Source organism: Dyella terrae (assembly GCF_022394535.1).
GTDB lineage: Bacteria > Pseudomonadota > Gammaproteobacteria > Xanthomonadales > Rhodanobacteraceae > Dyella.
The window spans coordinates 2,703,998-3,626,743 of sequence record NZ_CP089414.1; the positions used below are offsets into that span (position 1 = coordinate 2,703,998).

The window sequence follows — 922,746 nt, forward strand, 5'->3', positions numbered from 1 at the left end:
GCACCGAGCATCAGACCACGCCCGCGCACCTCGTCGAACAAGTGCAGCGAGGCATTGATGCGCTGCAAGCCATCGCGCAATGCCTGCGACTGGCGCGCGACATTGGCCAACAGTTCCGGTGAGGACAGCTTACGCAGCGCCACGCGCGCCACCGCAGCCCCCAGCGGGTTGCCACCGAACGTGGTGCCGTGCGCACCGAACTGCATCACCTCAGCCACCTTTGGGCCGGCCAACATGGCGCCGATGGGGAAGCCGCAGCCCAACGCCTTGGCCAGGGTGACGATGTCCGGCTTCACACCGTCTTGTACATAGGCGAACAACGTACCCGAACGCCCCATGCCGCACTGGATTTCATCCAGCACCAACAGTGCGTTGTACTGATCGCACAGTTCGCGCACGCGCTGGACGAACCCGGGCGCTGCCGGTAGCACGCCACCTTCGCCCTGCACCGGCTCGAGCATCACGGCGGCCACGTCGCCGTGTGCGAAGGCAGCCTCCAACGCCGGCACGTCATTGAAGTCGAGATAGCGGAAGCCGCCGGGCAGCGGCTCGTAGCCCTCTTGATACTTGGGCTGCGCTGTCGCCGTTACCGCCGCCAGCGTGCGGCCATGGAAGGAGCCGCGGAAAGTGATGATGACGCGTTTGCCCGCCTCGCGCCCTTGCGACGTAGCCCACTTGCGCACCAGCTTGATGGCCGCCTCGTTGGCTTCCGCGCCGGAGTTGCAAAAAAACACGCGCTCGGCGAAGCCGGAGGACGCCACCAACTCTTCTGCCAGGCGCAGCGGCGGTTCGCTGTAGAACACGTTGCTGGTGTGCCAGAGCTTGTGCGCCTGCGTGGTCAGGGCCTCGAGCAAGTCGGGGTCCTGATGACCCAGCGCGTTCACAGCGATGCCCGCGCCGAAATCGACGTAGTCGCGACCCTCCGTATCCCACACGCGCGCGCCTTTGCCGTGGTCCAGCACCACATCGCGCGGTCGATACACCGGCAGCCAGTAGCGCTTGCCGAGATCGATCAGGGATTGGGCGGACGGGTCTTGCGCGTGCATGTCGTACTCCGGGCACCGTCGCAACCGACGACACCATGCTTGAGATGGGATGGGGTGGGGATACGTCACCATGGGCGGCGTCCACGCATCGTAAGCCCTGAGGGGCGGCTTTGCACGATTGTCACGCCTCGCGCAACGCTGCTGCGTGGGCCGCACGCGTATGGGCTGCGCATGTCATCCGACGGCGCCCAGGCCTGCCCTTGCTCGACAGCACGCGAATGGCAGGTGTGACATTTCGCCTGTCCGCTGTAACCCGATTGATACAGCTCCCCGGAAACGGCGCTGCAACAGGTGTTAAGCACCGTTCGCGGCATCCATAAAGGGGGATCGCTGTAACGCCTTTAGCACGGTTCAAAATTGGCGGGGTGGTTCACGCACCCCTAAAACCCAAGGTTTTCAGCCCTTGTCCCGTGTTGGCACGGTGATTGCTCGCTTTACACCGTACAGGCGGGAAGGGGGAAGGGCCAGCTGCGACAACGCGCCGAACACCGCGATACGGACTGTCTCGGCGACAGGATGGCAATGCCCTTGGATGGCCCAGGGCTACGTCGGCACGAAGCTCGCAGCTGGCAACCGGATCACTCATTCCCGCCCCAGGCTTGGCGGGAAGAACGTCGAAAAGCATTCCGCCGTAAGGCGGTCATGAGGGCGGTAACCCGGCAACCCCTGTGGCCGGGGCACCAATGGAAGCCCCCGACCCGACCCCTGCGGGTCGGGGGCCTTCCTTTCTTTTTCCAGCAGACAGCATTCCCCACGGTCGGCTAACCCCGTCCGGGGCGAGCGGCGGGTGCTTGCAATCGAGTGACTGGGCTGGCGCCCAACCAGTCATGCAGAAGCGAGCATCCGCCAATCGCCCCGGACGGGGCAGTCAGCAACGAGATCCGGGATGGCCCTTGCGGCCTATGGATATCCGATCAGCGAAGCTCGTCGAGTGCGAGCTGGTGCTTCTTGCACAGGCGGTAGATAGTCACGCGCGACACCTTCAGCCGGCGTGCGCATTCGCTCACGTTGAAACGGCTTTCGCGCAGGCAGGCGATGACGGCGTCGCGCTCGGCCGCCACTCGTGTGCTGCCCAAGCTTGAGCGCGCAGCCTGCTTGGTCAGCACGTCAGCCAGGTCGAGGTCGTTGACGCCGATGAGCGCGTCTTCCGCCACCACCGCCGCGCGCTGCACGCGATTGAGCAATTCGCGCACGTTGCCCGGCCAGGTAAAGTCCAGCATGGCGCGGCGCGCGCTTGCGCTGAAGGCGCGTGCGTGGCTGGTGTGCTGCTCGCGGAACGCATCGAGGAACTTCTGCGCCAGCACCACCACGTCATCCTCACGCTCGCGCAGCGGGGGCATACGCAGGCGCAGCACATTGAGGCGATAGTAGAGATCCTCGCGAAAGCGGCCCTGCTCCACTGCCTTTTCCAGGTCCACGTGGGTCGCAGCCAGCACGCGCACATCCAGCTTGATGAGTAGGCTGCTGCCGACGCGCTCCAGCGTGCCTTCCTGTAGGAAGCGCAGCAAACTGGTCTGGGCATCGAGCGGAAGATCGCCCACTTCATCGAGAAATACAGTGCCACCGGCTGCCGTTTCGAAATGGCCGATACGGCGTGCATTCGCACCGGTGAACGCGCCACGCTCGTGGCCAAACAGTTCGGACTGCACCAGGTTCGGCGGCAGCGCACCGCAATTGATCGCGGCAAACGGGCGCTCGGCACGTGCGGAAAGACTGTGCAGGGCGCGCGCAGCTACTTCCTTGCCGGTGCCGGTTTCGCCAGTAATCAGCACCGGCAGCTCCACCGGCGCGTACTTGCGCACGCTCGCCACCACTGCACCGATGGCTGCACTACGACCCGTCACGCCGACATCACCGGGATCGGCGACGCGCGGCTGATCGCCACCGATACGGCCCAGCGCCTCTACCAGGCGTTCGACATCCACCGGCGTGGAAAAGTATTCGATGCTCGCTTCGAGAATGCGGTCGATCAACGGCTCGTGCGTCGGCACGTCGGGCGAAATAAGCGCCACCCACGGCAACCAGGGATGATCAGCCATGAGTTGCGCCATGGCAGGAGCAGACGCAGGGTCGCCATGCCGAAGGTCAGCCAGCGCGACCACGGTGTCGTTGTTACGCATACCGACACCACCCTGGGTTCCGGCATCGGCCACGCGGATGATCCATCCCGCCGCGGCCAGCACTGCCCGCTCCTCACCGGCAGGCTGCCCGAACCAGACGACGCATCGCCTGGCTTCCTCCCTCAATACAGCCATGGTCCCTCCCCCCAACCCCTCTAAGGGTTACAGGTATCGGCCGGTCGCTGCCACGTCCTATGGCACCCCCCCGGCTACCACGCCCGTCGCACCAAGCTAGCCCGCGACCGCTACAAAAGTGTGATATGGGTCACACAATATACAACTCCGCTGGTCACGGTCACCCCACAAATGGCGCAAATAGCGTCGAACATGAAGCCGGAGGCTATCAGGCGAGCTAGCACCTATGGCCTAGGGGCCTCCTCGCCGGGCTGCGACCGGATTGGGGGTCCCAAACGCAGCGCTGTGATGCTGACGCGCTTACCAGAAACCCGTATTAGGCATGGATGCCCACGGCTCCTGAGGCGGGAGGTGCCCGTCCTGCAGCAACTCCACCGAAACCAGGTCGGGAGAGCGTACGAAAGCCATGTGTCCATCGCGTGGCGGCCGGTTGATGGTGTAGCCCATCGACTGCAGATGAGCACAGGTGGCGTAGATGTCGTCCACGCGGAAGGCTAGATGGCCGAAGTTGCGGGCACTTCCATAATCCTCGGTCGAGCCCCAGTTGTAGGTCAGCTCGACTTCCGCCTCCGGTGAACCCGGCGCGGCGAGGAACACCAGCGTGAACTTGCCCGCGGCGTTTTCCATGCGGCGCATTTCCTTCAGGCCCAAGCCATCGCAAAAGAAGCGCAGGCTTTCGTCGATGTCGCTTACGCGAATCATGGTGTGCAGGTATTTCATGGGGACCTCGGGGGCATGGACACGCCATCGTCGTACGTGATGAAGCGCCGGATACGCAGCGCCATGTCGTCCAGCTCGATACGGCGAGAAGAAGCCGGCACGCCGTCGGCATACACCCGCAGCAAACCGTCGGCCACACGTCGCGGCTGCACGTGCAAATGAAAGTGTGGCACTTCCTGGCCGCCGGCCTTGCCGTTGGACTGCCACAGATTGAGTCCGGGTGGGTGAAACGCTTCGCGCAAAGCGTACGCCACACGCACACCCAACTGCATGACCTCGCCGGCCAATCCGGCGTCGATCGCATAGATGTCCTCGACATGCGCCTTCGGTATCACTAGCACGTGGCCGGACACGGCCTGGCGGAGATCGAGGAACGCCAGCGCATGCTCCGTCTGCGCGACCACGCTAGCGTCGAGACGACCGGCGACGATCTCGCAGAACGGACAAGCCATTGACCTTACCCCAGGAAGAGATCGGGCAGCGGCTCCTGCGAGGCATCCATGGCGTACCAGGTGAAATCGGTGACGCCCGCCTCGTGCAGCACCTCGTCATCGATGAGGAAGTGCCCGGCAAAACCCTTGGCCTCGCGCGTGAGCACCGCATGCGCGGCGTCGGCGACGATGGTTGGCTTGCGACAACGCTCCAGCGGCACGCCCGGAATCATATTGAGCGCATCCGTGGCAATGATCGTGCGCGGCCACAGCGCATTGACGGCTATGCCCTTGCTGCCGAGTTCACCCGCCAGTCCGAGCGTCACCAGGCTCATGCCCATCTTGGCCAGCGTGTAGCCCGTATGCGGCGCCCACCATTTCGGGTCCAGCGACGGCGGCGGCGCCAGCGTGAGGATGTGCGGGTTGTCGGACTTGAGCAGGTGCGGCAGACAGGCTTGCGCGCAGAGAAAGCTGCCGCGGGCATTGACTTGCTGCATCAGGTCGAAGCGCTTCATCGGCGTCTCCGCCAACCCGGCCAGCCAGATCGCGCTCGCGTTGTTCACCAGGATGTCGATGCCACCGAAGCGTTCCACGGTCGCGGCGACGGCGGCCTTCACCTCGTCTTCTTCGCGAATGTCGCACTTGATCGGCAAGGCCTTGCCACCAGCAGCTTCCACTTCCTGCGCGGCGCTGAAGATGGTGCCCGGCAGCTTGGGATCGGGCACGCTGCTCTTGGCAACGATCGCCACATTGGCGCCGTCGCGCGCTGCGCGCAATGCAATCGCCAGACCGATGCCGCGCGAGGCGCCGGTGATGAAGAGGGTCTTGCCGGCCAGGCTGCTCATGAAAGTGTCACCTCGATCGTGGGTGAATCAGTGTAGAAGCGCGCAGTACGAGCGCAAGGTGCAGAACAGGCCAACCGGCGCACGCGCCAAGTTTCACGCGCGTTGGAAGCGCGGCAGGATATCCCGCAGATCGGCCAGCCGTTGTATGGGATCGGTGATCTCCAGCAAACGCTGCTGCTCGTCCACCTGCAAAGGCAACAGCTCCGACAGCCGGAAACCCAGCCAACTGGCGTCATCGTAGAGATCACGCGGCGCGTGTCGCCACTGCGGCGCCATGTTTTCGATCAGGCGCTCCAGGATCACCTGCAGCAACGCGAACTCCACCGGCACGTTGTGGGTCGGCTCCGACGGCCAGGGCTCCACATCGCCGCGCACGAGACCGTCGGAGCGCACCCGCGTGCGCACCACCCGGAAACGCTCATCGCCCTCGGCAAGAATGCCTAGCAGCCCATCTTCCCGGTTGTGGAAATCGACGATACGCGCCAGCGTGCCGATGGCGGCGGGCAATGCCGGCGCACCAGCCTCCTGTCCATCCAGGATCAGGCAAACGCCGAACGAGCTCCCGGTGCGCGCGCATTCCCGGATCATGTCGAGGTAGCGCCGTTCGAAAATGCGCAGCGGCAGCTGGCCACCGGGATAAAGCACGGTGCCGAGGGGAAACAGCGGTAGGTCGAGGTAGGGGGGACTTGGCGGCCATGCGAGGAGTCTAATCGCGCCAGCTCCCCTCCTAAAACAATAAGAAGGCGGTCAGGATTTGATCGCTTCGGCGAAACGGCGCGGCGCGCCTTCGAAACCGCCGTTGGACATGAAGACCACGTGATCGCCTGCGCGCACTTCACTACGCAGCGCGGCAATCAACGCGTCCACCGTCGGCACGGCGCTGCCTCGGCCGTTCAATGCGCCGGTCACGCGCCCCGCATCCCACGGAAGCTCGGGGCGATGCAGGAACACCACGGCATCGGCATCCGCCAGCGACGGCGCCAGCGCTTCGGAATGCGCGCCCAGCCTCATCGAATTCGAGCGTGGCTCCAGCGCTACCACGATACGTGCCTTGCCGACCTTGGCGCGCAGACCCGCCAGGGTCGTAGCAATAGCGGTTGGATGGTGTGCGAAGTCGTCATACACACGCACGCCGTTCGCTTCGCCCACCACCTCCATGCGGCGCTTGACGCTCTGGAAGCTGGCGAACGCAGGCAACAGGGCGCGCGGATCCGCTCCGGCAGCGGTCGCTGCCGCCAGCGCGGCGAGTGCGTTCATCACGCTATGGTTGCCAAGCAGGGACCAACGGATCTCGCCGATCACCTCGCCACCGCGTCGTACCGTGAAAGCAGAGCCATCGGCCTCGATCAGCTCAGCCTGCCAGTCACCCTGCCCGATGCCGAAGGTTTCCACCGGCGTCCAGCAGCCCATGGCCAGCACTTCCGCCAAGTGATGGTCGTGCGCGTTGACAATCAGACGCCCATTGCCCGGTACCGTACGCACCAAGTGATGGAACTGGCGCTGGATGGCTGCCACGTCGGGGAAGATATCCGCGTGATCGTATTCGAGGTTGTTGAGGATCGCGATGCGGGGACGGTAGTGCACGAACTTCGAGCGCTTGTCGAAGAAGGCGCTGTCGTATTCGTCCGCCTCGATCACAAACGGCTTGCCACTGCCCACGCGCGCTGACACGTCGAAATTGCCGGGTACGCCACCGATCAGGAAGCCGGGCGACAGGCCCGCGCTTTCCAGCAGGTGCGCCAGCAGGCTGGTGGTCGTGGTCTTGCCGTGCGTGCCGGCCACCGCCAGCACCTCGCGCCCCGGTAACAGCGTTTCGCCCAGCCATTGCGGGCCGGAGATGTAGCGCAACTGTTCGTCGAGCATGTATTCCACAGCGGGATTGCCGCGCACCATCGCGTTGCCCACCACGACCAGGTCGGGCGCAGGCTTGAGGTAATCGGCCTTGTAGCCGTCCATCAGGCGAATGCCCAGCGCTTCCAGCTGAGTGCTCATAGGCGGGTAGACGTTGGCGTCGGAACCTTCGACGGTAAGGCCGAGCTCGCGCGCCAGCGCGGCGACGCCGCCCATGAAGGTGCCGCAGATGCCGAGGATGTGCAGACGCATGGGTAATCCGTTCGATGGAACATGGACGACGCCTTGCGCCGCCCCAAAAGCATCGGGCCGCCTTGCGGCGGCCCGGGACATTAGCCGTTCGCGGCGGCCGATTCGCTGGCGAGCGCACGCTTGACGCGCGCGGTTACCTCGTCGAGCTCACCCACGCCGTCGACCACCTGCAGCTTGCCGCGGCGAGCGAAGAAATCGGCGACCGGCGCCGTCTGCTCGGCGTAGACCTTCAGGCGATCACGCACCACGACCGGATCATCATCCTTGCGGTGCTCGGCGGCGAAGCGAATTTCGCAGCGGCCGATAATCACTTCGTTGGGCACGTCGAGCTTCACCACGGCATCCAGCGGCTGGCCGATCTTGGCCAGCAGATGATCCAGTGCGTCGGCCTGGGCCAGGTTGCGCGGATAGCCGTCGAGGATGAAGCCACCCTTCACGTCATCCTGCGAGAGGCGCTCTTCGAGCATGGCCAGCAGAATGTCGTCCGACACCAGCTTGCCTGCATCCATCACGGCCTTCGCCTTCAGGCCTGTCGGCGTGCCGGCAGCCACCGCCGCGCGAAGCATGTCGCCGGTCGAGATGTGCGGAATGCCAAGTTCCACCTTCAGACGCGCAGCCTGGGTGCCTTTGCCCGAACCGGGCGGACCGAGTAGGACGAGTCGCATAGTGCTCCAAGGTATCCACGAACCGCGCACGCTGCGGGCCCGTCGGATGCAAGAAAAGTGGCGTTCAAATTAGCTTCTGCGAGCTTTGGCGTCAAACCGAGAAAGCAGGTGAAAAACGGCAAGTACTTGTTGCCAAAAGGGTTAACCATGACACGCGAATGTCACAGGGACGCCGCCGTCGGGCCGGATTAAGCTCTGCCGATCCCTTTCGAGGAAAGCTCCGTGTCCACACCGCAGATCCATATCGTCACACTGGGTGTCAGCGACCTGGCCCGTTCACGCCAGTTCTACGAAGCATGGGGTTGGAAGGTCTCTTCGGCTAGCAACGACAACATCGTGTTCCTCAAAGGCAGCGCGGGCGTGCTTGCCCTGTACGGGCGCGAAGCCCTGGCCGAGGACGCGCTGGCGGAAGACCTACCAACGGGCTTTGCCGCCGTCACGCTGGCCCGAAACGCCGGGTCAAAGGAAGAGGTCGACGAATAGTTTACGGTCGCCCTCGCCGCTGGTGCGCGCGAACTGAAGACGCCGCAGGAGGCCTTCTGGGGTGGCTACTCCGGCTACCTCGCCGATCCCGACGGGCACCTGTGGGAGTTCGCATTCAACCCGTACTTCGTGTTTGATGGAAATGGCAACCTCGCCCTACCGGATTGAGAAACCCATGGCAGTGAAATCCAAGTCCAAGCCTGCAGGCCGTCTGCTCTACGCCCAATCTGGCGGCGTCACCGCCGTGATCAATGCCACCGCAGCTGGCGTGATCGACGCGGCGCGCGCCAAGGGCGTGCCCGTCTACGCCGCGCATAACGGCATTCTCGGCGCCCTGCGCGAAGAGCTGATCGATACGGGCAAGGAGTCGAAAGCCGCCATCGCCGCGTTGCGCCATACGCCAGGCGGCGCATTCGGTTCGTGCCGCTATAAGCTGAAGTCGCTGGAGGCCAATCGCGCCGAGTACGAACGGTTGATCGAGGTCTTTCGCGCGCACGACATCCGTTGGTTCCTCTACAACGGCGGCAACGACTCGGCCGACACGGCGCTGAAGCTCTCGCAGATCGGCAAAGCGATGAACTACGACATCCGCTGTATCGGCGTGCCGAAAACGGTGGACAACGACCTGGCGGTCACCGACTGCTGCCCCGGCTTCGGCTCGGTCGCGAAGTACACGGCGGTCTCGACGCTAGAAGCAAGCCTGGACGTGGCCTCCATGGCGGATACCTCGACCAAGGTCTTCATCCTCGAAGTGATGGGTCGCCACGCAGGATGGATCGCCGCGGCCGCCGGTCTCGCGGGCGAAGGCGCGGATGCACCGCCGCACATCATCTTGTTCCCCGAGCGCACGTTCGACGAAGCGGCCTTCCTCGCCAAGGTGAAGGCGACGGTGGAGCGCGTCGGCTGGTGCACCGTGGTCGCCTCTGAGGGCCTGCTCAACGCGGAGGGACAATTCCTCGCAGAAGCCGGCACGCGCGACGCGTTTGGCCACAGCCAGCTCGGCGGCGTGGCGCCGGTGCTCGCGGCGTTGGTCAAGGAGAAGCTGGGCTACAAGTACCACTGGGCCCTGCCCGATTACCTGCAGCGCTCCGCGCGCCACCTTGCTTCCAAGACGGACGCCGACCAGGCCTATGCCGTCGGCAAGGCTGCTGTCGACTACGCGCTGGCTGGCATGAACGCGGTGATGCCGGTGATCGTACGCACCAACGATGCGCCGTACCGCTGGAAGATCGAGCCTGCGTCGCTATCGAAAATCGCCAATCGCGAGAAGAAGATGCCCGCAGGCTTCCTCACCCGCGACGGTTTCGGTATCACGGCGGCGGCCCGCCGCTACCTCTCACCGTTGATCCAGGGCGAAGCGCCGCTGCCCTATGGCAAGAACGGCCTGCCTCAGTACGTGACGCTGAAAAACGCCAAGGTCACGCAAAAGCTGGAGCCGTTCGGCCGGTAGGCATCATCGTAGGAAACGCTCCAGGCTCACTCGATAGTCGGCGTGATCCTGGATGCTGTTGTGCCCGGCGTCAGCCACCACCTGCAACGCGGGCGTCTGCCGGAAAGCGTGGACCAGTACCAGGGTGCGTGCGGCAGGAACTACTTGATCATCCTCTGCTTGGACCACCAATACAGGGCAGTGGATATCGTTGACGTAGCGCCATGATTCGAAGCGATCGCGCATCAGCGCGTTCACGGGCAACCATGGAAAGTACCCCTCAGCCACACGTACCAGGCTGTCGAACGGTGTGACCAGCACGAGGCGCTCCACCGGTCGCTTCGCCGCCAATTGCACCGCGACACCACTGCCCAGGCTGCGCCCGATCACCGCGACCTGCTCATGGGTCTGCGCCACGCGATCGAACAGGGCTGACGCATCAGCCATCAGCGCCGCCTCGCTCGGCTTGCCTCCGCTCGCGGCATAGCCACGATAGGGCAGCAAATAGATCGTGCGATCCGGAAACCAGCGCGCCAGCTCTTCGCGTGAATCCTCGATGCGTTCTCCATTCCCACCGAAATAAAGCAGCGCCTTCCGCTGCCCGGGGTTCATGACCCAACCACGCAGGCGGACGCCCTCATCCACCAGTTCGAAATCGGGCGCCTGCTGCACGCGCCAAGTCGTTTCGGGGTGATAGATCTCCTGCCGCTGTCCCAGATAGAGGGACACGCAGATGCCCGCATAGAGCACTACGGCCAGCGCCACCAACCCCAGCATCGCCCGCAAGAACATGAACGCCTCCCCAAGGATCCCTGTACATCGGTTCAGATGGATAAGCCAAGGCTGAAAGCTTGCACGACGCCTACGAAAAAACACATTCGACGTTCAGACGCAGATTTTTACGATGTGCTTGCCCGATACATCTGACGCATGGCGACGGCGGGCACTCCGAGGATGATGCGATGAAGACCCTTTCCAGCGTGTTCGTGGCCCTGGCCTTGCTCGCCAGCAGTGGCGTGGTGTCGGCCGATCCCTGGCACGATCATGACCGAGGCCGAGGCCATTACGACGATCACGGCCGCGGGCATGACCGTGACCGTCACGGCCCATGGGAGCATCGCTACTACAGCGACCGTGGCTACTACGGCCGTCCACACCGCTGGGAGCGCGGTTACCGCTATGACGGCCCGATGTATATCGTGAACGACTATCGGGGCTATCGCCTTGCACCACCACCCTATGGCTACCGCTGGGTGCGCAATGACAGCAATTACCTGCTCGTCTCGATCGGCGACAACATGATTCTGGACATGGTCATCCGCTGATCGACAGACGCCACCTACCGCCCTCTATCGTGCGAATCGTTCATGCTCACCCGCGGCGCTCATCGCCATGCGAAGACACTGACGATTGCGGCTTACCTCCTCGGACGCTCCTTCGCTCGCCTCCCAAGTGCCATAACCCTGCTTCCAAAGGGCTACCAAGGCCATAGGCAGGTGACCACCAGCTCGCCACGCCTGCTCCGCGAACAGGCAACCGCTGCTGTGTTCGCGATGGCGTAACGCGCTTTCGGCCAACAGCAGCAGCGCCCCCGCGTCGTTCGGCCCGGTCATCATTTCCAAGCATTTGGCGTAGACCGGACGATCATTTACTTCGTCAAGGGCCAGTAGCGCCTCGACCATGCATTGCAGCGCGCCGCGCATGAAGGTCGGCGTCCCCGTCAGTGGGCGGCTCAGTTCCACCGCGCGCTGGTATAGCGGCAAGGCTTCTTGCCGCCCCTTGTGCCGCGCCCAGGCCAGCACGGCGCGGCACGCGTGCAAGCGAAGATCCGGGTGTTGTTCGATGAAAGGAGCCAGAATCGATTCGACCTCCTCCAAGCGGGAGGTTTGCGAGGTGCCGTGGCCCAGTTCTGCGCGACCCAGCGCGACCAGAGCGAAAGCGCGCGCGTAGGTCACCTCCTCGTTCTCGCAGGATCGCAGACGTGCCAGCAAGGCATCGGCGTCGGCGTAGCGTTCCAGCGCCGCCTTCCCCACCGCCATGCCGGCCATCTCACAGAGCAACTCGATACACGCCCCAAGCACGGCGGCAGAGTGCTCGACCTTCATCGTTTCGGACCACGCTATGTGCAACCCTCGCAACCTCAGGCGACGCTCACTGGCGTTAAAGGCGGACATCTGGACGATCTGCAGTTCGGTCTGCAGGAGTGCCGCCCTCCAGTTCGGCGCCAAAGACGACGACACCCCACCCCGGACCAACAAAGCTCGAGCTTCCTCCAGGCGCTCCAAACTCCATGCGTCGGATCGTTCACGCAAGACCACGCGAAGGACGCTTTGGAGTTGCCAGGCCGCTTCGGACTGCGGTTGATCGTCGTCCGCGAGAGCGGCACGCAAGATCCCTTCGGCCTCGAGCAAGAGCGCTTCATCCACCTCGGGGCCGATAAGCGCCCTCACACGACACGCCTCGCCTAGTTGCAGGCGGGCCGCTGTGCCACGCTCAGCCGGCGGAATGCCCAACAGCTCATGGATGCCGGCGTCCATCATGCCTGCACGAATGGCTTCGTCCGGCTCCTCGTTGGCTTCCGCAAAAAGCTGAAGGCCAAACACGCGCTTTGCTTCCACATCATCAGGGTGGCGCTGCAAATGCGCTTCCAGTGCTTCCAATGACGCAACGGCGCCATCATTACTCGCACCCGGCAGACTCATCTGAGTATCTGGAGATTTGCCAGTTGGCTCGCGCGCAGCCAGTTCGTCAGCACCCAGCACCTTGAAGGCAAATACAACGGCCGACGTTTGCGCACCGGGACAGGGAAGGCGCGCCCACAGAGGCCACTCGAGATTGCCTGGCAACTTGAAGGAAACGCCGTTTCCTTCGCCCGTATCGACGGCAGCTCGGATGACTGATCTCTGGTGTCGCAAAGCGTCACCAGCCGGCCAAGTAGCACAGGCGCCACCAGGCGAGTTAAGTGCGTTGAACACCCGCACGGGAAAGTCCCCATCTTGGTCAATGGGAGGAGGGGGAAAGGCTACTGCCGGTACGGCATCGTGATCACGTAGGGAAGCTTCCATCTCCGCTTCGCCTCCATGCGAAGGTAGCACTGGCGTCGATGCGTCAGGCGTCGACACACCGTCCCAGCCAAGCGCCAGCACGGCAATTTCCTTATCCCTGAGACTGCGGTTTCCGCGCCATTCTGTTGCCCCGCGCACCTTTGCGTCTCCCACGCGACTGCAGCCAGATACCCAGCAAAAGCGCCACAAGTACCGCGATCCACAGACCGCGCTCTTCAACCAACCAAGACATCGAGAACGGTCCTTCCGAATGAATGCTCCTTTGCCCCGCGCGACCGTTTGCGACACCACCACTGCGTGCGATCTCAGTGGCAACGACCATCGTCAACGCAGGCGCCGTTGTCGTTGGCAAGACGTCAGGAGTGTTTGTCGATACCGAAGGCTCTTCCGCCGATATCGGCCCATCGCTCATATGCGGGTGTTCCGAGTCTGCGGGCCATGGGGGAAAACGCAAACGCGACGCGCGCAGCGAGTGCTCCGGGGCGGCGCGCTTTCTCCTTGCTGGCACCGGCGGGGCATCGGCTATAGCCACTCCCGCCGTAGCACGGGCGGGAGCTGGCCGCACGGCAACCGGAGCTGCCTCGACGAAAGGCACATCGAGAGGCAATACGGTGGCTCTCACATCGGCACGTTTGACTCCGGAACATGCCACCAGCAGTGCGCAAGTCGACACGATCATGCCTCCGACCAGCGACTCTCGCCGCGCGACGGCCTCGCTGAGGCGATCGTAGACCGGCGACGCGCGCTTCACCTTGCTCAGAGCTCGTGCAAGTGGACGAACTCTGCGGCGGCATCGCGATGCGTCGCGATGACATTCTGGCTGACCCAACCGGGGAAGATATTGGATCGGCTATTGGCGAAATTGCCGGCGCTGTACAGATACGGCAGGTGAGACCAGCAGCGATATCCCCTGGACTTCAACGCGTCGATCTCCCGCGTGGCCAAGTCAGCATTGGATAGACGGAAATAGATCGTGGGGTTGTGCGTGCGCAACGCGCCTTCGGCACCCGCAAGCATGGGCAGCAGGCCGCCGCCACGATTGACCTTGATGAGATGCAGCTTATCCAGTCGCAGGTTGTCCACGGATACCTCACGGCTGACTTCCTCGGACTGTTCATCCGAAGCCGCGAAAGTAACCGTCGCCCCTCCGCTCTCGCCAAGTGCCGCATGAACCGGATAGACATTGCGAAGACCGTTGAGCGCCAGCGTGGAGCAAAGCGCAATGTGTTCATAGCGGCGCGGCTCGACCACATGCACCTGGCCAGTGTCGCCGACTAGCTTGGAGAGCCACAGAGTATGTGCTCCATATTCCGCGCCGTACTCGAGGACGACCTGACCCTCGTCGATCAGTGCGCCTAGGGTATCGAGCTCCTGCTCGACCCATTCACCATAAGTGGACAACGAGCGCGCCACCGTGTCCTTGGCGCCATTGTCGAGCACAAGGCCGTACCGCGTATGCCAGAACGTCGGCTGCGTTGCCACGATGGAGCGGCTGGATACAGCGGGTACATGTGCAGGTGTTGCGGGAGCCGGGACTGCGGCGGCAAGGCCGGAATTGACCTGTTCTTCGTTCATGACGTTCTCTTCAGAATACAAGGGTAAATTTGACCTGAGAGATTGAGCGAAGAACCGCTCGAATTGATCTAAGGGATTTCTGAAAAGTGATGTAACGCCACGCATCCGTGTGGCGCGTCCGCCCACCTCATGTTCTATCGGAACGCTGTAGGCCAGCGAGGCGATGAAGGGTCCGCAGAAGGGCTCATCCAGATCAAAGGCTATTCAGGGGCAATAGCAGGACTTCTCGGATGGCAGCATTTCCACGAGAAATGCCCCAGCGCTGCGCCGCACAACATAGAAATTCACATCCGTTGCCTATACTCACCCGAGACCGCCCCACAGGGGCGGCCGCCGTGTCGGGGTGCCGGTGGCGGCCCCGACCTATGTATTACCACTCATGGGGAGGCTCCGATGCTGCAGCAGTATGGCGTGTGGATCGTGCTGGCATGTGCGGTTCTGGCGGTTCTCTACGGCGCACTGTCCGTGCGCTGGATCTTGGCAAAATCGCCGGGCAACGCACGGATGCAGGAGATCGCATCGGCGATCCAGGAAGGTGCGAAGGCGTATCTCAATCGCCAGTACGCCACCATCAGCGGCGTAGGCGTAGTGTTGTTCTTCGTCATCGGCTTTGCCCTGGATTGGGGTACCGCGATCGGCTTCGCGATCGGCGCGGTGCTGTCCGGTGCGACCGGCTATATCGGCATGAACGTCTCCGTCCGCGCCAACGTGCGCACGGCGGAAGCCGCACGCCATGGCCTGGCATCCGCGTTGAACGTGGCCTTCCGCGGCGGTGCCATCACCGGCATGCTGGTGGTGGGCCTGGCCCTGCTGGGCGTCACGGGCTACTACGTGGTGCTGGGGCACATGGGCTACGAGACCATGCGCGCGCTGCATGCACTTGTGGGCCTGGCCTTCGGCTCGTCGCTGATCTCGATTTTCGCGCGTCTGGGCGGCGGCATCTTCACCAAGGGTGCGGACGTGGGCGCTGACTTGGTCGGCAAGGTGGAAGCCGGCATTCCCGAGGATGACCCGCGCAATCCTGCCGTGATCGCCGACAACGTAGGCGACAACGTGGGCGACTGCGCCGGCATGGCCGCCGACCTCTTCGAAACGTATGCGGTGACGCTGATCGCCACCATGCTGCTCGGCGGCGTGATGGCCGAGCAGACCGGTAGCAATGGGGTGTTGTATCCGCTGGTGCTGGGCGGCGCCTCCATCGTGGCGTCGGTAATTGGCACCTTCTTCGTGAAGGCGCGCGGCCCCAAGATCATGAACGCGCTGTATGCCGGCGTGGCGGTCTCCGCGATATTGGCCGCGATCGCATTCTGGCCCATCACGAGCCAGTTGATGGGTGAATCCGCTTACGGAGTGAGCCACCTGTACGGCTGCGCGATCATCGGCCTGGTGCTGACGGGCGCGATGGTGGTGATCACCGAGTACTACACCGCCACCGAGTACAAGCCGGTGCAGCACGTGGCGCAGGCGTCCACCACGGGTCACGCGACCAACATCATTGCGGGCATCGGCGTATCGATGAAGTCCACCGCACTGCCGGTGCTGGCAGTCTGTGCGTCCATCTGGGGCGCGTATCAGCTGGCTGAGCTGTATGGCATCGCCATTGCTGCCACGGCCATGCTGAGCATGACGGGCATGATCGTGGCACTCGATGCCTATGGCCCCATCACCGACAACGCCGGCGGCATCGCCGAGATGGCCGAGCTTCCGCCGGAAGTGCGGGCGGTCACCGATCCGCTCGACGCAGTGGGCAACACCACGAAGGCGGTGACCAAGGGCTACGCCATCGGCTCTGCCGGCCTGGCGGCGTTGGTGTTGTTTGCCGACTACACGAATAACCTCAAGCAGCACCTCAACGTCACCGACTTCCGCTTCGACCTGTCCAACCCGTACGTGATCATCGGCCTGCTGATCGGCGGCCTGATCCCCTACCTGTTCGGCGCCATGGCAATGGAAGCCGTGGGCCGTTCGGCAGGCGCGGTGGTCGAGGAAGTGCGACGCCAGTTCCGCGAGATCGAGGGCATCATGGAGGGCACCACCAAGCCAGATTACTCGCGCGCCGTGGATATGCTCACGAAGTCAGCGATCAAGGAGATGCTGATTCCCTCACTGCTGCCCGTGCTGGTACCCGTGGTCGTGGTGTTTGGCTTCAAGTGGCTGGGCGGCCCCGAGGCAGGGGCACAGGCGCTGGGCGGCGTACTCATCGGCACCATCGTTACCGGCCTGTTCGTGGCCATCTCCATGACCACCGGCGGCGGCGCTTGGGACAACGCCAAGAAGTACATCGAAGACAATCACTTCGGCGGCAAGGGATCCGACGCCCACAAGGCAGCCGTGACCGGCGATACCGTGGGTGATCCGTACAAGGACACAGCGGGCCCGGCAGTAAACCCGTTGATCAAGATCATCAACATTGTCGCGCTACTGCTGATTCCGCTGCTGTAACTGCAGGCGTTCCACAAACCGGCCCCTTTCCGCCCGAGGAAAGGGGCCGGTGCGTTTTAGCCGCACCACGGCCCTGACTTTAGTCACGCGCGCCATGCCGCAGTGCCGGCCACACTCGGGCTTTCGGCCACTCACACCCAAGGACAACGCATGACATCCAAGACTCCGCTCTGGCTGGCACTCGCGCTGGGCATCACACTAGGCGGCATGACGCACGCAGCCGACACCATCAGCCCCGCCGCCAAAGATCCCAACCTCTGGCTGGAAAACATCGACGGCACCAAGCAACTCGACTGGGTTAAGCAACAAAACGCCACCACGGTGAAGAAATACGCCGACAGCGCTGAGTTCAAGCAACTCGATGCGCGTCTGCTCGAGGTGCTCGATTCGCATGACCGCATCCCCATGGTCAGCAAGATGGGCGACTACTTCTACAACTTCTGGCGCGACAAGGAACACCCCAAGGGGCTGTGGCGCCGCACGACGCTGGACGAATACCGCAAGAACAGCCCAGCGTGGGAAACGGTAATCGATCTGGATGCGCTCTCAGCCGCCGAAAAGGAAAACTGGGTGTGGCACGGCGCCGAGTGCCTGAAGCCGGAATATCGTCGTTGCACGGTGTTTCTCTCGCGCGGTGGCGCGGACGCCAGCGTGATGCGCGAGTTCGACCTCAAGGACAAGCAGTTCGTGAAGGGCGGCTTCGAACTTCCCGAAGCCAAGCTGCGTGTGGACTGGATGGATCTCGACCACCTCTACGTAGCTACCGACTTCGGTCCGGGCTCCATGACCAAGTCGAGCTATCCGCGCATCGTGAAGGAGTGGAAGCGCGGCACGCCGCTATCCAGCGCGAGCACGGTGTACGAGGCCAAAGAGGACGACATGTCGGTCTCCGCTGTGCGCGACCAGACGCCTGGTTTTGAGCGGGACCTGGTGACCCGTCAGATCGCCTTCTACGATAGCGAGACCTTCCTCCGCAGCAAGGACGGTAAGCTCACCAAGATCGACGTACCCAACGACGCCAATGTCGACACGTATCGCGAATGGCTGCTCGTCGAGCCCCGCAGCGACTGGACGGTGGGCGGCAAGACGTACACGTCGGGCTCGCTGCTCGCCGCGAAGTTCGACGACTACATGGCCGGCAAGCGCGACATCACCGTGCTGTTCCAACCGACCGACACCACCGCGCTCGACGGATACTCGTGGACGCGCCATCACCTGATCCTCAACGTGATGGACAACGTGGTGAACAAGCTCGAGGTGCTCACGCCCGGTGACGGCGCGTGGAAGCGCTCGCCACTGGGCGGCGCGCCGGCGCTCTCCACTATTACTGCGGGCGGCGTGGACGAAGACACCAGCGACGACTACTTCCTTACCGTGTCCGGTTTCCTGCAACCCACCACGCTCTACTACGGCACGCTTGAGCAGGGCGACGCGCAGGCCATCAAGCACAGCCCCAGCTTCTTCGATACATCGAAGTACGCAGTGAGCCAGCATTTCGCCACCTCGAAGGACGGCACCCGTGTGCCGTACTTTGAAATCGCCCCCCAAGAACCTCAAAGCAGATGGCAAGAACCCCACCTTGCAGTATGGCTACGGCGGCTTCGAGGTGTCCTTGCAGCCCGCCTATAGCGGCAGTGTCGGACGTGCCTGGCTCGAGCAGGGCGGCGTGTACGTCATCGCCAACATCCGTGGCGGCGGCGAGTATGGCCCGCGCTGGCACAAGGCGGCCTTGAAGGCCGACCGTTTGCGTGCCTACGAAGACTTTGCCGCGGTGTCGCAGGATCTGTTCCAACGCAACATCACCTCCCCGCAGCACTTGGGCGCCATGGGTGGCAGCAACGGTGGCTTGCTGATGGGCAACATGCTCACGCTGTACCCGCAGCTCTATGGCGCCGTCGTGAGCCAAGTGGCCCTGCTGGATATGCAGCGCTACACGCACCTGTCGGCAGGCGCCTCCTGGATCGCCGAGTACGGTGACCCGGACAAGCCGGCGGAATGGGCGTGGATCCAGAAGTTCTCGCCGTACTTCAACGCCAAGGCCGGGCAGAAATACCCGCCCGTGCTTTTCACCACCTCCACGCGCGACGATCGTGTGGGCCCGGTGCACGCGCGCAAGATGGCCGCGAAGCTCCAGACGCTCGGCTACGACGCCAGCTTCTACGAGAACATCGAGGGCGGTCACGGCGCGGCGGCGGACAACAAGCAGGCGGCCTTCATGAGTGCGCTCGGCTACACCTATCTGTGGGATCACGTGAAGTAAGCGACGCTCCTGCGTACCATGGTGCGCTGGCATAAGCCGGCGCACCTTCATTTCTCCGCATGAGCAACCTCACGATCCGCCCCGAACTACGCGAATGGATTCTTTCCACCAGTCGCTCCGGCTGCAGCCTCAGCGACCTGCTGAAGATGCTCAAGGATGCCGGCTACGGTGGTGAGCAGAGCCGCCAGATCGTCGCCCGCGTGCTGAACTTGCCCTTGGCCACGGTCATCGCCGCAGCGAAGAACAAGGTGGTCGGCGCACGAACCCGCCACCCGCAAGCGCCTTTGCAAACGGTCGGCGACCATCCGGTGAAGATCACCGTCAGCACCGATGCGCCCATAGTGCGTGTGCTGGAGAATCTGCTTACGTCCGAGGAATGCGACGGGCTGATGGCCGAAGCGACGCCCCGCCTAGCCCGCTCGCTTACCGTGGACGTTGACGGTCGTCACCAGACCGACCAGCGACGCACCAGCCAAGGCATGTTCTTCGGCATCGGCGAGACGCCCCTCGTGCAGCGGATCGAGCAGCGCATCGCCGACCTGCTCGCCATTCCCGTCAACCACGGCGAAGGCCTGCAGATCCTGCATTACCAGGCGGGCCAGGAATACGAGCCACATTTCGACTGGTTCAACCCCGAGCAGCCAGGCTTCTCCGCCATCACGGCGCGCGGTGGTCAGCGCATCGCCAGCGTAGTGATGTACCTCAACACGCCGGAGGAAGGCGGCGGCACGGCCTTTCCGCGCATCGGCCTTACCGTTACGGCCATGCGCGGTTCAGCCGTCTATTTCGCCTACGACACCGGGGACGAAGCGTCGCTGCATGCGGGGCTGCCTGTGATCAAGGGCGAAAAATGGATCGCCACCAAATGGTTACGGGAACGCCCGTACCAAGCCTAAGCACCGCCGAGGGCCCGTCTCACGCTGAACTGCAACCGGGCCACGAGGCGGCCAAACTGCTGCGATGCACCACCTTTTGCCGTAGAATTTCAAGTCTTTGCACTCACTACGCCTAAGGACACGCACATGGGTCTGCACCTCGTACCCGCCGGCCGCAAGGTTCCGGACGAAATCAACGTCATCATCGAAATCCCCAAGGATGCGGAGCCCGTCAAGTACGAGGTGGAGAAGGAAAGTGGCGCGATCTTTGTCGACCGCATCCTGTCCACGCCGATGCGCTACCCGTGCAACTACGGCTACGTCCCGGGCACGCTCGGTGGCGACGGTGACCCGCTCGACGCGCTGGTGATTCTGCCGTTGCCGCTGGTGCCGGGCTCGGTGATCCGTTGCCATCCGGTCGGCATGCTGAAGATGACCGACGAAGCCGGCAGCGATGAGAAGCTGGTGGTGGTGCCGGTCGAGAAGATCTTCGCGGGCTACGCGCATATCAAGGACATCAAGTCCGTCTCGGGCCACTGGCTTGAGCGCATTGGTCACTTCTTCGAGCATTACAAGGATCTCGAGAAGGGCAAGTGGGTAAAGATCGAAGGTTGGGTCGGCGCCGACGAAGCCAAAGCTGAGATCCTCAGCGGCATCGAGCGCTACAAGGCCGACAATAAGGCCTGAGTCTCACGCGCAGCATTAAAATGAAACGCCGCCCTCGGGCGGCGTTTTTTTGTGCCCTATGTCAGGTCGTTGAGGCATCCGCGGTTGCGGTGGCTGCCTGCCCCGGGAAGGAGCCGCCATCATCCATGCCAGTCACCCACCACATCACGGCGCTGGCCAGCAGGACGCCTAGCGCCAGGGTGGCGAGCACGGTGCTGAGAATCACATGTCCCTGGCGGGCGTTGTCTGGTGTCGACATGACGCGTCTCCTGGTGCCGATGTGATTATTCCAACGCGCGTGTCGTCCTTCCGATGACCGAGGCGTGCATGCCCAGTGTCTTTCAGGCAACGGTAAACGGCCGGGGTTCAAGCCGGCCGTCGGTCGCGTCGCAAAATACTTCGGCCAGGCACATCCCTGCGAAACCCATCGCGCGTTGTTCCGGCAGCTCTGTCGCTACCGGAACAACGCCAGCTCGTCGTCAAGCCTTGTGATAGACCTCGGAGCCCTGCTGACGGAACTCGGCAGACTTCTCCGCCATGCCTTCTTCCAGTGCGCTCTCTTCACCCGTGCCGTGCTCGGCCGCGTAGTCGCGCACGTCCTGCGTGATCTTCATCGAGCAGAACTTCGGACCGCACATGGAGCAGAAATGCGCGCTCTTGTGCGCATCTTTCGGCATCGTCTCGTCATGGAATTCCTTCGCCTTTTCTGGATCGAGGCCAAGGTTGAACTGGTCATCCCAACGGAACTCAAAGCGAGCCTTGGACAGTGCGTTGTCGCGCACTTGCGCACCCGGATGGCCCTTGGCTGAGATCCGCCGCGTGCGCGGCGATCTTGTACGCAATGATGCCGTCGCGCACGTCCTGCTTGTTCGGCAGGCCCAGGTGCTCCTTCGGCGTCACGTAGCAGAGCATGGCCGTGCCGAACCAGCCGATCATCGCTGCGCCAATGGCGGAGGTGATGTGGTCGTAGCCCGGTGCGATATCGGTGGTCAGTGGCCCCAGCGTATAGAACGGCGCTTCGTGGCACTTCTCCAGCTGACGCTCCATGTTCTCCTTGATGAGCTGCATGGGCACATGGCCGGGGCCTTCGATCATCACCTGCACATCGTGCTTCCACGCGATCTGCGTGAGTTCGCCCAGCGTGTCCAGCTCACCGAACTGCGCGGCGTCGTTGGCGTCGGCAATGCAGCCCGGACGCAGGCCGTCGCCGAGGCTGAAGGACACGTCGTACGCCTTCATGATCTCGCAGATGTCTTCGAAGTGCGTGTAAAGGAAGTTTTCCTTGTGGTGCGCGAGGCACCACTTCGCCATGATCGAACCGCCGCGCGAGACGATGCCCGTCACACGCTTAGCCGTGAGCGGCACAAAGCGCAGCAGCACGCCCGCATGGATGGTGAAGTAGTCGACGCCCTGCTCCGCCTGCTCGATCAGCGTGTCGCGGAAGATCTCCCAGGTGAGGTCTTCGGCCACGCCGCCAACCTTCTCCAGCGCCTGGTAGATCGGCACCGTTCCGATCGGCACCGGCGAGTTGCGGATGATCCACTCGCGCGTCTCGTGGATGTGCTTGCCGGTCGACAGATCCATCACGGTGTCGCCACCCCAGCGGATCGACCACACCAGCTTCTCCACTTCCTCGGCAATACCGGAGGACACGGCGGAGTTGCCGATGTTCGCGTTGATCTTGGTGAGGAAGTTACGGCCGATGATCATCGGCTCTGCTTCCGGGTGGTTGATGTTGGCCGGGATGATGGCGCGGCCGCGGGCCACTTCATCACGCACGAATTCCGGCGTGATCAGCTTGGGCAGCGCGGCGCCGAACGACTCGCCCGGATGCTGGTTGCGCAGCGCGCTTTCATGCAGCGCCTCGATGCGCTGGTTCTCGCGGATAGCGATGTATTCCATTTCTGGCGTGACGATGCCCTGTCGCGCGTAGTGCATCTGCGTAACGTTGGCTCCGGCCTTGGCGCGATGCGGGGCGCGCGTCGCGGTGAAGCGGAAGGCGTCGAGCTTCGGATCGGCGGCGCGCTGGCGTCCAAAGGCCGAGCTCAGGCCAGTCAGTTGCTCGGTGTCGCCGCGCTCAGCGATCCAGGCGGCGCGCAGGGCCGGCAGGCCGGTAATCAGGTCCACTTTGTAGTCAGGGTCCGTGTACGGGCCCGAGGTGTCGTACACGGTGATCGGCGGGTTCTCTTCGCCACCGAACAGGGTCGGCGTCTGCGCCTGGCAGATCTCGCGCAATGGCACCTTCAGGTCGGGGCGGCTGCCCTGCACGTAGATCTTGCGCGAGCCCGGGATCGGACGCGTCACGGCTTCGGAGAGTTCCTGCGCGGCGCGCGCGAGGTCATTGGGCAGGGCATTCATCGGCAAGATCCGTCGGGGCTAAAAGCCATGTCCCCGAAGGGACGTGCTTTTGTTGAGGAGTCCGCACAGGGGTGTGCGGGGTGTTGCGAATGGATTCGCATACCAACAACAGAAGCGACGGCGCCCAGATATGCCCTAGGGCATACGGGCGAAGCTCCCTACAGCGGTACTAGCCGCATCAGGTTCGAAGGGACTCTCTCAGCCGGTTATTCCGGCACCCCCGCTTCACGCCTCTATTTGAGCACGAAGCGGAGGAGGCCGCGAGTGTGGCGGCCTCGGCGGACCCGGAAAGGGCTCCGATCAGCGGGGCAGATAGGCCCGCAGGAACATGTCCACACCGTCGCGGGCGGTCTGTTCCAGCTCCGCGGTGTAGGACTGCACGCACTCTTCGCAGCCGAACATGCGGCGCATGAGCATTTCACCCTTGATCAGGGAGATGAACTGGCCCGCGGCGCGGGTGATGTTGACGATGTCCAGCTTGCTGTCGTCAACCGCCTGTTGCAGGAGCCGTTTCATGAGGCCCTGGGTGCGATCGGGACCTTCCTCCCACAGCAGCTTGCCGTAGCGGGGGTTGCCCTGACGGCAGTCGCTGAGGATGGCGCGGAAGGTGCCGACGTTCTGGACGTCACAGTCGAGGCGCACGTGGTGGAGGGCGATGCGCTGCAGCGTTTCGCGGATGTCCTCGGCCGGATCGTAGTGGTAGGTGTCCTCGGGAATGAGGTCCTGGATACGGGCGCGGATGACCTCGCGGAACAGATTGTCCTTGTCGCCAAAGTGGCTATAGACGGTGAGCTTGGATACACCCGCTTCCGCCGCCACGGCGTCCATGCTGGTGCCGGCGAAGGCGTTGCGGATGAACAGGGCCTTGGCGGCCTCAAGGATCGCCGCGCGCTTTTCCATGTCCTTGGGACGGCCGGGCCCCTGAGGCTTGGTCTGCGGGATCGTGCTCATGGCTATACCTTCACAAATGGCTTCACAAATGGGTAACGCCCGTTTAGTATACGCGGCGGTTTAGTTATTTTCCATGGCCAAGATACACGGCTTCGTTCATGTCGACCACTATCGCCGAACTTTCCCTTAGCCCAGCCTACCGCCTTGCTCAACGTGCGCTCGCCCTATGGCTTGAGCATGCGGCTGGAGGCGCGCGGCAGGCGGCCTTTTTGGCGCGAACGGCCCTATTCGGGCTGGACGCCGTCGAACGGGCCCGTATCGCCCGCTGGCTGGCCTGGCTGGAGGTGGCGGCGCAGAGCCGCGCCCTCGCCTCGCCGGCAGCTCGTATCCAGCGCCTTGACGCATCCTTGCATCAGGCTATGCAAGATGCATTAGCGCGCCTGCCCGGTCAGACGGCTGTCGCACACAAGGGGAACCATAGGCGCAGTGCCCGAGTGTTTTATGGCTAAGTGTCCGCGGACACCGCGCCACACATGACTTCCGTCAACCGAGTGCGGTGACTTCCGGCACTTCGTAGCGTATGGACGAGACTGCAGGCTTTGCACATTGTCGGAAGATGGCTAAGCGCTTATGATTTTTAGCCTTTTTCCGATTCAAATTGGGACGTAGCAACATGGCGATGAACTTCGAACAGGCGCGAGTGAACATGGTGGAGAACCAGGTGCGCCCCTGGGAGGTGCTGGATGCCCGCGTACTCGACGTGCTGGGCACCGTGCGCCGCGAGGATTTCGTTGCCCCGGAGCACCGCAAGCTGGCTTTCGCCGACCTCTGCCTGCCGCTGGGGCATGGCGAGGTGATGATGAAGCCGGTGCTTGAGGGCCGCGTGCTGCAGGCGCTCGAGTTGACGCCGAACGACCAAGTGCTGGAAATCGGCACGGGTTCGGGCTTCCTTACCGCATGCATGGCCAAGCTCGCCGGCCACGTCACCAGCCTGGACATCCATGCCGACTTCGTCACCGCTGCCGGCGCGCGCCTGGCAAACGCAGGCATCAGCAATGTGAAGCTTGAAGTGGGCGAGGCCGTGAATGCATGGCAGCCGACCGGCTTGTTTGACGCGCTGGTGGTAACCGGCGCGGTGTCCCAGATTCCGCAGCGCTTCCTGGGCTGGCTGAAGCCGGGTGGCCGTATGCTGGTGGTGCGCGGTGAATCGCCGGTGCAGCACGTGCTACTGCTGACCCACGAAGGCAACGGCCGCTATCGCGAAGAGTCGCTGTTCGAAACCGACCTGCCGTACCTGAAGCACGCCGAGCCGCCGCGTCGCTTCGTTTTCTGACCTTATTTCCCTATACATGAGGCAACCCATGCGCTTGAAGCTTCTGACCCTTGCCCTGGCCCTGTCGGCGTTCCCGCTGGCCGGCCACAGCGAGGATTTGCTGGATGCATACCGAGAAGCCCGCGCCAATGACCCGGTGCTGTCGCAGGCGGAAGCCACGCGCCTTGCCATCGGTGAAGGCGTCACTCAGGCGCGTGCGTTGATGCTGCCGCAGCTCAACGGCAGCTTCGGCCTGACGCAGCAGTCGACCGGCAGCCAGTCCAGCAACGGCCTCATCGTCAGCGATACCGGCCATTCGCGCACACGCTCGGTGTCGGCCACGCTGACGCAGTCGATCGTGGACCTGAGCCAGTGGGCCAACCTGTCGGCTGCTAAGTCGCAGGCCTCTTCACAGGACTCCGCCTACGACGCCTCGCTGCAGAACCTGTACGTGCGCGTCACCACGGCCTACTTCGGCGTGCTGACCAGCCAGGATGCGCTGGTGTTCGCCAAGGCCAATGAAGACGCTTACAAGGAGGCCTACGACCAGGCCGACCAGCGCTTCAAGGTGGGCCTGTCCGCTATCACGGACGTCTACCAGGCCAAGTCGTATTACGAACTGGCCAAGGCCCAAACGATCTCTGCGCAGAACACGCTCAACGACGCCAGGGAAGCGCTGACGCAGATCACGGGCAAGCCGGTAGGCGATCTGAAGAAGCTGCGTGAAGACCTGCCGCTGACGCCGCCGAACCCGGCCGACCCGAACACCTGGGTGCAGGCTGCGCTGCAGTCCAACGCCACGATTCAGTCCAACCAGTACACCGTGCAGGCTGCCGAACACAGCATTGATGCGGCACGCGCTGGCCATCTGCCGACGCTCGACGCGTCCGTGCAGCGTGGCAAGAGCACGAGCTGGTTCGAACAGGCCAGCGCAGCTGGCCTACGTGGCAACGGCCAGTACGGCACGACAGTCGGTCTTTCGGTGAACATCCCGATCTTCTCTGGCGGCGCCACCCAGTCCAAAGTACGTCAGTCAATCTACCAGCGTGACGAAGCGCAGGATTCCCTCGAATCCACCCGCCGCCAGGTAGTCCGCGACACGCTCAACTATTACCGCTCCGTGATTGCCGGCATCAGCCAGGTGGAAGCCAACAAGGCCTCTGTCGATTCCGGCCAGAAGGCATTGGAAGCCACGCGCGCCGGCTTCGACGTGGGCACGCAGACCATGCTGAACGTGCTCAATGCGATTCAGACGCTGACCCAGGCCGAGAGCAGCTACTCGCAGTCCCGTCACCAGTTGGTGCTGGATCAGTTGGAGCTGAAGCAGTCGGCTGGCTCCATCGACGTGAAGGACATGGAACTGGTCAATACGATGCTGCAGTAAGACAGCACCCCGCTACACGCAAGAATGACGAGGCCGGGCTAGTCCCGGCCTCGTTGCATTCGGCATTTGGATCGGCAGCCGCCTGGACGTCTATTCCTGTAGCAGGCCGTCGATCATCCCCATCACGCGCTTGACCGCGCCACGCTCGCTGTCGAACACGATACGAGCCGCCTCACCCATGCGTTTGCGCTGGGGCGGATCACGCAGGAGCTGGAGCAGGGCTGCGCCGAGATCCTGCGGGGTATTCACGCGCGATGCCCCGCCCTCGCCGATCAGGGTCAGCGTGATCTCTTCGAAATTGAAGGTATGCGGCCCCACCAGTACAGGGGTCGACAACGCGGCAGGCTCCAGTACGTTGTGCCCACCGATGGGCACAAGGCTGCCGCCGACGAACGCGAGATCGGAGCCCGCATAGAACGGCATCAACTCGCCCATCGCATCGATCACGAACACCTGGTGGGCGGCGGAGGGCACGCGATCGGCGCTGCGCGTCCCCACCGTAAAGCCCAGGCTGCGCGCCGAGCTTTCGACCAACTTGAAGCGCTCGGGGTGGCGCGGCGCAATCAGCAGCAACGCGTCGGGCAAGCGCGTGAGCACCTCCAGATGCGCCTCGAGCACGGGCAGCTCTTCACCTTCGTGCGTGCTGCCGGCGATCCACACAGGACGCAGGCACCCCCATTGCTGGCGCAGTTCCTCACCCTTGCGCTCGGCGTCGTAGGGGACGGGCATGTCGAACTTCAGGTTGCCGGTGACCGTGATCTTCTCGCGGTCTGCGCCAAGTTCGCGGTAGCGCGCCGCATCGGTGCGCGACTGTGCAGCGATCTGATGCACGCATCGGAGCGCCTGCGCCACCAGGCCACCCATCGGCTTGTAGCCGCGCAGTGAGCGCTCGGAGAGCCGCGCGTTGACGATCATCAGGGGAATACTGCGACGCCGGCACGCAAAGTACAGATTCGGCCAGATCTCGGTTTCCACGATGATGGCCAGGCGCGGCCTTACCCGCTTAAAGAATCGCGAGACCGCAAACGGCAGATCGTAAGGCAGGTAGACATGGAACACGCTGTTGCCGAACAACTGCCGCACACGCTCCGAGCCGGTGGGCGTGACCGTGGTCACCACCAGCGGGGCATTCGGATAGTCCGCCTGCAAGGCTTTGATCAGCGGCTCGGCGGCATTGACCTCGCCCACCGACACCGCATGCACCCACAGGCTGCCTGTGAATCCAGGTGCTTCGAAGAAGCCGAAACGCTCGCGCCAACGCTTGTGGTAGTCGCCATAGCGCACGCCACGCGCCAATAGCCGCAGCATGATCAGCGGCGTCACCAGATACATGGCGAGGGTGTAGAGATAGCGCAACGGCAAGCCCATCGGATGCGGTGGGCCAGTATATCGGCTCGCGCCCCGCGTCCCCGTCATAGCCGTGCGGCAAGGGAATCACCGCGTGGCGGCTCGCCTCGCTTTCCCCTCTTCCCTACAATGCTGGCGATGCCTGGCATGCCCCGTCCCACGTTTACCCGCTCCCTGCTCGCTCCGATGCACTGGCCCGCCTGGCTGGGAGTTGGCGTGATCTGGCTCATCGCCCACCTGCCGCGCTCGTGGCTGATGGGGCTTGGACGCGGCCTGGGCTGGCTGGTGCAACGCGTGCCCTCCCCGCGACGCCATATCGCAGAGGTGAACATCGGCCTGTGCTTTCCGGAATTGTCCGCAAAGGATCAAGCCGAGCTGGTGGATGCGCACCTGCGTGACATTGGCCTGATGATGATGGAGTTCGCCCTGGGCTGGATGGGGAGCGAACGCTCCATCGCCAAAGTGCCGGTGACCATTGAAGGCCTGGAGCATCTTGAAACCGCACTGGCGCAGGGCAAGGGCGTGCTACTCGTGGGTGGCCATTTCTCGCACCTGGAGTTGTGCGCGCGACTGGTCTCCCAGCGCATCCGCATTTCGGGCATGTACCGCCGCATGGATTCGCCTGTGTTCGAGTGGGCCGTGCTGCGCGCCAGGCTCGACTACGCAGAAGCCATGTTCGAGAAGGACGACATCCGCGGCACCGTGAAGCACCTGCGCAACGGCGGCACGCTCTGGTATGCACCCGACCAGGACATGCGCAGCAAGGACAACGTGTTCGTGCCGTTCTTCGGAGTTCCAGCGGCCACCATTACCGCCACTCATCACCTGGCCCGGCTGTCGGGCGCGCGGGTGATCCCGTTCTACCATCGCCGACTGCCCGGAAACGCAGGCTACGCGTTGAAGTTGGGCGCACCGCTCGAACAGTTCCCAAGCAAGGACACGCTGGAGGACACCGCGCGCGTCAATGTCTGCATCGAAGACATGGTGCGCGCCGCTCCCGAGCAATACCTGTGGGTACACAAGCGTTTCAAGACCCGGCCCGACGGCGCGACATCGGTCTACTGAAGGCCCTACGTCGAACGACAGGGCGCGACGACAGATTGATGACAGTCTGTCCGTGTAAAAACATACGAATCTTTTTCCCACGATTCACCCCACATGACTTTCCGGCTGTTTCTGCGCTCGCTGCGCCAACGCCGCGATTGGCGTGGCTCGCCCTCAAAGCGCCTCGCCGCCGGCCTGAAATACATCGCCCGTAGTGCCCGCATGGCGCGTCGGCAAGCCTCATGGCTGGCCGAGCTGTATGGCTCGCCGCGACTGACCTCCATCCTCGCGCACGACCCTCGTCTGCACGAACGCTGGCACCATCACTACATCAATCGCCGCATGGGGCGAGGTGAGCGCTTGGCTATCATTAGCCAGCACTACCGCTTCGCCTTCCAGCAGCTACCGCAGGCGATGATCGATGACGTGTATTTGCAAGGTCGCCATACGCTCGGCGCACTCACACTGAAGGACGGCAGCGAGCTGCTGCTGGAGCTGCGCCGGCCGACCGGCCGCAGTCGCGAGGGCGAGCTGGCGCTATGCCTCGCCAACACGCAGGGCCAGATCCTTTCGTCCGCCATCTTCAGCATCGCTGACGAAGGCAAGGCCCTGCTGATCGGCTGCCTGCAGGGCGCAGCCGCCGAGCTGGGCCGCGAAGCGGTGCGCGAACTCACCAAGCAATGCTACGGCCTGCGGCCGAAGAACCTGTTGTTCTCGCTGCTGCTGGCCTTCGGCTCGTTCACGGGCGCCACGCGGATCTACGGCGTGAGCAACCTCACGCATCCGTTTGCCGGCGAGGCCGACAAGATCAAGGCCGACTACGACAGCTTCTGGGAAGAATGCCAGGGGGTGCTGCAGCCGGACGGCTTCTTCGCATTGCCTATCTCGGAACCGGAGCGCGACGAGTCGCAGGTGGAAAGCAAGCATCGCTCCGCCTTCCGTCGCCGCGAAATGCTTCGCCGCGAAGCCTGCGCGCGCCTGCTGGCGGCGCTGCGCGATCAGCCGCTGCCGTTGTCACAGGCCGCCTGACGCCGTTCGCCGCGACATCCCCGGCACGCACGCCGGGGATGTCTTGGTGACGCTTACTGCACGTTGACGAAGGCCTTCCAGGCCTTGAGCAAGTTATTGGCGTCGACCGAGCCGAGGCCCGACGCAAAACTCCAGCCCTGACGCGCCGCGAACGCTTCCGTGGTCGCGTTGTACTTGCTGGTGCTGGTCGAAGTCAGACCCAACTGGATCGGCCCCAGGTACGAGTTCGGCAACGCACCGTAGTAGTAGCAGTCCGGCGTGACCACGTTGGGCAATTGCTGCACGCACTGCGTCGCGATGCTGCCCCGCGTGACATTATGGAACACGCACTTGCTCGTGCCCTTGGTGCCATTGTCCGCATTGCACGCAGCCAGCGAGGCCGGCGGTGCGCCCTTCGCGCCGCCGTACTCATCCGAGGCGAGCACATACAGCGTCGGCGCAGCATTACCCTGGTTCGGCGACAGTCCCTTCGCCGCCAGCCCCTGGTCGATCAATGCCTGGATACCCGCAAACATCGGTGACGACAACGACGTACCACCGATCAACGCGGTGCTGCCGGTAAAGCCCGGCGTGCACGGGTACGCCTGTGCGCACACGATCACCCAGGTTGAACCGCCATAGGAACCGCCAAACAGCGCCACGTCCGGCACATCGCGCGACTGGTCTTTCGCCGCGTTATAGACCAGCCGCTGCCATACCGGTTTCGCATCCACCGACGATGGACCACCGCTGCCCGCTTCCGACGTGATGTAGTAACCGTTCGGATCGAAGCTCAGGTACGCCTTGCAGAATGCCAACGACGTCGCGTAACCGAGCGACTTCGCCGCCACTTCGTTGCCGCACGACTGGTTCCACGGGATCTCCGGCACATACGACAGCGCCGAACCGTAGACCGCGTTGTACGTCGAGCTGAAGTACTTCTTCGTAGTGCCGTCGAGAATATCAGCCGTATCGGTACCGCCGACTACGGTGTCGTTCGGCGACGTGCCGAAGGCATTGGCATCGATGCCTACGCCATTGATGAAGCCGCCGTTGAAGCTCGGGTTGGAACCCGAATCACCACTCGACACGAACACGGAAATGCCTTCCGCATCCGCCTGTGCCCACATCAGGTCGATGGCATGTTTGCTGGCCGCATCGGTAAAGCCTTCGCCGTAGCCATAGCTTGCGCTGATGACGTTGGGACGAGTGGTTCCATTGATCAAGTTGGTCGCGGCGGTGAATACGCCACCAAAGAAGTTGCTGGAATTGGAATCGTCGCAACTGGCCAACCAGATGTTGGCACCGGGAGCCAACGCAGTGGACCACTCGGCATCGAGCAAGGCCTCGAAGTCGTCCTCGCCAGGAACAGCGATGGTCGGATCAATGCAATTGGTAAAGCCCGTGGCTTGCGGCTGGAACTGCTTGAACGTGCCGCCGTAGCTGGTCAGCGCAAACTGACTTACGAAGTTGCTCCAGTCACTCGGCACCATGGAGCTGTCTTCGACCAGGGCGATGGTAATGCCCGAACCGGTCAGACCAGCTGCATAGAGCTTGTCGGTACCGTAGATCTTGGCCATGTCATACGGCACCAGGCCACGCGCACCGTTGGTGAAGTTCACCGCCTGCGGCGTCACGCCGATGGCATTCGTCTTCGGCTTTTGCACATCGAAGCGCTGCGTGCTGGCATTGAACTGCCCGTACGTCGGCTTGGTGTGCTGTGCCTGTGGGTGAACATCGTTGAGGCCGGCGACACCTACCACCACGCTCTGTAGTGCCTGCGGAATGCTGATATCACTGGCATTGGCGATGTGCGAGGCATTGTTGATCGTGTAGCGGTTCATCTGCGTGTGGAACGCCCGCTTGACTTGACCCGCGTTACCGCTGAAGTCGATCTGCGTCTTGTTGGCGTACACGCCGTTGACAGTGAAGCCCTGCGACTTCAGCCATCCGCTGACGGCCGCGATGTCCGCATCGGAAATGCCGAAGGTCTGGCCGAACTGCTCGGGCGTTACCCATTGGCGGAACTTGGACGACGACGGATCGTGTTGCGCAGCGATCAGCGTCTCGAGGGCGGCCTGCCGCTTCTCACTACGCTGCAGGATCAGGTTCATATGGTTCATGGGGGTCGCGTCATCCACGGCTTTCGTGGCGACCGACTTGTCGACGATGCTCAGGTGGCTCTGCTGCAGTGTCGATGTCACGCGGCTATCGACGGTTTGCGTCACCCTGGACGCTTCCGCTGTGTTGAGGCCGGCGAGCGCTGCGTTCTGTGCAGTGCCCGATTGTGCCGACGCGATAATCGGCGTACCCGCAAGGACCAGGCTAATGGCCGCAAGCAGACTCAGGTGCTCGTGTTTCATGCAATGTCTCCGTGATGTGATCCATTGAGAACAAACAAGCTCCCCCTGTTCTGGTAAAGACCACCGATGCTTCCTTCCTACCCTCCTTTCCGATTCGCGCTATGCATCAGCCACACTTGCCCGTCGCGCCACCGTGCTGGCGACACGCTTCATTGCTGTACAGAAAAATCACCCTAATCCCGCACGGGAAAGGCATCCGTTGCCCATCCGCCGTGATACCCAACCAAGGACGGCGAGTGTAGAACGCGCATGCAATGCCACAACAAGAACAAACGCCAAAACGTGCTGTTCGGCGTGAACGATTCATCGAAACGATTCAAATCATGGCGTTGCCGCGTACTTCCGCGTTGTATCAACAACACACGGACCATGACCGTACAAACGCAACTTCATTCGTCCAAAGTTGAAATTGACGGTCGCTTCACGACGCAATGGCTTCATTGCTCAAGCGTTCTTCGATGCAAGTAATTCCGGCCATGCAAGAGCTTGCGTCTCGCTGTACCGCGATCTAAACGCGCACTGAATCACGCAGCACCGCGGATGACGCAAATTGCGCTACCAAACGCTTAGCGCGGTGCTTTCTTGGACTGTCGCTCAGCCTGTTCACGAGCCTCGTGCAACTTTGCGTATTTCAGGAATGCGTAGAACGCACCGGTAACGCTGGCGATAAACCCGGCCCAGCCATTGAGGAAGTAGCGCTTACCGATGTATTGGCGCAGAAAGAACACCGGCGGATAGAACACCATACGCAGGCCGGTGAAGCGTTGCTGCTTGCGCAGTTTGTACGCCACCATACCGGTGGTGTAGCGGTTGATCTTCTCCACGCGGGTAGCGATGTCACCGTCGCCGTCATTGACGAAATCGGCGCGCCGAAGCGTTTTCACCGGGCCGTGCACTTCAACGGCGGCGTGCACCTCGACGTCGTTCATACCGCCGCGACGGCGGTCGAACAATCGCAGGTGTCCGTTGCGCCAGCTCCAGCGGTGCTGCACGGTCCAGAACATGCGCTCGCGACGCGGCAGGCGATAACCTGCATAGCGTGGCTCGCTCAGTGCGCGCTCGATCTCCTCGCGGGTGCCCGGCGAGAGAATCTCGTCCGCATCCAGGTTGAGGATCCAATGGTAGCTTGCCATGTCGTAGGCGCGCTGCTTCTGCGGCCCGTAGTCATCGAACGGATGTACGGCCACGCGCGCACCATGCTTCCGAGCAATGGCGACGGTATCGTCCGTCGAGCCCGAATCGAGCACGACGATTTCCTCGGCCCAGTCCACCTCATTGAGGCATGCGTCGAGCGTGTCGGCATTGTTAAAGGTGATAACCACCACCGACAGCGGTTCGCGCGTCATGCGGCCTCCCCCTGCTGCGCCGGAAACACGTAGAGCGCCGCGCACCAAAGGCCCAGCAACCAGGCAAACAGCAAGCCCCACCAGGCCGAATAGAACGCCAGGTGCGTGTTGAGTGGAAACAGCATCACGGCCAAGGCCAGCGTGACAGGGAAAGCCCGCTCGCGAGCGCCCTTCCCCACGCGACGCCATGCACGAAGTGCGAGGCCAATAGCGGCGAGCCAGCACAGCATGCCAAGCACGCCGGTTTCGGTGAGCACTTCCAGCAACCACTGATGCGCGTGACACGCACCCTCGCCGGGCCCACACGCCTCGAGCGAAACCACGAAATGATCGTCAGAGGGTGCGTAGTGTGGATAGGCATAACGGTAGGCGCGAACACCAACACCGTTGATGGGATGCGCTTCGAACATCGCGATGCTGGTACGCCAGATGTCTAGCCGCCCGCTCAACGCCATGTCGACCGACTGCCCCGAACCGCCCAGCGCCTGCAGCGAGCGATCCATACGCAACTGGAACCGCTCGGAGGTTTTCCAGGCGATACCACCGGCAAGCAGCACCACCACCACGAGGCCACTCGCGAGCGCCATGAAGCGCAGCGGTGAACGCGCGATGCGCCACGCGAAGCCCAGTGCCACCAGTGCGTAACACAGCCAGGATGCACGCGACCCCGACATCAGCACCGGCCCTAGCAGCAGGAAAAAAGCGGCGAGCACGCCTTTCGTTCCCCAGCGACGCTGCGCCACCCACAACACAAAGGGCGCGAGCACCGACAGGCTGGGCCCGAGCTTCAGGTTGCCTGCGCCGAAGATCCCCGAGATGCGCTCAGGCTCCGCATGTCCCCCGAGGCTCCAGCCGGTCAGGATCTGCACCCATGCATCCAGCGCCCATAGCGCCAGCACCACGGCCACGGCCTGATACAGAGCATCAAGCTTGTCCTCGCGACGAATGGCGAAGCAGGCATAGAGGCCCAGCGGTGCATAGCGCAGCAACGAGGCCACCGTGCTCCAACTCTTGCCCGGAGCGACCGAATCCACGGCGGAGATGAGCGCCGCGCCCACGTAACCGGCCAGCAGCCACAGCAACAGACGGGCGCCTTCGTGCTCGCGCAACGCAGCGGGATGCCGTACGAACAACATCACGGTGCCCAGCAGGCACAGCAACGTGCCTAGCTCGGCGCTGCGCCCGAAGGGCAGCAAGGCGATCACCAGCCAGAACGGCAACAGCGGAGAGCGCAGCCAGGCCTTCAGGGATGCAGCGATAGGACTCATGCGTGGGTCAACAAGGGCGATCCGCGCATTGTAGGTGAGCGCGTCGACCGGAGCGCTGCGTCAGGCGGCGGTGAGCTCGTCGTACAGGGCCAGCGTGGCCTGCTGCATATCGCTGAGGCGATAGCTCTGCAGCATCGGGATAGGCGGAGCCACGCGCAGCAGCTCGGCTGCGCGCTCAACCAGTCGCTCGCGGTCCGCCGGGGGCACGCGGCCGGCCGGGTACAGTTCGGCCAGCAGCTCGCCCACGCCACCGTGCGCGTAACCCAGCACGGGGCGGCACAGCGACAGCGCCTCGATCACGGTGCGCCCGAACGACTCGGGTTTGTTCGACAGCTGCAGCACCAGCGAGGAAATGGCGTAGATGTCGCGCACGTCGCTGCGGGGTGGCGTCATCACCACCTGCGCGTCCAGGCCACGGGCCCGGACAAGGTTGCGCAGCTCGTCCACGTAGGCTTCGCGGCCTGGCTCGATCACGCCCAGCAAGAGCAAGCGCACGTCAATGCCGCGACGCTTCAACTCGGCCACCAGCTCAATGGCGTCGTGGTGGCCCTTCAGGCGCGTTCCGCGTCCCGGCAGGGTCAGCAAGGGCGCGCCGGCCAGGGCCGGAAATTCGGCGAAGAACGCCTTGCGCCAGCCGTCGTCGGGCCGGTGGCCGTACGGAAAAGCATCCGGATCGATACCGCGCGGAATCACCCGCACGCGGCCCGGTTCCAGCCACGAGTAATGGCTGAGCATGAAATCGCGCAGGGTCTGCGAAACGGCAATGACGCGCTCGCCCCGCAGCAGGATCGCGCTGTAGCGCCCCGGCGAATTGAGCCCATGCACCGTGGTCACGAAATGTGGCGCCGGCTTCATACCCTTGAGGGCCCACCAACCCAGCCAGGCCGGCAGGCGGGACCGCGCATGCACGATGTCCGGCCGGAGTTCGCGCAGCAGCTTGCGCAACTGACCCACCTTCATGAAGGTACCGAGCGACTTGCGGCCGATGTCCAGGGTGATGTGACGGCTACCCTCGGCTTCCAGCTGGGACACCATGCGGCCACCGGCAGAAATGACGATGGATTGATGCCCCGCCTGAACCAAAGCACGCGCAATCTCCAGCGCAGACCGTTCCGCCCCGCCCGAGTTCAGGGCGGGGATCAGCTGAACGATGGTCAGTGACCTCGCTGGTGTGGCGATTGCTGACATGATTTGTTCAAAAGGAGCCTTCATTCCTGAGAGGCAAGCAGCAATCGTGCCTAAACCGGCGCGCTAGATTGTTTCAGTTGTAACGGATGGTGTTTGAATCAGTCCCGCAGCACGTAATGCGCGCCGCAATAAGGACATGTGGATTCACCGCCGTCCTCGACGATCGGCAAATAGACCTTCGGGTGGGAGTTCCACAGCGTCATGCCGGGCATCGGGCAGGACAGCGGAAGGTCCGAGCGCGTCACTTCGTAACGATTTTCGGCATTCGCCGGGATCAACGGGGCAGCCGCAGGGGAACGCGACATGGGGTCAAACTCCATCAGGACACCAGACCGCCCATGTTAGCAGGCCGGCACTGGAATCCGCCGACATAGGACATAGTGCTAGCGACCAATGTCGGGGGCCTTCGTAGCGGCCGAGAATGCCCATCGGCCCGAATCAGGTGGGGGGAATCGAAGGGCTCGCAATCCGACAGTCCGTGGATGGCGGGCGCGTGCCCATTCTCGTACAGAGATCGTCATGGACTTCGCCAAAATCGTCGGCCGCATCAAGGCCATCCTCGGCTCGCCACGGACCGAATGGCCCGTCATCGCCGCAGAACCCGCCACCATCGGCGGCCTCTTTCGCAACTACATCTGCATCGTCGCTGCGCTGCCTGTCGTCACCCAGTTCATCAGGGGCACCCTGATTGGTCACGGCGGCTTCGGCGTGCACGTGCACACGCCACTGGGCATGGGCCTGCTCGGCATGATCCTGCACTACGCACTGACCTTGATGGTGACGTACGTGGCGGCTCTCATTGTCGACGCACTTGCCCCCACCTTCGGCGGCACCAAGGACCCGGTGCAGGCGCTAAAGACGGTGGCCTATGGCTGGACCGCGGGCTGGGTGGCCGGCATCGCCATGATCATTCCCTGGCTAGGCTGGCTGGTCGCCATCGCCGGCCTCATCTATGGCATCTATCTGCTCTACCTTGGCCTGCCGCACACCATGCGCTGCCCCACCGACAAGGCGGCTGGATACACCGCAGTCACCGTGATCGCCGGCATCGTGCTGAGCTGGATCGTTGCCCTCGTCGTGGGCGGCATTTTCGGCACGGCGGTGCTCACCGGTGCGTCGGCCACCGGCATGCACGTCACTCGCAGCGATGGCGCAACGGTAACGGTCGACCCGGACAGTGCACTCGGCAAGCTTTCCGCCATCGGCGCCAACACGGCGCGTGCCGCAAAGGATTTGGATAACGCGCAAAAGACCGGCGACGTAGCCGCGCAGCAGACGGCCATGGGTAAGCTGATGAGCGGCGACGGCAAGAGGGTAGCGACATCGCTTTCACCCCAGACGCTGCAAGGTTTCCTGCCCGATGAGTTGGACGGTATGAAGCGCAGCGACTTCAACGCCCAGCGTTCCGGTGCCATGGGTATGCAGATCTCCACGGCGCGTGCTACCTACAGCGACGGCCGCGTCCGCACCCTGCAAATGGAAGTGGCAGACGCGGGCAACGTGCGCGACGTGGCCGCCGTGGCCAGTCCGGCAACACCCACCACGGAAGACCAGACTGACCGCAGCTACGATAAAACCTATACCGACCACGACCGCCTGGTGCACGAATCGTGGGATGTGCAGACCAAGAGTGGCGAGTTCAGCGTCGTGGTAGCCGATCGCTTCACGGTCAAGGCAAGCGGTAATGCCGAGGACATCGACGAACTCAAGCAGGCGGTGAACGACCTGGACCTGGGCAGGCTCGCCCTGCTGAAGAATGCGGGCATCGGCGACCACTGATCCCATAAAGAAAAAGCCCGCGCTTATGGCGCGGGCTTTTTCACTTACGACGTTCGTGCTTACTTAGCGGCGTCGGCCTTCGGCACCGATGCTTCGGTGGTGATGCGCACCTTGATCTCGTCGCTCACGTTCGGCACGTAGGCACCCATGCCGAAGTCAGAACGCTTCAGCGTGGTGGAGGCGTCGAAGCCCACCGTCTGCACCTTCATCATCGGGTGCTCACCGCTCTTGTTGAGCGTAGCGTCCAGCGTCACCGGCTTGGTCACGCCGTGCACGGTGAGATCACCCGTGACCTTGTACTTGTTGCCACCAGCGGCCTGCACCTTGGTGCTCTTGAAGGTGATGGTCGGGTACTTGTCGGCATCGAAGAAGTCCGGCTTCTTCAGGTGCTCGTCGAGCTTCGACACGTGTGTATCGAGGTCGGTCAGCGGCAGGGTCACGTCGACGGAGGACTTGGACACGTCCTTGTCGTCGAACACGATGGTGCCGTCGCCGATGCCGAGGTTGGCGGTCGGGTTGGAGAAACCGAAGTGGTTCCAGCTGAACAGGACCATGGTGTGGCCCGGATCCATCTTGTAGGTCACCGGGGCGGCCTGGACGGACACGGCGGCGCTGACGAGGCCGGCGAGAACGAGGTAACGAAGTGCACGCATGGGTTGAATCTCCACAGGGTTGGGGGTTGGCGAACCGATGACGAACAAAGCGTCAGGCGATCCGGCAAGCTTCGTCGAACGAGAGGCGCGGGCTGCGCGGGAACAGGTCGCGGCTGGCATCGCCGTAGCCGAGGTTGACCAGGAAGTTGGACTTGACCGTGGTGCCGGCAAAGAAGGCGCCGTCCACGCCGGCACCGTCGAAGCCGGACATCGGGCCGCAATCCAGGCCCACCGCACGGGCGGCCATCATCAGGTAGGCACCCTGCAACGAGCCATTGCGGAACGCGGTGACATCGATCAGCGCCTGGTTACCCACGAACCAGCTGCGCGCGTCGGCATGCGGGAACAGCTGCGGCAGCTTTTCGTAGAACGCGTGGTCGGTGCCGACAATGGCAGTGACCGGCGCGGCCAGGGTCTTGGCACGGTTGCCGTCGGACAGGAACGGCGCAAGCTTTTCCTTGGCCTCCTTCGACTTCACGAACACCACGCGCATCGGCGAGGAGTTGGCGCTGGTCGGCCCGAACTTGGCGAGCTCGTAGACCTGGTGCAGCTGCTCGTCCGTCACCTCTTTCGGCAGCCAGGCGTTGTACGTACGGGCCGTACGAAACAGTTGATCGAAGGCGGCCTCGGAAAGCTTCTCGCTCATGGGTATCCTTTGGGCATAGGGACGCAGCGCGCCGGGATCGGCGCAATGGCGTGCAGTGTAAGCGCGGTCGCGGGAAAACAGGACACAGGCCAATGAAACGAACTGTGCTGTCCAGGGAAACAATGCGGTGGACAGACGCATGCTGAAACTGCATGGCGATTGCTGGGTCATCACCGACGGCGCCGCCGGCAACCAGCGCCAGGCACTGGCGCTGGCCGAGATGCTGGGCATGCCGGTCCGCCACCTTCAGCTCGAACCCGCCGCACCCTGGTCCTGGCTGGCGCCCCGCCTGGCCCTGGGCGCGCGACTCGCACTCGACGCCACCCAGCGCCGCCAGTTCGCCGCGCCCTGGCCCACCGTGGCCATCGGCTGTGGCCGTTCTGCCGCGCTGTATACACGGTTGCTGCGCCCGCTAAGCGGGGGCACCTGCTACACGGTGCAGATCCTCGACCCACGTGTGGATCCCAGGCATTGGGACACGGTGATCGCCCCGCAGCATGATCAGCTCACTGGCCGTAACGTCATCCGTCCGCTGGGCTCGCTCAATCCGGTGGATGAGGTATGGCTGCAGGACGGCCGCGACGCGGACCCCGCATTCGCCAGCCTGCCCCAGCCCCGCGTCGGCGTGCTGCTGGGCGGGCCACGCAAAGGGGTGACCTTCAACGAGAGCTACATCGACCAGTTGATCCACGGCCTGCACGCACGACGTCGCCTGGAGGGTGGCAGCCTGCTGGTGATGGCGTCACGGCGAACACCTCCGGCGCTGGTAGAACGCATGCGCCAGGGGCTAGGCGATGTCCCCGGCCTCGTGTGGTCGGGACATGACGACGGCAGCAATCCCTATCCGGGTGTGCTGGGTTGGGCGGACCGCCTGGTAGTGACGCCCGACTCGGTCAACATGCTGTCTGAAGCCTGCGCCGCAGGTTGCCCCGTACATACGCTCGTGGTGGGCAGCCTGCCGGACAAACTCGAACGGTTCCACAAGGCACTGCGCGGAGCGGGCCTGTTGCATTCGCTCGATGCGACGGACACACCTCCGGTCCCGCCGCTACGCGTGACAGCGGCCATCGCCGCCACCCTGCACGACCTCATCGCGCTGCGGCAGGGCGAAACGGACCGAGACTAGTCAGAACAAGAAACCCAACTCCGCTGTCACTTCACGCACATGGGCACTTAGCCGTTCCAATTCACCATCGCGCGGCGCAAGGCGCGAACGCAGGTCGAGCGTGCAGGCGAGTGCGCGATGCAACAGTTCCGCATGCGCTTCGGCGAACAGACCCGCCTGCCGGCCGTCGAGCAGACCGGCATTTCGGCACGCTTCGATCAATCCGGCGTTGGCGGTGATGCTCAACAATGCAGGGCGTTCCGAAGCATGGGCGAGCACCAGCCCCTGCAAGGCAAACTCAATATCCAGCAGGCCGCCGTGCCCCTGCTTGAGATCGAACCACAGCGCATCCGAGCGATCGCGCTCTGCACGCCAGCGCTGACGCATGCTGCTGACTTCGTGCAGAACCGAGGAACGCTCGCGCGGCACCGCCAGCACCTCGCGACGCACAACGGAGAGATCCGCATGCAACGAGGCATCGCCGGCGATCGGCCGCGCGCGCAACAGCGCCTGATGCTCCCAGGTCCACGCACGGCTCTTCTGGTACGCCTCGAATGCATCGAGGCTACTGACCAGCAAGCCCTTGGAACCATCAGGACGCAAACGCGTATCCACTTCGTACAAGCGGCCCGCGCGCGTCAGCACGGTCAGCCAGTTCATCACGCGCTGCGCAAGACGCTGATACCAGCGCGAGCCTTCCAACGGGCGAGGCCCATCGCTCATCGCGTGTGCGCGCTTGCCGTCATAGACAAACACCAGGTCGAGATCGGAGGCAAATCCCAGTTCCTCGCCACCGAGGCTGCCATAGCCCAGCACCGCAAAGCCGATCCCGTCGCCGGGCAAGCGCCCATGTTGTGCAGCCAGTTCACGCTCGGCCAGCGCGGTGACGGCCAGCACGATCGATTCGGCCAGCACGGCCAAGCGCCGTGCGGTCGCCACCGCATCGGCCCTTCCGTCACTGAAGGCCAGGCCCAGGCGGAACGCCACGCTGGCCTTGAATTCGTTGAGGCGCTCCAGTTCCGCTTCCGCCTCGCGGTCGTCCAGCGTCGCCAGTACACGCGTGATCTCGGCACTGATGTCGGCCCGCTTGAGCGGCAGCTGATCGATACGCGGGTCGAGCACGTCGTCGAGCAACAACGGTTGCACGATCACCCGCTCTGCAAGGAAAGCACTTTCGGCGAAGAGCTTTGCCAAACGCAGCCGCGCCGCTGGCTGCTCTTCAAGCAGAGCAAGGTATGACGAACGCCGCGCCACCGCTTGCACCAGTCGACACAGACGCAACAGACAGGCCACGGGTGCCATGCTGTTGCGCGCCACGGCGATCAATTGCGGCATCAGGCGATCGAGCTGCTCGCGCGAGCGCTGCGACATGGCCCGCACCGACGCGGCCTGCGAAAGCTTCACCAGCGTCTCGGCCACGTCCACGCCCGGCGCGAAACCCGAGGATTCCATTACGCCTGCGTCGAGCGTCTCCGTGCAGGCACGCTGCCACAACGCAACGTCGACCACGGGCGCCGTCGCGGTGCGGCCGCCCTGCGGCATCAACACTTCGGCGAATTCTTCGCTGACCTTCGCGCGATGTTGCGCGAGTTGCTCTTCCAGTTCTTCCCACGAAGCATGGCCCAGCCCCAGCGCAATGCGCTCGCGGCTAAGCGAGTCTTCCGGTATATCGTGCGTCTGCGCGTCGCGTAGCATCTGCACGCGATTCTCCACGCGGCGCAGGAATACATAGGCTTCGCGTAGTTCGCGTGCGCGTGCTGCGCTGATATGTCCACGCGCCTCGCAAGCCGTGAGCGCGGGAAGCAGGCCGCGCACACGCAGGCTGGGCTCGCGGCCACCGCGAATCAGTTGCACCAACTGCACCACGAATTCGATCTCGCGAATGCCGCCAGGCCCGAGCTTGAGGTTGTCGGCCAGGTCCTTGCGGGCGACCTCCGCATCGATCAGCGACTTCATCTCGCGCAATCCCGCGAAGGCGGTGTAGTCGAGATATTTGCGGTAGACGAACGGGCGCAGCAGATCCTGCAGCTGTTTGCCGGCGTTGCGATCACCCGCCACGGGGCGAGCCTTGATCCATGCATAGCGCTCCCAGTCGCGTCCTTCGCTCTGGTAGTACTGCTCCATCGCAGAGAACGGCAGGGCCAGACGGCCCGCATTGCCAAACGGCCGCAGACGCAGATCCACCCGTGCGCAAATACCGTCGACGGTAGGCTCGTTGAGCAGGCGCACCAGTTGTCGGGTCAGGCGTACGAAGTACTCGCTATTGTCGAGCGATCGCGCACCGTCGCTTTGCCCACCGTGCGGATAGGCGAGCACGAGGTCAATGTCGGACGAGAAATTGAGCTCACTGCCGCCCAACTTACCGAAGCCCACCACCACCATGCGTTGCAGTTCACCTTCATGGCCCCGGCTATGTCCGTAGCGCGCGACCAGCGCTTGCTCGGACCAGCGCAACGCCGATTCCAGCAGCACCTCGTACAGCACACTGGTCGCCGACAAGGTCTCGGGCAGTTCATCGAGACCATTTACGTCGCGGAAGACCAGACGCAGCGCTTCGGCATGGCGAAAGCGCCGCAGCTCCGTAAGGCAGACGGTCTCGTCGGCCGAAAGTCGAAGCGCTTCGATACGTGCACTGGCATCGCTGCCGGAACGAAGGCGCTCGAGACCTTGCGGCGCAAGCAACTGCGGCTGCCTGAACCAGGTATCGAAAGCGAAGTCACTGGCGAGCAGCGTACGTCGGATGCGTTCGGCGACACCGGCGTCGTCGTGCAGCGGTACGCCCATCTGGCGACAACGCGCGATCAGCTCGCTGTAGCGATCGTCGATCAGCGCACGCAGTGCCGGGGATTCCGTGGGCTTGGTCATGACAGTCATCCGTCCATTCTGCCGCAGTGCCACATGTATTGCTGCGCCCGCACACGTTCAGCCTGCGGCGCAACATGACCGCTACGTGACCAGGGGCCGGACTGGCGTGCACGGCAGCGACGCGCGACGCGTTGCTCAAGACAAGCCATTCCGCCGCGCGCCAAGGCGGCTCTCAACAAATGGTTCAGATCCGGGCCGTTACATTCCTGTGTCCGAGCCATGACAGCCATCCACAGGGTGCCATGACCCCGTCAACGACTCCGCCAGCGCCTCGCGCGCGCTCCATGTCCGCCCGCCTCGCGCTGATCGTCGCGTTGGGGGCGCTGTTCACGCTGCTGACCGGTGTGGTCGACGGCGGTATTGGCGTGAGTCCGGCTCAAGCCCTGAGCCAACCGATCTACCTCATCGCCAATGCACTGCCGGGCCTGCTGTTTGCCTCGCTGCTGCTGGTGCTGAGCCGACGAGTGTTTCTTTCCTTCGGGCTCGCTTTCCTCACGCAGACGGTGGTCTATGCCGTCAATGCGCTCAAGGTGAGCAATCTCAATACGCCGCTGATGCCTGCGGATTTCCGCATGCTGGGGCAGTTGCGCCGCGGTGGGTTGAAACTGCTGGGAAGCTATCTCCCAGCGAGCCCGTGGCCCTACCTCGCATTGGCAACCGCCGTCGCCGTCATCGTGATCGCGTGGCGCATCGAACCACCGATGTTCGCGCGGCGCACGCGCGGCAAACGGCTCGTCTCCGGCGTGGCCCTGCTCGCCCTGATCGGCACCCTGCTTGCGGGCATGCCGGGATGGATGAAGATCTACGGCGGACACCACCTGTGGCTGGAGCCGTGGTCGGCTACCGCCACCGCCGAACATTCGGGCCTGGTCAGCTCCCTCATGATGTTCCACCTGAATCAGGGCCATGCGCGCAAGAAGCCCGACACGGCGGCGGCGCAACAGTTGATCGATCGCTCCGATGTCGCGCTGCGCGAACGGTTGCAGGCGCCTGTGCGCAACACCGGCGAAGCGCCCGACATTGTGGTGATTCAGAGCGAGTCGTTCTTCGACCCGTCGATCATGAAGGGTTACGAGAACACCGACCTCACGCCGAACCTGCACCGGCTTGCTGCGCAGGGCGAAAGCGGCCCGCTGCACGTGCCCACCTATGGCGGCGGCACCATCCGCACTGAGTTCGAAGTGCTTACCGGTTTATCGCTGCGCTACTTCGATGATCTGCAGTTCCCGTACTTGCAGATGAATCACAAAGTGGTCCCCAGCATGGTGCGCGTGCTGCGCTCCCACGGCTACGAGACCATCGCACTGCACGGCAATGATCCCGGCTTCTGGAACCGCACCACGGCCTTCCAGGCCATCGGCTTCGATCGGTTCGTGTCGCGCTCGTCCTTCCCGGCCAACGCCGCTTCGGACGGTCAGTACATGGCCGACAGCGCCATGACGGACGAGATCATGGCCCAGCTGAAGAACGCCGGCCCGCCGCAGTTCCTGTTTGCCATCAGCATCGAGGCGCATGGCCCCTACGACGTGCCGCCTGCCAAAGCCGCCGAGCGCGACGCCATTCCCGTGCCCGAAGGCATCACTGGCAAGAACAAGCTGGAACTGCAGAACTACCTCTACCACATGCGGCACGCCGATCAGGAACTCGGCCGGCTGGCGGAACTGATCTCGCATCGCGAGCGCCCCACCCTGCTGTTGTTCTACGGCGACCACCTGCCGGCACTAACGGATACCTACCGCACCACCGGCTTTGTCGACGGCAAGGACATGCTCAGTCAGGCCGGCACCTGGTTGCTGGTCGACCCGCGCAATCCGATGCAGGCAAAGCGCGAGTCGCTGGCCTCGTGGATGCTGCCTGGACACCTGCTGGAACAAGCCGGCGTACACGACGACGCGTACTTCGCGCTGACCCAGGTGATTGCGCCGCAGCTCGCTGCACTCACCCATGCTCCGGGTGCACCACTGGAAGCGGAAGACCATTCCGAGCAACAGGAAGACGACGACATGGCCAACGTCGCCCTGCTCCGCATGAAGGGCAAGCTCGGCCCGATGCTGCCCAGGGCCACGCTGCAGACCGCTGGCCTGCTGGAAGATGCCCGGCTTTTCCCCACGGGCGAGAACGAGCCGACCGGGGCCAACCAATAACGACATCCTAACGGACCTATTGGAATGGACGTCCAAACGAAATGAGCACGGCAGCGGTTTCGCGGGTTTTTCAAGCGGTCGAAACCCGTTTTTCCACGCATGAAATAACGTGGATTCATCGATCTGTCTGCTCGCTTAAGGGAGCCAGTTTCGTTCAGGTTCGGTAGAGCGATGTGCGTCTAGCTTGGATCCCAGCCACGAAGCAACGCCTTCGCTGGCATCCCCACATTGGAGGTTCACCTCATGCGTAAGACCATGCTTGCCGCTCTCCTCGTCACCGCCGCTTCCGTCCTGACTGTCCCGGCGTTCGCGCAGGACGCCGCTCCGGTAGCGAAGACCGAAGCCAGCGCGACCACCGCGGGTGCGGCAGCGAAGGACACGGCCAAGTCGACCACCGACGCCGCCGCCACCAAGGCCACGGAAGCCGGCCACAAGGCTAAGCACAGCAGCCATAAGGCCAAGGCCGCCGCCACCGACGCCACCAAGACGGACGCCACCAAGGCAGACGGCGGCGCACCGGCCACGCCGAAGCAGTAAATCGTTCCGCACGAGTGAACCCGAACCCCGGGAGGCGACTCCCGGGGTTTTTCGTGTTCGTGTATCAGAAGTCGTAGGAGCCCGAAAGAACTACGCTGCATCGCGTGCGCAGCGGCAAAAAGGTTTCGTTGAAATCCGGGGCGTACAAGGTACGCGAAAAAAGATTCTTCACGCCTAGCGACATGCGCCAGTGATCGGTGCGATACGACACGTTGGCATCCACCTCGGCCTGCCCCGGCGAGGGGAAGTAGGTGGAGTAGTCCAGGCTTTGCCCGAACGAACGGCTGCGCGCCTGCACGCCGCCAGCGATACCCCAGCCTTTGAGTGCCTCGCTCTGGAACCAGTAGCTTGCCCACAGGTTGAAGCGCTGGCGCGGCGCGCCAGTGGGCGCAGTGCCGTCGTGGTTGCTGATCTCCGCATTGGTATAGCTGCCGGTGATATCGAGGCCCGGCATGACCCGTCCGGCGAACTCGACCTCCAAGCCCCTGTTGGTCTGCCCTGGTCCGAAGCTCGCGACGTTGGGGAGCGTTTCGAGGAACAGGTAACTGTGATCGAGCATGATGCGGTAGAGCGACACCGACAGCCACGCCTGCTGATGGAACAGGTTGAGCTTGGTACCCACTTCCAACTGGCGCGACAGTGCGGGCACCAGCGGCCGCCCGTTCTCGCCGAGGTAGGACAAAGGCTGGAAGCCATTGCTCGTGCCGGCGTAGAAGGCAACGTCAGGGGTGAGCTTGTAGACAATGCCTGCGTTCGGCACCCACTTCGTGCGCCGCGGCGTCCACGGATTCCCCTGCATATCAGTAGTCGATACCTCGTAGTACGAACGACGCACCGCCAACAACATGTCCCAGTGCTCGCCGAGCGACAGCTGATCCTGCAGAAACAGGCCGCTGTTTACCGACCAGGGCGTGCCGGCGATGGGCACATTGTCTTCCGGCTGCATGACAGCGGATACGCGCGGCAGAGCCGGACCTGTAAACAGGTTGTAGGTATCCTCGTCATCGTGCACGAAATCATCGGCGTGTCCGACGCGCGAACGTGAGTAATCCATGCCCAGGGTGACCGTGTGCGTCACCGGCCCGGTACCGAAAACGCGGATCAAATCGTTCTGCAGCGAGTAATAGGCGTCGCTGTACTTATAGGCTTCGGCTTGGGGGAATGCATCGCCGGAAGGCGTGGGGTTGTATAGCGTCCAGCTTTGCGCATCGTTGCGCTGCTGGACAAATTGCCCGCGGCTACGCCAGGTCCATGCATGCCCCAGCTGCTGGTCGAGCAAGTAATACAGACGGTTGGTCTGGTACTCAGCATAGTCGTAGGCATTGCCAGTCAGCAGACTGAACGGCGTGGCCGTGCCGACCGTATTACCCAATATCACGGCATGGTCGGGCATAGGCAGGCGATCGACAATGCGCTACACGCCCACGACCAACTGCGTGCTTGACCCGGTCCATCCGATGGACGCTGCCAGATAGCCGCTGCGACGGTTGCGATAGCCCTGCGGCGAACGGTCAGCGTAATCGCCTGAGACCACCAGCCGATAGGTGAGTCCCGAGCCTTGCTTCAGCGGACCCGCCAGGTCCAGCGCTGCCTGCACTCGCCCGTTCTCGCCCAGTGTGTAACTGAGCTCACGCACCGGCTCGCTCTGCGGCTGCTTGGTGGTGACGTTGATCAGGCCACCGAAGCTGTTGCCATTGGAGTCCCCAAGGATGGTCTGCGGCCCCTTGATGACCTCCACGCGCTCCAACCCCACCAGCGGAGGAAAGTCGCCGGAGCCGACGTTGCTGTTGGGCATACCGTCGATGAGGCCTTCACCGGTATTGAAGCCGCGGATCTGGAACAGCGGCAGGCCGCTCGAGTCTTCGGCGTATGACACACCGGCCACATTGCGTATCACGTCCTGGACGGTAAGCGCCTGCTGCGAAGCCATCAGGTCGCGCGTCACCACGCTTACCGATTGGGGTACGTCGATCAGCTCAGCATCGTTGCGCGAGCCGACGCTGGTCAGCGAGGCCTTGAAACCAACATCGCGCCCGACCAGGGCATCGGCCTCGACCGCCGTCAGCTCCTTGATCTCGTCCTGTGGGTCTGACGACGACGCTTTCTTTCCTGGCGCAGCGGGCGCGGTCACCACGACCGTGCCCTGGCCGGTGAACTCATAGGAAAGGCCGGTGCCGTCCAGTAGACGGGCAAGCGCGGCATCCGCCGTCAAACTGCCGGTGGCACCCTGCGAACGGAAGCGTGCGACGGTGCTACCCGCGGTCAACACCTGCACGTTGGCCTGCTTGCCGAAAGCGATCAACGCCGTGGCGAGCGGCTGCACGGGAATCGCGAAATCGATGGAGTGCGCCGGCGGCGAAGGCTCCTGGGCGGCGCGCGGGCCAGCGAGGCAGCTGCCCGGCACGGCCAGACAGACCCACGTCAACAGGCTGCCGGACAGCAGCAGCGCCGCACCTTTCCTCATAGCCCCCGTTTCTCGCCGAGCGAAAGTCGCGAGTGTGACACGCGTCGGGGACGTTGTGTGTCTATGGCAACCGAATGAACGCTATCTTTCGAGGAGCTGTCAGTTCAGTCCCCTGGGATCAGTGTGGCGCCGCCTTATTGCGCGTATCGGAAAGCACGGTTTCACCGCTGACGTTGCCCACCTGCAGCGGCAACACCTGCGGCAAGGCATGCAGCCAGTCGTCGATAGCATCGGCCCTGACGGTACCCGTAAACGTCAGCGAGTTCAGGTCGGTATCAGCAACACGCAGTGGCTGCGCGCGGTAACGATTGATGTTGGCCACCACCACCGACAGCGGTTCGTTGTCGAACTCCAACCGCTGATTGCGCCAAGCCGCGGCATTGGCCGGATCGCTTGCGGTGACGTTCATAGCCGCACGCGACGGATCATAGGTCACCGACTGGCCTGCCACGGCCTCCAGGCTATTGTGCGAGCCGCCGGTGGCATCAGCCACGCGCACGCGGCCTTCCGCCATGGCGAGGGTGACATAGTCGCCGGTGCGACGGACGTTGAAGGCCGTACCGATGTCCTCGATGGTCACGCCGCCCGCATGCACCACGAACGGACGCCCCGCATCGTGCACAACTTCGAAATAGGCCTCGCCGGAGGAGAGATCCACTTCGCGCTGGCCATGGCTGAAACGCGTGGTGAGACGCGTGGCGCCGCCGAGCGTAAGGCGCGTGCCGTCATCCAGCACCACGCTGCGTTGCGTGGCAATGGCACTGGCATACGCCTGCGTGGTGACGCTGCCGGAGGTTGCATGCCAACCCACGTAGCCGCCCACGGCCAGTATCACGGCGGCCGCAGCCGCGGCCGGGATCCACCAGCGTTGCGGCGCCACCCGCGGCGAAGCGAACTCCGCCATCAACCGCTCGCGCGACACCTCACCCAGCATCTGCAGGCGCATGGCCAACTCGGTCACGCGCTCGAACGCCGTGAGGTGTGCGGGATCTTCATCGGTCCAGGCCAGCCATTGCGCGGTTGTCCGTTCCGTCGCAGCGGGATCGCGCAGTCGCACCCACCAATCGGCGGCGACGCGCAGGTTTTGTTCGTTCAATGTGTTAGCCATCATGGCATCTCCAGTTCGTCTACCCGCGCCCGGCAATGAGCCAGGGCGTTGGCGACGTGATAGCGCACCATGCGCTCACTAATTTTCATGGCCCGCGCGATAACGCTGATCTCGCAGCCGTCGATGACATGCATGACAAAAGCACGTCCGGTCTTGGCAGGTAATTCACGCAGCGCTTTGTAGAGCTCCTGCAATTGCCCCGTGGCATGCACATGGCGCTCGGGAATAGGCGCAAGGTGCAGGTCCTCGTCCGGAATCTCCACCGGATGCTCGGCGCGCACCTGGCGCGCGCGCATCCGATCCACCGCCAGGTTTGAGGCAACGCGAAACAGATAGGCACGCAACGACTCCACCTGCTCGGGGCGATCCATGGTCACCAGGCGCACATAGGCTTCCTGCGCAACCTCCTGAGCATCGGATAACGAATTCAGGCGGCACTGCAGGAACGCCACGAGCGCACGGTTGTGCTCGCGGAACAGATCAGCGATGCGCAAGGCAAACGCCGGATCGAGATTCACGCCCGGATGGGTGGGCGCGGCTACAGGTCTATCCACTTAGGCTGCCCTGGTCACGTCGGCAAGCGGCGGCAAGGCTTCCATGGCTGCCGACGCCTCTGTCGCATCGCGCCACCACGTTACAGGGCGCAATGCGTCGTTCAACAGTTTCACTGCGTCCCAGCGTAATTCCGCGCGGCGCCTGAACAAGGCGCGGCGCTTACTTTCCATTTCTGCTTCCGTCCGGTGGTGCAACGTGGCCGGCATCAGGAACCAACCATCGTCGATGGCGACACCGCCTTGCTCCAGCCAGTAGGCATCGTAATCGGAGAAGAGACGTGCGCGCCCCAGCAACGGGTGCGCCACGTTCCCCACGGCAAGGATACGCCGCAAGCCGCACTGACCTGCAAACGCATAGGCCAGCACCAGCATCAGCTGCTTCGGGCGCATGCCGTGCATGTTTTTGGTCAGTTCGCGCACTACCTCGCGCGCATCCTCGCCCGACGGCCCCTGGATGCAGCCGATGGCCAGCGTATCGTCGTCGATGAGCGTCATCACGAGGCGGTACAGCGTGCGATCAAAGGCGTCGGTCAGCTCAAGGGTGAGCTCGCCCTCGCAATTCATATGCGCGGGAGCGCGCAGATGAAGCCCGACCTCGCTGCCGTCCTTCAGCGTGATGAAACCCAGGGTGGCCCGACCCTGCACGTAGACACCCTCAAAGAGATCCGCCGACCAGCGTTCCAGCAACAGGCGATAGTGCGTCTGCACTGCACGCAAGCGGTCCGGGCGGTGCCAACGCCGATTCACGAAGCGGTGGTGGTAGCGCTCCAGCAGGCGCGGATCCGCCTCTACGCACGCACGCAGCGAAGGGTGCGAAGCCAGGAACGACAGATACTGATGATGTCGCACCGGCATACCCAGCGCGCGCACTAGATACTTGCCGGCCATCAAGGCCAACCTGCCCGGATCGTCGGACCAGTCGGTGCGTCCACACAGCGAGCGCCACCACAGCGACAAGCCGGGTTGGCCGTCCTTGGCCGGGAGTTCCCTGCGTCCAGTCACCTGCGGGCTGGTTATCCCCACCCACTGCAATTCGCGCTCCAGGGAGCGTTGCGCCGCGTAGGCGCAGCCGCTTGCGGCGAACACCAGATCGGCGTCCAGGGGTTCATCCCCTGGTTGAAGATTCCGTTCGTTCAAGGCTCGCCAACCCGCTGATGACTGTGACAGTTACTAAGACGTGCGTGCCGGGAAAAACGGAAATGGCCGGGCGAAAAAAATTACGCTGAGGGTTGGCAGCGCCCGCTACAGCATCCGGGCATGGCCCCTGGGATAGGGCGGACTGACCGCTTCCATCCTGAGCGCCGGGCGGGGAAACACGGCCCCTCACCCAAGACCTCACAGGTGATGACCATCGCGCCCCGGTGCGGCCGTTGGACGCGCCGATCACAATCCGGCACCTTTGCCAGGTCGTAGATCCCAGCCATACCCATGAACCAAGGGTGGTTACAGATGGACAGCATCGCGGGCTATCGCATCGGGAACTGGCAGGTCGAACCCGCCCTGGGCCGAATCTCGCGCGATGGCGAGCTCGTACGGGTGGATGCGCGCACCATGCGGCTATTGATGTGCCTCGCCGAGCGCGCCGGTCAGGTGGTGAGCATCGACGAACTGCTGGATGAGGCCTGGACCGGGGTCATCGTCACGCCCGATTCTGTGTATCAGGCCATCGCCACGTTGCGCCGACAGCTGGGCGACGATCCCAAGCAACCTGCGTACATCGCGAACGTGCCGCGTCTCGGCTATCGACTGATCGCACCGGTGGAAGTGCTGTCCCACCCTCCGGCGACGGTATCCGCCGGGCCGGTGGTGGCGGAGCGCTTGCCGCAAACGCCCCGCCGTTCGACGCATCGCCCACTGATCATCGCGGTAGTTCTGCTGATCATCGCGGGGGTCATCAGCGGGTTAGCCCTACGACAAGAACGCCCCCACTCGTCAACGGCAACGGCGCAGCCTCCTGCCCGCTCCGTTGCCGTACTACCTCTGCTGGATCTCACCGATGAGATGAACGAAGAGCCCTTCGCAGACGGGATGACCGAGGAATTAATCGACAGGCTGAGCCAGGTGCCTGGCTTGCGCGTGCCGGCGCCAACCGCATCGTTCTACTACAAGGGCAAGCAGTTCACGGTCACCGACGTTGCGCGTGCGCTCGACGTTGCCTACGTGTTCGACGGCAGCGTGCGCAAATCAGGCACTACCTTGCGGGTCGCGGCGCGCCTGGTGCGCGCCGATGACGGCTTCGTCGTCTGGTCGGAAACCTATGACCGCAGCTGGGACGACAAGCTGATGATCCAGGACGACATCGCCAGTGAAGTCGTCAAAACCCTGAAGGCTTCTATCGATGGGCCGCCTGCGGTGCTCCCGGATCAGGCCCAACCGCGGCCTCGAGCTGGATCTGTACCTTGATGTCGTCACCCACCAGGTCGCTGTAGCCGTCGATACCGAACTGCGAACGTTTGATCGTCGTCGCTGCCGAGAATCCGACGGAGGGCTGCTCCGATACCGCGTTGATGCCCACCTTGTTGAGCTGCAGCGGTAGTTCCATCGGACGCGTGACACCGCCCAGGGTCAACTCACCGTACAGAGTGCCGTGGGTGTCGTCCTTCTTCTCCAGCCGGGTACTGCGAAACGTGATGGTTGGATGGCTGAACAGGGGCATCCACTCCTTGTCGCCACGGATCTGCTGGTTCCAGTGGGCATCGCCCATGTCCAGCGTGCTGGTCGGCAGAGTGACGTTCACCTGCGACTTTGACCAATCCGCTTCGTCGAACGTGAACGTGCCTGGCGCCATCCTCAGCGTGCCGAACAATTGAATGAAGCCCTGATGCTCGATGGTGAACGATACCCGCGAGATCTTGGTGGCCACCGTATACGTCACTGGCATCGCATGGGCGGCACCTGCCATCAGCAACCACGCCGCCAGGGCGATAAATCGCAAACGTTTCATACGCACTCCTTGGAAGGGGAAATCGATTCGCTGCCGACTGGCCACGCCGTCGCCAGCGAGTCACCTTGTAGGCGCTGCCCCGCTCCAAAGTCCTGATTCCAGTACTGAATCGCTCTGAATTGTTCTGAATAGACGTGCGGGCATGGCCTGTTGTTTGCCGCGTTGCCCGCGCCCAAAAGAAAACCCCGCACAAGGCGGGGTTTTCTGGTGTTGCGATGCCTGGAAGGCGTGGACTTAGAAGTCCATACCACCCATGCCGCCCATGCCGCCCGGCGCACCGTGCGAATGGCCTTCGTCCTTCTTCGGCACTTCGGTCACGGCCGCTTCGGTCGTGATGATCGAGCCAGCCACCGAGGCAGCGAACTGCAGGGCCGAACGGGTCACCTTGGTCGGGTCCAGGATGCCGAAGGCAATCATGTCGCCGAACTCACCGGTGGCAGCGTTGTAGCCGAAGTTGCCGTTGCCTTCCTTCACCTTGTTCAGGACCACGGACGGCTCGTCACCGGCGTTGGCGACGATGGCGCGCAGCGGGGCTTCCAAGGCGCGACGGGTGATGGCGATGCCCAGATCCTGGTCAGCGTTGGCACCCTTCAGGCCTTCGACGGCCTTGAGCGAACGGATCAGAGCGACACCGCCGCCCGGGACCACGCCTTCTTCCACCGCAGCGCGCGTGGCGTGCAGGGCGTCTTCGACGCGGGCCTTCTTTTCCTTCATCTCGACTTCGGTGGCAGCGCCAACCTTGATGACGGCGACGCCGCCAGCCAGCTTGGCCACACGCTCCTGCAGCTTCTCGCGGTCGTAGTCCGAAGAGGTCTCTTCGATCTGCGCCTTGATCTGGCTGATGCGCGACTGGATGCGCTCAGCTTCACCAGCACCGTCGATGATGGTGGTGTTTTCCTTGGTGATCACCACGCGCTTGGCGCGGCCCAGGTCGGTGATGGTGGCCTTATCAAGGGCCAGACCCACTTCCTCGGAGATCACGACGCCATTGGTGAGGATGGCGATGTCTTCCAGGATGGCCTTGCGACGGTCACCGAAGCCCGGCGCCTTCACAGCGGCAACCTTGACGATGCCACGGATGGTGTTGACCACGAGGGTGGCCAGCGCTTCGCCTTCCACTTCCTCGGCGACGATCAGCAGCGGCTTGCCGGCCTTGGCAACGGCTTCGAGCACCGGCAGCAGTTCGCGGACGTTGGAGATCTTCTTGTCGTGGATCAGGATGAACGGGTCGTCCAGTTCAACCTGCTGCGACTGCTGGTTGTTGATGAAGTACGGCGACAGGTAGCCGCGATCGAACTGCATGCCTTCGACCACGTCGAGTTCGTTCTCGAGGCCCGAGCCTTCCTCGACCGTGATCACGCCTTCCTTGCCGACCTTCTTCATCGCCGTGGCGATGATTTCGCCGATGGCGGAGTCGGAGTTGGCGGAGATGGTGCCGACCTGGGCGATAGCCTTGTCGTCAGCGGTCGGGTTGGAGAGCTTCTTCAGCTCAGCCACGGCGGCGGTGACGGCCTGGTCGATACCGCGCTTGAGGTCCATCGGGTTCATGCCGGCAGCAACGGCCTTGAGGCCTTCCTGGATGAACGCCTGGGCCAGCACGGTGGCGGTGGTGGTGCCGTCGCCAGCAACGTCGGAGGTCTTGGAAGCGGCTTCCTTGACGATCTGCGCGCCGATGTTCTCGTACTTGTCGGCCAGTTCGATTTCCTTGGCGACCGAGACGCCGTCCTTGGTGACGGTCGGAACGCCGAAGCTCTTCTCGATCACCACGTTGCGGCCCTTCGGACCCAGGGTGACCTTCACGGCGTTGGCCAGGGTGTTCACACCCTTGAGCATACGAGCGCGAACGTCTTCGCCGAAGCGAACTTCTTTAGCTGCCATAAAATTTTTGCCTCAAAAATTTTGATTAAAAATGGGAAAGCTCGCGACGGGGTTTCTACAGAGCGCGTCTGTCGCGCTTAAACCCCAGCGGACTCAAATTAGGCTTCGATGACAGCCACGATGTCGTCTTCCTTCAGGAAGACCAGCTCTTCGCCGTCAATCTTGATTTCCTGGCCGGCGTACTTGCCGAACAGCACGGTGTCGCCTTCGTTGACGGACATCGGGCGGACCTTGCCGTCTTCCAGGATGCGGCCGGTACCGGCAGCGATAACCTTGCCGCGGGTCGGCTTTTCGGTGGCGCTGTCGGGAATGACGATGCCGCCAGCGGAGACACGCTCTTCTTCGAGGCGCTTGACGATGACGCGATCGTGCAGCGGACGCAGTTTGCTCATGGGTGGGCTCCAGCTTCGGTTGAATGGTTGAACAGGATTCGGGACCCCGGAGCGGCGCCTTTGTCGGCGCTGTTAGCACTCCCCGGAGGTGAGTGCCAATAATAACGACGCAAAAGCCCCCTGCAAGAGGCGTCCGTCCGATGGCTGAAACTTGGAATGGGGGAGCGGCCAGAGGCTTTCAAGAGCCGGGAGCGCCGAAATTCGCCTTTCTGCCGCTATCGACACCCGGACCGGGACCGACCACCATGCCCGCCTGCACCCCATCGGGACCCACCCGTGAGCGATGAGCTGACGCTACGCCAGGACCTTGTCCTCCAAGGCGCCAAACTGGCCGCCTCCGGCCTCAGCCAGGGCACCTCTGGTAACCTAAGTGCCCGCTGTGGCGAAGGTTTTCTGATCACGCCCAGCGGCACACCGTATGAGGACATCACCCCCGAGGGCATCGTTCTCGTCGACCGCAACGGCCATTGGCCGGCAAGCCAGCGCCCTTCCAGCGAGTGGCGCTTCCACCGGGACATCTACCTCGCCCGCCCCGACGCCGGGGCGGTGGTCCATGTGCATCCGCCCTACGCCACGGCGCTGGCCATGTGCCGAAAGCCGATTCCGCCGGCCCACTACATGATCGCCGTGGGCGGCGGCGACTCCATCCGCTGCGCGGACTACTACACCTACGGCACCCAGGCGCTGTCCGACGCGGTGCTGGCCGCGCTAGAGGGCCGGCTGGCCTGCCTGATGGCCAACCACGGCATGATCGCGCTGGGAACCACCCTCGCCCAGGCCATGTGGCGGGCCGTGGAGGTGGAGAATCTGGCCCGGCAGTACGTGCTGTCCCTGCAGATCGGTACGCCGGCGATGCTGACGGACCAAGAGGTTGCCGATGTGCTCGCCAAGTTCGCCAACTACGGGCTGATGTCGAGGTCGTGATGTCCGATACCGTCCTGCTCTGCTATTGCACCTGCCCCGACGTCGCCAGCGCGCAGAAGCTGGCCGAAGCCCTGGTGGGCGAACACCTGGCTGCCTGTGTGAACCGTATCCCCGCGGTGGCGTCCACTTATCGCTGGAAAGGCGAGGTGGTCACGGATAGCGAGGAGCTATTGCTTATCAAGACCACCGCCGCACGCTTCCCCGCGCTGAAGGAACGGCTGGTCGCATTGCATCCCTACGAACTGCCCGAGCTGATCGCCGTTCCCGTGGCCGAGGGTCACCGCCCCTACCTGGATTGGGTGCGCGACCCGGGCTGATCCGCGGCCTGTTCACAATCTCAACGCGGTCTCGCCATGACCTCACCGTCATCCCCGCGAAGGCGGGGATCCAGCGGCTTTTGTCTCTGTGGCGCTTAAAGGCACTGGATCCCCGCCTTCGCGGGGATGACAGTGAGGGACGAATGTCGTTCCACTGCAAAGTCAAACGGAGGCCGCGAACAGGCTCCAACCAGCGCCATCGGCAGCGCCCAAAGCGCGCGAGACATCTCATCCGCCGCGATTGACTAGACAGTCCACCGCGACTGTCCGTATCCGCGTCACGGGCGCGCCATCGCCGCTCGTCAGCATGCCTCCCCATCACGGGAGGCGATATGACGTTCGAACTGGCAGTTTTCGATATGGCGGGCACCACGGTGCACGATCCGGATCTGGTCGTGCAGGCGCTGGGCGAGGCGCTGGCCCAGGCCGGCTGCAACGCGGCCGTGCCCGAACTGCGCGCCTTGATGGGCTACACCAAGCCCGCCGCTATCCGCAGCATGCTCGCCGCGCATGATCTGCCGGCAGACGATGCGCAGGTCGCTGTCGTGCACGACGACTTCGTGCAACGCATGCTCACTTGCTACCGCACGCACGACGCGGTGCGCCCCATGGCGGGCGCCGAGGACACGTTCGCCTGGTTGCATGAGCGTGGCATCAAGGTGGCGCTCAACACTGCGTTCTCGCAGGACATCGCCGAATGCCTGATCGAGCGCTTCGACTGGCGCGAACGCGGCCTGATCGACGCGGCGATCTCGGCAGACCGGGTGCCCCAGGGCCGCCCCGCGCCCGACATGATCCGCGCATTGATGGCCGAGTGCGGCGTCACCGATGCCGCGCGCGTGTTTAAGGTCGGCGATACCGAGGTGGACATTCGCGAAGGCCGCGCCGCAGCCTGCGGCCTGGTTGTGGCGGTGACCACCGGTGCGTACACCCGCGCCGAGTTGCTCACGCATCGTCCTGACGTCGTGCTCGATGGCCTGCAGGAGCTGCCCGCGCTACTTGATCGTTTCGCCCCATCCCGCGTGGCCTGACGCCGGCCATGAATCCTCTCTCCTCTTCCTCCGGGCCCACTTCCCGCTGGTCATCCAAGCTGTTGCCGCTGGTCGCCGGCATCGCCGCGTTCTGCGTGTATTCGTGCATGTACGCCTTCCGCAAGCCGTTCAGCGCGGCCAGCTATGAAGGCATGAGCTGGCTGGGCATCGACTACAAGATCTGGCTGGTGATCGCCCAGGTGCTGGGCTATGCACTGAGCAAGCTTTGGGGCATCCGCATGGTGCCGGAGCTACAGCCTTCGCGGCGTGCGAGCGCCATCCTGTGGCTGATCGGGCTGTCATGGCTGGCCCTGCTGGGTTTCGCGCTGGCACCGCCTGTGCCGGGCATCGTGTTCCTGTTCCTCAATGGCCTGCCGCTGGGCATGGTGTGGGGTTTGGTGTTCGGTTACATCGAAGGCCGGCAGGCGACCGAGCTGATGGGCGCCATCCTCGCCTCCAGCTTTATCTTCGCCTCAGGCGTAGTCAAAGGGGTGGGCAAGGCCATGTTGCTGGCTGGCGTCAGCGATCACTGGATGCCGTTCCTCACCGGGCTCGTGTTCGTACCGCCCCTACTGTTGTCGTTGCGTGTACTTACGCGTATACCGCCACCCAGCGCTGAGGACATTGCTGCACGCGCACCGCGCGGCCGCATGAATCGTGAAGCGCGTCGGCAGTTCATGCATCGCTTTCTGCCCGGTCTGTTGTTGATCGTGCCGCTGTACGTATTGCTGACTGTGCTGCGCGACTTCCGCGAGAATTTCGATACGGAGATTTTCCGCGACCTCGGCTTCGGCCGCAGCGCCCTGGTATTTGGCGAAGTGGACACGCCCATCGGCATCGGCGTACTGATGCTCACCGCATCGCTGTCGCTGGTGCGCGACAACATGCGTGCATTCATGCTCAACCATGCGTTGATCGCAGGCGGCCTGTGTTGCGCGGCGCTTAGCACCCTGTTGTTCGCGCACCACCAGTTGCCGCCACTGACCTGGATGACGCTGGTGGGTTTTGGCCTCTATCTCGGCTACATCCCGCTCAATGGCATGTTCTTCGAACGCATGATGGCGACGTACCGCGTCGCCGGCACCGTCTCGTTCGTGATGTACCTCGCCGATGCCTCCGGCTACCTAGGCAGCGTTGCAGTGCTGCTGGTCAGACAGTTTCTCGCCCTGCAGCTCAACTGGACGCAGTTCTTCGAACGCGCCGTGCTGATCAGCAGCCTGCTCGGCCTCGTGCTTATCGCACTCGCCGCGCGCTGGTTCTGGTGGCATGGCCGCCAGAACGGACATGCGCCGGCACCGTTGTCACCTCTGAAGATGGAAAGCAGCCGTTTATGAGTAAGTCGCAAACACGCACCGCGATCGTGGTCGGTGCAGGCATTGTCGGGCTGGCCATGGCCCGCGCGCTCGCCGAAGCCGGTTACAAGGTCACGGTGTTCGATCGCCACGAGCGTTCGGTAGGCGCATCGGTACGTAACTTCGGCACCATCTGGCCGATCGGCGTGCCCAATGGTCCGTTGTATGCGCGCGCACTGCGCTCGCGCGAAGTGTGGCGCGAGTTCTGCAACGCCACCGGCACCTGGTCCGCGCCCAGCGGCAGCTTGATCGCCGCGTATCACGACGACGAGTGGGCGGTGATGAACGAATACGCGGCGATGAACGAGGGTATTCGCCCGTCGCGCACGCTCGACCCCGCGCAGGTGCGCCAACATGCACCCGGCGTCGTGGCGAACGGTCTGCGCGGCGCGCTACTGAGCACCGACGAGCTCGTGGTGGATCCGCGCGAAGCCATCCGCAACCTGCCCGCATGGTTGGCCGAGCGCTACGGCGTGGAGTTCCACTGGCGACAGGCCGTTACGCGCATCGAACATCCGTGGGTGTGGAGCGGTCGGCGTCGCTACGGCGCCGACCTTATCTACGTGGCCGGCGGTACGGATTTCGAAACGCTTTATCCCGAACTGTTCGAGCGTCTTGCGATCACCAAGTGCAAGCTGCAAATGCTGCGACTGGAAGCACAGCCCACGCCGTTCCAGCTCGGCCCGGTGGTGTGCGGCGGCCTCACCATGGCCCATTACAGCGGCTTCCATGCCACCCCGAGCATCGGGCGCATGCGTGAGCGACTGTCCGAGCAGTACGCCGATCTGATCGCGCTAGGCATCCACGTGATGGCCGCGCAGAATGGGCTGGGCGAAATCACCATCGGCGACTCGCACGAATACGGCCACACGCACGAACCTTTCAACGAGAGCTCGATCAATCGCAAGATTGTCGACTATCTGCGCAGCGTGCTGGATCTGCCGAGCTGGAACGTCAAACAGAGTTGGCACGGCATCTACGCCAAGCTCACCGACGGAAAGCGTAGCGAGCTGGTGATCGAGGCCGAACCGGGTGTCACCATCGTCAACGGCATCGGTGGCGGCGGGCTGGGCATGACGCTTTCGTTCGGCCTTGCCGAGGAAGTGGTCAGTGGTCAGCTAAAGGCCGAGACCGCGACGCCGATGGTCGCCACCGCGCACTGAACATCAGCGCTCGGTAGTCGAAAGCACCAACTGCACACGCTCCGCCGCGAAACAGGTCAGCCCGTACTGCACGGGCTGATTCTGTCCGTCCACATTGAGCGATTCGACTTCCAGCACGGGCAGGTCTGGCGATTGGTCCAGCACCATGCCCGTGGCGGTGCCAGCAAGACGCGCCGTTACGCGGGTGTAGCTGCGGAAGTAATCAGAGATGCCGAACTCCGCCAGCGTGCGGCTCACCGAGCCCGTGCGCTGGAACACCTCGCCAAGGCGCGGAAAACGCGCCGCCGAAAACCATGCCTGGCCATGGTCGAGCACACGTCCTTCTGCGTAGGCAGATGACTCGATCCACCACGCCCGCTCCCCACGCGCCAGCGCCAGCGATTCGGCCACGCGCTGCGGCGGCATCACCAGCGCAGTACCCAACACCTTGTTGCCCGACGTCACGTTGAGGTTGTTCATGTTGCGGCTGAAGCTGGTGCGCCGGCCGATGGCGTAGTCGTAGCACTCCTCCCGCACGCGCAACCCGCGCGCCGGATCGCCATGGATCGCACCGCGCTCCTCCAGCGCATCGAGCGCGCGCCGAACGGTATGCCGGTTCACGCGCAACTGCCGTGCCAGCTCCAGTGCGGATGGCAACTTGGCGCCACCGCGAAGCTGGCCGCTGCGGATCTGCTGCAACACTTGCTGTTCGATCTGTCGCCATACCGGCACATCGCATGAACGATCCGGCGGCTGGAAGAGGATTGCCATCATTCCTGCATTTTCCTGGCCCACACTGGCTGGCGGTGGTTGAGATCGGATAATGAGTATGGGTAAGCCAGTTTTCGGGGGGATGACATTGGCGCACGGTGATACATGGCGCATTGCGCGAGCGCGTCTGATCCTGCCCGACCGGGTGATCGTGGGCGGCGCCGACATCCGCGGAGACCGCATCGAACGGCTCTGGGCCGGCGATGAGCTGCCGGATGGCGCCATCGATTTCGAGGGTGATTTCCTGCTGCCCGGCCTGATCGAGCTACACACCGACAATCTCGAGAAACACCTACTCCCACGCGCTGGCGCGGCATGGCCCGCCCTGCCGGCCATGCTGGCGCACGACGCCCAACTGGTGGCCGCCGGCATCACCACCGTGCTGGATGCGCTATCGCTGGGTGACTTGGAACAAGACGGCGGTCGTATCGACACGCTACGCAACGCCCTGATCGCGCTCGACGAGGCGCGGGATCACGACCTGCTGCGCTGTGAGCACTACCTGCATCTGCGCTGCGAACTGAGCTGGCCAGGGCTACTGGAGCTGGCCGAACCACTGATGATTCGCAAGGACCTGCGCTTGCTGTCCGTGATGGATCACACACCAGGCCAGCGCCAGTACCACGACGTGCGCCAGTACCGCACGTACTACGGCCGCAGCGGGATCAGCTGGAGCGATGAAGAGTTCGCTGCGGTACTGGCGGAACGCCGCGAACAGCAGAGCCAGCATCGCGACCTGCAGTTGGCCGGCGTGATGCGTCTGGCGCACCGCCATGGCCTGTTGGTCGCCAGCCACGACGATACCGACGTTGCCCATGTGGACGAAGCCGTCGACGTGGGCGCGCGCATCAGCGAGTTCCCCACCACACTGGAAGCCGCACAGGCAGCCCGGGAACATGGCCTGCACATCGTCGCTGGCGCCAGCAACCTGGTGCGCGGTGGCTCGCATGCCGGCAACGTTGCGGCGATCACGCTGGCGCGCGCGGGTTGCCTGGATATTCTTTCTTCCGACTACATGCCGACCAGCCTGTTGCAGGGCGCCTTCATCCTGCATGAGCAAGCCGGCTGGACACTGCCCGAAGCGGTGGCGACGGTCACCAGCACGCCCGCTGACGTGCTGGGTTTCGGCGACCGCGGACGCCTTGGCGAAGGACTACGTGCTGACTTGCTTCGCGTACGCATGCATCGCACACAATCCGTGGTCCGTTCCGTATGGGTCGCGGGCGCGCAACGGCTCTAGGCGCTACGGACGGCCAAACGTCTGCCATACGCCGTAGCTGACGCCGCGCTGTCAATGTTGCGGCCAGCATAAACATCGTAAGTTCTATCGCCACTGACGCGCATAGACAACGGGCAATAGTTGCCTAGTCCCAGTCATTCGCATTTCACCCGCCCTCCCTAGCCTGCGCCCATCGCAGCAATCGACCGGCCGACGCCGTTTGGCCATTTCACGTTTCGGGGAGACAGTCTTGAAGATCAATCCAATCACTTGCGCGGTGCTTGCCGCGCTTGCGGTCGCTCGTGTGTCTTATGCCGACGATGCCACGCCACCGGCAGCGCCGCCCCCGGCGCCGACTGCGGATGCATCCGTATCCACGCTCGGCGCGATCACGGTGACAGCGCAGCATGCCAACGAAGACATGCAGGATGTGCCGATCACCATGCAGGCGTTCACCGGAACGATGCTGCAACAGCTCCACGTCGACACCTTCGATGACATCATCCGGTATCTGCCCAACGTCACGTTCGCGGAGAACGGTCCGGGTCAGGGCAATATCTACATGCGCGGCCTCAGCACGGGTTTCCTGGGCAACCAGTCGAGCGCATCCATCGCGCCGTTCCCCAACGTCGCTGTCTACCTCGACGACCAGTCGATGCAGTTCCCGGCACGCAACCTCGACGTCTACATGGTGGACATGGAGCGCGTGGAAGTACTCGAAGGCCCGCAGGGCACGCTGTTCGGCGGCGGCGCTGAAGCTGGCGCGGTTCGCTACATCACCAACAAGCCCAACCTGGACAAGGTCAGCGGCAACGTGGAGGCGAGCACCGGCGTGACCGCCGGCGGCGATCCGAACAACTCGGCCAACGCGGTACTTAACCTGCCCATCATCCCGGGCACCTTTGCGCTACGCGGCGTGATCTACAACGACCATCGCGGCGGCTACATCGACAACGTGCCGAGCACGTTCACCCGCAACAACAACGATGGCGGCAACTTCTACGCCAACATCAAGCCGACCGGCGGCCTGTGCCCGAATGGCCAGGGCACCAGCACCGGTTACTGCGCTGTGCCCGGCAGCCCGACAGCCAACAACAACTCCGTCGCGCAGAAGGACTGGAATCCGGTCGATTATCAGGGCGCCCGCGTGTCCGCGCTCTATAAGTTCAATGACGACTGGAATGTGTTGATCGCACAGAGCTATCAGGAGATGGATGCGCAAGGCCAGTCGTCGACCTATCCGATCGGTTCGGACGGCCAGACCCTGCAGCCGCTGCAGACCACCGCATTCGCGCCCGCCTGGGACAAGGACCGCAACTCCAACACCGCGTGGACCTTGAACGGCAAGATCGGCGACGTCTCGATGGTGTACACCGGCGGCTACACCGACCGTCACATCAGCGAACAGCAGGACTACACCAACTACGCCCGCGCCGCAGGCGGCTGGTACTACACCTGCTCCGGCGGCTCCGGCCTGGGCGCTGGCACCAAGCCGACTTGCTACTCCCCGATCGGCTATTGGAACGATCAGGTCAAGAGCACGCACCTGAGTCATGAGCTGCGCTTCAGCACGCCGGAAGAAAATCGCCTGCGCGCCATCGGCGGCCTGTACTACGAGGATTTCCAGATCCTCGACGACATGAACTTCAACTACAAGACCATCCCGTCCTGCACGCCGCCCAATCTTTCCTCGGCGCTTGCTGGCGGTGCACCATGCGTCGCCAACGTGGTGCCTTATCCGGGCACGGCGAAGATGGACGCCAGCCAGCGAAGCGACAGCACGGCGTTCGGCGAAGATGAGCAGCGTGGCTACCGGCAGATCGCTGCGTTCGGCTCGGTGTCCTACGACATCATCCCCGAGGTGCTCACCGCGACCGCTGGCACGCGTTACTACCACTACTCCGAGTACCAGCGCGGTTCGCAGTACTCCACGGGTTCCAACTGCGTGAACGTGCCCAACGGCCAGTGCGTGGGCGGCGACGCCACCAGCATGACTGCAGAGAACCTCAACGCCGCGTACCACGGCTTCCGTAGCCGCGCGAACCTGGTCTGGCACGTCACGTCCGACGCGATGGTCTACTACACCTTCTCGCAGGGCTTCCGCCCGGGTGCGTTCAACCGCACCACCAAGGATGTGGCCAAGGGACCGGACGGCCCGCAGTACAGCAAGCCGCTCAGCTACGCGCCGGACTCCCTCACCAATAACGAGATCGGCTTCAAGACCACGTTCTTCGACGATCGCCTGCTGCTCAACGGCTCGCTGTACCACATGAAGTGGGACAACGTGCAAATGCAGTTCTTCAACCCGCTGGTGCTCGGCAACACCACGTTCGGCGTCAACGGCCCGAACTACAAGGTGGACGGCGTGGAACTGCAGTTCGAGGGACGTGTCACCGACGGCCTGACGTTGATGGGCTCGGGCTCGTTCAACAAGTCCAAGCAGACCAATTCGCCGTGCCTTGTGGGCAACATCCCGAACACACCGTCCTACGGCGCGTGTATCACCCAGGTGCTTATCGCCGGCCAAGGCGTGCAGCCGTTCGCGAACCCGTTCGGCGCTTCCGGCAGCGAGCCGGCCTTCTCGCCCCGCTCGCAGTTCAACCTGCGCGCCCGCTATGACTGGACCTTCAACGGCAACTACAAGGCCTTCGCCATGGTCGGCGCCAGCCATACCGGCTCCATGTACAACCAGCCGGCCACCTACCCCAGCGGCGAAGGCGTGCTGTACCCGACCACGGTGGACTTGCGCTACCTGCAGGCGGGCTACACGACCTACGACGCCTCCTTGGGTATCGCGAAGGATGCCTGGGACCTGTCGCTCTACGGCACCAACTTGAGCAACAGCCACGCCAGCGTGTTCACCTCGTCGGCCCAGTTCATCCAGTCACAGGTGCCCCTGCGCCCACGCGTGGTCGGCGTGAAGTTCGGATTCAAGTTCTGACATCTTGCCGTCGCAGATCGGCACATAGCATGGGGTGGGCCTAGGCCCACCCCTCTTCCGTTCTACCGTGGGCTTAGGCCCACCCCTTTTCCGTTCAACCCATCGATAACGCATGAACGCCGTCGTAGCCGAGCCACCTCAGATGTCCGTCGAACAGCAAGTCCAGCGCGTACGCCAACTGCAGGGTATGGGGGAGCACGCGCAAGCGCTGACGCTGGCGCAATCTCTGTTGCCTGACGTGCCGGAGAACCGCGATGCGCTGCACCTCATCGCCAAGAGCCAGCGATACCTTGGACAAGTCGATGAAGCACTGAACACGCTCATCGATCTCGAACGGTGGCATCCCCATTTCAGTCGACTCCACGAGGAGCGCGGCCACTGCTACGTCGTCCAGCGCGATGCACCGCAGGCGATCGACGCACTGCTGCGCGCGGTCAACCTCAACCCCGCGCTACCTTCGAGCTGGAACCTGCTCGAAGGCCTTTACCGCATGACCGGCGATCACGCCAACGCGGCCACCGCGGCCTCACACGTCGCAACACTCAAGCGCCTCGCGCCCGAGGTGGTGCAGGCCACCAGCCTGGTCTCCGACGGTGAACTGACCCAAGCCGAGCAGCTCATCCGACCTTACCTGCAGCGCACGGGCCACGATGTCGAAGGCATGCGCCTGCTGGCGCGCATTGCCGTCGCGCGCGACGTGCTGGACGACGCCGACACCCTGCTCACTGCCGTGCTTGAAATCGCACCCGACTTTCATGCCGCCCGCTTCGACTACGCCAAGGTGCTGTTCGAGCGCCACCAGTACCAGCGCGCATGCGAGGAGATGGAGAAGCTGTTGGCTATGGATCCGCAGCACCTGGACTACCGCACGCTGCATGCCAGCGCCTGCGTCGGGCTGGGCGAGCACGAGCGCGCCATCGGGCTGTATCGCGCGCTGCTGCGCGAAATACCTGGCGCGGCAGACCTGCATCTCTCCCTCGCCCATTCGTTGAAGACGCAAGGCCAGCGCAGCGACGCCATCGACGCCTATCACGCCGCCATCGCGGCAAGGCCGCACTTTGGCGATGCGTACTGGAGCCTGGCGAATCTCAAGACGTATCGCTTCAGCGACGACGAGATCGCCCGCATGGCCGCAGGGGAAGCGGCAGCGGACACGCCAACCGTGGATCGCTATCACCTGTGTTTCGCACTCGGCAAAGCGTTCGAGGATCGGGGCGACCATGACGCTTCCTGGCAACACTATGCGCGTGGCAACGCGCTCAAACGCGCGGAGAGCCGTTACCGTCCGGAGATCATCGAAACCAATACGCGCAGGCAGATCACCGTATGCACGCGCGAGTTCTTCGCCGCTCGCGCAGGCCTTGGCGACCCCAGCCCCGACCCCATCTTCATCGTCGGCCTGCCGCGCGCAGGCTCCACGCTGCTGGAGCAGATCCTCGCCTCGCATTCGCAGGTCGACGGCACGCAAGAGCTCGCCGACATCCCCCGTATCGTGCTTGAACTGCAAGGGCGCGAGCCTGATTTCGACGATCCGCGTTACCCAGGCGTGCTCGCCGATGTGCCGCCGGAGACTTTCCGCGAGCTAGGCGGACGATACCTTCGCGACACTCGCATCTATCGCGGCGAGGCGCCTCGTTTCATCGACAAGATGCCGAACAACTTCCGGCACATCGGCCTGATCCACCTGATGTTTCCCAACGCGAAGATCATCGACGCGCGTCGCGAACCCATGGCCTGCTGTTTCAGCAACCTCAAGCAGCTATTTGCCAGCGGTCAGGAGTTCACCTACAGCATGGAAGATATCGCGCGCTACTACCGCACCTACCTGGATCTGATGGAGCACTGGGACACGGTGCTGCCGGGACGTGTGCTGCGCGTGCATCACGAGGACGTGGTGGATGACCTGGAAGGCAACGTTCGGCGCATCCTCGATTTCTGCGGGCTGCCTTTCGAGGCTTCGTGCCTCGACTTCCACAAGACGGAGCGCAGCGTCCGCACCGCCAGCTCGGAACAGGTGCGTCGCCCGATCTTCCGCGACGGCCTGGACCAGTGGACGAAGTACGCACCCTACCTCGGCCCGCTCAAGGAAATGCTCGGCGACGCACTGGAGCGTTATCGCCCGGTTTGAGTTCGCTGCGCACCCACGAACACCACCAGGAACGTGGCCGGCTCGCTATCGCTGGCGTTGGCGCTGACCAGGTGGCGTGCGCCGGCCGGCTCGAACCAGTTCTCGCCGGCCGCGAACACGCGCAGCGGCTGGCCTTCAACTTGGCTGCGCACGTGACCTTGCAGCACATAGACGTAAGCATCGCGATCATGCGAATGCGGCTTGGATGATTCACCTGGCGCATAAGTGACACGCAAGGCTTCGATGAATTGACCTGGCGCGCGCGTCAACGCCGCCGTCAGCAGCGACTCGTCGTGCGTCGCCATGGCTGGCATCGTCAAGGCAAGCGCCGTTATCCAAACGAGAATGTGAGCGGCGCGCATGATCAGCGCACCGTGACAGCAGACTGCTGCGAGGGCAGCGCGGCATCCACATCTTCGCTACGGCGAAGCACCTTGCCCTGCTCATCCAGCACGATCACCGTGGGTACGTGCATCACCCGAAAGCGACGGAACAACGTACCTGAGTCGTCCAGTGCCAGCGGCATGACGATGTGGTGTTCGCGCTGGTAGTCGGCCAGTTCTTCGCGACTGGCCCACAACCCTGAGGCGATGCCCAGCCACTGCGCATGGTTGTCGCGTGCCAGCACGTCAGCGCGTTCACGCGCCGCGCGGCAACTCTGCGCCAACGCGGGACGACTCGTGGCGAGGTATGACTCGCACCACGGCGAAAGGAATAGCAGCACGGTGGGCTTCCCGGCTTTCGCGCCGAAGGCCGGTAGCGACGGGCCACTCAGCGTTTGCACGTTGAATGCGGGCACGCGATCACCGACGTCGTAGTGCGGCTCGTCCTTCGGCGCGGCAGCCGAGGCCATCTGCGCCGATGAGCGGCTGCGTGCTTGCGCAAGCGCGGCATCCAGCTTGTCGTTCGCCTCGTGCCCTACGTACAAGATGCGGCCGTCACGACCGATCACCACATGCTGAGGTGTAACCCGCAGATGAAAGGCCTCGCCCAGCGACCCATCATCAAACACGATCGGCATGCCAAGCCCTAACTGTTTCTGCGCCTTGCGTACTTCCTCGACGCTGTCATCGAAGCCCACGTCGATGGCGATCACGACCATGTCGGGGCCGGCCTGTTCATAGGTACGTTCGAAGTGCGGCATCTGTTCGCGACACGGCACGCACCAGGTGGCCCAGAACTTCAGGTAGACGGCTTTCTTGCCGTAGAGCGCACCGAGGTCGATGGTCTGGCCGTCGATGGTCTTGAGCACTATGTGCGGTGCAGGTTGGCCAATCAGGCTGCGCCCGGCTATCTCAGCGCGTGACTGACCAGACTCGGAGGCATACGCCACCATGCAACACACGAGCAGACAAAGCGAGGCGAAGTAACGCACGGCGAGCATCCTTGGCTGGGAGAGCTCGCATGCTCCTCCGCTGCCCAACGGCCGGACAGGTCCAGTGGGCGCGAAAACGAGGGAACCAGCGTCAGCGCGGGCGGTACTCGTGGAGCAATCGCGCCAGCAAGCGTGTCGCTTCGTCCATGCGTGTGGCCGGTATACCGCCGAGACCGAACACCAAGCCGTTGGGCTTGTGCTCGCCGATGGCGTAATCGCCCAGCGCTTCGATACGCATATCTTTCATGGCGGCGTCCCTGACCAGCCGGCTCGCGTCTACCGGCCACCTCAGTTCGGCGGCGATGTGCAGACCGGCGTCCGATGCGAGTGGTCGCAAGGCCTCGTCGGCGTGCCGAGAGAGGCCTTCCAGCAGGGCTTCACGGCGTTCCGCGTAGATGCGCCGCATCTTGCGCACGTGCCGCGCGAGATGGCCTTCGGTGATGAACCAGGCCAGCGTGTCCTGGGCGAGCAGATCACTGTGCCGATCCACCAGTTGGCGCACTGCGCCCAGTGCCGCCATGGCCCAGCTCGGTGCCACGACGTAACCCTGGCGCAGGGTCGGAAACAGGCTCTTGGAGAACGTGCCGACGTAGAACACCGAGCCGTCGCGATCCAGCGTCTGCAGTGCGTCGAGTGGACGCCCGCCGTAGCGAAATTCACCGTCGTAATCGTCTTCGATGATCACTGCGCCCTGTTGCCGCGCAAAGTCGAGCAAGGCCACGCGCCGCGCCGGTGACATCGCCATGCCGGAGGGGAACTGATGGGATGGGGTGACATAGATAACGCGGGCGTCAGGTGGAATGCGCTCCACGATGAGGCCCTCCTCGTCGATCGGCACGGGCGTCACGCGGGCGCCGGCGGCTTCGAAGGTCGCGCGCAACGGCGGATAGCCGGGATCTTCCACCGCGACCACCGTGTGGCCGGGCGTCACCAGAATGCGCGCCAGCAGGTCGAAGGCTTGTTGCGCACCGCCCGTCACCATCACGTTGGCCGCACTGCAGGTCACCGCGCGCGCAAACGACACATGCCCCGCAATCGCCTCGCGCAATGCCTCCCGCCCCTCGACGGCGTCGTAAACGGACATGGCGCGCGTGAGCGGACGCAAGGCCCGGGCGGACAGCTTGCGCCACGCCTCGAAGGGAAAGCGCGAGACATCGGGCATCCCCACGCGCAGGTCATAACGTGATGGTGGCAAGGCGGTCATGGGCGCCGGAGCGATCGCATCGCGCCAGCGTGGCTGCAACCGCATCTCGCCTCCAGCACTCGGCGGCGGAGCGCCCGCCTGCGTAGGGCCGGCATGCGCCACCACGTAACCCGCGCCTTGTCGCGAGACCACGTAGCCTTCACTGAGCAAGAGGTCGTACGCGGCCACCACGGTGTTCCGCGACACGTTCAGCGAGGTAGCCAGCGCCCGGGTCGAAGGCAGGGTCTGCCCGGTGCGCAGCCGTCCGTCCAGAATGGCCGCTCGCAACTGCCCATGCAGCGCCTGCAACCGGCCGCGCACGGGGATGTCCAACGGGAAAGCCAGGGGGTGGTCCATGCCGGCATCCGGGCGAGTTGACTGGTCCTAAAGAATTCCCTTGACCTGGATCTTTTTCAAGACCAGTGAAACCGGGACACTGCTCCACGTCATCTCACGGAGATCCGCCATGATCGAGCTGTACTTCGCCGCCACGCCCAACGGCCTGAAGATCAAGCTGTTCCTTGAAGAAGCAGGCCTGCCCTACTTCATCACGCCGGTGAGTCTGAGCAAGGGCGAGCAGTTCAAGCCGGAGTTCCTGGCCATTTCGCCGAACAACAAGATTCCCGCCATCATCGACCATGCACCCGCCGGCGGCGGCGAGCCGCTGGCCGTGTTCGAATCCGGCGCGATCCTGCTTTATCTGGCCGAGAAGATTGGTCGGTTTATCCCCAAAGACACGGCCGACCGCATGGAAGTGCTGGAGTGGCTGTTCTGGCAAGTCTCCGGACTGGGCCCGATGGCGGGCCAGGTCGGACACTTCAATGTGTATGCGCCGGAGAAAGTGCCGTACGCCATCGACCGCTATACGCGCGAGGTGGCCCGCCTCTATGGCGTGCTCGATCGCCAGCTGGCAGGGCGCGAGTTCATTTGCGGCGAGTTTTCCATCGCTGACGTTGCCTGCTACCCGTGGATCGTGCCGCACGAGGCGCACGGCCAGAACCTGGCGGACTTTCCACAGTTGGAGCGCTGGTTCATCGCCATGTCGCAGCGCCCCGCCACGCTACGCACGTACGAGGGTGTGGAGAACGCCTACCGGCCCAAGCAGGCGCTGACCGACGAGGAGCGCCTGGTGCTGTTCGGGCAAGGATCGAAGCCTGAAGCGTGAAGTCTGCTGACAGGTTCTGACACTATGGGCGGCTAGCCTTCTATCTCTGGCAGGAATGGCGAGACTTCCATCGCCGTCATTCCGGCGCACCCCACAAAAGGGGGCAAGGGCCGGAATCCAGTTTCCGTAGTGGCGGGTTGTCGCGAGACCGGTGATTGTCTTTCGCGAAAACCCAACGAGACCGCTACTGGATTCCGGCCTTCGCCGGAATGACGAGCAAGAGCAATGCCCCCTAGTCGTCGCTCGACGGGTCAACAACAAAGACAGACACCACCATGAAAACCTCCGACATCGCCGCACTACTGTTGCTGGGAGCCATCTGGGGCGCCTCGTTCCTGTTCATGCGCATGGGCGCCGACGAGTTCGGCGGCATGGCACTGGCGGGCATGCGCGCCATTGGCGCGGCGATCTGCTCGATCCCGCTGCTGACACGTGTGCGGCTGGTCGAGATGCGCACGCATTGGCGCGATATCGCCATCGTCGGCATCGCCAATTCGGCGCTGCCGTTCGTGCTGTTCTCCTTTGCGGCGAAAAGTCTGCCGGCCGGTGTCTCCGCCATTTCCGACGCCATCGCGCCGTTGCTGGTGGCGCTGTCGGGCTGGATGCTGCTGGGCGAGAAGCTGAGCCCCATACAAGCCAGCGGCCTGGTGGTCGGCTTCAGCGGTGTGGTGTGGCTGGTGGCTGGCACCGTGGGTTTCAGCGGTGGCGCGCATGCGATGGGCTGGGCCATGGCCGCCTGCCTGGGTGCCAACGTCTGTTACACCTTCGGCGCGCACTACAGCCACCGCCGCTTGCGCAGTGGTGTCACGCCGCTCAGCGTCGCCACCGGAAGCCAACTGGCCGCCGCGCTGTTATTGCTGCCTTTCACCGTCTGGATGTGGCCCACCCAGACCCCGGGATGGACGTCGTGGCTGGCCGTGCTGGGCCTGGCGGCCATCTGTACCTCGCTCGCCTATGTACTGTTCTACGGGTTGATGGCCCGCGTGGGCGCATCGCGCAGCATGGTGGTGATGTTTCTGATCCCGGTATTCGGTGTGATGTGGGGGCTGCTCTTCCTGCATGAGCCGGTGACGCTGGCGATGGGCGGCGGCTGCGTGGTGATCCTGCTGGGTGTGGCGCTGACCACCGGTCTGGTGGGGCTGCGTAACCGCGGCGGCACCCCGAGCGAAGTAATGACGGAACGCGCCTGAGCAGCGGAGGTCTCTCCCCGGTGAGCCTGAAGGTGCGGGCTGCGCCATAATCCCCTTTCGCCCTGCGCCTTGGCGCGGGCTTCTCCCATGCCGGAGCCGCAATGCGCCTGATTCACCCCGGCCGGTTGGCCGCACGCTTCCTTACTCTGCTCTGCCTGCTGCTCGGCGCGCTGCCCGCGCTGGCGCAGGACGACCTTGACGGCCTGCTGCCGGTCACCGAGGCCTACAAGCTCACCGCCGATGCCTCCACGCCTGGCCTGGTAAAGCTGCACTGGACCATCGCGCCCGATTACTACCTCTACCGCGGCCGCATGAAGTTCAAGCCCGGCGACGGCGTGACGCTGGGCGACGCGCAACTGCCCGATGGCGAGAAGCACCACGACGAATACCTGGGCGACGTGGAGACCTACCACCATAGCGTCGACGCCACCCTGCCCTACACGGTCGCAGCCGGCACCGCCGAGCTGAAGCTCAGCGTGCAGTACCAGGGTTGCCACGAGGTGGATCCGAAGATCTGCTACCCGCCGCATACCGAACAGCTCACGCTTGCCGTGCCCGCCGCAGCGACTGCTGGCGAGGATTCGCTAGGTGCAGCGCTCAACAAGCTTGGCTCGACCAAGGTCGGCGTCAGCAACGGCGCGGCATTGCCCGCTGAGCAGGCGTTCCAACTGCAAGCCATCGTCAGGGGCCGTCAGCAACTGCTGCTGCGCTGGACTATGCCCAAGGGCTATTACCTGTATCGCGACCAGACGGCATTGAAGCTAAAGGATGCTGGCAGCCTTACGCTCGCCAAGCCCGAATGGCCAGCCGGCACCGAACACCAGGATGCCCATTTCGGCAAGACCACCGTCTACTTCGACCAGGTTGAGCTGCCGGTGGCGATCCAGGGCGATACGTCAGGCCGGGATACCGTGTATTTGGAAGCAAGTTTTCAAGGCTGCCAAGACAACGGCATCTGCTACCCGGTGATGACTCGCGGACTGCCGATCGCGCTGGGAGAGGCAGCGCCAACCAGCGGCGCCGTCGCCGAGCCCGCGCCGGAGATGCCGCCTGCACGGACCAGCGAAGTAGGCCTGGGCATTGCGCTGCTGTATGCGCTGCTCGGCGGACTCATCCTCAACCTGATGCCGTGCGTGCTGCCGGTGCTTTCGATTAAGGTGGTATCGGTGATCGAAAGCGGCGAAAGCCCCGCGCGTCGCCGCAGCCATGCACTGACCTACAGCGCCGGCGTGCTGACCAGTTTCGTTGTACTCGGCGTCGCTGTGGTGGCGCTCGCCAAGGCCTGGGGCGCACAACTGCAATACCCGCTGTTGGTCGCCGCACTGTCGCTGGTCATGCTGACCGCCGGCCTGTGGATGTCCGGTGTGGTGCAGTTCGGCGGATCGCTCGGCAACGTCGGCAGCTCGCTGGCAAACCAGAAGGGCTGGCGCGGCGATTTCTTCGTCGGCGTGCTCGCCGTCGTGGTGGCCAGCCCGTGCACCGGCCCATTCATGGGGCCGGCGCTGGGCTATGCGTTCGCGGCACCGGCTGCACAAGCGATGCTGGTGTTCTTCACGCTGGGATTGGGCCTGTGCCTGCCTTTCCTTGCGATTGGCTTTGTGCCCGCGCTGGCGCGCCTGTTGCCGAAGCCGGGCGCATGGATGGAGACGCTCAAGCAGGTGCTGGCCTTCCCTATGTATCTGGCGGCCGTCTGGCTGGCCTGGGTGCTCGCCAACCAGCGCGGTGCGGACGCCGTGGGCTTGTTGCTGGTGGCCGCGGTGCTGCTCGCGATGACGCTGTGGTGGTTTGAAAAGAGCCGCTGGAGCGGTAGCGCCAGTCGTTCGTGGGTGATCGTGCTCGCCCTGCTCACGGCTGTACCGCTGTATGCACTCGTCCGTCTGCCAGCGGCGGCGCCCGCCAGCGCAGGTGCCGTGAGCGCGAACGGCACCGTCGCCTTCACCCCCGCGAAGCTGGCGGAGCTGCGCAAGGCCGGCACACCCGTATTCGTGGACATGACCGCCGACTGGTGCGTGACCTGCAAGGCCAACGAGCATGCCGTGCTCGACACCGACGCCTTCCGCGACCTGCTCAAGAAGACCGGCGCGGTCTACATGAAGGGCGACTGGACCAATGAAGATCCCGCCATCACCGCCTTCCTGCAGGAATACCACTCGCCCGGCGTACCGCTCTATGTGGTGTTTCCCAAAGACGGTGGCCACGGCAACCGCCTCCCGACGGTGCTGACCTCTTCGCTGGTGGAAGAAGCCCTGACCAAGGCTGCGGGCACACCGGTCGCCACCAACCCATGATGAGTCGCAGCAACTGGATCATCCTCGGCGCCGCCGTTCTGGCCGCTGCTGCCGGCGGCTGGCTGCAACACGCCAGCCAGCGTGCCCGTGTGCCCGCTGGCGTACATGTGGCCGAAAAGGGCGAGATCGCCCCCGATCTGGCGCTGGCAGGGCTGGACGGTAAAGAACATCGTCTGTCCGAGTACCGCGGTCGCCGCGTGCTGCTCAACTTCTGGGCAAGTTGGTGCGGCCCCTGCCTGCAAGAAATGCCCGCATTGGTAAAGGCGCAGGCCAACGTCGGCGAACACGCCGACAAAAGTGGCCCGATCATCATTGGCATTGCGATGGACGACCCGGCCCAGGTGCGCGCATTCCTAAGCACCCACCCAGTGAACTACCCCATTCTGCTGGGCAGCCTGGACAGCCCCAGCACATCGCTTCGATTGGGGAACGTCGGCGAAGTGCTGCCGTACAGCGTGCTTCTGGACGAGAACGGCCGCGTGCTGTTCAGTCGGCGCGGCACGCTGGACGCGGATGACCTCAAGGCTTGGGCCGCGCCAGCCGCGCCCTGACGCGGTTTTCACGGCCATACGTCGCCGCACGGTTTAACCTTGACTTCTCCTTCAAACATCGCCGAACTGCGCCGAACTGGACAACATCCGCCTGGACGCGCACACTCCGCGCCGGACGCCGGCCTCGCCGGTGCAATCTGGATGCTGGCGTGGCGAAGGTTCTGGTCCTGCACGGGCCCAATCTCAATCTGCTGGGCGTACGTGAGCCAGAAGTTTATGGCCGCGACACCCTGGCCGATATCGACGCCGAGCTGACCCAGCGCGCGCAAGCGGCGGGACACAGCCTGGAAACGCTCCAGTCGAATGCCGAGCACGCGTTGATCGACCGCATCCACCAGGCCCGCCTGGATGGCACGGCGATCATCCTGATCAACCCGGGCGCCCTCACCCACACCAGCATCGCCCTGCGCGACGCGCTGGCCGGCGTGGCGATCCCGTTCATCGAACTGCATCTGTCCAACGTGCACGCCCGCGAGGCCTTCCGCCGCCACTCCTATCTCTCGGACATTGCCGTTGGTGTGATCTGCGGCTTCGGCGCAGATAGCTACCGGCTGGCGCTGGATGCCGCCCTGAACCGGTTGGACCGCGCTGGCGCGTCCGCCTCCTGATACCGGGCTTTCTGCCCACGATTTTCCATTTCGGCCCCACTGGCGGCCTCAACGAAAAGGTTTGAAACATGGACCTGCGCAAGATCAAGAAGCTCATCGACCTGCTCGAGGAATCCAACCTCGCGGAACTTGAGATCAAGGAAGGCGAAGAAGTGGTCCGCCTGTCGCGCGTGCCCAAGGGCACCGTGACGATGGCTCCCGCGCCGGTGGCCATGCAGCCTGCGCCAGTGGCCGCCGCGCCCGTCGCAGCACCTGTCGAAGCCGCCCCGGCTGAGGCTGCACTGCCCGCCGGTCACGTAGTAAAGGCGCCGATGGTCGGCACCTACTACGCTTCGTCCAGCCCGGGTGCCGCCGCGTTCGTTAAGGTCGGCCAGCAGGTCAAGGCCGGCGAGACGCTGGGCATCATTGAAGCGATGAAGATGTTCAATCAGATCGAGGCCGACGTGGCCGGCACCGTGAAGGCCATCCTGCTTGAGAATGGCCAGCCGGTGGAATTCGACCAGCCGATGTTCGTGATCGGCTAAGCCCGGCCACCCTCTATGCCCATGCTCGAAAAAGTCGTCATTGCCAACCGTGGTGAGATCGCGCTGCGCGTGCTGCGCGCCTGCCACAGCCTTGGCATCAAAACCGTGGCGGTGCACTCCACCGCCGACCGCAACCTTAAGCACGTCGGCCTGGCCGACGAGTCGATCTGTATTGGCCCCGCGCCGTCCGTCGACAGCTATCTCAATATCCCGCGCATCATCGCTGCGGCGGAAATCACCGACGCCCAGGCTATTCACCCGGGTTACGGCTTCCTCTCCGAGCGCGCCGACTTCGCCGAACAGGTGGAGCAGTCCGGCTTCATCTTCATTGGCCCGACCGCCAATGTGATCCGCCTGATGGGCGACAAGGTGGAAGCCATCCGCGCCATGAAGGCCGCCGGTGTACCGTGCGTGCCGGGCTCGGGTGGTCCGCTCGGCGACAATGTGGAAGAGAACATCCGCATTGCGCGCGACATCGGCTACCCGGTGATCATCAAGGCCGCCGGTGGCGGCGGTGGTCGCGGCATGCGCGTGGTTCGCACCGAAGCGCACCTGGGCAACGCCATCACCATGACCAAGCAGGAAGCGAAAGCCGCTTTCGGCAACGATCAGGTGTACATGGAGAAGTTCCTGGAGAATCCGCGCCACGTGGAGATCCAGGTGCTTGCCGACGGCCAGGGCAACGCCATCCACCTCGGTGAACGCGACTGCTCCATGCAGCGCCGCCACCAGAAAGTGGTGGAAGAAGCACCCGCGCCGGGCATCACGCCGGAGCTGCGCGAGCAAATCGGTAAGGTGTGCGTAGACGCGTGCATCCGTATCGGCTATCGCGGCGCGGGCACCTTCGAGTTCCTGTTCGAAGACGGCCGCTTCTACTTCATCGAGATGAACACCCGCATCCAGGTGGAACATCCGGTGACGGAGCTGATCACGGGTATCGACCTGGTGCGCGAGCAGTTGCTGATCGCCGGAGGCGAGAAGCTCTCGATCCGCCAGGAAGACATCAAGATCAACGGCCACGCGATCGAATGCCGCATCAACGCGGAAGATCCGGACAACTTCCTGCCCTCGCCGGGTACGGTGAAGCGCTTCGAGGCGCCGGGCGGTCCGGGTGTGCGCGTGGATACGCATCTGTACGACGGCTATCGCATTCCGCCGAACTACGACTCGATGATCGGCAAGCTGATCGTGCACGGCCCGGATCGCGAAACCGCTATTGCGCGTATGCGTCTGGCGCTTGCCGAAACGGTGATCGAGGGCGTGAAGTGCAACATCCCGTTGCAGCAGCGCATCATGGCTGACGTCGGTTTCCAGCAGGGTGGACAGAACATCCACTACCTGGAAAAGCGCATGGCCGAGCAGAAGGAAAAGGCCGCCACTGGCGGCTGATGCTTGACCGGCGAGCTGCATCTGCGGCTCGCCGGCGTTGCCTTCGACGATGTCCGCACTAATCACTCTCCGCGAAGCCATCGACGCCATCACCGACGCGTTCGATGAAGGCGACGGCTGGGACCGCTACGCCTGGGTCTATATCCACGGCCACGTGACCGACCCCACCTGCCGGCTGTATCTCTCGCACGTCGCCGACGAAGACGACGCGCTGATCGCCGACCACGGCGAAGCCCTGCCGCCTTTCGCCGCGCAACACCATCTGCGCCATTTCCTCGAAGCAGCCGATTTCGCCGAGGTGCTGTTCGTGCAGCGCCGGCATCATCCATCGTCCACGCTGGACGACTTGGCTCGCGCGCTGGATCACTACCGCAAGCACGATAGCTTCCTCGGCGTTCCGCCGGAATCGCTGTAACCACGCGGGCTGGCGCCGTGCACTACGCCGGCCACATCGGCGACAATGCGCGCCTGAACCGCAGGATTATCCCCATGCCCTGGCTCGAACTCTCGCTCACCATCCGCGCCGATCAACAGCCTCGCGTCGAAGAAGCGCTGGATGACCTCAGCGCGCTGTCCGTCACGCTGCAGGACGCCGATGCGGAGACGCCAGACGAGCAAGCCATCTTCGAACCAGGCGTAGGCGAGCTGCCACTGTGGCCGACCATCACGCTCAACGCGCTGTTCGAGGCCGATACGGATCGCCGCGGCCTGGGCGAAGCGCTGGGCGACTTGCTGCCCTGGCTGGAGCCCGACCACATCCAGTTCCGCGACATCGCCGACCAGGACTGGGAACGCGCCTGGATGGACCAGTTCAAGCCGATGCAATTCGGCCAGCGCCTGTGGATCTATCCGTGGAATATCGAGCCACCGGCCGGTAAGGACATCGTCGTGGTACGCCTGGACCCGGGCCTCGCTTTCGGCAGCGGCACGCACCCCACCACCGCGCTGTGCCTCGCATGGCTCGACAGCCTGGATCTGAAGGGCAAGAGCATCACCGATTTCGGCTGCGGCTCCGGCATCCTCGCCATCGCCGCACTCAAGCTTGGCGCCGCCAGCGCCGTAGGCGTGGACAACGACCCGCAAGCTCTCACGGCCTCTGCGGACAATGCCGAACGCAACGAAGTGGCGGACCGCCTCGCGCTTTATCTGCCTGAAGATTTCGCGGCCTCGGCCGCTCCTGCGCATCCTGCGCCCGCGGCACTAGCGCATCCCTGCGCGTCGCCTGCCGACGTCTTCATCGCCAACATCCTCGCCGGCCCGCTCGGCGAACTGGCGCCCACCTTTGCTACTGCTGCCAAACCCGGTGCACCATTCGCCATCTCCGGCATCCTGCAAGGCCAGGAGGACGAACTGCTGACTCGCTACGCCGAGTGGTTCGAAGAGCTCCGCGTGGAGACACAGGAAGATTGGGTCCGCATCAGCGGGCGACGCAAGAGTGGCTGATAGAGCGGCTCTTGTTTCATCACGCTCCGCATCACCGTAACTGAGTGACCATTCACGATCTGGGCTCATGCGCGGGTGATTTGTCGCGCGCGGTGCACTAGGCTTGCCGTCGAGCCCGATCATTACGGTCCGCATGTACGCCCAATGCCCCGGCTGCCTCACCGTGTTCTCCGTGAATACGGAAACGCTTGCGCAGGCGCGCGGCGAAGTCGTGTGCGGACATTGCGATGCGATCTTCGACGCACTGGCAAGCCTCTGTGACCAGTTGCCGCCGGAACCCTTCCAACAGCTACCGCCACGCACGCTGGACTTGCCGCCACGGCTCGACCTCGCGGTCTATCGTCCACCTGCCGAGCTCCCCGCCGTCGCGGAGACACCAGCTCCGCACGATGTGCTCGACGAATTTGCCGACCTCGTGGTGGCACCGCGTTTCGCGCGCCGGCCGGAGAAAAAACGCCGCTGGCCATGGATCACCGCCTGTACGCTGCTGCTGCTCGGGCTGGCCGCACAGGTCGCCTGGGCCAAGCGCGACGTATTGATCGCCGACGATACTGCCGGCCCGCTGCTGCGCAGCGCCTGCGCCACGCTAGGCTGTCAACTACCGCTGGTGCAGGACACTTCGCGCCTGATCATGGTGGCGCGCGACGTACAGGCGCACCCCTCCGTGCCTGGCGCACTGCTCATCACGACGAACCTGCGCAACGACGCACCGTTCGCGCAACCGTATCCCACCGTATCGATCACGCTGTCCGATGCCAATGGCAACCGGCTCGCCATGCGGCGCCTTCGTCCCACGGAATATCTCAGCGACAACGCCGTGCTGCAGGCAGGCATACCGCCCGGCGGCAGCGCGGCGCTGATGCTTGAAGTGGAAGATCCGGGCGGCAAGGCTGTCGCCTTTGAATTCGGTTTCGAATAGCCATCCATTCGATCTATTGCCGAAAAAGTGCAAGCGAGCGCACGGTTCTTATCGTCAGTTTCCGCACAGGCACAGGTCGTGCCATCAATGCAAGTGCATGTCCATAGGACATTTTGTTTTTGAAGGCCAGATGCCCTCTTACGAACCGGGTACTTAAAATTCTCGGCACGCGAGGGTAAACTCGCTCCTTCGTCTTGTGCTGCACCCGGCGTTCCATGCGAGCCGCCGCCCGCGGTATTGCCATAAACATTGCGGTGGCCTACGTAGCCGCCGTGTCAGAACGTGAGGGGAAATGCCCGTGAACGCCGTAAGACTGCCTGCCAGCGAGTCTCCCAAAGAGACGTCGTCGCAGAGCGCCTTGAGCGAATGCGTCAGCCGCACCGTCCGCCGCTATCTCGCCGACATCGGCGATACGGAATGCGACGAGGGCCTGCACGCGCTCGTCATTCGCGAAGTCGAAGGCCCCCTCCTGCGCGAAGTATTGGCCTGGCACGACGGCAACCAGAGCCGCGCCGCCGCGGTGCTCGGCATCAATCGCGCCACCTTGCGCAAGAAATTGGCCGCACACGGCCTGCTCTGAAGGGACGCCGCTCGCTCGCGCACGGAATCGCGCGACTGGATCGAAAGCCATGACCCTGCCCATTTCGATTCGTGCCGCATCGGCGGCCGACGAACCCCGCATCACGGAAGTGTGGGAAGCGGCAGTTCGCGCCACACATGATTTTCTTGCGGAAGAGGACATCATCTTCTTCCGCTCCTTCCTGCCGCATATCTTTGGACGGCTAAACGTGCGCGTGATCGAACGCGACGGCCACGTGGAAGGCTTTATCGCCACTAACGGCCACCACGTCGAAGCCTTGTTCGTAAACCCCACACTGCACGGCCAAGGCCTGGGGCGTCGCCTGCTCGATCAGGTGATCACCGAGGCGCCCTCGCACCCGGCCTGGACCACGGACGTAAACGAGCAGAACCCCCAAGCCGTGCGCTTCTATCGGCGCTACGGCTTCGTGGAAATGGGACGCTCCGAACTGGACGGCAGCGGACGCCCATTTCCGCTGTTGCACCTGGTACTGCGCGCCTAAAGAAGGCCAAACCGCGCGCCCGAGAGCGCTGGGTCTATAATTGAGGTCTTTCCCTCTCAGGAACATGCCTCATGTCCGCCGCGTCCCCGGCACCGATTCGCCGTGCCTTGCTTAGCGTCTCCGATAAACAGGGCCTGCTCGATCTCGCCCGCCGCCTGTCCGCCAAGGGCGTGGAGCTGCTTTCCACCGGCGGCAGCGCCAAAGCGATACGCGATGCGGGCATCCCGGTAAAAGATGTGAGCGAACTCACCGGCTTTCCCGAGATCATGGACGGTCGCGTCAAGACGCTACACCCCAAGGTGCATGGCGGCCTGCTGGGTCGTCGCGGCGTCGACGCCGGCGTGATGGCGGAACTGGACATCGCACCGATCGACCTGCTGGTGCTCAACCTCTATCCGTTCGAGCAGACCGTGGCCCGCGCTGACTGCACGCTGGAAGACGCCATCGAGAACATCGACATCGGCGGCCCGGCCATGCTGCGCTCCGCCGCGAAGAACTGGAACGACGTGGGCGTGCTTACCTCACCCGACCAGTACGACGAAGCGCTGGCGGAGATCGAAGCGCACGGCGGCCTCTCGCGCGCCACGCGTTTCAAGCTCGCAGTCGCCGCGTTCAACCGCGTGTCCAACTACGACGGTGCGATCAGCGACTATCTCTCCGCACTCAAGCTCAACGACGACTTCGACGCCATCGCCGGCCATGACGCGTTCCCCGCGCAGACCAATGGCCGCTTCGTCAAGCTGATGGACCTGCGCTACGGAGAGAACCCGCACCAGCAGGCTGCGTTCTACCGCGACCTGTATCCCGCGCCGGGCACGCTGGCCACGTTCCGCCAACTGCAGGGCAAAGAGCTCTCCTTCAACAACATCGCCGACTCGGACGCTGCGTGGGAATGCGTGCGCAGCTTTACCAAGCCGGCCTGCGTGATCGTGAAACACGCCAACCCGTGCGGCGTGGCAGTGAGCCTTGACGGTATCGGCCACGCCTACGACCTGGCTTACCAGACCGACCCCACCTCCGCCTTCGGCGGCATCATTGCCTTCAACCGCATCGTGGATGCGGCGACCGCAAAGGCCATTGTCGATCGCCAGTTCGTTGAAGTGGTGCTGGCGCCGGGTTATGAAGACGACGCACTCAAAGTCTTCGCCAAGAAAGCCAACGTGCGCGTGCTGGAAATTCCGCCACCGGCCGATGGCGACCTCACCAAGGCACATCCGGGCAACGACTCCCGTCGCGTAGGCTCGGGCTTGCTTATCCAGACCGCCGACCGCGCGACAGTAAAGCCCGAAGACCTGAAGATCGTCACCAAGCGCGCGCCGACGCCCGCCGAGATCGACGACCTGATCTTCGCCTGGAAGGTAGCCAAGTACGTCAAGAGCAACGCCATCGTGTACGCGAAGAACCGCCAGACCATCGGCGTGGGCGCAGGCCAGATGAGCCGCGTGTATAGCGCGAAGATCGCTGGCATCAAGGCCGCCGACGAGAAGCTGGAAGTGCGCGGCTCGGTGATGGCATCGGATGCGTTTTTCCCGTTCCGCGATGGCATTGATGCTGCGGCTGCGGCGGGTATCAGCGCGGTGATCCAGCCGGGTGGCTCGATGCGTGATGCAGAGGTGATTGCTGCTGCGGATGAGCATGGTATGGCGATGGTGTTTACTGGGATTCGCCACTTCCGCCATTGATCGCGCTTGTGCCGTCTCTCCTTTTGGGGTGAAGGGTCAATCTGGCCTCGCCGTTTCGGCGGATTCGAGAATTCTGCTTGGATCGAGCTAGTGCGACGCTGAAAGAACTCCTCAGTTCTCTCCTCTCCCCTTCGGGGAGAGGGTTGGGGTGAGGGGCGGGTGCTCGCCTCGGCGTTTCATCTTTGCCGTCGTCCCGGCGTAGGCCGGGACCCAGTAGCCGTGAGTGTGGATATCGCCTCGTGCGTTACAGCGACCTGGCCGCTTACGCAGCGGGCGTTTCGATCGTCTGCCGACGACGCGAAGCTAGTCCCGTGGGACGCTCGAGTCACTTTTCTTTGTTGGCCCAAAGAAAAGTAACCCGAAGAAATGGCCTGACAGGCCAACGCCCGCAGCATGTCGATGGGATAAGCCCGAGCGGGTGAGAAACGTTGCTGCTTGGCAACCTTTGCCACTACACAGTGGGTACTTCGAAGCGCTTCGCAACGCGCCATAGCGGAGAGGACTTAAAGCAGTCTTCGCTATGCCTCTCGACCGCTGTGGAGAACTCGCCACGTTAGGGCATCGCCCCCCCCCCCTTCCTCGACTTTGAGCATCTGAGCAGGAGCAACGCGACCTGCCGCAATGCGATGTGCAGCTCCGCTGCACGAGCCGTCGGCTCGGCGCTTTTGACCTTCGGGCCCCCTGTGCGGCGGTGAGGGGTGGACGAAAAGGCCCGCAGGGGGGATCGGCAAGGATGCCGATCCCTTTTCGCCAGGGCAGGAAGCCCTGTCGAAAAGCCCGGCCGCCCCTCACGAACTGGCCGGCTTCGCCGGCCAGCGCCAAGTGGGGGTGCCCTTTCTTTGGGTTACTTTTCTTGGGCAAGCAAAGAAAAGTGACTCGGCCTCCGGTAGGAGGGCGAAAGCCCGCCGCAGGCGAGCCAGGTCGCTGTATCGCGACAACCGGGCGAAAAGTCACTGGACCCCTGCCTGCGCAGGGGTGACGACACAAACGGTGAGGCTAGATTGACCCCTCACCCCAACCCTCTCCCCGGAGGGAGAGGGAGCAAAAGCGACATCGCTCACACCAACATAGCTCAAGCCAGAACAGCAAAGAAAACCCTCAGCGCACCACCTGCGCCTCCTCCGACCCACCACCACACTCAAGCTCCACCGGCCTCGCCGCATACTTCCGCGCCAACACCGCACACGTCATCAACTGAATCTGATGAAACAACATGATCGGCAACACGATCGTGCCCAGCGGATGCCCCGCGAACAACACCTTCGCCATCGGCACACCACTCGCCAAACTCTTCTTCGAGCCGCAGAACACAATAGTGATTTCATCCTCGCGACTGAATCCCAGTGCGCGCGAACCATATCGCGTGATAAGCAACGCAATCGCAAGCAGAACCACGTTGACCACCAGCAGGCCTCCAAGCACAGGCAGCGGGATCTGCTTCCACAAGCCCTGCAGTACCGCTGCGCTGAAAGCCGTGTAGACCACCAGCAAGATCGAACCCTGGTCGACGTACGACAGCAGCGCTCGATTGCGCTCGACCCACCGACCGATCCAACGCTGCGCCACCTGACCGGCTACAAACGGCACCAGCAGTTGCAGCACGATGGCGCCAATCGAATCCCAGTTCATCCCATTCTGCCCGTGCGATTCCAACATCACGCCCACCAGCAGCGGGGTGATAAAGATGCCGAGCAAGCTCGATGCGGAGGCCGAACAGATCGCCGCGGGTACATTGCCGCGCGCCATCGAAGTAAACGCGATGGACGACTGCACCGTCGACGGCAGCGTGCACAGGAACAGCACGCCCAGATAAAGCGACGGATTCACCAGCGGCTGCAGCACAGGGCGCAGCAACAAGCCCAGTACAGGGAACAGCACGAAGGTGCTGGCCAGCACAGTGAGGTGCAAGCGCCAATGCGTCATGCCGGCCACCACCGCTTCGCGGGACAGCTTGGCGCCATGCAAAAAGAACAACAGCGCGATCGCCAGATCGGTAAGCACGTTGAACACGCTCGCCGTGGTGCCGCGACAAGGCAGCAGGCTGGCCAGCAGCACGGTGACGATCAGGGCGCAGGTGAAGCGATCGGGCAGGAAGCGACGCAGGAACATGGCCGTAGGGAACGCATCGGGGAATTGCCGCTATTGGACCGCCAGGTCATTGATAAATCAAATCGTTTTATCTGATTCACTGATACCATATAGGCATGAATATCAGCCTGCGCCAGCTGCGTGCCTTTCTCGCGGTGGCTCGTCAGCAGCATTTTCGCCGGGCTGCGGAGAGCCTGCACCTGAGCCAGCCCGCCGTGAGTCGCTATATCGCCGACCTGGAAGCCGAGCTGGGTATCCGTCTGTTCGATCGCACCACCCGCGAAGTGGTGCCCACCGACGCCGGCCGCTACCTGGAAAGCGCGATCGGTCGCGTGCTGGACGAACTGGAGGGCGTGCTTTCGCATGTGCACTCAGAAAGTGAGCGCAAGCGTGGCAAGGTGCACGTCGCGTCGGTCCCCACCCTCTCCGCCGGGCTGATGCCCACCTGCATCGCAGAGTGCGCCGCGCTCTATCCGGAGCTCACCATCCAGTTGCACGACCAGGCGCAGACCCTGGTGCTGGACAGCGTACGCGGCGGCGAAGTGGATTTCGGCGTCGCCATCGATCCGCCCCTGACCGGCGAATTCGATATCGAGCTGCTGCTGCGCGATCCGTTCGTGCTGGTGTGCCGTCCCGAGCATCCACTGGCCCAACTGGACCGCGTACCCTGGCGCAAGCTGCAGGGGCAACCGCTGATCCTGCTCGATTACTCCTCGGGCAGCCGCCGCCTGATTGACCACGCGTTCGCCAGCCGCGGCATTGAGGCGAACGTTGTGCAACAGACCGGCCACACGCTCACAGCCTTCCGCATGGTGGAGGCCGGCTTGGGCATCAGTGTCAGTCCGGCGCTCGCTCCACCGCCTCCCACGCTGGTAACGCGCCCGCTGACGCCACAGGAAAGCCGCGAGGTGGTGCTGATCAAGCGCAAGCAACGCTCGCTCTCGCCATTGGCGGCACTGGTGTGGGAGCAACTGAGCACGCTGAGCAAAGGCGTACCGTCTCTGTAGCAACACATCCGCCGCTCACGCTTCCTTGAATGCTCGCCGCCTAGCCTCGGCGTTTTCCACGAAGACTTTCGCCATGCGCTACGAGCTCTACTACTGGACTGGCATCCAAGGCCGCGGCGAATTCGTCCGCCTTGCCTTGGAAGACGCAGGCGCGGCCTACACCGACGTCGCGCGCGTGAAAGGAGATCACGCCATCATGCCGTTTCTGCGCGGCGAGCGCCCTGGTGCCCTGCCCTTCGCACCACCGTTCCTTCGTGCCGGACGCCAGGTCATTGCGCAGACGGCGAACATCCTCGCTTTTCTCGCACCGAGGCACGGCCTGGTACCCGCGTCCGCAACTGGTCAGGTCTACGCGATGCAATTGCAGCAGACCGTTTCCGACATCGTCGCGGAAGTGCACGACACGCACCATCCGATCTCAGTCGAGGAATACTACGAAGAGCAACGCGCCGAGGCACGCAAACGCGCGGCAGCCTTCTGCACGCAACGCATGCCGAAATACCTGGGTTACTTCGAGCAAGTGCTGGAGCGCGGCGATGGGCAACACGCCATCGGGCGCAAGCACTCGTACGTGGACCTGTCGCTGTTCCAGCTGATGTCCGGGTTGGACTATGCGTTCCCCAACACCATGAAGGGTCTACGCCGCCGCACCGCCCGACTGCGTGCACTACACGACCGCGTGGCAGCGCGACCGAACATCTCCGCCTATCTGGCGTCGGATCGACGCATTCCGTTCAATGAAGATGGCATCTTTCGCCACTATCCCGAGCTGGATGAATGCTGAGGCTCAGAACACCGCGATGATGATGGCGCCGGTCACGATGAGCCCGCCGCCAATGGCCAGCGGCCAGCTCAGCTGCTCGCCCAGCAGCACGATGCCAAGCACGATGGCGATGGCAACGCTCAGCTTGTCGATGGGCGCCACCTTGCTGATCGGCCCCAGCTGCAGCGCGCGGTAATAGCAAAGCCACGAGAGACCCGTGGCGATACCCGAAAGCACCAGGAATACCCAGCTGCTCACGGGCAGGCCGGTCGGGCGTGCCCATTCATTCCTCAAACTGAGAATGCCGGCCGTCACCAGCAGGATCACGATGGTGCGAATGAAGGTGGCGAGGTTGGAGTTGATCCCCGCCACGCCCATCTTGCCGAACAGCGCCGTAAGCGCCGCGAAAAACGCCGAACCCAGCGCGAAGAGCAACCAGCTCTCGCGCAGGTTCATACCAACTCGCTCGGCAGCGTGGTCATGCGCGGCTAACTAACCGCCGCTGTCTTGGTCACTCGCCGGGCGGCTCTTGCCCCACTCGATGACCTTGTACATGACCGGCTTTACGTGCTCACCGGCCTGGTTCGTCCACGCGCCCTTCTGATCGACCATATAGGTCTGCGGAATGCCGCCCTTGGGCGTCACCACGACCATATAGACCTGACCGCTGCGACTGTATTCCTGGATCGTCTGGTCACCTTCGGTGCGCACCTTTACCTGCGGCGGCGCGTTGCCGTTCGGATCGCGCGGCTGGGCGTCGGAGGTGGCCGGCGTGGTCGTGGCCGGCTGGCTCAACGTCGCTTCCGTGTCGGCAGATACCTGGCCGGATTTGGAGGCGGACGAGGCGGAGGACTTGGACGGCACCTTGGGTGCCGGCGGTGGCGGCGTGGCCTGCACACCCGGATCGTTCATGCCCGGCGGCGGCGGTGCCGGCGGGAACTGACTGGGAGACGACTGGGCAAGCGCATTCGACGCGACGGCCACACCAAGAACAGCGAGCAGAACAACGGGTTTCATGATGACGGCCTCCTGTGGGAAATGGAGCATAACAGCGCAAAACCGCATGGCTTGTGAAGCGGCCGTATGCCTCACCCAACGTCGTCGATGGACGACACTCGGCCACGCCAGCCCGGCCTGAACGGAGGGCGCCCTCAGCCCGGCACGCATGCGAGAATGCGGCATGGCCAAGCTCATTCTTATCGACGGTTCGTCGTACCTGTACCGCGCTTTCCACGCGCTCCCGCCGCTCACCAACTCGCAAGGCGAGCCCACCGGTGCCCTGTTCGGCGTAGTGAACATGCTGCGCTCTACGCTGAAGGCGAAACCCGATTACGTCGCCTTCGTCAGCGACGCCCCCGGCCCCACCTTCCGCAACCAGCTCTACGACCAATACAAGGCCAACCGCCCGCCGATGCCAGACGATCTGCGCGCGCAGGTGGAGCCCATGCTGGCCATCGTCGGCGCGCTGGGTTTTCCTATCCTGCGCGTGGGTGGCGTGGAAGCGGACGACGTGATCGGCACGCTAACCGAACAGGCGCATGCGCAGGGCATCGAGGTGGAAATTTCCACCGGAGACAAGGATCTTGCGCAGCTCGTGCGGCCGGGCGTCACCCTGATCAACACCATGACCAACACGACCACCGACAGCGCGGGCGTGATGGAAAAGTTCGGTGTCGAGCCCACGCAGATCATCGACTTCCTTTCGCTCACCGGTGACACCGTCGACAACGTGCCGGGCGTACCCAAGTGCGGCCCGAAGACCGCAGCCAAATGGCTATCCGAGTACCGCACACTCGACAACCTGATGGCGAACGCAGACAAGGTCAGCGGCAAGATTGGCGAGAGCCTGCGCGCCGCACTGCCGCAGCTACCGCTGTCGCGCGATCTGGTGACGATCAAGATCGATGTGCCGTTGGACCAGTCCGTTGCCGAATTGAAGTTCCATGAACGCCACGTCGAGCAATTGCGCGAATTGTATGCGCGCTATGAATTCAAGGCGGCGCTGAAGGATCTCGAGGCTGAAACCAACGGCACGGCAGGAGCACAACCCGCGCGCGACACGGGCTCGCCGAGTGCCTCCTCCGAAACCGGTCGCGCACAAGGCGCGCTCCTGCTGGAAGGTAGCGCACAAGACCTTTCGATGGCCGGTCAGTACGAACTGGTGACCACGCAGGCACAGTTCGACGGCTGGCTGGCGAAGATCGCCACAGCGCCGCTGGTGTCGTTTGATACGGAAACCACCTCCATCGATTCGATGCAGGCGGACATCGTCGGCCTAAGCCTGTCGGTGGAGCCGGGCCATGCGTGCTACGTGCCGCTTGCTCACGACTACCCGGGCGCGCCGGCGCAACTATCGCGTGAGCACGTGCTCGCTACACTCAAGCCCTTCTTCGAGGACGCCAGCCGCCCGAAGATGGGTCAGCACGCGAAGTACGACATCAACATCTTGTCGAACTACGACATCCATCTGCAGGGCCTCAAGCACGATTCCATGCTGGAGTCATACGTATGGAACGCCACGGCGACGCGCCACGACATGGATTCGCTAGCCAAGAAATACCTCGACGTCGACACCATCAAGTACGAACAGGTGGCCGGCAAGGGCGCCAAGCAGATTCCGTTCTCGCAGGTGGACCTGGATACCGCCTGCCGCTACGCCGCCGAAGACGCTGACATCACGCTGCGCCTGCACCACGCCCTGTGGCCCAAGCTGGAAAGCGAACCGACGCTGCGCTCGATCTACGAGAACATCGAGATCCCGCTTATCCCCGTGCTCGCTTCGATGGAGCAGCGCGGCGTGCTGATCGACGTGAGCGAGCTGCGCATGCAAAGCCAGCAACTCGGCAAGCGCATGCTGGAACTACAGCAGGAAGCCTGGAAAAGCGCCGGCCACGAGTTCAACCTGGATTCGCCCAAGCAGTTGCAGGCGGTGCTGTTTGATGAACTGGGACTACCGGTCAAGGTGAAAACACCCACCGGCCAGCCGTCCACCAATGAGGAAGCGCTCGAAGCCATCGCGGACGATCACGCGCTGCCGCGCCTGATCCTCGACTACCGCGGCCTCGCCAAGCTGCGCTCCACCTATACCGACAAGCTGGCGCAGATGGTCAATCCGCGCACGGGCCGCGTGCACACCAGCTACCACCAGGGCTCGGTGGCGACGGGCCGCGTGTCCTCGTCCGATCCCAACCTGCAGAACATTCCCATCCGCACCGAGGAAGGCCGCCGCATCCGCCAGGCTTTCGTCGCTCCGGAGGGTTGGGTGGTACTGGCGGCCGACTATTCGCAGATCGAACTGCGCATCATGGCTCACCTGTCCGGCGATGAAGGCCTGCTCAAAGCTTTCCACGAAGGCGGCGACGTGCACCGCGCCACCGCCGCCGAAGTGTTCGGGCTCAAGCCGGAAGAGGTCAGCGCCAACCAGCGCCGCGCCGCCAAGGCAATCAACTTCGGCCTGATGTACGGCATGAGCGCCTTCGGCCTGGCGCGCCAACTGGGTGTGGATCGTGGCGAAGCCAGCGACTACATGGCGCGCTATTTCGCCCGCTATCCCGGTGTGCATGCCTTCATGGAAGCCACCCGCCAGCAAGCTCACCGCGACGGTTACGTGGAAACGCTGTTTGGTCGCCGTCTCTATCTGGAAAACCTCACCGCACGCAATCAGGCGCTGCGCGCGGGCGCCGAACGCGCCGCGGTGAACGCGCCGATGCAAGGCACAGCGGCCGACATCATCAAGCGCGCCATGATCACTGTGCACGATTGGCTGCAAACGCGCGCCGACGACGCCCACATGCTCATGCAGGTGCACGACGAACTGGTATTCGAAGTGCGCAAGGATGTGGTGGACGAGGTGCGCGCAGGTGTCATCGAGCGCATGTCCGGTGCGGCGACGCTATCCGTGCCGCTGCTGGTGGAAGCGGGCGTGGGAGCCAACTGGGGTGAGGCGCATTGATCAAACCCCGCCGCCAAGTCGCCATGTAAAGCGACATCCATGATCGCTAGCCGTCAGATCGCGCCAGGGACGTCGGCACGTATCGCATGCCTTGCGAGTATCGGCGCGTGGTTGTGTCTGCTCACTGGCTCGTGGATGGCTTGGCGCAAAATGCTTGGAGATTCCGCCTGGGATCTCCTGCTGAGTGCGTGGAATTTCTTCGGAAACCTACTTGACCTGAGGTCGACGGTCGCTGGAGCGGTAACGCTTCCGCCTCCGGAGGAGTCCTTGAAATACTTTGCCTGGGATTGGCGACGGCAGGTCTGTGGCTAGCGCGGCGAAACCGGCGTATTCCGATGGCAAACATCGCCATCGGCCTGAGCGTCGCATTGCTTGGACTGGCCCTGGTTTCGATAGCGCTCCAGGTCGTGCTCTACGTTTGGCTAAAGGACGCGCACTGGCGTTGAAGGCCAGCCGTTAACATTTCATCAAATGAACCATCCCTAACCAAAATCGGCCTGACGTGTGCAACTTTTGCTCCGTCCTGCGTTCTTAGTTATCGGATGCACGCAACGGCGTCCTCGGGTTCGCCACCTCCCTGGACGAACCCAACCGGTCAGCAAACCTCTCCCCTGGGTTTTGCTGCCACCCCGGCCCCGAGGATTCCCCCCTAATCCTCGGGGCTTTTTTTATGCCTGCTGCCCGGAACACCGAAGCGAAAGGACAGCGAGCACTCAAGCGGATAGGATTTGCGCCAACCAACCGTCGGGCCACACGGACCGCGGTCGGCACTGCTCAAGGGTCATCTCGGCGTGCAGATCAAGGGAAAAGTCACTTCATTCGATATCGCTCACTTGGCCGGGGTTTCCCAGTCCACGGTGTCGCGCGCGCTGCGCGGCAGTCCGCTGGTCAACGAGGAGACTCGCCGGCGCATCCAGGCGGCGGTCGATGAGCTGAACTACAAGGTCGACAAGAACGCCTCCGGGCTGCGCGCCAAGCACACCGGCACGCTCGCCCTGTTGCTGTTCGAGGACCCGACCGCCGACGAGTCGCACATCAATCCGTTCTTCCTGTCGATGCTGGGCTCGATCACGCGGGCCAGCGCACAGCGCGGCTACGACCTGCTGATCTCGTTTCAGCAGTTTTCGCGCGACTGGCACGCCGACTACGCGGACAGCAAAAAGGCCGACGGCATCATCCTGCTGGGCTACGGCGACTACCTCGCCACCCGCGACAAGCTGCAGAAGTTGGTGGATCAGGGCACGTGCTGCGTGCGCTGGGGCGCCGTGCTGCCCGACCAGCCGGATGTCTCCGTGGGCTGCGACAATGTCAGCGGCGGCCGGGACGTCACCCTGCATCTGCTGGACCAGGGCTGTCAGCGCATCGCCTTCCTCGGCGATGCCTCCAGCCACTATCCCGAGTTCTTCGATCGCTACCGCGGCTATGCGCGCGCGCTCAACGACGCCGGCCTCGATGCCGAACCGTTGCTGCAGGTGAACGCCGAAAGCACCGAACAATCCGGCTACAACGCTGCGGAAACACTGATGGCGCGTGGCGTGGCGTTCGACGCCGTGTTCGCCGCCAGCGACCTGATCGCCATCGGCGCCATGCGGGCACTGGCCGACCACGGTCTGCGGGTGCCCGACGACGTGGCGCTAGCCGGCTTCGATGACATTCCGGTCGCCAGCTTCGTCAATCCACCGCTGACCACCGTGCTGCAGGACACCCATCTGGCGGGTGAGATCCTGGTCGACAATCTGCTGGCCCTGATCCGCGGCCAGCCGGCGGAAAGCGCGATGCTTCCGGCAAAACTGACCGTACGGAAATCCAGCCTCAAACCCCGCTGATGCCCCAACTTAGTCGGCGTCGCTGTTTTAGGACGCCTCGGCTGCCGATAACTGCGCCGAAGGCTCCGCCACGCGCAGCGTGCACAAGCCAGCAACGACCAGGCTCGCGCCGCCCATCGCCAACGCCCAGATCGGCTGTCCGTGGAAGAACAGGCGCAGCAGCAGCCCCAACACGCTCGCCGCCAGCAGTTGCGGGATCACGATGAAGAAATTGAAGATGCCCATATAGACGCCCATCTTCGTCGCCGGCAGGTTGTCAGATAGCAACGCATACGGCAGCGACAGAATGGACGCCCACGCAAAGCCCACGCCCACCATCGACAGCAGCAGCCAGTGCGGATCGCGGATCAGCAGGAACGAGAGCAGGCCCACGCCGCCCAGCCAGCAATTGACGAGATGGCTTGCGCGCAAGCCCCACCGACGCACCATCCAAGGAATAACCGCCGCCGCGACAGCGGCAAAGCCGTTATAGGCACCGAACAGCACACCCACCCAATTCGCGCCCTCGCTGTAGAGCGCCGAATGCGTGTCAGTGGTGCCGTAATGCACCGATGTCACCGCGGCCGTGGTGTAGATCCACAGCGCGAACAGCGCGAACCATGAGAAGAACTGCACCACCGCCAGCCGCCGCATGGTTTCCGGCATACCGTAGAGATCGCCCATGACCTGTCGGAGCATGCCGCGGGTGCGCGCCACCGACAGCCACGAGAACAGCGCGCCGAACAGAGCCAATCCGCCCGCGAGCAGATAGAGCTCCTTCTCCAGCCCGTAGTAGCGAATGGCCACCAACAACACGATGCCCGCCACGATCAGCGCAGCGCCGAGGCGCCATGCGCCCGAGGCTTCCGTCTCGCCGGCATCCACCGGATTGTCGGTAAAGGCCTCCAACTCACCGGGCGGGTACTCGCGCGTGGTCAGCACCGTCCACAACACCGATCCCAGCAGCACCACGCCGCCCAGGTAGAACGCGTATTTCACCGTGTCGGGAATGGCGCCCTCGCCCGCGACGTTGCTCACGCCGAGCTTGGCGAGCAGCCAAGGCAACAACGAGGCCACCACCGAGCCCACGCCGATGAAAAAGCTCTGCATGGCGTAACCCACCGGGCGCTGGCGCGGCGGCAACTGATCACCCACGAAGGCGCGGAACGGCTCCATCGAAACGTTGATCGAGGCGTCCATGATCCACAGCAAACCTGCCGCCACCCACAGCACCGGCGAATTGGGCATGCACAGCAGGGCCAGCGTGGTGAGCACCGCGCCGATCAGGAAATACGGACGCCGACGCCCCAGTCGCGTCCACGTGCGATCCGACAGGTAGCCGATGATCGGCTGCACCAACAGACCGGAGAACGGCGCCGCGATCCATAGCGCGGGAATGTCGCCAACATCCGCGCCCAAGGTCTGGAAGATGCGGCTGACGTTCGCGTTCTGCAGCGCAAAGCCGAACTGGATGCCAAGGAAACCGAAGCACATGTTCCAGATCTGCCAGAACGAAAGTTCGGGCTTGCGCGTCATGGTGCGGAAGATCCCTGTGGCGCAGGCGACACCAGCATCGCTTCGACAGACGCATCGTTCACCGGGCCGCCCGCCCCACCTTGCTCGCCGGTGTAATGCGCGTTATGGCGCAGATCACTCATGTTGAACCCCTGGTCCAGACGGAAGCGGCAGGCCGTTCCTCCCTGGGCCATAAAGGTGGCGGTGGTGGAGCGCTGCATCCCCACACTATGCGGCATCACGACCGGCACGCGCTGTGGCGCTGCACCATCGCACGAGACGTCGAGCATCCTCACCGCCGCCGTCACGCCCGTATTGATGGGGCCATGGTCGTTCGCGTAGTCGAACGAGACCGCGAAACGGCCGCTGCTCGCCGGCGTCCATGTCCAAGGCCCGTGTCCCGCCACACGCACTTCCTCACCCTTGCAGGTTGGGAGGCTGGGCAGTGATTCCAGACCACCATCACCCACACGTGTGAGTTGGAAGCACTGCCGCGTCATGCCCTTGGGCACCGTAAGGCTGCCGTCGATGGCACCCACCCGGCGACCATCCAGATACAGCACGCCCTTGCCGGAGAAGCTGACCTGCCAGCCGCTCGGCGTATCGGCCGCAGTTGGTGCATCTGGCATGTCGGGACCAAACAGCGGTGCGTCGGTGCGCAGGGGTTTCGCGCCGGAGTGAATCGCCTTCAACTGGACGACGGTTTCGCTGCCCTCGCGATGTTGCGACTGCGCCACTAACAGGTCGCCATCGACCTTGGCTGGCCGTAGCAACGTGATGCGCTGGTCGCCAAGATCCAGCGTGATCCTGGCTTGCTGCCCAAACAGTGGAGCGAGCCATGAGGCCGGCAATTTCGGATCGATGCTGCCATCGTCGCCCACGCCAAAGACGCCGTTGACGACCATGTCGAGATAGCCAGCCACCGACCACAACTGCCGCGGCGAATTCACCACCGGGCCGCTGAGCTTGCCCTCGTCGACGTGCACCGCCTGCGAGACCAGCTCGTAGTTCTCCATATTGGACGAGGCAAGCGCGGCGCCGCGCAGCAGCGACTCCATCTCGTGCGCGATGCGCGGCGCGTCGTTCACCGTGCGCGCGGCGCGCAGTGAATACGCGCTCACGAACGGCCAGATGGCGCGGTTGTGATAGACGGGCTGGTCCTTACGCTCAGGCCAGATCACCGGACTGCCGGCCGACCAGGCGGGATAGTTCGCCAGCGTCTGCTTCGCCCTTGTTGTATCGGCCACGCCGCTGGTCACGGCCAACGCGATAGCGAGTAGGTCGTAGCTATCGACCGGCATCGCCCCGGCTCCGATGTAGCTCATGTACATGCCGCGATCGGCGCGCCAGAACCGCGTATTGATCGCCTGCTTCAGCGCTTGTGCCTGCGCGCGATAATCGGCGGCGCCTGCGTCGTGTCGCTGCTCCGCCATCTGCGCAGCAAGCTGCAGCGCCTGGTAGTGCAACACATTGGTGGACAGCGCGAAGGACTCGCCAATGAAGCGTACGTCCTTCTCCGTCCACGCTGGATAGGTTTGCTCGCGCCAATCAAGGAACGAGGTTTCACCGCGATACAGACCCAGCGCAGAGTCAAAGATGTAAAGGCGATCCTGCGCCAGCGTGTCCTTCAACGCCGTCCAGGTATCGTCAGCAAAGGCCTTGTCGTCGAGCAAGTGGCGCGCGCCGAGGAACCACACCACGCGATCGGTGCTGATCGGCCAGCTGCCACCGGAACCGGTGTCCTGCATCACGTACAGGCCCTGCGGCACGGAGGGCTCGCGCACGTCGGACAGCTTGAAGCGTAGCGAGTTGCGCGCGCGGTCCGCATCGATGCGCCACAGCGCGAGGTCGATGGAATACGACAGGTCGCGCGTCCACACGTACGGCCACTTCTCGCCCGTGGCGTAGCACACGCATGGAATCTCCTGCCCGTGGTCGTAGGCGCCATCCTTGATGGCGGACACGGCGTCGTGACTCAGGTCGTCCTGCGCCATGGCAAACAAGCCATCGAACAACGGGCTCGCGGTGTGGACTGTCAGCTTCTGCGCTGGAATGGCGCGATCACCCGCGGGAGCGTGCAACATGAAACCGCCATCGGCCTGCGCACTCATGCTGGCGACCTTGCCCTGCCAACTCACGTTGCCCTGCGGGGTGATCGCCTCTGCCTGCACAGCGCCGACAATCAGCCATGCCGCGCAGGCCAGCGCGATGCGAGTGCGATGCATGGAACGGCCGCTCACGGCTGCACCGCCTGCGTCGACAACTGGATGTTCTTCGCCTTGCCTGCTTCGATCTTCACGTAGGTCACCTCGCCAAACCGATCATGTCCACGTGTCCAGCCTTCGCCGCTCGACGCGCGCAACGCGTCGAGACTCGTGGCCTGCGGCAGCGCTGAACCATCGCCGCTCACCATGGTGGAAGGATGGCCGTGGATGGCCAGCACATAGTCGTGCACCACGGGCTTGAAACTACCGACCGGTGCTGCGACACGGAAGCTCACCACCTCGCCCTGACGACGCACGGACAACGACTGCAGGAAATACCTGCCCTTCTCGTAACCGTAGGTCTCGCCATCATCGTCATAGACGTCGAAATGCGTTTCGCTATCGGACGGGAATACCTGCACATCCAGCGCCGTCACCGGCTGCTGGCCGACGTAGTCCATCACAGGCTGCTGCGGGATGATGGCGCCCTCGCGTACGAACAGCGGGATGTCACTCCAGCTAGCCGCGTCAACGGCAAGCGTGATTTCCTGATTACCCTCGTACGCCTTGCCGTCGAACCAGTTGATCCAGTGTCCCTGTGGCAGGCGCAGGCGCTTGGTCGTCTGCCCTTGCTCCACCACCGGCGAGACCAGCAGGTAGTCGCCGAACATCCAGGCATCCACGCGATCCCGCTGCGCCGGGTCCTGCGGATAGGCGAACTGCAGCGGGCGTACCAGTCCCACGCCGTTCGCATGCGCCTGGTATTCATAACTGTAGATGTAAGGAATCAGCGAGTAGCGCAGGCGAATCGCGTCCGTCGCGGCTTTCTCCGCGATCGGGCCATAGACCCAAGGCTGACGCTTCTGGCCGAAGTCACCGTGCACACGGAACACGGGCGTGAAAGCGCCAAACTGGATCCAGCGCGCATAGTTCTCGTCAGTGGGGCGAGGCGCCTTAAAACCGCCACCGTCCATCCCCCAATGCATCGCGCCTACATCGAACGCGGCGAGCATGCGCTGGCGCTGCGCGGCCATGCTGGCGAAGCCGCTCTGGATATCGCCCGACCACACGCCATAGGCGTAGCGCTGCGAGCCCAGGTAGAAGTTGCGGTTGATCGACCACACGCGCTTATCGCTGATAGCGCGCTGGCCGTCATACATAGCGCGCTGCATATTGAGGAACTGGGTATCGACACCGCTATCGTCGGCTTCATCATTCCACCAGCCCACGATGCCGGTGTCGAACGAGTGCTTCAGCGCATCGTTGAAAAACCATGCACGCACTTCCGGCTTGTCGAAGTCCACGTCACGCACTGGCTTGTGCGAGAAGTAGTCAGGTGCTTCCTTCGACTGCGCCAGCCAATAGCCTCGCGCCGTCGCCTCGCGCCCTTCCACCGTGTTCACGTGCACGCGCGGCTTCATGATGCCGGTCATGTGCATGCCGCGCTGGTCCATCTGTTGTTTGAGCTTGCCGTCGGGACCGTCCGGGAATTTGTCGGTGTTCCAGCGAAACTCGCCCATGTCCTCACCCCACGCCTTCCAGTCGAAGTCGAAGGTGAAGTTGTCGATGGGGATGTGCTTGGCGCGATAGGTATCCACCAGCGTCAGCACTTCCTTCTGGTCGATGCCCCACTGGCTGTTGGTAAAGCCCATGGCCCACTTAGGAAACATCGGCGAAGCGCCGCTGATCTGGCGCAGCTGAGCAAACAGTGCGTCGGGCCCACCGACGAGCAAGTAAATCGTGCGCACCGGCCGCTCCTGCGCATCCTGCGCTCGCGGTACTGGCACATCCGTGTGCGTCGCTTGCTGCTTTGACTGGATCCCGATATCCGTCGCACTGAGATTGAACTGTGCCGGTTCCGCATCAGCGAGCACACCGTAACCGGCCGTGCTCCACACGAAAGGCGCTCCGGTGTGCCCTTGCTTGCCAGCAGTGGCGATCTGTTTGCCCTGGCGAATCAGATCGCCCGTTTCGGCATCAAACGCGTTAAGGCCGCCAATGCCGTACTGCGGATCGTCCTTGGCATGGCGCAGCGACCATCGACCATCCGTCGCGCGCGAAAGATCGGCACTGAGCAGAAGGTGGCCGGCTGCGTCTTCTATCTTCAGCTCCGCACGATGAGGATTCCAGCGCACGACAAGCCGATCCGAACGCAGGATCTGTTCGTCACCCTGCGTCTCGCGCTTCACGTCCACCGGTTCGAAGCTGGCCTGCTCATCGACCACCGGCGTGGCTGGCTCGCGTGTGCCGTCGACGCGCAACTGCACGATGCCCGGCGCCAGCAGGCGCAGCTCAACCTTGCCCTTGGGCAGGGTCAGTTCCATGCGGTCGGCGCTGGCATCGTTGCGCGCCGCCATGATCGCCGGCGTGGCAGTCATGGCGGACAACAGCGCCAGCGCGAGCAGCCTTGTACGCATCAGCGGATCACCACGGTGCTATAGGCGGGAAGTGTGAGGTTGCCGTTGTCCAGCGCGGCTTGTGGCTTGGTGGTCATCAACACGGCGGCGTCCTTGGGCAGGAGATCCGCCTTAGGTTTCCACACCGCGGCCTTGCCGGAAAGGTTATGCACCACTAGCAGCTTCTGCTTGCCGTCGTTGCGCCAGTAGGCGAGCAGGCCCGGCTTGCCGGTAGCCAGCACGGTAAGGTCGCCGTCACGCAGTGCGCTGTTCTGCGCACGCCAGCTGATCAGCGTGCGATAGGTGGCGTACAGCGAATTCGGATCGTCCTGCTCCGCCTGCACGGACACGACGCCGCCCTGATTCACGCTTGACGGCTTCCAGCGCGATTCGCCCGGACCTGCCTCACGCGTCCAGCGCATCGGTTCGCGCAGGTTCTCGTCCGGCTTCTTGCCTTCCATGCCCAGCTCTTCGCCGTAATAGATATACGGCCGGCCCGGCAGTGTCAGCAGCATCGCTGCCGCCACGCGCATGTGATCGAGGTTGCCCTTGAGGCGGCTCATCACACGTTCCTGGTCGTGGTTGGACAGGAACGTGGAGTCAATGTGCGGCGTATCGCCCGCCACCTTGTATGCATCGACCGTGGCCTTGAGCAACGTCGCCAACGGCGCGGCGTTTTCGCTCTTGGCGCTGAGGATCATCTGCTCGGCCAGCGGGAAATCGAAGATGGAACCTAGCGGCTTGAGATACGGCGCAAGCTCCTTGGGTGACTTGGCGCTCACCTCGCCCACCAGCGTGACGTTGGGATGCGTCTTGGCGAGTGCGTCGTGGTACTCGCCCCACCACTGCACGTTCTTCGCCAACGCATTGGGGTTGCCGACATCGGTCTTGAAGTCGACGTAGATGTGCTTGGCCGCATCCAGTCGGAAGCCGTCCACACCCTTATCGAGCCAGTACTGCCCCACCTTGATCATCTCGGCGCGAACCGCCGGATTGTCGTAGTTGAGATCGGGCATGTGACCGCCGAAATCGCCGATGTACCAGCCCTCGTTGCCGGCGTGCCAGATCGGCGTGTCCGTGGCACTGAGCGTTTTCAGGTTCGGCTGTTTGGACGTCCAGGTGTACCAGTCGCGATGCGTGTCGCTGGGGTTCTGCGCTGCCACAAACCACGGGTGCTCTTTCGCCGTGTGGTTGATCACCATGTCCATGGTCACGGCGATGCCGCGCTTGTGCGCTTCGGCCACGAGCTTTTCGAGGTCAGCCGTGCTGCCGTACTGCGGGTTGATGCCGTAGTAGTCGGTGATGTCGTAGCCGTGGTAGCTCGGCGAGCTGTTGATCGGCATCAGCCAGATGCCACTGATGCCCAGCTGCTTGAGGTAATCGAGCTTGGCGGTGACGCCGTTGAGGTCACCGATGCCATCGCCATTGGTGTCGTACCAGGCGCGCACGAAGATTTCGTAGTAAACGCCAGAAGGCTGCGCGTTGGCCACCGGGGCCGGTGCGGCAGCTTGCGCGCGTGCGTCAGCGAGCGTGCCGGTGCCCAGTACAAGGGCTACGAGAAGAGCGAGAGGTTTAAACAGACGATTCCGCGACATGCCGTTCTCCATGCTGGGACGCTAAACCCAGTGGGGAACGGTACACGAATGCGGACTTCGCTTCGGACCGGTGACCGCCACGCCGGGCCTCGCGGTGTGTAAATGCTGCGCTGGCAGCACCCAAAAGCATCGCGCCGGCCCCTTGAGGGAGCCGGCGCGATCGTGGCTTACAACTTGAACTGCACGCCGAGGTAGCTGGTTCGTCCGAAGTACTGGATCGTACCGGTCTGCTGCGGGTTGCCGCCGAAGTACGTCCGGGTCGGCTGGTTGGTCAGGTTGAGCATCTGATACACCACCTTGAACTGGTTGGTGATGTCGTACGACGCCTGGAAGTCGTACACCGTCTCGGCCGCGAAGGTCACGAGCTGGTTGGTAACGGCAACCTGCGTGTCGGACAGGAACGACGAGCGGTAGTTGCCCGACAGACGAGCCGAGAACGGACCGTAGTCGTAGAACAGCGCCGCGCTCGCCACGCGCTTGGACAAGCCCGGCAGGCCAACGTAAGTGGTCGGGCCACCCAGATTGGTCGGGTTGCGCACGGTGCTGTCGGTCAGCGCGAAGTTCGCCTGCACGCCCAGGCCGGCCCAGATGCCGGGCAGGAACTTGGTCTTCGAACCAGACAGTTCCAGACCCTTCACCAGACCGCCGTTGGCGTTGTATGCCGTCTGGTATTGGCCGTTGAGATACGGCTTGCCAGGGGTGGCCGGATTCTCCGGGACGGGAATGCCGGCCGCGGCGAAATCGAAGTTATTTAAGGTGACATCCTGCACGAACGACTTCACGTCCTTGAAGAACACGCCCGCCGTGACCAAGCCCGACGAATCGTCGAAGTAGTGTTCGTAGTCGAGGTCGTACTGCGAGGCACGCAGCGGATCGAGCAGCGGACTGGTGCCGCCCCACACGTTGTACTGTGCGCCGACGCCTGGGCCGTTGGACACCCACGAACCCGAACCTGCCAGCATCTTGTCGATCGGCGGACGCGACAGCACCCTGGCGGCCGAGAAGCGCACCATGTCGTCGTCGGTGAGGTGGTAGATCAGGTTGAGCGACGGCAGGTAGTCGGTGTACGTCTTGCCCACCGTCAGCGGCGCGTAGTCGTAGCTGGTGTAGCCGTTGCCGTCGGTAATCGGAATACCGCCACCGTCAGGCAGCTGCTGAAGGCCGGTGCTGTACTGCGACTGGTGCGACACGCGGATGCCGAAGTTACCGGTCAGCTCGTGGCCGAACACGTCCTGCGCATCGATATCGCCCATCAGGAAGATGTCGCGCGTCTTCTCGTCCACCTGGCCGCTTTGGATGTAGGTCCAGTTGTTGGCGTTGATGTCCTTCACCGGGTTGGCGGTGATGCCATGCGAGGCAAGGATGGCCGGACCATTGAGCGTCAGGAAACACGGGAAGCCGGAGAACTTGCCCTTCCAGCAGGTGACCTTGGCATCGCTGGCCGGGATGCTCAGCGGCAGCTCGCCCGCCACCGGCGAGGTGTTCCACTCCGAACCGTACACGTACGCCTCGCGATCGGCGTTGTACGTGTGGTTGTTCATGTACACGCCAGCTTCGATCGCCGACAGCCAAGAGCTGTTGGGCAGGTCGTACTTCACGCTGGTACGGAAGGCCTTCATCTTGTCGTGGTAGATGTACGGATACACGCCGTAACGCGACAAGCCCATGTCGTTGACGTTGGTGTACAGGCCGGGGTTACCGAACTGCGCCGAACCGATCTGGCCGCCGCGCAGCTGGTAGTTCATGGACTGCGCCATCAACTGCGGGTTCGCCGTGCCCAGGCCGGAGTACGGATCGGCCGTGGTGTCAACGTTGATCTCATTGCTCGAAGCGCGCGACAGCGACAGGTCGGCGTCGACGTGCCAGTTGCCGTGGTTCCACTTCAGGTTCAGGCCACCAGAGAAAATGCTGGTGTTGGTGGTGTAGTTGTCGGCGGTGGTCTCGTTGGAGAACTGATTGCCGTACGAGCCTTTCGTGCGCGGATCGGTACCGGTGGTCGGGTTGCTGGACACCGTGCCGCCGACCAGCGTGCCCAGCGAACTCCACACGGGGTTGGTGATCTGCGTGTTGTTGCCATAGAAGTTCTGCGAGCGGAAGCCGTAGCCGAACGACTCGTTCTTGAACTTCGAGTAGAACGCGTCGCCGGTGAGCTGCAGTTCGTCAGTGGGCTTCCACACGATGGTGGCGATCTCGCCGGTGCGGCGCTCTTCACCGCCGTTCTGCTGCAACTGAATACCTTGTGGCAGGTAGCCCGTCGCCGCACCCGGCTGCGAGTTGATCGAGTACTTCGAACCGTCCGAGGCTTCGCCCACGAACTGCTCCGCCACGTGCGGCTGGTACATCTGCGCCACGCCCAGGCCTACGCCCAGCGTGTTGTCGAGAAACTTGCCCTGGTAGGCCGCACTCAGGCGGTAGCCCAGCGCGTTGGCGCCGGCTACATCGTGCGCCTGACCGTCGTAGCTGCCGCGCGCATCGATGGCAAGGTTCTGCTCCTTCGGTGCTTCCAGCGGGTTCGCCGTTTCCATCGCGATGGTGCCGCCCACGCCGCCGGTAACCAGCGAAGCCTGCGAGGACTTGTACACCGTCGCCATGTTGATCAGCTCGGACGGGTACTGGTCGAACTGAATGTAGTTGCTGCCGCTGGTGGACGGCTGCTCACGACCATCGAGCGTGGTCTGGATGAAGTTACCCGAGAGGCCGCGGATGTTGATCTGCGATGCCTGACCGGCAATGCGTTCAGCGGAAATGCCCGGCAAACGGGTCAGCGCGTCAGCGATGGACTGGTCCGGCAGGCCGCCGATGTCGGCCGAGGTGATGACGTTGGTGATGGTGTTCGAGTAGCGCTGGTAGTCGATCGACTTTTCCATGCTCTGGTTGTAGCCCGTCACCGTGATGGCGCCCAGGCTCTTGGCCAGCTGCTGGTCCTGCGTCTCTTTGGACTTGTCGTCCTTCTTGGCGTTCGGATCGCTCTGCTGCGCAGAGGTGTCCTGCGTAGCAGGGGCGGTGGCAGGAGCGGCGGCGGTACCGGTCGCGTTCGCGCCCGTATCCGTCGGCGCCGCATGAATACTTGCCGTCAAACAAAGGCCGGACGCCAGCGCCAGGGCCAGCACATTACGTTTCATTTCCACCGTCTTCCCCTCCCACGGGTTTGCACTTCATCTTTGGTTTTGTAGTTGCCGCGGCAGTCCCCACAGACCGCCGCGGGCTACGCGCCAGTGCATGCCGAATGGTCGGAGGGCCCCGTCGCGTGGCGGCCATGGTAGGGCTGCAAGAAAAGGCAAAGAGGCCTATGCATACGTATTCATGGCCCGGTTTTTTTGTGCACCTTTGACAAAATTCTAATGGCAGCGCGTCGCACGCCATCCCGCGACCGATATCCGCTTACGGGCACTGCCGTGCACTGAAAGTGCGATAGCGCAGCGGTTTTCCCCGCACGCACACGCATCGCCTGCCACAAGATTTCCTTGCAGGAAACGAGCCTGCTGCATCGCAATATCCCGGTTTTTTGAATACGTATGCAAACGAAGCCTCCGCTTCGCACTCTGCCTTTAAGCTGCCCCCGCGCTCTATTCGGACCTGTCGTCCTGCATGCGGCGCTCGCTATTGGGTGGGAACGGGAAACGCGAATGAGTCAGGCACCTTGGTGGCGCGGAGCCGTCACCTATCAGATCTATCCACGCAGCTTCATGGACACCAACGGCGATGGCGTCGGTGACCTGCCCGGCATCGTCGACAAGCTCGACTATGTCGCGAGCCTTGGCGTGGACGCGATCTGGATCTCGCCCTTCTTCCGCTCGCCCATGGCCGACTTCGGCTACGACATCGCCGACTACCGCGAAGTCGACCCGCTGTTCGGCACCAACGACGACTTCGACCGCCTGCTGGCCAAAGCGCATGCGCTGGGCCTGAAGGTGATGATCGACCAGGTGCTCAGCCACACCTCGGCGGAGCACGCCTGGTTCAAGCAGAGCCGCGAAAGCCGCGACAACCCCAAGGCCGACTGGTACGTGTGGGCCGATGCGAAAGACGACGGCACGCCGCCCAATAACTGGCTTTCGCTGTTCGGCGGCTGCGCCTGGCAGTGGGAACCGCGCCGCGGCCAGTACTACCTGCACAACTTTCTGACCTCGCAGCCGGACCTCAACTATCACAACCCCGAGGTGCGCAATGCAGTGCTCGGTGAGGTGAAGTACTGGCTCGACAAGGGCGTCAACGGCCTGCGGTTGGACGCGATCAATTTCTGCTTCCACGACCGCGAGCTGCGCGACAACCCGCCTAAACCCGAGGAAAAGCGCGTCGGCCGCGGCTTCAGTCCAGACAACCCGTACGCCTTCCAGTACCACTACTACAACAACACGCAGCCGGAAAACATCGCGTTCCTGAGAGGAACTGCGCGCGCTGATGGACCAATACGAGGATGTCGCCGCGATCGGCGAGATCTCCTCGGAAGGCTCTCTCGCCACCACCGCCGAGTACACGCGCAACGGCCGCCTGCACATGGGCTACAGCTTCGAGTTGCTCACCGACGATTTCAGCGCGGACTACATCCGCGGCACAGTGAGAAATCTCGAAGCGCAGATGCTGGAAGGCTGGCCGTGCTGGGCCATCTCCAACCATGACGTATCACGCGTGCTCACGCGCTGGGGCAATGGCGACGCCTCGCCCAAGCTAGCGAACCTGCTGAGCGCCATGGTGTGCTCGCTGCGCGGCTCGGTTTGCGTGTATCAGGGCGAGGAACTGGGCCTCACTGAAGCTCACGTGCCGTTTGAGTCGCTGCAGGATCCGTATGGCATCACCTTCTGGCCGACCTTCAAGGGCCGCGATGGCTGCCGCACGCCCATACCCTGGGACGGCGGCGTCAACGCCGGCTTCAGCGTCGGCGAGCCGTGGCTGCCGGTGCCCGCCGAGCATCGCGCGCTTGCCGTGACCCTGCAGGACGCCGCGCCGCAATCGGCCTTGAATGGCTTCCGCCAGTTCATGGCCTGGCGCAAGACCAAGCCCGCGTTGCGCTGGGGCGACATCCAGTTCATCGACACGCCCGAGCCGGTGCTCGCCTTCACCCGCAAGCACGGCGACGACACGCTGCTCGCAGCGTTCAACCTGTCGAAGCAGCCGGTGGAATTGCCGCTAGCCGTGGGCAAGCTCAGCGCGGTCAATGGCCACGGGCTCAGCCAGGGCGCGGCCACCGCCGACGGCATCAGCCTGCCGGGCCACGGTGCGCTGTTCGCCAAGGTCGACTGAATATTCGCTTACCTCCCTCGACGGCGGCGGATATCCCGCGTGATGCCGCCGTCGACTTTTCCCTCTGCCTCGTGCTCCTATGATCGGCATCCCGATTCGTAGGAGCTTTCCATGCGTGCAGTGCTGATCCTTCTGGGCCTCGCCCTTCTGGCCGGCGGTATCTGGGTATTGGCCGGCCACGGCAGCTACCAGACCACGGACACGCTCGTGCAGATCGGTTCGGCCAAGGTCACCGCCACGCACGACAAGGCCTTTCCGCAATGGGCGGGCATCGCCGGTGTCGCGGTAGGTGCGCTGCTGGCGCTGGCGGGTTTCCTCAAGAAGGGCTGATGTTCTCGACCGTCATTCCGGCCCCTGCCCCTTTTCGGGGTGCGCCGGAATGACGAGCGTGTAGGCTTGCGGCATTCTTCCCCGCCCCGGGACACCGAACCATGGAACGACGCCATTTCCTGCGCCAGGCCGGTACGACGCTTGCCGTCGCATCCACGGCAGGGCTCGCCGCCTGTGCGGGACCTCGAGTGGAATCCCGGCCCACGACGACAGGTGGCACTTTTTCGCTACCGCTGATCCGCGCCAGCACGGACCGCATCACCGGCATCTACGTGTGCACACGGCCCTATCGTGCGGAAGGTCCGCGCATCGAGACACAGAAGCTGGGCAAGAAAACCGTGGTGCACAACTACGGTCACGGTGGCAGCGGCTGGTCGCTGTCGTGGGGCTCGGGCACGCTGGCCTTGCAGATGGTGCAGGCCACCGGCGCGAAGGAACTCGGCGTGATCGGTTGTGGAGCCATCGGCCTGACCACCGCCCTGCTGGCGCAGCGCGCGGGCCTATCGGTGCGCATCTACGCCAAGGCCTTGCCGCCGGATGTGTTTTCCATGCGCGCCTCCGGTTTGTGGACGCCCGATTCGCGCATCTGCGATGCCACGCATGCGCCAGCATTGGCGGATCGTTGGGAAATGATGACGCGCATTTCCTATGCGCGATACCAGAGCCTGCTCGGCCTACCGGGCAAGCCGGTCGAATGGATCGATGGCTACTCGTTGTCCGATGCGCCGTTCGGCAAGTTCCATGGCGACGTACCGGACGAGCCCGAATACGGCGAGTTCGGGGACCGCGTGCGCGATCTCACGCCGCGCCCCGTGGAGCTGTCGCCAGGTAACCATCCGTTCCCGGAACCCTATGTGCGCCGTTACACCACGCTGATGTTCAACATCAGCAGCTATGCCAGCTACCTGATGAACGAATACCGGGCGGCCGGCGGCAAAATCGAGATCCGCGAGTTCGAACACCCCGAACAGTTGCAGCAACTACCCGAGCACACGCTGGTCAATGCCACAGGCTATGGCGCACGTGCCCTGTTCAACGATGAATCGGTGATTCCCGTGCGCGGCCAGACGGCACGGCTGATTCCACAGCCGGAAATCACCTACGGCCTGCGGGCACAAGACATCAGCGTGGTGCCACGCAGCGACGGCATCATGGTGCAAGTGATCGGTGATACCGGCAATTTCAACAATGCGGATATCACGCCACACCGCGAAGCGTCAGAAGCCGCCGTGCGGGAACTGGCCGACGTCATGGCCAAGATGAAACGCGCCTGAAACGGCATGCCAGGCTGAAAGCCGGCTGACGCACGTTGACGCGACGCAGACGCCGAGCCACGGGCGGCGCGGCATACTTGCCGCTCGCCCCCGCACCACACCCAGGAGTCCCCCATGCTCGCCATCGCATCTGCCTTGATGAGCAGGCTCTCATGGCGCAGATGTGCCATGGCGCTGTTGCTGGCACTGCTTCCGGCCATGCTGTGGGCGCAGGCGACCATCCAGATCACCCCGCTGCCCGAGGCCAAGCACGCCGCCGTCACCCCACTGGGCGCGACGGATCTCAGCGCCAGCGACGTGCAGCCCTGGCTTGATGCCGAGATGAGCGGCGTGATGCAGAAGGGCTCGGTGACTGGTGCAGTAGTCGTCGTGGTGCGGGATGGCCAGATCCTCTTCTCGAAGGGTTACGGCTACGCTGACCCAGACGAGAAGAAAGCGATCGACCCTGCCACCACGATGTTTCGCGTCGGCGCGATGTCCAGCGTAGTGACGTCGACGGCTGTCATGCAGCTGGTCGAGCAGCACAAGCTTGAGCTCGATGCCGACATCAATCGCTATCTCGACTTCACTATTCCGCCGCTGGATGGAAAGCCGGTCACGCTGCGTGATCTGTTGACGTACACGTCCGGCTTCGAGGATGTGATCAAGCGTGCGTATCTCACGGACCCAAAGCAGCTGGAACAGAACGGGGACTGGCTCAAGCACTGGGTACGAGTGCCCGCGCGCATCTACCCGGCAGGTGACGTGCCCGCCTATTCCACCTACGGCATGGCATTAGCCGGCTACCTCGTGCAGCGTGCATCAGGTCAACACTTCGACGACTACGCCGCACGGCACGTCTTCGAACCGCTGGGCCTTCAGCACGCGACGTTCGATCAATCGACGCCACTCTGGGGAAACTTCGCGTCCAACGCGGGACCAGCGGGCACGCCTGAGTCACCGCGGAAGCTCGTCCTTCCAACGCCAGCCACCGGCCTTGCGATCAGTGGCGGTGACATGGCGCAACTCATGATCGCCCACATGCAGTTCGGCCGTGCCGACAACGCGCAGCTGCTGGAGCAGGCGACCGTCAAGCAGATGCAGGAATATCAGCGCGCCGTCATCCCAGGCCTGCCCGGCATGGCGCTGGGTTTCGCCCACATGGATCGCGACGGTCAGACCGTGCTTGGCCAGGAGGGCGATTTCAATGGATACCACAGCCTGCTTGCGCTGATCCCCGAACACCACTCCGGCATCTTCATTGCGACGGCCGGTGGCGACGCGAAGCCGATGCTGCGTCCCTTGATCGAACGTTTCTCCGATCGCTACTTCCCGCCATTGCCACAGCTGAAACAACCAACGCTCGGCACGGACAAGCAGCACGCTGCACAACTCACGGGCCGCTACACCTCCAGCATCACGTCGCAGAGCAATGTGCTTGCGCTACGCGACCTGTTTCACCAAGGCGAGATCAGCGTGGCTGCAGATGGCTCGCTCCTCGCGCCCATGTTCGGCGCAGCCCACTGGCGCGAGGTGAAGCCCTACCAGTGGGTTGACGACGGCTCGGGCCGCAGGCTTGCCGCCATCGTTGGCGACGGCAAGGTACGCATGGTTTCCACGGATGTGCTGTCGCCCACGGAAGTCTATCTGCCAGCCACCGGCGCCTCTCCCCACCGCGTTGCGAGCATGGTGTCACTGCTTGTCACGGTGTTTGCCCTGATCGGGTTGTCTTGGCCGGTCATGGCGTGGCTGGGACGCCGCCACGCCTCGTTAGCGCTACCTGACCAGGATGTGCGCTGGTATCGCCTCAGTCGCCTCACCGCCCTGCTCTACCTGCTGTTCGCAGGCGGTTGGTGTCTCATCCTGCCACGACTGGGCATGCCGCATCTCGAGATGCGCCTGGCTTTGCTTTTCCTGGTCGGCTCACTGGCCGTGCTCGGTACCGTGCCCGCAGCCATGGAGACATGGCACGCGTGGCAGGGCAAGGTCTGGTGGCGCAGGATCAGCAGCACGATGCTGTTGCTCGCCTGCCTCGGTGCCATTGCATTCATCGCCTCGTGGCACCTGCTGAGTTTCGATCCCAGCTACTGACGCGGCCCGCGCCTCCCGGCGGATAGGTGCCATTCGGGACCGATCCATTCCCGCCCGCTACAATAGGCAGGATGGATGTCTCCCACCTGATCGACAAGCTCAACGACGCGCAGCGCGAAGCCGTCTGCGCCCCGCCCGGCCATTACCTTGTGCTCGCGGGCGCCGGCTCTGGCAAGACGCGCGTGCTCACCCACCGCATCGGCTGGCTCACGCAGGTGGAAGGCATATCGCCGTGGGCGATTCTCTCCGTCACCTTTACCAACAAGGCCGCCGGTGAAATGCGCGCGCGCCTGGATCAGTTGATTCCCGGCGGCACGCAAGGGCTCACTGTAGGCACCTTCCACGGCATCGCGCACCGCCTGTTGCGCCGCCACTGGCGCGAGGCAGGCCTGCCGGAAGGCTTCCAGATCCTCGATGCGGATGACCAGCAACGCATCATCAAGCGCGTGATCGCCGGCCTGGGACTGGATGAAGCGCGCTTCCCACCGCGTCAGGCTACCTGGCAGATCAACCAGTGGAAGGACGAAGGCAAGCGCGCGGACACCATCGAGCATCGCGATCATCCGATGACGCGCACGATGGTGCAGATCTACCAGGCGTATGAAGAAGCCTGCCGCCGCGCCGGACTGGTCGACTTCGCGGAGCTGCTGCTGCGCGCGCACGAGTTGTGGCTGAACAACCCGGCCGTTCTCGAACACTACCGCGACCGTTGGCGTTACCTGTTGATCGATGAATTCCAGGACACCAACACGCTGCAGTACGCGTGGATCCGTGTGCTCGCTGGCCAGACCGGCCAGGTATTCGTGGTGGGCGACGACGACCAGGCCATCTATGGCTGGCGCGGTGCGAAGGTGGAGAACGTGCAGCAGTTCCTGCGCGACTTCCCCGGCGCCAAGACCATCAAGCTCGAACAGAACTACCGCTCCACCTCCACCATCCTCAAGGCCGCCAACAGCGTGATCGCCCGCAATGGCGGCCGCCTCGGCAAGCAATTGTGGACAGACGGCGGCGAAGGCGAGCGCATCGCGCTTTACTCCGCTTACAACGAGCAGGACGAAGCGCGCTTCGTGGTGGAGCGCATCCGCGAATACGTGGCCGAGCACGGCCAAGCGCGCGACTGCGCCATCCTGTACCGCTCCAACGCGCAGTCGCGTAACTTCGAAGAACAGCTGATGCAGCGGGACATCCGCTTCCGCGTGTACGGCGGCCAGCGCTTCTTCGATCGCGCGGAAATCAAGGATTCGCTTGCCTATCTGCGCCTGTCCTCCAACCGTCACGACGATGCCGCCTTCGAGCGCGCGGTAAACACGCCGCCGCGTGGCATCGGCGATCGCACGCTGGACGTGCTACGCCGTCGCGCGCGCACCGAAAACAGTTCGATGTGGGACGCTGCCCTGAGCGAATTGAGCGGCGGCAAGGAACTGGCCGGCCGCGCAAAGAATGCAGTGAAGGCCTTCCTCACCATGATCGAGGAGATGGCCCGCGCCTTTGCCGGCACTGGAACAGGCGACGCGCTGGCGCTCGCCGAACAGATCGACCACGCCATCACGCACACTGGCCTGCGCGACTTCTACGAAAAGGACAGTCGCGGCAATGCCGAATCACGCGTGGAAAACCTGGACGAACTCGTCAACGTGGCCAGCCGTTTCGAGCTGACGCCAGATGACGAGGAAGCAGGCCTGAGCGAACTCGCAGCGTTTCTCTCGCATGCGGCGCTGGAAGCCGGCGAAGGCCAGGGCGAAGCCTGGGACGACTGCGTGCAGCTGATGACACTGCATTCGGCCAAGGGCCTGGAATTTCCCGTCGTGTTCCTCGTCGGCATGGAGGAAGGCCTGTTCCCCAGCCAGCGCTCCGTCGAAGACGAGGGGCGCCTTGAAGAAGAGCGCCGCCTCGCCTATGTCGGCATCACCCGTGCACGCGAACGCCTGTTCATCACCTGCGCCGAATCGCGCCGCATGCACGGTGTGGAAATGCTGGCGCGGCCCTCGCGGTTCCTTGCCGAGATTCCGCCCGAGCTGATCGATGAAGTGCGCCCGCGCGTGCAGGTGAGCCGGCCGCTGTATGGCGGCCGCCCGAGCGGCGGCTCCATCTCGCTGGAGGAGAGCATGCCCTTGAAGCTCGGCCAGCGTGTCAGCCATCCGAGCTTCGGCGAAGGCACCGTGGTGAGCGCGGAGGGCAGTGGTGCGCATATGCGCATCCAGGTGAACTTCTCCAGCAACGGTAGCAAGTGGTTGGTCTACGCGTATGCCAACCTGACGCCGCTATAGGTAGAGCGGCAAACGACCATGAGCGATCAGCCCTCCCTGCGTGACAACCTTCGGCGCCTGTTCGACGTTCAGCAGGGCATGGCGTTCGTCTACCGTCACCTGCCGTGGACACATCGTCTCGTGCAAGGTGCGTGGTTCGCCTTGCTCGCGTTACTGGCCGCCAGCACCGCCTACGGCCTGGGCCTGCTGCTACACACCCAACAGGCATTCTGGGCCGCGTTGACGGCCATCGCAGTGACACAGCAAACCTACCTGGACACACGCTCATCCTCGCGCGACCAGATCATCGGCGCCCTGGTGGGAGGCGTGACGGGCTTTGGCACCACCCTCCTGCTCGGTGAGGATTACACCGCCTATGCCATTGGCATCGTCGTGGCCATTTCGTCCTGTTGGCTGCTTGGCGTTGGCAGCGCTGGACGCCTGAGCGGCACCACCACCACCATCATCATGCTGGTGCCTCACACCGGTTCGTTCTGGTTGATTGCGCTCACCCGCGTGGGCGAAGTGGCGCTGGGCATTGGCTGCTCGCTAGCCGTGGTCGCCGTGGCCGAGCGCGTGCAGCGCTGGTGGGTACGGCCCGCTGACTAAGCCGATTATGATCCGGCAGTTAAACGCACGAAGCTTCGACCGGAACTGGCACCCCACGCCGGGGCTCCCTGTTTCCAGGCATCCGACACAGGCCAGGCCACGATGAACGTACCCTCCGGAGACACGACCGACACCGCCCGCGCACGCCTGGACCACGACATCTGCGTGCACATCTTCACCGCCTCGGCCGCCATGGTCGGCGTGTGCCTAACGGTGATCGGCATCCTTCGCGTGGTGATTTCGCTACGCAAGGAAGACTTGCTGGGCGACGACCTGCTGGCCGTCAATTCCATGCTCTACCTGGCATCCTGCCTGTTGTCGTACTGGGCACTGCGCACACGCAGCATGGGGCGCAACCATCGACTGGAACGCATCGCCGATGCGATCTTCCTCGTCTCGCTGGTATTCACGGCAATCAACGCAGCCTTTATCACCTGGGCGATCTCTGCGAGCTGACGGCGTAACTCGCGCGCCAGCACGCTAGCCATATCGACGTATGGCCAATCCCCAGCTCGCACGATGGGGATTCAAACCTGAGGTCTTATTCCGGCAAGCGCGGCACGCCGTGCTCGCTACGCTCTTCCATCGCGATGGGACGGGTATCCAGTCGTGTAGAACGCGCACCCTGCGGCAGCGGATCGACCGCCTCACCACGGGCAAGCGCCAGCGCATTGCGATAGCAACGCTGCGCCAGCGCAGCATCGCCTTGCCCGGCATGCACATCGCCGAGGGCCTCCCACGCGCCACTGCTCGGCGACAGCGCAAGCGAGCGCTCGAGGTACTGCGTGGCTTTGCCCCATAGTTGCTGACGCGCGCACATGCGGCCGAGTGTGAGCAGCAGTGCGGCATCGTTAGGGTGGGCATCAAGCCATGATTCGGCACGGCGCAACCGCGCCTCGATGTCATCACCGCCCAGCGCCCCATAGGTTTCGATCAACAGCGGCGACCACTCACGGCGCAAGGCGGATTCCACCTCGTCCATGGCGGGCAGCATCATGCCGAACGCGGCGGCCTGGCGCGCATAGGCATCGATCGCCGACGGCACGCGGCGCTGCGCCTTGGGCAACTGCGACCACAGCGTGTTGAGTGCAGCGGCATCCGGAGCGCCGCGCAGCGACGCCGTGAGCACCTGTGCTTCGAGCGCTGCAAAGGTTTTTGTGCTGAGCGCACCGCTCTTCTGCAATGGCTCGAGCGCTTGACGCGCACGACGTGTGTCGCCACTGGCAAGCGCCGCCAGCGCCAGCTCGCGCCAGCCACCAGGAGTGAGGCTGCCGGCATCCGCATCGGCAGCCAGCAAGTTCACGGACTCCGACGGGCGGCCTTCGCGACGCAGTACGCGGGCACGCAGCACGCGCGCCGCGCGCGGTGCGACCTGTGCCGCCTCATCGAGCGTGGCCAGCGCGCGGCTGTTCTCGCCGCGTCGCGAGGTCGCTTCGGCCGCCGCCAGCAACGCGGGGCCGCGCAACACGTCCAGGCGCGAGGCGCGATGCAGATCGCGCTCCGCGTCACCATGGCGACCTTCCATCAGCGCGAGCAGGCCTTCGCTCATCTTCTTGCGGCTCAGGCGGCGATGGCGACGCGTGAACGCGCCGAACGGCCAACGCACCGCAAACCACACGGCACTGAGCACAGCCCAGGCAAGCAGCAGGATGACGATGGCGGCAAGCACGGTGGTCTCGGCCTGCCAGCCACGCAACTGCACCATCACGTAGCCTGGATCCTCGGCCACCCAGTGCCAACCGAAGGCGGCCAGTGCGGCCACGATCACCAGCAACAGAATCCAGCGCCACAACTTCATGGCTTGGCTCCGACCGAGCTGCTGCTCGCGGGCTTCAGCGCATGCACGGCACGGAGGTTACGCAGTTCGCTAAGTGCCGCACCGAGCTGCACGGGTGCACCCGGGGACTCGGCCATCAACGCCGCCAGTTGCGTGCGCGCCTGCTGCACGGGTGCGGCACTGGTGTCGAACTGCGCAGCGATACCCGCGTCGGCACGCTTGAGCGCGGCAACGTAGGCATCGCGATCGGAGGCGAGCAAGGCGGCCTGCGCCTGTGCGAGATCAATCGAGGTCAACTCGCGCGCGAAGCGTGCATCGGCGACGGAAAGCGGGGCACCGTTCGTGCGTTGCACTTTCACCACGCCATTGAGCGCGCCCACGATGCGCGACCAACTGCTTGGCGTGGTACCGGACGATGCCGTGTCCAGCGGTTTGAGCGGCAACTGCATCATCGACGCACGCAGATCACTCAGCGTGGTCAGCGACGCATCGAGATTGACCGTGCGGCTCTTGGCCAGCGCCTCGCGCTCTGCGCCCATGCTCTGGCGAAGGCCGGAGAAGGCGCCATCGTTGACGGCAGCGAGCGCCTGGTCGGCCAACGCATAGGCGGCGAGGGCGCCCTGCGCGTCATGGAACAGGTCGTAACGTTCCTTGGCCATGCGCAGCAGCGATTCGGTTTCATCGAGCAGCATGGCGTCGTGGCCGGACAGCGTCTTCTCGGACAGCTTGGCAACGGCATCTTCCAGATTGCGCGTGCGCTCGGCCTGGCTGAGCACTTCCTCGCGCAGCGAGCGGTTCACCTGGTCGGCGTCACCCAAGCGCTGGCGCAGCAGGTTGCGCTCGCTGTCGCCTGCGCTGGCGGCGCTTTGCAGCGCATCAACCTGTTGCCTGAGTCCGTCGAGCGCGGCGTTGCCCGCCACACTGCCCTGCTCCTGCTGCCACTGGCGCCAGCCCACATAGCCAGCGCCGCCGACGGCAACCAACGACAGTAGTAGCGCGACCGCCAGCGTGCCGCTGCCGCGACGCGCGGGCGGCGTGGCCCGGGCCGCGCGGGAAGAGGTGTCGGAACGCGCGCCCGCAGGCGCACCACTTTCGGGGAGGGAGTCGTCTTGGCTCATGCGAGACATGCTAACAGCCCGCGCCGGCCGCCTCGCATCAAACGGGCGTGAAAATCGCCGATTTCGCGGCAAATGGACTAAGGACGCGCTGCCGCGGCCAGCAGGTGCTCGGACAGCGCCGAATCCGCGATCACCACTCGCCGGAAGCCGGCCTCACGCGCCGCCACCGCGATGCGCTCGCTACTAGCGACGGCCACGCTGCGGCGTAGATGCGCAAACACATCCGCGGGCAGACCCTGCCTCAGATTGTCGAGCGCCTCCGCACTGGACAACAGCACGCGCGCCTCGGCCGGCAGCCGCATCACCGCATCAAGCTGTCGACGCTGCCAGCGCGGCGCGCCACGACGATAGACGTGGACCTCACGCAAGTGCGCGCCACGTTCCGCCAGTTCGCCGCGCAGAACGCCACGTCCGCCCGGCGCGCCGATCAAGGCCACGCGGCGCCCTTGCAGGCCGGCAAGCGTGGGATGCTCGAGCAGGCCCTCGCTATCCTGGCTCCCCGCCGGAGCCAGCGCCGGGATGCCAAGACGCCCCAGCGCCCTGGCCGTGCCCTTACCCACGGCCAGCACCGTGGCCCGGGTATCCAGCGGAGCCAGCCGCGCGGCGAAACGCACGGCCGCCGGGCTGGTGAACACCAGCAATTCGTCGTCCAGCGCCGCTCGTAGCGCGGCGGCGACCTCCGATCCGTCCACACCACGCAGCGACAGGCCTGGTAACAACAGGGGCAGTCCACCCATGCGGCGTACCCTGCGCGCCATCGGCGAGCCGGTGCCCGCAGGGCGCGTGATGACCACGGCAAGCCCGTCCAGCGTGTGCTCGGCAGGGATCGGGGGTCGCGCAATCATGGGCCGCTCCGGGGAATGCCATGGAGTGTAACGGCCATGCGCCTGCGGATGGTCTGCCCTCGTGCGTACACTACCCATTCCCCCTTGGTTAGCACTCCCCATGAGCACCACCGAACGGCATACCCTGGCGCGCAAGCTGGTCAATTTCATGCGCGATGAAATCCCACTCGCGCAGACCATGGACCTGAATCTGCACGAATGCGACGAAGAACACCTGGCGCTGGTCGCGCCGCTCAGCCCGAACATCAACGACAAGGGCTGCGCGTTCGGCGGCAGCCTGGTCAGCGTGATGACTCTCAACGGCTGGAGCCTAGTCGAGCTGGAGCTCCGCATGCGCGGGCTGGAGTGCGACGTGTTCGTGGGCGAATCCACGGTGCGCTACCTGGAACCGGTATGGAGCGACTTCGTGAGCGAGGCGCGACTGGCCGACGGTGCGGACTGGCGCACATTTTTCAGCACGCTGGCCACGCGCGGCCGGGCGCGCATCGAGGTGTCATGCCGCGTGCCGGGTACCAGTGAGAAACCAGCGGCAACGCTGGAAGGGCGTTTCGTGGCCAAGCGGCGATCCCCCGACGCCGTATGAAATCGCTGGCTTCGGCGGGTATCTACCCCGGAGTCGCGCGGAGGCTTTGCAAAGGCTCTTGGGCACAATGCGGGCTTCGCCCAAGGGGAAGCCTCATGCGTCGCATCCTGATCCCGCTCGTCACGGTGTCCTTGCTTGCGCTCGCTGGTTGCGCCACCGACAAGCGCAACGATGCGCTCACTACCACGCTCAATGCCTATGCCAGCACGGTGCGCTGGGGCGATTTCAACAGTGCATCGAAGTTCGTCGACCCCAAGGTGCTCGAGGCACACCCGATCTCGCCGCTGGAGATGTCCCGCTACCAGCAATACAAGGTGAGCGGCTATGACGAAGGCAACGGCCCGGTGCCCAAAGGCCAGTTCGAGGTGCGCCAGACGGTGCAGATCAACCTGGTCAACGTGAACACCCAGTCCGAGCGCACGGTGACCGACCACCAGGTCTGGCAATACGACGAAGCCAGTAAGCACTGGTACTTGGAAAGCGGGCTGCCGGACATCAGCAGCCAGCCGTAAACCGATTCGGGGCCTCGGGCGGCGCGGCCCCGCGGCAAACCGTATAATCGCCCGTTCTGTTCACTTCACGCGGCCCATGGCCGCGTCTGCGGAAGCCCAACGAATGAGCGATGTCCTGCACAAGCTGCCCGAGTTCATCGGCCACAATCTGGCGCTCGCCGCGCTGTTCCTAGTTCTGCTGCTCGGCCTGATCGTCACGCAGCTGATGGTGATGCTGCGCAAGTACAAGGAACTCACGCCAGCCAGCCTGACCCTGCTGATCAACCGGGAAGGCCCGCTGCTGATCGATCTTTCCGCCTACGCGGATTACGAGAAGGCGCACGTACCGGGCTCGCGCCACGTCGCGCTCAGCCAGTTCGATCCCGAGCACAAGGACATCGCCAAGGCCAAGGACGTCCCTGTGGTGCTGATCGATAAGGACGGCCGCGGCGCCAGCGACAAGGCCGCACAGCGTCTGGTCAAGGCCGGCTTCGCCAAAGTCTTCACCCTCGGCGGCGGCGTGCTGGGCTGGCAACAAGCTCAGTTGCCGGTGGCCAAGGGCAAGAACCCGGGTTAATGAGTCGCCTGGGTGAGGACGCAAGGTCCTCGCCCGTCGTGATGCGTCGGCCTCAAAGGCCGACGATGCCCGCCCGGTTGCCCAGGATCTGCGCCAGCACGTCCGGCGCGTAATCGAATGAATCGTAGTAGAGCCGCTCTTCCGGCAATCCTGCGCCGATAAAGAGCTTGCGCCCCGCGTCGATCATCGCCGGCGGACCGCTCATGTAGACGTCGTAGCGAGAGAGATCCGGGTGATCCTCCAGCACGGCCTCGTGCACCAGACCCATGCGGATGCCACTGGCCAGCGCCTGTTCTGCATCGGAGATCACCGCGTGGAAATGCAGGTCGTGCGCGACCGTGCTCCAGCGCTGCGCCTGCTCGCGCATGTACAGATCCGCGGCATGTCGTGCGCCCCAGTACACATGCATCGGCCGGCGCGTACCCAGCGCAATGAAGTGATCGACGATGGCTTTTACCGGGGCAAACCCGGTGCCACCCGCCATGAAGATCATTGGCCGCTCGGCATCTTCGCGCGGCACGAAGGTGCCCAGAGGGCCTTCGATGCGCAGCACGTCACCGACTTTCAGCGTGTCGCTCACCCACGAAGTAAAGCCACCGCCAGCCACGTGACGCACGTGCAGCTCGATGGTGCCATCGGCCTGCGGATGATTGGCGATGGAGAACGGCCGGCGGCGACCATCCTCCAGCAATACATCGAGATACTGGCCCGGCAGCCAGTTGAGTCGCGCATCGTCAGAAGCGGGCTTCAGGTGCAGGCCGATCACGTCGGGTGCGAGCATCCACTTGTGCGACACGACCACGTCCAGTTGCCGTCGGGCGATGTCCTCCACCGAGGTGACTTCGCGGGCCTCAATGGTGAGGTCGCTACGCGGGACCGCCTGACAGAGCAGGATCGCGTGCTGCGCCGGTGAGGTACCGCTCAGCGCCACGGGCGGGTTGCGCGGGTAATCGCAATGTCCGGCGATCAGCGTGGCCTTGCAGCTGCCGCACACGCCCGCACGGCACGAGTACGGCAAGGCGATGCCGGCCCGTTGGGCGGCTTCCAGCACGGTTTCGCCGGGCGCTGCCGGGAAATGGCGGCCGGTGGATTGAATAGTGACGGTAAACACCAGGGGTGCTCTGTTCTATGCAATGCGGGTGTCACCGGCTCTGTCTGCCCGCCGCTGCGTGTTGCGGCGGTGAAGGCAGGCTGGCCGCCTGTCGAAGCGACGCGGCGCGCAGCGGCGGGCAGACAGAGCCGGCCCTCCGGGTGATGTCCAGAAAGGCCGCAGCCCGCGGGCCGCGGCTTGCGCAGGCAACCAGCCTGCGCTGCTCCGCACCCCACATCCTGCGGCCTTTCTGGACATCATGCCACCCACATTGCATAGAACAGAGCACCCCAAACATTGTCGCGGGGTGAGCGTCAGCCGACAATGAGGGCCTTACTGCGGAGATTCAACCTATGGCCATCTGGAAACAGGACACCTCGCTCGAGCGCATCAACGGCTGGAGCGCCAACACCATGATGGAAACACTGGGCATCCGCATCACCGAGATCGGCGATGACTGGCTGCGCGGCACCATGCCGGTGGACCACCGCACCCATCAGCCGTACGGCCTGCTGCACGGCGGCGCCTCGGTGGTGCTGGCTGAAACGCTGGGCAGCACGGCCGCCATGCTCACGCTGGATGCCACGCAGGAAGTAGCCGTGGGCCTGGACATCAACGCCAACCACATACGCGGCGTGCGCAGCGGTACCGTCACGGGTACCGCACGCGTGGTGCATATCGGCCGCACCACGCAAGTCTGGGAGATCCGCATCGAGACGGACACCGGTGAACTGGTGTGCATCTCACGCATCACCATGGCGGTGATCCCCGCGCGCGTGGTCGCGCCGCGTTGAGTATCGAAGCCCCGTACACATCGCTCGACCCCGATCGCGTCCTCGACGCCGTCACCGCCTGCGGCCTGTGGCCGGACGGCAGGCTGCTTGCACTCAACAGTTACGAAAACCGCGTGTGGCAGGTGGGTATCGAGGACGACTCGCCCGTCATCGCCAAGTTCTATCGCCCGCATCGCTGGAGTGATGCGGCGATCCTGGAAGAACACGCTTTCGCCCGCGAGCTCGCCGACGCAGATATCCCCGTCGTCGCGCCATTGGTGTTCGGTGGCCGCACCCTGCTGCATCACGACGGCTTCCGTTACGCGCTCACGCCGCGTCGTGGCGGGCGCGCACCGTCGCTGGAGTCGTCGGAACAACTGGAATGGTTGGGGCGCCTGATCGCCCGCATCCATAGCGTCGGCGCACGGCAGCCGTTCGAACATCGCGGGCGAATCGATCGCGCCACGCTGATCGAACAGCCGATGCGCGCGGTACTGTCCTCGTCCCTGCTTCCGCCTTCACTGCACGCGAATTACCGCACGGCGGCGGAGCGCGTGGACCAAGCGGTCGCCCATCGTTTCGAGGCCGTGGGCCCCGTGCGCCAGCTACGCCTGCACGGCGACTGCCACCCGGGCAACGTCCTGTGGACCGACGGCGGCCCGCATTTCGTCGATCTCGACGACGCACGCATGGGCCCAGCGGTGCAGGATCTGTGGATGCTGGCCAACGACGACAAGGCGATGAGCGCCCTGCTCGACGGCTACCAGCAGATGCGCGATTTCGACTTCAGCGAACTTGCCTTGGTGCCCGCGCTGCGCGCCATGCGCCAACTGCACTACGCCGGCTGGATCGCTGCCCGCTGGCACGATCCCGCGTTTCCCGCCGCGTTCCCCTTCGCCGCCGAACCGCGCTGGTGGGAGCAGCACATCGCCGATCTGCATGAACTGGCCGACGAACTCTCGTAATGGCTCGCAGGTACAGCGAGCTGTACCTGCCCCAACGAACTGCCAAACCGTCCAGGCAACACCCACGCCACAATCCGCTAAGCTCCCGGCTTTCGACCCGGGGCCTCGCACGTGCGCATTTTCCTCTTCCGACTGATTGGCATCCTCGAAGTGGCGGGCGGCTTCTTCGGTTTAGTGAACATGCTGCGCCGGCTGCTGCCGTTCGGTACACACGACTCCATCGTCGCGCTGATCGGACTGGCCTTCTATGCGTTCGTGATGGTGGCCGGCGCGCTGCTGCTGGAAAACAGCGAGCGCGGCATCACCTTCTCCAGCTGGGCGCAATTGATGCAGCTACCGCTGCTCGCCACGCCCCTCATCAGCTATGGCTTCCACTGCGGCGCGTTCGTGAACATCTACGCCAGCCTGCACCTGCCGGTGCAACTGGGGCTGGACTGGCACGTCGGCAGCGAGGGCTTTCTGCTGGCCGTGGCCGGGCCATCGACGTCGCGCGTGGGCCTCAACCTGTTGGCCCTGTTGTCCTGGCTGGCGCTGCGTTTCCGCTGAGCGAAACCCCATCCGCAGCGCAGTATCGATGCCGCGCTGCGGTCGCGCACAGGGTGCGTTCCCACGAAAACGGCAGAGTGAAGCCTCTCACCGGGTATCATGGGCGGATGAACAGCCCCGCTCCCCTCCCCGTCATCCGCCTCAAAACCGACCGCACGTCCGGCCACCCCTGGGTGTGGTCTGCCCAGGTGCACAAGCCTGAAACCCGCGTGCCGCCCGGCAGCGTGGTCGATGTGGAGGACGCCAAGGGCCGCTTCGTAGGCCGGGGTTTCTGGAACGGCCACGCGCGCATTGCGCTGCGCCTGCTGACCAGCGACCCGACCGAAGCCGTCGACGCCGAGTGGATCGATGCGCGCATCGACCGCGCGGTCAACCTGCGCAAGGAGCTGTTGGAACTCGACCGCGTCAGCGATGCATGGCGCGTGGTGCACAGCGAGGGCGACGGCCTTTCCGGCCTGGTGGTCGACCGCTATGCCGACATCCTGGTGATCGAATACTTCGCCGCCGGCATGTGGCGCTTCCGCGAAGCCATCCACGCCGCGCTGCTGCGCCACTTTCCGGGTGCGCGCCTGTACTGGTTCGCCGAGAGCCACGTGCAGAAGCAAGAGTCCTTCGACTGCCGCTCGCCCGAAGCGCCTGCACCGGCGGAGGTACACGAGCACGGCCTGCGCTTCCACGCGGCGCCGGGCTACGGCCACAAGACCGGCTTCTTCGCCGACCAGCGCGAGAACCGCCATCACTTCGCGCGTCTCGCCAAGGGTCGCCGCGTGCTCGACCTGTGCTGCAACGCCGGTGGTTTCGCCGTGCATGCGCTGGCGGCGGGCGCACAGTCGGCCACGGGCATAGACATGGATCCGGGCATCCTGGAGATCGCGCGCGCCAATGCCGAGGCCAATGATGTGCCCGCCGTGTTCGAGGCCGCCGACATCTTCGACTGGCTGCGCGCTGCCATCGCGCGCGGCGAGCAGTACGACGCGGTGATCCTCGATCCCGCCAAGCTCACCCGCGACCGCAGCAAAGTGATCGACGCGCTGAAGAAATACTTCGCCATGAACCGCCTCGCGCTGGACGTAATCCCGCCCGGCGGCCTGCTGCTGACCTGCTCGTGCACGGGTTTGGTGAGCGAAGCAGACTTCCTGGAGATGCTGCGTCGCGTGGCACTCAATGCGGGTCGCGAGATTCAGGTACTGCACACGGCCGGCGCGGGCGCAGACCATCCGTTCCGCAGCGACGTGCCGGAAGGCCGCTATCTGAAGGCGGTGTTCTGCCGGGTCATGTAAGGGAGAAGTGACGTGCTCGATGTTGTTGATGTCATCCGCGATTACAACACCGGGCGCGATCCCGAACGGCTGCAGCGCAAGTACACCGCGATGCGGCACGATCCCTTCACCTTCCTGCGCGGCACCTGCCACCTGTTCTATGCGCAGTTGCCACCGGCCAAGGCCTTCGACAAGGCACCGGCTACCTGGGTGTGCGGCGACCTGCACCTGGAGAATATGGGCAGCTACAAGGGCGACAACCGGCTCGTCTATTTCGACCTCAACGATTTCGACGAAGCCGCGCTGGCCCCGTGCACGTGGGAGCTCATTCGCCTGCTCACCAGCGTGCACGTCGCCGCCGCCAGCCTGGACCTGAGCCGCGACCAGGCCAACCAGCTCTGCCATCGCTTTCTCGACTCGTATACCAGTGCACTGCGACTGGGCAAGGCACGCTGGATCGAGCGCGATACCGCCGCCGGCATGGTTGGCGACCTGCTCGGTAGCCTGCGCGGCCGGCTGCGTCCACACTTTCTGGACGGCCGCACGGAGCGCAGGGGCAAACACCGCAAATTGCGTCTGGATGGCCGCCGCGCCCTGCCGGTGACCGACAAGCAGCGCGAGAAAGTCACTGCGCTCATCCAGAAAATCGGCGCCAAGGAATCCGATCCGGGCTTCTATACCGTGCTCGACGTGGCGCGCCGCATTGCCGGCACAGGCAGCCTTGGCGTGGACCGCTTCGCCATTCTTGTCGAGGGCAAGGGCTCGCCGGACGGCAACTACCTGCTGGACCTCAAGCAGGCGCTGCCCTCTTCCCTCGCGCCGCATCTGGACATCGCCCAACCCGACTGGGGCACGGAAGCTGAGCGCGTGGTTGCCGTGCAGCGGCGCATGCAGGCCATCTCGCCGGCTTTCCTGCGCGCCGTGAACATGGGACGCAAGTCGTACGTGTTGCGTGGTCTGCAGCCCACCGAGGATCGCGTCGCGCTCACCGACTGGCGCGGCAAGCTGGAACGCCTGGAGGGCGTGCTGGACGCCATGGGCAAGCTCTCGGCGTGGGCGCAACTGCGCAGCAGCGGTCGGCAGGGTTCCGCCACCGCCGACGAACTGATCGCCTTCGCCGAGAAGCGCCGCTGGGGCACGCAACTGCACGAACTGGCGCAGGACTGCACACGCCAGGTTCGCCGCGACTGGAAGGCTTACTGCAAGGCCTATGACAAAGGCGCGTTCCCGACCTGAGGCACGCTCAGTCCAGGCTTCTGAGACGCCAACGCGTACACTGGCGACCTTGTGTCATCTGGAATCGTTATGTCCTTTACCGAAATCCTCCTGATCGTGCTTGTCGTCGCCGTGCTGGCCATGGTGGTGCTGCAGGTCATGAGCCTGCTGCGCGGACGTGAGGACGCCGGCCTCACCGCGCGCCTCGATGCGCTCAAGGACGACAACCGCCACCTGCGCGAAGCGCTGACACAGGAGCAACGGGCCGGTCGCGGCGAGATCACGCAATCGATCGGTCAGTCGCTCGGCCAGTTCCGCACGCTAGTGCAGGAACAACTGGGCGGCATGAGTACGCAGCAGCACGAACGCATCGGCCATTTCGGCCAGCGCCTGGACGTGCTTACCGAACGCACCGACACCGGCCTGCAATCGCTGGCACAACGCCTTACCGAAGATGCACGCCGCAGCCGCGAAGAACTCATGCTGACGCTCAACCGCTTCGGCGAACAGCAGCAGCAAGGTCTTGCCGCGCTTACCGCCGACAACGAAAAGCGCCTCAACGAAGTGCGCGCCACGCTGGAAACCAAGCTCAAGGCGATCCAGGACGACAACGCCGCGAAGCTTGAACAGATGCGCGCCACCGTCGACGAAAAACTTCAGACCACACTGGAAACGCGCCTGGGCCAGTCGTTCGCGCTGGTGTCCGAGCGCCTCGAACAGGTGCAGCGCGGCCTCGGCGAAATGCAGAACCTCGCCGCCGGCGTAGGCGACCTCAAGCGCGTGCTGACCAACGTGAAGACGCGTGGCATCCTCGGCGAGGTGCAGTTGGCCGCATTGCTGGAACAACTACTCACCACCGATCAGTACGACGCGAACGTAGTGACCATTCCCGGCAGCAATGATCGCGTGGAATTCGCCGTGCGCATGCCCGGCGCCGGCGAAAACGCGCAGCTTTACTTGCCCATCGATGCGAAATTCCCGATAGAGGACTACCAGCGCCTGCTCGACGCGCAGGAAGCCGCCGATGCCGACGCCGCCGCACTCGCCGGTCGCGCACTGGAAGTGCGCGTGCGCGAAGAAGCCAAGCGCATCCGCGGCAAATACGTGGCGCCGCCGCATACCACTGACTTCGCTGTGCTATTCCTGCCCACCGAAGGCCTGTACGCCGAAGTGATCCGTCGCCCCGGTTTGTTCGAAAGCCTGCAGCGTGACCACCACGTCACCATCGCCGGCCCCACCACCCTCACCGCCTTGCTCAACAGCTTGCAGATGGGTTTCCGCACGCTCGCCATCGCCAAGCGCAGCAGCGAGGTGTGGACTCTGCTCGGCGCAGTGAAGACTGAATTCGGCAAGTTCGGCACCGTGCTGGAAAAGACCCGCAAGAAACTCAACGAAGCCAGCAACGTGATCGAACAGGCCAGCGTGCGCACGCGCGCCATCGAACGCAAACTGCGCGGCGTGGAAACCTTGCCGGGCGAAGAAGTCCAGCAGTTACTCGGCGACACGCCAGCTATTGAAGACAGCGCGGACGACGACGTCGAGGTCTAAGCGTCAGGCCGAGGCGCTGACCAATGAACCGCCGCTGCTGCCGCCTTCGGCCAGCAGGGCGGTGGCGAGCGCGGTGACGGCAGATGCGAGCTGGCCGTTGGTGGTGGTGACGGCGGACTGCAAGGCGGATATCTCGGCCATGCTCCCCGCATCCGTCGCTCCCTTGTTCCGCTGATTGGCGGCGCGCAGTGCCTGCTCTTCCTGCGCAAGCATCTTCTGCAACTGCGCAATCTCGCGCTGCAGTGCCTGCACCGTCGGGCTTGCGGCGCTGCTGCTGCCCGAATCCGCAGACGCGCCGGCGGCGGCACCCGCGCCCTTCACGGCCACGGTCGTCTTGCCCGATGCCGATGCATCCGTTGCCGTCGATGCAGCGGCCGAGGAACCGCTGATGGTCACCGGGAGGGTGGAGGTGTCCAGATGGATGCCGATGCTCACGTGCGAATCCTTTTGTACGTTTACCGTGCCATCGACCGGCATCGAAAAAACTTGAGCCCGACAAGCGCTGGGGGGGCTAACCCCTTTTGGCTGCCTCCGTCGTTCCACTGTATGCATCGGCCATCGATGCCTGCCGGAGTTGTTGCCATGAACACCCTTGGGAAAGCGGTTCTCGCTCTCGCCACGCTCGCGGCCAGCGCGCAGGCGAGCGCCGTCGGGCGACTGGTGGACCTGACCGTCTACGACCGCACCACGCAGCAGGAGCTGCCGGTCTATCGCCATGACGGCCGCTACTACGTCGCCGGGCAACCCGGGCATCGCTATCAGATCCAGCTCCGCAGCCAGGAAGACTCCCGTGCGCTCGGCGTGCTGTCGGTCGACGGCGTGAACGTGGTGTCGGGCGACACCGCGGACTGGTCGCAAAGCGGCTACGTATTGCAGCCTTATGACGCCACCGATATCCAGGGCTGGCGCAAGAGCCTGTCCGAAGTGGCTGACTTCGTGTTCGCCGACGCCTCGCGGAGTTACGCCGCGCGCACCGGGCGTCCGGAGAACGTGGGTGTGATCGGCATGGCCGTATTCCTGCCGCGGCGGATGATCCGGCCCATGCCCATGCCCATGCCTGCGCCGATGAGCGCGCCGCAGGAGTCGATGACCAGCCGCCGGATGGCGGCGCCACCACCAGCACCAACGGCACCGATCGCTGAAAGTGCGATAGCCCCATCTCCCGCCAAAGCACTTCCCGGTGGTCCGCTGGGCACGGGACACGGTGCGCGGGAAACCTCGGAGGTGACCTATACGGATTTCGAACGCGCTTCATCCACGCCCAACGAGGTGATCACGGTGTACTACGACACGCGCGAACGGCTGATCGCCCAGGGGGTGATACCTGGCGACACCCCACCGGAACGGACACGCCCCGACCCGTTCCCCGGGCATTTTGTTCCCGACCCGCGTTGACATCGAAGCAACCTGCGTTCAACTCGCGGCCAGCCAAAACGTGACACCATCCGGCTCGTCACCGCGGATCTGTCACGCCATGCTGGAAGAACTGCACACCATCGTCTGCGAAGCCGAACAGGACCGCTCACTGGAGCGGCCTGAGCAATTGCGCGAACGCATCCACGTCATGGACCGGCTGGAAGACGTGCTGCTGTACGAGCCCGTCAGTGTTTCGCCAACGTGCAAGGCGACGATGGATGCGCTTCGCCACCGCGCACAGGCGCGGCATGCCGCGCTCGCCGATATCCAGCGACACCTGTGTGACGCCGTCCGGCACGCCATCGTGCATGGTGCCGGCGTGCATGCACTAAGCGGATGGCTGCATCGCGACGACCTGCGCGAACCATGGGGCTACGATCATCTCGACGCGTTGATTGGCGATGTGCTGTCGCTCGAAGAGCCGAGCTCCCCCATCGCATCGCTCGAGAACGACATGGTGTTCTACCAGCCGACGCCGGTGCGCCATGTGCTCGACATGATCCACCGTACGCGGCTGGGCGGCGACGACGTGGTGGTCGATCTGGGCTCCGGCATGGGCCATGTGCCGCTGCTGGTGTCGATCTGCACCGAAGCGTATGCCTGCGGCGTCGAGCGCGAGAACGCCTATGTGGAAAGCGCGCGCCGTGCAGCGGAAACCCTGCGGGTCGATCGCGCCACGTTCATCGCGCAGGACGCGCGCGATGCGGATGTATCGCGCGGCACGGTGTTTTACCTCTATACGCCGTTCACCGGCGGCATGCTGCGGCACATGCTCGACCGCCTCCACGACGAAGCCCGGCAGCGCAGTTTCCGCGTGGTCACGCTCGGCCCCTGCACACCTGCCGTCGCAGGCGAACCGTGGCTGCAGGCCGCCAGCGAACCCAACGCGGACCGCATCACCGTGTTCCGCTCCGTCGCTTGATCGGCAGGTAGCTCAGGCGCCGCCGAGCGGTGTAACCAGTTGCAGCCGTGCGTCGCCCGCGCCCACATCGCCTTCGGACATGGCATCCGGCGACTCGCTGGCCAACGCCTTGCCGATCCACGGTGGCGTCTGGCGCGGCCCTGGAATATAGGCCTCCCATTCGCCATAAGGATGCTTCTGCTGCGGCGCGCCCCATGCCCGCAAATTGAAATTCACCGGTACGCGCACGACCCAGTAGGGGTTGTCCTTGTCGGCACCACTTGACGGGGTGTTGAAGGTCCAGCCTCGTGCGGCTTGCAGGGAGGCATCGGTCAGCCACTTGCGGTAGCGCGCCATGGACGCGTCCCGGTCGTACTGGTCGAGGTTCACCTGCTCGGCAATGGCCTCTTGCACGGCACCATCGCGCCCGACCCGCAGCACCAGGTACACCGTACCGCTGACACGCGCATTGATGGCGGCCTGCGGATAGAGCGGGCGGGAACGGTGGAGGAAACCTGATCGCTGCGCGCGCCCGGTTCACCGAACGAAGAACCTTCCACGGCCACCTTGAACTGGCCGTCCCCCAAGGGCTTAGCCACCACGCGCAGACTCATCTTGGTCTTCAGCACGTCCGTGATCGGTCCGGAGAGCTTGAACTCCCAGGACGAGACCGTCTTGCCGATTACCTCGACCACCACCGGGGGCAGCTTCTCGGGCTCGTCCAGGGCATAACCATGGAGTGATCCGTTGGGATTCACCTCGACGGTGCCCGTGACCAGCATGCCGACCTCGGCCGTCTTACGGACCTGACTGGCCGTCGCTGCATCAGTGACGCCCACCGCACCAGCAAGCAGCCAGCCACACAGCCAGACAACATATATGCGCTTCATAACCCCTCCTTGGTTTGGCGTGGAAGCAGTCTAGCCCGCCCACGACCCGGACATAAGGGAGCCCGGGATATTCCCTGAGCATCACAACCCACTGATCCCATTGGTTGCACGCCCCCATGCGGGGCCAAATCTTGACGAGGGCGTTACACTGACAGGTCTGTAAGGCGTATCCGAAGGAACCCGCATGAGCGAGCGTCACGAACCGACCGAAGTCACCCGCGAACAGGCCGAGGAGGCCGTGCGCGTCCTGCTGCGCTGGTCGGGCGAAGACCCCAGCCGGGAAGGCCTGCTCGACACGCCCAAGCGCGTGGTGAAGGCCTATAAGGACTGGTTCTCCGGTTACACCACCGACCCGGGTGAGTATCTGCGCCGTACCTTCGAGGAAGTGGCCGGTTACGACGAAATGGTCGTGCTGCGCGACATCGAGTTCGAAAGCCACTGCGAGCACCACATGGCGCCGATCATCGGCCGCGCGCACGTCGGCTACCTGCCGACCAACCGTGTGGTGGGCATCAGCAAGCTGGCCCGCGTGGTGGACGCTTATGCGCGCCGCTTCCAGGTACAGGAAAAGCTGACCGCGCAGATCGCGCAGTGCATTCAGGACAACCTGCACCCGGCCGGCGTGGCGGTGGTGATCGATGCCAGCCACGAATGCATGACCACGCGTGGCGTGCACAAGCGCGGCGTGTCGATGATCACCAGCCAGATGCTGGGCGCGTTCCGCGATGACGCGCGCACGCGCTCGGAGTTTCTGCAGTTCATCGGCATCCACGGCGCGGGCCGTTGATGCAGGGACTGGAAGGTACCGACGCCGACGAGCGTCTGCAGGACGTACTACGTGAAGGCATCACCGCCGAGGATCTCCCGGCGGTGTTTCCGTTGTTGCGCGGCCGCTCGCTGCTGCGCGCCTTCAGTGCGCTATTCCATGGCAGCGAAACCCAGGTCGTGCTGCGCCTGCTGGTGTTGCGCACGCTGGGCGCACGCGCGCATGCGCCGGAATGGACACCTGCGGAAATCCGCGACCAACTCGCCTTTGTCGAGCCGGTGAAGCTGGAAACCGTGGTGCAGCGCCTGAAGGAACACGAGCTGCTCACCTGGGACAACGAGACGCTGCGCTATCGCGTGAGCCCGTTGGGCCGCAAGGCGCTGGCCGCCGTGTCCACGCTGCTGGAATTCGAGCGCGACGACGAGGATGGCCTGGGCTATATCACCGCGCAGCTTGCCGCGGGCCAGGCGGTGGGACGCATTTCCGCCGATGAGCTCGGGCACTTGCTGTCGCGCCTGTCGGAGCTGAAGGAAGATTTCGACCGCGCCGTGCTATCCGGCTCCGAGCACCGCATCCGACGCGCCGCCCAACGGCTCGATGCGGTGTGGACGTGGGTGGAGAAAGGCACGGAAGTGGTCAGCGCCATCGCCGACAGCGAGGACATCGATCCGGCCACGCATCGGCTCGCGCAGGCCGTGGGTCGCGCGCAGAGCTCGCTGCTGCGACAGGCTGGCGTGTTCCAGCGCGAGCTCAACAAGATCGACCAGCATCGCGTGCATCTGGGGCGTACGGGCCTGTCGTCGTCCGACCTCGTCGCGTGGCTGCGCTCGCTCACACCGGACGCGCTGGCCCAACATGCGGACGAAGCGGCGCAGTTGCCTGTGCAGCCGCCCTTTCTGCTGGATCAGATTGCACTGGATGTGGCCGAGTACGAATTGCTGGAGCGCGAGCGTGCTGCTGCTGAAAACACCGCACTGCCGGATGCCGAAAGCAACCCGACCACCCATGACCTACCCATCGATGAAGAAGATCTCTCGCCGCTGCTGACATGGCACAGCGAGCTGGCCGCATTGGTCCAACCGATGGAACTCAGCGATGCGTTGCGCGGCGACGATTACGCGTTGAGCGCGTACCGACTCTCGCTGCTCGGGCTCGTCGGTGATCCGGAATCCTCGGCGCTGCAAGGCCCTACCGCCGATCTCGCGCGCCTACCGTTGAAGCTGGAAATCGAACCACGCCTGATCGATCCAGGCCTGGCGTCGATCGCGCTGGTAAGCGCGGGACGCCTGCACCCAAGGAGCCTGCCCGATGCTTCCACGTAACCCGCGTTGTCCACCAGTGGCCGCCAGAGTGGGAGGTGCGGCACCGCGCCTGACTGGTGGTCAGGTCAAGCCGCGCGTCACGCTCTGGCGGCCACTGGTGGACAACCCTTCGGGCCGGGGCTGCTTGCACGCAGGCCTGCGTCATCACTCAGTCGTGTATCGACATACACTCCTTCGCTCTTCCTTGACCCGCGCGCAAGCAGCTCCCGGCGCGGGTCACGTGGAAGCGTCGGGCAGGCTCTAAGGAAAAAACCACTGATGCATGACGAAACCGCCGCGCTCGTCGCGCGCCTGCTCTCACAACGCTGGCTGCCGCGCCACGACACACAGGCGCGCAAAGCGCTGCTCGACGAAGCGTTCCGCGAAGAACTTGATCGCCGCCTCGCGGCCGTGGGGCTGGAACTGCGCGAGCACCCCTATTCGGCTTATATCGGCGTGGCCGTGGCGCGCGCCAACGAAAAACACGTGTTCGGCGGCAGCGACAGCTGGATCTCCAATACGCTGCAGTTGGACCGTGATGCTGTCGCGTTGCTGGTGGTGCTATGGGCGCTGATCGTGCTGCCCAAGCGCCAGCGCCAGCTCGAACGCCAGCAGGCCGAGGCCGATGCATCGCAGACGCTGATGTTCGCCGAGGGCAAGCCGATCTCGCGCGATGCCTCGCTATCACCCATCGTGGCCGAGCGCACCTTGCTCGCCGACTTCGGCGACAGGCTGGGTGGCAAGACCCGCGTCAACTTCAACCTGGGCCTGCTTTCCCGCCATGGCTTTATCGCGCGCCGCAAGGGCGAACTGGCCGAAGGCCCCTTGCTCGATCTCGTCTTCGATTACGAGCGCACGGCGCGACGCATCCTCGATGGCGCGCTGAGCGACCTGCTCGCCGGGCTTACACCACGCGACGATATCGGCTCCGATGACGAACCGCTTTATGACGACACCGACGACGACGTGAATGAAATCAGCGAAGACAGCGAAGTGATCCACGATGTTTGATTTCCGTAGCCTCGAAGTCATCCACTGGGACTACTGGCAGCGCTTCAGCCTGCCGCTGGATACCAACATCGTCACCGTGGTCGGCCCCAACGGCTCGGGCAAAACCACCCTGCTCGATGCGCTGCGCACCTTGCTCACCATCGACTGTGCAGGCAACCGCGACTACAAGAGCTATCTGCGCCACAACGGCAAGCCATTCGCCTGGTTGCGCGCCCGCGTGGGCAACATACCGGGGCCGCGCGGCGAGCGTCCGTTCTTCCCGATCATGGACAGCGAAGTGACGCTGGCTGTGCGTATTCAGAAGAAAGGCGGCGAATGGCAGCGCCAATACGTCGTGATGGGCGGCGACGTCAGCGTGGACGAGATCGAAGCGCGCAACGACTTCATGGGCCTGCGCGAATACCGCGTGCGACTGGAAGGCGCGGGCCTCTCGCAGGCGATCCGCCGTGTGCTGACCCTGGAACAAGGCGCCACCGACAAACTTTGCCAGTTGCCGCCCAAGTCGCTGCTGGATCTTGTTTTCGACGTCTTCGGCGACAAGGTCGTGCTGGAAGACTATCAGCGCGCACGCAATGAACAAGCCGAAGCGGACCGCGAACTGCACGGGCTCGAACACCAGCTATCGCTGATTGGCGTGAGCCTGCAGGAAGCCGAAGGTCGCGTGCGCTCCTGGCAGGAGTGGGATGCGCTCAAGCACGAGCACACCGATCTCGTCGCTGAAACATTGCCACGCACCGAGCTGGCGGAACTGCACAACGCCATCCGTGGCGCGCGGCCGCAGTTGCTCGGCCTCAAGCGCAAGTGTCGCGATCTTTCCGCGCGCGACGTGGAACTGCAGCTGGGGCTGCAAACGCTCGATGCAGGCGAGGAATCACTGCGCGGCGAACAGCACATCGCGGACCAGTCCCGCCAGCAGGCCAAGCAGCAGCTGGACGAAGCACGCCGCGCCGAAACCGAGAACGCCACCCTGCTCAAGCAGGAAGCGCATCTGCGCAAGCTGGTCGCCGAACAGGACGGTGCCGACCACGAAAAGCAGGGTAAGCAATTGGTCGAGGCACGCAGCCAGCTTGGCCGCCTGCAGAACGAGGAGGGCCGCCTGCGCGAGCAGCTATCCACGCTCACGGCGCAGTTGGGCGCGTGGCGCCGGGGTCAGCGCTACACACCGGAGTTCGAGCAATCGTTCCGCCGCGCGCTGGACGATGCAAGCATCGGCCATAGCATGCTGAGCGAGATCGTGGAGATCACGGAGCCGCGTTGGCAGGCCGCCGTGGAAGCGGTGCTGGCGGGTTATCGACACGTGGTGCTGCTGGATCACCCGCGCGATCGTGAAGCGGCATGGCGGCTGGGCGAACAACATCGCTACAAGCACTTCGTCGTCGCCGAGCGCGCGCCGACTGCATCGCCCACGCGTGGCTCCCTGCTGGAAGTGGTCGACTTCACCGCGCCAGCGCCGGAATGGCTGCTACGCCAGCTCGATCGCATCCGCCGCGTCGAGGACGTGGCCGATGGCGCGAAGCTGGGCAAAGAGCAGGACTGGATCACGCCGCAGGGCTATTTCCGCGAGCGTCGCGGCGGCCGCCACCTGGGTGTGGACGACGTCTACTTCGGCAGCGCCGCCCGCGAGCGTCAGCTGCGCGAGGGCGAAGACCGCCTGCAGCAGATCGAGAAACAGCTGCGCGCCATCGGCGACAAGCGCAAGACTTATCAGGAACAGGCCAGCGACGCGGAAAGCCTGCTGCGCGGTGCCAACGCCAGCGGCCAGTTGGCCGACCGCGCCGATGAATTCGCCGTCGCGCACGAAGCACAGGCTGCCCTGCAGGATGACGTGCAACGCTGTGCTGACAGCTACGCCGCCGCCGAAGCGCACTACGAATCGATGCGCGAGAAGCGTCAGCTGAATTCTCGCCAGCGCGATAACGAAGCGCGCGAACACCGGCAGGCACAGCAGCAACTCGCCGATACCGCACGTCAGTTCACGCAGGCACGCAACGAACAGATCGACCGTCTCAAGGCTTTCCGCCACAAGCGCAGCCACGTGCGTCCTGCCCACCGCACACGCCACGCCATGACGGAGCTGCGCGAGCGCTATGAATCGCCCGCCGCTGCCCGTCGCGAGATCGATCGCATCGAGCGCCGCCTCAACGAGGGCCACTGGGAAACCGATGACGGCGTGCTGCCTTTGCGCGACAAGTACGCCAACGACCACGGCGGCCTCAAGGAAGATCTGCAGCGTCGCCGCGTACACCTGGAGCGTGCAGGGCGCATCACCAGCGAAGCGCGTGGGGCCTACCTCAACGTGCTGCGCAATACGGTGAAACGCTACGCGCGCAACCTGAAGGTGCTGGCGGACCTTGCCGGCATCGGCGTGGAAGTGGAGCTGCCGGAACTGTCGAACGAAGACCTCGCGCTGGCACAGGCCGGCCTCAACGTGCGCTTCGAGTTCGACAAGAAGGGCTGGATCGGCATGGACGACGGCGAGGCGTCGGGTGGTCAGCAGGTGATGAAGTCGCTGCTGTTGTTGGTGGCGTTGATGCGCGACGAGGACCGCCCCGGCGGCTTCGTGTTCATTGATGAACCGTTCGCGCACCTGGATATCTTCAACATCGACAAGGTGGGTGCCTTCCTCAAGTCCACCCGCGCCCAGTACATTCTGACCACCCCGGCCACGCACAACATCAACGTGTTCCAGCCCAGCGATCTGACCCTTGTTACCAGCAAGCGCCGCCCTGGCGCGACCTGGGCGCAACCCCTGGCCGTTCTGCGTCGCCGGACCGAAGCCGCATGATCGTGCGCCGGCCCATCCCTGCCTCCCTACGGGCGGGTGTGACGCTGGCCGGCCTGCTGCTTGCGCCCCTGCTTGCATGGGCGCAAGCCACCCCCGCCGAGTACCTGCGCGAGTTCGATACCGATGGTGACGGCCGGGTCAGTGAGGCGGAGTACGTGGCCCACCTGAGCGAAGGTTTCCATCATCTCGACCGCAATGGCGATGGTGTACTGGAAGCTGACGAGTTGCCCGGCGGGCATGGCAAACCGATCACCCTCAAGCAGTTTCAGGACAACCTGCGCCGGCAATTCCACAAGCTGGACCGCAATCACGACGGTTACCTGGACGCGCGCGAACTGACGCAGCCACCGCAGAGCTGACGGCTCGTCCCAGCGCGCTCCAAGGGGCGCCCGCCCGTCTTCCGCACTGCACACACAACGTCACCTGCGATCGGCTATCGTGCGCCTCTTGCCGTCGGTCACGTCCATGGATCAGACAACCCAACCCGAGCTCCATCCCCGTCGCCGAGCCGCCTTGGCGTTCATCTTCGTTACCGTCGTGCTGGACATGCTGGCATTCGGGATTGTCATCCCGGTGTTGCCGCACCTGATCGAGCAACTCGCCGGTGGCGGCATCTCCAACGCGGCATGGTGGGTGGGGGTGTTCAGCACGGTGTTCGCCATCGTGCAGTTCGCTTTCTCGCCGATACAAGGGGCACTGTCCGACCGCTTCGGCCGCCGGCCGGTGATCCTGATTTCCAACGCGGGGCTTGCGATCGATTTCTTCGTGCTGGCTCTGGCACCGACGCTGTGGTTGCTGTTTGTCGCCCGCGTGGTGCTGGGTATGACGGCGGCGAGCTTCACCACCGCGAATGCGTACATCGCGGACATCACGCCCAAGGAAAAGCGCGCAGCGGCCTACGGCATCCTCGGCAGCGCCTTCGGCCTGGGTTTCATCATCGGCCCCGGTCTTGGCGGTCTCCTTGGTGACATCCATCTGCGCCTGCCGTTCTGGGTGGCGGGTGGACTGGCGGCGTGCAATTTCCTGTATGGCCTGTTCGTGCTGCCGGAGTCCCTGCCCAAGGAACGCCGTACGCCGAAGTTCGAGATCCACAGCGCGCATCCGCTGGGTTCGCTCAAACTGCTCATGCGCTATCCACTCGTGCTGCGGCTGGCGGTGGTGATGTTCCTGGTGTTTCTGTCGCACTACGTGTTGCAGACCACTTTTGTGCTGTACGCGGACTACCGCTACCAGTGGGGTCCACGCGCCGTGGGCTACGTGCTGATGCTGGTGGGTGCCTGCGATGGCCTGGTGCAGGCGGTGCTCACACGCAAGCTCGCACCCATTTTCGGCGAACGTCGCTTGATGCTGGGCGGCATGGTGTTTGGCATCGGCTCGTTCCTGGTGATGGGTCTGGCCAACACCGGAGGGGTGTTCCTGCTGGGCATCCCGCTGATGGCGCTATGGGGGCTGTCGCAGCCACCCATCCAATCGCTGATGACGCACGAGGTGGATCCACACGAACAAGGCCGCCTGCAGGGCGCGATTGCCAGCTTGCAGAGCTTCGCGGGCATCTTTGGCCCGTTCCTGTTCGCGCAGGTGTTCTCGTTCTCGATCTCGCCGGCCTCGCCGTTCCATCTGCCGGGACTGGCTTTCGTACTGTCCGCCGTGCTGCTTGCCATCGGCGCGTACATCGCCATGCGCGCGACACGACAGGTGCAAGACCTCGCCAGGGCCGACGCGCCCGTGCCGAACACCATTCCGGGTGAACCGTCCTCGGTCGTCCCATTGCAAGCTGCCATCACCCCCACCGAACCACCGGAGCAATCCCCATGACTTTGTCGATGTACCAGGCGTCCGTTCCCGTTTTCCTGCGTGCCTTGCAGAACTTGCAGCACGTGCTGCGCAAGGGTGAGGCGCACGCGGAGGCGCGCAAGTACGATCCCGTCCTGTTGCTGCAGGGTCGCCTGACGGTGGACATGCTGCCGCTGACGCGCCAAGTGCAGATCGCCACCGACATGGCCAAGAACGGTTGTGCTCGCCTCGCCGGCGTGGATCCGCTGAAGTTCGAGGACAACGAAACCAGCTTTGCTGAACTGCACGCTCGCGTTGAGCGCGCCATCGATTACATCAAGAGTTTCAAGGTCGACCAGATCGATGGCAGTGAGACGCGCGCGGTGACGATCAAGACCCGCAGCGGCGAGCAGCATTTCGAGGGCGAGGGCTATCTGCTGCACTTCGTGATCCCCAATCTGTTCTTCCACTGCACCACCGCCTACGCGATCCTGCGTGAGGCCGGCGCGGACCTGGGCAAGCCCGACTTTATCGGCAAGCCGTAAGCGTCACTGGCGCGAAGCCCGTCATTCCGCTGAACGCAGGAATGACGGGGCTTCTCAAGCGCGGCGCGGTACTTGATACCGGGGTCTTCCGCTCCCACTAGTGGGAGTTCAATTGCCCGGAGCCAACGTCATGACCGCCCCCACGCCCATCAAGATCGACTTCGTCTCGGACGTGGTGTGCCCCTGGTGCGCCATCGGCCTCAAATCGCTGGAACAGGCGCTGGAGAAGCTGGGCGATGACGTCACAGTGGAACTGCACTTTCAGCCGTTCGAGCTGAACCCGCAGATGGCGCCCGAGGGCGAAGACATCGGCGAGCATCTGGCGCGCAAGTACGGCAGCACGCCGGAGCAGATGCGCCAGAACCAGGAGGCCATCCGCGATCGCGGCGCCGCCCTGGGCTTCACCTTTGACATGAATAAGCGCAGTCGCATCGTGAACACGTTCGATGCGCACCGCCTGCTGCATTGGGCCGCCCTGAAAGGCAGCCAGGTCGAACTCAAGCAGGCCTTGCTGGCGGCCTACTTCACGCAGGGCCGCGATGTCAGCTCGCGCGATGTATTGGTGGACGTGGCCGCCTCTGTGGGGCTGGACGCCATCGAGGCGCGGCACGTACTGGACGAGAACCGTTATGCGCAGGACGTGCGCGCGCAGGAGCAGTTCTACCAGGCACAGGGCATCCGTGCGGTGCCCTCGGTGATCGTCAACGACCGCTACCTGATCCAGGGCGGCCAGCCGGCGGACGTGTTCGAGCAGACGCTGCGGCAGATCGCGGCCGAAGCCTGAGGGCTCACCCGATGAGCCCCAGCGGGTAAGGCGCCTGGGGCGGCCCTGGCATGCGAAAATACCCGGCCGCCGCCCTTGACCGCCCTGCCGCATGATCAGACTGACCGATATCAAGCTCCCGCTGGACCACGCCGACGGCGCCCTTGAGGCTGCCGTCCGCGCGAAGCTGGGGCTGGGCAAGGACAGCCTGCGCGGCTTTAGCGTGTTCCGCCGCGGCTATGACGCACGCAAGCGCGGCGGCATCCTGCTCATCTACACGCTGGACGTGGAGGTGGCCGACGAGGCCGATGTCCTCCATCGCCACGCCGATGACAAGCATGTGCAGCCCACGCCGGACACCAGCTACCACTTCGTGGCGCAAGCACCGCAGGATCTGAAGCAACGCCCCATTGTGATCGGCTTCGGCCCCTGCGGCCTGTTCGCAGGCCTGCTACTGGCGCAGATGGGCTACCGGCCGATCATCCTCGACCGTGGCAAGGCGGTACGCGAGCGAACCGTGGACACCTGGGGTCTGTGGCGCAAGCGCCAGCTGGAACCCGAATCCAATGTGCAGTTCGGTGAGGGCGGTGCAGGCACATTCTCCGACGGCAAGCTGCACAGCCAGATCTCCGACCCGCACCATCACGGCCGCAAGGTACTCACCGAGTTCGTGAAGGCTGGCGCGCCGGAGGAAATCCTCTACGTCAGCAAGCCGCACATCGGTACGTTCCGCCTTGTGTCGATGGTGGAAACCATGCGCGAAACTATCCAGTCCCTGGGCGGCGAGATCCGCTTCAGCGAGCGCGTGGACGATCTGCTGGTCGACACCGACGCCGACGGTACGCGCCAGTTGCGCGGCGTGGTGCTGTCCAACGGCGAACAGTTGTTGAGCGATCACGTGGTGCTCGCCGTGGGTCACAGCGCCCGTGACACGTTTTTCATGCTGCACGACCGCGGCGTCTACATGGAGGCCAAGCCGTTCTCCATCGGCTTCCGCGTGGAGCACCCGCAGTCGATCGTCGATCAAGCGCGCTTCGGCCCGCAGGCCGGGCATCCCATGCTTGGTGCCGCCGACTACAAGTTGGTGCACCACTGCAAGAATGGCCGCTCGGTGTACAGCTTCTGCATGTGCCCTGGCGGCACCGTGGTCGCGGCTGCATCGGAGCCCGAACGCGTCGTCACCAACGGCATGAGCCAGTACTCGCGCAACGAACGCAACGCGAACGCGGCCATCGTGGTCGGCATCGAGCCCAAGGACTTCGCTGCCTTCGACGACAGCGGAAGCCCCTTGGCTGGCATCGCGTTGCAGCGTGCGCTCGAATCGCGCGCGTACGAACTGGGTGGCCGCGACTACAGCGCACCGGGGCAATTGGTGGGCGATTTCATCAAGGGCAAAGCATCCACCGGGTTCGGCAACGTGCAGCCCTCGTACAAACCGGGCGTGCATCTCACCGACCTCGCCCCCGCCCTGCCCGACTACGCCATCGAGGCGATCCGCGAGGCGCTTCCCGCCTTCGAGCGCCAGATCAAGGGTTTCGCCATGCACGACGCCGTGCTGACCGGCGTAGAAACCCGTACGTCTTCGCCGGTGCGCATCCGCCGGGGCGAGGATTACCAGAGCCTCAACACACGCGGCCTCTTCCCCGCCGGTGAAGGCGCAGGCTATGCGGGCGGCATCCTCTCCGCAGCCGTCGACGGTATTCGTGTCGCGGAAGCAGTCGCCAAGGACATCAACACGTCCTGTTGACATGCCTTGGTGATCTGACCCCAGGCCCTCCGCGCCCTCCTCCCGGCACGGACATAATCCTTTGATATCGGCCGCTTAGGCGAAAAATCGCCGCGTTCGTGCGGTGCCGCGCGCGTGGATCACGTCCGCCGCGGCCCATGACCTTCGACCTATATTCGTAAGAAAAAGCTGATTTCGTCAGCTTTGCGTAAGTTCCTTGTGATCTTATCGCAACAACTTGCTAACAAAGACGCAGCAAGTTGCGAACCTCAAGCTGATGCTTGTTTACCCGGCAACCGGGGACGTTGCAGGGCGTCAGCGCCAAAAAAGACCCAACCGTAGGGAGGCGGTCTATGAAACTCACTCTGTCGTACACCCGTAATTTGCTCGCACTGGCATGCTTGGCAGCACTCGCTGGCCCGGCCATGGCGCAAGATAATGCCGATACCGGCGCAGCCGACGCCAAGAAGGCGGCCAATCTCGAAACCGTGACCGTCACCGGTTCACGCATCTCCAACCCGAACGTGATCTCGCCCACGCCCGTCAGCGTGCTGACGGCGGCCGAGATCAAGGCCACGGGCGCCGTCAATATCGGCGATATCCTGACGACGCTGCCGCAGTTGGCAACCACGTTCACCATGGGCAACTCCACCCGCTTCATCGGTACGGCCGGCGTATCGTTTCAGGATCTGCGCAACCTCGGCACCAGCCGCACGCTGGTGCTGGTGAACGGCCGCCGCTTCGTCGGCGCCAGCGCGGGCGACACCGCGGTGGACACCAATCTGATCCCCGCCGACTGGGTCGAGCGTGTGGAAATCATCACCGGTGGCGCATCGGCCGTGTACGGTGCGGATGCAGTGACCGGCGTGGTCAACTTCATCCTGAAGAAGAACTACCAGGGCGCCAACCTGCACGCCCAGTTCGGCAGCTCCGAGCACGGTAATTTCAACAAAGGCATCGTCTCGCTTACCGGCGGCATGAACTTCGCCAACAATCGCGGCAACATCGCTGCGTCGGTGGAGCACTCCGATCAGGACGAGCTCATGTTCCCGGACCGCTTCGGCAACAAGTCCTGATGCGTCCATCCTGACCCCGGACGGTCCGTACGATTCGGCGCTGTACAACAACGCTGGTGGCTACACCAACGTAGCCGCCGGCACGTTCTCCACCGGCAGCTCGACCGATATCAACAAGCGCTACGTGTTCAATCCGGATGGCTCGGTACGCCACCAGTACTTTGGCGGCCCGTATGACAACACCGGCCGCTGCAACGACTGTGACCGTCTCGATGCGAACCAGGTGCTGCAGCTGCAGCCGAAGTACAAGCGCACCACGATCAGCAGCGTCGCGTCGTTCGACATCACGCCCGAACAGCACCTGTATGCCGAAGGCACCTACAGCCACGTCGACGTGACCAAGTCCGGCCAGCCGGCCTTTGGTAGCGGCGCCAGCGCGTACACCATTACCCGCGACAACGCCTACATGACCCCGTCGTTGGCGGCCGTCATGGATGCGAACAACCTCAAGTCGATCAAGGTTGCACGCTTCGACCTCGATGCTGGCTTGCGCGGTGAAGACACCAAGCGCAACACCACGCGCGGCGTCATCGGTGCCAATGGCGTGATCACGGGTGACTGGGAATACGACACCTCGCTGGTCTACGGTTGGACGGACGAAACCCGTCACAACCTCAACAACCGCATCAGAGATCGTTTCAACGCCTCGATCGATGCGGTCAAGGACACCAACGGCAATATCGTCTGCCGTTCGACCCTCAATCCCAATTCGGTGAACCCCAACGCCGGCGGCGTACTCGATCCGATTGCCCTGGGCGGCGGCTGCGTGCCGACCAGCATCTTCGGTGCGGGCGCAATCAACCCGAAGGCGGCGCAGTGGTTCAACACCACCACCACCACCACATCTCGCCTGACCCAGTTCGTGGGTGGCGGTACGGTGACCAACAACAACCTGTTCCAGATGCCGTTCGAGGCAGGCGCCGCCAGCCTTGCGACGGGCGTGGAATTCCGTCGTGAAAGCAGCCGTCAGATCACCGACCCGCTGGACGTGGCCGGCCTGACCTTCCTCAACGCGATTCCGCCGTCCAGCGGCGCGTACAACGTCAAGGAAGGCTATATCGAGACGGCCATGCCGTTGCTGTCCGGTCGTCCGTTCGCGCAGAACCTGACATTTGACGCCGCTGCTCGCTTCTCCGACTACAGCACCATCGGCCACACCAAGGCTTGGCGCTGGGGCCTGGACTGGGCCATCGACGGCAACATCCGCCTGCGCGGTACCGTGTCCAGCGCCGTGCGCGCACCGAACATCGGCGAGTTGTTCGGCGGGCAGTCGCAGAACTACTTCACCATCACGGACCCGTGCTCGGTGAAGCAGTTGAAGAATGCGCCGAACCAGGCCGTGCGTACCGCCAATTGCCAGCTCCTGGGGATTCCGGCCGGCTGGACGTCCACCAACACGGCTACGATCGGCGGCATTTCGGGTAGCAACCCGAATCTGAAGCCAGAGCAGGGCCGCACGTGGACCGGTGGTCTCGTCTTCACGCCGGAGTTCCTGCCAGGGTTTGGTCTGACCCTCGACTATTGGAACATCAAGCTGACCGACGCCATCAGCGCACCCAGCGGTAGCGATATCGCCAACCACTGCGTTGATTCCACCACCGGCATCAACAACGTGTACTGCACCAATGCTCTGCGTGGTCCGGATCACGAGTTGAACTTCATCAACTCGATCAACCAGAACATTTCCGCGCTCAGCACCTCGGGCATTGACCTTGGCACGTACTACTCGCACGAAGTCGGTGCGGGCAAGTTGGGCCTCAACCTGGACGTGACCAAGGTCATCGCCTACACCGAGCATCCGTTCCAGGACGATCCGAGCAACACCGTCCAGTACAACGGCACCACCACCCTCAGTGGTGCGTTCCCGAAGTGGAAGGGCTCGCTGCGTGCGACCTACTCCCTGAACAGCTGGCTGTTCAATTGGAACATGCGCTACTTCTCCTCGATGCTGCGCGTGAGCAACGAGAGCTATGAGTCCAATCCGTACCAGACCACGCCAATCAGGGCGGGTGCCGGCTTCTTCAACGACGCGAAGGCAAGCTACACCTTCGGCAAGAGCGGCTGGCAGGCGTATGCGGGCATCACGAACGTGTTCGACCGCGATCCGCCGGTTAACCTGTTCGGTTCGGGTGCATCCAGTGGTATCTACGACGCCATCGGCCGCGCTTACTACGCAGGGTTCAACTACAACTTCTGATCCTGGGTGGCAGCCCGGAGACTTGGGGTGGAAGGGCCGGCATTGCCGGCCCTTCTTTTTTGCATAAAAGGCCGGCTTTCGCTGGCCTTTTCTTTGCCTGCATGCAGGCGCCCCGCATGAACATGCGCGGCTGTGCCCACCGACTCCTACACGTCACCCGACACCATCAGCCGCTGCACGCCATGGTGTAGCCTCAGTCGGGAGCTCGTCAGAGCCCACACAATCGCACTACCAGTACACGCTATGTACAACCGTCTAGGAGCGTTTCCATGTGGTCCATTCGAGAACCCGTGCTCAAGCCCGTCGCGATCAAGAAGCTACGGCCTACCCAGATCACGGTCGGCATGCATGAGGTGAAGGAAAAACGCGCGCACTGGCGCCAGCTTCCAGACAAAGAGAAGGTAGGTTACCTCGGCCACCACATGATCCCCGTTATTCATGGCCCCAAGCAGCGCGACTACATCATCGATCACCACCATCTGGCGCGCGCACTGCTGGAGGAAGGCTGCGAACACGTCTTCGTGGTGACGGTGGCCGATCTCAGCACACTCAGCCAGGATGCGTTCTGGACCTTCCTGGATCACCACGCCTGGGTTTATCCCTACGATGCCAAGGGCAAGCGACGCGGTTACGACGAAATCCCGCGCTCCGTTGAGCAGTTGGTGGACGATCCCTACCGCAGCGCCGCCGGCGAACTGCGGCGCATCGGCGGCTACGCGAAGGATGCCACGCCCTTTAGCGAGTTCCTCTGGGCGGATTTCCTTCGTGGACAAGTGAAGCGGTCGCGACTCGAGAAGGATTTCAACGCTGCCATGAAAGAAGCCTACAAGCTGGCGCGGAGCCAGCAAGCCAAATACCTACCTGGCTGGTGCGGCCCCATCGGCAATTAGACGGCCAAAACCGAACGTTGGCGCGAGTCCGTCAATAGAAGAAACGCCCCCTTTCGGGGGCGTTTCAAGGGAAAGGGCCAAGTTCAAGGGGAGGATCTTGGCCCCGTGCCACCCACGACGCATGGGGATGAAGTCTGGAGGCAAAACCAGATTACCTATTGTCACGGCGCGATTCTGTCGTCTTCTTCCGATCAGGTTGTCGCCCAAACGCTCGACCAAAGAAGTTCACTGCTATCCCTACCGCGGCCACGCAACTCAGAGCGATCCGATATCCGCAGTCGTGCGTTCCGGCAACAATATCTCTCGCCCCACATGCGCATGGAATGTTGTATGGGCCCGCGGTGACGCGCGCGACGAATTCGGGGATAGGCGTTGAGTATTCAGCTGCCGGGGTTCGTCGGGGTTTTCAGCAAGCTTGGAGTAGGGATTTCGGCGGATGGCCTTGCCATCCGCTTTTTTTGTCCCCTGCTCAAGGGCTTGGCGTCGATCGTCCAGAACGGACGCCCCTGGGCCGGCAGGCATGCGAGAATGGTCTACTGACGCGACGACTCGCGCCCCATCCGCTCCATGCTGACCGATACCACCAAAGACGCGATCCGTGCCGCCTATACGCGCCTCAAGGAAGGCCTGCCGGGCTTTCGTGCGCGCGCATCGCAGGGAAAGATGATCGCAGAGGTGGCCAAGGCGCTCGCGCAGGAAGGTGGCTCGGCGGTGATCGAAGCCCCCACGGGTACCGGCAAATCGATGGCGTACCTCATCGCGGGCGTCGAGGTAGCACGCGCGCAGAAGAAGAAGCTGCTGATCGCGACGGCCACCGTGGCTCTGCAAGAGCAATTGGTCCAGCGCGATATCCCGCTCTATCTCAAGCTCAACGGCACCGAGGCCAAGGTGGCGCTGGCGAAAGGACGCGGCCGATATCTATGCCCGCGCAATCTCGCCATGGCGAGCAACAGCCTCGATGAGACATCGCAGATGGGCCTGGGCTTCGACGCCGATCTGGCGTTGTGGACCAAGCCACCGCAGGAGCGCGACAAAAAGGCGCTATCCAAGCTGATGGACCTGTTCGACCGTCGCGAGTGGGACGGCGACATCGATACCGCGCCTGAGCCAGTCAGCGACGTGCTGCGCCCCATGATCACCACCAGCGCCGGTGGCTGCACCAGCCGCAAGTGCGCGCATTTCATGCAATGCCCGTTCTTCGCGGCGCGCCGCGCCGTGGGCGACGCCGACATTATCGTGGCGAACCAGGACCTGGTGCTGGCCGACCTCACCATGCCGCGCGAGGAAGAAGGCTTCGGCGGCGTGATCCTGCCCAAGCCGGACGAAACGCTGTACATCTTCGACGAAGGCCACCACGTGCCGTCGAAGGCGATCGACCGCGGCGCGGCCGAGGTGTACATGAACGTCGCGGTGCGTCAGTTGAGCCGGCTCGGCCGTCAGATCCACGCGGCCTATTCACTCACCGACAAAGAAGTGATCGGCAAGCTTTCGCTCGACGCGGGCGACCAGAAGCTGCAGGAACTCAGCAACTCGCTCGAAGAACTCGAAAGAGAAATTCGCCTCAGCTGGCTGCCTGCACCTAACGACCAAGAGCCGATGTATCGCGGCTCGCTGGGCCAGTTGCCGGAGGCCTGGGTGGAGCACGCGCGCGCGCTTTATGTGTTCACCGGCGAGGTCGAACGCTGGGTCGGCGCGGTGCGTCGCGCCGTGCTGGAAATGACGGAAGCCGGCCCCACCCACGAAGCACTTTCGCGCGAACTGGGTATGGCGCTGGAACGCATCGATCGACAGGTGCGCACGTGGCGGGCGTGGTCCGCCACCGATGGCGACAACGCACCGCCGCTCGCACGCTGGGTCACGCTGAGCGGTGACCAGCAATTGATCTGCCACGCCTCGTCGGTATCCGCGGGCGGGCTACTGCGCAGCATTCTGTGGGGCAACGCCAGCGCCGTGGTGATGACCTCGGCCACGTTGAGCGCGGGCGGCAATTTCCGTGGTTTTGCCGATGCCGTGGGCCTGCCCGACGACTCGGTAACGCTGAGCCTGCCTTCACCGTTCGACCTCGCCGCACAGGCACGGCTGGAAGTGCCCGCCATGCGTGCCCTGCCGGATGCACGCGAGGAACATGTGCAGGAGGTCTGCGACTGGCTGGCCGAGCATCTCGACTGGAATGCCGGCAACCTCGTGCTGTTCACCTCTCGCGTCAAGCTCGACAGGGTGCTGCAGAAGCTCCCCATCGAATATGTGCGCAAAGTGCGCGCGCAGGGTTCGTTGGGCAAGGCGCAACTGGTCGCCGAACATATTGCCGACGTTGAAGCAGGCAAAGGCAGCACGCTGTTCGGCCTCGCTTCGTTTGGCGAAGGCCTAGACCTGCCGGGCAAGCTGTGCGAAACGGTGGTGATCACTCAATTGCCGTTCGCCGTGCCCACCGATCCCGTCGGCGCGACGTACGCGGAGTGGCTGGAATCGCGCGGCCGCAACCCTTTCATCGAAGTCACCGTGCCGGAGGCGACGCGACAGCTCACGCAGTACTGCGGCCGCCTGATCCGAACCGAGACCGACCAGGGTCGCATCGTGCTGCTGGACCGCCGTGTGGTACTCAAGCGCTACGGCGAGCGCATGCTCAAGGCCCTGCCCCCGTTTACCCGCGTCATCGAGAAAGTGGCATGAGCTTCCACGTTATTCGCGCCGCCGACATGCAGCCCCAGCCCTGGAAAAACGGCATGGGCGTAACGCGCGAGGTGGCACGTTTCCCCGCCGATGCGGGCAGTGATGATTTCGTTTGGCGCATCAGCGTGGCCGACGTGAACAGCGCCGCGCCGTTCTCGACCTTTCCCGGCATCGATCGCCACATCGTGCTGCTCGACGGCGAAGGCTTCGTCATGACGCTGGATGGCGAGCAGCAACATGCCCTGACCACGCCACTGGAACCGTTCGCCTTTCCCGGCGAAGCGCAGGTGGACGTAACGATGGCGGGCGGCGCCACGCGCGACTTCAATCTGATGGTGCGGCGCGACGGTGGACTCGGCGACGTGCGCGTCTGCCGGGACGCAGGTAGCCACGTGCCAGATCCGGATTGCGTGCTGATCTACGTTGCGCAAGGGTCTGTAACGACCATTGATGGCGATCTGCAGGTTGGCGATGCGTGGCTGCCCGATCGCTGCCCGTTCCAGCTTGGCGAGAACAGTGCCGTGCTGATGGCCATGCTGCGGCGGCGCTGACCGATCCCACGCGCGCTGGTGGCTCCTCCGGAGCTTCACCACCGCGACGGCTATAGCGCTTATCATCACGTGGTTCCACCGCCTCCAAGGTGAGCCCATGGCTTTGCTGATCCTCGGTCTGGTGTTGTTCCTCGGGGTCCACTCCATCCGCATCTTTGCGAACGGCTGGCGCACGCGCCAACGAGAGCGCATCGGTGAAATGCGCTGGAAGGGGCTCTATTCGCTGGTGTCCATCGTCGGCTTCGTGCTGATCGTCGTGGGCTTCGGCCTCGCCCGCCAGCACCCGGTGCTGCTCTACGTGCCGCCGCTGGCATTACGGCACCTCAACGCGCTTTTCACGCTACTGGCGTTCATCCTCGTCGTCTCCGCCTATGTCCCGCCGAATCATTTCAAGGCGAGACTGGGGCACCCGATGCTCGCCGGCGTGAAGGTGTGGGCATTCGGCCATCTATTGGCTACCGGCATGCTGCACGACGTGGTGCTGTTCGGTGCCTTCCTGGTCTGGGCCGTAGTGGACTTCGTAAGCGCACGGCGTCGTGACCGGGCAGATGGCGTCACTTATCCCGCCGGCACGGTAAAAGGCGACATCATTGCCCTCGTGGCCGGCATCGTCTTCTGGGCGGTATTCGCGTTCTGGCTGCACGGCTGGCTGATCGGCGTGAAACCGATGGGGTGAAATCAGTCATCTGGGCCGGCTTGGGCCGCTGCAGTAGAGTGGCCCCGTTTCCAACATGAGGATCGGGCCATGGCTGCCTTTCTGCTTTGGGTGTTGCTGCTGGTGTTCTGCTGGCCGCTCGCGTTGCTAGCGTTGGTGCTCTACCCCATTGTGTGGCTGCTGATGCTGCCCTTCCGACTCGTGGGTATCACCGTCAACGCCGTCTTCTCTTTCCTCGGCGCCATGCTGATGCTGCCTGCGCGTGTGTTGCGCGGGCGCCCGGCCTGAGTGGACAAGCCGAGCGCACCCTCCTGCGAGCGCAACCGCGATCCCATCCTGGGAGCGTTGCGCGAGCATTTTGCCGATAGGCACAAGGTGCTGGAAATCGGCAGCGGTACTGGGCAGCACGCGGTGTATTTCGCGGCGGCCATGCCCCAATGGCAGTGGCAATGCACGGATCGCGCGGAAAACCTGCCCGGCATCCGACAATGGCTGGATGAAGCCGCGCTGCCCAACACACCGCCCCCGCTCGCGCTGGACGTAAATGGCGCGTGGCCCGCAGGCAGCTATGACGCCGTGTTCAGCGCCAACACGCTGCACATCATGAGCTGGGACGAAGTGGAGATGCTGTTCGCCCATCTCGCCAAGATCACCGCAGCAGGCGCGAAACTCGCGATCTACGGCCCCTTCAACTACGGCGGTCGCTACACCAGCGAAAGCAACGCCGCCTTCGACGAATGGCTGCAGGCACGCGGTGTGCATATGCGCATCCGTGATGCCGAAGCGGTGGATACGCTGGCAGAGATCGTTGGTTTCGACCTGATCGATGACATCGCCATGCCCGCCAATAATCGTTTGCGGATCTGGCAACGCACCCGCTGAGCGGCTGAACCATTGGTATTTTCGCCCCATTGGCGTCAGGATGCGTGTCAGAGGGCGCTCTTGGCCGCGCCTATGCCAGATCATGCGACCTTACGTACAAGCCATCGACACGCTGACGCCCTGCCCCTGCGGAAACAACGAGGGTTACGCACGTTGTTGCGGTCTGCTGCATGACGGCGCCGCGGCCACCACGGCGGAGCAACTGATGCGTTCGCGTTACAGTGCCTATGTACTGAAACGCGAGGACTACCTGCTCGACACCTGGCACCACAGCACCCGCCCGGCGCATCTCAAGCTGGCGACACAGCACCCGGCGCCCACGTGGTTGGGCCTGACGGTGAAGCGACACGAAAGTGAAGGTGACAGCGCCATGGTCGAGTTTGTGGCGCGCCTGCGCTATGGCGGCGGCAAGGCACAGCGCATGCACGAGATCAGCCGATTCGTGCGCGAAGATGGCCGCTGGTTCTACGTGGAAGGCGAGTTCCCCGAGAAATCCGGGGACTGAACGCCTAACGATTCGCTTGCAGCGTCAGGATGAAAACGGAACAGCCGTTTCACCTTCTTCGTGACCGTTCGGCCCGAACCGTCGCTCTACCACTACGCCGCGACCGTCGTAGCCGATGGCAACGACCGTGCTCGCTCGCGTGCCATAGCGATCACCACGAATGAAGGCCGAAGACAGCCAGCGCTCGCGCTCCAGGCCCACGCCCGTATCAGGCAACTGATCGTCCGGGTAGCCTCGCGGATCAGCAAGCGCGGCGAACAACGGCGCGAACTCGTCATCGTGCCCCGCATCAATCCATTCACGCAGATGCTGCTTCAGCGCGCGCGTCTTAGGCCATGGCGTGTTGAAGTCTGCGTTGGAAAGACCATGCACGCCAGGCTCCACCGACTGCGCGCGCGAATCCGGGCGATTGCCGATGTAGAACGCATGCGTCGCATCGAAGGTAAGCAGGTTGAACGGGCGATAGTCTACCGCCGCGCCCAGCAGCGCTTTGGCGTGGGTCACGGCATCGTCATTGCCGGCGAGGTAGTCGAGCGATAGAAGGCCACGTGAGCGCCCGAGCTGCGGATCAAGCGGATCGCGCACATTGGTCACCACGCTGCAACGGCCATCGTCGGTCACGCCCAGCCAGGTACCGCCAGCCTCCAAATCCTTGCCAGCGACAATCGCTGGTTGCTCCCAGCGCGCCAGCGGCAGGCTGGGGCGCGCATGGAACTCGTCGCGGTTGCCGATCAACAGCAGACGCCAACGCGGATGTGCCTGCCAGGCGAAAGCGATCACACACATGGGGTCACTCTCCTCACGATAGCGGCACCAACCGATCCGATCGGCCAGTACCCAGTATGCACCCGGCCAAAGGGTCAGGCCTTTCCGCGCAACGCCACGGCCGCGGCCCAGCGTGCCGCGACCTTGGGTGAGGTCATGCACACGGCGTCATCGGTGCGCGTGGTCACCGCGCGTTCCAGCAGTTGGATGTCTGCCTCGTGCTGGCGAGCCACGTGCGGATCCTCGAAGAAGATCGCGCGCTGACAGCGACGTTCGAGCACCAGGTCGGCGATCTGTGCATCGCCACCCATCGGGCCGCTCTGATAGCGCTCGACCCAGGGTTTGTCTGCCGGCCAACCGCGACTCCACGCCAGCTCGTTGAGGCGCTGACCGGTGGTGCCGGTGCCCACGCGATGAGTGAAGCGCGATAGCACATCGAAGTGCTCGGCAGCAAAGGCGAGCATCTGCGGTTTCATGGCATCGTGTGCGATGAGCGCGAGCGTCTGCGCTTCCAGTTCATGAAAGATGTCGGCACCGGCATCCGGCGCGAAGCCTGCGTGGATACGCTCCACCTCGATCCAATCGCGCGCGGTCGCCACGGTGGAGATAAAGGGCTTCCCATGGATCACGCACTGACGCTTGAGCGCGATGGCCTCGGGGAAGATCGACGACGGATCGACCGGATCGATCAGGTAGATAGCGCCATCGAGCACACGATCGCCATCCAGCCCCACGACCTCGGCCACCAGTTTCATCAGGCCACCCTCGCGGCCATACGGATAGCGGCGCAGCGGCAGATAACGATCCAGGTAGCCCGCCCGATGGATCGCATCGTACGTACGCCCCACCGCATGCAGCCCCAGATCCAGTTCGCGGATACCCACCTCACATGCATGCAGCCAGCGGAAAAGCGCGGCGTTGGCATGAGCGTGATGAAGCTGGTTGGCGGCAAGGCCGAGACGCATAGGGTGTCACTCCATCAAGAGTTTGGCGCGCCGCCTTCGGGCAGCAGCAGGACCAGTTTGAAATCGATATGGCCGGCCGGCATCAGCGTCACCTGCGTGTACGCCACCTGGCCAAGCTGTGGATGATTGAACGTCCGGCGTCCACCTTCGCGCGCCAGTACGCCCTGCGCATTCCAGTAACGCTCGAACGAAGGACTCTCACGACGGAGCATATCCACCTGTTCCGCCCGCATGGCATCGTCCGGATACAGCGCCGTGTCAGCGCGGAATTCGGCGACGACGCGTTGCGCGCGATCCTCCCAGTCGATGATCAGCTCGCGCGCCGCGGGATCAAGAAAGACGAAGCGCAACAGATTGTCCTCGCCACTCTCCCGCCACGCGGCGAAGAGTTCGGCCGCTGGGGCATTCCAAGTACGGCGCCGCCAGTGACGATCCAGCAGATAGGCTGGCATGGGCTGAGCGGCCACCGCGCGTAGCAGTTCGTCCGCCGTGCCTGTGTCTTCCATCATGTGCGGCGAGGGATCGCGGCGACGCGCCAGCTCAAACAGGTAGGTGCGCTCAGCGGCCGACAGACCCAGCCCTTCGGCTAGTCGTGCCAGCGCGTCTGCTGAGAGCGCCACGTCGCGCCCCTGTTCCAGCCAGGTGTACCAGGTGGTGCTGATGCCAGCGCGCTGCGCCACTTCCTCCCGACGTAGGCCTGGCGTGCGCCGTCGCCCGCGTCCTTCGCCGAGCAGCGCATCAGCCGCCACCGCTTCGCGGCGTGCGCGAAGAAACTGGCCGAGCAGGCGGTGAGGATCGTTGGGCGTGTCCAGGGTGGTACCAGTCATACCGGGATAAGTGCACAACTTACACCGGACGATGGGCATCCGGAAAATGCGCGCAGCACACCACAGGAAAGGAATGCATGAGCACGCCGCAACAGCGCTTTGTCGCCGAACAGTACGGACCTCGCGCGCAGGATTACGTGAGCAGCGAGGTCCATCGCCAGGGTCCGGACCTTGACCAGATCGAGGCCGAGCTGCGCGCCATGGCACCGGGCCGCGTGCTCGACCTGGGCTGCGGTGGTGGTCATGTCACTTACCGCGCAGCACCACTGGTCCGCGAAGTGGTGGCCTGCGATGTAACGCCGGACATGCTCGATGCAGTTCGGCGCACCGCTGTCGAGCGTGGATTGGACAATGTCACCGTGCACACGGCACTCGCCGAACGGCTGCCGTTCGAAGACGGCGTATTCGATGTGGTGGTGGCGCGCTACACCACGCATCACTGGCATGATCGGGACGCCGGCCTGCGCGAAGCGCGGCGCGTGCTGAAAGTGGGCGGACGCGCGATCTTCATTGATGTGACCTCGCCAACATCCGCACTGCTCGACAGTTGGCTCCAGGCACTCGAGCTGCTGCGGGATATCTCGCACGTGCGCAACTATCAGGTAAGCGAATGGATCGGGGCGTTGGAAACCGCAGGGTTCAGTGTGGACGGCATCATCCGTCGCCGCTTGCCGCTGCGCTTTGCCGATTGGGTCGCTCGCACCCAAACACCGGGCGTGCACATCGATGCCATTCGCGCATTGCAAGCCGTGGCGCCGGAAGAGGTACGGCAGCACTTCGCCATCGAAGCAGACGGTAGTTTCGTGCTGGATACCGTCACTCTCACCGCTTTCTGATCATCTCTTGCAGGAGCGCACTGGTGCGCTCCTGCAAGAGATCGCGTCAGGCGTGCGCAAGCGATACCGCATCAGCCGTCTGCAACAAGCGCACGATCGAACCCGCAGCTTCGCGACCGTCATACACGGCGCGAACCACTAGATCGGCGCCGCGTACATTGTCACCACCCGCGAAGATCTGCGGATGGCTGGTCTGGTGCGGTAGCGCGCCGCCAGCTCCAGTAATGACGCGACCGGACTTGTCCAGCGCCACACCATGCGAGCGCAGCCAATCCGGCGGGCTCGGCAGGAAGCCAAACGACTGGATGACCACGTCCGCATCGATCACGTATTCGGAGCCGGGCACGTTCTGCGGGCGGAGCCGCCCCGTGCCATCGTCCACGAGTGCCGTCTCCACCACGCGCACGCCGCGCACGTTGCTGCGCGAGCCGCCGAGGATCTCAAGCGGCTGGCGCTGGAACAGGAAGTTCACGCCTTCCTCGCGGCTGTAGTTCACCTCGCGTGCCGAGCCCGGCATGTTCGCCTCGTCACGACGATAGACGCAGGTGACGCTAGCGGCGCCAAGGCGGATCGCCGTGCGGTTGCAGTCCATGCCTGTGTCACCGCCACCGAGTACCACCACGTGCTTGCCGCGGAAGTCGAAGGCCGGCGACGGCGACTCGTCGCGCAACAGGCGTTCGGTATTGCCAATAAGGAAAGGCAGCGCGTCATGCACGCCGTGCAGTTCACGTCCCGGCAACTGCGCGTCGACATAGGTATAGGCACCCGTGCCCACGAACACCGCATCGTACTCGTCCAGCAACTGGCCGAATTCGATGTCACGCCCCACATGGCGGTTAAGTAGGAACCGTACGCCCATGCCTTCCAGCAACTGGCGCCGCGTGCGCACCACGCCCTTGTCCAGCTTGAACGGCGGAATGCCGAAGGTCAGTAGGCCGCCAATCTCACTCTGACTGTCATACACATCCGCTGCGATGCCGGCGCGGCGCAGACGATCAGCACAAGACAGACCGGCTGGTCCCGCACCGATAATGGCGACGCGCTTGCCGGTCTCGTGCACGGCGGAAAGATCGGGCTGCCAGCCCTGGCGCAACGCTTCGTCCGTCACCCAGCGCTCGATGCTACCGATGGTCACCGCACCGAACGCGGTCTGCTCCAGCGTACAGGAGCCTTCGCACAGACGATCCTGCGGGCACACGCGGCCACAGATCTCCGGCAGCGGATTGGTTTCGTGCATCAGTGTGGCCGCTTCCATCAGGCGGCCTTCCTGCACCAGCTTCAGCCAGTTCGGGATGTAGTTGTGCACCGGGCAGGCATGCTCGCAGTACGGGTTACCGCAATCGATGCAACGCTCCGCCTGCGTACCTGCCTGCTCCGAGCCGAAGTCGCCGGAAATCTCGCCGTAGCCAAGCACGCGAATGGACACGGGCACGGTACGCGGTGTCTGTCTCTGGACGTTGAGGAATTGAAACGTCTTGTCGCTCATGCCGCACTCCTCAGTTCATCAGCGAGCGCAGCCAAGCTTGCCGCCTTCGGTTTCACCAGCCAGAACTTGTATTGCAGACCGCGGAAGTCCGCGAGGATGCGGCGACCCCAGTCGCTGCCCGTCAGCTCGACATGCCGTGCCACCAATCCGCGCAGGTGCTGCATGTAGTGCTCCATGCCCTCGGGCGAGATGCGCAGGATGTCCACCAACTCGTGGTTGTAGCAGTCCACGAAGGTGCGTTCGATATCCAGCACGTAGGCGAAGCCGCCCGTCATGCCCGCGCCGAAGTTGAGGCCTACCTTGCCGAGCACGGCGACAACGCCGCCGGTCATGTATTCGCAGCAGTGATCGCCAGCGCCCTCCACCACCGCCAGCGCGCCGGAATTGCGCACGGCGAAGCGTTCACCCGCGCGCCCTGCGGCGAACAGCTCGCCGTCGGTGGCGCCATACAAGCAGGTGTTGCCGATGATGGACGCGTCCTGGCTGGCGAACGGCGAATCCGCCGGCGGACGCACCACGATGCGACCGCCCGCCATACCCTTGCCGACGCCGTCGTTTGCTTCACCGATAAGGTCGATGTGCACGCCGCCTGCGTTCCACGCGCCCAGGCTTTGGCCGGCCGCTCCGCTCAGTTTGAGCTGGATGGGCTTCAGATCCATGCCGTGGTCGCCATAACGGCGTGCCACTTCACCTGACAGACGCGCACCGATGGCGCGATCCGTGTTGAGGATATCGAACGCGAACTCACCACCGGTACGATCGATGATCGCGCCGCGCGTGGCCTCATCGATACGCGTCGCCAACGCCGCTTCGTCGCGCATCGGATTGCGTGGCAACGTACAGGCAAAGTCAACGCTCGATCCCAGGGTGCCATGGCCGAGCAGTGGCGCGAGATCCAGTTTGTGCTGGACGGGCGTGGTGCCATCCACCTGTTCCAGCAGGTCGGCGCGGCCGATGATCTCGCTCAGGCTACGCACCCCCAGCTTGGCCAGATGCGCGCGCACGTCTTCGGCGACAAAGCCGAAGTAGTTCATCACCATCTCGGGCAGGCCGGTGAAGTGCTCCTTGCGCAGCACGGGGTGCTGCGTGGCAACGCCGGTGGCGCAATTGTTGAGGTGGCAGATGCGCAGGTACTTGCAGCCCAGCGCCACCATCGGCCCCGTGCCGAATCCAAAACTCTCCGCGCCGAGCATCGCCGCCTTGATCACATCGAGCCCGGTCTTCAAACCACCATCGGTCTGCAGGCGCACACGACCACGCAAATCGTTGCGGCGCAGCGTCTGCTGCGTTTCGGCCAGACCCAATTCCCACGGCGTACCCGCGTATTTGATGGAGGTGAGCGGGCTCGCGCCGGTGCCGCCATCGTGGCCGCTGACGGTGATCAGATCAGCACCCGCCTTCACCACGCCTGCCGCCACGGTGCCCACGCCTGCGTGGCTGACCAGCTTCACTGAAATCAACGCCTCAGGATTCACTTCCTTGAGGTCGTGAATCAACTCAGCGAGATCTTCGATCGAGTAAATGTCGTGATGCGGCGGCGGTGAGATCAGGCCGATACCGGGCTTGGCGTAGCGCAGCCGCGCAATGGTGCTGTCTACCTTGTGGCCTGGTAGCTGACCACCCTCACCCGGCTTGGCGCCTTGCGCAATTTTGATCTGCAGCACTTCGGCGTTGACCAGGTATTGCGGCGTGACACCGAAGCGGCCCGAAGCGACCTGCTTGATCTTGGACATCTTTTCGGTGCCGTAGCGCGCGGGGTCTTCACCGCCTTCGCCAGAGTTACTGCGCGCACCGAGGCGATTCATGGCAATGGCGAGCGCTTCGTGCGCCTCGGGCGACAGCGCACCCAGCGACATGCCGGCCGAGTCGAAGCGACGCAGGATGCTTTCGGCTGATTCGACTTCTTCGATGGGCAGTGCCTCGCCCAATGGGCGCGGCGACAGCAGGTCGCGCAGCGCCGACGGCGGGCGATGGTCGACAAAATTTGCGTAGGCGCGATAGTCGGCTGGGCTGCCCGTGCGTACAGCCTTCTGCAACGTGCCAATCACGTCCGGGTTGTACATGTGGTATTCGCCACCGTACACAAACTTATAGAGGCCACCGGCGCGCAATGGCGAGGCGTCGCTCCATGCCTCCGCGGCGAGCACCTGCTGGTCATGCTCGAGTTCAGCGAAGCCCGCGCCGCCAACGCGCGAGGGCGTACCGGGGAAGCAGAGCTCCACTACCTCTGGCGCAAGGCCCACGATCTCGAACAACTGCGCACCGCGATAACCCGCCACCGTTGAGATGCCCATCTTCGACAGGATCTTCATCAGACCCTTGCGGATGCCGCGGCGGTAACTGCGACCGATCTCGAAACGGTCGCTGTCGATATGGCCTTCGCGCCCCAGCTCGAACAGGCTCTGGTAGGCCAGCCATGGATAGATCGCGGTGGCACCGAAGCCTAGCAAGCAGGCGAACTGGTGCGGATCGCGTGGCGTCGCCGTTTCCACCAGGATGTTGCATTGACATCGCAACGCCTGGTCGATCAGGTGTGCGTGCACCGCCCCAACCGCCAACAGCGAATGGATGGGTAGCAGACCCTTCTGCGGATAACGATCGCTGAGGAACACCAACTGGCAACCCTCGCGCACCGCCTTCTCCACCTCACGGCAGAGACGGTGAAGCGCAGCCTCCAGTCCCTCTTCCGGCGCGTACATCAGATCGAAGCGTGGCGTGCCCGCATACTGCGGAAGCGCCAGCAACTGGCGCAGCTTGCGTTGCGAGAGCACAGGTGAGTTGATCAGGATCTGCTTCGCGTTCTCCGGCGTGAGGTCGAACACGTTCGACTCCGGACCGATCTGCGTCACCAACGACATCACCAGCTTTTCGCGCAGCGGATCGATCGGCGGATTGGTGACCTGGGCGAAGCCCTGGCGGAATCGGTCGAAGAGCGGGCGCACCTGACGCGACATGGCGGCAATGGGCGTGTCGTCACCCATGGAGCCCGTGGCTTCCTGTTCCAGCTCCACCATCGCCTTGAGCACGGTTTCGCGCTCTTCGCGTGAGAGGCCATAGAGCTTCTGGTAGCGACGCAGTTCTTCTGTCGGCAGCGGCTCGGCGGCAAGCGACGGATCGATTAGATCCGATTCCAGATAGCTCACGCCGGCACGCAGCCAATCGCGGAACGGCGCGCGCTGGCGATTGATGTCGTCGATGTCGGCATCGCGCAGCAGGCGATGTTGCTTCAGGTCCACCGCGATCATCTCGCCCGGCGCGAGGCGTCCCTTGGCGACGACCTGCGACGATGGCACGTCCCATAGACCGGCTTCGGAGGCGACGATGAGGTGGTTGTCCGCCGACAATGCCCAGCGCGCGGGGCGCAGGCCGTTGCGATCCAGCGTGCAGGCGGCGTAATGGCCGTCGCACATCACCAGACCCGCCGGGCCGTCCCACGGCTCGCAATGCAGCGCGTAGTACTCGTAGAACGCGGCAAGGTCTTCGTCGATCCCCTCGCGCGCGGCGAAGGCGGGCGGCACGAGTACGCGCATGGCGGTCAAAAGATCCAGACCGCCGGCGATCAACACTTCCAGCGCGTTGTCGAGGCTTTCCGAATCCGAGCCCGTCTGGCGAACCAGTGGCCCAATGTCGGTCAGATCCAACAACGGCGAATGCAGGATCGATTCGCGCGACTGCATCCAGCGGCGATTGGCGCGGATAGTGTTGATCTCGCCGTTGTGCGCCAGCAAGCGGAACGGTTGCGCCAGACGCCACTGCGGCGTGGTGTTGGTGGAGAAGCGTTGATGGAACACCACCGCATCGGCGCTCAACGCCGGATGCGCGAGATCAGAAAATGCCTCTCGCAGCCGTCCGGGGGCAGCCATCGCCTTGTAACCGATGACCTGCGCGGACAGCGTGACCACATAGAAATGTTCGTCATTTACCAGCGCGGTTTCGGCGCGCCGACGCGCGCGGAACAAGGCGCGTTCGAATACGCCATCGTCCATCGACGACGCAGGCTCCACAAAGATCTGGCGCACATGGGGTTTCGCTGCGGCTGCAAGCGGACCGCACGCCTCGGCATTCACGGCCACCTCGCGCCAGCCAGCCACGTGCAGGCCTTCCTCGCGCAGATGATGTTCCAGTGCCGACACGGCTGCATCGCCACCATGGGGATCAAGGAACACCACGCCAGCGGCAAAGCGCTCGCCCACCGCAATGCCTGCGTCGTCGGCCAGTGCTTTCAACCAACCCAGTGGGCGATGAAAGAGCACGCCGCAGCCGTCGCCGCTCACGCCATCTGCGTTCACACCACCGCGGTGGGAAAGTTTGGCTAGCGCATCGAACGCGGTATCCACTACCCATGCGCTCGCTCGGCCGTCGATCTGTGCCACCAGACCAAAACCGCAGCTGTCGTGCTCGAACGCAACGTCGTAAAGCGTCGCCGGACCTGCTTGCGCCATCTCGCCTCCCCAGGCCGATGGTGGGAGACACGTCGTCCCAACGGAGCCGAAGGCGCCGCTGTCACGCATCCATAGTGTGGGTTTGACTAAAGCACAGTTTGGTGCGTCGCGTCAAAGACATCTTTACGTCTAAATGAAAGTTTCAAATGGAAGTGTTTTCTTGTCTCGCGAGACAAATATCGCGATGCGGTGCGCGACGCGTCGATCCGTGGTGATGGCAGGCATGCGCGCCATCGATCGACACAGCGCGTATGACTTGCATCGCACAGGGCATACCAGTGATCGCATCAGCGTTGCGATGAAGAGCACATGACCGGGACTCGTGGGCGGCGTTGCCCGGCTCGCGCGCCATCACGGCGCTCTGTGATAATCAGCCGATGCCCATACCAGTCCTCCGTGCCCGCCCCCTCGTCTGCGCCATCACCGGCGTCCTCGTCCTTGCCCTCGGCACGGCGACCCCATCTGCCTGGGCGCTGCAGGACAACAAGGCCAAGTCCGACAAGGCTGAGCAAGTCGATGCCCAGAAGAAGCTCTCGGACGTACGTAGCAAGATGGAGGCACTGGCCAAGGAACAGGCCGAGACCGCCTCCAAGCGCGACAGCGCCACCGCCGAGCTAGCCAAGCAGGCCAATGCCGTGGCCGGCGCCGCCAGGGCCGTGCGCGACACCGACACCCAGCTGGCCACCAAGCAGAAAGAGCTGAGCGATCTGGAGGCCCAGCGCGCCGAGTTGCAGAAGAATCTGGAAGGTCAGCGTGCTGCCATCGCCGACCTGCTGCGCGCCACCTACGCGCTGGGGCGGGGCTCCGACCTGCGACTGCTGATGGGTGACGACGACGTGGCCCGCATCGCCCAGGCGCTCGCCTACTCCAAGTATTTCCAGGAAGACCGCGTGGCCCGCGTGCAGAAGCTGATGGGCGACCTCGCCCACCTGCAGGATCTGGAAACGCAGATCACCGCCCAGCAGCAGGCCCTGCAGACGGCGCGCGCCGAACGCGCGACGCAGGCCAAGGCGCTGGAACAGCAGCGCTCTAGCCAAGCCAAGCTGGTGGCCGACACCGACGCCCAGTACAAGGACCAGGCCAGCAAACTGGCCGCACTGAAGCAGAACGAGGCCTCGCTGAACTCGCTGGTGGCCACACTGCAGAAGGCCATCGACGAGGCCGCCCGTGAGGCCGAGCGCGCCGCCAAGGCGAATGAAGGCAAGGCCGCACCGCCGGCAGGCAAGGGCTTGGCGAATATCCGCGGTAACTTGCCCTGGCCCGCGCCTGGCCCGGTCAACACCTATGGCGCCGGCGTGCTTATCAAGGCGCCAGGCGGTAGCGAGGTGAAGGCGGTAGCCTCCGGGCGGGTGGTCTATGCCGCCTTCCTGCGCGGCTACGGCATGCTGGTCATCGTCAGCCATGGCAGCGGCTGGATGAGCATGTACGGCAACAACGAGACGATCCTGCACGGCGTGGGCGATCAGGTCAGCGCTGGCGAGGCCGTCGGCACCGCCTCTGCCCCCACCGGGGTCAATACCGGCGTGTATTTCGAGCTGCGGCAGAACAACTCGCCTGTGGACCCGCGCACATGGCTGGGTAAAAAGGGTTAATCCGACATTGACGCCAGCTACGCAGCGTCGCACGCTAATCTCTGTAGCGTATTGAATTTTGGCGACATCCGGCGGTCGAACGGCCATGTGGTCCCGCCGCCGGGCCGCCCCCACAAGCTTCACCGGAGTCCCCCATCCATGCGGTTTTCCACCTTGAGCCTGGCCGTTCTGCTGCTGGCGGCGCCGCTGGCGCAGGCGCAGACCGCGCCGACCACCAGCCAAGGCGCCAAGCCGACCACTGGTGCCTCGCCGGCCTCGGCCTCGTCCGTGCCTGACCAGGTGGACCTGGACGACGTGCGCAACTTCAGCCGCGTCTACGAGATCGTCCGCCAGGCTTACGTGGAACCGGTGGACAACAAGACCCTGATGAAGGCCGCCATCAGCGGCATGCTCAGCGGCCTGGACCCCCATAGCGAATATCTCGACAAGGACGGTCTGGCGGAACTCAGCGAAGACACCACCGGCCAGTACGGCGGCCTCGGCATTGAAGTGCTGCAGGTGGATGGCACGCTACGCATCATCGCCCCTATCGACGACACCCCCGCCTCGCGCGCCGGCATCAAGCCGGGCGACACCATCGTGAAGATCGATGGCAAGACGGTGGAGCCGGAAAACATCGACGACATGTTCAAGGCATTGCGCGGCGACCCGGGCAGCAAGGTCACGCTTACCATCCTGCACGAGAAGAGCGACAAGCCCATCGACATGCCGCTGGTGCGCGAGAAGATCTCCGTCACCAGTGTAAAGACGCGCGAGATCGAACCCGGCTACGCCTATATCCGCATCAGCCAGTTCCAGGACGACACCGCACCTGACCTGGAGAAGAAGCTCGGCGAACTGATCCGCAAGAACGGCCCGCAAAAGGGCGCCATCCTCGACCTGCGCTCCAACCCTGGCGGCCTGCTCACCGCCGCCGTCGGCGTGAGTGATGACTTCCTCAACTCCGGCACCATCGTCACCACGCGCGGCCGCCTGCAGGATTCCAACCTCAGCTTCGAAGCGCACGCAGGCGATCTGCTCAATGGCGCGCCGATGGTGGTACTGGTCGACAACGGCACCGCGTCGGCAGCCGAGATCGTTTCCGGTGCGCTGAAAGACAACCATCGCGCACTGATCGTCGGTCGCCGCACCTTCGGCAAAGGCGTGGTGCAGACCGTGCTGCCACTGGACAACGACCACGCGGTGAAGATCACCACCGCGCGCTACTACACACCCAACGGCACCTCCATCCAGGCCGAAGGCATCAAGCCCGACATCGCCCTCGCCGATCTCGCGGTGAACAAGGCGGACAGCGCCCCCTCCCTGGTCAGCTCCGAAGCCGACCTGCCGAACCACCTTGCCAACGAGGATGGGACGTCGAAGGGCAAAGACATCGACAACGATGGCAGCGCGGAGAATGCCAAGCTGGCGACGCAGGATTACGCGTTGTCGCAGGCGTTGAATGTGTTGAAGGGGTTGGCGTTGAATCGGTCGACGTATGCTGTTCCGGCGGCGGCGCCGACTAAGCATTGATTGGCTAGTACCTGGTAACTCCGGAGTACACGGAACACCCACGCTTTTCTCCCTCTCCCCTACGGGGAGAGGGTTGGGGTGAGGGGTGGGTGCTCGCCTCAGCATTTCATCTTTGTCGTCATCCCTGCGAAGGCAGGGATCCAGTGACTTTTCGTGGGATTGTCGCGCTACGGCAATCTGGCTCGCCTGCGGCGGGCTTTCGACCTCCTACCGGAGGCCGAGTCACTTTTCTTTGCTTGCCCGAAGAAAAGTAACCCAAAGAAAGGGCACCCCCACTTGGCGCTGGCCGATAAAGCCGGCCAGTTCGTGAGGGGCGGCCGGGCTTTTCGACAGGGCTCCTGCCCTGGCGAAAAGGAATCGGCATCCATGCCGATCCCCCCTGCGGGCCTTTTCGTCCACCCCTCACCGCCGCACAGGGGGCCCGAAGGTCAAAAGCGCCGAGCCCACGGCTCGTGCTGCTTCGCTGCACATCGCGCTGACGCGGAGAGGAATTGAAGCGGGCTTTGCTACGTTTTCCCAGACTGGGGCTAGATAGAGCTCGCGCTAGGCTTCCCCACCGCTGTGGAGAACTCGTTACCTAGCGGCATCGTCTCTCTCTTCCGCCCTGACTTTGCGCGCTAGAGCAGGAACAACGCCACCTGCGGCGATGCGATGTGCAGCAAAGCTGCACGAGCCGTGGGCTTGTTGCTTTTGATCTTCCAGGGCCCCGTATGAGGCGGCGGGCGGGTGGAGAAAAGGCCCGCAGGGGAATCGGCACGGATGCCGATTCCTTTTCGCCGGGGCAGGAGCCCCGTCGAAAAGCCCGGAACCCGCACGCGTACCTGGAGGGCAAAGCCCGGAAGGCGACTCATCCGGGGGGCCCTTTCTTCGGGTTACTTTTCTTGGGCAAGCAAAGAAAAGTGACCCGGACTGCGGCAGCAGTTCGGAAGCCCGCCGCAGGCGAGCCAGGTCGCTATATCGCTAAAACCAAACACAGAGGCTCTGGAGCCCGGCCCTTGCCCCCTTTTGTGGGGTACGCCGGGATGACGACTAAAGATGAAACAGTGAGGCGAGCATCCAACCCTCTCCCCAAAGGGGCGAAGGGGCGAAGGAGCAAAAGCGCCAGCGGTAACCAAAACTAAAACCCGATCTCCGGCACCAACCCCGCCAAATGCCCCGCCAGCGGATCCTCCCGCCCCAACAACTCAAACCCCTCGTACTCAAACCCCGGCGCCACCAAACAGGTGGCCAACGCATAAGCCCCCAACGGCCGCGCCGCCTGCCACGCCCCCGCAGGCACCACCGTCACCGATTGCATGCAGTCGTGCAGAGGCCCAAGCGTGCAACGCTCCAACCGGTTCGTTGCGGAGTGATAGATCAGCAACTCCAGCGGCGCGCCTTCGACGAAATGCCAGGCTTCTTCAGCATCCACACGATGCCAGCTGCTGGACTGCCCTGCTTCGAGTAAATAGTGGATAGCGCTCATCGCATGGCGCTCGCCGCCGTCCGCGCCCTTGGGCGGATGGAAGCGATGGTAGTGGCCACCTTCGACGTGCGGCTGCAACCGCAGCGAGGTTTTCAGTTCCTCGATGCGGGCGGCCGTGTCGCTCATACGGTCTTATCAGTCTTGGACGGGTTGATCAGCCAGCGCACCGCCAACAGACCGAGCTCGTAGAGCAGGCACATGGGAATGGCCAGCATGATCATCGAGGTGATGTCGGGTGGCGTGATGAAGGCCGCGATGGCGAAGGCACCCACGATGGCGTAGCGGCGGGAATTGCGAAGTTGCTCCAGGTTCACCACGCCAATCGCAGCGAGGATCACTACTGCCACCGGCACCTCGAAGCACAGGCCGAAGGCGAAGAACATCAGCATCACGAAGTCGAGGTAATGCGTGATGTCGGTCATCATCTCCACGCCCTCCGGCGTTACCGCCGTGAGGAAACGGAAAGCCGCCGGCATCACCAGAAAGTACGCGAACGCGCAGCCGAGGTAGAACAGGAACAGCGCCGCCACCAGCAGCGGGCGGGCGAGGCGTTTTTCATTCCGGTACAGGCCGGGGCTCACGAAGGCCCACAGCTGATAGACGATCATCGGCATGCTGATTAACAGCGCCACGTAGAACGCCAGCTTCAGCGGCGTGACGAACGGACTGGCTACCTCGGTCGCGATGAGATGTGCCCCTTGCGGCAGGCGTGCCACCAACGGCGCGGCCAACTCTGCATAAAGGCGGTTGGCGAAGGGCATGAGCACGGCGAGCACGATAAGCACAGTGACGATGGCTCGCATCAAGCGCGAGCGCAGCTCGATCAGGTGCGAAAACAGACCCTGTTCCAGATCGGACTCGGGACCGTCGAGTTCAGGCGCCGCCATGCGGGACTTCCTTGATCGGGGTGGCGTCGGCGGTGGCAGCGACAGCCGTCTCCGGAGCGATCTCCGCAACTAATGCCGGCTCTGCGGTCGGCGGCGCCGGGCTCGACGGCACGCCAGAGGGGCGCATCTTGCGCAGCGTCTCGTCCAGCTCGGCCTGCGCGGCTTCGGCGCGCGATGCGGCTTCCTTGGCCTGACGGCGGATTTCTTCCACCTGCAGCTCGCGCTCCACTTCAGCGCGTACGCTGTCCCAGCCGGTGCGGATGCGACGCATGAATACGCCCGCCGTACGCGCTGCGTGCGGGAGCTTTTCCGGGCCGAGCACAATCAGCGCAATAAGCGCGAGCAATACCAGCTTGCCGAAGCTGATCTCGATCATGCCGATACGACCCGATTACTTCTGTTCGGTTTCGTGCTGGCTCTGGTTCTGCGTGCTGGCCGGCGGCGGATCGGCATGCAGGCGCTCGCCCGGATCAGCGGACTTTGACGCCTCGTCGCCATCCAGGCCCTTCTTGAAGTCGCGCACGGCGCCGCCCAGGTCGGAACCGATGTTGCGCAGCTTCTTGGTGCCAAAGATCAGCACGACCACGACCAGCAGAATAAGTAGATGGGTGATGCTCATGAAAAGGGACCTCAGGAAGGAAAGCGACGGAACGAAACTGTCACGCTGCCGCGCCGCCGCTCCACATCATCGCTGAGTGTACTCCTCAAGGCGATCCCTGAAATCGACCACCGGTCCCGGAACATTGCTCACGCCGCCCTCGAAGATGCGGCGCGGGGTGATGCCCTTGCCGTAGATGGCCTCGTTGGCGTCGTAGTCGATGCGCAAGGCGGAGCCGTCCAGGGCCACGCCTGCGAACAGGCCGCGCGAGCGGGAATAGGAGTAGATCTCGGCCTTGAAGTCGCTGTCGGTGGACGCCTGGGCGGTACGGCCCACCGGGCCGGCCGCGGCGGCGGCGTCTGCGCCTAGCGTGAATTTGCCGTTGACGATGCTATCCACACCGCGCTGGGTGCGGAACACCAGGATTACGTCGGTGGACGAGGCGCCGGCCTGGAAGCCCACGCTGCCGCCGGTCATGGTGATAAAGCTGGGGTTGGACCAGGTGCCGTCTGCACCCTTGACCGAAATCAAGCCCTCACCACGGCGCCCACCGAACACGAAGCCCACCTTGAGCAGGTCGGGGATCACGGCGATGGCCTTGGCTTCCTTCAGCAGGTCGGTCGGGATCGACTTGTCCGGCGCATCCATGATGTCGTGCAACACGCGCACGGCGTTCTGGGCGCGTACCAGCGGCGGATCCTCTGCGTGGGCAGCCATGGCCGGTACCAGCAGGACCAGGGCAGCGAGCAGCAGGCGATGCAGCGACGTTTTGATCATGACGACTCCTGTGCAGATATTCGGTGTGACGGCCTGCGGCGATACTCGCCACGGCGAGGCCGGAGGCTTGTGGCAGACTCTGCAGCGGTTCTCACCGTCAGTGCCACGATGCCACGCAGCCATGACTATACCGGCGTCGCCGGCCCATCCCGTGACCAGCCCGTTCAGGCTGCAGTGCTCTTGGTGAACCTCGGCACACCGGAAGCGCCCACCGCCAGCGCCGTTCGACCCTATCTCGCCGAGTTCCTGGGCGATCCGCGCGTGATCGACTATCCGCGATGGCTGTGGTGGCTGATCCTGCACGGCGTGATTCTGCGCGTGCGCCCTGCCCGCTCCGCGCATGCGTACCAACGCATATGGACACCGCAAGGCTCGCCGCTGCGCGTAGGCAGCGAGGCACTCGCGGCACGCCTGCAGGAGAAACTGTCCGAGGCCTGCAACGAGCCTGTGCGCGTGGCGTTGGCGATGCGTTACGGTCAACCGTCCGTCCCCGCGCAGATTGAACGACTGCAGCGCGAGGGTGTGCGCCGTTTGCTGGTGTTGCCGCTGTATCCGCAATATTCGGCCACGTCGACCGGCTCGGTGATCGATGCCGTCGCCGAGGCCATGCAATCGCTGCGCTGGCCGCCGGAGCTGCGCCTGATCAACGACTACCACGGCGATGCGGGGCACATCGAAGCGCTCGCGCGCAGCATCGAACAATGGTGGGCATCGCACGGACGTGGCGACAAGCTGCTGCTCTCTTTCCACGGCATTCCCGAACGTTACGTGCGCGAAGGTGACCCGTATCTCGAACAATGCCAGGCCACCACGCGTGCGCTGCGCGAACGGCTGGGTCTCGACGAGTCGCAATTGCTGCTGAGCTTCCAGTCCCGCGTAGGACGCGAGCCGTGGCTGCAGCCTTATACCGACGCCACCGTGCGCGAGCTGGCTGCGAACGGCGTGCGGACACTGGACGTGGCCTGCCCCGGCTTCGCAGTCGACTGCCTGGAGACGCTGGAAGAGATCGCCATGCAGAACCACGACTTCTTCCGCGAGGCCGGCGGCGATGAGTTGCGCTATATCCCCGCGTTGAACGACTCGCCCGTGCAGGTCGACAGCCTCGCGGCGCTGGTCATGCGTCATGCGGGCGGCTGGAAGGAATTCACACCACGCGCCGGTGCCGCGCAATGAGCGGTCCGGTCGAACGCGAGGTGCGTCTGTCGCACTTGCGCCTGAGCGCGCAGGTATGGGGCGACGAGAGTGCACCGCCGCTGCTGGCGCTGCACGGATGGCTCGACAATGCGTGGAGCTACGCGCGCCTCGCGCCGCTGCTGGCCGAGCGCTGGCAGGTGATCGCACTGGAGCTGCCGGGCCACGGCCACTCCGACCACCTGCCACCCGGGATGTCCTATCACTTCGTGGACTACGTGCGCTCGGTGCTCGGCGCTATCGATGCACTGGGACTGGAACGTTTCCACTTGATGGGTCATTCGCTGGGCGCTGGCATCGCATCGCTGGTGGCTGCCGCCCAGCCGAAACGCATCGACCGCCTATTGCTCATCGAAGGCCTCGGCCCCATCGCGGATGACGGCCACCACACGCTGCGTCATTTCCGCGATGCCATGGCGAGCTCGGCTACTGGGCGCTCGTTGCGCGCGTTCCCGACCATCGACATGGCCATCAGCGCCCGCACCATGGCCAGTGGCCTACCGGCCGACCAGGCACGCCCCATCGTGGAGCGCGGCCTACGCAAGACCGAACACGGCTGGCACTGGCGCAGCGACGCGCGGGTCAACCGCCCCTCCTCCGTCCGGCTCGCAGAAACGCAAGTACACGCCTTGTTGCGTGGCATCGAAGCGCCAACGGCGCTGCTGCTCGCACAACCGGATACACCTTATCTGCCCGGACTGCGCATGCGCGAGCGTGCCGATTGCGTGGGTGACCTCGCCATGACGCACATGGAAGGTGGCCATCATCTGCACCTCGAGCACCCGGATGCCGTCGCCGCGTGGGCGAATGCGCATCTGGATAGCCGCACAGGCTGAATCACCTTTAGAGTCGCTAACAAAACGTAGCGAGCGGCCGTCAGGTGGGCGTGGGCGGCGCGCAGGAAACCGGAGTGTACTTGTACGTACATGAGGATTCCGAGCACCGACCGCGCCCACCTGACGGTCGCGCAGTAGTTTTGTTGGCGGCTCTTAGCCTGACCGACGGCACATGCTCCTACGCCCAGGCGGCCTAGACTGTCGCCATGCGACATCTACAGCGCGCCAACTACGGCCAGCCCGAGCAACTACGGCAACTGGGCAGCTTGCAGGTCTCTGCGACGCCTTACGCAGGCGACAGCGCGTTGCCTTGGCATGAGCATGACGAGGCGTATCTATGCCTGGTTGCTGCAGGCGGCTACACACAACAGTCGGGCAACGACGAACTGGAGTGTCAGCCAGGCCTGCTGCTGACACATCCGCAAGGGCACCGGCATGCGAACCGCTTCGGTCCGTCGGGTGCACGTTGTATCAGCATTTTTCTCGGCGAACCGGCGAGCAATGGCGTGACACGCCTGTTGGGCGATCACCGTCCGCTACGCCTGCCGGATGCAGACCGCCTGCTCGCACGCATCGAGCGCGAATTGCGCGCGACAGATGACGCCGCCGCACTGGCGCTCCATTCCGCCGTACTGGAGCTCGTCGCCCTCGCCTGCCGCGCTGGCGACGAACGTCGTCCTGCGTGGTTGCAACGTGTGCTCGAGCGCTTGCACGACGATCCACTTGCCGCGCCGTCCCTGCATGAACTGGCCGCGCTGGCGGGCGTGCATCCCGCGCATCTGGCGCGCAGTTTCCAGCGAGCCAAAGGTGTCTCGGTCGGCGAGTACCAGCGTGGATTGCGCATCGCGCTTGCGCGGGAAGCGTTGACTGACAGCCACTACTCCATCGCCGAGATCGCCGCCAGCACCGGCTTCAGCGATCAGAGCCACTTCGCACGCGTGTTCCGCCGCGCGACCGGCTTGACGCCGCGCGAATTTCGACAGAACTGCAAATCGCGTCCCGTTCCGTCAATGGCATCCTAGATCGGGCCCAGGCGCCCCGGCACCATGGCACCCAACCCCACGGAGCCATCACATGCCACTCTCCACTTCCCGCATCCATGGCCTGGCGTTGGCTTGCCTTGGCCTGTTCCCGGCACTGGCCATGGCGGCCTCCACCGGCGGCGATGCAACCGCATCACTGCAGGAACTTCGCCAGGCCTACGGTGGCGACCATTGGAACGCCGTCGGCTCGCTGCTGTTAGATGGCAAGCAAACCAGCGATGGCCTGACCGGCGAACTGCATACGGCGGTCGACTTGCGCACGGGCTATTACGCAAGCCGTCAGCGCAACGCCGTGTTTGCCAGCGCGGACGGTTACGACGACGCTGGCCGCTGGCATCAAGACATCTCCGGTCTGGTGCATCCCTACGATTCGGATGAAGCGAAGGCTGTCGCGATCAGCGAGAGTTGGCTACGCCGCTTCGGTTTCCTGCGCACCGACGACACTCACTTCAATCCCCTCCCCGATGCCTACGAGAACGACCGCCGCTATATCCGCCTCGAAGCGACACCCCATGGCGGCCGGAGCATCACCTTATGGATCGACTCGGCCACGCATCGGCTTGATCGCGCAATGTGGAACAGCTCCTTCCTGACGGTGACCCAGCGCTATAGCGACTATCGCGACGTGACCGGACTGCAGCTTCCCTTTGATGTCCGTACGTCGGCGACCACCAACAGCGGCACCCAGGATGGAGACGAGCAGGAAACGGTGGAACGCTACCAAGCGCTACCCGCCGTCCCGGCGCAAGCACTGCAACGGCCTGACGGCACGGTGCACGATGTGAGCATGCTGCACGGTGCAAGTCGCGCAGTCAGTCCCATGCAGTTGGAGGGCGGCGCCCTGCTGATCCACGTCAGTATCAACGGGAAAGGCCCGATGCCTTTCATACTGGACACGGGTGGCCACGCGATTCTCACCGATGATGCGGCGAAGAAACTTGGCCTCACCAGTACGGGTAAAGGTGTCAGCACCGGCTCGGGCCCGGGCTCGATGACAACCGCGTACACCCAGGTGCAACACCTCACCATCGGCGACGCCGACGTCAAGGATTTGACCTTTCTGGTGATGCCTTACCCGTACTCATTCTATGAGCGGGGCACGCGCGAACCCATCGCCGGCATTCTTGGACTGGAGATCTTCGAGCGCTTCGCCGTGACCTTCGACTACGACAAACAGCAATTGATACTGCAGCCCTTTGATCACGGCCAGGCACCCGCAGAGGGCGAAGGTTCGCCAGTAACGCTACGCTTTACAGACGATATGCCCTTGGTATCTGCATCCCTGGATGGCAAGCAGGGCATGTTCGGCGTCGACACCGGCAACTCGGGTTACACACTGATGTTCCCGCAATGGGCAGAACGCGAAGGCCTAGCGACGCGCTACCTCAAAGGTGTCCCCGTATCCGGCGGGGGCGTGGGTGGAAGTTTCGTGTCGCGCTTCTCGCATGCGCGCTCATTGCAACTTGGCGACCAGCACGTGAGCCCCGCACTGGCCCAGTTGACGCCGCCCGACGCGGGCGCGACAGGCAACCCCACCGAAGCGGGAAATATCGGCCAGGATGTACTGGCGCGCTTTACCGTGCATTTCGACTACCGCCGCCAACGCATGTATCTGCAGCCGCGTGGGGTTGCCTCACATTGGCAGTACGCGACGGCAGGCCTGCGTGCCAACCGGAGCGCCGAGCAGCGCGATCGGCTGAAAGTAAGCTGGGTGGTACCTGACAGCCCCGCGGCAGCGGCTGGCTTGAAGCAAGGCGACGAGATCGTGGCCGTCAATGGCAAACCCGCCGCGGAGATCAGCAGCTACGATCTTCGCGATGAGGTGAATCACCGCGAAGAAGGTGCGCCCTTGTCACTCACACTCGCTGACGGCCGTATCCTGACCATGCGACTGCGGGACATCGCACCGCGCTGAAGCGCATTTGAATCACGACGGTCGATGGCGAACCGTGACTCCGGTTCGCCATCGGTCAACGCATACCTTAGGGCTTCGTGAGGCCCAATACATCGGTCCCCTGCTCGAACGTGATGTCCACCGGGATCTTCGCCTGATCCAGTCGCTTGAGATCGCCGGCGAGCGTCGCATCGACGTTGCCCATGCTATCGGTGAGCTTCTTGGCTGCGTCGTAGTCGCCGTCACCCTGGATGGTGAGCAGCTTGGCGGAGAGTGCGTTCATTGCCGCCGTCATCTTGTCGAAGTCGACGCGGTAACGCCCGGTCGCGGGGTCGCGAGTGAATGCGCCCTGCTGCTGGAAGAAGTTGAAGCGCACCATGTTCGCCTTGGCGTGCGCATCGCTGGCGCCGAAGCGCACCGAACGCAAAATGCCGGCGAGGAAGGTGACGTAGTTGTCCATCAACTTGGACTTATCCAGCTCGCCCTTGTCGGCCAGCTTAGTGACCATGTAGAGGCCCAGGATGTCGGCCTTGCCCTCCTCGAAACTCGAGGCCTGATCCTTCAATGCCGTGCGCACCATGCCCTTGCCGTCGAGCGTGTTCTTGATGCCCAGGCCATGCGCGACTTCGTGGAACATGGTGTTCTCGAAGAACGCATCAAAGGTGAGGTGCGATTGCTGGTCGTTCGCGATCAGCTCCTTCGCGATGGGCAACATGATCTTGTCGAACTTAGCCTGCATCACGTTCTCCAGCTGCAAGCGGCGCGTGCCCTTCTTGAGCTGCACTTCCTCGTCATTGGGAAGATTGATGGCGATGGTCTTGGCGCCAACGTTGGCGTCGCCGGCGTAATACACAGCAAAGTAAGCGTTGAGGTCAGCGTCGGAACCGGGCTTCTCGGCCTTGTACTTGTCATCCACCGGCAGCTCGCGCTGCAGATCCGGCAGGTACTTGGCGAAGCGGGCAAGCTTGGCACTCCACGCCTGATCCTTCACCAGCACGTAGCTTTCGTAACTAGCCTTGTAGCCGAACAACTGGTCTTCGTAGGTCTCGATGGGGCCGATCACGATGTCGACGGGGTTGTTCTTCATCGACATCCACGCGAAATCGCTGGGACGGTAATCGTCACTCAGCAGCGCGTCGGCACGCTTCTTCAGATAACCCGCGAACTCCTTGTCCGCTGACAAATCCGCCGCCTGACGCAGCAAGCCAGCAGCGCGTTCCAGATCAGCCTTATAGGCCTCGTGATAGGGCACGGTCACCAGTTGGTTCTGCGCGTCACGACGCAGCAGCGTATAGAGGCCTGCTTTGTCCTTGAGATCGGCCTTGTCGAACTCTTCCTTGGTCATGTCGGCCGGGTAGAACTGCGCCCCCGCCGGGCGCGGACCAACACCGGCAACAAACGGCTGGTCATTGTCCAGGCGATCCCACGGGCCGTAGTTGATCTCGGCAAAACGACGCGTGACCTCGTCGGGGATACGCGCCATCAACGCGGCCTTATCGCCCCACGACTGCTGCCAATAGATGTCGTTAGTAACGTCCGCCGCTTCGATCAGCAACGCAATCATCTGCTTCTGCTTGTCATCGAAACTGGACAGGTCAGCAGTGAGTTTTATCGACGCATAGTTCGCCATGCGCTGCGCGGCGATGTCCTCATCGGTAGACGGCGGCGGCACGGCGGGTGCCGTGCTGGCAGGCGCCGGGGCAGAAGCCTGCGCGGCCGGCGCATTGCTGTCGTGGGAACTGCAGCCAGCCAGAACGGCGATGAGGCTCAGGGCGAGGAGATGGCGGCGCATGGGCATTTCTCGGCGAAGGAAAACCCCATGGTAGCGCGAGGGGTACGGAGCGCGGTGGGGGTACATTGGTACGCTGGCGCGGCCTTTTGCTTCGCTGTCTTCCTGGTGAGAACCAGGGGTCCCGTTTCCGTATCGCCTGTTTGTCACGCTACCGCGACCCGCAGCGATGCGATGTGCAGCGAAGCTGCACGAGCCGTCCGCTTTCGCTTTTGACCTTCCGGGCCCCCTGTGCGGCGGTGAGGGGTGGACGATCATGCCCGCAGGGGGGATCGGCATGGATGCCGATCCCTTTTCGCCAGGGCAGGATGCCCTGTCGAAAAGCCCGGCCGCCCCTCACGTACTGGCCGGCTTTACCGGCCAGCGCCAAGTGGGGGTGCCTTTCTTTTGGTTACTTTTCTTGGGCAAGCAAAGAAAAGTGACTCGGCCTCCGGCAGGAGGTCGAAAGCCCGCCGCAGGCGAGCCAGTTCGCGACTACGCGACAACCAAACACCGAGGCTCTGGATCCCGGCCTTCGCCGGGATGACGATAACAACGGTGAGGCTAGATTGACCCCTCACCCCAACCCTCTCCCCGAAGGGTAGAGGGAGCAGACCTAAGGCGTTCAGCGTGCCTCGCGCTTACCCAGCACCCGCTCTCTTCCCGGGATATACAAAAATACCCCCTTCAACATCAAAAGAAACACAACAAAACATCACCCCGAAATCGCCAACCTCTCCGACTGATACAACCGCGCCGTCGCCAACACCCCAATCAACGCCGCCACCAAACTACCCGCCAGACACAACCCAAGCTGCTCCGTAGTCACACCATCACCGCGCAACAACTGCATGATGCCCAAGTGCTGGCCCAGCAACGGCACCGCATACATCCAGCCCTGCGCCTTGATAGGCATGGTGGAAAGCAGAATGCTCGGCAGCACCGGCACGAACATCAGCAACGACAGATAGGTCTGCGCCTCGCGATAGCTCTTGGCGAAAGCCGCAACCATCGATTGCAACGCTGCCAGCAATGCAATCAGCGGCACCATCAGCAACAACACCTGACCACTAAAGCGCGGACCGAGATCCAGCTCCATACCGAGCCTCTCCGTCGGGATAAACGGCCCCACCACGCCAAACGCCAACAAGCTGATCAGCAGACTCGCCGCAGAGAACGTGCAGATCGCCGCCAGCTTGCCCGCGAGAATCTTCCAGCGCGGCACCGGATTGGCAAACAAGGGCTCGAGCGACTGACGTTCGCGTTCGCCCGCGGTGAGATCGATCGCCAGATACATGCCACCCATGAACACCGTGAGCACGAAGAAGTACGGCAGGATCGAGAACATCAGCGCCGCGCGCGCCTGCGCCGTGGCCTGATCGCGCCTGGCGGCTTGTACCGGCCACGCGGTGCTAGGTGAGAGCCCGCGCGACACCAGCCGCATGGCACCCTGCTGGCGTGCGTAGCCCTCCACCACTTGCGATACGCGCTCCACTGCGGCGTTGGCATCACGCTGCGAGGAGTCGTAGATCAACTCGACCTGCACGGCCTCGCCTTTGCGCCACGCGGTGACGTAATCAGGTGAAATGCGCAGCGCGACATCGGCATCCTGCTTGCGCACGGCGAGCTCGGGATTGTCGATGGGTGGTCTTGGCACGATGCCCTCGGCCTTCAGCGCATTGATCAGGTTCGGTGCGTTCTCGGCACCGATGATCGGCACAGGCAGCGGTTTCTCCGCCTTGTCGAACTGACGATTGAGTGTGATGTTGAGCAACATCACCAGGATTAATGGCCCCAACAACGGACCCGTGAGGAAGGCACTGATGATGGTGCGGCGATCGCGCAGGTTTTCCTTCACTTCCTTGAGGAAGACAGTAAGGAAGGCGCGCGTACGGGTGGCCGGCATAGTCGGCGTACTCATGCGGCGAGTCCTTCTTCGCTGCCGATGATCTTGACGAAGGCATCCTCGAGGTTCGATTCACCGGTCTGCTCGCGTAACGCCTGGGGCGATTCATCGGCCACCACACGCCCGTTGGCGATGACTACGATGCGGTCGCACAGCGCCGCAACCTCTTGCATGATGTGGCTGGAAAACAGCACGCAACGCCCTTCGCTCTTCAGGTGCTGCATGAACTGGCGAAGTGCGCGCGTCGCCATGACATCGAGGCCATTGGTGGGCTCATCGAGGATGACGTTGCGCGGATCGTGGATGAGTGCTCGGGCAATCGCCGTCTTCACGCGCTGGCCCTGGGAGAAACCTTCGGTACGGCGATCGCCGATATCCTCCATCTCCAGCGCTTTCACTAGTGCTTCGCGGCGGTTGGCGATGACGCCTTCCGGCAGGCCATGCAAGCGTGCGAAGTAGTCGATGTTTTCGCGCGCGGTGAGGCGCTTATATAAGCCTCGTGCATCCGGCAGCACGCCAAGCTGGCGTCGCACGGCGAGCGCATCTTCGGCGGCGTCGATGCCATCCACCAGCACCTGGCCGCGATCGGGGTTCATCAGCGTATAGAGCATGCGCAGCGTGGTGGTTTTGCCTGCGCCATTGGGGCCAAGCAAGCCGGTGATCTCACCATCGCGCGCGGTGAAACTGACGCCATCCACGGCTTTGACGGTACCGAACGCCTTGTGCAGATCCTTCACCTCGATCATGGCGTCGCTCCGTTGAAGTCGATGAACATAGGTGTGGCCTGCAAGCGCTGCAGGCAGGAGGCATCTAGCGTCTTGGGATGGAGGTCTTCGATGAAGTGCTTCACTACTTGTGGCGCACAACCGGCATTGATCACGTTGTGACCCTGCCCGGTGAGCACCAGGTGACGCGCGTTGCTCAGGTTCTTCGCTACTTGGTCGCCATAGCGCGGCGGTGTGACGGGATCGAACTGACCGGAGAACAGCAGCGTAGGGATGTCGGTCTTCAGCGGCTCGTGGAAGTCAGCGGGACGGGCGCCCTTGGGCCACACGGAGCAGGTGTTGCGCAAGGTGTCGACCATGCGCGTGCCGAGAATGGTGTGTGCGTCCGCATCGTTCGAAGCGAGCAGGTCTGCGTCCTCACTGCAGATCACCGACAACTGCATGCCACCATTCATGGTGTCCGACAGATCACCCGACAACAGCTTGGCCTGCCCCAATAGCGGCCCCACGTCACCGTGCGCTGCTGCATCAATGGAAAGCGGCAACAACGAAGCCGTCAGCGGCGAGTACGCAAACATGCGCACCACACTGGACAATGAGTATTCGCTCAAGGTGCGCTGCACGCTCTGGTAGGTCTGTGGGTCACGGAAGCTCACCTTGTGCGGATTGGCCCGCAGCGCATCGCGCAATTGATAGAGCGTCTGGTACGGGTCGTTGAAGCGCTTGCGGCATGCATCGTTGGCGGTGCACTGCGCGAACTGCGCTTTCAGCGCATCGTCGAGATTGCGCGCGAAGTCCTGCCCCAGTACCAGCTCGTTGGGCACCACACCATCTAGCACGAGGCTGCGCACGGCTTTTGGATAACGCATGGCGTACTGCTGAGCCATACGCGTGCCGTAGGACACACCCACCAGGTCGAAGCTCGGCGAGCCCAGCGCCTTGCGCACATCTTCCAGATCCTGCGCTGCGATGGTGGTGGTGTAGTAGCGTGGATCGGCCGTGTCTTGAAGCTGCTTCAGGCAACGCTCGGTTTCCCGCTTCTGGCGATCGGCGCCGGCGACGATGTCGTCGGAGCCACCCTCGGTGCCTTCGCCTTCGTCCTTGCAGGTGAGCGGATTGGAGCCCCCGGTGCCGCGCTGGTCGAGCAACACCACGTGGCGATGTGCAGTGAGCGGCTGCAGCGCGGCCGACACGCCCGGCCATGATTCCGTCGCGGCCTGGCCCGGACCACCGGCGAGCATCGCCAACATGTCTTTGCTGGCGACCTGCGCACTGCTGCGGATCACCGCGAGCTTGAGGTGGATCTTCCGGCTGGTCGGGTCGTCGCGGTTCTCCGGCACCTCGAACGGTGCGCACCACGCAGCGGTCGACAAGCCGCTGTTGGGCTGGCTCAGTTCACACGGGGTCAGCGTCAGCGAGCCCAATTTCCACGTCGGCGGCTTGGCCGGTGTGGCCGGTTTGCCGGTGGATGTGGTCGCAGGCGGGGTATCCGCAAGAGGTTCGGCTGACGGGGGATGGAAGTGTCGCCACCCCAGTGCCGCCAGCGCGATGACCACAACGCCTATGCGAAAGGCGGTTCGGCCCTTGATTGCCATGAGTGCTCTCCCTCACTCCATTGGGTGTCTCGATACCGGCGCCACCGCAGGCGGTTCCGGCTCGAAGATCGATTCGATAGAAAGACCAAACAACCGCGCAATCTTGAAAGCCAGCGGCAGGCTCGGATCGTACTTGCCTGTCTCGATCGCGTTCACCGTCTGGCGCGAGACATCCAGGCGTTCAGCCAGATCGGCCTGCGACCAACCGTGGTCGCCGCGCAGTTCACGAATACGATTGTTCATTCGCGGCGGACGCGCCAGATCAGATAGCAGCGAACGGCGCCATAAACCAGACAGAGCGCCGGGTATACGAAGAGCAAAACAAAGGTACCGTCCAGTACGAGGACCTTCGCCGCACCCAGGAACCCCAGCGCCATGCTCGCCACGCCGACCACCGATGCGCTGATGCCGATGGATTCCAGGTGCTGGCGACGCTCCAACTCATCACTGGCAAGAATGTGGCGGATACAGGCAATGATGATCCAGGCGATCGGCAACATGGGCGACAGCACCAGCGCCGTCTTGAGCACGCCGGACGACATGCCCTTCTGCAGCGGCCACGCATAAAGCATCACCGCCATATAGATGAGGATGGCCGGCATGAACTCACGCACGTAACGGCGATCCGCGGCGCGGCAGCGCTCGCGCGTTAGCGCGCGTCCCGTATAGACCATGAGCGGCAGCCCGGTGGCGAAGACCACCAACCCCAACAGCTTCACCAGCGAACTGTTCTGAATCATCAGAAAGAAGCTGGCTGCCAGCAGCGCATAGGTGAAAACGACTGCACCCCAGCGCGCCCAGGTGGGCCACGCGTCCATCGGTGCCAGCCGGCCACCCGGTGTTAACCCGGTGAATGTGCTCATGGCACGCCACCCATCGCACTGCTCCGTTCCATGCTGCCCCCGGACACATGTCAAGTTGACTTGACACAAGCTAGCTCTGGCACCGAGATGTGTCAAGCAACCTTTACATGCGAGGGCACGTATCGGCGGCCCCGTCTGAAACTTGAGCATCTGGACAATAGGAACATTCCTAAAATGTGACGCAATGTGCACATTCCCATCCTGATGGGGTGACCCGAAGTGACCTTTCAGGACTCACCGAATCATTACAAAATCTTAACGACTACCTCTCATTTCTGCCCCGCGTCGCCGTTTCTCCATCTTCATACGCCTTGGCATGGCGATTGCTTATGGGTCGGTAAGCGACTTGGTGACCGACCTGTACAGGTACGGACCACCAGGAGCCGAAGGCGCCATGGGGGGCAGAAGCCACTGTCCGGACAGCGCACAACGAACAGGTTTCATCCACACACGCTCAAAGGACATGGATATGAAGAAGCTTCTCCTCGCCGCCCTGGTTACCACCACCCTGGGCTTTGCCGGTCTCGCCACTGCCGCCACCACGGTCAGCAGCGGCACGATCACCGTCAACGGCAAGATCGTCTCCTCGACCTGCGCGGTCACCGCGAACAACGCACAGAACCCGACCATCACGCTGCCGACCCTGGACACCAACGCCCTGTCGACGGTTGGCAGCGCAGCCGGCTGGACCGCCCTCACCTTTTCGGTGACGGGTTGCTCGGCTGTCACTGGCGCCACCGCCGTGTCGACCTACTTCTCCAGCGCGAACGTCGACACCACGTCGGGCTACCTGAAGAACACCACCGCCGGCGGCAGCAACGTCGAGATCGTGCTGTCCAACTCGCAGAGTGCGGTCGCGGGCACCACCGGCGCCCTGGCCCTGAACGGCGTTGCGGGTGCGCAGAACGCCCAGACGGCCACCCTGCCGACCTCGGGCAGCGCCGGCGCCGCCACGTTCAACTACTACGTGGGCTACGTCGCGAACGGCGCAGCTGCCACGGCCGGTGCGGTCAACACCACCGTCCAGTACGCGCTGAGCTACCAGTAAGCGTTGCAACACCCGTGCTGCGGCCGCCTTGGCCGCAGCACTTCTCTTCAGCACCTTTCCGGGGTTTCCCATGAAGCGTCCTCTCCGCGCCCTTTCCGCGGCGCTGCTGGCGGTTGGCTGTCTGGTTTCCATGACAGCAGCACACGCCAACGTGATCATTGCCGGTACCCGGATCATCTTTCCCGCCGCCGATGGCGAGGTGACGGTTCGCCTGACGAACCAGAACACCACACCTGCGCTCGTCGAGTCGTGGGTGGACAACGGCGACCCGATGTCCACGCCGGACAAGGTGAAGACGCCGTTCCTGATCACCCCGCCGCTGTTCCGTATGGAGCCGAACCGGGATCAGAGCCTGCGCATCCTGTTCACCCACAGCGATCAGCCGCTGCCCACGGACCGTGAGTCAGTGTTCTGGCTCAACGTGCTCGAAGTGCCGCCCAAGCCGACCAGCCTGGAAGTGCAGAAGGCGAACACGCTGCAGATGGCGATCCGCTCGCGCCTCAAGTTGTTTTACCGTCCGGCCGGTCTCGCTGGCGATCCGATCAAGGCACCGGGCGAACTGACTTTCAAGGCCACCAGTGCTGCCGGTACGGCAGCGGTAGTGGTGCACAACCCCACGCCGTACTACGTCACGATCACCGATCTGCGCGTGACGACCGGCGGCAGCGCGCACAAGGCCGAGCCTGGCATGGTCGCGCCGATGTCCGACCTCAACCTGTCGGTATCGGACCTCAAGCAGGCGCCGGCCACCGGCAGCGCCATCGAATACCACTGCATCAATGATTACGGCTCCGACGTTGTCCTCAAGGGCACGGTCTCGCCGTGATGACACTGCACGCCAGCACCCAGCGACGCACGTCCTGGCCCGTGGCGTGCCGTCGTGCCTTTCTGAGTTCGGCCATCGCCGCCACGCTGGCCGGCGCGGCCTTTTCCGCCCACGCCCTGCCGGCAGCGGCCAATGGCGCCGATCCGGCTGCCGGCGGCGGCTACGCCGACTTTGACCGCAGCATGCTGTCGGGCGCTGGCCAGAACACTACCGACCTGTCTCGCTTCGAGCACGGCAATCCGGTGTTGCCGGGCGAGTACGTCAGCGACATCTACTTGAACAACGTGTGGGTGAACCGCCAGACGGTGCGCTTTGCAGCGCCCTCGGCGAAAGCGGACGCCGTGGCCTGCCTCAGCCACAAGATGCTCGACCAGTTCGGCCTGCATCCGAAGATGAGCGAGGACGTAGCCAAGCGCCTGGACGATCCGAACGGTTGCGTTGCGCTGGGCGAGCTGATCCCCGACGCAACGATGACCTTCGACATGACCCAGCTGCGCCTGGACGTGAGCGTACCGCAGGCCTACCTGGGCACCATGCCGCGCGGCTATGTGAGCCCGGAATACTGGGACGCGGGCGCGACGGCCGGCTTCCTCAACTACAACGTCAACAGTTTCCACAGCAGCAGCCAGGGTTCCACCCAGACCTCAACCTACCTGGGCGTGAACACGGGCGTGAACGTGGGCCTGTGGCACCTGCGCGAGCAGGGCACCATGACCTGGACGTCTGGCTCGGGCAACACGCCCTCCCAGTCGCACTGGCAGAACATTCAGACCTACCTGCAGCGCGACCTGCCGTCGCTGCGTGCAGTGCTCTCCGTGGGCGACAGCTACACCGACGGTGCAGTGTTCGACAGCTACGGCATCCGCGGCGTGCAGCTTTCCACTGACGACCGCATGCTGCCGCAGTCGATGCAGGGTTACGCGCCGATGATCCGTGGCGTGGCTACCACCAACGCACTCGTGAGCGTGCGCCAGAACGGCGTGCAGATCTACCAGACCACGGTGGCGCCCGGCCCGTTCGTCATCAACGACCTGTACCCGACCGGCTTCGGCGGCAATCTCGACGTCACCGTAACCGAGGCCGACGGCCACACCACCACTTTCGTAGTGCCTTATGCCTCAGTGGCGCAGTTGCTGCGCCCGGGTATCACGCGTTTCGATGTCGCTGCCGGCCAGCTGCGCACGGCCTCCATCAAGGATCAGCCGGGCGTGGTGCAGGCGACCGTGCAGCACGGTTTCAGCAATCTGCTCACTGGATATGCGGGTATCGTTGGCTCGCAGGGTTACGGTGCGGCGTTGATCGGCGCAGCCATCGACACGCACTACGGCGCCCTCGCCGTCGACGTGACGCAGGCTCAGGCGCATATCCCTGGCTATTCGACGCAGTCGGGCCAAAGCGTGCGCATCACCTACAGCAAGATCATCCCCTCCACGCAGACCAACTTCTCCGTGGCCGCCTACCGCTATTCCACCGGCGGCTACCTCAGCCTGACCGATGCCGAGCAGGCGCGTGACTTCGTAAACCAGGGCCGCGATGCCTTTGCCACGAGCGTGACGCCAGTGGTGCCCACCATCGATGGCGTAAACGCATCGAGCGTGCTGACACCCGCACAACAGGCGGCGCTCAACGGTACGACGCTCAATGCCGGCTCGTTGTTCACGGTGACGGGTGTGCAGCGCCAGCGCAGCAGCTTCACACTGTCGATGAGCCAGCCGCTCGGCCCGATGGGCGGTTCGCTCTATGCAAACGTCTCCGTGCGCAGCTACTGGAACCGCAACGGCAACGACACGCAATACCAGGTGGGCTACAACAACCACTTCCGTCGGCTTGGCTATGGTGTCTCGGCGACGCGCTCGGTCGACGCGACTGGCCGTTATGACAACCAGTTCTTTGTGAACTTCACCCTGCCGCTGGGAAGCACTCCGCATTCGCCCACGATGACGCTCAACCTGTCGCATGACGATCAGAGCGGCTCGCAACAGCAGGCCATGGTGAGCGGCACGCTGGGCTCGGACAATCAGTTCAACTACGGTGCGACTGCATCGCACAGCTCTGGTGGATCGAGCAGCTCGAACGATGCCGGCTCGCTGAGTGCGGGTTATCGCAGCCCGTATGCGATCTTCTCGGCGACCTACGGCAAGGGCACGGGCTACTCGCAGGCCTCGGTAAGCATGAGTGGCTCGATCGTCGCGCACCCGGGCGGCGTCACCTTCGGCCAGCCCATCAGCGACACCGTGGGCGTGGTCTACGCCCCTGGCGCGGCTGGCGCTCGCGTGAACAGCAGCGGCGGCATCACCATCGATCGCTTCGGCTACGCCATCGTGCCTTACCTGACGCCTTACAGCCTCAATACGGTGCAGATCGACCCGAAGGGCCTGCCGCTGGACGTGCAGCTCACCACTACCAGCGCGCAGGTCGCTCCGTACGCCGGCGCGGTGGTGATGCTGAAGTTCAAGACCGAGAACGGCCGTAGCCTGCTGATCCGCTCGCAGTTGGAAAACGGCAATGCACCGCCGTTCGGCGCCGAAGTGTTCAACGAGAAAAACGCCTCGCTGGGCGTGGTGGGCCAAGCCGGCCAGATCCTGGTGCGCGGCGTCGAGCAATCCGGCCAGTTGACCGTGCGGTGGAATGATGACGACGGCCAGGCTCAGTCCTGCTCGTTCTCGTACCAGCTGCCGGCCAAAGACAAAGACAAAGACAAGCAGTCCAAGGCGCTACAGCAGATCCAGGCAACGTGCGTCAGGCCGACGATGGTCGCGCAGGCAACAGGAAACGGCTCATGACACGCAGCAATAACCAACGTATGCGCTGGACGCGACTGGCAGGGCTGATGCTACTGATGCTGCTGGCTTTCGTCGGCTGGGCGCCTTCGGCGCTGGCGGCTGGGCCCGCATGCTCCGCGGCGTCCGCCACGCTCACCATGCCGTCCAGCGTCACCGTCCAGCCGTTCGCCAGTGCCGGCCCGATTTCGGGCGCAACGGGTACGGCGACCATCACGTTCAATTGCTCGGGCCTTCCCGCGTCAAAGTCCACCCCCGACTACACCGCGACTATCCAGGCCGGCCAGTACCTAGCCACACTGGACGCCACCAACAACACGAACGGTCCGGGCATCACCTTCGCCACCAACATCACGGGGCTGGCTGTGCTGGTTACCGCGTCCACGGTGCAGGCCACCAGTAACAGCTGCCTTGCCTGCGGCCCGACCAGCACGGCAGGTTATGTGCCTGGCTCGATCGTTGCGCCGTCCAACTCGAAGGTAAACGGGTATTCAGGCTCATTCTCCGCTGTCTATACCGCGCAGCTGATCAAGACCACCTCCGGCGCGGTGTCTCCCGGCACCATCACCACGAACCAGCTCATTCCGTTCTGGTGGTACATCCCGGGCGGCAGTGTCAACTCGACCAGCCAGGCCCTCAACGCCTACCTGATCCTGCCCAACATCACCATCACCGTGCCGACATGCACCATTTCGGCGGGAGCCAACCAGACGGTGACGCTGCCCACGATAGATAGCAGACTGCTTGCTACCACTGGTGCCACCGCCGGCCTCACGCCCTTCAGCATCAGCATCACCAATTGCCCGTCAGGCGCATCGATCGCGTCCAACGTATTCAGTGGTGGCTCCACCGACACCACCACCGGTGCACTGACGAACACCACTTCGTCGACCAAGGGCGGATCAGGCGCAGCCAACCTTGAGGTGCAGTTCCTCAATGGTCCCGGTGGCAGCAACAAAGCGGGCTCGGTCATCAATCTCAGTCAGACCACGGCAACCGCGCAGGGCACCAGCACGTATACGCTCGTCAACAACGGGGCAACGCTCAACTACTACGCGCAGTACCTTGCGACCGGCACGGTCACACCGGGGCTCTTCACGGCCACTGTGCAGTACGGCATCAACTATCAGTGAAACGTCACTCGTAGGTTCGCGTGACGATGCGCGCGTTGTCGTCAGTGGCGTAGCCGGAGAAGTAGGCCAGCAGACGATCATTGCCTGCAGCGGGCTCAAGCAATCCCACTTCCTGACGATAACTAGAAGCAGGCAGCGATGCTTCCGCAGAACCCACCGCGCAGCGGTGAAGTTGGCGATCTGGCGACGCTTCGCCCGTATCGGACACGCTGCACGTCGGAACCACGACAGCCCCGACGAAAGTGATCGTTCCACCCCCGCCCGCATGCGCCAACGGCGCGCCTAGCGCCAAGGCGACGACGCATCCGATCCAGGTCTTGCGAGTCCAGCCCTTCATAAATGCCCCTTCCCGTACCCCCTGCGGAAAGCGGGGGTACCTGATGGGATCTATCGGCGTGGGTCACCGGGGCTTGATATCGGAATCCCGGGCGCACTCTCAGAGCGTGAACCAAGTCACACTTTTGGCGCATCCCACGAAGGGCGTACGTAGAACTACGTTGGAAGGCGGCGAAGGGCATCGCCGGGGCTGATCCGGTTAGCGGCCGGGCTCAGCCGAACTTGAGGGCCTTGTTAGGCAACGGTTTAGGAAACTATCCCAGACTCAACGTGAGGAGATGTATTTCTCGCGGCGGATATGCATCACCGGCAAACCGAAGTCCTTCAGGGCGGTAAAGGCCGCGTCGACCATGTTGGGGTTGCCGCACAGGTAGGCGATATCCCGCTCGGCGCTGGGCGCCAGCTCGGCCAGCACGTTCTGCACGTGACCGGGGCGGTCGTTGGGACGAGGCTCCGCACGGGGCTGACGGCTCAGGCAGCCGTAGAAGGAAAAGCCCGGGTTGGCCTGTGCAAAGGCTTCGAATTCATCGCCGTAGAGCAGTTCAGTTTCGTTGCGTGCGCCATACAGCAGCACCACTTCGCGGCCCTGCTTCACCAGTTCGGCGATCTGCGGAAGCATGGCGCGGTACGGCGTGACGCCTGTGCCGGTGGCCAACAGCAGGTAGCGTGCATTGGTGTCGCCTGCCTGCAGGACGAAACGGCCGTACGGGCCGCTGGCGTTGATCTCGCCGCCGATCGGCAGCTCGCCCAGCAACTTGGTGGCCGCGCCGCCCTCCACATAGCTCACCGCGATTTCGATGCGCTGCACCGGCGAGGAGCCGTCGCCCACCGTGCCCACCGAATAGCTGCGCTTGGTGGCCGCACCGTCCTCGTAGTGGAAGTGGATCTGCAGGAACTGTCCCGGCGTGAAGGCCAGCGGTTGGCCGTCGACGCGCTCGAACGCCATGTGCCGCACGGTGGGCGCCAGCATGGTGGAGTCGACGAGACGGAGCTGGAAATGATCGGCCATGGGTTTTCCGGGGAAACAGTGAGAACGCCGTTTGTGAACGGAGCGGTATGGGAAGCCACGTATAATAGAAGGCTGGCCCCTTCGGTGCAGCCCATGTCCCCCAGTTCCACACCCGCGCTGGTCGTCGAGAACCTGCGCAAGACCTACAGCAACGGCGTCGAAGCCCTCAAAGGCATCAGTCTCACGGTCCAGCCTGGCGATTTCTTTGCCCTGCTCGGCCCCAACGGCGCCGGCAAATCCACTCTCATCGGCATCCTGTCCTCCCTGGTGAACGCCACCAGTGGCGACGCGCAGGTGTTCGGCGTGTCAGTCAACAAGCAGCGTGGCAAGGCCATGCAGCTCATTGGCCTGGTGCCTCAGGAGATCAACTTCAACCAGTTCGAAAAGCCGTTCGACATCTGCGTCAATGAGGCCGGTTTCTACGGCATTCCGCGCAAGATCGCCGCCGAACGCGCCGAGAAGTACCTCAAGGAACTGCGCCTGTGGGATAAGGCCCAGCACCAGGCGCGCATGCTTTCCGGCGGCATGAAGCGCCGTCTGATGATCGCCCGCGCGATGATGAACGAGCCCAAGTTGCTCATCCTCGACGAACCCACCGCCGGCGTGGACATCGAGATCCGACGCTCCATGTGGCAGTTCGTCAGCGGTATCAACGCCGCCGGCACCACGGTGATCCTGACCACGCATTACCTTGAGGAAGCGGAAACGCTTTGCCGCAACATCGCCATCATCGACCACGGCACCATCGTGGAAAACACCTCGATGAAGCGCCTGCTGGCTTCGCTGGACGTGGAAACCTTCGTGCTGGACGTGAACCACCTGCCCGCCGAGCTACCCGCCATCCACGGCATCAGCCTGCGTCGCGTGGACGATCACACGATGGAGGCGGAGATGTCCCGCTCGCACGACCTCAACTCGCTGTTCGCCGGCCTGAGCGAGCGCGGCGTCACCGTGACGTCGATGCGCAACAAGACCAACCGCCTGGAAGAACTGTTCGTGCGACTCGTCGAGAACGGCCGTAAGGACACCACGGAGAAGGCCGCATGAACGCCGCTGGCAACCTCGTCGCACTCCACACCATCGTCCGCCGCGAGATCGTGCGCATCATGCGCATCTGGACGCAGACGCTGATCCCGCCCGCCATCACGATGACGCTGTACTTCGTCATCTTCGGCAAGCTGATCGGCAGCCGCATCGGCGAAATGCATGGCTTTACCTACATGCAGTACATCGTGCCTGGCCTGGTGATGATGAGCATCATCACCAACAGCTACGGCAACATCTCCAGCTCGTTCTTCGGCGCCAAGTTCAGCCGCGCCGTGGAGGAAATGCTGGTGTCACCTATGCCCAACTGGGTGATGTTGCTGGGCTACGTCACCGGCGCAGTGGCGCGCGGTTTGGTGGTCGGCGCACTGGTGCTGCTGATCGCGCTGTTCTTTACCGACCTGCATGTGGCGCATCCGATCATTACCTTCCTGTCGGTATTGCTCGGTGCCACGGTGTTTTCACTGGCTGGCTTCGTCAACGCGGTGTTCGCCAAGAAGTTCGACGACATCGCGCTGGTGCCCACCTTCGTGCTCACCCCGCTCACCTACCTGGGTGGCGTGTTCTATTCGGTGGATCTGCTGGGCCAACCCTGGCGCAGCATCTCCATGATCAACCCCATCCTGTACATGGTGAACGCGTTCCGCTACGGCGTGCTCGGCGTGAGCGACGTGCAGATCGGCGTGGCTTTCGCGGTGATGTTGGTGTTCGTGATCGGCCTGACCGCCGTGGCGCTGCACCTGCTCAAGCGCGGCGTGGGCATGCGTTCCTAACCGCAACATGCAGGAGCGCACAGCGTGCGCTCCTGCAAACGAACCAAAGATTGATCCATGCGCGTCAACAAATACATCAGCGAAGCCGGCATCTGCTCCCGTCGTGAGGCGGACGAACTACTACTCGCCGGCCGCGTCACCATCAATGGCGAAGTCGTCACCACCGGCGCGAAAGCACTGGAAGGCGACGAAGTACGCGTGGACGGCGAGATCGTCAAGGCACGCATCCTCGCCGCCACACCGTCCGCCAAGCGCGCGGTATACATCGCGCTGAACAAGCCGGTCGGCGTTACCTGCACCACCGACCAGACGGTGAAAGACAACATCGTCAATTTCGTCGACCACCAGGAACGCGTCTTCCCCATCGGCCGCCTGGACAAGGATTCCGAAGGCCTGATTCTGCTCACCAGCAACGGCGATATCGTCAACGAAATCCTGCGCTCGGAAAACAACCACGAGAAGGAATACCTCGTGGCCGTGAACAAGGCGGTGACCGACGAATTCCTGCAAGGCATGGCACGTGGCGTACGTATCCACGGCCAGATGACCAAGCCATGCAAGGTGCGCAAGATCGCCAAGTTCGGCTTCGCGATCGTCCTAACGCAGGGTTTGAATCGACAGATTCGTTTGATGGCCGCGGAGTTTGGTTATCGCGTGACGCAGTTGCGGCGGGTGCGCATCGTCAACGTGAAGCTGGGGCATTTGAAGGTGGGGCAGTGGCGGAATCTCACCGATGCGGAGTTGAAGGGGTTGTTGCCTCAGCGGACGCAGTGGTAGTTGGCGACGCCTCGCTGTTTCGTCTTTAGCCGTTATCCCTGCGAAGGCAGAGATCGAGTTTCGCCAGTGGTCGGCTGTCGCCTCGTGCTTTATCGCGACCTGGCCGCTTACGCAGAGGGCGTTTCGATCGTCTGCCGACGACGCGAAGCTAGTCCCGTGGAACACAGCGGGTAGTTCGGAGCGCTTCGCAACGCGCCCTCGCGAAGAGGACTTAAAGCAGGCCTCGCTACGCTTCCCGACCGGTGTGGAGAACTCGCCACGGAACGGCATCGTCTTTCTCTTCTGCCTTGGCTTTGTGCACTAAAGCAGGAGCCACGCGACCCGCCGCGATGCGATGTGCGGCGCAGCTGCACGAGCCGTCCGCTTTCGCTTTTGACCTTCCGGCCCCCTGTGCGGCGGTGAGGGGTGGACGACAAGGCCCGCAGGGGGGATCGGCATGGATGCCGATCCCTTTTCGCCAGGGCAGGATGCCCTGTCGAAAAGCCCGGCCACTCCTCACGGACTGGCCGGCTTCACCGGCCAGCGCCAAGTGGGGGTGCCCTTTCTTTGGGTTACTTTTCTTGGGCAAGCAAAGAAAAGTGACTCGGCCTCCGGCAGGAGGTCGAAACGCCCGCCGCGTAGGCGGCCAGGTCGCGATCACGCGCCAACCGAGAGCAAAGTCACTGGATCCCTGCCTTCGCAGGGATGACGGCTTAGAAGAAACGATGAGGCTAGATTGACCCCTCACCCCAACCCTCTCCCCCAAAAGGGCGAGGGAGCAGAAATGCAGCGCCTCGCCTCTACCCACCATCTCGCTGTCCGCACCCAAGAACACCCCGAGTCGAAAACCCGCTGCACCGCAACATCAACACACACAAAAAACTCCCCAAACCCAACCAACCAAAGAACCACCCAACAAAAACCCCAAACGCACCTGCACAAACCGTTACAACCGAGCCCATCCCTCGACATCCCCGCCACTCTGGTGCATACGTATTCACTTCGATGAACCGGCGCAGCCATCGCAGAATCGCCGGACTCTGAATTGGGGAGAGGCAATGAATTTGAATTCGACACCGGCGTCGAAGAACGCCGTTGATGATCTTGGGCAGCACGCCACTGCGCGTGTAGTGCTCATCGCCGCCGCCGCTGCGCTGGGCGGTTTCCTGTTCGGCTTCGATACTGCGGTGGTCAACGGCGCGGTCGATGCCGTGCGCGGCAATTTCGGGCTGGATGCGGCGCGTATCGGTTTCGCCGTGTCATGTGCACTGCTCGGCTCGGCGGCCGGCGCCTGGTACGCAGGCCCGCTGGCTGATCGCGTGGGCCGTGTTCGCGCGATGCAGGTGGCCGCAGTGTTCCTCGCGTTGAGTGCGCTTGGTTCGGGCTTGGTCACCGGCGTAGGCAGCCTTGTTTTCTGGCGTCTTGTCGGTGGCATCGGCGTGGGCGTGGCATCGGTGATCGCACCGACCTACATCGCGGAGATCTCGCCGGCCGCCGTGCGCGGTCGACTGGGTTCGTTGCAGCAACTCGCGATTGTGCTGGGCATTTTCGCTGCGTTGCTCAGCGATGCGTGGCTCGCTGGCACGGCCGGCGGCGCCGTGGAGAAGTTGTGGTTTGGCCTCGCCGCGTGGCGCTGGATGTTCCTCGTTGCGGTGGTGCCAGCGTTGATCTACGGCTCGCTGGTGCTTGGCGTACCGGAATCGCCGCGCCATCTGGTTGCAAAGGGTCGCCTCGCCGAAGCGAAGGACGTGCTGCGCCAAGTGCTGAACATGCACAGCGATGCGGCACTGGATGCCAAGGTGAAGGACATCCAGGACAGCTTGCATTCGGAATACCGTCCCACGCTCAAGGATCTGCGCGGCCCGCGTCTGGGTCTGTTGCCGGTGGTGTGGATCGGCATCCTGCTGTCGGTGTTCCAGCAGTTCGTCGGTATCAACGTCATCTTCTATTACTCGTCCACGCTGTGGCACTCGGTGGGTTTCAGCGAGAGCGATTCGTTCTCCATCACGGTCGCTACGTCGGTGGTGAACGTACTGGTGACGTTGGTCGCCATCGCACTGGTGGACCGCATTGGCCGCAAGCCGCTGCTGGTGATCGGTTCCGCCGGCATGACCATCACGCTGGGCGCGATGGCGTGGTGCTTCTCGCAGGCCACGGGTACTGGCGCCAGCCTGAGCCTGCCAGCGCCGTGGAATATGGTGGCGCTGGTCGCGGCCAATGCCTACGTGGTGTTCTTTGGTCTGAGCTGGGGCCCGATGGTGTGGGTGCTACTGGGTGAGATGTTCCCCAACCGCATCCGCGCCATTGCGCTCGCCGTGGCTGCCGCCGCGCAGTGGCTGGCTAATTTCGTCATCACCAGCACCTTCCCGGCGTTGTCCGAGGTCGGCCTGTCCTTCGCGTACGGCCTGTACGCGGCGTTCGCGCTGATTTCGCTGTTCTTCGTACTGAAGGCAGTGCGTGAAACCAAGGGCGTGGAATTGGAAGATATGCAGGGCTGAAGCCAAGGGCGCGTTTGACACGCGCCCTTTTTTCGGTGTACATATTTAACTAATACTTTAATTGCTTAAAAGCTGATGGCCATCGATCAAGTCTTCGAAGCACTCGCCTCTCGCCCCCGTCGCGAGATCCTGGCGTACCTGTCAGCACAGGAGTTGACGGCCGGCGACATCGCCGGCCGCTTCGAGATGACGGCGCCAGCCATCTCCCGGCATCTGTCCATCTTGGAAGCCGCTGGGCTGGTGAGCAGCGAGCGCCGCGGCCAATACGTGTTCTACCGGCTCAACAAGGACAGCCTGGTCAACACGCTGACCGGCTTCGCTTTCGAAATCTGCCCCACTGCAGGTCCGCTGAAGCGCGAATCGCGCAAGCTGGCTCGTAAGGGCAGCGCGTAGTGCCGTAACCACCCGGCGATTGGCGCCGGGTTCGCAAAGGAGCTGCCCGATGTCGTCTCACGCCCGTGCCGTCCCCACTTCCCCAGCGCTCGCCTCCCATCGCGAAGCGGCGGGCTGCCCATCGAGGTGACGTTGATCGCGCAGTTGGGCCACGGTTCTGGCGACCAGCTCGTCGCCGGTGCAACGGCGCGCCAGCGGGCGCACGCCGGCTTCATCGACGCGATGGACGAACCGTCAGCCAAGCTGGCCGGTGCAGACTTCGAAAAAGGCGACCCCACCTCGCTCTACAGCTTCACGGTGGAGGCGAAGGGACATCCCTTCCATCGCCATGCCGGGCACCGCGTGTTCACGGCGATATCCGGTAGCGGCGGCGTGCAGCTTCGTTTTTCGGACGCTACGCCGGCGCAGGTTACCGACGATCCGATGAGCTTTCTGCGCGGATTGCGCTATATCGACATCCCGCCGGATTGCCTGTTCACAGTGCGCTTCGGCGGCAACACCTGGCACCAGTTTGCGTCGCTACACCCTCGCGCCGGGCATCCCGCGCTGTTCGCGCTGTCCTGCCATACCAACGAGCTGGGTGGTGATCTCCCTGCGGATATCCAGCAACAGATCCGCGCGAACGAGGCGACCATCCCCTCGCTGACGGAACTGCTCCCGCTCACCGTCCAGCGCCTGCTCGACGATGGCGCGCTACGACACGTGGACGTGCCCACCATGGCCTTGTCGCTCGATGCACCGGCCGGCTCGCTGCAGAGCCTGCTCTGTCGCGCTGCCAGAGGCGTCGCGGGCAGGCTGCGTGGCGCATGGGCACACGTGCGCCGGGCGGGAGGCTTCGCCGCACAGCGCGGTGGCCGGCATACGGTGATGCTGTTGCCCGAACCGCCAGCCGACTCATTGCTGCACGAACAGTTGCAGGGACGCCACCATCATCAGGATACCTCCGTGCTCGGCCTGGATCAGGCTGGCATCGACGGACTGGGTGCCACTGCACTGCTCAGTTCCCTGCTCGACGCCTTCATCGCCAACCCGCCGCCCGGTGTCTCCCATCTGATGGCGTTCCGCAACCTGCTCGTCAAACCGCTCGGCCTGCGCACCTCGTCGCTGGGCTGCCCGGTGTCATCGCTGCTTGGCACGGCGGATGGCCCCAGGTTCATGAACCGCTATCCGGTGATCGATCAACGCGTCGATGCGGGCGACACCTTCGCGCAGGTGATTCTGGGTGCAGACGACAAGCACCTTCGTTTTCGCTCCTGCGTCGCCGTACGCATTCGTGGCGCGGGCCGGGTCGAGCTAAGCCTGGGCACCCGCGTGCAGTGCACGAACCTGTTTGGGCACGCCTACATGGCGGTGGTCGACCATTTCCACCGCAGCTATGCCAGCCCAACCATGCTGCGCGCGGCCACCGAGCATGCATTTGCCGCGCATGAGTCGCCGGTAGATGCGATCATGGCGCATGACTGATTTCCGCACGCTCCCGCTCAAGCCCGCGCTCCTCGCCAGCGTGGAAACCCTCGGCTATACCGAGATGACCCCGGTACAGGCCCTGAGCCTGCCGCCCATCCTCGAAGGGCGGGATGTCATCGCGCAGGCCCGCACCGGTAGCGGCAAGACGGCCGCCTTCGGGCTGGGCCTGCTGCAGCAGATCGACGTGGACACCATCCGCCTGCAGGCGTTGGTGCTCTGCCCCACGCGTGAGCTGGCCGACCAGGTGAGCAAAGCGATCCGCAAGCTGGCGGCCAATACACCTAACGTAAAGCTGCTGACGCTGTGCGGCGGCATGCCACTGGGCCCGCAGCTCGCCTCGCTCACGCATGATCCGCACATCGTGGTCGGTACGCCCGGCCGCGTGCAGGAGCACCTCAAGCGCGCCAGCCTGCACGGTGGTGGCATCAAGGTGCTGGTGCTGGACGAGGCCGACCGTATGCTCGACATGGGCTTCAGCGAGGCCATCGACGACATCGTCGGGCGCATCGCGAAACACCACCAGACGCTGCTGTTCTCGGCCACGTATGCGGAAGAAATCCGTCAGGTGAGCAAGCGCCTGCAGCGCGAGCCGGTGGAAGTGACGGTGGAAGCCCCGCACGAAGAATCCACCATCGAGCAGCACTTCCACGAAGTGGAACCGGCACAGAAGATCGACGCGCTCGCGCAGTTGCTGGACAAGGGCACGCTCAGCACCGAGCAGACACAGCACGCACTGGTGTTCTGCAATATGCGCAAAGACGTGGATGCCGTGGCGCAAGAACTCGACCGACGCGGCTTCTCCGCGCTGGCCTTGCACGGTGACATGGAGCAGCGCGACCGCGACGAGGTGTTGGTGCAGTTCGCTAACCGCAGCTGCTGCGTTCTAGTAGCGACGGACGTCGCCGCGCGCGGCCTGGACATCGCCTCGCTGCCGCTGGTAGTGAGCTACGACATCGCGCACGATCCAGACACACACACGCATCGCGTGGGCCGCACCGGGCGAGCGGGCGAGAATGGCCTCGCCATCACGCTGGTCACTCCGCGCGAACGCCCCAAGGCGATGAACATCGAGGAGCAGCTCGGCCAGCCGCTTTCGTGGCGCCCGCTGCGCGTATCGCCGCCGCGCGGCAAGCAGCTCAACCTGGCACCGATGAAGACGTTAGTCATCGACGCCGGTCGACAGGACAAGCTGCGACCCGGCGATATCCTTGGTGCGCTTACCGGCGACGCGGGGCTGGACGCCAAGGACATCGGCAAGATCGACGTGTTCGCCACGCGCGCCTATGTCGCCCTGCGGCGGGATCTTGCGAACAAGGCGTTGGAGCGACTGCGTTCCGGCAAGGTCAAGGGACGCAACTTCCGCGTGCGCCCCCTGCACTAAGCTCACACCGTTCAAAGGCAAGGGAACCCCACATGATCCGCTGGCGCTTTTTGGCCGCCGCATTCTGCGCACTCGCGGCCACCGCCGCTGCTCACGCTGCCGCGCCCGTCTATGGCTACCGCGTGGTGAAGGTCTATCCGCACGATACCTCGGCCTATACCGAGGGCCTGTTTTACAAGGACGGCTATCTCTACGAGAGCACGGGCGAAGCTGGCGACTCCACCGTGCGCAAGGTGGAGCTGGAGAGCGGCAAGGTCGTGCAGCGCCATGATCTGCCGTCGCAGTATTTCGGCGAAGGCATCGTAGATTGGGGTTCGCAGATCGTGCAGCTGACCTGGAAGGATCAGCTCGGCTTTGTCTATGACATGGCCTCGTTCAAACAGCAGCGTACTTTTTATTACGCTGGTGAAGGCTGGGCGCTGACTCGCAACAACAAGCAGATCTACATGAGCAACGGCACGTCGCAGTTGCAGGTCCTCGATCCAAACACGCTAGCCGTTGTAAACACCATCAATGTCACCGACGACGGCCGACCGGTGGTCAATCTCAACGAGCTGGAATGGGTGAAGGGTGAGATCTACGCCAACGTGTGGCTCACCAACCGCATCGCCCGCATCGACCCCACCACGGGCCACGTCACGGGCTGGATCGACCTGACCGGCCTGTTCGACGTCAGCACACTGCCCGACCCCGGCAACGACGTGCTCAACGGCATCGCCTATGACGCCAAGCGCGACCGCCTGTTTGTCACTGGCAAGCGCTGGCCGAAGCTGTTCGAGATCACCCTGGTGCCACGCAGCCCTTAACCCTGCCATTCGGCATGGGTTGAGCCCGCCCGGGCGGGGGTAAAGTGGGGCGTTACCTTGCCCGGAGCTTTCGATGCGCTACGTTCCCCTGTTGCTGCCGCTGGCACTCAGCCTCGCCGTCTCCACCGCGTACGCCGACGAGTCACCGGTACAGCCGCGCGCGCAACCGTCGCTGCTGGCGCTGTCCACGGCGCCGAGCGAAACGGAGCTGCACGCGACCATCGCCAAGCTGGTGAGCTTCGGCACACGCCATACGCTCTCCGATACCACCTCTGACAAGCGCGGCATCGGCGCCGCGCGCCGCTGGGTGAAATCGCAGTTCGAGGCCATCGCCAAGGAATGCGGCGGCTGTATCGAAGTGGTCACGCCCTCGCAGGTGTTCACCGGCAAGCGCGTCCCGCAGCCGACGGAAGTGATGGACGTGGTGGCGATCAAGCGCGGCAAGACCGATCCCAAGCGCGTGATTGTGATGACCGGCCACCTGGATTCGCGCGTCACCGATGTGATGAACGCCAAGTCCGACGCACCGGGCGCGAACGACGATGCCTCTGGCGTGGCCGCGCTGATGGAAGCGGCGCGACTGCTGTCCAAGCAGGACAACGATGCCACCCTGGTATTCGCCGCGCTGTCTGGCGAGGAGCAGGGTCTGTATGGTGGCAAGGTACTAGCCGACTACGCCGTGCAGCAGGGCTGGCAGGTGCAGGCCGACCTCAACAACGACATCGTGGGCAACAGCCACGGCCAGAACGGCGTGCTGGACAACACCACGGTGCGTATCTTCTCCGAAGGCACAAAGAGCAACGAGACGCCGGAGCAAGCGAAGTACCGCGCCTATCACGGCGGCGAAGTGGATTCGCCCTCACGCAACGTGGCGCGCTACATGGAGCAGATCGGCTCGACCTATCTGCCGGACCTGCGCGTGCACATGGTCTACCGCACCGATCGCTACAGCCGTGGCGGTGATCAAGTGCCGTTCCTTGAAGCAGGCTACCCCGGCGTGCGCGTCACCGAGGGCCACGAGGATTACACCCGCCAGCACCAGGATCTGCGCACTGAGAAGGGCATCAAATACGGTGACACCATCGACGGCGTCGACTTCCGTTACCTCGCCCGTGTCACCGCGCTCAACACTGTGACCATGGCCGCGCTCAGTCGCGCCCCTGCGCCGCCCAGCGGCGTCAGCACCGAGGGTGCACTCGCCACCGACACCACCGTGCACTGGAAGAAGGTGCCGGGTGCCGCTGGCTACGTGGTGCACTGGCGTGACACCACCGCACCGCAGTGGCAGTACAGCCGCTCCGTGGGCGATGTGGACCAGGCGGTGATCAAGGATGTGGTGATCGACGACTGGTTCTTCGGCGTCTCGGCCGTCTCCGCCGAGGGCTACGAAAGCCCGGTGGTATTCCCCGGTGATGCGGGCAGTTTCGAGCGCTCGCCGGCCCCAAAATCGCCGTGACCCCCACCGTCATTCCCGCGAAGGCGGGGATCCAGTGCCTTTTGAAACGCATGACAAGAACGAAAGACGCTGGATCCCCGCCTTCGCGGGGATGACGGTGAGGCATGTACAACGTGTGCCGGGGAACGTAAAAGCACGAAAACCAAAACCCCACTAAAATCCCCGCGCCGCTGCATCCTAGGAAACAGCGGCCGCATCGATACGGATGCGTATCAACGGACGATACCAAGGGGATTTCCATGTTTCGCAAAACGCTACCGCTGGCGCTGGCCCTGCTTGCCGGCTTTGTCCTGGCCGCCCCCGTCGCGGCCATGCCCGACGCCAAGGGCGAACACCAGATGACGGCGGAGGAGTTCGTCGCCTCACTGCACCCGAAGACGGGCGACGTAACCATTCCGGAGGCCAAGGCCACGTTGAAGCTGGCCAACGGCTACAGCTTCCTATCCGCCAGCGATGCACAGCGCGTGCTGACGCAGGCCTGGGACAACCCGCCCGACGACAGCGTGCTGGGCCTGATCCTGCCGAGCACCGACGCGCATTCGGTGCTGGACGACAGCGCCTGGGCCGTGGTCGTCACCTTCGTCGACGAAGGCTATGTGTCCGACAAGGACGCCGCCAAGATCGACTACGACGACATGCTCAAGGACCTGAAGAAGGCCACGCAGGACAACAATGCGGATCGCCTCAAGGAAGGCTATCCCGCCATCGAACTGGTCGGTTGGGCCGAACCGCCGCGCTATGATCCCTCCACGCACAAGCTGTACTGGGCACGCGACCTGAAGTTCAAGAAGGCCGACGGCAGCGATGACGGCCAAACGCTCAACTACGCCATCCGCGTACTGGGTCGCCGGGGTTATCTGTCGCTCAACGCCATCGCACCGATCAAACAGCTCGACAAGGTGCGCGCAGACATGCCCGACGTGGTGGCCATGGCCGAGTTCGATCAGGGCGAGCGTTACGCCGACTACAACGCTGGCACTGATAAGGCCGCTGCCTATGGCATCGCCGCGCTGGTGGCGGGCGGCATCGCGGCCAAGGCAGGCTTGTTCGCCAAGCTCGGCATATTGCTGCTCGCATTCAAGAAATTCATCGTGATCGGCATTGCCGCCGTCGGCGGCTTCTTCGCCAAGCTCTTCAAGCGCAAGAAGGCTTGATGTCATTCAGGTGTCGCGCCACCTGAGGGTGGCGCGACACGCTGTTCAACGGTCGCTCTCCCACGGTACGCCCAGTGCGATCAGGCGCCGCAAGCCATCGTCACTAGGTTGCAGCGCACGACTGCTCGCCCGACGCCTGAGCCAACCCGCATCGAGCAACGCGTCAGTCAGCGATACACCGAGTGGACCGCCCAGATGCAGGCGCCGCTCCGTCCAATCCAGACATCCCCGCCCCGTCAACGGCAGCAGGGCTTCGACGCGCGACGCATCGAGTCCGGCGTCGGCGAGCGCCTGGACGCCACTCTCCAGAAGACGCATGCCTTCGCTCGCCGTCTGCAGGTAACCACGCTGCAGGAGCGCATCACACAAGCCCACACCCAGCCGCCCGGCGAGATGCCGATAACAGGTCCGCGCTGTGCACAAGGCACGATTGCCACCGGTGGGATCGGGCAGCACCGGCCGCGTGCGCGGCAAGGCGAGCCTTTCGATCAAGGCCGCGACATCGTCGTTGGCCAAGTGGTAGTAGCGATGGCGGCCCTGCTCGTGTACCGCCAACAAACCGCCTTCCAGCAAGCGCTTGAGATGCGCGCTGCCCGTCGCCGCCCCCACGCCCGCAGCTCGCGCCAGTTCGCCTGCGGGACGCGACGTGCCATCGATCAACGCCAGCAACATAGCGGCGCGAGCCGGCTCGGCGAGCAGTGCGCCGATCTCGGCCAGCTGGTATCGGCTCGGGGAGACTGCATCGTTCATGCGCGCAGTCTAACGCCGTGCTTCGCGGCGATAGTTCGACCACGAGCGAAACATTCACGGACCACGCCGGGGACACTGTCTGCATGGACATGCATCGCTACCCCGACATGCGGATCATCCGCCCTTCCATCCTCTACTTCGGTACGCCGGTGGTGCTGATCACCACGCGCAACCCGGATGGCTCCACCAACATCACGCCGATGTCATCCGCCTGGGCTCTGGCTAACCGCATCGTCATCGGCCTGACTGGCGGCGGACAGGGCCTGGCGAACCTGCGGCGCGAAGGCGAGTGCGTGCTCAACCTTGCCGGCGAGGACATGCATCGCGGCGTGGAACGCATTGCGCCAACCACTGGCCGCCAGCCCGTGCCGCCCTGGAAACAGGCCACGGGCTATCGCCATGAAGCGGACAAGTTCGCGCTCGGCGGCTGGCATGCCGCGCCGTCCCTTGCGGTGAAACCGCCGCGCATCATGGAATGCCCGCTGCAACTGGAAGCCCGCTTGTTGTTGGATGTCGATCGCCCGCTGGACGCGTGGAGCGACGGCCCGGGCGGTTACGCCATCCTCGAACTGGAAGTGCTCCACGTGCACGCGCATGAGGACGTCACCGTGCCCGACACGCAGCATGTCGACCCGCAGCGCTACCGGCCGCTGTTCTACCTGTTCCGCCATTACGTGGGGCCCGGCAAGCCCATGGGCAGGACGTTTAAAGCGGAAGTTTGAACGGGCCGGTGATGTTGTTGCAGCGAAAGCCGGTGCTAGGATCGAACCTATTACGGCTTCGGTACGATTGCGGTCGAGCATGCGCATTCTGGTCACGGGCAGTTCGGGTCATCTGGGCAAGGCGCTGGTGCGCACACTGCTCGATGACGGTCACGAGGTCATCGGGCTGGACGTAGCCGAGGGGCCCTACACACACCGCGTGGGCTCCATCGCCGACCGCGCCTTTGTAAAGCGTTGCATCGCTGGCGCTGCCACCGTGTTCCACCCGGCCACGCTGCACAAGCCACATGTCGCCACGCACGCCCGACAGGATTTTCTCGACGTCAATCTCACCGGCACGCTGAACCTGCTGGAGGAAGCCGTCGCCACCGGCGTGGAGTCCTTCGTCTACACCAGCACCACCAGCGTATTCGGCGACGCGCTCACCCCGCACACCAACGAGCCGGCCGCGTGGGTCACCGAAGACCTGGCATCCGTACCCAAGAACATCTACGGCGTCACCAAGTCAGCCGCCGAGGACCTGTGCCAGCTGTTCCAGCGCAACCAGGGCCTGTCCACCATGGTGCTGCGCACCTCGCGTTTCTTCCCCGAGGAAGACGACGATCGCACCGTGCGTGCGCGCTACACCGACGACAACCTCAAGGCGAACGAGTACCTCCACCGTCGCGTCGACATCGAAGATGTAGTGAGCGCTCATCTGCTCGCCGCACGCCGCGCCCCCATGCTCGGCTTTCGCCGCTACATCATCAGCGCCACCACACCGTTCCTGCCGGAAGATCTGGCTGAGCTGCGTGTACACGCACCCTTGGTGGTGCGTCGACGCGTCCCTGGTTACGAAGCGGTCTATGCGCAGCACGGGTGGAAGATCGCGCAGGGCATTGATCGTGTGTACGTGAATCAGCGTGCGCGTGATGAGTTGGGTTGGACGCCACGCCATGACTTTGCCGCGCTGTTGGCGCGGTTGCAGGCGGGTGGGGACATTCGCAGTCCACTCGCTCGGGAGATTGGGTCAAAGGGGTATCACGCGGACGCGTTTAGTGATGGGCCTTATCCCGTCGAATCATGACTGAGGGTTGGGCGCGGAGCGCTTTAGTTCTGCTCCCTCGCCCCTTCGGGGAGAGGGGTGGGGTGAGGGGGCAACCTAGCCTCACCATTTCGATGGAATCGTCATCTCGGCGCACCCCGAGAAGGGGCAAGGGCCGGAGGCGCTTTTCAACAGCCGAATGGCTGGTCATCCAGTAGAGATATTGCTTGGTTGTCGCTTTGCAGCGACCTGGCTCGCCTGCGGCGGGCTTCCGAACTGCTACCGCAGTCCGGGTCACTTTCTCTTGCTTGCCCAAGAGAAAGCAACCGAAGAGAAAGGCCCCCCGGAATCGGCGCCTTCCGGGCTTCGCCCTCCAGGTACGCGTGCGGGTTCCGGGCTTTTCGACGGGGCTCCTGCCCCGGCGAAAAGGAATCGGCATCCATGCCGATTCCCCTGCGGGCCTTTTCTCCACCCGCCCGCCGCCTCATACGGGGCCCTAGTAGATCAAAAGCAGCGAGCACGCGGCTCGTGCAGCTTTGCTGCACATCGCATCGCGGCGGAACGCTTTGCTCCTGCACTAAGGCGCAAAGTCAAAGCAGAAGAGAAAGGTCATGCCGTTAGGTGGCGAGCGCTCCACATCGGTCAGGAAGCGTAGCGCGTGCTTTATGTAGCGCGCTTTATCTAGCCCCAGCGATCGGAAAGCGAAACTCGCTTCAAGTCCTCTCCGCATCGGCGATGTGCAGCTTTGCTGCCGAGCCGCGTGCTTGCCGCCTTTGATCTCCGGGCCCCCTGTGCGGCGGTGAGGGTGGACGATCAGGCCCGCAGGGGAATCGGCATGGATGCCGATTCCTTTTCGCCAGGGCAGGATGCCCTGTCGAAAAGCCCGGCCGCCCCTCACGAACTGGCCAGCTTCACCGGCCAGCGCCAAGTGGGGGTGCCCTTCTCTTTGGTTACTTTCTCTTGGGCATGCAAGAGAAAGTGACCCGGCCTCCGGCAGGAGGACGGAAGCCCGCCGCAGGCGAGCCAGGTCGTGACAGCGCGACAACCAAGCGCAAGGTCACTGGATCCCTGCCTCCGCAGGGATGACGGTTTCATCGAAACGGCAAGGCAAGCACCCAACCCTCTCCCCAAAAGGGGCGAGGGAGAAGAACTGAGACACCCCTAACCAATAATCGCCAACACCGCCGCAAACCAAATCACCACCACCCCACCCGCAAACGCCCGCCGCGCCGCCCCGATGCGCTCCCCGCTCTCCTCACTCACCGGCGTAGTCACAATCCACGGCACCGAGGCCAGCAACCCAAACCCAACAAAGGCCAACACGATCACCGCCACATCCAGCCCCCGCCACGGCACCGGCTCGTGTACGCCCCAGTAGCCCAGAAAAGCCATCCCCATCGCGCACAAGGTGGCCGATGCGGAACACAACCCGACGACTGAACCTGCTGGTGCACGCATGGCAGCTGTCTCCGGCAAGGAATGCGCAGAGCCTACCGCAGCCGGGAAAAAGGAATGTCGAAATCCGGCGACCCCGTTCGTCATGAGGATAAGCGCGCCAAAAAAGGCGCCCGTTTCCCCGCCCAAGGAGTTGACGATGTCCCTGCCCTACCGCACGCACGCCGCCCTCACCAGCGCTCTGCTGCTCCTGCTCGCCGCTGGTACGGCAAATGCCGCTGCCGCCACCTATGTCATCGACCCCGCACATACCTATCCCAGTTTCGAGGCTGACCACTTCGGCGGGCTATCCACCTGGCGCGGCAAGTTCGACCGTACTTCCGGCAAGGTCACGCTGGACAAGGCCGCCGGCACCGGCAGCGTAGATATCACCGTCGACGCCACCAGCGTGAATTTCGGCCTGGACAAGATGAACGAGACGGCGCGCGGCAAAGAATTGTTCGACGTGGCGCAGTACCCCACCGCCACCTACCGCGGCCAGCTCGCCGGGTTCGTCAACGGTGCGCCGACGCGGGTGGATGGCTCACTCACCCTGCATGGCGTGACGCGCCCGCTGGAACTGACCATCAAAAGCTTCAAGTGCGTGCCGCATCCGCTCTACAAGCGCGAGCTGTGCGGAGCGGATGCCTATGCCACGTTCAAGCGTGATGCCTTCGGCATGGACAGCGGCAAGGACTACGGCTTCAACATGGACGTGACACTGCGCATTCAGGTGGAAGCTCTGATCGACGACGGCAGCGCCGGCAAAGTCGCGCTCGCTGCGCCCACCCACTGAGCACGGAATACGACCATGTCACTCACACTCTACATGCATCCGCTGGCAGCCTATTGCCACAAGGCGCTGATCGCGCTGTACGAGAACGACACACCCTTCCATTCCCATCTGGTGGATCTGGCAGATGACACGCAACGCGCCGCGTTCTACGCGCTGTGGCCGATCGGCAAATTTCCCGTGCTCAACGACCACACGCGGGGCTGCCTGGTGCCAGAGTCCAGCATCATCATCGAATATCTTGCGCGGCATTATCCCGGCAAGGTCGCGCTAGTTCCCGAGGATCCCGACGAGGCGCGTGAAGTGCGCTTCCGCGACCGCTTCTACGACCAGTATGTCGCCGAGCCGATGCAGAAGGTGATCACCGACCGGCTACGTCCCGATGGTCAGCACGATCACTACGGCGTAGCGCAGGCACGAGAGAAGCTGCGCTCTGCGCTGGACTTGATCGAACGCGAGTTCGAGCGCGATAACGGCAAGCGCCAGTGGGGCGCCGGCGAGCACTACAGCATGGCCGATTGCGCGGCGTCGCCCGCGCTGTTCTATGCCAACTTCGTGATACCGCTGGAAGACGAGCACCCGCTCACGGCGGCCTACCTGCTTCGCTTAATGCAACGCCCATCGTATGCACGTGTGCTACGTGAGGCGGCGCCCTACCTGCACATGGTCCCTTCCGAACCCGTCGAAGCCTGACATTCCAACCACCGCCATCGCATCAAGGAAACAGACGATGTTCATCGCACTCATCATTATCGTGGCCGTCATCGCCGTTGTGCTGATCGTGGCCGCCATGCGCCCGGATCAATTCCGCATCGAGCGCTCGGCCACCATCCAGGCAACGCCCGAACGCATCTTTCCGCTCATCAACGATCTGCATCGCTGGCAGTCATGGTCGCCGTACGAGAAGAAAGACCCCGATATGCAACGCAGCTTTGAGGGACCATCGTCAGGCCCCGGCGCCGCCTATGGCTGGAACGGCAACAAGAACATCGGCAGTGGGCGCATGGAGATCAGCGAATCCATGCCGTCCTCGCACGTGCGCCTACAACTGGAATTCTTTACCCCGTTCAAGGCGAGCAACACCGCCGATTTCGTGCTCGACCCACAGGGCGCCGCAACGCGTATCACCTGGTCCATGCAAGGCCGCGCCAACTTCATGAGCAAACTGATGGGCGTGGTGTTCAACATCGACAAGATGGTCGGCAAAGACTTTGAGGACGGCCTGGTCAACTTGCGTAGGCTGACCGAAGAACCGGCCTGATTCCGCAGTGCAACAACACGCATGCGGGTGCGTATTTTTCAAATGCGTAACAGCAGGCTTACGCCAAGCCTAAGCAAGCTCGCTTGCGGCTGAATGGATTCGACAACGCGCACCGCATGCGTCAACCGCCTTGCGGGCGCCTCGTTCTCCGGCATGAGTCATCCATCCACCGGATGACCTACAGGGGTCACACACACCACATGCAGTGGGCGCAAGCCCAGGGGTTGTGACACCTATTAAAAACCTGTCGGAACAATGAGGACCGAAGCCCATGAAGAACCTTATGACGTCACGTTTCAGCCTGATCGCTTTCGGCATGGTCGCCGCCCTCGCCAGCGCCGGAGCCATGGCGCAGGCCACCAACCCCAACGACATTCCGGGTCATCCCCGCGTCAGCGAAGTGAACCAGCGCCTGGACAACCAGCAGAACCGCGTCCAGGCCGGCGTGGCCGATGGCCAGCTCAACGCCAAGCAAGCCGCCCGTGACGAAAAGCAGGATTCCAACATCGCCGCCCGTGAAAGCCGTGACGAAGCCGAACACGGCGGCCACCTGACCAAGCAGGAAGATAAGAACCTCAACAAATCGCTGAATCAGGACAGCAAGCGCATCCACAAGCAGCGCACCAAGTAATCGCCCACGCGATAACGCCCTGAACGGCCCGGCCCTGCCGGGCCGTTCGCGTTTGTGCGGGCACAACTTCCAGCACTGTCCCCTCCCCGCGAGCGTGCCAGTATCCGGGGACCATCATTCGGGCGGGAGGGTCGTATGGTCAGCAGGATTCTGGCAGCGGCATGCGCGTGTGCACTGGCGTTCGGCACGGCCCATGCGGCCGACGCATCGACGGGCAAGCCGCACTATGGCGCGTGGGGCTTCGACCAGGCGGGCGGCGATAGCTCGGTCAAACCCGGCAACGACTTCTTCCGCTACGCCAACGGCACCTGGCTGGACCACACGCCGATTCCCGCCGACAAACCAGCCGTCAGCCTGCGACTGGCGATGACCGACCTCACCGAGCAACGGCTGCATGACCTGATGGAAGCAGCAGCACAGGGCAAGGCCGGCGACGCGACGCTCCAAAGCAAAGTCGGGATGTTCTACCGCTCTTTCATGGACCAGACCCACCTCGACGCGCTGGGCGCAAAACCGATCACTCCGCAACTCGATGCGGTGAAACAAGCTGCCACGCGCGATGCGCAAGCCGCGCTGATGGGCCGTACCAACACCGATTTCGACGGTTCTCTGTTCAACATCAGCATCGATGTCGACCTGAAGGACATCAACCAATACGCCGTTTATGTGTCGCAGGCCGGTCTGGGTATGCCGGACCGTGACTACTATCTCAAGCCGGATTTCGCGAAACAGAAGGCCGCCTACCAGACCTACGTCACGCGCCTTCTCACGCTGGCCGGCTGGCCGCAACCCGACGCCGCGGCGAAGGACGTGGTGGCGTTCGAGACGGCCATCGCGCAGGCCAGCATCAGCAAAGTCGAGCAGCGCGATCCGGTGGCCATGTACAACCCGATGAGCGTCAGTGATCTGCAAAAGCTCGCGCCCGGGTTCGCCTGGAGCGATTTCTTCAAGGCGGCGCAACTCGGAAAGCAGGCGCACGTGGTCGTGATGGAGAAGACCGCCTTCCCGAAGCTGACCGCGCTATATGCAAAGACGCCTGTCACGACCATCCAGGCATGGCAGGCCGCGCGCATCGCAGACAACGCCGCCTATTACCTCTCGGATCCGTTCCAGCAAGCGTACTTCGAGATGCACAACAAGACGTTGGCCGGCCAACAGCAGATCGAAGCGCGCTGGAAGCGCGGTGTGCATGCCGTGTCGGGAGGCGATTGCGAGGTAGGCGAACGCCTTTATTGCTTCGGCAACCTCGGCTGGGCGGTGGGCCAGCTCTACACGGATACGTATTTCCCCGCCGCGTCCAAAGTGAAGATCGAGCAACTCGTCGGCAACCTGAAGGCGGCCTACCACGTACGCATCGAGAAACTCGACTGGATGGGCCCGGAAACACGCAAGGAAGCGCTGAAGAAGCTCGACACCTACACCATCAAGGTCGGCTACCCCGACCATCCGCGTGATTACACCGACGTCGCCATCCAAGGCGACGACCTAGCCGGCAACGTGCTGCGCGCGGCGCAAGCCGACTGGTCGTTCTACGTGAATCGTCTGGACAAGCCGGTCGACCGCAGCGACTGGAGCATGACGCCACAGACCAACGATGCCTATAACGGTACGCTGCGCGACATCGTCTTTCCTGCCGCCATCCTGCAGCCGCCGATCTTCGATCCCAACGCCGACCCCGCCATCAACTATGGCGCCATCGGCGGCTTCATTGGTCACGAGCTCACGCACGGCTTCGACGACGAAGGCCGCAAGATCGACGCCAGCGGTGCGCTGCGCGACTGGTGGACGCCCGCCGATGCAAAGGCCTTCGAGGAACGCGCGAAGAAACTCGGTGCGCAGTACGACGCTTTCGAGCCGCTGCCCGGCGTGCACATCAACGGCAACCTGTCCATGGGCGAGAACATCGCCGACCTCGGTGGACTCACCCTCGCGCTCGACGCCTACCATGCCTCGCTGCATGGCAAGCCCGCACCGGTGATCGACGGCCTTACCGGCGACCAGCGCGTGTTCCTGGGCTGGGCGCAGGCGTGGCGCGGCAAACTCACCGACGACGCCATCCGCCGCCAGGTGACCAGCGACCCGCACTCGCCGCGAGCATTCCGCGTCAACGGACCGGTGCGCAACATCGATGCGTGGTATCAGGCGTTCGACGTGCAGTCGGGCGACAAGCTGTACCTCGATCCGAAGGATCGGGTGCGGATTTGGTAACTACTACCTAGCGACGGCGCTCGACAGCCACTAACGGTGAGCTGACGGCCAGGCGATGCGGTTGCTCAGCGATTTGACGCAACCGCCGTTCCGTGTCGCGCCCGCCCGTACGACGCCATCACCATCGGCGTCGTCATCATCGTGGTGACAATGGCCATCACTAGCAGGATGGTGAACATCGCGGTGTTGATGACGCCTGCATCAAGGCCAACCTTGATGACGATCAACTCCATCATCCCGCGCGCATTCATCAGCGAGCCGATGGTGAAGCTGTCGCGCCAGCTCTGCCCGGCGATGCGCGCTCCCGCCGTGCCACCCAGTAGCTTGCCCAGCACGGCAACAGCCAGCACCAGCAGCAACGCCACACCTGCGCCACCCGTGAGCACTTGTGCACTGGTGCTCAGGCCCGCCAGCACGAAGAACACCGGCACCAGCGTCGCCACTGTCACGTGCTCCACGCGCTCGATCAGCTTGTGCAGCAGGCGGTCGTCGCGCGGCAGGCACACGCCGAACAGGAAGGCACCGAACACGGCGTGCAAGTTGAGCCATTCGGTGATGGCTGCGCAACCAAAGGCCCCCGCCAGAAGGAAGGCGAGCACAGCGGCGTTCGCATTGCCTTCCGGGGCGTGACGCGCCAGCAACCGCGCGCATAGCGGGCGCAGCACGAACCACGTCAGCGCAAGTAGCAGCACCAGACCCATCACGGTGCGCCAGAACGGTGCCCAGTCACCATGCGCGCTGATCAATGCCACCACACAGGCCAGCATGATCCACGCAAGCACATCGACCACGGCGGCCGCGGCAATACCCAATCGCCCCGGCAGACTGTCGGTGAGGCCGCGCTCCTTCACGATGCGCGCCATGACCGGCAACGCGGTGATGGCGCAGGCAGTAGCGAAGAACAGCGCGAAGGCCGTCTTGGTAATGCCTGGCGGCGCGTAGTTCGCATACAGCAGCGGCGCGATACCCAGGGCGAGCGCCATCGGCAGCACGACCGAGATGCCGCCGATCCATGCGGCCGGCCGCAGCAAACCGCCGCGCGCACTGGCCGGCACGCGCAACTCCGCGCCCACCACCACCATGAAAAGGACCAGGCCCAGCGTACTCAGGCTCTGCAGGTTGCCCAGGCTGTCCGCCGGAAACAGTCGCTGCTGCCACGTGGGCGCGATGGCGCCGAACACGATAGGGCCAAGCGCCAGCCCCGCCAGCATCTCGCCCACCACAGCCGGCTGACCGAAGCGACGGGCAATCGTCGCGACCAGACGCGCGGCCACGATGATCACTACGAGCTGGATGAGCAGAAGCGGATGACCCATGAACATCTTCCGGAGGGAGTGCGGTGTCGTCAAACAAGCGCCACAGAGTGCACTGAGAGCCTGAGTCCCGCAACGCAGAATATTGCGACGCAAGTCGCCTGCACGACATCCCGCCAAGTTCCCATAGACTCGGGCCGTGCAAAGGGGAATACGTATGACTTCTAAAGCAGGAATGTGGCTGCTGGCTCTGTTTGCGACCACGGTGTCTATGACCACGGTACGCGCCGAGGACGGCTATTTCGTCAATCAGCGGAAGGAGGCCAGCATGCTGGTGACCGGCGTGGTCAATCTCAATCCCGATGGCTCTGTGCGGGACTACACGCTGGACCGCCCGGAGAGGCTGCCCGCCGAGGCTGGCGACGTAATCAAGCAGAACGTTGCGCGCTGGAAATTCCAGTTCGCCTCTCCGGTATCAACCGTCATCTCTGAAAAGATGACGCTGCGCCTGGTCGCACGCATGATTGACGACCAGCACGCGTCGGTACGCCTCGTCGGCACCAGTTTCGATGACGTGCAGGTTCCGGAAGACGAACGCATCGCGCACAAGGATCAGCCACGGATCGAGTACCCCAGGCAGGCCATCCAGGAGCGCTTCTGGGGAACGGTATATGTCCTGGTCCGCGTCGGCAGGGACGGATCAGTGCAGGAAGCGACCGCCGAGCAGGTCAACCTGGGTGCCTTTGCCCCGGCCGCCGACATGGCCCGCTATCGCAATTACCTTGCCGATGCTGCCGTGAAGGGCGTGAGGCAATCGACCTATGTCGTGCCCACGCAGGGCAAATCGGCGGGACGGCCCTTCTGGTTGGTGCGCATCCCGGTCAACTTCGTGCCCGTGGGAGAGCGGCCGACCGACGACTACGGCGTGTGGCGGGTCTATGTCCCGGGTCCCCGTATGAGCATCCCCTGGCTCGAGCACACTCAACTCGCTTCGGACGCGCCAGACACGGTTCCCACTGGCGGGCTACACACGCTGGGCGATCAACCGCAACTGGCGCCCGAATCCAGCGGCAGCTAAGAACCCGGTCAGGACCTCTGTGTCACCCACCCGCGTGCTGTGCGGGTGCCTGCGGGACGGCTGGAGGTCGGCAGCCCCTGCCTGCCCAGCCGGGGTCAAGTCGTCTGCGGGTGAGCTCACGCGAGCTTCGGGCCAGTCCCCTCCGACGCGAAAATTTCCTCGCATTTCCTAACTCCGCCCCCCCTCCTGAAGTTTTCCGGCTTATCCACGCTCAATCCACAATCTATTGGGTTGACCGGCCCGAGGTAGCCCGATATGTTGTGCCTCGTCGGTGCCAATCTCAGACCTATGGTCGGACTGGTTTAAAAGGGAATCCGGTGGAAATCCGGGACTGCCCCGCAGCGGTAAGTGGAAACGAAAGCCAACAACGCACTGGCCCTCAGCGGCTGGGAAGCGGGAGCGAGTAGGCGGGTCGAAAGACCCATGTCCACGAGTCCGAAGACCTGCCGACAGCCGTGGCCACGCACCACGGTGAAGGGTGACGGCTTCCGCGGGGAAGTGCGTCGATGCGCGGGGCGCCTGCCCTGCCGCTCGACCGTCCGCGAGACTTCACCTTCATTTACTCAGCCCTGCGCGCGCGAGCAGGCAGTTGATGACCAAGCTTGGAGCGAAGTCGCCATGCAACCTATTGATACCACTGGCCGCGAGCGTGAAGACGAGCGCGCCGACGCCCCCGTTTTCTCTGCCGACACCGTTGTGGCCGAAGCGCCGCGCACGGATACCCCCTTTGCCCTGACCCCACCCCACAACCCCGGCCAGATGCGCGTGACCAAGCGCAACGGCCGCCAGGAAGTGGTGGACGTGAACAAGATCGTCCGCGCCGTTACCCGTAGCGCGGAAGGTCTGCATGCGGTCGACCCGATGCGCGTGGCGCTCAAGACCATCGGCGGCTTGTACGACGGCGCCACCACGCTGGAACTGGATCAGCTGTCCATCCGCACCTCGGCCGCCCTCACCGCCGAGGAACCCGAGTACGGCCAGCTCGCCGCGCGCCTGCTGGGCGCGTTTGTCGACAAGGAAGTGAGCGGCCAGGAAATCCAGAGCTTCTCGCAGTCCATCGCGCGCGGCTCGGAACTGGGCATCCTCAACGAACGCCTGCGCGACTTCGTTTCCGCCAATTCGCGCAAGCTCAACGACGCGATCGATCCGCTCGCCACGCGCCGCTTCGAATACTTCGGCCTGCGCACCGTCTATGACCGCTACCTGCTGCGCCATCCGCAGCTGCGCAAGGTCATCGAGACGCCGCAGCACTTCTTCATGCGCATTGCCTGTGCGCTGGGCGGCAACGAGATCGGCGAGACGCTGGAGCTGTATCGCCTGCTGTCCTCGCTGGAATACATCGCCAGCTCGCCGACGCTGTTCAACGCAGGCACCGCACACGAACAGCTCAGCTCGTGCTTCCTGCTCGACTCGCCGGCCGACTCTCTGGAATCGATCTACGAGAAGTACGGCGACGTGGCCAAGCTCAGCAAGTTCGCTGGCGGTATCGGCCTGGCCTACTCGCGCGTGCGTTCGCGCGGCTCGCTGATCAAGGGCACCAACGGCCACTCCAACGGCCTGGTGCCGTGGCTGAAGACGCTGGACGCCTCTGTGGCGGCGGTGAACCAGGGCGGCAAGCGCAAGGGCGCTGCCTGCGTGTACCTGGAGCCGTGGCACGGCGATATCGAAGAGTTCCTCGAGCTGCGCGACAACACGGGCGACGATGCCCGCCGCACGCACAACCTCAACCTGGCCAACTGGATCCCGGACGAGTTCATGCGCCGCGTGGAAACCGACGGCGAGTGGTCGCTGTTCGATCCCAAGGTCGTGCCGCACTTTGTCGACAGCTGGGGCGAGACGTTCGAAAAGGCCTACCGTGAAGCGGAGGCCGCCGGCCTCGCCACCAAGAAGGTCAAGGCGCGCGAACTGTACGCCCGCATGCTGCGCACACTGGCGCAGACCGGCAACGGTTGGATGACCTTCAAAGACCGCAGCAACGCCACCAGCAACCAGACGGCGAAGCCGGAAAACGTCATCCACCTGTCGAACCTGTGCACTGAAATCCTGGAAGTCACTAATGCTGATGAAACGGCAGTGTGCAACCTGGGTTCGGTGAACCTGTCGCGCCACGTGGTGGATGGCCAGTTCGATTTCGACAAGCTCGCCGCCACGGTGCGTACCGCCGTTCGCCAGCTGGATCGCGTGATCGATCTGAACTTCTACCCGATCGACACCGCCAAGGTCGCCAACAACAAGTGGCGCCCGGTCGGCCTGGGCGTGATGGGCATGCAGGACGTGTTCTTCAAGCTGCGTCTGCCGTTCGATTCGGCTGAAGCGTTGATGCTTTCCACGCGCATCGCCGAAGAGATCTATTACAACGCGCTGTGGCAGTCGAACGAGCTGGCCGCGGAGAACGGTGCGCACCCAGGCTTTGCCGAAAGCCGCGCGGCCAACGGTGAGCTGCAGTTCGACTATTGGTCGAATGCCACGCCGACCGACAAGGCGCGCTGGGACGAACTTCGTGAGTCGATCAAGGACAAGGGCCTGCGCAACTCGCTGCTGATCGCCATCGCACCGACGGCGACCATCGCGTCGATTGCCGGTTGCTACGAGTGCATCGAGCCGCAGGTGAGCAACCTGTTCAAGCGCGAAACGCTGTCGGGCGACTTCCTCGTAGTGAACCGCTACCTGGTGGAAGAGCTGAAGACGCTGGGCCTGTGGACCGCCGACGTGCGCGACGCCATCAAGCTGGCCGAAGGTTCCATCCAGGGCATCAGTGCGATTCCGGAGCGCCTGCGCACCATCTACCGCACCGTGTGGGAACTGCCGCAGAAGGCGTTGATCGATCTGGGCGCCGCGCGCGGTGCGTACATCGACCAGAGCCAGTCGCTGAACCTGTTCATGGAAAACCCGAACATCGGGCAGCTCAGCTCCATGTACATGTACGCGTGGAAGTCCGGCATCAAGACCACGTACTACTTGCGTTCGCGCCCGGCCACCAAGATCGCCAAGACCACGGTCTCGGCTGCACCGGTCGCGAAGCCGGCGCCTGTCGCAGATCAGGAAGAGGCCACGGCAGCCGTGTTCTGCTCGCTGGAGAACCCGGAGTATTGCGAGGCTTGTCAGTAACCCTCATCGTCATTCCCGCGAAGGCGGGAATCCAGTGACTTTTCGGCCATGCCAAAGACGCTGGATTCCTGCCCTTCCTGGAGTGGCGGTCAAGCGCAGATGTCGTCGTAGAGGTCGCGCCAGCAAGAATTGGATTGTTCGATGAGTTTTATCTTCCAGCTGCGCATCCATTTCTTGAGGGTTTTTTCGCGAACAATGGCTGCTTCCATGGTGTCGTGCGCTTCGTACCAGACCAGTTGATGGACCTGATGACGTTGAGTAAAGCCTTCAACGACATCGTTGCGGTGTTGCCAAATGCGGCCAGCAAGATTGGAAGTCACACCCGTGTACAACGTACCGTTTCGTTGGCTGGCAAGGATGTAAACGCAAGGCTGTCGTTCGCTCATGGTGGCCGTTCCTTTGGATCACGGACCGAGCTTGCAGCAAAGAACACCCCATTTCGACCGTCATCCCCGCGAAGGCGGGGGTCCAGCGGCTTCCTCTGACACGTTTCGGCGGAATAAAGAGAAGTCACTGGATTCCCGCCTTCGCGGGAATGACGAGCAAAAAGAACTAAAGACGCGCCGCTCTATCCGCGCGACAACAACGAGGCACATCATGTCCACCCAGAACATTCTCGATCCCGGCTTTGAACTCACCCTGCGCCCCATGCGCTATCCCGAGTTCTACGAGATGTACCGCAACGCGATCAAGAACACCTGGACGGTCGAGGAAGTGGATTTCTCGCTGGACACGACGGACCTCAAGTCCAAGATGTCCGACGCGGACCGCCACCTGATCCATCGCCTCGTGGCCTTCTTCGCCACCGGTGACACCATCGTGGCGAACAACCTGGTGCTGAACCTGTATCAGCACATCAATGCGCCCGAAGCGCGCATGTATCTGTCGCGCCAGCTGTACGAAGAAGCGCTGCACGTGCAGTTCTACCTCACCCTGCTGGACACCTATATTCCCGATCCGACCGAGCGCAACAAGGCGTTCGACGCGATCCAGAACATCCCGTCGATCCGTCAGAAGGGCGAGTTCTGCTTCAAGTGGATCGATTCCATCCAGGGCCTGCAGAAGCTGGAAACGCGCGAGCACCGCCGCCAGTTCCTGCTGAACCTGATCTGCTTCGCCGCGTGCATCGAGGGCCTGTTCTTCTTCGCTGCGTTCGCCTACGTGTACTTCCTGCGCTCGCGCGGCCTGCTGCACGGTTTGGCCTCGGGCACCAACTGGGTGTTCCGCGACGAGAGCTGCCACATGGCGTTCGCGTTCGACGTGGTGCGCACGGTGCGCGCCGAAGAGCCGGACCTGTTCGACGACCAGATGCGCACGCAGATCGAAGAGATGCTGGAAGACGCCATCGCCTGCGAAACCCAGTTCGCCGAGGATGTGCTTTCTGGTGGCGTGGCTGGCCTCTCGGTGAAGGATATGCGGCAGTATCTGGAGTACTGCGCGGACCAGCGCTTGGTGCAGCTTGATCTGCCGAAGAAGTATGGTGCGAAGAACCCATTCGACTTTATGGATCTGCAGGATGTGCAGGAAGTGACGAACTTCTTCGAGCGTCGGGTTTCGGCTTATCAGGTGGGTGTGCAGGGTGATGTGGCGTTTGATATGTCGTTCTGATGTGAGGGGCGTTGTCGCTTAGTTATCGCGTTGCGGCAATCTGGCCGCCTACGCCGCGGGCGTTTCGCCCTCCTACCGGAGGCCGAGTCACTTTTCTTTGCTTGCCCGAAGAAAAGTAACCCGAAGAAAGGGCACCCCCACTTGGCGCTGGCCGGCTATGCCGGCCAGTTCGTGAGGGGTGGCCGGGCTTTTCGACAGGGCTCCTGCCCTGGCGAAAAGGGATCGGCATCCGTGCCGATCCCCTGCGGGCCTTCTCGTCCACCCCTCACCGCCGCACAGGGGGCCCGAAAGGTCACAAGCTCAAAGCTGACGGCTCGTGCAGCTTTGCTGCACATCGCAGGGATGACGGCATGGGCGAAACGGCGGGGCTAGATTGAGCCCTCTCCCCAAAGGGGAGAGGGAGAAAGAGCAACATCACTTACTCGCCGACACACTCCCAAGATTCACAAAAGGCACCGCACTACTCCCCGTATACGTCGGCAAATGCCCATCCCATTTCTCAATCGCCGACATCTGCACAATGTTCGGGTTGGACCGCAACGCCTCACCCTTCAGTTCGATGGCTTTCGCCTCCGCCTCCGCAATGGTGATCTGAGCCTGCGCACGGCCCTGCGCTTCAGCCTCCACCTTTTCCGCTTCAGCCCTCGCCTGCGCCACTTCGTTCTGGCGTTGCTCCGCCATCTGCGTCGCCTGGATCTTGGCGTTGATCGACTGCACCACGTTTTCCGGCAGGCGTAGCTCGCCAACCCAGTAGATCTTTTCCACGTCGATGCCAACGGCAGCGACTTCGTCACTCACGTCCTTCTGCACGGCTTCGATCAGGTTGGCTTTGCCCTTGCCATACACCGACTCGATGTCCAGGCTTGATGCTTCCTTTACCAACGCGTCGCGGATCATGTTGCGCAGATAGACGTCCGTGATCTCGTCGATACCCTTGCGGTACTTCTGGAAGATCAGCGTTACCTTCGACGGATCGATGTGATACGTGATGCCCACGTCCGCATTCACCGTCAGGCCTTGCGAGGTCTGGAAGCTGATCGACTCGTCGGTGGGTCGGCCTTCGGTCGGCGAACGGGTGAAGGTGTACGTCTGGGTGAAAGTGGGGAAGGTGTACATCTCATAACCCCAGCCGACCCAGTAACGGCCAGGCGGCAGCTCCTGCAGCGAATCCTTGCCATCGCCGTACATCTGAAACTTCACACCGACATTGCCCGCCGGCACCTTGGAGCAGGAGGCCAGCAACAGGGCGGAGAGCGACAACATCAACAGGCGTTTCATGGTGATCATTCCTTGTGAGTGAAACCGCGGCGCAGCAGCAGGTAGCCCCACGCCAACAGCAAGGCCAGCACGACCAGGCCTACGACCACGGCCAACGTGCTGGCGGCCGAGATCAGTTCCGGTCCGATGAGACCGACGTACAGCAGCAGGCAGAACACGAACGGCCAAAGCCGTCGCGCCGGCCAATCGACAAGCGTCTTCATGGTTTTCCCCGTGTGTGATGAATCGTTCGGCGAGCGCCGTCCGGATGCGTGTTCGCGACCGATCGCCAACGGCGCGTTGAACGTGCCGCCATCGAGCGATGCGCGAAGGAAAAGGAGAGGTTGCTAACCCGTCAAAAGAAGTCGTCGACGAATGTGGCGGAACAGGTCAGCGGTATGTGGCGAGGTGACCGTCATATCAGCGCACTCCAGGCGCGCTATCGGATGAGGACGGCGCGCACTCTACGCCGATTATTGTGCATTGCAACAAGTCAGCACTGACGCAAATCCCTCCCGATCGGCCTATTGACTACAGCTGTAGTCAAGGCGTAGCGTGACTACAGCTGTAGTCATCAGGATCATGATCATGGGCAAGCCTTCCATCGGTGATCAGGAGCTCTCGATCCTGCAGTACATCGCCGAACACAACGACGCATCGGTCGGCGAGGTGGCGGCCGGTTTCGGCGAGCCACGCGGCCTCGCGCGCTCCACCGTGCTGACCATGATGGAACGCTTGCGTAGCAAGTCGTACCTGCGTCGCAAGCAGGTGCAGGGTATGTACCGCTACAGCCCGGCTACCGGTCCCGGTGAAGTCATGCGCAGTGCTGTCGGCCAATTCGTGGAGAAGACGCTCAGCGGTTCGGTGTCGCCATTCGTTGCGTGGATGTCCGAACGCGCCGAGGTGAGCGACCGCGAACTCGCCGAACTGGAAGCACTGGTGCACCAGCTGCAAACACGACGCAAGGACACCTGACATGATCGCCTTCGCTCCCCTCGCCCAGGAAGTGGTTGCACGACTTGCGTGGACATCCCTGCAGGCTAGCTTGCTGGTCGGCATCGTATGGCTGATCAATCGCCAGCTTCCGCGTCTTTCATCCTCCACGCGTTCGCTGCTGTGGTGGCTGCTCAGCGTGCAGTTGCTGCTCGGCCTGCTGCTGCCGACGCCGGTGGCGCTGCCGTTGCTCTCGCCCCAGCACATCGCAACTACAACAACGACGACGACCACCACCACGCGAACGGATGGCCATACGACTCTGGTCATGACGACAACCACGGCACCAACCGAGCACCGCATCGCCAGCCTTGGTCAAAGCGGCACGCTTCCGACGGGAGCACTCGCCTACGCCGCCGAGTCCACCGACGAATCTGCGGCTGCGCCGACGCATACGGTGTGGTCTCGAGCGCTGCCGATCGTGCTCGCGCTGTGGTTGGCTGGTGTGATCGTGCAATTGATCGCCACCTTTCGCCACTGGCGAGAAGCACGCGCAGTCGTGCGCGCATCGCGCCCGCTTGAGGATCCCGCGCTGCAGGCACTATGCGCAGAACAAGCACGCACCATGGGATTGAGGCGCTGCCCATCGCTGCGCGTATCCCATGCCATCCGCTCGCCCCAGGTCAGCGGACTGTGGCGGCCGGTGGTGCTACTGCCCGCGAACCAGAACCTGTCGACGGATGAATCCGCCCTGGCGCTAGCTCACGAACTGACCCACCTGCGTCGCGGCGACCTGTGGATGGGCTGGGCCCCCGGCATCGCGCAACGGCTGTTCTTCTTTCATCCCATGGTGTCCTGGGCGATGCGCGAGTACGCGCTCAACCGAGAGGCAGCATGCGACGCACAAGTCGTGCACCAGCACGATGCCGCCCCACACGACTACGGTCGCCTGCTGCTGCGTCTTGGCGTAGCGCACCCCTGCACGCTGGCCTGGCCGGTGCCTCGCCGACGTTCCATAACCTGAAAAGGCGCCTGACCCTGCTGCAGCTCAGCGACCAGGACACCACCTCTCGCCTGCGCAGTGGCCTGATCGTGGTGCTGGTGGCCGCCATGGGTGTGCTGCCCTACCGCGTGACAGAAGCGAAGGCCGATGCCCCTTCGCCCGCCGCAACCTCTAACGCCTGGACCGCGCCGGCGACACCCGCTACGCCCGCAACACCGGTGACACCCGTCACGCCGCCAACACCCGCCACTCCGTTGACGCCCGCGACACCGCCCACGCCGGCTACGCCCCTGACACCACCGACGCCCGCCACACCGCCGACACCAGCCACGCCCCCTACTCCGCCGACGCCGGTGACCGAGACTTGGCGACAGCCCCCTCCGACGCCCGCGGTGCCGCCCGTACCCAAGGCACCGCCCGCGCCACCGGCACCACCCGTTTACGGATTCACCGCACACCACATTGATATCGAAACGCACGACGACGCTGCTTACGGGTTCGCACTGCTCGACAAGGACACGGTGGTCGTCAACGGCACCGACGCCGATCTGTCGACGGCCAAGAGCCTGCGCGGCAATAGCTCGCCGTTGGTGATGTTCCGCCGCGGTGGCAATACGTACCTCATCCGCGACAAAGCCTATGTCGACCGCGCGAAAAGTGCCTATGAAACCGTCACCGAACTGGCCCGTGAACAAGGGCGGCTGAGCGGCGAACAAGGCCGGCTCAGCGGCCAGATGGCCGGCATCGGCGCACGCGACAGCTCGCTGGCCGTACGCCTGAGCAGCATCGCGCAGCGCGAGAGTGACATGCTCGCACGCCAGGCGCTCCATCCATCCAGCGATCGAGGTGATTCGGAACGCGCCGATTTTGCTAAAGAACGTGCCGAGCTCGAGCACGAGCAGGCTGGACTGGAAAAGGAGCAGCAACAGCTTGAGCAACAGCAACAGGCGCTGAGCGAACGTCAGCGTGAATTGAGCCGTCGCCAGCAAGACGTGTCGACCAAGGCCACGGAAAAGATGATCGACGTGCTGGACGACGCACTGGCCAAGGGTGCCGCACAGCCCATAGGCAACCGCTAAACAAACCGCGACGGCGCGCGCAGCGGCGCCGTCGGACAGACATCCCTTCGCGACACGACATGCCCCGGCTCACGCCGGGGTGACGGAGGCGGCTTGCCTGCATCCGTCCGACACCACGGAAAAGGAGACGACATGCTCGGCTACTACGCAGCCACCGCCATCGGCAGTCTTCGCCGCAGCAAGGCGCTGGCGATACTGATGGTCCTGGTGATCGGGCTCGGCATCGGCGCCAGCATGACCATGATCACCATCTTCCACGTGCTTTCCGGCGATCCGCTGCCGGGCCGCAGCGGACAGCTCTATGCACCGGTGATCGACCCTCGCCCGCTGGCGCGCGACCGCACCGAATCGCCTGAGCCCGATGGCAATTTCACCTGGCCCGATGCGATGAACCTGCTGCGTGCGAACCGCGCCGACCGACAGGCCGCCATGGCCGGCGGCGCCGTACCCGTGCGGCCGATGCAAAGCGGCGAGCTACCGTTCTATGAAACCGGCCGCTATGTCACCACTGATTTCTTCGCGATGTTCCAGGTGCCGTTCACGGCTGGCAGCGGTTGGAGCAAAGAGGACGATGAAGCACGGGCACGCGTCGTCGTACTCAGCAGCGAGCTCAACCACAAACTGTTCGGCAATACCTCCGGTATCGGCCGCACGGTACGCCTGAAGAACACCGACTTCCGCGTGATCGGCGTGGTGGATCATTGGAACCCACAGCCGCAGTTCTACGCGCAGATCAACGGCCGCGTCTTCGGCAAGGCGGACCAGTTCTTCCTACCGCTACAAACGGCGCAGGCGCTGGAGCTGGATTTCAACGGCCGCTTCTCCTGCTGGGACAGCGGCGGCGATGCGCGCACGAGCGATCACTGTGTGTGGCTACAGTTCTGGGCGCAGTTGGACAGTGCCAGCAAGGCTCAGGCGTACCGAGACTTCCTGCACAGTTACTGGCGCGATCAGCAGGCACACGGGCGCATGCCGCGCCCTGCGAACGCGCAGCTCTATGGCCTGATGGATTGGCTGGCGCACGAGCACGCCATTCCTGACGACCTGCGGTTGCAGTTGTCGCTGTCGCTGGGCTTTCTCGCCGTGTGCATGCTCAATGTCGTGGGCCTGCTGCTAGCAACCTTCCTGCGACGTAGCGGCGAGATCAGCGTGCGGCGCGCGCTGGGCGCACGTCGATGGGACATCTTCCTGCAACTGGGTGTGGAGTCATGCGTCATTGGCATGGCAGGCGGGTTGCTGGGCCTAGGCATCGCCTGCCTCGGCCTGTGGAGCGTGCGCCAGCGTCCTGACGGTTACGCGCAACTCGCTCAAATGGATGTGCGCATGTTGCTCGCAACGTTCCTGCTGGCGTTGGTGGCCAGCGTGATCGCCGGCCTGTTACCCGCGTGGCGCGCCTGCCGCATCCCACCCGCTCTCCAACTGAAGACGCAATGAGGCCCGCCATGTCGCACTCCCCGCTGATCGCCAGCCTGACGCGTCACAAACTCACCGTGGGCCTGCTCGTGATGCAAGTCGCACTGACCTGCGCCATCGTCTGCAACGTGGCATCCATCATCGGCCATCGCCTGACCCAGATGCGCGCGCCCAGCGGCATCGCGGAAAACGAACTCACGCTGATCGAAAGCACCAGCGTCGACGAATCAGCCAATCAGTTAGCCAGACACGACACCGATCTGGCAGCACTACGTGGGATTCCGGGCGTCCAGTCCGCCTCTGCAGTGGACTCCCTGCCGCTGAGCGGCAACAACTGGAGCAACGGCATCTCCTTCGAGCCGAACGGCCCCTCCATGACCTCGGCCACCGCCTATAGCGGCACGCCGGAAGAACTGCGCACCTTAGGTTTGCGCCTCGTCGCCGGCCGCCAGTTCCTGCCGGAGGAATACATATCACTCGACGCCGCCCACGACTGGTCGGGCATCAACCACGTGCCTTCCACCATCGTCTCTCGCGCGCTCGCCGAGAAACTATTTCCAGGCAAAGATCCGCTTGGCAAGGTGATCTACCCGGGTGACGGCCCCATCCGCATCGTCGGCGTGGTGGAGCAGATGCTGCGGCCCACCCTCGACGAATCGGAGAGCAGCGGATACGTCACGCTCTTTCCCATGTTGCCCGACACGGCCAGCATCACTTATGTGATGCGCAGTGCGCCGCAGGATCGCGAACGCGTACTTCAGCAAGCCATGCGCGTACTCACGTCGCTCGACAGCAATCGCGTACTGCGCAATCCAAAGACCTTCACCAGCCTTCGCGACGACTACTTCCGCCGTGATCGCACCATGATCACCCTCTTGTTGTCCGCCTCGTTCGCCTTGCTGCTAGTCACCGCCGCAGGCATCGCCGGCCTCGCCAGCTTCTGGGTACAACAGCGACGCCGATCCATCGGCATCCGTCGCGCCGTAGGGGCGACGCGACAGGACATCCTGCGTTACTTCCAGACCGAGAATTTCGTGATCGTAGGCACCGGTGTGCTGCTTGGCGTGGTGCTGGCATACGGGCTCAACATGTTGTTGATGGAGCGGTATGCGCTGGAACGACTGCCTTGGTTCTATGTACCGGCGGGGGCGTTAGTGCTGTGTTTGATAGGGCAGGCCGCGGTGTTGGGGCCGGCGTTGCGGGCGAGTACGGTGCCGCCGGTGGTGGCGACGAGGGGATAGTTGGGGGTTTGTTTTCTTGCGTGCATCGGAGGCGCGGTGCTTTGTTGCTTGGCAACCTTCGCCTATACGACGCGAAGCTAGTCCCGTGGGACACAGCGGGTACGTCGGCGCGCTTCGCAACGCGCCGATGCGGAGAGGACTTAAGGCAGGCTAGGCTTTCCTACCGCCGAGGCAAGGTAAAGGGAACGCTACGCTTCCCCACCCCTGGGGCGAGGTGAAAGGGACACTACGCTTCCCGATCCGTGAGGAGAACGCGCCACGTAACGGCATCGCTTTTCTCTTCTGCCTTGGCTTTGTGCCCTAGAGCAAGAGCAGCGCGACCTGCCACGACGCGATGTGCAGCAAAGCTGCACGAGCCGTCGGCTCGGCGCTTTTGACCTTCGGGCCCCCTGTGCGGCGGTGAGGGGTGGACGAGAAGGCCCGCAGGGGGGATCGGCAAGGAGGCCGATCCCTTTTCGCCAGGGCAGGAGCCCTGTCGAAAAGCCCGGCCGCCCCTCACGAACTGGCCGGCTTCACCGGCCAGCGCCAAGTGGGGGTGCCCTTTCTTTGGGTTACTTTTCTTCGGGCAAGCAAAGAAAAGTGACTCGGCCTCCGGCAGGAGGTCGAAAGCCCGCTGCAGGCGAGCCAGATCGCCGGAGCGCTAAAACCAAAGGCCAAGGTCACTGGATCCCTGCCTTCGCAGGGATGACGGTTTCATCCAAACGGTAAGGCGAGCACCCGCCCCCTCACCCCAACCCTCTCCCCAAAAGGGAGAGGGAGCAAAGCGAAAACCCACCGCACACCTAACGTCTCTACAAAAGCACAAAAGACAAACCCAACCCCATTTAATCCTTCGGCGGCTTCATCTCATACTCCCTCGGCGGCACATCCCCCGCCAAGTTACGCACAAAGTAATCCCACCGCTTCCGCATCATGTAATTGCTCGCCGCGCCATACCCATGATGCGCATTCGGGATCAGCAGAAGATCAAAATCCTTGTTCGCCTTGATCAACGCATCCACCACCAGCAGCGTTTCGTACGGCGGCACGTTGTCGTCCATGGTGCCGTGGGCGAGCAGCAGATGGCCCTTGAGGCCGGCGACGTGGTTCTGGTTGGCTTGGTCGTCGTAGTTGCTCTTGCCATCCTTGCCTTCCACTAACAGGCCCTGCCACTTCTCCGCCCAGTCGTCTTCGTAATTGCGGTTGTCGTGGTTGCCGCTTTCGGCAATGCCCACCTTGAACAGATCCGCATAACGGAACATCGCCGTCACCGTGGCATTGCCGCCGCCGGAGTGGCCCCACATGCCCACGCGGTCCATGTCGATCCACGCGTAACGCTTGCCTAGTTCCTTCAGGCCAGCGACTTGGTCGGGCATGGTGTTATCGCCAATGTTGCCGAAGTACGCGTCGTGGAAAGCCTTGGAGCGCCACGGCGTACCCATCCCGTCGATGGCGACCACGATAAAGCCCAGCTCCGCCAGCGCCTGATGATCAGTGCGTGCGGGGTTGAAGCTGCGCGAGCCTACGGAGCCGGTTTGCGGGCCCGGATACACATAGTCAACGATCGGGTACTTCTTCGACGGATCGAAATGCGTGGGCTTGAACATCAGGCCGTACAACTCGGTCTTGCCGTCGCGCGCCTTCACCGTGAACGGCTCGGGAGCTTTCCAGCCAGTCGCCAGCAAGCGTGAAGTATCTGCCTTCGCGATAGTGTTCACCACATGGCCATCCTGTGCACTGCGCAACACGGTGACGGAAGGTGTGGTCGGCGTGGAATAGGCGTCCGCAAACAGACGTCCATCCGGTGACAGTGTGATGCTGTGGTCAGCCGGCTCCGGGGCGAGCAGCGTAGGCGTGCCGCCATCCAGGCTCACCTTGTAGAACTGCTGGTAGTACGGATCAACGCCTTTCTCGCGGCCGACGCCGCGGAACCATAGCGTGCGCGTGGTCGCGTCAACCTTCAGCACCTCGGTGACGTTGCCTTCGCCGGAAGTAATGGCGTGCTTGAGCTTGCCGCTGTCCAGGTCGTACAGGTAGAGGTTGCCCCAGTTATTGCGCTCGCTGAACCACACCACTTCGTGGCTGGCCGGCAGGTATTGCCAGTTGACCTTGCCGTTGCCGCTCTCGTAGTAGGTGGGCACGCTTTCGTCGAATGCCGTGCGTACATCACCGGTATGAATGTCCGCCACGCGGAACCACGCTTGTTTGTGGTCGCGTGATGACGACACAAAGGCGAGCGAACTGCCATCCGGCGCCCACTGCACATCGTCCCAGCCGCCATCGCGCCCGCAGCTGACGTCGTCACACAGGGTGGAGCGATGCTGATCGGGCTCCATCTTCAGGCGCAGCACCTTGCGTGCATCGACGTCGACGATCACGCGTTCGATCATCGTCACGTCCTTGTCGCCTACCAGCGGGTACTTCCACTTCTCCACCTTGGGGTGGCCAACATTGGTGCCGACCAGCACCATGTCACCGGTCTTGCGCTGATCTTGTTGGAAGGTGGCGATGCGCTTGGAATCGGGCGACCACACCAGGATGGCATTGTTAGTGTGCTTCCAACCCGCGTTGTCGGTGGCGTAGCCGTAGTTCTCCACGCCATCGAGGGTGATCTGCGTTTCCTTGCCCGTGGCCGCATCACGCACCCACAGGTTCCAATCGCGCACAAAGGCTTCGGATCGCTTATCTGGCGAGAGCACGCCCGGCTCATGACCGACGCCGTCGACGCTTTCATCGCGGCTGGCAATGCAGATGGCATTGCCCTTCATATCGCACAGGTAATGCTTGCCGCGCAGGTTCACATCCAGACGGCCATCCAGCGTGGCCGTGAATCCCGTGATACCCAGCTTCGTCGCACTGACCGGCTTGTCGAGCACCTTGCCCAGCGCCGCAGCAAGTCGCGCATGGTCGAACGCGGGCTCCGCCTTGCCGGTTGCAGCGTCGAAGCGCACAAAGTGGTCGCCGCTGGCATCGTGGTCGCGATACCAGAAATGCGTGTCGTCCAGCCAGGTCACGGTCTGTACCGCGTGATCGACCAGCGGCGTCACGTTGTAACCCACGTAGCGCTCGGCGTGCGCGTAATCCTCGTTGGTCAGGGTGCGGCCCTGTGCAGCCACGCCCATCGAAAGCGCGCCCAATGCCAGCGCACCAGCAAGGCGCGCGCTACGTGTGTTCAATGTCATGCTTACTCCCCAGTCGATCATGGCGTGCCGGCAGGGTTGTTGTGTGCCGGACCTTTGATCGTAGTGTTACTGATGGGTGGGGACGTATGCCATTGGTTTGGATTGCCGCCGCTTTGCTCCCTCTACCCTTTGGGGAGAGGGTTGGCGTGAGGGGTCAATCTAGCCTCACCGTTTGTGTCGTCACCCCTGCGCAGGCAGGGGTCCAGTGACTTTGGCTCTCGCTTGATTGTCGCGTTGTCGCGATCTGGCTCGCCTGCGGCGGGCTTTCGACCTCCTGCCGGAGGCCGAGTCACTTTTCTTTGCTTGCCCAAAGAAAAGTAACCCAAAGAAAGGGCACCCCCACTTGGCGCTGGCCGGCGAAGCCGGCCAGTTCGTGAGGGGCGGCCGGGCTTTTCGACAGGGCTTCCTGCCCTGGCGAAAAGTGATCGGCGTCCTGCCGATCCCCCTGCGGGCCTTCTCGTCCACCCCTCACCGCCGCACAGGGGGCCCGAAGGTCAAAGGCCAAAGCGGACGGCTCGTGCGACGGTGCTGCACATCGCAACGCGACGGCCCGATGAAAACCACCATCCCCCTCACGCAAACTTCAACAAACAAACCCCAGACGTAATCAACACCAACCCCACCCACCCCGACCGCCGAAGCTTCTCGCCGAACAACGTCATCCCCAACACCGTCGTCGCGATAAGCCCCACACCACCCCACACGCCATACGCTACGGAAAGCTGAATACCTCGGATCGCGTAACTCAACGCGGTAAACGCCGCCAACGCACAAGCAATAGCCGCCACCGCCGGGCGTTTGTAAGTGAACCCGTGCGATTGCTTCATCAGCACATTGGCGGCGATCTCCAGCACGATGGCAATGGCCAGATACAGCAGGTGAATCGGCTGGAAATCAGGAAGCATGGCCACCCTCCTTCGGCGCTTCGTCCGTGCCACGCTCCAGCAGCACGATGCCTGCGATGATCAGCGCGATGGCGATCAACTTGGCCGGCTTGAGGTCTTCCGCGAACAGCCATGCGCTGCACAGTGTGATCAGCACCAGGCCAAGGCTTTCCCATGCGCCGTAGGCCACGGCCAGGGGAATGCGCTTCACCGCCAGGGCCAGGCTGGTGTACGACAGCACCAGCATCACGTACATCACGCTGAGCCCCAGCGTCTGCGAACCGTGATGTGTGCCGTATTTCATCGCCAATGTGCCGGCAACTTCGGTGACAATAGCGACGGCCATGAAGAGCCAATAGCGCATGTGGTTCTCCTCGTTCCTTGCACCACTGCCCCATCCTACCCTCGCATTCCCCGATTCCGCCATGAACCAAGCCATGTCCCCCACCACCACCCTGCCAGAAGCACGCCTGCTGGAGATGGTATTTCCCGACCACACCAATCACCTCGGCACGTTGTTCGGCGGACAGGCGCTGGCCTGGATGGATAAGGCCGCCTTCATCGTTGCTTCGCGCCATGCCCGCCGTACCGTCGTTACTGCACGCTCGGAAGAAGTGAATTTCCGCGTGCCGGTGCGCAAGGGCCAGCTGGCCGAACTGGTTGCACGTATCGTTCGCGTGGGTCACAGCTCAATGACGGTGGAAGTGGAACTGACCGCCGAAGATCCGCTGACGGGTGATCGCCGCGTATGCACCACGGGCCGCTTTGTGATGGTGGCGCTCGATTCCAATGGTGCGCCGGCCACGGTGCCGCCGCTGCCTGACACTGCCGAGTAAGTCTCTCATCCACACGGAGCCTTCGCCCATGCCGTCACACTTCACCATCATCGGCAACTACATCTCGCCTTATGTGCGCAAAGTACTGGTGTGCATGGAGCTCAAGGGGCAGGCGTACGAGATCGACCCGATCACGCCATTCGTGGGTGACGACCGCTTCAGCGCGCTGAGCCCACTGCGGCGCATCCCGGTGTTGATCGAGGGCGACATGGTGCTCAACGATTCGTCGGTGATCTGCCAGTACCTGGAAGACCGCTTCCCGACGCCGTCGTTGTATCCCGCAGATATCGCACAACGCGCCAAGGCGCGTTGGCTGGAGGAGTACTGCGACACGCACTTGGCCAACGTGCTCGTGTGGAAGCTGTTCTATCAGAAGGCCGTGCTGCGCCACATCTTCCATGAGGACGCCGACGACGCCATGGTGGAGCACGCACGCAGTGTCGAGATTCCCGCAGCGCTCGATTACCTGGAGAGCCAGTTGCCGGAAGAGGGTTTCGTGTTCGGCGATCTGTCCATCGCGGACATCAGCATCGCTTCGTACTTCCGCACGGCGTCGTTCGTGCGTTATGTCATCGATGCCGCGCGCTGGCCGCGCATGGCGGCGTTGGTCGCGCGTACGCAAGCGTTGCCGGTGTTCCAGCGTCTGGCCCATTGGGAAGACACCATGTTGCGCCTGCCGGTGACCGAACAACGCGCCGCGTTGCAGGTGGCCGGTGCGCCGCTCACCTCATGGACGATGGGCACGCACGCGCCGCGCAAGGGCTTGGCTCGCATGGAGTGACGCTACGCGACGGCGGCCGCGTCGGGTGCGCGTTATCAGCGGAGATGAAGCCAGTGCAGGTGCACGCCATTGGCGCGGTCTTCGGCGCGGAAGCCTTCGCGACCTTCCACCACGAGGCCCCACACGCTGCGGAGTTTTTCCCCCAGCGGTTCGTCCACGCGTACCTGTTCGCCAAGGGGAATAGCGAAGCGCGTTTCCAGCATCATGACTTGGTCGCGTTCCCATACCAGGATGGCCGGCCGCCCTGAAGAAGCGCCCCAGCCAAGATGGATTTGCACGTCCTTGGGCGTGTACGTACCGCGGTTGTCCAATTTCCAGTTCTCCGATCGGCGCAGCAGAGCCTGCAGACGCGGGTCGCCCCAATCCACGCGATTCCCTTTCTCGTGCGGCTTGTTTGCGGTCATGCGAAACACTTCCCATCTGGAGGTACGACAGCGTCGCGGCAGGTGCCGCCGCAACAAGGCCATACGCCGCCCAGGGACGGCGTATGGCACGGTTATCGGCCCTGGCGTCGCAAACTTTAACGACACGGATGACGGTACAAGCCCGCTTCGATAGCCCATTTGGCACGCTGCCGGGCGCCACGCGCTGAGGCCATACTGTGCGTCGAACCCTTCGGAGGCTTTCCTATGCGCGCCCCGTTCGTCGTGTTCGCTCTTTCCCTGGCCCTGCCTTGTCTGGCCGATACCCCCGCAGCTACTGAATCGCTGGCCACGCCGCCAGCCAACGCGCAGCACTTCACCATTCTTTCCACCGCCGGCAAGCACGGCACGTCCGCACGCTGGACTACCGCCGACGGCACGCACATGGGTCGCGACAGCCTGCTGTTGCGCGGCATGGCCACGGAAGTGGATAGCAGCTCTACCACCGGCCACGACGGCATGCTCGCATCGGTGGTGATCCGCGGTCATACGCCCAACGGCGACGCAGGCGAAACCTTCGCGGTGAAGGACGGCAAGGCCAGTTGGAAGAGTCCCGTGGACGCGGGTTCCGCACCCTACGCCTCACCGGCGGAGTACATGGCCTTCGGCGGCCCGATCGATGTGACCGCCGACATGGTCGAGGCCCTGCTCGCTGCGCCCGACAAAACCCTGGCCCTGCTGCCCGGCGGCAAGGCCCACGCCGAGAAACTCGTCGCCGTCACCGTGGGCGACGGCGCCGCCAAGAAACAGGTGACCGCGTATGCGGTCAGCGGGCTGAGCAATACACCGGTGCCAGTGTGGGCAGACGCGAACAACCACTTCTTCGGCTTCGTCGATGGATTGGCGTGGTTGCCCACAGGCTATGAATCGGCCTTGCCCGCGTTGGAAAAGGCCCAGACCGAGGCGCTCGCGCAGCACGCCAAGGCCATCGTGCCCCGACTGGAGAAAACGCCTGCAGGCCCCGTGGCCTTTACCAACGTGCGCGCCTTCCTCGATGGCTCGCGTTTTGCGGATGGCCAAACGGTGATCGTCGACAAGGGCGTGATCACGGCCGTAGGCGACGCCGCGTCGGTGAAGGTGCCGAAGAACGCGCAAGTCATCGACGGCAGCGGCAAGACACTCGTGCCCGGCCTGTGGGATTCGCACCAGCACGTACCCGATGACGCCGCCGGCCCGCTGCTGCTCTCGCTCGGCATCACGTCCGTGCGCGATCCAGGCAACAACAACGAGCTGACGCTTTCGCGTGCACAGCGTCGCGCGAAAGGCGAGCTGCTGGGGCCGCACGTGTATCCCTCGGTGCTGATCGACGGCAAGGGACCAAACACCGCGCAGGTCGGCACGGTGGCCACCTCGCAGGAAGAAGCCATCAAACTGGTGGACAAGGCCAAGGCCGACGGTTTCGACGCCATCAAGATCTACGGCACGTTCAATCCGGATTGGGTAAAAGCCACCGCAGCTGAAGCGCACAAAGATGGTCTGCACGTGCACGGCCACCTGCCTGCCGGCATGCGCCCGAAAGACGCCATCGACGACGGCTACGACGAGATCACCCACATCTACTTCGTGATGATGCAGGCCATGCCGGACGACGTGGTGAAGACATCCAACGGCATGGGTCGCTTCGAAGGCCCCGGCCGTTATGCGCGCAACGTGGACTTGGACAAGGAGCCGATGAAATCGCTGATCGCCACCATGGCCCAGCGGCACATCACCTCCGACCCCACCTTGGTCATTGCCGAAAGCCTGTACGTGCCGGAGAACGGTGATCTGTCACCGTCCTATGCGCCCTTCGTCGGCACCCTGCCGCCGGCCGTGGAACGCGGCTTCCGCCAGGGCGGTTTCACCGTGCCAAAGGACCTCACCCGCGCCGATTACCGCGCCAGCTTCGCCAAGCTGCAGCAACTGGTGGGCGCCATGCACAAGGCGGGTGTGCCTATCGTGGCCGGCACCGATGGCACCGGCATGGAACTGGTGCGCGAACTGGAGCTTTACGTGCAAGCGGGCTTCACCAACGAGGAAGCGCTCGCCAGCGCCACCATCGCCACCGCACATCTGGTCGGCGCCGATCAGCGCACTGGCAGCATCAAGGTCGGCAAGGTGGCGGATCTGGTGCTGGTCGACGGCAACCCGGCCGCGAACATCGGCGACCTGCGCCATACCGACGTGGTGATGATGGACGGCAAGCTGATGGAGGCTAACGCGCTACGCAGCGAAGGCGGCATCAGCAAGCGGCCTGCGTGGGAAGAATGAGCTGACGCTCAGCGGAGCGTGCCCATGATCTCCGCCACCCAGTCGATGAACACGCGCAGTCGCAGCGGCAATTGCCGTTGCGACTGGTACACCACGCTGACCGGGAATGCCGGCGGTGGCATCGACGGCAGAATTTCCACCAGCTTGCCGCGCTTGAGTTCGTCCCCCACGCGGTAACGCGGAAACTGCGCGATGCCGAGCCCCGCCTCGCAACTGGCGAGGTAAGCATCGGTGCCGCTCACCGTGATCAACGACGGCAGGCTCACCTCGCGCATGCGCCGGCCCACCATGAACTCCAGTGCCGACGTACGCCGCGTGGTCGGTGATGCCCAGTTCACGGCCCGATGGCCGTCCTGCAGATCCGCCAGGGTCTGCGGCGCGCCGTGGCGCTTCACGTAGTCGGCGCTTGCCACCGTGGCCTGCGACAGGTTGGCCACGCGCCGCCCGACCATGGTCGAGTCCGGCAGGTCGCCGGCGCGCAGTACGCAATCCACACCCTCCTGCACCAAGTCGATGAAACGATCACTGGTGCCGAGATCCAGCTCGATCTGCGGATAGCGCTGGAAGAACCCCGGCAGCGCGGGAATCAGCACATTGCGAGCCAGCGAAGACGCCAGATCGATGCGCAGCCGCCCCTTCGGCACCACGGCGGCCTCGCGGAAGTCCGCCTCCACCGCATCCAGGTCCGCCAGCAGGCGCACGCAATGGTTGTAATAAACCTCGCCATCGCGGGTAGGCCGCACGCGGCGGGTGGTGCGCTGGAGCAAGTGCGCACCCACGTGCTCCTCCAGCCGTTTGATGGTGTGGGTGAGCGTGGCGCGCGGTAGGCTCAGGTCATCGGCGGCGCGGGTAAAGCTGCCCAGTTCGACGATGCGGGTGAACACCCGCATGGCTTGCAGACGGTCCATGGCCAGCTCCAGCGATTGTTGATCAATTCGACAACAGATATGTCGATTATTGAGCATTTATCCGCATGGCGTCTTGGCGAAGAATGCGTCATCGGTTTCTTCCCCGCACTAAGGACTCTCCCCATGCATATGCGACAGCTCGGCAAGAATGGTCCCTCCGTCTCCGTCCTCGGCCTGGGTTGCATGGGCATGAGCGAGTTCTACGGCAGCGACCGGGACGACGCCGAATCCATTGCCACCATTCACCACGCACTGGAGCGTGGCTTCAACTTCCTCGACACCGCCGATGTGTATGGCCCGCATACCAACGAAGTGCTGGTAGGCAAGGCCATCCGCGATCGCCGCGACCAGGCGTTTCTTGCCACCAAGTTCGGCATCGTGCGCGATCCTAACGACCCCTCCGTGCGCGGCGTGAGCGGCAGCCCGGAGTATGTGCGGGCCTCCTGCGACGCCAGTCTCAAGCGCCTCGGTCTGGACCATATCGACCTCTACTACCAGCACCGTGTGGACACCACCGTGCCCATCGAAGAAACCGTGGGCGCGATGGCGGAGTTGGTGAAGGCCGGCAAGGTGCGCTACCTCGGCCTATCCGAGGCATCGGGCGCCACGCTTGAGCGCGCAGCCAAGGTGCATCCCATCGCTGCGCTGCAGGTGGAGTTCTCGCTGTGGACGCGCGACCCGCAGGAGAACGGCATGGTCGAGTCTTCCGCAAAAACGGGCACCAGCATCGTGGCCTACTCACCGCTGGGCCGCGGTTTCCTCACTGGCGCATTCCAGAGCCCTGAAGATTTCGAGGCCGATGACTACCGCCGCCAGAGCCCGCGCTTCCAGGGCGACAACTTCTACCGCAACCTAGAGCTGGTGGAAAAAGTGAAGGCCATCGCCGCCGACAAGGGCTGCACACCGGCGCAACTCGCGCTGGCCTGGGTACTGGCGCAGGGCAGCAACATATTTGCGATCCCAGGCACCCGCCGCATCGGGCGGCTGGACGAAAATCTCGCCGCAGTGGATCTCACGCTGAGCCCGGAAGAGCTGAAGACGATCGACGCCGTGTTCCCGCCCGACGCCGCTGCCGGTGCGCGCTACGCGGGCCCGATGATGCAAGCAGTGAACCGATAATGCGGTCGCCGTGGACTGCCTGACACAAGACAATCTGCTCGCCTACTAGTCATGTAGGAATTCGCTTACATTTTTGCGCCAATCACTCAGGCAATCTATGTCTACCGGCGTTCCCACGGACTCCGGTACCCCAGGGTCGGTCGCCCCCCTAGAACCGACCCACGAGGCCCCCGAAAGGGGGCCTTTTTTTATGCCTGATGTTTTTCATGCCGGATGGATAGATGTCCATTCCGCGCGTCTTCACGCCGTCGTGACATCGTGGGTCATCAGCGATGAGCGGCAGATGCCCAGGCATCGCGTTCCGCCGCGCTCAGCGCCAGCTCAACTGCATGCCCTTCGGCAGCGGACGCTATGGCAGCCTCGATCACCGCCATCACGGTGATCGCCTGTTGCGGCGTCACCGGGTTGTCGCCCTGCCCGAGTACGGCGTCGCGGAAGGTGGCGTAGTAGCGGCTCTGGTCGCCCCTTGGCGAAGGCACGCGCTCGACGTTGCCGCTACCGTCGTAGAGCAGCAGATCGTCGGGATCGACACCCCAATCCGCGTCGCCCGGCCGCATGCCAGCAAGCAGCTGGGTTTCCTGCGGATCGATCATCGACTTCACCGCACTGCCCAGCGTGCCGTGCACGACAAAGCGCGGGCTGCCGCCGGCCACCAGCATGCTGGCATGCAGAATCACGCGCCGCTGACCGTACTCGAGCACCACGTGCGCCCAGTCGGTGACCGTACCGCCCTCACGCTGCACCGCCAGGCTGGCCCATACGCGATCCGGCAAGCCGAACAGGCACAACGCCTGATCCACCAAATGCGGCCCAAGGTCGTACCACAGGCCACTGCCGGCACCCGGCTGCTCGCGCCAGCGCACGCGCACTTGCGGGCGGAAGCGGTCGATATGCGATTCGAGATGAGTCACCTCGCCCAGGCGCCCTTCCGCGATCAGTTGCCGTATGCCCAGGAAATCGGCATCCCAGCGCCGGTTTTGAAACACCGACAGCACCCGCCCCTCCCGCTCCGCGATGGCCGCCAACTCACGCGCCTCCACCAGATCGAGCGCAAACGGCTTGTCGACCACCACGTGCTTGCCCGCTTCCAGCGCCGCACGCGCCAGCGGTGCGTGTGTGTCATTCGGGCGACGCGATCACCACTACGTCCAATTGAGGATCGGCCAGCGCCACATCCGCACTCGCGACCACGTCGACATCAGGCAGATCCGCATGCACCTTGGCGGCGTCACGCGAGACGACCGTGCTTAGCGCAAGGCCGGGCACGCTGCGGATCAGCGGCGCGTGGAAGGTCTTGCCGGCAAAGCCGTAACCGATCAATGCGACACGCAGCGGGGCGGTGGAAGTGCTCATGGAGAAAGCCAGAGTGGACCTGAAACCACGCATGATAGGCCAAGCGCCCAGATACCCCGCCCGAAAGCGGCTTCGCACGACCGTGACGCCCGTGCGTGCAGCATCCGCATCCAGTCCGTCTGCATCGAGGAAGCCGCCATGTCGATCCGCTCACTGGTGATCGCTGCACTGCTTGCTGGCACGGGAATCAGCGCCACCGCGCTGGCACAGGACGCGCCAGCTGCCGCCACACCCCAGCCTAAGCGGACCATCCTCGACCAGCATGAGCAAAGCGGCGTGCCGGGCACGGAGATCGTCCTCGGCACCGCGGAGATTCCCGCGGGCGGCATGGTGGGCTGGCACGTCCACGATGGCGACGAATCGGGTTACGTGCTCAAGGGCAATCTAGTGCTCAAGACGCGCGGTAAGCCGGATCAGGTGCTCAAGGCGGGCGATCATTTCTTCAACCCGCGTGGCGCCGTGCACAGTCTGGCCGCCGCGCCCGGCAGCGAGGGCGGCGTGGCGCTTTCCACGTGGATCATCGACAAGGGCAAGCCGCTTGCCGAGCCGGTGAAGTAGTCGGCAGTAACGTTCTCCGGGCGGCTTGGGGGCTGCCTTGTACAACTTGTTTCACGGTTGGGTCACCGAAGCGATGGTAGTCAACGACGCCGTTGAGCGTCGCTTTTCGGGACTTGATCATGAATCGACATGCGCAACAACAACGGGAAATGCGAGCGAACTCCCTCACGCAGGGCACTTCGCGATCTGCATCGAGCTTTCCACGACCACGATGGCTGGTTGCCTGCCTGTTGGCCACGCTCGCCCCCTCTGCGTTCGCCAACTGCGTGCTGCAACCCAGTGGCACCACCGTCATCTGCGATACCAACGCGCCCAACCCGTTCACCAGCAGCATCAATGCGACCGTGGTTGGAACAGGCTCGCTCACCATTCCCTTGAATGGCGCCACGGTAACCGTGAACGCTGGCTCGGGCCTGTCCACCACCGGCGCGGCTATCCAGGTCGCCAACAACAGCACCGTAACCGTAGGCAAGGGCGGATCGATCACCACCACCTTCATCAACGCCTACGGCATGTGGGCAGGCGACCCCAGCAACGCATCGAGCACCACCGTCGGCTACGGCAACACGCTGGAGAACGACGGCACCATCCGCACCAATGGCAGCAATTCCGTAGGCATGTTCGCCCGCACAGGCAACCGCACCGCCGGCAATACACTGATCAATCGCGGACAGATCGACACGTACGGCTCGATCTCCGGCACCAGCACGCGCGCATCGTCGGCGGGCATCCGCTCGGAAAGCGTGGTGGCTAGCACCATTCTCAACTACGGCAACGTCGCTGCGCACGGCGCCTACGCCACCATCGGCACGGGTACCACCATGGCCATCGCCGGCAACGGCGTGGAGATGGCCGGCCCCGGCACCTTCACTAACGAAGCCGGCGCCAGCGTCACCAGTGACAACGCCTACGGCTTCTACGGAAACGGCCCCAACGCCAACGGCATCACCGTGACCAACGCGGGCACACTCAGCGGCCATCTCGGTGCCGTGTTGTTTGGGCCGGGACAATCCAACAACACCGTGATGCTCGAAGCCGGCTCCACTACCACCGGCTCCATCGACGCGGGCTCGGGCGGCAGCAACAACACGCTAGTGTTCGACGGCTTCACGTCCACGGCGTTCGCCAATGCGATTCCCAACTGGCAGTTGGTCGCCTTGCGCAACAGCGCCAACGTCACGCTGTCGGCACCTAGCTACACACTCACCAACCTCTCGCTCGATGCGGGCACCACCGCCACCTTCAACGGCCCCGCGCTGACCATCGGTGGACAGATCACCGACAACGGCTCGCTGGTGTTCACCAGTGCGAGCAACCTGAGCATTGCCGCACCCATCCAGGGCAGTGGCTCGGTGACACAGTCCGGCAGCGGCACACTGGTGCTGGCGGGTGCGGGCTCCTATACGGGCCCGACCACCGTCGCCAGCGGCACGCTACAAGCGGGTGCGGCGAACGTGCTCTCGCCATCCAGCGCGTTCACCGTGAACAGCGGCGCCACGCTGGATCTGGGCAACGCCAACCAGACCATCGGCAGCCTGGCCGGCGCAGGTGCCGTGACGTTTGAAGCGGGAACACTCACCACCGGCGGGCTCGGCACATCCACGTCATTCAGTGGTGTGGCATCCGGCAGCGGCGCGCTGGTGAAGACAGGTGCCGGCACCATGACATTGACCGGCGCCAACACGTACACCGGTGGAACGGTGATCGCCAATGGCGCCCTGCAACCAGGCGACGGCGGCACCACGGGCAGCATCACGGGCAACGTGCAGAACGGCGGCACGCTGATCTTCGATCGCTCCGACACCGTGACCTTCAACAACCTCATCAGCGATTGGACGAACACGACGCCAGACCCGTCGGGTTCCGTGCAACAGAACGGCACGGGCACCACCATCCTCACCGCCACCAACACCTACAGCGGCACGACGCAAGTCAACGCCGGCACGCTGATCGTGGGCAACGCGCCCAACAGCACGGCCGCCCTCGCCGGCGGTGGCGCAGTGACGGTGGCGAGCGGCGCGACGTTCGGCGGCTATGGCAGCACCGCCGGTGACGTGAACAACAGCGGCACCATCGCCGTGGCCGATGCGCTGTCGCTGTTCCAGGGCGGCAGCAAGGGCAGCTTCACCATCGGTGGCACACTGACCAACAACAACCTGATCCAGCTTGCCGGCACAGGCGTGGGCAATACGCTATCTGTCCACAGCCTGGTGGGCCAAGGCAGTTCGCAGGTAGCCATGAACACGGTGCTAGGTGGTGACGGCCCCCCTACGGACTTGCTGGTAATCAACGGCGGCAGCGCCAGCGGACAAACCGTGCTCAACGTCACCAACGTGGGTGGCCTGGGTGCGGCGACCACCGGCAACGGCATACAAGTGGTAGCGGCCAACACGCCCGCGACGTCCACGTCCGGCGCTTTCGTGCTGGGCACGTCGCTGAAAGCGGGGCCGTATCAATACGCCTTGTTCGAAGGTGCGCGCGACAACACCTCGGCCTATTCCTGGTACTTACGCTCGGAGAATCCCAACCCGCCACTACCGCCGTCGGAGATCACCGGAACCGTGGCGCCTCCGCCACCGGTGGTGACGCCGGGTGAGCCAACTCCGCCGCCAGTCGAACCGTATGTGCCGTACTACCGCAGCGAAGTGTCGCTATACGCCGCGTTGCCTTCCATGGCACTCAACTACGGCAAGGCGCTGATCGGCACGCTGCACGATCGCGTTGGCGAAGAAGAACAACTGCGCGACCTGTCCGACGATGGCTTCGGCGCCAGCGGCGTGTGGGCCCGTGTGGTCGGGCAGGACGGCGAATGGGATGCGAAACCCGGTGGCATCTATCGCGACGGCCCCTCGTTTGACGACAACATGATCGCCGTACAAGCCGGGTTAGACCTCTATCGCACAAAACAAACCGATGGCGGACGCGACTTCGCCGGTGTGTTGGCATCGGTAGGCCACGGCCACGGCGGCGTTAGCAACTACGACAACACCTCGGCGGGTAACAACCGCTTTGATTCATATTCGGTCGGCGGCTACTGGACGCACTTCGGCGCCAACGGCTGGTATGTCGATGGCGTGTTGCAAGGCACGTGGTACAACGCGACATCCACGTCCAACCAACAAGAGAACCTCACTACCCACGGCTTCGGTACAGCCGTGTCGGCGGAAGGCGGGTATCCATTCGCGTTCGGCAACGGCTGGTCACTGGAACCGCAAAGCCAGCTGATCTATCAATCGCTGCATCTGGCCAACGCCTACGATTCCGCCGCCAGCGTGCAGTTTCGTGACAGCGACTCGCTGGCCGGACGCATCGGTGGCCGTGCATCACGCACCTGGCAATGGAACCAGAAGTACACGCCGGATCTGCTCGCCGGGTGGTTCTTCGCTAACCTCTGGCATGAGTTCAAATCGGATGCGGTCACCGCGTTCTCATCGCAGGATGGCAATGTGCCGTTCCATTCCGATCTCGGCGGAAGCTGGTGGGAGCTCGGTGTCGGCGGAAGCGCCGTTCTGCACAAAGGTGCAACGCTCTACGCCACCGTCAGCTATGACAAGGGCTTCGGCGACGGTGTCAAGGCGCTCAATGGCAGCATGGGCATGCGCTGGAACTGGTAGCCGCCCCTACTCGTTCCGAGACCATGGAAAAGGCACGTCTAAGACGGCGCTAAGTGATTCGTCGCCCCACATCACCCGGCTGAAACATAACTGTCAAATCGTAAATTCACGCTAGTGCGCTGAATCCAGCCACTGCCGATACCACCATGCCCAACGTCCTCAGCCGGCGCCATCAGGCGTCGCACACCCTCTTGCGCCCGATTTCCAGCGCGATCGCCCTGGCCCTGGTTGCCGGCCTGTCGCTGGCCATGCCCGTGCATGCCGCCGATACCGATCCGGCCACCACGGATGCCAGCACAGACGCATCGACGGCCAAAGCCAATGCCAACGCGCTGAAGGCGCCGAAGGAGCTGGAAGAGGTCGAAGTGCGCGGCACTGCTGCGCAGTCCGCCATCACCCAGGCACCGACGCAGGCCGATCTGAACATCACGCAGCCCCAGTCGATCATTGGCCTGGACTGGATCAGCAACCACGTTGCGCCGACCGCCGATTACGCCACCATTGCCGCGATTTCGCCGGGCGTCACCAATGTGAGCACTGCGGGCCCCGGCTTGGGCGAGTCCAAGCAGATGACGCTGCGCGGCTTCAACGACAACCAGTACAACGTGACGTACGACGGCATTCCGTTCGGCGACACCAACGACTTCAGTCACCACACCAGCAGCTATTTCCCGGCCAAGATGCTCGGCCAGATCGTGGTGGACCGCGGCCCCGGCAGCGCCAGCACCATCGGCGAAGCGACGTTTGGCGGCACGGTGGGGCTGAGCTCGAAGGACCCGACCGACTCGTTCTCGTTCATCCCCACGCAAAGCTTTGGCAGCTACGACACCTCGCTCACGCACCTGGAAGTGAACTCCGGCAAGCTCGATGATCTCGGCGGCGGCAAGTTCATCGCCAGCGCGCAATACATCAGCACAGACACCGCCAAGACGGACGGCGACATGTCGCGCAAGACGGGCTACATCAAGTACGTGCAGCCGATCGGCGACAGCACCGAGATCACCTTCCTCAGCAACTACAACTACATCCGCTTCAACAATCCCAACCTCAGCTCGTTGACGCTGCAGCAGATCACGCAACTGGGCAGCAATTTTGGCCTGAACAACGACCGCACCAGCGTCAACTGCGCCTGCTACAACTACCAGACCAAGCAGACGGACCTGGAATACATCGGCGTCCACAGCCTGCTGTCGGAAACCTGGTCGCTGGACAACAAGGTCTACACCTACGCCTACGACAACACCAGCCACGAAAGCCCGTACGTTGGTACCAAGGCATCGCCCACCAACATGGGCGGCTACATCAAGATCAATAATTACCGCGCCTGGGGCGACGTGCTGCAGTTGGTGCATGCGGACGACCACGGCCAGTTCCGCACGGGCGGCTGGTACGAGTACACCGACAACAACCGCAGCAGCATCGCCATCGACTACGGCCGCGACGGCGCCGTGGATGTGAAGCCGGGCGCGTCGACCTTCGGCACGTTCAACAGCAAGGGCGTGTACAGCGGTCCGTACAAGTACATCATGACGGACCAGCTCCATACCGGTCAGCTCTATGCCGAGTACGAGTGGTACGCCTATGACGGCCTGAGCATCACCCCGGGCGTGAAGTACTTCGACGTGAGCCGCGACATCGAAGCGCCGATCAACCAGACCACCAAGACGCCGCTGTTCTACAAGCAGAGCTGGGACAAGACGCTGGGTTACCTCACGGCTAACTACACGTTCAACCAGGAATGGAGCGTCTACGCACAGGCGGCGCAGGGCTTCCTGACGCCCAACCTCAACCAGTTCTACGTGCCGAACCCGACGGCGAACAACACGCATCCCACGCAGACGATGAACTACCAGTTCGGCACGGTCTACAAGACCGAGCGTTTCAACGCTGACGCCGACGTGTATTTCATCAACTACAAGAACTACCAGTTCTCCACCACGGTGCCGGGCACCACCGATCCGGTCTACTACCTGGCGAAGGGCGCATACATCAAGGGCATTGAAGGCGAGGCCACGTACTACGTGGGCGCGGGTGCCAGCGTGTTCGCCAACGGCTCGCTGCAGGATGCCTATTTCAAGGGCTCCAGCCTGGACATGCCCAACGTGCCGAACCGCACCGCCGCGCTCGGCGTGATGTACGAGAACCAGGGTTTCTTCGCGTCGCTGTACGACAAGTACACCGGCAGCCAGAAGGCCTACAACTCCAGCTTCAGTCCGGACGTTGCGTCCTCGGTGAGCTCCACCATCAGCACCGGCGGTTACTGGCAGGCGGCGATGAGCATTGGTTACGGCCAGAACCTGAGCGGTTCGGTGATCAAGAGCTACAAGGTGCGCCTGCAGGTGGACAACCTGTTCGACGCGCACAACCTGGTGATCAACTCGGTGAGCAGCAACGTGGGTTCGTACTACGTGCTGCCGGGCCGCAGCTGGTTCGCTTCGGTTTCGCTGGCACTCTGACGGACGGGGCGACGATTTGATGTTCAAGCACACGTTCCTCACCCTGCTCCTGCTCGCACCGTCGCTGGCCGCCGCCAGCGACGGCCACGCCAAGACCTACCTCAGCGACGCGCAAGTCAGCGCCGTGATGGCTGCCCTGCCCGCGCCAAGCGCGCCGGGCAGCGCGGAAGACAAGGCGGACTACGCCGCCACTGACCGCGCTTTTGCGGAGCGTTCGGCAGCGGACTTCGCCCAGGCCAAGCAGGAAGAAAAGTTCAATGCGTTCGACTTCGCACCGCTGATCGGGCCCGGCTTCCAGGCAGACAAGCTCCCTCGCGTGGCTGCGCTGTTCAAGGAAGCGGAAGAAGAAACCAAGGAAGCGGTGGATCTTTCCAAGAACCACTGGAAGCGCCCGCGCCCCTGCCCGCCCGCCTCGGACTGCGCAAGCAACCCGGAGAAGGCGGCGAAGAAGAGTTTCGGCTATCCCAGCGGCCATTCCAGTAAGGCCACGGTGGACGCGATCCTGCTGGCCCAGTTGTTCCCGCAGGATGCCGACGCCCTGATGCAGCACGCCCGCGACATCGGCTGGCGTCGCGTAGTGAAGGGTGTGCACACGCTGCAGGATATTTATGCGGGACGCGGGTTTGGCACGGCACTCGCCACCGACATGCTCGCCTCGCCCACCTTGCAACACGATCTGGCGGCAGCTCGCGAAGAATTGCGGGCAGCCGGTTTGGCTCCGAAGACGCCGTAGGCCCTTGAGGATCCCTGATCCTCGCCCCTTCCCTTAGCTTCGATGGAGCACGTGCCCACGGATGGGCCCTTTTTTTCCCGGGACGGTAACAAAACTGCAAGACAATCGAAGGCAGGCCCCGGGAATGTCCCGTGGCCTGCTGTTTTCGTTGGAAGGGGCGCGCGGTGCATATCATCCTGGTGGAAGACGATCTGGAACTTGGTGCGGCTATCCAGCGCGCGATGGAGCGCCTGTCGTACACGGTCACGTGGCTCACCGACGGCACCGAAGCCATCGCCACCATGCAAGAGAAGACGGCCGACCTCGTATTGCTCGACCTGGGCCTGCCAGGCAAGGACGGGCTCGACATCCTCACGGAGGCACGCAACAGCGGCGTTACCACGCCCGTGCTTATCCTCACCGCACGGGATGCGGTGCAAGCGCGCGTGCACGGCCTGGACGCCGGTGCCGACGACTACCTCACTAAGCCGTTCCATCTCGATGAACTGGGCGCGCGCATCCGCTCGCTCACGCGCCGCATGCAGGGGCTGTCCGCCAACCGCATCGAAGCCGGCGCACTGTGCCTGGACCTGGGTACGCTGGAAGTCACCTTCCACGGCAACAAAGTGGATGTCACACGGCGCGAACTGTCGCTGCTGCAAGCCTTGATGGAACGTGCGGGTCGCGTCGTGCGTCGCGACATGTTGGAAAGCTCACTCTACGGCGGCGAGAAAGTCGTCACCGACGGTGCCATCGACGTGCTGGTGCATTCGTTGCGCCGCAAGCTGAGTTTCGATGCCATCCAGAACGTACGCGCGTTCGGCTACATGATTCCGCGGGACGCCCGGTGAAGCCCAACAGTCTGCGCGGGCGCCTGCGCTGGATGATCATCGCGCTACTGGTGCTGTTCCTGTTGCCGCTGGCGTTCTACAGCTTTTACCGCACCAGCGACGAGATGGCCGTGTTGTCCGACGCGCGCCTTGCCGAGGCAGCGCATACCGTCGCCGCGCTGATCCGCCAGTCCGGCCTGCAGACGTTTGCCAACCGCGACGGCATCATCGTTCCCGTGCAGAAGAAAAGCGTGCTGGCCGCGCAGGGTGAAGTCGCCACGCATGAATCGGAAGTGGGCTTCCAGGTGTTCGATCGCCAGGGCAAGCTTGTGCTTGGCACACTCAACCTGATGACGCTGCCCGCCACACCGGATGATCGCTCGGCGTACCACGATCTGAAGAAACAGCATCACGTGTGGCGCGTGTTCAACTACGTTGATCCCAATAGCCAGTACGTGATCCGCACAGGCGATCGTTACGACAGCCGCGAGAACATCGTGCATACGCTGTGGATCGACCACGGGTTGCCGTTCCTGCTCGGCCTGCCTGTGCTCGCTCTGCTGGTCGGCTGGGCGGTGGGTCGCGGCTTGCGCCCGCTCGCCAGCCTCACCACCGCCCTGTCCGAACGCGAACCGGGCAGCCGCGAGCGCATCGCGTTGCCCGATGCGCCACGCGAACTGCGCCCGGTGCTGAACGCGCTCAACGAGCAGCTTGCACGGCAGGAAGATGCACTCGAACGCGAGCGGCGCTTCAGCGCCGACGTGGCGCACGAGCTGCGCACCCCGCTGGCCTCCATCCAGCTGAACCTGGAAAGCGCGATGGAAACCGTCGACCCCGACGAGGTCCACGATAGTCTGGCGGGCGCGCACAACAGCGTCGCCATACTCAGTCGTCGCGTGGAGCAGTTACTGGCGCTGGCCAAGCTCGAAGCGGGTGCAGCTTCCGCGCAATTCGAGCCGGTGAATCTCGTCGAGGTCGCGGACGACGTGGTGAAAGAACTCGCGCCCGTCATCCAGCGCCGTGGCGTGGAACTGGGGTTTGCGCAACAGGACGGCCTCGTGCTGGTGCAGGGCTATGCGCCTGCGCTCGTCGCCCTGCTGCGCAACCTGCTGGAGAACTCATTGCGCTACGTGCCCGCGGGTGGCCACATCCAACTGGCTGTCGCGCAAAGCCGGCAGGAGGCCACGCTGGAAGTGATCGACAACGGACCGGGTATCCCCGCCGAACGCCGTCGCGATGTGTTTGCCCGTTTTCATCGCGAGAACGGCAGCCGTGGCGAAGGCTATGGCCTGGGCCTTTCCATCGTCGCCCGCGCCGCCAGCCTGCACCGCGCCTCCATCGAACTGCTGGACTCGCCGCAGGGCCGTGGGCTGCGTGTGCGGGTATCGATTCCCCTGCTGTCGCCCTGAAGCGGCACACGCAGCTTCACGACAACGTGATCACCGCCTGTAGTCCACCACCGTCGCGGTTGGCCAGTTGCAAATGGCCGCCGATGGAAGCGATCAACTGCGCACCGATGGCCAGCCCCAGGCCAGAGCCGCCGGTATCGCGATTTCGCGAGGATTCGAGACGGTAGAAAGGTTGCAACACCTGTTCGAGCTCGTCCTCCGGAATGCCAGGGCCGCGATCGGACACGGTGATAGTGAACGCATCCGGCGCGGCACGATGCAGGGCGACTTCCGCCGAACCGCCGTATTTGATCGCGTTGTCGATCAGGTTGACCAGTACGCGGCGCAATGCCTGCGGCCGGACGGTGGCGGTGATGGCAATGGTGTCCGCCATGTTCACGGGCTGGCCAACGTCCTGATAATCGAATACCAGACTTTCCAGGAAGGCGCCGACATCCATCTTCATCGGCTTCTCGGCATCACCATGTGCGCTGCGCGCGTACGCCACACCCTCTTTCACCAGGTGCTGCAATTCGTGCAGATCGTCGATGATGCGCTGCTGCTCCGGCGACTCATCCAGCGCCTCGACGCGCAAGCGCATACGTGTGATCGGCGTCTGCAGATCATGGGAAATGGCGGCGAGGATATGCAGGCGTTCCTTCACGTGCAGGGCGATGCGGTCCTGCATGGTGTTGAAAGCCTTAGCTGCGCGTGCCACTTCGGCAGGTCCGTCCTGCGGGATACGCGGCCCGTTGGCGGTCGGCGTCATGGCATCGGCAGCCTCGGCCAGTGTCGCGAGTGGACGTGTCGCCAGCCGCACCGCCAGCCAGGCGCACACCAGCAGCAGGATCACCTGCAGGGTGAACACAAAGGGCAGCCACGCCGCCAGCGGCTTCATATGCGGCGTGATCTGTAGCGTGAGCGGTGTGCCGTCGTGCAGGGTGAAGTGAACCTGGTAGCGCTCCGGCGACATCGAGATGGTGTTGCCGTAGACGCGGTAGTCCGGCCCGACCTCCTTGGCGATCAGGGCAAGCACATCGCGCGAACGTTGTGTGGTGAGGCGATCACCCGGCTCACCGGAGCCGAGGATGTAGAAATAGTTGTCGCGCTCCAACCGGTTGAGCCAACGCGACCGTTCGGCCGCGGGCAGGCGATCAAGCACGGCGACCGAGGTACCCACGTCGTGCTCCAGCGTATTGAACATCACCGCCGTCGCGCTCTGCATACGCTCGAAGTACAGCAGACCGAACGACAAGCCCTGCGCCAGCATCAACCCGGCAAAAAGAATCAGGTACAGCCGCGATGCCATGCTGCGCGGCCACCAGCGCCGGCTGATCACTGGCGAATCCGTGCTCACGGTGCATCACCGTTGAGTATCACCGGCATCGAGAACACATAGCCTTCGCTGCGTACGGTCTTGATATAGGTCTGCTCGCGGGCGCCGTCCTGCAGGCGCTGGCGCAGGCGGCTCACCATCAAGTCGATGGAGCGGTCGAACAGCTCCGCATTCCGGCCCTGCGTAAGGTTGAGCAATTGATCGCGCGACAGCACGCGCTGCGGATGGTCAAGGAATACGCGCAACAGGCGGAACTCTGCACCACTCAACGAGACCACGGTGCCATCGTCATCCAGCAGATGGCGTGCGGTGGTATCCAACCTCCACCGACCGAACGCAATAACATCGCTGCTCTCGGTGACGCGCAGGTTCGGCGGCAGCATGCGCGTGCGGCGGATCACCGCCTTGATGCGCGCCAGCAGCTCACGCGGTGAAAACGGTTTGGTGACGTTGTCGTCCGCTCCCATCTCCAGGCCAATGATGCGGTCCGTCTCGTCGTCGCGTGCGGTGAGCAGCACCACCGGCACGTGCTTGTGCTTACCGCTACGCAGCGTGCGGCACAGCACCAGCCCATCGTCGCCGGGCATCATGATGTCCAGCACCACCAGGTCGAACGCCGACGTATCCAACTGCGCAAACATCTCGCGGCCATCGGCGGCCGTGGTGGCGCGTAGGCCGTTCTTGCGCAGATAGTCCGCGATGCCCGTGCGGATGCCGTGATCGTCATCGACGACGAGGATATGGTCGATGTGTTCCATGCAATCTCCGTTAGCCCGGTGGGGCGACATGCCGTTTGCGCTTACGCTTTGCCCAATAGCTGGCGGACACGCGCCTCCATCTGATCGTAGTCGCCTTCGCCGACATGGCGATAGACCACGTGGCCATCGCGGTCGATCAAGTAGATAGCCGGCCAGTAGCGGTTGCCGTAGGCGTTCCAGATCCGGTTGTCATTATCCATCGCCACCGGGTAGCGGATACCCAGCGTTCGGATCGCTTGCCGCAGGCTGGTCACATCGCGCTCTTCGTCATACTCCGGCGTGTGCACACCGACCACCACCAGCCCGTCGCCGGCATAGCTGTCGTACAGCGCCTTGGTGTGCGGCAGCACGTGCAGGCAGTTGATGCATTCGCGCGTCCAAAATTCCACCAGCACCACTTTGCCGCGCAAAGCCGACATAGATAGCGGTGGCGAATTGAGCCATTGGGTCGCCCCTGCAAAGTCGGGTGCTGTTGCATCGGGCGTTGGGGTTTCGGCGCTGGCGATGTTCCAGGTACCAGGTAACGCGATGAACAGGGCTGCACTGAAGACCGCTACGGCGAGGGCAAGACGAAGGAATTTCATTGTGGGTATCTCCATGGCGGGTGGCCAGGTGGGGCCGCCGACGTATGCATTGGAACAACCCTGTTTGTATCGGGCGTGTCCCCGCACCCGGCTTTTTGTATCACTTTGTATCCGCGCCCCGTAGCCATTCAGAGCCGCGTGTGCCCGATATGTATCTGAATGTATCGGCTCGCCATCCCGACATGTTTCGATGCCTTTTGGCGCCGAACGGGACACATCTGCGATACGCCGCCAGGGTCTCCTCAGCCACACCGGCTGATCCACAGCCATGTCACCCCCATCTCAGGAGATCCACCCCATGAACGCACGCTCCATTCTCTATACCGGCAAGACCGTGACCACCGGCGGCCGCGAGGGCCAGTCGCACAGCAGCGACGGACAGCTCGACATCAAACTTTCGCTTCCCGGCTCCAACCTGCCCGGCACCAATCCCGAACAGTTGTTCGGCGCCGGCTGGTCCGCCTGCTTCACGGGCGCCATGCGTCATGCGGCCCGTACGCGAAAGATCGATATGCCCGCCGACACCGCTGTCTCCGCCGAAGTGGACCTGGGCCAAGGCCCGGACGGCTATTTCCTGCAGGCCCGCCTCGCCGTCTCGCTGCCCGGCCTCGACCGTGACACAGCCCGTTGGCTGATCGATGCCGCGCACCAGACCTGCCCCTACTCCAAGGCGACGCGCGGAAACATCGACGTCGTGATCTCACTGGTCTGACCCAGCCGCCTGCCTGAGGAATTCACCATGAAACGCACACCTGCAAACCTCGTCACCGCCTTGGCGCTGGCCCTGTCGTTGTTCACCGTTGGCAGCCATGCCGAAGAGGCGATCAAGCCAGTGGATGCCTATCGCGATGCCGCAGCCACCGCACAGCTCCCGGCGCCACCGCGCGAAGACGAACAGCGCACGGCACCCGGCAGCCAGATCAATGGCCGATCGGACTGGGACGTCGATTACCCGTCGCAACTCGCGCCGCAAGCGCTGCACGTGCCGGACAGCGCAGCCTCAAGAAAATAGTAATGACCCGGCGCTGATGCGCAGCAGGCGTCGTAAATCACCGGTCCGCAAGCAACTCAAGATTCTTGCGGACTCGACCCAAGGTTGTGCCCGTTAGCGATTCGTCGCGAGCTCGTCGAGCAAGCGCGCCTGCAAAACGGAATCCAACTGGAAGAATCCACGCGGGGAAAGCACCTGGTGGTTCGGGTTCGCCTGGTAGGAATCCGCAACGACCTCGCCCTGCCTGACTTCGAACCCTCCCACGATGTCTTCCGGGGGCACGGGACCCTCGGGCGTGGGGGTTCGCCCGTCGATGACGTACACCCAGCCATCCGCCTGACTTCTCGCTGCCGCGATGAGGTTCGGCACGGATGGACCGTGCTTGCGGATCACATCGTGCATGAACTCGACGAAGGCACGGTTGCGTGCAAAGTTGTCAGGCGCAAACAGATCGTCGGTACGCTGGGCATCCAGCAGCTGACCGACGATCTCCTGACTGACAAGCCCTTGCCTGCCTGCGTCTTCTAGCGCCGCCAAGGTCACGTAGGACACCTTGCCATCCGGCGTGGCGACCTTGCAGATGCTGATGGGAAGCGTAGATGGCGTGTTGTTGGTCATGGTGTCCAGGCGTCGCGGTGGGTGCGCTCTCTCATGGCGCGTCGTTCAGGCGGGACGATGTGCCAGCGCATAGTCGATGGCCGAACACACCGCAGCTACCTGGGCGTCGTTGCACTGTTGCGGCGTGGCGCGCGGGCTGTCGGGATACACCTCGGTGGTCGTCGCGTAGTGCGCATTGGTAATGCCGGCGCACAGCCCCCACTCCTTCACTGGATACTTGATCACGCCCGGCAGCAGCAACGGCGCGCCGATGATCTCGCCGCGTGCGTCGGCGTCCGCGATGTGTGTCACTTTGGCCACCGCCACGATCACAGCCTGCTGAAAATCGGGCTGAGGGTTCTCGGCCTCGTCCACCAGATAGAACCCATCGGGAATTTCACCCGGCTCGAACGGCTTGCCGTCGCGCGCGGCCAGCGCCGGACGATACTCCGACTCGTCCGAGTCAGTGGTTTCGTGCAGGTCGATATGCATCAACACGCGATCGCGCAGCGGCTCCAACAAATCGACCAGCGCCGCCGATTCACCTGCCGGGCTGTTCTTTCGGAAATTGCGATTGGGATCGAGTGCACCAGGGTTCCAGCGATTGATGCGCTCATACGCCCATGGGCTAACGCAGGGCACCACCAGCAAGTTAGCGCGGCCGGCATAGTCGCGGCCGTGCTGCTGCAGAAACTGCAGGGCGCCATGCACACCACTGGTTTCGTAACCGTGCACGCCGCCCGTCACCAACAGCACCGGCAGGTCGTCGCGCCAGTCGCGGCTGCGGACGGCCATCAGCGGATAGTGCTCGGGGCCATAGTTCAGCGTGCCGTACTCCGTCACGTCGAACAGCTCGCGCAGGTTCTCGACAACGCTGAGCACATCGGCCGCGTAGCTGCGGTGCTTGGTCTGTTTCGCAAGCCACTCCGCTCGTTCCGCCGCACCCCACGGCTGTCCGGGAGTACCGATGGGATAGAAAGCCGGGTTGCTCATGGTGAACTCGCGATGGTCGGTAAAGGCCTACTCTAGCACCGTGTCCGGCGACCGCTCAGCCCGTCGCGATGATCAGGGTGTAGTCCTCATCGGGCTCAATCTGATTCGCTACGGGTCCCGATACGACCCGTGCCTTACGGTAGGGACGCGCACTCATCCATGATTTCGCGACCGAGCGCGCGGGCATCCGCTTCAGACCAACCTCGAGAGAAATGCCGTTTCTCGATGATCTTCGCGCCTCGTCCGGCATCATTGTGGGCGCGGAAATAGTCGGCGGCCTTGGTGCCGTGAACCACCAAGATGGATGGCTTCACCGCGTCAAGCAGGAATTCAAAAGGCTGAGTGCATTGTTGTTCCTTCGCCAGTTCCTTCGCCTTCTCCGTGGCGGGCGCATAGATATTCGTTTCCAGAACACCGACCGACCCCGCCTCTTCGATGATCCACTCAATAACGCGACGCGAAGGACTTACTGCAGACCGCCGAGTCTTGCCCGGTGCAAGAGGACGACGCTGTCGCTCATCCTTGTAGCACTCGAGCCATTTCTCTTTGTCGAAGCCGTAGCCGCTACGCCAGAAGTCCCAGAATCCCGCGTTCATCGATGTGGCGGGGTTGAAGCCGACAATGAAAGCCCTGCAGGCGAGGGGCGATCCGTTGCACACAAAGGGGCGCAGAGCCGTCGGCCGATGGATGATGTGCTCGAGTTCGCGCTCAAACTCCTCGATCGTAGTCACGGTAGGCAAGGTACGCCATACGTTCACGTGAGACTCCTCGAATCTGACTGACTTCAAGAACTACCACTCGCTTCGGCGACAGGATATCCCTCACCTGCCGGGAAGAACTACGGCTGAAGTTCGATACGCTGCTTCGTCGCCGCATCTTCGAACACGGCGTGTTCCACGCGCCACTGCCCCATGGCTTCCACGGCCTCGATATAGACCTCGCCTTTGCCTTTGGGACCTTCGGCGCTGAAGGAAAGATTGGCTTTTCCGTCGCCCCCCGATACCTGGATGCCCCCCGTGGGGAAGCCCGTGGTTATCGGCGTGCCGAGCACTTCGGTCACCTGCTCGCTGCGTTGCAGTTCGCTGACGGCAAGCTTGTAGGCATCGGAGCCCTTCATGGCCGACAAGATGCTCCAGAAGATTCCGCCGAACAGCAGCACGAAGAGCACGGGAATGATGATGCCCCACCTGGCCCACATGCGTTGCGTCCGTCGAAAATCCTCCACGCTGTTCCAGCGTTTGTTCTGCCACGCCCACGCGCCTCCCTTGGCGCCCAACACAAAAAACATCGGGATATTGACCAAGGGAACGAATACGAGGAACGCGATGAAGGTGCCGTTGCCCATGCCCCAAATCCACGTGAGCAGAAACGCGCCCCAGTTCCAGCGATTGACCTCGGGCGGAACAACGGCTCCGGCTCCGCCACCCGATGTGTTTTCCATGCGATCTCCCCAAGCAAGAAGTTACCGCCCCGCCTGAGGTGGACATGCTCATTGGCCCGACATCGCGGGCAACGCACACCATCCCTGGCATGAAGCGGCTCTACGGCGCTACGAGGTCACATCTTCCCCGCAGTCAACGTATTCTGCAAAGCGAAGATCAGCGAGCTTACTTGCCGTCGCTCAACAGATGCTGCACATCAACGATATCGACGCCTTGCATCTGACCCATCAGGCTATCGAGCCACGGCTTATGCGAAGCACCCACCACCACCAGGATGCGCGCCCCCGGCTGGTCGCCAAACGTCGTGCGGATATTGGCGGCCATCCGTAGATTGCGCCCTTCCCAGCCGGCCACATAGCGTTGACCGTAGTGCTGCGGTGAGCGGTCGCGCAAGGCCGCGCCGAAATCGGTGTCCACCGTTATCTGCTGAAAGGCCGGCGAGTTGATAAAGCGGTAAAGCTCGAGTACGTCTCCTTTATGCTCCAGCTCGCCCTCACGGTCGCGCATGGCTTTGGCACGAGGCGCAGCGGCGTCCCAGGCGGCCTGTACGGCCTTGCCATAGGCGACCGGATCCCCTACGTCGATGTTGTCTCCCGTATGGTCGTCAATGGGATAGACGCGTGGCAGGCCAAGCCGCGCCGCCAGTCGGGCCGCGATTTGTGTACTCTCGTTCGGGCGGTCGCGAGCCTTCTGTAGCGACGCCACCAACTCGTCGTTGAGACCATCACCGGCTCGTCGCTCCGCCTCCGGCAACTGCAGCCACTGGACCATCGCGGATGTGGGATCACCCGCCGCAAGGAACACCGCGGCCAGATGGCGTCGCTGTGCCGGAGTCGGCGCAGCTGGCCACGCTTTGAGCAGACGCTGCGCCTCCCCAATGGCGGCAGGGATATCGAGCCCGGTCACGGCTTTTGCCTTGGATGTGTCCGGGCAGTAGTTGGCCACGTCGTCAGCGGCGTACACCGTTGGATGACGCTTCATGAGGTCGCAGGTTTCGCCGGAAAGACCTTCAATCGTGATGATGCCGGGCGCATAGGTCGCCAGCCGATCCAACAAGGGAGCCAGTTGGTCCTGAGTGATCGTTGCCCCCTTGGGTAACTGGCTCAGATGCACGCTACCCAGCACCAGCACCTGGCTACGCGGGCCGGCCATACCCGAATCCACCGAGGTCAGATCGACCTTCGCGTGAACCAGCCCGGGCGCGGCCAAGGCCACGCACAACAGTCGAATCGCCATAGAGGGCTGCATATCTTTCCTTTGAATGCCAACACCAAGGTTCGGCAGGCGACCGTAGATCGTTTGCCATTCAGGCCGTGCGCAGATCTCCCATGCACACCCCACCGCGTTGCCCAGTGATATCACTACCACCAGCGCGAAACGATGTGCGTAAGGTCATGGGTTCGCGGATCGTCCCGGACAAAATCTGTCAGCTACGCCGGATGCGGCGTAGCGTAAAATGCGGGACGTGGCTCGTAGGGAGAAGAAAGGTGTCAGCCGATTCACACGTACTGCTGTTCTCGTATGGGACGCTTCAACTTGAAAGTGTCCAGCTCGAATCCTTCGGACGTCTATTGGATGGAGACGAAGACGCCATGCCTGGCTATCGCCGCCAGATGGTCGAGATCACCGATCCCGAGGTGCTTCGCAAGAGCGGCCAGAGGTTTCATCCCATCGTTGTTTCGAGTGACAACCCGGCCGACGAAGTGTCTGGCAAAGTGTTCCGGGTGACCGACGCCGAACTGGCTGCCGCTGATCGCTATGAAGTCTCAGATTACAAGCGTGTTGCTGTCCGGCTCAAATCAGGCAGACAGGCGTGGGTTTATATCCAGGCGTGACGCTGCTCGATCCGCCATGACACAGCCATCGTTCAAGCCTTGCCGCCGCTTTTGAGAAAATCAATGAAGGTGCGCACCGCACGTGACACGTGGCGGGTATTTGGATAGACGGCATACACGCCTTGTTCGGCAAAGCGATAGCGGCGAAGCACGCGAACAAGGCTTCCATCGGTAAGCGAGGACTGCACCAGCCAATCGGGCAGGATCGCGGTGCCGTGCCCGGCGCGCGCAAACGCAAGCAAGGCGGCGGCGTGATCCGCGCTCACCGTCGATTCTGGCGGATCGCTCGCAAATGTCACCTCTCCGCCATCCTCGCCGCGCGCCACCTGATCCGGCAGACGCGGATAACCCACGCGCGGCAACGCGAGCACTGCATCGGGATCATCAAGTCGCTCCAGGCCATGACGCTCCAGTAGACGCGGCGCCGCGACCACGACAAGTTCGTGGCGCGACAGCAGCACGGCCCGGTGATCCGAATCGGGAAGCCGTCCCAGCCGTATCGCGAGATCGAACCGTTCCGGGATCAATGCCGCAGGCGCGGCCGTCGTGGACAGATGGACGTGCAGCGACGGATGGCGCGCCATGAACGCGCTGACCCAGGCAATAACGGCGTGCGCCGCATACTCGGGCGTCGTGGTAATGCGAAGCTCCCCGCGAAGTACCGCCTGATTTCCGCGCGCCTCGTCCACGGCGCGGCGCGCGGCGTCCAGGGTTTCCTCGCACCGCACGTAGAAGCGTTTTCCGGCATCCGTCAGCGTCAGGCCGCGCGTGTTGCGGGCAAGCAGAGTGACACCCAGACCTTCCTCAAGGCGCTTCAGATTGAAGCTGACCACCGCGCGGCTGGTGCCCAGCGCTTTCGCTGCAGCGGACAAAGAGCCGGTGTCAACGATGGCCTTGAAGATGTCGAATCGTTCCAGGCTGATCATGGCGCAACCGTCAAACGGGGTTTGACACTGTAGCGAGCCGTTTAAGGCTGTGTCCACCGCGCGTATCCGACTACGCTGCCCGCCTGCTTACAGGAAGCATCCCGTGTTCCGGCGCCATCGAATCACCCTCGTCTATCTGTTTGGCTTCTCGCTCGATCTGGTCAACATGTTCGCGTCGAACGTGGCCATGCCTTCGATCGGTACCGACTTGCACACCTCGACCGGCACGCTTGCCTGGATCAGTGCGGCTTATACGCTGGGCCTGACGCTCGCCATTCCCTGCGCCACACGATGGGCCAGTGCATGGGGCGAGCGCGCCACCCTGCTCGCCTCGCTTGGCGGGTTCGCCGTTGCGGCGCTGCTCGCGGGCATCGCGCCCAATGCATCGCTACTGGTGGTGTGTCGCCTGGCCCAGGGCCTGGCCGGAGGTCTGCTGATTCCGGTGGGACAAGCCTGGGCGTATCGATTGACACCCGTCAGCGAACGCGCGGCGCTCACCACACGCATCATGGCCATCGCCCTGTTCGTTCCTGCGCTTTCACCCTGGGCCGGCGGACTGCTCACGCAATGGGTCTCGTGGCGCGCGTTGCTCGCGGCGAGCGCACCAGCGGCACTCGTTGTGTTCGCCCTTGCTGCATCCTGGCTTCCATCGGATCAGACTCGCTTGCCGCACGTACCGTTTCTGTCCAGTGTGCCGCGCCTGCTGCGCATCCCGACATTACGTCTTCCCATGCTGATCTACCTGTTGGTGCCAGGCGTATTCGTGGGCGTCAATCTTGTCGCCGCTATCGATCTGGCACGCCGTGGATTCGCCCCGACGGATGTCGGTGTGCTGATGCTTCCCTGGGCTATGGCGTCAGCGGTGGGTATTGGTTTGTCGCGCCGATGGTTCGCTCGGCAAGGGCCTCGCCGGTTGTTTTTCATCGGCATGGTCGCCCAGTCGTTGGGCATTGCCTGGCTGGCGACGGTGCGCGAAGGAGGCCATGCGTCGGCTGCGGTGGCCTATCTATGCATGGGCTTCGGCGGCAGCCTCTGCTCCAGCACGGCCCAGACGCTTGCCTTTCTGGACATTGCCGCTGATGACATGCTGCCGGCCAGCGCCGCGTGGAACTTGAATCGACAATGGGCCTTCTTCATCGGGCCGGTTGCGCTCGGTGGGCTCCTGGCTGTCACAGGGCATGCCACCATCACCTATGTCGTGGCCGCATGCCTGTCACTGGCGCCCATGATCTTCCTGCGACGCCCTATTCTCCACACCTCGTCACCACATCTGGAAACCGACCATGACCACGCTTGAACAAGCGTCTGCCGAAATCATTCTCCTGCACGAACAGATCGAAACCTGGTTTCGGGGAGATGCCCCGCCAGACGCGTTGAACGCGCTTGTCGGATGCTTCGCCAACGTCTTTCAGATGGTGACCATCCGCGGCGAACGATTGGAGCGCGACGATGTACGGAGCCTCTTCGCGCGCCTGGGCGGAGCCCGACCGGGCATGGTCATCTCAATCGATCAGGTTGCAGTCATCGTCGAAGCACCGACCGGCTGGCTGGTGACGTATCGCGAAACCCAAGCAGCGGCCGATGGCACCTCGAACCAACGTCATTCGGCGGCGTGGTTGCAACCGACGAACCACGGCCGGCCGACCTGGCTTTTTCTGCAGGAGACGGCGATTCCGTAGAACATCTGGATTGCCGAATCCCAAAGGGCGTCAAGCAACACGGCGGCAGTCCGGCGCGTTGAACGCGCTAGGCCGAAAACGGAAACCGCTGCTTTCAACCCTGCGCGGCGCCAATAGCACCCGTGGCAACGACGGGCCCGGTGGGCTGACCGGTGGGTGATCCACCAACGGGCTCTACCGACACGGCAAGGGCGGCCGTGGGGCCCAATTGCGCCAGCAGGGCGCGATCGAGCTTCAGCGCGGTGGGTGCATCTGTAGCAATCATGCCGATGGAAATCGGCTTTCGCCCAGAAGGCACCAGCCACAACTGAGGCGCCTTCCCTTGGGCGAACGAAGTGGGTGCCACTGGCACGACGATCATGCGGGCTTGTTGGATATCCATCGTTGCCGTCCAGCCCACATGACCACCCGTCTGTGTGATGGAGGACGCCATGAACGGAATGGCGGACGACGACGGTGCGATGCGCGGCCCCGTTGTGACGACTAGCAGCAACAGACACGCCGCGGCCATAGCGCTGGCTCCCAGGCCAAGCCAGTGCCAGAAGCGCAGGTTCTCCCAGAGACCAGCACGTGCAGGCGGTATGCGTGCGCGCTCGCGCGCTTCAAATCGAAGCGCCTGCTGGATCCGGGCCCACACGTGGTCGGGCGGTTCGATGGGCGGAATCTCTTCGCTCATGGGTTGCAATCTGCGATGCCAAAGATTCACGGCGGTAGCGGCCTCGTCGCTGGTTTGCACCTCGGATGCCACCTCGGCGCGCGCATCGGCATCCAGCACGCCGAGTACATACTCGGCATATCGAAGTTGTGATTGGTCGCGGTCAAGTGGCGTATTCATGCGTCAAGGCACGTGCGAAGTTGCAGCAAACCACGGCGAATCCAACTCTTCATCGTGCCGAGCGGTACATGACATCGTGCCGCTAGTTCGCTGTACGTTGATCCCGAGAAAAATGCTTCGCGCACCGATTGGCGCTGCTTGGGTTCCAGTGCATCAAGGCACTCCCTGAGGCGTCTATGTTCTTCGGTTGCTTCAGCCTGAGTTGCCGGCCCCGGTTGTTCGTCGACAAGATCATCCAGATCAACGGAATGGGATGGCAGATGCTCATGGCGTTGCCGCAGGCGATCGATCACTTTGTTGCGGGCGAGCGCCATCAACCATGTCATAGCGCTCGCGCGCTTGGCGTCGAAGCTCTCCGCTCGGCGCCACACTGTCGTATAGATTTCCTGAAGCACTTCTTCTGCCTCGCCATGGTCGGCGAGCATGCGAAGGCACACTCCAAAAAGCTTGGCAGCGGTGCGGCGATACAGTTCAGCAAAGGCGCCCTGGTTGCCGGCGGCAACCTGCGTAAGCACCTGAGACAGCTCGTCTCGTTCGTCAGCGAAATGGCTCATGGATGTGCCTTGGTGCGCTGGCTTGGGTTGACCTGGTGAAAGTAGTACCTGCTTCAGCATGGAACCTCGCAAGCCGGCTTGGCAAGTTGATGCCGGCACGAAGGACCGTGACGGGATTCATAGCGCCTGATGACCGCACGTCGCCGCACCGTGTCGGATGGCAGCGACATGGGTAGTTCCGCAATGGCACGCAGCAATCAGGGCATCAGCACCTTATCGACGACATGAATCACCCCATTGGATTGAATGACGTCGCCGATAGTGACGTGCGCGGTGTTGCCCTTGGTATCCGTCACGGCCCAGCTGTCGCCATCCTTGCTCACGGTCAGCGTTTCGCCCTGCACGGTCTTTAGCTCAGCCTTACCGCCGCCAGCGGCGACCTTCATCGACAGATCCTTCGCGGTCAGCCGCCCCGGCACGACGTGATAAGTAAGGATTTTGACAAGGCTCGCTTTGTTCTCGGGTTTGAGCAACGTGTCTACCGTGCCTGCGGGCAACGCGGCAAAGGCCTCGTTGGTTGGTGCAAAAACGGTGAACGGGCCCGGCCCAGACAACGTATCAACCAGCCCCGCCGCCTTCACCGCCGCCACCAGCGTGGTGTGATCCTTGGAGTTCACGGCGTTCTGGATGATGTTCTTGGTGGGATACATGGCGGCGCCGCCGACCATCACGGATGCGGACGCATCCATGGCATCGGCCATGGCCAAAGGTGAAAACGAAGTGACGCCCAACACCAGGGCCATGCCAAACAGCACCGAACGCGCGCGTTGATAGCTTTTCATGATCATCTCCGTAACTAGCGACTTCCGGCTGGAAGCACAGTTAGATACGAACGTAAGCAGCCAACGGATGCAGGCCGACGCAAAAAAATATTGCCGGGGTCCTGAGCAAGCGTGGCGCTCGCAGGGACGGAATCCCCGTTGACCGTAAGCACTCATGCCTCTCATCCTGGAAGGCATATGCTATGGAGCAGTACCTCGGACGAAGTTCGCACCCCAGGGAGAAGCCCGTGTCGATCAAGGTACGCATCGCGGATTTAAATGACTTGGACCAGGTGGCGGTACTGTTCGACGAGTATCGACAGTTCTACGCGCAGAAGGCGGATGCGGCGCTCGCGCGTAGCTTCATGAAGGCTCGACTGGCAGAGGGCTCGTCACTGGTACTCGTTACCGAGAACCCTGAAGGTGAGATCGTCGCCTTCACCCAGTTGTATCCGCTCTTTGACTCGGTGGGTGCCGTACCTAGCTTCATCCTCTATGACCTTTTTGTAGCAAAACAGGCTCGCCGACAAGGGATCGCCAGGGCATTGATGATAGAAGCAGTCAACGAAGCGCGCCGCCGGGGTGCCGGGCGGCTGGAGCTGCAGACGGCCCGCGACAATGTCGCCGCCCAGGCGCTCTACGAGGGGCTTGGTTGGCTACGAGACAATGATTTCTTCGTCTACGCGATTCATCCTTAGGAATTCGCGTCGGCTCTTAGCGATAACTTCGAAGAGCATCGCATTGAACTCACCCAACTCCTTTCAGACCGAAAGCTGACGCTTGCTTAAGCGTTACAAAGAGCGGTCTCTAAAGGGCGCGTGCTCGTTGCCTTATCGCCGCGTTCTCCAAAATCGTCGTGCCGTCTTTTCCGTGCAGAAATTCACCGACAAAGGCACGACCGATATCGTCCTGATCAATCGTTCCGAACGATCCCGGCACCAGGCGACCGAGTACAGCAAGATAACCAGGGGTGTGCGCATTGCCGGCGATGATGCCGGGTCGAAAGATGGCCAATTGCTTGAATCCGACGCCGCGCACGGCGTCCTCCTTTTCACCCATGATGCGGGCGTAGCGAATCCGGCTCTTGGTGCTGCTACCGGCTGCCGAAAGTAGCCCGAATCGCTCGACGCCTGCAGCCAGGCAGCCGCGCGCAAACGCGCCGACCACACCGATCTCCAGTTTCCTCATGTCGTCTACGCTCCATTGCTGGCTCCCTTTGCCAATGCCGATGCACGATGCGGCATACACAGGGTCACCCTGCGCACGACATGTCCCGGCCAGTTCGGCGACATCACTGGCGAAGCTTGGCGCACCCGTATCCATGATCACCTGGCGCAGACGCGCGTCGGCCGCGATAGGTGCCTCCCGGCGATTGACCAGCACGACCTCCGCGCAGGAGCTCGTGGCGAGCAATGCCCGTATCACTGCCGACCCCACTTGTCCGGTACCACCGGCGACCAGAACGCGAAAGCTCATGGTATGTCTCGTCTTCGTATGAGGTTATGCGCGCCTTGGCGACGCGCCCGCTTTATAAAAGGTACCCGTAAAGTATGCGTGATTTCCGCATGAGGAACGGAAGGGAACATGCGGCTCTATCCACGTCAGCGCACGCCCTTCTGAGCAAGTCACCACGTCTCGCTCGCCATCCGTTTTCGCAAAGCCAAGGCCTTCTCGCTCGGCGCATCCTCCACGAACGTGCCCAGCTGGATATCACCGTCCGGCACATACGTACTCATCACGACACCACTCGCCGATACCTTGGACGCGATCAGCCGAAGCGATGATGGCTTGGCCATCCCGCCGAAGAGGCGTTTGCCACGCCCAAGTACAACGGGGAAGGTCCACACGATGTATTCGTCGATCAGCGAAGCGGCCTGGAGCGATTGAATCAGGTTGCCGCTGCCAATGATCTGTAGGTCGAGACCCGGCTGAGCCTTGAGGGCGGTGATGGCCGAAACGACGTCGTTTCCGAGCAGGGTCGAGTTGTTCCAATCGAGTGTCGTCAACGTGCGCGACGCAACATGTTTCTTCGCCGCGTTGAATATCTTCGCGATGGGGTTCTCGTCCGGCTGGTATGGCCAGTATGCGTCGAATATCTCGTAGGTCCGCCGCCCGAGCACCAGCTCGCGGCCCTTGCCGTCAAAACCGGCTGCCGAGATGTCCAGACTCTCGTCTGCTGCATGGGCAAACATCCAACCGCCCTGCGTGAATCCACCCGTGGCGTCTTCTTCCGGTCCGCCGGGTGCCTGCATGATGCCGTCGAGCGACACAAACGTGGATGCGATGAGCTTTCTCATGGAACACCTCTGCCGTGGAGATGCGCTTGATCTTGCGTCTATGGATCAGAAAACGTCAGATGCCGAAATATCCGTTCGCGTTGGTCAAATTCATTGCCAAGGCCTTCAGTCTAGTCATGGCGGGGCAGGCTTTCGCCAACGGCAATCGCCACGAGTAGCGCGCCAAGCAAAGCCAGCAGCACCGTGCCGATGGTGCAACCGCCCAAGGTAGCCCAGGCCAGTCCATGTCGGCTCGTGCGCCACAAATGGATGACACGGAACAGGCCGGGGAGATAGAGGAGCGCGATGCAGCCGGCTAGCCGTAGCATGACAGGGCTGTCCGCGAGCCAGGTCTCAGGCAATGTCCACAGCGCGACCACGACCAGCACTGCGCCAAGCAAGCTCAACGCAAACCCCGGCAACCAACCTTTCAGAAATGACAATCGACTAACCATGTACGTCCCGTGGTGGACCGGCTCCGTTTCAGCTCGAAACCAACGCTCCGAGCCTGCCGAAGCTCTCGCCAGGCGGCAAGTGTCGTGCAGGACGCGGGTTGGCGTGAGCCTTGCGATATGTTCGCGCCAGAATGGCGGCGCCTATAATGTCCCACCTTCACCAAGGCAACACCGATGACAGAACCCCTACGCCTCGCCAAACGTGTCGCCGCCCTGGCCCAGTGCTCGCGACGCGAAGCGGAGATGTATATCGAAGGCGGCTGGGTGCGCGTGGACGGCGTGATCGTCGAAGAGCCGCAGTTCAAGGTGCTGGAACAGCACATCGAGATCGATCCGAATGCCCGGCTGGAGCCTACTGAACCTGCCACGCTGGTGCTGCATAAGCCAGCAGGCATCACTATCGACGAAGCTCGGGCATTGATTCGCGTGGAGAGCCACGCCGCTGACGATACCTCCGGCGTGCGCGTGCTGAAGCGTCACTTTGCCCGCCTGGAGTCGCCGCTGCCCCTGCCCGACAAAGCCGAGGGCTTGGTGGTCTTCACCCAGGACTGGCGCGTAAAGCGCCGCCTGGAAGAGGATTTCGACCGCATCGAACAGGAGCTGGTGGTCGAGGTCGCGGGCAAGTTGGCGCCGAATGGCCTCGCGCTGCTCAACCACGGGCTCAGCTTCGACAACTATGCGCTGCCGCCGATCAAGGTGAGCTGGCAGAACGAAACCCACCTGCGCTTTGCCCTGAAGCGGATCGCCCCCGAGAAGGTCGAGCGCATGTGCAGCGCAGTGGGGCTGAAGGTGCTCGGGATCAAGCGCATCCGTGTTGGCCGCGTTCCCATGTCCCGATTGCCACCGGGTCAATGGCGTTATCTGCTCAGTACAGATCGATTTTGATGCCGTGATAAGGCGGGCGAGCCACGCATCGCGGATCGGTGTCACCGACCGGCTTGGCTAAAAGAGTGTCGTGCGACGAGGTAGTTAGGGTTTCCCGCGCCCGCCTCCACCTTCCCCGAGAAGGGAAAGGTGGAGGCAGAGCACTGACACTCAGGCCTGCGTGCTGACCATCGACCCCGAGGCAGACGGATTGCCCAGCCCGCTTGAAAGCGTCTGCAGGAAGTTCGGCAGCGATGCGCTGCTGCCAGAGCCACCCAGCGAGCTGACCAGATTCTGGAAGCTCTGTTGCAACGAATCCAGCGTGCCGTTGGACGTGCCGGTGGTGGATGTACTCGAGCTGGAACTGGTGGACGAGAGCTGACTGATCAGGCTTTGCAGATCGCTCTGCATGTGTCCGCCATGATGGTGGCCACCGCCATGATGAAGACCGGCCGACTCGGCGCCATTGGCTGCGCTAGTGGTTGGTGTGGCAGCGGTCGTCGCCGACGTGGCGGCTACGGCGCTACTGGCTGTGGTGCCAGACGTACCATCCGCTGCGGTGGCACTGGCGCCTTGTGCATTCTGCGCCTGCAGCGCGGCCATCAGGCTCTGCATGAATGCAGACATCGCCTGTGACGGATCCTGCGTCGAGGAGGTGCCGCTCGAGGATGTACCGGTACTCGTCCCGCCGGACGTCGTCGCTGCGCTGGACGCACTCGGCGCGCTGATTCCGCCTAGCTGCGACAGCGCCTGAAAGACTGCACCGAACAGACCGTTGCCTGACGAAGCGCTACCGCTCGTTTGACTGGTGCTGCCGGTAGCACCGGCCTGGCTGGTGCTGTTGGACTGGTTCAATGGATTGAGCCAGTAGTTGTTGTTGGAAATGCCGCCGATTGTCATAGGTACTCCACCGGAAGTTGGATAGTCGTCGTATCACCGGGCTTAGCGAGCTCGCATCGCCTGAAACGCTTGGTCAGGTAAGCGACGCATAAGGACCCGGGTCGGGATCAAGCAAATCCATCACCAGCAAGATGTCGGCCAAGGCCGAAGAAACGCTTGGCGTTCCTGAGTAAAGAAACGTAATGCCCGCTAGAACGGCGCCCTGCGGGCATATCGCCGTCTTGTTGATATCGAGCGACTCCATTTGAGGTGTCTAATCGACACCCCAATGAGTCCAAGCGTCAACAAAAGCGTCAATGGCACGACATGGACGTCTATTTATCGACGCAAAAACATGCAGTTAGCGTAAGTGATTTCGCTTGCCGCACATCACTGCACCAGGGAATCAAGGCTGCGTCCTCTGCTGAACGCGCCTTGGCAACGTTGTCGCGCGCAGCGATCCGCTGCGGGCCGCATGGCTTCAATGTGATGAAACGAACTCCGATGCTGCTTGCGCGGGAGGTATCGCGAAGTCGGTCCTCATGCGCCTTACTTCGGCATGGGGCGGTAGGCCGAAGAGACGTTTGAATTCTCGATTGAATTGCGAGGCGCTTGCATACCCCACGGCGTAGCTCGCCGCTTCCGCTGTCATCCCCTGGCGAACCATCAACAGTCGCGCCTGGTGCAGGCGCGTGGACTTGAGGTACTGCATTGGCGAGGTTTGCGTTACCGCTCTGAAATGGCTATGGAACGTAGGTACGCTCATGTCGGCCTCTTTGGCCAACTGCGCCAGATTGATCGGTTGGGCATAGGCACCATGGATATGACGAAGCGCCTTCCCTATCTTCCCGAATTGTCCGTGCATGCTTAGCGCCGAACGCAGCGCCGTTCCCTGGGCTCCCGCAAGTACGCGAAAGTAGATTTCGCGCAGAAGACCAAGCCCGAGCACCGCGGCCTCCAAGGGTTGGCTCATGGCTTCCAGAAAGCGCAGAACTGAGGTTCGCAGCGCCGCGTCCATGGGACTGGACATCATGCTGAGCGGTGCTTCGTGGGTGACCGACGAATGATCGCGGTCGATCTGGATCATCAGATCGGCAGCCATCTGAAAGTCGAGATGCATATAGATGGCTAACAGCGGATGTGCGGGAGTGCCATCAGATTCCATGGTGAACGGAACTGGCACGGCAACCGCCAGGTAATGCTGCTCGTCGTAAACGTAAACCTGATCGCCAAAATAGCCGCGCTTTCGCCCTTGGCAGACGATCACGATGCCGGGGTCATACAAGACCGGCGTCATGGATAGCGTGCGATCCGAACGCAGGATGCGCACGCCGGGCAATGCCGTGAGGTTGTATCCCTCCTGCGGCGCAAGCCCCCGAGCCAAGGCCGCCATGCGCTGGCTATCGTCCATCCGAACCGGCTCAACCGGGCTCACGGGAAGATGGCGACTCATAGAAATAGGCAAGAAAAGGAGAACATCGGGCGTTAATGGCGAGTCTAACAGAGCCTATCGTGCAAGCGTCGTTCACCATCAAGGAAGCGCTGCCATGTCAGCAAGCAAGACGTTGCTCATCACCGGAGTCAGCAGCGGGTTTGGTAGAGCCCTGGCTCAGGAGGCACTCGCCAAAGGTCACCGGGTGGTTGGCACGGTGCGGACGAAACAAGCCCTGCTTGAGTTCGAGGCGCTTGCCTCAGGCGAGGCTGCTGGTCGCTTGCTCGATGTCACGCACTTTGATGCGATCGACGGCGTCGTTGCCGATATCGAAGAGACCGTGGGTCCGATCGACGTGCTGATCAACAGCGCCGGCTACGGCCACGAAGGCATTCTGGAAGAATCGCCATTGGCAGAGATGCGGCGACAGTTTGATGTGAACGTCTTTGGTGCCGTAGCCATGATGAAAGCCGTGCTGCCTTACATGCGTCGCCGACGCAGGGGACATATCCTCAACATCACCTCGATGGGTGGCTATATCACGATGCCCGGCATTGCCTACTATTGCGGCAGCAAGTTTGCACTGGAAGGCATTTCGGAAACGGTCGCCAAGGAAGTGCAGCCTTTCGGCATCGCCGTCACAGCGGTGGCTCCTGGCTCATTCCGCACAGACTAGGCAGGACGTTCGATGATCAGGACGCCTCGCTCCATCCCTGATTATGACGAACTGTTCGACCCCATTCGTGAGGCTCGCCAGCAGAAGAGCGGAAAGCAGCTTGGGGATCCTGCAAAAGCGGCGCGAGTCATGCTGGACCTGATCACCCAAGACTCGCCACCACACCATCTGTTGCTTGGTAGCGATGCTCTCGAACTGGTGCGGCAGAAGCTATCCATAGTGAACGCGGAGCTCAATCAGTGGGAGCCCATCTCGCGCTCGACCGATGGCTGATGAAGGGATCAATCACTTTCTGTGCATGTGCAAATTTCGTGAATGAATTTGACATACAGAAGAACTGAAAAGCGCGGCCACTCCACTCTTCCTGAAGAAGACCCACCGGGACTGGGTGCAAGTGGAGCCACTGCCCTCAGTCACACCATCAAGCTTGTGCTTGATGAAACAGGACCAGTCTGATTGATTTCTATCGGTGATCCATGCGTTATGAAAAGCATTCGGAACTATGGATGTCATCGCATGAGTTCGTGGATGGACCAGTCTCGTCGTTGGTCGGATGGGCGATGGGTCGAGAGACAGGATATTTGGTACGAAGACCTCGTGAAGATTGAGAGTCCAGATATCGCAGGCACCCCGCCGAAGCGGGATATGTATTTGCTTAGAGACAAACCCTTTAGCCCTGTAGCGCGCTGGACAGAGGTTGAAGGGGAGGCAGGTGAGCCACCGGTTCGAAAGGCGGTGTATTGCGGCATTTGCCTTAGCTTTAGCCATCAGTTCGAAATCGAGTGGCTGATTCGTTCAGCTAAAAGGCGGCGAGCCATATCCGGTGGCTTTTTCTGGGATGCGCCTCGTGCAGAAAGCGAGCCCTCCTTCCCTCGCTATGACGTGCCGGCGGACGTGGCGATCAAGCGAGCCCTGGCTCTGGCCAAATCAAGCTATGCCGGAGTGCTATCGACCCCGGTCTCCCGGTCGGGTACTACGACAGGCCTTGGGGATGCTGTGGACGCAATCGTCGCAAAATCGCCCACGATGCAACGCCAGATAGAGGATCTAAAGGCGAGGAAATGGGCTATTGAATACCAGCAACCCGGGCTCGCCAGCGCAGCAAATAGTGTTCGACAGACAATCTACATAGGTGATGCGTATCGAACGCGGCCGGAGTGGGCGGTAAGCCAGCTTAGTCATGAGCTTGGCCACTTTGACTACCCGCCCAACTATGACTACAGCTCTAAGGCGGCTTTCCTGCAGTCAGAACAGCTGAGTGAAGGCTATGCAACGATTAGCAACATAACGGCACAGCGAGAAATAGTGGCGAATGGTGGTCCCAGAATCCCAGTGTCAGTCAATCCAGACAATGTGGCCCAATACAACCAAATCTACGATCAGGGGGCTGCATCAGGGGACTGGAGTTCGGCAGCAGCATCCATCGGCCATGTTTATGGCGACGGAGAGAAAAGTATCGACCCCCATACAGGGCAACTCGATACCTACAACAACATCTTTGGAAACGCATACGATGCCAGGCCTAACCGTGGTCACTAAGGCATTTGCAACACGCCTGCCGTTTCTTTTCTTACTTATACCGGGTCTTGGAGTGGCGCAAATGGCGATCGAGAAGAGAGTCGATAGAACGTTGGTCGAACTGGTCGATGCGATGCCAAAGCCGTTGCCGCAATCCGCCGTAACAGTGGAGGACTCACTGGGCGTCCCGTTGCGAGTAACTTCGGAAGACGCATATGGGGCTATCTACGTTTCGCAACCGTTTATTACCTCCGATGGCTACAAAGTCAGGAAAGTCGAGCTGCGCACGATGCCGGTTATCCCCTCTCCTAAGCAGAAGGGTGTCGGCGCCATACTGATCATCGATCTCGACCTTGAGACCTGTGTACCCGAGGATACGCTGAAGGAAAAGTTTGGCATGACACGGCTCGGCGATCCCGTGGCCGATGACCCTGGCTTGTCCTCATGGGAAGCAGTCGTGCCGTGGGGAACCTTCGGGCTCAGCGTTCGTACCTTGCTCGGTGGAAAGCGATGCGTGGATGCGGTGGTGATAAAAAACAGCACAAAAGCTGTTAGATAGATCCGGCAAGACAACGGCCATCTACGACGCAGCCAACACTGCCAACCTTGATCCCTGATTGCATCATCACAATACTTATCTCTAGTCGTATACGCATCAATCACACCGCAAACGCACCACACAATGGATATCCTTCGGCAACAAGCCCGTATGTTGCTCAGCGAGATAGAGGACGATCGCGCCGGTTTCGAACAAGACCAGATCGTCCTCTTCATACGTTGGAATTTGCCCAAAGGGATGAAGGCGTAGATGGGCGGGTTCCTTCATCACCTGAAACAACACATACCGAACGTCGAAGGGCTGGCCCACTTCTTCCAGCGCCCATTGAACGCGCGTATCGCGGGCCAGTCCTTTGCCGCCGTCGGTCGACCGTTCAAAGGCGGCTTCGCATTTCGCGGTACTTAGTTTCCCGAAGCGGCCTCGCAAATCCGCTCGATGACAACAGCACCGTGATGGGCCTCGTCCTCATTCGCCGGAGCAAATTCCGTAATGGTCAAACCGACGAGATCCGCCTGCGTCGCAATACGGCGGACCAACGCGAGCGCCTCTGCGACCGAGACACCATCAGGTTCGCGATAGGAGAGGTAGGGAAACTCGATGGGGTCGAGTACGTCGAGGTCGAAGTGAATGTGCACCGGGCCGCTGAACACATGGTCCGCCTCCAGGGTACGCAAGCCGAGAGCCGAGCCAAACGCCTTGTCTCCGGCATCCGCGACACGGATGCCGTAGTACCTGAATCGCTCGGGCGCGATCGGCTTGCCTTGTAGACGACGCATGGCCGCGGGCGCAAAGCCCATGATGGCGCTGACCGGCATGCCATGAAAATAGCCGCTTGGCGTTGTCTCAGGCGTATTGGCATCCATGTGCGCGTCGATCCAGATGACTTGCAGATCCGGATAGACGCCATGGAGATAATCGATGGCAGCAATGTCTACGGCGCAATCGCCTCCGGCCGTCAGCAGCCGACGAGGACGGTGCTCAGCAAGCAGGCGCTGAGCTTGGCAAAACTGATCATGGATGGCATCCCAATAATGGATGCCGTAATCGTCGCCAGACTTGTCGCTTTCACACAGAGATACGAGTGGTGCGAATCGCGAGCAGACCTCCGCAACCGCTTTCGCACCACGCAAGATATTCGTGCTCCGGCTTGAGCCCTGCCATTGCAGGTAGCCGAGCGCCAGATCGAAGGGCTCTGTCATGAATCCACCTACCGGTTTGCCGGCGCGAAGGAAGGAATTCGGCAAGCACCGTGATATCACTTGCAACTTCCCACATCAACACATGTCGACAGCGCTCCACTCCCCGCGCCGAGGTAGTTGACGGGGACCTGTCCTCAACTCGCTAATGGATTCTGCCCAGTCCGCGAAGCTGACGAAGTGCGGCGCCGAAATAACCGGCGTCGGTGTCCGCGACGGTACCGTTGCTGCGGGCAAGCGCCGGAAGCGCCGTCCACGGCAGCGTCGGATGCTGGTGATGCAGACGATGAAGATGATGGTTCATCAACACAGGGCGCCAGATGGCGGACACTCGAAAGTTGCGAGCACGCGCCTGTTCGTCAAGCGTGACATCGTAGTGGGGAAGATTGTCTGCCAGTGACAGCCACAGTCCACGCAGGAACATCGTGATAGCAAGCACGGGCCACCATGCCCCGTAGAAATAGAACGCGCAGGCATAGAGTGTGAGTGCCAGAATCCAGTCGCGCCGCATACGCATGCGCCGGTCCTTGTTTCCGGCAAAGGCAACAAACAGGCGCTGGACATCCCGGCCGACAGGTTCGTCGCTGCGAAGCTTGTAGGCGACGAGTCGGCACACCCAGGTGGATGGCAGAAAGGTGAGCAGCGGCACGGCGAGTTCCGCCAGATAGAGACCGCCTAGCAGATGCGCGTAGTAGCCCAAGCGCGCAAGCATGGGATGCGTTGCGCCGTCATGCACATCCGGCCGGTCAAAGGATTCGCGGGTGTAGCGGTGATGCATCAGGTGGCCGAAGCGAACGGCGTCGAACGGCAATACGAAAGCGATGGACAGTGCTCGCCCAAACCATTCATTGAGCTGGCGCTGGGGCAGTAGATGTCCATGGATGGATTCATGGATCAGCCCCCAATGCATAGGTGTCAACACCACGAGCGGCACGGCAAGCCACAGCGCAGACGTGCCCCAGTGCCGCAACAGGAAGGGCCACGCGATGAGCTGCAACAGGACAGCCGTGGTGACGAGTCCCAGCAGCGCCCCATTGACGCGATGGTCGATGGGAACACGTCGAGATGTTTGCCGCTCTGCCGCTGCCTGGGCTCCATCCATCGTTACCGCTGCCTGTAGGTCCATCTGTTCCCCGTAAGCACGACATGGTCGCTGCATAAGCTAGCAGCGCCTTTTGACAGACTGAAGAGACCGCCAGCGGCCAGGACCGACATACCGCCGCCAACCGGCCTCTGCGCGGCAACTTTTTACGCCGAATAAGACGTCTAAACCGACTGCCCGGCCCGGCCCGGCGATCGGCTCGCACCCCGACGCCCACAAGATGACGCCCTAAACGTGCTGCGCCAGATACGCAGTGGGCGCTACGCCCAGTTCACGTTTGAACATGGCAGTGAACGCACTCGGGCTGTCGTAACCGAACTCCAACGCGACCTGCCCCAGCGACGCGCCTGCGGCCATGCGGGGCAGGCTAAGCACAATGCACATGCGCCGGCGCCACGCGCTGACCGACATGCCCAGCTCCCGCTCGAACAATCGCGCCAACGTGCGGCCACTGACATGGATGCGAACGGCCAGTTCGTCCAACGAGGGCGCGGTTGCTGGTTCGGCCAGCAGGTGCTGGCATATCTGCATCAGGCGCGGCTCGCTCGGGAAGGGCACGTGCATGGCCAGGCGCGGCGCCTGTTCCAGTTCGTCCAGGATAAGTTCCATCACGCGGTGGTGGCGGCCGCTTTCCTGGTAATCCAGCGGAATCGCCATGGCAGCGATGATGGCCTCACGCAGCAGCGGCGATACGTCGATGACCTCGCAGCGCTGTGGCAGGCCGTCGCGCGCGTCGGGCCGAACGAACACGGTGCGCATGCCCACATCACCGGCCATGCGTATCTGGTGCGCCATGCCGGCAGGCATCCATAACGCCTTGCCAGCAGGCACCACCCAGCGGCCCTCCGCGCTGGCCACGGTCATGGCGCCGGTAACGCTGTGGATCAGTTGGGCGCGGCGATGGCTGTGCGGAGGCACTTCCGCCCCGTGCACGTAGTCGGTGGCGAGCGCCGCCACGGGGCGCTCGCAGGCTTCGCAATCGTCGAGGGTACGCAGCGTGTCCATTACGCGACGATTGTCGTCTCGATCTAGTATGGAAGACAACCGGCAGCCATGGCCAAATGAGAGTCGATCTCATTGAGTGCCTTCCGATGCTGCGTCGATTTCCCTTCCTGGCCGCTGTATTGCTCCCCTTGAGCGCCTGCGTGCCGCCTACTGCGGTGGCGCCTGCGCGCGTGCCCATCGCGCCAGACCAGGGCCTGTTACGTCATGACCAACCTGGCATGTCCTCGGCGCCGGCCGGGACATCGTGGTGGACGCTTTACGACGATCCCCTGCTGGGCCAACTGGTACAGCAGGCGCTACGTGACAACCTGGATCTGGAGGCCGCCAGCGCGCGGGTAGCTCAGGCCCACAGCGTGCTTGATGTGCGTCGACGCCAGCGCCTGCCTTCGACCCAGCTGACGGCGGGCGCGGGTTATGGCAGCACAGCCACTGACCAGCTTGCCGCCGCACTCGATGACACACCCGTGCGCACAGGCCTGCGATACGACGCCGGCTTGGATTTCTCATGGGACACCGACCTCAACGGTCGCCTGGGAGCTTCTGTGCGTCAGGCTCGCGCGCATGCCGGCGAGGTGCAGGCACGTGCCGATGGTGTTCGCATCGACGTGGCCGTGGAAACGGCGCGCGCCTACGTGGACATCTGTGGCTACGCGGCACGCGTGATCGATGCGCGTCGTTCGATCGATCTGCTCAACCAGAGTCTCGCGGTGCAACGCAAACGGTTGACGGCCGGCGCCGGCAACCGCCTGGATGTGGTGCGCACGCAAGGCTTGGTCGACGAAGCCACGGCGGCTTTGCCGGACCTGCAGGCCGCGCATGACAACGCGATCGAAGAACTGGCCGTATTGCTGGGCAAACCAGTGGATGGCATGCCCGCGGGTGCCACCGATTGCCATGCCGTGCCGCAATTGTCGGCGGCGTTGCCGGTGGGCGACGTCGGCGATCTGCTGAAGCGGCGCCCCGATGTACGTGCGGCGGATCAACATCTGCGCGCCAGCACAGCGGGCATCGACATCGCCACGGCGGAGCTGTATCCCTCGGTATCCATCGGTGCTGGCGTGCTGAGTTCCGCCAGCCACGTCAGCGAACTGGATGCCCGCGCCTCGACGGTTTGGCGCATCGGGCCGCTGCTGTCATGGCGCTTCCCCAACGTTGCGGTGGCGCGTGCGCAGATAGCGGCGGCTCGGGCCGATCAACGCGCGGCGCTGGCCGACTTCGACCAAAGCATCCTGCGCGCACTCGCCAGCGTACGCACCGCGCTCAACAGCTATGCCGCCGCGCAACGCCGCCGCGAAGCACTGCAACACGCCAGTACACAGACCGGCGAGGCACTGGCCCTCGCTCAGCGCGGACAGTCGTTGGGCGCGGTCGATGCGCTGGACGTACTCGACGCCGAGCGCAGCGACGTCGCCGCGCGACTGGCTGCCACCGCTTCTGACGCGAACGTCGCGGTGGCGCAGCTCGGTCTGTTTCGCGCGCTGGGTGGTGGCTGGCAGGCAACCGATGCCGCCGCGCCCGCTCCATCTCCACGTTCCGGCGCTGCCGGATCCGCTCCCTGATACGCGAGAACCCTCATGTTGAATCGACCTAACCGTTTCACCGCCATCCGCGATGCCAGGGCATGGGCCCAGCGCAGCCCGCGCGCACTCGCGGGCGCACTGGCCGGCATCGCGCTGCTGTTTGGCGGCATCACTTACTGGTGCCTGGTGGCGCGCTATCGCGAAAGCACGGACGACGCCTATGTGCGTGCCGATATCGTCACGGTCAGCCCGCGCGTGAGCGGTTATCTGGCCCAAGTACTCGTGCAGGACAATCAGGACGTCAAGGCCGGCGACGTGCTGGCCCGCATCGACGATAGTGATTACCTCGCCCGCGTGGCGCTTGCGCAAGGCGCGGTGGATGCCGCCGATGCCGAGCTGCGCGGACGCCGTGCGGCCATCACTAATCTGGATGCGCTCTCCGACGAACAGACCAGCCACATCGCCGCGGCAGAAGCCGATGTCGCCGCGCAACAGGCCGCCGCACACAAGGCTGCACTGGCCTACCAACGCCAGCAATGGTTAAAGCAGGAACAGATCGCCAGCCAGGAGCAGTTGGAAAGCGCGCAGGCGGAAGCAGCCATGAGCGCCTCCGCACAAACGCAGGCTCAGGCCGCGCTGGCCGGTAGTCGCAAACGCCTTGTATCCCTGCAAACGGAGCGCGCGAAAGCAGAAGCGGCACGCGATGCGGGCGAAGCGGATCTCGCCAAGGCGCAAGCCACGCTGACGCTGGCGCAGTTGGATCTGGACCACACACGCATCCAGGCACCCAGCAGCGGTCGGGTGGGACAGCGCAGTCTGCGTGTGGGCCAGTACGTCGCGGTGGGTACGCCCCTGCTCGCCATCGTGCCGCGTGACACTTATGTAGTGGCCAACTTCAAGGAGACACAGCTGGCCCGCGTGCACCTGGGCCAGCCGGTGCAAGTGGAGGTGGATGCACTGGGCGGGCGCCATTTGCATGGCCGCGTGGAAAGCTTGTCCCCCGCGTCGGGCGCGGAATTCGCCTTGCTGCCGCCGGATAACGCCACCGGCAATTTCACCAAGATCGTGCAGCGCATGCCGCTGCGCATCGCACTGGACGCTGCCGAGGCGGACGCGTTGCGTCCCGGCATGTCGGTCGTTGCCACCATCGACACGCAACGCACGCCATGAGTGCAGAGGCCGAGGAGAAGGTTTCTCTACGCACCTGGGTCGCGGTGATCGGCGGTGCAGTGGGCTGTTTCCTGGCGGGTATGAACGTACACGTCACCAATGCATCGTTGCCAGATATTCGCGGATCGCTGGGCGCCACCTTCGAAGAAGGTTCGTGGATCAGCACGGCCTATCTGGTGGCCGAGATCATCGTGATACCGCTGGCCGCGTGGCTGACCCAGGTGTTCTCGATGCGACGCGTGCTGATGACTGGCACGGCTGGCTTCGTGGTGTTCTCCATCCTTTGCTCGTTAGCGCCCAACATCGGCACCATGATCTTGGCGCGCACGCTGCAGGGTGCGTTTGGCGGTGTGCTGATTCCCCTGAGCTTCCAGTTGATCGTGACCGAGCTGCCGCGCTCGAAGCATGCGCTGGGCATGGCGTTGTTCGCCGTATCCAACAATGTGGCGCAGGCAGCGGGGCCATCACTGGGTGGCTGGCTCACCGAGATGTATTCGTGGCGCTACATCTTCTATCTGCAGATTCCGCCGGGGCTGGCGTTGCTGGCTGCGATCGGCTGGTCCATCCGCCCGACCGCGCCCGACTTGGCCAAACTACGTAATGGCGACTGGGGCGGCATTACCGCCATGGCGCTGGGCCTTTCTACCTTGCAGATCATGCTTGAAGAGGGTGAGCGTAAGGATTGGTTCTCCTCCTCCTTCATCGTGTTATCCAGTCTGGTCGCTGTCGTCGGGTTAGTGGCTTTTGTCTGGACTGAGCTGCGCCGCGCGCAGCCCTTCATCAACCTGCGCCTGCTCGGTGCCTACAACTTCGGGCTGGCGAGCCTTATGCAGTTTCTGTTTGGCGCGGTGGTGTTTGGCGTGGTGTTTCTCGTGCCCAACTACTTTGCCGATGTACAGGGCTACAACGCACGCGAGATCGGCCTGACCATGATCCCTTACGGCATCGTGCAGTTCGTGATGTCGTTTGCCACGCCACCGTTGATGCGGGCCACCAGTCCGCGTCTGGCGATTGGTGCGGGCTTTGTGATCATGGCGATCGGTTGCCTGATGAACATCCACCTCGACATGGATGCCGCGAAGAACACCACCGTGCCTTCCTTGATTGTGCGTGGCGTGGGGCAGTCGCTGATCGTGGTGGCGTTGGGCGTGATGGCGGTGGATGGTCTGGACAAGGCCGAACTTGGCTCCGCCTCCGGCGTGTTCTCGATGGTGCGCAACGTGGGCGGTGCCATCGGCATCGCCATTGCCAGCCAGTTGGTGGTGGTGCGGCAGAAGTTCCACGCCGAACGCATCGGTGAGCACGTGACGCCCTACCTCGCTGCGTACCGCGACCGTATCGCACAGGGCGTAGCTCGCCTGGCGGGCCACGCGGTAGCTCCATCGGATGCACTGCAAGGGGCGGCCTACGCTGGCCTGCGACAGCGCTCGCTGGCGCAACTAGCCTCGGTGGTGCACAAGCAGGCGTTGCTGGAGGCGTATAGCGATGTGTTCCTGCTCGCTGGTGTGACCATGCTGCTCTGCGCAGGCGGGGCATTCCTGTTTCGCAGTGCACGGCACGCGGAGCCCAAGGCCATCAGTGATGCCGCCGAGGCGATGGAATCTACGGTTGAAGTGGCTTGATGGACGTAGCGGCAGAAACCTGGTTCGAGCCTGCCCGCGCCAGCTCAGCCTGCTCGCAATGTTGAAATCGACATGCCCATATAGCAACGAAAAGCGGGCATCCTCGCCTCAATGCTGCGGCGGCGTGGCGGGACGTCTCTTGATTACATCAGACGCGGCCCTGTCCAACCAAGACACGGCACGGCGCACCCATGCACCGGTCTTGTCATGGTTCCACTCGAACGTGGCCACGCTTCGCGGCGGCATGGTGTAGTCGAACCGGACCTGGCCCTCGACCACCGATACAGGACGCGCATCGGTTTTGCTGTTCACCATCACCAGCACGATCGATCCGTCCGATACGTTCTGGAATGCCACATTGGCGATACCCTGATCGGCATCGGTGTCGGTGGACGCCACGCGCACGGCGCCGGGCAGCACGAATTTGCTGAAATGCGCCAGCGCGTAGTACTCGTCATTGCGACTGACTTCGCCTGTCTTCGAGTCGACCATGATCACGCCCTTGCAGGCGGCACAGCCACCGAAGTGCGGGCCGTGGTTTTCGTCAAGGGCTAGATTCCAGTACACCACACCGCTGGCCCACTGCCTGATACCCGTGACCAGCAGATTGCGCGCGAACCAGATCAGCTCGCCGTTGATGCTTGATGCCCAGTCACCGCCCGAACACTCGGTGATGTAGACGCTCTTCTGCGGATACGCGCGATGCACGCGCCCCTGTGCCGACTGACTGCCTTCGTAGCAATGCCACGCAACGCCGTCGATATAGCGGGCGGCATCGGCGTCGCCGAGCACACTCAGCGGTTGCTCGGGATGGCTCCAGTTGTGATCCCATTCCAGGATGGCGGTTTTAGGCGTGCGGCTTGCCAGCTTGGGGCCGAGGTACTGCGAGACGATACGCGCCCGCGTATCCGCAGGCATTTCCATGCCTGGGTAGGTGACCGGCACAAAGCCCGGCTCGTTCTGCAAGGTCAGCGCGAAGATGGGGATGCCGTAACCGCGATAGGCATCGAGATACTTGATGAGATAGTCCGCGTACGTACTTTCATACTGCTCAAGCAAGTCCCCGCCAATCAGATTTTGGCTGGACTTCATCCAGGCTGGCGCACTCCATGACGAGGCGATGATGCGCAATCCGGCGTTGACGGAAAGCGCCTCGCGCACCACGGGTATCACGTCGAGCAGATTGGGCGTGACGTTGAAATGCTGCAGCTCTGGATCCGTCTGGCCGAAGGGCACATCGTCCAGGGTATAGGGCTTCAACGAGAAATCCGAGGCGCCAATGGTCAGGCGCATCATGTTCAGATTGAGATTGGGCGGCGGCCCATACAGCTCGTGCAACAAATCGCTGCGCTGCGCATCGGACAGCTTGTTCTGCAGCAGCCATGCGGATGAGTCGGTCATCGCCGCGCCGAAACCGACCATGGTTTGGTATTTCTTGTCGACTTCAATGACGACATCCGCGGGCGCCGAGCCGCGGGCGCTCATGGCGATGTCGGGCTGCGGCATCAGTTTCAGCCGTCGATCGGCTGTGCTCAGCCACAGCTCGACTGTGGGCCCCATGGGCCGTGACGCAGGCGCAACGCTGGCGACGACGGAGCGATGCTCGAAACGCGGCGCGTAAAGGGCCGCGAGGGTGAGCAAGGTAAGCAACGCAATGAAGGCGAAGGCAGTTCGACCGGATTCCGACCCGTGCTCATCCATAGCGTACGCAAAGCCCATCAATCATGTAGCAGTCCACTCGTATCACGAAGTTCCTAGGCTTGCGCATCCAAACAGGCAGATTCGAGTTTCCAGGCAACGTCGTTTCCTGCGGCCTGGATGCGCCTTCCAAAACGTCTGTTTTGGGGCGTGAGGAGACACCTGCGCTCCCCGGCTCGCCCTGAGCAGACAGTTGCAGATTAGCGCATGCCTCGTTGGTCGGCTCTAGGCGTTGCCGCGGTTGACTAAAAACAACGGGAGAACAGGACTTTGCGGGCGTAGACTGCATCTACACCACGATCGGGATAGTCTCGAACGCTGGCCCATCGAATGGACCTGCCGCTATCGGTCAAGGGCACCGCTCATGCTCAAGCTACGACGATTGTCCATGCTCAACGTGCTGATCGCGATGATGAGCGTCACGGTGATCGCCGCTGTGACCTTGCTCCTCTGGCACGGCTTTGGGCCCAGGCAGCACATCGCCGCCGCCATGAAGGACGCCGATGCGCTGAAGGATGTGGTGCTGGAGGCCGCCACGGTGCATGGCGGGCTGGCGGGGATTCACTCCACTGACCTGCACTACGACTCTGCCGCCTCGATTGGCACCTATATCGCGTATGCGGAGATTGCCGACGGTGGGCTCATCACACTGCACACGCGCAATACGGGGGCGAGCCCTGACCCTATCCTGATGCTTATCCCCACGGAGCGAAACGGCAAGAAAGGCGCCGAGATCACCTGGACATGCAAGCTGGTGCTCAACAGTTACTCCCTGTCCCCACCCGATTGCCTCAATCAAGAGACCATACTGGTGAGGTCAGCGCCAACACCTGCTGCGCAGACGCCCCGCGCCAACTCGGCCTCCAGCAGCGCACTCGCACACAACGCAACGCGGCCGTGACACCGGGCGAGTGAGTTTGCCGGTGGTCGCATCAGGCAGGGCGCCGTCCGGCATTCGGCGTTTCATACCAAGCCCTGGAGCGATTCACGATACGCACCACGGACAGCATCACCGGCACTTCGACCAGCACACCAACCACCGTGGCCAATGCGGCGCCCGAGTTCAGGCCAAACAAGCTGACTGCGGCGGCCACCGCAAGCTCAAAGAAGTTGCTGGCCCCGATCAGGGCGGATGGGCCCGCTACGCAGTGCTCCACGCCCAGCCAGCGGTTCAGCAGATAAGCCAGGCCCGAGGTGAAGTAGACCTGCACCAAAATCGGCACCGCGAGCATGGCGATGATCAGCGGCTGCGCTAGGATCTGTTTTCCCTGGAATCCGAACAGCAAGGTCAGCGTGACTAACAGCGCGACCAGCGACACCGGACTCAAGCGACGCAGGCATTCAGCCAATGCTCGCTCACCTCCGCGCGCGAGGATCACACGACGCAGCAGCGTGGCCCCGATCACCGGCACCACGATGTAAAGCCCCACGGACAACATCAACGTCATCCACGGCACCGTAATCGCTGACACACCCAATAGCAGGGCCACCAGCGGTGCAAAAGCCACCACCATGATGCCGTCGTTGATGGCCACCTGACTGAGCGTGAACGTTGGCTCGCCACCGCACAGGTTGCTCCACACAAACACCATGGCCGTGCACGGCGCCGCCGCCAGCAGGATCAGGCCCGCCACGTAGCTGTCCACGTGGTCCGCCGGGAGATAAGCAGCAAAGACGTGCCGAAGGAACAACCAGGCCAGCAGCGCCATGGAGAACGGTTTCACCGCCCAGTTGATGAAAAGGGTGACGCCCATGCCTTTCCAGTGTCGGCCTATCTGACGCATAGCGCCGAGGTCGATCTTCAGCAGCATGGGCACGATCATCAGCCAGATAAGCACCGCGATCGGCAGATTGACCTTGGCGACCTCCATCGCACCCAGCACCGCAAACGGCACAGGCAACCAGTGGCCAAGCGCCGTGCCCAGCACGATGCACACCGCCACCCAAAGCATCAGCGTCCGCTCGAAAAATCCGATGGCGAGCCGCGCGACAGCGGTTTCACCCATGGACGGGGTCCTCGGACTGGATGAAGCCAATGCGATCCAACGCGGCCTTCAATGCGCCCCGATCCGCCCAGGTTTCGGCGGGCAGGGTGATAAACGCCATGAGGCGCGCCTTGATGATGGCGTGCGCGTGGGTGAATGCGGCGCGCTTGTTGGCGTCGCTACCCTCCACTGCCGCTGGGTCGGGCAAGCCCCAATGGGCACGCACAAAGTCACCGAAGAACACTGGGCAAGGTTCGGAAGCCGCGCTGTCGCACACCGTAATCACCAGATCCACCGGCGCAGCGTTCTCGCCCGAAAACTCATCCCACGACTTGCTGCGCAATCCCGCCGTGGGCATGCCCGCGGCAACCAGCGTGTCCAACGCATAAGGGTTGATGCGGCCGGTGGGCTGGCTACCGGCGCTGAATGCCTCGAACCGTGCGCCACCCCAGGCGCGCAAGGTGGCCTCGGCCAACACACTGCGGGCGGAGTTGCCCGTACAGACGAACAAGACGCGGTGAGTCACGACAACATGCTCCGTGTAGATGTCAGCAGCCATTGCCGGGCTCGCAAACGCCGCTTCCCGGTGTACACACCACGCCCGCACTGCCGGCACAGCAGTTGTCGGTGAGGTAAGCGATCAGCCCGTTCATGGCGTCGAAGGCGGCGCGATAGCAGACAAACCGTCCCTGCGGCTCAGCCGTGATCAGCCCCGCGTTCACCAGCTCTTTCAGGTGGAAAGACAGCGTGGCCCCCGGCATGTCCAGCTCATCCCCGATCTCCCCGGCCATGCGGCCCACAGGGCCGGCGACCACCAGCAAGCGGAAGATGGCCAGGCGCTTGGCGTGACCCAGGGCGGTCAAGGCAGCGATTGCGTCATTCGTTTCCATAAAACTAGAATAGTCGAAATATTGAACGACAGACAAGCCCATGACGCCGGATCTACCCCATCTCGAACTCGACCTGCTCCCGCGCCCAGACAGCCCCGGGCTCAGCGCCGGTAACGATGCCAGTCACCCGCCGCGCATCCTGATCCTTTACGGTTCGCTGCGACCCCAATCCTTCTCCCGAAAGCTGGCCCTGGAAGCCGAGCGCATCCTGCAGCACCTCGGGGCCGAGACGCGGGTGTTCGATCCCCACACGCTACCGATGCTCGACAGCGTGCCAGCCACCCATCCTGATGTGCAGCGGCTGCGCGAGTGGTCGATCTGGTCCGAAGGACAGGTGTGGGTGAGCCCCGAGCGCCACGGCACCATCACCGGCGTCTTCAAGAACCAGATCGATTGGCTACCTCTCGAAGACGGCAGCGTGCGGCCCACGCAAGGACGAACGCTGGCGGTCATGCAGGTGTGCGGCGGCTCCCAGTCGTTCAATGTCGTGAACACGTTGAGGGTGCTGGGGCGATGGATGCGCATGGTGGCCATCCCCAACCAATCCTCGGTGGCCAAGGCCTGGCAGGAGTTCGACGAACACGGGCGCATGAAACCTTCCCCGTACTACGACCGCGTGGTCGACGTCATGGAAGAACTCATGAAGTTCACCCTGATGGTGCGCGGACGCAGCGACTATCTGGTCAGTCGCTACAGCGAACGCAAAGGCGACGCCGTGCAACGCGCACTCGCTCAGGCGGCGGGTGCTGTCGAGAAGGCATGACAGCCTGATCCGAACGACGCCAACCCGAAAGCCATCGCGGTCAGCCGCCCTCCTCCGCTAGCGACGACTCGTAGCGCACCACCCGAAAACCCTCTTCGGTGACGGGCGCCACGAAGTGCCGTGTGATCTCGTCAAACTCGGCGTCGGTGGGCGCGAAAGCATGCGAGCCCTCGGCATTGCGGGCTCGCAATCGTTGCTTGCAGAGCTCGTCGGGAACATCGAGAAAGTGCAACTGATGATCAGCACCCGACCGGTCGATGATGTCCTTCATCCATCGGCGATTTCCGACCGTATTCGCGGGAAAATCGAGCACCACCGACAAGCCCGTCCGAAGCAGCGACTCGACATGCGGCCCAAGCACGCTGCGCAACTGGCCCGAGCGCCGGACGTAATCGCTCACCGTGCGGATCTCGTCGGTGTAAAGCACGGATAGCCAAGCATCCTCGCTGATCAGCACCGTGTGTGTGCGGCTGGCCAAGTGCCGGGTCAACGTGGATTTGCCCGAGGCAATCTTCCCGCACACTAGGTGCAGTGCCGAAGGATGATGGGGATCGGTTTGCATGAGGAACTCCTGTACTGCTTCGGATGCCCAGGAGTCGGATAAAAAGAACCCGCCTCGAGGGCGGGTTTCATTGGCGACTGAAGAACGCGCGCTAACCCACCGGATAAGGTGTGGCGCGAATAATCAGCGAGCATCGGGCGCATGTAGCGTTCATGTGATCGAAACTACGTGACCGGAACCGACAGGTCAACAGGTCGCCGTAGAGCGAACTACGGCGCTCCGATGAAAGACGCCAAGTCTCCCTTGATCATGCTCCGTGCCTCTTCGACGGTGAGGTTGTTGCCGACGACCGTGTCGAGATGTTCCGTGGCTTCCAGCAGCAGCGCCCGCACATCATCGGCAGAGAGCACGCCCTTCTGCAGCAGCTTTCGCACCACCGCCCTGAGGATCAGCGCATCAAGGGCCGTGTTTCCCAAACCGGGTGTGGAATCGATGGACATGACGACCTCCTGAAACTGCGTTCCCGCCGACATGAAGCTGCCGCATCACCTAAGGTGCGCTTTGAACAAGGCAAACCCTTTATCTTCCACCTGCTTCACCACCGCTGCCGTATCCAGGCCAATGAACTCATTACTGGAAGCCAGGTCAGCGCCTTGTAGAAACAGCTGCGGATCCACTAGAACCGGATCGCTCGGGACGCGCGCAAAAGCCACCGGATTCCCAGTCGCAACGGCGACGAACCACGCGGCATCGGTGCTGCTTTGATAAACATCCACAAGCATGAAACCACTCCTGTCGGTGATAACGCTTCGTCGCGCGAAGGTAGCCTTCCGGCTGATGCAAGCGCCACGACCGAGCAAACATAACCGAGCCCACGTAGTCGCCAGCGTGACGATAACCACTGCTTCTCAACGCGGATGGAGACGCCCCGAACGCATAAAGAGCGTGCGCCAGATGCCGAATCTGCGCATCCCTTGGCCGAATCCGGGCATCCGCTCGCCCAGCCGGTTTCTACACTGCCTCCCAAGCACGGTGCGAACCGCCCCGTGCCTGCTCGACACGAGCATGACAGGGGACATCGCTATGCACGCCACTTACCGGTCACGTCCGGCGCTTGGTACCACCACGGCGCCAACCGCTGGCACCCACACCAGGAAACTCGACCGCCTGGATCTGCTCGCGCGAACCATCCGCCTGAGCGACCGCAGTGTCACCATGGCGCTGTCCGGGCAGAACGGTAGCGATCGCAGCCGCTCGACCTGGAATGAGCTCTTCGATCAAGCGGAGAACCTGGGCCGGCAATGGGCGGACACCGATCCGATCGATGCGCAGCGCCTGCAACTATCGCTGCTGGCGAGTCTGCCTGTCATCGCCGAGCGCTTCGAGCGCGGATACGCCGAAATGGCCTGCGCGCATAGCCAAAGCGTGGATGGATACCCGGCGCGGCGCGATAAAGTGCACACGTCCATCCCCTCCTCCGGCATGTGCGACGCCTGCGACACCAATGTTTCGATCCTTTGGGACGATCTCGCGGCCGACCAATCCATCGTTGCTTGCCCTTGCTGCGGTCAGCACTGGGATCCGTAGCGCCCCGTCGAAGCCGACACGTCCAATGTCTGCGTTGAGTCGGGTGCCACCAAGGATCGACCGCGAACATCCACTGCCTACTGCAGATCATCGCCCAGGGAGCGCTTACCCGCTCCAGAGAAAGCGCGCGGACTTGATGATTCCGCCTTCATTCCGAAGAGCAGACGCAACAGCGCAAACCTTCTTACACATCCCTCGTAGAGGGCAAAGCATGCGCTCATGCTGAGAACCAGGATGACGGCATACTTTGTCCACGGCGTCCACGGGCGCTGGATGATGTAGTACCCGATCACAACGATGACCGTCTGATGCAGGATGTAAAAGGGATAGCTGGCCTCTCGCGCCCAGATGAGCAACGGGTTGACGAAGGACAGGTAACGATAGCCGTAACCCAGAAATACCATCACCCAAAGCCACGTGAAGATATTCGCACCCAGCCCATCGGCCACCGATCCGTGATCGATGACACCGGCCTTGAACAGCGATATCAGCAGAATGAACGACGCCACCCCGCCCACCAGTGACCATCGACGAACGTCGGACAGCCACTTCCATATCCCTGGCATGGATGCCATGAGGTATCCATAAACCGTCAGCAGCAAGTAGTGATTGAAGATGTACCAATCGCTGACGAGATTGTGTGATTCTGGAAACAGCGATTTCAGAAGAACTTCGTTGATGCCCAGGGGAATGCCCAGCAGATACAGCCATGCACCCGGCGCTACGCGCTGCGCGCCTTGCTTCCACCAAAGCATCAGGGGGAGAAGCAATAGAACGTACACGTAGAGATACAGAATGAACCACAAGTGATGCCAGCTGAAATCACCCTTTGGGTAGGGAACGAACTGCAGCACTCGCGTGGCGTAGAACGCCAGATAGCCTCCGGTCCATTGCCCGTCGAGCAGCCGTTCGCAGTAGATCTGCGGCGGAACGATCAGGAATATGCCGGCCAAGAGAGGCAGCAGAAGTTTGATCGTCCGTTCCTTCACGAACATCCCTGTACTGCGACGCTGCAACGCAAACCACATGCCTGCGCCAGCAATGACGAATAGCAGCGGCATGCGCAGGCGGTGCGCAATGTCCATGGGCCACTGAAGGGATGGGATGGTCTGGTCGTTGACGATATGCCAACCCCAGCCGACAAAGATCATCCCCGTATGGAAGAAGAAGAGCACAAAGATGGCAATGACTCGCAACCAATCCAGAAAGTCATAGCGCTCTTTCAGTTCATCGGTAGCACGCATGTTTCAGGTTCCCTGTTTCGGCGACAAGCAGGAGCCTGATCCATCAGCTATGGAGTAGCAGCAGATTTGGGGTAAGCGGGGACGCCAGCGTGGTGTGCTGGATACTAACGACCCATGCGGGCGAAGAGTGCGTCGCGATACCGACGACTTAGCCGTAGAACACGGCCGCTGTGCAGATGGACTTCGTAGTCCCCCTTGAAGAGTGGGGTGAGCGATCCGATGCAAGCGAGGTTGACCGCTGTAGAGCGGTGTATACGAATGAAGCGCTGCTCGCCGAGCTGGGACAACAGATCCTGCAGTGTCCTGCGTAACAGGTAGCTGCGCCCGGCGGCGTGCACATGGACATAGTTGTCATCGGCCTCGAGCCATTCGACGGCCGCCGCATCGATCAACTGCAGTCGTTCGCGATCCGGCACGAGAAGCCGCTCGCAGGAAGCTACCCGTGCGCGCCCCATCGCTACCGCTGCGGCTCCGGGCTCACGGGAGTTCAGCCGTAGTCGAACACGCTGCACGGCACGGGCGAAGCGGTCACCATCGTAAGGCTTGAGTAGGTAGTCGATCGCATTGAGGTCGAATGCCTTCACGGCGTGTTCGTCATAAGCGGTGACGAAGACGATTACCGGTGCGACCGATGGCTCAAGCTGCGCCGCCACTTGCAGGCCAGAAAGTGCCGGCATCTGTATATCGAGAAAGGCCACGTCCGGCCGGCACTCTTCGATGCATTGCGCTGCAGACAAGCCGTCCTCGACCGATCCAACCACGGTCATATCTGGCTGCTCCGCCAGCCAGTGTTCGAGCTTCTCGCGGGCGGGTGCCTCATCGTCGGCGATCACGACGCGAATCATGAAGCGGTACCGACCAGCGGAATCAGAACGCGCGCAGCGACGCCATCGCCCTCGTTACCTACTCGCAGCGATGCAGCGTTGCCGTAGATAATGTTCAACCGTTCCCGGCAACTGCGAAACCCCAAACCTTCGCGATGCTCTGCCTCCAGCATGGAACCGGAGTTGCTTACGACGATTTCCAACGAGTCGCTATCGCGTCGTACGCTGATGTGGATACGTACGCGCGCCACGGTCCGCTCGACACCATGCTTGAAGACATTTTCAAGCAGGGGTTGCAGCAATAGCGCAGGAACAGGGGTATCGAGGAGCGCTTGATCGGTCTGCCAATTCAGGGTGACACGATCCCGGAAGCGCTCGTTCATGATATCCCCGTACAACGCCAGGGTACGGATTTCTTCGGCGAGCGGTGTCATCTCGCTCTCGGTGGACCGAAGGCTGATGCGCAGCAGATCACCGAGCGCTGCAACCAGACGATCAGCCCGTGCGACGTCGGTATGCATCAAGGCAGAGACGGTGTTGAGTGCATTGAACAAAAAATGCGGCCGTAGCTGGGCCTGCAGGTGTGCCAGTTGCGCCTCCGCCAACGCTTTCTGCATCTGCAACAAGCGCCGACGCTGGAGTTGCCACTGCCCATAGGAATCGATGCCAAACAGGATGCCGAGCCACAACCCCGTGAAAATCGTCAGCTTGACGCTCTCGTACATAACGACGAAGCCCCAGCCCGGATGCACATAGGCACGGCCGACGGCGGCGTAGACGCCATGACGTATCGGGTAAACCATCGCAAGCCACGTCAAGATGACCAGCGGCTGCCAACGCAGGTAGCGACCAAACCAGATCAAGGGCCTGTCCAGGTACGGCGCATATTGCTCACGAAACCGAACGGCAAGCCACATCCACCCTGTTGCGATCAGCGCCGAACTGCCCTCCCACAGCACAGGCTCCCACCAACGGATGAGCGGGCTATGGAGCGTATCCTGGAGCGACACGCTGATCATGAGCAGCCAGAATGCCACCCATAACGTAGCCAACGTTTTCGGAGAAAACGGTGTGCCCTGCTCGCCGAGGGTGGCTGTCGGAGGTAGGCGAAATAGCTCGTTCATAAAATCGAGTGTAGCCGCCTCCATGGCGACCAACGTCGTCTATGTGGCGAGCGGGACCGGTGAGGGGTGAAGCGGACAACGGTGGAACATGGACAGAGGAAATAAATGGCTTCAACAGCTCATTGACAGGGTCACCGGCACTCGATCAAAGGCGGGCATATTCCTCTCAAGGTTGCTCCTTAGCGACAGACATCTCCTCGGCCTTGGCTGCCGCGGCATTCGCCATCAGCCCGCTCCGGCAAGCCAGAAACCATAGGGCACCCAACGGCAACGACAGTCCAATGATGATCGGACCATATGGGCTGCTAAAGCTCGAGGACCCAAACAGCTGGACCGACAGCAACTGAAAATCGAAGGCCCCGCTAGTCCAGTTGAAACGCAAGGTCGTAACGCCGAACAAGGTACTAAGCGCCCACAGCCATTTGCGGTGTGTAATCGGCGTTCGAAGACAAAGCACGAAAGCGTAGACACTCAGCAATGGAATGGCGATGCAGGCCAGCAACGTGATCCAGTGCGCTACGCCCTTGCCACTGAGGGTGAAGGCGTTCTGTGCCTCCAAGGACTTCTCCATTCGCTGCACATGCACGCCCTCAACGCGTACGGCATCACCTTCTCCGGCTAGAACCACGTTGCCCAGCACCCATCCATCGGCAAACTCATACTCATAGGTGAGGTTGTAGCGACTGATCCCGTTGCCCGTCACCGTGTTGGTGCCGACCAACTTCGCTGAACGAGGGGCTCCAGCAGGGAAATAGCCGGCGACTTCCTTCAACTTCGCGTCGATGTCCGGATTCTGCAGGAGCTTATCGTCGAGCTTGCTCTTGACCGCCTCCAGATCACCCTGCCGCACTTGTTCGAGCACGGATTTCGCGACCTCCGCGGCAGGGTGAGGCGTGAACTTGTCAACGAGCGCCTGCTGACTGCAGGCAGCCATCAGCATGCACGTACACACCACGATGTAGCGGAAGAGCGAAGTCATGTTTTCCCCTGTGAAGAGCCTGCGTAACAGGCTGCTCAGTATCAGTCACCCAATACTGATACACCATTGGCCGACTTCTGAACTATCCCGATACGGACGGAGCGCACTATAAGACGCGTTGAGGGAAGCAGGAAGCGATGGCGGCCGGTCTGTGCAGGCGCGACACCGTCAGCGGCCCCGCCTCACCGCCCGATATTTGCCTGCACTCGAACCGATCAGATCGGGTCGTCGATCGACTTGGCAAGTCCAGTGAAAAGTTTTGGACCGGCCTCGGTCATGTGCCAGCAGTCTTCCAGACGGATGCCGAATTCGCCGGGAATGTAGAGCCCCGGCTCGTCGGAAAAACACATGCCGGCGGCCAGCGGCGTGGCGTCGCCATGGACGAGATAGGGCGGCTCGTGGCCGTCCAGGCCGATGCCATGGCCGGTACGGTGGGGAAGACCGGGCAGGTGGTAACCGGGGCCCCAGCCTTCCTTTTCGTAGTAGGCGCGCACGGCATCGTCGATGGCACCCACCGGAGTGCCCAGCTTGGCGGTGCTCAACGCGATCTCCTGGCCTCGCTTGACGGTGTCCCAGACCTTTCGCTGTTTCGCGGTTGGCTGACCCATCACCCAGCTGCGCGAGATGTCCGATTGATAGCCATGCACGGTGCAGCCTACGTCCATCAGGATGACCGAACCATCGTGCAGGGTCTGCGGTTGGTGTGAGCCGTGCGGATAAGCGCTGGCCTCGTTGATCAACACGAGGGCGAACTCCGGCGAGCCGCCCAATGCCTCGGTGGCGGCGTTCATCATGACGGCAATCTCGTCGGGACGCATACCGGGGCGGACGTTGCCATGGACGTAGCGCAGCGCCGCCAGGGTGACGTTGTTGGCGGTTTGCATGAGCGCGAGTTCGGCCGGGGATTTGATCAGCCGGACGGCTTTTACCAGAGCGTCGCCCGAAACCACTTGGTAGGCGCCGGCGCTTGCATCGCGCACTCCATCGACGATGAACAGGCGCGTGGTTGCTTCGAAAGCGATCGAACCAGAGGTCACGCCGCGATCGCGCAGCGCGCCAACGATGCGGGCGAACGGGCTTTCATGCTCATTCCAAGGCCGCACATCGCCGGCCACCGCCAGGGTCTCGCGGATCGAGGGCTCTTCAAAGGCTGGAGTCACGATGACGATGTCACCCCGGGCCGGGATAACGGCGGCCGTCGTACGCTCCGAGCGATGCCACTGAACGCCCGTGAAGTAGTCCAGGCTTGAGCCCGACTCCAAGATCAAGGCACCGATCTTCTGATCCACCATCAGCCGTTGAAGTTTGGCGATCCGTGCGAGGCGCTCCTCCACCGAAATCGGCTTGGCGCCGGTGGTCATGGAAGCCAGTCCGGCCAACCCATTGGGCGCAGCAGGCGTAGCAGGCGCGGCCTGCGCCGACCGACCGGTCAGCATAAGGGCAGTGGACGCTGCGGCAGTGGCGGCTACAGCCCCCGTGAGAAAGTCGCGACGACGCATGGAGACTCCTGACCGATGCTGAGGGTGCGTCGCAGTATGAGGTGGGAGTCGGCGGCGCGGCTACTGCCTGGCTTGATGTCCAATCGCACTTGCGCCATCACCACGACCCAGCAGCGTCCGGGTAAGCGGTTCCGCCGTCACCGTTCGACGGCTTGGACACGACGTTCGCGCAGATAAGCGCCAACAAGCCCTTTGAGTTCCCGCCGCACCTCGGACACTCCGAGCTCGCCGCGCGATGCGGCTGCATGGACGGCGCCTTCGATGGCCGAAGCGAGGACCTTGGCGGCCATGACATCGCCGGGCCCAGGGGAGCATTGGGTGTCTGGCAGAACCAACGTTTGATAGCGACGAAGATATTCCACTTCGAACACGCTATCGCTTTCGCGTATGGCGAGCGGAACTTCGTCGAGCAGGACACGATGCAGCCGTTGATTGACCGAATGAACTTCGATGACGCCGTCAATCACCTGGTCGACTCGCGCAGCGAGCGGAGTGGCGAGGTCGAGCGTGTCGGGATCTGGCAGTGCGGCAAGTACTGCGTCGAGATGACGTGTGCGGACGGAGTCGACCAGCGCCAGCTTGTCAGGAAAGTACTGATACAACGATCCGATGCTTGCTCCGGCGGCCAGCGCCACTTCGTTTGTGGTGAATTTCGCCCAGCCGCGCGTGGCCAGAACGTGAGCCGCCGCCTCGACGATGGCATCGACGGTGGCGCGCGAACGTTGCTGCCGCGGGATTCGGCGGGCGGACTGGGTGGTAGCGGAAAAGCGAGTAGCCATAACGGTGTATCCGCGGAAAAATTTCGACTTCACTTCGCAGGTTAGGACATGGCGCAACCGCCATCACCCAACCACAGGAATCAAGCATGCACCCACGCCCTTGTGTTTCACGCCAAGTTGCACTCGCCGCCCATCCGGGGAACAAGCTTCAATCGACGGATTTCACGATCACCGAGGTGCCGTTGCCACCCTTGGCACCTGGCCAAGTACTGCTACGCAACCGGTGGTTTCGAGTCTCGGTATCGACTCGCCTGATGGCGAGCCGCGACGCGAAGGACATCAAGGGTATTCCATTTCCGCCGCTCAAGCCGGGAGATGCCCTTTCCGACGGAGCTATCGGCGAGGTCATCGCCACAACGCCGGAATCACAGCTACAGGTTGGTGACATCGTCTTACATCCGCTGGGTTGGCGCGATTATGCAATCGCCGACGCCCATCAATGCAAAGTACTGCAGCGCGAATCCATCGAACCTGCCGCGTATCTCGGTCATGGCTGGACAGCCTACGCTGCGTTGACACGCGGGATACGCATCAAGCGTGGAGACATCGTTTTCGTATCCAGTGGTGCCGGCGCCATCGGTTCCATGGCGGCACAGATAGCGCGCAATCTTGGTGCGTTCCGCGTGATCGGTAGCACGGGAAGCACCGACAAGGCCGATTGGATGAGGCGCGATCTCGGCTATGACGCGGTCATTGTCCGGAACGACGGTCCCTTTATCGAGCAACTGGCCAAAGCGGCACCTCATGGCATCGACGTGTGCGTCGATATGGTGGGCGGTGAGCAATTGAGTGCTGCGGTCTCGTGCGCACGAGAAGACGCGCGCTTCGTGATCCTGGGTGCCCTTGTCGCCGAGTTGAATGCAGAACGCTCCACATCGGTCGCGCCAGCCGACATCGATACATTCCGGTTACCCATCATGGGAATCACACTGCGTGGCTATAGCGCAGGAGAACCCAGTTCCGATGCATTCGACGAATGGATACGCCGCCTGGACGAATGGCAGCAGGAAGGCACGATTTGCCTGCCAAGCACGACGTTCAACGGTCTCGACAAAGCACCCGAAGCCCTGCAGCAGGCCTGTGAGGGCCGGCTCAAAGGCGTGGTGCTGGTCGAGCTGTAGCACCCATCGATGATCCATGAGTCGCAACATGCCTAGTGATGTTTCCGGAGAAGTCATGACAAGTACGAACGTGGCGATTGTCTTTCACAGCCGATCACGACAGTTTGTGCGGGGTCGCGCTGCGTCGGCTGCCATGACGCTTTGAGCGCATGGCGTTAGGTACGCTCGCCGGCCTAAGTCGCAGCCGAAAGCAGAAGTACCCTGGCCGTCCAAACAAAGCACTATGGCCTCCATCGCCAGAACCATAGTCCCTGCTCGCGGTCTTCCGGACCTATTCGGAAATCCTCCTCGCCGGAGGACAGTGCAATGGTCGCCTCGCAGAGTTTGATGCGCCGGGGCTCCCCTATTGTCAGGGATGCCACATCCGGCAAAGCCGCGAATCGCCACTCAGTCGAAGAGGCGACATGAGCCAAGCGAAGCTTTGCGAGCACTTCAGTACCCGAGAACATCCTTCCGGGAGCGGTCAGCAGCGCCGAGGAAGGAGCCGCCAGGGAAACCGTTCGATAAGGTGCCAAAGACTTCCCTGCCAGCGCATCAAGTAGCGCAAGCAGTGATAGGCAACCAGCGGCGTCAGCGCTTGTATGCCAGCCCTGGTAGGAGCGATTCGCTCCAATGTATCGCCACATGGATAGACGTCCATGCTGGCGCCAATGCGACGATCCGTGAGTTGCCACTCCCCCTCCTTGGACTTACTGAAGTCCATATGCGCCGAAGCGGACGCGCTCGCAGTAAACGAAAGTTCTTGCCGTCAGCGTCACGCAAGACAGCGAAATCAACCGCCTATCTAACGTAATAAATTTCTCTAAAAGTAATTTTTTACGGTCTATGCCGAAAGCGATAGATTTCACGATTTGCTCGCATTTTCCTCCCTATAAATCGACTCGCAGCAGGGGGTTGGAAGGTGCCGCGGCCGCGGTATTCGAGCTTTTTCCCTATGACTCGTCCATGCGTCACTGGCACCTGGAAGGTGCCGGCGCAGGGGAGATGCGTGTCCGCATGGTCGGTCATTCGCTGCATCGCACGTCGGATTCATAACCACATTACTGGGGAGTTATTGCTTATGAGTAAGGCAGTAAAGGGCACGTCGCGTGCCCTCGCACAGGGGTATCTGGCCACCATGTTGGCTGTTGCGCTGGGCTTGCCGGGCGCGCTGATGGCCGCACCCGCCTCCGATGCCAGCACCACGGCATGGGCCATGACGCGTACCCATGCACCGTATACCGGTGACGCTACCTTCAGCGGCTATGCCGCCGATCAGGAGGCGGTATCGATCACCGTCAGCCTGAAGCTGCGCAACGAAGATGTGCTGGACAGCTACCTCAAGGAGCTATTCCATCCTGGCAGCCCGTCCTTTCACCAGTTCCTCAATAGTCAGAACAGCACCGAGCTGTTCGCGCCGACCCAGCAGCAAGCCCAGCAGGTCGCCGATTACCTGACCAAGCAAGGCTTCACCAACGTCCAGATTGCACCGAACCGTCTGCTGGTCACCGCAGACGGCAGCGTGGGAACGGCCCGCAATGCCTTCCGCACCTCCATCGGCCACTTCAGCCGTCACGGCCGCGACGGCATCGCCAATACCAGCGGCGTGGAAGTGCCGGCGGCATTGAGCTCGGTGGTTGATCAGGTGCTGGGTTTCAACACGCTGCATCAGGCTCGCGTGTTCTCACTGCCCGCCTCGCAGATCAAGCCCGCGTACACGGTGGTGTCGGTCACCGGCAATTCGCAGGCTCATGCTTACTACCCGCAGGAGTTCGCCACGGTCTATGACGCCGGCAGCGCAAGCACGGCGAGCCATACCACGGTGGCCGTCCTCGGTTGGGGCAGCATGACCAACGCACAGACCGACCTGAGCAAGTTCGAGAGCGGCCAAGGCATCACCGCCGTTCCCACCGCCATCGTCTCCACCACGACCAAGAGCAGCACGGACGATAGCGGACAGGGCGAATGGGGCATGGACGCACAGGCCATCGTCGGCGTGGCCGGCAGTGTGCAGAAGCTGGTGTTCTACACCGATGGCGGAACCTACAGTTCGCGCACCGGCTCCAGCGGCGCCAGCAACAGCGGTCTGCTGCAGGTGATCAACAAGGTGGTCAGCGACAACACCGCCAAGGTGGCCAACATGTCCTGGGGCCTGCCGGAATGCGATGGCTCGCCGGGCTTTGCGGACTCCGCCTTCAAGCTTGGTGTAACGCAGGGACAGACGTTCTCGGCAGCCACCGGTGACAATGGTTCCTACCCGTGCCCGTTGAACGGTACGGCGCCGCAGAACGGTGCCTACGGCAGCACCACCACGCTGTCAGTCAACTATCCGGCCAGCTCGCCGTATGTCGTGGCCGTGGGCGGCACCACGCTCAACACCACCAGTGCGGACAGCTACGTCTCCGAAGCATCCTGGCCTTACAGCGGCGGCGGCGTGAGCAGTTCCGAACCTACGCCCAGCTGGCAGTCGAGCAGCTATGCCTATCGCAGCGTGCCTGACGTGGCCTTCAATGCGGACTGGACCAACTCGCCAATCATTGTGTACTTCACGGCGAGCTCCACCTCGGGCATTTCGCAATCGGGCTACTACACCAACGGCGGCACCAGCCTGGCTTCACCGTTGTTCGTGGGTGTATGGGCACGCCTGGAATCCGCGAACAACAACGGCATGGGCTTCGCCGCACCGGCACTGTACGCCTACGCCAGCCAATTCCCTTTCCATGACGTGAGCACGGGCAACAACGGCTACTACTCAGCCGTCGCGGGCCGTGACAACGCCACGGGTTGGGCAGCATCGACATCCAAGCGGCCAGCACCTTCATCGGTGCCACACCTGGCTTCATCAGCACGACCAATCAGTAAGCAGCACCGAAGCAACGAGTGGCGGCCACTGGCCGCCACTCGTTGAACAGCTTCGCAAACGACTGACCATCAGCCCCCGGTTTGGCCGGACCGGCCGACTGCCTGAGGTGGTGGCATCGACGTGGCGCCTGCAGGGGGTGTTGCAGCTCCCGATTTGCCTGCCCCGGCCGGAGATTCCTTCGGCGTATGGCTGGAGTCGCCACTACCCGCCGTGGATTGTCCGCGCGAGTACACGATGGCTTTATTCCCTTCGCACTGCCCCACTACTTTGCCTTCGCCCTTATCTGCCTGATCAGCAGCCACTACATCCAAACTGTAGTTGCTCACACCGTTCGCTTTGATCTTCGCGTCGATGTCGGATTTCACCGTTTCGCATGAGGCATGGGCGAACAACGGCAACGCCATCAACGTCAACGCAGCGATAAACGTACGAGACTTCATAACTCCTCCTTGTGGGCCAGTTTCAAAAGCGAATGCCCGCTCCTGGTCGGAAGCGGGCCTTCTTTCTGCGACGTCTCTAGAAGAGAGCCGATCTGTGCGAAGCGCTCTTTCGCCAAAGCCCTGTCAACGCCCCTATGACGGCGCAAGAACAACCCAAAAAGCAGCCCGTGTAACCCCAGAAGGAGCCCAACTCAACTGCACTGTAAGGTTCGGAGGAGAGACCTTTCCACGCAAAGTAAACTCCTAAAAAGATACCCAGCGCGGCAAAGGTCAAACCGAAGATGTAGCCGAGTACGTATTTCATAATTCCTCCGTGAACTACGACAAGCCAACACTACTTGAACGGAACGTCCGCTCCGGGTCGAAAGCGGACATGGCGTCACCCCGCTCACGCGGTTCATCGTGAGCCACCACATCAATTGACGGGCTGCGGCTCCAAGGCCGTTGGAACATTGCGAATCAGACGCGTGGCGATCTTGTAAGGTTGAGTCACGAAGTAGACGCCAATTCCAATCTGCAGCGCATCCAGGCCAGCGGATACTTTGCCTTGAACACCGAGCCACGCAAATGCCGACTGGCCGGTTTCCGGCGAGAGGGCGACAGCTTTGAGCCATAGAGCCAAGAGGGGGATGGTCGCTTCCTTCAGCCACCACAAGCCCATGAGTACACACCCAACCGCGACCAGATCGGAGGCGGAGATCCCTGCCTCCTCAATCTTGGGCATGCCGAAGGTAAGTACGCGTGACAAAGGTCCGCTTAGTCCCCAGACGATGACCGCGATGCCAATGAGAGCACCGACGATCCACATGCCAAGCCACGGTGAATCCCCCTAAGTTGGAAACCATCTTCCGTACGGCAACTAACAGACCAAATGCCTGAAACGCGCCAACGCACAACCAAATCGCGAACAACCGGAAACCAACTGCGACCAACTGCCTTGCGATCATGTTTCCCCTGGGGAGCATCTAATGAAGCTGTTTTTAACCCGCAGCCTGCATGTCCGCCTCGGGTCGGAAGCGGACATTCCCAAAAGCCGTTACTGCCAGTAGCTCTTGTCTCGCCTGAGTGTCTCGTTAGCTCCGGCCGCCGACTTGATGACGAGCGAGGTAGCTTTCAGCTCACCATCAAATTTCATTCCGCCATACGCGCCCCCGAGCGGTAAAGTGAACGAGATTTGCGAATTTTCTACAGCCAACGGGACTATCGCTGTATAGGGCGCGCTGCCCTCGGCGATTTGGACAAAAGCCGTGTACCCAGCCTCGCTTGGAATCACTAGCAGCTCCATTCCAAGCAGGTCGCCGCCTTCTTGGTTGTAGCGAAGATTGCTATAGACCCCGGTGACCTTAGGCTTGGACGTTTGCCCGAAAGTGGGACCAACGGTCAGCGAAAGCACCAAGAGAGCCCAGAACCAGTAACGCATGGAATCTCCTTAACTGGTGATCGAACTGTCTGCTGTGGGTCGGTAGCGGACCTTACGATTCGGTCTTCGATCCGAACGCGGCCGTGTCCCTTCTTGGGCTTCGTTAGTGCAGGGCCGGCCCGCCATCGCTTCCTTGCATCTCCGCCTGAAAGCGCCGGTAGCTCAGCACCGCAGCCACGTCCAGCATGCCAAGTCAGCGTGGAGCCGTCGGCCACATAGGCTCGGTGTCCAAGCCCAGGGCCAGCAGAATGTCGCGGTGCATACAGCGCACATCTTGCCAGTCGAACGTATCACTGCTGAGCGACAGTTGGCGCCACCGACTTTTCCGAACGAGCAGTGACACCGTGCCCTTGTATTGGACGAGGCCAAGCTGGGCGATGTCCTCCAACACGATGACACGTTGGCCCACAAGCCAACTACGTACAAATGTTCGGTGATCAATAACAACGCGGACCGTGGCCACATACGCCAGACCGGTGATGGCGACCACGGCACCTGAAGCGAAGAGGCCAGCCAGCAGCGGATGATGGTTGCCCAGACCCCGCCATGCCCCCCCACAGTGCAACACCACCGCAGACCAGGAGCGCCAAAGTGTTCAGCAGGCGCGATTGGGGGCGCGGGCTGTAGTGTTTGCTCCCCGTGCCAAGGGTGGCTTGGGAACCGTTGATGCCTCCAGAAGAAAGTGCTCCCCTTCCGTTCATCGCTTCCGCAAATTCGTCCGGTGTTTTCAAGCTCATCTCCTCCTCGGGATGATCTGCACTGCTTGCTGCGAACATGGATTAACGCCGCGGCACGCACAATTGGACCGTCGCGCACAGTTCACTGGAGAGCTTCAGGTCCGCTCCGGGTCGGGAGCGGACGTAGCGGCATGATCGTTTCACTGCGGGAAAGTATTCTCAACGCTTCCCAGAAGACAGCCTAAGAATCGACCGTCCTCGGCACCCTCCACCACTATGAATCTCACGCCGCCAGCCGAATGGATGTACCAAACGGCGACTGCAACATTCTCGCAGTCCCTGAGGTTATCCACCAATAAGGCCAGGTCGTCTTTTGCCGGCTGGCCCTGCGCCTGAGCCAATCTCAGCCTGATTTCGTAAGTACCAATTAATCGACCCACCATGAGCTGCCGCTCATCCTTTCGGACTGATGCTCCGGCATCGATTGCAGCCATCAACTCGGCCTTGTGCGGAAAGGGTTGGTCAGAAGTTAGGCACTGCGGTATATCCGACATCCACCCTCCGATTGCCAAATGGAACTGTCCGCACCGGGTCGAAAGCGGACATCACCACCCTTCCCCGCAGGCTGTAATTATTGCGTAGATCTACCGGCTCCGACGCCGTAGTTCCACCGAAGCATCTTCTTCAACGGCTGTGATGTGATACCAGAGTGTGAGGCGCCTGGCCCGGCCTTGCGGAATGCACCGGCATTGGAGACGTCCATGAAACCGACCATGTTGGCCACTGCTCTGGCAGTGACGCTTGTGTGTGGCATGCCAGCTTCCTATGCCCGCACTGCTTCGGCCAGTCCGGCCACATCGCCATCGCAGGAAGATCTACAACAGCGAAGCGTCGAACGAAGCGCTGTCGAGGCTGTTGTGTGGGGAATGCCTGCCGTCAATTTCCAATTGATGCTGGACGCATTCATCGCCATGGGTGGTGCGCCTAATCAGGTCATCTACTGGTCACGACCGGTGAACTGGAGAAACCAGACACTGACACCGAACCCCGAGACCATCTATTTCACCCCGTTCTACGACACCACGAATGGGCCGGTCGTTCTCGACGTTCCCGCTGCCGGCAACGATGACTCCATCACCGGCAGCATCGACGACGGCTGGCAAAACGCCATCGCGGATGTCGGGCCAGCCGGCACAGACAAAGGTAAGGGCGGTAGTTATCTGATACTCCCGCCGAATTACAAGCACACGGTTCCCGAGGGATATATCGCGCTACGCTCGAGCACTTTCCGTGGATTTGCTCTTCTAAGGTCGAACGTGAAGAGCGGCGGCGACAAAGACATTGCCGATGCGGTGGCTTACGGTCGACGCATCAAGCTGTACCCCCTTTCCACGGGTGCGAGTGGCGCGCCCGAGACACGCTTCGTCGATGCATACGACAAGCCATATGACGCCACCATTCCCTACGACGGCCATTACTTCGACGCATTGAATCGTTTTGTGCAGGCCGAGCCTTGGCTGGAACGCGACCGCGTCATGATCGACACGCTTGGCAGCCTTGGCATCGTGAAAGGACAGCCCGTGCATCTGGAAGAGGCCAACAAGGCGACAGTGGAAAGAGGCGCCAAGGAAGCTCATGCATTGATCCGTCTGTGGACTGACGAAGCGCTAGCCAAGTCGCCCTTTTATGACGGTGCCCACTGGGCGTTACCTGTCACAGCGGAAACCATCAAGGGCATGTCCGACAACTTTCCCGACACGAATAGCTACCCGGTGGACAATCGCGCGGTGATGTACTCGCTTGGCTATTTCTCCGCCAAGCAGCTCGGCGCGGGGCAGTTCTATCTGATGGTGACGCGCGACAGCCAAGGCAACGCGCTCGACGGCAACAGGACGTATCGACTTCACGTGCCCGCCAATCCGCCGGTGAAGCTCTATTGGTCGGTCACCGCCTACGACGCCGAGACGCACGCACTGATACGCGACACCTCATGGTCGAGTCGTGGATCGAACACACCGGGGCTGAAGAAGAACCCTGATGGCAGCGTAGACATTGTCTTTGGCCCCAAGGCGCCTGCCGGGCAGGAAGTGAACTGGATGCCAACCAGCCCCCACGGTCGTTTCGAACTGCTATTCAGGCTCTATGGCCCTGAAAAAGCGTTTTTCGACAAGGCGTGGAAGCTGCCGGATCTGGAGCTGCAGAGGTAGGCGGTCCCCGTGGCTGGTAGTCGGCTCACCACTGCTCCCTTATGGAAGTGAGGGAAACTGCATGGCGAACGCACAAATGGCACACGATGAAGCTGCGAGGCAATGGTCCTAAGCGAATGACCCCTTGCCACTGATCGCGAGATCTCTTCGCGCTCGACCAGTGTCAACGCGCGGACGAAACGGCAGCGTGGCACACGCCGAATGCCGCCGATCCGGTAACCGGACGAACTTTGGCGAAACCTCAGTTCGACTTTACGTAGAACACATAGGTTGCCGTATAGGGAACACCCACTTTGGTGCCTGCCCGGGTCGGTGGCTTCGCGGGCGCGATACCGCCACTCGTTGAGATACGTTGAACGTAAACGACCTTGCTCAAGATGCCCGGAGCGGGATCAGCTGCGACCTTGATGAGTAGCCACGGTATATCGGCACCGGCTTGTTTCGCAGGCACGGTCACCACCGGCGCGGACGTATCGCGCGTGACCTTGCTGCCATCAGCGGCCTCCCATGAAGGGCCGGCATAGTGATGGATCACTTCATCGCGCGCGCTCAGCTCAGCCAGCGGCGCCTCGAAGGTCCATGTCGGTGCCGAACCAGCCGCGGCTGTGCTCGTATAGATCTGAACTCCGGTGGCCTTTGCCGAGAAGGCAGCGGTGTAGCCGTTGGGCGGCTGCAGTGCGGCCGGCACCGCTTCTTCCGCCCGAGAGGCTTGTGCGCCTGCCGCCAGCAACACGACGGCGGCGGCTATTCCACGTATGGCTTTTACGGTCATGAACCTGTCCTCGCTAAAACCACGCATTGCCCAGTGGAGTCATCGCATCCGCTGTGGATCGAAAGCGGAGGCCCCCTTGTGGCGCTCGGTTAATGATGCACCGCCCACGCCTTGGCAAGCACCCCCTACGGCACCCTTGCTGAAATTATTGTTTTACGATAATTTATTTCTGCGCCATAGTGGTGCCAGCCGAGCAAGAACCATGACTCAAAGTCCGGTGCGATCCCGTGGCGCAGAACCCGTGGATGCCACTACAGGCATTCGACCCGATGCTCGGCTTATCCAGCGCGGCAAGTTCATTGCCGGCGCGGCGGCTGTTTGCCTGGTACTCGTTCTGCTGATCGATATCGCAGCCATAGCAGTGGTCACGCTCCGCATGGGTGATCTGGCGGGCCTGACCAAGGGCGGGTTTTCCTTTGTGCTCAACCCTTGGATGAAAGAAGCATTGCCGACCACGTTCGTGCCAATCACTCATTTCGCGGTCTGGCAATCCTGCCTGGCGGCGGTGCTGTTGGCGATCCGGCTTGCCCCAGGGCTGGTAGCGCTCTGGCATTTTTTCAGCTTGTTTCGCATGTATGGCAAAGGGCTTGTCTTCACCGAACGCAACGCCGGGCATGTCCGAGGCATGGCTTGGGCGTTGCTCGCCTACGCTGTTGCTCCATTGCTCACTCACGCCACTTTGTACGTGGCCGGCATGAGCGCGGTGGCTTTCAAGTTTGAGATCCGGCAGATCGACGCACTGGTGACCGGCATCGTCCTTTTCGCACTGAGCTACGTCGTTTCCTTTGGTTGCGACATCGATCGCGAGCGCGAAGGTTTCATTTGATGGCCATCGTCGTGCGTCTCGATGTGATGCTAGCCAAGCGGAAAATTCGCTCGAACGAATTGGCGAGCGCCGTGGGTATCACCGAAGCCAATCTGTCCTTGCTGAAATCGGGAAAGGTCAAAGGCATCCGCTTCGCGACGCTAGAGGCCATCTGCCGTTATCTCTCCTGCCAGCCGGGAGATCTGCTCGAGTTTCAACCTGACGAAGACGAGTCCGCGTAGCGGAATCCACGCGCCCTCCCTAGCTCATCTGCCCCTGTGGAGAATGATATGCACCGTATCTTGGTGACGGCAGCGTGTTGCTCGCTGCTTTCCTTGACTGCTCTTGCCGCCGTGCCGCTGACACCGGGCGGCAATGGGCACTTGCTCGTGCCCGCTTTTATCGATGGAAAGGGACCTTACCCCGTTATTCTGGATACGGGCGCCGATATCTCCGGTGTGTACGCCTGGTTTGCCAAACAACAACATCTGACGCCAGGCCCGTCGGAGGTCATCGACGGGATGACCGGCTCGGCAAGCATCCCGACCTATGCCCTGAAACGCATTGAGGTCGACGGGCGCGCGCTGGTGAATGTCACGGTGGACAGCTACCCCGATCGCCACGATGTCGAACGCCAAGTAGGCGTTGTTGGCAATGATTTGATGGATGGGAGCGTCGCCGTTTTCGATTTCCCATGCAGCCAGGTGCATATCTGGCCCAAGCCCGTGGACATGGCGACCTTGCTTTCACCCAAGGCCCGCATGCTGCAAGCTGGTGTGGTCAAGAACGGTACGCAGCTGACTTTTGATGTCACGGTTCATGGCGTACACGGCGTTGCCGTACTTGATACGGGTTCTCGCGACACGCGAATCAACAGCCTTTTCGTTCGCGCTGCAGGTCTAGACCCCGCCTCGTCGACGTTCCACGATAGCGAAACAATCTACGGCGCAAATTCCAAAGGGATGCCATCCCGCAAGGGGCCGATTGGAACCGTGGGTTTCGCCGGCCTCGAAGCATCCAACGTACAGGCGCGCGTGATGGATCTGCCTGTGTTCAACACATTTGGCATAGGTAACGGGCCGGCCATGATCTTCGGCCTGGACATCATGCAAGGCTACCGATTGGTCTACGACCACGACGCCAAGCAATTCTGGTTTGATGAGTCGACGTGCACACCGGAGCACGTGACCAGCCGCTAGCGTGCCAGGTCCCTATCCACTGGCAAGGCCGGCGATAAGCCAGCCTTGCCACGACGCAACACATAGTCATGCAAGCACGATACGTCCTTACGGCTTGTCGACCTTGACGGTCGCGGCCGCCTCGGGGACGGCGGGCAGCGCTTCGCTGGTGTACTTGTAGACGTCTGAGCCAATGGCATAGGCGGTGAAGTGCTGGCCATCAGGAAGAATGCGGAACTTGTTGATCACGCGCCCCATGTCCACGTGCGCCCAGTGCGCGCCACCGTCCGTCGTCTCGAAGCCGCCCTTGGTGGTACCTACCCAGCCAAGATCAGCATTCGCGAAGCCCACGCCGAACTCGGTGACTTCCTTGTCGTCCACCAAGGGCAGTTCTTTCCATGTCTTGCCGCCGTCGGTGGTTTTTGCAAGCCAGCGTTGGGTCGCTTTTACATCCGTGTCGTAGTTCTGGATGGTGGCGTAGCCCACGCGCCGCGTCGCGAAGGACCCTTTCCAGATCAGTTCGGACTGCCGCTTCGATTCGTAGACGCGCGTCCAATGAACTCCACCATCGTGCGTGGTGATGATCACGGCGTGTGACTTGGCCAGGTCTGCGTCCGAGCCGCCGTAGATCACGCCGTTCTTGCTGTCGAAAAATTTGACGTCCACGATCATGGCGATCCACGGCGTCATGTCCGTGTTGGTCCAGGTCTTTCCGCCATCCAGCGAGCTCAGCAACCGGGCCGGGCCCATCACGCGTCCCGCCGCATGGATGACCGTGGACGAGTCGCTTTGCGCTGCGCCATCGGGATGGAGAATGTCGATGCCGCAGACACCCTGCATGGCGGGCCCGGGGATGTTGGTCACGGCGTGCCAGTGCTCGCCGCCATCGGTGGTCTCGTAAAGCGGCGTGCTATCCGTGACGCCCGGGTAGTAGCCCGTACCGATGTTCCCGGCGAATCCGTGCTGCGCATCGACCATGCCGATGGCGCGGAAGTAGGTGCCCGGCTGCTTGAGGACGTTCTGCCAGCTACGGCCGCCGTCGGTGCTTCGCCAAATGTTGCCTTTGCCGTTGACGTAAAAGCCGACGTCCTTATTCACGAAGTAAATGTCGTCCTGCTTTCCCTTGTATGGCTCGGTCGGCAGCTTCTGCCAATGGCTTCCCGCCTGTGGAGTCAATGGGGCATCGCTAGCGATGGCGCTACCGTGAAGGCATGCAAGCGCCAGCACCGCCCATGACAGTGTCTTGCGGGCTGGCATGGCGATACGGGAGAACGGGACGTCGTTGGGCATGTAGGTGTGCCTGGCAGGAGGTTCAACGCGTATCCGGTGCGAGCGCGCCTGGAGGTCTCTGGGCACGTGACTCGTTCCGGTATGTGGATTCACGTCTTCCGGGAACCGGCGTTCCGCAACCGATGACGGCCATCCCTTGCGTGCGCCTTGCGAAACAACAAGCACACGCTTGATTGACCCGATGCGGCTCGACCGTGCGGCAGCTTATAGAACGCGTCGCCCTGGAACCTGTGTCGATGGACACATGACTGACGGCATACGAATCACTGCGAACATCTCGCGCCGACTTCCGCAGGGAAACCCGATCGCTATGAAACGACGCTGACGCGAGGGCCAATCCATCATGGTTATTTCTCATAAGCTTAGGCGATTCTTGGCATAAGCCCACCCTTCATCGCCCCGCGGATACGGCCATCGTTTTCTGCGAAATCGCCGTCAACGTCGGCAAAAAACAGCGCAAGCGCATCTTTTAACGATCAGCAAGGTTGATGTCGACGCATCCCCGCGAGACCGTCCCGCCGTCGGTCGGCGGCTATTCACATCGCCAATATTGGTTGACATGGCATGTAACTCACGAAGAATAGACGTATGGACGTCCACTCGCCCAACGGCGACCACTCCCGGATGAGTCATCAAGTTATGCACGTCAACGAATTCCAAGACCACCTCTGTTACTGCGGCATCGCTGCCGCCCGGTCTTGTTGAAGGCACGCACAGCCGTACCAGTCCACTGACCCTCCCCAGCAGCGGTCACACCTCACTAAGAACACTTCATCTGGCGCCAGGAGGGTGCCGGACTGACGTGTCACACCAGGGATCAGCCACACCATGCCACGACCAGCCCCAACACCTGCGCCGACGGTGAAGCGACTCCATCGACGTGCGATAGCCATCGCCGTTGGTATCACGCTTTCTGCCTCTGCATGGGCGCAGACGAGCTCGCCATCCACGGGTGATATCCCCGCTGGCGCGCAAGACCAGTCGGTAGCGCCGACGGATACGAACAACGATAAGAAGTCGGTCAAACAGCTCGATCAAGTGGTCGTTACCGGCTCACGTATTCCGCGCTCGGACTTGGAAGGACCATCGCCGGTCACTGTGATTACGGCCGCCGACATTGACGCCAAGGGCTATCGGAATGCGTTCGACGCCATTTCGCAGGCTACGCAGAACACGGGCATCACCACCGGACAGGACTTCGGCAGTACGTTCACACCGGCTGGCAGCTTCGTCAGCCTTCGCGGCCTGGGTCCAAACCACACATTGGTGCTGGTCAATGGTCATCGCCTCGCGGAGTATCCCGTCGCGTACAACGGCGAAGTGAACGCAGTCAATCTCGCCAATATCCCCTCAGAGTTCATCGAGCGGATTGAGATCACGGATGCGGGTGCCTCTGCCATTTACGGTTCCGATGCCATCGCTGGCGTCGTCAACATCATCCTCAAGCAGCACTATGACGGCACCGATATCAACGTGCGCACGGGCGGAACCCAAGGTGGCGGCGGCGCAAACCAACGTCTTCAGCTGACCCAGGGCATCAATGCCGGTAAGTTGAGCGGCCTCGTCGGCCTGGAGCTCAATCATGTGCAGCCGCTAACGTTTGGCGACCGGAACCTGAGTGCTTCGTATACGCGTGGCGCACTTGATCCCACCACATCGGTTCCTTCGGTGGCTTCGATTCGCGACCCCATCTCCGGGGGCTATATCACTCCACCAAACGGCGCATGTTCGGGGCTATCCGGCCTGATGGGCGGAAGTGTGGGTCTCGCCACCAGCAACGACCCCAATCGGCCCGGCACCTATTGCGGAAGCGATCGCTATTACAACGACGGCACGATCGGCGCCGGAAAGCGGCAGGCATCGGCCTTTGCTTCGCTTCACTACGCGCTCAACGATCACACCTCACTCTATGGCGACTTTCTTGCCGATGACACGAAAGTCACCAGCACGCTGATCGGTCCGCCCTCGTGGGGAACCTCGACGGTTGTTGGTCCGTTCTGGGATGCGAACACGGGCCAACTGGAGAACTTGCAGCGCACGATTGCCCCGGATGAGGGCATTGGCCTCAGTGCCTACAATCACGTCTACCTGGAGCGGTCGTGGACGGCCTCGCTCGGCGCCAAGGGAAGCTTTGGTGATAGCCGCTGGCAGTACGACGCCAACTTCACGACGTCCCATTACAGCAGCGACCAGACCAGGTATCGCCTGCTGAGCAATGTGGATTCGTTCTTCCTTGGCTCGCAGATCGGTACGCAGAATGTCAGCGGTACGCCATTCCCGGTCTATGCGCCGAACCTGTCGAAGCTCTACAGCCCGCTATCCGCGCAGGATTACTCCTCCATCGCCGCGTCCAGCACGAGCAAGAATACGTCGTGGACGCAATCCGCCAGCCTGGTCGTGAATGGCCCGTTGTTTGAGTTGCCCAATGGCGATTTCAATGTCGCCGCGTTGGCTGAGCTAGGGGATCAGGGCTATCGAAACAATCCCGATCCTCGCATCGACGAGGGGTATTTCTGGGGGACGTCGAGTGCCGATGGCTCGCAGGGAACGCGTCGCAACCAAGCCGTTGGCGTCGAGTTCAATGCGCCCGTGCTGAAGTCGTTGACCGTGTCTGGCGCGGCTCGCTATGACCGCTTCCATTTTGCAGGCAATGCGATTGGCAAACCGACCTATAACCTGGGCCTGGAGTACCGTCCGATCGATGGCCTGCTGGTACGCGGAAGCTACGCGACCAGCTTCCGCGCCCCGGACATGAACTACATCTTCTCCAACCAGACGCTCGGCTATCAACCGGGTATGACCGACTACTATCTGTGCCGCCAGGGTGGCCAGCCGTACGGTAGTTGCGATCAGGTCTTCGACATCAACTATACCCAGAGCGGTAACCGGAACCTGAAACCGGAGGAGGCGCGCTCCTTCACTTATGGGCTTGTCTGGTCGCCCACGCAGAACCTCGATCTTTCGGTCGACTACTACCACATCGCCATCACCAACGAAGTCACTGATCTCAGCGTCGACCAGCTTCTACGGACGGACGCCGACTGCCTGGAAGGAAAGACACTGGCTGGCACGACTGTCGATCCGCAATCCGCGCTATGCCGAGATGCCACCACACGCGTGCATAGAAATGCGCCCAACGCGCTGGTGAACCCCAACTATGTAACGTCGGTCGACATCAATCCCATCAATGCCGCCAACGAACACACCAGTGGCCTTGATGCGACCGCAGATATCCGATGGGGCGAGCGCTTTGGTCGCTTCGATTTCAAACTGAACTACACCACGGTCTTTGATCACAAGTACGAGCAGTTCACTGGGGACGCTGTGCAGGACGACCTGAGCATCGCCTACCAGAACGAATGGCGAAGCAAGATCGATGGAACACTGAGTTGGCGACTCAATGCTTGGTCGGCAACGATCAACGGCATCCGCTATGGCCGTATTCCGCAGCTCGACCAAACGGCGTACCGGACGCCTTACACGCTGTTCAATACGAGCGTCGGCTATCAGGTGAACAAGCAGACCTCGGTGTCCCTGATCGTCAACAACATCGCCAATCGATTCCCTGTCGACAGGACAGGCGGCTGGCCCAACTATCCGTCCAGCACGTACGACATCTACGGGCGGCAGTGGTGGATTGAGCTCGACTATCACTTCGGACAGAAGTCGTAACACAGGACGTTGCGACGTTTGTTTCCCTAGGTGAGCAACCGGTGGAGTGCGTGGGCAACCCGCACTCCACCATTTAGCACGTTCGTTGATCCGTGCCCTGCGTGCTGATCTGCCGATCAACCATGGGTATCAGGCATAGGGTGTCCCGGCGAAAGCCGCGTTGACGCCGACAAAACCACGCTCCATCACGCCCCCGAACGCCGCTTCGGGCTTTTGCTTTCCGCGAAAGGCGCGAAGTGCTTCGCCGTACGCAATCACCATGGTGTCCATCAACATGGCTGCGGCGAGGCGTGCGTCAGGGTCCACGTGCGGCTTGCCCACGGCGTCGCACAGCATGACGGCGAGATCATCGGCGAGCGTTACCTGAAGCTCGCGGGCGCGCGTGGTCAGTGCCGCGCTTTCGGCGACGGTACGCCAGAACTGGTCTGTGCGTTTCGAGATCCGCAACAGTGGATGCCGCCCTTCCAGCAGTCCGCGCATCAACGCCTGGAATGCGTGAACGGGTAACTGCTTGCCGCGACCAACAACCGCCGCGCGTACCAAGGCACGCGTTTCTTCCTCGCGGTCAAAGATCAGGTCCTCCTTGCGCGCGAAGTAGTTGAACACGGTCTTCCGCGCGACGTCCGCTTCGCGCGCTATGTCATCGACCGACACGTTGTCGAAACCGTGTTCGACAAACAGGCGCGTGGCGACGTCGGAAATCGCCTGGCGCGTTGCTGCCTTCTTGCGGTCACGGAGCCCCGGCTGATCTGGCTTGCTGGTGTTCATATCCAAAATATTATACTGAGTGTAAGATTTATGCCGTGGCCGCCGATCATCCCCGATGGCCCGATGCTGTCTTAAGGAGACTGCCTTGATTTACGACGTCGCTATTGCCGGCGCGGGTCCTGTCGGCTTGTTTCTCGCTTGTGAACTGCGCCTTGCGGGTCTCTCCGTGTTGGTGTTGGAGCAAGCCCACGAACCGCGCTCACCTTTGAAGCGCCTGCCTTTCGGCATGCGCGGCCTTACGGTGCCCACGATCGAAACCCTCTATCGTCGTGGCCTGCTGGACGACATCGCTGCGCTGCAGTCGTCGAACGCAGGCTCCGGTGCAAACAACGCAGCGGCAGCGCATTGGATGAACCAGCCCCGCCGTCCAGGCGGACACTTTGCCGGCATCCAGTTCTACCACGACAAGATCGACACCTCGACGTGGCCGTATCACCGACCGGGTCCGGCCGGTTCCAACATGGCCGTCGATCTGGAGTCCCTCGAATCTGTCCTGGCCGCTCGCGCAGCCGCAACAGGTGTCGATATCAGGCGCGGCACGGGCGTTGAAGGTATCGATCCATCGGACGATGTCGTGATCATTCGTACGGCTGGAGAGATCTTTCGCGCGCGCTGGCTCGTCGGGTGCGATGGTGGGCGCAGCACCGTACGCAAGGCGGGTGGCTTCGAATTCGCCGGCACCGAGCCCGAGTTCACCGGTTACTCCGTCGACGTCGAACTGGCCGACCCGGACAAGCTCCAGCCGGGTCGCCATTACACAGCAACGGGCATGTACACCTACGCGCTACCTGGAACGATTGGCATGGTCGACTTCGACGGGGGCGCTTTTCATCGCACCCAGCCGATCACACTCGATCATGTGCAAACCGTACTGCGTCGTGTCTCTGGCGCAGACGTCACCGTGACTGTTCTTCGACTTGCGGCTACCTGGACCGATCGCGCCTACCAGGCGACATCGTATCGCCGCGGCCGGGTGCTGCTCGCTGGCGACGCCGCACACGTCCACTCGCCCCTGGGCGGCCAGGGACTCAACCTCGGGCTTGGCGACGCCATGAACCTGGGATGGAAACTCGCTGCCACGCTCCGTGGCGATGCGCTGGATGGCCTGCTCGACACCTATGCAAGTGAACGCATGCCGATCGGCGCGCAAGTTCTGGATTGGTCACGCGCACAAGTCGCGCTTATGCGGCCGAGCCGAAGTACGCGTGCGCTGGAGGCCATCATCCGTGACCTCATCGACACGCCCGACGGCGCGACGTACTTCGCCAGACGCTTATGGGGTATTGGTCTCCGCCACGATCTCGGCGATGGCCATCCACTGGTGGGATGCAGTGCCCCCGATCTCGAACTGGTTGACGGAACAAAACTCAGCGAGCGGCTCCGATCGGGAAAAGCCCTGCTTCTGGACTTCAACGCCGATGCGCCGCTTCAGGAGCTGGCGAACCGCTGGGAAGATCGCGTCATCTATGTCGCCAGTGACGCCGTGGACACCATGGGCCTGAACGCCCTGCTCGTACGGCCTGACGGTTTGGTGGCCTGGGCCACCGAGGCCACGCCTGATCCGGATGAAGCGGCGAGCGCCGCGTCGCGATGGTTCGGCAAGGCGGCGCCGGAGCAGGTTCCGTCAGGCAGCTGATCCCGTCCCGGGCGGCCTATTGACGCGGCATTATTGTGAATCCACAATAGTTGTATGAATACAACTATCAGCCCCAATGGGCGGGCAACAACCCATCCGAACCTCATCCTGGGCATCTGCTGCCTGAGCCTGCTGATGGTGGCGATGGACGCCACCATCGTGAATGTCGCCCTGCCCGCGATCCGGCGGGATCTGGGGGCGTCGATATCGGGGCTGCAGTGGGTGATCGATGCCTACACCATGGTGGTGGCAAGCCTGCTGATGCTGGCGGGTTCGATGGCCGACCGCTTTGGGCGACGCCGCGTGTTTCAGTCAGGCATGGCGTTATTCATGCTGGGCTCGCTGCTATGCAGCCTTGCACCGAATATTTATGGGCTGGCCGCATTCCGCGTGGTGCAGGCGTTGGGCGCGACCATGCTCAATCCGGTCGCCATGTCGATCATCGCCAATACGTTCCATGAGCCAAAGGCGCGTGCCCGCGCCATCGGCATCTGGGGCGCGGTCGCCGGCGTGTCGATGGCGTTGGGCCCGGTCATCGGCGGTGCACTGACCGAAAGCGTTGGCTGGCGCTCCATCTTCTGGGTCAACCTGCCCGTGGGTGCAGCGGCGATGCTGCTGGCCGCACGCTACATTCCTGAATCCAGAGCGCCGAAGCCGCGACGCGTGGATCCCATCGGACAGCTGCTGGTATTCGCCATCCTGGCTACGGTGACCTATGCGGTTATCGAAGGCCCCCACGCGGGATGGGGCTCGACCACGATCATCGGCCTGTTCGCTATCGCCGTGTTTGCGCTGATCACGCTGCTTGTCTATGAGCCCCGGCGTCACGATCCGTTGATCGATGTTCGGTTCTTTCGCAGTGCGCCTTTCAGCAGCGCCACGGTGATCGCCGTTTGTAGCTTCTCGGCCTTCTCCGGCTTTCTGTTCCTCAACACCTTGTACCTGCAGGGCGTACGCGGCCTGTCGGCCTTCCAAACCGGGCTGTGCACGTTGCCGCTCGCGGCGGCGACGATTCTTTGCTCGCCACTCTCCGGGCGGCTGGTCGGTACCTATGGCACGCGGCCATCGCTGCTGGCCGCCGGTGTGGCGACCATCATCAGCGCGGTGATGATGACGCAGCTCACCGCGACGACGTCGCTGCTCTGGTTGTTGTTGACCTATGTCATCTTCGGGATTGGCTTCGGCATGGTGAACGCGCCGATCACCAACACAGCCGTGTCCGGCATGCCCAAGGCGCAGGCAGGCCTTGCTGCGGCGGTGGCCTCGACCAGCAGACAGGTCGGCGCCTCGCTGGGTGTCGCTCTCGCGGGCACCATCCTTGGCTCGCATATGCATGACGGGTTCGCGGAGGCATCGCATCCGTTCTGGTGGCTGATGACCGGCGGCGGCGCCACCATCGTGCTGTTGGCATGGTTGTCCAACACGGGGTGGGCGCGCGACACGACCCGTCATGCGGCGCATCTGATGGAAGAAGCACCCGCGGGAGCGCCGGCATGAGCCGACACCCCACCAGCGGGAGTGAAGCCGACCACCTCTGGCAGATGCTCGTAAGCCTAGTGTGGGAAACGCGTGGCGAGTGGCGCCGTCAGGTGAGCGAAGTCACCGGGCTGCCCTTCAGCCGGGTGCGCGTACTGCGGCGGCTGATCGACGCGCCGGTGACCTTGAAGCAGTTGGCTGACATGACCAGCAGCGACGCACCGGCCACCACGGTCGCGGTGAATGATCTGGAGGATCGCGGCTTGGTCCAGCGCCAACCGCATCCGGACAACCGACGAGCGAAGCTGGTGTCGCTCACTCCCGCGGGCCGGAAACTCATCGAACTCATGCACCGCACGGTGCGCGACGATGCGCCCGCCGCCGTCCAGCAGCTATCCGACACCGACCTCGCGCATCTCCGCCGCATACTAGAAAAGATACAGCGCCACGAGCCCTAGAACCGGCGCGCGGATCAGCGCCCGTGCATGTGCTCTTTCATCACCTCAAGACTCAGGCTGAGCGAGATATGCGATAGCTCGGTGGCGGCGGCTTCGGCAGAGGCCTTGGCTGCCTCAACGACGCGAGAGAACATCTCGCTCTCATAGTCCTTGACGGCGGACTTCCAATCGCGATGTTCGATCAAGTGCCGACCCAGTTCGGCGGCATCGAGCAATGCGGCGTTTACGCCTTCGCCGCCGAAAGGCGACATCACATGCGCGGCATCGCCCAAGAGCGTCACTCCTGCGCGATGCGCCCAGTGGTGGCCCACGGGCAACGCGTAGATCTGCCGCGGGACCATCATGTCGTTACTCGCACGAATCAGGTCGAGTAGTGGATTGGCCCAGCCATCGAACTCGGCAACAAGGCGCGCCCGCGCCGTTGCTGGTGAAGAGAAGTCGAAGTGCTTCGCAGCCCAGTCCGAAGGCACCCGAAAGATGGCGTAGCCCCGAAGATGGGCATGACCGTTGCGTTGAATGATGAGCGCACGCCCATCATTACCCTCGGCGCCGAGCTTGCCGCGACCCACGAGCAACGAAAGCTCGGGATGCCGGGTATCCACGTCATCAAGGCCGAACTCGATAAAGGTCAGGCCCGAGTACTGAGGCTCATAGCGCGACACCAGTGGACGCACCATCGACCAAGTGCCGTCCGCACCCACCACCAGATCGAACGTCTCGCTGCTGCCGTGCGCAAAAATGATGTCATAGGTTCCGTCGGCGTTCGGCTGTACCTGCGTGACCGCGTGATCCCACCGCACGGTGTTCGACGGGAGAGAGGCGAGCAGCATGTCTCTCAGCGCCGTGCGATCCACCTCTGGACGATCACCCGCGCTCGCATCGTCATCGGCCAACAGGATGTGGCCAGCCTTGTCGCATAGGCGGCTGCCCTGATCCTCGTAGCGAGCAATGGCTAGAAACTCGCGCTCAAGACCGGCGCGACGCAGGGCCAACTGGCCGGAATCGGCATGCAGGTCGAGCGTGCCGCCCTGCGGTCGAACCTTGGCATGAGTTTCACGTTCGAACACGGTGGACGCCATACCGCCCAAGGCGAGTATGCGAGCAAGGGCAAGACCACCCGGGCCCCCGCCGACAATGGCAATACGCAGCTGATCAGTCATCGACAACACCTGCCTCAGGATATACATTGGAACCTATATAACAATATAGGTAGCTATTCATATGTCAAGCGCTATGGATTGGAGCCTGTTCGGCAATCCCGCTCCACTCATCAACATGGCGTCGCGCAGCTTTGCCCGGCTTGGCGATCGTCAGATCAAGCCACTCGGCTTCGCCATCGGCCAGATGCCGGTGCTTTATATGCTGCGCGATGGTGGGGCGATGTCCCAGAAGCAGCTCGCAACGTTGGCGAAGATTGAGCAGCCCTCCATGGCACAGATGCTTTCGCGCATGGAGCGTGATGGATTGATTCAGCGCCAGCCTGATCCGCAGGATGGCCGAAGCAGCTTGGTCTCTTTGACCCGGCGCGCCTTATCCAAGGTCCCGAAGGTCCGAGAGGCGCTGGATAGCGGCAACAAGGACGCCTTCAGCGGATTCAGCAAGCACGAGATCGAACAGCTTGTCGATTTGCTGAAGCGCCTCAACACCAATCTCGATCGACTTGTCGCCGAGGAAAACGCCGCTGACTAGTGGCCTTGGATGGCGTCTTGCGTCACCCGATTTGACGATCGCATACGGATCGGCCTGGATACCTTCTGAATCCAACGGTCTGACTATGCCGCCAACATGCGTCGTGTCGGCCCTACGGACTTGCGGCAGTCAAACCATACTTGGCTGCGCGTGCCTCAATCTCCGCATCGAGCGTATGCGCGGCAGCGAGATCGGCGCGGCCTGCTTCCATCTGGCCACTGCGAATCTTTGCCAGGCCAAGGCCATAGCGCGACCAAGCGGAATCAGGGTGTTGGGCGACCGCCTTCTCGTATGCCTTGATCGACTCGGGATACTGACCCAGTCGCAACTCGACCAAGCCGAGACTGTCGAGATAGGCCGGATTTTCGCCGTCACGCTTTATGGCCTTGCGGCAATCCTTCAGCGCATCATCGAGCACCTGATTGCTCAGGCTTCGCGCCCAGCAGCGCTCATTGAGGGCGGTGCCGAGCATGGCATCGTCCTTGTGCAGGCGAATCCAATCGTCAAGCAATGGCAATGCGGCGGCAGGCTGGTCGAGCTCGATGTAGAGACCGGCAACCCCGCGCGCCAGCGTAGAGCCTGCAGGCGCCAACTCGCTGGCCGCCATCGCATCGGCTGTGGCGCCTGCGCGATCCTTCCGCGTGATCCGAAGCCGCGCACGCTGCACCAATGTATCGGCGTTCTTTGGATCCAGACTCAACGCCTTGTCAAGATCGGAAAGCGCGGCGTCTGGCTGCTTGCTCGCCTGATGTGCCCTCGCACGGGCGACATAGTAGGCCGCCTGATCCGGCGCCAAGCGGATAGCCTCGTCCAGGTCGGCTATCGCGGCATTGAACTCACCGCGCGACAGATGCGCTTGGCCCGATAACGCGTAATCGCTCGCGTTCTTGGTGGCCGCACCTGTTGAGCCTGCAGTCGTGTCTGCATTGGAAGTGTCGCCATCTTCGGCGGCTGCGGCGAATGTAAATACACGCCCACCGTTGTAGGTGAAATAGACCTTCTTCTTGCTGTTGGCAATGAACATATGGTGGGCAAGCAGAAAGTCCACACCAAGCAGCATGTCGGTGTCGCCACCCATCCTTCCGTCAATCACCTGCATCTGGCTGTGCTGGATGGTTTCCGAGCCGACGGTGAACGAGTCCACCTTCACGGTCCATGTCTTCACCGGCTTGGAACCAACACCGATACTCCTGCTGCCCGCTTTCGCATCCGGCCCATTCAAATCAATGCCGGCCCGCTCGGCCGCGTCACGGCTCAGCACGGTGGCCATAGCGCCCGAATCGAGTACGGCCCTCACTTTCTTGCCATTGATGGTCACACTGACAAAGGTTCGTCTGTCGTACTGGTTATCTGACGGAACGAGATCGGCGACGTTGTACTTGCCATCCTTCACCCAATACGCGAGCAAGGCGTTCCCGCAACCCTCCACCTTGAACAACGTAATCTTGCCGTGCGCAAGATCGATCTCCATATCCGCAATATCGAGCAGATTGGCGCCAAGCAACCCGTCACCGGCATCGGTACCACCGACGATGAAATCGACGTTCTTGAGCGTCGTATCAAGTATGCCGAATTCCTTGACGTGCGCTTGCTGGATATCCGCGGACCCACCGATGCCGCTGACGCGATAGCCAAAAGGCGCGGGTTGCAGAGGAAGCCCAAGCGATTCCGCGTTGGCTTTCGACATGATGTTGAAGAAGGCGCCGGTATCGATAATGAAGCGCGTGTCTTTCCCGTTGATCTTCACGGTGGTCGTGGCCCGGTTCCCCACCATTTGCACGGGCAACGTGCCGTAATCCTTCAATTGGCAACCGTCAGCCCAGGCCTGACTCGCCAGCAAAAGACCTACTCCAATGCAACATAGACGCAGCATGTCCACTCCCGTTGGCCACGACGGCAGAATATATTTGTTAAAAGATGCGATGCAATGTGCTTCGCAACGAATCCACCAATGCCAACGCCCCCGCTGGCGTTATCATGCGCCAGCGATCAAGGGGCTGGGCCTTCCGGGCTTCGGCCAGGCCACGATGTAGTACCCGAAACATGGGGAATGCCATGAAGGTCGAGTCCGTCGCCGTAGCGCTTTTCGCCGTATGGTTCTTTTCGGAAGGCCTGATCCTCCGCACTGCTCGTGATCGAAGCGGCGCGAATGTGGATCGCCGGTCACTGATCATTCTGGCCACCAGCAACATGGTTCTTCCGTGGCTGTCCATTGCGCTCTACTTTCTCAACGTGGGCAACGCGCCCTTTGCGCCACTGACCAAGATCGTAGGCGTGGTGGTGATGGTCAGTGGGTTCTGCATCCGGTGGGCGGGTATGTGGACGCTGCGGAAGTTTTTCTCGGCGAACGTAGCGGTGCAGAGCGATCATCGGTTGGTGATCGCGGGCCCTTATCGCTTCGTGCGCCATCCCGGTTATTTCGGGGGCTGGTTGGCGTTCGTCGGCCTGGGGCTGGCGCTTGGCAATGTGATCGCAATTGTCTTGTTGTCCGTCGTCACGTTGCCCGCGTTCTTCTTCCGCATCCGGGTCGAGGAGCAGGCGCTTGCCGGGGCGTTCCCCGACTATCGGCAGTACGCGTCGAAGGTGAAACGGTTTCTTCCCTTCGTCTGGTGATGCCAGGCACAGTGCGCTGCGCCTGGCAAAGCAATGACGGTCTTAGTGCACCGGCGCGGCAAGCACGCCCAGGTTGCTCATCCAGGCCTCTGCCAACGTTGGCCACTGCGTGATCGGGTTGGACGTACTGCGGACGCCGAAGGCGTGGCCGCCGTGCGCGTACAAGTGCATTTCTACGGGCACGCCCGCCTGCTGTAGCGCGACGTAGTACGTCACTGATTCGCGTACGTCATCCACTGGGTCGTCGCCGGCTTGGATGATGAGCGTCGGCGGTGCATGCGGGTCGATCTTCACATCCTGCCTGAGCGTGATGCCGGGGCCTTTCCACAAGTGTCCGGGATAAAGCGCCATCGCGAAATCGGGCCGCACGCTTTGCTTGTCCGCGTCATCGATAGGCTTGTAGCTGAGCTTGGTGTGGTTGCTGACGTCGGCCACCATGCGTCCACCGGCGGAGAAGCCGACCACGCCGATCTTGTGCGGATCAACACCGAGGCTTGCCGCACGCTCGCGCAGCAGCGCGATGGTTCGCTGCGCGTCCTGCAGCGCCATAGGCACGATGGGTTGCTTCGCGCAGTTGCACTCTTCGTTGTAATACGGACCGGAGCCAGGCACGCGGTATTTCAACAGCACGCAGGTGATGCCGCGCGAGGTGAGCCAGTCGCAGATCTCGGTGCCTTCCAGATCAATAGCGAGAACGCGATAGCCACCGCCGGGGAACACCACCACGGCCGCACCGGTGTTTTTCCCTTTGGGTGGATAGATGGTCATGGTCGGGCGCGACACGTGCTCGATCACGGTAACGGGCAAACCGGCGAGCGGTTGCGTGCTGGTGCCGAAGTCTTCTTCACCCGGCATGGAAGGCGGCGCTATCTTCAGGCCTTCCGGCCAGAGCGGTATCTGTTCGGCCGGCGACGCCGGTTGCCAGGGACGCATCTGCCGATTCTGCAGATTTGCGGTACCGGTGGTCGCCAACGCCGTGCCGGCGCAAAGCGATAACGCGACCATCAAGCCTATCCACGCGTGCTTGCGCATATCGCCTCCACCTTTCGGTCCATGGGTCGTGGATGGGACGGCAGGCGTACCGCGCCGCGCCGGAGGACACAGCGTGCGCGGACGGTGGGGCGCATCGCTTGCGCAGTTCTAGCGATTCGCTGATCGGTGCGGTGATGAACGCTTAGCTGGCCTCATCGCCCTTATGGCGTTATGCTTCTCATGCTGCAACGCACCACTGCGCCTCTCCCCAAGGCCCGAGCATTCCCTATGTCCGCTTCCGCACCCGCTCTTGATCCGGGCACCCCGCCCATTCGCGTTCCCCACGTTGGGCTCGTCATCCTTGCGCTCGCCGTGGGTGGCTTCGCCATCGGCACGACCGAGTTCGCCACAATGAGCATGCTGCCGCTGTTTGCGCAGGGGCTTGGCATTGATGCACCAACCGCCGGCCATGCCATCAGTGCGTATGCACTGGGTGTGGTGGTGGGTGCTCCCGTGATCACCGTGCTCGGCGCACGCCTGCCACGTCGCGGGCTGCTGTTGATGCTGATGGCGATGTTCACGGTGTTCAACGGGCTCACTGGCCTGTCGCCCAGCTATCACTGGATGCTGGTGTTTCGTTTTCTCAGCGGCCTGCCGCACGGTGCGTACTTCGGTGTGGCTGCGCTGGTGGCCAGTTCGCTAGTGCCCGCCAACCGCCGTACACGCGCGGTCGGCCAGATGTTCCTGGGCCTTACCTGCGCCACCATCGTCGGCGTGCCACTGGCGAGTTGGCTGGGCCAAGCGGTGGGCTGGCGCTGGAGCTTTGCGCTGGTGGCCCTGCTGGGCGTCGCCACCATGATCGCGGTCTACACCTTTGCGCCAAACACGCCGGCCGATGCCAAGGCGAGCCCACTGCGTGAACTCGGCGCACTGAAGCGCCCGCAGGTATGGATGACGCTAGGTATTGGCGCCATCGGTTTCGGCGGTCTGTTTGCGGTGTACACCTATCTCGCCGACATCTTGCTCAAGGTGACGCATATGTCGCTGGACGCGGTGCCCTGGGTGATGGGTGTGTTCGGCATCGGCATGACGCTGGGCAACCTGATCGTGCCGATGCTTGCCGATCGCGCGTTGATGCGCACGGCGGGTGGTCTGCTGGTGTGGAGCATGCTGACGCTGGCCGTGTTCCCGTTCACCGCTGGCAACGTGTGGGCCCTGGGTGCCATTGTGTTCCTGATCGGTATGGGCGGCGCGCTGGGCACGGTGCTGCAGACGCGCTTGATGGATGTAGCCGGCGATGCGCAAGGCCTGGCCGCGTCGCTCAATCATTCCGCGTTCAACGCGGCAAACGCACTCGGCCCGTTCCTTGGCGGTCTGGCGATTGCGCACGGCTACGGCTGGACCTCACCCGGCTGGGTAGGCAGCGGTCTCGCCTTGGGTGGCTTGTTGCTGTGGTTCGTGTCGATGGCAATGGATCGCCGCGATGACGAGATGACGGCGTGCGAATCCTGCTGAATCGTCAACTCAGCAGGTCTTCCCAGTTCGCTGGCACCTTGCCCTTCGGCCCCGGTGTGGGTTGATCCAGCGGATGGAACAAGGGCGGGCGCAGCTCCGGGCCGTAGAACGCATCGCCCGTGCGGTAGTCGTAGAGCCAACGGTCGTCCGGCTCGAAGTTGGCGATCACGGGGTGACCGGTGGCATGAAAGTGCTTGCTGGCGTGCTGATGGGGTGAGCTGTCGCAACAGCCGACGTGGCCGCATTCGGCACAGCGGCGTAGGTGGAACCACCAGCCGCCGCTCTTCAGACATTCCACGCAGCCGTCGCCGCTGGGTATGGCATCGAGGTTGATACCCGATTCCTGCTTACTCATGTCCCCGCTCCTCATGGTGATGATGGCCGATCTCGTCAGTGGCGCTGCGGTCAGAAACCCAGCTCGCTCAGTCCCGGATGGTCGTCCGGACGGCGCCCGAGTGGCCAGTGGTATTTGCGTTCTGCGTCGGTGATACGCAGATCGTTGATGGATGCATGGCGATGCGTCATCAGCCCGTGTTCGTCGAACTGCCAGTTCTCGTTGCCATAGCTGCGGTACCACTGGCCGGAGTCATCGCGCCATTCATAGGCGAAACGGACCGCGATGCGGTTGCCGGCGAACGTCCACAGTTCCTTGATCAGGCGGTAGTCCAGCTCACGGTTCCACTTACGCGTAAGGAAGGCCTGCGCTTCGTCACGCCCGTGGACGAACTCGGCTCGATTGCGCCAGTAGGTATCCGGCGAGTACGCCAGCACCACTCGGGCGGGATCGCGGCTGTTCCAGCCGTCCTCGGCCAGCCGTACTTTCTGTGCCGCGGTTTCGGCGGTGAAGGGTGGAACCGGCGCACGGACTTCCATGGAACACCTCGATGACTGACCAAGCAAAGAGCAAGCGTAGCGCGGATTTCATCCACGCATTGAGAAGACTGCGGACTCTACAAAGGCAATGCGTACGTGCGTTTGACCACTTGGCTGGGCATATCGGTCTTGACGTTCTGGATGCCGTTGGCGCGTGTGAGATGGGTGGACTGGAAGTGCCGGTAATCGTCGAGGTCCGCCACGGCTACGCGTAACAGCGCATCGCTTTCGCCCAGCATGATGTAGCACTCCATCACCTGCGGCAGTCGCTGCATGGCACGGATGAACTGGTCGATGGTATCGGCGTCCTGCGCGACCAGCCACACGCGGGTAAACAGCGTGAGTCCAGCGCCCACCTTGAACGGATCGAGCACAGTGACATAGCGTTCGATAACGCCCGCTTCTTCCAGCAACTTCACCCGGCGCAGGCAGGGCGATGGCGACAGACCCACTTCGTTCGCGAGGTCGGTATTCGGCAACCGCGCATTCTCCTGCAGGGCGCGCAGAATCCGCTTGTCGGTCTCGTCCAGCCGGATTGGCATGGTGCGTCACCCTTGACGAAGAGATTGGCATGATATGCCAAACATCGTGGTATTGGCGCGATAGTTGGCACCCTATGCCGGGCGTTGCCGCGTAGCCTGATGGCATGGACATCCACACGTTGCTGCTGTTCGTCGCCACGGTATTCCCGCTGATCTGCGTGCCTGGACCTGACATGCTCTACATCGCGTCGCAGGCCATATCCGGCGATGCTCGCGCCGGACTGCGCGCGACGGCAGGCGTGTGCACGGGTTATGTGTTGCACTCACTGCTGGTGGCGTTCGGCCTTGCGGCGGTGATTACCGCCTCGCCCGTATTGTTTCATGCACTGCGCTGGGCAGGTGTGGCCTATCTGATTTACCTTGCCGTGCGCTTGCTACGTTCAGCGATGCGGCCCGGCCTTATTGCACTGCCAACCGCGCAGGTGACGTCGCAACTACGCCGCGGCTTTTTTACGGCAGCGCTCAATCCCAAGGGGATGATGATCTATTTCGCGATGTTGCCGCAGTTCGTGCATCCGGGGCATGCGGTCGCATTGCAGGCGATGTTGTTGTCGGCCATCTTCATCGCGCTGTGCGCACTGGTGTACAGCGTACTGAGTGTGGTGCTCGCCCGTACCGGCAAGGCTGGCGGGCTGAGCGATCGCCGGCGGCGCTGCGTGGAAGGCGTATCCGGCGGCATGCTTTTCGCTGCAGCCGCCAAACTGGCAAGCACGTAGCAAGCACGTAGCCCGGATGAAGCGAAGCGCAATCCGGGGTGGCGCATCGGCGGCGTGATCCCGGATTGCGCTTCGCTTCATCCGGGCTACGGTGTCACGGTGTCACGGTGTTACGGCGTCAGCGTTTGAGGTCGTTCTTGTCGACGTCGCCGCCCTTCATGACGAACGCTACGTGCTCAAGCTGGGATACATCTTTGATCGGGTCGCCGTTTACCGCGACGAGGTCAGCGTAGTACCCCGGCGCCACCGCACCCACCTTGCCCGTCATGCCGAGCAGATCCGCGGCCGTCACCGTGGCCGCCTGGATGGCCTGCATGGGCGTCATGCCCCACTTGGTCATCACGGCAAACTGCTTGGCGTTCCAGCCATGCGGATACACGCCGGCGTCGGTGCCGAAGGTCATCTTCTCGCCGGCCTTCACCGCACGCTGGAAGTTCTCGCGCTGCAGACGACCCACCATCCTCTCTTTTTCGATGGTGCTCGCAGGGAAGCCCTTCTTGGCGTATTCGCTGAGGATGTAGTCGTCGTTGTAGACGTCGAAATCCAGATACGTGCCGTGCTGCTTCGCTAGCTTCAGGCCTTCATCGTCGATCAGGCTGCTGTGCTCCACCGAATCGACGCCCGCCCGGATGGCCATCTTGATGGCTTCGGCACCATGCGCGTGCGCGGCGACCTTCTTGCCCCAGCGATGCGCTTCGTCGACCACGGCGTTCATTTCTTCCTGCGAGTACTGCGGTGCCCCCACCGAGGTTTCCGCACTCAGCACGCCGGCGCTCGCCATGAACTTGATCACGTCGGCGCCGTGTTTGACGTTCTCTCGCACGCGATGGCGGATGGCGTCGACACCATCGGCCACGCCGTTGACGTCGTGAAACTCGATCCACGGCGAGAAACCCGTGGTGCCGTCGGCATGACCGCCTGTCGCGCCCAGCGGCGGGCCAGACACCAGCATGCGCGGGCCTGGGATGTCACCGCGATTGATCGCATCGCGCAGCGAGATATCAACGTAGTCGTCAGCGCCGACATTACGCACAGTGGTAAAGCCTGCATCCAGCGTGCGCTTAGCGTAGGTGGGCGAGAGGATCGCCGAATCGATGGCGGTGCGCTTGAGTATGGCCTCGTAGTAGTCGCCCTTCACCTCGCCCGGATCGCCGGTAAGGTGTACGTGGCAGTCGATCAGGCCGGGCAGCAGCGTGGCGCTACCGAGATCGATGATCTTGACGCCTGCGGGCACTTGCCCGTCGTAACGCACTTCGACGATGTGATCGCCTTCGATGATCACCAGCGGGTTGTCGCGCACGGTGCCGGCTTTGGTGTCGACAAGGTGGGCGGCGCGTACAGCGACGCGCGTCGGCACGGGCGCATCGTCAGCCGCGGCTACAGCGGACGCACCAAGGCCAAGGGTGATGGCAGCAAAGAGGGGCAACAAGCGCATGGAATGACTCCGCAAGCGATGACGAGAAGTGACGGGCGAATAGCCCGACACAGCGCATCGCGCCGAGTCCATGCCGCTCCCCCTTTCGGCACCTTACCGCAGGGATGACCACGCCTGTCCATGACCGGTGGCCTACACGGACTGCCACTCCCGTTGTCTGATCGAACACACCAGAACGGGACCGGCGCTTATGCGCCGGTCCCGCGGGTGTTACGGCTGGTTTCCTGCCGCCTGCACCGCGGCATACGCGTTGACGATACCCGCGCCAATCGGCTTGCTGCCACTCGGCGTCACGTGCGGCGTGGTGGCCGTGGACTTGAGCAACGAGGTCACCTGCGCCGGCGTCAGCAACGCCTTGCCGAGCGACAGACGATAGCTCTGCATCAGCGCCACGATACCCGCTACGTGCGGCGTGGCCTGCGAGGTGCCTGCCATGCCACCGTAAGTCGCCGTGGTCGGGGTGGTGGTGCCGGCATTGATGGTCGACCAGATGAAGCCGGTGGTCGCCTGCGTGCCGCTGGACGCATCACCCTTGTAGACGCCGCCGCCCGGGGCGGCGATGGTGACGATGGTGCCGTAGTTGGAGTAATAGGCGCGTGTGCTCGTCACGCCCGTTGCTGCCACCACCACTGCACCTGCACAACTGGCCGGCGAGTAATTCGCAGCGTTGGCGTTGCTGTTACCGGCAGCCACCACCACGGTAGCGCCGCGGCCGACCGCGCCAGTGATCGCCTGCCCCAGCACGCTGCTGGACGGGCACGTACCCGAGCCGCCGAGGCTGAGGCTGAGCACCTTCGCGGGATTGGCATTGGCCGGCACGCCCGACACGCTGCCGCCCGATGACCAGGTGATGGCATCGGCGATATCGGCATTGGACCCACCGCAATGGCCAAGCACGCGCACCGGCACCACTCGCGAGTTGTATGAGGTACCCGCCATGCCGGTGCTGTTGTTGGTGATCTCACCGCCTGCCGTGCCGAACACGTGCGTGCCGTGCCAGCTGCTGTCCTCGGCAGCCTGATTCGAGCCGCATTGATTCGCGGTGGTCCAGTCACCGGTATCCCAACCGCCGGCCACGCGGCCATTGGTCGAACGTCCCGACACCGATGCGGTGCTGATGAAGTCGTAGCCGGCATTGGCCAGCGAGAGGTCGAGATCCGGGTGGTTGGTGACGCCGGTGTCCAGGCTCGCAATGGTGACGCCGGTACCGTCGGCGAGGCTCCATGCCTGCTGGATATTGGCGGCACCCCAGTTGGCGACGTTCGCGTTGAGCGAGCTGTCGAAGAAGTTCGCGCCACTGGGCGTGAGGTAGTCCCACTGGTACGTGGCGTAGTACGGGTCATTCGGCGTGGTGAACGTCGCGGCGGCGGCAGGACGGATATCGTCCACGCGCTTGAGCATGTATTCGGGTTCCACATAGGCCACCGACGGATCGGCAGCAATTTGCTTGATCAGTGTCGCCGCCTCGGTGGACGACAGCGCGCGATCGGTATGCACCAGATCGGCGCCGGTCGCCAGCTTGCGTGCATAGCGCACATTGAGCACGCGCGGTGCAGCGGCCGTTCCCGCGGTCAGCTTGGCGCGCGATGCGGCGACACCAATGTTCTGCACCGCCACATTCGCATTGCTCCGTTCGGAGCTACCGCTCTTGTAGGTGATGATGAAACCGCTATAGGTCTGATCGTTCTGCAGCGGACTCACGTCGAAGTTGGCGGAAGGCGGCGGCGACGTGCCGAACTCCGCAGCGGACGCAGATGCAGACAAGGCCAACAACATCGAAACGGCCAGCAAACGCTTATACGTATGACGTTCCATTCGAGCTCCCCATACCAAGGTTGGGTCGAAGCGGTCCTCCGGCGTCCAGCCGGACCGGGCCTTGGCTCATAGGCCGGCCGCCCCGATGCATCGGGTCTTCGACAGTTGATTTCTCTGGATCGCGGGAGTCGTCCCTGACCCGCCGCGAACACGCACCAGCCCACGCCGCGCAAGGCGCAGCGACCCGAATCGACGTGGACGGAAACCCCAAAAGCAGACGCGAACACTTACCCACTCGACGGACCCAAGGGCCTGCCGATCGATGTGTCATTCATGGTGTGTCGCGCGATTCCTCACCCCTGGCGCGGCACGTCGCATGAATTCGCGACGAGGGCCATTGATTCACGGCGGAGGTGAAGGAACCGCAAAAAATTACCGAACACGGCACAAACATGCGCCGATTATGTGATTTCAATCACACAAATGGTGCTCTTGGTCCGGACAAATCGAACGTTGTTACGTTCCCGGGTGGTAGGTACGCTCGACGTGGCCCTGCAAATCCTCGGGCCAGAAGTACACGGCGCGCAGGTTGCCGGTGGTGTAGCGCTCGGCTTCGTCGTTGAAATGCGGCGACTCCGGATGGCCGCTTTCGCCGCCCGCCGTGATGGCGCGGGCCCGAACCTTGTCGCCGAACTCCACCACCGCCACGAAGCTGTTGCCGCCGGTGCCGTAGTAGCGTCGCGTGCCCGGCCAGCGATGCGCGCCGAACGAGGCGAGCGAGCCCCAGCGCGATGAGGTGAACGGCACGGGGATGCTCGGCTTACTGTCGTCGAACGGTTGCTGGATATCGCCGTTGATGCGCTGGTAGCGGTTCACCTCACCCCACGGCACACCCCAGCTGCCGAAGTCCTTCTGCAGCCGGTCGGAGGCATCTACCAAGGCATCAAGACGCGCCTTGGGGCCGGCGCGCTCGGCCATGATGTCGTAGACCGAAAGCCCTTCGGATACATCGGACTTGTCGACCTTGTCCCACAGCGTGTCACCCCAGAACACCGCCAGCGACGTCGGCATGGATGCGATGCCCCAGCGGTAATCCCAGCCCCGCAGCAGGGCGATGGGGCCGGCCAGTTTCTTCTTCAGCGGATCGTTGGCAGGCAGCGCGTCGTAATCCTTCACCAGGACGGGAATCTGTCGCGCGAACGCGGGCAGATACGAATCGAATGCAGCCGTGATCAACGACGGCAAGGTGAAGTCATGCTTGCCGCTAAGCACCATGGTGGCGTGGATGCCGCGCGGGTTCTCGCCCACGCTATCCATGTAGCGCGGGTAGTCCTCGCGCTTGGGGCTGTCTGGGCCGGCCGCCGAATACGGCCAGTCGTTGGTATTCATGATCCAGCCGTTAGCAGGATTGAGCAGATGCGGTGCCGCGTCCAGTGGCAGCAAGCCCTGCCAATCGGTGGTTGGATCGCTGCCGTCTACCGGTTTGGTGTAATCGAAGCGGTTGTCGCGCTTGGGGATGAATTGCGGATGCAGGTACGCGATCTCGCCCTTGTCGTCCGCGAAGATGGTGTTGTTCGACGAGTTCGCCTTTAGCTCTGCGATCTTCATAAAGCTGGCGAAGTCGGTGGCCTTGGTGCGCAACCAACTCTGCTCCAACGCCTCCATCGGCTTGTTCATCAGCGCGGTGGCGACCCACTTGCCGCCTTCCTCGCGCACGATGGGGCCGTGGTGCGTGGCATAGGTGGTGAACGTGCGCTGCCCCATCGAGCCATCCGCCTTGCGATAGGCGATGCTGATCGGCCGGGTGGTGACGTCCCTCGTTTCCTTGCCGTAGCGATAACCGAGCTTGCCGCCGTCTTGCACGATGGTTTCGGCAAACTCGTCCACCACATCGGCAGTGGTCGAGGTATGCATGAAACCAATGTGCTTGTTGAAACCCTGGTAGATGAAGAACTGCCCCCAGGTCACCGCGCCGTACACATCCAGTCCTGCATCGCTGGACATCTGCAGCTCGGAACGGAAGAAGAACGACGTGTGCGGATTGATCAGCAACAGCGCGTGGCCATCCGCCGTCAACTTCGGTGCAATGGCGATGCCGTTGGAACCGGTGGGCTCCACCCAACTGGATGGCGTATCGATGAAGGCCACGGCGTCGGTGGATTTTCCGTAGAACGCTTGCAGTTCCTTCAACGACACGCGCTCGATATCGCCACCGATGCTGCCTTCGCTGAAGCTCAAGGCCATCCACGGCTCGAAATGCGTGATCACACGCGGATGCACGTCTGGATGCGTGGCGAGGTAATAGTTGAGCCCATCGGCCCACGCGTCCATCAGCTCGCGCAACCAAGAAGGGCTCTTGGCGTAAAGTCGCTTCAGTTCGGCTGGGTCGATCCACAACTGCTGCCGCAGGTCCGACCAGATCGCCTTATCACCCTCGGCCTTTGCCAACCAACCGAGCGAGTTGAGGTAGTTCGTCTCGACGCGGTTGAAGTCATCCTCGGCCTGCGTATACGCCATACCGAATACCGCATCGGCATCCGTCTTGCCGTGTACGTGAGCGATACCCCAGTCGTCGCGCGTGATGGTGACGGCGGCGGCTTCGGTTTTCCAGCGGCTCTCGTCGTTGCTGGCTGCATGGACCAACGATGCGCTCGATAGAGCAAACAGCAGAGATACCGACAGCAGGCGCTTCGAGGTGGGGATTTTCACAGTTGCTCATCTCTCATCAAGGATGCACGGCGCCAACTCTGTCGACAATTTTCCTATTGCGTCATCCCGGCGCAGGCCGGGATCCAGAGACTCACCGCGTCGTAGATACGCAACGCACTGGATTCCGGCCCTTGTCCCTTTTTTCGGGATGCGCCGGAATGACGGATAGGAGTTGGTATGGAAACCCTTTATGGCATCGCCAATACATTGTTCCCACGATCCGCATCCGGCAACTTATGATCCGGATCCAGTTCGAGCTTGCTGATCTTCTTGCCCGTATGCAGCGCCAGCTTCGGCGCCGCACTCTGTCGCCATGCCTCGACCGGCACGCGCACATCTTCATGGCTGCCGTCGGCATAGTCGACGCGAAGCGTGGCAGGCATCACCAGTTTCTGCTTGCTGGCGAGCGTGATCTGCACGCCCTTGGACGGATCGTTGTCCACGTAGCTGGCGCCCGTGATGCCCATGTCGAGCTGCCAGTTGTTGAGATACCAGCCGCGCCACCACCACGAGAGATCCTCGCCGGCTTCGCTGCTCATGAAGCGGAAGAAGTCCGACGGCGTGGGATGGTGATAGGCCCACGTGGCGATGTACTTGCGGAAAGCTGGGTCGAAGCGCTCGGGGCCCAGGATCTGCTCACGCAGCAACACCAGACCCAACGCGCCCTTGAAGTAGCTTACCGAGTGTCGGTACTTCTCCGAGATCGAATCGGAGTGCGCGAGCAGCGTAGGCGCATTTGCGTCGGCCAGTACCGAAAGGATCTCGTCCACCGGGTTGCCACCCTTGGGCGCGTACTCGCTGTCGCGCTTGGGCGCAAACTCGCCCTTGTTGAACGCATCGGAGGCATACACGTCGATGAAGGTATTGAAACCTTCATCCATGAACGCGTTACGGCGCTCGTTGGAGCCGACGATCATCGGGAACCAGCCGTGGCCGAGTTCGTGCGCGGTGATCCAGAACAGCATCGGCCCCTTGTCGTCGTAACCGTCGAACACGATGCCGGGGTATTCCATGCCTGCGCCATGGCCACCGAGGTTCACCGCAGCAGGCCAGGGATATGCATACCACTTGGAGGAGAAGTGCTCGATGGAGCCCTTCACGTACTCGGTGGAGCGATTCCACGCATCCTTGCCCACACCTTCCACCGGATACACCGACATGGCGAGCGCATGCTTGCCTTCGGGCAGGTTGATGCGCGCCGCATCCCATACGAAGGCCGGCGAAGCGGCAAACGCCACATCGCGCGTGTGCTCCATGTGGAAGCGCCAGGTCTGCGTGCCGCTTTGCTTCGGGTGGCTGGTGGGATCGTTCACTTCCTGCGGCGAACGGATCATCACCGTGGCATCGCTCTGCGCAGCTTCCGCGAGGCGCTTCTGCTGCGTGGCGGTAAGTACTTCGTTGCCATTGGTGAGCGCGCCGGAGCCGGCAACGATGTAGTTCCATGGCACGGTCACGGCGTAATCGATGTCGCCGTACTCAAGGTAGAACTCCGAACCGAGATAAGGCTGGGTGTCCCAACCGCGCAAGTCGTCGTAAACGGCCATGCGGGGGAACCACTGGGCGATCTCGTAGATGTCGCCGTTCTTCGTGGGCGTCACCGCGGTACGTCCACCCCAAGTGCCCGGCACGGTGTAGTGGTAGCGGATGCGCAGCTTCGCCTGCTTGCCACTGGCAGCCAGCGCCTGCGACAGGTCGACGCGCATGCGCGTGTCGTCGACCAGGAAATGCACGGGTTTGCCGTCTACTTCCACCGCGTCGATCTGGTAGCCGTCGGTAAAGTCGCTGCGCGGACGCGGCGAGCCGAGCGAGGCCCGCGAGTCGCGACGGTAGATGTTCTGGTCCAGTTGCACCCACAACACGTCCAGCGCATCCGGGCCGTGATTGGTATAGGTGATGGTTTCGTCGCCGCGTAGCGTATGCGTGGCGGGGTCGATGTTCGCCTGGATGGCGTAATCCACCCGGTTTTGCCAGAACTGCGGCCCGGGCTTGCCGGCGCCGTCGCGAAAGGCGTTGGCCGCATCGGGCAGCGATAGCGGCGCAAACAGCACCTGGGGATCGAAAGCGGCGTCCGTGCCGTCGGCGAAGGCCGGCGCACTCATAGCGCCAGCCGCAAGCAGACCCGCGCCAATTGCGCAGGCCAGGACGAGTTTCTTCATCAGGCGTATTCCTCAAGGCTCCCCGTATAGAACCCGACACTATAGGTAGCGGGTCGCCAGGTGAACCGGGCCAGTGGTCATGGGCCGCCCCGCAGCTTTGTGCGAACGCCGCCGAAAGAGGCCGCGCGCCCAAGGCGGTACAATGGCTAGATGAGCACTCCCGAACATTCCCCGCTCGGCAAGACCACCGTCTACGCCGACCGCTACGACCCGTCCCTGTTGTTCCCCATCCCGCGCCAGGCCAAGCGTGACGAGATCCGCGTGACCGCGCCGCTGCCGTTCCATGGCGAGGACGTCTGGAACGCCTATGAGCTGTCCTGGCTCGACGCGCGCGGCAAGCCGGTGGTGGCGCTGGCCGAGTTCCGCGTGCCGGCGACCTCGCCGAACATCATCGAGTCGAAGTCGTTCAAGCTGTACCTCAATGGCTTTTCGCAAGAACGCATCGCGAATCGCGAGCAGCTAGCCAGCACGCTGGGCAAAGATCTTTCCGCTGCCGCCGGTGCGCCGGTGGGCGTACTGCTGAGCGACGCGCGCGCGCGCGGCCATACGGTCATCGACCTGATGGGTACGCTGATCGACGCGCTGCCCATCGACATCGATGACTATGGCCCGCCGCGTGCCGATTACCTCGCCGCCGACGGCACGAAACCGATCATGGAGGAAGCACTGGTATCCAACCTGCTGCGTTCCAACTGTCCGGTGACCGGCCAGCCGGACTGGGGCAGCGTGCAGGTCCACTACCGAGGCGCACCCATCGACCGTGCCGGGCTGCTGCGTTACCTGGTCTCATTCCGCAACCACAACGAGTTTCACGAGCAGTGCGTGGAGCGCATTTTCGTCGACGTCATGGAGCGCTGCCGGCCGGAGCAACTCATCGTCTATGCACGCTATACGCGGCGTGGCGGGCTGGACATCAACCCCTACCGCAGCACGGGCACCGAGCGCCCAGGCAACCCGCGCGGCGCACGCCAGTAAAACGCGACATACTCGTGAAGAGCGTGTCGACGAAAGAGCGTAGTAATCGCAGCTTCAGATCGCCGGGACTAGCCTGAGCGGAATCAGGCGCCCGGCAGTGCTTCAATGCCGGCCGGGTGTGAGTCCGCCACCAGCCATGGGGTCAGACATGAATATCCAGCCACGCAAAACGGCTTTGTACTGCACGACCCTTGCCGGCCTGCTTGTGCTGAGCGCGTGCGGCAAGAACCACGAAGCGTCCAACACCACACCTGCCGCGCCGACCTCCAGTGCGCCAGCACCGACAGCACCCGCGCCTCCGGCTACCGCCCCCACACCGGCACCGCCGAGCAGCGCGCCAGCCCCCACCAGCACTGCGCCGGCTCCAGCCCAGACCACGGCAAAGTCGGCCAGCGTGAACAGCGCCGGTGCCATCCGGGTTGCTGCGGTGACCATCGGCAGCCAGGTCGATGCGGCTCTTGCCATCAGCAAAGAGCAGCGCCAGTTCGCACCGGAAGACAAAGCCATCTATGCCAGCGTCGCCACCATCGGCGCCGCCGACAACGCGACGCTGAACGCCAAGTGGAGCTATGTCGATGGAAAGGACGAGCTGTTCAGCAGCACCACCGAATCGATTGCCACCGATGGCCCTGCCGTCACCACCTTCAAGGTACAGAACCCCAACGCATGGCCGAAGGGTAAGTACAAAGTGGTGATCTCGCTCAACGGTAAGCAAGTGGCGAGTGAAGACTTCGAAGTCAGGGCATCCAGCTAAGCCACTGGTTCAGCCAATGGGAAAGAAAAGAAGCGCCCGAGGGCGCTTCTTTGTCTTGGACTTGCTGTGCTTTCTTCAGATCTTGGCCAGCTCGTTCAAGCGGAAACCACCGATGATCTGGGTAACTCCGTAAACCAGCGCGAGCGCGCCGATCCAGATGGTGACCGTGAATACGCCGGCGCCCGGGTACATGAAGAGCAACACACCCAGCACGATTGCAAGCACGCCGCTGAGACCAATCACCCAATCTCCCTTGATCTCGCCGCGGGCACAGAGCGCGAAAATAACGCGCACGATGCCTGCAATGATCAGCCATGCCGTCAGCATGATGAACAGGATGCCAGCCATCTGCGCGGGTTGCGAAACGGCAGCCACACCGAACAACAGCGAGACCACGGCGTACAACAATAGCCAGCCCTTGGAGATAGTCACGTGCTTGCGGAACAGAGCGATCACGCTTACCAGACCCTCCGCAATCGAAACGATACCAATAGCCCATGCCAACCCTACCGCACTGCTAATGGGGTACATCATCAAACTGACGCCGAAGAGGACTGAGATGATTCCGTAGAACATGAGAATCCATCCACTTCCTTTCATTGATTGTTGTGCACTCGTTTGCATGAAATCTCTCCGCGTGTGGGTTCAATGGTTTTGTACGACCGCTCGTCGATACTTCCACGATCGTAAATACCGTTGAACGCTATTCCTATCGTCGTGGCGCGGATAAAGCTGTAGGAAAACTGCGCATCAATTCACTCGGGCGCTCATACTCAACAAGACGCCCCTGAATACCCACGACCCGCCATGACACAAACGGCACGCGCACTTAACCTGGCGACTGTTCGAATCCATCCCTGCAATGCGCATTGCATTTGTCCGACAACCGATGAGGATTAGTCATGAATCAAGACACCATCCAGGGGCATTGGAAACAGCTCAGCGGCCAGATCAAGGAACACTGGGGAAAACTTACCGATGACGACCTCAAGGTCGCCGAAGGCAACGCCGAATACCTGTCAGGCAAACTGCAGGAGCGCTATGGCCTGGCGCAAGACGAGGCCATGAAGCAGGTCAAGGCCTTCGAGAAAGGTATCAAGCACCACTGATTCAACCCATGGCAGGCGCGCCCGCTCCGCTGGAGTGGGCGCGCTTCGGTGGAACCGTGTGGCATCACTGATCGACGCAGTAGAGCTCGAACAGGCGCGCCATGAGGGCGTGGACGCGTTCATCGCGAATCGCGTAATAGATCGATTGCCCTTCGCGTCGTCCGGCCACCAATCCATCGCGTCGCAACAGCGACAGGTGCTGGGAAACGACGCTTTGCGCCAAACCCAATGCATCAGCAAGATCGCCCACCGAACGCTCACCATCCAACAATTGGCAAACCAGCATCAAGCGATTGGTGCTGCCGAGCGCCTTGAGCACGCTCACGGCTTCCTCGGCATGGCGCTGCATGGCCTCTGGCGTGACAGCCGTCGAACGACGCGCGGTGACACCCATCCTGCTACGACTCATGAGTGACCCAGTTCCGTTGGCACGTGGTATCTCCAGCCATCACAGCGCGTCGAGCGGGATCTTGAGGTAACGCGTGCCGTTGTCTTCGGCAGGTGGCAACTGTCCGGCACGCATGTTCACCTGCACAGCAGGCAGCAACAGACGCGGCATAGCGAGCGTGGCGTCGCGTGTGCTGCGCATGTGCACGAACTCGTCTTCGGCGGTGCCCTCGCGTACATGAATGTTGTCGCGCCGTTCAGCGCCCACGCTAGTTTCGTGCACGAAGCCGTCGCGACCCGGCGTCTTGTAATCGTGGCAAAGAAAAATGCGAGTTTCGTCCGGCAAGGCAAAGATGCGCTGGATGGAGCGGTACAGCGTGCGCGCATCGCCACCTGGGAAATCGCAGCGCGCGGTGCCGAAGTCCGGCATGAATAAGGTATCACCCACGAATGCGGCATCACCGATCACATGCGTCATGCAGGCCGGCGTATGCCCCGGCGTGTGCAGCGCCACGGCGTCGATGCTGCCAAGCTGGTAACGCTCGCCGTCCTTGAACAGATGATCGAACTGGCTGCCGTCGCGCTGGAACTCGCTGCCTGCGTTGAAGATCCGGCCAAAGGTTTCCTGCACGTCACGGATGTGCTCGCCAATACCGAGCTTGCCCCCGAGCAGCGACTGCACATAGGGCGCTGCGGAAAGATGATCCGCATGCACATGCGTATCGATGACCCATTCCACGTCCAGCCCCTGCTCTCGCACGAAATCGACCAGCGCATCGGCCGAATGGTGGCGCGTACGGCCGGAGACGGGGTCGTAATCGAGCACGCTGTCGATTACGGCCGCTTTGCTCGTCGCGGGATCCCACGCCACGTAGCTGAAGGTGTTGGTGGCCTCGTCGAAGAAGGCTTTCACGTCGGGTCGTTGCACGGCGCACCTCATGTCGATGAATGGGGATTGGAGCGCAACGGCCAGCGCGACGCCAGCCACCAGCCCAACATCATCGACGCCACCAGCAACCACACCGAGCCGATGCCGCTACCAAGTGATGCCAGCGCGGGCCCCGGGCAATAACCGGCGATACCCCAGCCGATGCCGAACAACGCCGAGCCAACCAACAGGCGACCATCGATGCGTCGTGCGGACGGCATCTCGAACGATGCCTCGAGTCGCGGTTTGCGCGCGCGCCAGACCAAGCGATAGCCGATGGCGGTGGTAAGCACGGCACCCGCCATCACGAACAGCAAGCGTGGATTCCATGCACCGCCCACATCGAGAAACCCGAGCACGATGACAGGTTGTGTCATACCAGCGATGCCGAGTCCCGCGCCGAACAGCAGGCCCGCGAGCAAAGCCATGAGCGATTTCATGTGGGCAACCCTCCCAGCCAATGGCGAACCACGGCTACCGTTGCCATGCCGAATGCGACAAACACGACAGTGGCGGCGAAAGAACGCGGCGACAATCTCGCGATACCGCACACGCCATGTCCGCTAGTGCAACCACTGCCCAGTCGTGTACCAAACCCCACCAGAACGCCGGCGAACGCCATCCATGGCCATGACACCTGCGGCGTGCCGATGCCGCTTTCTCCGCGGACAAGCCACAGCAGCAGCGGTGAGATCACCAGCCCGGCGACAAACGCGGCACGCCACGGCCAGTCACGCGCGCCGCTCAGCAAACTGCTGGCAATGCCGCTGATGCCTGCGATGCGACCCAGCGTCGCCATCAGCAGCACGGCGGCAAGGCCAATCAAGATCCCGCCCGCCAGGGAAAGCAACCAGGGATGCATGGTTACTCCTAAATATTCATATATTAGATATTTCTAATATATAGAACATGCGGAACACGAACAAGCCGACGTCGCTGACGCGATGTCGTACGAAGAAGGTTATCGAACGGAATGGCGATGCGTCGTCAACGCCAGAAAGGCGGGAAAAATGGCGCGCCCGGAGGGATTCGAACCCCCGACCAATGGCTTCGGAAGCCACTACTCTATCCGGCTGAGCTACGGGCGCTTGAGCATCGACGCGTGAGCAAGACCGGTAGGTCCGGCGCACGGTGGACGCGCAGTATAGCGAAGTTGGGAGCCAGCGCCCATGTGGCGGGTCAGGCGCCCTGGCGGGGTCGCAAGATTGCCCCCCTTCACCCCAGCCCTCTCCCCAGAGGGGAGAGGGCGAAGTGCTGTACAGATCAGCGCGCCTTGAGCAGCTCGGACAGGCGATCGGGCTTGCCCGCGATCCGCTCCAGGTGCGGATACTTCAGGCCGTCGTGATAGTCGATGCGCAGCGTCTTGTACTCATCGAAGTTCTTCACCAGCAGCTCGACCGGCTGATTCTTGTCCTTCGCCGCGGCGGTCACTGCGTCCTTGATAGCGTCGCTGGAGTACTCCTTGCCGTTGACGGCAATCACCTTCATGCCCGGCGACAGGCCGGCCTTGAAAGCTGGGCCATCCCACAGCACGTCGACGATATCGCCGCCCTTGCCCATCGAGACACCCAGCGAATAGGTGAGGTTGGGGCCGCCGTAGCGCGTCTCCACGGCCTTGGCCACTTCCGATGCCTTGTCGTCGTAGACCAGCTTCCAGCCGTTCGCCTCGAAGCCGCCGATCAGCGGGCCGTGGCCATCCAGGCGCTCGCGCAGGTAGGTCGCCCAGTCGTACGGCGTGATGTCGTTGAGCGTCTTCACCACATCGTCGAAGGTGTAGGTGTTGACGTCCCACTCGCCGTTCTTCACGCCGAAGAAGGCCTTGGCGAAATCGTCGATGGAACGCTTGTCGCTCGTGAGATCACGCAGCTTGCCGTCCACGTCGAGCCAGATCATCTGACCGCCGGAGTAGTAGTCCTCGCTCATCTGGAAGTTGCGATACGGCAGCGGGCGGCGCATCGCGATGATCGGGTCGTTGGTGGTGTCCTGGATGTTGCGCCACTGCTGCAGGCCCGGACGGCCGCGATCATAGGTCGCTGCCACGTTGGCGAGCATGTCCAGCGCCTGATCCTGCTTCCACAGGCCCGAGCGCGCGGCCATCACGTAGCCCCAGAACTGCGTCTGGCCTTCGTACACCCACAGCAGGCTGTCCTGCATGGGCACGTTGAAGTTCGGCGTGGAGAGATCCGCACCGCGACGGTACTTGCCGTCCCAGGAGTGGTTGAACTCATGCGGGAGCAGGTCGCGCATGACCATGCTCTTGTCCCACTCGGTGAAGTAGCCCGGGCTCACGCCGTTCTCGCTGGAACGGTGGTGCTCAAGGCCATTGCCCGACATCTTGTCGCTGAGCGAGAACAGGAAGTCGTAGTGGTCGTAGTGGTGTGCGCCGTACAGCTTGTACATCTGCTGCACTAGGTTCTGATGCACCTTCAGCTGCTCGGGCTTGATCTCCAGGTACTTCGGATCATCCGCCACGACATTGAGGAACACCGGCGTCTTCGCGCCCGGGTCAAGATCCACGCGCTTGAAGTACTTGCCCGCGTAAATCGGCGAGTCGACCAGGTTTTCATAGTCGATCGGCTTGAACGTAACCGTGTCGCCATTGCGCGAGGCCATCTCCAGCGCGCTGCCGTACTGCCAGCCGGCCGGGAAAGTCACGCTGGTTTCGGCCTTGACCTGTCGCGCGAAATAACCCGCCGGGTACACCGATACGGAATTCCACTGCAGGTTGAGCATCTCCGGCGTCATCACCACGCGGCCTTGGCGGATGTCCTGCGCGGAAAGGAATTGGAACTCCACCTCCACTTCGCTCGCGCCCTGCGGCACGTCCACATGGAAGGCATACACGTTGAGCGGATCGCGCTTCCACGGAATGACCTTGCCATTCGCCTTCACCACCAAGCCAGCGAGCTTGTCGATCGGACCCGTCGGCGAATGGTTGCCCGGCAACCACTGCGGATACAGCAAGGTCAGCGGACCCGCTTGCGCCGGCACCGTTTCGTGCACGCGGAACACGCGATGCGCGATATCGGTCGCATCGACGTTGATCTTCAGCGTGCCATGGAACGGAATGTCCTGCGGTGCAGGAACGTCGGCGAGGGCCGCAAAGCTGCTCAAGCCAAGGGCTGTAGCGAGCATGGCGGAAGCGAGGCGCGAAACTTTCAAGAGGTTCTCCTAATCAATCGGATTCGTGCGCAAGACGTAGCTGCACGAAACATGAACCTCTGATCGTAGTGTGCGTTGACAGGTCAAACCCCCTGCCATTGGTCATGGAAGTGTCTGAACCTCTCCCGTCCGCGAAACCCTTCAGGGGTTTTACACACGTTAAAAACCCGTATCCTTTTTTCACCGCGATCCCCGCGCGGCCCGTAGCGACATTCCCCCTTGTTGTCGCTGCGGATCACAAAAATAGATAGATGGAGCATTCCATGCACAAGACTCTTCTTGCGGCCGCTTTGGCCGTCGTCGCTATCGCGCCTTTCGCTGCCAAGGCCGACGAAAACACCAACCAGCTCGACAACTTCTTCGTGGCCGGCAACCTGGGCCAGAGCAACTACCGCATCGGCGGCGTCTCTGACAAGTCCGACGTGTTCCAGAACGTGCGCTTCGGCTGGCGCTGGAACAACATCGTGGGCGCCGAAGTTGGCTACGCCTACCTTGGCAAGGTCAAGAACGACTACACATTCGGTGACACCTGGGCCAAGCCTCGCGTGGCACAGATCGGCGTGAACGCCAAGTACAACTTCTACAACAACTGGTACGTCACCGGCCACGGCGGCTACCTGCGCTCGCGCACCACCAGCGGCTCCACGGTGGGCGACTACACCGTTTCTCAGCGCAGCTGGAACAACGGCTGGTACGCCGGTGCCGGCGTGGGTTACGACATCACCAAGAACGTCGCCCTGGGTCTGAACTACGACAACTACCACATCAAGAACGGCCGCGGCGGTTCCGATGAGTCGCAGATCAACATGAATGTGGCGACCTACTCCGCTTCGGTGGAAGTGCGCTTCTAAGCGTCGCTCCTCAAAGTGGATACGGAAAACGGCCGCGCAAGCGGCCGTTTTCTTTTGCCTGCTGCACAAAAAAAGGCCGCTTTCGCGGCCTTTTCTACGTGAAAACCTCGGCTTAGCCCTGCTTCTCCAGCTTGCTGTTATGCATGCCGTAGGTGAGATAGATCACCATGCCGATGCTCACCCAGATCAGGAACACCTTCCACGTGATCAGCGGCAGCTCCGCCAGCAGCCAGATGGAGAACGCGATGCCGACGAGCGGCACCAGCGGCACCCATGGCGTGCGGAAGGAGCGATGCAGGTCCGGCTTGCGCTTGCGCAGGATCATCACCGACATACAGATCACGATGAAGGCCGAGAGCACGCCGATGTTCACCAGCTTCGCCACTTCCTCGATCGGCAACAGACCCGCGACCAGTGCGGTGAACACACCAAGCACCACTGTGGGGCGATGCGGCGTGCCATAACGCGGATGCACATGGGCGAACCAGCCCGGCAGCAGGCCATCGCGCGACAACGCGTACCAGATGCGCGTCGCGCCCAACATAAAGGCAAACAGCACGCTGAGCAGGCCGAACACCGCCGACACCGACACGGTGAGCGCCACCCAATGCAGGCCCAGGCCCTTGAAGGCATCGGACACCGGCGCGTCGGTATTGAGCGTGCTGTAGTGCGCGATGCCCGTAAGCACCATCGACACGGCGAGATACATCACCATGGAAATGCCCAGCGACAACAGCACCGCGCGCGGCAGATCACGCTGCGGATTCTTCGATTCTTCCGCCGCCGTGGTCAGCGTGTCGTAGCCGAACACCGCAAAGAACACGACCGCAGCGGCCGAGGCGACACCCTGGAAACCATAATGGCCGACGCCATCCGGGCCGATCACGTGCGCGGGAATGAAAGGCACCCAGTTCGAGGGCTTGACGTAGAACGCGCCGACACCGATCACCAGTGCGACGGCCGCCACCTTGATCGCCACCACCACCGTGTTGAAGCGCGCGCCCCATTCGGTGCGGAAGATCAGCAGCGCAGACACGCCGAGCGTCACCAGCGCGGCGACCACGTTGAATACGTGTCCCTCACCGGTGCCGATGGCACCTTGCGCCCAAACAGGAATGTGTATCCCCAAACTGGTCAGCGCCGACTGCACATAGCCGGACCAGCCGATGGCTACAACGGCGACGATCAGCGCGTACTCCAGCAGCAGATCCCAACCGATCAGCCACGCGGCCAGTTCGCCGAGCACAGCGTAACCGTAGGTGTAGGCGCTGCCGGTGACAGGAATCATGCCGGCGAACTCGGCGTAACACAGCGCCGCCGCGGCGCTGGCGATGCCCGCGATCAGGAACGAGATGGCGACTGCGGGGCCAGCGTTGATCGCCGCCTGCTTGCCTGCCAGCACGAACACGCCGACGCCGATAATGCCGCCGATGCCAATGGCGGTGAGCTGCCACAGACCCAGAACGCGACGGAAATCGCCGCGCTTGCCGGCCTCCGCCTGCAACAGCTCCACAGGCTTGTGGCGCACCAACTTACTAAGGAAACCCATCGACTCATCCCCGAGAAACGAGCCGCGATCATAACGAATGCACCCGCCCCTGCCATGCTGCAGCTGCGCGGTAGTGCCATTCGTCCTGGGCATTCCTATCCGGGAATGGCCTTTCCGGGATCTTGGCGACCGGCGGTCGAGACGGCCAGCCAGCCAAGCGCCAGAGCGCTCAGCACGGGAATGGCGACCAATACGGCCACTACCCTGCCATCCAGATGCGGCACACCGAACCACCCGCCGGTGAGCAGTGGAATGGCCGCGGTGGCCAGCAATCGCGCCAGTTCCAAAGCAACACCGAGGCGGCGCCCTTCGGTGAGCGCGCCAAGGGCTGAAAGGCTCAGCACCAGGAACACCGCATAGCCCACCAGCTCGGTAGCGGCCAGATGTTTGGCGAGATCGAGAAACTGCACTGCCATGCCTAGTAGCAAGGCGAACTGCACCAGGCTGTAGAAGGTAAGACCGCGCGACAACAAAGGCAGATAGCGCGCACGCCCGATGTCGAACGCCGGCTTGGGAAAACGCTCCGCCACGTCTGCCGGGCGCCAGCCCGGCGGCTTGATCCACACCAGCAACTTATCGCGCCAGCGACGCGCGTGCCACGCATCTTTCGCCGTGGCCCAATAAACCTCGGCATTGGCCCACAGCGGGTTCCAGCTACGCAGCGGCGAGCGCGTGCCGTAGATCGGCGGATCGGTGTCGTCTTCTTCGATGAAGGTGCCGAACAAGCGATCCCACAGGATCAGGATGCCGCCGTAGTTCTTGTCGAGGTATTTGTCGTTCACCGCATGATGTGCGCGATGGTTGGATGGCGAGCAGAACACACGATCGAACCAGCCCAGCCGCCCCACCAGCTCGGTATGCACCCAGAACTGGTACAGCAGGTCGATCAGCGCCACCACCACGAACACTTCCAGCGGATAACCGATGATGGCCATCGGCAGGTAGAACAGCCACCCCAGCAACATGCCGCTGCCGGTCTGGCGTAAGGCGGTGGAGAGGTTGTAGTCCTCGCTCTGGTGGTGCACCACGTGCGCGGCCCAAAGGATGTTCACCTCGTGCCCCGCGCGATGCAGCCAGTAGTAACAGAAGTCATAGATCAGCAGCGCGCTGATCCACACCCATAGACTATTTGCCGGCAGGGCGAAGATCGCGAAGCGCTGCACGCACCACGCATAGATGCCAAACGTGAGCAGCTTGCTGAAGACCGCGACAATCTGCGAGATCACGCCCAGCCCAAGGCTGTTGATGGCATCACTGCTGTGATACACGCTGCGGCCGCGCAGTTTCGCCACCAGCAACTCCAGCGCGATCAGCGCGAAGAACACCGGCGTAGCCCAAGTGATGATGATTTCCTGCGTATTCATCGCTTTTCAACGACTCCCGCGAACCGAACGCGCCAAGCACCACAGCGCTGCATAGTACGTGGCCAGCACCCACAGCCCCGACAACGGAATGACGAAGCGGAAGCGGTTCCACGCCAGCAGTGTATCGCTGAGCATGAAGAGCAGCGCGCCAGCCACGGACCAATGCGCGGAGTTGGTCAGCGCGTCCATCGCGTGTCGCTGCACCCGCACCACGGCCTGCCCGCCCATGCTGGCCAGCACCAGCACGTAGACCATCACCGGCAGGTGCAGTGCAACCGGCAAAGACGGCCATAGCGCCCACAGGTTGAACGCACCGTAGGCGACGCAGGCCAGCATGCCCCAGGGACGTTCGGCGAAGCGGCTATCGGTCAGCAGCGCCACGATGAAGCACAGATGCGCCAGCAAGAACGACACCAGTCCAGGCACAAAAGCATCTTGCGGCAGCATCAGGAAGACGTCGCCCGCCAGCGAACACACCATGCCGGCGGCCATCCAGCGCCGATAACGTGTGGACACGGCGGGATTGGTCCGCACCACCATCCACAAGATGAGCAACGTCGTCAGCGGTTTGCAGATCCAGTGCAACCAACGCCAGCCGTCGATCTCACCGGTTGCTGCGAACGTGATACCTGCGATGGCACCCACGGCCAACGCTGCAATCGCAACATCCATCCCGCGCGACGAGGCGGACCCCGTCGTTGCGTTTGAAACAATCATGCGTGGATTCCCCGATCCATCCATCTCAGCCGATGGTAGAGCCAACAGCTTCCAGAGCCCTGTCGCAGCGCAATAAATCGCCCTGGGTGATTTTTGACGTCGCGTCAGCAGCTGCCAAGAACGATGGCGAAAAAAAACCCTCTCCCGGATCACCGGGAGAGGGTTTGCAGAAGCGGGTACGCCGGCGGGACGGCGTTTCCCCCTCCACCTTCCCCAAGCGGGGGAAGGCCCTCCACATGCGTTTAGAACTTCGCGTTGATGTTGAAGAACACCTGGCGTGGAGCGCCGGCCATCAACGTCTGGTTCCAGCCCTGCGGGTCCGAGGCCACGTAACCGTTGGTTCCCGTCGTCGCAAAGTAGCGCTTATTGAACAGGTTGGTCACGTTCAGGCCCAGACTCAGGTCCTTTACGAAGGACAGCGCACCCAGGTCATAGTTCACGCCGGCGTTGAACAACCAGTACGAGGGTACCTGGGAGTCGTTGATGTAGGTGATGTAGCGGCGGCCGGTGTATTTGCCATCCAGCGTAGCGGTGAAGCCGGCGAACGTGTAGCTCACGTTGCTGGTGAACATCCAGGTGGGAATGCCGACCACGTACTTGCCTTGGGTCGCCACCACACCGTTGTTGAGGTAGTCGTCCTGGTACTTGGAGTTGTCGTACGACAGCGAGTTGAGCCAGCGCAGGTGTTCCACCGGGCGCCAGATCACTGCCAGATCAACGCCAGTGCTCTTTACCGAGCCCACGTTATTGAGGATGGCCGAACAGGTCTGCACGGCGCTGCACGGCGACACGGCCAACAGGCGGTTGGTGAAGCGCGTGTAGTACGCATCCGCCGAGGCTTCGATGGTATCGCCGTGCACGCGATAGCCCAGCTCGAAGGTCTGCGACTGCTCAGGGCTGAGCGAACTCTTGCTGGCGTTGAACGCCGTCTGCGACTGGCTGAAGGGCAGGAAGCCGTAGGCCGAGAGGTTCTTGCTGTAGGAGGCGTATACCTCCTGGTTGGCGTCGATCTTGTAGTTCACGCCCGCCTGCGGCAGGAATGCATCGCTGGCACGGATGCTACCGGCGGCCAGCGCGCTGCTCGCCACCAGCGAGTCGGCTACGTTGGTCACGCCCAGTGCCTTCGCGCCGAAGTTCACGGTGAGACGGTCATCCATCAAATGGATGGTGTCCGACGCATAAGCCATGCGCGTCTGCGTGGTGTAGTGCTGGAAGAACCCACGCGCGAACGGCTCGTTGTTCTCGTAGAAATTGCTCAGGTAGTCGTATGCGCCGGTGAGATAGAAGTAGTTGCGCTCCTGATTGGTCTTGGCGTTCTCCGCCCAGAAACCCACTTCGATATCGTTGTTGCCCAGCGAGAACACTAGCGAACCGGTGCCGCCGTAGCGGTCCAGGCCGTAATCGGTGGTGCGCATGGCAATCGGCACGGTGGCCGAGGAAGCCACGTACGGCGTGGCCCACTGACCTTCGCCACGGTTATCGTGGTAATAGGTGCCGAGGTTCAGCGTGGTGCGATCGCTGAGATTGAAGGTGCCACTGAGGCCGGCGAGGTTGTCGCGACGAATACCACCACCTGCGTAGTAGGTGGAGTCCACCAAGTCATAACCGGCCGGCAGCGAGGACAGCATCCCCGGGTACGCGCCCTTGCCGTTATATGCGTTGGCGATCTGCACCGCTGCGCCCCAGTTCGGCTGCAGGTAATCCCAGTTCCAGCCCAGCGCCTTCTGGCTGGCAAGGGACAGATCCATGTAGTCGTATTCTTTGCGACGCGAGTTGTCGAAAAACAGGCTCACGCTGCCGCTATCCCACTGGTAGACAGACTTCAGGTTCACCTGGTCGGAACGCTGGTCGCCATAGCCCTTCCACTTGTCCGTCGACGCATGGTCGTAGGACACGTACATCGAGAAACCGTGGTAGTCACCCGTATCCAGGCGCACGAAGGTGCGCGCGGTGGAATCGGAACCAATCACCTGATTGATGCGTGCGCCGGCGACCTGGTCCGGATCGGCGGAGTAGAACTGGATGGTGCCGCCGAGGTTGGTATTCGACGCCGTACCCAGCGCACCCGCGCCTTGTGCGAGTTCCACCGTGCTGATGTTGTCGCTACTGATCGCGCGCGTCACCTGCAGGCCGGTGGTGGTGCCGTAGCTCATGTTGCCGAGCGGAATACCGTCCAGCGTGAAGCCGAGGCGGCTCTGGTCGAAGCCGTGCAGCGTGATCTGCGTGGACCACTCGTAATCACCCCACGGGTCGGCAGCCTGGAAGTTCACGCCCGGCAGCTTATCGATGGCCTTCAGCGGGCTCGTGCCCGGCGCAAGCTGCTGCAGATCCTCACTGGTGACCTTCTGCACCTGACGCGTTTCGCCGGAGGCGACCACCGACACGGCCTCCATGGTCTTGGCCTTGTCGCGATTGGTGTTGGCCGATGCATCAGCCGCATCGGCAACGGGCGCCGCGGGCGCGGCGGCCGGGTTCAGGTCGTCGGCGAACACGATGCCGCCGTGAAGCGATGCCAGTGTTGCCAGCGCGATCGCGGTCCTGCGAAGGGAAAGCTTGGGCATGACGATTCCTTGCGCGCGGATTCTCCGTGAATCCGCACGTTCTCTAGTGGAAGATCAAAAGGGAAATAGCCGTCCAAACCTTTCGAACGGATTAGGAAATCGTGAAGGCGTCGTGTGTAATAGCGGTTACAGGCGTATTTAAAACACTTACGAAAACGCAGTGAAATGCGACAACGCGTGCGAACACGCGTTGTCGCCAACGATCACGGAAGCAGCGACTTGCCCTGCGCTTGCGGCAGACTTACACCAAGCATGCGCGCAACCGTCGGTGCGATGTCACGCATGTCGATATCGCCCAGGTTCTTGTTCGACGGCACGCCCTTGCCCTGCATCAGGAAGGTGGAACGCATCTGCGCGAGCGCCGGATCGTAGCCGTGCATGCCGAGATAGTGGCCGGGCGAAGGCATCGGCGCATCGGGCTTGATGCCCATCTCAAAACCGGGCTTGAACATGACGAACCACTGGGCCAGCGGCGTACCGCCACCCTTCTCCACCTGCGCCTTGCTCAGCACGCTGGCAATGCCGTACGCCGGATCCTTCTGCAAACGCGCCAGCAGTGCCTCGACCTTGGCATGTACGGCGGCGTCATTCGGATCACGCAGGACGATGGCGCCACTGCCGCCGTCATTCCATGGCATGGCCTGCCAGTCCGTGACGGCGCCATCCTTGATCGTGACGAGTCCTTCCGCGATGAACGGCGCATAGAGGTTCACGTCACTCTGTACAGGCAAGAAGCCATGATCCGAGACCACCACCACCACGCCATCGGGATGCACGCGGTGCGCGGCCTGCACCAGCTCGCCGACCAGTTCGTCGATCTGACCCAGCACCGCCTTGGCCTGCGGCGTGTCCGGACCGCTGACGTGCTGCTCATGATCCAGCGCAGTGAGGTAAGCCGTCATGAAATCGGGCTTGCGCGTCTCCAGCAGCTTCACTGCGAAGTGCGCGCGCGTGCGGTCGCCGGCCATGCTCTCGTCGATGCCGTCCGCATAGGGGCCAAGCTCTTGCTCCAGCGATGGCAACAATCCGGGCGTGGCGAGCGCCGCGAGCAGTTTGCGATCGTCCGCGGTGCCGGTGCGCCAGATCTGCGGCAGGTTCCAGTCCACCTGGGCGCCCACACTCACCGGCCAATGCACGTTTGCCGTATGCAGGCCCGCGGCATGCGCGGCATCCCACAACGTGGGCACCTTGATATCGCTGGCGTACCAATCCCAGCCCTGCTGGTTCTTGTTGTACGGATCAAACGTGAGGTTGCCACCGATGCCGTGTAGGGCCGGCGACACGCCAGTGATCAGCGTGGTGTGGCTGGGGTAGGTCAACGTGGGCAATACGCCACGCACTGATTCGGCATAGGCGCCTTGCTTCAGGAATGCCTGCAGATTGGGAAGATGCAGGCCGCGTTGCTCGGCCTGCAGTACATCGGCGGGGCGCAGGCCATCGATGGAGATCATCAACACCGGCGCCGCTGCAGCGGGCAGGCTGATGGCCAGAGACAGAAAACCGGCGGCACAAAGGAAATGGGACAGGCGCATCGTCAGGTCACCGCAATGTGTGAAGTCGTGGAAGCACGGGCACTCACGCTTGTCACCCCTGCGCAGGCGAGATGACAAGCGGAGGCTGTTGTGGAATCAGTCGGCTCAGCGGCCGTCGAGGGCCTTGCGTCCGATGGCGGGATCGTCGGTAAAGAACGCATCCACGCCGGCATCAAGGTAAGCGCGAATCTCGGCGATGGAGCCTGCTTCGTTGAACGTCTTCGGGTCGCTGCCCTGCCAGAAGTTCTTCGCCTGGAAATAGTTCTCCGGGCGGAAGGTGTACGGGTGCAGCTCCAGCTTCACCGCATGCGCGTCATGCGCCAGCGACGTCGGCTTACCCAGCGTGCCGTCGGCGGCCAGCGGGATGATCGAGCGGATGTTCGGGCCAATCGCATCGGCATAGCCGGCGATATCACGCAGGCCGGCCGGCGTCATCATCTGCGCGAAGCTCAGCTTCTTGCCGGCCGCCACGACGTCATACGGTTCTTCCTTGGCGTCGCCCAGCAGCTGCAGCAGGCGGATGTTCGGATGATCCTTGCCCAGCTTGCCGCGCAGATAGCGCAGGTTGGCGATCTCGAACGACTGGATCTCCACCGGCGCAGTGCGTGTATACGTGTGCGCGGCGAGGATCTCCAACACGCGGTCTTCCATCGGCAGGCTCGCCTTCTGGAAGTAGGTGCCGTGTTTGATCTCGGGGATGATGCCGATCACACGGCCCTGGGTGGCCGATTCGGTCGCCACGAAATCGATGATCTCGTCCAGCGTGGGGATCTGGAACTCACCGTCGTACGCCGTGCTGCGAAACTGCGGCAGGCGCTCGCGAGCGCGCAGCGTCTTCAGTTCCGTCAGAGTGAAGTCTTCGGTGAACCAGCCGGTGACCTTTTCGCCATCGATGGTCTTGGTGGTCTTGCGCGAGGCGAATTCCGCATGCTGCGCCACGTCGGTGGTGCCGCTGATCTCGTTCTCGTGGCGAGCGACGGGCACGCCGTCTTTGGTCATCACCAGATCCGGCTCGATGAAATCCGCACCATCGGCGATGGCCTTGCCGTAGGACGCCAGCGTGTGTTCTGGCCGCAGTGCGCTCGCGCCACGATGGCCGATCACCAGCACCTTCTTCGCCAGCGGTGCTTCGTTCGCCTGACTATTGGCAGTCATCACCAGTGCACCCGCCATCATGATGGCCCAGCATATACGACCCACGGCTACTCCTTTGTCGTTGTCCCGATGCGCCCGTGCGGCGCAGTGATCCAGACATCGTGACGGCCGTGCATGTCGATTCATTGACAAGATGCTCACAGCGCGTTTGATTGCAAGCCCACCGAAAGCCTGCCATGACTGATGGCACCGCCGTGACTTGCGGCCAATGCCCCGCTGGCTGGACCTTGCTAGCGTGCAATGACTCCATCGCTGATCGGAACGGCCATGCTTGCCACCTTGCTCACTGCGCTGCTGGCCAGTGCCGCACCCGCCACCGATTGCCATATCGGCGCCTATCGCCTCAGCGACGGCAGCACACTGGATATCGCACCCACTGACAGCGATGCGCTGCGCTGGCGACGCATCGACGGTGCCAGCGGCAAGCTGACGCGCGGCGCCAACGATACGTGGAGCAGCACGCTGGGCTGGACGGATCGCCCCGACGGTAAGGATGTCCGCTTCGCCGACTGTGCCAAGGGCAAGATCAGCTTCGGCGGCATGGCGGGTGAACGCATCCCGCTACAGGTGCAGCAAACCACCTTCACCGGCGACGGCGGCACCCGGTTGGTAGGTCGGCTGATCCTGCCGCCTGGTGATGCCAAGGTGCCGGTGGTCGTGCTGGTGCATGGGGCCGAGCATGATTCGGCGCAGCAGTTCGATGCCATGCAACGCGAGTTTCCGGCCCAGGGCGTCGGCGCCTTTGTCTATGACAAGCGCGGCACGGGCGATTCGGCCGGCACTTACACGCAGGACTACAGCGTGCTCGCCAACGATGCCGTGGCTGCGGTTGCCGAAGCACGCCGGCTGGCCGGTGCCCGCGCGGGTCGCGTGGGCTTCCGAGGCGGCAGCCAGGGTGGTTGGGTCGCGCCGCTGGCGGCCACGCGCACCAAGGTCGATTTTCTCATCATCGGCTACGGCCTTGCGGTGTCGCCGCTGGAGGAGGATCGCGAAGCGGTCGCGTTCTATCTCAGGCAAAAGGGCTACGACCAGTCAGTTATCGACAGGGCCTGGCAGCTCTCCGATGCCATCGGCCTGATCCTGTCCAGCAACCTCACGCAAGGCTTCAACCAGCTTGAGGTGGCCAAGGCGAAGTACAGCAAGGAACCCTGGTACAAGGATGTGCGCGGCGATTTCAGCTACATGGTGCTGCCGATGAGCAGCGACGAGATCCGCGAGAAAGGCAAGCCTTACGCGTCATGGAACACGCCATGGCATTACGACTCGATGGCGGTCCTGCGCAAACTCAAGACGCCGCAGCTATGGCGGCTCGGCGAAGACGACATCGACGCGCCCAGCGGCGAAACCTGGCGTCGACTAACGTCCTTGCAGTTGAAGGGCTTGCCGATCACCGTCGCCCTGTTCCCGCATGCCGAACACGGCATGACGGAGTACGAGTTGAAGCCCGATGGCGAACGCGTCAGCACGCGCTATGCAGCGGGTTACATGCAGATGGCCATCGATTATGCGAAGGGCATCTTCCATACGCCCTACGGCGCGAGCGTGGTGGTGGTTCCGCGGGAACCGGCGCCGTAGCGGCATCGCGGCCGAAGCCGCGAGGCCGCTACGTTCAAGCCTCGATCAGAATTTCACATCCAGCGTCAAGAAGCTCTGGCGCGGCGCACTCGCGTGGAACGCCAATGCGCGACCGTTGGGGTCGGTATTGGCGAACGCCGTGAGGTTGGACGCATAACGCTTGTCGGTGAGGTTGGTGACGTTGAGCGACAGCTTGACGTCGGTCAGGCCATACATCGCGCCGAAGTCGTAACCGGCACCCAAATCGAAGGACGTATAGCCGCCAAAGCCCTGGTCATTGGTGTACGTGTAGTAGCGCGTACCGGTGTACTTGCCGCGCAGACCAACGTTCCAGGGGCCATACACCCAGCTGATTTCGCTAGCGAAGAGTTTGTTGGGCGTATCCACCGTGATCTTGCCCTGGGTGGGAATGGTGACGCCGTTCTGCTGGTAGTTGTTGTCGTAGGTGGAGCGGTTGAACGAGGCCGAGTTGTACCACTCGAAGTGGTCGAACGGCTTCCAGATAAAGGTGAGTTCCGTACCGTGGCTGCTCACCGAGCCCACGTTGTAGAAGCGCGTGGTGCACGCCGGCGTGGTGCCCTGCTGGATGCTCGGGCACGGATTGAGCGAGAGCAGACGGTTGTTGAAGTTGACGTCGTACACGGCGACGGATGCTTCAAACTCCTTCTGCACTACGCGGTAGCCGCCTTCGATAGTGCGCGACTGCTCCGGCTTCAGGTTGCCCTGCGTGGCATTGAACGACGACTGCGTAACCAGCAGCGGGCCGCTGGCACCACCACCCTGGAATGCGGCGATGTTCTTGGCGTACGACAGGAACACTTCCTGTCCGTGGCCCAATTGATAGCCAATACCCGCCTCCGGCAGCAGCGCCTTGCTGGCGTTGAGGCGGCCGTTGGCCACGGGCGCTTCCACCGCCACGCCCGGCACTTCCTGCGCGCGCATGCTCACGTGCGGGCTCTTCACGCCCACGTCGATGCTCAGGCGGTCATCCAACAGTTTGAAGCTGTCCTGCAGGTAAGCCTGGCGCGTGATGATGGTGTACTTCTGATAGAACAAGCGGCGGTTCGGATCGCTCAGGTAGTTGTCGTCGCTGACCGGGCCGGTGATCCAATAGAAGTTGCGCTGCACCGAGTGATGGTTGTTCTCGTACCACAGGCCACCTTCTACGTGATGGCCGCCCACGTCCCACGTCGCCGACGCGATGGCGCCGTTGCGGTTGATGGTGTAGTTGGTACTGCGGATGGAGATGGGCACTTCCTGCGCGGTGCCCGGGTACGACGGCTGGCCCGGTGCCCACCAGTGGCCCTGGCCGCCGTTTTCATGGTGGTAGACCTGGGTGTGCAGGGTCACTGTGTCGCTGGGGAAGAAATCGCCAGCGAGGTAGTACAGATCATCACGACGCAGCGCGCGGCTCTGGTAATAGGCATCGTCGATGTTGTCCACGCCGCCGGAGAAACCGCAGCGCGAATCGGCCTTGCCGCCCTTGGTGTAGATCGGTGAGCAGTACGCAGCGGCTACCGCACGCTTCCAGTCCGGCGCATACAGGTTCCAGTCCCAACCGAGGCCGCGCGCCATGCCGCTCTTGGAGAGGTAGGCGTAGTCGGCCTGCGAAGTGCGCGAGTTATCGGCGAAGGCAGTGATCTTGCCGCCGTCGAACTGGTAGACCGCCTTGGTGTTGTACTGCTTGGTAGTCGTCGGCGATTCCGGCGGCGCCCACATGTCAGCCGTGGCGCGCACGCCGGACACGTACATGGAGAAACCGTGATAGTCGCCCGTGTCGAGACGCAGATAAGTGCGGCGGTTCTGGTCGCTACCGAAGGTCTGGCTGACGCGGCCACCGAACGTGGTCGACGGATCATCGGTGTAGTACTGGACGGTGCCGCCAAGGTTGCTGGTCGACGCCGTACCCAGGCTGCCGATACCCGAGCTGAGCTCCACGCCGCCGAAGTTCTCGGAAAGCATGGCGCGGCTGATGTTCAGGCCGTTGTAGTTGCCGTAGGCGTTGTCACCCAGCGGCAGACCATCCAGCGTATAGCCCAGGCGCACGGTGTTGAAGCCGCGCAGGCTGATGGTCTGTGATTCCTCGTTGGCGCCGAATGCATCGTTGGACTGCACGTTCACGCCGGGGATGCGGTTGAGCACCTTCTGGATGCTGGTGCCGGCGGGCAGCACCTTGGTGTCCTGCACGGTGACGCGCTGCACCTGACGAGTTTCGCCCTGGCCGATCACCGAGATGCTTTCGAGGTTCTTGGCGCCATCGGCCGTGGCCGGTGCGGCGGCAGCGCTGTCGGCAGGCTGCGGGTTCTCGGCGGCGAAAGCCGTAGGCAACAAAACGACCAAGGCCGCCGCGACAGCGGCAGCGAGCACGTGCTTCTTCATTGAGCGTGAACTCCGGGGGACGGGGAATCCGCGTACAGCGGATACCCCAATCCTGCGGCCATCGTGTGAAGTTACGTTTACACAGAAATTTCACACGTCAGTTTCGTGAAGACTTACGCACTTGCGACATCCTCCTCCGCGTACATCACCCCTCACCGTCATCCCCGCGAAGGCGGGGATCCAGTGCCTTTTAGCGCCTGTGGCTAGAACGAAAGACGCTGGATCCCCGCCTTCGCGGGGATGACGGTGAGGGCAAGTGAGCGTTGAGGGTAAATGCGAGTGCTCTACAAGAATTTGCCTAACGTCGAGCCCTCTTGCCGCATCAGCGCACCGCCGGCCCACCCGCCTGCCGCAACCACGCCTGATACGTCGGACGATCCACCGGCACGCCGTCGCTGTTGCAGCTGCCCAGTTTGCAGAGTTCCTCGCGGATGCGCGGCGTGTGCTGCACGATCACATGGAAGATGGCGTTCTGTTCCAGCTCGCCGTGAAACGCCGCCGCGCCCGGTCCGCTGGCGAAGATCGCCACGTCTTCGCCGCCGTGCGTTTCCGCCTTCATGGGCAGGATGGATTCCTGCATGTAGTCGGGCTCGTTGGTCCTCGCCTTGGTCAGGTCCGGACGCCCCTTGGTGGCATACGAGTAGTCATGCGCGCTGTGCGGAAAGGTTTTGCTGCCTTCCGGCTGCGTATCGCTGGCGCCGATGTAGCCGGGGCCATTGGCAAAGCCTAGCGTGGTATACGGCTTGCCCGCGGCATCGCGCGCAAGACCTGCACCGCCTTCTTCGTCGTAGCTGTCGTTGTGGCCCTGCACAAGGCCGAGGATGTCGTTGCCGCGCTTCGGATAACCCGCGAAGGTCATGGTGTGGCTGTGGTCAGCCGTCACCACGATCAGCGTGTCGCGCGGGTCGGTGTGCTGCAGGGCGGCTTCCACGGCGTCGGCCATGGCGATGGTTTCGTCCAGCGCGCGGTAGGCATTACCCGCGTGCAGCGCGTGATCGATGCGGCCGCCTTCCACCATCAGGAAGAAACCGTTCGGGTTCTGCTTGAGCACATCGATGGCACTGGTGGTCATCTCGGCGAGGCTGGGTTCGTCGAGTTTGTCGTTCACACGCTCGTGCTCAAAGTTGAGGTGCGAGCTGTTGAACAAGCCGAGCATCTGCTTCGTATGCGTCAAGTCCAGCGATTTCAGCTGCTGCCCGTTCCATACGTAGGCACCATCCGGGTGCTTGCGCTTCCATTCCGCAATCAGGTCGCGTCCATCCAGACGCTGACCCACCTTGCCCTGCTCCACCGGATCGTCCTCGCCGGCGATCATGAACTCGGTTCGCCCGCCGCCCATCGCCACGGTGAGGCCATTGCCCGGAAAGTCGATCAGTTGCGCGGCGAAATCCTTGCAACCCTGCGCCTTGGCATCAGCGGTGAGGTCGGCATCGACTTCCCAGTTGCGCTCCGGCAGATGGCCATACGTCGCTGCCGGTGTGGCGTGGGTGATGCGTGTGGTCGTGATGGCGCCCGTACTCATGCCAGCCACCGAGGCCAGTTCCAGCGTACTCACCAGTTCCTGTCCGCGCGACGCGGCGCAATCCTGCCGGCGCGGCACCTGCGACACGCCGATAAAGCCACCGCGCGTTTTCACGCCGCTCATGATGGCGGTCATGGTGCCGGCGGAGTCGGGTGTCTGTTGGTCGGTCTCGTAGGTACGGCTCAACGCACTAAACGGAAAGCGCTCGAAGCTCAGGCGATAGCTTTCGCCATCCACGCCCTTGAGCTGCCCGGCGCGCACGTGCGCTGCGGCGATGGTCGGCAGGCTCATGCCGTCGCCGAGAAACACGATGACGTTCTTCGCGCGCTGGCCGCCGCTGTTCGATTGCGCCGAGAGCTGCGCTGCCGACGCCGCACCCTGACGGAACCACCACTGCGCCGTCTCGCCGTCCGGTCGCTGGATGGCCGGCACGTCGATGGATGCCGTGGCAGCAGGTGGCGCCACCGCCTGGCTCGAACAGGCGGTCAGCACGGAGAACGAAACAAGCAACGCGGCACGGCGTGCCAGCGGCGACGGATGGAACATCGGGAACCCCTTCAATGATTTCGCGCAATGAGCCAGCCATGATAGGTGCGCCGCAAGAACTTGCTGTGACAGTTCACCCGAGGGCTGGTGCTAGCCTGCCGCCATGAACCGTCGCGCCTGCTGGTTGGCATGCCTCGCGTGGCTGGCCGCTGCCGCCTGGGCCGGCGATGCGCCCACAGGCGTCATCAACGATGTCGTGTTCTCGCAGTACGCCGAGTACGCCAACAGTACGGAACTCGCGCGGCGGCTGGTGTCGCCACTGAATGCGCAGCGCTTGCAGCAACGCGCCGCCGCCAGCGGAATAGCCATCGCCGAGCAGCCGGTAGATCTCGCGCATGAGCGCTTCGCGCTCTACGTACCTGCGCAAGCGCCGCCCGAAGGCTACGCACTGCTGGTGTTCGTACCACCGTGGAACGAGGCGAAGATTCCCCCTTCGTGGACGTCCGTGCTCGACCGTCACGGCATGATCCTTGTCACCGCCGCTGGCATCGGCAACGACGCCAACGTGCTGGACCGGCGTGATCCGGTGGCACTGCTCGCCACCACCAATGCCATGTCGCGTTATCGGGTCAATCCGCAACGCGTCTACGTCGGCGGATTTTCCGGCGGCTCCCGCGTCGCTCTGCGGCTGGCACTCGGCTATCCCGATCTTTTCCGTGGCGTACTGCTCGATGCGGGTAGCGATGCCATCGGGCAGACCGTTCCGCTGCCTCCCTCATCACTGCTGGAGAAGTTCCAGACGGGCTCGCGCATCGTCTACCTCACCGGACAGCAGGACGCAACTCGCCAGGATATGGAACGGCAAAGCCGCCAGTCATTACACGACTGGTGCATCACCAACATCGACACGCTGTCGATGGCGGGCGTTGGCCACGACCTTGCCGAGCCCGCCGCTCTGGATCGCGCGCTGACCTCACTGGAAACGCTGCATGCGCCGGATGCAGCCAAACTCGACGCCTGTCGCGCGCGCATAACGAGCGAACTGAACGCCGATATAGACAAGGTGCACGCGACACTCGAAGCAGGCCGCATCGACGACGCAAAGAAGCAGCTCGACGTGGTGGACCACCGCTACGGCGGGCTGGCCGCACCGCGCAGCGTGGAACTGGCGGCGCGGCTCCAGCTAGCAGCGCACTAGCTGAGCGATACCGCTTCCACCTTCCCCGCCCGCACCGCTTTCACCAGGGCTGCGTGGTCACGCTCGTTCTGCTCAGCATAGGCCACCGAGAACGAGGCGATGGCATCGGCGAACGCATCGCTCTTGCCCAGGTAAGCAGACAGCAGCACCGCGTCGCCCGAACGCGCATGGGCACGCGCCAGCGTATGCGCGCACAGACGGCCGTAGCGGCGCAGGTTGGGCACGCGCATCACTTCTATCTGTGGCGAGATCTTGGCATCACGCAGCTGGCGCACGTAGAACTGGCGCGTCGGCCCCTGTGTCCAGCCGAGGAACATGTCGCTGGCCGCCTGCATCAGGCGCTGGCCGGCGACCACGCGCTGTCCGTGATGCTTGTACGGCACGATGCCGACGAAGGGCTCGACGACCGACTGTCGCGCCTCCTTGAACTGCAGAAAAAGCGGGTCGCCGCTGCCAGACACCAGCAGCATGATCCCGCAATAAGTGCCCACGCTGCCCACGCCCACCACCTTCACCGCGGAATCCACGGCCTCGAAGCGATCGAGCAGTACGCGCCGTTCGGGCGACAACGAGTTGCGGTAGTCGTCATAGGCCAGTTGGCGCTCTTCAAGCGTGATGTGGTTGGCCAGTTCGTCGTCGTGATAGATCAGCGGTGGCTCGTCCTGGATGCGCGGCGGCGAACCGCCGGCCACCGTGAGCTTGATGAACTCCTTGGTATGCGCAGTGAACTCTACGGCCTTGCTCACACTCTTGATGGCGAGCTTCTTCATCTCCGCATCTTGCATGCGGTCGATCACGTCCTGCAGGTCGATGTGGTCGTACCACGCTTCGAGCAACGGCATCTCGGCGTACTCGGCCAGATGCACCTTGTAGGCCGCGGCGGCTTCCCAGGCGATATCCTTCGCGTCGCTTTCACTGAAGCCGTTGGCGCGCGATGCTACGAACAGGCTCGCGCATAGACGCTTGACGTCCCACTCCCACGGACCAATGGCGGTCTCGTCGAAATCGTTGATGTCGAATACCAGCTTGCGCTCGGGCGTGGCGAAGCCACCAAAGTTGACCAGATGGCAGTCACCGCAGATCTGCAGGTTGACGCCAGTACGCTCGGTGGTGGCGAGGTCGCCCGCCATGATGGCCGCTGCGCCGCGATAGAAAGCGAACGGTGAGGCCATCATGCGCCCATAGCGGATCGGCACCAGCGACGGCACGCGACCCTTCGACGTTTCGATCAGCAGGTCCACCGGATCAAACCGGTTCTTGGGTGCCTTCCAGCCGCCTAGCGCCTTGCGCGGCACCTTCTCGCGAATGGCCCGCGCCATGGCCTGCCGCTCTGCCGCCCTCTCGAGCAGGGTGGCCTGCGAGAGCGGTACGGTCTCTCGATGAGCGCGTCGGGCAGCGGAGATCTTCTCCTCCGCGGTTGCCTTGACCGATTTGCGGGTCAGCTTGGGGGCGCGTTCGTCCGTCGTCCTCGACATCGTTTCCACCTCGCGAAAAGGGCACCGGGATGCCCAGGAGAGTCGCATCAGCGGCTCATTTGACGCCGCCGGCTCGCAAAGTGGAATAGCAAAACTACGTACGCCGTCAAGCGGCGTCCGCCCCGGAAACGGTTAATCCGAGAGCGTCTCGTGCGACGCCACTTCGCCCTGTTTCCAGTAGCTGGATGCCTTGATGCGCTGCCGGTCCAACCCATGAACCTCAATCAGCCGCTGCCGCACCTGGCGAATGCTGGCGTACTCGCCGGCAGCCCAGGCGAAGCCGTGGCCTTCGGGCAGGATGAGATCGCTCACGGCGCCGGGCAGACCACCCTTGTCGGCGTCGCGACGCAGCCAGGTCACGCTGGCTTGTGCCGCGGTGGGGATATCCAGCACTGCTTCGCCGTCTTCGACCTCGATGATGGCGATGATGCACTCACCGGGCGTGGCCTCTTCCAGGCGACGGGCGATGGCCGGCAGCGCGGTTTCGTCGCCCAACAGCAGGTTCCAGTCCAGCCCGTCGGGAAGGATGGAGGAGCCACGCGGGCCGCCGACGCCCAACAAATCGCCGACCCGCGCGTTACGCGCCCACGAGGCGGCCGGGCCTTCGCCGTGCAGCACAAATTCGATGTCCAGCTCGTTGGCAGCGCGATCGTACCGTCGCGGGGTGTAGTCGCGGCTGGCCGGGCGCGGGCGGGACGGATCGAACTCGATGCCTTGTTCGGTCACCGTGGGCAGCGATGGCCGCGACTCACCTTCGGCAGGCAGGAACAGCTTCACGTGATCGTCGAACGAGGCGGAGACGAAATCGGCCAGATCACCCGTGAGCGTGACGCACAGCAGGCGGGGCGAGACGTGCGCCAGCCGCTTCACGATCAGCTCGCGCATCTTCAGGGGGTGCCGGACGCGCCGGATTTCAGGGGAAACAGGGGACATGGGAACCTCGCTGGTCACGGCATGGCCGCACCGATATAATGGATCGAACTCATAGTGAGCTTGCTCAATACTTTTCCATGACCACCACCCGCAAGTCAACCACCGTCGAACTGGCCGACGCCTTCCTGGCCCTGCATCACTTGGTGCGTAAGCGCGTCGACGCCGCCATGACGGCGGCCGGGCTGTCGCTTTCACAATCGAAACTGCTGGCGCTGGTCGCGCGGCTGGCGCCCTGCCGCCCCAGCGATATCGCCACTCAGATGGGTTACGCCCCACGCACGGTAACCACGGCGCTGGATGCGCTGGAAGAAAACGGCTGGATCGAGCGCGCGCCGCACCCTACCGACCGCCGCGCGCAGTTGGTCGTCATCACCGACGCCGGCCAGGCCAAGCTGGACGAAGTGCAAGGCCCCAAGCGTCAGGCGGTGGAGCAACTGTTCGGCGTGCTGAGTGCTGACGAACAGAAACAACTGCGCGAACTCATGGATCGCGTGCGCGAGCGCGCCGACGACTGAGCTCCGCTGCCCACAAAGAAAAGAGGGCGGCGAGTCGCCGCCCTCTCGGGTAAAACACGCGATGAATCGTGGAAAAGGTGATTACGCCGCCTGACTTTGGACCGGCGCCGCATTCGCCGCGACGGATTCACCGATCTCGACGCGACGCAGCTTGTATGCCTCGGGGATCTCGCGCTTGAGGTCGACCACCAGCAAGCCGTTCTCCATGCGCGCGCCCGTCACCAGCATATGGTCAGCCAGCTCGAAACGGCGATTGAACGGGCGGTTGGCAATGCCACGATGCAGCACTTCGCCTTCCTGCTCACCCTTGCGCTCGCCGGTAACGGTGAGCATGTTGCCCTGCACGGTGATGTTGATGTCTTCGCGGCTAAAGCCAGCCACCGCCATGGTGATCCGGTACTTGTCCTCGCTCAGCTTCACAGAATCAAACGGGGGCCAGTTGTCGTTCGTCTGCGTGCGGGTAGCCGCCTCAAGCAGATCAAACACGCGGTCATAGCCGATGCTGGAACGGTGCAGCGGCGAGAAATCCAGAACAGTACGCATAACCATATTCTCCAATGAGCAACAGGTAGACGCCGCGCAACATGCAGCGGCGCACCGGCCCCGAAGCGACCGGTGACAGGGAGATGTGGCTGCGACACTTCGATTCAAGCGGCCTGTTTCAGCCGTCGTTTAGCCATCCAAGTAAAAGACAACCAACCCTTGAAATACTCTGGCCGGTCCTCATGGTGGCCACTCGTGCGAGATCAAGGGCAGGCTGACCTCCCTTCTCGCAACCTATCCGCTACGACGGATCGGTGTCGTAACGCGTGATGCCCACGGGCAACTTCACCCAGGCGTGCCGGCGATGTTCATAGACCGAGTCTTCCGGCGGCGGAAAGGTGGGATCGGCAAATGCGCCCACCGCGACGGACACGCGTCCTTCCACGCCTTCTTCCGTGTGAAAAACGGTGCTGCCACAGACAGGACAGAAGCGGAAACGGAACTGCGATCCATGATCGCCCGTGCGCACGAACTCCGTCGCCTTGCCGGTGACCGTGTACGGCGCGGCATAACCGGCCAGCGCGGCGAACACGCTGCCCGTGCGTTGTTGGCATGCGAGGCAATGGCAAACGCCAACGCCAAGGAGTTCACCTTGCACTTCGATCCGCAACTGACCGCAATAACAGGATGCTGTTCTGCTGGACATGCCAACCTCCGTGGAGATGCTGATCGTCAGGACACGCCGGACCCCGCGGGCCCATCCACCAAGCGACGGACGCGTACAGCATCCTCCGGCGTCGCCGGACTGTAGACCACCATGCTGAGCCCCGGTTGGTCGCTCACTGCGAACACCGAGTAGTCCAATGCAACAGGGCCTACCACCGGGTGGCGCATGTGCTTGGTGCCTTCGCCGTAAGCGCGCACGTCGTGGTCGCCCCACATGTCCGCAAACTCGTGGCTTTGTTCGCACATCTCCGCGACGAAGGCTTCCACGTCTCTCGATGCGCCGATGCGAGCGATCTCGGCGCGAAAGGCCGCGACGATGGCGCGTGCATCACTCTCCCACTCTGTCATGCGCTCGCGCACCTGGGCGTTGCCAAAGATCAGCCGCAGCGAATTACGCTGCTCCGGCGGAAATGCGGCGTAATCGCCAAGCACCTTGGTGGCGGCATGGTTCCACGCCACGATGTCCCAACGCACCGTGCGCACGAACGCCGGGCTGTACGTCATGGCATCGAGCACGCGTTGCAGGCGCGGCGTCACGCCTTGGGGAGCCTCGTACCGCACCTGTGGCGGGCGATGTTGGGCCAGCAGGAAGAGGTGCTCGCGTTCGACCGGATTCAACGCCAGTGCGCGCGCCAGACGATCAAGCACGTCGGCGGACGGCGAACCGCCACGCCCTTGTTCAAGCCACGTGTACCAGGTCGCGCTGACGTTGGCGCGTTGCGCCACTTCCTCGCGCCGCAATCCCGGCGTGCGCCGGCGCGACGAGGAAAACCCGTAGGTCACCGGATCAAGCCGCGCGCGACGATCCCTGAGGAAGATCCCCAGCGGATTCTCGTCGGTGCCTGCCATGCTCAGCCTGTCAGTCGCCATACCGGTATAACGTCACGGCTTCATCGCCGATGCGCCCTGCGCCGATCATCCAAGTCGGTTGATTCACTCAGGGACTTTATCATGCGTGTATTCGTTACTGGCGCCACGGGCTTTGTGGGTTCCGCCGTCGTTCGTGAACTGCTGGATGCCGGGCACCAGGTGGTGGGGCTGGTCCGTTCTGATGCCTCCGCCAGCGCGCTTGCCGCCACCGGTGCCGAGGTGCACCGCGGATCATTGGAAGACCTGGAAAGCCTGCACCGTGGCGTCGCCATGGCGGATGGCGTAATCCACACCGCCTTCATTCACGATTTCACCCAGTTCGAGAAAAGCTGTGAGATCGAACGCGTGGCGCTTGGCGCCATCGGCGACGCCTTGGCCGGCTCGAACCGTCCATTGGTGGTCACATCCGGCACGGGTCTGCTCGCGTCGGGACGCCTCGCGACGGAGGAGGACGCCAACACCTCCATCTTCCCGCGCGTTGTCTCGGAAAAGACCACCGAAGCGCTGGCCGCGCGCGGCATCAACGCGTCCGTGCTGCGCTTGCCACCTACGGTGCACGGCAACGGTGATCACGGCTTCGTGCCTATCCTGATCAACCTCGCCCGGGAGAAGGGCGAATCGGCCTATGTGGGCAACGGTGACAACCGCTGGCCTGCCGTGCATCGGCTGGATGCGGCACGCCTGTATCGCCTTGCGCTGGAGAAGAGCACGGGCGGAGTGCGTTATCACGCCGTGGCTGAGGAAGGCGTGCCATTCCGTGACATCGCCACCCTCATCGGCCGCCACCTCGACCTTCCCGTGGTCAGCAAGACACCGGAAGAAGCCTCGGCGCATTTCGGTTGGTTCGCGCACTTCACGCAGATCGACAATCACGTGTCGAGCGCGAGGACTCGCGCGCAACTAGGTTGGAAGCCGCAACAGGTGGAGCTGATCGACGACCTCGGCCAGGGTCACTACTTCAACCAGTGAACCGTTCGCGCCATCCGTTCCGAATGATCGGATGGCGCGAAAACCTCAGCGCCTAACCGCCAGTACGCCATCCAGTGCCAACTGCGCCTTGAAGCCAGCCTTCTCCAGCCGCTTCTCAACTTCGCGCGGTACATCGCGGTCACTGGTGAGCTTGTTCGGGCTGCCCGTGTAATGAAACATCCGGCCACCGCGCCGGAGCACGCGGGCCAGCTGATCGTAAAAGGCCTGAGCATAGAGCTCGCCCGCAATGCCGAAGCGCGGCGGGTCGTGCAGCAGCGCATCGACTGACGCGTCCGCGATCTGCATGATCGCCTGCGACACGTCCGCATGGGTGAGCTGCAAACGCCCTCCGCTTGATGGTGCATCCGGATCGGGCGACCACGGATTGAGCGTGCGCAACCACAGCACATCCGGGTTCTTCTCGAACGATTGAATGCGCGCCACGCCTGCCTCCAGGCAGCACGCCGCGAAATAACCGAGCCCACCGCACGTATCGAGCACCACCTTGCCGCGCGGCTCGACCAAGGCCACCTTGCGGCGAGCATCATCGACCGGCGACTCCTTCGAGGTGGGCAGCATCTTGATGCCGTCGATCTCGAACGTGGGCGCGCCCCACTCGGTCGGCACCAGCTTGATCAGCGAGCCCGAGAAGCACGACACCGACGAAAAGTCCTCGCCATCCCAGTAAAAGATCGTGCGGTCTTTCAGCTTGCCGGGATACGGATAGTGCTCTCCGTTCCACGTCCAGCGATCCACCTGCAACGTCGCGACGCCGCTCGAACGCCCAAGGTCCATCGAACCCGTCCATTCGACCTTGCCGGCATCGCGCGCGGCGATCAGCGCCTCGCCGTTGGGGCGCGTAAGCAGGGGGCCGGAGTAATGCGTCACGTCTTTGCTTCCATCGGGATCATCACCGGCAGTTTATCGGGATGTCGCCCGTATGGCCCGAAGCGCCGATTCATTGCAGAAAATTTACGCAAACCTGCCTTTTTCTGCGTAGCGCCTTTACTCGACCCGACCGGATCATGAGCCCATCCGCCCTCCGCGGCGACGACAGGCACTACCGTGAGCATTGTCATCATCCAGGGTCCCCACGCTGACTGTCCTGCCAGCGGCGTACTTCCCGACAAGCTCCAGCAACTCGCGGCCACGGCCGGCCGCTCGCTGGAGCTGGTGTGCTGCAAAGGACTCAACGACTTTGTCAGTTGTGTGCGTTCCATGAAGCGCCGCGCCTCGGAATTCATGCTGCTGGACCCAGGTGACCTCGGGCCACAAGCGACGGCACATCCGGAAGCCGGCCTGAGCGATGCACTGGACGAAGCCGGCACGCCCTATGTCGAGGTCCACGAAGACGCCAGCACCGAACTGGGCCTGCCGCCCGGCTTGCACAACGCACCGGTCGCCACCGTCATCATCAACGGCGACCTCGGCAGCAGCTACCGGATCGGCTTGGGCATCGCCCTTCGGCAACTGGGCACGGTGGCAGTGGCGGCCCGCGCGGCCTGATAGGCGACGGTGCCGAGGCGTTTTCATGACCTCGCACGTCATTGAGAAGTAGACGGCACGCGCCTTAGCTTCTTTCACGGCACCCTTTGCCGTGGAGAACACACATGCTGAGGCGAGATTTCCTGATCCACTCTGGACTGCTGGCAGCCGCCGCCGCACTGCAACCCTTGTATGCGCAGGACGACACCTCGCGCTTCCAGGCATTCACTACCAGCCAATTCCACGCTGCACGGCAATTCGTGCAGATAGGCCCCGATAAAGTAGCCTTCGTCGAGCAAGGCGCTGGCGACGTTGCACTCTTCCTACACGGTTACCCGCTGAACGGCTTCCAGTGGCGTGGATCCATGGCCCGACTAGCGTCGATACGTCGCTGCATCGCGCCCGACCTGCGTGGCCTGGGCTACACCGACGCACCCGCCGATGCCGACCTGTCGCCGCACGCGCAAGCAGCGATGATCATCGCGTTACTGGACAAGCTTGGCGTGCGCGATGTGGACCTTATATCCAACGACAGCGCCACCGGCATCGCGCAGTTGATCATCGCCTCACATCCCCAACGTGTGCGCAGCTGGCTGGCCACCAATGGCGACGTGCAAACCAACAGCCCGCCCGCAGCGCTACTGCCATTCCTGGAGAAAGCGCGACGCAATGAAGTGCCCGCCTGGTTTGAGCACCATCTCACCGACAACCATTTCGCGCGCTCGCATGACGGCATTGGCAATGCCTATCACGACCCTGACCGCGTCCTCACACACGACGTCATCGAAACGTACTTCCGCCCCTTGGTCAGTTCTCCCAAACGACGGCAGCAGGGCCAGCAGTACGGCCTGGCGATGTTCCCCAACCCGCTGCCCGCGATAGCGCCCGCGCTGCGTCAGTTCCAGCGCCCCGTGCGCATGGTGTGGGCGCGCGACAACGAACTGTTCCCGGATCGCTGGGCACACTGGCTCGACCAGACGTTCCCGCATTCGCGCGGCATCCGCTTTGTTGACGATGCGCAGCTGTTCTTTCCCGAAGAACAGCCGGAACTCATGGCCGGGGAAGCGCTGGCGCTATGGCGGTTTGAGTAGATCAGCCCGTGCGCTCGGCCATATGCTTCACCATCGGCACGCAAGTGAGGCTCACTCCAAGAGACGACTGGTACGTGCTTTGAGTGTCGCCCTGAAATCCCAGCGCCCGATAGAAGGGCGCCGCATTCAAGGTGGACTCCAATTGAATGCTGTCGAGGCCGACATCTAGCGCCAGGCTCTCCATCTGGGCCATCAAGGCACGACCTATCCCGCGCCCCATATAGCCCGACAGGACGAACACGGCGTCGATCTTTCCCGTCACCAGATCAATCATCGCCGTGCCGACTAAGTGCCCATCCGCTACGGCGACGTAGAAATGATCGGCCACCCGTTGCGCGAAGGTTGGCGACATGATGCCGGATGTCCAGATATCCAGGTCCGCCTCAGGATAGTGTCCACCGCACTGCGCGAGGATCGCGTCACGACGAATCGCGAAGCATGCCAACGCATCATCAAGCGTCGCCTTCCTGATATGCACGAACCCATCTCCCATCGGAACTGAACAGCCATGCCAAGCGTATAGCAAGCCCGTCCGTTCACGAGGGTCGGCCATGCATCCACCGATGTCACTTAGCCGCTAGCCGCTAAGTGTCGCTGAGATGATCATCTGGGCGCAGCGGCCAAGACTCAGCGCAACTCGTATAGGGAGCTGTCCCAGCGGCGCGACATGGTATCGACCGATGGCAGATGGGAGCCGCGGATGCTGGCGGCCCGATAAGCACCCGGCGACACACTGAAGAATTGCTTGAACAGCCGGCCTGCGTGGCTTTCTCCGGAAAAACCAGACAAAGGCGCCAGTTCGGCGAGCGAGCGGCTGTCGCAGGCACGATCGTCCAGGTGGCCTCGCAAATGCTGCAGGCGGCATAAGTGGATGAAGCGGGCCACGCCACCCTGCGGCTCAAACAGCCGGTACAGGCGGGCGCGCGAGATGCCAGTGAGGTCGACGATGTGCTGTACGGAAAGATCTGCGTCAGCAATGTTCGCTTCGATCACACAACGCACTGCCTCACGGCGCACGCGCTCCTGTCGATAGAAGTCCGAACGTCCTGGGACCCCGGCAGGATGGATGGCCAGCGAAAGCAGATCCACCAGCGTGCGCGTCACCACCGCATGCGAGCCAGGCGACAAGTGAGCAGCCTGCTCCACCAGTTCGCGCAGCAGCGACGCGAGCAACGCGCCCTCGCGGCGGCCGATGTGGTGACCATGTAGATCGTCCGTCGTGCCGATCGCCGCCAACATGGTTTCCCGCGCCAGACTGACCGTCACCAGTCGCACCGATGCAGCGCCGCTTTCCATCGGCTCGCGGGTATCGAGCACCAGCGTCTCGCCAGGCCGCACCGGTATCGAACGTCCTGCCGGGCCGCCAAGCAGCTCGCCATCCAGAACATGATGCAGTACGAAATGATCGAAGCCATCGCGCACCACTCGGTCACGCCGCTGATGGCGAATGCCGCCGTACTCGCGCGAGAACAACAACGTGCGGTCCAGTCGCCAACTACGCACCCGAGCGAAGAAAGGTGTGGGCAGGCGCTCCACATCCGCCCCCGATGCGTAAAGGTCCCGGTACTGGGCAAAGGCTTCGTCCGGATCGATGCCGGCGCTGTCAAACGAGAATATCTCGCTCACTCGGCCACCTCTGCCACGACGCGGCGCCAGCCTTGCGACGCCAGCAGCGCTGCCGACACGCCAGCGGCGGCAGCCACCGAACACACCTTGTATAAGGCCAGCGACAAACCATGGCCACCCATACCCAGGCTGTCGCTGACCACCCCGGCCATATACGGCCCGAGCGCAACGCCGACCAAGGTAATAAAGGTGAGAAACAGCCGCAGCCCGATGTCGCGTACCTGCACGTGCAGCATCAACGGCAGCCCCGCCAGCGCGGCTACCGCCGCCGTGCCGCCAGCCAGTGAAGCAAGCGCGAGCAGCACGCATGCCTGCGTCGCCGATGTAGCAGATGGAATCGCCCACAGCATCGGCACCACCGCCATCAAAGCCACCGCCACGATGGACATGGGCGTGACGTGCCGCGCGCGCTTATCGACCAACAGGCCGGCCAGAAGATGCCCCAGGGGCGCCGCCACCAGCAGCGCCAGGCCAAACACCAGCGCCGCCACGGCGGGAGACAACCCCTGCTCGCGATGCAGTATCGATGGCGCCCACGCACCAATGCCCTGCACCACCAACACGCTCGCGCCCGCGCTGCCCAGATACGCGCAGAAAGTGCCCGGCCGCGCGCGGAATGCTGCCAGCATTTCGGCGGCGACCTTCGATGACGACGGAAACGTCGGTATGCGCTCCCGCCGACAGCACAGCAGAACCATCAACAGCAGGTTGGGTGCTGCCATCACCAGAAACAGCACGCGCCAATGCGCATGTGCAGACGCAGGCATCCAATGCGCCAGCAGCATCAGCGCCGCGCCGCCCGCGAGCAGCGCAAGGCCGCGCCCCGCAACCGCCGCCGCGGTGAACACCGCCATTGAGCGCCCACGCTGTGCGGGCGCCGAACACTGCACAATCAAACCCAGCGCCAGCGGCACGAACAACGCCTGCCCAAAGCCGACCAAGGCACGCCCCAGCACCAGCACGTCGAATGTGGGAGCGAGGGCAAAGATCAACATGCCCAACACCCACACGCCGATGCACCCGGCGAGCAAGCGCAGTCGGTGCGGAGAGTTCGCCAAAGGCCAGCTCACCAACATGCCCGCGACATACAGGAGCACAAAGGCTGGCCCGTCGAGGAAGCCCAACTGCGTGTCGCTCAGACCCAGGCTGGTCTTGAGCAGAGGCGCTGCCACCGCTGGAAGATGGCGATCAGCGAACGCCGCGCAGTGTCCGAGCGCAAGCAAGCCCACCAGAGAGAGGGACATCGCTCTTGAGTTCGAATGAATGTTGGACAGCGGATCCCCCCCGGAGCTATCGCCTGCGCCCTGTGCACCGACGACAATCGCCCAGCCCAATGCTTAAGAATGAAGCAAAGTAAGCAAGCGACATGCCAGCCAGCATTACCATGCCGTGACCACTATCTCAGTCACGATGACGCTTTGATCGCTTTACCTGTTGCCGTGAAGCCGCCACGCCGGGTCACTTTGTGACAGCAGGCGACGACCGTCAGCGACACCGCAACTTCCTTCGGTCGCCGCCTCAGCGCTGTGGCCGGGTTTCCGGCATGGTCAGCAGCACCGGCAATACGGCCAGGGCTATCACCGCAATCATGGCCCCGGGCACAGCCGACCAACCGGTCAGCCGGATCAACAACTCGGCAAGGAAGGGCGTAACGCCGCCAAAAATCGCCGTAGCCGCGGTTGCCCCCAGGGCCAAGCCGCTGAGGCGCCCTTCGCCGGGGAATTGTTCCGCCGTCGCCGGCGCACCCACCGCGCTGACGCCACCGGCGACGCAAGCCAGTACCACTGTCGCCAGGATGATCTGCCATCGCGAGCCGTGCGCCATCAGGCTGAACATCGCCAGCGGCAGCGCGGCGCTCAGCACCGCCAGCCAACCCAATACCGGTTTGCGTCCCACACGATCAGAGAGCGACCCGACCCACGGCGTAATCAGGATCACTGCCACTGCCGCCAGCGTCGACAAGGTGAGCGACTCACTTTCACCCAGCGTACCGGTGGAACTCAGGAACGCCGGCACATAGGTGATACCCACGTAATAGGTGATCGATCCCAGTGCGGAGATCGCAAAGGTGCGCCAGATAGCAATGCGGTGATGGGCCAGCGTGTCGCGCACCGGCGTCCGGGGCACACTACCGCGCGCCTGCTGGCGCTCGAAATCCGGTGACTCCTGCATGGCTGAGCGCGCGATCCAGACACTGCCGGCCAAAGCCGCACCAACGAAGAACGGTATGCGCCACGCCCATGCGTCGAGATCATCCCGGCTCGATAAAGCCACCGTCACCGCCGACACGCCGACCGCCAACAAGGCACCGATCTCGCTGGCCGCCGAGGCCAGCGAGGTCACCAGTCCGCGATGCCGCTTCTCCGAGCCTTCGAGCAGATAAGCGACCACGCCGGTGTATTCGCCTCCGACGGAGAACGCCATCAGGCAGCGCAGCAGCAACAACAGATAACCCGCGACCACGCCCATGTGACGATAGTCGGGCAGAAGTGCGGTGATCAGCATCGCCACCGTCATCAACGCCATCGACAACAACAACGTATGCCGCCGGCCCAAGCGGTCGCCAATCACACCAAACACCAGCGCGCCCAGCGGCCGCATCGCATACGAAATGGCAAAACCCGCCAGCGTGGCGAGTAGCGAATGATCGCCACCACCGAATAACACCCGCGACAACACCGTGGCGAAATACAGTTAGAGCGTGAAGTCGTACCACTCCACCACGGTGGAGAGCGCAGCGATAACCATTGAGGCACGCGTGATGGGTGACCCGCCCTGCCCCGTACTCGTCATTGGCGTCCTCCCTCTAGCGTCGTCATGTTCCCTGCGGCGCTCGTGGGAATCGCACCGAGTGCTCTCGATCACGCGGCATGCTTCCGCCCATGCACCATAACAGCAAGCACCCGCCGCTCGCGCAACGGGTGCCTGCGATAACAGCACAACGCCTCGTGGTTTACGCCGCCAGCTTCTGCGCTGCGATTAACGTGACAAGCAGCCTTACGCGCTGACCAAGGGTTGCCCACCCTGTACAACGCGATCCAGCCATTGTGCGTAGGCGTCCTCGGCACCGACCTGCCGGCGCGCGTGCTCCAGCGCATCGTTCATGCCGAAGGCTTTCCAGGCGACGGGCGCCAGTCGCGCCAGCAGTGGCTGATCGCGTTCCACGTCCCTGATCAGGGCGAGCGTACGCTCGCGGAATTCCTCCAGCACCGGCGAACCGTAGTGCGCCGCATTCGACAGTATCGCCAGATAGGCCATGCGCGGCACCACCCATGATGGCCACTGCAACGACATGCGCAACCACCATTCGAGCATGTTGCGCTCGCCCCACAGACCATCCTTGGGCACCAGCCCATTCGCCACCAGCGATAGCATCAGGCTCTGGGAGAGTCCGGTGAGATAGACGTCCATCGCTTCGACCGAGGGGCGCGCATACCAGGTATCCCACGGCGTTTCGCGCAGCTCGCCCAATGTGGCCAGTAACCGCTGTTCCAGCGCAAGCACGCCCTGCCCCAGCTCGTCGGCGGGAACATCGATCTGTTCGCGGGCGATCCAGTCGTTCTTCTCGGCGGACCAGACATGGCAGGCGACGCGCCAACGTCCTTCGCTGTCGTCGATGCTGCCGCACACGATGATGTCGCCACGCGACTTGAACGCCTCGATGGTCGCGTCGTCATCATCCGACGCACCGAACAGTACCGGCCCGCCACCGCGCACCACGGGAATCACCGCTTGTCCTTCGTGCCCGGTCCAAACATGCACCGACTCAGCGAAATACAACGGCAAGGCGCGGCTCAGCCGGCCAATGGCGTTCTCGCGCTCCTGCTGCGCCGCTTCGCCGCCGGTCAGCTTCTTGCTCAGGCACAGAAACAGGACTTTCTTCGCCGTCTCGATCTTGGGTGCGAACAACCATGGCGGATTGCGCAGGCCATACGCCCAGATCGGCCCGATGTAGGGAACGCCTGCGATATCCATCGCCTGCTCGACGATGGGCGTGGGCTTGGCTTCCTGCGTGCGACGCTGCTGGAATTCTGCCGAAAAACGATCCAGGTATTGCTTGAACGGCGGCAGGTCCAACGCGTAGAGCTTCGAAAGCAGCGCTTCACCTTCGTCCAGACGGTCAAGCTGCAGATACGCCTGCACCAGGTTCATGCCTGCGCGCGGGTCGTGCCGCTGAAAATCCAGCACCGGCGCGATCAGCTCGACCATCAGCGGCACCTGGCCATGATTGCCGAGGTCGCCGGAGACCATCATCAACGACTCAGCATCGAGTGTGGTCGTCGCCAGCACCTGCTCGTAGAGCGCGCGCGCATCGGCCACGTCACCGTGTTCGAGATGGCCGCGCGCGAGCCACAGTTGCGCGCGCCAGCTGCCGGGCAGTGCGGCCACGCGCTGCAATGCACTGGCATAGGCTTCGTCGCCGCCGCGATCCTTGTGGATGCCGGCCCACCACATCAGGCCGTTGTCGAGATTGGGTTCGCGCTCGATCGCCTTCCACAACGTGGCTTCGGCCTTCTCGTGCTCGCCACGCTCGGCTTCCACTTTCGCGAGATTGGTGAGCAGCGTGCCGGTTTCGCCGACCTTCTGCATCGTCTCGCGCAGTATCGCTTCGGCATCGTCTAGCCGACCGAGCTTGAGCATAACGATGGCGCGCATGGTGCCACTGCGCTCGGGAATGGGATCGATCGTCAGCAAACGCGCGGACGCTGCCTTGACCTCTTCAAACATGCCGTCGTTGATCCCGTTGAGGATCAACGAGTACAGGGCATCTGGCTGATCCCAGCTCGACTTGAGCTGGGGAAGGAACAGCTTGTCGCGCCAGTCGGCGCGGGTGATCTTCATCTCGCGGCCGTAGGCGTCGTAGACCGTGATGAGTTCCTGCTCATCCGGCGGCGGCGCGGTTGGGGCTTGTGCCGGCGCGGCAGCCGGGTCGGTCTTCTTGCCCGAAAAGCGGTCCATGATGCGCTTGAACATCCGTGTTTCCTTGCGTGGATTCAGGTGCGCAGTATGCCGTCCCGCTGCGGAACCTTGCATGACACGCGTAACGGCGCGCTCGTCGATCCTCGACGGGCGCGCCGCACCTCTCAGGCCGCAGAAGCCTGCAAGGCCAATGCATCCAGCGCGACCAGTACATCGTCGGGGAGCACCAACGCCGCCGCCTGCATGTTTTCGCGCAGGTGTGCGACTGACGACGTACCCGGAATCAGCAGGATGTTGGGCGCGCGATGGAGCAGCCACGCCAGCGCGACCTGCATCGGCGTCGCGCCCAGCGAGGCGGCGATATGCGACAGGCCCGACGACTGGATCGGGGTGAAGCCGCCCAACGGGAAGAACGGCACATAGGCAATGCCCTGGACCGCGAGCTCCTCGACCAGCGCATCGTCGGCGCGATGTACCAGGTTGTAGTGGTTCTGCACGCAGACGATCTCGGTGATGCGCTGTGCTTCGGCCACTTGCGCCGAGGTGACGTTACTCAGGCCAACGTGGCGCACCAGCCCCTTGCGTTGCAGCTCGGCCAGCGCCTCCACTTGTCGGGCGATGGAGCCTTCCTTGGGTGCATGCACGTCGCCCATGATGCGGATGTTCACCACATCCAGCACGTCGAGACCGAGGTTCTTCAGGTTGTCGTGTACGCCGCGTTCGAGCTGGGCCGGCTCCTGCGCGGGCAACCACGAAGCGTCTTCGCCACGGAACGCGCCCACCTTGGTGACGATCACCAGGTCGTCGCGATACGGATGCAGCGCCTCGCGAATCAGCCGGTTAGTCACGTGCGGCCCGTAGAAGTCGCTGGTGTCGATGTGATTGACGCCCGCCGCAACGGCCTCGCGCAGTACGGCAAGCGCGGCTTGGTGGTCTTTCGGCGGGCCGAACACGCCCGGGCCGGCTAGCTGCATGGCGCCGTAGCCCATACGGTTCACGGCGGCACCGGCGAACGGAAAGGTCTTCAGGGGATGAGTCATGGCGATGTCCTCAATGGGGTGACGCCACTATGCACACGCCTCGTCTGTTAGAGAATCCATGCCAATTCGTACAGGCTGTGCAAAAATTTGCACAATGGCCATGGAATTCAACGATCTCGCCGCCTTCCTCGCCGTTGCCCGGGCAGGCGGCTTCCGCGACGCCGCGCGCGCCAGTGGCGTATCTGCCTCCGGGCTCAGCGTGGCGGTGCGGCGACTGGAAGCCGCTCTCGGAGTGCGTCTGCTCAACCGCACCACCCGCAGCGTGGCGCCCACCGAGGCGGGCCAGCGACTGATCGAACGACTCACGCCAGTGTTGTCGGAAATGGAGGCCGCACTGGATGTGCTCAACGCCTTCCGCGACAAACCCACCGGCACGCTCCGGCTCAACGTGCCGGCCGGAGTGGCCCGTGTGGTGCTGCCGGCCATCCTCGCTGACTTCCTCAAGGCGTACCCGGACATCCTGGTCGACGTGGCGGTGGAGGACAGTTTCGTCGACGTGCTGTCCGCCGGTTGCGATGCCGGCATCCGCTACGACGAGCGGCTGGAGCAGGACATGGTGGCCATCCCCATCGGCCCGCGCGTGCAACGCTTCGCCACGGCGGCTACGGCCGCTTATCTCGATGCGCATGGCCGCCCCCATCATCCGCGTGATCTGCTGCAACACGCTTGCCTGCGGGGCCAGTTTGCCAGCGGCGCGATGCCGGTGTGGGAGTTCGAACGCGATAGCGAAGTCGTGCGCATCGAGCCCACTGGCCCGCTGCGCACGCGTCCCGGCGCCGCGCTCGATCTGCTCATCCACGGTGCGTTGGCCGGGCTCGGCGTGGTGCATATATACGAGGGACTGTTGCGCCCCCATCTCGACAGCGGTGCGCTCGAACCCATCCTGGAATCGTGGTGGCAGAACTTCAGCGGCCCCTTTCTGTATTACCCCGGACGCCAGAACCTACCGACGCCATTGCGAGCCTTCGTGGATTTCATCAAGGCACGCAACGCGTCAGGCGATCCCTGAGACTTATGCCGTACGCTGCATCTCGCGGAACACGCGCGGCGATGAAGGGGTGAACAGGCTATTTGCTTCCGCCACCGTGAGCATGTGGTCGCCCATGATGTCGAAACGCCCCTTCACCAGCGCTTCTTCGGCGATCCGGCCGAGGTGCGCGAGCACTGCCTGCATGGTGCCGCAGCCAAGACTGATGCGGCGCACGCCCAATCCGCGCAGCGTGTTCGCATCAGGCGCACCCGGATAACCCACGTAGACGTTGAGCGGCACCGACAGTGCCATGGCGAACCGTGCAATCTCCGCCGGATCGGCCAAGCCGGGAACGAAAATGCCGTTGGCACCCGCTTCGACGAAGGACAGCGCACGATCCAGCGCCTCCTTGAAGCGCGCCTCACCGGTAAGCCCCGGTGTGATGTAGGCATCGGTGCGCGCATTGATGAACAAAGGCACGCCGCGATGCTCCGCCACCGCGCGAATGCAAGCGATCCGCTCGCGCAGAATGCGCGGATCGGCCAGCTGACCGGTGGCCGGGTCCTTGCCGTCTTCGATATTGATACCCACCACACCGAGCTGAATCAGCGCACCAACCAACGCACCGGTCTCTTCGGCATCGTGGCCGTAGCCGCGCTCGACATCGACGCTCACCGGCACCGCAACGGCGTCGATGATGCGTCGGCAGGCGAGCAGCAGGTCGTCGAGCCCCAGCTGTTCACCATCCGGAGCGCCCAGAGCCCAGGCCATGGCGGCGCTGCTGGTGGCCACGGCGGGTGCCCCGGCCTTTTCGATGACGCGAGCGCTGGCCGCATCCCAGGCGTTGGGCAATACCAAGGGTGCGCTACCGGCGTGCAGCTGGTGGAACGCGTGGGCGCGGGCTTTCTGCTGTTCGATACTCATGACAGTGATCCGTAAGGTCGCCCGCACTTCGGGCAGGTCTAGGAGACCATCGCCACCCCAGGGCCCGCTGTCAGAATCTTTAGCTATCCACCCACCGGCACAGGCCCTGGGCGGAGCGCCTTGTTATGCTCCGTCACATCCCGCCCGAGCCGTACCGGCACCGAGCCCATGTCGACCATCACCAGCCACGTACTGTTGTCGACGGACACGCTGACACTGCGCGACGTGCACTGCAGCGGCACCTGTCAGCACCGGAGTGCGGAGGAATGCGCCGCATCCACCCAGTTGGTCTTTCCGTATCGCGGGCTGTATCTGCGCCATGTGTCGTCCGACCAGTCGGTGGCCGATGCCAACCACGTGTTGTTCTTCAACCGACAACAGGGTTATCAGGTCAGCCATCCCCTCGACGGTGGTGATGCCTGCCTGTCGATGAACCTTGCGGAACCCTTGCTTGCCGAACTCGCGCCGAAAGCGCTGATCCATGTGGAAGAGGGCCTGACCTTCCGTTCGCAGTCGCAACGCATCGACGCCCGCGCACAGGCGCTGGTGGCCTTGCTGCGCCACAGCCTGCACAACGGCAGTATCGAACCACTGGAAGCCGAAGCGCTGGCGCTGACTCTTGTCTGCCGCAGCTTGGGCCCACGCACCTCGCGCACGCCAAGTTCCACGCATGCGCGCCGCCGCCTCGCCGACCGCGTGAAGATGCTGCTCGCCAGCGATCTGTCGCGCCGCTGGACGCTCGCCGAGATCGGCGAGGAAATCGGCAGTTCGCCGGTTTATCTCACGCAGGTCTTCAAACAAGTGGAAGGCATGCCGCTCTATCGCTACCAGTTGCAGCTACGTCTGGCGCGTGCGCTGGACCTGCTCGGCAAGATGGAGGATCTCTCCGCTCTGGCCGCCGAACTGGGCTTCTCCAGCCACAGTCATTTCACCAATGCATTCAGGCAAGCCTACGGGCGCTCGCCCGCGGAATTTCGGCAATCGTCGCGGGGCATGGCACCGCTGCTTACCTGATCCTGGCAGCCCGCGACACAAGGCGCACGCCCACGGCGTAGCCGCATACCAGACCCGCCGCCAGCGCCATCAGCAACATCATCCACACCAGTGGATCGAAGACCATCATGCCGAACTCCCATTCGGCGGAATACGCCATGGAAAGCGCCGTCGCGAGCGCGAACAGGATGCCGCCACTGCGCGCCCACGCCTTCAGTGCACGCGCGTCGCCGGCGTCATGAACGTACTCGCTGATGTCACGGGGATCGATGTTGGACACGGGAGCCTGCGCAAGCCATGAAAACCGGTACACAGCTTAGAAAGCGCCCCCGGGCCACCGACATAGGACAAGTCCGAATTCTTCCATCCCGAACCTGTCCACCCCACCGTATCGGCCATGCGGCAAACAACTAAAGAATTCGACAGCGCCACCGAGAGACGCCGTGGTCTCCTGATCACACCCGACACCGGGTGACTACAGGAGAGAACCATGAGCGAGAAGACCTGCGCCGCGTGCGATTACCCGTTGGACGACAACGCCATCAAGGTCACCATCGGCCATCGCGTGGTCGAGGTGTGTTGTGAAGAGTGCGCACAGAAGTTGCGCGAAGCTCAGTCCAAAGCCAGCGGTTGAAGCCTGGGTGCGTCCGCTCAACGGACGCGCCTTTGTCATGGGCATCACGAACCGGAGGCAGCCCTGCTGCCTCCGGTTCGTGCCACGTGCATGGACCACTGTCATACTGGTTTGGCAACACGCCAGATATTCACGGGATATCGACACATGGACCGAACGTTCACGCGCCTACGTGAAGTCATCGCAGCGGCGCTGCTTGTGTTTACCTCGCTCACGTTGGCTTTACCCGTGCGCGCTCAATCCGACGACGCCAGCCAACGCGAGATCGCCGCTCTGCTTTCCTTCGTCGCGCACAGCCCCTGCACGTTCATCCGCAACGGTACGGCGTATCCCGCCACACAGGCCGAAGGCCATCTCGAGGATAAGCTGCACTACCTTCAGCGAAAGGGCAAAGTGCATTCGGCGGAGGATTTCATCCAGCTCGCCGCCACCGAAAGCAGTATCAGCGGCAAGCCCTACCTCGTGCGTTGCGATGGCAAGGAACGGCCATCGGCCGATTGGCTCAACGAGGAATTGACACGTTTGCGCAACGCAGGAAGCTAAACGCCCAAGCATCCGCTTCAACATAAAAACCCAACTTTTCCAGCAGGAAACAGTATGACCCTTCGATGGACCATCCCCGCCGCCTTGTCATTCCTGCTGTGCATCGCCGTAGCACCTAGCCACGCGCAAGACGACGTTGTCGGCGTCGTCACCGATCCCTGCGCCACGCAGAAGACGCCCGAGCAGGTACCGGCAGGTCAATGGATGACGTACATCCTCAGTCACGATTTCGGCAAGCTGTGCCAATACCGCGCGCAGAACGCAGAACTACTGCGCGCGGGCAACGCGACCCGTGTCGTCTTTATGGGCGACTCCATCACGGAGTTCTGGGGCAAGCAGAATCCCGCTTTCTTCACCAACGGCTACGTCGATCGCGGCATCAGCGGCCAAACCACCTCGCAGATGCTGCTGCGCTTTCGCCAGGACGTGATCGACCTGCATCCGCACGCCGTGCATATTCTCGCCGGCACCAACGACGTTGCCGGCAATACCGGCCCGATCACGCTGGAACAGGTTGAAGGCAACATCGCCTCCATGGCTGAGCTGGCCAAGGCGAACGGTATTCGCGTCATCCTCGGTTCCATTCCACCTGCCGCGCACTTCCCGTGGCGTCCCGAGATCCACCCCGTCGACACCATCCGGACGCTCAACGCGTGGATCAAGACCTATGCCGCACGCAACGGATTCGCGTACGTCGACTACTACGACGCGCTGGCGACAGCCCAGGGAGGTATGAAACAGGGGCTCGCGGATGATGGCGTACACCCAACCAAGCAGGGATATGCTGCGATGGAACCGCTCGCACGTGCGGCCATCCAGGCTGCTACGCCATCGAAATAGAGATGCCGTGCGCTACAGCCTACAGAGGCCATCCAGGCTGATCCGGTGGCGAAAACGTCGACTGACGCGCAGTGCAGCACCACCCTTCAAGGTCACTAGCGCATCCCGCGTGGGCAGCAAGCTAAAGCCTTGGACTCGGTCGACAGCGACGATGGTAGAACGATGAATTCGCGCGAAGCGTCTGGGATCGAGCCGCCGCTCCATGCCTTCCATGCTCTCGTGGATCATGTGGAGCCGTGCTCCCGCATGCAAGGTGACATAGTCGCCGCTGGCCTGGATCCAGTCGATCTCGTCCACGCCGATCCAGACGGTGCGTCCGCCACGCTTCGCCTCGAGACGTGCATCCCACGCCGCAAGCTCGTGACCGGGTACGGCAACCTGAGAGGTGTGTGCCTGCCGCTCCCGCACGCGTTGGCGAACCGCGCACAGGGCATCGTCGAAACGGCCATCGTCAATGGGCTTCATCACGTAATCGACCGCGTGCACGCCGAATGCTTGCAGCGCATAGCTGTCGTGGGCCGTCAGGAAGACAACCAAAGGCGGCTTGTCACCATCGATCGCCGACAGCAGTGCAAATCCATCCATGGCGGGCATCTGTATGTCGAGAAATACGACGTCCGGCCGCAACGTTTCAATCATCCGCAGGCCCACCATGCCTGACTCTGCCTCGCCGACCACCACCACATCGGCAGCGCGACGCAGGCAAACACGCACACCGCGCCGCGCCAGTGGTTCGTCGTCGATGATCAGCGCCCGGATCATGTCGCAAGCTCGGTCGCGGTCTGGTGGGGAATCTCCATCGTGGCCAACCAGCCTTTCCGTGTGTCACCCGATGCGGAAAACCGATACGCGTCACGATAGCGTGCGGCCAGTCGCGCCGCCGTATTGGCGAGCCCGAGGCCACCTGCCGAAGCCGATTGAGCAGGTAATTCGCTGAAACTGTTACGCACCGCGATTTCCACCATGCCACCACGTCGGCAAACGGAGAGTGACAACGTGCCGCCTTCGGGGCTAGGCGCGATGCCGTGACGGACAGCGTTCTCTACCAACGGCTGCAATAGCAGGTGTGGCACCAGCGCATTCCTGGCCTCCGGATCGCAATGGATGGATACCACCAGCCGTCGGCCCAGGCGGATCTGCTCGATCTCCACGTATTGCTGGACCTGCGCGAGTTCCTGGGCAAGGGTCACATCCCCTTGCCGGGCGGGTTCCAAGGTGGCGCGAAGAAAATTGGCCAGTAGCGCGATCATGCGTCTTGCCGATCGCGCATCGCCTTCGCCCACCAGCGTGGATATGCCGTTGAGAGTGTTGAACAGGAAGTGAGGCGTAATCTGGTAACGCAACGCCTTTAGTTCCGCTTCGCGCGCCAGCGATTCGGCCAACAGCAGTTCCCGCTCGCGCAGCCGCGCCTCGCGCCAGTGTTGGGCGGCCCCGTAGATCGCGCTCCACGCCACCAACATGATGGCCGGGCTGAACGCGTTGGCAAAACCAACGAGCGCGACCGCCCGCCAATGCGATGCTTCCGGACCGACATGACCGGCCGCAGCCTCCAAGGCCGCACCGCTCACGGAGCACACCACGCCAAGTACATACGAACACGCCACGATCACGGTCATGGCCTTGGGCCACGGCAACCGTCCCGCCGCCAGCCGGCGGCACAGCGCGAGCATGACGAAGCTCGCCAGAAAAGCCGCCGCCGTGGTGCCGGCGAAGTAAAGGAGCACGGGATAGGCACGGCGATAGGGCAACGCACCAAGCGCGCTGACGAGCCCATACGCCACCCACCCACCGACATGAAGCAACCACGCCTTTGGACGTCCCAAAGAATCATGTTCCGGCGTCATGCGCGTCATTCTCGCCTACGTACTCCGCACCTCGTGTACCGCATGACCGGTGAAAGCGGTCCGCCTGCCGAAAACCGATTCTCTGCCACACGGCCACGCCGTAGTCTCTGCCCAGCCCACCCGACGCGCGCATCACTAACCTCATCGAAGAGACGCCATGAACAGCCTGTCCGAACGACCGACGAACCCTTTAATCGCCACCACTCTGATCGCCGGCACACTCGACCTGCTGTCGGCCGTGACCTATGCGCTCCTGGAGGGCAAGAACCCACTCGCCATACCTGTCGGCATCGCCTCCGCCATCTGGCCCGGTGCGATCAAAGCTGGCGCACCCGCGCTCGTGGTCGGCGTGCTGTTGCACTTCATCATCATGTTCGTGATGGTGGCCGTGTTCCTGGCCACCGCGCGAAAGATCCCATGGCTCACGGCAAAGCCTTTCGCCTCTGGCGTGCTCTATGGCCTGCTGTTGTGGGCGGTGATGAATTTGATCGTGCTGCCCCTGCGTTGGCCCTCACTCTTCCCGCACATCACCGCCCTGTCATTCGGCGAGCAGATCTTCAGCCACACGGTGCTAGTCGGCTTGCCGATCGCATGGATGGCGAGCCGCGCGACAAAGCATCGCGACGCCTGACGCCGACCCACACACAGGCGCACGCCATGCTCATGATGAAACGGCCTCTTGCGCAGAGTCGGCGGCCACGGGACGGGCACTCTCCGGCCGAAGCTGCGCGGGATCGTAGTAGAAACGCTCATGGACGATCTTGCCGTCGACCCACTGCTGCACGGCGATTTCGTCCAGCGACAGGCGCGCCGCATCGTTTGCAAACTCGAAATGCCATTGGATGACGACATGATCGCCGTCGACCATCACCTGTACCGCATGACCCTTCACGGTGGTGAAGGTGTTGAGCACCAACTGCTCGTTCTCGATCAACGCCTCGAGCCCGATGCGTGACTTCTGTTGGTTTTCCCAAACGACGGCAGATGGATGGTAGTAACGCTGCAGCGCCTCGATGAAGCGGCCGCTCTCCACCAACGTGACAAACGTATCGACGACATGACGCTCAGGCATGGGTGGCTCCCGCAAGCAAAAGGTGGGGATTGCAAGGGCGGATCGACGACCGCCCCGGTCGCTGAGCAGACTAGGTTGGCGATGCTGTCGGGTCACTCGGCCCGGGCGACAGATCGATGGGCGATCCCGCCGCCCATTTGCGAATAGCCTGTGCAATATCGCCAATCTTGACGTCTCGCCCGCCATCGCATGTCCCGACCAAGACGGAAAGGCACGCCGCATGGTGCTGATAAACATGGTGATTTCCCTGGGTGACTGGCTTGCCGAATGCTCGCAGCCCATGCAAATTGGCGCTTGACGTACAAGGCAAAATCGCCAGGCTTGGCGTATTGCCGCGAATGAAGGAAACCGACGTGCGGGTCGCCATTCTTGCTTACGACGGATGCATGGGCGCCGAAGTCCTCGGACTATCGGACGTACTACTCGTCGCCAACCGCATCAGCTTGTTGCGCGCGCCGGACGCGCCGGTGCCGTTCGCCATCTCGATCATCGGCACGCACGCTGGACAGGTGCGGCTGGCGGGCGGCGCACAGCTCACCGTGGCGGCACCCATGCCTTTCGATCTGCTCGTGGTGCCGGCATTCGACTTCAACAGCGCGGAAGACATCAGCACGGCACTCGCCGGCCTGGACGAGGAAAAGCTGCTTATCCGTCGCGCGGCGGAACAACGCAAGGTCGCCTCCATTTGCGGTGGCAGCCTGTTGCTCGCGGAGGCCGGCATTCTGGATGGACGCCAAGCGACCACTGCATGGGCGCTGGCCGGAGAGATGGCGAGACGCTATCCCAGGGTCGATGTCGTACCTGATGCCCTGCTCATTCGCGACGGTGAGATCGTTACCTCGGGCGCATTCACCGCGTATGGCGATCTTGCCCTGCAGCTCATCCGCGATTGCGCGGGCACCAGCCTCGCCCGCGCGGTGGGCAGGTTCAGTCTGATCGATCACAGCCGGCGCAGCCAGGCCGCGTATCTGGATCACCGCTTCAGCCACAAGCGGAAGGAATCGTTCGCCCGAGCGGTGAGCACGTGGTTCGAGCAACGCTTGGCGGAGCGCTACAAACTCGACGCGCTGGCCGATGCGTTCAATCTCTCCAGTCGCACTTTATTGAGGAAGTTCCACGCTGAAACCGGGCGCTCGCCGCTCGACATGCTGCATGACCTGCGCGTGGAGAAAGCCAAGTTACTGCTGGAGAACACCACGCTGAGCGTCGCGCAGATCGCGGGTGAAGTGGGTTATCTCGACGTGGCGACGTTCTCACGGCTGTTTACGCGCCGCACGCAACTGACGCCGGCTGTCTTCCGCAAACGCTTCCATACCGCCGACGTTACGGTGTTCTGACGCATCGCCGCGCGATGGCGAACACGCCCATGAATCTGGCCGTGATACCCGCTGTTTCGGGTAAAGGCGATTGCTAACGTCCCACCTGCCTTGGACACCACGAGCAGGACGTATGGACAGCATCACCTTGCAAACTTCACCGGCTGCATCGACATCACGCGCGGGAATACCCAACCGGATTTCACCAGGCCAACGCCTGTTACAAACGGGCATGCGCCTGCTGGGTTCGATCCATCCATCGTCCGCTGCCACGTTGATGAAACGCTTGTGGTTCTCCGCGCCACGATCCACGCCTCGCGCAGCGGAACAAGCTGTGCTGGACAGCGGCACCCGCTTGTCGTTCAACGTCCACGGTCGGAAGATCGCCGCATGGGTCTGGGACAACCACGGTCCGACCATTCTGTTGCTGCATGGCTGGGGCGGCTATGCCGGCCAGTTGCACGCGTTCGTTGAACCACTGCATGCGGCTGGCTTCCGTGTGGTCGCTTTCGACGCGCCTGCGCATGGCGCGTCTGCCGCCAGCCGACACGGCGGTCGCCGGGTGACGTTCTTCGAGTTCGCCGATGCGTTGGAAATCGTGGCGTCCGCCGAAGTGTCCGTGGCCGGCATCATCGCCCACTCCGGTGGATGCACCGCGCTATCGCTGGCCTTGCGCGCAGGATGGAATGCACCGGCAAACATTGTTTTTGTCGCGCCGTTTGCCCAGCCGTCCGCCGCCATCAAGGGGTTTGCACACGCCATCGGCGCGAATGAGCGGGTCGTTGCAACGTTCAGCACCGACGTCGAGCGCTGGTTAGGGCACCCCTGGTCGTATCTGGACATCGCCACACTGGAGGACACACATAAGTGGCGACGGCTTCTGGTGATCCATGACGAAGAGGATCGCGAAGTTCCGCTGTCACAGGCACGTGCCGTGGCGGCGTCCTGGCCATCGGCACAACTCGTGGAGACGCGAGGCCTGGGACACCGACGCCTGCTGCGCGAGCCCGCCGTGATCGAAGGTGTGCTTGCGTTCTTCGCGAAACCCATGTTGGCCGCGCCGCGCCTGGGCCGCGACTATCTTCCGCGTGATTCACGGGCCACGCTGGATGCAGCGTACGAAAGCTTTGCATCCCGCACGCCCGCCACCTGCGCCCATCGCTGAAACGGTCTGCACGTGCGCAAACCGGCGTTCAAGCCGCCCGCATCACACGCACCGGCACTGACTTATAGGACGGCGTTCCGCTGAGCTTGTCGTGATAGTCCAGCGGCACCAGGCAATTGCCTTCGGGGTAATACGTGGCCACCGCACCACACGCGATCTCGTAGGCTACTGCGATGACTTTGTCGAGGCTGCGCACCTTGCCCTGACCAAACGCGGTTTCCACGCGCACGACATCACCTTCGCGAATGCCGAGTTCGGCAAGGTCGTCTTTATTCATGAACACCACGTCGCGACGGCCAAAGACACCGCGATAGCGATCGTCGTAACCGTAGATGGTGGTGTTGTACTGATCGTGGCTGCGGACCGTGGTGAGCTTGAGAACGCCGGCATCTGCGACGACTGGATCCTCCTCCACCCCATAGAAGAGTAGGAACTGCGCTTTGCCCGACGGCGTCTTCCACACGCGTTCTGTCGGCGGCAGCGGCAAACGGAACCCACCGGGTACGCGGATGCGCTCGTTGTAATCGCCGAAATCGGGAAAGACCAAGGCGATGGCATCGCGGATGCGATCGTAATCCGCGATCAGTTCCATCCACGGCACGCGGGTCTTAGGCAACGTCGCCCGCGCCAGGCCGGCGACGATAGCGGGCTCCGAACGCAAAGCCTCGGAAGCCGGCGCAAGCTTGCCGCGCGAGGCATGCACCATGGACATCGAATCTTCCACCGTCACCGATTGCGGCCCGGCCGCCTGCATGTCGCGCTCGGTACGGCCCAGGCACGGCAGCAAAAAGGTGTGTTTACCGGTGAGCAGATGCGAGCGATTGAGCTTGGTCGCCACATGCACCTGCAGCTCCAGGCCACGCATGGCGGGCAGACACACTTCTGGATCAGGCATCGCCATCGCCAGATTGCCGCCCAGACAGAGCAGCGCTTTTGAGCGACCCTCGATGATGGCCTGCATGGCTGCAACGGCATCGTGGCCATGCGTGGCCGGCGGGCGGAAGCCAAAGGTCTGCTCGATGCGGTCCAGCAATACGGCAGTGGGCTTTTCAGTGATGCCGACCGTACGGTCGCCCTGTACGTTCGAGTGTCCGCGCAACGGGCAGATGCCCGCGCCCGGCTTACCGAAGTTGCCGCGCAACAACAGTAGGTTCGCTACCTGCTGCACGTTCTGCGTACCGGTACGGTGCTGGGTCATGCCCATGCCGTAGGTGATGATGGTGGCGTTGGACTTGGCATACGCCACGGCGACGGCACGCAGATCACTTTCGGCAAGGCCGGCGGTCGCCTCGATCTCTTCCCACGTCGTCGCGCGAAGATCATCCGCCAGCGCGTCGAAGCCCTGGGTGTGCTCGCGGATGAAGGCATGATCGAGCACGCTCGAATCCGGCCCAGCCGCGGCGTCCATCTCCAGCAGCGCTTTCATGATGCCCTTGAGCGCTGCCGCATCGCCGCCGATCTTTACCTGCAAATACGTCGATGCAATCGGCGTCGAGCTGAGCGTCGCCATCTCCAGCGCATCCTGCGGATCGGCGAAGCGCTCCAGCGCGCGTTCCTTCAGCGGATTGAACACGATGATGGGCGCACCGCGACGTGCCACCTCATGCAGCGTGCCCATCATGCGCGGATGGTTGGTGCCCGGGTTGTGGCCCATCGCGATAATGAGTTCGCAATGGTCGAAGTCGTCCAGCGACACCGTGCCCTTGCCAATGCCGATGGCGGGCGGCAAGCCCACACTGGTGGCTTCGTGGCACATGTTGGAGCAGTCGGGGAAATTGTTGGTACCGAACTCCCGCGCAAACAACTGGTAAAGGAAGGCGGCCTCGTTTGAGGCGCGGCCCGAGGTGTAGAACTCCACCGTATCCGGGTCGTCCATCCCGCGCAGAATCTCGCCGATGCGTGCAAAGGCGTCGTCCCAGCTGATGGCTTCGTAGATGTCTTTGTCCGCGTTGTAGACCATGGGGTGCGTCAGGCGCCCCTCGTCTTCCAGTTCGTAGTCGCTCCAGTGCCACAACGAACTCACCGTGTTGGCGGCGAAGAAGGTCGGCGGTACGCGTTTGTGCGTGGCTTCCCAGGTAACGGCTTTCGCACCGTTCTCGCAAAACTGGAAGGTCGACGTGTGCTTCTTGTCCGGCCATGCGCAACCGGGGCAGTCGAAACCCTCGGGCTTATTGGTGCGCAGCAGGGTGATCGTCGCGTCGGCGGCGTCCATCTGTTCGCGCACGGCGCGCGCGGTGGCGCGCAACGCGCCCCATCCGCCTGCCGGCTTGTCGTAGATGCGGATGCCGGGAATGTCTTGGTCAGCCATGAAACAACGTCCTGCAAAGCCTGATGCATATCGCGGATCAGGCCTTTATACACAAAACGCAGTTACCGCACGGCAAACCTGCGCGCCACGATGACGGAGTCAGCCACCCAGTTCCTGGAAGGCATGCCCGTTGGCCTCAAGGCCCTGAAGGATCGCCGGTGGCAGCTCGTTGGCCCACACGTGGCCTTCGAGCTGCCATTGACCGGGGTCCGACAGGTCGGGAAGCCCGGCGCCCTTTCTCACGTAGAGTCCGAGCGTCGGCTTCTTTGGGTTGATGTAGAGATCGAACTCGTCCATGCAGAGCCCTCCTCGGCAACCTTCGTCAGGGTCTTACTTGCTGGGCGATAGCATCACCGCAGCTTCGGCCGTCAGCTGCAGGAAGGTGAACGACACCTGCAGATAGAGCTGCACCGTGTTCTCGTTGTGGCTGAGGTAGCCGATGGAGATGTCCTGCCCCAGGTGGAGCTCGAAATCACCGCCGCGCGTGCTCAGCACCACGCCGCCGCTAATGGCCGGTGCCCAGATGATGTCGCCATCCACCAGGTTGCGCATGTCGCGCGCCACCGGGTAACCGTGCTGGGTAGCCGCACTCACTGCGGTATACGACTGCTCGCCCAGCAACAGCGTGTATGGTCCGTTGACGCCCATCTCACGCAACTGGCTCACTGCCTGCGCCACCACGGCTGGATAACCGGTGACGTCCTTCGGCAGCGGGATCGCCTTGTTGCTGCTGCCCTTGCGGATGCCTTCGATGTGAGCCTGATCGTAGCCTTCAAACACGGCGCGATCTTCGGCGAAGGCGATCTTGCGCGCAGCGTCCTTAAGCGGCTGCAAGTCGGGATCGTTCGCGCCACGCTCGACCGAGTCGAGCGCCTTGCGCGAAAGCTCGAACGGCACGCGCAGCTCCACCACCGGCTTCACTTCGCGCAGGTGAGCTTCGATGTCACCGTCCGGCGACTTGATCTTCTCTTGATGTCCCGTGCCCACCGAAGAGAACTCCGTGCCCTTGGGCCCCAGCACATCGACCACGCGACGCGCGGCCAGATGGCGCTTCAGGGTGCGCGCCGCTTCCTGCTCGATCTGTTCCCACGCCCCGGTGGAAATGGGCGCAAGCTTCCGGTGAAGATTATTCATGTGCAGGCTCTCCTTTGAGCGAACCGATACCGAGCGAACCGTCAGGCGAAGGCGTGGACGCGTTCGCTGCAGGGGAGGCGTCCTGGCCCGCTACGGCCGACGACGGCGCACCTTCCGGATCCACATCATCGAGGAAACTGGCGGTGGGAACGAAAAACAGCGATCCAGTAACCGCCTTGCTGAAATCCAGCAGGCGATCGTAGTTGCCAGGTGGGTTGCCGATGAACATGTTGTTGAGCATCTTCTCGGTACGCGACGGCGAGCGTGCGTAGCCGATGAAGTAGGTGCCAAACTCGCCCTTGGAGACATCGCCGAACGGCATGTTGTCCCGCAGGATCTGCAACTGCTCGCCGTTTTCCTCGATGTTGGTAAGCACGTTATGCGCGTAGCTCGCCTTGGCATCCTCCGCCTGCTCGATATCCGACAGTTTGTGCCGCCCGATGATGCGCTCCTGCTGCTCCACAGGCAGCTTGTTCCACGCTTTCAGGTCGTGCAGGTACTTCTGCACGATGACATAGCTGCCACCAGCGAAGTCCGCATCTTCGTCACCGATGAGGACGGCATCCAGCGCAGCCTGATCCACCGGGTTCTCGGTACCGTCGACAAAACCAAGCAGGTCGCGCTCATCGAAGTACTTGAAGCCATGCACTTCGTCTGCGGAGGTAACACCGTCACCGATGCGGGACATGATCTGGGAGGCCAGCTCGAAGCACAGGTCCATATGCGTGGCGCGGATATGGAAGAGTAAGTCGCCCGGCGTCGACGGGGCGTGGTGCTCGCCCTTGATCTCGATGAACGGATGCAGCTCGGCCGGACGCGGCTGCCCGAACAGACGATCCCACGTGTCCAAACCGAAGCCCATGGTGCACGTCAGGCGTCGCGTCGGGTGGCGGAAGCCGATGCCGCGCAACAGCGATGACATGTCCGCGCAGAGCGCGCGCACGGCAAGATCGGTCTGCGGCTGTGGCGACAGTGTCACCACGAGAAAAATGGCCGACTGCGTGAGTTTTTCTGCAACCGGTTGCGAAACGATGGAAGGCACAATCCACTCCTTTATGGCCTGTCTCTGATGCATGGCCGTCGCGCCATGAGGCACCCAAGCGGGCCGACAATCAACCCCCACGAAGGATTCGTTGACCACTTGCCCGGTGGGCGATTCTGGCGAACGGCTCGTCAACAAGCTGTCACACAAGGTCTACGCACCATCCAACCGCGCTCCGCCCCTGTCTCCGTCCTGCACAAGCAAGATGCAGCGCGCAGGTTCGTGGTGTGGATACGCTCAATCCCACGCGTCGATGCCCTGCAGTAACTTCTTCGCCAGGCGTGGCTGCCGCAGTTGCTCCAGCCACCAGTCCAGCGCGCGGCCAGGGTGGTCGCCGCGCCAGCCCACGTAGAGACGGTTCGGCTCGCGCGGCGCCGCCATGCGTTTCTCCACCAGGTCGCCGCGTTTGAGCAGCGACTGCACGCGCTGGCGCGGCAGCCAGCCCACACCCAGGCCGTCGCGCTGGGCCAGTACCTTGGCGCGCATGCTCGGCACGGCCAGCGTGGTCTGGCCGCCAAGGATGCCAAAGCTGCGGCTGTCCAGGCCCCGTGCGGTGTCGGCCACCACCACGGCGCGATACGGCAGCAGTTGTTCTTGCTCCAGCGGCTCGGTGAGCTTGGCCACTGGATGGCGTGGCGATACCGCGAACACCCACTCCATCACGCCCAGTTCTGCCCAGCGCAAGTTGGGGATCACCGGCGGCGCATTGGTGGCGCCGACCACTAGATCCGCACGGCCGTCGCGTAGCGCCTCCCAGGTGCCGTTGAGCACTTCATGGGTGATACGCACTAATACACCGGACTTGAGCGCGTCGAACGCGCGGATCACGGGCAGCAACGTTTCGAATTCCAGCACTTCGTCCGTCACCACCCACAGTCGGTCTTCCCAGCCGCCGGCCACTTGTTTCACGCGCTGTGTAACGCGCGAAACGTCCTGGGCAAGACGGGCGGATTCCTGCGCCAGCAATAGCCCCGCCGGCGTGAGCTGCAGGCGGTAGCGGCGCCGGTCGAACAGCAAGGCGTCGAAGCGCGCCTCCAACTGCCGGGCCGCATGCGAAACGGTTGAGGGCGCCTTATCCAGCAAAGCCGCCGCACGGGTAAGGCTGCCGCTGCTGTGGATGGCTTGTAGCAAGGCCAGTTCGTCGTTCGACAACATGTTCGATACCTTCGAACGTCTGCGCTTGCTCCATCGTACGGCAAAGCCCCCGCCGACGCGCAGGATGGCAACCGTTCCCACCATCCTTTGGAGTCACCACCATGAAACGTTTTGCAGATAAGACCGTACTCGTCACGGGCGGCAGCAGCGGTATCGGGCTGGCAGCCGCCAAGGCCTATGCCGCCGAAGGCGCCCGCGTGGTCATCACCGGCCGCGATGCGGCGGCATTGGCGCAGGCTGCCGACGCCATCGGCCCACAAGCCGTGGCCCTGGCGAACGATGCCGGCTCGCTGCCGGCCGCCAAGGCGCTGGCCGACGAACTGGCCCATCGCGGCTTGCGCCTGGATGCCGTCTTCGTCAACGCGGGCATCGCCAAGTTCGCTTCGCTGGAGAACGCGGACGAAGCATTGTGGAATCAGATCTTCGATACCAACGTAAAAGGGCCGTACTTCCAATTGCAGGCCTTGCTCCCCTTGCTCAACCAGGGCGCGGCCATCGTCATCAACGGTTCCATCAACGCGCATATCGGCATGCCGGACACATCGATCTACGCCGCGAGCAAGGCCGCGCTAGTGAGCCTGGCACGCACGCTTTCCGCTGAACTGCTGCCGCGCGGTGTGCGGGTGAACGTGGTGAGCCCCGGGCCGGTGAGCACGCCGCTCTACAACAAGCTCGGCGTCGACGCCTCCGCATTGGATGCAGTGGCCGCGCATATCCAGGCGCAGGTTCCGCTGGGTCGCTTTGGAAAACCGGAAGAGATCGCCGCGACCGTGCTGCACCTCACCGCGCGCGAATCGGCTTTTATCGTCGGCACCGAAGTGATCGCCGATGGCGGCATGAGTCAGCTGTGAAACAAGGTGATCGTGGCGGGCTCCCTACCCGCCACGATCACCGCTTGAAAAGAACGTCATCCGCCAACACAGAATCGGACACGACGCCTCATCTCGTATCCCCGATCCCCACCGCTTTGGAGAATCCCCATGAGTCAACGCCTCGACTACTACAAGGCCAACCCCGCCGCCATCAAGGCAATGGTTGGCCTGGAACAGCGCATCGCCCAGAGCGCGCTGGAGAAACCGCTGATCGAGCTGGTGCGCCTGCGTGCGTCACAGATCAACGGCTGCGCTTACTGCATGGACCTGCACTCGTCCGATGCCCTGAAGGCCGGCGAGAACCCGCGCCTCCTGGCCACCCTACCCGGCTGGCGCGAAACACAGTTCTTCACCGAGCGCGAACGCGCCGCGCTCGCCTGGACCGAAGCGCTGACCCTGGTCAGCGAGAACCACGTGCCGGATGATGTGTGGGAAGCAGTGCGCCCCCATTTCTCTGACGAAGAGCTGACCGACCTCTCCCTGCTGGTGGTGGCGATCAACGGTTGGAACCGCATTGCCATCGGCTTCCGCAAGATGCCCGCCTGAATCCTGGAACGCACCACCCATGCGCAACCAACCTCACCCGCCCGTCGATACCGCCTTCCTGCAGCAGGCTTTGGAGGACTTTGGCGTTCCGCGGGGAGGCGTGGTCATCGTGCATTCGTCGCTGTCCGCCTTCGGCAATGTGATCGGAGGCGGCGCGGCGGTGGTGGAGGCCTTGCTGGGTTGCATGGGCGATGCAGGGACGCTGGTGGTGCCCACCTTTACGCCGCAGATTTCCGACCCGCACCCCCACGACGGGGAGGCGAGTAGCCTGCCAGGCGATTCCCTCGGATCGCACGTGCCACTGTTCCACCGAACCACTCCAACACTGATGGGCGCGGTGCCGAATGCCGTGCTTGCTGACGCGCGTCATCGGCGCAGCTTCCACCCGCAGGCTTCGGTTGCCGCCATCGGGCCCCACGCCGAAACCATCACGGCTGATCACCCGCTCGCCTATGCTTTAGGCAAGCAGTCGCCATTCGAGAGGCTATACGAGCTGGGTGCCCATATTCTGCTGCTCGGCGTGGGTCACAACCGCAACACGTTCCTTCACTACGCGGAATCGCTGACGCCACGCCATCGCACCAAACGCCGCCGCTTTCCCTACGAAAACGCTAGTGAAGGCGTATGGATGGAGGTGCCCGATGTCGGCGACGACAACGGGCGTTTCTTTCCGCAAGTCGGCGCAGATGCCGACGCAGCCGGCCTGATCCGTCACCGAAGCATCGCATCTGCGCCCTGCCAGCTCATGGCCAGCGGACCGTTCGTCGATTTCGCGACGACACGCCTTGATGCATTACTTGCCGATGCGAAAAAAGTGGCACTCCGCTAGCAGCGCGGATCGCTAACGGCTCAACTCACAGATCCAGTTCACCTCCCAATGCTGGCCGCCATCGGGAGAGAACGACTGCTCCATCCGTGCCGCCTTGGGTGAAATGTTCAGCCACATCCAGCGAACCAGGATCGTGCGCCCTTTCCACGTCTGGTGGTTGTAGAACTCACCGCGGTTGCCGTGGAATTCACCGATCACCGGCGCATCGAGCTCACCCTTGTCCAGGTCCAGGCCGTAGATGTTCCATTGATGCGTATCCGGGTTGTACATGCGCATGGTCTGCGCCTTGATGTGCAGCTTCTTGTCCGGGCTGGTCACCTCGAACTGTTCGAAGTTGGCATTGGTGTCGAGCAGCTTGTGATGATTGGAGATGCCGTCGTACACGTCCCAGGCCGTCGAGTTGTTCAGGCGATCGGGCAGCCGGCGAACATGAGCTTTCCAGTCGCCGATAAGAAAATCGAAATCATGGGAACCGTCACGCGGTGGCGTGGCGAAGACAGCCGTCGGGTTCGCGGGAGCTTCAGCCGCCGCGCTCGACGATAGCCACCCGGCGAATGACACCACCCCGATAAGCAGGGAAAGAACGAGCTTCGATGCTTGCCATTTCATGCGATGCACGCTGACCTCCTGTTGAGTTCATACCGTGATGTGATGAAATCCTGAAGGGCTTCTGGTCCACGCTAAGCCCTGCTCCGCCATGCTGCGAGCACACCGAAGCCGGGCGTGCCGATGGTTCGCATGCTCCGCCCGTTTCGCAATGTCCGCTTTACCTCGAAACTCCGCACTCACCCCAACCACCGTAAGGAATGGTGCCGCGCAGCCATGTGCGCGACTCGGAGGTTCTCTACGCACCCATCGTGGAGACATGGATGCGCGCCAGCCACCGCCGCCACAGCTGCTCCCGGGCCGCGAAAGCCACGCTGCCCGGCACGGTCAGTTCGATCTCGCAGCCTTCGCCTTCGCGTGACCAGATGTGGATCTTCGCGGAGATTTCCTCGGCCCGCTCACGCATGCCGCCCAAGCCCCAATGGTTGGGTCGGCCTGACTGCAGCAGTTGTTCCGTCATGCCCACGCCGTTGTCGCGGACGCGCAATCGCAAGGCGTTGCCGAGATAGGCGATCTCCACTTCCAGCAAGCTGCCCTTGGAGTGCAGGAAGGCGTTGAACATCGCTTCCTTGGCGATCGACAGCACTTCCGTGTGAACACCCGACCGCAATGCGCGCGGCCGGCCTTCCACCAGCACGCGGAAATCCATCGTGCTGTTGACGGCGAGGATGCCAGCCACCTGCGCCAGCGCTTCCTGCAAATGCTCCGTGGTGTGCGTGCGCAAATCCAGAACGCGTTTGCGCGCCTCGGAAACCACCATGTCTACGCGGTCCAACTCCCCCTCTAAGGCGTGCCGCGCCTGTTGCTCGCGCGGAATCTGATTGGCCACGGACTGGATACGCAGCGCCAGTCCCTGCACGCCCTGCAGCAGCGTGTCGTGAATTTCGCGGGCAATGCGGTCGCGCTCGGCGTGCTGCACTTCCAGGCGCTCGCGCACGCTGCGCTCCATGTAAAGAAGCCGTGCGCGCAACGCCAACCCGAGCAACAACACAACGGCGACGATGCAAAGAAGCCGGAACCACCAGGTCTGGTAGAACGCGGGCCGCACCGCGATGCCGAGCGAAGCACCGTCGTTGTTCCACACGCCATCGTTGTTGGATGCACGCACCACGAACCGATACTGCCCTGGCGACAGGTCGCTGTAGTACGCGGTGCGGCGATTGCCCACGTCCTGCCAGTCTTTGTCCCACCCCTCCAACTTGTATTGGAAAGCTACGCGTTCGGGCATGGTGAGACTCAATGCGGTGTAGTGCACTTCGAGGTTAGTTGCACCGGGTGGCACACTGAGTGCGTGGTCGATATCGACATTCGTGTTGTCGATGCGCGCCGCCGTAATGCTGATGGGTGGCGGCAGCGGATTGTGCGGAAGATGCGCCGGATCGATCGACGCGACACCGTTGCTGGTGGAGAACCACAGCGTACCGTCATCCGCGCGAACAGCGCCGGGTATGGGCCGTATCATCGATGGCCGGCCGGGCAGACCATCAAGATAGTCGTAGCTGACAAAGTCGTTGAGAACCGCATCGGGCTGGGCCAGCACTCGCTTCACCTCCGCCGCCGGCACATGGAAAATACCTGGCACGGCATCGATCCACAGATCGCCCTGCGGCGTTTCCATAAACGCGCCGATGCCCCAGACTTGATCGCCTTTGCTGCGGATGCGGCGTACGGCCTTGCCGTCATACACGCCCCAGTACATGGCGCTGCCTACCCATGTGTGGCCATTGCCTGCCCCTAGCACCGTGGTTTGCACCACCTGTAAGGCCGACAGGTCGATAGAGCGCACCAGCACGTCCTTCTCGTAGTGTTGCAGCACATGGCTCAACGCCAACAGCGTCCCGTCGGGGCTCGACAGGATGGCCGTGGGCGCCTTGTCGGACAGGTGGGTCCACTGATCATCGCGCCAATGCCAAAGACCCTGATACAACAGCGCCACCCACACGCCGCCGTCATAGTCACTGGTAATGGCCTGCACTTGTTCGCTCTTACCCGCGACCGGCGGCAACGCGGCGACCTGAGTGAGGTGCCCGCCCTCCCATATCCATAGACCCGCATCGCTGCCTAACCACACACGACCGCGTTCGTCGCGATACGCCGCGCGCACCGGCGCGTCGGGCTTCGCATTTTCCGGCAGCAGCGTTGTCACCTGCCCATCCGCCAACAGCATGGGTGGATGGTTGGTGGTGCCAGCAATGATGCCGCCCCTACCGTCGGCGGCCAGCGCGAAATCATGGGAACCCGGCGGAAATGGTTGCGGTAGCAACGCGCCTTGCCGGAAGCGATCCAGCCCCGCGCTGGTGCCCACCCAGACGTTCCCCTCGCGGTCTTGCAGGATGGGCCACGCGTAGTCCGCGCTCAGCCCTTCGCTCGCCGTGTACGTATCCACCATGGCATCGGGTATCACGCTGCCGTGTGCGTCCAAGCGCAATCGCTTCAACCCGTTGCCAAGCGTGCTCAACCACAACGTGCCATCGCGATCGAACACCATGCCGGCGGAATCCCACGCGTAATGCACATCACCCGTGTAGGCCGTGCCGTCCGCCATGGCGACCGGACCCACGCGATTGGGCTGGCCCGCCCAGATCAACCCGTCCGGCGCCTGCACCATGTCGTAGACAAAGGCCACCTTGATGCCGGTATCGACGAACGACGTGGCCCCGCGCGGCATACGCAGCAGAGTCTTTGCCGCCACCCAGAGTGCGCCGCTGCGATCCAGCAGCAAACGGCTGGCGCTGCTGCCGGGAAACCCCTGCGCAGGACCGGCCTTTTCCCAGCGCTGACCCTGAAGAAAATACAGTCCGCGCGGACTGGCGGCCCACACGCGCCCATCGCTGCCCACCACGATCTGTTGCACCGTGGCCGAAGGCGCGCCTTGCTCCGGTCCATAACGCACCACATGGCGGCCGTGGAGGTAGACAATGCCGCCGGCGGCCAAGCCGATCCACATACCGCCATCCGGTGTGTCTGTGATCTCGAAGGAGAACGTGATCGGCTGACCATCGTCAGGCACAAAGCGCTCGAACTTCACGCCATCGAAGCGATAAAGCGATTGCGCCGCGCCCAGCCATAGAAAGCCATCACTCGACTGGTGGAGCATCGACACCTGCCCCGGCGCTCCACCGGCAAACGTCCATGCGGTGTGATGCCACTGGCTGATGTCGCGCGGCGCGGGCGCATCCGCTGCGGGTACGCTGGCCGACCAAATCAGGCCTGCCAGCAGCATCGCCGATAGCGCACGGCATGCCCAACGGGCAAGGCAACGACAACGGAATCCGCCGGTCTCCCCACCCATGCTCGCTCCCCCCACATGAAACGCCACTGCGGTGCTCAGGCTTAGACCGTCGGCTCCCCAGCCGATGGATGTGCGGGCGAGGATAGTACGCAAGATCGCGCGAAGGCATGTGCGAATGCACACCACCTCGTGATCCTCAGTCGCGCCAGCCCTCCCGTATCGCCCTGAGAAAACCCATCACGCGCTCAGCCTCCCCACGCGCAACCAACTCCGCCGCCGTACACCCACCAAGCTCGCCAATAGGCACACCGCTGTACCACGCCTGCAACAGGTATCGGTCGGTTTCGATATCGCCCCCCATGGCCATCACTGCCATCGCATCCTTATGGATGTTCGGCACTGCGCGAAGCTCGGGGCAGCATGGCGTCGCCGGAGCACACACGGGTTGATCGCGCGAAACCACCAGCGCCATCGATGAGAAGCGCACGCGCGTGGCTGGCTGCCCAAGCGCAAAAGAAGAGGCCGATCGGGTGTCCGACATGAGGTGGCTCCCGTATCCATCCAACGAAGAAAGGGAGGCCCCAGGCGGAGCCTCCCAACGTTGCAGCAACGCTTACTTCGTTACCTGCGCGACCTTGTTCGTCGCGACACTCTTCGCCGCCTGCTCGATCAATGCCGCCACCACTTTCGGGTTCGATACATAGATCGCATGGCTGCCCTTGGTGTTCGCCACCGTAGCGTGTGCGCGCTTGGCCATGTTGCGCTGCGCCTCGATCGGGATCATGTGATCGCCATCCACCAGCAGGTAGAACGCCGGTTTGGTTTTCCAGGCGGCCTGCGTGATGGTTCCGCCAAGCGCGGCCACATTCCACGGCACCTGCGAATTGGCCATGAAGGCGGCCTCCTTCGGCGGCAGATCACCGGCGAACGACGCCGCGAACTTGCCGCTATCCAGCATCAGCCAGCCATCCTTCGGCGGCAGGATGGGCGGCACCGGCGCGCCCGGCGGCGGATCCTTCAGCAGCGATTGCACCGACTCGCCCGTATCCGGCGCAAACGCCGTGATGTAGACCAGCGCCTTCACGTTGGGCGCATTGCCTGCCTCGGTGATCACAGCGCCACCGTAGGAGTGCCCGACCAGCACCACCGGGCCGCTTTGCGCATCGAGTACGCGCTTGGTGAAAGCCACGTCTTCGGCCAGCGAACTGGTGGGGTTCTGCACGATGCTGACCTGATACCCATCCTGCTTGAGGATGTCGTACACGCCCTTCCAGCCCGATCCGTCAACGAAACCGCCATGGACCAGCACGATCGAAGGACGCGCATCGTCCGCGCGCGCCGTACCGCCCGCCATCACCATGGCACAACCCACTGCACCCGCCGCCAAGTACTTAGTCAGGTTCATATGTGACGCTCCTACAGCGCAATGAAATGCATACGGGCAACGGCGCTGTAACGCAGCCCGCACGCGGCTCATGAGATGTGCCCACGTGCCTTTGTCGAACCCTTCTCCCACCCACCCGCACCCCTGCGCAGCACGTGGCTATGACTTGGGAACCTCAACGATGCGTCGCCCGAAAATGCGCGCATCCACCGAGTACGCCCCCGGCCCCAGCAGAATCAGCGCGGCGACCTGTAGCGCCTCGCACACCATGTCCGCCGATATCGAGCCCGCCTGAAAACCTGCGACACCCAACCACGCGAGCAACCACAAGCTGGCCACCGACGTGAGGATGCCCAGCGAAATGGCCAGAATGATGGTGGTCGTCATGGCTACCCGCCAGGTCGACGGTTGAGGCCCCAGAGTCATCACCAACTGCAGGATGATGACCGCGCGCAACAGCACCAGCCCAAGCCCCGGCCATCCCTGCGGAAACATGGAGTAAAGGCGTTGCATATCGCCATGCTAGGCAGCAGCGCGCAGCCACCGCGAGCCGCATCTGCGGGAACGGGACATCCCCCAATCGGGGGATAGGCGCGCGTGACTTGAGCAACACGCGGCAAACCCTGCGCGGCATGCCGTCAAAGCGTTTGACCCAGCACAGCGCCTCTCACAGAATGCACGCCACGACGCCCCACGGGCGAATAAGGTGCCGCGCATGCGCATACTGATGGTCGACGATCATCCTCTGCTGCGCGAAGGCGTTGCCGCGGTGATCGGCTCGCAAGACGACATGACCGTTGTGGCCGAAGCCTCCAGCGGCCCGGAAGCCATCGAGAAATTCCGCGCGCATCGCCCAGACGTCACCCTGATGGACCTGCAGATGCCCGGCATGAGCGGCGAAGAAGCCATCCGCGCCATCGTCAGCGAATTCCCCGGCGCCTGCATCATCGTGCTCACCAACTACAGCGGCGACGCGCAAGTGATCCGCGCCATGAAGATGGGCGCCTCCGCCTACCTGCTGAAAAACATGCTGCGCGCCGACCTACTGGACACCATCCGCAAACTGCACCAAGGCAAGCACTACCTGCCGGGTGAAGTCGCCGGCATCATCGCCGCGCACATGATGGACGAAGCACTGAGCGCCCGCGAACTGGAAGCAGTGCGACTGATTGCGCTCGGTTTGTCGAACAAAGAGATCGCCTGCCGCATGCGTACCAGCGAAGAAACCGCCAAATCGCACGTCAGCAACATCCTCGCCAAGCTAGGTGCGCGTGATCGCACGCAGGCCGTGGTGATCGCAGCGCGGCGCGGGATTATCGATATCCTCTGTAAACAGCCTACCATTCCAAAAGACAGAATCGGAAACCTCCGATAGGCTTGATCGTCAGCGGAGAACCCCATCGATTACGATTGCGTGCTTCGCACAATGAGATAGAGCCAAGTGGGCATATCGCCTGACCATCGTCTCGCTACGCTAAGCCCCTAGCTCTTGAAAACGGGGGCAGAGACGTTTTCCTACGAGTCGGTGATACCACCCATCGCTCGATGCCGCGAATTGGTGGGCCCAGTAGGATTCGAACCTACAACCAAGGGATTATGAGTCCCCTGCTCTAACCGTTGAGCTATAGGCCCATGCGTGCCGGCGTTGCGCCGGTGTGGGGCGGACATGGTAGCGGGGGTTGGCGGGGGCGTCGACGGGGGCGGGGTCAGGTTTGGCTGGAAATTCGGCGGGACGGGGCGGGTAACGTAGACTTTGCGCTGTCGCGCCGGGTTTGGCGCCTGATTTTGAAGGATGCGCCATGCGCGAGCTGATCGAACGTTACCTGGCTGCCTATAACCGCATTGACGTTAACGGCATGGTGGCGACGATGCATCGCGAGGTGGTGTTTGAGAACTACACCGCTGGGGTGCTGAGTGTGCGGACGCTGGGTGCGGACGAGTTGCGGCATCTGGCGGAGAGTTCGAGCTTTCTGTTTTCGGCCCGGCGGCAGGTGATCCTGGCTTATGAAGAGCGGGATGGGACGGCGACGGCGCACATTCTGTTCGACGGGACGTTTGCGGTGGATCTGCCTAACGGGGTGCGGGCGGGGCAGTCGATTACGTTGAATGGGCGTAGTGAGTTTAGGCAGCGGGATGGGTTGTTGGTTTATATCGGGGATTACAGTGAGTGAGGGGCTGGTTGCCCTCGCCTTCCCCCAAGAGTCGAATAGGCGCCTCGCGAAGATCGCACCCTAAGGCGCTGGATTACTCGCTCTGCTCGCCCCTCCGGGGCCGCCCTTTGGGCGTTCTTCGCGCTACGCGCTCGTCCGGCCTACGCCGGAACGACGAGATTGGGAACTGGGGCGTATTAGTGATCGAAGCCGGCAGCCTGAGCGTCGGCTTTTAAGCTGCCCAGGTCCGTTCGGCGCAGCAGGGCGTTGCGCCAGTGTTGTTGCTGGGTGGGTGTGGATTCCACCAGCCATTGGGGTTTGTTGGCGACCCAGGCGGCTACGGGTACGCCGTCTTCGTAGAGCACGCGGGTGCCGGTGACGGCGGGGAGTTTGTTGCCTGCGAGTACGGTGCCGGCGAGGTTGAGGGGGTCGGAGCCGTTGATGAGGACGAGTTCGCCGCTGGGTTGCTGCTGGCGAATGGCGCGCAGGCGGGTGATGGCTTCGGGTAGGGCGAATTGTTCGCCGACTAGGCCGTCGACGAAGCGACCGCCGCGGATTTCGCCGCGGGCTTCGAGGCGGTGGTAGACGCGCAGTAGTTCGCGCCAACTGGGGAGCCATGGGGCTTCGCGTTCGAGCAGTTTCCAGAAGATGACGCCGTAGCGGCGGAGGAGGCTGCGGGCGATGTGTTCTAAGGGCTCTTGATCAAGTTTCGCGGAACTAGGAGATGCTTTCGCGAGCACCCGCCCCTCATCTGCCCTGCCGGGCAGCTTCTCCCCGGAGGGGAGAAGCGATGCGCGGTTTGACCTTACTAGGGACCAGCGGCCGGCGTCTTCGATGCCGGTGAGCATGTGGCGGCGTAGGCGACGGTGCCGGTGTGCGTCGCGTTTGGCGGCGGGGACGAGCAGTGCGCGCAGGCCGGCGAAGCTGTCGGCGGTGACGCGGCCGGCGGCGACGAGTTCGCCCAGGGCATCTTCCAGTTCGGTACGCAGGAGGTGGGTGTCGCTGAGCAGTTCGTCGAAGAACAGCGCGCCGTGGTCGCGCAGTGCGTCGAGCACGGCTTCGGCGCGGGAGGAGACGATGACTTCCTGCGTGTCGCCGTCGCGGGCGGCGGCGCTGGTCCACACGGGTAGGCTGCGGCGTGGCAGCAGCACGATGGGCGTGGCGCGCACGGGGCCGCCGCCACTGCCGTTGCCGCTACGCAGGCGGCTCCAGCTCACGCGGCCGGCGCGGATCTGTTCGTCCAGCCAGGTGATGGAGTAGTCGTCGATGCGTGCGGGCAGCAGTTCGCTTTCCCATGCGCCGGCGGCTGCTTCGAAACCTTCGAGCTGGGTGAGTACGGCGGGCAGTGCATCCGGGCCGCTGAGGCGTGCGCCGGGTGCGACGTGTTGCCAGTCGAACAGGAAGCGCATCAGGTCGCGGCGGCTGACGGGTTCGATCTCGCGACGCAGGCGGCCGATGGTGTAGCGGTGGATGCGCGCGAGCAGGTGGCGTTCGCACCATTCCACGTCGGTGGTGCCGGGCGTGAAGTGGCCCTGCATCACGTAGCCCTCGGATTGCAGGCGCAGCAGGGTCAGATCGATGTCGGTGGACTCAACGTGCAGCGCATGGGCGAGTTGCGCGACGGTGATGGGGCCGGCGCCGGTGAGGCGGCCTCGAACGAGTTCGAGCAGGGCATCTTCGCGGGACCACGGTTGGGATGCGTAGTCGGCGGGGGCGTCGATGGGTGGGTTTAGGGCTGCGTTGGACTGAACGGCCTGCCATTTGGGGAGGTGTTCGGCGGTGGTCCAGATGTTTTCAGCGCTGGTCGAAGCGCTGGACTGAGGCGAGGTTGGCCCCTCACCCCGACCCTCTCCCCGGAGGGGAGAGGGAGCTGAGGAGCGTCGCACGATGATTCTTTGCGAGGGCCTTGAGCCATGCGTTCCAGCCTTCATTCGCATCGGCTTCGGCTTGGGTGATGCCGCCGAGGATGGTGAGGGCTTCGTGCATTTCGTCAGCGCTGCGCACTTGCGGCCACGCTTCTTCGCGCACAGAGGCGATGGCTTCCGGGTCGAGGCGGCCGAGGTCGTCGGCGCTTTCGGGGTCGGACCAGCGGCGGGATTGCACGGCTTGTGTGCGGCGTTCTTCCAGCGGGGCGTCGTCGAGGTAGGCGTAGGGTGCGGCGGTGAGTACTTCGCCCGCGAGCGGACTGGGTGCGGCCAAGTCGCGCGCGACCACGGTGATGCTGCCCTCTTCCAGCCCCCGCAGGATGTGCAGCAGGCCGTCGATGTCCATCGCTTCGCGCAGGCAGTCGTGCAGGGTCTGGTTGACCAGCGGGTGGTCGGGAATCTCGCGCTCGCCGACGATGTTTTCCAGGCACGCGGCCTGATCGGGGAAGACGGTGGCGAGCAGGTCTTCGCTTTTCATGCGCTGCAATTGCGGCGGCACTTTCTTGCCACCCTGGAAGCGCGGCAGTGCGAGCGCGGTGGTGGCGTTCCAGCGCCAGCGCACGGGGAACAGTGGTGCATCGAGCAGCGCCTGGATCAACACATGTTCGGCGGTGTTTGAGTGCAGGTAGCGGGACACTTCTTCCAGCGGGAAGCTGTGGCTGGTGGATAGCGACAGCACGATGGAATCTTCGGTGGCGGCAGCTTGCAGTTCGAAATTGAACTGACGGCAGAAGCGCTTGCGCAGCGCGAGGCCCCACGCGCGGTTGATGCGGCTGCCCCACGGCGTGTGGATGATGAGCTGCGTGCCGCCTGATTCGTCGAAGAAGCGCTCAAACACCAAGGTCTGTTGTGTGGGCAGCACGCCGAGTGCGGCTTTGGCAGCAGCCATGTAATCAGCGAGTTGCTGCGCTGAGGCTTCGCTCATGCCCAGCGTGTGCATCAGCCAGTGCATAACGGCGGGCACGCCGCCATCATCGAGGCGCGTGGCAATTTCTTCGCGCAGACGAGACACGCCATGCGAAAGCTCGGCGGTGCGGCCCGGCGCTTCGCCCAACCAGAACGGGATGTTGGGCGGCACGCCTTGCGCGTCTTCCACGCGCACGCGGTCACGCTCCACACGCAGGATGCGGTAGCTGGAGTTGCCGAGCTGAAAGATGTCGCCGGCCAGGCTTTCCACGGCGAAGTCTTCGTTCACCGAGCCGATGATGGTGGCTTGCGGTTCCAGCACCACGAGGTAGTCGGCGGTGTCGGGAATGGCACCACCGGAGGTGATGGCCGTGAGGCGTGCATTGCGGCGCGCGCGCAGTTGTTTGTGCACGGCATCGCGGTGGATGTACGCGCCGCGCGGGCCATGTCGTGTGGTGAAGCCGTCGGCGAGCATGCGCACGGTGTCGTCGAACTGCTGGCGCGGTAGATCGCGATAGGGATGCGCGCCGCGCAGCGTGTCGTACAGCGCGTCTTCGCTCCATTCCTGGCAGGCGACTTCGGCAACGATCTGTTGTGCGAGCACGTCCAGCGGTTGCGGCGGCTGGATCAGGGTGTCGAGTTCACCGCGACGCACGCAGTCGAGCAGTGCAGTGCATTCCACCAAGTCATCGCGCGAAGTGGGGAACAGGCGCGCTTTGGGCGTGCCGTTTACTGCGTGGCCGGAGCGGCCCGCGCGTTGCAGAAAGGCGGCGATTGAGCGCGGCGAGGCGAGCTGACAGACGAGGTCGATATCACCGATGTTGATGCCCAGTTCCAGCGAGGCGGTGGCAACGAGTACGCGCAGGTCGCCGCGCTTCAGGCGTTGCTCGGCGTCGAGGCGTTGTTCCTTGGCAAGGCTGCCGTGATGGGCGGCGACGGCTTCTTTGCCGAGGCGCTCGGAAAGGTGCCGCGACACACGCTCGGCCATGCGGCGTGTGTTGACGAATACCAGCGTGGTGCGGTGTGACTCCACCAGCTGCGCGAGGCCGTTGTAGACCAGCTCCCAACAGTCGTTGGACATGACGGCTTCGAGGGGAACGGGTGGGACTTCGATGGCAAGGTCGCGGTGGCGGGTGTGGCCGACGTCGATGATGTTGACGGCGTTTTCTTCCTCTCCCCTTGGGGGAGATGATGGAGGTGAGGGGGGTGGGGTTTGCTTCGGTGGTTTTCGAAGCGGGCTTGCGCTTCTTTGTGGCGGTATCGCCAGATTGGCCCCTCACCCCAACCCTCTCCCCGGAGGGGAGAGGGAGTACAGCATGTGCACCGACGAGGAACTTCGCGACCTCTTCGATAGGTTTCTGCGTTGCCGACAAACCAATGCGCAGCAAACGCCGCTGGCACAGCGATTCCAACCGCTCCAGCGACAGCGCCAGATGCGCGCCACGCTTGCTCGATGCGATGGCGTGGATTTCATCCACGATCACGGTGCGCGTGGCCTTCAGCATCGCGCGGCCGGATTCCGAGCCGAGCAGGATGTATAGCGACTCCGGCGTGGTGACGAGAATGTGCGGCGGCTGTTTGCGCATCCCGTTGCGCTCGGCCTGCGGCGTGTCGCCGGTACGTACGGCCGTCCGTATGTCTACATCGGGAAGGCCCAGTTTGCGCAGTTCGGCGCGAATGCCTTCCAGCGGTGCTTCCAGGTTGATGCGGATGTCGTTGGAAAGCGCTTTCAGCGGCGACACGTAGACCACGGTGGTGGCGTCGGGCAATGCGCCGTTGTTGGCGACGCCTTCGCGCACCAGGGCGTCGATGGCGGAAAGGAAGGCGGTGAGTGTCTTGCCGGAACCTGTCGGTGCCGCGACCAGCGTGTGGCGGCCTGACCGTATGGACGGCCATGCGGCTTTTTGCGGTGCCGTCGGTTCAGGAAAGGCTCCCTGGAACCAGGCGGCCACGGCCGGATGAAAATCGTGCAGGGGCATGGACTTAAGTGTCGCGCAACGCGCTCTCAGAGAGAGACACATGGGGCTGTCAAGTGCGTTTAGCAACAAATCGCACGATTTTACGCTTCAGTCCCTGCCAGAATTACGTGACAATATCGTTAAGCCGCTTCTTGCGATCGATTCTTGCGGCGTTTTCTTGCTGCACTTTCCAGCTTCTTGTCTTCCAATCCTCCGGGGAAACTCAATGACCGCCGCCAGCCCGACGCGTTTCGCGTTGCTCGCCCTTTCCATTGCCAGCGCCCTTGCCGTGGGAAACACGGCTTTCGCTCAGGACGCCAATCCGCCCGCCGCCGCTCCGGCGAAGGGCCAGAACGGCAAGCCCGTTCAGCTCGAAACCGTCAACGTGACCGCTGAAAAGCGCGTCGAGAACATCCAGAAAGTGCCGGTCTCCATGACGGTGGTGACACCGGAACAGTTGGGCAATTACGGGCAGGCCGGCGACACCGTGCTGCAGTTGGCCGGCCGCGCGCCGAGCGTGTATGCCGAGACGTCGTACGGTCGCGAATTCCCGCGCTTCTATATTCGCGGCCTGGGCAACAGCGACTTTGATCTCAACTCGTCGCAGCCGGTGTCGATGGTGTACGACGACATCGTGCAGGAGAACCCCATCCTCAAGGGCTTCCCGCTGTTCGACCTGGCGCAGGTGGAAGTGCTGCGCGGTCCGCAGGGCACCATGTTCGGCCGTAACTCGCCGGCGGGCGTGATCAAGTTCGACTCGGCCAAGCCGAGCCAGGAAACCAGCGGCTACGCCAAGGCGTCGTACGGCACCAAGGGCACGGCGAATGCTGAAGCCGCACTGGGCGGTTCGCTGGGCGGCAATTGGTCGGGCCGTGTGTCGGCGCTGGCGCAGCATCGCGACGGCTGGATCGACAACGACTACACCGGCAAGAAGGACGCGCTGGGCGGCTATAACGACCGCGCCGTGCGTTTCCAGGCCATGTATGACGTGCAGGATTTCAACGCACTGATCAACGTGCACGCGCGCTGGCTCGACGGCAGTGCCATGGTGAACCGCGCCAACGCGATTCCGCTGGGCTCGGATAGTTTTGTGCCGGGCTTCGATCGCAACGTGGTGTACCAGGATGGCAACAACCGCCAGCACCTGTTCACCTGGGGCAGCAATGTGCACCTCACCTGGAATCTGGGTGACTACACGCTCACCTCGATCACCGGCTTCGAGAAGGCCGACACGTACAGCCTCGGCGACGTCGACGGCGGTATCGCTGTTGCGCAGAACCCGAGTCAGCTGCCATACGTGACGCCGTTCCCGTCGGAAACGGCCGATGCGCTGCCGCACGATCGCCAGATCACGCAGGAATTCCGCCTGGCGAGCAATCCGCAGGATCGCCTGAACTGGCAGGTGGGCACGTACTACTTCAACGAAAACATCGCGATCGTCAATTACGACTACAACACGCTCGATAACCACGCACTGGATGGTTACGCGCAGCAGAGTCAGAAGACCACCGCGTATGCGCTGTTCGGCTCCACCGACTACCACCTCACCGACGACTTCGATGTGCGCGCCGGTGCGCGCTGGTCGCACGACTCGCGTGACTTCCACGTGGACCGCATCCTGTCGCCGATCGGCTCCGGCCCGCTGTCGCTGGGCGCCAACCCGCACGATTCGCGCTGGAGCGGTGACCTGACCGGTACGTGGGCGGTTAACCAGAACGTCAACGTGTACGGCCGCGTCGCCAACGGCTTCCGCGCGCCGAGCGTGCAGGGCCGCGTGCTTTTCGCGGACTTCATCTCGCAGGCCAAGCCGGAGACGATCACCTCGTACGAACTGGGCGTCAAGACCACCAGCTTCGACAACCGCCTGCGCTTCAATGCAGACATCTTCGACTACACCATGCACAACCAGCAGCTCACCGCAGTGGGCGGCGACCTGAACGTGACGCGCCTGGTGAATGCGAAGGAGACGCAGGGCCACGGTGCTGAGTTCGATATGGAGGCGTATGTCACGCCGAACTTCATCCTCACCGCCGGCGGCAGCTACAACCACACCAAGCTGGAAGACCCGACCCTGGCGGTGGCGCCGTGCGGCGCAGGTTGCACCATCCTCAACCCGCTGGATGCGAACGGCAACGTGCTGATCAACGGCAACTCGCTGCCGAATGCACCGGAGTGGATCGGCAACCTCACCGCGCGCTACGGCATCCCGTACGGCGAGAGCGGTGAGTTCTTCATCTACACCGATTGGACCTACCGCAGCGAGGTGAATTTCTTCCTGTATGACTCGGAAGAATTCCGCGGCAAGCCGATGCTTCAGGGTGGTGTGCGCGTGGGCTACAACTGGGATTTCGGCAAGCGCGAGATCGCCCTGTACGGCCGCAACATCACCAACAAGCAGTACATCACCGGTGCGATCGATTTCGACAACCGCACCGCGTTCGTCAACGACCCGCGCATCATTGGCGTGGAGTTCCGCGCGGACTTCTGATCGGCCGCCAAGCGCCGATCGTGCAGTGCATCAAGGGAGCGGCTTGCCGCTCCCTTTTTCTTTGCCTGCACGGCGAGGAGGCAAAACCCGCACGGCTTGTTGCAGAATGCGAGGCTTTCCCGTCGAGAACGCGATGTGAACCACCCGGGCGACCACGGCAGCGAACGCAGCCAACTCCTGACCATGGCCGACGGCCAGCCCTTGTTTGTGCGCGACTGGCCGAACAGCCGCGCGCAGGACGCAGTGCTTATCGTGCACGGGCTGGGTGAGCACAGCGGCCGCTACCAGCGCCTAGCCACCTGGTTCCGGACCCGAGGGTTCGCGGTACGCAGCTACGACCAGCGCGGCCACGGCCAGACACCCGGCCGACGCGGGGCGCTGTCCCATGGCAACGACCTGCTGGAAGACCTGGCCACGGTCTACAACGATTACGCCAACACCCAGCCCAAGCGCCCGCTGTTGCTCGGCCACAGCATGGGCGGGCTGGTCGCCGCACGCGGCGTGCTCGACCGCCGCTTGGAGCCGCCGGCCCTGGTGCTGTCCTCCCCTGCCCTGCGCACCTGGGAGCCGGCATGGCGGCAGAAGCTGGCCGCGGTGCTCGCGAAGGTGCTGCCCAGCCTGCCGCTGCCCAACGGGCTGCCGTTCGACAAGCTCTCGCACGACCCGCAGGTAGAGTCGGCCTACCGCGCCGATCCGCTGCGCCATGGCTGGATCACGCCGCGGCTGGCGGATTTCATCTTCCGCGCGGGCGATGCCTCGGTGGCGGATGCCGGCAAGCTCGCTATTCCGACGCTGCTGCTGGTGGCAGGCTCGGACAAACTGGTGAACCCTGCCGGCAGCCGGGATTTCTCCTCCGGCAACTGGGCGGGCAGCCAGCTCACCACACGCTATTTCGATGCGCTCTATCACGAGCTGTTCAACGAGGCGGAGCCGGCGCGCAGCCAAGTGTTGAAGCAACTGGGGGATTGGCTGCAGAAGCGGGGATGACACCGCGCTACGGCAGTTACAGCCACTCCCGCCGGCCGGTGAAGACGATGGTGAGCCATTCGACGCGGATGTCGCTGCCGATGCGGCGGGCGATCTCGCTACGCACCTCGTCGACATCGCCCATATCACCTAAGGGCCGCGACGATTCCACCAGGATGTGGATGTCGATGAAGCGCATGCGGCCGATCTTGGCCACGTAGCTGGTGAACTCGAGGTAGCCGCGCTCCTGCACCAGCGACTCCATTACGTCGCGTACGCGTTGATCGAGTGCATCGGGCGCCAATTGCAGCACTTCGCGCAATGCCTGCCACAGGCTACTCAACGGCAGCGGCAACAAGGCCAAGGTCAGTAACAGCAGAACGGCAGAGTCGATGTAGCGGGTCCAGTCGTCCAACGGACCGCCCTTGATCACCGCGGCCAGTACGAAACCCACCAGCACCGCGAGGCTGATGGCGCCGCCGATAAACCAGCCTTTCGCATCGAGCTGTAACAACACCGAGCCGAGCGCTTTGGATTCGCGGCGCACATAAAGCGCCATGGCGAAGCTCGCCACGCCCATGACAGCGGCCCACGCGGCACCGAAACCGAAAGCCAGTTCGTGGCCGCCAGTCATCAACCCATGCAAGGCGGTAAAGCCGCCGTAGCTGCAAATGACGGTGAGCACAGCGGCGTTGAACACCAGCACCAGTGGTTCGAGGTGCCAGTAGCCGAACTGGAAGCGGCGGCTCCCCTCGCTGGTGACCAGATGCGATACCGCCAGCGACCCGGCGGTGAGCACTACGTCCACCAAGGAGTAGAAGCCATCGAATGCGATGGCCTGTGATTGCATCAGTACACCCACGGCGACGCAGGCCACGCCGACCAAGAGCGTGATGCCAATGGAAAGGCGCAGCAGGCGTTGTTCGCGGGAGTTGTCCATGGGCATGGAGCGAACGTAGCTTGAAGGGTCGGGTGCGGGAAGTGGCGATTGGAAGGCCAAGAGCAAAGGCACTGGATTCCGGCCTTCGCCGGAATGACGGTGAGGGATAGGAATGTGACGAAGTATTCGGCCTTATTCGCGCTGCCTTCAGCCTCACCACCAGAGCCCGGTTAGGCGACATCGTCATTCCGGCGCAGGCCGGAATCCAGTGGCGACCACGTCGGGTTTTCGCACGACGCTCGGCGAAAACCGGATACGACGGTTACTGGATTCCGGCCCTTGCCCCCTTTCCGGGGTGCGCCGGAATGACGAGCTTGAGGGCGCGCCTGCCTGGATGGCTGGCGCGCCTCTCGACCTACTTCTTCAACACCTCCACCACATACCGCGGGCCATCCTTATCCTGCTCGATGATCAAGCCGTGGATGTCCGACTCGAAGCCGGGGAAGCGCTCGTTCTGCTCCTTGGCCGTACGCAGGCTTTCGATGATCGGCGAATCCTTCGCGCCGAATTTTTCGCCCGGCATGATCACCGGGATGCCCGGCGGGTATGGCACCAACATGGTCGCAGCAATGCGGCCGGCCAGCTTGTCGATCTCCACGCGCTCCACCTCGCCGCGTACCAGGCGGTCGTAGGCTTCCCACGGCGCGAGTACCGGCTCGGGCAGCTCGACGTACGTTTCGCGCATCACCTGGGCCACCTTGTTCTTGGTGTTGAACGCGTGCAGCGCGTCGCACAGTTCACGCAGACCGGTGTTGGCGTACGCGGTGGGGTTCTCCTGCACTAGCGATGGCAGCGCCTTGCTGAGCGGCGCATTGGCGTCGTACAGCTCCTTGAAGGCCAGCAGCTCGGTGGTGAGCGTGCTCCACTTGCCCTTGGTGATACCCATGGAGAACAGGATGAGGAAGGAGTAGAGGTTGGTCTTCTCCACCGTAATGCCGCGTCCCCACAGGAAGCGGCTCACCACCGCGGCGGGAATACCCTGCTTCTGCGTCTTGCCGTCCATGGTCAGGCCCGGCATCACCAGGGTGACCTTGATCGGGTCGATCATCACGTAATCGCGCGCCAGTTCGCCGAAGCCATGCCACGCGGCCTTGGGCGCCAGCTTCCAATCGGCCTGCTTGGTGCTGACGGGCTGGCCAGCGCGCTCGCCCTCGTCCAGCCGTTCCTGCAGGCCATCCGGCTGCCATACGCTGAACCACCAGTCGCCCTTCTTGATGTCATCGCCCACGTGCAGCACGGCGCGACGGAAGGCAATGGCTTCCTTATGCATCTGTTCGATCAGGCTCCGGCCGGCGCGTCCTTCCATCATGCGCGAGGCGACATCGCATGAGGCGATGATGCCGTAGTGCGGTGAGGTGGACGTGTGCATCATGAAGGACTCGTTGAAGCGCTCTGCGTCCAGCGCGCGCGTGCGGCTGTTACGCGCGTGGATCATCGAGGCTTGCGAGAATGCCGCGAGCAGTTTGTGCGTGGACTGCGTGGCGAAGATGATGGGGTCCTGATCGCGCGGCTTGCCCTTGGCCATCGCGTAATGGTTGTCGTACATCTCGTGGAAGGCGGCGTAGCCGTACCAGGCTTCATCGAAATGCAGGAAATCGACGCCGCCGCCGATGTCCTTGGCAATCTTTTCCACGTTGTAGCAAAGACCGTCGTAGGTGGAGTTGGTTACCACGGCGATCTTGGGCTTGAAGTCCTTGCCTTTGGCCTTGGCCACCTTGCTGGCCAGCGGATTGGCCGCGATGGCCTTGGCCATGGCCTTGGGATCGAACTGATCCAGGCTGATTGGGCCGATGATGCCGTGCGCGTTGCGACTGGGTATGAAGTACACCGGCACTGCGCCCGTCATCACCAGCGAGTGCAGCAGCGATTTATGGCAGTTGCGGTCCACGAACACCACGTCGCCACGTGCCACCGTGCCGTGCCACACGATCTTGTTGGCCGTCGAGGTGCCGTTGGTGACAAAGAAGGTGTGGTCCGCGCCAAAGTTGCGCGCGGCTTCCGTTTCGGCGGCCTTGACCGGGCCGGTATGGTCGAGCAGCGAACCGAGTTCCGGCACTGACACGGATAGATCGCTGCGGAAGGTGTTCTCACCGAAGAACTGATGGAAGGCACGCCCTTCCGCTGACTTGGTGAACGCCACACCGCCACCATGGCCCGGCGTGTGCCACGAGTAGTTCGACTCCGCCGCGTGATGCACCAGCGCCTTGAAGAAAGGCGGCATCAAGTTGTCCATGTACTCGTCGGCTGCACGCATTATCTGCTTGGCGATGAAGGCCTTGGTGTCTTCGTAGAGGAAGATGAAGCCGTGCGTGATGCTCAGCAGCTTGGTGGGAATCTGCTCCACCGTGCGGCGCTCGCCGTACAGGAAGATGGGCAGGTTCTCGCGGTAGGCCAACTGGGTGTTGAGGAACTCGTACAGGCGGTCGAACTGGTGCGGGCCTTCCTCTTCGCCATCGATGGAGATAAGCACCGCCGACGCCGCGTTGTACGTGCGCGCACCCGCTTCCGCGTCGCTCATGGTGAGGCCACTCAATACGCGATGGCCGTAGCCGCGGATCTCGTCCGCCAGCGCGCGGATGAGGATGCCGTTGATACGCGGCGATTCGTAGTCGGCATCGATGATGACGACGGGGTAATCCAGGGCGTTGAAATACATGTGCAGACTCCATCAAACGCGGGGGCGAGGGGAAACGATGATCAGGTGCGCGGCGTGCCGGGTAGCGTGGCCCGTGAGGCCTTATCCTTCCGGCGCTGTTCGCTGAAGAACGGATAGAACACGCTGATAAACAACATGAAGAGGAAGGCGTAGGTCACCATCTGGCCGTTGGTGCCAAAGATGGCCCACAGGCAATACACCACGGTGATGCTGGTGAGCACCCAGTAGATGCCCGTGTGCACTGTGGTGTGACTCAAATCCACGGCGAAATAGCAGGCAACGCAGGAATAGATGTAAGGCAACAGGGTGAGCACCACCGCTGCCTGCGTGATCACTTCGAACTGTTCCGATGCCGACGGTGACGCGGCGGTGACCAGCACGATCAGCGACATCAGCACGCCCACGATCAGCGGCCCTGCACGGGTGTGTCGTCCTTGTTGGCCTTGCTGAAGATCTTCGGGAACAGGCCATCGTCGCCGGCGGCCTTGGCGCTCAGCGCGGTCAGCAGGATCCAGCCGCCCAGCGAGCCGCCGGCACCCAGGGCCGCGCACAGGCTCACCACGCCGCCGCCGATGTTGCCGATGGCGACCTGCGCCGCCAGCGCGAAGGGCGCGTCGGCTACTTGAAGCTGATCGTTGGGGATCATGCCCATGATCACGGCGGAGCTGGAGATGTACACCACGGCAGCCAGTGCCACGCCTGCGATGGTGGCGATGGCGACGTTCTTCTCGGGATCCTTCACCACTGCAGCCGACACCGACGCGGACTCCACGCCGATAAAGGCCCACAGCGTTAACGAGGCCGCACCGGAGATCGCCTGGAAATCGCCCTTGCCTGTGACGTTATATGCGCCGGAGAACAGGTCGCTCTTGAAGAAGAACCAGCCGAAGATGGCGATACCAAACAGCGGTATCAGCGCAAAGGACGTGGTGATCGACTGGATGCGCGTGACCACCTGCGCGCCGAGGATGTTGGCGAAGGTAAACAGCCAGATAAGCACCAGCACCACGACGGTGCGCACCATCGGTTGCGACAACGCAGGGATGAAATAGCTGAAGTAACCCACTGCCGCGACAGGCAGTGCCACGTTGCCTATCCAGTTGGCGAACCAGTAGATGGTGTTGGTCTGGAAGCCCATGTAGGGGCCGAACGCATCACGCGCGTAGGCATAGGGACCGCCCGCCTTGGGGGCGAGGCGCCCCAGCTTGGCAAATACAAAGGCCAGCAACAGCGCGCCAATGGTGGTAACCACCCAGCCCCACATCGACACGGTGCCGATCTTGGCCAGGCTGCCCGGCAACAGGAATACACCCGAGCCCATCATGTTGCCCGCCACCAGGAAGGTAGCCGCTACAACGCCAATCTTGCGCTTCTGATCTGCCATGACGTGGCTCCCGATAGGTCAAGGGGTCAAACGCGTGCCCGCCGTCGCGCAAAGGGCGCGAAGCGAAGACGGCGATAAAAATAGTTGCGTGGGGAAAACGACGAACGCCGTCCCTGACACGCGTGGTTCCATGCGCGTGATGTTGGCCACGCCTCGTACGGCTCGCAGGATCATCGGGGGACACACTCCATGTCGGACCGACCTCACTGTCACCCGGATACAGGGAAGCGCCACACCACCCCTGGGCCCGAACTGCATTACGACCGACGTCCATCGGTCCCTGCACGCGTCGGGTGACACCATGAAGTTTGATTGTCGTCATGTGCGCGGTCGACATACCGTGAAGGATGGTCGCCCGATCCGCTTGGAAATGCCCTGCGCCATGCTGTTTCGGTGCGTCGACATGTCAACGGATTTTCACGTTTTGCAGTCACCTGTCGCGTCAGCATGTCCGGGCACGTCGCGCGTCTGCTATTAGGGGATGTCATGTCGAGCAAGCAACCCAGTTCGCCTTCGCGCCGCGACTTTCTGCGGCAATCACTGGTGGCTGTTCCGGCGGTCAGCCTGATGGGCACGGCAGCCATCGCGCAGACGCAGAGCGGCACCGCGGCAACACCTGCGGTCGCTGCCGGACCCAAATACGCGCCGCGTTACTTCACCGCACCCGAGTGGGACTTCCTGGAAGCGGCGGTGGATCGCCTGATTCCTTCCAACGAGGATGGCCCCGGTGCCGTGGAAGCAGGTGTTCCCGAGTTCCTCGACCGCCAGATGGAAGCGGCCTATGGCCATGGCGGCCTCTGGTATATGCAGGGCCCCTTTGTTCCCGATTCGCCGCCGACGCTCGGGTATCAGTTGCGTTACACCCCGCGCGAGCTCTATCGCAAGGGCATCGCGGCTATCGATGACTGGTGCCAGAAACAGCACAACCAGAAGTTCGCAGCACTGCCAGCCGATCAGCGCGACGCCATCTTGCACCAGTTGGAGAAGGGCGAGATCAAGCTGGACGACGTCCCCACTGCGGCGTTCTTCACTCAGTTGCTTACCAACACCAAGGAAGGCTACTTCGCCGACCCGATGTACGGCGGCAACAAGCAGATGGGTGCGTGGAAGATGATCGGCTTCCCCGGCGCGCGCGCGGATTTCGCCGACTGGGTGGAACAGCCGGGCAAGGTGTATCCGTTCGGGCCGGTGTCGATCGAAGGGGCGAAGTCATGATCCGCATGAAACCGGTCGACATCGTCATCGTCGGCTTCGGCTGGACTGGCGCCATCATGGGCATCGAGTTGGCCGATACGGGGCTGAAGATCCTGGCACTGGAACGCGGCGCTTATCGCGATACTTCGCCCGACTTCACCTATCCACACAACGCCGACGAACTCGCTTATGGCATTCGCGGCGAACTGTTTCAGCCGTTGGCGCGCGAAACCGTTACGGTTCGCCACGCGGTAAGTGATACGGCCGTGCCCTACCGTCAGTACGGCTCGTTTCTGTTCGGCAACAACGTGGGCGGCGCGGGTATTCACTGGAACGGCCAGCACTACCGGCCCTCGCCCGAAGACCTGGAGATCCACAGCCACATCAGCAAGCGCTACGGGCAGAAGTTCATGCCTGACGACATGCAGATCCAGGATTACGGCGTCGCCTACGACGAGCTGGAACCCTACCTGGAGCAATTCGAATATCTGTGCGGTACCTCCGGCACGGCAGGCAACCTCAACGGCGATATCAAGCCGGGCGGCAATCCGTTCGAAGGTGCGCGCAAGAAGCCGTATCCCAACCCGGCCGTGGCCGACACCTACGGAGCGAAACTGTTCGCCGATGCGGCGCGCGCGGTCGGCTACCACCCGTTTCCGCAGCCCTCTGATAACGCCTCACGCCCGTATACCAATCCGCACGGCGTCCGGCTGGGGCCGTGCAACTTGTGTGGCTATTGCGAGCGCTTCGGTTGCTTCATGTACTCCAAGGCGTCGCCACAGACGACCATCCTGCCCGTGCTGATGCGCAAGCCGAACTTCGAGCTGCGTACGCATAGCCACGTCACCAAGATCAACCTCGATTCCAGCGGCAAGCGTGCCACGGGCGTCACCTATATCGACGCGCAGGGCCAACAGGTGGAACAGCCAGCGGATCTAGTGATCGTCTCGGCGTTCCAGATGCACAACGTGCGCCTGATGCTGCTCTCGGGTATCGGCACGCCGTACGACCCAAGCACCGGCAAGGGTGTGATCGGCAAGAACTACGCGTACCAGATGATGAGCAGCATCGGCGTGTTCTTCGACAAGGACGTGGCGATCAACCCCTTCATCGGCGGCGGCTCGGGGGGCGTGCAGATCGTCGACGATTTCAACTCCGACCATTTCGACCACGGGCCGCATGGTTTCGTCGGCGGTGCCTACATCTATGGTGGACAGACGGGCGGGCGCCCGATCCAGCAATTGATCGTGCCGCCGGGCACACCGTCCTGGGGCGCGGGATGGAAGAAGGCCGCCAAGGACAATTACCTGCATGCCACCACCGTGGCCACGCATGGTTCGGTGATGTCCTATCGCGATCGCTACCTGGATCTAGACCCCACCTACAAGGACGCTTTCGGCCTGCCCCTGCTGCGCATCACCTTCGACTGGCACGACAACGAATACAAGATGTCCCAGTTCGTGACGGAGCGCGCGCAGGAAATCGTCAAGCAGATGAACCCCAAGGCGACGTCGCTGACGCTGCGCAAACCGGGGGACCATTACGACATCCGGCAATACCAGACCACGCACACCACCGGCGGCGTGATCCAGGGAGCATCGCCCGACACCAGCGCGCTCAACCGCTTTCAACAGAGTTGGGACGTATCCAACGTGTTTGTCACGGGCGCGTCGGCGTTCCCGCAGAACTTGGGCTATAACCCGACGGGCCTCATCGGCGGCCTCACCTATATGTCCGTCAAGGCCATTCGTGAGACCTACCTCAAGCAACCCGGTCCTCTGGTGCAGGCATGAACACCTTTGGCAAGCCTCGTCGTCGTAGCGGAGGCGGCCTGTTGCGCCTCATCGTCGTGCTTATCGTACTGGTGGTGATCGCGTGGGCGGTCGCCATGCTGTTTCCTGGCGGTGGTGGCGATCCCGCTGCCAAGGCACCGGAGGCCACGACTGACCAGATCAAGCAAGGCGAATACCTTGCACGCGTCGGTGATTGCGCAGCCTGCCATACCGCACCGGGCGGCCAGCCGTTCGCGGGCGGGCTGGCCATTGCCTCACCCATTGGCACCATCTACAGCAACAACATCACGCCCGATCCGGATACCGGCATCGGCAAGTTCACCTATGGGCAGTTCGAGCGCGCGGTGCGGCGCGGTATCGACGACGAGGGCCACACGCTGTATCCGGCCATGCCGTATCCCTCGTACGCGAAAGTCAACGACCAGGATATCCAGGCGCTGTACGCATACTTCATGCACGGCGTGCAGCCGGTGAAGCAGGAGAACAAAGCGGAAGGCATCGTGTGGCCGCTTTCCATGCGCTGGCCGCTCACTTACTGGCGCTGGTTGTTCGCGCCCAAGGTGACGCCGGTGGAGACGGCCGCCACAGGCGATGCCACGCTCGCGCGCGGTCAGTATCTGGTGGAAGGCCTGGGCCATTGCGGCGCCTGCCACACGCCGCGTTCGTTCACCCTGCAAGAGAAGGCGCTGGGCCCCAACCAAGGCACGGCCTACCTGAGTGGTGGCGAGAGCGACAACTGGGTTGCACCCAGCCTGCGCGGCGAACTCGCCAGCGGCCTGGGCAGCGTAAGCGAGGAAGAGATCGGCGTGCTGCTCAAGAGCGGACGCTCCGAACGCAGCGCTGTGTTCGGCGGCATGAGCGACGTGGTCGAGCACAGCACGCAATACATGAGCGACCCGGACCTTGCCGCCATCGCGCACTTCCTCAAGTCACTGCCTCCCGCACGCGAGGAACAGGCGGTGACCTACAGCGACGCCACGCACACGGCACTGAGCAGCGGCAATGTGAGCGCCTCGGGCGCGCAGCTTTATGTGGACAACTGCGCCACCTGCCACCGCACGGATGGGCATGGCTATGGACAGGTGTACCCCGCACTGGCCGGCAACCCCGTGCTCAATGGTGAGAACGCGGGCTCAGCCGTTCGTCTGGTACTGCACGGCGGCACCATGCCGTCGGGTCGCGACGCCCCCACGCAGTTCACCATGCCTGCTTTCCGCGAACGCCTGAACAACCAGCAGATCGCCGACATCCTTAGCTTCGTGCGTTCGAGCTGGGGTAACCATGGCGGCGCGGTGTCCGCACAGGATGTGGCGCGGCTGCGCGATCTGCCGCCCGCGGGGCAGCCCTTGATGACCGGCTACGATCCACGCCAGCACGGATCGGACGCGCCCGGCCCCAATGCCGAGGATCAGGCCGGCACGCCGGTGACGAACAAGTAGGCCTTTCCGTGGCGACGCTCAGCGCTCCGCCACGGGTTCGCTACCGGCATCACTGCCCGACCATCCACCACCGAGCGCGCGAAACGTGGCGACAGCGGCGCGGGCATCGTCGGCGTGCACGCGTGCGAGCTCATCGCGCGAGGTGAGTAGCTGGCGATCTTCGTCCAGCACTTCGATCAGGCTGATGGCGCCGCCTTTGTAGGCATCTTGTGCGGCGGCGCGTGCCACTTCGTGTGCCTTCACTTCGTCGGTCAGGTCGCGGTGCTGCGCTTCCAGTTCGGCCAGCGAAACGATGGCGTTCTCCACGTCTTCGGTGGCGCGCAGCATGGACTGGCGATACAGCGCGAGCGCTTCGGCGTTGGCGCCCTTGGCCTGCGCTACCTCCGCGTCGACACGTCCAAAGTCGAACAAGCGCCAGTGCAGACCGAGCACAGCCTGCGGCTGGAAGGCCTGCGAGGAAAACAGCGAGCCACTGTGCAGGCTATCGAAGCCGAGCAGGCCGCCTAGCGATATCTTGGGGTAGTACTCGGCCACGGCGACGCCGATGCGCGCATTGGATGCGGCAAGACGGCGCTCGGCGGCGATCACATCGGGACGACGGCGCAGCAGCATCGCCGGACCACCGTCGGTGGTGATGGCGGGCACGCTATAGGTTTGCGGGCTGTCCTTCAGTTCGGTGGCATAGGTGCCGGGCGCGGCCCCCATCAGCACGTCGAGGCGATTGAGTTGCTGCGCCAGCGTGGTGCGCAGTGGCGGCAACGTGGCCTTCGCCTGCAGGACCAGCGCCTGTGCCTGCGCTACTTCGCGCGAGGTGGCAAGACCGCCGGCCAGGCGCACCTTCACCAGCTCCAGCAACTGCGTTTCCGTGTCGAGCTGCTGTTGTGCGAGGCGGATGCGTTCCTGCGCGCCGCGCACCTGGAAATAGCTGTCAGCCGCTTCGGCGGCGACAGAGATGCGCACGCCATCCTGATTTGCCTCCGCCGCTTGCGCCTCGGCATCGGCGGCTTCCGCACCGCGATGCAGGCCGCCGGCGAGATCCAATTCCCAGCTCGCGCCCACACCGATGTTCTCCAGCGTCTGTGTGCGTTTGTAGCCGGGATACTGGCTGGCGATCTCGCCCAACGGGCTCTTGGTGGATTGGTATAGCTGCGTGACCTGCCCGTCGAGGCTGCCTTGCGGTGCGAGCTGCGCACCTGCTTCGCGCGCGGCGGCGCGCGCTTGATCCACGCGCGCCACGGCGGCAGCGAGGTCGAGGTTCTGCGCCATGACGCGGCCGATGATGCGCGTGAGTTCGGGATCATCAAAACCCTTCCACCACACATCAAGCGTAGGCGCGACACGCACCGCCTCGCGCGCCTCCAACTGGGCGTGGCTTGCATACTGGGTGTTGGATTCGATGTCCGGGCGCACGTAATCAGGGCCGACCGTACAGCCGGCCAACCCCACCATCGCCGCGCCGATCGCCACCATGCGCAGGGTGAAACGACGCGACGATAAGCGTGACACGCCGACATGGGACGAAAGCGAAGTGTTCATCGTGATATCTCGAGAAGAGAAAGGGGTTCAGTGCGCATCCGCGGAGGGGCCGGCCGGCGGCGCCACTTTGCGCATCAGCGGCACCATGGCCGTGGCGATGACGAAGCACAGCCCGATGGCGAGAAACGCGTCGGCGTAGGACAAGGTCTGCGCCTCGCGATAAGTCAGTTGCCACAGTTGGTGCAGCGATCCGTCAACGTCACCCTGCCCCAGTTCGGCCAGATGCGCGTTGGTTTGCGCCAGCCAGCCATTCATCGCTTCATTGCTGGTGTTGAGGTGTTCTGCCAACCGGTAGAAATGCAGGTTGGTGCGGTCGTTTAGGATGGTTGCGCATACGGCAATGCCGATGGCGCCACCCAGGTTGCGCATCAGGTTGAACAGGCCCGAGGCCAGCCTTAGCCGTGCGGGTGCGAGACTACCGAGCGTCAACGTGACAGCCGGCGGCACAGCGAGCTGTTGCGCCATGCCGCGCAAGGCTTGTGGCAGGAGCAGTTCATGCGCGCCCCAGTCGTGGGTGATGGGCGAGAAGTCCCACATCGACACCGCAAACAGCGCGAGCCCCACCATCATGATCCAGCGCAAGTCGTAGCGTCGTGCCAGGAATGCATACAACGGAATGCTCAAGATCTGGAACACACCGGTGGAGAAGATCGCCTCGCCGATCTGCAGCGCGCTGTAACCGCGCACGCGTCCGAGGAACAGCGGCGTGAGATAGATGGTGGAGAACAGGCCAATGCCGGTGACAAAGGAGAAGAACGAGCCGAGCGCAAAGTTGCGGTCGCGCAATGCACTCAAATCCACCACCGGGTGTTCGTAGGTGAGGCTGCGCGCCACGAAAGCCACGCCCGCCAGGCCGGACACCCATGCATTGGCGAGGATGACCTGGTCGCTGAACCAGTTCCAGCGCGGACCCTCTTCCAGCGTGTATTCCAGGCAACCGAGGAAAAGGGCAAGCAACACCATGCCGAGGTAGTCGGCGTTGCGTAGCAGTGAGACATCGGGGCGATCGATGTTCACCAACATGGGCACGGCCACGGTGACGAAGATGCCGGGTACGAGGTTGATGAAGAACAACCAGTGCCACGAGCTGTTGTCGGTGATCCAACCACCCAGCGTGGGCCCTAACGTGGGTGCGAGCGAAGCGATGGCGCCGATGGTGGCCGCCGCAATCACGCGCTGCTTGTTATGGAAGAACACGAACGCGGTGGTAAATACGGTGGGGATCATCGAGCCGCCAAGGAACCCTTGCAGCGCGCGGAACACGATCATGCTCTTGATGTCCCAGGCGACGCCACACAGCATGCTGGTGATGGTGAAGCCGGCGGCGGAGGCGGCAAACAGCCAGCGTGTGGACATCACGCGCGACAGCCAACCGGAGAGCGGAATCACTACGATCTCGGCGATCAGGTAACTGGTTTGCACCCACGCCGTTTCATCTGTACCGGCGGACAGCCCACCGCCGATGTCGCGCAGCGACGCGGACACGATCTGGATGTCCAGCAATGCGATGAACATGCCTACGCACATGGTTGCGAAGGCGAAGATCTTCTGTGACGTACTCAAGGCCGCTGGATCGATCGGCGCGGAGAACGGCATGCGGCCGGCGATGGCGTTCATGGCGTGCCTACGCCACCACGCGTGTCCACGTTTGCGATCACCGAAAGACCCGGGCGCAGCGTACCGAGTTCACCGTCCTTGTCATCCAGCACCACGCGCACCGGCACGCGCTGCACCACTTTGGTGAAGTTGCCGGTGGCGTTCTCGGGCGGCAACACGCTGAACTGCGCACCGGTGGCAGGCGCGAGGCTGGCCAGATGACCACGGAACACGCGTCCCGGCAGAACATCCGCGCGAATCTCGACCGACTGCCCTGCGTGCATGCGTGCGAGTTGGTCTTCCTTGAAGTTGGCGTCTACCCACAGGCCGCGAGCCGGCACTACCGACAACAGTTGCGTGCCGGCTGCCGCGTAGGCGCCCGTGCGGGCGCGGCGATTGCCGACCACGCCGTCGACCGGCGCGCGCAGCTCGGTGTATCCCTCATTGAGGCGAGCGATGTCCTGCTCGGCTTTGGCCTGTTGCAAGGCTGCCCTCGCCTGCTGCTTTTGCGATTCGATGACGTCGATCTGCCGCTGCGCGGCCACGAGTGCGGCCTGCGCCTTGTCTGATGTAGCGCGAGCCGTCTTGTAGGTCGCGTCCGCGCGCTGCGCGCTTTCGATAGAGACGGCCGAACGGCTGGACAGATCGCGATAGCGTGCTTCGTCGTCACGCGAGCGTTGCGTTTCCGCGTCGGCTGCGCTGACACCTGCCTGCGCCTGGCGGATCACCGCCTCCTGCAGTTTCTCGTTCGCATCGAGGTTGGCGAGTAAGGCTTGCTGTGCTGCGACGGCGCCATCCGCTTTGGCCAGCGCGGCGCGGTAATCGCGATCGTCGATCTTCACCAGCAGGTCGCCTGCGTGCACGCGTTGGTTGTCGGTCACTGCCACCTGGGCGATATAGCCCGGCACCTTGGGACCGATGACGGTGACGTCGCCACCGACATAGGCGTCGTCGGTGTTTTCGATGAAGCGGCCGACCGTCCACCAATGGGTGCCATAGACGACGCCAGCGATCAGCGCGATCCCGATGGCGAGGCGCAGGACGTGTTTCTTCCGCTGACGCGGAATGGGTTCGACAAGGGCGGGGCTATCCGCGCGCTCGGCAGCAGTAGCGGCATTCATGACGTTGACTCCGGAGGGGTGGGATCGGAAGGAACTGGGCGTGAATTTCTGAACGCGATGCGCGCCCGCATGCGCTCGTCGGCCGCCGGGCCGGCGCGCATCTGGTGGCGTTCTCGCGTGATGGGTTCGCCCGTATGGCGATCGACGAACATCGGCTCGACCACCTGGCCGGTCTGCCGATCGACCAGTTCGATGGCGTGGCCCTCGGGCGAGAAGTGGCGGTTGCCCCAAGCCATCATCGCCAGCAGCACAGGGCGGAAATCGCGCCCGCACTCGGTGAGCACGTAATCGTGGCGCACCGGATGGTTGCTGTAGCGGCGGCGCTCGAGCATGCCCATTTCCACCAACAGCGCCAGACGGCGGCTGAGGATGTTGGGGGCAATCCCTAAGCTGGTCTGGAAATCGTCGAAGCGGGTCAGGCCGTAAAAGGCGTCCCGCAGGATCAGCATGCTCCAGCCGTCACCGACCCGATCCAGGGCTTGGGCGATGGGGCACTGCATGTTCTCGAAACCAGTACGGCGCACGGTAGCGGCCCGTGTTACATTGAATGACGTACATCATATAAATCGTAACTTGCGGAATGCAAGTGACTTTTCGTGATGCCTGGGTGAAGCAGCATCCCGTGAAACCGTTTGCCGCCCGACCTTGAAAGCGGGAGAAACGCCCTTTACATGATGTAAATCATATAAATAGACATCACCCACCCCCAGCCACCACTCGGACACCCTTCCATGAAACTCCAAGGCTCAACCGTTCTCGTCACCGGCGCCAATCGCGGCCTCGGCCTCGCCTTCGCCAAGGCACTGCTCGCCGCGGGCGCGCAGAAGGTCTATGCCGGTGCGCGCGATCCTTCCACCGTCACTCTGCCCGGCGTCATACCGGTGAAACTCGACGTGACCAACCCCGAGGACGTTGCCGCCGCTGCGGCCATCGCCTCGGACGTGGACATCGTCATCAACAATGCGGGTATCAGCGGCGGCGCCCTGTTGCTCGATGCGAAGGACGGCCAGGAAAATCTGCGCCGCATCATGGAAACCAATCTCTATGGCATCCACGCGATGAGCGTTGCGTTCGCGCCCGTGCTGAAGAAGAACGGCGGCGGGGCGCTGGTCAATATGCTTTCCGCACTGAGCTGGCTGAGCCTGTCCAGCACGAGCGCCTACTCGGTATCCAAAGCGGCGGCGTGGGCGCTGACCAATAGCCTGCGCAACGAGCTGCGCGAACAGGGCACGCAGGTGCTGGGCATCCATGCCGGTTACATCGATACCGATATGGTCAGCCACGTCGATGCGCCCAAGACCAGCCCTGACGACGTCGCCCAACGCACACTGGAAGCACTGGAGCGTGGCGATTCGGAAGTACTTGCGGATGAAACTTCTCGACAGGTGAAGGCTGGCTTCAACGCCCCGCATCCGGCCTACCTCAGCACAACCTGATCATTGCCCTCGCGGACGAGCCCTAGAGCCTCGTCCGCGATGGACGGCCGGACGTCCGACCATTCGCCAACGAATGGCCGGAGGGTCGCGATTCGCTGCACTGCACTACTGGACGAAAAAGCCAGAGGGAGTCACCCTTACTGTCTCCCCAAGTGCAGGATCGTCCATGAGAACACCAGCCCGTGCCGCCCCGACCCTGCTTGCTGACCTCGGCGGCACCAATGTGCGATTTGCACTGGCAGACACGGGCCGCGCCAATCCGCTGATGGACGACAGCGTGCGCCGCTACCGGGTCAAGGACCACGCCTCACTGGCCGAAGCGATTCGCCAGTACTTCACCGACACCGGCCTCACCGCCTCGCGCGCCGTCATTGCTGCGGCGGGCCGCGTGAGCGAAGGGGAAACGGTCAAGGTCACCAATAACCCCTGGCAGGTCGCGGCGCATGCGCTACAGGCCGAACTGGGCATGGAAGCGGTGCATCTGGTCAACGATTTCGCCGCGCAGGCCATGGCGGTGCCGCTGCATACGCAGGAACAACTCACCTCCGTGGGCACGCAGGCCATACCTGGGCTCGGCACGAGCGATACGCAGACCTTTGTGGTGGTCGGCCCCGGTACCGGCTTGGGCGTGGCCGGGCTGATGCGTCGCGAAGGCCGCTGGATCGTGCTGGAAACCGAAGGCGGCCACGCGGGCTTCGCCGCACATACGGCGGAAGATGTGGAGATCCTGCATCGACTCAACGCGCGTTTCGGTCGCGTGTCCAGCGAGCGCATGATCTGCGGCAATGGCTTGGTGAATCTTTACCTCGCGCTGGCCGACATTGCCGGCCAGCCCCCTGAGGAATACACCCCGGAAGACATCACCGCACGCGCTGAAGCGGGCACCGATGCGCTGTGCGTGCGCACGGTGGAAACGCTCGCCGGCATTTTCGGCAGCGTCGCCGGCGACCTGGTGCTGAGCCTGGGCGGCTGGGACGGCGTGTTCCTCACCGGCGGCATGCTGCCGATCCTGCTGCCGTGGTTGAAGCACGGCGGTTTCCGCGAACGCTTTGAAGCAAAGGGCCGTTTCCGCGAAACCATGGAACAGGTGCCCACGATCGCGATGATGCACCCGGATCCGGGCCTGCTCGGCGCCGCCGCTCTGGCCGTGCTCGACGCAGGCAAGCCGCTGGTGCCGAACGGCTGACGTCATCGCCAGCCGTCCGTTGCCGATTTATCGGTACTGACGCGTCACCAGCATCTTGCGGTCACCATCGGCACGATCCACGAAGTAGTCGAGCATGGCGATGCCGGTATGGTCGCTCGCCATGCCGGTCTGCTCGGCAAAGACGGCATGCGTCAAGCCCGACGGCCCACAACTGCCCATGCCGCCGCGCACACCGAGCAACGGCGTGCTCGAACTGCAGCCCTCATTGACGACGGCACCAACGAACCCTAGACGGCCCGTGGCTTCGTTCGCGCCACTGGCATTCGCACCAACGGCATTCGTGGCCATCACGGCCAGCGTTCCCATTGCAAACCAAAGACCGATGCGTTTCATGACGTTGCCCCTGAGACAGTTGATCGGTACGTCTGGCGTACGTTCCACCGGGGGCTGGCGTGCGAGTCGCGTGCGGGCGAGCGGACACATGAAATGCGCCCGGCCCGGTCGTGGCTTTCACTCCTTGCCCCCTGGCTGGATGCGTCCGTTCGACGGAATCCACCTTAGGCAGCCAATTAAGAATTTTCTGTCATCCGAAACACGGGCCTACATCAGCGCGTGCGTTGCGTCACGCTTCTCAGGAAAGACAAATTCGGGTGCTACGCTGTAACGCCCACCCCACTCAAGCGAATCCGCCATGCCCCGCGCCGATACCGCCTTCTTGTTCGATCTCGACGGCACCCTCGTCGACAGCGTTTACCAGCACGTGCTGGCATGGAAGGAAGCACTGGATCGCGAAGGCGTGGAGTTGTCCGTGTGGCGCATCCATCGCAAGATCGGCATGAGTGGCGGCCTGTTCGCCAACATCTTGTTGCGCGAGACCGGGCTGGAGATCACTGAGGAACGCCTTGCGCGCCTTCGCACATGGCACGCCGAGGCATACAACCGGCAGGCCACGCAGGGCTCCGTGCGCCCGCTGCCCGGCGCACGCGAACTGCTGGCTTTCCTGACCGACGCTGACATCCCGTGGGCTATCGCTACCAGTGGCCGCATGCAGACGGCCGCGCACAACCTGGAAGCGCTCGGTGTCGATCCGTCAAAGGTGCCAGTGGTAACGCGCGATCAAGTGCGTCACGCCAAACCCGATCCAGATCTTTTCATCACGGCCGCACAACGACTGGGCGTGGACATCCACTACAGCCTCGTCATCGGCGACAGTATCTGGGACATGCTCGCCGCTCAGCGCGCGCGCGCACTCGGCATCGGCCTGCTCTCCGGTGGCTATGGCCAGGAAGAACTGGAGGATGCCGGCGCGTTCCGCGTCTACGAGGATCCGGCCGATCTGCTCAAGCACATCGACGAAGTCGCCGCACGTAGCTGAGATCGATAAGCGAGTGCTACATCCAACGCACCTCGCTTAACTCGCTTCTCATATTTGCCGTCAGGCGCGATTCATCGCGGCGCCGACGGTAGCGGTTAGTCTCGAAGACCGATCAGGAATTCTGGAGGCCGCCATGCGCCGTTTCCTTGCCATGCTTCCTCTCGCGCTGCTCACTGCGTGCTCGCCAGCCTCGCCGCCGCCCGACCAGAAGCCGCCACAGCCAAAGGCCACGGCGACGGCGCGGAGCACGCCCGACAACGCCGAACTCGGCTCACCGCTATGGTATGAATGGGTCGACGAGCGCCTGCACATCAGCGACGACGGCCACGGACCGGATCGCGGTTCGGCGGAATGGAACAGCGCGGTGCAACACAAGCTCGGACAGGAAGCGCCGCAGTCACAACCGGGCTCACCGCAGTGGCAGCAAGCGGTGGATGCGCTGCTACGGACACGTCCGGCGATGTGATGACCCCAGAAGAGCAAACGTCAACGACGCGAATTCACTGCAGGAACGCACCCTGTACGCGACAAACCTTCGCAGGTAGGGTGCCCTCCTACAGAAACACTACCGACGCCGATCAACCCGGCGCCAGCAACGCATCCAGATCGGATTGATCGAAGCTGAGCTTCTCGCGCGTGCCGCCACCTTCGAGCACAGCTTCGGCAAGCTCGGCCTTGCGCGCCTTCAATTCTTCGATGCGCTCTTCGACCGTGCCACCCGTGATCAGGCGGAACACGAATACGGGCTTGTCCTGGCCAATGCGATGCGCGCGATCGGAGGCCTGTGCTTCTGCCGCTGGGTTCCACCACGGGTCGTAGTGGATCACGGTGTCGGCCGCGGTGAGGTTGAGGCCCACACCACCGGCTTTGAGTGACAGCAGGAACAGCGGCACTTCGCCTTCCTGGAACCGGCGCACGGGTTCGGCGCGGTCGCGCGTTTCGCCGGTGAGGGTAACGTAACGGATGCGCTGACGATCCAGCTCGTGCGCGATCAGCTTGAGCATTTCGGTGAACTGCGAGAACAGCAGCACTTTGCGGCCTTCCGCGAGCAGCGCGGGCAGCATATCCATCAGTAGTTCGAACTTGGCGGAATCACGCACGCCGCGCGCTGCTTCCAGCTTTACCAGACGCGGGTCGCAGCAGACTTGACGCAACTTGAGCAGCGCGTCGAGTACGACGATGCCGCTGTGCGCGATACCCCGCTGCGCGATGACCTCACGTAGCTCTTCCGCCAACGACAGGCGCAGGCTCTCGTAGAGTTCGCGCTGACGCCCTTCGAGCACCACGCGACGCGTAATCTCGGTCTTCGGCGGCAATTCGCTTGCAACCTGCGCCTTCGTGCGCCGCAGGATAAAGGGCGCAAGGCGACGGTTGAGTCGGTCCTGGCAGTCGGTATCGCGATGACGCTCGATCGGCACGCGATAGTGGCGACGGAAGGCGCCTTCATCGCCGAGCAAGCCGGGCACGCCCAGATCGACCTGTGACCAAAGCTCGCCAAGATGATTTTCCAACGGCGTGCCGGTGAGGCAGATACAGCGCGGCGCGCGCAGGCTGAGCACGGCGCGACGCGCTTGTGTGCGGGGGTTCTTCACCTGCTGCGCTTCATCCAGCACGATCAGCGAGAACGGCTGTTTGCGCAGTTGCACCACATCGCGGGGTAACAGTGCATAGCTGGTGAGCACCATGTCATGCGTGCCCAACTGCGAGAAATCGCCGCTGCGTTGCGGACCGTGCAGCGCAAGCACGCGAAGCGCCGGAGCGAAACGCGCGACTTCGGCCATCCAGTTCGGAATCAAGCTGGTCGGCACGACGACAAGCGCGGGTTGCTCGAGCCCACCGCTGCCCTTCAGGGCCAGCAGGTGCGTGATGAGCTGCAGCGTCTTGCCCAGGCCCATGTCGTCGGCGAGCACGCCACCCACACCGGCCTCGGCGAGCGCGTTGAGCCAGCGCAGGCCTTCGCGCTGGTACGGGCGCAGTTCGACGGTGAGGCCTTCCGGCACCGCATCGCTAGCGCGCTCGGCCGCGTCGCGCAGACGCGCGGTGAAGCCGCGCAGTGCATCAGGGGCTTCGAGTTCGCCGCCGGTGGGCAGTGCCTCGGCAAGTTCTTCCAGACGTCCCGCCTGCACGCGCGGCAGATGGAGTTTTTTGCGTGGGCGTTCGAGATATTCGGCCAGCGGCGCGAGCAAACCGCGCAGCTCCTTCAGGCGCACAGGCACGCGGCGACGTTCGTCGACCGGCGCGTACCACACCGCGTCTTCCGGTTCGTTCGGCACCGGGCTAAGGTTCAATTGGTGATCGGCCAACGCCTGCGCCACGGCGGGCAACAGGTTGTGGCGCTTGCCTTCTACTTCGATGCCGATTTCCAGATCGAAAGCATGGTCGTCGGTGTCTTCCACCGCGTTGCCATACCAGCGCACCGGGCCTTCCAGCACTTCGAACGGGAAGCTGGGCGCGTAATCGAGCACGAAACCTTCCGCTTCCAGCTTGGGACGCAAGGCCAGCCAGCGTGCGGGCGTGTTTACTTCCAGCGCGCCCGCGTAACCCTTACCGGGGAACAGCCAGGCGTCTTCGGGCAAGGTATCGGCCAGATCCCAGGGCAGGCCTTCGGTATCCACACCCGGCGTGAGACCGGCGCGTTCGAGCTGCTCCATCGCGGAGAGTTCTTCGGCGCGGCGACGGACGATCTCAACCAGATGGCCGTTGCGCACGCGACGCACCAGCGGCTCACCGCCACGACCGGGCAGGCGTTCGCCCGCGTAATCAAATGCGAGGCGCGCATAGGCCAGCGGCGGCGTGCCTGCAGCGAGGCGCGCGTGACGCGTGAGCGCGTGCAGCGTGAGCACCGGCTTGGGCGCGAGCTCGGCGCGGCGCATCTCGCCCAACACCTGCGGCAATGGCAGGCGATGCGACAAGCGGCTGTGCGGGAGCGCTGTGCGAAGGGTCTGGCTGTATTCGTGTTTCAGCGGCGGCAGGTCCAGCCATGCCGTTTCTTCCAACGGCGCGTCCAAGTGGCCCAGTTCTGCACGCTCGCCATCCAGATACCAGAGCGCATCAATGCGCAGTACACGATGGTTGGTTGGCAGACAGGGCAGCAGGCGCTGGCTGCCGTCGTTCTCCAGATGCCATTGCCAGTTCAGCTGATGACCCTTGCCGCGCGACAAGCGTAGCCCGGCCAGACCACCGAGAAAGCACGGCGTGGTGTCCAGGATCTCCGCGAGCAACGCGTCGCCGACATGGCCAGCGAGGCGGGCGTAACTGCGGCTCTTGCGCAAGGTCTGCGGCAGGCCAAGCGCGGTGGCTGCCAGGCGTTGCTCGTGCGGTTGAAGCGATTGTTGCGACAGGTGCTTGCTGTCCAGCGGCGAGGGGCGCACGAAGCGACCCTGCTCAGCCACCGTCAGCAAAACGGGGGCGACATCTACGCGGGCGCAGGGCTGGCCCTCCTCAGGCACCACGTCGAGGAAAAACCCCAACACCATCGGCTCCGGCGTCACCACCGGCGCCGACGTCGCCAGCAGCTTCCGCCAGATACCGGGCAGCGGCTCGCTGACACCCTCGTCGCGTGGCGGGGGCAGGCGGTCGTGGCGTTTATCGTCCGGTGACTGCATGCGCATTCGGTCCGATGGGGTCCACTAGGGCGACCAAAAGATTCAGCTTAGCAAGGCTCTTGCGTGCGTGCGCGTCTCAACCTCCGGTTTTTTCAAACCGGAGGTGATCGTTTCCATAAAGCGTCCAAACGTGAACGGACGAGGCAATGCCGGGAAGCGTTACGCAGCAGGCGTAAACAGGTCCTTGGGGTACTCCGGCTTCTGCTCGCGGCTCATTAAACGCTTGAGCCCCTCGGCCGGGGTCACTTCGCCGTGGAGCACGGCGCGCACGCCGTTGCTGATGGGCAGGTCAAGGTCGTGCTTGGCTGCCAGGCGCGCCACTTCATCGGCAGTGAGCACGCTTTCCACGACTTGGCCGATTTCACGCACCGCCTCGTCGATGGCCTTGCCCTTGCCGAGCGCCAGGCCAAGACGGCGGTTGCGCGACAGGTCGCCGGTGCAGGTGAGCACCAGGTCGCCCAGGCCGGCGAGGCCCATCAGGGTCTCCGGGCGCGCGCCCAGCGCCACGCCGAGACGAAGCATCTCGTTCATGCCGCGGGTGATCAGGCCAGCACGAGCGTTCAGGCCCAGGTCCATGCCGTCGGCCACACCGGTGGCCACCGCCAGCACGTTCTTCATGGCGCCGCCAAGCTCTGCGCCCAGCACGTCGCTACCGGAATACGCGCGGAAGTTGGGCGCGTGCAGCACCAGCGCCATGTCATGCGCGAAGGCGGTGTCGTCCGAATGGACGGTGACCGCGCTGGGCATACCTGACGCCACTTCCTTGGCGAAGGAAGGACCAGTGACCACTGCCGCCGCACGCCCCGGGAAGCGCTCGGCCACCAACTCATGCAGGAAGCGACCCGTGCCCGGCTCGAAGCCCTTGGTTGCCCAGGCAATGCGGGCATCAGGCGCGAGATAGGGCTGGATCTCTTCCAGGATGGAGGCAAACGCGTGGCTCGGCACCACGATCAGCACCACCTGGGCGCCGCGCAGGGCGGCGGCCAGATCAGCCTCGTAGACCAGTTCGGCCGGTAGCTCGATGTCGGGCAGGTAACGCTGGTTGCAATGGGTTTCCTCCATCGCCTTCAGCGCAGCCGCATCGCGCCCCCAGAGCCGGGTCGGCACCTGATTGCGGGCAGCCAGAGCCGCCAGGGCGGTACCCCAGGAACCAGCACCCAGAACGGCCAGGGTCGGACGCTCAACCATGAGCAGACCCCTTGGATTAGCTGTTCAGCGTCGGAGCGGCACTGCCGCCGAGGACGCGTCGCTGCTGCTCGGCGTACAACGCGTCGAAATTGATCGGCTGCAGCAGGAACGGCGGGAAACCGCCTTCCAGCACCAGCGAAGACAACATCTGGCGGGCGTACGGGAACAGCAGGTTCGGGCAATAGCTGGCCAGAATGCCGGCCTGATCCTCTTCCGAGAAACCGGCGATGCCGAACACGCCAGCCTGGTGCACTTCAGCCAAATAGGCCGTGCGCTCACCCAGCGAGCAGGTCAGGGTCAGGCTCAGCACCACCTCGAACAGGTCGTTGCCCATGTCGGTGGACTTCTGGGCCAGGTTCAGCGCGACCTGCGGCTGCTGGTCGGTCTCACCCACATCCTGGAAGATCTGCGGGGCGTTGGGTGCCTCGTAGGACACATCCTTGATGTAGATCTTCTGCAGCACCAGCTGCGGCTGGCCAGCCTGGCCGTTGGCGGAGACGTCTGCCATGGGGTATTCCTCGTAAAGTGTTCGGTGCGTGAAAACGCAAAGGTCTTGATTGTTCCATACATCCCCACGGCCCGCCATGCGCCCGGACTCTCAAAGTGGGTAAATATTGCGCACTGCCCTGTTTTTCTGGGAGAATAGCCGGCTCGACCATGCCGACCCGGGCTTCCGGGCACGTCCGCAACGCGATGCGGCGCTTACGGCAGACGCGAACAGCTCCAGCTCCAGCATCGCGTGGCGCTTGCGCCGCTGGGCCGATGCCGCCCTGGCTAACGGGTGGCAAACGCGCCCCAGGGCGCCTACACAGGAGGTCATCATGGCCCGTATTTGCCAAGTCACCGGAAAGGGTGTGCAGACTGGTAACAACGTCTCGCACGCTAACAACAAGACCCGTCGCCGCTGGTTGCCGAACCTGCATGAGCGCCGCTTCTGGGTCCCGAGCGAGAATCGCTGGGTGAAGCTGCGCGTTTCCAACCATGCCCTGCGCACGATCGACAAGAACGGCATCGAAGCCGTGCTCGCCGACCTGCGTGCCCGCGGCGAAAAGATCTGAGGATTGAGCCATGGCTAACAGCAAGCAAGACAAGATCCGCCTGATCTCTTCGGCCGGCACCGGCCACTTCTACACCACGCAGAAGAACAAGAAGAACACCCCGGAAAAGTTCGAGTTCAAGAAGTACGATCCGGTGGTTCGCAAGCACGTGATCTACAAGGAAGGCAAGATCAAGTAAGCCCCCTGGGTTTGCTTACTTCCACAAAGAACCCGCCGCAAGGCGGGTTTTTTGTGGCCCGCAGAAGACCAGCCTGCTTGCCGCCGACGATCCGGTTTCGGAAGATCGGCATCTATGTCACAGCCCACTGCTTTGTTCCACACGCTATTGGATCCCGCTGACTGGCCTCAGCTGCATCCGGCCGTGCAGCGCATGCATGGTGAGGGCTGCATCATCGAAGCTAGTGGCAACGCTGACGTGGATGGTGCACGACACGCCCTCGCCCGCTGGTTGCGGCGTTGGCTCACCCTGCCCGAGCCTGGCGATGGACAAGCCATCGCTCTGACCATCGAACGGCTTGCAACTCACGAACGCTGGACGCGCCGCTTCGCACAGGGTCGGATGCATTCCAGCCTGTCCCGCGGCAACGACCCTTACCTGCGCGAACGACTAGGGCTAGTAAGCCTGCATTTTTCCTTGCGGCGCGAGGGCGATGCGATCGACTGGCAGCTACGACGCGCGAGTCTCCTCGGCATACCACTGCCGCGTGCGCTTTGCGGCACGGTGTTTTCCCGTAGCGGTGCGCGCGAAGGGCGTTATGCCTTCGATATCGACGTCCGCCTTCCTTTGCTGGGTCAGCTGATCGCTTATCGCGGCTGGCTGGAGATTGATCATGTCGGCTGAGCTTGACCATCCCATCATCGTCTTCGACGGCGTCTGCGTGCTGTGCAGCCGCTGGGTGGATTTCATTCTTCGACATGACCGTAATAGCCGCTTCCGGCTAGCTGCCATGCAGGGACAACACGGCCGCTCGTTGTTGGTTGCGCATGGCCTGTCGCCGGATGATCCCGTGTCGTTCTTGTTCGTCGATCAGGGCAAGGGCTATAGCGATACGGATGCGATCGCGCGCGTGCTGGGTCAGCTAGGTGGACGTTGGCGCTGGGCTGGCGGCTTATTGCGGGTGATACCGCGACCGCTGCGTGATCGGGGGTATCGATGGGTTGCGCGGCATCGGTATCGGTTGTTTGGGCGGCGGGAGCAGTGTCGGTTGCCTGAGGCGGCGGAGGCTTGGCGGTTTATGGATTGAGGGGGGTTTGGAGTGGGCCGCATCTCAGTTGTGCTCCCTCGCCCCTTTGGGGAGAGGATTGGGGTGAAGGGTGGATGCTCGCTTCATCGTTTCGTCTTTCTCTTCTGCCCTGGCTTTGTGTATTCGCTCTCTGCTCTCAGGGCAGGAGCAACGCGACCTACCGCGATGCGATGTGCAGCAAAGCTGCACGAGCCGTGCGCTTTCGCCTTTGACCTTCGGGCCCCTCACGGACTGGCCGGCTTCACCGGCCAGCGCCAAGTCGGGGTGCCCTTCTCTTTGGTTGCTTTCTCTTGGGCAAGCAAGAGAAAGCAACCCGGACTGCGGCAGCAGTTCGGAAGCCCGCGGCAGGCGAGCCAGGTCGCCGTAGTGCGACGACCAAGCACAAAGTCACTGGACCCCGGCCTCCGCCGGGGTGACGGCTAAAGATGAAACGGTGAGGCTAGATTGGCCCCTCACCCCAACCCTCTCCCCGAAGGGGAGAGGGAGCTAAAGCGCCAGCACACACCTGTTGCTCCGCCCACAAAAAAGCCCGCCTTTCGGCGGGCTTTTCATTGATCCGGTAAAAACCAAATCAGGCGCTAGCCACCGAATAACTCTTCAGGCGACCCGCAAACTCCTGCAGCGCACGAATGCCACTCTGCTCAGCCTCAGCGATCCACTGCTGCAAACCCTTCAGCGCCTGCTCCGCACCACGCTGCTCCATCAGAGCGGCAAGGCGATTGCGGAAATCACACACGGTGCTGAGGGTCGGGCGCTTGGCCAGCACGGCCTGCATGCGATCGCGACCTTCGTTGTCCAGCCAGCGACCACCGTCAGCCAGCGCGCGACGCATGCGGCGCGGCACCGACTTGATGCTCTCACCAGCGTGCTGCGCTTCGTCGCGCAGGGTCGGCATGATCACGTTGCGGTAGTAGTCGGTCATCGCGGCGAAGCGATGGGTGAGCACGCCCTTGAGCGTCTCGGCATCCGGCAAGTGCACGTTCGGGCGGACGTCCAGCGCCGGCGCCACGCGCAGCACCTTGGCAAGGCCCACCGCACGCAAGGCGCAGATGGCTGCCCAACCGATGTCGAACTCCCATTTGCGCAGGGCGAACTTAGCCGAGCTCGGGAAGGCGTGGTGGTTGTTGTGCAGCTCTTCGCCACCGATCCAGAAACCCCACGGAATGAGGTTGGTTGCGGTGTCGGCGCTTTCGAAGTTGCGGTAGCCCCACCAGTGGCCGATACCGTTGACGAAGCCGGCGGCCCAGAACGGGATCCAGATCATCTGCACGGCCCACAGGGCAGCACCGATCACACCGAACAGGGCAACGCTGATGAACAGCATCAGGGTCGGACCCCAGTACGGATGCGCACCATAAAGATTGCGCTCGATCCAGTCATCCGGCGTACCGCGGCCGTACTTCTCGAGGTCTTCCTTCACTTCGCTGGCGTCGCGGTAAAGCGACACGCCATCCCAGAACACCTTCTTGATGCCGTAGATCTGCGGGCTGTGCGGATCTTCCTCAGTCTCGACCTTGGCGTGGTGCTTACGGTGCACCGCCACCCACTCCTTGGTGACCATGCCCGTGGTGAGCCAGCCCCAGAAGCGGAAGAAATGCGAGATGGACCAGTGCAGGTCCACACCACGGTGGGTCTGGCAACGGTGCAGGTACAGCGTCACCGTGAAGATGGTGAGCTGCGTCATGACCAGCATGTAGATCAGCATGGTCACCCAACTGGCGTGTGTAAGGCCGTTGGATAGGAAATTGAGCACTGCGTCGAGCATGGGAAACACCCAAGTGTAAGAAATTTCAGTGTAAGCGAGGGGTTTCCGTACCCGCCAGCATGGACCCGCACATTATTGTCGCACCCCTTTGAGGTAGCGAAGTTAATGTGCTGTACCGCCCAAGGGCACTCCCTCCCCGTTGTGTGAACGTGGGGCCGCCGTGACAATCATGCAATGACCGCGCCTACCGCTGTATTGCAACTGGATCACATCAGCCGACATCGGGCGGGACGCCCGGCCGTCTCCGATCTCAGCCTGACGCTGGACGCGGGGCAGGTACTGGGTTTGCTGGGGGTCAACGGGGCGGGCAAAAGCACCACGCTGGCCATGATCGCGGGGGCGCTGATACCCGATAGCGGCGCCATCAAGCTGAATGGAAAGGACTTCCTGGAGCATCCGGAGCTGGCCCGTCGCAGCCTGGGGTGGCTGCCGGAACGTGCCCCGCTGTGGCCAGAATTGACCGTCTTGGAACATCTGGACGCTCATGGCCGCCTGCGTGGCCTGGGTGGCGCGGCGTTGGCAAAGGCGCGCCAGCGCATCGTCGAGCGCCTGGAACTTGGCGCACTGGCGCGTCGGCTGGCCGGGGTGCTCTCGCAAGGCCAGCGCCAGCGTCTGGGCCTGGCCTGCGCGCTGCTGCACGAACCCTCGCTGCTCGTGCTGGACGAGCCGGCCAATGCGCTCGACCCGGTGCAGGTCGCCGCGCTGCGTGGGGTGATCCGCGAACAGGCAGCCATGGGCACCGCCATCATTCTGTCCACGCACCTGTTAGTGGAGGTCACCGCAGCGTGTGATCGCGTGGCGATCCTGCACGAAGGGCAGCTGCGTTACGACGGCCCCATCACCGACGACGATCACAAGATGCTCGAACAGACTTTCTTCGATATCGCCATGCGCGGGGCACAGGCCGCATGAGCGTGCTCGCCGTGACGCGGCTGGAGCTGCGCCGTCTCGTGGTTCGACCGCTTGCCTGGGTGCTCGCCGCCTTGACGGTGGCGCAACTGGCTGGGCGCTTCATGCTGTTGGTGCAGATTTTCACCACCCATCAGATCCAGTGGGCTGCACAACCCGCCGGGCCGGGCTATACCGACATCGTCGGCGTGCCGATGCTCAGCAGTATTCTCACCAGTGGTGCGCTACCCATGCTGCCGTTTGGCCTGGCCGAGCTGGCGCTGGTGGTGGTGCCGCTGCTGACCATGTCCACGCTCGCTAGCGAGCGCAGCCACGGTACGTTGCCGCTGTGGTTCGCCATGGGGCAATCGCCCTTCGACATGGTGATGGGCAAGTTCCTCGCCCTGCTGGTGTGGCTGGCGATCTGGCTGCTGCTGACACTGGCCATGCCGTTGAGCCTTGCCCATGGCATGACGCTCGACTGGGGCAAGCTCGCCGCCGCCTCGCTGGGACTGCTACTGATGCTGTCAGCGCTATGCGCCATTGGCATCGCCTGCTCGGCCTACGCCTCGCACCCCGCCATCGCCGCTGCCGCCAGCCTGATGCTCGGCCTTGCGCTGGTCAGCCTCAATGTCGGCGCCATGATGGCTGGCGTCGATAACGGCTTCGTCAATTGGCTGGCGATGAGCACGCACCTGGATTCGCTCATCCGCGGACTGGTCTCCAGCACGGATGTCGTGTGGTTCCTGCTGGTCACCGCGGTGGCGTTGATCCTGGCCACCCAGCGACTGGGCGCGGAAAGGGGGCGTGGCTGATGACTCGCACGTTCCGACGCCTCCATGGCTGGTTGTTCGCCCTGCTGCTGCTCGCCTGCGCAGGTGCTATCGGCTATTTCTCCGCACGCTACGACCACGTGTCCGACTGGACGTACGGTGGCCGCGCTTCGTTGCCGACCGAAACACTCGCGGTGCTCAAGGCGCTCGACGGCCCGGTGGACATCGTCAGCTACGCCAACCCGCAGGACGACGTGCGCAGTAACATCGCCGGCTTCCTGCAGCGCTACCAGCGCACGAAGCCCGACCTCACGCTGCGTTTCGTCGATCCGCAGCAAGACCCGGCAGCGATGCGCGAACTCGGCATCACCACCAACGGCATGCTGATCCTGCACTATCGAGGACACGAGCAACGCCTCGACGCATTGGATAACCGCAGCCTCACCAATGCCCTGAAGCGCCTGTTGCGCGGCAGCGATCGCATCGTCGCCTTCATCTCCGGCGACGGCGAGCGCAGCCCCTCCGATGCAGGCAACCCTGACCTCGGCTTGTTTGTTGCACAGATGCAGGAAAGCGGTATCCGCGCAGTACCGCTGAACTTCGCGCAGGTCGCCACCGTGCCGTTGCATACCGACCTGGTAGTGCTGGCGAGTCCGCAGCATGCGCTCTCCTACGGTGCGGTCAAAGCGCTTACCGACTATGTGGCTGAAGGCGGCAACCTGCTGTGGCTGACCGAGCCGACCAATGACGATCAACACCTGTCACCGCTTGCCGACGCCCTCGGTCTGCATGTGCTGCCGGGCGTACTGGTGGATGGCCAGGGTACGGCAATCGGGCTGAACGATCCTCGCGTGCTCGCGCTTGGCGACTATCCGGAACACGCGATTACGCACAGCTTCCGTCTCAACACGCAGTTCCAACAGGTATCCGCGCTGGCGCTCGCGTCGCAGACGGCGTGGCATGCCCTGCCGTTCCTACGCTCGAGCCCGCAGAGCTGGACCGAGTTCAAGCCGATCAACAATGACGGCGCATCCACCATCCGCTTCGACGCCAGCGCAGGCGAGCTGAAAGGCCCGCTCGATTTCGGTTTTGCGCTGTCACGCCTGTCGCCCAGCCCAGACAAGGCGGAGCAACGTGTGGTGATGATCGGCGATGGCGACTTCCTGTCCAACGCCTACGTCGGTACCGACGGCAACCGCGAACTCGGTCGCCGTGTTGTCGACTGGCTGCTGGGCGACGATGCCCTGGTCAACATGCCGCGAGCAGCGGGTGCACCAGATCGACGACTGGACATGACTCTCGCCCGGTTGAGTGCGGTGTCGTTCGGCTTCCTGGTGGTCGTACCGCTGCTGCTGTTGATCGCCTGCGGCTTGATCACCTGGCGTCGCCGCCGCGCATGAAACGTTCGACGCGCCAACTGGTGTTGCTAGGGGCGTGTGCCCTGGCCTTGATTGCCGCCGCCACCTGGCAGTGGCGGCGTGACGCCGCGGCCGCGCCAGGAACGCTGCTGTCACTGGAACCCTCGTCTATCACGCGCATCGAGCTGGTGATCGGCCATGGCTCGCCAGCGCACTACGCCAAGCGAGAAGGTCACTGGTGGCGCGTCGACGGCACACCGGCGCGCACCGATGACGGCCGACTCGGCGAGCTGGCCGATACCGCCAGCGCTGCCGTGCTGAGCTGGCGGCCCGCCAGCGATTTCGACCCCGCAAAGATCGGACTGACGACGCCCGTCTCCGTGCTCACGCTCGACGGCCAGCGCTTGGAGTTCGGGGAAACCTCGGTGACGGGACCGCAACGTTATGTTCGCGCCGGCGACCGCGTGGCACTGATCTCCTTGCGCTACACGCCAAGGGCTCCGGCCTCGGAGAGTCGCACGCTGGACGCCGGCATGAATCGCTGACACGTCGCAGCCACCCTTCACCCCATTCTTCGCTCGACAGCGTACCTTGCACCGACTCATGGACTCCCCATATGGAATCCATACCTCGACAGGAGCGACCAGATGAGCAAGCAGGCAATCGGCGTGGTGGGCATGGCCGTGATGGGCAGCAACCTTGCCCTGAATATCGAAAGTCGCGGCCACGCCGTGTCCATCTACAACCGGCATCGCGACCGTACCGATGAGGTCGTCGCCCAGAATCCCGGCAAGCGCCTGATTCCCGCTTACACGCTCGAGGAGTTCGTCGATTCGCTGGAGAAGCCACGTAGGATTCTGCTGATGGTGAAGGCGGGCGAGCCCACCGACGCCACGCTGGCGCAGCTCAAGCCGCTGCTCGACAAGGGCGACATCGTCATCGATGGTGGCAACACGTTCTTCAAAGACACCATGCGCCGCGAGAGCGAGATGAGCGCGGCCGGGCTGCACTTCATCGGCACTGGCGTGTCCGGTGGCGAGGAAGGCGCACTGCATGGCCCGTCGATCATGCCGGGCGGCCCGCGTGAAGCCTATGACCTGGTGGCACCTATCCTTACCGAGATTGCCGCACGCGCACCCGACGGCGACCCCTGCGTGGCCTACATGGGCCCGAACGGCGCTGGCCATTACGTAAAGATGGTGCACAACGGCATCGAGTATGGCGACATGCAGCTCATCGCGGAAAGCTACGCGGTGTTGCGCGATGTGCTCGGCCTGTCCAACGACGAATTGGCCGAGGTCTACGCCGACTGGAACAAGGGCGAGCTCGACAGCTATCTCATCAGCATCACGGCCGACATCTTCACCAAGAAAGACAAAGAAACCGGCAAGGCCATGGTCGACATCATCCTCGACCGCGCCGCACAGAAAGGCACCGGCAAGTGGACCAGCCAGAGCGCGCTGGACCTTGGTGTACCGCTGCCGCTGATCACCGAATCGGTGTTTGCGCGCCTGCTCTCCGCACTGAAGGACGAGCGCGTCGCCGCGAGCAAAGTAATCAAAGGCCCTGCACCGACCAGGTTCGACGGCGACCGCAAGGCCTTTATTGAATCTGTGCGCCGCGCGCTGTACCTGAGCAAGATCGTGTCGTACGCGCAAGGCTTCGCGCAGTTGCGCGCCGCGTCCGACGAGTACCAGTGGAACCTGCCCTACGGCACCATCGCACGCATTTTCCGCGCTGGCTGCATCATCCGCGCGCGCTTCCTGCAGAAGATCACCGATGCATACGAGCGCGACCCGCAGGTGAAAAATCTGCTGCTCGACTCCTACTTCCGTGACATCGCCACCGAATACCAGGGTGCGTTGCGCGATGTAGTCGTTGCCGCAGTGAAGGCCGGCGTGGCAGTGCCGTGCTTCTCATCCGCCATTGCGTATTACGACAGCTACCGCGCAGCGCAGCTGCCGGCGAATCTGTTGCAGGCGCAGCGCGATTACTTCGGTGCACATACGTTCGAGCGCGTTGATAAGCCGGGTAGTTTCCATAACGACTGGAGCTGAGGCAGCGGCAACCGTCGTTGACTGACGTACAAGTAGGACGCCGCGGCCGCGCACCTGTGTGCGGCCGCATGGTGAGGCGCCCTTACCTTTCCGACCGAGATCCGCAGTGCCCGAACTCCCCGAAGTCGAAACCACCCGTCGCGGCATCGCACCGCACCTGATCGGTCGGCGTGTCACCGCGGTGACACTGCGTCGCCCCGACCTGCGCTGGCCGATTCCGCCGGAGATCAGCACGCAATTGCCCGGCCAGCGCATCGACGCCGTCGAGCGCCGCGCGAAGTACCTGCTACTGCACACGCAAATCGGCAGCGCGCTGCTGCATCTGGGCATGACGGGCGTGTTGCGCGTGCTTCCTCCGGATGCCTTGGTAGGCAAGCACGATCACGTCGATATCGCACTGGAACCCACCGCCACCGAAGGCCCCCGTGTACTGCGCTTTACCGACGCCCGTCGCTTCGGCTGCCTGCTATGGCAACCGGTCGGCGAAACGCATGAACTGCTTGCCGACCTTGGCCCTGAACCACTCACCGATGATTTCGACGGCGACGTGCTGTGGCGACTGTCACGCGGGCGCACCGCTGCGGTGAAACTATTCCTGATGGACAACGCCATCGTGGTTGGCGTCGGCAATATCTATGCGAGCGAAGCACTGTTCGCGGCCGGTATCGACCCTCGGAAGCCGGCAGGTTCGATTTCGCGAGCGCGTTATGCGCGGCTGGCCGCTGAAGTGAAGCGCATCCTGGCGTGGGCCATCGAGCGCGGCGGCACGACATTGCGTGATTTCATCAATCCCGATGGTGCGCCTGGGTACTTTTTTCGCGAGTTGCAGGTGTATGGGCGCGAGGGGGAGGCATGCCGGGTGTGTGGCACGCCGATCAGACAGGTGGTGTTGGGGCAGCGGTCGACGTTTTGGTGTTCGAGGTGTCAGAAGTAGTTGGCGAGTGTTCCGGGATGGCTCGATTGGGCGCGCTTGCGTGGGTGGTGTTTGTTTGTCCTCGTTAGCACGTTCGCTCGCTGGGCGCCCCAGTTCTGCCCCCTCTCCCTTTGGGGTGAGGGGTGGGTGCTCGCCTTATGGTTTCGATGGAACCGTCATCCCGGCGCAGGCCGGGATCCAGTTGCGTCAGTGGTCGGCTGTCGCCTCGTGCGTTACCGCGATCGGGCCGCTTACGCAGCGGGCGTTTCGATCGTCTGCCGACGACGCGAAGCTAGTCCCGTGGGACACTCGAGTCACTTTTCTTTGCTTGCCCACGCACGCGCAGGAGCGCGTGCGAACGGCGAAGCCGGCCCGAAGGGCGAAGGGCAGGATGCCCGGAGTAAAGAAAAGTAACCCGAAGAAATGGCCTGACAGGCCAACGCCCGTAGCATGTCGATGGGATAAGCCCGAACGGGTGAGGAACGTTGTGGCTTGGCCACCTTCGCCGCTACACAGCGGGTACGTCGGAGCGCTTAGCAACGCGCCATGGCGGAGAGGACTTAAAGCAGGCTTCGCTACGCTTCCCGACCGGTGTGGAGAACTCGCCACGTAACGGCATCGTCCGTCTGCCCTGGCTTTGCGCGCTAAAGCGGGAGCAACGCGACCTGCCGCGGCGCGATGTGCAGCTCCGCTGCACGAGCCGTCTGCTTGTCGCTTCTGATCGTCGGGCCCCCTGTGCGGCGGTGAGGGGTGGACGAGAAGGCCCGCAGGGGGGATCGGCACGGATGCCGATCCCTTTTCGCCAGGGCAGGAGCCCTGTCGAAAAGCCCGGCCGCCCCTCACGAACTGGCCGGCTTCGCCGGCCAGCGCCAAGTGGGGGTGCCCTTTCTTCGGTTACTTTTCTTTGGGCAAGCAAAGAAAAGTGACTCGGCCTCCGGCAGGAGGGCGAAACGCCCGCCGCCTAGGCGGCCAGATCGACGCCACGCGACAATCAAACACCGGGGCTCTGGACCCCTGCCTGCGCAGGGGTGACGGCTAAAGATGAAACGGTGAGGCTAGATTGACCCCTCACCCCAACCCTCTCCCCCAAGGGGAGAGGGAGAAACATCACTGGAGCAACATCACTCCGCCCAGCGAAACTCAACAAACGTATTGTTGAAATCCGGATCCTCCACCCCGCCACCCAGCGTGGCGACAAACGTCATCCCGTCCGCCTCCAACTCCTGGCCTTCCTCAAAACGCGCACCCAACGCCTCCAGTTCCGCCAGCCGCTCGCACAACAAACCTGCGCGATCACTGTCGGCTTCCGGCACGTTGCGAAGGCTGATATCCGGGCGCCCAAACTTGCGCATGCCGCGCGTGTGCACCCAGCAATGCCCTTTCTTCTCTTCCGCATCGCGGAGGATCAGCAGGTGATTGCGAACAGGAGCACCGTCGCGCACGACGAACTGGCGGCGCCAGGTATCGGCGTCATAGAGATTGAGCGTCTGCGGGTCGAGGATGGCCACGCCGCCCACATCGAGCAATGCGGCGAGCACACCAAGGGTGTCGCGCATGTAGCCGGTGTCGGCGCTGTCGGGAAGACGGCCGCGGATCACCAACACTTCGGGAGCGTCTAGCGCTTGTCGGTAGGCCTCCGGCGAGTCGTCCTTGAACATCCGGCCGACGCTGCCCTTGAGAGGGTAGCCCTCCCACTGGCGCAACTGCGGATGGTTGTGACTGGTCAGTTCCACGCCTTCGGGCAGACCTTCACTGCCGTAATCCAGCGACGGGGCGCGTCCGGACTGGAATTTGCCGAACACGAAGAACTGCAAAAGAATCTCTTCGTTGCTCGACTGCCAGTGGGGGCGTTGCCAGGCGGGAAAGGGGATCTTGGTCATACCGGTCCTTAGGTCAGTGGTGGGGGCTCAATGCCCCTCGCCCAGCGGCAGTACGGGCTGCTGCAATTCAATCCTGCCGTGCCCTTCCGTAATGTTCTTGAACTCGGCGCGGCTCACCGAGACATAGCGGTCGTTGCCGCCGATCTCAACCTGAGGACCCTCGGTGACCGCACGCCCCTGTTCATCCACGCGGACCACCATGGTGGCCTTGCGGCCGGTGTGGCAGATGGTCTTGATCTCCTCAAGGTTATCCGCCCATGCCAGCAGGTACCGGCTGCCCTCGAAAAGCTCGCCACGGAAATCGGTGCGCAGGCCGAAGGCCAGCACCGGGACGTTGAGCTTGTCCACCACGTCACTGAGCTGCCAGACCTGGGCCTTGTTGAGAAATTGAGCCTCGTCCACGAACACGCAGTGCAACGCGCCCCGCGCGGCCACGTCCGCCTGCACCAGCGCCAGCAGGTCTTCGTCTGCGCCGAACCGGCGCGCGCTGGCCTTCAAGCCGATACGGGAGGCCACCACACCATCGCCATAGCGATTGTCCAGCGCGGGCGTGAGGATAAGCGTCCGCATGCCGCGCTCGTGATAGTTGTAAGCGCTCTGCAACAGCGTGGTGGTCTTGCCGGCATTCATTGCCGAGTAATAGAAGTACAGCTTGGCCATGGAATGTCCCGATAACAGGTGCACATAATACTGCGCCCGCTGCCTACCTTCCTGGCTAGTCGCGCGGTTCGGTGCTTACTCCCTATCCAGCGGCGTCGTGCCTCCGGTGAACTGCGCGCGCGCCTGGGTGAGTCGGTAGCGGCGTTCCGCGTTCCAGCGTCGCCAACCAAACAGCGCCATGGCGTTGTACACGGTGCGGAAGGCGAGAATGCGCGACCACACCTTGAAGGAGTCGAACACGTCGCCCGCCAGCATGGAGATCACCCCTTGCTCGATCTGGAAGACATTGTTCGGCGACCAGAACATCTGCCGCATGATCGGGCCGTTGAAGCGGTAGATGAAGAACGCAAAGCGGCGCATCCCGCGACGTTGGCGCCGTTCCAGGCGTCGTTGCAACGACGCTTCGCGACGCGGTTCGCGTAGCGCCACGTCGACCACCTCGACCGCCTGCTCCGCGCCACTCATGGCCAGGTAAACGCCGGAGGAGAACACCGGATCGAGAAAGGCGAATGCATCGCCCACCAGAATCCAACCGGTGCCGGACATGCGCGTAGAGTCGTAGGAGTAGTTGCCCGTTACACGCACCTCGTTGTCGATCAACTCGGCATGCGCAATGCGCTTCCACAGCCCGGGATTTATCTGCAGCGTTTCCAGCAAAAACTCCACGGTGCGGCCGCGTCGCTGCTTGAGATAATCCGGGCGACACACCGCACCGACGCTCATCACTCCATCGGGCAACGGGATCATCCACATCCAGCCGTGCTCAAAGCGGTAAATGCTGATGTTTCCCGCATCCGGGCCCGGGCGCGGTTCAGCGCCGCGAAAATGCCCGAAGATGGCGGCACTCTGGTGTTCGGGGTTCTTCCGCTTGAGCTTCCGCTTGCTGGCGAGAAAGGCATCACGGCCGGACGCATCGACAACGTAGCGCGCGCGGATGGCGTACTGTTGATCGTCGTCCGTCGTGACCTGTACGCGCCAATCGTGGTGCCCCAACTCTTCTACGCTGCGCACTTCTTGCCCTTCCCGTGCATCGGCGCCCTGCTCGCGGGCATGCTCATAGAGCATGCGATCGAAGTCCTGGCGCCACACCTGGAAGGCGTGCGGCGGGCTGCTGCCCAGTGAACGCGAGAAATCGTAGGTGTTGTAGCCGCGTTCGTTGCCTGCCTCAAAATCCGCGCCCGGCTTGTATACGCCCAAGACCCGGACCTTCTCCATGACGCCCAGGCGCTCGAAGATGGGCAGGTTCATCGGCAATAGCGACTCGCCAATGTGGAAACGGGGGTGGCGCTCCTTCTCTAGCGCGATCACGCGGTAACCGCGCCGCGCCAACAGCGTCGCTGCGGTGCTACCGGCGGGTCCACCGCCAATCACGACCACGTCGCACGCTTGCTCAGTCAAGTGTTTGCCATCCGTCATACTGTCTCCACCGCGCTTGCGACCGCTTCATCCATGGGGGCCCGATTATGACCGCCTACCCGCCCGCCGCAACGGGGTGCCGGGCTGATACGATTCGCCCCTGCCTCGCGCCCACTCATCGCACGATCCCATGCTGAACCCGCAACAATTGGCTGCTGTCGAGCACTGCGACGGCCCACTCCTCGTGCTGGCTGGTGCCGGCTCGGGCAAGACTTCCGTGATTACGCAGAAGATCGCGTACCTCATCGCGCGCAAGAAACTATCACCGTCCCGTATCGCCGCCATCACCTTCACCAATAAAGCGGCGAAGGAAATGCGCGAACGTGTGGCCAAGCTGATTAGCACGGAAGACGCCGCGGCGCTGACCGTGTGTACCTTCCATGCGCTGGGTCTGAAGTTTCTGCAGATGGAGCATGCGCGCGCTGGTCTGCGCAAGGGTTTCTCCGTGCTCGACGCGGACGACAGCGAAGGCATCATCAAGGAATTGGCGCCTAAGGGCATCAAACCCGATGCGCTGTTCGCCATCCGCAATCTGGTCAGTCGCGCGAAGAACGCAGCCCTGTCGCCCGAAGAGGCCCTGGCTGCGGCCCGCAGCCCGCGCGAGCTCGACGCCGCAACCATCTACCAGCTCTACCAGGCGCGTCTGAGCGCATTTAATGCGGTGGACTTCGACGATCTGATCCGCCTGCCGCTGCGCATCCTAGAAGCCGACGAGGAATGCCGCACCGTCTGGCGCGAGCGCCTGCGCTATCTGCTGGTGGACGAATACCAAGACACCAACGACGCGCAATATCGCCTGCTGAAGGCTCTGGCCGGCGAACGCGGCAGCTTCACCTGCGTGGGCGATGATGACCAGTCGATCTATGCGTGGCGTGGCGCGAACCCGGAGAACATCGATCAGCTCGGCAAGGACTGGCCGAGCCTGCGCGTGATCAAGCTGGAGCAGAACTACCGTTGCGGCAGGCGCATTCTGCGCGCCGCCAACAAGCTGATCGCCAACAACCCGCATCTTCACGAAAAGAAGCTGTGGAGCGAGCACCCGGAAGGCGCTCAGATCCGCGTGCTGGAATGCAAGGAGAACGAGCACGAGGCCGAGCGTGTGGCCGCTATCGCCACCACGCTGGCAGAGAAGCACAAGGCGCGCTGGCACGACATCGCCATCCTCTATCGCGGCAATTTCCAGGCGCGTCCACTGGAAAAGGCGCTGCGTTTGGCGCGCGTGCCTTACCACTTGTCCGGTGCGCTGAGCTTCCTCGACCGTGGGGAAGTGAAAGACTTGCTGTGCTATTTGCGCCTGCTGACCAATCCCAGCGATGACGCGGCGTTCCTGCGCGTGGTGAACGTGCCCAAGCGTGAAATTGGCGCGACCACGCTGGAGAAGCTCGGTGAGATCGCCCAGACGCGCCACGCTCCCTTGTTGGACGCGGCGCGCAGCGATGCCGTGCTACGCCAGCTCTCGCCGCGACCGGCATCGGCGCTGGCATCGTTCACGCAACTGATGGACGAATTGCGCAGCGCATCGCTACACCAGAGCGCTGCGGACCTCGTACAAACCGTGCTCGATCGCACTGGCTACGCTGCGCACGTGGCCGCCAGCACCGTGGATGCCACGCTGCGCGACCGCCGCCTGGGCAACCTGCGCGAACTCGCCGAGTGGTTCCGCGCCATGCAGCGCAACGACAACACCACCGGCGACCTTGCCGCGCAGCTCGCCCTGCTCACTCATGCCGACCGCGACGAGCCAGGCAACGCGGTGCGCATGATGACGCTGCACGCCGCCAAGGGTCTGGAGTTCCGCTTCGTCTTCATCGTTGGCTGTGAGGAAGGCACGCTGCCGCACGATGGCGCCATCGACGAGGGCCGCATCGACGAGGAGCGTCGCCTGATGTACGTGGGCATCACCCGCGCCAAGGAAATGCTCACGCTATCGTGGTCCGCCAAGACCAAGCGTTACGGTGAAGTGCACAGCAACCAACCCAGCCGCTTCCTGCACGAGCTGCCGCAGGACGACCTGCATTGGCAGGGCAAGGATCCTGAGGCGGACAAGGAAGTGGTGCGCGAAACGGCCGAATCGCATATGGCGAAAATCGCCGCCATGCTCGCAGGAAACTGAGCTTCGCCCCACGCGCCGGATGTGGCCGCCGATCACGCGGCCACATCCACCCAAAGCGTCGGTTCGTCGCATAGAATCGGTAGACACACACCGATGCGGACCGCCATGACAGAACCGGCCCACCTTTACGCGCAATTGGTCGAGGCGTTCAATCAACGCGAATGGTTGAAGGCACGCGCGATCGCGGGCCGCCTGCTACCACTGACACCCAACGATCCGGGCGTGTGTTACATCACCGGTGTGACCTTTATAGAGTTGCAGGAGATGCCGCTAGCACTGGGGTTCCTGCGCAAGGCGACTGACCTTGAACCCCAACGGGCCGACTACGCCGCCCAATTCGCCAAGGCATTGACCATGGTGCGCCTCTCCAGCGAAGCGCTGGACGCTGCGGACAAAGCCGCGGCCTTGAGCCCTGGCGACCCATTCACGCTCGACACGCTCGGCGTGGTCTACACGCAGGCGCATGCGCATGAGCGCGCGGCGGAAGCGTTCCGTGGCGCGGTGAAGCTGATGCCCGGGCAAGCGTCCTACCGGTTCAACCTAGCGACCGCGCTGGTGGCTATGGGCGATATCGCCGGCGCTGCGCAGGAGCTCGAAAGCTGTATCGCGCTGGACCCCACCTTCTGGGGCGCGCACCTCACCCTCGCTCAGTTGCGCAAACAAACGCGCGAGAGCAATCACGTTGCGAACCTGCAAGCGCTGGCGGCCAACCACCCGCGCAACCAAGATGCTCAGACCTTCGTGAACATGGCGCTGGCCAAGGAGCACGAAGACCTTGGCGAATATCCCGCCGCGTTCGACCGACTGGTGCTTGGCAAGTCCTCAGGCAAGGAAGAGCGTGGCTACTCGACCAAGCAAGACGAAGCCTTGTTCGAAGCCGTCACCCGGCGATTCCCGCAGCCGCTGGAAGCTTCATCAGGCGACCCTACCCAGGAACCGATCTTCGTCATCGGTATGCCACGCTCAGGCACCACGCTTGTCGAACGCATCATCTCCAGTCATCCGGACGTCTATTCGGCCGGTGAGCTGCAGAACTTCGGCGTCGTGCTCAAGCGACAGAGCGGCAGCACGACGCTTCCCGTGATCGACATGGACACTATCGAACGGACCAAAGGCATCGACTGGGCCAGGCTGGGTGCCGACTATCTGTCCAGCACGCGCCCTGCCACAGGGGAACGCCCGCACTTCATCGATAAGCTGCCGCACAATTTCTTGTATGCAGGATTCATTGCGCAGGCCCTGCCAAATGCGCGCATCGTATGCCTGCGACGCGATCCAGTGGACACCTGCCTCAGCAATTTCCGCCAACTGTTCGCGCAGCTGTCACCGTTGTACGGCTACTCGTTCGACTTGCTCGACACTGGCCGCTACTTCGTGTTGTTCGATCGCCTCATGGCGCATTGGCGGCAGGTGATGCCCGGACGCATCCTGGAATTGGATTACGAGGCATTGGTCGACGCACAGGAGGAACACTCCCGCCGCCTTCTGACTTTCTGTGGCCTGCCCTGGGACGACCGCTGCCTGCAGTTCGAGCAGAACGATGCCCCGGTCAATACCGCCAGCGCCGTGCAGGTACGTGCCCCCATGTATCGCACCGCCATTCGGCGTTGGAAGAAGTACGAAACCCAGCTTGCGCCGCTACTCGACTTGCTCGATGGCGCCGGCATTGCCTTCGAACGCTAGGCTGATACCCATCAAAAAAGGGCCCCGCTTGCGCGGGGCCCTGGGGTAAACAAACCCATGCAGGAGATTACTTGGCGCTGCCGCCGAAGCTGTACTTGGCTTCCAGGTAAATCGCGCGGCCGTACACGTTGTAGTTGTCCGTGTTGTAGGGCTGGTTGGACGTGCCCAGATAGCTGTCGTCCTTGGGCGGCATCTTGTTGAACACGTTATTGACCAGCAGCGAGATACCCAGACTCCTGATCGGGTTATAGGTCACGCTTGCGTTGGACACGATCCACGGTGGCAACTTGCCCGTACCCGGAGCCTCGTAGCTGTTAAGCGTCGTGGCGAGGTAGTTGGGCGTGCTGCCGTAGCGATTGACGTACCACGTAGCACTCCAATCACCCTTGGACCACGTCAGCGAGGCATTGGCCTTCGACTTGAAGTCCGTGCTGTAGAACGGCTCGCGCAGCGCGTCGTGCTTCGGGTCGATGACGAAGTCCTGCGTGGTGTGCTTGAGCAGATCCGAGTACGACATGGCCAACGCCAACTGACCAAACGCGCCCACCGGCTGCACGTAGCTGAAGTTCGCCGTGATGGCGTTAACCTGCTCGTTGGCCAGATTGAGCTTGGGCGTATTGATGCTGACGATCTGGCCAAGCAGACCGTCCTTGCCGGGACCACGGGTAATCAGGTTGAACGCCTGCGCGCACGTTCCCGATGTGGGATCCAGTGAGCCCGTGTCGCACAGGTACTCGGTCTTGGACAGCTTGTCCGGATCCACCTGCGTCACTTCGTTGTTGATGTTCCAGTGCAGGTAATCAACGCTCACCGACATGCGCTCGATCGGCGCCCACACGAAGCCGTAGCTCCATACCTTGGCGGTAATGGGCTGAAGCTGGGTGTTGCCTTCCGTGAACCCCTTGTACTGCGTGAGGTCGTACGGCACCGGGCACTTCTGGGGCGCCACGGCCGGGCCATAACCCATGCGTGCGCAGTTGAGGTAGTCAGTGACCGAGTTGTAGACGGAGCTGGGACCCTGGAATTCATCGGCCAGCGTCGGCACCTTGAAGGCGGACCCATAGCGACCGCGCAAGAGCAGGGTCTCGATGGGACGATACTCCAGGCCAACATTGAACGTTGTGTGGTCCACGGTCTGGTTGTCGACGTTGTAGGCGTCGTAACGCGAGGACAGGTCCATCGTCAGCTGTTCGAGCAACGGCAAACGCAACTCGGCCGTGGTGGCAAAGCGCGAGCGATGACCAGCGCCCGGCGTTGCACTGGTGCCGTACACGTAGTTGTCCGTATTGCCGTTAACGTCCGTGATGGTTTGCAGCAGGCGCGGATCGGGCGTGGAAGACCAGCCCTGGTTACCACCTTCCATCACCACGGCAAGACCGGCATCGCCGCCACCCAAGCGGAACAGCGACTGGTCGGTCAGCTGGCCGCGGATCATGTTGTCCCAAGTCTTCGCGTACGAGGTCGTATAGCCGGTGAAGCTACGGAAATCAGCCGGGGACGCTGGGCTGTAGAGCGCAGCGTAGTTTGGCGTGAACACCGGATAGCCACCGTACGTGCCCTGCTGGTGACCCATGACTTTATTGGCGAAGTACGATTCGATCGGACCAGTGAAGCGCGCGAAGTTGCGATTCGTCAGCTGATCGTCCGAGTGGGTGAAGCCTAGGTCGTAATCCCAGTTCGACTGACCGATGGTGCCCTTGCCACCCAAGGTCAGCATGTACGAGCTCTCGTACTGATGATCCATGATGTTTGAGAAGCCGCCGACTTCCTCAGGCGTGAAGGCGTGCTGCAACAGCATCAGGTCGTTGCGATTGGGATCCCAGAAATAGCCGGCGGTGCTACCCGCCGTAGCTACGCTGGTGCCCCAGAACGTGGTGTTGCTGCCTGACGTGTAGCTCTGCTCCTCGTAGTTGTAGAGCAGATCGCCGTACAACTGCAGGTTGTCGTTAACGTCGAAGGTCGAGTGTGTGTAGAGGTTCGCCGTTTTGTCTTTGTTGGCCAGCGTGGCGTAGCCGGCGCTGTACTGCGAGCCGCAGTAATAGCCCTTGCCCTGGCGGAACTGCTTCACCTCTGTGCCGTCGTAGCCCGCCGCCACGCCTGCGCAGTTATTGGGATCAAGGAAAACGTACTTACCCGTCGAACCGCTCACGGCGAGGTAATCGCGCGAAGCCGTAGGCGGTGTGGTGCCGTCGGTAAAGTACTGCTTGGTCAGATCGCGATCGTAGGCCCAGATCGGCTTCTTCTGTTCGTACTGCACACCAATCATGGTGTGGAAACGGCCGAAGTCGAAGCTGTCGGCGAAGCTGATGCGCTGACTCTGTCCGCCGCCTTCACTGAAGCCGCCGACACGCAAGTCAATCACAGGGGCATCCACGTGCTTCTTCAGCACAATGTTGACCACGCCTGCGATTGCATCCGAACCGTACAGCGATGACTGGCCACCCGGCAGGACGTCGATGTGATCGACCATCTCCATCGGGATGTTGCTCAGGTTGTTGAAGATATCGCTGCCGTTGTACAGGCCCGGGAAGTCACCCATGGGCCGGCCATCGATCAGGTACTTGGTGAAGCCCACCGGCAGGCCAAACATGCTCAGCGTCTGCGCACCCGTGGTGAAGGAGTTGTTGTCCTGCGGGCCTGCCACGCTACCGGTGGCAAAGGAGGCTTGCTGCAACGCCTCGGCAACCGTGCTGAAGCCACGTGCCTTCATGTCTTCGGCGGTGATGCTGATGACCGGCTGTGCCGTTTCCACCTGCGACTGCGGAATCAGCGAGCCAGTCACCGTAACGGTATCGAGCTTCTTGGCCTTTTTTGCCGCGTCGTCGTCCTGCGTGTTGCTTTGCGACGAAGTAGCCGTGTCTTGCGGCATGGGCGCGTTGGAAGCGGCGTCGGTAGCCGCGGCTGCCGCGGACGCACAGCCGAGCGCCAAGGCCGCCAGGACGGCGACCGTGAGTTTGGACTTCAACATCTTTGTCTCCCCTACATTCTGTAGTCAGTCGTCGCGCCGTCCCCCGGCGCGGGCTGTAACAGGAACGTCGACAAGTTGTTGCCCTCCCTGAGGCATGAACTTGCCGGTTACCTCCATGTTCCTGTCGACGCAATGTGTAGCACAAACTTTTCCTTCACAAACACACCACATCTTGCGTCGCAAATTCATGCGAGTAACTGTTAAAAGTCTGAGAAGAGAATTCTTATTCTTGACGGACTTTTACGCGCCGGAAGCCGAAGCGAACGAAAGATATTTCGATCGTTTGGATGTCCGAATAAGCTTACGCGAAGCTTACGAAATGGAAGGAAGTGCGTCAGATCAGCCGTTCGGCTTCCAACTCGCTCTTCAGGTAGGCGTAGTAGATCGGCGCGGCAATGAGGCCGGCGAGCCCGAACGCCGCTTCCATCAGCAGCATCGCCACCAGCAGCTCCCACGCGCGTGCACGGATCTGGCTGCCTACGATGCGCGCGTTGAGGAAGTACTCGAGCTTGTGGATGAGAATGAGGAAACCCAGCGCAGCCACGCCAACGCCCAGCGATACCGACAAGCCGGCGATGGTGATCGCGGTATTGGAGATCAGGTTGCCGATCACCGGTAACAGGCCGGCGATAAAGGTGATCACCACCAAGGTCTTGGCCAGCGGCACGTGGATATCCATCAACGGCAGCACGCCCAGCAGGAAGATGGCGGTGAATGCGGTGTTGAGCAGCGAGATCTTGATCTGCGCAAACACGATGTTGTGGAACGCCTCCGCCAGCCGCTGCGCACGCAGGCCAAGCGCGGAAGCCAACGGGCCGACCTGATGCGCCGGCCGCGTGCGGCTCAATGCCACGATGGCGCCCAGCACCATACCGATAAGGATATGCACGAACACACGTGCCGCTTCCTTGCCGATGGTCTGCAGGCTCACCGAATGCTTGCGGGTGAGCTCCAACGCCATGATGCGCAAGTCGTCCACGCTGTCTGGCAACCAGCCGACCACGGTGGCCGGTAACTGCTCGCGCGCCTTCTCCACCAGGGGCATCAACTGCTGCTGCCAGAGCAGTTCGGGGTTGCCGATCTCGTTGCGCAGAAAACTCACCGCGCTGAGGATCAACAGCACCAGCAGGCCGACCACGATGGTGCCGAGCAAGGCCACCACCAGCACACGGGCGCGATCGCTCGGTACACGCTTGCCCAGCAAGGGCGCAGTGGACTGCACCAGTTCGTAGACCAGCAGGCCCGCGAATAGCGCCGGCAGCAACCGGAGGCCCAACACCAGGACCAAGGCAATGCCCGCCAGCACGTAGCTGGTGATGCGGATGGCCGGCGACGGCGCGGTGGGAATCGAGGCAGGTTCCATGCAAATTCATACGGATAAGGGTGGTCGGAGTCTGTCAGCAGCGCATGACAGCCGCCAGCCCCGCCTCTCCTCTTCATCTTGCGGCGTTCACGACCCATACCAAGGCACGGAAACGCCTCTGTCGTAAACTTGTTCGATTCTGCGCGTCTTGTTTATCCGGGAATCCACTATGTCCGTACGTTTGCCGGCGGCTCTTGCTGCCTTGATCCTGCTTGCCGGTTGCGCCAGCACCGCGCCCACCAAGACGTCCGCCCCTGCCATCCCCGCAGCGCCCGTCGCCACCGCCCCGGCAGCCACGACGCCTGCTGACGACAACCTCAATGCGGTGGCCTGGAGCCAGACGGCGATCGAGCACGACCTGATCTATCTGCAGACCTACCGCGACGCACAGTCACGCCTGCTCGCGGCCATGGCCGACAAGCAGTGGGACGCGCTGCCGAAGGACGACCGCGTCGCCCCGGCCAAAGGCCTGAAGCCTGCCGTAGTGCTCGACATCGATGAAACCGTGCTGGACAACTCGCCCTACCAAGCCCGACTGGTGAAGAGCGGCGGCGAGTACAACGAAGCCGACTGGGCCGCTTGGTGCAACGAGCAGCGCGCCCGCGCCCTGCCCGGCGTGGTGGAGTTCACCCAGTTCGCTGCCCAGCACGGCATCGCGGTGATCTACATCTCCAACCGCGCCAAGGACCTCGACCAGGCCACGCTTGCCAACCTGCGCAAGCAAGGCCTGCCGGTGTCTGGGCCGGAAGCGTTCCTGGGCCTGGGCACCTTCGTTGAGGACTGCGAACAGATCGGTACCGAGAAGGGCTGCCGTCGCCAGCTGATCAGCCACAAATATCGCATCTTGATGCAATTTGGCGACCAGATCGGCGATTTTGTCACCGTACTCGCCAATAATGCCGAAGGCCGCCAGAAGGCCATGAAGCCTTATATGGACTGGATCGGCACTCGCTGGTTCGCGCTGCCCAACCCGACCTATGGCGCATGGGAGCCCGCTCTGTTTAATAATGACTACACGGCCCCACGCGACGAGCGTCGCCACCAGAAGATTCAATCGCTGCGTACCGACTGACAGTTGTCGATTAAAAACAACAACTTACGCAGCATAAGCTAAAGCATTGCTTTAAGTTTAACGGGGAAGTAAGATCTCCCCCGCCAACACCTGCTGACCTTGATAATTCCGCAGGCAAGGCCATTTCCCTTCCGGCTCTGCCGGATTACCCCGTGAGGCCCACCGCCCGCGGGGTTTTCTTTTTGGCGCCCCCGCTCCCGACAGCCTGAACGGCCCCTGGTGAGCACTTGAGCGGCCTCTCATTCCTTGGCGCCGACTCTTGTTCGTACAGAGCCGCGCCCCTTACGCTCCGCCGAGCGCCCAGTGCAGGTCACCGGGCGCCAATCAAATACCGAGATCTCCATGCGTCGCTCATCCGTCTTCTACGCCGTTGGTGCGTTCATTGCCCTGCTGGTGCTGGCCACGGCAGCCGCTCTTTTCATGACCTCGCACAAGCCGGGGCCGCCGCCCGTGGTTGTGGGCGGGGACACGCCGGAACAGTCCGTCCAGCAATCGCTGGCGCTGATCAAGGTCGGCGACTTCGCCGGCTTCTGGAAACACGCCCTGCCGCCAGCGGACTACGAAACACTGCGCGCCGATTGGACCCGCCCCCGTCCTGACGACCATCCGCTAACGCCTGAAGACCGCGCGGACTTCGTCAAGAACATGCAGCAGCTCACCGAGCCGGACGCAGAAACCAAGCTCTACGCGGTGGCCAAGCCCAAGCTTGCCCAGTTGAAGGCGCAGTACCAGGACCAGGTGCCCGTGATGATCGGCATCTTCCAGGCCATTGCCGCCACCGGCGTATCGCAGAGCAAAGAGCTCACCAACGTACAGAAGCAGCAGGCCACCGAGGTCATCAACGTACTGGCCCCGTGGGCGCAGACCGTGCCTTGGTTCGACCAGGCCCGCGCCAAGCAGGTCGTCGGCGTGGCGGTGGCCACCGCCCGCAAGCTGGACCTGAAAACGCCCGAACAACTGAAGTCCATGGACTTCGACACGGCAATGCAGAAGTACAGCATCGGCTTTCTCGGCATCAAACAGGCGCTGACCATCTACGGACTGTCGATCGACGACACATTCGACTCGATCAAAATCACCACGGTGGAAAGCCGCAACGGGCATGCGCACGTCAAGATCGACTACACCCTGCTCGGCAAGCCGCTTTCCACGGAGTCGGACCTGATCCAGCAAGACGGCCGCTGGTACAGCCAGGACATGCTGCAGAACGTACGCGAAGCCCACGAGCGCTTGCTCGCACCGCCTGCACCGGCCAGCAGCGCCCCCGCCCCGGCCAGCACGTCCGCACCGATCCATGCGATGACGCCGGCGCCCGCCGCCAAGCACTAAGCCGGCGACAGAACACCTTATTTACGATCGCTCCGGTAAAAGGCCGGGGCGATGCAGGGGCGTCGCCGGCCGCGGCCGCCCTATACATCGGCCCGAACAGGCCGGGTCACCCGTTACAATCAGGGAATGCTGAATATGTCGACCACGGACACCTCCGCCCGTAGCCGCGCGCCCTGGTGGTTCAACCTGGCCGGGCAGTTGCTCGAACCCTGGGTGCGTATCCGCCGCGATCCCGCCGAACCCGCCACCCTGCTCCAGGCCGGCGTACCGGTGTGCTACGTGATCGAGCGCGATGGCTTCTCCGATGCCCTGATCCTGGAGCGCGCCTGCCGCGAGGCCGGGCTGCCCTCACCCATGCAGCCGCTGTCAGGCACGCGCCGCAAGCGCTCACTGTTTGCGCTGGCCCGCCGCGATGGCTGGCTGTTCGGCCGCAATCGCAAGCGCTCACCCAACGAAACCATGGGTCAATTGGTGCGCTCGCTGGAAGGCGAACCCGAACGCGACGTGCAGATCGTGCCCGTCTCCATCTACGTTGGCCGCGCGCCCACCCGCGAGTCGGGCTGGTTCAGCGTGCTGTTCTCGGAAAACTGGGTGGTGGTCGGCCGCTTCCGCCGCGTGCTCGCCCTGCTGCTCAACGGTCGCGACACGGTGGTGCATTTCTCCACGCCGGTCTCGCTGCGCACAGTGGTGAACGAAGCTGGCGACATTCGCCCGGAGCGCCTCACCCGCAAGATCGCCCGCGTGCTGCGTACGCATTTCCGCCGCATCCGTGCGGCGGTGATCGGCCCCGATCTGTCGCATCGCCGCACCGTAGTGGACGCGGTGCTCAATGCCGAACCCGTGCGCGCCGCCATCACAGCCACCGCTGCGAAGGAAAACATCAGCCACGCCAAGGCGTGGCGTCGGGCGCACGACCTGGTGATGGAAATCGCCGCGGATTACTCGCACCCCGTGGTGCGCTCGGCTTCGTTCCTGCTGTCCAACTTCTGGAACAAGTTGTACGACGGCATCCATATGCATCACTTCGACAAAGCGCGCGCGGCTGCGCCCGGTCATGAAGTGGTGTACGTGCCCTGCCATCGCAGCCACGCGGACTACCTGCTGATGTCCTATCAGCTGCACATGTCCGGCGTGGTGGTGCCGCACATTGCCGCCGGCGTGAACCTCAACTTGCCGGTGATCGGCCCCATCCTGCGCCGCGGCGGCGCGTTTTTCCTGCGCCGCAGCTTCAAGGGCAATGCGCTGTATTCGGTGGTGTTCAACGAATACGTGGCGCAGTTGATCGACCGCGGCGTGCCGATGGAATACTTCATCGAAGGCGGCCGCTCACGTACGGGCCGATTGCTCGCACCGCGTGCCGGTATGTTGGCGATGACGGTGCGTGCCTTCCTGCGTGCGCCGCGCCGCCCGGTGCTATTCCAGCCCGTGTACATCGGCTACGAAAAGCTGATGGAAGGCAAGAGCTACATCGGCGAACTCTCCGGCAAGACCAAGGAGAAGGAATCGCTGATCGGCCTGCTGCGCGGCCTGAAGGTGCTGCGCCAGCGCTATGGCCACGTGGCGCTGAATTTCGGCGAGCCGATCGAGCTCAATCCGATGCTCGACGCCGCCAGCCCCGATTGGCGCACCGACGATCCCGACGCCAAGCCCGAATGGCTCGGCCGCGTGGTGGACGATCTGGCCGACAAGATCCAGATCAACATCAACCGCGCCGCGGACGTGAACCCCATCAACCTGCTTGCGCTGGCACTGCTCGCCACACCCAAGCACGCGATGGCAGAGAACGATCTGCTCGCGCAGTTGGAACTGACCAAGGCGCTGCTGGAAGAGCTGCCTTATTCGGACCGCATGACGCTCACTTCGATGGACCCGGCCGGCATCATCGCCTACGGCGAACAGATGGGCTGGATCCGCCGCGTACGCCACCCGCTGGGCGACGTGCTGGTCACCGAAGACGAGCAGGCGGTGTTGCTCAGCTACTTCCGCAACAACGTGCTGCACCTTACCGCCACCGCGGCATGGGTAGCCTCGTGCTTTCTCAATAACCGCCGCATGTCGCGCGCCTCGGTACTGCGCCTGGGTCGCATCATCTATCCGTTTATCCAGGGCGAACTGTTCCTGCCATGGGATGCGGACGGCTTCTGCCAGCAGTTGCAGTCCACCATTGATTTCTTCGTGCGTCGCGGCCTGCTCGAATCCACTGGCGAAGGCCGTGTACTGGAGCGTGGCCCCGGCCAGGACGATGCGGCCTTCCAGCTCAAGATCATCGCGCGCAGCCTGATCCAAGCCTTCGAGCGCTACTACATCACCATCGCCGCACTGGTGAAGAACGGTCCGCACACGCTGACCTCGGCGGAACTGGAAAACGCCTGCACGCTTACCGCGCAGCGCCTGAGCCTGCTCAACGAACTGTCCGCGCCGGAATTCTTCGACAAGGCGCTGTTCCGCGGCTTCATTCAGAAGCTGCGCGAAAACCGCATTGTGTGGACCGACGACGCCGGCAAGCTCGACTACGACAAGGCCCTGGAAGACATGGTGCGCGATGCGCGCGTCATTCTGGCCCGCGACGTGCGCCACTCCATCCTCAAGATCACCCCCGGCGGCGATGGCGAGAAGGAGCACGCAGAGAAGCCGCTCCCGCCCGACGCCACCAGCGAAGCGCTGCATGAGCGCCACGTGGCTGCCGAGCACCACGAGCATGCGCCGGTAGAAACCACCGTGGTGGAAGAAAGCGTCGAAAGAGACACCGCCGCCAAGCACTAACGGAAAAGATCGGAGGGGTGACGAAAGTCACCCCTTCTGCCATGCGAAGCTCGCCTAAGATGGCCTCTCCACCCGGGGAGCTCATCATGACCAAGCGCGTTGCCTTCGCCATCGCCACAGCCCTAGCGCTGCCCGCCGCCATCGCGGCCGAACCCACCCAGGCCGCGCCGGACGTGACCGTGCTGCAATGTGCGCACCTGGTCGACACCGCGGCGGGCAAGATGCTCGGTGAAACCACGCTGGTCATCGAAGGCAAGCGGGTCAAAGAGATCAAGGCGGGTGAGGTCGACGTGACCTCCTACGCCAATGCTGCCAAGGCCGCCGGTGCCAACTTCAGTTACCACAAGATCAACGACGGCACCTGCCTGCCCGGCCTGATCGACTCACACACGCACCTCACCAGCGAAACCAGCCCCACCGGCTACACCGACCAGTTCCGCTGGAACATCGCCGACTACGCCATCCGCTCCACCGTCTACGCCAAGCGCACATTGCTGGCTGGCTTCACCACGGTGCGCAACGTGGGCGATCAGGACAACGAATCCATCGCCCTGCGCAATGCCATCAACGCCGGCATCGTGCCGGGTCCGCGCATCTTCACCGCGGGCAAGCCCATCGGCACCACCGGTGGCCACGCCGACCCGACCGACGGTTATCGCTCCGATCTAGCCGGCAATCCCGGCCCGAAGGACGGCATCATCAACAGCGCCGACGACGCCTACAAAGCCATCCGCCAGCACTACAAGGACGGTGTCGACGTCATCAAGATCATGCCCTCCGGCGGCGTGCTCGACGAAAGCAGCAGCGCCGACAACGCGCAGATGACCATCGAAGAGATCAAAGCCATCGTGAGCGCCGCGCACGATTACGGCTTCACCGTGGCCGCCCATGCGCACGGCGCCGAAGCCATCCGCCGCGCCGTGCTCGGTGGCGTCGACTCCATCGAGCACGGCACCTTCATGAACGACGAGGACATGAAGCTGATGAAGGAACACGGCACCTGGTACGTGCCCACCATCATCGCCGGCAAATACGTGCAGGAAATGGCCGCCAAACCCGGCTACTACCCGCCCCAGGTCGCCGCCAAGGCACTGCAGGTCGGCCCCATCATCCAGGCCACCGCCGGCAAGGCCTACAAGGCCGGCGTGAAGATCGCCTTCGGCACCGACGCGGCCGTCTATCCGCACGGTCAGAACGCCAAGGAGTTCGAGTACATGGTGCAGGCCGGCATGCCCCCGATGTTCGTACTGCAGGCCGCCACCACCCATGCCGCCGAACTGCTGCACAAGCAAGATCAACTGGGCCAGATCGCCGTGGGCCGCGTCGCCGACATCATCGCCGTGCCGGGCAATCCACTCGATGACATCACGGTGATGCAGAAGGTTGGGTTCGTGATGAAGGATGGAGTGGTTTACAAGGCTGATGGCAGGCCGGTGATGTGACACGGCGCTTGGCTCTCTTTTGCAGGGTGCGCGTACTTCGTAGCGCTTCGCAACGCGCCGTGGCGGAGAGGACTTAAAGCAGGCTTCGCTACGCTTTCCGACCTCGAATGGAGAACTCGCCACGGAACGGCATCGTCTTTCTCTTCTGCCTTGGCTTTCAGCACTAGAGCAGGAGCAACGCGACCTGCCTCGATGCGATGTGCAGCTCCGCTGCACGAGCCTTCGGCTCGGCGCTTTTGATCGTCGGGCCCCCTGTGCGGCGGTGAGGGGTGGACGAAAAGGCCCGCAGGGGGGATCGGCAGGACGCCGATCCCTTTTCGCCAGGGCAGGAGGCCCTGTCGAAAAGCCCGGCCACCCCTCACGAACTGGCCGGCTTCACCGGCCAGCGCCAAGTGGGGGTGCCCTTTCTTCGGTTACTTTTCTTTGGGCAAGCAAAGAAAAGTGACTCGGCCTCCGGTAGGAGGTCGAAAGCCCGCCGCAGGCGAGCCAAGTAGCGACCACGCGCCAACCAAGCGCAAAGTCACTGGATCCCGGCCTGCGCCGGGATGACGGTTCTATCGAAACCATAAGGCGAGCACCCGCCCCTCACCCCAACCCTCTCCCCGAAGGGGAGAGGGAGACAAAACCGCTGCCCCCAAAGAAGAAGCCCACCCCCTCGATCCGCTACCATTAGCCAATGAGCGACCAGCCCCAACCCCAAACCACCCACTTCGGTTTCCGCGACGTCCCCCTCGACGACAAGCAAAAGCTCGTCGGCCAGGTCTTCACCTCCGTCGCGCGTAGCTACGACCTGATGAACGACCTCATGTCGTTCGGCGTCCATCGTCTGTGGAAGCGCCATTTCGTGGGAATCAGCGGTGTGCGTCGGGGCGATCGCGTGCTCGATCTGGCCGGTGGCACGGGCGACATCGCCGCGCTGCTCAAGCCGGTCGTCGGCGCTGAGGGTGAGGTCGTCGTGGGCGACATCAATGCCGCCATGCTCGGTGTGGGTCGCGACCGCATGACGGATCGCGGCCTCGTCTCGGGCCTGCGCTGGGCTCAGCTCAATGCCGAGAGCCTGCCGTTTCCGGACAACAGCTTCGACGCAGTGACCATGGCTTTCGGCCTGCGCAACGTCACCGACAAGGACAAGGCGTTGGCGGACATCTGCCGCGTGCTCAAGCCGGGTGGCCGTGCACTGGTACTGGAGTTCTCGCGCGTGCAGAGCGATCTCTTCAGCAAGCTCTACGATTTCCATTCGTTCAAAGTGCTGCCCAAGCTCGGCCAGTTGTTCGCTGGTGACGCCGATAGCTACCAGTACCTTGCCGAGTCGATCCGCAAGCATCCGGATCAGCAGACGCTTAAAGGCATGATGGAACGTGCCGGCTTTGGTCGCGTCGACGTACGCAACCTCACCAACGGTATCGTCGCCATCCATCGCGGGTACAAGTTCTAAACGCCAGCCCCGTGGCTACTCGCAGTCCTCATCGGAAGAGGCCCTAGTTCATGCGCGTACTGGTCACCGGCGCCTACGGTTTCATCGGTTCGCATATCGTCGCTGCGCTGGTGGCAGCAGACCACGACGTGGTGTGCGCCGTACGCGGCGCTCGGTTGGATTCACGTTTTCCTGGCTTGCGCGCCGTCGCCTGCGACATGTCGCGCGATGTCACGCCAGAGGTATGGTTGCCACGCCTGGACGGCATCGATGCGGTGGTCAATTGCGCCGGCATCTTGCGTGAGCAACGCGGCGACCGCTTCGACACCGTGCACGTCCAGGCTCCTGTCGCCTTGTATCAAGCCTGCTTGCACGCAGGTGTTCAGCGCGTCGTGCAAATCTCCGCATTGGGCCATGCCGACGATGGCGAATTCATCGCCAGCAAGCATCGGGGCGATGAGCAACTCGCATCGATGCCATTGGACGCAACGATTCTTCGCCCTTCGCTGGTCTACAGCGCCCACGGCTCATACGGCGGCACCTCGCTGTTGCGGGCCATGGCCGCGTTGCCCGGCGTCATCGTTGTCCCGCGCGCCGCGGTGGCGCCCTGTGTGCAGCCGATCGCAGCGGAGGACGTCGCGCTAGCCGTGGTGGCCTCGCTGGCACGAGCGACGCAGAGCGTGGAAATCCTGGAGCTGGTCGGCCCGAAAGCCATGGGTCTGGCGGAATACCTGCAGGATTGGCGGCGCTGGCTCGGTTTGCGCGCCGCACGGCTGTGGCTTGTGCCGACCGCGCTGGTGCGCGTCGCCTGCCGCGTTGGCGAGCGCCTCGGGCAAGGTCCGCTCGGCGAAACCATGCAGCGCATGCTGGAGCACGGCAATCTCGGTCAGGCGGGTGCGTTGGAACGCATGCACGAGCGACTCGGCCTGTCGCCGCGCACACTGCAACGCGCGCTGGCGGAATCGCCCAGTCACGTGCAAGACCGCTGGCACGCCCGCCTGTATCTGGCGCTGCCGTTGCTGCGCGTCACCCTGGCGCTGCTATGGCTTGCGTCGGGCGTGATTGGTTGGATGCTTTCTTCCGATACCGTGGCGGCATCGGCGCAAGGTGGCCCCCTTTCGCCCGAGGCAACGCTGATGCTTGCCCGCGCTACCGCCACACTGGATTTGCTACTGGGCGCGCTGTGCCTGCTGCGCTGGAGACCCCGACTCGTGCTGGGCGGCATGCTGCTCATGCTGCTGGGCTACACGATTGGCATCGGCATGCTGTGGCCGATGCATTGGCTCGATCCGCTGGGCGGCCTGCTGAAGAACGTGCCGCTGATGGCAGCCATTGCCGTTCTTCTGCTCACGGAGGAGAAGCGATGACGCCCTACGTGCTGTTAAAGCTGGTGCACATCTTGTCGTCGACTTTGCTGTTCGGTACGGGCCTGGGCACGGCGTTTTTCATGTGGTTCACCTGGCGCACCGGCAACGTGCAGGCCATTGCGGCGGCATCGCGACTCACCGTGCGTGCGGACTGGTGCTTCACCACGCCGGCGGTGATCGTCCAGCCTGTCACCGGCATCGCGCTGGTGCATCTGATGGGCTTTCCGTGGAACAGCCCGTGGCTAGTCGCAGCGATGGGCCTGTACGTGCTGATCGGCCTTTGCTGGATACCCGTAGTGGTACTGCAGATGCGCGTGCGCGACGCAGCCGCTGTCGCCGCTCGCACCGGTCGGCCGCTGCCCGCCCGTTGCACCGTGCTCATGCGCTGGTGGTTCGCCTTGGGCTGGCCGGCGTTCGTCGCCGTCATGGGTATCTTCTGGCTGATGGTGGCCAAGCCCGCGCTCTGGAGCTGAGACGATTTCTTGCGACGCGCCACATGCCATCGCCGAATGGCATAGTGGGAATCTGTCGCCTGATGGCCGTTCCCTGTCGTGAGCATTCGCTACCGCCCCCTTGCCGCTTTTGCTGCCCTGCTCGGTTGGTTCGGGCTGGCGCTACAACTCTGGTTTTCCATTCGCCTGGCGCTGGATCACGGCGGCACAGCCCTGCAGGGCGTGTGGGTGTACCTGGGCTACTACACCATCCTCACCAACCTGCTGGTGGCAGGCGTGCTGACTGCCGCGTCGTTCGACACGCGGACGGCACTGCCGCGGTTCCTGCAACGCCCAGGCGTGCAGACGGCCGCAGCGATGAGCATTGTGATTGTCAGCGCCGTCTACAACCTGATGCTGCGCCAGTTGTGGAGCCCATCGGGCTGGGTGCTGGTGGCCGACCTGATCGTGCACGACTTCATGCCGCCGCTCTACCTGCTTTACTGGTGGCTCGCCGTGCCCAAGGGCAGCCTGCACTGGTCGCAGGTGATCGCGTGGCAAAGCTATCCGGCGGGTTATTTCACCTATGTGCTGCTGCGCGGCGCCGTGAACGGCTGGTATCCCTACCCGTTCCTTGATGTGAAGTCGCTGGGTTATCTGCAAGTCGTTATCGATGCTCTCGCCGTGCTCGTGGCTTTCATTGTCGTAGCCACGCTGCTCGTCGCGCTCGGCCGGTGGCAGGCGCGACGACGGAACGACACGGTGGCGGAAGCCGCCTGATCAGGCGAGGCGAAAGTCCTCAGTCACCTCACCGTAGCGGTGGGTCTCCGCTTCATGCGCGTGATCGCGCCATGGCTCCGCCAGTGCAGCGGTGTACCACTCACGCATTGCGGGCAATGCCAGCATGCGTTGCACGTACGCCACTACCGCCCCATCCGCCGGTAAGCCATAGGTCTGGAAGCGGAACACCACCGGCGCGTAGAAGGCATCGACAGCGGTAAATGTCTTGCCCGCGAGAAAGGGACCACCGAAGCGTGACAGCCCTTCGTTCCACAGCTCGTTGATGCGCGCGATATCCGCCTGCAGCGCTGCACTGATCCCATGCAAGCGCACGCGCACGCCACAGCTCATGCCGCATTCGTTACGAAGCGTGCCGAAACCCGAATGCATTTCGGCGGAAGCGCAGCGCGCCCATGCACGCGCCACGCGATCAGACGGCCAAACACCCGCGTGACTTTCCGCAAGGTATTCGGCGATCGCCAACGAATCCCACACGACCGTATCGCCATCGCGCAGGCAAGGCACACGGCCATTGGGTGAGAAGCGGCGGAACGCGTCCCAATTGGAGCCTTCGCCAAACACCATTAGCTGTTCGTCAAACGGCAGGCCAAGGTGCTTCATCAGCACCCACGGGCGCAGCGACCAGGACGAGTAGTTCTTGTTGGCGATGTAAAGCGTCGTCACGGACAGGCTCCCGCTGGCTTCAGGTGTGCATCACCGAATTGCGCGAGCACGCGCGACGACCAAGCTTCCGGCAACTGCGAGGCGGCGTCGATCCAATGAATCGGCATTATGCACTCAGCTTTGCTTGGCGGGAGTGGCGACGACGGGCGCGGGCAATGGTCGGCGGCGACGCGCATTGGCCAGCACCACACCGCCCACCGTGATCACGCCGCCCACCAGAGTCAGCAAGGTCGGCCGCTCGCCCAGCCACACCCAACCGATCAACACGGCGATGGGCGGCGAGAAGTAAATGAAGCTGCTCACCTGCGATGCCGAGGCGCGATGCAGCGCGGCGTTCCACGCTACGTAACCGATAAAGGTGGGCGCGATACCCAGCCACACCAGGGCACCGATATGCGACGGCGGCGCGTGCATCAGCGCCTGCGGCAAACCCAGGCCGAACGGCAGCGCACCCAGCGTGCCGGCGAAAAAGGTGAAGCCAGTGACGCCCAGCAAGGTGTTGCGGGTAAACAAGGGCTTCTGCCCCACAAAGAAGATCGCCGAGGCCAGCACACTGACCAGCACCAGTGCAGCCATGGGCTCCACCTTCACATCCTTGCCGCTGGTCAGCACCACCACGACCACGCCCACCAGCGCCACGCCCAGGCCCATCAGGGTGCGAGCCGACAGGCGCTCGCGCAGCCAGATGGCCGACAACGCCGCCGTGGTCGCCGGCACCAGCGAGATCAGAATGGCCGCGGTGCCGCTGGCCACGCGCGTTTCCGCCGTATTGAGGCACAAGTGGTACACGGTGAGGCCGATGATGCCGAGCAGCGTCAGCACCGGCCAATCGCGGCGAGCCGGCAGCGGCACCCGCTTCACCGTCAGCAGCACGGCAAAGCACAGCGAGCCGATGGCCAGGCGCGCCAGCGCCACCTCCCCCGGGGTGAACGAAGCCAGCGCATAGGCGATCGCGGCATAGGCCGACGACCAGGTCACCAGGGCAATGCCGATATAAGTCAGGGCACGCCCGTCGAGGCGTTCCGGGGTTTGCATGGGAAAATTTTCCGGAGGGGAATGGTGCAAATCGTAAGATTCGCCGCGCTGCGCTTGAATGATGAATCAGCGTAGGATGAGGATGTTTCGCCAACGAACGAAATGTCCATGAACGCCGCCACCTTTGAATCGAAACCGATCTGGGACGCTACGGATTGGCTCCTGTTGGAAGCCCTTCAGCAGGACGCCCGCCTGGGCTACGCCGAGCTGGGGCGCAAGGTAAAGCTCTCCCCGCCGGCCGTGGCCGAGCGGGTAAAACGGCTGGAAGAAGCCGGCGTCATTGCCGGTTACCGGGCCGTGCTCAACCCGCGCAAGCTCGGCTACGAGATCGACGCGATGATCCGCCTGCGCTGCGACGGCGGCATCTGCGCCCGCGTGGGCGTGCTGGTCGCGGATATCCCGGAAGTGCTGGATTGCCGCCGCCTGGCGGGAGAAGACTCGGCCCTTTTGCGCGTGGTCGCCATGTCCATTGCCCACCTGGAAACCGTGCTGGACCGGCTGCTGAAGATCCACCCCAGCATCAGCACAACAACCCTGGTGGTGCTGCAGACGCCGCACGAGAACCGACCGCTGACCCGTGGCATGTGGAATACGGCGCGCGCCCTGCTGGACGAATAGCCCTACCCGGCTCGCCTGGGGCCGCGTGATGCGCCGGGCGGGCAAGCATGGGGACGGCACGCATCTTGCCTGACTGCTGGAAACCGCCAGCACTCAGCCAGAGCCAGCCGTCCAGACGCCCGCCATGGAACCTGTCGCACTCAACAAGATCATGGATCTCCTTTGGGACGCCATCTGTGTCGTCGACATGGAGGGGCGCTATGTCTTTGTCAGCGCATCCTACGAACGCATCTTTGGATACAAACCGGAGGAAGTGATCGGTCGGACCATGCTCGAGATGGTGCATCCGGACGACCGTGAAGCCACGCTCGACATAGCCGCCGCCATCATGGCCGGCCATCCGCAGTCGCACTTCCAGAATCGCTATATCCGCAAAGACGGCACCATCGTGCACATCATGTGGTCCGCGCGCTGGTCCGAATCCGATCGCATGCGCATCGCCGTGGCTCGGGACATCACCGCACTCAAGCGCGCGGAATCGATGACGACGGCGCTGCACGCCATCTCCGAGGCGGCCCACACGGCGGACAACCTGACCGCGCTCTATGGCGAGATCCACCGCATCGTCGGCACCTTGCTTCCGGCCAACAACTTCTTCGTTGCGTTGTACGACCCGCAGCACGCCGAGTTGAGTTTTCCTTACTTCGTGGATGAGCGCGACCCGACGCCGCCTGCACAAGCTATGGATTCGGGCACGCTGACGGCGCAACTGATCCGTACCGGGCAGGCCTTGCTGGTCACGCCGAACGCACCCACCGATCCATCCATACCCATCAGGGGTACCGACGCCCAGCACTGGCTGGGCGTACCGCTGTGCTCGCAAGGAACTACCGTCGGCGCGCTCGTGGTGCAAAGCTACTCCGACGCCACGCGCTACACCGAGTCGGACAAAGAGCTACTGCAGTTCGTATCCACCCAAGTAGCCGCCGCCATCGAACGCAAACAGGCCGAGGAGCGGTTGCACCATATCGCGCGGCACGACCCACTCACCGATCTCGCCAATCGCGACCTGTTCCACCAACAATTTGAGGCAGCGCTAGACAACGTGTCGCGCTTCGGCGGCAACCTCGCCCTGCTCTATATCGATCTGGACAAGTTCAAGCTGGTCAACGATCGCTTCGGCCATCACACCGGCGACCTATTGCTATGCGAAGTGGCACAACGCATCCGCAGCCACCTGCGCGAAGGCGATGTGGTAGGCCGCATGGGTGGCGACGAGTTCGTCGTGCTGCTATGTCGGCTGCAATCCATCGCCGACAGCGTCTCCGTGGCGGAGAAACTACGCGCGGCCATCTGCGCACCGCTCCGTTTGTCCGACCACACCTTGCACGCAGCGACCAGCATTGGCGTCGCCACCTATCCCCTGCACGGGCGGAGTTCACGCGAACTCATGCGCGCCGCCGACACCGCGATGTACTGGGTCAAGAAGAACGGTGGCAACCGCGTACACGTCGCGGCCACACAGGATATTCAGATCTAGAACGTGCCGCGCTTACAACACGCCTCACTCGCCCTGATCCTGCTTGCGTTGTTCGCGCGCCATGTCGTACTTCGCCTGCAGCACCAACCAGTAGAACGCGGGAGTACGGAATATGGTGGCGAAGCGGATTGAAGCATCCTCGTTGATTCGAGCCAGATGGAAGTAGAGTTTCCCATCCAAGAAGCTCTACATGAAGAAGTCGAAGTTCAGCGAAGAACGGATCGTCCGCATCCTCAAAGAAATCAAACCCACTTCAAACTGGACAGCCGTTCGCGATAGGCATCCCACGCCTCGAATGCGGCGATCGCAAATGAATAAACATCAAGCGGCCCCATCGTTTTCATAATTGCGCGGCGCCCGGGGCATTCGGAGTATGCATAACTGGCCGGCGCGGTGATCGTTGTGCGCCGCGTGAACGCTTCCGTTCACCCTAACCGAGAGGGTTTCCCAGTATGCATTTACGCAATTGGATTGTTGCCCGAAATCGACCTCTTTTAGCTGTCCACCGCCTGTCGTTTGCAGGCCGGCCAACGTTCCGGATGGCGTCCGCGCTGCTCCTGGCCGCCAGTTTGTCGCTGCTCCCGATAAGCGGACGAGCACAGTTGGCGAGCCCAACCTATGGTTGGAACCTCGGCAACAGCCTGGAAGCCACTTGGTCGGGTGCGGTACTGCCCACTCAGACGCTGATCAATAACGTCGCGGCCGCTGGCTTCAACACCATTCGCATTCCCTGCGCATGGGACCACAACGCTGATCCAAATACGCATGTGATCAATGCGTCCTACATGGCGACGGTCACACAGGTCGTGCAATGGGCTCAGGCGGCCAACCTCACCGTTATCATTAACGATCATTGGGATGGTGGTTGGTTCGAGGATTCGAACTTCAACAGCTTCGATCCAAACGTCAATGCCAAGCTGGCTTCCTACTGGACGCAGATCGCGAACAACTTCAAAGGCTACAACTCGAAGCTTCTTTTCGCCGTCGCCAACGAGCCGAACGTTACCTCACAGGCGCAGACCACGGTCCTGCTGCAGTACTACCAGAACTTTATCAACGTGGTTCGTGCTACCGGGGGTAACAACGCAACACGTTGGCTGGTACTCCAGGGGCCCGGCGGTGGAAACATTGACGACACCAATGACTGGGTAACGACGATCCCATCCGATCCAGCAAAGCATCTGGCGTTCGAAGTCCATTTCTACTCGCCGTATCAATATGCACTCATGACCGCCGATGCCACATGGGGATCAATGTGGTATTTCTGGGGAGCGAATTACCATTCTTCGACTCTGACGAACCGTAACTCGACGTCATCCACGGAAGAGTCATACGTCACGTCGGAACTGCAAAAGATGAGCACCCAATTCATCAGCAAAGGGATCCCCGTGCTTTTGGGTGAATTCGGGGCCATTCGCCGCACCGGCACGGCAGGCTTGACGGGCACCAACCTCAACCTGCATCTCGCGTCACGGACGTATTTCGACAAGTATGTTGTCGGTCAGGCCAACAGTCTCGGCATTCGTCCGGTGTACTGGGACGATGCCGACAACGGCACAGGCAATAATGCCTTCGGACTTTTCAATCGGTCCACTGGGGTACTGAACCGTACCGATGACGCCCGTGCCTTGACCGGCGGTGCGGCGCTTCCGCCTCCGGGCGGCTAGTTCGCTGCTAGCCAGCACTATCCGAATGGTGACTACTGACAGGATGCTGGCAGTAGTCACCTTGTACAAAGCCTCCTTGCGATTCCTACCGAGATCGAAAAGGAGAAGTTCCATGAAGTTTGCATCCACCCGGCTAATCGCCCGAGACATTCATGCCGTCGTCAATTTCTACGAGAAGTTGACCCATCGAAAGGCGGAGTGGCTTGCACCTGTATTTGCGGAGATCGTAACGACGGGGGCCACGCTTGCGATAGGCAGCGCCGAAACAGTTGCACTCTTCAAAGAAGGCACGGTCGAGCCAGCCGCCAACCGCACGGCCATCATTGAGTTTCAGGTGGACGATGTGGAGGCGCAGTTCTCGCGACTCAAAGATGAGCTGGAGGTGGTCCTTGAGCCGAAGATGATGCCCTGGGGCAATCTCGCGGCGCAGTTTCGGGATCCCGAGGGCACCATTGTTGGCTTGTACACGCCGATAACCGAAGAAGCCAAGAAACGATTTGGTTCGCGTTAGTCGAAATGTAATGGCGTGGAATGTAGCGACTGCTTTGCGGGAAAAACGTCCGCCTCCGACCCGAAGCCAGCAATTTCTATGCGGCACGCTGCATTAAAGAGGCTTTAGATCACCCACAAGGGTTGGCAGTAGCTCCGATACGGTGGGATGAATGGGCACGGCCCATTCCAAAGTGTCGACCGTCTGATCCGCGTTCACCATATCAATCACGCCATGGATGGCTTCATCGCCGCTCACACCAAGAATCGCGGCGCCAAGGATGCGTCGCGTATCGGCGTCGGCGACCACTTTCATGAAGCCTTGCGTTTCGCCCCGTTCAACGGCGCGACCAACACGCGTCATGGGACGCTTAGATACCAGCAGTCGCTTGCCGCTCGCGCGCGCCTGTGCGTCGGTCAAGCCAACACGCCCCAATGGCGGATCCGTAAACAGTGCGTAGCAAGGGATGCGTGCTGAAACACGTCGCTGCGCACTGTCGAGCAAATTGGCGGCGATGATTTCGAAATCGTTGTAAGCGGTATGAGTGAAAGCGCCCCGTCCGTTGCAGTCGCCCATGGCCCAGATGCCAGGCACGTTCGTGGCGAGCATGTCGTCGACCACGATGTAACCATGGGCGTCGGTTCTGACGCCGGCGCGCTCCAGTCCAAGATCGTCCGTATTTGGCCGACGGCCTACGGCCAGCAGCACATGGCTGGCCACGATCTCCCTATCGCCGGAAGTGCAGTCGACTTTCACGACGGCGCCTTCGGTATGCGGCGCAAAGGCAATACATTCCGCGTTCGTTCGCACGGTAATACCCTCAGCCTCCATGAGGCTTTGGATCGTTTCCGAGACGTCTTCATCTTCGCGAGCAATCAACCGCGACTGACGTTCCACGATGGTGACATTGCTACCAAAGCGACGAAACATCTGTGCGTACTCAAGACCGATGTAACTGCCGCCGATCACGGCGAGGTGTCGCGGAAGCGCAGCAAGCTGGAGTATCGATGTATTGGTGAGGTAGTTGATATCGCCGGTGCCAGGCATGTCCTCAGGTACTCGCGCACGGCCGCCGACATTGATGAAGATGCGCGGTGCGGCGATGAGTTCGCCGTTGACACGCAAGGTATCGGGGCTTTCGAAGCGGGCATGTCCACGCAATACGGTCAGGTGCTCCATGCCATCGAGCCAACCTTCCACGTTACCGCGGGATGTCTCTGTCACCTTATGCGCCCGTGCCATGACGCGCGACAGGTCAATGCTCACATCACCATTCAATACGACACCATAATCGGCAGCCCGCCGCGCCTGATGCGCAACGCGCGCACTGGCCACCAGCGTTTTGGTGGGCATGCAGCCGGTATTGACGCAGGTACCGCCGAAGAAATGACGCTCCACCAGCGCCACTTTCATGCCGCTAGCAGTCAGGCGGCCGGCCAGGGGCGGCCCGGCTTGGCCGGCGCCGATGACGATCGCGTCAAAAGCATTGCTCATGACTGCACCTTTGATAAGCAGGATCTGCGGCTCATACATCCTCCTTGTTTCGATTTCTATATCGAACTTTGTCGTGCAGGGCGCAGCTGTAAGTCTTGGGACACCTGAAGCGGCCGCCTTTGATTCGCGCCGTTGATCACACTACTCGCTCAACCCACTGAGCACGCCAAGCAGGGGCGTCGAATGGATCGGCAAAATATTGAGTCTCGTGTGACACCTTTCCATCCCGGAACTGCATGATGCTCACGGTGTAGACGGGCTTGCCTTCATAGGTAATCACATACTCGGTGACCCAGAGTTCGCCCTCTCCTACCATGCGACGAATCATGAACCCCGAAGGCTTTCCTGGGTGATGGCTACGAAGCAATTGAAGATTGTGCCGACCGTGAATGACTTCACCGGACTGGGGGTATTCGCATACGGCATCATCGTGATAGATCTCATGCTCGGCGACTTGATCTCCTTCAGCCGATGCAGCCCAATGCCGATCCAAAGCCATCTTGATGTTATGCACTTCCATCATGGGCCTCCCATTTGGGCTCGCATACTTACGGCGCCAACGCGTGGTACGTACCTGACCCGTGAGTTGAGCGACGTGCCTCACACGAGGCGCTTGGACTCGCTACGTTGCGCTTAGCCCAGCTGGCACGCAAGTGCTTGTGGCAAGTGCCGGTAACATCGGACTAACCTCTCGCCCCAATCCCAAATATTTCATAGTCGGTAAAACCCTTGGCGCCAATCACACTCCAACGCTGTGCCGCAGGTAACCTCCTGATCCGACCACGATGGCCAGCGCGTGTTGTCCTCGTCGACACAGCCGCACTGGAGATACTGCAAGAGATCCAGGCGGGACTACCGAGCAACATTCAACTCGTTATAACGCGTGGTTTTGAGCCAGGAACCAGCGGACTCGGCTTTGCTCGCCGCCTGTTTCGGCGCTTTGGCGTGTTTACATTTGCGATGCTCTACCCGCGCAGACGAAATGAGATCGACGCCATATTCGGAAGCAACGGGCATGACGTGGATGGAACGCACGTCGACTTATCTATCTGTTTGTCCGGCGGACGCATCCGTCTCTTACCATTCGGCGTGTTCACCCCTCCCTGGCTTCAGCGACAGCGATCGAGTCGGATTATTGAATCACTCACTATCGTCCAAGCGGCCATTTCGCATGCTGGCTTTGATCTCCACCTCAACGCCACCGAGCGCTTACAGATGCACTGCGATTTGCGCAACGGATCAGCCGCCCGGACATCAATCACACACTCTAGTAGCTGACAACACCCCGGTCCCGCCCCCAAACCACCGCAGCACTACGCCGATTCACGCCAATTTTTCCGTACAGTGTCGCTATGTGATTGCGCACTGTATTGCGCGATAGTTTGAGCGTAGCCGCCATGCTTTCGTCATCGTTACCCTTGCAGATCAGCGTGAGAACCTCGCGTTCACGCGGCGTCAAATCTGCTAACCCGAGCGCCACGTCGCTTCTCTTTCCGCCACCTCGCACTTGGGCCAATTTCTCCATCACACTTTGCGTAAACCAAGACGCATCCTTCATGACGGCATCAATCGCTTCTACCAGATCCGTTTCCGACCGCTTTCGTTCAGTGATGTCTTGCATGACGCAAAGCACGCATTCTTCGCCTTGAATCAGCACCGTTTCGGTGGAAAAAAGGCAATCCATGGTGGTCCCGGATATGGTTTGTAAGGACACCTCCAGATTCCGGATAACGTCACCAGCGCCTAGCTTGTTCAAGAGCGAACGATGATGCTTCTCAGCCTTCCATAGGCCTAATTCACTCAAGGACGTGCCAGCGACCTCTTCCGCCGCGTAGCCCATTCCCGCCAAAAATGCAGCGTTGACTTCAAGGATGCGTAACTCAGGCAGTCCACATACCATCATGGGGACAGGAGCAAGACGAAACGCCTTGGAGAAGCGTTCTTCGCTCTGGACTAAAGACGTTTCCGCCTTCTTGCGCGGATCAAGATCGATAAAAGTGAAGAGCATGCATTTCTCTTCCTCAATCTCAATCGGCTGGCCGGCCACGATCACAGATTTCTCCGTATCCTTTTCGGGTAGCTTCAGCACGGCCTCCCGCTGGGAAATGGTTCGCCATTCCTGCAGGTATTGAATGGCTTCGTCGCGGTCATCGGCGCTATCGAGTACGTCCAATTCGTAGATGGAGTGACCGAGTACCGCATCTCGGTCATATGTGGTCATCTCCAGGAAGCCTTGATTGACCTTGATGTACTGCAGACTCGATAGCTGACATATCAATGCTGGCGCAGGGTTGGCGTTGAATGCGCGCTCAAAGCGATCCTGGGCGCTAAATTGCGCCGACAGATCCTGGATGATCAGGACCAAAGATTCATGGGATCCCTTGGCGTCAGTGAGAACGAGACTCCGCACTTGGTGGATCCGGAAGAAATCGGGATCATCCGGTTTCGTCACCTCCACCACGACATCGGAAAATAGTTGGCCATCGAGCACACGCTCGATTGGATACTGTTCTGGCTTTAGCCCGTGGTGGTTTCGATACGTCAGGATGAACTTCTCTTGGTACTCGCTCGCTTGAGTACCGAGTTCTGCCACGGCATCGACACCGTGCATCGCAAGCGCTCTCTCGTTTGCCCAGACGATTGACCGATCCGGATCGATCAGCACAACACCCTCGGCCAGTCCGGCGATGAGTTGCTCTAGCTGATGACGATCAACTTTTGGTGTGGGGGCCGTTGCATCCATAGAGGTCATCGCCCTGTGAGTTTCGTCATATTCACGTGGCGCGGGCAGTCCGCGCAGGGACTAAAAGTACTAGGTCTACTGGTGCCGCTTGATCTGTTCGCAACACATTGAACCGCATAGGTTCGATACGCCATCGAATTTTCGGTGGCGCGTCTATCTTCGGAGATGAAAACCTATGAATACGACCCACAAATCGGATTCGCAGCATTCAGATGAACGCAAGTCAGGCCAGCCTCAACGGGATGACAACAAGCAACATTCGGAGCATTCCAAGCCTAACGAGCCGAAGCAACCGAATCGGCATGAACAAGATCATGGTGCAACGCATAAAAAGTAGAGCGTTGGTGACTCCCCTCATTTTACGCAAAGAAGGAAGCTCCCCATGCGCCCCTTATTCACCCTATCGTCACTGACATTAGCAAGTCTTTTGTTACTGGGAAGCGCGCTGGATCGTCACCAGGTGACGTATGCGCAACCTCAAGACGCCAGTCGGGCGGATTCAAGCCAACCCACCACGGATACGTGGATTACCACCAAAGTGAAAGCGGAGTTGGCGACCACTGACGGGATCAAGAGCACCGACATTTCCGTCGCAACACTGAACGGCAACGTCAGTCTCACGGGTGTGGTCGCAAGCGATGTAGTGGTGAAGAAGGCCGTGGCCGTCGCCCGCAGCGTCAAGGGTGTGACCGCCGTGGATTCCTCTGGCCTTAAGGTCAGCAACTAGTCGATTGATCGCGCGACAGGCAACGCCTGGCGCACACAATCTTTGCAGGAGATTCAATCATGAACGATGACAAGATCAAGGGTCAGTGGAAACAGCTGAGTGGCAAGATCAAGGAAAAGTGGGGCAAGCTGACTGATGACGATATGAAGGTGGCCGAAGGCAACACCGAGTATCTCTCTGGAAAGCTGCAAGAGCGCTATGGCATAGCCAAGGAAGAGGCGCAAAAGCAGATCCATGAGTTTGACAAGACCCTGTGACAAGCCGCCGGGCCGGAGGATGGCAACCCGCTGTCCTCCGGCTGGCGACGTCATGCTGTCCGCACCCAACTGAATCTTTTCACCCCATCGTTCTATAGAGACGGGAGAGTCACATGCTCTATTGGGCCATTGTGTTCTTCGTTATTGCCATCATCGCCGGTGTCTTCGGCTTCACTGGTATCGCCGTCGGCGCTGCCAGCATAGCCAAGATCATCTTCATGGTTTTTATTGTGCTTTTTATTATCTCGCTGGTTTTTGGCAACGTTCGCCGCGGTGGCCCACGGCTTTAAGTCGCGCGTCCCATGCTTGATGTGGCACTCATGAAAGCAAGAACATCTCGCCTATCGAGGCCTCTGCGTACTGCCTCTGTGATCTCGAAGAACGGGGTTGGAATAACCTGATCCCGTTTTCGAGCAATGAGGGGGGCGCAGTTAAATAACCCGCGTCACTCAGAGTTTGAGGTAGATCTTCCGGCGATCCATGACGTAGACGATCACCCACCACACCGCGACGAATACCACGGCAAACGCCAGCGATGCGACGTATGGCCCTGCCAAGGGCGTGAGCCAGCTGGCGAATACGTGCTGGTAGAGCGGGTTTTGGATGTGCAGACCCGGCAGCAGGATCTGCATCAGTTCGGAGCCCGCGTAGGCTGCGACGGCGTTGACGCCGAAGCGGCGGCCAATGGCCGGCCAGCCGCGTTGATCGATCAGCATGTGGAACACCACAAGCGCGATGGTGGCCCAGCCGGTGGCCCATAGCACGAAGGACGACGTCCACAGATTCTTGTTGAGTGGCAGCACCAGCGACCACCCGAAGCCGAGCAGCAGCCAGACGATGCCGGAGAAGGTCAGCGCCTTCATGTTCTCCTCGCGCAGCCACTGACCGGCGCGCAGGCCGAGCAGACTGGTGGCCAGTGACGGCAAGCAACCGAGTAGGCCTTCTGGATCGTGCCCGCGTCCGGTGACCGGATCGATCAGGTAAACCGTGTGGCCGAAGATGGCGAAGTCAGTACGGCTCACGATGTTGGCAAACGGCTCCAGCGTTCCACCCGCCAGCAACAAACCCCAGTAGCCGAGCAGTAACACGGCAATGGTCGCCCACTGCACGCGTGGCTTCGTGTAGATCGCAAACGGCGCAGCACCCGCGAAGCACACGCCAATGCGCTGGAGTACGCCAGGGAAGCGCAGGTGCGCGCCCGGCATGATCAACCACGCCAGCACGTTGATGGCGACGCCAAGCAGGAGGATGCGCGCCGCGCGCTTGAGCGCCGCACTGGCAAGCGCGGATCTGTCAGCACCCTGCTCCACCCGCGGGCCGGTAGCCAGCGCGATGGATACGCCGACCACGAACAGGAAGAACGGGAACACCAAGTCCGTTGGCGTACACCCGTTCCACTCCGCATGTTCCAACGGCCAATAGACGTGAGCCCAGTCACCGGGATCATTGACCAGCAACATCAACGCCACCGTACAACCCCGCAACGCGTCGACCGACGCGAGGCGCTTTAGCACGGCATTCATGGCGCTGATTTATCTGCCGGCAGCAGCGTGACCGCACCCACGCCCCAGATCGGGCCGGTAATGGGCGAAGTGAACACCAGGCACAGGTCATGCGTACCGGCCTGTTGCGCCGTCGCGCCTTGCAGCGTGAAGGTGGCGGGTGCATCCGCAGGCAACGGCAGCGAGGCGATCTGCTTGCCCTTGCAGCTATCCATGTACACGACCAGTTCGCCCTGCGGCGTGTTCGCCTTGTGCGCCACCACCAGCTTGGCGTCGTGTGCCAGCGCGTAGTTGCGCGGCAGCGTAGCGGTATCCACGCGGATACCCGCGATGCCATCGAGCTTCGCTGCGCGGTACATGCGGCAGTTGTCGAACACGTTGATGAGGTAGGTCGGTGCCATGCTGGTGGCATCGGGCTTGGGCTGCACGCGCAGGCGGAAATCGCTGCCCGAGCAGTTCTCTAGCTCGCCGGTGCCGCGCGTGCGCAGCGACGGCAGGTCGAGCACACGCGTGCGCGCTGCGGCCAGCGGGGTACCGTCGTTGGCCAGCGCCACGGCCTTGATGGTGGTGGGCAGGTTTACGGTGAACGGGTGGACGTATAGCGGCGACGATGCACCGGGCTCGCTGCCATCGGCGGTGTAGTGCACGTTGCCGAACTTCGCCTGGTTGGACAGCGTCACGCTGGCGTGGCCACTGCTGATCGCGGCATTGCGGTCCACGTCGATGGTGGGCGCGAAGGCGCTGTCGGCATAGGCGATGTCCTGCATGCGATAGCGACCCAACTGGGACGGAAGCCGTTCGAGGAAGCTATGCCAGTCGCGCACCTTCACAGGCGTCCACGCGGCTTCGGCCAGTGCATCCATACGTGGGAACGCAGCGTGCTCCACATGGCGTAGCGTGGGCATGTGTTCGGTGAATATCGTCGCCTGCATGCCGAGTACGTGTTTGGCTTGCGTGGTGCTCAGTTCCTTGGGCACCGCTTCGAATGTGTAGTAACTCTGCAGCGACATCGACGGCAGGCGGCCGGTGGTTTCGTCCGGAAGATCGCTCTGCATCGAATCGAGATACAACTGCGGCGCGGGTGCCAGCACTACATCGTGACCCAGCTTGGCTGCGTCGATGGCACCCTTGGTGCCGCGCCACGACATGACCGTGGCACTCGGGGGCACGCCGCCTTCGAGGATCTCGTCCCAGCCGATCAGACGACGATCGTGCGCAGCGAGGTACTTGCCCATCTGCTCGATGAACCAGCTCTGCATCGCGTCTTCGGTCTTGATGCCGAGCGCACGCATGCGCGCTTGCACGGCAGGTGACGCCTTCCACTGGTCCTTCACTGCCTCGTCGCCACCCACGTGGATGTAGGTGGAGGGAAACAGCGCCATCACTTCATCCAGCACGTTCTGCAGGAAGTGGATGGTGTTGTCGTCGACGTTGTAGAGGTAAGGGTTGACGCCCCAATCCGGCGATACCGGCGGACGCGTGCCCGTCACGCCCAGTTCCGGATACGAGGCCACAGCGGCTTGCGCATGGCCGGGCATGTCAAGTTCGGGCACCACGGTGATATGACGCTCGGCCGCATAGGCGACGATGGCGCGGATATCGTCCTGCGTATAGAAACCACCGTAGCGGCCCGGCTGGCTGGCTTTGCTCACCGTGGGCGGCGTGCGCCATGCGCCGACGCGCGTGAGCTCGGGGTAGCGCTTGATCTCGATGCGCCAACCCTGGTCGTCGGTGAGGTGCCAGTGCAGCGTGTTGAGCTTGTGCTGCGCCATCTGGTCGATCACGGTGCGCACTTCGTCCGGCGTCTGGAAATGGCGCGCGGAATCGAGCATCAGGCCGCGCCACGCGAAACGCGGCTCATCGCGGATATGCACGGGCTGCACGCGCACGTCGCCCTCGCCCGGCATCGGCGTGAGCAACTGCCATGCGGTGATCGCGCCGTAGAACAAGCCGGCCTCGTCGCGGGCGACGATACGGATGCCCTGCGGAGTCACGTCGAGCGTGTAGCCCTCGGCGTTAGCCACGGGCGCTTGCGGATCGCGCTTCAACACGATGGCGCCAGCCTCGGGCACACCCGTCTTCACCTGCAGCGGAAGATGGCGCGTATGCGCCGCAAGTGAGGCGAGGTATTCCGCGGTATGGCGTGCCTCGGCGTCGCTGCCGTCGACCACGATGGGTGTCTGCGCATTGACGGTGAAGGCTTCCCCGGACACGGTGAGCTGCGCCGGCATAGGGATCAGGTTCACCGGCGCCGCTGCGCCATGGGCGAAAGCAGTGAGCCCACACAGGGCGAAGGCCAGCACGTAGCGTGTTTTCTTCATCGTGGTTCTCAATCGTGAGGAAGGCTGATGGCGAACAGATACCACGCATCATGCGGCAGCCACTGTTCGGTCCAGCGCCAGTCGTCGTCTTTGCCGGTCTGGGCATAGCCCAGGTCGAAGGCGATGCCATCGTCATCGGAAAGACCGGACGTAATGCCGTTGATGATCGCCCCCGGCGCGTTGGTATACGCGTAGGAGTCGAAGAACATGTACGGCGCGTTGTTGTGGCCACTGCCCATCAGCATGCTGCTATCGTAGGGGTTTCGGCCGAGTATCCAGTGCAACTGGTTCCACGCATAGGCCTGCAACTGCTGCCGGAACGCTTCGTCACCGGTGTACAGCGGCGCGGCCAGTCGCGCCGCGGCTGCAAGCGAACCGAGGCGTGCATTCTCACCCTGCCACCACGGTGCCGCTTCGGTATCGTGCGGGAAGAAGAACGCCGTGCGCACGCGGCCGTCGCCCCCGCGTACCAACTGGCGCGCATAGCCGAACGGGTTGTTGGTATCACCGGTGACGGCGAGCTCCGCCTGCAGCGAACGCTTTACGGTGTCACGCACCTTCGTCTGCCGTTTCGCGTCGGCGATGCCCGCGTATTCCACCAGCGCGACGACGGGAAGCCCGGCGTCAGAGGGATGGAAGAACGGGCGCGTGCCATCATCGGAACGCCAGTAATCACGATGGCCAGCGTGTGTGATCAGCCGCGCCATCAGGCGGTCGGCGCGTCCGTCTGCCGCCTTGCGCCAAGCATCGTCGTGCGTGGCGCGAAACAGCTCTACCGCGGCGAGCAGCGCACAATAGTCGTCGACGATGTTTTCCTTGCCGTCGTTGACCAGCTCGCGATTGTGCGCATCGAGGAAGCGATACGCGTCCTCGGCGGCCTTGAGATAATCCTTCGGCGCAAAATCACCTTCCACGCCCGTGCTCGCCGCCAGCGCCAGCGCGGCGATGGCCATGCCGCCGCCTCCGCGGAAGCTGGCTTCATAGGCATGCGGACCGTGTGCGGGTTGCTCGATGTTCTCACTATGGTCACCAGGCTTCAGCTTGATCTGCGTACGCCAGTTGGGATCGCCAATGACGCGATCCTGCGGCAGCTTGCCTGGGCCTGGCCCGTCGATGGACTGGTAGAACGAGCCGTCCGGCCGCTTATCGCGTACAAGGAAGTCGGCGCCGAACAGGCCTTCGTCAAGCAGGCGGCGGTTGTACTCGCGGAAATTCTTGTCGTTGCGTGCTTCCAGCTGTTGCCAGCTGCGCAACAGGCTCCACGCAGTGAGCGGAACCTGCTGCGGATTGAAGTAGCTGGTGAGGTTCTGGTGCGACAGGTGGATGCCGTAGTCGCCCGTGGCGTCGTACCAGCCACCGTGAATGTCGAGTGTTCCCGGCGATCCATCGGGATGCGCGAGGTGGGTATCGGCCTTGTCGATCAGCCCGCTGGATCGCTGGCCCTTGAAGTAATAGACAACGTTGGAGAGCGTGTGGCGCTCAAGTACGTTGTCCTGCACGTCGAAAGTCCACGAGCGCAAGTCATGACCCGCCATGGGAAGTTCGACGTAATAGCGACCCGGCGTGTGGACGCTGCTGAAATCAGCGATAGCGTAGCTGCCATCCCACCGCGCCACCTTGCCGGCGGCCGATAGCGTGCCCTGCAGGGCAACCTTGCCGGTGTCGGCATTGATCACGCGAAAGGTCTGCGAGGATGGCCCCGCGTCGCCCATCACGATGGCCTGTTTGACCGCACCGGTCTCGTAACCGACCTGATCGACCAGCACCTTTCCCTCCGACGCCACTGCGGCCTGGGCAGCGAGCAGCAACGGAAGGACCGCAAGACGGCGATAGGACTTCATACCATCGGCTCCAGCAGGTTTTGGAACAGGATGTATCGATCCCCGATGAAAAATCGGGCCCGGCAACACGCCGGGCCCGTTTCGGGGAGAAAAAGTACTACACGGGATTAGAACTTGAAGTTGGCCTTCAGCATGTACTGGCGGCCGGTCACATATTCCGAGGACATCTGCGTCTTGCTGCCCAGGTACGCGTAGTACTTGGAGTTCAGCAGGTTGAGCATGTTCAGGCTGAGCGAGAAGTTCTTGTTGATCTCGTAGCCCAGGGTGGCGTCCAGTTCCTTGAAGCCGTCGATGTAGGTCGACGGTGCACCAGCCACGTAACCACCGGCGAGGTAGCTCGAACGGTAGGTGTAGGCCAGGCTGGCGCTGTACGGACCCTGCTCGTAGTACGGAGCGACCGTGTACGAGTTCTTGGAGTTGTACGGCAGTGCGCCGCCGGTCTTGGTCGACGCGTCGGAGTAGGTGTAGTTAGCACGCAGACCGAAGCCGTAACCGTAGGCCTGCTGGTAGCTGATGGTGCCGCCCTTGACCTTGGCGCTGCCACCGTCGACCGGTGCGGTGACGTCGTAGGAGCACAGGCCGGTGGTCGTACACGCGCCCGAAGCCACCAGCGCTGCTGCGTTGTTGGCAAAGCCCGGCTGGGTCCACGAACCGTTCTGACGCTCTTCCGTGGTGGCCGCGTTGACGATGTAGTTCAGCACGTGCTTGTAGAAGAACGACACGGCAACCATCGACTCCGGATTGAAGTACCACTCCGCGGAACCGTCGAAGTTCACCGAACGATACGGCTTGATGTTCGGGTTACCCGCGGCAGCCGTGAGCACCGTGTCGTTGGCGGCGAAGTACGGCGCCATTTGGTTGTACGGGGCGTAGGACAGCGTTTCCGACCCGGCACCGCGCAGGATCACGTCAGGCGTGAGGTTCCAGGCGATGTTGAACGACGGCAGCCAGTTGTTGTGCGTGCTGTCCTGCGTGATGTAACCGAAGCCGCTCGGGAAGTCGCAATTCCAAACGTCCGCCGCCGCGCACGGCGCCGGAATCACCCAGCCGCTGCTGACGTTCTTGGTGTGCACGTAGCGCACGCCCAGGTTGCCGTGCACGTTGTCGGTGCCGAAGTTGGCCTGCAGGTAGGCAGCCTCGTTCTCCTGGGTGGTGGCCCAGGTGTTGTCCCAATACGAGTTCGGGTCCTGCGTGGAACCGAAGCCCGGCGTGCTGTTGATAGCGTTGAAGATGGCGTTGGCGCCGGCGGTCTGCACGTGCTGGATCGCCGTCTGGCTCAGGCCCAGGCTCTTGGCGCCATTGAGGTCGGACAGGCCACCAAAGCCGATCTGATCAAGCGTGAGCGCCTGCGGACCGGTGTAGACGTTGAGCGTCTGGCTTTCCCAGTGCTTGGCATAACGCACGCCCGCCTGGATGTTGTTGAGGAAGCCGTCGAAGTCTTTGGTGAAGTCGAGCTGGCCGTAGGTGTCCTTGGCCTTGTAGAGCTCTTTACCAATGTTGCCGCCCCAGCCGTTGTCAGCCCAGTAGCTCGGATCGTTGGCAGTGGATGGGTCGGTGTACTGCGGGCCCTGGTTGATGGACCAGTTGAAGCCGCCGCCGTAGTAGATCTCCTTCACGGCCGCCTGCATCGGGTTGCGCGAGGTGCTCACGCCGGCCTGGCCGTCCAAACGCCAGCCGTCACCCTTGTACTCGCCCGACAGGTCCACGCCCTTGGTGGTGATGACGGACTTGCGGGCGTTGTTGTCGGCGTAGGTGTCGGCCGTGCTGACGCAGTTGAGGTTGTTCTTGCACGGCGTGCCGGCCTGGCTACCGCTGGTGATGATGCCGTTCGGGCCTTCATTCAGCGACGTGATACCGGCCGGGTTATGCAGCGCCCAGGGGTACAGCGACTGGTTGAGGTTGCTCAGGTTGTCACGGGCGTACATCAGGCCGAGGTTGAAGCTGAGCGCTTCGGTCGGCTTCCACTGGACATTGGAGGTGACGCTGTCGCGCTTCTCGGTCTGCTGGAAGTTGGACACGCTGATCTGGTTCGGGATCTGGTCGCTCAGCTTGATCTTGCCTGCGGCGACTTCAGCCGCAGCCACCGGGCTCTTGCTGACAATGCCCGACACCGGCGTGTAACCGTAGTTCTCCAGGCCTTGGCGGTTCTGGAACTGCTCGTAGTGCTGCGCGGACACGTCGACGCCGAAGGTCTTGTCGTCGTTGTGCCAGCTGTAGAACAGCGAGCCGGACGGACGGCTGTCCTTGACCATGTCGTTGTAGTTCACGCCGAACGAACCGCTGACCGTATTGGACGGCACATCAAGCGGCTTGACCGTGTGCATGATGATGGTGCCGCCGAGGGCGCCTTCCGGCAGACGGGCTTCCGGGCTCTTGTAGATCTCGAGGCGGCCGATCACTTCCGGCGCGAGCAGCGAGTAGTTGAAGCCGCGGTTCGGCGCGTCGTCGTACAGCCACACTGCCTGGGCCACCGGGTGGCCGTCGAGCAGGGTCAGGTTGAGGCTGGGGTCCATGCCGTTGATGCTGACGCGCTGCGTCGCACCCAACTGGCGATCGAGCGTAACGCCAGGAATCTGCGCCAATGCTTCGGCCACGTTGCTGGCCGGGAACTTGCCGATGTCTTCAGACGTGATGGCATCGACGATGGCGTCAGCGTTGCGCTTGGTGTCCATCGAGGCCTGCAGGCTCGCACGGATACCGGTGACGGTAACGGTTTCGAGATCTTTGGCCTTGGACTGGTCAGGCGCCTGATCCGACGACTGCGACTGCGGCGCCGGGCCAGTGGCCGGGGCGGCGGTCTGAGCATAGAGCGAACCGGACAAACAGAGTCCGGCGATGATGCTGGCGGCTAGAAGCGTCTTGCGGTGTGACATGGTTTCCTCCCCTCGAAGGCATTTCAGCAGTGGAAGCTGTGGGTCGTCCGACTGCTTGCGTGGCGATTGGGCTTGCGCCCGGTTCAATGCAACGGTGTGTACTGCGCTCTCCCCTGGTCTTACTTACGCCCGTCCAGGTACAGGCCGGCTGCACCGATCACACCGTGCTGGCCGTGCTCCATCAGTCGTACGGGAACTTGCTGCAGAAAGGCGCGCATGACGCCTTTGTTGAAAAAGCGCTGGCGGAAGCTGCTGGTGAGCAGCACATCGCGGATCTGCGGAAGAATGCCGCCGGCCAGGAACACGCCCCCGCGTGCGCCATACAGCAGGCACAGATCGCCGACAAAGCTGCCCAGCAAACCGCAGAACACGTCCAGCGCTTCCACTGCCGCCGCGTCGCTGCGCTCCAGCGCCGCCTGCGTCACTTGGCTCGGCTGGGTCAGTACCGGTGCTTGATCTCGCAGCGCGCACAGTGCGCGATACAGGTTGAGCAGACCCGGCCCCGACAGGGCATGTTCGAAGGACACATAGGCGCGGTCGCGCGCTAGGTAGCGAAGAATCTCGATCTCGCGTTCGTTGCCCGGCGCCAGCGCGATCTGGCCCGCTTCGGTGGCCAGCACCGTCGCGTGCGGATGACCGGGCAGCAGCACGGCCGAACCCAGCCCCGTGCCTGGACCCATCACCAGCACCGGGCCTTCGGCTGCCGGCGCCTCGCTCTCGATCACGGCGGTGGTGTCGGTCGTGCTCAGGAACTGGGTGGCGTAGGCCACCGCTTCGAAGTCGTTGACTACCGCCAGTTGGTCGATGCCCAAGCTGTCGCGGATCTCGCGGATGGAGACGGGCCACGGCAGGTTGTCGTTGACGATGGCGTCGCCCAACACGTAACCGGCGCTGGCCACCGCACAGCGGTCGACGTGCACGGAATGATCCAACTGACCGACGAAGTCCTGCAGCACCGCGGTCAAGCTCGGCCACTCGGCGCACGCATAGCGGTGGTATTGCAGCACCGTCACCGGACGCGTCCCGTCCGGCTGGCGACTCACCAGCCCGATGCGAGCGTGTGTTCCTCCGACGTCCGCAGCGAGAAACATGGCTTCTTGCGCCAAGAACTCACGTGCGCTGTGGCTGACCCCTTCGACCACTGCTATCCCCTCGTCATGCCCGTGTCACGTTCCTGTGAACGCGATCCATATTGGCCGGAGTCTGGGTAATGCTTGACAACGTTGTCAACAATACTCACGTCACATGCCGAAAAGGCCTATGCGGCATGGCAGCATGGATCACCGAATCAGGCCATCCATGCTCGATCGAGATCGCACTTAATTCATTGTTTTTGTTTTCTATTGTTAGCAACAGACGCAAGCCTATTTTTGTATCGCAACGCGCCACGACAACGAAATTACCAATGACCCGAAGCAGCCAAATAACGAGTCAAAAGGGGGGGATTTTCGGCCTCGTCAAAGCTGTCGAAGCAGGCGAATGTCGCTCACGTTGACAACGTTGTGCACACATCCCCCTCGCAGAACCCCGCGACGTAACTTCACGTCCCGGCAACGGTCGCTTTCCATGAAAGTGCGCTGTTCGCATCGCGAGTTGTCGCGATGCCAGAGCCACGTTGCAGTGCGCATCGGCAAACGCACGTCGTTCTGCAACACTCCTTGCGTGATACGCGATTGCCCACGATTGATACGCACGCCGCTGGCACCAAACCACGCAGTGTTTTCCACCCGACCCGACCATGCACGGATGGCGGACGCATGAGCCATCCATTCGCAAACCTGCAACTGGAAGCCCTCGCGGAAGACGCATGGCTTTTGCGTTTCGGCGAGACCATCGATGTCGCCGTGAATGCACGCGTGCATACGGCGGCAGCGCTGCTGCGGGCGCATCTGCCCGACATCGAATGCGTGCCCGCCTATGCAAGCTTGTTGCTGCGCGTCGACCTCGACGTCCGCAGCAGCGATGGCCTGCGCGAAACGATCGAAGCAGCATTGAGCAACCCCTCAGCGCCGGCCACCGGAACACGCGAGGTGATCGTGCCGGTGTGGTACGGCGACGAAGCGGGCGCCGATCTGCAAGACGTCGCTGCACATGCACGCATGTCGGCCGAGGAAGTGATCGCGCGCCATAGCGCCCCCGCCTACCACGTCGCGATGCTCGGATTCGCACCCGGCTTTCCGTATCTGCTGGGACTCGATCCGGCCCTGTCCATGCCGCGGCGTAGCCAGCCACGCACCAGCGTGCCGGCCGGTAGCGTCGCCATCGGTGGCTTGCAGACAGGCATCTACCCGCAGGCATTGCCGGGTGGGTGGCATCTGATCGGCCGCACACCGATGCACCTGTTCGACCTTGGAGCGAGCTCGCCGTCGCTGTGCCAGCCGGGTGACCGTGTTCGCTTTCAGGTTATCGACGAGCACGAGTACCGGCGACTTGCCGTCGATGCAGGCGCAGCGCGATGAGCGTCGAGGTCATCAAGCCCGGCTTGCTCAGCAGCCTGCAGGACGGCGGTCGCCGCGGCTACGCCAACCTGGGCCTGGGACGCGCCGGCGCCATGGATGAGCCCGCCTGGCGTCTGGCCAATGCGCTGGTCGGCAATCACGACGACGAAGCCGCGCTAGAGATCACACTCGCCGGCCCCACGCTGCGCTTCCAGCACGACGCGGTGATCGCGCTTACGGGTGCCGTGATCGAAGCACGCGCCGACGGACAAGCGCTGCCGCCGTGGACGAGCTGCTTCCTGCCGGCGGGCACGCTGTTGCGTCTCGGCGGCATGCGCCACGGGTGCCGCAGTTATCTGGCCGTTCACGGAGGTTTTGATGCTGCGCCCGTACTGGGCAGCCGCAGCACCGACCTTCACGCGCATATCGGCCCGCTGGACGGGCGCGCGCTGCAAGCCGGCGACGTCATCGACATCGGCGGGCGCGAGCCCGCGGCCTGGTTTCGTCCTGCCCAGGACGTGCAAGCACTGCGCTGGGGGCTGGACCCGCAGCCGTGGCTCGACTATGCGCGAGCGCCACTGGGACTGCTGCGCGGCCATCATCACGGGGCGCTGGACCATGCATCGCAACACGCGTTGTTCGCGCAGCGCTTCGTGGTCAGCAAGGACAGCAATCGCACCGGCAACCGCATGGATGGCCCGCTGTTGCGGCTCGACCATCCGCTCGAACTGGTTTCCGAAGCCACGCTGCCGGGCACGCTGCAGTTGCCGCCCTCGGGGCAACCCATCCTGTTGCTGGCCGAGGCCCCGGTGACCGGTGGCTATCCGCGCATCGGGCAACTCGCCGCGGTGGACTTGCCGCGCATCGCGCAGCGTCGGCCGGGCGATGCCGTATGCTTCCGCGAGAGCACCATGGACGAAGCCCGGCAACGCCTGCGCACGCGGAACGATGCGCTGCAACAACTGATCCAACGCATTGCACAACGGCTGGAATCTCCATGAAAAACCGCTTCGCCAAAACCATCGATATCAACAGCGATTTGGGCGAATCCTTCGGTGCGTGGCGCATGGGCGATGACGCCGCGCTGCTCGCCATCGTCAGCTCGGCCAATATTGCCTGCGGCTTCCACGGCGGCGACCCTGACATCATGCGCGGCACCGTGGCGCTGGCCGTGCAGCACGACGTCGCCATCGGCGCCCATGTCTCGCTGCCGGACCTGCAAGGCTTCGGCCGACGCGAGATGGCCGTGACGCCGAACGAGGCGTATGCATTGACGCTCTACCAGATCGGCGCGCTGCACGGATTCACCCAGGCAGCCGGAACACGCCTGCGCCACGTCAAACCCCACGGTGCGCTGTACAACATGGCGGCGCGCGATGCGAAGCTCGCTGCCGCCATTGCCCGCGCCGTGCACGATTTCGATCCGAGCCTGCGCCTGTTCGGGCTCGCCAACTCCGCGATGGTCGAGGCCGGCACGGCCGTAGGACTTCCGGTAGCCGCCGAAGCCTTCGCCGATCGGCGCTACCGGGCCGACGGCTCCTTGCAGCCCCGGCGTGAACCCGACGCGGTGATCCAGGAAAGCGACGAAGCCATCGCCCAGGCGATGGCCATGGTGCGCGAAGGTCAGGTGCGCGCGGTGGACGGCAGTGTCATCGCCTTGCAAGCCGATACCTTATGTGTCCATGGCGACGGTACGCACGCGGTCGCGTTTGCGCGACAACTGCGCGCGGCGCTGGAGGCTGCCGACATCGGTATCCAGGCGCCTCATGCGACGGAGAGTCGCGCATGAATTACTGGCCGCTGTTGGGCGTGGCGGTCATCGTCATCGGCTTTGCACTGCGCTTCAATCCCGTGCCGGTAGTGGTGTGCGCCGCACTGGTCAGCGGCGTGCTGGCCGGCATGCATGTGCCTGACCTATTGGCGCTGCTCGGTAAGAGTTTCGTCTCTTCGCGCATGCTGCTGATGTTCGTGCTCACCCTGCCTGCCATCGGCCTACTCGAACATGCCGGCTTGCGTGAGCATGCCCAGCAATGGATGGGACGCTTGCGAGGCATGACGCTGGCGCGTCTGTTGATCGGCTACCTGCTGGTGCGCGAAGTGCTGGCCATGTTCGGCCTTACCGGCGTGGCCGGAGCGGCGCAGACCGTGCGCCCGCTGCTGGCGCCCATGGGCGAGGCCGCCGCAGAGAAGATCCATCCTGAATTGAGTGACGCCGACCGCGACGAAGTACGCGCCGTTGCCGCCGCGACGGACAACATCGGCCGCTTCTTCGGCGAGGACGTGTTCATTGCGCTCGGCGCCGTGCTGCTGATCCAGGGTTTCTACGCCCAGCACGGCATTGACCTGACGCCGCTTTCTATTGCGCTTTGGGCCTTACCCACGGCGATCGCAGCGTTCGTGATCCAGTCGGTTCGCATCTGGCTGTTCCAGCGCCGCCTTCAACGTCGTGCATCCGTGCGCACCCGTGAGGAGGCCTGAGCATGCTGCGCATTGAGTACGCCTACTGGCTGATCGCTGCCTTCCTGTTCTATACCTCCTGGCGCAAAGCACGCGAGCGTCAATTTTATTGTGCGGCGTTCTGGGGCTTGCTGGGCCTGCTGTTCGCCGGTGGTGACGCGGTGCTCGCCGCACAGAAGGCGGGCGATACCCTGCCCGCGCAACTGGCGGGTTGCGTCGTGATCGCGCTGGCCTTGATCGCGCCGCGCATGCGCCGCAAGGCGCACCCGGAAACGGCAAGCGCATCGGCGCGACTGGCCTCGGCACTCAGGCTGGGCCACAAGCTGTTCATCCCTGCCCTGCTGATTCCCTTGGTGACGCTGGTAGTCGCGTTGATCGGTGACCACCTGTCCATCGGCGGGCATGCGCTGTTCGCCAAGCCGCAGATGACGCTGACGGGTTTGATGCTGGCCTGCGTGATCGCCCTGGTGGCCGCGGCTCGCGTTGCGCAGGCCCCACTAGCTCAGGGTCTGTCGGAAGGCCATCGACTGCTCGACGCCATCGGCTGGGCGGCACTGCTGCCTCTGCTATTGGCCGCGCTGGGCGAGGTGTTCACGCAGAGTGGCGTCGGCGCTGGCATCGCTGCTCTGGCGCAAACGGTCCTGCCCGAAGGCAATGCCTTTATGTGCTTGCTGGTGTTCGCGCTGGGCATGGTGTTGTTCACCGTGATCATGGGCAATGCCTTCGCCGCGTTCCCGGTGATGATGGCGGGCATCGGCCTGCCGCTGCTGGTGCATCGCTATGGCGCGCATCCCGCCATCCTCGGCTCCATGGGCATGCTGTGCGGCTATTGCGGCACGCTGCTCACGCCGATGGCCGCCGACTACAACCTGGTGCCCGCCGCGTTGCTGGAGCTGCGCAATCCTTATGGGGTGATCCGTGCACAGGCATGGAGTGCGGCAGGTATTTTTGCCGCCACCTTCATTGCCATGTGGGCGCTGGTATTCCGTTGATCCCGCTGCACGCCACGAGACGTTATCCATGAGCAAGCCACCGCAGATTCTCCTGACCGGCTTCACCCCGTTCGGCGACGAAGACATCAACCCCTCATGGGAGGCGGTGCGCGAACTGGACGGTAAGCACATCGGCGGGCATCGCGTGGTATCGCGCCTGTTGCCCACGGCATTCGCCGATTCGCAGCGCGAACTGTCGCTAATGGTGGACGAAGTCCGGCCCGCGATTTTGCTTGGCGTGGGCCAGGCTGGCGGGCGCAGCCGCCTTTCCATCGAGCGGGTGGCGATCAACGTGCAGGATGCACGCATCCCGGACAACGTGGGCGAACAACCGATCGACGAGGCCATCATCGCCGGAGGGCCCGCGGCGTATTTCAGCACACTGCCGATCAAGGCCATGCTGAAAGCCTTGCTGGCAGCGGGACTGCCTGCCGAGATCTCGAATACGGCGGGCACGTTCGTGTGCAATCACGTCGCCTACCTGATGCTGCATCTTGCCGCCGCGCATCGTGATCTGCGGGCCGGCTTCGTCCACATTCCTTACTTGCCTTCGCAGGCGGCGCGATTCCCGAATACCCCGAGCATGAGCAGCGTCGACGTGGTGCGTGCGCTGACGATTGCACTGGAAGTGGCCACCACACAGCACATCGACGAACGCCTGGGTGCCGGCACGCTCGACTGAGTCGCCGCCCGACCAACGCGCATCCCGCGGGATTTGTGCACCATTCTGTCGCTGACAAGGAGTGTCCTATGTTGAATCGCCTCAAATCCATGCTTGCGGGCGCGAAGCCCGACCTTCCTTCCGACGAAGGTCGGTTGCTCAACGCCTATGCCACCACAGCGTCACCTCCCGCGCTGAATTTTCCGCACACTCTTCTCGGCCAACGCGACTTGCGTGACCCGGAGCTTTCCGCACATCTGCACGGTTTCATCGGCTATGTGCTGAGCCGTGGTGACGGACAGATGACACGCACGCGCTACCACCTCATGCGCCACCTGCAACGCGTGCAGCATCACGTCAGCCTGCGCGTGCCCGATGCCGCCACGCCCGCCTTTCGCCAATGGGCCACGCACGCCAATGCCGTGGTGTTTCTGGAGGACGGCAGCGTCCGCGACCCACAGGGCGGGCTGCTGATCGATGGCCAGGGACAGGAAGATCCCTCCGGAGCCCTGCCTTATCCCGCGCAGGCCTGGGAGCGCAAGCAGCGCAGCGAAATAGCGCTGGCACAGCGGGATATTCGTGTTCCCACCCACCTGCCGCCGCTGGTCAGCGAACCTGAGGTGCGGTGGCGCACGCCCGGGGAAGTCGCCCGGCGAGCCATGGCCTTGCTGGTCGTTGCCACTTATGCGGAGAGCGTGCGGGACGGTGGTGCGCTGAGCGTGGCGCAGATTCGCGAACGCTTGCCCGTCGCTTTTGACCACCTGTCGCCCAAGGAACTAGCATTCCTTCAGGCAACCGAGCCCGACGCCCATCAAGTCAACCAGATGGGCTGGCGCTACGAAAGCCTGGCTTTACTGGCGTGGACGCTCCAGTTGAGTCCGACACTGCCTTACCCGGACGAGATCTGCGATGTGGGTACGCTATGCGCCACATTGCTGGATGTCGCCACACCGGATTGGCCAGACCAGGCGCGGCTGCGCCCAGCCAGCGAACTGCTGGATGCGCTCGACCTGCATTATCGGCTGCACTGGCTTACTCGCGAAGCCGAACTGGGCCGACGCACGCTACCCGAAGGCCTGGTGGTGCCCGGCATGGTGCTGGAGCGCCATCACGCGTTGAACTGGCTGGTGCGCTTCGAAGACAACGATTGGGACGACGTCGACACGCCCACCTGATGACCCTTGCCTACCGGACAAAAAAAGGGCCTGGCAAGCCGCCAGGCCCGTACCGGGGAGGTGCAAGTCATCAGAGCTTGAAGTGGGCCTCCAGCATGAACTCGCGACCACTTACGTATTCGTTGGCCAGCTCGGTCGTACCCGGGCCGAAGTACTGCGTGTACTTCGAGTTCAGCAGGTTGAGCATGTTGAAGGTCAACTGGACGTGCTTGTTGATCTGGTAACCCGCCGAGGCATCGAGTTCCTTGAACGAACCCGTGTACGAGTCCGGGGCACCGGCCACGTAGCCGCCAGCCAGGTACTCGCCGCGCCAGTTGTAGGAAATGCTGGCGGTGTACGGGCCCTTTTCAAAGTACGGCGCAATGGTGGACGAGTTCTTGGAGTTGTACGGCAGCGGGCCACCGGCCACCGTCTTGGAATCGGAGTAGGTGTAGTTGGCACGCAGACCGAAACCGCTGCTACCGAAGGCCTGCTGATAGCTGATCGCCGCACCCTTGACCGTCGCGCGGCCACCGTTGATGGGCGTGGACACGCTGTACTGGCACACGCCCACCGCGGTACAGACGCCTGCTGCGACCAGCGATTTGCCTTCCGTACCGTTCTCGATCTGTGCCCACGAACCGTTCTGTCGGTTCTCGAACGACGCCTGGTTGACCACGTAGTTCAGGACGTTCTTGTAGAACCCTGAGAGAGCGATCACCGATTCGGGGTTGAAGTAGTACTCCAACGAGGTGTTGAAGTTCACCGAGCGATAGGGCTTGAGGTTGGGGTTACCTTGCGCGGCCGTCAGCGGAGCAACCGTGTCGTTGGCTTCGAAGAACGGTGCATATTCGTTGTACGGCGCATAGGCCACGGTTTCTGACCCGGCACCACGCAGGATCAGATCAGGCATGATGTTCCATGCAATGTTGAACGCCGGCAGCCAGTTGTTGTTCGTGCTGGTCTGACCGAGGTAACCATAACCCGCCGGCAGCACGCAGTCGTACGTCGTGCAGGTTTGCGGCACGTTGTAGCCATACGCGGTGATTGACGTATGGACATAACGCACGCCGATGTTGCCGTGAACGTCATCGTTGCCGAAGTTGACCTGACCATACAGCGAGCTGTTCTTCTGCTGCATGTTGAACGTGTTGTTGTACGTCTGCACGGCGTTGTTGGCGATGAGGCCGTTGTCGGGACTGAGCACCGCATTGAAGATGGACTGGTAGCCCTGGGTGACAACGTGCTGCACCGAACTGCCCCCCCAGGCCGATGCTCTTGGCGCCCTGCAGATTGGACAGTCCGCCAAAGCCCACGTCTTCCAGCGATTGCTCACCAAGGCCCGAGTAATCGATCAGGCTCTGGCTTTCCCAGTGCGACGCATAACGCGCGCCAACCAGCAACTCGTTGAAGAAGCCATCGAACTGCTTGGTGAAGTCGATCTGCGCATAGGCATCCTTCGACTTATAGGGCTTGTAGGCAATGCTGCCGCCGCCGCCCATGGTGTCCGCCCAATAGCCCGGGTTATTCGCTTGCGACGGCTCCGTGAAATTGAAGCCCTTGGCCGTATTCCAGTTGAAGCCGCCGCCATAGAAGAACTCTTCGAAGGCCTGCGAAATGTTGTCGCGTGACGTGCTCACGCCTGCCTGGCCGCCGAGGCTCCAGCCATCACCGCGGTAGGTACCACGCCAGTCGATGCCGCGAGTCTGCACATACGAACCGCGCGCATCGTTGTCTTCAAAGGTCAGCGCAGGGCTGGCGCAGTTGAAGCTGTGGTAGCAGGCCGTACCGGCCACGGAGCCGGACGTGATGAAACCAGCCGAATTGGCTGGCCCCAAGCTGGTGATGGGGCTGGCCGAGGCGATCGGATAGAGCGATGTATTGATGTTGTTGAGGCTGTCATTCATGTACATCAGGCTGAGCGTGCTATCGAAATGGTCGCTCGGCTTGTACTGAATGTTGACGAAGACGCTGTTGCGCTTCTCAGTCTGCTGGAAATCAGCGACGTTCAACTCGTTAGGAAACTGGTCGCTGGCCTTGATGGTTCCCGCGGCAATTTCCGATGCCACGGCTGGATTAGCGGACGCGACCGAACCGGCGGTCGAATAACCGAAGATTTCCTGGCCCTGGCGCGAGGTGATCTCTTCGTAATGCTGTGCGGAAACATCGACACCAAAGGTCTTGTCGTCGTTGTGCCAGCTATAGAAGACCGAACCATTCGGGCGCTGCCTGTCCACCATGTCGTTGTAGTTCACGCCAAACGAACCGGTCAGCGTGTTGGAAGGCACATCCAGCGGCTGCACCGTATGCATGAACACCGTGCCGCCCAGGCTACCTTCCGGCAAGCGGGCTTCCGGGGTCTTGAAGATCTCAAGCTGGCCCAGGATCTCCGGCGGCAGCAGTGAATAGTTGAAGCCACGGTTCGGGCTATCGCCATACAGCCACATCGCCTGGGCCACTGGGTGGCCGTCAAGGAACGCATTGTTGAGGCTGGGGTCGATGCCATCGATGCTTACGCGCTGCGTGGCGCCAAAGAGACGATCCAGCGTAACGCCAGGGATCTGCGCCAGCGCTTCGGCCACGTTGGTCGCCGGGAACTTGCCGATATCCGTCGCCGTGATGGCATCGACGATGGCATCGGCATTGCGCTTGGTATCCAGCGATGCCTGCAAGCTGGCGCGGATGCCGGTAACGGTGACCGTTGCCAGTTGCTTGGCCTGCGACTGGTCCGGCGCCTGCTGCGCATTGGCATTGGGGTTCGTCGTGGGGTTCGTCGTGGGATTAGTGCTGGACGTTGGCGGGGTGGTACCGGTCTGCTGCGCGTCCTGCGCATGAAGCGACATGGAAATACACAGTCCGGCAACGATGCTGGCGGCGAGCAGTGTCTTGCGATGTGACATGGTGTCCTCCCCTCGAAGGCTTCACTGCAGAAAACGTTGTGGGACGTCGGCTGCAACGTGTCGGTTGGGCATGTGCCCGGTTGGATTGATTGGAACTACATGGGTACTGCGCTCTCCCCGGCGCGAGGGCCCGCGGCGGCGCCCTCTCGGTTTTGCAAATCGATGAACAGCCCGGCGGCGCCAATGACACCGTGCTGGCCGTGCTCCATCAGTCGTACGGGAACCTGTTGCAGAAAGGCGCGCATGACGCCTTTGTTGAAAAAACGCTGGCGGAAGCTGCTGGTGAGCAGCACATCGCGGATCTGCGGAAGAATGCCGCCGGCCAGGAACACGCCCCCGCGTGCGCCATACAGCAGGCACAGATCGCCGACAAAGCTGCCCAGCAAACCGCAGAACACGTCCAGCGCTTCCACTGCCGCCGCGTCGCTGCGCTCCAGCGCCGCCTGCGTCACTTGGCTCGGCTGGGTCAGTACCGGTGCTTGATCTCGCAGCGCGCACAGTGCGCGATACAGGTTGAGCAGACCCGGCCCCGACAGGGCGTGTTCGAAGGACACGTAGGCGCGGTCGCGCGCCAGGTAGCGAAGAATCTCGATCTCGCGTTCGTTGCCCGGCGCCAGCGCGATCTGGCCCGCTTCGGTGGCCAGCACCGTCGCATGCGGATGACCGGGCAGCAGCACCGCCGAACCCAGCCCCGTGCCCGGACCCATCACCAGCACCGGGCCTTCGGCTGCCGGCGCTTCGCTCTCGATCACGGCGGTGGTGTCGGTCGTGCTCAGGAACTGGGTGGCGTAGGCCACGGCTTCGAAGTCGTTGACTACCGCCAGCTGATCGATGCCCAGGCTGTCGCGGATCTCGCGGATGGAGACAGGCCACGGCAGGTTGTCGTTGACGATGGCGTCGCCCAACACGTAACCAGCGCTCGCCACCGCACAGCGGTCGACGTGCACGGAATGATCCAACTGACCGACGAAGTCCTGCAGCACCGCGGTCAGGCTCGGCCACTCGGCACACGCATAGCGGTGGTATTGCAGCACCGTCACTGGACGCGTTCCGTCAGGCTGGCGACTCACCAGCCCGATGCGAGCGTGTGTCCCCCCAACGTCCGCAGCGAGGAAAGCCCCCTGCAGGAGGGGCAGCCGACGTGTATCCAGACTGTGGTTACCGCTTTGCGCCACCGCCATCCCCTCGCCATGTCTGCGCCGCACTGCACGACGCCCGCCCCGATTTTGGCCGGAGTCTTGACTTGGATGACAACGTTGTCAATACGACGTTTTATCATGCGAAACAACGATTTGGCGCACACCAGCAATCGCATAAAATGACGCTCTTCGTGCAACTACTTGATGCAGCACAACACGATGTAAATAAAGGCTTTTATAACAAACACGAGGGTACCGACCGCCAACATCTCACGACTGCCGCGATGCAGCATGCGGCCGTGCCATGGGGGGCATTTCGGACAGTGGTCGTGACACCCTTCGATGGCTTGTTCGTGACAAAATTTGACAACGTTGTGCTTAGCGTTGATAACGACGCTTGCCGTTTCCTCTACCCTTCGGGAGGGGGAAGGCCTTTCGGGGGAATCGGGCCTGTCCAGGCCCATCGTTCAGCGGCAATCCGCGGGGAGTAGAGTCCATCCATGTCTGCCACAACGCTTGCCGCCGGCGAGTCGCGCTCTTCTAGCGTCGTGCCGATGCTCATCATCGGCGTGCTCTTCTTTATCTTTGGCTTCGTCACCTGGCTCAACGGCCCGCTGATCACCTTCGTGAAGCTGGCCTTCAACCTAGATGACGTGAACGCCTTTCTCGTGCCGCAGGCGTTCTATCTTTCGTACTTCGTCCTCGCCATTCCCATGTCGTACGTGCTTCGACTTACCGGAATGAAGAAGGGCATGGCGCTTGGCCTCTTCATCATGGCTGTCGGCGCAGTGATGTTCGGCCAGTTCATCAGCATGCGCGTGTACTACCCGGGCTTGATGGGGCTGTTTGTCATCGGTGCCGGCCTGGCACTGCTGCAGACCGCATCTAACCCCTACATCAGCATTCTCGGCCCCATCGACAGCGCAGCGCAGCGCATCGCCTTTATGGGCATCTGTAACAAAGTCGCCGGCGCACTTGCGCCGGTGGTATTTGGTGCCCTCGTACTCAAGGGAATCGATAGCCTCCCCGATCAGGTCAAGGCCGCACCAACACCTGAGGCTAAGGACGCGTTACTCAGCGCCTTCGCTGCGAAGGTCCATATGCCGTACATGGTCATGGCGGCATTGCTGGTGTTGCTTGCGATCTGGGTGGTCCGATCGCCACTACCGGAGATCAAGCCGGCTGGCGCCAACAGCGAGGCCGACATCGGCCATGCCAAAGGGGGCATCTTCAGCTTCCCTCATTTATGGCTTGGCGTGCTGTGTTTGTTCCTCTACGTGGGCGTGGAAGTGATGGCTGGCGACGCCATAGGCACCTACGGACAGGGCTTTGGCCTACCGCTAGCAGAAACCACGCATTTCACTTCGTTCACCCTGATCGCGATGCTGGTTGGCTATATAGCGGGCTTAGTGCTGATCCCGCGGTTCATCTCGCAGCAGAGCTATCTCGCGGTTTCAGCGGTGCTCGGCGTGCTGTTTACCATAGGCGCCTATGTGACTAGCGGATACACCTCGGTGGCTTTCGTGGCGGCGCTGGGCTTTGCTAACGCGATGATGTGGCCAGCCATTTTCCCGCTTGCCATCCATGGTCTCGGTCGACTGACGGAGCGCGGTTCCGCCCTGCTCATCATGGGCATCGTCGGCGGCGGCCTGGTACCTAAGCTCTTCGCGACGCTGAAACAGCACTACAACTTCCAGCTGGTATTCATGGCGCTGATGGTGCCCTGCTACCTGTACATCCTGTACTACGGCGTGAGGGGGCACCGCGTGGGCCAGCACGCGCGCTGAGCCTTGGGACGGCGCGCCACGCGCGCCATCCGCAGGCAAAGGCCCGCTGGGCTACGATGCCACTTCCCGTATTGCCGGAGTTTCCAAGTTGCGCAACCCCACCATCAAGGACGTCGCCAAGCGTTCGGGCGTTTCGCTCAAGACTGTCTCGCGTGTGATCAACCACGAGGCCTCCGTTCGCGCCGATACGCGCGAAAAGGTTGAGCGGGCGATCGAGGCGCTGGGCTACCAGCCCAACCCTTCCGCGCGCGGCCTGCGCAGTACGCATGCCTATGCCATCGGGCTGGTGTACGACAACCCGAACGCGCACTACGTGATCAGCATGCAGGACGGCGTGTTGTCCGCCTGCCGCGAACGCGGCTTCGGGCTGCTGATCCACCCTTGCGATTCGTCCTCGCCCGATCTGGCTGCGGAACTGTGCGCGCTGGTCGAGCGCAATCGCCTCGCTGGCCTGGTGCTGGCGCCGCCGATGTCGGAACAGGCCGAGTTGATCAACACGTTGATCGACAATGACGTCAGCTTCGTCCGCATCATTTCCTCGCGCGAAGATCCTCATGACGGCGCCCCCTGCGTCTACATCGACGACCGCAGCGCGGCGTACGCCATCACCGAACACCTGATTCAGATGGGCCACAAGCGCATCGGCTTCCTGTGGGGCGAGCCGCACCACCGGTCCAGCCCGGAGCGCTACCAGGGCTACGCCGACGCGCTGCGTGAGTACGGCTTGCCGATGGACAAGAAGCTGGTGTTGCCCGGCCGCTACGCATTCGACGACGGTTTCCGCGGCGCGCGCAAGCTGCTCGCGCTGAAGGATCCGCCGACCGCGATCTTCGGCAGCAACGATGAGATCGCAGCCGGCGTACTCGCCGCTGCGCGTTCGAGCGGCATGGACGTGCCGTGGAATCTTTCCATTGCCGGCTTCGAGGACAGCCCGTTCTCCAAGCAGGCATGGCCGGCGCTTACCACCGCGCGTCAGTCCACCAGCGACATCGGCCGCCACGCCGCGCTGCAACTGATGGCCGAACTGCAACGCAAGGCCGGTGCGGCCGTGGAGTTGCCGCACAGCGAATGTTTCGTACCCGAACTGGTCGTGCGCGGCTCCACTGCGCCACCGCAAACCCCGACGCCACGCAAGAGTTGAGGCCACGCCTCGACCTTTGCGGTGTGCGCCCACACGCATACCAAGAGATAGACGATGAAGGAAGCCAGCTCCACCCTGATGTACCGCGAGGCCCATGAAGCGGCCGCCGTGGTCGAGCGCCAGCTGCGTGAGAACGCGCCCATCCTCAAGAAACTGGGTGAGCAGCTCCGGGCCAGGCCTCCCCGCTTCATCGTCACTTGCGCACGCGGCAGCTCCGATCACGCTGCCGCTTACGCGAAGTATGTCTTCGAGACGCGCTTGGGCCTGATTACGGCCTCGGCGTCGCCGTCCATCTCGTCCATCTACGACGCGGACCTGCATCTGGACGGCGCGCTGTTCGTCGCCATCTCGCAGTCGGGCAAGAGCCCCGACCTACTGCGCAGCGCGCAAGCCGCGAAGGATGCTGGCGCACATGTGGTGGCGCTGGTGAACGTGGAGGATTCCCCGCTGGCGCAGATGGCCGATACCTTCGTGCCGCTGCGCGCCGGCCCGGAACTGAGCGTCGCTGCCACCAAGAGCTACCTCGCCACGCTCGCCGCCGTGCTACAGCTCACCGCACACTGGAGCGACGATCAGACGCTGCATGATGTCGTGAATCGCCTGCCCGACGATCTGCGCCGCGGCTGGGATTGCGACTGGAGCGCCATGACCGAAGGCCTCACCGGAGCCAGCAGCCTGTTCGTGGTCGGCCGCGGCTACGGCTTCGGCGGCGCACTGGAAGCTGCGCTCAAGCTCAAGGAAACCTGCGGCCTGCATGCGGAAGCCTTCAGCGCAGCCGAAGTGAAGCATGGCCCAATGGCGCTCGTCGGCAATGGTTTTCCGGTGCTGTTCTTTGCACAGGACGACGGCACGCTGGACAACACCATGGCAGTCGCCAACGAGTTCCGCTCGCGCGGTGCCCGTGTGTTCATCGCGGCGCCGGGCAACCATGATCCGGACAAGCTGCCGTTGCCCGACAACATCGCGCCCATCGTGTCGCCGTTGCTTGCCGTGCAGAGTTTCTATCGCGCTGCCAGCGCGCTGTCGCTGGCGCGCGGTTACGACCCCGACGTGCCGCCGCACCTGCGCAAGGTTACGGAGACGATGTAATGGCGACGCCCCTTACCGCGCTCATCAATGGTCGCGTGCTCACTGACCACGGTCCGCAGGACGGTCTGGCGGTGTTGATACGCGGGGAACGCATCGAGGCGATCACCCGCGTCGACGATCCGCGCATTGCCGGCGCGAATACGCATGACCTGCAAGGCCGCCTGCTGCTGCCGGGCTTTATCGACGTGCAGGTCAATGGCGGTGGCGGCGTGCTATTCAACGCCGAGCCCACCGTGGATGCACTGGCAGCCATCGGCGCGGCGCATCGCAAGTACGGCACCTCCGGCTTCCTGCCCACGCTGATCACCGATACCGCCGAGGTGATGAGCAAGGCGCTCGATGCCGTGGATGCAGCTATCGAACAGGGCGTGCCCGGTGTGCTCGGCATCCACCTGGAAGGTCCCTTCCTCGCCACTGCACGCAAAGGCATCCATAACGCCAGCCTGTTCCGCCTGCCCGACGCGGAAGACATCGCCGCCATCACGCGCAACCGTCGCGGCGTGGTCATGCTGACGCTGGCAGTGGAAGAAGTGCCGCTCGATACCATCCGTCAGCTCAGCGAGGCTGGCGTTCGCGTAGTGGCTGGCCACACCGCCGCCAACTACACCACCACGCGCGCCGCGCTCGATGCTGGCGTGTGCGGCTTCACCCATCTGTACAACGCCATGACGCCGCTCGGCAGCCGCGAACCCGGCGTGGTCGGTGCCGCGCTGGACGACCCGCACAGTTGGTGCGGCCTGATTGTCGACGGCCATCACGTGCACCCCGTCGCGCTGCGCGTGGCCATCGCCGCCAAGGCGGCGGGTAAGAGCGTGCTGGTTACCGATGCGATGCCGCCGGTGGGCTCGGACAACCCGGAATACGTGCTCAACGGCCAAACCATCATCGCCCGCGACGGCATCTGCCAGAGCGATACGGGTGTGCTCGCCGGTTCGGCGCTGGACATGGCGACCGGCGTGCGCAACCTGGTGGACATGGTCGGCCTGCCACTGGCCGAGGCCTCGCGCATGGCGAGTGCTTATCCCGCCGCGTGGCTCGGCCTGGATCGCACGCACGGCCGTCTCGTTGCCGGGCAGCGCGCGGACTTCGCGGTGCTGGACGATGGCTTGGTGGTGAAGGAAACCTGGATTTCCGGAGTGCGCTACGACGTCTGAGCGGTTTGTGCGTCATCCCCGCGAAGGCGGGGATCCAGTGACTTTGCTTTCAACCCGCCTAACGTCGCTGGATCCCCGCCTTCGCGGGGATGACGCATTGTTGCTGGCTTTCGCTTGCGCTTACTCGTACACGTGCAGTCGATTGAAGATCCACGCGTGATACGACTTCACCAGCCCCGGCTGCGCGCAATCGGTGTACAGACCATTGCAGCGGGTGCGCAACGAAATCGCCGCTGAGAAATACGGATCGGTCGGCAAGTCCGCCGCCTGCAGCACCATGCTCGGCAACAACGCGATGTCGAGCATTGGATACGTCGGCAGCGACGCGCCATGGAAGTTGCTCTTGATCATGTAGTAGGTGAGGTAGTCCTTGTACGAGGACAACGCATCCGGCCACGTGCGCGGCATCGTCTTGATCAGGCCGCTGAAGGAAGGCTGGTGGTCACCGAAGTGCACGATCACTGTTGGCTGCGCACGATCGAGGAAATCGTGCTCCAGCCCGCTCATCGCGGCGTCGGAGTTGTGCAGGTTCGACAGGTACGTGTTGAAGTTGAGCGACTCCCGCGTCGGCAGGCCTTTGAGCACGCCCTTGTTGAACGGCGCCGGCAGCGACGACAGCGGATCGGTATCGTGCGGGCCATGTTGCGCCAGCGTCAGAATCATCACGAATACCGGCTGACCCGGCTTCTTCACCTTGTCGTAGATGCGCTTGGCCGCGTCGAACATCTGCTTGTCGGTTTCCTCCCACTCCTCCAGGCCCAGCTGATTGGCGTCGTAGAACTGGTCGAAGCCATACGCCTTGTAGGCGTTACGGCCGTTGAGGAAAGCACCATTGGTCGGATAGATCGCTATGGTGAGATAGCCCAGGCGCTGCAGCTGGCGCGGCAGGCTGTCCTGCACGTGCGGTGCGAGCACGTAGGGCGCATACATGCCACCGGGGCCGAAGATGTCCTGCGGCATGCCGGTGAGCGTAGCGAACTCGCTGACCCAGGTGCCGCCGCCGAAGGTGTGTACGCGCATCGGACCTGTGCCACGCGTGCGCACATCGGTCTTGAACATCGCCACGCGGCACTCGGGGATATTGCACTGAGTGAAGTTGGAAGGATTGAAGGTGCTTTCTTCCAGCACCTGCACGATATCCGGATACGAGTCCGCTGAGCGCGGGATCGCCGCCGGCTCGCCCGACGCGGTGGAGCCCCAGTCCTGCTCGGCCTGCGCGTCGTCGCCCATGGCCGGCAGGCGGACGTCCGAATCACTGAAATTGACGAAGAAGTTGGTGATCTGCGCGTCGTCGGAGAGCTTCTCCCACACGTTTTTCGCATGCACTTCGGCGAACGGCCCGTTGGGCAACAGGCAGATCCAGAACGCGAACGCCCACACCGCCACGCCGCTCAGGCGCATCACCCAAGCGCGACTCGGCCGGGTTTGGGCCAGCAGCCGGCGATCAAAACGCCACACCGCCCACAGCGCCAGCGGCGTCACCACGCACACCACCAGCGACAGCATCCACAGGTGCGGGTAGTGCCCCAGTGTTTCGAGCAAGCTGCTGCGCGCGTAGTAGATGAAGTCCGCCGGCATCAGCGGTGAATCGAGATAACGCAGCTTCATCACGGACAGGAAGTTCAGTCCGAGGAACAAGCCGCCGCTCAGCACCAGCGCGGTGGCTGGGCGCGCGAAGGCCGACAGCAACATGCCGAACGCACAGACCATCAGGGCGATGACGAATGCCTGCTGCAGCAGTGCAGGCTCGCGCAGCGCGGTCATGTTGACGCAAAACAGGAAGAAACCCGCGGCTAGCAGCCACGGCCCACTTTTCCGCAGGAAGCGAAGCGATTGTTGCGGCATGTGCGGAAGGCCCCCTGTTCGGCCCGGTGTCATTTGGTGGCAATTCTACGGACTTGCCGCTGTCACATGCACAATGGCGGGCAACGGCCAAATGGCGGCCTGAAGCGGTTCAGCGGCCGTTGCGCGGCAAGATGACTTGCCGATCTGCTAGGTTTGCCCCCCTTGCCCCTCCATGGACAGGCCCATGACCCCTCGTTTTCTCCCGTTTGGCCTCCTTCCCCTCGCCGCTCTTGCCGCCGCTGTTTTGGCCGGCTGCGCCAGCCAGACAACCAGCCACACGGCCACCCTGCCCAACGGCAGCCACGCCCAAGTGGCCATCCTGGAGACCACGGACGTCCACTCCAACGTGCTCAGCTACGACTATTACAAGCAGCGCGAGGACGATTCGGTGGGCTATGAGCGGGTGGCCACCCTGATCCGTCGCGCTCGCGAGCAGTACCCGAACAGCTTCCTGTTCGACAGCGGCGACACCATCCAGGGCAGCGTGCTGGCCGATTACCAGGCCCTGGTGAAGCCGGTTGGCTGCGATCAGGAGCTCGGCATCTACAAGGCCATGGATGCGATGGGTTACGACGGCGGTACCGCCGGCAACCACGAGTTCAACTATGGCCTGGGCTTTCTTTCGCAGGTCACCGGCACGCCGATGAACGTGGATGGCGGCCATACAGACCGCTGCGCCGGCCCGCACTTCCCGCTGGTGCTCTCCAACGTATTCAGCACGCGCGACGGCGCGCCGATCTTCAAGCCGTGGACGGTGGTGCAGAAGGACATCACTGTCACTGCGCCCGATGGCAGCACCCACAAGGTGCCGCTCAAGGTGGGCATCATCGGCTTCACGCCGCCACCGATCCTCGACTGGGACAAGCAGAACCTGGCCGGCAAGGTCACCGTGACCGGCGTGGTCGAGGCGGCGCAGAAGTACCTGCCCGAACTGCAGGCGCAGCATCCCGACATCGTCGTCGCAGTGCTACACGGCGGCCTCAATACGGCGCCCTACACGCCCGATATGGAGAACGGCGGTTGGTACCTCGCCGGTATTCCGGGCATCGATGTGGTGTTGCTCGGCCACTCGCATACCGAATTCCCCGGCCCGCACTACAAGGGCATGAAGGGCGTCGATGCCGAGCGCGGCTTCGTGCAGGGCAAGCCTGCCGTGATGGGCGGCTTCTTCGGCAAGGACCTGGGCGTGATCGATCTGGCCCTGCAGCGCAAGGACGGCCACTGGGTGATCGACGACAGCCAGACGCATAGCGAAGTGCGCCCCATCTGTCCGAAGAAGAACGAATGCGTGCCGGCCGACCCAGCCATCGCCCCGCTGGTGCAGCAGGCGCATGAAGCAGCCGTGGCTTACGTGAACACGCCCATCGGCGAGACGCGCGTGCACCTGAGCAGCTACTTCGCTGACGAAGGCAACATGACCGCGCTCGCGCCGATCAACGCCGCCATGCGCGACTACGTGCAGAGCGAGTTGCCCAAGACCCACCCGGAACTGGCGAAAGTGCCGGTACTGGCAGCTGCGGCGGCGTTCCGCACGGGCTTCGGCGGCCCGGATGACTACACCGACGTCGCCACCGGGCCGCTTACCCTGCGCAGCGCGGCGGACCTGTACTTCTATCCGAACACGCTCGCGGTGGTGAAGGTGGATGGCGCCGGGCTCAAGGCATGGCTGGAGAAGTCGGCCGAGCGCTTCAATCGCATCGACCCGACCAAGGAAGGCGAGCAACAACTCATCGGCGACCGCCTGCCCGGCTACAACTTCGACCAGATCCAGGGTGACCTGAGCTATCAGATCGACGTGACCAAGCCGGTCGGCGAGCGCATCGTCAAACTCACCTACAAGGGCAAGCCGGTGAAACCGGACCAGTCCTTCGTCGTTGCCACCAACAACTACCGCGCCAGCGGCGGCGGCACCTTCCCCGGCCTGGACGGCAGCAACGTCGTGCTGGCCGCACCGGACGGCGCACGCGAGATCCTGGCCAAGTGGCTGCAGAAAAAGCAGACGCTCACCGCCAAGGATCTGCCCGCTGCCTCGTGGCATTTCGTGCCGGTGAAGACGCGCGGTGAAGTGGTGTTCAAGGCAGCCACCGGCAAGCAGGACGTGGCGCGCGAAGCGGGACTGAAGAACATCCGCCAGTTGAAGGACAACGGCGACGGCACCGCGGAATACGCCATCGACCTGTCGCACTGAGCACTCAGCACTGGCATCAGACGCGCGGCGGCGTAGACTCCGCCGCGCGTGTCCCTTAGGCATGCCGGGAGGCGTCCGATGCAAGGCGAACAGAAGTACTGGTTTCCCGCCAAGCGCTACGGCTGGGGCTGGGGATTTCCCACCACCTGGCAAGGGCTGCTGGTGCTGGGCGCGTACATCGCCCTGCTGGCCGGTGGTGGAGCATGGCTGAAGGCCGACCATTCACACGGCTGGTTTGTGCTCTACGCCGCGGCTCTCACCGCGGTTCTGCTGCTTGTCTGCTGGCTCAAGGGCGAGCCGGCGCGCTGGCGCTGGGGCAACGGCAACTAGCGCTAACTCAGGGCACACGCATGGCGGCAGCTCCTGCTGCGCCATCCGGGATGGGCGCCCCTGCAATCTGTTAATTTGGCCGTAAAGGCTTAGACTTTAGCCTTTGTCCTGACCCGGGGGAGGGCCCGTTGCTCCGTATGGAACGCATGGGCGCCACCGCACAAGCATGAGCAATTACACAGAACAATCCCTGGCATGGCTGCCCCCGATGGGCACTTGCCACCAAGACGCCTCGGCGCCGGCGCCTTACACGCCCCTGTACGGGAGCTTGGCGATGCCGCGGAAAACTCCCCGAGACACCGTGGCAACCGTGCACCACAAAAGGCTTACATGACGTCATTGCTCGACACCTCGCGACTGGCTGCCATCCGCAGGCGGCTGCTTCAGATGCACTTTGAAAGTGGCGTCGGCCACATCGGTGGGAATCTATCAGCCATCGATGCGCTCGCCTTGCTGTTCAATGAGCGGATCGGGGCCGAGGACGCGTTCGTGCTTTCCAAGGGTCACTCCGCGGGCGCGCTGTACGTGGCGCTGTGGAGCGCGGGAAAACTTGCGGACGAGGATCTCGCCACCTTCCACCGCGACGACACCTTGCTTGCGGGGCACCCGCCTGCTAACGGCATCCCGGACATTTTGTTTGCGACGGGCAGCCTGGGCCACGGACTTTCGCTGGCCGCCGGAACCGCGCTTGCTGTGCGTCTGAAGGGAGCGCAAGGGCACACTTATTGCCTGACGTCGGACGGCGAGTGGCAAGAAGGCTCGACGTGGGAGGCCCTCATCTTCGCCGCCCATCATCGCCTGACCAATCTCACGATCCTGGTCGACCACAACGGCCTGCAGGGCTTCGGCGATACCAACAGCGTTGCCTCGATGTTCCCACTGCATGAGCGGCTCAAGGGCTTCGACGTTGACCTGCTGGTTGTCCCCGGACACGACCTCGATGCCATGCGCACGGCGTTGGACACACCGACGGACAAGTTGAAGGTGATCATCCTGCAGACCATCAAGGGTAAGGGCGTTTCCTTCATGGAAGATCGCATGGAATGGCACTACCTGCCGCTCAAAGAAGCAGACTATCTACAGGCCATTGGAGAGTTGTCCCGCGCATGAGAAAGCAGTTATGCGATGCACTGGTGGCGCGCGCGGCGGACCCCCGCATGGTGTTTCTCACCGGCGACCTCGGGTTCATGGCCCTCGAACCCCTGCAGTCCACCCTGGGTGAGCGCTTCATCAACGCCGGCGTCGCCGAACAGAACATGATTTCCGTGGCAGCCGCCATGGCCCGGCAGGGGTTGGATGCTTGGGCGTACAGCATCGCGCCCTTCTGCTATGCGCGCCCGTTTGAACAGATCCGCAACGACATCGCCTTCCACCGATTGCCCGTGCGTCTCATCGGCAACGGCGGCGGCTATGGCTACGGCGTAATGGGCCCGACCCATCATGCGATCGAAGACTACGGCATCCTCCTTACCTTGCCCAACATGCGCGTGTATGCCCCCGTGTTCGACGAAGACGTCGGCATGGTTGTGGAGCGCGCGGGCGGTGACGATCGGGCGGCCTACCTCCGGCTTGGCAGGGGCGAGCCGCCCGCCGGTTACATCGTGCCTGCCTACGAGGCGTGGCGCCCGTTGGTCGTCGGAAGCGGCCCGCCTGTGATTGCCGTGGGCCCACTCGCGGGCACTTATATCGCAGCGCTGTCGGCGCTCCCGGAGGAGCGGCGCCCCAATCTCTGGGCGCTGTCCGAACTTCCACTCAGCCTAAACCCGCCTCCTGACGCGTTGCTCGCTCAGATCGCCCGCTGCGGCCGGGTATGCGTTGCCGAGGAGCACGTCGCCCATGGCGGCTTCGGCTCAGATCTCGCGCGTTACTTGCTCGAACATAGGGTGTTCGCCCAACTCGTGCACCTGCATGCGCGCGCCCATCACTACGCGAAGTACGGCTCGCAAGCTTATTTGCGCAAGCAGTCGGGCCTCGATGCACCGAGCCTCCTTGGCGCCCTGGACCTTTTGAACGCTCATGAGTGACCTGATCGAACACATTCGGGCCCTCCAGGGTCCCATCCTGATTACTGGCGGCGGTGGCTTCGTCGGCGCAAACCTTTTCCACACGATCCTGGCGCAGCGCAGCGACGTTTATGCCGTCGTGCAGAACGGGCGCAACTGGCGACTGGAAGGCGCACCGGACGCCAACATCGTAACGGCGAACCTCAATGATGCCGCTGCGCAAAAGCACCTTGTCGAACAGCTTGGACCGCGCACGGTATTCGATTGCGTTGCCTATGGCGCCTATTCATTCGAACAGGATCCCCGGCTCATCTACGCGACGAACTTCGAGTCGATCGTCAGCCTGACCACCCTGCTGGCCGATCGCCCGCTCGCGGCGTTCGTCCATGCCGGCAGCTCTTCCGAGTACGGCACCAACAGTGCAGGCCCGGTCGAGGAGGATCGCTGCGATCCCAACAGCCACTACGCCGTATCGAAGGTGGCGTGCGCCGAGTACCTGCGCTACATGGGCAAGGAGCGGCGCTTCCCCTGCACGAATCTCCGGCTCTACTCCGTCTACGGTCCTCTCGAGGATGGATCGCGGTTGATCCCCAACCTGCTGCGCAAGGCGCTGTCTGGTACCTTGCCGCCCTTCGTTGATGCGCGTACGTCTCGTGACTTCGTGCACGTGGACGATGTGTGCCGTGCATTCATCTACGCCGCCGCAAAGATGAACCCCGATCTCTACGGCGAAAGCCTGAACATCGGCTCCGGAAAATGCACCACCATCGGCGAACTGGCCGTACTGACCCGCGACCTATTCGGCGTTTCCGAGGAGGCGCGTTTCGGCTCGATGGAGGCACGCGCCTGGGATCTCGCCGATTGGTACTCCAACCCGTCCAAAGCTGAGAATCTGCTCGGCTGGCGCGCTGACATTTCTCTGGCCGAAGGACTAAAGGCCATGGGGAAGTGGGTGGAGACACTCTCGGAAGAGGACCTCGCCCAACTGTCGAAGCGCTCCACCAACAAGCGCCGTCGCAGCGTCTCGGCGATCATCGCCTGCTACAAGGACGAACCTGCGATCCCCGTGATGTACCAGCGCCTGAAGGAGACTTTCCGGCGCTTGGGCGTGGACCACGAGATCATCTTCGTCAACGACTGCAGCCCCGACGATAGCGCCTTAGTCATCCGGGAGATCACGGCCAAAGACCCAAACGTCATCGGCATCTCGCATTCGCGTAACTTCGGCTCGCAAATGGCCTTCCGCAGCGGCATGGAACTGGCGTCGAAGGATGCCGTCGTGCTGCTCGATGGCGATCTGCAGGATCCGCCAGAGCTGATCGAGGACTTCTATCACAAATGGGAAGAAGGCTTTGACGTGGTGTACGGGCGACGCATCCAGCGTGAAATGCCGTGGCACTGGGGTCTTCTGTACAAGGCGTTCTACCGCGTGTTCGCCGCCTTCAGCTATGTGTCGATTCCGCTCGATGCCGGCGACTTCTCACTGATCGACCGCAAGGTCGTGCAGTGGCTGCTGTCCTGTCCCGAGCGCGACCTGTTCATGCGTGGCCTGCGCGCTTACGTCGGCTTCCGCCAGACCGGTGTCGACTACGTCCGCCCGGAGCGGATGTTCGGCCGCACCACAAACACGTTCACGAAGAACATCGACTGGGCGAAGAAAGGCATCTTTTCCTTCAGCAACGTGCCCCTCACGATGCTGACGACAGCTGGCCTGACTCTGCTCGGCATCTCCATCGTCGCTGCCATCGTGGTGGCTGCGATGCGCCTGATCTGGCCCGACGTGGCACCGCGCGGCGCCACCACGCTGCTCATCTCCATTCTGATGTTCGGTTCACTCAACCTCTTCGGCATTGGTCTGGTGGGCGAGTACATCGGGAAGATATTGATAGAGGTAAAGGGAAGGCCGCGGCTGATACGTGCCGCGCTGATCAGGCACGGCGTGGTCACGGACCAGGCGGCCAAGCCAGGTAGGCACTAGAACCCCACCTCGGCACTCGCTCGCTGGCAACATGAACCCGATGTCTGGACACCTTGGAATGCAACAGGAACCTCGGCAAGAACCTGCACACCTCTCCGATCGACGCACGCGCACATGCCCTGTGTGCGGAAGTTCGTCGGAGCACGCGCGTACGTTCCTTGAGGAAAAGATCGACCCCGCGCGCCTCAATGAATTCAGCTTCGCATCGCGCAAGGAGCCTGAGTTTCTCAACTACCGCATGATCCAGTGCCTACGCTGTGACTTGGTCTACGTTGACCAACCGCCGTCGCAGCAAGCGCTTGCGGCTGCCTACCACGTCGCCGACTACGACAGCGCCGAGGAAGCCAACGACGCCGCTGCCGCGTACCTGCGTGAGCTTCAGCCTGTGCTGAGCAAGGTGGGCCGCGGCGCGGCGCTGGAAATCGGTACTGGGACCGGCGTGCTGCTCGAAGGACTTGCCGGCGCCGGCTTCGACACTCTTGTGGGCGTGGAGCCATCCACCGCTGCGGTCGAAAGCGCACCGGCACACCGACGCCCCTGGATTAGGGAGGGCATCTTCCGCGAGGAGGATTTCGAGCCCCAGTCCTTCGACCTGATCTGCTGCTTCATGACGCTCGAGCACGTGCGTGATCCGCTGGACATCGCCGAGTCCGTCCTGCGCCTTCTGCGGCCCGGTGGCGCGTTCGTGACGGTTACCCACAACTACCGGAGCGCGGTCAACCGCATCCTTGGACGCCGCTCACCGATCATCGACGTCGAACACATGCAGCTGTTCTCGCCGCAAAGCATCGCTGAACTGTTTCGTCGTGCCGGCTACGTGAATGTGCGGGCCCGGCCTTTTGCCAATCGATATGCGCTGTCTTACTGGACTCGCCTGTTGCCCCTGCCTCCCGCTCTGAAGCGTTCAATCATCAGGGGGGAGGACGCCGTGGGACTTGGCCGACGCAAGCTGACCTTCAATGTGGGCAACACGATCGTCGCCGGCTTCCGTCCCTTGACCAGGCAGGACGTCGCTTGATGACGTTTGACCGGCGATTCGTCCGTTTTCTGCTCGTTGGGTTGCTCAATACACTGTTCGGACTTGGCGCCTACTCGCTGCTGGTCTGGATGGGCCTGCCGATATGGGCTGCTCTCGTGGGCGGCAATGCGGCGGGCATCGCGTTCAACTTCTTTACCACCGGGCACTTGGTCTTTTCTGAAGTCGCGCTTGGCCGACTGCCACGCTTCGTCGCAGCCTATTTCGGCCTCTACCTTGTCAACTATGTAGCGCTTCGCGCGCTATTGGAGACTGGACTCGACCCCATCGTAAGTCAGGTTCTGCTCACTCCGGTGATGGCCGTGCTTTCGTTTTACGTCATGTCCAGGCACGTCTTCGGCCAGCCTCGCAACCAGGATCCTTCATGAATAGACAGGCAACAGTCGATACCAACCAGTCGCGTGGATGGACAAGCGTCGACGGTGGGCATTCAAAGGGGAATGTCTGGCTGGCGACTGTGCTCGGCTTCATCACCGTAGCGGTCTTCTTTGCCTGGGAAGGCCACCAGGGTTTCAGCCTCGCGGATGAAGGTTATCTCTGGTATGGGGCGCAACGCGTACTGGCCGGTGAAGTGCCGATCCGCGACTTCCAAGCCTACGACCCCGGCCGCTATTACTGGAGTGCAGCGCTAATGCACCTTGCCGGGTCGCAGGGCATCTTGGCGCTCCGCTACTCCCTGACGCTGATGCAGGTCCTGGGGGTGTCCGCCGCCCTCGCCACGATTGCCCCCGTTGAGACCATTGCGTGGGGGATTCTGGTTCATGGTCGTCTGCGCGCTCACGCTTGCGACCTGGGCACTCGCACCGCGGCACAAGGCGTTCGACATCACCGCCTCCATTGCACTGGTCGCCGCTATCGCCCAACTGGTCCGGCGCCCAACGTCCCCCAACTATTTCCTGAGCGGCCTGACGCTCGGTCTGGTGGCCTACTTCGGCCGTAACCACGGCATGTATGGTGCAGCAGGGAGCGCCGGCATCCTCTTCTACCTTGCCCTTCGCTGCGAAAACTGGATGCAGTGGCGTCGCGGCATTGGCTGGTTCATGGCGGGTGTTGGGGTCGGCTATCTCCCCATGTTCGCCACCATGCTGTTCGCCCACGGTTTCACGGCGGCGTTCATCGACAGCATCAAGTTCATCTTCGAGGTGAAGTCCACCAATCTCCCGCTGCCGATACCGTGGCCGTGGAGCTCGCCTTTCTGGGCTGAGCCCAGCATGTACAACCTCAGGGAACTGGTGATAGGCCTGTTCTTCCTTACCATGCTGGTCTTCGGTTTAGTGGCGCCCATCGTAGTGCTGGTGCGCCGATGGAAGCGGCAGTCCGTGCAGCCAGCACTAGTGGCTTGTGCGTTCCTTGCCCTCCCCTACGCACACTACAGCTTCTCGCGCGCAGACCCCGAGCATCTTGCACTCGGGATCATGCCGACGCTGATCGGCCTTTGCGTGCTCGCGGGGATATCCAGTAGCTGGAAGCGAACTCTGATCCTCCTGCCGCTGTGCGCACTCAGCTTGTTGGCAATGCTGCCCGACCACCAGGGCTGGAAGTGCATGGGCGCCAGGAACTGCCCAAGAATCACCATCGGAAAGGATCAGCTTCGCGCAGATCGTCGCACGGTGGACGACGTTACGTTGTTCCTCAAGCTCCAGCACGACTTCGCGCCCAACGGGCGCAGTGCGTTCGTCACCCCGATGCAGCCGGGCGTCAACGCATTGCTCGGAACCAAATCGCCGACTTTGGAAATCTATACCGCATGGCCGCGCACCGAGGCGTTCCAACGCGAGGAGATCGCACGATTGGACGCGGCCAAGCCCGGCTTCGTCCTGATCTGGGATGTTGCGCTGGATAATCGCGAAGAGCTTCGCTACAAAAACACACACCCCTTGATCGATGACTACATCAAGGCGAACTTCGAACCCGTCCAGGGTTATTCCGACTATTCGATGTACGAGATCTACAGGGCCCGTTGACCCACGCGATCAGCCTCGGAGCATCAACGCCTCACGGCGCGCGCGAAATATCCCAAAGGATCTTCGCGTGCCCCCAGGCCAAGCAAAGCAGACACGTGCGCGCACACCAGGAACGCGCACGTCACTGGTGCTGCCATCAAAAAGAGCGGCAGCGAAAGAATCGACCCGAGGGACAAGCGCCGCGGTGCCAGGCGCATGGACAACACGACCAGTTTGCTGGCGATCGCGTCGATGTCCGTCCCGCGCTCAGCAATGAAGATATCGCTGAACCCGTTCGCCTCCAGCAACGCCTCTAGGCGTTCGCGAGTGAACCGGTGATAGTCATGCGGTATATGGTGCCGGCGCGCCGACCAGGGAACCGATAGCAGCAGGACGCCGCTGCTGCGCAGGCATCGCGATATCTCCGCCATCAACTCCTGCGGATCCTGCGCGTGCTCAAGTACTTCGATGCAGAGCGCACCGTCGAAGCTGCCGTCAGGAAAAGGCATGCTCCGGCCATCGTAGTATGTGATGTCTTGGCGCCCCATCCCCATGCCGAATTCGTCAGCATTCCCAATATCCAGGCCAGTGTACCTGGCGCCCGCTGGCAGCCATTCACGCCAAGGTGAATCCCCCCGCGCCAACGTCCAGGATCTCGCCACTCAGGCCAGTCATGGCGGGTCGCAGGTAATGCACGATCGTCTTTAGTTGCAGATCGATCAGGCAACGTATCTGAAACACCATCCGATTCGCAGAAGGCGCCTTGACGGGGATGGGCTTAAAACGTTCCTTGGGCATGGACGTACCGGCTGCAATCAATGGGCGCAACGGCGCCCATGTCGGAGCGGCGCTCTATTCGGATCTCGGGATGTATCGGATAGCGTAGTAGGTTCCGAAGTCCATCATGCGGTCACGGCGATAAACCGCATCGAAATCTGCAAGCAAATCCTCAGCTTGGTAATCCCGCTTTACGAGAACCCACCCGGTTGCCCGGAGCCTTGCGGCAACTGCCGTGAGAAATTGCCGCCGGAGAGGCGACGGCAAGTAACCGTAGTTCTCAGGACCATGGAACGCACTCCATGCACTGCCCGCTTCGCCCGCTTCCAGCGACAGGGCTGGATCCAACACGACCACGGGCTCGTGGAATTGCGTGTAAATGGTCCGCATGCCACGCGCCGCATCTTCCGCCGAAACCTCCGGGGACGACGCTCCCATCATGGTTTGCATGGCTTTCATACCGGCGGGATCGACGTAGCTGAAACCCGCCACAATGCGATTGGGCTGGAACTTGGCAAAAGCTCCATCCTTCAGAATGCCGCCCCACGTACTCCAGTTGGCCAGCACGGGATAGGCCACCAAGCAGGCCAGCATCCCGCAGGCCGCCACGCGCAACAGTCTCGGCTGTATCACCATGCGCACCGCCAGGAGCAGGAGCACGAAAAACACGCTGATGTTCAGAAGGTTGTTGTCATGGCTGCGACCAAGGAAATACGAAGAGGCGCCATAGGCGGCCAGCAGTGTGACGGCCAGATTCTGCGCTTGCGGACTGGGTACCGCGTCGCGCAACTGGTCCCGCAGGCCGAGCATCCCCGCCAGCAGAACACTTCAGAAGAACCACACCGCGCCAAAGGGTTTGACCGGGATGACACCGGGAGGATGTTCCACATACGCAAGATAGACATCGAGGCGCGGCAGCACGCCATAAATCGACCAGTAGGCTAACAGGAAGATCAACACACCTGCCGCCAGCCAGGCACACAGCCGGACATTCGCCAGCAAGAACCGCCTCAGGCGGGAGCCGTCCGCGCCACCAGTGCACGTACTCATCCAGACGTGGAAAGGCCACCAAACCAGTGTCGTCTGGAAGGCGCTCTCCGGGGACCATAGGACGCCCAGCAGCCACAGCACATGGAGCACAGGAGCGGGAACCGTCCCTTGCGGTGCATCCATGCGCCGGACCAGCGCAAAAACAAGAAGGGCCAGAGGCAGAAAGCGCAATCCGACCACCGACGGCGTCAACATGGGTGAGCCCAGGTTGGCCGGATACGCGGTCCACACAATGACCGACAGCAGGACCGACAGCGCGATCAGCACCATCTGCCCGGATACTCGCCTGACACCGGCAATGCAAAACCCTGCGAGTGCCAGCAACACGCAGTACAGCAGGTTCAGGCCGCCAGCCAGGAAATACATGCCGTGCCAACAGTTCCTTCCACAGGCAAGCGCAACGAGGGCCGTGGGACCGACGCCGTACTGCACCGGAATGTCATGAAGAACAGGCACGCCAAGCAAGGCCAGCTGTGCCGGCCCGATGTAGGCACCCCAGTGGTGCCAGCTCAACCAGCGCATCCACGCGTTTTCATAAAGACCGGTAGAAAACAGGGAAACGATGGCGGCAAGGGCCATCACAGCGAGCACAAGGCTCCACGCAAGCCTTCCACCATCCTCACCATCGCCCTTACGCAGGAACCACCTGGTACCCACTACCAGGAGCAGCGAAACAATCAACTGCTCTCGCCATGAGATATCAATGACCGGCCCGGTGCGACGCCACCACGCCAGACTCGCAGCCACGCAAAAAACCGCCGCCAACACGCCTGCCGATGCCCAGTCCACCCGTCTTTCGCGCCCGGCGGGGTTGACGGTGCATGCCAACGCCGACACGCCTGCGAGCGCTACAGCCAGCCAACTGGAAGACGGGGAAGAGAACACGATGAAGATCGATACGGCGACAATGCCAGCAACGGCGTACCACCGAAATCGCAGCGGTTTCGATGTCGCGTCTCCCCCCCAGAGGTTCTTCGCGAGCAGGAATACGATGTAGGCGCCGATGGCCAGATAGACCACGACAGTCAGCAACTTGTCTTGCATATCCCCGCCCAGCAATAACCGCATGAAAGTTTGGACGCCTCGGGAACGACGCCCCTATCCTCGGGGCGACGTCGCTACCGAGAATCGAATATCCGGTCAATTCTATGGACCTCATTGAGACACGTCGAGGTTCAGGCCATCCGGCGTCCGACGCCTCGCAAACCCGCTCAGAATCGGCATGGACTCGGCATGCCGCATGGCTAGGCGCGACGGCATCGCCCCAGCATGGTTTCAAACGTACCTGTTGACTGCAGTGCAGCAATCGCCCTAAGGTCGGGACCATGTCGCCGCTTATTGCGCCAGCACGCATGTTCCAGCACCCGGTTTCCACCGGGCGCGCGTCGCTGTTCGCCGGTGCACTGACCCTCGCCACCCTGACCACCACCACGACCACTATTACCACCAGGTCGGGGTGGGTCTCCGTGCGCGAATAAGTTCCTGACGCAAACGGCCCCGCCCTCTGATGAGGCGGGCCGGCGCACACTCCGACTCCCCTCGACGAGCACGGGCCACCACCTTTGGAGGCCACCGTGAACGCTGTCGCATCACCCTCGCTCGAACAACCGTCGCTACCACCACATGCCGTTGCGCTGCCGACGACCACCGCGCGCCAGCGCGTTCTCGCCGTGGGCCTGGTCGGCCCCGGCCGTGTCGGTAGCGCCCTGCTGGACCAGCTGCGCACCGCGCAGCCGCGCCTCGCCCGTGCGGGACTGGATCTGCGCCTGTGCGGCGTGGCGGCCAGTCGCCGGATGTGGCTGGACATCGACGACCCGGAACTCAACGGCCGCCACGACAGCGCGCAGACCTGGCGCCCCAGCAACCTCGACGATTTCGTCGCGCACCTGCGCGGCAACGATGGCCGTCACGCCTTGCTGATCGACTGCAGCGCCAGCGACGCGGTCGCGTCGCGCTACACCGAGTGGCTGGCCAACGGCATTCACGTGGTGACGCCGAACAAGCTCGCCGGTAGCGGCCCGATGCCACGCCTGCACGCGATCCGCGCGGCCTGCAGCGGCGGCGCGCGCTTCCGCTATGAAGCTACGGTATGCGCGGGCCTGCCGGTGGTGCAGACGCTGCGCGACCTGCTCGACACGGGCGACGAGCTGCTCGCGGTGGAAGGCATGTTCTCCGGCACGCTGGCGTGGTTATGCAACCGCCACGATGGCAGCCGCCCGTTCTCCGCGTTGGTTCGCGAAGCGCATGCGCTCGGCTATACGGAGCCCGACCCGCGTGATGATCTTTCCGGCCTCGACGTGGCGCGCAAGCTGGTGATCCTCGCGCGTGAAGCCGGCTGGTCGCTGTCGCTGGACGACGTGGATGTGCAGAGTCTGGTGCCGCGCGAGCTGGCGGCACTCCCCGTGGACGAAGTGATGGATAACCTGCACCTGCTCGACACACCGATGGCGCACCACGTTGCCCACGCGCAGACGAACGGTTGCGTGCTGCGGCACGTCGCCAGCCTCGACGCGAAGGGTCACGCCAGCGTGCGGTTGGCCGTATTGCCGCAGTCGCATCCCTTCGCGCACACGCGTCTCACCGACAACGTCGTACAGTTCACCACGCACCGCTATCGTGAGAACCCGATGTTGGTGCAAGGTCCCGGCGCCGGCCCGGAAGTGACGGCGGCGGGCGTTTTCGCCGATCTATTGCGCATCGCCGAATCGCTGGAGGTGCGCTGATGAATGCACAACTGATGGAATCCTTGATGTCCCCGCAACGCGCGCTAAGCGCACAAGCCATGGCTTACGCCAGCGTCGGCAACGTCGCTGTTGGTTTCGATATCCTTGGGCACAGCGTGGCGGGCGCGGGCGATCGCGCCGTCGTGCGCCGCATTGATGAACCGGTAGTGCGCATTGCCGCCATCCACGGCGTTGTCACCGACCTGCCCTTCGATGCGGCCAGCAACACGGCAGGCGCGGCGCTGATGTCGCTGCGTCGCGCGCTGGGCCTGCGCCATGGCTTTGAAGTGGAGTTGTACAAGGGTATTGCGCTGGGGTCCGGCATGGGCGGTTCGGCGGCCTCGTGCGTGGCCGCGCTGGTGGCTGCCAACGCCCTGCTCGAACGTTCGCTACCACGCGAAGCGCTGTATGGATTTGCACTCGACGGTGAAGCCGTAGCGAGTGGCAGCCGACATGGCGACAACCTGGGGCCCATGCTGCTCGGCGGCCTGGTGCTGTCCACGCGCGATCGCCTGTTGCGCCTTTCTGTGCCGGAGAGCTGGCATTGCGCCTTGGTGCATCCGCATGTGGTGTTGGAGACGCGCCAGGCACGCGCGGTGCTCAGCGCAGGCTTCGACCTGCACGACGTGGTTGCACAACAGGCCAACCTTGCGCTCTTCCTTACCGGCTGCCAGCGCGGCGATGCCGAACTGGTGCGCGAAGGCTTGAAGGACGTATTGGTGGAACCAAGACGCGCGCCGCTGGTCCCAGGATTCGCACGCGTGAAACAGGCCGCCCTGGATCACGGCGCGCTCGGCGCCAGTATTTCCGGCGCCGGTCCCAGCGTATTCGGTTGGTACGAGCGACGCGAGGATGCTGAACGAGCGGGTGCGGCCATGTCGGCGGCATTTGCGGCCGAAGGCCTCGCCAGCGATGTGCTGGTTTCACCCATCAATGGACCCGCCGCAGCGCTGGTCGACGAGGAAGACGCGGCATGATCGAGCCGTTGCACTACCGCAGCACCCGTGGCGCACGACATGCCGCCGGCATCGAGGAAGTGATCGCCGCCGGCCTGGCCCCCGATGGCGGCCTGTACGTGCCCGAGGCGCTGCCGCAGCGGGATGTGGGCGATTTCGATCCGCACGGTTCGCTCGCCGATACAGCCACGACGCTGCTTGATCCGTTCTTCCGTGGTTCTTCGCTGGCGAGCGAACTTCCGGCGATCTGCCGCGAGGCGTTGAACTTCGAGGTGCCGCTGCGCCCACTTCCTTACCGGCACGATGCGTCGGTACTGGAACTGTTTCACGGGCCAAGCGCCGCCTTCAAGGACGTGGGCGCGCGTTTCCTCGCCGCCTGCTTCCGCCGCCTTCGTCGCGATGACGACACACCGCTGACCATTCTGGTGGCAACGTCTGGCGACACCGGCGCTGCCGTGGCCGCGGCGTTCCATCGTCAGCCCGGCGTGCGCGTAGTGATTCTCTATCCGGACGGGCGCGTGTCGCCACGACAGGCACATCAGTTGGGCTGCTTTGGCGACAACGTCCAGGCCTTGCGCGTCAACGGCAGCTTCGACGACTGCCAGCGCATGGTGAAGGCAGCGCTCAACGATGCAGAGCTGCAGCAACGCGTACCTCTGTCCTCCGCCAACAGCATCAGCCTCGGCCGGCTGTTGCCGCAGATGAGCTATTACGCGCATGCATCGCTGGCGTGGTGGTGGGAACACCGTACGCCGCTCAATTTCATCGTGCCGACCGGCAATCTCGGCAACGCGCTGGCGTGCGTGTGGGTTCGCGAGATGGGCCTGCCGGTGGGCGAGGTCCACCTCGCCTGCAACGCCAACGCCACACTGAGCGACTACTTCGACGGCTCACCCTATTCGCCCCGCCCAGCCATCGCCACGCTGGCAAACGCCATGGACGTGGGTGCCCCGAGCAACTTCGAGCGCCTGCGCTGGACCTTTCCGCACGACCACGAGCTGCGTCTGCAATTGCACGCCAGCAGCGTGGACGACAATGCCATTCGCGAGACCATCGTGCGCCACGCGCGCGAACATGGCGAAGTGTTCTGTCCGCACACTGCGACAGCCGTACACCTGCTCGATGGAATGGGTTCTACCGGGCTGCCATGGGCCGTGGTGGCCACCGCCCATCCGGCCAAGTTCGACAGCGTAGTGGAGCCGTTGATCGGCCGTCAGCTCGATGTGCCACCGGCGCTCGCGGCGATGCTCGACAGGCCGGCACACGCGGAGCCCATGGCGGCTCGTGATGAACTGCTCAAGGAATGGTTCGCCGTTCCGACCGCATAACCGGGGCTACATGTCCCGGTGTTTGCTGACATGCCAAGCGAAACACGCAGCGAGACGCTCCGGGATGCCCGGCGCATCTTTCAGCGCCCAGGCGCGGATCTCGGCTTCTTCATCTTCCATCGCTGCACCGCCCCACAGCGTCACGTAACGCGACGTAGCAGGGTCGCCGGCATAGAAGAGGAAGACTTCGTCCGTCTCATGTGTAGCCGCGTAGACGATGCGCCAATGGCCGTACGCGAACGACTGCAGCACATCGACTTTCGCTACGCCGAACTGTTTGGCAATGGGAGCGGCCCACTGCGCTTTCTGGCTATCGGTCAGGTGCCGGTCCACGCCATCGCATGGCGTCGGCGACGCGGCAGCGGCCGCACCCGAGAAGGCTAAGAACAAGGTCAGGGCATGCAGCATAATGTTCCATCGACGCATGGCCCCGCTCCTTCGTTGATCAATCCAGCACGGCGCCGTTGCTCTCGATCACCTTGGTGTAGAACTTCGCCGTCGCCTTGGGTGTGCGCTTCTGCGTGGCGAAGTCCACGTGGTACAAGCCGAACCGCTTGGCAAAGCCCAGCGACCATTCCAGGTTGTCCAGCAACGACCACGCATAATAGCCCCGGATATCCACGCCCTGCTGGATGGCGTGATGGACTGCCTGAAGGTGCTTGCGCAAATAGCTGGTGCGCAGCGGGTCTTCCACCACGTCACCCTCGGCTACCGGCGGGTCGTAGAACGCCGAGCCGTTCTCGGTGATGTAGAGCGGGATATTGCCGTAGCGCTGCTTGAACCAGGTGAGCGTATCGGTGAAGCCTTGCTCGTACACTTCCCAACCCGTTTCGGTATGTGTGACGTTGGGCTGGCGCACGGGTACGGCCTTCAGCGGATACGCCTCGGGGTCGTTTTTCACCACGGCGCGCGTGTAGTAGTTGATGCCGACGTAGTCGACCTTCTGTTTCGTCAGCTTGAAGTCGTCTTCGGGGAAGTCTGGCCACGCCGGCCCGAAGATCTCCTTCAGCTCCGGCGGATAACTGCCCAACAACGCGGGGTCGGCGAACTGCTCGTTCATGTACGCATGTGCGCGAGCCGTGGCGGCAATGTCGTCCGGGCTATTGGATGCCGGGTACTTCGGCTCGATGTTGAACACCACGCCGATCTCATGCTTGCCTAGCGCGCGATACGCCTGGATGCCTGCGCCACTGGCGCGCATCAGGTTGTGCGTGGCAATCGGCGCCTCGTATTTGCTGCGGTGACCAGGCGCCAGCTTGCCGTGCAGATAGCCCCCATCCGTCACCACCCAGGGCTCGTTGAGTGTGGACCAACGCTTCACGCGATCATCCAGCGCCTTGTACATCACGCTGGCGTATTCGGCGAACCAGTTTGCGCTGTCGCGATTGAGCCAGCCGCCGCGGTCGTCCAGCGCTGCTGGCAGATCCCAGTGGAACAGCGTGGCGTTCGGCTCGATACCGTTTTCCAGCAGCTCGTCGACCAGTCGCGAGTAGAAGTCCACGCCCTTCGGATTGATGCGTCCGGTGCCTTCCGGCAGCACGCGCGCCCACGCAATGCTGAAGCGATAGCCCTGCAGGCCTAGCGCACGCATCAACTGCACGTCGTCCTTGTAGCGACGGTAGTGATCGCACGCGACGTCACCGGTATCGCCGTTCGCCATCATGCCCGGCGTGTGCGCGAAGCGCTCCCAAATGCTCGGCCCCGCCCCATCGGCCAAGGGCGAACCCTCGATCTGGTAGGCCGAGGTCGCGGCACCCCAATGGAAGCCGGGGGGGAAAGCGATAGCTCTGGGTCATGTCGAGGAATTCCCTGATGCCGCGTTGCGGCTTGATGTAAACGCTTACATACTGAGAATAGCCTAGCGCGCCCCGGATGTGCACCGGTGGCATCCACATTCGGCTACGGTGGCTCGCGCGGCCGCCGGCAACACAGAGCGAGAGGCGTTGATGGCTACGGTGAGTCTGGATCGCATCAGCAAGGTCTATCCCAACGGCCATGTCGGTGTGGCCGAAGCGAGTTTCGACATAGCTGACGGCGAACTGCTGGTGCTGGTAGGCCCGTCGGGCTGCGGCAAGACCACGCTGCTGCGCATGATCGCCGGCCTGGAATCGATCTCTTCCGGCACGCTGAGCATCGGTGGCCGCGTGGTGAACGACGTGTCGCCGAAAGACCGCGACATCGCGATGGTGTTTCAGAACTATGCGCTGTACCCGCACATGACGGTGGCGGAGAACCTCGCCTTTGGCCTGCGCCTGCGTGGCAAATCGAAGGCCGAGGTGGACGAACGCGTACGTCAAGCGGCCACACGACTGGAACTGGAACATCGCCTCGACGCGCTGCCGGCCTCGCTGTCCGGCGGGCAGCGGCAACGCGTCGCCCTCGGGCGTGCGCTGGTGCGCGAACCACGCGTGTTCCTGCTCGATGAGCCGCTGTCCAATCTCGATGCCAAGCTGCGCCTGTCTATGCGCGTGGAGATCGCGCGACTGCATCGCCAGCTCGGCGCGACCATGATCTACGTGACCCACGACCAAGTCGAAGCGATGACGCTGGGCCAGCGCATCGTGGTGCTCAACGGCGGACAGATCCAGCAGATCGACACGCCGATGCGCCTCTACGAACAACCGGCGAACCTGTTCGTGGCCGGGTTTCTTGGCTCGCCAGCGATGAACCTGCTGCGCGGGTCGCTGCGCCACGGCCCCGGTTGGCATCTCGAAACTCCGCAAGGCGACGTGCGGCTGGGCGCGTTGGAAGCACAAGCGCCGGAACTGCTGCCGTGGATCGACCGTGAGATCGTGCTTGGCGTGCGACCGGAAGACCTGCGTCCCTCCGGTGACGCCGACGCGGCGGTAAGCGCCGTGCTCGAAGTCACCGAGCCGGTAGGCAACGAAATCTTCCTCAACCTGCGTCGCGGTGACCAAACCTTGGTATCGCGCGTAGCGCCCAGCACCCTGCCCGATGCCGGCAGCGTGATGCATTTCGAACTGGCGCTTGATCGCCTGCATATGTTCGACCCGGTCTCGGGTGCGCGCATCGCCTGAGCGACCCGTCATCCCTTCACACTTCCCAGCAGCAAGCCCTCGATGTAGTAACGCTGCATGGCAAGGAACAACGCCAGCACGGGAATCACCGTCACCACCGAGCCCGCCATCATCAGTTCGCTGTCCTGCGCGTGCTCTCGCGCCAGCGAGGCGAGGCCGAGCGGCAGTGTGTAGTGTTCCTGCCCCGTCAACGCGATCAAGGGCCACATGAAATCGTTCCACGCAGTGAGGAAGGTGAAGATCGCCAGCGTCACCATGATGGGCTTGAGCAGCGGCAGCACGATCTGGCCAAAGATGCGCAGCTCGCCCGCGCCGTCGATGCGCGCCGCTTCCAGCAGTTCATCGGGAATGCCGCGCGCGTACTGGCGCACCAGGAAAATGCCGAACGCCGTGGCCGCCGCAGGCAGCACCACGGCAGCGTAACTGTTCACCAGCCCCATACTCTTGAGCATCAGGAACAGCGGCAGCATGGCCACTTGCGCCGGGATCACCAGCAAGCCGAGCAACATCTGGAACAGACGCTCACGGCCCGCGAAGCGCAACTTGGCGAATGCGTAGCCGGCCATCAGGTTGAAGGCGAGCGACAACAGCGTGATGGCGGCGGAGATCGCGAAGCTGTTGAACAGATAGCGGCCCACGCCCGCACGCAGGAATAGCACTTCGTAGTTGTGCCAGGTGGCATGCGCCGGCCACAGCGGCGGCGGCAAGCTGCCGGCTTCGCCGGGCTGCATGAACGACACCGCGAGCATCCACAGCAACGGAAACACGGCCACCAGTGTGCCGCCGATCAGCAAGCCGTGAATGATGACCTTGGCTGCGCGCGCATTCACGCCGTTGCTCCCCGGCGTCCCAACCGTAGCATCAATGCGGTGACGACAAACATGATGACGAACAGCAGGAATGCCACGGCCGACGCCGTGCCGAAGTTCCACCATTTGAAGCCTTCGTTGTACATCAGGTAGAGCACGCTGGTGGTGCTCTGCAGCGGCCCGCCTTCGGTCATCACGTAGGGTTCGGCAAACAGTTGGAAATAGCCGGACACCGTGAGGATACCCACCATCAGCAAGGTCGGCCCGAGCATGGGCAGGGTGATATGTCGGAACTGCTGCAGCGCGGATGCGCCGTCAATACGTGCGGCTTCGTAAAGATCCTTCTGGATCGCCTGCAACCCGGCCAACAGGATGATCATGTTGTAGCCAAAGTTCTTCCACACCGCGAACAGGATGATCGACGGCATGGCCCAGTGCGGGTCGCCCAGCCAATCCACCGGATGGATGCCCACCATGCCGAGGGCGTAATTCAACAGCCCGTACTTGGTGTTGTAGATGTAACGCCACACCACCGCCACGGCCACAACGGTGGTGACCACCGGCGCGAACAGCGCAGTGCGGAAGAAAGCCTTGCAGCGCACCAGCGGCGAGTTGAGCAGCAACGCTGCGCCCAGCGACACCATGAGGGAGAGCGGTACGCCCACGATCACGAAGTACAGCGTGTGCCCGAGCGCCGACCAGAATTTCTTCTGATGGAGTAGATCCCAGTAATTGCCCAGGGCGACGAAGCGCAGGTGGCGGATATCCGCCAGCGCATACAGATCGTAATCGGTGAGGCTGAGCCCAAGCGCCGCGATCACCGGCAGCAGGAAGAAGACGCCAAGCACCACCATCGCGGGCGCCAGGAACCACCATGCGGCGCGTTGCGGGCTCATGGCGACGCTGCCGGAGTACGCGAATGATCAAGGATCCAGCGGCGCTTTTCGAGGATGCGATCCGCACGCCGATCCATCTCGGCTGCCGCCTCATCAACGGTCAGTTCACCTGCCACCGCCTGCGCAGCCACCAGCTGCATCTCGTTGGCGATCCGTTCCCACTCCGGCACGGATGGCGACGGCTTCACGTGCTCCAACTGCTCGCGGAACGCCTGCACCTTGGGATCGGTGCGCAAGCTGCCGCCGTCCCATGCACTACGGCGCGCGGGCATGTCGCCCAGCAGATCGTAGAGGCGTCGCTGCACGTCGGGCCGTGACAGATACTCGATGAGCGTCCAGGCGTCTTCCTTGTGCGCCGAGCGGCGAAACACCACGAGACTGGAGCCACCCGCCGCACCCACACCCGCGCCGTCGGGGCCGGGCAATGGCGCGGTGGCCCATTCACTCTCTCGATCCGCTGACAACCGCTGGCGAAACTCGCCGATGTTCCACGGGCCGGAGAAGTAGAACGCATACACGCCACGCCCAAACTCGTCCCACGGATTACCCGCTTCCACCGCCGTGATAGCCGGTGCTTGCCGAAGACGGAAGGTGTCCACGTAGAACGCCAGCGCACGCTTGAAGCCGGCGCTGCGGAAATTGCCGTAGCGCCCGCCATCGCGCAGCATCGATTCGGGCTGCTGCAGTGCCAGCGACATCAGCTGTTCGTACTCGTTGGTGGGCAACAGGATGCCGTAGACGCCACGATCAGGATGGCTGAGTGCAGCGAGCATGCTCCGCCATTCGTTCCAGGTGCGCGGCGGTGCATTGAAACCGGCAGCCTTGAGCAGGTCACGGCGATAGAACAGCAGGCGCGTATCGACGTACCAAGGCACGCCATACAGTGCGCCATCGATCAGATTGATCGACCAGATATGAGTGAAGTAGTCGTCCGGCTTCACCACGGCCGACGTGGCCACTCGTTGTTGTAGCGGCTCGAGCGCATTCAACGCGGCGAACTCCGGCAACCACGTATTGCCGAGTTGAGTCAGGTCCGGCGTGGAGTCGCCGGCAAAGGCGGTCAGCAACTTCTGGTGCGCCGCGGTGAGCGGCATCTGCTGTACCTCCACGTGGATGTCCGGATGTTCGCGCTCAAACTCCGGCAGCAGCTTCACCACGGCCTCGCCCTCACGGCCAATCGTCCAGAACGTCAGCGTGCGCGCATCCTTCGATGACGAACAACCCGCCAGCAACAGCGCGACAACCGCCAGCAGGCGGAATGCCGTCTGGCGGGTCGTTGCGTTGTCGCGGCGTGACGGATCAGGCATGGCTCACCGTGGCTTCTCGTCCAGCCAGCCCCCGCTGAAACCGGCGCGCTCCAGCCCCTTACGGACATACGGGTTCTTGCGCATCACGTTCCACACGAAACCGCTGCGCCAGTTCTCGATCATCAGCACGATGGGGCCTTGATCTATGCCGATCTGCTTGTCGTCTGCCCAGCCCATGCCTTTCACAAGACGACCATCTTTGGGCGCGGTGCCCGTGTCGTAGCTTGGGTTGAAAGCATCGACGAAACCGTACTTGCCATAGATGGCGTCACCGTAGCGCTTCTTCATCTCCAGCAACGCAGGCACCACGATCTCCGGGGCGAATGCGATGGAGCCGCCAGCGGCGGTCGGGGCGATGGTACCGTCATCAGAGATGTAATCGAGGCCCGCGCCGCGCGCGGTATAGCCGTAGAACGCGCGCGTACTGCCGTCGTCGCGCTTCACCATCGCATCGCCCGGTCCGTTGCAGGCGGTGAGGCCCCAGACGTTCTCGCCATAGCCTTCCCAGTGATTGGGGTTGGCGATGGCGTAGGAACGCTGGGCGTAGGTGGCCTGGCGGCTGTTCTGGAAATAGTCGGTCTGGTGATCGCGGCTCCACGCATCCTGGATGCCGCGGAAGTCGACCCACGTGTGGCTGTAATGGTGACCGAACATCGGCGCGAAGTTGAGGAAGGTACGCCCCTGAAACTCGCCCCATTGTTTGGGATAGGTGCTGGTCCAGGCCTGCCATGCATCGTCGCTCACCGGGTGCGTGGGCGAACCCAGCGCCAGCACGTACACCAACATGCCTTCGTCGTAGCCCTTCCAGTTGGATGGGATGAACTGGCCGCCCGGGGTCCAGCCCATGCTGATCAGCGGCGCCTTGGGCTGCATCCAGGTCCAGTCGACGCGGCGGTAGATGGTGTCGGCTAGCGCGCGGATCTGCTTCTCCTTGGCCGAGGAACGATCGAAATACGTTTGCGAGAACAACACGCCGCCCAGCAGCAGCGTCGTATCCACGCTCGACAGCTCGACCCCGCGCGAATAACGCTTGCCGGTCTTCATGTCGAGGAAGTGGTAGAAGAAGCCGTGATAACCGGTGGCGCCGTCTTCGCTGTCGTTCTGCGTGGCGTCATTGAAAAAGCGCAGTGTGGCCAGCGTGCGGTCCACCGCCTGCTCACGCGTGATGTAGCCGCGCTCCACGCCCACGCCATAAGCGGTAAGTGCAAAACCCACCGAGGCGATGCTGGCGAACGAGTCGGCCGGCCAATGATCAGGTACCAGGCCGGTCACCGGATCGGCGCTGTCCCAGAACCACTGGAACGTGCGGTGCTCCAGTTCGTCGATGGCGGCGCGCTGGTCCTTAGGTAGTGCTTGGTACTTGAGCGCGGGCGCATCCGCCGGTGCCGCAAGAGCGACGCCGGACGCCAGCGTAAGTGCGCCTGCGAGGAGCGCGCGGAGAATTCGTTTGTGCATGATCGGTTGCCCTCTTAAACCCTTCCACTATCTCAGCCAATTGCGCGCTGCGATATCGACCGGGCTCTCAAAGAGAGGCCCGCAAAACGCGGGCCTCGTGGTTGCCATCGTCCTGACGGCTTTGGGGGGGGTGCCACTTAGAAGTTGATGCCTGCGGTGACCTTGAGGGTACGCGGGTAGCCGGTGATGTCGCCGGTGGGGTTGTAGATCACCTGACGCCGGGTCACCTGTCCGTTCGTACCGATGGTCTGGATGTAGTCGACGTAGTTATTCCAGTTGAACGCATTGAGCAGGTCGATGCGCACGTAACCGTTGAAGTTGCCCCAGATCTTGAAGTTCTTGGTGGCCTGCAAATCGAGGTCGCGGTAACCGAACACCTTACCGCCGACCAGGAAACGACCCGTCCCTGGAGGCTGGATCGAGAAGTTCAAACAGCCGCCGCCGTTGACCGTGCCGTTATCCACACCCGTCGGCGTCGCCCAGCCGCACTGGAGTCCGAGACTCGGAATCGGCGTGGCCAGGGTCAGCTTGCTGCCAAACACGAAACCCCACGGGCCATCGAGCGAACCGGTGGCCACAAAACGATGTTTGGCGAGAGCGGCATCGGTGAACGGGTACTTGCCGATCGTCTCGTAGTCGAATGCGTACTGATCCGTGGGATCTTGGTTGTCGTTGTTCTGCACCGCATTCGTGTAGGTGTATGCGAACGATGCACTCCAATGTGAGTCGTCGGTGTACGGCTTCTCCACCGACAGCAGGAGCTGGTTGGTCTTGGTCTTCAGGCCGTTGTTGCCGATGATCAGGCTGCCGTAACCAGGGATGCCGAAGCTCCACGGCTGACTGCCGTTCTGCCAGAAGCTCCCGTTCGGATAGCGGTTACCCAACGTATAGACAATGCCGTCGTGGCTCTTGATGTTCACGAAGGCGATGCTGGTATTCCAATCGCCGATCTTGTTGCGCATGCCGATGCTCAACTGATCGGAATATGGCGCCTTCAAGTTGTTGTTGATCATGTCCACTTCCTTGCCCGCTGTGCTGTTGGCGACCAGCGCTTGCAAGGCAGGAATGCTCAGGTAGGCCGGATTCCAGGCCAGGCAAGTCGGGCCAGCGGCGCAGGGCACCAGCGGCGTATTAAAGTTGATCGTCGGCTGCGACAGCACCGACTTGGTCTGCTCGATCTGCAGCGATTCGTACAGGTTGCGGTCGTATGAACGACCCCAGCCGCCGAAGATCACGTGCTCTTCGTCGCCGAATAGATCATTGGAGAAACCTAGGCGCGGCTGGATCTCGTTCTTTTGCGCCTTACGGTTGTTACCGGTACTGATGTAGTTGTTGATATTCACGCCGCCCTTGGCGAGCGTCTGCGCATAGGTCTGGCCCGTCGGTGCGTTCGGATCCTGCGAGTTGATCGCTGCGATGACGGAAGCCGGCGTGACGTAATTGAGGTACGAGGGCGTTTCTTCGTAATCCCAACGGACGCCGATGTTGAACGTCCAGTGATCGTCCACCTGCCAGTCGTCCTGGATGTAGGTGCCGAACTGTCTGTCGCGGCTGGTCGCCACCGGGCTCTGGCCCGGCACTGGTGCGCCGAACTGGATCTTGTACGGGATGGATTCCGTACCGTCCGGACCCACCGCATAAGTAGCTAGCGCGTTGGTATCGCCAGCGTCTTGCGCCGTGAGTTTGACCGACTTGAACTTCACGCCCATCTTGATGACGTGATCGCCATGCCACTGCACGTCATTGAGGGTGAAGTCGTCCGAAATGGCCGGGCCTTTCTGGCCTTTGTTCTGGAACGAAAGCGGCGAGGCGCCATCGACAATCAGCGGCTGGTTCTGGTTGTTGTACGCCGTGTACTGCGCGCCTACGCCCGTGTTGATTGGCGTCGGCGTGTAGTACGCATCCTCATACGTCGCCTGCAGACGGTTGAACCAGCTGTCCGTGCTGTGATCCCAGCGGATGTCGAAGCGCTTATCGGTATTGTGTGTATTTAGGGCTGTGTTGGCCGTTTGCTGCTCACCAATGCCGGTGATGGCGGTTTCGTCGCGGTACTTGCCGCTCACCTCGATGCGATCGCGGTCCGTTGGCTCCCAGTCCACCTTGCCAAACCAGTTGTTTTCCTTGAACGGCAGACTTGCCGGGCCTAGCTCGTTCTTGACGTTCTGCGGCAGGTTCGGCCAGTAGGCGGAATTGCCAGCCGGCACGACAGTGATAGGGCTGTCGAACTCTTTGCCTTCATACGCAATGTAGAAATGCGCCTTGTCCTTGAGGAGGGGACCGCCGAAATCGAAGCCGTAGTCCTTCTCGTGCGAGTCGACCTTCTTGCCCGTCGCTTCTTCGGAAGGCGTCTTTGCGCGCATCGGGCCGTTGGTGAAGCTGCCGAAGACGTCGCCGTGGAATTGGTTGGTGCCCGACTTCGTCTCGGCCGTAATCGCGGCACTGGAGAGCTGGTCGTACTCCGCCTTGTAGTTGGAGGTGATGACCTTGTACTCGGCAACGGCCAACTGCGGGAACGGATTGCCCTGGCTGTTGTTCTGTCCCGTGGTGCCGCCGGGAAGCACGTAGTTCTTCTGGCCCACGCCGTCGATATAGACGTTGATGTTGGAGCTGGCCTGCGCACCGGAACGCAAGCTGGTGTTGCCGTTGGCGTCACGCGTGAACACCATGCCGGGCACGGTATCGGCAAATTCCAGGAAGTTGCGCGATGCGGCGGGTGTGGTTTCGATCTGGCGCATGGACACCAGCGTGCCTACTTCGGACGTCTTCACTTCCTGCAGCGTGGTGGCCGAGACGGTCACGCCGCCAAGGTTCTGGGCGTTGGCCTCAGCCGACGTGGCGGCAGCGGCCTGCTGCGCGCTCAGGTTCAACGTGAATACCGATGCCACCGTCACGGTGACCGTGCGTGCCGTGCCCGGACCGGCATCCACTTGATAGGTGCCGGGCGGCAGCCCCACCAGCGCGTAGCTGCCGGCTTTGTCGGTGTGCGTGCGGCGCGTGGCACCCGTCGCCGTGTTCTTGGCGACCACGTCGACATCGGCCGGGCCCTGGCCACGAATGGTCGCATCCGAGCTCTGCGCCCAGCCGATGGCGGGCACGGAAGAAGCCATCGCAAGCCCGATGGCGACAGCTAGTAAACGTTTACTTTTCTGGCGTAGAAAAATCATCTGGTTCTCCCCTCCCACAAAGGCCGCCGCTCAGACGAGCGCCGGAGGATGTTTCGGTGCGACGTTGGTTTGCTGTGCGCCACACGACTCGCGAGCGACCACGTCGCAACGGAGGGTGCGGATATGTGGGCCATCAGCGTGGCCCTTGCCTTCCATGAGCTCGGTAAGCAGGAGCAGTGCGCTCTTGCCCAGTTCCGCGATGCTGACGCTCACGGTACTGAGCGAAGGCGTGACGTACCGTGCGATGAGAATGTCGTCGAATCCCGCGAGCGCAATGTCCTGCGGCACGCGGATGCCGGCTTCCTTGAAGGCATATAGGCAGCCCACCGCCATCATGTCGTTGGCGGCGAACACGGCGCGCGGACGCGTCGCCTGCGCGAGCAGAGCACGGCCGGCGCGATAACCCGATTCCTCGGTGAAGTCACCAGCCACGATGTTGAGCGGCGCCTTGGGCGCGAACTGCCCCATCGCCGAGCGATAACCCTTTTCGCGTTCCTGCGCGTCGTAGTTGCCAGCGGGTCCGGTAACAAACGCCACCGTCTCGTGGCCGGTATCGAGCAGGTGTTTCACCATCGCCTGCGCGCCGGCGATGTTGTCCAGATTGATCGCGGGAAAGCGCGGGTTGTCGACCGGGCTGTCCAGCAACACCACGGGCAGGTCCGAAGGCACGTTCTGCTCCAGGAACGCACCATCGACGAACTCGGAAAGAATGATCATGCCGTCCACCCGGCCACGCATGGTGCGCACGGCTACCGCCGCGTCTTCCACGCCGTCGTGCGAGCTGGATACGAGCAAGTGCAGGCCACGCGCACGGGCAGCCAGATCGATACCGCGGATCAACTCGGAGAAGAACTCGCCGAACAGATCCGGCAGCACGGCGCCGATGGTGTGAGTGCGGCCGGTGATCAGGCTTCGTGCGGCGTTGTCGGGCACGTAGTGCAGCTTGGCCGCCGCCTTACGCACCGCGTCCTGCGTTTCCGCGGTGACGCCACCGAGGCCGTTGAGCACACGCGACACCGACGCGATCGAGACTTTCGCCTCGCGCGCCACATCCTTGATGGTGGCCTTCTTGGTGGACACATCGGCTCCTGGGACACGTCAGTAGAAGAGCGTTCCTCCGCGTGTGCGGCGGAACGTAAACGTTTTCATCAAAACTTGTAAAGTCACGATATCAGACGATTCTTGATGCAGCGCAATAGTTTATGGACTGAAACCTCAAGCCCAATCCCGTGGCTGCGCGGTCGCTACCGCGGCTGCGTAGCTCTCGCGGCGCAACATCGATCGTTTAGTTTTCCGAAGGATTGAAACCTGAAGCGATCAGCCCTGACTGCTGCGCCGGTGCGAAAACAGCCAGGGCCAGAGTTCGGGCGTGGCGTACGCCGGGCCCCAGGAGGCATGGCCCACACCCGGGAACTCGGTGTAGCGGACCTCGTCGCCACTACGTGTCAGCGCTTGATTCATAGCGTGCGATTCGGCCGGAGGCACCTGATCATCGACCGATCCGTTGAAGATCCACACCGGCGTCGACTTCACCCGGCCAGCCACCCAGGCGTAGGGATCGACATGCGCGGGAATGCCGTAGACCTTCAGCTCCGGCATGTCGTCCAGGGCACGCACGCCACCGCAGATCACCGCGCCGGCGGCAAACATGCCGGGATGATCCGCCAGGATCTGCCACACACCATAGCCGCCCATGGAGAGGCCGTTGAGGTAAAGCCGCAAGCGGTCCCCGTGGTAGGCATGAATGCTCTTGTCCAGCGCGGCCATGGCGGCCTGCTCGACCTCGCCGCTCCACACAGTGTCGGCCGGTGCCTGCGGCACCACCACTACGGCGGGAAAGTCGTCGCCGTGTTCTTTCAGCCACAGCGGCAGGCCCTGCTTCAACGGGACCTGGTTGTCGTTGCCGCGTTCGCCGCTGCCGTGCAGAAACAGCACCACCGGCCACGCGCGATCCGCACTCCAGTCGCGGGGAACAAACACCTGGAAAGCGTGGCGATGGCCATTCACCGTCACCGCATCGGCGACGAAATGCGCATCGGCCGCTTGCGCTGTCGAAACCATGCCCAGCAGCAAGACTGCCGCCCATCCAAGGTGTTTTGCCGCCATGCCACTCTCCCGGGTGTCAGTCCACGGGAGAGTAGCTGGCGGACGATAGATCAGGCCAGCGCGGCCAGTACCTGCTCAGTGGAACGCACACGACCCAGGCGCGGGAAGATATTTTCCACGGCGAAACGGTGCTGATCAGCGTTGCTGGAGCTCATCGCGTCTTCCACCAGCACCTGGTTGAAGCCCAGCTCGAAGGCGTTGCGCGCGGTGGATTCCACGCCGATATTGGTGGACACACCACCCAGCACGATCTGGGTGATGCCGCGACGGCGCAGCTGTAGCTCCAACTCGGTGCCGTAGAACGCGCCCCATTGACGCTTGGTGATGTGGATGTCGCCGTCGGTGACGTTCAGTTCATCCGCATACTCCATCCAGTTGGCTGGCAGCGTCATGTTGCGCGGCGGCTCGTCGGTCAGCGGACGGGGCATGTCGGCGCCGTCGGCGGACCAGCCCACGCGGACCAGCACCACCGGTGCCTTGAGCTCGCGGAAACGGGCGGCGAGGCGGCCGGCGCGCGCGTTCACATCAGCGCTGGAATGCGGTCCGCCGGCGAACGGCGCGATGCCTTTTTGCAGGTCGATAAGGACGAGCGCGGTGGTGCGGGGGTCAAGCTTTTCCATCGGGAACTCCATGGATATGCGGGGATTGGGTAGTCATCAGCGTAGAATCGGCCGCGTTCATGCCGCGTCGAACACCGGCCGGAAATAGTCGCTATGTGAGGATAGCCTCACATTGGAGTTTATGAGGATGCCCTCACAAAAGACAAGCCAGGGCGGTCGTGCGCCCAGCCGTCGGCGTGGCCACGAGCGCGTGGCGACCTTGCTGGCGGCCGCGTCCGCCTGCTTCGTCGAAAAAGGTTTCGATGCTGCCACCATGACCGAGATCGCCGCCCGCGCGGAGGCCTCGATCGGCTCGCTCTACCAGTTCTTTCCCACCAAAGAGGCGCTGGCCGAGGCCCTGCTGAGCGAACACGCCAACGGCCTCAACGAGCGGATGGAACGGCTGGTCGCGCAAACGCCGGACTGGACAACGGAAGAACTTGCGGCGCGACTCATCCGCACCTTCGTGGACTATCGCAAGCAGCACCCGGCCATGGTCACGCTGACCGAGGTCGCCGGCGCCCTGCCCTCCATGCTGGGTCGCACCATTCGCCAACGTATGCGCGATTACCTTAGCCAGATCCTTGCGATCCACGCGCCACGCATTCCCGCCGGTGAGCTACGCCCCGCGGCGATGGTGGTGCAGCAGATGATGAAGGCCGCCGTGGCGCTTGAAAGCGAACAACCCGCGACCCTGCGTAAAGCCGCGCAAAACCAGCTACAGCAAGCCCTCGCGCTGTATCTCACCGAGCTCGCTTCGCGCCCCTGAGAACCCTTTACCTCGCGCGTGCGCCATGTACGCGCGAGGCGTCCAGCCGTCTGGACGTCCGAATGTGCAGCGCGACACGCGATTTTAAAGTTTTCAAAAGAAACTGTTGACAGACCGTTAGACGGCCCATTAGGGTCGAATGCATGTCGCAGCGCAACAGCCACGATCGCATAGCCGAACCGATTGGTCCCCCGACCATCGACGGCGCGCTGCGCCTTCGCAACAACCTCCTTCTTGCCCTTGTACTCGTACTCCTTATTACCAACGGAGGTGCGGGCTGAGGGCGTGTGTACAGGTAACTAGAAAGACCACCTGAATACGACCAAAGAACCCCGCACCCGGAAACGGATGCGGGGTTTTTTGTTGCCCAACGGCGCGTGCCAGCGGAGCCAAGCAATGACCCCAGAAACAACCAGCAACGAGAGCAGCGACGTGGGCGACGTAGCCACCGAACGCGTGCGTATCTTCGACACCACCCTGCGCGACGGCGAGCAGGCGCCCGGCTTTTCGATGGACCGCCGGGCGAAACTCCGCATGGCGCATGCGCTGGAAGCGCTTGGCGTGGACGTTCTGGAGGCGGGCTTCCCCAGTGCCTCGCCCGATGACTTTGCCTCCGTCGCGGAGATCGCCCGCGTCCTGCGCGGCCCTACGATCTGTGGGCTGGCCCGCTGCGTGGACGGCGATATCGATGCTTGCGGCCGCGCGCTGCAGGGTGCGCGCCGCTCGCGCATCCACTTGTTCCTGTCCACCAGTCCCCTGCACCGCGAACACAAGCTCAACATGAGCAAGCAGCAGGTGATCGACACCGCTTGCGCCGCCATCGAGCGCGCAAAGCAGCTATGCCACGAGGTGGAGTTCTCCGCCGAGGACGCCATGCGCACCGAGCCGGAATACCTGGTCGAGGTGTTCAGCGCGGCCATCGCGGCCGGCGCCACCACGGTGAATGCACCCGACACCGTGGGCTACACCACCCCCGCTGAAATCGCCGAACGCTTCGCCTACCTGCGCAAGCACGTGCGCGGGGCGGAGAACGTGGTGTTCTCCAGCCACTGCCACGACGACCTGGGCATGGCGGTCGCCAACAGCCTCGCCGCCGTGTCTGCTGGCGCACGCCAGGTGGAATGCACCATCAACGGCATCGGCGAACGTGCGGGCAATGCCTCACTGGAGGAGATCGTGATGGCGCTGCGCGTGCGCCCCGCCTACTACGGCGTGGAAACCGGCATCGACACGCGCAAGCTGTATCCCACTTCACGCCTGCTGACACAGCTGACTGGCCAGGCCGTGCCGCGCAACAAGGCGGTCGTGGGCGACAACGCCTTTGCGCACGAGTCGGGCATCCATCAGCACGGCATGCTCAAGCATCGCGGCACCTACGAAATCATGCGCCCGCAGGATGTGGGCATGGGCGAGACCAAGCTGGTGCTGGGCAAGCACTCCGGTCGCCACGCCCTGCGCCAGCGCTTGCAGACGCTGGGCCACGAGGTAGACGAGACCGCGATGGAAAGCATCTTCGCGCGCTTCAAGTCGCTGGCCGACAAGAAACGCGAAGTGCATGACGAAGACCTGGAAGCCATCGCGCTGGGCATGGACCCGGAAGCGACCGGCCCGTGGCGCATCGTGCAGCTCAACACCAATTCGCATATGGGCGGCAGCGCGTCGGCCTCGGTGAAGCTGTCGCACGACAACGGCGAAGAAGTGGGCGAAGCCGCTATCGGCGACGGCCCCGTGGATGCCGTGCTGCGCGCGATCGAGCGCGCCACCGGCACTACGCTCGACGTCACTCAGTTCGTAGTGCGCGCCGTCAGTGAGGGCGGTGACGCGCAGGGCCAGGCCAACCTTACGGCCCGCCACGCCGAGCGTGACTGGCGTGGGTTAGGCGTATCCACCGACATCATCGAAGCGACCGCGCATGCCGCGCTCGCCATCGTCAACCGCATCGAACGACAGCAACCCGTCTCGCAACGGGCGGCCGTCGCCAGCCTGTGATTCAAGGAGCCAACCGATGACTACGCCATTCCTCTGGCACAACGGCCAGATCAAACCCTGGACCGAGGCGACGGTCCACGTCAGTACCCACGCCCTGCACTACGGCTCCTCGGTATTCGAAGGCGAACGTGTGTATGCCACGCCACAGGGCCCCGCCTATTTCCGTCTCGCCGATCACACGCGTCGCCTGTTCGAATCGGCGCGCGTCTACGAAATCGAGATCGGTTACAGCGAAGACGAGATCAACGCCGCCTGTCACGAAGTGATTCGCGCGAACCGCATGAAATCCGCTTACGTGCGTCCCATCGTGTTCCGCGGCGCTGGTGGCCTGGGCGTGTTGCCCAAGGCTGATTCGCCGGTGGATGTGGCGATCATGGCGCTGGAATGGGGTGCGTATCTGGGCGACGCTATCGAGCACGGTGCCGACGTGTGCGTGTCCTCCTGGCACCGCCCCGCGCCGAACACCTTGCCGAGCTGGGCCAAGGCCGGCGGCAATTACCTCAGCAGCCAGTTGATCGCGCTTGAAGCGCGTCGCGGCGGCTACGCCGAAGGCATCGCACTGGGCCACAACGGGCTGCTGAGCGAAGGCGCAGGCGAGAACCTGTTCCTGGTGAAGAACGGCAAGCTGCTCACGCCGCCAACCAGCGCGGGCATCCTGGCCGGCATCACACGCGAATCGGTGATTACGTTGGCCGGCGAGATGGGCATCGCTGTGGAAGAACGCGATCTGCCCCGCGAAGCGCTGTACACCGCCGACGAGATCTTCATGACCGGCACCGCCGCTGAGATCACGCCGGTGCGTTCGGTGGATCGCAAGCAGGTGGGCGCAGGTCGTCCCGGTGATATCACGCGCGCACTGCAGAAAGCCTTTTTCGGCCTGTTCGATGGCACGACCGAGGACAAATGGGGCTGGCTCACGGCGGTATCCAATGTGGTCATCCCTGAGCACGAAGATCAAAAAGCGGCCATCCATGGCCGCACTCCTCACCAACAGCCTGCTTCGTTGGGAGCGACGGCATGACCGCGAAGACCTTGTTCGAGAAGATCTGGGACGCACACGTCGTCGCCGCTGAATCCACCGACACGCCGGCCATCCTCTACGTCGACCTGCATCTGGTGCACGAAGTGACCTCGCCGCAGGCTTTCAGCGAACTGCGCGAGCGCGGCCTGAAGTTGCGTCGCCCGGACCGCATGCTGGCCACGCTGGATCACTCCACGCCGACCCTGCCCACCGGCACGGATGGCGTGCGCCCTACGCCAACGCCGAGGCGAAGGCGCAGGTAGAGCAACTAGAGAAAAACTGCCGCGAATTCGGCGTCGAACTGCACGGCTGGAACAGCAGCGATCGCGGTATCGTGCACGTGTTCGGGCCGGAACTGGGCGCGACGCAGCCAGGCATGACCATCGTGTGCGGCGACAGCCACACCTCCACCCATGGCGCGTTCGGCGCTCTGGCGTTCGGCATCGGCACCACCGAAGTCGGCCATGTGATGGCCACGCAGTGCCTGCTCCAGCGCAAGGCGAAGACGCTGGCCATTCATATCGATGGCCACTTGCCTGCCGGCATCGGCGCCAAGGATCTGATCCTGCACATCATCGGCGAGATCGGCGTGGACGGCGGCACCGGCCATGTCATCGAGTACCGCGGCGCGGCCATCGAACAGCTGTCGATGGAAGAACGCATGACGGTGTGCAACATGTCCATCGAGGCTGGCGCGCGCGCTGGTTTGATTGCACCGGATGAAACGACTTTCGCGTGGCTGAAGGGTCGCCCCCGCGCTCCGCAGGGTGCCGCATGGAACGAAGCCGTGGCGCGCTGGAAGGCACTGCGCACCGACACGGGTGCCGAGTACGACCGCGAAGTGCGCATCGACGCCAGCAAGATCCGCCCCACCGTGACCTACGGCACGCACCCGGGCATGGCCATCGCCATGGACAAGCCTGTACCGGCCGCGCGCAATGCACAGGAGAAGCGCGCCCTCGACTACATGAAGAGCGAAGCCGGCAAGCCGATGCAGGGCACGCCGGTGGACGTGGTGTTTGTCGGTAGCTGCACCAACTCGCGCCTGTCCGATCTACGCGAAGCCGCACGCGTGTTGCGTGGCCGCCATGTGGCGGATGGTGTGCGCATGCTGGTGGTGCCGGGTTCCGAAGCGGTGCGCCGCGATGCCGAGAGCGAAGGCCTGCATCACGTATTTACCGCTGCCGGTGCCGAGTGGCGCGAACCGGGTTGTTCGATGTGCATCGCGATGAATGGCGATTTCGCGCAGCCGGGCCAGCTGGTGGTGAGCACGTCGAATCGCAATTTTGAAGGGCGACAGGGCAAGGGTGCGCGCACGGTGTTGGCGAGCCCGGCGACGGCAGCGGCATCGGCGGTCGCAGGGCGCATTGCCGATCCACGTGAGTACATGACGGAGGTTGCCGCATGAAGCCCATCACCCGCCTCCACTCCCGCACCGCCGTACTGCCGGACGAGAACATCGACACCGATCGCATCATCCCGGCGCGCTTTCTCACCACCACCGAGCGCGCAGGCCTGGGCAAGCTGTGCTTCAACGACTGGCGCTATCAGGCCGATGGCAGCGACAACCCCGCTTTTCCGCTCAACCAGCCGAAAGCTCAGGGTTGCTCCATCCTCGTCGCGGGCCGCAACTTCGGCTGTGGCTCCTCGCGCGAGCACGCGCCGTGGGCGCTGCTGGACTACGGCATCCACGCGGTGTTGTGCAGCGAGATCGCGGACATCTTCCGCAACAACGCGCTCAAGAACGGCCTGCTCGCCATTGTGCTGGACGAAGCCGAGCACCGCTGGCTGCTCACCAATCCCGGTATCGAACTGACCATCGACATACGCGAGCAGGTCATCGCCCTGCCGGATGGCGGCCACATCCGCTTCCAGCTCGAACCCTTTGCACGTCACTGCCTGCTCAACGGCGTGGACCAGCTGGGTTACCTCCAGCACCACCAAGACGCCATCACTGCCTACGAACAACGCGTGGAGAAAGCTGCATGAGAGCGCACATCGTCACCCTGCCCGGCGACGGCGTCGGCCCCGAAGTCACTGCAGCGGCCGTCGCCGTGCTCGACGCGGTTGCCGCGCACTACGACCATCATTTTCATTTCGAGGAACATCAGATCGGCGGTTGCGCCATCGATGCCACCGGCGAACCGTTGCCGACCGCATCGCTGGAAGCATGCAAGGCCGCTGACGCGGTGTTGCTCGGCGCCGTCGGCGGCCCCAAGTGGTCCGATCCGAATGCACCGGTGCGCCCAGAACAGGGTTTGCTCGCGCTGCGCGCTGCGCTGGGCGTGTACGCCAACCTGCGCCCGCTGCAGGTTCATCCCGCGCTGGCTGAGCTGTCACCGCTGAAGAACGAGAAGCTGAAGGATGTCGACGTGCTGTTCGTGCGCGAACTGACCGGTGGCGCGTACTTCGGCGCCAAGACGCGCACCATCGACACCGCCATCGACGAGTGCAAGTACACCGTGGCTGAAGTTGAGCGCGTGACGCGCCGTGCCTTCGAACTGGCACGCGAACGCCGCAAGCACGTCACCTCGGTGGACAAAGCCAACGTGCTGGAAACCTCGCGCCTGTGGCGCACTACGGTGCAGCGTATTGCCGCGGAGTATCCGGATGTGAAGCTGGAGCACCAACTGGTCGACTCGATGGCGATGCTGCTTCTCACGCAGCCAGGCAAGTACGACGTGGTCGTCACCGAAAACCTGTTCGGCGACATCCTCACCGATGAGGCTGCTGCACTCGCCGGTTCGCTGGGCTTGCTGCCGTCTGCATCGCTGGGCGAAGGCAAGGCTGGTCTGTACGAACCCATCCACGGTTCCGCGCCGGATATCGCCGGCCAGGGCGTGGCCAACCCCACCGGCGCGATCCTTTCCGCCGCGATGCTGCTGCGTCATTCGCTGGGCCTGGAAGAAGAAGCAAGCACGGTGGAAGCCGCCGTCGCCGACGTACTGGAACACGGCCCACACACGCGTGATATCGGCGGCAGCGCCGGTACAAAAGACGTGTTGAACGCCGTGCTGGCTGCCCTTGACGAACACGCCTGCAACGCAGCTGCTTTCTTGCGCTGGGGCCGGGCATGCGGTTGATCCAATCTGCCACCACATCGCCGTCATTCCCGCGAAGGCGGGAGGCGCTCTTTCAACAGCCGAAGGGCTGGTCATCCAGCGCCGCCGCCTTCCTTGAAAGACGCTGGATCCCCGCCTTCGCGGGGATGACGGTGACTTTCAACGCATTCACGAGTTGCACAGGCGTCCTTTCTTTGGAAATCCAGCATGCGTAGTGACCTGATCAAGACCGGCCCCGACCGCGCACCTGCACGCGCCATGTTGCGCGCCACCGGCCTGGACGATGAAGCCATCGCCAAGCCGCTGGTGGCCGTGGTGCACACGTGGTCCAACGTGAGCCCGTGTAACCTCAACCTGCGCGAGCTGGCCGTACACGTCGCCGATGGCATCCGCGCCGCCGGTGGCACACCCGTCGAGTTCAACACCATCGCGGTGACCGACGGCATCGCCATGGGCACGCCGGGTATGCGCGCCTCGCTGATCAGCCGCGAGGTGATCACCGACTCCATCGAGCTGGCGGTCGATGGCCATTGCCTGGATGCGATGGTGGTGCTGTGCGGCTGCGACAAGACCATCCCCGCTGCTGCGATGGCGATGGCTCGCCTCGACATCCCCAGCGTTGCGCTGTACGGCGGCACCATTGCGCACGGCACGCACGACCAACACCCCATCACCATCCAGCAGGTGTTTGAGGCCGTCGGCGCGCACGGCGCAGGCAAGATCGACGATGCGGAACTGACCGCCGTCGAGCGCGACGCCTGCCCGGGCGCGGGCGCCTGCGGTGGGCAATTCACCGCCAACACCATGGCGATGGTGCTCACCACGCTGGGCCTGTCCCCAATGGGCTTCAACGACATTCCCGCCACGCATCCAGCGAAGACGGCGGCCGCATACCGCTGCGGCGAGCTGGTGATGGAATGCCTGCGGGAGAACCGCACGCCGCGCGCATTCCTCACCGAAACCGCTTTCCGCAATGCGGCGCGCATGGTCGCTGCTACCGCCGGCTCCACCAACGCCGTGCTGCACCTGCTCGCCATCGCGCGCGAAGCAGACACGCGCTGGACACTGGAGGATTTCGAACCTGCGTCCAAGCACACGCCGGTGATCGCCGACCTGTTGCCGGGCGGGCGCTACACCGCCGTCGAAATGTTCGGCGCCGGCGGCGCGGCTCGCGTGGCGCAGGAACTGATCACCGCTGGCATGCTGGACGACGCACCCACCGTCACCGGCCGCAGCCTGTTCGAAGAAACCGCCGCCGCTCCACGCGCCGAGACGCAGGACGTGGTGCATCCGGTGACGCAGCCGCTGAAACCGCGCGGCGGCTACTCCATCCTCTACGGCAACCTCGCGCCGGAAGGCTGCATCCTCAAACTAGCTGGCAAGGGCGCCAACCATTTCGAAGGCCGCGCTCGCGTGTTCGAAAGCGAGGAACAGGCGTTCGCCGCCGTGCAGGGCGGCACCATCGAAAAGGGCGACGTCATCGTCATCCGCAACGAAGGTCCCGCCGGTGGCCCGGGCATGCGCGAGATGCTCGGCGTCACCGCCGCACTGATTGGCCGTGGCATGGGCGACGACGTTGCATTGATCACCGACGGCCGTTTCTCCGGCGCCACGCACGGCTACATGGTTGGCCATATCGCACCGGAAGCCGCACGTGGCGGCCCCATCGCCTTGCTACGCGAAGGTGACCTCATCCGCATCGACGCCGACACACGGGCGATCAGCACCACCGCCGATCTCGCCTCGCGCCGCGCAGGCTGGCAGCCGCCGGCACCCAAGGTCACGCGCGGCGCGCTGGCCAAGTATGTCTCCCTGGTCGGCTCCGCCTCCGACGGCGCCACCACGCAACCCATCGCACCACGCAGTCCATCCGCATCCGCTTCCACACACGTCTACGAAGACACGACCGCAGGAGTCACCGCATGAGCAGCAGCACCACCAACGATTCGCTGGCCAAAGCCCGCATCGCCGTCCTTGGCTTCGGCAGCCAGGGCCGCGCCCACGCCCTCAACCTGCGCGACTCCGGTCTCGATGTGGTGGTTGGCCTGCGCAAGAACGGCCCCTCGTGGGAGAAGGCCCGCGCCGAAGGCTTCACCGTGGCCGAGCCGGGTGATGCGGTGAAGGACGCCGATCTCGTCGCCGTGCTCACGCCCGACATGGTGCAGCCCACGCTGTATAAGGAAAGCATCGAGCCGAACATCAAGCCCGGCGCGGCGCTGCTGTTTGCGCATGGTTTCAATGTGCACTTCAAGCAGATCGATCCGCGCAAGGATATCGACGTGGTCCTGGTCGCCCCGAAAGGCCCGGGCGCGCTAGTGCGTCGCGAGTACGAGATCGGTCGCGGTGTGCCCAGCATCTGGGCCGTGCATCAGGACGTCAGCGGCCAGGCGGAAGCCAAGGCCAAGGCCTATGCCGACGGCATCGGCGGCGGTCGCGCATTGCTGATCAAGACCGACTTCAAGGAAGAGACTGAAACCGATCTGTTCGGCGAACAGGCCGTGCTGTGCGGCGGCGCCAGCTCACTGGTGCAGGCCGGCTTCGAGACGCTGGTGGAAGCCGGTTATCAGCCGGAGATCGCCTATTACGAAGTGCTGCACGAACTGAAGCTGATCGTGGACTTGTTCTACGAAGGCGGCATCGCACGCATGCTGGAGTTTGTGTCCGAGACCGCGCAGTACGGCGATTACGTCAGCGGTCCGCGCGTGATCGACGCCGGCACCAAGGCGCGCATGAAGGAAGTGCTCAAGGACATCCAGGACGGCACCTTCGCCAACAACTGGATCGCCGAGTACAAGGCCGGCCTGCCGAACTACAAGAAGTTCAAGCAGGCAGACCTGGAGCACCCGGTGGAACAGGTGGGCGCGAAGCTGCGCGCACGCATGCCGTGGCTGCAGGCGAATGCACCGAAGGCAGCGGAGCCGTTGAAGAAGGTGGGCTGATCGTCTTTTGCTCGTCATTCCCGCGTAGGCGGGAATCCAGTGACGTTTGCTGTTCCTTCAAGACTTCAAAGTCGCTGGATCCCCGCCTACGCGGGGATGACGAGCTTAAAACTCCGCCATATACGAAAAGTTTTTGCTCGACTCGAGGGGCGCCAATCCCGCACGCATTGCCCCTCCCTGGCCCTCCCCTGGTTTTCAGGGGAGGGAATTTTCAAACCCTATTCCGCTCGCCGATGCGTCGGCGATGCACTGGGAAAACCGATCACCGTGAACATGCCATTGCACCGAGCCGTCGAAGATCGTGACGTGCCTGCACCATTGACCACCCACCCGCTGGCCGGCCAGAGCATGAGCGGCGCAGAAGTGGTGGTACAGGTACTGGCCGACGAAGGCGTCAACGTGCTGTTCGGTTATTCGGGCGGCGCCATCCTGCCGGTGTACGACGCCGTGTTCCGCTACAACGCCACGCATCTCTCGCCCATGGGTGGCGAGCCTATGCCGCTGATCGTGCCCGCCAACGAGCAGGGCGCAGGCTTCATGGCTGCCGGATATGCGCGCGCCTCAGGCAAGGTGGGCGTGGCCATTGTCACCTCTGGGCCGGGCGCCACCAATATGGTGACACCGGTGCGCGATGCGATGTCCGACTCGATACCGATGGTGGTGATCTGCGGCCAGGTGCCCACGGGCGCGCTGGGTAGCGACGCCTTCCAGGAAGCACCGATCAGCAACATCATGAGTCCGTGCGCCAAGCACGTGTTCCTGCTCACCGATCCGTCGCGACTGGAAGTCACGTTGCGTACCGCCTTCGAGATTGCGCGCAGTGGACGCCCCGGCCCGGTGGTGGTGGATATTCCCAAGGACGTACAGAACACCGCGCTCGCCTTCGCCGGCGAAGGCACGCTGCCGATTCCGGGCTATCGCGCCCGCCAGCACGCCATTCAGAGCGCACGCGTTGACGACGCGCACTGTGTGGCTTTCTTCGATGCATTGGCGAAAGCGAAGCGTCCGCTGATCTACGCCGGTGGCGGCATCATTGCCGGCGAGGCATCCGCCACGCTGCGTGCTTTCGTCAAACAGTTTGGCCTGCCGGTAACGACCACGCTGATGGGCATCGGCGCGGTGGACACCACTGATCCGCTCGCACTGCATATGCTTGGCATGCACGGCACGGCCCATGCCAACTATGCCGTGGAGGATTGCGACTTCCTGCTGGCCCTGGGTGCGCGTTTCGATGATCGCGTCGCCAGCGTGCCCGATCGCTTCGCGCCCAACGCGCGCTTTATCGCCCAGATCGATATCGACCCGGCCGAGATCGGCAAGGTGAAGTCGGTGCACTGGCATCACCACGGCGACCTCGACGCGACCCTGTCACGCCTGCACCAGTATGGCGTGCGCCACGCGCTGAACTTTGGTGGCGACGGTCGCTATGCGGACTGGCATGCGCATATCGCCGCGCTCAAGCAGACGCATGCGCTCAACTACGATCGCGACAGCGCATTGATCCAGCCACAGGCGGTGATCCAGGCGATTAACCACCACACGCAAGGCCGTGCCGTGATCAGCACGGGCGTGGGCCAACACCAGATGTGGACCGCGCAGTATTTCGACTTCCGCGAGCCGCGCCATTGGCTGACATCCGGATCCATGGGCACCATGGGCTTCGGCTTGCCAGCCGCCATCGGCGCGCAGTTCGCGCGACGCGATGCGATAGTGATCGATATCGACGGGGACGCCAGCATACGCATGAATCTCGGCGAGCTGGAAACCGTCACCACCTATAACCTGCCGGTGAAGGTGGTGGTGCTCAACAACATTGGCGACGGCATGGTGCGCCAGTGGCAGAAGCTGTTTTTCCGCGGCCGTTTCGCCTCGTCCGACAAAAGCCTGCACAAGAAGGACTTCATCAAGGCCGCGCAGGCCGATGGTTTCGAGTGGGCGAAGCGGTTGGAGAACAAGGACGAGCTGGCAGACACCATTGCCGACTTTCTCGCCTTTGATGGTCCGGCCTTCCTTGAGGTGATGATCGATCCCGATGCTGGCGTGTATCCCATGGTGGGACCGGGCGCGACATACGCTCAGATGATTACGGGCGATTTCATTCCGTCACGCGTACCGCCGGCAGCATCCGGTGATGCCACATCGGACATGTTCTGAGGATCGCCGCTAGGGAACCCGTATGAAACACACACTTTCCATCCTGCTGCAAAACGAATCCGGCGCTTTGATGCGCGTGGCCGGCATGTTCGCCGCGCGCCACTGCAATATCGACTCGCTCACCGTCGCCACCACCGATGACCCGGAGGTGTCGCAACTCACATTAGTCATGCATGGTGCGGACGATACGGTGGAGCAGATCATCAAGCAGACTCGCAAGCTGGTTGATGTGATCGACGTTAGCCATCCCGCTACCACGCCATGAATGCACTGGTCGCCGCCGCCGATGCGACGGACAGCCTGAGCGAGCACGAACTGCTACGGCAGACCGTGGGCGCGCGCGTCTACGACGTGGCACGTGAAACGTCGCTGGACGCTGCACCGCTGCTGTCCACGCGCCTGGGGCAACACGTACTGCTCAAGCGTGAAGATCAGCAACCGGTGTTCTCGTTCAAGTTGCGCGGCGCGTATAACCGCATGGCGCAGCTTGGCCCAGAGCAGCGGGCGCGCGGCGTCATCGCCGCCTCCGCCGGCAATCATGCGCAAGGCGTGGCGTTGGCGGCAGCGCGACTGGGCATACGCGCCGTTATCGTGATGCCGGTGACCGCACCGCAAGTGAAGGTTGACGCCGTGCGACGCTTTGGCGGTCCGCGAGTGGAGGTGGTACTGGCGGGCGATTCCTACAGCGACGCGCAGGCGGCAGCCTCGCGCCTGCAGGCCGAACGCGGCTACACCTTTGTGCATCCCTTCGACGATGCTGCCGTGATTGCCGGGCAGGCCACGGTGGGCATGGAGATCCTGCGCCAGCATCCTGGTGCGCTGCACGCGATCTTCGTGCCGGTGGGTGGCGGCGGCCTGCTCGCCGGCGTGGCCGGCTACGTCAAGGCGCTGCGTCCGGAGATCAAGGTCATCGGCGTGCAGACCTGCGATTCCGATGCCATGGTGCAATCGCTGCAGGCGGGCGTGCCGGTGACGCTTCCGGAAGTCGGGCTGTTTGCCGACGGCACGGCGGTGAAGCGCGTGGGCGACCTGACCTTCGAGCTGTGCCAGCGCTATGTGGACGACATGGTGCGCGTGGATACCGACGCCATCTGTGCCGCCATCCGTGACGTATTCCATGACACGCGCAGTGTGCCCGAACCGGCCGGCGCACTCGCCCTGGCGGGGCTCAAGCAGTACGTGGCGACACACGGCGCGTCGGAGCACCCGATGGTCGCCATTGTGTCCGGCGCGAACCTCAACTTTGATCGTCTGCGCTTTGTCGCTGAGCGCGCGGAAGTGGGCGAGCAGCGTGAGGCGGTGTTCGCCGTTACCATTCCCGAGGAACGCGGCAGCTTTCGGCGTTTCTGTGCCGCGCTGGATCAGCGCAGCATCACCGAATTCAATTACCGCATCGGTAACGCCAGCGAGGCGCACATTTTCGTCGGCGTGCAAACCACGCACCGCGATGAGCGCGAGACGCTTATTGACGCGTTCCGCTCGCACGGTTTCGGTGTGCTCGATCTCACCGACGACGAACTCGCCAAGTTGCATCTACGCCACATGATCGGTGGCAGCTCACCGCTGGCACGCGACGAACTGCTGTATCGCTTCGAGTTTCCCGAACGGCCGGGTGCACTCACGCGTTTCCTCAGCCACATGCACCCGGATTGGAATATCAGCCTGTTCCACTACCGCAATCAGGGCGCGGATTACGGACGCATCCTGGTCGGCATCCAGGTGCCACAGGACGAGCGCACACTGTTCCAGGCCTTCCTCGATACGCTGGGTTATCCCTTCCGCGACGAGAGCGAGAATCCTGCGTATCGCCTGCTGCTGCGCTGAGTGGCCTTATCGCGCACGCGAAAATCAGCGCACGCGTGCTTATTTATGACCATTGCTCGCCGGTGCGTCGTAGGGGCTCAAAGTGGCGTTCGGTGGTGGCGGTGGTGGCGTCACCATATGGAAATAGCCCGGTGGGATCTCGAACAGCGTGGCGGGTAAATCCTGATAGGTCACGGCTTCCGCTTCCAAGGTATCCGTGATACCCGGAAAGCGTGGCGTCACACGCAGCACGACAGCATCCCGCGACAGGCACACCTCCAGCTGTTGCCGGAAATGCGGATACATACGTATGGCATTCCACAACTCGCAGGGTTGCCCGGCAACCGTTGTCGACCGCGCATACGAAACAAGCGTGATATCGATGAGCGGCTCCGTATCACCGTAAATCCGGTTGAAGTTGCGATTGGCAGGGTTGATGAGGTGGCCGACCTTGCCCGGTCGTGCATCCACTACCCAATAGGAGTCATCGAAACCGCCGAGCGGCATCCAGGGTCGGTGGTGATCCCTTGCCGCGTTCGGGAAATCGATGATGTAAGGCATACCGCCCTGTTTGATGCGCAGGCGAATCCAATAGGTTTCTTTGGGCGTGGTGCTCATGGTGGCGCGATACGTCACCGAAACATCGCGCGCTACAGCGGGCAATGGCCCAGGACGAAACCCATACTCTGAAGACCGCTCACCGCCATCAGCGAACGCGACCACCGGCCAGATCAGGGCACAGACCCATACGCGTAACGAGAACATGCAGAAAAGCCCCTCACGATCGTCGGGACGAAACATCAGCCGTTGTTGGTCGGCTCGCTTGATCCGCTCGCTTTCCGGGCCCGCCGCACGCCCCATGCCGTCAGCACCGGCACGATCAGGATGGCCAGACGACCCAGCAACCCCAGGATGTGCAGGTCGCGCTTTTCTTCCGCGCGTGCCATGCCTTGGATGATGAGATCTTCGGAAGCCTTCGTCTCCTCCGGTTTGGGCCCGGTGATGAAGCCTTCGAGGCCTAGCGCAGCGGTGGCGTCAGCCGTCTGATGATCCTCATAACGCGCACCCTGATCGAAATCGATGCCTTGGGCGAGCGTGTTTAGTGGATTGCCGGTGACTGCCTGCTTCTGATCCTGATCGAACCCAGACAACGTGATCTGTAGCGCAACCGCATAGAGGCGACCCAGCGTGACATTGTTCAATTCCGCGTGGCTGTCGTAGTGGTAGCCGCCGTTGGGGGAGCCCATGTCGGTGTAGCGGTAGCCCCAGTCCAGGCGGTGGTGTGCTGCATCCCACGCGGGCTTGGCAAGCCACTTCATGGACGTCATGTGCGCGCTACCAACGGGCGCGTGTATATCAAAGCGCGCACCGTAGTAGTTGATGGTCTGTTCCAGCCGCTGCGTATCGAGCTGGACGCCTTCCGTGGGCACGTAACCTTGCTGTGCCACGACCATGCGTGCGATCCAGCTACCGTCTTCCGGTGCAACCAGCGCTACGGAAAGGCTGGCATCCGGTGAAGGGTCGTTTGGCAGCTTACGCACCGCCTCCGGCGACAGGTAACGGTAGCCCTTGGGCAAATCGAATGTCGCGGGCCCATCGAGTTTGATGGTGGCCGGACCGTGCTGCCACTCAACGCCGAGCGGAATGAGGATGTCGCCGGACGACGGGCCGAACTCGTAACCGTTGCGCGTATCTTCTTCCTTCGCCAACTGCAGTTTTCGCTGCGCGGCTTCCAGCAACACGGCCTTCGCGCCATCGCTGAGAGCGGCCTGGCTCGATCCATCGGATGATGCCTTGGCAGCGCAGGTATCGGCCACGTTGGCGGGCCAAATGGTCTCGCCTTTGGCGTTGTGCACGGCCTGAATGCCGCAGGCCTGGGGCTCGAGGCTAACGATGGACGCACCCTTGGCGTTCATCCATACCGTTCGTTGCGGGCTGTCATGCAGTGACGTGATTTCGGTGAACTGCATGACGTCGCCATCCCTGGGCGTCTGCTCGGACCAAGACCACGGCGCCAAAGCGGAGTAGAACTCGAATGCGCTCATCGGCTTGCCGGCGTGGTCGATCAAGCCCCATCGGCCCAGGTCATCGGTCACTGCAGCGATGCCGCCATGGAAATCGCCGATGCTGTTTCCGGTCCGGCGCAACAGCTCCTTGCCATTGCGGTCGATCAGTACGTGTACCTGATTGCCACTGTCGCCAGTGGATAGCAGAACCCATGCGCGACCTTCCGAAAAGGGCAGGCCACCGCTCCACTCCTTGCGCGGTGTCACGGCAACGTGACCGCTCTGGATGTCGAGCACGCCAGTTCGCCCCTCGGCATCCGTAAAGAAAGACAGACCTTCCGTAGGATCCTGGATTACCGCGCTATCGCCGGACACGGCGAACAATTCGTAGCCTTGCGTATCCAGCAGCCGATAGTGATCGATCGTGTCGTGGTTCTTCGAGGTCGCCTCCAGCACGCGCCCCGGGCCAACAACGGTCAAGCCCATGCGCTCCGCGAATGGCATCACGAGCTTGCCGTGCGCATCGATAACGCCCAGCTGCGTGGCGCCGCCATTCACCGGCGATTCGCCCCGCTGCACCACCGCCAGCCCAAAGGCATAGGCGTCCACGTGCTCGTATTCCCCGAGCGGCACCACAAGATGGTTCTGCCGATCGATCACACCTATCTTCAAATCGCCGTCGACGGTGTTGCCGACCACCGCCAGCCCACCGGAGAAACCACCGGCTGTTTCATAGCTCGGCGGTATGACGAACTGGCCCTTGGTGTCGATGTAACCGTATTGCTGGCCCTTGGCGTCTTGCGCGGCGGCCAATCCCTCATTGAAACGCCCGATGTCTTGTAGCGAGGTCTCGCTGATGGTCTTGCCGGCGGCGTCCAGCAGGTCGATCCGGTGAGATTCCCGCTCGGCCACCCAGATATCGCCATTGGCGTACAGCTCGCTATAGGCCGGCTGCACCGCCCAATTGCCTTGCCGATCCACCAGGCCGCAGGCGCGGTACAGCGTTTCGGCGCAGACCGGTATCAACCGGGGCGACAGCGCGTTTTTCGGTTCGGACGGCGAGGTATCGGCATAGGCGACACCGGTGCAGGCAAGGAGCAAGGCAAGCGCCGGGCGGCGGAGGGTGATCGATGACTTCATAGCGGCAATCCATGCGTGAGGGGCATCATGGAACGATCACGCGAAGGATCCTGCGTGCATGACGCCCTTGTCTTCCAAGGTCGATGATGACTACGCCTGCCCCTATCAGACGCCGGCGTAGTGTAGAACGTTCACCGCTTCGGCGCGCTGTCTCGATGCACGCGCGACTGAATAGAGCGCCGACGCCTTCACCCACGCGACGGCACGCTCAGGGCGCAACGTCGTCCACCACTTCCAGCTCGAACACGTGGTTGTCGTAGTCGCTGAAGTACAGCGCCGTGTCGTCGCGCGCCATCTGGTAATCCAACGCCAGCGCGTCCATGCGGCGCGCGCAGTCAAGCTGCTCCTGCTTGGTGACCGCAAAGGCGATGTGGTCGCCGTTGCGGGAGGCCGGCCCTTGCCCGCGGATCAGCGCAAACTCCAGCCCGGCCAGCGCAAGAATCACCTCCGGGTGTGAATCCTCCGGATCTTCCCCGCGCAGGACACGCGCATCCGGAAACACATCGGTCAGCAGGTGGGCGGTGCGGGTGGGATGGTTGACGATCAGGGCGATGTGGCTAAGGGCTTTGGGCATGGGTATCGTCCGCGCAGAAGCCCCGAGTGTAGGCCGCTCTGTGACGAGGTTGCGACAGCCTGCGCCATGCAAATCGGCCATACGTCACGCCACGTGCAAGGGTGGAGCACGGTAAACTTGGGAGATGGCTCCTACCTCACGCAAGCGCCAGCGGCGCAATCTGCCGTCCACCAACACGCCGCGCCCGCGGCCCGGCGCTGCGCCATCGCGTACCGCGCAGCCGGCGGACAGCTCCACCCGCGCCACGCGCGTGCTCGATTGGTTACTGCAGAAGCTGCCCGAGGCGTACCGCACCAAGGCGCGTGATTACCTGGTGCTGACCCGTATGGATCGCCCCATCGGCGCCCTGCTGCTGCTGTGGCCCACATGGTGGGCGTTGTGGCTGGCCGCGTCGGATTTCCCGCCGGTGAAACTGCTGGTGATCTTTACGCTGGGCGTGTTTTTCATGCGCGCGGCCGGTTGCGCCATCAACGATTTCGCGGACCGCAAGCTGGACCCGCAGGTGGAACGCACCGCCGGCCGCCCCATCGCGGCGGGTCGGGTGACACCACGCGAAGCCTTGATCGTATTTGCCAGCCTGCTGGTGTGCTCGTTCATCCTGGTGCTGTTCACCAACCGGCTCACCATCGAACTGTCGTTTGCGGGCGCGGCGCTGGCCGCGATCTACCCGTTCACCAAGCGCTACACGCACCTGCCGCAGGTGGTGCTGGGCGCAGCTTTCGGCTGGGCCATCCCGATGGCCTTTGCCGCCGTGATGAACACCGTGCCGCCCGTGGGCTGGCTGTTGTTTATCGCCAACATCATCTGGTCGGTGGTCTACGACACCGAATACGCCCTGGTGGATCGCGACGACGACATCCAGGCCGGCGCCAAGTCCACCGCTATCCTGTTCGGCGATGCGGACCTGCCCATCCTGGGCATCCTGATGGCCACTTTTCTGTTGGCCATGCTGTTTGTGGGCCAGCGCGCCACGCTCGGCTGGCCATACTGGCTGGGCCTGCTGGCGGCCGCCGGCCTGTTTGGCTGGCAACTCTGGCGCATCCGCAGCCACGACCGCGCCGCCTGCCTATGGGCCTTCCGCAACAACAACTGGCTGGGCATGGCGGTGTGGATAGGCATCGTGCTGGCGCTGGCGTTCCGCTGAGCACCCGGCCGCGTGCGTGACCGCGGTGTGAAGCCTGCGATTGCGCAGTCGCCTACACGCACTCGAAACACCTTCTGAAAATGTCGTCGATTACCCTGTCGATTCTTGCCAGGGTCGTTCGTCGTCAGGATGAGGACCGCCCAAGGCAGGTCCATTCATGCCATACGAAGGAGTTACCACGATGCGATTTGTAGCCATGGTCCGCGCCAGCCGGGCCTCCGAAGCCGGCGACATGCCCAGCGAAAAACTGCTCACCGAGATGACCCGGTTCAACGAGGAACTGGTCAAGGCGGGCGTGCTGCTGGCCGGCGAAGGGCTGCACCCCAGCAAGAACGGCGCGCGCGTGCGCTACGAAGGTGACAAGCGCACCGTCATCGACGGCCCATTCGCCGAAACCAAGGAACTGATCGCCGGCTTCTGGCTGCTGCAGGTCGCTTCGCTGGAAGAAGCCATCGAATGGATGAAGCGCTGCCCTAATCCGTTTGAGGAAGGCGCTTCGGAGATCGAAATCCGTCGCGTGTTCGAAGCCGAAGATTTCGGCGAGGAGCTCACCCCCGAACTGCGCGAGCAGGAAGCGCAGCTACGCGCCAAGATGGCCGACAGTCACTAGGATCTGTTAGCGCCATTGGCGTGGCCCGCGCTGGGAGCTTTTTGTCCGCCAGACAAGGAAGAACGAAGGAATGTACGTCCGTACACGACCGAGTGATGACGCGGTATGGCGGACAAAAAGACCCAGCCCGGAGGTTGCTTGTCCGTAGCCACCCGGCAGCAGCGCACGGCTTGACCTGGCAGCCAGCCAGGCCGGCGCCGCGCACTACCACCGAGCGGCTACGGACAAGCAACGCGGGCTACGCCAATGGCGTTAACAGACCCAATCATCGCTCCAAGGGAGACATCGTCATGCTGATCCAGCCTTACTTGTTCTTCGATGGCCGCTGCGAGGAAGCGCTTGCCTTCTATGGCCAGGCCATCGGTGCGCAAGTGCAGAATCTCGTCCGCTTCAAGGACAACCCCGAGCAACCGGACGACCAGCCCGCAGGGCCGCGTCCGCCGGATGGCGAAAAGATCATGCATGCATCGATGAAGATCGGGGAATCGCTGGTCAATGCGTCCGACGGTGATTGCCTCGGCAAACCCACGTTCCAGGGCTTTTCCCTAGTGATCAATGCGAAGGACGAAGCAGAAGCAAAGCGCTATTTCCACGCACTGGCTGACGGTGGCGGCGTCACCATGCCGTTGTCGAAAACCTTCTTCGCCTCCGCCTTCGGCATGTTGCACGACCGTTTTGGCGTGCACTGGATGGTGATGTCGCCGCCCTGATCCACGGCGGCATGGTGCGTGCGAACTTGCGCCGCAGGATGGGTGGTGCTGTGATCAGCGGCCATGACCGCCACCGACATCCATCGCACCATCGACGCCGTCTGGCGCATGGAAGCCTCGCGCCTTATCGCCGGCCTTGCCCGCATCGTTCGCGATGTAGGCGTGGCCGAGGAGCTCGCGCAGGACGCGCTGGTGACGGCGCTGGAGCAGTGGCCGACCACCGGTGTGCCGCGCAACCCCGGTGCGTGGTTGATGACCACGGCCAAACACCGCGCCATCGACCAGATGCGTCGCCGTGCCTTGCACCGGCGCAAGGAAGACGAACTGACGCGTGAGATCGAAGACCAGCTCGAACAATCCGTGGGAGACCCGGATGCCATGCTCGACAACCCGGTGGGTGATGACCTGCTCAGCCTGATCTTCACCGCGTGCCATCCGGTGCTATCCACCGAGGCGCGCGTAGCACTTACGCTGCGCATGCTCGGTGGCTTGACCACCGTGGAAATTGCGCGCGCCTTTCTGGTGCCCGAGCCCACCGTCGCGCAACGCATTGTGCGCGCCAAGCGCACGCTCAGCGACGCGCAGGTGCCGTTTGAAGTGCCGCGCGGCGACGAGCTGGGGGTGCGACTCGCTTCCGTGCTGGAAGTGGTCTACCTGATCTTCAACGAAGGCTACGCCGCCACCTCCGGCGGTGATTGGATGCGCCCGCAATTGTGCGACGAAGCCATGCGCCTTGGCCGCGTGCTCGCCGGCTTGGCGCCTACCGAAGCAGAAGTGCATGGCCTAGTCGCGCTGATGGAAATACAAGCGTCACGCACGGCTGCGCGGCAGGGACCGAATGGCGAACCCATCCTGCTGAACGACCAAAACCGCGCACGCTGGGATCAACTGCTGATACGGCGCGGCCTTGCCTCGCTGCAACGCGCGGAAGCGCTGGGTGGTACTGCACGCCCGTATACCTTGCAGGCGGCCATTGCTGCCTGCCATGCGCGAGCCCTCACGCCAGAGGATACCGACTGGCCGCGCATCGCCGCGCTGTACGACGCACTGGCTCGCGCCATGCCCTCGCCCGTGGTCGCTCTCAATCGCGCGGTGGCGCATGCCCAGGCATTTGGCCCGGAAGTTGGCCTGTCGTTGGTGGATGCCCTGCGCAACGAGCCCCTGCTTCGCCATTACCACCTTCTGCCCAGCGTGCGCGGCGAGCTGCTGGGACGACTGGGCCGCCATGGCGAGGCACGCGAAGAACTCAAACGCGCCGCCTCACTCGCCCGCAACCTGCGAGAGCGCGAACTGCTGCTGCAGCGTGCCGCCAACGTACCGAGCTGATGACACGCACTGAAAGCTCTCATTTCGACGCCTTTCACGCAGTTCGGCACACGACCTTTTCACCGTGCTTCCTTCCACCCTTCTCCTTCCTTTAAATGCGTCCGAGCTGCGGCATGTCTCTGGTTGAAACCTATCTTTCTGGCCTGAACGAAGTTCTATCTCCGGACGCACGCGAACAGCTGACCATCGCTACGGGTGCCGATGCCGGACAACTAGCCGCGATACGCGACGCTTATCCTGCCTGCCCCGACAGCTTGCTCGAATTGTGGAGCCGCGTGGATGGCACTTATTGGCGCACTTATGGCGACACCAAGATCGCGGTGCGCATGCTGGGGGCTGATGTGGATAACGGCAAGTATCCCTATTACCTTCTATCCACCGGGCAAGCGCTCAACATGCACTCTGCGGGTTATGCCAGCGACAGCATCACCGAGCGTTATGGCGATTGCGTGCAGGAGGATCCGGACATGGTTGATGCACGGATCGATCCGAACGTTCCGATGAGCAAAAGGCTGTGCTTTTCGCACTGTATGAACAATGGTGGTACATCAGTGCTGTATGTTGATTTTGACCCTGCAGCGGGAGGCAAAGTCGGCCAGGTCATGCGCTTCCTGCACGATCCGGACAGCTATGCGGTGATTGCCGAGAGCTTCGATGTTTATCTGCAGCAGCTGATCAAGGACGGGTATCGATTTGTCCTCGAGGACGAATAGCCCCGGCGGCACAGCGCGATCGCCGCTAGAGAATCGCGTGTGGAGGAAAATGCACGATCACCGCGAGGATCGCCAGATAACCCAGACCTGCCATCAGCAGACTGAGCAACACCACGAACACAAGCCGAGCCACGCCCTTGGCAACCCACCACGCCTTGTAGTTAGTCATGTCTTGCACAGCCGATCGGCGCGATACGCATCAAGACTGTGCACTGCGCCATACAGGCATTCGATGAAGGCATTGCGCTCGTGCCACATGACTTCCATGTCCCACAGGCAGAACGAATAGCGAGACATGTCTTCCACCCAGCCGGTGGCGTCCTGCGCAGCGACAGCGATGAACATCTCGTTGTCGTTGCCCCACCATCCCAGCACCAGATAGCGTGCATTGGCCGCTTCGTGGCAGATGGCGAAGGCAGGGGTGTCGCGCCATGCCACGGGCCGGGCTTGTTTCATGGCGTGCAGGCGTGGCTGGTAGTGCGAGATATCCACCGCTTTGCCATCGGCGGCGATGGTGTAAACCTTGATGCCGTCGGCATCCGTATCCGGCGGCAGGCTTGTAATGAGGCGAGGTCGGTACATGACAATCCCTCCGTTGGAGCGATGGACCAAAGCGGTTAGCACCCATGATTGCACCACAGCCGGCTAGCCGTTTAAATGGCGCGATACGGCGGCCCGCCAGGGCATGTCGTGTGGTTCGGGCCAAGGCTGGCCGCGTGTGTATCGAATCGCTGTTCCCCCTGTCCGTTCTTCGTGAAGGAGCAAGGTATGGAGCGTTCGTATCAGGCATCAACCACGCTGCTGGCCGACGACATGGCCATCACCCCCGTGGCGCAAATGCGCGTGTCGCAACAGTGTTTGGCACTCACCATGATCGGGCTGGGCCTGCTGGGCTTTGTCTACGGCGACGTGGCCCTGGTATGGCAACACCTGCCCATAGAGCATATGCCGGGAGCCAGGGCGATTGCTTATGCCTTTGCGGCGATCGAATGGATCGCTGGCGTTGGCTTGCTGCTGAGGCGCTGGGCAAAACCGGCAGCGGCGTTGCTGACGGTATTCATGCTCATGTGGGTGCTGCTGCTGAAGGTGCCGGCGGTGATTGCCGTGCCGTCGATGGAAGCGACGTGGCTGGGCTTTGGCGAGATCGCGGTGATCCTCGCGGGTGCGTGGGTGTTGTTTGCTCAGGCCATGGGCGATCGCCGTGGCGGGTGGCGTCCTATTACCGGGCAGCGCGGCATACGTGCGGCCCGCGTGCTGTTTGCGCTGTCGCTACCGATGATCGGCCTGGCGCACTTTTTCTATAGCGAGCAGACGGTGGCGCTAGTGCCTGCATGGCTGCCGTATCACCTTGGCTGGGCCTATCTCACCGGCGCCGCCAGCATCGCGGCCTGCCTTGCGGTGCTACTCGGCGTGCTGTCACGGTTGGCCGCGCTGCTGGAGGCGGCCATGCTGTGGATCATCACGGTGCTGGTGTGGGTGCCGGCTATCGTGGCGGCACCCACTGACCGTACCGCGTGGACGGCGCTGGTGATTTCCGCCGCCATTGCATGCGGCGCGTGGGTGGTAGCTGACTCCTACCGAGCACCGACTGCGCGCGCCTGATGGTCGCGCAGTCGTCTTGTTCGCGACTCTTACTTGGGCCGTTCTTCATAGCCATGTACAGCATCGAGCACGCGCGCGGAGTAGACCAACGCGGCACCCGCATTCATCGCTACGGCGACACCCAGCGCTTCCGCGATTTCGTCGTGCGTGGCGCCCTGTTTGAGCGCTTCGGCGGTGTGCACGGTGATACAGCCGTCGCAACGCGTGGTCACCGCGACGGCCAGCGAAATCAGCTCGCGCGTTTTGGCGTCCAGATGGCCGTTCTTGCTGTTGGCGTTGGATAGCGTCTGGTAACCGGCAACAGTGTCGGGACTCAGCTTGGCCATCTCGCCGATGCGGCCAAGCAGTTCTTTGCGGTAGTCAGGCCAGTTGAGCATGTGGCGTCTCCGTGGGAGTGGATCGCGCCCGTCCCTGCCCGGGTCACGACCAGACGATGCTGCGCCCTGTGTTGCGGCGGGGTGAATACGACGATGGTTCGAGGCCAAACGGCCTGCCCTTACGGTGAGCCTGCAAGTACCGATACGGCCGGCACACGTTGGGGCCGACTAATGGTGGTAGTTGGGCCTACAATCGCCACATGGATTATCAACTCGTCATCAAGTTCTGGCGCAAGTCCCTGGCCGACGAAGCCTTTCTCGCGACGATGGAGGGCAAGTTGAAGGAGACATTGGGCGATACGGTGGAGCTGGAGGGCTACGATGTCAGTCCAAAAGAGATCAATCTTTTTATGCTTGCGTCTGATCCACGGCATACCTTTCGGCGCGCAAAAGACGTTCTGGAAGAACTGGGCGTTCTGAACGGCATGTCTGCCGCTTTCCGCGTGGCAGGTGGCACCCAGTTCACGTCCGTCTGGCCGCTACGCTCCACGCGCAAGTTCAAACTGCCATAGTGTTAGTGAAAACCTGACCATTCGACAGACGTAGATAGGGACCCTCGCGAGGGTGCGAAGATCCTTACCTGCAAAGCGTTACAGATTTTCAGCTTGGCGTAATCTTCCGTTCGTGAGGTGCTTCGCGAGCGAAAGCTCCGGTATCTAAGGGACGAAATGTCCAACGTGCGACTCGACAAACGATGACCGAGGAAATGATATGAGCAAGGGTATGGATTCGAAGAAGGCCGACAAGAAAAAGCCGGCCAAAACGATGAAGGAAAAGAAGGCGGCCAAGGAAGAAAAGAAGCGGAATGCGAAGTAAGCAGACCCTTTGGGGGTAATCGCTCAATCGGGCGGCGGCGCCAACGTTTGCTTCCGCCCCATTGCAGACATCTGCCGAAGGTGGGCCGGTGCTCGCGTAAGGCTGCTCAAGTCACTTGCTTTTCAATCCGAGAAACATGCGCTCGTGAAAGGGAGGGGGTATGACAGGGAAATGGCTGATGGCTGCCGTGGTGTCTGCCATGCTGGGCTTTATCCATGTGGTCACGCTTGGATACGTATGGAGCCATCTCGTGCAGGTCAATCCGATTCCGCACTGGCTCATCACGCATGGCGTCACGGGGAATTCCCTGCATGGACTTCTGTTCACGCAGGACGTGATCATCAACGTCATCCTGTGCCTGCCCATCGTGCTTGTGCTTCGCTTGCTGCGCCCGTTCCACCCATGGGCGTACCTAGCCACTGCTTTGCTAGTAGCTGAAGCCTGGACGTATCGATCCGTTTTTACCCACCCGCTTCCGCAGGGACTGGGGTATGGCATCTACCTCTCTGGACTACTCATGACCGTCGTGGCGTTTGTCATCGCCAGTGCGGCGGTGGGAGCATTGGCCCGCTTCCGACGCACCTCGCGCTGAAAGGAAACAAGCGACAGGGAATGAGGGGCGTGTGGGCTTTGGGGGCTCGACAACTCTTGCCAGAGCGCCTTGAAAGGTGCGCTTCCCCAATCGAAAAAGGCGTTCCGGTAGGTTTCACTTGGCCGGACGGGAGAGTCTGCTTCCGACCCAAAGCGGACGTTTTTGGCGGCTATTTGGTTTGGCACAATTCAACAGCATCGCCTCGTGGTCGATTGAGGCTGAGGACATGCAAAGTGGATGCGGAACTGGAACGCGTGGATGCAGATGGCACCCATGGTTGGAGTGGACATCTTCGTTCTGGTCACAAGCTTTTGTTGCTGTGTCTGAGCATTTTTGCCGCAGTCCTATGCGAGGGAAGAATTATTGACACATTTCTTCTTTCGGCAGACTTCACAGTAAAAAGCTCGTATCGCGTATGTGAGAAGCCACTGAACAATCGCTGCGTTACTCATTACGACGTGTTGGAGTCAGATGGTGCGAGCGGTGATTTCGTCCCCTTCGGATATCAGTTCGAACCCGGCATTCTCGAGCCGGATGTACACATTAGGAAAATTGCGTATAGCTTCAGATACGAAATCGATGGAATTAGTCACCGCTGGCCATACCTGTGGTCACATGTCGTCGTCTTTCTCGTAGGCATTGCCGGCGCGCTGGTCTCGGTAAGGCTTTGGTGGCCCCGCTGGCTGGGACGCCAATGGTGATAGACGTTATGTCCGCTTTCGACCCGAAGCAGACATTCCCGGTATGCGGCGCAATTAAGATTAAGGGAAAGTTGATGACTTGTATGGCAAGGATGTTGCTCGTAGCGGTCGCGACGCTCTCGATATCGAAAATCGCCCACAGCGATCAAGTGACGGGCGTTGACACCAAAGCAGACAAAGCAGTTCTGGCTGCCGTCGTCTCACTTCAGTGCGAGGGGAAAGATAGGGGCCGTGTCTTACTCTCCTCGAAGCCATCAGCTCCAGACGTAACTCACATGGGTCATCCAGATGGCGTCACTAGTGACCAGATTTCAGGGCTTCTAAGCCGCACCGAAGCGACCGTTGCGCTACCGAAAGGCATAGAGTGCCCTCGGGTACGAGTGGTGCCCTATGCGAAACTCAAAGCAGCCTTTGATAGGCCGGCGAAACATCCTATGGAGTTTCCGGTCCCCGCAGGCGTCCGGATCCCCGTTGGAGCGAACACAGGCTTCACGGACACTTTCTCGGACATTGGCGTCCTCCTCCGGCTCAGTATGCCGGTCTACTCCGAAACCAAGGGCACGGCCGTCGTCTATTTCTCAGAAGACTGCGGGGGGGCTGTGTGCCCATGGCGAGTACGTCCAACTGCAGCGCGTAAGGGACAGATGGCGGGTAATCAGGCGCATACAGGCTTGGACCTCCTAGTCTGCCTTCGTACGCTATGAGTGTCCGCTTCCGACCCGAAGCGGACAGTTCCAGCTCAACGGATGTGCGACCAGGAAAGACGGCCACCTGTTGGCCTGTTCAAACAGAGGGACGGCTGTTGACTACACTTCAAAGAGCACTTTTTGGACGAATCTCTGATAGAGAGATGGCCCTTGACCTTGCCGCGTGGACCGGGGATGGGTATTTCGGCTGTGCAGCGTTGTTGGCAGTTCTCACGCTCTTGTCTATGCCCCTCATCTTTGCGGGCTTTGCCATTCTCCTAGGGGGCTGCGGCTACTTCACTAGATTCCGGAAAAGCCGTGTTGCAGTGACCGCGGGCTTTCTGTTGACCTGTGTTTGCTTCGTGTTGATTGCGATTCTCCCTCCCCATATGAGCGGCGGCCTAATGTTTGCTCTTGCTGCATGGATGGGGGTACGAGGCACCGTGGCGATCTTTCGGCTACACGGAAGATTTGCCAGCTATGGTCCAAGCGGCTCGCAAGGAAGATAGGTAGACGGAGCATTAAATCTGCTGAATGTCCGCTTCCGACCCAAAGCAGACCCTTCTGGCACCGATCCGGCAGGCTGGCGGACAATTTTGGAGGTGGGGTACATGGACTTACTCGAGGCAAGGCAACTTGCGGAAAAGTACCTCGATGAGCATCTGGTTCCGCCAGATGGCATGCGATATCTCATCGCTGCGTCGGCGATCAAAGAGGCCGAGGATGGTTGGTACTTTCCGTATCAGACGGACGCATACCTGCAATCGGGGGATATCAACCAATCCGTTGTCGGCAATTGGCCGATCTTCGTCAGCAAGGTCGGCGGCGTGATCGGCCCTCGCAGGCCAGGCTAGGCGACATATCTAAGGTCCGCTTTCGACCCAAAGCGGACGTCAACGAGCTAGTAAGGAATTTGGAGGATTGGATGAATCTGGCACCTTTGACGCCGATTGTGGTTTCGCTGGGTACTGCTGCCCTAATGGCTATCGGGACTAGGGGGGCATAGGCGAGTGCAAGGCAGCCTGGAGATCTACAAGTTTCCCTTTGTCTACAACTATCTTTTCATCGGGGCTTTCGCACTCTTTGCGGTCGTTGCATGCATGCCATCGCTCACTGGTCCCGATCCAGCAACGATTGCGGCGTTCTGGCTATTTCCCGCATTGACGTTTGTCGGAGGCTTGTACTTTTTTAGGTACAGGCTTGTTATAGATGGAAGCGAAATTGCCGTGGGGGCATTCTCTCGGCGTCGAGTAGACCTTAGGCAGGTGGTCGATACGAAGCTGCAAACTGGCAGAGGCGCCGAACTTACCTTGGTTCTAGGTAACGGATCAAAGATTCGACTGTCAGGGTTGCTGACGGACTTTGACCTAATGTCACAAACGTTGCTTGGCCGCGTCGGAAGTCAGAGGTAGATCGGTCAATCGTCAAATGTCCGCTTTCGACCCAAGACGGACTTAATTCATCCACTCGATTCCTGTGAACAACGATGCTACCGAGACCGCTGCAGGTTCGGCGGGGCCTCGTGTTGGTTTGCCAATCGCGCATCAACAAAGTCGCGTGCAGCAAGGGCACCAACGATGCCTCGCCGATGAGGGCGTGGCGCTACTATCAGGTTCTATTCTTCCGCTGCCGCTTCGCGGCCCTGCTGTCGGATCAGGGCCTCTTCACGTGCATCATTGATGGACTGGCGGATGCTGTCGAGGTCAACCTCGGTTTCGTCTGGCTCGAACTCGCCGGTCAGTTCCGTATCTGGTTGCAGCTCGCCGGCTTGGAACAGCGCCCACATCTCCTCGCCGTACCACGTGTCCAATAACTCCGGTGCCCAGCGTCCAAGATGTGCCGTGAGGTTGTTGACGTCACGCAGCAGCATCGTTCGCGCCGCGTTGTTTCCTCCGGCACTGACGACTTGTGGAAAGTCGATCACTATCGGGCCATCCGGACCAACCAGTACGTTGTATGCGGATAGGTCGCCATGAATCAGTCCGCTGCAGAGCATCAGCACCGCCTGGCGCACCAGCACACGATGGTATTCACGCGCTTGCTCCGCACTGAGTTCAATCTCACCCAGGCGTGGCGCAGCGTAGCCTTCGGCGTCGGTGACTAGCTCCATCACTAGTACACCGTGAAAATAACCGTACGGCTCAGGCACGCGCATGCCAGCGGCGCGCAATTGGTAGAGCGCATCAACCTCGGTGTTTTTCCAGGCGACTTCCTGCTGCTTGCGCCCGTACTTGCTGGCCTTGCCGATAGCGCGTGCCTCGCGACTGCCGCGCACCTTGCGCCCTTCCTGATACTGCACGCGTTGCTGAAAGCTGCGCTGTGCCATGTTCTTGTAAACTTTTGCGCAGCGTATTTCGCCGCCGCTACGGACAACGTATACCGCTGCCTCTTTGCCACTCTTGAGTGGTCGAAGCACTTCATCAATGACGCCGTCATCGATCAGCGCCTGTAAGCCTTGGGGGGGTCTTCAAGGTATCTCTGGGGGAGGTCGGCGCAGCGAGAGCGGCCATTGACTCACAATTTTCGCATTTTTGAGCAGGCGTAGCCACCGAGAGCCGGGGCGCGTGCTCACAGCCGCCTTCGCCTGGCGACTGAGACGCCGCTTGTTGCCGCGAACCGGCCTTGGCAGCCGGCTTTTCCGGGTATCGGGCGTCAACGAAAGGTAGGCCTCTCAAACACCGTAGATTGAACGGCTACCGATATGCTCTGCCGATTCAAGCCGGGGCGATACAGTGCGGCTGGCGGTACGAACCGAAGCGGATATTCGTCTCCCCCATACAAGGATGGCACGCATGAAAAGGACTTTTGAGCTATTTGCTTTGCTGCTGCTTACGACAGGGCTCGCTGGCTGCCTGAATCAAGCGGGGTTCGAGAAGTCGGTAGCGTCACGAGTTCATCTCGGCATGATGAAAGATGACGCCGTTTCCAAGCTGAGCGAACTGGAGCTTTCCTGCCTATCGCCAAGGACAGCTACGGGTAGCGATGCGTCAAGGCTTGATTGCAGCAGGCAGAGGCCGCCCATCTTGGAGAATTGCCTCCAGAGGGTATATATCGATGTCTCCGCCGAAGGGACGGTTTCGAATATCACGATACCTGAGCCGGCCTGTGCATGGCTTTGATGGCAAAAAGCTGTCCGCTTTCGACTGCGGGCTCAATCGGTCAACGCAACACCTCGACACTGTGACAGGAGAAGGCCCGTTGCGATTGGATACGGAGCCCAGTTCAATGGCTCGAAGGCCAGCAGACGGAAGGTGCCTCAATTCAAGGTGTGATTCGACTTATTGTAGGCCAGGATCGTTAGACGGGCCACGGGGATGGGCATAAGACGCTGAAATGTGTGGCAATGCGATTTGGCCAAAGTGTTGCGTTGACCGGTTGAAACGGCAACCCAGACCGGACATAAACGAGGAGCAACGGAGAGGGCTGGTGATGTCGTCCGGGCGATCTGGACAAGCTGGATCCAAGCTTGCGCTGAAGGTCCGGGATGGGTGCTGGGATCACATCTCTACCCCGAGCGAGATGCCCCCAAAGGCTGTTGATCCTGAACTGGGCGCATAGTTGCACTGTCTGGCCACCAACACCTGAGAAAGGATCAATTCATCATGATGAGATCGCATTCTCCACAGAGGCACTGGATACGCGCATTCGCCGTGACTGCGGCGCTATTGCTAACGGTATACATCCCGACGTTTGCCCTGGTCGCCAACCTGCATCTTCCTATGGCAAATGCTATCCCGGTGATCATCGTAGTGAGCACGATGATTGCGCTGTCGCTGATGTGGGCGCTGCGCCACTCCTCCATGGCACTGAATCTCGCCAACTTTGGATTCCGCTGGTGCCGTTGGCAAAGCGCGATCGTGGCCGTGTTGATCGCTGTGCCGCTCGCATGGCTTGTCAATACGTTGCTGACATTCGCCCATGAGCCCGGCCCCTTGGCGGGCGTTGTTCTCACACCGTCCATCGCGTGGATCTACTTTGGATTGGGATCGCCACTGCAGGAAGAGCTGATATTCCGAGGACTGCTGCAGACGACATTTGCTCACAGCCTCACCAACCCCGTTCCCGTGATGGCACAGGCAAACATCGCTGCACTGATCATCGCAGCTCTTCTATTCGCATCGGTTCATTTGGCAGTCGGCCCTTGGACCGCGGTAGCTGCGCTGGTTCTTGGCTTGCTGGCGGGCGAACTGCGGCGACGAAGCGGCAGCCTGATTCCAGCCGTTCTAGTCCACATCATTTTCAACATCCCGGGTTTACTTGCGGCCATGCCGTGAGGCCAAAGTGCACTAAGCAGTGGTTGTCGAACTGACGCTCATGTTCGAGCATGTCCGTTTCTGGACTGGCACTATCGCTCGACTACTTGGCGGGGGTGGAGTCGCATATGTCCTTGTCTGGGGAGCGCTCGCTGCGATCACTTCGCGATGGGGGTGATTTCGACGGTTATGTTTTTCCGAGAACGATTTGTCCCGGGCAAACGCAGCTGTTCGACCTTACCCCAGATTTTGGGACCAAAGATTTTGCGGCAGCTATCGCATATCAGAAGCCGAGCGAAAGATGGGAATGTAGCTCCGTCTCTGGCGTGAGATCCGATGGGCGTCGCATCAAGTTAACCAATTACGTGCCGCCGCCTCCTATGCCCTGGTTCTTCGGCTGGCTAGGGCTACTTCAGAATGTCCGCTTCCGCCCCGTAGCAGACCTTGGCGAAAGCGAAGACTGCTACCGTTACGGTCTCATTTAGCCTGCCTCCAGGACAAGTATGATCGGTGCGTTGGTAGACAGTCTCTTAGCCCGTATTTCGGCGAGACGACGAGCGCGTATCCCCGGGATGGCTCGATCTTTCCGTTTTATCGATACGCCCGTGGGCACCGTGCGCGCCTATGACTCAGGAACAACGGGGCCGTGCGTCGTGATGGTTCCTGATGGTCCCAATGTCATCGAACATTACGATGCATTAATCCATCTTCTTTCGCGACAGTTGCGTGTCGTGTGTTTTGATATGCCAGGGTTTGGTTACTCTAGCCCCAATCATTCTTATGAGCATTTGTTGGATCAAGGTGCTCGTGCTGTCCTTGGCGTACTTGATGGCCTGGGTATAGCGAAAGCCACTTTGGCGTTTAGTTGCGCCAATGGTTTTTATGCTTTACGTGCTGCCAAGCTCTCGCCAGAGCGAGTTTCGCACCTGTTCCTATCACAGACTCCGTCGCTCACAGCCATGCATGCCTGGACAGCTCGCGTTATCCCCAGGCCATTGCGCATACCTGTCATTGGGCAAATCGCAGCGTGGCTTTTTCGCCAAAGGGCAGCCGCTAGTTGGTATGGCATGGCGCTTCCGAGGACGACAGATCCAACAGCTTTTCGAGAAAAGGCGTTGCACGCTCTTTCTACTGGAGCGAACTTTTGCCTTGCCGGCGTGGTGCAAGGGTTGGCAAGAGAAAAGATGGCCTCGCTCTGCGGAACGACGACGCCCTGCACGATGATTTGGGGTGAGAAGGATCACTCTCACCGATGCACAGACCCAAAAACGCTACACGAATGCGTACCGCAAGCGGACATCGTGCATTTCCAAGATTGCGGGCACTTCCCAGACATTGAACAGCCCGAACGCTTTGCTGAGCTGCTTATCGACCGGGCGGCCCGATAGCCATTCGCCCTCATTCTTTTCACTTCTTGTCGCTGGCAAATGTCGTGATAGAAGCGGCATGCTTGGAACGCCCGCATTTGACCCGAAGCAGACCCTTCATAGACGGGCTTGATCTATCACCGCCGGCCAAATGACTTATGACTAGAATGAAAAGACCCGAAGATGCGCCAGGTGCATTCCAGGCCGCTTGGAACGCTCACGACATGACTGCTCTCGGAAGCCTGTTCGATGAAGACGCGACGTTTGTAAATCGCTTCGGTCACTATGTCCAAGGCATCAATGAGATTGTGGCGCTCCACGCGCCCATTCACGAAACAATCTATCGCGACTCCACTTTAGAAAATGAGCTTATCGATGTCGCTCACATTGCCGACGGGGCGGTGGTCATACATTTTTGGAGTCGCCTTGCAGCCGGTGTCGCCCACCCGGCGGGACCACATACAGTGGATACGCTGATCCTCGCGGTATTGGCGAAACAGGGCGAGATCTGGCGCATTCGAGCGCTCGAGAATGTGACTCTAACCAACCCGCGGACTGGGGAGCCGATCTTGCGCGGTTAATGCAACCTCGCAACGTTGGTACATGATGACCACGATGCCTGACACTTCATTGGCGGCGGAGGGTTTCTCTGCCGCGTTGGAGCGCACATTTGCCCGAGCAGCCCGAGCGGACAGGTGAAGTGATATATCAAGCAGCGCCCCGCCGATAGCTAGGGCTCAGTATCCGCCGGCCCAGGTATCCTCAATGTCGTTCTTGACCGCGATCCGCAGGTCGGCGTCGGACAGTTTCAATATGCCGACAAGTGTTCCATGGCGTATGCCTCTGGAGATGCCATTCCGTTGAAAGGTCGCCGACCAACGGACGCCATCGTTCGCGACGCCACCGTATCTGGCGCTGTAAATGTAGCCATCACGGGTCAAGCCAACGACGTCAATCATGGTCACGCCATCCATATGGGGTCCGCCGCTTCACCCTACTCCATCATTGGTATCGAAGCGTGAGTTTTTCCGGGGCTTTAGCGCGTGGTCTGGAGTTGATGGCTGGCGCATCTACGTTAACGGCGCTCCCGTCCTTTCAACCTCACTGCCTAGATTCTGGTTCGGTCCTTCGAGACCGCACAGGGAAGGAATCCAATGAATGGGTGACCAAAAAATGGGCTTTCATGCTGCCGCTCACTCTCATGGCAGACATGGCCATTCACACGAGACCGATCACCTCCATCTACCTGCCGGAAGGGGAGTTCGCCGCTCTGGCCGCGACACTGATCTGTGAAGAGTCGACAGCCTGAGTCACATTCGAGAACATAATGCGGCGACCATCCATGGCCTACCAGGGAGAGCGAACGTGATCGTTGAGTACATCCGTTACAAGTTGCCTCCGACGACCTGCGCTGCCTTTGAAGCAGATTATGCGCGTGCCGCCTCTAGCCTCGCGGCCAGTCCATTCTGCCTTGGCTATGAATTGAGCCGATGCATCGATGAAGCTGGCACGTATGTGCTTCGTATCCGCTGGACCTCGGCGGAAGATCATATGCAAGGGTTTCGCCGCAGCGAACATTTTCCGCCCTTTTTAGCCGCCATACGGCCGTACGTGCCTCTTATCGATGAAATGCGTCACTACGAACTCACTGGCGTAGCTGGCGGCGTTTCCGATTGAGTGTGTATGAGCGGCGCCGTGGTTCATGGTGGTGGAACGTTAGCGAATCCAAGACATGGGTTCGGTCTTTCGGCTGATAGGGATGCGCACTGCGCTGGCTTCGCGGGTATCCGCACTGGAACCGAAGCGATGCTGAGGACTCCTCATCCGTCCTCGGCATCGAGTGCCAGACGGGAAGCGACCTTACGTTTCCCATGATCAGGAGCAGATTTTGGAGAAAGTTTTTGCGCCAGGCGCGAAGTGATCTCTCGTTAGATGAACAAGCCCCGTTCTGCTTGCTTCTTCTGACTGCTTCGGATCAAGGGAACCCTGAGTGAGATAACCTGTCTACTCAGAATAGTCGCAACGCGCACTGACGCCACGCGGATGTTTCTTGTGGGTCATTGGCTTGAATTAGGGGTGTCATGGCGCGTTTGGGGCAGGTCCGACATCGACAGGAGGGGGATAGTGCACGCGGCCTGGCATTACTCGATAGCGAAACACGCGAGACGTTGGGTCGCAGGCGTTGGCGCCAGCCGCCACTAACACGCGCCGCGCTGGCGCTAGCGCTGAGCTTGGTATTGGTCCTGCACGTACTGTTCGTGCTGGCACTGTGGTACGAGATGAAGCCGAAGCCGCTGCAACTGGCGGTGACGAAGACCGATATCAGTCAGGCGTTGATCGTGCGTCTGATCGATCATCGCAGCGAGCCGCACCCCGCGCAGGCACCTGAACCGCCTGAACTGCCCGCTCCGCCCCAAAAATCGGCTCCTCCGCGGCAAGTGTTGGTTCCCCGCGTTAGCCCAGTGACGCAAGAGAAGCCCCGTCGTGATGCCATGGTCGTGCAGGATCATGCAGCGGCACCTGCGCCAGCGACTTCCGTGGCTACGCCTTCCGCCGTAAGTTTGTTCGGGAAAGATGGTTCTATCCGACTGCCATCAGCGACGGGAACCACCCCGGCAACAGCAAGCACAGATACCGGGCAGGCCAAGCCTGCGGATGATCGTCAGATCATGCAGCACGACAGCAACCGGATGCATTACAAGGCCACCCGTTTCGAGAAGTATTTTCCGCCACCGAACGAGACTGCCGGTGGTGCGGTGGGGCGCCATATAGGCGACGCGATCAAAGATATCGTCAAAAGCACTTGCGACCCCACCAAGAGAAGTACAGCTACCAACTTGCTGTGCGGCGTACCTCCTGTACCACCTTCGCCCATGAATAAGGATGAGCGCCTCAACCTGCCGCCGCATCCTCTGGCCGACAATCCGAACCCTCCCGCGGTGCCGCCACTTTCAAGCTGTATTGCCGAGTACAAAGATGGCAAGCCGCTGTCGTACGGCTGCCCGATAGACACGCCTGATCTGGCCTTCAAGGCGGAGATGCGAGAGTGCATTGATCTTTATCGAGCGGGTAAGCGCCTCAAGACATGGTGCCCTCTGGATACGCCCAAGCGCGCGGCAGCGGAGTCGCCGCAGCCGGCGGATGCTTCGAGCGTTGGGGCGCACTGAGCAAGGTCAGTCCGTTGCCAGCGCTTCTCGTATTTGTCTCGCCCGCTCCGCCGACCATTGGCGCCACCCCTCGGTGGCCAGCTCCTGCCGGGAGGTCTCTTCCCAGATCTCGGCAGCGATCAGCATGGCGTCGATATCGCTGGTCTTGAATAAAGGTTGCGGTGCCAACGCCGGCACGACGTTCTGTGCGCCTACGGGCACCCATCGCATGGGCGTCATGTCGTAAACCGGCGCCACCTGAAGTGGGTGGGGCCAGCCATCGCCGACGATGAAACTCAGGTTGCCCATGTGCATGTCGGTATTGAGCAGCAACTGGCCGATGGTGGCGATGTGGCGCACATTGGCGACGTCCTCCGGGCGGAGCGCACCCCGCCTTTCCAGGTGTTCCACCGCTTGGATCCAGCCGTTGGGTGGCCCCTGGTAGTGGTAGCTGGTGGCCAGCGCGCGCAGGGACACCATGCCCCGGCGGCCATGTGCGCCGATACGATCGAAGCGCGTCGTTTCCAGCCACATGCGATCGTCATGCACCCAGAACTCAGTGGCTGCCGAGTCCAGCCCGTGGATGGCCATGACCTGCTGCGCCATGGCTTCGGTGAGCATGATGTCTCCCCAGCGTCGCGCCGCCGGGTCGTCTGTCATGCGGGGGGAGAACTTCACCAGCACGGGGCGCTGTCGATCGCTTTCCGCAACGATCGCAGTGAACTTGGGCTGCTCGCCGTCTGCCGAGGCGCCCACCATGACGCCGTCGAGCACGAGGTCGGCACGCTTGGCGTACTCCGCTTTGCGATCACCGATGGCGACCACGCTGTTCTCCACGTCATGGAACGGGCCTAGCGACAGGTTGCCCCGCCAGTCCCACGGCACTTGCTGCGCAGCGGTGAGGATCTGGTCGTCCGTCCAGGACTGGATGTCCAAGGACCAGCCATGCGCGTCGGCGTGTTCGCGCACCCATGCACGACCGAGGAAGCCCGCGGGCCGAAACGCATCCATGAACCAGGGAAGGCCCTGGTAGACCGGCAGGGTTTCGCTGAGTTGGGAGAGCCGTGCCCACCGCTGTTCGGTGCCGCTGGCATCCCAGGTCCACTGGCTGGCTTCAAGCGCCAGGAGATGGCCGAGGAAAACATCAGCCCCCCCCCCTCGTTGCGCATGTAGACCGGCGACGGGAGCCTCTCGGGTCGGGCAAGCGCATATCCGCGGTTACGCCTGGATCCGAGGCGAACGAGGTTTGGGGTGTCGCTCAAGGCGCGCTGGAAGCTGCGCTCGCTGCCGAACTCGTTTTGGACCTTCTTGTATAGGTCTTGGGAGGACAGAGCCCCCCCAGCGGGCCAGGGTGGCGGCGATCGGCGATGTTCGTGGCTGATTCACTGGCGGAATTGACCCACATTTATTCTGTTGTAAATCTGAAGCTTACGCGCTATTTGGCGGATATCTTTCGATACACAACTTATTTATTCAGTGTTTATTTATAAAAAGAACACCTTCACCTGGCGGAATACTTCGAGTTAATTTCCTTTTCAATCAAATCATTACGTCGTATTTGGCGAATATGATCGACGCCAACCAAAGAAAATTCAGCCTCTGTTTATAAAAAAAGCTAGCCCGCGCAGCGGCAAGGCGCTGTGGCGGTTGTTGCTAGACCTTGAACGACGGCGCCCGCGCCAGCGCCCAGACATCCACCCGTTGCACACCCGCTCGCTTCAGCATGCGCGCGCACTCCATGAGTGTTGCGCCGGTGGTCATGACGTCATCAAGCAGGACGACGTGTGCCGGCCATGCGGTGTGTTCCCGTGTGATGAAGGCGCCACGCACGTTACGGCGACGCGCCACGGCGCCGAGCTCGGTCTGTGCCGCCGTGGGGCGCTGGCGAAACAGCACGTTGAAACGTGAGGTGAGGCCAAGGTGTTTCGCCAGAGGTCGAGCCAGCTCCCGTGCCTGGTTGTAACCACGCTCGCGCAGGCGCCCGACATGCAGCGGCACAGGCACGATCCACACGGGAAGTTCGGTAGGCGGCGGCTCACGCAGCCATAGCGACGAGAGCACGCGGCCGCACGCCAGATTCGCACTGAACTTGAAGCGCGATTCCAGCCGGTCCAGTGGCCACGCGTAACGGAATGGCACCCACGCCGTGTCCCACGGTGGTGGGCGGCGCTGGCACCGCCCGCAAAGTGCGGTGGGTTCGGGCAAAGGCAGGGCACAACGGGCGCAACAGGTGCGGTTGCGCGGGAGTTCGCGGGCACAGTCGCGGCAGAGATCCAGACCGTCGTTGCCGGCGACACCGCAGAGCAGGCATCGGCAAGGCAAAACGAAGCGTTGCAGTGAGGCGGCCAGGGGCCGCGCAAGGGAAAGCGCGTCCATGCGCATAGCTCGCGTCAACTTTCCGGCTTATGGGTAGCGGCGTCCAGGCAAGCCCACAGATGGATGATCCAGCCCATCTTGACGATCCAAAGGATCGCTGCGAGCACAACCATTACCAACGCGATCCACGGGCGTCGCTGGAGAACTTGCCCAAGTCCGGGGATGAGCAAGCTGCAGATGGCGGCTGGCACTGACCGAATGCCAGCTTGTCCTGCATTCATGCTGGTAACTCCTCAGGAGCGAATGGCCCGATGGTAACGGCAGCCATACGTTCGCGCATCGTCAACCAACACCAATCATTCAAAGTTGACAAGAAAGGCGCCGCTGTCAGACTGTCGCGCATCCCCAACCCCAGAGCTGTCGCCATGGCCCAACCGATCCGCCACGACTGGACGCGCGATGAAGTCGCCGCGCTGTTCGCGCTGCCCTTCAACGAGCTGCTGCACCGCGCGCACTCCATGCACCGCGAACACCACGACCCGAATGCGGTGCAGGTGTCCACCCTGCTCTCCATCAAGACTGGCGGCTGTCCGGAAGACTGCGCGTATTGCCCGCAGGCCGCGCGCTACGACACCGGCGTGCAGGCGCAGAAGCTGATGAGTGTGGACGCCGTGTTGGCACGCGCGCAGGCCGCGAAAGACGCTGGCGCCAGCCGTTTCTGCATGGGCGCCGCTTGGCGCAGCCCGAAGGACCGCGACGTGGAGAAGGTTGCCGAGATCGTGCGCGCAGTGAAGGGCCTGGGCCTGGAAACCTGCGCCACGCTGGGCATGCTCAACGGCACGCAGGCCACCACCCTCAAGCAGGCGGGCCTGGACTACTACAACCACAACCTGGATACCGCGCCGGAGTTCTACGGCGAGATCATCCACACACGCCAATACCAGGATCGCCTGGACACGCTCGAACACGTGCGCGAAGCAGGCCTGAAGACTTGCTGCGGCGGCATCGTGGGCATGGGCGAAACGCGCGACCAGCGCGCCGGCCTGCTGCAAACCCTGGCCAACCTGCCTGAACATCCGGAATCGGTGCCGATCAACCAGTTGGTGCAGGTGGAAGGCACGCCGCTCAACGGTACCGACGCGATCGACCCATTCGACTTCGTACGCACCATTGCCGTAGCACGCATCCTTATGCCGGCTTCGATGGTGCGCCTGTCTGCCGGCCGCCAGCAAATGGACGACGCGGTGCAAGCGCTGTGTTTCTTTGCCGGCGCCAATTCCATCTTCTACGGCGAAAAGCTGCTGACCACTGGCAACCCCGACGTGGAGCACGACCGCCAGCTGTTCAAGCGACTGAACCTGCACGCGCTGGAAGTGGTGGAGACGTCCGCAACGGTGCACGCGGATATCGTGGAGCATTGCGCGGCCTGAGTGCCGCGCGTTCGCGACGGTAGGAGCGCACGTGTGCGCTCCTACAAGATAACGGTGCCCCACCATGCGTACAGACCTGCTCGCTCGCCTCACCGCCCACGCGCAACAGCGCGAACAGGCCGGCCTGCGCCGTCGCCTGCATACGGTGACGCGTGCGGACGGCATGTGGGTGGAGCGTGATGGCCGTCGTCTGCTTTCCTTTTGCAGCAACGATTACCTTGGCCTGGCGCAGCATCCGGCGTTGGTCGATGCACTCAAACGTGCGGCCGAGACTGATGGCGTCGGCAGCGGCTCGGCGCACCTGATCTGTGGCCATCGTTCCGCGCATGCCGCATTGGAAGAGGCGCTCGCCGAATGGACAGGACGCGAGCGCGCCTTGCTGTTCTCCACCGGCTACATGGCGAACCTCGGTGTGATGCAGGCGTTGCTACAACGCGATGATCTCTGCGTGCAGGACAAGCTCAACCATGCCTGCCTGATCGACGGCGCGCAGTTGGCCGGCGCAGAACTGAAACGCTACCCGCATGCCGACGTGGAAGCCGCATCGCGCCAGTTGACCACGCGCCCGGAGCCCGGTGCGCTGCTCGCTACCGATGGCGTGTTCAGCATGGATGGCGATATCGCACCGCTGCGCGAACTCGCCACGCTTTGCCACCGTGAGAACGCAACCCTGATGGTCGACGATGCGCATGGCCTGGGCGTGCTCGGTGCGCATGGCGAAGGCAGCGTCATAGACGCCGGGCTTTCCTCCTGCGACGTGCCCGTGCTGATGGCCACGCTGGGCAAGGCGCTAGGTTGTAGCGGTGCGTTTGTGGCCGGCTCCGCTGAGCTAATCGACGGACTCGTGCAGTTGGCACGCACCTATATCTATACGACCGCCATGCCACCCGCGCTCGCCGCCGCGACGCTGGCTGCCGTGCGGTTGGCGCAGTCCGAAAGCTGGCGGCGCGAGAAGCTCCGTGCGCTGATCGCCCATTTCCGTGCGGGCGCATTCCAGCTCGGCCTGCCGCTGATGCCCTCGCCCACGGCCATCCAGCCACTACTGCTAGGCGATGCGGCAGCGGCTCTGGCGGCCTCCGAAGCTCTTGAGCGGGAGGGCTTTCTGGTTACGGCGATCCGGCCGCCGACCGTGCCGCAGGGCAAGGCCCGGCTACGCATCACGCTGTCTGCCGCCCATGAGGAAAGCGACGTTGACCGGCTGCTGGATGCCTTGTCCCGGCTCCCCATGGCTCGCCCCGTATAATGGCGGTCTTGCCGTACCCATCCCCGCTTATGTCCATCATCAATCTTTCCGCCTACCGCTTCGTCAGCCTGGACGACCTACCGACGCTGCGCGAGCGCATTCTGGAACGCTGCGAGGCGCTGGCGCTCAAGGGCACGATCCTGCTGGCGCCTGAGGGTATCAACCTGTTCCTTGCCGGCACGCGCGAACCCATCGACGCCTTCATGAGCTGGCTGCGCACCGATACGCGCTTCGCCGATCTAACGCCGAAGGAGTCGATCTCGGATGCCGCGCCGTTCGGCCGCATGCGCGTGCGCCTGAAGAAAGAGATCATCACCATGCGCATGCCGACCATTCGTCCCGAAGGCGGGCGCGCACCTTCCGTTGCGCCAGCGACGCTGCAACGCTGGCTGGCACAGGGGCACGATGATGACGGTCGCGAAGTTGTCCTGCTCGATACGCGCAACGACTACGAAACCGACGTGGGCCTGTTCCGGAACGCGGTGGACTACCGCATCGCCAGCTTCACCGAATTCCCCGCCGCTCTCGCCGCCGACCGCGCGCGCTACGAAAACAAGACGGTGGTGTCGTACTGCACGGGCGGCATCCGCTGCGAGAAAGCCGCACTGCACATGCAGGACATCGGCATCGATCACGTGTACCAGTTGGAAGGCGGCATCCTGAAGTATTTCGAGGAAACCGACGGCACGCACTGGAACGGCGATTGTTTCGTGTTTGATGAGCGCGGGGCGGTGGATAAGGGCTTGGCGCCATCGGTTCTCTCTCCCCAGCGGGAAGAGGGAGCAAGTCAGGCATGAACCTTCATATCGAAACCCACGGCCACGGCGAGATCCCCGTGGTGATCCTCCACGGCTGGGCCATGCATGGCGGCATGATGGAGCCGCTATGCGACGTGCTGGCCGATCGCTGCACTATGCATGTGGTCGATCTGCCGGGCCATGGCTATTCGCGCGACAGCACGTTGCCGCTGGAACCTTCCACCTGCGTGCAGGCGATTGCCGAGCGCACGCCGCCAGCGATCTGGATCGGCTGGTCGCTGGGTGGACTGATCGCGATGACTGCAGCCATCGAACACCCGCAGCATGCGCGCGCGCTGGGCGTCATCGACGGCACGCCCAAGTTCTCGCGGGGCGAGGACTGGCCCCATGGCAGCGATCCCAAGCTGGTACGCCAGCTCGCAACGGACCTGGAAACCGACTACCACGGCACGCTGGAACGCTTTATCGCGCTGGAGGCGATGGGCAGCCGCGACCCGATGGCGGAAGTGCGTCACCTGCGCTCGCTGATCTTTCAACGCGGTGAACCCAACCTGCGCGTGCTGCAGGAAGGTATCCGCATTCTCGAAACCGCCGACCGTCGCGCCGACCTCGCTGCGCTCTCCGTACCGAGTGCGTGGATCGTGGGCCATCGCGACCGCATTGTGCCGCCCGCCGCCATGGCATGGTCGGCCGAGCAATCGCGCGGTAGCTACACGGAGATCGCGCATGCTGGCCACGCGCCATTCTTCGGCTATGCGGGCGACGTCGCGAACGCACTGACGCCGCTGCTGGACAGTTTTCAATGACCGACTCGCATTTCGACCGTCAGCAGGTGCGCCGTAATTTCGGCCGCGCGGCGAACACGTATGAGCAACACGACGCTTTGCAGCGCGAAGTGCAAACGCTGCTGCTCGATCGCCTGGGCTTCTACCTGGAAACACCCGAGCGGGTGATTGATGTCGGCGCCGGCACCGGCCGCGGCACGGCGTTGCTGCGCAAGCGCTACCCGAAGGCGCAGGTGGTCGCTTTTGACCTGGCGCTGCCCATGTTGCGCGCCGCAAAGAAGAACAGCAGCTGGCTAAAGCCGTTCCAACGCGTGTGCGCGGAAGCCACGTCGCTGCCGCTGCCTGACCATAGCGTGGACGTGCTGCATTCCAACCTGTGTTTCCAGTGGATCGATGACCTGCCAGCGCTGTTCGGCGAATGTGTGCGCGTACTCAAGCCCGGCGGCCTGCTGGTGTTCTCGACCTTCGGCCCCGATACCTTGAAGGAGCTGCGCGCGGCGTGGGCCGAAGCCGACCAGCAGCCGCACGTGAGCCGCTTCCTCGACATGCACGACCTGGGCGATGCGATGATCAACGCAGGCCTGCGCGATCCGGTGCTGGACGTAGATCGCTACACACTGACCTACAGCGAGCCGCGTCTGCTGCTCAAGGAACTGCAGGGGCTGGGCGCGACCAATGCGGACCGCGAGCGCGAGCGACACTTGCTAGGCAAGAAGCACTACCAGCGCATGCTGGCCGCGTACGAAACCATGCGTGTGGATGGCCGCATCCCCGCGACGTGGGAAGTGGTGACGGCGCATGCATGGGGACCACCGACGGGGCAGTCGCGTCGCATGGCCGGCGGTGGCGAGATGGCGAGTTTCTCCATCGACAGCCTGCGCGGTTCGCGTAGGCGCTAAAGGTTCCGGCCATTCAAGACACGATGTGCGGATGCTCATTGCACCCGCACATCGTGGTCAACGACAGATCAAAGAATCAACGAGCACTGCTCTACGCCCTGACGTCCCTTGGTTTCATCAACTTGATGAAGCGCGGAACGGGCGGCGAACACGCCCATCTTCACTTCCTGCCAGACGTAGTAGGTCTTTCCTGCCTGCATGTCCATCGTCAGCGTGGAGTCCACTTCAGTCTTGGACACGATGGTGTGCGTGCCCGGGGCAAGCTCTTTGCGCAGGTAGGTGTTCGCTGCAGTGTCGCCTACAGACTGCCCGTCGATCAGCAATGGCATCTTGATGGCAGCGCCCATCGACTCGTTGCGAAAAATATAGACCACGGCCTTGTCCGTCGACGGCATGAACTGCTTGGCCTGGGCATCGGCCCCCCTTGTTCGCCATCGGAACACTGGCGCAACCGGTAAGCACCAACATGGCGATGAGCGACATCGCCATCAGCATCTTGCGGATCATAGTTTCCCCTGTGGACCAGTTTCGATTGTTTGCACACGCGCGGACCCCACGGGCTGAATGGCATCAGCACGCAATCTCAGCCATACGCTGTGGCGCCATCGCCCCCTCGGGGATGACGAACGGATGCTCGCACGTCGAATGAATTTGCCGCAATAACCCGAACGAACGACGCAAGGACGCCATTTGTTGCGGCCATCCGTTCCCGCTATAGGCTCTTGTAGCGGAAGCAGCTCACCGTGTGGTCGTTCACCATGCCGGTGGCCTGCATGAAGGCGTAGCAGATGGTGGTGCCGACGAAGCGAAAGCCGCGCTTCTTCAAGTCCTTGCTCATGCGGTCGGATAGCGGCGTGCTCGCAGGCACGTCGCCCTGCCCGGTCCAGCGGTTGCGGATGGGCTTGCCGTCTACGAAGGACCACAGGTAGGCGTCCAGCGTGCCGAATTTGTCGATGACCTGCAGCGCCGCAGCAGCGTTGTCGCGCGCGGCATACACCTTGAGACGGTTGCGCACGATGCCGGGGTCGAGCAACGCCTTCTCCAGCTCGCGATCCTTCATGGCAGCGACGCGGACAATGTCGAAGTCGTGGAACACGCGCCGATAGTTGTCGCGCTTGAGCAGGATGGTGCGCCACGACAAGCCCGCCTGTGCGCCTTCCAGGCAAAGGAATTCGAACAGCATCCGGTCATCGTGCAGCGGTGTACCCCACTCGCTGTCGTGGTAGTCGTGCATGTCCTCGCTATTGCCCCAGGGGCAGCGCTGTTTTGCTTTCGTCGCCATGTCGTCAATCCGCGGCTTCGTCGCCACGCTCCTTGCGAAAACCGATGATTGCACCTGCCGCCGCAGCGGCAATGGCGAGCCAGTGCCAGAAGGACAGCGCCGCATGCAGCCATGACATGCCCAACAGAAGGGCAATGGCCGTGATGGCAAACGTCCAGCCATGCTCGGGCCTGCGGAACAGCAGAAGCGTGCTAGCTACCAACAGCAGCAACACACCCGCGAGTGTCGGCACCAACCGGAGCCATGAAAGCTCCCCGCTAGACACCATCGGCAAAAGCACGGACAGAGGAAACAGCATGCCGAGGAAAGCCAGTAGCCCGATGCAGGCCACGGCTACATTCCTTGAACGCGTTGCTGTCATGCCAATCGCCTGTAAGCTCGCGGGAGAGCCACGACGCTATCCCAGCCCCGCACGCGGGACAAGAGCAGCGTGTGATCTTCCACGCCACTTGCGGACTTCTATGACTCCAACGCCCTCTTCACGTGGCGCCGTGCTGGCCCTGCTTGCCACCATCATCATCTGGGCCTACAGCTGGGTGGTGATGAAGCAGGTGTTGCAGCATGCGGGGCCGTTTGATTTCGCGGCCATTCGCTATGTGCTGGGCGCACTGGTGCTGTTTGGCGTGTTGCTGGTGACGAAGCAGTCACTTCGCCCACCGCCGTTACTACCCACAGCGCTGATCGGCCTGTGTCAGACCACGGCGTTCCAGGGTCTGGGCCAGTGGGCGCTGGTCAGCGGTGGTGCCGGGCACGTCGCCCTGTTGGCGTACACCATGCCGTTCTGGGCGGTGCTGCTGGCATGGGTGATGCTGGACGAACGCCTCACCTCCCGACGCTGGTTGGGCCTGGGCCTGGCTGCGATCGGGCTGACCTGCGTCATCGAGCCTTGGCATGGACTGGGTGGTGTTCGCAGCACCTTGCTCGCCATCGGCGCGGGCTTCGCCTGGGCCATGGGTACCGTGTTGAGCAAGCGCGTATTCCAGCGCCATGCGCCCTCCCCGCTTTCGCTCACGGCGTGGCAGATGTTGTTTGGTGCACTTGGTTTGGTCGTCGTGACCTTGTGCGTGCCGCAGCGGCCCATCGACTGGACGTGGGGCTTTATCGGCGGCCTGGCTTACAGCGTGGTGTTCGCCTCGAGCATCGCCTGGGGACTGTGGTTGATCGTGTTGCACCGCTTGCCCACCGCCGTGGCCAGCATCGCCAGCCTAGGCGTACCCATCGTCAGTGTGCTGCTGGCCTGGGCGATCCTGCACGAACAACCCACCAGCATGGAAATCCTCGGAATCGCATTCATCCTGCTCGGATTGGTCGCCGTAAGCGGCATCCGCCTACGCGGCGTACGCGCCGCGAGGAGTTAAAATCCCGCGTTTGCAACGATCGGGAGACCCCATCATGAACGTCAAGGACAGCAACGGCGCGGTACTCGCGGATGGCGACTCGGTACTGGTCATCAAGGACCTGAAGGTGAAGGGTTCGTCGCAGACGCTCAAGCGCGGCTCGGTGTTCAAATCCATTCGCGTGGATGAGGACAATCCGGAGGAGGTCGAGTGTCGTGATGGGCGTTCGACGTTGGTGTTGAAGACGTGTTTTATCAAGAAGGTTTGAGTGGTGAGGGGTGGGTGCTCGCCGCACCGTTTCGATGAAACCGTAGGGCGAGCACCCGCCCCTCACCCCAACCCTCTCCCCGAAGGGGAGAGGGAGCAGAACTGGAGCGACGCGCAACCTCACCAAGGCAACGCGTCAATATCCACATTCCCCCCAGTAACGATCAACCCCACCCGCTTCCCTTTGAACCGCTCCGGCCGCTTCAACACCGCCGCCAGCACCGTCGCGCTCGATGTCTCCACCACGATCTTCAACTCGTTCCACAACAACTTCATCGCAGCAATCACTTCCGCATCGCTCACCGTCGTCACCTCGACACGATGCATCTGCAGCGCCTCGAAGTTCGTTTCGCCGATCAGCGTGCGAAGGCCATCGCAAATCGTATCCGGCACAAAAGGCCCTACGCGTACACCAGCAGCGAGTGATCGCGCGGCATCGTCCGCCCCCATGGGTTCGGCGCCATGAATGAGCACTTGAGGCGCCACGCCATGCGTAGCGATGCTCGTGCCTGCGATCAATCCACCACCGCCGATCGGCGTCACCACCAGGTCAACGCCACCCGTCTGCTCCAAGAGTTCGAGCGCTGCCGTGCCCTGCCCGGCTATCACGCGGGTATCGGAGAATGGGTGCACCAACTCAGCCCCCGTGGCGCGCTGCACTTCATCCGCTTTCGCTTCGCGCGCGGCCTGCGTCGCCTCGCAACGATGCAGGATGGCACCGGCGCGTTCTATAGCCTGGAGCTTCGTACGCACGGCACCGTCCGGCACGATCACATGCGCGGGAATGCCGCGCGTTGCCGCCGCCATCGCCAGCGCGTTGCCATGGTTGCCCGACGAATGGGTGACCACGCCCCGCACGGCCTGCTCATCATCCATGGACCAGACAGCATTGCAGGCACCGCGGAACTTGAACGCGCCGCCCCGCTGAAGGTTCTCGCATTTGAAATGAAGATCCGCGCCCGTCAGCGCGTTCAACACAGCGCTGCGCAGCACGGGCGTGACTACGGCATATGGAGCAATACGCGCAGCAGCCTCCTGCACCTGTGCAAACGTCGGCAGGGCAGCACGATTCGATGAAGCGCTCATGGACCTTCGATCTCCACACCACAGGAAAAACGGCGCTCGGCGCCGGGTTCGAGACGGATGACATCAGCGCAATCGGGACGATTGAACGCGTCCGCCCAGCTTTCCATGGGCTCGAGCGCCACCGAGCGACGTACGTCGCGCGTCACCGTGTCGGCGGTGAACGCGAGCATGACGCCGGAAGGCTGCCATACCGCAATGGCGAGGCCACTTTCAGGGTCACGCAGTCGCGTACGCGCGCGACCATCGGTGTCGCAACGTAGGTCGACGAATGCGTGATTGAGCTCGCGTGGGCCGATCTTCTGCCACTGGCGAAAATCGAGTTCGGGGCGCTCGGACAGCGGTACGCGAGCACCATCACCCGCGATGGGAATGAACTCCTCGTCGGTACGCACCACACTGTCGGCGGGAATCTGCAGTTCCCAACCCTCGATGGGCTGGTCCGACAATTTGAAATAGGGATGCCAGCCGAAGAAACACGGCGCGGCATGCTCACCCATGTTACGCATGATCGCCTCGATGGTGAGGCCTGCTGCGTCGAGTGTGTAGTTGACCGCCAGGTCGATGGCGAAAGGGTAACCCTGGTAAGCCCCCGGGCGAATCGCCTGCGTGACAAAGCTCGCCCGCGCGCCCTGTGCGTCGGCGGCAAGCTCTGCAACATGGAAGTCGACGCCGCGCACGAAACCATGCCGTGCCGCACGCGAATCGCCCTCGACACCCGGTTGCAAATCGTGGGGCTCACCATCGAAGACATAGCGGGCATCGGCAATACGATTGGCAAACGGCACCATGATCGCGAAGCGGGAACTGGGCCGGGTGTCGAGCTCGCCGGCATCCCGATAGCCATCGGCGATATTCCATGCGCCTCGCGACGATGGCACCTCAAAGCTCAGAAGGGTCGCCCCTCGGCGCGCAATGCGAACACGGCGCCCCCTGGCGATGTCGCTTAGCACCACGACGCCATGGCTGCCGACCAGCCCGCGTTCCGCAAGATACTCTGCCATAGAGCCTATCCTTGTCCTGCCGGGAAAGAACCGCATGTTAGCCTGAGTCTTCTTTCGCTTCCGCAGTCCCGGCCGTCACCATGATCCAGCGCAACGATACGTCCTCTCCCCTCATCCGGCTCAGCGACTATCGCGCGCCCGCCTGGCGCGTGGCCAAGGTCGAGCTCACCTTCGATCTGGGCATCGACAGCACGGAGGTAACGTCGCGACTGCACCTGCAGCGTGACCCGACACAACAGGCAGCACTGCGGCTGGATGGCGAAGGGCTGGAGCTGCTGTCGATCGCACTCGACGACCAGGCGCTTCCCGAGAGTGCATGGCGCTACGCCGACCATGTGCTGGAAGTGGACGGTGCCCGCGATGGCAGCGTGCTGGAGACCCGGGTGCGCGTGAAACCCGCAGCCAATACAGCGCTGGAAGGCCTGTACTTGTCGGGCTCGCGCGAAGCAGGCTTTCTGCTGACGCAGTGCGAGGCGGAAGGTTTCCGGCATATCACGTTCTTCCCCGATCGCCCCGACGTGTTGGCCAGCTACACGGTGACGCTGCGTGCCGATCGCGAACGTTTCCCGGTGCTGCTGGCCGGCGGTAATCCCGACGGCAGCGGCGAACTGGACGGTGGCCGCCACTGGGCGCGCTTCGTTGACCCACACCCCAAGCCGAGCTACCTGTTTGCACTGGTAGCCGGGCGCCTGCAGAAGATCGAGCGCGATTACGTTACCGATAGCGGACGCAAGGCGCAGTTGGTGATCTGGGCCGAGCCCGATGCCATTGGTCAATGCGGTTACGCGATGGATGCACTCGAGCGTTCCATGCGCTGGGACGAGGAAACCTACGGTCGCGAGTACGATCTCGACGTGTTCCACGTCGTCGCCACGCACGATTTCAACATGGGTGCGATGGAGAACAAGGGCCTTAATATCTTCAACGCGAAGTACCTGCTGGCCGATCCCGATTCGAGCACGGACGACGAGTACCGTGCGGCGGAAGCGGTGGTGGCGCACGAGTATTTTCACAACTGGAGCGGCAACCGCGTGACGTGCCGCGACTGGTTCCAGTTGTCGCTGAAGGAAGGTCTCACGGTATTCCGTGAGCAGCAGTTCTCGGCGGACATGAACTCCGCGCCGCTCAAGCGCATTGAAGACGTTGCGCTGTTGCGACGTGCGCAGTTCCCGGAAGATGCCGGTCCGCTGGCGCACCCTGTGCGTCCGGCGCAGTACAGCGAGATCAACAATTTCTACACTGCCACTGTCTACGAGAAGGGCTCGGAATTGGTGCGCATGGTTGCGGGCAGTCTGGGCCGCGAAGGTTTCCGCCGTGGCATGGATCTGTATTTCTCGCGCAACGACGGACATGCTGCGACGCTGGAGGATTTCCTCGGCGCGCTGGGCGAAGCCAACAGCATCGACCTCACGCCGTATCTCGCCTGGTACTCACAGGCGGGCACACCGCGGCTCAGCGCGCGCGGTCGCTATGACGTCGCGCAGCACACCTACACGCTCACGCTGTCTCAGCACACCGCACCCACGTCCAACCAGCCGACCAAGCGCGCGCTGCCGATTCCGGTGAAGCTGGCGCTGTTTGATCGCAACGGCCGCCTGCTGCCACTACGCATGGCGAACGATCCGGCCGATGCGGCCAGCGCCAATGAACGCGTCGTTGTGCTGGATCAGGCAGAGCAGTCATTCGTGTTTGAGCGGGTGACGGATGCTCCGGTGCCTTCACTGCTTCGGGGATTCTCCGCACCGGTGACCCTCGAATGCGATTACTCTCCCGATGAATTGGCGCTGTTGCTGCGCCATGACGTCGATGGCTTCAATCGCTGGGAGGCAGGCCAGCAGCTCGCGGCGCGCGCCTTCGACAACCTGCGCGATGGCGACACTACTGAAGCGCTCGATGCCTGGGCCCAGGCCTTAGCGGCCTTGTTCAACGACACCATCATCGATGATGCCCTGCTTGCCGACCTGCTCACGCCGCCGGGCGAGATCGAACTGGCCGAACGTGGGCGTTCGGTTGATCCATCGCATGTGCACGCTTTGCGCGTGAAACTGCAGGAACACCTGGCGCTACGTATTGGACGCGAAGTGCTGCAGCGTCGGTACGACGCGCTCGCGGCGCATACCAACATGGAACTCGATGCAGCCAGCCAGGCGCGGCGCCGCCTGAAGCGGCGCGTACTGGACCTGATCGCAACCATCGATCCGTGGGGCGCCCACACCCTGGCCACGCTGCAGTACGACAACGCACCAAGCATGACCGACCGTCTTGCGGCGCTGTCGGTGCTGGTGCGAGGCAACGCACCGCAGGCACATGCCGCGCTGCTGCATTTCCGTGAGCGCTATGCCGACAATCCGCTGGCGATGGACAAATGGTTCTCGGTGCAGACGCTGTTGCCGGGCGATGTCGTGCTCGAACGCGTACAGTCGCTGCTACAGGATGGCGCGTTTACGCTGAAAAACCCCAACCGCGTCAACGCGCTGTTCGGCACGTGGGCACGCGGCAATCCGGATGGCTTCCATCGTGCGGACGGCAGCGGCTATCGCCTACTGGGCCACTGCCTGCAGCAGCTGGACGCGATTAATCCACAGGTGGCCGCACGACTTGCCACGGCCTTCAATGGCTGGCAGCGCCTGGAACCTATTCGCCACGCCGCGGCACGCGCCGCCATCGACGCGCTGGCTGGGCAGCCGAATCTCTCCCGCAATCTGGGCGAGATCGTGCGCAGCATGCAGCACGGTTAAGAGTCGCCAACAAAACGTAGCGAGCGGCCGTCAGGCGGGTGCGGGCGGCGCGCAGGAACCGGAGTGTACTTGCGCGTACATGAGGATTCCGAGCACCGACCGCACCCGTCTGACGGTCGCGCAGTAGTTTTGTTTGCGGCTCTAAGTCCTCTCCATAAAGAAGCGCCCGAGTGCTTACCGTCTTTGGACGGGGCACCCGGGCGTAATTTTGTTTCAACGAGAGGATGTACCTTGATGAAGCAGACTTGCCTTACCTACGGACACCCAACCCCTTGGATATCCGCTGACGCCAGCCACCGCGAGGGCGGCGGCTAGACCTTCAGGCGCTCCAGTTCGTCGCGCAATCGGTCCAATCGCGAAAGCAGGCGCGGGCGCAGGGCCTGGCGTTCGCTCTCGCTACGTTCTTCCAGATGATCCATGGCCATTTCAACGCGGCCAAGTTCGATCAGTAGATCGTGATGCGGGTAAACCGGTTGAAGATCGACGCTCAGTTCCATGACGTTACGCCCCCAAATCCATTGCCTTTGTCCTTCATGGAGGAGCGAAGCAACGGCCGTGCCAGCAACGTGACCGATATCACATTCATTTTGGGGATGGATCACGGAATGACGCTGTGCGTCACGAGGTGCCAACTCTCGGCACAAACGAGCGTTTTAGTCACTTCACGTTCACGCGTCGGGCGTAAATATCCCACTCAACACGCAGCATCAAACGGCTGCTGGTAAACCATTTCGGTTTCTGGCGCCCGGCAACACGGTCATCCTGGATTCCCCCTGTTCCTGAGACCGCCGGGCGCCAGATCTTATTCAGAGCGCTTGAAAGCTCTTCAAAGCTCAGAAAAGGCGACGGCGCCCCGAGGGGCGCCGTCTTGCTTCCTCTTCCCGGCACGCGATCGAACCCCTGTCGTTCGATCTCGGCGCGCTGAATCGCGCAGCTTCTGCCCGTGAAAAGTGCACCGGAGGCAAAGCAGAAAGCATGCCAACGACCGAAGCGTCGTAACGGCGGTACCATAAGCGTCCACTCGGGTCCAAACCTGCGCTTTCAGGTCAGTTCTTATGCTTTTCCATCCGATTTCCTACGACGTGATCGTGGTTGGCGGCGGCCACGCCGGCACAGAGGCCGCATTGGCCTCCGCCCGCACGGGTGCGCGCACGCTACTTTTGAGCCATAACATCGAGACGATCGGCCAGATGAGCTGTAACCCAGCCATAGGCGGCATCGGCAAGGGGCACCTGGTCAAGGAAATCGACGCTCTGGGCGGCGCCATGGCGCACGCGGCCGACCTGGCTGGCATCCAGTGGCGCACGCTCAATGCATCCAAGGGCCCGGCTGTACGCGCCACGCGCTGCCAGGCCGACCGCGGACTCTACAAAGCCGCCATCCGCCGGCTAATGGAAACCCAGCCGAACCTGGAACTGTTCCAGCAGGCCGTGGACGATCTGATTCTGGAAGGCGGCCGCGTCACCGGCGTGGTCACCCAGATGGGCCTGGCCTTTCACGCTCGCGCGGTGGTGTTGACCGCCGGCACCTTCCTGGCCGGGAAGATCCATATCGGGCCGGCCCAGTACGCCGGTGGCCGCGCTGGCGACCCGCCCGCTAGCGCGCTCGCGCAGAAGCTACGTGAACTGCCGGTGGCGGCCGATCGCCTGAAGACCGGCACACCACCCCGCATCGATCTGCGCAGCATCGATTTCACCGGCTTGGAAGAGCAGCCGGGTGACAACCCGGCACCGGTGTTCTCGTACCTCGGCTCGCGCGACGAGCACCCGCGCCAGGTGAGTTGTTGGATCACGCATACCAGCGAGCACACGCATGAGCTGATTCGCGGCTCGCTCGACCGCTCGCCGCTGTATAGCGGCCAGATCGAGGGCGTGGGCCCACGCTACTGCCCTTCGATCGAGGACAAGGTGGTGCGGTTCGCTGAGAAAACCTCGCACCAGATCTTTGTCGAGCCGGAAGGGTTGGATACGTTCGAGGTGTACCCCAACGGCATCTCCACGTCGCTGCCGTACGACGTGCAGCTGGCGCTGGTGCATTCGATCAAGGGCTTCGAGAAAGCGCACATCACACGCCCGGGCTACGCCATCGAATACGACTATTTCGACCCGCGCGGCCTGCATCCGTGGCTGGAAACCAAAACCATTCCAGGCCTGTATTTCGCGGGCCAGATCAACGGCACCACCGGCTATGAAGAAGCGGGCGCGCAGGGTCTCATCGCGGGCCTCAACGCGGCGCTGGCCGTGAAGGGTGCAGCGCCGTGGTATCCGCGCCGCGACGAGGCTTACATCGGTGTGCTGATTGACGACCTCACCAGCAACGGCACCATTGAGCCGTACCGCATGTTCACCTCGCGCGCGGAGTATCGCCTGCACCTGCGCGAGGACAATGCCGACCTGCGCCTGACCGAAACCGGTCATCGCCTCGGCGTAGTGCCGCAAGCGCGTTACGACGCCTTGCGTGCCAAGCGTGACGCGGTGGAACACGAGACGCAGCGACTCAGCGCCATCTGGGCCGCGCCGGCCAACGCGCTGGGCGCCACAATCGCGCAGCAACTGGGCATCACGTTGAGTCGCGAGACCAACGCGCTGGACCTGCTTCGTCGACCGGAGCTCGACTACGCAACGTTGACGACGGTGACCGGTATTGGCCCGGCGGTGGACGAGCGTGACGTCGCCGCACAGGTGGAAGTGCAGACCAAGTACGCCGGTTACCTCGAGCGCCAGCGCGAGGAGATCGCGCGACAGCGCCGCCACGAACAGACCGCGATTCCCAGCAGCTTCGACTACGACAAGGTGCGGGGTCTTTCCGCCGAAGTGTTGCTCAAGCTCAAGCGCGTGCTGCCGGAAACTATCGGCCAAGCGGCGCGCATCAGCGGCGTCACGCCGGCAGCGATCTCGCTGCTACTCGTGCATCTCAAGCGCCGCGACGCGGCCTGATTCCGCTCATTCATTGCACCAAGATGCCTCGCCCGCATGGCATCATGCGGCCCTGACGGTTCTTCTCGGAGTACACCAATGGAAGTCTGGATCGGTCGGGACGGCGAACGGCACGGCCCGTACAAGGAAGTCGATGTGCGCCAGTGGCTGCGCAGCGGCCAGGTCAGCCCCGATGATCTGGGCTGGTACGAAGGCATGGCAGACTGGACACCGCTGTCGACACTGTTCCCCGACGAGCGCAGTGCCGAGCCACCGGCGTTTTCTGCCACGCCCCCGGCACCGCCCGCATACGCCGCTGCCCCCATCGCGTCGAACGGCAGCGCCGTCGCCGCGCTGGACGACTATGCCGGCTTCTGGAAGCGCGTCGCCGCTTACATTCTTGACGCGCTGGTGCTGTGGATTCCGAACACCATCCTGAGCACCATGCTCGGCGCGAGCAAGGCCGCCGAAGCGTATATGCAGGCGAAGCTGGCCGCCGGCGATGACCCGCAAATGGCGCTGCAGGCGTTGGACGCCTACATGCACGCACTGTGGCCTGCACTGATCGCGCAGACCATCGTCTCGTGGCTGTATTTCGCGTTGTGCGAGAGCTCGGCCTGGCAGGGCACGGTAGGCAAGCTCGCACTGGGCATCCGCGTCACGGACATGGATGGCAAGCGTATCGGCTTCGGGCGCGCCACAGGCCGCTATTTCGCCAAGATCATCAGTGCTTTCACGCTGTGCATCGGCTTCCTGATGGTGGCGTGGACGCAGCGCAAGCAGGGCCTCCACGACCTGCTCGCGCAGACGCTGGTGCTCAATGGCCGCGCCAAGGACGTTGCAACGAAAGTCCAACGTACCGACCAGGACAACAGCTCGTTCAACGCGTGACATCGCGCGCTATACGGCGCGAGGATGGTTTGATCATGGGACGCGCCGCCGCGAATGCACGGCGGCGCTGACGTCACGGGAACATTACGTTCACGCACTCGTCGCATCTGCGTGGCACGCTCTCCGATCCCACCATCAACAGCACACAAATGGACGTCGATCCGTCTGCAGCCGTGCATTGCGTATGCATGCGCATGGTTATGACCTATGGCGGATGCGATCTACTGTGCAAGAGGCGCATGCTCTAACGCACAGGGGGCCGCGCACCAGGCAAGGTCATGGCCCAATCCCTCCCCGATTGCGGCTGGATTTACCAGTGCGACGACATCGTCGTCGAGCCGCGCGCGCACCGCCTTGAGCGGGCGGGCACGTCGATTTCCGTGGAGCCGAAGGCTTATGCGGTGCTGGTGGTTCTGCTGCAGCAAGCCGGCGAAGTCGTCCGCAAGGACGCGCTGCTCGATGCGGCGTGGGGGCATCGTCACGTCACTCCCGGCGTGCTGACTCGCGTCATTTCCCAACTGCGCCATGCACTCGGTGACTGCGCATCGCAACCGCGCTATATCGCCACGGTGCACAGTCTGGGCTATCGCTTCATCGGCGACGTGCACCGCATGCCGTCCGCCGCGTCTCCCGCCAACGAGCCGATGCCGGACGTGGCGAGCAACGACGACCTTGCGTCCGCTTTGGACGCGCCAGCACCTTCGCGCCGGTCACCATCTCCGCAAAAACGCTGGGTGGCAGCCGCCATCACCTTGGCGGTAATCGTCGCCATGATGGCGGCCGCACACCTATGGCACACGCCCAATGGCCACCCGTCCGAGCCGCTGATGACCCCTCGGCCCGCACTTGCGGTGATGCCAGTCGCGCACGAACAGGAAGTACGTCCGCTCCATCCGCACCACTGGCCGCGCTACCGCCGCATCGCCACGGAGTATCCCGGAGACCGCGACGATGTCCCCTCCGAACTCCGTGCTGCGGGCTATCTGGCGCTTCGCCCTGAACAGGCGCCCGCTGCGCGTCAGTAGACGTCGGCACCGACTTGCTATGATCGACGGCCCGACGGATCGCGAGCCGATCCGTCGTCTTGTCGAACAGGAATCGTCTCAGCCTCATGCTCAGCATCGAACAACGTATTGCCCAGGACATCGCCGCCAAGCCGGACCAGGTACACGCCGCGGTGGATTTGCTCGACGGCGGCGCGACCGTGCCCTTCATCGCCCGCTACCGCAAGGAAGCCACCGGCGGTCTCGATGACACGCAGCTGCGAATGCTGGAAGAGCGCCTGCGCTATCTGCGCGAGCTGGAGGAACGCCGTAGCGCGATCCTCGCCAGCGTCGAGGAACAGGGCAAGCTCAGCGATGCGCTGAAAAACGACATTCTTTCGGCAGATACCAAGGCGCGCCTGGAAGACTTGTACCTGCCGTACAAGCCCAAGCGTCGCACCAAGGCGCAGATCGCGCGCGAAGCTGGCCTGGAGCCGCTCGCCACGGGTCTGCGTGAAGACCCCACACAGACGCCGGAAGCCGTTGCCGAATCGTTCGTCGATGCGGAGAAGGGTGTGGCGGACGTGCGTGCTGCGCTGGATGGTGCCCGCGCCATCCTGATGGAGAGCATTGCCGAGGACGCCGGCTTGCTCGGCGAGCTGCGCGATTGGCTATGGGACAAGGGCCAGATTCGCGCAAAAGTGGTCGCAGGCAAGGAGAACGAAGGCGCGAAGTTCCGCGACTACTTCGATCACGTGGAACCGATCGGGAAGATTCCCTCGCATCGCCTGCTCGCGCTGATGCGCGCGCGCAACGAAGGCGTGCTTGAGCTGGAGCTGTCGCCCACGCTGGACCTGGAGCAGGGCCACGTTGAAGGCGAAGGCCGCGTGGCTGCACATGCCGGCATTCTCGATCGCGGCCGCGCCGCCGATGCGTGGCTGCGCGAAACGGTGCGCCTCACCTGGCGAGTGAAGCTGCATCTGCATCTCACACTGGATCTGTTTGGCCGCGTGCGTGAAGGTGCGGAAGACGAAGCCATTCGTGTGTTTGGCGACAACCTCAAGGATCTTATGCTCGCCGCGCCGGCTGGCGCGAAAAGCGTGATGGGCCTGGATCCGGGCATCCGCACTGGCGTGAAAGTGGCCGTAGTCGATGCCACCGGCAAGTTGCTGGCCACCGACACCGTCTATCCGCACGAGCCGCGCAAACAGTGGGATCAGTCGATCCAGCGCATCGCACTGCTCTGCAAGGAGCACAAGGTGGATCTCATCGCTATCGGCAACGGCACTGCGTCGCGCGAAACCGATAAGTTGGCTGGTGAAGTGATCAAGAAGCATACGGACCTCAAGCTCTCCAAGATCGTGGTGAGCGAAGCGGGCGCGTCGGTGTACTCCGCTTCGGAAATCGCCGCCAAGGAATTCCCTGATGTGGATGTGAGCCTGCGTGGCGCCGTGTCCATCGCGCGCCGCCTGCAGGATCCGCTCGCCGAGTTGGTGAAGATCGAACCCAAAGCCATCGGCGTGGGCCAATACCAGCACGACGTGAACCAAGTGAAGCTGGCGCGCGCGCTGGACGCGAAGGTCGAGGACTGCGTTAACGCCGTAGGCGTGGATGTGAACACCGCCTCTGCCGCGCTGCTCTCGCGCGTGGCGGGCCTCTCCGCCAGCGTGGCGGAAAATGTAGTGAAGCATCGCGATGCCAACGGTCCGTTCGCCAATCGCAAGGCACTGCTGAAAGTGCCGCGCCTGGGCGACAAGGCGTTCGAGCAATGCGCGGGCTTCCTGCGTGTACCTAACGGCGACAATCCGCTCGATACGAGCTCGGTGCACCCGGAAGCGTATCCGGTGATCGAGCGCATCATTGCCCAGTGTGGCCGCGAGGTGCGCTCCATCATCGGCGATACCAGTTTCTTGCGCGGCCTTAAGGCTGAGCAGTTCACCGACGAGACGTTCGGCGTGCCGACGGTGCGCGACATCCTCAAGGAACTGGAGAAACCCGGCCGCGATCCGCGCCCGGAGTTCGTGGCACCGAGTTTCGCCGAGGGCGTGGAAGACCTGAAGGACCTGCGCCCTGGCATGGTGCTGGAAGGCCGTGTGACCAACGTGGCGGCGTTCGGGGCGTTCGTGGATATCGGCGTGCACCAGGATGGTCTCGTGCACGTCTCGGCGCTCTCGCACACCTTCGTGAAGGATCCGCGCGACGCGGTGAAGGCGGGCGACATCGTCAAGGTCAAGGTGATGGAAGTCGACCTGCCGCGCCAACGCATCGGCCTGTCCATGCGCCTGGACGACGAGCCGGGCCAGCAGGTCCGTGGTGCTCGCCCGGCGGGTGGCAACGATGCTGCTCCCCGTGGCGGCCAACGCGACAACCGCGGCCCCCGTCCTGGTGGCGGCACACCCAAGCCGGCCCCTGTGCCGACCAACAGCGCGTTTGCAGACGCCTTCTCCAAGGCTAAGCAGCGCTAAGTAGCGACAGGGAATTCGGTTGCGGGGCGTAACGCCGATAGGCGACGCCCCGCAACGCGATTGTCAGGACCTTGGACACTTGTTTCCGGGCGCCCATTTTGATGGCCCCGGCAGGTTCTTTCGTTCGCGGTGCGGCGCAGCATGCGCTGACGTATGGGCATGCATTACCGTAACGAGGAGATAACAAAGAACCGCCCGGTCCAAGGAGTGTTACCGACATGCCCCGTACTCGTACTATCGCAGGCGCCATCGCCGCCGCGCTGCTGATCAGCTCCCCGGCCTTCGCCGCCAAGTCCCAGTTCGACAGCGTTGTCGTGTTCGGCGACAGCCTGAGCGATGCCGGCAACATTTCCCTCGCCACCAACCCGGCCATCCAGCCGCCGCTGGAATTCACCACCAACCCTGGCGCGGTCACCGTGCAGAACGTGGCCGGGCATTACGGTTACAACCTCAGCGCCTCGCTGGCGGGTGGCACCGACTACGCCTGGGGTGGCGCCGGTGTACTGACCAATTCGCCGGGTACCCCGTCGGCCGTGCCGACCATCACCACCCAGGTGAACGCCTACCTCGCAGGCGGCAAGTTCGACAGCAAGGCGCTGTACTCCATCTGGGGTGGCGCCAATGACATCTTCTACGCCGCGACGGCCGCTGGCGCCGGTGCCACCGCGCAGCAGCTCATCCAGCAGAACGTAACCGCCACACTGGGCCAACTCGCCGCCAGCGGCCAGTACACCCAGGCGCAGATTGCGGCACTAACCCCGGCCATCACCCAGCAGGTGACGGCACAGGTAACCCAAGCCGTGCTCGCCAAGGCCGGCGTATCCGGTTTCCTGACGGCCGACCAGGCTGCAGGCTCCATCGCTGCCGCCGCCCAGCAGGAAGTGAAGCTGATCGGCCAGATGCAGGCCGCCGGCGCCAAGAACATCCTGGTGTTCAACCTGCCCAACATCGGCCTGACCCCGTCTGGCCTGGAGCAGGGCGCCAGCGCTGCCTCATCGCTGACCAGCCTCAGCCTGGTGTTCAACGGCACGCTCAACGCGGGCCTGGGCCAGCTGGGCAAGGGCATCGTCCCGGTCGACACCTACAGCCTGCTCAACGAGGTCATCGCCAACCCGACCGCGTTCGGCTTCACCAATGTCACCAACGAAGCCTGCGGCGTGGGCTCGAGTTCCGTGCAGTGCGGTCCGCAGGGTTCGGGCCTGCCGTATACCTACGCACCGGGCACCAACCAGACCTACCTGTTCGCCGATGGCGTCCACCCGACCACCGCGGCTGACGTGATGCTGGGCCAGTATGTGGTCTCCATCCTCAGCGCACCGGGCTACGCCTCGCTGCTGGCTGAAGCACCGCTGGCCTCGATCCAGGCTCAGAACCGCGCTATCCGCAAGCAGATGCTGGACGACGGCCAGGGTAGCGACACCCGCGTGTTTGCCAACGTTGACTACGGCGACCAGCGCTTTGACGGCAGCAGCAGCTCGCCGCGCACCAAGAGCAACAACGTCAACCTGACCATGGGCGCGGACGTGCGCTTCAATGACAACTGGTCGGGCGGCGTGGCCATGAACATCGGCCAGCACAATGCCGATTACGACGGCGGTGGCGGCTACAAGCTGCAGGACGTGTCCGGCCTCGGTTACCTCACCTGGCACCAGGGCGGCGGCTACGTTGGCGGTTACGTCGACTTCGGTCAGGACAACTTCTCCGACATCGAGCGCAAGATCCAGATCGGCTCCCTGCTCCGCACCGAAACCGCCAAGGCGGACGGTAACCATGTCGGCGCCGGCCTTACCGGCGGCTACTGGTTCGAGATCAACGCGCTGCGCACCGGTCCGTTCGCTACGGTCGAGTGGCAGACGGTCAAGGTCAACAGCTTCAACGAATCCAGCAGCGACAGTACCGCCATGTGGTTCGGTAGCCAGCAGCGCGACTCGCAGGTGTCCACCCTCGGTTGGCGTCTGGAAGGTCAGTGGCAGGCCGGCAACACCATGTTGAAGCCGTACGCCGAACTGGCCTGGAACCACGACAGCAAGGCAGATCCGCGCGAAGTCACCGCCGGCCTCAACGGCATGCAGGGCTCCTTCGCCCTGGTCGGCTTCACGCCGGACAAGACCTGGGGCACCGGCGACATCGGCCTGAGCGCTCAGTTCAACCAGGCCCTCAGCGGCTGGCTCGGCTACAGCGGCCGCTTCGGCGACAGCAGCCAGAAGTACAGCAGCGTCAACCTGGGCATGAAGTACGCCTTCTAAGGTCTACGTTGGTTCTGCAGAAAAGCCGTCCGCGTGAGCGGGCGGCTTTTTTTTGGGTGCGAAGCACATGCGATGCGCAGCTCCGCTGCACGAGCCGGCGGCTTGCCGCTTTTGACCTTCGGGCCCCCTGTGCGGCGGTGAGGGGTGGACGACAAGGCCCGCAGGGGAATCGGCAGGAGGTCGAAACGCCCGCCGCGTAGGCGGCCAGATCACCGCCACGCGACAATCAAACACCGGGGCTCTGGACCCCTGCCTGCGCAGGGGTGACGGCTAAAGATGAAACGCTGAGGCGAGCACCCGACCTTTACCCCCTTTTCGGGGCTCAGCCCAACCCTCTCCCCAAAGGGGAGAGGGAGAAGAGCGCGCCTTTCCGCCGACCCAATCGTTTGGACGTCCATACACCCAAACGCCAGACAAGAAAAAAGCCGCCAGCTTTCGCCGGCGGCTTTTCTCGAATTCGGAACCGTGAGGGCTTACTTGCCCTTGCCGTTCGTCGCCAGGCCAAGAATGGTCTGCGCCTGCTTCTGCAGGCTAGCTGCTTCGTCGTCCGCCAGCGGCGAGCTCTTGCCGCCCTGGTCGTTGGTCTTCAGCACCAGGGTGCCATCGGAGATCCACGCCGCGCGCTCGGTCGAGGTCGGCTTGGCGTCCTTGCTGGACTTCTTCTGCTGCACGACCACCCACGGCTTGCCGTCCTTGTAGGCGTAATCGGTGCTGGTGAAGCCCTTGTCGCCGTAGTCGACTTCTTCGCGGATGAACTTCACATCACCGGCCTGGCGGAACACCTGCCAGCCACGCGACACCTTGTCTTCCAGCTTGGTGCCGCTGCTGATCTTCATGCCACCGATCTGCTTCTGCACGGAAGTGAAAGCTGCCAGCTCCTTCTCGCCCGGGGTCTGCTCGGGGAAGAGTTGCACATTCAGGCCGGTGGACGGCTTGCCATTGAGCACCGGCGTCTGCAAGCGCGGCTTATAGGTACGCTCGCCGTCGGTCAGCACGGCCTGGAGCACGTACACGCCAGCCGGGTTCACGTCAGCGGCATTGAACGGCAGCTCGAAGGAGATCGGCAGCGTATTGGCCGGCTCGACCGTCTTGGTCGCGAGCGGCTTGCTGTCCTGCTGGCTCACGTCGATCAGGGTCAGGTCAAGCTTGGCGGCCGCCGAAACGCTGCTGCCTTCGGGCACGGACACTTGGCCGGTGACCTGATTCGCCTGTGCCGGCGTCTGGGCGGCGTTGCCACCTTCGGCGCCACCTTGGGACGACTGGGAAGAATTACCGCAGCCGGCGAGAGCCAAAGCGGCGACCGACATCAGCGACCAAACAAGACGGCGCATGGGAAACCTCTATCGAATGTCAGGGCTAGCGCGAGAACCAACAGGCGCCCAACACGCCTCGTGCTCTACACGGGGGAAGTTATCAGGATAGCCCAAAGGTAAGGCCTTGTAAAAGTTGGCTCCATGCGCTTGCGTATGCAAAAGCGAATGGCCGCCCAAATGGTCCATGAACAAAAAGGGCGGCCCGGTCTGGGCCGCCCTTCGTGGTTGCATCGATGTCGCTTAGAAACGCTGCGAGTACTTCAGGTAATAGAAACGACCGATGTCAAAGCCGCCGTAATACACGAACGAGCTGGCTGGCTTCGTGTACATGATGGGCCCTTGCTTATCGAACACGTTGTTGGCGCCGACCGAGATGATGCCCTTCCACGGCAGCGTCCAGCGGAACTGCACGTCGTTGAACGTCGTGCTGCCCACGTGACGCATGGGCGAGGCACCGTTGAACGGATCGACGTGGTTCGGTTCGTTGCACTCGGTCGTGAACGAGCACTTCTCGGTCATACCGGAGTAGTAACGCACCGTCCAGGTCGCGCCGAAGATGCCCTTGCTCCAGTCCAACGTCACGTTGGAGCGGGTGCGGAAGGTAACGCCGGCACTGTTGGCCACGCCCACGAACGGCTGCACCTTGGTGGACGGGTTATCGTCCGCCTTGATGTTGAGGTAGTCGACGTAGGTCGTATTCCAGCGGGCCACGAACTGACCGATCGATTCCAGCGAGAAGCGGTAGTTCACGCCGAAGTCGTAACCGGCTGTCTTCTCCCAACCCTTGTTGGTCAAACCGTAGTACATGTTGGTGATGGCGCCGGTGGACGGATCGCGCTGGAAGCTCGTGCAACGCGAAGCGATGCCGCCGGAGTAGCAGTCATCCAAAATGTTCTGCACGGTATCGGCCGAGATCAGGTTCTTGATGTCGATCCGGTACCAGTCCAACGAGACGTCGAAGCCTTCGATGTAGTGCGGGCTGTAGATCATGCCCAGCGTACGGGTCGTGGCGGTTTCCGGCGTCAGGTTGGGGTTGGAGCCGTTGGTGAACTGGTAGTTCGACTGGCACGGATACGTGGTGCACGGCACGAGTGCCTGGCCAAGCTGGTGGAAGTTCGCAGCCACCGTCGGCTGGCCACCAAAGCCCGAACCGCAACGCGCCGCCACCGCTGGGTTGCCCTTGGCTGAGCCACGGGTGGCATCGCACGGGTCGATATACGACTCGAAGCTGCCACCGACGCCGCCGTAGAGGTCGGAAATGGTCGGCGCGCGGAAACCCTGCGCCCAGCTGCCGCGCACCAGCAGGTCATCAATCGGCTTCCACTTGAGGCCGAACTTGCTGTTGGTGGTGCTACCGAAGTTGTTGTAGTCGGAGTAACGCGTGGCCACGTTCACCGATAGCTCGCGAGCCATGGTCATGTCACGCAGCAGGGGCGCGTCCAGTTCCAGGTAGGCTTCGTTCACCCGGTACTTGCCAGACGTGGTGGTCGCCGCCAGACCCGAGCTGAGGCCCGCCTGGTTGAACGCGTCAGGCACGAAGCGACCTTCTTCTTCACGATGCTCCACACCGGCAGCGATACCCAGGTCGCCACCCGGCAGCGAGAACCAGGTGCCCGCGATGTTGGCGGTATAGTCGACCGTGGTGGTCCTGCCGGTGTCGTGGTACTCGGGAAACAGGAACTTCTGCAGCGCCGGATCCGACAGCGAACCCGCACCCGCCTGACCGTAGGCCAGTAACGGATTCCACGGCACGCAGCCGGCAATCGCCTTGCCGTTGGTACCGCAATGCACCTTGCCGTCCGAACCCAGGAACGACGGGCCCAGCGCCGACCCGGCGTTCACCAGGTTGAAGTCGCCGTGGCCGATCTTCAGCATGTTATTGCGATTGGTCATCGCGCCCACGTCCCAGTTGAACGTGTGACCGCCTAGATCAAAGTAGCCTTCGAAGCCCGCCGTCCAGCGATAGGTCTCCAGCTCGCTATCGGTCGTACGGGGCATTTCCCAGCCGCGGCGGGTGAAGTTGGCGGTCTTGCCCAGCGGGTTGAAGTAACTGCCGGCATCCAGCGGCGTGCCGAACGAGCTCGACTGGTAGGGATAGCCCGCGATCTGCTGTTCCGTCTTGCGCTTGTTGTAGAGGAAGTCCGTCTTGAACGCGATGTTCTCGTCCAGGTTGTACTTGCCCGCGACGAACAGCGAAGTACGCTGGCTACCCGTCTGCAGCATCATCTGCTGGTTCGAGTTGGCGTACTGGTCTGTCGTCTGCGGGCGGTAGTTCGCGAAGTTGCGCGTATCGCTACCCGGCGTCGGCACGCAGTTCGGGTACTTCTTGGTGCTCGCATTCAGCGGGCCGCACGGGGCGTTCACGAGGGCGCCGTACTGACTCACCGCACTCCAGCCAGCCGTCGGCTGCGGGTGGTTCGGGCCCGAGGGGTATTCGCTGAATTCGCGATCCTTGGCCCATACCGGGTCTTCCTTCACGTACTGCGCGCTCATCATGAGCGAGCCGCGGTCGTTGGCGGTGCCTAGCGTGAAGTCGTAGATCTGCTTCTTGCCGTCGCCTTGGTCGTACTCGCCCACGTAGGCGTTTGCTTCAGCGCCGGTGTAATTGCTGCGGGTGATCACGTTCACCACGCCTGCGATGGCGTCTGAACCGTAGATCGAGGAGCCGCCGTCCTTCAGCACTTCGATGCGCTCGATGGCGGACATCGGAATCTGGTTCAGGTCCTGCAGGCCGGTGGTGTTCGCGCCAAGACGCTTGCCGTTGACCAAAACCAGGGTGCGGTTGGGACCGATGTTGCGCAGGTCGACGTAGTAACCGCCTACGTTTTCACCCGAGGACAGCGCATTGGCGCGGCTGATCGGCGGCGAACCCACTTCCGTGAGGTTCTGCAGGACGTCGGCAACCGAGGTGAAGCCCTGGTTCTCCAATTGCTTGCGGTCGATCATGATGACCGGCTGCGCCGTTTCCACGTCGACGCGCGGAATGCGCGAACCGGTGACGGTGACGGCTTCCAGCTTCTTGGCTTCACCCGGGATAGGACCGGTAGCGTCCTGCGCCAGGACCGGCGCCGCCACCACGAAGGTACCTACGGACAGTGCCACACGCACGGCCACCGTAAGTTTATTATCAACTTTCTTGCGGAACTGCATATTTACTCCCCAGTAAAAGACGTCGGCCCCAACCGACGCCAAAAGGCCGCCTTGCTATGCAAGTGGCAGGTTCTGAAGGCGTTGCACCTCAGAACTTGCTGTCTGCCAGCTGAACAAGCCGGCGGATTCGTGATTACCAATTCGCAACCATTGCGTTCTTGATCTCGGTAGAAGTTGCTCCTTGTGAGCCACAACTACCAAGAACTTACGACCTTATGGGAAAATTCTTGCGAATGTCAACGCTTTCGTAACGCTTGCTTCACGTTGAGATTCGGTTTTCAAGGCCACGCTCCTACTCACAAGTCGCCATCCGCCAGGAAAATGCGATGAATATGCAAAAAATTTCGACCAACGAGTCCTCATCCACCTTTGCTGACCGCATCAAAGTGCTGATCCAGCGGGTGGGCAGCGTCACCGAGATCGCACGTATGTGCGGGTTCTCCGAAGGCGTCGTGCGCAGCTGGCGCGACGGCAACACGGACCCGTCGCGCGCACGTTGCGTCACGCTGGCCAAGACCCTGGGTATTTCCCTGGTGTGGCTGGTGGCTGGCGAAGGGCAGATTCAGGTCACGGACGCCATGGCCTCGGGCGAAGATCTGCCGAATGCGGAAGCATCGGCCAACCGCCATCGGTCCAAGCTGCGCACCGCGGCAGACACCCTGCATGCCAGCGGCCTGGCCATGGATCCGAGCCGCCTGAACACGGCGCTCCGCATCCTGCAGTCAGAGCTGGATCTGGCCGAGAGTCGCCTGACCTTGGCGGACAACGCCGACATGCTGGCTGACCTTTACGAGATCCTGGGTCCGGGCGGCAACGACGTCGACGCCACGGCCATGGTGTCGTTCAATCAGCGTCTGCACGAGCGCGTGAAGCGCGGTCGCCAGATCGTTGCATAAGGTGCTGACCTCGCTCCTGGCATAAAAAAACGGCAGCCGCCTGGCTGCCGTTTTTTGTGGGCGATGACCCGCCGCGTTACAGGCGGGCGATGTCGGCGATGGCACCGAATTGCGCCTTGAGCTGGCCCAGCAGGGCCAGTCGGTTGGCGCGCACGGCCGGGTTGTCTGCGTTCACCAGCACGCTGTCGAAGAAGGCGTCCACCGGCGCCTGCAACTGGGCGAGACGCGTTAGCACCGCGGCGTAGTCGCCAGCCTGCAGCGGCGCCACCGTATCGGCGCGGGCCGCGTCGAGCGCGGCATGCAGTGCACGCTCAGCATCTGCCTCGAAATGAGCCGGATCCACCGAAGTGCCCACCGGCACGGCACCCGCCTCCTCAGCCTGCTTGCGCAGAATGTTGGCGACGCGCTTGTTGGCGGCGGCCAGGCTCAGCGCTTCCGACCGGCGGCCGAACTCGCCCACCGCACGCAGGCGGCGATCGAAATCGACCAAACTGGACGGTGATACGGCCAGCACAGCCTCGAACTGTTCGGTAGTGAAGCCCTGCTCGGCGTAATAGCCGCGCAGGCGATCGAGCACGAATTCCACCAGTTCGTCGGCGAGCACCGCCCGACGCTTGCCCGCATCGAGCGCGGGCGCCTTGCCGTCCTTGCCCGGCTTAAGGCCAGCCGCGAGCGCGGCTTCTGGCAACAATTCCAGCGCCTCGACAAAGCTGCCGCGCAGGTCGAGCTCAAGACCGCCTTCGACCAGCGTACGCGCAAGACCGAGCGCGGCGCGGCGCAACGCGAACGGATCCTTGTTACCGCTCGGCTTCATACCGACGGCAAAGATGCCTGCCAGCGTGTCGAACCGATCCGCTACGGCGAGCACCTGGCCAACCTTGCCAGCCGCGATGGCGTCGCCGGCGAAACGGGGCTGGTAGTAGCTGTCCAGCGCGTCGGCCACGTCCTTCGCCTCACCGTGGTGCGAGGCGTAATAACGGCCCATCACACCCTGCAATTCGGGGAATTCACCGACCATACGGGTGAGCAGATCGCATTTGCTGAGTGCCGCCGCACGCGTCGCCGCGCCGGCATCCACGCCCACGCGAGCGGCGATGATGCGAGCCAGCTCGGCCGCGCGCACGCTCTTGTCCCACAGGCTGCCCAGCGCCTGCTGGTAGGTCACATTCTTCAGCTGGTCCTGGTAGCTTGCCAGCGGCTCCTTGAGGTCTTCGTCCCAGAAGAACTTGGCATCCGCGAAGCGCGGACGGATCACGCGCTCGTAGCCCTTGCGGATTTCCGATGGCTGCTTGCTCTCGATGTTGGCGATACCGATGAAGTGCTCGGTGAGCTTGCCGTCCGCGTCGAACACCGGCACAAACTTTTGATTGGTCTCCATGGTGGTGACCAGGGCTTCCGGCGGCACGGCGAGGAACTCACGATCGAACGTGCATGCAATCGCCACCGGCCATTCGGTGAGGTTGGCGATTTCGTTGAGCAACGCGTCATCGAGCTGCGGTACGCCACCGGTTTCCTTAGCTGCGCGGGCGACTTCATCGCGGATCTTCTGGCGGCGCTCGGCCGGATCGGCCAGCACCTTCGCCGCAGTCATCGCATCGAGCCAACTGTCGGCATCGGCGACATGCACCGGCTGTGTGTGCATGAAGCGATGACCGCGCGACTTGCGCCCACTGGTCAGGCCCAGCACGGAACCATCGACGATGTCCGAGCCATGCAGGATCACCAGCCAGTGCGCAGGACGCACGAAGCTGTAGTCGTGATCGCCCCAGCGCATGGGCTTGGGAATGGGCAGGCCCTTGAGCGCCTCGTCGACGATCTCCGGCAGCAACGCCGCGACCGGCTGACCCGGTTTCACCGCGCGGAACACGAACCACGAACCCTTATCGGTTTCGAGCTTCTCCAATTGCTCCACCGTGACGCCACACGACTGCGCAAAGCCTTGCAGAGCCTTGCTCGGCTGGCCATTCGCATCCAGCGCGGCGTTGACGGCAGGGCCACGACGCTCGAGGTTCTGCTCCGGCTGGTTCACCGCCACCGACGGGATATGGACGGCCAAACGGCGAGGCGAGGCATATAGCTTGGCCTCGTCCAGGCCGGCTTCAACACCACGCTTGGCCAGACCGTCGCAAATGCCGCGCGAGAACGCCGTAGCCAGTTCGTCTAGCGCCTTGGGCGGCAGTTCCTCAGTGCCCAGCTCAATCAACAGCGGCTTGGTGGCGGCGCTCATGCAGCCTGCTCCTTGAGGTTCTTCTTCACGCCCGGGAAGCCGAGCTTTTCACGTTGTGCCACATAGGCCTCGGCCACTGCGCGGGCCAGCGTGCGTACACGCAGGATGTAGCGCTGACGTTCGGTCACACTGATGGCACGGCGGGCATCAAGCAAATTGAAGGTATGGCTGGCTTTCATCACCTGCTCGTAAGCTGGCAACGGCAGGCCAACGGCGATCAGCTTGTTGGCCTCGCCTTCGCACACGTCGAACCAGCGCAGCAATTCCGGCACGTTGGCGTGCTCGAAGTTGTACGTGCTTTGTTCCACTTCGTTTTGATGGAACACGTCGCCATAGGTGACGGTGCCGTGCGGGCCTTCGGTCCACACCAGATCGTAGATGTTGTCGACGTTCTGCAGGTACATGGCCAGGCGCTCGAGACCGTAGGTGATCTCACCGGTCACGGGACGACACTCCAAGCCACCTGCTTGCTGGAAGTAAGTGAACTGGGTCACTTCCATGCCGTTGAGCCAGACCTCCCATCCCAGGCCCCAGGCGCCCAGCGTGGGCGATTCCCAGTTGTCCTCGACGAAGCGCAAGTCATGCACCAGCGGATCCAGCCCCAACTCCTTCAGCGAACCGATGTACAGGTCCAGGATGTTGTCCGGATTGGGCTTCATCACCACCTGATACTGGTAGTAATGCTGCAGGCGGTTGGGGTTTTGGCCGTAGCGGCCATCAGTAGGACGGCGCGAGGGCTGCACATAGGCCGCTGCCCACGGCTCGGGACCGAGCGAACGCAGGAAGGTGGCAGGGTGGAAGGTGCCGGCGCCGACCTCGGTATCGAGGGGCTGCAGCAAGACACAACCCTGCGCCGCCCAGTAGCGGTTGAGGGTCTGGATCACATCTTGGAAGGTGCGCGCGGACATGGCTTTCCGTGGGCTTGAATAAAGCGGGTTAGTATAGCCGGGACCGCATTCTCCGCTGGATTCCGGCGAAAAATGCCCACCAGGAGAGATCGCTGCATGGCCGCTTCGCCGCAATCCGTGTCCCTGCTCGGCCGCCATAACCGGCTGGTACTCGACGACATGCTGGCCACACTGGTGGTTGATGGGTATTTGCTGGCCGAAGATGCCAAGCAGGTCCGCATGGGGTCCCGCAGTGGACGCAGCACGGTGGAGCTGCATCCGCTGGTGCTGGTGGCGAATGCCAAGCTGCCCAACCAGCGGGATCCGGGTCGCCCGCTGAGCCTGGAGGCACTGACCGAATGGCTGGCACGTCACGCCCAGCTGCCGTACCTCAAGATCGACCCGATGAAGATCAACGCAGCCTCGGTGACCCAGGTGGTGAGCCGTGCTTACGCGGAGCGCCATCGCATCCTGCCCGTCGCTGTCACGTCGGGCGAAGTGACCTTCGCCACCTGCGAACCGTTCGATAACGGCTGGGCGCCTGATCTGTCGCACATGATTCGCCGCGACGTGAAGCGTGTGGTGTCCAATCCGATCGACATCAATCGCTACCTGGCCGAATTCTATGGGGTGCAGCGCTCCATCCAACTGGCACAGGACGCCAAGGGTCAAGGTACGCCGTCGGGAATTCTCAACTTCGAACAGCTGCTGGAACTGGGCAAGAGCGGCGAGGTTGGCGCGGACGACCGCCACGTTGTGCATATTGTCGATTGGCTGCTGCAGTACGCCTTCGAACAACGCGCCTCGGACATCCACTTGGAGCCCCGCCGCGACGCCGGCCTCATGCGCTTTCGCATCGACGGTGTGATGCACAAGGTGTTCGAGCTACCGCCGCCGGTGATGACTGCGGTGACTGCACGTATCAAGATCCTTTCGCGCATGGACGTAGCGGAGAAGCGCCGGCCGCAGGATGGTCGCATCAAGACGCGCTCCTCGACCGGCCGCGAAGTGGAACTGCGTATCTCCACCATGCCGACGGCGTTCGGCGAAAAGGTGGTGATGCGTATCTTTGACCCGGACATCGTCGCCAAAGACTTCTCGCAACTGGGTTTCTCTGCGGAGGAAAACGACTCGTGGCGCACGATGGTCGAGCGCCCGCACGGCATTGTGCTGGTGACTGGCCCCACCGGTTCGGGCAAGACCACGACGTTGTATTCCACGCTCAAGCACCTCGCCACACCCGAACTGAATGTGTGCACGGTGGAAGACCCGATCGAAATGGTCAGCCCCGAGTTCAACCAGATGCAGGTACAGCCCGCGATTGATCTGGACTTCGCGATGGGCGTACGCACGCTGTTGCGACAGGACCCAGACATCATCATGGTGGGCGAAATCCGCGACCTGGAAACCGCGCAGATGGCGGTGCAGGCATCGCTTACGGGTCACCTCGTGCTGTCCACGCTGCATACCAACGATGCACCCAGCGCGATCACGCGTCTGCTCGATCTCAGGCGTGCCGCATTACCTGATCCAATCGACGTTGACAGGTGTCGTCGCGCAGCGACTGGTGCGCACACTATGCGCGCACTGCAAACAGGAAACCGAGCAGGATCCGCACGAGTGGACCGCCCTTACACACGGCTGGTCGGTGCCTTTGCCCGGTAAGGTGTTCAAGCCGGTTGGCTGCCTGGAATGTCGCAACACCGGTTTCATGGGACGCACCGGTATCTATGAGATGTTGCCGCTGACGTCGCGGCTGCGTGGTTTGATTTCGGCACAGCTGGATCTTGGGCACTTTGGTCATGCTGCCCTGGCCGAAGGCATGCGTCCGTTGCGCATTTCCGCCGCAGCCCAAGTAGCCCGCGGTGTCACCACAGTGAAGGAAGTCCTGACCGTGATTCCGCCAATTGAACATGGCACTGTCTGAAGCTGTCCAACCGTCCCGCCTTCCACTGTCGTATCGCATGAAGCCTGTACTGATCATCCGCACCGGTCGCGCCCCTGATTCCATCCGAGCACGGCACGGTGACTTCCCTCATTGGTTTCGCCTTGGTGCGCAACTTTCTCCCGAGCGCATGCGCGTCATCGATGTAGAGGCAGGCGAAGAGCTGCCGCCGCCGAACCAAGTGGCCGGCGCACTTATCACCGGCTCTGCTGCCATGGTCACGGAGCGTAGACCGTGGAGCGAACGCACTGCAGGGTGGATCCGCGATGCCATGGATCTGGAGCTTCCCCTGTTCGGCGTGTGTTACGGACATCAGCTGATGTCGCATGCCCTCGGCGGCCGCGTCGACTATCTGCCCGGCGGCCGAGAGATCGGTACCGTATCGCTGAGCGTACTTGACGTAGCGAAGAACGACCCGCTTGCGAGCGCGTTGCCATCCACCTTCCGCGCGCACGCCACGCATGAGCAGAGCGTGCTGGAACTGCCTAAAGGCACGACGGTGCTGGCGAGCTCGGACCGCGATCCGAACCATCTCGTGCGTTATGGCAAGAACGCGATGAGCACGCAGTTCCATCCCGAGTTCAACGCCGACGTGATGCGCGCTTACATTCATCGCAAGCAGCACGACATGAAGCGCGAGGGGTTCGATCCGCACCATACCTTCAGGCAAGTCGCACCCACACCGCTCGCCCGTCGCCTGTTCCGTCAGTTCTCCCGACATCACGGATTGGCCACAGGCTGACGCGGTTGTCACCGGCGAGGTCTAGAATGACCTATGGGTAAGCCGGACGAATCCGGGCGCCGCCACACGGATAGACATCATGGGTCGACAACCGCATGTGCACCGAGCGTCCGTGATTGCGATACGCCTGGTCGACATTGCAGACACGATCGACCTCACCGCGGCGGAATCTCTATGGGTGCAGCAGGCGCGCACCGCAGCCGCGCGCAGCCGGTTGGCGACAGCGTCGCCCAAGGCAATGACGTTCGGCGTACCGCCAGTGGAACTCACGCTTGGCACCATTCAGGTCGACATCGCCGGACAAACGGTGCAGGCGACGGCGCTGGCAAGACTGTACGAATTCGGTGTGGCGGCCTTTTCCATCCGTGTGCCCGCCGATGACTTGCCATGGCCGGACTTCAGTGCACGCGTGAATGCGGTGGATGCATCGCTCGGCATCGCATCGGGTACCGACCTGTGGAACCGGCTAGTGGTGCAGATCACAGGCATCATGCGCCCGGCACTGTTGAGACCCAACCAAGCGCCTCTGCATGAGGACTATCTGCTCGGACTCGTGCATTCACTGGATGGCGTCACCAGTACAGCAGCATTGCACGACGAGCTTGACTTGGTGCCCCTGCTGGCCGGCGAATCCAGACCACTTTCGGAGCAGGCGCGCCAGGAGCTGCTACGGCAGCGCTTCTCCTATTACACCGATGATCTCGCGGTGCTCACATGGGATCGTGCTTTCATCTATGAGCCGCGCGACGACTCGGATGTCGTCGATGTGCTTGAAGTCGCCAACGCGCAGCTACTGGAACTTCGTTATTACGACGAGCTGCTCGATGCTGAGCTGCCGCGCATGTACGACTTGGTGGAAGCGACCCACCACGTAGCGAACCCCTTTGCTGCACGGCGTTACGCGGACCTTGCCCGTCATCTCTACACACTCGTGGCGGAAGTCACTGAGATAACGGAGAAAGTGGATAACGCGCTGCAGGTCACCGAGGACGTCTATCTTGCGCGCGTCTATGCCGCTGCACTGGAGTTGTTTCGCGTACCACACGTGAGCAAGGCGGTGGATCGCAAGCTGTCCATCATTCGCGACAGCTATTCGGCGCTTTACGAGGAAGCTTCAGGCAAGCGTGGCGAGTTGCTCGAGTTGGCGATCATCGCGCTGATCGTAGTGGAAATCGTGATTGCTGTTGTCCGCCACGTCTAGCGAAAGGCTCATCGAGCGCGGGGAGGCATTGGGAAAAGCGTGATCTTCTGGCCGTCGCCAGCATCACGAATCACCAGTGCCCCCTTGCTCTCCACTTCTTCGATGCGCACGACAGACTGCATGGGCAAATGAAGCACACGCGTATCTTTGAATTCCTCGCGCAGCTTTTCTTCGGTGGGATCCACCAGCAGCCCCTCTCCGATCGGCTCGAATACCAATTCGCCGACCTCGGTAAAACCCCAAAGGCTGCTAGAAGCCACATGCCGGGCATAGAGCTCGTAGCACTTGCCCAGGTGGAGGAAGGTCACCTTGTAGAGTTTCTTGTTGCGCATACGCCTATTTTAGCCGCGCAGGCGCCGTGCAATGGCGCCTCGTGAGAACAGTGCGAATACGAGGCCGAACAGGAAACCGGCGATGTGCGTCCACCAGACCACCGCGCCGTAACTCGGCCCGACGTAGCTGAAGAGCAGCTGCAACAGGATCCAGATGCCAATCAACAGAAAAGCCGGGACGCGTACGAACTCCAGGTAAAAACCGAGCGGCAAGACCAGACCCAGCCGTGCGCGGGGGAAAAGCGCGATATACGTGCCCAATACTGCCGATACGGCACCGCTGCATCCAATGATCGGAGAACGAATACCGACCAAGGACAGTGCACCAACCAGATTGGCCACCATGCCGCCAAGTACAAACAGCAGCAGGAAACGAAACGAGCCCAACGCTCGCTCTGCCGGCAGGCCGAAGATCACCAGAAAGAGCAGGTTGCCAAGCAAATGCAGCCAGGCGAGATGGATGAAAAGCGCGGTGAACAGCCGGAGCAGAGAGGGATCATGCAGCTGCGGCAGCAGCGGGGCCTTCGGATCGAAAATGTCCGCCGGCACCGTGCCCCATTCCAACCACATTGACATGCGCTGTGGCCCCGGCATCAACGCCAATCCGACGAAACTGATCACGCATACGACGACCAGGAGCACGGTAGCCCACTGAACGTGTCGGCGGCGGTGGGTTTCGACATGGACAAACACAGAAGCGCTCCGCAGGATGCAGGCAGGGTTGACCTTGCATCATAGGCGATAAGTTTTTCCTGCACAGGGAAAACACATACGCACCGGGCGCGATGACATCTCAATTCGTGGTCGCGGCGTGTGATGTTTTCCTTTCGTGCAAAGACAAACGCCTTCCCGGATGGGAAGGCGTTTGAGGGATAAAGCCCCTGGCGGTGACCTACTCTTGCATGAGGATTCACACTACCATCGGCGCAGCTGCGTTTCACTTCCGAGTTCGGGATGGGATCGGGTGGGACCACAGCGCTATAGCCGCCAGGGAAAGGGTGGGAACAGCGCATAAATGCGCCAGTTCCGCAGAGGGTGTAAACGAGTGACAAGCGTTTGGTGAAATTCGAACTAGATGTTTCGTCGAGACGATAATGTCTGCGAAGCGTCTTGGGGTTATATGGTCAAGCCTCACGGCTCATTAGTACGCGTAAGCTCAATGCATTGCTGCACTTCCACACCGCGCCTATCAACCACCTAGTCTTGATGGTGCCTTAAGGAGACTCGAAGTCTCGGGAGATCTCATCTTGAGGCGCGCTTCCCGCTTAGATGCTTTCAGCGGTTATCGCTTCCGTTCGTAGCTACCGGGCAATGCCATGGGCATGACAACCCGAACACCAGCGGAACGTCCACTCCGGTCCTCTCGTACTAGGAGCAGCCCCTCTCAAATCTCCAACGCCCACGACAGATAGGGACCGAACTGTCTCACGACGTTCTGAACCCAGCTCGCGTACCACTTTAAATGGCGAACAGCCATACCCTTGGGACCGGCTACAGCCCCAGGATGTGATGAGCCGACATCGAGGTGCCAAACACCGCCGTCGATATGAACTCTTGGGCGGTATCAGCCTGTTATCCCCGGAGTACCTTTTATCCGTTGAGCGATGGCCCTTCCATACAGAACCACCGGATCACTAAGACCTACTTTCGTACCTGCTTGATCCGTCGATCTCGCAGTCAAGCACGCTTATGCCTTTGCACACAGTGCGCGATGTCCGACCGCGCTGAGCGTACCTTCGTGCTCCTCCGTTACTCTTTGGGAGGAGACCGCCCCAGTCAAACTACCCACCACACACGGTCCCTGATCCGGATTACGGACCTAGGTTAGAACGTCAAGCACTTCAGGGTGGTATTTCAAGGATGGCTCCACCGAAACTAGCGTCTCGGTTTCATAGCCTCCCACCTATCCTACACAGAAGAACTCAACGTTCAGTGTGAAGCTGTAGTAAAGGTTCACGGGGTCTTTCCGTCTTGCCGCGGGAACGCTGCATCTTCACAGCGATTTCAATTTCACTGAGTCTCGGGTGGAGACAGCGCCGCTGTCGTTACGCCATTCGTGCAGGTCGGAACTTACCCGACAAGGAATTTCGCTACCTTAGGACCGTTATAGTTACGGCCGCCGTTTACTGGGGCTTCGATCAAGAGCTTCGCCTTGCGGCTGACCCCATCAATTAACCTTCCAGCACCGGGCAGGCGTCACACCCTATACGTCCACTTTCGTGTTTGCAGAGTGCTGTGTTTTTGATAAACAGTCGCAGCGGCCAGGTTACTGCGACCCTCCAATGCTCAGTCACGCACGTGACCACATCGGAGGGCGCACCTTCTCCCGAAGTTACGGTGCCATTTTGCCTAGTTCCTTCACCCGAGTTCTCTCAAGCGCCTTGGGATTCTCACCCTGCCTACCAGTGTCGGTTTACGGTACGGTTTCTCTGTAGCTGAAGCTTAGTGGCTTTTCCTGGAAGCGTAGTATCAGTCACTTCGTCCAAAAGGACTCGTCTCGGTGCTCGGCATAAAGAGGGCCGGATTTGCCTAACCCTCATGCCTACCGCCTTTCCCCGGGACAACCAACGCCCGGTAGACCTAACTTTCTCCGTCCCCACATCGCACTACAGACAAGTGCTGGAATATTAACCAGCTTCCCATCGACTACGCATTTCTGCCTCGCCTTAGGGGCCGACTCACCCTGCGCCGATGAACGTTGCGCGAGGAAACCTTGGGCTTTCGGCGTGGGGGCTTTTCACCCCCATTATCGTTACTCATGTCAGCATTCGCACTTCCGATACCTCCAGCAAGCTTCTCAACTCACCTTCACAGGCTTACGGAACGCTCCTCTACCGCGCACACAAAGTGTGCACCCCGAGCTTCGGTGTATAGCTTAGCCCCGTTAAATCTTCCGCGCAGACCGACTCGACCAGTGAGCTATTACGCTTTCTTTAAAGGGTGGCTGCTTCTAAGCCAACCTCCTGGCTGTCTATGCCTTTCCACATCGTTTTCCACTTAGCTATAACTTGGGGACCTTAGCTGCGGGTCTGGGTTGTTTCCCTTTTCACGACGGACGTTAGCACCCGCCGTGTGTCTCCCGTACATTCTGTCCTGGTATTCGGAGTTTGCCATGGTTTACTAAGCCGCGATGGCCCGCTAGCCATAACAGTGCTCTACCCCCAGGAAGATTCATACGAGGCGCTACCTAAATAGCTTTCGAGGAGAACCAGCTATCTCCGAGTTTGTTTAGCCTTTCACTCCTATCCACAGCTCATCCCCATCTATTGCAACAGATGTGGGTTCGGTCCTCCAGTGCGTGTTACCGCACCTTCAACCTGGCCATGGATAGATCACTCGGTTTCGGGTCTACTGCCAGAGACTATGCGCCCTATTCAGACTCGGTTTCCCTTCGCCTCCCCTATACGGTTAAGCTTGCCACTGACAGTAAGTCGCTGACCCATTATACAAAAGGTACGCAGTCACCCTTGCGGGCTTCCACTGCTTGTACGTATACGGTTTCAGGGTCTATTTCACTCCCCTCTCCGGGGTTCTTTTCGCCTTTCCCTCACGGTACTAGTTCGCTATCGGTCAGTCAGGAGTATTTAGCCTTGGAGGATGGTCCCCCCATGTTCAGACAGGGTTTCTCGTGCCCCGCCTTACTCAATTTCATCTCTAATGCCCTTTCGCCTACGGGGCTATCACCCGCTATGGCCGGCCTTTCCAAACCGTTCGGCTAAAACACTAGAAACTTTTGGGCTAGTCCGCGTTCGCTCGTCGCTACTGACGGAATCTCGGTTGATTTCTTTTCCTCCGGGTACTTAGATATTTCAGTTCCCCGGGTTCGCCCTGCATGACTATGTATTCATCATGCAGTACTCCTTGCGGAGTGGGTTTCCCCATTCGGACATTGCCGGATCAAAGCTTGTTGCCAGCTCCCCGACACTTTTCGCAGGCTGCCACGTCCTTCATCGCCTCTGACTGCCAAGGCATCCACCGTATACGCTTGGTCGCTTGACCATATAACCCCAAGTCGCCTCGGGGCCGATAACGCATCACTTACGAGGTGATGATTATCGATGTCCAAACAACGCGTTCGCTTAATTGCCTCAACGACACATCTCGGTTCGGTTTCGAACCAAAACGCTTGTCACTCGTTTACTTTGTCAAAGAACACAAGAACGGCCACAATGCCGCCTCGTTTCTAAATCTTTATGTGTGCGCTGCCTTCATTTCACGTCGTGCCACCAAAATGGTGGAGCCAGTCAGGATCGAACTGACGACCCCCTGCTTGCAAAGCAGGTGCTCTCCCAGCTGAGCTATGGCCCCAAGTGATTCAGTGGTGGGTCTGGGAGGACTCGAACCACCGGCCTCACCCTTATCAGGGGTGCGCTCTAACCACCTGAGCTACAGACCCGGGAACCTTTGCATCAACAAAAAAACCTCGCCCACGACGTTACCGTCGAAGCGGGGTTTCTTTGAAGAAACCGACCAGGGATGGCCGGTCTTGCTTGTCGCGGCAAATATGCCGCGTGAAGCAATACTTCGCGTGAAATAAAGTGCAGGTGTCTTGTGTGGACGTCTTGCGGGGAGAAGATGTCGTTCTCGAAAGGAGGTGATCCAGCCGCACCTTCCGATACGGCTACCTTGTTACGACTTCACCCCAGTCATGAACCACTCCGTGGTCGTCGTCCCCCTTGCGGTTAGACTAACGGCTTCTGGAGCAACTCACTCCCATGGTGTGACGGGCGGTGTGTACAAGGCCCGGGAACGTATTCACCGCAGCATAGCTGATCTGCGATTACTAGCGATTCCGACTTCATGGAGTCGAGTTGCAGACTCCAATCCGGACTGGGATCGGCTTTCTGGGATTGGCTCCACCTCGCGGTATTGCAACCCTCTGTACCGACCATTGTAGTACGTGTGTAGCCCTGGCCGTAAGGGCCATGATGACTTGACGTCATCCCCACCTTCCTCCGGTTTGTCACCGGCAGTCTCCTTAGAGTTCCCACCATTACGTGCTGGCAACTAAGGACAAGGGTTGCGCTCGTTGCGGGACTTAACCCAACATCTCACGACACGAGCTGACGACAGCCATGCAGCACCTGTGTTCTGATTCCCGAAGGCACTCCCGCATCTCTGCAGGATTCCAGACATGTCAAGGCCAGGTAAGGTTCTTCGCGTTGCATCGAATTAAACCACATACTCCACCGCTTGTGCGGGCCCCCGTCAATTCCTTTGAGTTTCAGTCTTGCGACCGTACTCCCCAGGCGGCGAACTTAACGCGTTAGCTTCGACACTGATCTCCGAGTTGAGACCAACATCCAGTTCGCATCGTTTAGGGCGTGGACTACCAGGGTATCTAATCCTGTTTGCTCCCCACGCTTTCGTGCCTCAGCGTCAGTGTTGATCCAGATGGCCGCCTTCGCCACTGATGTTCCTCCCGATCTCTACGCATTTCACCGCTACACCGGGAATTCCACCATCCTCTATCACACTCTAGCTATCCAGTATCCATTGCCATTCCCAGGTTGAGCCCGGGGATTTCACAACAGACTTAAATAACCGCCTACGCACGCTTTACGCCCAGTAATTCCGATTAACGCTTGCACCCTTCGTATTACCGCGGCTGCTGGCACGAAGTTAGCCGGTGCTTATTCCTCAGGTACCGTCAGCCCCACCGGATATTAGCCGGTAGTATTTCGCTCCTGATAAAAGTGCTTTACAACCCGAAGGCCTTCTTCACACACGCGGCATTGCTGGATCAGGCTTGCGCCCATTGTCCAATATTCCCCACTGCTGCCTCCCGTAGGAGTCTGGACCGTGTCTCAGTTCCAGTGTGGCTGATCATCCTCTCAGACCAGCTAGCGATCGTCGCCTTGGTAGGCCATTACCCTACCAACTAGCTAATCGCACATCGGTTCGTCCAACCGCGCAAGGCCCGAAGGTCCCCTGCTTTCTCTCGTAAGACGTATGCGGTATTAGCGTAAGTTTCCCTACGTTATCCCCCACGCTTGGGTAGATCCCGATGCATTACTCACCCGTCCGCCACTCGCCACCCATAGAGCAAGCTCTACTGTGCTGCCGTTCGACTTGCATGTGTTAGGCATGCCGCCAGCGTTCAATCTGAGCCAGGATCAAACTCTTCACTTAAGTTTTCGACCTCATGACCACCCGAAGGCAACCACTCGATCTATCTTTCTGAAGCGTTAGTCCTAACCATAAAACGTCAAGCTTTTGAATTGACTCTTCAGGTTAGACGCTTGCATATATGGACATTCAATCATCCACGCAAGACGCCCACACAAGTCACCTGCGCACACTGTCAAAGATCTCAATCACTTGCGGTCCGTTTCCGTTTCCGCTTCGGAACATTTCGTTCCGAGTGAGCCGCTTATCTTACATCGTTTTTCCTGTCCGTCAACACCTTCAGCGAATCGTTTTTGCTGTCGTTGTTGCCGTCCGGATGGCGATGCCAGCGGCGGGAGGCGAATAATAGGCAGGCACCCCATCTTTGACAAGCAATTTTTCAAATTATTTTTGAAGTTTCGCGTAAGACGTTGTTCTCACGCGAAACTCTTTTCATTTGTCGTTCGCAACGACGTTGCGTCGTCGCGAAAAGCTCATGCCTGAGTCAACAACACGCGGGCGAAGTTGCGCTTGCCGATCTGCAAGACCCCTTCAAAACCCGGAACAAATACGCGTTGCGCGTCTTCGATGACTTCTGCATCGATGCGTACTGCACGTTCTTTGAGCTTTCGGTTTGCTTCCGCATTGCTCGGCGTAAGGCCAGCCGCGGTAAGTAGTGCAGGCAGACGCAGACCTTCCGCGGGCACAGCGATCTCAGTGAGCGGCAACAGACTGGTGTCGCCTTCGCCGCGCACCACCGCGTGCCAACCAGCAATGGCCTGCTCTGCGGTCGTTGCATCATGGAAGCGCGTGGCGAGTTCGCGGGCCAACTTGATCTTGGCGTCGCGCGGGTTGAGTACGCCGCTGGCCACTTCCTGTTTCATGCGCTCGATGTCATCCATCGAGGTTTCGAAGCTGAGTAGCTCGAACCAGCGCCACATCAGGTCATCACCGATCTTCAGCGTCTTGGTGACGATGTCGATGGCCGGCTCATTGATGCCGATGTAGTTGCCCAGCGACTTGGACATCTTGTTGATGCCGTCCAGGCCTTCCAGCAGCGGCATGGTGAGCACGATCTGTGGCGGCTGGCCGTGGTGCTCCTGCAGGGCGCGGCCCATCAGCAGGTTGAACTTCTGGTCGGTGCCGCCCAGCTCGACGTCGCACTTCAATGCCACGGAGTCGTAGCCCTGCACCAGCGGGTAGAGGAATTCATGGATGGCGATCGGCTGCTGGCCCGCGAAGCGCTTAGAGAAGTCATCGCGCTCGAGCATGCGCGCCACGGTGTGCTGGGCCGCGAGCTTGATCATGTCGGCGGCAGTCATCTGGCCAAACCACTCGGAGTTGAAACGCAGCTCGGTGCGCTCCTTGTCCAGCACCTTATAGACCTGCTCGGCGTACGTCTCGGCGTTGGCCAGGACGTCTTCGCGCGAAAGCGGCTTGCGGGTGATGTTCTTGCCGGTCGGGTCGCCGATCATGCCGGTGAAGTCGCCGATGAGGAAAATCACCTGGTGCCCGAGGTCCTGGAACTGGCGCATCTTATTGAGGAGCACCGTGTGGCCCAGGTGCAGGTCCGGCGCGGTGGGGTCGAACCCGGCCTTGATGCGCAGCGGACGGCCGAGCTTCAGACGCTCGACCAGCTCTTCCTGCTTGATGATTTCGTCGGCGCCGCGCGCGATGGTGACCAACGCCTGCTCAAGCTCGCTCATGTATTCCTCAAATTTTCGTTGTCTGGACGTCACCGGAAACCATGGCTTCCGGGCTGGTTCTGTTAAGTGTGCGTTAATCCGAAAATTCGCGCAACTCATTGATGGAAAAGGCGTTGACGCCCTTTGCACAGGGCCGCTATGGTACGCGGCAATTCGATTTTTGTACCCTGGGGAACACCGGGCATGGGTGAGAGAAAAGATGACGCGCGTTCGACGCGCAAACAGGCCATGCGCCGAAAGGCGCAGCAACGGCACTCTCACTTTTACGAACGCTGCGCCCATTGGTCCTTCGGTTGCCACGGCGAGGCCGAGCCCATCCGCTGGCACCGCGAGCGCTGGATCCTCGCTGGCACTGCCCTTCTTATTACAGCCGTTTCCGGCTTCCTGATTCCCGCCTGGGCCAGCGCGATGCGCCCGGACACTATCTCCACCGCACACGCCGTGCTGCCCCTGGAGTTGCCCAAGGCCGCGCCGGAAGCCACGCAGGCACCGACCGTGGAGGACTGGCACATCGTGCAGGTGCAGCCAGGTCAGACGCTGTCGGATCTGTTCCAGAGCCAGGGCCTGAGCCTCACCGACGTACAGCACGTGGTCGATCAGTCGAGTGACGCCAAGGCGCTGCACCACATTAGCCCAGGCCAGGAGTTCGATTTCCTGCTCGACAGCGACGGCAGCCTTAAGGGCATCCGCTTCGACAAGGACGAGTCGAACCGCAGCACCATGCGCTTCGACGGCGACAAGGCCACCGTCACGGCGGAAGCGCGTGAAGTGGAGCGCCGTGAGCACGTCGCCCACGGCGCCATCGACAGTTCGCTGTTCGCCGCCGGCAACAAGGCAGGCATGAGCAACCAGATGGTGCTCAAGCTGGCCGAACTCTTCAAATACGACATCGACTTCGTGCAGGACCTGCGCGAGGGCGACAGCTTCACCGTGATCTACGACGACGTATACCGCGACGGCTCCTATCTACACGAAGGGGACATCGTGGCGGCGGAGTTCGTGAATCAGGGCGAGCGCTACACCGCCTACCGCTTCAAGAAGGACGACGGCAGCTACGGCTGGTTCAGCGAAGACGGCCGTCCGATCCAGAAGTCGTTCCTACGCATCCCGGTGGACTTCACCCGCATCTCCTCACAGTTCAGCGCGGCGCGCATGCATCCCATCCTCGGCCTGATGCGCGCGCACAAGGGCGTGGATTACGCCGCACCGACTGGCACGCCGATCCATGCGGCGGGCGACGGCGTCGTCAAGTTCAAGGGCTGGATGAATGGCTACGGCAACTTCGTGGTCATCCAGCACAGCGGCTCCATCAGCACCGCGTACGGCCACATGTCGAAGTTCGCCACGGAGAAGGTCGGCCAGCGCGTGAGCCAGGGCTCCGTGATCGGCTACGTCGGCATGACCGGCCTCGCCACCGGCCCGCATCTCCATTACGAATTCCGCGTCAACGATGTGCAGCGCGACCCCCAGACGGTCACCCTGCCCAAGCCCGAGCCGCTGCCGGCCGTGCAGATGGCTAAGTTCAAGGCTCAGGTGGTGCAGCCGCAACTGGCCCGCTTGAAGACGCTGGACTCCAACATCAAGCTAGCCAAAGCCAGCGGCACCAAACGCAACGACGACTGATTCCCTGTGAACGACGCTTCGGCGCTTTATCTTGGCCTGATCTCGGGCACCAGCGCTGACGGCATCGATGCCGCGCTGGTGCGCTTTGAAGACAACACGCCCCAGCTGGTTGATGCATTGGCGCATCCGTGGCCGGAAGAGCTGCGCGCGCGCATCCTCGCTGTGGCGCAGGACGAAACACGACTCGACCTTGATGCCTACGGGCGGCTCGACGTCGCCATCGGGCAGTGTTTCGCCAAGGCGGCGCTGCAGTTGCTCCAGCGCAACGCGGCCCACGCCCCGTCGATACGCGCCATCGGTTCGCACGGGCAGACCCTGCGCCACAGACCCTCGGGCGAGCTCCCTTTCACGCTTCAGGTGGGTGACCCCTCCGTGATCGCGGAACATTGCGGCATCGATGTGGTGGCCGATTTCCGGCGTGCGGACGTCGCCGCGGGCGGCCAGGGCGCGCCACTGCTGCCAGCCGTGCACGCCATGCTGCTGGGTCGTGCTGACGGCGTGCGTGTGGTGCTCAACCTGGGTGGCATCGCAAACATTACGGTGCTGGATCCCAGCGGTAAGGTGTCTGGGTTTGATACCGGCCCGGCCAACGGTCTGATGGATGCGTGGCACCTGCGCCATCGCGGCGGCGCCTACGACGCCAATGGCGCCTTCGCGGCATCCGGCCGGGTGGGCGCGGCACTGCTGGCCACCTTGCTGGCTGATCCCTATTTCGCACTGCCGCCGCCCAAGAGTACGGGCCGCGAGCATTTCCATCTGGCCTGGCTGGAAACCCACGCTGGCGTGGCGGCACTATCGCCGGCCGATGTGCAGGCCACCCTGCTGGAGCTCTCCGCGCGCAGCATTGCCGATGCCATCGAGCATCACGCGCCAGCGGTGGTCGACGTACTGGCTTGCGGCGGCGGTGTGCACAACGACGTGCTGATGCGCCGGCTTGGTGAACTACTGGGCACACGCACCGTCGTCAGTACGGCGGCCTATGGCGTCGATCCGGATTATCTGGAAGCCACGGCATTTGCCTGGCTCGCGCGCCAGCGCCTGTTGGGGCTACCGGGCAATCTACCTGCAGTAACCGGTGCTCGAGGGCCGCGCGTGCTCGGTGCGATATACCCCGCACCACGCTGATCAGAAGCGATCGTCGTCCAATAGGTTACTGCCCTGCGCGAGCGTAGCGGTCGGCGCACGTGACAACGCCTGAATGGCTTCCTGGAACGCGGCTTTCTCCTTCGCATCCCACTGACCGCCCAGCGTGGTCAGCTCGCCCGGATCGAGCATGGTTTCCGCGAAGACGTTCGACGAGGACATGCCTAGTCCATGACGCAGCGCATGCAGCACCACATCATTGATCGACCACTGACGCTCCTTGGCCAACGTCTTGATGCGTTCGGCCATGAGGCTGTCGATATGGCGTATGACGAGGTCCGGCACGGACACTCCCTCCCAAATGTCATAAGCCCCCCTGTGACTCCATCTTGTCACAGGGCCCGGAGCAAGAGTATCGACCGCTTGGCTGATTTAAGTCGTGGGTTCTTCCGACCTGGCCGGTCTATCTCCGGGACGGTCCTTATTGAAGCGCGGCCACAGGTAGGTGAACAGCAAGGTAGCCGGAATCACCGATACCACGGTCAGCATGAAGAACGAGCCGTACCCCGTCGCCGTGGCGATACCGCCAGCGAAAAAGCCTAGCAACTTGCCCGGCAGGTTCACCAGCGAGCTGAGCAGGGCGTATTGCGTGGCCGTGTGCTGGCGATTTACCAAGGAGGACAGGAAGGCCACGGTCGGTGGCCCGAAGAAACCCTGAGTGAAGTTGTCGCCGGAAATCACCAGCGTCAACACCAGCAGGTTGCCCGGGTGGGCGATCAGCCATAGGAACAACAGGTTGCTCAGGCCGATAGCCACCATGCCAGCGCCCAGTACGCGCCATGCTCCCCACCGCGCCACGGCCGCACCCGCAACAAACGCACCCACGATCCCGATCCAGATGCCGTAGATCTTGGTGACCGTGCCTATCTCGGTCTTGCTGAAACCCATGTCGCGATAGAACGGGCTCATCACACCACCGATGGTGGCCTGTTCCGGGATCTTGAACAGAAGGATGAACAGCAGTGTCACCAGGGCCAGCCACCAGCCGTAGCGCCTAAAGAAGTCCGCGAACGGATCGATCACGCCTTCGCGCATGGCCTCCCCCCAACTGCGGGGGGCATGGCGGATGATCTTCGGCTCAGCGGCCCACAGCGTGGTGCCGATGGGGATGATCATGACCGCCGCCAGCAGCAGATAAACCTGCTGCCACGACATGTGATCGGCCAAGATCAAAGCGAAAGCACCCGCCACGATCAGCGCGATGCGATATCCCAACGCGTAAGTCGCCACCAATGCGCCCTGCTCCGACGTGGGTGCGATCTCGATGCGATACGCGTCGACGGCGATGTCCTGGGTCGCCCCGAAGAACGCCACCACCAGCGTCGCACCAACGAAGGGTGCCAGCTCTTGCGGCGTCAGCACGGCCATGCCAATCAGCCCTACCACCACGCCCAGCTGCGCGAATAACAGCCATCCTCGGCGTTGGCCCAACCGACAGAACAGCGGCAACTTCCAATGATCGAGCAAGGGCGCCCATAGAAACTTGAACGCGTACGTCATACCCGCGCTCGCGATCATGGTGATGTCCTTGAGCTCGATACCCTTTTCCTTGAGCCAGTAGGCCAGCGTGCCCGCCACCAACAGGAATGGCAGGCCAGAGGAAAAGCCGAGCAGAAACATCGTCCACGCCGCAGGTTGCGTGAACGCATGCCACACCGAGACCTTGGCCGGCTTCTTCGCCGGCGCTGCCTCAGTCGGCATAGTCAACCGTATAAGGCGCGTGGTCAGAGAAGCGCTCGTCGCGATAGATGGAGCAGCGTTTCAGACGCTCGCCTAATGCAGGCGTGACGATCTGGTAGTCGATGCGCCAACCCACGTCGTTGGCGCGCGCGTTGCCGCGGTTGGACCACCAAGTGTAGTCCTGGCCCTTGGGGTGCAGCGTGCGGTAGCTGTCCACCCAGCCGTGCTTGTCGACCAGCTCGTTGAGCCAGGTGCGCTCCTCGGGCAGGCAGCCGGAGTTCTTCTGGTTGGAGCGCCAGTTCTTGATATCCAGCTCGCTACGCACGATGTTCCAGTCGCCGCACAACACGTAGTCGCGACCGCTCTTCATCCACTTGTCGAAAATCGGCGCAATCCAGTCCATCACGTCGAACTTGAACTGCTGGCGTTCCTCGCCCGATGAGCCCGACGGCACGTACAGCGAGACCACGCTGAGCTTGCCGAAGCGGGCCTCGATATAACGGCCTTCGTTGTCGAACGGGGCCCAATCCAGGTCGGTCAGTACCTCGTCGGGCTCGCGCTTGGCGTAGATGGCCACGCCGCTGTAGCCCTTCTTGCTGCTGGCGTCGCGGTAGAAACAGTGGTGCCCGTCGGGGCGGAACATGGCATCGGTCAGCTGCTCTTCCTGCGCCTTGGTTTCCTGCAGGCAGACCACGTCGGCTTTCTGCTTGCGCAACCAGTCGAACACGCCCTTGGTGGCGGCCGAGCGGATACCGTTGGCGTTGAGGCTGATGATGCGCATGTCGGGCGTGCCCTGGCTTTCAATGGATGCGTCATCATAGCAACCATGGCCGAGCCCCCCCGATATCCGCGTCGCGCCCATCGAGGCGTCTTTCCGAACCGCCTTGCTTGCCTTGGGTGTGCACGACGAACAGTACGCCTTCGTTGGCCGCATTGCCGTGTCGCTGGCTGATGCGGAAAGTTGCAAAGGCAGCGAGCCCATGGCGATCCTCTGCGATGGCGAACCCATCGGCTTCTATCGCGTGGAGCGACACGCCAACACCATTGCCGAGGTCGAGTTCGCGCGCCCCACACTGGGTTTGCGCTCCTTTTTCATCGGCGCACAGTGGCAAGGTCGTGGCCTGGGTACGCGCGCGCTGGAGGCCGTGATGCGAGACCTTGTGCATCGCTATCCCTGGGCAAGCGATGTGGCGCTCACCGTGAACCTGCGCAATGCGCCAGGCATCGCGCTGTATCGGCGCGCGGGCTTCCGGGAGACCGGGGGGCTGTACCATGGCGGGCGTTCCGGGCCGCAGTACCTCATGTTGTGCGCCCTGCCCCACCCGAATCCGACCTAGAGAAAGCAGCCGTGCACGATTATCAGCGCGATTTCATCGAACTCACCCTGCAGCGCGACGTGCTGCGCTTTGGCGACTTCACGCTGAAGTCCGGCCGCCAGAGCCCGTATTTCTTCAATATGGGCCGCATCGACTCCGGTGCGGCGCTGGCCCAGCTAGGCCGCGCCTACGCCGCTGCCGTGGTGAATTCGGGCATTGAGGTCGACATGCTGTTCGGGCCTGCCTACAAGGGCATCGCCCTGGCCGCCGCCACCGCCATCTCACTGGCGGACCAACACAGTCGCGACCTGCCTTGGGCCTATAACCGTAAGGAAGCCAAGGATCATGGCGAGGGTGGCGTACTCGTCGGCGCGCCGCTGAAGGGCCGCGTGTTGATCGTGGACGACGTTATGACCGCCGGCACCGCCGTGCGCGAGTCGCTGGCGCTCATTCGTGCCCAGGGCGCCACGCCTGCTGGCGTGCTGATTGCGCTGGATCGCCAGGAGCGCGGCCAGAGTGATCTGTCCGCCGCCCAGGAAGTCACTGCCGAGTTTGGTATTCCGGTGATCGCCATCACCAGCCTAGGCGACGTGCTGGCTTATGCGGGCGAGCGCCCGGAACTGGCCGCCGAACACACCCGACTGGTGTCCTATCGTGAGCGCTACGGCGTCAACGCCTGAGTCGAAACGTAGTTGGCGAAACCGGTCACATCACCCACCGTGACACCCTGCCGACGCCCTTGGTGTCACGGTAGTGCCGGCTATACTTTCCGCCCACAAGGGGGAATGTCATGCGTAGAACTGCTTTCGTCATCGCGTTGCTCGCGCTGACCGCCAGCCTGCATGCGGAAACGCAGACGGTTTCGCATTACCGCTATCGCTGGAAGGACGCGACCGGCCTGCCGCATTACAGCGACAGCCTCACGTCGGACGCGCTCAAGTACGGCTACGACTTGGTAAATGACCACGGCCTCGTCGTCCAGCACGTTGACCGCCAGCTCACGCCGGAAGAGCGCGCGGCGGCCCAGAAGGTCGCGGATGCCAAGGCCGCCAGCGACCGCGTGGCGCAGCAACACGCGCGTGACGATATGCAGATGCTGAATGCTTATCCGACCGAGGATGCCTACAAGAAGTCCCAACAGGACAGCCTGGACAACCTCGACCAGCAGATCGCCACCACGCGCAGCAACCTGCGCAGCCAGGAAAAGGCACTGACCGACCTGCTTACGCGCGCTGGCGATGCAGAGCGCGCCAAGCAGCCCGTGCCCAAGTTCCTCAGCGATGGCATCACCAAGCAACGCGATGTGGTGGCCCACCAGCGCGATGCCCTTGAGCATCAGCAGGCGGCACACGATGCCCAAGTACAAAAGAATGCGCAGGATCTGGATCACTATCGCGAACTGAAGATCGCGCAGGACAAGGAACGTCAGGGCCAGTGAGCCACGGATAGCGACGCAAAAAGAAAGCCCCGGATATGCCGGGGCTTTTTCGTTAGAACGGCAGTTGCAGCGATGGATCCACCGCCAGCAACTGCTGGCGGAACACGTTCTGGATGCGCGCGAGCGCCGCCTCGTTATCGGCATCGAAACGCAGCACGAGGATGGGCGTGGTGTTGGACGGGCGCACCAAACCCCAGCCATCCGGCCAATCCGCGCGCACGCCGTCGATGGTGGTGAGCGTGGCGTCGCCAAAGCTCGCCTTCTGGCGAAAGGCCTCGATAAAACGGTAATGCGCGCCCTCGATCATCTCCACCTTCAGCTCTGGCGTGGACACGCCCTTGGGGCAGGTGGCGAAGATCTCTTCCGGCGTGCGCTCTTCCAGGTCACCGGCAAGAATTTCCATCAGTCGGGCGGCGGCATAAATGCCGTCGTCAAAGCCGTACCAGCGTTCCTTGAAGAAGAAGTGGCCACTCATCTCGCCGGCCAGCTCCGCGCCGGTTTCGCGCATCTTCGCCTTGATCAGCGAGTGGCCGGTGCGCCACATCAGCGGACTACCGCCCGCGTCGAGGATCTGGCCCTTGAGATGACCCGTGCACTTCACGTCGAAGATGATCGTGGCGCCCGGCTGACGAGACAGCACGTCGCGCGCAAACAGCATCAACTGACGGTCGGGGAAGATGATCTCGCCCTCCTTGGTCACCACACCCAGACGGTCGCCATCGCCATCGAAGGCCAGGCCAAGGTCGGCGCCGGTCTGCTTCACCGCGAAGATCAGATCTTCCAGGTTGTGCGGATCGGACGGATCAGGGTGGTGGTTCGGGAACGTGCCATCGACGTCGCAGTAGAGCGGAATGACCTCGCAGCCGATGCCTTCCAGCACCTGCGGTGCCACCGCACCGGGGATGCCATTGCCGCAGTCGACGACAATCTTCATGCGACGCTCGGCCTGTACGTCGGAAGTGATGCGCTCGATATAGTCAGGCACGACATCGACGTGGCGGATATTGCCCTTGCCGCCACTTTCCAGGCGCTGGCCAGCGATGCGCTGGTAAAGGTCCTGGATCGCGCTTTCGGCCAGCGTTTCGCCACCCACGACGATCTTGAAGCCGTTGTAATCCGGGGGATTGTGGCTGCCGGTGACAGCGACGCCGCAGCCGGTGTTGAATCGGTAAGCCGCGTAGTACACGACCGGCGTAGGCACGGCGCCGAGATCGATCACGTCGATGCCGGCATCGCGCAGGCCGTCGGACAACGCGCCCGCCAGTTCTGGCCCGGAAAGGCGGCCATCACGGCCGATCACAATTTCCGGCAATCCCTTTTCGCGCATCACCGAGCCGATGGCCTGACCGAGCAGGCGCGCCACATCCTTGGTCAGCGACTTGCCGACCACGCCGCGCACGTCGTACGCACGGAAGATCGTCGGATCGACCGCAACCGGTGCAGGCTGGGCCGGCTTGGGCGGGGCGATGCGGGCGGGCGCCGGCGTTTCAGGTTCCAGCGTGGTTTCGAGCAGATCGGACAAAACAGGTTCCTCAACATCATGGTGGACACGCTCGCCAAACAGGCGATTGCGCATCCAGATCAAATACAAGCCGCCGGCCAAACCCAACAGGCCCAGCAATCCGGTCAATGCCCATACGCGCGGCAGCACGATGAAAGCCGACGGCAATGCCGCGAGAATGCTGAAGTTGCTGCCGTCGACCGGCAGTCCGCTGGCTTCGCGTTCGGCCGACGCACTGCCCGACGCAAGCAAACGCAAATCGCCCCGATCATCGCCCTGGCGAAGCTCCAGTCTGCCGCCATCCGCCGGAATGGATTCGAAACGCTCCTGCACCGGCTTGAAAGGCAGCGCTGCCCACACCCAGGCCTGCGGATGTGCCGCCAGCCCCACCGGGACAACAAGCGCGAGCACGCGTGCGCCTTTGTTATCGGGCACCGTCTGCGCCAGTGGCTTGCCGTCGGCCGTCTGCGCTGCCATCAACTGCGCCGCCTTGCCATAACCGAAGACGCGGTAGTTCGCGTGGAGCACTTCGTCCAGGCTGCCGCTGTAGACATCGACCGCCAGCGCATGGGGAATAAGCTGGCGCAGCTCGGTGGCCGCCTGCGCTGGATCGGCCACGATGCTGTCGGCATTGAGCGAATGCACCGCCGCTTCCACATGGCCTCGCTCGCTGGCGATTTCCGCCGCAATGGCGTCGGCTGCCTGCTTCTGCGCAGCGTGCACACGGTCGTTGGCACTGCTCTCGTCCGCGATCTGCCAAGTCTGCCAAAGGCAAAAAAGGCCGCCGAGCACCAGAAAGGTGCCCACCGCAAACGGCAGCAGGCGGCGCCCATCGATCGCCCCGGCAAGGCCTCGGCCGTCCTTGTTTAATATTTTCGCCATGCCCTGTCCCCACACAGGCTGTCTGATCGCTTTATCCACGGGCATGCGCGCCCGCTCCATGTCGCACTCAGTTGACGCCAGTCGAACCGAACCCGCCCTCGCCCCTCTGCGATGGCGCGAACTCCTGTACCACCTTCAACCGCGCCTGCGCCACCGGCACCAGCAGTAGTTGGGCGATGCGATCACCCACTGCGATGGTGTAAGGCTGCGTGCCGCGGTTCCAGCATGAAATCATCAACGGCCCCTGGTAATCGGCATCGATGACGCCAACCAGGTTGCCCATCACCAGGCCATGCTTATGGCCCAAACCCGAGCGCGGCACGATCAGCGCGCACCAGCCAGGGTCGCCTATATGAATGGCCATACCGCTCGGCACCAGCACGCTTTCGCCCGGCTGCAAGGTCAGGGGTGCGTCGATAGCCGCGCGCAGGTCCATGCCGGCACTGCCAACGGTAGCGGCTTGCGGCAGCGGAATCGAATCACCCAGGCGCGGATCGAGGATCTTCAGCTCAACGTCGATCCCACTCCCCACCGTCATGCGCGCACCGCCCGGTACCGCTCGGCCACCTTGGCCACCAGCTGGCGCGCCAGCTCCGTCTTCGATGCGCGCGGCAGTTCGATGGCTCCCTCGGGACCATAGAGCGTGAGCGCGTTGTCGGCGGCCTCGAAACCGAGACCCCCGCCCACCTGGTTGGCGGCAATCATGTCCAATCCTTTGCGCTTGAGTTTGTCTTGCGCGTAACGCTCCACATCATGCGTTTCCGCGGCGAATCCGACCAAGAAGGGGCGCACGGTTTGCGCAGCCAACGTGGCGAGGATGTCGGGGTTCTCGGCCAGGTGCAGCTCCAGCGGCGCGCCATCGCGTTTCTTGAGCTTGTGGTCGGCCACTTCCGCGGGGCGGTAGTCGCCCACGGCGGCGGCGGCAATATAGATGTCCGCACCTGCCGTTGCCGCCACCACGGCGTCACGCATCTGCTCGGCGCTGCGCACGTCGATGCGCCGCGTGATGCCCGGCGGCGTCGCCATGCTCACGGGGCCGGCCACCAGCGTCACATCGGCACCGACCTGCGCAGCGGCTTCTGCCACGGCGAAGCCCATGCGGCCGGAACTGCGGTTGCCGATGAAGCGCACCGGATCGATGTCTTCATACGTCGGCCCCGCGCTCACCACGACCTTGAGCCCACGCAACACCTGCGCCCCGAACGAGGCAACGATGGCTTCGCGCAGCTCCAGCGGTTCCAGCATGCGGCCCGAACCAATGTCACCGCAGGCCTGATCGCCCGAAGCCGGACCGAGCAAATGCACGCCCCGCTGGCGCAAGGTATCCACATTGGCTTGCACGGCAGGATGCGCCCACATCTGCTGGTTCATCGCAGGCGCCACGTAGAGCGGTGCGGCACTGGCAAGGCAGACGGTGGTGAGCAGGTCGTTCGCCATGCCGTGTGCGAGGCGTGCGATCAGGTCGGCGCTGGCGGGGGCGATAAGGATTCGCTCGGCCCAACGCGCCAATTCGATATGGCCCATGGCCGCTTCGGCCTCGGCATCCCACAGGCTGGTGCGTACGGGCTGGCCGGACAGCGCCTGGAACGTGGTCGCACTGACGAAATGCGCGGCATTCTCGGTCATCATCACGCGCACCTCGGCACCGAGGTCACGCAGGCGACGAACCAGTTCACACGACTTGTAGGCAGCGATGCCGCCAGACACGCCCAGCAAAATGCGGCGTTGGGCAAGACTCATGGTGATTGGGCCTGACTACCGTTTGGCCCGGTAGCTTACCGGAATCATTCGTCCGTCTCGGTGAAACGGGGGCGGGCAGCTCACCACCCCCCGCCATCGTCCTAGCCCACCACGCGGGGATGCAAAATGTCCTCCAGACCGATGCGGCGCAGCAGCTCGGCGCGGACGCGGTCGGCTACCCCGTTGACGATCTCCGCGCCGTCCTCGGACGGGTCGATATGCACGCGGAACGGACGCGTGCCGAACGGCTTGCCCACCACGTCCACGATGGCCCGGGCGACCGCCTCCGGGTCCGCATCCGCCGGTTCCAGCGATGCCAGTCCCTTGAACGCCACCTCGCCGAAGTCGCGGGTCGGGCCCTCCGCGTACACCTTGGCCACCGCGTCATCGGCCGGTGCACCGGCATGCGCAAAGTGATTGGTACCCTGGGTGAAGGCACCCGGCACCACGATGGAGGTCTCGATGCCCCAACGCGCCAGCTCGCCCGCATAGCTCACCGCCAGCGAATCCATGCCCGCCTTGGCCGCGAAGTACGGCGCCAGGTACGGCGGCGTGCCACCGCGCACGCTACTGGAGGACACCCACACCACCAGCCCACGTCCCTGCTTGCGCAGTGACGGCAGGGCCGCGCGATTCACTCGCTGCGTGCTCAACACATTAGTGTCGTAGAGCTGAGCAAACTGTTCCGGCGTAAAGGCCTCGGCCGGACCGTAGGCCATGTGGCCCGCATTGTGGATCACCACATCCAGCCGCTGATGTGTGGCGACGATTTCCGCTATGGCGGCATCGACGGACGACTGCGAGGCCACGTCCATCTCAATGGCGCGCAGCTCCACGCCATGCTCCTGCGCGTAGTGCGCCATCTCCTCGACGCGAGCCGCGTTGCGCCCGGTGGTTTCGCGCATGCCGGCATACACCGTGTGGCCCGCGTGGGCGAGTGCGCGCGCGCTCATCAGGCCAAAGCCGCTCGACGCGCCCGTAATAACGATGACGTTCTTCATGATGTGTTCTCCAGGGAGGGTGGAAGGAAAATCAGATGACGCCACCGTTGGCGCGCAGAACCTGACCATTCACCCAGCGACCATCCGGGCCAGCGAGGAAAGACACGACACTGGCGATATCGTCGGGCGTACCCAGGCGCTCCAGCGGAGCCAGCTTGGCGAGTTGGTCGATCTGCTCCGGCGTCTTGCCCTTCAGGAACAGGTCCGTGCCGGTGGGGCCCGGTGCCACAGCGTTCACCGTGATGGCGCGGCCGCGCAGTTCCTTCGACAGAACGCGCGTCATCGATTCCACCGCGGCCTTGGTGGCCACATAAACGCCATAGGTCGGGAAATTCAGACCCACCACGCTGGTGGAGAAATTGACGATGCGCCCGCCGTTGCGCAGGCGTTTGCCGGCCTCGCGCAGCGTGTTGAAGGTGCCCTTGAGGTTGATGGCAACGGTGCGGTCGAACAGCGCGTCGTCCGATTCGGCAATGGGCGCTAGCTGCATGACGCCGGCGTTGTTCACCAGCACGTCCACGCCGCCGAACGCGGTTTCCGCCGCATCGAACAGACGCCGCACCGCGACCGGGTCGGCGACATCGGCCTGGGCAGTCAGAGCACGTCCGCCGGCATTTTCGATCTGTCGGGCCAGCGCCTCGGCGGAGGTCGCATCGCCGGCGTAGTTGATGACCACCGTGAAGCCATCGCGGGCAAGCCGCTCGGCGATAGCGGCGCCGATGCCACGGGAGGCGCCAGTGACGATGGCGACGGGGTTGGAAGCCTGTGCAGACATGGGGAGCATCCTCGGAAAGGGCCGACCGGGTGTCGGCGTAGGCAGAGCATGTTCTTTTCCTATAGACGGATAATCTGCTCAAATTCGCCATCATCATTCGGGCAGAGCGAACAGATGGACAAGGTCGACGCCATGCGCCTGTTCACCCGCATCGTGGAGCGCCGCAGCTTCACGCTCGCCGCACAGGATCTGGAACTGCCCCGCTCCACCGTCACCGAGGTGATCAAGCAGCTGGAAGCACGCCTGGGCGTGCGCCTGCTCGAGCGCACCACCCGACAGGTGCGCCCAACCCTGGACGGCGAGGCCTATTACCAACGCTGCCTGAGCATCCTGGCCGAGATCGAAGAAGCCGAAGCGGCCTTCACCGGTGCGCGTCCCACCGGCTTGCTGCGGGTGGACGTGCACAGCGTGCTGGCGCGTCACTTCATGCTGCCGGGCCTGCCCGACTTCCTCGCGCGCTATCCGGGGATCCAACTGCGCATCGGCGAAGGCGACCGTTACGTGGATCTGGTGCGCGAAGGCGTGGACTGCGTGCTGCGCGTGGGCAAACCCACCGACAGCAGCATGATCGGGCGGCAGATCGCCGTGCTTCCCGAGGGCACCTACGCCAGCCCGGCGTATCTGGAACGCCACGGCACGCCATCGACGCCCGACGATCTCGAGGGGCACCAGATGGTGGCCTTCGTGTCGTCGGCCACGGGCAGTGTGCTGCCCCTGGAATTTCGCCACGGCGATAGTGCGCGCGATGTCCTGCTTCCGCACACGGTGAGCGTGGCAGGCGCGGAGATGTACGTCGCCACCGCGCGCCTTGGCCTGGGGCTGATCCAGGTACCCACCTACCGCGTGCAGGACGAGGTGGCACACGGCACGCTGGTGAACGTGCTGCCAGGCTTTCCGCCCATACCTTCGCCGGTCTATGTGCTCTATCCACAGAACCGGCAACTATCGCCACGCGTACGCGTCTTCATCGACTGGCTCGGCGCCGAATTCGCCAAGCGCCTGCCTGCCTGACCCGCCGACGGCACAAAGACCGACACATCCGGCGGCTCCACGCCGATAGTCGCGTACCGCGGCACACGGCACGCTTGTGGAATGAGCATCCGTGAATGGCCCCAGGGCGAACGTCCCCGTGAAAAACTGCTGGCGCGCGGTTGCGCTGCCCTATCCGATGCCGAGCTAATCGCCGTCCTGCTAGGAAGCGGCGTGCCCGGCAAGGACGCCATTGCCCTCGGGCGCGAGCTGCTCGGCCAGCGCGGAGGCTTAAGCGCCCTGCTCGCTGATCCTAGCGGCATGGTTCGGCTGCGCGGCATCGGCCCGGCCAAGCACGCCCGCCTGATCGCCGCGCTGGAACTGGCCCGGCGGGCGCTGGGCGAACAACTGCGGGAGGTACCCGCCTTGAGTAATCCCCGCGACAGCGGCGACTACCTGCGGGCGCAGCTGCGTCATCTACCTTACGAGGTGTTTGGCTGCCTGTTCCTCGACAATCGCCACCGGGTGCTCGCCTTTGAAGAACTCTTCCGAGGCACCATCGACAGCGCCAGCGTCCACCCCCGCGAAGTCGTCCGCGCCTGCCTGCGCCACAACGCATCGGCCGTGATCCTGGCGCATAACCATCCCTCCGGCATCGCCGAACCCAGCGCCGCCGATCGCACCATTACCCGGGAACTGAAAGACGCCCTGCAACTGATCGACGTGCGGGTGCTCGATCATCTGGTCATTGGCAGCGGAGAACCGGTGTCGATGGCGGCGTTGGGCTGGGTGTAGCCCAAAAAAACAACGGCGCGGGGGGAGAGTCCGCGCCGTATGGCCGTCTTGTGGGGAGGAAGGAGAGGTACGGCGTTCTCCTGACCCCGTCGGCGGGGAGGTGCCTGGGGGACGGGGCGCAGTGTGGCGGTGCGGCATGACAGGGTCATGACGTGGATCGAGCCAAATGGGCAGGGCACCCGTGCCGGACACGGTTCATCGACTTATGCACATTTGGCCTGAGACGGCACTTTCCGTTCACCATCTCTTGCAGCCCTCATGTGTGCGATGCAATTCGTTGATTAAATAAGCTATTTTTCATGACACTGAGGTTTCGGCTGGGAAAATCGCACAGCGGGTCTGGAGACGGCCTGCATTCCCCACAGAGTTATCCACAGGCTTCTGCACCGCATCGCAGCATGCGCCGCACCGCAACGAAGCCCGGCCGGAACAGTTCGCGTCTGATAGCATTGCCGGTTCCATATCCGTCAGACCTTTACCGTGAAAGAACAGCTGCGCGAACTGCTGCTGCAGGCCATCCGTACCCTGCAGAATGACGCCACCCTGCCCGCCGAGCTCGAAGTGCCCAACTTCGTGATCGAGCGTACGCGCAGCCGCGATCATGGTGACTTCGCTGCCAACGCCGCGATGCTGCTGGCCAAGCCGGCGCGCGCCAAGCCGCGTGAGCTGGCCGAGAAGCTGGTTGCCGCCCTGCCGGCCAACGGGCTCGTGGGCAAGGTCGACATTGCCGGCCCCGGCTTTATCAACTTCTTCCTTGCGCCCGGTGCCTATCACGCCGAAGTGGATCGTGTGCTCGTCGGTGGCAACGCCTACGGCCGTAGCACCAGCGGCAACGGCATCACGGCTGGCGTTGAGTTCGTCTCCGCCAACCCGACCGGCCCGCTGCACGTGGGGCACGGCCGCAACGCGGTGCTGGGCGACTGCATCGCTCGCGTGCTCGACGCGACCGGCTGGAACGTGAAGCGCGAGTTCTACTACAACGACGCTGGCGTGCAGATCCACAACCTGGCCGTGTCGACCCAGGCCCGTGCGCGCGGCCTCACGCCGAACGACGCCGGCTGGCCGGAAGACGGCTACCGCGGCGACTACATCGCGGACGTGGCGCAGGCTTACTTGAACGGCGACAGCGTCGAGGTGGAAGGCCACGTGGTCACCGGCGCGAAGAACGCCGAGGATCTGGACGCCATCCGTCATTTCGCCGTGGCTTACCTGCGCCGCGAGCAGAACCTGGACTTGGCCGCCTTCGGCGTCGGCTTCGACGTGTACTACCTCGAATCCTCGCTCTACACCGAACGCAAGGTCGAAGAGACCGTCAGCAAGCTGGTCGCCCACGGTCACACCTATGAGGAAGGCGGCGCACTGTGGCTGCGCAGCACTGACTACGGTGACGACAAAGACCGCGTCATGCGCAAGTCCGACGGCACCTACACGTATTTCGTGCCGGACGTGGCGTACCACATGACCAAGTGGCAGCGCGGCTACGTCAACGCCGTCACCGTGCTTGGCTCCGATCACCACGGCTCGCTGGCCCGCGTGAAGGCCGGCCTGCAGGCGCTGGACGAAGGTATCCCCAAGGGCTACCCGAACTACGTGCTCTACCAGATGGTGACGGTGATGCGCGGCGGCGAAGAGGTGAAGCTCTCCAAGCGCGCTGGCAGCTACCTCACCCTGCGCGACCTGATCGAGGAAGCTGGCCGCGACGCGACCCGCTACTTCCTGATCGCCCGCAAGGCTGACTCGCAGCTCGTGTTCGACATCAATCTGGCCCGCTCGCAGAGCAACGACAACCCGGTCTATTACATCCAGTACGCCCACGCCCGCGTGTGCCGCGTGCTGGAGGAACTGGCCGAGCGTGGCTTGCCCGCCGTGGATACCAAGGCCGGCGTTGCCCAGCTCGGTCGCCTGGACAGCGAGCACGAACAGGCCCTGTTCACCGAACTGTCCCGCTACTCGGAAGTGGTGGAGGCCGCCGCAGCCAATCTAGAACCGCACCTGATCGCGCAATACCTGCGCGAACTCGCTGGCGCGCTTCACAGTTACTATCACGAGCACAAGTGGATCGTGGACGACGCCGAGCTGCGCAACGCGCGCATCACGCTGGTGCTCGCCACGCGCCAGGTCATCCGCAACGGTTTGGATTTGCTGGGACTCAGTGCCCCGGAGAAGATGTAAATGGCAGCACGCAAGGGCAAAGGCCGACAGGCCGTCCGCAACAGCAACGGCAGCATGCCGGGTTGGGGCTGGGCTGTTATCGGCATCCTGATCGGTGCGGTGCTGATGTTTGCCATGCGTGGCCACCTGCCCATGGCGCCAAACCCCAGCGAAGGCCCGCAGCCGAACGCGCAGGCCACCGCGCAACGCGGCAGCGATGCCGGTGCTGCAGGCAGCGAATCCACCTCCGCCACGGACAACGGCAACACGCCGACGGCAGCGAAGAAGCCGCAGTACGACTTCTACTCCGTGCTGTCGGAGAAGGAAGTGCGCATCCCCGATGCCGTGATCAGTGCGCAAGCCAAGGCCGAGCAGCAGCAGAAGCAACAGGCCGCGCAGCAGGCGGCGCAGGCCGCTGCCCAGCAGCAAGCACAGGCGGCAGCGCAGAAGCCCGCACCGGGCCCTGCTGCCGTGAGCGAAGCCATCACGCCCGCACCGGAGTCGGCGGTGCATGCCCCGGCACCCACCGCTGCCGCTCCGGCAGCCACACCGGCCAGCAGTGGTTACCTGCTGCAGGTTGGCGCGTTCCCCAGCGCCGCCGACGCCGAAACGCTGAAGGCCAAGCTGGCCATGCAGGGTTTTGTCGCCAACGTGTCCCCGGTGAGCGTCAACGGCCAGACCTACAATCGAGTGCGCCTGGGCCCGTTCCATTCCGCCACGGAACTGGAATCGGCAAAGCAGCGTCTCTCTTCGGCGGGCATCAATGCCATCGCACTGAAGGAAGGTCGCTAAGCGGCCATCGCTCCATTCGTTACACAAGAAAAGGCCGTGTCTCGCGACACGGCCTTTTTGTTTGCGTCGTTCGATAAAACGAACTGCACCTACGCTACGACGATGACGGACAGCGCTAACGCGGCCCGCCCTATCCGGGTCAGAACTGCCAGCGTACGCCCATGCCCGCGCTCCAGCCCTGTTCGCCCGCGCCGCCAGTATCGGCCTGGTAATCGGCATTGGCATACACCGAAACCGTACGCGTCAATACACCCGTGATACCCGCACCCAGCTGCCACGCCTGACCCCAGCTGCCGGTGGTGAAGGTATTGCTGACACCCCAGGCATCGCTGGCCACAGTGACATTGCTTGCGCTGCCCGAACTCCACAAGTAGTTCACCCGCATCCACGGGGTCCAACGCTGACCGTTACCGGTGACAAACGTCTTCCCAAGGTTTGCACCTACACGACCCAGCCATGCGCCGGCATCCTGCGGTGTTACGCGCAGACCATCGGCGTCGTTAAACGCGTTGGTTTTCAGGGACTGATAAATAACCTGCGCCTGCGGCTCGATCCGCACGTCATCCGCAAACACGAACGGATAGCCGCCTTCCAGCGAATACGTCCAGCCGTGCGTCTTCATATCAGCCATGTCATAACCGCGATAGGCGGTATCCACGCGCGTGTTGTAGTAATTGCGCGCTACCACGCCATCCAAATAGAAGCCGCTTCCGTGCACATACGTGCCCGTGGCTGCCACACTGCTCGCATTCATGCGCATCGCACTGCTGCCGTCGATGGCCTGCGGTGTGATACGCGACGTACCCCTGCTGCCATACATACCCAGTCGGAACGTCGATGCATCGCTGTCCATCCGCAGCCATGTTCCACCGATTTGGACGCCACGATCGTTCTGATCGAAGTTGTAACCAAACTGACCGGCGCTCCGATTGGTGTGGTACTGATAGTTGCCACCGAACGCACGTGCGTAGAGCTCATCGGTGTTACCGGCGGCGCTGACACCATCGCCGTGGATTTCACCGAGTCGGTCATACAGCGTACCCACGTTGCGTATGCCATAGGACAACATGGCCGTCGATGCGCTGAGATACGACGGGACCTGTGGCACAACTTCAGGGCGTGGCGCAGGAGTCGGATCTGGCGTGGGCGTCGGGGCCGGATCCGGCGTGGGAGTTGGGGTAGGCACCGGGGTTGGATCAGGCACAACCGCATTTTGCAGGCGGTAATCCCAGTAGCCATTGCCCTGACCTGCCACGACACGTTGAGTGCCATCAGACGCGCCAGGCTGATAGGCAACGAGGTTATAGCGCCACGGACCAACCGCAACGTAGCCACCGGACAACGCGAAAGACGATGACGACGATTGCCCCGCGACCTGAGCCAACGAGATGCCTTCGTTCGACTCCATCACACCATTCTTGTTGGTATCAGTGAGCGCACCATTACCCGAACCAGTGACTTTCAGGTACGTCGTGCCACTGGCATTGCCTTCCACGAGCACGCGATCCGTAAACTGATTGGACAGCGACCCGCCATCATTGAGCACGGTATTCACCACGACGGTACCACCCGTACCGACCAGATCGCCATGCACCACGGCAGTCTTGTAGCTTCCCGCCGAAGGGGTAAATGCAGCGGTTCCCGCCAATGAAAGCTGTTGCATATCGGAGCTGGCGGTGATGTTCCAGGTGCTGCTGCCGTCAATATTGACCTTGTTCGCGTTCTGCAGCGCACCGGTCAACGATGAGCCCTGAGTCAGCACCACATTGGCCGTCGTCGATGCATCCGCTTTCACGTCGCCCACCAACGCGACGTTGCCGTTGGCCGTCAGGTCAACAGAAGTCCCCGGCTTAGTGACGTAAAGCAGTACACCATTGCCACCTGTAACCCGGGCAGCATCGGTGAGATTGACGACGTTTTGACCTGCCTCTGCATAGATCACGCTGTCCGTAACGGACGTAACCGAACCGCCTGACATCTCAAATGCGTTATTGACTGATGCCGAGCCATCCGTGGTCAGGGACAGGCCGTGGCGCTGCCCGGTTACGGTGCTGTTTACAAGTACGGCGGACCCATTGCCCAGCGCAACGCCATCGGCTCGCGAACCGCTTGTAGTGACGGTAGTACCAGTCGCACTGATGCTGCTCCCTGCGCTTAACGAGGCCAATCCGTGCGCATCACTACCAGCGGTGTTGATAACCGTACCATCCCCCAGCGTCATGGCGGCACCGTTGAAGGCGACGGCGCCATAGGCGCTGTTACCCGCGGTGGCGATGTTGAGCTGGCCTGTCGTGGTGATTAGGCTGCCGTTACCACTGGCCCGCAACCCCATTGCGCTGGTCCCAAGGGTGGTTATGGACGTATTCCCATTCAGTTTCACCTGACCGCCGCTCTCGGCATCGACACCATAGGCGCCAGTGCCTGCGCTATCCCCGCCGAAGGTATGCACTTCATAATAGTCGGCAGTGGTGAGCTGGCTGCCACTGCCTATGGCGACCAGGCCACTGCTAGCCGCGCCGTTTGTTGTGATGTCAACACCGGTTAGCGCAATAACAGCGCCATTGCTCGCCACGACACCGTGAGAACTGCTTCCGCTAGTGTTGATCCCCGCATACGCCACCGTTGCACGCGTGCCGCTGTCCTGGGCGACAACGCCGTAGGCGTTGTCGCCTACCGTTTTGATAAGACCACCCGTAATCGACAGCAATCCACCCTGTTCCGCCAGTGCACCGTGAGCCGCTGCGCCCTGCGTTTCGACCTTCGGAGTGTAGGCGGTCAGGCTGGCAGCACCATACTGGGCGCTGCTATATAAGCCCACGCTATGGCTTCCAGTAGTCATCACACTGGTCGCCCCTCCCACCAATACGACACCACCATCCGTAGCGCTAGCACCATACGAGGTGTCGCCGATCGTTTGGATGGATGCATCGTTCACTTCAATCGTCGAACCGGCATCAACCGACCAGATACCGTCGGCCGAGCCGCCGCTTGTACTCAGCGACCCTTTGTTCAGCATGACGTGGCCGCCATTGGCGGCGTATGCACCATTTGAACGATCACCGGCGACGTTCACCGTGACACCGTTCGCTGTGATGTATGAGCCGGGATTTTCTGACCACAAACCAGCGGCATCATCCATGGTGACCGTCACCGTATCGCCATTCAAGGCAAGACGAGTGCCATCTTGCACAATGACCGGCTGGGTAAAGGTCGCAGCCAGTGTGTGGCCCTGAATAGCCATCCCCATCAGGAGTGCAGCTCCCACTTTTTGCGGGCCGGATCGCTTGCCGCAGCTCTTCGCTAATTCGGACACTACCGTCCAGCTGCCCAACGCCGTGTTCCAGATCAATCTGTAAATCTGATTCATTTCAGTACCGCTTCCTTTTCTAAATCACGACTGCGCGCGAGCACAGCCATCAAGGGCGGCATGTGCTCACAAGACCAACCGTGCTTTTTAGCGAGCGGAACCTATTGAACCAATCAGATACCCCCGAAATATGTAAGTTTTTTCGTTTGATATAAAACTCAGAAGAATCTCGTTGCATTGTTTTTCGGAATGACGGCGCCGAAACGCCGAGGGCTGCGATGGCTATGCAGAGTTTTGTCGCCAACGTATCGCCGGTAAGCGTCCATGGTCAGACCTACAGCCACATGCGCCTGGGCCCGTTCCATTCCGCCACGGAACTGGAATCGGCAAAGCAGCGCCTCTCTTCGGCGGGCATCAATGCCATCGCACTGAAGGAAGGTCGCTAAGCAAGCCCGGCATCACGTCGATGCATGTATGAAAAGGCCGCACACCGTGCGGCCTTTTTTTCGACTCAATGAGCAGTGGGTTTGCCGAGGCAAGGCAGCACGACCTGCTTGAACACGGCATCGTCATCGGGCCAGCGGAACGCCACCGTCATCGACCCGCCGCCTTTGGCGGCCGGTACCTCGATGCGCAGGTTGTGGCCGCGCGTAGTGTCCGCTGTCCAGTGACGGACCAATGCATCGTCTAGCGAGAAACCAAACAGAAACGGCGTGCCCGTATCGAAGGGACCACCGTCGCCAAACCAGCCGCCGACCTTGATTCGCACGGGCGCATCGTTGCCACTGGTCACCGTGATGGGCCCGCTGGCCGTCGCATCAGGCCCTTCATAAGGGTCCGTGTCGAAGCCGAGCACCTTGGGATCGAACGTCAGCTCCGCCGAGACATGCGCCGAATCAGTGCGGCAGTTGAAAGCCAACGTCGCATTGGCGTGATAGGTCTTGTAGCTCGCCACGCCCGCCATGCGCGCGCGATACAGCGGCGCCTCCGGCACGGGCTTTTCGTGCAGCCATGCGTTGAACTTGCCCGTGGGAATGGCGCTCTGCGCGAAGGCCGTGGTGCTTGCGCACAGCGCGAGCATGCCAAGACATGCCGTGCTCCAGGTCAAGCATCGGCGAGACGTACGCTGGATGTGCTTTCGTTTCATGAGGCAGCGATCCTTTCCTTGGGAACAGGTCGATCGATCCGGCACTGCGCAGGAGACCGCGCGACGACTTTCCTATGGTGCGCCCGAGGCAGCTCATAGGCTGATCGTTACACGGGAAGATGTGTCCGCGTTGATAGTGTCGGCAAACATTAGCAGTCCGGCTACGAAGCGACGACAGCCAGTAGCGCTGCGCCAGCGCGTGATCTTCTACTTGGCCAAAGCATGGCTTTCGTCGCCTGACGATCTTGACCGTCGAGCACCCAAAGAAAAAACCGCGCAAACGCGCGGCTTTTCACATATGCCCTGCAGTCTGTCAGCTTTTGCGCTTCAGCCGGATCAGGCCGGAGATGTCGTCGTCGCCATAACCCTGGCTCATCAGTTCCGCATAGTCCGCTAGCGAGCGTTCGATGACGTTGCGACTGGTGCCTGCGTTCTCCGCAATGCGACGCACGATGCCGAGATCTTTGTGCAGCAGGCCCAGTTTGAAGCCGACGCTGAACTCGTTACTCAGCATGGTGGCACCACGCTTTTCAAGGAACCAGTTGCCAGCCGCGCCCGCACCGAGCGTGGGCAGCAGGCGTTCCGGATCAAGGCCGAGTGCTTCGGCGAGTGCGAGGCCTTCGCACACGCCCTGCGCAATGCCAGCAACGAGCACTTGGTTCACTGCTTTGGTCGCCTGCCCGGCGCCAACGTCACCCAGGTGCGTGACGCGCAGCGCGTAGGCTTCCAACACTGGGCGTGCGCGTTCGAGTACATCCGCCTCACCGCCGACCATCACAGACAGCTTGCCGTTCTTTGCGCCTTCCACGCCGCCGGACACGGGGGCGTCGAGGAAATGCGCACCCACCGCCGCCAGCTTGGCCGCGGCCTGCTTGGCGGTATCCGGCGCAACGGTGGAGTGATCCACCACGATGGCGCCCTTCTTCAGATGCGGCGCGAGTGCATCGACGGTATTGAGCACGTCGGCATCGGCGGTAACGCACAGCGCGATCACGTCGCACTGCTGGGCGATGTCCGCCAGCGACGGTGCGGCAACGCCGAGTTCCTTCGCCACCGCATCCGCATTGGACTGCGTGCGACTGGCGACGGCATGAAGCAGGCCGTGCGCTTTGAGATGGCCGGCCATCGGCGTGCCCATAGCGCCGAGTCCGATAAATGCTGCCTTGATTGTCATGGATGTTCCTGCAGGGTCAATCAATCTTCACAGTGGACGTCATGCGTCACGAAGGGGTGTTCAGGCGCCGGCTTCTCGAACCACTGCGGTTCTTCCAGCGTGCACTGCATGTCTTCCATGCCGCTGCTCCAGTGCTGGCGCATGCTGTCGACGCTGAACTCGTAATCCTTGTAGTGCCCTTCGTACGGCTTGTTTCGGTAGATCAGGTGGAACAGGTTCACCACGGCGCTGTTGGAGTAAACCTCCGCCTGACGGTAGGCGTGATGCTTGCGCTGGTCTTCCGGCACCAGCGCCATCAGATCGTGAAGTATGCGCTGCTGGCGCTGGCGTTGCGCCATGTATTCGGTGATCAGGCGCGTGCGGCTGGAGTACTGGATGTCCTTGGCGCGCGATGTGACTTCGGCCAGGTCGCGCGGCACCTCGCCGCGAGAACTCCACAGGTCAACCTGGAAGACCAGCGAGTCACGACACGAGGCATCCGACAGGACTTTATACAGTGGCGTGTTGGAGACCATGCCGCCATCCCAATAAAACTCACCATCGATCTCGACGGCTGGGAACCCCGGCGGCAACGCGCCGGACGCCATGAAATGCTCAACGCGAAGCTCGCCTTCGGTGTTGTCGAAGTACGCGAAGTTGCCGGTACGGATGTTGACCGCGCCGACCGATACGCGCATGGCGGTCTTGTGGTTGATGCGGTCGAAATCGACCAGACGTTCCAGCGTGGTCTTCAGCGGCGAGGTGTCGTACCAGCTCGCGGTGGTCGGCGATGCGCGCCACGGCCACAGTGGGAACGGCCGAGGCGTGAAGAAGCCCGGCTGGCCTTCCACCAGTGCGCGCCACGCGGCCCAACCGCTTACGCCGTTCTGCCACGGCAACTCCCACGCGCTAGGGTCGAGCGGCGCTGTGGGCCAGACGGGGAACAACGGTGCACGGGTGATCGTCTGCCAGAATTCGCGCAGCCGCTCGACGCGATGCTCGGGCGCATTACCGGCAATGACGGCCGCGTTGAGCGCGCCGATGGAGATGCCGGCGATCCAATTGGGATGGATGCCGGCTGCGTCCAGCGCTTCGTACACGCCGGCCTGATACGCACCCAGCGCACCACCACCTTGCAGCACCAGTGCGGTGGTTTTGTATTGCTTATGGAGCTGTCGCAGCTGGTCTTGATCGGACAGCTTCGATGCCGGCGAGTTTTTACGGACGTCCATACGCATCAGCCTCAGCTTAGTCAGCCAAATAGTCGTACACCACCGTGCCCAGGTCGAGGGTCAGGTCGGTAATGAAATGCATCGCAGACTCCACCTTCAGTACCGGCAGCTCAGCCACCGGTGCCAGCGCGTGGGGATGCAGTTCCAGCGCGCCAGGGCCTGTCCAGGCACCCTTGAGCGTGACATTGGTGGTGTAGTAACGGACCAGCTCGCAGATGCGCGGCGTGCCATCCACGTGCGGGATGATCTTGAGCAGGAAGTTGGGCGCGGCCAGCGAAGCCAGTACGGCCTTCTCATCGGCCGGGCGATGCTTGAAGCCCATGGTGCCCTTGGCCACGCGCACTTTGCCGTAATCGAGCGTGCCGACCAGGGTGTCGATCTCGGTCTCCAGCACGGGGCTGGCGAGTTTCTTGGGAAAGCCCCACAGCTCACGGCCACCGGCGATGGGCGGATGGTCGTTCAGATACATGGAGTGCACGTAGCCGCCGTGCTGGCCCTCGAAGCTGACCGGAATGACCTGACCCGATTCGGTGTAGTCGCCGAAACCGGTAGAGTCGGGCATGCGGATGAATTCGTACTTGACCAGCGGTTCGGTCACTTGCAACGGCTCGGGCACCACGGCGCGCAGCGCATCTATGTCCGTGCGATAGGTGATGACAAGAAACTCGCGGTTAACGAAGCGGTAAGGCCCCACGGGAAACGCGGGGCTGGTCAACGGCATGGCGAAGGCGTTGGCCTTCACGTCGGCAATCTTCATGGCAGCAGTGCTCCTGGCAGCCCGCCCGCACAGCGCATGCTGGCCCGTGCGGACCGGTATCGATGAGATACAGCGGGTGACCCCGTCCGGCTTCGCCGGACGGGGCGTGGCGACTTACTGCATGTACCAGCCGTGGCTCACGACGATGGACTGCCCCGTGAGCGCCGCCGACGGGAACGTGGCGAGGTAAAGCGCCGTCTGCGCGATGTCGTCCACCGTGGTGAACACGCCATCGACGGTGTCCTTGAGCATGACGTTCTTGATCACGTCAGCCTCGCTGATGCCCAGCTCTTTAGCTTGCTCGGGAATCTGCTTTTCCACCAGCGGCGTACGCACGAAGCCGGGGCAGATCACGTGCGAGCGCACGTTGTGGGCGGCGCCTTCCTTCGCCAGCGTGCGGGCCAGGCCCAGCAGGCCGTGCTTGGCGGCGACATAGGCGGACTTGAGCTTGGACGCTTCGTGCGAATGCACCGAACCCATGTAGATCACGATGCCGCCGCGATCGTCCTTGTACATGTGCTTGAGTGCAGCACGTGTGGTGAGGAAGCCACCGTCGAGGTGGATGGCGAGCATCTTCTTCCAGTCGGCGTAGGCGAACTGGTCGATCGGGTTGATGATCTGGATGCCAGCGTTGGAGATCAGGATATCCAGGTGACCGAACTCGGCAACGACTTTGTCGGTACCGGCGTTGACGGCAGCTTCGTCCGTCACGTCCATGGCAACGCCGATGGCCTTGCCGCCTGCCGCATTGATCTCGGCTGCGGCAGCATCAGCTGCCTGTTGGTTGATATCGGCGATGGCTACCGCCGCGCCATTCTTGGCGTAGAGCTCGGCAATTGCCTTGCCCAGGCCGCTGGCTGCGCCAGTGATGAGTGCCACCTTGCCGTCGAGACTTGCCATAACCACTCCTTTCGATGGGGATCGGGGGAAAGCAAAAACGGAATCAGGTTGTAGGCTGCGCGGCCTGTCCGTCTAGACGGACAGGCTGACACAGCTTGTAGGCGCGCATCTATGCGACGAATGGACAGCTTGAGCGCTGCCTGGCTCGTAACCGTTTAGTGCGCGCCTTCAGACAGGTACGTATAGCCGGTCAATCCTTCGTTCAATGTGACGAATAGCTGCTCTGCCGACTCCCCTTCCACACCCGCCGCGGCGATGCGCTCGCGATAGCTGTGACGCAGGGCGTCGAGGTCGTAGCCAACGTAATCAAGCATCAGGTCGGTGGTGTCGCCACGACGCTTGTGCGCGAAAACATACGAATCGCCATCGACGCGCACATTCACCGCGTCAGTGTCGCCAAACAGGTTGTGGATGTCGCCCAGCGTTTCCTGGTACGCGCCAACCATGAAGATGCCGAGGCGGTAGCTCTCGTCTTCCTTCAACGCATGCAGCGGCAAGCTCACGTCTACACCTTCGGCATCAACGTAATCGTCGATGCGGCCATCGGAGTCGCAGGTGAGGTCGACGATCACGCCGCGGCGCGTGGGCTCTTCGTTCAGCCGCGCAATGGGCGCGATCGGGAAGATCTGGTCGATGGCCCAGATGTCCGGCACGGATTCAAACACGGAGAAGTTGACGAAATACTTGTCGACGAGCTTCTCGTCGAGTTCGTCCATCGCTTGGCGATGCGAGCGCTCGGCGGGCAACAGGCGCGTGCGCACGGCATTGGTGATGGCGTAGTACATGTCATCGAGGCGCGCACGGTCTTCCAGATTCAGCTGGCCGAGTGCGTACAGCGTCTGGCCTTCAGCAAGGTGGTGCTGCGCTTCGTGAAACAGTTCCAGCGCGGGGCGCTGGTCCAGCTCGTCCCAGGTTTCGCGCAGGCGGCGCAGCACGGCCGGCTCGTGTTCGTGCGCGTACGGGATGTTGCCGACGGGCACTTCTTCCACCTCGGTAACGTTCACCACCATCACGGCGTGGTGCGCGGTCATGGCGCGGCCAGCTTCGGTGATGATGTGCGGCGCGGGCAGATTGGCTTCCGCCACGGCTTCTGCCAGCGACTGCACGATGGTGGAGGCGTACTGCTCGATCGAATAATTGATGGAGTTGTGGCTGCGTGAGCGCGAGCCTTCGTAGTCCACGCCGAGGCCGCCACCCACGTCAACGATGTCCAGCGGCACGCCGAAACGCTTGAGCTCCACGAAGTAGCGCGTGGCTTCGCGCATGCCGTTGGCGATGTCGCGCACGTTGGAAATCTGCGAGCCCATGTGGAAGTGCTGCAGCTTCAGCGTGTGCTTGAGACCGGCCCGATCCAGGCGCTCCACCAGCGTGAGTACTTGGCTGGGTGACAGACCGAACTTGCCCTTGTCGCCGCCGGTGTTCTGCCACTTGCCCGCGCCGATGGAGGCCAGGCGCACGCGCACGCCGAGCAGGGGCTCGACGCCCAGCGCCTTGGATTCGGTGAAGACGTGATCAAGCTCGGACAGCTTCTCAATCACGATATGCACGCGCAGCCCGAGCTTGCGGCCGATCAGCGCGAGGCGAATGTATTCGCGGTCTTTGTAGCCGTTGCAGATCACGATGCTGCCGGGGCGTGCCATCGCCAGCACGGCCATCAGCTCCGGCTTGGAGCCGGCTTCTAGGCCGAAGCCGTGCTCGCCCGCGGCGACCAGCTCGCCGGCCACGCCGCGCTGCTGGTTCACCTTGATCGGATAGACGGCCGTATAGCCACCCTCGTAGCTCCATTCGCCGATGGCCTTGGCGAACGCATCCTGCAAACGCTTCAAACGGTCAGCGAGGATGTCTGGAAAGCGCACGAGCAGCGGCAAGCGCAGGCCTTCGGCGCGGGCGCGGTCCACGATGGCCGGCAGCGACAGGGCCGGGCCCTTGGCGCCGTGCGGACGCATCACGATATGGCCAGCGTCGTTGACGTCAACGTAGCCATCGCTCCAATGCGGGATGGCGTAGGTATGGCGGGCAGCGTCGATGTTCCAGTGCTTCGACATGGAGGGTTCCTTGTTCTGCGGGTGTAACACCCTGGACATGTCGTCGCAGCGGCGAGCCTTGACGAAACAAAGCCGGCTGGCCGGAAGCCTCGCACGCCGCGGGGCCAGGCCGACTTAAGAACCGCGGGCAAGCTGGCGCGGCGGTTCGGACGGCTATTGTAACGGCCTCTTGTGACAATGTGCCTAAGATTGGGGTCCCCGGCCGCCCCGGGACCCCGTTCGGCTACAATTCCCGTTCTTTGAACCCATCGATCGTCAGGAACATCCCCATGTCGCAGCACCCTAGCTGGTTCACCGAAGCCCACCAGGCCTCCGGCTCCTCCATTGGTTACCGCGTGGAGAAGCTGCTGCACGCCGAGAAGACCCCGTTCCAGACCATCGAGATCTACCAGACCACCGATTGGGGCAACCTGATGGTGATCGACGGTTGCGTCATGCTGACCAGCCGCGACAACTTCCTCTATCACGAGATGATGACCCACCCGGCGTTGTTCACCCATGCGCGCGCCAAGCGCGTGGTGATCATCGGTGGCGGCGACTGCGGCACGCTGCGTGAAGTGCTCAAGCACGAGGAAGTGGAGCACGCCGTGCAGGTGGAGATCGACGAGCGCGTGACACGCCTCGCCGAGCAGTACTTCCCGGAGCTGTGCGAATCCAACAACGACCCGCGCGCCGAGCTGCTGTTCATTGACGGCATCAAGTACATGGCCGAGGCGGAGCCGGAATCGCTGGATCTGATCATCGTCGACTCGACCGACCCGGTCGGCCCGGCCGAAGGCCTGTTCAACGCCGCCTTCTACGCCAGCTGCTACAAGGCCCTGCGCCACGGCGGCATCCTGGTGCAGCAGTCGGAATCGCCGATTGCTCACCTGGAGCTGATCAAGTCCATGCGCTCGGCGATGCGCACCGCCGGCTTCACCGCGGTGAAGACCCTGCCGTTCCCGCAGCCGTGCTACCCCACCGGCTGGTGGAGCTGCACCATGGTGCGCAAGGGCGGCGACCTGGCTGGCTTCCGCGAACGCGGCGCGCTGAGCAAGAACTTCCCGACCCGCTACTACAACGCCGATATCCACAAGGCGGCGCTGGCCCAGCCGGAATTCATGCGCGAAGCGCTGGGCGAGTAAGTCCATCTGTTTCAACGAAAGCCCGGCGTGGTCTCCATGCCGGGCTTTTTTGTGCCTGACGCAGTGCCTCAGTTATTCAGAACAACGTCTGCCGTGCCTTGGGCATCAGCACCAGCACCAGCGTGGCCAGCGGGCCGAACACCAGCGACAGCAGGAACCACAACAAGCCGCTACGGTTCTTGCCCTGGGCCAGACCGGCGTTGATCAGCGCCAACGTGCCCCAGCCGACGAACCAAGGGGCGGCGCGGCCGTCGGCCAAAAAAGAAATGTCGTTCACGTAGTCTTCTCCTGTGCTGCGCAGGATGACGTGTCACCCCGGGGCGTCGCAAAGCGGCCATGCTAACAAGGCTGGGCGCGTTCTCCCGCCCCACCCGTCCAGCGGATCAGGCGAGCTTAATCCTTGGGCGTTATCCTGATTGTTGGCTTTGTGTAAGGACCACTCGATGCTTGGACGCCGCCTCCTCCCGTTCGCCCTGCTGCTGGCCGCGACTTCCGGCCCCGCTTTGGCGGCCAAAACGCCCGCCAATCCCGATCTGCAGGCGGATCGGCACAAGGCGCTGGTGCAGTATCAAAAGGATCTGGTCAGCGTGACCGCTCCGCAGGCGGACCCGCTGCCGCTGATGGGCGCCGCCCTGCTGGCCCGGCCGCTGCAGGACCAGCCGGACTTCAACAGCTATCACGCCCTGATCGACCGGGCCTCTGCGGCCGAAGGCGCAGGCCCGGAAATTAGCTGGGTCCGCCTGAGCGACTGCGATGCCAAGGGCGATGACTGCCCCAATACCGACGCACTGGTCAAGCTGGTGCAGCAGGCGCCAGACAATGCGGCCGTATGGCTGCTCAAGCTGGGCCAGGACATCCGCGACGGCAAGAACGACGACGCCCGCCAGGATCTGGCCAAGGCCGCCTCGGCCAAGGCCTATGACGACTACACCGGCGCCACCCTGAAGGCGCTGGCCAATGCCGTGACCACCCTGCCCCCACCGGCCAATGTGATGGGCCCGCTGTCGGCCATGAACGGCGCCGACGTACAGCTGACCCTCGTGTTCGGCCTGGCCGAAGGCCAACCCCAGCCCGCGCTGCAGGCCACCTCGCGCCTGTGCGAGGACAACGCCGACAAGGCCAGCGTGAAGGCCGACTGCCTCAAGCTGGGCAAGCTGCTGGAATGGGGCTCCAGCCCGTTGGCCCGCTCGTTGGGCCTGCACCTGCGTGAAGTGCTGGCCGACGATCCGGCTCAGCAGGAAGACGCCAAGCACCTGCGCCGCAACTTGGTCTGGCAGGTGCAGAGCTTCTCGCAGCTCTCCCTGCGCGCCAAGGGCGACACGGCCGTTGCCCAGCACCTGCTGAAGCTGGCCCGCTCGGGCGGCACGCAGATGAGCCTGGTGCTGACCGCCCTGCATGACTTCAACATGCCGGTGGACGCACCGTCCGACTGGGATCCGTCCAAGGGGGGGCTGATCCTGTGGATGCAACGCAAGCGCGAACATCGTTTCGCGACGTTCGTGCTTGCGCTCGCTCCCCGACCATCGTGTAGGCTGAGTCCCGGCTTGGACACTGGGGCGGCATCATGCTGACGGTACTGGTAGCAAGCAGCAAAGGCGGTTGCGGCAAGAGCACGCTGGTCACGCAACTAGCCTCTCACTGGGCGCAGGATGGCAAGCACACGGCCATCGTCGACGCCGACCGGCAACAATCCGGCTTTCGCTGGGCGGCCAACCGCCCCGACAACGTTCCCGGCGTGCTGGCCATCGAAGGTGGCCGCAGGGCGCTGGAAAAACTCCCGCCCGATACGCAGCGCGTGCTGATCGACACGCCGGCCGGCTCGCAAGAGCGCGACCTGGAGCCTTATCTGGAAAAGGCGAACGTGGTGCTGGTACCCGTACTGCCGTCAACCTTCGATCTCGATGCCACGTTCGGTTTCCTGGAGGAACTCCGCCAGGTCAACCGCATCAAACGGGGGAAGCTGCCCGTTGGACTGGTCGGCAACCGTCTCAAGCCGTGGACCAACGCCAGCCAGGACGCCATGAACCAACTAACCGAGCAGGCGCCGTTTCCGCTAGTGGCACAACTGCGGGACAGCCAGGCCTATGTGTTGCTGGCTGCCCTCGGCAAGGGCATCTTTGATTACGCTTCGGAAAACGTCCGAAGCCACCAGGAGGACTGGAAACACCTCCTGCGCTGGATCAAACGCCAGCATTGATTGTGTGCCACAAAGTGGCACTAACTGGGAGCCAAACATGCACGAACTCATCCTGTTGCGACACGCCGAAGCTCAGCCGGCCACCTCCGGAGCCAACGATCAGAACCGGCGCCTGAGCGGGCGCGGAGAGCAAGAGGCGAAGGCCGCCGGAAAGTGGCTGGCGTCGCACGGGGTAAAGGTCGACCGCGTGCTGTGCTCGCCGTCCGAACGCACCCGCGCCACTGCCGAACTCGCGCTCAACGCTTACGGCAAGGCGCCGGCCACCGAGTTTGCCGATGACATCTACGAGGCCACGCCCGGCGAGCTGCTGGCCCTGCTCGACCAGTACGGCGATGCCGGCACGGTGATGCTGGTAGGGCACAACCCCGGCATCGAACGGTTGGTGGCCCTGTTGGTCGAGGGCCGCTCCGACGAGTTCCGTGGCATGCCGCCCGGCGGCTTGGCCGTGCTTCACCTCAACGGCACGCTCGAACCGGGCAATGCGCGCTTGGATGCTTTCTGGTCCCCATGACGTTGCCTATCGCTAGCTGTTGCCTGCTGCTGTTGCTGCTGATCATGCAGCCGGCGCAGGCAGCGGACTACCGTATCGACCCCGCACGATCCCACGCCGATTTCGGCGTCAGGCTGTTCTGGCTCAGCCAGATCAGCGGCCGCTTCGAGGAAATCGACGGTGACGTGACCCTGAGCCAGCTGCATGACACCGCCACCGTCGATGCCCGCATCACCGTGGACAGCATCCACATGGGATCAGACCGCATTCGCCGTTGGGTGCTGACGCCAGAATTTTTCGACGCATCGCGCTTTCCTTCGATCCGATTTGTTTCCGAACCCATTTCGCTGGCGATGCTGGAGAAAGGTGGCGACCTCGGCGGCACGCTGACCTTGCGTGGCGTGACCAAGCCGGCGCATTTCGAAGTGCTTCCCTCCCACTGCCCGCTGGAAGCACCGCAAGAGTGTGTGATCTCCGTACGCGGCACGATCCAGCGCAGCGATTTCGGTATGAGCGGTCATCGCACGGCCATTTCCGACCAAGTGCAGTTGGGCATGATGATCAGCCTGGATTACGCCCGGCGTTAAGCAGGAATAGGAACGTTCTCCCGTATCATCCGGCGATGCGCCAGCGCTGGATCGCCGTCTCCCTTTTGCTTGTAGCGATCCTGATTCTGTCGGGATGTAGTGTGTCGCCCACACGCATCCGCCGAGCCGACGCTGTCGTAGCGAGCGACACGCAACGCCAGCTCAACTGCGACCGGGAAGATCACTGCCCCGTCGACTCACCACTGCTCGACGCCGCCCAACAGGCAATGGCCGATTCCACGCCCAACGAACCGGTACACGTGGTGACGCTGCTCAACGACAGCGAAGCGGCGATGGTCGCGCGGCTCAATCTGATCCGCGCTGCCCAGCACAGCATCGACGTGCAGACCTACATCTGGGATCAGGACGACGCCGGCCAACTGATGCTCAATGAGCTGATCAAGGCGGCGCAGCGCGGCGTGAAGGTGCGCATCCTGGCCGACCAATTGTTCTCGTTCGGTGACCCCGTGCTGCTGGAACGCCTCGCCACGGTGCACCAGAACCTGGAGATACGCCTCTACAACCCGACGTTCCACAAAGCGCAGACCTCGGTGGCGGAGTTCAGCGCGAGCATCGTGTGCTGCTTCATGACGTTCAACCAGCGCATGCACAACAAGTTGCTGCTGGTGGACAACTTGATCGGCATCACCGGCGGGCGCAACTATCAGGACCGTTACTTCGACTGGGATAACGACTTCGATTACGTCGACCGCGACGTGATGGTGGGCGGGCCCGCAGCACGCAAGATGGCGACAAGTTTCGAGACCTTCTGGAAGCACAAGCGCTCAACGCCGCTCACGCATCTAAGCGATGTAAACCGCCGACTGCTGGACGACAACCATCCCGGCCCACTGCCCGAGCCCCACTACGCCCATCCGCAGCGCGTTGCGCGTGTGCAGGAGGAAGCCGGCGACGGTGGCTGGATCGACGACGTGCTGGTGTCCGACACGCTGCGCACGGGCCGCGTCGACTTCTTTAGCGACCTGCCCGCCAAGACGGACCAACCGGACAAGCGCAGCGCCCACGAATTCACCGCACATCTCATGCGCATGGTCGGCGCAGCGCAGCACGAGGTGGTATTGCAGACGCCGTACCTGGTGATGAGCGATCGCGCCAACGCGATCTTCGAGCGGCTGCACAAGGGCGATTCGCCACCGCGCATCGTCGTGTCGACCAACTCGCTCGCGTCCACTGATGCCTTCGCGGTGTATGCGCTCTCGTACAAGCACCGCAAGCGCTACCTCAAGGATTTCGGCTTCGAGATCTACGAGATGAAGCCGCGCGCGGAAGGACCAGCGGAAGACAACGCTGAATCGGCGGCCGACGACGGCCCGCCGCCGCCCTTGCAGGGCGGCGCAACCCCGCCACGCCACGTCGGCAACGAACGCGGCCTGCTTGGCAGCCGCAGCAGCGGTCGCCGCAACCGCCCTGCGCCACTGACCACACCGGGCCGCCGCTTCGGCCTGCACGCCAAATCCATCGTGGTGGACGACGACTTCGCCATGGTCGGCTCGCACAACTTCGATCCGCGCTCGGACCACTACAACACTGAAGCGGGCGTTATCGTGTACGACGCGCGCTTTGCCAACGAACTGCGCGACAGCATCCTGCGCGACACGCAGCCGGAGAACGCATGGGTGATCGCGCCACGCCAGCAAAGCCGCCTGAGCATGGCCATCGGCGATGTCTCGGCAAGCCTGCCGGTGTTCGACCTGTGGCCCTACCGCTACGCCACCGGCTACGACCTCAAAGCGGGCTGCACGCCAATGCGCCCCAGTGATCCGGGCTTCTTGAGCTGCTACACGCCGGTTGGCGATTTCCCCGATGTCGATGTGTCGCCCAAGCTGATCTACACGCGTTTGATCACGGCGTTTGGCGCAGGCGTGCAAGGCGTGCTCTGACCCTGCGCTTCTACCGAGACGGTACAGGTGTGTCGTCGAATCGCATCACCAGCCGGCCGCTCAAGCCATCGGGATGATCACCCGGCACCGCGAAGCGCCAGCGTGCCACGGTGCGTAGAGCACGCTCGTCCAGCTCTGCATTGCCGCTGGATTCGCCCACGGCGGCATGATCAACGCGGCCTTCGCCATCGACAGTGAGCTGCAACACCACGCGCCCGCTGGCAAAGGCCGTCCGCTGCAACCACGACGCGGCCAGCGGCGGCATCTCGACGGGCGTCAGCATGGGCTCGGTTTCTTCAGGGCGTAGAGGCGCCGACGTCGCCACCGCCACGTGGCCGGAAGGCGCAGGCGGGCGCGAATGACGTCGCAGCATCATGCGTACCTTGTCGGTGCGCGAAGCGGGCGTGCCCGGTGGCCCCGCCCAGTCGCCGGTGAGTGTGCTCAGCCACGCCGTACCGGCCACACCGATCGCCAGCGCGAGCAGGCTCAGGCTGACGGTAGTGCGCAGACGAAACATCGGAAGGACGGTGACGAGCGAACCCGCTCAGCGTTCGAGGATGGCGGTGACGCCCATGCCGCCGGCAGTGCAGATGGAGATCAGGCCGCGACCCGAACCCTTCTGCTCGAGCAGCTTGGCCAACGTGGCGACGACGCGCGCTCCGGTGGCCGCGAACGGATGACCCGTGGCAAGGCTGGAACCGTTGACGTTGAGCTTGGCCGGATCGATCGCGCCCAGCGGCTGGTCAAGGCCGAGGCGCTGCTTGCAGTAGTCGGCGCTTTCCCACGCGCGCAGCGTGCACAGCACCTGCGCCGCGAAAGCTTCGTGGATCTCGTAGAAATCGAAGTCCTGCAGCGTGAGTCCATGGCGGGCGAGCATGCGCGGCACGGCCACGGTCGGCGCCATCAGCAGACCTTCGCCGTGCACGAAATCGACCGCGGCGACTTCCGCATCACGGAACCACGCCTGCACCTTCAGGCCGCGCTTGGCTGCCCACTCCTCGGTGCCCAGCAACACGGCAGCCGCGCCGTCGGACAGACCGGTGGAGTTGCCCGCCGTGAGCGTGCCGTGGCCGGAGGACTTGTCGAAGGCCGGCTTCAGTGAGGCCAGCTTGTCCATGGTGCTGTCCGGACGCAGAAAGCCATCGCGTTTCAAACCGCGGAAAGGCACCACCAAATCCTCGAAGAAACCGGCTTCATAGGCGGCGGCGAGCTTGTGGTGGCTGTCCAGCGCCAGCTGGTCTTGCGGCTGGCGCGCGATGTGCCATTCCTTAGCCATCTTTTCGCAGTGGTCACCCATCGACATACCGGTGCGCGGCTCGGCCACGCCCGGGAACGCCGGCTTGAGTTCCTTCAGCGAGAAACCCTGGGTAGCGGCACGCAGCTTGTCCTGCCAGCTCTTGGCGCGGTTCATGGCAAGCAGGCGCTTGCGCAGGCGCTCGCCAAGCACGATCGGCACGTCGCTGGTGGTGTCCGAACCGCCGGCGATGCCCGCTTCGATCTGCCCGGTGGCGATCTTGTTGGCGATGATGATGGCGTTGTCCAGCGAGGTACCGCAGGCACGGGCCGTGGTGATGGCCGGCGTGGTGGGCGCCAGACCCGAGGACAGCACTGCCTCGCGGGCCAGGTTCCACTCGGACGAGTGCTTGATCACCGCACCCATGGCCACTTCGCCCAGCTCCTGGCCATGCAGGCCATACCGCTCCACCAGCGACCCAAGCACCTTCACCGACATGCCGAAATTACCGACATCGGCGTAGGCAGTGTTGTTACGGCAGAACGGGATACGTACGCCGCCGATCACACCGACGCGCTTGAGCGTGTTTTCCATGGCTGGAGCAGTCCAAGATCTGAAAAAGCCGAGTCGTCAAGGCTAACCCGCTCTGATACGGCGCGGAAGCCCAAAACCCCTCAAATGCTAGAATTCAGTTCTTTACTGTTCGGGTTCGTGATCCGTGGAAGCACAAACGCTCGTCGCCCTCCCCGCGGTCCTCGCGCTGGAGCTGTCCGCCGGGGACGCGCCCCCACGCCGCACGCTGAGCCGCGACGAAGCCGCCGAGCTGGCGGCGCTGATCGCCGCCGACCTGCATACGCTGGTGCCGCAGGTGGATGAAGCCCGCCTTGCCGTGGCCGGTGCGTTGTTCGACACCGTGGAGCTGCTGCGGCCCGGCTTCCCCGTGTGGGCCACGCTGGACGAACTGGCCCGTCGCGTACCGCGCGGCCATATTGAGAACGTGGTGGCCTTTGGCACCCATGAAGGCCACATGCCCGCCCAGCCGCTGGAACCGGAGGCCGCGTTTGCCGATGGCCCCATGCGCCTGCTACCGCTGTCGCTGCTCGCGCCCGAAGCGCTGGCCGAAAGCCTGGCGGAGAAGCTGGAAGTGGAGCTGGTGGGTCGCGGCGAAGCCGGTGCCCGTACCGCCGACTGGCTGATGCGCACACTGGGCGTGCGCCTGGAACATGTGCGCTACCTCAGCCGCAACGATCTGCTCGCGCTGACTTGCGTGCAATACGAGCACGTCAACCTCGCGCCGCTGTGGACGCTACTGGAAGCCGCCCTGCTCACGCCGTATCGCGACGAATCCACACTGAGCGCGCGCGGCCTCGCGCTGCGCTATCACGATGGCAAAGTCGAAGCGCAGTCGCCTGCAGCGTGGCTTCGTGGCCAGTCCGGCGACATCAGCCAGCGCGCTCACGATTTCGCTGGCGCGGTATTTGAGCTGCGCCAGTACGCCGCGCTGCTCGATGCGCATCACCTGCCACTCACATTGACCGATGGCGAAGCCACCCCCGGTTACTTGCTTGAGACTTTCGGCGACACCGACGCGGGTTACGACGCACCTGCGCTCTATGCCCACGAAGCGCCCGGGTTGGGTGTCGTGGCAGTGACCTTAGCGCAGCGCGGCGATGGTGGTCGCGCGCGCGTCCTCGCGCACGGCTATCCCCTGCATCCCAAGGCATTGGGTCCGCTCGTGGCCCAACTGTCCGACAGCTACGGCATCTCACCGGATCTGCACGCACTGGGTTGCATCCTGTTAGACGCGGAAGGTCAGCTGGGGGCGCCTGCCGAGGCACTGCACTGAAGCGCTGCATAAAGGATTAACGCGACCCGGCGCAACACGGCCGGAACCACTGCACGGCCGGCCTCACTTAGCGCATGATGCGACGATGAGGCGCGGGGGTGCGCCAGCGGGCCGTAACCCAGATGCGTCAAACCGATCACGAGTTCGTCCCTGCGGGAGGCGAGGCCCACTGGCCCGCCCATGTACTGGAGGGCGCGCCTGCTCTGATCACCTACATCGATCAACACCGGCGCTTCCGCTTCGCCAACACCACTCACCGCGCCTGGCTCGACATCGACCCGGCGTGGATGATCGGACGAACCGTCGACGAGGTACTCGGCGACTCGAACCTGCAGCGCGCCGGCAACTGCCTGGAGCAGGCACTCGCCGGGGAGCCTGCGGTGTACGAGGGCGAGCTGCTCGCCGGTTCGGCACGCTGCTATGTGCATGGCAATTTCCAGCCCGATCTGGACGAAGACGGCCACGTACGCGGCGTCTTCACGGTGTTCATCGACATCACCGCAAGGCATGCGCTGGAACTGCAGCTGCGTGAAAGCGAGCAACGCTTCTTCGGCGCTTTTCAGCATGCCCCCATCGGCATGGCCCTGGTCACCACCGAAGGCCACATGCTGCGGGTCAACGCCGCGCTGTGCGACATGCTCGGCTATAGCGAGCAGGAGCTGCTTACGCGTGCCCTGCCCGACCTGACTCACGTCGACGACCTGCCCGCTTCGCGCGAACTGTCGCGCGCGCTGCGCGAAGGCCGGCGCGAAACCTATCAGCTAGAGAAGCGCTACATCCATCGCGACGGCCACGTCGTGTACGTGCTGCTCAGCGTATCGCTGGTGCGCTCGGCAAATAATGGCGAGCCCTATCACGCCGTTGCGCAGATCCTCGATATCAGCCAACGCAAGTCCTATGAGGAAGCGTTGTTCCGCGAGCGCGAACTGGCCGAGGTAACGCTGCGCTCCATCGGCGACGCCGTCATCACCACCGACCTGCGGCACCAAGTGACGTCGCTCAACCCCATCGCCGAGGCGATGACGGGCTGGAGTCAGGCCGAGGCGGTGGGTCGCCCGATGAGCGAAGTGTTCCGCCTGATCGACAGCCGCACCCGCGAACCCCTGCACAGTCCGTTGCTGGATGCGATTTCGCGCGATGCCATCGTCGAACTGAAGGGCAACGCGGTGCTGCTCCACCGCAACGGCTTCGAAACACCCATCGAAGATTCGGCGGCCTCCATCCACGATCACGCCGGCAGCGTCATCGGCGGCGTGCTGGTATTCCACGACGTGAGCGAGACGCGCGCCCTGGCGCTGAAAATGGCGCACTTGGCCCAGCACGACACGCTCACCGGCCTGCCCAATCGCAGCCTGCTGCAGTCGCGCCTGGAGCAGGTACTGGCAGCGGCCGTGCGCCGCCACGACGAAGCCGCACTGCTGCATATCGACATCGATCATTTCAAACAGATCAACGACGCGCTCGGTCACGCTGCGGGCGACGAACTGCTGCGCGGGTTCGCGGCGCATCTGCGCCACCACCTACGCAACGAAGACACCGTCAGCCGCATTGGCGGCGACGAGTTTGTGGTGCTGTTGTCCCATGTAGATGGACGCTCAGGCGCCAGCCAGCTGTGCGAAAAGCTGATGCGCCTGTGGCAACAATCGCCCGCCAGCAAGATGGGCGAGTTCAACATCACCTTCAGCGTGGGTATCAGCGTCTATCCTGACGATGCGGTCGACGCCGAGGCCATGCTGCGCAACGCCGACGTCGCCATGTACGAAGTAAAGATGAAGGGGCGGGACGATTACCGCTTCTTCACCCCGCAGATGAGCGAACTGCCCGCCGCGCGTCTACGCATAGAGCAAGACCTTCGCCGCGCGCTCAAACGCGGTGAATTGAGGCTGCACTACCAACCCAAGGTGGATGCACGCACCGACGCTATCGTCGGCGCCGAAGCCTTGCTGCGCTGGCAGGTCGATGGCCAGGACGTGTACTTGCCCGACCAGTTCATTCCGGTGGCGGAAGAATGCGGGCTGATCGTACCCCTCGGCGAATGGGTGATACGCGAGGCCTGCCGCCAGGCGGGAGAGTGGTATCGCGCGGGCAAGCCCATCGTGGTGGCGGTGAATGTCGCCGCGCCGCAGTTCCAGCATCCAGGTTTCCATGCCACGCTCAAGCAGGCGCTGGATGACGCGCAACTGCCACCGTCACTGATCGAGCTGGAACTGACCGAGCGCATGGTGATGTCGGCCGGTGATCAGAGCCGCGCCCTTATGCAAGGCATCAAGGATCTGGGCGTGAGTCTGGCACTGGACGACTTCGGCACGGGTTATTGCAGCCTTTCGTACCTCAAGTATTTCCCCATCGATGCGCTGAAGATCGACCGCACCTTCGTGCGCGACATCGCTAGCGATGCGGACAACGCCGCCATTACCGACGCCATCATCACCATGGCGCGCGGGCTGGACATGAATGTGGTGGCCGAAGGCGTGGAAACCACCGCGCAGGCCGAGCACCTGCGGCGCGCCGGATGTTCCCTGTTGCAGGGCTTCCTGTTCGGCACAGCCATTCCGCCGGAAGAGTTCAGCCAGCACCTGTTGGTGGCGTGAGGCACATCGATCGCGCCATGGCCGGTCAGAACTCCGCTTCGTACATGAAGTAGTGGCACCGCTCCATGCCGAGCCCGGCGTAGGTGCGCTGCGCGCGTTCGTTCTCCGTCTCCACGTACAGGCGCAGGCCCACTGCACCGGCTAGCGCGGCGCGTTGCTTGGCCTCTTCGTAAAGCTGGCGGAACACGCCTTCGCGGCGCGCGGACTCCGCCACGTACACGCTCTGAATCCACCAGAAGTCACCGGCGCGCCAGTCGCTCCACTCGTACGTCACCAGCAGGCAACCCACGGGTTCGTTGCCACGCTGCGCCACCAGGTAGAACCCGCGGCGCGGTTCGTCGAACACGGCCGTGACACCGCGCTCAAGTACCGCGGAGTCGAGCGACTTGTGTTCGGTTTCCCACGCCATGGCGAGATTCCATTGCGCGATGTGCGCAATATCGTCACGCGTGGCGGTACGAATGGCGATGCTCATGGAGTATCTCTCATGACTTGGATGGCCGACGCACACGCGACGAGCCCAGTTTCCGGGTAAGCGTATTGCGGCCCACTCCCAACGCGGCAGCGGCATGCTGCCGATGGCCTTCGTTGGCTTCCAGCGCCACCTGCAGCAGCGTCTGGTCCAGCGCTTCACGAGCGCGCGTGTGGATATCCACCTCGCCATCCGCCAGCGCCTGGGACACCCACTCGCGCAACGCGTCGGTCCACCCGCCGGCCGTGCTACCCGCGTTGTTCGCACCGAGATCGGAGGCGAGGATCTCGTTCCCTGGGGCGATCACGGCGAGGCGGCGGCACAGGTTTTCGAGCTCACGGACGTTACCGGGAAAGTCTCGCTGCCCGATCGCTTTCAGCGCGGCCTTGGAGAAGCGTTTCGGTGGCAGGCGCAACTCCTGCGCGGCGCTGGCGAGGAAATGCTGCGCGAGCAATGGAATGTCGCTGCGTCGCACGCGCAGCGACGGGAGCTCAATGCGCACCACATCGAGGCGGTGTTTCAGGTCGGCGCGGAACTGACCCGCCGCCACGCGCGCATCCAGATCCTGGTGAGTGGCCGCGATGATGCGTACGTTGCCACGGATCAGTTCGCGGCCGCCCACGCGATAAAACTCGCCGCCGGCCAACACGCGTAGCAGACGCGTCTGCAGCGCCAGCGGCATGTCGCCGATTTCGTCGAGGAACAGCGTGCCACCTTCGGCCTGCTCGAAGCGCCCGGCGTGACGACGCGTGGCACCGGTGAACGCGCCGGCTTCGTGGCCGAACAATTCGCTTTCCAACAATTCACTGGGAATCGCTGCGGTATTGAGCGCGACAAAGGGTTTGTCTCGACGCGCACTCTCCTCGTGCAGTGCGCGAGCCACCAGCTCTTTGCCGGTGCCGGTTTCGCCCGTCACGAGCACGTTGAGGTCGCTCGCGGCCACGCGCCCGATGAGGCGGAATACTTCGCGCATCGCCGGGCTTTCGCCAAGCAATGCATGTGTTGGTGCGGGCGGTTCCACTGGCGCGGCTGCAGCAGAAGGAACGTCCGCCAGCGCGCGTTGCACGGCGGCCACAGCCTGGTCGAGATCGAACGGCTTAGCGAGATAGTCCACCGCACCCGCGCGATACGCTGCCGCCGTGGTAGCGACGTCGGTGAAGGCGCTCATGACGATCACCGGCCCCACGCCCTGCGCCTTGAACGCGGCGACCAGCGCGAGCCCGCCTTCGCCAGGCATGCGCACGTCGGTCAGCAGCAACGCGGGGGATGATGCGCGCAAGGCTGCGCGTACTTCTTCGGCGTCGCCAAATTCGCGCACTGACAGGCCCGCATCGCGCAGCGCCTCGGCCAGCACGAAGCGGACGCCGCGATCGTCGTCGGCGATCCAGATCTCGGAACCAGACTCAGTCGTCATGGGTGCGCCCCATCGGCAAATAGAGGGAGAACGTGGTTTCGCCGGGACGACCGAGATGGCGCAACTCGCCACCATGCTCGCGCGCAATCTCGCGCGCCAGGGCCAACCCCAGCCCGCTCCCGTCGGCACGACCGGAGACCAGAGGTTCGAACAAGGTGTCGCGTAGTTGCTCAGGCACGCCCGGGCCGTCGTCGATGACATCCACGCGCAGCGCCATGCGCATCACGCGCTCGCCCAAGCGCACAGCGGCTTCTGCCCGCGTACGGAACGTCAGCGTGCGTGCGCCGGCTTCGATGGCATTGCGCGCCAGGTTGAGCAGCAATTGCAGCAGTCGGTCCGCATCGCCGTAGATGTCCGGCAGGCTCGGGTCGTAGTCGTGGCGCAACATTGGCGGCACCGGCTCGGCCTGCAGCAACTCGCCCAGGCGTTCGAGTTGTTCGTGGATATTCACTGGCCCGAGCCGAGCTGCGCCATCGTGGCGCAACAGGCGATTGGCGAGCGCTGCCAAACGATCCGCCTCGGCGATCACCAGCCCTGCAAGGTTGCGCAGTTGTTCGTCATCGACGCGCCGTTGCAGCAACTGCGCCGCGCCGCGGAGGCCGGCGAGCGGGTTCTTCACTTCGTGCGCAAAGCCGCGCAAGGTGGCCGAGAGCGGCGTATCCGATACCGCTGGTGGCGCCAACGCGTGGACTTCCAGCAGTAATTCACCGCTGGCCAGCCGCTGCATCGACACGTCCACCCGCGATGTCGAGCCACGTAGTGACGGCACATCGATACCGCGCAACTGGTGTGGCGACGGCTCCTGCAAGGCGCGCTCCGCCAACGCCATCCATTCGGGACGATGCAGCAACACCGCCAGCGACTGGCCCACCGCAGTGCGCGGCCCGATATCCAACAGCTCCGCCAGCGCGGGATTCACCCACAACAGGCGCAGCCGCGTATCCGCCAGCGCCACTCCGGTCGCCAACGGCTCCGCCCATGTCCGCGCCGTATCGTTCATTGCACCATCATGGACACTGCGCCGACATGGTGCAATGGTGTTTTTTTAGGGGCACGAGGTGTCGGGAACCCAATGGCTGTCAGTAGTACCAAATTCCTGTCAGAGCACTTAAATCATGTCAGTAGGGTTCGGTTTTGTCCCTTCAGCCGTCGCAGACCGGCACATGTTGAAATCCACATTCCAGCCCGCTGCGTTGGGACACTGGCAGAAAAAGGCCCGCAAGGGGGAGCCTGCGGGCCTTTGGTCATCCATCTCTTACGCTGCTTAAGCAGGGAGGGGAGGCCCGGCTAAGCGATGGGACTGATGTCTCACGACATGGAATAACTATACTCTTTAGTATATTAATAAAGTGTAACTTGGTCGGACCCTAGTTCTCGCGCAGCTAGGGCTTGCCGGCTGAGACGTTGCTGCATCGCGAACTCGGCTTTGCACATCGAAGACACTGCGCTCGGCGATGCGCACGCGTTCATGCGGTCAACGAAAGCATGGTTTCGCCCGATATCGATTCCGCGAAGCCGGGCGTATATCTACTTGTCCGCCACGGTCTATGCAGGGTGGCCCATCGACATCATCTGCTTGCGCAGGCTTGTCCAGCCAACCACAAGTGACAATGTCGCCACGACAAGTGGCGGCACAGCATGCCCGTATTCGCTGTGGATGATGACAGTCGCTAGAGCGGCAAACATGACACTGCAGCCGAGCACCGAGCCTAACAGGCGACTTGGCGCTCGCAAAAGCAAGATCGCAGCAGCGAGTTCCAGCGATCCGGTCACGAAGTGGAACCAGCGCGGGTAGCCCCATTTCAGGTATTCCTCGTAGATGGATCCCGGGGCGAAGATGTTGCTGAGTGAACCCACGACGAAGAAAGCGGCAAGCGCGAAAGGTAAGACTTGCCGCCAGGAGATTTTGGACATGGGTCTGGCCTTGGATGATGAGTCTGCTGACGATCCGCGGAACTACGCTGTAGCAGCCTTCTGAGCCGCCATGAAGACATCGCGAGCCGACGTCACGCCCGCAACGTGCTCCGTACCCTCGACTCCGAGATCCATCCAGCCCGCGTTGATGGCATCAAACATGGTTTCGGCCGGCCCTGTCTGACCCTTCGGAATGCCAAGCTGCTCGAACGCTGCCGGCCACCCGGCTCGCGGGATAGCAAAAGCTTTGACGTCGGCCTTCAAGACGTCACCCAACTGTGTCGCTACTTCATCCGCGCTGACCATCGAACCGAGCTCGATGATCCGATGCCCCAACCATGTCGGCCCGGTCAGAAGCGCAGCGATCTTGGCACCGGCATCATGGGTCGCGACCATCGCCGATTTTCGATCGGTCGGGTTGTAGTAGACGGGTAACGTGCCACCTTGGGCCACATGCAAACCGTAGAGGAAATTTTCGAAGAATCCGCCGGCGCGCACATAGGCAATGGGTAATGTCAGGTCGCGAAATCCTTGTTCCAGAAGCGACAGGGCCGTGATCATTCCCAACCCGCTGGTTCTGTTCGCACCCATGGATGAGAGTGCGACCACCCGCGGCGGTGCAGCCTGCGCAAGCGCCCCGACGTAGTTTGCAATGACAGCCCTCGCTTCTTTGTAATCAGGTGAAGGGGCCCATACCGCGGGCAACATCACAAACGCGCCTTCGATATCTCTGAGCGCCATCTCCATGGCGGCCGAATCATTCCAGTCGCCCTCTACCACCTGCACACCTTGGTCGGCCCACTTCGCTGCTTTTTTACGACTCCGCACGAGCGCACGTACTTCTTTGCCTTGCGCCAACAGGTGTTTCGCAGTGGCGCCGCCCACTTTTCCCGTAATTCCCATGACTAAAAACATGAGCGTTGTCCTTCATCAGTTCGATGGCCCACGGTATCCCGCGCGCTACTATTCGACTACGAGGTACATTCGGAACGGGCTGTGTAGATGAACTTAACAATCGCTCGAACCCATCTGGATGGGCTTGTCATGTTTTTGACCGTAGCGGAGTGCCAAGGCTTCCGCGCTGCGGCGCGGCACCTCGGCATTACGCCGTCCGCGGTCAGTCAGGCGATACGCAGCCTGGAGGAACGGGTTGGAGCGCCCCTCTTCTCCCGTACGACACGAAGCGTCAGGCTGACCGAAGCGGGCGAACGCCTGCTTGCCCACGCGCGCCCGGCGATCGACATGCTCACAGCAGGGTTGGATGCCGCGAGTGGCTTGGGTGGCGAGATTACCGGTCGACTGCGCATCAATGCGCCCAGGCCGATCTTGCCCCTGCTGGTGAATCGCTTGCTGCCTGACTTTCTTGATGCTCACCCGAACGTTGAACTTGAACTGGTGGGCGAAGATCGACCGATCGACATCGTCGAAGAAGGTTTCGATGCGGGGATACGTCTCGGAAATTTCGTCCAGATCGACATGGTCGCGGTGTGGCTAACGCCACCCGAGCGCTTCGTCGTCGTCGGCTCCCCGGGCTTGTTTCGGAAGCATGGCCGGCCGACGTCTCCGCGTGATCTGCAGAATTTCCGTTGCATTCTGCTCCGTCAGTCCGTGCGAGCGCTCGATCATTGGCAATTTGTCGTCGATGGTCAGCACACCACGGTGGGTGTCGAGGGGCCGCTCGTGATCAACGACATCGAGGCCTGCATTCACTCAGCGCTGAGGGGTGTCGGGCTCTTCCAATTGCCGTATTCGCTGGTGATGTCGCATCTTGAAAGTGGAGATCTGCAGACCGTGCTCGAACCTTATTGTGAAGAGGTTCCGGGACTTTCCCTCTACTATCCAAGCCGAAGTCAGTCACTGCCAAAACTTCGCGCCTTTGTCGATTTCGCCACCCAGCGAATGCGAAGAGCGTTCAAGCCGGGCGATTACCTGCCGAATCCCGTGTCCTGATCTGGCCGTTATCAACCTGCGACGCATGGAACGTCTAAACCAACTTTGCTGATCCGCACCGGCATGAAAGTCGGCGGCGACAGACGTTGGGTCTAAACGGCACACAAAGTCTGTGTCCTGGGGCCGCCAAAGACACAGACTTTAGGTCCCTAAAACGTACGGACTATGGAGCTCTGCCCATCGGCGGTCGGTCAGTACTTTGCGCGGATCGTCAGCATGAAGCTCCGCGGCGCGCCGTAGAAACCGCCTGCGGCGTAGAAGCTTTGGTAGTAATGGCGATCCAACGCGTTGTCGATCGTCGCAGTGACATTCCAGTACGGGTCGATGCGATACCCCACTTGCAACGATGCGGTCGTATAGCCCGGCGCGCGCACGTTGCCGCTGGTCCAACCGCTCGACGCCAACAGTCCCGCACCGATATTGAACCCGCGCAGCGTTTCGTTCTGGAAGTGATAGTTGCTCCAGATTTTGGCGTTGTGTCGCGGCGTGATGGCAGAGAGGTTCGCTTCGTCCTGCTCGGTGCGGTAGTGCGGGTCCAGATAGGTGTATCCCGCACTCAAGTCCCAACCGGGTAGCGGTGAACCGCCAATCTCAGCCTCGGCACCGTTCATGCGAACCTCGCCGGCCGCGCTGTAGAAGAAGATGTCGCTGGAGTAGTAGGCGCGGTTACGGTCCTTGAGGTTGAACAACGCCATCGATGCGTTGAGCTTGCCGTCGTAGAACTCACCCTTTGCACCGATCTCGTACTGGTCACCGGTGCGCGGCGGCAACGGTGAGCCGCTCGCCGTCAGTTGGGACTGCGGCACGAAGATCTGCGAGTAACTTCCGTACAACGAGATCTGGCTATTCAAGTTGTAGATCAGTCCCGCATAGGGGGTGAACTTGTGATCCACACCGCCCGGGTCGCGCGGCATGTTCGGCGTGGTGCCGACGTCGGCATTGCCGCTGAATGTGTGGTAGTTGCTCACGCGGCCACCCAGCACGAAGGTGAGCGGGTCCGTGATGCTGAAACGCGCCTGGCCGTAGATCCCGTATTGCTCGGTACGCGTCTGGTAGTTGCCCGCCAGCGGAATCGACGGTTGCGGCAACTGCACCAGCTGGAAGATGTCAGTGCTACCCCAGGCCTCATTGGAGTACTGGTCCTGCGTCTTCACTTCGTCGTAGTTCATGCCGACCAGCAGCTGATGCGTGCGACCGAACAGATCGAACGGCCCGCTTGCATTGACATCGGTGGAGAGCCAATTGAAGCGTGTGTTGTCCCTCAGCGGGGAAGTAACTCACGTCGTTGGTCACCGGATCGATCGTGCTTGGCAAGCCGATGTAGCGCGCGTCTGCGTCGCTGGAGCGATAACGCGCGCTCACGCGCATGCGCCAACCACCATCGAAGAAGTGATCGAGCTCGGCAAAGGCCTCTCGGGTGTTCTGGTTGCTGCGCGTCCAATCGGGAAACGGGTTGGTCGAGGGCGACAGGTTCAACAGCGCCCCGGTGCTATAGGCAGGGATGGCCGAGAGGATGCCGTGCGTCTCGTCGTGCTGCACCGTGCCCGACAGCGACAGCAGCGTACTTGCGCCCAGGTGGTATTCCAGGATGCCGTACAGCATCTGCGATTCATGATGTGAGTGGTCGTAGAACTGGTCGCTATCCGTATCGGCGATCACCATGCGGCCCTGCAGCGTTTTGTTTTGGTTGAGCGAGCCGGATACATCCAGGTCGCCGTGAAACTGGTTCCACGAACCCACGCTCAGGCCGCCCGACACCTGCGTATCTGCAGTGGGGCGTTTGCGGGCGAAGTTCACCAGGCCCCCGGGTTCGCCCGAACCTTCCAGCAGGCCGGCCGAGCCGCGGATGATTTCGATGCGGTCGTACATGGACAGATCGAACTGCGGCGCACCGACGTTGAGCGAACCACTGGAGGGAATGCCATCCAGCTCTGCGCCCAGCGCATAGCCACGGGCGTAGTAGCTGTTGTTGAGGTAAGGATTGGCGTTGCTCTGCACGGTGACGCCAGTGGTCTGGATCATCGCACCCTTGATGTCGTTGATGTTCTGGTCGTCCATGCGCTGGCGCGTGATCACGCTGACCGACTGAGGAATCTCACGCATGCTGTACTCGCCCTTGCCCAGCGTCAGCGCGCGCGTGGTGTACGAGCCGCTGCCGTCGGTGGTCGCGTTCTGCGATTCGGCGGTGACTTGGATCGTCGACAACGTGGTCAATGCCAGGGTGGTGCTGGCCTTCGTCGCGGACGTTGCCGGCGCGGCGGCATGAGTTGATGCGCTTGAGGATGGCGGTACGCGCACCAGTGAATAGATTCCGTGGCCGTCGGCGGTGGCCTGCCAGCCACTGCCAGCAAGCAGCTCGTCGAAGCCCTGCTGCGCGGTGTATGCGCCATGCAGGCCGGTCGAGGAAACCGGTGCCAGCTGAGCGGCATCGAACGACAGCGTGACGCCTTCCCTACCGGCGAACTGGCTGAGCACACGGGGTAGCGGCCCGCCCGGTATATCCACTTGCCGCGCCGTTGGTGTGAATAGCGAGGCGTTGTCCTGCGCATGGGCGGCATCAAGCAAGGGTATGGCAGCAAGGCAGCCGTAGAGGATGCCGCACAGTTGCTTAGTTAGGGTGCGTTTCGCCAGTTTGCTGGAGTGATCGAACGACATGGATTTTCCCGGACATGGATAGGTTCTCCAGTAAGGGCCGAACGAGCCACTCAAAAAGTGCAACTTTCCAGTCAGCGCGGCTCCAACGTCACCCAAAGCCGCGTGCGGCGCACCACGCGCACGGGAAACGCATGGGTAAGTGCATCCAGTGCGCGATTGGTATCGTCGATGGGGAAGGCGCCTGAGATTTTTAGCGCGGCAATGGATGGATGACAGCCGAGGTATCCGGTGCGGTAGCGCGATAACTCCGCGATGAATACCTCTAGCGGCATGTCCACCGCGATGATGCTGCCGTACTGCCAGGAGGCCACGGAGACGTCATTGGGTTGCAGCGCTTCGACACGGTGCGCGGTAAAGCGAACGTGGTAACCGGCCGGCACGATGAGCGGCGCTGCACCCGTCGCCGGCTGCACTTTGACCGATTTCTCCAGTACCGAGACTTCAGCGTAGTCCGCTTCGGTTCGCACGGTGAACTGGGTACCCAGCGCGAGCACGTCGCCCTGTCGCGTTGCGACGACGAAAGGTCGGTGCGTACCGGCCGCCGGATCAGCGCCCGTACGTATCATCACTTCGCCGGCGCGCAGCTTCAGCAGCCGCCGAGCGGATGAGAATTCAACATCGACAGCGCTCGCCGTGTTGAGCGATAGCGCTGACCCATCGGGCAGCGCGACATCTCTGCGCTGACCGACGCGGGTACGGTACTCGGCGAGCCAATCCTCCCAGGGCAGCTGGCGCCACGCGAGCATGCCGACGGAGCCGACACCCAGCACAGCGACGAGCTGGCCCAAAGCCCTGCGGCGCGCCCGGCCGGCAGCGTCCAATGCGCGTCCGGCCACGGTGCCGGGTAGACGGCCAAACTGTGCGCGTACCTCTTCCACCAACTGCCATGCACGTTGATGGCTGGGATCGGCCGAGTACCAGCGCGCCCATGCCTGGCGGTCATCCTCCGTCGCTTGTTCCGCATGGAGCCGGGCGAACCAGCGCGATGCTTCCAGGACAACGGCATGCTCAGCGGAGCGGAGGGACATGATGACGAACGCTCAGCCTAGCGCGGCATGGCGCAGACGAAGGCGGCAGCAATGTTCCATCGCCTTGGCCATATGGTTGTTCACTGTGCGCAGCGAGATCCCGACGGTTTCGGCAATGGCCGCATAGGTCAGGCCATCGCACTGGGACAACAGGAACGTCCGCTTTACCTTGGCGCCCAGGCCATCGAGCATGGCGTCGATTTCCATGAGCGCATCGATCACCGAGGCCCGCTCCTCGGGTGAAGGCGCGAGCGGTTCGGGCTGCTGTGCGAGGGCCTCGAGGTAGGCCTGCTCAAAGGTGCGCCTGCGGAAAAAGTCGGCAACCAGCCCCCCTCGCGACGGTAGCGAGGAAATCCCGGGGCTGGCGGATCTCCGGCGCCTGCCGCGACCGGATGACGCGCACAAAGGTGTCCTGCGCCAGATCGGCCGCATCCGACTCGTTGCCCAGCCGGTGACGGAGCCAGCCCCGCAGCCAACCATGATGGTCGGCATACAAGGCTTCGACGGCACGCGACGCTGGCGTGGAAGAAATGGACATTGCGACCTTGGTGGTGGCCAGAACCCGCCACACCGAGGGGCTGCAGGTCAATAAATGCGAATCATTATTATTCGTAAAGTGGCGAAGGTAAAGGCTTTGCGGCTTCAGGCGCTGCCCGGCCTGGCACGCGCCAGCTCAAGCTAACCCGCTGTTTATTCGGGATACGGGCAGAATTTGCCATTCATCGCCATGGCCAAATCCACAACGAGTGCTTCAGCGACACCGAGCACTGCAACAAGCCCAACTACAACAGCGTGAACTCGGCCTACGGCCCCAGTCCGAACCGGATGGGCGCCCTGGTTTTCAACGACGCACAGGGTCGTTACTTCTACATCCAGCACAACCAGCAGTTCTGACGTTCCCCGTAACACACTCCCAGCAGTAACTTGCCGGAGCCCCGCAAGGCGCTCCGGCTTTTTTTGTTCTACTTAGGCCTGACTAACTCAGGGATGCATATCGGCCAGACCTGCCGACTGCATCGGCACATTGCCCACGGCCTTGTTGACCGCGACGAACTGGATATCCAGCTGGCCCTGGCTCGCCGCGAGATCGCGACGCGCCTGAAGGTAGCTGCGATGACTGTCTAGCACCGCGAGGAAGTCCACGGTGCCGGCATCGTACTTAACCTGGATGAGTTTGTACGCCTCGTCCGTGCTGCGCGCACGCTCGACCAGCTTCTGCGTCTCCTGTCGATAAGATGCGTAACCGTTGAGCGCGTCGTCGATCTCCTGCCATGCCTGAAGCACCGTGCGGTGATAGTCGACAGCGGCTTCCTGTTGCTGCAGTTCGCGCAACTGGACCACGCTCTGTCTACGACCGTGATCGAACAGCGGCAAGCTGAGCGAGGGCCCGATGGACCAGGTGCGGCTTCCCCAGTCGGCAAATTTGCCGCTGAGATAGGACTCGTAGCCGAACTGCGCACCGATGCTCACGTTCGGATAGAGATCTGCCTTGGCGATGCCGATGCCTGCCGTAGCATTGCGAAGACGTTGCTCAGCCGCGCGGATGTCCGGCCGACGCGCGGCTACCTCGGAAGGCACGCCGGGCGTGAGATCGGGTGGTAACGGGCGCGTGCCCTCCACCACTGGCTGCAACGTATCGTGCAAAGTGCCTGGGTGTTCGCCGAGGAGTAATGCGATCTGGTTCTCATACGCACCGGCTTGCACCAACAAACCGGGCAACTGAGCCTGAAGCGCGGAGAGTTCCGCACGCTGTTGCGCCAGATCCACATGATCGATGGTGCCCGCGTCCACGCGAACCTGGATGATCTGCAGGCGTTGTGCCATCGCGTCGATGTCGTCGCGGGTCAACTGGATCTGCCGTTGTGTCGTGCGTAGCTGGAAATAGTTGCGGGCCACGTCGCTGGCCACGCTGAGCCAGGCTTGGTCCAGCAAAGCCGCTTGCTGCGCAACGTCAGCATCCGCGGCTTCCACCGAGCGACGCACTCTGCCCCAGAGATCCAGTTCCCACGAGGCATCGAAGCCCGCCTGATACACGTTGAACGGCTGGCTGAGCAGATCGATCAGCTCTTTCTTCTCCGGGCCCAGGCCTTCGGCAATGCGGGTGCTCGCGCTGTACTCGCTGATGCGCTGTCGATTCTCGCTGGCGCTCAGGTCCGCAGCAGGCCATTGCTGCGCGGCGACCGTACTGCGTTGCGCGCGCGATTGCGCGAAGTGGAGCGCCGCCTTCTGAAGATCAGGGCTGGCAGCGAACGCCCGCGCTTCCAGGCTATCCAGTACGGGATCGTGGAATGCCTTCCACCAGTCGGCCTGCAACGGCGAGGAGGCATCAACGGGCGTCACCAGGCTGGTATCGCCGCTTCGCCAGCTCGCCCAATCGGCGGGCGCCGCTGGCTTGGGCGCGACGAAATCCGGGCCGACCGCGCAGCCGGCCATGGCCAACGACAACGTGCATGCAAGCAGGCCTGCGCTGTGCCTGCCGACGATGGGGTGAACGAAAGAGCCCATGGCGAAAACCTCGACGTCAGGAAAGGCGATGACGGAACAGCCACGCCGCCAAGGGCAACGTGAGCGCCGCGATCACCAGCAGGGGAATGAAATCTGTCGCGACGTCGCTTAGCCCGGCACCTTCCAGGTAGACGCGACGTACGATGCTCATACCGAACCGCAACGGATTGGCGTAGGTCACGACCTGAAGCACGGCGGGCATGTTGCGCACCGGCGTGAGAAGGCCCGATAGCAACATCAGCGGCATGATCAGGAAGAACGTATAGAGCATGGCCTGCTGCATGGTCAGCGAGAGCGCTGAGATGGACAGCCCTATACCTACCGACGCGCCGGTAAAGGTGAATAGCCCCAGGTAGAGCAGCCATACCGAGCCGACCAATGGAATCTGGAACCAGAAGCGGATGATCAGAAAGATAAGCGTGGACTGCACCAGGCCCACCATGATCGCGGGAATCGCCTTGCCGATCAGGATCTGTATAGGCGTCAGTGGCGTGACCAGCAACTGGTCGAAGGTGCCCTGCTCCCTTTCGCGCGCTACCGACAGCGCCGCAATCAGCAACGTCTGCAACATGCTCAGCGCGGCGATGAGTGCGGGCATGATATTCCAACGCGCCTCCAGGTTCGGATTAAACCAGCCGCGCCGCTCGACGGTGATCCCGCCCGACGCATAGCCGTTTGACTGGTTGTAGGACGACACGATGGAACTGATGTACGCGCCCGCCGTACCCGCCGTGGTGGAGTTGCGACCGTCGAGGATGACCTGAAGTGGCGACGGTTGTCCGGCAGCAAGTTTGTTTTCGAAATCCGACGGAATGCTAAGCACCATCAGTGCGTCGTTGTCGTCGATGACCTGGGCGATTTGGTAAGACGAGGTCAACGTACGCGTGCGCTCGAACACACCGGTGCCGTCCAGGCGTGCCAGCAAGGCGGTGGAGGCTGAGCCACGGCTCTGATCCAGTACCGCATAAGAGACGTGATTGAGGTCATACGTTGCGGCATAGCCAAACAACAGTGATTGCATCAAGGCCGGCGCGAACAAGATCGCCCGGCTGGAGGGCTCCTTGAGCAGGGCGAGCAACTCCTTGCGGCAGAGCGCCATCACCTGGGCGAGAAAGGCGACGAAGGAGGCCATGTCATCGATCCAGGGTTTTGCGCAGCGTACGGCGCGCGGCGAAGATCAACACCACGGCATACAGCGCAAGGATCGCGCATTCGCGCAACACCAGTGCAGCGTTGTTGCCGGCCAGAAACAGCGTCTTGATCAGATTCATGAAGTGCGTCGCGGGCAGAACCTCGCTGATACCGCGCACCACCGAGGGCATGTTTCGCAGATCGAAGACGAAGCCCGAGAGCATCATCGCGGGCATAAAACTGGTCAGCAGCGCCATCTGGCTTGCCTGGAACTGATTGCGCGTGACGCCCGAGATGAACAAACCCATCGCCAGCGACACCACCAGATAGAGGAATGACGCCACGACGATCACGATGAGCGAGCCGCGAATCGGCACCTCGAACATCCATCGCGCCGCGACCAGGCACATGGCGAGATCGATCAGACCGATGGCTACATAGGGAACGAGCTTGGAAAGCACCAGCTCCAGCGGCCTTACGGGGGTGACGAACAACGACTCCAGCGTGCCGCGTTCCCATTCGCGTGCGATCAGCAGCGAGGTGAGGAACGCACCGGTGAGGGTCATGATCAGCACGAGCAGGCCGGGCACGAGGTACCACGTGCTTATGCCGGCTTCGTTGAACCACATGCGCTGTTGCACGACCACACCACCACCCATAGGTGCGCCACCCGTACGATCGGCCATCTTGAGCCCCTGCGTGGCGATGGCGCCGCCAACATAGCCTTCGACCGACGTTGCCGTGGTCGAATCAACACCGTTGAGCAGCAACTGGATCCGAGCATCGCCACTGGCGACGCGACGCGAGAAATCCGGCGGCACGCGCACGATCGCATCGAGGTCGCCGGCGAGCATGCGCCGCTCAGCGTCCTGCATGCTGCCAGCCCAACGCGGATCGAGGTAGGGCGTGCCCTGGAAGGCGGCGAAGACATCGCGTGCGGGCGGCGACGTGTCGTCCATGACCACCGCGATAGGCGCGTGTTCCACATCCAGCGACAAGCCGTAGCCGAACAGCAGGATCAGCGCGATGGGCAACAGCAGGCCTACGGCGAGATTGCTCCGGTCGCGCACCATCTGTCGCACCTCCTTGCGGATCAGCGCGACCATGCGTTGCGCGAAGCCTGACTGGCTCATGCGACTTTCTCCGCGCCGGCCTCGTGCCCCTTCGCTCGCGCCTGTTCCACGATGGCTATGAAAGCGCTATTCATGTCGGCGCCGTGTTCGGCGTCCGCCTGTTCGCGAACCTGCTTCGGCGTCCCCAGCGCGAGGACGCGGCCGGCGTCTTGGATGGCGATGCGGTCGCAGTACTCCGCTTCTTCCATGAAATGGGTGGTGATGACGACGGTGACACCTTCCTTGACGAGGGCGGTGATGGTGCGCCAGAACGAGCGGCGCGCCAGCGGATCGATGCCGCTGGTGGGTTCGTCGAGAAAGAGAATGTCGGGCTCGTGCAGCAAGCCGGCCGCCATGGCGAGGCGCTGCTTGTAGCCGCCCGGCATGTCGCTGCTTACCGCGTCCGCATCGAGCTGGAACTGGGCTTGCACGGCCTGGATGCGCGCACGCAGTGCATGCCCTCTCAAACCGTAGGCGCCACCGAAGAACTGCAGGTTCTCCTGCACGCTGAGGTTGCCGTACAACGCGAACTTCTGGGACACATAGCCCACACGGCCACGCGCCTGCGCACGCGCGGTGCGCAGGTCGAGACCGGCGACTTCGAGATGCCCGCCCGACGCTGGCAACAGTCCACACAGCATGCGGAACGTCGTGGTCTTGCCTGCACCGTTGGGGCCCAGCAGGCCGAAGATCTCCCCACGCCTGACGTCGAGCGAGGTACTGGCCACGGCGGTGAAGTCGCCGAACTTGCGCACCAGATCGCGCACCACGATGACGGGCTGGTCGTCGTTCGATGCGTTCGTGCACTGTCCCGGGCGGACTTCCGGGGCAGCGGCTGGCGGCACGTCTTCGGCATGATGTTGACGCAACAAGATCATGAAGGCGTCTTCCAGTTCCTCCGGGCGATCCGTAGGGAAATGGCCGTCGAACAGCTTGCTCAGTGCGGTCTGGTTGGCCTCCGGCTGGCGGATGAAGCGCACGTTGCCGCCGCTTGGTACGGCATCGATGATCAGGTCGCTCGCGTCGATGAGCTTCGCCTGCAAGTCGCGGGCGGGCGTATCAGGCGGTGGTGCCACGATACCCGTGAGTCCGCGCGCGCGCGCGCAAGGCGGACGGCGTGCCTTCGGCGAGCACCTTGCCTTGGTGCATGACGAATACCTGCGCGCAGCGTTCCGCCTCGTCCATATAGGCAGTGCTGACGATCACGCTCAACTGTTCATCATCGACCAGTTGCTGCACGATTTTCCACAGGTCGCGGCGCGACAAGGGATCGACGCCCACGCTCGGCTCGTCCAGCACCAGCAGGTCGGGCGAGCGCACCAGCGTGCAGGCGAGGCCCAGCTTCTGTTTCATGCCGCCGGAAAGTTTGCCTGCGGGGCGATGGGTGAAGCGCGCAAGGTCCGTCATCGCCAGTAGGCGGTCGAATCGCTGGCGGCGTTGTTGCGGGTCCACGCCATGCAGGTCGGCGTAGAGATTCAGGTTCTCCTCTACGCTCAGGTCTTCGTACAAGCCGAAGCGTTGTGGCATGTAGCTAATGCGATCCTGGATGCGCTGCGCGTCACGCGTGGCGTCCATGCCGAGCACCTACAGTTCGCCCTCATCAGGCGCGAGGATGCCGACCAGCATGCGCAGCAGCGTGGTCTTGCCGGCGCCATCCGGACCGACCAGTGCCGTCAACTCGCCAGAACGGATGGAGAGCGACACGCCATCGAGCGCGCGCACCGGCTTGCCGCCCGGCCCCGCGAAGACCTTGCGCAATCCTTTGGCGACGACGGTGGCGTCGCCGACACTCATCGCGACGATCCGACGTTCAGTCGCACGGTGGCGGGCTGACCCAGCCGCAGCCGGTTGCCGCTGTCCTGCATGACGACACGCACCTCGTAGACCAGACTGGTGCGCAGCTCTTCGGTCTGCACGGTTTTGGGCGTGAACTCGGCGACGGAGGAGATATAGCCCACCTGTCCGTCCACCGGCTGGCCGGGATAGGTATCCGTGGTGACGGTGGCCGTCATGCCAGGTTTCACTTTGGCCAACTGGGTTTCGCTGACATAGACACGGACCCACTTCGGCTGCGTCAGCGCCAACGCAAATACGGGACGCTGTGGCGTGACCATGTCGCCGGGTTCCAGCAGGCGCGAACGCACCACGGCATCCGCTGGCGCAATCAGTTCGCCCTGATTGATCTCGTGAGTGAGCACGGCCAGTTGTGCCTGCGATGCCTGCAGCTGCGCCTCTGCGCCGGCAATGTCTTCTTCGCGCGGCCCAAGCTCGGTCAGTCGCAAGGCCTGCTGCTGCTCATCCGCCTGGGCCTTGGCGACTTGCGCATTGCTCCTGGCGCTGTCCAGGTCCTGCGGGCTCACGCCGTGGCCCTGGGTCTTGGCCGCGATGTCCTGCAGGCGCGCTAGATCCTGCGCAGCCTTGGCAGCGCTGGCTTGCGCAGCGACAAGGCGACTCTTCGCCTGCGCCAGCTCTTGCGGACGCGAGCCATGCTGGAGCCGCAACAGATTCTGCTGTTGGACGTCTATCTGTGCCTGCGCCTGCGCCGCCTGCAGCGCCAGCGTGCGTGTATCGAGAAGGCCAAGTATCTGCCCGGCCTTCACCTGGTCGCCTTCCTCTGCGCGAAGTTGCAGCACGCGACCGCTGCCGTCGAAGGCAAGCGATATCTGGCGAATGTCGACGTTGCCGTCGAGCACGAGATGATCTTGGTCGCGGTTGGCACGGCCGTGCCACCACACCAGGGCTGCCACGAGGACGAGCAGCATGATGACCAGCGCTGCGATAAGGGGCTTCTTCATGGGACGACTTCCCGCAGAGGATGGAAAAGCCAACCAGCCGGTGGGCATGGTAACTTTAAATTGAGTTTAAAGTATGTATACCGCATCATCGGAAGGTCGGTAAACCGGCATCCGCAGAGATCCACGCATGAGCAAGCCCCGACGCGCCATCCGCACGGATGGTGAAGCCACACGCCAACGCATACTGGAAGCCGCCGGCGAGCTGTTCGCGGCCGAGGGCTATGCCGAAGCCACCAGCAAAGCCATCGCCGCCCGGGCGGAGGTGGACCTGGCGTCGATCAACTATCACTTTGGCAACCGGAACGGCCTGTATCAGGCTGTGCTCGCCGAAGCCCACCGGCAATTGATCAGCCTGGTGGACCTGCGCGCGCTGGCCGGCAGCGATCTGCCCGCCAGCGACAAATTGCGGAAGGTGTTCGAGCGCCTGGTCGAACGCTCTAAAGAGGAAAGCGGCTGGAATATCCGGGTGCTTGCACGCGAGCTACTGGCGCCGTCGTCCCACCTCAAGGTGCTGCTGCAGACGGAAGTGCTACCCAAGATCGCGGTGGTCAAGCAGATCCTGAGCGATATCTCGGGTATTCCTCCTGAGGATCCGGCACTTATCCGCTGCCTGATCAGCATCGCCGCTCCTTGCGGCATGTTATTGGTGGCCGGACGTGGCGCGCCCGGTCCGCTCGGCGACGTGTTGCAGATGCCAGGACCGGCGCTGGTCAATCACCTTCATACGTTTGCCATGGCGGGACTGGAGGCGATCAGCCGCGACTACGGCAAAAGCACAGACCTACCCTCGCCGAAGCCAAAGGCTGCGCGCGTAAAGCGGTGAGCGGCCGGGCGCGAGCATAGGCGTCATCCATCGCGCTATAAAATGAAGTAGCCCTTCCCACTGCTTCCGGACGACATGGACGACGCACTCCCCGCATGGATACGCATGGCCCGATCGGGCGCGTCGGTGTTGACGCGCCCTTTGCTGGAAGCCGTGGTGACGATGCTGGCCGTGCTGGCCACGCTGCGTTGTACACAACTCATCGCACCCGGCGGTGGCCCTGCCGTGCTGGCGGTAGTGCTATGCCTGTCGTTGTCGCGCAGCCATATGGATCACGATCTGCGCGGCCGGCTGGAAGCGGCGGTGGCGTTGCCGCTGGTGGGTTTCGTGGCAATGGGCGTGGGCGTGTTGCTGCGGCAAACGCCATGGTTGGGAGCAGCGGTATTCACCGCGGGCATGTTCCTGTCGATCTGGTTGCGGCGCTTCGGCTCAATGACACGCCGCGCAGGACGCCTGATCGCCTTGCCGTTCATCGCCCTGCTCACTGTGCCGCACGTTCGCGTGGCGGCAGGCAGCGTGATTCCCTCTGTACTGGTACCCGTGGTGGTGGCGCTGCTGTCATTGCTGTGGGTGACCGTGTTCCATCTGCTGGCCCGACGCTTGCACCTGTTGCCACCGGTGGTGTCGAAGCCGACCGCTACCGCACCTGCACCACCGAGCACCATGCGCCCTTCCGCCAGCACGCGGATGGCCATCCAGATGGCGGTCGCCCTCGCGTTGTCCTTCGTGGTTGGTTACCTGTGCTTTGCCGAACGTTGGGCGTGGATCGTGTTGACCACCGTGATCGTCAACATCGGCAATCGCGGACGGCTCGACGTGGCCTACAAGAGTGGCCTGCGCGTGCTGGGTGCGGCGGCGGGTACGGTCATGGCGATGTCGCTGAGCTTTCACGCGGCGGGCGAGCCTGCTGCGACGGGCCTGTGGATTCTTGCCGCGCTGTTCTTTGGCGTCTGGCTACGTCCCTTGGGCTATGCGTGGTGGGCGCTGTTTGTGACGCTCGCCCTCGCCCTGCTGCAAAGTCTGCAACCCGAACCGCCATCTTTGTTGTTGTGGCAGCGGCTTGAGGAGATCGTCATCGGCGCAGTGATCGGACTTGCTTCGGCATGGTTCGTGTTGCCGGTGCGTTCGAGCGATGTGCTGCGCCGCCGACTGGCCGACGCGCTGGCCGCCATGAGCGAGGCGATGGACCCATCCATTCCAGAACGAACGCCGGTTCGGGTGGCCGATGCGCTGGACCAGATCCGTGACATGGCGGCGCCGTTCCGCACGAGCCGGCGACTGACGCGGCGCTTCCGTTCGATGCAACCCGCCGACTGGATCGATACGCTGCTCGCCTGTCGCGCAACGGCCATCGATGTGATCGTGCGGGGAGAAACACCGGGGCGCGTGCGTCAGGCCGTCGGCGCCGCACGCAAATCGCTGCGCGAACCGGAGGCCCTGCTGCCAGCGCTGCAACGATTGCGGGAAGCGCTGGACACGGATGCCCAGTCACCCAAGCCAATGGAAGGGACCGGCCCATCCAGCCCGCCGGCCTCCACAGCGGTCAAACCCGCCTCCATCCGGACTGCATGCCTTGCAACAAACGCCGTTGCGACACCACGCGCCCGCCCCGGAAAACGCGGCGAGATCCACGCCTGCCCACCGTGATGCGGCGCAACGCAGTGCAATGCACTGACATTTCCTTGTTGATCCCACAGGCCTGTCTGTAAGAGACTTCACCGTCACGTAAACGTTTACACGTCGGCCATCTCTGAAGGCCGACCCACCTTGCAGACCGAAGGAATCGCCATGCCGACCCCCTTACCGCTCCGTCGCCTTGCTTTGCGCACCTGTGCGGCGACCTGCCTCGCCTTGCTCGGCTCGGTCCACGCGGCGCCCGCCGGTCACGATGCGGTGCAGCTGCAGGTGGATGCGACGGCCAAGGGCACGCCACTGCCGCACTTCTGGGAAACCATGTTCGGTTCCGGCCGCGCCGTGCTCGCACTGCGCGACGACTACCGCAAGGACCTGGAAGACGTGAAGGCCGCCACCGGCTTCACCTATATCCGCTTCCACGGCATCTTCGACCGCGACATGGGTGTGGTCTATCGCGACGCGCAGGGCAAGCTGCAATACAACTTCAGCTACGTGGATCAGGTGTACGACGGCCTGCTCGCGCGCGGCGTCAAACCATTTGTAGAACTGGGCTTCATGCCGCCGGAGATGAGCACCGATCCGGCCAGCCACCACGACTTCTGGTATCACCCCAACGTGATGCCGCCGAAGGACTGGAACGAATGGGACGGGCTCGTACGCGCCTTCCTCCAGCATGAAATCGAACGCTACGGCATCGACGAAGTGCGCAGTTGGTACTTCGAGGTGTGGAACGAACCCAATCTCTCCTTCTGGGGCGGCAAGCCAGAGAAGGACACGTACTACCAACTGTATGACCGCACGGCGCAGACGGTGAAATCCGTCGACAAGCAGCTTCGCATTGGCGGGCCAGCCACCGCGCAGGCCGCGTGGTTGCCGGAGTTCCTCAAGCATGTGAAGCAGAGCGGCGCGCCGATCGATTTCGTGAGCACGCACGTCTACGGCGATGACACCGCCGACAATGTGTTCAAGACCGACGAGAACATCCCGCGCCGTGACATGGTGTGTCGTGCGGTGGATAAGTCGCACAAGGAAGTTGTCGCCTCGCCATTCCCGAAACTGCCGCTGATCTACAGCGAGTACAACGCGTCGTACGCCAACCTGCCCAACGTCACCGACACGGTCTACATGGGCCCGTGGATGGCGAACACCATCCGCGAATGCGCGGGCAAGGTGGAGATGATGAGCTACTGGTCGTTCTCCGATGTGTTCGACGAACAAGGCGTGGTGAAGACGCCGTTCTACGGCGGCTTCGGCCTGATCGCCGCCGATCGCATCGAGAAGCCGGCCTTCAATGCCTTCACCCTGCTGCACAAGCTGGGCGATACACAGCTGCCGCTGAAAACTGACAGCGCACTCGCCACGCGCCGCGCAGACGGTACGGTGGTGCTGGCGTTGTGGAACTACACGCCGCCGCTAGGCAACACCGCCGACTACACGCCCGGCATGCCCACCGGCGCGAGCAAGCACTTCGATGTGGATCTGAAGCACCTGGGCAACGCGACGCAAGCAACGGTATGGCGCCTGGACCAAGAGCACGGCAATGCCGTCGCCACCTTCGACAAGATGGGCCGCCCTGCATGGCCGAGTCGCGAACAGATCGCGATGCTGCGTGAGGCGGGCAAGCTTGCCGCGCCCGAACAGGCCGCGTTGCAGAATGGCCGCCTGAGCGTCGACATCCCGCCGCAAGGTCTGGTGGTGGTGGAGCTGCACTGAGTAGCGGCAAGCGCGCGCCGCCGCCGTCCCCTCGCGGCGGCGGCGCGTGTGGTTTTCCGTTCCACCCGCCGCAATGACCTCTGGCATTGGCGCGCCGCTTCTCGCGGATCAAAGCTCGCGCAGCACTCCACCATGGGTTCATGCCATGCGCTCTTGGCGCAATGTCATCTTCGTCTTGCTCGCCGCGCTGACTGCGCAGACCGCCGTAGCGCAGCGCATCCCGCTGCATCAATCGTTCGACATGCGCGTACCGTGGACACCGCAGCCGGTCGTTGTTGCAGGCAAGACATCGCTGGTCTACGAACTGAACCTTGGCAATGACGCGCAGGAGCCATTGACGCTCCGTCGTATCGTTGTCACTGACAATCAGCAGCACGTGCTTCTCGATCTCCAGGGAGAACCACTGGTTGCCGCCATCGGACGCGCGGATCGCGCCAAAGGTGGTGACCGCTTGCGCATCGCCCCGGCCATGATGGCCGTGGCCTATCTGTCCGTGCCGATCGCCGACGCGCGCGTCGCGCACCTGCATCATTGCGTCGTCTACGTGGATGCCACTGGCCACGAGATCACGCTGGAAGGTGCCGAAGTGATGCCCGTCGCCTTGTCTGCCAAGCCACTCGGGCCACCACTGCGCGGCGGTCCGTGGGTCGCCATCTATGACGCGAGCTGGGAGCGTGGCCATCGACGCGTGATCTACGCCACCGACGGCAGCGCGAAAGTACCTGGTAGGTTCGCCATCGACTGGATTCGCGTCGGCGCGCACGGCGGCTTTGCACACGGCAAGGGAGATAAGCCCGCGCAGTGGTATGGCTATGGCGCGGATGTACTCGCCGTCGCGGATGCCGTCGTCGCTTCCGTGGGCGAAGGTATCGCGGAACCCGCAACGCTCGCCGAAGGCGCGGCCCGCAAGGTTCCGTTAGAAGATGCTGCAGGCAACTATGTCTCACTTGATCTGGGGGACGGACGTTTCGCGTTCTACGAACATCTCAAGCCCGGCAGCATCAAGGTAAAACCCGGCGACCCCGTGCGAACGGGCGAGGTGATCGGACAACTCGGATTCACCGGCGAATCGACTGGCCCGCATCTGCATTTTCACGTCAGCGATGCGAACGCACCGCTAGCGGCCGAGGGCATGCCTTATGCGCTGTCGTCGTTCCGTATCGTCGGCTCCTACGCAACGATCGACGACTTCGCCAACGGGCGCCCCTGGACGTCGCAGGCAACATCCACCACCGGCGAAGGGTTCCCCGCTCCACTATCCGTGGTGGATTTCGGCGAAGCGCGCGTCATATCACCAATCCCCTAGCGACATCGCACGCAGTTGTTCCTTACCGTCCCGCCGGCAACGCCCAGGTCGTCGGCCAGGGGCTTATGCCCTGACCCGCGATGTCCAGCACCCCCATCGTCAGGCTTCGACCATCGGTGGAAAGAGCAACGTGGCGATCCTCTGCGAAACGCATCCACGCAGGTCGCTGCGCAAGGCGTTCTGATGGCGATGTACCGTCACGGGGTGTATCGCGCATCCATATCAATAGAGCCCCCATGCGAAGGGTTGCCGCCGTGTCCTGCTGACGCGCAAGGTAAGCATCAAACGAAGGCACAGGAATACGGGAAATGATCGTTCCCGTGCTATTGGAAATGAAGTCGAACAGGTCGACGCGCGGTGGATGTCTCATCATCTCGACGTGCTCGTCCGCCAGCAGCCTTTGAGCAAGGTCGGGCTCGCACATCGCGCCATAGTCCGCCGCCAGCAAGCGCTGCGTTTGCGAACCGGACCAGTTCCAGTTTTCGTACCAGTGCTCCGGACGGCCGAACAGCTCGGGCGACGCCACGATGGCGGACTCGGCCTGCATGCTGGGACACATGTCGACATCTTCCGCGGTGACGGGCGCAAACGCCCCAGCGCAGGAGACCGGTAGCGATGCATCTGCCGGGAGTTCGCTCAGGAGTTCAGAGAAGAGACGAACGCTGCCACGCAACCTTGCCGCGAACACCATGGTGGCAACCAGCGAGTTGGCGTGTGCATGCAGTCGACGCATCGTCGCCACTTGCGAACAGGCCGCATCCATGGCTTGTGCCTGTTTGCCATCCACGAAATCCACCGCGATCGACGTGTGCCACAAACCCATGCCAGTCGCGAAGGGTGGGATGGACATAAACGGCCAACCGGGTATGTCACCCCAGATGTAATCGAAGTCGCTGAGCGCTTCATCGCGACCGCGCAGCTTTTCGTGGCGGGCGAGCAGCGCAAGGATCTCGCCGCCATGGGCGCGCACCTTGCCCAGGCAATCCGCGTCGCGCGGCCTGCACAGCAGATCGCGCTCTCTGGAGGACATCGACGGAAGCTTCGGGAAGTCCGCTTGAATCTCCGGCGGAGTAGCCGACCCGCTGCCAAGCTTGTAACTCTCTGCCCATGCCGCCGTGCGTCGGCGTTGCTGCTCGTAAGCCGCATCCACCCGGTCAGCCGGTATGTCGAAACCCATGAACCAGAGCCATGGGTTCGCATTCCGGCCCGCTGTGGGTTTCTGGTCCTTATGCAGCAGGGCAAGTGCCCTGCCCTGCTCCGGCGTGGGCGGCCGCAGCCGCCCCCAGGCGAACGCCGCCAGCAAGGCAACCAGCAAGGCAGCGACTGCCCACAACAATCCTTTGAATACACGCACGGTGCATCTCCCCCTGTCCTTTGGGAGCGATTCTAACCACAGAAAAAACAACGGGCGCCAAAGCGCCCGTTGTCCCCACTCCTCGTTGTCGCTTACGCGATCAGAGCGCGTAGTACATCTGGAATTCCAGCGGATGTGTGCTGGCGCGGTAGCGGGTGACTTCCTGCATCTTCAACGCAATGTAGGCGTCGATGAAGTCGTCGGTGAACACACCGCCAGCCTTGAGGAACTCACGATCCTTGTCGAGCGCGTTGAGCGCTTCGTCCAGGCTTGCGCACACCTGCGGGATGTTCTTCTCTTCTTCCGGCGGGAGGTCGTAGAGATCCTTGTCGGCCGGTGCACCCGGGTCGATCTTGTTGATGATGCCGTCCAGGCCGGCCATCATCAGTGCGGTGAACACGAGGTAGCCCGAGTTCATCGGATCGGGGAAGCGCACTTCGATGCGGCGACCCTTCGGGCTCGACACGTACGGAATACGGCAGCTGGCCGAACGGTTGCGGGCCGAGTAGGCCAGCATCACCGGCGCTTCGAAGCCCGGCACCAGGCGCTTGTAGCTGTTGGTGGTGGAGTTGGCGAAGGCGTTGATGGCCTTGGCGTGCTTGAAGATGCCGCCGATGTACCACAGCGCCGTCTGCGACAGGCCGCCGTACAGGTCACCCGCGAACAGGTTGTTGCCGTCCTTCGCCAGCGACTGGTGCACGTGCATACCGCTACCGTTGTCGCCGACGATGGGCTTGGGCATGAAGGTGACGGTCTTGCCGTTCTGGTGGGCGACGTTCTTGATGACGTACTTCATCGTCATCAGTTCGTCGGCCTTCTTCACCAGCGTGTTGAACTTCACGCCGATCTCGCACTGGCCGGCATTCGCCACTTCGTGGTGATGCACTTCAACGACCTGACCCAGCGACTCGAGCACCTTGCACATGTCGGCGCGCAGATCGCCCAGCGAGTCGACCGGGCTGACCGGGAAGTAGCCGCCCTTCACGCCGGGACGGTGGCCGGTGTTGTTGTCTTCGTACTTGTAGCGCGAGCTCCACGCGGCTTCTTCGGAGCCGATTTCGTAGAACACGCGGCCCATGTCGTTCTGCCAGCGCACGGAATCGAAGATGAAAAATTCCGGCTCCGGACCAAAGAAGGCCGTGTCGGCGATGCCGGTGGACTTGAGGAACGCTTCACCGCGCTTGGCGATGGAGCGCGGGTCGCGGCCATAGGCCTGCATGGTCGACGGCTCCAGCACGTCGCAATGGATGACCATCTGCGTGTGCGCGCTGAACGGGTCGATATACGCGGTGTCCGGATCAGGCATCAGCACCATGTCGGATTCGTTGATGCCCTTCCAGCCGGCAATCGACGAACCGTCGAACATCTTGCCGTCCTCAAACGTACCCTCGTCGATGGCGTGGGCCGGGAACGTCACGTGGTGATGCTTGCCGAGCATGTCGGCGAAACGGAAGTCGACGAACTCAACTTCGTGTTCCTGGATCTGATCAAGCACTTGCTGGACGGCGGACGACATGGACAACCTCGACGGGTAAAGGGTGAGGAAAACAACAAGCGGTTGAGCAAGGCCTGTGCCAAGCAGCTCTACCCCATTAAATCATGAGCTTAGTAACAATATGGCGGCAGAACCCAGGTCTATTTGCACCATCTTCGTCTAAACACATGAAGCATTTGCACCAAAGTGGATCAATGCGGGCGCACCTGCGCTTCAGCCTCCACACGGATTCAAGGATCCTGATGCTAAAGCGTCAGATCCGCAAAGCTCCGGCCACCACCTGATTGGCTAATAACCCGCCCATCAGGCTCCGCCGATATTGATACCTGCCGCAAACAATGTGCACAGCAGCCCCATCGAGAGCGCAAAAAAAGCAATGAGTAGCTGGCCAAGACGCGGTCGCTGCTCAGTCCACACCGCAAGGGCCACGTAAACACCCGGCGCCACACCCAGATAACGCGTGATCGAGATCAGCGTTCCCGTTGAAAGTGGCGCAAGCAAAGTCAGCAGCGTAAACACGGCCAGATCACGCCAACCCTTGCGCCAGCAGGTAACTGCACTGCAGAACCCGATAGCAACCATCACAAAGTGCAGCATCTTGGGGTTCCACGGCACCGCCACCTTAAGGGGGCGATGCAGGTAGTCCAGCAGGGCGACCCAAGGCGCCGTCGGCTCCCTCCCCCAGGTGATCTGTATATCTTTGAAAGCCGTCGGGTTGCCCGTCGTAGCCCAGAGATACGCCATAAAGGCGAGCGTGCCCAAGACGATGGGGGCGAGCTTAATCAGATCAGCCACACGTCGCTCGCCACGCCACCACGCCAGAAACAGGGCTGGTAGCAGAAACAACCCATTGAAGCGCGTCGCACTGCTTAACATGCCGGCAAAGCCAGCCAGCCACCAACGTTGGCTGCGAGCCGCCAGATACGCGAGGGTAGTCATGGCGAAAAACAGCGCCTCGGTCTGTGGCAGCGACATGAAGTAGCTCGTCGGCCAAAAGCAGGCGAACAGCACGGCGCCGTCGGCCGCCTTGTCCGAGCTCGTCAATTTGCTGGTCAGATGCCACAGCAGGCTTAAACCGGCCAGCGCTAACAGGTTGGACAACAGCATGCCTGACCAGACCCACTCTCCAGTCGTCGTAGCGGCAGCCATCCACAATATCGGGTGCAGCGGGAAGAACGCCCAATTGGCCTGCTTTGTCGTATCAAAAGGCCGGTGCTCATAGCCAGTCTTCGCGATGCTGATGTACCACCCTGCGTCATTAGCCAGTGCGACACCCGACAGCCCGTTCGATACGGCTTCAGCATTCAACTTGATGGTGATGTTGTCATCGCGCGCCCACTGCTCGATGGGAACGCGCGCCACCAAAGGCACAGCCGTGAAGATCAACACCATGATCAAGCGGGAAATAATGAATGGAACCAGCGTGCGCCTGAGGCCCTTTGGCAAGGTTGACCGGAACCGGGCCAGAGGCTGCATCAATGAACCTACGGGCAAAGCAAACAACTTCATCAAAATCGCATCCTGCTTATAAGCAAACGTGACATCTCAAGCTTCCATTACAACAACGATTTGCCCTGACGGCATCTGCCGCAACAAGGTATTCAAACACTCCCAGGGCCGGCGTGAGACAAATAATCCCATCCCGGCGTCTACCGTCGGCGACAAAAATGACGCAGCAGCCGGGAACCCTGAGGCCAGGCTGGCTCGGCACCCGGCGCCGCTTTGGGGCTCGAGATTAACTTTACGGGCGCTCTCTCCAGCGCGTGACATGCCACACCCATGCCGTAAGCTATGCCGCTTGGCGCCGAGAGCCCCGGCGCGGGGCAATCTACCGGAGTTTTCGTGAGCGACCTAATCAACGTCATCCTGCTCGGCATCATCGAAGGCATCACCGAGTTCCTCCCCATTTCCAGCACGGGCCATCTGCTCATCGCCGAGAAATTCGGCCTGGGCGAACGCTCGGACCTGTTCAATGTGGGCATCCAGGCGGGTGCGATCCTGGCGGTGACCTTTATCTATTGGGGCCGCATCTGGCAGCTTTTCACGCAGTGGCGTGATCCGGCCAATCGCGACTATCTGGCCAAGTTGTTCGTGGCTTTCATGATCACGGCGGTACTCGGCTTCATCGCCGTGAAGCTCGGCTTCAAGCTGCCCGAGGCGGTGACGCCGGTGGCGTGGGCGCTGGTGATCGGCGGCATTTGGATGCTCGCGGCCGAACGCCTCGCCGCGCGCCAGCCCGATCGCACGCAGGTGACGTGGCGCGTGGCGATCCTGGTTGGCTTTGCGCAAATGGTGGCGGGCATTTTCCCGGGCACCTCGCGCTCGGCGGCCACCATCTTCACCGCCATGCTTGCCGGCACCAGCAACCGCGCGGCGGCAACGGAGTTCGCTTTCCTGGTCGGCATTCCCACTATGTATGCCGCGACCGGCTACGAGCTGCTGAAGGTGGTCAAGGAAGGCGGCGTTCACCATGAAGACTGGAGTGCCTTCGGCGTCGGCTTCGTGGTATCGGCCATCGTCGCCTTTGTGGCGGTGAAGTGGCTGCTCGGCTATATCCGTAGCCATCGCTTCACGCCGTTCGCGATCTACCGCATCGTGCTGGGCATCGCGCTGCTGCTGCTGATTCCCGCCGGCGCATGACGGAACCGTGCGAGGATGAGGTCTGCACACTGACCTTCGTCCTCGCATGAGCGCCCTGCACTATCGCCTGCTGGACCTTACTATCGATGTGGAACGCCAGCGTGTTACCCGCGATGGTGTGACGGTGGATGTGCAGGGCCTTTCGTTCCGATTGCTGGCTTGCTTGCTGCGCCACGGCGTAGACGTGGTGGACTTCGATACGCTGATTGCCGAAGTCTGGGCACCTGCTGTCGTCAACGAAGAAACCGTCACGCAGCGCGTGAAGCTGTTGCGCCAGTTGCTGGGTGATGACGGACGTTCGCCGAGTTACATCCGCTCCGTGCGCGGACGCGGCTATCAGTTGTGCGAGATGCCGCAGGTGGTCGAAAGCGTCCGCCCCACGACATCCGTCACCTCACTGCGGTGGATGGTTCCGGCCATCGCGGTGCTCGTCATCGCCATCGTGGGATTCGCCTGGTGGCTTGCATCACCGCGACCTTCCCGGCCATCCGCATCGCAGGAACTGGTGCAACGCGCGAACTACTACGCCGGCATCGGACAACGCGACAACAACGAACGCGCCATTGCGCTGTATCAACAGGCGCTGGCCGCATCTCCCGAAGATCGCGACGCACGGATCGGCCTCAGCCGCGCTTACAGCGCACGCGTCTGCCTCTACAACTTTCCCTATCAGTGGGCGCAACAAGCGCAGAAGCTGGCCGACGAGGCCGTGTCCATCGAATCAGCGCGCGCTTCCGCTTGGTCGGCGCTGGGCTATGCGCGCGATTGCCTGGGCGACATCGACGCAGCCACTAAAGCCTATGAGAAAGCCTTCACTCTCGATCCAGGCGATGATGCCAGCCGTGCGTCGGTGGCCTATCTCTATCAGGAACGGGGACGACTCGACGAAGCGCTCCGTACCAACCTGGACATGCACGGCGATGCGTCTCGCGTGCGCTTCCGCGAGGTACAGATCGCCCGCGAGATGGCGCTGCTGGGTTTTGACGAAGAGGCGGGAAAGCGCCTTGCGCGCAGTTTCCAGCTTTATCCCGACAACGTGTTCTCCAACATCGCGTGGCCGCGCCACCTGTTCCTGCATGGTCGCCTCGTAGAAGCACAACAGGCGCTGGACGAAGCGCTGACGCGCAATACTCCCCATGTGGAGTTGTACGTACTGCAAGGTGAACTGGCTATGCTTCGCAACGATCGCATCGCGGCACTGGCGGCATTCACGCATGCACAGCAGTTGCGCCCTCAGATGGGATTACCGGGGTCGCTAGTAGGTCTCTACGGCGCGAATACACCGGACGAAAGCTGGTTCGCCACACGCATCGCTTCCGTGCGCAACGAAGCGGCGCACCACACGCTGTATCCAGGCGAATGGCTCGAGCTCGCGATGCTGCTGCAAGCGCAGGGGCACCGGGACGCTGCACTCGATGCCGTACAAACGAGCGTACAGAACGGCTATAGCGACAGTGCGTACCTTCAGGTGTCGCCGCTGCTCAAACCTCTGTCATCCGATCCACGCTTCGCAGCGGCGATCGAGTCGATCAACCGCCGCGTGGCAGAACAGAGGCAACGCGTGCTCGCGGCGGCGTGGTGCCCGCCCGAGTTACGCCAGACATCGCCCTGACGCACTTACGGCAATGCTTTCAGCACGTATTCGCGAAAGATCTCCTGCGATTGCGCGTGGGCATTGCGCTGGTTGTAGGCCGTACTGGTGATCACCGCGACCAGTTGCTGCGACGGCATCACCAACACGTAGTTGCCGCCATTGCCAGACATGGCCCACGCCACCTGCTCAGTGCCGTGTACGGGAAAGCGGAAGCACCACCACAGATAACCGTAGTCGGCATCCTCGCGCGCTTGTGCATGCGGTGTCAGCATCTGCTTGATCCAGGCTGCCGATATCACTTGTCGCCCCTGCCAGCGGCCTTCGTCCAGCGCTAGCTCGCCCAGCTTGGCCAGATCGCGGCTGCGGTAGCGTGTCCCTCCACCGCCCATGCCGATGCCCAATGGGGACTGGTTCCACTGCACGTCGGTAATGCCGAGTGGTTTCTCCAAGGCTTCCGCGGCGAACGCGCCGAGGCTCTTCTGCGTTACGCGCTCGACGACGGCGCCCAGAGTGAACGCGCCCGCCGTGCAGTAGGAGAAGGCGCGGCCGTACGGGCTATCTTTCGGCTTGCTCATCCAGGGTGCGAAGCCTTTGATCGGCAGGTCCAGCGCAAATTGCAGCCAATCCTCGCTGACATACATACGCTCCTCATTGCCGCTGGAGAATGCATTGTCGTCGTCGCATTCCCACAGGGAACTCATGGTGAGCAGATCTTCGAGGGTGATGGCTTGCTTGCGCGGGTCCGGATGCTGCAAGGGCTGCTTGTCCGGGAAGAAATCGTAGACACGCGCGTGTATGTCCGGGATCAGGCCGCGATCGATCGCCGCTCCCACCAGCAACGCGGTCACGCTCTTGCTGGCGGAGCGCACGTCGTTGAGTCGCCCCTCTTCGCCGCCATTGAAGTAACCCTCGTAGACCAGCTTGCCGCGCTGGGCGATCAGGACACTGGTGATGCCCTTGTAGCCAGCATCGCCCAGCTTCGCTTCCATCGCGGTTAGCGACGCCATGTTCCAGTGGGCGGCCCGTGCGTCGGTCACCCGCCAGCCATCGTCGCGGGCAAGCGGTGGCTGATAGTCGGCCAGGGCGAGGGTCGGAATGGCCAGCGTCAGCGCCAGTAGCCATCGCGTGCAAAGTGAAGCCATGGTTTCAACTCCGTGGAAGGACGGAGCCAAGCCCAGCAGCACGCCGAATGAAGCGTCGGAAAGGCGAATGAAGAATCATGAAGGGCCGTCGAAACAAGCCCTTGCAAGGGTCAGGCGCTCAGCCGCTCCGGCACCACCGACACCATCGGCTTCTTGTGCTTGCCCGGTTCGTTGGTCTGCTCGAACACTTCGCGCACCCATTCGATGAAGGCCTGCACGCGGGCGGACAGGTGCTTCTTCTGCGGATAGACGATCCACACCGGCTTGCCGGTGGAAATGGTGTCCGTCATCACCTGCTCGAGCTTGCCGATATCGAGCATGCAGGCAGCGATCACGTTCGGCGCCTGGGTGATGCCCAGGCCGGAGACCACTGCCTGGATCACCGATTCGGCGTCATTGATCAGTAAGTGCGCATCGATATCCACACCCACCTGCCCACTCGGCGTATCGAACTGCCACTGACGAGGCCGGCCATTGGGCTGCACGTAGTTGATGCAACGATGATTCTTCAGATCCTCGATGCTCTGCGGAGCACCGTGCATGGCCAGGTAGTCCGGCGAGGCCAGGATCACATTGCGCAGGTAGCCAATCTTGCGGGCGATCAGGCTGGAGTCTTCCAGCGGGCCCACACGCACCGCGCAATCGATGCCTTCCTCGTTGAGGTCGTAGGGGTAATCGCACATCGACAGCTCCAACCGGATATCCGGATAGCGCTGCTCGAATTCCGCCAGCCTGGGGATGATCACCGTGCGGCCTACGGCGGCCGGCGCACCGATGCGCAACTTGCCGGTTGGCTTGCGGCTGGCGTAGCCCAGGGCCTCGGTCGCCTCGGCCAGATCGGCGAGGATTTCCTTGCAACGTGCATGGAACGAGGCACCATCGTCGGTCAAACGCAGCGAACGTGTGGAGCGGAACAACAGCCGGGCCCCAAGCTGTTCTTCCAGGCGCGACACCGCGCGGCTGACCCCGGAGGGGGTCATGCCCAACTGGGCGGCGGCGGCGGCGAAGCTCTTGGCCTCGACCACGCGGACAAACGCGGAGATTGCGGCAAAGTCTTCCATAGGCTGGATTTTTACCCTATTCGTGACTGGCAGTCACTATTGCATTGCATCAAAAGGCATTTATTGAACTAGATGGTACACCTAATCTTCCGCTCCTGATCGTCGGGGTACCCCTACTTCGACGAGTCCAATCCAGGGAGCCCAACATGAACAAACGATGGATCCTCACCGTACTCGCCCTTGCCGCGGTGGGCGGTAGCTGGGCCTTGCTCAGCCACAGCGGTGATACCCACGCCCAGGCTGGCCCCCCGCCGGCGCCCGCCGTGACGGTGGCCCAGGTACTGGTGCGCCCCGTGGACGATGCCGACGAATTCACCGGCCGCCTGCAGGCGGTCGACACCATCCAACTGCGTCCCCGCGTGGGTGGATATGTGGACTCGGTGCACTTCAAGGAAGGGGCGATCGTGCGAAAAGGCGATCTTCTTTTCCGCATCGACCCGCGCCCCTACCAGGCCGAGGTGGATCGCCTAAGCGCCAATTTGGCCGAAGCCAAGGCCAACCAGGTGTTGGCGCAGTCCAACGGCGAGCGCGCTGACCGTCTGCTTCAGCAGCACGCCATCGCCAAGGAAGAAGCCGACCGCCAGCAGACCGCCGCACAAAGCGCCAAGGCTCAGGTGGCCTCCACCAACGCCGCGCTCGACGCCGCCAAGCTCAACCTCAACTTCACCGAGATCCGCGCGCCGATCGACGGTCGCGTGAGCAACGCGCTGGTGACGCCGGGCAACCTGGTAACCAGCACTGACGTGCTGACCAGCGTGGTGAGCGTCGACCCGATCTACGCCTACTTCGATGTCGACGAGCACAGCTACCTGAAGTTCGATCGTCAGCGTCGCGAACACGGCAATTCGCCGCAGATCTCGATGGCATTGGCGGATGAGAAAGGGTTTCCGCATACCGGTCGCGTCGACTTTGTCGACAACCAGCTGCGCGCCGGCAGCGGCACCATCCGCCTGCGCGCGGTGTTCGACAACGCCGACGCCAGCTACACGCCGGGCCTGTACGTCCGCATCCAGCTGCGCAGCGACAGCCGCCAGCCGCGTGCGCTGGTCGACGACCGCGCCATCGGCGCCGACCTGGGCAACAAGTACGTGTACGTGGTCGACAAGGATCGCAAGGTGGAATACCGCCGCGTGGTCACCGGTCCGCTACTGGACGGCCTGCGCGTGGTTACCGAAGGTCTGGACGCCAAGGACACGGTGATCGTCAACGGACTGCAGCACGTGCGTCCGGGCGTGGAAGTGAACCCGACCAAGGTGGCGATGGAAACGCGCAGCCTCGACCCGAACAAGCAGGTAGCGATGGCCGGTGGCGCTAGCGGAAACAAGGCGGCGCAGCAGAAGTAACGGCTTTTGCCCGTCATTCCGGCGCAGGCCGGAATCCAGTAGCGACAACTCATGAAGGTGCTCGCGCGTATGAGTACCACCGCTACTGGATCCCGGCCTGCGCCGGGATGACGGCTTAGTTGGTTGGTTAGCAAGAAATGGACGCCCTCTCTCGTTTGAGCAGAGGGCCAGGGCCGCTTTGTCTCCGCATATCGCGAACAACGCACCCGTTAGTCCCCGCCTTACGCGGGAATGGTGCTTAAGAGCAACCAGGACGAATGCAATGAAACTCGCCCAATATTTCGTGGACAGGCCAATCCTGGCTGGCGTCCTCTCCGTGCTGATCGTCATCGCGGGCAGCATTGCGCTGTTCAAGTTGCCGATCAGCGAATACCCCGAAGTCGTGCCGCCGACCGTGGTGGTGCGTGCTTCCTATCCCGGCGCCAACCCCAAGGTGATCGCCGAAACCGTCGCTACACCGTTGGAAGAACAGATCAACGGCGTGGAAGGCATGCTGTACACCAGCTCGCAGTCCACCAGCGACGGCCAGATGACGCTTACTGTCACCTTTGCGCTGGGCACAGACCTGGACAACGCACAGGTGCAGGTGCAGAACCGCGTCGCGCAGGCGCAGCCGCGTTTGCCTGAGGAAGTGCAGCGCCTTGGCGTGACCACGCAGAAGAGCTCGCCCGACCTCACCATGGTGGTGCATCTGATTTCGCCGGATCAGCGCTACGACATGCTGTACCTGTCGAACTATGCGCGCCTGCACATCAAGGATCAGCTCGCCCGCCTCGATGCCGTGGGCGACGTGCAGATCTTCGGTGCTGGCGAGTACAGCATGCGCGTTTGGCTCGATCCGGATCGCCTGGCGACACGCCAGCTGACCACGGGTGACGTGGTGCATGCGATCCAGGAGCAGAACATCACGGTGGCGGCGGGTGCGCTGAATGCGCCTCCTGGGCCGACCAACGCGGCGTTCCAGCTCAACATCAACACGCAGGGCCGACTGATCACTGAGGAAGACTTCCTCAACATCATCGTGCGCAAGGCCGCCGATGGCTCCTTCGTGCATCTGCGCGATGTGGCCCGTGTCGAACTGGGTGCCAACAGCTATGCGCTGCGCAGCCTGCTCAACAACCAGCCGGCCGTCGCACTGCCAATCTTCCAGCGTCCAGGCTCCAACGCCATTCAGATCTCCGACGAAGTCCGCGGATTGATGGCGGACCTGAAGAAGGATTTCCCGCAAGGCGTCGACTACAAGATCGTCTACGACCCGACCGTGTTCGTGCGCGGTTCGATCGAGGCGGTGGTGCATACGCTGTTCGAAGCCATCTTGCTCGTCGTGTTGGTGGTGATCCTGTTCCTGCAGACGTGGCGTGCGTCGATCATCCCGCTGGTCGCCGTGCCGGTGTCGCTGATCGGTACGTTCGCGGTGATGTTAATGGCGGGCTTCTCGCTCAACGCGTTGTCGTTGTTCGGCCTGGTGCTGGCCATCGGTATCGTGGTGGATGACGCCATCGTGGTGGTGGAGAACGTTGAGCGTCATATCGAGCATGGTTTGTCGCCCAAGGAAGCCACGCGCAAGGCGATGAACGAAGTCACCGGGCCCATCGTGGCCACGGCGCTGGTGCTGTGCGCGGTGTTCGTGCCGGCCGCATTCATCAGCGGCCTGACGGGTCAGTTCTATCGCCAGTTCGCGCTGACCATCGCCATCTCCACGGTGATCTCGGCCTTCAACTCGCTCACGCTGAGCCCGGCGCTGTCGGCCTTGCTGCTGCAGGAACACGGCGCACCGAAGGACAAGCTGAGCCGCTTTATCGATCGTGCGTTCGGCTGGTTGTTCCGTCCCTTCAACCGCCTGTTCGTCACCAGCGCAAATCGTTATGTGGGTGGTGTGAAGCGCATCCTGCGTTCGAGCGGCATTGCACTGGTCATCTATGGCGGCCTGGTGGTGCTCGGCCTGTTCGGCTTTGCTCACGTACCAACCGGCTTCGTGCCGCCGCAGGACAAGCAGTACCTGGTGTCGTTCGCACAGTTGCCGGATGCCGCTTCGCTGGATCGTTCGGAAGACGTGATCCGCCGCATGAGTGACATCGCACTCAAGCAGCCGGGCGTGGAGAGCGCCGTCGCGTTCCCAGGCTTGTCGATCAACGGTTTCACCAACAGCACCAACTCCGGCATCGTGTTCGTGACGCTCAAGCCGTTCGAGGAGCGTCGCGATGCGTCGCTGTCGGCCGGTGCAATTACCGCAGCGCTGCAGCAGAAGTACGCGTCCATCCAGGATGCCTACATCGCGATCTTCCCGCCTCCGCCGGTCAATGGCCTGGGCACCATCGGCGGGTTCCGCCTGCAGGTGGAAGATCGTTCGGACGCAGGCTTCGAGGAGTTGTACAAGCAGACCCAGGGCTTGATCCAGGCGAGCGCGAAGGTACCGACGCTGGCAGGGCTGTTCTCCAGCTATCAGGTGAGCGTGCCGCAGATCGATGCGGACGTGGATCGCGAAAAGGCGAAGGCAGAAGGCGTGGATCTGGCCGATGTCTACCAGACCATGCAGGCCTACCTCGGCTCACTCTACGTAAACGACTTCAACCGCTTTGGCCGTACCTATCAGGTGAACGTGTCCGCCGAACCTGGCTATCGCCATGAAGCGAAGGACATCCTGCAACTGAAGACGCGCAGTGCCACCGGTGAAATGATTCCGCTGGGCTCGTTCCTCACCGTGAACCAAACCGTGGGTCCGGATCGCGTGCAGCACTACAACGGTTACCCGACCGCCGAGATCAATGGTGGACCGGCACCAGGCTTCAGCAGTGGCCAGGCGCAGGAGGCGATCGAGAAGTTGGCGGCGGAGAACCTGCCCAACGGCATGACCTTCGAGTGGACCGAGTTGACCTATCAGCAAATCCTTGCCGGCAATACCGCGGTGCTCGTGTTCCCCTTGTGCGTGCTGTTGGTGTTCCTGGTGCTGGCCTCGCTGTATGAAAGCCTGCTGCTGCCGCTCGCGGTGATCCTGATCGTGCCGATGGTGCTGCTGTCTGCCATCTCCGGTGTGTGGATGTCCGGTGGCGACAACAACATCTTCACGCAGATCGGCCTGATCGTGCTGGTTGGCCTGGCGTGCAAGAACGCGATCCTGATCGTGGAGTTCGCTCGCGAAGCGCAGATCATCGAAGGCATGGACCGTACACAGGCTGTGCTGGAAGCGGCTCGCCTGCGACTTCGCCCGATCCTGATGACGTCGTTCGCTTTCATCATGGGTGTGGTGCCGCTGGTGACCTCGCATGGTGCCGGTGCGGAGATGCGCCACGCGATGGGTGTGGCTGTGTTCTCGGGCATGTTGGGTGTCACCTTTTTCGGCCTGATCTTCACCCCGCTGTTCTACGTGATGGTGCGCGGCTGGAGCGAACGCATAAGCGAACGCCGCCGCGCCCGCAAAGCCGCCCGCGACGCGCAGGCCGGCAACCTCATCGAGGAGCACTGATATGTCTTTCTTCAAGAACCTCAGAACTTCACTTCTCCCTCTCCCCACCGGGGAGAGGGCCGGGGTGAGGGGCCAATCCGGCGATAACCTCGCAACGGGCGTTGGCTTCATGGACCTCGCTGCTGGCACAACTGCCGCCTGCCGCCCGGCTTCACATCGCTCCGCAGCCAAGAAAGTCACCGCCATTGCCGCCGCCATCATGCTTTCCGGTTGCGTCAGCGTGGGCCCGGACTACCACGCACCGCAGGAAAAGCCGGTGGCACTGCAAGGTGTCAACACGCAGGAGTCCACGCAGACCTTCCAGGCGCAGTGGTGGAAGCAGTTCAACGACCCGACGCTGGATGCCCTTATCCAGCGCGCGGCGGCGAACAGCCCTGACCTGAAGATCGCTTTTGCACGCCTGCGTGAATCACGTGCGCTGCTTGGCGTGGCCAAGTCGCAGCAGATACCGGACGTGGAAACGGTCGCGAACTATTCGCGCAGCCGCCAGCAGCAGCCGGGTTTCACCGACAACCGCGTCACCGCCACCAGCTATCAGGCCGGTTTCGATGCGAGCTGGGAGATCGATCTGTTCGGTGGTGTGCGTCGCTCGGTGGAAGCCGCTCGCGCGGATGCCGGCGCCAGCGAAGCCTCGCTGCAGGATGCACAGGTCACACTGTTCGCTGAGGTTGCCCGCTATTACTTCGACCTGCGTGGCGTGCAGCTACGCATCGACGTTGCCAACCGCGATATTGAAAACCAGCGCGAGACGTTGCGTCTCATCCACGCCCGTAATGACATCGGCACGGTGTCGGAGCAGGACGTGGCCAGCGCCACAGCGCGACTGAACTTCGTGGAGGCCCAGCTGCCTACATTGCAGACGCTGGCGCAGAACGACACGTCGCGGCTTGCGGTGTTGCTGGGCGAGCGCCCGGGTGAATTGGATGTCGACCTGTCGCCGCAAGGCTTCAAGCCGATCGACGTGGCGCTGGATATCGGCAACGCAGGTGACGTGCTGCAACGCCGCCCGGACGTGCGCGTGGCCGAGCGCGAGCTTGCCGCTACCAATGCACGCATCGGCGTAGCGAAGGCCGACTACTACCCGCATATCACGCTGGGTGGCTTCCTCGGCTTCCTCGCCGGTCGCAGCAACGACTTCGGTGGACCGCAGTCGCGTGCATGGTCGATTGCGCCGAGCATCTCGTGGTCTGGCCTGAACGTGCAGCGCGTGCGATCCAACGTGAAGGCGAGCGAAGCGCGTTCGGATGCTGCGCTGGCGAACTACCAGCGCACCGTGTTGCAAGCAGTGGAAGACGTGGACAACGCTATTGTTGGCTACAACCTGCAGCGCGATCGCGTGATCAAGTTGCAGGATCAGGTGACCAATAGCCGTCATGCCGCCGATCTCGCGCGCATCCGCTACAACGAAGGTGCCGCCGACTTCCTGCAGTTGCTCGACGCCGAGCGCACGCAGCTGGAAGCGGAGGACTCGCTGGCCGATGCACAGGCCTCGATCAACCTGCGCGCGGTATCGGTGTACAAGGCGCTGGGCGGTGGCTGGCAGGCTTGCACCACCGAGCGTTGCGACCAGCTGGCCGCGACGCCATGAGCGCGGTGGCGTTTCCGGGGAGGCTATCGGGACGCCGCACGCTCGCACCCGAACCGGAACCGTCACAACGCGTGGCGCTAGTGAGCGGCGCAAATCGCGGATTGGGCTTTGAAATCTCGCGGCAACTCGCTGCCGCTGGTGTCACTGTGTTGCTCGGTGCGCGCAAGCCATTGCTCGGCGAGAAGGCGGCGCGGCAACTACGACGCGAAGGCGGCACCGTGATATCGGTGCCGCTGGATGTCACGTCCGCCGAGAGCGTCCGCGAACTCGCCGCTCGTATCGACGGTGAACATGGCCGGCTCGACATTCTGGTGAACAACGCCGGCGCGTATTTCGACGTGGACAACCAGGCCTCTTCCGTCGACATCGACCTCGTGCGGCAGGCCCTTGAAACCAATCTGCTCGGCGCATGGCGAGTCGCGGAAGCCATGCTTCCGCTGATGCAACGCCACGGCTACGGACGTATCGTGAACGTCTCCAGCGGCTGCGGTGCGGCCGATAGCGATGGCACCAGTTGCCCCGCCTACCGCGTATCCAAAGCAGCGCTCAACAGCCACACGCGCATGCTCGCGACAGAACTCGCCGGCAGTGGCATCCTGGTGAACGCGGTGTGCCCGGGCTGGGTCGCCACCGACATGGGTGGCCATGGCGGCCGCCCCATCGCCGACGGCGCCGCGGGTATCGTATGGGCGGCCATGCTGCCATCGCGCCCTGCGATCAATGGCGGCTTCTTTCGCGACAGGCAACGCATCGATTGGTAGTACCTGCCTCTAGCCACTTCCAGCAAAAGGATTGCTGCCGTGTCACACGATCACTCCACCTATCGACGCATCGTTCTCGCCAATCGTCCCCATGGCGAACCGACCCTGCAGGACTTTCGCCTTGAAGCGGTGCCGGTGCCGGTGCCCGCTGATGGTCAGCTGCTGCTGCGCACGCTCTATCTCTCGCTCGACCCGTACATGCGCAATCTGATGGATGAAGCCGGCACCAGCTATGCCTCGGCCGTGCCCGTCGGTGCACCTATGGTGGGTGGAACGGTGAGTCGCGTCGAAGTTTCAAAGCATCCGGACTTCCGTGCCGGGGATCTCGTGCTGGGCTCCTCAGGCTGGCAGGAGTACGCGTTGGCCGACGCGCAAGAGCTCACGCCGCTGGGCGACCTGGCGCAGCCTTCGCTCGCACTCAGCGGGCTAGGCATGCCGGCGTTCACTGCCTACGTGGGCTTACTGGACATCGGAGCACCTAAACCCGGCGAAACCGTGGTGGTCGCGGCGGCTACGGGAGCCGTTGGCGCTACGGTCGGCCAGATCGCAAAGCTCAAGGGCGCTCGCGTCGTGGGCATCGCGGGCGGTGCGGACAAATGCGCGTACGCCGTGAGCGAACTCGGGTTCGACGCCTGCCTGGATCGTCGCGACCCCCGCTTGGCTGAGCAGCTCGCCGCTGCATGCCCCGACGGTATCGACGTCTACTTCGAGAACGTGGGTGGTGCGGTATTCGACGCCGTGCTTCCGCTGCTGAACATCGGTGCACGTGTGCCGGTGTGCGGGTTCATTGCGCACTACAACGACAAGGCTTCGGCGGGCCCGGATCGTTTGCCGGCAGCGACAGCGGCCATTCTGCAGAAACGCATACGCATGCAGGGCTTCATCATCCTTGATCACTACGCGACCCGTTTCGACGCTTTCCGGCGCGACATGGGAGCGTGGATTGCGGATGGAAGCGTGAAGGTTCGCGAGGACGTGGTAACGGGCCTGGAACACGCACCGGAAGCCTTCATCGGACTGCTGCAAGGCCGTAATTTCGGCAAGCTGGTGATACGCATCGCCCACGATTGACTGCCCGCCGACCGCCACGAGCAACCGCTCGTGGCGCGGTGGATACCGGTTGTCACAGAAGTGACGACGACACATGAGGCTCGCCCTACCTTGATGCACGGTTTCAGATTTGTGCGCATCCGGGAGAGTGACTGTCATGTGGCAACAGATGATTTGCGTGGTGTTGTTGGCGATCTCGCCGCTGATGGCGCCTCTGCCCGCTGATCCACCCGTGCCAGCCCTCTTCCTGGCGGGCGATCTCGGTGACAGCGCTTCGCCTGCGTTTACACCGGATGGCGGCACCGTCTACTTCATGCGTGGCACGGACCATGGCGCGACGGTGATGGTCTCGCACCGCGCCAACGGTCAGTGGTCGCCCCCGGTGGCTGCCTCCTTCTCTGGGCAGTGGCGTGACGGCGATCCGACCATGGCGCCCGATGGCTCCTATCTGCTGTTCACCTCCAATCGACCGGCGACGCCGGATGGCCAGCCCATCGATGCCGTGCGCAACGGAAAAGTGCTGACGGGCCAGGGCCTGAACCTCTGGCGCGTGGACCGGAAGGGTGATGGCTGGAGCGAACCCGTACGGCTTCCCGCTACCGTCAACACGTGCAACAGCAGCTTTGCACCCAGCATCGCGGCAGACGACAGCGTCTACTACATCGGCTGCGCGCCCGACGGTGTGATCCGTCCGCTTCGCGCCACTCACGAGAACGGCCAGTACCAAGCGTCGTACGCGGTCGCGGTGGGTGACAAGGACGCGCAGGTCCGCGATGTCGCCATCGCGCCGGATCGCTCGTTTATGGTCTTCAGCATCCGGCACGATCCCAAGCAGCCGTATCGGCTGGCCATTGTGTTCCACACCACGCACAACTGGAGCGAGCCGCAGGACCTGGGCGACACCGTCAACGGTGGCACTCACAGCATGGGCTCGCAGCTGGGCTGCGATCATCGGACACTGTATTTCTCGAGCGATCGCGCCCTGCCAGCGACGGAACCCGCGCACGGTGTGACCAGCGACGACCACATCTGGCGCGTCTCACTGACACCGTGGCTCGCCGCGCACGGCCTGCCGTTACCCAGCGTGCCGCTGTCCTGCGTCATCGGCTGATGGCCGGGCACGCCTTCAGGCACTGTTGCCGTGGCGATGCCGCGTTCCACACTGTGGCGGTTTGTTGCTGCGGCTCGCGCCGGTGAGGCTTCCGTGTCCGACCTGATGACTGCGCCACGCTGGAAGATCTGGGGACTGGTCTTCGCCTTCTGGACCTTGCTGGGCTTGTCCTATACAGCCAGTTCGGTCATGTCCATGATCAGCGAAGGCGAGACATTCAACTGGATTCGCCCGTTTACTTGGAACCTCACCAACGCCTATCTATGGATGCTGCTCACGCCAGTAGTGGCGTGGCTGGGGCATCAGGGTAGCCGGAGCTGGGGCCGCTTCTGGGCCGTGCATGCACCCGCCAGCATCTTGCTCGCAGCAGCCGAGGTGGCGCTGGTGCTGTCCATTTACTGGACCCTATGCGGGCCGCCGATGTCGCAGCCTCATATGACCTTCGGCGCCTTCGCGCGCATTCAGTTTGCCTATAACTTCCACCTGAGCTTGCTCACTTACGGCGTGATGCTGGTGGTGCTTCGCGCCATCGATTCGCAACGGCGACTACGCGATGAGCGGGTGCGCAACGCGCAGTTGGAAACGCAACTGGTGCAATCGCAGCTGCAAACCTTGCGCGTGCAGTTGCAACCCCATTTCCTGTTCAACACACTCAATGCCATCTCCGCTCTGGCGCTGGCCGACCCGGTGCAAGCGCGGCAGATGATCGCCCGCCTGAGCGACTTTCTCCGGCTCACGCTGGAAGAACGTCACGCACAGCAGGTGCCGCTTTCGCGCGAGATGGAATTTCTCGACTGCTATCTCGGCATCCAACAAGTGCGCTTCCAGGATCGCCTCACCACGCACCTGGATGTATCCGTCGACACGATGCGGGCCATGGTTCCCAACATGATCCTGCAGCCACTGGTGGAGAACGCGCTACGCCATGGCCTGCTCGACAAGACGGAACGCGGCACGCTGCAGATTGCAACGCGACGCGATGGCGACGCGCTGGTGCTGCGCGTGGACGACGATGGCATCGGCCTGCCGCCTGATGGCGCGAAGGAAGGCATCGGGATCGGCAGCACGCGTGCGCGGCTGGATATGCTATTCGGTGACGCTGCCACCGTGGACATGCAGCGCCGGGAAGAAGGCGGCACGCGTGTCGAACTGCGCTTTCCATTCCGGGAGTGCGTGGCATGAACAGTCCCGCCATCCGAACGCTGCTCGTCGATGACGAGATGCTGGCCCGCCTGGCGATACGGCAGGCGTTGGCGTCCCACACCGATGTCGCCATCGTCGGCGAATGCGCCAATGCGACGGAGGCTCGGCAGGCCATCGAGGCGCTTGATCCCGACCTGCTGTTTCTGGACATTCGGATGCCAGGCGTGGATGGCTTCCGGCTTCTTCAAGGGTTGAAGCGCAATCACCCACCGATGGTGGTGTTCGCCACGGCGTTTGGCCAACACGCCTTGCGCGCTTTCGACGCAAACGCGATCGACTATGTGCTCAAGCCCATCGATCAGGAACGTTTCGATCAGGCCATGGCGCGCGTACGTCGCCATTGGCGAGGGCTGCACACGAGCGAAGCCGCGGCTACCGCAGCGCCCGCACCAGCGTCGCCTTACCTGCAACGACTCAGCGTGCAACAGGGCGAACACATTCGCGTCGTCGCAGCCCAGGACATCGACTGGATGCGGGCGGACGGCAACTACGTGCATATCCATGCGGGAACTACGCACTATCTTCACCGCGAGTCGTTGCGGCATTTGCTCGGGGTGCTTGATCCGGGTCGATTTCTGCGCATCCATCGCGGTACAGCGGTGAATGTGGACCGTATCCGTGAAGTGCATCCGCTATTCCAGGGCAACGCCGAGGTGGTGTTGCAGGACGGTACCCGGCTCAATCTCAGCCGACGCTTCCGCATACAGGCCCGCCGCGCACTCGGCATGGCCTGACCGCCGATACGCGAGCCTCGACCGCTTATCACCGCCCGCCAGCCGCTGGTCACAGGTCTGCTGCGTTGCGCGGAATCGTGATGCACTCTGATGTCGCTTCACCGTCCCCAGCTCGAAGGAGTGCCGTGCATGCTGTCCAAGTCGTTCGCCCTGATAACGTCCGTAACTCTTGCACTCACAGCCACCAGTGCGGTGGCCGGTGAGCTCGTGGGGGCCGGCGTGATCTCCACCGGACTACAAGAGACGTCAGCAGCACTGAGTTCCGATAACAACACGCTGTATTTCATGCGTTCGGATTTCGCAGAGAAGGACGATACCATCCTGCTCAGCCATCGTCGTGGTGATGGATGGAGCACGCCTGAAGTGGCGTCGTTCTCCGGCCAATGGCACGACTCCGAACCGGCCATGTCGCCCGACGGCAAACGCCTGTACTTCGTTTCCAACCGCCCACTACGCGCGGGCGGCACACCGGTGATGGCCGAGATGGGCGGGCACACCTTCGCCGGCACCAATCTTTGGTACGTCCCGCAGCAGTCGGACGGTCGCTGGGGCATGCCCATGCACGTCGATGGTGCACTCAACGATGGCGCGATGATCTATAACCCGTCGATCGCGGCCAACGGTGACATCTACTTTTCCGCGCATCGACCTGATTCAGGTCAGGCGTACCAGATCTATGTCGCACGACGAACGGCAAATGGTTATGCCGACCCAGAACGGGTTGACCTGGGCGGTGTTGATCACAATCGCATGGATCCTAGCGTCGATCCGCAGCAGCGTTTCCTCGTCTATGCAGGCAACGAGGGCGATTCGCTCGGCAGTGCGGATATCTACATCGCCTTCCGCGATAAGAACGGGCACTGGAGCAAACCAGAGCACCTTCCCGGAGACGTCAATAGCGCCTCGCTGGAGAACGCGCCTTCGCTCGGTCGCCGCTTTGGGGAGCTGTACGTCTCCAGCAATCGGCAAGGCGAGGTTCATTTCCCCAAGAAGCAGGACGATGCCACATCGCTCCAGCAACGACCGCAGGAGCCACTCAACGGCTCACGCAATCTCTGGCTGTTCGATATCGGTGATGCGCTGCGGGCGCATGACATCGATCAATAGAACGAGCTTGCATCACAACCCAAGCAGCTAGGGATGCTGGCCAGCAAGCCAATCGCTTGCGGTCTTCCGCACTTCGGCCAGTGCGGCAGGATCGGCAGCCCATTGATGGGTCATGCCGGCAGGTCGTACAAGCTGTAGTTGTTGCGAGTGTTCGCCATAGAACGGCTTGAGGCGATCCACCAGTTGGTTTGCCGCGCTCGAATCGATAACCGAGTCATCGGTTCCCTGCAGAAAAAGCAGTGCCGGTCGATGTGCGGCTATCTCCGCCACATGGTCAACGGCGTCCGTTTCGTGCGCCAGCTCCCGCGTTGCGGGCGACCACGCATAGGTCTTGCCGGTCGCCTTCTCATAGGCTTGTATCGATGCGCTCAAACCGGTCGATGCATTGATGAATACCGCTGCGTCGATAGCGACTTTGCTTTGCGAAAGCGCGTCGAGCGCCGCCGCGCCACCAGCAGAGAAACCGACCAATGCGACCGAAGATCCTCGCTTCATGCACCCGTTCTTCTGCAGCGCGGCCACCACGCGCGGCAGCTCCTCTGCGGCACCGACCACCACGGGCTTAAAGACCAGCAAGCCCACATCTTCCGCCTGGCGTCGCCCGACTTCCTTCATGCCACCGTCGGGTGCACGCGCGCCAAACAACGGCAGCCCCAGATAGACCTTCACCGCGTCCACGTCATCGAGCGGCAGGGCGTCCATCATCGCCCGCTCGCTCGCAGGCGGACCGAAACCATGCCAGAGGATGATCGGCGGCTTTCTGATATGCGCAGGTATGCGGAGTATCGCGGGCACGCCGGCTAGCGTCGTTTCCTGCACCAGCGGGCCATCGTTATTCGTTGGAAGGGAACAAAGTGGCCGCGGTTCAGCGGCGGATACTTCAGCGAGTACGGCTGGGCTGACACACGCCAGCAACAACGCGACGGCCCTCGCTCCCATCGTCCACGGCTGCATGGCGTTGACTTGTCCCAAACATGATGTGCCGCGAGACTACAGCGGTTGGCGATACACGATAAACCCCGACTTCTGGGCTACGTTGTCGTGGAGTCCACCAGAGCGGACCGTGCATCGACGGATGAACGAACTGTCCGCCACCACTAATGCGAGTACCTTCAAGCCGCAGGATCGCTAATGCTCGACCGCCCCGTTTCCACCCGTCCCGCGAACCTCTGCTCAGATCCTGGCGCCCTGGCGGTTAGGTCGTACCAATACTTGGAGTCTTCCAGCAACCAAGATAGGCGAGTTTTGCCTCCCGCCGCCAGACGTACCGGACTGCTCTGGTTGCGGTATGCGTTATGGACGATCTCTGTCGTGATTTCATCGGCACCCGCGTTGCTTATATCCAGCACGATGCTGCCCGCCTTGGCATCGTGGGAGAGTGCCATCTGCACGCCAGGACGATTGATGTCGCCCTTGAACGCGCGGAAGAAGCCGTTTGGCGCGTGTACTTCGATGTCGTACTGACCGTTGTCTGCAACCACCGGCCGCCACGCATCGTCATCCAGGTGTTCACCCGCTTCTACGGTATAGCGTCGCGGCAGGCGATCGAGGTGGAGCCTGTCGTAAACGTGGAACACCGCACCTTGCTTGCCCGTATTGTTGAACTCCAGATGCAATGCACCGTTGACCGGCGACGCACTGACTTCAAGCTCGTACGGCAGCGCTCGGGAGTAGCGTACGCCCGTCTCTTGCCATAACGGTTCCGGTTGCGCGGGTGGTGTCGCTTTCGGCAGTTCACGCGCCCGCTGTTCGATCGTCGCGTAATCGCTCATGTCAGGAAGCTGTGGCCACGACGCATGATTCGGGCTGGCGAAATCCAACGCTGACGTCAGGTCGCCGCTGACCGCGCGATGCCAAGGGCTGATGGCCTTGATATCAATGCCGAAGCGCGTTTCCAGGAACATGCCAACCGAGGTGTGATCGAAGACCTGCGAGTTCACCCATCCGCCCCGGCTCCATGGCGATATGACGTACATGGGCACGCGCGGCCCCATGCCCCACGGTCGCACATCGCTGGTATCGCGATCATTGGGAAGCAGGAGTTTCGCTCGATCAGCCATGAAGTACATGCCTGAGGCATTCATGGTCGTCTTTCCCGCGGGGGGAACCATCGCTAGCGATGGATGGCACCGCCGGTGAAGGCATGTGGTCGAAGAATCCGTCGTTCTCATCAAACGTGAGGAAAAAGACCGTCTTGCTCCATGTCTCTGGATTGGCGGTAAGCGCATCGAGGATCTGTTCGACGAAATTGCCTCCTTGCGCCGCGCTGGAGGGAGCACCTGGGTGCTCTGACTTGAGAGCCGGTGGAAGTATCCAGCTCACCGCCGGCAGGCGATTAGACATCACGTCCTGCCGGAGGTTTTCGATGGTATGAAGGGACATTCCCTTCTCATAGATTGGAGAGCCTTTCTGCGCTTCGCGAAAACCACGCGAAGCAAGGCACCCGTGCATCAATCCCTGCCAGTTATCGTTGGGATCCTGATAGATCTTCCAGCTCACACCCTCCGCTTCCAGCAACTCCGGAATCGTATCCCAGTCAAAGACGCTTCCGTTGTATGCGTATCCTGGATCGGGCATATGCCCACTAATACAAGTTCGCAGATTCACCGGCTCTGACGACCGTTCGTCGCAATTGACTCCTTGATCGCGCAACCCTGGATCAGAGTTGGTGCCTGTCCAGAACATGATGCGATTGGGTCCTGTCGATGCATGCAACGAACAATGGTAGGCATCGCACACGGTGAATGCATCCGCCAACGCGTATTGGAACGGCGCCTCCTCGCGGGTGTAGTAGCCCATGGACGCATCGGTCTTGAACTTAGGCCATTCGCTTACGCGACCCTGTCCCCAGGCGGCCTGCGCATCGGAAAACGTGTGGGGCATGGACGCGATCAGGGCCGCATTCATGGTCTTTCCATCGAGGTGGAACGGGAGCACTTCACGCTGCCCATTCCATTGATGCCACACGGGCTTGCCGGCTGCTGTCGGAATGGGAAAGCGGTCTTTCAGCCCACGGACACCGCGAAGCGTTCCGAAGTAGTGGTCGAACGATCGGTTCTCTTGCATGAGGATGACGACGTGTTGGACGTCGTCGATCGTTCCTGTCGCCACGCTTGCGTTGATGGCAAGCGCATGCCGGATACTAGACGGCATCAGCATCATTCCTGCGCCGACCGCCGTTGCGCCACCCACCGCTTTCAAGAAGTCACGCCGTTTCATGTCTTCGCCTGCTGCCGCGAGCCACCACCAAGACACTGCATGATCATGCGACTTCATAACGGTCACATTTCAGCAGCGGGCTTTTTTGCGAAAGCAGAGACGTATGAGCGACGAAAACCGGAAATAGATACGTCTAGATGGCCATTTTTTTACTTCTGACGCCACGCATACAGCTCCACGCAAGCTTTATGCTTACGCGAAGATTAAGTTTGATCATGGGTGTTGCATGGCCGGTATTTACAGACATTACAGACGCATGACGTGTCGCGCTCTGTATGAGTATCTTGCTTTCACGACGATGTCTGCACTCAAGAATCCGGTCTGGACGAGTGTCTCTACGAATGAAGGCTCATCAAGCGCCATCTGAATTCTCGGCTTGTGGAAACCTGCGGTAGCACCACGCATCTTCCAGGCCTACCCGAGGCAACTTTTCCCAAACGTAATCTGCCGCGAATCTACAGCGGTTGGCGATACACGATAAACCCCGACTTCTGGGCTACTTTGTCGTAGAGCTGCATCGCCGTTGCATTGGTTTCATGCGTTTGCCAGTACACACGCGATGCGCCGGATTCGCGTGCCCGCGCGTAGACCGCTTCGATCAATGCGCGACCCACGCCCAGACCGCGGGCTTCAGGCACAGTGAAAAGGTCTTGTAGGTAGCAACTGTCCGCGGGATTCGTCGTGCTTCGATGGAACAGGTAGTGTGCGAGGCCGAGTAGCTGCCCATCTCGTTCGGCCACCAGTGCATGCATGGCTTCACCGGGATCAAGGAAGCGCAGCCACGTGGTGCACGTGACGGCCTCCGGCAAAGCGGTGTCACCGCTACGGCCATAGAAGGCGTTATAGCCATCCCACAATGGCCTCCAGGCGGAGAAATCCTGCTCGGTCACAAAGCGGATGGCCAGGGGCGTGTTCAGCGCTGCACCATGCGGGCGAACCAACGCCAGCCGCGCACGCGTTCGGCCACGAGCTTGGCACTGGTGAGCATAGGCACGGCAAGTAAAGCGCCGGGAATGCCCCATAGCCATCCCCAGACAAGTAGCCACAACAGGATCGCGATGGGACTGAGCCGCATGCGATGTCCCTGGATAAACGGTGTGACAAGGTTGCCTTCGAAGGCGGTGATCCCAGCGAAAGTAAGTGCCGGCAGCAAGGCGGCACCCGCTTGGTTGAAGTTGAGTAGCCCCACCACTGCGAGCACAGCGGTGGTGCTGATCGCCCCGACGTACGGAATGAAGTTGGCGAGCATGGCCACGGTGCCCCACAGCAGCGGATCGGGCATGTGGTACAGCCACAACATGCCAGCAGTTACCGCACCGAGGGCCACGTTGATCAGCGTGGCGGTGAGAATGTAGCGCGAGACTTCGTACTGGATGCCGCGCACCACCGATACAGCGTGCCGCTTGTAGCCGAAGCTGGGTGAAGCCTCGACCAGTCGCCGCAACATCAGGTCGCCGTAGACGAGGAAGAAGAACACCAGCAGCACCACCGTGAGTACGCCTGCCAGCACTTTAGGCGTGGTGGCCACCACGTCCCAGATGGTGATGGAGAGCGGCGATTGCGCCGTGCCCTGCACGCGTGTAGGGCCGGTAAGCCCCTGCGTGGCTCGATTGGCGGCCTCCAGTGGCTGCAGCGCGCTGTGCAACTTCGGCATGAAGCTGCGAATGGCCGTTGGCGCCTCATGCACCCAACCCAAGGCGGGCTGCGTGAGCATGCCCACGCCCGCGCCGATGGCCGCGATCAGGCCCACCATCAGCACGCTTGCGCCGAGCCAGCGTGGAATGCCGAGATGCGCGCAGCGCGCGACGACGGGATTCAGCGCAAGGCCAATGAATGAGGCCAGCACCAGGGGGGATCAGCAACTGGCTGGTGATCGTCACCGTGTACAGCAACGCCAGGGCCAGAAAGATATTGAGCACGATGCGGATGCCCCGCAGGTGTCGGCGCGCGCTCTGTGTCCGCTGCACGCGCAGCAGGTTCAGCCGCGGCTCGCGCGGGGGCACCATGGCTTGCACGGGCAAATCCCGCTGCGCCGCGTCGCCTTCGGCGACCGGCGGCATTGGCGTGTTCATGTGGGCTCGCCGGTGTCCTGCATGAACTCGGCCACCATGCGCATGGCCTGTCCGGCGACCTCGGCGGCGGTGCCGCTCAATAGCGCGCCCAAACCCGGCACACGCAGTGGATGCACGTTGAGCTGGCCGAGCACGAAGCCCGCGCCCGCCGCCACGCTCACGGTGGCGAGGGGATAGCGCTGACCGCGCGACAGCAGCGCCTGCGCCGGCTTGGCCAGTTCCTCGCGAGCTTCCTGCACGCGGCCTTGCGCATGGCGTACGGCGTGCAATTGCTTGATGAGGCTCATGGCTGGTCCTTCGGGCGGGACTCGCCCTGCGGATCGGGACGACGCAGGGTCTGCTGCATCATCGCATTCCATTCGCCTCGCGTCGCTGGCAAGGTCATCCAGTGCATGCAGCGGCGGAACAACAGCAACGCACCGCCGAGGAAAGCCAGTTCCACCACCGCCAACGATGCCAGCGCCCAGGTCCAGGAACCAAACCATTGCGCCAGCAACCAGCCAATCAGACCCAACAGGGTCAAACCCAGGCCCACGCCCGCCACGGTGGCGACCAGCCCCGCAACGAGCAGCCAATGGACAGCGCTGCGCGCCAGCCCCAGTTCGGCTGACAACAGTTTGAGCTGAGCCCCGAACAGCTTCTGGAAAGCACGACCGAGGCGGCCGATGTCGTCCAGCAGACCGGGGGGCGCAGGGGGTGGCGTCTCGTCAGGCGAGGCGGGCGCGTCATCGCGTCCGGTCTGGTCCATCCGCTGTCCTCGGCTTGGCTAGGGCTATCAGCGGCGAAGTATGCGGCCAAGCAGCCAGCCGGCGCCAAGGGCGATAGCTACGGACTGCACGGGCTTCTCACGCACGTAGTCGCGCGCGACCTCCAGCCATTCGTCGGCGCGATCGACGGCACCGTCGTATGCGTCGCGACCACGCTGGCGATATTCGTCGGCCTTCTCGGACGCACGCGAGGCGGCGTCAGCGGCCTTGTCCGTCGCGCGGTGCAGGCCTTCCTCGACATGGTCGGCCGCGCGTTCAACTGCCTCCTTGGTGTTCGTCACGGCATGGGTAGTGGCCTGCTTGATGCGCTCGGCACGTTCCTCGATGCGATCGGCGGGCGTGCCATCTTCGTGCGCCTGGACTTGCTTGTTCATGACGTTCTCCGTTGAAGCGGACATTCACTGTAGCCAAAGTAGTCAGCCGAGCGCATCGGGCAATGCCGCTCTGTTGCGCCAGCGCTCAGCTTGCGCGACGAAAGAACGCAATGATGGCCAGGATCAGGAAGACGACGAAAAGGATTTTCGCAATGCTCGCGGCCGCGCCGGCAATACCGGTGAAACCAAACAGGGCAGCAATGATGGCGATGACCAGAAATACCAGGGCGTAGTGGAGCATGATGCGATCCTCTCAGCGGACATGACATCGTCCGACCATCATTCATCCACAGCGCATGCCTCGCGAGCGTGAAAATGACCTGAGTCCGGGCTGGCCTTTGGTCACTGTTCACGCTCGCGCCAGCGCCGTTCAGGCCGCCGCCGGATTTATCGCATAGGTCCCCATGATCTCTGCTTCGGCCAATACATGACCGTCCATCGCCGCGCGCAATTCGTTTACGGTGAAACCATCGGCAAGTCGGAGACTGTCCACATCCAGCGCGTAAATGCGGAAGTGGTAGTGATGAATGATGGAGTCGTTCCACGGCGGGCACGGGCCATCGTAGCCAAGATATTCACCACCCATGTCGGCGTCGCCCGCGAACCAGCCGGTGTAGTCGTTCTTGCCTTGCACGCTGCCGGGCGGCCCATACGGCGCGCGCTTACCGCGCGGCACGATACCGTCGCTACACGCGCCTTCGGCCAGCTCGCCGCACTCCACCGGGATGTTGGCCATCAGCCAATGGACGAACTCCACGCGCGGCAGATCGGCCGGCACGGTGCGACCTTCCTTGTTCACGTCGTCGGGCTTACTGGGCACATCGAAATCGAGGCAGATAAGCACGAACGAACGCGTGGCGTGCGGCGCATCCTTCCACGCGAGGTGCGGGCTGAGATTGTCCGACAGAGCAAACGGTTCGCCGCGCTTGCCGAAGGCGAGTCGCGCTGGCATCGGCTGCCCATGTTCGAAACTATCGCTACGCAGTTGCAAGGTCGTTCTCCTGGATAAATGTCGATGAATTCAGCGGCAGCATGGTGCCGCCGCGTCAGGGCTTTTCGTAGGTGACGCGATACACCGCACCGGCGAGATCGTCGCTTACCAGCAGACTGCCATCGGGCAACGGCTGCACGTCGGCCGGACGGCCCCACGCTTGTTCGTTCTGCTGGAAGCCGTCCAACAGTGGTTCGTAGGCGGTGACCTTGTCGCCGTTGAGGTGCACGGTCATCACGCGATAACCGGATTTCTTGGTGCGATTCCACGAGCCGTGCTCGGCGACGATGATCGCGCCCTTGTAGCTGGCCGGAAACTGCGAACCTTCGTAGAAGCGCATACCGAGCGAGGCGACGTGCGCGCCCAGCTTGTAGACAGGCGGGGTGTAGTCCTTGCAGTTCTTGCCCTGACCAAACTCCGGGTCGAGCGTGTCGCCCTGGTGGCAATACGGAAAGCCGAAGTGTTCCCCGGTATGCGACAGGCGGTTCAGCTCATCGCTGGGCATGTCGTCGCCCATGAGATCGCGACCGTTGTCGGTGAACCACAATTGCTTCGTCTTGGGTTGCCAGTCGAAGCCAACGGTATTGCGGATGCCATAGGCGACGTCTTCCAGCCCGCTGCCATCGGCGTTCATGCGCGTGATCTTGGCGTAGTCCTTACCCTTGTCGCAGACGTTGCATGGCGCGCCAATGGGCACGTAGAGCTTGCCGTCGGGGCCGAAGGCAATGAACTTCCAGCCATGATGAGTTTCGGTGGGAAACTTGTCGTAGACCACTTCCGGCTTTGGCGGATTGTCGAGATGGTTCTCGATGTCGCGCAACACCAGGATCTTGCTCACTGCCGAGATGTACAGATCGCCGTTCTTGAATGCCACGCCCACGGGCAGCTGCAGGCCGCTGGCGATCACCCGCACCTTGTCGGCGTGACCGTCGCCCTTACTGTCAGTGAGCGCATAAACCTTGCCGGCGCTGTTGGAGCCGACGAATACCGTGCCCTTGGCACCTAGCGTGATCTCACGCGCATTGGGTACCTGGTCGGAATACACCGCGACATGGAAACCCGGTGGCAACGTGAGCTTGTCCAGTTGCGGTGAGGCCAGCGCCGCCTGAGCGATGAACAATCCAAACAAACTAAGCATCAACTTACGCATGGAAGGCACTCCATGGAGGGAGTTCTGAAGCGTAGCGCCATGGCGGCTACGGCGAAACGTTCTAGGGCAGATCCGGCAACGTGTAATGCAAATCGTACGAATGCACACCGTTGGCGATATTGACCGAAAGCGTGCCCGCGATACCGGCCAGTTCCCCGGCACCCGAGTCTGGCACGATGGCAATGGTCAACGCGGGCGTGCCCCGGTGCATGGGGCCGCAATGTTGCAGCGCGAAACTGCCCTGACGTCCGTGCACGCTGGCATTGACCCGCTCCATCGCCACGTAACCCGCCGAACCGTCGACAGCCGTACCCACGGCAAGCATCTGTCCTTTGCCGTGTCCCTGCATATCGCCCTGGAACTGCTTGTCGATGGCCATGCGGCCCACGCTGGGATCACCCACGCCCTCCTGTGTTGGCTGCGGCGTGATCTTCACGTCGAAGGTGCCTTTGGCGTGCATGGGCATGTCCCTTTTCCTTCGGGCAAGGTTAAGCGGTGGGCCGGATGATGCGATACCGGCATGACAGCCGGCGCGTCCCGATACACGATGGGCGCGTGTCGGTGAAAGCGTGGTGCATTCCCGGCGGGAACGTCTGTTGTCTACGACTGCGCAGCGATGACGTTGAATCGCGCCGCGATGTACTCGTCGGTGAAGCTGCTCATGTCCCAGCCGCGGATAAAACCGCAATGGCCGCCATAGGGGGAAATATCCAGCTCGATATTGGCAGGCAATTGCAGCTTTTCGAACGCGTCCACAGGAATGACAGGATCGTCGCGCGCAGTGAGGATGGTGCACGGTACGTGCATGTTTTCCAGCGCGCGGCCAGCCACGGAATAGCCGTCCAGATAGGCTTCGAGCGAGCTGAAATCGGTATGCCGTGCCACCAGCGCCGCAGTGAGCCCACGCAGGTTCTGCTTGAGCTCGGCAAGCTCGAAATACTGCCGCTGTGGGAACGCAGCCTGCTTGGCCTGCAGGGAACGCCGCCACTTATGCATGAAATACGCCTGGTAGAACCACGGCGCCGAAGCTTCCAGCGAGAACAGGCCCTCGCCCGGATCAACGATGGGGCACACCGCCAGCGCGTAGCTCAACGGCAAGCCCACCGCCGGTGCGCGCATGGCCGCGCGCAGCGCGAAGTTGCCGCCCAGCGAAAAACCCGCCAGCGCCATGGTCCGCGCAGGGAAACGCTGCGCGATGTCGCCTAGCGCATGCACCACCTCGTCGATGCGGCATGAATGGAACAGCGCCTCGTTGAGGTGGTGGCTGTCGCCGTGATCGCGGAAGTTCAGGCGGAAGATGTCCCACCCGTCGGCCAGTAGGCGACTGCCGGTCTGCAGGACATAGGTGGAATCGACGCTGCCTTCCCAGCCATGGAACAGTACGGCCAGGCCACGCGATTCTGGCTGGGCCTTTTGCGCGGTGTAGGCACCGGTGAGCCGCACGCCATCACCGCCATCCACCGTTACGGGCAGTGAATCCTGCAGCACCGTCTGTGCAGCCTTGGGCAGCAACAGGCGACGCACGCCGCTGGACGACAGCATGGTCTGGATATGACCACTGCGCAGCGGCCTTGGCGGCAGAAAATCCTTTCCACTGGGTAGCATCATGCTTGGCTGTTGTTGCTCGGCTTGTCTTCCAGCGCCAGTGCAATGCGCTCACGCGCGGTTTCTGCCATGCGGCGGCGCGCATCCGGCGTGGACGGCACAGGCTCGAGGAAATGCACCTCGGCATCCAGCGGCGCTTCGCCCAGCAGGCGGAGGAAGTTCTGCATGAAGTTTTCGTGGTCGCGGAAACCGGCGTCGATCACCCGACGGCCATCCCGCGCAAAGCGCAGCGCCACCGGCTGAGCAGGCACTTCGGCATCGAGCGCTGCCTGGAAAATGCGCGCGTGGAAGACGCGCAGCACGCCGTTGTGACCGGTGCCACCCTCGGGAAACACCGCCACCGAACGGCCACCGCGCAGGCGGTCCACCATGACCTGCATCACCGCCGCCAGCGAATGATTGTTGCCGCGACGATGAAAGATGGTGCCGCCCGACGCAGCCAGCCAGCCCACTAGCGGCCAAGTGGCGATTTCCGCCTTGGCGACGAAGCAGGCAGCGCGCTGGCTGTGCAGCAGCTCGATATCGATCCAGGAGGTGTGATTGGCGACGAACAGCACCGGGTCGGCCAACGGTTTACCGACTCGAACCGAGCGCAGTCCGAAGATGCGCAACAACGCGGTAGACCACCAACGGATGGTGCGGTGCGCAAAGGGCTCGCGACCGTTTTTCATCACTTCGTCACGGCGCCAGGTCAGCACCAGTGAACAGAGCACGATGCCCAGCACTATGTGCAGCAGCAGCAAGGGCACTCGCCAGAAGTAGCGCAAGGGTCGCATCAGATCTCGGCGGGCGGGGGCGGTGAGGGAATGGCTATTCATCAGTACCGGTTAGTTTAGCGTTAGTCGCCGCCTGCGTCCCCGCGCCGCAGGGTCAACGTTCCAACTGGCCCAACGGCAACGCCGAGGAGTGCTTTACCGTGCGGAGTACAAAGCTGGAATTGACGTCCGCCACGCCCGAGGCGTTGAGCAGCCGATCCAGCAGGAAACGGGAAAAGTCCTGAAGATCAGCCACATAGACGTGAATCAGGTAATCCATGTCGCCAGTCAGCGCATAACAGGACACCACTTCGGGCCAGCCGTTCACCAGTTCCACGAAACGCTCGACGGCAACGCTCTCGTGCTTGGTCAGCTGCACGCGGACGAAAGCCTGCAGGCCCAGGCCCACGGCCTGGGGGTCCACCTGCGCGGTGTACCCCACAAGGACGCCGTCCCCCTCCAGCTTCTGAAGCCGGCGCAGGCACGCCGAGGGGGGAGAGGCTGACTTTGTCGGCCAGCTCCGCGTTGGTGATGCGCCCGTCCGACTGGAGGACGGTCAGAATCCGTAGATCAGTACGATCCAGAGTAACCATGGCAATAAATCTCCATAGATACGTAGAGAGGAACAAGATTATTGCGCAACAAGCCTGAATTGATGCAATAAAACAAGCATCGTGCGCAGCAATCAGCCTATGCTGACCTGGTACAAGCAAGCCGGCTTACGCCAGGAGCACGCCATGAGCACCACACCACGCCGCGTAGAGCATCAGCAAACCGATCGTGGCTATGTGCCGGTGTATGCCACGGGCGTCGTGGAGCAACCGTGGGCGAACTACTCCGCCACCGATCACGAAGTCTGGGACACCCTCTATAAACGCCAACGCGACCTGCTGCCGGGCCGCGCCTGCCAGGAGTTCATGGACGGCGTGGAGCGCTTCGGTCTTGGCGATGGCGGCATCCCGAAATTTGCCGACCTGAACAAGGTGCTGGGCGCCACCACGGGCTGGGAACTGGTCGCCGTGGAAGGCCTGCTGCCGGATGAGGTGTTCTTCGACCACCTGGCGCATCGCCGCTTCCCAGTGAGTTGGTGGATCCGCAAACCGGATCAGCTCGACTACCTCAGCGAGCCCGACCTCTTCCACGACCTGTTCGGCCACGTGCCGCTGTTGCTCAACCCGGTTTTTGCCGACTACATGCAGGCCTATGGCCGTGGCGGCATGAAGGCCTTCGCGATCGGCCCCGAAGCGCTGATGAATCTGACGCGCCTGTACTGGTACACGGTGGAGTTTGGCCTGATCAACACCAAGGACGGCATGCGCATCTATGGCGCAGGCATCGTGAGCTCCAAGGGCGAGTCGATCTACTCGCTGGATTCGGCATCACCCAACCGTATCGGCTTCGGCCTGGAGCGCGTGATGAGCGCGCGCTACCGCATCGACACGTTCCAGCAGACCTATTTCGTGATCGATAGCTTCGAGCAGTTGTTCGAGGCGACGCGCCCAGACTTCACGCCGATCTACGCAAAGCTGCGCGAAACGACTGCGCACGCGGCAGGCGACGTGCTGGGCAGTGATCGCGTGTTTACGCAAGGCAATCGCGAAGGCTGGGCGACCAACGCCGACACGTGATCGCTATAGATCTGCGATACGAAGAAAAGCCCGCCACCGTGCGGGCTTTTTCTTTCTTACGTGTACGCCTGCGTCCGAATGCCCTACGGCGGCATGATCTGAGATCAAAAGCCAACAACGACTTCCTAACGACCATGACGCTGTCCCCAACGAAAACACGATGGAACAACGTCATGAAAGCCCTGCTCCCCTTCGCTCTTGCTGCCACGCTCGGCGCACTCGCCGTTCCCACCGCCCATGCGGAAAGCAACGATTCCTGGGTCGTGCGCATCGGCGGCGCCGTCGTCGCGCCCAAGAGCAATAACGGCACCATCGCTGGCGCGCGCGCGGACGTGAGCAGCAGCACGCGGCCCACCATCGACCTTGAATACATGTTCACCCCGAACTGGGGTGTGGACGTGCTCGGTGCCTCGCCGTTCCTGCATGACATCAGCCTCGCCGGCCTGGGCACGGTGGCTCGCACTAAACAGCTTCCGCCGACCTTCGGCATCAATTACCACTTCATGCCGAACGCAGCCTGGTCGCCGTTCCTGGGCGCAGGCGTCAACTACACCAACTTCTTCAGCACGCACGCCACCGGCGCGCTCTACGGCAACAGCGTCAGCATCGCCAACAGTTGGGGCCCCGCGGTGCGCGCTGGCTTCGATCTGAAGATCTCAGAGAAGTGGCTCGCCACAGTGGATGTGCGCTGGGCCTATATCCAGAGCGACGTGAAGGTCGACAACACCAAGGTGGGTACCGCCAAGATCGACCCGATCGTGTTCGGCGCCAGCATCGGTTACCGCTTCTAATAAGGGGAGACCCGTCGGCAGGGAAGCCGCAGGGCCCTTCGTGAGAAGGGCCCTTTTTCATGGCGTTGATGGCGGGCTAGCCGCGCTTCCACTCGTCGACGGTCAGCACCTGTGCGATGCACTTGCCGTCCCACCGATACATCAGGTGTTGCGCCTGCACACAGGGCGCGACGCGATCGGGATAGAACACGGCCACGCATTCGCCACTGGCATGACGCACGCTGTCGTAGACGAGACCATCCGAACCTTCCTTGCGCAGCTTGCGCGCGAGCGCGACACCGGCAGCGTAATCGTCCGGATCGTGCTCGGCTTTCCATCCCCCACGAAGATCGTGCAGCTTCGCCTGGATGCTGGTGCTGTAGCAGCGCATCTCGATGTCGCACGGTGGTTCAGCGGTGGCCGCGAGGAACAGCTCGCGGTGGTAGACGGTTTCCTCCACCGCCGTCGCTACGCTGTGCGCGGCATAGAACACACCCCACGTGCCATCGGAAAAGCGGCTGCCCTCGGGATTGAGATGGGTGAACGCGGCCATCACCGGCGTTGTGCCCGGGCCGCTGATGCGCCGATCCGGCGGCACCAGATGCAGGTCGCCGATCTCAGTACGCAGGCGCGGATTGGTCATCGCCCCGATGGCGTACAACGCTTCGAGATCGCCCGGCTCAGCGATGCGATCGAACACGCCAATAGGCGGAAAGCGGCTGGGAACAATGCGATAGGCATGGCTCCAGCGGATGCGTTTGAGCGGTGGAATGTCGGCCATGACGTGGATCTCTCACGCGATCTGCCAGAAGGAGCAAGTATGGCGGAGAGGCGTATCGTGGGTTGCGACGTGGGGCGCAGGGCCATTGGCCAGCGCGGTGATTGAGTTGCGAGCATAGACGCGACGACGCCATCGCGCACAAGGTGCGCTCCTGCAAAACGGGTGATCAGCCGCGTTGCGCGTCGAGGTACTGACGTACGACGTAAAGGTCGGCGACGTTACCGGAAAGCATGCGTTCCAGCGCCGAGCTTCCGCTGAACAATGTGGCCTTGTTCGCGCGGTGCACCCAGCCATCGGCCTGACCGGGATCGGGAAACAGAATCTGCAGATCCTTGAAGATACCTAGCAGGTAGCTGATGCGCTCCAGTGTGTCGCGCCCCAGCGTGCCGTTCTGCAGCCGCTTCCACTTATAGAACGTCGACTCCGGCGGGTCGCCCAGCAGACGTCGCTGGTCGGCAATCCGCAGGTTCCATCGCTCGGCGATGTTGAAGAAGGCACGCAGCGCCGGGCCGCCCAGATCGGTGGCGGGATGGCTTTCGGGCTGGAGATGAGCCGCCATGATTCGACTCTCCCTGTGAAGTTGGGATCAACTTTACTTCATTGGTGCATTTTTAGCCAGTGGGCCGGTTATCAGCCGTTCGGCCAGTACAGACCCCATTTTCACCGCCGCATACTCCGCCCTACCCTAGCCGGGAGGAAACGCCATGCGCCGCCGCGCCTTTGCCGCCTCGATCCTGTTGTCGCTGGTCACCCTGAGCGCATATGCCGAGGTGAAGGAAGCGGCCCCCGACCACCTGCTGATCCTGGACAGCCGCACCATCCACGCGCCTCCAGACAAGCTATACGCAGCCCTGACCGACGTCGGCCACTGGTGGAACAGTGAGCACACCTATTCCGGCGACGCCTCGCACCTGAGCCTGAAGGCCGAAGCGGGAGGCTGCTTCTGCGAGCGCTGGGATGGCCAGAGCGTGGAGCATGGCCGTGTGATCTGGGCGGCACCCGGGCACGTGCTGCGGTTGGACACGGCGCTCGGTCCACTGCAGTCGATGGCGGTCACGGGCGTGATGACCTTCACCCTGAAATCCACGCCCGGCGGAACGACGCTGCAGTTCGAATACCGCGTCAACGGCGCCAGCGGAAGCGCGCTGGACAAGGTAGCTCCCGTCGTCAACGAGGTGCTGGCGGATCAACTACAGCGTTTGCAGCGCTATGCCGAGACAGGCACGAAGCCCTGACGCGCCGGCCGGCATCATTCCGGCGCAGGTCCGGAATGATGCCGTGATCAGATGGCGTTACTTCTTGCCACCCTTATCTTTCCCGCAGTCACACCCGTAATCCGGCTCCGGGCCGCCATCGGCGATAAAGCGCTCGACGCGCTTTTCCAGCACCGGCAGCGGTACGGAGCCGATCTGCAGCACGGTGTCGTGAAAGTGGCGGATGTCGAATTTCGGGCCCAGTGCCTGCTCGGCCTTCTGGCGTAGCTCGAGAATCTTCAGGTAACCCAATTCGTACGACAGCGCCTGACCCGGCCAGCTGATATAGCGATCGACTTCGTTAGCGATCTCGCGGTCGGATAGCGCGGTGTTCTGCGTCATGAAGTCGATCGCCTGCTGACGCGTCCAACCGAGATGATGGATGCCGGTATCGACCACCAGCCGGCACGCGCGCCACATTTGGTAGGTGAGGTAACCGAAGCGCTCGTAGGGCGTCTTGTAGATGCCCATCTCGTTGCCGAGGTATTCCGAGTACAGGCCCCAGCCCTCGCCGTAGGCGGAGATGTAGCCCTCGCGACGGAAGTCTGGCTGGCCGTGCTGCTCGGCCGCCAGCGACAGCTGCAACGAATGACCCGGCATCGACTCATGCAGGGTCAACGCGGGCATGTTGTAAAGCGGACGCGATGGCAGGTCGTACGTGTTCACCAGATAGGTGCCCGGGCCACCACGGCCGGAGGTGTAGTACGGCGCAATATCGTCCGGCACCGGCACGATGGCGAAGCGCTGGCGCGGCAGGCGGCCGAACTCCCTGCCCAGTTGCGCGTCCACTTGCTTGGCCACCCAGGCGGTGCGCATCAGCAGCTCGTCCGGCGACTTGGCATAGAACTGCGGGTCGGTACGCAAGAAATGCAGGAAGTCGGCGAAGCTTCCCTTGAAGCCCGTCTCCTGCATGGTCTTGACCATCTCGGCGTGGATCTTCGCCACTTGCTCCTGGCCCACCTTCTGGATGGTGTCCGGGTCGAGATCGAGCGTCGTGTATTCGATGATCTGCTGGCGATACCACGCCTTGCCATCGGGCATGGCTTCAGCGGCAAGCGTGGTGCGCGCCTTGGGCACGTATTCGTTGCGGAAGAAGGTGAGCAGGTTGGCGTAAGCCGGGATCACCTTGCCGCTGATGGCCTGCTTCGCCTGCTGTTGCAGCTTGGCGACATCGGCGGCGGGCATGGTGCTCGGCATCTTCTTGAAGGGCTCGTAGAAGCTGCTCTGTGTGGGGTCCTTCAGTTCCGACACGGAGGCGATGGAGACATCGCGGCCCTTCAACACTTCCTTGGGCACGGTGAAGCCGCGCGCCAGACCGTCGCGCATGTTGTCGATCTGCTGTTGGAAATACGCCGGCACTTCGTTGAGGCGGTCGAGGTAACGCTGATAATCCTGCACGGTGCGCAGCTTGTCGCTATCCAGCACGTAGCCAAGCTCGCTCCAGAACGCCGAGTCACTGTTGAACGGCATCTGCCACTGCTTGAACTTCTGCGCCGCCAACTGATTCTGGATCTGCGCGCGATACACCGCGTAGTTCACCTGCTCTTCCGGCGACAGCTGCTTTACGTCGATGCCGTCGAGCTCGTTGGAGACCTTCTGCCAGTAGTCCTGACGCTTCTGCTGGTTGGCGGCATCCACGTTGTCCAGGCGCGAACCGTTGGGCTGCGCTTCGCCCGAGGACGAAATGCCGGACTGGCCATTGCGCCACGCCCACTCCTGCTCGTAGATCTGCTTGAAGCGTGCATCGGCGCTGGAATCGGCCCAGGCCGGGGCGGCAAGGGACAGCGTCACGGCTGCGGCCAGCCAGGTCGTACGGAGAGCGTTCTTCACTGCGGGTTTCCCTTTGGCAACGAGGTCATCGGCGATGCCGACACGGCATCCTCCACGCTCCAGTCTTCCAGCGCCTGTGGCGGAAGCTGGGGCAGCGCCATGCGCGACAGGGCGTCACGGGCGTCGTCCTTCAATCGTGCCACGCGCAGCTCAATGCCGCGCGCAGCCAACCAGGTGGCGAAATCAGCGATGGCTTCGAGCGAGGTGCCGTCCAGATCAGGGCTGACTTCCAGACTCAGCACCACGCGCTTGAGCCCCTGGCAGGCCTCTACCCGCTGGCGTGCCTGCGCCAGCATGGCTTCGGCGTTAACGAAGAACAGGGGTTCTTCCGGCCGCACGATCAACATGCCCGGCACCTGCAACGCGCCAGGATGCTGCCCGATATCGACGAAATCATGGCCATCGGCAAGCCGCCCCAACACGCTGAGCCGTGGCATGGCCAGCTGGCGCAGCAACATCACCAGGCTGAAGGCGATGGCGCATAGCAAGCCGTTGAGGATGCCCAGCGACAACACCGCCACCACCGCCGCGAGCAGCACCAACCGGTCGCGATGCCAGCGCAGGTAGGGCGTGAACACGGAAAGGCGCAATGACTTGCTCACTGCGTGGATCACGATGGCCGCCAGCACCGGCTGGGGGATGCGCTCGATCCATGGCAACGCGAGCAACACCAGCACCAACACACTGCCCGCACCAATCAGCCCCGCCCACCGCGACTGCGCGCCCGCCGCCTCGTTCGCCGAGGTGCCCGAATAACCCGCACCCACCGGCATGCCATGCAGCGCACCGGAGACGACATTGGCCACGCCGAGCACCAGCAAGTCACGGTTCGGATTCACCGTATCGCCATGCTTGAGTGCGAACCCGCGGATGGAGCTGTACGACTCCGCGTAGAGGATCAGCAACAACGCGGCTGCCAGTTCCACACTCGGCAACCACTGGCCGCTATGCGGCCATGTCGGCCACCCCAGATCAACGGCCAGCCGGATCGAACCCGTCAACGCCACACCATGCGCCGCCAACCAGCCCGACGACGCCACACCCAACGCAATGGCGACCAGGCTGCCCGGCAACCGGCGAAACCGCTCACACACAAACAGCAACGCCAGTGCGACGACACCCGCGCCGAGTGCCGCCACGTTCACCTGCGGCAGCACCTTGGCCAGCTGCAGCAGCAACGCCGGCACGAAATCGCCATGCACGTCAGCCACACCCATCAAATGCGGCAGCTGCTTGAGTGCAATGACGCAAGCCAACCCGAAGGTATAACCCCGCAGCACAGGGCGGGCGATCAGATGCGACAACCCACCTAGCCGCGCGGCACCCGCGATAAGAAAACAGACACCCGCCATCAGGATCAGCGTGGCCGCCATCGCCACGCGGGATACGTTGTCTCCCCCTCCCAGCGCCAGCGTTCCCGCCGCCAGCACCGCCGCGGATGAGGACGTGGCGGAGACGATGGCATAGCGGCTTTGCCCAAGCAGACCGTACGTCGCCAAACCCACGAACAAAGCAATGACGCCCGCCTGCGGTGGGAGGTTGGCGATACCGGAATAAGCCACCGCCTCTGGGATCAACAGGCCAGCAATGGAAAGCCCCGCCACCAGGTCGAGATGCCAGGTGGGCGGGGCCTTGGCGGCGGGACTGGCGGTGGATGACATGGGTGGCTCCGGCTTGGGTGCGCGGAGTGAGGGTAACGGATTGGTGAGGGGGCGTTCTCTGAGTTTTTAGGGGGCGGTGTTTGGGGTGTTGGGCGACGCCCGCAGAACACCCCAGTTCTGCTCCCTCGCCCCATTGGGGAGAGGGTTGGGGTGAGGGGTCAATCTAGCCTCACCGTTTCATCTTTAGCCGTCATCCCTGCGAAAGCCGTCATCCCTGCGAAGGCAGGGATCCAGTAGCAGTGAGTGTGGTTATCGCCTCGTGCGCTGCCGCGATCTGGCCGCTTACGCAGCGGGCGTTTCGATCGTCTGCCGACGACGCGAAGCTAGTCCCCGTGGGACGCTCGAGTCACTTTTCTTTGTTGGCCCAAAGAAAAGTGACTCGGCCTCCGGCAGGAGGGCGAAACGCCCGCCGCGTAGGCGGCCAAGTCGCGGCACCGCGACAATCAAACACCGGGGCTCTGGACCCCCGCCTGCGCAGGGGTGACGGCTAAAGATGAAACGGTGAGGCTAGATTGACCCCTCACCCCAACCCTCTCCCCGAAGGGGCGAGGGAGCGAAAACACCTAACTGTCCATCCCTTCGTAATACCCCCGCATCGCCTCCAGATAAGCATCCAGATTGCGCCCCTTCATATCCCCAAACCGCTCCCCTGTCACCGCACAATCAGCAATCCGATCCGGCCTGAAATTGCGAAACCCCACACGCAACCGACACCACGTGCCCAACGTCCATTTGCCGCCCCAGAACGCCAAACACAACGGCTCAACCTCGCGCGAAGAAGTTCGGCCCGCTTCATCGCTGTAATCCAGCCGCAGCACCTGACCATCCGTAATGGCCGCGTTGAGACGGTCAATCAGCGCAGCGAATTCCGTCTTGCTCTGGTCACGCCAGATCGGCGCATAGATACGGGTGCGCGTGGCGCGCTCACGCAGGTCGGCTGGTAGCACCGCTTCAATCTTGAGCAACGCCGCCTGCGCGCTTTCGGCGAGCTTTTGACCGGCAAAGGCGCGCACGAAACGCGTACCTACCACCAGCGATTCGAGTTCGTCGGCGGTGAACATCAGCGGCGGGATGTCCGAACCCTTGCGCAGCAGGTAACCCACGCCCGCCTCGCCCTCAATGGGTACGCCGGAGAGCTGGAGATCGGCCACGTCGCGATAGACAGTGCGCAAGGAGACACCGAGCGTGCCAGCAAGCTGGCGCGCCTGCAGCGCGGTACGACGCCCGCGCAGGGCGTGGATGATGAGGAAAAGCCGGTCGGCGCGACGCATCCTTGGATGATGGCGGAGTGGCGCGCGCAGGGCCAGCGCCGAGAGTCATGGATGGCTATATGCATGACGAAACTGGCGAATCGTTCACGCGCCGCAGGAACACCGTCACCCCCGCGTAAGCGGGGAGAACGACGACGGTAGCCTGCGCACGGCGACATCGTTCACGCCGCCTGCGACGCCGCCAGCTGTTCGTCCAGCGCTGCAGCCCTTTGCATGGCAGGCCGCGATGTGACGCGTTCAACATAGGCCACGATCACAGGGAGCTCGGGCACGAGCTTGAACATCGTCATCCACTTCAGCGCCGTACCCCACAGCACGTCAACGGCCGTAAAGTGTTCGCCCAGCATGTACGGCCCGCGTTCCAGTTGCGCCACGAGCGTGTTGAACATGGTGTCCCAGTCGCCATACGGACTCGTCGACAGGGGTACCGGCTCGCGCTTCATTGCGCGGTCCACTGCTGCGGGTTCAAAGCACGAACCGTAGAACACCATCCATCGCAGGTACGGCCCGCGCAGCGGATCGTCGAGCGCGGGCGCTAACCCTTTGTCGGCGTACAGATCGGCGAGATAGAGAAAAACCGCCGGTTGCTCGGTGACGAGTTCACCACGATACGCAATCGCAGGCACCTTGCCCATCGGGTTGATGGCTGTATACGGCTCCGCGCGTTGCTCGTTCTTTTTGAAGTTGAGCACGTGCAAGTCGTAGTCCACACCAAGCTCTTCGAGCAACGCGCGGGTACCACCAGAGCGGCTGTTTGGTGCGTGATAGAACGTGATGCGTGATGTGGTCATGACGTGGTTCCTGTCGAGTTATTCACAGGTTGACTGAGTTATTCACAGGTAGCTGGTGACGGCTGGCTGGTTCCACCAGTTGTTGTCGCGTCCATCCGAAAAATTCACCGGTGCGGCGGCCCAATCTTCATCGCTTACGTCATCCAGGCAAGTAACGTTGACGGCAACGTACGCGCCACCGATCTGTTCCACGTAGCCATGATGGAACGAGTGCGTACCGCAGTGGCGACAGAACATGTTGTGTGTGCTGTCCGTGCCGAACTGGTAGTCGACCAGAGCGTCCTCTCCACTCAGCAGGCGAAAACTTTCCGGCTTGGTCCTGGCACCCCAGAAGCGCAGCTTGCGGCAGATGGAGCAATTGCAGCGGCCGGTGCCTGTAGACAAGTCCAATTCGGCCTCGTAGCGGACGGCGCCGCAATGGCAACTGCCCTGGTGGATGCGGGTCATGCGCGAACTCCTCGTAGTGCCGTTGGTGCGGCAGGCACACGCTGTGCCGCCACTTCCTTGCTTACTTTGACTTTTGTGCCCTGCGTGGTCTCCGGCGTACTGGCCGGCAAGCGGTATTGCCCATCCATCAACAGCCCGCGCATGTACAGGGGCCGATAGGCCATCAGGATCTTTCCAAGCGGGAATGCCATGACGTCCTCCTCGTCACTCGTTACGCTGCCACGGCTGTGGCAGCTTCGCCCGCGCACCACGGCGGCGGCAGGGCGTGCTTGAACAAACGAAACCAATGCTCCCGATCGCTCGGGTTGTAGAGGTCCAGCGTGCGGATCACTTCGCGGGCGAACTCCACGCTGCCGAGCTGACTAGCGGTGATCACCCCGCCATCGCTCACCGCAAGCACGTTGGCGTCGAATTGATCGGCGCCCGCATACCCAGGCACGTGAGTGCCGATGTGGCCCGGATAGCTACCGGTATGACGGCAGGCATCCAGTAGCCCGGCCCGGGCCAACACCAACACACCGCTGTCGACGGCGGCTACGGGCGCACCGGCCGCGTGGATGCGTCGCGCCGCGGCCACAGCCTCCTCACCGTGCCCGTGTTCCCACAGATATCCGCCGGGCACGACCAGCAACGCCGCGCGCTTGAGGTCCAGCTGGTCCAGGGTCAACTCGGGCGCCACGCGCAGGCCGCCCATCGAGAGCGCCGGCTGCATGGAAAAGCCCACCGTCTTCAACTGCCATTCGCCCGGACGGCGGATCTCGCAGAGCGCATGCGCCGCATGCCAGTCCGCGTAGCCGTCGAACACCAGGAAATACACCGTATCGCGCATGAGACTCCCTCCTTAACTGACAGGAAGGAGTGTGAGCACCCCCTACTGCCAACGTGTTGTCAGCAGGGGTGACCATGAGCCGCTCCGAATGATCCCGTATGGGTCGCGCTCCTACACGGGGCTGACGCGGGTGGCTTGCCAGAAAAGGTTTTCTGTACCGTTAGATGAACTAACTGGTCACACTTTGTACTGACAAGCGGCGGGGTCCCCCGGACAATAGGGGTCCCTTTGTTTGCGGGTTTGCCATGAAGTCCATCTCGCTCATCCAGTTCCTCATTGAGGAACGCCGCGCCGGCCGCATCAACGCCGAGCTCTCCCTCCTGATCGAAGTCGTCGCGCGCGCCTGCAAGCGCATCGCCGTGGCCACCAACAAGGGCGCCCTGGGCGGCGTGCTGGGCGAGGCCGGCACCGGCAACATCCAAGGCGAGGCGCAAAAGAAGCTGGACGTGATCTCTAACGAGATCCTGCTGGAAGCCAACGCCTGGGGCGGTCAGCTCGCCGCCTGCGCCTCGGAGGAAATGGAAGACCCGCAGCCCATCCCCGACATGTACCCCAAGGGCCATCACCTGCTGCTGTTCGATCCCCTGGACGGCAGCTCCAATATCGACGTGAACATCTCCGTCGGCACCATCTTCTCCGTGCTGCGCTGCCCGGACGGCGTCACCGAGCCGAAGGCCGAGCACTTCCTGCAGGAAGGCACCACACAGCTCGCCGCCGGTTACGTGGTCTACGGCCCGGCCACCGTGTTCGTGCTTACCTTTGGCCACGGTACGCACGAGTTCACGCTGGATCGCGAAGTGGGCAGCTTCGTCCTGAGCCGCCGTGACATCCGCATTCCGGAAGAGACCGCCGAGTTCGCCATCAACATGTCGAACCAGCGCCACTGGGAAGCACCGATGCAGCGCTACATCGGCGAGCTGCTCGCCGGCCAGGATGGCCCGCGCGGCAAGGATTTCAACATGCGCTGGGTTGCCTCCATGGTGGCCGACGTGCATCGCATCATCACCCGCGGCGGCGTGTTCTTCTATCCGCTGGACGCCAAGATTAAGTCCAAGGGCGGCAAGCTGCGCCTGATGTACGAAGCCAACCCGATGGCCTTCATCATCGAGCAGGCCGGCGGTGCAGCCACCACCGGCCGCCAGCGCATCATGGAGATCCAGCCCAGCGGCCTGCACCAGCGCGTGCCGGTGTTCCTGGGTTCGAAGAAGGAAGTGGAAGTGGCGACGCATTACCACGTCGCGGCGGACGCGGCGGGTTGATGTGTGGCGTGGGAGGCTGGCCTTGGGGCCAGCTTCTTTTAGTTATCTAGACGCTTCTGCGGAACGCGCCAAGCTGCTCGAATCTGCTCCCTCTCCCTTTCGGGGAGAGGGTTGGGATGAGGGGTGGGTGCTCGCCATACCGTTTCGATGAAACCGTCATCCCGGCGTAGGCCGGGATGACGATAACAACGGTGAGGCTAGATTGACCCCTCACCCCAACCCTCTCCCCAAAGGGGAGAGGGAGCAAAACATACAAACGTCCCAACACCCCACCTGACTACCGCCCAACAACCCACCCCATTCCGCCATCATCGCGCCCCCCACCAGTCGTACACTCGCCCGCCAACCACCCACCGGCGATGGAACAGCCGGCAGGTCACCCCACCCAACGGCCCCACCACCGACATGACGTCCACCCGCCGCATCCGCTCGCTCCTCCCCCTGCTCGCCACGCTGGCGCTCTGCGCCTGCTTTGGCGACACCAAGCCCACTCCGCCTGCTCCTGTCGCGCCGCCGCCGGTGGTGAAGCTGCGTATCGGGTTGGCGCTGGGCGGTGGTGCGGCCAAGGGTTTTGCGCATATCGGCGTGATCAAGATGTTGGAGGCCAACGGCATCCACCCCGACGTGGTTTCCGGCACCAGTGCGGGTAGCGTGGTCGGCGCGCTCTATGCCAGCGGCATGGACGCGTTCCAGTTACAGGAAACCGCCGTTGCGCTCGATCAGGCGAGCATCCGCGACGTACGGCTGTTTTCCGGTGGCGTGGTGCAGGGACAGAAGCTGCAGGACTACGTGAACCAGCAGGTGAAGAACCGCCCGCTGGACAAGCTCAACGTGCCGTTCGCCGCTGTGGCGACGCAGTTGGAAACCGGTCAGCGCACCGTGTTCGTACGCGGCAACACTGGGCAGGCGGTGCGCGCATCCAGTAGCGTCCCGGGCGTATTCGAGCCCGTGGAGATCAACGGCAAGCATTACGTCGACGGCGGCGTGGTCAGCCCGGTGCCGGTCGATGCTGCACGCCAGCTCGGCGCGGATGTCGTGATTGCTGTGGATATCTCCAGCAAGGCCAGCGGCACCAACCCGCAGGGCATGCTCGGCATCGTGGGCCAGTCCATCAGCATCATGGGCCAGAAGCTAGGCGAGCAGGAGCTGGCGCGGGCCGATATCGTGATCCGCCCGAAGGTGAACCAGATCGGCGCCGCCGACTTCGAGCAGCGTGATCAGGCCATCCTGGAGGGCGAACGCGCTGCACTCGCGGCCATTCCGGCAATCAAAGCTAAGATCGCCGCGGTGCAGGTGGCGCGCCAGCAGGCTGCGGCGCACCCACAACCCGCGGCGACCAGTAGCGCTCACTAAGAGCCGCTAACAGAACGTAGCGAGCGGCCGTCAGGTGGGTGCGGACGGCGCGGAGGAACCGGAGTGTACTTGTCGTACATGAGGATTCCGAGCACCGACCGCGCCCGCCTGGCGGTCGCGCAGTAGTTCTGTTCAGCGGCTCTAAGGCCGAAGCAGTTTCCTTTCCTTCTGTCCATACAGCCGTCCGGACGATGTGATCCCGGGCGCGCGCGCGGTAGCTTGCCCGCCGGAAACTTCGGGGGAAAGCCATGAGTTCATGCGATCAGTGCGGCAAGTCAATCCTGTTTGGCGGCCGCAAGCTTGATGGACGCCGTTACTGCAGCGCCGCCTGTGCTCGGGCCCATCCATTACTCGAGATGGCCGACCGGGTTCCGTCTGACATCCTCCAGCGCCATGTAGACGAATGGCGCCGGTCAGCCTGCCCGAAGTGCAAACGGAACCATGGCACCATCGATGTACATGAGCATCATCGCGTGCATTCGCTGGTGCTGATGACGCAGTGGAGCACACGACGCAACGTATGCTGCCGGCGTTGTGGTCGGCGCGAACAGCTGTTGAGTACGTTGTATTGCGCCACCTTAGGTTGGTGGGGCTTTCCGTGGGGGTTGCTGGTCACGCCGGTGCAGATCGCACGCAATGTCGCTGGCCTGTGCAAAAGCGAATCGGAGCAGCCATCGCCACGCTTCGAGCAGATCGTGCGACGCCAGATCGCCCGCCGTTACCTGGAAACGCAGGTGGCAACACCGGTCGTAAGATAAGACGCGTTGGCGGAAGGTGGCGGCGCCTGTTAGCGTGGAGTTTTCCACCGTTCTCCAGGCTCCGCCATGCAACACCCTGCCCGTTTGCTGCTTCCACTCCTGGCCATCGCCTTCGTCCCTGCGCTGCATGCCGCACCCGCCGTCGATCCGCGTATCGACGCGCTGCTAACCGACCTGGGCAAGGTCCGGGCCATCAGCGCCGTACAACTGTCACCCGACGGCACTCAACTCGCGTGGGTCGTGCGTACCGACGGCAAGGACAACATCGAAGTCGCCAAGGCCGATGGCAGCGACGCGCATCGCGTGGGCACCAAGACCGGGGACTGCAACGAAACCGAACCCGCGTGGTCACCGGACTCGCATCATCTCGCCTTCCTGGCGAACTGCGTTAGCGGCAGCAGCCGGCAGAAGGACCTGCTCATCGTCGACACGCTGGCCAAGGAATCGCCGCACCATATGGCCACGCTGCCAGGCGTCGCCCAGGACCTCAGCTGGTCGCGCGACGGCAAGTCCTTGGGCTTTCTCTACGTGCCCAACGGTACGCGCCGCGCCAGCGCGGTGTACGCGGCAAAGCCCGCGTCAGGGGAAATCGGCGTGGACGGACTGGAAGTGCAGCGCGTAGCCGCCGTAGATGCTACGGGAGGCGCAGTGCGGTTGCTGACGCCGGAGAACGTCTACGCGTACGAATTCGCATGGTCACCGGACAGCCGGCTGATCGCCTACACCGGTGCGCCACCGCCGGGCGACAACAACTGGTGGCTGGCCAAACTTTACGTGCAGAACGCTGAGTCCGGTGCAAAGGGCTCAGCCATCCTCGATCCTTCTACCGTGAAAGGCTCGTTGCATGGCTTGCAGATCGCTCTGCCTCGCTGGTCGCCAGACGGTAAGCGCATCGCCTTCATCGGCGGTTTGATGAGTTATCAGGGTGCAACCGGCGGTGATCTGTATGCGGTCTCGGTCACCGGCGGCGAACCGACTAACCTCACGCCGGGTACGCGCGTGACGCCTTCCTGGTTCGCATGGACTGGCTCACAGCAGATGGTGGTGGCACAAGTCACCAACGGCCAGAGCCAGGTCGCCCAGTACGATGTGGACGCCGGCAAGGCCACACAGTCGCGCGCGCTATTTACCCTGCCGGCCAGCATCGGCGACGGCAGTGCGGAAATGGCTTTGTCGCTATCGGCCGATCACACCAAGGTGGCTTTCGTGCAGAGTTCCTATGCGGAGGCGCCGGAAGTGCGCGCCGGCGCGCTCAGTAGCGATGCACCGCCAGCAGTCAGCCACATCAACACCGCACTCAAGCCCCGTTGGGGCAAGGCCGAATCGGTGGAGTGGGACAACGAAGGCCGCCACGTGCAGGGTTGGTTGCTGTACCCCGCCGACTACGATCCGAAGAAGTCGTACCCGATGATCGTCACTGTGCATGGCGGACCGTCGAGCGCCGTGATTCCGCGCTGGCCCAGCGTGGGCTTCGGCGGCGTGCCGTTCTCGGCATTGGGCTACTTCGTGTTCATGCCCAACCCGCGCGGCAGCTTTGGCCAAGGTGAAGCCTACGTACAGGCCAACCGCAAGGACTTCGGCCATGGCGACCTGCGCGACATCCTCACTGGCATCGATACGATCGAGAAGAAACTGCCGGTAGATGACAAGCGCCTGGGGCTCACCGGTTGGAGCTACGGTGGCTTCATGAGCATGTTCATTCCCACGCAAACGCAGCGCTTCCACGCCGTGGTGGCAGGCGCAGGCATCGCTAACTGGCAGAGCTACTACGGCCAAAACCTGATCGACCAGTGGATGATTCCGTTCTTTGGCGCGTCGGTATACGACGATCCGCAGGCCTATGCCAAAAGTTCGGCGATCAACTTCATCAAACAGACCAAGTCGCCCACGTTGGTCGTGGTGGGTGATCGCGATGCGGAATGCCCGGCGCCGCAATCATTCGAGTACTGGCATGCGCTGCGTGCGCTCGGCGTGCCGACGTCGCTGGTGGTGTATCCGAACGAAGGTCATCACTTCGTCGATCCCGACCATCAACGCGATGTGTTGCAGCGCGCGCTGATGTGGTTCGAGAAGTACCTGCCTGCGTCGAAGTGACCATGGATGGGCAGTACATTTTTAAACTGCCCGCCATAACGAATCGGGTGCTTTAGGTGATGAACGCCTGATCGCAGGACACCTCAGAACAGTTGCCCTTGCGGCGACGGTTTGCGCGGCGGCATGAACTTGGTGGTGTCCAGCGACAACTCCCGCGTACGACCCAAGCCGTGCTTGCGGCAGGCCACGTCGAATCGGCGGCGGATGAGCTCAGCGAATACGCCATGCCCACGCATGCGCGTGGAGAAATCGCTGTCGTAATCGCGGCCACCGTGCATCTGCTGCACCAGGCTCATCACATGGGTGGCGCGTTGCGGCACGTGTAGCGCCAGCCACTCACGGAACAGTGCCTTCAACTCATAAGGGAGGCGCAACGTGGTGAAGCCGGCGCACGTGGCACCGGCATCGGCGGCCTGCTCCAGTACAGCTTCCAGGTCGCCGTCGTTGAGTGCGGGAATGATGGGTGCGACAAGCACGCCGACCGGCACACCGGCCTCACGCAAGGTGCGAATCGCCTTGATGCGTCGATGTGGTGCGCTTGCGCGCGGTTCCAGTTTTGCGGCCAGGTGGTTATCCAGCGAGTTCACCGACACGAACACCTGCACAAGGTTTTCCCGCGCCATCGACGCAAGTATGTCCAGGTCGCGTTCGACCATCGAGTTCTTGGTGACGATGGTGCATGGGTGTTTGCACTCCGCCAACACTTCCAGTGCGGCGCGCGTGAGTTTCCAACGGCTTTCGATCGGCTGGTAGGGATCGGTGTTGCTGCCGATATTGATCGGGCTGACGGTGTAGGAAGGACGCGCCAGCTCATGGCGCAACACTTCGGCCAGATTGCTCTTGGCACGCAGCTTGGTTTCGAAGTCGAGGCCGGGCGATAGATTGAGATAGCTGTGCGAAGGCCGCGCGAAGCAGTAGATGCAACCGTGCTCGCAGCCACGATACGGATTCAACGCCTGGTTGAAATGGATATCGGGCGAATCGTTGCGGGTGATGACGCTGCGTGCCTTCTCTTCCGTGACCTCGGTCCGCGGGCGTGGGGCCTGCTCGTCGAGCACAAGGCTTTGCCAGCCGTCGTCTTCCGCGTGATGGCGGATGGACTCGAAGCGGCCTTCCGGGTTGGAGGCAGCACCACGGCCCTTGAGGGCTTGCAGGGGGAGGAAGGATTCGGCCATGTCAGCAGTCTGCGCCGGCGATGTCTCAGGTGGCGCGACACCTCGCCCCGGCCTTTAGTCAGGACGCCTGACCTTATTTCGCCGGTACCAGCTGGGCTCTCAGCGCATCGCCCATGGCCTCCAGCGGAAAGCGCTCCAGTTGCCTGCTCAACTCGTTGAACACGGGCCCGGATATAGTCCATCCCATCGGGATCGGGTAGTCCCCCGGGCATAGCCGGAAGTGCCACAGGATGTCCCCGTTTTCGGGGTGGGCGGCGTCAGGCCGAAGTGCATTCAACAGTTGCACGCGTGCGTATTCACCCCGTGCACTCCGGGTATCCAGCAAGGCGTAGAGCGGGGCTGTGGCCTCACCGCTGACATGGCTACGGATATGGCCGGGTGCCCCCAGGCATACGGTGGAATAGAACGGCAGTGGATGGTGCGCATCGTGCTGATCGATGAAGTCGGTCATCAATGGATCGTTGCTGATATGGATGACGATGAAGCGCAGCGGTATGCCACGCGCTTTCGCCTTCCCGCGCAGCAAATGCATCACCTCAAGCAAGGTTGTCGCACCGGAGTTTTCGAAGTAACCGCCATCGACAAGTTGTAGCCGATCCGGCACAGGGGGATTGGCCAGATTGGCCTCCAACGTGCCGGCCGGGCTAACGTAGGTGAAGCGTGCGCTGTTGAGCACTACCTCGCTCAGCGGCACGCGGGGATCGAGCCAACTTGAGCCGTCGAGTCCAGCCGTCCAGGGTTGGCGTTGCGGTGTTGCCAGCGGCTGGAACGGGTGCTGGATGAAACGTTTGCCTTCGGCCACCGTTGTGCTGTTGAGGAACAACGCCGGAAGCGTGGGTGATGTACCTGCTTGTTCGTAAAGCGCCGAGAACGGTTGCGCAAACGCAGGCATTCCTTCTTGGTTGGCGGCGGCCTCCCACGCGCGGGTCAACGCGCGGGAGCGGTCGTCCATCCAAGCACCGGGCAGCCAGCGCTGGGTGAAATCCACGAAGAAGGCATTGGCCAGCGTTGGCGCGAGAAAGTCGTGGCTCAACATGCGCCGCGATCGTGGTTCCAGCATGGAGATATCCACAGGCTGTGGTGACGCCAGCGACGCGGTATAGACCGCCAGCCCCAAACCACCACCCGAAACGCCACTGGTCGCCAGCAGGTGACGAGCGAACAAAGGTTCGCCCGCCACAGGCTGCCCCTGTTGGGTGACGACGGTGAGCCGGCTGAGCACTTCACTCGTCCACGCTGCACCGCGAATGCCGCCACCTTCCGATGCCACCAGGATCACCGGGCAAGGGCTCCGTTCCGCGCAACGGTCCGTGAGCCAGGTATCCACATAGGCATCGAAGGTCGGGCGTGTATCGGCCGGTTGCCGTTCCGGATGCACGTGCGTGCTCATCGCAGGGTATTGGCGCACCTTGTGGTTATCGTTGAGGTGTAACGCGTGCAGCGATGCACTGACCAGCAGCAGAATGGTGAGCAGCGGCAATCCGCGCCGGTCGCCGGCCATGCACAGTAAGCCGCCGTTGTAACAAAGGAAGGCCTCGGCAATGAGCAGGATCGCCAGCGGGCCGATGCCATCCAGCAGTTCCGGCTTGAGGGCGATCAGCACCGTGGCGAGCACGTTGAGCGTTATCACGATCGCATAAGTCGCCATGGCCCTTTGACCGAGATCGCGCACGCGCCATACGCGTTTTTCTTCTCTCGGTCGCAGGCAGGGCTCGCTTATCCCCGCGACGCGACGCGATAGCACATGCCACACACGGCGCCGCATGATGAAGAACACGACGAGTGCTGCCGACTCCGCCAACAGCCCAAGCGCCCTCCAACTGCGTTGCATGCACTGGTCAGTGATGCCACACGGGCCATGCGACAGTTTGGTTAACGCGAGCACGTAGCCCAAGCAGACCAGCAAGGGCACCGACGCACCGAGCAGGCGCGGTAACCAGTCACGCAGGACGGCAGCGCGCTCATCCTGCAACGACGGCCAGCGCGGGTACCGCAGGCGGTATGCATTGCGCGCGGCATGCCATATCGAAAGGCCGGTCAGTGCGCTGGTTGCCAGCAAGGCGAGATAGCGCGCCCGATTGGGATCCGTCCATAACGCGATGAGGAAGAGTTCTGCCGCCTGATCCACCGCAATGGCGACAACGGCCACCACCGCCAGCACCAGCAGCGATACGCGCACGGGCTTGAGGTGATCGAGCACCAGCGCAGTCCAGCCCAGCATGCGTCGCCAGCGATGGCGGATGCTGGGGCGCCGCGTTCCCTTTGCGCGTTGGACATCGGGCATGCGGCTCCCTCCTGGCGCCGTGTTTCGCCATGGCCGGCTCCATAGTAGAGCGGGTCGGGTCTGTCACCCGTGATGGGGTTCGCGTGCACGTTTCGCACACATCGCCAACTCGGCGCTGAAGGCGCCAACCCGCGTTGCGCTGGCGCTCACCCTGCCTGTGGATACTTCGTAAGCCTGTGGATACTTTGTGGATCGACTCACCGGGAGCATGCGATGACCACCGAAGGCTTGTTGGTTTTCCTGTTGATCGGCGCCATTGCCGGCTGGGTGGCCGGCCTGATCGTGCGGGGCTTCGGCTTCGGACTGATCGGCAATATCGTGGTCGGCATCATCGGCGCATTCTTTGCCGGATGGCTGCTGCCCCGACTGGGCGTGCATTTCGCTGTGGCCGGCCCGTTTGTGAATAGCATTCTGCATGCGCTGATCGGCGCGGTGGTGCTGTTGGCGATCGTCGGCGTGATACGCAGCGTGTGAATCGCGTGTATTGAAAAGGCGCGGCGGTTACCCGTCGCGCCTTCTCCTTGCATTGCCGAACATCAGTAGCGGATATCCACGTCCTTGGTTTCACGTAGGAACAGAAGGCCGATGAAGAACGTGCCTATGGCCACGATGATCGGATACCACAGGCCGTAGTAAATATCGCCCTTCCACGCCACCAGCATGAAGCCGATGGTGGGCACGAAGCCACCGAACCAGCCATTGCCGATGTGATACGGCAAGCTCATTGAGGTATAGCGGATGCGAGTGGGGAACATCTCCACCAGCCATGCCGCAATGGGCCCGTACACCATGGTCACGTAGATCACCAGGATCGCCAGCAAGACGATCAGCATCACGTAGTTGCTCTGCGCGGGATCGGCTTTTTCCGGATAGCCGGCCGCTTTCAGTGCGGCGCCTAGTTGCGTTCCGAAGGCCTTACCTTGGTCTGCGAATGCCTTACTGTCGAGCGAGGCGCCCTCAAACGAGGTGATGGTGCGATCACCGATCTTCACTTCGGCCACGCTACCCGGCTCTGCGGTGATGTTGGAGTACGGAATGCCCTTCTTGGCCAATGCACTCTTGGCCACGTCGCACGAACTGGTGAACTTGGTCTTGCCCACCGGATCGAACTGGAAGCTGCATGCCTTTGGATCGGCCACCACTTTCACCGGCGATGTCGCCGCAGCAATTTCGATGGCCGGATTGCCGAAGTGCGTAAGTCCCTTGAAGATGGGGAAGTAGGTGAGTGCAGCGATCAAGCAGCCGGCAAGCACGATGGTCTTGCGGCCAATGCGGTCCGACAGCCAACCGAATAGCACGAAGAACGGCGTGCCGATCGCAAGCGCAGCGGCGATCAGCAGGTTCGCTGTGGTGCCGTCAATTTTCAGGCTTTGGGTAAGGAAGTACAGCGCGTAGAACTGGCCCGTGTACCACACCACCGCTTGACCGGCCGTTGCGCCGAGCAGCGCAAGGATCACCAGCTTGAGGTTCTTCCAGTGGCCGAATGCCTCGGTAAGCGGCGCCTTGGACTGCTTGCCCTCGGCCTTCATCTGCTTGAACACCGGCGATTCCTGCAACTGCATGCGGATGTACACCGACACCGCCAGCAGCAATGAGGACACCAGGAACGGAATGCGCCAGCCCCAGTCGTCGAACTTGGTGTCGCCCAATCCCAAGCGTGTGCCGAGAATGACAAGCAGCGAGAGGAACAGACCGAAGGTGGCGGTGATCTGGATGAAGCTGGTGTACAAGCCGCGTTTGCCGTTGGGCGCATGCTCAGCGACATAGGTGGCCGCACCACCGTATTCGCCACCCAACGCCAGGCCCTGCAGCAAGCGCAATGCGATCAGCAAGGTGGGGGCGGCGACGCCGATCTGTGCATAACCCGGCAGCACGCCGACGAAGAACGTCGACAAGCCCATGATGATGATGGTGATGAGGAAGGTGTGCTTGCGGCCGATCATGTCGCCCAGCCGGCCAAACACGATGGCGCCGAACGGACGCACTGCAAAGCCAGCGGCGAAGGCGAGCAGCGCGAAGATGAACTGGCTGGTTTCGTTGAGCCCGGTGAAGAAGTGCTTGCCGATCAGTGCGGCGAGCGAACCATAGAGATAGAAGTCGTACCACTCGAACACGGTGCCCAGGCTGGAGGCCAGGATGACGCGGCGGTGGCCGGTGTCGAGCGGCCCCCGCATATCGACGGCGGTCGTAGCCATGATGTAACCCTCAGTTGTGACGCTCAATTGGATCAATGGATGCGTACTTCAGGGTGCAGATCGCTGAAGCGGCTTCGGCCGCCTTGCGCGTTCCACTTCTTTTCCGGTTCGGGCACCTCCTATCGCCCCGCCCGGTTATGACCGAGACGACGCCCCTCCGCGTCGTCTCGTTGGGGGTGTTTAGAACTTGTATAGGCCGCTCAGGCTGACTTGGTTGCCTTTGGTGTTCTGGCGTGGACCGTCAGCACCGACTTGATAGCGCAGCTTGTCGTACATCCACTCCACGCCCAGCTCGTAGTTGCCCGAGGCGTACTGCAAGCTCAACGCCGACTGGTTGCTGCGCAGCAGCGCGGTACCGGCGGTGGCGCTGGTGGTGGTCCAGTGGATCACCTGGTCGTTGTTCGGGCGCACCATGCCGTAGAACGCGTTGACGCTCCACTTTGGCGTGAAGTTGTAACCCGCCTGCACGTAGCCGCCCGATTCGTTGATGTTGCCGAACTGCGACATCGAGCCGAACAACTCGCCCAGTGCCCTGCCGCTGTAGATCAAACCCTTGAGGGTCCATACGCCCGGCTTCCACTGTGCGCCCAATTCGTAGCCAATGCTGTTGAGGGTGTCACGCAGCGGCTTGGGATTGATGTCGCCCACGCCGTTGAGCTTGACCTCCGAATAGTGCGCCGTGAAATACGCCAGCCAGTCGCTGCCTTGCGCATGCAAGCGTGCTTCCACCTGCGGGCGGAAATTCGCGTTGCCCGCCGTGAGGTAGTTGACGGTGCTGGTGCCCGCCTCGTTGGCTGGACCATTCCAGTTGCCTTCGAACACGCCCAGATCAAGGCGCCACTTGATGCCATCCGAACCGTGGTTCAGATCCTGCATCCACACCACGCCGGGATAGCGCCAGCCGACGAAGCCGGTGCCGTAGCCCAACGGGAAGGCAATGTGCGTGAGCGAGGTGGCCGTGTTCTCCAACGGGAACATCAGCTCCCACTGCTGACCGATGCGGATGGTGCTACCCCAATCGGGATTGGTGATGTCCATGTAGGCCTGGCGCAATCGCGGGATCGGCTGCTGTTGCGCATAGGCGCCGGTGCCGTTGTTGCCACCGAAAAAGTCCATCTCGATACGACCGCCACCGGTCCAGTTTTCGGTGAGCTTGGCGCCGGTGATGTCGAGCCAGAAGCGGGTATTGCGGATGTCGAAGCCGCTGAGCGAGCCGTCATAGCCATTGGCTTTGTTGGCTGCAGTCGGTGGGGCCGGGATCTCGGCGTTCTGACCATTGCCGTAGTTGGAGAAGGTCCGGTCCTGGCCAAAGGCTGTCGCACTGATGAAGCCATGCAGCGCCACCTTGAGGCCGGGCGCGGTGCTGAACTGTGGCGGCGGTGTCGCTTCTACCTTGGTCGACGTGGCCTGCGCGGTGGACTGCGCCTGCACCGCCGTGGCCTGGGCCTGCTGGGCAGTCTGCGCGGCCTGCGTGGTGGCAGCCTTCTGCTCCTGGATCATGGCCTTCAGTTCGGCCAGTTCCTGCTCCAACTGGTTGACGCGCTGTTCGAGCTGCTGCTCGTGGGTGGTGCTCTTGCTCTTTGTTGTTGTGCTCTGCGCATGGGCTCCCAGCGGCAGGCTCAGCGCACAAGCGATGCTGAGCGCCAGCAAGCCATGGCGACGTGCGGTCGTAGGCAGTGTCATAACAAGCCTCCCCAGGTCGATGACCCCCCCCGAGCATGTCCATGCTGCATTGCGGACGCCTATTCACCATTGGTCGAACCTCGACCAAAGTCGAAAGCGGCTGTGCTCACGCGGAAACGTACCGATCACCGGCCAGCCGCTACACTCGGAGGGCTTACTGCCGTGGCAAGCGGCGACATTCAACACATGAGGAGGCCGGCTTGGCCGGCCGCAGGAGCCCCACGATGTCCAAGCTCTACCCCGTCAAGCCCGATTTCGCCGCCAAGGCCCGCGTCCGTAAGGACGATTACGAGCGGCTCTACGCCGAGTCGGTGCAAGACCCGGAGGGCTTTCGGGGCAAGATCGGCCAGCGCCTGCAGTGGACCAAGGCGCCGAGCAAGATCAAGAACGTCTCCTACGACCCGAAGAACCTGCATATCCGTTGGTACGAGGATGGCGAGCTGAACGTCTCGGCCAACTGCCTGGACCGCCATCTCGCCGAGCGCGGCGACAAGACGGCCATCATCTTCGAGGGCGACGACCCGAACGAGTCGCGCCATATCACCTATAAGGAACTGCACGCCGAGGTGTGCAAGTTCGCGAACACGCTTAAGCATCTTGGCGTGGTCAAGGGCGACCGTGTGGCCATCTATATGCCGATGATCCCGGAAGCCGCCGTGGCCATGCTGGCCTGCGCGCGTCTGGGCGCCGTCCACTCCGTGGTGTTCGGTGGCTTCTCGCCTGACTCGCTGGCTGGGCGCATTGCCGACTCGACCTGCAAGGTCGTGGTCACCGCCGACGAGGGCGTGCGTGGCGGCAAGAAGATCCCGTTGAAGACCAACGTGGATGCCGCGCTCGAGCGCCCGGGCACCAATAGCGTGGAAACCGTGATCGTAGTGCGCCGTACCGGCAGCGCCGTGCCGATGCAGTCGCCGCGCGACCGTTACTACCACACACTGATGGAAGGCCAATCTGCCGACTGTCCGCCGGTGTCGGTGGAAGCAGAACACCCGCTGTTTATCCTTTACACCTCCGGCTCCACCGGCAAACCCAAAGGCGTACTGCACACGTCGGGCGGCTACTTGGTCTACGCCGGATACACACATGAGTTGGTGTTTGACCTGCGCGAGGACGATGTCTACTGGTGCACTGCAGACGTGGGCTGGGTCACCGGCCACAGTTACGTGGTGTACGGCCCACTCGCCAACGGCGCCACCACGGTGATGTTCGATGGTGTGCCCAACTATCCCGATACCAGCCGTTTCTGGAACGTGGTGGACAAGCACAAGGTCACGCTGTTCTACACCGCGCCGACCGCTATCCGCGCACTGATGCGCGAAGGCGAAGGCCCGGTGAAGAAGGCGTCGCGCGCCTCGCTGCGCCTGCTGGGCTCCGTGGGTGAACCGATCAATCCGGAAGCCTGGGAGTGGTACTACCGCGTGGTAGGCGACGAGCGCTGCCCGATCGTGGACACCTGGTGGCAGACCGAAACCGGCGGCATCCTGATCACGCCGCTGGCGGGTGCCATCGACGCTAAGCCGGGTTCGGCCACGCTGCCGTTCTTCGGTATTAAGCCGGCCATCGTGGACGCTGGCGGCGCGGTGCTTGAAGGCGCCACCGAGGGCAATCTGGTCATCACCGATTCCTGGCCGGGCCAGATGCGCACGGTGTACGGCGACCACCAGCGCTTCATCGACACGTATTTCAGCGCGTATCCGGGCAACTATTTCACGGGCGACGGCGTGCGCCGCGACGACGACGGCTACTACTGGATCACCGGCCGCGTCGACGACGTGATCAATGTCAGCGGCCACCGCATCGGCACCGCTGAAGTGGAAAGTGCACTGGTGGCGCACCCCAAGGTGGCAGAAGCCGCCGTGGTCGGCGCACCGCACGACATCAAGGGACAGGGCATCTATGCCTTCGTCACACTGGTGGCCGGTGAGCAAGGCAACGACGAACTGCGCAAGGAGCTCGTCGCCTGGGTGCGCAAGGAAATCGGCCCCATCGCCACGCCGGATTTCCTGCAGTGGGCACCGGGCCTGCCGAAGACGCGCTCGGGCAAGATCATGCGCCGCATTCTGCGCAAGATCGGCGAGAACCAGCCTGATCAGCTCGGTGACATCTCCACGCTGGCCGATCCGGGTGTGGTGAAGAACCTGGTGGAAGAACGCCTCATCAAGTGACGATGTAAAGGAAGCTAGGAGCGCACCTATGTGCGACCGCGGAGCGGGCAGTGTCATCCCCCGGATGGGAGCTTCGCGACGCGGTCGTTACGGCGTCATCGCTCCGTGGTATCCCCTTAGGTACATGCCAGTCGCGCACAACGTGCGCTCCTATAGAAAAGCTGAAAGACCATGCCTGACGTACTGATCGCTGACGATCACCCGCTATTCCGCGATGCATTGCAACGCGCAGTGGTCGCGGCCATTCCCGACGCCAACGTGTACAGCGCCGACAGCGTCTATTCCCTGCTCAGCTTGATCGAGCAATATCCCGATGCCGAGCTGTTGTTGCTCGACCTGCACATGCCGGGTGCCCGCGGCTACTCGGCGCTTGCGCATATTCGCGGACAGTTTCCCGGCCTGCCGACGATCGTCGTATCCGGACACGAGGACGTACAGGTCGCGCGTCGCGCACTCGCGCACGGCGCTTCTGCCTACATTCCCAAATCGACGCCGGGTGAAGACATCATCACCGCGATCCGCAAGGTGCTGGACGGCGACGTATGGCTGCCGCACCAGCTGGTCGGCGGCGGCATGGAGCTGAAGCCTGACGAAGCAGCCGTGGCCGACCGCATCACCACGCTGACACCGCAGCAGTTCCGCGTGCTCACCATGATCGCCGAAGGTCTGCTCAACAAGCAGATTGCGTATGACCTTGGCGTTTCCGAGGCCACCGTGAAAGCGCACATGACGGCGATCATGCGCAAGCTCGGCGTGAACAACCGCACACAGGTGGCGATAGCCGCCAGCCATCTGGCGATCGATCAGGAAGCGATGCCGTCGTTACCGGATGATGATGAGTGATGAAGGTGAATCCGCCAGGTCGCCTTCTGGCAAAGCCCGCAGGGGTTCCTACGCCGTCGTCTAACGTCTGACCAGCGCGCTCAGCAACGCGCGAAGGGCTGCCGGCCTGACCGGCTTGTGCAGGATGGGGTAGCCCAGTGACCGCGCGCGCTGCTTGAGTTCGCTGCTGCCATCTGCGGTGATCATCGCTATCGGTGGCAAGTCGCCGATCACATCGCGGAGTTCTTCCAGCGCCTGCAGGCCGTCCAGGTCATCGGTCAAGTGATAGTCGGCGAGGATCAAATCGATGCCACCGCGACGAAGCTCCTGTTCGGCCTGCGCTACGTCGAGCGCCGTGCGGCAATCCACACCCCAGCGCTGCAACAGCGCGCGCATGCCGTCCAGAATGGCTGGATCGTTATCCAGGCAAAGCACGGTGAGTGGCAACTGTTCGCTAGACACCGGGTGCACGTTGGTACGGCGGCGCGGGATCGCATTTTCCGCACGCGGCACGCGCACCGCGAAGCAACTGCCCTTGCCTTCCCGCGACTCCAGCTCGAGCTTTTGATGGAGAATGCCGGCAATGCGTTCGCAGATGGAAAGGCCCAGGCCGAGCCCCTTCTCACCCCACGGGGAAGGTCGATCCAGCCGCTGGAATTCACCGAAGATGCGCGCGCGCTGTTCCTCCGCGATACCTGGGCCCGTGTCCCAGACCTCGAGACGCACCTCGTCACCCATGCGCCAACCAGAATGTTTCCCTCGCGGGTGTAGCGCAATGCGTTGGAGATGAAGTTCTGCAGGATGCGACGCAGCAACTGCGGATCGCTGCGCACTGCGAGTTTCGTCGGCACTACGCGCAGGCGCAGTCCGCGCTGCTGAGCCAGCACGGCGAACTGCGCCTTGAGCGACTCGAACAGATCGGACAGCGCCACATTGCTCACATCGGCGCGGTAGCTGCCTGCATCGAGGCGCGAGGTATCAAGCAAGGCATCGAGCAGATCTTCCGCGGCGCGAAATGACGCATCGATGCGCTCGGCGAGCAGGCTTGCCTCACCGTCAAGTCCCGGGTGTTGGCGCAATGCCGCCGTGAACAGGCGCGCCGCATTCAAGGGCTGCAACAAGTCGTGGCTGGCGGCCGCGAGGAATCGCGTCTTTGAAGCGTTGGCCATCTCCGCTTCGCGACGAGCATGCGCGGCGGAGTTAAGCGCCTCGCTCAATTCAGCGGTGCGTTGGTCGACGCGTTGTTCCAGGTTCTCGTTGGCTTCGATCAAGGCCTGCTCGGCGTTTTTGTATGCAGTGACGTCGGTGTAGGTGGTGACGTAGCCACCACCGGGGAGCGCGCGGCCGCGCATCTCAATCACCGAACCGTCGGGGCGAATACGTTGGAATACGTGCGGCGATCCAGCGTGCATGTGCGCGATGCGTTTGGCCACGTGCGCCTCCACTTCACCTGGGCCGCATTCGCCGTGGTCTGCGTTCCAGCGAATCAGATCCGCCACCGGCACGCCGACGTAAACCATGCCATCGGGATAGTCGAATAATTCGAGGTAGCGACGGTTCCACGCCACCAGTCGCATAGTCGCATCGATCACACTGATGCCTTGCGACACGTTCTCCAGCGTCGTCGAAAGCAGCTCACGGTTGAAGCGCAACTCTTGCGATGCCTCGTCCATCAGTGCCATCGCTTCGGCAATGTCCAGGCCGGAACCCGACAAGGCACCCATCAGGATTCGGCGTGCGCTGGCCGCGCCTACCGCCGATGCCAGCAGGCGTTCGGTGTACTGAATCAAAGCGCGATCCGCGGCCTCGCCCGATTGCAGCGCTTTGCCGCGCCGTTCGGCGTATTCCTCAAACGCGCGCTGGCTGGTGCGTTCACCCACGATACGCTCGGCAATGGTGCGTAGATCAGCGACGGCGACGCGGCCACGCCAGTCGCCGGCGCCACGGCTGTCGATGGCGTAGGGATCGAGGAACATCGCAGCGTGCAGGCGTTCCTCCAGGTTGGGTCGGAAGCGCAACGAGACGAAGATGAGGCAAGCCACGTTCACTAGCAGCGACCAGAACGTGCCGTGCATGACGGGATCCCAGCCACTCAAATGGAACAGCGCTTGCGGCTGCAACCAGCTGAGATTCATCGGGCCCGTATCCAACCAACTGGCAGAACGGTTCATGGCGGGTAGCAGCAAGGTGTATGCCCACACCAGGAAGCCCATCGCCAACCCCGTGGCCACGCCTTTGCGGCTCGCGCCACCCCAGTAGAGTGCCGCGATCATGCCCGGCGCGAACTGAGCTACCGCGGCGAACGCGAGCAGTCCGGTTGCCGCGAGATTGGTCGTGTCGGCCACCACGCGGTAGTAGACGTAAGCCATCGCGGCAAGCGCAATGATCGCGATGCGACGCACCAGCAGCACTAGTTGCGAAAGATCGGCGCGCTGCTCCAGCTTCAACGCGTGAATGCGCAGCAGCATAGGCATGACGATGTCGTTGCTGATCATCGTGGACAACGCCACGCACGCCACGATCACCATACCCGTCGCCGCAGAGAAGCCACCGATAAAGGCGAGCAACGCCATGCCACGATCACCGTAGGCCATGGGGAGCGTGAGTACCCAGGCATCCTTATTGCCCTGCTGCAGTTGGGGTAGATGCAGCCCGGCCGCCACTATGGGCAGCACCGCTAGGCTGATGAGCACCATGTAGGCAGGGAACATCCAGCGCGCGCGCGAAACGTCGTGCGGGTCTTCGCATTCCACCACGCCGATCTGGAACTGGCGCGGCAGGCAAAACATCGCGCAGAAAGCGAGCAGTGTCTGTGCGAGAAAACCCGGCGATACGCCCTCAGCCAACTGCTGCGCCGGAAATTGCATGGTGGCTGCGAGCCCAGGACCACGCCAGAGTGCATAACCCGCCAGGGCAATGAACACCACTAGCTTGATCAGTGATTCGACCGCAATGGCGAGCATCATGCCGTGATGATGTTCGGTGGCATCGATGGTGCGCGTACCGAAAAGGATCGCGAAAGTTGCCAGCAGGATCGCGCACCAGAGCGCGCTGTCACTGAACTGCGAAGTGCCCGGCGGAACCGCGCTACCAAGCACGGCATAAGACATCGCGACGGCCTTGAACTGCAGTGCCAGGTACGGCACCACGGCAATGACGGCGATGACGGCCACCAGCGCGGCCAGTCCATGCGACTTACCGAAGCGCGCGCCGATGAAGTCCGCGATCGAGGTGATGTTGCGCTGGCGCGCCAGCAACACGAGCCGGCGCAGCAGGCCGAAACCGAATACGAACAGCAGGATTGGCCCGAGATAGATCGGCAGGTAGGCCAGACCGTCGCGCGCCGCTGTGCCCACCGCGCCATAAAAGGTCCACGACGAGCAGTACACCGCGAGTGCAAGGCTATAGACGAGCGGGCGAAGGCGCGGCTGGCGCGGGTAGAGCGGACGACGGTCACCCACGTAAGCCACGACGAACAACAGTCCGACGTACAGCAGGGAAGCCAGTAGCAGTAGCCATCCGGCAATCAAGCGGCGTTCTCCGACATGAGCGCTTCCCTTCGGTGGGTACAACCGGCCGGTGCGCCTTTCCTCTGCGCCTGCCGTGCTTGTAAGTATCGCCTCTTGGACGGCAACATGCGCGGATGATCACGACCGATGGCCAGTCCCCGGCCCAGTTGGCGGCGGAGCTGGGGGATGAAGAGATCCACGTCTGGCGCCTTGCGTACGACCATCACGAGGGCCGCAAGCCCTTGTTGGCCATGCTCGGCGCCTATTTGGGCGTGTCGCCAGCCGACATTGCGTTGGAAACCTCGGAGCATGGCCGCCCGGCGTTGACAGGAAGCCAGCGCGACACACTTTCCTTCAACTGGTCGCATAGCCATGACCAGGCGTTGATCGCCATCGCACGCGGCGTGCTGCCCGGCGTGGACCTCGAACGTATGCGCGCCCACCCCAAGGCCGTTCCCATCGCTCAGCGCTATTTCAGCCCGGACGAGACTGCTGCTCTGGAAGCCCTGCCAGCCGGACAACGCGATCGCGCTTTTCTGGAGCTTTGGACGGCCAAGGAAGCGGTGCTCAAGGCATTGGGTCGCGGACTCGCGTTTGGATTGCATCGCCTGAGCATTGCCGCGTACGGCGACTTGCCGGTGCTTCATCGGTTGGATGGCGACGAAGCAAACCAGTGGCAATTGCATCGCCTGATGCTCGACGACGCGCACGTCGGCAGTCTGGCTTGGCGCGGAACGCCCCGCCGAATCCGACAGTGGACACTTGCCGGCACCGACTGATCGGCGCAATGTGTCCAACCCGCCGCCGCGAGTGGCGTCTTGCTACGTCTTAGTCCGCGAGTATTGAACACTCTATGACCCTGCTCAGCGTCAACGTCAACAAAATTGCCGTGCTGCGCAATTCGCGCGGCGGCATCGAGCCCGATGTGCTTCGTGCGGCCCATACCTGCATTGATGCAGGTTGCGGTGGTATCACTGTGCATCCACGTCCTGATCAGCGTCACATCCGTCCTGACGATGTGCGCGCGCTTGCGGCAATCACGCGCGGTCGGGTCGAGTACAACATTGAAGGCAATCCCTTTGCACCGGCGCGCGGGAGTTATCCCGGCCTCATCGAGCTGGCGCGCGAGGTGCGCCCGACGCAAGTGACGCTGGTGCCTGATGGCGACGGCCAGATAACCTCCGATCACGGTTTTGATCTGACCCGGGACATCGACACACTGAAGCCCCTGGTCGCCGCGCTACGCGACATCGGTTGCCGCGTGAGCCTTTTCGTGGATTCAGGAGCTACCGGCTTCGACGCGGCCTTTGCCATTGGTGTCCAGCGAATCGAGATCTACACCGGTCCCTATGCCGAGGCCTTCGAAGAAGGGCATGTGCAGGAGGAGCTCGATCGGTGTGCTGAAACCGCACGCCGCGCGCAACAAGCGGGTCTGGCCGTCAATGCCGGACATGACTTGAGCCAAGCCAACCTGGGCACGTTCAAGGCAGCCATTCCTGGGCTTGCCGAAGTGTCGATCGGGCACGCGTTGGTAGGTGAGGCGCTTTACGAAGGCCTGACAACCACGGTGCGGAAGTACCTGCAGATCCTGCGCTGATAGGGTGCTCGTCGCGAGCAGGTTCGCAATCAATGCAACCTGCGCGCGCCTCGTCCTGTAATGCTTTCGTGCAAGCGCTGGCAAGTCCGGCGCTCAGGTGCTCGACGATCGTCTGGATTGTTTGGACGTCTATACGTCTTTACTCAAACGATGAGCGAAGCCGCTTACTTTTTTCCAGCCCAAAAAAGAACCCCCGCTTGAGGCGGGGGTTCTAAGGGTAGTGTTGCTGAATTCCTTTCGGAATTACTGACCTTCAGTGAAACCGATCTTCGTGAGGCCGTAGCTCTTGGCGTCGGCCAACACGCGGGCGACGTGCTCGTAAGCGACGCCGTCATCGGCATTGATCTGCACTTCCGGCTGCTTGGCCGGGTCGCCCAGACCACCGATCACCGCGAGCTGTGCCTTCAGGCCAAGCTCGTCCACCGGGGTATCGTTCCAGTACAGCGCGCCGGACTGGTCGATCTTGAGGCGGACGGGTTCCGGCGGATTTTCCGGCTGAACCACGTTCGGGTTCGGCTGCGGAAGATCGATCTTCACCTTATGAGTCAGCATCGGAGCCGTGATCATGAAGATGATCAGGAGCACCAGCATCACGTCGACGAGCGGCGTGACGTTGATGTCGGCCATGGGACCCTTGCCACTTCCAGAACTGAATGCCATGGCTTGTTACTCCTTGCCTGTCGTCATGAAGCCGACATGCACCATGCCAGCGTCCTTGGCGTCGGCGAGGACCTTCTTCACGATCTTGTATTCCGTGGTCTTGTCCGCACGGATCTGTAGTTCGGGCTGCGGCGACTGCTGCGCCGCAACCGCGAACTTTGCCTTCAGCTCGCCCTCGCTGACTTCAATGTCATCGAGGTAATACGTGCCATCCGGCTTCACGGCCAAGTCCATCGGCGTAACCTGCTCCGTATCCGAAACCTTCGGATTAGCGGTCGGCAGTTCCACCGTGATTCGATGGGACATCAGCGGCGCCGTGATCATGAAGATGATCAGCAGCACCAACATCACGTCGACGAGCGGCGTAACGTTGATCTCCGACATCGGACCGCCGGCATTGCCTCCGGTACTCATTGCCATGGGTCAGATCCTCACTTGCCTTCGACGCGAGCGCCGGTGGCGAAGAAGTCGTGCAGGTCGTGCGCAAACTCGTCGAACTGAGCGTAGGTCAGACGGTTAGAGCGGTTGAAGAAGTTGTACGCAAGCACGGCCGGGATGGCGGTGAACAGACCGAAGGCGGTCATGATCAGAGCTTCACCCACCGGACCAGCCACAGCTTCCATCGAAGCGTTACCGGAGGCCGAGATCGAGATCAGGGCGTGGTAGATGCCCCACACCGTACCGAGCAGACCGATGAACGGTGCCGACGAACCGACCGTGGCGAGCAGGGTCAGGCCGCCTTCCAGACGGAGGCTCTCACGAGCAACTGCCTGGCGCAGGGCGCGATCGATGAACTCGGAGCGGCTCAGCGACTCGGCGAGGCGACCACCGCCGGCCGAAGCCTGCTGATGGTGAGCGACGGCCGAAGCAGCGTCGAGAGCGATCTTCGAGAACGGTTCGCCCTTGGGCTGAGCTTCGAGTTCGCGGATAGCATCCTGGGTCGAACCATTGGCCCAGAAGCCGTTGATGACCTTGTCTGCGCGGCCACGAACCATGGCGTTGCGGATGGCATTAGCGATGATGAAGTACCAGGAGGAGAAGGACATCACCACCAGCACCACGAACACGATCCAGCCAAGGAAATCGAAGTTGTGGATAAGGTGGTCGAAGCCCATCGACTTCATGGCTTCGGCGTTGGTGGTACCGCCCGCGGGGGCCGGAGAAGTTTGCAGGAACATAACGCTACCCTTGGAAAGTCAAGCGTGAACTGATTAACCGTAACCGAAGTTACAGCTGATTGAGATTGAAGTTGATCGGGACGCGGACATAGCCTTCCGTCTTTTGCCCGTTCCTTATGTTCGGATTGAAGCGCCACTTGCGTGCCGTTTCAATCGCGGCCTGATCCAGCTCGCGATAACCGCTGGACGCTTCCACCTTGATGTCCTTCGGCGAACCATCCACACCCACCAAGATCATCAGCGTGACCGTGCCCTCGTGACGCTGGCGAATAGCCTGCGGCGGATACTTGGGCTGAATACGGCTGTTATAGCTGATGTCCTGACTTGCGGTGATATCCGGCGGCGGCTGCGGAGGAGCAGGCGGTGCCGGCGGTGCTGCCGCAACTGCGTTGGCCGAATGCTCTTCCACTGTCGGTGGCGGCGTCGGCGGCGGCGGGGTCGGCGGCGGCTTAACCTGCTGAATGATCTTCGGCGGGGGCTGCTTCGGCGGCTCCGGCGGCGGCGGCGGCGGTGGCGGCGGTGGCGGCGGCGGCTCGATAAAGTTCACCTGGACCGTGCGTTCTTTTTCTTTCTGTACCTGTTTTGGCGGTGCCATAGGCGCCACCAACAACAGGAACGCGAACGCATGAAGCGCTATGGCTACGGCCAGCGCCCAGGTACGCCTCCAATTGAACGGCCCTTGGCCGGTTGCATCGTTACTTGAGGCCATCTGTCACTATCTGGAGCTAATTGATCGGTGAGACGTGGTCACGATTTCCAGTGGCAAATCGATCCATAGGGATGACATTTGCCACTAGACGGGAGCACGGAAAGGATTCAACGGTACAACAGCACATGGCATTTGTATAGCACTTGTGAGGAAGACAAATGGACGTCTATCTGCCTCGCAGTTGTTACACGTCTGCCTTACTTGCTAGCACCCTGCGCCTTCAGCCAAGCCTTTGCTTTTGCTTCGGTTTCGGGGTCCTGTGCCGCCTTCTCCATGGCTGCGATCGTGCCCGGCTTGTCCTTCAGGCCACGGCACGCTTCGGCCAGCAACATATAAGCAGTGCCCTTGTGCTGCACGCCCTTGTCGATGCCCTGTTGGATGAGGCCCTTGGCCTCGCTGAACTTGCTGTCCTGGATGAGCAGCTGGCCAGCGCGGATGTTCGCCTCGCCGTCCTTCGCCATCGGGATAGCCTTCTGGTAAGCAGCCAGCGCGCCCGAGGTGTTGTCGGACATGTAGTTGGCGGCGCCCAGCAGTTGGTAGTTCTCGGCTGTCTGAGTGACGATGCCCTTGCTCAGACCTTCCTGAAGGACAGCGGCGGCCTTGGTCGCCGGCTCCTTCTGGTCACCACTGTTCTGCCCGGAGACCAGGTAGAGCTTGGCGAGGTTGACGTAATCCTTCTCGGTCTTGAGCTGACCGTTGGCCCGGGCCTTCTCCATCAGCGAGATGGCTTCCGGATACTTCTGGGCCTGCATGAGCACGGCGACGGCGTTGGTCAGCGCGTTCGGATCGTTGGGGTTGGCAGCGAGCTGCTGCTGGGCCACCTGTGCAGCCTGGTCACCCTGGCCCGTTTCGGAGTAGCTGGCCATCAGGATCTGGTTCCAGCTGTCGTTCGGCTTGTCGGTCATCGACTGCGCCTTCTTGATGGCGGCAATCGCTTCCGGGTACTTCTCGAGACGGTAGTAGGCATTGCCCTGCAGCGCGTACGACTCGGCAGTTTCCTTCTTACCTTCCGCACGCCACTTGTCGACGGTGTCGATGGACAACTGGTACTGCTCATCGGCCAAGTAGAACTGGGCGAGCATGTACTCGAGCTGGAAATAGGTGTCGTTCGGCATGGTGCCGTTGTCGAGCGCGCGCTTCAACAAATCGATGGCGCCCTTCACGTCGCCGTCGTTGTAGTGCACGTTGGCGAGGCCTTGCAGGGCCAGCGCCTGGGCGTACTTGCTCTTGCTGCCGTCGACGATCGGCTGAAGAATCTGGATCGCCTTGTCTTTGTCTTGGTTGTTGACCGCGTCGAGGCCGTCGTTGATCGCCTTCTGATCTTTCTCGCTGGTGAGGTCCAGCTTCGGTTCCTTGCGCGTGGCGTTGGGGTACAGCACTTCCTTCTTGTCCTTGGAAGAGCTATCGCCCGCGATGACCGGCGTGCTCACCACGGCCAGGGCCAGCGCCGTACCGGCAAGCATCTTGATCAGTGGAACACGCTTCATGGCAGTCCTCAGTGTAAGTTTCACGCGGTTACAACGCGGGGGATCGCTGAGCGTAACCTGACTAGGCTGCAGATAACAAGTCGCACCGCGGCAACAAAGATTGTTAAAAATCAATAAGTTGAACCATACGCCGACGACTGGGCATGATTTTCAAGCCCGAGCCCCCTGTCATCCGTGACTTTTTGGCCTGGAAACACGCTATCGGCGGTAGTTTTTCTAACTTTAGATAATGTACTAATGCATTAGTACATGCCGCAAAAGAAAGGCCGTCGGCGATGCGAATGGCTCCGCATCGCCGACGGCCAGTGGTTTAGATGTCCAGGTTTGCGACCTTCAGTGCATTGGCTTCGATGAAGTCGCGACGCGGCTCCACGGCCTCGCCCATCAGCATCGAGAACATCTGATCGGCGGCAAAAGCGTCTTCGATGCCGACCTGCAGCATGCGGCGAGTTTCCGGGTTCACGGTGGTTTCCCACAGCTGCTCCGGATTCATTTCGCCCAGACCCTTGAAGCGCTGGATCATGCGGCCCTTCTTGCCCTCTTCCAACAACCAGTGCCGCGCTTCAGCGAAGCTTTGCACGCCACGCGAACCGTTGCCTCGGCGAACCACGGCGTCAACCTGTACCAGGCCGGCCAGCTGCTGGCTCACATGGAGGATTGGGCGGAACTCCGCGCTGCCGAAGAACGGCTGCGGCAACAGCCACGTGTGGCTCAGGCCATGCTGATCACGCACCACCTCGATGGCGGCCGGCTGCTCGCCTTCCGCAGGGCGCAGCGCGAGACGGTAACGAGGTTTGCCCAGACCACTCGCGGCCAAGCGCAGTTCCACACCCTTCAACCAAGCCAGCATGGCCACGCTGTCATTCCACAGCGCCGGTTCCAGCGGTGCATGTTCGAGCAGTGCGGTGAGTACCGTGGCATCGAAGCGATGACCGAGGCGTTCGATCTGGTCTAGCGCTATCTGGTAGTCGCGCAGCAGCTTCTCCAGCGGTTCACCGGAGATCGCCAGTGCATCAGCCGAGGGTTCGAGCCCAGCGCCATCGACGGCGCTGGAGACGAGGTAGCCGTTGAGCGCCGCGTCGTCCTTCAAGTACATCTCGTTCTTGCCCTGCTTGATCTTGTAGAGCGGCGGCAGGCCAATGTAGATGTGCCCACGCTCGATCAGCTCTGGCATCTGGCGATAGAAGAACGTAAGCAGCAGCGTGCGGATGTGCGAGCCGTCCACGTCCGCGTCGGTCATGATGACGATGCGGTGGTAGCGCAGCTTGTCCGGGTTGTACTCCTCCTTGCCGATACCCGTGCCGAGCGCGGTGATCAGCGTGCCGACTTCGGCGGAGGCCAGCATTTTGTCGAAGCGGGCCTTTTCAACGTTGAGGATTTTGCCCTTCAACGGAAGCACGGCCTGCGTCTTGCGGTTACGGCCCTGCTTAGCCGAGCCGCCTGCGGAGTCACCCTCGACCAGGAACAGTTCGCACAGCGCGGGATCCTTTTCCTGACAGTCGGCCAGCTTGCCCGGCAGGCCGGCGATATCCAGCGCGCCCTTGCGGCGGGTCATCTCGCGAGCCTTGCGGGCTGCCTCGCGAGCACGCGCCGCATCGACCACCTTCGACGCGATGGCTTTGGCTTCGTTCGGGTGTTCCAGCAGGAACTCGCCCAGCTTTTCGTTGACGGCCTGCTCCACCGCGGTCTTCACCTCGGAGGAAACGAGTTTGTCCTTGGTCTGCGAGGAGAACTTCGGGTCAGGCACCTTCACCGACAGCACGGCGATCAGGCCTTCGCGCATATCGTCGCCCGAGAGGGCCACTTTGGCGTTCTTGGCCAGGCCTTCCTTCTCGATGTAGCCCTGCAGAGAGCGCGTCAATGCGGCGCGGAAGCCCGTGAGGTGGGTACCACCATCGCGCTGAGGGATGTTGTTGGTGAAGCAGAACATCGTCTCCTGGTAGGAGTCGGTCCACTGCATGGCCAGCTCCACCGAGATCCCGTCCTGGTTGGCGCTGAGGCTGATCACGTTGGGATGCAGCGCGGTCTTGAGCTGAGCGAGGTGCTGCACGAACGACTTGATGCCGCCCTCATAGGCAAAGGTATCGTGGCGACCTTCGCCCCGCTCATCCTTCAGGTCGATGGTGACGCCTGAGTTGAGGAACGCCAGCTCACGCAGACGCTTGGCCAGGATGTCGTAGTGGAATTCCACGTTGGTGAACGTGCCCGTGCTGGGCAAGAAGCGCACTGTGGTGCCGCGCTTACTGGAGTCGGCTACCGGCTTGATCGGGTACTGGGGCTCACCATGGGCGTACTCCTGCTGGTACTCCTTGCCCTCGCGGTAGATGGTCAGCCACAGGTGCGAGCTGAGCGCGTTCACCACCGACACGCCCACGCCATGCAGGCCGCCGGACACTTTGTACGAATTGGCGTCGAACTTGCCGCCTGCGTGCAGCACCGTCATGACCACTTCTGCAGTGGAACGCCCTTCTTCCGGATGTGTGTCGACGGGAATGCCACGTCCGTTGTCGCTAACGCTGACCGAGCCATCATCCAGGATGGTTACGGTCACGTGGTCACAGTAACCAGCGAGAGCTTCGTCGATCGAGTTATCGACGACTTCGAACACCATGTGGTGCAGGCCGGTGCCGTCATCGGTGTCGCCGATGTACATGCCGGGGCGCTTGCGCACCGCTTCCAGACCTTTCAGGACCTTGATGTTGCTCGAATCGTAGGTTGTATCGTTCATTCGGTGACCGATTCCTGGGCGCCTCATCCCGCCCGGGCGGCGCCAAGTAAGGCCGGGCTGGGGACACAATTGGTTGATTATAGCAGGGGGCTGAGATGCCCTTGTTCCACGTGGAACACACGCGCCGAGCTGCCTTGAAGTGCTTCCGGAACCTCCGTTCCCGTAATCAGTACCTGAGCACCCACTGAGAGCAACTGCTCCACAACGGCCGCCTGATGCAGCTTGTCCAGTTCCGATGCCAGGTCTTCCAGGCATACCACTGGCCACTCACCTCGCCGTTCCGCGTACAGGGCCGCCTGCGCGAGAGTGCACCCTAGAGCGGTCAACTTCTCCTGACCACGGGACAAGTGTTCCCGCTGGGGTGCGTGTTCGAAAACGAGAGACCAATCGGCGCGATGGGAGCCCAGCGTGGTGTGCCCTCGCGCCAAATCCCTGCCACGGTGACTGGCGAGCAATGAACCCAAAGCGCTGTCGTCCGCCCAACCGCGACGATATCTAAGTTCGACGCCACCGAGCTCCGGCAGTAGTCCATTCATCGCCCTCTCGATATGGGGGCGAAGCGCGGCTAAATACAGATCTCGAAGACGATCGATCACGGTCGCGGTGGCGTCTAGCTCAGCCTCCCAGGGCAGGAACAGGGCTTCTGAGACCGGAGAACTCGCTCGAAGCAGTGAATTGCGCTGCTTAAGGGCGCGCTGGTAGCGCCTCCAGGCGAGCATGAACTCGTGTTCCACGTGGAACACGCCCCAATCGAGGTAGCGCCGCCGCTCTTCTGCACCACCGGCGATCAAGTCGTGAGATCCCGGCTCGAAACAAACGACGGCGCACTCCCCCACCAGTTCGCTAAGGCTGACGACCTCTCCGTCCAAGCGGGCTTCCCAGCGAGCGCCCTGCCGCCCCAGCCCCAAACGGTGGGATCGCCCATCGTCGTGCCGAAGCTCGGTAAAAATAGACAGCGACTCGGCTCCGCGCTGGAGCAGAGCGTCCTTCGCGCCCGATCGGAACGATCGGGCATGCGAGAGCAGATAAGCCGCTTCGAGCACACTGGTTTTTCCGGCGCCATTTGCTCCCGCGAACACGGTCACCCCGGGTTCCAGGGGAATCACGACGTCCGTAACACAGCGCAGACCACGAATTCGCAGTGTTTCAAGCCGCATGTCAGCGGGTTCCCGAAGCAAGAACGCCGGAGCGTCTTTCGACGGCTCCGGCGTTCGCGTTCGGCTTGCCCCGTTGGGGCAAACGGGAAATCAACATCAGAGGCGCAACGGCATGATCACGTGGCGCGCCTGATCGCTGTCGTCTTCCTGCACCAGGCAGCTCGACTGGGCATCACGCAGGTTTAGGCGAGCTTTCTCACCACGCAGCGCCGCTAGTGCATCGAGCAAATAACCCACATTGAAGCCTACGGCCAGATCCGACACGGTCGTATCGGCCTCGACCTCTTCCACGGCCTCTTCCTGCTCCGGGTTGTGCGCCACGATCCGCAGCTTGCCTGGCGACAACTCCAGCTTCACGCCGCGGTACTTCTCGTTGGAAAGAATCGCTGCACGCTGCAGCGCACCTCGCAACACTTCGCGGTCGAGCGTCGCGTGCTTGTCGGCGCCAAGCGGAATCACCGCTTCGTAATCCGGAAAACGACCATCGATCAGCTTTGAGGTAAAGGTCACATCACCGCGACGAACACGCAGGTGATTGCGGCCGAACTCCAGTTCGATCTCCCCATCGCCTGTTTCGAACAAACCGATCAATTCATTCACGCCCTTGCGCGGAATGATGATCTGGCGGCGAGTGGAAACCTTGCTGTCCAGCTTGGTTTCCTTCAACGCCAGACGATGACCGTCGGTAGCTACGCAACGAAGCGTGTGCTCCTGCAGATCCAACAGCATGCCGTTGAGGTAATAGCGCACGTCCTGGTTGGCCATGGCGAACGCGGTGCGTTCCATGAGATCGCGCAGCACTTCTTCCGGTAGCGTAACCCGCTCAACCAGCTCTATCTCATCGATTGTCGGGAACTCAGTGGCCGGCAGCGTTGCCAACGTGAAGCGGCTTCGTCCCGCGTTCATGGCTACGCGATCGCCATTGAGCTTCAGCTCAATCTGCGCTCCATCGGGGAGTGCCCGAACGATGTCAAACAGCTTGCGCGCTGGAATGGTGATCTCGCCGTCGACCAGCTTGTCAGCCGAGGTCGTAGCGATCATCTCCACTTCCAGATCTGTACCTGTCAACGACACTTTGTCGTCGGCGACCTTGACCAGCAGGTTGGCTAGAACCGGCAGGGTCTGACGGCGTTCGACGACACCGACTACCTGTTGCAACGGTTTGAGTAGAGCTTCTCGTTGAATGCTGAATTGCATATATGCGCTTCCCCAATCCTGCTTTTCTGTTTTTAAAAGAAGTTCTGTAGTAGTGGTAGGCGGCGTGGATAACTCTAAAATAAGAAATTACCCTTATAAATCAATGGTTAAGCTAATTATCGGGCTGTGTTCCAAAGAGCCTGATCACTGTGGGTCGATTGTGGATAACTTAGAGGTCCAAATCGTCCACCTATTATCCACAGGTTGCCACAGTACTTTTCAAGCAATCCGTGCACAGCCGCACCGCCTTTAGCCGGTCAGGATGCGAATGAGCTGTTCCCAATCCTGGCGCATGCGTGTGTCCGTCTCGCAATGCTTCTTGATGGTGCGGCAGGCGTGCAGCACCGTTGTATGGTCACGGCCGCCGAACGCTTCGCCGATCTCAGGCAGGCTGTGCTCGGTAAGTTCTTTGGACAGCGCCATAGCGATCTGCCGGGGGCGCGCCAACGAGCGTACGCGTCGCTTGGACAACAGGTCCTGCAGCCGGACTTGGTAGTAGTCGGCCACGGTCTTCTGAATATTGGGCACCGTGACTGCCTGCGCATGCGTGGCGAGCAGGTCGCGCAGAGTCTCTTCTGCAAAATCGATGGTGATCGGTTTGCCGTAGAAGTTGGCTCGGGCCGCCAGAGTGTTGAGCGCGCCTTCCAGGTCACGCACGTTGGAACGGATGCGCTTGGCCAGCAGCATCGCCACGTTCTCCCCTACCGCGACGCCCTTGTCGTGCGCCTTGGACAGCAGGATCGCAGCGCGCGTCTCGAAGTCCGGCGGCTCGATCGCTACCGACAGACCCCAGCCCAGGCGGGACTTCAGGCGCGGCTCCAGCTTGTCCACTTCCTTCGGATAGCGGTCGCAGGTCAGGATGATCTGCTGCTTGGACTCGAACAGCGCGTTGAAGGTGTGGAAGAACTCTTCCTGCGTGGTGTCCTTACCAGCGAAGAACTGGATATCGTCGATCAGCAGTGCGTCCACCGAGCGGAAGCGGCGCTTGAACTCGTCCATGCTCTTGGTGCGCAGCGCTTCGATCATTGAGCCGACAAACTGCTCGGAGCGCAGATACAGCACTTTGAACTCCGGGTTGCGCTCACGCATCAGGTTGCCGGCAGCGTGCATCAAGTGGGTCTTACCCAGGCCGGTGCCGCCGTAAAGCAGCAACGGGTTATAGGCGCGGCCTGGATTCATCGCCACCTGCATGGCGGCAGCCTTGCCCAACTGGTTCGACTTGCCCTCAACGAAGGTTTCGAAGGTGTAGTGCGGGTCCAGGTTGTGGTTAAAGGTGGCCGAGGGTACTTCCGCTACGGCGGGCTCCGCTTTGACCGGAGCCGGGGCGGGGCCCGCAGGGGGCTTGCCGGTTGCTGTAGCGCGGGGCGAACTGGAGCCCACCTCCAGGCGCACAGTCAGGTCATGGCCTGTGAGCTGGCTGATCACCGTTTCGATGCGGGCCAGATAGCGCTCGCGCACCGTCTCCAGCGTGTACGGATTGGGTGCGTACAGCTTCAGGCCATGGGTGTCGTCGCGCGCCTGCAGGGGCATCAGCCACGTATGCAGGTCTTCGGCGTTCAATTCGCCCTCGAGACGCTCGAGACAGCGCCGCCACAGGTCACTCATGGGAAGTCTTCAACCACTGGAAGGAGCGCTTTCGCGCGGGGTGGACCGGAAAGTCTAACAGCAGGAAGCCAGCTTGTTGGTACGGATATCCACACGGATATCCACAGGCAGTCAACAGGTTTTTGTCAACCCTGAAAACACCCCATTTGACAGGGCGCTTTATTGCCCCCCCATAATTTCCAACCTTTTTATCAACTTATTCGGAGGAAGCCATGTCCAAGCGGACCTTCCAGCCCAGCAAGCTCAAGCGTGCCCGCACCCACGGCTTCCGTGCTCGTATGGCCACGGCCGATGGCCGCAAGATCCTGAACGCGCGTCGCGCCAAGGGTCGCAAGCGTCTGATCCCGTAAGCGGCTCGCCAGCATGCGTGCCGCCGGCCTGCCGCGTGAAACGCGGTTGCGAAGCGCCGGTGATTTTGCAGCTCTGCGTCATACCAGCGGCCGCCTCGGCGGCCGCTGTTTTTCTGTGCGCTATCGGGTCAACGACCTGGGCCATCCTCGCCTGGGTCTGGCCATCTCCAAGCGCGTCTCCAAGCGAGCCGTCGATCGCAACCGCATCAAGCGCCTCGTACGCGAGTCGTTTCGACGCGCCCGTCTTGAGCTTCCGTCCGTCGACCTCATGGTGATGGCGCGCGAGCAGGCCTGCGGCCTGCCGGGCCCGGAGCTGCTCGCCGAACTGCAGCAGCTGTGGAAGAAATTGCGTTCCGCCAAAGTCGAGATCACGTTGAAGCCGGGCGACCCGACCGGCACAATCGTGCGTTGACCTTCTCCACCCTCTTCCGCGGCACGGCGTCGCGGGATGCACCGGATCTGCTCCGCGATGAATCAAACGCGTACGTTCCTCATCTTTGCCCTGCTGGCTGTGGCTTGGTTGCTGTTCCAGGCCTGGGAGAAGGATTACGGCCCGCAACCGCCGGTTGCCCCTGTCGCTGCGTCGACGGCCGGCACCGACACCAGCGTGCCTGGCGCCACTTCGTCGACGGCCTCCCCCGCTGCTGCCGTACCGGGCACGGTCAGCGAGGCATCCGCCCAGCTGATCACGGTGAGCACCGATGTGCTGCGCCTGACCATCGATACGCGCGGCGGCAGCGTGGTGCGTTCGGAACTGCTTCACTACCCGGTGGCGCCAGTCACCAAGCAGAACCCCGAGCCCGCACCGGTGCGCTTGCTCGATGACGACCGCGCGCAGTACTTCGTGGCGCAGAGCGGCCTGGTGAGCAATCAGGGCGATGCACCCGATCACCGCGCCGTATTCTCTGTCGCGCAGACGAGCTACACCTTGGCCCAGGGCCAGGACGAATTGAAGGTCGATCTGACCTGGCAGGACGCGGCAGGCCTCAAGGTCACCAAGACCTTCGCACTCAAGCGCGGTAGCTATACCGTCGCCGTCGATCAAAAGATCGACAACGGCGGCAGCACCGTGTGGGCCGGCAATGCGTACGAGCAATTGCAGCGCGTGGCCCCGGCGCAGCAGAAGAGCTGGTGGCAGAACTTCAGCGATCCGTCCTCGCACAGCTTCTATGGCGCTGCCTGGTACAGCCCGGAAGACAAGATGTCGACACTGCCCTTCGCCGATTTTGCGAAGAAGCCACTCAACCACGCCATCACTGGCGGCTGGGCGGCGATGTTGCAGCACTACTTCTTTGTGTCGTGGATCCCCTTGGCGCAGGACGCCAACACTTACAGCACCAGCGTGATCAATCCGGACACCGCGCAGCCGGTGTACCTGATCCGCGCAGTCGGCCCAGCACTCAGCGTCGCGCCCGGCCAGAGCCTGAGCAGCACGTCGCGCTTGTATGTCGGTCCCAAGTTGCAGGGCACGCTGGATCTGGTGGCCCCCGGCCTGGACCTGACTACCAATTACGGCATGCTCACAGTCGTTGCGCAGCCGTTGCATTGGTTGTTGTCGAAGCTCCACTCCATCAGCGGCAACTGGGGTGTGGCCATCATCCTGCTGGTGCTGCTGCTGAAGGCTGCGCTGTGGAAGCTCACCGCTACACAGTTCCGTTCCGGCGCCAAGATGCGCAAGCTGCAGCCGCGCGTAAACGCCCTCAAGGAGCGTTACGGCGACGACAAGATGAAGATGCAGCAGGCCATGATGGAGCTGTACAAGAAGGAGAAGGTCAACCCGATGTCGGGCTGCCTGCCGGTGCTGATCACCATGCCGGTGTTCTTCGGCCTGTATCGCGTGCTGATGGAAAGCGTGGAGCTGCGCCATGCGCCGTTCTTCGGTTGGGTGCACGACTTGTCGGCGCCCGATCCGTTCTTTGTGCTGCCGGTGCTTTACATCCTGGTAATGCTGGCCACGCAGTGGCTGTCGCCCTCTGCTGCGGGCATGGACCCGGCTCAGCAGAAGATGATGAAGGTGATGCCGGTGGTGTTCGGCTTCATGTTCCTGTTCTTCCCGGCTGGTCTGGTGCTGTACTGGGTCATCAACGGTCTCACCAGTCTGACGCAGCAGTGGCTGATCACGCGCAGCGTGGAGCGCGCGGACGAGAAGGCGAAGGAAGCCTGATCGTTTGCCGCTTGAGGAAAAAGGCCGCGAAAGCGGCCTTTTTCTTTGTTGGCTCGACAAAACGCCTCGCCCACCCTCACAACCAGCCCGCATAATTCGCTCATGACCTACGCCGACACCATTGCCGCCATTGCCAGTGCTTCGGGCGCCGCTGGCGTTGGCGTGCTCCGCGTGTCAGGTCCGGCCGTACCGCAGATAGCCGCCGAGCTGCTGGGGCGTGATCCCGATCCGCGCCACGCACACTTCGCGGCTTTTCGTGAGCGCGATGGCCAGCTGATCGACCGCGGGCTGCTGCTCTACTTCCCCGCGCCCGCCTCCTACACCGGTGAGCACGTGCTCGAACTGCAGGGCCACGGCAGCCCGGTGTTGCTCGATACGTTGCTGCGCCGCGTATGCGCGATGGGCGCGCGGCTGGCGCGACCCGGCGAGTTCACCGAGCGTGCCTTTCTCAACGGCAAACTCGATCTTGCCCAGGCGGAAGCCGTGGCCGATCTCATCGCTGCGCGTTCGCAGGCAGGGGCACGTGCAGCACTGCAATCGATGGAAGGCGTGTTCTCGCGCAAGGTGCACGATCTTCTGGCGGCCTTGATCGCGCTGCGCGTGCACGTGGAAGCGGCGATCGACTTTCCTGAGGAGGAAATCGATTTCCTCGCCGATCCCGCCATCATGCGGCAGCTGCACGCCTTGCGTGCGCAGCTGGATGAGCTTCTATCTGAGGCTCAACGCGGCGTGCGCCTCAACGATGGTCTGCGGGTAGCCATCATCGGACGTCCAAACGCGGGCAAGTCCAGTTTGCTGAACGCGCTTGCCGGCAGCGACCGCGCCATCGTGACTGACATCGCTGGCACCACGCGCGACGTACTGCGCGAGCAGTTGAACCTCGACGGCATCGCGCTAGAACTGGCTGATACGGCAGGCTTACGCGAAACGGATGACCCGGTCGAGCGCGAAGGTGTGCGCCGCGCTCACGGCGAGCTCGCGCGTGCAGATGTCGCGCTGCTAGTCACCGACGCCCCGCATGTCGGGCATGACCTCGCCCTGCTCGCCGATCTTCCGGCCAGCGTGGAGCGCATCGTGCTGGTGAACAAGATCGATTTGGACGACCACCCCGCCCGCTACGAAATACGCACCGATGCGATCTGGGTGTGGGCGTCCGCAAAAAACGGGCTCGGCCTGGACACGTTGCGCGATCACCTCAAGCAACTCGCTGGATCAGGCGGTGGCGAAGGCGCGTTCAGCGCGCGTCGCCGTCACGTGCTGGCGCTGGAACAGGTCGCCGGGCACCTGGGCCACGCGGATTCGGTACTGCGGACCATCCGGGCCGGCGAGCTTGCCGCCGAAGAGCTGCGCCAAGCCCAGCATGCGCTAGGCGAAATCACCGGCACCTACACCAGCGACGACCTGTTGGGGGCCATTTTCAGCTCCTTCTGCATTGGCAAATAGGAACCGTCGTGGCCGTTCTCACATTTGTCAGATTTCCCTTATAGAGAAGTCTTATTCCCTCTGGCATGATCGGGCGCCAGTGCGTAAGGTCTTGTTTGGCCTGCGCCAGGTCTTGAGCCCCAACAAAGAGGCAGTTCCATGGAATGGTATCTGAAGGTTCTTAAGCAGCATTACGCTGATTTCAACGGTCGCGCGCGTCGCCAGGAATACTGGATGTACACGCTGTTTAACTGCATTGCGCTGGTTGTGCTGGTGATCCTCACCAAGGTCAGCAGCATCTTCGGCATCCTCTACGCGATTTATGCGCTGGGCACGCTACTGCCGTCGCTGGCCGTCACCGTCCGTCGCTTGCACGACATCGGCAAGTCGGGCTGGTTCGTACTGATTTCCCTGATCCCGATCGTCAGCCTGTATCTGATCTACCTGCTCGCGCAGGACAGTCAGCCAGGCACCAACGAGTACGGCGCCAATCCGAAGGGCGCGTAACGATCCAAGAGAGCCGGCCGTAAGGCCGGCTTTCTTTTTGGCCTATCGCATTTGCGGCCCTACGATGACATCTGGTCGCCGCAATAGGTCAGCAATAACAGCCCGTTACCGAGCAATCTGCTGACGGGCCTTATGCATTGGCGCTAACATGCTGAGTTTGCAAGCGAGCGACTCGGCGTCCCAGGCATGCTCCATTTCTTATTCGGCGCCTTCGGGCTGTCCACCCTCTGGCTTGTTCCCCTGATCTGGCGTGTCGGCAGAAGTCTGCTGAAGCGGCGCACGTTGTCAGGCGGTGGTGAAGGGACGATCCGTTTCTGGCTTGGCGCACTGTTGGTGCTGTTAGCGAGCGCAACGCTCGAAGGCCTGCTGATCGATCAGTACACCGATGCTGCTGATGCCGGCGGCTCGATCTCCCGTGCCTTGTCACATGCCGTTGGCGGCCTGCTTGGAGGGTGGTTGAGCGTGCTGGCCATGCTGGCGGTGATCGCCATGGCCCTGCCGTGGTATCTCGGCGTGACATGGCCGGCGATGTTCAAGCGTGTTTCCGCGGGCGTCGATGTCATCGCTGCGCAGCTGCAGCGCGTGCTTGAGATGATCGCGTCTCAGACGGGGCAAGACGTTTACCGTCCGTCGTTCCAGCGGCGCGGTGCGACGCCCCGAACGCGGCGGCGCGCGCGCGCGCCGCGTGGCACCTGCCGCTACACGTCGAACCCAGGCCGCCCCCGTATCTGCCGTCGCACCAAAGCCCGTGCCAGCTGCGGAACCTTCGGAGTTGTCATCGCGTGCGCCGGTCTCGCGCGTTCGCTATGCCGCGCAGCAAGAGAAAGTGATTCGCGAACCCTGGCTCACGCCAAGGCATGGACGTGCAGCCCCGCTGGCAGCGAAAGTGCCGCTGACCCGCCCCGCCCCGGCGACGGCCGCGAGTCAGGTGGTCGCGAAAGCAAGCGTGCTCCCTGCCGTTGCTGCCACGGCGGTGGAAGCATCTCTCCACGTCGCGGCCCCGATGATGGCCCCGGTTCCGGTGGAATCGTTGCCGAACGTCGACGCTTCGCCAGTATCCATCGATGCTCAAGTCCCGGCGCCGTCCGAGCCGGAAACGGCGGACGAGCTGCAAGACGAGTCCTTCGACATGGATCTTCCCGCCGCGCGCGCGCCACTGGCGGTTACGCCCGTGGCGCCGGGCCGCCGTTGGGCAGCCAATGACGACGCGGCCGTCGGCACACCGACCAGCGTCGTCTCGCCGCAACCATCGGCTCCCGCGCGCCAACGTTCGACGGCCATGCTGCCCCCGCTCTCCCTACTGGCCGCGCCGCGCCAGGATTTCGCAGCCATCGATGACTTGCAGCTCGCTGAAACCGGCGAGCTGATCGAACAACGCCTGCGCGAGTTCAAGGTCCCGGTCACCGTCGTCGGTGCATCGGCCGGCCCGGTCATCACCCGCTTCGAGGTCGAGCCCGCCGTGGGCGTGCGCGGCAACCAGATCGTTGCGCTGATGAAGGATCTGGCGCGTGGTCTTGGACGGACGTCTATTCGCGTGGTCGAAACCATCCCTGGCAAGACCTGCATGGGCCTGGAGTTGCCCAACGAACAGCGCCAGATGATTGCGTTGTCCGAAATCCTCGACTCGCCCGCCTACCGCGATGCGGATTCGCTACTCACGCTCGCGATGGGCAAGGGCATCACCGGTGAACCGCTGGTGGCCGACCTGGCCAAGGCACCGCATATGCTCGTGGCCGGCACTACAGGTTCGGGCAAATCTGTCGCGGTGAACGCGATGATCTTGTCGATGCTCTACAAAGCCACGCCTGACGACGTGCGCATGATCATGATCGACCCCAAGATGCTCGAACTCTCGGTCTACGAGGGCATTCCGCATCTACTCGCTCCCGTGGTCACCGACATGAAGCTCGCCGCCAACGCGCTGGCCTGGTGCGTGGCTGAAATGGAGAACCGCTATCGCCTGATGTCCGACCTGCGCGTGCGCAACCTTGCGGGCTTCAACCAGAAGGTGCGGGAGGCGCGGGCGTCTGGACGTCCATTGATGAATCCGTTTCCCGCACATCCAGAAGTGCCGGAACTACTCGACACGTTACCGATGATCGTGGTGGTGATCGACGAGTTGGCCGACCTGATGATGGTCGCCGGCAAGAAGATCGAAGAACTCATCGCGCGCCTTGCACAGAAGGCACGCGCCTCAGGCATCCATCTCATTCTCGCCACACAGCGCCCATCGGTGGACGTGATCACCGGCCTCATCAAGGCGAACATCCCTACGCGCGTTGCTTTCCAGGTGTCTTCAAAGATCGACTCGCGCACCATCCTTGATCAGATGGGTGCAGAAAGCCTGCTTGGCCAGGGTGACATGCTGTTCCTCCCGCCAGGCACAGGTTATCCACAGCGCATCCACGGCGCCTTCGTTGCCGACGAGGAAGTGCATCGCATCGTCGCGCACCTAAAGCTTTACGGCGAACCCGATTACAAGGACGAGATTCTTGCGGGACCACCCAGCGAAGGATCGGGCGAACTGTTCACCGAGGACGGCGTCGATCCCGAACTCGATCCGCTCTATGACGAAGCCGCCGCTTTCGTGCTGCGCTCGCGCCGCGCTTCCATCTCCTTCGTGCAACGCCAGTTCCGCATCGGCTACAACCGCGCCGCGCGACTGGTGGAAGCGATGGAAGCGGCAGGGCTGGTGTCGTCGATGGGTATCAACGGCCAGCGCGAAGTGTTGGCACCGGGGCCGTCGGACTGATTGCTACGTGCAGTCGTCGTGATGCGTACACGTGCGCTGCTACAACTGGGTAGAGGATGCGTACTGCTTAAAGGAACGCGTCGAGTTCGGCACGTGTCGGCATACCGCCCTGCGCGCCAAGGCGTGTGACCGAAAGTGCAGCGGCAGCGCACGCCTTGCGCACGGCTTCGGGTAAACCTTCGTGCAGGAACACGGCAAGCGCCGCGTTGAATGTGTCGCCGGCGCCGGTGGTGTCGATCACGTCCACCTTGAAGCCGGATTGGTGGGTAGGTTCGCCGCCATCGCGGAACCACGCGCCTTCACTGCCGCGCGTGAGCACCACGGGCGCGGGTGCGCGTTGCATCAGCGAGCGGAAATCCTCGTCGCCGTCGGCACCCAGCAGGATGGCCAGTTCGTGCTGGTTGGGCGTGAGGTAGCGCGCGAGTTTCAGCCATTCCACCGGCAGCTTCTGCGCGGGTGCGGGGTTGAGGATCACCGGTTTGCCAAGGCGCTGGCCAAGGCGAAGCGTGGCTTCGACGGATTCCAGCGGGATCTCCATTTGCACGAGGATGGCGTCTGCGCTGGCCAGCGTGGATTGCGCGTGTTCGATCTGTGCGGGCGTCACGCGCGCATTGGCGGCGGGCACAACGATGATGTGGTTTTCGCCTTCGGCGACGGTGATCGAGGCGGTGCCGCTGCCGCAGTCGGCGATTCGGGCCACATGCTCCAGCGACACGCCTTCGCGAACCAGGCCGTCATGTAGCTGCGTGCCGAAGGCATCGTCGCCCACGGCACCAATCAGGGCGACGTCCGCGCCGAGACGCACGGCGGCTACAGCCTGGTTGGCGCCTTTGCCGCCATGCACGGTGAGGAAGCGCTCGCCGAGGATGGTTTCGCCCGGTGCAGCGAAGCGCGGCGCCAGCGTCACCAGGTCCATGTTGATACTGCCGACCACGACGACGCGCGCCATACCTACTCCATCCGAGCCTCAATGCGGGGATGAAGGAGGATACGGGATGGCGACCCCGCAAGATATCTCGCGGGGTTCAAAGGATCAGCGCCGTGATCGCTTCGCTCAACCGCCGCTGCTGCTCGCCGCCGCAGGCACCTTCTGCCCACGCTTTTCCTGCGCGCGCTCCATGGCTTGTTCGCGCATGGCTTTCCACTTGTCGCTCTGTTCCTGCGTCAGCACGCCGCCGATCTGGCTCTGCGTGTCCTGCATGATCGACTGTGCCTTGGCGCGACGGTCAGCCGGTTTCAGGCTGGCGTCACCCTGCATTGCCTGCAGTTGCTGGTCGCGCTGCTGCAGTAGCGGGCCGATCTTGGCCTGCTGATCCGGCGTGAGCTGGAGCTGTTTGGTCAGGTGCTGCAATTGCGACTGCGCGTCGAACTTGTGCATGTGCTGATTGCCGGCCGGCGCGGTCGACGGGGCGGCCTGCTGGGCAAAGGCCTGGCCTGACAGGGCGGCGACCAATGCAAAAGCGGCGAATGCGGGAAGGCGATTCATGGAGGCTCTCCTGTGGATGTCCTGCCGGGAACGCGGTGGCGCTGCGGTGGTTGACGATGGCTGCGGCGGGTTCGGGTTGATTCCGAGCCTATCGCCCCGACCATCAACAAAACGTCCGCCCGAGTCACCTACTCCTAGGAGCCGCCATGATCGATCTGCATTACTGGCCCACGCCCAACGGGCACAAGATCACGCTGTTCCTCGAAGAATCCGGCGTTCCTTACACCATTAAACCGGTGAACATCGGCAAGGGCGAGCAGTTCCAGCCCGCGTTCCTGGCCATTTCGCCGAACAACCGCATGCCCGCGATGGTGGATAACTCGCCGATGGGCGGTGGTGATCCGGTCAGCGTGTTTGAGTCGGGCGCGATCTTGCAGTACCTCGCCGAGAAAACGGGCCGCTTCATGCCTACCGATGTGCGCGGCAAATACACGGTGCTGGAATGGCTGTACTGGCAGGTGGGTGGTCTGGGCCCGATGCTGGGTCAGAACCACCATTTCAACCGCTATGCGCCGGAGAAAATCCCCTACGCGATCGACCGTTACGTCAACGAGACCCGGCGCCTTTATGGCGTGCTGGACAAGCGTTTGCACGGCCGCGCCTTCATCGTGGGCAAGGACTACACCATTGCCGATATGGCCGCGTATCCGTGGATCGTGCCCTACGAAAACCAAGGCATGGCGCTGGAGGACTTCCCGCACCTGAAGGCCTGGTTCGAGGCCATTCGCGAGCGTCCCGCGACCAAGCGCGCCTACGCTCTTGGTGACGAGATCAAGGGCAAGTTTGACCTGACCACGGACGAGGATGCGCGCAAGGTCCTGTTCGGACAGGGTGCGAAAAACTGACTTCACGCGGTGCATTCAGCGCGGAATGCACCGCTTTTTACGGCAAATCACTGGCTTCCACGCGCACAACGGGTTCTAATCGCCGCTTGTTCTTACGTACGACGCGTTGCCCAAGGAAGTACCCATGCGCGCCCTCCTCTTTGCCGCCCTGACAATGGTGGCCCTGCCGACCATGGCCGAAAAACTCACGATCGAACGCATCTTCGACGGTGGCAGCCTTGCCGGTGCCGCGCCGCGCGGCCTGCAGATATCGCCGGATGGCGGCCGTGTCACCTTCCTGCGCGCCAAGCCGGACGATCAGAGCCAGCTGGATCTGTGGGAGTACGACCTCAAGGGCGGCAAGACCCGCCTGCTGGTGGACTCGAAGAAGCTCGAACCCAACGGTGAACAGCTGTCGGATGCGGAAAAAGCGCGCCGTGAGCGCGAACGCACTGCAGGCCTGCACGGCATCGTGAGCTATCAGTGGTCACCGGACGGCAAGCAGCTGTTGATCCCGATCAACGGCAAGCTCTATGTCTACACGTTGGCGACACCGGATGCGGCGCCCAAGCAGCTCGACACCGGCGACAACGTGATCGATCCGCGAATCTCGCCAAGGGACACTACGTGTCCTATGTGCGTGACCAGAATCTGTGGGTTATCGACCTGACCAGTGGCGAGGCGAAGCAGCTTACCCACGACGGCGGCGGTACCGTGCACAACGGCGAGGCCGAGTTCGTCGCGCAGGAGGAAATGGACCGCAGCACGGGTTACTGGTGGGCGCCTGACGACTCCGCCATCGCCTTCGAGCGCTACGACGAGTCCAAGGTGCCGGTGACCAAGCGCACCGAGTTGTATGCCGACCATACCGACGTGATCGACCAGCGCTACCCTGCCGCCGGCACGCCGAACGTCGCGGTCAAACTAGGCTTGGTGTCCCCGGCCGGCGGCCAGCCGCGCTGGATCGACTTGGGCAAGGATCAGGACATCTATCTGGTCCGCGTGAATTGGTTGCCGGACGGCAAGCACGTCAGCTACCAGCGCATGCCGCGCAGTCAGCAGAAGCTGGATCTGCGCCTGGTCGATGCGAAAACGTTGGCGCAGCGCACGCTGCTCACCGAAACCAGCGACACGTGGATCAACCTCAACGACGACCTCAGCTTCCTCAAGGACGGCAAGAGCTTCCTGTGGGGCAGCGAGCGCAGCGGCTTCCACCATCTGTATCTGTACGGCCTGGATGGCACGCTCAAGCACGCCGTGAGCCAAGGCGACTGGCAGATCGATGGTCTGCTGGCGGTGAACGAACACGTCGGCACGGTGTTCGTCGCCTCGAACAAGGATGCGGTGCCCGAGAAGCAGGTCTACGCGCTAAAGCTCGATGGCAGCAACGCGGGTGCACCGGTGCGCGTGAGTCAGGACGCGGGCACGCATGCGGCCACCTTCGCGCCGGACGGCAGCTTCTACCTCGACAACTTCTCCAGCGTGGATACGCCGCCACAGGTCAGCCTGCACAAGGCGGACGGCAGCTTGGTTACCTGGATCGAGCCCAACAAGCTCGACGAGAAACATCCGTTCTGGAACTACCGCGACAGCCTGATCAAGCCGGAGTTCGGCACGCTCAAGGCGGCCGACGGGCAAACCCTGTATTACCGCCTGTACAAGCCGGCCGGTTTCGATCCCTCGAAGAAGTACCCCGTGTTCGACATGTACTACGGCGGCCCACACGCGCAGTTGGTCACCAATGCGTGGGGCGACTACTTCAACCAGTACATGGCCAACCAGGGCTTTGTCGTGTTCACGCTGGACAACCGCGGCATGGCCCGCCGCGGCCGGCAGTTCGACAGCGTGATCTATCAGCAGCTTGGCGCGGCCGAGGTGGACGACCAACTGGTCGGCATCCGTTGGCTGAAGTCCCAGCCCTGGGTCGACGGCAAGCATGTCGGCGTGTTCGGTTGGAGCTACGGCGGCTACATGACGACCATGATGCTGGCCAAGGCCTCGAACGAACTGGCGGGCGGTGTGGCTGTGGCGCCGGTGACCAACTGGCGCCTGTACGACACCTTCTACACCGAGCGTTACCTCGGCCGCCCGCAGGACAACGACGCCGGCTATACCCGCAGCTCCCCATTGGCGTGGCTAGATGGCCTGACCAGCAAGCTGTATCTGGTCCACGGTATGGCCGACGACAACGTGCTGTTCCTCAACTCGACTGAGCTGATGGCGGAATTGCAGAAGCGCGGCACCCAGTTCCAGTTCATGGCCTATCCGGGCGCCAAGCACGGCCTGAACCTGCCGGGGCAGCGCAGCCACGTCTATCACCTGATCGAGAATTTCTTCCAGCAACAGGTGAAGGGAGCGGCGATGCCTGTGGCGCCGAAGCCGGTGGTGCAGCCGGCTGCGGCTACGACGACCCGATAGCGGCCAGATTTACTTCACCGTCCTCCCAGCCTTCGCAGGGGGACGGGCAAAAAGTAAAAGAAAGGCCGCCTCAAGGGCGGCCTTTTCTTTCGTTCCTATCAACCGGCAATTACTGGGCGTGACCCACACCCGAATCGCCCTGCTCCAGCGGCGGCGGAGTGCCGGCCACGGCGAGCAGCGACGTGGCGTAGCCATCCTCGATGCTGACGGTGGACACCTCGTCCCAGGAGAAGAATGACGCCTCGCGCAGCCATTCCGCGTCGGGCGAGATCTCCTGCATGTTGAAGCCGTCCTCTTCCACGCTGATCAGTCGGCCGATGTAGCAGACCTCTGACTCGTCCTCGCTGTCCACGTGCACGCCGATTACCGGCGCCTGGGCAGCGGCCGCCTGGATGACACTGCGAATGTCGTCCAGCGGGAAGCCCCGCGGGGGCCGCGGCATCAGGTGTTTCAGGACAAGCGCCTTCTCCATGAAGGGAGCATGCTTGTCCGGCGCTTCCAGCTCGGACACGTCGCGGTGACGCATCACATACATGCCGTCATAGGTGATGCCGTCGCCGACGACCCACAGCAGAAAAAATTCGCGACCCACACCGCCCACGTAACCACAGAAGCTGCCGTGTTCGAGTTCGCCGCGCCACAACCGAACCAGCTGATGCTGCTCTTGCGCCTCGCGGAGCTGGGCGCGCTGGCCGGTGGTCTTCAGTTCAATCACATTTCCCATGGTCAAAATTTTACCAGCCCGGGGCTTTCCCCTTGTTTACAGGATGTAACGCGACAGATCTTCGTCCTCGACCAGCATTCCCAGGTTTTTATCGACATATTCGGCGTCAATCAGGTAATTTTCGCCGGATTTATCGGCAGCTTCGTAGGAGATCTTCTCCAGCAGCCGCTCCATGACCGTGTGAAGACGGCGTGCACCGATGTTCTCGGTCCGCTCGTTCACCTGGAAAGCCACCTCGGCCAGTCGGTCGATACCAGAGTCGGTGAAATTCACCGTCACGCCCTCGGTGCCCAACAGTGCGACGTACTGTTTGGTCAACGCGTTATGTGGCTCGCGCAAGATCCGCTTGAAGTCCTCGACCGACAGCGCGGACAGCTCCACGCGGATCGGCAAACGGCCCTGCAGCTCGGGAATCAGGTCCGACGGCTTGGCCAGCGAGAACGCGCCGGAGGCGATGAACAGCATGTGGTCAGTCTTCATCGGGCCGTACTTGGTCGACACCGTGGAGCCTTCCACCAGCGGCAGCAGGTCGCGCTGCACACCCTCGCGGCTTACACCTGCGCCACCAAATTCGGAGCGCTGGGCCACCTTGTCGATCTCGTCGATGAAGACGATGCCGTTCTGCTCGGCGGCCTGCATGGCCTGGGCGCGCACCTCTTCCTCGTTGAGGAGCTTGGCAGCTTCTTCCTCGATCAGCATCGGGCGAGCCGCCTTGATGGCAACCTTGCGCTGCTGGGTCTTGGCGCCACCGATGTTCTGGAACATCTGGCGCAGCTGCTGGCCCATTTCTTCCATGCCCGGCGGCGACATGATTTCCACGCCGACATTCATGGCGAAATCCAGCTCGATCTCGCGATCGTCCAGCGCGCCTTCGCGCAGCTGCTTGCGCAGTTTCTGGCGGGTGTCGTTCTGTTCCGCGCTGGGTGCGGTGTCGTGGGTCCAGTCAGTGGGCGTCTGGCGGCGCGGTAGCAGGGCGTCGAGGATGCGGTCCTCGGCGCGATCTTCGGCCTGAGTGCGCACGCGCTTCATGGCCTGCTCGCGGGTGAGTTTGTAGGCCACGTCGGCCAGGTCGCGGACGATGGACTCGACGTCCTTGCCCACGTAGCCCACCTCGGTGAACTTGGTAGCCTCCACCTTCACGAACGGCGCGTTGGCCAGCGTGGCGAGGCGGCGGGCGATTTCGGTCTTGCCCACGCCGGTGGGGCCGATCATGAGGATGTTCTTGGGCGTGACTTCGTCACGCATGGTCGGCTCGAGCTGCATGCGGCGCCAGCGGTTGCGCAGCGCAATGGCCACGGCGCGCTTGGCGTCGTGCTGGCCAATGATGTAGCGGTCGAGTTCGTTGACGATTTCGCGGGGTGTCAATTCGGACATGGGGTCACCGGAAGGTTGATCTTCAACGCGTCGTGCCAGGCACGACGGCGGATGCTGTCGCGCCGTGCGCTTACAGCTCCTCGATCGAGGTGTTGTGGTTGGTATAGATGCAGATGTCGCCGGCGATCTTCAGTGCGCGTTCGACGATGGCACGCGAATCCATCTCGGTGTTCTCGAGCAGCGCCAGTGCGGCCGATTGCGCATACGGGCCACCCGAGCCGATGGCGATCAGGCCATGCTCGGGTTCCAGCACGTCGCCGTTGCCAGAGATGAGCAGCGAAGCCTCCTTGTCGGCCACGGCGAGCATGGCTTCCAGGCGACCCAGGCGGCGATCGGTGCGCCATTCCTTGGCAAGTTCCACGGCCGCACGGGTCAGGTTGCCGCCGTGCTTGTCGAGCTTCTGCTCGAACAGTTCGAACAAGGTGAAAGCGTCAGCGGTGGCACCCGCAAAACCGGCCAGCACGTTGCCCTTGCCGAGGCGGCGGATCTTGCGGGCATTGGCCTTCATCACCGTGTTGCCGAGGGTGACCTGGCCGTCGCCACCGATCACGATGCGCCCGTTGCGGCGTACCGAGACGATGGTCGTGGCGTGAAAGGATTCCATGGGGGACTCCGTAAAGAGTGAATTCGCCAGAGGTGGGGCCGTGTGGACGGAATCCAAGCCGGACCGCTGGACTACGGCCACCCCGGAGCGGTCTAGCGGCGATTCCATGCCACGACAAGCAAGCCCGCCACCAGGCACCACACCAGCAACGCCGATCCCAGCGCTGGCACCAGCCGCATGCGTGCCACCAGCCAATACAGTGACACTAGATAGGCCAGATAAGGCACTACCGCCCACATGCCAAACAAGATGGTGGTGCGCAGATCTGCCGTGCCGCGCTCGCTGCCCACAATGTAGTGCGCCATCAGAGCGAACGTGGGAAACAGCGGCAGCAGACCGGCGATGTAGTAGTTGCGGGTGCGTGAGAGCAGGCCAATCAGCAGCACCATCACTGCGCCGACCAGGGATTTCACGAGCAGGTTCATGGATGCTCCGGGTGGTCCGGCGGCTCAGAACCTGTGCTTGGTCAGCCGCCCGTCGCGATACACATACAACTCGTAGGAGCGCCCGCGCAATGAGTGTGTCGCCTCCAGCACCACGCGATCGGCGCCGGCGATCAGCGGCGTGGCCAGCAGCTTGTGATCGTCGGGAAGCTCGGCCCACTCGATTTCTCGCTCCAGTTCGAAGCCCTTCCTGTACTTGAACTCTAGAGTGAGCCGCGTGCCGGCCCAGTCCAGTCGGCTATCGAAGCCCTGGCGTGTGCGGAACGTTTGCAGAGCGATGCCGTGGCGATCGGCGAGTTCTGCCATGGCGTTACTGCACATGAAGCAGCCGGACACCACCATGGCCGCGTAGCCGATGCGCTTGAACAGCGATTCGCCCAGCCGCGGCAGGATACGTCGCGCCAGCCACGCCGCGAGTAGCGCCGCTGCGGCCACGATGCCGCCGGCGAGCCATACGTCGGTCGTCAGCAAACCGAACAGTCCATACAACACCAACTTGATCAGGTGCAGGATGATTTCGTTGGCTGCGCGTGTGGCCACGATCTGTTCCTTCTCCAAGCCGTAGCGCAGGTAGAAGCGGTTGAATAGCAGCCCGACCGCGCCCGTGAGCCCGGAGACAAAGCCGGCCGCTCCGCCGATCAGGCACAAGCTCCACAGCGGCCGCGCGCTAGGCCGGGCAGGTGCCGTCGAGGGACGCAGCAGCAGCGGCAGGTTGCCCACCAGGAACAAGCCAAGCGCGGCTTCCAGGTAGGCGGGCTCCACATAGGTGAGCAGCCATGCGCCCAGCCACACACATGGAATCGCCGCCGGCACGAACCAGCGCACGATGCGCCAGTCGATATACGCGAAGAACAGCGCGATGCGTGAGGCGGAACTGACCGTCGTGCCGATCGACAAGGCAGCAGGCACCTGCGCCGCCGGCAGGCCCATACGCAGGATGGGCAGCAGTATCAGGCCCGCACCACCACCGCTCAGTGTGCTGATGACGAAAGCGGCAACGCCGACGCCGGAGAGGAGAAGCAACCAGGAGAACATGGCGAATCGACCATGGACGCCCGCGGCATCCGCATAAACAGCGGTCGATGCTACGGAGCGCCGATTAGAACCCGCTTAGCGGGCGGCGGGTCGGCCTACGGTTCTCGCCTATTTGCGCTTGGCGCGCGGATGCGCGGCATCGTAGACACGCGCCAGGTACTGGAAATCCAGGTGCGTGTAGATCTGCGTCGTAGCGATGTCGGCATGGCCCAGCAACTCCTGCACGGCGCGCAGGTCACCCGAGGATTCCAGCATGTGGCTGGCGAAGGTATGGCGCAGCAAGTGCGGATGGATGCGCTTGGCCAGGCCTTGCTGCAGCGCCAGCGTCTTCAACCGAAGTTGCACGGTGCGCGGATTGATCGGCGCCCCACCGCGGCCTTTGAACACAGGCTGCTCGGGCACCATGCTCTCTGCCTCGCCCAGCGCGCGCAGCGCCGCCACCGCATGCCGCCCGACCGGCACGATGCGCGTCTTGCTGCCCTTGCCGAGCACGCGGACTTCGCCGGCTTGAAGATCGAGGTCGATCCAACGCAGGCCAGTAAGCTCGGACAGGCGCAGGCCAGAGGAGTAGAACAGCTCCAGCATTGCGCGGTCGCGCAGGTTCAACGCCCCCTCGGCTGGCGCTTCCACCAGCGAGGTTGCTTCGTCCACATCGAGCACCTGCGGCAACTTGCGATGCACTTTGGGACCGCGCACACCGGCCAGCGGATCGTGGTCGAGTAGCCCTTCGCGCGTGAGCTGGCGGAACAGGCTGCGGCAGGAGGACAACAAGCGTTGCAAGCTCTTCGGCGACAGGCCGGCGCGATGTTCCGCCGCCACGAAACCGCGCAGGCGATTGGGTTCGAGCGCGCTCAAGCTGGTGACGCCCTGTGCCTCCATCCAGCGCAGCAGCTTGGCCAGATCGCGGCGGTAGCCATCGACCGTATGCGGCGATGCCTGTCGTTCCCCTGCAAGCCGGGTGAGCCAGGTGTCGACGTGATCCTGCGGTGTGGCCATGGGTAGAGCTTAGAGGACTTCCTGCGAGCGACGCAGCGCCGTGGTAACCGTGGCAGCGATCATCTTCAGAAACACCGTGCCCATACCTGGCTGGAAATGGTCGGCGTCGCCGCTGCCAATCGCCAGAATGCCGAACTCGCCCAACGGCATCATCGCGGCCGAGCGGATCTCCGGCGCGTGGTCGCCAAACAAGCGATACAGGCGTTCCGCTGAAAGACGGCCAGAGACGGGTTCGTGGTGCGAGAGAAAGTCAGCGAACTCTGGCACCTGAGAACGCCCACCCGGCACGTGCACCAGCCAGTCGGCGGGCGGTAGGCCCACGGGGCCGAACAGCATCAGGCGCACCTGATCCGTCTGGAAATCCTCCGACAACCGTGCCACCACGCTGCGCGCTGCAACGGCGGGCGTGCCGGCGCGCAGCACGGCGAGGTTGAGCTCGTGCACGCGCTGCATCAGCCGCTCGTTGTCCGCGGCGATGGAAATCAGCGTGGCCAGCTGCTTTTCCAACTCCGCGTTCTTTTCGCGCAGGCTCTGCAGCTGGTAGACGGCCAGCGACGCGACCCGGCCCTGCTCGCGCGGCAGGGTGAGCTGCGCGGCGATATCGGGGTAATCACTGAGAAATTCAGGGTGACGGCGCAGATAAGCCGCGACGTCGCTGGCGGAAAGCGTGTCGGCGATGGCGGTGTCGGACATTTCTACCTCAGCGGAGTCGATGCGTCGCGAGCCCGAGTGTGCGACGCCCGGCTACTGGCTTTCAACCGATATGGACAAAAAATGCTGTCAGCCCAACCACTCGCCGTCGAAAACGAAGGTCGCCGGCCCAGTCATCCACAAGGTATTCCCCGGCCCGGCCCAGTCGATGGTCAACGTGCCACCCGGCAGGGTGACCTTGACCCGCTCGTCGACCTCACCTCGCAGACGCAGCACGGCCATGGCCGCGCTGGCGCCCGTACCGCAGGCCAGCGTCCACCCGCTGCCGCGCTCATGTACGCGCAGATTCAGCTGGCCGCGGTCGATCTTTTGCACGAAACCGGTGTTGACGCCTTCCGGGAACCGCTCATGCGTGGTCAGCAGAGGGCCGAGGCGCCCCAGGTTGGGAGCATGCAGATCCGACACCACGACCACGGCATGTGGGTTACCCATCGATAGCGCGCCGATTTCCAGCACTTCGCCGCCGACGTCGATGGCGTAGCGATCCGCCGTGAGGTCGGCGCGGAACGGGATCCGCACGGGTTCCAGCGCGGGCACGCCCATATCCACCGTCACCTCGTTCGGGCCGGTAAGGCGCACCGCGACCGGGCCGGAGGGGCTTTCCAATCGCACCGTATCGCCGATGGACAGTTCGCCTGCGCGATGCAGCCATGCGGCTACGCAGCGCACGCCGTTGCCGCACTGGCCCGACAGCGAGCCATCGGCGTTCCAGATGCCGTAGTAGAACGCACACGAGGCATCGCGCGGCGGCTCGATGCTGATCAGCTGATCAAAGCCCACGCCGGTGTGGCGATCGGCGATGGCGCGGATCTGTGCTCCGTCGAGCGGAAACGGGCGCTGGCGGCAATCGACCATGACGAAGTCGTTGCCGATGCCGTGCATCTTGGAAAACGAAAGCCTCATTACATGAACTTGCCGCCGGTAATCCGGCCGTTGGTATCCACTTCGGCGAAATAGCGGCTGTTGTTGGTACGCAACTCGCGCGTGGCGATCGTGCCCGGCAGCACCAGCAGCACGTCTGGATACGCCGCACGGAACTGATCCGGTGTCGGGTGCGCGGCGATGAAGGTGTTGAATGCCGTCATGTCGGTCACGAAGCCATGCACCGGCGCAGGTGTCACGGGGGTGATGACAGCGGGCGCGGCCGGTTTGGCAGCCGGTGTCGCAGGCGCTGCCGGCGTGGCCGGATGAACGGTGGCGGCTGGAGTCGCCTTGGGCATGTACAGCGGTCCCTTGTTACCGCACCCGGCGAGCAGGGCAAGGACGGAGCACAGCGGGACTAGCAGGAGGGATCGGCGCATGTCGGGGTATCCGGCGGGAACCGCCGCAGTATAGGCAAGCCTAGAAAACGTAGCGAGCAAACAGACACGCTCGGTTCAGCCCGCCGTCCAGACCCCGCCAGCCGCTATGATGCCGCCGTCGCCGCCCGCGCGCGGTTTGAGTGCACAAAGACGTACGACGATGGATTGGACCGCGCTGCTGCGCCTCCCCGCGACGATCCTGCTGATCCTGGCAGTGGTCGCGCTGATGTTCACCCTCTTCCAGTTAGTGGCGTTGCGTCACCGACTGGATCACGGACAGCGGTTGGCGGCGGCGGGACGCGCCGTGCTGCTGCTCGTGGCGTTCGCGATCACCTTGGCGCTGACCGGCATGGGCTTTGCCTTGCGCGGGTACCGCTTGCTTACCGAAGAAGCACCCGTGGTCGACATCGACGCACACATCCTTTCCCCGCAGCGCTGGCTGCTCGTGCTGCATTGGCCGGACGGTACCAGCCGGCGCGTGCAGGTGGCCGGTGATGCCTGGCGCGTGGAAGCGGTGGTGCTGAAGTGGAAGACGCCGCTGCTGCCGCCGATGTATCGCCTTGATCGCCTGTCGGGGCGGTATGACGACCCGAATGACGAGATGCACGCGCCGCGCACCGTGGTCGATTTCCGCGAGGCCGGTGATTTCGATCTACTCGACCTGCATAAGCAATACCCGAGTTGGGTGCCGGATGTGGATGTGCTGTTCGGCAGCGGCGTGTTTCTGCCGCTGGTGGATCAGGGGCATTACTCGGTGAGTTTGATGCGGACGGGGGCGTTGGTGGCTAGGCCGGATGAAGCTACGGTGCAGAGGATTGCGCAGCCGTTTTGATGGGGCGCGTTTCTGCCGCAAGACTGCTCCCTCTGCCCTTTGGGGAGAGGGTTGGGGTTGGGGATCAATCTAGCCTCACCGTTGTTATCGTCATCCCGGCGCAGGCCGGAAGCGCTTTTCAACAGCCGAATGGCTGGTCATCCAGTTTCTGTATCGCTTGGTTGTCGCGTTACGGCGACCTGGCCGCCTACGCGGCGGGCGTTTCGCCCTCCTGCCGGAGGCCGAGTCACTTTTCTTTGCTTGCCCAAAGAAAAGTAACCCGAAGAAGGGCACCCCGGATGAGTCGCCTATCGGGCTGACGCCCGATAGGTACGCGGTCGGGTTCCGGGCTTTTCGACGGGGCTCCTGCCCCGGCGAAAAGTGGCTGGCATCCCTGCCAGCCACCCCTACGGGGCCATCTCTCCACCCGGCCGCCGCCTCATACGGGGACCCGGAAGATCGAAAGCAACAAGCAGACGGCTCGTGCAGCTTCGCTGCACATCGCATCACGGTGGGTCGCGTTGCTCCTGCTCTAGTGCATTGCGCATGCGCCTCAGAAAGGCGAGGCGAGAACCCTGCCCTATCGCATCACGCAGAAGCGTCTTCGCAATCAGCCAAACACCTTCTCATACCGCCAAGCATCCGCCCCATCCCCGTAATACCGCGCATATCGCCCAATGCGCACGTACCCCAACCGCTCATACAGCCGGATCGCATCCTGATTATCGATGCGCACTTCCAGGCGCAGCGACGTGCAACGACGCCGCGCCGCGAGTTTCTCCGCAGCTTCGAGCAAAGCCGAGCCCACACCCTTGCCGCGCGCTTCTGCCTTGGTGGCGATGGAGTACAGCCGCGCCACATGAGTCCCCTTGCGGAAGAACACCACGGCGGTGCCCAGGAAATGGCGGTGATTGGCGCTGGCGACGAGTACCTGCGCGCTTTCGCTGTCAAGATGACGTCGGTATTGGGCCCGGCTCAGGCGATCGGTGGCGAAGCTGCTCTCTTCCAGGGCAACGAGGTCGTCGAGATCCGAGAGTTCTGCGCGCCGCACACGTACAGCGGCGGTCGCGGGCATGGGTGTCATCAGGGGCGGTTCCGCTGGCGCGCAATGAAACAAGGCGCGCACTGTAGTCCCCCCTTCCCCTGGGGGGCAACGATGACTTGTGGCGGATTTCAGAGCGTGTTCAATCTTCGGGCGCCGCGTCGCGCAGGATGTAACGAAAAGGTGGATGTCAGGGCGTGATGCGGTGACGGAACCGGTCATGATTTTCCTGGCATTTCGGGAAGGGGCACCCCCATCGCCTGGAAATTGAACCGCCTCTGAGTCCGCCCGGAGGGCTGTCTTGTGTCGCGCCGCGCATGTGCGCACACTGCGCCACTTGCGCCGTGCCGCCCCGTTCCCCGCGTGACGACACTCCTCAGTTCTATCTGACAGAGGTGTCATGACTCGTCTCGTCCTTGTTGTCGAGAAGGCCTCCGACTGGAGCGTCTACTACCCGTCCGCGGACGTGGTTACGGCGATGGATTACCTGCGCGAACCTGTCGGCGTCGACGACGAGCGCACCCACGTCATCAACCTGTGCCGCAGCTACAAATACCTGGGCGCGGGTTACTACGTTTCGCTGCTAGCCGAGGCGCGCGGGCATCGCGTGATGCCGTCGGTGCGCACGGTGAACGATTTGCGTCGCCGCTCGCTGTACGGCCTGGAGATCGAGGACCTCAGTTCCAAGCTCACCCATTTCCTGCCGGCCGGCGGCCGAGACACCACCGACTTCGGGATCCTGGTCTACTTCGGGCAGACGGCTCACCCTGCGCTGCAGGACCTGGCGCGCCAGGTATTCGAAATGTTTCCCTGCCCGCTGCTGCGTATCGAATTCGAGCGCGACCGCATGTGGCAGATCAGTGCCATCAAGCCGGTGGGCCTGCACACGCTGGACGACGCACAGGAAGACGCCTTCGCCGAAGAGCTGGATCGCTTCAGCAAGAAGCTCTGGCGCAAGCCCAAGGCGCGCAAGCAGTTTCGCTACGACATCGCCATGTTGGTCGACCCGCATGAGGTGATGCCGCCATCAAACAAAAAGGCGCAGAAGCTGTTCATCGCAGCGGGCAAGGAACTGGGCATCGAAGTCGACCCCATCGGCAAGAACGATTACCAACGGCTAGCGGAATACGACGGCCTGTTCATCCGCGAAACCACCGCCAGCGACAACCATACCTACCGCTTCGCGCATCGCGCGGAGAAGGAAGGCATGGTGGTGATGGATGACCCCACATCGATCCTGCGTTGCACGAACAAGATCTTCCTCAACGACCTGATGGTGTCGCGCAAGCTCGCCGTGCCGCGCACGGAAATCCTTTATCGCGATGACGCCAAGGGCTTGAAAGAGGTTTCGGAGAAGCTCGGCTTTCCGCTGGTGCTGAAGATTCCCGACGGCTCGTTCTCGCGCGGCGTGGTGAAGGTGGAGAGCGAAGCGGCGCTCAGCAAGGCGACGGGCGAGCTGTTCCAGCACAGCGCGCTGTTGATTGCACAGGAATTCGTGCCTACCGAGTTCGACTGGCGCGTCGGCGTGCTCAACAACGAGCCGCTGTACGCCTGTAAGTACTACATGTCGCGTGGCCACTGGCAGATCTACAACCACGGTGCCAAGGGTGCGTCCAAGTCTGGCGAATCGGAAACGCTCCCGATCGAAAAGGCACCGGCCGACGTGGTGAAGCTGGCGCTCAAGGCTACGCAGGCCGTGGGCAACGGTCTCTATGGTGTGGACATCAAGCGTATCGGCGACAAGCCAGTGGTGATCGAGGTGAACGACAACCCGTCCATCGACGCGGGCGTCGAGGACGAATACCTCGGTGAAGAACTCTATCGCCGCATCATGCAGGAGTTCCTGCGGCGCATGGAGCTCAAGCGTTCCGGCGATACCAAATAGCCTGCATCCATAGTGGGGTGATTCCGGCAGCCCGTCCTTGAACTGCCGTCACGCGGGCGCGATCCATCGCGCCGCTCCAGCGAGGTGCCCAGCCATCCCAGGCCATCGTCAGGAGCCCCACGCCGCGACGTTCCTGCCGCGGCATCCACTGCCAAGTAGATTCGTTATCGGGTCAGTTCCAGATCAGCCGCGCGGCCGAACGACGGCGCGGCCGGACCAGCAGGCCCAACAGTTGACGGGGTAGCGACGGCTCCAGCGCCAGCAGCACCACCAGCGGTGCGCCCACCAGCCAGAACGCGGGCGTCCAGCCGAACGTGTGCGTATGGGCAGGCACCAGCGTGGTGAGCAACAGCGCAGCGCCGGCCAGCAGCCACAGCAGGGCAGCGCCAAGCAGACGTTCGTGATGGGCAGTTCGAGTGCTGGGGCGCATGGCGGTAGTCCGTCGTCGTGTTGAGGCAAGCGTGCCCGGCGCTGATCTCAAAACCTGCGATGCCACACGCGGCGCGGCTTGCGGAGCTAAAATAGGCGGTCCGGCCGAGCCGGAAGCCGCTTCTGGAGCGGCATCGACTTTCATCAGGAGCGCGCATGAGTGCAGGACAGTTCGCGGTATTCGGCCACCCCATCAGCCATTCGCTGTCGCCGCAGATCCACCAGGCGTTCGCGCGCCAGTTTGGGATCGACCTGGAGTACCGCACCATCGACGCGGCACCGGGCGAGTTCGAAACGGCCGTGCGCGAGTTCTTTGCCAACGGTGGTCGCGGTGCGAACGTAACGCTGCCGCACAAAACGGCGGCCTTCGCGATGGCTGACGAGCGTAGCCAGGCTGCCAGCCGGGCGGGCACGGCCAACGTGCTCACCGCGTTGCCCGGTGGCCGCGTTGCCGGCCACAACACCGACGGCGCCGGCATGGTGCGCGACATCACTGAGCGCCATAGCGTGGACCTGCGCGGCCATACCGCCCTGCTGCTTGGCGCCGGTGGCGCGGCGCACGGCGTAGCGTGGTCGTTGCTGGATGCTGGCGTGGATACGTTGACCATCGTCAATCGCACGCCCGAAGCCGCCGACGCGCTGGCCGACGCCATCGGCGAACCGGCCCGCGCGCACACGCGCTACTGGGAAGACCTGGCCGATCTGGGCGCGTTCGACCTCATCGTCAATGCGACCTCGGCCGGTGTGCTGGGCAAGTCGCTCGACTTGCCGTTCGCCATCGTCGGCAACCGTGCGCTTTGCTATGACCTCTCCTACGGCGTGGCAGCCACCGGTTTCCTGGCCTGGGCGCGCACGGCTGGTGCGCGATACGCCTTCGATGGCCTCGGCATGCTGATCGAAACCGCGGCCGATACCTTCGAGCTGTGGCATGGCAAGCGTCCGGATACCGATCCCGTCTACGCCGATCTGCGCAAGCAGTACGGCTGAGCCCGCTGGTATGTCACGCCCGGCGAGTGTGTTGAGCTGCCGGGCGGGCTGCGGTGCGTGCTGTATCGCGCCGTCGATTTCTTCACCCATTCCCGGCATGCCCAACGGCAAGCCGGCTGGGATGCGCTGCATACAGCTGACCGACGACAACCGCTGCGCCATCTTCGGCCAGCCTGAACGTCCGGCGGTGTGCGCCGGCCTGCGGCCGGACCTTGCCATGTGTGGCGATTCCCGCGACCGCGCCATGGCCTACCTGGACGCGCTCGAGGCAGCCACCCGTTCAGACTGATAAAGCCTTCACGCCGGCAGGCGGTCGCAAGAACCTGCATGCCCGGAGTGCGGACGTATAGACGTCTGGCCCACACGTCGCCGTGGTAGTTTGCCCGGCGCAGGGGGCACATTACGGGGAGAGAACGTCATGGTGCCTGGGGTTTTGGTCCGCCATCTGGCGGTGGGCGTGCTGGCGGCGACATTGGCTGGCGGTTTTGCTGCGCGAGCTGTTGCTGATCCGGTCGTCGGTTCCACCAATGTCGCCACGGCGGACCCGACCGTGCCGCGTCCGCCGGGCCAGCCTTGCGTGGTGACCTTGTTCACCAACGTAACGTTCGACGACTTCAATGCTCGTCCCTATAGCTACACGCCCCCTGCCTCGTGCACCGGCGCGTGGGCCAAGGTGGTGCTGGAGGCGGACTTCTCCGTCACGGCTGGCCGCCAATACGACCGCACGGCCACCCTGTGGCTGGGCGGCGTCAACCTCTATTTCGGAACCACCCAGGAACCCTCGGCGGCGGTGTCGCCGGCATGGCACGTCGAGCGCGACCTCACCGACTACTCGGCCTTGTTGCGCAGCGTGGGCCAGGGGCAGGCGATCATCGGCAATGTGGTGAACAGCACTTACACCGGCGTGATTCATGGCACGGCGCGCCTGCTGTTCTATCCGGCATCGGCCGGTGCGCGTGCCGCCGTCGCGCCGGACGCGGTGTACCCGCTCGGTAGCGACCCGGTGGGTAGTACGACGTCGCTCAATACGTCGAGTGACAAGCTGGCACGCACGCTCACCCTGCCCACCAACGTGGAGCGCGCCTATCTGGATGTGTTTACCCAGAGCCAGAGCAACGACGAGTTCTGGTACACCTGCGTACCCGATGCCTACGCCACGGAAACCAATGAATGCGGTGGCGGCAACTTTCGCGAGGCGGAAATCAGCATCGACGGCACGCCGGCCGGCGTTGCGCCGGTGTATCCATGGGTCTATACGGGTGGCATCGATCCTTATCTGTGGCGACCAACGCCGGGCGTGCAGACGCTGAACTTCCTGCCGTACCGCGTGGACCTCACGCCGTTCGCCGGCCAGCTCAGCGACGGCAATCCGCATGAAGTGGCCGTGCAGGTGGCGGGTGCGAACAGCTACTTCTCCGCCACCGCCGCGTTGCTTGTCTATCGCGACGCGCATGCCACCCAGATCACCGGCAAGGTCACGCGCAACACGTTAACGGGGCAGGCGCCGACGCCAACTATCGGCAGCACGCTGGCGACGGCGAGCAACGGTAATATCGACGGTGCTATCACCACCAAGCTCGACCGTCGCTTCGTCATCGAGGGCTATGCCAACACCTCGCATGGTCGCATCACCAGCACGGTGACGCAGAACACCGGGTTCGATGACAAGCAGACCTTCACCATCAACAGCAGCACCTACCGTCAGCAGACGTGGCAGCGCACCTGGTCGGACAGCACGAGTCAGAGTCGCCTCGGCAACTTCCTGACGGCGGAACGGCACGAGCATTTCGACTACCCCTTCTCGCTCGACTACAACCAGCTGTTGGCTAGCGATGGCAGCTCGAGCGCTGCCTCCACCGTGCATCAGGGGTATCGTCAGCGCGACGAATTGCGGCTGTTGGGCTTGACCGTCTATGGGGCTGATGTCGACAACACCGTCGATTCAACGGACACGCTCGCCATCGACGCCAGTGGCAGCGTGACCGGCCACAGCGGTCAGCAGAGTTCACAGGCGTTTGTCTTCCGCGACACACTGGGCAGCTGCTATCGCGCATCGGTCATTACGCAGGCCGGCGCCGTGACTGGCTATGACTCGGGCAAGGGCTGCCCAGACAGGGTTAACCGCGTATCCTGGTTTGCGCATCCTGATGGATCGCCAGACAGCAGTCTGTTGCCGGGTCGCTGACGGTAGCCTTGCCGACCCGCGCTGCGTGCGTGGGTCGGCTTGCGCTTCGTGACGCGGAGCAACATCCCCGCAATATGTGATGTCTAAGCTTGCGCGCCTTGCCGGCGCGCCGGCTTTGATTGTCTGTGTGGCTCATGTCTTCCGCTTCGTCGCGCCGTCGTGCCCAGGGTGTCGTTCGCTACAGCCTGCCGATTCTCATTACGCTGATTGCCGTTGCCGGTGGAGTGATCTACTGGCAGATCAGGCACGGCAATGCCCCCGAGCAACCAACCAGCGATGTCGCGGCAGCCTCCGGCCCGGTCGTGCACACGATGCTGGGCACTGATGAATTGCTGCAGCGTGCGCGCGACGCCATGACGGCTCAGCGCCTACTCGCTCCCGCCGGCAACAACGCGTTCGAACTGTATCTGGCGGTGCTTCAGCGCGAGCCGGGCAATCGCGTGGCACAAGATGCCTTGCGCGAAGTGTTCCCGTTTGCAGCCAACGCCGCCGAGCAGACTATTGATGCGGGTGACGCCACCGAAGCGCAGCGCGAGATCGATCTGCTGACACGCGCCGATCCGCACAATTACACGCTCACTCTGCTGCAATCCAAGCTGCAGGCACAGCGCGCGACGGTGGCGCAGCAAGCTCAACAGGCGCAACAGCAGGCCAACCGCCGCGAGCCGACGCCGCCGACGCCTTCACGAACGGTCGCTCCAGTGGCCGTGGCCGCGCCCCCACCGGCAGCCGCACCGGTCATTCCACCGGCCAAGCCCGCCAATGCGCCGACATCTTCCGCACAGACCATGGCGTCACTGCATGTGCCGTCCACGCCAGTGGAAGCTGCGCCAGCATCGGCAGTGCATGCCCGTGTTCCAGTGATGGCACCAACGATGGCAGATGCCACGGGCGGGAGCGCTCCGGTGCTGACGCATCGCGTCGCGCCCGCATATCCACCTGATGCGAAACGCACGCGCCGCCAAGGCTGGGTGGATGTCACCTTCATGGTCCAACCCGACGGTAGCGTCACCAGTGCCAGCGTGACGGATGCCGACCCCAAGTACGTGTTTGATCGCGCGGCGCTCAGTGCCGTGTCGCGCTGGCAGTTCTCGCCGGGCATGCAAGACGGCAAGCCGGTGGCTGCGCAGGTGCGTCAGCGCATCGAATTCCGTCTGTGAGGCCGTTACTCAGGCACGAAAGCGCATAATCATACGTGGCCTATCAAGGAGTCACGCCATGCAGCGCTTCATTGCCCCTGCCGTTTTCGCCATTGCTGTTGTCCTGGGTGGATGCCAGGCATCGACACCCGCCATGCCCACGCCCGTGCATGGTTACGTCACCGACATGAAGGCATTCGATGCTTTCATCGCCACGCGTCCGACGCCCGATCAGTTCCGTGCCACTTATCCTGACGTGCAGTTGATGCTGCCTGGCACGGTGAGCACGATGGAGTACCGCTCCAACAACAGCCGCTATTACGCGGAGCTCGACAAGGATGGTCGCATCACTGGCGGGCACTTCAGCTGAGCTGTCGATGACGTTGTCGTGCATGCGTTCGTGAGGTGCACGAGTCACATCGCTGACATGATGTATCACTAATGTGACAGGCTTCCGCCGGGACGCCTGAGGGGCAGGTGCGCTTGTGCGCGGGTAACACCATGTAGCGGTGCCATGTCTCGTTTCGCTTCCCTTGCAGCACGCCCACGCGTGCTCGCTGTCGTTTCGCTGATCGTGCTCTTGGTTATTGGCGGCGGCATCTGGTTCTGGTCGACGGGGTCGGCATCGAGTGGCACAGGTAGCACCGGCGTGGCCAGTGCATCATCCGCGGCTGGCACCGACGACAACGGTGTGGGCATCTTGCTCGACCTGGCCAAGACCGCCGTGACCGAGAAGCGCCTCGTCGCGCCGGCCGGCAGCAATGCGTATGAGTTCTACCTCAGCGTGCTGCAGCTCGATCCGCAGAACAAATCGGCAATGGACGCGCTGCATGAGACTTTCCCTTCCGCTTCCGCCGACGTAGAGCGCGCGATCAACGACAACAGCCTGGATGAAGCCCAGCGCGAACTGTCGTTGCTGCGCGAATTCGACAGCACCAACTACATACTGTCGTTGCTGGGTGGCAAGCTGGATGCGCAGCGCCAGATCCAGACCCGCCAGGACGAAGCACGTGCCGCGGCGATGCAGGCGCAGCCGCAGTCGGCCGGTAACGGTTCGATGCCGTAATCGCCTTCAGCGCAACAAGGGACCTGCTTTCTTAAGCAGCAGGTCGACCAGTTCGGGCTGCATGAAGTCGTAGCGATCAGGAATATCCAGGCACACGATGCGCTTGCCGTGGAGCCGCGCGCCATGCCGTGCCTGCAGGCGCCGACGATGCGAGGCCTCCATCACTACGATCAGCTCGGCCCAATCCAACTGGTCGGCGGAAAGCGGAGTTTCCGCATCGTCGGCCAAACCGGCCGAATCGACCTGCAAGTGTTCCCACTCGCCAAACACCAAAGCTGCGGTGGGGCTGCGCAGCCGGTGCCGGCTGCACAGGAACAGCACGCGTCGTGGTGCCGTCATTGCGCCGCGAGGTACTCGTCTTTCAGGCGCACGTAGTGGTCCGCCGAGTAATGCAGCTGCTCGATCTGCTGGTCGCTGAGCACGCGTACGAGCTTGGCCGGGTTGCCCAGCCACAACTCGCCCTCACCCACCACCTTGCCCGGCGGGATCACGCTGCCCGCGCCGACGAAGCCGTGCTTCATCACGACCGCGCCGTCGAGCACGGTGGCGTGCATGCCGATCAGACAGTAGTCCTCAATGGTGCAGGCGTGGATTACCGCGCCATGCCCGATGGTGACGCCTTCACCGATGATGGTCGGCTGGCCGCCGGGCGTATACGGGCCATCGTGCGTGACATGCACGACCGCGCCGTCCTGCACGCTGGTGCGCGCGCCGATGCGTATGTAGTTGACGTCACCGCGCAACACCGCGCCCGGCCAGATGGACACGTCGTCGAACAACTCGACCGCGCCGATCACCGTAGACGCAGGGTCGACATAAACGCGCTGATGCAGCGTGGGCCAGATGCCCTTGTACTTGCGTATAGGATCCATGGGCCTATGGTACCTCGCTGCTTCCGGTCGCGCTGTGAGGGTTAGCCCTGCTCCTCTAGCACGCGCTTGGTGTAGCGGTACCCCGCTTCCATCGCTCGCTCCCAATCCTTCCAGTCGAGCATGCCGATATGTTCCAGTGGCGGCGTCAGCAGCAGGTCAGCGCGTTCGTGACGATGCTCGCTCGGCCCTTCGCTGTTGACCATGGCGGCGCGCACCAGGGTGGAAACCAACCCAGGACGTTGGATGTCCTGCCGCCCCAGCAACAGCTGCCACCATGGTGGCGTGGCGAATTCCTCAGCGGTGGTGAGCAGTGAAATCTCCGCGCGGATATCGATGGCAGTGATGTGCGAGAGGCCGTCATCCGCCATCACGTCGGTGGGCAGGTTGTCGACCAGCGCGCCGTCCACGAACACGCGACCGTGGTGCAGCACTGGCGGCAGTACGCCGGGAATGGCGCTTGACGCGCGCAGCCACAACCACAACGGGCCGTCTCGATGCACCTTCATGCCGTCTCCGGACAGGCAGGTGGATACACAGAAGAACGGGAGCGTCAGGTCTTCGATGTCGAGCGCGCCGAAGGCGCGGCGCAGCATCAGCGCCGCGCGGCGGCCACGTGTGAGTGCGACGATGGGCAGCGTCCAGTCCGACAGCGGGCGGCCCTGCACAAACGCGCGTCGCAGCGTATCGATCGTGGTATCCAGTTCCCATCCCGCCGCCACGCTGGCGCCGATGATTGCGCCGATGCTGGTGCCGCCCACGGCGTCGAACGTGTGGCCTGCTTCGTACAGCGCGCGCAGCGCACCTAGGTGCGCCACACCGCGTGCGCCACCGCCGGCCAGGACGAGTCCGCGGGCATTGCCACTGATCACGCGTGCCAGCCGCGCGATGTCCGCCCGGCCACCAATATGGTGATGCTGCAGCTCTCCACTGAACTCGCTGCGCCATCGCTTCGCCGCGCCCAATGCCGGTTGGCGCCCCGGGTACAGCAGGATCAGATGGCGGGGGCGATGGCCGGCGCGCGAGGGATCCATCGGCATGGCTTCCGGCCACGGCCGCGACGGTTGCGCGGCTAGTGTTGGCAACAGCAGCACATCCGCCTGCCGCAGGCAGCGCTCTCGCCATAGGCTGTCGCCCATGCTGTCCAGATAGATGACGAAGCGCGCCTGCGCTTCGCGTTCGGCAAACCAGTCGCTACCCCGGCCGGCACCGTGCTCGGCGTCGATCACCACGCAGGTGCCCCAATGCTCCAGCTCCATCGCCAGCTGCATGGCCAGCGAGCGGGCGGGCACGTCGGCACTGGCGGGCAGTAGAGCGAAGGTGTGCGCGATGCCGGGGCTCTCGTCGCCCCGCATGCGTTCCTGCAGGCGGCCAATGGCGACCCGCGCCACGCCCAGCATCGCCTGTGGGTGACGTTGAATCAGCGCCTCGTAGGCGGCCAGATCCAGTCGCAGCAGTTCGCTGTCGCGCAGCGCCCTTGCGGTGTGGTGGCGCGGCTCGCCGGTGATCAGCCCGATCTCCCCGATGCTGTCGCCGGCCGCCACCAGGCGTACCCATTCGGTGGGCCCGGCAAATACGCCAAGGCTGCCGCTGACCACGAAGTAAAGCGCGTCCGCCGGATCGCCCTGCTTGAACAGGGTGCGACCTCCGGGGAGGGAAAACCATTGCAGTTCAGGAACCAGCGCGGCCAGCGCCTCGTCCCCGAGGTGCCCGAACACGTCGCTTCGACGCAGTAGGGCGGAAAAATCGGGCTTAGACATGGCGCGGGATGGTAAGGCTGGTGTTGTGACAAATCGTGACGTGGGGAGTGTGACGGCGGCTTGATTTCGACCCATTGGGTCGCCACGCTGGCAGGGCATTCAGGAGACACCATGGAACAGACCAATCCGCTGCTGGCCGACGACACCCTGCCGGCGTTTTCGCAGATCCGCCCCGAGCACGTCACCCCCGCCATCGACGCCCTGCTGGCCGATTACCGCGCTGGCATCGAGGCACTGACCAAGCCCGGCGCCGCGCCCGATTTCGCGAGCGTCATGCTTACCCAGGAGCGCCTGGAGCAGCGCCTGGCACGCGCCTGGGCGCCGGTAGGCCATCTGCATGCGGTGGCGGACAGTGAGGCACTGCGGGAGGTCTACGGGCCAGCCGAGGAAAAGCTCACCGATCACGCCATCGAAGTTGGCCAGAATCGCGAGCTGTATCAGGCCGTCCAAGCCCTGGCCGACGCGCCGGAGTTCGTCGGCTTGCCGCGCGCTGAGCGCGCGCTGGTGGAGCACGCGTTGCGCGACTTCCGCCTGTCCGGCGTCGCCCTGGAAGAGCCGGCGCGTTCCCGCTACCGCGAGATCGGCGTGGAACTGAGCCGTCTCTCCACCGAGTTCTCCAATGCCGTGCTTGACGCTACCGACGCGTGGCATGAGCACATCACGGACGAGCGCGACCTCGCCGGCATCCCCGAGTCCGGCCGCGCGGTGCTGCGCCAGTATGCCAAGGAGCAAAACCTCGACGGCTACCTGGTCACGCTCAAGCAGCCGAGTGTGCAGGCTGTGCTCACCTACGCCGACAACCGTGGCCTGCGCGAGCGCGTGTACTGGGCGTATCAGACGCGCGCCTCCGACCAGGGCCCGCAGGCTACCAAGTACGACAACAGCGGGCGCATTGAACGCATCATGGCGCTGCGCCATGAGGCTGCGCGACTGCTCGGCTTCAACAATGCAGCGGAGGAATCGCTGGCCACCAAGATGGCCGCGTCGCCTGCCGAGGTGATGGAGTTCCTGCGCGATCTGGCCAATCGCGCCAAGCCAGTGGCGCGCAAGGAGCTCAACCACCTGCGCGAGTTCGCCACCACGGAGCTGAAGCTCGACAACCTCGAATCCTGGGATGTCGGCTACGCCTCGGAGAAGCTGCGCCAACGCGAGTACGACCTCGACGAGGAACAGCTGAAGCCCTACTTCCCGCTGCCGGCGGTGATCGAAGGCCTGTTCGGCCTCACCCAGCGGCTTTATGGCATCACCCTCAGCGCGCGCGACGGTGTCGACGTGTGGCATCCGGACGTGCGCTATTACGACGTGCGCGACGCCGACGGCCGCGTGTTCGCCGGTGCCTATGTTGATCTCTATGCCCGCACCGGCAAACGCGGCGGCGCCTGGATGGATGTGTGCCGCGCCCGCTTCCGCGATGGTGAGAATGAGCAACTGCCGGTGGCCTTCCTCACTTGCAACTTTGCGCCGCCGACCGAAGGCCGCCCTGCGCTGCTCACACACGACGACGTGCTCACCCTCTTCCACGAATTCGGCCACGGCCTGCATCACTTGCTGACCGAGATCGCCCTGCCTTCCATCGGCGGCATCGACGGCGTGGAATGGGATGCGGTGGAACTGCCCAGCCAGTTCATGGAGAACTTCGGTTGGAACCGTGAAGCGCTCGACCTGTTCGCCCGCCACTACGAAACTGGTGAGCGCCTGCCGGACGAACTGTTCCAGCGCATGCTGGCAGCGCGCCACTTCCATGCTGGCTTGTTCCTGGTGCGCCAGCTCGAGTTCGGCATGTTCGATTTCCTGCTGCACCTGGAATACGACCCGGCCAAGGGCGCTCGCACCATGGAAGTGCTGGAAGAAGTACGCCACGACGTCGCCGTGCTGCATCCGCCAGCATGGCAGCGCTTCCCTCACGCGTTCTCGCACATCTTCGCGGGCGGCTACGCAGCCGGTTACTACAGCTATCTGTGGGCCGAATTGCTCAGCGCCGACGCCTTCGGCGAGTTTGAGGCGAATGGCGTGATCGACCGTGGCACGGGTGATCGCTTCCGCAAGGAAGTCTTGTCGGTCGGCGCCAGCCGGCCAGCCATCGAAAGCTTCATCGCCTTCCGTGGCCGCGCGCCGGAACCGGAAGCGTTGCTGAAGAGCCACGGTCTGGTTTGATCGTCCACCCGCGCCAGCCAACCCGGCTGGCGCGGCCTTTCACTTGCACAAGGATGTCCGCATGAAAACGGCCGTTGCAGGCGTGTTGTGGCTGGTATTTGGCGTCGTGCTCTCAGCGCCAGCATGGGCCGCCTCACCGGATTGCGTTGCTATTGACGTGAGCGTGGATGACGCACATCACGCGATCGACGTTACCTTCCGCCCGCCAGCGTCGGTCACGCGCATCGCGCTGCAACCCTTGGCACCGTATAGCCGCAAGGCGTTGTGGCAGTCACCCGACGGCTCGGCACAGATCGAAGACGAGGCGATTGTCGTCACACCTGGCCATCGCGTCTTGCACGTTCGCATGGATGCTTCGCGCACGCCCGAACGGCAGGATCGCGCGTATGCACCGTTCCTGCGCTTCGCCGATGGCACCGTGGCGATTGATACGCAACAGTTCCTGCCGCCCAAGGAGAGTACGCAGAAGCTCTGTCAGCGCTACGTTCCGGCCCATGGACAGCAAGTGATCGGTTTCGGCGAAGCCAGCACGCAGCCGCTGGATCTGGGCGACACTTCGCCCGCGGGTTATGTGGCCTTCGGCACGCCCTACGTGGAGCGGCACGGTGACCTGCTGCTCGCCATCGACAAGGGCACGCCCTCCACTATTCGCGAACGCGTGGCCAGCGATGTGCCGCGCCTGATGGATTTCTACGTCCGCCACTTGGGGCCAGCGAAGACGCCCACGCTGTTCCTCTTCATGCAGCCGGATGAACAGGGTGTACGCAGTTTCCATGGCGATCACCTGCCGGCTTCCATCACGCTGGGGCTGATGGGTCAGGGCTGGGATTCGCTGGAAGAGGCCGACTGGCAGCGCCTCACCGGCTTTGTCGCCCACGAGCTTTTCCACACGTGGAACAGCTCGCCGACACTCGGTTCACCGGAAGGCGAAGCCCTGCTGGCCAAGGAAGGCGGCGCGGAACTCGCCCGCGTAATGGCCACGGCGTCGCTGTCGAATCAGAGCTCGGCGCAATGGTTGCCCCGCGTGGGCGGCATGTACAACGCCTGCCTGTTCGATATCCATCGGGCACAATCGGTTGCCTCTGCTCTGGACAAACGTGCGCCCGGCGGCCTGCCGTATGACTGCGGCGCACCGCTGATGCTGGCTTTGGCGTTGGCGGCCAATCCGCACGATCCGGTCACCGGTTATTTCGACCTGTGGACAAAGCTCACCGAGCAGCGCCGTGGCAAGTCCTTGCCCGATTTTGCATGGATGGACCTGATCCCACCCGGCACGGACGCCGCACTGCGCGACGCACTCGTGCGCGCGATCCATGCACCGGATGCCTACGCCGATGGCATGCAGGCGGCGTTCCTCCAGCTTGGCGTGAAGGTCGAACCGGCGTCGAAACTCGATGCAGAGAACAGCCAACGTTACGCAGGCGCGCTCATGTCGCATCTGATGCGTGTGGATTGCGGCGGCAACGTCAGTTTCTGGACCCAGCCGGACGGCTTCTTGATCGACAAGTCACTGTCCACCTGTCACGTACTGCAGGCGGGCAACACCGTTGACGCTCTGCTTGGCCAACCCTTCGCTACCGCCGATATGCTGGCGCTTTCGAAGCAGGTCGCGGAACGTTGCGCGCACGGCTCGCCGGTGAAGGTGGGCTACAAGGGGGCCGTACCACCTGACGGGGACGTCCCGTGCACGCAGCCGCTGCCCGCCCTGCCGAAACCGTTGGTTTTCGCGGGATTGGATGGCGTCCCTTCGACGGCTGAAGCCCCTTCCCGTTCATCGCCTACAATAGGCCCATGAAAATCGCTTCGTGGAACGTGAATTCGCTGAAGGTGCGCATACCGCACCTCACCCAGTGGCTGGCCGATGCGCAGCCCGACATCGTTGCGTTGCAGGAAACCAAGCTCGAGGACGCCAAGTTCCCGGTCGATGAGCTGGCGGCCGCCGGTTATCGCGCGGTGTTCTCCGGTCAGAAGACCTACAACGGCGTCGCGTTGTTGGCGCGCGCTGACGTGCACGGCGAGTTCGAGGATGTCGTCACCGACATTCCGAATCTGGACGATCCGCAGCGGCGTATCCTCGCCGCCACCATCGGTGGCGTGCGCGTGGTCGATCTCTACGTGGTCAACGGCAAGGCCGTGGGCGACGAGAAGTACGCATACAAGCTCGACTGGCTGGCGAAGATGCGTGAGTTTCTGGCGCGCGAGATCGAGCGCTATCCCAAGCTGGTGGTGTTGGGTGATTTCAACATCGCGCCGGACGACCGTGACGTGCACGACCCGGCAGCGTGGGGCGAAGACATCCTGTGCTCGCCGCCGGAGCGCGATGCGCTCAAGCGGATCACCGATCTTGGCCTGCACGACAGCTTCCGCTTGTTCGAGCCGGCTGGTGAACACTACAGCTGGTGGGACTATCGTCAGGGTGCGTTCCGGCGCAACATGGGTTTGCGCATTGACCTGATCCTGGTCGGTGATGCCCTGAAATCGGCGGCAACAGCGGCCGCCATCGACCGTACACCGCGAACCTGGGAACGTCCTTCCGATCACACGCCGGTAACAGTTGATCTGGATATCTAAGAAACATAGCAACACCGCACAACAGGCAGCTGATGAATACACCCAAGACTGAATGGCCCACTTCGCTAGGCGATGCAGAACTCGAGGAACTGGACCAATACTTGCGCGGCCATGTGGGCGAGGACGACCTCCTGCTCGATGGTGTGCACGGGCTGCTCTCCGCGTTGACGGTGGGCCCTACGCACGTACTGCCTGAGGAGTGGTTGCCCGAGGTGCTGCACGAGCCCTTCGGCGACGAATCCGAAGGCAATCGCGTGCTGGCGCTGCTGGCCAAGCTCAATGATTCGATCGGCGCCGAACTCGACGTCGACGCCTACGAGCCGATTCTCGGCGAAGTGGACACAGAAGCCGGCCCGGTGCTTTCGGCGGCGGGCTGGTGCGAGGGTTTCAGTCGCGGCATCGATCTGCGCGCGGGCCTGTGGGAAAAGCGCCTGGCGGACGATCCGCAGTTGATGGAGATGCTGGGACCGGTGATGGCGCTGGCCGTGGACGAAGGCATCCTCAGTGCGGATGCCGAGTTCGAAAAACTGAGCGACGACGAATACGACGAGTGCCTGACACAGGTACCCGGTGTGCTCAACGCGGTGAACCAGTACTGGACCGAACACCCGGTGACGGAAGCGGAGGTCGAGGCCGCCGTGCGTCCTGCCGAGGAGAAGGAAGAGTCCACGTCACCGCCACGTCAGCGCAGCGGGCATTGGGTGCACTGACGGATAGGAAGTTGGCCCACGGGCCAGCCTTTCCCCCTAGAGAAACAATCCGTTCCGTCTGCGCATCTTGGGTACAAGGCGGTGCGGCGCCATCATGGTGGGCAGTCCAATCCCTTGGAGACCAACATGACCGAACGCAGCATTCTCCGCCGCATGCGCGGCATCGATACATCCGATGGCGCGGGCGTGAAGCTCAAGCGCGTCATCGGCCAGCCCGGCCTGGATATGCTCGATCCGTTCCTGTTGCTGGACGAGTTTCGTTCCGACCAGGCGGGCGATTACATCGCCGGCTTCCCCGAGCATCCGCATCGCGGTTTCGAGACCGTGACCTACATGCTTGCGGGCCACATGAAGCACCACGACAACCATGGCAACAGTGGTGATCTGGTGCCGGGCAGCGTGCAGTGGATGACCGCCGGCCGGGGCATCCTGCATTCGGAAATGCCCGAGCAGGAAGACGGCTTGATGTGGGGCTTCCAACTGTGGGTAAACCTGCCGTCCAAGGACAAATTGATCGCGCCGCGCTATCAGGACATCGGTCCGGAGCGCATTCCGGTCGCGCGTCCGGCGGATGGTGTGGAAGTGAAGGTGATCGCCGGTGAGTTCGGTGGCGTGACCGGCCCGGTAGCCGAGATCGTCACGCAGCCGATCTACCTGGACATCGCCGTGCAGCCGGGTGCCTCAGTGACGATTCCGCTCCCTGAAGGACACGCGGGCTTCGCCTATGTGTTCGACGGTAAGGACGCAGACGTGGCAGGCCAGCCGTTGGCCCGCAGCGAACTGGCAGTGCTTTCGCGCAGCGGTGATCTGCACATTGCCGGCCGCGATACGGCTGCGCGCGTGCTGTTGGTCGCCGGCCATCCGCTCAACGAGCCGGTAACCCGCTATGGGCCGTTCGTGATGAACACGCCAGAAGAGATCCATCAGGCGATTGCCGACTTCCGCGCCGGCAAGTTCTGAGCCTCGAAGGGGCCGCCCGTAGGGGCGGCTCCTGCTGCTTAGCCTGTCTACGCCATCCCAGGCCCCCCCCGGTGGGGCCGTATCGGGATGGCGTTTCCTTATGGCTCGCTGGTGGTGGTTGCGTCACCACTTTCCTCAAGCCTTCTCCCGCTCAGCCGTTAAGCCCTCCGTAGTAGGGGGAATCTGGCGGTGGCGGCACGGATGGCAAGATCGATGCATCCCCATCCGTGCCTGCCGCCGGGTTCACAAAATCAGCGAGTTAGGCCAGATGACTGGTTGTAAAACGACCTTAGACTGTCGTTAAATTTAGATTAATCTAAAGGGGTGCAACAGGCTGTACTATCTACTTACAGCACTTTGCGAAGAAAACACACATAACTCGTTGTATTCATTATTATGAATGCCCTGATTACTCTCATTGTCCTGGCCTTGATCGCGACGTTCGTCATCGCGATCAAGCGCGTACCGGCCGACCAGGTGCATAGCCTCTATCGCCGAGGCAAGCCGTACCGCCTGCTGCAGCCGGGTAGCCACATGACCCTGCCGCTGATTGATCGCGTGGAGCACCGCATCAACCTCAGCGGCCAAGTGCTGCGCTTTGAAGAGCTGCTGCCCAACGCTCATGACGTGCGCGGCACGGTGTACTGGCAGGTGCTGGAGCCCGAGCGTGCCGATGCGGTGATAGAGCAGGCCGACCAACTGATCCGTGGCGGCGCCCTGGCCGCGCTGCGCGACGAGCCGGAAGCCTTCCAGGCCGATCGCCGCGACCTGGGTTCACGCCTCAAGCAGAGCATGAATGGCGCCCTGCGTGAGCGCGGCATGATGGTGACGCGCGTGGAGCTGGAATTCGCCTGATCCAGAGTGCTGCCGGATAGGCCTTGGCGAAGGTGGCCTTAGAGCGCCCGCCACAGGGGAGACCCTTGAAGCCCGCTTCGGCGGGCTTTTTCTTTGGGCCTTCGCGGTGCAAAACCCTATCAACTGGCGTCCGGAGCGGCACACCCGGATACTTGCGACCCCGTTTCATCAAGGCGTTTCCCCGATGACATCCCGCAACGATCTGCAAACCCGGCTGGAACGCGGCATTGCTGCACTTGGCGTGCAGTTGCCGGCCGGCGCGGTGGAGCGGCTGCTGGACTACCAGGCGCTGCTGGCGCGCTGGAACGCCACGTACAACCTCACCGCCGTCCGCGATCCGGGCGAGATGGTGAGCCGCCATCTGGTCGATTCGCTAGCGGTTCTGCCCTATGTGCAGGGCCAGACGCTCGCCGACCTCGGCACCGGCCCTGGGTTGCCGGGCATTCCGCTGGCTATCGCCGCGCCAGAACGGCAGGTGCTGCTGGTCGACTCCAACGGCAAAAAGGTTCGCTTCCTGCGCGAAGCCATCCGCTCACTCAAACTTGAGAATGTGCGCGCTGTGCAATCGCGCGTGGAAGAGGTGGAAGGCCAGTTCGACTGCATCACCGCGCGTGCCTTTGCCAGCCTCGAGGACATGTTGGCCTGGGGTGGTCACCTTTTGACCAAGGAGGGCATCTGGCTGGCCATGAAGGGCAAGCATCCGGACGAAGAATTGCCGGGCGTGCCCGCCGGATTCGAGGTGCGGGCGATCCATACGCTCAACGTCCCAGACGTAGGCGGCGAGCGCCATCTCGTGGTACTCGGCCGGGCAGTCGGTTGATCAGGCTGCTAATCTAGCCCCCTTTCACTCGTTCACGGTCTCGACGACACATGGCCCGCATCATCGCTGTCGCCAACCAGAAGGGCGGCGTCGGCAAAACCACCACCGCTGTCAATCTCGCTGCTGCGCTGGCTGCCGCCAAGCGCAAGGTGCTGCTTGTCGATCTCGATCCGCAGGGCAACGCAACCATGGCGTCCGGCGTGGACAAGCGCGAGGCCAAGCCGAACGGCTGCGAAGTGCTGCTGGACGAAGCGCCCATCGACAAGGCCATCGTCAAGACCGAGGCGCTGTACGACCTGCTGCCCGGCAACGGTGACCTCACCGCCGCCGAGCTTAAGCTGATGGACGCGATCGCCCGCGAGAGTCGCTTGAAGGACGCGCTGGCGAAAGTTTCAGATCGCTACGACATCATTCTCATCGACTGCCCGCCGTCGCTGCATCTGCTCACGCTCAACGCGCTGGCAGCGGCGAACGGCTTGCTGATTCCGGTGCAGTGCGAATACTTCGCGCTGGAAGGCCTTTCCAGTCTGCTCGACACAGTGAAGGCTGTGCGCCATCGCCTCAATCCGAATCTGGAAATCGAAGGCCTGCTGCGCACCATGTACGACGTGCGCAACAACCTCGGTAACGAAGTGTCCGCGCAGCTCACCTCGCACTTCGGCGACAAAGTGCTGCGTTCCATCATTCCGCGCAACGTGCGCCTCGCCGAGGCACCTAGCCACGGCCAGCCGATCCATTTGTACGACCGCAGTTCGCGTGGCGCCATCGCCTACATCGGACTGGCTGGCGAGATGATCCGGCGCGAGCGCGGCCTGAACTCCACGGCGCAGGATCAGGCCCATGACGTGGTCACGCCGATGCTGCACGCCGGTTCAGACGAGACGCTCGACGACGTCGTCGATATCCATCAGGAGTAAGCATGTCCGCTGCGAAAAAACGGGGCCTGGGACGTGGGCTCGATGTGCTGCTGAGCGGCAACGACGAACCCGGCAAGCCCTCGGTACTGGAGCAGGAAGGCGAACTACGCTCTCTGCCCATCCATCATATCCAGCCGGGCAAGTACCAGCCGCGCCGCCATTGGAACGACGAAGCGCTGGACGAACTCGCCGCATCCATTCGCGCGCAGGGCCTCATCCAGCCGGTGGTGGTGCGTCAGATCGGCAAGAATCAGTTCGAGCTGATCGCCGGCGAACGCCGCTGGCGTGCCGCGCAGCGCGCGCAGCTGTCCGAACTTCCCGCACTGGTGAAGGACGTGCCCGAAGTGGCCGTGCCGGCCATGGCGTTGATCGAAAACATCCAGCGCCAGGATCTCACCCCGCTGGAAGAAGCCGACGCGCTCAAGCGCCTGATCGACGATTTCGACCTTACCCATCAGCAGGCCGCTGACGCCGTGGGCCGCTCGCGCGCGGCCGTGTCCAACCTGCTGCGCCTCACCGAGCTACCGATCTCCATCAAGCGCCTGCTCGACGAGGGCAAGCTGGAGATGGGCCACGCCCGTTGCCTGATCACCCTGCCCGAGAGCATGGCCGAAGGCCTGGCGCTGGAAGCTTCCCGCCATGGCTGGAGCGTGCGTGAATTGGAAGAGCACGCTCGCCGTGCGCAGACCGCGCCCAAGGGCAAAGCCAAAAGCGCGTCCCCCCGTGATCCCAATGTGGACGCGCTGGAGCGCGAGTTGGGCGAGCGCTTTGCTACTCGCGTGGAGTTGGCGCAGGGGCGTGGGGGCAAAGGTAAGTTGGTGATTCACTATCACAGCAATGATGAGCTGGATGGGATTTCGGGGAAGATTCGCTGAGGCGGACGTTCTCTTGTTCGCTTGATTGCCGCCGCGAATCTACGTGGCGCGAGATCGCCTCTCCCCTTCGGGGAGAGGGTTGGAGTGAGGGGTCAATCTAGCCTCACCGTTTCATCTTTAGTCGTCATCCCGGCGTAGGCCGGGATCCAGTGACTTTGCGCTTGGTTGTCGCGTGGTCGCGACCTGGCTCGCCTGCGGCAGACGATCGAAACGCCCGCTGCGTAAGCGGCCAGATCGCGATAAGGCACGAGGCGACAACCCAACCCACGGCTACTGGATCCCTGCCTTCGCAGGGATGACGGCTCAGTTGAAAAAGTGAGGCTAGATTGACCCCTCACTCCAACCCTCTCCCCAAAGGTGGGGAGGGAGCGAAGGCCCCGGTTATCCACAGGCATCTCCCCCGTCCCGAATGAAGCGGAGGGCAACCCATCTCCGCCAGCGCAAACCCCGCCGCGACACCGTCGCGACCCCTTGCCCCTGACGCCAAGCCCTCCACCCACTAGAATAATGCCCTGGCGCCCCGCGCCCCCCGTTCAAGATAAGGCCCTCCCCATGCCCCAACTGTCCGTCGTCGTGCCTGTATTCAACGAGCGCGACAACATCCCGCCGCTGCTTGCCGAAATCGCCACCGCCTTGCGCGGCAAGGTTGATTTCGAGGTTGTGTACGTGGACGACGACTCCAGCGATGACAGCGTGGCTGTATTGGCGGCGGAAAAGTCGAAGTATCCGGAGCTGCGTATCGTTCGCCACCTGACCCGCAGCGGTCAGAGCACGGCGGTGTGGAACGGTGTGAATGCCGCGCGCTCGCCGTGGATCGCTACGTTGGATGGTGATGGGCAGAACGATCCCGCCGACATTCCCAAGTTGCTCGCACAGCGTGACCAAAGCACGCCGGACGTTCGCCTGTTCGCCGGTTGGCGCACGACGCGTCGCGACAGTTTCAACAAGCGTATCTCCTCGAAAGTCGCCAATGCGGTGCGTTCGCGCATGCTCAGGGACTCCACACCCGACACCGGCTGTGGTCTCAAGCTGTTCGACCGCGAAGTGTTCCTGCGTCTGCCCTGACTTCGATCACATGCATCGCTATCTGCCGGCGCTGGTGAAGCGTGCGGGTTTCCAGAGCAACAGCGTGCCGGTGGGTCATCGTCCGCGTACGGCGGGTACGTCCAAGTACGGCATGCTCGATCGCCTGTGGGTGGGCATTGCCGATCTGCGCGGCGTGGCGTGGTTGATGCGCCGTGGCAAGGTGACCCAGGTCGAAGAGATCTGAGTTTCGTTCTGCGTAGGAGCGCAGTAGAAGCGCTTCTATAAACAAGCGGCCTTCGACAAGCGCTTCATCGGCGTATGCTGATGGTTCTTGCTTCGGGAGGCCGCCCGCCCATGAGCATTGCCGTCAAGCGGATCTATGAACCGGCCGCCAAGAGCGATGGTTATCGTGTCTTGGTGGATCGCTTGTGGCCGCGAGGCCTGAAGAAGGACGATGCGGCGCTGGATGCCTGGAGCAAGGAGCTGGCGCCCTCCACCGCCCTGCGCAAATGGTTCGGCCATGATCCCGCACGCTGGGAAACTTTCCGCCATCGCTATGCGTCGGAGCTCGATGCGGTTGCCGAGTACTGGCGACCGCTGCTCACGCAGGCGGCTCGTCACCGCGTGACGTTGTTGTTTGGCGCGCACGATGAAGAACACAACAACGCCGTGGCGCTGAAGTGCTATCTCGATGTCTTGCTAAAGGAACACGCGTACTGACGCGTTACGGTCGGCCGGTGAACTGGCCGGTGTGTGCGGGTCGCCAGTTAGCCAAGGCCTCGCGCGCCTGCTTGCGACCCAGCTCAATCAGCTCGGTGGCGCGGTAGAACTCGTAGACCGTGGCGACGTTGCGCGGCATGCGGATCAGCAGGTCCGGCTCGTAGGCCGCCAGGCGCAGGCGTGAAAGATTGGCCTGCATCAGGTCCATCGACTGCATGAGCAGCTCCAACATGCCGGGCTCTCGCGGCTTGTCGGTGCCATGTGGCATCAGCTTGCCGATGAATTCGCCGATGCGCGAGCGATAGCTGTCGTTATCCATTGTTGGCGTGGCAGACACTTCGTCGGGTGCGCCCGGGTCCGGCGGACCGTCCATGCTCACCGCAAACAGGTAGTCCGCCGGTTCGCGGATCAATGGCGTGACCGGCACGGGGTTGAGCAGGCCGCCGTCGATCAGCCGCCGTTCCGACAGCACCTGCGGACGGAAGAGGGTGGGAATGGCGATGGAGGCGCGGATCGCATCGAACAGCGAACCGCGCGTGAGCCAGACCTCGCGTTCGCGGTCCAGATCGGTCGCCACGGCGGTATAGGCCAGCGGCAGGTCCTCAATGGCGGCGTCGCCAATCAGGCCGCGCATCGTCTCGATGATGCGCTCACCCTTGATGAGGCCTCCGCCGGACAGTGTCCAGTCGACCAGCTTGAGCACGTCCATCTTGGCCAGCGAGCAGACCCAGTCGCGGTATACGCCCAGCTTGCCCATGGCATAGACGCCGCCGATGAGCGCACCCATGGATGTGCCCGCGATGGCGACGATCTGGTAGCCGTGCGCTTCGATCTCCTCGATGGCGCCGATATGCGCCAAACCTTTCGCGCCTCCGGAACCAAGCGCGAGCGCGACGGTCGGTTTCTTGGTGGCGGCAACGTCGGCCGGAAGCGTCGAGGGATCGGCGATATCAGTGGTGCGCATGGGCGATATGGCGAGAAACGAGTGGAGAGGAGTGAATAGCGAGAGAGCGCTTCCACGCTTTCTTCCGCTTCATCTACCTATTTACTCACTTCTCGCTCTGATAACCACCCAGCGCCAGTTGCAGCTGGATCTTCATTTCCTCGCGCAGCGACAGCGGTGCCACCACTTCTGCGTCCGGTCCGTACTTGAGCACGTCCATCAGCAGTTCCTTGGAATTGGAATAAGGCACCTGCAGCTCGTAGCGGCCGTCCGGCAGCCACTCGCCCTTTTGCTGCGAATGCCAGTGCTCATCCGCCACCCAGCGCGCGGCATGCTGCGAAAAGCGCAGCGTGGCCCAGGCCTTGGGCTTGCCTGCAAAGATGCCGTAGCTCGATGCCAGCGCGTCGTTGAGTTCTTGCTCGGGTACGTCTCGGGCGGCCTCGTCAAGCGCCTGCGGCTCGGCAATGCGATCCACCGCAAAGCTGCGCAGTGCCTCGCGGTCGTGGTCCCATACGTCGAGGTACCAGTTATCGCGATAGTGCGTCAGACGCTGCGGCGATACACGGCGATGACTATCCGAATTGGTGGTGCGCGCGCGATAGCGGAAGCGCAGCTGCTTGCGTTCGAGCACCGAGCCGGCCACTACGCGGAACACCTGCTGGTCGAGCTTGCGCTCGCCCCAGGCAATGACGCGGATGCGTTCGATCGGCAGCGTCTTGCCGGTGCCTTGGTCGGACAGCAAGTGTTCGATGCGTGCCTTGAACGGTGCGAGCGCGCCGGCGAGTACGCCAGGCCCGCTGCGGCCGATCAGTTCGTTGAGGGCCAGCAACGCCGCCAGTTCATCGGACGTCAGCCAGAGGCCCGGCAACTCGAAACGCTCGCCTTCGCCGACCGCATAGCAGAACGCGGCATGTTCACCGCCTGCGCTCTCGATCGGCGCGCCGAGCGCGTCGCGCAGGAACGCCACGTCGCGGTAAAGCGTCGCGCGCGAGCACTCCAGCTCGTCCATAAGACGAGGCAGGGGCACGGGATAATGCGCCGACTTAAGCAGTCGGTGCAGGGTCAGAATGCGCTCGTAACGATCCATGAAATGACTTTCGACGGCTACCTCCCCGTAGCATGCGCACGGTTGGCGGAAGCCGCAAGTCCACTAGGCCATGAAATTGAGTAAGACCACGCCGCGATCACGCGGGCGTGATCTACCCTTCACGCACAGAAGACACCACGCTTATGAAACCGCGCCAATCCGCTCAAAGGACCGACACGACGAGCCACGGACAGGCCCCCCTCCGGGCGCGGCCACGACCGCTGCCGGCCACACTCCTTCATGTCGCAGGCTTCGACGGCTTCGGTTTGTGGATGGTGTTGGGGCTGGCGTTGGCCGTGGGGGTTTATCCAGATGGACGGGGCGATGTCCTCGTGCCAATCGCGCTCGGCACGTTGCTGATTGTGCTGGGCGTCATGGCGGCCTGTGCCCAATCGCGCTGGATGCCGCACTGGCATGGCTGGGTCATCGAAAAGGGCTCGAGGCCCACGCGCGATGCTTTGATCGCGCTGGCGTGCGGCCTGCCCGTGCTTGCCGTGGCCGGGCTGGCCCGTGGGGACAACGCGTTCTGGGCCACGCGTCTTTCGGGGGCCGCCATGGCCTTGTGCAGCCTGGGTAGCCTGATCATCACCGCCTACGCGGACGCCCGAAGGCAGGCGCCGGGTATCGATCATCACCTCGCTACGCAATTGCCGCTGAGCCGGGTGGTATCCGCCACCTACGGAGGCGGGCTATGGCTTTGGCTGTGCGCCGCCGGGCAGGACACCGACCCGGCTGGCTTGCATCCCATGGCCTGGATCGTCGGCTTGCTGGTACTCGCGCTGCTGCGTGGCCTGGTGGAAAGCCTGCGTTGGCAGGCCGCGCTGCAACGGGCGCAAACCCCGCGGGGACGCCTGGAATTGCAGCCGGGGCGTTTCCTCGCCGCACTTCTGGTTTATGCCGTGCCGTGTATTGCTCTGTTGCTGATGAGCTTCGGCCAGGGATGGCTGGCTCTGGCCTCGCTGGCGGCGGTCAGCTGCACGGCGGGTATGGCGACCGAGCTTAGTTTGTATGATGAGGCCCTGGCAGCCTTGCCAGACAGTTCTGACGGGACTGTCGCGCGCCAGCGCTGAACACCCACATCCCCGGTTCACAAGCAGTTCAATCCGGCCCGTTAAGGTGGCGGGCTGTTACTGATTTTAACGAAAAAGGAACAATTGCAATGAAGAAGACCCTGATGGCGGGCGCCCTGCTCGCGGCGCTGGTCAGTTTTGGCGCTCAGGCCGACGACACGTCATCCAATCCGACCACCAATGGCAATCCGGCCAACAATGGCGGGTGGACGGGTTCGGGCGAATTCGGTTTCGCATCCTCCTACGGCAACTCCCGCTCGGAAAACATCAACGCCAAGCTCGGCCTGAACCAGGAAAACGATCTGTGGAAGAACAACTTCTTCCTCAACGGTCTGCGTTCCAAGGGCGAGGTGCAGGTGCAGGACCAGCAGGGCAATACCGTCGACCGCCTGACCACCACGGCTAACCGCTACGACACGGGCGCCTCGGTGGGTTACAAGCTCGATCCGCGCAGCTACATCGTGACCGCGCTTCGCTATGAGCACGACGATTTCGGCGCCAACCTGTGGCAGGGCATCGTCTCGGTGGGCTACGGCTACATCGCGCTGAAGACGGACCGCACCGAGCTGTCCTTCGAAGTCGGCCCCGGTTACAAGCGTTATCGTCCCGCCGATGTCGACCAGTCGGTCACCCAGCCGGACGGCACCACGGCGACGGTGAGGGTTCGCCAGGACAGCATAAGCGAAGCGGTCGGCCGCGGCCTGGTCAACTACAAGTACCGCCTCACCGACAACACGGCGCTGGAAGACACGCTGCTGATCGAAGCAGGCTCGGACAACAAGTACTACCAGAACGACATCGGGCTGTCGGTCAGCATGACGCGCAAAGTGGCGCTCAAGCTCGGCTACCAGGTTCGCTACAACAGCGACGTCCAGCCGGGCACGCAGAGCACCGATTCGCTGGTGACCACGAACCTGCTCTACAACTTCTGAGACATGTGGGTCCGGGGATGAGTGGCGTGCGCCGCTCTCCCCTCGTCCCGCCGCCTCAGTGACCTAGCATCGGGCCGGCGCCTAGGTCGAACAACGCCTGCGCCACGCGCTTGCCCAAGGCTTCCGCCTGATCACCTTCCGCGTCGGCCTGGGCCTGCAGCAGGCGCCCGCTGCTGACGTCGCCCACCATGCCCCGCAGGTGCAGGCCGTGCTCGGTGACAATGCACCACGCACCCACCGGTACGGTGCAGCTACCACCCAGTGCTTGGTTCATGACGCGCTCGGCGGTAACCGCCAACCGCGTCTGCGCATCGTCGAGAGCACGCAGCAACGCGAGTACGTCGGGCTGGTCCGAGCGCGCTTCGATGGCGATGGCCGCCTGACCAGGAGCCGGCAGCCAGTCCGGTGCGGCTAGTCGACTGCGAATGCGGGAGGCTAGCCCCAGGCGTTCGAGTCCCGCGCAGGCGAGCAGGATCGCGTCGTAGTGACCCGAATCGAGCTTGGACAGGCGTGTACCCACGTTGCCGCGCAGGTCGAGCAGGGTCAGGTCGGGGCGTACGGCGCGCAACTGCGCCTGCCGGCGCAAGGACGATGTGCCCACGCGTGCACCCAGCGGCAGCGCGGGAAGGTCGGCGTAGTCGTTGCTCACGAACGCATCGGCCGAATCGGCGCGCGGCAGGATGGCGGGCAAGGTGAAGCCCGGCTCCAGTTCGGCGGGCACATCCTTGAGCGAATGCACGGCCAGATCGGCGCGGCCTTCCAACATGGCCACTTCCAGTTCCTTCAGGAACAGGCCCTTGCCGCCGATAGTGGCCAGTGGCTTGTCGAGGATTTCATCGCCGCGTGTCGACAGCGGCACCAGCTCCACGATCAAGCCGGGATGAGTGATCCGCAGTTCCGCGGCGACGTGTTCGGCCTGCCAAAGGGCGAGCGCGCTCTTGCGGGTGGCGATACGCAGCGTGGTCGGTGTCATGACGGTCTCGTGGGTGTTGCGTGCAGCTTCGCCGGGGACTGCATTGTGGCGTAATTACTGTCGCGGCTGCATTAGCTATGCGGTCGCAGCAGGGACTATGCTGATGTCGGGATGGGGACAGCAAGGAGTGTTGTCATGAAGATGCGCAGGATGGTTTGCACGATCGTTTTTGCCATGTCGGGCTTCGCCGCGCTCGCGGCCCATGCAGGTATGACCAGCACAACGTTGCCCGTGCTCATGCCGGACGGACGTCCTTATACGGACCCGGATGTGACAGCGCGCGGGCTACCGGAAGCCTCGGCGTTCAATCAATCGAGTTATCCCGGCGCGTTTCCGCAGATCTCACCGGTGCGCAAGCTGACCGACGAAGGTTGGCTGGCAGCGAGCACGCATCGCGCGGATGCGGCACAACTCAATTTTCATCGCGCCTTGCGCATCAAGCCGAATGATCGTCGACTGCTCTGGGCCTATGGCTGGAGCATGATCAACCTGGGCGATCCGGCCTGTGCCATGGAAGCGTTCCAGCGCAATCTCTCGCTGCGTCCGGAACAGCGCCCGCAATGGGTGCCGATGGCCATGGCGTTGACGTATATGGCCTCAGGCCAGCACGACGTCGCGCTGGCCTGGTACCGCGCCGCTGCCGTGAGCGATCCGGTGCGCTTCGGCACCGACAACGCCACGTTGCGTACCACGTTGCACTGGACTTCGAGCGAGCGGGTATTGGTCAAGCAGTTGATTGGCTACGCTGCGCAGGGCGATGGTGCTGCCATGAGCGAACTGGCGGCGCGTTGACGTCGGCATGATGCGGTGGACGCGTCTGCGCCGCCGCATCACCCCATGCCTAATCACCCCACGCGCAGTAGCTTGCGTAGCGCCGGCAGGTTGCGCCGGCTTACTTCCGGCATCAATTCCGTGCCGCCGAGTCGCGCAAGCACGCGACCGTCGGTAAGCGTCTTCAGGCCGATCAGGCGTTGAGCGGGTACCAGGCAGTTGCGGTGCAGGCGGATCAGGGTTTCGGGATAGGCCTCTTCGAGCTGGCGCAGCGAATCTTCGAGCAGTAGCTGACCGCCGCGATGCTGCACCACCACGTACTTTTCTTCCGCCAGCAGGCTGATCACGTCATCCAGCGCCACGCGCACCTGTTCGCCGCGCAAGCGGCCGTGCAGGTAGCTGCCGCTATCGCGCGGCGCGTGCTGCAGGCGCTGGCGGGCACGCTGCAGCGCTTCGTTGAGTCGTTCCAATCGAACGGGCTTCAGCAGATAGTCCACGGCGCCTAGCTCGAAGGCTTGCAGCGCATGCCCCTCATAGGCCGTGCAGAACACCACCAGCGGGCGTTTGCTGCCGGCTAGGCGCTGAGCGAGCGCGGTGCCGCTCATCCCAGGCATGTTGATGTCCAGCAGCAAAACGTCCGGCTGCAAACTGCCCATCGCCTCGAGCGCGGCTTCGCCATCGGCCACGCTGCCCACGACCTCGACGTCGTTGCAATCACCCAGCAGCGCCGCGAGGCGCGCCCGCGCAAGAGGTTCGTCGTCCACGATGAGTACGCGCATATTTTTCACCGTGCAGGCAGTTCAAGGCGTACGACGAAGCGGTCGCCCCGCGGGCCGGAGATCACGCCTGCGCGTGGCCCGAAACGATAAGCCACCCGCCGGCGTACGCTATCCAGGCCGTGGCCATGCCCGCCGGGTGCCGGTGTGCTCACCAGTGGATTGTCGATCTCGATCACGATGCCGTCGGCCTCACGCCGGCCACGCAGGACGACCTCGCCACCTTCGCGCAACGGCTGGATGCCATGGCGCACGGCATTCTCCACCAACGGCTGCAGCAGCAGGCGCGGAAGCGGGAAGTCGCCGGGCAGGTCGTCCAGTTCGCGTCGCACGTGCAGGCGTTCTCCCAGTCGTAGCTGTTCGATATCCAGATAACGGTCGACCAGGACCAGTTCCTCGCCCAGCGTACCGTCGCGCGTGCTGTGCTCGCCCAGTGCGGCGCGGAACAGTTCCGAGAGATCTTCCACGCAGCGCTCGGCTGCCGTCGGATCGACCCGCACCAGCGCAGCCACCGTGTTCATGCTGTTGAACAGGAAGTGCGGCCGGATGCGCGCCTGCAAGGCAGCCACCTGCGCCTGCGACACGGCCTCCAGCCGGGTCTGCCATTGGGCCAGCAGATAGAAGTAGCGCAGCATGGCCGCACCGAGCAGTGCAGCGATAAGTGTGTTGTTGCGAACGAAATCGCCAGCGCTGTCGCGCAGCAGTTGCATCTGCATGACGCCGTCCATCCAGTACACCAAAGCACTGCCCCCGGCCACGATCAGCACCATCGCCAGCCATACGCCCGCATACGACCCATGGCCGGGCAGGCGCTCGAACAATGGACGCAGCTTGCAGAGGGCCACGCCGATCACCACTGCCAGCCAGTCGGCAAACAGCATGCCGACGGAATAGGCACGCCACCCATGAGCATTGTTGGGCGCCAGCCACATCAGGGTCACCGTCAACGACGCCGTGATCAGCAGCGCAAAGATCACCGGCCCGCTGCAGAAATCAGGCAGCGGGTGACGTTCTCTGCGCGCAGGCGCCGGTATATCGGTGGTGGACTCCCTCATGCGAAGGAGTATGCCGCATGCTTGCCAAGGCTTCCTTGCGCGCCATCGCGGGCTACACAGAGGGTGTGACCGTCAGGCCTCCAGGCGCGCGGTCATCCACTGACGCAGGTCGGCCACTTCTTCGGCGCACACCGAGTGCGGCATGGGATAGGTGTGCCAACTCACCGAATAGCCCAGCGACTGCAACATGTCGCGCGAGCTCACGCCGCGTGTGAGCGGAACGATCGGATCGGCCGTGCCATGCCCCCAGAACACCGGCGTCTGTGCATTGGCTGCGCTGCGCTCGGCGGCGAAGGCATCCTGCAGCGGCAGGTAGGTGGACAGGGCGATCACGCCCGCCAGTTTCTCCGCATGGCGCAGCCCTGCCGACAACGCGATGGCGCCGCCCTGCGAGAAGCCGGCCAGCAGGATGCGCTCGGAAGGCACGCCGCGCTCGTTCTCGCGGGCAATCAGCGCGTCCACGTTGGCGATGGAGGCGCGCATGCCCGTTTCGTCCTGCCGGGAAATCAGGTCGACGCCGACGATGTCGTACCAGGCGCGCATCGGCATGCCGCCGTTCACCGTCACCGGTCGCACCGGCGCATGGGGAAACACAAAGCGCAACGCGGGCCAGGTGGGAGGCACCAGCTCCGGCACGATAGGAGCGAAGTCGTTGCCATCGGCGCCCAGGCCGTGCAGCCAGATCACGCTATGGCTGGGGTGGGGGGGCGGTTTCGATCTCAACGCTGGGTAGGGGCATGTGGGCTCGCCGGGCTTGGGGCTGCGGGAAGCATGCCTCGAAGACATGCACAAGAACCTCACCGAACGCACGGTCTGCCGCTTGGCCGACAAGGTGCAGGCCGCACGGGGGCGCCGGAGGGGCGCCGAAGTAACCGATAAGATTACCTGCCTAGGCGATCAGTTTGAACCGCGACCATCGGCGCTTGTGCTGTTTCAGAGCTTGGCTATGCTCAAACGTTTTGACTGTGGAGCCCTCCATGCGCCGAATGCTGTTCGCCGGCCTTGCCGCCTTTGCCGCGTTCCCCGCGGCGGCCCTGTCGCCCCCGTCGTCCGGCGGTCAGCTGGATCTGGAAACCATCATGGCCAATCCCGACTGGATTGGCGCCGCGGTGGAACAGCCCTACTGGAGCGTGGACGGCCGTAGCCTGTACTACTCGCTCAAGCGCGACGGCAGCAAAGTACGCGACCTCTATCGCGTAGACCCGGCCAACGGCCAGAGCGTGAAGCTCGATCCCACCGCCATGGCGCAAGCCGAAGGCCCGGCGATCTACGACCGCACGCATCGGCACGCCGCCTACGTGATCCATGGCGACATCTTCATGGTCGATCTTTCCAGTGGTCGCCGCGTGCAGGTCACCCGCTCGTCCGAAGCGGAATCGTCGCCGCGCTTCTCCAGCGACGGCCGTAGCCTGCAGTACCGCCAGGGCAACAACTGGTTCGTTTACGACCTTGCCGCCGGCGTGAGCGCACCCGCCGCCGTGCTGCGTTTCACCGACGATCCGCAGGAAAAGAAGCCCGATCAGCTCAAGGACATGCAGCTGGAACTGTTCAAGTCGCTGCGTGAAAACAAGTCCGACAAGGACGCCGCGCGCACGAACGACGATGCGCTGATCGCCGCCGACCCCAGCCGCGCGCCCAAGCCGATCTACCTCGGTGAAAGTGGCGAGCCGGCCGATACCGAACTGTCGCCCGATGGCCGCTGGATGGTCGTGGTGACCAAGCCCAAGGGCGCGAAGGAAGGCAAGCGCCCCGAGGTTACCCATTACGTCACTGAGTCCGGCTACGCCGAGCAGCAGGAAACGCGCGTCTACGTGGGTAACAACGATCCCGCGCCGCAATCGATGGTGCTGGTGGACCTGAAGTCTGCCAAGTTCTATCCGCTCAAGACGGACGGCCTGCCGGGCATCAAGGACGACCCGCTCAAGGACCTTCGCGCCAAGACCGTGGCCGCCCTGCAGAAGGACGGCAAGGCCGACGAAGCCAAGGCGCTGAAGGCGCCGGACGTGCGCTCGGTGCGCATTGTTTCCAATGCTGACGACGGCGGTGGCGGCGGCATCGTGTGGAGCGACGACGGCCAGAACGTCGCCATCCAGTTGCGCGCCATCGACAACAAGGATCGTTGGATCGCCAGCGTCGATTTCGACAAGCACGCGCTCGTCAACCAGCATCGCTTGACCGACAACGCCTGGATCAACTGGAACTTCAACGATTTCGGCTGGCTCAAGGACAACCGCACGTTGTGGTACCTGAGCGAGGAAACCGGCTACTCGCAGCTCTACACCAAGTCAATCGGCGGCAAGGCCAAAGCCCTGACCACCGGCAAGTTCGAAGTCAGCCATCCGGTGTTGAGCGACGATGGCCAGTGGTTCTACGCACGCACCAACCAGGTGGCGCCTTACAGCTACGACGTCTACCGCGTGCCGAGTGCTGGCGGCGAACTGACTCGCCTAACGCAGTACCAAGGCATGGACGATTTTGCGCTGTCGCCCGATGGCCGCCAGCTCGCCGTGCTGCATTCCTCGCCGTACACGCTAGCGCAGCTAGCGGTACAGAGCGCCGACGGCGGTTCGCCGCGCGAGCTCACTAACACCACAAAGCCGGCCTTCACCGCGCATGCGTGGATCCAGCCGAAGATCATCGGTGTGCCGTCCTCGCACGGCGCGGGCACCATCTGGGCGAAGTACTACGGCCCGGCCGATGAAGCCGCCGCAGCTTCGCGTCCGGCAGTGATCTTTGTGCACGGTGCGGGTTACCTGCAGAACGTCACGCTGTCGTACTCCAACTACTTCCGTGAGCAGATGTTCCACAACCTGCTGGTGCAGCAGGGTTATGTGGTGCTCGACATGGACTACCGCGCGTCCGATGGCTACGGCCGTGCGTGGCGCACTGCGATCTACCGCCAGATGGGCCACCCGGAACTGGAAGACCTGCTCGACGGCAAGGCCTGGCTGGTGAAGAACCACAACGTGGATCCCAAGCGCGTCGGCATGTACGGCGGCAGCTATGGTGGCTTCATGACGCTGATGTCGCTGCTGCGGGCACCGGGTGAGTTCGCTGCGGGGTCCGCGCTGCGTCCGGTCACCGACTGGACCAGTTACAACCACGAGTACACGTCCAACATCCTCAACGATCCCCAGCTTGATCCGGAGTCGTATCAGGTCAGCTCACCGATCAACTACGCCGACAAGCTGCAGGATCCGCTGTTGATGCAGCATGGTTTGATCGATGACAACGTGCTGACCAGCGATACGATTCGCTTGTATCAGCGCTTTATCGAGCTGCATAAGAACAACTTCTGGATGTCGCTGTATCCGATGGAACGCCATGGGTTCCAGCATCCGGATTCGTGGTACGACGAGTACCGTCGTATTGATGAGTTGTTCAATACGTATGTGAAGCCCGCGAAGCAATGATGCTTGTGCTCCCTCTCCCCTCCGGGGAGAGGGTTGGGGTGAGGGGTGGGTGCTCGCCTCACCGTTTCATCTTTAGCCGTCACCCCTGCGCAGGCAGGGGTCCAGTGACTTTTGGCCCGGTTGTCGCGATACAGCGACCTGGCTCGCCTGCGGCGGGCTTTCGCCCTCCTACCGGAGGCCGAGTCACTTTTCTTTGCTTGCCCAAAGAAAAGTAACCCAAAGAAAGGGCACCCCCGCTTGGCGCTGGCCGATAAAGCCGGCCAGTTCGTGAGGGGCGGCCGGGCTTTTCGACAGGGCTCCCTGCCCTGGCGAAAAGGGATCGGCATCCTTGCCGATCCCCCCTGTGGGCCTGATCGTCCACCCCTCACCGCCGCACAGGGGGCCCGGTAGATCAAAGGCTGCAAGCGCACGGCTCGTGCAGCTTCGCTGCACATCGCGTCGCTGTTTTTGCGTGAGGGTAAGAAGCGCGTGCTGCCGTAGAGCAAGATCTCTACGACGCTCGGGAAGCCACCGAAGTTATTGCCCCGCCTGCGCCGCAAAATACCTAGCCGGCGGCTGCCCAAAACTCCGCCGAAACATCGCCACAAACGCACTCACACTCGCATACCCCAACGCATCCGCCACCGCAGACACCGGCTCGCCATCCGCCAGTTGTTCCAATCCACGCGTCAGGCGCGCCAGCTGCCGCCACTGCGCAAAACTCAGCGCCGTCTCGCTGCGGAACAATCGACTGAGGCTACGTGGCGACAAGCCGGCCCACACCGCCCACTCCTCCAGCCCACGGTTGTCGTTCGGGTTTTCCAGTAGCGCCACGGCGATGCGGAGTGCACGGCGGTCTGTTGGCATCGGCAGGTGCAGGGGTTCGTGGCGTGCGCGGCAGATCTCTTCCAGCAACACACGGGTGATCCGGTCCTGGCTTTCGTCGAGTTCCCGCTCCCACACCCATGAGCTGGCTCGGCGCACCAGCGCGCGCATCAGCTCCGTCACGCTGATGACGCAAGGCTCCGTGGGTAGGCAGCCACATTCCTGTGGTGTGACGAATACGCCCCAGCCGCTCATGGGGCCGCTGAGGGTGACGGTGTGTTCGACACCGGCTGGCATCCAGCCGGCCCGATGCGGTGGCAACAGCCATGAGCCTTGCGCCGTGCGCACATGCACCAAGCCGCTTTCCACGCAGTACAGCTGGCCACGTGCGTGGGAGTGCCAGCCGTATTCGCGGGTGTTCTCGCTGTACTCGCTCGAGGCTACGCCTTCGGTCCAATAGGCGATCACCGAGGGGCCATCGAGGCGCTCGATCATCGTATGGAACTGTGTCTCGTCTTTTTCTGTTACATGGCCCATGGCCGATTCTCGACAAACTTTGACCAAATAACGCTAACAGTAATCCACCTGCCTGCTCAATCATGCTCGTCCAATTCCCACCGCTGCCGCCGCTTGCGGTGCCGAACGTGCCGTCGGTCGCGGTTCCCCCACCCGTGCCATTCCTCCTGCTTGATCCGGCGCGGTCACGCCCGCACCCCGACACACGTCCTCACTGAAGCAAGCGGCGCCACCGCCCGGCGTCGAAGGGAGAGCCGACCCATGTCGATGATTGCCGTACGCATACCTACCGCCGAGACCGCCCCGCTCGAGGCGTTCGTGGCCTGTGCCCACCAGATGCTGGACCCCGATACCCCCGAAGCGGCTCGACGCGCGATGGAAACGCGGGTGCTCGCCCTGCTGCCAACTCTGCGGGCCTTGGGCGTCTTCGAGCTGTTCGAGCTGCGCGACCCCGCCCTGCGGACCTGGCTGGACGATGAGTTAAAGGAGGGAGCTCATTGAGGCAGTTCCAAATTTTGTTCAGGCAAAATCTAACCAGAACATATTTGCCTTGACAAATATATTGGCGGCAATAGAATTGCCGCTCCATGAGCCCCTCATATCCCCCCTACATACCCGCAGGACAGCATCGGCGTCCTCATCGGACTGGTTCGCAGCGAACTGGTCCGCAAGACGGAAGCTGAGTTGCAAGCGTCGGGCGTGGAGCTGCGCTTCATCCAGTTCCTGATCCTCAAGCGCCTTGCGCTGTTAGGCCCGATGTCAGCCAGTGAGCTAGCTCGCGCGGTGGAACTGGATGGCGGCGCCATGACTCGCCAGCTCGATCAGCTTGAAGGCAAGGGCCTGCTGCGCCGCCAGCCGCATCAGCAGGACCGTCGGGCCCTGCGTATCGAGCTGACGGAGGCTGGCGACGTCATGTGGCGACAGATGACGCCGTGTAACGACCGCGTTCTGGACGCCGCCCAGAAGGCGCTGGACCCGACCGAGCGCGAGCAGTTACGCGATTACCTGGAGCGCGTGTTAGTCGCGCTCCGCGACATGAATTGACCCGTTTCATTTTTCTGGAAACCAAGCCCATGCGTCTGCAAATCCTTGCGGCAGCCACCGGCCTCTCCCTCGCGCTGGCGGGATGCGTCAGCAGCGGCGGCCTGCATCCGGAGGGCGCGCTCACCGATGCCTCTTCGCTGAAAGCCGATCGCAGCCTGTCCGGCGTTGCGCTCTCCCCCGCCGCCTGGCCCGCCAACGATTGGTGGACCGGCCTCGGCGACCCGCAGCTGACAGCGTTGATCGCTGAAGCGCTGAAAGACAACCCCACCCTGACCGTGGCCGACGCCCGCGCCCGCCAGGCGCAGGCCGAGGCTGGCGCAGCCGATGCCGACCGCGGTCCGAGCGTCACGGCTGGAGCCAACATGATTGGCCAGCGCCTGCCGCTTACCGCCGCGCCGCCGGATCTGGGCGGTGGCAAGTTCACCTGGTTCAAGGACGCCCGCGGCAGTTTCAGCTGGGGCCTCGATTTGTGGGGTGGCAAGCGCGCCGCGTGGGAAGCCGCCTTAGGCATGCAGCACGCCGCCGAGATCGAGCAGCAGGCCGCGCGCATTGAGCTATCCACCAACGTGGCCCGCGCCTATGTGCAGCTCTCCTACGCGTACGCACAGCAGGATGTGGCCAAAGCTGAGCACGAGCGGGCCACTACGGCGCGCCAGCTGACCCAGCAGCGCGTCTCCGCCGGTCTCGACAACCAGTTGCAGCTCAAGCAGAGCGACACCGAAGTTGCCAACGCCGACCAACAAGTGGCCGCTGCCAAGCGCGCCATCGATGCGGCCCGTTCCTCGCTATCCGTACTGCTCGGCAAGGGTCCGGACCGTGGCCTCGACATCGGTCGTCCGCAGATGCTGACGCCGGGTGCGCTCACCGCACCGGCGGATCTGTCGAGCGAGCTGCTTGGCCATCGCGCCGATATCGTCGCTGCGCGCTGGCGCGTGGAATCCGCAGGCAAGGAGATCAAGGTCGCCAAGACCCAGTTCCTGCCCAACGTGAGCATCAGCGCGATGGCGGGCGTGGCGGCGTTCGGCAGCATCAACCCGCTGCAGTTGCCGGCTCGCTTCTACACCTTCGGTCCGGCGCTGAGCTTGCCGATCTTCGATGGCGGTCGTCTGCGTTCCAGCCTCTCCTCGAAGGATGCGCAGTACGACGAAGCCGTGGCCCAGTACAACCAAACGCTGGTGCGCGCGGTGAACGAAGTGGCCGACGGTTACGACGCCGTGCAGTCTGCGCAGGAGCAGGTCGCCGCCCAGCAGCGCGCAGTCGATGCCGCCACGCAGGCGTGGCAGCTCTCGGAGCAGCGTTACAAGGCCGGCGTGGGCAGCTATCTGGAGGCGCTGATCGTGCGCCAGCAGTTGCTCGCCGCGCAGGAGCGCCTTGCCGCGCTGCAGTCGCAGCAGGTTGACCTGTCCGTGCAGCTCATCCAGGCCCTCGGTGGCGGTTTCCGCCCGCAAGGCGCCTCGGCCGATGTGGCCGTCCAATCTTCCTCTGATCATTCGCTTTAAGAAAAAAGGCTGCCCCCATGCTCAGCCAAACCCCGCTCGCGGCCGAGAACGCGGCCGCTCAACCCCCGAAGAGCCGTCGCGGCTTCCTGCTGCGCGCGCTTGCGGCCGTGGTGGTGATCGCCGCCATCGGCTGGGGCCTGTGGTACTTCCTCGAAGGCCGCTGGTACGAAGAGACCGACGACGCCTACGTCAACGGCAACGTCGTGCAGATCACCCCGCAGGTGCCCGGCTCAGTCATCACCATCGGTGCCGATGACGGTGACTTGGTGCACGCTGGCGATGTGCTGGTGAAGCTCGATCCGGCTGATGCCGACGTCGCGCTGGAGCAGGCGCGCGCTAACCTCGCCAGCACCGTGCGTAAGGTGCGCGGCCTGTACAGCAACGTCAGCGGTGCCCAGGCCGAAGTGGCCGCACGCAAGACCGCCGTGGACAAGGCGCAGGCCGACTACAACCGCCGTCGTGATCTCGCCAAGTCCGGTGCGATCTCCGCCGAAGAGCTGTCACACGCGCTGGATGCACTGACCACGGCGCAGAGCGCCATGACCACCTCGCAGCAGCAGTTGCAGACCAACAAGGTGCTGGTGGACGACACCGTCGTCGCTTCGCATCCGGATGTACAGACCGCCGCCGCCCGCCTGCGTGGCGCCTACCTCGACGACGTGCGCACCTCCATCATCGCGCCGGTGGACGGCTACGTCGCCAAGCGTTCGGTGCAGCTGGGTCAGCGCGTGGCATCGGGTACGCCGCTGATGGCGGTGGTGCCGCTGCATGAAGTGTGGATCGACGCCAACTTCAAAGAAACGCAGCTCACCAACATGCGCATCGGCCAGCCGGTGGAAATCCGCGCCGACATCTACGGTGGCACGGTGACCTACAAGGCCACGGTACAGAGCCTGGGCGTGGGCACGGGCAGCGCGTTCTCGCTGCTGCCGGCGCAGAACGCCACCGGCAACTGGATCAAGATCGTGCAACGCGTGCCGGTTCGCGTGTTCTTCACCGATCCGAAGCAGTTGGAAGACCATCCGCTGCGCATCGGCCTGTCGACCAAGGTGGAAGTGAATCTGCACGACCAGAAGGGCCTGCTGCTTGCCAACCAGGCGCCGACGCAGCCGGCCTTCAAGACCGACGTCTACAAGGAACAGTTGGCCAAGGCCGACGGCATGATCGCGGAGATCATCCACGCGAACATGGCGGGCGCCAGCGAAGGTCCGAAGTAATAAGTGGTTTGCCGTAGGCGTGGAGGCGCTGCATCGCCAGCCACGCCAACTGCATCAGTGATTCAAAGCGTCGTTCCGGCTTGCACCGGAATGATGCGGAAAAAATAAGACCCGCTTCGATGCATTGTTCGGCGCGGGCACACCCTTCATACCGCAGGTTATCCGTGCGATGAGTCAAGATTTCCGTCCGCCCAACCTGGCGCTGACCACTGTCGGCCTCTCGTTGGCGACCTTCATGCAGGTGCTCGACACGACCATTGCGAACGTGTCGCTGCCGACGATTGCCGGCAACCTCGGCGTGAGCGTCAACCAGAGTACCTGGGTCATCACCTCCTTCGCGGTGAGCATGGCCATTGCGCTGCCGCTTACCGGCTTCCTCACCCGTCGTTTCGGCGAAGTGAAGCTGTTTATCTGGTCGACGCTGCTGTTCTCCATTGCGTCGTTCCTGTGTGGCATCGCGCAGAGCATGCCCATGCTGATCCTGTTCCGCGCCATCCAGGGTGCGGTAGCGGGCCCGATGTACCCGGTCACGCAGAGCTTGCTGATCTCCATCTATCCACCCGCCAAACGCGGCATGGCGCTTGCGCTGTTGGCGATGGTGACGGTGGTGGCACCCATCGCAGGCCCGATCCTCGGTGGCTTGATCACTGATAACTACTCGTGGCCGTGGATCTTCTTCATCAACGTGCCCATCGGCATTTTCGCCAGCATGGTGGTGGGCAACCAGATGAAGGGACGCCCGGAAGTCACCATGCGGCCGAAGATGGATTACGTGGGGCTCATCACGCTGATCGTCGGTGTGGGCGCGCTGCAGATCGTGCTCGACAAGGGCAACGACGAGGACTGGTTCAACTCCACGTTCATCGTGATCACCAGCATCGTGTCCGTGATCTCGCTGGCGATCTTCTTGATCTGGGAACTCACCGACAAGGAACCCATCGTCAACCTGCGCCTGCTGCGCCATCACAACTTTCGCACTGGCACCATTGCGTTGGTGTTGGCCTACGCGGCGTTCTTCGCCATCGGCCTGCTGGTACCGCAGTGGCTGCAGCGGAATATGGGCTATACGTCCACATGGGCAGGTTTTGCCGCTGCGCCACTCGGTATTCTGCCGGTGATGCTTACCTTCCTGGTGGGCAAGTACGCGTCGCGTACCGACATGCGCCTGCTGGCCTCGTGCGCGTTCCTGGTGATGGGCACGACCTGCTTCATGCGTTCCGAGTTCTTCCTACAGATAGACTTCTGGCACGTCGCCGGTGTGCAGCTGTTCCAGGGCCTGGGCGTCGCGTTGTTCTTCATGCCGGTGACGACGATTCTGTTGTCGGATCTGCAACCGAACGAGATCGCCTCGGGGGGCGGCCTGGCAACATTCCTGCGTACGCTAGGCGCGAGCTTCTCCGCGTCGCTCACCACATTCCTGTGGGATCACCGTGCGATCGTGCATCACGCACATCTGTCGGAACACATCACGCCCTACGATCCGTCAGCGCAGATTGCGCTGCAAGGCGTGGGAGTGCAGGGGCAGGCAGCGAACGTGATGCTGGATCAGATGATCACGCAGCAGGGCTACCAGATCTCGTTCAACGAGGTATTCCATCTGTTGGGCTGGGTGTTCTTCTTCCTGATTGTGGTGGTGTGGATGGCGCGGCCGCCGTTCAGCGCGAAGGCGGGGCCAGGGGCGGATCACTGATTGTGTTTGTGTGATGTTGATGGATGAGGTCGCAGTGATGCGGCCTTTTTCTTTTTTGTTTTTGGGGTGTGGTGCCGATGTGCTGGCGGGCTTTAGCTCTGCTCCCTCTCCCTTTTGGGGAGAGGGTTGGGGTGAGGGGTGGGTGCTCGCCTCACTGTTTCATCTTTAGCCGTCACCCCTGCGTAGGCAGGGGTCCAGAGCCCCGGTGTTTGATTGTCGCGTTGCCGCGATCTGGCCGCCTACGCAGCGGGCGTTTCGCCCTCCTACCGGAGCCCGAGTCACTTTTCTTTGCTTGCCCACGCACGCGCAGGAGCGCGTGCGAACGGCGAAGCCGGCCCGAAGGGCGGAGGGCAGGATGCCCGGAGTAAAGAAGAGTAACCCGAAGAAAGGGCACCCCCACTTGGCGCTGGCCGATAAAGCCGGCCAGTTCGTGAGGGGTGGCCGGGCTTTTCGACAGGGCCTCCTGCCCTGGCGAAAAGGAATCGGCATCCTTGCCGATCCCCCTGCGGGCCTTCTCGTCCACCCCTCACCGCCGCACAGGGGGCCCGAAGGTCAAAGGCGAAAGCGGACGGCTCGTGCAGCGGAGCTGCACATTGCACCGCGGCAGGTCGCGTTGCTCCTGCCTCAGAGCACAAAGCTGAGAAACAAAGTCGAGGCAGACGGACGATACCGTTACGTGTCGAGTTCTCCACAACGGTCGGGAAGCGTAGCGTCCTCTTCTCCGTCGCGGTAACGCGACAATCAAACACCGAGGCTCTGGATCCCTGCCTACGCAGGGATGACGGTTTCATCGAAACGGTGTGGCGAGCACCCACCCCTCACCCCAACCCTCTCCCCAAAGGGGCGAGGGAGCAGAGCAGCAGCGTCCACCTCAAAACTATTTAGCCATCCAAACAACAACGGCCCCTAACGGAGCCGTTGTCCTAAACACCACCAACACCACCACCTCAAGGATTAAACGCAAACCCCACCAACGCCATGGTCTCGCCACGGTTGGAACCCTTGATGCCGGCATTCGACGCATGACGAATCTGGAACGTCCAATGCTCACCCGTCCAGCCCACCGAATTCACAAACTCGCCGCCGCTGCTCAGCGCAAGCGTGCGACCCGCCTGGACCGCGATCTCTGAGTTCCAGAACAAGTGGTGATACCAGTCGTTAGCGTTGCCGTAGCGGATGCGCAGGCCGCCACCGCCCAGCCACACATCGTCGGAAACGCCATTGCCGTAACGCGTTATGTGGCGGCCGTTGAGAAAGCCTAGCGAGGCCATGGGGGCCCAGGTGATGCGGCTGTCGCTGAGGTTGTGCTCGCCCCAGATCGCTTCGACCCAGGCGGTGTTGGTCCAGTAGCCGTCCGAGTAACTTCGGCCACCATTGATTTCGATACGAGTGTCGGCCAAGGCCGTAGCGGAAACGCCGATCAGTGCGAACGCTGCGGCACTGCGCAGGAGGGAGGATCGCATGTGATTTCTTCTTTGTGCTTGGGGAGGGAATTTATGCACCGCCTAGTATAATTACTTAACTGGACCGACCGGTATTGGAAATAGGTCGAATCGAGGCAACAGTGTGTTGCCTGGGCGGCACAAGTGCGTGGATATCCCTTCCCGGCACACCAGCAGTCTGTCTCAGGTAGCGTGAAGCGCACGCCGAAAATGCCGTAAAACTACGACAAGGGGAGCGGGCTATAGGCGGTTTCGGCGGTGCCTTGGACGTTCCCGCCTAGAGCAGCACGCCGTCCACAGGTTGCAGCGGCGCCGGCAGGTCGCGCTCGCCCAGCAGTTCGCCCAGGCCGATCTCGATGGTGCGGCACATGGCGTCGAGGGGCAGGTCGTTGGGCAAGCGGTCGAATGGGTTCTCGATCTGGTCGCCCAGCGCATCGAGCCCAAAGAAGGTGTAGGACAGCACGCCCACCATCAGCGGCGTCACCCAGCCGACGCTGCCGATCAGGCAGAACGGCAGCAGCAGGCAGTAGATGTAGACGGTGCGGTGGAGCAGCAGGATGTAGGCAAACGGTATCGGCGTGCCCTGGATACGCTCACAGCCGCCCAGCACGTAAGAGGCGCGCGTCACCTGGGCATCGATGCTCGCCAGCAGGATGACGTCCAGCCGGCCCTCGCGATGCAGTTGCGCGTAGCCCTGGCCAATCAGGCCGAGCAGCACGTTGGGTGGATTGGGACGGCCCGCGAGTGCGGCCCGGTCTTCCGTCGTCAGCCAGCGGGATACATCGTCGCCCGGCGAGGTGCCACGCAGGTGGTGACGCAGCGCGTGGGCAAAGGCGATCAACCGGTGCACCATCCGTTCGCGCTCTGCCGCAGAAAGGCTTGCTGGCAGGCTCATCGTCTGCCGCGCCAGATTGCGCAGCACGATCAACAACTCGCCCCACAGCGTTCGCGCGTCCCACCAGCGCTGGTAGGCCACCGTGTTGCGAAAGCCGAGGAAGATCGCCAGCGTCAGGCCCATCAGCGTGGGCGGAATGGCACCCAGCTCCACGCCCGTGTGCGGCAGGCGACGCTCCAGCAGCACCACCGCCACGGACAGCAGCATCATGCCGACCACCCGCTTCCAGATCACCGGAACAATGGAGCCGCGCAGGGTGAACAGCATCAACCGGAGCGAGCGATGCGGTGGGTGGATGACCATGAGAGCGGCTTGGCGGGAACTGGGGAAATGGTACCGCGCTCGCCCCTTAGCGACGCCGGTGCTTGATCTTCAGGAATTGCCCGGGCAATATTCCCGCCTCATTTGTACCCGGATGAAACCATGTCTGCCTTCGAGATCGCTTCCTGCACCGCCTTTGACGGCCATCGGCGGATTGGCGCTGGGACGCTGGCCGAGGTGGCGCTTGCCGTCAAACATGCCGTCGATGCCGGAGCCGAAGGGCCCGTGCTGGTCTTCGATGATCTCAGCAGCCGCCCGGTAGAACTCGACCTGCGTGGCACGCCGGACGACGTACTCGCCCGCTTGCCCGCGCCACCCTCGGACGAGGAGCCCGTGCCGCGCGGCCCCGGGCGCCCCCGTCTGGGCGTCATCGCGCGCGAGGTCACCTTGCTGCCACGCCATTGGCATTGGCTCGCGGAACAGCCGGGCGGTGCCTCGGCAACCTTGCGTCGTCTTGTCGAAGAGGCGCGTCGCAGTCATCGCGAGCGCGATGCCGTTCGCCTTGCCGGCGAAGCGGTGGATCGCTTCATGAGCGCCATGACGGGTAATCTAGCCAATCACGAAGAAGCTTCTCGCGCGTTCTGGCGTAAGGAGCGTGAGCGTTTCATCCAGCTGACAGATGCATGGCCCGTCGATGTGCGCGAGCATGTGCGTGTTCTCGCAACGCGCGCATGGCAGGCGGCCATCGCGGGCGACTGATTTCCCCCTCCCCTTCGCGGAAAATTTTCGATGTCATCGTTCGCTGCAAAGCAGCCGCTGCTTACCGAAGGACCGATTGCCCGCACGTTGCTCATGTTCGCCCTGCCCATCCTGGGCAGCACGGTGCTGCAGTCGCTCAACGGTTCGGTCAACGCCATGTGGATCGGCCACTACCTGGGCGAAGCTGCGCTCACGGCGGTGAGCAACGCCAACTTGATCCTGTTCCTGCTGCTGGGCGCTGTGTTCGGCCTGAGCATGGCGTGCACCATCCTGATCGGCCAGAGCCTCGGCGCGCGCAACATGCTGGAAGCCAAGCGCGTGGTGGGCACGGGCGTAACATTCTTTGTGTCGATATCGGTGTTGGTAGCCATCGGCGGCTACTTCGGCACGCCGTGGATGCTGCGCGCGCTCAACACGCCGGTCGACGCGCAGGCCTTCGCGGTGCCGTACCTGCGCATCATCTTCATCGCCGTGCCGTCGATGTTCTTTTACAACTTCCTCATGATGACGCTGCGCGGCGCGGGTGATTCGCGTACGCCGTTCGTCTTCATGGCGTTGTCGGTGGTGATGGACATTGTGTTCAACCCGCTGCTGATCTTCGGCGTGGGTCCCTTCCCGCGCATGGGTATTGCCGGTTCTGCCACGTCCACGCTGATCGCGCAGACCATTGCCCTGTTCGCCCTGATCTTCACGCTGTACCGGCGCAAGCACTTCCTGCGCCTCACCAGTCATGAGCTCGGTTACCTGCGCCCTGACCGGGAAATCCTGCGCTCGCTGGTGGTGAAGGGTTTGCCGATGGGCTTGCAGATGATCGTGATCTCCAGCTCCGCGATGATCATGATCCACATGGTGAACGAGTACGGCTCCAAGACCACCGCCGCCTACGGTGCAGCCACGCAGCTGTGGGCCTACGTGCAGATGCCGGCGATGGCGATCGGTGCGGCGGTGTCGTCCATGGCGGCGCAGAACGTGGGCGCCAAACTGTGGGACCGGGTGAGCCTCATTACCCGGGTGGGCGTGCTCTACAACTTCCTGCTCAGCGGCTGCTTGATCGGAGTGATCTATCTGTTCAATCACGCGGCGCTCGGCATGTTCCTGCCCAACGACGCCCAGGCACTGACGCTGGCTCAGCATCTGAATAGCATCGCCGTGTGGTCCTTCATGTTCTTTGGCGTCACCTTCGTGCTGTTTGGCGTGGTGCGTTCCACCGGCGCGGTGCTGCCACCGCTAATCATCCTGTTCATCTCGATGTGGCTGATCCGTCCGCCGTTTGCGCTGGTGTTGGCGCCGCACCTGGGGGCGGATTCCATCTGGTGGAGTTTTCCGCTGGGCTCGCTCGCCTCCATGCTGATGGCCATGGGCTACTACAAGTGGGGCGGCTGGCGACGTGCACGCATGCTGGCCACGCCGATCGAAAAGGCCGGGCAAGACGATTCGGCCGCCGTTGCCGGCCAACAGGCCCCCACCACCGGACAAGGCGTACCGGCCTCCGTGGAGTGACCGGCTTCACCCTTCGCGCCAACGCGCGCGCGGGGTGAACCGCCCTTCACGCTTTGCCACGCGACTGTCATCCGGGCTGCCTAGGGTGGCTCGATGACTCGCATCAACCCTTCACGCCGCCAGTTCCTGCGCGGTCTATTCGACATGGTCGGCGCCGCTACGGCGGCAGAGCTCGGCTTGCTGGCCTGGTCCGCGCCGGCCATCGGCGACGAGAAGATGGCGCGCATGGCCATGCCCCAGCTCGCCGCACCCAACGTGCCGCTGGTGAACCCGGTGACGTTGGCGCGCTTCGTGGATCCGTTGCCCTTACCCGCGGTAGCAAAGCCCGTCGGTCAACGTTCGGATCCCACGCATCCAGGCAAACAGCTGCCGCTGTACCGAATGGAGATGCGCGCGTTCAAGGCGCAACTGCATCGTGACCTGCCACCCACGCCGCTGTGGGGCTACAACGGATCATTCCCGGGCCCGACGTTGGTCGCGCGGCGCAACGAGCCCTTGCTGATCGAATGGGCCAATGCGCTGCCGAAAAAACACTTCCTGCCCATCGACCACACCATCCACGGCGCTGAGCGCAGCAAGCCCGAAGTACGCACCGTCGCGCACGTCCACGGCGCGCGCGTGTCGCCGTCCAGCGATGGCTATCCGGAAGAATGGTTCGAACCCGGCCGTTCGGCGGTCAGCCACTACCCCAACGCGCAGGACGCGGCCACGCTCTGGTACCACGACCACGCCATGGGCATCACGCGGCTCAACATCTACGCGGGCCTGCTCGGTGCCTACCTGATCGAAGACGACGCGGAACAGGCACTCAACCTGCCGACCGCCGACTGCGACCTGCCGCTGATCCTGTGCGACCGTCTGATCGCGAAAGACGGCCAGTTGTACTACCCCGTCTCCGATGATCCGGATGCGCCCTGGGTATCCGAGTGCAACGGCAATGCCATCCTATGCAACGGCAAGCTCTATCCCTTTACGGAGGTCGAGCCGCGGCGCTATCGCTTACGCCTCATCAACGCCGCCAACACGCGCTTCTACGAACTCTCATTGTCGAACGGATTGGCGTTCATGCAGATCGCCAGCGACCAAGGCCTGCTTGCCGCGCCGCTCACACGTTCGCACGTCACGCTCTACCCGGCTGAGCGCGCCGACGTTATCGTCGACTTCTCCGGCATGGACGGCAAACAGGCGCAGTTGCGCCAGCAGGGCGATGCCATCATGGAATTTCGCGTGCGCGATCGCGGCCGCAAAGACACCAGCGCGGTCCCGGCGACGTTACGCACCATCGAACGCATGGCCGAGGCGAGCGCCGTGCGCGACCGCGTGCTAACGCTGGGCGAGCAGGATGACGCCGGTGGCAGCCCGATGATGATGATGCTCGGCGGCAAGCACTGGTCCGCCCCCATCACCGAAGATCCGCGCCAGAACACCACCGAGATCTGGAGCATGGTGAACCTCACCGGTGATGCACATCCCATGCATCTGCACCTGGTGCGCTTCCAGGTACTGGAACGGCGACCGTTCGACCTGTTCGTGTGGAACGAGAGCAAGACACTCAAGTACACCGGCCCGGCGATCCCCCCCCGCGCCAGAAGAGATGGGCTGGAAAGACACCGTGCGCGCCGACCCCGGCATGGTCACACGCATCATCGCCAAGTTTGAAGGTGAGCCCGGTCGCTACGTGTGGCATTGCCACCTGCTCGAGCACGAAGACAACGAGATGATGCGCCCGTTCCAGCTACTGCCGGCCTAATCGGTTTCGTACTTAGAAAAGAGAAATATTTTTGCGGTACCGCGACCTGGCTCGCCTGCGGCGGGCTTCCGACCTCCTGCCGGAGGCCGGGTTGCTTTCTCTTGCTTGCCCAAGAGACAGTAACCGAAGAGAAGGGCCCCCGGATACGGCGCCTTGCGGGCTTCGCCCTCCAGGTGCGCGTGCGGGTTCCGGGCTTTTCGACGGGGCTCCTGCCCCGGCGAAAAGTGGCTGGCATCCTTGCCAGCCACCCCTACGGGGCCTTCTCTCCACCCGCCCGCCGCCTCCTACGGGGACCGGGTAGATCAAAAGCCAATGCCAGGATCAAAAGCGAAACCTAAAGGCCAAAACCAAGCCTGCCTACTGCAAGCCTTTCACTCCCTCTCCCCTTCGGGCGACCCGAAGGTAGTCCCCTTTTGGGAGAGAGGGTTGGGGTGAGTCCCAAAAAGGGGATAAAGGTCGGGTGCTCGCCTCATCGTTTCAACTTCGCTGGCGCGATGCTGAGCAAGACCGCGTACTCAGTCGAGACTTTAGACGGGCTCCTAGCCAAGCATGACTACAAGATCACTCGACTTCTCCGACGATGTGGCTGTCGCCACAGTCGTCGGCCTCATGCCGGCGCGTGAGCCGCAATCGCACCGGGTCACGCGGACGCAACGTCACCGAGAGCTGAGGTGTGTGGTCAGCCAGGGTGTCGTCATCCAGCGAGAGCGTATAGCGCTGCAATAGCATGGCGGCGAGCAACGTCATCTCCAGCATCGCGAAATGCTGACCGATGCACACGTGCGGACCGATACCAAAGGGAATCCATGCGCCCTTGGGGATATGCGGCGCATCGTCCAGAAAACGTTCCGGCATGAAACGGTCGGGTTGTGGAAACCAGCGCTCGTCGTGGTGAATTACCCACGGCGTGACACGTAACATCGCGCCCTTCGGCACCGCGTGGCCAGCCAGTGTGATCGGCGCCGTGTTGCGGCGAGTCATCAGCACCGACACCGCCGGATACGCACGCAAGGTTTCCTTCAACGTAGCCAGCAGCCACGGCAGTTGGTCCACATGCTGCGCGCCGGGCGTGGCGCCGCGCAGTACCTCATCCACTTCGCGCTGCGCACGCTGCGCCGCCTCTGGGTGATGGGCGAGCAGAAGGCTCCACCACAGCAGCGTGGAAGCACTGGTTTCGTGCCCCGCTTCAAAGCTCACCATGCACTGGTCGAACACCTCCTGCTTCGACAAGCGGTCGCCAGTGGCATCATCACGGGCCGCCAGCAACATCTGCAGCAGATCGTCGCGTGGCGGTTCGTCGTCAGGCGCGTTCCATCGCGCCTCGATATGTCGGCCCACCAACCCACGCAACGTGGCCAGCGCGTTTCGCTTGCGCGCGTTACCCGGTGTGGGCAACCAAAGTGGCACCGTCCACGGCACGAACATCTCGTGGAACGCACTGGTCATCAGGGTCTGCGTTGCCTTTGCGGCTGCCTGCGCATCGGTCTGCACCGATTCGCTGAACAGTGTGCGCAGGATCACGTCCATGGTTGCGCCATTCCACAGGTCATTCATGCTCACCTGGGCAGACGATTCACCGACAGGCACCGCTTGATCGAGCGCGGTGCGTGCTGCGTCGGTCATCAACCGCGCATAGCCGCCCACACGGCGGGCGGTAAACGCCGGCATCAGCATGCGGCGCTGCCGTTGCCAGGTATCGCCATGTGTCACCAGCACACTCTGGCCAAACAGCTCGCTGAAAACGCGCGTGGCACGCTCCCAGCGGATCAACTGACCCGACTGCGTCACCATCGCCTCGCGGATCAGCGCGGGCGACATCAGATCCCACGCGTCCTCGTTGATCAGGCGCATACGCGTCAAGTCGCCGTACTCTCGCTGCAAGTCCGTGACGAAGCCGAGGTAGTCGGCACGCATGCGACGCAACAGCGAGAACCCCCACCATCGGTCAGTGGGGCCGCTCGGGAGCGCATGATCGGTTGATGCCAGGGCAGCGGTAAAGGTCGTTGTCTTCATGGCGGGCATGCTCTCCCACGACCAATCCACGGTATTGAACGATTACGACATCGCCGACGTTTTACACTGCGGCGCATGGCTACCCTGGTTTCCCCTTCGATGCGTCAGCCCGATGCCTTGCTCCCATCGGGCCAGCTCTGGTTGCCGCGTGCCTCACTGGTGGCCTGCGTGCGCAGCGTGGTGGTGCGCAGCACCGTGGGTTATGCGCTGGACGACGAGCAACGCATCAATCGCTTTCCCGCCACACCCATGTGCAGCCTGAGCTGGTGGTTCGAAGGCAGCAGCGAGATGCTCCTGCCTGCCGATGCGGACAACATGCCCGGCCTTGAAAGCCCGCGCATGCCACCGCCCGGTCGCTGGGTGTTCGGTGGGCCCCAGACGCAGCCCACTTCGACATGGTGTCCTGGCCCCGTTCACAGCATGGTGGTGCTGCTGATGCCCGATGCCTTGCATCTGTTGACGGGATTGGAGCCCGCAGAACTTACTGATCGCTTCGTTGATGCGGCGGATGTGCTGCCGCCGGAGTGGCTGGCGATGTGCGCAAGCGTGCAGGATCTGCCCGACGATGCGCAGCGCATCGCCTGCCTGGAAAACTTTCTGGAGCCGCGCTGGCGCGCGTGCCGGCCGGAGCTGCCGCTGGCGGTGCAGCGCCATGCAGATTGGGCGGTTTACCTCACCCAACGCGCCGCGACCTCATCGGTCGGGCGGAGCCTGCGACAACTGGAGCGACGCATCAAACGCTGGGCGGGACTTCCGCTGCGTGAGTTGCGCGGTTTTGGTCGCGCCGAACGCGCGTTCTTCGAGGCCGTGGAAGCGGACGTGGCGCAGACCGACGTGCGTTGGGTAGACGTAGCGGCAGCGGCGGGCTTTGCCGACCAGCCACATCTGTGCAGGGTGACACGTCGCATCACCGGCTATGCACCGCAGGCCTTGTACGAAGGCATGCAGCAGCAGGAAGCGTTTTGGGTGTATCGCCTTTGGGCGGAAGGCTAGCGACGCGCATCGTCCTGCGCGCACGACGTCGCGGCGACGCCTGTTTGATCAGAACCCTTCCTATCCTCGCGAATCGCAAGGACACATGACCCTGTGCGCGCACATTCGCGCGAATGTGTCGCCGCGCGCGTTTCTGAATATTTTTCACGATGCAAACGCAAGGCAATTTCTTGCCGTTATCGCGCTCGCCTGCGGTCGTTCGATCGCGCAGGTCGCACAGCGATACGCTTTGCCCTCGTCTAAATTTCGCAAGCATTTGCGGCGTCTCCGCATTGTCATGTAGCACGTCATCCCTGTCGCAAAAGCGCCAAGGGTCCGTCATCTGTGCGGACCAGACTCCCCGCCGGCCGCACCCCTTCACGTTGCGAACAGGTGCCGGTTAATCAGGGGGTCCACTCACGCAGCCCTTCCAGGGATCGCTGCAGGAGATCGAAGTCATGTCTATGACGCACGTCCGCAAGCGGCTGCTGCCGCTCGCTATTGGTACGCTTGCTGTCGGCTTGGCCGGCGTGGTGAGCGCGCAGAGCAATCCCACCGAGCAGAATGCCGCCGCGGCCACCCAGGCTCCCGCGACCGGCGTCACCGTGCTGCACACACCGGGTGGTGACCATGACGATCGCAGCGATCGCACCCGCACGCCCATCAAGCATGTGATCCTGCTGATCGGCGAAAACCGCACGTTCGACCATGTGTTCGCCACGTACACGCCGCCCAAGGGCCAGAGCGTGCACAACCTGCTATCCGAAGGCATCGTCAACGCCGATGGCACGCCGGGCCCGAACGTCGCTGTTGCCAAGCAGTGGCAGGCCAGCAACACGGGTAAGTACTCCGTAGCCCCCACGCACACCACCGCGTTCACCTCGCTGCCGCAGATGAACACCGGCGGTGCACCGACGCAGGCGCCATTCGCGTCGGCTGCGCAGGCGCAGGCCATCGAGCCCGCTCTGCCCACCAGTGACTACAGCGAGTTGGCTGCTGGCGGCACCGGCCTGCCGAACGACACCATCGACACGCGCTTCCCGTCGGTGCTCGCCAATGCGCCGGTCGATATGCATGCATCGATCAGCTACGACGACTACGCCAACAGCCCCGTGCATCGCTTCTTCCAGATGTGGCAGCAGCTGGACTGCGACACCAACGTCGCCACCGAAAAGAACCCCAGCGGCTGCCGCATGGATCTGTTCCCGTGGGTGGAAACCACCGTGGGCGCCGGCACCAACGGCAAGACGCAACCCGCCGGCTTCGATGACGAATCCACGGGCGAAGGCTCCACGGCGATGCAGTTCCTCAACATCGCCAAGGGCGATGTGCCTTACTTGGCCGAGCTGGCCCGCACCTATGCGTTGAGCGACAACTTCCACCAGTCGGTGATGGGCGGCACGGGTGCCAACCACATCATGCTGGGCTTCGGTGAGCCCATCTACTACGCCGATGCAAATGGCGAGCCGGCGACGCCGCCGTCGAACCAGATCGAAAATCCGGACGCACAGTCCGGCACCAACAACTGGTACGTGCAGGACGGTTACGGCGGTGGTTCCTACGTCAACTGCGCCGATGACACGCAGCCCGGCGTGGGCGCCGTGAAGGACTACCTGAAGTCCCTGCCGTATCACACCTTCCACGGCACCGACTGCAAGAAGAACGCCTACTACCTGGTGAACAACTACAACCCGGGTTACCTGGGCGACGGCACCCCGGCCCCGCTGGGCGCTACCCAGTTCACCATCCCGCCGACGCGCCAGGACAACCTCGCGCTGCTGCTGTCCCGCCACCACGTATCGTGGAAGTACTACGGCGAAGGCTATGCAGACGGCAAGGAGAGCGGCGAAGCCGGCACGTTCTGCAACATCTGCGATCCGTTCCTGTACTCCACGCAGGTCATGACCAATCCGAAGCTGCGCGCGAACAACCAGGACATCACCGACCTGTACAACGACATCCAGAACGACACCCTGCCGGCGGTCTCCATCGCCAAGCCGGATGGCATCCTGGACGGACACCCGGCATCGTCCAAGCTGGAACTGTTCGAAGGCTACGTGAAGAAGATCGTGGACATGGCCAAGGCCAACCCGAAGGTGTGGAACGACACCGTGATCATGGTGACCTTCGATGAAGGCGGTGGCTACTACGACTCGGGCTACATACAGCCGGTGGACTTCTTCGGCGACGGCACGCGCATCCCGCTGCTGGTGGTGTCGCGCTTCTCCGAAGGCGGCCGCGTAGTGCACACGTACTACGACCATGTGTCCTTCGACAAATTCGTCGAAGCCAACTGGGGCCTGCGTGAAACCATCTCGGGTCGCAGCCGCGACAACCTGCCCAACCCGGTGGCGCTGCCCAACAACCCGTATGTGCCGCTCAATGCACCGGCCATCGGCAACCTGATGAACATGTTCGACTTCGACCGCGATCGTCACGGTCATAGCTACGCAGCAGCTGAAACACAAGACTGATCCAATAGCAGGGAACCGGACCCCGCCCGCTTAAGCGGGCGGGGTTCTTTTTGCGTAGTGGGAGTCGTTGCTGGCCATGAAACCGATCCGCCAAGCCGTTCCTGGCCGCCGAGGCCACACCGTCACCCGCGCGCTTGCCGTGCTGGTGTTGCTGGCTGCCGCGTTCGTGGGTGAGCCGGGTCATGCCGATCCAGGCGATTTCCAGGCCATGCCCGGCCTGTGGAAGATCGTCACGCGGGTGTTCGATCACGGCAAGGAAGGCCCGTCGCAGATCACCTGGCATTGCGTGGACGAAAGTCCGGACCCGTGGGTCGAATTCGCCCAACTACCTGTGCCGGGCTATGCGCAATGCGAACGCGCCGATCAGCATCGTAGCAGCACGGCGCTGAGCTGGACGCTGCAGTGTCAGGGGTTGGTGGACGCGGCGCGTGGGCGGGTGAAGTTTGATTCGGCGGAGCATTACACCGCGGGGGTCAGTATCAAGGGGCAGGATGTGGTGCAGGTGGAGGGGCGCCGCTATGCGGCGTGTACGAGTCCGAGGGACTGATCTTTTTGTTCTCGCGTTCTCTCCGGGGCTGCGCGCATTTGCTCCCTCTCCCTTTCGGGGAGAGGGTTGGGGTGAGGGGTCAACCTCGCCTCACGCTTTCATCTTTAGCCGTCACCCCGGCGTACCCCACAAAAGGGGGCAAGGGCCGGGGTCCAGTTTCTGTATCGCTTGGTTGTCGCGTAATCGCGATCTGGCTCGTCGGCAGCGGGCTTTCGCCCTCCTACCGGAGGCCGAGTCACTTTCTCTTGCATGCCCAAGAGAAAGTAACCAAAGAGAAGGGCACCCCCACTTGGCGCTGGCCGGCTGTGCCGGCCAGTACGTGAGGGGCCGCCGGGCTTTTCGACAGGGCCTCCTGCCCTGGCGAAAAGGGATCGGCATCCATGCCGATCCCCCCTGCGGGCCTTCTCGTCCACCCCTCACCGCCGCACAGGGGCCCGAAGGTCAAAGGCGAAAGCAGACGGCTCGTGCAGCGGAGCTGCACATCGCACTCGCAGGTCGCGGTAACGCACGAGGCGACAATCATACCCACGGCTACTGGATCCCCGCCTTCGCAGGGATGACGGCAAAGATCAAACGTCGAGGCTAGATTGACCCCTCACCCCAACCCTCTCCCCTAAAGGGAGAGGGAGCAAAGAGCACAGCGCCACCACCTTACCCCGCCGCCGTTTGTGCCTTCAACGCCCGCTTCGCCGCCCGCTTGGCACGCCGCGCCTCCTTACGAATCTTGCGATCGTAATTCCACAAATAAATCGCCGGCGTACTCAACAACGTCAGCAACTGCGACACCAGCAGGCCACCCACAATCGCCACGCCCAACGGCTGCCGCATCTCCGAACCCACGCCGAAACCAATCGCCAGCGGTAGCGCAGCACCCATCGCCACCAATGTCGTCATGGTGATCGGGCGGAAGCGCACCAGCGCGGCTTCCTTGATTGCGTCGGGTGGCGACAGGCCGCGTTCGCGTTCCGCGACCAGCGCAAAGTCCACCATCAGAATCGCGTTCTTCTTCACAATGCCGATCAACATCAATATCGCGATGATCGCCATCAACGTCAGCTGCGTCTGCGTCACCAGCATGGCGAGGAACGCGCCCATGCCCGCGGCCGGCAGCGTGGAAAGAATGGTCAACGGATGGCCCAGGCTTTCATAGAGGATGCCCAGCACGATATACATCGCCACAATCGCGCCGATCAGCAGCACCATGCCGTTGCTCTTGGCTTGCTGCAGGCGCTGGTTTTGGCCGGTCCATTCCACGCGCACGCCTGCAGGCAGGCCAGCGAGAATGGCGGCGTTGTCCACCAGTTTGGTGCCTACATCCTGCGACACATCCTTGGCGAGGTTGTAAGTAATCGTCGAGGCTTCCAACTGGTTGTGATGACGTACACGCATCGGGCTCATGTTGGGCTCGATATGCGCAATGGCCGAGAGTGGAATCATCTGCGCCGAAGCATTGCGTACGCGCACGTTGAGCAAGCCTTCTGGGCTCAGTGACGTCGCCGAACTGGAGGTCAGCACCACCCAATACTGGTTGATGTCCGAATAAATCACCGACACCTGCCGCTGGCCAAACGAGTTGAGCAGCGCGGTATCCACGTCGCCCATGGTCACGCCCAGCCGGCTCGCGGCATTGCGGTCCACCTTCAGCTTCTGCTGCTTGCCGACCAGATCGAAGTTGCTGCCGACGTCGCGGAACTCCTTCATCTTGCGCATCTGCTGCACAACCTTCAGCGTCCACGGCTGCAGATCCTCGCCGTTGCTGCCGACGAGCTGGAATTCGTAGGCGCCGCCCTTGTCGCCGCTGCCGCCGCCGCCGAGGAATTGCACCGGGCTCAGCGATACTCGGATGCCCGCCATCTGGTCGTACTGCTTGGCGAGCCGTTCCATCACTGCCTTCGCGCTTTCGTGGCGGTCGCTCGGGCCGCTACCTTTGGGCTTCAGGTCGACGAACATGCTGCCGGCATTGCCCACCGCGCCGGTGCCATCGTTGCCACCCAGTGTGGTGAGCACGTCGAGCACCGCGGGGTCGGCCTTCATCATGTCGGCCGCCTTCTGCGCCTGCGTAGCCATCAGCGTTGGCGAAATATTGGCGTCGGCGCGGATGTCGCCCTGGATCATGCCGATGTCTTCTTCGGGCATGAAGTTGCCGCCGGCCGTGGCGACCACCGCAGCGCCTAAGGCAAACGTGGTGATCAACAGGATGATCGGCTGCCAACGCATCACGCGACGATGGCGCATAGCCCATTCCAGCGCTCGCTCGTACCTGCGCTGGATGCCCTTATCGAAACGCTCCAGCGCCAGCTCGATGCGCCCGGGCTTACGCTCGCCTGGTTCCTCGTGTTTGAGGAGCTTGCCGCACAGCGCAGGTGTAAGCGTCAGCGAGACAATGGCCGAGATCACCACTGCCACCGCTAGCGTCACCGAGAACTCGCGCAGCAGCATGATCAGCATGTTGTTGCCAAACAGCAGCGGCGCAAACACCGCCACCAGCGATAGCGTGATCGACACCACCGTGAAACCGATCTCACGCACGCCAATCAGCGCAGCCTCCAGTGGGGCCGCGCCGTGCTCCATATGGCGCACGATGTTCTCGATCACCACAATCGCATCGTCCACCACAAAGCCGATGCACAGCACCAGCGCCACCAGCGACAGTGTGTTGAGCGTGTACCCCAAGGCCAGCATCACCACAAAGGCGCCGGCCAGCGACAGCGGCACGCTCAGCGAAGCGATCAGCGTGGGACGCAGGCGACGCAGGAACACCAGCATCACCAGCACCACCATCGCGATACTGATCAGCAGCGCTACCTGCACTTCGTGCAGCGCCGACTTGGTGGTGGTGGTGAGATCGAAGATCGGCGTGATCTGCACGTCCGCTGGCATCCACTGGCGGAACTCCGGCAGGCGGCGGCGGATCTCGTCCACCGTCTCCACCGCATTCGCCTCGGGGCGCTTGCTGATCTGCATGGCTACCGTGGACTGGCCGTTGAACCACGCGCCCTGGTAGATATCCTGCTGACCGCTGTAGACCTTCGCCACGTCCGACAGGCGTACGGGCGCGCCGTTGCGAGTGGCAATAATCACCTTGGCGAAATCGGCTGCCTCGCGCAGGCCGTCGTTCGCCGTCACCGTCATCTGAGTGCGGCCGTCGCTCAGGATGCCCTGCGGCGATGTCACATTGGCGGCGATCAGCGAGTTGCTGACGTCATTGGCGGTGAGTCCCTTGGCCGCAAGCGCATTGATGTCCAGCTCCACGCGCACCGCGTGCGGCGTGCCACCGAACACCTGCACCTGCGCCACGCCGGGAATCTGCGTCACCGCCGGCTTCAACAGCGTATCCGTCAGGTCGTACAGCTTGTCCTGCGGCAGGCCCGTCGAGGTGAGCGACACCAGCAGGACAGGAATCTGCGAGGTATCGAACTTGAAGTACTGCGGTGGCGAGGGCAGCACCGGCAGGTCCGACTGCGCCGCATTGATGGCCGCCTGCACATCGCGCGCCGCCTGATCCGCCGTGCGGTCGAACGTAAAGCGCACCTGGATCGACGCCGTACCTTCCGCCGCATTGCCGTACATATCATCGATGCCGGGAATGCGGCCGATGTGCCGCTCCAGCGGTGCCAGCACCGTGGAGGCCATAGTCTGCGCGCTCGCACCCGGCAGCTGCGCCACGATGTACACGCCGGGGAACTCCAGCGACGGCAGCGCCGCCACGCCCAGCAGGCGATACGCGAAGACGCCCGCCAGCAGCAGGCCCAAGGCCAGCAGCGAGGTGCCCACGGGGCGACGGATCAGGGGGGGCGAAGATGTTCACTCAGTTTCCATACTGGTTAGGGCGGCGCACGCCCGTCACCCAGGCAGACCATCAGCGCGGGCACACGTTCACGCAAGCAAGGCGCAAGGCCCAGGTATGCCGCTCTTTATGCCTGTGAGGACGGATACGCGAATGTGCCTGAAGTCGGTCCGTGCCGAAAGGCAGGGGGCACGGACTGGGGCTTTTTTTGCTCCCTTTCCCCTTTTGGAGGAGGGTTGGGGTGAGGGGCAGCCTTGCGAAGTCGCTTCGACAGAGGCGGCTTTTCTTTTGGTGGTTGGTAGGGGGTGATGTACGCCGGGCGCGGCTCTTTCTTTCTCCCTCTCCCCTCCGGGGAGAGGGCTGGGGTGAGGGGCGGGTGCTCGCGTCTCCGTTTCATCTTGGCAGTCACCCAGGCGTACCCCACAGAAGGGGGCAAGGGCCGGGGTCCAGAGCTTCGGTGTTTGGTTGTCGAGCGATCGCGACCTGACTCGCCTGCGGCGGGCTTTTGACCTCCTGCCGGAGGCCGAGTCACTTTCTCTTGCTTGCCCAAGAGAAAGTAACCGAAGAGAAGGGCACCCCCACTTGGCGCTGGCCGGCTGCGCCGGCCACCCCTCACCGCCGCACAGGGGGCCCGAAGGTCAAAGGCGAAAGCGGACGGCTCGTGCAGCTGCGCTGCACATCGCAGCACGTCGCGTTGCTCCTGCCTTAGCGCACAAAGTCGAGGCAGACGGACGATGCCGTAACGTGGCGAGGCTGACGACACTGAATAACTAGCTTCGCTGTAGTGAAGCGTCACGGCGCTGCGCCGGAATGACCGTTTCACCGAAACGATAAGGCGAGCACCCACCCCCTCACCCCGCCACCGGTTGCACCTTCAACCCCCGCTTAGCCGCCCGCCTCGCCTGCCGGGCCGCCTTATGCACCTTTCGATCGTAATTCCACAGATAAATCGCCGGCGTACTCAGCAACGTCAACAACTGCGACACCAGCAGCCCACCGACAATCGCAATACCCAACGGCTGCCGCAACTCCGAGCCGATGCCAAAGCCAACAGCCAACGGCAACGCGGCACCCATGGCCACCAGCGTAGTCATCGTGATCGGGCGAAAGCGCACCAGCGCTGCCTCGCGAATCGCATCCGGCGGCGAACGCCCATGCTCACGTTGCGCCACCAGTGCGAAATCCACCATCAGAATCGCGTTCTTCTTCACAATGCCGATCAACATCAGAATGGCGATGATCGCCATCAGCGACATCGGCGTACCCGTCACCAGCATCGCCAGAAACGCACCCGCACCGGCTGCCGGCAGCGTGGAAAGAATGGTCAGCGGGTGGCCCAGGCTTTCGTAGAGAATGCCGAGCACGATGTACATCGCAAGGATCGAGCCAAGCAGCAGCACGTTGGCGTTGGATTTCGTTTCCTGCAAATTCTGCGCATCGCCCGAATAGCCTAGCTGTATGCCCGGTGGTGGCCGCACATCAGCCACGATCTGTTCGATCAGCGCCGTCGCCTTGTCCTGCGGAAGGTCCTGTTCGGTGTTGTAGTAGATCTGCGTGGCTTCCAACTGGTTGGTATGGATCACCAGCGAGGGCTGCACACTAGGCTCGATGCGCGACACCGCCGACAACGGCACCATGCTGCCCGTATCGCTGCGCACATAAGTATTGAGCAGCGTGTTCGGGCTCAGCGATCGCTCCGATGCCGACGTCAGCACTACCCAATACTGGTTGATGTTCGAATAGATGATCGACACCTGGCGTTGACCAAACGCGTTGTATAGCGCCGAATCGATATCACCCATGCTCAGATGCAGGCGCCCCGCGGCGAGGCGGTCAACCGTCAGCATCTGCTGCTTGTCGACGTTGTCGTAGTCGCTGGTGACGTCGCGCAGCTCCTTATGCAGGCGCATCTGCTGCGTCACCTTGTAGACCCACGGTTGCAGGTCGGCATTGTCGGCGCTGATCAACTGGAAACTCTGGCTACCGCGGTTGGTATTGTCGTTGTCGTTGAAAAAGCCGATGGAATTGAGCGCAACGTGCAGTTCCGGGACCTTCTCGTACGCCTTGTTGAGCCGCGTAATGGTGTCCTTGATCGACTCCGCCCGCATGCCCGGTCCATGACCACGCGGCTTAAGGTCCACAAACATCGTGGCCTGGTTGCCCACCGCGCCGCCGGCATTGTCGCTGCCCAGGAACGTGGTGACATCGAGCACGGCGGGGTCGTTCACCATGATCGCCGCCGCCTTCTTCGCGCGCTCCGCCATCAGGGTGGGCGAAATATTATTGTCCGCCGTCACGTCGCCCTGAATCATGCCGATGTCCTCCTTCGGCATGAACTCAAAGCCATAGAGCTTCACCACCGCCATCGCCATGCCCACCGTCAGCGTCAGCAGAATCAGCGGCTGCCAGCGCATCAACCGGCGATGCCGCATCGCCCAATCGAGCGCTCTCTCATAGACGTGGTGTAACGCACGGTCGAAGCGCTCCAGCGCCTTCTCCATGCGATTGGGCTCACGGCCGCCCGCGTTCTCCAGCGTAAGGTAGCGCCCGCACAGCGCTGGCGTCAGCGTGAGCGAAATAATCGCCGAGATCACCACCGCCGCCGTAAGCGTCACTGAAAACTCGCGCAGCAACAGCGTGAACTGATTGTTGCCGAACAACAGTGGCGCAAACACGGCAATCAGCGACAACGTGATCGACACCACCGTAAAACCGATTTCCTTTACGCCATCCAGCGATGCCTGCAGCGGTGGCGAGCCCTGCTCCATATGGCGCACGATGTTCTCGATCACCACAATCGCATCGTCCACCACAAAGCCGATGCACAGCACCAGCGCCACCAGCGACAGCGTGTTGAGCGTAAAGCCCAACGTCCACATCACCGTGAACGCGCCGGCCAGTGACAGCGGCACGCTCAGCATGGCGATCAACGTCGGCCCCACGCGGCGCAGAAACACCAGCATCACCAGCGCCACCAACAGCACGCTGAGCAGCAGCGCCACCTCCACCTCGTGCAGCGCGGATTTGGTGGTCTGCGTCAGGTCGAAGATCGGCGTGATCTGCAGGTCCGCCGGCAGCCACGCGCGCATTTGCGGCAGCTTGGCGCGTACAGCGTCAGCGGTGGCGACCGCGTTGGCCTCCGGCCGTTTGCTGATGCGGATGGCCACCGCGCGATGGTCGTTGAACCAGGCCGCCTGATACTCGTCCTGCTGGCCCGTCGTCACCTTGGCCAGATCCGACAAGCGTACCGGCGCACCCTTCTGCACCGCGATAAGCAGGTTGCCAAACTCCTGCGGCGTACTGAGTGATGCCGTGGTGGCTACCGTCATTTGCGTGCGCCCGTCACTCAACGCACCCTCTGGCGAGGTTACGTTCGCGGCGCGCAGCACGTTGGCCACATCGTTGGCTGTCAGGCCCTTGGCCGCTAGCGCCTCCGTGTTGAGCTCCACGCGCACGGCCTTGGGTCGGCCGCCGATCACACGCACCTGCGCCACGCCGGGAATTTGCGAAAGCGCCGGATTGATCAGCGTGTCGGCCAAATCGTAAAGCTTGTCCGGCGGCAGCGAGCTGGACGTAAGCGACAACAACAGCACCGGAATATTGGCGGTGTTGAACTTGTAATAGCGCGGCGGTATCGGGATGTCTGACGGAAGATCCGCCATGCTCGCGTTGATGGCCGCCTCCACATCACGCGCGCGCTTATCCGTGTTGTTGCCAAAGTTGAAGATGATCCGTATCGACGTCGAACCGTCGTTGCTCTCCGAATGCATCTCCTTGATGCCCGGTATACGACCCAGGTGGCGCTCCAGCGGTGCAGCAACGGTCGCCGCCATGGTCTGTGCATTCGCACCCGGCAACTCGGTGTAAACCACCATGCCTGGAAATTCGAGCGACGGCAGCGCCGCCACACCCAGCAGCAGGTACGCCCAGAACCCCGCAAGCGCGAGTCCAAACGCCAGCACCGAAGTGCCGATGGGGCGACGTATCAAGGGTGCGAAGAAGTTCACGATTCGGTTCGTTGGCGGCGGCGCGCCCCGTCCGCGCCTTAGGACACGGGATCCTTCCTGTGGCGATCTTCCCGTACGTCTTTATGCACGCAATGGCGCAATGGCGAATGTGCCGTTAGTGGTGTGCCGAAGGCCATGCAGGTGAAGTCTTTCGCCACCCTTAAGGCACCGTCACCACGGAATCGTGGCAAGGTTTTCGCGCATCGTACACACTGCCCGGCACCTCACCCGATGCAGATGCCCGTGACGACGGAAACGCTGGTCGATCTGGCCACCATGGCCGCCATGCTGGGAGTGGGTGCGCTGGCCATCGTGCTGGTCGCCGCCATGCCGCGTACGCGCGCATCGCTGTTTCTTCTGGGCTATTTCATCTGCGTGGTCCTGGATAGCGCGGTCGACCTGGCCTGGTTGGGTTGGGCGCGCGCGCTGACCGTCGGCAATATCCGGTGGCTGCACACCGTGAATGTGCCCGTGGCCTATTTGTATGGCCCGTTGCTCTACGGCTACGTCGTCGCATTGACGTCTCCTTCGCGCGGATTCGACCGTCGTGAGCTCTGGCATCTGCTGCCGTTCGCCGTGGCCATGCTGTTCTCGCTGACCAATGCCATTGCTGGCCTCGACACCACACGCATGGGTGGATGGGCGTTCCTTGTGACCTATCACGCCTGGGTGCTGTCGGGGCTGGCCTATCTCGCGCTTGCCGTGCGGCACATCTATCGCTCGCGGCATGTGCTCGAGCGCAGCGTCGCCGACGAATCCGCGCTGCGCCTGACCTGGTTGCGGGGACTGACCACCCTGATTGCCGTGAGCTGGATCTGGATGACGGTGGATCGCTTCGCCACGGCGGCTGGGCGGGCGCCACAAGGTTGGCCTGCCCTGATGCTGGATGGCATGACCTTCGCCACCTTGTTCATGCTCGCCTGGTTTGGCCTGCGCCAGCCGGTGCTCGTGCAGGATGAGCCCCCAAAGGACGAGATAGCCCCCGTGCCCGTTGACTCGGGCGTGCCCTACGCGAGATCAGCGCTCACCGCCGCGCAATGTGCGGAGATCGCGGCGGAACTGGCCCGACTGATGGAGCGCGAACAACTGTATGTGGACAGCCACCTCGACCTGCAGTTGCTGAGCCAGCGCGGCGGCTGGCCGCCGAACTACGTCTCGCAGGCGCTGAACCAGGGGCGTGGGCAGAACTTCTTCGAGTTCGTGAACGGCTACCGCGTGGCCGCCGCCGAACGGCATCTTGCCGATCCCGGCGATGGGCGCAGCATCCTGGAGATCGCGCTGGCCTGCGGCTTCGGCAGCAAGTCGACCTTCAACGCCGTGTTCAAGCGGCTTACCGGGAGTACCCCGCGCGAGTATCGACGCGTCCGGCACGAGACCCGCGACGAACCGGCGATCTGAACGTCCGATCCGACCCGTTCGGACGATCGGGCGGCCCGGCCGGGCCAGTCTGGGGTGGATTCGACCCGCCCTCCCGACAAGGACCGCCGACATGTCATTGCGCGTTGCCGCCTTCGTATCCGCCCTGCTGCTTGCCACCCCTGTCATCGCCGATGGCCCCGCGGGCGGAGGCACGGCGCCGCTCGACTTTCAGTGGAGTGTGAAGATCCCCCTGCGCGACGGCGTCAAGCTGAACGCAACGCTCTATCGCCCGGAGGGACAGCGCGCCCCTCTCCCCTGCATATTCACGCTGACCCCCTATATCGCGCAGAGCTACCACCCTCGTGGGGTGTACTTCGCTACTCACGACTACGTGTTCCTCACTGTGGACGTGCGGGGCCGGGGTAACTCGGAAGGAGAGTTCACGCCGCTGCTGCAGGAAGCCAAGGACGGCTACGACGTTGTCGAGTGGCTGGCCAAGCAGCCCTATTGCAACGGCAAGGTCACCATGTGGGGCGGCTCGTACGCCGGTTACGACCAATGGGCAACGGCCAAGGAGTTCCCGCCGCACCTCGCGACCATCATACCCGTCGCCGCAGTGCGCCCAGGCGTCGACTTTCCCTTCGTAAACAACATCTACTACGCCTATGACATGCAGTGGCTCACGCTGACCAGTGGGCATACCGGGCAGGAAGTGACGTTTGGAGATTGGTCCTTCTGGGCCATGCAGTTCGGCAAGCTGTATAAGGCGCAGCGGCCTTTCCGCGAACTCGATACCGTGGTGGGCAACCCGTCACCCGTGTTCCAGACCTGGCTGGATCATCCCGAGCCCGACGCCTACTGGGATAGCTACAGCGCGACACCGGCGCAGTTCGCCAAGATCGACCTCCCGATCCTTACCATCACCGGCCAATACGACGACGACCAGTACGGCGCGTTGTCTTACTACCGCGATCACCTACGCGCCGCGTCAGCCCAGGCGGCCGCCAGGCACTACCTGCTCATTGGCCCATGGGATCACGCCGGCACACGCACACCTACCGAAACCTACGCTGGCATAAAGTTCGGTGCAGCCAGCATGGTGGACGTCAATGCATTGGACAAAGACTGGTACGACTGGACGCTCAAAGGCGGCAGCAAGCCCGCGTTCCTCAAGGACAGGGTGACCTACTACATGCTGTTGGGTGATGAAGGCGAATGGCGCTATGCGCCATCATTGGATGCGATTACCACAGGCAGCGCGTCGATGTACCTGACCTCCGACAACGGCCATAACCGTGGCATCTACGAGTCAGGCGCGCTTACCTCCACGGCGCCGCGCGATGCAAGCAAGCCCGACGGCTACATCTACGATCCACGCGACACCACCTTCAACGCCTGGGATGGTGCAGAAGACGCCGGAGCATCTCTCACCGACCAGAGCGGATTGCTGGGCGCCAACGGCAAGATCCTTGTCTATCACACGGCCCCATTCACCCAGGACACCGAGTTCGCTGGCTTTCCCAAGCTATCGCTGTGGCTATCCATAGATCAGCCAGATACCGATCTCGCCGCCTTCCTTTACGAGATCCGTCCAGACGGAAGCAGCGTACAGCTGGGTTCGCAGTTCCTCCGTGCGCGTTATCGAAAGAGCCAGCGCACGCCAGAATTGGTCAAGCCCGGCGCGGTCGAACGCTATGACGTCGATCACTTCGCCTTCATCGCGCGACGCATCGCCAAGGGCAGCCGGCTGCGTCTGGCCATTGGGCCACTCAACACCCGGTTCTTCGAGAAGAACTACAACAGCGGCGGCGTAGTAGCGAACGAATCAGGCAAGGACGCGCGCACCGTTACCGTCACGCTCTATCACGACGCGCAGCATCCGAGCGTGCTCGTGATGCCATTGACGAAAAAGCCATAGGGGCCATCCATACTGAGAAGCGGCCGTTCGGTCGCTTCTCAATGCTTTCCTGTTAGATCCATAGATCGTTGGACAATGAGTGAAACGATCACTTCGAGCACTTGTTCAAACCGAGAAGCCCTGTCGCATGGCATAACCATACAGATCCAAGTCGCTACGAATGTCCAGCTTCCTCATCGCCTCAATTTTCAGTTGAGCCACTTTCCCCATGCTGCTTCCCAGCAGTGCTGCGATCTCGCCGAATGAGCGTCCGGACACAAACAGCCGCAGTACACGAAGTTCGGGTTCACTGAGTGATGAAGGCGGCGGTATATGGCCATTCGCTCCTAACAAATGCGAGCGAAGTTTGGATTGAACGGTCGCGCTGATATATCGGCGACCCACGGAGACAGCTCGCACAGCGGCCGAGATGGCACCCAGCGAGTCGTTCTTGCTCACCAGACCCGACACCGCTCTCTTGTAAATCGCTCGCAGCATGTCCGCTTGGGTGACCATGGTCAACACGATGATCGGCAGATCGAGATAACGCTCAAGGATGCAGTCGAGCATGGCCAAGCCATCTTCCGTTGGCCCTTGCGACATATTGAAATCCATAATCAACAAGTCGCACGGAGCCCACCACAACTCGGCGACTAGCTCATGCGGTGACGACACCTCGGACGTTACTTGAATCCATTCAATCGTCTCGATCTCTGTACGTATGCAGTTGCGGACGATGGAATGATCGTCGGCAATGATCGTGCGTATCTTCATAGGCGCTATCTCCATGAGCTACATGGGCTGACAGTTCATCTTGATAGACACACGGTCATGGCCGCCGTCCGATCGTTCGATATGCGATGCCTGCATGGCGCACGTGGTGGGCCAGGAAATCCGGCAGTCGAAGCACTTCCTTGCGTTTCCCCTCGTCAAGCTCCGAGCGTGATGTGCGGCAAGCGAAGCGGAATCTCGGAGTGCGCCTACGCGTGGAAGCGTCATTGCGCCACAGTGTTCTGCGCGATCCCCGAGTGCAGGAGTATCCACCTGCCATCAATGGCCGCCCGAAAGGCCAGCGATCCTCCCGAAACACGGCCATCGACTTGAGATCGCACAACGTAAGCCGGCGTTGAAATTCGCGAACACGTAAAAATCCAGGGCCGCGTGTAGTGGCTTTTTATCGAACCTGTCCGTCGTCGATGGCTACCGCGTATCCCATGATCGAGTGATACGTCCGGCACAGAACCCAACCGCCTTATCACTCGATATACAGCCGTTCTTGCGGCTCAAAGGTCATCGCAGAACACAGCCATGGGGCTGTCGCGCTTTTGCGCAGAAGCTGATGGCGAGTGTACGGATATTCCGGATGTCGCGTAGTTAGGAACTTTACCTGCATCTTACATATGAATGTTTCAAACTCGCTTTATAGCGGCATTTGAGCGATCTTTCGTCAGTTCACGAGTGCAGGGGCGAACGTTTTCCAAACCATTTTGAGAGTCATCCGATATCCCGGGGTATGGGTAATCGGGATCATGTGCACAGTCGGCCAAATGAGTTCTCCTCGCGTCGACATGGCGCCTCACCCCGCAAGGGACTCGGATCACGAGGCCACTATCCAACGTTCCAGCCGATCCCTGGAAAGACGACTTTAAAACTAAGGAACCACCCATGAAGAAGACTCTTTTCTCTGCCGCTCTGGCTGCCGCGTTCGGCCTCGTCGCCATGCAGGCCTCCGCTTCTGACGGCACGATCACGTTCAACGGTGAAGTCACCGACGTGACCTGCACCGTGACTGGCGGCGGCAATGCCACCGGCACTGGCAACAACATCACCGTGAACCTGCCGAAAGTCGGCGTGACCTCATTGTCTGCGGCTGGCGCCACGGCTGGTGACACCTCGTTCTCGCTGGTCCTCGGCGGCGGCACGGGCTGCACCAACGGCAAGACCGCCTCGATGTGGGTTGATATCTCGGGCTCGTCCCTCATCGATGGCAGCACCAAGTCGATGAAGAACGACCTGTCGACCGGTTCCACCGCCCAGGTGCGCCTGCTGAACGGTACCTCGTTCGCTCCGATCGATCTGCTGGCCGGCACCAATCAGCCGACCGCCACCATCGCCGCCAATACGGCCACGCTGAATTACGTCGCTCAGTACCTCAATGGCGGCGCCGCTTCTTCGGTCAACGCTGGCCTCGTGAAGACGCACCTCGTCTTCTCGATGCAGTACAACTGATCGCTCTTTAGAGCCTTCAGGGGCAGGGCCGGTTTGCCGGCTCTGCCATTCCGCCCGAGTGCTCGGGAGTATCTTGTTTCCTCGCCAGTCCAGAGGAGAGCGTCATGAAAGTCTTCAGTCGCGTTCTGTGCGCCATGGCCGTTATGGCCGCGAGCGTCAGCTCCGCCTACGCCGGCATTACCATCAATGGCACACGTGTGGTGTACCCCGCGGCCCAGCGGGAAGTGTCTCTGAGCATGGTCAACGATGGCAAGGAAGCGCGTCTTGTCCAGGCCTGGGTCGATAGCGGTGATGCCAGCGAGCGCGCAGAAACCAGTAAATCCCCGTTCCTGATCACGCCGCCCATGTCGCGCGTCGATCCAGGTAAGGGGCAAACCCTTCGCATCATGTTCACCGGTGCCAATAATCTGCCGCAGGATCGCGAGACAGTTTTCTGGCTCAATATTCTTGAGATTCCGCCCAAGCCGAAAGCTGGCACAGACGCGGCGGAAAACTACATGCAGCTCGCCGTGCGTTCGCGCCTGAAGCTGTTCTACAGGCCCAAGGGCTTGCAGGGCACGCCAGATGCCGCAGTGGATCAGGTCTCCTGGCGTCTCGTGTCCGAAGGCAAAGGCTATGCCGTCGAGTGCACCAACAATACGCCGTTCAACGTCTCCTTCAGCGACGTGTCCTTCAAGGGCGTGGCGCAGCAGGAAGCAGTCAGCAAGGGCGGTATGTGTCCGGCCATGGGCAAAGACAAGTTTCCCATCGGGGGCGCCCCCGATGCTGAAGGTAAGCTCGTAGTCACCGTGATCAATGACTACGGCGGTTTCAACCCTCACGAGATGAACTTCACGCGCTGATTCCAGCGCGCGAGCGGAAGAAATTTCCGCTCGGTGAGGGAAGAAGGTCAACAAGGCTCCGTCCGCATCATTCGGCACCCGTTGTCGAATGAGTTGGAGAGCTGCGGACCGGTAGTTGCACCACTTTCGAGAGGCGCCGAGGTGTGCGGCCGCCGCGAAAGTTTTGAGACTACTCCCATGTATTCAGCGGCGCTGGAAGCGGATCATTTTCAGCGCCGTAGAAGGGAGTTGCGCAAGGTTCAACTCCCTCAAATCAAGGCCTTCGGATAACGAACGCCATGCATGGAAAGTTGATTCACGCCTGATGTCGGACGCGTTCCTGGCGAACGCTTCCATCTAACGAAGACTTTTTGCTGATGCCGCCAAGCGACGGGCGCGCTTCGGACGGGAGTCGTTTGTCAAAAATATTCCGGTGACACCATGAATGCGATCAACACCCAGAACAGGCAGGCTCTCCACGCAACAGATGCGCGTTTGCGCGCTGCGGGTCGCGTAGACGCAGTCCGCCCCCACATCCTGACGTGGTGTGTCCTATCGGCCTTGGGCGTGTCACCCGCCGCTGTGTTTGCCGCGCCCGTCGCCCCTGCTGCATCGCCGGCGCTTGAACCCGCTATCGACCCCGGCGCCATCGAATTCAACAGCGCATTCACGGGCTCCAGTCAGTCGGTGGATGTATCGCGTTTCGAAAAAGGCAATCCGGTTCTGCCCGGCAGCTACAACGTTGACGTCTACGTCAACGACGGTCGCGTGGCGCGCAAGGACGTCACCTTCCGCGCCGTTGACGGTAGCCAGATCGCACAGCCTTGTTTTGACTACCCCACGCTGGTGCAGATGGGCGTCGACGTTTCCGCGCTGGATACGCAGGTCGTCAATGTTCAGAACCCGTGCATCGGCATCAAGGACATCAGCGCCGACGCCACTGCGCTCATGAACGTGGGCGACCTTCGCCTCGACGTATCCATTCCTCAGGAATCGCTCAAGCGCCAGGCGCGTGGTTACGTGAGTCCGGAACTTTGGGACCAGGGTGAAACAGCGTTTCTGCTGGGCTACAACTTCAACGCCTACTCGCTCGACCAAAGCTATAGCGGCCCGAGTGTCACGGGCGGTACGGCCGTCGGCACCGACGGCAGCCAAGTGCGTGTGCAGGGTACGCAGTACTACGTGCCGGGTCCGGGCGGTAACTACGTGCCCAGTAGTACGGGCACCTACATGCTCACTAGCGCCGGCCAGTACGTGCCGGTGGAGCGTGGCACCTATGCGCCAGCGCAAAGCGGTTACAGCAACAACGACATCAACGCCTACCTCGGCCTCAATCTTGGCCTGAACGTGGCTGGCTGGCGCTTGCGCAGCCAAGAGACAGCGCAGTGGGATCAGCGCACGGGCCAGACACATTGGACCAACCTCAATACCACCGCCACGCATGACATCACCCAGTGGAAAGCGCAGCTCACCATCGGTGACAGCTATACCCAGGGTGTGGTGTTCGACACCACCGCGTTCCGTGGTGTCACCCTCTACAGTGACGACCGCATGCTGCCCGACTCGCAGCAAGGCTATGCACCCACGGTGCGCGGTACGGCCAATACGCAGGCCCGCGTGGAAGTGCGCCAGAACGGCAACCTGCTGTATCAGACCACGGTGGCTCCGGGCCCGTTCGTCATCAATGATCTGTACGCAACCGGTTATGGCGGCGACTTGGCCGTCAATGTGTTCGAGGCCGATGGTAGCGTGCACAGCTTTGTCGTGCCGTACTCCGCTGTGCCCATGCTGCTGCGCCCGGGCGTCGACCGCTGGGCGATCACCGACGGTCAGGTGCTCAATGATTCACTTCACAGCGATAAGCCGTACTTCGTCGAAGGTACCTATCAGCGCGGCATCAATAACTGGCTGACGCTGTATGCCGGCGTGCAGTCCACCTATCGCGATCTTTACCACGCCTATCTGGGCGGCGCGGCCGTCAATACGTCCCTCGGCGCTTTCGCGCTGGACATCACCAACTCGCACACAACGTTCAAGGGTGCCGACCAGTCGCTGTCGGGTTACAGCTATCGCGTGTCCTGGTCCAAGGCGATTGCCACGTCGGGAACGACGTTTGCGCTGGCTTCCTACCGTTACTCCAATGGCAATTACCTGTCGCTCTCTGATGCGGTCGTCACGCAAGATATGCTGAGCTCGGAGCGCGCTGGCATCCTGGACGCCAGCGGCATCATGCGTCAGAAACAGCGACTCAATGTCACTGTCAATCAGGACTTTGGCGGCAAATACGGCCAGCTGTTCTTCAACGGATCCTACAACTCGTATTGGAACGGCATGCAGAATGCCACCACATATCAGTTGGGCTACAACAACACCTGGAAACGCGTGAGCTTTGGCGTCACAGCTAGCCGTACGTATACGGCAGGGCCGATGTTCAACGGCTCACGCTACGACAACCAGTTCGGCCTCAACATAACCGTCCCGTTGGGCGGCCCGTCCGCGCGTAATGCGCCGCAGTTGTCGTTCAGCGGCACGCATGACGATGTCATGGGCAACAACGACCGCGTTGGCGTAACGGGTACGTTCGGCAAGAACAGCGAATTCAACTACGGTGGCAACGCTACCTATAGCGACTACGGCAACAGCGGTTCGGGCAGCTCGCAGACCACCGCCAGCGGCTCGTTGGGTTGGCAGGCGCCGTACGCCAACCTCAATGGCAGTTACTCGTACTCCAGCAACTACCAGCAGGCATCGGTAAGCGCGGCCGGTGGCGTGATGGTGCATGGTGGCGGCATCACGCTGTCGCCATCACTGGACCTCAACAGCCCCATTGCCATCATCCATGCACCGGATGCTAAGGGTGCGCGCGTGTCCAGTAGCGGACAGACCACCGTGGACGGGCGTGGCTATGCCGTAGCCACCAACCTCATGCCCTACCGTATGAATGACGTGACGCTGGACCCGGCAGGCACCTCCAGTGACGTGGAACTGCAGACCACGCGTCTGCAGACGGCGCCGCGCGCGGGTGCGGTGATCCCGCTCACGTTCAACACCGTCAGCGGTCGCGCCGTGATGATTAGCGCCAAGCAGCCTAACGGCGAGCCACTCCCATTCGGTGCGGACGTGCTCGATGAGAAGGGCAACACCGTGGGTATGGTCGGCCAGGGTGGTCAGCTATTTGTACGTGGTGCGGAAGACGGCGGCACCTTGCTGGTGCGCTGGGGCGATGACGAGGCCAAGCAGTGCAAGGTCAGTTATCAGTTGCCAGCACGGGCCAAGGGCTCGAGTGCCCAAGTGGAATCGACCGATGCGGTTTGCCGCTAACTACGAGATGAAGAACTTGCGCGTCGTTTCGGCGTTGCACCGAGGGTACTGATATGAATTTCCTCACCACAAAAAAATCGCGACAAAGCGCGAATGTTATGGATATGAACGTTACTGATAGTGAAGAAGCGCTGCACCAGAGTGTTAGTGCCATGCACCGAAGCAATGGATCCATAAGCCATCTTCGTCGATTCTCTACTTTGCTGAGCACTTGGCATGACACGCTTCTTGGCGCGAGAGGCGCCAAGTGGATTGCTTGCCTATTTCTGGTGCTTCTTTCACTTATTTTGCAGAATCAGGCGCGGGCTTCATGCACAGTCAGTGTCCAGAACAACTTGAATATTCCCGTTCCGACACAGGTCGTAGTAGGCCGGGACGTTCCCATCGGAACCGTAATATATACGTCCCCCCAGGTTCCCAACACTGGCTCGTATACCTGCACCGGCGATTCTACGGGCGTGTACAACATGATCGGCACCCAGCCGGGCGCAAACGTAACCAGCTTTCCGATTAGTGGCGTATCTGGATTGGCCTGGCAATGGACATACGGGTCCCCCACGGCCTTATCTGCTTCCTGGGGTACGTACTCGGCCAACTACACCGCGGGGTGGACGGCTAGCCCCATGGGTTTTCGTGTTGTAAAAACCGATAACTTTGCATCCGGAACGACTTTCCCGGCTGGCCGCATCGGTGGATGGCGAGTCGGTAATGTTTACGCAATGACCTTGAACATTGCCAATTCGATCGTGTTTGTCACGGGAGCATGTCAAACACCGGACGTGCTCGTTCAATTGGGCTCGCACTCTCCCAGTGAGTTCAAAGGCGTAGGAACATTCACTGGTTCTACAAGCTTCAATATAGCGCTGAACAGCTGCCCGGCTGGGCTTGGTGCAGTATTGCAGCCGGCGATTCAATACCGCATCGACCCTGTAACGACAGTAGTTAATAGCGCACAGTCGGTTGTTGCACTGAGCGCGGGGTCGAGCGCCACGGGAGTAGGCGTTCAGCTTCTTGACAACGCGGGCGCGGTACTTCCGTTGTCGAAGCTAAAAACGTTCAGTGGCTACAACAGTGGTGGCGGCAACTTTACCATCCCTCTCAAAGCGCGCTATTACCAGACGGATTCCAACGTAGGGGCAGGCACGGCAAATACGACAATGACCTTCACCATGACCTACTACTGATCTTGGTGCAACGGGGACGCAGCGAGTAGCCCGGATAAGCGCAGCGCCATCCGGGAAACCACCTCACTTCACCGCGCGGCTTTGGCAGGGTCGATCCCGGACTTCGCTTCGCTACCTCCGGGCTACATCGAGCTGGTGCGGCGGTAGCCCGGATAAGCGGAGCGCCATCCGGGAAAACACCTCACTTCACCGTGTGGCTTTGGCGAGGTGGATCCCGGACTTCGCTTCGCATCCTCCGGGCTACATCGAGTGGGTGCGGCGGTTGCCTGGATAAGCGGAGCGCTATCCGGGGGAACACCTCACCGCGCGGCCTTGGCGGGGTCGATCCCGGACTTCGCTTTGCTTCCTCCGGGCTACGTCGAGGTGGTGCGGCGGTTGCCTGGATAAGCGGAGCGTCATCTTGGGTGAACACTACACCGCTCGACTTTTAAGACTGATCCCGGATGGCGCTTCGCTCTATCCGGGCTACGTTGTTGTCGCGCTGTGCGATGTGGAGATGCGGTGGATGGTGAACTATCGGCGTGCTCGTGTGGCGGGTGGGACGTACTTCTTCACGGTGACGCTACGTGATCGGCGCGTGAGCACGCTGGTGGATCACATCGACGCCCTACGCGACGCGTTACGTAAAACGCGTTTACAACGACCCTTCACGATCGATGCCATGGTGGTGCTGCCCGAGCATCTGCATGCAGTGTGGACGTTGCCCCCAGGGGACGCCGATTATTCGGGGCGTTGGCGGATGTGCAAATCACTCTTTACCAGGCACGTGGCCAGATGCCGGATGCAGCCCGTCGGTGCGGGCCAGAGTGTTTGGCAGTCCAGATTCTGGGAGCACGTGATTCGGGATGACGTGGATTTTGCCCGGCATGTGGATTACATCCACTACAACCCAGTGAAGCATGGTCTTGTCACGCGCACGGTCGATTGGCCGTGGTCATCATTTCACCGGTTTGTGCGGCACGGTTTATTGCCGGCGGATTGGGCGTCGGGTGAGGAGTTTGGGGAGTGACCCATGCGGTTGACGTTGCGCGGAAGTAGCCCGGATAAGCGCAGCGCATCCGGGGGAACGCGCTCACCGTCGCGCGTTGCATGGCTTTGGCAAGATTGATCCCGGATTGCGCTTTGCTTCATCCGGGCTACGGTGGTTTTCGTGTGCTCTATCTGCCGAGAAACGTCACCAGCAATTTGAGCTTGCGGGGCGTCAAGCGTCGTCCCAGTTCGAGCAGGCGTCGAAGGTCAGGAGGCAGCCGTTCACCGTAGGTGGCGGTTTCTTCCTGCACCCGGCGCGGTAAAGGGTCGCCACCGATCAGGTGATCCAGTGTTACGCCTAGTTCCTTGCGCAATGGATCCCATAGCTGAAAACTGGGGTGCTGCCGTCCGTTCTCCCAGTCTGACACGGCTTGTTTTGATACGCCCACCGCAAGACCCAGCTGTTCCTGCGTGAAATCTGCAGCTGTTCTTGCAGCCCGAAGGCGATCACTGAAATCAACCATGCACCTATTGCCTTTAGGCAAACACCGATTGGCAATGTACGGCTTACCCTGATGCGTGTCGTCCGGATGCCATTGACAGTTTAAGTATGGATGATCCAGACTCGCTCTTAAGCATGTCATTTCTATGAGTCGAAGCCATCTGGCGATCGATTTGGCGCTGGTACGGAGCGCCCAGACATCCTCGATGTCACCGCAGGAAGTACCACACCGCTGACTATCGACTTAGCTACCGCGTGGCAACGGCTGCGGCATTTATAGCGGCGTGTGTCTGCAGAAAAACGAGCGGCCAGGGATCATCCACTCCCCTTGGGATCGTCAGAGCGTAGAGCGAGATCCGCGCGTGGCGCTCCCGTTCCATGCAGCTAAGGCAGCCGTGGCGGTCAGCGCATAGCGTAAGCGGTGAGCCGCTTACTGTTTGGATAACTCAGGTGATTCTTAGGCTGCCTGCTGACAGCGCACCATTTTCTTCTTAGCGTTTCGCTGGCGACACGCGTCATGACTGCCGAGGGGATGGCGCCGCGCAAGCATGACGCCACCGGAATCCGAGAGACACTCAATCCGTCTGCAGCTCTGCCACGAAATCATAGATATCGCCGCGATACCACGAGGTGGTGAACTCCACCACGCGGCCATCATCGAGAAAGCTGCGACGCTCGATGTTGAGGCCTGCACTGCCGGCGGGTACGTGTAGCAGGCGTGCCTGCTGCGCGCCCAGCGAAACGGCACGCAGGCGCTGTAAGGCGCGACGCGGGCGCGCGCCCAGCGTTTCGAGGATCTGATACAGCGAATCCTGCACGATGGTCGGGTCGGGCAGGATGCTGGCGGGCACTACGCTGCGCTCGATCGCCAAGGGCTCTTCCTTGGCATAGCGCACGCGGTGCAGGCGCGCCACCAGCACACCCGGCGACAGGTTGAGCGCCATCGATTCTTCGGGCGTCACTTCACCAATGATTCGCTCGGAGAATTCGGAACGTGGATTGAGGCCGCGTGCGCGTAAGTCTTCCGTGAAGCTGGTAAGGCGCGACATCGGCTTGATGATGCGCTCGGCAACGAAGGTGCCCGCGCCGTGGCGTTGATTGAGCAGGCCCTCTTCCACCAGACCGGAGATCGCCTTGCGCACCGTAACGCGCGATAGCTGGAGCAGGCGGGAAAGATCGCGCTCGCTGGGCAATGCCTGACCCGGTTCGATGTCGCGGTGTTCCACCACATTACGGATCGCCCGGCGCAGGCGCAGATAAGCCAGCGGCTGGCTGGTGGCGAGGTCGCGGCTGAGCCGGCGGTATTCGTTGACGAGGGCGGTTTCCATACCTAAACGATACCAATGACCATACCAATTTGGCAATCGACTGTTTTGCTGCGGCTTTTGGGTGGTACCAGTTTTACGGGAAAATCCGTGTCCAATCGCGGTCCACGGGAGGCCAACGGGGAACTGGTGTTGTCTGGTATGTCACTGGTACGATCAGTGGGAAACGTACGTGGTATGCATGCCACGCACAGCCCCACGTATCGCCTTGAGGTGACTGAAGTGACTGCTTCTTCCCAGCCGGTCGAGACTTTTGACTTGGTGATTTTCGGCGGCACCGGCGACCTTGCTCTGCGCAAGCTCCTGCCCGCGCTTTACCACCGTTACACGGATGGCCAGATTCCCGACGACAGCCGCATCATCGGTATTGCCCGCGAAGTCCTCGACGACGAGGGTTATCGCGACAACCTGCGCAAGGTGCTGGTGAAGGATGGCAACGGCAAGAAGGTCGAAGACTTTCTGAAGCTGGTCAGCTACCGCTCGCTGGACGCGCGCAAAGACGATGGCTGGGACGATTTCGCCACATTAATGGGCAAGGACGCGGACCGCATCCGCGTGTTCTACCTCTCCACCTCGCCCGATCTGTTCGTCGATATCTGCAATCGCCTGGGCAAGTACGATCTCAACAAGGGCAAGTCGCGGGTGGTGCTGGAAAAGCCCATCGGCCACGACCTGAAGAGCGCCAACCAGATCAACGACGACGTCGGCCGCTTCTTCGACGAGTCGCAGACGTTCCGCATCGATCATTACCTCGGCAAGGAAACGGTGCAGAACCTGCTGGCGCTGCGCTTCGGCAATGCGCTGTTCGAGCCGCTGTGGAATGCCGAGCACATCGACCACGTGCAGATCACTGTGGCCGAAACGCTGGGCGTGGGCCAGCGCGCGGGCTATTACGACCATGCCGGCGCGCTGCGCGACATGGTGCAGAACCATATCCTGCAGCTGGTGTGCATGCTGGCGATGGAGCCGCCCTCCTCGCTCGCGCCCGACGCGGTGCGCGACGAGAAGCTCAAGGTGCTGCGCTCACTCAAGCCGATCACGGAAACCAATGCTGCGCAGCTCACTGTGCGCGGCCAGTACCGCGCGGGCTCGGCAGAAGGCCAGGCCGTGCCCGGCTATCTGGATGAACTGAAGGACCACAAGTCCAACACCGAGACGTTCGTGGCGGTGAAGGCCGAGATCGCCAACTGGCGTTGGGCCGGCGTGCCGTTCTACCTGCGTACGGGCAAGCGACTGCCGGAGCGTGTGTCGGAAATCACGGTGGTGTTCAAGGCCGTGCCGCATTCCATCTTCGATGCCTCGGCAGGTCCGCTGGTGCAAAACCGTTTGGTGCTGCGCTTGCAACCGGACGAAGACATCAAGCTGTGGCTCACCATCAAGCACCCGGGCCCGGGCGGCCTGCGCCTGCGTCACGTGCCACTGGACATGAGTTTTGCCGAAGCCTTTGGCGCCTCGCAGCCGGATGCCTACGAGCGCTTGCTGCTCGACGTGGTGCGCGGCAATCCCACCCTGTTCATGCGCCGCGACGAAGTGGAAGCGGCATGGCGCTGGGCTGACCCCATCCTCACCGCGTGGGCGGAGAGCGGCGAGTCGCCGCGCCCGTACACCTCGGGTACGTGGGGGCCGAGTGCCGCCGTGGCGCTGATCGAACGCGATGGCCGCACCTGGAACGAGGACGGTGACTAAGCCCTCGCTGGGTTTGCTCCAGAACGATGCACAGGCGTTTCACCTGTGCATCGCAAGCCGGTCTTTAGACTCCAAGACCAACGTGTTTTCCCGCGCAGCTACTGCACCCTGCCCATCATGTCTGACACCCTCGACGTCACCACGCATAGCTTCACCGACTGCGACGCGCTTGCCGTTGCGCTGGCCGAACGTATCGCCGATCGCCTGCGCGAAGGCATCGCCCAGCGTGGCAGCGCGTTGCTCGCGGTGTCCGGCGGCAGCACGCCGCGCCACTTCTTCGAGAAGCTGTCGCGCCAAACGCTGGACTGGTCGAAAGTGCAGGTCACCCTGGTCGATGAGCGCTGGGTGCCGGAGAGCAACGAGCGTTCCAACGCTGCCATGGTGAAGGCGTTGCTCCTCCAGCATGCGGCGACGACGGCGCAGTTCGTGCCGCTCTACACCGATGCTCCGACGCCGGAGGCCGGTCTCGCCACGGTGCGTGCACGCGTGGCTTCGCTGGAACTGCCCTTTGATGCGGTGATCCTCGGTATGGGCAACGACGGCCATACGGCCTCGTTTTCCCCGAAGGCGATCGCCTGCCCGAGGCGCTGGACCTCAACAACACCGCACGTGTGCTGCCAATGCGCGCGCCGGGCGCTGGTGAGCCGCGGATCACCTTCACGTTGTCTGCCCTGCTCGATACGCGCGCGCTGGTTCTGCATATCGAAGGCGACGCCAAGCAACAGTTGCTGGCGGATGCACGTCTAGGCCTTGGCGACGCCGCAAATTTCCCCGTGCGCTCGGTGCTGACCCAGCAACGCGTGCCGGTGGCTGTCTATTGGTGCCCCTAAGGCGCCAGTGACCTGATTCGATGCCTGAGCGCGCATGGCGCGCTCGATGATCTTCCCGGAGTTCGACCATGAGTGTGCTGCACCCCGTCCTTGCCGAAGTCACCGAACGCCTGCGCGAGCGCAGCCGCGAATCACGCGCCCAATACCTGCGTCGCGTCGAGGCGGCACAAGGCAACGGGCCGCATCGCGAACGACTGTCGTGCGGCAACCTCGCTCACGGTTTCGCCGCTTGTGGCCCGACTGACAAAGAACGCCTGCGCGAGGGCCACACGCCCAACCTTGCCATCATCAATGCGTACAACGACATGCTCTCGGCGCATCAGCCGTACGAGCGCTATCCGGAGTTGATCCGCAATGTCGCGCGTGAAGCGGGCATCACCGCGCAGATGGCCGGCGGCGTGCCGGCGATGTGCGATGGCATTACGCAGGGCCGCGCCGGCATGGAGATGTCGCTGTTCTCGCGCGACCTCATCGCCATGGCCACTGCTATATCGCTCTCGCATGACATGTTTGACGGCGCGATGTACCTCGGCATCTGCGACAAGATTGTGCCGGGCCTGTTGATCGGCGCGCTGAGCTTTGGCCATCTGCCCGGCATCTTCGTACCCAGTGGCCCGATGCCCAGCGGCATCAGCAACGAACAGAAATCCAAGGTGCGTCAGGCCTACGCCGAGGGCAAGGCCAGCAAGGCCGAGCTGCTGGAAGCGGAAGCAGCGTCGTACCACGCGGCAGGCACCTGCACTTTCTACGGCACGGCCAACTCCAATCAGATGCTGATGGAGATCATGGGCCTGCACCTGCCTGGTTCCAGTTTTGTCGCGCCGGAGACGCCGCTGCGCGACGCACTCACGCGCGAGGCCGTACTGCGCGTAGCAGAGTTGAGTGCACCGGGTTCATCGTACTTGCCGATTGGCCATATCGTTGACGAGAACGCCATCATCAACGGTGTGATCGGCCTGCATGCTACGGGCGGCTCCACCAATCATCTGCTGCATCTGGTTGCCATTGCGCGCGCAGCGGGTATCGAGTTGCGCTGGGATGATTTTGACGCGCTGTCCTCGGTGATTCCGTTGTTGGCACGCGTGTATCCCAACGGTTACGCCGATGTGAACCAGTTCCACGAAGCCGGCGGCATGGCTTTCCTGATCGATCAATTGCTGAGCCAGGGCTTGCTGCACGCAAACGTGCGCACGGTATTCGGTACGGGTCTGGACGGCTATACGCAGGTGCCTCACCTGGACGATCACGGCGCGTTGGCGTGGACGCCGGTGTCCAAGGAAAGCGGCAACCGCGGTGTGCTGCGCGGCATGGCCGAACCCTTCCGTCCTGACGGCGGCCTCCGCATGCTGTCGGGCAACCTGGGTCGCGCGGTGATCAAGGTGTCGTCCGTGCCGGAGGATCGCCTCGTCATTGAAGCGCCTGCCATCGTGTTCCACGATCAGGACGACGTACGCAAGGCGTTTGAGCGCGGCGAACTCAATCGCGACTTCATTGCGGTGGTGCGTTTTCAGGGGCCGCAGGCCATCGGCATGCCAGAACTGCACAAGCTCACGCCGACACTGTCCGTACTGCAGGACCGCGGCCATCGCATCGCGCTGCTGACCGATGGCCGCATGTCCGGTGCGTCCGGTCGTGTGCCGGCAGCGATTCATGTAACGCCGGAAGCCGAGGACAACGGCCCGATCTCGCGCATCCGCAACGGCGACATCGTGCGTCTGGATGCGGTGGAAGGCCGCCTGGACATGTTGGTGGAAGCCGCCGAGTTCGCGGCGCGCGTGCCGGCGACGGCCGATCTCTCCGCGCATCAGTTCGGTCTGGGGCGCGAACTGTTCGGCATGTTCCGCCGCAACGCCACAGCCGCCGATCTCGGCGCAGGCGTGTTTTGAACGCCGCTTCTCTTCTTTGACATTCACGGAACGCCATGAGCATCGAAACCAAGCAGAAACAGGTCGAATCCACCCTGCGCCTCGCACCAGTGGTTCCCGTGGTGATCATTGAGGACGCACGCCACGCGGTGCCGATGGCACGAGCGCTGGTGGCCGGTGGCATTCCCGCTATCGAAGTCACCTTGCGCACGCCTGCCGCGCTTGACGCGATTAAAGCCATTGCGGAGGAAGTGGAAGGCGCGGTGGTGGGCGTCGGCACCGTGCTGAGCGCCAAGGACCTGCGCGCGGCGCACAAGGCCGGCGCGAAGTTTGCGGTATCGCCGGGCGTGTCGCCGGGCCTGCTGGATGCTGCCGATGACAGCGAACTACCGCTGCTGCCGGGTGCTGCTACGGCGAGCGAAGTGATGTCGCTGCTTGAGCGCGGTTATCGCTTCCTCAAGTTCTTCCCGGCCGTTCCCGCCGGCGGACACAAACTCATCGGCGCCTGGGCGAGCCCGCTACCGCAGATCACCTTCTGCCCCACCGGCGGCATCAGCCTGAGCAGCGCACCGGATTTCCTCTCGCTGCCGAATGTGGTGTGCGTCGGCGGTTCGTGGCTCACGCCCGCGGACAAGCTGCGTAGCGGTGATTGGGCTGGCATCGAGGCGCTGGCGCGCGAAGCGGCTGCGCTGCGCCAGTAATCTGTTCAAAGGCTGGCTTGAGCATTCATTTTCGTCACCGTCATTCCGGCTTGCGCCGGAATGACGAGTCGAGAAATCTAGGTGTCGGGAATTCCTAAGGTGATGACGATGCATCCACGCGCGGCCATGGCTCCGCGGGTGCGTCGCCACCTTCGACGTAATCTAGCCGTACAACTTTGCCCTGCGTGTCGCGCACTGGTTGGAAATAGTTCAGTTCGTCGGGCACGAAATAAAGACGCCCCTGCGCTGTGACCTCCATTGGCACCGCATCCGTCGTGCCATAGCCACCATCTGGCTGCGCAATGATGCGACGCGATCACTTCAACGAGATGAGCCCCGCATGGGTAGGTAGGAAACCGCAGGTGTCCCGATAAAAAGATTGCAGGTGCGGTTCGAAGTCCACATGGAGCCAATCGCAATCCGCTTGTTTCGACCGGGCCACCGCCTCTTCGATCAGGCCCTTTGCAATACCTTGACGCTGGAAAGCAGGGGCTACCATCGTGTCGAGCACGAAAGCGTGGGCTGCGCCATCCCATGCAAGGTTCACGAACCCGATGAGTCGCGTGGCTCGCCGGGCGAGAACCCAGCCAAGACTGAACTGGTTCACTCGCGACCACCAGTCGTTGCCTTGCAAAGGGTGCCCAAAGCATTCGGCATGGAGGGCATTGACCTCGGTATCCTCGAACGCACCTCGCCATTCGATCATGTTCGAGCTCCTCTCGATATCCGGCTTCTTCAGGTTTGTCGATTAGCGATCGGTTCTGAGCCGTCGAATGACCTCATCGACAATCCAGGTCACTTTCCAGCATGGCCCGTTGCACGGGAGGGGCGTTTAGGTGGGATCACTTGCAATGATTGGCATGTGCGCGGCCGCCGCATCCCGGTGAGATCGACTGTCGATCATGACGTAAAATACAGCGGGTACCGGGAGAACATGCCTCACCGTGCCACGTTGCATGGTTTTGGCAAGGTCGATCCCGGATTGCGCTTTGCTTCATCCGGGCTACGTCGTTGGCGACCTGGCCCTGCGCGTGCCACAGTGACGGGACATCGCCAAGCAAGTAGCCCGGATAAGCGCAGCGCAATCCGGGAGAACATGCCTCACCGCGCCACGTTGAATGGTTTTGGCAAGGTCGATCCCGGATTGCGCTTTGCTTCATCCGGGCTACGTCGTTGGCGACCTGGCCCTGCGCGTGCCACAGCAAGTAGCCCGGATAAGCGCAGCGCATCCGGGAGAACATGCCTCACTGCGCCACGTTGAATGGTTTTGGCAAGATCGATCCCGGATTGCGCTTTGCTTCATCCGGGCTACGTCGTTGGCGACCTGGCCCCGCGCGTGCCACAGTGGCGGGACATCGCCAAGCAAGTAGCCCGGATAAGCGCAGCGCATCCGGGAGAACATGCCTCACCGCGCCACGTTGCATGGTTTTGGCAAGGTCGATCCCGGATTGCGCTTTGCTTTATCCGGGCTACGTCGTTGGCGACCTGGCCCCGCGCGTGCCACAGTGGCGGGACATCGCCAAGAGCGGACAGGGGTTAACGATGAAAATGGATGTTGCCGTGCGCGTAGCGCTCGCTGGCGCCGTGCTGTTGTGTTCTCCATGGGGCACGCTGCACGCGGCGGATGCGCCCGACGAAGCCGGCTGCCCGCAACGGCCGCTGACCATGGATGTGGATCACCTGCGCCAGGACAAGGACGTGCAAGCGGTGTCGGTGAATGCATCGCGGACGAGTGCCACCGTGCTTTTCGCCGATGGCGATGTGCTGCGTGTAGGCACGATCGGCTGCGTGAGGCCGACGCTATCCGCGCGCCTGTGGGTGGGGAACGACGAAGGCATGACCGACGACGCGTGGTTGGGCCGGGCACGGTCGGTGGCGACGCGAGTGCTCGAGCCAGGTCGGGCTGCACAACTGACCGCATCGCTCGCCAGCGGGCAACCCGTGACCCACGTGGATGGCGGCCTCAAGGTGCAGCGGCCACTCGCCGATGGCGCGGGGTACTCGCTGACCGTGGTGCGGACGCCGTATGACGGCCTGGGCACGTCGATGTCACTGGTCGTCCACAACCTCTGAGGTTGTGCCGACCCTGGTGCAAGGCCAGGGTCGGTGGGCAGTGAGTTTACGGCGCCGGTGCTGGCGTGGACTGCACGCAGTGCGCCACCTGCTGGAAGTACCAAGTATCGTCTTCGTCGAAGTTCGAGTAGTACGTGGCCACCGTGTGGTCGCTCACCGGCTTGATATCCACCAGCGCCACGGCAGGACCTTTTTCGGTCTGGTGGATCTCGATGGTGGTGCCTGTGTAGAGCACATAGGACTCAAGGTGTACGGGTTTGCTGCCCCACGCGTCGGACACGCACGACGCGATATCGGCCGCGCTGCCTTCGCCAGCATACGAAGCGGTGGGCTTGGAGTTGCGCAGGCTGCCAGCGCTGGAGCAACCGGCGAGCAGCGTTACAGCGAAAGCGAGGACCACATATCGTTTCATCGAAGATCTTCCATCGGTCGGGTTGGGACGGTGGAGCACTGCATCATGCCTGGTCGGAACCGGGCCACTGGCCCATGGTACGTGCGCGTCATGCCTGTGCACATCCACAATGCAAACGCCCCACTCGCGGCTTGCGCTGACGCGGCCATAACGACGCGGGGTGTTCAATGCGCGCACCTGACGGAGGGATACCCATGAACAAACGCATCGGCAGCATTGGTACGGCCTGTGTGGCCATCGGCCTTAGCCTGGCCTGCACCACAGGCGGAGCACAGGATTTGGGCAAGCTCGGCGGCATGATTCCCGGCGGCGGCGGTTCCATGACGTCCGGCAGCATGGGCAACGTGGCCGGCCTGCTGCAGTACTGTGTGAAGAACAACTACCTCGGCGGCAACTCGGGTGCCTCGGGCATCCAGAGCCAGCTGATGGGCAAGCTGGGCGGGGGCGGTTCCAATTCGTCCAGCAACAGCACGGGATCGAGCACGAGCGACATGCTCGGCAAGCTCACCGGCAGCAAGAAATCGTCCGATAGCAGCTCGGGCAGTGGCACCAACGATCCGGGCTACCTCAACGGCGCCAAGGGCATCCTGCAGGGCGGCAACGGGCAGTCCACGGATCTGTCGAGCCTCGGCGGCGGCAACAGCGACCTCAAGTCGCAGCTGACCACCAAGGTATGCGACACCGTGCTGAAGCAGGGCAAGTCGTTCCTGAAGTAAGCCGGATCACGGCAGGAGTGCACCCCGTGCGCTCCTGCCTACCGCGAAACTACGGGCCGCGGCGTAGCCGCCGCTCGTCCCTCGCCACATAAATACCTGCCCCCAGCACCATCAGCGCGAGCAGATACCACGTGATCAGGTAGCTCAGGTGGTTGTCGGGAAACGAGATCACGGTGAGGCCGCCCTGCGGCCACGCAGGCTTGCCGACATCCAGCGTGCCGGGTGCGGCATCCTGGTCCACGAAATATGGCGCCACATGAGTGAGCCCGCGTGCGGTGGCCATAGCTGCCACGTCACGCGTGTACCAGCTGTTGCGCGAGGGGTCGTTGTGTCGAAACGGCCGGGGCGATTCGCTGATGCGCAGCAGGCCCGTTACGGTCGTCTCCCCGGTGGGCCCAGGCGCACAGCTACCCTTGATGCCGCACCAATCCGTGGGCACAAAACCGCGGTTGACCAGCACGATGGAGCCGTCCGCTTCCTGTAGCGGCGTGAGCAGCCAGTAGCCCGTGCCGAAATCCGTCGCCGTCCACACCAAGGTCTGGCGGTCGTGCAGGAAGCTGCCATGCAATTCGACATGGCGATACTCGGCGGACTGCGCGTTCACGCTGGGCCATTCGGCCGGGCCTGGGGCGACCACCGGCGGCGCATGCACGCGGGTCTCCACGCGCTCAATCAGGTCGCGCTTCCAGCCCAGTCGATAGACCTGCCACGTGCCCAGCGCCACGAAACCGGCGAACAGCACCAACCCAAACAAAGCCAGCAGGGCCAGCGCCACGGGGCCGCGCGGCTGGCGGCCCGGTTCTTCAGCAACAGTCATCGGGGAACCACGTATCGAAAGAGGGGATATGGATCGTCAGGGGAGATTCGACGGATCCATCATCGACGGCATCATGTTGCTGTTGAGGTGATACATGATCCAGATCGACCCGCTCAGCGTGATGACCACCAGCACGATGGTAAACACCAGCGCGAGCATGTTCCAGCCACCCTCCGATTTCGCGTTCATATGCAGGAAGTAGATCATGTGCACCACGATCTGCACCGCCGCCAGCGTGAGGATGATCACCGCCGCCGTGCTGGACTTCGTAATGACGTGATCCATCACCAGCCAGAACGGGATGACGGTGAGCACCACCGCCAGCACGAAGCCCGTCATGTAACCACCAAAGGTGGCGTGGATGCCGAAGTCCTCCTCGTCGTGGCCGTGATCGCCGCCGTGGGCGTGCAACTCGTCGTGCGCACTCATGGCAGTACCCCCATCAGATAGACGAAGCTGAAGACGCCCACCCACACCACGTCGAGGAAGTGCCAAAACATCGACAGGCACAGCAGGCGGCGCTTGTTGGCAGTGGTCAGGCCCTTCGTCAGCACCTGCGTGATCAGCACCACCATCCAGATCAGGCCGCAGGTGACGTGCAGGCCGTGCGTGCCCACCAGGGTGAAGAACGAGGAAAGGAACGCGCTGCGCTGTGGTCCCGCCCCGATCGAGATGAGATGCGCAAACTCGCGCAACTCCAGCGTGATGAAGCCCGCGCCCAACAGGCCGGTGATCACCAGCCACACCAGCATCGGATTGCGCTGGTTGCGTTGCATCGCCAGCACCGAGAAGCCGTAGGTGATGGAGGAAAGCAGCAGCAGCGTGGTGTTCACCGCCACGGCCGGCAGCTCCAGCACCTCCTGGGCGGTGGGTCCACCCGCGTATTCGCGACCCAGCACGCCATAGGCGGCGAACAGGCAGGCGAAGACGAGGCAGTCGCTCATCAGATACACCCAGAACCCCAGCAACGTACCGTTGACCGGGTGATGCTCCGTGGTGTCGTAGAAGGCCAGCGGTTGCTTTGGCCCGCCGGCAGGCAAGGTAGTAGATATCTCAGACATGGCTGGCCAGCAGCTCCGTTCGGGATGCCTCGGTACGGGTCACTTCATCCGACGACAAGTAGTAGTCGCGGTGATAGTTGAAGGTGTGGCCAATGGCGACCGCCAGCAGCGCGATAAAGGACACCGCCGCCAGCAGCCACATGTACCAGATCATGGCGAAGCCAAACACGAAACTCAGGGCGCCCATCATGAATCCGGCTCCCGTGTTGAGTGGCATGTGGATCGGCATGAAGCCGCTCAGTGGCCGCTGGTAGTGGTATTTCTTCATCATCCACCACGCGTCGTGATCATGGACCAGTGGCGTGAAAGCGAAGTTGTACTTCGGCGGTGGCGACGACGTGGACCATTCCAGCGTGCGGCCATTCCAGGGGTCGCCCGTGGTGTCGCGCAGCTTTTCCTTGTTCTTGAAGCTCACCACGAACTGGATGATGTTGCAGGCGATCCCCAGTGCGATCAGGAACGCACCGAACGCGGCGATTACGAACCAGATCTGTAGCGATGGATCATCGAAATGGCTGAGGCGTCGCGTAATGCCCATCAGGCCGAGCACATAAAGCGGCATGAAGGCGAAATAGAAGCCCACCACCCAGAACCAGAACGAACACTTGCCCCAGAACGGATCGAGCCGGAAGCCGAACGCCTTGGGGAACCAGTAAGTGATGCCGGCGAACAGGCCAAACAGCACGCCGCCGATGATCACGTTATGGAAGTGCGCGATCAGGAACAGGCTGTTGTGCAGCGAGAAATCCGCCGGAGGCACCGCCAGCAGCACACCGGTCATGCCACCGATGACGAAGGTGATCATGAAGGCCACTGTCCACATCATCGGCAGCTCGAACTCCACGCGGCCGCGGTACATGGTGAACAGCCAATTGAAGATCTTCGCGCCCGTGGGGATCGAGATGATCATCGTGGTGATGCCAAAGAACGAGTTGACGCTCGCCCCCGATCCCATCGTGAAGAAGTGATGCAGCCACACCAGATACGACAGCACGGTGATGACCACCGTGGCGTACACCATCGACGCGTAGCCGAATAGCGGCTTGCGACTGAAGGTGGCGGTGACTTCGGAGAAGATGCCGAACGCTGGCAGGATCAGGATATAGACCTCCGGGTGGCCCCAGATCCAGATCAGGTTCACGTACATCATGGCGTTGCCGCCAAGCTCGGTGGTGAAGAAGTTGGTGCCGGCGTAGCGATCCAGCGCAAGCAGCGCGAGCACCGCGGTGAGCACCGGGAAGGCCGCGACGATCAGCACGTTGGTGCACAGCGCGGTCCAGGTGAACACCGGCATCTTCATGATGGTCATGCCCGGTGCGCGCATCTTCACGATGGTCACCAGCAGATTGATGCCCGATAACAACGTTCCCACACCGGCTATCTGCAAGGCCCATATGTAGTAGTCGACGCCGGCATCAGGACTCGACACGATGTCCGACAACGGCGGATAGGCCAACCAGCCGGTACGCGCGAACTCACCGATGAATAGCGAGCACATCACCAACATCGCGCCCGCCACCGTCATCCAGAAACTGAAGTTGTTGAGAAACGGGAACGCCACGTCGCGCGCGCCGATCTGCAGCGGCATTACAAAATTCATCATGCCCGTCACCATTGGCATGGCGACGAAGAAGATCATGATCACGCCGTGCGCGGTGAAGATCTGATCGTAGTGCTCGGGTGGCAGGTAGCCGTGCGAGCTGCCGAAAGAGATAGCCTGTTGGCCGCGCATCATGATCGCGTCCGAGAAGCCGCGCAGCAGCATCACGAAGCCCAGGATCATGTACATGATGCCGATCTTCTTGTGGTCGATGCTGGTGAACCACTCGTGCCACAGATAGCCCCACAGCTTGTAATAGGTGATCGCGCCGAGCACCGCGAGGGCGCCAACCGCCACCACGGCGAAGGTCACCACCACGATGGGCTCGTGCAGCGGCAACGAGTCCAGCGTGAGTCGACCGAAAATCAGCTTGGCTAGGTCGGTTTGGGCAAGCATCGTGGACACCACCGGAGGGAAGGATCAGTCGGAGTGGGGCTGGTTCGCCATGGCGTCCATGCCGCTGGTCGGTGCGGGTTGCAGCATGACGCCGGAATCGCTGGTCTCATGCGGGCTCAGGTCCATGCGCGTCATGCACGAAGGGCTTTCCGGATCCACGCACTTGGTGAGGATGGCCCGGTAAAGACCTGGCTCCACCGTGGCGTAGTACGTCACCGGGTCGTTCTCGCTGGGCTGCGCGAGTTTCACGTAGGCATCACGACTGAGGTCGCCGCCGCTCGCCTTGGCCTTCTGCACCCACTGCGCGAAACCTTCTTCGGTGACACCGTGAAAGATGAAGTGCATTCCGGAGAAGCCGTGGCCGCTGTAATTGGCGGAGAAACCCTTGAATTCGCCGGGCGCGTTGATCACCGCCTGTAGTTGGGTCTCCATGCCGGGCATGGCGTAGATTTGTCCGGCCAGCGCAGGGATGAAGAACGAGTTCATCACCGTGGAGGCCGTGATCTTGAACTGGATCGGGCGATCCACCGGCGCGGCAAGCTCGTTCACGGTGGCAATGCCTTGCTCCGGGTATATGAACAGCCACTTCCAGTCGAGTGCGACCACGTCGACCTGCAACGGTCGCGCATCGGCAGGCACCGGACGGTTGGCGGTGACCCGTTCGAGCGGACGATAGGGATCGAGCTTGTGCGTGCTGACCCAGGTGATCGCCCCCAGCGCAATGATGATCAGCAGCGGCGCGGCCCAGATCAGCAGTTCGAGAATGGTGGAGTGATCCCAGTCGGGATCGTAAGTGGCCTTCTTGTTGGACGCGCGGAAATGCCAGGCGAACAGCAGCGTGAGCACGATCACCGGCACGATGATCAGCAACATCAGCACCGTCGAGGTGATGATCAAGTTGCGCTGTTGCACCGCGAGGTCGCCGGATGGCGACATCAATACGGATTGGCAACCCGCAAGCAGGATGGCGACAGATACGAGCAGTCCACGGAAAGCCTTCATAGACATACCGACGGCGCGACCAGTTTGGGAAACGGTACGCCGTTCGGCGCGAAACAGGAACAGGCAACATTCCCAGTGACGCGAGAGGCGTGGTGGTGCCATAGTGTGGCCACGTCATCCTCCCTCTTCCCGAGTAATGACTATGTCAAGCACGTTCCCTGAGCACGGCGCTGGCCACACGGTAGAGGACATCGAGCGCATCCAGGCGCATGCGAAGGTGGCGCCGGGCGAGATCGCCATCGGCGTCATCATCGGACGAACCTCCGAACACTTCGATTTCTTCGTGTTCGGCATTTCTTGCGTACTGGTCTTTCCGTCCCTGCTGTTTCCATTTGCGAGTCCGCTCGACGGGATGCTCTACGCTTTCACGATCTTTTCACTGGCCTTCATCGCGCGTCCGTTTGGCACCGCGCTATTCATGAGCTTCCAGCGTCGCTGGAGTCGTGGCATCAAGCTGACCATCGCCTTGTTCATGCTCGGCAGTGCCACGGCAGGCATGGCCTTCTTGCCCGGCTACAAGGTGATCGGCGATTGGGCGATTGGTTTGCTGGTGTTGTTCCGCATTCTGCAAGGCGTTGCGCTAGGTGGTTCATGGGATGGCCTGCCCTCCTTGCTGGCGCTCAACACACCGCCGCAACGTCGTGGTTGGTACGCCATGCTCGGCCAGCTCAGCGCGCCCATCGGTTTCATGGTGGCTGGCGCCCTGTTCCTGTTTCTGCATAGCAGCCTCAGCGAAGAGGACTTCATCGACTGGGGTTGGCGCTATCCGTTCTTCGTGGCGTTCGCTATCAACGTGGTGGCATTGTTTGCGCGCCTGCGCCTGGTGGTGACGGAGGAATACACCGTTGCGATGGAAGAGCGCGAGCTGGAACCCATCGGCATCGTCGAGTTGCTGCGCACGCAGGGCTACAACATCTTCATTGGCGCGTTCGCCGCACTGGCGAGTTATGCGTTATTCCACCTGGTGACGATCTTCCCGCTGTCGTGGATCGTGTTGAGTTCATCGCAGTCGGTGAATGCCGTGCTGGTGGCGGAGATCATCGGTGCCTGCGCCTGCATCCTCGGCATGATCATCTCCGGCTTGCTGGCCGACCGCATCGGCCGGCGCACAACCTTGGGCCTGATGGCGGCGCTGATCGCCATCTTCGCGATCATCACGCCCTGGCTGCTTGGCGGCGGCAAGTTGGGCCAGGATGCCTTCATCATTCTTGGCTTTGGGGGACTGGGCCTGTCTTACGGTCAGGCGGCCGGCAGCGTTACCTCCAACTTCGATATGCGTCTGCGCTATGCGGGCGCTGCACTCACCACGGATTTCGCGTGGCTGATCGGCGCAGCATTCGCACCGTTGGTGGCATTGGGCTTGTCGGTGCGGTTCGGGCTGGTCGCGGTGAGTGCCTATCTGCTGTCGGGCGTGATCTGCACCTTGCTGGCGCTGCGCGTCAATCGGGCGCTCGCGGCTCGCGAATAGATCACTCTCCTTCGATGCCTTGCGTGGGCGTCAGCGCTGCTCCGGTGGCAGTCCGCCTAGTTGTGCGACGAAGGCGGCATGCGCAGTCAGATCGACCGGTTTGTGGGTGACTGTGCGGATGGCAGGATGATTCACCAGCGAAACGCCCGGCCTCCAGGCGTGGGCGGGGCGAATGGGGCGTGGTGCGAAGCCACCGCCGCAGTTGGGGCAGACGTTTTGCAGCGCCTCCACGCAATCGCTACAGAAGGTGCATTCGAACGTACAGATCATGGCCTCGGTCGAGGCCGGTGGCAGCGCCTTGTTGCACTGCTCGCAGGTGGGGCGAAGTTCCAACATGAAAGCTCTCGGCTGCCATCAGGTAGGCCGCATGATCGCACTGCAGGATCGCTGGCGCAGGAGCGTCAGCCCGGATCCAGCGGTAAGCAGTAGCGCAGTTTGGGTGCCTCGTTCGCACCAAGCCGTCGATAGAAGCGGGCGGCATCTACGTTCCACCATGGCGTTTGCCATTGGATGGCGGCGCAATGATGTGCCTGCGCAAACGCATGCACGGCCTGCCAGAGGCGAAGGCCAACGCCCTGCCCACGCCAGGCGTCACGAACGTACAGGCAGTCCATGTGCAAATAGCGGGCGCCGTCCAGCGTGGAGAAATCCAGCGTGGCGCTGACGTAACCCAAGGCCTCGTCACCGAGGTTGGCTATCCACGCGTACAGCAGCGGGGAATCGCCTTCGAGTGCGGCAGTCAGCGCGGATGGCTGCTGGCTGGCCCGGCAAGGGAGGTGTTCAAAGGCTGCATGTTCCGCGCCCAGCGCCAGCAGCGTGGTGCCTTCCGCGCTGCCGGCGCGCCCAACGACGAGGTCGGCGATCATCTCAGCGTTCCAGGCCGAAGCCTTCGTCGATCCATCCGGTGAGGCCGCCGATCATCTCCTTCACCGGCCGCCCCAGTTGTGCCAGCTTCACCGCGGCTTTGTTGGCACCGTTGCAGTGCGGACCGGCGCAGTACACGACGAACAAGGTATCGGCCGGATACTCGGCCATCCGTTGTTCGCTGATCATGCGCGTGGGCAAATTGATGGCGCCTGGCACGTGTCCGGCGGCATAAAGCGTGGGCGTGCGTACATCGAGCAGCACGAAATCCTTGGTTTCGTGATGGGTCGCGTAATAGACGTCCGCGCAATCGGTCTCGAAACCCAGGCGGGCTTGGAAATGCGCCAGCGAGTCAGTGCTATTGGCGGCGGGAACACGTTGCACCACGCTGTTCATGGGTTCGCTCCAGTGGTTGGGTGGCAGCAGTATCGGCACTGGCGCCGCTGGCGAACATTGGCAAGAATGCCATTCACCATGAAGAATCCGCCAAAGCGATCCAGACGTCCATCCGGCCCACCCAATCGGCAAGTGGCTGCGTTGGTATACGACGGTCTGTGCACGTTCGAGTTCGGCATCGCCGTCGAGATGTTCGGCTTGCCGCGACCAGAGCTGGCCGGCTGGTATGACTTCGGGCTCTGCGCCGTCGATCGCGGACCCATGCGCGCGGCCGGCGGCATGCGCGTGCTGGCGGACGGCGGGCTGGAGGGGCTGGCCACGGCTGGCACCATCATCGTGCCGGGTTGGCGTGGTGTGGACGCCACGCCGCCCGAGCCGCTGCTGGAGGCCCTGCGCTCAGCGCATGCCCGTGGCGCGCGGCTGTTGTCGTACTGCTCCGGCGTGTTCGTGCTTGCCGCCACTGGCTTGCTGGACGGCCGACGCGCCACCACGCACTGGCGTTATGTGGACGCGTTGGCGCAGCGCTATCCGCGTATCTACATCGAACCCGACGTGCTCTACGTCGACGAAGGCCAACTGCTCACGTCGGCGGGCAGTGCGGCTGCGCTGGATCTGTCCCTGCACCTGATTCGTCGCGACTACGGCCCCGATGTGGCCAACACCGTGGCCCGCCGCGCGGTGGTGCCGGCGCATCGCGATGGCGGGCAAGCGCAATTCATCCAGTCCCCGCTGCCCGTACAAGGCGACGGCTTGGGCAAACTGCTGGACTGGATGCGCCGTCATCTGGATCAGCCACAGTCCGTGGCTCTGCTCGCCGAACGCGCACGCATGAGCGAGCGCACCTTGTTGCGGCGCTTCGAGGAAGCCACGGGCTGCTCGCCCAAACAATGGCTGATTCGCGAGCGCCTCGGCCGCGCGCGCGAACTGCTGGAGGGTAGCGGCATGGGCATGGATCGCGTGGCGCAGGTGTGCGGATTCGGCAGCACGGATACTCTACGGCACCATTTTCGCCAGCAACTGCAGTTGAGCCCGGCCCGTTATCGCGAGCGCTTTACCCACCAGCGATGACGTCGGTCGGCCGGCCGCAGGACGGCTGACATCAAGCTTCGGTATATCGGCGGGGCGCGTCGTCCGTCATCCACAAGGATTTCTCATGGTTTACGTGTTGCTGAGCGTCGTCTGCAGCGTACTGGTTTCGGTGCTGTTGAAGCTTGCCAGACGGTTATCGGTCGACGTGGGGCAGGCCATCGCCTGGAACTACGTCGCCACCAGTGCGCTGACGGCGATGGTGTTTCATCCTTCGCTGTCGGTGCTGACCAGCCCGCAAGCACCTTGGCTGGGTTTCATCGGGCTCGGCCTGCTGCTGCCCTTGATCTTCCTCGCCCTGGCCGCTTCGGTGAGCAGCGCGGGCATTGTGCGTACAGATGCTGCGCAGCGATTGTCGCTGCTGATTTCGCTGCTGGCCGCTTTCCTGCTGTTCGGTGAAGCCTTGAGTATCGGCAAGGGCGTCGGCATTGCGCTGGGCTTGGCAGCGCTGCTGTGTATGGTGTGGCGTGCCACGCCGGAGGGCGCTGCCCAGGGCGAGCGCGGCTGGCTGTGGCCTTGCGTGGTGTTTGTGGGCTTCGGCGTCATCGACATCCTGTTCAAGCGCGTGGCGGTGGCGGGTGCGCCGTTCGAGGCGTCGCTGCAGGCGATGTTTGCGCTGGCCTTCGTCGTGTCATTGGCGATCCTGCTGTGGCGTCGCTGGCACGATCGCACCTTCTTCACCTTGCGCGACGCGGTAGCGGGCCTGCTGTTGGGCGCGGCGAACTTCGGCAATATCGTGTTCTACCTGCGCGGGCATCGCGCCTTGCCTGATCATCCTTCGTTGGTGTTTGCCAGCATGAATCTGGGGGTGGTGGCGTTGGGGGCGCTGGTGGGAACGGTGGCGTTCCGGGAGCGGTTGAGCTGGGTAAATGCGGTGGGGGTGTTGTTGGCGTTGGGGGCGATTGGCGTGATCGCTGCCGCCTGACGACGGCTGCGATTTGCCCCTCAAAGGCGCATGATCAACTGATTCAGAGTCACGACACGCGGAGTCTCCTATGAAGACCTTGGTTAGGGTGCTGGTGTTGGGTTCGAGCCTGTTCCCGTTGTTCGCCCTCGCTCAGTCCGGTGGTTGTGACGCCAAACGCGCGTCCATCCAGCAAGAAATCACCTACGCGCAGGCCCATGGCAACGCGGCACGCGTACAAGGCCTTCAGAAGGCCCTTTCCGAGGTGAATGCCCATTGCACCGATGCAGCTCTGCGTAGCGATGCCGAGCAGAAGGTGGCCAAGGCGCAACAGAAGCTTGCCGACCGTGAGAAGGAACTGCAGGACGCCAAGGACCAGGGCAAGAGCGCTCAGAAGATCGCCGACCGCCAACGCAAGGTCGATGACGCCCATGCCGAGCTGGAGCAGGCGATAGTCGGCGCTTCGCCCTAAGTGGATGCATTTAAGGCCCAACCAATGACTTCTGGCGTATGAAACCCATCGAGTCCGGTGCCTAAGCTGGAGCATTCGGCCACCGCGCCTGCTCCAGAGGTTTCACCGTATGCGCAAGCTCGCCCTCGCCGCGTCTATTGCCGCGCTGATGCTCACCACCGGCGTCTACGCCGCCGACAAGCCTGAGAAGAACGACAAGCCCGAGGACAAGCCGGACGCCGCACTGCTCAAGCCGCAATCGTCGGAGACGTCGGGCACGGTGAAGGTGGAAGGCAAAAGCATCGACTACAAGGCCGTGGCGGGCACCTTGGTGCTGCACGGTAGCGGCGACAAGGAGAGCGAGCCGCAGATCAGCATGTTCTACGCCGCCTACTTCAAGAAAGGCGTGGAGCCCGGCAAGCGACCGATCACGTTTATCTACAACGGTGGCCCGGGTTCGGCCACGGTGTGGCTGCACATGGGCGCATTCGGCCCCAAGCGCGTGGTGACCAGTGACGATTCACACACCCCGGCCGCGCCCTATGGTCTGGTGAACAACGACTACAGCCTGCTGGACGCCACGGATATCGTGTTCATCGATGCCCCAGGAGCGGGCTTCAGCCGCCTGATCGCGGATGACGCCGACAAGGGTAAGCGCGAAGAGCAGATGAAGGACCGCAAGAAGACCGTCTACAGCGTGGATGGTGACGGTCACGCTTTCGCGCAGTTCATCACCCAGTTCCTGTCCAAGTACAACCGCTGGAACTCGCCCAAGTATCTGTTCGGCGAAAGCTACGGCACCACGCGTTCGGCGGTGGTGGCCAACATTCTGGAGAACGAGGACAGCGTCGACCTCAACGGTGTGATCCTGCTGTCGCAGATCCTCAATTTCGACACCAGCATCGACGGCGCGGGCAACAACCCCGGCGTGGACCTGCCGTACGTGGTGGGCCTGCCCACGTTTGCCGCCACCGCTTACTACCACCACAAGTTGCCGCAGCAGCCAGCGGCGCTGGAGCCGTTCCTGAGCGAAGTGGAGCAGTACGCCATGGGTGAGTACGCCTCCGCGTTGATGCAGGGCACTCACCTCGACGAGGCGCGCAAGCAGGCCGTTGCGCAGAAGTTGCATCAGTACACGGGCCTTCCGGTGGCTTATCTGCTCAAGGCGAACCTGCGCGTGGACGGCGGCATGTTCGAACATGAGCTGCAAGCCGATGGCGACATCACGACGGGCCGTCTGGACTCGCGCTTCTCCGGACCCTCATTGGATCCACTGAGCAAATCGTCCGAGTACGACCCGCAGTCGTCCGCGATCAGTTCCGCCTACGTGGCAGCGTTCAACGACTACGTGCGTCGCCAGTTGAAGTTCGGCGAGGGGCAGACCTATCGTCTTTTCGCGGACATCGATCATTGGGATTTCGCACACAAAGCACCGGGCTCGACCGAGGCACTGCAGCAGTCGACCAACGTGATGCCGGACCTCGCCACCGCGATGAAGACCAACCCGGGGCTGCGCGTCTCGCTCAACGGTGGTTACTACGATCTCGCCACGCCTTACTTCGCAGCCGACTACGAGATGCATCACATGCCGATTCCGGCGAACTTGGAGAAGAACATCTCCTACGCGTGGTATCCGTCGGGTCACATGGTGTATGCCCACGAAGATTCCTTGAAGAAACTGCATGACAACGTGGCGCGGTTTATCGAGGACACCGACAACGTCGGCAAGCATTGATGATGGCAACGGAGGTGCGCCGGTTGCGGCGCACCTTCACGCCTGCATACCGCAGCCAGCGCTACGCTCGCGACCCTCGCCAGCCGGAGGTTCCGTATGAGCACCGAAGCCGTCGCCAAACGCCTTGTGGCCATGTGTCGCCACGGTCAGTTTGAAGAAGCGCAGCACGAGTTGTATGCCAAGGACGCGGTGAGCATCGAACCCGCCGCCATGGCGAATGGCCCCTTGGGCAACGTGAGCGGTCTCGAGGCCATCCTGGAGAAGGGCAAGCGATTCCAAGCCAGCGTCGTGCAGATGCATGGCCTCGAGGTCACCGAACCGCTCATCGCCGGCAACTGGTTCAGCGTGATCATGACGATGGACGTGACGATGAAGGAGTACGGTCGCGTGACCATGACGGAGATCTGCGTCTATCACGTCAAGGACGACAAGATCGTCAGCGAGCAGTTTTTCTACGACGCTGGCGGTTAGCCACGACACAACGTCGTCGAGCGGACCAAGCCGCAGGGCGACGCGGGCGATGCAAACAAAAAGCCCCGCTTTCGCGGGGCTCCATGCAACTTGCACCAGCGTAGTGCTTAGTCGATATCGAGGAACGAGCGGAGCTGCTCCGAGCGGCTCGGATGGCGCAGCTTGCGCAGGGCCTTGGCCTCGATCTGACGGATGCGCTCGCGCGTCACGTCGAACTGCTTGCCCACTTCTTCCAGCGTGTGGTCGGTGTTCATGTCGATGCCGAAGCGCATGCGCAGCACCTTCGCTTCACGCGGGGTGAGGCCGGCGAGCACGTCGCGCACCGTTTCCATCAGGCCCGTTTCCGTGGCCGACTCGATCGGCGAGGCCGCGTTGGAGTCCTCGATGAAATCGCCCAGATGGGAATCCTCGTCGTCGCCGATCGGGGTTTCCATCGAGATCGGTTCCTTCGCGATCTTCAGCACCTTGCGGATCTTGTCCTCAGGCATATCCATTTCCTTGGCCAGCTCTTCCGGCGTCGGCTCACGGCCGAACTGCTGCAGCATCTGGCGGGAAATGCGGTTCAACTTGTTGATCGTCTCGATCATGTGCACCGGGATACGGATGGTGCGCGCCTGGTCGGCGATCGAGCGGGTAATGGCCTGGCGGATCCACCACGTGGCGTACGTGGAGAACTTGTAGCCGCGGCGGTATTCGAACTTGTCCACGGCCTTCATCAGGCCGATGTTGCCTTCCTGGATCAGGTCGAGGAACTGCAGGCCGCGGTTGGTGTACTTCTTGGCGATGGAGATGACGAGACGCAGGTTGGCCTCGACCATTTCCTTCTTCGCGCGACGGGCCTTGGCCTCGCCGATCGACATCGTGCGGTTGATTTCCTTGATGTCGGTCAGCGGCAGGAACAGCTTGCGCTCGATGGAGCCGAGCTTGTCCTGCTCGGCGTCGATCACTTCCTTGAACGGCTTGATGTTGGGCGACCACTTCTGGCGCTTGCGACCCAGCTCGTTCGCCCACTCGAGGTTGCCCTCGTTGCTCGGGAACGTCTTGAGGAACTCAGCCTTGGGCATCTTCACGTGCTTGACGAAGATGTCCATCAGCACGCGCTCGTGGTGACGGATGTCGTTGACCACGTCGCGCAGCTTGCGCACGAAGCTGTCGATCAGCGCGGACGGCAGCTTGAGCTTGAGGAACTCCTCAGCCATCTGGTCGCGCAGCTTGGTGACCTTCTTGTCGCTGATATCGGTGGCCTTGGGGGCCGCCTTCTGGAACTTGCCGTAGTAGTCGCGCAGCAGTTCCATGCGGCGCTTGACCTCTTCCGGATCGGGACCGGTCGGACCGGCTTCCTCTTCCTCGGTCGCGCCCTCTTCGGTTTCTTCTTCTTCGCCTTCGGCGGCGGCGTCATCCACCTCGGCATCGGCCGCGGCTGCCTGGGCCGCGTCGGCGGCCTCTTCCAGGTCGGCGAAGCCGGCCAGGATTTCGCTCAGGCGGCGCTTGCCATCCAGGTGCTGGTCGTATTCCTCAAGCAGCAGCTCGATGGTCAGCGGGAAGCTGGCCAAAGCGGTCTGGACCTGGCCCAGGCCTTCTTCGATGCGCTTGGCGATGGCGATTTCGCCCTCGCGGGTCAGCAGCTCGACCGTGCCCATCTCACGCATGTACATGCGGACGGGATCGGTGGTGCGACCCACTTCGGAGTCGACCGCCGAGAGCAGCGCCACGGCTTCTTCCGCGGCGGCTTCATCGTCGGTGGACGCGCCGGGCGCGTTGTCCGACAGCGGATCGGAATCCGGCGCGGCGTCGTGCACTTCAATGCCGACGCCCTTGAGCACCGCCATGATGTCTTCGATCTGCTCCGGATCGACGATGTCGTCGGGCAGGTGGTCGTTGATCTCGGCGTAGGTCAGGTAGCCCTGCTCCAGACCCTTGGAGATGAGCGCCTTGATTTCAGACTGTTGCTCAGGAGCTTTGCTATTCATACCTACCGCCGCGTATGCAGGAACCGATCAGTATACCCATGTGATGCTTTTTTGACCAGTTTTCAAGTAAGGGAACGAGGAAGATAGGTACGCAAAAATCGCGCCAAATCCGGATCTTCCGGTGATTTTGTCGAAGTTGGCCGGTATGCGCCGAGGCAAATGACGATCATGGAGTCTCCAGCCAGAAGGTGACCGGGCCGTCGTTGACCAGATGCACCTGCATATGGGCACCGAAGCGCCCGATTTCCACCCTGGGGTGCGCTGCCCGGGCCAATTCGACCAATCGATCGAACCAGCGGCGGCCTTCTTCTGGCGTCGCCGCGCTGGTGAAGCTGGGGCGCATGCCCGAGCGCGTGTCTGCCGCCAGGGTGAACTGGCTGACCAGCAGCAGCTCGCCGCCCGTGTCGGCCAGGGAACGGTTCATGCGGCCCTGCTCGTCGGCAAACACGCGGTAGCCGAGCAAGCGTTCCAGCATGCGCTTGGTGCGCGCCTCGTCGTCGCCGGGCTGCACGGCGACCAGTGCCAGCAGGCCGGGCCCGATGGCACCCACGGTGGTGTTTTCGACATCAACACGAGCGGACAGTACGCGCTGGATCAGGGCGATCATGGAATCGGTAACGGCTAAAGGGGGCGGAAGCTTAGGACCTCGCCGCCGGGGGGCGGTAGCGTTCAGAGCGGGAAACGAAAACAGGCGGCTTGTCGTTGACCCGTGAAGCCCCTCCACAGGCGGTTACACTGCGTCGCTCATGCGACCCGATATCTACCTCCTCTACCTTCTCCTGCGCCTGTTCGGATTGCTGCCCCTGCGCGCGCTGCACGCGCTCGGTGCCGGCATCGGCCGTCTTTCGCTGGCGCTACGCAGCGGTACGGCGCACACCACCTCGGTCAATCTGAAGCTGGTGCGACCATCGCTGGATGAAGGCGCGCACGCTGCCCTGCTCCGTCAGGTGATGGAAGACAGCGGCCGTTCGGCCACCGAGATCGCCAAGATCTGGGGTAACGATGCCGAGCGCGCGCTGGACATGGTGCGCGAGGTGCGTGGCGAGGCGCTGTTCGATGCCGCGCTGGCCTCCGGCAAAGGCGTGATCATCGCTGCGCCACACCTGGGCTGCTGGGAATTGCTCAATTACTGGCTGTGCCGCAAGACGTCGATGGCCATCCTGTATCGCCCGCCGCGCATCGCCGCGATCGAGGGCCTGCTGCGCAAGGCGCGCGGCGCGCTGGCGCCCGAGCAGGTACGTGCCGAGGGTGCCGGTGTGCGCACGTTGTACAAGCGGCTGGCGGCTGGCGGCACGGTAGGCATCCTGCCGGACCAGAAGCCGCGCGCCGGCGAGGGCGAGGTTGCCCCGTTCTTCGGACAGAACGCCCTGACCATGGTGCTGCTGCCCCGTTTGGCGGCACGCACGGGGGCGACGGTGCTGTTCGCGTTTGCCGAACGCTTGCCCAGAGGCGAGGGTTACCGCATCCACCTGCAGCCGGCGCCCGACGGGCTGGCCGACGCGGACTTGTCTGTGGCTTGCCGTGCGCTCAATCAGGGCGTCGAAAACTGCGTAGAACTGGCTTTTTCGCAGTACCAGTGGCACTACAAGCGCTACTCATCGGATACGTGGCGTAGCCCTTACGATTGATCTTTCAGGGCACGCGCGTTCCATCTTTGGACGTCACCACGATAGGGATCATCATGCGACTACTGCTCTTCGTCTTGCTCGCCCTCTGGTTGCCAACGGCGGTGGCCCAGAACCAGCAGCCCCCCCACTTCGCCCGACTGGCAGGCGCACTGCACGTTGCCGGGCGGTCAGGCATTCGGGCTGCGTTTCCACACCGACAGCCCGGACCCCACCAACGACGACATGCAGGTGATGCTGCTCCTCGCTGGCGGCAAACAGGTCAAGCTGGCGCTACCACCGGCCTGGTACCTACCGGTGGCGTTGACCGGTAACGCCGACAACCGATGCGACAGCATCGTGGCGACGCCAGCCGGTGAGGGGCAGGTGTTGTTGTGGCTGGCCACGGACGATCGTCCGAACTTTCCGCAGTTGACGCTGGCGCTGGTCGACCTGCGTAGCGGTCACTTGCTGGCGAAGCGCACCACGCTGGGGGCGATCAAGATCAGCGATGAAAATGCGCATCTGGTCATCCGCCACCACGACACGGGTTATGAGGTGCGCGTGGTGCGCGATGTATTGACCAACACCAACGACGACACTGCGTACAACTACACCGAAGACTGGCTGCAGGTCAGCGTTGGCGCGCAGAGCATCGATACCCACTGGCGTTAACGCCTTGGCTTCCGGGCGTCAGGACTTGTCCAGGCGCCTCAGGAAGACCGTCATTTCCTTTTCGGCTTGCTTGTCACCACGCGCCTGAGCGGCGCTGATGCCTTGGCGCCACGCGTCTGCGGCACCGCTTCGGTCATCGACGGCGAGGCAGGCCTTCCCCAACAGCTTCCAGGCGGCGGAATAGCCGGCATCGAAGGCCACGGCCTGGCGGAGCTCCGGGATCGCCGCGGCGGCATCGCCCGTGTTGAGCAGCGCGTTGCCCAGCGAAAAGCGCAGCAACGCGCCATCGCGCGGCCCGCCACACTGCGCACGCAGGTTGGCGATCAGTGCGTCGTTCATTGCAGGGCGCGGACGCGCCACTCGTCGACTTTATAGACCCGGGTTGGCTGCGTTGGCTCCGCGGGCACACGCCCGGCGCGCAGGTCGGCCAGTGATGTCGCCGGCCAGATCACCACCCAGCCAGAGCGGAACGGCTGTACCAGCAGCGCGTAGCGCAGCGAATCGTTGCTCAGTTTGTCCGGGTGCTCGACGATCAGGCCGTTGGGATGTGCCTGCGCAAACTCCTGTAGCGACTCACCCTCGAACACGCGATCGATGGAATGAGTCAGGCGACCGGCGAAGTGGAACTGCCCTTCGTAGTTGCCGAGGATGCCGATGGTGCGGTTCTCCGCATCGGCTGCGCCCAGCAACTGGGCCGACGGCTGCAGGTCGAAGTTCTGCCACATGGTCAGCGTGAACAGCGTATTGAGCGCCAGCGTGCCAACCAAGCCCGCAAAGGCCAGACGGCGCATCTCGCCGCGGCCGCGCAAGAGCAGCAGTGCGCCCAGCAACACAAACACCACGCTGAAGAAACGGCTGTAGCGCTGCGTGGTGTCGAACCACTCGCCGTGCAGATCGTTGTGCGCTACCAGCACCGGCAGCACGAACAGGAAGATGCCGAACAAAATGCCGCCCACGCCCAGTGGCCACGTTCCCAGCCATGGGTTGTTGGCGAGCGCTGGCCGTTGGTCGCGCAGCACCGCGACGGCGCCGGCCACCAGCAAAGCGGCGCCTGCGTACTCGGGCAGCGGGTAGTACAGCTGCTTCCCGCTGATGAAGGAGAACACCACCATCACCGGCACCAGCCAGCACAGCGCAAAGCGCAGTCCGGCATCGAGCGGCCGACGCAGGGTAATCAGCGCGGCCCATGCACGCGGCCAACCGCTGAAGGGGAACAGCAGCGCCGGGATCACCGGCAGGTACCACCAGAACGGGCGGGCGTGGTCGAACGCATTCACCACGCGACCGGCGGTCTGGGTGAAGAACAGGCGTTGGCGATACGCCTCGCCACCGCTGAAGCCCGCCGGCAGCGCCCACGCCAGCAGCAGTGCGCCGCCCAGCAGCAGCGCGCCCACGCCGCGCGCATACCAGCGCACGCGGTTATCGCGGGCCCAGTCATTCCACAGCGGACCCAGCAGGAACGGGAAGGCCACATGCAGGAACATCACCGGGCCCTTGGTCAGCAGGCCTGCGCCCACGCACAAGCCGAACAGCACCCAGCGCGGCTCGGCGCGTTGCGGCTTGGGTGTCAGGCACAGCAGGGCGGCCAGCACCCATACGGCCAGCATCACCTCGTACATGATCTGCAGGCCGAACAGGAACGCGTAACCCAGCGCCAACAGCATCCACGGCGCACCCTTGGCTACCCACGGACGGTTCGGAAACAGACGCTGGGCAAGCACGGACACCAGCACCAGCTGCGCACCGCCGAAGATCACCTCGAGCACACGCGGCCACACGTCGTTCACGCCGAACACAAACCAGCCAGCGTGGATCAGCCAGAAAAGCAGCGGCACCTTTTCGCTGTAAGGCGCGCCATTGATGTGTGGCACCAGCCAGTAATGATGGTTGAACATCTCCCACGCCACCGCGAGGGTGCGCGTGGAGTAAAGCGGCATGGGGCCATGCGAGAAGATCGCCAGCAGGGCGACCAGCGTCCACAGTGGCAGCCAGGGCCAGAGGGAGCGCAGGTGTTCGGAGCGGCTATAGCTGCTGGATGCCACGGGCAGTCTTCTTGATGGGATTGAGACGGATTCTATCCCGAGCCACGCCTGCTCCACGCTGACCCGGTCGTGGCCGGGGGCGGTGGTGCCTCACCAGTGGGCTGGACCCCAGTACCCGATGCGGCGGCGGAGCTTGATTTTTCGCCACAGATTCCATGGCTTACGGCGCCGATTGCGCCCGCCTGCCGCGATAAAGCCGTCGATGGCCTGCAGGATGCGCTCGCTGGAGTGGCCGTCGCGGTAGGGGTGGATGGCGTCGCCGTACTCGCGAATGGCCTGCATCAGCTCGGGCGGCCGTGCCAGGGCGCGCTCGACGGCCGGCTCGAACTGGGCGGGGTCGTCGATATCGATCAGCTGTGGGCCGGGCCGGCGGTTCTTGAACGTCACCACGGGCTTGCCGGTCAGCAAGAATTCGTTGAGTGCGGACGAGGTGTCCGAGCACATCATGTCCACCTGCGGGAACAGCTCGAGGATGTTGTCGTTCTCGGCGAACGTCAGGTACTCGTTCTGCAGCGCCTTGTACTTGGCCACCGTTTCCGGGTCCATCTTCGGATGGAAGGTGACGATCCAGCGCCAGCGGCCGTCGCGCGAAAGGCGCTTCACTTCCCCGTACAAGGTTTCCGCTGCGCTCCACGAAGGGGAGAAGGTGGAGTGGTAAAGGATGACGGGCGGCTGGCGCACCGGCGGGATCGGGCCGGTGATCTGCTTCATGAAGGGGTCGATCTTGGGGAAGCCCGTTTCCACCACGGAAAAATGCCCCACGCGGTTGGCGATCGCCTTGAACTGCGCCGTGTCGCGAGGACCCGTGGTGCAGTACAGATCAAAAAAGCCGCGGACGTAGATGTGGCGGGGCTTGCCGGCATCGAAGCCGTGGAAGGTTTCCACTTTCACGCCGGGAAAGAAGTGCGGCACTGCGTTGCTGGAGGTAATGACCGCGCGTGGCTTCCAGGCGCGGACTTCGTCCACGGTGAGCAGGCGCTCGCCTTCCTCCAGGTCCTCGGCGCCCGGGCCGTCGAAGAACCAGGCGGCCTCGTCGCCGCGTGCGCGGATGGCGTCCTGAACCGGGCGAAGAATGGCCAGTGCGTAGCGTTCGGAACCGTAAAGAAGGTAATGCTGTTTGGTCATCGATCAATGCCGTGGCGGATCAAAGCGTCCGCACCGTGTTGCACAGAGGCGGGATTGCGTCGCATTTCGTAGTAGCGCATGCGCTTGTAAGCAGCGTAGGAGGCGGAGGTTTCCGCGATCACGAACCCGCGCCACCCGTCCAGAAAGCCCAGCCGCAGGACATAGTCCTTGATGAAGGCCAGCAGATACACGAATGGCGTTTGCCACATGCGCACCGGCTTGCCCTTCTCCAGCCAGTCCCGGCATTTCAGCTCCGCATAGCGCAGCACTTTGATCTGCTTCTGGGGCAGGCTGGGGTTGTTCTCGTGGTTGAAGGCCGCCTTCAGTGTCACCGAGGGGCCGTCGAAACGCAGTGATTCGTGCACTCGCACGTCCGCCCAGCGTGCGCGGTCGCGGTGGAACAGACGGGCCATCTTCTCGCCCATCGCGGGCAGGTACCAGCGCATCGGCGCGCCCATGAAGATCGTGGCGCGGCGCAGGTAGGCGGCGCAGATATTGCTGGCCATCAGCGCGGCCAGGCGACCTTCCAGCTCGGCCGTCAATTCGGGCGACAGGTACTCATCGGCGTCCAGTGCCAGGATCCAGTCATGGGTGCATTGCGTGGTGGCGAAATTGCGCTGCGCCCCGAAGCCTAGCCAGTCCTGATGCACCACCCGTGCGCCGTGCGCCTGCGCGATGGCTACCGTGTCGTCGGTGCTGCCGCTGTCGATCACGAGTTTTTCGGTCGCGAACGGCACGCTATCGAGGCAGCGCGCGATGCTGTTGGCCTCGTTAAAGGTGATGACGACAAGGGTGAGCGGGAAGGTTTGCATCCCGTCATTCTAGTGGGTGCGGCTCAGGCGTGGCGCGACGGGGAGGCCTCCGTAACGCTAAACCAGAGCCCGTTTCGGTAAGATGCCGCAGCTGCACGCGGCACGGGGCCGCGGGCAACATCTTCCCGGGAAGCTCTCCCCGGCGTTCCCGGAAGGTGAAAAAGTCTGACCCGCCGACTGCGCATAGCGCACCGGCGATCTGCTGGAGGGCAGCATGGCAGGGCAAGGCAATCTCATACTCGGCATGGCCACCGGCTATGCCGCCAAGGACCTGCGTCCCTTCGTACAGAGCTTGGCGATGAGCGGCTTTCAGGGTCGCCTGGGGCTGTTCGTCTATCGCGGACAGGTCGCTTCGATCCGGGCCATGGCGCAGCTCCATGCGCCGGCGCTGGACCTTGATCTGATCGTGGTCGACGGCATTCGTCGTTACGCCCGGTTCTGGCGGTCGTGCTTCAAGCGCCTGTTCGCGATGATGCCTGCGGAGATGTCGCCGGCACTCAAGCGCAGCATGTTGCGCTTCCAGGGCATGCCGCACGTGACACGGCATTTCCATTACGACGACTACCTGCGCGCGAACCCCGGCTTCACTCAGGTGATGCTCACCGACGTGCGTGACGTGGTGTTCCAGGACGAGCCCTTCGGCCAGTTCGAAGGCGGGCTGTGCGTGGGCATGGAAAGTGACGCCCTGACTCTCGCCACCGAGACGTACGACCGCGAGTGGATCCTTGGCGCGTACGGCGAAGCCATGTTGCAGCAGATCGGCGATAGGCAGATTTCTTGCGCCGGCGTGGTCATAGGCGACGCGCAGGCGATGCGCGAGTACATCGATAAGATGCTGCTGGAGATCCTGCGATTGCCGTTCCGCATCACCAAGAACCGCAATTACGATCAGGCGCACCACAACAAATTGCTGTACTGCCATGACCTCACTGCCACCACCACCTGGTGCCAACCGCTGAGCTCGCAGATCGCCACGGTGGGTGTGATGAATTCGTCGGTGTTTCAGCTCACCGCCGACGGCGTGCTGCTCAACGAGGATGGCCGGGTCGCCCCCATCGTGCATCAGTACGACCGCCACCCTGCCCTGGTCGAAGCCTTCGCGGTCCGGTTCTCCCGCTGAAGAGGCGCAGCGGCAGCTCAGTAACTCCGCTGTTGATGCCAGCGCCAGGCTGACGCGATGATGGTGTCGATGTCCGAGTGCTCGGGTTGCCAGCCGAGCACGTCGCGCGCCCTTGCGTTGGAGGCCACCAGCACCGGCGGATCGCCAGCGCGGCGGCCCAGGATGTCGCGGGGAATGCTACGGCCCGTGACTCGTTCCGCGGCGTGGATGATCTCCTGCACGCTGAAACCGCGCTCGCTGCCAAGGTTGAAGATGTGCGCACCCTCGTTGTCTTCGAGGAATTCCAGCGCCTTCAAATGTGCTGACGCAAGATCGTCGACGTGGATGTAGTCGCGCACACAGGTGCCGTCGGGCGTGGGGTAGTCGATACCAAACACCTTCAGCCCGCTACTTTGGCCCAGCGCGGTGCGCAGCACATTGGGGATCAAATGCGATTCGGGCTCGTGCGCCTCGCCAATATCGCCGCTGGCGTCCGCGCCCGCCGCGTTGAAATAGCGGAACGTGACCGAGCGTAGGCCATACGCGTGGGCGGCATCGGCGAGCATCTGCTCCACCATGCGTTTGCTGGCGCCGTAGGGCGAGATAGGTTCGGTAGGGTGGGTTTCGTCGATCAATGGTGTGCGCGGTACTCCGTAAACGGCAGCCGTCGACGAGAACACGATGCGCGACACGCCGGCCGCCTGCATGGCCTCCAGCAGATTGAGCGTGCCTGCGACGTTCACCTGGTAATACGCGTAGGGTTTGATCGTCGATTCGGCGACCAGCGATAGCGAACACAGATGCAGCACGGCGTCGAAACGGCCGTTGGAAAATACCTCGGCCAGGCTGGCTGGGTCGGTCACATCGCCCACGATGAGCGGCGCACCCTGCACGGCAGCGCGGTGCCCGGTGGACAGATTGTCGAAAACGACCGGTTCTTGTCCGCGCCGGAGCAGTTGCCGCACCATGTGCGAGCCGATATAGCCCGCGCCGCCACACACCAGAACCCTCATGTCTTGCTCCGTCTACTCTCCGCGCGAGATCATAGACGCTGTCCTCACGTTCGCGTGAGCCGGAACGGGAACCTTTAGAACGGATTTCACGGCCTGGACGGCTTCCCGAGCCGTCTTCTACCTGAACGTCGGTCAATAATTGGGCAGATCAACCCTGTTTTTGCGCCTCGTTCGGGCGATCGTATACAGCCGGCCCCGCGGCGGCGTGCGGGACGGGTCCAATTTGATGCCAGAGAAGTATATGTCCCAGCCTAGCGTTTCCCTGATGGTCTCCACCTACAACTGGAAGGAGGCGCTGGCGTTGGTGTTGGGTAGCGTGATCGGGCAAACCCGGCTCCCCGACGAGGTGATCGTGACCGACGACGGTTCGCGCCCGGATACCGCGGACGTACTGCATCGGGTCGCCAAGGACTTTCCCGTGCCGCTGCGCCACATATGGCAGCCCGACGACGGCTTTCGCCTGGCGCGCAGCCGCAACTGCGGTATCGCCGCGGCTACCAGCGAATATCTGATCCAGGTCGACGGGGACATGATCCTGCATCGTCATTTCGTGGCCGATCATCTCGCGTTGGCGCGGCCGGGCAGTTTTCTGCAGGGCACGCGCATCCGCACCACGGATGCCGAGACCGCGCGCCTGCTGGCGGGTGGCAAACCGCGCTTCGGATGGTTCGTGAACGCTTACTTTCGCGAGGAAGGCGACCGCAGCACCTACCATTTCGGGCGCCGACACCACACCCTGCGTCTGCCTTGGCTGGCCCGTATCAAGGCGCGCGCCGGTGGCCACCCCATGGGCTGCAACGTGAGTTACTGGCGCGAGGATGTGTTGCGTGTGAATGGTTACGACGAGCGGATGCAGGGCTACGGTAGCGAAGATCTGGAAATCGACATCCGCCTGCGCAATGCCGGCCTGCGTCGTCGCCAGGTCAAGTTCGCCGCGCTTGCGCTGCACCTGGAACACCGCAGCGTGGCGCCGCCCGATCCCAGCGATCCCGATCTTCCCAACAACAAGTTGCTGCATGCCAGCCGGGATGCACGGTTGATTCGCACCGAGTACGGCGTGGATACCCATTTGGCTAGCTTCATAGAGCCGCCAAAGGACCTGCGCAAGCTGGCGGTGGCTGCGGAATGAGGCCGGTGGGACATAAGCAGGACGGACACCTCGCAGGCACACCCATCGACGCGCATCCGGTGCCGCGGTGGCTCAAGACCTGGGTCACCTTTGGCATGGTGTGGCTGATCATCGGCATGTCCGTGCTGCCTGCCGGTATGTCCTACAGCCCGGGCAAGATTTTCCAGTACGGACTCGGGCTCACACTCTTTCTGCCGACGCTGGTCCTGCTGATAACCCGGCCGGGTCGCTTCCTGGTGTTCTGGCGCCAGCCGATGGTGCCCTGGGTGCTATTGCTCCTGGTCTGGGGCTGCGTGTCCTTGGCCTGGAGTCACGCCACGCGTCCATTTGATGAGGCTGGCCACAACGTCAGCATCTTGTTGTTCTTGTTTGCTTGGCAGCAATGCATCGGCAGTGACGAGGAGCGATGCAAGCGCCTGCTCGTGGGGTGTGGTCTGGCTATGGCGGTTGTCGCCCTTGGCGCCATCATTGCGGACCAACCCAGTCCCGATCTGGATGGCAGGCTGGTCGGATTCGGCGCGATGTCCAATGCGAATCTCGCAGCAGGTGGCATGGGCGCGGCACTGATGTGGTTGTGGCCGTGGCGCCTCCAACATACGGCTTGGCGTGTGCTCAAGTGGCTGGCGATCGCGACGCTTGGGGCATTCATCGTGCTTACGCTCACACGCAGCGCGCTGGGAGCGCTATTCATGGCGTTGGTGGTGGTGGCGCTGAGCCAAGGCGGTCGCCGGGCCTGGTTGTATGCCGGCCTGCTCATCGCGTTGGGCGCGGCCTGTGCGGTCATCGGCGCGCATTTCCTGATGGCGCGCGGGTGGTCGGCGCGCCCCGAGATCTTCCAGGCAGCGATGCATCTGTTCGAGCAGCATCCGTTGCGTGGCATGGGTCAAGGCTCGCCATTCGAACTGCATGCCGACGGTCTGTTGTTGATGCATGCGCACAACATGTTTAGCCAGTTGGCCATCGAACTGGGCTTGCCGGGCCTGTTGCTGTGGACGGGCATCTGGCTCGTGTTGGGATGGCGCGCGTGGCGCCATCGGCACGAGACGCGGGGTTTGATCGTGCTTGGCATATGGGTGTTCGGCACAGTTATGGTGCAGTTCGATTTGCCGCATCTGCTTGATAGCCCCCGCCCTGGCTGGCTCCTCACCTGGTTGCCGCTGGCGCTGGGAATGTCGTTTGGGCGCAAGACGACGAAGGACGCGACGGACCGCTTATGAACGTCTCGCTGATCATCCTTACCTACAACTGGCCCGGTGCATTGGAAGGCATGTTGCGCAGCGTTGCCGCGCAAACCTGTCTGCCATACGAGGTCGTGGTGGCGGATGACGGTTCGACGGCAGAAACCGCCGCGCTGATACAGCGCATGGCGGCTACGTATCCCGTGCCGTTGCGCCACGTATGGCAGGAAGACCAAGGCTTCCGCGCCGCGCGTGCGCGCAATCGCGGCATCGCGGCGAGTCGCGGCGACTACGTAATCCTGCTCGATGGCGACATGCTGGTGCATCCGGATTTCATCGCGGACCACCTCATGCTGGCCGAGCGCGGGTTCTTCTTGCAGGGTGGCCGCATCAAGGCAACGCCCGAGGAATCACAGCGCTTGCTGGGCGGCGGGGAACCTGTATTTGCCCCGTGGTCCACCGCCAACTTCGATGAATTCGACGGCACGCGCCGGCTCTATGCATTTCGCGCACCCCCATTGGCGCGCTGGAAAGCGCGTTCGCGCAATGGCGGCCGCGTGATGAGCTGCAACATGAGCTTCTGGCGCGACGACCTGCTGCGCGTGAACGGCTTCGACGAGCGCATGGAAGGCTATGGCGCCGAGGACCGCGAGCTGGCAGCGCGATTGGAAAACGCCGGCCTGAAACGCCGTCCACTCAAATGGGCTGCGCTCGCCGTGCACCTGTGGCACAACTCGCGGTCGCCGCCCGACGTGGATGACATGAGCTTGCCGAACAATCGCCTGTTCCACGCGACGCGCACGCAAGGCATCACCTGGTGCGAACGTGGTATCGACCAGCACGCCGATCTACTCGACGCCGCTGACGCCGCATGAAGCTGCTCTACACGAACTTCCATGGCGGCGACGGCGGTGGTCACACCACGTACATCCGAGAGCTAGCAGCCGCGTTGGCGTCGCGCCACGAGGTACACGTGGCCGCGCCGCCCGGCAGCCGTCTCAACCGCGAGGCACACGCCTTGCCCGGCGTGTTCGTATTGGACCAGCCGTTTCCCAACGGTTTGAATAAATGGAAGGCAAGGCGTCGTGCGCGTGCACAGCTCGCCGCCTATCTGCGCAAGCAGAACTTCGACATCGTTCACGTCAACGGCTCGGCCGATCATCGTCTGGTGTTATCGGCGATGCCGGCGAAGCGTCCTGCGCTAGTTTGGACCAAACACAACTCCAAACCTGTTCGCGGTATCGGCAACGCAATGCGCGCGCGACGCACGGATTTGGTTATCGCCGTGTGCGAATACACGCGGCGGGAGTTGCTTCACACCGCCTATCGCCACTGCCGCGTAGAGACGGTCTACAACGGTGTAGACATCGAGCGCTGGTCACCGTGGCCTAGCGAGGCGGTAACGGCGGAGCGCGCCCGCTGGAACGGAGGCGACGACAGCCTGTTCCTGCTCGGTAGCAACGCGGGAACCGCCAGCTACAAAGGCTGGATGGATCTGATGGAAGCACTGCCCTTGCTTTCTGATGATGTACGCAGCCATGTGCGCGTACTCATCGCTGGCGTGCCGCCGAAAGTGGCGGAGCTGGAGCGTGTGGCAGAACTAGGACTTGCCGGGCAAGTAGTGTTTCCCGGCGTGCTGGCCGATGCGCGCGGTATGGTGGCGTCGCTTGATGCGGGCTTCGTGCTCTCGTACGACGTGGAAACGATTTCGTTTGCATGCCGCGAGATGATGGCGATGGGCAAGCCTGTTCTGCTGACGAACTATGCAGGGCTTCCTGAGAATATCGATGAAGGGAAGGATGGGTGGCTGGTGCCGATGCGGGATCGCGAGGCGATCGCTGCGGCCGTCAAGCGGTTGGTCGCCCAGCGTGACGCGTTGCCAGCGATGGGTGTGGCAGCGCGAGAGCATGCAGAGCGGGAGTTTGGTTTGCCGTTGTTTGTCGGGCGGACCGAAGACGCTTATGAGCGGCTTTTGGCTTCGAAGTAGCCGATAACTTGGCTCGCCGAGTATTGCGATGGCGTTGCTGTAGCCAGCTTTTGCTCCCACTCCCCTTTGGGGAGTGGGTTGGGGTGAGGGGTCAATCTGGCCTTATCGTTTCTTCTAAGCCGTCATCCCTGCGAAGGCAGGGATCCAGTAGCCGTGGGTATGGTTATCGCCTCATGCCTTATCGCGACCTGGCCGCTTACGCAGCGGGCGTTTCGATCGTCTGCCGACGCTCGAGTCACTTTTCTTTGTTGGCCCAAAGAAAAGTAACCCAAAGAAATGGCCTGACAGGCCAACGCTCGCAGCATGCCGATGAGAAAAGCCCGAACGGGTGAGGCACGTTGTAGCTTGGAACCTTCGCCGCTACACAGCGGGTACTTCCAGGCGCTTCTCAACGCGCCGATGCGGAGAGGACTTAAAGCAGGCTTCGCTACGCTTCCCGATCGCAGAGGCTAGGGAAAGAGGACGCTACGCTTCCCAACCGTTGTGGAGAACTCGCCACGTACCGGCATCGATCGTCTGCCTTAGCTTTGTGTACTTGGAGCAGGAGCAACGCGACCTGCGAGTGCGATGCGCAGCTCAGCTGCACGGGCCTTCGGCTTCGCGCTTTTGACCTTCGGGCCCCCTGTGCGGCGGTGAGGGGTGGACGAAAAGGCCCGCAGGGGGGATCGGCAAGGATGCCGATTCCTTTTCGCCAGGGCAGGAGGCCCTGTCGAAAAGCCCGGCCACCCCTCACGAACTGGCCGGCTTCACCGGCCAGCGCCAAGTGGGGGTGCCCTTTCTTTGGGTTACTTTTCTTCGGCAAGCAAAGAAAAGTGACTCGGCCTTCGGTAGAAGGTCGAAACGCCCGCCGCGTAGGCGGCCAGATAGCCGCCACGCGACAACCAAGCGATACCGCTACTGGATCCCGGCCTACGCCGGGATGACGACTAAAGATGAAACGGTAAGGCTAAATTGCCCCCCCCCTCATTCTTCTTGCGCCGCCGCCGACACCCGATCCACATCCTCACTCGGCAAACACCCAGGAACAACCGCGTCCGCCTTGAACATCCACCACTCACGCCGGTTCGCATGACCCAAACTGATCGCCTTGCTGCGATCGACGCAATTGGCCATAACGCCATCCAGAGCGAACAACCAGCGATGCGCAGCATCTTCCGCCTGCCACTTCACTGCGGCAGCGTACTGATCGTGCCAGGGCTTGGTGAAGCCGAAATCGGTTGCGGGATGGTCGAGCATCAACAGGTTCTGCTCTTTCCACGCGATCAGGCCTAGCTGATCGCCTGCCGGCAGCCGCTCCCGCACGTCCTGCATCAAACCCGCAGCGGAGCTCGAGTCGTTGAGGATGGGATAGGCCCACAGGCTCCACACCAACCACATCGCGGCCATGCCTGCAGCAACAGCGGCGACCGCACGGCGTACGCGTAGCGTGGCGATCAGCAGCAATTGGATCGCGCCGATGGTGATGGCCATCCACCACAGCGAGTGGCCGCCATCTTCGAAACCGCGTGCGGTAGCAAACTCGGTGGCGAACTTGGGGTGAGCAACGAGTGCAGCGGCACCCACGCCCAGCATCGCCGCACCCATGACACCGATGAATACGAGGCCGGCGATGCGCAGCCAGCGCTTCTGCAGCAGCTCCCCGAGATAGGGCGCGGTCACCAGCGCCAGCATCGGCAGGGCCGGCATGATGTACACGTCGCGCTTGCCCTTGGGAATCGAGAAGAACACCAGCAACAACACGATCCAGCCAAGCGGCAGCAGGATGCGCGCATCCTTTGCCTTCAGCGCGCGCCACCATCGCGGCAGCATGCCCGGATAGGTCAGCGACAGCGGCAGCCAGGTGAACAATACGATGGGCACGTAGTACAGCGTGTTGTGGTGGTGGTCCCACGACTTGCTGTAACGCCCTGCGGTCTGATGGAACAGGATGTCGTTGACGTAGGCGGCATAGGCCGGGTCACCCGCGTGTGCTTTCGCGCCCAGCAGCATCGGCACCAGCCACAGCGACATGGCTAGCAGCAGAGCGAGCAGCCCCAGCGCCCAGCGCCACCAGGCGCCCTCGCCCATACGAGACACACCGTTCCACTGTCCGAATGCGGCAACCATATAGGGCACGAGTAGGAGTAGCGCGAGCACGCCCACGCCCTTGGTGATGATGCCGAGCCCTGCACAGAAGCAGCCGAACCAGAATGCTCGCCAGTTCGGCCCCTTCAGCATATGCACCAGCAAGCCCCAGTTCGCCGCGGTGATGTAAAACATCACCAGTGGGTCGATCTGCGCGCGTTTGGTCTGGTAGACGAACTGGAAGGTGATAAGCAACGCCGAGGCGGCGTAGATGCCCACCTGTCGACTCCACAGGCGGCGGCCCAGGTCGTACACCAGCGTCAGGCATCCGAGCGCGGCCAACAATGAGGGCAGTAGGAAGGCGAGGCGCCAGCTGCGAAGTACCGTGTAGCTAGCGGCCTCGAGCCAGAAAAGCATGGGCGGCTTGTCCGAGTACAACTCGCTGCCACGATGCGGGAACAACCAGTCACCGCTTTCCACCATCTGCTTGGCCGCGAGCGCGAAACGCGGCTCATCGGACGGCCAAGGATCGCGCAAGCCCATGCCGGCGCCGATCACGATGAGTGCGATCAGCATCAACAGCCAGAAGCGGCGGCGTTCCAGGGGTGTGGCTTCAGCAAAAACGGACATGCGTGGATTCCGAGGAAGCGGCGAGGCCGCGTCGCAAAGCATCGGGCCCGATGGCGCCGCCCTGTGCGTCACGCTTCCGCGTGTGCCGGAGGGTGGGCTCAGGCCTTCTCAAGGACGGCATAGTACATGCCGTCGAGATCGCCCTCGCCCGGCAGCACCTGCCAACCCACTGCTGCGGACTGGCCCACGGGCAGGGTGAAGGCGATGGCACGGGCATCCACCTGTGTTTTTAGCCACTCGCCGACGACGACGTCATTTTCAGCGCGCAGCATCGAGCAAGTGATGTAAATGAGTCGCCCGCCCGGTGCGAGCAATGGCCATAGCGCATCGAGGATGCGGCGTTGCAGCGCGGCAAGCGTGGCGATGTCGCTTTCGCGGCGATGCAGGCGTACATCGGGTCGCCGGCGCAGCACGCCGGTGGCGGAGCATGGGGCGTCGATCAGGATTCGGTCGAAGGGCGTGCCATCCCACCAATCGGACGGCTGGCCGGCATCGCCGATAACCAAGTTGGCCGAAAGCCCCAGTCGCTCCAGGTTCTGAGTGATGCGTTGCGCACGCCTGGCATCGAACTCCAGGGCAGTCAGCGCCACGTCGGCTCGCTCAAGCAAGTGGCAGGCCTTACCTCCGGGCGCGGCGCAGGCATCCAGCACCCGCTGCCCGTCGCGAAGCTCGGCAAGATCAGTGGCGATCTGGGCCGCGCCGTCCTGCACGGCGAACTCACCTGCGGCAAAGCCGGGCAGGCGGGTGACGTCGGTGCTGTGCGGCAGCACGATGCCATCCGCGAGCCAGTCATGCGCGTCGGCCGTATAGCCGTCCGAACGCAGGCGATCGACCAGCGACACACGCGTCGTGCGGCGTTGGTTCACGCGCAGCATCAATGGCGGTTCGACGTTGTCGGCCGCCATCACGGCGTCGGACTGCTCCGGCCAGTCGTGCGCCAGCGCCTTAGCCAGCCACGCCGGGTGGGCATGGCGCGTCTGCGGCTTGGCGTCGAGTGCTGCCAGCAGCGTTTCGCGTTCGCGCTGCCAGCGGCGCAGCACGGCGTTAACCAAACCCGCCATGCGGGGGCGCTGCATGGCGCGCGTGGCCTGCACGGTGGCGGCGACGGCGGCGTACTCAGGCAGTTTCAGGATTTCCAACTGCACCAGGCCAAGTACGAGCAAGGCATGGACCGCAGGCTCCTTCTGGCGAAGCGGCTTCTCGAGCAGGCGGTCGAGCACGGGATCAAACCGCAGCCACCAGCGCGCACCGTCGCTGAGCAGCGCCATTAGCAGCGCGCGATCGCGCGAGTCGGCCAGCTTCGGTGCGTGTCGTTCCATCGCGTCACGCAGCGAGGTTCCGCGCAAGGCGATGTCGGCAAGGGCTTGGGCGGCGAGGGCGCGGGTGTCGGTCATGAGGCAGAAGGTAGTGGATGGAGGTGCGAAGTGGCGTAGAGGCGTGCGGATGTCTACGTGTCTTCTGGCCCGCACCCTTGGGTGCGGGCCGGGAGCAACGGCATGGTCAGGCGCCGCGCGTCTTCATGGCGTTGAGGTAGTCCGCGGCGGTGATCCGCTTGCCACCGGAGCGCTGCAGTGCGGTCACGCGTAGCGCGCCCTCGCCGCAGGCGATATCGATGCCGTCGCGGCTCATGCCGAGCACGGTACCAGGGGCACCCACGCCTTCAATGGCGCGCGCTGCCCAGATGCGCAGCGTTTCCCCACCCATCTCGCCCTCGGCGACCGGCCAGGGATCGAAAGCGCGCACCTGGCGTTCCAGCTCGATGGCGGGGCGGGTGAAGTCGAGTCGCGCCTCAGCCTTGTCCAGCTTATGCGCGTAAGTCACGCCTTCCTCGGGCTGCGGCTGCGGTGCGAGGGTTTCGCCTGCCATGACGCGGGCCAGGCCCTCGGCCAGTACGTCCGCACCCAGCGCGGATAGGCGATCGTGCAAGGTACCGCCCGTATCCTCGCGGCTGATCGGCGTGCGACGTTCGAGCAGCATGGGGCCGGTATCCAGCCCGGCTTCCATTTGCATCAGGTCGACCCCGCTTTCGGTATCGCCGGCGAGGATGGCACGTTGGATCGGCGCCGCGCCGCGCCAGCGCGGCAGCAGGCTGGCATGCACGTTCCAGCAACCCAGGCGGGGAATCGCCAGTACTTTGCGAGGAAGGATCAGGCCGTAGGCCACCACCACCATCAAGTCAGGTGCATAGCTGGCCAGTGTGGCGCGGGCTTCGTCCGACTTGAGCGACTCGGGTTGCTCGACTGGGATGCCGGCAACCATGGCGGCCTGCTTCACCGGGCTGGGCGTCAGCTTGCGGCCGCGGCCAGCCGGGCGATCCGGTTGCGTGTAGACGGCCACCACCTCGGCGCCGCTGGCGCGGCAGGCTTCAAGGCAGGGAACAGAAAACTCGGGGGTGCCCGCGAAAACGACGCGGAGCTTCAAGCGCTGGCCGCCTGCTTGCGCTGTTTTTCCATGCGCTTGAGCAGCATGGAGCGCTTGAGCGGCGACAGATAGTCCACGAACACCTTGCCAGAGAGATGATCCAATTCGTGCTGGATGCACACAGCCAGCGGACCTTCGAACTCGCGCACGACTTCGTTGCCGTTGACGTCGTTCGCCTTGACCTTCACCTTGAGGGCGCGGGTGACGTCTGCATAGATGCCGGGGAACGACAGGCAGCCTTCCTGGTAAACCTGTGCGCCATCTTTCTCGAGGATCTGCGCATTGATCAGAGCGATGGGCTGATTGCGCTCGTCGCTCATGTCGGCCACCAGCACCTGCTGGTGCACATTGACCTGCGTGGCGGCCAGACCGACACCATTGGCGTCATACATCGTCTCGAACATGTCGGCCACGAACTGCTTGAGCTCGGCGTCGAACACGCGCACGGGTTCGGCCTTGGTGCGCAAGCGAGGATCGGGAAATTCGATAATGGTCAGGATGGACATAAGCTTTTACCTTGGCGCCAAAAGTGCGGGCGAATCGGTGAAAACCAAGCCCCGGCGCGATCTAGAATGGCCCTTATTGTACGCCGCCAAGCCCGTGTCTGGCATGCTGTTTTGCCAACTGGTCACGGTTGCGTGAACAAGTTGTTCGGTTACACTCGCCCGAGCGTCGGGGGGATGGGGGATTCCCGTTTATGATCAGAAAGTCCATTGGGCTGCTGGCCGGCATGCTGGTCACGGTGGCTGTTTACGCTGCGGGCGCGCAATTGCGTGCCGATCATCCCGATACCTATACGGTAAGAAAGGGCGACACGCTCTGGGCGATTTCCGCGCGTTTTCTTTCCAAGCCGTGGCTGTGGCCGGAAATCTGGCAAGCCAATCCGCAGGTACAGAACCCGCATCTCATCTATCCAGGTGACGTGCTCAATCTTTCGTTTGCCAATGGGCCGCGCCTGGGCCTGCAGCCGCGCGTGCGTGCCGAGGGCGATGCGGTGCCGGCCATTCCGCTGGATCAGCTGCAGACGTTCCTGAAGGAAATGCGCGTCCTCAATTCCAATGAGGTGAAGTCGCTACCGTATGTGGTCGGCTTCGAGGAAGCTGACTTGCGCGGCACCGTGGGCAAGAACGTCTACGTGCGCAATCTCTCAGCCGAGCCCGGTCAGCGTTTTGCGATCGTGCGTCCCACCCAGACCTTCCGCGACTTCGATGCCAAGAAGGGTCGTGACAACGGTTCGGACTTGGTGGCCCACCCGATCGACAGCAACGTGTCGGTGGTCCGCACGCCGTGGAAGGAAGATTTCCGCGCCGATGGCCACTATGGCCATGGCGAGGACATCGGGACCGAGGTCACTGTGATCGGCCGCGCCGAGGTGCTGCGTACCGGCGATCCGACCACGCTGCTCTTGCTCGACTCCACCATGGAGATCAACAAGGGCGACCGTCTGCTGCCGATCGACGACAAGCCGTATGACGCCTACTACTACCCGCACGCACCCAAGTCACTGCCGAACAACGGCCGTGTCATTGCGTTCGCGGACGCCTATGACGCGGTGGGTCCGCATCAGGTGGTGGCGCTGAACATTGGTGCGCAGGATGGCGTGGACAATGGCCAGACCTATTCGATCTATCAGCCGGGCGAAACCATTGCGGACGACGTTGCCAGCGACAGCTGGGATCGCGGCACCGGCAAGCAGGTCACGCTGCCGCAGGAGTTCGTGGGCCACGTGATGGTGTTCCGCACGTTCGACCGGGTCAGCTACGGTTTGATCATGGACGGCCTGCGCCCAGTCCACAAACACGACAAGCTCGAGTTGCCGGAATAAGGCGCGAGCGGCACGGGACGACAGAACGGCGCGGCCAACCCCGCGCCGTTTTTTTGGGATTGCCCGTACGCTGGGCGGTCATGAATGCACCCATCCCACTTCGCTCCTGGTTGACCCTGCTGCGCGCGCCGCGACTTGGTCCAGGCGCCATCCGTGAGCAACTCGCCGCCAATGACGGGTGCGTCGAAAGCGTGCTGAACGCACTCCGGCAGCGCCTGCCCACCCTGCCTGCCGATACCCGCCGCTGGCTGGAGCGGCCGGACGAGCGGCGCCTCGATGACGATCTCGCTTGGCTGGCGCAGCCAGGCCATCGCCTGCTGCTGGCTACCGACGAAGATTTCCCGCCACTGCTAGAGGTGATTCCGCAGCCGCCCGTCGCGCTTTTCGTGGCGGGCAACGCCAGCCTGTTGCTGCATGCCCAAGTGGCCATCGTCGGTGCGCGCGGAGCAACGCTCAGCGGCCATACCCACGCGCGCGGGTTTGCCCAGGAGCTTGGGTTGGCAGGGTTCACAATCACCAGCGGGATGGCCGACGGCATCGACGGCGCGGCGCATCGGGCCGCCCTGGACGCCGGCCTGCCGACTGTCGCGGTGATCGGGACAGGGCCGGACCGGGTTTACCCCGCCCAGCATCGGGCGCTGGCGCGTCGGCTGGTGGCCGAGGCGGTGATGGTCAGCGAGTTTCCGCCGGGGACGCCGGCACGCGGTGATCACTTTCCCCGGCGCAATCGGCTCATTGCTGGCCTGTCGCTGGGAACCCTGGTGGTCGAGGCGAGCTTGCAGTCCGGCTCGTTGATTACGGCCCGATTGGCCGCCGAACAAGGGCGTGAGGTGTTCGCCCTGCCCAGTTCCATTCATAATCCGCTGGCTCACGGTTGCCATCGGCTTATTCGCGATGGCGCGCGGCTGGTCGAAACGGCTGCTGAAATCGTGGAAGTGCTTGCTCCCGCTGCTGTCGCACTGGGGCGTGAGTTGGCGGTACGCCTTGATCGGGCCGCCGTCGCACCCACTCAAGAGACAGCATTCGAGGCCGATCCATCCGTCCTGGCGCTGCTTGAGTCGCTGGGTCATGGTCCGGTCGCGCTTGAGGACTTGGTCACCTTCACTGGCAAAACTGTCGCGGAGCTTGCGTCTGCGCTGTTGCTACTGGAGCTGGCGGGCAAGGTCGAATCGTTGTCCGGCAACCGCTACCAGCGGCTTCCGGGCTAGCGAAAGTCGACGTGCAGCGCGCTTTCACATGGTTCAGCTTGACGCCGTCAGGCCGGCATGCCTTTAACTGAATATAGAAACCGGCTCATACAGGCCGGTCACAGATGGCGGATAGCGAGCTTCATGGCAAAGAACCTGCTCATCGTCGAGTCGCCAGCCAAGGCGAAGACGATCAACAAATACCTCGGCAAGGACTTCCAGGTCCTGGCTTCCTACGGCCACGTCCGTGACCTGAAGCCAAAGGAAGGGGCTGTGGACCCCGACAACGGCTTTGCCATGGCCTACGAGGTGATCGACCGCAACGAGAAGCATGTCGACGCCATCGCCAAGGCCGCCAAGTTGGCCGACGACATTTATCTCGCGACCGACTTGGATCGCGAGGGTGAGGCAATCTCCTGGCACATCAGCGAGATCCTGAAGGAGCGCGGGCTTACCGAGGGCAAGCATCTCCACCGCGTGGTGTTCTCCGAGATCACGCCCAAGGCGATCAAGGCGGCCGTGGCCAGTCCGCGCGAGCTGTCGCTGGACATGGTGGATGCACAGCAGGCGCGCCGTGCGCTGGATTACCTGGTCGGCTTCAACCTGTCGCCGGTGCTGTGGCGGAAGGTGCAGCGCGGCCTTTCGGCTGGCCGCGTGCAGTCACCCGCGCTGCGCATGATTGTGGAGCGTGAGGAGGAGATCGAAGCCTTCGTCGCCCGCGAGTACTGGACCATCGAAGCCTCGCTGCGCCATCCGGAAGGCGACTTCTCCGCCCGCCTCACCAAGCTCAACGGGAAGAAGTTCGAGCAGTTCGACCTCACCAACGAACATGACGCGCTGGCTGCGCGCCACGCGCTGAAGGAGGCCGCGCACGGCCACCTCACCGTCAGCGAAGTCGGCAGCAAGGAGCGCAAGCGCCGCCCCGCTCCGCCGTTCACCACGTCCACCTTGCAGCAGGAGGCCGCGCGTAAGCTGGGCTTCTCTACCAGCCGCACGATGAAGGTGGCGCAGGGCCTGTACGAAGGCGTATCGCTGGGCACCGAAGGCAACGTCGGCCTGATCACCTACATGCGTACCGACTCCGTCGCGCTGTCCGAGGATGCCCTGGGCGAGCTGCGCGAACTGATCACGCGCGACTTCGGCAAGAAGGCGCTGCCGGATCATCCGCAGGCCTACAAGTCCAAGGCCAAGAACGCGCAGGAAGCGCACGAAGCCATTCGCCCCACCTCGGCCATGCGCACGCCGCGCGAGGTTGCGTCGTACCTCAACGACGAACAGCGCAAGCTCTACGAACTGATCTGGAAGCGCACCGTTGCGTGCCAGATGATCCACGCCACACTCAACACCGTGTCAGTGGAATTTGCCGTGCCGCATGTGAAGGGTGGCGATGCTTCGTTCCGTTCCACTGGCACCACCGTGGTCGACCCGGGCTTCCTGGCTGTGTACGAGGAAGGCCGCGACCAGAAGACCGCCGAAGACGACGATGAAGGCCGCCGCCTGCCCAAGCTCGACGTGGGCGAGCGCGTGGCGTTGCAGGACATCCTGGCCGACCAGCATTTCACAGAGCCGCCGCCGCGCTATTCCGAAGCAAGCCTGGTGAAGACGCTGGAAGAGCATGGCATCGGCCGTCCCTCGACCTACGCGAGCATCATCCAGGTGTTGCTCAATCGCGAATACGTGTTTCTCGATAGCCGCCGCTTCAAGCCGACGGACGTCGGCCGTGCCGTGAGCAAGTTTCTCACCGCCCACTTCACCCGCTACGTCGACTACGACTTCACCGCCAAGCTCGAAGACGAGCTGGATGCTGTGAGCCGTGGCGAAGAGGCGTGGGTGCCGTTGATGGAGCGCTTCTGGCAGCCCTTCAAACAGCAGGTGGACGAGAAAACCGAGACCGTCGATCGCAGCGAGGCCACCGGCGCGCGCGAACTGGGGACCGATCCGAAATCCGGCAAGCCGGTGTCGGTGCGCTTGGGTCGTTACGGGCCGTACGCGCAGATCGGCGACAAGGACACGGACGAGAAGCTGCAGTTCGCTTCGCTGCGTCCGGGTACGAGCATGCACACCATCACCCTGGAAGATGCGCTGGAGCTGTTCAAGCTGCCGCGCAAACTCGGTGAAGCAGAGAACGGTGACGAGGTGTCGGTGGGTGTGGGCCGTTTCGGCCCGTTCGTGAAGCAGGGCAGCACCTATGCCTCGCTAAAGCCGGAAGACGACCCGTACACCATCGAGTTGCCGCGCGCCCTGCAGATCGTGCAGGAAAAGTTGGAGATGCTGGCCAACCGCATCATCAAGGACTTCGGCAACGGCGTGCAGGTGCTCAACGGCCGCTTTGGCCCGTACATCACCGATGGCGAGAAGAACGCGCGCATTCCCAAGGACCAGGAACCGAAGGACCTGACCGAGGCACAGTGCGCGGAACTGCTGGCGGCTGCACCGGTGAAGAAGGGCCGCGGGGCCTTCAAGAAGACCGCTGCGAAGAAGACCGCAGCAAAGAAGGCTGCTGCCGAGAAAAAGCCGGCAGCGAAGAAAGCGGCTGCCAAGTCCACCACGAAGACGGCCACCAAGAAAACGACCGCCAAGAAGGCAGCGACTAAGAAGACCGCCGCCAAGAAGTCTGCCGCCAAGAAGCCGGCGGACGCGTAAGTGACGGCGCGCTTCACCCTGGGCGAGCTGGATGCCGCCGCCGCGTTGTTACGCGACGGCGGCGTGCTGGCCTACCCGACGGAAGCGGTCTATGGGTTGGGTTGCGACCCGCATGATCGTTCGGCCTTCGAGCGTCTGTTCGCACTCAAGCAGCGGCCACCCACCCAGGGCGTGCTGCTGATCGGGGCCGACTTTGCACAGGTCGAGCCTTATATCGACCTCACCGCCGTGCCTGCGGACGTGTTGGTCCAAGTGCGCGAAAGCTGGCCTGGTCCCCACACGTGGATCTTTCCGCGATCCTCGCTCGTACCCGACTGGGTGGCCGGCGCGCATGACGGCATCGCTTTGCGTGTGACGGCTCACGAGCCTGCTGCTGCCCTTTGCCGTGCTTATGGCGCGGCCCTCGTTTCCACCAGTGCCAACCCCCACGGTGAGCCCCCGGCCCGCAGCGCCGACATGGCGATCAGCTACTTCGGCGAGACGCTGGAGGGGGTGTTGGATGCTCCGGTCGGTGGCCAGCAGCGGCCGACGGTCATACGGGACGCCCTTTCGGGCGCTATCATTCGCGCCTGACCGAAGCCGGTCGACTCGCCGTTATTTCTTGGCGAGCATGAACGGCTTCCACACGCCGCAGGCTCCCGGTAGGGAGTGATTCAGTGGCTACCGCGAGGATGGGAACCGCGCGGGCTCTCTTTATTTTTCTGTCCGCACGTCGGGCCGGCATACACCGGACCGGAAGGGCTGACTGCTGTTGTCGGAGAACACCTTGGCAATCGTTTCTGAAAACCTCCAGCTCGAACGGTCCGCGCCGGGTCGGCCCCTGCTGGCGGCTGGTGCGCCGGAGCGCCCGGTCGTGTGGCGTGGGGCTCGGCCGGTGAGCGCCGCGCACTTTATGGCGCACGTGCAGGCAGTCGCCGGGCAGCTTCCCGCAGCCCCTGCCGCAGTGAACCTGTGCGAGGACCGCTACGCGTTCCTGGTGGCGTTCTGCGCGATCGCCCTTCGTGGCCAGACCAACCTGCTGCCCTCGTCCCGCGCGCCCAAGGCCGTGGCCGAGGTAATGGCTGCTCACCCCGGCTGCTATGCGCTGGGTGAGCAGGAGTTGGACGCGCCGCCCGCCCACTACCGCCACCTGCCTGGCCTGATGGATCCGCCGGCCGACGTCGAGGGCGTGCTCGAGATCCCGCTGCTTCCGGTCGACCAAGTCGTGGCCATTGGCTACACCTCCGGCTCGACTGGCGTGCCCAAGGGCAATCCCAAGACCTGGGGCAGCTTCCACGCCAGCAACACCGGCAACACGCGAGCACTGCAGGGAACCGTTGGCGAACACTTCCACGTAGTCGCCACGGTGCCGCCGCAGCACATGTACGGCATGGAGATGTCGGTGCTGATGCCTTTGCTCGGCGACGTCGCCGTGCATGCGGGCCGCCCGCTGCTGCCGGCCGATGTGGCGGCAGCGCTGGCCGACGTACCTCAGCCCCGCGTGCTGGTGACCACGCCGGTCCATCTGCGTGCCTTGATCGAATCAGGCGTGACGCTGCCGCCGATCGATGCGATGGTCTCTGCCACCGCCCCGATGCCCGTGGAATTGGCTCAGGCGGCCGAAGCACGCTTCGGCGCGCCGCTGCTGGAAGTGTTCGGCTCGACCGAGACCTGCGTGTTCGCTAGCCGCCGCTCCGCCTTCGACGAACCCTGGTCGCTGTACGACGACGTGCAGTTGCATCCGCAGCCCGACGGCACCCTGGTGCGCGCGCCGCAACTGGCGCAGCCGATGACGCTGGCGGACATCGTTACGCTGCACGACGGCGGCCGTCGCTTCCGCCTGTGCGGTCGCCATTCGGACTTGCTGGACATCGCTGGCAAGCGGGCGTCGCTGGGCGATCTGACGCGGCGACTGCAGGCTATTCCTGGGGTATTGGATGGCGTGGTGTTCCAGCTGGAAAGCGGAGACGCATTGGGCGTGCATCGCATTGCTGCGGTGGCAGTAGCACCGGGGCTGGATGAGCACACGATCCTCGATGCGTTTCGCGAGTCGGTGGACCCGGTGTTTTTGCCGCGGCCGTTGAAGTTGGTGGATAGCTTGCCGCGCAATGAGACGGGGAAGTTGCCGAGGGCGGCGTTGTTGGCCTTGCTGTAGCCGGCCTTTGACCTTTGCTCCCTCTCCCCTTTGGGGTGAGGGATGGGTGCTCGCCTTATCGTTTCGATGAAACCGTCACCCCTGCGCAGGCAGGGGTCCAGTGACTTTGGCTCTCGCTTGGTTGTCGCGTGGTCGCGACCTGGCTCGCCTGCGGCGGGCTTTCGACCTCCTGCCGGAGGCCGAGTTACTTTTCTTTGCTTGCCGAAGAAAAGTAACCCGAAGAAGGGCACCCCGGATGAGTCGCCTTCCGGGCTATCGCCCTCCAGGTGCGCGTGCGGGTTCCGGGCTTTTCGACAGGGCTCCTGCCCTGGCGAAAAGGAATCGGCATCCGTGCCGATTCCCCTGCGGGCCTTCTCTCCACCCGCCCGCCGCCTCATACGGGGCCCTGGTAGATCAAAAGCAGCAAGCTCACGGCTCGTGCAGCTCTGCTGCACATCGCATCGCCGCGGGTAGCGTTGTTCCTGCTCTAGTGCGTAAAGTCAGGCAGAAGAGAAAGACGATGCCGCTAGGTGGCGAGTTATCCACAGCGGTCGGGACGCGTGGCGCGAGCTTTATCTAGCCCCGGCGCTCGGAAAGCGTAGTAAAGCCCGCTTCAATTCCTCTCCGCATCAGCGCGATGTGCAGCTCCGCTGCACGAGCCGTGAGCTTGCAGCCTTTGATCTACCGGGCCCCTTGTGCGGCGGTGAGGGGTGGACGAGAAGGCCCGCAGGGGGGATCGGCACGGATGCCGATCCCTTTTCGCCGGGGCAGGAGCCCCGTCGAAAAGCCCGGCCGCCTCTCACGAACTGGCCGGCTTCGCCGGCCAGCGCCAAGCGGGGGTGCCCTTTCTTCGGGTTACTTTTCTTCGGCAAGCAAAGAAAAGTGACTCGGCTTCCGGTAGGAGGACGAAACGCCCGCGGCGTAGGCGGCCAGGTCACGGCAACGCCACAACCACGCGACAACCAGCCTGAACCCCACCTCATGCTGCGCTGCGAAATCCCCTCCCTCCCCTTACAATGTCCCATTACGCCGCCCTCGGCGCACCATCTTCAGCAGTTGGAGTCCCCATGAAAGTCCTGGTCATCGGCAGCGGCGGGCGCGAACACGCGCTGGCGTGGAAGCTCAAGCAGTCGCCGCGCGTAAGCGAAGTGATCGTGGCTCCGGGCAACGCGGGCACCGCGCGCGAAAAGGGCTTGCGCAACGCAAATCTGGCGGTGACCGACCTGGATGGCCTGCTCAAGCTCGCCAAGGACGAGAAGGTCGAGCTGACCGTGGTGGGCCCGGAAGTACCGCTGGTGGCGGGTCTGGTCGACAAGTTCCGCGCCGCCGGCCTGCGTTGCTTCGGTCCCCGCGCGATCGCGGCGCAGTTGGAGGGTTCCAAAGCGTTCGCCAAGGATTTTCTGCTCCGCCACAACATCCCCACCGCGCGCTATGCCGTGTTCACGCAGCTCGACCCTGCTCTTGCCTATGTACGCAAGCATGGCGCTCCCATCGTCATCAAGGCCGACGGCCTGGCGGCAGGCAAGGGCGTGGTGGTGGCGCTGACGCTGGCGGATGCCGAACAGGCGTTGCATGACATGCTGGGGGCACACCAGTTTGGCGACGCTTCCGCGCGCGTGGTGATCGAGGAATTCCTTGATGGCGAGGAAGCCAGCTACATCGTGATGAGCGACGGTCAGCACGCGCTGCCGATGGCCAGCAGCCAGGACCACAAGCGCCGCGACGAAGGCGACCTGGGCCCGAACACGGGCGGCATGGGCGCCTACTCGCCCGCGCCGGTGGTCACGCCGGAAGTCGAGAAGCGCATCCTCAAGGAAGTGATCGAGCCGACGCTGCGCGGCATGGCCATGGAAGGTGCACCGTTCATCGGCTTCCTCTACGCAGGCCTCATGATCGATAAGAGCGGCATGCCCAAGGTCATCGAGTTCAACGTGCGCTTCGGCGATCCGGAAACGCAGCCGATCATGCTGCGCCTGAAGTCGGATCTGGTGGAGCTGATCGAGGCTGCGCTCGACGGCGAACTTCACCACACTCATGTGCAATGGGATACGCGCCCGTCACTGGGCGTGGTGATGGCGGCGGGCGGGTACCCGGGCAAGGTGCGTAGTGGTGATGTCATCAGCGGGCTGGATAGCGATTTCGGCCCGGACACGAAGGTGTTCCACGCCGGTACGCAGTTGGATGCTCAGGGCCACGTTGTTTCAGCCGGCGGCCGCGTGCTCACGGTTTGCGCGCTTGGCAAGGACATCGCCGCTGCTCGCGAGAATGCTTATGCGGCAGTGTCGAAGATTCATTACGAAGGCGCGTTCTGTCGCCGCGACATCGCGCATCGCGCGCTGCATCGCAGCTGATTCGCCGGGCGTCTCGCCTCGTTTTGAAAAGCCCCGGACGTCAGGGGCTTTTTCATATCGTGTTCCGCGCGAGCGTCAACCCGGGATCTCTGGCTCGACCAGTTGCGCGAGATGGATCAGCGATTCCTGCCAGCCAAGGTAGCACTGGTCGGTCGGAATCACCTCAGGAATGCCTTCCTGCACAACATGCAGTTCCGTGCCGCAGGAAACCTTCTTGAGCGTGATCGTCGTCTGCATCTCGCCGGGCAGATTGGCGCCGTCGAAGCGTGCCGTGTAGCGGATGCGTTCGCCCGGAACAAGCTCATGATAGGTGCCACCAAACGAATGGCTGTTGCCACTCGTGAAGTTGGTGAAGGACATCTGATAAGTGCCGCCCACCTTGGCATCCATCTGATGCACTTTGCCGGTAAAGCCATGCGGCGGCAGCCAGCGTGCCATGGCGTCCGGGGTCGTAAAGGCGCGATAGATCTTCTCAGGCGTGGTGCGAAGGACACGATGAAGCGTGACGGTTCCGGTGGTCATGCGATTGCTCCATGGAAGGAATGAACAAGCTCGTGCGGCCTGTTATGGATTCGACGAACGAAGTAGCTCCATTTCGACGCGCACGTTCAGGCGCGTTTGCGTAGGAAGACGTGCGTGGCCCGCTCGCCGGGCACGCTGTCTACGGTTTCATACCCGAGCGCGGGTAGATCCAGGCCCGCAAACAGCGCTTCGCCGCGGCCCATAAGGATCGGGCGCACGGCAAGATGAAGGTCGTCGAGTAATCCTGCCTGCAGATATTGGCGTACCGTGGCGGCGCCACCCCCGACGCGCACGTCCTGCTTGCCGGCCGCCGCGCGCGCCTGCTCAAGCGCAGCGTGGATGCCTTCAGTAACGAAATGGAACGTGGTGCCACCGGCCATGGTGAGCGGCGGCCGTGCGTGATGCGTCAGCACGAACACGGGCACGTGGTACGACGGCTCATCGCCCCACCAGCCCTTCCAGCTGTCGTCCGGCCATGGTCCGCGTACCGGTCCGAACATATTGCGCCCGAGGATCCATGCGCCGATACCGTCAAAGCCTTTCTCCGCTATGCCATTGTCGACACCTGTCTCGCCATCGCCGCTTCCGTACATGCGCTGGAACATGCGCGTGGCAAAGAACCATTCCATAAGTGCGGGGCCGCCGACGCCCAGCGGGTTCTCCAGGTCCTGATTCGGGCCGGCACTGAAGCCGTCCAGGGAAACGGCGAAGCTCTGCACACGAAGTTTCGACATGGTTTGTTGTCCTTCAAAGAGTGATCGACTATGCGACGAAGAAAGCGCTTCCATTTCGACACGGCACCCCATGCTCCCCCAAGGTGCCTTCCGGATGTTGCTGGTTTCCACCACGCGCTGCGGTCAGTGAACTGTGGCCTGCGCCGAACGGCAGTGGCTGAACGGCCGGCCAAGGGACATTGCCCCAAGCCATAACGCAAACCGGGTCATGGCGGCGTGTCGAGTCTCGATTCCGCATACGCTGGTAGCGCCACTAGATGGGTCGACCAGGGCTTTCAACAAGAACGGCAACGACCTATAGCGATGAGCGGGGGCTTTCGCGCTAGGCTTGCCGCCACGACACGCAAGGGATCCGCATGAGCCAATTCAGCCTGCTTGGAAGCCGCCGCTTCGCGCCCTTCTTCTGGACGCAGGCGCTGGGTGCGTTCAACGACAGCGCGTTCCGCAACGCCATGGTCACGCTGGTGGCATTCCAGATGGGGCTGGATGACAAATCGGTGTCGCTCTACACCAATCTGGCGCCAGCGCTGTTCATCCTGCCCTACTTCCTGTTTTCGGCCACCGCAGGGCAGCTGGCGGAGAAGTACGAGAAGACGCGCATCATCCGCTACGTGAAGCTGTTCGAGATCGCCGCGATGGTGGTCGCTTCGATTGGCTTCTACACGCATCACACCACGCTTCTGCTGGTAGTGCTGTTCCTGATGGGACTGCACTCCACAACCTTCGGGCCCATCAAGTACGCCATCCTGCCGCAGGCGCTGAAGCCGGAAGAACTGGTGGGCGGTAACGGTTTGGTGGAGATGGGCACGCAGCTGGCGATACTGATCGGCATGATCGCCGGCGGCTCGCTGATGATGATCCATGGCCATGGGCCCATCGCTGCCTCGGCTGCGACCATCGCCATTGCCGTGCTCGGTTACCTTGCCAGTCGCCGCATTCCTCCCGCGCCAGCCACCGCCCCCGATCTTGTCTTCAATTGGAACCCGGTGACGGAGACCGCGCGTGTGCTCGGCATCACCAAGGCCGACCGGCGCGTGTTCAACGCCGTGCTCGGCATCTCCTGGTTCTGGTTCTTCGGCACCGTGCTTGTCGCGCAGTTGCCCAACTACACGCGCCTCAACCTGGGTGGTGATGGTTCGGTCGGAGTGCTGGTGCTTACCTTGTTCTCGCTGGGCACGGGCATCGGTGCGCTGTTGTGCGAGCGCATGTCGGGTCGCCGCGTAGAGGTGGGGCTGGTGCCCCTGGGCGCGTTCGGCCTTACCGCGTTCGGCGTGGATCTGTTTTTCGCCCATCCGCATCTGGCTACCGTGCATGGCCTGGACTGGCTTGCCTTCCTGCATTCCGCCGGAAGCTGGCGCGTGGTGATGGATCTCACGTTGATCGGCGTGTTCAGCGGCTTCTACGTGGTGCCGCTGTTCGCCTATGTGCAGGCGCGTACGCCGCGCGATCGTCTGTCGCGCGTGATCGCGGGCAACAACATCCTCAACGCGCTCTTCATTTGCATGGCCTCGGGGTTTGGCCTGGGGCTGGGTGCGGCGGGGCTGACGGCGGTGCAGATCTTCCTTGCTGTGGCGCTGCTCAACGTAGTGGTGGCGGTTTACATCTTCACCATCGTTCCAGAGTTCTTGATGCGCTTCATCACCTGGGTGCTGGTGAACACGTTGTACCGCGTGCGCGTCGACGGGCTGGAGAACATCCCGGAAGAAGGCCCCGCGCTGCTGGTGTGCAACCACGTTAGTTTCATGGACCCGCTGCTGCTGATGGCGAATCTGCGGCGGCCCGCGCGCTTTGTCATGTACTACAAGATCTTCAACATCCCGGTGCTGAAGTTCGTGTTCCACACTGCCAAGGCGATTCCCATCGCCGGGCAGAAGGAAGATCCGGAGGTGCTGAATCGAGCGTACGAAGAAGTGGATGCGGCGCTGGCCGATGGCGACTTGGTGTGCATCTTCCCCGAGGGCGGATTGACCAAGGATGGCGATATCGGGCCGTTCCGTCCGGGCGTGTCGCGCATCCTGGAACGTCGTCCGGTACCCGTCGTGCCGCTGGCGTTGCGCGGCCTGTGGGGCAGCGTGTGGAGTCGCCGCGACTCGATGATGCACCGCGCTCGCCTGCCGCGCCGCTTCCGTGCGCGCGTGGAACTGGTCGGCAGCGCGCCGATCGCACCGCAGGACGTTCGCATGGATGCGCTCGAGGCCCGCGTGCGCGAGCTGCGCGGCGATATGGCCTGAGCTCCGGTTACCTCATGTGGAGCACGCACGCCCAGCGGGGTGTGCGTTGATGTTTACGCTTAGCGGCTCTTAGGCCATCCAGCCTGCGATGACCACTAGCGCTACCACGCTGAGCCACGCGAGCAGCGCGCGAAGCAGCGCGCCGCGAAGGCGGATCAGCTCGGCCAGCGTATCGATGCGTTCTTCCGCATAGCCGTCACCCGCTTCGATATCCACCTGCACATCTGCACGTGCAGCTGCGCCGAGGAAGCCGGCGCCTTCCACATACCAACTGTTGGGCGACTGCTGCTGGTGCCAGCGCTTCCAGGCGCCGATCACGGCATCCCAATGGCCGACCAGTGCCAGCGTGAACACCATCAGCTGCGCCGGCAGCCAGTCGACTACGTTGGCGAAGGAGCGCGCCGCGTGGCGCGCGGGCGTGTCCAGGCGCAAGGTCTGGTCGCGGCCCAGCGTCTGCGCGAGGCGATAGAGCAGCGCGCCGACCGGGCCCAGCAAGAAGAACCAAAGCAGCACGCCAAAGCGGCGATGCAGGGCCGCGTAGGCGGTGGCCTCGCCGAGCGATACGGCGTTCCAGGCGACCGGGTCGCCGTCATCCGACAAGGCTTGGGCCGCGGCTTCGCGCGAAGGCTGATCGGGCGCCTTGATGATGGCTTCGAGATCGGCTTCGTAGGCGTGCGGGCCAAAGCAGTACAGCAGCACTACGAACGAGAACACCAGGCGGAACAGTTCGCTGCCCGGCAGCAAGCCGATCAGCCAAAGGGCGATGATGCACAACACCACCGGCACGCCGAGCGTTACCGCAACGCGTGCGGGACCGGCGGTGTCCCCCAGTTGTGCCACCCAACGGCGGAATCCGCCATCGCCACGCCAATGCGCGAGTTGCGGCATGACGTGCACCAGGCCGAGTGCGATGAGTGCGGATAGCAAGCTGACAGCCATGGATGCGAATCTCCTGTCGACGGCCGCATTGTAGGGCAAGGTCGTGACGGGTTATCGCCCTGTCATGCGGCGACGCTCGTGCTCGTCATATCGTCGAAAGCCGAATGACGTCGAGGGCGTTGCAAAGGTCGCTTCAGCCTTTGTAACGCTTCACCAGCTCATCCAGTTCAAGCCCCGCTTGCTGGCGCAACCAATGCTCGAGCAGGCGATAGGACACGGACAGCGGTGGCGAAGGAAGGAAGCTACCGTCGGCCATGCCGTCGACAATCTCCTGCGGCGTGAACCAACGCGCGTCTTCCAGCTCGTGATCACGCAAGCGAATACTGCGGTTCAACGCCTTAGCGGTGAAGCCGACCATCAGCGATTGCGGCAGTGGCCATGGCTGTGACGAGTGGTAATGCACCTCGCCCACGACCACGCCGGATTCTTCGGCGACCTCGCGGCGCACGGCGTCTTCCAGTGCTTCGCCCGGTTCGACGAAACCTGCCAACGTCGAATAACGCCCCGTCGGCCAGCCCGCCTGGCGGCCGAGCAGGCAGGCGTCTTCGTGTTCCACGATGACGATGACAGCGGCGTCGGTGCGCGGGAACTGCATGCGGCCGCAGTCGTTGTTAGTGCACTGCGCGCGATGACCGGCCGCCACCAACACCAGCGGCGAACCGCAATAAGGACAGTGGCGCGTTTCGCGCTGCCAGTGCGCGAGGCCCTTGCCATAGGCGAACAGGCGGGCTTCGTCCTCTGGCAACAGCAGGCCCACCTCACGCAGCCCGCCGCGGCGTGCGCCCAGCGCATGCTCCAGGTCGGCCGCGCGCTGGTCATCATCCAGCGCAATGAGGAAGTTCGGCCGCTCGCCGGTGAGACCGAGGAAGCTCGCCTTCGCATCGCCCAGTAGGCGCTCGCGTTCGGCACTGTCCAGCCAGCGCAGCGCAGAGCCTTCCGCGCGCAGGTAGGTTTGCCCCAGTGGATCGATCAGCACGTAGCGCGCACTGTCGGATGCGGCCAGCTCGTTGATCCACATGGATTCATCGCGCCGCTCGGCGACGCGGTCGAGGATCAGACTGAGGCCCGCGAACGTGTTGTGTCGCGGCGGGGCGGTGCGATCCATGCGGTGGCCAGGCTCAGGTGGAGAAAGAGGAGCCGCAGCCGCAGGTGGTCTTGGCGTTGGGGTTGCGGATAACGAACTGCGAACCGCTCAGGCTTTCCGAATAGTCGATTTCGGCGCCAGTGAGGTACTGCAGCGACAGCGGATCCACCAGCAGCGTGACGCCTTCGCGCGCTATCGCGTAGTCGTCCTCGGCCTGGGCTTCGTCAAAAGTGAAGCCGTACTGGAAGCCCGAACAGCCGCCGCCGGTGATGTACACGCGCAGCTTGAGCTCCGGATTGCCCTCTTCCTGAATGAGCTCGTGCACCTTGCGGGCCGCAGCCTCGGTGAACACCAGCGGAGTGCCGGCGCTGCGGTAGTCGGGAACGATGGGGAGAGAGACGACGGTATCCATGGGACTCAAGTGGGGGTGCGGCAACCTGTAAGCAAGGATACCGCGATCAGGCGGGTAGGGCTTCCGCGTCGGCCAGCGTTGGTGCCGGGAGCTCGCGAGGAGCCTCGGCGGAATGGTGGCTCATGCGCCCGTTCACCTGGGCACCGGCGGCCATTTCCAGGGTGCGGTAATGCACGTCGCCAACCACGCGGGCTTCCGGAGCCAGTTCCAGGCGCTCGGCGGCGTGGATGTCGCCGCGGACATGGCCGTTGATGATGGCGTGAGGCACGCGGACCTCGCCCTCCACGTGGCCGCTCTCGCTAAGCGTAAAGACCGCGCCCTGCTCCTCAGCCAGCACCGAGCCGACAACCTGGCCGTCGAGATGCAACGCGCCGCTGAAACGCACGTCGCCCTGGATAACGGTGCCGCGCGCGATCAGGCTGGTGTCCGGATGGGCTGGCGCTCGCTCGCTGCGCTTACGGTTGAGCATCTTGTTCCCCTTGAGTCGGTGTGAGGTGGCCAGACAGCGCCTCGCCCCAGGCGACCGCGCGCGTCACAGCATCGTCCCCAGCCGGCTGCACCTTGATGACGAGGCGGGTGGGTCGGAAATCGGCGGGCAGCACAATGGTGCTGTGGAGCTGCTGGAAATACTTGAAACGGAAGGGAATGCCGTCGTGCTGGGCGGTGTCGCCCAGCGACGGCCAATCGAGCTGGACCACCTTGTCGGCGCGCAAGCCTTCGATGCTGACCGTGGCATTGCCGGTGACGTCGTCACCGCGCTTGGCGTTCTGGGTCAGGCTGAGCGTAAGGTTCCAGGCGTGCGAGTTCTCGACCGGCTGCAGGCGGACTTCCTGCACTTTGAGCCCTTCGCGCTGGGCGTCGCCGCCGGTCAGGCGGGAATAGAAACCCAGGTCGGCCCGCAGGCCGCTGATCTCCTCCTCGCGTTCGGACAGCGTCTTGCGCAACGAACTGTTGGCGATGTCCGCCACCTGGCCTGCGCGCTGCAGGTTGGCCACCTGCTGCTGGAGATCATTGTTCTGCCGGGTGAGCGCTTTGAGCTGGCGCTCCTCGGCGGCCACCGGGGTACCGTGGTGGGCAATGCCACCCACCACCAGGCCCACGATGAGCAGGCTGGCGACCCAGGCCGCGCCCAACCACAGTCGCCGCCGTCCGACGAACGCGTCGTGCGGACGTACCACGAAGCGCGGTGGTGGACGTGAAGCCATACGTGGCTTTCCCAGGGAAAAGCAACGTATAGCCCCGGCGTGCAGAGAGCGTCAAGGAACGGTGGCACGCTTTGCGACCGTTCCCACGGGGACGGTCAGCTGTCGATCTTGGACTGCAGGTAGCGCTCGGCGCTGAGGTCCTTGATCAGGCTGAACTGGGTTTCCAGCCAGTCGATGTGCTCTTCCTCGTCGTGGAGGATGCCCTTGAACAGGTCACGGCTGACGAAGTCGGCGATGCTCTCGCTGTAGACAATGGCTTCGCGCAGATCCTTCACGGCGGCCATTTCCAGGTCAAGGTCGCCCTGCAGGCATTCCACCGGGTTTTCGCCGATGCGCAGCTTGCCAAGGTGCTGCAGGTTGGGCAGGCCGTCGAGGAACAGGATGCGCTCGATCAAATGATCGGCGTGCTTCATCTCCTCGATGGATTCCTTGTGCTCGTGCTCGGCAAGCTCGTTGTAGCCCCAGTCCTTGTACATGCGGTAATGCAGCCAGTACTGATTGATGGCGGTCAACTCGTTGTAGAGCACCTTGTTGAGGAACTCGATGACCTTGGCGTCGCCCTTCATGGGAAGTCTCCTTGCTGCGTGGCAAGCGACTATACGGCGTCTGTTTTTCACATGCCGTAACGAGAATGAATAGGAGTTGCGCATGCGAAAACGCGCAGCCAGGGCTGCGCGTCGCGGGGTACATCGAGGTGGGCCGGAGTCAGGCCACGGCAACCAACGGCAAGGTCGTCAGCACTTGCTGCACAGCCATATCCAGCGTGGCGCGGGCTTCCTGCTCGCAGCATCCGCAGCAGTCCGAACAGCCCGTGCGAGCCTGCAGCTCGGAGAACTGATGGACGCCCTCTGAGGCGGCTCGGCGGATGTCGCCGTCGGTCACGGCGTTGCACATGCAGATATACATGGGTGTATATGGGAACGCAAATGCGAATGATTGTCAACTAATGACGGAGTAGTGTTCGGGGCCGCTTGTTCAGGCGCCGTCCGGTTAGTTGAAGAGCGGGTGCGCACAAATCGCCCGGAAGACGCCCCGGTCTCAAGCCGCTGCCTTGCCCTTGCGCGAGCCGTCGCCACGGTCGGGATGCGGCAGCTCGCCCAGCTCAACGCTCAACAGCGTTTCCACCAAGGGCGCAAAGTGGCGCAAGGCACGCTCGTAGACTTGGCGCTTGAAGTTGACCACGTGGGCAGCCGGGTACCAGAAATCCACCCAACGCCATTGGTCGAACTCGGGCTTTTCGCAGGCATCGAGGCGCAAGTCCTCCTCGGCACCCACCAGACGCAGCAGGAACCACACCTGCTTCTGCCCGATGCAGGTCGGATGCTGGTGGTGGCGGACATAGCGGCTGGGCAGGCGATAACGCAGCCAGCCACGGGTGGCGCCAATGACCTCGACATGGTGCGGGGCCAGGCCGGTTTCCTCTTCCAGCTCGCGGTACATGGCTTCCAGCGGCGTCTCGTCGCTGCGCATGCCGCCCTGGGGGAACTGCCAGCCATCACGATTGACGCGGCGCGCCCAGAACAGCTGGCCGTCTGCATTGAGCAGAACGATGCCTACATTCGGACGATAGCCATCGACGTCGATCATGTTGCCTCCTGAAGCCGGGCGGTTACGACGGACGACTCACATCCGCCCTGGCTCGGGATGATTCAAGCACAGCCCAGGAAGGCCGGGCAACCGCACCACTTGAACCGGAAGCCGCAGCCCACTAAACTGCCGGGCCCTGCCTGGTCGACGCCACGTCGACATACCTTGCAGGCGGCACCCAAGGCTATGTAGCTCAGCCGGTTAGAGCACAGCACTCATAATGCTGGGGTCGGTGGTTCGAGTCCACCCATAGCCACCATCCGCCTGAAGACCGTCAAAAGCCCGCTCCCAGCGGGTTTTTTGCGTTCAAGGACTTAGCTTATCCGGCGGCGCAGTGCGGATGATCCTTATCCAAGTACCGACTCCAAGTACCGACTCGCCGGCCTTCCTGCGATTGGCTGATCGGATACTTAAGGGAGCTTTAGCCGAAGCCTAGCCTGCAGTTGTGGGAGAGCGATCTGAGCTGACCTCTAGTCAAGATCCGCTCTCACGGAATTAGGAAGCCATTGGCGTCCAGCTATTGTTATAGATCGCCATCCGCGACGGGCGTAGCTACGAGTTCAATCGCTTATTGTTCACGAAGCCTCTTGGCTTCTGCTAGGTCAATGCGAGCCTTGTGTCCGTGCTTGGCTAGCAGGTGAAGAAGATTTCCGCCGTTGAGGAGCGTGATGGGCTTATCGGTTGCAAACCTGTACGCGTCCGGACCGTAGTCACTGGTAGTAACCAGCAGACCCTTCATGGCGCCCTCGTTCATCATAGTTCCATACAGATCACGGACCGCCGAAACACCTACCGTGTTGGTGTAACGCTTCGCCTGGACCACAATTTTGCCCCCACGAATGGGGTCGGGGTCGAAAATAACAGCATCAACGCCTCCGTCCGCACTCGTTCGAGTGACCTTTACCTCGCCACCGCCAGCGGCGAATTCCTGCTCGAAAAGTTCTCTGACGAGATGTTCGAAATCCTCCCAGTCAATTGCGGCCAGATTTGTCCCTTCTTGGAGGCGCCCGGCTACCTCGTGGCTCGCTACAAATCGTGCGTCGTCCCTTTCCATCTGAATGATCGGCGCCACCGGCGTTAGCCCACTCAATTTAGAGGCTGCGACCCCTCGCAACTGCTTGAAGCAGGCTTTCGGGTCGACGCGTTTCAAATCAATCGCGAGGAACTCGTCCTTGAGCGCGTGAAGGGAGACTATGCAGGCTGTCTCTTCACGCCCGATGCTGCGGTTCACTGCAGTGACCCATCCGTTAAACACCACAGAGTCGACAACGTTCGCGGTGTCGCCTTCGAAGAGTTCGTGAATCGTCCGAAGTGCAAGCTGGTAGATAACGCTGTCGAACAAGCGGTTGTACTCCGCGTCGGACAGGAAGCTGTCTTTGAGCTCATCCCGAGAGGCGACGTAGGAGACCTTCGTCAGTCTAGGAATGTCTTCATGCGATGGAAGCTGAAAGTCGACGATGAGCAGCTTCGTCTGGGCGTTGTACTGGGTCGTATAGTCCTTCCTGATCCAGTCGGGATATTCCGAGGCGTTGAGGATCAGTTCCGCATTGGCCAGTACAGCGTCGGTCTCGCCGGCACGATATCGAGCAGCCAACTCCTGGATTCTGGCGTTGCTTTGCTCCTGGGCTGACTTGAAAGCGTTCTCTGCGTCCTGGAAAGCGATTTTCGCTGCGTCCAGCTGTTTCCGGGCCGCAGTGTTCGATGCGTCGGCGAGTCGGCGTTTCTCCTGCCACTCGTCATGGTCGGCGGCATAGAGTCGTTCGGATGCGGCAATCTTCGCGGCCTTGCGCCCACCAAAGATTTTGTCCAGTAAGCCAAGGACGGGCTGGTACTTGATAAATTTTGGATCAGGAGCGTTCGGTGCAGTGGCCTCATTTATTCCCATGGGCCACCCAGTATCGGCAAAGGTTACGTCTGGGTAAGGAGATCCATCAAAGCTACGAAAGGGCGTGTGATCTTCGAGCGAGCCCCAGTCGACAGCATCATTGACATCCAGTGTGGCCAGAAGGAGTCCCTCTGCTTCCTGAAGAGTGTTCTGCGCGTCAGCGGTGGCAGCGTCTGCCTGCTCCTTGCCCTTCCACTTGACGGAGTTCGCCTGCTGTTTTGCGCTCACTCTTTCCCATTTCTCTGTCCAGGTGGCCAGTAGGGCGTTCATCTTGTTCTGGAGTACATCCTTGTCCGGTGCCTTCAGCAGCCGATGTTCATTCAGCCCGGTGTGCCAAACCTCAATACGGCACCCCGTGACTTTGCCCGTGGATGTGTATACCCACGACGCCTCGCTGAACCTGACGAGCCCTGTCTGTCCCATGTCCACCCCCTGATCGAAAGCTAAGTCGCCTTGACAATGTAGCGGCTGAGATTAGACCGGCTGAAGCCTGCCAAAAGGCGTATCGACGGCTTAGGGGCGGTCTTCTTGAGGAGTATGGGGGAGTTTCCAGTTCGAGACGTGTCGCTGAAGCTTCGGAAGTTTCTCGAAAATCTGCCGGGCTTGTTGCAGCGTGCCCTCAACTGCTCCAGTTGGAGACCTGCCAGCCTTGAGGGGTACGGAAAAGTGCTAGGCCGGTGTCGGGCGCGGATGGCCGTTCTAGGCCACCGATAGCCACCTTGTGTCTCCAGGTCCAAGGGACACTCGCTCCTCTTCCCCTGGCTCGAACCTCACGGCAGTCGGGATGGTCTGCGTGCGCGTTGCTCGCCTTGGCTGAGAGCGGTTCGTTCACGAACCGCGACTGGCCGGTCTCGGCGCGAGGATCTGTTGCAGCACATCGACCTTGTCAGGCGTGCGGACAAGGTTGGGTACTTCGGCCCGCCGTCGTCATGGACCACATGAAGCGCGCTCTCACCGTCGTTCTGCATGCGTAGTTGCAGCGGTTTCTTGCTCTGCTGTGCCCGTGCGAGTTCTTCGTGCAATACGGATGCGCTGAAGTGACGGTCGTTGATGGAAACCAGCTTCATGCCGGGCGCAAGGCCGCTCTTGAAGGCCGGTCCATCCCACAGCATGTCGATGATGTCGCCATCGTCTTTGAGGAACAGGCCGATCGACGCCATGACGTTGATGCCTTTGATCTCCAGTTCGCCCTGCCCGACGTTTTCGATCGCGTGCTGGTACGCGGACGGCTGGTCGGTATAGGCCAGTCGCCAACCGCTGGCGTCGATACCGGAGAGCAGCGGCACCTGCTCGCCTACGCCCTCGGTCCAGTTGTGGAGAAAACTTGCCCAGTCGGATGGTTGCACCTTGTCGAGCGTGGTGACGACGTCATCGAAGGTGTAGGTGTGGGTGACGAAACTGCCGTCGTCGACGTCGAAGAACAGCTGCGCGAAATCGTCGATGGAACGCTGGCCGTGGCTGAGTTCGCGAATCCTCATATCGACGGCAAGCCACAGAAGCTCGCCCTCGCGGTAGAAGTCATTCTCGCGTCGCCAATTGCCCCACGCGGTGGGCGCGGAATAATCCACGGCGACGCTGGTATCCAGCAAAGGCCGCCACGCGCGTCCGGGGCGATACGCCATGTCACTGGCCCGATAAGCGAGCACCTGGCGCCATGTATCGGCCGACCATAAACCGCTGCGCGCGGTCAGTACGTCCCCCAGGTAGACCGTGAGCCCTTCGTAGATCCACAGCATGCCGGGGCGTTCGGGCTGTTCGAAGTCGGGTTGCCACAGACCCGCCGGGCGCATGAACTTTCCGTTCCACGAATGGGTGTACTCGTGGGGAAGTAACGAGGCGTCGAGCATGAAGTGATCGGCGTCAGCGAACATCTTCGAGCCGCTGCGCGCGCGATCGTCACTCGACTGATGATGCTCCAAGCCACCGACTGGCACGTAGTCGCTCAATGTCAGCAACAGGTGGTAGCTGTCGTAGTGGTGGGAATGGAACAGCGCCTGCGCTTGTTCAATCAGTTGGCGGAAACCCGAGATCTGCGGCTCCGACAGATCGAGTGCCACCGCGCTATCGCCGACCATGTCGAGATAGCGGTGCACGGATGACCCTGTCGGCGTCAGGTCGATTTGCCGAAAGTATCTGCCGGCAATCACTGGCGAATCGACCAGTGTGTTGAATGGCACCGGCTTGAAAGCAATCCGCCCATCGTCGTGTGTCGCCGTTTCCAGCGCACTGGCGTAGTGCCAATCGGCAGGAATGACCAGGGTTGGTTGATAGATCAGCGTCTTGGTCGCATGGCCCGCCGGGTACAGCGCCACCTGATCCCAGGAAACGCCCATGAGATTCGGCGTCACCCTTTCCGTGCCGGGAAATTGGAAGTCGATATCCAACTGCTGCGCGCCAGCCGGTACGGTGAGGTGGAAGGTGAACCGATCCAGCTCATCGCGTTGCCATGCGATGCGTTTACCGCCTGCAGTGAACACCAGACCCATGATCTGCTCGATCGGGCCGTCAGGCGAGTGGTCGCCCGGAATCCATTTCGGATAGTAGAGCGTCAACGGGCCCGGTTTGACGGGCATGCTCTCGTGCACGTACAGCAGTTTCTGGCCGGGATCGGGCAAGCGCACCGTCAACGCGATGGTGCCGGGTGGAATGTCGTCGCCCGCTTTGGCGATGCAAGGTGCGGATATCGCCAGGGCCACAACGCCAAGCCATCGTGTCAGTCGTTTCATGCTTCCCTCTGCACAGCGTGACGGGACTGCTCGCGTTTCGTGCCTGCATCGCTCTATGCGCGATCACGGGCGCACGCCGGTCGGCGATGAGCATGCATCGTACATGGCGTTTGACACCATGTAGGGCAAACCAAGTCTCCGACCCATCGCGCATCACGGACGCACGTATCGTCCTTTCCGGGTATCGCTTCGGACGGCTAATTCCGAGCCGCCGTGACGACGATAACCATAACTCCAGGCTATGCCGGATGCAGGTCTTTTCATTGGTGGTTTCCTCAGGGCGATGAGTATGCTCGGGAGACATACCGTTCCGTGGCTGGGGAGCCGCGGCGGTTATGGCCGTAAGCGTTGGGTGTCTGCCGATACGTGAAGCAACACGCCAGGACTTCATCGAGGCAGCACCACTTGGGTTTCATTGTCTGGGGAGAGCAGATCATGAAGGTAACGTCCTTGCGTTCGTTGCATGGAAAGAATGGCCTCCGGCGCAAGGCGCTGGCACTGGCCATCAGTTCGGTCACGCTGGGCTTCACAGGCACTGCGTCGGCACAGGCGACGAACGGCACCATCTACGGAACCGTTCCTGCCGTTGCAGGTGAAACCATCCAGATCACCGGTGGCTCGGGTTTCAATCGCAGCATCGATGTGGGGGCATCCGGCAAGTACTCGGTCACCCTGCCGGTTGGCTCCTATACCGTGTCGCTCCTGCAGGACGGCAAGGTCGTGGACTCACGCAGCGGCGTGAGTCCGGTGGCAGCGGGTTCGGTGGTGGTGGATTTCGCCGTATCGTCGGCTGCGGCAGGGGCCAAGACGCTCGGCACAGTCAGCGTCACTGGCACCAGCTTGCCGCCTATCGACGTGAGCACCACCAATCAGGTGACGACGATCACCGCCAAGCAGTTGCAGCAATTGCCTCTGCAGCGCACCGCCGAGAACATCGCCCTGCTGGCACCGGGCGTCAACCTGGGCTCGCCTGAGGTAGGTGGCGGCCCGCTGGGCACGCCGAACCTGGTGTTCGGTGGTGCGTCGACAGCGGAGAACGCTTACTACCTCGATGGCATGAACACCACCGAGTTGCTCAACAATCAGGGCGGCATTTCCCTGCCGTATGGCGCCATTGAGCAGCAGCAGACCTTCACCAGCGGCTATGACGCCAGGTACGGCCGCTCCATCGGCGGCGTGATTAACCAGATCGGCAAGAGCGGCGATAACGACTGGCATTTCGGCGTGCGCGCCCTGTGGCAGCCGGGCAGCATGCGCGCCGACCCCGACAACTTCTACTACGCCAATCCGCTGGTGACGAATGCGGGCAACAAGCCCGGCGATCTGGCCATCTTCCGCAACAACAACAGCAGCAGCGAGAACATCTACGATGCCTACATCAGCGGTCCGCTGATCAAGGACAAGCTGTTCTTCTTCGTCGGTGCCGAGCAGGACAACACCAACTACCGGACGACTTCGGAGTTCAGCAGCACCGCCACCACCGAAACGTGGAAAGTGCAGGATCCCAAGTTCTATACCAAACTGAACTGGAACATCAACGACAGCAACGTCCTGAGCGCGACCTACCTGCAGAACGCGCACAAGACTGATGGGACGATCTACAACTTCGACTACAACACCCTGAAACAGGGTGACTTCAACAGCCTCGACCAGATCAACCGGACCACCTTCAAGGTTTGGGTGGCCAACTACACCTCGTACATCACCGACGACCTGACCCTGAATGCCACGGTCGGCAAGATGCACGGCACGTACTACACCGGGCAGCCCGGGTATCCCGGTTACGACCCGATGCTGCCGCACATCGCCAGTAACTCACAGCAGGATCCGGCATTTTCGCCGCCCGGCGGCATTTCGAACTCGCAGGTCAACTCCTCGATTGCCGATCCCGACCACAAAGAATCGGTGACCAACTACCGCCTGAACCTGGACTACAAGCTAGGCGACCACGACTTTCAGGTTGGCATCGACAACATCAACTCCCGCGACATCAGTGATGGTTCTGTAGATCCGGGCCCGGGCTATCAATGGATTTATGGGGAGAGCGACCCGGGTTCGCCCGTCTTTGGCGTGAGCCCCAATGTGCCGCCCTACGTCGCGCCATCGACGCAGTGCCACCCTGATTCCACCGGCGTAGTGCGTTGCTATTTCGTGCAACAACACACCGACATCAGCGTGGCTTCCGTTCGTGTCGCGCAACGCGCCCAGTACGTGCTGGATAACTGGCAGGTCACACCCAACCTGCTGTTGAACCTGGGTGTGCGCAACGACCAGTTCACCAACTACGACGCTTCCGGCGTGCCCTATATCCGGTTGACCAAGCCGCAATGGGCACCACGCTTGGGCTTCAGCTGGGACGTGCATGGCGATTCGTCCCTGAAAGTGTTCGGCAACGCCGGCCGTTATTACCTTGCGCTGCCGGAACAGGTGGCGCTGTCCATCGCCGCTCCGGTCACGAACGCCGGCGTGTACGGCACCTACACCGGGATCGATCCGAACACGGGCGCGCCGACCGGTTTCACGCCGCTACCGCAGAACCCGTCGACGGGCGTATCGATCGATAGCGAGTACGGCCAGGCGAAGGACCCGCGCGTTTCCACGGCGCAGAACATCAAGGCCGAGTTCTCGGACAACTACGTGCTGGGCATGCAGCAGCAGTTCGAGATGCTGGGAACGAGCTGGGTGTTCGGCGCCACCGGTACGTATCAGCGCATGGATCGCATCATCGACGACTTCGATGACATCCAGATCGAGTGTGCGGCCGGACGCGCGCAGGGCTATGCCTATATGACGGCAGATACCTGCAGTCAGTGGGCACAGAGCCTGGTACTGGTCAATCCAGGGGAGACCGCCAAGCTGTTGATGCAGTCGCCCAGTGGTGCTCTCGCGCCAGTGACGGTGACTGCCAAGGATCAGGGGTTTCCGAAGGCAGCGACACGCCGTTACTACTCGCTGGACCTGTCACTGGAACACGCGTGGGACGGCAAGTGGTTTGCCAAGTTCGACTACATGTTCTCCCGTACCTGGGGCAACGATGAGGGCCCGGTAAGCACCTATTCGCAGCAGGGTGGTTCCTACGAATCACTCACCACCGCGTGGGATTTCCCGGAGCGCATGGAGTATTCCTCCGGTGTCCTGCCCAACGATCGCAAGCATCAGATCAAGTTCTACGGCGCGTACCAGATCGCCAAAGACTGGGCGGTGGGCGCCAACATCTACATGGCATCCGGCACACCGCGCCTTTGCCGTGGTGGCTACGGCCCGGATCAGCTCGCCCTGCATGGCTCACACACCTATTACTGGTGTGGTGGCGTACCCGTTCCGCCGGGCTCGCTCGGTCGTCTGCCATGGACCCATCAGGTCAACCTCAACGTGGACTACAAGCCGGGTTGGTCAGATCACAAGCTCGACTTCAATCTGGCAGTCATCAACCTGTTCAACCAGCAGACGCCGGTGTTCTACAACGACTTCTACGGCACGACATCCAGCCCGAATCCAGACTACGGACGTGTACAGGACACCGTGGCGCCCCGCTATGTGAGGTTCTCCGTCGCCTACGACTTCTGATGATGCACCGTCATTTCCCCATGCGCCGGGCCTCGCTCGGCGCTTTTTTTTCGCCCTTGTGCCTTGTGTATAGTCAGCTGATCCGACCGCTTCCGGTGACGACATGAGCGAACCTCGACCGACGCTTCCACCGATGGCCGAGCGGATGTTGGCAAGGGCACGCGAGGAATGGGCTCACCGTGCCTTCGATGCCGCGGAGCGGTCATTACTCAACGTGTTGGCTCTGGCGCCCGATGAGCCGACAGCAATGCGGATGCTGGGCATGGTGGCGCAGCGTCGCGGTGACGCCGTGCGGGCTATCGAGTGCTTTCGACGCGTGCTGGCGGTATGGCCTGACGATTCCGATCTGCACGTTTGCCTCGGTATCGCGCTGTTTGAACGCGGCGATATCGACAAGGCGTTGATGCATCTGCGGCATGCCTGTGAACTGCAGCCGCGGTCGGCACCGGCATGGTTCAACCTCGGTGAGGCCTTGGTGAGGGAGGCGCATACCGAAGAAGCCGTCGCGGCCTTGCAACACGCGCTAGAGATAGATCCGGCACATGTGTCCGCGCGACTGTCTCTGTCCAAGGCGCAAGCGAGCCTTGGTGACATCAATGCCGCGATCATGGGCTTCAGGGACGTGGTGCAACGCGAGCCCGCCAACGCCGAAGCATGGTTCGGCTTGTCCAATCTCAATACCGCGCGCTTCGATGCATTGGACGTGGCCTGTCTTGAGCGCGCCCTGGTACGCGGTGACCTGCCGGCGCGTCATCGCGAGCTGTTGGGTTTTGCCCTAGCCAAGGCGCTGGAAGATCAGGGCGACTATGCACGGGCGTTTGATGCCTTCCGGCTAGCCAACACCTCGAGGCGTCAACGGACGCCATGGGATGCCGCGGGCGAACGCAGACGCGTGGAGGCCATCGCCGCGGCGCCCATGAAAGAGGTGCCGCCACCGTTGGATGAGAAGCTGGGCCACGAAGTCATTCTGATCACCAGCATTCCGCGCTCCGGTTCAAGCCTGGTCGAGCAGATTCTTGCCTCGCATCCGGAGGTGACAGGCGCGAACGAGATCAGCGATCTTTCCCGGGTGATCGACGCGGAAACCAAGCGACGTGGCTCTGCGTTCCCGTTGTGGACGGCCGACGCCACCGCGCAGGATTGGCACCGCCTGGGTCAGGAGTATCTCGCGCGAACCGAGCGCTGGCGCAAAGCCAGGCCACGGTTCACTGACAAAAATCTACTCAACTGGTATCTCGTCGGCTCCACGCTGGCCATGCTACCCGCCGCGCGCGTGGTCATCGTTCGGCGCGATCCGGTGGAAACCTGTTTGGCCTGCTACCGTCAACTCTTCAGTGAGAAGAACGGCTTCGGCAGCGATCTCGATGAAATGGCCGACTACTGCATCGACTTCCTTCGCCTGACGCGGTTGTGGCTCGACCGATATCCCACGCAAGTGTTCGATCTTGAATACGAGGCCTTGCAGGCCGAGCCGGAGACGGTGATCCGTCGCTTGCTGGAATTCTGTAACCTGCCATTCGACCCCGCCTGCCTCGATTTTCATAAGACGCAGCGCGCGGTGCGTAGCGCGCCGAGTGCCGCCCAGGTGCGCCAACCTCTGCTACGCAACACCGCGCGCAGTGCGCGATATGGTGATCGGCTCGATCCCCTGCGCCGGCGCCTGCGTGATGCTGGCGTCCTGGTGGATTGAAGAAGGCAGCGTTATCGCGCAGCAATGCGTATCGGCTTGGATGCCGCGCGCCTCAATAGGCTTTCCCGCGCGCGGAGACAGGCCACACCACCTCCACCCTGCCGTTGCGCACGCCGACATACCAGTCGTGCAGGTTGCAGGTTGGGTCGCAGTGCCCGGGGATCAGCTTCAGCTTTTCATTGATGCGCAAGACATCGTGCATATCTTCAATAACGCCGTGCTCGTCGGATGCGCTGACGTACTTCACATCGTCGCGGCCATGAATCACGGGCAGGCCGCTGTCGACGGACTGCACTTTGAGCCCCGCATCGCAGACCGCCTGACCGGGCTTCGCACGGCTCATCACCGACGTCAGAATGAAAAGTGCGTTCTTCCATTCGCCCTGGTCGATGCGATGTCCGTGCCTGTCGAGGATGCGTCCGTAATCTGCATCCATAAAGGCATAGCTGCCGCATTGCAGCTCGTTGTAAACCCCGGAACCGGATTCGAAGTAGTACGAGCCCGTGCCACCACCTGAGATGAGCTCAGGCTTGAGCCCGGCGGCGCGCAGATCTTCGACCACGGCCTTGACCCGGACGACGGCCTCGTCGAGCTGCGCTTTGCGGTCCACATAGTTTTCCAGATGCTGCATGCCGCCCTGGTAGGCCTGGATGCCTGTAAATATCAGGGCCGGTGCGGCAGCGATGGCCTGTGCGATCGCTGTGGCGGCGCTGGGAGTGTCGACGCCGCAGCGCCCTTGGCCGCAGTCGATCTCGACGAGGCATTCCAAGGTGGTGCCGTGCTTCTGCGCAGCGGCGGACAGCTCGCTGACGTTCGCCAGGTCGTCGACGCACACGATGATCCGGGCGCCCCAGGACGGCAGGCGGGCGAGTCGGTCGATCTTGGCGGGATCACGCACCTCGTTGGAAACCAGGATGTCCCGGATACCGCCACGCGCGAACACTTCCGCTTCGGATACCTTCTGGCAGCACACGCCAACCGCGCCACCCAGGTGCTCCTGCAGCTTCTGCACATCCACCGACTTGTGCATCTTGCCGTGGCTGCGGTGGCGCATGCCGTGCGTGCGGGCGTAATCGCCCATTTTGCGGATGTTTCGCTCTAGCGCATCAAGATCGAGGATCAGGCAGGGCGTCTGGATATCCGCCTCATCCATGCCCGGCAACGCGGGTACGTCATAGCCCAGCTCAAGGCCGTCAAACGGCGCATTCATGCGTATCTCCGGCGTTCCGTTTCGTTCTCATTACGGATGCTACTTGCTTATTTGCACGCATGTTCGCGGGTAAAGGCGAGATCTTCATAGTCGGAGCTGAAGTCAGCGTCGGGATCGACCTTGGCCATGCGCAGCGTACCGCCAGCGTGTTCCGGAAAGCGCAGCCAGGCTTCGATCTCGTCGCGATCCCAGTGCACCAGGTAGCGATCGCCGACACGCATGACCTGTCCCGTCAGCAATGGCGACTTCAGTGACGCAAAGCGCACGGTATCGCCTTGTGCGCAAAGCTGCACTTCGCCGAACCACGGGTCGCGCCACACGCCAAGTTGGCCGGCGAGTTCGGTGGGCGTCGCCTTCTTCCGGGAGGACGTGTCGGGAACGTGGGATGTGCGCTGCTGCTGAGCATCGTGTTCCAGCTCATCGGCATAGCTGGTTACGCTGCGCGCCTTGCCGGGCGCCGTGAACTGTTTGGTAAGCACTTCAATCAACACGCTGCGCGCGTCTTCGGCGTCGGCGTTGATCAGCACGACGAAACCGCTCCGGCGGAACGGCAGCAGCGTCATCGCGGAGTACATGCCCGACAGCGTGCCGGTGTGCGACACGGTCATCTGCCCATCGACATCGGCGATGCGCCAGCCATAGCCATAGCCTAAGAAAAGCGTGCCATCCCAGGCGTGGCGACGCGCCGAGATCGGCATGGGCGTATAGGCGGTCCATTCCTTGCGGCGCTGTTCCGGCGACAGCCATGCCAGTTGCTTTTGGGTCGGTACCAGCCAGTTGCTGGCCCAGGTCAGCATGTCGTTAAGGCTGCAGCGCACGCCGCCGGCAGCGTCCATGGTCGCGGGATGCACGATGGGGCCGTCGGCGCGTACCGGCACGAAGTGGCCGTCGTGCAGAAGGTACGGATCGGCCACATTGCCCACCTCATCGCGGTTCCATGTGCCGATCTGGCAGCGGTTCATGCCCAGCGGTTGAAACACCTCTCGACGCAGCAGCGTGGGATAGGGCGCACCGCCAGCGGCGGCGGCGACCTGGCCGGCAACGATGTACAAGGTGTTGTCGTAGGCGTAGCCCGCCCGGAAGCTGTAGGCCGGTTTGAGATAGCGCAGGCCGGCCACGACGTCGTCGGCCGTGAACTGATTGGGCGTGGGCCACAGCATCAGATCACCGGCACCTTCGGGCAGGCCGCTGTGATGCACCAGCAGGTCGCCTACCCGCATGTTGGCGGTGACCCACGGGTCGTACATGCGAAACGACGGCAGGTACTTCGTGACCGGATCGTCCCAGCGTAACTTGCCGTTCTCCACCAATCGCGCCAGCACGGTGGAGGTCATGGCCTTGCTGTTGGAGGCGATGCCGAACAGCGTGTCCGCATCCATGGGCTTGCCGGACGCGAGTTTGCCTTCGGCGCGCGTGTAAACCACTTTGCCATCGTCGATAACCCCGACCGCGATGCCCGGCAGGTGATAGCGGGCCACCACGGCGTCGACCAGCCGGTCGTACTCCGCTGGAGAGGATGTGTCAGGCGCGGATGCATGCGCCATGCTCCCGAGCAGCATCAACGCGGACGCGCAGAAAGTGGATCGGATGAAACGGCGCATGCGTTCTCCCCTATCGGTGCCGTCGTGCCAGCGGCATGGATGATGCCGGTCTGAACTTCCCCGTGGCACTCAGTCCACGCAGCTCGCCAGCAAATGATCCACGATAGCCTCGACGCCCATGGTGACCGGATCCTGGCAGGGCAGTCCGAGTCGGTCTTCAATCTCCCGGCATGCGGCGAGCGCTTCGTGTTCGGCAATGCCTGACGTGTTGAGCGCGACCCCCACCGCCTTGACCGCCGGGTTGGTCAGGCGAGCGGCCGTGATATTCGCCTCCAGGCAGTGCTTGAGATCCGGGAGCGGGCATTCCGGGAGTCCACGCATGTGGTTCCGCGTTGGCTCGTGGCACAGCACCAGTGCATCGGGTTGGGAGCCGTGTAGCAGGCCCAGCGATACGCCGGCGTACAACGGATGGAAGAGCGACCCCTGACCCTCGATGAGATCCCATCCGCCGTCGTTGCGCGCGGGCGAGAGCATTTCGGCGGCGCCCGAGATGAAATCGGCGATGACGGCATCGACGGCGATGCCATCGCCGGCGACGAACATCCCCGTCTGGCCCGTGGCGCGAAAGTCCGCGCTGAGGCCGCGCCGGCGCATGCTGCGTTCGATCGCCAGCGTGGTGTACATCTTGCCGATGGAGCAATCGGTGCCCACGGTTAGCAGTCGCCGGCCGGCTCGTCGCCGACCGTTGCCGATGGGAATGGCACGGTTGGCGTCGCGCGCATCGAACAAGGCCCTGCCGTTAGCGCGGGCTGCCGCAACAATGTCCTTGTTGTCGCGCAGCTTCTGGTGGAGGCCGGCAATCACATTGAGGCCGGCATCCAGCGCGGCGATGATGTCGCCGACCGCCTCGGGCGCCATCATGCCGCCGACGTTGGCAATGCCGATCACCATGGTGTCTGCGCCGGCAGCCTTGGCCTGAACCGGATTCATGTCGGGCAGTCCCAGGGTCAGTGGGCAGTTGCTGCGCCGAAACTGTCCGATGCACCACTCCGGTCGCCAGTAGGCCAGTCCCCTGGCTGTCTTGATGGCCAGGTCATCGGCCTCGCCACCCATATACAGCAGATACGGCGGCCCCCAACGGAGGATGCCGGTCGCTTCATTGCGGTCAGACATGCGTTCCGGACTCCCACCTTTTCTGATCGGCGTCAGACAGTTTGGGCAGCATAACCACGCGCCCCTGCGGCTCACCAATGAAAAAACACGTACATGGCATAACTCAGGGTTGTAGTCGGCACCACACCACGCACGCATCGCTGCACGTCTGTGAGAAATGGCACCTTTGCGAAGACCCGCAAGCTTGAGAGGATGGGGACAGGGGAACGTCGAAAGATTCTGCAAAGTGAATGCGCAACGCGGATGATGCGGAAACGCCATCGCGCCGTTGGCCATTCGGTCGGCGACATCGCGGGACACAGAGAGAGGTGCGGAAGCTACATGCGTTTGCGCTATATCGAGCTCTTTCATGCCGTGTTGACCACCGGCAGCATCACCGGTGCGGCCAAGCTGTTGGATATCTCGCAGCCTGCGGCCAGCAAGGCGCTGCAGAACGCCGAAGACCGGCTCGGCTTTGCCTTGTTCAGTCGCGTGCGGGGACGCCTGTTGCCGACGCAGCAGGCACTGCTGCTGCGCGACCGGATCGAGAAGATCGTGCAGGACGTGCACGACCTGGAACACCTGACCAAGAATATGAGTCAACCGGGCAACTGCCCGTTGCGGGTCACCTGCACGCCGACGCTGGCGCTGACGCTACTGGCTTCGGCGGTGATGCTGCTGCGCGAGGCGTTTCCCGATGTGGTGGCCGAATTGTCCACGCAGCATTCGGCGGCGATGTGCGAGTCGCTGACGCTGCTCGAAACCGACATCGGGCTCACGCTGCAGGACACGGGGCACCACAATCTTCGCCAACGGGTGCTGTGCCGCGGTCAGGTGATGGTGATCGCCCCGCCCGGCTGGTGGCCCGAAGAGGAACTGGGACAACCGTTGCCGATTGGCGCGCTGGCCAACCAACCGATGATCGGCATCAATGTGCGCGATGCTCTGGGCAGCATGCTGCAAAGCCATCTCTCCAAGATCGAGCCGGAGCCGAAGATCAACGTCGCGGTGCAGACCTACCAATTGGCGCATTCCCTCGTCGCCAAGGGCGAAGGCCTGGCGCTGGTCGATCCCTTCACCGCGCGCTGCGGCGGCCCCAAGAGCGTGCAGATCCGTCCGCTGAAGCCACATCTCGAAGTCGTGCTGTACGCCATGCATCGGCCCGACAGCCCATTGAATCAGGTGCAGAAGCGGTTCCTTGATATCGTGCGGCAGCTCGCCCAGCTCATGCTCGCGCAAAGTTGAAGAAGGCACGGAGCGTGCGGTAACCGGTAACCTCACCAAATAACGTTCGCGCAGCGAATGGAGGATTCGATGAAGTCGTTCCGACTGTTGATTCCAGGCATCGCATTGGTTTTCTCCGCCGCCAGTGTGGCGGACAACGCACCGATCCGTGGCTTCCCGCCGCCGCTGCAGCCAGCAGACCTGGTGCTGCTTGATGCGACTATCGTCACGCTTGATCCGCTGCAACCTCACGCGCAGGCGCTGGCCGTTCGCGATGGGCGTATCGCGGCACTCGGCAGCGACGATGCGATTCGGCACTACGTCGGCGCAAAAACCAAGGTGCTGGACCTGCACGGCGCCTTCGTTACGCCGGGTTTCATCGAAGGCCATGGCCACCTGATGGATACCGGCGAAGCACTGATGCAGGTAGACGTGGGCAAGGCTGCCAGCTGGGACGAGATCGTCTCGATTGTGAAGGCGGCTGTGGCCAAGGCAAAGCCTGGCGAGTGGATCATCGGCCAGGGCTGGCAGCAAGCAAAGTGGAACAAGGTGCCGCAGCCGAATGTCGATGGGCTGCCGTTGCCGACGAAACTGGATGCGATCTCGCCCAACAACCCCGTGCTGCTCAACCACGCCAGCGGGCACGGCATCTATGCCAATGCGCAGGCGCTCAAGCTCGCCGGCATCACCGACACCACGCCCGACCCTGCGGGCGGCACCATCGTGCGCGATGCGCAAGGCCGTGCCATGGGCATGCTGCGCGACAGTGCAGCCGACCCCGTGTTTGCCGCGTACGACCGTTATGTGACCTCGTTGCCCGCGGCCGACCGGGCGGCACACCGCGAGCGCGCCTTGCAACTGGCCGTGCAGAACGAGGTCAGCAAGGGCATCACCAGCTTCGTTGACCAGGGTGAGAGTTTCGAGACGGTCGACTGGATGAAGCAGCAGTTCGCCAAGGGCCAGCCGTTGCGTTTGTACGTGTACATCGATGAGAAGTCGGTCGACAAGCTCGACAAGCATCTCGTTGACTATCGCATTGCCGGCTATGCCGACCACCATTTCACCGTGCTCGGCCTGGGTGAGGACGTCTCCGATGGTGCGTTGGGCACGCACAGCGCGTGGTTCCTGGCGCCTTACAACGACGCTCCCGGCATCACCGGTAAGAACGTCACCGCGATGAGCGACATCGCTCAGATGGCAAAGATCGCCGCGCGCGACGGATTTCAGATGGCCATCCATGCTATCGGTGATCGCGCGAATCGCGAACTGTTGGATCTCTACCAGAACGTCTTTACGCAATACCCCGCTGCGACGGCGCTGCGCTGGCGCATCGAGCACGCACAGCATCTGGATCCCGCTGACATCCCGCGTTTTGCGGAGTTGGGCGTCATCGCTTCGATGCAATCCATCCACACGTGTTCGGATGCGCCGATGGTCGTGCCTCACCTTGGTGAGAAGCGCGCGCAGGAGGGTGCCTACGTTTGGAAGACACTTATCGACAGCGGAGTCATCGTGCTGGACGGTACCGATACGCCTGTCGAAGACACCAACCCCATTCCCAACTTCTACTGCGGCGTCACCCGTGCCTACGGCCACGGCACGAAGACGTTCTACCCCGCACAAGCCAAGACCCGGTTGCAGGAACTGCAGTCCTACACCTGGAATAACGCCTACGCCATGCTTCAAGAGCACGAGCTAGGCTCCCTTTCGCCGGGCAAGTTGGCCGATCTTGATGTGTTCTCCGGCGACCTGTTGACCCTGCCCGCCGAAGACATTCTGCGTACGCGAGTGCTCTACACCATCGTCGGCGGCAAGATCGTGTACCAACGTCCCGGCGCAGATGGCTGGCACAAGGGGCAGCTATTCGACGCGATGCCCGAGTTCGATCACGCCGAATGAGCTTGGGGTCAGCGTCGTGGACAGGTGCTCTCGGTCTTTAGTGCCCTCGCCATCCTTGGGTTGCCCCGCATGCTTTCGTTTGCGGTAATCGGCCCGTGGGTGGACCACGGGCAGAGCATCTAACGGGCTCAAACCGGGTTGCACGCGGCCGAGGCGGTAGAATGGCTTCATGCATATCTTCAAAGAATTCCACATCGAGGCAGCCCATCGTCTGCCGAACGTGCCGCCAGGCCATAAGTGCGCGCGGCTACATGGCCATTCCTTTCGCATCCAGATCCACGTGGAGGGCGAGCCCGATCCCACGCTCGGTTGGGTGATGGACTTTGCCGACGTCAAGGCGGCGTTTGCGCCGCTGTTCGATCAGCTCGACCACCACTACCTCAACGACATCGAAGGCCTGGAGAACCCGACCAGCGAGATGCTTTGCCGCTGGATCTTCAAGCGTCTGGAACCCGCGCTGCCGGGTCTGGATAAGGTGGTCGTGCACGAGACCTGTACCTCGGGTGCCAGTTGCAGTCGTGACAGTTTTTGACGCGGCGCAAAATTAGATCGTTTCAATGTAATGTGTTGGTAATATTGAATTTTCTGTGACATAAAGGCTTGTTCAGAAAAAATATATTGCAATGCACAAAATGACTTGGTAGGGTGCGTGCCACTACCCCAATTCCCGTCGAGGGACCAAGTCATGACGCAGCAACTGAACGCCCAGGTTTTTGCCTACGCCAAGCAGCTGGCTGACAGCGCTTTCAAGGCCCAGGCCGTCGCCCTGAAGGGCCTGGAGCAGGTCGCCGAACTGCAGATCCGTGCGCTTGAGAAGCAGTCCGAAGCTGCCGCTGAGTTCATCAGTGGTGCCTTCGAAACCCGTGATGCTGATGGCCTGCGTGTTCTGTGGGAAAAGGCTGCCACCGCCGGTCGCGAGAATGCCGAGCGCGCCGTGTCCGTGACCCAGGAAATCATCGCCGTGACGCAGAAAACTGCTGAGTCGCTGAGCGCGCTCGTGCAGGAACAGCAGCAGGCCGCCAACGACGCCGTGACCGCGCCGGTCGCTGCCGTCAAGAAGGCTGCTGCCGCCGCTAAGTAAGGCCGTTTGCAGACGCAGCGCTTCTTCCCCCCAGTTGCGTCAAAGGGCCGGACGATTGTCCGGCCCTTTTTCTATCCGCGATTTCTCACGATCCAATCGTTTTGTGAACGAAATCGCCTGTTGACAAGATGCCGCGGCAAGCGCGGCTTGTCGCTGTAAATGCCTCGCTGATATACTTTTTGGGATTGGACCGTGGCCCGTAGCTGGTTCGGTGCCGCCTAGAGCGAAGCCGCACGGGAACGTCACGTGATCAACAGTCTTGCTTCCGGTCGTCGTCTGGCGCTGCGCATTTTCTTGCTGCAGCTTGCCGTGGCGGTGATCCTGGCACTCACCTTCCTTTTGCAGGGGCCGCGCCAAGCTTTGGCGGCCGCTGCAGGCGCCACACTCGTGGCGCTGGGTACTGCGCTACTGGCGTGGCGTACCTTCAGGGGCCTGGGTGGTGGCGGCATGACGATGTGGCGCGTGATGTCAGGCATGGTCCTGAAGTGGATCGTGATCGGCGGAGGGCTCGTCGCGATCTTCGGTCAATGGAAATTACCGCCACTAGCTGCCATCACGGGGCTGGTGGCTGCTTACGCAATAAATCTGCTGGCGTTCAGATTCAAGGGCTAACACATGGCAAGCGAGCCGCAGGGCGGACTAACGGAATACATCCAGCATCACCTTCACCACAACACGGTGAGCTTGGGTGATGGTGCCTTCATGAAGATCCACGTGGACTCGATCCTTGTGGCCTTCCTGCTGGGCGCCGTGTTCTGCCTGTGGTTCTGGCTGAAGGCCCGCAAGGCCACTTCGGGCGTGCCGTCCAAGGGTCAGGCCTTCGTCGAGCTGATCGTGGAGTTCGTCGACACCCAGGTGAAGGACACCTTCCACGGCGACCGCCGTACGGTGACCCCGCTGGCGCTGTCGATCTTCATGTGGGTGGTCTTCCTCAACGCCATGGACCTGCTGCCACTGGATGCCCCGAGCTGGACGGTGAAGACTGCCGCCGGTGCCGAAGTGGCCCACCACACGTTCTTCCGCTGGGTGCCGACCGCCGATATCAACACCACCTTGGGCCTGGCCCTGGCCGTGTTTTTCATCGTGCTTGCGCACGGCGTGAAGGCGAAGGGTGCGGGCGGCTTCGGTTGGGAGTTGCTCACTGCTCCGTTCCATGCGGACAACATCGTCGTCAAGATCATCCTGATGCCGTTCAATCTCGCGCTGAACGTCATTGAATACCTGTCTAAGCCGGTGTCGCTTGCCATGCGACTGTTCGGCAACATGTACGGCGGCGAGCTGGTATTCATGCTGATCGCGGGCTTGTTCGCGGGCTGGATCAGCTTCCTGCCGGGCGTGCTGTTCAACACTGCATGGGCGATCTTCCACATTCTGATCATCCTGCTGCAGGCATTCATCTTCATGATGCTCACCATCGTGTACATCGCCACGGCGCGCGAGCATCACTGAGTTTTTTGTTCCATCCGGTTCCGCTTTAAACCGCTTTGCCTTTATCACTCTTTAGAAAGATCCATAGGAGAATTCCATGAACGTCGCCGAACTTCTTACCCATGTGCAGGGCCTGACCGCCATCGCCATCGGCATCATCATTGGCCTCGGCGCTCTGGGCGCTTGCTTGGGCATCGCCATCATGGGTTCCAAGTTCCTCGAGTCTGCTGCCCGTCAGCCGGAACTGGTTCCGCTGCTGCAGGGCCGCATGTTCCTGCTCGCCGGCCTGATCGACGCTGCATTCATCATCGGCTTGGCCGTGGCGCTGCTGTTCGCTTTCTCGAACCCGCTGCTGTCGGCCGTGCAGGCCGCCGCCGGTCACTAATCGGCGCGAATTGAGTCGTCGCAGCGGACATCCGCTGCGACGATGGGCGGTTTAACGCGTTACCGGAGTTAATTGGAAAGCTCATGGATATCAATCTGACTTTCCTGGGCCAGATGGTTTCTTTCGCCATCCTGGTCTGGTTCACCACCAAGTTCATCTGGCCGCAACTCAATCACGCGATTGAAGAGCGCCAGAAAAAGGTTGCCGATGGTCTGGCCGCCGCCGAAAAGGCGCGCGCCGAACTGAAGGATGCCGACGCCAAGGTCGCCAACGAGATCAAGCAGGCTCGTCAGCAGGCCAACGAGATCGTCGAGCGCGCACAGCAGCAGGCCAACCAGATCGTGGACAAGGCTCGCGCCGAAGCAATCGGCGAAGCCAACCGCGTGAAGGCCAATGCCGCCGAGGAAATCGTGAGCATGCAACAGCGTGCGCGCGAAGAGCTGCGTGGCTGGGTTGGCCGTCTGGCCATCCAGGGCGCGGAAAAGATCGTGCAGCGTGAAGTCGATGCCAACGCCCACAAGGCGATGCTCGACCAGCTTGTGTCCGAGATCTAAGCCATGGCGCAGGCAATCACCCTCGCCCGCCCCTATGCGCGTGCTGCCTTCGAGCTGGCCCATGAGGCCGGCTCGCTTGGCGCTTGGTCGCAGGCGCTGATCTTTGCCGCAGAAGTGGCCAAGGATCCGCGCGTGGCCGGTTTCGGCAACGATCCCCGCGTGTCGCCGGAGCAGCTCGTTGCGCTGCATCTGCCGCAGGGCGTGGCTGCCGACGCACCGTTCGCCCGTTTTCTGGGTGAACTGGCCGAGCACCGTCGCATGGCGTTGCTGCCGGAAATCGCGAAGCTGTATGAACAGTACAAGCGTGAATCCGAGTCGCAGCTGCTGGTTAAGGTGACCAGTGCGTTCGCGCTGGACGCCGCGCAAGCCGAACAGCTCAAGGCATCGCTCAAGCGTCGCTTCAAGCGCGAGATCGAACTGGAAACCCAGGTCGATGCATCGCTGCTGGGTGGTGTGGTGATCGATACCGGCAGCGAAGTGATCGATGGCTCCGCCCGTGGACGTCTGGCGCGCATGACCCGCGCGCTGACGGCATAAGTATTTAAGCGAAGTCCGTTTCGCGAAGAGCAAAAACCAGCCATCGATGGCTGGACTCTTCAAAAAAAGACTCAAATCTCAGGATATCGACCCATGTCCAGCTCCACCTTGAACCCGTCCGAGATCAGCGAACTGATCAAGACTCGCATCGAGCAGTTCAAGCTCGGCGCGGAAGCACGTAACGAAGGCACGATCATCAGCGTGTCCGACGGCATCGTGCGCATCCACGGCCTGGCCGACGTGATGCAGGGCGAAATGATCGAACTGCCGGGCAACTCGTTCGCCCTGGCGCTGAACCTCGAGCGTGACTCGGTCGGTGCCGTGGTACTGGGCGAGTACCAGCACTTGCGCGAAGGCGACACCGCCAAGACCACCGGCCGCATCCTCGAAGTGCCGACCGGTCCGGAACTGCTGGGTCGCGTTGTCGATTCGCTGGGCAACCCGATCGATGGCAAGGGTCCGCTCAACGCCAAGACCAGCTCGCCGATCGAGAAGGTCGCTCCGGGCGTGATCTGGCGCCAGTCGGTCGACCAGCCGGTGCAGACCGGCTACAAGTCTGTCGACTCGATGATCCCGATCGGCCGTGGTCAGCGTGAGCTGATCATCGGCGACCGCCAGACCGGCAAGACCGCGCTGGCTATCGACGCGATCATCAACCAGAAAGACTCCGGCATTAAGTGCATCTACGTTGCCATCGGCCAGAAGCGTTCGTCGATCGCCAACGTGGTGCGCAAGCTCGAAGAGCACGGCGCGCTGGCCAACACCATCGTGGTGGTTGCTTCGGCCTCCGAGTCCGCTGCGTTGCAGTACATCGCGCCGTACGCCGGCTGCGCCATGGGCGAGTACTTCCGTGACCGCGGCGAAGACGCACTGATCATCTATGACGATCTGTCCAAGCAGGCCGTGGCCTACCGCCAGATCTCGCTGCTGCTGAAGCGCCCGCCGGGTCGCGAAGCCTACCCGGGCGACGTGTTCTATCTCCACTCGCGTCTGCTTGAGCGCGCAGCTCGCGTCTCCGCGGAGTACGTCGAGAAGTTCACCAACGGCGAAGTGAAGGGCAAGACCGGTTCGCTGACGGCGCTGCCGATCATCGAAACGCAGGCCGGTGACGTGTCCGCGTTCGTGCCGACCAACGTGATCTCGATCACCGACGGCCAGATCTTCCTGGAAACCGATCTGTTCAACGCCGGCATCCGTCCGGCCGTGAACGCCGGTATCTCGGTGTCGCGCGTGGGCGGTGCCGCCCAGACCAAGATTGTGAAGAAGCTGTCCGGTGGCGTGAAGCTGGCCTTGGCGCAGTTCCGTGAGCTGGCTGCGTTCGCGCAGTTTGCCTCGGACCTCGACCCGGCCACCCGTGCCCAGCTGGATCGTGGCCAGCGTGTGACCGAGCTGATGAAGCAGTCGCAGTACGCGCCGCTCTCCATCGCCGAACTCGCCCTGTCCGTGTACGCCGCCGAGAAGGGCTACCTCGATGACCTGCCGGTCAACAAGGTGCTGCCGTTCGAGAAGGGCCTGCACGCCTTCATGCACCAGAACCATGGCGAGCTGATGAAGAAGATCGTCGCCACCGGTGACTGGAACAACGACATCGAAGCCACCTTCAAGTCCTCGCTCGACGAGTACAAGAAGACCGGTAGCTGGTAAGCAGTAAAGGGTGTACGGCCGTCCATACGGCCGTACCGCACTCCGGTGAAACAACCGGGATCGCACTAACCCACTAGGTTGAGGCAAACGTGGCAAGCGGACGCGAAATCAAAACCAAGATCAAGAGCACGCAGAACATGCGCAAGGTGACGCGCGCGCTCGAGATGGTCTCGGCCTCGAAGATCCGCAAGGCGCAGGATCTGATGAAGGCCTCGCGTCCCTATGCGCGCTCGATGCGCAAGGTGATCGCGCACGTGGCCCAGGCCAGCACTGACTTCAGCCATCCGTTCCTGCAGGAACGCGAGAAGGTGGCGCGCGTCGGTTTCCTGGTCGTCAGCACCGATCGCGGCCTGTGCGGCGGTCTGAATTCGAATCTGTTCCGTCGCCTGCTTCCGATCATTCAGGAATGGCAGGAAAAGGGCGCAGAGATCGATGTCGTTGCCGTCGGCCAGAAGGCCGTCCAGTTCTTCCGCCGTCTCAAGGGCGTGAACCTGATTGGCAGCGCCACGCACCTCGGCGAGAAGCCCAAGGTCGACGACCTGGTCGGCGTGATCAAGGTGCTGCTCGATGCCTACACGGGCGGGAAGCTGGATCGGGTGTTCCTGGCGCACAACGATTTCGTCAACACCATGACGCAGAAGCCGTCGATCCACGCGCTGCTGCCGTTGCCGGTGGTGGCGCAGGAAATGGTGAGCGCCGAGGGTCAGCCGAATTCGCCGGATTTCCCGGTGGCCGGCCTCAAGCTCGAGCAGAAGCACGATTGGGACTACATCTACGAACCCGACGCAGCCAGCGTGCTGGAGTTCGTATTGGGTCGCTACATCGAGTCGGTGGTGTACCAGGGTGTGCTGGAGAATCTCGCCAGCGAGCATGCCGCGCGCATGGTCGCTATGAAGGCGGCTTCGGATAACGCTAACAAGGTGATCGGCGAACTGACGCTGATCTACAACAAGGCGCGTCAGGCTGCGATTACCCAGGAAATCTCGGAAATCGTGAGCGGCGCCGCGGCTGTATAAATGCGCTCATCCATGAGCGCGAAGATCAAATGGGCGGCCATCCATGGCCGCACTGTTCACTAAAACCACGCGACCGTCACAGGGCGCGGGTAGTCCAAAACACTAAAGATCCATCCGGAGCACATCCATGAGTCAGGGCAAAGTTGTACAGATCATCGGCGCGGTTATCGACGTGGAGTTTGCACGCGATCAGGTGCCGCAGGTTTACGACGCGCTGAAGATCGACGGCACCGACATCACGCTGGAAGTCCAGCAGGTGCTGGGTGACGGCATCGTCCGTACGATTGCCCTCGGTTCCACCGATGGCCTCAAGCGTGGCCTCGTGGCCCGCAACACTGGCGAAGGCATCAAGGTGCCGGTTGGCAACGCAACCCTTGGCCGCATCATGGACGTGCTCGGCAGCCCCATCGACGAAGCCGGCCCGATCGACACCAAGGATCACTGGGTCATCCACCGCGAGGCTCCGAGCTACGCCGACCAGGCGACCTCGAATGACTTGCTGGAGACCGGCATCAAGGTCATCGACCTGATCTGCCCGTTCGCCAAGGGCGGCAAGGTTGGCCTGTTCGGCGGCGCCGGCGTGGGCAAGACCGTGAACATGATGGAGCTGATCAACAACATCGCGAAGGCGCACGCGGGTTTGTCCGTGTTCGCTGGCGTGGGTGAGCGTACCCGCGAGGGCAACGACTTCTACCACGAGATGAAAGACTCCAACGTGCTCGACAAGGTGGCCATGGTGTACGGCCAGATGAACGAGCCGCCGGGCAACCGTCTGCGCGTGGCGCTGACCGGCCTGACCATGGCCGAGTACTTCCGCGACGAGAAGGACGAGCACGGCAAGGGCAAGGACGTGTTGCTGTTCGTGGACAACATCTACCGCTACACGCTGGCCGGTACCGAAGTGTCCGCGCTGCTGGGTCGTATGCCGTCCGCCGTGGGTTACCAGCCGACGCTGGCCGAGGAAATGGGCGTTCTGCAGGAGCGCATCACCTCGACCAAGACCGGTTCGATCACGTCGATCCAGGCCGTTTACGTGCCCGCGGACGATCTGACCGACCCGTCGCCGGCCACCACCTTCGCGCACTTGGACTCCACCGTCACGCTGTCGCGTAACATCGCGTCGCTGGGTATCTACCCGGCCGTGGATCCGCTGGATTCCACCAGCCGCCAGCTCGATCCGGGCATTGTCGGCGCCGAGCACTACGACGTGGCCCGCCGCGTGCAGGGCACGCTGCAGCGCTACAAGGAGCTCAAGGACATCATCGCGATCCTGGGCATGGACGAGTTGTCGGAAGACGACAAGCAGGCCGTGTCGCGCGCCCGCAAGATCGAGCGCTTCTTCTCGCAGCCGTTCCACGTGGCCGAAGTGTTCACCGGTTCGCCGGGCAAGTACGTGCCGCTGAAGGAAACGATTCGCGGCTTCAAGATGATCGTGGACGGCGACGTGGATCACCTGCCGGAGCAGGCGTTCTACATGGTCGGCGGCATCGACGAGGCCATCAAGAAGGCCGAGGAAATGGGCGCCAAGAAGGCAGCCTGATCCTCTGACGGCGCCTGGAGCAGTTGATTAAGAGTCAACTGCTCTACCGCCACTGCTTCAAACGCACCGGAATACCGTCATGAGTCATACCCTCCGTGTCGACATCGTCAGCGCCGAAGCCGAGATCTTCTCCGGCGACGCGCAGCTGGTGGTCGCCACCGGCGAAATGGGCGAGCTGGGCATCGCGCCCCGCCACGCACCGCTGATCACGCGCCTGAAGCCCGGCCACGTCGACGTGGTGCTGGCCAATGGCGAGCGTCAGCAGTTCTGGGTGTCTGGCGGCATCCTGGAAGTGCAGCCGCAGGTCGTCACCGTGCTGGCGGACACCGCCGCGCGTGCGTCCGACCTGGATGAGGCCGCAGCCCTGCGCGCCAAGCAGGAAGCCGAGGACGCCCTGGCCAATCGTACCGATACGGTCGAGATCGCCGAGGCGCAGGCCAAGCTGGCCGAAGCCATCACCCAGCTGCAAGCACTGGAGCGCCTGCGCAAGACGCTCAAGCACTGAGCGGACTCGCCCGGGCAGCACCCACGGAACGTCGGCCTCGCGCCGGCGTTTTTGTTTATGCTGCATCGACCCGGCAAGGAGGCGCAGACATGGACGCAAGGCTCTATCGCTGTCGGCGGATGCCTCACCTTGTGTGCTTGGCCGGTGTCTTGAGCATCGGCCTCCCAGGCTGTGCCAGTGCACCCTCCCCTGGGCCAGTCAAGCCAGGTACGGAAGGCGACACTTCGTATCGTTCGGTGTCCAAGGACGACCTCCAGCACTACCCGCTCGCCATCGGGCAGGTATCGACGGGTGCGGCTCCCCGCGAGCACCCGGCGCCGGCGTATCCGCCAACCCTGCTTGATCAACGGCTCTCGCCGCGGGAAGTGGAGGCACGCCTCATCGTCAACGAGGAAGGCCGGGTTTCCGAAGTGCGTATTGCAGAGGAAGCGCAGGCGGACGCCGATACCCGCCTGTTCGACGATGCGGTGCGCGCTGCCGCCGTGCAATGGATCTTCGAGCCGCTGCGGATCAACCAATGGGCGGCGGATGCCAACGGCAACACGCATGAAGTGAGCAGCGAGGCGCGTCCGTTCAGCATGGACTATGTATTTCGTTTCGCCTGGAAGGACGGCAAGCCGGTCACGGATGCCTCGGCACCAGTACGTACCTCGAAATAGCCAGAAGACCTACCTCCTCACGTCCCAGGCGGTTCGCATACTGGCTGCTATCCTCCGCCGCTAGCTAAAGACAGGCTCGACTCATGCCCAAGAACGCCCCGCTCCACGTCATCGTTCTCGCCGCCGGTGAGGGCAAGCGCATGAAATCGAGGAAGGCCAAGGTGCTTATGCCGTTGGCCGGGCGCCCGTTGTTGGCCCATGTGCTTGATGCGGCGCGGGCCTTGCAAGCGCAAGCGGTTCATGTGGTCTACGGTCATTGCGGCGACCAGGTACTGGCAGCGTTCGAAGGACAGAAGGACCTACGTTGGGTGCTGCAATCGCAACGTCTGGGGACCGGGCATGCCGTGCGTGAAGCCCTGTTGGATGTGCCCGATGATGCGACGGTGCTCGTGCTTTACGGCGACGTACCGCTGACTCGGCCGCAGACGTTGGAGAAGCTGGTGCACGCCGAAGGCGCCGTGAGCCTGCTCGCTACGCGTGTGGCTAAGCCGTTCGGTTATGGCCGCGTCATGCGCGACGGTAACGGTTTCGTGCGTGCGGTGGTCGAGGAAAAGGACGCAGACGATACGCAGCGTGCGATTAACCTGATCAACACCGGCATTGTCGCAGCGGAGGCCGCCGCGCTGAAACGCTGGACGTCTAGACTCGACCGCAACAACGTACAAGGCGAGTACTACCTCACCGATATCTTTGCCATGGCTGCGGAAGAAAACCGCGCGGCCGCCTGCGTGGAGTGCGAGGACGAATACGAAGCCGCTGGGGCAAACAATCCCTGGCAGTTGGCGGAACTTGAAACCGAGTACCGTGCACGTAGCGCCAAGGCACTGGCGCTGGACGGTGTGCGACTCTCCGATCCCCTGCGTATCGACGTGCGCGGCAAGGTCCATGCCGGCATGGATGTGGAGATCGACATTGACGTCATTCTCGAAGGCGAGGTTGTGCTCGGCGACGACGTGCAGGTGGGGCCGTTCACGCGCCTGAAAAACGTCACGCTGGCCGCCGGCACTATCGTGAGGGCGCATTGCGATCTGGAGGGCGTCGTGACACACGGTCCATGCATCATCGGTCCGTTCGCTCGCTTGCGTCCAGGCACCGAGCTCGCAGCGGGCGTGCACATCGGCAACTTCGTCGAAACCAAGAATGCGACTCTTGGCGAAGGCAGCAAGGCCAATCACCTGAGTTACCTGGGTGACACCATCATCGGCAGCGGCGTGAACGTTGGCGCCGGCACCATCACTTGCAACTACGATGGCGTGAACAAACACCTCACCACCATCGGTGACCGCGCGTTCATTGGTTCGAACAGTGCACTAGTGGCGCCGGTGACTATTGGTGCAGACGCAACCATTGGTGCAGGCTCGGTGATTGGCAAGGATGCGCCGGCCGGCGAGTTGACGCTGGCGCGCGCCAAGCAGGTCACGCTCACGGGTTGGCATAGGCCCACCAAGCACAAGTGATTTCCCGTGGCGACGGCGCTATCGTGCCGGTGCTGCAATCCCATGGACAAGGAGCAGGGCATGCGTTTGCGGACATTCGTGTGTGTGGCCTTGGGTGTACTGGTTATGCAAGGCGTGAGCGCGCCGGCACGTGCCGCATCGAGCGTGCAACTGTTCGGTGATGATGGTTCACCGCGGTTTTCTTTTTATCTCGCTTGCGTCAGCAAGACGGTCAATTGCGAGATCATCGAGCGGATGTTTGGCCGTTGGGCCGATGACCGCAGCTTAAGCGTGCACACCGTGACGCCCGAAGAAGCTGCGCGCCTTCCGGAAAACCCCGAACAAGCGCAGGTAGACGGCGGGCCTTACCGGGTCACGGTGCGTTATGCCCCAGAGATGGTGTCGGTCAGCAACTCCCTCGTCAGTGCGTCCAAAGGGCCGCCGCTGGTGAGTTACGTCGCGAACGTCCGTGTGTTCGATTCGGTCAGTGGAAAACTGATCAAGTCGATGACTTGGCGCAAGGAGGAGATGGCTGACCGGGATCAGGGTGGGGCCAATCCGTACCTCGACGCGCAGGTGCATGACTTCTTGAAGCATCTGGATCCGGGGTACGCAAAATCCCCGGCCTCCTGATCTCTTGTCGATGCTTATGTACGCGATAGACAGGTCGGCATCTCGCTAACCGTTTGTCCGACTCGCGTACGGTGCATGGTCCTCGATGGTGGGCTCAAGCGTTTTCCGCTTGCCGTTCGCTCCATGGCTGGTCGGGCTGAGCCCTGCTTAGGCGTAACGCCAGCCGTCGATCTCCACCAGCAGCTCGCTGCGACAGACGTCGCCGTGCAGCAGCAGTACCGGCACGCCGGGCAGGCGGCGCTGCAGGAAGTCGTGCACGGCGGGGGCGTCGGTCGGATGTCGCACATAGGCTTTGAGCGGCGATTGCGTGTCGAAACCGCTGGGCATGCCCGCGCTTGCCAATAGAGCTTCCAGATTCAGCAGCGTTTCGTCGAGCTGTGCCAGCAGATCGTCCTCGTGGGCCGAGGCGTGACCCACTACGGCGGCGGTGCCGGAGATGGCCAGTGCGTCCTGAGCGGGCAGCGTCATGGCGCGGGCAAAGCTGGGTGGCGTGCGGCCATACTGGCGGGGATAGCGCCAGGCGCTGACCTGACGGGGATTTTCCACGCGCTCGCCAGGCTCGTCGCAGGCCAGCAGGTAGACCTGCAGGCGCATCGCCGGGGCGTGATGGCCGATGGCGGTGGCGGCGGGGAAGCCGTCCGCGAAAACGTTGCCCATGCCCTCGGCACGGCCGTCGCAGAAGTGTTTATAGCGTTCGCCGTCACCCTCGCCCTGGTTGATGTCGCCCAGGTAATTCCAGATGCGCTGCACGTGGCGCTCGCGGCGCGTGGCGACGAAGTTGCTCAGTTGCGCGTAGGCGGATACTGACGTTGCACAGGGGCCGCCGTGCGCGGCTTCGTCAAGCGTGATGGCGGCAAACAGCCAACCGTCGCCACTGGACCACTGCAGATCACCCTGCCGGCCGTGGCTTACAGGGCCTTCGACCTGCCACACCTCGAGCGGCGTGGGGGCATCGAAGCTTTCCAGGTCTACGCTGAGCCAACGGGGATCGTCGCTGCGCGGTGCGCCGGTGCCGAAGCCGAATACAGCCAGGGTGCCTGCTTCCTGCAAGATCTGTCTGGGATCAACCCACCGGTAGGACACTCGTGGTGCACGGCGTAGCGCCAGCCTGACGTTTTCACAACCCTGAACCATGGGCATCCAACCGGAGAAACTGGGCCGCTATGTTACACTGCTAGACCGGCGCCACTGGGGAGAGGCGCAAGTATTCGGGTACGACACGGCATGGCCGAGCAGAGCACCGCACAACATGAACTGGCCACGCTGATCGTGGACAGCCTTAATCTGGAAACCGTCACAGCCGACCAGATCGAGCCCGATGCGCCGCTTTTCGGCGGCGATTTGGGCCTGGACTCTATCGACGCGCTCGAAATCGCGTTGGCGGTTTCCAAGCGCTACGGCTTCCAGTTGCGCTCGGACAATCCCGAGAATCGCAAGATCTTCACGAGCCTGCGCACGTTGTCCGAGCACATCGAACGACACCGCGTCGTTTAACCAAGGTCGGGCATGATGGGTTGCGAACGCGGCAGACTTGCACTGTCGCCGCCACGTTGCCTGACAGGCCGAGTCATCCATGTCGCCATTCTCCGCATCCACACCTAAATCGACGTCGCGGCGCTGGTTGCCGCTGATGTTCGGCTATCCGGTGCTGGCGATGGCCGGCGCGCTAACGCATCGCCAGAGTTTCTCACTGGCGGCCTGTGCGCTATTGCTCACTGTGCTGATGGCACCCGCGCTCGCCACGCGACGCCCGCTGCCTTGGGGCGTGTGGGTCGTCACGCTGGCGGTAATGGGATGGCTGGGCTGGCACGGGATGGCCGGGCTGTTGCTGGAATGTGTGCCCATCGCCATCAATGTTCTTTTGGCCGGCTTGTTCGGGTGCAGTCTGCGCGCCGGCAGCATGCCGTTGATCGCGCGCATTATCGAAGCACTTGAAGGGCCCGAGCGCCTCGCCGTGGCCGGCGTGGCTGTTTATGCGCGCCACCTCACTTGGTTCTGGGCGCTACTCGCGTCGGCGCAGGCGCTGGTGCTCGCGGTGTTGTTGCTCTGCGCCGAGCCCGGTGGCTTGCTCAGTGCGCTCGGTATCGCCTCGCCGTGGCCGGTGCCCGCAGGGCTTGCACAGTCGTACGCTCACGTGGGCGGCTATGTGTTGATCGCAAGCGCGTTCCTGCTCGAGCATTTCTTCCGGCGCTGGCATTTACGTCACATCCATCATCCAAGCTTGCGCGAACTGGTGCTAGGCGTGGCCACGCGCTGGCCAAAAGTGCTGCGCGGCGACAACGCGTCGTCATCATGAGTTACGCGTCCTATCAGCACGCATTTCGCGTGACCGCGGATCACCCCAGCTTGCCCGGGCACTTCCCTGGTTCGCCGCTGGTCCCGGGCGTGATGCTGCTGGAGCAGGTGGCGCTGGCCTTGCGCGCGTGGCGCGGCGAACGACTGGCCCGCGTGCTGGAAGCCAAGTTCGTGGCGCCTCTGCTGCCCGATCACGAGGCAAAGATCACTCTGACCGACGCCAACGGACGCGTGCGCTTCGAGATCCATCGTGATGGCGAGCTGCTCGCCCGCGGCACCGTTGAGGGAGCGACATGATTGAGGGAACAACATGACTGAGCACTGGCAGAGTCGCCCGGAGGGCGGCGGACGGTTCGCACTTTGGCTGATCCGCACCATTGCGCTGCGCGGTGGTCGCCGGCTCAGCCGCCTGACGCTTTACCCGATCACGTTGTACTTCTATTTCCGCCGAGGGCCGGAGCGTCGCGCATCCCGCCACTTCCTGCAGCGCGCGCTTGGCCGCCCTGTCACCTGGTGGCTGGTGATGAAGCACATCCATTACTTCGCGGCCACCCTCCTTGATCGTGTCTTCCTGCTCGCCCGCGGCGAGAAGGACTTCGACGTGACCGTGGAAGGGCTGGACGAACTCGAGGCTTGCCTGGCCAAGGGGCAAGGGGTGCTGCTGCCAGGTACGCACCAGGGTAGTTTCGAGGCCTTACGGGCGATCAGTACGCGCAATCCAGACACTCCGCTGCGCGTCGTGCTGGACAAGCAGAAGACGCCGGCCATGACCGAGCTGCTTGAAGCGCTGGCGCCTGACAGTAGGTGCCAATGTGATCGACGCGTCCCGTGGCGGTACCTCGATCACTCTCGCCATGGCGGAGGCGTGCCAGCAGGGCGCGATGGTGGCGCTGCTGGCTGATCGCGGCCGTGAGCACGAGGTGCTGCGGCGTGTGCCTCTACTCGGCGAGCCCGCGCCCTTCCCGGTAGGACCATGGCTGCTCGCGCATTCCCTGCGCGTGCCGGTGGTGCTGTGCTTCGGTCTTTATGAAGGCGGCAACCGGTATCGCCTGGTGTTCGAGCCCTTCGCCGAACGCATCGACATTCCGCGACAGGAACGCGCGCAAGCGCTAGACGCGGTGATCACCCGTTTCGCCGCCCGCGTGGAACACTACATCCACGCCGCTCCCTACAACTGGTTCAACTTCTATGACTTTTGGCAGCAAGACATGGACACTGCTGTGCGGCCTGATGCTGTCGCTGTGCGCGAACGCGTCGGCGCCTGAGAACGCCGCCACCGCACGTGCGCTGGTGTCCTCGTTGGGACGGCCGGCACCGGCGCGTACGCCTTTCGCCGAAGCACGCTTCATGAAGATGCTCGACAAACCGCTGATAGTGTCAGGCCAGCTGGCTTGGTTGGGCGACGATCGTCTGGAACGTACTGTCGAACATCCCAATCGCGAGGTGTCGACCATCGCCAACGGTGAAGTGACCCAGCAACGCGAGGGCCGTTCGACGCGCAGTTTTTCCCTGAAGCGCGCACCGCAGTTGCAATTGCTGCTCGACAGTTTCGTCGCATTGCTCGGCGGCGATGCGCCGCGGTTGGAGCAGGCGTTCGTGGTCCAGCACCGTGTGGACGATGGAGGGCACTGGACGCTGACGCTGACGCCGCGTGACGCGAAACTCGCGCAGACGGTGAGCCGCATCGATATCGACGGTCGCGGCAACGAGCCCCACTGCATGCGCATGCAGGAAGCCGATGGTGACGTGGCCATCGATCTGCTGGGCCTCTACGCGTCCAGGATGCCGGCCACGCCCACCCGCGAAGCGCTCGTGACCCTCTGCGGGGGCGACTGATCGTGCGTCGCGGCGGGCGCGTGGCATTGCTGGTGGCCTGGCTGACGGTCTTGGCCCTGCTCGGTCTGTTCGTCGTAACTCATCTCAGCGTGAGTACCGACCTTCGCAGTTTCATGCCGGCGCCCACCACACCGGACCAGCGGCTGCTGATGGAGCAGGTGGGTGAAGGTCCCGGCTCGCGCCTGTTGCTGCTCGCTATCGCCGGCAAATCGGACGAGCAACTGGCTGACCT

General features: G+C 62.9%; 798 protein-coding genes, 5 tRNA genes, 3 rRNA genes, 3 other RNA genes, 23 pseudogenes and 2 riboswitches (2 of these 834 only partly in view). Of the genes and pseudogenes, 430 read left to right on the plus strand and 402 right to left on the minus strand.

Translation table 11 applies throughout. From position 1 onward, the window contains the following. The 8 genes from DYST_RS11720 to DYST_RS11755 form a co-directional block, all read right to left on the minus strand. Window positions 1-1,046, minus strand: partial view of an acetylornithine transaminase gene (locus tag DYST_RS11720; RefSeq protein ID WP_239945845.1) — the 5' portion only. The gene continues 190 nt to the left of window position 1, outside the view; only the first 1,046 of its 1,236 coding nucleotides appear in the window; the start codon lies at window positions 1,044-1,046; its stop codon lies off the left edge, out of view. A 914-nt stretch (window positions 1,047-1,960) separates the two neighbouring features. Further along, window positions 1,961-3,301, minus strand: coding sequence for a sigma-54 dependent transcriptional regulator (locus DYST_RS11725; RefSeq protein WP_239945846.1), 1,341 nt, complete (start codon window positions 3,299-3,301; stop codon window positions 1,961-1,963). A 300-nt stretch (window positions 3,302-3,601) separates the two neighbouring features. Next, window positions 3,602-4,021: a VOC family protein gene (locus tag DYST_RS11730; protein ID WP_239945847.1), complete on the minus strand. Its 420-nt coding sequence runs from the start codon at window positions 4,019-4,021 to the stop codon at window positions 3,602-3,604. Beyond that, complete coding sequence (locus DYST_RS11735; RefSeq protein ID WP_239945848.1) at window positions 4,018-4,473, minus strand: HIT family protein; 456 nt, start codon at window positions 4,471-4,473, stop codon at window positions 4,018-4,020. Before DYST_RS11735 ends, DYST_RS11730 begins: the two co-directional genes overlap by 4 nt. Window positions 4,474-4,478: 5 nt before the next feature. Beyond that, entirely contained in the window at window positions 4,479-5,297 is an 819-nt protein-coding gene (locus DYST_RS11740) for an SDR family oxidoreductase (protein WP_239945849.1), read from the minus strand. Between the two features lie 93 nt (window positions 5,298-5,390). Next, window positions 5,391-5,942 carry an LON peptidase substrate-binding domain-containing protein gene (locus DYST_RS11745; RefSeq protein ID WP_239945850.1) on the minus strand — a complete coding sequence of 184 codons (552 nt, stop codon included), beginning with the start codon at window positions 5,940-5,942 and terminating at the stop codon, window positions 5,391-5,393. A 102-nt stretch (window positions 5,943-6,044) separates the two neighbouring features. Continuing rightward, complete coding sequence (gene mpl, locus DYST_RS11750) at window positions 6,045-7,400, minus strand: UDP-N-acetylmuramate:L-alanyl-gamma-D-glutamyl-meso-diaminopimelate ligase (protein WP_239945851.1); 1,356 nt, start codon at window positions 7,398-7,400, stop codon at window positions 6,045-6,047. 80 nt (window positions 7,401-7,480) lie between these two features. Continuing rightward, entirely contained in the window at window positions 7,481-8,065 is a 585-nt protein-coding gene (locus DYST_RS11755) for an adenylate kinase (protein ID WP_102301003.1), read from the minus strand. Window positions 8,066-8,287: 222 nt separating this feature from the next. Between DYST_RS11755 and DYST_RS11760 the strand changes: the two genes are divergently transcribed. From DYST_RS11760 to DYST_RS11765, 3 genes and pseudogenes are all read left to right on the plus strand, one after another. Beyond that, window positions 8,288-8,548 carry a hypothetical protein gene (locus DYST_RS11760; RefSeq protein ID WP_239945852.1) on the plus strand — a complete coding sequence of 87 codons (261 nt, stop codon included), beginning with the start codon at window positions 8,288-8,290 and terminating at the stop codon, window positions 8,546-8,548. Window positions 8,549-8,572: 24 nt separating this feature from the next. Then, window positions 8,573-8,716: pseudogene (locus DYST_RS24330) on the plus strand (VOC family protein); the annotation flags it as partial. Window positions 8,717-8,723: 7 nt separating this feature from the next. Then, a complete protein-coding gene (locus DYST_RS11765; protein WP_239945853.1) occupies window positions 8,724-9,998 on the plus strand; it encodes a 6-phosphofructokinase in 1,275 nt (424 codons plus the stop codon). Window positions 9,999-10,001: 3 nt separating this feature from the next. On the opposite strand, the gene DYST_RS11770 is transcribed toward DYST_RS11765, so the two are convergent. Next, on the minus strand, window positions 10,002-10,769 hold the full coding sequence (locus tag DYST_RS11770) for an alpha/beta hydrolase (protein ID WP_239945854.1): 768 nt from the start codon (window positions 10,767-10,769) through the stop codon (window positions 10,002-10,004). A gap of 170 nt (window positions 10,770-10,939) precedes the next feature. Here DYST_RS11770 and DYST_RS11775 point away from each other — a divergent pair, with 170 nt between their 5' ends. Next, on the plus strand, window positions 10,940-11,302 hold the full coding sequence (locus DYST_RS11775; protein WP_239945855.1) for an RcnB family protein: 363 nt from the start codon (window positions 10,940-10,942) through the stop codon (window positions 11,300-11,302). 24 nt (window positions 11,303-11,326) lie between these two features. On the opposite strand, the gene DYST_RS11780 is transcribed toward DYST_RS11775, so the two are convergent. After that, a complete protein-coding gene (locus tag DYST_RS11780; RefSeq protein ID WP_239945856.1) occupies window positions 11,327-12,679 on the minus strand; it encodes a hypothetical protein in 1,353 nt (450 codons plus the stop codon). Between the two features lie 1,119 nt (window positions 12,680-13,798). Beyond that, window positions 13,799-14,617, minus strand: a complete 819-nt coding sequence (locus tag DYST_RS11785) for a hypothetical protein (protein ID WP_239945857.1) — start codon at window positions 14,615-14,617, stop codon at window positions 13,799-13,801. Window positions 14,618-15,010: 393 nt separating this feature from the next. Between DYST_RS11785 and DYST_RS11790 the strand changes: the two genes are divergently transcribed. The 4 genes and pseudogenes from DYST_RS11790 (at window position 15,011) to ppa (ending at window position 20,881) form a co-directional block, all read left to right on the plus strand. Continuing rightward, window positions 15,011-17,059, plus strand: coding sequence for a sodium-translocating pyrophosphatase (locus DYST_RS11790; protein WP_239945858.1), 2,049 nt, complete (start codon window positions 15,011-15,013; stop codon window positions 17,057-17,059). A gap of 150 nt (window positions 17,060-17,209) precedes the next feature. After that, window positions 17,210-19,319, plus strand: a pseudogene (locus DYST_RS11795) (prolyl oligopeptidase family serine peptidase). Between the two features lie 59 nt (window positions 19,320-19,378). Next, entirely contained in the window at window positions 19,379-20,215 is an 837-nt protein-coding gene (locus DYST_RS11800; RefSeq protein WP_239945859.1) for a 2OG-Fe(II) oxygenase, read from the plus strand. A 126-nt stretch (window positions 20,216-20,341) separates the two neighbouring features. Next, a complete protein-coding gene (ppa, locus tag DYST_RS11805) occupies window positions 20,342-20,881 on the plus strand; it encodes an inorganic diphosphatase (protein WP_102300992.1) in 540 nt (179 codons plus the stop codon). 61 nt (window positions 20,882-20,942) lie between these two features. On the opposite strand, the gene DYST_RS11810 is transcribed toward ppa, so the two are convergent. The 3 genes and pseudogenes from DYST_RS11810 to DYST_RS11820 form a co-directional block, all read right to left on the minus strand. Beyond that, window positions 20,943-21,119: a hypothetical protein gene (locus tag DYST_RS11810; RefSeq protein WP_158241225.1), complete on the minus strand. Its 177-nt coding sequence runs from the start codon at window positions 21,117-21,119 to the stop codon at window positions 20,943-20,945. 220 nt (window positions 21,120-21,339) lie between these two features. Beyond that, window positions 21,340-23,218, minus strand: a pseudogene (thiC, locus tag DYST_RS11815) (phosphomethylpyrimidine synthase ThiC). A 138-nt stretch (window positions 23,219-23,356) separates the two neighbouring features. Then, a riboswitch (TPP riboswitch) is annotated at window positions 23,357-23,450 on the minus strand. Window positions 23,451-23,518: 68 nt separating this feature from the next. After that, on the minus strand, window positions 23,519-24,169 hold the full coding sequence (locus tag DYST_RS11820) for a TetR/AcrR family transcriptional regulator (protein ID WP_239945860.1): 651 nt from the start codon (window positions 24,167-24,169) through the stop codon (window positions 23,519-23,521). Between the two features lie 613 nt (window positions 24,170-24,782). Between DYST_RS11820 and DYST_RS11825 the strand changes: the two genes are divergently transcribed. Together DYST_RS11825 and DYST_RS11830 are read left to right on the plus strand one after the other, a co-directional pair. Further along, window positions 24,783-25,442: a protein-L-isoaspartate O-methyltransferase family protein gene (locus tag DYST_RS11825; protein ID WP_239945861.1), complete on the plus strand. Its 660-nt coding sequence runs from the start codon at window positions 24,783-24,785 to the stop codon at window positions 25,440-25,442. Window positions 25,443-25,470: 28 nt separating this feature from the next. Further along, window positions 25,471-26,805: a TolC family outer membrane protein gene (locus tag DYST_RS11830; protein WP_102300987.1), complete on the plus strand. Its 1,335-nt coding sequence runs from the start codon at window positions 25,471-25,473 to the stop codon at window positions 26,803-26,805. Between the two features lie 90 nt (window positions 26,806-26,895). Here the strand turns inward: DYST_RS11830 and waaA are convergent, their stop codons facing one another. Further along, window positions 26,896-28,173 (minus strand): lipid IV(A) 3-deoxy-D-manno-octulosonic acid transferase, encoded by a 1,278-nt coding sequence (gene waaA, locus DYST_RS11835; protein ID WP_199178856.1) that lies wholly within the window; start codon window positions 28,171-28,173, stop codon window positions 26,896-26,898. A gap of 126 nt (window positions 28,174-28,299) precedes the next feature. On the opposite strand from waaA, the gene lpxL reads away from it, so the two are divergent. Continuing rightward, window positions 28,300-29,217 carry an LpxL/LpxP family Kdo(2)-lipid IV(A) lauroyl/palmitoleoyl acyltransferase gene (gene lpxL, locus DYST_RS11840; RefSeq protein ID WP_239945862.1) on the plus strand — a complete coding sequence of 306 codons (918 nt, stop codon included), beginning with the start codon at window positions 28,300-28,302 and terminating at the stop codon, window positions 29,215-29,217. A 93-nt stretch (window positions 29,218-29,310) separates the two neighbouring features. Beyond that, window positions 29,311-30,225: a VirK/YbjX family protein gene (locus DYST_RS11845; RefSeq protein ID WP_239945863.1), complete on the plus strand. Its 915-nt coding sequence runs from the start codon at window positions 29,311-29,313 to the stop codon at window positions 30,223-30,225. Between the two features lie 53 nt (window positions 30,226-30,278). On the opposite strand, the gene DYST_RS11850 is transcribed toward DYST_RS11845, so the two are convergent. The 5 genes from DYST_RS11850 to DYST_RS11870 all read right to left on the minus strand — a co-directional run bounded on the left by DYST_RS11850 (window position 30,279) and on the right by DYST_RS11870 (window position 36,674). Next, a complete protein-coding gene (locus tag DYST_RS11850; protein WP_239945864.1) occupies window positions 30,279-32,567 on the minus strand; it encodes a S53 family peptidase in 2,289 nt (762 codons plus the stop codon). A 566-nt stretch (window positions 32,568-33,133) separates the two neighbouring features. Continuing rightward, complete coding sequence (locus DYST_RS11855) at window positions 33,134-33,913, minus strand: glycosyltransferase family 2 protein (protein WP_239945865.1); 780 nt, start codon at window positions 33,911-33,913, stop codon at window positions 33,134-33,136. Continuing rightward, window positions 33,910-35,181 (minus strand): O-antigen ligase family protein, encoded by a 1,272-nt coding sequence (locus DYST_RS11860; protein WP_239945866.1) that lies wholly within the window; start codon window positions 35,179-35,181, stop codon window positions 33,910-33,912. The genes DYST_RS11855 and DYST_RS11860 overlap by 4 nt, the downstream gene beginning before the upstream one ends. A 60-nt stretch (window positions 35,182-35,241) precedes the next feature. Continuing rightward, window positions 35,242-36,369 carry a glycosyltransferase gene (locus DYST_RS11865; RefSeq protein WP_102300981.1) on the minus strand — a complete coding sequence of 376 codons (1,128 nt, stop codon included), beginning with the start codon at window positions 36,367-36,369 and terminating at the stop codon, window positions 35,242-35,244. Between the two features lie 98 nt (window positions 36,370-36,467). Next, on the minus strand, window positions 36,468-36,674 hold the full coding sequence (locus tag DYST_RS11870) for a zinc-finger domain-containing protein (RefSeq protein ID WP_074548296.1): 207 nt from the start codon (window positions 36,672-36,674) through the stop codon (window positions 36,468-36,470). Between the two features lie 214 nt (window positions 36,675-36,888). Between DYST_RS11870 and DYST_RS11875 the strand changes: the two genes are divergently transcribed. Further along, window positions 36,889-38,148, plus strand: coding sequence for a Yip1 family protein (locus DYST_RS11875; RefSeq protein ID WP_239945867.1), 1,260 nt, complete (start codon window positions 36,889-36,891; stop codon window positions 38,146-38,148). Window positions 38,149-38,207: 59 nt separating this feature from the next. Here the strand turns inward: DYST_RS11875 and DYST_RS11880 are convergent, their stop codons facing one another. Then, on the minus strand, window positions 38,208-38,801 hold the full coding sequence (locus DYST_RS11880; protein ID WP_239945868.1) for a YceI family protein: 594 nt from the start codon (window positions 38,799-38,801) through the stop codon (window positions 38,208-38,210). Window positions 38,802-38,853: 52 nt separating this feature from the next. Next, on the minus strand, window positions 38,854-39,447 hold the full coding sequence (locus DYST_RS11885; protein WP_239945869.1) for a malonic semialdehyde reductase: 594 nt from the start codon (window positions 39,445-39,447) through the stop codon (window positions 38,854-38,856). 139 nt (window positions 39,448-39,586) lie between these two features. Between DYST_RS11885 and DYST_RS11890 the strand changes: the two genes are divergently transcribed. Continuing rightward, window positions 39,587-40,573, plus strand: a complete 987-nt coding sequence (locus DYST_RS11890) for a mitochondrial fission ELM1 family protein (RefSeq protein WP_239945870.1) — start codon at window positions 39,587-39,589, stop codon at window positions 40,571-40,573. Here DYST_RS11890 and glnE read toward each other — a convergent pair whose 3' ends face one another. Then, the gene (gene glnE, locus DYST_RS11895) at window positions 40,574-43,426 is read right to left on the minus strand and encodes a bifunctional [glutamate--ammonia ligase]-adenylyl-L-tyrosine phosphorylase/[glutamate--ammonia-ligase] adenylyltransferase (RefSeq protein WP_239945871.1); all 2,853 of its coding nucleotides are present in this window, start codon (window positions 43,424-43,426) and stop codon (window positions 40,574-40,576) included. It lies immediately after the preceding gene. Window positions 43,427-43,701: 275 nt separating this feature from the next. Between glnE and DYST_RS11900 the strand changes: the two genes are divergently transcribed. Both DYST_RS11900 and DYST_RS11905 read left to right on the plus strand, forming a co-directional pair. After that, the gene (locus tag DYST_RS11900) at window positions 43,702-45,561 is read left to right on the plus strand and encodes an LTA synthase family protein (RefSeq protein WP_239945872.1); all 1,860 of its coding nucleotides are present in this window, start codon (window positions 43,702-43,704) and stop codon (window positions 45,559-45,561) included. A 243-nt stretch (window positions 45,562-45,804) separates the two neighbouring features. Then, window positions 45,805-46,098 carry a hypothetical protein gene (locus tag DYST_RS11905; protein ID WP_239945873.1) on the plus strand — a complete coding sequence of 98 codons (294 nt, stop codon included), beginning with the start codon at window positions 45,805-45,807 and terminating at the stop codon, window positions 46,096-46,098. A 64-nt stretch (window positions 46,099-46,162) separates the two neighbouring features. On the opposite strand, the gene DYST_RS11910 is transcribed toward DYST_RS11905, so the two are convergent. From DYST_RS11910 to DYST_RS11930, 5 genes are all read right to left on the minus strand, one after another. After that, entirely contained in the window at window positions 46,163-47,491 is a 1,329-nt protein-coding gene (locus DYST_RS11910) for a TonB-dependent siderophore receptor (RefSeq protein WP_239945874.1), read from the minus strand. Between the two features lie 21 nt (window positions 47,492-47,512). Beyond that, on the minus strand, window positions 47,513-48,562 hold the full coding sequence (locus tag DYST_RS11915; RefSeq protein ID WP_239945875.1) for a TonB-dependent siderophore receptor: 1,050 nt from the start codon (window positions 48,560-48,562) through the stop codon (window positions 47,513-47,515). Window positions 48,563-48,680: 118 nt separating this feature from the next. Next, window positions 48,681-49,673, minus strand: coding sequence for a FecR family protein (locus DYST_RS11920; protein WP_239945876.1), 993 nt, complete (start codon window positions 49,671-49,673; stop codon window positions 48,681-48,683). Beyond that, window positions 49,670-50,224, minus strand: coding sequence for an RNA polymerase sigma factor (locus tag DYST_RS11925; protein ID WP_102300971.1), 555 nt, complete (start codon window positions 50,222-50,224; stop codon window positions 49,670-49,672). Before DYST_RS11925 ends, DYST_RS11920 begins: the two co-directional genes overlap by 4 nt. Beyond that, complete coding sequence (locus DYST_RS11930; protein WP_239945877.1) at window positions 50,225-51,361, minus strand: VirK/YbjX family protein; 1,137 nt, start codon at window positions 51,359-51,361, stop codon at window positions 50,225-50,227. A 312-nt stretch (window positions 51,362-51,673) separates the two neighbouring features. On the opposite strand from DYST_RS11930, the gene DYST_RS11935 reads away from it, so the two are divergent. Continuing rightward, entirely contained in the window at window positions 51,674-52,627 is a 954-nt protein-coding gene (locus tag DYST_RS11935; RefSeq protein ID WP_239945878.1) for a winged helix-turn-helix domain-containing protein, read from the plus strand. Here the strand turns inward: DYST_RS11935 and DYST_RS11940 are convergent. The 3 genes from DYST_RS11940 to groES form a co-directional block, all read right to left on the minus strand. Beyond that, window positions 52,557-53,168: a YceI family protein gene (locus tag DYST_RS11940; RefSeq protein WP_239945879.1), complete on the minus strand. Its 612-nt coding sequence runs from the start codon at window positions 53,166-53,168 to the stop codon at window positions 52,557-52,559. The genes DYST_RS11935 and DYST_RS11940 overlap by 71 nt on opposite strands. Window positions 53,169-53,402: 234 nt before the next feature. Beyond that, window positions 53,403-55,046, minus strand: coding sequence for a chaperonin GroEL (gene groL / locus DYST_RS11945; protein ID WP_102300966.1), 1,644 nt, complete (start codon window positions 55,044-55,046; stop codon window positions 53,403-53,405). A gap of 98 nt (window positions 55,047-55,144) precedes the next feature. Further along, window positions 55,145-55,438 (minus strand): co-chaperone GroES, encoded by a 294-nt coding sequence (gene groES / locus DYST_RS11950; RefSeq protein WP_102300965.1) that lies wholly within the window; start codon window positions 55,436-55,438, stop codon window positions 55,145-55,147. 276 nt (window positions 55,439-55,714) lie between these two features. Here groES and DYST_RS11955 point away from each other — a divergent pair, with 276 nt between their 5' ends. The 5 genes from DYST_RS11955 to DYST_RS11975 all read left to right on the plus strand — a co-directional run bounded on the left by DYST_RS11955 (window position 55,715) and on the right by DYST_RS11975 (window position 60,225). After that, the gene (locus DYST_RS11955; protein WP_239945880.1) at window positions 55,715-56,362 is read left to right on the plus strand and encodes a class II aldolase/adducin family protein; all 648 of its coding nucleotides are present in this window, start codon (window positions 55,715-55,717) and stop codon (window positions 56,360-56,362) included. Then, on the plus strand, window positions 56,362-56,679 hold the full coding sequence (cutA, locus tag DYST_RS11960; RefSeq protein WP_102300964.1) for a divalent-cation tolerance protein CutA: 318 nt from the start codon (window positions 56,362-56,364) through the stop codon (window positions 56,677-56,679). The genes DYST_RS11955 and cutA overlap by 1 nt, the downstream gene beginning before the upstream one ends. Before the next feature lie 332 nt (window positions 56,680-57,011). Continuing rightward, window positions 57,012-57,710, plus strand: a complete 699-nt coding sequence (locus tag DYST_RS11965) for an HAD family hydrolase (RefSeq protein ID WP_239945881.1) — start codon at window positions 57,012-57,014, stop codon at window positions 57,708-57,710. Window positions 57,711-57,718: 8 nt separating this feature from the next. After that, on the plus strand, window positions 57,719-59,044 hold the full coding sequence (locus tag DYST_RS11970) for a DUF5690 family protein (RefSeq protein ID WP_239945882.1): 1,326 nt from the start codon (window positions 57,719-57,721) through the stop codon (window positions 59,042-59,044). Next, the gene (locus DYST_RS11975) at window positions 59,041-60,225 is read left to right on the plus strand and encodes a TIGR03364 family FAD-dependent oxidoreductase (RefSeq protein WP_239945883.1); all 1,185 of its coding nucleotides are present in this window, start codon (window positions 59,041-59,043) and stop codon (window positions 60,223-60,225) included. The genes DYST_RS11970 and DYST_RS11975 overlap by 4 nt, the downstream gene beginning before the upstream one ends. A gap of 3 nt (window positions 60,226-60,228) precedes the next feature. On the opposite strand, the gene phnF is transcribed toward DYST_RS11975, so the two are convergent. After that, window positions 60,229-60,978, minus strand: coding sequence for a phosphonate metabolism transcriptional regulator PhnF (gene phnF, locus DYST_RS11980; RefSeq protein WP_239945884.1), 750 nt, complete (start codon window positions 60,976-60,978; stop codon window positions 60,229-60,231). 55 nt (window positions 60,979-61,033) lie between these two features. Here phnF and DYST_RS11985 point away from each other — a divergent pair, with 55 nt between their 5' ends. The 3 genes from DYST_RS11985 to DYST_RS11995 all read left to right on the plus strand — a co-directional run bounded on the left by DYST_RS11985 (window position 61,034) and on the right by DYST_RS11995 (window position 67,263). Continuing rightward, window positions 61,034-62,215: an alpha-D-ribose 1-methylphosphonate 5-triphosphate diphosphatase gene (locus DYST_RS11985; protein ID WP_239945885.1), complete on the plus strand. Its 1,182-nt coding sequence runs from the start codon at window positions 61,034-61,036 to the stop codon at window positions 62,213-62,215. A 229-nt stretch (window positions 62,216-62,444) separates the two neighbouring features. After that, entirely contained in the window at window positions 62,445-65,135 is a 2,691-nt protein-coding gene (locus tag DYST_RS11990; protein WP_239945886.1) for a TonB-dependent receptor, read from the plus strand. 112 nt (window positions 65,136-65,247) lie between these two features. Then, on the plus strand, window positions 65,248-67,263 hold the full coding sequence (locus DYST_RS11995; protein ID WP_239945887.1) for a tetratricopeptide repeat-containing sulfotransferase family protein: 2,016 nt from the start codon (window positions 65,248-65,250) through the stop codon (window positions 67,261-67,263). On the opposite strand, the gene DYST_RS12000 is transcribed toward DYST_RS11995, so the two are convergent. The 3 genes from DYST_RS12000 to DYST_RS12010 all read right to left on the minus strand — a co-directional run bounded on the left by DYST_RS12000 (window position 67,248) and on the right by DYST_RS12010 (window position 70,178). Further along, window positions 67,248-67,568 carry a cupin domain-containing protein gene (locus DYST_RS12000; RefSeq protein ID WP_239945888.1) on the minus strand — a complete coding sequence of 107 codons (321 nt, stop codon included), beginning with the start codon at window positions 67,566-67,568 and terminating at the stop codon, window positions 67,248-67,250. The two genes, DYST_RS11995 and DYST_RS12000, sit on opposite strands and share 16 nt — an antisense overlap. A 59-nt stretch (window positions 67,569-67,627) precedes the next feature. Next, window positions 67,628-68,638, minus strand: a complete 1,011-nt coding sequence (locus tag DYST_RS12005; protein WP_239945889.1) for a TlpA family protein disulfide reductase — start codon at window positions 68,636-68,638, stop codon at window positions 67,628-67,630. A 91-nt stretch (window positions 68,639-68,729) separates the two neighbouring features. Next, window positions 68,730-70,178 (minus strand): PLP-dependent aminotransferase family protein, encoded by a 1,449-nt coding sequence (locus tag DYST_RS12010; RefSeq protein WP_239945890.1) that lies wholly within the window; start codon window positions 70,176-70,178, stop codon window positions 68,730-68,732. A gap of 109 nt (window positions 70,179-70,287) precedes the next feature. Here DYST_RS12010 and DYST_RS12015 point away from each other — a divergent pair, with 109 nt between their 5' ends. The 13 genes from DYST_RS12015 (at window position 70,288) to purH (ending at window position 82,662) form a co-directional block, all read left to right on the plus strand. Beyond that, entirely contained in the window at window positions 70,288-70,986 is a 699-nt protein-coding gene (locus DYST_RS12015) for a glutathione S-transferase N-terminal domain-containing protein (protein WP_239945891.1), read from the plus strand. A 275-nt stretch (window positions 70,987-71,261) separates the two neighbouring features. After that, window positions 71,262-72,176 (plus strand): DMT family transporter, encoded by a 915-nt coding sequence (locus DYST_RS12020; RefSeq protein WP_239945892.1) that lies wholly within the window; start codon window positions 71,262-71,264, stop codon window positions 72,174-72,176. 101 nt (window positions 72,177-72,277) lie between these two features. Further along, window positions 72,278-74,464: a protein-disulfide reductase DsbD family protein gene (locus DYST_RS12025; RefSeq protein WP_239945893.1), complete on the plus strand. Its 2,187-nt coding sequence runs from the start codon at window positions 72,278-72,280 to the stop codon at window positions 74,462-74,464. Then, a complete protein-coding gene (locus DYST_RS12030; RefSeq protein ID WP_239945894.1) occupies window positions 74,461-75,015 on the plus strand; it encodes a TlpA family protein disulfide reductase in 555 nt (184 codons plus the stop codon). The genes DYST_RS12025 and DYST_RS12030 overlap by 4 nt, the downstream gene beginning before the upstream one ends. A 149-nt stretch (window positions 75,016-75,164) precedes the next feature. Next, window positions 75,165-75,623: a type II 3-dehydroquinate dehydratase gene (gene aroQ / locus DYST_RS12035; protein WP_239945895.1), complete on the plus strand. Its 459-nt coding sequence runs from the start codon at window positions 75,165-75,167 to the stop codon at window positions 75,621-75,623. A 68-nt stretch (window positions 75,624-75,691) separates the two neighbouring features. Further along, window positions 75,692-76,147: an acetyl-CoA carboxylase biotin carboxyl carrier protein gene (gene accB, locus DYST_RS12040; protein WP_102300951.1), complete on the plus strand. Its 456-nt coding sequence runs from the start codon at window positions 75,692-75,694 to the stop codon at window positions 76,145-76,147. Between the two features lie 21 nt (window positions 76,148-76,168). Further along, on the plus strand, window positions 76,169-77,536 hold the full coding sequence (gene accC, locus DYST_RS12045; protein ID WP_102301102.1) for an acetyl-CoA carboxylase biotin carboxylase subunit: 1,368 nt from the start codon (window positions 76,169-76,171) through the stop codon (window positions 77,534-77,536). A 49-nt stretch (window positions 77,537-77,585) separates the two neighbouring features. Continuing rightward, entirely contained in the window at window positions 77,586-77,951 is a 366-nt protein-coding gene (locus DYST_RS12050) for a DUF7716 domain-containing protein (RefSeq protein WP_239945896.1), read from the plus strand. 74 nt (window positions 77,952-78,025) lie between these two features. After that, window positions 78,026-78,979: a 50S ribosomal protein L11 methyltransferase gene (gene prmA, locus DYST_RS12055; RefSeq protein ID WP_239945897.1), complete on the plus strand. Its 954-nt coding sequence runs from the start codon at window positions 78,026-78,028 to the stop codon at window positions 78,977-78,979. Between the two features lie 133 nt (window positions 78,980-79,112). Continuing rightward, the gene (locus tag DYST_RS12060; protein ID WP_275666800.1) at window positions 79,113-79,898 is read left to right on the plus strand and encodes a zinc-ribbon and DUF3426 domain-containing protein; all 786 of its coding nucleotides are present in this window, start codon (window positions 79,113-79,115) and stop codon (window positions 79,896-79,898) included. A 292-nt stretch (window positions 79,899-80,190) separates the two neighbouring features. After that, on the plus strand, window positions 80,191-80,478 hold the full coding sequence (locus tag DYST_RS12065; RefSeq protein WP_046970233.1) for a helix-turn-helix domain-containing protein: 288 nt from the start codon (window positions 80,191-80,193) through the stop codon (window positions 80,476-80,478). 49 nt (window positions 80,479-80,527) lie between these two features. After that, the gene (locus tag DYST_RS12070; protein WP_199178855.1) at window positions 80,528-80,980 is read left to right on the plus strand and encodes a GNAT family N-acetyltransferase; all 453 of its coding nucleotides are present in this window, start codon (window positions 80,528-80,530) and stop codon (window positions 80,978-80,980) included. Between the two features lie 71 nt (window positions 80,981-81,051). After that, entirely contained in the window at window positions 81,052-82,662 is a 1,611-nt protein-coding gene (purH, locus tag DYST_RS12075) for a bifunctional phosphoribosylaminoimidazolecarboxamide formyltransferase/IMP cyclohydrolase (RefSeq protein ID WP_239945899.1), read from the plus strand. Window positions 82,663-83,760: 1,098 nt separating this feature from the next. Here the strand turns inward: purH and DYST_RS12080 are convergent. Then, window positions 83,761-84,771 (minus strand): bile acid:sodium symporter family protein, encoded by a 1,011-nt coding sequence (locus DYST_RS12080; protein WP_239945900.1) that lies wholly within the window; start codon window positions 84,769-84,771, stop codon window positions 83,761-83,763. A 95-nt stretch (window positions 84,772-84,866) separates the two neighbouring features. On the opposite strand from DYST_RS12080, the gene DYST_RS12085 reads away from it, so the two are divergent. Beyond that, complete coding sequence (locus DYST_RS12085) at window positions 84,867-85,757, plus strand: LysR family transcriptional regulator (protein ID WP_239945901.1); 891 nt, start codon at window positions 84,867-84,869, stop codon at window positions 85,755-85,757. 73 nt (window positions 85,758-85,830) lie between these two features. Continuing rightward, on the plus strand, window positions 85,831-86,541 hold the full coding sequence (locus tag DYST_RS12090) for a glutathione S-transferase (RefSeq protein ID WP_239945902.1): 711 nt from the start codon (window positions 85,831-85,833) through the stop codon (window positions 86,539-86,541). Window positions 86,542-86,544: 3 nt separating this feature from the next. On the opposite strand, the gene DYST_RS12095 is transcribed toward DYST_RS12090, so the two are convergent. Next, window positions 86,545-86,976 (minus strand): EamA family transporter, encoded by a 432-nt coding sequence (locus DYST_RS12095; protein WP_239945903.1) that lies wholly within the window; start codon window positions 86,974-86,976, stop codon window positions 86,545-86,547. A 36-nt stretch (window positions 86,977-87,012) separates the two neighbouring features. Next, window positions 87,013-87,537 (minus strand): DUF2782 domain-containing protein, encoded by a 525-nt coding sequence (locus DYST_RS12100; protein WP_102300943.1) that lies wholly within the window; start codon window positions 87,535-87,537, stop codon window positions 87,013-87,015. A gap of 163 nt (window positions 87,538-87,700) precedes the next feature. Here DYST_RS12100 and polA point away from each other — a divergent pair, with 163 nt between their 5' ends. After that, complete coding sequence (polA, locus tag DYST_RS12105; RefSeq protein WP_239945904.1) at window positions 87,701-90,472, plus strand: DNA polymerase I; 2,772 nt, start codon at window positions 87,701-87,703, stop codon at window positions 90,470-90,472. Between the two features lie 797 nt (window positions 90,473-91,269). Then, window positions 91,270-92,298, plus strand: a complete 1,029-nt coding sequence (locus tag DYST_RS12110; protein WP_102301099.1) for a LacI family DNA-binding transcriptional regulator — start codon at window positions 91,270-91,272, stop codon at window positions 92,296-92,298. Window positions 92,299-92,325: 27 nt separating this feature from the next. Here the strand turns inward: DYST_RS12110 and DYST_RS12115 are convergent, their stop codons facing one another. The 5 genes from DYST_RS12115 to DYST_RS12135 all read right to left on the minus strand — a co-directional run bounded on the left by DYST_RS12115 (window position 92,326) and on the right by DYST_RS12135 (window position 103,109). After that, window positions 92,326-93,813: an MFS transporter gene (locus DYST_RS12115; protein WP_239945905.1), complete on the minus strand. Its 1,488-nt coding sequence runs from the start codon at window positions 93,811-93,813 to the stop codon at window positions 92,326-92,328. Continuing rightward, the gene (locus DYST_RS12120; RefSeq protein WP_239952106.1) at window positions 93,810-96,017 is read right to left on the minus strand and encodes a Six-hairpin glycosidase-like protein; all 2,208 of its coding nucleotides are present in this window, start codon (window positions 96,015-96,017) and stop codon (window positions 93,810-93,812) included. The genes DYST_RS12115 and DYST_RS12120 overlap by 4 nt, the downstream gene beginning before the upstream one ends. An 11-nt stretch (window positions 96,018-96,028) precedes the next feature. Further along, a complete protein-coding gene (locus DYST_RS12125; protein ID WP_239945906.1) occupies window positions 96,029-98,413 on the minus strand; it encodes a TIM-barrel domain-containing protein in 2,385 nt (794 codons plus the stop codon). Then, window positions 98,413-99,987, minus strand: a complete 1,575-nt coding sequence (locus DYST_RS12130; RefSeq protein ID WP_239945907.1) for an alpha-amylase family glycosyl hydrolase — start codon at window positions 99,985-99,987, stop codon at window positions 98,413-98,415. Before DYST_RS12130 ends, DYST_RS12125 begins: the two co-directional genes overlap by 1 nt. 167 nt (window positions 99,988-100,154) lie before the next feature. Further along, window positions 100,155-103,109, minus strand: coding sequence for a TonB-dependent receptor (locus DYST_RS12135; RefSeq protein WP_239945908.1), 2,955 nt, complete (start codon window positions 103,107-103,109; stop codon window positions 100,155-100,157). Between the two features lie 504 nt (window positions 103,110-103,613). Between DYST_RS12135 and DYST_RS12140 the strand changes: the two are divergent. The 7 genes and pseudogenes from DYST_RS12140 (at window position 103,614) to DYST_RS12170 (ending at window position 112,213) form a co-directional block, all read left to right on the plus strand. After that, window positions 103,614-105,228, plus strand: a pseudogene (locus DYST_RS12140) (alpha-glucosidase family protein). A gap of 111 nt (window positions 105,229-105,339) precedes the next feature. Then, window positions 105,340-105,558, plus strand: coding sequence for a hypothetical protein (locus DYST_RS12145; protein ID WP_239945909.1), 219 nt, complete (start codon window positions 105,340-105,342; stop codon window positions 105,556-105,558). Window positions 105,559-105,659: 101 nt separating this feature from the next. After that, entirely contained in the window at window positions 105,660-106,832 is a 1,173-nt protein-coding gene (locus DYST_RS12150; protein WP_239945910.1) for an FAD-dependent oxidoreductase, read from the plus strand. 114 nt (window positions 106,833-106,946) lie between these two features. Then, a complete protein-coding gene (locus DYST_RS12155; RefSeq protein WP_239945911.1) occupies window positions 106,947-108,902 on the plus strand; it encodes a serine hydrolase domain-containing protein in 1,956 nt (651 codons plus the stop codon). A 71-nt stretch (window positions 108,903-108,973) separates the two neighbouring features. Further along, window positions 108,974-111,169 (plus strand): DNA helicase II, encoded by a 2,196-nt coding sequence (gene uvrD, locus DYST_RS12160; protein WP_102300932.1) that lies wholly within the window; start codon window positions 108,974-108,976, stop codon window positions 111,167-111,169. 18 nt (window positions 111,170-111,187) lie between these two features. After that, window positions 111,188-111,757: an FUSC family protein gene (locus DYST_RS12165; RefSeq protein WP_239945912.1), complete on the plus strand. Its 570-nt coding sequence runs from the start codon at window positions 111,188-111,190 to the stop codon at window positions 111,755-111,757. A gap of 102 nt (window positions 111,758-111,859) precedes the next feature. Further along, entirely contained in the window at window positions 111,860-112,213 is a 354-nt protein-coding gene (locus DYST_RS12170) for a hypothetical protein (RefSeq protein ID WP_239945913.1), read from the plus strand. Window positions 112,214-112,298: 85 nt separating this feature from the next. Here the strand turns inward: DYST_RS12170 and DYST_RS12175 are convergent, their stop codons facing one another. From DYST_RS12175 to DYST_RS12185, 3 genes are all read right to left on the minus strand, one after another. After that, window positions 112,299-113,555, minus strand: coding sequence for a heme biosynthesis HemY N-terminal domain-containing protein (locus DYST_RS12175; protein WP_239945914.1), 1,257 nt, complete (start codon window positions 113,553-113,555; stop codon window positions 112,299-112,301). Then, entirely contained in the window at window positions 113,552-114,652 is a 1,101-nt protein-coding gene (locus tag DYST_RS12180; protein ID WP_239945915.1) for a uroporphyrinogen-III C-methyltransferase, read from the minus strand. Before DYST_RS12180 ends, DYST_RS12175 begins: the two co-directional genes overlap by 4 nt. A 77-nt stretch (window positions 114,653-114,729) precedes the next feature. Next, complete coding sequence (locus DYST_RS12185; RefSeq protein WP_239945916.1) at window positions 114,730-115,497, minus strand: uroporphyrinogen-III synthase; 768 nt, start codon at window positions 115,495-115,497, stop codon at window positions 114,730-114,732. Between the two features lie 100 nt (window positions 115,498-115,597). Between DYST_RS12185 and DYST_RS12190 the strand changes: the two genes are divergently transcribed. The 3 genes from DYST_RS12190 to DYST_RS12200 all read left to right on the plus strand — a co-directional run bounded on the left by DYST_RS12190 (window position 115,598) and on the right by DYST_RS12200 (window position 117,148). After that, window positions 115,598-116,080 (plus strand): YiiD C-terminal domain-containing protein, encoded by a 483-nt coding sequence (locus DYST_RS12190; protein WP_102300926.1) that lies wholly within the window; start codon window positions 115,598-115,600, stop codon window positions 116,078-116,080. A gap of 95 nt (window positions 116,081-116,175) precedes the next feature. Next, window positions 116,176-116,592, plus strand: a complete 417-nt coding sequence (locus DYST_RS12195) for a hypothetical protein (protein WP_239945917.1) — start codon at window positions 116,176-116,178, stop codon at window positions 116,590-116,592. Between the two features lie 103 nt (window positions 116,593-116,695). Continuing rightward, window positions 116,696-117,148 carry a rhodanese-like domain-containing protein gene (locus DYST_RS12200; RefSeq protein WP_102300924.1) on the plus strand — a complete coding sequence of 151 codons (453 nt, stop codon included), beginning with the start codon at window positions 116,696-116,698 and terminating at the stop codon, window positions 117,146-117,148. 52 nt (window positions 117,149-117,200) lie between these two features. On the opposite strand, the gene DYST_RS12205 is transcribed toward DYST_RS12200, so the two are convergent. After that, a complete protein-coding gene (locus DYST_RS12205) occupies window positions 117,201-118,259 on the minus strand; it encodes a 2Fe-2S iron-sulfur cluster-binding protein (RefSeq protein WP_239945918.1) in 1,059 nt (352 codons plus the stop codon). Between the two features lie 332 nt (window positions 118,260-118,591). Here DYST_RS12205 and DYST_RS12210 point away from each other — a divergent pair, with 332 nt between their 5' ends. The 6 genes from DYST_RS12210 to rmuC all read left to right on the plus strand — a co-directional run bounded on the left by DYST_RS12210 (window position 118,592) and on the right by rmuC (window position 124,544). Continuing rightward, on the plus strand, window positions 118,592-119,032 hold the full coding sequence (locus DYST_RS12210; protein ID WP_239945919.1) for a hotdog fold thioesterase: 441 nt from the start codon (window positions 118,592-118,594) through the stop codon (window positions 119,030-119,032). Continuing rightward, entirely contained in the window at window positions 119,029-119,976 is a 948-nt protein-coding gene (locus DYST_RS12215) for a serine/threonine protein kinase (RefSeq protein WP_239945920.1), read from the plus strand. Before DYST_RS12210 ends, DYST_RS12215 begins: the two co-directional genes overlap by 4 nt. A gap of 111 nt (window positions 119,977-120,087) precedes the next feature. Then, window positions 120,088-120,522 (plus strand): hypothetical protein, encoded by a 435-nt coding sequence (locus tag DYST_RS12220; protein WP_102300920.1) that lies wholly within the window; start codon window positions 120,088-120,090, stop codon window positions 120,520-120,522. 107 nt (window positions 120,523-120,629) lie between these two features. Beyond that, the gene (locus tag DYST_RS12225; RefSeq protein ID WP_239945921.1) at window positions 120,630-121,802 is read left to right on the plus strand and encodes a class I SAM-dependent rRNA methyltransferase; all 1,173 of its coding nucleotides are present in this window, start codon (window positions 120,630-120,632) and stop codon (window positions 121,800-121,802) included. Window positions 121,803-121,814: 12 nt separating this feature from the next. Beyond that, window positions 121,815-123,017 (plus strand): DUF2252 domain-containing protein, encoded by a 1,203-nt coding sequence (locus DYST_RS12230; protein ID WP_239945922.1) that lies wholly within the window; start codon window positions 121,815-121,817, stop codon window positions 123,015-123,017. A 69-nt stretch (window positions 123,018-123,086) separates the two neighbouring features. Continuing rightward, window positions 123,087-124,544: a DNA recombination protein RmuC gene (gene rmuC / locus DYST_RS12235; protein ID WP_239945923.1), complete on the plus strand. Its 1,458-nt coding sequence runs from the start codon at window positions 123,087-123,089 to the stop codon at window positions 124,542-124,544. A gap of 3 nt (window positions 124,545-124,547) precedes the next feature. Here rmuC and DYST_RS12240 read toward each other — a convergent pair whose 3' ends face one another. Further along, window positions 124,548-124,979, minus strand: coding sequence for a hypothetical protein (locus DYST_RS12240; RefSeq protein ID WP_239945924.1), 432 nt, complete (start codon window positions 124,977-124,979; stop codon window positions 124,548-124,550). Between the two features lie 147 nt (window positions 124,980-125,126). Here DYST_RS12240 and DYST_RS12245 point away from each other — a divergent pair, with 147 nt between their 5' ends. Continuing rightward, window positions 125,127-125,939, plus strand: a complete 813-nt coding sequence (locus DYST_RS12245) for a hypothetical protein (RefSeq protein ID WP_239945925.1) — start codon at window positions 125,127-125,129, stop codon at window positions 125,937-125,939. Between the two features lie 79 nt (window positions 125,940-126,018). After that, a complete protein-coding gene (locus tag DYST_RS12250; protein WP_239945926.1) occupies window positions 126,019-126,882 on the plus strand; it encodes a hypothetical protein in 864 nt (287 codons plus the stop codon). 12 nt (window positions 126,883-126,894) lie between these two features. Here the strand turns inward: DYST_RS12250 and DYST_RS12255 are convergent, their stop codons facing one another. Both DYST_RS12255 and DYST_RS12260 read right to left on the minus strand, forming a co-directional pair. Continuing rightward, window positions 126,895-127,275 (minus strand): hypothetical protein, encoded by a 381-nt coding sequence (locus DYST_RS12255; RefSeq protein WP_239945927.1) that lies wholly within the window; start codon window positions 127,273-127,275, stop codon window positions 126,895-126,897. Then, window positions 127,248-127,751 (minus strand): hypothetical protein, encoded by a 504-nt coding sequence (locus tag DYST_RS12260; protein WP_239945928.1) that lies wholly within the window; start codon window positions 127,749-127,751, stop codon window positions 127,248-127,250. Before DYST_RS12260 ends, DYST_RS12255 begins: the two co-directional genes overlap by 28 nt. Window positions 127,752-127,935: 184 nt before the next feature. On the opposite strand from DYST_RS12260, the gene folE reads away from it, so the two are divergent. From folE to DYST_RS12350, 18 genes are all read left to right on the plus strand, one after another. Then, entirely contained in the window at window positions 127,936-128,538 is a 603-nt protein-coding gene (gene folE, locus DYST_RS12265) for a GTP cyclohydrolase I FolE (protein WP_102300913.1), read from the plus strand. Then, entirely contained in the window at window positions 128,538-129,839 is a 1,302-nt protein-coding gene (locus DYST_RS12270) for a hypothetical protein (RefSeq protein WP_239945929.1), read from the plus strand. Before folE ends, DYST_RS12270 begins: the two co-directional genes overlap by 1 nt. 258 nt (window positions 129,840-130,097) lie before the next feature. Next, window positions 130,098-130,829, plus strand: a complete 732-nt coding sequence (locus tag DYST_RS12275) for a hypothetical protein (protein WP_102300911.1) — start codon at window positions 130,098-130,100, stop codon at window positions 130,827-130,829. After that, entirely contained in the window at window positions 130,822-133,614 is a 2,793-nt protein-coding gene (locus DYST_RS12280; RefSeq protein ID WP_239945930.1) for an AAA family ATPase, read from the plus strand. Before DYST_RS12275 ends, DYST_RS12280 begins: the two co-directional genes overlap by 8 nt. Beyond that, the gene (locus DYST_RS12285; protein ID WP_239945931.1) at window positions 133,611-133,973 is read left to right on the plus strand and encodes an EF-hand domain-containing protein; all 363 of its coding nucleotides are present in this window, start codon (window positions 133,611-133,613) and stop codon (window positions 133,971-133,973) included. Before DYST_RS12280 ends, DYST_RS12285 begins: the two co-directional genes overlap by 4 nt. A gap of 106 nt (window positions 133,974-134,079) precedes the next feature. After that, on the plus strand, window positions 134,080-135,429 hold the full coding sequence (locus DYST_RS12290) for a TCR/Tet family MFS transporter (protein ID WP_239945932.1): 1,350 nt from the start codon (window positions 134,080-134,082) through the stop codon (window positions 135,427-135,429). Next, the gene (locus DYST_RS12295) at window positions 135,426-135,932 is read left to right on the plus strand and encodes a DUF1993 domain-containing protein (RefSeq protein ID WP_239945933.1); all 507 of its coding nucleotides are present in this window, start codon (window positions 135,426-135,428) and stop codon (window positions 135,930-135,932) included. Before DYST_RS12290 ends, DYST_RS12295 begins: the two co-directional genes overlap by 4 nt. A 130-nt stretch (window positions 135,933-136,062) precedes the next feature. Beyond that, complete coding sequence (locus DYST_RS12300; protein WP_102300906.1) at window positions 136,063-136,716, plus strand: DsbA family oxidoreductase; 654 nt, start codon at window positions 136,063-136,065, stop codon at window positions 136,714-136,716. Window positions 136,717-136,807: 91 nt separating this feature from the next. Beyond that, window positions 136,808-138,442: an NAD(P)/FAD-dependent oxidoreductase gene (locus DYST_RS12305; RefSeq protein WP_239945934.1), complete on the plus strand. Its 1,635-nt coding sequence runs from the start codon at window positions 136,808-136,810 to the stop codon at window positions 138,440-138,442. A gap of 332 nt (window positions 138,443-138,774) precedes the next feature. Continuing rightward, window positions 138,775-139,497 (plus strand): TonB-dependent receptor plug domain-containing protein, encoded by a 723-nt coding sequence (locus tag DYST_RS12310; protein WP_239945935.1) that lies wholly within the window; start codon window positions 138,775-138,777, stop codon window positions 139,495-139,497. 124 nt (window positions 139,498-139,621) lie between these two features. Next, on the plus strand, window positions 139,622-141,694 hold the full coding sequence (locus DYST_RS12315; RefSeq protein WP_239945936.1) for a TonB-dependent receptor domain-containing protein: 2,073 nt from the start codon (window positions 139,622-139,624) through the stop codon (window positions 141,692-141,694). A 269-nt stretch (window positions 141,695-141,963) separates the two neighbouring features. Then, window positions 141,964-142,584, plus strand: coding sequence for a ParB-like protein (locus tag DYST_RS12320; protein WP_102300903.1), 621 nt, complete (start codon window positions 141,964-141,966; stop codon window positions 142,582-142,584). A 567-nt stretch (window positions 142,585-143,151) separates the two neighbouring features. After that, on the plus strand, window positions 143,152-145,254 hold the full coding sequence (gene dinG / locus DYST_RS12325; protein WP_239945937.1) for an ATP-dependent DNA helicase DinG: 2,103 nt from the start codon (window positions 143,152-143,154) through the stop codon (window positions 145,252-145,254). Next, window positions 145,251-145,805: a HutD/Ves family protein gene (locus tag DYST_RS12330; RefSeq protein WP_239945938.1), complete on the plus strand. Its 555-nt coding sequence runs from the start codon at window positions 145,251-145,253 to the stop codon at window positions 145,803-145,805. The genes dinG and DYST_RS12330 overlap by 4 nt, the downstream gene beginning before the upstream one ends. 97 nt (window positions 145,806-145,902) lie before the next feature. After that, window positions 145,903-146,481 carry an NnrU family protein gene (locus DYST_RS12335; protein WP_102300900.1) on the plus strand — a complete coding sequence of 193 codons (579 nt, stop codon included), beginning with the start codon at window positions 145,903-145,905 and terminating at the stop codon, window positions 146,479-146,481. Between the two features lie 69 nt (window positions 146,482-146,550). Beyond that, window positions 146,551-146,748, plus strand: a complete 198-nt coding sequence (locus DYST_RS12340) for a hypothetical protein (protein WP_102300899.1) — start codon at window positions 146,551-146,553, stop codon at window positions 146,746-146,748. Next, window positions 146,749-147,342 (plus strand): DUF938 domain-containing protein, encoded by a 594-nt coding sequence (locus tag DYST_RS12345; protein WP_239945939.1) that lies wholly within the window; start codon window positions 146,749-146,751, stop codon window positions 147,340-147,342. Window positions 147,343-147,424: 82 nt separating this feature from the next. Then, the gene (locus tag DYST_RS12350) at window positions 147,425-147,847 is read left to right on the plus strand and encodes a YchJ family protein (protein WP_239945940.1); all 423 of its coding nucleotides are present in this window, start codon (window positions 147,425-147,427) and stop codon (window positions 147,845-147,847) included. Window positions 147,848-147,871: 24 nt separating this feature from the next. Here the strand turns inward: DYST_RS12350 and DYST_RS12355 are convergent, their stop codons facing one another. The 3 genes from DYST_RS12355 to DYST_RS12365 all read right to left on the minus strand — a co-directional run bounded on the left by DYST_RS12355 (window position 147,872) and on the right by DYST_RS12365 (window position 150,404). Next, window positions 147,872-148,633, minus strand: coding sequence for an NRDE family protein (locus tag DYST_RS12355; protein ID WP_239945941.1), 762 nt, complete (start codon window positions 148,631-148,633; stop codon window positions 147,872-147,874). A 74-nt stretch (window positions 148,634-148,707) separates the two neighbouring features. Further along, entirely contained in the window at window positions 148,708-149,577 is an 870-nt protein-coding gene (locus tag DYST_RS12360) for a methylglyoxal synthase (RefSeq protein WP_239945942.1), read from the minus strand. A gap of 14 nt (window positions 149,578-149,591) precedes the next feature. After that, a complete protein-coding gene (locus DYST_RS12365) occupies window positions 149,592-150,404 on the minus strand; it encodes a helix-turn-helix transcriptional regulator (protein WP_239945943.1) in 813 nt (270 codons plus the stop codon). Between the two features lie 77 nt (window positions 150,405-150,481). Here DYST_RS12365 and DYST_RS12370 point away from each other — a divergent pair, with 77 nt between their 5' ends. After that, window positions 150,482-151,240 (plus strand): class I SAM-dependent methyltransferase, encoded by a 759-nt coding sequence (locus tag DYST_RS12370; RefSeq protein ID WP_239945944.1) that lies wholly within the window; start codon window positions 150,482-150,484, stop codon window positions 151,238-151,240. 46 nt (window positions 151,241-151,286) lie between these two features. On the opposite strand, the gene DYST_RS12375 is transcribed toward DYST_RS12370, so the two are convergent. Both DYST_RS12375 and gltB read right to left on the minus strand, forming a co-directional pair. Further along, window positions 151,287-152,726, minus strand: a complete 1,440-nt coding sequence (locus DYST_RS12375; RefSeq protein WP_102300892.1) for an FAD-dependent oxidoreductase — start codon at window positions 152,724-152,726, stop codon at window positions 151,287-151,289. Next, window positions 152,723-157,168 (minus strand): glutamate synthase large subunit, encoded by a 4,446-nt coding sequence (gltB, locus tag DYST_RS12380; protein ID WP_239945945.1) that lies wholly within the window; start codon window positions 157,166-157,168, stop codon window positions 152,723-152,725. Before gltB ends, DYST_RS12375 begins: the two co-directional genes overlap by 4 nt. Window positions 157,169-157,545: 377 nt before the next feature. Here gltB and DYST_RS12385 point away from each other — a divergent pair, with 377 nt between their 5' ends. Beyond that, on the plus strand, window positions 157,546-158,760 hold the full coding sequence (locus DYST_RS12385) for a murein hydrolase activator EnvC family protein (RefSeq protein ID WP_239945946.1): 1,215 nt from the start codon (window positions 157,546-157,548) through the stop codon (window positions 158,758-158,760). 138 nt (window positions 158,761-158,898) lie between these two features. Next, window positions 158,899-160,272, plus strand: coding sequence for a S41 family peptidase (locus DYST_RS12390; protein ID WP_102300890.1), 1,374 nt, complete (start codon window positions 158,899-158,901; stop codon window positions 160,270-160,272). A gap of 1,117 nt (window positions 160,273-161,389) precedes the next feature. Here DYST_RS12390 and DYST_RS12395 read toward each other — a convergent pair. From DYST_RS12395 to DYST_RS12415, 5 genes are all read right to left on the minus strand, one after another. Then, complete coding sequence (locus DYST_RS12395; RefSeq protein WP_102300889.1) at window positions 161,390-161,863, minus strand: cupin domain-containing protein; 474 nt, start codon at window positions 161,861-161,863, stop codon at window positions 161,390-161,392. After that, window positions 161,860-162,624 (minus strand): twin-arginine translocase subunit TatC, encoded by a 765-nt coding sequence (gene tatC, locus DYST_RS12400; protein ID WP_239945947.1) that lies wholly within the window; start codon window positions 162,622-162,624, stop codon window positions 161,860-161,862. Before tatC ends, DYST_RS12395 begins: the two co-directional genes overlap by 4 nt. Continuing rightward, complete coding sequence (tatB, locus tag DYST_RS12405; RefSeq protein ID WP_239945948.1) at window positions 162,611-163,000, minus strand: Sec-independent protein translocase protein TatB; 390 nt, start codon at window positions 162,998-163,000, stop codon at window positions 162,611-162,613. Before tatB ends, tatC begins: the two co-directional genes overlap by 14 nt. 15 nt (window positions 163,001-163,015) lie before the next feature. Then, window positions 163,016-163,243 (minus strand): Sec-independent protein translocase subunit TatA, encoded by a 228-nt coding sequence (tatA, locus tag DYST_RS12410; protein ID WP_102300886.1) that lies wholly within the window; start codon window positions 163,241-163,243, stop codon window positions 163,016-163,018. 66 nt (window positions 163,244-163,309) lie between these two features. Continuing rightward, window positions 163,310-163,999 (minus strand): lipid-binding SYLF domain-containing protein, encoded by a 690-nt coding sequence (locus tag DYST_RS12415; RefSeq protein ID WP_239945949.1) that lies wholly within the window; start codon window positions 163,997-163,999, stop codon window positions 163,310-163,312. 108 nt (window positions 164,000-164,107) lie between these two features. Between DYST_RS12415 and hemH the strand changes: the two genes are divergently transcribed. Next, window positions 164,108-165,172, plus strand: a complete 1,065-nt coding sequence (hemH, locus tag DYST_RS12420; RefSeq protein WP_239952107.1) for a ferrochelatase — start codon at window positions 164,108-164,110, stop codon at window positions 165,170-165,172. Continuing rightward, window positions 165,169-166,026, plus strand: coding sequence for an alpha/beta fold hydrolase (locus tag DYST_RS12425; protein WP_239945950.1), 858 nt, complete (start codon window positions 165,169-165,171; stop codon window positions 166,024-166,026). Before hemH ends, DYST_RS12425 begins: the two co-directional genes overlap by 4 nt. 14 nt (window positions 166,027-166,040) lie before the next feature. Here the strand turns inward: DYST_RS12425 and DYST_RS12430 are convergent. Continuing rightward, a non-coding RNA gene (locus tag DYST_RS12430) (sX9 sRNA) lies at window positions 166,041-166,118 on the minus strand. A gap of 114 nt (window positions 166,119-166,232) precedes the next feature. Between DYST_RS12430 and DYST_RS12435 the strand changes: the two genes are divergently transcribed. Both DYST_RS12435 and DYST_RS12440 read left to right on the plus strand, forming a co-directional pair. Next, on the plus strand, window positions 166,233-167,048 hold the full coding sequence (locus DYST_RS12435; protein WP_239945951.1) for a helix-turn-helix transcriptional regulator: 816 nt from the start codon (window positions 166,233-166,235) through the stop codon (window positions 167,046-167,048). Between the two features lie 52 nt (window positions 167,049-167,100). Continuing rightward, a complete protein-coding gene (locus DYST_RS12440) occupies window positions 167,101-168,984 on the plus strand; it encodes an aspartyl protease family protein (protein ID WP_239945952.1) in 1,884 nt (627 codons plus the stop codon). Between the two features lie 67 nt (window positions 168,985-169,051). Here the strand turns inward: DYST_RS12440 and DYST_RS12445 are convergent, their stop codons facing one another. The 6 genes from DYST_RS12445 to DYST_RS12470 form a co-directional block, all read right to left on the minus strand. Beyond that, window positions 169,052-170,755 carry a dipeptidyl-peptidase 3 family protein gene (locus tag DYST_RS12445; protein ID WP_239945953.1) on the minus strand — a complete coding sequence of 568 codons (1,704 nt, stop codon included), beginning with the start codon at window positions 170,753-170,755 and terminating at the stop codon, window positions 169,052-169,054. Window positions 170,756-171,446: 691 nt separating this feature from the next. After that, window positions 171,447-172,652, minus strand: a complete 1,206-nt coding sequence (locus DYST_RS12450) for an ABC transporter permease (protein ID WP_239945954.1) — start codon at window positions 172,650-172,652, stop codon at window positions 171,447-171,449. Further along, window positions 172,649-173,383 carry an ATP-binding cassette domain-containing protein gene (locus tag DYST_RS12455; protein ID WP_239945955.1) on the minus strand — a complete coding sequence of 245 codons (735 nt, stop codon included), beginning with the start codon at window positions 173,381-173,383 and terminating at the stop codon, window positions 172,649-172,651. Before DYST_RS12455 ends, DYST_RS12450 begins: the two co-directional genes overlap by 4 nt. Then, on the minus strand, window positions 173,380-174,957 hold the full coding sequence (locus tag DYST_RS12460) for an alpha/beta hydrolase (RefSeq protein ID WP_239945956.1): 1,578 nt from the start codon (window positions 174,955-174,957) through the stop codon (window positions 173,380-173,382). The genes DYST_RS12455 and DYST_RS12460 overlap by 4 nt, the downstream gene beginning before the upstream one ends. A 12-nt stretch (window positions 174,958-174,969) precedes the next feature. Next, window positions 174,970-175,200 (minus strand): helix-turn-helix transcriptional regulator, encoded by a 231-nt coding sequence (locus DYST_RS12465; protein WP_199178853.1) that lies wholly within the window; start codon window positions 175,198-175,200, stop codon window positions 174,970-174,972. Next, window positions 175,197-175,820 (minus strand): hypothetical protein, encoded by a 624-nt coding sequence (locus tag DYST_RS12470; protein WP_239945957.1) that lies wholly within the window; start codon window positions 175,818-175,820, stop codon window positions 175,197-175,199. The genes DYST_RS12465 and DYST_RS12470 overlap by 4 nt, the downstream gene beginning before the upstream one ends. A gap of 469 nt (window positions 175,821-176,289) precedes the next feature. Between DYST_RS12470 and DYST_RS12475 the strand changes: the two genes are divergently transcribed. From DYST_RS12475 to DYST_RS12490, 4 genes are all read left to right on the plus strand, one after another. After that, window positions 176,290-176,868, plus strand: coding sequence for a fimbrial protein (locus tag DYST_RS12475; protein WP_239945958.1), 579 nt, complete (start codon window positions 176,290-176,292; stop codon window positions 176,866-176,868). A 70-nt stretch (window positions 176,869-176,938) separates the two neighbouring features. Further along, complete coding sequence (locus tag DYST_RS12480) at window positions 176,939-177,694, plus strand: fimbrial biogenesis chaperone (protein ID WP_239945959.1); 756 nt, start codon at window positions 176,939-176,941, stop codon at window positions 177,692-177,694. Continuing rightward, a complete protein-coding gene (locus DYST_RS12485; RefSeq protein ID WP_239952108.1) occupies window positions 177,694-180,477 on the plus strand; it encodes a fimbria/pilus outer membrane usher protein in 2,784 nt (927 codons plus the stop codon). The genes DYST_RS12480 and DYST_RS12485 overlap by 1 nt, the downstream gene beginning before the upstream one ends. Continuing rightward, window positions 180,474-181,607, plus strand: a complete 1,134-nt coding sequence (locus DYST_RS12490; protein ID WP_239945960.1) for a fimbrial protein — start codon at window positions 180,474-180,476, stop codon at window positions 181,605-181,607. The genes DYST_RS12485 and DYST_RS12490 overlap by 4 nt, the downstream gene beginning before the upstream one ends. A 4-nt stretch (window positions 181,608-181,611) precedes the next feature. Here DYST_RS12490 and DYST_RS12495 read toward each other — a convergent pair whose 3' ends face one another. Both DYST_RS12495 and DYST_RS12500 read right to left on the minus strand, forming a co-directional pair. Next, window positions 181,612-181,944 carry a hypothetical protein gene (locus tag DYST_RS12495; RefSeq protein WP_239945961.1) on the minus strand — a complete coding sequence of 111 codons (333 nt, stop codon included), beginning with the start codon at window positions 181,942-181,944 and terminating at the stop codon, window positions 181,612-181,614. A 264-nt stretch (window positions 181,945-182,208) separates the two neighbouring features. Further along, on the minus strand, window positions 182,209-182,952 hold the full coding sequence (locus DYST_RS12500) for an FAD-binding oxidoreductase (RefSeq protein WP_239945962.1): 744 nt from the start codon (window positions 182,950-182,952) through the stop codon (window positions 182,209-182,211). A 93-nt stretch (window positions 182,953-183,045) separates the two neighbouring features. On the opposite strand from DYST_RS12500, the gene DYST_RS12505 reads away from it, so the two are divergent. From DYST_RS12505 to DYST_RS12550, 10 genes are all read left to right on the plus strand, one after another. Beyond that, complete coding sequence (locus DYST_RS12505; RefSeq protein ID WP_102300869.1) at window positions 183,046-183,999, plus strand: ABC transporter ATP-binding protein; 954 nt, start codon at window positions 183,046-183,048, stop codon at window positions 183,997-183,999. Beyond that, complete coding sequence (locus DYST_RS12510) at window positions 183,996-184,769, plus strand: ABC transporter permease (RefSeq protein ID WP_102300868.1); 774 nt, start codon at window positions 183,996-183,998, stop codon at window positions 184,767-184,769. Before DYST_RS12505 ends, DYST_RS12510 begins: the two co-directional genes overlap by 4 nt. A 57-nt stretch (window positions 184,770-184,826) precedes the next feature. Then, a complete protein-coding gene (rluF, locus tag DYST_RS12515) occupies window positions 184,827-185,546 on the plus strand; it encodes a 23S rRNA pseudouridine(2604) synthase RluF (RefSeq protein WP_102300867.1) in 720 nt (239 codons plus the stop codon). A gap of 1,037 nt (window positions 185,547-186,583) precedes the next feature. Next, window positions 186,584-188,023, plus strand: coding sequence for a sugar porter family MFS transporter (locus DYST_RS12520; protein WP_239945963.1), 1,440 nt, complete (start codon window positions 186,584-186,586; stop codon window positions 188,021-188,023). A gap of 75 nt (window positions 188,024-188,098) precedes the next feature. Next, entirely contained in the window at window positions 188,099-188,416 is a 318-nt protein-coding gene (locus DYST_RS12525) for a metalloregulator ArsR/SmtB family transcription factor (RefSeq protein WP_239945964.1), read from the plus strand. 126 nt (window positions 188,417-188,542) lie between these two features. Continuing rightward, on the plus strand, window positions 188,543-189,880 hold the full coding sequence (locus DYST_RS12530; RefSeq protein WP_239945965.1) for a DUF2867 domain-containing protein: 1,338 nt from the start codon (window positions 188,543-188,545) through the stop codon (window positions 189,878-189,880). After that, window positions 189,873-191,264: an ATP-dependent RNA helicase DbpA gene (gene dbpA / locus DYST_RS12535; protein ID WP_102303242.1), complete on the plus strand. Its 1,392-nt coding sequence runs from the start codon at window positions 189,873-189,875 to the stop codon at window positions 191,262-191,264. The genes DYST_RS12530 and dbpA overlap by 8 nt, the downstream gene beginning before the upstream one ends. Window positions 191,265-191,296: 32 nt before the next feature. Then, window positions 191,297-192,070 (plus strand): glutaminyl-peptide cyclotransferase, encoded by a 774-nt coding sequence (locus tag DYST_RS12540; protein WP_239945966.1) that lies wholly within the window; start codon window positions 191,297-191,299, stop codon window positions 192,068-192,070. Between the two features lie 73 nt (window positions 192,071-192,143). Further along, complete coding sequence (locus DYST_RS12545) at window positions 192,144-193,526, plus strand: M28 family metallopeptidase (RefSeq protein ID WP_239945967.1); 1,383 nt, start codon at window positions 192,144-192,146, stop codon at window positions 193,524-193,526. A 239-nt stretch (window positions 193,527-193,765) separates the two neighbouring features. After that, complete coding sequence (locus DYST_RS12550; RefSeq protein WP_102303239.1) at window positions 193,766-194,680, plus strand: DUF2167 domain-containing protein; 915 nt, start codon at window positions 193,766-193,768, stop codon at window positions 194,678-194,680. 45 nt (window positions 194,681-194,725) lie between these two features. Here the strand turns inward: DYST_RS12550 and DYST_RS12555 are convergent, their stop codons facing one another. Next, window positions 194,726-195,430, minus strand: a complete 705-nt coding sequence (locus DYST_RS12555; RefSeq protein ID WP_239945968.1) for an ArsR/SmtB family transcription factor — start codon at window positions 195,428-195,430, stop codon at window positions 194,726-194,728. Window positions 195,431-195,513: 83 nt separating this feature from the next. Here DYST_RS12555 and DYST_RS12560 point away from each other — a divergent pair, with 83 nt between their 5' ends. Together DYST_RS12560 and DYST_RS12565 are read left to right on the plus strand one after the other, a co-directional pair. Continuing rightward, window positions 195,514-196,152, plus strand: coding sequence for a flavin reductase family protein (locus DYST_RS12560; protein WP_239945969.1), 639 nt, complete (start codon window positions 195,514-195,516; stop codon window positions 196,150-196,152). A gap of 79 nt (window positions 196,153-196,231) precedes the next feature. After that, complete coding sequence (locus DYST_RS12565; RefSeq protein WP_239945970.1) at window positions 196,232-197,218, plus strand: NAD-dependent epimerase/dehydratase family protein; 987 nt, start codon at window positions 196,232-196,234, stop codon at window positions 197,216-197,218. A gap of 535 nt (window positions 197,219-197,753) precedes the next feature. Here the strand turns inward: DYST_RS12565 and DYST_RS12570 are convergent. Both DYST_RS12570 and DYST_RS12575 read right to left on the minus strand, forming a co-directional pair. Next, window positions 197,754-198,104, minus strand: coding sequence for a hypothetical protein (locus tag DYST_RS12570; protein ID WP_239945971.1), 351 nt, complete (start codon window positions 198,102-198,104; stop codon window positions 197,754-197,756). A gap of 233 nt (window positions 198,105-198,337) precedes the next feature. Continuing rightward, the gene (locus tag DYST_RS12575; protein WP_239945972.1) at window positions 198,338-198,634 is read right to left on the minus strand and encodes a hypothetical protein; all 297 of its coding nucleotides are present in this window, start codon (window positions 198,632-198,634) and stop codon (window positions 198,338-198,340) included. A gap of 136 nt (window positions 198,635-198,770) precedes the next feature. On the opposite strand from DYST_RS12575, the gene DYST_RS12580 reads away from it, so the two are divergent. The 5 genes from DYST_RS12580 to DYST_RS12600 all read left to right on the plus strand — a co-directional run bounded on the left by DYST_RS12580 (window position 198,771) and on the right by DYST_RS12600 (window position 203,503). Then, window positions 198,771-199,406, plus strand: coding sequence for a YceI family protein (locus DYST_RS12580; RefSeq protein ID WP_239945973.1), 636 nt, complete (start codon window positions 198,771-198,773; stop codon window positions 199,404-199,406). Window positions 199,407-199,421: 15 nt separating this feature from the next. Continuing rightward, window positions 199,422-200,096 (plus strand): glutathione S-transferase family protein, encoded by a 675-nt coding sequence (locus DYST_RS12585; protein ID WP_239945974.1) that lies wholly within the window; start codon window positions 199,422-199,424, stop codon window positions 200,094-200,096. Between the two features lie 37 nt (window positions 200,097-200,133). Beyond that, the gene (locus DYST_RS12590; RefSeq protein ID WP_239945975.1) at window positions 200,134-200,664 is read left to right on the plus strand and encodes an SRPBCC family protein; all 531 of its coding nucleotides are present in this window, start codon (window positions 200,134-200,136) and stop codon (window positions 200,662-200,664) included. Window positions 200,665-200,935: 271 nt separating this feature from the next. Continuing rightward, window positions 200,936-201,295, plus strand: a complete 360-nt coding sequence (locus tag DYST_RS12595) for a hypothetical protein (RefSeq protein ID WP_233202273.1) — start codon at window positions 200,936-200,938, stop codon at window positions 201,293-201,295. Between the two features lie 135 nt (window positions 201,296-201,430). Next, a complete protein-coding gene (locus tag DYST_RS12600; RefSeq protein WP_239945976.1) occupies window positions 201,431-203,503 on the plus strand; it encodes a M13 family metallopeptidase in 2,073 nt (690 codons plus the stop codon). Window positions 203,504-203,568: 65 nt separating this feature from the next. On the opposite strand, the gene DYST_RS12605 is transcribed toward DYST_RS12600, so the two are convergent. After that, the gene (locus tag DYST_RS12605; RefSeq protein ID WP_239945977.1) at window positions 203,569-204,819 is read right to left on the minus strand and encodes a cation:proton antiporter; all 1,251 of its coding nucleotides are present in this window, start codon (window positions 204,817-204,819) and stop codon (window positions 203,569-203,571) included. 154 nt (window positions 204,820-204,973) lie between these two features. On the opposite strand from DYST_RS12605, the gene DYST_RS12610 reads away from it, so the two are divergent. Both DYST_RS12610 and DYST_RS12615 read left to right on the plus strand, forming a co-directional pair. Continuing rightward, on the plus strand, window positions 204,974-205,834 hold the full coding sequence (locus tag DYST_RS12610) for an energy transducer TonB (protein ID WP_239945978.1): 861 nt from the start codon (window positions 204,974-204,976) through the stop codon (window positions 205,832-205,834). Window positions 205,835-206,086: 252 nt separating this feature from the next. Next, a riboswitch (cobalamin riboswitch) is annotated at window positions 206,087-206,299 on the plus strand. A 153-nt stretch (window positions 206,300-206,452) separates the two neighbouring features. Further along, window positions 206,453-208,942, plus strand: coding sequence for a ribonucleoside-diphosphate reductase subunit alpha (locus DYST_RS12615; protein WP_239945979.1), 2,490 nt, complete (start codon window positions 206,453-206,455; stop codon window positions 208,940-208,942). Window positions 208,943-209,031: 89 nt separating this feature from the next. Here the strand turns inward: DYST_RS12615 and DYST_RS12620 are convergent, their stop codons facing one another. After that, a complete protein-coding gene (locus DYST_RS12620; protein ID WP_239945980.1) occupies window positions 209,032-209,328 on the minus strand; it encodes a GIY-YIG nuclease family protein in 297 nt (98 codons plus the stop codon). Between the two features lie 211 nt (window positions 209,329-209,539). On the opposite strand from DYST_RS12620, the gene DYST_RS12625 reads away from it, so the two are divergent. After that, on the plus strand, window positions 209,540-210,550 hold the full coding sequence (locus tag DYST_RS12625) for a ribonucleotide-diphosphate reductase subunit beta (RefSeq protein ID WP_239945981.1): 1,011 nt from the start codon (window positions 209,540-209,542) through the stop codon (window positions 210,548-210,550). A gap of 414 nt (window positions 210,551-210,964) precedes the next feature. On the opposite strand, the gene DYST_RS12630 is transcribed toward DYST_RS12625, so the two are convergent. Next, the gene (locus DYST_RS12630) at window positions 210,965-211,828 is read right to left on the minus strand and encodes an SPFH domain-containing protein (RefSeq protein WP_239945982.1); all 864 of its coding nucleotides are present in this window, start codon (window positions 211,826-211,828) and stop codon (window positions 210,965-210,967) included. A 5-nt stretch (window positions 211,829-211,833) separates the two neighbouring features. Next, window positions 211,834-212,031: a hypothetical protein gene (locus DYST_RS12635; RefSeq protein WP_239945983.1), complete on the minus strand. Its 198-nt coding sequence runs from the start codon at window positions 212,029-212,031 to the stop codon at window positions 211,834-211,836. 364 nt (window positions 212,032-212,395) lie between these two features. On the opposite strand from DYST_RS12635, the gene DYST_RS12640 reads away from it, so the two are divergent. The 4 genes from DYST_RS12640 (at window position 212,396) to DYST_RS12655 (ending at window position 217,476) form a co-directional block, all read left to right on the plus strand. After that, complete coding sequence (locus DYST_RS12640; protein WP_239945984.1) at window positions 212,396-212,782, plus strand: BlaI/MecI/CopY family transcriptional regulator; 387 nt, start codon at window positions 212,396-212,398, stop codon at window positions 212,780-212,782. A gap of 1 nt (window position 212,783) precedes the next feature. Beyond that, window positions 212,784-213,764, plus strand: a complete 981-nt coding sequence (locus DYST_RS12645; RefSeq protein WP_239945985.1) for a M56 family metallopeptidase — start codon at window positions 212,784-212,786, stop codon at window positions 213,762-213,764. Window positions 213,765-214,954: 1,190 nt separating this feature from the next. After that, window positions 214,955-216,256 carry an ABC transporter permease gene (locus DYST_RS12650; RefSeq protein ID WP_239945986.1) on the plus strand — a complete coding sequence of 434 codons (1,302 nt, stop codon included), beginning with the start codon at window positions 214,955-214,957 and terminating at the stop codon, window positions 216,254-216,256. Window positions 216,257-216,264: 8 nt separating this feature from the next. Then, window positions 216,265-217,476 (plus strand): ABC transporter permease, encoded by a 1,212-nt coding sequence (locus DYST_RS12655; protein ID WP_239945987.1) that lies wholly within the window; start codon window positions 216,265-216,267, stop codon window positions 217,474-217,476. 824 nt (window positions 217,477-218,300) lie between these two features. On the opposite strand, the gene DYST_RS12660 is transcribed toward DYST_RS12655, so the two are convergent. From DYST_RS12660 to DYST_RS12670, 3 genes are all read right to left on the minus strand, one after another. After that, entirely contained in the window at window positions 218,301-220,637 is a 2,337-nt protein-coding gene (locus tag DYST_RS12660; RefSeq protein WP_239945988.1) for a S9 family peptidase, read from the minus strand. A 572-nt stretch (window positions 220,638-221,209) separates the two neighbouring features. Beyond that, entirely contained in the window at window positions 221,210-221,542 is a 333-nt protein-coding gene (gene mdtI, locus DYST_RS12665; protein WP_239945989.1) for a multidrug/spermidine efflux SMR transporter subunit MdtI, read from the minus strand. Further along, the gene (locus DYST_RS12670) at window positions 221,532-221,885 is read right to left on the minus strand and encodes an SMR family transporter (RefSeq protein ID WP_102301455.1); all 354 of its coding nucleotides are present in this window, start codon (window positions 221,883-221,885) and stop codon (window positions 221,532-221,534) included. The genes mdtI and DYST_RS12670 overlap by 11 nt, the downstream gene beginning before the upstream one ends. Before the next feature lie 61 nt (window positions 221,886-221,946). Between DYST_RS12670 and DYST_RS12675 the strand changes: the two genes are divergently transcribed. Together DYST_RS12675 and DYST_RS12680 are read left to right on the plus strand one after the other, a co-directional pair. Beyond that, window positions 221,947-222,357 carry an acyl-CoA thioesterase gene (locus tag DYST_RS12675; protein ID WP_239945990.1) on the plus strand — a complete coding sequence of 137 codons (411 nt, stop codon included), beginning with the start codon at window positions 221,947-221,949 and terminating at the stop codon, window positions 222,355-222,357. A gap of 28 nt (window positions 222,358-222,385) precedes the next feature. Next, on the plus strand, window positions 222,386-223,138 hold the full coding sequence (locus tag DYST_RS12680) for a glutathione S-transferase family protein (RefSeq protein WP_239945991.1): 753 nt from the start codon (window positions 222,386-222,388) through the stop codon (window positions 223,136-223,138). A 35-nt stretch (window positions 223,139-223,173) separates the two neighbouring features. On the opposite strand, the gene DYST_RS12685 is transcribed toward DYST_RS12680, so the two are convergent. Further along, complete coding sequence (locus tag DYST_RS12685; RefSeq protein WP_102301457.1) at window positions 223,174-223,542, minus strand: hypothetical protein; 369 nt, start codon at window positions 223,540-223,542, stop codon at window positions 223,174-223,176. Window positions 223,543-223,767: 225 nt separating this feature from the next. On the opposite strand from DYST_RS12685, the gene DYST_RS12690 reads away from it, so the two are divergent. Next, on the plus strand, window positions 223,768-225,810 hold the full coding sequence (locus DYST_RS12690; protein ID WP_239945992.1) for an amidohydrolase family protein: 2,043 nt from the start codon (window positions 223,768-223,770) through the stop codon (window positions 225,808-225,810). 8 nt (window positions 225,811-225,818) lie between these two features. Here the strand turns inward: DYST_RS12690 and DYST_RS12695 are convergent, their stop codons facing one another. Beyond that, a complete protein-coding gene (locus DYST_RS12695; protein WP_239945993.1) occupies window positions 225,819-226,718 on the minus strand; it encodes a LysR family transcriptional regulator in 900 nt (299 codons plus the stop codon). Window positions 226,719-226,841: 123 nt separating this feature from the next. Here DYST_RS12695 and DYST_RS12700 point away from each other — a divergent pair, with 123 nt between their 5' ends. Further along, window positions 226,842-227,837: an aldo/keto reductase gene (locus tag DYST_RS12700; RefSeq protein WP_239945994.1), complete on the plus strand. Its 996-nt coding sequence runs from the start codon at window positions 226,842-226,844 to the stop codon at window positions 227,835-227,837. 266 nt (window positions 227,838-228,103) lie between these two features. Here DYST_RS12700 and DYST_RS12705 read toward each other — a convergent pair. After that, a pseudogene (locus DYST_RS12705) lies at window positions 228,104-229,190 on the minus strand (oxidoreductase). Window positions 229,191-229,328: 138 nt separating this feature from the next. On the opposite strand from DYST_RS12705, the gene DYST_RS12710 reads away from it, so the two are divergent. The 6 genes from DYST_RS12710 (at window position 229,329) to DYST_RS12735 (ending at window position 238,769) form a co-directional block, all read left to right on the plus strand. Further along, window positions 229,329-229,748 carry a cupin domain-containing protein gene (locus tag DYST_RS12710; protein ID WP_239945995.1) on the plus strand — a complete coding sequence of 140 codons (420 nt, stop codon included), beginning with the start codon at window positions 229,329-229,331 and terminating at the stop codon, window positions 229,746-229,748. Between the two features lie 230 nt (window positions 229,749-229,978). Then, window positions 229,979-233,362 carry an autotransporter outer membrane beta-barrel domain-containing protein gene (locus DYST_RS12715; protein ID WP_239945996.1) on the plus strand — a complete coding sequence of 1,128 codons (3,384 nt, stop codon included), beginning with the start codon at window positions 229,979-229,981 and terminating at the stop codon, window positions 233,360-233,362. A gap of 146 nt (window positions 233,363-233,508) precedes the next feature. Continuing rightward, a complete protein-coding gene (locus DYST_RS12720; protein ID WP_239945997.1) occupies window positions 233,509-235,818 on the plus strand; it encodes a TonB-dependent receptor in 2,310 nt (769 codons plus the stop codon). A gap of 19 nt (window positions 235,819-235,837) precedes the next feature. Beyond that, window positions 235,838-236,551: a phosphatase PAP2 family protein gene (locus DYST_RS12725; RefSeq protein ID WP_102301465.1), complete on the plus strand. Its 714-nt coding sequence runs from the start codon at window positions 235,838-235,840 to the stop codon at window positions 236,549-236,551. 164 nt (window positions 236,552-236,715) lie between these two features. Continuing rightward, entirely contained in the window at window positions 236,716-237,381 is a 666-nt protein-coding gene (locus tag DYST_RS12730) for a response regulator (RefSeq protein ID WP_239945998.1), read from the plus strand. Beyond that, window positions 237,378-238,769 (plus strand): sensor histidine kinase, encoded by a 1,392-nt coding sequence (locus tag DYST_RS12735; RefSeq protein ID WP_239945999.1) that lies wholly within the window; start codon window positions 237,378-237,380, stop codon window positions 238,767-238,769. Before DYST_RS12730 ends, DYST_RS12735 begins: the two co-directional genes overlap by 4 nt. Window positions 238,770-238,785: 16 nt before the next feature. On the opposite strand, the gene DYST_RS12740 is transcribed toward DYST_RS12735, so the two are convergent. From DYST_RS12740 to DYST_RS12750, 3 genes are read right to left on the minus strand one after another with little or no spacing between them, the layout of a single operon-like run. Further along, window positions 238,786-240,105, minus strand: a complete 1,320-nt coding sequence (locus tag DYST_RS12740; protein WP_239946000.1) for an ATP-binding protein — start codon at window positions 240,103-240,105, stop codon at window positions 238,786-238,788. After that, window positions 240,102-240,842 carry a response regulator gene (locus DYST_RS12745; RefSeq protein ID WP_239946001.1) on the minus strand — a complete coding sequence of 247 codons (741 nt, stop codon included), beginning with the start codon at window positions 240,840-240,842 and terminating at the stop codon, window positions 240,102-240,104. The genes DYST_RS12740 and DYST_RS12745 overlap by 4 nt, the downstream gene beginning before the upstream one ends. Window positions 240,843-240,883: 41 nt before the next feature. After that, window positions 240,884-241,426 (minus strand): redoxin domain-containing protein, encoded by a 543-nt coding sequence (locus tag DYST_RS12750; protein WP_239946002.1) that lies wholly within the window; start codon window positions 241,424-241,426, stop codon window positions 240,884-240,886. 298 nt (window positions 241,427-241,724) lie between these two features. Here DYST_RS12750 and DYST_RS12755 point away from each other — a divergent pair, with 298 nt between their 5' ends. Both DYST_RS12755 and DYST_RS12760 read left to right on the plus strand, forming a co-directional pair. Then, window positions 241,725-242,138 carry an organic hydroperoxide resistance protein gene (locus DYST_RS12755; RefSeq protein ID WP_239946003.1) on the plus strand — a complete coding sequence of 138 codons (414 nt, stop codon included), beginning with the start codon at window positions 241,725-241,727 and terminating at the stop codon, window positions 242,136-242,138. A gap of 27 nt (window positions 242,139-242,165) precedes the next feature. Further along, a complete protein-coding gene (locus DYST_RS12760; RefSeq protein ID WP_239946004.1) occupies window positions 242,166-242,438 on the plus strand; it encodes a hypothetical protein in 273 nt (90 codons plus the stop codon). 93 nt (window positions 242,439-242,531) lie between these two features. On the opposite strand, the gene DYST_RS12765 is transcribed toward DYST_RS12760, so the two are convergent. The 5 genes from DYST_RS12765 to DYST_RS12785 all read right to left on the minus strand — a co-directional run bounded on the left by DYST_RS12765 (window position 242,532) and on the right by DYST_RS12785 (window position 246,673). Beyond that, a complete protein-coding gene (locus DYST_RS12765; protein ID WP_239946005.1) occupies window positions 242,532-243,035 on the minus strand; it encodes a hypothetical protein in 504 nt (167 codons plus the stop codon). A 45-nt stretch (window positions 243,036-243,080) separates the two neighbouring features. Beyond that, window positions 243,081-244,007 carry a M14 family metallopeptidase gene (locus DYST_RS12770; protein ID WP_239946006.1) on the minus strand — a complete coding sequence of 309 codons (927 nt, stop codon included), beginning with the start codon at window positions 244,005-244,007 and terminating at the stop codon, window positions 243,081-243,083. 134 nt (window positions 244,008-244,141) lie between these two features. Further along, window positions 244,142-244,765, minus strand: a complete 624-nt coding sequence (locus DYST_RS12775) for a hypothetical protein (RefSeq protein ID WP_239946007.1) — start codon at window positions 244,763-244,765, stop codon at window positions 244,142-244,144. 80 nt (window positions 244,766-244,845) lie between these two features. Continuing rightward, window positions 244,846-245,448: a cytochrome c oxidase assembly factor Coa1 family protein gene (locus DYST_RS12780; RefSeq protein WP_239946008.1), complete on the minus strand. Its 603-nt coding sequence runs from the start codon at window positions 245,446-245,448 to the stop codon at window positions 244,846-244,848. Window positions 245,449-245,614: 166 nt separating this feature from the next. Next, window positions 245,615-246,673 carry a DUF5694 domain-containing protein gene (locus DYST_RS12785; protein ID WP_239952109.1) on the minus strand — a complete coding sequence of 353 codons (1,059 nt, stop codon included), beginning with the start codon at window positions 246,671-246,673 and terminating at the stop codon, window positions 245,615-245,617. 263 nt (window positions 246,674-246,936) lie between these two features. Here DYST_RS12785 and DYST_RS12790 point away from each other — a divergent pair, with 263 nt between their 5' ends. After that, window positions 246,937-247,284, plus strand: coding sequence for a gamma-glutamylcyclotransferase family protein (locus DYST_RS12790; protein ID WP_239946009.1), 348 nt, complete (start codon window positions 246,937-246,939; stop codon window positions 247,282-247,284). A gap of 32 nt (window positions 247,285-247,316) precedes the next feature. Here DYST_RS12790 and DYST_RS12795 read toward each other — a convergent pair whose 3' ends face one another. Next, on the minus strand, window positions 247,317-248,210 hold the full coding sequence (locus tag DYST_RS12795; RefSeq protein ID WP_239946010.1) for a LysR family transcriptional regulator: 894 nt from the start codon (window positions 248,208-248,210) through the stop codon (window positions 247,317-247,319). A 103-nt stretch (window positions 248,211-248,313) separates the two neighbouring features. Between DYST_RS12795 and DYST_RS12800 the strand changes: the two genes are divergently transcribed. Both DYST_RS12800 and DYST_RS12805 read left to right on the plus strand, forming a co-directional pair. Further along, window positions 248,314-249,507: an MFS transporter gene (locus tag DYST_RS12800; RefSeq protein WP_239946011.1), complete on the plus strand. Its 1,194-nt coding sequence runs from the start codon at window positions 248,314-248,316 to the stop codon at window positions 249,505-249,507. After that, window positions 249,494-249,889 carry a DUF4440 domain-containing protein gene (locus DYST_RS12805; protein ID WP_239946012.1) on the plus strand — a complete coding sequence of 132 codons (396 nt, stop codon included), beginning with the start codon at window positions 249,494-249,496 and terminating at the stop codon, window positions 249,887-249,889. The genes DYST_RS12800 and DYST_RS12805 overlap by 14 nt, the downstream gene beginning before the upstream one ends. A gap of 94 nt (window positions 249,890-249,983) precedes the next feature. Here DYST_RS12805 and DYST_RS12810 read toward each other — a convergent pair whose 3' ends face one another. From DYST_RS12810 to DYST_RS12820, 3 genes are all read right to left on the minus strand, one after another. After that, window positions 249,984-250,724: an anti-sigma factor gene (locus DYST_RS12810; RefSeq protein WP_239946013.1), complete on the minus strand. Its 741-nt coding sequence runs from the start codon at window positions 250,722-250,724 to the stop codon at window positions 249,984-249,986. Continuing rightward, on the minus strand, window positions 250,721-251,278 hold the full coding sequence (locus tag DYST_RS12815; RefSeq protein WP_239946014.1) for a sigma-70 family RNA polymerase sigma factor: 558 nt from the start codon (window positions 251,276-251,278) through the stop codon (window positions 250,721-250,723). Before DYST_RS12815 ends, DYST_RS12810 begins: the two co-directional genes overlap by 4 nt. A 197-nt stretch (window positions 251,279-251,475) precedes the next feature. After that, a complete protein-coding gene (locus tag DYST_RS12820; RefSeq protein WP_428993907.1) occupies window positions 251,476-252,060 on the minus strand; it encodes a fasciclin domain-containing protein in 585 nt (194 codons plus the stop codon). Window positions 252,061-252,287: 227 nt separating this feature from the next. On the opposite strand from DYST_RS12820, the gene DYST_RS12825 reads away from it, so the two are divergent. After that, complete coding sequence (locus tag DYST_RS12825) at window positions 252,288-252,737, plus strand: GNAT family N-acetyltransferase (protein WP_239946015.1); 450 nt, start codon at window positions 252,288-252,290, stop codon at window positions 252,735-252,737. A gap of 109 nt (window positions 252,738-252,846) precedes the next feature. Here DYST_RS12825 and DYST_RS12830 read toward each other — a convergent pair whose 3' ends face one another. The 3 genes from DYST_RS12830 to DYST_RS12840 form a co-directional block, all read right to left on the minus strand. Next, window positions 252,847-253,515 carry an NAD-dependent epimerase/dehydratase family protein gene (locus DYST_RS12830; RefSeq protein ID WP_239946016.1) on the minus strand — a complete coding sequence of 223 codons (669 nt, stop codon included), beginning with the start codon at window positions 253,513-253,515 and terminating at the stop codon, window positions 252,847-252,849. A 149-nt stretch (window positions 253,516-253,664) separates the two neighbouring features. Further along, window positions 253,665-254,336, minus strand: coding sequence for a dihydrofolate reductase family protein (locus DYST_RS12835; protein WP_239946017.1), 672 nt, complete (start codon window positions 254,334-254,336; stop codon window positions 253,665-253,667). A gap of 110 nt (window positions 254,337-254,446) precedes the next feature. Next, window positions 254,447-254,758, minus strand: a complete 312-nt coding sequence (locus DYST_RS12840; protein ID WP_239946018.1) for a hypothetical protein — start codon at window positions 254,756-254,758, stop codon at window positions 254,447-254,449. Window positions 254,759-254,944: 186 nt separating this feature from the next. Here DYST_RS12840 and DYST_RS12845 point away from each other — a divergent pair, with 186 nt between their 5' ends. Continuing rightward, window positions 254,945-255,655: an rRNA pseudouridine synthase gene (locus DYST_RS12845; protein WP_239946019.1), complete on the plus strand. Its 711-nt coding sequence runs from the start codon at window positions 254,945-254,947 to the stop codon at window positions 255,653-255,655. 150 nt (window positions 255,656-255,805) lie between these two features. Here the strand turns inward: DYST_RS12845 and DYST_RS12850 are convergent, their stop codons facing one another. The 3 genes from DYST_RS12850 to DYST_RS12860 form a co-directional block, all read right to left on the minus strand. Continuing rightward, window positions 255,806-256,534, minus strand: coding sequence for a hypothetical protein (locus tag DYST_RS12850; protein ID WP_239946020.1), 729 nt, complete (start codon window positions 256,532-256,534; stop codon window positions 255,806-255,808). A 73-nt stretch (window positions 256,535-256,607) separates the two neighbouring features. Next, complete coding sequence (locus DYST_RS12855) at window positions 256,608-256,778, minus strand: hypothetical protein (RefSeq protein ID WP_239946021.1); 171 nt, start codon at window positions 256,776-256,778, stop codon at window positions 256,608-256,610. Window positions 256,779-256,994: 216 nt separating this feature from the next. Then, entirely contained in the window at window positions 256,995-257,924 is a 930-nt protein-coding gene (locus DYST_RS12860) for an AraC family transcriptional regulator (protein ID WP_239946022.1), read from the minus strand. Between the two features lie 136 nt (window positions 257,925-258,060). Here DYST_RS12860 and DYST_RS12865 point away from each other — a divergent pair, with 136 nt between their 5' ends. From DYST_RS12865 to DYST_RS12880, 4 genes are all read left to right on the plus strand, one after another. Further along, window positions 258,061-258,621 (plus strand): oxidoreductase, encoded by a 561-nt coding sequence (locus tag DYST_RS12865; protein WP_239946023.1) that lies wholly within the window; start codon window positions 258,061-258,063, stop codon window positions 258,619-258,621. Between the two features lie 12 nt (window positions 258,622-258,633). Then, window positions 258,634-258,894 carry a hypothetical protein gene (locus DYST_RS12870; RefSeq protein WP_239946024.1) on the plus strand — a complete coding sequence of 87 codons (261 nt, stop codon included), beginning with the start codon at window positions 258,634-258,636 and terminating at the stop codon, window positions 258,892-258,894. 324 nt (window positions 258,895-259,218) lie between these two features. Beyond that, complete coding sequence (locus DYST_RS12875) at window positions 259,219-260,160, plus strand: hypothetical protein (RefSeq protein WP_239946025.1); 942 nt, start codon at window positions 259,219-259,221, stop codon at window positions 260,158-260,160. Window positions 260,161-260,221: 61 nt separating this feature from the next. After that, window positions 260,222-260,698 (plus strand): hypothetical protein, encoded by a 477-nt coding sequence (locus DYST_RS12880; protein WP_239946026.1) that lies wholly within the window; start codon window positions 260,222-260,224, stop codon window positions 260,696-260,698. 129 nt (window positions 260,699-260,827) lie between these two features. Here DYST_RS12880 and DYST_RS12885 read toward each other — a convergent pair. The 4 genes and pseudogenes from DYST_RS12885 to DYST_RS12900 form a co-directional block, all read right to left on the minus strand. Next, window positions 260,828-261,124 (minus strand): annotated as a pseudogene (locus DYST_RS12885) (glutathione S-transferase N-terminal domain-containing protein); the annotation flags it as partial. Beyond that, on the minus strand, window positions 261,100-261,897 hold the full coding sequence (locus DYST_RS12890) for an arginase family protein (protein ID WP_239946027.1): 798 nt from the start codon (window positions 261,895-261,897) through the stop codon (window positions 261,100-261,102). The pseudogene DYST_RS12885 and the gene DYST_RS12890, both read right to left, overlap by 25 nt. A 142-nt stretch (window positions 261,898-262,039) precedes the next feature. After that, on the minus strand, window positions 262,040-263,020 hold the full coding sequence (locus DYST_RS12895; protein ID WP_239946028.1) for a fatty acid desaturase: 981 nt from the start codon (window positions 263,018-263,020) through the stop codon (window positions 262,040-262,042). Window positions 263,021-263,224: 204 nt separating this feature from the next. Further along, the gene (locus tag DYST_RS12900; RefSeq protein ID WP_239946029.1) at window positions 263,225-264,001 is read right to left on the minus strand and encodes an AraC family transcriptional regulator; all 777 of its coding nucleotides are present in this window, start codon (window positions 263,999-264,001) and stop codon (window positions 263,225-263,227) included. 86 nt (window positions 264,002-264,087) lie between these two features. Here DYST_RS12900 and DYST_RS12905 point away from each other — a divergent pair, with 86 nt between their 5' ends. From DYST_RS12905 to DYST_RS12915, 3 genes are read left to right on the plus strand one after another with little or no spacing between them, the layout of a single operon-like run. Next, on the plus strand, window positions 264,088-265,560 hold the full coding sequence (locus tag DYST_RS12905; RefSeq protein WP_239946030.1) for a TolC family protein: 1,473 nt from the start codon (window positions 264,088-264,090) through the stop codon (window positions 265,558-265,560). Between the two features lie 15 nt (window positions 265,561-265,575). Further along, window positions 265,576-266,691, plus strand: coding sequence for an HlyD family secretion protein (locus DYST_RS12910; RefSeq protein WP_239946031.1), 1,116 nt, complete (start codon window positions 265,576-265,578; stop codon window positions 266,689-266,691). Further along, entirely contained in the window at window positions 266,688-268,313 is a 1,626-nt protein-coding gene (locus tag DYST_RS12915; protein ID WP_239946032.1) for an MDR family MFS transporter, read from the plus strand. The genes DYST_RS12910 and DYST_RS12915 overlap by 4 nt, the downstream gene beginning before the upstream one ends. A 108-nt stretch (window positions 268,314-268,421) precedes the next feature. On the opposite strand, the gene DYST_RS12920 is transcribed toward DYST_RS12915, so the two are convergent. Then, window positions 268,422-270,014 (minus strand): glycoside hydrolase family 30 protein, encoded by a 1,593-nt coding sequence (locus DYST_RS12920; RefSeq protein WP_102301550.1) that lies wholly within the window; start codon window positions 270,012-270,014, stop codon window positions 268,422-268,424. 361 nt (window positions 270,015-270,375) lie between these two features. Between DYST_RS12920 and DYST_RS12925 the strand changes: the two genes are divergently transcribed. Beyond that, on the plus strand, window positions 270,376-270,912 hold the full coding sequence (locus DYST_RS12925) for a hypothetical protein (protein ID WP_239946033.1): 537 nt from the start codon (window positions 270,376-270,378) through the stop codon (window positions 270,910-270,912). A gap of 31 nt (window positions 270,913-270,943) precedes the next feature. Here DYST_RS12925 and arsB read toward each other — a convergent pair whose 3' ends face one another. From arsB to DYST_RS12940, 3 genes are read right to left on the minus strand one after another with little or no spacing between them, the layout of a single operon-like run. Further along, window positions 270,944-272,017, minus strand: a complete 1,074-nt coding sequence (gene arsB, locus DYST_RS12930; RefSeq protein WP_239946034.1) for an ACR3 family arsenite efflux transporter — start codon at window positions 272,015-272,017, stop codon at window positions 270,944-270,946. Beyond that, complete coding sequence (locus DYST_RS12935; protein WP_239946039.1) at window positions 272,010-272,522, minus strand: arsenate reductase ArsC; 513 nt, start codon at window positions 272,520-272,522, stop codon at window positions 272,010-272,012. The genes arsB and DYST_RS12935 overlap by 8 nt, the downstream gene beginning before the upstream one ends. Before the next feature lie 22 nt (window positions 272,523-272,544). Then, window positions 272,545-272,886: an ArsR/SmtB family transcription factor gene (locus DYST_RS12940; protein WP_239952111.1), complete on the minus strand. Its 342-nt coding sequence runs from the start codon at window positions 272,884-272,886 to the stop codon at window positions 272,545-272,547. A 40-nt stretch (window positions 272,887-272,926) separates the two neighbouring features. On the opposite strand from DYST_RS12940, the gene arsH reads away from it, so the two are divergent. Then, window positions 272,927-273,649, plus strand: a complete 723-nt coding sequence (arsH, locus tag DYST_RS12945; RefSeq protein WP_239946042.1) for an arsenical resistance protein ArsH — start codon at window positions 272,927-272,929, stop codon at window positions 273,647-273,649. A 40-nt stretch (window positions 273,650-273,689) separates the two neighbouring features. On the opposite strand, the gene DYST_RS12950 is transcribed toward arsH, so the two are convergent. The 3 genes from DYST_RS12950 to DYST_RS12960 all read right to left on the minus strand — a co-directional run bounded on the left by DYST_RS12950 (window position 273,690) and on the right by DYST_RS12960 (window position 274,933). After that, window positions 273,690-274,211: an AAA family ATPase gene (locus DYST_RS12950; protein ID WP_239946043.1), complete on the minus strand. Its 522-nt coding sequence runs from the start codon at window positions 274,209-274,211 to the stop codon at window positions 273,690-273,692. A gap of 209 nt (window positions 274,212-274,420) precedes the next feature. After that, window positions 274,421-274,651, minus strand: a complete 231-nt coding sequence (locus DYST_RS12955) for a hypothetical protein (protein ID WP_102301552.1) — start codon at window positions 274,649-274,651, stop codon at window positions 274,421-274,423. 45 nt (window positions 274,652-274,696) lie between these two features. Then, a complete protein-coding gene (locus tag DYST_RS12960) occupies window positions 274,697-274,933 on the minus strand; it encodes a hypothetical protein (RefSeq protein ID WP_239946045.1) in 237 nt (78 codons plus the stop codon). A 301-nt stretch (window positions 274,934-275,234) separates the two neighbouring features. On the opposite strand from DYST_RS12960, the gene DYST_RS12965 reads away from it, so the two are divergent. Beyond that, entirely contained in the window at window positions 275,235-275,738 is a 504-nt protein-coding gene (locus tag DYST_RS12965; protein WP_239946046.1) for a hypothetical protein, read from the plus strand. Between the two features lie 77 nt (window positions 275,739-275,815). Here the strand turns inward: DYST_RS12965 and DYST_RS12970 are convergent, their stop codons facing one another. From DYST_RS12970 to DYST_RS12995, 6 genes are all read right to left on the minus strand, one after another. Further along, entirely contained in the window at window positions 275,816-276,982 is a 1,167-nt protein-coding gene (locus DYST_RS12970; RefSeq protein WP_239946048.1) for an acyltransferase family protein, read from the minus strand. 104 nt (window positions 276,983-277,086) lie between these two features. Continuing rightward, on the minus strand, window positions 277,087-277,815 hold the full coding sequence (locus DYST_RS12975; RefSeq protein ID WP_239946049.1) for a LytR/AlgR family response regulator transcription factor: 729 nt from the start codon (window positions 277,813-277,815) through the stop codon (window positions 277,087-277,089). 8 nt (window positions 277,816-277,823) lie between these two features. Then, window positions 277,824-278,954 (minus strand): sensor histidine kinase, encoded by a 1,131-nt coding sequence (locus tag DYST_RS12980; protein ID WP_239946050.1) that lies wholly within the window; start codon window positions 278,952-278,954, stop codon window positions 277,824-277,826. 142 nt (window positions 278,955-279,096) lie between these two features. Beyond that, window positions 279,097-279,909 carry a hypothetical protein gene (locus tag DYST_RS12985; RefSeq protein WP_239946052.1) on the minus strand — a complete coding sequence of 271 codons (813 nt, stop codon included), beginning with the start codon at window positions 279,907-279,909 and terminating at the stop codon, window positions 279,097-279,099. 215 nt (window positions 279,910-280,124) lie between these two features. Next, on the minus strand, window positions 280,125-281,408 hold the full coding sequence (locus DYST_RS12990; RefSeq protein WP_239946054.1) for a M24 family metallopeptidase: 1,284 nt from the start codon (window positions 281,406-281,408) through the stop codon (window positions 280,125-280,127). A 137-nt stretch (window positions 281,409-281,545) separates the two neighbouring features. Next, window positions 281,546-282,244 (minus strand): TetR/AcrR family transcriptional regulator, encoded by a 699-nt coding sequence (locus DYST_RS12995; RefSeq protein ID WP_239946055.1) that lies wholly within the window; start codon window positions 282,242-282,244, stop codon window positions 281,546-281,548. A gap of 29 nt (window positions 282,245-282,273) precedes the next feature. Here DYST_RS12995 and DYST_RS13000 point away from each other — a divergent pair, with 29 nt between their 5' ends. Together DYST_RS13000 and DYST_RS13005 are read left to right on the plus strand one after the other, a co-directional pair. Continuing rightward, the gene (locus DYST_RS13000; RefSeq protein WP_239946057.1) at window positions 282,274-283,308 is read left to right on the plus strand and encodes an MDR family NADP-dependent oxidoreductase; all 1,035 of its coding nucleotides are present in this window, start codon (window positions 282,274-282,276) and stop codon (window positions 283,306-283,308) included. A gap of 1,060 nt (window positions 283,309-284,368) precedes the next feature. Further along, entirely contained in the window at window positions 284,369-286,195 is a 1,827-nt protein-coding gene (locus tag DYST_RS13005; protein ID WP_239946059.1) for a S53 family peptidase, read from the plus strand. A gap of 23 nt (window positions 286,196-286,218) precedes the next feature. Here the strand turns inward: DYST_RS13005 and DYST_RS13010 are convergent, their stop codons facing one another. The 5 genes from DYST_RS13010 to DYST_RS13030 all read right to left on the minus strand — a co-directional run bounded on the left by DYST_RS13010 (window position 286,219) and on the right by DYST_RS13030 (window position 289,241). Continuing rightward, window positions 286,219-286,590: a DUF1161 domain-containing protein gene (locus tag DYST_RS13010; protein WP_102301508.1), complete on the minus strand. Its 372-nt coding sequence runs from the start codon at window positions 286,588-286,590 to the stop codon at window positions 286,219-286,221. Between the two features lie 415 nt (window positions 286,591-287,005). Then, entirely contained in the window at window positions 287,006-287,398 is a 393-nt protein-coding gene (locus tag DYST_RS13015) for a hypothetical protein (protein ID WP_239946060.1), read from the minus strand. A gap of 228 nt (window positions 287,399-287,626) precedes the next feature. After that, window positions 287,627-288,010 (minus strand): hypothetical protein, encoded by a 384-nt coding sequence (locus tag DYST_RS13020; RefSeq protein WP_239946062.1) that lies wholly within the window; start codon window positions 288,008-288,010, stop codon window positions 287,627-287,629. A 193-nt stretch (window positions 288,011-288,203) separates the two neighbouring features. Beyond that, complete coding sequence (locus DYST_RS13025; RefSeq protein WP_239946063.1) at window positions 288,204-288,500, minus strand: hypothetical protein; 297 nt, start codon at window positions 288,498-288,500, stop codon at window positions 288,204-288,206. A gap of 387 nt (window positions 288,501-288,887) precedes the next feature. Further along, window positions 288,888-289,241 carry a hypothetical protein gene (locus DYST_RS13030; RefSeq protein WP_239946065.1) on the minus strand — a complete coding sequence of 118 codons (354 nt, stop codon included), beginning with the start codon at window positions 289,239-289,241 and terminating at the stop codon, window positions 288,888-288,890. A 207-nt stretch (window positions 289,242-289,448) separates the two neighbouring features. Between DYST_RS13030 and DYST_RS13035 the strand changes: the two genes are divergently transcribed. Beyond that, window positions 289,449-290,894, plus strand: a complete 1,446-nt coding sequence (locus DYST_RS13035; protein WP_239946066.1) for a DUF1254 domain-containing protein — start codon at window positions 289,449-289,451, stop codon at window positions 290,892-290,894. An 83-nt stretch (window positions 290,895-290,977) separates the two neighbouring features. Here DYST_RS13035 and DYST_RS24335 read toward each other — a convergent pair. Beyond that, a pseudogene (locus DYST_RS24335) lies at window positions 290,978-291,130 on the minus strand (helix-turn-helix domain-containing protein); the annotation flags it as partial. A 5-nt stretch (window positions 291,131-291,135) separates the two neighbouring features. Beyond that, window positions 291,136-291,666: a DUF3455 domain-containing protein gene (locus DYST_RS13045; RefSeq protein WP_239946069.1), complete on the minus strand. Its 531-nt coding sequence runs from the start codon at window positions 291,664-291,666 to the stop codon at window positions 291,136-291,138. Here DYST_RS13045 and DYST_RS13050 point away from each other — a divergent pair. The 3 genes from DYST_RS13050 (at window position 291,665) to DYST_RS13060 (ending at window position 293,670) form a co-directional block, all read left to right on the plus strand. Further along, window positions 291,665-292,492: a DUF2975 domain-containing protein gene (locus DYST_RS13050; RefSeq protein ID WP_239946072.1), complete on the plus strand. Its 828-nt coding sequence runs from the start codon at window positions 291,665-291,667 to the stop codon at window positions 292,490-292,492. The two genes, DYST_RS13045 and DYST_RS13050, sit on opposite strands and share 2 nt — an antisense overlap. Next, window positions 292,492-292,713, plus strand: coding sequence for a helix-turn-helix domain-containing protein (locus DYST_RS13055; RefSeq protein WP_102302820.1), 222 nt, complete (start codon window positions 292,492-292,494; stop codon window positions 292,711-292,713). The genes DYST_RS13050 and DYST_RS13055 overlap by 1 nt, the downstream gene beginning before the upstream one ends. Before the next feature lie 93 nt (window positions 292,714-292,806). Then, complete coding sequence (locus tag DYST_RS13060; RefSeq protein WP_239946073.1) at window positions 292,807-293,670, plus strand: pepsin/retropepsin-like aspartic protease family protein; 864 nt, start codon at window positions 292,807-292,809, stop codon at window positions 293,668-293,670. A gap of 87 nt (window positions 293,671-293,757) precedes the next feature. Here DYST_RS13060 and DYST_RS13065 read toward each other — a convergent pair whose 3' ends face one another. Then, window positions 293,758-294,939, minus strand: a complete 1,182-nt coding sequence (locus DYST_RS13065; RefSeq protein WP_239946074.1) for a WD40/YVTN/BNR-like repeat-containing protein — start codon at window positions 294,937-294,939, stop codon at window positions 293,758-293,760. An 828-nt stretch (window positions 294,940-295,767) separates the two neighbouring features. Between DYST_RS13065 and DYST_RS13070 the strand changes: the two genes are divergently transcribed. Continuing rightward, entirely contained in the window at window positions 295,768-298,611 is a 2,844-nt protein-coding gene (locus DYST_RS13070) for a TonB-dependent receptor plug domain-containing protein (protein ID WP_239946076.1), read from the plus strand. Window positions 298,612-298,740: 129 nt separating this feature from the next. Here DYST_RS13070 and DYST_RS13075 read toward each other — a convergent pair whose 3' ends face one another. Beyond that, a complete protein-coding gene (locus DYST_RS13075; protein ID WP_239946077.1) occupies window positions 298,741-299,379 on the minus strand; it encodes a TetR/AcrR family transcriptional regulator in 639 nt (212 codons plus the stop codon). A gap of 85 nt (window positions 299,380-299,464) precedes the next feature. Here DYST_RS13075 and DYST_RS13080 point away from each other — a divergent pair, with 85 nt between their 5' ends. From DYST_RS13080 to DYST_RS13090, 3 genes are read left to right on the plus strand one after another with little or no spacing between them, the layout of a single operon-like run. Next, window positions 299,465-301,015, plus strand: coding sequence for an FAD-dependent monooxygenase (locus tag DYST_RS13080; RefSeq protein ID WP_239946080.1), 1,551 nt, complete (start codon window positions 299,465-299,467; stop codon window positions 301,013-301,015). Between the two features lie 54 nt (window positions 301,016-301,069). Continuing rightward, a complete protein-coding gene (locus DYST_RS13085; RefSeq protein WP_239946081.1) occupies window positions 301,070-302,512 on the plus strand; it encodes an MFS transporter in 1,443 nt (480 codons plus the stop codon). Further along, on the plus strand, window positions 302,509-302,949 hold the full coding sequence (locus tag DYST_RS13090; protein WP_102302813.1) for a MarR family winged helix-turn-helix transcriptional regulator: 441 nt from the start codon (window positions 302,509-302,511) through the stop codon (window positions 302,947-302,949). Before DYST_RS13085 ends, DYST_RS13090 begins: the two co-directional genes overlap by 4 nt. 14 nt (window positions 302,950-302,963) lie before the next feature. Here DYST_RS13090 and DYST_RS13095 read toward each other — a convergent pair whose 3' ends face one another. Next, window positions 302,964-304,109, minus strand: a complete 1,146-nt coding sequence (locus tag DYST_RS13095; protein WP_239946082.1) for an FAD-dependent oxidoreductase — start codon at window positions 304,107-304,109, stop codon at window positions 302,964-302,966. 61 nt (window positions 304,110-304,170) lie between these two features. Here DYST_RS13095 and DYST_RS13100 point away from each other — a divergent pair, with 61 nt between their 5' ends. Next, the gene (locus tag DYST_RS13100) at window positions 304,171-304,638 is read left to right on the plus strand and encodes a MarR family winged helix-turn-helix transcriptional regulator (RefSeq protein WP_199178947.1); all 468 of its coding nucleotides are present in this window, start codon (window positions 304,171-304,173) and stop codon (window positions 304,636-304,638) included. A gap of 112 nt (window positions 304,639-304,750) precedes the next feature. Here DYST_RS13100 and DYST_RS13105 read toward each other — a convergent pair whose 3' ends face one another. Further along, the gene (locus DYST_RS13105; protein WP_239946083.1) at window positions 304,751-306,511 is read right to left on the minus strand and encodes an aspartyl protease family protein; all 1,761 of its coding nucleotides are present in this window, start codon (window positions 306,509-306,511) and stop codon (window positions 304,751-304,753) included. Window positions 306,512-306,567: 56 nt separating this feature from the next. Between DYST_RS13105 and DYST_RS13110 the strand changes: the two genes are divergently transcribed. After that, window positions 306,568-307,251 carry a methyltransferase family protein gene (locus DYST_RS13110; protein ID WP_239946084.1) on the plus strand — a complete coding sequence of 228 codons (684 nt, stop codon included), beginning with the start codon at window positions 306,568-306,570 and terminating at the stop codon, window positions 307,249-307,251. 42 nt (window positions 307,252-307,293) lie between these two features. Here DYST_RS13110 and DYST_RS13115 read toward each other — a convergent pair whose 3' ends face one another. Then, on the minus strand, window positions 307,294-308,259 hold the full coding sequence (locus DYST_RS13115) for an alpha/beta hydrolase (protein WP_239952112.1): 966 nt from the start codon (window positions 308,257-308,259) through the stop codon (window positions 307,294-307,296). Window positions 308,260-308,511: 252 nt separating this feature from the next. Here DYST_RS13115 and DYST_RS13120 point away from each other — a divergent pair, with 252 nt between their 5' ends. Next, window positions 308,512-309,738 (plus strand): MFS transporter, encoded by a 1,227-nt coding sequence (locus DYST_RS13120; RefSeq protein ID WP_239946085.1) that lies wholly within the window; start codon window positions 308,512-308,514, stop codon window positions 309,736-309,738. Between the two features lie 4 nt (window positions 309,739-309,742). Here the strand turns inward: DYST_RS13120 and DYST_RS13125 are convergent, their stop codons facing one another. The 3 genes from DYST_RS13125 to DYST_RS13135 all read right to left on the minus strand — a co-directional run bounded on the left by DYST_RS13125 (window position 309,743) and on the right by DYST_RS13135 (window position 311,153). Next, window positions 309,743-310,093, minus strand: coding sequence for a UBP-type zinc finger domain-containing protein (locus tag DYST_RS13125; RefSeq protein WP_239946086.1), 351 nt, complete (start codon window positions 310,091-310,093; stop codon window positions 309,743-309,745). A gap of 50 nt (window positions 310,094-310,143) precedes the next feature. Further along, window positions 310,144-310,611 carry a DUF1348 family protein gene (locus DYST_RS13130; protein ID WP_239946087.1) on the minus strand — a complete coding sequence of 156 codons (468 nt, stop codon included), beginning with the start codon at window positions 310,609-310,611 and terminating at the stop codon, window positions 310,144-310,146. A 77-nt stretch (window positions 310,612-310,688) separates the two neighbouring features. Beyond that, complete coding sequence (locus tag DYST_RS13135) at window positions 310,689-311,153, minus strand: Lrp/AsnC family transcriptional regulator (RefSeq protein ID WP_239946089.1); 465 nt, start codon at window positions 311,151-311,153, stop codon at window positions 310,689-310,691. Window positions 311,154-311,257: 104 nt separating this feature from the next. On the opposite strand from DYST_RS13135, the gene DYST_RS13140 reads away from it, so the two are divergent. Beyond that, window positions 311,258-311,869, plus strand: a complete 612-nt coding sequence (locus DYST_RS13140) for a LysE family translocator (RefSeq protein ID WP_239946090.1) — start codon at window positions 311,258-311,260, stop codon at window positions 311,867-311,869. Window positions 311,870-311,987: 118 nt separating this feature from the next. Here DYST_RS13140 and DYST_RS13145 read toward each other — a convergent pair whose 3' ends face one another. The 4 genes from DYST_RS13145 to DYST_RS13160 form a co-directional block, all read right to left on the minus strand. Further along, a complete protein-coding gene (locus DYST_RS13145; protein ID WP_239946091.1) occupies window positions 311,988-313,304 on the minus strand; it encodes a metal-dependent hydrolase family protein in 1,317 nt (438 codons plus the stop codon). Between the two features lie 210 nt (window positions 313,305-313,514). Then, on the minus strand, window positions 313,515-315,119 hold the full coding sequence (locus DYST_RS13150) for a S8 family serine peptidase (protein WP_239946092.1): 1,605 nt from the start codon (window positions 315,117-315,119) through the stop codon (window positions 313,515-313,517). 456 nt (window positions 315,120-315,575) lie between these two features. Next, window positions 315,576-317,768: a penicillin acylase family protein gene (locus DYST_RS13155; protein ID WP_428993908.1), complete on the minus strand. Its 2,193-nt coding sequence runs from the start codon at window positions 317,766-317,768 to the stop codon at window positions 315,576-315,578. A 188-nt stretch (window positions 317,769-317,956) separates the two neighbouring features. Further along, a complete protein-coding gene (locus DYST_RS13160; protein WP_428993909.1) occupies window positions 317,957-319,924 on the minus strand; it encodes a M1 family metallopeptidase in 1,968 nt (655 codons plus the stop codon). Between the two features lie 150 nt (window positions 319,925-320,074). On the opposite strand from DYST_RS13160, the gene queF reads away from it, so the two are divergent. Continuing rightward, window positions 320,075-320,899, plus strand: coding sequence for an NADPH-dependent 7-cyano-7-deazaguanine reductase QueF (gene queF / locus DYST_RS13165; RefSeq protein WP_239946094.1), 825 nt, complete (start codon window positions 320,075-320,077; stop codon window positions 320,897-320,899). A gap of 148 nt (window positions 320,900-321,047) precedes the next feature. Continuing rightward, window positions 321,048-321,653, plus strand: a complete 606-nt coding sequence (locus DYST_RS13170) for a hypothetical protein (protein ID WP_239946096.1) — start codon at window positions 321,048-321,050, stop codon at window positions 321,651-321,653. A 75-nt stretch (window positions 321,654-321,728) separates the two neighbouring features. On the opposite strand, the gene DYST_RS13175 is transcribed toward DYST_RS13170, so the two are convergent. Next, window positions 321,729-322,277, minus strand: a complete 549-nt coding sequence (locus DYST_RS13175) for an HdeD family acid-resistance protein (protein WP_239946097.1) — start codon at window positions 322,275-322,277, stop codon at window positions 321,729-321,731. Window positions 322,278-322,555: 278 nt separating this feature from the next. Here DYST_RS13175 and DYST_RS13180 point away from each other — a divergent pair, with 278 nt between their 5' ends. After that, on the plus strand, window positions 322,556-322,762 hold the full coding sequence (locus tag DYST_RS13180; protein WP_239946102.1) for a CsbD family protein: 207 nt from the start codon (window positions 322,556-322,558) through the stop codon (window positions 322,760-322,762). Between the two features lie 64 nt (window positions 322,763-322,826). Here DYST_RS13180 and DYST_RS13185 read toward each other — a convergent pair whose 3' ends face one another. The 6 genes from DYST_RS13185 to DYST_RS13210 form a co-directional block, all read right to left on the minus strand. Then, complete coding sequence (locus DYST_RS13185) at window positions 322,827-323,171, minus strand: ArsR/SmtB family transcription factor (RefSeq protein WP_233202378.1); 345 nt, start codon at window positions 323,169-323,171, stop codon at window positions 322,827-322,829. 39 nt (window positions 323,172-323,210) lie between these two features. Continuing rightward, complete coding sequence (locus tag DYST_RS13190) at window positions 323,211-324,077, minus strand: MBL fold metallo-hydrolase (RefSeq protein WP_102302797.1); 867 nt, start codon at window positions 324,075-324,077, stop codon at window positions 323,211-323,213. 8 nt (window positions 324,078-324,085) lie between these two features. After that, entirely contained in the window at window positions 324,086-324,517 is a 432-nt protein-coding gene (locus tag DYST_RS13195; protein ID WP_239946106.1) for a DUF6691 family protein, read from the minus strand. Continuing rightward, window positions 324,514-324,939, minus strand: a complete 426-nt coding sequence (locus tag DYST_RS13200) for a YeeE/YedE family protein (RefSeq protein ID WP_239946112.1) — start codon at window positions 324,937-324,939, stop codon at window positions 324,514-324,516. Before DYST_RS13200 ends, DYST_RS13195 begins: the two co-directional genes overlap by 4 nt. A gap of 149 nt (window positions 324,940-325,088) precedes the next feature. Next, window positions 325,089-325,165: transfer RNA gene (locus DYST_RS13205), tRNA-Arg, on the minus strand. 175 nt (window positions 325,166-325,340) lie between these two features. Further along, the gene (locus tag DYST_RS13210) at window positions 325,341-327,239 is read right to left on the minus strand and encodes a M61 family metallopeptidase (RefSeq protein WP_428993910.1); all 1,899 of its coding nucleotides are present in this window, start codon (window positions 327,237-327,239) and stop codon (window positions 325,341-325,343) included. Window positions 327,240-327,502: 263 nt separating this feature from the next. Here DYST_RS13210 and DYST_RS13215 point away from each other — a divergent pair, with 263 nt between their 5' ends. Continuing rightward, on the plus strand, window positions 327,503-328,090 hold the full coding sequence (locus DYST_RS13215) for an outer membrane protein (protein WP_158241237.1): 588 nt from the start codon (window positions 327,503-327,505) through the stop codon (window positions 328,088-328,090). 112 nt (window positions 328,091-328,202) lie between these two features. On the opposite strand, the gene DYST_RS13220 is transcribed toward DYST_RS13215, so the two are convergent. The 6 genes from DYST_RS13220 to DYST_RS13245 all read right to left on the minus strand — a co-directional run bounded on the left by DYST_RS13220 (window position 328,203) and on the right by DYST_RS13245 (window position 336,989). After that, window positions 328,203-329,639 (minus strand): amino acid permease, encoded by a 1,437-nt coding sequence (locus DYST_RS13220; protein ID WP_239946114.1) that lies wholly within the window; start codon window positions 329,637-329,639, stop codon window positions 328,203-328,205. A 95-nt stretch (window positions 329,640-329,734) separates the two neighbouring features. Beyond that, window positions 329,735-331,003 (minus strand): sterol desaturase family protein, encoded by a 1,269-nt coding sequence (locus tag DYST_RS13225; protein ID WP_239946118.1) that lies wholly within the window; start codon window positions 331,001-331,003, stop codon window positions 329,735-329,737. Between the two features lie 6 nt (window positions 331,004-331,009). Then, window positions 331,010-331,720: a lysoplasmalogenase gene (locus DYST_RS13230; protein ID WP_239946120.1), complete on the minus strand. Its 711-nt coding sequence runs from the start codon at window positions 331,718-331,720 to the stop codon at window positions 331,010-331,012. A gap of 242 nt (window positions 331,721-331,962) precedes the next feature. Then, on the minus strand, window positions 331,963-334,281 hold the full coding sequence (locus DYST_RS13235) for a TonB-dependent receptor (RefSeq protein ID WP_239946122.1): 2,319 nt from the start codon (window positions 334,279-334,281) through the stop codon (window positions 331,963-331,965). 203 nt (window positions 334,282-334,484) lie between these two features. Then, complete coding sequence (locus DYST_RS13240; RefSeq protein ID WP_239946126.1) at window positions 334,485-335,813, minus strand: alkaline phosphatase family protein; 1,329 nt, start codon at window positions 335,811-335,813, stop codon at window positions 334,485-334,487. Window positions 335,814-335,918: 105 nt separating this feature from the next. Next, on the minus strand, window positions 335,919-336,989 hold the full coding sequence (locus tag DYST_RS13245; RefSeq protein WP_428993988.1) for a glycerophosphodiester phosphodiesterase: 1,071 nt from the start codon (window positions 336,987-336,989) through the stop codon (window positions 335,919-335,921). A gap of 246 nt (window positions 336,990-337,235) precedes the next feature. Here DYST_RS13245 and DYST_RS13250 point away from each other — a divergent pair, with 246 nt between their 5' ends. After that, window positions 337,236-338,543 carry an alpha/beta hydrolase family protein gene (locus tag DYST_RS13250; protein WP_239946128.1) on the plus strand — a complete coding sequence of 436 codons (1,308 nt, stop codon included), beginning with the start codon at window positions 337,236-337,238 and terminating at the stop codon, window positions 338,541-338,543. A 45-nt stretch (window positions 338,544-338,588) separates the two neighbouring features. Here DYST_RS13250 and DYST_RS13255 read toward each other — a convergent pair whose 3' ends face one another. Together DYST_RS13255 and DYST_RS13260 are read right to left on the minus strand one after the other, a co-directional pair. Then, the gene (locus DYST_RS13255; protein ID WP_239946129.1) at window positions 338,589-340,922 is read right to left on the minus strand and encodes a TonB-dependent receptor; all 2,334 of its coding nucleotides are present in this window, start codon (window positions 340,920-340,922) and stop codon (window positions 338,589-338,591) included. A gap of 322 nt (window positions 340,923-341,244) precedes the next feature. After that, the gene (locus DYST_RS13260; RefSeq protein WP_239946131.1) at window positions 341,245-342,990 is read right to left on the minus strand and encodes an alkaline phosphatase; all 1,746 of its coding nucleotides are present in this window, start codon (window positions 342,988-342,990) and stop codon (window positions 341,245-341,247) included. Between the two features lie 103 nt (window positions 342,991-343,093). Between DYST_RS13260 and DYST_RS13265 the strand changes: the two genes are divergently transcribed. After that, window positions 343,094-344,128, plus strand: a complete 1,035-nt coding sequence (locus tag DYST_RS13265; RefSeq protein ID WP_239946133.1) for a PHB depolymerase family esterase — start codon at window positions 343,094-343,096, stop codon at window positions 344,126-344,128. On the opposite strand, the gene DYST_RS13270 is transcribed toward DYST_RS13265, so the two are convergent. Together DYST_RS13270 and DYST_RS13275 are read right to left on the minus strand one after the other, a co-directional pair. Continuing rightward, on the minus strand, window positions 344,125-345,603 hold the full coding sequence (locus DYST_RS13270) for a DUF2252 domain-containing protein (protein ID WP_239946135.1): 1,479 nt from the start codon (window positions 345,601-345,603) through the stop codon (window positions 344,125-344,127). The two genes, DYST_RS13265 and DYST_RS13270, sit on opposite strands and share 4 nt — an antisense overlap. A 132-nt stretch (window positions 345,604-345,735) precedes the next feature. Beyond that, complete coding sequence (locus tag DYST_RS13275) at window positions 345,736-346,536, minus strand: siderophore-interacting protein (protein ID WP_239946136.1); 801 nt, start codon at window positions 346,534-346,536, stop codon at window positions 345,736-345,738. 77 nt (window positions 346,537-346,613) lie between these two features. Between DYST_RS13275 and DYST_RS13280 the strand changes: the two genes are divergently transcribed. Then, on the plus strand, window positions 346,614-347,051 hold the full coding sequence (locus DYST_RS13280; RefSeq protein WP_239946137.1) for a MarR family winged helix-turn-helix transcriptional regulator: 438 nt from the start codon (window positions 346,614-346,616) through the stop codon (window positions 347,049-347,051). Window positions 347,052-347,132: 81 nt separating this feature from the next. On the opposite strand, the gene DYST_RS13285 is transcribed toward DYST_RS13280, so the two are convergent. The 3 genes from DYST_RS13285 to DYST_RS13295 form a co-directional block, all read right to left on the minus strand. Beyond that, complete coding sequence (locus tag DYST_RS13285) at window positions 347,133-347,594, minus strand: Hsp20 family protein (RefSeq protein ID WP_239946139.1); 462 nt, start codon at window positions 347,592-347,594, stop codon at window positions 347,133-347,135. Between the two features lie 241 nt (window positions 347,595-347,835). After that, on the minus strand, window positions 347,836-348,240 hold the full coding sequence (locus DYST_RS13290) for a GFA family protein (protein WP_239946140.1): 405 nt from the start codon (window positions 348,238-348,240) through the stop codon (window positions 347,836-347,838). Between the two features lie 26 nt (window positions 348,241-348,266). Further along, a complete protein-coding gene (locus DYST_RS13295; protein WP_239946142.1) occupies window positions 348,267-349,130 on the minus strand; it encodes a helix-turn-helix transcriptional regulator in 864 nt (287 codons plus the stop codon). Between the two features lie 81 nt (window positions 349,131-349,211). On the opposite strand from DYST_RS13295, the gene DYST_RS13300 reads away from it, so the two are divergent. Next, window positions 349,212-350,099 carry an SDR family oxidoreductase gene (locus tag DYST_RS13300; RefSeq protein WP_239946144.1) on the plus strand — a complete coding sequence of 296 codons (888 nt, stop codon included), beginning with the start codon at window positions 349,212-349,214 and terminating at the stop codon, window positions 350,097-350,099. 45 nt (window positions 350,100-350,144) lie between these two features. Here DYST_RS13300 and DYST_RS13305 read toward each other — a convergent pair whose 3' ends face one another. Further along, complete coding sequence (locus DYST_RS13305) at window positions 350,145-350,987, minus strand: class I SAM-dependent methyltransferase (RefSeq protein WP_239946145.1); 843 nt, start codon at window positions 350,985-350,987, stop codon at window positions 350,145-350,147. Between the two features lie 177 nt (window positions 350,988-351,164). Between DYST_RS13305 and DYST_RS13310 the strand changes: the two genes are divergently transcribed. Both DYST_RS13310 and DYST_RS13315 read left to right on the plus strand, forming a co-directional pair. Beyond that, window positions 351,165-351,605, plus strand: a complete 441-nt coding sequence (locus DYST_RS13310) for a hypothetical protein (RefSeq protein WP_239946146.1) — start codon at window positions 351,165-351,167, stop codon at window positions 351,603-351,605. Window positions 351,606-351,709: 104 nt separating this feature from the next. Next, window positions 351,710-352,675: an alpha/beta fold hydrolase gene (locus DYST_RS13315; RefSeq protein WP_239946148.1), complete on the plus strand. Its 966-nt coding sequence runs from the start codon at window positions 351,710-351,712 to the stop codon at window positions 352,673-352,675. Between the two features lies 1 nt (window position 352,676). Here the strand turns inward: DYST_RS13315 and DYST_RS13320 are convergent, their stop codons facing one another. From DYST_RS13320 to DYST_RS13345, 6 genes are all read right to left on the minus strand, one after another. After that, complete coding sequence (locus tag DYST_RS13320) at window positions 352,677-353,153, minus strand: GNAT family N-acetyltransferase (protein WP_239946149.1); 477 nt, start codon at window positions 353,151-353,153, stop codon at window positions 352,677-352,679. 149 nt (window positions 353,154-353,302) lie between these two features. Continuing rightward, a complete protein-coding gene (locus DYST_RS13325; RefSeq protein WP_239946150.1) occupies window positions 353,303-354,301 on the minus strand; it encodes a helix-turn-helix domain-containing protein in 999 nt (332 codons plus the stop codon). After that, window positions 354,298-355,545, minus strand: coding sequence for an MFS transporter (locus tag DYST_RS13330; RefSeq protein WP_239946151.1), 1,248 nt, complete (start codon window positions 355,543-355,545; stop codon window positions 354,298-354,300). The genes DYST_RS13325 and DYST_RS13330 overlap by 4 nt, the downstream gene beginning before the upstream one ends. Before the next feature lie 274 nt (window positions 355,546-355,819). Further along, window positions 355,820-356,995: an MFS transporter gene (locus tag DYST_RS13335; protein ID WP_239952117.1), complete on the minus strand. Its 1,176-nt coding sequence runs from the start codon at window positions 356,993-356,995 to the stop codon at window positions 355,820-355,822. Window positions 356,996-357,298: 303 nt separating this feature from the next. Continuing rightward, window positions 357,299-359,275 (minus strand): tetratricopeptide repeat protein, encoded by a 1,977-nt coding sequence (locus tag DYST_RS13340; RefSeq protein WP_239946152.1) that lies wholly within the window; start codon window positions 359,273-359,275, stop codon window positions 357,299-357,301. Between the two features lie 110 nt (window positions 359,276-359,385). Continuing rightward, window positions 359,386-360,261, minus strand: coding sequence for an aldo/keto reductase family oxidoreductase (locus tag DYST_RS13345; RefSeq protein ID WP_239946154.1), 876 nt, complete (start codon window positions 360,259-360,261; stop codon window positions 359,386-359,388). A 94-nt stretch (window positions 360,262-360,355) separates the two neighbouring features. Between DYST_RS13345 and DYST_RS13350 the strand changes: the two genes are divergently transcribed. Next, window positions 360,356-361,270: a LysR family transcriptional regulator gene (locus tag DYST_RS13350; RefSeq protein WP_239946155.1), complete on the plus strand. Its 915-nt coding sequence runs from the start codon at window positions 360,356-360,358 to the stop codon at window positions 361,268-361,270. A 3-nt stretch (window positions 361,271-361,273) separates the two neighbouring features. Here the strand turns inward: DYST_RS13350 and DYST_RS13355 are convergent, their stop codons facing one another. Then, the gene (locus DYST_RS13355) at window positions 361,274-362,155 is read right to left on the minus strand and encodes an isocitrate lyase/PEP mutase family protein (RefSeq protein WP_239946156.1); all 882 of its coding nucleotides are present in this window, start codon (window positions 362,153-362,155) and stop codon (window positions 361,274-361,276) included. A 168-nt stretch (window positions 362,156-362,323) separates the two neighbouring features. Between DYST_RS13355 and DYST_RS13360 the strand changes: the two genes are divergently transcribed. Then, window positions 362,324-363,169: a helix-turn-helix transcriptional regulator gene (locus DYST_RS13360; protein WP_239946157.1), complete on the plus strand. Its 846-nt coding sequence runs from the start codon at window positions 362,324-362,326 to the stop codon at window positions 363,167-363,169. Here the strand turns inward: DYST_RS13360 and DYST_RS13365 are convergent. After that, window positions 363,162-363,428, minus strand: a complete 267-nt coding sequence (locus tag DYST_RS13365; protein WP_239946158.1) for a hypothetical protein — start codon at window positions 363,426-363,428, stop codon at window positions 363,162-363,164. The genes DYST_RS13360 and DYST_RS13365 overlap by 8 nt on opposite strands. A gap of 210 nt (window positions 363,429-363,638) precedes the next feature. Here DYST_RS13365 and DYST_RS13370 point away from each other — a divergent pair, with 210 nt between their 5' ends. From DYST_RS13370 to DYST_RS13380, 3 genes are all read left to right on the plus strand, one after another. Then, window positions 363,639-363,782 (plus strand): hypothetical protein, encoded by a 144-nt coding sequence (locus DYST_RS13370; RefSeq protein ID WP_199043759.1) that lies wholly within the window; start codon window positions 363,639-363,641, stop codon window positions 363,780-363,782. A gap of 147 nt (window positions 363,783-363,929) precedes the next feature. Continuing rightward, a complete protein-coding gene (locus DYST_RS13375; RefSeq protein ID WP_239946160.1) occupies window positions 363,930-364,325 on the plus strand; it encodes a DUF5329 domain-containing protein in 396 nt (131 codons plus the stop codon). 54 nt (window positions 364,326-364,379) lie between these two features. Beyond that, window positions 364,380-365,165: an SGNH/GDSL hydrolase family protein gene (locus DYST_RS13380; RefSeq protein ID WP_239946161.1), complete on the plus strand. Its 786-nt coding sequence runs from the start codon at window positions 364,380-364,382 to the stop codon at window positions 365,163-365,165. Between the two features lie 12 nt (window positions 365,166-365,177). On the opposite strand, the gene DYST_RS13385 is transcribed toward DYST_RS13380, so the two are convergent. Both DYST_RS13385 and DYST_RS13390 read right to left on the minus strand, forming a co-directional pair. Then, complete coding sequence (locus DYST_RS13385) at window positions 365,178-365,927, minus strand: LytR/AlgR family response regulator transcription factor (RefSeq protein ID WP_239946163.1); 750 nt, start codon at window positions 365,925-365,927, stop codon at window positions 365,178-365,180. Continuing rightward, window positions 365,924-366,988, minus strand: coding sequence for a sensor histidine kinase (locus DYST_RS13390; protein WP_239946165.1), 1,065 nt, complete (start codon window positions 366,986-366,988; stop codon window positions 365,924-365,926). The genes DYST_RS13385 and DYST_RS13390 overlap by 4 nt, the downstream gene beginning before the upstream one ends. A 178-nt stretch (window positions 366,989-367,166) precedes the next feature. Here DYST_RS13390 and DYST_RS13395 point away from each other — a divergent pair, with 178 nt between their 5' ends. Then, on the plus strand, window positions 367,167-367,640 hold the full coding sequence (locus DYST_RS13395; protein ID WP_239946169.1) for a DUF1440 domain-containing protein: 474 nt from the start codon (window positions 367,167-367,169) through the stop codon (window positions 367,638-367,640). A 30-nt stretch (window positions 367,641-367,670) separates the two neighbouring features. Here DYST_RS13395 and DYST_RS13400 read toward each other — a convergent pair whose 3' ends face one another. After that, window positions 367,671-368,081 (minus strand): nuclear transport factor 2 family protein, encoded by a 411-nt coding sequence (locus tag DYST_RS13400; protein ID WP_239946170.1) that lies wholly within the window; start codon window positions 368,079-368,081, stop codon window positions 367,671-367,673. 353 nt (window positions 368,082-368,434) lie between these two features. Here DYST_RS13400 and DYST_RS13405 point away from each other — a divergent pair, with 353 nt between their 5' ends. Then, entirely contained in the window at window positions 368,435-369,418 is a 984-nt protein-coding gene (locus DYST_RS13405) for a GlxA family transcriptional regulator (protein ID WP_158241232.1), read from the plus strand. 112 nt (window positions 369,419-369,530) lie between these two features. Continuing rightward, the gene (locus tag DYST_RS13410; protein ID WP_239946171.1) at window positions 369,531-370,562 is read left to right on the plus strand and encodes an alpha/beta hydrolase; all 1,032 of its coding nucleotides are present in this window, start codon (window positions 369,531-369,533) and stop codon (window positions 370,560-370,562) included. Window positions 370,563-370,590: 28 nt separating this feature from the next. On the opposite strand, the gene DYST_RS13415 is transcribed toward DYST_RS13410, so the two are convergent. The 5 genes from DYST_RS13415 to DYST_RS13435 all read right to left on the minus strand — a co-directional run bounded on the left by DYST_RS13415 (window position 370,591) and on the right by DYST_RS13435 (window position 376,201). Continuing rightward, a complete protein-coding gene (locus tag DYST_RS13415) occupies window positions 370,591-372,870 on the minus strand; it encodes an FdhF/YdeP family oxidoreductase (protein ID WP_239946176.1) in 2,280 nt (759 codons plus the stop codon). A gap of 99 nt (window positions 372,871-372,969) precedes the next feature. Next, window positions 372,970-373,167 (minus strand): hypothetical protein, encoded by a 198-nt coding sequence (locus DYST_RS13420; RefSeq protein WP_102301804.1) that lies wholly within the window; start codon window positions 373,165-373,167, stop codon window positions 372,970-372,972. A 33-nt stretch (window positions 373,168-373,200) separates the two neighbouring features. Next, window positions 373,201-374,004 (minus strand): family 1 encapsulin nanocompartment shell protein, encoded by an 804-nt coding sequence (locus tag DYST_RS13425; protein ID WP_102301805.1) that lies wholly within the window; start codon window positions 374,002-374,004, stop codon window positions 373,201-373,203. After that, entirely contained in the window at window positions 373,997-375,046 is a 1,050-nt protein-coding gene (locus DYST_RS13430) for a Dyp-type peroxidase (RefSeq protein WP_239946178.1), read from the minus strand. The genes DYST_RS13425 and DYST_RS13430 overlap by 8 nt, the downstream gene beginning before the upstream one ends. Before the next feature lie 237 nt (window positions 375,047-375,283). Beyond that, on the minus strand, window positions 375,284-376,201 hold the full coding sequence (locus DYST_RS13435) for a LysR family transcriptional regulator (protein WP_239946179.1): 918 nt from the start codon (window positions 376,199-376,201) through the stop codon (window positions 375,284-375,286). Window positions 376,202-376,302: 101 nt separating this feature from the next. Between DYST_RS13435 and DYST_RS13440 the strand changes: the two genes are divergently transcribed. The 3 genes from DYST_RS13440 (at window position 376,303) to DYST_RS13450 (ending at window position 378,448) form a co-directional block, all read left to right on the plus strand. Further along, the gene (locus tag DYST_RS13440; RefSeq protein WP_239946180.1) at window positions 376,303-377,052 is read left to right on the plus strand and encodes an SDR family oxidoreductase; all 750 of its coding nucleotides are present in this window, start codon (window positions 376,303-376,305) and stop codon (window positions 377,050-377,052) included. A 129-nt stretch (window positions 377,053-377,181) separates the two neighbouring features. Beyond that, window positions 377,182-377,619, plus strand: a complete 438-nt coding sequence (locus DYST_RS13445) for a carboxymuconolactone decarboxylase family protein (protein ID WP_239946182.1) — start codon at window positions 377,182-377,184, stop codon at window positions 377,617-377,619. A gap of 19 nt (window positions 377,620-377,638) precedes the next feature. Next, window positions 377,639-378,448 carry an aminoglycoside N(3)-acetyltransferase gene (locus DYST_RS13450; RefSeq protein ID WP_239946183.1) on the plus strand — a complete coding sequence of 270 codons (810 nt, stop codon included), beginning with the start codon at window positions 377,639-377,641 and terminating at the stop codon, window positions 378,446-378,448. A 12-nt stretch (window positions 378,449-378,460) separates the two neighbouring features. Here the strand turns inward: DYST_RS13450 and DYST_RS13455 are convergent, their stop codons facing one another. From DYST_RS13455 to DYST_RS13475, 5 genes are all read right to left on the minus strand, one after another. Continuing rightward, a complete protein-coding gene (locus DYST_RS13455) occupies window positions 378,461-379,066 on the minus strand; it encodes a hypothetical protein (RefSeq protein WP_239946184.1) in 606 nt (201 codons plus the stop codon). Between the two features lie 226 nt (window positions 379,067-379,292). After that, window positions 379,293-382,346, minus strand: a complete 3,054-nt coding sequence (locus tag DYST_RS13460) for a sensor histidine kinase (protein ID WP_239946185.1) — start codon at window positions 382,344-382,346, stop codon at window positions 379,293-379,295. 136 nt (window positions 382,347-382,482) lie between these two features. Next, a complete protein-coding gene (locus tag DYST_RS13465) occupies window positions 382,483-382,827 on the minus strand; it encodes a hypothetical protein (protein WP_239946187.1) in 345 nt (114 codons plus the stop codon). A 72-nt stretch (window positions 382,828-382,899) separates the two neighbouring features. Beyond that, window positions 382,900-383,691 carry an alpha/beta hydrolase gene (locus DYST_RS13470; protein ID WP_199178893.1) on the minus strand — a complete coding sequence of 264 codons (792 nt, stop codon included), beginning with the start codon at window positions 383,689-383,691 and terminating at the stop codon, window positions 382,900-382,902. A 138-nt stretch (window positions 383,692-383,829) separates the two neighbouring features. Then, window positions 383,830-384,183 (minus strand): hypothetical protein, encoded by a 354-nt coding sequence (locus DYST_RS13475; RefSeq protein ID WP_239946188.1) that lies wholly within the window; start codon window positions 384,181-384,183, stop codon window positions 383,830-383,832. Window positions 384,184-384,385: 202 nt separating this feature from the next. Here DYST_RS13475 and DYST_RS13480 point away from each other — a divergent pair, with 202 nt between their 5' ends. Further along, window positions 384,386-385,045 (plus strand): response regulator, encoded by a 660-nt coding sequence (locus tag DYST_RS13480; RefSeq protein ID WP_239946189.1) that lies wholly within the window; start codon window positions 384,386-384,388, stop codon window positions 385,043-385,045. Window positions 385,046-385,226: 181 nt separating this feature from the next. On the opposite strand, the gene DYST_RS13485 is transcribed toward DYST_RS13480, so the two are convergent. Further along, window positions 385,227-385,302, minus strand: a tRNA-Ile gene (locus DYST_RS13485). A 167-nt stretch (window positions 385,303-385,469) separates the two neighbouring features. Here DYST_RS13485 and DYST_RS13490 point away from each other — a divergent pair. Next, window positions 385,470-385,841, plus strand: coding sequence for a nuclear transport factor 2 family protein (locus DYST_RS13490; protein ID WP_239946190.1), 372 nt, complete (start codon window positions 385,470-385,472; stop codon window positions 385,839-385,841). A 233-nt stretch (window positions 385,842-386,074) separates the two neighbouring features. Here DYST_RS13490 and DYST_RS13495 read toward each other — a convergent pair. Continuing rightward, a pseudogene (locus DYST_RS13495) lies at window positions 386,075-390,630 on the minus strand (DEAD/DEAH box helicase); the annotation flags it as partial. Between the two features lie 205 nt (window positions 390,631-390,835). Here DYST_RS13495 and DYST_RS13500 point away from each other — a divergent pair. Together DYST_RS13500 and DYST_RS13505 are read left to right on the plus strand one after the other, a co-directional pair. Beyond that, entirely contained in the window at window positions 390,836-393,097 is a 2,262-nt protein-coding gene (locus DYST_RS13500; protein WP_239946194.1) for a TonB-dependent receptor, read from the plus strand. Window positions 393,098-393,232: 135 nt separating this feature from the next. Beyond that, on the plus strand, window positions 393,233-394,084 hold the full coding sequence (locus DYST_RS13505) for an alpha/beta hydrolase (RefSeq protein WP_239946195.1): 852 nt from the start codon (window positions 393,233-393,235) through the stop codon (window positions 394,082-394,084). Window positions 394,085-394,100: 16 nt separating this feature from the next. Here DYST_RS13505 and DYST_RS13510 read toward each other — a convergent pair whose 3' ends face one another. The 3 genes and pseudogenes from DYST_RS13510 to adiC all read right to left on the minus strand — a co-directional run bounded on the left by DYST_RS13510 (window position 394,101) and on the right by adiC (window position 399,043). After that, window positions 394,101-395,003 (minus strand): cation diffusion facilitator family transporter, encoded by a 903-nt coding sequence (locus DYST_RS13510; protein WP_239946196.1) that lies wholly within the window; start codon window positions 395,001-395,003, stop codon window positions 394,101-394,103. 355 nt (window positions 395,004-395,358) lie between these two features. Continuing rightward, entirely contained in the window at window positions 395,359-397,659 is a 2,301-nt protein-coding gene (locus tag DYST_RS13515) for an Orn/Lys/Arg decarboxylase N-terminal domain-containing protein (RefSeq protein ID WP_239946199.1), read from the minus strand. A gap of 41 nt (window positions 397,660-397,700) precedes the next feature. Then, window positions 397,701-399,043, minus strand: a pseudogene (gene adiC, locus DYST_RS13520) (arginine/agmatine antiporter). A gap of 486 nt (window positions 399,044-399,529) precedes the next feature. Between adiC and DYST_RS13525 the strand changes: the two are divergent. From DYST_RS13525 to DYST_RS13535, 3 genes are read left to right on the plus strand one after another with little or no spacing between them, the layout of a single operon-like run. Continuing rightward, window positions 399,530-400,258, plus strand: a complete 729-nt coding sequence (locus DYST_RS13525; RefSeq protein ID WP_239946200.1) for a gluconate 2-dehydrogenase subunit 3 family protein — start codon at window positions 399,530-399,532, stop codon at window positions 400,256-400,258. Beyond that, a complete protein-coding gene (locus DYST_RS13530; protein WP_239946201.1) occupies window positions 400,255-402,030 on the plus strand; it encodes a GMC family oxidoreductase in 1,776 nt (591 codons plus the stop codon). The genes DYST_RS13525 and DYST_RS13530 overlap by 4 nt, the downstream gene beginning before the upstream one ends. Then, window positions 402,027-403,469 carry a cytochrome c gene (locus DYST_RS13535; RefSeq protein WP_239946202.1) on the plus strand — a complete coding sequence of 481 codons (1,443 nt, stop codon included), beginning with the start codon at window positions 402,027-402,029 and terminating at the stop codon, window positions 403,467-403,469. The genes DYST_RS13530 and DYST_RS13535 overlap by 4 nt, the downstream gene beginning before the upstream one ends. An 18-nt stretch (window positions 403,470-403,487) precedes the next feature. On the opposite strand, the gene DYST_RS13540 is transcribed toward DYST_RS13535, so the two are convergent. From DYST_RS13540 to DYST_RS13555, 4 genes are read right to left on the minus strand one after another with little or no spacing between them, the layout of a single operon-like run. Continuing rightward, on the minus strand, window positions 403,488-405,005 hold the full coding sequence (locus tag DYST_RS13540; protein ID WP_239946203.1) for an efflux transporter outer membrane subunit: 1,518 nt from the start codon (window positions 405,003-405,005) through the stop codon (window positions 403,488-403,490). Window positions 405,006-405,032: 27 nt separating this feature from the next. Continuing rightward, window positions 405,033-406,622, minus strand: coding sequence for a DHA2 family efflux MFS transporter permease subunit (locus tag DYST_RS13545; RefSeq protein WP_239946204.1), 1,590 nt, complete (start codon window positions 406,620-406,622; stop codon window positions 405,033-405,035). Beyond that, a complete protein-coding gene (locus DYST_RS13550; RefSeq protein WP_239946205.1) occupies window positions 406,619-407,722 on the minus strand; it encodes an HlyD family secretion protein in 1,104 nt (367 codons plus the stop codon). The genes DYST_RS13545 and DYST_RS13550 overlap by 4 nt, the downstream gene beginning before the upstream one ends. Continuing rightward, on the minus strand, window positions 407,719-408,246 hold the full coding sequence (locus tag DYST_RS13555) for a winged helix-turn-helix transcriptional regulator (protein WP_239946206.1): 528 nt from the start codon (window positions 408,244-408,246) through the stop codon (window positions 407,719-407,721). Before DYST_RS13555 ends, DYST_RS13550 begins: the two co-directional genes overlap by 4 nt. 207 nt (window positions 408,247-408,453) lie before the next feature. Here DYST_RS13555 and DYST_RS13560 point away from each other — a divergent pair, with 207 nt between their 5' ends. Together DYST_RS13560 and glk (DYST_RS13565) are read left to right on the plus strand one after the other, a co-directional pair. After that, window positions 408,454-409,158 carry an SDR family oxidoreductase gene (locus tag DYST_RS13560; protein WP_239946208.1) on the plus strand — a complete coding sequence of 235 codons (705 nt, stop codon included), beginning with the start codon at window positions 408,454-408,456 and terminating at the stop codon, window positions 409,156-409,158. 166 nt (window positions 409,159-409,324) lie between these two features. Further along, entirely contained in the window at window positions 409,325-410,344 is a 1,020-nt protein-coding gene (gene glk, locus DYST_RS13565) for a glucokinase (protein WP_102301835.1), read from the plus strand. 27 nt (window positions 410,345-410,371) lie between these two features. Here the strand turns inward: glk (DYST_RS13565) and DYST_RS13570 are convergent, their stop codons facing one another. Beyond that, window positions 410,372-410,698: a hypothetical protein gene (locus DYST_RS13570; protein ID WP_239946211.1), complete on the minus strand. Its 327-nt coding sequence runs from the start codon at window positions 410,696-410,698 to the stop codon at window positions 410,372-410,374. A 298-nt stretch (window positions 410,699-410,996) separates the two neighbouring features. On the opposite strand from DYST_RS13570, the gene DYST_RS13575 reads away from it, so the two are divergent. Continuing rightward, window positions 410,997-411,680 carry an HAD family hydrolase gene (locus DYST_RS13575; RefSeq protein ID WP_102301837.1) on the plus strand — a complete coding sequence of 228 codons (684 nt, stop codon included), beginning with the start codon at window positions 410,997-410,999 and terminating at the stop codon, window positions 411,678-411,680. A gap of 133 nt (window positions 411,681-411,813) precedes the next feature. Then, window positions 411,814-412,146 carry a hypothetical protein gene (locus tag DYST_RS13580; RefSeq protein ID WP_239946212.1) on the plus strand — a complete coding sequence of 111 codons (333 nt, stop codon included), beginning with the start codon at window positions 411,814-411,816 and terminating at the stop codon, window positions 412,144-412,146. A 112-nt stretch (window positions 412,147-412,258) separates the two neighbouring features. Here DYST_RS13580 and DYST_RS13585 read toward each other — a convergent pair whose 3' ends face one another. The 3 genes from DYST_RS13585 to secB form a co-directional block, all read right to left on the minus strand. Continuing rightward, the gene (locus DYST_RS13585; RefSeq protein ID WP_239946213.1) at window positions 412,259-415,285 is read right to left on the minus strand and encodes a DEAD/DEAH box helicase; all 3,027 of its coding nucleotides are present in this window, start codon (window positions 415,283-415,285) and stop codon (window positions 412,259-412,261) included. A gap of 159 nt (window positions 415,286-415,444) precedes the next feature. After that, window positions 415,445-416,473, minus strand: coding sequence for an NAD(P)H-dependent glycerol-3-phosphate dehydrogenase (locus tag DYST_RS13590; RefSeq protein ID WP_239946216.1), 1,029 nt, complete (start codon window positions 416,471-416,473; stop codon window positions 415,445-415,447). Window positions 416,474-416,489: 16 nt separating this feature from the next. Next, window positions 416,490-416,981 (minus strand): protein-export chaperone SecB, encoded by a 492-nt coding sequence (secB, locus tag DYST_RS13595; protein ID WP_102301842.1) that lies wholly within the window; start codon window positions 416,979-416,981, stop codon window positions 416,490-416,492. Window positions 416,982-417,294: 313 nt separating this feature from the next. Between secB and rpmB the strand changes: the two genes are divergently transcribed. From rpmB to DYST_RS13615, 4 genes are all read left to right on the plus strand, one after another. Next, a complete protein-coding gene (gene rpmB, locus DYST_RS13600; RefSeq protein ID WP_102301867.1) occupies window positions 417,295-417,531 on the plus strand; it encodes a 50S ribosomal protein L28 in 237 nt (78 codons plus the stop codon). 10 nt (window positions 417,532-417,541) lie between these two features. After that, a complete protein-coding gene (gene rpmG, locus DYST_RS13605; protein WP_008211962.1) occupies window positions 417,542-417,709 on the plus strand; it encodes a 50S ribosomal protein L33 in 168 nt (55 codons plus the stop codon). Between the two features lie 114 nt (window positions 417,710-417,823). Further along, window positions 417,824-418,372, plus strand: a complete 549-nt coding sequence (locus DYST_RS13610) for a DUF4166 domain-containing protein (RefSeq protein ID WP_239946217.1) — start codon at window positions 417,824-417,826, stop codon at window positions 418,370-418,372. Continuing rightward, complete coding sequence (locus DYST_RS13615; protein ID WP_102301844.1) at window positions 418,362-418,775, plus strand: thiol-disulfide oxidoreductase DCC family protein; 414 nt, start codon at window positions 418,362-418,364, stop codon at window positions 418,773-418,775. The genes DYST_RS13610 and DYST_RS13615 overlap by 11 nt, the downstream gene beginning before the upstream one ends. Before the next feature lie 571 nt (window positions 418,776-419,346). Here the strand turns inward: DYST_RS13615 and DYST_RS13620 are convergent. Further along, a complete protein-coding gene (locus DYST_RS13620; RefSeq protein ID WP_239946218.1) occupies window positions 419,347-420,540 on the minus strand; it encodes a DesA family fatty acid desaturase in 1,194 nt (397 codons plus the stop codon). A gap of 174 nt (window positions 420,541-420,714) precedes the next feature. On the opposite strand from DYST_RS13620, the gene DYST_RS13625 reads away from it, so the two are divergent. The 6 genes from DYST_RS13625 to mutM all read left to right on the plus strand — a co-directional run bounded on the left by DYST_RS13625 (window position 420,715) and on the right by mutM (window position 426,550). Next, window positions 420,715-421,452, plus strand: coding sequence for an ABC transporter ATP-binding protein (locus DYST_RS13625; RefSeq protein ID WP_239946220.1), 738 nt, complete (start codon window positions 420,715-420,717; stop codon window positions 421,450-421,452). Continuing rightward, window positions 421,449-422,243 carry an ABC transporter permease gene (locus DYST_RS13630; RefSeq protein WP_239946221.1) on the plus strand — a complete coding sequence of 265 codons (795 nt, stop codon included), beginning with the start codon at window positions 421,449-421,451 and terminating at the stop codon, window positions 422,241-422,243. Before DYST_RS13625 ends, DYST_RS13630 begins: the two co-directional genes overlap by 4 nt. Then, window positions 422,243-423,601 carry a GldG family protein gene (locus DYST_RS13635; protein WP_239946222.1) on the plus strand — a complete coding sequence of 453 codons (1,359 nt, stop codon included), beginning with the start codon at window positions 422,243-422,245 and terminating at the stop codon, window positions 423,599-423,601. Before DYST_RS13630 ends, DYST_RS13635 begins: the two co-directional genes overlap by 1 nt. Then, on the plus strand, window positions 423,598-424,104 hold the full coding sequence (locus DYST_RS13640; protein WP_239946223.1) for a DUF4340 domain-containing protein: 507 nt from the start codon (window positions 423,598-423,600) through the stop codon (window positions 424,102-424,104). Before DYST_RS13635 ends, DYST_RS13640 begins: the two co-directional genes overlap by 4 nt. 102 nt (window positions 424,105-424,206) lie before the next feature. After that, window positions 424,207-425,616, plus strand: coding sequence for an NADP-dependent phosphogluconate dehydrogenase (gndA, locus tag DYST_RS13645; RefSeq protein ID WP_239946224.1), 1,410 nt, complete (start codon window positions 424,207-424,209; stop codon window positions 425,614-425,616). A 106-nt stretch (window positions 425,617-425,722) separates the two neighbouring features. Next, the gene (gene mutM, locus DYST_RS13650; protein WP_239946225.1) at window positions 425,723-426,550 is read left to right on the plus strand and encodes a bifunctional DNA-formamidopyrimidine glycosylase/DNA-(apurinic or apyrimidinic site) lyase; all 828 of its coding nucleotides are present in this window, start codon (window positions 425,723-425,725) and stop codon (window positions 426,548-426,550) included. A gap of 1,100 nt (window positions 426,551-427,650) precedes the next feature. Here the strand turns inward: mutM and DYST_RS13655 are convergent. The 3 genes from DYST_RS13655 to DYST_RS13665 form a co-directional block, all read right to left on the minus strand. Beyond that, window positions 427,651-428,409, minus strand: coding sequence for a hypothetical protein (locus DYST_RS13655; RefSeq protein WP_239946227.1), 759 nt, complete (start codon window positions 428,407-428,409; stop codon window positions 427,651-427,653). A gap of 27 nt (window positions 428,410-428,436) precedes the next feature. Next, window positions 428,437-429,069: a thymidine kinase gene (locus tag DYST_RS13660; RefSeq protein WP_102301853.1), complete on the minus strand. Its 633-nt coding sequence runs from the start codon at window positions 429,067-429,069 to the stop codon at window positions 428,437-428,439. Between the two features lie 75 nt (window positions 429,070-429,144). Then, window positions 429,145-430,485: an NAD(P)/FAD-dependent oxidoreductase gene (locus DYST_RS13665; protein WP_239946228.1), complete on the minus strand. Its 1,341-nt coding sequence runs from the start codon at window positions 430,483-430,485 to the stop codon at window positions 429,145-429,147. Between the two features lie 130 nt (window positions 430,486-430,615). Here DYST_RS13665 and DYST_RS13670 point away from each other — a divergent pair, with 130 nt between their 5' ends. After that, window positions 430,616-432,598, plus strand: coding sequence for a UvrD-helicase domain-containing protein (locus DYST_RS13670; RefSeq protein WP_239946229.1), 1,983 nt, complete (start codon window positions 430,616-430,618; stop codon window positions 432,596-432,598). Between the two features lie 105 nt (window positions 432,599-432,703). Next, the gene (locus DYST_RS13675) at window positions 432,704-434,281 is read left to right on the plus strand and encodes a sulfotransferase family protein (protein WP_239946230.1); all 1,578 of its coding nucleotides are present in this window, start codon (window positions 432,704-432,706) and stop codon (window positions 434,279-434,281) included. 67 nt (window positions 434,282-434,348) lie between these two features. On the opposite strand, the gene DYST_RS13680 is transcribed toward DYST_RS13675, so the two are convergent. Together DYST_RS13680 and DYST_RS13685 are read right to left on the minus strand one after the other, a co-directional pair. Then, the gene (locus tag DYST_RS13680) at window positions 434,349-437,249 is read right to left on the minus strand and encodes a TonB-dependent receptor domain-containing protein (RefSeq protein ID WP_239946231.1); all 2,901 of its coding nucleotides are present in this window, start codon (window positions 437,247-437,249) and stop codon (window positions 434,349-434,351) included. Between the two features lie 334 nt (window positions 437,250-437,583). Further along, entirely contained in the window at window positions 437,584-438,612 is a 1,029-nt protein-coding gene (locus tag DYST_RS13685) for an AI-2E family transporter (RefSeq protein ID WP_102301858.1), read from the minus strand. 169 nt (window positions 438,613-438,781) lie between these two features. On the opposite strand from DYST_RS13685, the gene DYST_RS13690 reads away from it, so the two are divergent. The 8 genes from DYST_RS13690 to DYST_RS13725 all read left to right on the plus strand — a co-directional run bounded on the left by DYST_RS13690 (window position 438,782) and on the right by DYST_RS13725 (window position 449,210). Next, entirely contained in the window at window positions 438,782-439,684 is a 903-nt protein-coding gene (locus DYST_RS13690; RefSeq protein ID WP_239946232.1) for a 5'-nucleotidase, lipoprotein e(P4) family, read from the plus strand. A 342-nt stretch (window positions 439,685-440,026) separates the two neighbouring features. Beyond that, window positions 440,027-441,013 carry a hypothetical protein gene (locus DYST_RS13695; RefSeq protein WP_239946233.1) on the plus strand — a complete coding sequence of 329 codons (987 nt, stop codon included), beginning with the start codon at window positions 440,027-440,029 and terminating at the stop codon, window positions 441,011-441,013. 126 nt (window positions 441,014-441,139) lie between these two features. Further along, window positions 441,140-443,776: a glycerol-3-phosphate 1-O-acyltransferase PlsB gene (plsB, locus tag DYST_RS13700; protein WP_428993911.1), complete on the plus strand. Its 2,637-nt coding sequence runs from the start codon at window positions 441,140-441,142 to the stop codon at window positions 443,774-443,776. Between the two features lie 86 nt (window positions 443,777-443,862). After that, window positions 443,863-445,218 (plus strand): metal-dependent hydrolase family protein, encoded by a 1,356-nt coding sequence (locus tag DYST_RS13705; protein WP_239946238.1) that lies wholly within the window; start codon window positions 443,863-443,865, stop codon window positions 445,216-445,218. A gap of 676 nt (window positions 445,219-445,894) precedes the next feature. Continuing rightward, window positions 445,895-446,653, plus strand: a complete 759-nt coding sequence (gene ubiE / locus DYST_RS13710; RefSeq protein ID WP_102303359.1) for a bifunctional demethylmenaquinone methyltransferase/2-methoxy-6-polyprenyl-1,4-benzoquinol methylase UbiE — start codon at window positions 445,895-445,897, stop codon at window positions 446,651-446,653. A 50-nt stretch (window positions 446,654-446,703) separates the two neighbouring features. Continuing rightward, entirely contained in the window at window positions 446,704-447,999 is a 1,296-nt protein-coding gene (locus DYST_RS13715; protein WP_239946239.1) for a DoxX-like family protein, read from the plus strand. Continuing rightward, window positions 447,996-448,472, plus strand: a complete 477-nt coding sequence (locus tag DYST_RS13720) for a DUF2269 family protein (protein ID WP_239946241.1) — start codon at window positions 447,996-447,998, stop codon at window positions 448,470-448,472. The genes DYST_RS13715 and DYST_RS13720 overlap by 4 nt, the downstream gene beginning before the upstream one ends. 78 nt (window positions 448,473-448,550) lie before the next feature. After that, the gene (locus tag DYST_RS13725) at window positions 448,551-449,210 is read left to right on the plus strand and encodes a Pr6Pr family membrane protein (RefSeq protein WP_239946242.1); all 660 of its coding nucleotides are present in this window, start codon (window positions 448,551-448,553) and stop codon (window positions 449,208-449,210) included. On the opposite strand, the gene DYST_RS13730 is transcribed toward DYST_RS13725, so the two are convergent. Together DYST_RS13730 and DYST_RS13735 are read right to left on the minus strand one after the other, a co-directional pair. Next, window positions 449,211-449,894, minus strand: a complete 684-nt coding sequence (locus DYST_RS13730; RefSeq protein WP_239946244.1) for a glutathione S-transferase family protein — start codon at window positions 449,892-449,894, stop codon at window positions 449,211-449,213. 114 nt (window positions 449,895-450,008) lie between these two features. Then, window positions 450,009-450,929 carry a DMT family transporter gene (locus DYST_RS13735; RefSeq protein ID WP_239946246.1) on the minus strand — a complete coding sequence of 307 codons (921 nt, stop codon included), beginning with the start codon at window positions 450,927-450,929 and terminating at the stop codon, window positions 450,009-450,011. A gap of 108 nt (window positions 450,930-451,037) precedes the next feature. On the opposite strand from DYST_RS13735, the gene DYST_RS13740 reads away from it, so the two are divergent. Continuing rightward, entirely contained in the window at window positions 451,038-451,547 is a 510-nt protein-coding gene (locus tag DYST_RS13740; RefSeq protein ID WP_102303365.1) for an Lrp/AsnC family transcriptional regulator, read from the plus strand. Window positions 451,548-451,671: 124 nt separating this feature from the next. After that, window positions 451,672-453,027, plus strand: a complete 1,356-nt coding sequence (locus DYST_RS13745) for a sensor domain-containing protein (protein WP_239946249.1) — start codon at window positions 451,672-451,674, stop codon at window positions 453,025-453,027. A gap of 24 nt (window positions 453,028-453,051) precedes the next feature. Here the strand turns inward: DYST_RS13745 and DYST_RS13750 are convergent, their stop codons facing one another. Beyond that, entirely contained in the window at window positions 453,052-453,207 is a 156-nt protein-coding gene (locus tag DYST_RS13750; protein WP_239946251.1) for a hypothetical protein, read from the minus strand. Between the two features lie 272 nt (window positions 453,208-453,479). Here DYST_RS13750 and DYST_RS13755 point away from each other — a divergent pair, with 272 nt between their 5' ends. Beyond that, the gene (locus DYST_RS13755; protein WP_239946255.1) at window positions 453,480-454,694 is read left to right on the plus strand and encodes a glycoside hydrolase family 5 protein; all 1,215 of its coding nucleotides are present in this window, start codon (window positions 453,480-453,482) and stop codon (window positions 454,692-454,694) included. A 112-nt stretch (window positions 454,695-454,806) separates the two neighbouring features. Next, window positions 454,807-455,205 carry a VOC family protein gene (locus DYST_RS13760; RefSeq protein ID WP_239946256.1) on the plus strand — a complete coding sequence of 133 codons (399 nt, stop codon included), beginning with the start codon at window positions 454,807-454,809 and terminating at the stop codon, window positions 455,203-455,205. A gap of 93 nt (window positions 455,206-455,298) precedes the next feature. On the opposite strand, the gene DYST_RS13765 is transcribed toward DYST_RS13760, so the two are convergent. From DYST_RS13765 to DYST_RS13775, 3 genes are all read right to left on the minus strand, one after another. Then, window positions 455,299-456,678: an FAD-containing oxidoreductase gene (locus DYST_RS13765; protein ID WP_239946258.1), complete on the minus strand. Its 1,380-nt coding sequence runs from the start codon at window positions 456,676-456,678 to the stop codon at window positions 455,299-455,301. A gap of 136 nt (window positions 456,679-456,814) precedes the next feature. Then, window positions 456,815-457,201, minus strand: coding sequence for a nuclear transport factor 2 family protein (locus tag DYST_RS13770; protein WP_239946259.1), 387 nt, complete (start codon window positions 457,199-457,201; stop codon window positions 456,815-456,817). 744 nt (window positions 457,202-457,945) lie between these two features. Continuing rightward, complete coding sequence (locus DYST_RS13775; RefSeq protein ID WP_239946260.1) at window positions 457,946-459,421, minus strand: PAS domain S-box protein; 1,476 nt, start codon at window positions 459,419-459,421, stop codon at window positions 457,946-457,948. A 382-nt stretch (window positions 459,422-459,803) separates the two neighbouring features. Here DYST_RS13775 and DYST_RS13780 point away from each other — a divergent pair, with 382 nt between their 5' ends. The 3 genes from DYST_RS13780 to DYST_RS13790 all read left to right on the plus strand — a co-directional run bounded on the left by DYST_RS13780 (window position 459,804) and on the right by DYST_RS13790 (window position 460,695). After that, window positions 459,804-460,148: a BON domain-containing protein gene (locus tag DYST_RS13780; RefSeq protein WP_428993912.1), complete on the plus strand. Its 345-nt coding sequence runs from the start codon at window positions 459,804-459,806 to the stop codon at window positions 460,146-460,148. 59 nt (window positions 460,149-460,207) lie between these two features. Beyond that, entirely contained in the window at window positions 460,208-460,405 is a 198-nt protein-coding gene (locus tag DYST_RS13785; protein WP_102302260.1) for a CsbD family protein, read from the plus strand. Window positions 460,406-460,518: 113 nt separating this feature from the next. Further along, the gene (locus tag DYST_RS13790) at window positions 460,519-460,695 is read left to right on the plus strand and encodes a DUF1328 domain-containing protein (RefSeq protein ID WP_239946263.1); all 177 of its coding nucleotides are present in this window, start codon (window positions 460,519-460,521) and stop codon (window positions 460,693-460,695) included. 159 nt (window positions 460,696-460,854) lie between these two features. On the opposite strand, the gene DYST_RS13795 is transcribed toward DYST_RS13790, so the two are convergent. The 5 genes from DYST_RS13795 to glk (DYST_RS13815) form a co-directional block, all read right to left on the minus strand. Further along, window positions 460,855-461,928 carry an acyltransferase family protein gene (locus tag DYST_RS13795; protein WP_239946265.1) on the minus strand — a complete coding sequence of 358 codons (1,074 nt, stop codon included), beginning with the start codon at window positions 461,926-461,928 and terminating at the stop codon, window positions 460,855-460,857. Next, the gene (locus tag DYST_RS13800) at window positions 461,925-464,228 is read right to left on the minus strand and encodes a family 20 glycosylhydrolase (protein ID WP_239946269.1); all 2,304 of its coding nucleotides are present in this window, start codon (window positions 464,226-464,228) and stop codon (window positions 461,925-461,927) included. Before DYST_RS13800 ends, DYST_RS13795 begins: the two co-directional genes overlap by 4 nt. An 8-nt stretch (window positions 464,229-464,236) precedes the next feature. After that, window positions 464,237-466,069, minus strand: coding sequence for a glycoside hydrolase family 9 protein (locus tag DYST_RS13805; RefSeq protein ID WP_239946271.1), 1,833 nt, complete (start codon window positions 466,067-466,069; stop codon window positions 464,237-464,239). Window positions 466,070-466,176: 107 nt separating this feature from the next. Further along, on the minus strand, window positions 466,177-468,942 hold the full coding sequence (locus DYST_RS13810) for a TonB-dependent receptor (RefSeq protein WP_239946273.1): 2,766 nt from the start codon (window positions 468,940-468,942) through the stop codon (window positions 466,177-466,179). 119 nt (window positions 468,943-469,061) lie between these two features. Further along, window positions 469,062-470,084 (minus strand): glucokinase, encoded by a 1,023-nt coding sequence (gene glk, locus DYST_RS13815; RefSeq protein ID WP_102302254.1) that lies wholly within the window; start codon window positions 470,082-470,084, stop codon window positions 469,062-469,064. 615 nt (window positions 470,085-470,699) lie between these two features. On the opposite strand from glk (DYST_RS13815), the gene pxpB reads away from it, so the two are divergent. The 7 genes from pxpB (at window position 470,700) to DYST_RS13850 (ending at window position 476,665) form a co-directional block, all read left to right on the plus strand. Next, the gene (pxpB, locus tag DYST_RS13820; protein ID WP_239946274.1) at window positions 470,700-471,401 is read left to right on the plus strand and encodes a 5-oxoprolinase subunit PxpB; all 702 of its coding nucleotides are present in this window, start codon (window positions 470,700-470,702) and stop codon (window positions 471,399-471,401) included. Continuing rightward, a complete protein-coding gene (locus tag DYST_RS13825) occupies window positions 471,398-472,381 on the plus strand; it encodes a biotin-dependent carboxyltransferase family protein (protein WP_239946275.1) in 984 nt (327 codons plus the stop codon). Before pxpB ends, DYST_RS13825 begins: the two co-directional genes overlap by 4 nt. Beyond that, window positions 472,378-473,169, plus strand: a complete 792-nt coding sequence (locus DYST_RS13830; protein ID WP_239946276.1) for a LamB/YcsF family protein — start codon at window positions 472,378-472,380, stop codon at window positions 473,167-473,169. The genes DYST_RS13825 and DYST_RS13830 overlap by 4 nt, the downstream gene beginning before the upstream one ends. Beyond that, window positions 473,166-473,858 (plus strand): DUF969 domain-containing protein, encoded by a 693-nt coding sequence (locus tag DYST_RS13835; protein WP_239946277.1) that lies wholly within the window; start codon window positions 473,166-473,168, stop codon window positions 473,856-473,858. Before DYST_RS13830 ends, DYST_RS13835 begins: the two co-directional genes overlap by 4 nt. Before the next feature lie 2 nt (window positions 473,859-473,860). Then, window positions 473,861-474,829, plus strand: coding sequence for a 5-oxoproline transporter, DUF979 family subunit (locus tag DYST_RS13840; protein ID WP_239946278.1), 969 nt, complete (start codon window positions 473,861-473,863; stop codon window positions 474,827-474,829). Window positions 474,830-474,857: 28 nt separating this feature from the next. Continuing rightward, entirely contained in the window at window positions 474,858-475,511 is a 654-nt protein-coding gene (gene pcp / locus DYST_RS13845) for a pyroglutamyl-peptidase I (RefSeq protein WP_239946279.1), read from the plus strand. Between the two features lie 68 nt (window positions 475,512-475,579). Next, window positions 475,580-476,665 (plus strand): DUF4272 domain-containing protein, encoded by a 1,086-nt coding sequence (locus DYST_RS13850; protein WP_239946280.1) that lies wholly within the window; start codon window positions 475,580-475,582, stop codon window positions 476,663-476,665. A 70-nt stretch (window positions 476,666-476,735) separates the two neighbouring features. Here the strand turns inward: DYST_RS13850 and DYST_RS13855 are convergent, their stop codons facing one another. From DYST_RS13855 to glk (DYST_RS13865), 3 genes are all read right to left on the minus strand, one after another. Continuing rightward, a complete protein-coding gene (locus DYST_RS13855; RefSeq protein WP_239952118.1) occupies window positions 476,736-477,851 on the minus strand; it encodes a TonB-dependent receptor domain-containing protein in 1,116 nt (371 codons plus the stop codon). After that, window positions 477,733-479,544, minus strand: a complete 1,812-nt coding sequence (locus DYST_RS13860) for a TonB-dependent receptor plug domain-containing protein (RefSeq protein WP_239946281.1) — start codon at window positions 479,542-479,544, stop codon at window positions 477,733-477,735. Before DYST_RS13860 ends, DYST_RS13855 begins: the two co-directional genes overlap by 119 nt. A 95-nt stretch (window positions 479,545-479,639) precedes the next feature. Further along, a complete protein-coding gene (glk, locus tag DYST_RS13865) occupies window positions 479,640-480,725 on the minus strand; it encodes a glucokinase (RefSeq protein WP_428993913.1) in 1,086 nt (361 codons plus the stop codon). A gap of 62 nt (window positions 480,726-480,787) precedes the next feature. Between glk (DYST_RS13865) and DYST_RS13870 the strand changes: the two genes are divergently transcribed. From DYST_RS13870 to nagA, 5 genes are all read left to right on the plus strand, one after another. Further along, window positions 480,788-481,174 carry a hypothetical protein gene (locus DYST_RS13870; protein ID WP_239946282.1) on the plus strand — a complete coding sequence of 129 codons (387 nt, stop codon included), beginning with the start codon at window positions 480,788-480,790 and terminating at the stop codon, window positions 481,172-481,174. Between the two features lie 9 nt (window positions 481,175-481,183). Next, complete coding sequence (locus DYST_RS13875; protein ID WP_239946283.1) at window positions 481,184-482,470, plus strand: sugar MFS transporter; 1,287 nt, start codon at window positions 481,184-481,186, stop codon at window positions 482,468-482,470. A gap of 88 nt (window positions 482,471-482,558) precedes the next feature. Next, the gene (locus DYST_RS13880; RefSeq protein ID WP_239946284.1) at window positions 482,559-483,611 is read left to right on the plus strand and encodes a LacI family DNA-binding transcriptional regulator; all 1,053 of its coding nucleotides are present in this window, start codon (window positions 482,559-482,561) and stop codon (window positions 483,609-483,611) included. A 54-nt stretch (window positions 483,612-483,665) separates the two neighbouring features. Further along, window positions 483,666-484,700 (plus strand): SIS domain-containing protein, encoded by a 1,035-nt coding sequence (locus DYST_RS13885; RefSeq protein ID WP_239946285.1) that lies wholly within the window; start codon window positions 483,666-483,668, stop codon window positions 484,698-484,700. Continuing rightward, a complete protein-coding gene (nagA, locus tag DYST_RS13890; RefSeq protein WP_239946286.1) occupies window positions 484,700-485,854 on the plus strand; it encodes an N-acetylglucosamine-6-phosphate deacetylase in 1,155 nt (384 codons plus the stop codon). Before DYST_RS13885 ends, nagA begins: the two co-directional genes overlap by 1 nt. A gap of 120 nt (window positions 485,855-485,974) precedes the next feature. Here the strand turns inward: nagA and DYST_RS13895 are convergent, their stop codons facing one another. Further along, a complete protein-coding gene (locus DYST_RS13895; RefSeq protein WP_239946287.1) occupies window positions 485,975-487,699 on the minus strand; it encodes an LTA synthase family protein in 1,725 nt (574 codons plus the stop codon). A 184-nt stretch (window positions 487,700-487,883) separates the two neighbouring features. Here DYST_RS13895 and DYST_RS13900 point away from each other — a divergent pair, with 184 nt between their 5' ends. The 7 genes from DYST_RS13900 (at window position 487,884) to DYST_RS13930 (ending at window position 495,602) form a co-directional block, all read left to right on the plus strand. Continuing rightward, window positions 487,884-489,887, plus strand: a complete 2,004-nt coding sequence (locus DYST_RS13900; protein WP_239946288.1) for a bifunctional 2',3'-cyclic-nucleotide 2'-phosphodiesterase/3'-nucleotidase — start codon at window positions 487,884-487,886, stop codon at window positions 489,885-489,887. 78 nt (window positions 489,888-489,965) lie between these two features. After that, window positions 489,966-490,217, plus strand: coding sequence for a hypothetical protein (locus DYST_RS13905; RefSeq protein ID WP_239946289.1), 252 nt, complete (start codon window positions 489,966-489,968; stop codon window positions 490,215-490,217). 195 nt (window positions 490,218-490,412) lie between these two features. Next, window positions 490,413-491,327 carry a transketolase gene (locus tag DYST_RS13910; protein ID WP_239946290.1) on the plus strand — a complete coding sequence of 305 codons (915 nt, stop codon included), beginning with the start codon at window positions 490,413-490,415 and terminating at the stop codon, window positions 491,325-491,327. Between the two features lie 47 nt (window positions 491,328-491,374). Next, a complete protein-coding gene (locus tag DYST_RS13915) occupies window positions 491,375-492,241 on the plus strand; it encodes a transketolase family protein (RefSeq protein WP_239946291.1) in 867 nt (288 codons plus the stop codon). Further along, the gene (locus tag DYST_RS13920) at window positions 492,234-494,198 is read left to right on the plus strand and encodes an NAD-dependent epimerase/dehydratase family protein (protein WP_239946292.1); all 1,965 of its coding nucleotides are present in this window, start codon (window positions 492,234-492,236) and stop codon (window positions 494,196-494,198) included. The genes DYST_RS13915 and DYST_RS13920 overlap by 8 nt, the downstream gene beginning before the upstream one ends. Before the next feature lie 58 nt (window positions 494,199-494,256). Beyond that, complete coding sequence (locus DYST_RS13925; RefSeq protein ID WP_239946293.1) at window positions 494,257-495,216, plus strand: class I SAM-dependent methyltransferase; 960 nt, start codon at window positions 494,257-494,259, stop codon at window positions 495,214-495,216. Beyond that, the gene (locus tag DYST_RS13930; RefSeq protein ID WP_239946294.1) at window positions 495,216-495,602 is read left to right on the plus strand and encodes a GtrA family protein; all 387 of its coding nucleotides are present in this window, start codon (window positions 495,216-495,218) and stop codon (window positions 495,600-495,602) included. Before DYST_RS13925 ends, DYST_RS13930 begins: the two co-directional genes overlap by 1 nt. Window positions 495,603-495,664: 62 nt before the next feature. Here the strand turns inward: DYST_RS13930 and DYST_RS13935 are convergent, their stop codons facing one another. Beyond that, window positions 495,665-495,826 (minus strand): hypothetical protein, encoded by a 162-nt coding sequence (locus DYST_RS13935; RefSeq protein WP_239946295.1) that lies wholly within the window; start codon window positions 495,824-495,826, stop codon window positions 495,665-495,667. Between the two features lie 169 nt (window positions 495,827-495,995). Between DYST_RS13935 and DYST_RS13940 the strand changes: the two genes are divergently transcribed. Continuing rightward, entirely contained in the window at window positions 495,996-497,198 is a 1,203-nt protein-coding gene (locus DYST_RS13940; RefSeq protein ID WP_239946296.1) for a hypothetical protein, read from the plus strand. A gap of 275 nt (window positions 497,199-497,473) precedes the next feature. On the opposite strand, the pseudogene DYST_RS24340 reads toward DYST_RS13940, so the two are convergent. The 4 genes and pseudogenes from DYST_RS24340 to DYST_RS13960 form a co-directional block, all read right to left on the minus strand. Further along, window positions 497,474-497,839, minus strand: a pseudogene (locus tag DYST_RS24340) (class I SAM-dependent methyltransferase); the annotation flags it as partial. After that, on the minus strand, window positions 497,793-497,975 hold the full coding sequence (locus DYST_RS13950; protein WP_239952196.1) for a hypothetical protein: 183 nt from the start codon (window positions 497,973-497,975) through the stop codon (window positions 497,793-497,795). The gene DYST_RS13950 and the pseudogene DYST_RS24340, both read right to left, overlap by 47 nt. Window positions 497,976-498,029: 54 nt before the next feature. After that, on the minus strand, window positions 498,030-498,743 hold the full coding sequence (locus DYST_RS13955) for a hypothetical protein (protein ID WP_239946297.1): 714 nt from the start codon (window positions 498,741-498,743) through the stop codon (window positions 498,030-498,032). Window positions 498,744-498,782: 39 nt separating this feature from the next. After that, window positions 498,783-500,048 carry a hypothetical protein gene (locus tag DYST_RS13960; RefSeq protein WP_239946298.1) on the minus strand — a complete coding sequence of 422 codons (1,266 nt, stop codon included), beginning with the start codon at window positions 500,046-500,048 and terminating at the stop codon, window positions 498,783-498,785. 281 nt (window positions 500,049-500,329) lie between these two features. Between DYST_RS13960 and DYST_RS13965 the strand changes: the two genes are divergently transcribed. From DYST_RS13965 to thrC, 4 genes are all read left to right on the plus strand, one after another. Further along, entirely contained in the window at window positions 500,330-500,482 is a 153-nt protein-coding gene (locus tag DYST_RS13965) for a hypothetical protein (protein WP_158241292.1), read from the plus strand. A 96-nt stretch (window positions 500,483-500,578) separates the two neighbouring features. Continuing rightward, window positions 500,579-501,727, plus strand: a complete 1,149-nt coding sequence (locus tag DYST_RS13970; RefSeq protein WP_428993914.1) for a homoserine dehydrogenase — start codon at window positions 500,579-500,581, stop codon at window positions 501,725-501,727. Then, window positions 501,727-502,704: a homoserine kinase gene (locus tag DYST_RS13975; protein ID WP_239946299.1), complete on the plus strand. Its 978-nt coding sequence runs from the start codon at window positions 501,727-501,729 to the stop codon at window positions 502,702-502,704. Before DYST_RS13970 ends, DYST_RS13975 begins: the two co-directional genes overlap by 1 nt. Continuing rightward, entirely contained in the window at window positions 502,701-504,011 is a 1,311-nt protein-coding gene (gene thrC, locus DYST_RS13980; protein WP_239946300.1) for a threonine synthase, read from the plus strand. Before DYST_RS13975 ends, thrC begins: the two co-directional genes overlap by 4 nt. 6 nt (window positions 504,012-504,017) lie before the next feature. On the opposite strand, the gene DYST_RS13985 is transcribed toward thrC, so the two are convergent. Both DYST_RS13985 and DYST_RS13990 read right to left on the minus strand, forming a co-directional pair. Further along, a complete protein-coding gene (locus DYST_RS13985) occupies window positions 504,018-504,437 on the minus strand; it encodes a hypothetical protein (RefSeq protein ID WP_239946301.1) in 420 nt (139 codons plus the stop codon). A gap of 19 nt (window positions 504,438-504,456) precedes the next feature. After that, the gene (locus DYST_RS13990; RefSeq protein ID WP_239952122.1) at window positions 504,457-505,794 is read right to left on the minus strand and encodes a GH1 family beta-glucosidase; all 1,338 of its coding nucleotides are present in this window, start codon (window positions 505,792-505,794) and stop codon (window positions 504,457-504,459) included. 163 nt (window positions 505,795-505,957) lie between these two features. Here DYST_RS13990 and DYST_RS13995 point away from each other — a divergent pair, with 163 nt between their 5' ends. Further along, entirely contained in the window at window positions 505,958-507,049 is a 1,092-nt protein-coding gene (locus DYST_RS13995; protein ID WP_239946302.1) for an ABC transporter ATP-binding protein, read from the plus strand. Window positions 507,050-507,057: 8 nt separating this feature from the next. Here the strand turns inward: DYST_RS13995 and DYST_RS14000 are convergent, their stop codons facing one another. The 8 genes from DYST_RS14000 to DYST_RS14035 form a co-directional block, all read right to left on the minus strand. Beyond that, window positions 507,058-507,879 carry a carbohydrate ABC transporter permease gene (locus DYST_RS14000; RefSeq protein WP_239946303.1) on the minus strand — a complete coding sequence of 274 codons (822 nt, stop codon included), beginning with the start codon at window positions 507,877-507,879 and terminating at the stop codon, window positions 507,058-507,060. After that, window positions 507,876-508,754 (minus strand): carbohydrate ABC transporter permease, encoded by an 879-nt coding sequence (locus DYST_RS14005; protein ID WP_239946304.1) that lies wholly within the window; start codon window positions 508,752-508,754, stop codon window positions 507,876-507,878. Before DYST_RS14005 ends, DYST_RS14000 begins: the two co-directional genes overlap by 4 nt. Then, window positions 508,751-510,061, minus strand: a complete 1,311-nt coding sequence (locus DYST_RS14010) for a sugar ABC transporter substrate-binding protein (protein WP_239946305.1) — start codon at window positions 510,059-510,061, stop codon at window positions 508,751-508,753. The genes DYST_RS14005 and DYST_RS14010 overlap by 4 nt, the downstream gene beginning before the upstream one ends. A gap of 3 nt (window positions 510,062-510,064) precedes the next feature. After that, window positions 510,065-511,516, minus strand: a complete 1,452-nt coding sequence (locus tag DYST_RS14015; RefSeq protein ID WP_239946306.1) for a glucoamylase family protein — start codon at window positions 511,514-511,516, stop codon at window positions 510,065-510,067. 137 nt (window positions 511,517-511,653) lie between these two features. Continuing rightward, window positions 511,654-514,623 (minus strand): TonB-dependent receptor, encoded by a 2,970-nt coding sequence (locus tag DYST_RS14020; protein WP_239946307.1) that lies wholly within the window; start codon window positions 514,621-514,623, stop codon window positions 511,654-511,656. Window positions 514,624-514,710: 87 nt separating this feature from the next. Next, window positions 514,711-515,760, minus strand: coding sequence for a LacI family DNA-binding transcriptional regulator (locus DYST_RS14025; protein WP_239946308.1), 1,050 nt, complete (start codon window positions 515,758-515,760; stop codon window positions 514,711-514,713). A gap of 237 nt (window positions 515,761-515,997) precedes the next feature. Further along, the gene (locus DYST_RS14030) at window positions 515,998-516,786 is read right to left on the minus strand and encodes a prolyl oligopeptidase family serine peptidase (RefSeq protein ID WP_239946309.1); all 789 of its coding nucleotides are present in this window, start codon (window positions 516,784-516,786) and stop codon (window positions 515,998-516,000) included. 50 nt (window positions 516,787-516,836) lie between these two features. Further along, the gene (locus tag DYST_RS14035; protein ID WP_239946310.1) at window positions 516,837-517,406 is read right to left on the minus strand and encodes a hydrolase; all 570 of its coding nucleotides are present in this window, start codon (window positions 517,404-517,406) and stop codon (window positions 516,837-516,839) included. 127 nt (window positions 517,407-517,533) lie between these two features. On the opposite strand from DYST_RS14035, the gene DYST_RS14040 reads away from it, so the two are divergent. From DYST_RS14040 to ilvA, 11 genes and pseudogenes are all read left to right on the plus strand, one after another. Further along, window positions 517,534-518,154: a TetR/AcrR family transcriptional regulator gene (locus DYST_RS14040; RefSeq protein WP_239946311.1), complete on the plus strand. Its 621-nt coding sequence runs from the start codon at window positions 517,534-517,536 to the stop codon at window positions 518,152-518,154. Between the two features lie 396 nt (window positions 518,155-518,550). After that, window positions 518,551-520,143, plus strand: a complete 1,593-nt coding sequence (locus DYST_RS14045) for a 2-isopropylmalate synthase (protein WP_239946312.1) — start codon at window positions 518,551-518,553, stop codon at window positions 520,141-520,143. Window positions 520,144-520,159: 16 nt separating this feature from the next. Next, a complete protein-coding gene (locus tag DYST_RS14050) occupies window positions 520,160-521,164 on the plus strand; it encodes a branched-chain amino acid transaminase (RefSeq protein ID WP_239946313.1) in 1,005 nt (334 codons plus the stop codon). Continuing rightward, window positions 521,161-522,572 (plus strand): annotated as a pseudogene (gene leuC, locus DYST_RS14055) (3-isopropylmalate dehydratase large subunit). Before DYST_RS14050 ends, leuC begins: the two are co-directional and overlap by 4 nt. Continuing rightward, window positions 522,569-523,153, plus strand: a complete 585-nt coding sequence (gene leuD, locus DYST_RS14060; protein ID WP_239946314.1) for a 3-isopropylmalate dehydratase small subunit — start codon at window positions 522,569-522,571, stop codon at window positions 523,151-523,153. The pseudogene leuC and the gene leuD overlap by 4 nt, the downstream one beginning before the upstream one ends. Continuing rightward, window positions 523,150-524,247 carry a 3-isopropylmalate dehydrogenase gene (gene leuB, locus DYST_RS14065; RefSeq protein WP_239946315.1) on the plus strand — a complete coding sequence of 366 codons (1,098 nt, stop codon included), beginning with the start codon at window positions 523,150-523,152 and terminating at the stop codon, window positions 524,245-524,247. Before leuD ends, leuB begins: the two co-directional genes overlap by 4 nt. Before the next feature lie 186 nt (window positions 524,248-524,433). Further along, window positions 524,434-526,152: a dihydroxy-acid dehydratase gene (gene ilvD, locus DYST_RS14070; RefSeq protein ID WP_239946316.1), complete on the plus strand. Its 1,719-nt coding sequence runs from the start codon at window positions 524,434-524,436 to the stop codon at window positions 526,150-526,152. Then, window positions 526,149-527,165 (plus strand): ketol-acid reductoisomerase, encoded by a 1,017-nt coding sequence (gene ilvC, locus DYST_RS14075; RefSeq protein WP_239946317.1) that lies wholly within the window; start codon window positions 526,149-526,151, stop codon window positions 527,163-527,165. The genes ilvD and ilvC overlap by 4 nt, the downstream gene beginning before the upstream one ends. 273 nt (window positions 527,166-527,438) lie before the next feature. Continuing rightward, complete coding sequence (gene ilvB, locus DYST_RS14080) at window positions 527,439-529,319, plus strand: biosynthetic-type acetolactate synthase large subunit (RefSeq protein WP_239946318.1); 1,881 nt, start codon at window positions 527,439-527,441, stop codon at window positions 529,317-529,319. Between the two features lie 22 nt (window positions 529,320-529,341). Then, window positions 529,342-529,584 carry an acetolactate synthase small subunit gene (ilvN, locus tag DYST_RS14085; RefSeq protein WP_102302217.1) on the plus strand — a complete coding sequence of 81 codons (243 nt, stop codon included), beginning with the start codon at window positions 529,342-529,344 and terminating at the stop codon, window positions 529,582-529,584. Next, a complete protein-coding gene (gene ilvA, locus DYST_RS14090) occupies window positions 529,581-531,143 on the plus strand; it encodes a threonine ammonia-lyase, biosynthetic (protein WP_239946319.1) in 1,563 nt (520 codons plus the stop codon). The genes ilvN and ilvA overlap by 4 nt, the downstream gene beginning before the upstream one ends. 39 nt (window positions 531,144-531,182) lie before the next feature. Here ilvA and DYST_RS14095 read toward each other — a convergent pair whose 3' ends face one another. The 3 genes from DYST_RS14095 to DYST_RS14105 form a co-directional block, all read right to left on the minus strand. Next, a complete protein-coding gene (locus DYST_RS14095; RefSeq protein ID WP_239946320.1) occupies window positions 531,183-531,887 on the minus strand; it encodes a hypothetical protein in 705 nt (234 codons plus the stop codon). Between the two features lie 35 nt (window positions 531,888-531,922). Further along, window positions 531,923-534,268 carry a DUF2167 domain-containing protein gene (locus DYST_RS14100; protein ID WP_239946321.1) on the minus strand — a complete coding sequence of 782 codons (2,346 nt, stop codon included), beginning with the start codon at window positions 534,266-534,268 and terminating at the stop codon, window positions 531,923-531,925. Between the two features lie 208 nt (window positions 534,269-534,476). Then, window positions 534,477-534,842, minus strand: a complete 366-nt coding sequence (locus DYST_RS14105; protein WP_102302214.1) for a hypothetical protein — start codon at window positions 534,840-534,842, stop codon at window positions 534,477-534,479. A gap of 124 nt (window positions 534,843-534,966) precedes the next feature. On the opposite strand from DYST_RS14105, the gene ubiA reads away from it, so the two are divergent. From ubiA to DYST_RS14130, 5 genes are all read left to right on the plus strand, one after another. Then, window positions 534,967-535,986, plus strand: a complete 1,020-nt coding sequence (gene ubiA, locus DYST_RS14110) for a 4-hydroxybenzoate octaprenyltransferase (protein WP_239946322.1) — start codon at window positions 534,967-534,969, stop codon at window positions 535,984-535,986. Window positions 535,987-536,167: 181 nt separating this feature from the next. Then, window positions 536,168-536,596: a YciI family protein gene (locus tag DYST_RS14115; RefSeq protein ID WP_102302213.1), complete on the plus strand. Its 429-nt coding sequence runs from the start codon at window positions 536,168-536,170 to the stop codon at window positions 536,594-536,596. Window positions 536,597-536,886: 290 nt separating this feature from the next. After that, a complete protein-coding gene (locus tag DYST_RS14120; protein ID WP_102302212.1) occupies window positions 536,887-537,306 on the plus strand; it encodes a VOC family protein in 420 nt (139 codons plus the stop codon). Window positions 537,307-537,369: 63 nt separating this feature from the next. Continuing rightward, entirely contained in the window at window positions 537,370-538,632 is a 1,263-nt protein-coding gene (locus tag DYST_RS14125; RefSeq protein WP_239946323.1) for an RNA polymerase sigma factor, read from the plus strand. Between the two features lie 113 nt (window positions 538,633-538,745). Then, window positions 538,746-539,345, plus strand: a complete 600-nt coding sequence (locus DYST_RS14130; RefSeq protein WP_239946324.1) for an SMI1/KNR4 family protein — start codon at window positions 538,746-538,748, stop codon at window positions 539,343-539,345. Window positions 539,346-539,370: 25 nt separating this feature from the next. Here DYST_RS14130 and DYST_RS14135 read toward each other — a convergent pair whose 3' ends face one another. Together DYST_RS14135 and DYST_RS14140 are read right to left on the minus strand one after the other, a co-directional pair. Continuing rightward, window positions 539,371-539,514 carry a hypothetical protein gene (locus DYST_RS14135; protein ID WP_239946325.1) on the minus strand — a complete coding sequence of 48 codons (144 nt, stop codon included), beginning with the start codon at window positions 539,512-539,514 and terminating at the stop codon, window positions 539,371-539,373. Beyond that, window positions 539,511-539,927, minus strand: a complete 417-nt coding sequence (locus tag DYST_RS14140; protein ID WP_239946326.1) for a hypothetical protein — start codon at window positions 539,925-539,927, stop codon at window positions 539,511-539,513. Before DYST_RS14140 ends, DYST_RS14135 begins: the two co-directional genes overlap by 4 nt. A 186-nt stretch (window positions 539,928-540,113) precedes the next feature. On the opposite strand from DYST_RS14140, the gene DYST_RS14145 reads away from it, so the two are divergent. Beyond that, entirely contained in the window at window positions 540,114-540,947 is an 834-nt protein-coding gene (locus tag DYST_RS14145) for a hypothetical protein (RefSeq protein WP_239946327.1), read from the plus strand. A gap of 29 nt (window positions 540,948-540,976) precedes the next feature. Here DYST_RS14145 and DYST_RS14150 read toward each other — a convergent pair whose 3' ends face one another. Further along, entirely contained in the window at window positions 540,977-541,324 is a 348-nt protein-coding gene (locus tag DYST_RS14150) for a carboxymuconolactone decarboxylase family protein (protein ID WP_102302208.1), read from the minus strand. A 200-nt stretch (window positions 541,325-541,524) separates the two neighbouring features. On the opposite strand from DYST_RS14150, the gene DYST_RS14155 reads away from it, so the two are divergent. From DYST_RS14155 to DYST_RS14170, 4 genes are all read left to right on the plus strand, one after another. Then, entirely contained in the window at window positions 541,525-541,836 is a 312-nt protein-coding gene (locus DYST_RS14155; RefSeq protein ID WP_102302207.1) for a hypothetical protein, read from the plus strand. 464 nt (window positions 541,837-542,300) lie between these two features. Next, complete coding sequence (locus DYST_RS14160) at window positions 542,301-542,732, plus strand: hypothetical protein (protein WP_239946328.1); 432 nt, start codon at window positions 542,301-542,303, stop codon at window positions 542,730-542,732. A gap of 233 nt (window positions 542,733-542,965) precedes the next feature. Next, window positions 542,966-543,433: a hypothetical protein gene (locus DYST_RS14165; RefSeq protein ID WP_239946329.1), complete on the plus strand. Its 468-nt coding sequence runs from the start codon at window positions 542,966-542,968 to the stop codon at window positions 543,431-543,433. A 1,297-nt stretch (window positions 543,434-544,730) separates the two neighbouring features. Beyond that, on the plus strand, window positions 544,731-544,973 hold the full coding sequence (locus DYST_RS14170) for a YrhB domain-containing protein (RefSeq protein ID WP_239946330.1): 243 nt from the start codon (window positions 544,731-544,733) through the stop codon (window positions 544,971-544,973). Between the two features lie 761 nt (window positions 544,974-545,734). On the opposite strand, the pseudogene DYST_RS14175 reads toward DYST_RS14170, so the two are convergent. Beyond that, window positions 545,735-546,586: pseudogene (locus DYST_RS14175) on the minus strand (PA4780 family RIO1-like protein kinase); the annotation flags it as partial. Between the two features lie 1,183 nt (window positions 546,587-547,769). Between DYST_RS14175 and DYST_RS14180 the strand changes: the two are divergent. The 3 genes from DYST_RS14180 (at window position 547,770) to DYST_RS14190 (ending at window position 550,320) form a co-directional block, all read left to right on the plus strand. Beyond that, on the plus strand, window positions 547,770-548,393 hold the full coding sequence (locus DYST_RS14180) for a CPBP family intramembrane glutamic endopeptidase (RefSeq protein WP_239946332.1): 624 nt from the start codon (window positions 547,770-547,772) through the stop codon (window positions 548,391-548,393). Between the two features lie 584 nt (window positions 548,394-548,977). Then, window positions 548,978-549,760: an alpha/beta fold hydrolase gene (locus DYST_RS14185; RefSeq protein ID WP_239946333.1), complete on the plus strand. Its 783-nt coding sequence runs from the start codon at window positions 548,978-548,980 to the stop codon at window positions 549,758-549,760. 146 nt (window positions 549,761-549,906) lie between these two features. Further along, the gene (locus DYST_RS14190; RefSeq protein ID WP_275666824.1) at window positions 549,907-550,320 is read left to right on the plus strand and encodes a YybH family protein; all 414 of its coding nucleotides are present in this window, start codon (window positions 549,907-549,909) and stop codon (window positions 550,318-550,320) included. 156 nt (window positions 550,321-550,476) lie between these two features. On the opposite strand, the gene DYST_RS14195 is transcribed toward DYST_RS14190, so the two are convergent. Then, window positions 550,477-550,698: a TonB-dependent receptor gene (locus tag DYST_RS14195; protein ID WP_146010414.1), complete on the minus strand. Its 222-nt coding sequence runs from the start codon at window positions 550,696-550,698 to the stop codon at window positions 550,477-550,479. A 203-nt stretch (window positions 550,699-550,901) separates the two neighbouring features. On the opposite strand from DYST_RS14195, the gene DYST_RS14200 reads away from it, so the two are divergent. From DYST_RS14200 to DYST_RS14210, 3 genes are all read left to right on the plus strand, one after another. Beyond that, complete coding sequence (locus tag DYST_RS14200) at window positions 550,902-551,048, plus strand: hypothetical protein (RefSeq protein ID WP_239946335.1); 147 nt, start codon at window positions 550,902-550,904, stop codon at window positions 551,046-551,048. Window positions 551,049-551,104: 56 nt separating this feature from the next. After that, entirely contained in the window at window positions 551,105-551,416 is a 312-nt protein-coding gene (locus DYST_RS14205) for an antibiotic biosynthesis monooxygenase family protein (protein ID WP_102301044.1), read from the plus strand. Window positions 551,417-551,907: 491 nt separating this feature from the next. Further along, the gene (locus tag DYST_RS14210) at window positions 551,908-552,906 is read left to right on the plus strand and encodes a hypothetical protein (RefSeq protein ID WP_239946336.1); all 999 of its coding nucleotides are present in this window, start codon (window positions 551,908-551,910) and stop codon (window positions 552,904-552,906) included. Between the two features lie 6 nt (window positions 552,907-552,912). On the opposite strand, the gene DYST_RS14215 is transcribed toward DYST_RS14210, so the two are convergent. Both DYST_RS14215 and DYST_RS14220 read right to left on the minus strand, forming a co-directional pair. Next, window positions 552,913-553,896 (minus strand): HipA domain-containing protein, encoded by a 984-nt coding sequence (locus DYST_RS14215; protein ID WP_239946337.1) that lies wholly within the window; start codon window positions 553,894-553,896, stop codon window positions 552,913-552,915. 642 nt (window positions 553,897-554,538) lie between these two features. Then, window positions 554,539-555,261 carry a ComF family protein gene (locus tag DYST_RS14220; RefSeq protein ID WP_239946338.1) on the minus strand — a complete coding sequence of 241 codons (723 nt, stop codon included), beginning with the start codon at window positions 555,259-555,261 and terminating at the stop codon, window positions 554,539-554,541. A gap of 365 nt (window positions 555,262-555,626) precedes the next feature. Here DYST_RS14220 and bioB point away from each other — a divergent pair, with 365 nt between their 5' ends. The 5 genes from bioB (at window position 555,627) to bioC (ending at window position 560,316) form a co-directional block, all read left to right on the plus strand. Beyond that, a complete protein-coding gene (bioB, locus tag DYST_RS14225; RefSeq protein WP_239946339.1) occupies window positions 555,627-556,631 on the plus strand; it encodes a biotin synthase BioB in 1,005 nt (334 codons plus the stop codon). A 64-nt stretch (window positions 556,632-556,695) separates the two neighbouring features. After that, window positions 556,696-557,874 (plus strand): 8-amino-7-oxononanoate synthase, encoded by a 1,179-nt coding sequence (gene bioF, locus DYST_RS14230; RefSeq protein WP_239946340.1) that lies wholly within the window; start codon window positions 556,696-556,698, stop codon window positions 557,872-557,874. A 29-nt stretch (window positions 557,875-557,903) separates the two neighbouring features. After that, window positions 557,904-558,671 (plus strand): sulfurtransferase, encoded by a 768-nt coding sequence (locus tag DYST_RS14235; protein ID WP_239946341.1) that lies wholly within the window; start codon window positions 557,904-557,906, stop codon window positions 558,669-558,671. Further along, on the plus strand, window positions 558,668-559,438 hold the full coding sequence (bioH, locus tag DYST_RS14240) for a pimeloyl-ACP methyl ester esterase BioH (protein ID WP_239946342.1): 771 nt from the start codon (window positions 558,668-558,670) through the stop codon (window positions 559,436-559,438). Before DYST_RS14235 ends, bioH begins: the two co-directional genes overlap by 4 nt. Then, window positions 559,435-560,316, plus strand: a complete 882-nt coding sequence (bioC, locus tag DYST_RS14245) for a malonyl-ACP O-methyltransferase BioC (protein ID WP_239946343.1) — start codon at window positions 559,435-559,437, stop codon at window positions 560,314-560,316. Before bioH ends, bioC begins: the two co-directional genes overlap by 4 nt. A 68-nt stretch (window positions 560,317-560,384) precedes the next feature. On the opposite strand, the gene DYST_RS14250 is transcribed toward bioC, so the two are convergent. The 3 genes from DYST_RS14250 to DYST_RS14260 form a co-directional block, all read right to left on the minus strand. Then, a complete protein-coding gene (locus tag DYST_RS14250; RefSeq protein WP_239946344.1) occupies window positions 560,385-560,711 on the minus strand; it encodes a DUF2846 domain-containing protein in 327 nt (108 codons plus the stop codon). 317 nt (window positions 560,712-561,028) lie between these two features. Then, window positions 561,029-561,598 carry a DNA-3-methyladenine glycosylase I gene (locus tag DYST_RS14255; RefSeq protein WP_239946345.1) on the minus strand — a complete coding sequence of 190 codons (570 nt, stop codon included), beginning with the start codon at window positions 561,596-561,598 and terminating at the stop codon, window positions 561,029-561,031. A gap of 4 nt (window positions 561,599-561,602) precedes the next feature. Next, on the minus strand, window positions 561,603-561,929 hold the full coding sequence (locus DYST_RS14260; RefSeq protein ID WP_239946346.1) for a hypothetical protein: 327 nt from the start codon (window positions 561,927-561,929) through the stop codon (window positions 561,603-561,605). 130 nt (window positions 561,930-562,059) lie between these two features. Between DYST_RS14260 and DYST_RS14265 the strand changes: the two genes are divergently transcribed. After that, entirely contained in the window at window positions 562,060-562,956 is an 897-nt protein-coding gene (locus tag DYST_RS14265; protein WP_239946347.1) for a DMT family transporter, read from the plus strand. 34 nt (window positions 562,957-562,990) lie between these two features. Further along, window positions 562,991-563,203, plus strand: coding sequence for an alkylphosphonate utilization protein (locus tag DYST_RS14270; protein ID WP_046970745.1), 213 nt, complete (start codon window positions 562,991-562,993; stop codon window positions 563,201-563,203). A gap of 119 nt (window positions 563,204-563,322) precedes the next feature. On the opposite strand, the gene DYST_RS14275 is transcribed toward DYST_RS14270, so the two are convergent. Beyond that, window positions 563,323-564,288, minus strand: coding sequence for a threonine ammonia-lyase (locus DYST_RS14275; RefSeq protein ID WP_239946348.1), 966 nt, complete (start codon window positions 564,286-564,288; stop codon window positions 563,323-563,325). Then, window positions 564,285-565,289, minus strand: a complete 1,005-nt coding sequence (locus DYST_RS14280) for an aldose 1-epimerase (RefSeq protein ID WP_239946349.1) — start codon at window positions 565,287-565,289, stop codon at window positions 564,285-564,287. Before DYST_RS14280 ends, DYST_RS14275 begins: the two co-directional genes overlap by 4 nt. Before the next feature lie 80 nt (window positions 565,290-565,369). Between DYST_RS14280 and pepN the strand changes: the two genes are divergently transcribed. Continuing rightward, window positions 565,370-568,027, plus strand: coding sequence for an aminopeptidase N (gene pepN, locus DYST_RS14285; protein ID WP_239946350.1), 2,658 nt, complete (start codon window positions 565,370-565,372; stop codon window positions 568,025-568,027). 4 nt (window positions 568,028-568,031) lie between these two features. Here pepN and DYST_RS14290 read toward each other — a convergent pair. Together DYST_RS14290 and DYST_RS14295 are read right to left on the minus strand one after the other, a co-directional pair. After that, window positions 568,032-568,108: non-coding RNA, sX9 sRNA (locus DYST_RS14290), on the minus strand. Between the two features lie 230 nt (window positions 568,109-568,338). Then, on the minus strand, window positions 568,339-568,524 hold the full coding sequence (locus tag DYST_RS14295) for a hypothetical protein (protein ID WP_102301029.1): 186 nt from the start codon (window positions 568,522-568,524) through the stop codon (window positions 568,339-568,341). Between the two features lie 558 nt (window positions 568,525-569,082). On the opposite strand from DYST_RS14295, the gene mnmG reads away from it, so the two are divergent. The 5 genes from mnmG (at window position 569,083) to DYST_RS14320 (ending at window position 577,527) form a co-directional block, all read left to right on the plus strand. Then, complete coding sequence (gene mnmG / locus DYST_RS14300; protein WP_239946351.1) at window positions 569,083-570,963, plus strand: tRNA uridine-5-carboxymethylaminomethyl(34) synthesis enzyme MnmG; 1,881 nt, start codon at window positions 569,083-569,085, stop codon at window positions 570,961-570,963. Between the two features lie 78 nt (window positions 570,964-571,041). Then, window positions 571,042-571,833 (plus strand): RDD family protein, encoded by a 792-nt coding sequence (locus DYST_RS14305; RefSeq protein WP_239946352.1) that lies wholly within the window; start codon window positions 571,042-571,044, stop codon window positions 571,831-571,833. Window positions 571,834-572,111: 278 nt separating this feature from the next. After that, window positions 572,112-572,858, plus strand: a complete 747-nt coding sequence (locus DYST_RS14310) for a winged helix-turn-helix domain-containing protein (RefSeq protein ID WP_239946353.1) — start codon at window positions 572,112-572,114, stop codon at window positions 572,856-572,858. Between the two features lie 86 nt (window positions 572,859-572,944). Further along, window positions 572,945-575,281 carry a Tex family protein gene (locus DYST_RS14315; RefSeq protein ID WP_102301025.1) on the plus strand — a complete coding sequence of 779 codons (2,337 nt, stop codon included), beginning with the start codon at window positions 572,945-572,947 and terminating at the stop codon, window positions 575,279-575,281. 218 nt (window positions 575,282-575,499) lie between these two features. Continuing rightward, a complete protein-coding gene (locus DYST_RS14320; protein ID WP_239946354.1) occupies window positions 575,500-577,527 on the plus strand; it encodes an autotransporter outer membrane beta-barrel domain-containing protein in 2,028 nt (675 codons plus the stop codon). A gap of 473 nt (window positions 577,528-578,000) precedes the next feature. Here DYST_RS14320 and DYST_RS14325 read toward each other — a convergent pair whose 3' ends face one another. Then, complete coding sequence (locus DYST_RS14325) at window positions 578,001-578,858, minus strand: YbaY family lipoprotein (RefSeq protein ID WP_239946355.1); 858 nt, start codon at window positions 578,856-578,858, stop codon at window positions 578,001-578,003. A 222-nt stretch (window positions 578,859-579,080) separates the two neighbouring features. Continuing rightward, window positions 579,081-581,990, minus strand: a complete 2,910-nt coding sequence (locus tag DYST_RS14330; RefSeq protein WP_239946356.1) for a TonB-dependent receptor plug domain-containing protein — start codon at window positions 581,988-581,990, stop codon at window positions 579,081-579,083. Between the two features lie 326 nt (window positions 581,991-582,316). Between DYST_RS14330 and DYST_RS14335 the strand changes: the two genes are divergently transcribed. Beyond that, window positions 582,317-582,886 carry a helix-turn-helix domain-containing protein gene (locus DYST_RS14335; protein ID WP_239946357.1) on the plus strand — a complete coding sequence of 190 codons (570 nt, stop codon included), beginning with the start codon at window positions 582,317-582,319 and terminating at the stop codon, window positions 582,884-582,886. A 76-nt stretch (window positions 582,887-582,962) separates the two neighbouring features. Here DYST_RS14335 and glyS read toward each other — a convergent pair whose 3' ends face one another. Together glyS and glyQ are read right to left on the minus strand one after the other, a co-directional pair. Further along, the gene (gene glyS / locus DYST_RS14340; RefSeq protein ID WP_239946358.1) at window positions 582,963-585,113 is read right to left on the minus strand and encodes a glycine--tRNA ligase subunit beta; all 2,151 of its coding nucleotides are present in this window, start codon (window positions 585,111-585,113) and stop codon (window positions 582,963-582,965) included. Continuing rightward, entirely contained in the window at window positions 585,110-586,021 is a 912-nt protein-coding gene (gene glyQ, locus DYST_RS14345) for a glycine--tRNA ligase subunit alpha (RefSeq protein WP_239946359.1), read from the minus strand. Before glyQ ends, glyS begins: the two co-directional genes overlap by 4 nt. Window positions 586,022-586,117: 96 nt before the next feature. On the opposite strand from glyQ, the pseudogene DYST_RS14350 reads away from it, so the two are divergent. From DYST_RS14350 to DYST_RS14360, 3 genes and pseudogenes are all read left to right on the plus strand, one after another. Next, window positions 586,118-587,927: pseudogene (locus DYST_RS14350) on the plus strand (GspE/PulE family protein). A 37-nt stretch (window positions 587,928-587,964) separates the two neighbouring features. After that, window positions 587,965-588,687, plus strand: coding sequence for a glutamine amidotransferase (locus DYST_RS14355; RefSeq protein ID WP_239946360.1), 723 nt, complete (start codon window positions 587,965-587,967; stop codon window positions 588,685-588,687). A gap of 79 nt (window positions 588,688-588,766) precedes the next feature. Beyond that, window positions 588,767-589,888: a hypothetical protein gene (locus DYST_RS14360; RefSeq protein ID WP_239946361.1), complete on the plus strand. Its 1,122-nt coding sequence runs from the start codon at window positions 588,767-588,769 to the stop codon at window positions 589,886-589,888. 8 nt (window positions 589,889-589,896) lie between these two features. Here DYST_RS14360 and DYST_RS14365 read toward each other — a convergent pair whose 3' ends face one another. The 8 genes from DYST_RS14365 to tyrS form a co-directional block, all read right to left on the minus strand. Then, window positions 589,897-590,220 (minus strand): DUF1820 family protein, encoded by a 324-nt coding sequence (locus DYST_RS14365; protein WP_239946362.1) that lies wholly within the window; start codon window positions 590,218-590,220, stop codon window positions 589,897-589,899. A gap of 9 nt (window positions 590,221-590,229) precedes the next feature. Next, window positions 590,230-590,913, minus strand: coding sequence for a rhomboid family intramembrane serine protease (locus tag DYST_RS14370; RefSeq protein WP_102301015.1), 684 nt, complete (start codon window positions 590,911-590,913; stop codon window positions 590,230-590,232). Window positions 590,914-591,099: 186 nt separating this feature from the next. Beyond that, window positions 591,100-591,212 (minus strand): 5S ribosomal RNA (rrf, locus tag DYST_RS14375). Window positions 591,213-591,340: 128 nt separating this feature from the next. After that, window positions 591,341-594,219 (minus strand): 23S ribosomal RNA (locus tag DYST_RS14380). Between the two features lie 233 nt (window positions 594,220-594,452). Next, window positions 594,453-594,528 (minus strand) — tRNA-Ala (locus tag DYST_RS14385). An 11-nt stretch (window positions 594,529-594,539) separates the two neighbouring features. Continuing rightward, window positions 594,540-594,616: transfer RNA gene (locus DYST_RS14390), tRNA-Ile, on the minus strand. 191 nt (window positions 594,617-594,807) lie between these two features. Next, window positions 594,808-596,352: ribosomal RNA gene (locus DYST_RS14395) — 16S ribosomal RNA — on the minus strand. The 16S, 23S and 5S rRNA genes sit together here with 2 tRNA genes alongside, the layout of an rRNA operon. Window positions 596,353-596,822: 470 nt before the next feature. Beyond that, window positions 596,823-598,034 carry a tyrosine--tRNA ligase gene (gene tyrS, locus DYST_RS14400; protein ID WP_239946363.1) on the minus strand — a complete coding sequence of 404 codons (1,212 nt, stop codon included), beginning with the start codon at window positions 598,032-598,034 and terminating at the stop codon, window positions 596,823-596,825. Window positions 598,035-598,217: 183 nt separating this feature from the next. Between tyrS and DYST_RS14405 the strand changes: the two genes are divergently transcribed. Both DYST_RS14405 and DYST_RS14410 read left to right on the plus strand, forming a co-directional pair. After that, window positions 598,218-599,657 (plus strand): OapA family protein, encoded by a 1,440-nt coding sequence (locus DYST_RS14405; RefSeq protein WP_239946364.1) that lies wholly within the window; start codon window positions 598,218-598,220, stop codon window positions 599,655-599,657. Between the two features lie 6 nt (window positions 599,658-599,663). Then, window positions 599,664-600,782, plus strand: a complete 1,119-nt coding sequence (locus tag DYST_RS14410; protein WP_239946365.1) for an anhydro-N-acetylmuramic acid kinase — start codon at window positions 599,664-599,666, stop codon at window positions 600,780-600,782. Here the strand turns inward: DYST_RS14410 and DYST_RS14415 are convergent, their stop codons facing one another. The 3 genes from DYST_RS14415 to DYST_RS14425 all read right to left on the minus strand — a co-directional run bounded on the left by DYST_RS14415 (window position 600,783) and on the right by DYST_RS14425 (window position 603,261). After that, window positions 600,783-601,085, minus strand: a complete 303-nt coding sequence (locus DYST_RS14415; protein WP_233202375.1) for a hypothetical protein — start codon at window positions 601,083-601,085, stop codon at window positions 600,783-600,785. An 87-nt stretch (window positions 601,086-601,172) separates the two neighbouring features. Next, window positions 601,173-602,501: an AmpG family muropeptide MFS transporter gene (locus tag DYST_RS14420; protein ID WP_428993915.1), complete on the minus strand. Its 1,329-nt coding sequence runs from the start codon at window positions 602,499-602,501 to the stop codon at window positions 601,173-601,175. Next, window positions 602,491-603,261: an exodeoxyribonuclease III gene (locus DYST_RS14425; RefSeq protein ID WP_239946366.1), complete on the minus strand. Its 771-nt coding sequence runs from the start codon at window positions 603,259-603,261 to the stop codon at window positions 602,491-602,493. The genes DYST_RS14420 and DYST_RS14425 overlap by 11 nt, the downstream gene beginning before the upstream one ends. A 103-nt stretch (window positions 603,262-603,364) precedes the next feature. Between DYST_RS14425 and DYST_RS14430 the strand changes: the two genes are divergently transcribed. From DYST_RS14430 to DYST_RS14440, 3 genes are all read left to right on the plus strand, one after another. Next, window positions 603,365-603,817: a GNAT family N-acetyltransferase gene (locus DYST_RS14430; protein ID WP_239946367.1), complete on the plus strand. Its 453-nt coding sequence runs from the start codon at window positions 603,365-603,367 to the stop codon at window positions 603,815-603,817. Window positions 603,818-603,828: 11 nt separating this feature from the next. Continuing rightward, window positions 603,829-604,476, plus strand: a complete 648-nt coding sequence (pyrE, locus tag DYST_RS14435; protein ID WP_102302743.1) for an orotate phosphoribosyltransferase — start codon at window positions 603,829-603,831, stop codon at window positions 604,474-604,476. Between the two features lie 110 nt (window positions 604,477-604,586). Beyond that, window positions 604,587-605,234: a DUF4124 domain-containing protein gene (locus DYST_RS14440; protein WP_239946368.1), complete on the plus strand. Its 648-nt coding sequence runs from the start codon at window positions 604,587-604,589 to the stop codon at window positions 605,232-605,234. 52 nt (window positions 605,235-605,286) lie between these two features. On the opposite strand, the gene DYST_RS24015 is transcribed toward DYST_RS14440, so the two are convergent. From DYST_RS24015 to DYST_RS14465, 5 genes are all read right to left on the minus strand, one after another. Beyond that, window positions 605,287-607,617 (minus strand): phosphomannomutase/phosphoglucomutase, encoded by a 2,331-nt coding sequence (locus tag DYST_RS24015; protein WP_275666827.1) that lies wholly within the window; start codon window positions 607,615-607,617, stop codon window positions 605,287-605,289. A gap of 67 nt (window positions 607,618-607,684) precedes the next feature. Continuing rightward, window positions 607,685-608,155: a dUTP diphosphatase gene (gene dut / locus DYST_RS14450; protein WP_102302745.1), complete on the minus strand. Its 471-nt coding sequence runs from the start codon at window positions 608,153-608,155 to the stop codon at window positions 607,685-607,687. Then, window positions 608,152-609,357: a bifunctional phosphopantothenoylcysteine decarboxylase/phosphopantothenate--cysteine ligase CoaBC gene (gene coaBC, locus DYST_RS14455; protein ID WP_239946369.1), complete on the minus strand. Its 1,206-nt coding sequence runs from the start codon at window positions 609,355-609,357 to the stop codon at window positions 608,152-608,154. The genes dut and coaBC overlap by 4 nt, the downstream gene beginning before the upstream one ends. A 101-nt stretch (window positions 609,358-609,458) precedes the next feature. After that, entirely contained in the window at window positions 609,459-610,358 is a 900-nt protein-coding gene (locus DYST_RS14460; protein WP_239946370.1) for an SDR family oxidoreductase, read from the minus strand. Between the two features lie 31 nt (window positions 610,359-610,389). Beyond that, window positions 610,390-611,133 (minus strand): SDR family oxidoreductase, encoded by a 744-nt coding sequence (locus DYST_RS14465; protein ID WP_239946371.1) that lies wholly within the window; start codon window positions 611,131-611,133, stop codon window positions 610,390-610,392. 114 nt (window positions 611,134-611,247) lie between these two features. Between DYST_RS14465 and DYST_RS14470 the strand changes: the two genes are divergently transcribed. The 4 genes from DYST_RS14470 (at window position 611,248) to DYST_RS14485 (ending at window position 615,840) form a co-directional block, all read left to right on the plus strand. Beyond that, a complete protein-coding gene (locus tag DYST_RS14470; protein ID WP_239946372.1) occupies window positions 611,248-612,144 on the plus strand; it encodes a LysR family transcriptional regulator in 897 nt (298 codons plus the stop codon). 81 nt (window positions 612,145-612,225) lie between these two features. After that, a complete protein-coding gene (radC, locus tag DYST_RS14475) occupies window positions 612,226-612,897 on the plus strand; it encodes a RadC family protein (RefSeq protein ID WP_102302750.1) in 672 nt (223 codons plus the stop codon). Between the two features lie 480 nt (window positions 612,898-613,377). Next, a complete protein-coding gene (argS, locus tag DYST_RS14480; RefSeq protein ID WP_239946373.1) occupies window positions 613,378-615,069 on the plus strand; it encodes an arginine--tRNA ligase in 1,692 nt (563 codons plus the stop codon). Next, window positions 615,070-615,840: an SPOR domain-containing protein gene (locus tag DYST_RS14485; protein WP_239946374.1), complete on the plus strand. Its 771-nt coding sequence runs from the start codon at window positions 615,070-615,072 to the stop codon at window positions 615,838-615,840. A 139-nt stretch (window positions 615,841-615,979) separates the two neighbouring features. On the opposite strand, the gene DYST_RS14490 is transcribed toward DYST_RS14485, so the two are convergent. Beyond that, complete coding sequence (locus DYST_RS14490) at window positions 615,980-619,207, minus strand: autotransporter outer membrane beta-barrel domain-containing protein (protein WP_239946375.1); 3,228 nt, start codon at window positions 619,205-619,207, stop codon at window positions 615,980-615,982. 197 nt (window positions 619,208-619,404) lie between these two features. Here DYST_RS14490 and DYST_RS14495 point away from each other — a divergent pair. Then, window positions 619,405-619,593, plus strand: a pseudogene (locus DYST_RS14495) (SPOR domain-containing protein); the annotation flags it as partial. A gap of 65 nt (window positions 619,594-619,658) precedes the next feature. Here the strand turns inward: DYST_RS14495 and DYST_RS14500 are convergent. From DYST_RS14500 to speA, 6 genes are all read right to left on the minus strand, one after another. Next, entirely contained in the window at window positions 619,659-620,294 is a 636-nt protein-coding gene (locus DYST_RS14500) for a hypothetical protein (protein WP_239946376.1), read from the minus strand. A 313-nt stretch (window positions 620,295-620,607) separates the two neighbouring features. Beyond that, a complete protein-coding gene (locus DYST_RS14505) occupies window positions 620,608-621,468 on the minus strand; it encodes an NAD(P)-dependent oxidoreductase (protein ID WP_239946377.1) in 861 nt (286 codons plus the stop codon). A 20-nt stretch (window positions 621,469-621,488) separates the two neighbouring features. Then, window positions 621,489-622,679 (minus strand): DUF3734 domain-containing protein, encoded by a 1,191-nt coding sequence (locus tag DYST_RS14510; protein WP_239946378.1) that lies wholly within the window; start codon window positions 622,677-622,679, stop codon window positions 621,489-621,491. A gap of 16 nt (window positions 622,680-622,695) precedes the next feature. Continuing rightward, window positions 622,696-623,436: an acetoacetate decarboxylase gene (locus tag DYST_RS14515; protein WP_239946379.1), complete on the minus strand. Its 741-nt coding sequence runs from the start codon at window positions 623,434-623,436 to the stop codon at window positions 622,696-622,698. A gap of 114 nt (window positions 623,437-623,550) precedes the next feature. Next, on the minus strand, window positions 623,551-624,336 hold the full coding sequence (locus tag DYST_RS14520; protein ID WP_102302756.1) for a 3-hydroxybutyrate dehydrogenase: 786 nt from the start codon (window positions 624,334-624,336) through the stop codon (window positions 623,551-623,553). A 155-nt stretch (window positions 624,337-624,491) separates the two neighbouring features. Then, complete coding sequence (gene speA, locus DYST_RS14525; protein WP_102302757.1) at window positions 624,492-626,381, minus strand: biosynthetic arginine decarboxylase; 1,890 nt, start codon at window positions 626,379-626,381, stop codon at window positions 624,492-624,494. 269 nt (window positions 626,382-626,650) lie between these two features. Between speA and speE the strand changes: the two genes are divergently transcribed. Then, window positions 626,651-627,505 (plus strand): polyamine aminopropyltransferase, encoded by an 855-nt coding sequence (gene speE / locus DYST_RS14530; RefSeq protein ID WP_102302758.1) that lies wholly within the window; start codon window positions 626,651-626,653, stop codon window positions 627,503-627,505. A 76-nt stretch (window positions 627,506-627,581) separates the two neighbouring features. Here speE and DYST_RS14535 read toward each other — a convergent pair whose 3' ends face one another. Further along, complete coding sequence (locus DYST_RS14535; protein WP_102302759.1) at window positions 627,582-627,782, minus strand: antitermination protein NusB; 201 nt, start codon at window positions 627,780-627,782, stop codon at window positions 627,582-627,584. A gap of 166 nt (window positions 627,783-627,948) precedes the next feature. On the opposite strand from DYST_RS14535, the gene DYST_RS14540 reads away from it, so the two are divergent. From DYST_RS14540 to DYST_RS14560, 5 genes are read left to right on the plus strand one after another with little or no spacing between them, the layout of a single operon-like run. After that, on the plus strand, window positions 627,949-629,076 hold the full coding sequence (locus DYST_RS14540; protein WP_239946380.1) for a hypothetical protein: 1,128 nt from the start codon (window positions 627,949-627,951) through the stop codon (window positions 629,074-629,076). Further along, complete coding sequence (locus tag DYST_RS14545) at window positions 629,070-629,702, plus strand: ParA family protein (RefSeq protein WP_239946381.1); 633 nt, start codon at window positions 629,070-629,072, stop codon at window positions 629,700-629,702. The genes DYST_RS14540 and DYST_RS14545 overlap by 7 nt, the downstream gene beginning before the upstream one ends. A gap of 37 nt (window positions 629,703-629,739) precedes the next feature. Next, complete coding sequence (locus DYST_RS14550; protein WP_239946382.1) at window positions 629,740-630,213, plus strand: SixA phosphatase family protein; 474 nt, start codon at window positions 629,740-629,742, stop codon at window positions 630,211-630,213. Next, a complete protein-coding gene (locus DYST_RS14555) occupies window positions 630,210-630,779 on the plus strand; it encodes a YceI family protein (RefSeq protein WP_102302763.1) in 570 nt (189 codons plus the stop codon). Before DYST_RS14550 ends, DYST_RS14555 begins: the two co-directional genes overlap by 4 nt. Window positions 630,780-630,814: 35 nt before the next feature. Then, entirely contained in the window at window positions 630,815-632,680 is a 1,866-nt protein-coding gene (locus DYST_RS14560; protein WP_239946383.1) for a phospholipase D-like domain-containing protein, read from the plus strand. 10 nt (window positions 632,681-632,690) lie between these two features. Here the strand turns inward: DYST_RS14560 and DYST_RS14565 are convergent, their stop codons facing one another. After that, window positions 632,691-633,197 (minus strand): energy transducer TonB, encoded by a 507-nt coding sequence (locus tag DYST_RS14565; protein ID WP_239946384.1) that lies wholly within the window; start codon window positions 633,195-633,197, stop codon window positions 632,691-632,693. Window positions 633,198-633,224: 27 nt separating this feature from the next. Beyond that, window positions 633,225-634,508 (minus strand): acetyl-CoA C-acetyltransferase, encoded by a 1,284-nt coding sequence (locus tag DYST_RS14570; protein ID WP_239946385.1) that lies wholly within the window; start codon window positions 634,506-634,508, stop codon window positions 633,225-633,227. A 124-nt stretch (window positions 634,509-634,632) separates the two neighbouring features. On the opposite strand from DYST_RS14570, the gene DYST_RS14575 reads away from it, so the two are divergent. Together DYST_RS14575 and DYST_RS14580 are read left to right on the plus strand one after the other, a co-directional pair. Beyond that, window positions 634,633-635,760 (plus strand): hypothetical protein, encoded by a 1,128-nt coding sequence (locus DYST_RS14575; protein ID WP_239946386.1) that lies wholly within the window; start codon window positions 634,633-634,635, stop codon window positions 635,758-635,760. Between the two features lie 122 nt (window positions 635,761-635,882). Continuing rightward, window positions 635,883-638,351 (plus strand): sensor domain-containing protein, encoded by a 2,469-nt coding sequence (locus DYST_RS14580; protein WP_102302768.1) that lies wholly within the window; start codon window positions 635,883-635,885, stop codon window positions 638,349-638,351. Window positions 638,352-638,376: 25 nt separating this feature from the next. On the opposite strand, the gene DYST_RS14585 is transcribed toward DYST_RS14580, so the two are convergent. From DYST_RS14585 to DYST_RS14605, 5 genes are all read right to left on the minus strand, one after another. Further along, window positions 638,377-638,826, minus strand: a complete 450-nt coding sequence (locus DYST_RS14585) for a GNAT family N-acetyltransferase (protein WP_239946387.1) — start codon at window positions 638,824-638,826, stop codon at window positions 638,377-638,379. A gap of 10 nt (window positions 638,827-638,836) precedes the next feature. After that, window positions 638,837-640,237: a nitrogen regulation protein NR(I) gene (gene ntrC, locus DYST_RS14590; protein WP_239946388.1), complete on the minus strand. Its 1,401-nt coding sequence runs from the start codon at window positions 640,235-640,237 to the stop codon at window positions 638,837-638,839. Next, window positions 640,227-641,237, minus strand: coding sequence for a two-component system sensor histidine kinase NtrB (locus DYST_RS14595; RefSeq protein WP_239946389.1), 1,011 nt, complete (start codon window positions 641,235-641,237; stop codon window positions 640,227-640,229). The genes ntrC and DYST_RS14595 overlap by 11 nt, the downstream gene beginning before the upstream one ends. Before the next feature lie 545 nt (window positions 641,238-641,782). Beyond that, window positions 641,783-642,151 (minus strand): DoxX family protein, encoded by a 369-nt coding sequence (locus tag DYST_RS14600; RefSeq protein ID WP_239946390.1) that lies wholly within the window; start codon window positions 642,149-642,151, stop codon window positions 641,783-641,785. Window positions 642,152-642,193: 42 nt separating this feature from the next. Continuing rightward, window positions 642,194-643,066, minus strand: a complete 873-nt coding sequence (locus tag DYST_RS14605; protein ID WP_239946391.1) for an NmrA family NAD(P)-binding protein — start codon at window positions 643,064-643,066, stop codon at window positions 642,194-642,196. A gap of 129 nt (window positions 643,067-643,195) precedes the next feature. On the opposite strand from DYST_RS14605, the gene DYST_RS14610 reads away from it, so the two are divergent. After that, window positions 643,196-644,101, plus strand: a complete 906-nt coding sequence (locus DYST_RS14610; protein WP_239946392.1) for a LysR family transcriptional regulator — start codon at window positions 643,196-643,198, stop codon at window positions 644,099-644,101. A gap of 191 nt (window positions 644,102-644,292) precedes the next feature. On the opposite strand, the gene DYST_RS14615 is transcribed toward DYST_RS14610, so the two are convergent. The 11 genes and pseudogenes from DYST_RS14615 to DYST_RS14660 form a co-directional block, all read right to left on the minus strand. Beyond that, complete coding sequence (locus DYST_RS14615; RefSeq protein WP_239952125.1) at window positions 644,293-645,303, minus strand: TonB-dependent siderophore receptor; 1,011 nt, start codon at window positions 645,301-645,303, stop codon at window positions 644,293-644,295. Then, window positions 645,227-646,756 (minus strand): TonB-dependent siderophore receptor, encoded by a 1,530-nt coding sequence (locus tag DYST_RS14620; RefSeq protein WP_239946393.1) that lies wholly within the window; start codon window positions 646,754-646,756, stop codon window positions 645,227-645,229. The genes DYST_RS14615 and DYST_RS14620 overlap by 77 nt, the downstream gene beginning before the upstream one ends. 71 nt (window positions 646,757-646,827) lie before the next feature. Continuing rightward, entirely contained in the window at window positions 646,828-647,784 is a 957-nt protein-coding gene (locus tag DYST_RS14625) for a FecR domain-containing protein (RefSeq protein ID WP_239946394.1), read from the minus strand. 12 nt (window positions 647,785-647,796) lie between these two features. Beyond that, entirely contained in the window at window positions 647,797-648,006 is a 210-nt protein-coding gene (locus DYST_RS24345) for a sigma factor-like helix-turn-helix DNA-binding protein (protein ID WP_286670828.1), read from the minus strand. A gap of 70 nt (window positions 648,007-648,076) precedes the next feature. Then, window positions 648,077-648,322, minus strand: coding sequence for a sigma factor (locus DYST_RS24350; RefSeq protein ID WP_286670829.1), 246 nt, complete (start codon window positions 648,320-648,322; stop codon window positions 648,077-648,079). Between the two features lie 443 nt (window positions 648,323-648,765). Next, a complete protein-coding gene (locus DYST_RS14635) occupies window positions 648,766-650,289 on the minus strand; it encodes an efflux transporter outer membrane subunit (protein WP_239946395.1) in 1,524 nt (507 codons plus the stop codon). Window positions 650,290-650,305: 16 nt separating this feature from the next. Beyond that, window positions 650,306-651,421: an ABC transporter permease gene (locus DYST_RS14640; protein ID WP_239946396.1), complete on the minus strand. Its 1,116-nt coding sequence runs from the start codon at window positions 651,419-651,421 to the stop codon at window positions 650,306-650,308. 1 nt (window position 651,422) lies between these two features. Further along, complete coding sequence (locus DYST_RS14645; RefSeq protein ID WP_239946397.1) at window positions 651,423-652,553, minus strand: ABC transporter permease; 1,131 nt, start codon at window positions 652,551-652,553, stop codon at window positions 651,423-651,425. Beyond that, complete coding sequence (locus tag DYST_RS14650) at window positions 652,550-653,608, minus strand: ABC transporter ATP-binding protein (protein WP_239946398.1); 1,059 nt, start codon at window positions 653,606-653,608, stop codon at window positions 652,550-652,552. The genes DYST_RS14645 and DYST_RS14650 overlap by 4 nt, the downstream gene beginning before the upstream one ends. Then, a pseudogene (locus DYST_RS24355) lies at window positions 653,592-654,326 on the minus strand (ABC transporter ATP-binding protein). The gene DYST_RS14650 and the pseudogene DYST_RS24355 overlap by 17 nt, the downstream one beginning before the upstream one ends. Beyond that, window positions 654,323-655,327, minus strand: coding sequence for an HlyD family efflux transporter periplasmic adaptor subunit (locus tag DYST_RS14660; RefSeq protein ID WP_239946399.1), 1,005 nt, complete (start codon window positions 655,325-655,327; stop codon window positions 654,323-654,325). The pseudogene DYST_RS24355 and the gene DYST_RS14660 overlap by 4 nt, the downstream one beginning before the upstream one ends. A 127-nt stretch (window positions 655,328-655,454) precedes the next feature. Here DYST_RS14660 and DYST_RS14665 point away from each other — a divergent pair, with 127 nt between their 5' ends. The 4 genes from DYST_RS14665 (at window position 655,455) to DYST_RS14680 (ending at window position 660,804) form a co-directional block, all read left to right on the plus strand. Continuing rightward, entirely contained in the window at window positions 655,455-656,150 is a 696-nt protein-coding gene (locus DYST_RS14665) for a TetR/AcrR family transcriptional regulator (RefSeq protein ID WP_239946400.1), read from the plus strand. A 75-nt stretch (window positions 656,151-656,225) separates the two neighbouring features. Further along, complete coding sequence (locus DYST_RS14670) at window positions 656,226-657,797, plus strand: FUSC family protein (protein ID WP_239946401.1); 1,572 nt, start codon at window positions 656,226-656,228, stop codon at window positions 657,795-657,797. A gap of 141 nt (window positions 657,798-657,938) precedes the next feature. Then, complete coding sequence (locus tag DYST_RS14675; protein ID WP_239946402.1) at window positions 657,939-659,498, plus strand: GH39 family glycosyl hydrolase; 1,560 nt, start codon at window positions 657,939-657,941, stop codon at window positions 659,496-659,498. A 145-nt stretch (window positions 659,499-659,643) separates the two neighbouring features. Further along, window positions 659,644-660,804 carry a M23 family metallopeptidase gene (locus DYST_RS14680; RefSeq protein ID WP_239946403.1) on the plus strand — a complete coding sequence of 387 codons (1,161 nt, stop codon included), beginning with the start codon at window positions 659,644-659,646 and terminating at the stop codon, window positions 660,802-660,804. 22 nt (window positions 660,805-660,826) lie between these two features. Here DYST_RS14680 and DYST_RS14685 read toward each other — a convergent pair whose 3' ends face one another. The 3 genes from DYST_RS14685 to DYST_RS14695 form a co-directional block, all read right to left on the minus strand. Continuing rightward, window positions 660,827-662,158, minus strand: coding sequence for a hypothetical protein (locus tag DYST_RS14685; protein WP_239946404.1), 1,332 nt, complete (start codon window positions 662,156-662,158; stop codon window positions 660,827-660,829). A gap of 100 nt (window positions 662,159-662,258) precedes the next feature. Next, window positions 662,259-663,674 carry a type I glutamate--ammonia ligase gene (gene glnA, locus DYST_RS14690; RefSeq protein WP_102303193.1) on the minus strand — a complete coding sequence of 472 codons (1,416 nt, stop codon included), beginning with the start codon at window positions 663,672-663,674 and terminating at the stop codon, window positions 662,259-662,261. Window positions 663,675-663,956: 282 nt separating this feature from the next. Continuing rightward, window positions 663,957-665,162 (minus strand): hypothetical protein, encoded by a 1,206-nt coding sequence (locus DYST_RS14695; RefSeq protein WP_239946405.1) that lies wholly within the window; start codon window positions 665,160-665,162, stop codon window positions 663,957-663,959. A 333-nt stretch (window positions 665,163-665,495) separates the two neighbouring features. Between DYST_RS14695 and DYST_RS14700 the strand changes: the two genes are divergently transcribed. Together DYST_RS14700 and DYST_RS14705 are read left to right on the plus strand one after the other, a co-directional pair. Beyond that, complete coding sequence (locus DYST_RS14700) at window positions 665,496-666,293, plus strand: undecaprenyl-diphosphate phosphatase (RefSeq protein WP_239946406.1); 798 nt, start codon at window positions 665,496-665,498, stop codon at window positions 666,291-666,293. Window positions 666,294-666,339: 46 nt separating this feature from the next. Next, on the plus strand, window positions 666,340-667,905 hold the full coding sequence (locus DYST_RS14705) for a winged helix-turn-helix transcriptional regulator (protein WP_239946407.1): 1,566 nt from the start codon (window positions 666,340-666,342) through the stop codon (window positions 667,903-667,905). Window positions 667,906-667,910: 5 nt separating this feature from the next. Here DYST_RS14705 and DYST_RS14710 read toward each other — a convergent pair whose 3' ends face one another. After that, on the minus strand, window positions 667,911-669,029 hold the full coding sequence (locus tag DYST_RS14710) for a serine hydrolase domain-containing protein (RefSeq protein WP_428993916.1): 1,119 nt from the start codon (window positions 669,027-669,029) through the stop codon (window positions 667,911-667,913). A gap of 110 nt (window positions 669,030-669,139) precedes the next feature. Continuing rightward, window positions 669,140-670,090 carry a LysR family transcriptional regulator gene (locus tag DYST_RS14715; protein ID WP_102303189.1) on the minus strand — a complete coding sequence of 317 codons (951 nt, stop codon included), beginning with the start codon at window positions 670,088-670,090 and terminating at the stop codon, window positions 669,140-669,142. Between the two features lie 146 nt (window positions 670,091-670,236). Between DYST_RS14715 and DYST_RS14720 the strand changes: the two genes are divergently transcribed. The 9 genes from DYST_RS14720 (at window position 670,237) to DYST_RS14760 (ending at window position 682,450) form a co-directional block, all read left to right on the plus strand. Further along, window positions 670,237-671,433 (plus strand): efflux RND transporter periplasmic adaptor subunit, encoded by a 1,197-nt coding sequence (locus DYST_RS14720; RefSeq protein ID WP_239946408.1) that lies wholly within the window; start codon window positions 670,237-670,239, stop codon window positions 671,431-671,433. A gap of 262 nt (window positions 671,434-671,695) precedes the next feature. Further along, a complete protein-coding gene (locus tag DYST_RS14725) occupies window positions 671,696-674,896 on the plus strand; it encodes an efflux RND transporter permease subunit (protein WP_239946409.1) in 3,201 nt (1,066 codons plus the stop codon). A 109-nt stretch (window positions 674,897-675,005) separates the two neighbouring features. After that, window positions 675,006-676,484 carry an efflux transporter outer membrane subunit gene (locus tag DYST_RS14730; protein ID WP_102303186.1) on the plus strand — a complete coding sequence of 493 codons (1,479 nt, stop codon included), beginning with the start codon at window positions 675,006-675,008 and terminating at the stop codon, window positions 676,482-676,484. After that, the gene (locus DYST_RS14735; protein WP_239946410.1) at window positions 676,481-677,245 is read left to right on the plus strand and encodes an SDR family oxidoreductase; all 765 of its coding nucleotides are present in this window, start codon (window positions 676,481-676,483) and stop codon (window positions 677,243-677,245) included. Before DYST_RS14730 ends, DYST_RS14735 begins: the two co-directional genes overlap by 4 nt. Window positions 677,246-677,284: 39 nt before the next feature. Then, on the plus strand, window positions 677,285-678,316 hold the full coding sequence (locus DYST_RS14740; RefSeq protein ID WP_239946411.1) for an NADP-dependent oxidoreductase: 1,032 nt from the start codon (window positions 677,285-677,287) through the stop codon (window positions 678,314-678,316). A gap of 136 nt (window positions 678,317-678,452) precedes the next feature. Next, entirely contained in the window at window positions 678,453-679,406 is a 954-nt protein-coding gene (locus DYST_RS14745; RefSeq protein WP_239946412.1) for a TolB family protein, read from the plus strand. 93 nt (window positions 679,407-679,499) lie between these two features. Then, window positions 679,500-680,588, plus strand: a complete 1,089-nt coding sequence (locus DYST_RS14750) for a sensor histidine kinase (protein WP_239946413.1) — start codon at window positions 679,500-679,502, stop codon at window positions 680,586-680,588. Beyond that, entirely contained in the window at window positions 680,585-681,343 is a 759-nt protein-coding gene (locus DYST_RS14755) for a LytR/AlgR family response regulator transcription factor (RefSeq protein WP_239946414.1), read from the plus strand. The genes DYST_RS14750 and DYST_RS14755 overlap by 4 nt, the downstream gene beginning before the upstream one ends. 129 nt (window positions 681,344-681,472) lie before the next feature. Further along, window positions 681,473-682,450: a TolB family protein gene (locus tag DYST_RS14760; RefSeq protein WP_239946415.1), complete on the plus strand. Its 978-nt coding sequence runs from the start codon at window positions 681,473-681,475 to the stop codon at window positions 682,448-682,450. A gap of 27 nt (window positions 682,451-682,477) precedes the next feature. Here DYST_RS14760 and DYST_RS14765 read toward each other — a convergent pair whose 3' ends face one another. The 15 genes and pseudogenes from DYST_RS14765 to DYST_RS14835 all read right to left on the minus strand — a co-directional run bounded on the left by DYST_RS14765 (window position 682,478) and on the right by DYST_RS14835 (window position 693,976). Beyond that, window positions 682,478-683,155, minus strand: a complete 678-nt coding sequence (locus DYST_RS14765) for a prolyl oligopeptidase family serine peptidase (protein WP_239946416.1) — start codon at window positions 683,153-683,155, stop codon at window positions 682,478-682,480. A 407-nt stretch (window positions 683,156-683,562) separates the two neighbouring features. Further along, complete coding sequence (locus DYST_RS14770; RefSeq protein ID WP_239946417.1) at window positions 683,563-684,534, minus strand: phospholipase domain-containing protein; 972 nt, start codon at window positions 684,532-684,534, stop codon at window positions 683,563-683,565. Continuing rightward, window positions 684,503-685,726: an alkaline phosphatase family protein gene (locus DYST_RS14775; protein ID WP_239946418.1), complete on the minus strand. Its 1,224-nt coding sequence runs from the start codon at window positions 685,724-685,726 to the stop codon at window positions 684,503-684,505. The genes DYST_RS14770 and DYST_RS14775 overlap by 32 nt, the downstream gene beginning before the upstream one ends. A 398-nt stretch (window positions 685,727-686,124) precedes the next feature. Next, window positions 686,125-686,610, minus strand: a complete 486-nt coding sequence (locus DYST_RS14780) for a GNAT family N-acetyltransferase (RefSeq protein WP_239946419.1) — start codon at window positions 686,608-686,610, stop codon at window positions 686,125-686,127. Continuing rightward, window positions 686,583-687,515: an AI-2E family transporter gene (locus tag DYST_RS14785; RefSeq protein WP_239946420.1), complete on the minus strand. Its 933-nt coding sequence runs from the start codon at window positions 687,513-687,515 to the stop codon at window positions 686,583-686,585. Before DYST_RS14785 ends, DYST_RS14780 begins: the two co-directional genes overlap by 28 nt. A gap of 222 nt (window positions 687,516-687,737) precedes the next feature. Then, complete coding sequence (locus DYST_RS14790; protein ID WP_102303181.1) at window positions 687,738-688,028, minus strand: hypothetical protein; 291 nt, start codon at window positions 688,026-688,028, stop codon at window positions 687,738-687,740. Continuing rightward, window positions 688,025-688,489, minus strand: coding sequence for a hypothetical protein (locus DYST_RS14795; protein WP_102303180.1), 465 nt, complete (start codon window positions 688,487-688,489; stop codon window positions 688,025-688,027). The genes DYST_RS14790 and DYST_RS14795 overlap by 4 nt, the downstream gene beginning before the upstream one ends. Window positions 688,490-688,516: 27 nt before the next feature. Further along, entirely contained in the window at window positions 688,517-688,882 is a 366-nt protein-coding gene (locus DYST_RS14800; protein ID WP_239946421.1) for a DUF883 family protein, read from the minus strand. An 85-nt stretch (window positions 688,883-688,967) separates the two neighbouring features. Continuing rightward, complete coding sequence (locus tag DYST_RS14805) at window positions 688,968-689,123, minus strand: DUF1328 domain-containing protein (protein ID WP_102303178.1); 156 nt, start codon at window positions 689,121-689,123, stop codon at window positions 688,968-688,970. A gap of 129 nt (window positions 689,124-689,252) precedes the next feature. After that, a complete protein-coding gene (locus DYST_RS14810) occupies window positions 689,253-689,873 on the minus strand; it encodes a YbhB/YbcL family Raf kinase inhibitor-like protein (RefSeq protein WP_239946422.1) in 621 nt (206 codons plus the stop codon). A gap of 55 nt (window positions 689,874-689,928) precedes the next feature. Beyond that, on the minus strand, window positions 689,929-691,023 hold the full coding sequence (locus tag DYST_RS14815) for a PQQ-dependent sugar dehydrogenase (protein ID WP_239946423.1): 1,095 nt from the start codon (window positions 691,021-691,023) through the stop codon (window positions 689,929-689,931). A 61-nt stretch (window positions 691,024-691,084) separates the two neighbouring features. Further along, the gene (locus DYST_RS14820) at window positions 691,085-691,489 is read right to left on the minus strand and encodes a DUF3224 domain-containing protein (RefSeq protein WP_239946424.1); all 405 of its coding nucleotides are present in this window, start codon (window positions 691,487-691,489) and stop codon (window positions 691,085-691,087) included. 134 nt (window positions 691,490-691,623) lie between these two features. Then, complete coding sequence (locus DYST_RS14825) at window positions 691,624-692,631, minus strand: YheT family hydrolase (protein WP_239946425.1); 1,008 nt, start codon at window positions 692,629-692,631, stop codon at window positions 691,624-691,626. Continuing rightward, window positions 692,628-693,404, minus strand: coding sequence for a lysophospholipid acyltransferase family protein (locus tag DYST_RS14830; protein WP_239946426.1), 777 nt, complete (start codon window positions 693,402-693,404; stop codon window positions 692,628-692,630). Before DYST_RS14830 ends, DYST_RS14825 begins: the two co-directional genes overlap by 4 nt. 94 nt (window positions 693,405-693,498) lie before the next feature. Beyond that, window positions 693,499-693,976 (minus strand): annotated as a pseudogene (locus DYST_RS14835) (Lrp/AsnC family transcriptional regulator). Window positions 693,977-694,120: 144 nt separating this feature from the next. On the opposite strand from DYST_RS14835, the gene phhA reads away from it, so the two are divergent. Together phhA and DYST_RS14845 are read left to right on the plus strand one after the other, a co-directional pair. Continuing rightward, the gene (phhA, locus tag DYST_RS14840) at window positions 694,121-695,011 is read left to right on the plus strand and encodes a phenylalanine 4-monooxygenase (protein WP_239946427.1); all 891 of its coding nucleotides are present in this window, start codon (window positions 694,121-694,123) and stop codon (window positions 695,009-695,011) included. Window positions 695,012-695,184: 173 nt separating this feature from the next. Next, window positions 695,185-695,802 carry an OmpW/AlkL family protein gene (locus tag DYST_RS14845; protein ID WP_239946428.1) on the plus strand — a complete coding sequence of 206 codons (618 nt, stop codon included), beginning with the start codon at window positions 695,185-695,187 and terminating at the stop codon, window positions 695,800-695,802. A gap of 76 nt (window positions 695,803-695,878) precedes the next feature. Here the strand turns inward: DYST_RS14845 and DYST_RS14850 are convergent, their stop codons facing one another. Further along, a complete protein-coding gene (locus tag DYST_RS14850) occupies window positions 695,879-696,562 on the minus strand; it encodes an RES family NAD+ phosphorylase (protein ID WP_239946429.1) in 684 nt (227 codons plus the stop codon). Window positions 696,563-696,728: 166 nt separating this feature from the next. Then, on the minus strand, window positions 696,729-697,121 hold the full coding sequence (locus DYST_RS14855) for an MbcA/ParS/Xre antitoxin family protein (RefSeq protein WP_239946430.1): 393 nt from the start codon (window positions 697,119-697,121) through the stop codon (window positions 696,729-696,731). Between the two features lie 145 nt (window positions 697,122-697,266). Between DYST_RS14855 and DYST_RS14860 the strand changes: the two genes are divergently transcribed. Next, a complete protein-coding gene (locus tag DYST_RS14860; protein ID WP_239946431.1) occupies window positions 697,267-697,797 on the plus strand; it encodes an SRPBCC family protein in 531 nt (176 codons plus the stop codon). A gap of 57 nt (window positions 697,798-697,854) precedes the next feature. Here the strand turns inward: DYST_RS14860 and DYST_RS14865 are convergent, their stop codons facing one another. The 7 genes from DYST_RS14865 to DYST_RS14895 form a co-directional block, all read right to left on the minus strand. Next, window positions 697,855-699,645 carry a DUF885 domain-containing protein gene (locus tag DYST_RS14865; RefSeq protein ID WP_428993917.1) on the minus strand — a complete coding sequence of 597 codons (1,791 nt, stop codon included), beginning with the start codon at window positions 699,643-699,645 and terminating at the stop codon, window positions 697,855-697,857. Continuing rightward, window positions 699,642-701,306 (minus strand): SulP family inorganic anion transporter, encoded by a 1,665-nt coding sequence (locus tag DYST_RS14870; protein ID WP_239946432.1) that lies wholly within the window; start codon window positions 701,304-701,306, stop codon window positions 699,642-699,644. Before DYST_RS14870 ends, DYST_RS14865 begins: the two co-directional genes overlap by 4 nt. A 563-nt stretch (window positions 701,307-701,869) precedes the next feature. Continuing rightward, window positions 701,870-702,577 carry a helix-turn-helix transcriptional regulator gene (locus DYST_RS14875; RefSeq protein ID WP_102303164.1) on the minus strand — a complete coding sequence of 236 codons (708 nt, stop codon included), beginning with the start codon at window positions 702,575-702,577 and terminating at the stop codon, window positions 701,870-701,872. A 161-nt stretch (window positions 702,578-702,738) separates the two neighbouring features. Continuing rightward, complete coding sequence (locus DYST_RS14880; protein WP_239946433.1) at window positions 702,739-703,368, minus strand: glutathione S-transferase family protein; 630 nt, start codon at window positions 703,366-703,368, stop codon at window positions 702,739-702,741. Window positions 703,369-703,410: 42 nt separating this feature from the next. Continuing rightward, window positions 703,411-703,815, minus strand: a complete 405-nt coding sequence (locus DYST_RS14885) for a GFA family protein (protein WP_239946434.1) — start codon at window positions 703,813-703,815, stop codon at window positions 703,411-703,413. Then, window positions 703,812-704,006: a hypothetical protein gene (locus DYST_RS14890; RefSeq protein WP_239946435.1), complete on the minus strand. Its 195-nt coding sequence runs from the start codon at window positions 704,004-704,006 to the stop codon at window positions 703,812-703,814. The genes DYST_RS14885 and DYST_RS14890 overlap by 4 nt, the downstream gene beginning before the upstream one ends. 20 nt (window positions 704,007-704,026) lie before the next feature. After that, window positions 704,027-704,644 carry a DJ-1/PfpI family protein gene (locus DYST_RS14895; protein ID WP_239946436.1) on the minus strand — a complete coding sequence of 206 codons (618 nt, stop codon included), beginning with the start codon at window positions 704,642-704,644 and terminating at the stop codon, window positions 704,027-704,029. A 245-nt stretch (window positions 704,645-704,889) separates the two neighbouring features. On the opposite strand from DYST_RS14895, the gene DYST_RS14900 reads away from it, so the two are divergent. Beyond that, window positions 704,890-705,903 carry a class 1 fructose-bisphosphatase gene (locus DYST_RS14900; protein WP_239946437.1) on the plus strand — a complete coding sequence of 338 codons (1,014 nt, stop codon included), beginning with the start codon at window positions 704,890-704,892 and terminating at the stop codon, window positions 705,901-705,903. 405 nt (window positions 705,904-706,308) lie between these two features. Next, complete coding sequence (locus DYST_RS14905) at window positions 706,309-707,256, plus strand: patatin-like phospholipase family protein (protein WP_239946438.1); 948 nt, start codon at window positions 706,309-706,311, stop codon at window positions 707,254-707,256. Window positions 707,257-707,260: 4 nt separating this feature from the next. Here the strand turns inward: DYST_RS14905 and DYST_RS14910 are convergent. After that, a non-coding RNA gene (locus DYST_RS14910) (sX9 sRNA) lies at window positions 707,261-707,336 on the minus strand. Window positions 707,337-707,810: 474 nt separating this feature from the next. Between DYST_RS14910 and DYST_RS14915 the strand changes: the two genes are divergently transcribed. Continuing rightward, on the plus strand, window positions 707,811-708,014 hold the full coding sequence (locus DYST_RS14915; RefSeq protein ID WP_239946439.1) for a hypothetical protein: 204 nt from the start codon (window positions 707,811-707,813) through the stop codon (window positions 708,012-708,014). A 66-nt stretch (window positions 708,015-708,080) separates the two neighbouring features. Further along, window positions 708,081-710,108 carry an alpha/beta hydrolase family protein gene (locus tag DYST_RS14920; RefSeq protein ID WP_239946440.1) on the plus strand — a complete coding sequence of 676 codons (2,028 nt, stop codon included), beginning with the start codon at window positions 708,081-708,083 and terminating at the stop codon, window positions 710,106-710,108. Window positions 710,109-710,191: 83 nt separating this feature from the next. Here the strand turns inward: DYST_RS14920 and DYST_RS14925 are convergent, their stop codons facing one another. Further along, window positions 710,192-711,283 (minus strand): PA0069 family radical SAM protein, encoded by a 1,092-nt coding sequence (locus DYST_RS14925; RefSeq protein WP_239946441.1) that lies wholly within the window; start codon window positions 711,281-711,283, stop codon window positions 710,192-710,194. Window positions 711,284-711,356: 73 nt separating this feature from the next. Next, window positions 711,357-713,567 (minus strand): hypothetical protein, encoded by a 2,211-nt coding sequence (locus DYST_RS14930; RefSeq protein WP_239946442.1) that lies wholly within the window; start codon window positions 713,565-713,567, stop codon window positions 711,357-711,359. Window positions 713,568-713,780: 213 nt separating this feature from the next. On the opposite strand from DYST_RS14930, the gene DYST_RS14935 reads away from it, so the two are divergent. Beyond that, window positions 713,781-714,041, plus strand: a complete 261-nt coding sequence (locus DYST_RS14935; protein WP_102303150.1) for a GlsB/YeaQ/YmgE family stress response membrane protein — start codon at window positions 713,781-713,783, stop codon at window positions 714,039-714,041. A gap of 62 nt (window positions 714,042-714,103) precedes the next feature. On the opposite strand, the gene DYST_RS14940 is transcribed toward DYST_RS14935, so the two are convergent. Continuing rightward, complete coding sequence (locus DYST_RS14940) at window positions 714,104-715,762, minus strand: MFS transporter (RefSeq protein WP_239946443.1); 1,659 nt, start codon at window positions 715,760-715,762, stop codon at window positions 714,104-714,106. A 180-nt stretch (window positions 715,763-715,942) separates the two neighbouring features. Beyond that, window positions 715,943-717,445, minus strand: coding sequence for an OprO/OprP family phosphate-selective porin (locus DYST_RS14945; protein WP_239946444.1), 1,503 nt, complete (start codon window positions 717,443-717,445; stop codon window positions 715,943-715,945). Between the two features lie 224 nt (window positions 717,446-717,669). Here DYST_RS14945 and acs point away from each other — a divergent pair, with 224 nt between their 5' ends. Continuing rightward, window positions 717,670-719,610, plus strand: a complete 1,941-nt coding sequence (gene acs, locus DYST_RS14950) for an acetate--CoA ligase (RefSeq protein WP_239946445.1) — start codon at window positions 717,670-717,672, stop codon at window positions 719,608-719,610. Between the two features lie 171 nt (window positions 719,611-719,781). Further along, complete coding sequence (locus tag DYST_RS14955) at window positions 719,782-720,453, plus strand: response regulator transcription factor (RefSeq protein ID WP_239946446.1); 672 nt, start codon at window positions 719,782-719,784, stop codon at window positions 720,451-720,453. Window positions 720,454-720,513: 60 nt separating this feature from the next. On the opposite strand, the pseudogene DYST_RS14960 reads toward DYST_RS14955, so the two are convergent. Then, a pseudogene (locus tag DYST_RS14960) lies at window positions 720,514-723,962 on the minus strand (PAS domain-containing hybrid sensor histidine kinase/response regulator). Window positions 723,963-724,075: 113 nt separating this feature from the next. Between DYST_RS14960 and DYST_RS14965 the strand changes: the two are divergent. Further along, window positions 724,076-724,720 (plus strand): 4'-phosphopantetheinyl transferase family protein, encoded by a 645-nt coding sequence (locus DYST_RS14965; RefSeq protein WP_239946447.1) that lies wholly within the window; start codon window positions 724,076-724,078, stop codon window positions 724,718-724,720. Between the two features lie 74 nt (window positions 724,721-724,794). After that, on the plus strand, window positions 724,795-725,538 hold the full coding sequence (locus tag DYST_RS14970; RefSeq protein ID WP_239946448.1) for a pyridoxine 5'-phosphate synthase: 744 nt from the start codon (window positions 724,795-724,797) through the stop codon (window positions 725,536-725,538). Window positions 725,539-725,781: 243 nt separating this feature from the next. Here the strand turns inward: DYST_RS14970 and DYST_RS14975 are convergent, their stop codons facing one another. The 9 genes from DYST_RS14975 to dnaA all read right to left on the minus strand — a co-directional run bounded on the left by DYST_RS14975 (window position 725,782) and on the right by dnaA (window position 736,259). Further along, complete coding sequence (locus DYST_RS14975; RefSeq protein WP_038622740.1) at window positions 725,782-726,198, minus strand: ExbD/TolR family protein; 417 nt, start codon at window positions 726,196-726,198, stop codon at window positions 725,782-725,784. 6 nt (window positions 726,199-726,204) lie between these two features. Continuing rightward, window positions 726,205-726,618, minus strand: coding sequence for an ExbD/TolR family protein (locus DYST_RS14980; RefSeq protein WP_102303142.1), 414 nt, complete (start codon window positions 726,616-726,618; stop codon window positions 726,205-726,207). 11 nt (window positions 726,619-726,629) lie between these two features. After that, on the minus strand, window positions 726,630-727,376 hold the full coding sequence (locus tag DYST_RS14985; RefSeq protein ID WP_102303141.1) for a MotA/TolQ/ExbB proton channel family protein: 747 nt from the start codon (window positions 727,374-727,376) through the stop codon (window positions 726,630-726,632). 49 nt (window positions 727,377-727,425) lie between these two features. After that, window positions 727,426-727,971, minus strand: coding sequence for an energy transducer TonB (locus DYST_RS14990; protein WP_428993918.1), 546 nt, complete (start codon window positions 727,969-727,971; stop codon window positions 727,426-727,428). 311 nt (window positions 727,972-728,282) lie between these two features. Continuing rightward, the gene (locus tag DYST_RS14995) at window positions 728,283-729,572 is read right to left on the minus strand and encodes a tetratricopeptide repeat protein (RefSeq protein ID WP_239946450.1); all 1,290 of its coding nucleotides are present in this window, start codon (window positions 729,570-729,572) and stop codon (window positions 728,283-728,285) included. A 310-nt stretch (window positions 729,573-729,882) separates the two neighbouring features. Further along, window positions 729,883-732,300: a DNA topoisomerase (ATP-hydrolyzing) subunit B gene (gene gyrB, locus DYST_RS15000; protein ID WP_239946451.1), complete on the minus strand. Its 2,418-nt coding sequence runs from the start codon at window positions 732,298-732,300 to the stop codon at window positions 729,883-729,885. Window positions 732,301-732,377: 77 nt separating this feature from the next. Beyond that, a complete protein-coding gene (recF, locus tag DYST_RS15005; protein ID WP_239946452.1) occupies window positions 732,378-733,457 on the minus strand; it encodes a DNA replication/repair protein RecF in 1,080 nt (359 codons plus the stop codon). A 96-nt stretch (window positions 733,458-733,553) separates the two neighbouring features. Continuing rightward, window positions 733,554-734,654, minus strand: a complete 1,101-nt coding sequence (gene dnaN / locus DYST_RS15010) for a DNA polymerase III subunit beta (protein ID WP_102301558.1) — start codon at window positions 734,652-734,654, stop codon at window positions 733,554-733,556. 249 nt (window positions 734,655-734,903) lie between these two features. After that, window positions 734,904-736,259, minus strand: coding sequence for a chromosomal replication initiator protein DnaA (gene dnaA, locus DYST_RS15015; RefSeq protein ID WP_239946453.1), 1,356 nt, complete (start codon window positions 736,257-736,259; stop codon window positions 734,904-734,906). A gap of 212 nt (window positions 736,260-736,471) precedes the next feature. Here dnaA and rpmH point away from each other — a divergent pair, with 212 nt between their 5' ends. From rpmH to DYST_RS15050, 7 genes and pseudogenes are all read left to right on the plus strand, one after another. After that, window positions 736,472-736,609: a 50S ribosomal protein L34 gene (rpmH, locus tag DYST_RS15020; protein ID WP_019464789.1), complete on the plus strand. Its 138-nt coding sequence runs from the start codon at window positions 736,472-736,474 to the stop codon at window positions 736,607-736,609. A gap of 13 nt (window positions 736,610-736,622) precedes the next feature. Then, window positions 736,623-737,021 (plus strand): ribonuclease P protein component, encoded by a 399-nt coding sequence (gene rnpA, locus DYST_RS15025; RefSeq protein WP_239946454.1) that lies wholly within the window; start codon window positions 736,623-736,625, stop codon window positions 737,019-737,021. Window positions 737,022-737,078: 57 nt separating this feature from the next. Next, window positions 737,079-738,773 carry a membrane protein insertase YidC gene (gene yidC / locus DYST_RS15030; RefSeq protein ID WP_239946455.1) on the plus strand — a complete coding sequence of 565 codons (1,695 nt, stop codon included), beginning with the start codon at window positions 737,079-737,081 and terminating at the stop codon, window positions 738,771-738,773. Between the two features lie 102 nt (window positions 738,774-738,875). Further along, complete coding sequence (gene mnmE / locus DYST_RS15035; RefSeq protein WP_239946456.1) at window positions 738,876-740,216, plus strand: tRNA uridine-5-carboxymethylaminomethyl(34) synthesis GTPase MnmE; 1,341 nt, start codon at window positions 738,876-738,878, stop codon at window positions 740,214-740,216. A gap of 138 nt (window positions 740,217-740,354) precedes the next feature. Next, a complete protein-coding gene (locus DYST_RS15040) occupies window positions 740,355-740,702 on the plus strand; it encodes a DUF805 domain-containing protein (protein ID WP_102301562.1) in 348 nt (115 codons plus the stop codon). 186 nt (window positions 740,703-740,888) lie between these two features. Further along, a complete protein-coding gene (locus tag DYST_RS15045; protein WP_239946457.1) occupies window positions 740,889-741,905 on the plus strand; it encodes a DNA translocase FtsK 4TM domain-containing protein in 1,017 nt (338 codons plus the stop codon). Between the two features lie 79 nt (window positions 741,906-741,984). After that, window positions 741,985-743,454 (plus strand): annotated as a pseudogene (locus tag DYST_RS15050) (DNA translocase FtsK); the annotation flags it as partial. A 67-nt stretch (window positions 743,455-743,521) separates the two neighbouring features. On the opposite strand, the gene rbsK reads toward DYST_RS15050, so the two are convergent. Together rbsK and DYST_RS15060 are read right to left on the minus strand one after the other, a co-directional pair. Further along, on the minus strand, window positions 743,522-744,403 hold the full coding sequence (rbsK, locus tag DYST_RS15055; RefSeq protein WP_239946458.1) for a ribokinase: 882 nt from the start codon (window positions 744,401-744,403) through the stop codon (window positions 743,522-743,524). A gap of 105 nt (window positions 744,404-744,508) precedes the next feature. Further along, complete coding sequence (locus tag DYST_RS15060; protein WP_102301565.1) at window positions 744,509-744,940, minus strand: hypothetical protein; 432 nt, start codon at window positions 744,938-744,940, stop codon at window positions 744,509-744,511. A gap of 146 nt (window positions 744,941-745,086) precedes the next feature. On the opposite strand from DYST_RS15060, the gene DYST_RS15065 reads away from it, so the two are divergent. After that, on the plus strand, window positions 745,087-745,785 hold the full coding sequence (locus DYST_RS15065) for a glutathione binding-like protein (RefSeq protein WP_239946459.1): 699 nt from the start codon (window positions 745,087-745,089) through the stop codon (window positions 745,783-745,785). A 124-nt stretch (window positions 745,786-745,909) separates the two neighbouring features. Then, window positions 745,910-748,182: pseudogene (locus DYST_RS15075) on the plus strand (S9 family peptidase). A 109-nt stretch (window positions 748,183-748,291) separates the two neighbouring features. Here DYST_RS15075 and DYST_RS15080 read toward each other — a convergent pair. The 9 genes from DYST_RS15080 to lptM all read right to left on the minus strand — a co-directional run bounded on the left by DYST_RS15080 (window position 748,292) and on the right by lptM (window position 755,370). After that, complete coding sequence (locus DYST_RS15080; RefSeq protein WP_102301568.1) at window positions 748,292-748,906, minus strand: hypothetical protein; 615 nt, start codon at window positions 748,904-748,906, stop codon at window positions 748,292-748,294. A 36-nt stretch (window positions 748,907-748,942) separates the two neighbouring features. Next, window positions 748,943-750,280, minus strand: coding sequence for an ATP-dependent protease ATPase subunit HslU (hslU, locus tag DYST_RS15085; protein WP_102301569.1), 1,338 nt, complete (start codon window positions 750,278-750,280; stop codon window positions 748,943-748,945). 70 nt (window positions 750,281-750,350) lie between these two features. Next, on the minus strand, window positions 750,351-750,884 hold the full coding sequence (gene hslV / locus DYST_RS15090) for an ATP-dependent protease subunit HslV (protein WP_102301570.1): 534 nt from the start codon (window positions 750,882-750,884) through the stop codon (window positions 750,351-750,353). A gap of 92 nt (window positions 750,885-750,976) precedes the next feature. Next, window positions 750,977-751,309, minus strand: a complete 333-nt coding sequence (locus tag DYST_RS15095) for a GlpM family protein (protein ID WP_239946462.1) — start codon at window positions 751,307-751,309, stop codon at window positions 750,977-750,979. A gap of 24 nt (window positions 751,310-751,333) precedes the next feature. Continuing rightward, the gene (locus tag DYST_RS15100; RefSeq protein WP_239946463.1) at window positions 751,334-752,362 is read right to left on the minus strand and encodes a sulfite exporter TauE/SafE family protein; all 1,029 of its coding nucleotides are present in this window, start codon (window positions 752,360-752,362) and stop codon (window positions 751,334-751,336) included. A 108-nt stretch (window positions 752,363-752,470) separates the two neighbouring features. After that, window positions 752,471-753,358, minus strand: coding sequence for a tyrosine recombinase XerC (xerC, locus tag DYST_RS15105; protein ID WP_239946464.1), 888 nt, complete (start codon window positions 753,356-753,358; stop codon window positions 752,471-752,473). A gap of 9 nt (window positions 753,359-753,367) precedes the next feature. Then, window positions 753,368-754,051 (minus strand): DUF484 family protein, encoded by a 684-nt coding sequence (locus DYST_RS15110; protein WP_102301574.1) that lies wholly within the window; start codon window positions 754,049-754,051, stop codon window positions 753,368-753,370. An 87-nt stretch (window positions 754,052-754,138) separates the two neighbouring features. After that, window positions 754,139-754,972 (minus strand): diaminopimelate epimerase, encoded by an 834-nt coding sequence (gene dapF, locus DYST_RS15115; RefSeq protein WP_239946465.1) that lies wholly within the window; start codon window positions 754,970-754,972, stop codon window positions 754,139-754,141. Continuing rightward, window positions 754,972-755,370 (minus strand): LPS translocon maturation chaperone LptM, encoded by a 399-nt coding sequence (lptM, locus tag DYST_RS15120; protein ID WP_239946466.1) that lies wholly within the window; start codon window positions 755,368-755,370, stop codon window positions 754,972-754,974. The genes dapF and lptM overlap by 1 nt, the downstream gene beginning before the upstream one ends. Before the next feature lie 160 nt (window positions 755,371-755,530). On the opposite strand from lptM, the gene DYST_RS15125 reads away from it, so the two are divergent. Further along, window positions 755,531-756,202 (plus strand): hypothetical protein, encoded by a 672-nt coding sequence (locus tag DYST_RS15125; protein ID WP_239946467.1) that lies wholly within the window; start codon window positions 755,531-755,533, stop codon window positions 756,200-756,202. Window positions 756,203-756,791: 589 nt separating this feature from the next. On the opposite strand, the gene DYST_RS15130 is transcribed toward DYST_RS15125, so the two are convergent. Beyond that, on the minus strand, window positions 756,792-757,265 hold the full coding sequence (locus DYST_RS15130; protein WP_239946468.1) for a GNAT family N-acetyltransferase: 474 nt from the start codon (window positions 757,263-757,265) through the stop codon (window positions 756,792-756,794). A 358-nt stretch (window positions 757,266-757,623) separates the two neighbouring features. Between DYST_RS15130 and DYST_RS15135 the strand changes: the two genes are divergently transcribed. Then, complete coding sequence (locus DYST_RS15135; protein WP_239946469.1) at window positions 757,624-759,108, plus strand: RimK family protein; 1,485 nt, start codon at window positions 757,624-757,626, stop codon at window positions 759,106-759,108. Window positions 759,109-759,280: 172 nt separating this feature from the next. Here DYST_RS15135 and DYST_RS15140 read toward each other — a convergent pair whose 3' ends face one another. Beyond that, entirely contained in the window at window positions 759,281-759,538 is a 258-nt protein-coding gene (locus DYST_RS15140; protein WP_239946470.1) for a hypothetical protein, read from the minus strand. Window positions 759,539-759,693: 155 nt separating this feature from the next. On the opposite strand from DYST_RS15140, the gene aroE reads away from it, so the two are divergent. The 6 genes from aroE (at window position 759,694) to DYST_RS15170 (ending at window position 764,914) form a co-directional block, all read left to right on the plus strand. Further along, window positions 759,694-760,524, plus strand: a complete 831-nt coding sequence (gene aroE, locus DYST_RS15145) for a shikimate dehydrogenase (protein ID WP_239946471.1) — start codon at window positions 759,694-759,696, stop codon at window positions 760,522-760,524. A gap of 10 nt (window positions 760,525-760,534) precedes the next feature. Next, window positions 760,535-760,813 carry a YkgJ family cysteine cluster protein gene (locus DYST_RS15150; protein WP_102301581.1) on the plus strand — a complete coding sequence of 93 codons (279 nt, stop codon included), beginning with the start codon at window positions 760,535-760,537 and terminating at the stop codon, window positions 760,811-760,813. Window positions 760,814-760,942: 129 nt separating this feature from the next. Next, a complete protein-coding gene (locus DYST_RS15155; protein WP_239946472.1) occupies window positions 760,943-762,709 on the plus strand; it encodes a peptide-N4-asparagine amidase in 1,767 nt (588 codons plus the stop codon). A 134-nt stretch (window positions 762,710-762,843) separates the two neighbouring features. Continuing rightward, complete coding sequence (locus DYST_RS15160) at window positions 762,844-763,869, plus strand: energy transducer TonB (protein ID WP_239946473.1); 1,026 nt, start codon at window positions 762,844-762,846, stop codon at window positions 763,867-763,869. Window positions 763,870-763,927: 58 nt separating this feature from the next. Then, window positions 763,928-764,218, plus strand: coding sequence for a hypothetical protein (locus DYST_RS15165; protein ID WP_239946474.1), 291 nt, complete (start codon window positions 763,928-763,930; stop codon window positions 764,216-764,218). Between the two features lie 144 nt (window positions 764,219-764,362). Then, window positions 764,363-764,914, plus strand: a complete 552-nt coding sequence (locus tag DYST_RS15170; protein ID WP_239946475.1) for a hypothetical protein — start codon at window positions 764,363-764,365, stop codon at window positions 764,912-764,914. 6 nt (window positions 764,915-764,920) lie between these two features. Here DYST_RS15170 and DYST_RS15175 read toward each other — a convergent pair whose 3' ends face one another. The 3 genes from DYST_RS15175 to DYST_RS15185 are packed head-to-tail and all read right to left on the minus strand — an operon-like array spanning window position 764,921 to window position 767,543. Continuing rightward, window positions 764,921-765,253, minus strand: a complete 333-nt coding sequence (locus DYST_RS15175) for a low molecular weight protein tyrosine phosphatase family protein (RefSeq protein ID WP_239946476.1) — start codon at window positions 765,251-765,253, stop codon at window positions 764,921-764,923. After that, on the minus strand, window positions 765,250-765,786 hold the full coding sequence (locus DYST_RS15180; protein WP_102301587.1) for a gamma carbonic anhydrase family protein: 537 nt from the start codon (window positions 765,784-765,786) through the stop codon (window positions 765,250-765,252). Before DYST_RS15180 ends, DYST_RS15175 begins: the two co-directional genes overlap by 4 nt. A 41-nt stretch (window positions 765,787-765,827) precedes the next feature. Continuing rightward, window positions 765,828-767,543: a patatin-like phospholipase family protein gene (locus DYST_RS15185; protein WP_239946477.1), complete on the minus strand. Its 1,716-nt coding sequence runs from the start codon at window positions 767,541-767,543 to the stop codon at window positions 765,828-765,830. A 111-nt stretch (window positions 767,544-767,654) separates the two neighbouring features. Here DYST_RS15185 and DYST_RS15190 point away from each other — a divergent pair, with 111 nt between their 5' ends. The 11 genes and pseudogenes from DYST_RS15190 to DYST_RS15240 all read left to right on the plus strand — a co-directional run bounded on the left by DYST_RS15190 (window position 767,655) and on the right by DYST_RS15240 (window position 779,151). Next, complete coding sequence (locus DYST_RS15190) at window positions 767,655-769,697, plus strand: M3 family metallopeptidase (protein WP_239946478.1); 2,043 nt, start codon at window positions 767,655-767,657, stop codon at window positions 769,695-769,697. A gap of 61 nt (window positions 769,698-769,758) precedes the next feature. Then, complete coding sequence (locus DYST_RS15195; RefSeq protein ID WP_239946479.1) at window positions 769,759-771,492, plus strand: hypothetical protein; 1,734 nt, start codon at window positions 769,759-769,761, stop codon at window positions 771,490-771,492. Next, complete coding sequence (xth, locus tag DYST_RS15200; RefSeq protein ID WP_239946480.1) at window positions 771,489-772,268, plus strand: exodeoxyribonuclease III; 780 nt, start codon at window positions 771,489-771,491, stop codon at window positions 772,266-772,268. Before DYST_RS15195 ends, xth begins: the two co-directional genes overlap by 4 nt. 32 nt (window positions 772,269-772,300) lie before the next feature. After that, entirely contained in the window at window positions 772,301-772,978 is a 678-nt protein-coding gene (locus DYST_RS15205) for a YecA family protein (RefSeq protein WP_102301590.1), read from the plus strand. Between the two features lie 126 nt (window positions 772,979-773,104). Then, entirely contained in the window at window positions 773,105-773,938 is an 834-nt protein-coding gene (locus DYST_RS15210; protein ID WP_239946481.1) for a pirin family protein, read from the plus strand. 396 nt (window positions 773,939-774,334) lie between these two features. Next, a complete protein-coding gene (locus DYST_RS15215; protein ID WP_239946482.1) occupies window positions 774,335-774,793 on the plus strand; it encodes an SPFH domain-containing protein in 459 nt (152 codons plus the stop codon). 184 nt (window positions 774,794-774,977) lie between these two features. Then, the gene (gene rsmG, locus DYST_RS15220) at window positions 774,978-775,613 is read left to right on the plus strand and encodes a 16S rRNA (guanine(527)-N(7))-methyltransferase RsmG (protein WP_239946483.1); all 636 of its coding nucleotides are present in this window, start codon (window positions 774,978-774,980) and stop codon (window positions 775,611-775,613) included. Window positions 775,614-775,663: 50 nt separating this feature from the next. Then, complete coding sequence (locus tag DYST_RS15225; RefSeq protein WP_102301594.1) at window positions 775,664-776,530, plus strand: ParA family protein; 867 nt, start codon at window positions 775,664-775,666, stop codon at window positions 776,528-776,530. Window positions 776,531-776,532: 2 nt separating this feature from the next. Continuing rightward, window positions 776,533-777,405 carry a ParB/RepB/Spo0J family partition protein gene (locus DYST_RS15230; protein ID WP_239946484.1) on the plus strand — a complete coding sequence of 291 codons (873 nt, stop codon included), beginning with the start codon at window positions 776,533-776,535 and terminating at the stop codon, window positions 777,403-777,405. A gap of 552 nt (window positions 777,406-777,957) precedes the next feature. Continuing rightward, window positions 777,958-778,675: pseudogene (locus DYST_RS15235) on the plus strand (glycosyltransferase). A 110-nt stretch (window positions 778,676-778,785) separates the two neighbouring features. Beyond that, window positions 778,786-779,151 carry a DUF488 domain-containing protein gene (locus DYST_RS15240; RefSeq protein WP_102301596.1) on the plus strand — a complete coding sequence of 122 codons (366 nt, stop codon included), beginning with the start codon at window positions 778,786-778,788 and terminating at the stop codon, window positions 779,149-779,151. Window positions 779,152-779,155: 4 nt separating this feature from the next. Here DYST_RS15240 and DYST_RS15245 read toward each other — a convergent pair whose 3' ends face one another. Together DYST_RS15245 and DYST_RS15250 are read right to left on the minus strand one after the other, a co-directional pair. After that, entirely contained in the window at window positions 779,156-780,115 is a 960-nt protein-coding gene (locus DYST_RS15245) for a patatin-like phospholipase family protein (protein ID WP_239946485.1), read from the minus strand. 85 nt (window positions 780,116-780,200) lie between these two features. Beyond that, window positions 780,201-781,181 carry a helix-turn-helix transcriptional regulator gene (locus DYST_RS15250; RefSeq protein WP_239946486.1) on the minus strand — a complete coding sequence of 327 codons (981 nt, stop codon included), beginning with the start codon at window positions 781,179-781,181 and terminating at the stop codon, window positions 780,201-780,203. A 332-nt stretch (window positions 781,182-781,513) separates the two neighbouring features. On the opposite strand from DYST_RS15250, the gene DYST_RS15255 reads away from it, so the two are divergent. Continuing rightward, window positions 781,514-782,251 (plus strand): hypothetical protein, encoded by a 738-nt coding sequence (locus tag DYST_RS15255; RefSeq protein WP_239946487.1) that lies wholly within the window; start codon window positions 781,514-781,516, stop codon window positions 782,249-782,251. An 89-nt stretch (window positions 782,252-782,340) separates the two neighbouring features. Further along, a complete protein-coding gene (locus tag DYST_RS15260; protein ID WP_239946488.1) occupies window positions 782,341-783,183 on the plus strand; it encodes a DUF481 domain-containing protein in 843 nt (280 codons plus the stop codon). A 55-nt stretch (window positions 783,184-783,238) separates the two neighbouring features. Here DYST_RS15260 and hemC read toward each other — a convergent pair whose 3' ends face one another. Further along, complete coding sequence (gene hemC / locus DYST_RS15265; protein WP_239946489.1) at window positions 783,239-784,156, minus strand: hydroxymethylbilane synthase; 918 nt, start codon at window positions 784,154-784,156, stop codon at window positions 783,239-783,241. Window positions 784,157-784,291: 135 nt separating this feature from the next. Between hemC and DYST_RS15270 the strand changes: the two genes are divergently transcribed. Then, entirely contained in the window at window positions 784,292-784,948 is a 657-nt protein-coding gene (locus DYST_RS15270) for a tetratricopeptide repeat protein (RefSeq protein WP_239946490.1), read from the plus strand. 53 nt (window positions 784,949-785,001) lie between these two features. Here DYST_RS15270 and DYST_RS15275 read toward each other — a convergent pair whose 3' ends face one another. The 3 genes from DYST_RS15275 to DYST_RS15285 all read right to left on the minus strand — a co-directional run bounded on the left by DYST_RS15275 (window position 785,002) and on the right by DYST_RS15285 (window position 787,445). Next, window positions 785,002-785,706: a LytR/AlgR family response regulator transcription factor gene (locus DYST_RS15275; protein WP_239946491.1), complete on the minus strand. Its 705-nt coding sequence runs from the start codon at window positions 785,704-785,706 to the stop codon at window positions 785,002-785,004. A 5-nt stretch (window positions 785,707-785,711) separates the two neighbouring features. After that, window positions 785,712-786,758, minus strand: coding sequence for a sensor histidine kinase (locus DYST_RS15280; RefSeq protein WP_239946492.1), 1,047 nt, complete (start codon window positions 786,756-786,758; stop codon window positions 785,712-785,714). Between the two features lie 72 nt (window positions 786,759-786,830). Continuing rightward, a complete protein-coding gene (locus DYST_RS15285; RefSeq protein WP_239946493.1) occupies window positions 786,831-787,445 on the minus strand; it encodes an alpha/beta hydrolase in 615 nt (204 codons plus the stop codon). A gap of 290 nt (window positions 787,446-787,735) precedes the next feature. Here DYST_RS15285 and DYST_RS15290 point away from each other — a divergent pair, with 290 nt between their 5' ends. Continuing rightward, window positions 787,736-790,171, plus strand: a complete 2,436-nt coding sequence (locus DYST_RS15290; RefSeq protein ID WP_239946494.1) for a S9 family peptidase — start codon at window positions 787,736-787,738, stop codon at window positions 790,169-790,171. 516 nt (window positions 790,172-790,687) lie between these two features. Here the strand turns inward: DYST_RS15290 and DYST_RS15295 are convergent. Continuing rightward, the gene (locus DYST_RS15295) at window positions 790,688-791,512 is read right to left on the minus strand and encodes an AraC family transcriptional regulator (RefSeq protein ID WP_239946495.1); all 825 of its coding nucleotides are present in this window, start codon (window positions 791,510-791,512) and stop codon (window positions 790,688-790,690) included. A 240-nt stretch (window positions 791,513-791,752) separates the two neighbouring features. Here DYST_RS15295 and DYST_RS15300 point away from each other — a divergent pair, with 240 nt between their 5' ends. From DYST_RS15300 to DYST_RS15320, 5 genes are all read left to right on the plus strand, one after another. Further along, entirely contained in the window at window positions 791,753-791,992 is a 240-nt protein-coding gene (locus DYST_RS15300; RefSeq protein WP_102301607.1) for a hypothetical protein, read from the plus strand. 138 nt (window positions 791,993-792,130) lie between these two features. Next, on the plus strand, window positions 792,131-792,535 hold the full coding sequence (locus DYST_RS15305) for a MarR family winged helix-turn-helix transcriptional regulator (protein WP_428993989.1): 405 nt from the start codon (window positions 792,131-792,133) through the stop codon (window positions 792,533-792,535). Window positions 792,536-792,564: 29 nt separating this feature from the next. Further along, complete coding sequence (locus DYST_RS15310) at window positions 792,565-794,034, plus strand: efflux transporter outer membrane subunit (protein ID WP_239946496.1); 1,470 nt, start codon at window positions 792,565-792,567, stop codon at window positions 794,032-794,034. A gap of 17 nt (window positions 794,035-794,051) precedes the next feature. After that, on the plus strand, window positions 794,052-795,251 hold the full coding sequence (locus DYST_RS15315; protein ID WP_239946497.1) for an efflux RND transporter periplasmic adaptor subunit: 1,200 nt from the start codon (window positions 794,052-794,054) through the stop codon (window positions 795,249-795,251). Window positions 795,252-795,420: 169 nt separating this feature from the next. Further along, window positions 795,421-796,941: a DHA2 family efflux MFS transporter permease subunit gene (locus tag DYST_RS15320; RefSeq protein WP_239946498.1), complete on the plus strand. Its 1,521-nt coding sequence runs from the start codon at window positions 795,421-795,423 to the stop codon at window positions 796,939-796,941. 947 nt (window positions 796,942-797,888) lie between these two features. Here DYST_RS15320 and DYST_RS15325 read toward each other — a convergent pair. Continuing rightward, the gene (locus tag DYST_RS15325; RefSeq protein WP_239946499.1) at window positions 797,889-798,404 is read right to left on the minus strand and encodes a lipid A 3-O-deacylase; all 516 of its coding nucleotides are present in this window, start codon (window positions 798,402-798,404) and stop codon (window positions 797,889-797,891) included. 256 nt (window positions 798,405-798,660) lie between these two features. Beyond that, window positions 798,661-799,581: a bestrophin family protein gene (locus DYST_RS15330; RefSeq protein ID WP_239946500.1), complete on the minus strand. Its 921-nt coding sequence runs from the start codon at window positions 799,579-799,581 to the stop codon at window positions 798,661-798,663. A gap of 120 nt (window positions 799,582-799,701) precedes the next feature. Here DYST_RS15330 and DYST_RS15335 point away from each other — a divergent pair, with 120 nt between their 5' ends. The 4 genes from DYST_RS15335 (at window position 799,702) to DYST_RS24020 (ending at window position 803,548) form a co-directional block, all read left to right on the plus strand. Then, window positions 799,702-800,298: a DUF2239 family protein gene (locus tag DYST_RS15335; protein ID WP_239946501.1), complete on the plus strand. Its 597-nt coding sequence runs from the start codon at window positions 799,702-799,704 to the stop codon at window positions 800,296-800,298. A gap of 30 nt (window positions 800,299-800,328) precedes the next feature. Next, window positions 800,329-801,798: an MATE family efflux transporter gene (locus DYST_RS15340; RefSeq protein ID WP_239946502.1), complete on the plus strand. Its 1,470-nt coding sequence runs from the start codon at window positions 800,329-800,331 to the stop codon at window positions 801,796-801,798. A 93-nt stretch (window positions 801,799-801,891) separates the two neighbouring features. Then, window positions 801,892-803,457 (plus strand): multicopper oxidase family protein, encoded by a 1,566-nt coding sequence (locus DYST_RS15345; RefSeq protein ID WP_275666839.1) that lies wholly within the window; start codon window positions 801,892-801,894, stop codon window positions 803,455-803,457. Further along, entirely contained in the window at window positions 803,393-803,548 is a 156-nt protein-coding gene (locus DYST_RS24020) for a multicopper oxidase domain-containing protein (RefSeq protein ID WP_275666840.1), read from the plus strand. The genes DYST_RS15345 and DYST_RS24020 overlap by 65 nt, the downstream gene beginning before the upstream one ends. A gap of 561 nt (window positions 803,549-804,109) precedes the next feature. On the opposite strand, the gene DYST_RS15350 is transcribed toward DYST_RS24020, so the two are convergent. Continuing rightward, window positions 804,110-805,561, minus strand: coding sequence for a cytochrome P450 (locus DYST_RS15350; protein ID WP_239946503.1), 1,452 nt, complete (start codon window positions 805,559-805,561; stop codon window positions 804,110-804,112). A gap of 99 nt (window positions 805,562-805,660) precedes the next feature. On the opposite strand from DYST_RS15350, the gene DYST_RS15355 reads away from it, so the two are divergent. The 3 genes from DYST_RS15355 (at window position 805,661) to DYST_RS15365 (ending at window position 809,554) form a co-directional block, all read left to right on the plus strand. Continuing rightward, complete coding sequence (locus DYST_RS15355) at window positions 805,661-806,554, plus strand: helix-turn-helix domain-containing protein (protein WP_239946504.1); 894 nt, start codon at window positions 805,661-805,663, stop codon at window positions 806,552-806,554. A gap of 437 nt (window positions 806,555-806,991) precedes the next feature. Continuing rightward, window positions 806,992-809,007: an alkaline phosphatase family protein gene (locus tag DYST_RS15360; RefSeq protein ID WP_239946505.1), complete on the plus strand. Its 2,016-nt coding sequence runs from the start codon at window positions 806,992-806,994 to the stop codon at window positions 809,005-809,007. A 76-nt stretch (window positions 809,008-809,083) separates the two neighbouring features. Then, window positions 809,084-809,554, plus strand: coding sequence for a DUF3617 domain-containing protein (locus DYST_RS15365; protein WP_239946506.1), 471 nt, complete (start codon window positions 809,084-809,086; stop codon window positions 809,552-809,554). Window positions 809,555-810,205: 651 nt separating this feature from the next. Here the strand turns inward: DYST_RS15365 and DYST_RS15370 are convergent. Continuing rightward, a pseudogene (locus DYST_RS15370) lies at window positions 810,206-813,362 on the minus strand (efflux RND transporter permease subunit). Between the two features lie 830 nt (window positions 813,363-814,192). Then, window positions 814,193-817,348 carry an efflux RND transporter permease subunit gene (locus tag DYST_RS15375; protein ID WP_102301619.1) on the minus strand — a complete coding sequence of 1,052 codons (3,156 nt, stop codon included), beginning with the start codon at window positions 817,346-817,348 and terminating at the stop codon, window positions 814,193-814,195. Window positions 817,349-817,591: 243 nt separating this feature from the next. On the opposite strand from DYST_RS15375, the gene DYST_RS15380 reads away from it, so the two are divergent. Then, window positions 817,592-818,746 carry a helix-turn-helix domain-containing protein gene (locus tag DYST_RS15380; RefSeq protein ID WP_239946508.1) on the plus strand — a complete coding sequence of 385 codons (1,155 nt, stop codon included), beginning with the start codon at window positions 817,592-817,594 and terminating at the stop codon, window positions 818,744-818,746. A 91-nt stretch (window positions 818,747-818,837) separates the two neighbouring features. After that, entirely contained in the window at window positions 818,838-820,625 is a 1,788-nt protein-coding gene (locus DYST_RS15385) for a CocE/NonD family hydrolase (protein WP_239946509.1), read from the plus strand. A 105-nt stretch (window positions 820,626-820,730) separates the two neighbouring features. Here the strand turns inward: DYST_RS15385 and DYST_RS15390 are convergent, their stop codons facing one another. Continuing rightward, window positions 820,731-821,378 carry a response regulator transcription factor gene (locus DYST_RS15390; RefSeq protein WP_239946510.1) on the minus strand — a complete coding sequence of 216 codons (648 nt, stop codon included), beginning with the start codon at window positions 821,376-821,378 and terminating at the stop codon, window positions 820,731-820,733. 891 nt (window positions 821,379-822,269) lie between these two features. On the opposite strand from DYST_RS15390, the gene DYST_RS15395 reads away from it, so the two are divergent. From DYST_RS15395 to DYST_RS15415, 5 genes are all read left to right on the plus strand, one after another. Beyond that, the gene (locus DYST_RS15395) at window positions 822,270-822,833 is read left to right on the plus strand and encodes a fimbrial protein (protein WP_239946511.1); all 564 of its coding nucleotides are present in this window, start codon (window positions 822,270-822,272) and stop codon (window positions 822,831-822,833) included. Between the two features lie 104 nt (window positions 822,834-822,937). Continuing rightward, window positions 822,938-823,675 carry a fimbrial biogenesis chaperone gene (locus tag DYST_RS15400; RefSeq protein WP_239946512.1) on the plus strand — a complete coding sequence of 246 codons (738 nt, stop codon included), beginning with the start codon at window positions 822,938-822,940 and terminating at the stop codon, window positions 823,673-823,675. A 546-nt stretch (window positions 823,676-824,221) separates the two neighbouring features. Then, a complete protein-coding gene (locus tag DYST_RS15405) occupies window positions 824,222-826,975 on the plus strand; it encodes a fimbria/pilus outer membrane usher protein (RefSeq protein ID WP_239946513.1) in 2,754 nt (917 codons plus the stop codon). A 53-nt stretch (window positions 826,976-827,028) separates the two neighbouring features. After that, window positions 827,029-828,159, plus strand: coding sequence for a fimbrial protein (locus tag DYST_RS15410; RefSeq protein WP_239946514.1), 1,131 nt, complete (start codon window positions 827,029-827,031; stop codon window positions 828,157-828,159). A gap of 400 nt (window positions 828,160-828,559) precedes the next feature. After that, on the plus strand, window positions 828,560-829,168 hold the full coding sequence (locus DYST_RS15415; RefSeq protein WP_239946515.1) for an REP-associated tyrosine transposase: 609 nt from the start codon (window positions 828,560-828,562) through the stop codon (window positions 829,166-829,168). Between the two features lie 148 nt (window positions 829,169-829,316). On the opposite strand, the gene DYST_RS15420 is transcribed toward DYST_RS15415, so the two are convergent. Together DYST_RS15420 and DYST_RS15425 are read right to left on the minus strand one after the other, a co-directional pair. Continuing rightward, window positions 829,317-829,652: a helix-turn-helix transcriptional regulator gene (locus tag DYST_RS15420; RefSeq protein WP_158241258.1), complete on the minus strand. Its 336-nt coding sequence runs from the start codon at window positions 829,650-829,652 to the stop codon at window positions 829,317-829,319. A gap of 553 nt (window positions 829,653-830,205) precedes the next feature. After that, window positions 830,206-830,958 (minus strand): GntR family transcriptional regulator, encoded by a 753-nt coding sequence (locus DYST_RS15425; RefSeq protein WP_102301626.1) that lies wholly within the window; start codon window positions 830,956-830,958, stop codon window positions 830,206-830,208. A gap of 219 nt (window positions 830,959-831,177) precedes the next feature. Between DYST_RS15425 and zwf the strand changes: the two genes are divergently transcribed. The 4 genes and pseudogenes from zwf to eda all read left to right on the plus strand — a co-directional run bounded on the left by zwf (window position 831,178) and on the right by eda (window position 836,037). Further along, window positions 831,178-832,641, plus strand: coding sequence for a glucose-6-phosphate dehydrogenase (gene zwf / locus DYST_RS15430; RefSeq protein WP_239946516.1), 1,464 nt, complete (start codon window positions 831,178-831,180; stop codon window positions 832,639-832,641). A gap of 117 nt (window positions 832,642-832,758) precedes the next feature. Further along, window positions 832,759-833,471: pseudogene (gene pgl / locus DYST_RS15435) on the plus strand (6-phosphogluconolactonase). Window positions 833,472-833,539: 68 nt separating this feature from the next. Next, the gene (gene edd, locus DYST_RS15440; RefSeq protein ID WP_239946517.1) at window positions 833,540-835,357 is read left to right on the plus strand and encodes a phosphogluconate dehydratase; all 1,818 of its coding nucleotides are present in this window, start codon (window positions 833,540-833,542) and stop codon (window positions 835,355-835,357) included. Window positions 835,358-835,392: 35 nt separating this feature from the next. Further along, on the plus strand, window positions 835,393-836,037 hold the full coding sequence (gene eda / locus DYST_RS15445) for a bifunctional 4-hydroxy-2-oxoglutarate aldolase/2-dehydro-3-deoxy-phosphogluconate aldolase (protein WP_239946518.1): 645 nt from the start codon (window positions 835,393-835,395) through the stop codon (window positions 836,035-836,037). A gap of 316 nt (window positions 836,038-836,353) precedes the next feature. Here the strand turns inward: eda and DYST_RS15450 are convergent, their stop codons facing one another. After that, on the minus strand, window positions 836,354-836,743 hold the full coding sequence (locus DYST_RS15450) for a GNAT family N-acetyltransferase (protein ID WP_239946519.1): 390 nt from the start codon (window positions 836,741-836,743) through the stop codon (window positions 836,354-836,356). 836 nt (window positions 836,744-837,579) lie between these two features. Between DYST_RS15450 and DYST_RS15455 the strand changes: the two genes are divergently transcribed. After that, on the plus strand, window positions 837,580-838,110 hold the full coding sequence (locus tag DYST_RS15455; protein ID WP_239946520.1) for a hypothetical protein: 531 nt from the start codon (window positions 837,580-837,582) through the stop codon (window positions 838,108-838,110). A 46-nt stretch (window positions 838,111-838,156) separates the two neighbouring features. Here DYST_RS15455 and DYST_RS15460 read toward each other — a convergent pair whose 3' ends face one another. Then, complete coding sequence (locus DYST_RS15460; RefSeq protein ID WP_102301632.1) at window positions 838,157-838,522, minus strand: lipoprotein; 366 nt, start codon at window positions 838,520-838,522, stop codon at window positions 838,157-838,159. 194 nt (window positions 838,523-838,716) lie between these two features. Here DYST_RS15460 and DYST_RS15465 point away from each other — a divergent pair, with 194 nt between their 5' ends. Next, window positions 838,717-839,238 (plus strand): DUF2501 domain-containing protein, encoded by a 522-nt coding sequence (locus DYST_RS15465; RefSeq protein WP_199178887.1) that lies wholly within the window; start codon window positions 838,717-838,719, stop codon window positions 839,236-839,238. A gap of 49 nt (window positions 839,239-839,287) precedes the next feature. Here DYST_RS15465 and DYST_RS15470 read toward each other — a convergent pair whose 3' ends face one another. The 5 genes from DYST_RS15470 to cyoA are packed head-to-tail and all read right to left on the minus strand — an operon-like array spanning window position 839,288 to window position 844,114. Further along, the gene (locus DYST_RS15470; protein WP_239946521.1) at window positions 839,288-840,055 is read right to left on the minus strand and encodes an SURF1 family protein; all 768 of its coding nucleotides are present in this window, start codon (window positions 840,053-840,055) and stop codon (window positions 839,288-839,290) included. A gap of 36 nt (window positions 840,056-840,091) precedes the next feature. Then, window positions 840,092-840,484, minus strand: a complete 393-nt coding sequence (gene cyoD, locus DYST_RS15475; protein WP_102301635.1) for a cytochrome o ubiquinol oxidase subunit IV — start codon at window positions 840,482-840,484, stop codon at window positions 840,092-840,094. Further along, window positions 840,481-841,116, minus strand: a complete 636-nt coding sequence (gene cyoC / locus DYST_RS15480) for a cytochrome o ubiquinol oxidase subunit III (protein ID WP_102301636.1) — start codon at window positions 841,114-841,116, stop codon at window positions 840,481-840,483. The genes cyoD and cyoC overlap by 4 nt, the downstream gene beginning before the upstream one ends. Next, entirely contained in the window at window positions 841,109-843,082 is a 1,974-nt protein-coding gene (cyoB, locus tag DYST_RS15485; protein WP_199178891.1) for a cytochrome o ubiquinol oxidase subunit I, read from the minus strand. Before cyoB ends, cyoC begins: the two co-directional genes overlap by 8 nt. A 54-nt stretch (window positions 843,083-843,136) precedes the next feature. Next, on the minus strand, window positions 843,137-844,114 hold the full coding sequence (cyoA, locus tag DYST_RS15490) for a ubiquinol oxidase subunit II (RefSeq protein WP_233202289.1): 978 nt from the start codon (window positions 844,112-844,114) through the stop codon (window positions 843,137-843,139). Window positions 844,115-844,256: 142 nt separating this feature from the next. Between cyoA and DYST_RS15495 the strand changes: the two genes are divergently transcribed. Further along, window positions 844,257-845,582, plus strand: a complete 1,326-nt coding sequence (locus tag DYST_RS15495) for an MFS transporter (RefSeq protein ID WP_102301637.1) — start codon at window positions 844,257-844,259, stop codon at window positions 845,580-845,582. Window positions 845,583-845,612: 30 nt separating this feature from the next. On the opposite strand, the gene DYST_RS15500 is transcribed toward DYST_RS15495, so the two are convergent. The 3 genes from DYST_RS15500 to DYST_RS15510 all read right to left on the minus strand — a co-directional run bounded on the left by DYST_RS15500 (window position 845,613) and on the right by DYST_RS15510 (window position 846,842). Continuing rightward, a complete protein-coding gene (locus DYST_RS15500) occupies window positions 845,613-845,918 on the minus strand; it encodes a DUF1272 domain-containing protein (RefSeq protein ID WP_239946522.1) in 306 nt (101 codons plus the stop codon). Window positions 845,919-845,983: 65 nt separating this feature from the next. Beyond that, complete coding sequence (locus tag DYST_RS15505) at window positions 845,984-846,448, minus strand: GNAT family N-acetyltransferase (RefSeq protein WP_239946523.1); 465 nt, start codon at window positions 846,446-846,448, stop codon at window positions 845,984-845,986. Between the two features lies 1 nt (window position 846,449). Continuing rightward, window positions 846,450-846,842, minus strand: coding sequence for a rhodanese-like domain-containing protein (locus tag DYST_RS15510; protein WP_239946524.1), 393 nt, complete (start codon window positions 846,840-846,842; stop codon window positions 846,450-846,452). Between the two features lie 132 nt (window positions 846,843-846,974). Between DYST_RS15510 and ftrA the strand changes: the two genes are divergently transcribed. The 5 genes from ftrA (at window position 846,975) to DYST_RS15535 (ending at window position 851,489) form a co-directional block, all read left to right on the plus strand. After that, window positions 846,975-847,910, plus strand: a complete 936-nt coding sequence (gene ftrA, locus DYST_RS15515) for a transcriptional regulator FtrA (protein WP_239946525.1) — start codon at window positions 846,975-846,977, stop codon at window positions 847,908-847,910. Window positions 847,911-847,995: 85 nt separating this feature from the next. After that, a complete protein-coding gene (locus tag DYST_RS15520; RefSeq protein WP_239946526.1) occupies window positions 847,996-848,853 on the plus strand; it encodes an EamA/RhaT family transporter in 858 nt (285 codons plus the stop codon). A gap of 70 nt (window positions 848,854-848,923) precedes the next feature. Further along, window positions 848,924-849,304 carry a DUF1090 domain-containing protein gene (locus DYST_RS15525; protein WP_102301643.1) on the plus strand — a complete coding sequence of 127 codons (381 nt, stop codon included), beginning with the start codon at window positions 848,924-848,926 and terminating at the stop codon, window positions 849,302-849,304. Between the two features lie 109 nt (window positions 849,305-849,413). Further along, window positions 849,414-851,018, plus strand: a complete 1,605-nt coding sequence (locus DYST_RS15530) for a S10 family peptidase (protein WP_239946527.1) — start codon at window positions 849,414-849,416, stop codon at window positions 851,016-851,018. Window positions 851,019-851,114: 96 nt separating this feature from the next. Further along, window positions 851,115-851,489, plus strand: coding sequence for a nuclear transport factor 2 family protein (locus DYST_RS15535; protein WP_239946528.1), 375 nt, complete (start codon window positions 851,115-851,117; stop codon window positions 851,487-851,489). A 107-nt stretch (window positions 851,490-851,596) separates the two neighbouring features. On the opposite strand, the gene rpoD is transcribed toward DYST_RS15535, so the two are convergent. Further along, entirely contained in the window at window positions 851,597-853,459 is a 1,863-nt protein-coding gene (gene rpoD, locus DYST_RS15540) for an RNA polymerase sigma factor RpoD (RefSeq protein ID WP_102301646.1), read from the minus strand. 166 nt (window positions 853,460-853,625) lie between these two features. Next, window positions 853,626-854,066, minus strand: a complete 441-nt coding sequence (gene dtd, locus DYST_RS15545) for a D-aminoacyl-tRNA deacylase (protein WP_239946529.1) — start codon at window positions 854,064-854,066, stop codon at window positions 853,626-853,628. A 139-nt stretch (window positions 854,067-854,205) separates the two neighbouring features. On the opposite strand from dtd, the gene DYST_RS15550 reads away from it, so the two are divergent. Further along, window positions 854,206-855,087, plus strand: a complete 882-nt coding sequence (locus DYST_RS15550) for a lipid A biosynthesis acyltransferase (protein WP_239946530.1) — start codon at window positions 854,206-854,208, stop codon at window positions 855,085-855,087. Between the two features lie 156 nt (window positions 855,088-855,243). Further along, entirely contained in the window at window positions 855,244-855,738 is a 495-nt protein-coding gene (locus DYST_RS15555; RefSeq protein WP_239946531.1) for a hypothetical protein, read from the plus strand. 18 nt (window positions 855,739-855,756) lie between these two features. On the opposite strand, the gene DYST_RS15560 is transcribed toward DYST_RS15555, so the two are convergent. The 4 genes from DYST_RS15560 to DYST_RS15575 form a co-directional block, all read right to left on the minus strand. Beyond that, on the minus strand, window positions 855,757-856,077 hold the full coding sequence (locus DYST_RS15560) for a hypothetical protein (protein WP_239946532.1): 321 nt from the start codon (window positions 856,075-856,077) through the stop codon (window positions 855,757-855,759). Then, window positions 856,074-857,780: an ArnT family glycosyltransferase gene (locus tag DYST_RS15565; RefSeq protein ID WP_239946533.1), complete on the minus strand. Its 1,707-nt coding sequence runs from the start codon at window positions 857,778-857,780 to the stop codon at window positions 856,074-856,076. Before DYST_RS15565 ends, DYST_RS15560 begins: the two co-directional genes overlap by 4 nt. A 90-nt stretch (window positions 857,781-857,870) precedes the next feature. Further along, complete coding sequence (locus DYST_RS15570; protein ID WP_239946534.1) at window positions 857,871-858,905, minus strand: CDP-glycerol glycerophosphotransferase family protein; 1,035 nt, start codon at window positions 858,903-858,905, stop codon at window positions 857,871-857,873. Then, entirely contained in the window at window positions 858,902-859,717 is an 816-nt protein-coding gene (locus DYST_RS15575) for a glycosyltransferase family 2 protein (protein WP_102301653.1), read from the minus strand. The genes DYST_RS15570 and DYST_RS15575 overlap by 4 nt, the downstream gene beginning before the upstream one ends. A gap of 214 nt (window positions 859,718-859,931) precedes the next feature. Here DYST_RS15575 and DYST_RS15580 point away from each other — a divergent pair, with 214 nt between their 5' ends. Further along, entirely contained in the window at window positions 859,932-860,837 is a 906-nt protein-coding gene (locus DYST_RS15580; RefSeq protein WP_102301654.1) for a hypothetical protein, read from the plus strand. A gap of 17 nt (window positions 860,838-860,854) precedes the next feature. Here DYST_RS15580 and galE read toward each other — a convergent pair whose 3' ends face one another. Beyond that, window positions 860,855-861,829, minus strand: a complete 975-nt coding sequence (gene galE / locus DYST_RS15585; RefSeq protein WP_239946535.1) for a UDP-glucose 4-epimerase GalE — start codon at window positions 861,827-861,829, stop codon at window positions 860,855-860,857. A 241-nt stretch (window positions 861,830-862,070) separates the two neighbouring features. On the opposite strand from galE, the gene DYST_RS15590 reads away from it, so the two are divergent. From DYST_RS15590 to DYST_RS15605, 4 genes are read left to right on the plus strand one after another with little or no spacing between them, the layout of a single operon-like run. Next, the gene (locus DYST_RS15590; protein WP_239946536.1) at window positions 862,071-862,958 is read left to right on the plus strand and encodes a glycosyltransferase family 2 protein; all 888 of its coding nucleotides are present in this window, start codon (window positions 862,071-862,073) and stop codon (window positions 862,956-862,958) included. A 5-nt stretch (window positions 862,959-862,963) separates the two neighbouring features. Then, complete coding sequence (locus DYST_RS15595; RefSeq protein WP_239946537.1) at window positions 862,964-864,175, plus strand: O-antigen ligase family protein; 1,212 nt, start codon at window positions 862,964-862,966, stop codon at window positions 864,173-864,175. Then, on the plus strand, window positions 864,172-865,011 hold the full coding sequence (locus tag DYST_RS15600; RefSeq protein ID WP_239946538.1) for a glycosyltransferase family 2 protein: 840 nt from the start codon (window positions 864,172-864,174) through the stop codon (window positions 865,009-865,011). The genes DYST_RS15595 and DYST_RS15600 overlap by 4 nt, the downstream gene beginning before the upstream one ends. Beyond that, window positions 865,008-866,123 carry a glycosyltransferase family 4 protein gene (locus DYST_RS15605; protein WP_239946539.1) on the plus strand — a complete coding sequence of 372 codons (1,116 nt, stop codon included), beginning with the start codon at window positions 865,008-865,010 and terminating at the stop codon, window positions 866,121-866,123. Before DYST_RS15600 ends, DYST_RS15605 begins: the two co-directional genes overlap by 4 nt. A gap of 963 nt (window positions 866,124-867,086) precedes the next feature. Here DYST_RS15605 and DYST_RS15610 read toward each other — a convergent pair. The 4 genes from DYST_RS15610 to def all read right to left on the minus strand — a co-directional run bounded on the left by DYST_RS15610 (window position 867,087) and on the right by def (window position 871,744). Then, window positions 867,087-868,817 (minus strand): ArnT family glycosyltransferase, encoded by a 1,731-nt coding sequence (locus tag DYST_RS15610; RefSeq protein ID WP_239946540.1) that lies wholly within the window; start codon window positions 868,815-868,817, stop codon window positions 867,087-867,089. A 98-nt stretch (window positions 868,818-868,915) separates the two neighbouring features. Then, a complete protein-coding gene (gene rsmB / locus DYST_RS15615; RefSeq protein ID WP_239946541.1) occupies window positions 868,916-870,211 on the minus strand; it encodes a 16S rRNA (cytosine(967)-C(5))-methyltransferase RsmB in 1,296 nt (431 codons plus the stop codon). A gap of 106 nt (window positions 870,212-870,317) precedes the next feature. Beyond that, window positions 870,318-871,238, minus strand: a complete 921-nt coding sequence (gene fmt, locus DYST_RS15620) for a methionyl-tRNA formyltransferase (protein WP_239946542.1) — start codon at window positions 871,236-871,238, stop codon at window positions 870,318-870,320. Further along, entirely contained in the window at window positions 871,235-871,744 is a 510-nt protein-coding gene (gene def, locus DYST_RS15625) for a peptide deformylase (protein WP_239946543.1), read from the minus strand. Before def ends, fmt begins: the two co-directional genes overlap by 4 nt. Window positions 871,745-871,935: 191 nt before the next feature. Between def and DYST_RS15630 the strand changes: the two genes are divergently transcribed. From DYST_RS15630 to purD, 6 genes are all read left to right on the plus strand, one after another. Beyond that, window positions 871,936-873,063, plus strand: coding sequence for a LysM peptidoglycan-binding domain-containing protein (locus tag DYST_RS15630; protein ID WP_102301664.1), 1,128 nt, complete (start codon window positions 871,936-871,938; stop codon window positions 873,061-873,063). An 80-nt stretch (window positions 873,064-873,143) separates the two neighbouring features. After that, complete coding sequence (gene dprA / locus DYST_RS15635; protein ID WP_239946544.1) at window positions 873,144-874,271, plus strand: DNA-processing protein DprA; 1,128 nt, start codon at window positions 873,144-873,146, stop codon at window positions 874,269-874,271. 123 nt (window positions 874,272-874,394) lie between these two features. Next, window positions 874,395-876,893, plus strand: coding sequence for a DNA topoisomerase I (locus DYST_RS15640; RefSeq protein ID WP_239946545.1), 2,499 nt, complete (start codon window positions 874,395-874,397; stop codon window positions 876,891-876,893). Next, the gene (locus DYST_RS15645; RefSeq protein ID WP_239946546.1) at window positions 876,894-877,466 is read left to right on the plus strand and encodes an L-threonylcarbamoyladenylate synthase; all 573 of its coding nucleotides are present in this window, start codon (window positions 876,894-876,896) and stop codon (window positions 877,464-877,466) included. 193 nt (window positions 877,467-877,659) lie between these two features. Continuing rightward, window positions 877,660-879,027: an AMP-binding protein gene (locus DYST_RS15650; RefSeq protein WP_239946547.1), complete on the plus strand. Its 1,368-nt coding sequence runs from the start codon at window positions 877,660-877,662 to the stop codon at window positions 879,025-879,027. A gap of 1,046 nt (window positions 879,028-880,073) precedes the next feature. After that, on the plus strand, window positions 880,074-881,357 hold the full coding sequence (gene purD, locus DYST_RS15655) for a phosphoribosylamine--glycine ligase (protein WP_239946548.1): 1,284 nt from the start codon (window positions 880,074-880,076) through the stop codon (window positions 881,355-881,357). A gap of 75 nt (window positions 881,358-881,432) precedes the next feature. Here purD and DYST_RS15660 read toward each other — a convergent pair whose 3' ends face one another. Both DYST_RS15660 and DYST_RS15665 read right to left on the minus strand, forming a co-directional pair. Then, the gene (locus DYST_RS15660; RefSeq protein ID WP_239946549.1) at window positions 881,433-881,879 is read right to left on the minus strand and encodes an SRPBCC family protein; all 447 of its coding nucleotides are present in this window, start codon (window positions 881,877-881,879) and stop codon (window positions 881,433-881,435) included. Window positions 881,880-881,965: 86 nt separating this feature from the next. After that, a complete protein-coding gene (locus tag DYST_RS15665) occupies window positions 881,966-882,613 on the minus strand; it encodes a dihydrofolate reductase family protein (protein ID WP_239946550.1) in 648 nt (215 codons plus the stop codon). A 356-nt stretch (window positions 882,614-882,969) separates the two neighbouring features. Here DYST_RS15665 and DYST_RS15670 point away from each other — a divergent pair, with 356 nt between their 5' ends. After that, window positions 882,970-884,844, plus strand: a complete 1,875-nt coding sequence (locus DYST_RS15670) for an MFS transporter (RefSeq protein ID WP_239946551.1) — start codon at window positions 882,970-882,972, stop codon at window positions 884,842-884,844. 69 nt (window positions 884,845-884,913) lie between these two features. Here the strand turns inward: DYST_RS15670 and ampE are convergent, their stop codons facing one another. From ampE to DYST_RS15710, 8 genes are all read right to left on the minus strand, one after another. Next, a complete protein-coding gene (ampE, locus tag DYST_RS15675; RefSeq protein WP_239946552.1) occupies window positions 884,914-885,783 on the minus strand; it encodes a regulatory signaling modulator protein AmpE in 870 nt (289 codons plus the stop codon). Window positions 885,784-885,916: 133 nt separating this feature from the next. Continuing rightward, on the minus strand, window positions 885,917-886,888 hold the full coding sequence (gene nudC / locus DYST_RS15680) for an NAD(+) diphosphatase (protein WP_239946553.1): 972 nt from the start codon (window positions 886,886-886,888) through the stop codon (window positions 885,917-885,919). 13 nt (window positions 886,889-886,901) lie between these two features. Next, window positions 886,902-887,279: an iron-sulfur cluster insertion protein ErpA gene (gene erpA / locus DYST_RS15685; RefSeq protein WP_102301674.1), complete on the minus strand. Its 378-nt coding sequence runs from the start codon at window positions 887,277-887,279 to the stop codon at window positions 886,902-886,904. A 46-nt stretch (window positions 887,280-887,325) separates the two neighbouring features. Beyond that, window positions 887,326-887,748, minus strand: a complete 423-nt coding sequence (locus tag DYST_RS15690) for a bactofilin family protein (protein WP_102301675.1) — start codon at window positions 887,746-887,748, stop codon at window positions 887,326-887,328. After that, entirely contained in the window at window positions 887,735-888,484 is a 750-nt protein-coding gene (locus DYST_RS15695; protein WP_239946554.1) for a DUF6776 family protein, read from the minus strand. Before DYST_RS15695 ends, DYST_RS15690 begins: the two co-directional genes overlap by 14 nt. 95 nt (window positions 888,485-888,579) lie before the next feature. Further along, window positions 888,580-889,050 carry a bacterioferritin gene (bfr, locus tag DYST_RS15700; protein WP_102301677.1) on the minus strand — a complete coding sequence of 157 codons (471 nt, stop codon included), beginning with the start codon at window positions 889,048-889,050 and terminating at the stop codon, window positions 888,580-888,582. Between the two features lie 139 nt (window positions 889,051-889,189). Further along, window positions 889,190-889,390, minus strand: coding sequence for a (2Fe-2S)-binding protein (locus DYST_RS15705; protein ID WP_239946555.1), 201 nt, complete (start codon window positions 889,388-889,390; stop codon window positions 889,190-889,192). A gap of 132 nt (window positions 889,391-889,522) precedes the next feature. After that, window positions 889,523-890,071: an RNA pyrophosphohydrolase gene (locus DYST_RS15710; protein WP_239946556.1), complete on the minus strand. Its 549-nt coding sequence runs from the start codon at window positions 890,069-890,071 to the stop codon at window positions 889,523-889,525. Between the two features lie 182 nt (window positions 890,072-890,253). Here DYST_RS15710 and DYST_RS15715 point away from each other — a divergent pair. Then, window positions 890,254-890,330, plus strand: a tRNA-Met gene (locus DYST_RS15715). A gap of 309 nt (window positions 890,331-890,639) precedes the next feature. Here DYST_RS15715 and DYST_RS15720 read toward each other — a convergent pair. Continuing rightward, on the minus strand, window positions 890,640-892,379 hold the full coding sequence (locus DYST_RS15720; RefSeq protein WP_239946557.1) for a restriction endonuclease: 1,740 nt from the start codon (window positions 892,377-892,379) through the stop codon (window positions 890,640-890,642). 347 nt (window positions 892,380-892,726) lie between these two features. Then, the gene (locus DYST_RS15725; protein WP_239946558.1) at window positions 892,727-894,682 is read right to left on the minus strand and encodes a M61 family peptidase; all 1,956 of its coding nucleotides are present in this window, start codon (window positions 894,680-894,682) and stop codon (window positions 892,727-892,729) included. 435 nt (window positions 894,683-895,117) lie between these two features. Between DYST_RS15725 and DYST_RS15730 the strand changes: the two genes are divergently transcribed. Next, a complete protein-coding gene (locus DYST_RS15730; RefSeq protein ID WP_239946559.1) occupies window positions 895,118-898,249 on the plus strand; it encodes a TonB-dependent receptor in 3,132 nt (1,043 codons plus the stop codon). A 103-nt stretch (window positions 898,250-898,352) separates the two neighbouring features. Continuing rightward, a complete protein-coding gene (locus DYST_RS15735) occupies window positions 898,353-899,939 on the plus strand; it encodes a tetratricopeptide repeat-containing sulfotransferase family protein (RefSeq protein ID WP_239946560.1) in 1,587 nt (528 codons plus the stop codon). A 52-nt stretch (window positions 899,940-899,991) separates the two neighbouring features. On the opposite strand, the gene bhcC is transcribed toward DYST_RS15735, so the two are convergent. The 3 genes from bhcC to dgcN form a co-directional block, all read right to left on the minus strand. Continuing rightward, a complete protein-coding gene (gene bhcC, locus DYST_RS15740; protein WP_239946561.1) occupies window positions 899,992-901,149 on the minus strand; it encodes a 3-hydroxy-D-aspartate aldolase BhcC in 1,158 nt (385 codons plus the stop codon). A 47-nt stretch (window positions 901,150-901,196) separates the two neighbouring features. Beyond that, window positions 901,197-902,750, minus strand: coding sequence for a serine hydrolase domain-containing protein (locus tag DYST_RS15745; RefSeq protein ID WP_239946562.1), 1,554 nt, complete (start codon window positions 902,748-902,750; stop codon window positions 901,197-901,199). Window positions 902,751-902,819: 69 nt separating this feature from the next. Next, entirely contained in the window at window positions 902,820-903,863 is a 1,044-nt protein-coding gene (gene dgcN / locus DYST_RS15750; RefSeq protein ID WP_239946563.1) for an N-acetyltransferase DgcN, read from the minus strand. Between the two features lie 321 nt (window positions 903,864-904,184). On the opposite strand from dgcN, the gene DYST_RS15755 reads away from it, so the two are divergent. The 16 genes from DYST_RS15755 to DYST_RS15830 all read left to right on the plus strand — a co-directional run bounded on the left by DYST_RS15755 (window position 904,185) and on the right by DYST_RS15830 (window position 918,383). Continuing rightward, window positions 904,185-905,087: a LysR family transcriptional regulator gene (locus tag DYST_RS15755; protein ID WP_239946564.1), complete on the plus strand. Its 903-nt coding sequence runs from the start codon at window positions 904,185-904,187 to the stop codon at window positions 905,085-905,087. Window positions 905,088-905,156: 69 nt separating this feature from the next. After that, a complete protein-coding gene (locus DYST_RS15760) occupies window positions 905,157-906,965 on the plus strand; it encodes an amidohydrolase (protein WP_239946565.1) in 1,809 nt (602 codons plus the stop codon). 169 nt (window positions 906,966-907,134) lie between these two features. Continuing rightward, window positions 907,135-907,497, plus strand: a complete 363-nt coding sequence (queD, locus tag DYST_RS15765) for a 6-carboxytetrahydropterin synthase QueD (protein ID WP_102301687.1) — start codon at window positions 907,135-907,137, stop codon at window positions 907,495-907,497. 153 nt (window positions 907,498-907,650) lie between these two features. After that, window positions 907,651-908,046, plus strand: coding sequence for a phasin family protein (locus DYST_RS15770; RefSeq protein WP_102301688.1), 396 nt, complete (start codon window positions 907,651-907,653; stop codon window positions 908,044-908,046). 246 nt (window positions 908,047-908,292) lie between these two features. Next, on the plus strand, window positions 908,293-908,658 hold the full coding sequence (locus DYST_RS15775; protein ID WP_102301689.1) for an ATP synthase subunit I: 366 nt from the start codon (window positions 908,293-908,295) through the stop codon (window positions 908,656-908,658). 3 nt (window positions 908,659-908,661) lie between these two features. Next, complete coding sequence (gene atpB / locus DYST_RS15780) at window positions 908,662-909,495, plus strand: F0F1 ATP synthase subunit A (RefSeq protein WP_239946566.1); 834 nt, start codon at window positions 908,662-908,664, stop codon at window positions 909,493-909,495. A 76-nt stretch (window positions 909,496-909,571) separates the two neighbouring features. After that, the gene (gene atpE, locus DYST_RS15785; RefSeq protein WP_199042133.1) at window positions 909,572-909,859 is read left to right on the plus strand and encodes a F0F1 ATP synthase subunit C; all 288 of its coding nucleotides are present in this window, start codon (window positions 909,572-909,574) and stop codon (window positions 909,857-909,859) included. 83 nt (window positions 909,860-909,942) lie between these two features. Further along, the gene (locus DYST_RS15790; protein ID WP_239946567.1) at window positions 909,943-910,413 is read left to right on the plus strand and encodes a F0F1 ATP synthase subunit B; all 471 of its coding nucleotides are present in this window, start codon (window positions 909,943-909,945) and stop codon (window positions 910,411-910,413) included. 3 nt (window positions 910,414-910,416) lie between these two features. Then, window positions 910,417-910,950, plus strand: coding sequence for a F0F1 ATP synthase subunit delta (locus DYST_RS15795; RefSeq protein WP_239946568.1), 534 nt, complete (start codon window positions 910,417-910,419; stop codon window positions 910,948-910,950). Window positions 910,951-911,043: 93 nt separating this feature from the next. After that, entirely contained in the window at window positions 911,044-912,594 is a 1,551-nt protein-coding gene (atpA, locus tag DYST_RS15800) for a F0F1 ATP synthase subunit alpha (RefSeq protein ID WP_102301694.1), read from the plus strand. Window positions 912,595-912,683: 89 nt separating this feature from the next. Beyond that, complete coding sequence (atpG, locus tag DYST_RS15805) at window positions 912,684-913,610, plus strand: F0F1 ATP synthase subunit gamma (protein WP_102301695.1); 927 nt, start codon at window positions 912,684-912,686, stop codon at window positions 913,608-913,610. Between the two features lie 127 nt (window positions 913,611-913,737). Next, the gene (atpD, locus tag DYST_RS15810) at window positions 913,738-915,150 is read left to right on the plus strand and encodes a F0F1 ATP synthase subunit beta (protein ID WP_102301696.1); all 1,413 of its coding nucleotides are present in this window, start codon (window positions 913,738-913,740) and stop codon (window positions 915,148-915,150) included. Window positions 915,151-915,229: 79 nt separating this feature from the next. After that, window positions 915,230-915,655 (plus strand): F0F1 ATP synthase subunit epsilon, encoded by a 426-nt coding sequence (locus DYST_RS15815; protein ID WP_102301697.1) that lies wholly within the window; start codon window positions 915,230-915,232, stop codon window positions 915,653-915,655. A gap of 236 nt (window positions 915,656-915,891) precedes the next feature. Continuing rightward, a complete protein-coding gene (locus tag DYST_RS15820) occupies window positions 915,892-916,314 on the plus strand; it encodes a hypothetical protein (protein ID WP_239946569.1) in 423 nt (140 codons plus the stop codon). Window positions 916,315-916,397: 83 nt separating this feature from the next. After that, window positions 916,398-917,771 (plus strand): bifunctional UDP-N-acetylglucosamine diphosphorylase/glucosamine-1-phosphate N-acetyltransferase GlmU, encoded by a 1,374-nt coding sequence (gene glmU / locus DYST_RS15825; RefSeq protein WP_239946570.1) that lies wholly within the window; start codon window positions 916,398-916,400, stop codon window positions 917,769-917,771. Window positions 917,772-917,813: 42 nt separating this feature from the next. Continuing rightward, the gene (locus tag DYST_RS15830) at window positions 917,814-918,383 is read left to right on the plus strand and encodes a hypothetical protein (RefSeq protein WP_239946571.1); all 570 of its coding nucleotides are present in this window, start codon (window positions 917,814-917,816) and stop codon (window positions 918,381-918,383) included. A gap of 147 nt (window positions 918,384-918,530) precedes the next feature. Here DYST_RS15830 and DYST_RS15835 read toward each other — a convergent pair whose 3' ends face one another. After that, window positions 918,531-919,517 carry a pteridine-dependent deoxygenase gene (locus DYST_RS15835; RefSeq protein WP_102301700.1) on the minus strand — a complete coding sequence of 329 codons (987 nt, stop codon included), beginning with the start codon at window positions 919,515-919,517 and terminating at the stop codon, window positions 918,531-918,533. A gap of 90 nt (window positions 919,518-919,607) precedes the next feature. Here DYST_RS15835 and DYST_RS15840 point away from each other — a divergent pair, with 90 nt between their 5' ends. From DYST_RS15840 to DYST_RS15865, 6 genes and pseudogenes are all read left to right on the plus strand, one after another. Next, window positions 919,608-919,877: a phosphopantetheine-binding protein gene (locus DYST_RS15840; protein WP_102301701.1), complete on the plus strand. Its 270-nt coding sequence runs from the start codon at window positions 919,608-919,610 to the stop codon at window positions 919,875-919,877. 79 nt (window positions 919,878-919,956) lie between these two features. After that, window positions 919,957-920,679: a xanthomonadin biosynthesis protein gene (locus DYST_RS15845; RefSeq protein WP_239946572.1), complete on the plus strand. Its 723-nt coding sequence runs from the start codon at window positions 919,957-919,959 to the stop codon at window positions 920,677-920,679. After that, on the plus strand, window positions 920,676-920,975 hold the full coding sequence (locus DYST_RS15850; RefSeq protein ID WP_239946573.1) for a hydroxymyristoyl-ACP dehydratase: 300 nt from the start codon (window positions 920,676-920,678) through the stop codon (window positions 920,973-920,975). The genes DYST_RS15845 and DYST_RS15850 overlap by 4 nt, the downstream gene beginning before the upstream one ends. 13 nt (window positions 920,976-920,988) lie before the next feature. Further along, window positions 920,989-921,943, plus strand: a pseudogene (locus DYST_RS15855) (acyltransferase). Then, the gene (locus tag DYST_RS15860; protein WP_239946574.1) at window positions 921,867-922,514 is read left to right on the plus strand and encodes an outer membrane lipoprotein carrier protein LolA; all 648 of its coding nucleotides are present in this window, start codon (window positions 921,867-921,869) and stop codon (window positions 922,512-922,514) included. Before DYST_RS15855 ends, DYST_RS15860 begins: the two are co-directional and overlap by 77 nt. A 2-nt stretch (window positions 922,515-922,516) precedes the next feature. Beyond that, window positions 922,517-922,746 carry the 5' portion of an MMPL family transporter gene (locus DYST_RS15865; protein ID WP_239946575.1) on the plus strand. It continues 2,089 nt past the right edge of the window, so the window shows 230 of its 2,319 coding nt (coding positions 1-230); the start codon lies at window positions 922,517-922,519; its stop codon lies off the right edge, out of view.

Excerpts from the sequence above, each read along its gene's own strand:
- glyS (WP_239946358.1), bottom strand. The coding sequence starts at position 585,113 with ATGAGCGCCGCCACCAAGCCGCTGTTGATTGAGCTGGGCACTGAGGAA.
- DYST_RS14325 (WP_239946355.1), bottom strand. The coding sequence starts at position 578,858 with ATGCGCCGTCTTGTTTGGTCGCTGATGTCGGTCGCCGCTTTGGCTCTC.
- DYST_RS11890 (WP_239945870.1), top strand. The coding sequence starts at position 39,587 with ATGCTGAAACTGCATGGCGATTGCTGGGTCATCACCGACGGCGCCGCC.
- DYST_RS13450 (WP_239946183.1), top strand. The coding sequence starts at position 377,639 with ATGCGCAACCAACCTCACCCGCCCGTCGATACCGCCTTCCTGCAGCAG.
- DYST_RS13940 (WP_239946296.1), top strand. The coding sequence starts at position 495,996 with ATGGTCGTCTGCGCGCTCACGCTTGCGACCTGGGCACTCGCACCGCGG.
- DYST_RS13410 (WP_239946171.1), top strand. The coding sequence starts at position 369,531 with ATGGACAGCATCACCTTGCAAACTTCACCGGCTGCATCGACATCACGC.
- bioC (WP_239946343.1), top strand. The coding sequence starts at position 559,435 with ATGACCGACTCGCATTTCGACCGTCAGCAGGTGCGCCGTAATTTCGGC.
- DYST_RS15720 (WP_239946557.1), bottom strand. The coding sequence starts at position 892,379 with ATGGGACAGACAGGGCTCGTCAGGTTCAGCGAGGCGTCGTGGGTATAC.
- DYST_RS14820 (WP_239946424.1), bottom strand. The coding sequence starts at position 691,489 with ATGCCCATGCACGCCAAAGGCACCTTCGACGTGAAGATCACGCCGCAG.
- DYST_RS13460 (WP_239946185.1), bottom strand. The coding sequence starts at position 382,346 with ATGGGTGGGGAGACCGGCGGATTCCGTTGTCGTTGCCTTGCCCGTTGG.
- DYST_RS12450 (WP_239945954.1), bottom strand. The coding sequence starts at position 172,652 with ATGAGTACGCCGACTATGCCGGCCACCCGTACGCGCGCCTTCCTTACT.
- nudC (WP_239946553.1), bottom strand. The coding sequence starts at position 886,888 with ATGGATCGCACCGCCCCGCCGCGACACAACACGTTCGCGGGCCTCAGT.
- DYST_RS14155 (WP_102302207.1), top strand. The coding sequence starts at position 541,525 with ATGGATTATCAACTCGTCATCAAGTTCTGGCGCAAGTCCCTGGCCGAC.
- rpmG (WP_008211962.1), top strand. The coding sequence starts at position 417,542 with ATGGCTAACAGCAAGCAAGACAAGATCCGCCTGATCTCTTCGGCCGGC.
- DYST_RS13475 (WP_239946188.1), bottom strand. The coding sequence starts at position 384,183 with ATGCAACGCCTTTACTCCATGTTTCCGCAGGGATGGCCGGGGCTTGGG.
- DYST_RS14485 (WP_239946374.1), top strand. The coding sequence starts at position 615,070 with ATGGCAGCACGCAAGGGCAAAGGCCGACAGGCCGTCCGCAACAGCAAC.
- DYST_RS12355 (WP_239945941.1), bottom strand. The coding sequence starts at position 148,633 with ATGTGTGTGATCGCTTTCGCCTGGCAGGCACATCCGCGTTGGCGTCTG.
- DYST_RS13785 (WP_102302260.1), top strand. The coding sequence starts at position 460,208 with ATGAACGATGACAAGATCAAGGGTCAGTGGAAACAGCTGAGTGGCAAG.
- DYST_RS15455 (WP_239946520.1), top strand. The coding sequence starts at position 837,580 with ATGAAAATGGATGTTGCCGTGCGCGTAGCGCTCGCTGGCGCCGTGCTG.
- DYST_RS14555 (WP_102302763.1), top strand. The coding sequence starts at position 630,210 with ATGACGTTGCCTATCGCTAGCTGTTGCCTGCTGCTGTTGCTGCTGATC.
- DYST_RS13095 (WP_239946082.1), bottom strand. The coding sequence starts at position 304,109 with ATGACTGATCAGCTGCGTATTGCCATTGTCGGCGGGGGCCCGGGTGGT.
- DYST_RS12845 (WP_239946019.1), top strand. The coding sequence starts at position 254,945 with ATGACAGAACCCCTACGCCTCGCCAAACGTGTCGCCGCCCTGGCCCAG.
- DYST_RS13670 (WP_239946229.1), top strand. The coding sequence starts at position 430,616 with ATGCTGAACCCGCAACAATTGGCTGCTGTCGAGCACTGCGACGGCCCA.
- DYST_RS14580 (WP_102302768.1), top strand. The coding sequence starts at position 635,883 with ATGCGTCAAACCGATCACGAGTTCGTCCCTGCGGGAGGCGAGGCCCAC.
- DYST_RS15365 (WP_239946506.1), top strand. The coding sequence starts at position 809,084 with ATGAAACCGATCCGCCAAGCCGTTCCTGGCCGCCGAGGCCACACCGTC.
- DYST_RS13885 (WP_239946285.1), top strand. The coding sequence starts at position 483,666 with ATGAAGGAAGCCAGCTCCACCCTGATGTACCGCGAGGCCCATGAAGCG.
- DYST_RS12965 (WP_239946046.1), top strand. The coding sequence starts at position 275,235 with ATGCACGCCACTTACCGGTCACGTCCGGCGCTTGGTACCACCACGGCG.
- DYST_RS14830 (WP_239946426.1), bottom strand. The coding sequence starts at position 693,404 with ATGCGACCCTTGCGCTACTTCTGGCGAGTGCCCTTGCTGCTGCTGCAC.
- DYST_RS14620 (WP_239946393.1), bottom strand. The coding sequence starts at position 646,756 with ATGTCGTTCGATCACTCCAGCAAACTGGCGAAACGCACCCTAACTAAG.
- DYST_RS14855 (WP_239946430.1), bottom strand. The coding sequence starts at position 697,121 with ATGGCGGCTCATCTCCAGCCCGAAAGCCATCCCGCCACCGATCTGGGC.
- DYST_RS13035 (WP_239946066.1), top strand. The coding sequence starts at position 289,449 with ATGAAACCGACCATGTTGGCCACTGCTCTGGCAGTGACGCTTGTGTGT.
- DYST_RS11985 (WP_239945885.1), top strand. The coding sequence starts at position 61,034 with ATGGGTAAGCCAGTTTTCGGGGGGATGACATTGGCGCACGGTGATACA.
- DYST_RS13145 (WP_239946091.1), bottom strand. The coding sequence starts at position 313,304 with ATGCGCTTGTTGCCCCTCTTTGCTGCCATCACCCTTGGCCTTGGTGCG.
- DYST_RS15570 (WP_239946534.1), bottom strand. The coding sequence starts at position 858,905 with ATGACCAAACAGCATTACCTTCTTTACGGTTCCGAACGCTACGCACTG.
- DYST_RS12680 (WP_239945991.1), top strand. The coding sequence starts at position 222,386 with ATGCCGTCACACTTCACCATCATCGGCAACTACATCTCGCCTTATGTG.
- DYST_RS13655 (WP_239946227.1), bottom strand. The coding sequence starts at position 428,409 with ATGACCAAGATCCCCTTTCCCGCCTGGCAACGCCCCCACTGGCAGTCG.
- DYST_RS14305 (WP_239946352.1), top strand. The coding sequence starts at position 571,042 with ATGGAAGTCTGGATCGGTCGGGACGGCGAACGGCACGGCCCGTACAAG.
- DYST_RS12170 (WP_239945913.1), top strand. The coding sequence starts at position 111,860 with ATGAACGTACCCTCCGGAGACACGACCGACACCGCCCGCGCACGCCTG.
- DYST_RS13215 (WP_158241237.1), top strand. The coding sequence starts at position 327,503 with ATGCACAAGACTCTTCTTGCGGCCGCTTTGGCCGTCGTCGCTATCGCG.
- DYST_RS15815 (WP_102301697.1), top strand. The coding sequence starts at position 915,230 with ATGAGTCATACCCTCCGTGTCGACATCGTCAGCGCCGAAGCCGAGATC.
- DYST_RS14900 (WP_239946437.1), top strand. The coding sequence starts at position 704,890 with ATGAAGTCCATCTCGCTCATCCAGTTCCTCATTGAGGAACGCCGCGCC.
- DYST_RS12770 (WP_239946006.1), bottom strand. The coding sequence starts at position 244,007 with ATGAGCAACCCGGCTTTCTATCCCATCGGTACTCCCGGACAGCCGTGG.
- DYST_RS13630 (WP_239946221.1), top strand. The coding sequence starts at position 421,449 with ATGAGCGTGCTCGCCGTGACGCGGCTGGAGCTGCGCCGTCTCGTGGTT.
- DYST_RS13915 (WP_239946291.1), top strand. The coding sequence starts at position 491,375 with ATGGTGTTTCTCACCGGCGACCTCGGGTTCATGGCCCTCGAACCCCTG.
- DYST_RS14660 (WP_239946399.1), bottom strand. The coding sequence starts at position 655,327 with ATGAAGAAGCCCCTTATCGCAGCGCTGGTCATCATGCTGCTCGTCCTC.
- DYST_RS12655 (WP_239945987.1), top strand. The coding sequence starts at position 216,265 with ATGTCGCACTCCCCGCTGATCGCCAGCCTGACGCGTCACAAACTCACC.
- DYST_RS13830 (WP_239946276.1), top strand. The coding sequence starts at position 472,378 with ATGAAAAACCGCTTCGCCAAAACCATCGATATCAACAGCGATTTGGGC.
- DYST_RS12090 (WP_239945902.1), top strand. The coding sequence starts at position 85,831 with ATGCGCTACGAGCTCTACTACTGGACTGGCATCCAAGGCCGCGGCGAA.
- DYST_RS12155 (WP_239945911.1), top strand. The coding sequence starts at position 106,947 with ATGCTCGCCATCGCATCTGCCTTGATGAGCAGGCTCTCATGGCGCAGA.
- DYST_RS13030 (WP_239946065.1), bottom strand. The coding sequence starts at position 289,241 with ATGTCGGATATACCGCAGTGCCTAACTTCTGACCAACCCTTTCCGCAC.
- DYST_RS15155 (WP_239946472.1), top strand. The coding sequence starts at position 760,943 with ATGGTGCCTGGGGTTTTGGTCCGCCATCTGGCGGTGGGCGTGCTGGCG.
- DYST_RS13775 (WP_239946260.1), bottom strand. The coding sequence starts at position 459,421 with ATGGATGCAACGGCCCCCACACCAAAAGTTGATCGTCATCAGCTAGAG.
- DYST_RS14330 (WP_239946356.1), bottom strand. The coding sequence starts at position 581,990 with ATGCAGTTCCGCAAGAAAGTTGATAATAAACTTACGGTGGCCGTGCGT.
- DYST_RS13705 (WP_239946238.1), top strand. The coding sequence starts at position 443,863 with ATGACCAAGCGCGTTGCCTTCGCCATCGCCACAGCCCTAGCGCTGCCC.
- secB (WP_102301842.1), bottom strand. The coding sequence starts at position 416,981 with ATGGCAGACGTCTCCGCCAACGGCCAGGCTGGCCAGCCGCAGCTGGTG.
- DYST_RS14870 (WP_239946432.1), bottom strand. The coding sequence starts at position 701,306 with ATGTCATCCACCGCCAGTCCCGCCGCCAAGGCCCCGCCCACCTGGCAT.
- DYST_RS13895 (WP_239946287.1), bottom strand. The coding sequence starts at position 487,699 with ATGCCGCAACAATCGCTTCGCTTCCTGCGGAAAAGTGGGCCGTGGCTG.
- DYST_RS12690 (WP_239945992.1), top strand. The coding sequence starts at position 223,768 with ATGCGCGCCCCGTTCGTCGTGTTCGCTCTTTCCCTGGCCCTGCCTTGT.
- DYST_RS15320 (WP_239946498.1), top strand. The coding sequence starts at position 795,421 with ATGAGTCAAGATTTCCGTCCGCCCAACCTGGCGCTGACCACTGTCGGC.
- queF (WP_239946094.1), top strand. The coding sequence starts at position 320,075 with ATGAGCACTCCCGAACATTCCCCGCTCGGCAAGACCACCGTCTACGCC.
- DYST_RS13610 (WP_239946217.1), top strand. The coding sequence starts at position 417,824 with ATGTCACAGCCCACTGCTTTGTTCCACACGCTATTGGATCCCGCTGAC.
- DYST_RS14195 (WP_146010414.1), bottom strand. The coding sequence starts at position 550,698 with ATGATTGACGTCGTTGGCTTGACCCGTGATGGCTACATTTACAGCGCC.
- DYST_RS12335 (WP_102300900.1), top strand. The coding sequence starts at position 145,903 with ATGGCTTTGCTGATCCTCGGTCTGGTGTTGTTCCTCGGGGTCCACTCC.
- DYST_RS13300 (WP_239946144.1), top strand. The coding sequence starts at position 349,212 with ATGCGTGTATTCGTTACTGGCGCCACGGGCTTTGTGGGTTCCGCCGTC.
- DYST_RS12020 (WP_239945892.1), top strand. The coding sequence starts at position 71,262 with ATGAAAACCTCCGACATCGCCGCACTACTGTTGCTGGGAGCCATCTGG.
- DYST_RS13240 (WP_239946126.1), bottom strand. The coding sequence starts at position 335,813 with ATGCGCCTGTCCCATTTCCTTTGTGCCGCCGGTTTTCTGTCTCTGGCC.
- DYST_RS12630 (WP_239945982.1), bottom strand. The coding sequence starts at position 211,828 with ATGAAACGCCTGTTGATGTTGTCGCTCTCCGCCCTGTTGCTGGCCTCC.
- DYST_RS13835 (WP_239946277.1), top strand. The coding sequence starts at position 473,166 with ATGAATTACTGGCCGCTGTTGGGCGTGGCGGTCATCGTCATCGGCTTT.
- DYST_RS15525 (WP_102301643.1), top strand. The coding sequence starts at position 848,924 with ATGAAGACCTTGGTTAGGGTGCTGGTGTTGGGTTCGAGCCTGTTCCCG.
- DYST_RS12190 (WP_102300926.1), top strand. The coding sequence starts at position 115,598 with ATGAGCACCACCGAACGGCATACCCTGGCGCGCAAGCTGGTCAATTTC.
- folE (WP_102300913.1), top strand. The coding sequence starts at position 127,936 with ATGAGCGAGCGTCACGAACCGACCGAAGTCACCCGCGAACAGGCCGAG.
- DYST_RS14120 (WP_102302212.1), top strand. The coding sequence starts at position 536,887 with ATGCTGATCCAGCCTTACTTGTTCTTCGATGGCCGCTGCGAGGAAGCG.
- DYST_RS13050 (WP_239946072.1), top strand. The coding sequence starts at position 291,665 with ATGAACCTGTCCTCGCTAAAACCACGCATTGCCCAGTGGAGTCATCGC.
- DYST_RS13415 (WP_239946176.1), bottom strand. The coding sequence starts at position 372,870 with ATGGCTGACCAAGACATTCCCGGCATCCGCATCTACGACAAGCCGGCA.
- DYST_RS12835 (WP_239946017.1), bottom strand. The coding sequence starts at position 254,336 with ATGAGAAAGCTCATCGCATCCACGTTTGTGTCGCTCGACGGCATCATG.
- lptM (WP_239946466.1), bottom strand. The coding sequence starts at position 755,370 with ATGCGCCGATCCCTCCTGCTAGTCCCGCTGTGCTCCGTCCTTGCCCTG.
- DYST_RS12510 (WP_102300868.1), top strand. The coding sequence starts at position 183,996 with ATGAACGCCGCTGGCAACCTCGTCGCACTCCACACCATCGTCCGCCGC.
- DYST_RS15245 (WP_239946485.1), bottom strand. The coding sequence starts at position 780,115 with ATGCGCACCACTGATATCGCCGATCCCTCGACGCTTCCGGCCGACGTT.
- dut (WP_102302745.1), bottom strand. The coding sequence starts at position 608,155 with ATGACGGTGGGGAGTGGGATCGACGTTGAGCTGAAGATCCTCGATCCG.
- DYST_RS13800 (WP_239946269.1), bottom strand. The coding sequence starts at position 464,228 with ATGAAGAAAACACGCTACGTGCTGGCCTTCGCCCTGTGTGGGCTCACT.
- DYST_RS12905 (WP_239946030.1), top strand. The coding sequence starts at position 264,088 with ATGCTGCGTCGATTTCCCTTCCTGGCCGCTGTATTGCTCCCCTTGAGC.
- DYST_RS14420 (WP_428993915.1), bottom strand. The coding sequence starts at position 602,501 with ATGCCGACTGAGGCAGCGCCGGCGAAGAAGCCGGCCAAGGTCTCGGTG.
- DYST_RS15640 (WP_239946545.1), top strand. The coding sequence starts at position 874,395 with ATGGCAAAGAACCTGCTCATCGTCGAGTCGCCAGCCAAGGCGAAGACG.
- DYST_RS15420 (WP_158241258.1), bottom strand. The coding sequence starts at position 829,652 with ATGGTTGATTTCAGTGATCGCCTTCGGGCTGCAAGAACAGCTGCAGAT.
- DYST_RS15510 (WP_239946524.1), bottom strand. The coding sequence starts at position 846,842 with ATGAACAGCGTGGTGCAACGTGTTCCCGCCGCCAATAGCACTGACTCG.
- DYST_RS15310 (WP_239946496.1), top strand. The coding sequence starts at position 792,565 with ATGCGTCTGCAAATCCTTGCGGCAGCCACCGGCCTCTCCCTCGCGCTG.
- DYST_RS11740 (WP_239945849.1), bottom strand. The coding sequence starts at position 5,297 with ATGAGCAGCCTGGCCGGCAAGACCCTCTTCATCACCGGCGCCTCGCGC.
- DYST_RS13125 (WP_239946086.1), bottom strand. The coding sequence starts at position 310,093 with ATGAGTAAGCAGGAATCGGGTATCAACCTCGATGCCATACCCAGCGGC.
- DYST_RS12560 (WP_239945969.1), top strand. The coding sequence starts at position 195,514 with ATGGACATGCATCGCTACCCCGACATGCGGATCATCCGCCCTTCCATC.
- DYST_RS12990 (WP_239946054.1), bottom strand. The coding sequence starts at position 281,408 with ATGCGTCGTCGCGACTTTCTCACGGGGGCTGTAGCCGCCACTGCCGCA.
- DYST_RS12545 (WP_239945967.1), top strand. The coding sequence starts at position 192,144 with ATGCGCTACGTTCCCCTGTTGCTGCCGCTGGCACTCAGCCTCGCCGTC.
- DYST_RS13100 (WP_199178947.1), top strand. The coding sequence starts at position 304,171 with ATGTCAAGCGCTATGGATTGGAGCCTGTTCGGCAATCCCGCTCCACTC.
- DYST_RS11780 (WP_239945856.1), bottom strand. The coding sequence starts at position 12,679 with ATGAGTCTGCCGGGTGCGAGTAATGATGGCGCCGTTGCGTCATTGGAA.
- DYST_RS12010 (WP_239945890.1), bottom strand. The coding sequence starts at position 70,178 with ATGGACCACCCCCTGGCTTTCCCGTTGGACATCCCCGTGCGCGGCCGG.
- DYST_RS13245 (WP_428993988.1), bottom strand. The coding sequence starts at position 336,989 with ATGATGGCGGGTGCACTGGTGATGACTGCCAATAGTCAGGCGAACGAA.
- dprA (WP_239946544.1), top strand. The coding sequence starts at position 873,144 with ATGAATGCACCCATCCCACTTCGCTCCTGGTTGACCCTGCTGCGCGCG.
- DYST_RS12210 (WP_239945919.1), top strand. The coding sequence starts at position 118,592 with ATGGCCATCTGGAAACAGGACACCTCGCTCGAGCGCATCAACGGCTGG.
- DYST_RS12080 (WP_239945900.1), bottom strand. The coding sequence starts at position 84,771 with ATGTTCCTGCGTCGCTTCCTGCCCGATCGCTTCACCTGCGCCCTGATC.
- DYST_RS12200 (WP_102300924.1), top strand. The coding sequence starts at position 116,696 with ATGAGCGATGTCCTGCACAAGCTGCCCGAGTTCATCGGCCACAATCTG.
- DYST_RS13285 (WP_239946139.1), bottom strand. The coding sequence starts at position 347,594 with ATGCGTACTGTTCTGGATTTCTCGCCGCTGCACCGTTCCAGCATCGGC.
- DYST_RS15605 (WP_239946539.1), top strand. The coding sequence starts at position 865,008 with ATGAAGCTGCTCTACACGAACTTCCATGGCGGCGACGGCGGTGGTCAC.
- DYST_RS15325 (WP_239946499.1), bottom strand. The coding sequence starts at position 798,404 with ATGCGATCCTCCCTCCTGCGCAGTGCCGCAGCGTTCGCACTGATCGGC.
- atpE (WP_199042133.1), top strand. The coding sequence starts at position 909,572 with ATGAACGTCGCCGAACTTCTTACCCATGTGCAGGGCCTGACCGCCATC.
- DYST_RS15670 (WP_239946551.1), top strand. The coding sequence starts at position 882,970 with ATGAGCCAATTCAGCCTGCTTGGAAGCCGCCGCTTCGCGCCCTTCTTC.
- DYST_RS14610 (WP_239946392.1), top strand. The coding sequence starts at position 643,196 with ATGTTTTTGACCGTAGCGGAGTGCCAAGGCTTCCGCGCTGCGGCGCGG.
- DYST_RS12565 (WP_239945970.1), top strand. The coding sequence starts at position 196,232 with ATGCGCATTCTGGTCACGGGCAGTTCGGGTCATCTGGGCAAGGCGCTG.
- DYST_RS12925 (WP_239946033.1), top strand. The coding sequence starts at position 270,376 with ATGCTCAAGCTACGACGATTGTCCATGCTCAACGTGCTGATCGCGATG.
- DYST_RS13130 (WP_239946087.1), bottom strand. The coding sequence starts at position 310,611 with ATGGAAGTCCGTGCGCCGGTTCCACCCTTCACCGCCGAAACCGCGGCA.
- mdtI (WP_239945989.1), bottom strand. The coding sequence starts at position 221,542 with ATGCTTCCTGATTTCCAGCCGATTCACCTGCTGTATCTGGCCATTGCC.
- DYST_RS13020 (WP_239946062.1), bottom strand. The coding sequence starts at position 288,010 with ATGCGTTACTGGTTCTGGGCTCTCTTGGTGCTTTCGCTGACCGTTGGT.
- DYST_RS12000 (WP_239945888.1), bottom strand. The coding sequence starts at position 67,568 with ATGGCGACGCACGACGAGTCGCTGCTGACGGCGGCGTTGACGCGCGCG.
- rsmG (WP_239946483.1), top strand. The coding sequence starts at position 774,978 with ATGACATCCCGCAACGATCTGCAAACCCGGCTGGAACGCGGCATTGCT.
- DYST_RS15170 (WP_239946475.1), top strand. The coding sequence starts at position 764,363 with ATGTCTCGTTTCGCTTCCCTTGCAGCACGCCCACGCGTGCTCGCTGTC.
- DYST_RS12595 (WP_233202273.1), top strand. The coding sequence starts at position 200,936 with ATGAAGAACCTTATGACGTCACGTTTCAGCCTGATCGCTTTCGGCATG.
- DYST_RS12465 (WP_199178853.1), bottom strand. The coding sequence starts at position 175,200 with ATGAACAATCGTATTCGTGAACTGCGCGGCGACCACGGTTGGTCGCAG.
- DYST_RS15110 (WP_102301574.1), bottom strand. The coding sequence starts at position 754,051 with ATGTCCGACACCGCCATCGCCGACACGCTTTCCGCCAGCGACGTCGCG.
- DYST_RS14645 (WP_239946397.1), bottom strand. The coding sequence starts at position 652,553 with ATGAGCCAGTCAGGCTTCGCGCAACGCATGGTCGCGCTGATCCGCAAG.
- DYST_RS13075 (WP_239946077.1), bottom strand. The coding sequence starts at position 299,379 with ATGAACACCAGCAAGCCAGATCAGCCGGGGCTCCGTGACCGCAAGAAG.
- bioF (WP_239946340.1), top strand. The coding sequence starts at position 556,696 with ATGCGTACAGACCTGCTCGCTCGCCTCACCGCCCACGCGCAACAGCGC.
- DYST_RS15600 (WP_239946538.1), top strand. The coding sequence starts at position 864,172 with ATGAACGTCTCGCTGATCATCCTTACCTACAACTGGCCCGGTGCATTG.
- cyoC (WP_102301636.1), bottom strand. The coding sequence starts at position 841,116 with ATGTCTGAGATATCTACTACCTTGCCTGCCGGCGGGCCAAAGCAACCG.
- DYST_RS15710 (WP_239946556.1), bottom strand. The coding sequence starts at position 890,071 with ATGATCGACGTCGATGGCTATCGTCCGAATGTAGGCATCGTTCTGCTC.
- DYST_RS14280 (WP_239946349.1), bottom strand. The coding sequence starts at position 565,289 with ATGGCAGAGTATCTTGCGGAACGCGGGCTGGTCGGCAGCCATGGCGTC.
- rpmH (WP_019464789.1), top strand. The coding sequence starts at position 736,472 with ATGTCCAAGCGGACCTTCCAGCCCAGCAAGCTCAAGCGTGCCCGCACC.
- DYST_RS11800 (WP_239945859.1), top strand. The coding sequence starts at position 19,379 with ATGAGCAACCTCACGATCCGCCCCGAACTACGCGAATGGATTCTTTCC.
- DYST_RS12830 (WP_239946016.1), bottom strand. The coding sequence starts at position 253,515 with ATGAGCTTTCGCGTTCTGGTCGCCGGTGGTACCGGACAAGTGGGGTCG.
- DYST_RS15695 (WP_239946554.1), bottom strand. The coding sequence starts at position 888,484 with ATGGCTTCACGTCCACCACCGCGCTTCGTGGTACGTCCGCACGACGCG.
- DYST_RS14500 (WP_239946376.1), bottom strand. The coding sequence starts at position 620,294 with ATGAAACGAAAGCACATCCAGCGTACGTCTCGCCGATGCTTGACCTGG.
- DYST_RS15040 (WP_102301562.1), top strand. The coding sequence starts at position 740,355 with ATGGAATGGTATCTGAAGGTTCTTAAGCAGCATTACGCTGATTTCAAC.
- DYST_RS12460 (WP_239945956.1), bottom strand. The coding sequence starts at position 174,957 with ATGGCAATCAAGGGCCGAACCGCCTTTCGCATAGGCGTTGTGGTCATC.
- ntrC (WP_239946388.1), bottom strand. The coding sequence starts at position 640,237 with ATGACGACTGAGTCTGGTTCCGAGATCTGGATCGCCGACGACGATCGC.
- DYST_RS12475 (WP_239945958.1), top strand. The coding sequence starts at position 176,290 with ATGAAGAAGCTTCTCCTCGCCGCCCTGGTTACCACCACCCTGGGCTTT.
- DYST_RS15850 (WP_239946573.1), top strand. The coding sequence starts at position 920,676 with ATGAGTTACGCGTCCTATCAGCACGCATTTCGCGTGACCGCGGATCAC.
- DYST_RS12880 (WP_239946026.1), top strand. The coding sequence starts at position 260,222 with ATGGCGATCGAGAAGAGAGTCGATAGAACGTTGGTCGAACTGGTCGAT.
- DYST_RS13370 (WP_199043759.1), top strand. The coding sequence starts at position 363,639 with ATGAGCGAGAAGACCTGCGCCGCGTGCGATTACCCGTTGGACGACAAC.
- DYST_RS14275 (WP_239946348.1), bottom strand. The coding sequence starts at position 564,288 with ATGAGCGCTTCATCGAATCGTGCTGCCCTGCCGACGTTTGCACAGGTG.
- DYST_RS12640 (WP_239945984.1), top strand. The coding sequence starts at position 212,396 with ATGGGCAAGCCTTCCATCGGTGATCAGGAGCTCTCGATCCTGCAGTAC.
- DYST_RS14955 (WP_239946446.1), top strand. The coding sequence starts at position 719,782 with ATGCCTGACGTACTGATCGCTGACGATCACCCGCTATTCCGCGATGCA.
- DYST_RS12290 (WP_239945932.1), top strand. The coding sequence starts at position 134,080 with ATGGATCAGACAACCCAACCCGAGCTCCATCCCCGTCGCCGAGCCGCC.
- DYST_RS13470 (WP_199178893.1), bottom strand. The coding sequence starts at position 383,691 with ATGAACCTGACTAAGTACTTGGCGGCGGGTGCAGTGGGTTGTGCCATG.
- mpl (WP_239945851.1), bottom strand. The coding sequence starts at position 7,400 with ATGCGTCTGCACATCCTCGGCATCTGCGGCACCTTCATGGGCGGCGTC.
- DYST_RS11765 (WP_239945853.1), top strand. The coding sequence starts at position 8,724 with ATGGCAGTGAAATCCAAGTCCAAGCCTGCAGGCCGTCTGCTCTACGCC.
- queD (WP_102301687.1), top strand. The coding sequence starts at position 907,135 with ATGCATATCTTCAAAGAATTCCACATCGAGGCAGCCCATCGTCTGCCG.
- DYST_RS13315 (WP_239946148.1), top strand. The coding sequence starts at position 351,710 with ATGCTGAGGCGAGATTTCCTGATCCACTCTGGACTGCTGGCAGCCGCC.
- DYST_RS12320 (WP_102300903.1), top strand. The coding sequence starts at position 141,964 with ATGTGGTCCATTCGAGAACCCGTGCTCAAGCCCGTCGCGATCAAGAAG.
- DYST_RS15425 (WP_102301626.1), bottom strand. The coding sequence starts at position 830,958 with ATGGAAACCGCCCTCGTCAACGAATACCGCCGGCTCAGCCGCGACCTC.
- leuD (WP_239946314.1), top strand. The coding sequence starts at position 522,569 with ATGAAGCCCATCACCCGCCTCCACTCCCGCACCGCCGTACTGCCGGAC.
- DYST_RS13265 (WP_239946133.1), top strand. The coding sequence starts at position 343,094 with ATGAACCGTCGCGCCTGCTGGTTGGCATGCCTCGCGTGGCTGGCCGCT.
- accB (WP_102300951.1), top strand. The coding sequence starts at position 75,692 with ATGGACCTGCGCAAGATCAAGAAGCTCATCGACCTGCTCGAGGAATCC.
- DYST_RS14800 (WP_239946421.1), bottom strand. The coding sequence starts at position 688,882 with ATGAACAAGCAAGTCCAGGCGCACGAAGATGGCACGCCCGCCGATCGC.
- DYST_RS13920 (WP_239946292.1), top strand. The coding sequence starts at position 492,234 with ATGAGTGACCTGATCGAACACATTCGGGCCCTCCAGGGTCCCATCCTG.
- DYST_RS14675 (WP_239946402.1), top strand. The coding sequence starts at position 657,939 with ATGCCGACCCCCTTACCGCTCCGTCGCCTTGCTTTGCGCACCTGTGCG.
- DYST_RS13760 (WP_239946256.1), top strand. The coding sequence starts at position 454,807 with ATGAAGTTTGCATCCACCCGGCTAATCGCCCGAGACATTCATGCCGTC.
- DYST_RS13000 (WP_239946057.1), top strand. The coding sequence starts at position 282,274 with ATGCACCCACGCCCTTGTGTTTCACGCCAAGTTGCACTCGCCGCCCAT.
- DYST_RS12070 (WP_199178855.1), top strand. The coding sequence starts at position 80,528 with ATGACCCTGCCCATTTCGATTCGTGCCGCATCGGCGGCCGACGAACCC.
- DYST_RS13220 (WP_239946114.1), bottom strand. The coding sequence starts at position 329,639 with ATGGGTTTCCTTAGTAAGTTGGTGCGCCACAAGCCTGTGGAGCTGTTG.
- DYST_RS15400 (WP_239946512.1), top strand. The coding sequence starts at position 822,938 with ATGAAAGTCTTCAGTCGCGTTCTGTGCGCCATGGCCGTTATGGCCGCG.
- DYST_RS14600 (WP_239946390.1), bottom strand. The coding sequence starts at position 642,151 with ATGTCCAAAATCTCCTGGCGGCAAGTCTTACCTTTCGCGCTTGCCGCT.
- DYST_RS12375 (WP_102300892.1), bottom strand. The coding sequence starts at position 152,726 with ATGAGCGACAAGACGTTTCAATTCCTCAACGTCCAGAGACAGACACCG.
- DYST_RS14425 (WP_239946366.1), bottom strand. The coding sequence starts at position 603,261 with ATGCGCATCATCAGCCTCAACGCCAACGGTATCCGCTCGGCCGCCACC.
- rpmB (WP_102301867.1), top strand. The coding sequence starts at position 417,295 with ATGGCCCGTATTTGCCAAGTCACCGGAAAGGGTGTGCAGACTGGTAAC.
- DYST_RS12645 (WP_239945985.1), top strand. The coding sequence starts at position 212,784 with ATGATCGCCTTCGCTCCCCTCGCCCAGGAAGTGGTTGCACGACTTGCG.
- DYST_RS11825 (WP_239945861.1), top strand. The coding sequence starts at position 24,783 with ATGGCGATGAACTTCGAACAGGCGCGAGTGAACATGGTGGAGAACCAG.
- tatC (WP_239945947.1), bottom strand. The coding sequence starts at position 162,624 with ATGGCGGCGCCTGAACTCGACGGTCCCGAGTCCGATCTGGAACAGGGT.
- DYST_RS13715 (WP_239946239.1), top strand. The coding sequence starts at position 446,704 with ATGCGCGTACTGGTCACCGGCGCCTACGGTTTCATCGGTTCGCATATC.
- DYST_RS12280 (WP_239945930.1), top strand. The coding sequence starts at position 130,822 with ATGTTTGATTTCCGTAGCCTCGAAGTCATCCACTGGGACTACTGGCAG.
- DYST_RS14045 (WP_239946312.1), top strand. The coding sequence starts at position 518,551 with ATGACCCCAGAAACAACCAGCAACGAGAGCAGCGACGTGGGCGACGTA.
- DYST_RS13195 (WP_239946106.1), bottom strand. The coding sequence starts at position 324,517 with ATGAAATCGCTCATGGCTTTGCTCGCGGGCCTGCTGTTCGGCGCGGGA.
- atpD (WP_102301696.1), top strand. The coding sequence starts at position 913,738 with ATGAGTCAGGGCAAAGTTGTACAGATCATCGGCGCGGTTATCGACGTG.
- DYST_RS13510 (WP_239946196.1), bottom strand. The coding sequence starts at position 395,003 with ATGGACAACTCCCGCGAACAACGCCTGCTGCGCCTTTCCATTGGCATC.
- DYST_RS13345 (WP_239946154.1), bottom strand. The coding sequence starts at position 360,261 with ATGACTCATCCCCTGAAGACCTTTCCGTTCGCCGGTGCCGCCGTGAAC.
- DYST_RS11830 (WP_102300987.1), top strand. The coding sequence starts at position 25,471 with ATGCGCTTGAAGCTTCTGACCCTTGCCCTGGCCCTGTCGGCGTTCCCG.
- DYST_RS12250 (WP_239945926.1), top strand. The coding sequence starts at position 126,019 with ATGCTGGAAGAACTGCACACCATCGTCTGCGAAGCCGAACAGGACCGC.
- DYST_RS12810 (WP_239946013.1), bottom strand. The coding sequence starts at position 250,724 with ATGAATACGCCACTTGACCGCGACCAATCACAACTTCGATATGCCGAG.
- DYST_RS14040 (WP_239946311.1), top strand. The coding sequence starts at position 517,534 with ATGCCCTCACAAAAGACAAGCCAGGGCGGTCGTGCGCCCAGCCGTCGG.
- DYST_RS15195 (WP_239946479.1), top strand. The coding sequence starts at position 769,759 with ATGAAAACGGCCGTTGCAGGCGTGTTGTGGCTGGTATTTGGCGTCGTG.
- DYST_RS12150 (WP_239945910.1), top strand. The coding sequence starts at position 105,660 with ATGGAACGACGCCATTTCCTGCGCCAGGCCGGTACGACGCTTGCCGTC.
- DYST_RS14975 (WP_038622740.1), bottom strand. The coding sequence starts at position 726,198 with ATGGCATTCAGTTCTGGAAGTGGCAAGGGTCCCATGGCCGACATCAAC.
- DYST_RS14405 (WP_239946364.1), top strand. The coding sequence starts at position 598,218 with ATGGGTGAGAGAAAAGATGACGCGCGTTCGACGCGCAAACAGGCCATG.
- DYST_RS14895 (WP_239946436.1), bottom strand. The coding sequence starts at position 704,644 with ATGCGCGATACGGTGTATTTCCTGGTGTTCGACGGCTACGCGGACTGG.
- DYST_RS12015 (WP_239945891.1), top strand. The coding sequence starts at position 70,288 with ATGATCGAGCTGTACTTCGCCGCCACGCCCAACGGCCTGAAGATCAAG.
- DYST_RS12955 (WP_102301552.1), bottom strand. The coding sequence starts at position 274,651 with ATGTCCATCGATTCCACACCCGGTTTGGGAAACACGGCCCTTGATGCG.
- glnA (WP_102303193.1), bottom strand. The coding sequence starts at position 663,674 with ATGTCGTCCGCCGTCCAGCAAGTGCTTGATCAGATCCAGGAACACGAA.
- DYST_RS15180 (WP_102301587.1), bottom strand. The coding sequence starts at position 765,786 with ATGGATCCTATACGCAAGTACAAGGGCATCTGGCCCACGCTGCATCAG.
- DYST_RS12915 (WP_239946032.1), top strand. The coding sequence starts at position 266,688 with ATGAGTGCAGAGGCCGAGGAGAAGGTTTCTCTACGCACCTGGGTCGCG.
- DYST_RS12725 (WP_102301465.1), top strand. The coding sequence starts at position 235,838 with ATGTTCAAGCACACGTTCCTCACCCTGCTCCTGCTCGCACCGTCGCTG.
- DYST_RS13755 (WP_239946255.1), top strand. The coding sequence starts at position 453,480 with ATGCATTTACGCAATTGGATTGTTGCCCGAAATCGACCTCTTTTAGCT.
- DYST_RS15125 (WP_239946467.1), top strand. The coding sequence starts at position 755,531 with ATGGATTGGACCGCGCTGCTGCGCCTCCCCGCGACGATCCTGCTGATC.
- DYST_RS13140 (WP_239946090.1), top strand. The coding sequence starts at position 311,258 with ATGGACATCCACACGTTGCTGCTGTTCGTCGCCACGGTATTCCCGCTG.
- pepN (WP_239946350.1), top strand. The coding sequence starts at position 565,370 with ATGATCCAGCGCAACGATACGTCCTCTCCCCTCATCCGGCTCAGCGAC.
- glyQ (WP_239946359.1), bottom strand. The coding sequence starts at position 586,021 with ATGTCCGCGCGCACCTTCCAAGATGTGATCCAGACCCTCAACCGCTAC.
- DYST_RS12485 (WP_239952108.1), top strand. The coding sequence starts at position 177,694 with ATGACACTGCACGCCAGCACCCAGCGACGCACGTCCTGGCCCGTGGCG.
- DYST_RS13400 (WP_239946170.1), bottom strand. The coding sequence starts at position 368,081 with ATGCCTGAGCGTCATGTCGTCGATACGTTTGTCACGTTGGTGGAGAGC.
- DYST_RS13070 (WP_239946076.1), top strand. The coding sequence starts at position 295,768 with ATGCCACGACCAGCCCCAACACCTGCGCCGACGGTGAAGCGACTCCAT.
- DYST_RS14190 (WP_275666824.1), top strand. The coding sequence starts at position 549,907 with ATGAAAAGACCCGAAGATGCGCCAGGTGCATTCCAGGCCGCTTGGAAC.
- rbsK (WP_239946458.1), bottom strand. The coding sequence starts at position 744,403 with ATGGCGCGCGTCGTCGTGGTCGGCAGTATCAACATGGACCTGGTGACG.
- erpA (WP_102301674.1), bottom strand. The coding sequence starts at position 887,279 with ATGGATACCGTCGTCTCTCTCCCCATCGTTCCCGACTACCGCAGCGCC.
- DYST_RS13900 (WP_239946288.1), top strand. The coding sequence starts at position 487,884 with ATGACCCCTCGTTTTCTCCCGTTTGGCCTCCTTCCCCTCGCCGCTCTT.
- DYST_RS15205 (WP_102301590.1), top strand. The coding sequence starts at position 772,301 with ATGAATACACCCAAGACTGAATGGCCCACTTCGCTAGGCGATGCAGAA.
- DYST_RS14905 (WP_239946438.1), top strand. The coding sequence starts at position 706,309 with ATGACGTCCACCCGCCGCATCCGCTCGCTCCTCCCCCTGCTCGCCACG.
- DYST_RS13770 (WP_239946259.1), bottom strand. The coding sequence starts at position 457,201 with ATGATGGAAGTGCATAACATCAAGATGGCTTTGGATCGGCATTGGGCT.
- DYST_RS12765 (WP_239946005.1), bottom strand. The coding sequence starts at position 243,035 with ATGACCAACAACACGCCATCTACGCTTCCCATCAGCATCTGCAAGGTC.
- DYST_RS14710 (WP_428993916.1), bottom strand. The coding sequence starts at position 669,029 with ATGGCTTCACTTTGCACGCGATGGCTACTGGCGCTGACGCTGGCCATT.
- DYST_RS15215 (WP_239946482.1), top strand. The coding sequence starts at position 774,335 with ATGAATGCCCTGATTACTCTCATTGTCCTGGCCTTGATCGCGACGTTC.
- DYST_RS24350 (WP_286670829.1), bottom strand. The coding sequence starts at position 648,322 with ATGTCCATTTCTTCCACGCCAGCGTCGCGTGCCGTCGAAGCCTTGTAT.
- DYST_RS14735 (WP_239946410.1), top strand. The coding sequence starts at position 676,481 with ATGAGCGCGGTGGCGTTTCCGGGGAGGCTATCGGGACGCCGCACGCTC.
- DYST_RS13355 (WP_239946156.1), bottom strand. The coding sequence starts at position 362,155 with ATGAGTATCGAACAGCAGAAAGCCCGCGCCCACGCGTTCCACCAGCTG.
- DYST_RS13960 (WP_239946298.1), bottom strand. The coding sequence starts at position 500,048 with ATGCAAGACAAGTTGCTGACTGTCGTGGTCTATCTGGCCATCGGCGCC.
- DYST_RS12390 (WP_102300890.1), top strand. The coding sequence starts at position 158,899 with ATGCGGTTTTCCACCTTGAGCCTGGCCGTTCTGCTGCTGGCGGCGCCG.
- nagA (WP_239946286.1), top strand. The coding sequence starts at position 484,700 with ATGGCGACGCCCCTTACCGCGCTCATCAATGGTCGCGTGCTCACTGAC.
- phnF (WP_239945884.1), bottom strand. The coding sequence starts at position 60,978 with ATGATGGCAATCCTCTTCCAGCCGCCGGATCGTTCATGCGATGTGCCG.
- coaBC (WP_239946369.1), bottom strand. The coding sequence starts at position 609,357 with ATGAGTCTTGCCCAACGCCGCATTTTGCTGGGCGTGTCTGGCGGCATC.
- DYST_RS15730 (WP_239946559.1), top strand. The coding sequence starts at position 895,118 with ATGAAGGTAACGTCCTTGCGTTCGTTGCATGGAAAGAATGGCCTCCGG.
- DYST_RS15575 (WP_102301653.1), bottom strand. The coding sequence starts at position 859,717 with ATGCAAACCTTCCCGCTCACCCTTGTCGTCATCACCTTTAACGAGGCC.
- DYST_RS15250 (WP_239946486.1), bottom strand. The coding sequence starts at position 781,181 with ATGGATCGTTACGAGCGCATTCTGACCCTGCACCGACTGCTTAAGTCG.
- DYST_RS13950 (WP_239952196.1), bottom strand. The coding sequence starts at position 497,975 with ATGCCCAAGGAACGTTTTAAGCCCATCCCCGTCAAGGCGCCTTCTGCG.
- DYST_RS14715 (WP_102303189.1), bottom strand. The coding sequence starts at position 670,090 with ATGGAAGACTTTGCCGCAATCTCCGCGTTTGTCCGCGTGGTCGAGGCC.
- purH (WP_239945899.1), top strand. The coding sequence starts at position 81,052 with ATGTCCGCCGCGTCCCCGGCACCGATTCGCCGTGCCTTGCTTAGCGTC.
- DYST_RS13330 (WP_239946151.1), bottom strand. The coding sequence starts at position 355,545 with ATGTCCCTCTCTCTGGTGGGCTTGCTTGCGCTCGGACACTGCGCGGCG.
- cyoA (WP_233202289.1), bottom strand. The coding sequence starts at position 844,114 with ATGAAGGCTTTCCGTGGACTGCTCGTATCTGTCGCCATCCTGCTTGCG.
- DYST_RS13825 (WP_239946275.1), top strand. The coding sequence starts at position 471,398 with ATGAGCGTCGAGGTCATCAAGCCCGGCTTGCTCAGCAGCCTGCAGGAC.
- arsB (WP_239946034.1), bottom strand. The coding sequence starts at position 272,017 with ATGGGTGAAACCGCTGTCGCGCGGCTCGCCATCGGATTTTTCGAGCGG.
- DYST_RS11810 (WP_158241225.1), bottom strand. The coding sequence starts at position 21,119 with ATGTCGACACCAGACAACGCCCGCCAGGGACATGTGATTCTCAGCACC.
- DYST_RS12865 (WP_239946023.1), top strand. The coding sequence starts at position 258,061 with ATGTCAGCAAGCAAGACGTTGCTCATCACCGGAGTCAGCAGCGGGTTT.
- DYST_RS13420 (WP_102301804.1), bottom strand. The coding sequence starts at position 373,167 with ATGGACGAGTTCGATCTCTACATCAACCCAAAGAAGCCGACGCTCGGA.
- DYST_RS15385 (WP_239946509.1), top strand. The coding sequence starts at position 818,838 with ATGTCATTGCGCGTTGCCGCCTTCGTATCCGCCCTGCTGCTTGCCACC.
- DYST_RS12760 (WP_239946004.1), top strand. The coding sequence starts at position 242,166 with ATGAAACGCACACCTGCAAACCTCGTCACCGCCTTGGCGCTGGCCCTG.
- DYST_RS14515 (WP_239946379.1), bottom strand. The coding sequence starts at position 623,436 with ATGAAGATTGCCGACGTGAAGGCCAACGCCTTCGCCATGCCGTTGACC.
- DYST_RS14005 (WP_239946304.1), bottom strand. The coding sequence starts at position 508,754 with ATGAGCCCGCAACGCGCCGCATGGTGGTTCCTGGCGCCCGCGATGGTG.
- DYST_RS11915 (WP_239945875.1), bottom strand. The coding sequence starts at position 48,562 with ATGAGGAAAGGTGCGGCGCTGCTGCTGTCCGGCAGCCTGTTGACGTGG.
- dinG (WP_239945937.1), top strand. The coding sequence starts at position 143,152 with ATGCTGACCGATACCACCAAAGACGCGATCCGTGCCGCCTATACGCGC.
- DYST_RS14970 (WP_239946448.1), top strand. The coding sequence starts at position 724,795 with ATGACCCTGCTCAGCGTCAACGTCAACAAAATTGCCGTGCTGCGCAAT.
- DYST_RS14695 (WP_239946405.1), bottom strand. The coding sequence starts at position 665,162 with ATGAAGTTGTTTGCTTTGCCCGTAGGTTCATTGATGCAGCCTCTGGCC.
- DYST_RS12540 (WP_239945966.1), top strand. The coding sequence starts at position 191,297 with ATGATCCGCTGGCGCTTTTTGGCCGCCGCATTCTGCGCACTCGCGGCC.
- DYST_RS13620 (WP_239946218.1), bottom strand. The coding sequence starts at position 420,540 with ATGCTCGACGCAGTGCTCAATTTCCTATCCAACGGCCTTACACACGCC.
- DYST_RS13930 (WP_239946294.1), top strand. The coding sequence starts at position 495,216 with ATGACGTTTGACCGGCGATTCGTCCGTTTTCTGCTCGTTGGGTTGCTC.
- DYST_RS13550 (WP_239946205.1), bottom strand. The coding sequence starts at position 407,722 with ATGAATGCCGCTACTGCTGCCGAGCGCGCGGATAGCCCCGCCCTTGTC.
- DYST_RS13720 (WP_239946241.1), top strand. The coding sequence starts at position 447,996 with ATGACGCCCTACGTGCTGTTAAAGCTGGTGCACATCTTGTCGTCGACT.
- DYST_RS14265 (WP_239946347.1), top strand. The coding sequence starts at position 562,060 with ATGACTCCAACGCCCTCTTCACGTGGCGCCGTGCTGGCCCTGCTTGCC.
- DYST_RS14670 (WP_239946401.1), top strand. The coding sequence starts at position 656,226 with ATGGACGACGCACTCCCCGCATGGATACGCATGGCCCGATCGGGCGCG.
- DYST_RS15240 (WP_102301596.1), top strand. The coding sequence starts at position 778,786 with ATGAGCATTGCCGTCAAGCGGATCTATGAACCGGCCGCCAAGAGCGAT.
- DYST_RS13570 (WP_239946211.1), bottom strand. The coding sequence starts at position 410,698 with ATGAAACGCATCGGTCTTTGGTTTGCAATGGGAACGCTGGCCGTGATG.
- accC (WP_102301102.1), top strand. The coding sequence starts at position 76,169 with ATGCTCGAAAAAGTCGTCATTGCCAACCGTGGTGAGATCGCGCTGCGC.
- DYST_RS11905 (WP_239945873.1), top strand. The coding sequence starts at position 45,805 with ATGCGTAAGACCATGCTTGCCGCTCTCCTCGTCACCGCCGCTTCCGTC.
- DYST_RS13585 (WP_239946213.1), bottom strand. The coding sequence starts at position 415,285 with ATGCAGTCACCGGACGATAAACGCCACGACCGCCTGCCCCCGCCACGC.
- DYST_RS12295 (WP_239945933.1), top strand. The coding sequence starts at position 135,426 with ATGACTTTGTCGATGTACCAGGCGTCCGTTCCCGTTTTCCTGCGTGCC.
- DYST_RS13055 (WP_102302820.1), top strand. The coding sequence starts at position 292,492 with ATGGCCATCGTCGTGCGTCTCGATGTGATGCTAGCCAAGCGGAAAATT.
- DYST_RS14020 (WP_239946307.1), bottom strand. The coding sequence starts at position 514,623 with ATGGCTTCTTCCGTGCCCGCCATCGGCTGGGCGCAGAGCTCGGATGCG.
- gyrB (WP_239946451.1), bottom strand. The coding sequence starts at position 732,300 with ATGAACGATACAACCTACGATTCGAGCAACATCAAGGTCCTGAAAGGT.
- DYST_RS12555 (WP_239945968.1), bottom strand. The coding sequence starts at position 195,430 with ATGAACGATGCAGTCTCCCCGAGCCGATACCAGCTGGCCGAGATCGGC.
- DYST_RS12910 (WP_239946031.1), top strand. The coding sequence starts at position 265,576 with ATGTTGAATCGACCTAACCGTTTCACCGCCATCCGCGATGCCAGGGCA.
- DYST_RS14550 (WP_239946382.1), top strand. The coding sequence starts at position 629,740 with ATGCACGAACTCATCCTGTTGCGACACGCCGAAGCTCAGCCGGCCACC.
- DYST_RS13840 (WP_239946278.1), top strand. The coding sequence starts at position 473,861 with ATGCTGCGCATTGAGTACGCCTACTGGCTGATCGCTGCCTTCCTGTTC.
- DYST_RS14095 (WP_239946320.1), bottom strand. The coding sequence starts at position 531,887 with ATGTTCTCGTTACGCGTATGGGTCTGTGCCCTGATCTGGCCGGTGGTC.
- DYST_RS12370 (WP_239945944.1), top strand. The coding sequence starts at position 150,482 with ATGAGCACGCCGCAACAGCGCTTTGTCGCCGAACAGTACGGACCTCGC.
- DYST_RS13850 (WP_239946280.1), top strand. The coding sequence starts at position 475,580 with ATGTTGAATCGCCTCAAATCCATGCTTGCGGGCGCGAAGCCCGACCTT.
- DYST_RS12275 (WP_102300911.1), top strand. The coding sequence starts at position 130,098 with ATGCATGACGAAACCGCCGCGCTCGTCGCGCGCCTGCTCTCACAACGC.
- DYST_RS12780 (WP_239946008.1), bottom strand. The coding sequence starts at position 245,448 with ATGGAAAACACATCGGGTGGCGGAGCCGGAGCCGTTGTTCCGCCCGAG.
- DYST_RS13805 (WP_239946271.1), bottom strand. The coding sequence starts at position 466,069 with ATGAAGTCCTATCGCCGTCTTGCGGTCCTTCCGTTGCTGCTCGCTGCC.
- DYST_RS15660 (WP_239946549.1), bottom strand. The coding sequence starts at position 881,879 with ATGACCACCGGAACCGTCACGCTTCATCGTGTCCTTCGCACCACGCCT.
- radC (WP_102302750.1), top strand. The coding sequence starts at position 612,226 with ATGAGCATCCGTGAATGGCCCCAGGGCGAACGTCCCCGTGAAAAACTG.
- DYST_RS15500 (WP_239946522.1), bottom strand. The coding sequence starts at position 845,918 with ATGTTGGAACTTCGCCCCACCTGCGAGCAGTGCAACAAGGCGCTGCCA.
- DYST_RS15210 (WP_239946481.1), top strand. The coding sequence starts at position 773,105 with ATGACCGAACGCAGCATTCTCCGCCGCATGCGCGGCATCGATACATCC.
- DYST_RS13985 (WP_239946301.1), bottom strand. The coding sequence starts at position 504,437 with ATGCGTCGATGGAACATTATGCTGCATGCCCTGACCTTGTTCTTAGCC.
- tatA (WP_102300886.1), bottom strand. The coding sequence starts at position 163,243 with ATGAGCATCACCCATCTACTTATTCTGCTGGTCGTGGTCGTGCTGATC.
- DYST_RS12385 (WP_239945946.1), top strand. The coding sequence starts at position 157,546 with ATGCCCATACCAGTCCTCCGTGCCCGCCCCCTCGTCTGCGCCATCACC.
- DYST_RS15845 (WP_239946572.1), top strand. The coding sequence starts at position 919,957 with ATGTCGCCATTCTCCGCATCCACACCTAAATCGACGTCGCGGCGCTGG.
- DYST_RS12085 (WP_239945901.1), top strand. The coding sequence starts at position 84,867 with ATGAATATCAGCCTGCGCCAGCTGCGTGCCTTTCTCGCGGTGGCTCGT.
- DYST_RS14815 (WP_239946423.1), bottom strand. The coding sequence starts at position 691,023 with ATGCGTAAGTTGATGCTTAGTTTGTTTGGATTGTTCATCGCTCAGGCG.
- rluF (WP_102300867.1), top strand. The coding sequence starts at position 184,827 with ATGCGCGTCAACAAATACATCAGCGAAGCCGGCATCTGCTCCCGTCGT.
- DYST_RS12890 (WP_239946027.1), bottom strand. The coding sequence starts at position 261,897 with ATGACAGAGCCCTTCGATCTGGCGCTCGGCTACCTGCAATGGCAGGGC.
- DYST_RS14315 (WP_102301025.1), top strand. The coding sequence starts at position 572,945 with ATGCTCAGCATCGAACAACGTATTGCCCAGGACATCGCCGCCAAGCCG.
- dgcN (WP_239946563.1), bottom strand. The coding sequence starts at position 903,863 with ATGTCTGACCGCAATGAAGCGACCGGCATCCTCCGTTGGGGGCCGCCG.
- DYST_RS14570 (WP_239946385.1), bottom strand. The coding sequence starts at position 634,508 with ATGGAAAACACGCTCAAGCGCGTCGGTGTGATCGGCGGCGTACGTATC.
- DYST_RS12440 (WP_239945952.1), top strand. The coding sequence starts at position 167,101 with ATGCCACTCTCCACTTCCCGCATCCATGGCCTGGCGTTGGCTTGCCTT.
- DYST_RS14725 (WP_239946409.1), top strand. The coding sequence starts at position 671,696 with ATGAAACTCGCCCAATATTTCGTGGACAGGCCAATCCTGGCTGGCGTC.
- DYST_RS13175 (WP_239946097.1), bottom strand. The coding sequence starts at position 322,277 with ATGCAAACGAGTGCACAACAATCAATGAAAGGAAGTGGATGGATTCTC.
- DYST_RS15450 (WP_239946519.1), bottom strand. The coding sequence starts at position 836,743 with ATGATCGAATGGCGAGGTGCGTTCGAGGATACCGAGGTCAATGCCCTC.
- DYST_RS13860 (WP_239946281.1), bottom strand. The coding sequence starts at position 479,544 with ATGTCACATCGCAAGACACTGCTCGCCGCCAGCATCGTTGCCGGACTG.
- DYST_RS12695 (WP_239945993.1), bottom strand. The coding sequence starts at position 226,718 with ATGGACCGTCTGCAAGCCATGCGGGTGTTCACCCGCATCGTCGAACTG.
- DYST_RS11735 (WP_239945848.1), bottom strand. The coding sequence starts at position 4,473 with ATGGCTTGTCCGTTCTGCGAGATCGTCGCCGGTCGTCTCGACGCTAGC.
- DYST_RS11995 (WP_239945887.1), top strand. The coding sequence starts at position 65,248 with ATGAACGCCGTCGTAGCCGAGCCACCTCAGATGTCCGTCGAACAGCAA.
- DYST_RS14125 (WP_239946323.1), top strand. The coding sequence starts at position 537,370 with ATGACCGCCACCGACATCCATCGCACCATCGACGCCGTCTGGCGCATG.
- DYST_RS12445 (WP_239945953.1), bottom strand. The coding sequence starts at position 170,755 with ATGCGCCGCCATCTCCTCGCCCTGAGCCTCATCGCCGTTCTGGCTGGC.
- DYST_RS13640 (WP_239946223.1), top strand. The coding sequence starts at position 423,598 with ATGAAACGTTCGACGCGCCAACTGGTGTTGCTAGGGGCGTGTGCCCTG.
- DYST_RS13660 (WP_102301853.1), bottom strand. The coding sequence starts at position 429,069 with ATGGCCAAGCTGTACTTCTATTACTCGGCAATGAATGCCGGCAAGACC.
- DYST_RS12095 (WP_239945903.1), bottom strand. The coding sequence starts at position 86,976 with ATGAACCTGCGCGAGAGCTGGTTGCTCTTCGCGCTGGGTTCGGCGTTT.
- speE (WP_102302758.1), top strand. The coding sequence starts at position 626,651 with ATGTCGCAGCACCCTAGCTGGTTCACCGAAGCCCACCAGGCCTCCGGC.
- DYST_RS15275 (WP_239946491.1), bottom strand. The coding sequence starts at position 785,706 with ATGCGCGTACTCATCGTGGACGACGAACCTCTTGCGCGGGCGCGCCTC.
- glk (WP_102301835.1), top strand. The coding sequence starts at position 409,325 with ATGAGAACACCAGCCCGTGCCGCCCCGACCCTGCTTGCTGACCTCGGC.
- DYST_RS14945 (WP_239946444.1), bottom strand. The coding sequence starts at position 717,445 with ATGACACTGCCTACGACCGCACGTCGCCATGGCTTGCTGGCGCTCAGC.
- pcp (WP_239946279.1), top strand. The coding sequence starts at position 474,858 with ATGAGCAAGCCACCGCAGATTCTCCTGACCGGCTTCACCCCGTTCGGC.
- DYST_RS15735 (WP_239946560.1), top strand. The coding sequence starts at position 898,353 with ATGAGCGAACCTCGACCGACGCTTCCACCGATGGCCGAGCGGATGTTG.
- DYST_RS15130 (WP_239946468.1), bottom strand. The coding sequence starts at position 757,265 with ATGACACCCATGCCCGCGACCGCCGCTGTACGTGTGCGGCGCGCAGAA.
- waaA (WP_199178856.1), bottom strand. The coding sequence starts at position 28,173 with ATGGGCTTGCCGTTGCGCTATCTCTACACCCTCGCCATGTATCTGGTG.
- DYST_RS12415 (WP_239945949.1), bottom strand. The coding sequence starts at position 163,999 with ATGATCAAAACGTCGCTGCATCGCCTGCTGCTCGCTGCCCTGGTCCTG.
- groL (WP_102300966.1), bottom strand. The coding sequence starts at position 55,046 with ATGGCAGCTAAAGAAGTTCGCTTCGGCGAAGACGTTCGCGCTCGTATG.
- DYST_RS15340 (WP_239946502.1), top strand. The coding sequence starts at position 800,329 with ATGTCATCGTTCGCTGCAAAGCAGCCGCTGCTTACCGAAGGACCGATT.
- DYST_RS13635 (WP_239946222.1), top strand. The coding sequence starts at position 422,243 with ATGACTCGCACGTTCCGACGCCTCCATGGCTGGTTGTTCGCCCTGCTG.
- DYST_RS15060 (WP_102301565.1), bottom strand. The coding sequence starts at position 744,940 with ATGAATCGCCTTCCCGCATTCGCCGCTTTTGCATTGGTCGCCGCCCTG.
- DYST_RS12500 (WP_239945962.1), bottom strand. The coding sequence starts at position 182,952 with ATGGCCGATCATTTCCAGCTCCGTCTCGTCGACTCCACCATGCTGGCG.
- arsH (WP_239946042.1), top strand. The coding sequence starts at position 272,927 with ATGACGCCGGATCTACCCCATCTCGAACTCGACCTGCTCCCGCGCCCA.
- DYST_RS15495 (WP_102301637.1), top strand. The coding sequence starts at position 844,257 with ATGTCAAGCACGTTCCCTGAGCACGGCGCTGGCCACACGGTAGAGGAC.
- DYST_RS14560 (WP_239946383.1), top strand. The coding sequence starts at position 630,815 with ATGCGCCAGCGCTGGATCGCCGTCTCCCTTTTGCTTGTAGCGATCCTG.
- DYST_RS15100 (WP_239946463.1), bottom strand. The coding sequence starts at position 752,362 with ATGTTCTCCTGGTTGCTTCTCCTCTCCGGCGTCGGCGTTGCCGCTTTC.
- galE (WP_239946535.1), bottom strand. The coding sequence starts at position 861,829 with ATGAGGGTTCTGGTGTGTGGCGGCGCGGGCTATATCGGCTCGCACATG.
- DYST_RS15350 (WP_239946503.1), bottom strand. The coding sequence starts at position 805,561 with ATGAAGACAACGACCTTTACCGCTGCCCTGGCATCAACCGATCATGCG.
- DYST_RS15760 (WP_239946565.1), top strand. The coding sequence starts at position 905,157 with ATGAAGTCGTTCCGACTGTTGATTCCAGGCATCGCATTGGTTTTCTCC.
- DYST_RS15390 (WP_239946510.1), bottom strand. The coding sequence starts at position 821,378 with ATGAAGATACGCACGATCATTGCCGACGATCATTCCATCGTCCGCAAC.
- DYST_RS14940 (WP_239946443.1), bottom strand. The coding sequence starts at position 715,762 with ATGGCTACGACCGCCGTCGATATGCGGGGGCCGCTCGACACCGGCCAC.
- DYST_RS12425 (WP_239945950.1), top strand. The coding sequence starts at position 165,169 with ATGAGCGGTCCGGTCGAACGCGAGGTGCGTCTGTCGCACTTGCGCCTG.
- DYST_RS13290 (WP_239946140.1), bottom strand. The coding sequence starts at position 348,240 with ATGTCCAGCAGAACAGCATCCTGTTATTGCGGTCAGTTGCGGATCGAA.
- eda (WP_239946518.1), top strand. The coding sequence starts at position 835,393 with ATGAGCATCGAAACCAAGCAGAAACAGGTCGAATCCACCCTGCGCCTC.
- DYST_RS24020 (WP_275666840.1), top strand. The coding sequence starts at position 803,393 with ATGGGCTGGAAAGACACCGTGCGCGCCGACCCCGGCATGGTCACACGC.
- DYST_RS14220 (WP_239946338.1), bottom strand. The coding sequence starts at position 555,261 with ATGGACGCGCTTTCCCTTGCGCGGCCCCTGGCCGCCTCACTGCAACGC.
- DYST_RS11855 (WP_239945865.1), bottom strand. The coding sequence starts at position 33,913 with ATGACGCGCGAACCGCTGTCGGTGGTGGTTATCACCTTTAACAATGCC.
- DYST_RS15725 (WP_239946558.1), bottom strand. The coding sequence starts at position 894,682 with ATGAAACGACTGACACGATGGCTTGGCGTTGTGGCCCTGGCGATATCC.
- DYST_RS12550 (WP_102303239.1), top strand. The coding sequence starts at position 193,766 with ATGTTTCGCAAAACGCTACCGCTGGCGCTGGCCCTGCTTGCCGGCTTT.
- DYST_RS12165 (WP_239945912.1), top strand. The coding sequence starts at position 111,188 with ATGAGCGATCAGCCCTCCCTGCGTGACAACCTTCGGCGCCTGTTCGAC.
- DYST_RS15280 (WP_239946492.1), bottom strand. The coding sequence starts at position 786,758 with ATGAGGGAGTCCACCACCGATATACCGGCGCCTGCGCGCAGAGAACGT.
- DYST_RS15835 (WP_102301700.1), bottom strand. The coding sequence starts at position 919,517 with ATGGTTCAGGGTTGTGAAAACGTCAGGCTGGCGCTACGCCGTGCACCA.
- DYST_RS12610 (WP_239945978.1), top strand. The coding sequence starts at position 204,974 with ATGACTTCTAAAGCAGGAATGTGGCTGCTGGCTCTGTTTGCGACCACG.
- DYST_RS13105 (WP_239946083.1), bottom strand. The coding sequence starts at position 306,511 with ATGCTGCGTCTATGTTGCATTGGAGTAGGTCTTTTGCTGGCGAGTCAG.
- DYST_RS13375 (WP_239946160.1), top strand. The coding sequence starts at position 363,930 with ATGGACCGAACGTTCACGCGCCTACGTGAAGTCATCGCAGCGGCGCTG.
- DYST_RS13500 (WP_239946194.1), top strand. The coding sequence starts at position 390,836 with ATGACCGCCGCCAGCCCGACGCGTTTCGCGTTGCTCGCCCTTTCCATT.
- DYST_RS11940 (WP_239945879.1), bottom strand. The coding sequence starts at position 53,168 with ATGAAACGTTTGCGATTTATCGCCCTGGCGGCGTGGTTGCTGATGGCA.
- DYST_RS13695 (WP_239946233.1), top strand. The coding sequence starts at position 440,027 with ATGCGTCGCTCATCCGTCTTCTACGCCGTTGGTGCGTTCATTGCCCTG.
- DYST_RS13065 (WP_239946074.1), bottom strand. The coding sequence starts at position 294,939 with ATGCCCAACGACGTCCCGTTCTCCCGTATCGCCATGCCAGCCCGCAAG.
- DYST_RS14565 (WP_239946384.1), bottom strand. The coding sequence starts at position 633,197 with ATGTTTCGTCTGCGCACTACCGTCAGCCTGAGCCTGCTCGCGCTGGCG.
- DYST_RS13735 (WP_239946246.1), bottom strand. The coding sequence starts at position 450,929 with ATGCAAACCCCGGAACGCCTCGACGGGCGTGCCCTGACTTATATCGGC.
- DYST_RS12470 (WP_239945957.1), bottom strand. The coding sequence starts at position 175,820 with ATGAGCACATTCACCGGGTTAACACCGGGTGGCCGGCTGGCACCGATG.
- DYST_RS12195 (WP_239945917.1), top strand. The coding sequence starts at position 116,176 with ATGCGTCGCATCCTGATCCCGCTCGTCACGGTGTCCTTGCTTGCGCTC.
- DYST_RS24015 (WP_275666827.1), bottom strand. The coding sequence starts at position 607,617 with ATGGCGAAAATATTAAACAAGGACGGCCGAGGCCTTGCCGGGGCGATC.
- def (WP_239946543.1), bottom strand. The coding sequence starts at position 871,744 with ATGTCCATCCTGACCATTATCGAATTTCCCGATCCTCGCTTGCGCACC.
- DYST_RS14010 (WP_239946305.1), bottom strand. The coding sequence starts at position 510,061 with ATGCCTGATCCGTCACGCCGCGACAACGCAACGACCCGCCAGACGGCA.
- DYST_RS13535 (WP_239946202.1), top strand. The coding sequence starts at position 402,027 with ATGAACACCTTTGGCAAGCCTCGTCGTCGTAGCGGAGGCGGCCTGTTG.
- DYST_RS11730 (WP_239945847.1), bottom strand. The coding sequence starts at position 4,021 with ATGAAATACCTGCACACCATGATTCGCGTAAGCGACATCGACGAAAGC.
- DYST_RS14930 (WP_239946442.1), bottom strand. The coding sequence starts at position 713,567 with ATGCCCGATGTCCAACGCGCAAAGGGAACGCGGCGCCCCAGCATCCGC.
- bhcC (WP_239946561.1), bottom strand. The coding sequence starts at position 901,149 with ATGAATGCGCCGTTTGACGGCCTTGAGCTGGGCTATGACGTACCCGCG.
- rnpA (WP_239946454.1), top strand. The coding sequence starts at position 736,623 with ATGCGTGCCGCCGGCCTGCCGCGTGAAACGCGGTTGCGAAGCGCCGGT.
- DYST_RS13875 (WP_239946283.1), top strand. The coding sequence starts at position 481,184 with ATGTCTGCCACAACGCTTGCCGCCGGCGAGTCGCGCTCTTCTAGCGTC.
- DYST_RS14100 (WP_239946321.1), bottom strand. The coding sequence starts at position 534,268 with ATGAAGTCATCGATCACCCTCCGCCGCCCGGCGCTTGCCTTGCTCCTT.
- DYST_RS12495 (WP_239945961.1), bottom strand. The coding sequence starts at position 181,944 with ATGAAGGGCTGGACTCGCAAGACCTGGATCGGATGCGTCGTCGCCTTG.
- DYST_RS13440 (WP_239946180.1), top strand. The coding sequence starts at position 376,303 with ATGAAACGTTTTGCAGATAAGACCGTACTCGTCACGGGCGGCAGCAGC.
- DYST_RS11935 (WP_239945878.1), top strand. The coding sequence starts at position 51,674 with ATGGACAGCATCGCGGGCTATCGCATCGGGAACTGGCAGGTCGAACCC.
- DYST_RS12625 (WP_239945981.1), top strand. The coding sequence starts at position 209,540 with ATGTCCACCCAGAACATTCTCGATCCCGGCTTTGAACTCACCCTGCGC.
- DYST_RS12050 (WP_239945896.1), top strand. The coding sequence starts at position 77,586 with ATGTCCGCACTAATCACTCTCCGCGAAGCCATCGACGCCATCACCGAC.
- DYST_RS12960 (WP_239946045.1), bottom strand. The coding sequence starts at position 274,933 with ATGCTTGTGGATGTTTATCAAAGCAGCACCGATGCCGCGTGGTTCGTC.
- DYST_RS13905 (WP_239946289.1), top strand. The coding sequence starts at position 489,966 with ATGCAAGGCGAACAGAAGTACTGGTTTCCCGCCAAGCGCTACGGCTGG.
- DYST_RS14270 (WP_046970745.1), top strand. The coding sequence starts at position 562,991 with ATGAACGTCAAGGACAGCAACGGCGCGGTACTCGCGGATGGCGACTCG.
- polA (WP_239945904.1), top strand. The coding sequence starts at position 87,701 with ATGGCCAAGCTCATTCTTATCGACGGTTCGTCGTACCTGTACCGCGCT.
- DYST_RS15065 (WP_239946459.1), top strand. The coding sequence starts at position 745,087 with ATGATCGATCTGCATTACTGGCCCACGCCCAACGGGCACAAGATCACG.
- DYST_RS14920 (WP_239946440.1), top strand. The coding sequence starts at position 708,081 with ATGCAACACCCTGCCCGTTTGCTGCTTCCACTCCTGGCCATCGCCTTC.
- DYST_RS12605 (WP_239945977.1), bottom strand. The coding sequence starts at position 204,819 with ATGGGTCATCCGCTTCTGCTCATCCAGCTCGTAGTGATCATCGTGGCC.
- DYST_RS13445 (WP_239946182.1), top strand. The coding sequence starts at position 377,182 with ATGAGTCAACGCCTCGACTACTACAAGGCCAACCCCGCCGCCATCAAG.
- DYST_RS14720 (WP_239946408.1), top strand. The coding sequence starts at position 670,237 with ATGAACAAACGATGGATCCTCACCGTACTCGCCCTTGCCGCGGTGGGC.
- DYST_RS11880 (WP_239945868.1), bottom strand. The coding sequence starts at position 38,801 with ATGCGTGCACTTCGTTACCTCGTTCTCGCCGGCCTCGTCAGCGCCGCC.
- DYST_RS13575 (WP_102301837.1), top strand. The coding sequence starts at position 410,997 with ATGCCCCGCGCCGATACCGCCTTCTTGTTCGATCTCGACGGCACCCTC.
- hemC (WP_239946489.1), bottom strand. The coding sequence starts at position 784,156 with ATGACACCGACCACGCTGCGTATCGCCACCCGCAAGAGCGCGCTCGCC.
- DYST_RS15610 (WP_239946540.1), bottom strand. The coding sequence starts at position 868,817 with ATGTCCGTTTTTGCTGAAGCCACACCCCTGGAACGCCGCCGCTTCTGG.
- DYST_RS12455 (WP_239945955.1), bottom strand. The coding sequence starts at position 173,383 with ATGATCGAGGTGAAGGATCTGCACAAGGCGTTCGGTACCGTCAAAGCC.
- DYST_RS11885 (WP_239945869.1), bottom strand. The coding sequence starts at position 39,447 with ATGAGCGAGAAGCTTTCCGAGGCCGCCTTCGATCAACTGTTTCGTACG.
- DYST_RS15260 (WP_239946488.1), top strand. The coding sequence starts at position 782,341 with ATGAAGAAGACCCTGATGGCGGGCGCCCTGCTCGCGGCGCTGGTCAGT.
- DYST_RS13225 (WP_239946118.1), bottom strand. The coding sequence starts at position 331,003 with ATGAATACGCAGGAAATCATCATCACTTGGGCTACGCCGGTGTTCTTC.
- DYST_RS15315 (WP_239946497.1), top strand. The coding sequence starts at position 794,052 with ATGCTCAGCCAAACCCCGCTCGCGGCCGAGAACGCGGCCGCTCAACCC.
- DYST_RS14235 (WP_239946341.1), top strand. The coding sequence starts at position 557,904 with ATGTCCATCATCAATCTTTCCGCCTACCGCTTCGTCAGCCTGGACGAC.
- atpA (WP_102301694.1), top strand. The coding sequence starts at position 911,044 with ATGTCCAGCTCCACCTTGAACCCGTCCGAGATCAGCGAACTGATCAAG.
- ilvA (WP_239946319.1), top strand. The coding sequence starts at position 529,581 with ATGAATGCACTGGTCGCCGCCGCCGATGCGACGGACAGCCTGAGCGAG.
- DYST_RS11970 (WP_239945882.1), top strand. The coding sequence starts at position 57,719 with ATGAATCCTCTCTCCTCTTCCTCCGGGCCCACTTCCCGCTGGTCATCC.
- DYST_RS13910 (WP_239946290.1), top strand. The coding sequence starts at position 490,413 with ATGGCTGCCCCCGATGGGCACTTGCCACCAAGACGCCTCGGCGCCGGC.
- DYST_RS12365 (WP_239945943.1), bottom strand. The coding sequence starts at position 150,404 with ATGACTGGTACCACCCTGGACACGCCCAACGATCCTCACCGCCTGCTC.
- DYST_RS15185 (WP_239946477.1), bottom strand. The coding sequence starts at position 767,543 with ATGTCTAAGCCCGATTTTTCCGCCCTACTGCGTCGAAGCGACGTGTTC.
- DYST_RS12525 (WP_239945964.1), top strand. The coding sequence starts at position 188,099 with ATGGCCATCGATCAAGTCTTCGAAGCACTCGCCTCTCGCCCCCGTCGC.
- DYST_RS12330 (WP_239945938.1), top strand. The coding sequence starts at position 145,251 with ATGAGCTTCCACGTTATTCGCGCCGCCGACATGCAGCCCCAGCCCTGG.
- DYST_RS14935 (WP_102303150.1), top strand. The coding sequence starts at position 713,781 with ATGACCACCGAAGGCTTGTTGGTTTTCCTGTTGATCGGCGCCATTGCC.
- DYST_RS14635 (WP_239946395.1), bottom strand. The coding sequence starts at position 650,289 with ATGGGCTCTTTCGTTCACCCCATCGTCGGCAGGCACAGCGCAGGCCTG.
- DYST_RS11870 (WP_074548296.1), bottom strand. The coding sequence starts at position 36,674 with ATGTCGCGTTCCCCTGCGGCTGCCCCGTTGATCCCGGCGAATGCCGAA.
- acs (WP_239946445.1), top strand. The coding sequence starts at position 717,670 with ATGTCCAAGCTCTACCCCGTCAAGCCCGATTTCGCCGCCAAGGCCCGC.
- DYST_RS13255 (WP_239946129.1), bottom strand. The coding sequence starts at position 340,922 with ATGAAGAAGCACGTGCTCGCTGCCGCTGTCGCGGCGGCCTTGGTCGTT.
- DYST_RS14665 (WP_239946400.1), top strand. The coding sequence starts at position 655,455 with ATGAGCAAGCCCCGACGCGCCATCCGCACGGATGGTGAAGCCACACGC.
- DYST_RS14965 (WP_239946447.1), top strand. The coding sequence starts at position 724,076 with ATGATCACGACCGATGGCCAGTCCCCGGCCCAGTTGGCGGCGGAGCTG.
- DYST_RS13230 (WP_239946120.1), bottom strand. The coding sequence starts at position 331,720 with ATGATTGTTTCAAACGCAACGACGGGGTCCGCCTCGTCGCGCGGGATG.
- DYST_RS12395 (WP_102300889.1), bottom strand. The coding sequence starts at position 161,863 with ATGAGCGACACGGCCGCCCGCATCGAGGAACTGAAAACCTCGCTGCGG.
- glnE (WP_239945871.1), bottom strand. The coding sequence starts at position 43,426 with ATGACTGTCATGACCAAGCCCACGGAATCCCCGGCACTGCGTGCGCTG.
- DYST_RS13160 (WP_428993909.1), bottom strand. The coding sequence starts at position 319,924 with ATGAAGAAACTCGTCCTGGCCTGCGCAATTGGCGCGGGTCTGCTTGCG.
- DYST_RS12870 (WP_239946024.1), top strand. The coding sequence starts at position 258,634 with ATGATCAGGACGCCTCGCTCCATCCCTGATTATGACGAACTGTTCGAC.
- DYST_RS13180 (WP_239946102.1), top strand. The coding sequence starts at position 322,556 with ATGAATCAAGACACCATCCAGGGGCATTGGAAACAGCTCAGCGGCCAG.
- DYST_RS13010 (WP_102301508.1), bottom strand. The coding sequence starts at position 286,590 with ATGAAGTCTCGTACGTTTATCGCTGCGTTGACGTTGATGGCGTTGCCG.
- dtd (WP_239946529.1), bottom strand. The coding sequence starts at position 854,066 with ATGATCGCCCTGATCCAGCGCGTACTGTCCGCTCGTGTTGATGTCGAA.
- DYST_RS15270 (WP_239946490.1), top strand. The coding sequence starts at position 784,292 with ATGAAGATGCGCAGGATGGTTTGCACGATCGTTTTTGCCATGTCGGGC.
- DYST_RS14310 (WP_239946353.1), top strand. The coding sequence starts at position 572,112 with ATGGCCCAATCCCTCCCCGATTGCGGCTGGATTTACCAGTGCGACGAC.
- DYST_RS12600 (WP_239945976.1), top strand. The coding sequence starts at position 201,431 with ATGGTCAGCAGGATTCTGGCAGCGGCATGCGCGTGTGCACTGGCGTTC.
- DYST_RS12950 (WP_239946043.1), bottom strand. The coding sequence starts at position 274,211 with ATGCAAACCGATCCCCATCATCCTTCGGCACTGCACCTAGTGTGCGGG.
- hslV (WP_102301570.1), bottom strand. The coding sequence starts at position 750,884 with ATGGAATCCTTTCACGCCACGACCATCGTCTCGGTACGCCGCAACGGG.
- DYST_RS15830 (WP_239946571.1), top strand. The coding sequence starts at position 917,814 with ATGGACAAGGAGCAGGGCATGCGTTTGCGGACATTCGTGTGTGTGGCC.
- cutA (WP_102300964.1), top strand. The coding sequence starts at position 56,362 with ATGTCCGATACCGTCCTGCTCTGCTATTGCACCTGCCCCGACGTCGCC.
- DYST_RS14150 (WP_102302208.1), bottom strand. The coding sequence starts at position 541,324 with ATGCTCAACTGGCCTGACTACCGCAAAGAACTGCTTGGCCGCATCGGC.
- DYST_RS13170 (WP_239946096.1), top strand. The coding sequence starts at position 321,048 with ATGAATATCCAGCCACGCAAAACGGCTTTGTACTGCACGACCCTTGCC.
- DYST_RS15410 (WP_239946514.1), top strand. The coding sequence starts at position 827,029 with ATGAATTTCCTCACCACAAAAAAATCGCGACAAAGCGCGAATGTTATG.
- DYST_RS11790 (WP_239945858.1), top strand. The coding sequence starts at position 15,011 with ATGCTGCAGCAGTATGGCGTGTGGATCGTGCTGGCATGTGCGGTTCTG.
- DYST_RS12855 (WP_239946021.1), bottom strand. The coding sequence starts at position 256,778 with ATGGAGTCGCTCGATATCAACAAGACGGCGATATGCCCGCAGGGCGCC.
- DYST_RS12585 (WP_239945974.1), top strand. The coding sequence starts at position 199,422 with ATGTCACTCACACTCTACATGCATCCGCTGGCAGCCTATTGCCACAAG.
- DYST_RS14585 (WP_239946387.1), bottom strand. The coding sequence starts at position 638,826 with ATGAGCATCGCCATTCGTACCGCCACGCGTGACGATATTGCGCACATC.
- DYST_RS13685 (WP_102301858.1), bottom strand. The coding sequence starts at position 438,612 with ATGGAACCTGCCTCGATTCCCACCGCGCCGTCGCCGGCCATCCGCATC.
- DYST_RS13590 (WP_239946216.1), bottom strand. The coding sequence starts at position 416,473 with ATGGTTGAGCGTCCGACCCTGGCCGTTCTGGGTGCTGGTTCCTGGGGT.
- DYST_RS15535 (WP_239946528.1), top strand. The coding sequence starts at position 851,115 with ATGAGCACCGAAGCCGTCGCCAAACGCCTTGTGGCCATGTGTCGCCAC.
- xerC (WP_239946464.1), bottom strand. The coding sequence starts at position 753,358 with ATGGCCACACCGCAGGATCACGTCGACACCTGGCTCACCCGGCTTGCA.
- DYST_RS14605 (WP_239946391.1), bottom strand. The coding sequence starts at position 643,066 with ATGTTTTTAGTCATGGGAATTACGGGAAAAGTGGGCGGCGCCACTGCG.
- DYST_RS15345 (WP_275666839.1), top strand. The coding sequence starts at position 801,892 with ATGACTCGCATCAACCCTTCACGCCGCCAGTTCCTGCGCGGTCTATTC.
- DYST_RS12940 (WP_239952111.1), bottom strand. The coding sequence starts at position 272,886 with ATGGAAACGAATGACGCAATCGCTGCCTTGACCGCCCTGGGTCACGCC.
- DYST_RS13465 (WP_239946187.1), bottom strand. The coding sequence starts at position 382,827 with ATGTCGGACACCCGATCGGCCTCTTCTTTTGCGCTTGGGCAGCCAGCC.
- DYST_RS11910 (WP_239945874.1), bottom strand. The coding sequence starts at position 47,491 with ATGCCCGACCATGCCGTGATATTGGGTAATACGGTCGGCACGGCCACG.
- DYST_RS11755 (WP_102301003.1), bottom strand. The coding sequence starts at position 8,065 with ATGCGACTCGTCCTACTCGGTCCGCCCGGTTCGGGCAAAGGCACCCAG.
- DYST_RS14760 (WP_239946415.1), top strand. The coding sequence starts at position 681,473 with ATGCTGTCCAAGTCGTTCGCCCTGATAACGTCCGTAACTCTTGCACTC.
- DYST_RS13185 (WP_233202378.1), bottom strand. The coding sequence starts at position 323,171 with ATGAGTCGTAGCAGGATGGGTGTCACCGCGCGTCGTTCGACGGCTGTC.
- DYST_RS14805 (WP_102303178.1), bottom strand. The coding sequence starts at position 689,123 with ATGCTCCACTACGCCCTGGTATTTCTGGTCATCGCCATCATTGCTGCC.
- DYST_RS15530 (WP_239946527.1), top strand. The coding sequence starts at position 849,414 with ATGCGCAAGCTCGCCCTCGCCGCGTCTATTGCCGCGCTGATGCTCACC.
- DYST_RS14885 (WP_239946434.1), bottom strand. The coding sequence starts at position 703,815 with ATGACCCGCATCCACCAGGGCAGTTGCCATTGCGGCGCCGTCCGCTAC.
- DYST_RS14995 (WP_239946450.1), bottom strand. The coding sequence starts at position 729,572 with ATGAAGCGTGTTCCACTGATCAAGATGCTTGCCGGTACGGCGCTGGCC.
- DYST_RS15150 (WP_102301581.1), top strand. The coding sequence starts at position 760,535 with ATGTCACGCCCGGCGAGTGTGTTGAGCTGCCGGGCGGGCTGCGGTGCG.
- DYST_RS13425 (WP_102301805.1), bottom strand. The coding sequence starts at position 374,004 with ATGAATAATCTTCACCGGAAGCTTGCGCCCATTTCCACCGGGGCGTGG.
- DYST_RS13260 (WP_239946131.1), bottom strand. The coding sequence starts at position 342,990 with ATGTTCCATCCGTCGCCGCTGGCACGCCGTGCCGCGTTGCTTGTTTCG.
- DYST_RS13235 (WP_239946122.1), bottom strand. The coding sequence starts at position 334,281 with ATGCCCAAGCTTTCCCTTCGCAGGACCGCGATCGCGCTGGCAACACTG.
- DYST_RS14295 (WP_102301029.1), bottom strand. The coding sequence starts at position 568,524 with ATGGAACTGAGCGTCGATCTTCAACCGGTTTACCCGCATCACGATCTA.
- DYST_RS15665 (WP_239946550.1), bottom strand. The coding sequence starts at position 882,613 with ATGTCGAAACTTCGTGTGCAGAGCTTCGCCGTTTCCCTGGACGGCTTC.
- DYST_RS15300 (WP_102301607.1), top strand. The coding sequence starts at position 791,753 with ATGTCGATGATTGCCGTACGCATACCTACCGCCGAGACCGCCCCGCTC.
- DYST_RS12135 (WP_239945908.1), bottom strand. The coding sequence starts at position 103,109 with ATGAAACGTAATGTGCTGGCCCTGGCGCTGGCGTCCGGCCTTTGTTTG.
- DYST_RS14215 (WP_239946337.1), bottom strand. The coding sequence starts at position 553,896 with ATGGATGCGTTTCGGCCCGCGGGCTTCCTCGGTCGTGCATGGGTGCGC.
- DYST_RS14490 (WP_239946375.1), bottom strand. The coding sequence starts at position 619,207 with ATGAATCAGATTTACAGATTGATCTGGAACACGGCGTTGGGCAGCTGG.
- hslU (WP_102301569.1), bottom strand. The coding sequence starts at position 750,280 with ATGTCCGAATTGACACCCCGCGAAATCGTCAACGAACTCGACCGCTAC.
- DYST_RS12285 (WP_239945931.1), top strand. The coding sequence starts at position 133,611 with ATGATCGTGCGCCGGCCCATCCCTGCCTCCCTACGGGCGGGTGTGACG.
- DYST_RS12615 (WP_239945979.1), top strand. The coding sequence starts at position 206,453 with ATGCAACCTATTGATACCACTGGCCGCGAGCGTGAAGACGAGCGCGCC.
- DYST_RS13675 (WP_239946230.1), top strand. The coding sequence starts at position 432,704 with ATGACAGAACCGGCCCACCTTTACGCGCAATTGGTCGAGGCGTTCAAT.
- DYST_RS15590 (WP_239946536.1), top strand. The coding sequence starts at position 862,071 with ATGTCCCAGCCTAGCGTTTCCCTGATGGTCTCCACCTACAACTGGAAG.
- DYST_RS14015 (WP_239946306.1), bottom strand. The coding sequence starts at position 511,516 with ATGCACAAACGAATTCTCCGCGCGCTCCTCGCAGGCGCACTTACGCTG.
- aroE (WP_239946471.1), top strand. The coding sequence starts at position 759,694 with ATGAGTGCAGGACAGTTCGCGGTATTCGGCCACCCCATCAGCCATTCG.
- ilvD (WP_239946316.1), top strand. The coding sequence starts at position 524,434 with ATGCGTAGTGACCTGATCAAGACCGGCCCCGACCGCGCACCTGCACGC.
- DYST_RS15295 (WP_239946495.1), bottom strand. The coding sequence starts at position 791,512 with ATGGGCCATGTAACAGAAAAAGACGAGACACAGTTCCATACGATGATC.
- rsmB (WP_239946541.1), bottom strand. The coding sequence starts at position 870,211 with ATGACCGACACCCGCGCCCTCGCCGCCCAAGCCCTTGCCGACATCGCC.
- DYST_RS12580 (WP_239945973.1), top strand. The coding sequence starts at position 198,771 with ATGTCCCTGCCCTACCGCACGCACGCCGCCCTCACCAGCGCTCTGCTG.
- DYST_RS12745 (WP_239946001.1), bottom strand. The coding sequence starts at position 240,842 with ATGGAACACATCGACCATATCCTCGTCGTCGATGACGATCACGGCATC.
- DYST_RS13090 (WP_102302813.1), top strand. The coding sequence starts at position 302,509 with ATGAGCCGACACCCCACCAGCGGGAGTGAAGCCGACCACCTCTGGCAG.
- DYST_RS14860 (WP_239946431.1), top strand. The coding sequence starts at position 697,267 with ATGCGCCGCCGCGCCTTTGCCGCCTCGATCCTGTTGTCGCTGGTCACC.
- DYST_RS13435 (WP_239946179.1), bottom strand. The coding sequence starts at position 376,201 with ATGTTGTCGAACGACGAACTGGCCTTGCTACAAGCCATCCACAGCAGC.
- DYST_RS14355 (WP_239946360.1), top strand. The coding sequence starts at position 587,965 with ATGAAGCCTGTACTGATCATCCGCACCGGTCGCGCCCCTGATTCCATC.
- DYST_RS14365 (WP_239946362.1), bottom strand. The coding sequence starts at position 590,220 with ATGCGCAACAAGAAACTCTACAAGGTGACCTTCCTCCACCTGGGCAAG.
- DYST_RS14540 (WP_239946380.1), top strand. The coding sequence starts at position 627,949 with ATGCTTGGACGCCGCCTCCTCCCGTTCGCCCTGCTGCTGGCCGCGACT.
- DYST_RS13295 (WP_239946142.1), bottom strand. The coding sequence starts at position 349,130 with ATGGCGACTGACAGGCTGAGCATGGCAGGCACCGACGAGAATCCGCTG.
- DYST_RS11965 (WP_239945881.1), top strand. The coding sequence starts at position 57,012 with ATGACGTTCGAACTGGCAGTTTTCGATATGGCGGGCACCACGGTGCAC.
- DYST_RS12120 (WP_239952106.1), bottom strand. The coding sequence starts at position 96,017 with ATGCATCGCACTCGCATCGCGCTGGCCTGCGCGGCATGGCTGATTGTC.
- DYST_RS14795 (WP_102303180.1), bottom strand. The coding sequence starts at position 688,489 with ATGGACCAGACCGGACGCGATGACGCGCCCGCCTCGCCTGACGAGACG.
- DYST_RS14755 (WP_239946414.1), top strand. The coding sequence starts at position 680,585 with ATGAACAGTCCCGCCATCCGAACGCTGCTCGTCGATGACGAGATGCTG.
- dbpA (WP_102303242.1), top strand. The coding sequence starts at position 189,873 with ATGACTGATTTCCGCACGCTCCCGCTCAAGCCCGCGCTCCTCGCCAGC.
- edd (WP_239946517.1), top strand. The coding sequence starts at position 833,540 with ATGAGTGTGCTGCACCCCGTCCTTGCCGAAGTCACCGAACGCCTGCGC.
- DYST_RS12025 (WP_239945893.1), top strand. The coding sequence starts at position 72,278 with ATGCGCCTGATTCACCCCGGCCGGTTGGCCGCACGCTTCCTTACTCTG.
- DYST_RS12340 (WP_102300899.1), top strand. The coding sequence starts at position 146,551 with ATGGCTGCCTTTCTGCTTTGGGTGTTGCTGCTGGTGTTCTGCTGGCCG.
- DYST_RS12590 (WP_239945975.1), top strand. The coding sequence starts at position 200,134 with ATGTTCATCGCACTCATCATTATCGTGGCCGTCATCGCCGTTGTGCTG.
- DYST_RS15580 (WP_102301654.1), top strand. The coding sequence starts at position 859,932 with ATGGCAGGGCAAGGCAATCTCATACTCGGCATGGCCACCGGCTATGCC.
- DYST_RS15165 (WP_239946474.1), top strand. The coding sequence starts at position 763,928 with ATGCAGCGCTTCATTGCCCCTGCCGTTTTCGCCATTGCTGTTGTCCTG.
- hemH (WP_239952107.1), top strand. The coding sequence starts at position 164,108 with ATGCCACGCAGCCATGACTATACCGGCGTCGCCGGCCCATCCCGTGAC.
- DYST_RS13120 (WP_239946085.1), top strand. The coding sequence starts at position 308,512 with ATGTCCGCTTCCGCACCCGCTCTTGATCCGGGCACCCCGCCCATTCGC.
- DYST_RS13625 (WP_239946220.1), top strand. The coding sequence starts at position 420,715 with ATGACCGCGCCTACCGCTGTATTGCAACTGGATCACATCAGCCGACAT.
- DYST_RS15160 (WP_239946473.1), top strand. The coding sequence starts at position 762,844 with ATGTCTTCCGCTTCGTCGCGCCGTCGTGCCCAGGGTGTCGTTCGCTAC.
- DYST_RS14765 (WP_239946416.1), bottom strand. The coding sequence starts at position 683,155 with ATGATGGACGCCCTGCCGCTCGATGACGTGGACGCGGTGAAGGTCTAT.
- DYST_RS15360 (WP_239946505.1), top strand. The coding sequence starts at position 806,992 with ATGTCTATGACGCACGTCCGCAAGCGGCTGCTGCCGCTCGCTATTGGT.
- DYST_RS13765 (WP_239946258.1), bottom strand. The coding sequence starts at position 456,678 with ATGAGCAATGCTTTTGACGCGATCGTCATCGGCGCCGGCCAAGCCGGG.
- DYST_RS14775 (WP_239946418.1), bottom strand. The coding sequence starts at position 685,726 with ATGAAGTCGCATGATCATGCAGTGTCTTGGTGGTGGCTCGCGGCAGCA.
- DYST_RS13045 (WP_239946069.1), bottom strand. The coding sequence starts at position 291,666 with ATGACCGTAAAAGCCATACGTGGAATAGCCGCCGCCGTCGTGTTGCTG.
- DYST_RS15330 (WP_239946500.1), bottom strand. The coding sequence starts at position 799,581 with ATGGTCATCCACCCACCGCATCGCTCGCTCCGGTTGATGCTGTTCACC.
- DYST_RS12305 (WP_239945934.1), top strand. The coding sequence starts at position 136,808 with ATGATCAGACTGACCGATATCAAGCTCCCGCTGGACCACGCCGACGGC.
- DYST_RS15335 (WP_239946501.1), top strand. The coding sequence starts at position 799,702 with ATGTCTGCCTTCGAGATCGCTTCCTGCACCGCCTTTGACGGCCATCGG.
- DYST_RS12490 (WP_239945960.1), top strand. The coding sequence starts at position 180,474 with ATGACACGCAGCAATAACCAACGTATGCGCTGGACGCGACTGGCAGGG.
- DYST_RS13490 (WP_239946190.1), top strand. The coding sequence starts at position 385,470 with ATGCGCGAGCTGATCGAACGTTACCTGGCTGCCTATAACCGCATTGAC.
- DYST_RS14505 (WP_239946377.1), bottom strand. The coding sequence starts at position 621,468 with ATGACAATCAAGGCAGCATTTATCGGACTCGGCGCTATGGGCACGCCG.
- DYST_RS13515 (WP_239946199.1), bottom strand. The coding sequence starts at position 397,659 with ATGTATTTCAACGCCCTGGATTACCCCGTCGTCATCATCGATGCCGAC.
- DYST_RS13385 (WP_239946163.1), bottom strand. The coding sequence starts at position 365,927 with ATGATCCGGGCGCTGATCATCGACGACGAACCACTGGCGCGGCGCGGT.
- DYST_RS12480 (WP_239945959.1), top strand. The coding sequence starts at position 176,939 with ATGAAGCGTCCTCTCCGCGCCCTTTCCGCGGCGCTGCTGGCGGTTGGC.
- leuB (WP_239946315.1), top strand. The coding sequence starts at position 523,150 with ATGAGAGCGCACATCGTCACCCTGCCCGGCGACGGCGTCGGCCCCGAA.
- DYST_RS11785 (WP_239945857.1), bottom strand. The coding sequence starts at position 14,617 with ATGAACGAAGAACAGGTCAATTCCGGCCTTGCCGCCGCAGTCCCGGCT.
- DYST_RS13395 (WP_239946169.1), top strand. The coding sequence starts at position 367,167 with ATGAACAGCCTGTCCGAACGACCGACGAACCCTTTAATCGCCACCACT.
- DYST_RS14320 (WP_239946354.1), top strand. The coding sequence starts at position 575,500 with ATGCCCCGTACTCGTACTATCGCAGGCGCCATCGCCGCCGCGCTGCTG.
- DYST_RS13360 (WP_239946157.1), top strand. The coding sequence starts at position 362,324 with ATGTCGACCATCACCAGCCACGTACTGTTGTCGACGGACACGCTGACA.
- DYST_RS13560 (WP_239946208.1), top strand. The coding sequence starts at position 408,454 with ATGAAACTCCAAGGCTCAACCGTTCTCGTCACCGGCGCCAATCGCGGC.
- DYST_RS12795 (WP_239946010.1), bottom strand. The coding sequence starts at position 248,210 with ATGATCAGCCTGGAACGATTCGACATCTTCAAGGCCATCGTTGACACC.
- DYST_RS12260 (WP_239945928.1), bottom strand. The coding sequence starts at position 127,751 with ATGAAGCGCATATATGTTGTCTGGCTGTGTGGCTGGCTGCTTGCTGGT.
- DYST_RS14360 (WP_239946361.1), top strand. The coding sequence starts at position 588,767 with ATGGGTCGACAACCGCATGTGCACCGAGCGTCCGTGATTGCGATACGC.
- ampE (WP_239946552.1), bottom strand. The coding sequence starts at position 885,783 with ATGGCTGTCAGCTTGCTATCCGCACTCATCGCACTCGGCCTGGTGCAC.
- mnmE (WP_239946456.1), top strand. The coding sequence starts at position 738,876 with ATGACCTACGCCGACACCATTGCCGCCATTGCCAGTGCTTCGGGCGCC.
- DYST_RS14170 (WP_239946330.1), top strand. The coding sequence starts at position 544,731 with ATGGACTTACTCGAGGCAAGGCAACTTGCGGAAAAGTACCTCGATGAG.
- DYST_RS14845 (WP_239946428.1), top strand. The coding sequence starts at position 695,185 with ATGAAAGCCCTGCTCCCCTTCGCTCTTGCTGCCACGCTCGGCGCACTC.
- DYST_RS14250 (WP_239946344.1), bottom strand. The coding sequence starts at position 560,711 with ATGCCGTCGACGGACAAGGCCGTGGTCTATATTTTTCGCAACGAGTCG.
- DYST_RS11875 (WP_239945867.1), top strand. The coding sequence starts at position 36,889 with ATGGACTTCGCCAAAATCGTCGGCCGCATCAAGGCCATCCTCGGCTCG.
- bioH (WP_239946342.1), top strand. The coding sequence starts at position 558,668 with ATGAACCTTCATATCGAAACCCACGGCCACGGCGAGATCCCCGTGGTG.
- bioB (WP_239946339.1), top strand. The coding sequence starts at position 555,627 with ATGGCCCAACCGATCCGCCACGACTGGACGCGCGATGAAGTCGCCGCG.
- recF (WP_239946452.1), bottom strand. The coding sequence starts at position 733,457 with ATGCGGCTTGAAACACTGCGAATTCGTGGTCTGCGCTGTGTTACGGAC.
- DYST_RS13780 (WP_428993912.1), top strand. The coding sequence starts at position 459,804 with ATGCGCCCCTTATTCACCCTATCGTCACTGACATTAGCAAGTCTTTTG.
- DYST_RS12675 (WP_239945990.1), top strand. The coding sequence starts at position 221,947 with ATGAACCAAGCCATGTCCCCCACCACCACCCTGCCAGAAGCACGCCTG.
- DYST_RS14030 (WP_239946309.1), bottom strand. The coding sequence starts at position 516,786 with ATGGCGGCAAAACACCTTGGATGGGCGGCAGTCTTGCTGCTGGGCATG.
- DYST_RS14880 (WP_239946433.1), bottom strand. The coding sequence starts at position 703,368 with ATGACCACATCACGCATCACGTTCTATCACGCACCAAACAGCCGCTCT.
- DYST_RS13690 (WP_239946232.1), top strand. The coding sequence starts at position 438,782 with ATGTCCGTACGTTTGCCGGCGGCTCTTGCTGCCTTGATCCTGCTTGCC.
- DYST_RS11920 (WP_239945876.1), bottom strand. The coding sequence starts at position 49,673 with ATGATGGCTAACACATTGAACGAACAAAACCTGCGCGTCGCCGCCGAT.
- DYST_RS13965 (WP_158241292.1), top strand. The coding sequence starts at position 500,330 with ATGTCGCCGCTTATTGCGCCAGCACGCATGTTCCAGCACCCGGTTTCC.
- DYST_RS14520 (WP_102302756.1), bottom strand. The coding sequence starts at position 624,336 with ATGGCAAGTCTCGACGGCAAGGTGGCACTCATCACTGGCGCAGCCAGC.
- DYST_RS11860 (WP_239945866.1), bottom strand. The coding sequence starts at position 35,181 with ATGAGTCCTATCGCTGCATCCCTGAAGGCCTGGCTGCGCTCTCCGCTG.
- uvrD (WP_102300932.1), top strand. The coding sequence starts at position 108,974 with ATGGATGTCTCCCACCTGATCGACAAGCTCAACGACGCGCAGCGCGAA.
- DYST_RS14790 (WP_102303181.1), bottom strand. The coding sequence starts at position 688,028 with ATGAGCCTCATCAAGCAATTGCACGCCGTACGCCATGCGCAAGGCCGC.
- DYST_RS12700 (WP_239945994.1), top strand. The coding sequence starts at position 226,842 with ATGCATATGCGACAGCTCGGCAAGAATGGTCCCTCCGTCTCCGTCCTC.
- DYST_RS12185 (WP_239945916.1), bottom strand. The coding sequence starts at position 115,497 with ATGATTGCGCGACCCCCGATCCCTGCCGAGCACACGCTGGACGGGCTT.
- DYST_RS12060 (WP_275666800.1), top strand. The coding sequence starts at position 79,113 with ATGTACGCCCAATGCCCCGGCTGCCTCACCGTGTTCTCCGTGAATACG.
- ilvN (WP_102302217.1), top strand. The coding sequence starts at position 529,342 with ATGAAACACACACTTTCCATCCTGCTGCAAAACGAATCCGGCGCTTTG.
- DYST_RS15395 (WP_239946511.1), top strand. The coding sequence starts at position 822,270 with ATGAAGAAGACTCTTTTCTCTGCCGCTCTGGCTGCCGCGTTCGGCCTC.
- DYST_RS12755 (WP_239946003.1), top strand. The coding sequence starts at position 241,725 with ATGAACGCACGCTCCATTCTCTATACCGGCAAGACCGTGACCACCGGC.
- DYST_RS15840 (WP_102301701.1), top strand. The coding sequence starts at position 919,608 with ATGGCCGAGCAGAGCACCGCACAACATGAACTGGCCACGCTGATCGTG.
- DYST_RS13480 (WP_239946189.1), top strand. The coding sequence starts at position 384,386 with ATGCGCATACTGATGGTCGACGATCATCCTCTGCTGCGCGAAGGCGTT.
- DYST_RS13925 (WP_239946293.1), top strand. The coding sequence starts at position 494,257 with ATGCAACAGGAACCTCGGCAAGAACCTGCACACCTCTCCGATCGACGC.
- DYST_RS12115 (WP_239945905.1), bottom strand. The coding sequence starts at position 93,813 with ATGACGCGCAAGCCCGAACTTTCGTTCTGGCAGATCTGGAACATGTGC.
- ubiE (WP_102303359.1), top strand. The coding sequence starts at position 445,895 with ATGAGCGACCAGCCCCAACCCCAAACCACCCACTTCGGTTTCCGCGAC.
- DYST_RS12575 (WP_239945972.1), bottom strand. The coding sequence starts at position 198,634 with ATGCGTGCACCAGCAGGTTCAGTCGTCGGGTTGTGTTCCGCATCGGCC.
- DYST_RS15550 (WP_239946530.1), top strand. The coding sequence starts at position 854,206 with ATGCGACCCGATATCTACCTCCTCTACCTTCTCCTGCGCCTGTTCGGA.
- DYST_RS14980 (WP_102303142.1), bottom strand. The coding sequence starts at position 726,618 with ATGGCAATGAGTACCGGAGGCAATGCCGGCGGTCCGATGTCGGAGATC.
- DYST_RS14925 (WP_239946441.1), bottom strand. The coding sequence starts at position 711,283 with ATGGCCGAATCCTTCCTCCCCCTGCAAGCCCTCAAGGGCCGTGGTGCT.
- DYST_RS13665 (WP_239946228.1), bottom strand. The coding sequence starts at position 430,485 with ATGACGGATGGCAAACACTTGACTGAGCAAGCGTGCGACGTGGTCGTG.
- DYST_RS13615 (WP_102301844.1), top strand. The coding sequence starts at position 418,362 with ATGTCGGCTGAGCTTGACCATCCCATCATCGTCTTCGACGGCGTCTGC.
- DYST_RS12900 (WP_239946029.1), bottom strand. The coding sequence starts at position 264,001 with ATGGACACGCTGCGTACCCTCGACGATTGCGAAGCCTGCGAGCGCCCC.
- DYST_RS12985 (WP_239946052.1), bottom strand. The coding sequence starts at position 279,909 with ATGACTTCGCTCTTCCGCTACATCGTGGTGTGTACGTGCATGCTGATG.
- DYST_RS14545 (WP_239946381.1), top strand. The coding sequence starts at position 629,070 with ATGCTGACGGTACTGGTAGCAAGCAGCAAAGGCGGTTGCGGCAAGAGC.
- DYST_RS13545 (WP_239946204.1), bottom strand. The coding sequence starts at position 406,622 with ATGAACGCCATCGCCGGCCGCATGCCGTTCTCCGCGCCGATCGATCCA.
- DYST_RS15795 (WP_239946568.1), top strand. The coding sequence starts at position 910,417 with ATGGCGCAGGCAATCACCCTCGCCCGCCCCTATGCGCGTGCTGCCTTC.
- DYST_RS11850 (WP_239945864.1), bottom strand. The coding sequence starts at position 32,567 with ATGAAACACGAGCACCTGAGTCTGCTTGCGGCCATTAGCCTGGTCCTT.
- DYST_RS12065 (WP_046970233.1), top strand. The coding sequence starts at position 80,191 with ATGCCCGTGAACGCCGTAAGACTGCCTGCCAGCGAGTCTCCCAAAGAG.
- pxpB (WP_239946274.1), top strand. The coding sequence starts at position 470,700 with ATGAGCCATCCATTCGCAAACCTGCAACTGGAAGCCCTCGCGGAAGAC.
- DYST_RS13795 (WP_239946265.1), bottom strand. The coding sequence starts at position 461,928 with ATGAATGCCGTGCTAAAGCGCCTCGCGTCGGTCGACGCGTTGCGGGGT.
- DYST_RS14640 (WP_239946396.1), bottom strand. The coding sequence starts at position 651,421 with ATGGCCTCCTTCGTCGCCTTTCTCGCCCAGGTGATGGCGCTCTGCCGC.
- DYST_RS12130 (WP_239945907.1), bottom strand. The coding sequence starts at position 99,987 with ATGTCGCGGAATCGTCTGTTTAAACCTCTCGCTCTTCTCGTAGCCCTT.
- DYST_RS14050 (WP_239946313.1), top strand. The coding sequence starts at position 520,160 with ATGACTACGCCATTCCTCTGGCACAACGGCCAGATCAAACCCTGGACC.
- DYST_RS14875 (WP_102303164.1), bottom strand. The coding sequence starts at position 702,577 with ATGCGTCGCGCCGACCGGCTTTTCCTCATCATCCACGCCCTGCGCGGG.
- DYST_RS14145 (WP_239946327.1), top strand. The coding sequence starts at position 540,114 with ATGGAGCGTTCGTATCAGGCATCAACCACGCTGCTGGCCGACGACATG.
- DYST_RS12125 (WP_239945906.1), bottom strand. The coding sequence starts at position 98,413 with ATGCGTACAAGGCTGCTCGCGCTGGCGCTGTTGTCCGCCATGACTGCC.
- DYST_RS12805 (WP_239946012.1), top strand. The coding sequence starts at position 249,494 with ATGACCACGCTTGAACAAGCGTCTGCCGAAATCATTCTCCTGCACGAA.
- tyrS (WP_239946363.1), bottom strand. The coding sequence starts at position 598,034 with ATGAGCGAGCTTGAGCAGGCGTTGGTCACCATCGCGCGCGGCGCCGAC.
- DYST_RS12860 (WP_239946022.1), bottom strand. The coding sequence starts at position 257,924 with ATGGACGATAGCCAGCGCATGGCGGCCTTGGCTCGGGGGCTTGCGCCG.
- glk (WP_428993913.1), bottom strand. The coding sequence starts at position 480,725 with ATGGCGGTGGCGCAAAGCGGTAACCACAGTCTGGATACACGTCGGCTG.
- DYST_RS14035 (WP_239946310.1), bottom strand. The coding sequence starts at position 517,406 with ATGGAAAAGCTTGACCCCCGCACCACCGCGCTCGTCCTTATCGACCTG.
- DYST_RS14135 (WP_239946325.1), bottom strand. The coding sequence starts at position 539,514 with ATGACTAACTACAAGGCGTGGTGGGTTGCCAAGGGCGTGGCTCGGCTT.
- bfr (WP_102301677.1), bottom strand. The coding sequence starts at position 889,050 with ATGAAGGGCGACGCCAAGGTCATCGAGTTCCTCAACAAGGTGCTCTAC.
- DYST_RS15080 (WP_102301568.1), bottom strand. The coding sequence starts at position 748,906 with ATGGGAAATGTGATTGAACTGAAGACCACCGGCCAGCGCGCCCAGCTC.
- DYST_RS14105 (WP_102302214.1), bottom strand. The coding sequence starts at position 534,842 with ATGCCCAAAGCCCTTAGCCACATCGCCCTGATCGTCAACCATCCCACC.
- DYST_RS12720 (WP_239945997.1), top strand. The coding sequence starts at position 233,509 with ATGCCCAACGTCCTCAGCCGGCGCCATCAGGCGTCGCACACCCTCTTG.
- rmuC (WP_239945923.1), top strand. The coding sequence starts at position 123,087 with ATGTCCTTTACCGAAATCCTCCTGATCGTGCTTGTCGTCGCCGTGCTG.
- DYST_RS12920 (WP_102301550.1), bottom strand. The coding sequence starts at position 270,014 with ATGGATGAGCACGGGTCGGAATCCGGTCGAACTGCCTTCGCCTTCATT.
- DYST_RS11725 (WP_239945846.1), bottom strand. The coding sequence starts at position 3,301 with ATGGCTGTATTGAGGGAGGAAGCCAGGCGATGCGTCGTCTGGTTCGGG.
- dnaA (WP_239946453.1), bottom strand. The coding sequence starts at position 736,259 with ATGAGTGACCTGTGGCGGCGCTGTCTCGAGCGTCTCGAGGGCGAATTG.
- DYST_RS13740 (WP_102303365.1), top strand. The coding sequence starts at position 451,038 with ATGAACGCCGCCACCTTTGAATCGAAACCGATCTGGGACGCTACGGAT.
- DYST_RS15790 (WP_239946567.1), top strand. The coding sequence starts at position 909,943 with ATGGATATCAATCTGACTTTCCTGGGCCAGATGGTTTCTTTCGCCATC.
- speA (WP_102302757.1), bottom strand. The coding sequence starts at position 626,381 with ATGTCGAAGCACTGGAACATCGACGCTGCCCGCCATACCTACGCCATC.
- DYST_RS12620 (WP_239945980.1), bottom strand. The coding sequence starts at position 209,328 with ATGAGCGAACGACAGCCTTGCGTTTACATCCTTGCCAGCCAACGAAAC.
- DYST_RS13250 (WP_239946128.1), top strand. The coding sequence starts at position 337,236 with ATGCTTGCCACCTTGCTCACTGCGCTGCTGGCCAGTGCCGCACCCGCC.
- DYST_RS15135 (WP_239946469.1), top strand. The coding sequence starts at position 757,624 with ATGACTCGTCTCGTCCTTGTTGTCGAGAAGGCCTCCGACTGGAGCGTC.
- DYST_RS15505 (WP_239946523.1), bottom strand. The coding sequence starts at position 846,448 with ATGATCGCCGACCTCGTCGTTGGGCGCGCCGGCAGCGCGGAAGGCACC.
- DYST_RS12350 (WP_239945940.1), top strand. The coding sequence starts at position 147,425 with ATGCGACCTTACGTACAAGCCATCGACACGCTGACGCCCTGCCCCTGC.
- DYST_RS13975 (WP_239946299.1), top strand. The coding sequence starts at position 501,727 with ATGAATGCACAACTGATGGAATCCTTGATGTCCCCGCAACGCGCGCTA.
- DYST_RS13680 (WP_239946231.1), bottom strand. The coding sequence starts at position 437,249 with ATGTTGAAGTCCAAACTCACGGTCGCCGTCCTGGCGGCCTTGGCGCTC.
- DYST_RS13540 (WP_239946203.1), bottom strand. The coding sequence starts at position 405,005 with ATGAACACTTCGCTTTCGTCCCATGTCGGCGTGTCACGCTTATCGTCG.
- DYST_RS13280 (WP_239946137.1), top strand. The coding sequence starts at position 346,614 with ATGACCACCACCCGCAAGTCAACCACCGTCGAACTGGCCGACGCCTTC.
- DYST_RS13790 (WP_239946263.1), top strand. The coding sequence starts at position 460,519 with ATGCTCTATTGGGCCATTGTGTTCTTCGTTATTGCCATCATCGCCGGT.
- DYST_RS13150 (WP_239946092.1), bottom strand. The coding sequence starts at position 315,119 with ATGGAACGTCATACGTATAAGCGTTTGCTGGCCGTTTCGATGTTGTTG.
- yidC (WP_239946455.1), top strand. The coding sequence starts at position 737,079 with ATGAATCAAACGCGTACGTTCCTCATCTTTGCCCTGCTGGCTGTGGCT.
- xth (WP_239946480.1), top strand. The coding sequence starts at position 771,489 with ATGAAAATCGCTTCGTGGAACGTGAATTCGCTGAAGGTGCGCATACCG.
- DYST_RS14825 (WP_239946425.1), bottom strand. The coding sequence starts at position 692,631 with ATGATGCTACCCAGTGGAAAGGATTTTCTGCCGCCAAGGCCGCTGCGC.
- DYST_RS14985 (WP_102303141.1), bottom strand. The coding sequence starts at position 727,376 with ATGTTCCTGCAAACTTCTCCGGCCCCCGCGGGCGGTACCACCAACGCC.
- DYST_RS12245 (WP_239945925.1), top strand. The coding sequence starts at position 125,127 with ATGAACACCCTTGGGAAAGCGGTTCTCGCTCTCGCCACGCTCGCGGCC.
- DYST_RS15690 (WP_102301675.1), bottom strand. The coding sequence starts at position 887,748 with ATGCTCAACCGTAAGCGCAGCGAGCGAGCGCCAGCCCATCCGGACACC.
- DYST_RS13085 (WP_239946081.1), top strand. The coding sequence starts at position 301,070 with ATGAATACAACTATCAGCCCCAATGGGCGGGCAACAACCCATCCGAAC.
- DYST_RS12710 (WP_239945995.1), top strand. The coding sequence starts at position 229,329 with ATGTCGATCCGCTCACTGGTGATCGCTGCACTGCTTGCTGGCACGGGA.
- DYST_RS15355 (WP_239946504.1), top strand. The coding sequence starts at position 805,661 with ATGCGTCAGCCCGATGCCTTGCTCCCATCGGGCCAGCTCTGGTTGCCG.
- lpxL (WP_239945862.1), top strand. The coding sequence starts at position 28,300 with ATGCCCCGTCCCACGTTTACCCGCTCCCTGCTCGCTCCGATGCACTGG.
- DYST_RS14160 (WP_239946328.1), top strand. The coding sequence starts at position 542,301 with ATGACAGGGAAATGGCTGATGGCTGCCGTGGTGTCTGCCATGCTGGGC.
- phhA (WP_239946427.1), top strand. The coding sequence starts at position 694,121 with ATGAGCACCACACCACGCCGCGTAGAGCATCAGCAAACCGATCGTGGC.
- DYST_RS12750 (WP_239946002.1), bottom strand. The coding sequence starts at position 241,426 with ATGAAATTCCTTCGTCTTGCCCTCGCCGTAGCGGTCTTCAGTGCAGCC.
- mnmG (WP_239946351.1), top strand. The coding sequence starts at position 569,083 with ATGCTTTTCCATCCGATTTCCTACGACGTGATCGTGGTTGGCGGCGGC.
- DYST_RS15520 (WP_239946526.1), top strand. The coding sequence starts at position 847,996 with ATGGTTTACGTGTTGCTGAGCGTCGTCTGCAGCGTACTGGTTTCGGTG.
- DYST_RS12660 (WP_239945988.1), bottom strand. The coding sequence starts at position 220,637 with ATGACATTGAACACACGTAGCGCGCGCCTTGCTGGTGCGCTGGCATTG.
- DYST_RS12100 (WP_102300943.1), bottom strand. The coding sequence starts at position 87,537 with ATGAAACCCGTTGTTCTGCTCGCTGTTCTTGGTGTGGCCGTCGCGTCG.
- DYST_RS14770 (WP_239946417.1), bottom strand. The coding sequence starts at position 684,534 with ATGAATGCCTCAGGCATGTACTTCATGGCTGATCGAGCGAAACTCCTG.
- groES (WP_102300965.1), bottom strand. The coding sequence starts at position 55,438 with ATGAGCAAACTGCGTCCGCTGCACGATCGCGTCATCGTCAAGCGCCTC.
- DYST_RS13275 (WP_239946136.1), bottom strand. The coding sequence starts at position 346,536 with ATGTCCCCTGTTTCCCCTGAAATCCGGCGCGTCCGGCACCCCCTGAAG.
- ppa (WP_102300992.1), top strand. The coding sequence starts at position 20,342 with ATGGGTCTGCACCTCGTACCCGCCGGCCGCAAGGTTCCGGACGAAATC.
- DYST_RS14890 (WP_239946435.1), bottom strand. The coding sequence starts at position 704,006 with ATGGCATTCCCGCTTGGAAAGATCCTGATGGCCTATCGGCCCCTGTAC.
- DYST_RS11900 (WP_239945872.1), top strand. The coding sequence starts at position 43,702 with ATGTCCGCCCGCCTCGCGCTGATCGTCGCGTTGGGGGCGCTGTTCACG.
- DYST_RS15705 (WP_239946555.1), bottom strand. The coding sequence starts at position 889,390 with ATGTATATCTGCATGTGCAACGCCGTGACCGACGGCGACATCCGCCGA.
- DYST_RS15465 (WP_199178887.1), top strand. The coding sequence starts at position 838,717 with ATGAACAAACGCATCGGCAGCATTGGTACGGCCTGTGTGGCCATCGGC.
- DYST_RS12685 (WP_102301457.1), bottom strand. The coding sequence starts at position 223,542 with ATGACCGCAAACAAGCCGCACGAGAAAGGGAATCGCGTGGATTGGGGC.
- rpoD (WP_102301646.1), bottom strand. The coding sequence starts at position 853,459 with ATGAATAGCAAAGCTCCTGAGCAACAGTCTGAAATCAAGGCGCTCATC.
- DYST_RS13580 (WP_239946212.1), top strand. The coding sequence starts at position 411,814 with ATGCGCCGTTTCCTTGCCATGCTTCCTCTCGCGCTGCTCACTGCGTGC.
- DYST_RS12175 (WP_239945914.1), bottom strand. The coding sequence starts at position 113,555 with ATGAAGTTGTGGCGCTGGATTCTGTTGCTGGTGATCGTGGCCGCACTG.
- DYST_RS14460 (WP_239946370.1), bottom strand. The coding sequence starts at position 610,358 with ATGAAGAACGTCATCGTTATTACGGGCGCGTCGAGCGGCTTTGGCCTG.
- thrC (WP_239946300.1), top strand. The coding sequence starts at position 502,701 with ATGATCGAGCCGTTGCACTACCGCAGCACCCGTGGCGCACGACATGCC.
- DYST_RS11820 (WP_239945860.1), bottom strand. The coding sequence starts at position 24,169 with ATGAGCACGATCCCGCAGACCAAGCCTCAGGGGCCCGGCCGTCCCAAG.
- DYST_RS14440 (WP_239946368.1), top strand. The coding sequence starts at position 604,587 with ATGCGTAGAACTGCTTTCGTCATCGCGTTGCTCGCGCTGACCGCCAGC.
- DYST_RS11865 (WP_102300981.1), bottom strand. The coding sequence starts at position 36,369 with ATGTCAGCAATCGCCACACCAGCGAGGTCACTGACCATCGTTCAGCTG.
- dapF (WP_239946465.1), bottom strand. The coding sequence starts at position 754,972 with ATGAGGCTTTCGTTTTCCAAGATGCACGGCATCGGCAACGACTTCGTC.
- prmA (WP_239945897.1), top strand. The coding sequence starts at position 78,026 with ATGCCCTGGCTCGAACTCTCGCTCACCATCCGCGCCGATCAACAGCCT.
- gndA (WP_239946224.1), top strand. The coding sequence starts at position 424,207 with ATGAGCAAGCAGGCAATCGGCGTGGTGGGCATGGCCGTGATGGGCAGC.
- DYST_RS15560 (WP_239946532.1), bottom strand. The coding sequence starts at position 856,077 with ATGAACGACGCACTGATCGCCAACCTGCGTGCGCAGTGTGGCGGGCCG.
- DYST_RS11975 (WP_239945883.1), top strand. The coding sequence starts at position 59,041 with ATGAGTAAGTCGCAAACACGCACCGCGATCGTGGTCGGTGCAGGCATT.
- DYST_RS13350 (WP_239946155.1), top strand. The coding sequence starts at position 360,356 with ATGGCCATGGAATTCAACGATCTCGCCGCCTTCCTCGCCGTTGCCCGG.
- DYST_RS15140 (WP_239946470.1), bottom strand. The coding sequence starts at position 759,538 with ATGCGCCCCAGCACTCGAACTGCCCATCACGAACGTCTGCTTGGCGCT.
- DYST_RS14595 (WP_239946389.1), bottom strand. The coding sequence starts at position 641,237 with ATGAACGATACGGCGCGGACATGGGCGGAGCCGTTGGCGACCGGAGTG.
- DYST_RS12030 (WP_239945894.1), top strand. The coding sequence starts at position 74,461 with ATGATGAGTCGCAGCAACTGGATCATCCTCGGCGCCGCCGTTCTGGCC.
- gltB (WP_239945945.1), bottom strand. The coding sequence starts at position 157,168 with ATGGCGCAAGCAGGTCCGGCGACGCTTTACGACGTTGCGTTCGAGCAC.
- DYST_RS14625 (WP_239946394.1), bottom strand. The coding sequence starts at position 647,784 with ATGTCCCTCCGCTCCGCTGAGCATGCCGTTGTCCTGGAAGCATCGCGC.
- DYST_RS15460 (WP_102301632.1), bottom strand. The coding sequence starts at position 838,522 with ATGAAACGATATGTGGTCCTCGCTTTCGCTGTAACGCTGCTCGCCGGT.
- DYST_RS13380 (WP_239946161.1), top strand. The coding sequence starts at position 364,380 with ATGACCCTTCGATGGACCATCCCCGCCGCCTTGTCATTCCTGCTGTGC.
- DYST_RS14990 (WP_428993918.1), bottom strand. The coding sequence starts at position 727,971 with ATGGCACCGCCAAAACAGGTACAGAAAGAAAAAGAACGCACGGTCCAG.
- DYST_RS12850 (WP_239946020.1), bottom strand. The coding sequence starts at position 256,534 with ATGACAATCGGCGGCATTTCCAACAACAACTACTGGCTCAATCCATTG.
- DYST_RS15190 (WP_239946478.1), top strand. The coding sequence starts at position 767,655 with ATGGAACAGACCAATCCGCTGCTGGCCGACGACACCCTGCCGGCGTTT.
- DYST_RS15045 (WP_239946457.1), top strand. The coding sequence starts at position 740,889 with ATGCTCCATTTCTTATTCGGCGCCTTCGGGCTGTCCACCCTCTGGCTT.
- DYST_RS11770 (WP_239945854.1), bottom strand. The coding sequence starts at position 10,769 with ATGTTCTTGCGGGCGATGCTGGGGTTGGTGGCGCTGGCCGTAGTGCTC.
- DYST_RS12820 (WP_428993907.1), bottom strand. The coding sequence starts at position 252,060 with ATGAAAAGCTATCAACGCGCGCGTTCGGTGCTGTTTGGCATGGCCCTG.
- DYST_RS13525 (WP_239946200.1), top strand. The coding sequence starts at position 399,530 with ATGTCGAGCAAGCAACCCAGTTCGCCTTCGCGCCGCGACTTTCTGCGG.
- DYST_RS13200 (WP_239946112.1), bottom strand. The coding sequence starts at position 324,939 with ATGCATCCCTGGTTGCTTTCCCTGGCGGGCGGGATCTTGATTGGCCTT.
- DYST_RS14850 (WP_239946429.1), bottom strand. The coding sequence starts at position 696,562 with ATGGCCGACATTCCACCGCTCAAACGCATCCGCTGGAGCCATGCCTAT.
- DYST_RS11845 (WP_239945863.1), top strand. The coding sequence starts at position 29,311 with ATGACTTTCCGGCTGTTTCTGCGCTCGCTGCGCCAACGCCGCGATTGG.
- glmU (WP_239946570.1), top strand. The coding sequence starts at position 916,398 with ATGCCCAAGAACGCCCCGCTCCACGTCATCGTTCTCGCCGCCGGTGAG.
- ilvC (WP_239946317.1), top strand. The coding sequence starts at position 526,149 with ATGAGCAGCAGCACCACCAACGATTCGCTGGCCAAAGCCCGCATCGCC.
- DYST_RS12670 (WP_102301455.1), bottom strand. The coding sequence starts at position 221,885 with ATGCGCTATTGGCTCTTCATGGCCGTCGCTATTGTCACCGAAGTTGCC.
- ilvB (WP_239946318.1), top strand. The coding sequence starts at position 527,439 with ATGCCATTGCACCGAGCCGTCGAAGATCGTGACGTGCCTGCACCATTG.
- DYST_RS12520 (WP_239945963.1), top strand. The coding sequence starts at position 186,584 with ATGAATTTGAATTCGACACCGGCGTCGAAGAACGCCGTTGATGATCTT.
- DYST_RS12300 (WP_102300906.1), top strand. The coding sequence starts at position 136,063 with ATGACCGCCCCCACGCCCATCAAGATCGACTTCGTCTCGGACGTGGTG.
- cyoD (WP_102301635.1), bottom strand. The coding sequence starts at position 840,484 with ATGAGTGCGCACGACGAGTTGCACGCCCACGGCGGCGATCACGGCCAC.
- atpB (WP_239946566.1), top strand. The coding sequence starts at position 908,662 with ATGGCAAGCGAGCCGCAGGGCGGACTAACGGAATACATCCAGCATCAC.
- DYST_RS12270 (WP_239945929.1), top strand. The coding sequence starts at position 128,538 with ATGCAGGGACTGGAAGGTACCGACGCCGACGAGCGTCTGCAGGACGTA.
- DYST_RS12650 (WP_239945986.1), top strand. The coding sequence starts at position 214,955 with ATGCTCGGCTACTACGCAGCCACCGCCATCGGCAGTCTTCGCCGCAGC.
- DYST_RS12895 (WP_239946028.1), bottom strand. The coding sequence starts at position 263,020 with ATGGACCTACAGGCAGCGGTAACGATGGATGGAGCCCAGGCAGCGGCA.
- DYST_RS14465 (WP_239946371.1), bottom strand. The coding sequence starts at position 611,133 with ATGTCTGCACAGGCTTCCAACCCCGTCGCCATCGTCACTGGCGCCTCC.
- DYST_RS15630 (WP_102301664.1), top strand. The coding sequence starts at position 871,936 with ATGATCAGAAAGTCCATTGGGCTGCTGGCCGGCATGCTGGTCACGGTG.
- DYST_RS13270 (WP_239946135.1), bottom strand. The coding sequence starts at position 345,603 with ATGTCGAGGACGACGGACGAACGCGCCCCCAAGCTGACCCGCAAATCG.
- DYST_RS14335 (WP_239946357.1), top strand. The coding sequence starts at position 582,317 with ATGAATATGCAAAAAATTTCGACCAACGAGTCCTCATCCACCTTTGCT.
- DYST_RS15225 (WP_102301594.1), top strand. The coding sequence starts at position 775,664 with ATGGCCCGCATCATCGCTGTCGCCAACCAGAAGGGCGGCGTCGGCAAA.
- DYST_RS12310 (WP_239945935.1), top strand. The coding sequence starts at position 138,775 with ATGAAACTCACTCTGTCGTACACCCGTAATTTGCTCGCACTGGCATGC.
- DYST_RS13810 (WP_239946273.1), bottom strand. The coding sequence starts at position 468,942 with ATGTCACACCGCAAGACGCTTCTAGCCGCCAGCATCATCGCCGGACTC.
- DYST_RS14130 (WP_239946324.1), top strand. The coding sequence starts at position 538,746 with ATGTCTCTGGTTGAAACCTATCTTTCTGGCCTGAACGAAGTTCTATCT.
- DYST_RS12360 (WP_239945942.1), bottom strand. The coding sequence starts at position 149,577 with ATGCGTCTCGGCCTTGCCGCCAACCAGCTTCATCACGCTCATGCCAAC.
- DYST_RS12635 (WP_239945983.1), bottom strand. The coding sequence starts at position 212,031 with ATGAAGACGCTTGTCGATTGGCCGGCGCGACGGCTTTGGCCGTTCGTG.
- DYST_RS14510 (WP_239946378.1), bottom strand. The coding sequence starts at position 622,679 with ATGGACGTCCGTAAAAACTCGCCGGCATCGAAGCTGTCCGATCAAGAC.
- DYST_RS11775 (WP_239945855.1), top strand. The coding sequence starts at position 10,940 with ATGAAGACCCTTTCCAGCGTGTTCGTGGCCCTGGCCTTGCTCGCCAGC.
- DYST_RS12815 (WP_239946014.1), bottom strand. The coding sequence starts at position 251,278 with ATGAGCCATTTCGCTGACGAACGAGACGAGCTGTCTCAGGTGCTTACG.
- DYST_RS15860 (WP_239946574.1), top strand. The coding sequence starts at position 921,867 with ATGACTTTTGGCAGCAAGACATGGACACTGCTGTGCGGCCTGATGCTG.
- DYST_RS15175 (WP_239946476.1), bottom strand. The coding sequence starts at position 765,253 with ATGACGGCACCACGACGCGTGCTGTTCCTGTGCAGCCGGCACCGGCTG.
- ubiA (WP_239946322.1), top strand. The coding sequence starts at position 534,967 with ATGGCTCCTACCTCACGCAAGCGCCAGCGGCGCAATCTGCCGTCCACC.
- DYST_RS14705 (WP_239946407.1), top strand. The coding sequence starts at position 666,340 with ATGAGCGCCCTGCACTATCGCCTGCTGGACCTTACTATCGATGTGGAA.
- DYST_RS13015 (WP_239946060.1), bottom strand. The coding sequence starts at position 287,398 with ATGTGGATCGTCGGTGCTCTCATTGGCATCGCGGTCATCGTCTGGGGA.
- DYST_RS15470 (WP_239946521.1), bottom strand. The coding sequence starts at position 840,055 with ATGACTGTTGCTGAAGAACCGGGCCGCCAGCCGCGCGGCCCCGTGGCG.
- tatB (WP_239945948.1), bottom strand. The coding sequence starts at position 163,000 with ATGATCGAGATCAGCTTCGGCAAGCTGGTATTGCTCGCGCTTATTGCG.
- DYST_RS13995 (WP_239946302.1), top strand. The coding sequence starts at position 505,958 with ATGGCTACGGTGAGTCTGGATCGCATCAGCAAGGTCTATCCCAACGGC.
- DYST_RS12505 (WP_102300869.1), top strand. The coding sequence starts at position 183,046 with ATGTCCCCCAGTTCCACACCCGCGCTGGTCGTCGAGAACCTGCGCAAG.
- DYST_RS14115 (WP_102302213.1), top strand. The coding sequence starts at position 536,168 with ATGCGATTTGTAGCCATGGTCCGCGCCAGCCGGGCCTCCGAAGCCGGC.
- dnaN (WP_102301558.1), bottom strand. The coding sequence starts at position 734,654 with ATGCAATTCAGCATTCAACGAGAAGCTCTACTCAAACCGTTGCAACAG.
- purD (WP_239946548.1), top strand. The coding sequence starts at position 880,074 with ATGAAAGTCCTGGTCATCGGCAGCGGCGGGCGCGAACACGCGCTGGCG.
- DYST_RS12225 (WP_239945921.1), top strand. The coding sequence starts at position 120,630 with ATGAACAGCCCCGCTCCCCTCCCCGTCATCCGCCTCAAAACCGACCGC.
- DYST_RS12435 (WP_239945951.1), top strand. The coding sequence starts at position 166,233 with ATGCGACATCTACAGCGCGCCAACTACGGCCAGCCCGAGCAACTACGG.
- DYST_RS13530 (WP_239946201.1), top strand. The coding sequence starts at position 400,255 with ATGATCCGCATGAAACCGGTCGACATCGTCATCGTCGGCTTCGGCTGG.
- DYST_RS12970 (WP_239946048.1), bottom strand. The coding sequence starts at position 276,982 with ATGCGTGCTACCGATGAACTGAAAGAGCGCTATGACTTTCTGGATTGG.
- DYST_RS15745 (WP_239946562.1), bottom strand. The coding sequence starts at position 902,750 with ATGCGCCGTTTCATCCGATCCACTTTCTGCGCGTCCGCGTTGATGCTG.
- DYST_RS14140 (WP_239946326.1), bottom strand. The coding sequence starts at position 539,927 with ATGTACCGACCTCGCCTCATTACAAGCCTGCCGCCGGATACGGATGCC.
- DYST_RS15290 (WP_239946494.1), top strand. The coding sequence starts at position 787,736 with ATGCGCCGAATGCTGTTCGCCGGCCTTGCCGCCTTTGCCGCGTTCCCC.
- DYST_RS12180 (WP_239945915.1), bottom strand. The coding sequence starts at position 114,652 with ATGAGCCAAGACGACTCCCTCCCCGAAAGTGGTGCGCCTGCGGGCGCG.
- DYST_RS13745 (WP_239946249.1), top strand. The coding sequence starts at position 451,672 with ATGGAACCTGTCGCACTCAACAAGATCATGGATCTCCTTTGGGACGCC.
- DYST_RS15755 (WP_239946564.1), top strand. The coding sequence starts at position 904,185 with ATGCGTTTGCGCTATATCGAGCTCTTTCATGCCGTGTTGACCACCGGC.
- DYST_RS15230 (WP_239946484.1), top strand. The coding sequence starts at position 776,533 with ATGTCCGCTGCGAAAAAACGGGGCCTGGGACGTGGGCTCGATGTGCTG.
- plsB (WP_428993911.1), top strand. The coding sequence starts at position 441,140 with ATGCTGAATATGTCGACCACGGACACCTCCGCCCGTAGCCGCGCGCCC.
- DYST_RS12980 (WP_239946050.1), bottom strand. The coding sequence starts at position 278,954 with ATGGAGGCGGCTACACTCGATTTTATGAACGAGCTATTTCGCCTACCT.
- DYST_RS15095 (WP_239946462.1), bottom strand. The coding sequence starts at position 751,309 with ATGAACCTGCTCGTGAAATCCCTGGTCGGCGCAGTGATGGTGCTGCTG.
- DYST_RS13135 (WP_239946089.1), bottom strand. The coding sequence starts at position 311,153 with ATGCCAATCCGGCTGGACGAGACCGACAAGCGGATTCTGCGCGCCCTG.
- DYST_RS14680 (WP_239946403.1), top strand. The coding sequence starts at position 659,644 with ATGCGCTCTTGGCGCAATGTCATCTTCGTCTTGCTCGCCGCGCTGACT.
- DYST_RS14745 (WP_239946412.1), top strand. The coding sequence starts at position 678,453 with ATGTGGCAACAGATGATTTGCGTGGTGTTGTTGGCGATCTCGCCGCTG.
- DYST_RS12145 (WP_239945909.1), top strand. The coding sequence starts at position 105,340 with ATGCGTGCAGTGCTGATCCTTCTGGGCCTCGCCCTTCTGGCCGGCGGT.
- DYST_RS14255 (WP_239946345.1), bottom strand. The coding sequence starts at position 561,598 with ATGGCGACGAAAGCAAAACAGCGCTGCCCCTGGGGCAATAGCGAGGAC.
- DYST_RS14730 (WP_102303186.1), top strand. The coding sequence starts at position 675,006 with ATGGACCTCGCTGCTGGCACAACTGCCGCCTGCCGCCCGGCTTCACAT.
- DYST_RS14470 (WP_239946372.1), top strand. The coding sequence starts at position 611,248 with ATGGACAAGGTCGACGCCATGCGCCTGTTCACCCGCATCGTGGAGCGC.
- DYST_RS13340 (WP_239946152.1), bottom strand. The coding sequence starts at position 359,275 with ATGTTCAAGCGCATCATGGACCGCTTTTCGGGCAAGAAGACCGACCCG.
- DYST_RS15770 (WP_102301688.1), top strand. The coding sequence starts at position 907,651 with ATGACGCAGCAACTGAACGCCCAGGTTTTTGCCTACGCCAAGCAGCTG.
- DYST_RS13005 (WP_239946059.1), top strand. The coding sequence starts at position 284,369 with ATGAGTAAGGCAGTAAAGGGCACGTCGCGTGCCCTCGCACAGGGGTAT.